The sequence below is a fragment of the Pseudarthrobacter equi genome, assembly GCF_900105535.1.
In the GTDB taxonomy this organism is placed as follows: domain Bacteria; phylum Actinomycetota; class Actinomycetes; order Actinomycetales; family Micrococcaceae; genus Arthrobacter; species Arthrobacter equi.
Window position 1 is genome coordinate 2,047,139 of record NZ_LT629779.1, and the last position, 917,780, is coordinate 2,964,918.

807 protein-coding genes, 19 tRNA genes, 1 other RNA gene, 6 pseudogenes and 4 riboswitches (2 of these 837 running past the window's edge) are annotated in these 917,780 nt (G+C 66.1%); of the genes and pseudogenes, 385 read left to right on the forward strand and 448 right to left on the reverse strand.

Annotated features, from left to right (window positions below; genetic code table 11):
• Positions 1-1,464, forward strand: partial view of a pyruvate carboxylase gene (locus tag BLT71_RS09240; RefSeq protein ID WP_091719449.1) — the 3' end only. Its footprint begins 1,935 nt before the window's first position; the window shows 1,464 of its 3,399 coding nt (coding positions 1,936-3,399); its start codon lies beyond the left edge, outside the window; its stop codon occupies positions 1,462-1,464.
• 85 nt (positions 1,465-1,549) lie between these two features.
• On the opposite strand, the gene BLT71_RS09245 is transcribed toward BLT71_RS09240, so the two are convergent.
• Positions 1,550-3,358, reverse strand: a complete 1,809-nt coding sequence (locus tag BLT71_RS09245; RefSeq protein WP_091719451.1) for an AMP-dependent synthetase/ligase — start codon at positions 3,356-3,358, stop codon at positions 1,550-1,552.
• 305 nt (positions 3,359-3,663) lie between these two features.
• Between BLT71_RS09245 and BLT71_RS09250 the strand changes: the two genes are divergently transcribed.
• Positions 3,664-4,632, forward strand: coding sequence for an ROK family glucokinase (locus BLT71_RS09250; protein ID WP_091719453.1), 969 nt, complete (start codon positions 3,664-3,666; stop codon positions 4,630-4,632).
• 4 nt (positions 4,633-4,636) lie between these two features.
• On the opposite strand, the gene BLT71_RS09255 is transcribed toward BLT71_RS09250, so the two are convergent.
• Genes BLT71_RS09255 through BLT71_RS09265 form a run of 3 tightly spaced genes read right to left on the reverse strand, consistent with a single transcriptional unit; the run spans position 4,637 to position 6,766 of the window.
• Positions 4,637-5,179, reverse strand: coding sequence for a hypothetical protein (locus tag BLT71_RS09255; protein WP_091719455.1), 543 nt, complete (start codon positions 5,177-5,179; stop codon positions 4,637-4,639).
• Complete coding sequence (locus BLT71_RS09260; RefSeq protein WP_091719457.1) at positions 5,166-5,981, reverse strand: alpha/beta hydrolase; 816 nt, start codon at positions 5,979-5,981, stop codon at positions 5,166-5,168. The genes BLT71_RS09255 and BLT71_RS09260 overlap by 14 nt, the downstream gene beginning before the upstream one ends.
• Positions 5,978-6,766 carry an alpha/beta hydrolase gene (locus BLT71_RS09265; RefSeq protein WP_091719459.1) on the reverse strand — a complete coding sequence of 263 codons (789 nt, stop codon included), beginning with the start codon at positions 6,764-6,766 and terminating at the stop codon, positions 5,978-5,980. The genes BLT71_RS09260 and BLT71_RS09265 overlap by 4 nt, the downstream gene beginning before the upstream one ends.
• A gap of 112 nt (positions 6,767-6,878) precedes the next feature.
• On the opposite strand from BLT71_RS09265, the gene BLT71_RS09270 reads away from it, so the two are divergent.
• Positions 6,879-7,646: a lysophospholipid acyltransferase family protein gene (locus BLT71_RS09270; RefSeq protein ID WP_091719461.1), complete on the forward strand. Its 768-nt coding sequence runs from the start codon at positions 6,879-6,881 to the stop codon at positions 7,644-7,646.
• A 109-nt stretch (positions 7,647-7,755) separates the two neighbouring features.
• Positions 7,756-9,150, forward strand: a complete 1,395-nt coding sequence (locus tag BLT71_RS09275) for a class II 3-deoxy-7-phosphoheptulonate synthase (protein ID WP_091719463.1) — start codon at positions 7,756-7,758, stop codon at positions 9,148-9,150.
• 84 nt (positions 9,151-9,234) lie between these two features.
• On the opposite strand, the gene BLT71_RS09280 is transcribed toward BLT71_RS09275, so the two are convergent.
• The gene (locus BLT71_RS09280) at positions 9,235-11,358 is read right to left on the reverse strand and encodes a Stk1 family PASTA domain-containing Ser/Thr kinase (protein ID WP_091719465.1); all 2,124 of its coding nucleotides are present in this window, start codon (positions 11,356-11,358) and stop codon (positions 9,235-9,237) included.
• 101 nt (positions 11,359-11,459) lie between these two features.
• Positions 11,460-12,836, reverse strand: coding sequence for a lytic transglycosylase domain-containing protein (locus tag BLT71_RS09285; RefSeq protein ID WP_091719467.1), 1,377 nt, complete (start codon positions 12,834-12,836; stop codon positions 11,460-11,462).
• Between the two features lie 241 nt (positions 12,837-13,077).
• On the opposite strand from BLT71_RS09285, the gene BLT71_RS09290 reads away from it, so the two are divergent.
• Positions 13,078-13,431, forward strand: a complete 354-nt coding sequence (locus BLT71_RS09290; protein ID WP_172829943.1) for an Rv2175c family DNA-binding protein — start codon at positions 13,078-13,080, stop codon at positions 13,429-13,431.
• 9 nt (positions 13,432-13,440) lie between these two features.
• On the opposite strand, the gene BLT71_RS09295 is transcribed toward BLT71_RS09290, so the two are convergent.
• Both BLT71_RS09295 and BLT71_RS09300 read right to left on the reverse strand, forming a co-directional pair.
• On the reverse strand, positions 13,441-14,535 hold the full coding sequence (locus BLT71_RS09295) for a polyprenyl synthetase family protein (protein ID WP_091719471.1): 1,095 nt from the start codon (positions 14,533-14,535) through the stop codon (positions 13,441-13,443).
• Positions 14,532-15,062, reverse strand: a complete 531-nt coding sequence (locus tag BLT71_RS09300; protein WP_091719472.1) for a hypothetical protein — start codon at positions 15,060-15,062, stop codon at positions 14,532-14,534. The genes BLT71_RS09295 and BLT71_RS09300 overlap by 4 nt, the downstream gene beginning before the upstream one ends.
• 140 nt (positions 15,063-15,202) lie before the next feature.
• Between BLT71_RS09300 and dinB the strand changes: the two genes are divergently transcribed.
• The 23 genes from dinB to dnaE all read left to right on the forward strand — a co-directional run bounded on the left by dinB (position 15,203) and on the right by dnaE (position 42,018).
• Complete coding sequence (dinB, locus tag BLT71_RS09305; RefSeq protein ID WP_091719474.1) at positions 15,203-16,363, forward strand: DNA polymerase IV; 1,161 nt, start codon at positions 15,203-15,205, stop codon at positions 16,361-16,363.
• A 271-nt stretch (positions 16,364-16,634) separates the two neighbouring features.
• Entirely contained in the window at positions 16,635-17,009 is a 375-nt protein-coding gene (locus tag BLT71_RS09310) for a DUF3040 domain-containing protein (RefSeq protein WP_091719476.1), read from the forward strand.
• 346 nt (positions 17,010-17,355) lie between these two features.
• A complete protein-coding gene (gene mraZ / locus BLT71_RS09315) occupies positions 17,356-17,784 on the forward strand; it encodes a division/cell wall cluster transcriptional repressor MraZ (RefSeq protein WP_009358613.1) in 429 nt (142 codons plus the stop codon).
• Between the two features lie 181 nt (positions 17,785-17,965).
• A complete protein-coding gene (gene rsmH, locus BLT71_RS09320; protein WP_091719478.1) occupies positions 17,966-18,958 on the forward strand; it encodes a 16S rRNA (cytosine(1402)-N(4))-methyltransferase RsmH in 993 nt (330 codons plus the stop codon).
• Positions 18,955-19,599 carry a hypothetical protein gene (locus tag BLT71_RS09325; RefSeq protein WP_091719480.1) on the forward strand — a complete coding sequence of 215 codons (645 nt, stop codon included), beginning with the start codon at positions 18,955-18,957 and terminating at the stop codon, positions 19,597-19,599. The genes rsmH and BLT71_RS09325 overlap by 4 nt, the downstream gene beginning before the upstream one ends.
• Before the next feature lie 44 nt (positions 19,600-19,643).
• Entirely contained in the window at positions 19,644-21,446 is a 1,803-nt protein-coding gene (locus BLT71_RS09330; RefSeq protein WP_091719482.1) for a peptidoglycan D,D-transpeptidase FtsI family protein, read from the forward strand.
• Between the two features lie 79 nt (positions 21,447-21,525).
• Positions 21,526-23,163, forward strand: a complete 1,638-nt coding sequence (locus tag BLT71_RS09335) for a UDP-N-acetylmuramoyl-L-alanyl-D-glutamate--2,6-diaminopimelate ligase (RefSeq protein WP_091719484.1) — start codon at positions 21,526-21,528, stop codon at positions 23,161-23,163.
• Between the two features lie 6 nt (positions 23,164-23,169).
• Positions 23,170-24,636, forward strand: coding sequence for a UDP-N-acetylmuramoyl-tripeptide--D-alanyl-D-alanine ligase (locus BLT71_RS09340; protein WP_091719486.1), 1,467 nt, complete (start codon positions 23,170-23,172; stop codon positions 24,634-24,636).
• The gene (gene mraY / locus BLT71_RS09345) at positions 24,633-25,742 is read left to right on the forward strand and encodes a phospho-N-acetylmuramoyl-pentapeptide-transferase (RefSeq protein ID WP_056077552.1); all 1,110 of its coding nucleotides are present in this window, start codon (positions 24,633-24,635) and stop codon (positions 25,740-25,742) included. Before BLT71_RS09340 ends, mraY begins: the two co-directional genes overlap by 4 nt.
• Positions 25,724-27,301 (forward strand): UDP-N-acetylmuramoyl-L-alanine--D-glutamate ligase, encoded by a 1,578-nt coding sequence (gene murD / locus BLT71_RS09350; protein ID WP_172829944.1) that lies wholly within the window; start codon positions 25,724-25,726, stop codon positions 27,299-27,301. Before mraY ends, murD begins: the two co-directional genes overlap by 19 nt.
• A gap of 2 nt (positions 27,302-27,303) precedes the next feature.
• The gene (gene ftsW / locus BLT71_RS09355; protein WP_091719490.1) at positions 27,304-28,647 is read left to right on the forward strand and encodes a putative lipid II flippase FtsW; all 1,344 of its coding nucleotides are present in this window, start codon (positions 27,304-27,306) and stop codon (positions 28,645-28,647) included.
• A gap of 6 nt (positions 28,648-28,653) precedes the next feature.
• Positions 28,654-29,754: an undecaprenyldiphospho-muramoylpentapeptide beta-N-acetylglucosaminyltransferase gene (gene murG, locus BLT71_RS09360; RefSeq protein WP_091719492.1), complete on the forward strand. Its 1,101-nt coding sequence runs from the start codon at positions 28,654-28,656 to the stop codon at positions 29,752-29,754.
• Complete coding sequence (gene murC / locus BLT71_RS09365; protein WP_091719494.1) at positions 29,751-31,145, forward strand: UDP-N-acetylmuramate--L-alanine ligase; 1,395 nt, start codon at positions 29,751-29,753, stop codon at positions 31,143-31,145. Before murG ends, murC begins: the two co-directional genes overlap by 4 nt.
• Positions 31,138-32,073: a cell division protein FtsQ/DivIB gene (locus BLT71_RS09370; RefSeq protein ID WP_091719497.1), complete on the forward strand. Its 936-nt coding sequence runs from the start codon at positions 31,138-31,140 to the stop codon at positions 32,071-32,073. The genes murC and BLT71_RS09370 overlap by 8 nt, the downstream gene beginning before the upstream one ends.
• 186 nt (positions 32,074-32,259) lie before the next feature.
• Positions 32,260-33,507 carry a cell division protein FtsZ gene (gene ftsZ, locus BLT71_RS09375; RefSeq protein ID WP_091719499.1) on the forward strand — a complete coding sequence of 416 codons (1,248 nt, stop codon included), beginning with the start codon at positions 32,260-32,262 and terminating at the stop codon, positions 33,505-33,507.
• An 8-nt stretch (positions 33,508-33,515) separates the two neighbouring features.
• Complete coding sequence (locus BLT71_RS09380; protein ID WP_091719501.1) at positions 33,516-34,205, forward strand: polyphenol oxidase family protein; 690 nt, start codon at positions 33,516-33,518, stop codon at positions 34,203-34,205.
• Positions 34,198-34,935, forward strand: coding sequence for a YggS family pyridoxal phosphate-dependent enzyme (locus BLT71_RS09385; protein ID WP_091719503.1), 738 nt, complete (start codon positions 34,198-34,200; stop codon positions 34,933-34,935). The genes BLT71_RS09380 and BLT71_RS09385 overlap by 8 nt, the downstream gene beginning before the upstream one ends.
• An 88-nt stretch (positions 34,936-35,023) precedes the next feature.
• Positions 35,024-35,554, forward strand: a complete 531-nt coding sequence (locus BLT71_RS09390) for a cell division protein SepF (protein WP_015936785.1) — start codon at positions 35,024-35,026, stop codon at positions 35,552-35,554.
• Positions 35,555-35,676: 122 nt separating this feature from the next.
• Entirely contained in the window at positions 35,677-35,964 is a 288-nt protein-coding gene (locus tag BLT71_RS09395) for a YggT family protein (protein ID WP_056077522.1), read from the forward strand.
• 176 nt (positions 35,965-36,140) lie between these two features.
• The gene (locus BLT71_RS09400) at positions 36,141-36,827 is read left to right on the forward strand and encodes a DivIVA domain-containing protein (RefSeq protein ID WP_091719505.1); all 687 of its coding nucleotides are present in this window, start codon (positions 36,141-36,143) and stop codon (positions 36,825-36,827) included.
• A 91-nt stretch (positions 36,828-36,918) separates the two neighbouring features.
• Positions 36,919-37,491: a signal peptidase II gene (lspA, locus tag BLT71_RS09405; RefSeq protein WP_091719508.1), complete on the forward strand. Its 573-nt coding sequence runs from the start codon at positions 36,919-36,921 to the stop codon at positions 37,489-37,491.
• A complete protein-coding gene (locus tag BLT71_RS09410; RefSeq protein ID WP_091719510.1) occupies positions 37,484-38,410 on the forward strand; it encodes an RluA family pseudouridine synthase in 927 nt (308 codons plus the stop codon). The genes lspA and BLT71_RS09410 overlap by 8 nt, the downstream gene beginning before the upstream one ends.
• A gap of 50 nt (positions 38,411-38,460) precedes the next feature.
• Positions 38,461-42,018 (forward strand): DNA polymerase III subunit alpha, encoded by a 3,558-nt coding sequence (gene dnaE / locus BLT71_RS09415; RefSeq protein WP_091719512.1) that lies wholly within the window; start codon positions 38,461-38,463, stop codon positions 42,016-42,018.
• Between the two features lie 84 nt (positions 42,019-42,102).
• On the opposite strand, the gene BLT71_RS09420 is transcribed toward dnaE, so the two are convergent.
• A complete protein-coding gene (locus BLT71_RS09420) occupies positions 42,103-42,603 on the reverse strand; it encodes a flavin reductase family protein (RefSeq protein ID WP_091719514.1) in 501 nt (166 codons plus the stop codon).
• Between the two features lie 153 nt (positions 42,604-42,756).
• Between BLT71_RS09420 and BLT71_RS09425 the strand changes: the two genes are divergently transcribed.
• From BLT71_RS09425 to nrdR, 3 genes are all read left to right on the forward strand, one after another.
• Positions 42,757-43,299 carry a hypothetical protein gene (locus BLT71_RS09425; protein ID WP_091719516.1) on the forward strand — a complete coding sequence of 181 codons (543 nt, stop codon included), beginning with the start codon at positions 42,757-42,759 and terminating at the stop codon, positions 43,297-43,299.
• A gap of 9 nt (positions 43,300-43,308) precedes the next feature.
• Entirely contained in the window at positions 43,309-44,685 is a 1,377-nt protein-coding gene (hisD, locus tag BLT71_RS09430) for a histidinol dehydrogenase (protein ID WP_091719518.1), read from the forward strand.
• 195 nt (positions 44,686-44,880) lie between these two features.
• Entirely contained in the window at positions 44,881-45,384 is a 504-nt protein-coding gene (gene nrdR, locus BLT71_RS09435; protein ID WP_091719520.1) for a transcriptional regulator NrdR, read from the forward strand.
• Between the two features lie 219 nt (positions 45,385-45,603).
• On the opposite strand, the gene ppgK is transcribed toward nrdR, so the two are convergent.
• Both ppgK and map read right to left on the reverse strand, forming a co-directional pair.
• Positions 45,604-46,407 carry a polyphosphate--glucose phosphotransferase gene (ppgK, locus tag BLT71_RS09440; protein WP_091719522.1) on the reverse strand — a complete coding sequence of 268 codons (804 nt, stop codon included), beginning with the start codon at positions 46,405-46,407 and terminating at the stop codon, positions 45,604-45,606.
• A gap of 91 nt (positions 46,408-46,498) precedes the next feature.
• Positions 46,499-47,377: a type I methionyl aminopeptidase gene (gene map / locus BLT71_RS09445; protein ID WP_091719524.1), complete on the reverse strand. Its 879-nt coding sequence runs from the start codon at positions 47,375-47,377 to the stop codon at positions 46,499-46,501.
• Between the two features lie 120 nt (positions 47,378-47,497).
• Here map and BLT71_RS20365 point away from each other — a divergent pair, with 120 nt between their 5' ends.
• On the forward strand, positions 47,498-47,662 hold the full coding sequence (locus BLT71_RS20365; RefSeq protein WP_157693445.1) for an SPOR domain-containing protein: 165 nt from the start codon (positions 47,498-47,500) through the stop codon (positions 47,660-47,662).
• Positions 47,663-47,694: 32 nt separating this feature from the next.
• Here BLT71_RS20365 and panB read toward each other — a convergent pair whose 3' ends face one another.
• Positions 47,695-48,585: a 3-methyl-2-oxobutanoate hydroxymethyltransferase gene (gene panB / locus BLT71_RS09450; protein WP_091719526.1), complete on the reverse strand. Its 891-nt coding sequence runs from the start codon at positions 48,583-48,585 to the stop codon at positions 47,695-47,697.
• Between the two features lie 274 nt (positions 48,586-48,859).
• Between panB and BLT71_RS09455 the strand changes: the two genes are divergently transcribed.
• The 3 genes from BLT71_RS09455 to BLT71_RS09465 are packed head-to-tail and all read left to right on the forward strand — an operon-like array spanning position 48,860 to position 53,753.
• Positions 48,860-50,200 (forward strand): glutamine synthetase family protein, encoded by a 1,341-nt coding sequence (locus tag BLT71_RS09455; RefSeq protein ID WP_091723936.1) that lies wholly within the window; start codon positions 48,860-48,862, stop codon positions 50,198-50,200.
• A gap of 9 nt (positions 50,201-50,209) precedes the next feature.
• On the forward strand, positions 50,210-53,221 hold the full coding sequence (locus tag BLT71_RS09460; protein WP_091719527.1) for a bifunctional [glutamine synthetase] adenylyltransferase/[glutamine synthetase]-adenylyl-L-tyrosine phosphorylase: 3,012 nt from the start codon (positions 50,210-50,212) through the stop codon (positions 53,219-53,221).
• The gene (locus BLT71_RS09465) at positions 53,211-53,753 is read left to right on the forward strand and encodes a GNAT family N-acetyltransferase (RefSeq protein WP_091719529.1); all 543 of its coding nucleotides are present in this window, start codon (positions 53,211-53,213) and stop codon (positions 53,751-53,753) included. The genes BLT71_RS09460 and BLT71_RS09465 overlap by 11 nt, the downstream gene beginning before the upstream one ends.
• 282 nt (positions 53,754-54,035) lie before the next feature.
• On the opposite strand, the gene glnA is transcribed toward BLT71_RS09465, so the two are convergent.
• Positions 54,036-55,460 (reverse strand): type I glutamate--ammonia ligase, encoded by a 1,425-nt coding sequence (gene glnA, locus BLT71_RS09470; protein WP_091719531.1) that lies wholly within the window; start codon positions 55,458-55,460, stop codon positions 54,036-54,038.
• Between the two features lie 309 nt (positions 55,461-55,769).
• Between glnA and BLT71_RS09475 the strand changes: the two genes are divergently transcribed.
• Positions 55,770-56,207: an RDD family protein gene (locus tag BLT71_RS09475; protein WP_091719533.1), complete on the forward strand. Its 438-nt coding sequence runs from the start codon at positions 55,770-55,772 to the stop codon at positions 56,205-56,207.
• Positions 56,208-56,229: 22 nt separating this feature from the next.
• On the opposite strand, the gene BLT71_RS09480 is transcribed toward BLT71_RS09475, so the two are convergent.
• The 4 genes from BLT71_RS09480 to lipB form a co-directional block, all read right to left on the reverse strand.
• Positions 56,230-56,601, reverse strand: a complete 372-nt coding sequence (locus BLT71_RS09480) for a DUF3817 domain-containing protein (RefSeq protein ID WP_091719534.1) — start codon at positions 56,599-56,601, stop codon at positions 56,230-56,232.
• A 156-nt stretch (positions 56,602-56,757) separates the two neighbouring features.
• A complete protein-coding gene (locus tag BLT71_RS09485; protein WP_015936805.1) occupies positions 56,758-57,510 on the reverse strand; it encodes a DUF4191 domain-containing protein in 753 nt (250 codons plus the stop codon).
• Positions 57,511-57,596: 86 nt separating this feature from the next.
• Entirely contained in the window at positions 57,597-58,616 is a 1,020-nt protein-coding gene (lipA, locus tag BLT71_RS09490) for a lipoyl synthase (RefSeq protein ID WP_091719536.1), read from the reverse strand.
• A complete protein-coding gene (lipB, locus tag BLT71_RS09495) occupies positions 58,613-59,281 on the reverse strand; it encodes a lipoyl(octanoyl) transferase LipB (RefSeq protein WP_091719538.1) in 669 nt (222 codons plus the stop codon). Before lipB ends, lipA begins: the two co-directional genes overlap by 4 nt.
• 149 nt (positions 59,282-59,430) lie before the next feature.
• On the opposite strand from lipB, the gene BLT71_RS09500 reads away from it, so the two are divergent.
• The gene (locus tag BLT71_RS09500) at positions 59,431-61,143 is read left to right on the forward strand and encodes a serine/threonine-protein kinase (protein WP_091719540.1); all 1,713 of its coding nucleotides are present in this window, start codon (positions 59,431-59,433) and stop codon (positions 61,141-61,143) included.
• A gap of 42 nt (positions 61,144-61,185) precedes the next feature.
• On the opposite strand, the gene BLT71_RS09505 is transcribed toward BLT71_RS09500, so the two are convergent.
• The gene (locus tag BLT71_RS09505; protein WP_091719542.1) at positions 61,186-62,097 is read right to left on the reverse strand and encodes a TIGR01777 family oxidoreductase; all 912 of its coding nucleotides are present in this window, start codon (positions 62,095-62,097) and stop codon (positions 61,186-61,188) included.
• Positions 62,098-62,170: 73 nt separating this feature from the next.
• On the opposite strand from BLT71_RS09505, the gene BLT71_RS09510 reads away from it, so the two are divergent.
• Positions 62,171-65,728 (forward strand): S41 family peptidase, encoded by a 3,558-nt coding sequence (locus tag BLT71_RS09510; RefSeq protein ID WP_091719544.1) that lies wholly within the window; start codon positions 62,171-62,173, stop codon positions 65,726-65,728.
• 92 nt (positions 65,729-65,820) lie between these two features.
• Here the strand turns inward: BLT71_RS09510 and BLT71_RS09515 are convergent, their stop codons facing one another.
• From BLT71_RS09515 to BLT71_RS09535, 5 genes are all read right to left on the reverse strand, one after another.
• Positions 65,821-66,249, reverse strand: a complete 429-nt coding sequence (locus BLT71_RS09515) for an OsmC family protein (RefSeq protein WP_015936811.1) — start codon at positions 66,247-66,249, stop codon at positions 65,821-65,823.
• A gap of 199 nt (positions 66,250-66,448) precedes the next feature.
• On the reverse strand, positions 66,449-66,799 hold the full coding sequence (locus BLT71_RS09520) for a hypothetical protein (RefSeq protein WP_015936812.1): 351 nt from the start codon (positions 66,797-66,799) through the stop codon (positions 66,449-66,451).
• A gap of 165 nt (positions 66,800-66,964) precedes the next feature.
• Positions 66,965-68,722, reverse strand: coding sequence for a 2-oxoglutarate dehydrogenase, E2 component, dihydrolipoamide succinyltransferase (gene sucB / locus BLT71_RS09525; protein ID WP_091719546.1), 1,758 nt, complete (start codon positions 68,720-68,722; stop codon positions 66,965-66,967).
• Positions 68,723-68,836: 114 nt separating this feature from the next.
• Complete coding sequence (gene lpdA, locus BLT71_RS09530; RefSeq protein ID WP_091719548.1) at positions 68,837-70,219, reverse strand: dihydrolipoyl dehydrogenase; 1,383 nt, start codon at positions 70,217-70,219, stop codon at positions 68,837-68,839.
• 253 nt (positions 70,220-70,472) lie between these two features.
• Positions 70,473-71,996, reverse strand: a complete 1,524-nt coding sequence (locus BLT71_RS09535) for a leucyl aminopeptidase (protein WP_091719550.1) — start codon at positions 71,994-71,996, stop codon at positions 70,473-70,475.
• 256 nt (positions 71,997-72,252) lie between these two features.
• On the opposite strand from BLT71_RS09535, the gene BLT71_RS09540 reads away from it, so the two are divergent.
• The 4 genes from BLT71_RS09540 to BLT71_RS09555 all read left to right on the forward strand — a co-directional run bounded on the left by BLT71_RS09540 (position 72,253) and on the right by BLT71_RS09555 (position 77,615).
• Complete coding sequence (locus BLT71_RS09540; RefSeq protein ID WP_056084759.1) at positions 72,253-73,191, forward strand: proteasome assembly chaperone family protein; 939 nt, start codon at positions 72,253-72,255, stop codon at positions 73,189-73,191.
• 51 nt (positions 73,192-73,242) lie between these two features.
• Positions 73,243-74,589 carry an MFS transporter gene (locus BLT71_RS09545; RefSeq protein WP_091719552.1) on the forward strand — a complete coding sequence of 449 codons (1,347 nt, stop codon included), beginning with the start codon at positions 73,243-73,245 and terminating at the stop codon, positions 74,587-74,589.
• A 156-nt stretch (positions 74,590-74,745) separates the two neighbouring features.
• The gene (locus BLT71_RS09550) at positions 74,746-76,032 is read left to right on the forward strand and encodes a DUF4192 domain-containing protein (protein WP_091719553.1); all 1,287 of its coding nucleotides are present in this window, start codon (positions 74,746-74,748) and stop codon (positions 76,030-76,032) included.
• A gap of 281 nt (positions 76,033-76,313) precedes the next feature.
• Positions 76,314-77,615 (forward strand): RNA polymerase sigma factor, encoded by a 1,302-nt coding sequence (locus tag BLT71_RS09555; RefSeq protein ID WP_091719555.1) that lies wholly within the window; start codon positions 76,314-76,316, stop codon positions 77,613-77,615.
• 236 nt (positions 77,616-77,851) lie between these two features.
• Here the strand turns inward: BLT71_RS09555 and BLT71_RS09560 are convergent, their stop codons facing one another.
• Positions 77,852-78,073, reverse strand: coding sequence for a DUF7455 domain-containing protein (locus tag BLT71_RS09560; RefSeq protein ID WP_091719557.1), 222 nt, complete (start codon positions 78,071-78,073; stop codon positions 77,852-77,854).
• 257 nt (positions 78,074-78,330) lie between these two features.
• On the opposite strand from BLT71_RS09560, the gene BLT71_RS09565 reads away from it, so the two are divergent.
• Positions 78,331-80,439: a DNA gyrase/topoisomerase IV subunit B gene (locus BLT71_RS09565; protein WP_091719559.1), complete on the forward strand. Its 2,109-nt coding sequence runs from the start codon at positions 78,331-78,333 to the stop codon at positions 80,437-80,439.
• Between the two features lie 81 nt (positions 80,440-80,520).
• On the opposite strand, the gene BLT71_RS09570 is transcribed toward BLT71_RS09565, so the two are convergent.
• Together BLT71_RS09570 and BLT71_RS09575 are read right to left on the reverse strand one after the other, a co-directional pair.
• A complete protein-coding gene (locus BLT71_RS09570; RefSeq protein WP_091719561.1) occupies positions 80,521-81,513 on the reverse strand; it encodes a M56 family metallopeptidase in 993 nt (330 codons plus the stop codon).
• Positions 81,514-81,519: 6 nt separating this feature from the next.
• Entirely contained in the window at positions 81,520-81,903 is a 384-nt protein-coding gene (locus tag BLT71_RS09575) for a BlaI/MecI/CopY family transcriptional regulator (protein WP_015936823.1), read from the reverse strand.
• A gap of 260 nt (positions 81,904-82,163) precedes the next feature.
• Here BLT71_RS09575 and BLT71_RS09580 point away from each other — a divergent pair, with 260 nt between their 5' ends.
• From BLT71_RS09580 to cydD, 3 genes are read left to right on the forward strand one after another with little or no spacing between them, the layout of a single operon-like run.
• Complete coding sequence (locus BLT71_RS09580; protein WP_091719563.1) at positions 82,164-83,768, forward strand: cytochrome ubiquinol oxidase subunit I; 1,605 nt, start codon at positions 82,164-82,166, stop codon at positions 83,766-83,768.
• Positions 83,769-83,786: 18 nt separating this feature from the next.
• Positions 83,787-84,836, forward strand: coding sequence for a cytochrome d ubiquinol oxidase subunit II (gene cydB, locus BLT71_RS09585; protein ID WP_091719565.1), 1,050 nt, complete (start codon positions 83,787-83,789; stop codon positions 84,834-84,836).
• A 10-nt stretch (positions 84,837-84,846) separates the two neighbouring features.
• On the forward strand, positions 84,847-88,362 hold the full coding sequence (gene cydD / locus BLT71_RS09590) for a thiol reductant ABC exporter subunit CydD (RefSeq protein ID WP_091719566.1): 3,516 nt from the start codon (positions 84,847-84,849) through the stop codon (positions 88,360-88,362).
• A gap of 103 nt (positions 88,363-88,465) precedes the next feature.
• On the opposite strand, the gene BLT71_RS09595 is transcribed toward cydD, so the two are convergent.
• Positions 88,466-88,984, reverse strand: a complete 519-nt coding sequence (locus tag BLT71_RS09595; protein ID WP_091719568.1) for a DinB family protein — start codon at positions 88,982-88,984, stop codon at positions 88,466-88,468.
• Positions 88,985-89,201: 217 nt separating this feature from the next.
• On the opposite strand from BLT71_RS09595, the gene BLT71_RS09600 reads away from it, so the two are divergent.
• Complete coding sequence (locus BLT71_RS09600) at positions 89,202-89,813, forward strand: GNAT family N-acetyltransferase (protein ID WP_407681241.1); 612 nt, start codon at positions 89,202-89,204, stop codon at positions 89,811-89,813.
• A gap of 42 nt (positions 89,814-89,855) precedes the next feature.
• Here the strand turns inward: BLT71_RS09600 and BLT71_RS09605 are convergent, their stop codons facing one another.
• A complete protein-coding gene (locus BLT71_RS09605; protein WP_091719570.1) occupies positions 89,856-92,366 on the reverse strand; it encodes a DNA gyrase/topoisomerase IV subunit A in 2,511 nt (836 codons plus the stop codon).
• A gap of 81 nt (positions 92,367-92,447) precedes the next feature.
• Between BLT71_RS09605 and BLT71_RS09610 the strand changes: the two genes are divergently transcribed.
• From BLT71_RS09610 to BLT71_RS09630, 5 genes are all read left to right on the forward strand, one after another.
• Positions 92,448-95,132: a bifunctional acetate--CoA ligase family protein/GNAT family N-acetyltransferase gene (locus BLT71_RS09610; RefSeq protein ID WP_091719572.1), complete on the forward strand. Its 2,685-nt coding sequence runs from the start codon at positions 92,448-92,450 to the stop codon at positions 95,130-95,132.
• Between the two features lie 162 nt (positions 95,133-95,294).
• Positions 95,295-96,038 carry a DUF5998 family protein gene (locus BLT71_RS09615; RefSeq protein WP_043793886.1) on the forward strand — a complete coding sequence of 248 codons (744 nt, stop codon included), beginning with the start codon at positions 95,295-95,297 and terminating at the stop codon, positions 96,036-96,038.
• Entirely contained in the window at positions 96,038-97,288 is a 1,251-nt protein-coding gene (locus tag BLT71_RS09620; RefSeq protein ID WP_091719574.1) for an alkaline phosphatase family protein, read from the forward strand. Before BLT71_RS09615 ends, BLT71_RS09620 begins: the two co-directional genes overlap by 1 nt.
• Entirely contained in the window at positions 97,281-98,012 is a 732-nt protein-coding gene (locus tag BLT71_RS09625; RefSeq protein WP_091723938.1) for a thymidine kinase, read from the forward strand. Before BLT71_RS09620 ends, BLT71_RS09625 begins: the two co-directional genes overlap by 8 nt.
• A 112-nt stretch (positions 98,013-98,124) precedes the next feature.
• A complete protein-coding gene (locus BLT71_RS09630; protein ID WP_231994494.1) occupies positions 98,125-100,257 on the forward strand; it encodes an HNH endonuclease signature motif containing protein in 2,133 nt (710 codons plus the stop codon).
• A 100-nt stretch (positions 100,258-100,357) separates the two neighbouring features.
• Here BLT71_RS09630 and sepH read toward each other — a convergent pair whose 3' ends face one another.
• The gene (gene sepH / locus BLT71_RS09635) at positions 100,358-101,743 is read right to left on the reverse strand and encodes a septation protein SepH (RefSeq protein ID WP_091719576.1); all 1,386 of its coding nucleotides are present in this window, start codon (positions 101,741-101,743) and stop codon (positions 100,358-100,360) included.
• A gap of 192 nt (positions 101,744-101,935) precedes the next feature.
• Complete coding sequence (locus tag BLT71_RS09640; protein ID WP_091719578.1) at positions 101,936-102,421, reverse strand: DUF3093 domain-containing protein; 486 nt, start codon at positions 102,419-102,421, stop codon at positions 101,936-101,938.
• Between the two features lie 138 nt (positions 102,422-102,559).
• On the opposite strand from BLT71_RS09640, the gene dut reads away from it, so the two are divergent.
• From dut to BLT71_RS09660, 4 genes are all read left to right on the forward strand, one after another.
• Positions 102,560-103,081, forward strand: coding sequence for a dUTP diphosphatase (gene dut, locus BLT71_RS09645; protein WP_091719580.1), 522 nt, complete (start codon positions 102,560-102,562; stop codon positions 103,079-103,081).
• A gap of 97 nt (positions 103,082-103,178) precedes the next feature.
• The gene (locus BLT71_RS09650) at positions 103,179-103,892 is read left to right on the forward strand and encodes a DUF3710 domain-containing protein (protein WP_091719582.1); all 714 of its coding nucleotides are present in this window, start codon (positions 103,179-103,181) and stop codon (positions 103,890-103,892) included.
• A 4-nt stretch (positions 103,893-103,896) separates the two neighbouring features.
• Positions 103,897-104,250: a single stranded DNA-binding domain-containing protein gene (locus BLT71_RS09655; protein ID WP_091723939.1), complete on the forward strand. Its 354-nt coding sequence runs from the start codon at positions 103,897-103,899 to the stop codon at positions 104,248-104,250.
• Positions 104,247-105,107 (forward strand): DUF3159 domain-containing protein, encoded by an 861-nt coding sequence (locus tag BLT71_RS09660; RefSeq protein ID WP_231994496.1) that lies wholly within the window; start codon positions 104,247-104,249, stop codon positions 105,105-105,107. Before BLT71_RS09655 ends, BLT71_RS09660 begins: the two co-directional genes overlap by 4 nt.
• Before the next feature lie 291 nt (positions 105,108-105,398).
• Here the strand turns inward: BLT71_RS09660 and BLT71_RS09665 are convergent.
• A pseudogene (locus BLT71_RS09665) lies at positions 105,399-106,091 on the reverse strand (potassium channel family protein); the annotation flags it as partial.
• Positions 106,088-106,762 carry a potassium channel family protein gene (locus tag BLT71_RS09670; RefSeq protein WP_091719586.1) on the reverse strand — a complete coding sequence of 225 codons (675 nt, stop codon included), beginning with the start codon at positions 106,760-106,762 and terminating at the stop codon, positions 106,088-106,090. The pseudogene BLT71_RS09665 and the gene BLT71_RS09670, both read right to left, overlap by 4 nt.
• Before the next feature lie 119 nt (positions 106,763-106,881).
• Between BLT71_RS09670 and BLT71_RS09675 the strand changes: the two genes are divergently transcribed.
• The 8 genes and pseudogenes from BLT71_RS09675 to BLT71_RS09710 all read left to right on the forward strand — a co-directional run bounded on the left by BLT71_RS09675 (position 106,882) and on the right by BLT71_RS09710 (position 118,624).
• The gene (locus BLT71_RS09675; protein ID WP_091719588.1) at positions 106,882-108,858 is read left to right on the forward strand and encodes an APC family permease; all 1,977 of its coding nucleotides are present in this window, start codon (positions 106,882-106,884) and stop codon (positions 108,856-108,858) included.
• The gene (locus BLT71_RS09680) at positions 108,855-110,240 is read left to right on the forward strand and encodes a class I SAM-dependent RNA methyltransferase (RefSeq protein WP_091719590.1); all 1,386 of its coding nucleotides are present in this window, start codon (positions 108,855-108,857) and stop codon (positions 110,238-110,240) included. Before BLT71_RS09675 ends, BLT71_RS09680 begins: the two co-directional genes overlap by 4 nt.
• A gap of 180 nt (positions 110,241-110,420) precedes the next feature.
• Positions 110,421-113,233: pseudogene (locus BLT71_RS09685) on the forward strand (aconitate hydratase).
• A gap of 141 nt (positions 113,234-113,374) precedes the next feature.
• Positions 113,375-115,348 carry a 1-deoxy-D-xylulose-5-phosphate synthase gene (gene dxs / locus BLT71_RS09690; protein WP_091719592.1) on the forward strand — a complete coding sequence of 658 codons (1,974 nt, stop codon included), beginning with the start codon at positions 113,375-113,377 and terminating at the stop codon, positions 115,346-115,348.
• Between the two features lie 47 nt (positions 115,349-115,395).
• Positions 115,396-115,980, forward strand: a complete 585-nt coding sequence (locus tag BLT71_RS09695) for a DUF402 domain-containing protein (protein WP_091719593.1) — start codon at positions 115,396-115,398, stop codon at positions 115,978-115,980.
• Entirely contained in the window at positions 115,977-116,537 is a 561-nt protein-coding gene (locus BLT71_RS09700; protein WP_091719595.1) for a hypothetical protein, read from the forward strand. Before BLT71_RS09695 ends, BLT71_RS09700 begins: the two co-directional genes overlap by 4 nt.
• Before the next feature lie 9 nt (positions 116,538-116,546).
• On the forward strand, positions 116,547-117,524 hold the full coding sequence (locus BLT71_RS09705; RefSeq protein WP_091719597.1) for an aldo/keto reductase: 978 nt from the start codon (positions 116,547-116,549) through the stop codon (positions 117,522-117,524).
• Positions 117,525-117,598: 74 nt separating this feature from the next.
• Positions 117,599-118,624 (forward strand): nucleoside hydrolase, encoded by a 1,026-nt coding sequence (locus BLT71_RS09710; RefSeq protein ID WP_091719599.1) that lies wholly within the window; start codon positions 117,599-117,601, stop codon positions 118,622-118,624.
• Between the two features lie 97 nt (positions 118,625-118,721).
• Here BLT71_RS09710 and BLT71_RS09715 read toward each other — a convergent pair whose 3' ends face one another.
• The gene (locus BLT71_RS09715; protein WP_091719601.1) at positions 118,722-120,146 is read right to left on the reverse strand and encodes a mycothione reductase; all 1,425 of its coding nucleotides are present in this window, start codon (positions 120,144-120,146) and stop codon (positions 118,722-118,724) included.
• Between the two features lie 245 nt (positions 120,147-120,391).
• Here BLT71_RS09715 and BLT71_RS09720 point away from each other — a divergent pair, with 245 nt between their 5' ends.
• The 3 genes from BLT71_RS09720 to BLT71_RS09730 are packed head-to-tail and all read left to right on the forward strand — an operon-like array spanning position 120,392 to position 123,681.
• The gene (locus BLT71_RS09720) at positions 120,392-121,234 is read left to right on the forward strand and encodes a glycosyl transferase family 9 (RefSeq protein ID WP_091719603.1); all 843 of its coding nucleotides are present in this window, start codon (positions 120,392-120,394) and stop codon (positions 121,232-121,234) included.
• Positions 121,235-121,246: 12 nt separating this feature from the next.
• Positions 121,247-121,996, forward strand: a complete 750-nt coding sequence (locus BLT71_RS09725; protein ID WP_091719605.1) for an energy-coupling factor transporter transmembrane component T — start codon at positions 121,247-121,249, stop codon at positions 121,994-121,996.
• On the forward strand, positions 121,993-123,681 hold the full coding sequence (locus BLT71_RS09730; RefSeq protein WP_091723942.1) for an ABC transporter ATP-binding protein: 1,689 nt from the start codon (positions 121,993-121,995) through the stop codon (positions 123,679-123,681). Before BLT71_RS09725 ends, BLT71_RS09730 begins: the two co-directional genes overlap by 4 nt.
• On the opposite strand, the gene BLT71_RS09735 is transcribed toward BLT71_RS09730, so the two are convergent.
• The 9 genes from BLT71_RS09735 to BLT71_RS09775 all read right to left on the reverse strand — a co-directional run bounded on the left by BLT71_RS09735 (position 123,678) and on the right by BLT71_RS09775 (position 133,954).
• The gene (locus BLT71_RS09735) at positions 123,678-125,867 is read right to left on the reverse strand and encodes a 3-hydroxyacyl-CoA dehydrogenase NAD-binding domain-containing protein (protein ID WP_091719607.1); all 2,190 of its coding nucleotides are present in this window, start codon (positions 125,865-125,867) and stop codon (positions 123,678-123,680) included. The genes BLT71_RS09730 and BLT71_RS09735 overlap by 4 nt on opposite strands.
• Entirely contained in the window at positions 125,864-127,159 is a 1,296-nt protein-coding gene (locus tag BLT71_RS09740; protein ID WP_091719609.1) for a thiolase family protein, read from the reverse strand. The genes BLT71_RS09735 and BLT71_RS09740 overlap by 4 nt, the downstream gene beginning before the upstream one ends.
• A gap of 128 nt (positions 127,160-127,287) precedes the next feature.
• The gene (locus tag BLT71_RS09745; protein ID WP_091719610.1) at positions 127,288-128,619 is read right to left on the reverse strand and encodes an HRDC domain-containing protein; all 1,332 of its coding nucleotides are present in this window, start codon (positions 128,617-128,619) and stop codon (positions 127,288-127,290) included.
• 70 nt (positions 128,620-128,689) lie between these two features.
• Entirely contained in the window at positions 128,690-129,340 is a 651-nt protein-coding gene (locus BLT71_RS09750; RefSeq protein ID WP_091719612.1) for a DUF3000 domain-containing protein, read from the reverse strand.
• 55 nt (positions 129,341-129,395) lie between these two features.
• A complete protein-coding gene (locus BLT71_RS09755; protein WP_091719614.1) occupies positions 129,396-130,493 on the reverse strand; it encodes a threonine aldolase family protein in 1,098 nt (365 codons plus the stop codon).
• 74 nt (positions 130,494-130,567) lie between these two features.
• A complete protein-coding gene (locus BLT71_RS09760; protein WP_091719616.1) occupies positions 130,568-131,302 on the reverse strand; it encodes an SDR family oxidoreductase in 735 nt (244 codons plus the stop codon).
• Positions 131,299-132,663, reverse strand: coding sequence for a DUF6421 family protein (locus BLT71_RS09765; RefSeq protein WP_091719618.1), 1,365 nt, complete (start codon positions 132,661-132,663; stop codon positions 131,299-131,301). Before BLT71_RS09765 ends, BLT71_RS09760 begins: the two co-directional genes overlap by 4 nt.
• A gap of 236 nt (positions 132,664-132,899) precedes the next feature.
• Positions 132,900-133,448 (reverse strand): peptide-methionine (R)-S-oxide reductase MsrB, encoded by a 549-nt coding sequence (msrB, locus tag BLT71_RS09770; protein ID WP_172829945.1) that lies wholly within the window; start codon positions 133,446-133,448, stop codon positions 132,900-132,902.
• A 14-nt stretch (positions 133,449-133,462) separates the two neighbouring features.
• The gene (locus BLT71_RS09775; protein ID WP_091719620.1) at positions 133,463-133,954 is read right to left on the reverse strand and encodes a hypothetical protein; all 492 of its coding nucleotides are present in this window, start codon (positions 133,952-133,954) and stop codon (positions 133,463-133,465) included.
• 138 nt (positions 133,955-134,092) lie between these two features.
• On the opposite strand from BLT71_RS09775, the gene BLT71_RS09780 reads away from it, so the two are divergent.
• Positions 134,093-135,370 (forward strand): alpha/beta hydrolase family protein, encoded by a 1,278-nt coding sequence (locus tag BLT71_RS09780; RefSeq protein WP_091719622.1) that lies wholly within the window; start codon positions 134,093-134,095, stop codon positions 135,368-135,370.
• Positions 135,371-135,437: 67 nt separating this feature from the next.
• Here BLT71_RS09780 and ybaK read toward each other — a convergent pair whose 3' ends face one another.
• From ybaK to BLT71_RS09795, 3 genes are read right to left on the reverse strand one after another with little or no spacing between them, the layout of a single operon-like run.
• The gene (gene ybaK, locus BLT71_RS09785) at positions 135,438-135,932 is read right to left on the reverse strand and encodes a Cys-tRNA(Pro) deacylase (RefSeq protein ID WP_091719624.1); all 495 of its coding nucleotides are present in this window, start codon (positions 135,930-135,932) and stop codon (positions 135,438-135,440) included.
• 12 nt (positions 135,933-135,944) lie between these two features.
• Positions 135,945-136,409, reverse strand: a complete 465-nt coding sequence (locus tag BLT71_RS09790) for a SufE family protein (protein ID WP_091723945.1) — start codon at positions 136,407-136,409, stop codon at positions 135,945-135,947.
• A 27-nt stretch (positions 136,410-136,436) separates the two neighbouring features.
• Complete coding sequence (locus BLT71_RS09795; RefSeq protein WP_091719626.1) at positions 136,437-137,360, reverse strand: sulfurtransferase; 924 nt, start codon at positions 137,358-137,360, stop codon at positions 136,437-136,439.
• A 229-nt stretch (positions 137,361-137,589) separates the two neighbouring features.
• Between BLT71_RS09795 and zapE the strand changes: the two genes are divergently transcribed.
• Positions 137,590-138,627 (forward strand): cell division protein ZapE, encoded by a 1,038-nt coding sequence (zapE, locus tag BLT71_RS09800; RefSeq protein ID WP_091719628.1) that lies wholly within the window; start codon positions 137,590-137,592, stop codon positions 138,625-138,627.
• A 51-nt stretch (positions 138,628-138,678) separates the two neighbouring features.
• Here the strand turns inward: zapE and BLT71_RS09805 are convergent, their stop codons facing one another.
• From BLT71_RS09805 to BLT71_RS09835, 7 genes are all read right to left on the reverse strand, one after another.
• Positions 138,679-139,935, reverse strand: coding sequence for a benzoate/H(+) symporter BenE family transporter (locus BLT71_RS09805; protein ID WP_091719630.1), 1,257 nt, complete (start codon positions 139,933-139,935; stop codon positions 138,679-138,681).
• A 208-nt stretch (positions 139,936-140,143) separates the two neighbouring features.
• Entirely contained in the window at positions 140,144-140,407 is a 264-nt protein-coding gene (locus tag BLT71_RS09810; RefSeq protein ID WP_091723947.1) for an antitoxin, read from the reverse strand.
• Between the two features lie 165 nt (positions 140,408-140,572).
• Positions 140,573-140,644 (reverse strand) — tRNA-Val (locus tag BLT71_RS09815).
• A 36-nt stretch (positions 140,645-140,680) separates the two neighbouring features.
• Positions 140,681-140,753: transfer RNA gene (locus BLT71_RS09820), tRNA-Gly, on the reverse strand.
• 51 nt (positions 140,754-140,804) lie between these two features.
• Positions 140,805-140,876: transfer RNA gene (locus BLT71_RS09825), tRNA-Val, on the reverse strand.
• Between the two features lie 42 nt (positions 140,877-140,918).
• A tRNA-Cys gene (locus BLT71_RS09830) sits at positions 140,919-140,989 on the reverse strand.
• A gap of 45 nt (positions 140,990-141,034) precedes the next feature.
• A tRNA-Gly gene (locus tag BLT71_RS09835) sits at positions 141,035-141,107 on the reverse strand.
• Positions 141,108-141,433: 326 nt separating this feature from the next.
• Here BLT71_RS09835 and BLT71_RS09840 point away from each other — a divergent pair.
• The 15 genes from BLT71_RS09840 (at position 141,434) to hisF (ending at position 153,305) form a co-directional block, all read left to right on the forward strand.
• Positions 141,434-141,505 (forward strand) — tRNA-Val (locus tag BLT71_RS09840).
• A gap of 105 nt (positions 141,506-141,610) precedes the next feature.
• Complete coding sequence (locus BLT71_RS09845) at positions 141,611-142,471, forward strand: PD-(D/E)XK nuclease family protein (protein ID WP_091719632.1); 861 nt, start codon at positions 141,611-141,613, stop codon at positions 142,469-142,471.
• Between the two features lie 51 nt (positions 142,472-142,522).
• Positions 142,523-143,125, forward strand: a complete 603-nt coding sequence (gene def, locus BLT71_RS09850) for a peptide deformylase (RefSeq protein ID WP_091719634.1) — start codon at positions 142,523-142,525, stop codon at positions 143,123-143,125.
• Positions 143,122-144,042 carry a methionyl-tRNA formyltransferase gene (gene fmt, locus BLT71_RS09855; RefSeq protein ID WP_091719636.1) on the forward strand — a complete coding sequence of 307 codons (921 nt, stop codon included), beginning with the start codon at positions 143,122-143,124 and terminating at the stop codon, positions 144,040-144,042. Before def (BLT71_RS09850) ends, fmt begins: the two co-directional genes overlap by 4 nt.
• Positions 144,039-145,622 carry an RsmB/NOP family class I SAM-dependent RNA methyltransferase gene (locus BLT71_RS09860; protein ID WP_091719638.1) on the forward strand — a complete coding sequence of 528 codons (1,584 nt, stop codon included), beginning with the start codon at positions 144,039-144,041 and terminating at the stop codon, positions 145,620-145,622. Before fmt ends, BLT71_RS09860 begins: the two co-directional genes overlap by 4 nt.
• A gap of 49 nt (positions 145,623-145,671) precedes the next feature.
• On the forward strand, positions 145,672-146,352 hold the full coding sequence (gene rpe, locus BLT71_RS09865; protein ID WP_091719640.1) for a ribulose-phosphate 3-epimerase: 681 nt from the start codon (positions 145,672-145,674) through the stop codon (positions 146,350-146,352).
• A gap of 39 nt (positions 146,353-146,391) precedes the next feature.
• A riboswitch (FMN riboswitch) is annotated at positions 146,392-146,551 on the forward strand.
• Positions 146,552-146,647: 96 nt separating this feature from the next.
• Positions 146,648-147,367 (forward strand): nicotinamide riboside transporter PnuC, encoded by a 720-nt coding sequence (pnuC, locus tag BLT71_RS09870; protein ID WP_091719642.1) that lies wholly within the window; start codon positions 146,648-146,650, stop codon positions 147,365-147,367.
• The gene (gene ribD / locus BLT71_RS09875) at positions 147,367-148,488 is read left to right on the forward strand and encodes a bifunctional diaminohydroxyphosphoribosylaminopyrimidine deaminase/5-amino-6-(5-phosphoribosylamino)uracil reductase RibD (protein ID WP_091719644.1); all 1,122 of its coding nucleotides are present in this window, start codon (positions 147,367-147,369) and stop codon (positions 148,486-148,488) included. Before pnuC ends, ribD begins: the two co-directional genes overlap by 1 nt.
• Positions 148,488-149,174: a riboflavin synthase gene (locus tag BLT71_RS09880; protein ID WP_091719646.1), complete on the forward strand. Its 687-nt coding sequence runs from the start codon at positions 148,488-148,490 to the stop codon at positions 149,172-149,174. The genes ribD and BLT71_RS09880 overlap by 1 nt, the downstream gene beginning before the upstream one ends.
• A complete protein-coding gene (gene ribB / locus BLT71_RS09885) occupies positions 149,171-149,893 on the forward strand; it encodes a 3,4-dihydroxy-2-butanone-4-phosphate synthase (protein ID WP_091719648.1) in 723 nt (240 codons plus the stop codon). Before BLT71_RS09880 ends, ribB begins: the two co-directional genes overlap by 4 nt.
• The gene (gene ribA, locus BLT71_RS09890; protein WP_091719650.1) at positions 149,890-150,621 is read left to right on the forward strand and encodes a GTP cyclohydrolase II; all 732 of its coding nucleotides are present in this window, start codon (positions 149,890-149,892) and stop codon (positions 150,619-150,621) included. The genes ribB and ribA (BLT71_RS09890) overlap by 4 nt, the downstream gene beginning before the upstream one ends.
• 47 nt (positions 150,622-150,668) lie before the next feature.
• Entirely contained in the window at positions 150,669-151,154 is a 486-nt protein-coding gene (ribH, locus tag BLT71_RS09895; RefSeq protein WP_045730399.1) for a 6,7-dimethyl-8-ribityllumazine synthase, read from the forward strand.
• Between the two features lie 122 nt (positions 151,155-151,276).
• Positions 151,277-151,540 carry a phosphoribosyl-ATP diphosphatase gene (locus tag BLT71_RS09900; protein WP_015936881.1) on the forward strand — a complete coding sequence of 88 codons (264 nt, stop codon included), beginning with the start codon at positions 151,277-151,279 and terminating at the stop codon, positions 151,538-151,540.
• Positions 151,541-151,628: 88 nt separating this feature from the next.
• A complete protein-coding gene (gene hisG, locus BLT71_RS09905; RefSeq protein WP_091719652.1) occupies positions 151,629-152,483 on the forward strand; it encodes an ATP phosphoribosyltransferase in 855 nt (284 codons plus the stop codon).
• Positions 152,484-152,528: 45 nt separating this feature from the next.
• Positions 152,529-153,305: an imidazole glycerol phosphate synthase subunit HisF gene (gene hisF / locus BLT71_RS09910; protein WP_091719654.1), complete on the forward strand. Its 777-nt coding sequence runs from the start codon at positions 152,529-152,531 to the stop codon at positions 153,303-153,305.
• Positions 153,306-153,370: 65 nt separating this feature from the next.
• Here hisF and BLT71_RS09915 read toward each other — a convergent pair whose 3' ends face one another.
• Positions 153,371-154,015, reverse strand: a complete 645-nt coding sequence (locus tag BLT71_RS09915; protein ID WP_091723948.1) for a TIGR03085 family metal-binding protein — start codon at positions 154,013-154,015, stop codon at positions 153,371-153,373.
• A 111-nt stretch (positions 154,016-154,126) separates the two neighbouring features.
• On the opposite strand from BLT71_RS09915, the gene hisI reads away from it, so the two are divergent.
• The 11 genes from hisI to pyk all read left to right on the forward strand — a co-directional run bounded on the left by hisI (position 154,127) and on the right by pyk (position 169,491).
• Positions 154,127-154,597 (forward strand): phosphoribosyl-AMP cyclohydrolase, encoded by a 471-nt coding sequence (gene hisI, locus BLT71_RS09920; protein WP_231994498.1) that lies wholly within the window; start codon positions 154,127-154,129, stop codon positions 154,595-154,597.
• Between the two features lie 106 nt (positions 154,598-154,703).
• Complete coding sequence (locus tag BLT71_RS09925) at positions 154,704-156,263, forward strand: anthranilate synthase component I (protein ID WP_091719655.1); 1,560 nt, start codon at positions 154,704-154,706, stop codon at positions 156,261-156,263.
• Positions 156,263-156,892 (forward strand): Trp biosynthesis-associated membrane protein, encoded by a 630-nt coding sequence (locus BLT71_RS09930; RefSeq protein WP_091719657.1) that lies wholly within the window; start codon positions 156,263-156,265, stop codon positions 156,890-156,892. Before BLT71_RS09925 ends, BLT71_RS09930 begins: the two co-directional genes overlap by 1 nt.
• Before the next feature lie 107 nt (positions 156,893-156,999).
• Positions 157,000-157,287, forward strand: coding sequence for an HGxxPAAW family protein (locus tag BLT71_RS09935; protein ID WP_015936888.1), 288 nt, complete (start codon positions 157,000-157,002; stop codon positions 157,285-157,287).
• Positions 157,287-158,108 carry an indole-3-glycerol phosphate synthase TrpC gene (gene trpC, locus BLT71_RS09940; RefSeq protein ID WP_091719659.1) on the forward strand — a complete coding sequence of 274 codons (822 nt, stop codon included), beginning with the start codon at positions 157,287-157,289 and terminating at the stop codon, positions 158,106-158,108. The genes BLT71_RS09935 and trpC overlap by 1 nt, the downstream gene beginning before the upstream one ends.
• Positions 158,109-158,229: 121 nt before the next feature.
• Positions 158,230-159,558, forward strand: a complete 1,329-nt coding sequence (gene trpB, locus BLT71_RS09945) for a tryptophan synthase subunit beta (RefSeq protein ID WP_091719661.1) — start codon at positions 158,230-158,232, stop codon at positions 159,556-159,558.
• Entirely contained in the window at positions 159,555-160,400 is an 846-nt protein-coding gene (gene trpA, locus BLT71_RS09950) for a tryptophan synthase subunit alpha (protein WP_091719663.1), read from the forward strand. The genes trpB and trpA overlap by 4 nt, the downstream gene beginning before the upstream one ends.
• A gap of 4 nt (positions 160,401-160,404) precedes the next feature.
• Entirely contained in the window at positions 160,405-161,595 is a 1,191-nt protein-coding gene (gene lgt, locus BLT71_RS09955; RefSeq protein WP_091719665.1) for a prolipoprotein diacylglyceryl transferase, read from the forward strand.
• A 263-nt stretch (positions 161,596-161,858) separates the two neighbouring features.
• A complete protein-coding gene (gene gltB / locus BLT71_RS09960; protein ID WP_091719667.1) occupies positions 161,859-166,472 on the forward strand; it encodes a glutamate synthase large subunit in 4,614 nt (1,537 codons plus the stop codon).
• Entirely contained in the window at positions 166,465-167,922 is a 1,458-nt protein-coding gene (locus BLT71_RS09965; protein WP_091719669.1) for a glutamate synthase subunit beta, read from the forward strand. Before gltB ends, BLT71_RS09965 begins: the two co-directional genes overlap by 8 nt.
• 78 nt (positions 167,923-168,000) lie before the next feature.
• Positions 168,001-169,491: a pyruvate kinase gene (gene pyk, locus BLT71_RS09970; RefSeq protein WP_091719671.1), complete on the forward strand. Its 1,491-nt coding sequence runs from the start codon at positions 168,001-168,003 to the stop codon at positions 169,489-169,491.
• 93 nt (positions 169,492-169,584) lie between these two features.
• Here the strand turns inward: pyk and BLT71_RS09975 are convergent, their stop codons facing one another.
• Entirely contained in the window at positions 169,585-170,190 is a 606-nt protein-coding gene (locus BLT71_RS09975) for an ANTAR domain-containing response regulator (protein ID WP_013600767.1), read from the reverse strand.
• Between the two features lie 206 nt (positions 170,191-170,396).
• Here BLT71_RS09975 and BLT71_RS09980 point away from each other — a divergent pair.
• From BLT71_RS09980 to BLT71_RS10010, 7 genes are all read left to right on the forward strand, one after another.
• Positions 170,397-170,478 (forward strand) — tRNA-Leu (locus tag BLT71_RS09980).
• A gap of 896 nt (positions 170,479-171,374) precedes the next feature.
• Entirely contained in the window at positions 171,375-171,698 is a 324-nt protein-coding gene (locus BLT71_RS09985; protein ID WP_157693446.1) for a hypothetical protein, read from the forward strand.
• A 334-nt stretch (positions 171,699-172,032) separates the two neighbouring features.
• A complete protein-coding gene (locus tag BLT71_RS09990; RefSeq protein WP_231994500.1) occupies positions 172,033-172,602 on the forward strand; it encodes an HNH endonuclease family protein in 570 nt (189 codons plus the stop codon).
• Positions 172,603-172,645: 43 nt separating this feature from the next.
• Positions 172,646-173,218 carry a hypothetical protein gene (locus tag BLT71_RS09995; RefSeq protein WP_157693447.1) on the forward strand — a complete coding sequence of 191 codons (573 nt, stop codon included), beginning with the start codon at positions 172,646-172,648 and terminating at the stop codon, positions 173,216-173,218.
• A 218-nt stretch (positions 173,219-173,436) separates the two neighbouring features.
• Positions 173,437-173,667 carry a hypothetical protein gene (locus BLT71_RS10000; RefSeq protein ID WP_091719680.1) on the forward strand — a complete coding sequence of 77 codons (231 nt, stop codon included), beginning with the start codon at positions 173,437-173,439 and terminating at the stop codon, positions 173,665-173,667.
• 96 nt (positions 173,668-173,763) lie between these two features.
• Entirely contained in the window at positions 173,764-174,522 is a 759-nt protein-coding gene (locus BLT71_RS10005) for a PspA/IM30 family protein (RefSeq protein WP_091719682.1), read from the forward strand.
• Between the two features lie 89 nt (positions 174,523-174,611).
• Positions 174,612-175,217 carry a hypothetical protein gene (locus tag BLT71_RS10010; protein WP_091719684.1) on the forward strand — a complete coding sequence of 202 codons (606 nt, stop codon included), beginning with the start codon at positions 174,612-174,614 and terminating at the stop codon, positions 175,215-175,217.
• 281 nt (positions 175,218-175,498) lie between these two features.
• Here BLT71_RS10010 and BLT71_RS10015 read toward each other — a convergent pair whose 3' ends face one another.
• The 15 genes from BLT71_RS10015 to BLT71_RS10080 all read right to left on the reverse strand — a co-directional run bounded on the left by BLT71_RS10015 (position 175,499) and on the right by BLT71_RS10080 (position 194,677).
• Entirely contained in the window at positions 175,499-175,906 is a 408-nt protein-coding gene (locus BLT71_RS10015) for a hypothetical protein (RefSeq protein WP_091719686.1), read from the reverse strand.
• A 171-nt stretch (positions 175,907-176,077) separates the two neighbouring features.
• Positions 176,078-177,079 carry a sugar phosphate isomerase/epimerase family protein gene (locus BLT71_RS10020; RefSeq protein ID WP_091719688.1) on the reverse strand — a complete coding sequence of 334 codons (1,002 nt, stop codon included), beginning with the start codon at positions 177,077-177,079 and terminating at the stop codon, positions 176,078-176,080.
• A 2-nt stretch (positions 177,080-177,081) separates the two neighbouring features.
• Complete coding sequence (locus BLT71_RS10025) at positions 177,082-178,266, reverse strand: Gfo/Idh/MocA family protein (protein ID WP_091719690.1); 1,185 nt, start codon at positions 178,264-178,266, stop codon at positions 177,082-177,084.
• A gap of 202 nt (positions 178,267-178,468) precedes the next feature.
• Entirely contained in the window at positions 178,469-180,106 is a 1,638-nt protein-coding gene (locus BLT71_RS10030; protein WP_157693448.1) for a DUF5597 domain-containing protein, read from the reverse strand.
• A gap of 65 nt (positions 180,107-180,171) precedes the next feature.
• On the reverse strand, positions 180,172-182,361 hold the full coding sequence (locus tag BLT71_RS10035) for a glycoside hydrolase family 3 N-terminal domain-containing protein (RefSeq protein WP_231994502.1): 2,190 nt from the start codon (positions 182,359-182,361) through the stop codon (positions 180,172-180,174).
• Positions 182,351-183,382: a Gfo/Idh/MocA family protein gene (locus BLT71_RS10040; RefSeq protein ID WP_172829946.1), complete on the reverse strand. Its 1,032-nt coding sequence runs from the start codon at positions 183,380-183,382 to the stop codon at positions 182,351-182,353. The genes BLT71_RS10035 and BLT71_RS10040 overlap by 11 nt, the downstream gene beginning before the upstream one ends.
• Before the next feature lies 1 nt (position 183,383).
• A complete protein-coding gene (locus BLT71_RS10045; protein ID WP_314213338.1) occupies positions 183,384-184,949 on the reverse strand; it encodes an MDR family MFS transporter in 1,566 nt (521 codons plus the stop codon).
• Positions 184,946-185,839 carry a sugar phosphate isomerase/epimerase family protein gene (locus tag BLT71_RS10050; protein ID WP_231994244.1) on the reverse strand — a complete coding sequence of 298 codons (894 nt, stop codon included), beginning with the start codon at positions 185,837-185,839 and terminating at the stop codon, positions 184,946-184,948. Before BLT71_RS10050 ends, BLT71_RS10045 begins: the two co-directional genes overlap by 4 nt.
• The gene (locus BLT71_RS20780; RefSeq protein WP_056078670.1) at positions 185,836-186,240 is read right to left on the reverse strand and encodes a C-glycoside deglycosidase beta subunit domain-containing protein; all 405 of its coding nucleotides are present in this window, start codon (positions 186,238-186,240) and stop codon (positions 185,836-185,838) included. Before BLT71_RS20780 ends, BLT71_RS10050 begins: the two co-directional genes overlap by 4 nt.
• Before the next feature lie 7 nt (positions 186,241-186,247).
• On the reverse strand, positions 186,248-187,801 hold the full coding sequence (locus BLT71_RS10055; RefSeq protein ID WP_091719696.1) for a GMC oxidoreductase: 1,554 nt from the start codon (positions 187,799-187,801) through the stop codon (positions 186,248-186,250).
• Between the two features lie 51 nt (positions 187,802-187,852).
• Positions 187,853-188,740, reverse strand: a complete 888-nt coding sequence (locus BLT71_RS10060; RefSeq protein ID WP_091719698.1) for an ATP-binding cassette domain-containing protein — start codon at positions 188,738-188,740, stop codon at positions 187,853-187,855.
• On the reverse strand, positions 188,737-190,572 hold the full coding sequence (locus BLT71_RS10065; protein ID WP_056078679.1) for a dipeptide/oligopeptide/nickel ABC transporter permease/ATP-binding protein: 1,836 nt from the start codon (positions 190,570-190,572) through the stop codon (positions 188,737-188,739). Before BLT71_RS10065 ends, BLT71_RS10060 begins: the two co-directional genes overlap by 4 nt.
• Positions 190,569-191,510: an ABC transporter permease gene (locus BLT71_RS10070; RefSeq protein ID WP_056078680.1), complete on the reverse strand. Its 942-nt coding sequence runs from the start codon at positions 191,508-191,510 to the stop codon at positions 190,569-190,571. Before BLT71_RS10070 ends, BLT71_RS10065 begins: the two co-directional genes overlap by 4 nt.
• 73 nt (positions 191,511-191,583) lie before the next feature.
• A complete protein-coding gene (locus BLT71_RS10075) occupies positions 191,584-193,101 on the reverse strand; it encodes an ABC transporter substrate-binding protein (protein WP_091719700.1) in 1,518 nt (505 codons plus the stop codon).
• 316 nt (positions 193,102-193,417) lie between these two features.
• Positions 193,418-194,677, reverse strand: coding sequence for an ROK family transcriptional regulator (locus BLT71_RS10080; RefSeq protein WP_056078686.1), 1,260 nt, complete (start codon positions 194,675-194,677; stop codon positions 193,418-193,420).
• 193 nt (positions 194,678-194,870) lie between these two features.
• On the opposite strand from BLT71_RS10080, the gene BLT71_RS10085 reads away from it, so the two are divergent.
• Genes BLT71_RS10085 through BLT71_RS10095 form a run of 4 tightly spaced genes read left to right on the forward strand, consistent with a single transcriptional unit; the run spans position 194,871 to position 199,144 of the window.
• Entirely contained in the window at positions 194,871-196,730 is a 1,860-nt protein-coding gene (locus tag BLT71_RS10085; RefSeq protein ID WP_091719702.1) for a glycoside hydrolase family 3 protein, read from the forward strand.
• A 5-nt stretch (positions 196,731-196,735) separates the two neighbouring features.
• Positions 196,736-197,308: a glycosyl hydrolase gene (locus tag BLT71_RS10090; RefSeq protein WP_091723955.1), complete on the forward strand. Its 573-nt coding sequence runs from the start codon at positions 196,736-196,738 to the stop codon at positions 197,306-197,308.
• Between the two features lie 5 nt (positions 197,309-197,313).
• Positions 197,314-197,577 (forward strand): glycosylhydrolase-like jelly roll fold domain-containing protein, encoded by a 264-nt coding sequence (locus BLT71_RS20375; protein ID WP_157693449.1) that lies wholly within the window; start codon positions 197,314-197,316, stop codon positions 197,575-197,577.
• Positions 197,578-197,602: 25 nt separating this feature from the next.
• Positions 197,603-199,144: a family 43 glycosylhydrolase gene (locus BLT71_RS10095; RefSeq protein ID WP_172829947.1), complete on the forward strand. Its 1,542-nt coding sequence runs from the start codon at positions 197,603-197,605 to the stop codon at positions 199,142-199,144.
• 44 nt (positions 199,145-199,188) lie between these two features.
• On the opposite strand, the gene BLT71_RS20905 is transcribed toward BLT71_RS10095, so the two are convergent.
• Positions 199,189-199,413, reverse strand: coding sequence for a CoA transferase (locus BLT71_RS20905; RefSeq protein WP_091723957.1), 225 nt, complete (start codon positions 199,411-199,413; stop codon positions 199,189-199,191).
• A gap of 15 nt (positions 199,414-199,428) precedes the next feature.
• Positions 199,429-199,764, reverse strand: a complete 336-nt coding sequence (locus BLT71_RS10105) for a DUF3500 domain-containing protein (RefSeq protein WP_231994246.1) — start codon at positions 199,762-199,764, stop codon at positions 199,429-199,431.
• Positions 199,765-199,806: 42 nt separating this feature from the next.
• On the opposite strand from BLT71_RS10105, the gene BLT71_RS10110 reads away from it, so the two are divergent.
• Entirely contained in the window at positions 199,807-200,010 is a 204-nt protein-coding gene (locus BLT71_RS10110; RefSeq protein WP_056078700.1) for a hypothetical protein, read from the forward strand.
• An 877-nt stretch (positions 200,011-200,887) separates the two neighbouring features.
• Here the strand turns inward: BLT71_RS10110 and BLT71_RS10120 are convergent.
• Positions 200,888-201,733: an alpha/beta fold hydrolase gene (locus BLT71_RS10120; protein ID WP_231994247.1), complete on the reverse strand. Its 846-nt coding sequence runs from the start codon at positions 201,731-201,733 to the stop codon at positions 200,888-200,890.
• 1,432 nt (positions 201,734-203,165) lie between these two features.
• Here BLT71_RS10120 and BLT71_RS10125 point away from each other — a divergent pair.
• From BLT71_RS10125 to BLT71_RS10135, 3 genes are all read left to right on the forward strand, one after another.
• On the forward strand, positions 203,166-203,933 hold the full coding sequence (locus tag BLT71_RS10125) for a CHRD domain-containing protein (RefSeq protein ID WP_091719712.1): 768 nt from the start codon (positions 203,166-203,168) through the stop codon (positions 203,931-203,933).
• 279 nt (positions 203,934-204,212) lie between these two features.
• Complete coding sequence (locus BLT71_RS20785; RefSeq protein WP_231994249.1) at positions 204,213-204,653, forward strand: sortase domain-containing protein; 441 nt, start codon at positions 204,213-204,215, stop codon at positions 204,651-204,653.
• 44 nt (positions 204,654-204,697) lie between these two features.
• Entirely contained in the window at positions 204,698-205,315 is a 618-nt protein-coding gene (locus BLT71_RS10135) for a hypothetical protein (protein ID WP_091719718.1), read from the forward strand.
• 808 nt (positions 205,316-206,123) lie between these two features.
• Here the strand turns inward: BLT71_RS10135 and BLT71_RS20790 are convergent.
• From BLT71_RS20790 to BLT71_RS10175, 8 genes and pseudogenes are all read right to left on the reverse strand, one after another.
• Positions 206,124-206,507: pseudogene (locus BLT71_RS20790) on the reverse strand (YidH family protein); the annotation flags it as partial.
• 28 nt (positions 206,508-206,535) lie between these two features.
• Positions 206,536-207,472 (reverse strand): annotated as a pseudogene (locus BLT71_RS10145) (formylglycine-generating enzyme family protein).
• 151 nt (positions 207,473-207,623) lie between these two features.
• A complete protein-coding gene (locus BLT71_RS10150; RefSeq protein WP_091719720.1) occupies positions 207,624-208,571 on the reverse strand; it encodes a Gfo/Idh/MocA family protein in 948 nt (315 codons plus the stop codon).
• Positions 208,568-209,428 (reverse strand): carbohydrate ABC transporter permease, encoded by an 861-nt coding sequence (locus BLT71_RS10155; protein WP_231994251.1) that lies wholly within the window; start codon positions 209,426-209,428, stop codon positions 208,568-208,570. The genes BLT71_RS10150 and BLT71_RS10155 overlap by 4 nt, the downstream gene beginning before the upstream one ends.
• Positions 209,425-210,360: a carbohydrate ABC transporter permease gene (locus tag BLT71_RS10160; RefSeq protein WP_091719723.1), complete on the reverse strand. Its 936-nt coding sequence runs from the start codon at positions 210,358-210,360 to the stop codon at positions 209,425-209,427. Before BLT71_RS10160 ends, BLT71_RS10155 begins: the two co-directional genes overlap by 4 nt.
• 24 nt (positions 210,361-210,384) lie before the next feature.
• Positions 210,385-211,674 carry an extracellular solute-binding protein gene (locus tag BLT71_RS10165; RefSeq protein ID WP_091719725.1) on the reverse strand — a complete coding sequence of 430 codons (1,290 nt, stop codon included), beginning with the start codon at positions 211,672-211,674 and terminating at the stop codon, positions 210,385-210,387.
• A gap of 7 nt (positions 211,675-211,681) precedes the next feature.
• On the reverse strand, positions 211,682-213,037 hold the full coding sequence (locus BLT71_RS10170; RefSeq protein WP_091719727.1) for a sulfatase family protein: 1,356 nt from the start codon (positions 213,035-213,037) through the stop codon (positions 211,682-211,684).
• A 4-nt stretch (positions 213,038-213,041) separates the two neighbouring features.
• The gene (locus BLT71_RS10175; protein ID WP_091719729.1) at positions 213,042-214,079 is read right to left on the reverse strand and encodes a hydroxyacid dehydrogenase; all 1,038 of its coding nucleotides are present in this window, start codon (positions 214,077-214,079) and stop codon (positions 213,042-213,044) included.
• 137 nt (positions 214,080-214,216) lie between these two features.
• Here BLT71_RS10175 and BLT71_RS10180 point away from each other — a divergent pair, with 137 nt between their 5' ends.
• Positions 214,217-215,383: an ROK family protein gene (locus BLT71_RS10180; RefSeq protein WP_091719731.1), complete on the forward strand. Its 1,167-nt coding sequence runs from the start codon at positions 214,217-214,219 to the stop codon at positions 215,381-215,383.
• A 27-nt stretch (positions 215,384-215,410) separates the two neighbouring features.
• Here BLT71_RS10180 and BLT71_RS10185 read toward each other — a convergent pair whose 3' ends face one another.
• The 6 genes from BLT71_RS10185 to BLT71_RS10210 all read right to left on the reverse strand — a co-directional run bounded on the left by BLT71_RS10185 (position 215,411) and on the right by BLT71_RS10210 (position 222,953).
• Entirely contained in the window at positions 215,411-217,345 is a 1,935-nt protein-coding gene (locus BLT71_RS10185) for a Kelch repeat-containing protein (RefSeq protein ID WP_091719734.1), read from the reverse strand.
• 120 nt (positions 217,346-217,465) lie between these two features.
• Entirely contained in the window at positions 217,466-218,479 is a 1,014-nt protein-coding gene (locus BLT71_RS10190) for a hydroxyacid dehydrogenase (protein WP_231994252.1), read from the reverse strand.
• Positions 218,476-219,402 (reverse strand): carbohydrate ABC transporter permease, encoded by a 927-nt coding sequence (locus BLT71_RS10195; protein ID WP_091719737.1) that lies wholly within the window; start codon positions 219,400-219,402, stop codon positions 218,476-218,478. The genes BLT71_RS10190 and BLT71_RS10195 overlap by 4 nt, the downstream gene beginning before the upstream one ends.
• A complete protein-coding gene (locus tag BLT71_RS10200) occupies positions 219,399-220,331 on the reverse strand; it encodes a carbohydrate ABC transporter permease (protein WP_091719740.1) in 933 nt (310 codons plus the stop codon). The genes BLT71_RS10195 and BLT71_RS10200 overlap by 4 nt, the downstream gene beginning before the upstream one ends.
• Before the next feature lie 54 nt (positions 220,332-220,385).
• Positions 220,386-221,699 (reverse strand): ABC transporter substrate-binding protein, encoded by a 1,314-nt coding sequence (locus tag BLT71_RS10205; RefSeq protein ID WP_091719743.1) that lies wholly within the window; start codon positions 221,697-221,699, stop codon positions 220,386-220,388.
• A gap of 156 nt (positions 221,700-221,855) precedes the next feature.
• On the reverse strand, positions 221,856-222,953 hold the full coding sequence (locus BLT71_RS10210; protein ID WP_231994253.1) for a substrate-binding domain-containing protein: 1,098 nt from the start codon (positions 222,951-222,953) through the stop codon (positions 221,856-221,858).
• A gap of 163 nt (positions 222,954-223,116) precedes the next feature.
• Here BLT71_RS10210 and BLT71_RS10215 point away from each other — a divergent pair, with 163 nt between their 5' ends.
• The gene (locus BLT71_RS10215) at positions 223,117-223,917 is read left to right on the forward strand and encodes a sugar phosphate isomerase/epimerase family protein (protein ID WP_091719748.1); all 801 of its coding nucleotides are present in this window, start codon (positions 223,117-223,119) and stop codon (positions 223,915-223,917) included.
• 228 nt (positions 223,918-224,145) lie between these two features.
• Here the strand turns inward: BLT71_RS10215 and BLT71_RS10220 are convergent, their stop codons facing one another.
• Complete coding sequence (locus BLT71_RS10220; protein ID WP_091719750.1) at positions 224,146-224,874, reverse strand: CPBP family intramembrane glutamic endopeptidase; 729 nt, start codon at positions 224,872-224,874, stop codon at positions 224,146-224,148.
• Positions 224,875-225,769: 895 nt separating this feature from the next.
• Here BLT71_RS10220 and BLT71_RS10225 point away from each other — a divergent pair.
• Entirely contained in the window at positions 225,770-227,323 is a 1,554-nt protein-coding gene (locus BLT71_RS10225; RefSeq protein ID WP_091719752.1) for a Re/Si-specific NAD(P)(+) transhydrogenase subunit alpha, read from the forward strand.
• Positions 227,320-228,795, forward strand: a complete 1,476-nt coding sequence (gene pntB, locus BLT71_RS10230) for a Re/Si-specific NAD(P)(+) transhydrogenase subunit beta (RefSeq protein WP_231994254.1) — start codon at positions 227,320-227,322, stop codon at positions 228,793-228,795. The genes BLT71_RS10225 and pntB overlap by 4 nt, the downstream gene beginning before the upstream one ends.
• A 334-nt stretch (positions 228,796-229,129) precedes the next feature.
• On the opposite strand, the gene BLT71_RS10235 is transcribed toward pntB, so the two are convergent.
• The 4 genes from BLT71_RS10235 to BLT71_RS10250 form a co-directional block, all read right to left on the reverse strand.
• Positions 229,130-229,441, reverse strand: coding sequence for a 4a-hydroxytetrahydrobiopterin dehydratase (locus tag BLT71_RS10235; RefSeq protein ID WP_091719755.1), 312 nt, complete (start codon positions 229,439-229,441; stop codon positions 229,130-229,132).
• 156 nt (positions 229,442-229,597) lie between these two features.
• Positions 229,598-230,170 carry a flavin reductase family protein gene (locus tag BLT71_RS10240; protein WP_091719758.1) on the reverse strand — a complete coding sequence of 191 codons (573 nt, stop codon included), beginning with the start codon at positions 230,168-230,170 and terminating at the stop codon, positions 229,598-229,600.
• 2 nt (positions 230,171-230,172) lie between these two features.
• Positions 230,173-231,219, reverse strand: a complete 1,047-nt coding sequence (locus BLT71_RS10245; protein WP_091719761.1) for a methionine synthase — start codon at positions 231,217-231,219, stop codon at positions 230,173-230,175.
• 20 nt (positions 231,220-231,239) lie between these two features.
• Positions 231,240-232,232, reverse strand: a complete 993-nt coding sequence (locus tag BLT71_RS10250) for a DUF1852 domain-containing protein (RefSeq protein ID WP_091719763.1) — start codon at positions 232,230-232,232, stop codon at positions 231,240-231,242.
• Between the two features lie 123 nt (positions 232,233-232,355).
• On the opposite strand from BLT71_RS10250, the gene BLT71_RS10255 reads away from it, so the two are divergent.
• From BLT71_RS10255 to BLT71_RS10265, 3 genes are all read left to right on the forward strand, one after another.
• On the forward strand, positions 232,356-233,297 hold the full coding sequence (locus BLT71_RS10255; RefSeq protein WP_091719766.1) for a LysR family transcriptional regulator: 942 nt from the start codon (positions 232,356-232,358) through the stop codon (positions 233,295-233,297).
• Positions 233,298-233,913: 616 nt separating this feature from the next.
• The gene (locus BLT71_RS20380) at positions 233,914-234,198 is read left to right on the forward strand and encodes a hypothetical protein (protein ID WP_157693450.1); all 285 of its coding nucleotides are present in this window, start codon (positions 233,914-233,916) and stop codon (positions 234,196-234,198) included.
• 104 nt (positions 234,199-234,302) lie between these two features.
• On the forward strand, positions 234,303-235,031 hold the full coding sequence (locus BLT71_RS10265; protein ID WP_091719771.1) for a PspA/IM30 family protein: 729 nt from the start codon (positions 234,303-234,305) through the stop codon (positions 235,029-235,031).
• A gap of 327 nt (positions 235,032-235,358) precedes the next feature.
• On the opposite strand, the gene BLT71_RS10270 is transcribed toward BLT71_RS10265, so the two are convergent.
• From BLT71_RS10270 to BLT71_RS10280, 3 genes are all read right to left on the reverse strand, one after another.
• Positions 235,359-235,784, reverse strand: a complete 426-nt coding sequence (locus tag BLT71_RS10270; RefSeq protein WP_157693451.1) for a hypothetical protein — start codon at positions 235,782-235,784, stop codon at positions 235,359-235,361.
• Positions 235,785-236,184: 400 nt separating this feature from the next.
• Positions 236,185-236,346, reverse strand: a complete 162-nt coding sequence (locus BLT71_RS20575; protein WP_172829948.1) for a hypothetical protein — start codon at positions 236,344-236,346, stop codon at positions 236,185-236,187.
• Positions 236,346-236,828, reverse strand: coding sequence for a hypothetical protein (locus BLT71_RS10280; RefSeq protein WP_091723964.1), 483 nt, complete (start codon positions 236,826-236,828; stop codon positions 236,346-236,348). The genes BLT71_RS20575 and BLT71_RS10280 overlap by 1 nt, the downstream gene beginning before the upstream one ends.
• A 908-nt stretch (positions 236,829-237,736) precedes the next feature.
• Between BLT71_RS10280 and BLT71_RS10285 the strand changes: the two genes are divergently transcribed.
• Positions 237,737-238,369: a PAS and ANTAR domain-containing protein gene (locus tag BLT71_RS10285; RefSeq protein ID WP_091719779.1), complete on the forward strand. Its 633-nt coding sequence runs from the start codon at positions 237,737-237,739 to the stop codon at positions 238,367-238,369.
• Positions 238,370-238,669: 300 nt separating this feature from the next.
• Here BLT71_RS10285 and BLT71_RS10290 read toward each other — a convergent pair whose 3' ends face one another.
• The 6 genes from BLT71_RS10290 to BLT71_RS10310 all read right to left on the reverse strand — a co-directional run bounded on the left by BLT71_RS10290 (position 238,670) and on the right by BLT71_RS10310 (position 243,220).
• Positions 238,670-239,821, reverse strand: coding sequence for a N(5)-(carboxyethyl)ornithine synthase (locus tag BLT71_RS10290; protein ID WP_390896644.1), 1,152 nt, complete (start codon positions 239,819-239,821; stop codon positions 238,670-238,672).
• A gap of 5 nt (positions 239,822-239,826) precedes the next feature.
• Positions 239,827-239,973: a hypothetical protein gene (locus BLT71_RS20580; protein ID WP_172829950.1), complete on the reverse strand. Its 147-nt coding sequence runs from the start codon at positions 239,971-239,973 to the stop codon at positions 239,827-239,829.
• Positions 239,974-240,175: 202 nt separating this feature from the next.
• Positions 240,176-241,081: a diacylglycerol/lipid kinase family protein gene (locus BLT71_RS10295; RefSeq protein ID WP_091719784.1), complete on the reverse strand. Its 906-nt coding sequence runs from the start codon at positions 241,079-241,081 to the stop codon at positions 240,176-240,178.
• Between the two features lie 12 nt (positions 241,082-241,093).
• Complete coding sequence (locus BLT71_RS10300) at positions 241,094-241,330, reverse strand: hypothetical protein (protein ID WP_197676713.1); 237 nt, start codon at positions 241,328-241,330, stop codon at positions 241,094-241,096.
• A 381-nt stretch (positions 241,331-241,711) separates the two neighbouring features.
• Positions 241,712-242,131 carry a hypothetical protein gene (locus tag BLT71_RS10305; RefSeq protein WP_231994255.1) on the reverse strand — a complete coding sequence of 140 codons (420 nt, stop codon included), beginning with the start codon at positions 242,129-242,131 and terminating at the stop codon, positions 241,712-241,714.
• 165 nt (positions 242,132-242,296) lie between these two features.
• Positions 242,297-243,220, reverse strand: coding sequence for an AraC family transcriptional regulator (locus BLT71_RS10310; protein ID WP_091719787.1), 924 nt, complete (start codon positions 243,218-243,220; stop codon positions 242,297-242,299).
• Between the two features lie 274 nt (positions 243,221-243,494).
• On the opposite strand from BLT71_RS10310, the gene BLT71_RS10315 reads away from it, so the two are divergent.
• From BLT71_RS10315 to BLT71_RS10335, 5 genes are all read left to right on the forward strand, one after another.
• The gene (locus BLT71_RS10315; RefSeq protein ID WP_091719790.1) at positions 243,495-244,847 is read left to right on the forward strand and encodes an ABC transporter substrate-binding protein; all 1,353 of its coding nucleotides are present in this window, start codon (positions 243,495-243,497) and stop codon (positions 244,845-244,847) included.
• A 20-nt stretch (positions 244,848-244,867) separates the two neighbouring features.
• Positions 244,868-245,836, forward strand: coding sequence for a carbohydrate ABC transporter permease (locus tag BLT71_RS10320; protein WP_091719793.1), 969 nt, complete (start codon positions 244,868-244,870; stop codon positions 245,834-245,836).
• On the forward strand, positions 245,833-246,753 hold the full coding sequence (locus tag BLT71_RS10325; RefSeq protein WP_091719796.1) for a carbohydrate ABC transporter permease: 921 nt from the start codon (positions 245,833-245,835) through the stop codon (positions 246,751-246,753). The genes BLT71_RS10320 and BLT71_RS10325 overlap by 4 nt, the downstream gene beginning before the upstream one ends.
• Before the next feature lie 43 nt (positions 246,754-246,796).
• Positions 246,797-247,855 carry an NAD(P)-dependent alcohol dehydrogenase gene (locus BLT71_RS10330; protein ID WP_091719798.1) on the forward strand — a complete coding sequence of 353 codons (1,059 nt, stop codon included), beginning with the start codon at positions 246,797-246,799 and terminating at the stop codon, positions 247,853-247,855.
• Between the two features lie 245 nt (positions 247,856-248,100).
• Positions 248,101-251,562, forward strand: coding sequence for a discoidin domain-containing protein (locus BLT71_RS10335; RefSeq protein ID WP_172829951.1), 3,462 nt, complete (start codon positions 248,101-248,103; stop codon positions 251,560-251,562).
• 202 nt (positions 251,563-251,764) lie between these two features.
• Here the strand turns inward: BLT71_RS10335 and BLT71_RS10340 are convergent, their stop codons facing one another.
• Entirely contained in the window at positions 251,765-252,136 is a 372-nt protein-coding gene (locus BLT71_RS10340; protein ID WP_231994256.1) for a PaaI family thioesterase, read from the reverse strand.
• Positions 252,137-252,253: 117 nt separating this feature from the next.
• Positions 252,254-252,511 (reverse strand): annotated as a pseudogene (locus tag BLT71_RS10345) (PfkB family carbohydrate kinase); the annotation flags it as partial.
• Between the two features lie 265 nt (positions 252,512-252,776).
• Between BLT71_RS10345 and BLT71_RS10350 the strand changes: the two are divergent.
• From BLT71_RS10350 to BLT71_RS20385, 3 genes are all read left to right on the forward strand, one after another.
• Positions 252,777-253,385 carry a hypothetical protein gene (locus BLT71_RS10350; protein ID WP_157693452.1) on the forward strand — a complete coding sequence of 203 codons (609 nt, stop codon included), beginning with the start codon at positions 252,777-252,779 and terminating at the stop codon, positions 253,383-253,385.
• A gap of 396 nt (positions 253,386-253,781) precedes the next feature.
• Complete coding sequence (locus BLT71_RS10355; RefSeq protein WP_091719807.1) at positions 253,782-254,261, forward strand: hypothetical protein; 480 nt, start codon at positions 253,782-253,784, stop codon at positions 254,259-254,261.
• A gap of 449 nt (positions 254,262-254,710) precedes the next feature.
• Positions 254,711-254,899 carry a hypothetical protein gene (locus tag BLT71_RS20385; protein WP_157693453.1) on the forward strand — a complete coding sequence of 63 codons (189 nt, stop codon included), beginning with the start codon at positions 254,711-254,713 and terminating at the stop codon, positions 254,897-254,899.
• Positions 254,900-254,917: 18 nt separating this feature from the next.
• Here the strand turns inward: BLT71_RS20385 and BLT71_RS10360 are convergent, their stop codons facing one another.
• Complete coding sequence (locus tag BLT71_RS10360) at positions 254,918-255,862, reverse strand: NmrA family NAD(P)-binding protein (protein WP_091719809.1); 945 nt, start codon at positions 255,860-255,862, stop codon at positions 254,918-254,920.
• Between the two features lie 323 nt (positions 255,863-256,185).
• On the opposite strand from BLT71_RS10360, the gene BLT71_RS10365 reads away from it, so the two are divergent.
• The 13 genes from BLT71_RS10365 (at position 256,186) to BLT71_RS10425 (ending at position 267,570) form a co-directional block, all read left to right on the forward strand.
• A complete protein-coding gene (locus BLT71_RS10365) occupies positions 256,186-257,127 on the forward strand; it encodes a 3-carboxyethylcatechol 2,3-dioxygenase (protein WP_091719812.1) in 942 nt (313 codons plus the stop codon).
• Complete coding sequence (locus tag BLT71_RS10370) at positions 257,124-257,984, forward strand: alpha/beta fold hydrolase (protein WP_091719814.1); 861 nt, start codon at positions 257,124-257,126, stop codon at positions 257,982-257,984. Before BLT71_RS10365 ends, BLT71_RS10370 begins: the two co-directional genes overlap by 4 nt.
• Positions 257,985-257,988: 4 nt before the next feature.
• Positions 257,989-258,783 carry a 2-keto-4-pentenoate hydratase gene (locus BLT71_RS10375; protein WP_091719816.1) on the forward strand — a complete coding sequence of 265 codons (795 nt, stop codon included), beginning with the start codon at positions 257,989-257,991 and terminating at the stop codon, positions 258,781-258,783.
• On the forward strand, positions 258,776-259,228 hold the full coding sequence (locus tag BLT71_RS10380) for a nuclear transport factor 2 family protein (RefSeq protein WP_091719818.1): 453 nt from the start codon (positions 258,776-258,778) through the stop codon (positions 259,226-259,228). Before BLT71_RS10375 ends, BLT71_RS10380 begins: the two co-directional genes overlap by 8 nt.
• Positions 259,225-259,977: an HpcH/HpaI aldolase family protein gene (locus BLT71_RS10385; RefSeq protein WP_091719821.1), complete on the forward strand. Its 753-nt coding sequence runs from the start codon at positions 259,225-259,227 to the stop codon at positions 259,975-259,977. The genes BLT71_RS10380 and BLT71_RS10385 overlap by 4 nt, the downstream gene beginning before the upstream one ends.
• Positions 259,974-261,617: a bifunctional 3-(3-hydroxy-phenyl)propionate/3-hydroxycinnamic acid hydroxylase gene (locus BLT71_RS10390; protein ID WP_091719824.1), complete on the forward strand. Its 1,644-nt coding sequence runs from the start codon at positions 259,974-259,976 to the stop codon at positions 261,615-261,617. Before BLT71_RS10385 ends, BLT71_RS10390 begins: the two co-directional genes overlap by 4 nt.
• A 125-nt stretch (positions 261,618-261,742) precedes the next feature.
• Positions 261,743-262,738 (forward strand): ABC transporter substrate-binding protein, encoded by a 996-nt coding sequence (locus BLT71_RS10395; protein ID WP_091719826.1) that lies wholly within the window; start codon positions 261,743-261,745, stop codon positions 262,736-262,738.
• Between the two features lie 73 nt (positions 262,739-262,811).
• Positions 262,812-263,672 (forward strand): ABC transporter permease, encoded by an 861-nt coding sequence (locus tag BLT71_RS10400; RefSeq protein WP_231994257.1) that lies wholly within the window; start codon positions 262,812-262,814, stop codon positions 263,670-263,672.
• On the forward strand, positions 263,669-264,442 hold the full coding sequence (locus tag BLT71_RS10405; RefSeq protein WP_091719832.1) for an ABC transporter permease: 774 nt from the start codon (positions 263,669-263,671) through the stop codon (positions 264,440-264,442). Before BLT71_RS10400 ends, BLT71_RS10405 begins: the two co-directional genes overlap by 4 nt.
• Entirely contained in the window at positions 264,432-265,268 is an 837-nt protein-coding gene (locus BLT71_RS10410) for an ABC transporter ATP-binding protein (protein WP_091719833.1), read from the forward strand. Before BLT71_RS10405 ends, BLT71_RS10410 begins: the two co-directional genes overlap by 11 nt.
• A complete protein-coding gene (locus tag BLT71_RS10415) occupies positions 265,265-265,954 on the forward strand; it encodes a TetR/AcrR family transcriptional regulator (protein WP_091719836.1) in 690 nt (229 codons plus the stop codon). The genes BLT71_RS10410 and BLT71_RS10415 overlap by 4 nt, the downstream gene beginning before the upstream one ends.
• The gene (locus BLT71_RS10420) at positions 265,951-266,664 is read left to right on the forward strand and encodes an SDR family oxidoreductase (protein ID WP_091719838.1); all 714 of its coding nucleotides are present in this window, start codon (positions 265,951-265,953) and stop codon (positions 266,662-266,664) included. The genes BLT71_RS10415 and BLT71_RS10420 overlap by 4 nt, the downstream gene beginning before the upstream one ends.
• 30 nt (positions 266,665-266,694) lie before the next feature.
• On the forward strand, positions 266,695-267,570 hold the full coding sequence (locus tag BLT71_RS10425) for a VOC family protein (protein ID WP_091719841.1): 876 nt from the start codon (positions 266,695-266,697) through the stop codon (positions 267,568-267,570).
• 17 nt (positions 267,571-267,587) lie between these two features.
• On the opposite strand, the gene BLT71_RS10430 is transcribed toward BLT71_RS10425, so the two are convergent.
• Positions 267,588-268,292 carry a GntR family transcriptional regulator gene (locus BLT71_RS10430; RefSeq protein ID WP_091719844.1) on the reverse strand — a complete coding sequence of 235 codons (705 nt, stop codon included), beginning with the start codon at positions 268,290-268,292 and terminating at the stop codon, positions 267,588-267,590.
• Positions 268,293-268,416: 124 nt separating this feature from the next.
• On the opposite strand from BLT71_RS10430, the gene BLT71_RS10435 reads away from it, so the two are divergent.
• From BLT71_RS10435 to BLT71_RS10455, 5 genes are all read left to right on the forward strand, one after another.
• Complete coding sequence (locus tag BLT71_RS10435) at positions 268,417-269,259, forward strand: fumarylacetoacetate hydrolase family protein (protein WP_091719846.1); 843 nt, start codon at positions 268,417-268,419, stop codon at positions 269,257-269,259.
• A gap of 20 nt (positions 269,260-269,279) precedes the next feature.
• Positions 269,280-270,875 (forward strand): FAD-dependent monooxygenase, encoded by a 1,596-nt coding sequence (locus tag BLT71_RS10440; protein ID WP_157693454.1) that lies wholly within the window; start codon positions 269,280-269,282, stop codon positions 270,873-270,875.
• Positions 270,876-270,910: 35 nt separating this feature from the next.
• Complete coding sequence (locus tag BLT71_RS10445) at positions 270,911-272,875, forward strand: flavin-containing monooxygenase (protein WP_197676714.1); 1,965 nt, start codon at positions 270,911-270,913, stop codon at positions 272,873-272,875.
• A gap of 122 nt (positions 272,876-272,997) precedes the next feature.
• Complete coding sequence (locus BLT71_RS10450) at positions 272,998-274,281, forward strand: carboxylesterase family protein (protein ID WP_091719851.1); 1,284 nt, start codon at positions 272,998-273,000, stop codon at positions 274,279-274,281.
• A gap of 491 nt (positions 274,282-274,772) precedes the next feature.
• Positions 274,773-275,318: a hypothetical protein gene (locus BLT71_RS10455; protein ID WP_157693455.1), complete on the forward strand. Its 546-nt coding sequence runs from the start codon at positions 274,773-274,775 to the stop codon at positions 275,316-275,318.
• Between the two features lie 202 nt (positions 275,319-275,520).
• On the opposite strand, the gene BLT71_RS10460 is transcribed toward BLT71_RS10455, so the two are convergent.
• The 3 genes from BLT71_RS10460 to BLT71_RS10470 form a co-directional block, all read right to left on the reverse strand.
• Positions 275,521-275,814: a hypothetical protein gene (locus BLT71_RS10460; RefSeq protein WP_091719855.1), complete on the reverse strand. Its 294-nt coding sequence runs from the start codon at positions 275,812-275,814 to the stop codon at positions 275,521-275,523.
• A 571-nt stretch (positions 275,815-276,385) separates the two neighbouring features.
• Positions 276,386-278,602, reverse strand: a complete 2,217-nt coding sequence (locus tag BLT71_RS10465) for a catalase (RefSeq protein WP_091719858.1) — start codon at positions 278,600-278,602, stop codon at positions 276,386-276,388.
• Between the two features lie 263 nt (positions 278,603-278,865).
• Entirely contained in the window at positions 278,866-279,258 is a 393-nt protein-coding gene (locus tag BLT71_RS10470; protein ID WP_157693456.1) for an Hpt domain-containing protein, read from the reverse strand.
• A 280-nt stretch (positions 279,259-279,538) separates the two neighbouring features.
• Between BLT71_RS10470 and BLT71_RS20390 the strand changes: the two genes are divergently transcribed.
• Together BLT71_RS20390 and BLT71_RS10480 are read left to right on the forward strand one after the other, a co-directional pair.
• Positions 279,539-280,210: a hypothetical protein gene (locus tag BLT71_RS20390; RefSeq protein ID WP_157693457.1), complete on the forward strand. Its 672-nt coding sequence runs from the start codon at positions 279,539-279,541 to the stop codon at positions 280,208-280,210.
• Positions 280,211-280,315: 105 nt separating this feature from the next.
• On the forward strand, positions 280,316-280,801 hold the full coding sequence (locus BLT71_RS10480) for a DUF3592 domain-containing protein (protein ID WP_091723967.1): 486 nt from the start codon (positions 280,316-280,318) through the stop codon (positions 280,799-280,801).
• Positions 280,802-280,905: 104 nt separating this feature from the next.
• Here the strand turns inward: BLT71_RS10480 and BLT71_RS10485 are convergent, their stop codons facing one another.
• Complete coding sequence (locus BLT71_RS10485) at positions 280,906-281,949, reverse strand: AAA family ATPase (RefSeq protein ID WP_091719867.1); 1,044 nt, start codon at positions 281,947-281,949, stop codon at positions 280,906-280,908.
• Between the two features lie 159 nt (positions 281,950-282,108).
• On the opposite strand from BLT71_RS10485, the gene BLT71_RS10490 reads away from it, so the two are divergent.
• Positions 282,109-283,722 carry a hypothetical protein gene (locus BLT71_RS10490; RefSeq protein ID WP_091719870.1) on the forward strand — a complete coding sequence of 538 codons (1,614 nt, stop codon included), beginning with the start codon at positions 282,109-282,111 and terminating at the stop codon, positions 283,720-283,722.
• Between the two features lie 158 nt (positions 283,723-283,880).
• Here BLT71_RS10490 and BLT71_RS10495 read toward each other — a convergent pair whose 3' ends face one another.
• The 3 genes from BLT71_RS10495 to BLT71_RS10505 all read right to left on the reverse strand — a co-directional run bounded on the left by BLT71_RS10495 (position 283,881) and on the right by BLT71_RS10505 (position 286,610).
• Positions 283,881-284,741 carry an aldo/keto reductase gene (locus tag BLT71_RS10495; RefSeq protein ID WP_197676741.1) on the reverse strand — a complete coding sequence of 287 codons (861 nt, stop codon included), beginning with the start codon at positions 284,739-284,741 and terminating at the stop codon, positions 283,881-283,883.
• 119 nt (positions 284,742-284,860) lie between these two features.
• Complete coding sequence (locus BLT71_RS10500) at positions 284,861-286,249, reverse strand: MFS transporter (protein WP_091719873.1); 1,389 nt, start codon at positions 286,247-286,249, stop codon at positions 284,861-284,863.
• Positions 286,250-286,268: 19 nt separating this feature from the next.
• Entirely contained in the window at positions 286,269-286,610 is a 342-nt protein-coding gene (locus tag BLT71_RS10505) for a carboxymuconolactone decarboxylase family protein (RefSeq protein WP_091719875.1), read from the reverse strand.
• 145 nt (positions 286,611-286,755) lie between these two features.
• Here BLT71_RS10505 and BLT71_RS10510 point away from each other — a divergent pair, with 145 nt between their 5' ends.
• Entirely contained in the window at positions 286,756-287,655 is a 900-nt protein-coding gene (locus BLT71_RS10510) for a helix-turn-helix transcriptional regulator (protein ID WP_091719878.1), read from the forward strand.
• 330 nt (positions 287,656-287,985) lie between these two features.
• The gene (locus BLT71_RS10515; RefSeq protein WP_091719881.1) at positions 287,986-289,221 is read left to right on the forward strand and encodes an MFS transporter; all 1,236 of its coding nucleotides are present in this window, start codon (positions 287,986-287,988) and stop codon (positions 289,219-289,221) included.
• 40 nt (positions 289,222-289,261) lie between these two features.
• On the opposite strand, the gene BLT71_RS10520 is transcribed toward BLT71_RS10515, so the two are convergent.
• The 13 genes from BLT71_RS10520 to BLT71_RS10580 form a co-directional block, all read right to left on the reverse strand.
• Positions 289,262-289,864 carry a TetR/AcrR family transcriptional regulator gene (locus BLT71_RS10520; RefSeq protein ID WP_091719883.1) on the reverse strand — a complete coding sequence of 201 codons (603 nt, stop codon included), beginning with the start codon at positions 289,862-289,864 and terminating at the stop codon, positions 289,262-289,264.
• A gap of 101 nt (positions 289,865-289,965) precedes the next feature.
• On the reverse strand, positions 289,966-290,964 hold the full coding sequence (locus BLT71_RS10525; RefSeq protein WP_091719886.1) for an NADP-dependent oxidoreductase: 999 nt from the start codon (positions 290,962-290,964) through the stop codon (positions 289,966-289,968).
• 82 nt (positions 290,965-291,046) lie between these two features.
• On the reverse strand, positions 291,047-291,760 hold the full coding sequence (locus BLT71_RS10530; protein ID WP_091719888.1) for an SDR family oxidoreductase: 714 nt from the start codon (positions 291,758-291,760) through the stop codon (positions 291,047-291,049).
• A gap of 242 nt (positions 291,761-292,002) precedes the next feature.
• Positions 292,003-292,665 carry a 4'-phosphopantetheinyl transferase family protein gene (locus BLT71_RS10535; protein ID WP_172829952.1) on the reverse strand — a complete coding sequence of 221 codons (663 nt, stop codon included), beginning with the start codon at positions 292,663-292,665 and terminating at the stop codon, positions 292,003-292,005.
• An 83-nt stretch (positions 292,666-292,748) separates the two neighbouring features.
• Positions 292,749-293,549 (reverse strand): ABC transporter permease, encoded by an 801-nt coding sequence (locus tag BLT71_RS10540; protein ID WP_091719894.1) that lies wholly within the window; start codon positions 293,547-293,549, stop codon positions 292,749-292,751.
• Positions 293,546-294,523: an ATP-binding cassette domain-containing protein gene (locus tag BLT71_RS10545; protein WP_091719896.1), complete on the reverse strand. Its 978-nt coding sequence runs from the start codon at positions 294,521-294,523 to the stop codon at positions 293,546-293,548. The genes BLT71_RS10540 and BLT71_RS10545 overlap by 4 nt, the downstream gene beginning before the upstream one ends.
• Positions 294,520-294,732 carry an MbtH family protein gene (locus BLT71_RS10550; RefSeq protein WP_045730439.1) on the reverse strand — a complete coding sequence of 71 codons (213 nt, stop codon included), beginning with the start codon at positions 294,730-294,732 and terminating at the stop codon, positions 294,520-294,522. Before BLT71_RS10550 ends, BLT71_RS10545 begins: the two co-directional genes overlap by 4 nt.
• 64 nt (positions 294,733-294,796) lie before the next feature.
• Complete coding sequence (locus BLT71_RS10555; protein ID WP_091719899.1) at positions 294,797-305,389, reverse strand: non-ribosomal peptide synthetase; 10,593 nt, start codon at positions 305,387-305,389, stop codon at positions 294,797-294,799.
• A gap of 101 nt (positions 305,390-305,490) precedes the next feature.
• Entirely contained in the window at positions 305,491-305,760 is a 270-nt protein-coding gene (locus tag BLT71_RS10560) for a hypothetical protein (protein ID WP_157693458.1), read from the reverse strand.
• A 221-nt stretch (positions 305,761-305,981) separates the two neighbouring features.
• The gene (locus tag BLT71_RS10565) at positions 305,982-308,195 is read right to left on the reverse strand and encodes an alpha-galactosidase (RefSeq protein ID WP_091719904.1); all 2,214 of its coding nucleotides are present in this window, start codon (positions 308,193-308,195) and stop codon (positions 305,982-305,984) included.
• A gap of 151 nt (positions 308,196-308,346) precedes the next feature.
• Positions 308,347-309,693, reverse strand: coding sequence for an ABC transporter substrate-binding protein (locus tag BLT71_RS10570; protein WP_172829953.1), 1,347 nt, complete (start codon positions 309,691-309,693; stop codon positions 308,347-308,349).
• A 73-nt stretch (positions 309,694-309,766) separates the two neighbouring features.
• On the reverse strand, positions 309,767-310,708 hold the full coding sequence (locus BLT71_RS10575) for a carbohydrate ABC transporter permease (RefSeq protein WP_091719907.1): 942 nt from the start codon (positions 310,706-310,708) through the stop codon (positions 309,767-309,769).
• A 10-nt stretch (positions 310,709-310,718) separates the two neighbouring features.
• Positions 310,719-311,663, reverse strand: coding sequence for a carbohydrate ABC transporter permease (locus BLT71_RS10580; protein ID WP_091719909.1), 945 nt, complete (start codon positions 311,661-311,663; stop codon positions 310,719-310,721).
• A gap of 237 nt (positions 311,664-311,900) precedes the next feature.
• On the opposite strand from BLT71_RS10580, the gene BLT71_RS10585 reads away from it, so the two are divergent.
• Together BLT71_RS10585 and BLT71_RS10590 are read left to right on the forward strand one after the other, a co-directional pair.
• Positions 311,901-313,103: a Gfo/Idh/MocA family protein gene (locus BLT71_RS10585; protein WP_091719912.1), complete on the forward strand. Its 1,203-nt coding sequence runs from the start codon at positions 311,901-311,903 to the stop codon at positions 313,101-313,103.
• A gap of 5 nt (positions 313,104-313,108) precedes the next feature.
• Positions 313,109-314,143, forward strand: a complete 1,035-nt coding sequence (locus BLT71_RS10590; protein WP_172829954.1) for a LacI family DNA-binding transcriptional regulator — start codon at positions 313,109-313,111, stop codon at positions 314,141-314,143.
• A gap of 105 nt (positions 314,144-314,248) precedes the next feature.
• Here BLT71_RS10590 and BLT71_RS10595 read toward each other — a convergent pair whose 3' ends face one another.
• The gene (locus tag BLT71_RS10595; protein WP_091719914.1) at positions 314,249-315,220 is read right to left on the reverse strand and encodes an aldo/keto reductase; all 972 of its coding nucleotides are present in this window, start codon (positions 315,218-315,220) and stop codon (positions 314,249-314,251) included.
• Between the two features lie 96 nt (positions 315,221-315,316).
• Between BLT71_RS10595 and BLT71_RS10600 the strand changes: the two genes are divergently transcribed.
• The 3 genes from BLT71_RS10600 (at position 315,317) to BLT71_RS10610 (ending at position 317,517) form a co-directional block, all read left to right on the forward strand.
• Complete coding sequence (locus BLT71_RS10600; RefSeq protein ID WP_091719916.1) at positions 315,317-315,934, forward strand: TetR/AcrR family transcriptional regulator; 618 nt, start codon at positions 315,317-315,319, stop codon at positions 315,932-315,934.
• Positions 315,935-316,326: 392 nt separating this feature from the next.
• On the forward strand, positions 316,327-317,082 hold the full coding sequence (locus tag BLT71_RS10605; RefSeq protein ID WP_091719920.1) for a lytic transglycosylase domain-containing protein: 756 nt from the start codon (positions 316,327-316,329) through the stop codon (positions 317,080-317,082).
• A 132-nt stretch (positions 317,083-317,214) separates the two neighbouring features.
• Positions 317,215-317,517, forward strand: a complete 303-nt coding sequence (locus tag BLT71_RS10610) for a DUF4193 domain-containing protein (protein ID WP_056078803.1) — start codon at positions 317,215-317,217, stop codon at positions 317,515-317,517.
• Positions 317,518-317,614: 97 nt separating this feature from the next.
• On the opposite strand, the gene BLT71_RS21050 is transcribed toward BLT71_RS10610, so the two are convergent.
• The 6 genes and pseudogenes from BLT71_RS21050 to BLT71_RS10635 form a co-directional block, all read right to left on the reverse strand.
• Positions 317,615-318,541 (reverse strand): SGNH hydrolase domain-containing protein, encoded by a 927-nt coding sequence (locus tag BLT71_RS21050; RefSeq protein WP_407681247.1) that lies wholly within the window; start codon positions 318,539-318,541, stop codon positions 317,615-317,617.
• Between the two features lie 93 nt (positions 318,542-318,634).
• Positions 318,635-319,684, reverse strand: a pseudogene (locus BLT71_RS21055) (acyltransferase family protein); the annotation flags it as partial.
• Positions 319,685-319,785: 101 nt separating this feature from the next.
• On the reverse strand, positions 319,786-320,028 hold the full coding sequence (locus BLT71_RS10620; RefSeq protein ID WP_015936959.1) for a hypothetical protein: 243 nt from the start codon (positions 320,026-320,028) through the stop codon (positions 319,786-319,788).
• Positions 320,029-320,035: 7 nt separating this feature from the next.
• On the reverse strand, positions 320,036-321,478 hold the full coding sequence (locus BLT71_RS10625; RefSeq protein WP_091719925.1) for a flotillin family protein: 1,443 nt from the start codon (positions 321,476-321,478) through the stop codon (positions 320,036-320,038).
• A gap of 317 nt (positions 321,479-321,795) precedes the next feature.
• The gene (locus BLT71_RS10630; RefSeq protein ID WP_091719927.1) at positions 321,796-323,295 is read right to left on the reverse strand and encodes an FAD-binding oxidoreductase; all 1,500 of its coding nucleotides are present in this window, start codon (positions 323,293-323,295) and stop codon (positions 321,796-321,798) included.
• 195 nt (positions 323,296-323,490) lie between these two features.
• Positions 323,491-324,159, reverse strand: a complete 669-nt coding sequence (locus BLT71_RS10635) for a DedA family protein (RefSeq protein WP_231994259.1) — start codon at positions 324,157-324,159, stop codon at positions 323,491-323,493.
• Between the two features lie 159 nt (positions 324,160-324,318).
• Between BLT71_RS10635 and BLT71_RS10640 the strand changes: the two genes are divergently transcribed.
• Entirely contained in the window at positions 324,319-325,143 is an 825-nt protein-coding gene (locus tag BLT71_RS10640) for a DUF1206 domain-containing protein (protein WP_091719930.1), read from the forward strand.
• Between the two features lie 31 nt (positions 325,144-325,174).
• Here the strand turns inward: BLT71_RS10640 and BLT71_RS10645 are convergent, their stop codons facing one another.
• On the reverse strand, positions 325,175-325,792 hold the full coding sequence (locus BLT71_RS10645) for a TetR family transcriptional regulator (protein ID WP_091719932.1): 618 nt from the start codon (positions 325,790-325,792) through the stop codon (positions 325,175-325,177).
• 146 nt (positions 325,793-325,938) lie between these two features.
• Here BLT71_RS10645 and BLT71_RS10650 point away from each other — a divergent pair, with 146 nt between their 5' ends.
• From BLT71_RS10650 to BLT71_RS10665, 4 genes are all read left to right on the forward strand, one after another.
• Positions 325,939-326,679 carry an SDR family NAD(P)-dependent oxidoreductase gene (locus BLT71_RS10650; protein ID WP_091719934.1) on the forward strand — a complete coding sequence of 247 codons (741 nt, stop codon included), beginning with the start codon at positions 325,939-325,941 and terminating at the stop codon, positions 326,677-326,679.
• A 59-nt stretch (positions 326,680-326,738) separates the two neighbouring features.
• Positions 326,739-327,785 carry an NAD(P)-dependent alcohol dehydrogenase gene (locus BLT71_RS10655; RefSeq protein ID WP_091719937.1) on the forward strand — a complete coding sequence of 349 codons (1,047 nt, stop codon included), beginning with the start codon at positions 326,739-326,741 and terminating at the stop codon, positions 327,783-327,785.
• Positions 327,786-327,924: 139 nt separating this feature from the next.
• Positions 327,925-329,313 carry a sigma 54-interacting transcriptional regulator gene (locus BLT71_RS10660; protein WP_091719939.1) on the forward strand — a complete coding sequence of 463 codons (1,389 nt, stop codon included), beginning with the start codon at positions 327,925-327,927 and terminating at the stop codon, positions 329,311-329,313.
• A gap of 31 nt (positions 329,314-329,344) precedes the next feature.
• On the forward strand, positions 329,345-331,345 hold the full coding sequence (locus BLT71_RS10665; RefSeq protein ID WP_091719942.1) for a vWA domain-containing protein: 2,001 nt from the start codon (positions 329,345-329,347) through the stop codon (positions 331,343-331,345).
• Between the two features lie 24 nt (positions 331,346-331,369).
• Here the strand turns inward: BLT71_RS10665 and BLT71_RS10670 are convergent, their stop codons facing one another.
• Positions 331,370-333,574: an amylo-alpha-1,6-glucosidase gene (locus BLT71_RS10670; RefSeq protein ID WP_231994261.1), complete on the reverse strand. Its 2,205-nt coding sequence runs from the start codon at positions 333,572-333,574 to the stop codon at positions 331,370-331,372.
• A 150-nt stretch (positions 333,575-333,724) separates the two neighbouring features.
• Here BLT71_RS10670 and BLT71_RS10675 point away from each other — a divergent pair, with 150 nt between their 5' ends.
• The 3 genes from BLT71_RS10675 to BLT71_RS10685 all read left to right on the forward strand — a co-directional run bounded on the left by BLT71_RS10675 (position 333,725) and on the right by BLT71_RS10685 (position 337,397).
• Positions 333,725-334,354 (forward strand): dihydrofolate reductase family protein, encoded by a 630-nt coding sequence (locus tag BLT71_RS10675; RefSeq protein WP_091719945.1) that lies wholly within the window; start codon positions 333,725-333,727, stop codon positions 334,352-334,354.
• Between the two features lie 121 nt (positions 334,355-334,475).
• Positions 334,476-336,383 (forward strand): GTP cyclohydrolase II RibA, encoded by a 1,908-nt coding sequence (gene ribA, locus BLT71_RS10680; RefSeq protein WP_091719947.1) that lies wholly within the window; start codon positions 334,476-334,478, stop codon positions 336,381-336,383.
• 66 nt (positions 336,384-336,449) lie between these two features.
• A complete protein-coding gene (locus BLT71_RS10685; protein ID WP_172829955.1) occupies positions 336,450-337,397 on the forward strand; it encodes a 5'-3' exonuclease in 948 nt (315 codons plus the stop codon).
• Positions 337,398-337,437: 40 nt separating this feature from the next.
• On the opposite strand, the gene BLT71_RS10690 is transcribed toward BLT71_RS10685, so the two are convergent.
• From BLT71_RS10690 to BLT71_RS10715, 6 genes are read right to left on the reverse strand one after another with little or no spacing between them, the layout of a single operon-like run.
• A complete protein-coding gene (locus BLT71_RS10690) occupies positions 337,438-338,649 on the reverse strand; it encodes an aminotransferase-like domain-containing protein (protein ID WP_091719953.1) in 1,212 nt (403 codons plus the stop codon).
• On the reverse strand, positions 338,646-340,481 hold the full coding sequence (locus BLT71_RS10695) for a dipeptide ABC transporter ATP-binding protein (protein ID WP_091719955.1): 1,836 nt from the start codon (positions 340,479-340,481) through the stop codon (positions 338,646-338,648). The genes BLT71_RS10690 and BLT71_RS10695 overlap by 4 nt, the downstream gene beginning before the upstream one ends.
• A complete protein-coding gene (locus BLT71_RS10700) occupies positions 340,478-341,329 on the reverse strand; it encodes an ABC transporter permease (RefSeq protein WP_091719958.1) in 852 nt (283 codons plus the stop codon). Before BLT71_RS10700 ends, BLT71_RS10695 begins: the two co-directional genes overlap by 4 nt.
• A complete protein-coding gene (locus BLT71_RS10705; protein ID WP_091719959.1) occupies positions 341,326-342,279 on the reverse strand; it encodes an ABC transporter permease in 954 nt (317 codons plus the stop codon). Before BLT71_RS10705 ends, BLT71_RS10700 begins: the two co-directional genes overlap by 4 nt.
• Positions 342,276-343,919, reverse strand: a complete 1,644-nt coding sequence (locus BLT71_RS10710) for an ABC transporter substrate-binding protein (protein ID WP_091719962.1) — start codon at positions 343,917-343,919, stop codon at positions 342,276-342,278. The genes BLT71_RS10705 and BLT71_RS10710 overlap by 4 nt, the downstream gene beginning before the upstream one ends.
• Positions 343,920-343,957: 38 nt before the next feature.
• Positions 343,958-345,394, reverse strand: coding sequence for an FAD-binding oxidoreductase (locus tag BLT71_RS10715; protein ID WP_091719964.1), 1,437 nt, complete (start codon positions 345,392-345,394; stop codon positions 343,958-343,960).
• A 347-nt stretch (positions 345,395-345,741) separates the two neighbouring features.
• Between BLT71_RS10715 and BLT71_RS10720 the strand changes: the two genes are divergently transcribed.
• The 5 genes from BLT71_RS10720 (at position 345,742) to BLT71_RS20585 (ending at position 350,440) form a co-directional block, all read left to right on the forward strand.
• Positions 345,742-346,254, forward strand: a complete 513-nt coding sequence (locus BLT71_RS10720) for a flavin reductase family protein (RefSeq protein ID WP_091719967.1) — start codon at positions 345,742-345,744, stop codon at positions 346,252-346,254.
• A 171-nt stretch (positions 346,255-346,425) separates the two neighbouring features.
• Entirely contained in the window at positions 346,426-346,779 is a 354-nt protein-coding gene (locus tag BLT71_RS10725; RefSeq protein ID WP_091719969.1) for a hypothetical protein, read from the forward strand.
• Positions 346,769-347,422 carry a hypothetical protein gene (locus BLT71_RS10730; RefSeq protein WP_157693459.1) on the forward strand — a complete coding sequence of 218 codons (654 nt, stop codon included), beginning with the start codon at positions 346,769-346,771 and terminating at the stop codon, positions 347,420-347,422. The genes BLT71_RS10725 and BLT71_RS10730 overlap by 11 nt, the downstream gene beginning before the upstream one ends.
• 68 nt (positions 347,423-347,490) lie before the next feature.
• Positions 347,491-350,121: an ATP-dependent helicase HrpB gene (gene hrpB, locus BLT71_RS10735; RefSeq protein WP_091719974.1), complete on the forward strand. Its 2,631-nt coding sequence runs from the start codon at positions 347,491-347,493 to the stop codon at positions 350,119-350,121.
• A gap of 172 nt (positions 350,122-350,293) precedes the next feature.
• Positions 350,294-350,440 (forward strand): hypothetical protein, encoded by a 147-nt coding sequence (locus tag BLT71_RS20585; protein WP_172829956.1) that lies wholly within the window; start codon positions 350,294-350,296, stop codon positions 350,438-350,440.
• Between the two features lie 19 nt (positions 350,441-350,459).
• Here the strand turns inward: BLT71_RS20585 and BLT71_RS10740 are convergent, their stop codons facing one another.
• A complete protein-coding gene (locus tag BLT71_RS10740) occupies positions 350,460-351,149 on the reverse strand; it encodes an alpha/beta hydrolase family protein (RefSeq protein ID WP_091719977.1) in 690 nt (229 codons plus the stop codon).
• Positions 351,150-351,218: 69 nt separating this feature from the next.
• Here BLT71_RS10740 and ligD point away from each other — a divergent pair, with 69 nt between their 5' ends.
• Positions 351,219-352,241 carry a non-homologous end-joining DNA ligase gene (gene ligD, locus BLT71_RS10745; RefSeq protein ID WP_172829957.1) on the forward strand — a complete coding sequence of 341 codons (1,023 nt, stop codon included), beginning with the start codon at positions 351,219-351,221 and terminating at the stop codon, positions 352,239-352,241.
• Positions 352,242-352,350: 109 nt separating this feature from the next.
• Here the strand turns inward: ligD and BLT71_RS10750 are convergent, their stop codons facing one another.
• Both BLT71_RS10750 and BLT71_RS10755 read right to left on the reverse strand, forming a co-directional pair.
• Positions 352,351-352,971, reverse strand: a complete 621-nt coding sequence (locus tag BLT71_RS10750) for an L-threonylcarbamoyladenylate synthase (RefSeq protein WP_091719981.1) — start codon at positions 352,969-352,971, stop codon at positions 352,351-352,353.
• Between the two features lie 50 nt (positions 352,972-353,021).
• Positions 353,022-354,998, reverse strand: a complete 1,977-nt coding sequence (locus tag BLT71_RS10755) for an APC family permease (RefSeq protein WP_091719984.1) — start codon at positions 354,996-354,998, stop codon at positions 353,022-353,024.
• Positions 354,999-355,181: 183 nt separating this feature from the next.
• Here BLT71_RS10755 and BLT71_RS10760 point away from each other — a divergent pair, with 183 nt between their 5' ends.
• The 3 genes from BLT71_RS10760 (at position 355,182) to BLT71_RS10770 (ending at position 358,350) form a co-directional block, all read left to right on the forward strand.
• Entirely contained in the window at positions 355,182-357,092 is a 1,911-nt protein-coding gene (locus BLT71_RS10760; protein WP_231994263.1) for an ATP-binding protein, read from the forward strand.
• Positions 357,089-357,811: a response regulator gene (locus BLT71_RS10765; RefSeq protein WP_091719990.1), complete on the forward strand. Its 723-nt coding sequence runs from the start codon at positions 357,089-357,091 to the stop codon at positions 357,809-357,811. The genes BLT71_RS10760 and BLT71_RS10765 overlap by 4 nt, the downstream gene beginning before the upstream one ends.
• Before the next feature lie 104 nt (positions 357,812-357,915).
• Positions 357,916-358,350 carry a VOC family protein gene (locus BLT71_RS10770; protein ID WP_091719993.1) on the forward strand — a complete coding sequence of 145 codons (435 nt, stop codon included), beginning with the start codon at positions 357,916-357,918 and terminating at the stop codon, positions 358,348-358,350.
• Positions 358,351-358,448: 98 nt separating this feature from the next.
• On the opposite strand, the gene BLT71_RS10775 is transcribed toward BLT71_RS10770, so the two are convergent.
• On the reverse strand, positions 358,449-359,282 hold the full coding sequence (locus BLT71_RS10775; protein WP_091719995.1) for an oxidoreductase: 834 nt from the start codon (positions 359,280-359,282) through the stop codon (positions 358,449-358,451).
• 102 nt (positions 359,283-359,384) lie between these two features.
• Between BLT71_RS10775 and BLT71_RS10780 the strand changes: the two genes are divergently transcribed.
• The 7 genes from BLT71_RS10780 (at position 359,385) to BLT71_RS20805 (ending at position 363,756) form a co-directional block, all read left to right on the forward strand.
• Positions 359,385-360,065, forward strand: a complete 681-nt coding sequence (locus BLT71_RS10780; RefSeq protein ID WP_091720023.1) for a hypothetical protein — start codon at positions 359,385-359,387, stop codon at positions 360,063-360,065.
• Positions 360,066-360,083: 18 nt separating this feature from the next.
• Complete coding sequence (locus BLT71_RS10785; RefSeq protein WP_091720026.1) at positions 360,084-360,590, forward strand: HAD domain-containing protein; 507 nt, start codon at positions 360,084-360,086, stop codon at positions 360,588-360,590.
• A 152-nt stretch (positions 360,591-360,742) separates the two neighbouring features.
• A complete protein-coding gene (locus BLT71_RS10790; protein WP_091720028.1) occupies positions 360,743-362,056 on the forward strand; it encodes an inorganic phosphate transporter in 1,314 nt (437 codons plus the stop codon).
• Complete coding sequence (locus BLT71_RS10795; protein WP_056078903.1) at positions 362,053-362,274, forward strand: hypothetical protein; 222 nt, start codon at positions 362,053-362,055, stop codon at positions 362,272-362,274. The genes BLT71_RS10790 and BLT71_RS10795 overlap by 4 nt, the downstream gene beginning before the upstream one ends.
• Positions 362,275-362,369: 95 nt before the next feature.
• Entirely contained in the window at positions 362,370-362,924 is a 555-nt protein-coding gene (locus BLT71_RS10800) for a dihydrofolate reductase family protein (RefSeq protein ID WP_091720031.1), read from the forward strand.
• Between the two features lie 56 nt (positions 362,925-362,980).
• A complete protein-coding gene (locus BLT71_RS20800) occupies positions 362,981-363,451 on the forward strand; it encodes a hypothetical protein (protein WP_231994265.1) in 471 nt (156 codons plus the stop codon).
• Entirely contained in the window at positions 363,451-363,756 is a 306-nt protein-coding gene (locus BLT71_RS20805) for a transcriptional regulator (RefSeq protein WP_231994267.1), read from the forward strand. Before BLT71_RS20800 ends, BLT71_RS20805 begins: the two co-directional genes overlap by 1 nt.
• A 44-nt stretch (positions 363,757-363,800) precedes the next feature.
• Here the strand turns inward: BLT71_RS20805 and BLT71_RS10810 are convergent, their stop codons facing one another.
• A complete protein-coding gene (locus BLT71_RS10810) occupies positions 363,801-364,268 on the reverse strand; it encodes a PaaI family thioesterase (protein WP_172829958.1) in 468 nt (155 codons plus the stop codon).
• Between the two features lie 184 nt (positions 364,269-364,452).
• Between BLT71_RS10810 and polA the strand changes: the two genes are divergently transcribed.
• The 3 genes from polA to rpsA all read left to right on the forward strand — a co-directional run bounded on the left by polA (position 364,453) and on the right by rpsA (position 370,234).
• Positions 364,453-367,095 carry a DNA polymerase I gene (gene polA, locus BLT71_RS10815; RefSeq protein ID WP_231994545.1) on the forward strand — a complete coding sequence of 881 codons (2,643 nt, stop codon included), beginning with the start codon at positions 364,453-364,455 and terminating at the stop codon, positions 367,093-367,095.
• A gap of 87 nt (positions 367,096-367,182) precedes the next feature.
• Complete coding sequence (locus BLT71_RS10820) at positions 367,183-368,472, forward strand: GNAT family N-acetyltransferase (RefSeq protein WP_407681248.1); 1,290 nt, start codon at positions 367,183-367,185, stop codon at positions 368,470-368,472.
• Between the two features lie 286 nt (positions 368,473-368,758).
• Positions 368,759-370,234 (forward strand): 30S ribosomal protein S1, encoded by a 1,476-nt coding sequence (rpsA, locus tag BLT71_RS10825; RefSeq protein WP_056078912.1) that lies wholly within the window; start codon positions 368,759-368,761, stop codon positions 370,232-370,234.
• 81 nt (positions 370,235-370,315) lie between these two features.
• Here rpsA and BLT71_RS10830 read toward each other — a convergent pair whose 3' ends face one another.
• Genes BLT71_RS10830 through BLT71_RS10845 form a run of 4 tightly spaced genes read right to left on the reverse strand, consistent with a single transcriptional unit; the run spans position 370,316 to position 373,797 of the window.
• Positions 370,316-370,834, reverse strand: coding sequence for a GNAT family N-acetyltransferase (locus BLT71_RS10830; protein ID WP_091720046.1), 519 nt, complete (start codon positions 370,832-370,834; stop codon positions 370,316-370,318).
• Positions 370,818-371,519 (reverse strand): IMPACT family protein, encoded by a 702-nt coding sequence (locus tag BLT71_RS10835; RefSeq protein ID WP_091720048.1) that lies wholly within the window; start codon positions 371,517-371,519, stop codon positions 370,818-370,820. The genes BLT71_RS10830 and BLT71_RS10835 overlap by 17 nt, the downstream gene beginning before the upstream one ends.
• Before the next feature lie 44 nt (positions 371,520-371,563).
• On the reverse strand, positions 371,564-372,862 hold the full coding sequence (locus BLT71_RS10840; RefSeq protein ID WP_091720049.1) for an ABC transporter permease: 1,299 nt from the start codon (positions 372,860-372,862) through the stop codon (positions 371,564-371,566).
• Positions 372,859-373,797 (reverse strand): ABC transporter ATP-binding protein, encoded by a 939-nt coding sequence (locus tag BLT71_RS10845; RefSeq protein ID WP_091720051.1) that lies wholly within the window; start codon positions 373,795-373,797, stop codon positions 372,859-372,861. Before BLT71_RS10845 ends, BLT71_RS10840 begins: the two co-directional genes overlap by 4 nt.
• A gap of 94 nt (positions 373,798-373,891) precedes the next feature.
• On the opposite strand from BLT71_RS10845, the gene coaE reads away from it, so the two are divergent.
• The 4 genes from coaE (at position 373,892) to BLT71_RS10865 (ending at position 380,065) form a co-directional block, all read left to right on the forward strand.
• Positions 373,892-375,106: a dephospho-CoA kinase gene (gene coaE, locus BLT71_RS10850; protein ID WP_091720052.1), complete on the forward strand. Its 1,215-nt coding sequence runs from the start codon at positions 373,892-373,894 to the stop codon at positions 375,104-375,106.
• An 80-nt stretch (positions 375,107-375,186) separates the two neighbouring features.
• Positions 375,187-377,301 (forward strand): excinuclease ABC subunit UvrB, encoded by a 2,115-nt coding sequence (uvrB, locus tag BLT71_RS10855; RefSeq protein ID WP_091720053.1) that lies wholly within the window; start codon positions 375,187-375,189, stop codon positions 377,299-377,301.
• Positions 377,302-377,505: 204 nt separating this feature from the next.
• The gene (locus BLT71_RS10860; protein WP_091720054.1) at positions 377,506-378,534 is read left to right on the forward strand and encodes a TerC family protein; all 1,029 of its coding nucleotides are present in this window, start codon (positions 377,506-377,508) and stop codon (positions 378,532-378,534) included.
• A gap of 109 nt (positions 378,535-378,643) precedes the next feature.
• Positions 378,644-380,065 carry an MFS transporter gene (locus tag BLT71_RS10865; protein ID WP_091720055.1) on the forward strand — a complete coding sequence of 474 codons (1,422 nt, stop codon included), beginning with the start codon at positions 378,644-378,646 and terminating at the stop codon, positions 380,063-380,065.
• Here BLT71_RS10865 and BLT71_RS10870 read toward each other — a convergent pair.
• Genes BLT71_RS10870 through BLT71_RS10880 form a run of 3 tightly spaced genes read right to left on the reverse strand, consistent with a single transcriptional unit; the run spans position 380,051 to position 384,420 of the window.
• Positions 380,051-381,370 carry an alpha/beta fold hydrolase gene (locus tag BLT71_RS10870; protein WP_091720056.1) on the reverse strand — a complete coding sequence of 440 codons (1,320 nt, stop codon included), beginning with the start codon at positions 381,368-381,370 and terminating at the stop codon, positions 380,051-380,053. The genes BLT71_RS10865 and BLT71_RS10870 overlap by 15 nt on opposite strands.
• Positions 381,363-381,863 (reverse strand): GNAT family N-acetyltransferase, encoded by a 501-nt coding sequence (locus BLT71_RS10875; RefSeq protein ID WP_091720057.1) that lies wholly within the window; start codon positions 381,861-381,863, stop codon positions 381,363-381,365. Before BLT71_RS10875 ends, BLT71_RS10870 begins: the two co-directional genes overlap by 8 nt.
• A gap of 13 nt (positions 381,864-381,876) precedes the next feature.
• The gene (locus tag BLT71_RS10880; protein ID WP_091720062.1) at positions 381,877-384,420 is read right to left on the reverse strand and encodes a DEAD/DEAH box helicase; all 2,544 of its coding nucleotides are present in this window, start codon (positions 384,418-384,420) and stop codon (positions 381,877-381,879) included.
• 121 nt (positions 384,421-384,541) lie between these two features.
• Here BLT71_RS10880 and BLT71_RS10885 point away from each other — a divergent pair, with 121 nt between their 5' ends.
• The 17 genes from BLT71_RS10885 (at position 384,542) to BLT71_RS10965 (ending at position 403,943) form a co-directional block, all read left to right on the forward strand.
• Complete coding sequence (locus tag BLT71_RS10885; protein ID WP_091720064.1) at positions 384,542-385,321, forward strand: trans-aconitate 2-methyltransferase; 780 nt, start codon at positions 384,542-384,544, stop codon at positions 385,319-385,321.
• Positions 385,322-385,495: 174 nt separating this feature from the next.
• Positions 385,496-387,250: an ABC transporter ATP-binding protein gene (locus BLT71_RS10890; RefSeq protein ID WP_197676715.1), complete on the forward strand. Its 1,755-nt coding sequence runs from the start codon at positions 385,496-385,498 to the stop codon at positions 387,248-387,250.
• Complete coding sequence (locus tag BLT71_RS10895; protein WP_091720069.1) at positions 387,247-389,052, forward strand: ABC transporter ATP-binding protein; 1,806 nt, start codon at positions 387,247-387,249, stop codon at positions 389,050-389,052. Before BLT71_RS10890 ends, BLT71_RS10895 begins: the two co-directional genes overlap by 4 nt.
• Positions 389,049-389,429: a GntR family transcriptional regulator gene (locus BLT71_RS10900; protein ID WP_091720071.1), complete on the forward strand. Its 381-nt coding sequence runs from the start codon at positions 389,049-389,051 to the stop codon at positions 389,427-389,429. Before BLT71_RS10895 ends, BLT71_RS10900 begins: the two co-directional genes overlap by 4 nt.
• A 47-nt stretch (positions 389,430-389,476) precedes the next feature.
• On the forward strand, positions 389,477-392,398 hold the full coding sequence (gene uvrA, locus BLT71_RS10905) for an excinuclease ABC subunit UvrA (protein WP_091720073.1): 2,922 nt from the start codon (positions 389,477-389,479) through the stop codon (positions 392,396-392,398).
• 81 nt (positions 392,399-392,479) lie between these two features.
• Positions 392,480-393,196, forward strand: coding sequence for an HAD hydrolase-like protein (locus BLT71_RS10910; protein ID WP_091720075.1), 717 nt, complete (start codon positions 392,480-392,482; stop codon positions 393,194-393,196).
• Positions 393,183-393,851: a lysophospholipid acyltransferase family protein gene (locus tag BLT71_RS10915; protein WP_091720078.1), complete on the forward strand. Its 669-nt coding sequence runs from the start codon at positions 393,183-393,185 to the stop codon at positions 393,849-393,851. Before BLT71_RS10910 ends, BLT71_RS10915 begins: the two co-directional genes overlap by 14 nt.
• Positions 393,852-393,951: 100 nt before the next feature.
• Positions 393,952-395,952, forward strand: coding sequence for an excinuclease ABC subunit UvrC (uvrC, locus tag BLT71_RS10920; RefSeq protein ID WP_091720080.1), 2,001 nt, complete (start codon positions 393,952-393,954; stop codon positions 395,950-395,952).
• 68 nt (positions 395,953-396,020) lie between these two features.
• Entirely contained in the window at positions 396,021-396,944 is a 924-nt protein-coding gene (gene rapZ, locus BLT71_RS10925) for an RNase adapter RapZ (RefSeq protein WP_091720083.1), read from the forward strand.
• Positions 396,944-397,963, forward strand: coding sequence for a gluconeogenesis factor YvcK family protein (locus tag BLT71_RS10930; protein WP_091720086.1), 1,020 nt, complete (start codon positions 396,944-396,946; stop codon positions 397,961-397,963). Before rapZ ends, BLT71_RS10930 begins: the two co-directional genes overlap by 1 nt.
• 9 nt (positions 397,964-397,972) lie before the next feature.
• Positions 397,973-398,953 (forward strand): DNA-binding protein WhiA, encoded by a 981-nt coding sequence (whiA, locus tag BLT71_RS10935; protein WP_015937022.1) that lies wholly within the window; start codon positions 397,973-397,975, stop codon positions 398,951-398,953.
• Between the two features lie 100 nt (positions 398,954-399,053).
• Complete coding sequence (locus tag BLT71_RS10940) at positions 399,054-399,680, forward strand: superoxide dismutase (RefSeq protein WP_015937023.1); 627 nt, start codon at positions 399,054-399,056, stop codon at positions 399,678-399,680.
• A 258-nt stretch (positions 399,681-399,938) separates the two neighbouring features.
• Positions 399,939-400,949, forward strand: a complete 1,011-nt coding sequence (gene gap, locus BLT71_RS10945) for a type I glyceraldehyde-3-phosphate dehydrogenase (protein ID WP_091720090.1) — start codon at positions 399,939-399,941, stop codon at positions 400,947-400,949.
• A 10-nt stretch (positions 400,950-400,959) separates the two neighbouring features.
• Positions 400,960-402,186 carry a phosphoglycerate kinase gene (locus tag BLT71_RS10950; protein WP_091720093.1) on the forward strand — a complete coding sequence of 409 codons (1,227 nt, stop codon included), beginning with the start codon at positions 400,960-400,962 and terminating at the stop codon, positions 402,184-402,186.
• Between the two features lie 100 nt (positions 402,187-402,286).
• Positions 402,287-403,102: a triose-phosphate isomerase gene (tpiA, locus tag BLT71_RS10955; protein WP_091720095.1), complete on the forward strand. Its 816-nt coding sequence runs from the start codon at positions 402,287-402,289 to the stop codon at positions 403,100-403,102.
• A gap of 50 nt (positions 403,103-403,152) precedes the next feature.
• Positions 403,153-403,410 (forward strand): preprotein translocase subunit SecG, encoded by a 258-nt coding sequence (secG, locus tag BLT71_RS10960; RefSeq protein WP_015937027.1) that lies wholly within the window; start codon positions 403,153-403,155, stop codon positions 403,408-403,410.
• A gap of 137 nt (positions 403,411-403,547) precedes the next feature.
• On the forward strand, positions 403,548-403,943 hold the full coding sequence (locus BLT71_RS10965) for an RNA polymerase-binding protein RbpA (RefSeq protein ID WP_091720098.1): 396 nt from the start codon (positions 403,548-403,550) through the stop codon (positions 403,941-403,943).
• Here BLT71_RS10965 and pgl read toward each other — a convergent pair.
• From pgl to tkt, 6 genes are read right to left on the reverse strand one after another with little or no spacing between them, the layout of a single operon-like run.
• The gene (gene pgl, locus BLT71_RS10970; RefSeq protein WP_091720101.1) at positions 403,896-404,714 is read right to left on the reverse strand and encodes a 6-phosphogluconolactonase; all 819 of its coding nucleotides are present in this window, start codon (positions 404,712-404,714) and stop codon (positions 403,896-403,898) included. The genes BLT71_RS10965 and pgl overlap by 48 nt on opposite strands.
• Entirely contained in the window at positions 404,704-405,645 is a 942-nt protein-coding gene (locus BLT71_RS10975) for a glucose-6-phosphate dehydrogenase assembly protein OpcA (protein ID WP_015937030.1), read from the reverse strand. The genes pgl and BLT71_RS10975 overlap by 11 nt, the downstream gene beginning before the upstream one ends.
• Entirely contained in the window at positions 405,642-407,213 is a 1,572-nt protein-coding gene (gene zwf / locus BLT71_RS10980) for a glucose-6-phosphate dehydrogenase (protein ID WP_056078980.1), read from the reverse strand. The genes BLT71_RS10975 and zwf overlap by 4 nt, the downstream gene beginning before the upstream one ends.
• A 14-nt stretch (positions 407,214-407,227) precedes the next feature.
• Positions 407,228-408,859 (reverse strand): glucose-6-phosphate isomerase, encoded by a 1,632-nt coding sequence (locus BLT71_RS10985; RefSeq protein WP_091720113.1) that lies wholly within the window; start codon positions 408,857-408,859, stop codon positions 407,228-407,230.
• Positions 408,860-408,865: 6 nt separating this feature from the next.
• Positions 408,866-409,981, reverse strand: a complete 1,116-nt coding sequence (gene tal, locus BLT71_RS10990) for a transaldolase (RefSeq protein WP_091720114.1) — start codon at positions 409,979-409,981, stop codon at positions 408,866-408,868.
• 25 nt (positions 409,982-410,006) lie between these two features.
• Positions 410,007-412,124 (reverse strand): transketolase, encoded by a 2,118-nt coding sequence (gene tkt, locus BLT71_RS10995; RefSeq protein WP_091720116.1) that lies wholly within the window; start codon positions 412,122-412,124, stop codon positions 410,007-410,009.
• Between the two features lie 439 nt (positions 412,125-412,563).
• On the opposite strand from tkt, the gene BLT71_RS11000 reads away from it, so the two are divergent.
• Together BLT71_RS11000 and BLT71_RS11005 are read left to right on the forward strand one after the other, a co-directional pair.
• Positions 412,564-413,523 carry a heme o synthase gene (locus BLT71_RS11000; protein ID WP_056078992.1) on the forward strand — a complete coding sequence of 320 codons (960 nt, stop codon included), beginning with the start codon at positions 412,564-412,566 and terminating at the stop codon, positions 413,521-413,523.
• Between the two features lie 205 nt (positions 413,524-413,728).
• Complete coding sequence (locus BLT71_RS11005; RefSeq protein WP_091720118.1) at positions 413,729-416,038, forward strand: SulP family inorganic anion transporter; 2,310 nt, start codon at positions 413,729-413,731, stop codon at positions 416,036-416,038.
• Positions 416,039-416,111: 73 nt separating this feature from the next.
• Here BLT71_RS11005 and BLT71_RS11010 read toward each other — a convergent pair whose 3' ends face one another.
• From BLT71_RS11010 to BLT71_RS11020, 3 genes are read right to left on the reverse strand one after another with little or no spacing between them, the layout of a single operon-like run.
• Positions 416,112-417,056, reverse strand: coding sequence for a COX15/CtaA family protein (locus BLT71_RS11010; protein ID WP_091720121.1), 945 nt, complete (start codon positions 417,054-417,056; stop codon positions 416,112-416,114).
• 7 nt (positions 417,057-417,063) lie between these two features.
• Positions 417,064-417,873 carry an ABC transporter permease gene (locus tag BLT71_RS11015; RefSeq protein ID WP_231994269.1) on the reverse strand — a complete coding sequence of 270 codons (810 nt, stop codon included), beginning with the start codon at positions 417,871-417,873 and terminating at the stop codon, positions 417,064-417,066.
• Positions 417,870-418,838, reverse strand: a complete 969-nt coding sequence (locus BLT71_RS11020) for an ABC transporter ATP-binding protein (RefSeq protein ID WP_091720123.1) — start codon at positions 418,836-418,838, stop codon at positions 417,870-417,872. Before BLT71_RS11020 ends, BLT71_RS11015 begins: the two co-directional genes overlap by 4 nt.
• 107 nt (positions 418,839-418,945) lie before the next feature.
• Here BLT71_RS11020 and BLT71_RS11025 point away from each other — a divergent pair, with 107 nt between their 5' ends.
• The 6 genes from BLT71_RS11025 to BLT71_RS11050 are packed head-to-tail and all read left to right on the forward strand — an operon-like array spanning position 418,946 to position 424,046.
• Positions 418,946-419,788: a helix-turn-helix transcriptional regulator gene (locus BLT71_RS11025; protein ID WP_407681214.1), complete on the forward strand. Its 843-nt coding sequence runs from the start codon at positions 418,946-418,948 to the stop codon at positions 419,786-419,788.
• Entirely contained in the window at positions 419,788-421,251 is a 1,464-nt protein-coding gene (gene sufB, locus BLT71_RS11030; RefSeq protein WP_015937041.1) for a Fe-S cluster assembly protein SufB, read from the forward strand. Before BLT71_RS11025 ends, sufB begins: the two co-directional genes overlap by 1 nt.
• Positions 421,251-422,492, forward strand: coding sequence for a Fe-S cluster assembly protein SufD (gene sufD / locus BLT71_RS11035; RefSeq protein WP_091720126.1), 1,242 nt, complete (start codon positions 421,251-421,253; stop codon positions 422,490-422,492). The genes sufB and sufD overlap by 1 nt, the downstream gene beginning before the upstream one ends.
• A 21-nt stretch (positions 422,493-422,513) precedes the next feature.
• Positions 422,514-422,870 (forward strand): non-heme iron oxygenase ferredoxin subunit, encoded by a 357-nt coding sequence (locus BLT71_RS11040; protein WP_091720127.1) that lies wholly within the window; start codon positions 422,514-422,516, stop codon positions 422,868-422,870.
• A gap of 42 nt (positions 422,871-422,912) precedes the next feature.
• Complete coding sequence (gene sufC / locus BLT71_RS11045) at positions 422,913-423,701, forward strand: Fe-S cluster assembly ATPase SufC (RefSeq protein ID WP_015937044.1); 789 nt, start codon at positions 422,913-422,915, stop codon at positions 423,699-423,701.
• Positions 423,702-423,713: 12 nt separating this feature from the next.
• Entirely contained in the window at positions 423,714-424,046 is a 333-nt protein-coding gene (locus BLT71_RS11050; RefSeq protein ID WP_091720128.1) for a metal-sulfur cluster assembly factor, read from the forward strand.
• A 79-nt stretch (positions 424,047-424,125) separates the two neighbouring features.
• On the opposite strand, the gene ypfJ is transcribed toward BLT71_RS11050, so the two are convergent.
• On the reverse strand, positions 424,126-425,010 hold the full coding sequence (gene ypfJ / locus BLT71_RS11055) for a KPN_02809 family neutral zinc metallopeptidase (RefSeq protein ID WP_091720130.1): 885 nt from the start codon (positions 425,008-425,010) through the stop codon (positions 424,126-424,128).
• Between the two features lie 58 nt (positions 425,011-425,068).
• Here ypfJ and BLT71_RS11060 point away from each other — a divergent pair, with 58 nt between their 5' ends.
• Together BLT71_RS11060 and BLT71_RS11065 are read left to right on the forward strand one after the other, a co-directional pair.
• Positions 425,069-426,475 carry a class I adenylate-forming enzyme family protein gene (locus BLT71_RS11060; protein ID WP_091720132.1) on the forward strand — a complete coding sequence of 469 codons (1,407 nt, stop codon included), beginning with the start codon at positions 425,069-425,071 and terminating at the stop codon, positions 426,473-426,475.
• On the forward strand, positions 426,465-427,646 hold the full coding sequence (locus BLT71_RS11065) for a thiolase family protein (protein WP_091720134.1): 1,182 nt from the start codon (positions 426,465-426,467) through the stop codon (positions 427,644-427,646). Before BLT71_RS11060 ends, BLT71_RS11065 begins: the two co-directional genes overlap by 11 nt.
• 12 nt (positions 427,647-427,658) lie before the next feature.
• On the opposite strand, the gene BLT71_RS11070 is transcribed toward BLT71_RS11065, so the two are convergent.
• The 5 genes from BLT71_RS11070 to BLT71_RS11090 form a co-directional block, all read right to left on the reverse strand.
• Complete coding sequence (locus BLT71_RS11070; protein ID WP_091720136.1) at positions 427,659-428,297, reverse strand: energy-coupling factor transporter transmembrane component T family protein; 639 nt, start codon at positions 428,295-428,297, stop codon at positions 427,659-427,661.
• Positions 428,294-429,040: an energy-coupling factor ABC transporter ATP-binding protein gene (locus BLT71_RS11075; protein ID WP_091720138.1), complete on the reverse strand. Its 747-nt coding sequence runs from the start codon at positions 429,038-429,040 to the stop codon at positions 428,294-428,296. The genes BLT71_RS11070 and BLT71_RS11075 overlap by 4 nt, the downstream gene beginning before the upstream one ends.
• Positions 429,041-429,051: 11 nt before the next feature.
• Positions 429,052-429,702, reverse strand: a complete 651-nt coding sequence (locus BLT71_RS11080) for a biotin transporter BioY (protein WP_091720141.1) — start codon at positions 429,700-429,702, stop codon at positions 429,052-429,054.
• A gap of 208 nt (positions 429,703-429,910) precedes the next feature.
• A complete protein-coding gene (locus BLT71_RS11085; protein ID WP_091723978.1) occupies positions 429,911-430,690 on the reverse strand; it encodes an isocitrate lyase/PEP mutase family protein in 780 nt (259 codons plus the stop codon).
• A gap of 120 nt (positions 430,691-430,810) precedes the next feature.
• Positions 430,811-431,161, reverse strand: coding sequence for a DM13 domain-containing protein (locus BLT71_RS11090; protein WP_231994271.1), 351 nt, complete (start codon positions 431,159-431,161; stop codon positions 430,811-430,813).
• Between the two features lie 205 nt (positions 431,162-431,366).
• Between BLT71_RS11090 and BLT71_RS11095 the strand changes: the two genes are divergently transcribed.
• From BLT71_RS11095 to BLT71_RS11105, 4 genes are all read left to right on the forward strand, one after another.
• Complete coding sequence (locus BLT71_RS11095) at positions 431,367-431,645, forward strand: hypothetical protein (protein WP_091720146.1); 279 nt, start codon at positions 431,367-431,369, stop codon at positions 431,643-431,645.
• Positions 431,646-431,688: 43 nt separating this feature from the next.
• Positions 431,689-431,862 carry a hypothetical protein gene (locus BLT71_RS20395; RefSeq protein ID WP_172829874.1) on the forward strand — a complete coding sequence of 58 codons (174 nt, stop codon included), beginning with the start codon at positions 431,689-431,691 and terminating at the stop codon, positions 431,860-431,862.
• Positions 431,863-431,901: 39 nt separating this feature from the next.
• Positions 431,902-432,966, forward strand: coding sequence for a spore photoproduct lyase family protein (locus BLT71_RS11100; RefSeq protein ID WP_091720149.1), 1,065 nt, complete (start codon positions 431,902-431,904; stop codon positions 432,964-432,966).
• Between the two features lie 142 nt (positions 432,967-433,108).
• Positions 433,109-434,707 (forward strand): ABC-F family ATP-binding cassette domain-containing protein, encoded by a 1,599-nt coding sequence (locus BLT71_RS11105; RefSeq protein ID WP_015937054.1) that lies wholly within the window; start codon positions 433,109-433,111, stop codon positions 434,705-434,707.
• A gap of 405 nt (positions 434,708-435,112) precedes the next feature.
• Here BLT71_RS11105 and BLT71_RS11110 read toward each other — a convergent pair whose 3' ends face one another.
• From BLT71_RS11110 to BLT71_RS11120, 3 genes are read right to left on the reverse strand one after another with little or no spacing between them, the layout of a single operon-like run.
• Positions 435,113-435,985 (reverse strand): SURF1 family cytochrome oxidase biogenesis protein, encoded by an 873-nt coding sequence (locus BLT71_RS11110; protein WP_091720152.1) that lies wholly within the window; start codon positions 435,983-435,985, stop codon positions 435,113-435,115.
• Positions 435,986-436,252 (reverse strand): hypothetical protein, encoded by a 267-nt coding sequence (locus tag BLT71_RS11115; protein ID WP_091720154.1) that lies wholly within the window; start codon positions 436,250-436,252, stop codon positions 435,986-435,988.
• The gene (locus BLT71_RS11120) at positions 436,249-436,683 is read right to left on the reverse strand and encodes a DUF3099 domain-containing protein (RefSeq protein ID WP_091720157.1); all 435 of its coding nucleotides are present in this window, start codon (positions 436,681-436,683) and stop codon (positions 436,249-436,251) included. Before BLT71_RS11120 ends, BLT71_RS11115 begins: the two co-directional genes overlap by 4 nt.
• A 152-nt stretch (positions 436,684-436,835) precedes the next feature.
• Here BLT71_RS11120 and BLT71_RS11125 point away from each other — a divergent pair, with 152 nt between their 5' ends.
• Complete coding sequence (locus BLT71_RS11125; RefSeq protein ID WP_091720160.1) at positions 436,836-437,561, forward strand: beta-ketoacyl-ACP reductase; 726 nt, start codon at positions 436,836-436,838, stop codon at positions 437,559-437,561.
• Positions 437,562-437,697: 136 nt separating this feature from the next.
• The gene (locus BLT71_RS11130) at positions 437,698-438,450 is read left to right on the forward strand and encodes an SDR family oxidoreductase (protein ID WP_091720162.1); all 753 of its coding nucleotides are present in this window, start codon (positions 437,698-437,700) and stop codon (positions 438,448-438,450) included.
• A gap of 71 nt (positions 438,451-438,521) precedes the next feature.
• Here BLT71_RS11130 and serB read toward each other — a convergent pair whose 3' ends face one another.
• On the reverse strand, positions 438,522-439,415 hold the full coding sequence (gene serB / locus BLT71_RS11135; RefSeq protein WP_091720165.1) for a phosphoserine phosphatase SerB: 894 nt from the start codon (positions 439,413-439,415) through the stop codon (positions 438,522-438,524).
• A gap of 143 nt (positions 439,416-439,558) precedes the next feature.
• Between serB and BLT71_RS11140 the strand changes: the two genes are divergently transcribed.
• The 5 genes from BLT71_RS11140 to BLT71_RS11160 all read left to right on the forward strand — a co-directional run bounded on the left by BLT71_RS11140 (position 439,559) and on the right by BLT71_RS11160 (position 443,605).
• Positions 439,559-440,344: an ABC transporter ATP-binding protein gene (locus BLT71_RS11140; protein WP_091720168.1), complete on the forward strand. Its 786-nt coding sequence runs from the start codon at positions 439,559-439,561 to the stop codon at positions 440,342-440,344.
• 21 nt (positions 440,345-440,365) lie between these two features.
• Positions 440,366-441,151 carry a sulfite exporter TauE/SafE family protein gene (locus BLT71_RS11145; protein ID WP_091720171.1) on the forward strand — a complete coding sequence of 262 codons (786 nt, stop codon included), beginning with the start codon at positions 440,366-440,368 and terminating at the stop codon, positions 441,149-441,151.
• A gap of 7 nt (positions 441,152-441,158) precedes the next feature.
• A complete protein-coding gene (locus BLT71_RS11150; RefSeq protein ID WP_091720173.1) occupies positions 441,159-441,968 on the forward strand; it encodes a TrmH family RNA methyltransferase in 810 nt (269 codons plus the stop codon).
• A gap of 172 nt (positions 441,969-442,140) precedes the next feature.
• The gene (locus tag BLT71_RS11155) at positions 442,141-442,398 is read left to right on the forward strand and encodes a type B 50S ribosomal protein L31 (protein ID WP_015937073.1); all 258 of its coding nucleotides are present in this window, start codon (positions 442,141-442,143) and stop codon (positions 442,396-442,398) included.
• A gap of 109 nt (positions 442,399-442,507) precedes the next feature.
• Positions 442,508-443,605 carry a lipoate--protein ligase family protein gene (locus tag BLT71_RS11160; protein ID WP_091720176.1) on the forward strand — a complete coding sequence of 366 codons (1,098 nt, stop codon included), beginning with the start codon at positions 442,508-442,510 and terminating at the stop codon, positions 443,603-443,605.
• A 66-nt stretch (positions 443,606-443,671) separates the two neighbouring features.
• On the opposite strand, the gene pepN (BLT71_RS11165) is transcribed toward BLT71_RS11160, so the two are convergent.
• On the reverse strand, positions 443,672-446,323 hold the full coding sequence (gene pepN / locus BLT71_RS11165) for an aminopeptidase N (RefSeq protein ID WP_091720179.1): 2,652 nt from the start codon (positions 446,321-446,323) through the stop codon (positions 443,672-443,674).
• A 53-nt stretch (positions 446,324-446,376) separates the two neighbouring features.
• Positions 446,377-447,420, reverse strand: a complete 1,044-nt coding sequence (locus BLT71_RS11170) for a YeiH family protein (protein ID WP_407681215.1) — start codon at positions 447,418-447,420, stop codon at positions 446,377-446,379.
• 113 nt (positions 447,421-447,533) lie between these two features.
• Here BLT71_RS11170 and BLT71_RS11175 point away from each other — a divergent pair, with 113 nt between their 5' ends.
• The 3 genes from BLT71_RS11175 to BLT71_RS11185 are packed head-to-tail and all read left to right on the forward strand — an operon-like array spanning position 447,534 to position 450,922.
• The gene (locus BLT71_RS11175) at positions 447,534-449,090 is read left to right on the forward strand and encodes a circularly permuted type 2 ATP-grasp protein (protein WP_091720184.1); all 1,557 of its coding nucleotides are present in this window, start codon (positions 447,534-447,536) and stop codon (positions 449,088-449,090) included.
• Between the two features lie 57 nt (positions 449,091-449,147).
• Entirely contained in the window at positions 449,148-450,074 is a 927-nt protein-coding gene (locus BLT71_RS11180; protein WP_015937078.1) for an alpha-E domain-containing protein, read from the forward strand.
• The gene (locus tag BLT71_RS11185) at positions 450,071-450,922 is read left to right on the forward strand and encodes a transglutaminase family protein (RefSeq protein ID WP_091720186.1); all 852 of its coding nucleotides are present in this window, start codon (positions 450,071-450,073) and stop codon (positions 450,920-450,922) included. The genes BLT71_RS11180 and BLT71_RS11185 overlap by 4 nt, the downstream gene beginning before the upstream one ends.
• 36 nt (positions 450,923-450,958) lie before the next feature.
• On the opposite strand, the gene BLT71_RS11190 is transcribed toward BLT71_RS11185, so the two are convergent.
• From BLT71_RS11190 to glgC, 3 genes are all read right to left on the reverse strand, one after another.
• On the reverse strand, positions 450,959-451,426 hold the full coding sequence (locus BLT71_RS11190; RefSeq protein WP_091720189.1) for a pyridoxamine 5'-phosphate oxidase family protein: 468 nt from the start codon (positions 451,424-451,426) through the stop codon (positions 450,959-450,961).
• 18 nt (positions 451,427-451,444) lie between these two features.
• Positions 451,445-452,896, reverse strand: coding sequence for an SDR family NAD(P)-dependent oxidoreductase (locus BLT71_RS11195; RefSeq protein ID WP_091720191.1), 1,452 nt, complete (start codon positions 452,894-452,896; stop codon positions 451,445-451,447).
• Between the two features lie 98 nt (positions 452,897-452,994).
• The gene (gene glgC, locus BLT71_RS11200) at positions 452,995-454,401 is read right to left on the reverse strand and encodes a glucose-1-phosphate adenylyltransferase (protein ID WP_091720194.1); all 1,407 of its coding nucleotides are present in this window, start codon (positions 454,399-454,401) and stop codon (positions 452,995-452,997) included.
• Positions 454,402-454,503: 102 nt separating this feature from the next.
• On the opposite strand from glgC, the gene glgA reads away from it, so the two are divergent.
• Positions 454,504-455,709, forward strand: coding sequence for a glycogen synthase (gene glgA, locus BLT71_RS11205; RefSeq protein ID WP_091720197.1), 1,206 nt, complete (start codon positions 454,504-454,506; stop codon positions 455,707-455,709).
• A 106-nt stretch (positions 455,710-455,815) separates the two neighbouring features.
• Here the strand turns inward: glgA and BLT71_RS11210 are convergent, their stop codons facing one another.
• Both BLT71_RS11210 and BLT71_RS11215 read right to left on the reverse strand, forming a co-directional pair.
• A complete protein-coding gene (locus tag BLT71_RS11210; protein ID WP_091720199.1) occupies positions 455,816-457,930 on the reverse strand; it encodes an acyl-CoA dehydrogenase family protein in 2,115 nt (704 codons plus the stop codon).
• Position 457,931: 1 nt separating this feature from the next.
• Complete coding sequence (locus BLT71_RS11215; protein WP_390896720.1) at positions 457,932-458,693, reverse strand: TetR/AcrR family transcriptional regulator; 762 nt, start codon at positions 458,691-458,693, stop codon at positions 457,932-457,934.
• Positions 458,694-458,712: 19 nt separating this feature from the next.
• On the opposite strand from BLT71_RS11215, the gene BLT71_RS11220 reads away from it, so the two are divergent.
• Genes BLT71_RS11220 through BLT71_RS11230 form a run of 3 tightly spaced genes read left to right on the forward strand, consistent with a single transcriptional unit; the run spans position 458,713 to position 462,431 of the window.
• Positions 458,713-460,074: an acetyl-CoA C-acetyltransferase gene (locus BLT71_RS11220; protein ID WP_091720202.1), complete on the forward strand. Its 1,362-nt coding sequence runs from the start codon at positions 458,713-458,715 to the stop codon at positions 460,072-460,074.
• A gap of 9 nt (positions 460,075-460,083) precedes the next feature.
• Positions 460,084-461,424, forward strand: coding sequence for a 3-oxoacyl-ACP reductase (locus BLT71_RS11225; RefSeq protein ID WP_091720204.1), 1,341 nt, complete (start codon positions 460,084-460,086; stop codon positions 461,422-461,424).
• Positions 461,397-462,431, forward strand: a complete 1,035-nt coding sequence (locus BLT71_RS11230) for a MaoC/PaaZ C-terminal domain-containing protein (RefSeq protein ID WP_091720207.1) — start codon at positions 461,397-461,399, stop codon at positions 462,429-462,431. Before BLT71_RS11225 ends, BLT71_RS11230 begins: the two co-directional genes overlap by 28 nt.
• A gap of 9 nt (positions 462,432-462,440) precedes the next feature.
• Here the strand turns inward: BLT71_RS11230 and BLT71_RS11235 are convergent, their stop codons facing one another.
• From BLT71_RS11235 to BLT71_RS11255, 5 genes are all read right to left on the reverse strand, one after another.
• On the reverse strand, positions 462,441-463,559 hold the full coding sequence (locus tag BLT71_RS11235; RefSeq protein WP_091720209.1) for an FUSC family protein: 1,119 nt from the start codon (positions 463,557-463,559) through the stop codon (positions 462,441-462,443).
• Between the two features lie 72 nt (positions 463,560-463,631).
• Positions 463,632-464,741 (reverse strand): serine hydrolase domain-containing protein, encoded by a 1,110-nt coding sequence (locus tag BLT71_RS11240; protein ID WP_091720212.1) that lies wholly within the window; start codon positions 464,739-464,741, stop codon positions 463,632-463,634.
• 30 nt (positions 464,742-464,771) lie between these two features.
• Positions 464,772-465,857, reverse strand: a complete 1,086-nt coding sequence (locus BLT71_RS11245) for a glutathione S-transferase family protein (RefSeq protein ID WP_091720215.1) — start codon at positions 465,855-465,857, stop codon at positions 464,772-464,774.
• A 9-nt stretch (positions 465,858-465,866) separates the two neighbouring features.
• A complete protein-coding gene (locus tag BLT71_RS11250; RefSeq protein ID WP_091720217.1) occupies positions 465,867-466,607 on the reverse strand; it encodes a M50 family metallopeptidase in 741 nt (246 codons plus the stop codon).
• A 151-nt stretch (positions 466,608-466,758) separates the two neighbouring features.
• Positions 466,759-467,061, reverse strand: a complete 303-nt coding sequence (locus BLT71_RS11255; protein WP_015937093.1) for a DUF4193 domain-containing protein — start codon at positions 467,059-467,061, stop codon at positions 466,759-466,761.
• Between the two features lie 206 nt (positions 467,062-467,267).
• On the opposite strand from BLT71_RS11255, the gene BLT71_RS11260 reads away from it, so the two are divergent.
• The 5 genes from BLT71_RS11260 (at position 467,268) to BLT71_RS11280 (ending at position 471,285) form a co-directional block, all read left to right on the forward strand.
• Positions 467,268-468,413 (forward strand): glycosyltransferase family 9 protein, encoded by a 1,146-nt coding sequence (locus tag BLT71_RS11260; protein ID WP_091720220.1) that lies wholly within the window; start codon positions 467,268-467,270, stop codon positions 468,411-468,413.
• Positions 468,410-469,384, forward strand: coding sequence for a glycosyltransferase family 9 protein (locus tag BLT71_RS11265; protein WP_091720221.1), 975 nt, complete (start codon positions 468,410-468,412; stop codon positions 469,382-469,384). Before BLT71_RS11260 ends, BLT71_RS11265 begins: the two co-directional genes overlap by 4 nt.
• Before the next feature lie 57 nt (positions 469,385-469,441).
• Positions 469,442-469,678, forward strand: coding sequence for a hypothetical protein (locus BLT71_RS11270; protein WP_091720223.1), 237 nt, complete (start codon positions 469,442-469,444; stop codon positions 469,676-469,678).
• 164 nt (positions 469,679-469,842) lie between these two features.
• Complete coding sequence (locus BLT71_RS11275) at positions 469,843-470,352, forward strand: DUF805 domain-containing protein (RefSeq protein WP_091720226.1); 510 nt, start codon at positions 469,843-469,845, stop codon at positions 470,350-470,352.
• A gap of 120 nt (positions 470,353-470,472) precedes the next feature.
• Positions 470,473-471,285 carry an alpha/beta fold hydrolase gene (locus BLT71_RS11280; RefSeq protein ID WP_091720228.1) on the forward strand — a complete coding sequence of 271 codons (813 nt, stop codon included), beginning with the start codon at positions 470,473-470,475 and terminating at the stop codon, positions 471,283-471,285.
• 3 nt (positions 471,286-471,288) lie between these two features.
• Here BLT71_RS11280 and uvrA (BLT71_RS11285) read toward each other — a convergent pair whose 3' ends face one another.
• Positions 471,289-473,820, reverse strand: coding sequence for an excinuclease ABC subunit UvrA (uvrA, locus tag BLT71_RS11285; RefSeq protein WP_091720231.1), 2,532 nt, complete (start codon positions 473,818-473,820; stop codon positions 471,289-471,291).
• Between the two features lie 158 nt (positions 473,821-473,978).
• Positions 473,979-474,061: transfer RNA gene (locus BLT71_RS11290), tRNA-Leu, on the reverse strand.
• A 170-nt stretch (positions 474,062-474,231) separates the two neighbouring features.
• Here BLT71_RS11290 and BLT71_RS11295 point away from each other — a divergent pair.
• Positions 474,232-475,536: a M20/M25/M40 family metallo-hydrolase gene (locus BLT71_RS11295; protein WP_091720233.1), complete on the forward strand. Its 1,305-nt coding sequence runs from the start codon at positions 474,232-474,234 to the stop codon at positions 475,534-475,536.
• A gap of 11 nt (positions 475,537-475,547) precedes the next feature.
• Positions 475,548-476,708, forward strand: coding sequence for an acyl-CoA dehydrogenase family protein (locus tag BLT71_RS11300; protein WP_091720236.1), 1,161 nt, complete (start codon positions 475,548-475,550; stop codon positions 476,706-476,708).
• Positions 476,709-476,726: 18 nt separating this feature from the next.
• On the opposite strand, the gene BLT71_RS11305 is transcribed toward BLT71_RS11300, so the two are convergent.
• Positions 476,727-476,960: a DUF5703 family protein gene (locus tag BLT71_RS11305; RefSeq protein ID WP_015937102.1), complete on the reverse strand. Its 234-nt coding sequence runs from the start codon at positions 476,958-476,960 to the stop codon at positions 476,727-476,729.
• A gap of 39 nt (positions 476,961-476,999) precedes the next feature.
• Here BLT71_RS11305 and BLT71_RS11310 point away from each other — a divergent pair, with 39 nt between their 5' ends.
• The gene (locus tag BLT71_RS11310; protein WP_015937103.1) at positions 477,000-477,263 is read left to right on the forward strand and encodes a hypothetical protein; all 264 of its coding nucleotides are present in this window, start codon (positions 477,000-477,002) and stop codon (positions 477,261-477,263) included.
• Positions 477,264-477,281: 18 nt separating this feature from the next.
• On the opposite strand, the gene BLT71_RS11315 is transcribed toward BLT71_RS11310, so the two are convergent.
• Positions 477,282-478,217: an aldo/keto reductase gene (locus BLT71_RS11315; protein ID WP_091720239.1), complete on the reverse strand. Its 936-nt coding sequence runs from the start codon at positions 478,215-478,217 to the stop codon at positions 477,282-477,284.
• Between the two features lie 52 nt (positions 478,218-478,269).
• On the opposite strand from BLT71_RS11315, the gene BLT71_RS11320 reads away from it, so the two are divergent.
• On the forward strand, positions 478,270-479,103 hold the full coding sequence (locus tag BLT71_RS11320) for an undecaprenyl-diphosphate phosphatase (RefSeq protein ID WP_091720241.1): 834 nt from the start codon (positions 478,270-478,272) through the stop codon (positions 479,101-479,103).
• A 15-nt stretch (positions 479,104-479,118) separates the two neighbouring features.
• The gene (mshC, locus tag BLT71_RS11325) at positions 479,119-480,396 is read left to right on the forward strand and encodes a cysteine--1-D-myo-inosityl 2-amino-2-deoxy-alpha-D-glucopyranoside ligase (RefSeq protein WP_091720244.1); all 1,278 of its coding nucleotides are present in this window, start codon (positions 479,119-479,121) and stop codon (positions 480,394-480,396) included.
• A gap of 75 nt (positions 480,397-480,471) precedes the next feature.
• Here the strand turns inward: mshC and BLT71_RS11330 are convergent, their stop codons facing one another.
• Entirely contained in the window at positions 480,472-481,377 is a 906-nt protein-coding gene (locus BLT71_RS11330) for a PAC2 family protein (RefSeq protein ID WP_091720247.1), read from the reverse strand.
• A 151-nt stretch (positions 481,378-481,528) separates the two neighbouring features.
• Between BLT71_RS11330 and BLT71_RS11335 the strand changes: the two genes are divergently transcribed.
• The 18 genes from BLT71_RS11335 to BLT71_RS11420 all read left to right on the forward strand — a co-directional run bounded on the left by BLT71_RS11335 (position 481,529) and on the right by BLT71_RS11420 (position 502,153).
• The gene (locus tag BLT71_RS11335) at positions 481,529-482,266 is read left to right on the forward strand and encodes an HAD family hydrolase (protein WP_091720249.1); all 738 of its coding nucleotides are present in this window, start codon (positions 481,529-481,531) and stop codon (positions 482,264-482,266) included.
• Positions 482,267-482,292: 26 nt separating this feature from the next.
• Positions 482,293-483,456 carry a site-2 protease family protein gene (locus BLT71_RS11340; protein ID WP_091720252.1) on the forward strand — a complete coding sequence of 388 codons (1,164 nt, stop codon included), beginning with the start codon at positions 482,293-482,295 and terminating at the stop codon, positions 483,454-483,456.
• Between the two features lie 134 nt (positions 483,457-483,590).
• The gene (locus BLT71_RS11345) at positions 483,591-484,655 is read left to right on the forward strand and encodes a tRNA (adenine-N1)-methyltransferase (protein ID WP_091720255.1); all 1,065 of its coding nucleotides are present in this window, start codon (positions 483,591-483,593) and stop codon (positions 484,653-484,655) included.
• 82 nt (positions 484,656-484,737) lie between these two features.
• Positions 484,738-486,489 carry a proteasome ATPase gene (gene arc, locus BLT71_RS11350; RefSeq protein ID WP_091720258.1) on the forward strand — a complete coding sequence of 584 codons (1,752 nt, stop codon included), beginning with the start codon at positions 484,738-484,740 and terminating at the stop codon, positions 486,487-486,489.
• A gap of 50 nt (positions 486,490-486,539) precedes the next feature.
• Entirely contained in the window at positions 486,540-488,162 is a 1,623-nt protein-coding gene (dop, locus tag BLT71_RS11355) for a depupylase/deamidase Dop (protein WP_172830055.1), read from the forward strand.
• A gap of 88 nt (positions 488,163-488,250) precedes the next feature.
• Positions 488,251-488,454, forward strand: coding sequence for a ubiquitin-like protein Pup (locus tag BLT71_RS11360; protein ID WP_015937113.1), 204 nt, complete (start codon positions 488,251-488,253; stop codon positions 488,452-488,454).
• 81 nt (positions 488,455-488,535) lie between these two features.
• The gene (gene prcB, locus BLT71_RS11365; RefSeq protein WP_091720264.1) at positions 488,536-489,357 is read left to right on the forward strand and encodes a proteasome subunit beta; all 822 of its coding nucleotides are present in this window, start codon (positions 488,536-488,538) and stop codon (positions 489,355-489,357) included.
• A gap of 1 nt (position 489,358) precedes the next feature.
• Positions 489,359-490,069 (forward strand): proteasome subunit alpha, encoded by a 711-nt coding sequence (gene prcA / locus BLT71_RS11370; RefSeq protein ID WP_091720267.1) that lies wholly within the window; start codon positions 489,359-489,361, stop codon positions 490,067-490,069.
• Between the two features lie 8 nt (positions 490,070-490,077).
• Positions 490,078-491,442, forward strand: a complete 1,365-nt coding sequence (gene pafA / locus BLT71_RS11375; RefSeq protein WP_091720270.1) for a Pup--protein ligase — start codon at positions 490,078-490,080, stop codon at positions 491,440-491,442.
• Positions 491,443-491,554: 112 nt separating this feature from the next.
• Positions 491,555-492,523, forward strand: coding sequence for an FKBP-type peptidyl-prolyl cis-trans isomerase (locus BLT71_RS11380; protein WP_091720272.1), 969 nt, complete (start codon positions 491,555-491,557; stop codon positions 492,521-492,523).
• 77 nt (positions 492,524-492,600) lie between these two features.
• Complete coding sequence (locus BLT71_RS11385; RefSeq protein WP_056079214.1) at positions 492,601-492,996, forward strand: FKBP-type peptidyl-prolyl cis-trans isomerase; 396 nt, start codon at positions 492,601-492,603, stop codon at positions 492,994-492,996.
• Between the two features lie 120 nt (positions 492,997-493,116).
• A complete protein-coding gene (locus BLT71_RS11390) occupies positions 493,117-495,108 on the forward strand; it encodes a helix-turn-helix transcriptional regulator (protein WP_091720275.1) in 1,992 nt (663 codons plus the stop codon).
• 10 nt (positions 495,109-495,118) lie between these two features.
• On the forward strand, positions 495,119-495,475 hold the full coding sequence (locus BLT71_RS11395; protein ID WP_091720276.1) for a hypothetical protein: 357 nt from the start codon (positions 495,119-495,121) through the stop codon (positions 495,473-495,475).
• A gap of 32 nt (positions 495,476-495,507) precedes the next feature.
• Positions 495,508-495,780: a Sec-independent protein translocase subunit TatA gene (gene tatA / locus BLT71_RS11400; protein WP_045731378.1), complete on the forward strand. Its 273-nt coding sequence runs from the start codon at positions 495,508-495,510 to the stop codon at positions 495,778-495,780.
• Between the two features lie 48 nt (positions 495,781-495,828).
• Positions 495,829-496,623 (forward strand): twin-arginine translocase subunit TatC, encoded by a 795-nt coding sequence (gene tatC / locus BLT71_RS11405; protein WP_091720279.1) that lies wholly within the window; start codon positions 495,829-495,831, stop codon positions 496,621-496,623.
• 20 nt (positions 496,624-496,643) lie between these two features.
• Positions 496,644-499,598, forward strand: coding sequence for a DEAD/DEAH box helicase (locus tag BLT71_RS11410; protein WP_091720281.1), 2,955 nt, complete (start codon positions 496,644-496,646; stop codon positions 499,596-499,598).
• 66 nt (positions 499,599-499,664) lie between these two features.
• Complete coding sequence (locus BLT71_RS11415) at positions 499,665-501,320, forward strand: amidohydrolase (RefSeq protein WP_091720283.1); 1,656 nt, start codon at positions 499,665-499,667, stop codon at positions 501,318-501,320.
• Between the two features lie 92 nt (positions 501,321-501,412).
• Positions 501,413-502,153 (forward strand): polyprenol monophosphomannose synthase, encoded by a 741-nt coding sequence (locus tag BLT71_RS11420; protein WP_091720284.1) that lies wholly within the window; start codon positions 501,413-501,415, stop codon positions 502,151-502,153.
• Positions 502,154-502,234: 81 nt separating this feature from the next.
• On the opposite strand, the gene BLT71_RS11425 is transcribed toward BLT71_RS11420, so the two are convergent.
• The 5 genes from BLT71_RS11425 to BLT71_RS11445 form a co-directional block, all read right to left on the reverse strand.
• Positions 502,235-502,582, reverse strand: coding sequence for an RNA polymerase-binding protein RbpA (locus tag BLT71_RS11425; RefSeq protein WP_013600997.1), 348 nt, complete (start codon positions 502,580-502,582; stop codon positions 502,235-502,237).
• Between the two features lie 254 nt (positions 502,583-502,836).
• A complete protein-coding gene (locus BLT71_RS11430) occupies positions 502,837-503,784 on the reverse strand; it encodes an SPFH domain-containing protein (RefSeq protein ID WP_091720286.1) in 948 nt (315 codons plus the stop codon).
• Between the two features lie 33 nt (positions 503,785-503,817).
• A complete protein-coding gene (locus tag BLT71_RS11435; RefSeq protein ID WP_091720288.1) occupies positions 503,818-504,282 on the reverse strand; it encodes an NfeD family protein in 465 nt (154 codons plus the stop codon).
• Between the two features lie 124 nt (positions 504,283-504,406).
• On the reverse strand, positions 504,407-505,285 hold the full coding sequence (locus tag BLT71_RS11440) for a methyltransferase domain-containing protein (protein WP_091720291.1): 879 nt from the start codon (positions 505,283-505,285) through the stop codon (positions 504,407-504,409).
• 18 nt (positions 505,286-505,303) lie between these two features.
• The gene (locus BLT71_RS11445; protein ID WP_091720294.1) at positions 505,304-505,984 is read right to left on the reverse strand and encodes a peptide deformylase; all 681 of its coding nucleotides are present in this window, start codon (positions 505,982-505,984) and stop codon (positions 505,304-505,306) included.
• A 56-nt stretch (positions 505,985-506,040) separates the two neighbouring features.
• Here BLT71_RS11445 and BLT71_RS11450 point away from each other — a divergent pair, with 56 nt between their 5' ends.
• Positions 506,041-506,508 (forward strand): nuclear transport factor 2 family protein, encoded by a 468-nt coding sequence (locus BLT71_RS11450; protein ID WP_231994274.1) that lies wholly within the window; start codon positions 506,041-506,043, stop codon positions 506,506-506,508.
• On the opposite strand, the gene BLT71_RS11455 is transcribed toward BLT71_RS11450, so the two are convergent.
• Genes BLT71_RS11455 through BLT71_RS11465 form a run of 3 tightly spaced genes read right to left on the reverse strand, consistent with a single transcriptional unit; the run spans position 506,474 to position 509,565 of the window.
• Positions 506,474-507,676 carry an FAD-dependent oxidoreductase gene (locus BLT71_RS11455; RefSeq protein WP_091720296.1) on the reverse strand — a complete coding sequence of 401 codons (1,203 nt, stop codon included), beginning with the start codon at positions 507,674-507,676 and terminating at the stop codon, positions 506,474-506,476. The genes BLT71_RS11450 and BLT71_RS11455 overlap by 35 nt on opposite strands.
• Positions 507,666-508,364 carry a class I SAM-dependent methyltransferase gene (locus BLT71_RS11460; RefSeq protein ID WP_091720298.1) on the reverse strand — a complete coding sequence of 233 codons (699 nt, stop codon included), beginning with the start codon at positions 508,362-508,364 and terminating at the stop codon, positions 507,666-507,668. Before BLT71_RS11460 ends, BLT71_RS11455 begins: the two co-directional genes overlap by 11 nt.
• A 4-nt stretch (positions 508,365-508,368) precedes the next feature.
• Complete coding sequence (locus BLT71_RS11465; RefSeq protein WP_091720301.1) at positions 508,369-509,565, reverse strand: type III polyketide synthase; 1,197 nt, start codon at positions 509,563-509,565, stop codon at positions 508,369-508,371.
• A 221-nt stretch (positions 509,566-509,786) separates the two neighbouring features.
• On the opposite strand from BLT71_RS11465, the gene BLT71_RS11470 reads away from it, so the two are divergent.
• On the forward strand, positions 509,787-510,053 hold the full coding sequence (locus tag BLT71_RS11470; protein ID WP_043471910.1) for a hypothetical protein: 267 nt from the start codon (positions 509,787-509,789) through the stop codon (positions 510,051-510,053).
• Between the two features lie 6 nt (positions 510,054-510,059).
• Here BLT71_RS11470 and BLT71_RS11475 read toward each other — a convergent pair whose 3' ends face one another.
• The 5 genes from BLT71_RS11475 to BLT71_RS20590 form a co-directional block, all read right to left on the reverse strand.
• Positions 510,060-511,127, reverse strand: a complete 1,068-nt coding sequence (locus tag BLT71_RS11475; RefSeq protein ID WP_231994275.1) for a Fis family transcriptional regulator — start codon at positions 511,125-511,127, stop codon at positions 510,060-510,062.
• A 380-nt stretch (positions 511,128-511,507) separates the two neighbouring features.
• On the reverse strand, positions 511,508-511,861 hold the full coding sequence (locus tag BLT71_RS11480; protein WP_014923526.1) for a helix-turn-helix domain-containing protein: 354 nt from the start codon (positions 511,859-511,861) through the stop codon (positions 511,508-511,510).
• Complete coding sequence (locus BLT71_RS11485) at positions 511,854-512,984, reverse strand: tyrosine-type recombinase/integrase (RefSeq protein ID WP_091720307.1); 1,131 nt, start codon at positions 512,982-512,984, stop codon at positions 511,854-511,856. Before BLT71_RS11485 ends, BLT71_RS11480 begins: the two co-directional genes overlap by 8 nt.
• 288 nt (positions 512,985-513,272) lie before the next feature.
• Positions 513,273-514,094: a hypothetical protein gene (locus BLT71_RS11490; protein ID WP_091720309.1), complete on the reverse strand. Its 822-nt coding sequence runs from the start codon at positions 514,092-514,094 to the stop codon at positions 513,273-513,275.
• A 12-nt stretch (positions 514,095-514,106) separates the two neighbouring features.
• The gene (locus BLT71_RS20590; RefSeq protein ID WP_172829960.1) at positions 514,107-514,256 is read right to left on the reverse strand and encodes a hypothetical protein; all 150 of its coding nucleotides are present in this window, start codon (positions 514,254-514,256) and stop codon (positions 514,107-514,109) included.
• A 281-nt stretch (positions 514,257-514,537) separates the two neighbouring features.
• On the opposite strand from BLT71_RS20590, the gene BLT71_RS20400 reads away from it, so the two are divergent.
• From BLT71_RS20400 to BLT71_RS11500, 3 genes are all read left to right on the forward strand, one after another.
• Entirely contained in the window at positions 514,538-514,810 is a 273-nt protein-coding gene (locus BLT71_RS20400) for a hypothetical protein (protein WP_157693462.1), read from the forward strand.
• A gap of 62 nt (positions 514,811-514,872) precedes the next feature.
• Positions 514,873-515,268 (forward strand): DUF3054 domain-containing protein, encoded by a 396-nt coding sequence (locus tag BLT71_RS11495; RefSeq protein ID WP_172829961.1) that lies wholly within the window; start codon positions 514,873-514,875, stop codon positions 515,266-515,268.
• Between the two features lie 124 nt (positions 515,269-515,392).
• Positions 515,393-515,674, forward strand: coding sequence for an Lrp/AsnC family transcriptional regulator (locus BLT71_RS11500; protein ID WP_045731394.1), 282 nt, complete (start codon positions 515,393-515,395; stop codon positions 515,672-515,674).
• Positions 515,675-515,689: 15 nt separating this feature from the next.
• Here BLT71_RS11500 and trpD read toward each other — a convergent pair whose 3' ends face one another.
• On the reverse strand, positions 515,690-516,745 hold the full coding sequence (gene trpD, locus BLT71_RS11505) for an anthranilate phosphoribosyltransferase (RefSeq protein ID WP_091720314.1): 1,056 nt from the start codon (positions 516,743-516,745) through the stop codon (positions 515,690-515,692).
• A 148-nt stretch (positions 516,746-516,893) separates the two neighbouring features.
• Here trpD and ctaE point away from each other — a divergent pair, with 148 nt between their 5' ends.
• The 4 genes from ctaE (at position 516,894) to qcrB (ending at position 521,224) form a co-directional block, all read left to right on the forward strand.
• A complete protein-coding gene (gene ctaE / locus BLT71_RS11510) occupies positions 516,894-517,532 on the forward strand; it encodes an aa3-type cytochrome oxidase subunit III (protein ID WP_172829962.1) in 639 nt (212 codons plus the stop codon).
• 86 nt (positions 517,533-517,618) lie between these two features.
• Positions 517,619-518,407, forward strand: a complete 789-nt coding sequence (gene qcrC, locus BLT71_RS11515) for a cytochrome bc1 complex diheme cytochrome c subunit (protein WP_091720317.1) — start codon at positions 517,619-517,621, stop codon at positions 518,405-518,407.
• 98 nt (positions 518,408-518,505) lie between these two features.
• Positions 518,506-519,576 carry a cytochrome bc1 complex Rieske iron-sulfur subunit gene (qcrA, locus tag BLT71_RS11520; protein ID WP_091720320.1) on the forward strand — a complete coding sequence of 357 codons (1,071 nt, stop codon included), beginning with the start codon at positions 518,506-518,508 and terminating at the stop codon, positions 519,574-519,576.
• Complete coding sequence (qcrB, locus tag BLT71_RS11525) at positions 519,554-521,224, forward strand: cytochrome bc1 complex cytochrome b subunit (protein ID WP_091720322.1); 1,671 nt, start codon at positions 519,554-519,556, stop codon at positions 521,222-521,224. Before qcrA ends, qcrB begins: the two co-directional genes overlap by 23 nt.
• A gap of 125 nt (positions 521,225-521,349) precedes the next feature.
• On the opposite strand, the gene BLT71_RS11530 is transcribed toward qcrB, so the two are convergent.
• Complete coding sequence (locus BLT71_RS11530) at positions 521,350-522,120, reverse strand: GntR family transcriptional regulator (RefSeq protein ID WP_091720325.1); 771 nt, start codon at positions 522,118-522,120, stop codon at positions 521,350-521,352.
• 169 nt (positions 522,121-522,289) lie between these two features.
• On the opposite strand from BLT71_RS11530, the gene BLT71_RS11535 reads away from it, so the two are divergent.
• Positions 522,290-522,601 carry an HPr family phosphocarrier protein gene (locus tag BLT71_RS11535; RefSeq protein ID WP_091720328.1) on the forward strand — a complete coding sequence of 104 codons (312 nt, stop codon included), beginning with the start codon at positions 522,290-522,292 and terminating at the stop codon, positions 522,599-522,601.
• Between the two features lie 123 nt (positions 522,602-522,724).
• Here the strand turns inward: BLT71_RS11535 and BLT71_RS11540 are convergent, their stop codons facing one another.
• From BLT71_RS11540 to BLT71_RS11560, 5 genes are all read right to left on the reverse strand, one after another.
• Entirely contained in the window at positions 522,725-523,126 is a 402-nt protein-coding gene (locus tag BLT71_RS11540) for a cytochrome c oxidase subunit 4 (RefSeq protein ID WP_056079276.1), read from the reverse strand.
• Positions 523,123-524,850: an aa3-type cytochrome oxidase subunit I gene (gene ctaD, locus BLT71_RS11545; protein WP_091720331.1), complete on the reverse strand. Its 1,728-nt coding sequence runs from the start codon at positions 524,848-524,850 to the stop codon at positions 523,123-523,125. Before ctaD ends, BLT71_RS11540 begins: the two co-directional genes overlap by 4 nt.
• 10 nt (positions 524,851-524,860) lie before the next feature.
• A complete protein-coding gene (gene ctaC, locus BLT71_RS11550) occupies positions 524,861-525,733 on the reverse strand; it encodes an aa3-type cytochrome oxidase subunit II (RefSeq protein WP_015937147.1) in 873 nt (290 codons plus the stop codon).
• 187 nt (positions 525,734-525,920) lie between these two features.
• Positions 525,921-526,307 carry a HesB/IscA family protein gene (locus BLT71_RS11555; protein WP_015937148.1) on the reverse strand — a complete coding sequence of 129 codons (387 nt, stop codon included), beginning with the start codon at positions 526,305-526,307 and terminating at the stop codon, positions 525,921-525,923.
• Positions 526,308-526,499: 192 nt separating this feature from the next.
• Complete coding sequence (locus tag BLT71_RS11560) at positions 526,500-527,954, reverse strand: dipeptidase (RefSeq protein WP_197676716.1); 1,455 nt, start codon at positions 527,952-527,954, stop codon at positions 526,500-526,502.
• A gap of 89 nt (positions 527,955-528,043) precedes the next feature.
• Between BLT71_RS11560 and BLT71_RS11565 the strand changes: the two genes are divergently transcribed.
• A complete protein-coding gene (locus tag BLT71_RS11565; protein WP_091720336.1) occupies positions 528,044-528,646 on the forward strand; it encodes a DUF3043 domain-containing protein in 603 nt (200 codons plus the stop codon).
• 83 nt (positions 528,647-528,729) lie between these two features.
• On the opposite strand, the gene BLT71_RS11570 is transcribed toward BLT71_RS11565, so the two are convergent.
• A complete protein-coding gene (locus BLT71_RS11570; RefSeq protein ID WP_091720338.1) occupies positions 528,730-529,800 on the reverse strand; it encodes a quinone-dependent dihydroorotate dehydrogenase in 1,071 nt (356 codons plus the stop codon).
• A gap of 107 nt (positions 529,801-529,907) precedes the next feature.
• Here BLT71_RS11570 and BLT71_RS11575 point away from each other — a divergent pair, with 107 nt between their 5' ends.
• The gene (locus tag BLT71_RS11575) at positions 529,908-530,915 is read left to right on the forward strand and encodes an alpha/beta hydrolase (RefSeq protein WP_091720341.1); all 1,008 of its coding nucleotides are present in this window, start codon (positions 529,908-529,910) and stop codon (positions 530,913-530,915) included.
• Here the strand turns inward: BLT71_RS11575 and BLT71_RS11580 are convergent.
• From BLT71_RS11580 to leuA, 3 genes are all read right to left on the reverse strand, one after another.
• Positions 530,861-531,700, reverse strand: coding sequence for an isoprenyl transferase (locus tag BLT71_RS11580; protein WP_091720344.1), 840 nt, complete (start codon positions 531,698-531,700; stop codon positions 530,861-530,863). The two genes, BLT71_RS11575 and BLT71_RS11580, sit on opposite strands and share 55 nt — an antisense overlap.
• Before the next feature lie 2 nt (positions 531,701-531,702).
• Entirely contained in the window at positions 531,703-532,455 is a 753-nt protein-coding gene (gene recO, locus BLT71_RS11585; protein WP_091720347.1) for a DNA repair protein RecO, read from the reverse strand.
• Between the two features lie 85 nt (positions 532,456-532,540).
• On the reverse strand, positions 532,541-534,280 hold the full coding sequence (gene leuA / locus BLT71_RS11590; protein WP_045731408.1) for a 2-isopropylmalate synthase: 1,740 nt from the start codon (positions 534,278-534,280) through the stop codon (positions 532,541-532,543).
• Between the two features lie 251 nt (positions 534,281-534,531).
• On the opposite strand from leuA, the gene BLT71_RS11595 reads away from it, so the two are divergent.
• Complete coding sequence (locus BLT71_RS11595) at positions 534,532-536,484, forward strand: M13 family metallopeptidase (RefSeq protein WP_091720350.1); 1,953 nt, start codon at positions 534,532-534,534, stop codon at positions 536,482-536,484.
• Positions 536,485-536,579: 95 nt separating this feature from the next.
• On the opposite strand, the gene BLT71_RS11600 is transcribed toward BLT71_RS11595, so the two are convergent.
• The 5 genes from BLT71_RS11600 to BLT71_RS11620 all read right to left on the reverse strand — a co-directional run bounded on the left by BLT71_RS11600 (position 536,580) and on the right by BLT71_RS11620 (position 542,086).
• Entirely contained in the window at positions 536,580-538,037 is a 1,458-nt protein-coding gene (locus BLT71_RS11600; protein WP_091720353.1) for an LCP family protein, read from the reverse strand.
• A 219-nt stretch (positions 538,038-538,256) separates the two neighbouring features.
• Positions 538,257-539,216, reverse strand: coding sequence for a GTPase Era (gene era, locus BLT71_RS11605; protein WP_091720356.1), 960 nt, complete (start codon positions 539,214-539,216; stop codon positions 538,257-538,259).
• Positions 539,200-540,531 carry a hemolysin family protein gene (locus BLT71_RS11610; RefSeq protein ID WP_091720359.1) on the reverse strand — a complete coding sequence of 444 codons (1,332 nt, stop codon included), beginning with the start codon at positions 540,529-540,531 and terminating at the stop codon, positions 539,200-539,202. Before BLT71_RS11610 ends, era begins: the two co-directional genes overlap by 17 nt.
• Positions 540,528-541,001 carry an rRNA maturation RNase YbeY gene (gene ybeY / locus BLT71_RS11615; protein WP_091720362.1) on the reverse strand — a complete coding sequence of 158 codons (474 nt, stop codon included), beginning with the start codon at positions 540,999-541,001 and terminating at the stop codon, positions 540,528-540,530. The genes BLT71_RS11610 and ybeY overlap by 4 nt, the downstream gene beginning before the upstream one ends.
• Entirely contained in the window at positions 540,998-542,086 is a 1,089-nt protein-coding gene (locus tag BLT71_RS11620; RefSeq protein WP_015937162.1) for a PhoH family protein, read from the reverse strand. The genes ybeY and BLT71_RS11620 overlap by 4 nt, the downstream gene beginning before the upstream one ends.
• A gap of 376 nt (positions 542,087-542,462) precedes the next feature.
• Between BLT71_RS11620 and BLT71_RS11625 the strand changes: the two genes are divergently transcribed.
• Positions 542,463-543,416, forward strand: coding sequence for a GerMN domain-containing protein (locus tag BLT71_RS11625; RefSeq protein ID WP_231994276.1), 954 nt, complete (start codon positions 542,463-542,465; stop codon positions 543,414-543,416).
• Here BLT71_RS11625 and BLT71_RS11630 read toward each other — a convergent pair.
• From BLT71_RS11630 to hrcA, 3 genes are all read right to left on the reverse strand, one after another.
• Positions 543,409-544,182, reverse strand: coding sequence for a 16S rRNA (uracil(1498)-N(3))-methyltransferase (locus BLT71_RS11630; protein WP_091720368.1), 774 nt, complete (start codon positions 544,180-544,182; stop codon positions 543,409-543,411). The two genes, BLT71_RS11625 and BLT71_RS11630, sit on opposite strands and share 8 nt — an antisense overlap.
• A 2-nt stretch (positions 544,183-544,184) precedes the next feature.
• Positions 544,185-545,312 (reverse strand): molecular chaperone DnaJ, encoded by a 1,128-nt coding sequence (dnaJ, locus tag BLT71_RS11635; RefSeq protein WP_091720371.1) that lies wholly within the window; start codon positions 545,310-545,312, stop codon positions 544,185-544,187.
• A gap of 81 nt (positions 545,313-545,393) precedes the next feature.
• Complete coding sequence (gene hrcA / locus BLT71_RS11640; protein ID WP_091720374.1) at positions 545,394-546,407, reverse strand: heat-inducible transcriptional repressor HrcA; 1,014 nt, start codon at positions 546,405-546,407, stop codon at positions 545,394-545,396.
• A gap of 197 nt (positions 546,408-546,604) precedes the next feature.
• On the opposite strand from hrcA, the gene BLT71_RS11645 reads away from it, so the two are divergent.
• Both BLT71_RS11645 and BLT71_RS11650 read left to right on the forward strand, forming a co-directional pair.
• Positions 546,605-547,456, forward strand: coding sequence for a DUF3097 domain-containing protein (locus BLT71_RS11645; RefSeq protein ID WP_091723983.1), 852 nt, complete (start codon positions 546,605-546,607; stop codon positions 547,454-547,456).
• 121 nt (positions 547,457-547,577) lie between these two features.
• Positions 547,578-547,997: a DUF4870 domain-containing protein gene (locus BLT71_RS11650; RefSeq protein ID WP_045731418.1), complete on the forward strand. Its 420-nt coding sequence runs from the start codon at positions 547,578-547,580 to the stop codon at positions 547,995-547,997.
• A gap of 60 nt (positions 547,998-548,057) precedes the next feature.
• Here the strand turns inward: BLT71_RS11650 and hemW are convergent, their stop codons facing one another.
• Both hemW and lepA read right to left on the reverse strand, forming a co-directional pair.
• Positions 548,058-549,287, reverse strand: a complete 1,230-nt coding sequence (gene hemW, locus BLT71_RS11655; protein WP_091720376.1) for a radical SAM family heme chaperone HemW — start codon at positions 549,285-549,287, stop codon at positions 548,058-548,060.
• A gap of 25 nt (positions 549,288-549,312) precedes the next feature.
• Complete coding sequence (lepA, locus tag BLT71_RS11660; RefSeq protein WP_172829963.1) at positions 549,313-551,169, reverse strand: translation elongation factor 4; 1,857 nt, start codon at positions 551,167-551,169, stop codon at positions 549,313-549,315.
• Positions 551,170-551,339: 170 nt separating this feature from the next.
• Between lepA and BLT71_RS11665 the strand changes: the two genes are divergently transcribed.
• Together BLT71_RS11665 and rpsT are read left to right on the forward strand one after the other, a co-directional pair.
• The gene (locus BLT71_RS11665; RefSeq protein WP_091720380.1) at positions 551,340-551,888 is read left to right on the forward strand and encodes a type II toxin-antitoxin system PemK/MazF family toxin; all 549 of its coding nucleotides are present in this window, start codon (positions 551,340-551,342) and stop codon (positions 551,886-551,888) included.
• A gap of 169 nt (positions 551,889-552,057) precedes the next feature.
• A complete protein-coding gene (gene rpsT, locus BLT71_RS11670) occupies positions 552,058-552,318 on the forward strand; it encodes a 30S ribosomal protein S20 (protein ID WP_056079344.1) in 261 nt (86 codons plus the stop codon).
• A gap of 150 nt (positions 552,319-552,468) precedes the next feature.
• Here the strand turns inward: rpsT and holA are convergent, their stop codons facing one another.
• The 5 genes from holA to leuS form a co-directional block, all read right to left on the reverse strand.
• The gene (gene holA / locus BLT71_RS11675) at positions 552,469-553,485 is read right to left on the reverse strand and encodes a DNA polymerase III subunit delta (RefSeq protein ID WP_091720383.1); all 1,017 of its coding nucleotides are present in this window, start codon (positions 553,483-553,485) and stop codon (positions 552,469-552,471) included.
• Positions 553,419-555,158 carry a ComEC/Rec2 family competence protein gene (locus tag BLT71_RS11680; protein WP_231994277.1) on the reverse strand — a complete coding sequence of 580 codons (1,740 nt, stop codon included), beginning with the start codon at positions 555,156-555,158 and terminating at the stop codon, positions 553,419-553,421. Before BLT71_RS11680 ends, holA begins: the two co-directional genes overlap by 67 nt.
• Before the next feature lie 397 nt (positions 555,159-555,555).
• Positions 555,556-556,470, reverse strand: a complete 915-nt coding sequence (locus BLT71_RS11685; RefSeq protein WP_231994278.1) for a helix-hairpin-helix domain-containing protein — start codon at positions 556,468-556,470, stop codon at positions 555,556-555,558.
• A 48-nt stretch (positions 556,471-556,518) separates the two neighbouring features.
• Positions 556,519-557,514: a DegV family protein gene (locus BLT71_RS11690; protein ID WP_091720391.1), complete on the reverse strand. Its 996-nt coding sequence runs from the start codon at positions 557,512-557,514 to the stop codon at positions 556,519-556,521.
• Positions 557,515-557,608: 94 nt separating this feature from the next.
• Entirely contained in the window at positions 557,609-560,134 is a 2,526-nt protein-coding gene (leuS, locus tag BLT71_RS11695) for a leucine--tRNA ligase (RefSeq protein WP_091720394.1), read from the reverse strand.
• Positions 560,135-560,446: 312 nt separating this feature from the next.
• Here leuS and BLT71_RS11700 point away from each other — a divergent pair, with 312 nt between their 5' ends.
• Complete coding sequence (locus BLT71_RS11700) at positions 560,447-561,979, forward strand: FAD-dependent oxidoreductase (protein WP_091720396.1); 1,533 nt, start codon at positions 560,447-560,449, stop codon at positions 561,977-561,979.
• A 54-nt stretch (positions 561,980-562,033) separates the two neighbouring features.
• Here BLT71_RS11700 and glpK read toward each other — a convergent pair whose 3' ends face one another.
• The 3 genes from glpK to BLT71_RS11715 all read right to left on the reverse strand — a co-directional run bounded on the left by glpK (position 562,034) and on the right by BLT71_RS11715 (position 566,282).
• Complete coding sequence (gene glpK, locus BLT71_RS11705) at positions 562,034-563,548, reverse strand: glycerol kinase GlpK (RefSeq protein ID WP_091720399.1); 1,515 nt, start codon at positions 563,546-563,548, stop codon at positions 562,034-562,036.
• A gap of 43 nt (positions 563,549-563,591) precedes the next feature.
• Positions 563,592-564,341, reverse strand: a complete 750-nt coding sequence (locus BLT71_RS11710; protein ID WP_091720402.1) for an MIP/aquaporin family protein — start codon at positions 564,339-564,341, stop codon at positions 563,592-563,594.
• A gap of 90 nt (positions 564,342-564,431) precedes the next feature.
• Positions 564,432-566,282 (reverse strand): glycerol-3-phosphate dehydrogenase/oxidase, encoded by a 1,851-nt coding sequence (locus BLT71_RS11715; protein ID WP_231994279.1) that lies wholly within the window; start codon positions 566,280-566,282, stop codon positions 564,432-564,434.
• 100 nt (positions 566,283-566,382) lie between these two features.
• Here BLT71_RS11715 and BLT71_RS11720 point away from each other — a divergent pair, with 100 nt between their 5' ends.
• The 4 genes from BLT71_RS11720 to BLT71_RS11735 are packed head-to-tail and all read left to right on the forward strand — an operon-like array spanning position 566,383 to position 570,254.
• A complete protein-coding gene (locus BLT71_RS11720) occupies positions 566,383-567,357 on the forward strand; it encodes a sugar-binding transcriptional regulator (protein WP_056079935.1) in 975 nt (324 codons plus the stop codon).
• Positions 567,358-567,367: 10 nt separating this feature from the next.
• The gene (locus tag BLT71_RS11725) at positions 567,368-568,243 is read left to right on the forward strand and encodes an aldo/keto reductase (RefSeq protein ID WP_091720407.1); all 876 of its coding nucleotides are present in this window, start codon (positions 567,368-567,370) and stop codon (positions 568,241-568,243) included.
• 8 nt (positions 568,244-568,251) lie between these two features.
• A complete protein-coding gene (locus BLT71_RS11730) occupies positions 568,252-569,181 on the forward strand; it encodes an alpha/beta fold hydrolase (protein ID WP_091720409.1) in 930 nt (309 codons plus the stop codon).
• Positions 569,178-570,254, forward strand: coding sequence for a glycosyltransferase family 4 protein (locus BLT71_RS11735; protein WP_091720411.1), 1,077 nt, complete (start codon positions 569,178-569,180; stop codon positions 570,252-570,254). Before BLT71_RS11730 ends, BLT71_RS11735 begins: the two co-directional genes overlap by 4 nt.
• A gap of 27 nt (positions 570,255-570,281) precedes the next feature.
• On the opposite strand, the gene BLT71_RS11740 is transcribed toward BLT71_RS11735, so the two are convergent.
• The 13 genes from BLT71_RS11740 to pyrR form a co-directional block, all read right to left on the reverse strand.
• Positions 570,282-572,408 (reverse strand): primosomal protein N', encoded by a 2,127-nt coding sequence (locus tag BLT71_RS11740; protein WP_091720413.1) that lies wholly within the window; start codon positions 572,406-572,408, stop codon positions 570,282-570,284.
• A gap of 106 nt (positions 572,409-572,514) precedes the next feature.
• Positions 572,515-573,750: a methionine adenosyltransferase gene (gene metK / locus BLT71_RS11745; RefSeq protein ID WP_091720416.1), complete on the reverse strand. Its 1,236-nt coding sequence runs from the start codon at positions 573,748-573,750 to the stop codon at positions 572,515-572,517.
• Between the two features lie 87 nt (positions 573,751-573,837).
• A complete protein-coding gene (coaBC, locus tag BLT71_RS11750) occupies positions 573,838-575,085 on the reverse strand; it encodes a bifunctional phosphopantothenoylcysteine decarboxylase/phosphopantothenate--cysteine ligase CoaBC (RefSeq protein WP_091720419.1) in 1,248 nt (415 codons plus the stop codon).
• A 36-nt stretch (positions 575,086-575,121) separates the two neighbouring features.
• Positions 575,122-575,382, reverse strand: a complete 261-nt coding sequence (gene rpoZ, locus BLT71_RS11755; protein ID WP_003800778.1) for a DNA-directed RNA polymerase subunit omega — start codon at positions 575,380-575,382, stop codon at positions 575,122-575,124.
• Between the two features lie 15 nt (positions 575,383-575,397).
• Entirely contained in the window at positions 575,398-575,991 is a 594-nt protein-coding gene (gene gmk, locus BLT71_RS11760; RefSeq protein WP_091720422.1) for a guanylate kinase, read from the reverse strand.
• Between the two features lie 52 nt (positions 575,992-576,043).
• The gene (mihF, locus tag BLT71_RS11765) at positions 576,044-576,361 is read right to left on the reverse strand and encodes an integration host factor, actinobacterial type (protein ID WP_091720424.1); all 318 of its coding nucleotides are present in this window, start codon (positions 576,359-576,361) and stop codon (positions 576,044-576,046) included.
• A 121-nt stretch (positions 576,362-576,482) separates the two neighbouring features.
• On the reverse strand, positions 576,483-577,355 hold the full coding sequence (gene pyrF / locus BLT71_RS11770) for an orotidine-5'-phosphate decarboxylase (RefSeq protein ID WP_091720427.1): 873 nt from the start codon (positions 577,353-577,355) through the stop codon (positions 576,483-576,485).
• Positions 577,348-580,677: a carbamoyl-phosphate synthase large subunit gene (gene carB / locus BLT71_RS11775; RefSeq protein ID WP_091720429.1), complete on the reverse strand. Its 3,330-nt coding sequence runs from the start codon at positions 580,675-580,677 to the stop codon at positions 577,348-577,350. The genes pyrF and carB overlap by 8 nt, the downstream gene beginning before the upstream one ends.
• The gene (gene carA / locus BLT71_RS11780; RefSeq protein ID WP_231994280.1) at positions 580,677-581,987 is read right to left on the reverse strand and encodes a glutamine-hydrolyzing carbamoyl-phosphate synthase small subunit; all 1,311 of its coding nucleotides are present in this window, start codon (positions 581,985-581,987) and stop codon (positions 580,677-580,679) included. Before carA ends, carB begins: the two co-directional genes overlap by 1 nt.
• A gap of 19 nt (positions 581,988-582,006) precedes the next feature.
• Positions 582,007-582,525, reverse strand: a complete 519-nt coding sequence (locus tag BLT71_RS11785) for a PH-like domain-containing protein (protein WP_091720434.1) — start codon at positions 582,523-582,525, stop codon at positions 582,007-582,009.
• Complete coding sequence (locus BLT71_RS11790; protein WP_091720437.1) at positions 582,525-583,874, reverse strand: dihydroorotase; 1,350 nt, start codon at positions 583,872-583,874, stop codon at positions 582,525-582,527. Before BLT71_RS11790 ends, BLT71_RS11785 begins: the two co-directional genes overlap by 1 nt.
• Positions 583,874-584,902 (reverse strand): aspartate carbamoyltransferase catalytic subunit, encoded by a 1,029-nt coding sequence (locus BLT71_RS11795; RefSeq protein ID WP_091720439.1) that lies wholly within the window; start codon positions 584,900-584,902, stop codon positions 583,874-583,876. The genes BLT71_RS11790 and BLT71_RS11795 overlap by 1 nt, the downstream gene beginning before the upstream one ends.
• A complete protein-coding gene (gene pyrR, locus BLT71_RS11800) occupies positions 584,899-585,486 on the reverse strand; it encodes a bifunctional pyr operon transcriptional regulator/uracil phosphoribosyltransferase PyrR (protein WP_091720442.1) in 588 nt (195 codons plus the stop codon). The genes BLT71_RS11795 and pyrR overlap by 4 nt, the downstream gene beginning before the upstream one ends.
• Before the next feature lie 177 nt (positions 585,487-585,663).
• Between pyrR and BLT71_RS11805 the strand changes: the two genes are divergently transcribed.
• A complete protein-coding gene (locus tag BLT71_RS11805; protein ID WP_091720445.1) occupies positions 585,664-586,941 on the forward strand; it encodes a PrsW family intramembrane metalloprotease in 1,278 nt (425 codons plus the stop codon).
• Positions 586,942-587,107: 166 nt separating this feature from the next.
• Here the strand turns inward: BLT71_RS11805 and nusB are convergent, their stop codons facing one another.
• The 14 genes from nusB to BLT71_RS11875 all read right to left on the reverse strand — a co-directional run bounded on the left by nusB (position 587,108) and on the right by BLT71_RS11875 (position 600,680).
• Entirely contained in the window at positions 587,108-587,518 is a 411-nt protein-coding gene (nusB, locus tag BLT71_RS11810) for a transcription antitermination factor NusB (RefSeq protein WP_091720448.1), read from the reverse strand.
• Positions 587,518-588,081, reverse strand: a complete 564-nt coding sequence (gene efp, locus BLT71_RS11815) for an elongation factor P (protein ID WP_056079419.1) — start codon at positions 588,079-588,081, stop codon at positions 587,518-587,520. The genes nusB and efp overlap by 1 nt, the downstream gene beginning before the upstream one ends.
• Positions 588,082-588,254: 173 nt before the next feature.
• The gene (locus BLT71_RS11820; protein WP_056079424.1) at positions 588,255-588,773 is read right to left on the reverse strand and encodes a tetratricopeptide repeat protein; all 519 of its coding nucleotides are present in this window, start codon (positions 588,771-588,773) and stop codon (positions 588,255-588,257) included.
• Positions 588,773-589,864 (reverse strand): 3-dehydroquinate synthase, encoded by a 1,092-nt coding sequence (gene aroB / locus BLT71_RS11825; protein ID WP_091720449.1) that lies wholly within the window; start codon positions 589,862-589,864, stop codon positions 588,773-588,775. The genes BLT71_RS11820 and aroB overlap by 1 nt, the downstream gene beginning before the upstream one ends.
• Positions 589,861-590,370, reverse strand: coding sequence for a shikimate kinase (locus BLT71_RS11830; protein WP_390896682.1), 510 nt, complete (start codon positions 590,368-590,370; stop codon positions 589,861-589,863). Before BLT71_RS11830 ends, aroB begins: the two co-directional genes overlap by 4 nt.
• A 59-nt stretch (positions 590,371-590,429) precedes the next feature.
• Complete coding sequence (gene aroC, locus BLT71_RS11835) at positions 590,430-591,629, reverse strand: chorismate synthase (protein WP_015937203.1); 1,200 nt, start codon at positions 591,627-591,629, stop codon at positions 590,430-590,432.
• A 26-nt stretch (positions 591,630-591,655) separates the two neighbouring features.
• On the reverse strand, positions 591,656-592,516 hold the full coding sequence (locus tag BLT71_RS11840) for a shikimate dehydrogenase (RefSeq protein ID WP_091720454.1): 861 nt from the start codon (positions 592,514-592,516) through the stop codon (positions 591,656-591,658).
• Positions 592,513-594,324 (reverse strand): endolytic transglycosylase MltG, encoded by a 1,812-nt coding sequence (gene mltG, locus BLT71_RS11845; protein ID WP_091720457.1) that lies wholly within the window; start codon positions 594,322-594,324, stop codon positions 592,513-592,515. The genes BLT71_RS11840 and mltG overlap by 4 nt, the downstream gene beginning before the upstream one ends.
• Positions 594,321-594,917 carry a Holliday junction resolvase RuvX gene (ruvX, locus tag BLT71_RS11850; RefSeq protein WP_091720459.1) on the reverse strand — a complete coding sequence of 199 codons (597 nt, stop codon included), beginning with the start codon at positions 594,915-594,917 and terminating at the stop codon, positions 594,321-594,323. The genes mltG and ruvX overlap by 4 nt, the downstream gene beginning before the upstream one ends.
• 1 nt (position 594,918) lies before the next feature.
• Positions 594,919-597,603: an alanine--tRNA ligase gene (gene alaS / locus BLT71_RS11855; protein WP_091723984.1), complete on the reverse strand. Its 2,685-nt coding sequence runs from the start codon at positions 597,601-597,603 to the stop codon at positions 594,919-594,921.
• 112 nt (positions 597,604-597,715) lie between these two features.
• Complete coding sequence (locus BLT71_RS11860) at positions 597,716-597,946, reverse strand: DUF6167 family protein (RefSeq protein WP_015937208.1); 231 nt, start codon at positions 597,944-597,946, stop codon at positions 597,716-597,718.
• 16 nt (positions 597,947-597,962) lie between these two features.
• Positions 597,963-598,337 (reverse strand): DUF948 domain-containing protein, encoded by a 375-nt coding sequence (locus BLT71_RS11865; protein ID WP_091720462.1) that lies wholly within the window; start codon positions 598,335-598,337, stop codon positions 597,963-597,965.
• A gap of 144 nt (positions 598,338-598,481) precedes the next feature.
• The gene (rpsD, locus tag BLT71_RS11870; protein ID WP_015937210.1) at positions 598,482-599,108 is read right to left on the reverse strand and encodes a 30S ribosomal protein S4; all 627 of its coding nucleotides are present in this window, start codon (positions 599,106-599,108) and stop codon (positions 598,482-598,484) included.
• Between the two features lie 171 nt (positions 599,109-599,279).
• On the reverse strand, positions 599,280-600,680 hold the full coding sequence (locus tag BLT71_RS11875) for a replication-associated recombination protein A (RefSeq protein WP_091720465.1): 1,401 nt from the start codon (positions 600,678-600,680) through the stop codon (positions 599,280-599,282).
• Positions 600,681-600,747: 67 nt separating this feature from the next.
• On the opposite strand from BLT71_RS11875, the gene BLT71_RS11880 reads away from it, so the two are divergent.
• Positions 600,748-601,422, forward strand: coding sequence for an acVLRF1 family peptidyl-tRNA hydrolase (locus BLT71_RS11880; RefSeq protein WP_091720468.1), 675 nt, complete (start codon positions 600,748-600,750; stop codon positions 601,420-601,422).
• Positions 601,423-601,436: 14 nt separating this feature from the next.
• Here BLT71_RS11880 and BLT71_RS11885 read toward each other — a convergent pair whose 3' ends face one another.
• The 3 genes from BLT71_RS11885 to hisS all read right to left on the reverse strand — a co-directional run bounded on the left by BLT71_RS11885 (position 601,437) and on the right by hisS (position 605,660).
• Positions 601,437-602,198, reverse strand: a complete 762-nt coding sequence (locus BLT71_RS11885; RefSeq protein ID WP_091723986.1) for a GNAT family N-acetyltransferase — start codon at positions 602,196-602,198, stop codon at positions 601,437-601,439.
• A 140-nt stretch (positions 602,199-602,338) separates the two neighbouring features.
• Entirely contained in the window at positions 602,339-604,138 is a 1,800-nt protein-coding gene (gene aspS / locus BLT71_RS11890; protein ID WP_091720470.1) for an aspartate--tRNA ligase, read from the reverse strand.
• Between the two features lie 148 nt (positions 604,139-604,286).
• Positions 604,287-605,660 carry a histidine--tRNA ligase gene (gene hisS, locus BLT71_RS11895; protein ID WP_091720473.1) on the reverse strand — a complete coding sequence of 458 codons (1,374 nt, stop codon included), beginning with the start codon at positions 605,658-605,660 and terminating at the stop codon, positions 604,287-604,289.
• A gap of 247 nt (positions 605,661-605,907) precedes the next feature.
• On the opposite strand from hisS, the gene BLT71_RS11900 reads away from it, so the two are divergent.
• The 3 genes from BLT71_RS11900 (at position 605,908) to BLT71_RS11910 (ending at position 609,189) form a co-directional block, all read left to right on the forward strand.
• A complete protein-coding gene (locus BLT71_RS11900) occupies positions 605,908-606,714 on the forward strand; it encodes a peptidylprolyl isomerase (RefSeq protein WP_091720476.1) in 807 nt (268 codons plus the stop codon).
• 67 nt (positions 606,715-606,781) lie between these two features.
• Positions 606,782-608,347, forward strand: coding sequence for a DUF349 domain-containing protein (locus BLT71_RS11905; RefSeq protein WP_091720478.1), 1,566 nt, complete (start codon positions 606,782-606,784; stop codon positions 608,345-608,347).
• Positions 608,348-608,448: 101 nt separating this feature from the next.
• The gene (locus BLT71_RS11910) at positions 608,449-609,189 is read left to right on the forward strand and encodes a type IV toxin-antitoxin system AbiEi family antitoxin (RefSeq protein ID WP_157693463.1); all 741 of its coding nucleotides are present in this window, start codon (positions 608,449-608,451) and stop codon (positions 609,187-609,189) included.
• On the opposite strand, the gene BLT71_RS11915 is transcribed toward BLT71_RS11910, so the two are convergent.
• The 9 genes from BLT71_RS11915 to pdxT form a co-directional block, all read right to left on the reverse strand.
• Positions 609,070-611,460 (reverse strand): RelA/SpoT family protein, encoded by a 2,391-nt coding sequence (locus BLT71_RS11915; protein ID WP_091720481.1) that lies wholly within the window; start codon positions 611,458-611,460, stop codon positions 609,070-609,072. The genes BLT71_RS11910 and BLT71_RS11915 overlap by 120 nt on opposite strands.
• A 161-nt stretch (positions 611,461-611,621) precedes the next feature.
• Complete coding sequence (gene secF / locus BLT71_RS11920) at positions 611,622-612,638, reverse strand: protein translocase subunit SecF (protein ID WP_091720484.1); 1,017 nt, start codon at positions 612,636-612,638, stop codon at positions 611,622-611,624.
• Entirely contained in the window at positions 612,638-614,395 is a 1,758-nt protein-coding gene (gene secD, locus BLT71_RS11925) for a protein translocase subunit SecD (protein ID WP_091720487.1), read from the reverse strand. Before secD ends, secF begins: the two co-directional genes overlap by 1 nt.
• Positions 614,396-614,488: 93 nt before the next feature.
• On the reverse strand, positions 614,489-614,929 hold the full coding sequence (yajC, locus tag BLT71_RS11930) for a preprotein translocase subunit YajC (protein WP_091720490.1): 441 nt from the start codon (positions 614,927-614,929) through the stop codon (positions 614,489-614,491).
• A 208-nt stretch (positions 614,930-615,137) separates the two neighbouring features.
• Positions 615,138-616,223 carry a Holliday junction branch migration DNA helicase RuvB gene (gene ruvB, locus BLT71_RS11935; protein ID WP_091720492.1) on the reverse strand — a complete coding sequence of 362 codons (1,086 nt, stop codon included), beginning with the start codon at positions 616,221-616,223 and terminating at the stop codon, positions 615,138-615,140.
• Entirely contained in the window at positions 616,216-616,857 is a 642-nt protein-coding gene (gene ruvA / locus BLT71_RS11940) for a Holliday junction branch migration protein RuvA (RefSeq protein WP_091720494.1), read from the reverse strand. The genes ruvB and ruvA overlap by 8 nt, the downstream gene beginning before the upstream one ends.
• 100 nt (positions 616,858-616,957) lie before the next feature.
• Complete coding sequence (ruvC, locus tag BLT71_RS11945) at positions 616,958-617,536, reverse strand: crossover junction endodeoxyribonuclease RuvC (RefSeq protein WP_091720497.1); 579 nt, start codon at positions 617,534-617,536, stop codon at positions 616,958-616,960.
• A gap of 65 nt (positions 617,537-617,601) precedes the next feature.
• Positions 617,602-618,357, reverse strand: coding sequence for a YebC/PmpR family DNA-binding transcriptional regulator (locus tag BLT71_RS11950; protein ID WP_091720500.1), 756 nt, complete (start codon positions 618,355-618,357; stop codon positions 617,602-617,604).
• Between the two features lie 3 nt (positions 618,358-618,360).
• Positions 618,361-619,071, reverse strand: coding sequence for a pyridoxal 5'-phosphate synthase glutaminase subunit PdxT (gene pdxT, locus BLT71_RS11955; protein ID WP_091720502.1), 711 nt, complete (start codon positions 619,069-619,071; stop codon positions 618,361-618,363).
• Between the two features lie 90 nt (positions 619,072-619,161).
• Between pdxT and BLT71_RS11960 the strand changes: the two genes are divergently transcribed.
• Both BLT71_RS11960 and BLT71_RS11965 read left to right on the forward strand, forming a co-directional pair.
• Positions 619,162-620,454 (forward strand): Mur ligase family protein, encoded by a 1,293-nt coding sequence (locus BLT71_RS11960; protein WP_172829964.1) that lies wholly within the window; start codon positions 619,162-619,164, stop codon positions 620,452-620,454.
• Entirely contained in the window at positions 620,451-621,215 is a 765-nt protein-coding gene (locus tag BLT71_RS11965; protein WP_091720505.1) for a type 1 glutamine amidotransferase, read from the forward strand. The genes BLT71_RS11960 and BLT71_RS11965 overlap by 4 nt, the downstream gene beginning before the upstream one ends.
• A gap of 60 nt (positions 621,216-621,275) precedes the next feature.
• On the opposite strand, the gene BLT71_RS11970 is transcribed toward BLT71_RS11965, so the two are convergent.
• A complete protein-coding gene (locus BLT71_RS11970) occupies positions 621,276-622,589 on the reverse strand; it encodes a CapA family protein (RefSeq protein WP_407681216.1) in 1,314 nt (437 codons plus the stop codon).
• 84 nt (positions 622,590-622,673) lie between these two features.
• Here BLT71_RS11970 and BLT71_RS11975 point away from each other — a divergent pair, with 84 nt between their 5' ends.
• Positions 622,674-624,686, forward strand: a complete 2,013-nt coding sequence (locus BLT71_RS11975; protein WP_091720510.1) for a M3 family metallopeptidase — start codon at positions 622,674-622,676, stop codon at positions 624,684-624,686.
• A gap of 231 nt (positions 624,687-624,917) precedes the next feature.
• Here BLT71_RS11975 and pdxS read toward each other — a convergent pair whose 3' ends face one another.
• The 6 genes from pdxS to BLT71_RS12005 form a co-directional block, all read right to left on the reverse strand.
• Positions 624,918-625,844 (reverse strand): pyridoxal 5'-phosphate synthase lyase subunit PdxS, encoded by a 927-nt coding sequence (pdxS, locus tag BLT71_RS11980; RefSeq protein ID WP_091720513.1) that lies wholly within the window; start codon positions 625,842-625,844, stop codon positions 624,918-624,920.
• Between the two features lie 139 nt (positions 625,845-625,983).
• Positions 625,984-626,613: a phosphatidylinositol phosphate synthase gene (gene pgsA, locus BLT71_RS11985; RefSeq protein ID WP_091720516.1), complete on the reverse strand. Its 630-nt coding sequence runs from the start codon at positions 626,611-626,613 to the stop codon at positions 625,984-625,986.
• The gene (locus BLT71_RS11990; RefSeq protein WP_056079499.1) at positions 626,603-627,190 is read right to left on the reverse strand and encodes an HIT family protein; all 588 of its coding nucleotides are present in this window, start codon (positions 627,188-627,190) and stop codon (positions 626,603-626,605) included. The genes pgsA and BLT71_RS11990 overlap by 11 nt, the downstream gene beginning before the upstream one ends.
• A gap of 16 nt (positions 627,191-627,206) precedes the next feature.
• Positions 627,207-629,216 carry a threonine--tRNA ligase gene (gene thrS, locus BLT71_RS11995; protein ID WP_091720519.1) on the reverse strand — a complete coding sequence of 670 codons (2,010 nt, stop codon included), beginning with the start codon at positions 629,214-629,216 and terminating at the stop codon, positions 627,207-627,209.
• A gap of 128 nt (positions 629,217-629,344) precedes the next feature.
• Positions 629,345-632,830, reverse strand: a complete 3,486-nt coding sequence (locus BLT71_RS12000) for a DNA polymerase III subunit alpha (protein WP_091720522.1) — start codon at positions 632,828-632,830, stop codon at positions 629,345-629,347.
• Positions 632,827-633,174 carry a DUF6504 family protein gene (locus tag BLT71_RS12005; RefSeq protein ID WP_091720524.1) on the reverse strand — a complete coding sequence of 116 codons (348 nt, stop codon included), beginning with the start codon at positions 633,172-633,174 and terminating at the stop codon, positions 632,827-632,829. The genes BLT71_RS12000 and BLT71_RS12005 overlap by 4 nt, the downstream gene beginning before the upstream one ends.
• 149 nt (positions 633,175-633,323) lie before the next feature.
• Between BLT71_RS12005 and BLT71_RS12010 the strand changes: the two genes are divergently transcribed.
• Entirely contained in the window at positions 633,324-633,713 is a 390-nt protein-coding gene (locus BLT71_RS12010) for a hypothetical protein (RefSeq protein WP_015937238.1), read from the forward strand.
• 51 nt (positions 633,714-633,764) lie between these two features.
• Here the strand turns inward: BLT71_RS12010 and BLT71_RS12015 are convergent, their stop codons facing one another.
• Complete coding sequence (locus BLT71_RS12015) at positions 633,765-634,088, reverse strand: chorismate mutase (protein ID WP_015937239.1); 324 nt, start codon at positions 634,086-634,088, stop codon at positions 633,765-633,767.
• 19 nt (positions 634,089-634,107) lie between these two features.
• Between BLT71_RS12015 and BLT71_RS12020 the strand changes: the two genes are divergently transcribed.
• Positions 634,108-634,530 (forward strand): VOC family protein, encoded by a 423-nt coding sequence (locus tag BLT71_RS12020; protein ID WP_091720527.1) that lies wholly within the window; start codon positions 634,108-634,110, stop codon positions 634,528-634,530.
• A 25-nt stretch (positions 634,531-634,555) separates the two neighbouring features.
• Here the strand turns inward: BLT71_RS12020 and BLT71_RS12025 are convergent, their stop codons facing one another.
• Positions 634,556-635,317: an SOS response-associated peptidase gene (locus BLT71_RS12025; RefSeq protein WP_091720529.1), complete on the reverse strand. Its 762-nt coding sequence runs from the start codon at positions 635,315-635,317 to the stop codon at positions 634,556-634,558.
• A 131-nt stretch (positions 635,318-635,448) separates the two neighbouring features.
• On the opposite strand from BLT71_RS12025, the gene BLT71_RS12030 reads away from it, so the two are divergent.
• Positions 635,449-635,706, forward strand: coding sequence for a mycoredoxin (locus BLT71_RS12030; protein WP_091720532.1), 258 nt, complete (start codon positions 635,449-635,451; stop codon positions 635,704-635,706).
• Positions 635,707-635,782: 76 nt separating this feature from the next.
• On the opposite strand, the gene BLT71_RS12035 is transcribed toward BLT71_RS12030, so the two are convergent.
• The 4 genes from BLT71_RS12035 to BLT71_RS12050 form a co-directional block, all read right to left on the reverse strand.
• Positions 635,783-636,526 carry a lipoate--protein ligase family protein gene (locus BLT71_RS12035; RefSeq protein WP_091720551.1) on the reverse strand — a complete coding sequence of 248 codons (744 nt, stop codon included), beginning with the start codon at positions 636,524-636,526 and terminating at the stop codon, positions 635,783-635,785.
• Positions 636,527-636,654: 128 nt separating this feature from the next.
• Positions 636,655-638,367: an ABC1 kinase family protein gene (locus tag BLT71_RS12040; RefSeq protein WP_091720553.1), complete on the reverse strand. Its 1,713-nt coding sequence runs from the start codon at positions 638,365-638,367 to the stop codon at positions 636,655-636,657.
• Between the two features lie 5 nt (positions 638,368-638,372).
• On the reverse strand, positions 638,373-638,915 hold the full coding sequence (locus BLT71_RS12045; protein WP_091720556.1) for a PadR family transcriptional regulator: 543 nt from the start codon (positions 638,913-638,915) through the stop codon (positions 638,373-638,375).
• Between the two features lie 87 nt (positions 638,916-639,002).
• The gene (locus tag BLT71_RS12050) at positions 639,003-639,806 is read right to left on the reverse strand and encodes a thioesterase family protein (protein WP_091720559.1); all 804 of its coding nucleotides are present in this window, start codon (positions 639,804-639,806) and stop codon (positions 639,003-639,005) included.
• Between the two features lie 159 nt (positions 639,807-639,965).
• Here BLT71_RS12050 and BLT71_RS12055 point away from each other — a divergent pair, with 159 nt between their 5' ends.
• On the forward strand, positions 639,966-640,643 hold the full coding sequence (locus BLT71_RS12055; RefSeq protein WP_091720561.1) for an endonuclease/exonuclease/phosphatase family protein: 678 nt from the start codon (positions 639,966-639,968) through the stop codon (positions 640,641-640,643).
• On the opposite strand, the gene BLT71_RS12060 is transcribed toward BLT71_RS12055, so the two are convergent.
• Both BLT71_RS12060 and BLT71_RS12065 read right to left on the reverse strand, forming a co-directional pair.
• Positions 640,640-641,137: an NUDIX domain-containing protein gene (locus BLT71_RS12060; RefSeq protein ID WP_091720563.1), complete on the reverse strand. Its 498-nt coding sequence runs from the start codon at positions 641,135-641,137 to the stop codon at positions 640,640-640,642. The two genes, BLT71_RS12055 and BLT71_RS12060, sit on opposite strands and share 4 nt — an antisense overlap.
• 48 nt (positions 641,138-641,185) lie before the next feature.
• Positions 641,186-641,377 (reverse strand): DUF1918 domain-containing protein, encoded by a 192-nt coding sequence (locus BLT71_RS12065; protein WP_015937249.1) that lies wholly within the window; start codon positions 641,375-641,377, stop codon positions 641,186-641,188.
• 73 nt (positions 641,378-641,450) lie between these two features.
• Between BLT71_RS12065 and BLT71_RS12070 the strand changes: the two genes are divergently transcribed.
• Both BLT71_RS12070 and BLT71_RS12075 read left to right on the forward strand, forming a co-directional pair.
• Positions 641,451-641,957 carry a metallophosphoesterase family protein gene (locus BLT71_RS12070; RefSeq protein ID WP_091720565.1) on the forward strand — a complete coding sequence of 169 codons (507 nt, stop codon included), beginning with the start codon at positions 641,451-641,453 and terminating at the stop codon, positions 641,955-641,957.
• Between the two features lie 90 nt (positions 641,958-642,047).
• Positions 642,048-642,941 carry a glucose 1-dehydrogenase gene (locus BLT71_RS12075; protein ID WP_091720567.1) on the forward strand — a complete coding sequence of 298 codons (894 nt, stop codon included), beginning with the start codon at positions 642,048-642,050 and terminating at the stop codon, positions 642,939-642,941.
• A 3-nt stretch (positions 642,942-642,944) separates the two neighbouring features.
• Here the strand turns inward: BLT71_RS12075 and BLT71_RS12080 are convergent, their stop codons facing one another.
• Genes BLT71_RS12080 through BLT71_RS12095 form a run of 4 tightly spaced genes read right to left on the reverse strand, consistent with a single transcriptional unit; the run spans position 642,945 to position 645,626 of the window.
• Positions 642,945-643,385: a DUF1810 domain-containing protein gene (locus tag BLT71_RS12080; RefSeq protein WP_091720569.1), complete on the reverse strand. Its 441-nt coding sequence runs from the start codon at positions 643,383-643,385 to the stop codon at positions 642,945-642,947.
• 2 nt (positions 643,386-643,387) lie between these two features.
• Positions 643,388-643,918 (reverse strand): DNA alkylation repair protein, encoded by a 531-nt coding sequence (locus tag BLT71_RS12085; protein WP_091720572.1) that lies wholly within the window; start codon positions 643,916-643,918, stop codon positions 643,388-643,390.
• A complete protein-coding gene (locus BLT71_RS12090; RefSeq protein WP_091720574.1) occupies positions 643,915-644,271 on the reverse strand; it encodes a TraR/DksA family transcriptional regulator in 357 nt (118 codons plus the stop codon). Before BLT71_RS12090 ends, BLT71_RS12085 begins: the two co-directional genes overlap by 4 nt.
• 20 nt (positions 644,272-644,291) lie before the next feature.
• On the reverse strand, positions 644,292-645,626 hold the full coding sequence (locus BLT71_RS12095; RefSeq protein WP_091720577.1) for an aggregation-promoting factor C-terminal-like domain-containing protein: 1,335 nt from the start codon (positions 645,624-645,626) through the stop codon (positions 644,292-644,294).
• A 100-nt stretch (positions 645,627-645,726) separates the two neighbouring features.
• On the opposite strand from BLT71_RS12095, the gene BLT71_RS12100 reads away from it, so the two are divergent.
• Both BLT71_RS12100 and BLT71_RS12105 read left to right on the forward strand, forming a co-directional pair.
• On the forward strand, positions 645,727-646,695 hold the full coding sequence (locus tag BLT71_RS12100) for a hypothetical protein (RefSeq protein ID WP_091720580.1): 969 nt from the start codon (positions 645,727-645,729) through the stop codon (positions 646,693-646,695).
• Between the two features lie 185 nt (positions 646,696-646,880).
• Positions 646,881-647,053, forward strand: a riboswitch (cyclic di-AMP (ydaO/yuaA leader).
• Between the two features lie 3 nt (positions 647,054-647,056).
• Positions 647,057-647,902 (forward strand): C40 family peptidase, encoded by an 846-nt coding sequence (locus BLT71_RS12105; protein WP_091720583.1) that lies wholly within the window; start codon positions 647,057-647,059, stop codon positions 647,900-647,902.
• A 99-nt stretch (positions 647,903-648,001) separates the two neighbouring features.
• Here BLT71_RS12105 and BLT71_RS12110 read toward each other — a convergent pair whose 3' ends face one another.
• Genes BLT71_RS12110 through BLT71_RS12125 form a run of 4 tightly spaced genes read right to left on the reverse strand, consistent with a single transcriptional unit; the run spans position 648,002 to position 651,193 of the window.
• Positions 648,002-649,477, reverse strand: a complete 1,476-nt coding sequence (locus BLT71_RS12110) for a protein adenylyltransferase SelO (RefSeq protein ID WP_091720586.1) — start codon at positions 649,475-649,477, stop codon at positions 648,002-648,004.
• A complete protein-coding gene (locus tag BLT71_RS12115) occupies positions 649,474-650,400 on the reverse strand; it encodes a ribonuclease Z (protein WP_091720588.1) in 927 nt (308 codons plus the stop codon). Before BLT71_RS12115 ends, BLT71_RS12110 begins: the two co-directional genes overlap by 4 nt.
• Positions 650,393-650,917, reverse strand: a complete 525-nt coding sequence (locus BLT71_RS12120; RefSeq protein ID WP_091720591.1) for a mycothiol transferase — start codon at positions 650,915-650,917, stop codon at positions 650,393-650,395. The genes BLT71_RS12115 and BLT71_RS12120 overlap by 8 nt, the downstream gene beginning before the upstream one ends.
• A 36-nt stretch (positions 650,918-650,953) precedes the next feature.
• The gene (locus BLT71_RS12125; RefSeq protein ID WP_231994286.1) at positions 650,954-651,193 is read right to left on the reverse strand and encodes a hypothetical protein; all 240 of its coding nucleotides are present in this window, start codon (positions 651,191-651,193) and stop codon (positions 650,954-650,956) included.
• 255 nt (positions 651,194-651,448) lie between these two features.
• On the opposite strand from BLT71_RS12125, the gene BLT71_RS12130 reads away from it, so the two are divergent.
• From BLT71_RS12130 to BLT71_RS12140, 3 genes are all read left to right on the forward strand, one after another.
• Positions 651,449-652,315 (forward strand): universal stress protein, encoded by an 867-nt coding sequence (locus tag BLT71_RS12130; RefSeq protein ID WP_091720593.1) that lies wholly within the window; start codon positions 651,449-651,451, stop codon positions 652,313-652,315.
• A gap of 80 nt (positions 652,316-652,395) precedes the next feature.
• Positions 652,396-653,892: a DUF4389 domain-containing protein gene (locus BLT71_RS12135; protein ID WP_091720596.1), complete on the forward strand. Its 1,497-nt coding sequence runs from the start codon at positions 652,396-652,398 to the stop codon at positions 653,890-653,892.
• A gap of 54 nt (positions 653,893-653,946) precedes the next feature.
• Entirely contained in the window at positions 653,947-654,405 is a 459-nt protein-coding gene (locus BLT71_RS12140) for a universal stress protein (protein ID WP_091720599.1), read from the forward strand.
• Positions 654,406-654,491: 86 nt separating this feature from the next.
• Here the strand turns inward: BLT71_RS12140 and BLT71_RS12145 are convergent, their stop codons facing one another.
• Positions 654,492-654,941: a universal stress protein gene (locus tag BLT71_RS12145; RefSeq protein WP_091720601.1), complete on the reverse strand. Its 450-nt coding sequence runs from the start codon at positions 654,939-654,941 to the stop codon at positions 654,492-654,494.
• Positions 654,942-655,172: 231 nt separating this feature from the next.
• On the opposite strand from BLT71_RS12145, the gene BLT71_RS12150 reads away from it, so the two are divergent.
• Complete coding sequence (locus BLT71_RS12150; RefSeq protein ID WP_091720604.1) at positions 655,173-655,853, forward strand: response regulator; 681 nt, start codon at positions 655,173-655,175, stop codon at positions 655,851-655,853.
• Positions 655,854-655,868: 15 nt separating this feature from the next.
• Here the strand turns inward: BLT71_RS12150 and BLT71_RS12155 are convergent, their stop codons facing one another.
• Positions 655,869-657,521 (reverse strand): GAF domain-containing sensor histidine kinase, encoded by a 1,653-nt coding sequence (locus tag BLT71_RS12155; protein WP_091720607.1) that lies wholly within the window; start codon positions 657,519-657,521, stop codon positions 655,869-655,871.
• A 255-nt stretch (positions 657,522-657,776) separates the two neighbouring features.
• Here BLT71_RS12155 and BLT71_RS12160 point away from each other — a divergent pair, with 255 nt between their 5' ends.
• The 3 genes from BLT71_RS12160 to BLT71_RS12170 are packed head-to-tail and all read left to right on the forward strand — an operon-like array spanning position 657,777 to position 661,548.
• Positions 657,777-658,235 (forward strand): pyridoxamine 5'-phosphate oxidase family protein, encoded by a 459-nt coding sequence (locus tag BLT71_RS12160; protein WP_091720609.1) that lies wholly within the window; start codon positions 657,777-657,779, stop codon positions 658,233-658,235.
• 59 nt (positions 658,236-658,294) lie between these two features.
• Positions 658,295-659,161, forward strand: coding sequence for a universal stress protein (locus BLT71_RS12165; RefSeq protein ID WP_091723989.1), 867 nt, complete (start codon positions 658,295-658,297; stop codon positions 659,159-659,161).
• Complete coding sequence (locus tag BLT71_RS12170; RefSeq protein ID WP_091720612.1) at positions 659,122-661,548, forward strand: HAD-IC family P-type ATPase; 2,427 nt, start codon at positions 659,122-659,124, stop codon at positions 661,546-661,548. Before BLT71_RS12165 ends, BLT71_RS12170 begins: the two co-directional genes overlap by 40 nt.
• Positions 661,549-661,555: 7 nt before the next feature.
• On the opposite strand, the gene BLT71_RS12175 is transcribed toward BLT71_RS12170, so the two are convergent.
• Genes BLT71_RS12175 through BLT71_RS12205 form a run of 7 tightly spaced genes read right to left on the reverse strand, consistent with a single transcriptional unit; the run spans position 661,556 to position 673,767 of the window.
• Positions 661,556-662,581 carry an ATP-dependent 6-phosphofructokinase gene (locus BLT71_RS12175; protein WP_091720614.1) on the reverse strand — a complete coding sequence of 342 codons (1,026 nt, stop codon included), beginning with the start codon at positions 662,579-662,581 and terminating at the stop codon, positions 661,556-661,558.
• A complete protein-coding gene (locus BLT71_RS12180) occupies positions 662,578-665,772 on the reverse strand; it encodes a beta-phosphoglucomutase family hydrolase (protein ID WP_091720617.1) in 3,195 nt (1,064 codons plus the stop codon). Before BLT71_RS12180 ends, BLT71_RS12175 begins: the two co-directional genes overlap by 4 nt.
• Positions 665,773-665,814: 42 nt before the next feature.
• Complete coding sequence (ppsA, locus tag BLT71_RS12185; protein ID WP_091720618.1) at positions 665,815-668,229, reverse strand: phosphoenolpyruvate synthase; 2,415 nt, start codon at positions 668,227-668,229, stop codon at positions 665,815-665,817.
• 55 nt (positions 668,230-668,284) lie between these two features.
• Positions 668,285-670,840: a cation-translocating P-type ATPase gene (locus tag BLT71_RS12190; protein ID WP_091720621.1), complete on the reverse strand. Its 2,556-nt coding sequence runs from the start codon at positions 670,838-670,840 to the stop codon at positions 668,285-668,287.
• Positions 670,840-671,301 (reverse strand): universal stress protein, encoded by a 462-nt coding sequence (locus tag BLT71_RS12195; protein ID WP_172829965.1) that lies wholly within the window; start codon positions 671,299-671,301, stop codon positions 670,840-670,842. The genes BLT71_RS12190 and BLT71_RS12195 overlap by 1 nt, the downstream gene beginning before the upstream one ends.
• A 47-nt stretch (positions 671,302-671,348) precedes the next feature.
• The gene (locus BLT71_RS12200; RefSeq protein WP_390896679.1) at positions 671,349-673,274 is read right to left on the reverse strand and encodes a heavy metal translocating P-type ATPase; all 1,926 of its coding nucleotides are present in this window, start codon (positions 673,272-673,274) and stop codon (positions 671,349-671,351) included.
• 22 nt (positions 673,275-673,296) lie between these two features.
• Positions 673,297-673,767 carry a pyridoxamine 5'-phosphate oxidase family protein gene (locus BLT71_RS12205; protein ID WP_091720628.1) on the reverse strand — a complete coding sequence of 157 codons (471 nt, stop codon included), beginning with the start codon at positions 673,765-673,767 and terminating at the stop codon, positions 673,297-673,299.
• Between the two features lie 135 nt (positions 673,768-673,902).
• On the opposite strand from BLT71_RS12205, the gene BLT71_RS12210 reads away from it, so the two are divergent.
• The 3 genes from BLT71_RS12210 (at position 673,903) to BLT71_RS12220 (ending at position 675,724) form a co-directional block, all read left to right on the forward strand.
• Positions 673,903-674,373, forward strand: a complete 471-nt coding sequence (locus BLT71_RS12210; RefSeq protein WP_091720630.1) for a pyridoxamine 5'-phosphate oxidase family protein — start codon at positions 673,903-673,905, stop codon at positions 674,371-674,373.
• Positions 674,374-674,462: 89 nt separating this feature from the next.
• The gene (locus BLT71_RS12215) at positions 674,463-674,963 is read left to right on the forward strand and encodes a GyrI-like domain-containing protein (protein ID WP_091720632.1); all 501 of its coding nucleotides are present in this window, start codon (positions 674,463-674,465) and stop codon (positions 674,961-674,963) included.
• A 5-nt stretch (positions 674,964-674,968) separates the two neighbouring features.
• The gene (locus BLT71_RS12220; protein ID WP_091720634.1) at positions 674,969-675,724 is read left to right on the forward strand and encodes a DUF4386 family protein; all 756 of its coding nucleotides are present in this window, start codon (positions 674,969-674,971) and stop codon (positions 675,722-675,724) included.
• On the opposite strand, the gene BLT71_RS12225 is transcribed toward BLT71_RS12220, so the two are convergent.
• Positions 675,721-676,158, reverse strand: coding sequence for a DUF1003 domain-containing protein (locus tag BLT71_RS12225; RefSeq protein WP_172829966.1), 438 nt, complete (start codon positions 676,156-676,158; stop codon positions 675,721-675,723). The genes BLT71_RS12220 and BLT71_RS12225 overlap by 4 nt on opposite strands.
• A gap of 96 nt (positions 676,159-676,254) precedes the next feature.
• Positions 676,255-677,748 carry a DUF5129 domain-containing protein gene (locus BLT71_RS12230; protein WP_091720639.1) on the reverse strand — a complete coding sequence of 498 codons (1,494 nt, stop codon included), beginning with the start codon at positions 677,746-677,748 and terminating at the stop codon, positions 676,255-676,257.
• A 329-nt stretch (positions 677,749-678,077) separates the two neighbouring features.
• Here BLT71_RS12230 and BLT71_RS12235 point away from each other — a divergent pair, with 329 nt between their 5' ends.
• Positions 678,078-679,133, forward strand: a complete 1,056-nt coding sequence (locus tag BLT71_RS12235) for a zinc-dependent alcohol dehydrogenase family protein (RefSeq protein ID WP_091720642.1) — start codon at positions 678,078-678,080, stop codon at positions 679,131-679,133.
• 75 nt (positions 679,134-679,208) lie between these two features.
• Here BLT71_RS12235 and BLT71_RS12240 read toward each other — a convergent pair whose 3' ends face one another.
• From BLT71_RS12240 to BLT71_RS12250, 3 genes are all read right to left on the reverse strand, one after another.
• Positions 679,209-680,723, reverse strand: coding sequence for a flotillin family protein (locus BLT71_RS12240; RefSeq protein ID WP_231994287.1), 1,515 nt, complete (start codon positions 680,721-680,723; stop codon positions 679,209-679,211).
• A gap of 154 nt (positions 680,724-680,877) precedes the next feature.
• Positions 680,878-681,687, reverse strand: a complete 810-nt coding sequence (locus BLT71_RS12245) for an IclR family transcriptional regulator (protein WP_091720646.1) — start codon at positions 681,685-681,687, stop codon at positions 680,878-680,880.
• A gap of 40 nt (positions 681,688-681,727) precedes the next feature.
• Positions 681,728-682,561: an NAD-dependent epimerase/dehydratase family protein gene (locus BLT71_RS12250; RefSeq protein WP_091720648.1), complete on the reverse strand. Its 834-nt coding sequence runs from the start codon at positions 682,559-682,561 to the stop codon at positions 681,728-681,730.
• Between the two features lie 100 nt (positions 682,562-682,661).
• On the opposite strand from BLT71_RS12250, the gene BLT71_RS12255 reads away from it, so the two are divergent.
• The 12 genes from BLT71_RS12255 to BLT71_RS12310 all read left to right on the forward strand — a co-directional run bounded on the left by BLT71_RS12255 (position 682,662) and on the right by BLT71_RS12310 (position 693,924).
• Entirely contained in the window at positions 682,662-683,993 is a 1,332-nt protein-coding gene (locus BLT71_RS12255; protein ID WP_091720651.1) for an ABC transporter substrate-binding protein, read from the forward strand.
• Positions 683,990-684,940 carry a carbohydrate ABC transporter permease gene (locus tag BLT71_RS12260; RefSeq protein ID WP_091720653.1) on the forward strand — a complete coding sequence of 317 codons (951 nt, stop codon included), beginning with the start codon at positions 683,990-683,992 and terminating at the stop codon, positions 684,938-684,940. Before BLT71_RS12255 ends, BLT71_RS12260 begins: the two co-directional genes overlap by 4 nt.
• Positions 684,937-685,854: a carbohydrate ABC transporter permease gene (locus tag BLT71_RS12265; RefSeq protein WP_091720656.1), complete on the forward strand. Its 918-nt coding sequence runs from the start codon at positions 684,937-684,939 to the stop codon at positions 685,852-685,854. The genes BLT71_RS12260 and BLT71_RS12265 overlap by 4 nt, the downstream gene beginning before the upstream one ends.
• Positions 685,855-685,895: 41 nt before the next feature.
• Positions 685,896-687,185, forward strand: coding sequence for a glucarate dehydratase family protein (locus BLT71_RS12270; protein WP_091720659.1), 1,290 nt, complete (start codon positions 685,896-685,898; stop codon positions 687,183-687,185).
• Positions 687,179-688,393 (forward strand): hypothetical protein, encoded by a 1,215-nt coding sequence (locus BLT71_RS12275; RefSeq protein ID WP_091720661.1) that lies wholly within the window; start codon positions 687,179-687,181, stop codon positions 688,391-688,393. The genes BLT71_RS12270 and BLT71_RS12275 overlap by 7 nt, the downstream gene beginning before the upstream one ends.
• A gap of 49 nt (positions 688,394-688,442) precedes the next feature.
• Positions 688,443-689,474, forward strand: a complete 1,032-nt coding sequence (locus BLT71_RS12280; protein WP_091720664.1) for an NADPH:quinone reductase — start codon at positions 688,443-688,445, stop codon at positions 689,472-689,474.
• 161 nt (positions 689,475-689,635) lie between these two features.
• Positions 689,636-691,342, forward strand: a complete 1,707-nt coding sequence (locus BLT71_RS12285; RefSeq protein WP_231994550.1) for a peptidoglycan D,D-transpeptidase FtsI family protein — start codon at positions 689,636-689,638, stop codon at positions 691,340-691,342.
• A 47-nt stretch (positions 691,343-691,389) separates the two neighbouring features.
• On the forward strand, positions 691,390-692,082 hold the full coding sequence (locus BLT71_RS12290; protein ID WP_091720669.1) for a histidine phosphatase family protein: 693 nt from the start codon (positions 691,390-691,392) through the stop codon (positions 692,080-692,082).
• A 23-nt stretch (positions 692,083-692,105) separates the two neighbouring features.
• Positions 692,106-692,657, forward strand: a complete 552-nt coding sequence (locus BLT71_RS12295) for a DUF3090 domain-containing protein (protein ID WP_091720672.1) — start codon at positions 692,106-692,108, stop codon at positions 692,655-692,657.
• A complete protein-coding gene (locus BLT71_RS12300) occupies positions 692,657-693,421 on the forward strand; it encodes an SCO1664 family protein (RefSeq protein ID WP_091720674.1) in 765 nt (254 codons plus the stop codon). Before BLT71_RS12295 ends, BLT71_RS12300 begins: the two co-directional genes overlap by 1 nt.
• A 15-nt stretch (positions 693,422-693,436) precedes the next feature.
• Positions 693,437-693,715 carry an SDR family NAD(P)-dependent oxidoreductase gene (locus BLT71_RS12305; RefSeq protein WP_091720677.1) on the forward strand — a complete coding sequence of 93 codons (279 nt, stop codon included), beginning with the start codon at positions 693,437-693,439 and terminating at the stop codon, positions 693,713-693,715.
• Positions 693,712-693,924 carry a hypothetical protein gene (locus BLT71_RS12310; RefSeq protein WP_091720680.1) on the forward strand — a complete coding sequence of 71 codons (213 nt, stop codon included), beginning with the start codon at positions 693,712-693,714 and terminating at the stop codon, positions 693,922-693,924. The genes BLT71_RS12305 and BLT71_RS12310 overlap by 4 nt, the downstream gene beginning before the upstream one ends.
• Before the next feature lie 77 nt (positions 693,925-694,001).
• On the opposite strand, the gene BLT71_RS12315 is transcribed toward BLT71_RS12310, so the two are convergent.
• From BLT71_RS12315 to BLT71_RS12355, 9 genes are all read right to left on the reverse strand, one after another.
• Positions 694,002-694,835 carry an aldo/keto reductase gene (locus BLT71_RS12315; RefSeq protein ID WP_091720682.1) on the reverse strand — a complete coding sequence of 278 codons (834 nt, stop codon included), beginning with the start codon at positions 694,833-694,835 and terminating at the stop codon, positions 694,002-694,004.
• A gap of 234 nt (positions 694,836-695,069) precedes the next feature.
• Positions 695,070-696,131: an MsnO8 family LLM class oxidoreductase gene (locus tag BLT71_RS12320; protein WP_091720685.1), complete on the reverse strand. Its 1,062-nt coding sequence runs from the start codon at positions 696,129-696,131 to the stop codon at positions 695,070-695,072.
• A gap of 179 nt (positions 696,132-696,310) precedes the next feature.
• On the reverse strand, positions 696,311-697,285 hold the full coding sequence (gene nrdF / locus BLT71_RS12325; protein ID WP_091720688.1) for a class 1b ribonucleoside-diphosphate reductase subunit beta: 975 nt from the start codon (positions 697,283-697,285) through the stop codon (positions 696,311-696,313).
• A 97-nt stretch (positions 697,286-697,382) separates the two neighbouring features.
• Positions 697,383-699,503, reverse strand: coding sequence for a class 1b ribonucleoside-diphosphate reductase subunit alpha (gene nrdE, locus BLT71_RS12330; protein WP_091723990.1), 2,121 nt, complete (start codon positions 699,501-699,503; stop codon positions 697,383-697,385).
• Positions 699,504-699,523: 20 nt separating this feature from the next.
• Entirely contained in the window at positions 699,524-699,994 is a 471-nt protein-coding gene (gene nrdI / locus BLT71_RS12335) for a class Ib ribonucleoside-diphosphate reductase assembly flavoprotein NrdI (RefSeq protein WP_091723992.1), read from the reverse strand.
• A gap of 102 nt (positions 699,995-700,096) precedes the next feature.
• Positions 700,097-700,342, reverse strand: a complete 246-nt coding sequence (nrdH, locus tag BLT71_RS12340; RefSeq protein ID WP_015937305.1) for a glutaredoxin-like protein NrdH — start codon at positions 700,340-700,342, stop codon at positions 700,097-700,099.
• 398 nt (positions 700,343-700,740) lie between these two features.
• Entirely contained in the window at positions 700,741-702,111 is a 1,371-nt protein-coding gene (locus BLT71_RS12345; RefSeq protein ID WP_172829967.1) for a class I SAM-dependent methyltransferase, read from the reverse strand.
• On the reverse strand, positions 702,108-702,872 hold the full coding sequence (locus tag BLT71_RS12350; protein WP_091723995.1) for a DUF1365 domain-containing protein: 765 nt from the start codon (positions 702,870-702,872) through the stop codon (positions 702,108-702,110). Before BLT71_RS12350 ends, BLT71_RS12345 begins: the two co-directional genes overlap by 4 nt.
• 14 nt (positions 702,873-702,886) lie before the next feature.
• Positions 702,887-704,284 carry an NAD(P)/FAD-dependent oxidoreductase gene (locus BLT71_RS12355; RefSeq protein ID WP_091720691.1) on the reverse strand — a complete coding sequence of 466 codons (1,398 nt, stop codon included), beginning with the start codon at positions 704,282-704,284 and terminating at the stop codon, positions 702,887-702,889.
• A 137-nt stretch (positions 704,285-704,421) separates the two neighbouring features.
• On the opposite strand from BLT71_RS12355, the gene BLT71_RS12360 reads away from it, so the two are divergent.
• Together BLT71_RS12360 and BLT71_RS12365 are read left to right on the forward strand one after the other, a co-directional pair.
• The gene (locus tag BLT71_RS12360) at positions 704,422-705,339 is read left to right on the forward strand and encodes a LysR family transcriptional regulator (protein ID WP_091720693.1); all 918 of its coding nucleotides are present in this window, start codon (positions 704,422-704,424) and stop codon (positions 705,337-705,339) included.
• A 45-nt stretch (positions 705,340-705,384) separates the two neighbouring features.
• On the forward strand, positions 705,385-705,891 hold the full coding sequence (locus BLT71_RS12365) for a DUF2004 domain-containing protein (protein WP_015937310.1): 507 nt from the start codon (positions 705,385-705,387) through the stop codon (positions 705,889-705,891).
• 108 nt (positions 705,892-705,999) lie between these two features.
• Here BLT71_RS12365 and BLT71_RS12370 read toward each other — a convergent pair whose 3' ends face one another.
• The 7 genes from BLT71_RS12370 to BLT71_RS12400 all read right to left on the reverse strand — a co-directional run bounded on the left by BLT71_RS12370 (position 706,000) and on the right by BLT71_RS12400 (position 712,478).
• A complete protein-coding gene (locus tag BLT71_RS12370; RefSeq protein ID WP_091720696.1) occupies positions 706,000-706,962 on the reverse strand; it encodes a methylenetetrahydrofolate reductase in 963 nt (320 codons plus the stop codon).
• Positions 706,963-707,304: 342 nt separating this feature from the next.
• Positions 707,305-708,162: a hypothetical protein gene (locus BLT71_RS12375; protein WP_091720699.1), complete on the reverse strand. Its 858-nt coding sequence runs from the start codon at positions 708,160-708,162 to the stop codon at positions 707,305-707,307.
• Positions 708,159-709,109 carry a vWA domain-containing protein gene (locus tag BLT71_RS12380; protein ID WP_091720702.1) on the reverse strand — a complete coding sequence of 317 codons (951 nt, stop codon included), beginning with the start codon at positions 709,107-709,109 and terminating at the stop codon, positions 708,159-708,161. The genes BLT71_RS12375 and BLT71_RS12380 overlap by 4 nt, the downstream gene beginning before the upstream one ends.
• Entirely contained in the window at positions 709,106-710,116 is a 1,011-nt protein-coding gene (locus tag BLT71_RS12385) for a vWA domain-containing protein (protein WP_172829968.1), read from the reverse strand. The genes BLT71_RS12380 and BLT71_RS12385 overlap by 4 nt, the downstream gene beginning before the upstream one ends.
• Entirely contained in the window at positions 710,107-710,577 is a 471-nt protein-coding gene (locus BLT71_RS12390; protein ID WP_091720707.1) for a hypothetical protein, read from the reverse strand. Before BLT71_RS12390 ends, BLT71_RS12385 begins: the two co-directional genes overlap by 10 nt.
• The gene (locus BLT71_RS12395; protein WP_091720710.1) at positions 710,567-711,460 is read right to left on the reverse strand and encodes a DUF58 domain-containing protein; all 894 of its coding nucleotides are present in this window, start codon (positions 711,458-711,460) and stop codon (positions 710,567-710,569) included. The genes BLT71_RS12390 and BLT71_RS12395 overlap by 11 nt, the downstream gene beginning before the upstream one ends.
• A 10-nt stretch (positions 711,461-711,470) precedes the next feature.
• A complete protein-coding gene (locus BLT71_RS12400) occupies positions 711,471-712,478 on the reverse strand; it encodes an AAA family ATPase (RefSeq protein WP_091720712.1) in 1,008 nt (335 codons plus the stop codon).
• Positions 712,479-712,629: 151 nt separating this feature from the next.
• Between BLT71_RS12400 and BLT71_RS12405 the strand changes: the two genes are divergently transcribed.
• Positions 712,630-712,833: a hypothetical protein gene (locus tag BLT71_RS12405; protein WP_091720714.1), complete on the forward strand. Its 204-nt coding sequence runs from the start codon at positions 712,630-712,632 to the stop codon at positions 712,831-712,833.
• 30 nt (positions 712,834-712,863) lie between these two features.
• Here BLT71_RS12405 and BLT71_RS12410 read toward each other — a convergent pair whose 3' ends face one another.
• From BLT71_RS12410 to BLT71_RS12420, 3 genes are all read right to left on the reverse strand, one after another.
• A complete protein-coding gene (locus tag BLT71_RS12410) occupies positions 712,864-714,066 on the reverse strand; it encodes an ROK family transcriptional regulator (protein WP_091720716.1) in 1,203 nt (400 codons plus the stop codon).
• A 164-nt stretch (positions 714,067-714,230) separates the two neighbouring features.
• Positions 714,231-715,403 (reverse strand): class I SAM-dependent methyltransferase, encoded by a 1,173-nt coding sequence (locus BLT71_RS12415; protein WP_091720719.1) that lies wholly within the window; start codon positions 715,401-715,403, stop codon positions 714,231-714,233.
• Between the two features lie 74 nt (positions 715,404-715,477).
• A complete protein-coding gene (locus BLT71_RS12420) occupies positions 715,478-716,560 on the reverse strand; it encodes an FAD-dependent oxidoreductase (protein ID WP_091720722.1) in 1,083 nt (360 codons plus the stop codon).
• 80 nt (positions 716,561-716,640) lie between these two features.
• On the opposite strand from BLT71_RS12420, the gene BLT71_RS12425 reads away from it, so the two are divergent.
• Positions 716,641-718,023, forward strand: coding sequence for a class I SAM-dependent methyltransferase (locus BLT71_RS12425; RefSeq protein ID WP_091723997.1), 1,383 nt, complete (start codon positions 716,641-716,643; stop codon positions 718,021-718,023).
• A gap of 58 nt (positions 718,024-718,081) precedes the next feature.
• On the opposite strand, the gene BLT71_RS12430 is transcribed toward BLT71_RS12425, so the two are convergent.
• The 13 genes from BLT71_RS12430 to BLT71_RS12490 form a co-directional block, all read right to left on the reverse strand.
• A tRNA-Ala gene (locus BLT71_RS12430) sits at positions 718,082-718,154 on the reverse strand.
• Positions 718,155-718,364: 210 nt separating this feature from the next.
• Positions 718,365-718,437, reverse strand: a tRNA-Ala gene (locus BLT71_RS12435).
• A gap of 114 nt (positions 718,438-718,551) precedes the next feature.
• On the reverse strand, positions 718,552-718,941 hold the full coding sequence (rsfS, locus tag BLT71_RS12440; RefSeq protein WP_091720725.1) for a ribosome silencing factor: 390 nt from the start codon (positions 718,939-718,941) through the stop codon (positions 718,552-718,554).
• A gap of 38 nt (positions 718,942-718,979) precedes the next feature.
• Positions 718,980-720,428 (reverse strand): hypothetical protein, encoded by a 1,449-nt coding sequence (locus tag BLT71_RS12445; RefSeq protein ID WP_091720728.1) that lies wholly within the window; start codon positions 720,426-720,428, stop codon positions 718,980-718,982.
• A gap of 7 nt (positions 720,429-720,435) precedes the next feature.
• The gene (gene nadD, locus BLT71_RS12450; RefSeq protein ID WP_269457122.1) at positions 720,436-721,086 is read right to left on the reverse strand and encodes a nicotinate-nucleotide adenylyltransferase; all 651 of its coding nucleotides are present in this window, start codon (positions 721,084-721,086) and stop codon (positions 720,436-720,438) included.
• 13 nt (positions 721,087-721,099) lie between these two features.
• On the reverse strand, positions 721,100-721,339 hold the full coding sequence (locus BLT71_RS12455; protein ID WP_091720733.1) for a hypothetical protein: 240 nt from the start codon (positions 721,337-721,339) through the stop codon (positions 721,100-721,102).
• Positions 721,340-721,418: 79 nt separating this feature from the next.
• Complete coding sequence (locus BLT71_RS12460) at positions 721,419-722,798, reverse strand: glutamate-5-semialdehyde dehydrogenase (protein WP_091720736.1); 1,380 nt, start codon at positions 722,796-722,798, stop codon at positions 721,419-721,421.
• A 26-nt stretch (positions 722,799-722,824) separates the two neighbouring features.
• On the reverse strand, positions 722,825-723,976 hold the full coding sequence (gene proB / locus BLT71_RS12465) for a glutamate 5-kinase (protein ID WP_091720739.1): 1,152 nt from the start codon (positions 723,974-723,976) through the stop codon (positions 722,825-722,827).
• Complete coding sequence (gene obgE, locus BLT71_RS12470) at positions 723,966-725,555, reverse strand: GTPase ObgE (protein WP_091720742.1); 1,590 nt, start codon at positions 725,553-725,555, stop codon at positions 723,966-723,968. The genes proB and obgE overlap by 11 nt, the downstream gene beginning before the upstream one ends.
• Positions 725,556-725,668: 113 nt before the next feature.
• Complete coding sequence (gene rpmA / locus BLT71_RS12475) at positions 725,669-725,932, reverse strand: 50S ribosomal protein L27 (RefSeq protein WP_009372867.1); 264 nt, start codon at positions 725,930-725,932, stop codon at positions 725,669-725,671.
• Positions 725,933-725,992: 60 nt separating this feature from the next.
• Positions 725,993-726,301, reverse strand: a complete 309-nt coding sequence (gene rplU / locus BLT71_RS12480) for a 50S ribosomal protein L21 (protein ID WP_015937330.1) — start codon at positions 726,299-726,301, stop codon at positions 725,993-725,995.
• A gap of 334 nt (positions 726,302-726,635) precedes the next feature.
• Positions 726,636-728,165, reverse strand: a complete 1,530-nt coding sequence (locus BLT71_RS12485; RefSeq protein ID WP_091720745.1) for a bifunctional hydroxymethylpyrimidine kinase/phosphomethylpyrimidine kinase — start codon at positions 728,163-728,165, stop codon at positions 726,636-726,638.
• A gap of 9 nt (positions 728,166-728,174) precedes the next feature.
• Positions 728,175-728,273: riboswitch (TPP riboswitch) on the reverse strand.
• 142 nt (positions 728,274-728,415) lie between these two features.
• Positions 728,416-731,883, reverse strand: coding sequence for an Rne/Rng family ribonuclease (locus BLT71_RS12490; RefSeq protein WP_091720748.1), 3,468 nt, complete (start codon positions 731,881-731,883; stop codon positions 728,416-728,418).
• A gap of 439 nt (positions 731,884-732,322) precedes the next feature.
• Between BLT71_RS12490 and BLT71_RS12495 the strand changes: the two genes are divergently transcribed.
• Complete coding sequence (locus BLT71_RS12495) at positions 732,323-732,994, forward strand: vitamin K epoxide reductase family protein (protein ID WP_091720749.1); 672 nt, start codon at positions 732,323-732,325, stop codon at positions 732,992-732,994.
• Positions 732,995-733,094: 100 nt separating this feature from the next.
• Here the strand turns inward: BLT71_RS12495 and ndk are convergent, their stop codons facing one another.
• The 4 genes from ndk to ileS are packed head-to-tail and all read right to left on the reverse strand — an operon-like array spanning position 733,095 to position 738,725.
• Complete coding sequence (gene ndk, locus BLT71_RS12500; RefSeq protein ID WP_091720752.1) at positions 733,095-733,508, reverse strand: nucleoside-diphosphate kinase; 414 nt, start codon at positions 733,506-733,508, stop codon at positions 733,095-733,097.
• Between the two features lie 51 nt (positions 733,509-733,559).
• Positions 733,560-734,018, reverse strand: coding sequence for a DUF4233 domain-containing protein (locus BLT71_RS12505; protein WP_091720754.1), 459 nt, complete (start codon positions 734,016-734,018; stop codon positions 733,560-733,562).
• Between the two features lie 3 nt (positions 734,019-734,021).
• The gene (locus tag BLT71_RS12510; protein ID WP_091720757.1) at positions 734,022-735,380 is read right to left on the reverse strand and encodes a bifunctional folylpolyglutamate synthase/dihydrofolate synthase; all 1,359 of its coding nucleotides are present in this window, start codon (positions 735,378-735,380) and stop codon (positions 734,022-734,024) included.
• A 3-nt stretch (positions 735,381-735,383) separates the two neighbouring features.
• Complete coding sequence (gene ileS / locus BLT71_RS12515) at positions 735,384-738,725, reverse strand: isoleucine--tRNA ligase (RefSeq protein ID WP_091720759.1); 3,342 nt, start codon at positions 738,723-738,725, stop codon at positions 735,384-735,386.
• A gap of 378 nt (positions 738,726-739,103) precedes the next feature.
• Between ileS and BLT71_RS12525 the strand changes: the two genes are divergently transcribed.
• Positions 739,104-740,147: an endonuclease/exonuclease/phosphatase family protein gene (locus BLT71_RS12525; RefSeq protein WP_091720764.1), complete on the forward strand. Its 1,044-nt coding sequence runs from the start codon at positions 739,104-739,106 to the stop codon at positions 740,145-740,147.
• 46 nt (positions 740,148-740,193) lie between these two features.
• Here BLT71_RS12525 and BLT71_RS12530 read toward each other — a convergent pair whose 3' ends face one another.
• Positions 740,194-740,955 carry an SDR family oxidoreductase gene (locus BLT71_RS12530; protein ID WP_091720766.1) on the reverse strand — a complete coding sequence of 254 codons (762 nt, stop codon included), beginning with the start codon at positions 740,953-740,955 and terminating at the stop codon, positions 740,194-740,196.
• Between the two features lie 148 nt (positions 740,956-741,103).
• Here BLT71_RS12530 and valS point away from each other — a divergent pair, with 148 nt between their 5' ends.
• Positions 741,104-743,722: a valine--tRNA ligase gene (valS, locus tag BLT71_RS12535; RefSeq protein ID WP_091720768.1), complete on the forward strand. Its 2,619-nt coding sequence runs from the start codon at positions 741,104-741,106 to the stop codon at positions 743,720-743,722.
• 346 nt (positions 743,723-744,068) lie between these two features.
• Here valS and BLT71_RS12540 read toward each other — a convergent pair whose 3' ends face one another.
• From BLT71_RS12540 to BLT71_RS12565, 6 genes are all read right to left on the reverse strand, one after another.
• Entirely contained in the window at positions 744,069-744,683 is a 615-nt protein-coding gene (locus BLT71_RS12540; protein ID WP_091720771.1) for a mycothiol-dependent nitroreductase Rv2466c family protein, read from the reverse strand.
• Between the two features lie 73 nt (positions 744,684-744,756).
• Positions 744,757-746,037, reverse strand: coding sequence for an ATP-dependent Clp protease ATP-binding subunit ClpX (clpX, locus tag BLT71_RS12545; RefSeq protein ID WP_056079756.1), 1,281 nt, complete (start codon positions 746,035-746,037; stop codon positions 744,757-744,759).
• A 176-nt stretch (positions 746,038-746,213) separates the two neighbouring features.
• Positions 746,214-746,873: an ATP-dependent Clp protease proteolytic subunit gene (locus BLT71_RS12550; RefSeq protein WP_015937343.1), complete on the reverse strand. Its 660-nt coding sequence runs from the start codon at positions 746,871-746,873 to the stop codon at positions 746,214-746,216.
• 40 nt (positions 746,874-746,913) lie between these two features.
• Positions 746,914-747,534, reverse strand: coding sequence for an ATP-dependent Clp protease proteolytic subunit (locus BLT71_RS12555; RefSeq protein ID WP_015937344.1), 621 nt, complete (start codon positions 747,532-747,534; stop codon positions 746,914-746,916).
• 234 nt (positions 747,535-747,768) lie between these two features.
• A complete protein-coding gene (gene tig, locus BLT71_RS12560) occupies positions 747,769-749,169 on the reverse strand; it encodes a trigger factor (protein ID WP_091720774.1) in 1,401 nt (466 codons plus the stop codon).
• Positions 749,170-749,251: 82 nt separating this feature from the next.
• Positions 749,252-749,326: transfer RNA gene (locus BLT71_RS12565), tRNA-Pro, on the reverse strand.
• Positions 749,327-749,456: 130 nt separating this feature from the next.
• Between BLT71_RS12565 and BLT71_RS12570 the strand changes: the two genes are divergently transcribed.
• A tRNA-Gly gene (locus tag BLT71_RS12570) sits at positions 749,457-749,530 on the forward strand.
• A gap of 152 nt (positions 749,531-749,682) precedes the next feature.
• Here BLT71_RS12570 and BLT71_RS12575 read toward each other — a convergent pair.
• The 3 genes from BLT71_RS12575 to BLT71_RS12585 form a co-directional block, all read right to left on the reverse strand.
• Positions 749,683-750,636: an Fpg/Nei family DNA glycosylase gene (locus BLT71_RS12575; protein ID WP_091720776.1), complete on the reverse strand. Its 954-nt coding sequence runs from the start codon at positions 750,634-750,636 to the stop codon at positions 749,683-749,685.
• Positions 750,636-751,130, reverse strand: coding sequence for a ribose-5-phosphate isomerase (locus tag BLT71_RS12580; protein ID WP_091720779.1), 495 nt, complete (start codon positions 751,128-751,130; stop codon positions 750,636-750,638). Before BLT71_RS12580 ends, BLT71_RS12575 begins: the two co-directional genes overlap by 1 nt.
• Before the next feature lie 79 nt (positions 751,131-751,209).
• Positions 751,210-752,229, reverse strand: coding sequence for a hypothetical protein (locus tag BLT71_RS12585; protein ID WP_091720781.1), 1,020 nt, complete (start codon positions 752,227-752,229; stop codon positions 751,210-751,212).
• A 176-nt stretch (positions 752,230-752,405) separates the two neighbouring features.
• On the opposite strand from BLT71_RS12585, the gene pepN (BLT71_RS12590) reads away from it, so the two are divergent.
• Together pepN (BLT71_RS12590) and BLT71_RS12595 are read left to right on the forward strand one after the other, a co-directional pair.
• Positions 752,406-754,958 (forward strand): aminopeptidase N, encoded by a 2,553-nt coding sequence (gene pepN, locus BLT71_RS12590; RefSeq protein WP_091720784.1) that lies wholly within the window; start codon positions 752,406-752,408, stop codon positions 754,956-754,958.
• Positions 754,959-754,976: 18 nt separating this feature from the next.
• A complete protein-coding gene (locus BLT71_RS12595; protein WP_091720786.1) occupies positions 754,977-755,450 on the forward strand; it encodes an OsmC family protein in 474 nt (157 codons plus the stop codon).
• On the opposite strand, the gene BLT71_RS12600 is transcribed toward BLT71_RS12595, so the two are convergent.
• Positions 755,447-756,463: an NAD-dependent epimerase/dehydratase family protein gene (locus tag BLT71_RS12600; protein WP_091720789.1), complete on the reverse strand. Its 1,017-nt coding sequence runs from the start codon at positions 756,461-756,463 to the stop codon at positions 755,447-755,449. The genes BLT71_RS12595 and BLT71_RS12600 overlap by 4 nt on opposite strands.
• A 66-nt stretch (positions 756,464-756,529) precedes the next feature.
• On the opposite strand from BLT71_RS12600, the gene BLT71_RS12605 reads away from it, so the two are divergent.
• Both BLT71_RS12605 and BLT71_RS12610 read left to right on the forward strand, forming a co-directional pair.
• A complete protein-coding gene (locus BLT71_RS12605; RefSeq protein ID WP_091720792.1) occupies positions 756,530-757,216 on the forward strand; it encodes a mechanosensitive ion channel family protein in 687 nt (228 codons plus the stop codon).
• Positions 757,217-757,218: 2 nt separating this feature from the next.
• On the forward strand, positions 757,219-757,668 hold the full coding sequence (locus tag BLT71_RS12610) for a globin (protein WP_091720795.1): 450 nt from the start codon (positions 757,219-757,221) through the stop codon (positions 757,666-757,668).
• Between the two features lie 4 nt (positions 757,669-757,672).
• On the opposite strand, the gene BLT71_RS12615 is transcribed toward BLT71_RS12610, so the two are convergent.
• On the reverse strand, positions 757,673-758,332 hold the full coding sequence (locus BLT71_RS12615) for a hypothetical protein (RefSeq protein ID WP_091720798.1): 660 nt from the start codon (positions 758,330-758,332) through the stop codon (positions 757,673-757,675).
• Between the two features lie 63 nt (positions 758,333-758,395).
• Here BLT71_RS12615 and BLT71_RS12620 point away from each other — a divergent pair, with 63 nt between their 5' ends.
• On the forward strand, positions 758,396-759,376 hold the full coding sequence (locus tag BLT71_RS12620; RefSeq protein ID WP_091720800.1) for an acyl-CoA thioesterase: 981 nt from the start codon (positions 758,396-758,398) through the stop codon (positions 759,374-759,376).
• Between the two features lie 129 nt (positions 759,377-759,505).
• Here the strand turns inward: BLT71_RS12620 and ettA are convergent, their stop codons facing one another.
• The 3 genes from ettA to BLT71_RS12635 form a co-directional block, all read right to left on the reverse strand.
• Positions 759,506-761,188: an energy-dependent translational throttle protein EttA gene (gene ettA, locus BLT71_RS12625; protein ID WP_056079796.1), complete on the reverse strand. Its 1,683-nt coding sequence runs from the start codon at positions 761,186-761,188 to the stop codon at positions 759,506-759,508.
• Positions 761,189-761,249: 61 nt separating this feature from the next.
• A complete protein-coding gene (locus BLT71_RS12630; RefSeq protein WP_091720803.1) occupies positions 761,250-761,666 on the reverse strand; it encodes a DUF6993 domain-containing protein in 417 nt (138 codons plus the stop codon).
• A gap of 344 nt (positions 761,667-762,010) precedes the next feature.
• The gene (locus tag BLT71_RS12635; RefSeq protein ID WP_091720805.1) at positions 762,011-762,565 is read right to left on the reverse strand and encodes a single-stranded DNA-binding protein; all 555 of its coding nucleotides are present in this window, start codon (positions 762,563-762,565) and stop codon (positions 762,011-762,013) included.
• A gap of 207 nt (positions 762,566-762,772) precedes the next feature.
• Between BLT71_RS12635 and BLT71_RS12640 the strand changes: the two genes are divergently transcribed.
• A tRNA-Arg gene (locus BLT71_RS12640) sits at positions 762,773-762,845 on the forward strand.
• Positions 762,846-762,989: 144 nt separating this feature from the next.
• Here BLT71_RS12640 and BLT71_RS12645 read toward each other — a convergent pair.
• Positions 762,990-764,165: an ROK family protein gene (locus tag BLT71_RS12645; protein WP_231994552.1), complete on the reverse strand. Its 1,176-nt coding sequence runs from the start codon at positions 764,163-764,165 to the stop codon at positions 762,990-762,992.
• Positions 764,166-764,361: 196 nt separating this feature from the next.
• On the opposite strand from BLT71_RS12645, the gene xylA reads away from it, so the two are divergent.
• Complete coding sequence (xylA, locus tag BLT71_RS12650) at positions 764,362-765,549, forward strand: xylose isomerase (RefSeq protein WP_091720811.1); 1,188 nt, start codon at positions 764,362-764,364, stop codon at positions 765,547-765,549.
• A 2-nt stretch (positions 765,550-765,551) separates the two neighbouring features.
• A complete protein-coding gene (xylB, locus tag BLT71_RS12655; protein WP_091720814.1) occupies positions 765,552-766,970 on the forward strand; it encodes a xylulokinase in 1,419 nt (472 codons plus the stop codon).
• Positions 766,971-767,085: 115 nt separating this feature from the next.
• Here xylB and BLT71_RS12660 read toward each other — a convergent pair whose 3' ends face one another.
• Genes BLT71_RS12660 through BLT71_RS12670 form a run of 3 tightly spaced genes read right to left on the reverse strand, consistent with a single transcriptional unit; the run spans position 767,086 to position 770,305 of the window.
• Positions 767,086-767,925, reverse strand: a complete 840-nt coding sequence (locus BLT71_RS12660) for a sugar phosphate isomerase/epimerase family protein (RefSeq protein WP_091720817.1) — start codon at positions 767,923-767,925, stop codon at positions 767,086-767,088.
• Entirely contained in the window at positions 767,922-769,136 is a 1,215-nt protein-coding gene (locus BLT71_RS12665) for a dihydrodipicolinate synthase family protein (protein WP_091720820.1), read from the reverse strand. Before BLT71_RS12665 ends, BLT71_RS12660 begins: the two co-directional genes overlap by 4 nt.
• Positions 769,136-770,305, reverse strand: a complete 1,170-nt coding sequence (locus BLT71_RS12670) for a Gfo/Idh/MocA family protein (protein ID WP_091720822.1) — start codon at positions 770,303-770,305, stop codon at positions 769,136-769,138. Before BLT71_RS12670 ends, BLT71_RS12665 begins: the two co-directional genes overlap by 1 nt.
• A gap of 169 nt (positions 770,306-770,474) precedes the next feature.
• Here BLT71_RS12670 and BLT71_RS12675 point away from each other — a divergent pair, with 169 nt between their 5' ends.
• From BLT71_RS12675 to BLT71_RS12685, 3 genes are all read left to right on the forward strand, one after another.
• Positions 770,475-771,563 (forward strand): LacI family DNA-binding transcriptional regulator, encoded by a 1,089-nt coding sequence (locus tag BLT71_RS12675; RefSeq protein WP_091720825.1) that lies wholly within the window; start codon positions 770,475-770,477, stop codon positions 771,561-771,563.
• A complete protein-coding gene (locus BLT71_RS12680; RefSeq protein WP_091720828.1) occupies positions 771,563-772,339 on the forward strand; it encodes an alpha/beta hydrolase in 777 nt (258 codons plus the stop codon). The genes BLT71_RS12675 and BLT71_RS12680 overlap by 1 nt, the downstream gene beginning before the upstream one ends.
• 63 nt (positions 772,340-772,402) lie before the next feature.
• A complete protein-coding gene (locus tag BLT71_RS12685; RefSeq protein WP_091720830.1) occupies positions 772,403-773,116 on the forward strand; it encodes a DNA alkylation repair protein in 714 nt (237 codons plus the stop codon).
• On the opposite strand, the gene mptB is transcribed toward BLT71_RS12685, so the two are convergent.
• Entirely contained in the window at positions 773,113-774,669 is a 1,557-nt protein-coding gene (mptB, locus tag BLT71_RS12690) for a polyprenol phosphomannose-dependent alpha 1,6 mannosyltransferase MptB (RefSeq protein WP_390896651.1), read from the reverse strand. The two genes, BLT71_RS12685 and mptB, sit on opposite strands and share 4 nt — an antisense overlap.
• Before the next feature lie 155 nt (positions 774,670-774,824).
• Here mptB and orn point away from each other — a divergent pair, with 155 nt between their 5' ends.
• From orn to def (BLT71_RS12705), 3 genes are all read left to right on the forward strand, one after another.
• Positions 774,825-775,445 carry an oligoribonuclease gene (gene orn, locus BLT71_RS12695; protein WP_091720837.1) on the forward strand — a complete coding sequence of 207 codons (621 nt, stop codon included), beginning with the start codon at positions 774,825-774,827 and terminating at the stop codon, positions 775,443-775,445.
• Positions 775,446-775,579: 134 nt separating this feature from the next.
• A tRNA-His gene (locus BLT71_RS12700) sits at positions 775,580-775,652 on the forward strand.
• Positions 775,653-775,788: 136 nt separating this feature from the next.
• Positions 775,789-776,361 carry a peptide deformylase gene (gene def / locus BLT71_RS12705; protein WP_091720840.1) on the forward strand — a complete coding sequence of 191 codons (573 nt, stop codon included), beginning with the start codon at positions 775,789-775,791 and terminating at the stop codon, positions 776,359-776,361.
• A gap of 17 nt (positions 776,362-776,378) precedes the next feature.
• Here the strand turns inward: def (BLT71_RS12705) and BLT71_RS12710 are convergent, their stop codons facing one another.
• The 5 genes from BLT71_RS12710 to rnpB all read right to left on the reverse strand — a co-directional run bounded on the left by BLT71_RS12710 (position 776,379) and on the right by rnpB (position 780,266).
• Positions 776,379-777,176, reverse strand: a complete 798-nt coding sequence (locus BLT71_RS12710) for an HNH endonuclease family protein (RefSeq protein WP_091720843.1) — start codon at positions 777,174-777,176, stop codon at positions 776,379-776,381.
• Between the two features lie 114 nt (positions 777,177-777,290).
• Positions 777,291-777,500, reverse strand: a complete 210-nt coding sequence (locus tag BLT71_RS12715) for a hypothetical protein (protein WP_091720845.1) — start codon at positions 777,498-777,500, stop codon at positions 777,291-777,293.
• A gap of 75 nt (positions 777,501-777,575) precedes the next feature.
• On the reverse strand, positions 777,576-779,054 hold the full coding sequence (locus BLT71_RS12720; RefSeq protein WP_091720848.1) for a glyceraldehyde-3-phosphate dehydrogenase: 1,479 nt from the start codon (positions 779,052-779,054) through the stop codon (positions 777,576-777,578).
• 239 nt (positions 779,055-779,293) lie between these two features.
• Complete coding sequence (locus tag BLT71_RS12725) at positions 779,294-779,836, reverse strand: TspO/MBR family protein (RefSeq protein WP_091720850.1); 543 nt, start codon at positions 779,834-779,836, stop codon at positions 779,294-779,296.
• 44 nt (positions 779,837-779,880) lie between these two features.
• An RNA gene (rnpB, locus tag BLT71_RS12730) (RNase P RNA component class A) lies at positions 779,881-780,266 on the reverse strand.
• Positions 780,267-780,322: 56 nt separating this feature from the next.
• On the opposite strand from rnpB, the gene BLT71_RS12735 reads away from it, so the two are divergent.
• Positions 780,323-781,087, forward strand: a complete 765-nt coding sequence (locus BLT71_RS12735; RefSeq protein WP_091720852.1) for a YaaA family protein — start codon at positions 780,323-780,325, stop codon at positions 781,085-781,087.
• Positions 781,088-781,162: 75 nt separating this feature from the next.
• Here the strand turns inward: BLT71_RS12735 and BLT71_RS12740 are convergent, their stop codons facing one another.
• Together BLT71_RS12740 and BLT71_RS12745 are read right to left on the reverse strand one after the other, a co-directional pair.
• Entirely contained in the window at positions 781,163-781,900 is a 738-nt protein-coding gene (locus BLT71_RS12740) for a zinc ribbon domain-containing protein (RefSeq protein ID WP_091720854.1), read from the reverse strand.
• A gap of 124 nt (positions 781,901-782,024) precedes the next feature.
• Positions 782,025-782,948: a Nif3-like dinuclear metal center hexameric protein gene (locus BLT71_RS12745; protein WP_407681217.1), complete on the reverse strand. Its 924-nt coding sequence runs from the start codon at positions 782,946-782,948 to the stop codon at positions 782,025-782,027.
• 101 nt (positions 782,949-783,049) lie between these two features.
• On the opposite strand from BLT71_RS12745, the gene msrA reads away from it, so the two are divergent.
• The 3 genes from msrA to epsC all read left to right on the forward strand — a co-directional run bounded on the left by msrA (position 783,050) and on the right by epsC (position 785,198).
• A complete protein-coding gene (gene msrA, locus BLT71_RS12750) occupies positions 783,050-783,574 on the forward strand; it encodes a peptide-methionine (S)-S-oxide reductase MsrA (protein ID WP_091720857.1) in 525 nt (174 codons plus the stop codon).
• A gap of 64 nt (positions 783,575-783,638) precedes the next feature.
• Positions 783,639-784,574, forward strand: coding sequence for a cysteine synthase A (gene cysK, locus BLT71_RS12755; protein ID WP_091720858.1), 936 nt, complete (start codon positions 783,639-783,641; stop codon positions 784,572-784,574).
• 39 nt (positions 784,575-784,613) lie between these two features.
• Positions 784,614-785,198: a serine O-acetyltransferase EpsC gene (gene epsC, locus BLT71_RS12760; protein ID WP_091720860.1), complete on the forward strand. Its 585-nt coding sequence runs from the start codon at positions 784,614-784,616 to the stop codon at positions 785,196-785,198.
• A gap of 116 nt (positions 785,199-785,314) precedes the next feature.
• Here epsC and gndA read toward each other — a convergent pair whose 3' ends face one another.
• Positions 785,315-786,751: an NADP-dependent phosphogluconate dehydrogenase gene (gndA, locus tag BLT71_RS12765; protein ID WP_091720862.1), complete on the reverse strand. Its 1,437-nt coding sequence runs from the start codon at positions 786,749-786,751 to the stop codon at positions 785,315-785,317.
• A gap of 204 nt (positions 786,752-786,955) precedes the next feature.
• Here gndA and BLT71_RS12770 point away from each other — a divergent pair, with 204 nt between their 5' ends.
• The gene (locus BLT71_RS12770; protein WP_091720864.1) at positions 786,956-787,681 is read left to right on the forward strand and encodes a FadR/GntR family transcriptional regulator; all 726 of its coding nucleotides are present in this window, start codon (positions 786,956-786,958) and stop codon (positions 787,679-787,681) included.
• Positions 787,682-787,865: 184 nt separating this feature from the next.
• On the opposite strand, the gene BLT71_RS12775 is transcribed toward BLT71_RS12770, so the two are convergent.
• From BLT71_RS12775 to BLT71_RS12795, 5 genes are all read right to left on the reverse strand, one after another.
• Positions 787,866-788,156: a hypothetical protein gene (locus tag BLT71_RS12775; RefSeq protein WP_091720866.1), complete on the reverse strand. Its 291-nt coding sequence runs from the start codon at positions 788,154-788,156 to the stop codon at positions 787,866-787,868.
• Positions 788,157-788,277: 121 nt separating this feature from the next.
• A tRNA-Val gene (locus tag BLT71_RS12780) sits at positions 788,278-788,353 on the reverse strand.
• A 115-nt stretch (positions 788,354-788,468) separates the two neighbouring features.
• Positions 788,469-789,344: a Sir2 family NAD-dependent protein deacetylase gene (locus BLT71_RS12785; protein WP_390896653.1), complete on the reverse strand. Its 876-nt coding sequence runs from the start codon at positions 789,342-789,344 to the stop codon at positions 788,469-788,471.
• A gap of 50 nt (positions 789,345-789,394) precedes the next feature.
• On the reverse strand, positions 789,395-789,886 hold the full coding sequence (locus tag BLT71_RS12790) for a peroxiredoxin (protein WP_091720870.1): 492 nt from the start codon (positions 789,884-789,886) through the stop codon (positions 789,395-789,397).
• Complete coding sequence (locus BLT71_RS12795) at positions 789,883-790,302, reverse strand: DUF3052 domain-containing protein (protein WP_091723998.1); 420 nt, start codon at positions 790,300-790,302, stop codon at positions 789,883-789,885. The genes BLT71_RS12790 and BLT71_RS12795 overlap by 4 nt, the downstream gene beginning before the upstream one ends.
• A 427-nt stretch (positions 790,303-790,729) precedes the next feature.
• Here BLT71_RS12795 and aceE point away from each other — a divergent pair, with 427 nt between their 5' ends.
• The 6 genes from aceE to BLT71_RS12825 all read left to right on the forward strand — a co-directional run bounded on the left by aceE (position 790,730) and on the right by BLT71_RS12825 (position 798,771).
• Positions 790,730-793,471 carry a pyruvate dehydrogenase (acetyl-transferring), homodimeric type gene (gene aceE, locus BLT71_RS12800; RefSeq protein ID WP_091720872.1) on the forward strand — a complete coding sequence of 914 codons (2,742 nt, stop codon included), beginning with the start codon at positions 790,730-790,732 and terminating at the stop codon, positions 793,469-793,471.
• Between the two features lie 225 nt (positions 793,472-793,696).
• On the forward strand, positions 793,697-794,941 hold the full coding sequence (locus BLT71_RS12805; protein WP_091720874.1) for a PucR family transcriptional regulator: 1,245 nt from the start codon (positions 793,697-793,699) through the stop codon (positions 794,939-794,941).
• An 88-nt stretch (positions 794,942-795,029) separates the two neighbouring features.
• Entirely contained in the window at positions 795,030-795,959 is a 930-nt protein-coding gene (locus BLT71_RS12810) for an ACP S-malonyltransferase (RefSeq protein ID WP_172829969.1), read from the forward strand.
• The gene (locus tag BLT71_RS12815; RefSeq protein ID WP_091720880.1) at positions 795,956-797,017 is read left to right on the forward strand and encodes a beta-ketoacyl-ACP synthase III; all 1,062 of its coding nucleotides are present in this window, start codon (positions 795,956-795,958) and stop codon (positions 797,015-797,017) included. The genes BLT71_RS12810 and BLT71_RS12815 overlap by 4 nt, the downstream gene beginning before the upstream one ends.
• 83 nt (positions 797,018-797,100) lie before the next feature.
• Entirely contained in the window at positions 797,101-797,346 is a 246-nt protein-coding gene (locus tag BLT71_RS12820; RefSeq protein WP_009359314.1) for an acyl carrier protein, read from the forward strand.
• A 189-nt stretch (positions 797,347-797,535) separates the two neighbouring features.
• The gene (locus BLT71_RS12825; RefSeq protein WP_091720882.1) at positions 797,536-798,771 is read left to right on the forward strand and encodes a beta-ketoacyl-[acyl-carrier-protein] synthase family protein; all 1,236 of its coding nucleotides are present in this window, start codon (positions 797,536-797,538) and stop codon (positions 798,769-798,771) included.
• Positions 798,772-798,894: 123 nt separating this feature from the next.
• On the opposite strand, the gene BLT71_RS12830 is transcribed toward BLT71_RS12825, so the two are convergent.
• The 17 genes from BLT71_RS12830 to BLT71_RS12910 form a co-directional block, all read right to left on the reverse strand.
• The gene (locus tag BLT71_RS12830) at positions 798,895-799,398 is read right to left on the reverse strand and encodes a DUF3145 domain-containing protein (RefSeq protein WP_015937393.1); all 504 of its coding nucleotides are present in this window, start codon (positions 799,396-799,398) and stop codon (positions 798,895-798,897) included.
• Between the two features lie 244 nt (positions 799,399-799,642).
• Positions 799,643-800,530: a tyrosine recombinase XerC gene (locus BLT71_RS12835; protein WP_091724000.1), complete on the reverse strand. Its 888-nt coding sequence runs from the start codon at positions 800,528-800,530 to the stop codon at positions 799,643-799,645.
• A 184-nt stretch (positions 800,531-800,714) separates the two neighbouring features.
• On the reverse strand, positions 800,715-801,923 hold the full coding sequence (gene dprA, locus BLT71_RS12840) for a DNA-processing protein DprA (protein ID WP_407681218.1): 1,209 nt from the start codon (positions 801,921-801,923) through the stop codon (positions 800,715-800,717).
• Positions 801,920-803,464 carry a YifB family Mg chelatase-like AAA ATPase gene (locus tag BLT71_RS12845; protein WP_091720885.1) on the reverse strand — a complete coding sequence of 515 codons (1,545 nt, stop codon included), beginning with the start codon at positions 803,462-803,464 and terminating at the stop codon, positions 801,920-801,922. The genes dprA and BLT71_RS12845 overlap by 4 nt, the downstream gene beginning before the upstream one ends.
• Entirely contained in the window at positions 803,465-803,821 is a 357-nt protein-coding gene (locus tag BLT71_RS12850; RefSeq protein ID WP_091720888.1) for a YraN family protein, read from the reverse strand.
• A 148-nt stretch (positions 803,822-803,969) separates the two neighbouring features.
• Positions 803,970-804,296, reverse strand: coding sequence for a DUF2469 domain-containing protein (locus BLT71_RS12855; RefSeq protein ID WP_015937397.1), 327 nt, complete (start codon positions 804,294-804,296; stop codon positions 803,970-803,972).
• A 78-nt stretch (positions 804,297-804,374) separates the two neighbouring features.
• Complete coding sequence (locus BLT71_RS12860; protein WP_091720890.1) at positions 804,375-805,157, reverse strand: ribonuclease HII; 783 nt, start codon at positions 805,155-805,157, stop codon at positions 804,375-804,377.
• A 2-nt stretch (positions 805,158-805,159) separates the two neighbouring features.
• The gene (gene lepB / locus BLT71_RS12865) at positions 805,160-806,032 is read right to left on the reverse strand and encodes a signal peptidase I (protein WP_091720893.1); all 873 of its coding nucleotides are present in this window, start codon (positions 806,030-806,032) and stop codon (positions 805,160-805,162) included.
• The gene (gene lepB / locus BLT71_RS12870) at positions 806,033-806,710 is read right to left on the reverse strand and encodes a signal peptidase I (RefSeq protein WP_091720895.1); all 678 of its coding nucleotides are present in this window, start codon (positions 806,708-806,710) and stop codon (positions 806,033-806,035) included.
• 85 nt (positions 806,711-806,795) lie between these two features.
• Entirely contained in the window at positions 806,796-807,155 is a 360-nt protein-coding gene (gene rplS, locus BLT71_RS12875) for a 50S ribosomal protein L19 (protein WP_091720898.1), read from the reverse strand.
• A gap of 237 nt (positions 807,156-807,392) precedes the next feature.
• A complete protein-coding gene (gene trmD, locus BLT71_RS12880) occupies positions 807,393-808,202 on the reverse strand; it encodes a tRNA (guanosine(37)-N1)-methyltransferase TrmD (protein WP_091720901.1) in 810 nt (269 codons plus the stop codon).
• A complete protein-coding gene (gene rimM / locus BLT71_RS12885) occupies positions 808,203-808,748 on the reverse strand; it encodes a ribosome maturation factor RimM (protein WP_091720905.1) in 546 nt (181 codons plus the stop codon).
• A gap of 108 nt (positions 808,749-808,856) precedes the next feature.
• Positions 808,857-809,099, reverse strand: coding sequence for an RNA-binding protein (locus BLT71_RS12890; protein WP_015937404.1), 243 nt, complete (start codon positions 809,097-809,099; stop codon positions 808,857-808,859).
• Position 809,100: 1 nt separating this feature from the next.
• Positions 809,101-809,511: a 30S ribosomal protein S16 gene (gene rpsP / locus BLT71_RS12895; protein ID WP_091720908.1), complete on the reverse strand. Its 411-nt coding sequence runs from the start codon at positions 809,509-809,511 to the stop codon at positions 809,101-809,103.
• Positions 809,512-809,736: 225 nt separating this feature from the next.
• Positions 809,737-810,177: a hypothetical protein gene (locus tag BLT71_RS12900; protein WP_091720911.1), complete on the reverse strand. Its 441-nt coding sequence runs from the start codon at positions 810,175-810,177 to the stop codon at positions 809,737-809,739.
• 96 nt (positions 810,178-810,273) lie between these two features.
• The gene (locus BLT71_RS12905; protein ID WP_091720913.1) at positions 810,274-811,149 is read right to left on the reverse strand and encodes a VOC family protein; all 876 of its coding nucleotides are present in this window, start codon (positions 811,147-811,149) and stop codon (positions 810,274-810,276) included.
• A gap of 102 nt (positions 811,150-811,251) precedes the next feature.
• A complete protein-coding gene (locus tag BLT71_RS12910; protein WP_091720916.1) occupies positions 811,252-812,334 on the reverse strand; it encodes an amidohydrolase family protein in 1,083 nt (360 codons plus the stop codon).
• A 92-nt stretch (positions 812,335-812,426) separates the two neighbouring features.
• A riboswitch (TPP riboswitch) is annotated at positions 812,427-812,534 on the forward strand.
• On the opposite strand from BLT71_RS12910, the gene thiC reads away from it, so the two are divergent.
• On the forward strand, positions 812,529-814,346 hold the full coding sequence (gene thiC / locus BLT71_RS12915; protein ID WP_091724003.1) for a phosphomethylpyrimidine synthase ThiC: 1,818 nt from the start codon (positions 812,529-812,531) through the stop codon (positions 814,344-814,346). (Overlaps the previous riboswitch by 6 nt.)
• Before the next feature lie 48 nt (positions 814,347-814,394).
• Here thiC and BLT71_RS12920 read toward each other — a convergent pair whose 3' ends face one another.
• Positions 814,395-815,129: an alpha/beta fold hydrolase gene (locus tag BLT71_RS12920; protein ID WP_091720919.1), complete on the reverse strand. Its 735-nt coding sequence runs from the start codon at positions 815,127-815,129 to the stop codon at positions 814,395-814,397.
• 100 nt (positions 815,130-815,229) lie between these two features.
• On the reverse strand, positions 815,230-816,813 hold the full coding sequence (ffh, locus tag BLT71_RS12925; protein ID WP_056085337.1) for a signal recognition particle protein: 1,584 nt from the start codon (positions 816,811-816,813) through the stop codon (positions 815,230-815,232).
• An 84-nt stretch (positions 816,814-816,897) separates the two neighbouring features.
• Here ffh and BLT71_RS12930 point away from each other — a divergent pair, with 84 nt between their 5' ends.
• Complete coding sequence (locus BLT71_RS12930) at positions 816,898-818,301, forward strand: glucose-6-phosphate dehydrogenase (RefSeq protein ID WP_091720921.1); 1,404 nt, start codon at positions 816,898-816,900, stop codon at positions 818,299-818,301.
• Positions 818,302-818,429: 128 nt separating this feature from the next.
• On the opposite strand, the gene BLT71_RS12935 is transcribed toward BLT71_RS12930, so the two are convergent.
• Together BLT71_RS12935 and BLT71_RS12940 are read right to left on the reverse strand one after the other, a co-directional pair.
• Positions 818,430-818,768 (reverse strand): P-II family nitrogen regulator, encoded by a 339-nt coding sequence (locus BLT71_RS12935; RefSeq protein WP_015937412.1) that lies wholly within the window; start codon positions 818,766-818,768, stop codon positions 818,430-818,432.
• Positions 818,765-820,123 (reverse strand): ammonium transporter, encoded by a 1,359-nt coding sequence (locus tag BLT71_RS12940; RefSeq protein WP_091720924.1) that lies wholly within the window; start codon positions 820,121-820,123, stop codon positions 818,765-818,767. Before BLT71_RS12940 ends, BLT71_RS12935 begins: the two co-directional genes overlap by 4 nt.
• A 224-nt stretch (positions 820,124-820,347) precedes the next feature.
• On the opposite strand from BLT71_RS12940, the gene BLT71_RS12945 reads away from it, so the two are divergent.
• A complete protein-coding gene (locus BLT71_RS12945; RefSeq protein ID WP_091720926.1) occupies positions 820,348-821,616 on the forward strand; it encodes an MFS transporter in 1,269 nt (422 codons plus the stop codon).
• A gap of 3 nt (positions 821,617-821,619) precedes the next feature.
• On the opposite strand, the gene ftsY is transcribed toward BLT71_RS12945, so the two are convergent.
• The 9 genes from ftsY to coaD all read right to left on the reverse strand — a co-directional run bounded on the left by ftsY (position 821,620) and on the right by coaD (position 832,347).
• Complete coding sequence (gene ftsY / locus BLT71_RS12950; protein WP_056085331.1) at positions 821,620-822,834, reverse strand: signal recognition particle-docking protein FtsY; 1,215 nt, start codon at positions 822,832-822,834, stop codon at positions 821,620-821,622.
• 112 nt (positions 822,835-822,946) lie between these two features.
• Positions 822,947-826,534 carry a chromosome segregation protein SMC gene (smc, locus tag BLT71_RS12955; RefSeq protein ID WP_172829970.1) on the reverse strand — a complete coding sequence of 1,196 codons (3,588 nt, stop codon included), beginning with the start codon at positions 826,532-826,534 and terminating at the stop codon, positions 822,947-822,949.
• 141 nt (positions 826,535-826,675) lie between these two features.
• The gene (locus tag BLT71_RS12960) at positions 826,676-827,791 is read right to left on the reverse strand and encodes a TolB-like translocation protein (protein ID WP_091720929.1); all 1,116 of its coding nucleotides are present in this window, start codon (positions 827,789-827,791) and stop codon (positions 826,676-826,678) included.
• A complete protein-coding gene (locus BLT71_RS12965; protein WP_172829971.1) occupies positions 827,788-829,092 on the reverse strand; it encodes an MFS transporter in 1,305 nt (434 codons plus the stop codon). The genes BLT71_RS12960 and BLT71_RS12965 overlap by 4 nt, the downstream gene beginning before the upstream one ends.
• Before the next feature lie 140 nt (positions 829,093-829,232).
• Complete coding sequence (gene mutM, locus BLT71_RS12970; protein WP_091720931.1) at positions 829,233-830,204, reverse strand: bifunctional DNA-formamidopyrimidine glycosylase/DNA-(apurinic or apyrimidinic site) lyase; 972 nt, start codon at positions 830,202-830,204, stop codon at positions 829,233-829,235.
• A 6-nt stretch (positions 830,205-830,210) separates the two neighbouring features.
• A complete protein-coding gene (gene rnc / locus BLT71_RS12975; protein ID WP_091720934.1) occupies positions 830,211-830,939 on the reverse strand; it encodes a ribonuclease III in 729 nt (242 codons plus the stop codon).
• A gap of 20 nt (positions 830,940-830,959) precedes the next feature.
• Positions 830,960-831,163, reverse strand: a complete 204-nt coding sequence (gene rpmF / locus BLT71_RS12980) for a 50S ribosomal protein L32 (protein WP_009356569.1) — start codon at positions 831,161-831,163, stop codon at positions 830,960-830,962.
• A 36-nt stretch (positions 831,164-831,199) separates the two neighbouring features.
• Positions 831,200-831,724, reverse strand: a complete 525-nt coding sequence (locus BLT71_RS12985; RefSeq protein WP_091720936.1) for a YceD family protein — start codon at positions 831,722-831,724, stop codon at positions 831,200-831,202.
• A 122-nt stretch (positions 831,725-831,846) separates the two neighbouring features.
• Positions 831,847-832,347: a pantetheine-phosphate adenylyltransferase gene (gene coaD, locus BLT71_RS12990; protein ID WP_091720938.1), complete on the reverse strand. Its 501-nt coding sequence runs from the start codon at positions 832,345-832,347 to the stop codon at positions 831,847-831,849.
• A 43-nt stretch (positions 832,348-832,390) separates the two neighbouring features.
• Between coaD and BLT71_RS12995 the strand changes: the two genes are divergently transcribed.
• Positions 832,391-833,620 carry an aminotransferase class I/II-fold pyridoxal phosphate-dependent enzyme gene (locus BLT71_RS12995; protein ID WP_172829972.1) on the forward strand — a complete coding sequence of 410 codons (1,230 nt, stop codon included), beginning with the start codon at positions 832,391-832,393 and terminating at the stop codon, positions 833,618-833,620.
• Positions 833,620-834,408, forward strand: coding sequence for a spermidine synthase (locus BLT71_RS13000; protein WP_172829973.1), 789 nt, complete (start codon positions 833,620-833,622; stop codon positions 834,406-834,408). Before BLT71_RS12995 ends, BLT71_RS13000 begins: the two co-directional genes overlap by 1 nt.
• A gap of 40 nt (positions 834,409-834,448) precedes the next feature.
• Here BLT71_RS13000 and rsmD read toward each other — a convergent pair whose 3' ends face one another.
• The 4 genes from rsmD to thiL are packed head-to-tail and all read right to left on the reverse strand — an operon-like array spanning position 834,449 to position 839,421.
• Complete coding sequence (rsmD, locus tag BLT71_RS13005) at positions 834,449-835,063, reverse strand: 16S rRNA (guanine(966)-N(2))-methyltransferase RsmD (RefSeq protein WP_091720943.1); 615 nt, start codon at positions 835,061-835,063, stop codon at positions 834,449-834,451.
• A 51-nt stretch (positions 835,064-835,114) separates the two neighbouring features.
• Complete coding sequence (locus tag BLT71_RS13010) at positions 835,115-837,388, reverse strand: ATP-dependent DNA helicase RecG (RefSeq protein ID WP_091724010.1); 2,274 nt, start codon at positions 837,386-837,388, stop codon at positions 835,115-835,117.
• On the reverse strand, positions 837,378-838,370 hold the full coding sequence (locus BLT71_RS13015; RefSeq protein ID WP_091720946.1) for a DAK2 domain-containing protein: 993 nt from the start codon (positions 838,368-838,370) through the stop codon (positions 837,378-837,380). The genes BLT71_RS13010 and BLT71_RS13015 overlap by 11 nt, the downstream gene beginning before the upstream one ends.
• A 22-nt stretch (positions 838,371-838,392) precedes the next feature.
• The gene (thiL, locus tag BLT71_RS13020; protein ID WP_091720948.1) at positions 838,393-839,421 is read right to left on the reverse strand and encodes a thiamine-phosphate kinase; all 1,029 of its coding nucleotides are present in this window, start codon (positions 839,419-839,421) and stop codon (positions 838,393-838,395) included.
• A 147-nt stretch (positions 839,422-839,568) separates the two neighbouring features.
• Here thiL and BLT71_RS13025 point away from each other — a divergent pair, with 147 nt between their 5' ends.
• A complete protein-coding gene (locus BLT71_RS13025) occupies positions 839,569-840,072 on the forward strand; it encodes a DUF3515 domain-containing protein (RefSeq protein ID WP_091720951.1) in 504 nt (167 codons plus the stop codon).
• 39 nt (positions 840,073-840,111) lie between these two features.
• Here the strand turns inward: BLT71_RS13025 and BLT71_RS13030 are convergent, their stop codons facing one another.
• From BLT71_RS13030 to leuC, 6 genes are all read right to left on the reverse strand, one after another.
• On the reverse strand, positions 840,112-841,260 hold the full coding sequence (locus BLT71_RS13030) for a D-alanine--D-alanine ligase family protein (protein ID WP_091720954.1): 1,149 nt from the start codon (positions 841,258-841,260) through the stop codon (positions 840,112-840,114).
• A gap of 2 nt (positions 841,261-841,262) precedes the next feature.
• On the reverse strand, positions 841,263-842,309 hold the full coding sequence (locus BLT71_RS13035) for an NAD(P)H-dependent glycerol-3-phosphate dehydrogenase (RefSeq protein ID WP_091720956.1): 1,047 nt from the start codon (positions 842,307-842,309) through the stop codon (positions 841,263-841,265).
• Positions 842,306-843,079, reverse strand: a complete 774-nt coding sequence (locus BLT71_RS13040; protein ID WP_091720959.1) for a lysophospholipid acyltransferase family protein — start codon at positions 843,077-843,079, stop codon at positions 842,306-842,308. Before BLT71_RS13040 ends, BLT71_RS13035 begins: the two co-directional genes overlap by 4 nt.
• Before the next feature lie 9 nt (positions 843,080-843,088).
• Positions 843,089-844,414 carry a UDP-N-acetylglucosamine 1-carboxyvinyltransferase gene (gene murA / locus BLT71_RS13045; RefSeq protein ID WP_091720961.1) on the reverse strand — a complete coding sequence of 442 codons (1,326 nt, stop codon included), beginning with the start codon at positions 844,412-844,414 and terminating at the stop codon, positions 843,089-843,091.
• 159 nt (positions 844,415-844,573) lie between these two features.
• Positions 844,574-845,176: a 3-isopropylmalate dehydratase small subunit gene (leuD, locus tag BLT71_RS13050; protein WP_091720964.1), complete on the reverse strand. Its 603-nt coding sequence runs from the start codon at positions 845,174-845,176 to the stop codon at positions 844,574-844,576.
• A 9-nt stretch (positions 845,177-845,185) separates the two neighbouring features.
• A complete protein-coding gene (gene leuC, locus BLT71_RS13055) occupies positions 845,186-846,640 on the reverse strand; it encodes a 3-isopropylmalate dehydratase large subunit (protein ID WP_091724011.1) in 1,455 nt (484 codons plus the stop codon).
• Between the two features lie 113 nt (positions 846,641-846,753).
• Between leuC and BLT71_RS13060 the strand changes: the two genes are divergently transcribed.
• Entirely contained in the window at positions 846,754-847,473 is a 720-nt protein-coding gene (locus BLT71_RS13060; protein WP_009356552.1) for an IclR family transcriptional regulator, read from the forward strand.
• 56 nt (positions 847,474-847,529) lie between these two features.
• On the forward strand, positions 847,530-848,090 hold the full coding sequence (locus BLT71_RS13065; protein WP_091720967.1) for a DUF1697 domain-containing protein: 561 nt from the start codon (positions 847,530-847,532) through the stop codon (positions 848,088-848,090).
• Between the two features lie 9 nt (positions 848,091-848,099).
• Here BLT71_RS13065 and BLT71_RS13070 read toward each other — a convergent pair whose 3' ends face one another.
• The 5 genes from BLT71_RS13070 to BLT71_RS13090 all read right to left on the reverse strand — a co-directional run bounded on the left by BLT71_RS13070 (position 848,100) and on the right by BLT71_RS13090 (position 852,942).
• The gene (locus BLT71_RS13070; protein ID WP_091720970.1) at positions 848,100-849,713 is read right to left on the reverse strand and encodes a GTPase; all 1,614 of its coding nucleotides are present in this window, start codon (positions 849,711-849,713) and stop codon (positions 848,100-848,102) included.
• On the reverse strand, positions 849,710-851,485 hold the full coding sequence (locus BLT71_RS13075) for a dynamin family protein (RefSeq protein ID WP_407681219.1): 1,776 nt from the start codon (positions 851,483-851,485) through the stop codon (positions 849,710-849,712). Before BLT71_RS13075 ends, BLT71_RS13070 begins: the two co-directional genes overlap by 4 nt.
• Before the next feature lie 7 nt (positions 851,486-851,492).
• Positions 851,493-852,548 (reverse strand): acyltransferase family protein, encoded by a 1,056-nt coding sequence (locus BLT71_RS13080; protein ID WP_091720974.1) that lies wholly within the window; start codon positions 852,546-852,548, stop codon positions 851,493-851,495.
• Positions 852,549-852,667: 119 nt separating this feature from the next.
• A tRNA-Glu gene (locus tag BLT71_RS13085) sits at positions 852,668-852,743 on the reverse strand.
• Between the two features lie 127 nt (positions 852,744-852,870).
• Positions 852,871-852,942, reverse strand: a tRNA-Gln gene (locus tag BLT71_RS13090).
• Between the two features lie 309 nt (positions 852,943-853,251).
• Here BLT71_RS13090 and BLT71_RS13095 point away from each other — a divergent pair.
• Positions 853,252-854,847 carry a hypothetical protein gene (locus BLT71_RS13095; protein WP_091720976.1) on the forward strand — a complete coding sequence of 532 codons (1,596 nt, stop codon included), beginning with the start codon at positions 853,252-853,254 and terminating at the stop codon, positions 854,845-854,847.
• 67 nt (positions 854,848-854,914) lie between these two features.
• On the opposite strand, the gene BLT71_RS13100 is transcribed toward BLT71_RS13095, so the two are convergent.
• The 4 genes from BLT71_RS13100 to BLT71_RS13115 are packed head-to-tail and all read right to left on the reverse strand — an operon-like array spanning position 854,915 to position 858,833.
• Entirely contained in the window at positions 854,915-855,661 is a 747-nt protein-coding gene (locus BLT71_RS13100; protein ID WP_091720978.1) for an HAD family hydrolase, read from the reverse strand.
• Positions 855,661-857,175: a glutamate--tRNA ligase gene (gltX, locus tag BLT71_RS13105; protein ID WP_091720981.1), complete on the reverse strand. Its 1,515-nt coding sequence runs from the start codon at positions 857,173-857,175 to the stop codon at positions 855,661-855,663. Before gltX ends, BLT71_RS13100 begins: the two co-directional genes overlap by 1 nt.
• Positions 857,176-857,225: 50 nt before the next feature.
• Positions 857,226-858,002 (reverse strand): fumarylacetoacetate hydrolase family protein, encoded by a 777-nt coding sequence (locus tag BLT71_RS13110; protein WP_091720984.1) that lies wholly within the window; start codon positions 858,000-858,002, stop codon positions 857,226-857,228.
• A 3-nt stretch (positions 858,003-858,005) separates the two neighbouring features.
• Positions 858,006-858,833: an MBL fold metallo-hydrolase gene (locus BLT71_RS13115; protein ID WP_091720986.1), complete on the reverse strand. Its 828-nt coding sequence runs from the start codon at positions 858,831-858,833 to the stop codon at positions 858,006-858,008.
• Between the two features lie 133 nt (positions 858,834-858,966).
• Here BLT71_RS13115 and BLT71_RS13120 point away from each other — a divergent pair, with 133 nt between their 5' ends.
• Entirely contained in the window at positions 858,967-859,560 is a 594-nt protein-coding gene (locus BLT71_RS13120; RefSeq protein WP_091720989.1) for a hypothetical protein, read from the forward strand.
• A gap of 194 nt (positions 859,561-859,754) precedes the next feature.
• Here the strand turns inward: BLT71_RS13120 and BLT71_RS13125 are convergent, their stop codons facing one another.
• Both BLT71_RS13125 and BLT71_RS13130 read right to left on the reverse strand, forming a co-directional pair.
• Positions 859,755-860,867, reverse strand: a complete 1,113-nt coding sequence (locus tag BLT71_RS13125) for a branched-chain amino acid aminotransferase (RefSeq protein ID WP_091720991.1) — start codon at positions 860,865-860,867, stop codon at positions 859,755-859,757.
• A 104-nt stretch (positions 860,868-860,971) separates the two neighbouring features.
• On the reverse strand, positions 860,972-862,024 hold the full coding sequence (locus BLT71_RS13130) for a 3-isopropylmalate dehydrogenase (protein WP_091720994.1): 1,053 nt from the start codon (positions 862,022-862,024) through the stop codon (positions 860,972-860,974).
• Between the two features lie 152 nt (positions 862,025-862,176).
• Between BLT71_RS13130 and BLT71_RS13135 the strand changes: the two genes are divergently transcribed.
• The 4 genes from BLT71_RS13135 to BLT71_RS13150 all read left to right on the forward strand — a co-directional run bounded on the left by BLT71_RS13135 (position 862,177) and on the right by BLT71_RS13150 (position 867,479).
• A complete protein-coding gene (locus BLT71_RS13135) occupies positions 862,177-863,370 on the forward strand; it encodes a sensor histidine kinase (RefSeq protein ID WP_091720997.1) in 1,194 nt (397 codons plus the stop codon).
• 3 nt (positions 863,371-863,373) lie between these two features.
• Positions 863,374-864,102: a response regulator gene (locus BLT71_RS13140; RefSeq protein WP_091721000.1), complete on the forward strand. Its 729-nt coding sequence runs from the start codon at positions 863,374-863,376 to the stop codon at positions 864,100-864,102.
• Positions 864,103-864,204: 102 nt separating this feature from the next.
• The gene (locus tag BLT71_RS13145; RefSeq protein WP_091721002.1) at positions 864,205-864,981 is read left to right on the forward strand and encodes an ABC transporter ATP-binding protein; all 777 of its coding nucleotides are present in this window, start codon (positions 864,205-864,207) and stop codon (positions 864,979-864,981) included.
• Positions 864,982-864,983: 2 nt separating this feature from the next.
• Complete coding sequence (locus BLT71_RS13150; RefSeq protein ID WP_091721005.1) at positions 864,984-867,479, forward strand: FtsX-like permease family protein; 2,496 nt, start codon at positions 864,984-864,986, stop codon at positions 867,477-867,479.
• Between the two features lie 72 nt (positions 867,480-867,551).
• Here BLT71_RS13150 and metG read toward each other — a convergent pair whose 3' ends face one another.
• The 8 genes from metG to ilvD all read right to left on the reverse strand — a co-directional run bounded on the left by metG (position 867,552) and on the right by ilvD (position 880,283).
• The gene (gene metG, locus BLT71_RS13155) at positions 867,552-869,111 is read right to left on the reverse strand and encodes a methionine--tRNA ligase (RefSeq protein WP_091721008.1); all 1,560 of its coding nucleotides are present in this window, start codon (positions 869,109-869,111) and stop codon (positions 867,552-867,554) included.
• 34 nt (positions 869,112-869,145) lie between these two features.
• Positions 869,146-869,901 (reverse strand): ABC transporter ATP-binding protein, encoded by a 756-nt coding sequence (locus tag BLT71_RS13160; protein ID WP_091721010.1) that lies wholly within the window; start codon positions 869,899-869,901, stop codon positions 869,146-869,148.
• Positions 869,898-872,693, reverse strand: coding sequence for an ABC transporter permease (locus BLT71_RS13165; protein ID WP_091721013.1), 2,796 nt, complete (start codon positions 872,691-872,693; stop codon positions 869,898-869,900). The genes BLT71_RS13160 and BLT71_RS13165 overlap by 4 nt, the downstream gene beginning before the upstream one ends.
• A gap of 229 nt (positions 872,694-872,922) precedes the next feature.
• Positions 872,923-874,512 (reverse strand): phosphoglycerate dehydrogenase, encoded by a 1,590-nt coding sequence (gene serA / locus BLT71_RS13170; protein WP_056085272.1) that lies wholly within the window; start codon positions 874,510-874,512, stop codon positions 872,923-872,925.
• A 145-nt stretch (positions 874,513-874,657) separates the two neighbouring features.
• Positions 874,658-875,683: a ketol-acid reductoisomerase gene (gene ilvC / locus BLT71_RS13175; protein WP_056085271.1), complete on the reverse strand. Its 1,026-nt coding sequence runs from the start codon at positions 875,681-875,683 to the stop codon at positions 874,658-874,660.
• An 85-nt stretch (positions 875,684-875,768) separates the two neighbouring features.
• Complete coding sequence (ilvN, locus tag BLT71_RS13180) at positions 875,769-876,281, reverse strand: acetolactate synthase small subunit (protein WP_056085269.1); 513 nt, start codon at positions 876,279-876,281, stop codon at positions 875,769-875,771.
• Positions 876,282-876,283: 2 nt separating this feature from the next.
• Complete coding sequence (locus BLT71_RS13185) at positions 876,284-878,191, reverse strand: acetolactate synthase large subunit (protein WP_091721016.1); 1,908 nt, start codon at positions 878,189-878,191, stop codon at positions 876,284-876,286.
• A gap of 373 nt (positions 878,192-878,564) precedes the next feature.
• Complete coding sequence (gene ilvD / locus BLT71_RS13190) at positions 878,565-880,283, reverse strand: dihydroxy-acid dehydratase (RefSeq protein ID WP_056085264.1); 1,719 nt, start codon at positions 880,281-880,283, stop codon at positions 878,565-878,567.
• A gap of 244 nt (positions 880,284-880,527) precedes the next feature.
• Between ilvD and BLT71_RS13195 the strand changes: the two genes are divergently transcribed.
• Both BLT71_RS13195 and BLT71_RS13200 read left to right on the forward strand, forming a co-directional pair.
• Positions 880,528-881,739: a sunset domain-containing protein gene (locus tag BLT71_RS13195; RefSeq protein WP_091721018.1), complete on the forward strand. Its 1,212-nt coding sequence runs from the start codon at positions 880,528-880,530 to the stop codon at positions 881,737-881,739.
• A gap of 302 nt (positions 881,740-882,041) precedes the next feature.
• Positions 882,042-882,117 (forward strand) — tRNA-Lys (locus tag BLT71_RS13200).
• 205 nt (positions 882,118-882,322) lie between these two features.
• On the opposite strand, the gene BLT71_RS13205 is transcribed toward BLT71_RS13200, so the two are convergent.
• Positions 882,323-882,781 (reverse strand): MarR family winged helix-turn-helix transcriptional regulator, encoded by a 459-nt coding sequence (locus BLT71_RS13205; RefSeq protein ID WP_015937461.1) that lies wholly within the window; start codon positions 882,779-882,781, stop codon positions 882,323-882,325.
• A gap of 96 nt (positions 882,782-882,877) precedes the next feature.
• Between BLT71_RS13205 and bcp the strand changes: the two genes are divergently transcribed.
• The 8 genes from bcp to BLT71_RS13245 all read left to right on the forward strand — a co-directional run bounded on the left by bcp (position 882,878) and on the right by BLT71_RS13245 (position 892,851).
• On the forward strand, positions 882,878-883,351 hold the full coding sequence (bcp, locus tag BLT71_RS13210) for a thioredoxin-dependent thiol peroxidase (protein ID WP_056085261.1): 474 nt from the start codon (positions 882,878-882,880) through the stop codon (positions 883,349-883,351).
• A gap of 93 nt (positions 883,352-883,444) precedes the next feature.
• Positions 883,445-883,526: transfer RNA gene (locus BLT71_RS13215), tRNA-Leu, on the forward strand.
• Positions 883,527-883,744: 218 nt separating this feature from the next.
• Complete coding sequence (locus BLT71_RS13220) at positions 883,745-884,434, forward strand: fasciclin domain-containing protein (protein WP_056085259.1); 690 nt, start codon at positions 883,745-883,747, stop codon at positions 884,432-884,434.
• A gap of 181 nt (positions 884,435-884,615) precedes the next feature.
• Positions 884,616-886,286: an ABC transporter substrate-binding protein gene (locus BLT71_RS13225; RefSeq protein WP_231994290.1), complete on the forward strand. Its 1,671-nt coding sequence runs from the start codon at positions 884,616-884,618 to the stop codon at positions 886,284-886,286.
• Positions 886,287-886,365: 79 nt separating this feature from the next.
• Positions 886,366-887,868 carry a malate:quinone oxidoreductase gene (locus BLT71_RS13230; protein WP_056085253.1) on the forward strand — a complete coding sequence of 501 codons (1,503 nt, stop codon included), beginning with the start codon at positions 886,366-886,368 and terminating at the stop codon, positions 887,866-887,868.
• A 63-nt stretch (positions 887,869-887,931) separates the two neighbouring features.
• Positions 887,932-891,159, forward strand: coding sequence for an efflux RND transporter permease subunit (locus BLT71_RS13235; protein ID WP_091721023.1), 3,228 nt, complete (start codon positions 887,932-887,934; stop codon positions 891,157-891,159).
• Between the two features lie 115 nt (positions 891,160-891,274).
• Positions 891,275-892,384 (forward strand): LLM class flavin-dependent oxidoreductase, encoded by a 1,110-nt coding sequence (locus BLT71_RS13240; RefSeq protein WP_015937467.1) that lies wholly within the window; start codon positions 891,275-891,277, stop codon positions 892,382-892,384.
• Positions 892,384-892,851, forward strand: a complete 468-nt coding sequence (locus tag BLT71_RS13245; protein ID WP_091721026.1) for a MarR family winged helix-turn-helix transcriptional regulator — start codon at positions 892,384-892,386, stop codon at positions 892,849-892,851. Before BLT71_RS13240 ends, BLT71_RS13245 begins: the two co-directional genes overlap by 1 nt.
• 51 nt (positions 892,852-892,902) lie before the next feature.
• Here the strand turns inward: BLT71_RS13245 and BLT71_RS13250 are convergent, their stop codons facing one another.
• On the reverse strand, positions 892,903-893,709 hold the full coding sequence (locus BLT71_RS13250; protein WP_091721028.1) for a transglutaminase-like domain-containing protein: 807 nt from the start codon (positions 893,707-893,709) through the stop codon (positions 892,903-892,905).
• 70 nt (positions 893,710-893,779) lie between these two features.
• The gene (locus BLT71_RS13255) at positions 893,780-894,643 is read right to left on the reverse strand and encodes a hypothetical protein (protein ID WP_091721031.1); all 864 of its coding nucleotides are present in this window, start codon (positions 894,641-894,643) and stop codon (positions 893,780-893,782) included.
• A 245-nt stretch (positions 894,644-894,888) separates the two neighbouring features.
• Here BLT71_RS13255 and BLT71_RS13260 point away from each other — a divergent pair, with 245 nt between their 5' ends.
• A complete protein-coding gene (locus BLT71_RS13260; protein WP_091721034.1) occupies positions 894,889-895,551 on the forward strand; it encodes a DUF1684 domain-containing protein in 663 nt (220 codons plus the stop codon).
• A gap of 101 nt (positions 895,552-895,652) precedes the next feature.
• Positions 895,653-896,144 (forward strand): GtrA family protein, encoded by a 492-nt coding sequence (locus BLT71_RS13265; protein ID WP_091721037.1) that lies wholly within the window; start codon positions 895,653-895,655, stop codon positions 896,142-896,144.
• A 13-nt stretch (positions 896,145-896,157) separates the two neighbouring features.
• On the opposite strand, the gene BLT71_RS13270 is transcribed toward BLT71_RS13265, so the two are convergent.
• The 5 genes from BLT71_RS13270 to BLT71_RS13290 are packed head-to-tail and all read right to left on the reverse strand — an operon-like array spanning position 896,158 to position 901,860.
• Entirely contained in the window at positions 896,158-897,315 is a 1,158-nt protein-coding gene (locus BLT71_RS13270) for a cysteine desulfurase family protein (protein WP_091721040.1), read from the reverse strand.
• A 4-nt stretch (positions 897,316-897,319) separates the two neighbouring features.
• Positions 897,320-898,228, reverse strand: coding sequence for a carboxylating nicotinate-nucleotide diphosphorylase (gene nadC / locus BLT71_RS13275; protein WP_091721061.1), 909 nt, complete (start codon positions 898,226-898,228; stop codon positions 897,320-897,322).
• A complete protein-coding gene (nadB, locus tag BLT71_RS13280) occupies positions 898,221-899,852 on the reverse strand; it encodes an L-aspartate oxidase (RefSeq protein WP_091721064.1) in 1,632 nt (543 codons plus the stop codon). The genes nadC and nadB overlap by 8 nt, the downstream gene beginning before the upstream one ends.
• The gene (gene nadA / locus BLT71_RS13285; protein WP_091721067.1) at positions 899,852-901,153 is read right to left on the reverse strand and encodes a quinolinate synthase NadA; all 1,302 of its coding nucleotides are present in this window, start codon (positions 901,151-901,153) and stop codon (positions 899,852-899,854) included. The genes nadB and nadA overlap by 1 nt, the downstream gene beginning before the upstream one ends.
• Complete coding sequence (locus BLT71_RS13290; RefSeq protein ID WP_091724014.1) at positions 901,150-901,860, reverse strand: NUDIX hydrolase; 711 nt, start codon at positions 901,858-901,860, stop codon at positions 901,150-901,152. Before BLT71_RS13290 ends, nadA begins: the two co-directional genes overlap by 4 nt.
• 237 nt (positions 901,861-902,097) lie before the next feature.
• Between BLT71_RS13290 and BLT71_RS13295 the strand changes: the two genes are divergently transcribed.
• The 3 genes from BLT71_RS13295 to BLT71_RS13305 all read left to right on the forward strand — a co-directional run bounded on the left by BLT71_RS13295 (position 902,098) and on the right by BLT71_RS13305 (position 905,158).
• A complete protein-coding gene (locus BLT71_RS13295) occupies positions 902,098-903,477 on the forward strand; it encodes an amino acid permease (RefSeq protein WP_091721069.1) in 1,380 nt (459 codons plus the stop codon).
• A 108-nt stretch (positions 903,478-903,585) separates the two neighbouring features.
• Positions 903,586-904,413: an alpha/beta fold hydrolase gene (locus BLT71_RS13300; protein WP_091721072.1), complete on the forward strand. Its 828-nt coding sequence runs from the start codon at positions 903,586-903,588 to the stop codon at positions 904,411-904,413.
• Positions 904,414-904,510: 97 nt separating this feature from the next.
• A complete protein-coding gene (locus BLT71_RS13305; protein WP_172829974.1) occupies positions 904,511-905,158 on the forward strand; it encodes a phosphoribosyltransferase in 648 nt (215 codons plus the stop codon).
• Positions 905,159-905,264: 106 nt separating this feature from the next.
• On the opposite strand, the gene BLT71_RS13310 is transcribed toward BLT71_RS13305, so the two are convergent.
• Positions 905,265-906,599: an MFS transporter gene (locus tag BLT71_RS13310; protein WP_091721075.1), complete on the reverse strand. Its 1,335-nt coding sequence runs from the start codon at positions 906,597-906,599 to the stop codon at positions 905,265-905,267.
• Positions 906,600-906,819: 220 nt separating this feature from the next.
• Between BLT71_RS13310 and BLT71_RS13315 the strand changes: the two genes are divergently transcribed.
• Positions 906,820-907,551 (forward strand): IclR family transcriptional regulator, encoded by a 732-nt coding sequence (locus BLT71_RS13315; protein ID WP_091724017.1) that lies wholly within the window; start codon positions 906,820-906,822, stop codon positions 907,549-907,551.
• Between the two features lie 40 nt (positions 907,552-907,591).
• Here the strand turns inward: BLT71_RS13315 and BLT71_RS13320 are convergent, their stop codons facing one another.
• The 4 genes from BLT71_RS13320 to BLT71_RS13335 form a co-directional block, all read right to left on the reverse strand.
• The gene (locus tag BLT71_RS13320) at positions 907,592-908,950 is read right to left on the reverse strand and encodes an MFS transporter (protein ID WP_091721077.1); all 1,359 of its coding nucleotides are present in this window, start codon (positions 908,948-908,950) and stop codon (positions 907,592-907,594) included.
• 108 nt (positions 908,951-909,058) lie between these two features.
• A complete protein-coding gene (locus BLT71_RS13325; RefSeq protein WP_091721080.1) occupies positions 909,059-912,136 on the reverse strand; it encodes an AAA family ATPase in 3,078 nt (1,025 codons plus the stop codon).
• Positions 912,133-913,311, reverse strand: a complete 1,179-nt coding sequence (locus tag BLT71_RS13330) for an exonuclease SbcCD subunit D (RefSeq protein WP_091721083.1) — start codon at positions 913,309-913,311, stop codon at positions 912,133-912,135. The genes BLT71_RS13325 and BLT71_RS13330 overlap by 4 nt, the downstream gene beginning before the upstream one ends.
• A gap of 79 nt (positions 913,312-913,390) precedes the next feature.
• Complete coding sequence (locus BLT71_RS13335; protein ID WP_091721084.1) at positions 913,391-914,347, reverse strand: aquaporin; 957 nt, start codon at positions 914,345-914,347, stop codon at positions 913,391-913,393.
• A 176-nt stretch (positions 914,348-914,523) separates the two neighbouring features.
• Between BLT71_RS13335 and BLT71_RS13340 the strand changes: the two genes are divergently transcribed.
• Positions 914,524-915,606, forward strand: a complete 1,083-nt coding sequence (locus tag BLT71_RS13340) for an ADP-ribosylglycohydrolase family protein (RefSeq protein WP_091721087.1) — start codon at positions 914,524-914,526, stop codon at positions 915,604-915,606.
• Here the strand turns inward: BLT71_RS13340 and BLT71_RS13345 are convergent.
• Positions 915,587-916,063, reverse strand: coding sequence for a DUF4395 domain-containing protein (locus BLT71_RS13345; RefSeq protein WP_091721091.1), 477 nt, complete (start codon positions 916,061-916,063; stop codon positions 915,587-915,589). The two genes, BLT71_RS13340 and BLT71_RS13345, sit on opposite strands and share 20 nt — an antisense overlap.
• A gap of 113 nt (positions 916,064-916,176) precedes the next feature.
• A complete protein-coding gene (locus tag BLT71_RS13350) occupies positions 916,177-917,187 on the reverse strand; it encodes an exonuclease domain-containing protein (protein WP_091721094.1) in 1,011 nt (336 codons plus the stop codon).
• Between the two features lie 108 nt (positions 917,188-917,295).
• Here BLT71_RS13350 and BLT71_RS13355 point away from each other — a divergent pair, with 108 nt between their 5' ends.
• Positions 917,296-917,780, forward strand: partial view of a DedA family protein gene (locus tag BLT71_RS13355; RefSeq protein ID WP_091724019.1) — the 5' portion only. 295 nt of this gene lie beyond the right edge of the window; 485 of the gene's 780 nt are visible here — the first part of the coding sequence; its start codon is at positions 917,296-917,298; the stop codon falls past the right edge of the window.

Sequence of the window (917,780 nt, forward strand, 5' to 3'; positions counted from 1 at the left end):
AACGATGTCAATCAGATGGCCCCCGCCATCCGTGCAGTCCGCGCAACCGGAACAGCCGTCGCCGAAGTGGCCCTCTGCTACACGGGCGACCTGCTGGACCCGGCGGAGAAGCTGTACACGCTGGACTACTACCTCGAACTGGCCCAGAAGATCGTCGACGCCGGCGCCCACATCCTGGCGATCAAGGACATGGCCGGCCTGCTGCGGCCCGCCGCGGCCGCCAAGCTGGTGGCCGCGCTCCGCGAACGCTTCGACCTTCCCGTCCACCTGCACACCCACGACACGGCGGGCGGCCAGCTGGCGACCCTGCTCGCTGCCGTGGATGCCGGCGTGGACGCCGTGGACGTGGCTTCGGCCTCCCTGGCCGGCACCACCAGCCAGGTATCGGCATCGGCACTGGTGGCAGCACTGGCGCACACGCCCCGCGAGACAGGTCTCAGCCTGGACGCCGTCAGCTCCCTGGAACCGTACTGGGAAGCAGTCCGCCGGGTGTACGCACCCTTCGAATCGGGCCTGCCGGGCCCCACCGGCCGGGTGTACAAGCACGAGATTCCCGGTGGCCAGCTTTCCAACCTCCGCCAGCAGGCCATTGCGCTGGGCCTGGGGGAGCGGTTCGAAGCCATCGAGGACATGTACACGGCAGCCGACCGGATCCTGGGCCACCTGGTCAAGGTCACCCCGTCCTCCAAGGTGGTGGGCGACCTCGCCCTGCACCTGGTGGGCCTCAACGCCGATCCTGCGGACTTCAATGAGAACCCGCAGAACTACGACATCCCCGATTCTGTGATCGGGTTCCTGTCCGGCGAACTCGGCGACCCTCCCGGAGGATGGCCTGAGCCCTTCCGCACCAAGGCACTCCAGGGACGCAGCATCAAGGTCCGCGACGCCGAGCTCAGCGCCGAGGACAGCGCCGCGCTCAAGTCCGATTCCAAGACGCGCCAGCACACGCTGAACCGGCTGCTCTTCGACGGTCCCACCAAGGACTACCTGAAGAGCGTGGAGACCTACGGCAACATCTCCGTCCTCGACACCCGCGACTACCTCTACGGTTTCCAGCGCGGGGCCGAGCACGAAATCGAACTGGAACGCGGTGTCCGGCTGATCGCTTCCCTGGAAGCCGTCTCCGAACCCGACGAAAAGGGCATGCGTACTGTCATGTGCACGCTGAACGGCCAGTCCCGGCCGGTGGTGGTGCGTGACCGTTCGGTGGTCAGCAACGTCAAGGCCGCCGAGAAGGCGGACCCGGCACAGCCCGGCCACGTTGCCGCTCCGTTCGCAGGCGCGGTCACGATCACCGTGAAGGCCGGTGACACCGTGAACCCCGGCGATACCGTTGCCACCATCGAGGCGATGAAGATGGAAGCATCCATTACGACGCCGGTGGGCGGCAAGGTGGGCAGGCTCGCCATCTCCGCGGTGGAGCAGGTGCAGGGCGGGGACCTGCTCCTGGTTGTGGAGCAGTAGCCCGGTCCAGCAGTTAAGGCAATGAAAAGGTCCTCCCGGCAGCAGCCGGGAGGACCTTTTCGTTGTTAGTGCAGCAGTGCTTGGGTCAGGAGCGGGGCGCCGAGTACATCTCCTCGATGATGGTCTCGAAGTCCTTCATCACTTGTGCCCGCTTTACCTTCATGGACGGCGTCAGGTGTCCGGACGCCTCGGTGAAGTCGGCCGGAACGATCCTGAACGACTTGATGGCCTCGGCCTGGGACACAGACCCGTTGGCGGCGGTGATCAGGTCCTGCACCGCTGCCTTGACCACAGGATTGTCCGCTGCCTCCTCAAGGGAGGTGCCGGCCGGAAGTCCGTGCCGCTGGAGCCAGCCCGGCAGCGCCTCCTGGTCAAGGGTGACCAGGGCGCCGATGAACGGGCGGTTGTCACCCACAACCAGGACCTGCGAGACCAGGGCGTCGGCCCGGATCTGGTCCTCCAGCAGGGCGGGGATGACGTTCTTGCCGCCGGCCGTCACGATGATCTCCTTCTTGCGGCCGGTGATCCAGACAAAGCCCTCCTCGTCGAGCCGGCCGATGTCCCCGGTACGGAACCAGCCGTCGTCGAACGTGTCCGCGGTGAGGTCATCGCGCTTGTAGTAGCCGCGCATTACGCAGACGCCCTGGGTGAGGATTTCGCCGTCCTCAGCGATCTTTACGGCGTTGCCGGGCAGCGGCTTGCCTACGGAGCCGATCTTGATCCGGGACGGGGTGTTGACCGAGATGGGGGCTGTGGTTTCGGTCAGGCCGTAGCCCTCGAGTACCTGCATGCCGATGCCCTGGAAGAAGTGGCCCAGGCGTTCGCCGAGCGGGCCGCCGCCGGACACGGCGTGGGCCACGTGGCCGCCCATCGCGGCGCGCAGCTTGCCGTACACCAGCTTGTCGAACAGCGCATGGCGGAGCTTGAGGCCCAGTCCGATGCGGCCTTCCTGGCGTGCTTTGGAGTACGCGATGGCGGTATCGGCGGCCCGGTGGAAGATGGCGCCCTTTCCGCCGTCCTCTGCCTTGGTCATGGCCGAGTTGTAGACCTTCTCGAAAACCCGTGGCACGGCCAGGATGAACGTGGGCTCGTAGCTCTGCAGGTCCGCGAGCAGGTTCTTGATGTCCGGCGTGTGCGCCACCGTGGTCCCGGCAGCCATGGCCAGGACGGAAATGAACCGTGCGAAGACGTGTGCCAGCGGAAGGAACATGATGGTCTTGGCGTCCTCGTGGACGATTTCGCCGATGATGGCCAGGGCGTTGTCCGAGAGCTCCACGAAGTTCCCGTGCGTCAGTTCGCAACCCTTGGGCCGCCCGGTGGTGCCGGACGTGTAGATGATGGTGGCGGTGTCAGCGAGGCCGGCAGCACTCCGCCGCGACTCGAGTTCGTCGTCGCTGACGCCGCGCCCGGCGTCGCGGAGTGCATCCAGGCCGTTGCCTTCAAGCTGCCAGACGTGCTGCAAGTCGGTGAGGCCTTCGGCGTTAACGGCCTGCAGGATGATGTTTTCGTGGTGAGCGGATTCGCCGAATGCGGCAACGGCTCCGGAATCGCCGAGGTTCCAGGCCACCTGGGACGGGGACGAAGTTTCATAGATCGGAACCGAGATGGCGCCCGCAAACCAAATGGCGAAGTCCACCAGGGACCATTCGTAGCGGGTCCGGGACATGATTCCCACCCGGTCGCCGGCGCCCACGCCACTGGCCATCAGGCCCTTCGCGAGGGCATTGACGTCGGCCAGGAAGTCGGTGGCGGACACGTTCTGCCAGGAGCCTGATGCGTCACGGCGGGAAAACAGTGCCGGGTTGCTGGCCTTCTTTGCCTGCCGCAGCAGCAGGTCGGTGATGTTGGTCTCCGGTGGAACAACAACAAGGGGCGGAACACTGAATTGGCGCACTATAGCTCCTTTGATATCCGTCGTCCCGCAGGGGGCATGCCACAAGCCTAGTATGCCGCCGCAGGACAGTGCTGTATCTAAAGTTACTGGCCAGTAACTTAGCAGTCAATGCGGGAGGGGCGGGTCCGGAGCCAGCGTGCCCCGGCTCCGGAGGTGCGGCCGCGAGCCTAGAATTGGGGACTATGTACGCACCGCCCTCCGGCGACCAGGCCGGCCACCTCCGTCGATCCGCGCCGTGGAAGCGGCGGTCCGCCCCGTACCGCGCCACTTCAGGGCATGGAAAAGGTTCCCGGGGGCGGGTGCGCATGGGCCGCCGCGGACTGGCGATCGGCATCGACATCGGCGGCACCAAGGTGGCTGCAGGTGTGGTGGATGAGGAAGGCCGGATCCTCAGCGAAGCCCGCCGCAGCACGCCCGGGACTGATCCCCGGGCTGTGGAACGGGTCATCGTGGAACTGGTCGAAGAGCTCGGCAGCGGGCGGCGGATCCGGTCGGTGGGCATTGGGGCCGCCGGCTGGATGGACCTCGACGGCGGCACCGTCCTTTTCAGCCCCCATCTCGCCTGGCGGAACGAGCCCCTGCGCGCCAACCTCCAGCAGCTCCTGCGGCGCCCGGTGCTGCTTGCCAACGATGCCGACGCCGCCGCGTGGGCCGAGTGGCGGTTTGGCGCCGGGCAAGGGGAAAGCCGCCTGGTATGCATCACCCTCGGCACCGGAATCGGTGGGGCCATGGTGATGGACGGCCGGGTGGAACGGGGCCGCTTCGGCGTGGCCGGCGAGTTCGGCCACCAGGTCATCATGCCCGGAGGCCACCGCTGCGAATGCGGCAACCGCGGATGTTGGGAACAGTATGCCTCCGGCAACGCCCTCGGCCGCGAAGCGAGGATCCTTGCCAGCAGCAACTCGCCCATGGCCCAGGACCTTCTGGCTGCCGTCGGTGGCCGCGCGGAGACCATTACCGGTGCCATCGTCACCGAACTCGCCCTGGCCGGAGATACGGCATCGCGCGAACTGATCGAAGAGGTGGGGGAGTGGCTCGGCCTGGGGCTTGCCAACCTGGCTGCCGCCCTCGACCCGGGACTGTTCGTCATCGGCGGAGGACTGTGTTCAGCAGGCGATCTCCTGGTGGAGCCCGCCAGGAAGGCATTTGCCAGGAACCTGACCGGCCGTGGCTTCCGGCCCGCCGCCGGTATCCAGTTGGCCCACCTGGGGCCCAACGCCGGCCTCATCGGTGCCGCCGACCTCTCCCGCGTCAGCAGCAGGGTCCGCAGCTGACCGCTCAGACCCGGGCGCCGTCGTCGTCCTCGTCCTTCTCCTGCGGGAGCTTCATGATGAGGTACACCGTGCCGGCAACAAATGCAGCAACAATGCCCCATATGGCCAACACGGGCGCGGCCCGCCAGAACATCGCGGAAAGCAGCAGCGCAACGGGCCCGCCCACTGCGGCCAGCCAGGCCAGCATGGTCAGGGGGTCTGTCCCGGAAAGGCTGGGGGGCTCTTCCGGCACGAAGTCGCCTCCCTCATCCTCAACGCCGTAGTCGCGCGGGCCGGCCGGAGGCGCCTCCGGCGTTTCGTCATCCCCGGACCCTCCGCGTTGGCTGTCCCCGCGCTCGGCAGCCGAACGTTCCACGGGTGCGGCACCGGACAGATTGAGCGGATCAAAATCGCGGAAGGACGCCGGCCCGGCCGGTTTGGCAACAGAATCCGGCAGGTTGCGCTCCGGCGGCGGTGTGTCAGCCTCCAGCCGAGCCACCAGGTCGAGCCAGACGGCGTCGTCCTGGTTGGCACCCTGGTCCGCGGATCCGGAATCAGGCCTGTTCATTTCCGGCCTCCCCGGACCCCGGTACGGGAGCCGGCACGCCGGGCGCCAACGCAGCAAGCGTTGCCCGGATGAAGTCCACCGAACCCTGGAATATCTGTTCGGCGTCGTTGTCCATGGTGGCCACGTGGTAGCTGTTCTCCAGACGGACCAGCTCCAGAGGCGCATGGGTCAGGCCACGGCGCAGGACGGAAATACTGCTGTCCGACACCACATGGTCCACGGCAGACCGGTAGACCTGGACCGGTGCCGTGATGCGGGGGAGCAGCCTGGCGGTGTCCTTGAACATCTTGTTCAGTTCGTGTGCAGCGGCGACGGGAGTGCGCGGATAGGCACCTTCATCAATGCCCGCCTTCAGGATGTCGTTGGCGATGGCCGGGGTGCTCTTCATGACCAGTTTCAGGATCCCTGCCAACGGAGCGCGGGGGTCATCAATCACCAGCCCGGGGTTCACCAGGACCACGCCGGCCACCGGCCGCGTGGCGGCGACCCGCAGCGCAAGGGCGCCGCCCATGCTCAGCCCGGCAGCGAAAACGTGCTCGCATTCGGCATCCAGTTCCAGGAACGCATCATCCAGGGCGCCGTGCCATTGTTGCCACCGCGTGCGCGACAGGTCCTGCCAGCTGGTGCCATGGCCCGGCAGGAGCGGCATCCGCACCGCGAAGCCGGCCCCGGCAAGCGCCTGCGCCCAGCTGCGCAGGCTGTGCGGGCTGCCCGTGAACCCATGGGACAGCACTACACCGGCGCGTGGCCCGGTGCCGCTGGTGGCACTGCTGAAGGGACTGTGGTCCGGGCCGGCAGTCATGGGGTCTCCGAAGGGCTGGATTGGCGGGCGTGGTCACGGAAGAACTCGCTGGACCGGGCGAAGATTTCCGGCGCGTCAACGTCCAGCGTAGCCACGTGTCCGCTGCCCGCAAGTTCAACCACCTCCGTCACCCTGTCGCGCAGCCGTGCCCTCAGCAGTTCCAGGGAGGTGGGCGGTACCACCTCATCGGTCACGGATTTGAAGACCTGCACCGGTGCCGTGACCGCAGGCAGTTCCCGGAGTGTTGCGTTGAACAGCTTCTTGAGCTCGTGCACTGCCGCCAGGGGCGTCCTCGAGTAGTCGCCGTCTTCAGTGGCGGGCGCCGTTGAATGTTCCTCCGGAATGGGAATGGTGGTGCGATGGAAGAACTTCAGCAGCCCGATCACCCGGACGCGCCGGTCATAAAAACTCAGGCCGGGGTTGACGATGCTCACGCCGGCAGTCTTATGCCTGGCGGCGGTCAGCAGGGCCACTGCACCGCCCATGGACAGGCCTGCTACGAAGCAGGTGGAGGTCCTGGCGGAGAGATCGAGGTAGGCCGCCTCGAAACTGCCGAACCAGTCGCGCCACCCCGTCTGGGCGAGTTCCCGCCAGTGCGTTCCATGGCCGGGCAGCAGGGGGACGGTCACCGCGTAGCCCTGGGCTGCGAGATGCTCCGCCCACGGCAGCACGCTGAGCGGGCTGCCCGTGAAGCCGTGGCAAATGGCGATGCCGATGTCCGCATTGGGGCCATGGCCGGGATAACTGAACGCGACGGGGCGGGGCGGTGTGCTGCTTTCAGTCATGCCTACATCGTGTCACTGTTCCGGATAAATCTCACTAGAGTAGGGTTGCATCTGAACTGCTGAAACAGGCCCGGAGCGGAGCCTGGGGCCGACCTTCCGAGAGGTTCACCGCGTGTTTTATTGGGTCATGAAGAGGATTTTCCTCGGTCCTGTTCTGAAGCTTCTTTTCCGCCCCTGGGTCAAGGGCCTGGACAACATTCCGGCCGAGGGCGCGGCGATCATCGCCTCGAACCACCTGTCGTTTTCCGACTCGATCTTCATGCCACTGATGGTCCGCCGCCCGGTGGTCTTCCTGGCCAAGTCCGAATACTTCACCGGCACCGGAATCAAGGGCCGCGCGACAGCGCTCTTCTTCCGGCTCACCAACCAGTTGCCCATGGACAGGTCCGGCGGCGCAGCCTCTGCTGCCTCCCTCAGCGCCGGCATGGACGTACTGACCAGCGGCGGCCTGCTGGGGATCTACCCGGAAGGGACCAGGAGCCCCGATTCCAAGCTGTACCGGGGCAAGGTGGGTGTCGCCAGGCTGGCCCTCCAGGCAGGGGTCCCCGTCATCCCCGTGGCGATGATCGGCACTGACAAGGTGCAACCCATCGGAAAACGGCTCCCCAACATCCGGCGGATCGGAATGATTTTCGGTGAACCGCTCGACTTCAGCAGCTACCAGGACCAGGCCGAGGACCGTGGCACCCAGCGGACGGTGGCGGACCGCATCATGCTGGAACTGCAGCGGCTGTCCGGGCAGGAATACGTGGACGAATACGCTGCCGTGGTGAAGCTGCGCCTGGCCGGCAAGCCCGGCGAGCCGGCCGCCGCAGCGGAGCCCCTGGCGTCGCCGCCGACTGGCGGAGACGACTCCGGCGGGGAGCCGGCGACACACTGACCGGGTGCCCGGCGGAGGGGTGTCCCGGCGCCGCCCATCCGTTGTGACGCAAGGGCCGGGAACCGTGACGGCACGGTGTCCAGCCGTCCTGCGCGGACGCTAGTCTTAGATGGTGACTCAGCTATCTGCAAACCCAGCCTTTCCCCTGTCCGGCAACTCCCAAAGCGGCGCCGCCACCTATCCCGGACTTGACGACTGGCGCGGGCTGCCCATCTCGCAGCAGCCCAGCTGGCAGGACACGGAGGTGTTCGATGCCTCCGTGAAGGAGCTTTCGGTGCTCCCGCCACTGGTTTTCGCCGGCGAAGTGGATGTCCTCCGGGAGCGCCTGGCCGCAGCAGCGCAAGGCAAGGCATTCCTCCTGCAGGGCGGCGACTGCGCGGAGACCTTCGAGGCAGCCACGGCAGACAAGATCAGCGCCCGCGTCAAGACCATTCTCCAGATGGCGGTGGTGCTCACCTACGGCGCGGCCATGCCCGTGATCAAAATGGGCCGGATGGCAGGACAGTTCGCCAAGCCCCGTTCCTCCAACGACGAAACCCGGGACGGCGTGACCCTTCCGGCCTACCGGGGCGACATCGTCAACGGATACGAATTCACCCCCGAATCCCGCGGACACGACGCGTCCCGGATGCTGCGGGCCTACCACACCTCCGCTTCCACGCTGAACCTCATCCGGGCCTTTACACAGGGCGGTTTCGCCGACCTCCGGTCCGTCCACCAGTGGAACAAGGGCTTCACCGAGAACCCCGCGCACGCCCGCTACGAATCACTGGCGCGCGACATCGACCGCGCCATCAAGTTCATGGACTCCTGCGGCGCGGACTTCGAGGCCCTCAAACGAGTGGAATTCTTCGCCAGCCACGAAGCGCTGCTGCTTGATTACGAACGCGCACTGACCCGGATCGACTCGCGGACCGGCTTCCCCTACGACACGTCGGCCCACTTCCTGTGGATCGGGGAGCGGACCCGCGAACTCGACCACGCCCACGTCGATTTCCTGTCGCGGGTGCGCAACCCCATCGGCGTGAAGCTCGGCCCGTCCACCACCGGCGACGACGCCCTGCGGCTCATCGACAAGCTGGACCCGGAACGCGAACCGGGCCGCCTGACCTTCATCACCCGCATGGGAGCCGGCAACATCCGTGAAAAGCTGCCCGCCGTCGTCGAAAAGGTCACGGCGTCCGGCGCCCAGGTCCTGTGGGTCACCGACCCCATGCACGGCAACACGGTCACCTCACCTAACGGGTACAAGACCCGCAACTTCGACGACGTCATCGACGAAGTGCGCGGCTTCTTCGAGGTGCACCACGCACTGGGCACGGTACCGGGCGGCCTGCACGCCGAGATGACCGGCGACGACGTTGCGGAGTGCCTGGGCGGCGCGGACCCGATCGACCAGGACGCGTTCCTGGACCGCTACGAGTCTGTCTGCGATCCCCGCCTGAACCACATGCAGTCACTCGAAATGGCCTTCCTGGTGGCCGGGGCACTCGCCAAGAACTGACCGGAACACCCGTCGCAGCGCGTTCTCCGCGCTGCGACGGCGGTGTGGGCAGAGGCGCCGCGAAGCGCCCCTGCCCACAGCGGCCTACACCACTGTCAAGGTGATGACGGACCCTTCCGGAACTTCCGTGTCCACCGGATCCTGGTCCCTTACGGTGCCGAAGAATCCACCCAGGACCTTGTTAAGCCGGACCTCAAATCCAAGCTTCCGCAATGCTTGTTCGGCTTCCCCCGCCTGCTTGCCGATAAAGCTTGGGACCTCCACCATCCGGGGACCCTTCGAAATGGTCAAGGTGACCGTTCCGCCGCGGGTCAGCGTCCCGCTGGCAGGACTCTGGCTGACCACGGCGCCCTCCGGGACCTTCCTGTCGAAGACCTCGTCCTTGGCTACCTCCGCCTTCAGGCCCGCTGCCTCGATGGCGTCGACCGCCTGGTTTTCCGCCTTCCCCACCACAGAGGGAACGGCAATGGGCTCGGGGCCCTTGGAGACCACCATTGCCACTGCGGTGCCCCGCCGGGCAGGAGTACCGGCTGCAGGATCCTGGGCGAGCACAGTCCCCGCCGATGCCCCCTCGTCAAACTGTTCGGTAACTTTGCCCAGCGCCATTCCAGCGGCGTTGAGGGCGTTTTTGGCCTCGTCGAGGGTGCCGGCCGTCAGTTGCGGCAGGGGGTAAAGCTGGGGGCCCTTCGATACGAGCAGTGAAACCGGCTGGAACTTGCGGATCTCCGCTCCGGCCTGCGGGTCGCTGCCTACCACCCGGCCGCTGGGAACGGCATCGTCGAAGACGTCGCTGGTGGTCGAACGGAATCCTGCATCGCTCAGCAGTTGCTGGGCCTCCGCTACGGTCCTGTTGGCCACCGCTGGTATTGCTGCCGCCGCACCCGGACCCATCCCGAAGAACCAGCCTGCTCCGGTGGCAAGCAGCGCGGCAATAACCAGGACGATGATCCACAGAATGCCCCTCCGCCGTGGGTTGCCTTCGCGCAGGCTTCGAGCCGGTGTGGCGGCAGCCCGTGCGCGGGCCTTCTCATCGTCCTTTTCCGCCTTGCGCTGGGCCCGCTTGCTCAGTGCCGGGGGAGCCGGGGCCCAGGCCGGACTCTCGTCCTCGCCGGGCGGGGTGAGGGCGTGGCCGGGGCGCGGTGCCGGCGCTGGGTTGCGGGCGGCCGTGGCAGGGCCTGCCGGCTGGTAGGGAGGCGGCACCGGACGGCCGGCGGGCATGACGGACGTCTGATTGCTGATGTGCGGGATGAACTCGGTATGGCTGGGCCCGGCGGAGGGATCCGCTGCGCCCGGCAGTCCCGTGGTCCCGGGAATTCCGTGAAGGGAAGCTCCCAGAGCTGCCGGTGGCTGCAGGTCGAGTTCGGAATCGGTCAGGTTGGTGCGGATGTGGCGGAGTTCCTGCAGCAGCGCGCTTCCGTCAACCGGGCGGTTCTCGGGATCGTTCGCAGTGCACCACTGCACGAGTTCATCCACTTCAGCTGCGAGGCCCGGAACGAGCGCGGACGGCGGACCCACCGTGCTGTTGACGTGCTGGTAGGCCACCTGGATGGGAACGTCGCCGCCAAAGGGCTGTTTGCCGGTCAGCATTTCGTAAAGCATGATGCCGACGGAGTAAACGTCACTGCGGGCATCGGCGGGCCGGCCCAAGACCAGCTCAGGGGAGAGGTAGGCAACCGTTCCGATCAGCGCGCCGCTGCTGGTGGACGTTGTCACGGCCCGGGCAAGGCCGAAGTCGCCCACCTTGATCCGGCCGTCGTCGGCGATGAGGACATTCTCGGGTTTGACGTCCCGGTGGATGAAGCCGGCGGCGTGCGCTGCCGCAAGGCCTTCCACCACCGGGTCGATCAGGGCCAATGCCAGCCGTGGCGGCAGGGCGCCCTTGTCAGTGATGACGTCCCGCAGGGTGTGTCCCTTGATGTACTCCATCACCAGGTACGTCGTGTGGCCGTCATTGCCCTGGTCCAGGACCCCCACCACGTGGGGATGGGACAGCTTCGCGGCGGCCTTGGCTTCACGGCCCAGCCTGCCCAGGAAACTTTCATCCGCGGAGAAGTGCGGATGCAGCACTTTCAGGGCTACATCGCGTTCCAGCCGCTGGTCCTCGGCAAGGTACACAGTGGACATGCCGCCCCGCGCCAGCTTGGACCTGATGGCGTAGCGGTTATCCACCAGCGTTCCTACAAGGGGGTCAGACACGTTTTCCTGCACCCTCCGATCCTAGTTGCAATGGAACGGGTCCGGGCCGATAACCGGCCCGAACCCGTTCCATCAGCGGCTGCCGGCCCCGTGAAACCGGGCCGGCCAAGGCTTTAGCCGAAGTTCTTCTGGTGTGCCTTGATGGCTGCCACATAGGTTTTGGTGTCGTCGTACATCCCGTACTTACTTACCGAGTACTGGCCCTGGTAGTAGCCTGCGATGGCGGTGTCCCGGTCCTTGCTGGTAGCAAGCAGCTGGCGGATGATGGCAACTCCTGCGGTGGCGTTGTCATAGGGATCGAGCAGGTTCAGTTTGCGGCCTACCAGGTCCGAGGCCCATTGGCCGGAGCTGGGAATGACCTGCATGGTCCCGATGGCGTTGGCAGGGGAGACTGCGCGCTGGTTGAAACCGGACTCCTGGTAGGCGAACGCCAGGGCCAGTGACGGCTCGACACCCATGCGGCGGGCGGTGTCTGCCACGATGTTCTGCATCTCTGCCCGGGACGGGACCGGGGAAGCATTCAGCAGTGCCTTGTTTTCATTGGCGGAGTTCACCACCGCCGGCGGGTAGGTGAACCCAAGGAAGGAACTGGGTACCAGCGGGGCAGCGGGCGCTGCCGGCTGCGCAGCAGCAGGCTGCGAGCCTGAGCTTGGGACATTCAGTTTGTTGCCCGGGTAAATGATGGAGCCGAGGTTCAGCCCATTAGCCGAAAGGAGCTCGGGCAGCTTCACCCCATGGCGCGATGCGATGGCGGACAGGGTGTCGCCCGCCTTGACGGTGTAGGAGCCGGCCGCCGGAGCCTGCGGGGCTGACGTGTTGGCGAGTGGGGCCGCCGGTGCCGCTGCGGCCGCGGGGGCAGCAGGTGCCTGCGAACCGGCGCCCACCTTGATCTTCTGGCCGGGATAGATGATGGACCTCATGTTGAGGTTGTTCCAGCTGAAGACATCCCCCAGGCTGACGTTGTGCCGGGCGGCAATGGCGCCCAATGTGTCACCGGACTTGACGGTGTAGGTGGCGCCGGCGGCCGAAGCGGGTGCAGCGGCCGGCGCGGCGGGGGCCGGGGCTGCTGCGGCAGGACTGCCGGACAGCTTAATCTTTTGCCCCGGGTAAATGATGGTGTTCGCCTGGAGATTGTTCAGCCTGAGCACTTCCCCGGTGTTCAGGTTGAATTTTCCTGCGATGGCGCTGATGGTGTCTCCGCGGGCGACTGTATATTCGGCAGGCGCAGAATTCTGTGCGGGTTTAAAGGCCGCCGGAATCATGGTGGAAACGGATGAGGCCGGAATGACCGTTGCCGTGGCCTTGGCTGCTGCCTGCGCGTTCATCGCCGCGGTCAGGGTCGCGGGGAGCGGTCTGGATGGCTGCTGGGCAGTGGCCGGCTGTGCGAGGGCCAGGGACGACAGGACAACCGCCGGCAGTGCCGCCGTCGTCGCAGCAATCATCGGCAAGCTCGGCCTGGGGGGTTGCTTCGGCGAGCGGGACATCGTCATGTAAGGGATCCTCTTCTCAACTGCGGGTGCGGACGGGGGTGCCGCATTAGTGCTTGATACTACTGTTACTCGAGTGATCTTTGTTACGAGTGTGAACAGTGAGAATCTCTCATGAATTCGCGGTTAGCACAAGAATTCGTGCTTTTGCCGTAAGGAAGAATTTCGGAGTGTCCGCAGGCCGCGAGTATTGGGCCGATGAATCGACTAGGCGCCGGGCCGCGCACCGTGGCAACCTTGATCCGTGAGTAACGTAGAAAACCTCGTGGGCGAATGGTTGCCCCTCCCCGATGTCGCCCAATTGCTGAATGTTTCCATTACCAGGGTCCATGGCCTGATTGATGAGCGCGCCCTCGTGGCTGCGCGTGTGGGCGAACGGAAGATCCGCTCGGTACCTGCAGAATTCCTCCAGGACGGCCAGGTGGTGGACAGCCTTAAAGGCACCATTGTTGTCCTGGCCGACGCCGGCTATTCCGACGAAGACCTGATCATATGGCTGTTCACTCCGGACGAGTCGCTTCGCGGCCGGCCCATTGACGCCTTGCGCGAGGGACGAAAGACCGAGATCCGGCGCAGGGCGCAGACCCTGGCCTGGTAAGTGCTGTCCTCAGGAGGCCCGGCTGACAGTAGCCTCGGCCAGCCTCCTGAGAGCGGTCTTGGGCAGCTCATCCAGCTGGAGCGCCTCCAGGGCCTCGTAGGCCGCATTGCCGTATTCCCCAATCAGCACTTCTGTGGCCTGCAGCGCTCCTGAGTCTTCGATGATCCGGCGGATTTCCTGGACGTCCCCGTCATCCAGCTCCGGGCTCCCCAGCCTGGAGTCGATGAAGGCGGACTCCGCCGGAGAAGCCTGGTCCAGGGCCAGCGCCACCAGCACGGTGCGCTTGCCTTCACGCAAGTCATCTCCGGCCGGTTTGCCCGTGGTGAGGGGGTCCCCGAAAACTCCCAGGACGTCGTCGCGAAGCTGGAATGCCTCACCCAAGGGAAGGGCGAAGGCTGAATAGCCGCGCAGCAGGTCGTTGGTGGCGCCGGCCAGGGCGCCGCCCAGGGCCAGGGGGTGCTCCGTGGAGTACTTGGCGCTCTTGAACCTGATGATCGACTGCGCCCGGCTGACGGCGCCCGCGCGGTCTCGGACCGGCCCGGCCACCTCTTCCAGGATGTCCAGGTACTGCCCCGCCATGACTTCGGCCCTCATAAGGTTGAAGATCAACCGTGCCCGGCTGCCCGACGCCGCCCGTTCGCCGATATCCGTGAATGCCTCTTCACTGAAGGAAAGGCACAGGTCGCCGGCGAGGATGGCTGCTGCCTGCCCGAACCGCCCGCTGTCCAGGGCCCAGCCCTGGGCCTCGTGCAGTTGGCTGAACCTGCGGTGGACGCTGGGGCCGCCACGGCGGGTATCCGAGCGGTCAATGATGTCGTCATGGATCAGGGCGGCGGCCTGGAAAAGTTCGAGGGCGGCTCCTGCCGTCACCACCTCAGCGGCGCCGGCGTCTCCGCCCGCCCCGCGCCAGCCCCAGTAGCACATCAGGGCGCGCAGCCGCTTGCCGCCGGTGACGAGGTTCGAGATTGAACCCATGATGGGATCGATGTCCGGGGAGATGCCGGACATGATCCCCTGGCGGGACGTGAGGAAGCCGGTCAATTCCCCGGCCACCGAGGCCACAAAGTCGGCCTGTTCGTTCCTTAACTGCTCGGCGCCAGTCACTTGGCGGACTCAGCAGCCACGTTGGCACCGATGGTGAAGGTTGCCACTCCGGATGCCTCAACCACCGAAAGGTTGACCGTCTCGCTGTCACCGCGGACAAAGTCCTTGGAGGCCACGGCCCCCACGGAGTCCCCGGGCACCGCCTTGAAACCCTGCGCTTCCAGCGCCTTCGTGTAGAAGTCGACGACGGCGGACGTGGGTCCGGTGACAGTCGCCACCAGCGCGGCGGTTGCGGGCGCGGACGACTTGTCAAAGCTGCTGGATACGACGGTCGCGTTCGGCATCAGTGGGAGGAGCTGCTGCGGGAAGCCGTCAACAAGCGCCCCCACAGTTGCCGAAGTGCTGGGAGAGGCGCTGGGGCTGGCCGACGCAGTAGTGGTTGCATGTGCAGTCGCGGGCACAGTGGCGGGGGAGGACGGTGACGGCTGTGCCGGTGACGGGGTCGGGCTGCAGGCTGCCAGGGCCAGTGCCGCGCCTACGGCAAGAACGGCCAGGCCAGCCGGTTTGAAGTTTCCAATGACCGTCACAGGGACTTTCCTCCTGGTGTTGATGCCGGATTCAGCCTCCAGTTTAGTCAGTACCTACGGATAGGATTGCAGCCGTGGGGCCCGACGCTAGAAACCAACCAGCCGCAGCACGCCTTCCGGGCGGCAGGCGCAAGTGCATCATGCACGTGGACATGGACGCCTTCTTCGTCTCGGTCGAACTCCGGACACGCCCCGAACTTCGCGGCAAGCCAGTGATCGTCGGCTTTCCGGGGGAGCGCTCAGTGGTCCTGTCCGGCTCCTATGAGGCGCGGGCTTTTGGCGTTAAATCAGCCATGCCCATGGCCGTCGCTGCCAGGATGTGCCCGCAGGCCGTCATCATCGAACCGCGGCACAAGCTGTACTACGAAGTCTCGGCGCAGCTGATGGCCATCTTCGAATCCGTGACTGAACTGGTGGAGCCGCTCAGCGTGGATGAAGCCTTCCTTGACGTCACCGGAGCAATTCGCAGGCTGGGCCCCCCGAGGGACATCGGTGAACTCATTCGGCGCCGGGTCGCCTCGGAGCTCGGCATCACGGCATCTGTGGGCATCGCCGAGTCGAAGTTCGTGGCGAAGATCGCCTCCACCCGCTGTAAACCGGACGGCCTGCTGCTCATCGGCCCCGATCAAACCGTGCCGTACCTGCACAGCCTGCCGGTGGGGGCGCTGTGGGGTGTCGGGGCAAAGACAGCTGAAGTCCTGGCACGGATGGGAATCCGGACGGTGGCGGATGTGGCCGCCACTCCCGTTTCCACTCTCCGCCGGATGCTCGGCGCCGGCGGTGAGCACGTGCACCGGCTGTCCTGGGGTATCGACCCCAGGGCGGTTACGCCCGTGCGGCTGGAAAAGAGCATCGGAGCGGAAGAGACTTTTGCCGTTGACACATCCGATGACGCCCTCCTCCACCGCGAACTCCTTCGGCTGTCCCACCGCACGGCCGGACGCCTGCGAAGCTCCGGCATGGTGGCGAGGACCGTGGCCTTGAAACTGCGCTTTGCGGACTTTTCCACCATCACCCGCAGCCGCACCCTGCAGGCTCCCGTTGACAGTGCACAGCTGATCTATGCGGTGGCGGTCCAGTTGCTGGAGTCAGTCGGGCCCCGTGCCATGTCCGTCCGGCTGGTGGGAGTGCGTGCCGAGCAGCTGGAGGACACGGCAACAACCTCAGTGCAGCTAACCATCGACCGGCGGGATGAGAATTGGCGCGCCGCGGAACAGGTCCTGGACGAGGTCACCCGAAAATTCGGTTCCAAATCGGTGCTTCCTGCCCGCCTCATGGAACCCGGAAGCGGTGCGGGTTAAAACGGACCAAAAGACGGCCGTCCCCGTGTTTCGGAAGAAATCGCCGTCTTTCAGAACGGACCGCAACAAACTATCCTTAGAGATACATAGTTTTTGAGTGATTGGACTACTGCCGGACCGTTTTGGACATGCTTCCGCTCCGGCGGCTGTGCGCCCGGTTCAACTTCCTGCCCAGGCGGGAAGATGGGAACCGAACAGGTGCACCAGCCGTTAAGGGTGCAGGAGTAATTTCTGGGACCAGCCCGGACGTTGGCCTACGAAGGAGGTCGTGATGCCGCTGTCGGAGCACGAACAAAAGCTGCTTGAGCAGTTGGAGAAGCAGCTTCACGAGGACGACCCGAAGTTTGCGAACTCCATGGGGTCGGACCCCGGGCGTTCGTGGTCAACCAGGCATGTGGTGATCGGCGTCCTTGGTGCCTTGGCAGGCGTGTTCCTGCTGCTGGTAGGCGTCACGCTGCAGAGCATCTTCGTTGGTGTCCTTGGCTTTATCGTCATGGGTGGCGGCGTATATTTTGCGACGATGCGCAGTTCTTCGGCAGCCAAGGATGGCGCCAAGGGCAGTACCGGCAAGCCGGGCAAACCGCGGAGTTCCTTCATGAGCAACCTCGAGGAGCGTTGGGACGAACGCCGGCGCGGTGAGCCCTAGGTCCTGCCGGTAACCGGGCCCCACCCGGAGCCTCCACTTCGCTCCCCGGCAGGGGAGCCAACAACAGAAAGACCCGCTGCGGCGGGTCTTTTCCTGTTTAACGCTGTTTGCTGCCAATTCAGGCAGTTGCCCGGTTCCCTGATTCCCGCTATGCCCTGGAAATCCACTCCACTTCCCACCACCGGTTGAAAATGGCGCCATTCCGCGGCCAGTATCCCAATTTCCTGGCCCACCACACCCCATTTTGCGTTGACTGTGGGGGAAAGTGGAGTAATGTGGAGGGCATAAGAGGGTGGTTGCAACATAGGGGATGTGCATTTCCTGATATCGGACAGGCGGTGGACCAGTGTTTCTGGGCACTCACTCGCCGCGCCTGGACGAGAAGGGACGGATCATTCTCCCTGCGAAGTTCCGTGAGGAGCTTGCAAGCGGGCTGGTGCTCACAAGGGGCCAGGAACGTTGCATCTACGTCTTCAGTGAGAAGGAATTTGCGCGGGTCCACGAGCAGATGCGGGAGGCACCAATCTCCTCCAAGCAGGCACGTGACTATATCCGTGTCTTTCTCTCTGGGGCCTCTGACGAGGTACCTGACAAGCAGGGGCGCGTGACAATTCCTCCCGCGCTCCGGGAGTACGCAGGACTCGGAAGGGAACTGGCCGTCATTGGCGCAGGCTCCCGTGCCGAGATCTGGGACGCCCAAGCCTGGAATGAATACCTCGCGGAGAAGGAAACAGCCTTCTCTGAAACGGACGATCCCATTCCGGGCATTCTCTGAATCCCGGAGCGGTAAGCAGGAGTTTCACGCAGGAAGTTTCCTGGATGAGATCTCCAGCCGGCCGATCGGCCAGCCAACCTGACTCACTTCCCCGGAGCCAGGCAGGCGGGACGGTAGGTGCGGATGGGGATCTGATCCCGGAAGCGGAACCAGCGACCACAACGGCGAGAAGGGACGAGGCATGAACGAACAACCGAAGCCAACGTCCGAACGCCATGTGCCGGTCCTTCGGGACCGGTGCATCAATTTGTTGGCCCCAGGATTCGATGCCGCACGGCAGCAGGGCAACGCCCCGATCGTCATCGACGCCACGCTGGGGATGGGCGGGCACTCCGAAGCCATGCTCCAGCGTTTCCCGGACCTCCACCTGATCGGCATTGACCGTGACGAGGAAGCGCTCGCCCTTGCGGGGGAGCGGCTTGCGCCATTCAGCGCACGGACGGACCTGGTCCACGCCGTTTACGACGAAATCCCCGAAGTCCTCGCGGACCTTGGCGTCACCGAAATCTCCGGCATCCTGATGGACCTTGGCGTCTCGTCGCTCCAGCTCGACGAGCGGGAGCGCGGCTTCGCCTACTCCTTCGACGCTCCCCTGGACATGCGGATGGACACCAGCCGCGGCCAGACCGCTGCGGACGTCGTCAACACGTACAGCGAGGACGAGCTGGTCCGGATCATCCGGAAGTGGGGCGAGGAGAAGTTCGCGGGCCGCATCGCGAACCGGATCGTCGCTGCACGTGGCGAGAAGCCATTCACCACCACCGGAGAGCTGGTGGAGCAGATCCGGTCGGTCGTCCCTGCCGGAGCAGCCAAGTCCGGTGGGCATCCGGCCAAGCGGACCTTTCAGGCGTTGCGGATCGAAGTCAACGAGGAGCTCGACGTCCTGGAGCGCGCCGTCCCGGCCGCCGTGGATGCGCTGGCCATGGGGGGACGAATCGTGGTCATGTCCTACCACTCCCTGGAGGACAAGATCGTCAAGGGCGTCCTCCAGGGCCGCTCCAAGTCTTCCGCCCCTCTCGGGTTCCCGGTGGAACTGGAAGAGCATAAACCCGAACTCAAAATCCTGACCAAGGGCACCGAGGTGCCCACCGCCGTCGAAATCGCCGAGAACCCCCGTGCCGCCTCAGCCAGGCTCCGCGCGGCGGAACGAATCAGAGCCAGGAGAGCTGCATGAGCACCGCTGCCGTCAAGAACTTTCCCGCCGCTCCCGGCAATCCGGCGCAGCGCGAGGAACGGAAGAGCCGTACCCCGCTGTCCGTGGTGCGCAGCATGCCCCGCAAGCGGCGTGCGCCTTTCGTCGTGCTCTGCTTCGCGATGCTTGCAGTAGCCCTGGTGGCAGTCCTGGTCCTGAATATCTCGGTATCCACTGCGCAGTACCAGCTGGTGGAACTGCGCGCCAAGCAGAGCACGCTGACCAAGCAGAACCAGGACCTCACCCAGCAGGTGCAGAACTTCGAGGCCCCGCAGAATCTTGCGGCCAAGGCCAAGGACCTGGGAATGGTGGCTTCAACCGTCAAGGGCCAAATCGACCTCTCCACCCTTTCCGTCACCGGCAAGGCGACGCCGGCTGTTAAGGGTGCCACCGAAGGTGCCGTCATTCCTGCCCCCGCCGTCCCAGGGCAACTGATCGTGGTGCCGCCGGCTTCAACGGGTGAACCTCTGGCAAGCCGCAAGCCGGCAGCAGAAACCCCGTCCGCCGCCGCGGCTCCCGCCGCTGGGGCGCCCGCAGCGGCAGCACCGGCCCGCCAGGCCTCCGCGGCCGAGCTCAATGGCGGCACAGTCCCCGCACCGCAGCAAAAGGTGCCCGGACAGTAACAGCGGGACTGACAGGCACGAGGGACGAACAGCAAGGAAGATCAGTGGCGCAGAGGACCGGTAAGGCAGTGAACGGCAAAGCGCCCAACCCCACCAAACGGTTGCGCCTGGGCCTGGGCATCATGCTCTCCCTCTTGCTGGTGGTTGGCGGAAAGCTGTTCCTGGTCCAGGGCCTGGACGTCGGTGGCATGGCTGAAGCGGCCCTCAACAAGCGAATGACCGAAACGGTCCTGCCTGCGGAGCGCGGCAGCATCCTGGACGCCAACGGCACGGTCCTGGCCAACAGTGTGATCCGCTACAACGTGGTGGTGGACCAGCAGCTCAATACCAAAACCGAGACCTACCGGCGCCTGGATAATGTCGACGGCAAGGAAAAGCTCGTCGAAGTCAGCCGGGACCAGGGCCTCACCGAGCTGGCAGCGGTCCTGGGCATGGACAAGGACGCCATCGTCAAAGCCGTTACCGGTGAATCGCGCTACTACATCGTGGCCAAGGACGTGAAACCGGACGTCGAGGACCGCATTTCCAAACTCCAGGTGCCCGGCATCGTGACCGAAGGCGTCAGCAAGCGTGTCTACCCCAATGGCTCCGTAGCGGGCGGCATCATCGGCTTCCTGCAGGAGGGCGGCAGCGGACAGGCCGGCATCGAACAGACGCAGGACGACCTCCTGAAGGGGTCGGATGGCAAGCGCCTGTTCGAAATCGGGGCGGACGGCCTCCGGATCCCGGTGGGCGTGGACGAGTTGACCGCACCGCAGGACGGCAAGAACGTCAAGCTCACCATCAACTCCGACCTCCAGTACTTTGCGCAGCAGGCCATCCAAAGCCAGGCGGACAAGCTCAGCGCCGAATGGGGCGTCATCATTGTGATGGACGTCAAGACCGGCAACCTGGTGGCCATGGCGGACACCAACTCCCCGGATCCGAACAACCCGGGCCTGGTGGCGGCCAAGGACCGCGGCGTCCGAGCCGTTACCGCAGCCTACGAGCCGGGTTCCGTGGAGAAGATGCTGACCGCAGCGGCCCTGATCGAGGAAGGCAAAGCCAACCCGCTCAGCGAATACACGCTGCCTCCCTCGTATACGGTCAACGGCCAGACGTTTACCGATTCCTTCTCGCACGGCACCGAGAAGCGCACCCTGGCGGGCATCCTCGGCTACTCCATGAACACAGGCACCGTGATGGCCGGCCAGGCCCTGAGCAAGGAACAGCGCCACGACTGGTTGCAGAAGTTCGGCATTGGCCAGGCACCGGACATCGGGCTCCCCGCTACCGCCTCCGGAATTCTCACCCCCGCAGACCAGTGGGACGGACGGCAGGAATTCACCGTTCTCTTCGGGCAGGGCGTGTCCCAGTCCACCCTCCAGACCGTGCGGGCATTCCAGTCGGTGGCCAACAACGGGGTGATGCTCCAGCCGCGCCTGATCGACTCGTATGTTTCCGCCGACGGAACCGAGGAAAAGGTGCCGGCAGCACCCCCTACCCAGGTTGTCTCTGACAGCACCGCCCAGCAGGTCCAGGACATCCTGGAAAGCGCCGTTACCGAGGGCCAGATCAAGGATGCCTCCATTGACGGCTACCGGGTGGGTGCCAAAACCGGCACCTCGGAATCGCCCTGCGACGACGGCAAGTCCGGTTTCTGCGGCTACACCGCCTCCATGGTGGGCATGGCGCCGATGGATGATCCGCGGTTTATTGTTGAGGTGGTACTCCAGCGGCCCAAGGGCAGCATCTACGGAATTACCAACGGGCCGGTCTTCCGGTCGGTCATGAGCCAGGCACTGCGGACCTACAACGTCCAGCCGTCCACCGGCGAACCGGCCAGGCTGCCCCAGTTCGCCAAGTAGCACCCCGGCGCCACCACGCTGCAGCAGCGCCCGCTGCGGCCACAGCCGGGCACGGTCCACTAGCACCATCGGAGATTCCTTGTCAGAGTTCACGCCGTCCCACAGCAGCGCCCTTCCGGCCGCTCCTGTCAGCAAAGCCAGGTTCCGGCCCACCGCCGTCGAACCGGTCCGTCTGGAGAGCATCGGCGCCGCCGTCGGCGTCGCAGTTCCCGGACATGCAGCAGACGTCACGGTCACGGGAATCACCCTGAACTCCCGGGCCGTCGAAGCCGGCGACCTGTACGTAGCCCTCCCCGGCGCGTCCCGCCACGGCGCGGACTTCGTGGCACAGGCCGTGAAAGCCGGGGCGGTAGCCGTCCTGACCGACGACGCCGGCGCGCGCCTGCTGGCGCTGGGCAACGACACCCCGGTGGCGGTCCTCGTGGTGGACAAACCCCGCAACGTGGTGGGCCCGCTGTCCGCGGCCATCTACGGCAGCACCGATGGCGCCGACGAGGACTTCACGCTGTTCGGCGTGACCGGCACCAACGGCAAGACCACCACCACGTACTTCATCAACTCCCTGCTGCGCGCCCTCGGCACCCGGTCCGGCCTGATCGGGACCATCGAGATCCTCGCCGGCACAGAGCCCATTCCAAGCCTGCTGACTACCCCCGAGTCCACTGAAGTGCACGGGCTGCTGGCACTTATGCGCGAACGGGGACTGGGCGCGGCAGCCATGGAGGTTTCCTCGCACGCCATTTCGTACCAGCGCGTGGACGGCGTGCTGTTTGACGTGGCCGGATTCACCAACCTGACGCAGGACCACCTGGACCTGCACGGCACCATGGATGACTATTTCGCCACCAAGGCCGACCTCTTCACGCCGGCGCGCGCCCGCAGGGCAGTAGTAACGGTCGACGACGAGTGGGGCCGCCGCCTGGCCGGCACCGCCGGCATTCCGGTCACCACGCTGAGCACGGACGGGCGGGCAGCCGCGGACTGGGCCGTGGCCGCCACCGAACCCCGGGGCCTCGGCACCGCTTTCACGCTCAAAGGTCCCGACGGCGCCGAACTTCGCCTGCACACAGGACTGCCCGGCAGCTTCAACGTAGCCAACGCCGCCCTGGCGGCGGTCATGGTCCTCACCGGCGGGGTGGACACCGCTGTGCTCCAGGACGCCCTGGACACGGCCGACCCATTCACCGTTGCAGTCCCCGGACGCATGCAACTCGTCGCCGAGCAGCCCGCCGCCGTCGTCGATTTCGCCCACAACACCGATGCGCTGGCCCGTGCCCTCGAAGCCGTCCGGCCGCCGGCTCCGGGCTCACGGCTGATCGTCGTCTTCGGTGCCACCGGCCAGCGCGACCAGGGCAAACGCCCCGCGATGGGTGCGGTGGCTGCCCGCCTCGCGGACACCGTCATCATCACTGACGACGACCCCCACGACGAGGACGCAGCCGCCATCCGCGCCGACGTCCTGGCGGGTGCAGAAGACGCGCGCAGCAGCGAATCGCTTCCCTGCGAGATCCTGGAGGTCTTCCCCCGGGATGAGGCCATCCGGCGCGCAGTAGAGCTCGCAGGCCCGCTGGACAGCATCCTTGTGGCCGGCCGTGGCCATGAAGTCTGGCAGGAAGTCAAAGGCGTCAATCTGGCCCTTGACGACCGCGTGGAACTGCGCACCGCCTTGACAGCCAGGGGATTCAACGTTCTCCAAGACGACCGGATAGAGTCCTAGACCGAGATGATTGCTTTTACTGCGGCCGAAATTGCCGACATCACCAAGGGGCGCCTGGACGCCGATCCCGGAATTACGCCTACATCGGTAGTGACGGACTCCCGCGAAGCCACACCGGGTTCGCTGTACGTCGCCAAGCCCGGAGAACACGCAGACGGGCACGACTTCATCGCCGCAGCGTTCGAATCCGGTGCCGTCCTGGCGCTCGTGGAGCGCCCGGCGGCCAGGCCTGACGGCAGTTCCTACCCATCGGTACTGGTGGATGACGCCGTCCTCGCCATGGGTGCATTGGCCGCGGAGTCCGTACGGCGCATCCGTGCCGCCCGCGCCGCGGCCGGCCAGGAACTCACCGTCGTCGGCATCACCGGCTCAGCCGGCAAGACCACCACCAAGGACCTGCTGGCGGGGCTGTTTGCCTCCCAGGGGGCAACGGTGGCACCGAAAGGCTCCTACAACGGCGAGGTGGGCGTCCCTCTGACCGTCTTCCTGGCGGACGAGGGCACGCGCTATCTCGTGATCGAAATGGGCGCAACGGGGATCGGCCACATCCGGTACCTCGCGGACATGGTGAAGCCGGACATCGGAGTGGTTCTCGCGGTCGGAACCGCCCACGCCGGCGAATTCGGGGGAGTGGCGAACATCGCCCTCGCCAAGGGGGAGATGGTCGAAGGCCTTTCCGCCGGCGGGACCGCGATCATCAACCTCGACGACGACAGGGTGGCCGCCATGCGCAGCCGCACCACGGCCACCGTGCTCGGCTTCAGCGCCGAAGGACGCGACGGAGCCGCCGTGCAGGCCCTCGGCGCCGACACCAACGAACAAGGCAACCCGGAATTCGATCTCCAGCTGCCCGGCGGCGACGGCCCGCACCATGTGGCCAGCAAGCTCATCGGGTCGCACCACACCGGCAACCTGCTCGCCGCGGCGGCTGCGGCCTTCGCCGCCGGCATGGCCGGCGCAGACATCGCCGCCGGCTTGAGCAACCAAAGCGCGGCAAGCCGCTGGCGGATGGAACGCACCGAACGTGCGGACGGCGTCACGGTGATCAACGATGCCTACAACGCCAATCCCGAATCCATGCGGGCGGCGTTGCGCACGCTCGCCGATCTTGGGCGCGGCAGGCGGACCTGGGCGGTGCTTGGGGCGATGCTTGAACTCGGCGACGACTCCATCCGGGAGCACACCGCCGTGGGCACGCAGGTGGTCCGGCTCAACATCTCCAGGCTGGTGGTGGTGGGCCGGGAAGCGCGGGCCCTCTATGTCTCAGCCGTCCAGGAAGGCTCCTGGGGTGACGAATGCCTGTTCGCCGAAACCCCTGACGAGGCCTACGAGCTCCTCAGTACCGAGCTCGAGCCGGGCGATCTGGTCCTCTTCAAGTCCTCCAACAGCGTGGGCCTGCGCCATCTGGGCGATCGGATAGCATTACCCCCACAAACCCCCCTGAACGCCGATGAAAGGAGCACACAGCTGTGATTGCACTTTTGATCGGCGCCGGGCTGGCCCTGCTCTGCGCCCTCGTCGGAACCCCGCTGTTCATCAGGCTGCTGGTCCGCCGCGGCTACGGCCAGTTCATCCGCGATGACGGACCCACGTCCCACCACACCAAGCGCGGAACGCCCACCATGGGCGGCACCGTGGTGGTGGCCGCCGTACTGCTCAGCTACGGGCTCACGCACCTCATCATGTTCCTGATGAACCCGGATTCCCCGGGGCCGTCCGCCTCCGCCCTGATCCTGCTGTTCCTCATGGTGGGCATGGGCCTCGTCGGGTTCCTCGACGACTTCATCAAAATCTCGCGACAGCGAAGCCTGGGCCTGGACGCCAAGGCGAAACTGATCCTGCAGGCCGCCGTCGGCGTCATCTTCGCCGTACTGGCACTGAACTTTCCGGACGAATCCGGGCTTGCGCCCGCCTCCACCAAGATCTCGCTGGTCCGTGACCTGCCGTGGCTCGACCTCGCCTTCGGTGGAACCGTCCTCGGGGCGATCCTCTTTGTGGTCTGGTCCAACCTGATCGTCACCGCCGCCACCAACGGCGTCAACCTCACTGACGGCCTTGACGGGCTGGCGGCCGGCGCCTCCGTCATGGTCTTCGGCGCCTACACCCTGATGGGGATCTGGCAGAGCAACCAGGCCTGCGGTTCGCCGCGGGAAGCCGGCAGCGGCTGCTACTCCGTCCGCGACCCCCTGGACCTCGCCCTGCTGGCGGCCATCATGAGCGCAGCCCTGGTGGGCTTCCTCTGGTGGAACACTTCGCCGGCCAAGATCTTCATGGGCGACACCGGTTCCCTGGCGATCGGCGGTGCCATCGCCGGGTTCGCGATCCTCTCGCGCACCGAACTGCTGCTGGGCATCATTGGCGGACTCTTCGTCCTCATCACCCTCTCCGTCATCATCCAGGTGGGCTACTTCAAGGCCACCGGCGGCAAACGTGTCTTCAAGATGGCTCCCCTGCAGCACCACTTCGAACTCAAGGGCTGGGCAGAAGTCACAGTGGTGGTCAGGTTCTGGATCCTCGGCGGCCTCTTCGTCGCCGTTGGGCTGGGTATCTTCTACGCTGAATGGGTTGTGCTGCTGTGACCGTTTCCCCCCGCCTGGAAAACCTCGTTACCTGGGACTCAGACTGGTCCGGGCTGCGCGTGGCAGTCACCGGCATCGGTGTCTCCGGCTTTGCCGCCGCGGACACCCTGATCGAACTGGGCGCCCGGGTAGTGGTGGTCGACGCCGCCACCAGCGACACCGCCAAGGCTTCGGCCGACACCCTGAAAATCGTCGGCGCCGCCGATGTCCTTCTCGGCGAAGAAGCTGTTACCCGCATTCCACGGATCGACGGTGAACTGCCGGAACTGATCGTCACCTCGCCGGGGTGGCGTCCGGACCAGGCCCTGCTGGCAGCAGCGGCCCGCGCACACATCCCGGTCTGGGGCGACGTCGAACTTGCCTGGCGGGTCCGCCAGCGCGAGGGACGCAAGACCGCCGACTGGCTCGCCATCACCGGCACCAACGGCAAGACAACCACTGTGGGCCTCACCGAATCCATGCTGCGGGCCGCAGGGCTGAAGGCCATCGCGGTGGGCAACGTGGGGAAGCCGATCCTTGACGCGATCCGGGAACCCGTCGAATACGACGTCTTCGCCGTCGAACTCTCCAGCTTCCAGTTGCACTGGGCGGAATCCCTGTCGCCGCTGGCCAGCGTGTGCCTCAACGTTGCCGAAGACCACGTGGACTGGCACGGCTCCTACGACTCCTACCTGGCGGACAAGGCCAAGGTCTACGAACAGACCCAAAAGGCCTGCATCTACAATGCCGAGCAGTTCGAAACCGAACGCATGGTGGAGAACGCCGACGTCGTGGAAGGGTGCCGCGCCATCGGCTTCACCACCGTCACTCCCGCGGTCAGCATGCTGGGAGTTGTGGAGGGCCTCCTGGTGGACCGCGCCTTCATCGAAGAGCGGCGGGACAGCGCCGCGGAGCTCGCCGCCATGGCCGACCTCGGTCCGATCGCTCCCCGGCACATGGTGGCCAACGCGCTTGCCGCCGCCGGACTGGTCCGCGCCTACGGAGTCGACGCCGCAGCCGTCCGCCAGGGGATCCGGGACTACGTTCCCGGCGACCACCGCATCCAGCCGGTAGCCCGCCACGAAGGCGTGCTGTGGGTCAACGATTCCAAGGCCACCAACCCCCACGCTGCCGCAGCCTCACTGGCGGCTTTCACCAACGTCGTCTGGATTGCCGGCGGCCTCTCCAAGGGCGTCACCTACGACGACCTGGTCCGCGAGCAGGCCCACCGCCTCAAGGCCGTGGTACTGATCGGAACCGACTCCTCCGAACTTGCCGGTGCCCTCCAGCGACACGCGCCGGATGTCCCCGTGATCGCGGCGGCGCCGGGTGACACTGAAGAGATGCAGACTGCTGCAGCGGAAGGTGCCACCGGTACCCGTTCCCCCCTTGCCGGGGAACAGGTCATGTCCCTGGCCGTTGCGACAGCAGCCCAGCTGGCCGGCTCCGGCGATACTGTGCTGATGGCTCCGGCAGCTGCTTCCATGGATCAGTTCTCTTCCTACGCACACCGCGGCAACACATTCATCGAAGCTGTCCGCGGGCTGGTGGAAGGGCAGGCCAAGACCGGCGAGGAGTAAAAATGGTCAGCACGCCCACGCGCCGGCAACCAGCCGGGCGGCCAGGCCGTCCGGCCGGCACCGGCTCCACAGCTACGAAGGCGCAGCGCCCGGCACCTGTTACGGTCCGGCTCAAAAAGGCCTACCGCAGTTTCTGGTCAGCCCTCGAGGGCAACGGAACGTCCCGTAACGGCTCCACGTATTACCTCATCCTCGGCTCCACCCTGGCGCTGACGGCGATCGGGATCATGATGGTCCTGTCGGCCTCCAGCGTAGAGTCCATTGCCGCAGGAAAATCGCCCTATGGTGACGCCCTGAAGCAGGGCATGTTCGCGGGCATCGGCATCTTCACCATGTTCGTCCTGTCCCGGATCAACGTGGTCTGGCTCAAGCGCCTCGCCTGGCCCGCAATTATCGCCGCCATGGTCCTGCTGGCCCTGGTGCAGGTGGTGGGCGCGGAAGTCAACGGCAACAAGAACTGGATCGACCTCGGCGGCATCACCTTCCAGCCCTCCGAGGCGTCAAAGCTCGCCCTGGCACTCTGGATGGCCACAGTGCTGGCCATGAAGGCCAAACTGCTGCGGCGCTGGCAGCACGTCTTTGTCCCGGCCATCCCGGTGGCCGTCATCGTCATCGGCCTGGTGCTGATCGGCAACGACCTCGGCACTGCCATGATCATTATGATGATTGCCGCCGCGGCGCTGTTCTTCGCGGGCGTACCCGTGTACTTCTTCGGCATCGCGGGGCTGCTGGGCGCCGCCGGCGCGGCAGTCATGGCCATCACCAGCTCCAACCGCATGTGCCGCATCACCTCCTGGTGGACGGGCGAGTCCTGCGCCGACGGCATCGACGCCAACTACCAGGCCACCAACGGTCTCTATGGGCTGGCTTCGGGCGGCTGGTTCGGCGTGGGGCTGGGACAAAGCCGGCAGAAGTACAGCTGGATCCCCGAAGCCCACAACGACTTCATCTTCGCCATCATCGGCGAGGAACTGGGCCTGGTGGGCACCGTCGTCGTACTCATCCTTTTCGCGATCCTCGGCGCGGCCATCTACCGCGTGGTGGTGGCCCAGGAAGACACCTTCCACCGCGTCCTGGCGGGCACCATCATGGTGTGGCTCCTGGGCCAGGCCACCGTGAACATGTCCGTGGTGACCGGCCTTATGCCCGTGATCGGCGTACCCCTGCCCTTCATCTCCTATGGCGGCTCCGCGCTGCTGATGTCCCTCTGCGCCATTGGCGTGGTGCTTTCCCTGGCCAGGGAACAGATGGCGCCTGCCATCCGTCCCAAACGGATGCTGAAGTTCAAGGCCACGGGGCGGGAGAACGCCCCCCGGAACAAGAAGACTGCTAGAAAGCGTGCCTGATCCCACATGAACCCGAAGAACCCTTCCATCGTCCTGGCCGGCGGCGGCACAGCCGGCCATATCAGTCCCCTCCTTGCCATCGCCGCGGCCGTAAAGACCGCTTCGCCGGGCGCCGCCATCCTCGCCGTCGGCACACCGTCCGGGATGGAAACCCGCCTCGTCCCGGCGGCAGGGGTTGAACTGGCGACGATCGACCGGGTGCCGTTCCCGCGCAAACCGTCGGCCGACCTGTTGCGGCTTCCTGCCAGGCTCGCCGGCGCAGTCCGCCAGGCCGGAGACATCCTGGACCGGGCTGGCGCCGACGTGTTGGTGGGTGTGGGTGGGTACGTATGCACGCCGATGTACCTCGCGGCCCGGAAGCGGCGGATCCCCATCGTCCTCCACGAGGCGAACGCCCGCCCCGGGCTCGCCAACAGGGTGGGCGCACGCATGACTTCGCGGGTGGCCGTCGCTTTCGAAGGGACGCCGCTGCGGCACGCGGTGCATGTCGGCATGCCCATGCGGACAGAAATCTCGGGCCTGGACCGGAACGCCGCGCGGACCGCCGCCCGGGAGGCCCTCGGACTTGATCCCCAGCAGCCCACCCTCATCGTCACCGGTGGATCCTCCGGTGCCCAAAGCATTAACCGCACCATCGCAGCGTCCGTGGGGCAGCTGGCTGCCGCGGGGATCCAAACCCTGCACATCACCGGGCGCGGCAAGTCGGTCCTGGACGGAGCCGGCCAGCCGCTGGCAGCGCCGGGCTACCGCCAGGTGGAATACGTGGACGGGATGGAACTGGTCTACTCTGCGGCAGACGTGCTGCTGGCCCGCTCCGGCGCTGCGACCGTCTGCGAGGTGGCCGCTGTTGGCGTGCCGGCCGTCCTGGTGCCGTTGCCGATCGGGAACGGGGAACAGGCCCTGAACGCCGCCGGCCTGGTGGCCGCCGGCGGCGCCCTGCTGGTCCAGGACCGCGACTTTACCGACGAATGGCTGGCCAAGGAGCTCGTCCCGCTGGTCACCGACAAGGCACGGCTGGCCACCATGGAAGCCAACTCCTACCGGCTAGGTGTCCGTGACGCCGACCGGCGGATGGCTGCCCTCATCCTGGAAGCGGTGTCCGCATGAGCAACCACGACCTTTCCGGCAGCGAATCCCAGGGCTCCCTGGCATCCCTGGGCCGGGTCCACTTCATCGGGGTGGGCGGAGTCGGCATGTCCGCCGTCGCCCGGATCATGGTGGCGCGCGGCGTCCCCGTCAGCGGATCCGATGCCAAGGACCTTCCCGTCATGCGCGACCTCGCAGCAAAGGGTGCCAGGATCGCCGTCGGTTACGGGCCAGGCAACCTGGGCGATGCCCAGACCGTTGTGGCGGGGTCGGCGATCAGGGCGGACAATCCAGAGCTGTCCGCGGCCCGGCAGGCCGGGCTCCCCGTGCTGCACCGCTCCGAAGCGCTGGCTGCCACGATGGGGGAGGACACGGTGGTGACCGTTGCCGGCACCCACGGCAAGTCCACCACCACGTCCATGGTCACGGTTCTACTTCAGGGCGCCGGCCTGGACCCATCTTTTGCCATCGGCGCCAACGTCCCTTCCCTGGGGGTTAATGCCGCGCACGGCACGTCAGGGATCTTTGTGGCGGAGGCCGACGAATCGGATGGTTCGTTCTTGAACTACCGGCCGCAGATCGCCGTGGTGACCAACGTCGAAGCCGACCACCTGGACCACTACGGCACAGCCGAAGCCGTGTACGAGTCGTTCGACAAGTTCGCCGCCCTGCTGCCCGCCGGCGGACTCCTTGTGGCCTGCGCCGACGACCCCGGCGCACGGGCATTGGCCGAGCGCACCCGCCAGGCGGGCAACACCCGCGTCCTGCTGTATGGCACCGCCGGCGACGCCGACCTGAAGCTTCACGACGACGGCCCCGGCAGGGTTGCGGTATCCACCGCGGAAGGGCGGTTCGACCTCGCGCTGCAGGTACCCGGCCGGCACAATGCGCTGAACGCGGCGGCCGCGTTCGCCGTGGCACTTGAACTTGGGGTTGCACCCGGCGCTGCCGCGTCAGCACTGGCCTCCTTCGCCGGCGCGTCCCGACGGTTCGAACTGAAGGGCGAAGCCCGCGGCGTGCGGGTGTTCGACGACTACGCCCACCATCCCACCGAGGTCCGCGCTGCCCTGACCGCCGCGCGCTCAGTCGCGGGGGAGCACAAGGTGCACGTGCTGTTCCAGCCGCACCTGTTCTCCCGCACCCGGGAATTTGCCCGCGAGTTCGCCGAGGCTTTGGAGTTGGCAGATACCGCGCTGGTCCTGGACATCTACCCTGCCCGCGAGGACCCCATCCCCGGCGTCACCAGCAAGCTCATTGCCGACCATATGGCCGGCCGGGGACGCCTGGTGAGCGCAGAAGAGGCCGTGGCCGCCGTCGCGGACGCGGCCGCGGACGGGGACATCGTGCTGACCGCCGGCGCCGGCGACGTGACCGGATACGGTCCGCGGATTGTGGAGGCCCTGGGTGGCTAGCACGCGCCGTCCCACCTACACCCCGACCGGCCGTAAGGGCCCGGTAACCGGCGGGCGGAGCCAGACGGATCCCGCCGGCTCCCCGGACGCGGACGAGGTGATTTCGGCGTCGCGGAACGTGCCGGTCCAGACGTCGGAGAAGGCCGCCGCCCGCACCAGCGGGACAGGCGGCAGGAAAGCGCCCGCAGCTGATTCCGGCCCGGCCGCCAACGTCCTCGCCTTCCCGGAACCCAGGGGAAAGCGGCGCAGGCGGAGGTTGCTTCTGGTGCTGTGCACTGTGTGTGCACTGGTGGCTGCCCTTCTGGCCGCTGCCGTGTACTCGCCGGTGCTTGCGCTGCGCACCATTACCGTGTCCGGCACGTCACTGCTGACGCCTGCGCAGGTTCAGGCGGCGCTCGAACCGCTGCAGGGGAAGCCCCTCCCGCAGATCGGCGACGACGACGTCATCCGGCTCCTCGAGCCACTGGTCCAGGTCAAGTCCGTGTCTGCCGAGGCCAGGCCGCCCTCCGGGCTTGCTGTCACCGTGCACGAGCGGGTGCCCGTGGCCCTTGTCAAGCAGGGGGAGCAGTACCAGTTGGTGGACGTGGACGGCGTGCAGCTGGCCACCACCGCGGACCCGGCGTCCGTATCCCTGCCGCTGATCGACGGCGGTGCCGGTGCCATTGGACAGGACCTGTTCAAGGCCACCGCTGCTGTGCTGGGCGCCCTTCCCGCGGATGTCCTGGCGAAGTTGTCGAACGCTTCCGCCAAGTCCGTTGACGCGGTGGAGCTCAAGCTGGTGGACGGCCAGACCATCGTGTGGGGCAACGCCTCGGAGAAGGAACTCAAAGCCAAGGTGCTGGCTGCGCTGCTGAAGGTTCCGGCGGATCCGAAGAACCCCGTACAGGTCTACGACGTCAGCGTTCCGCGGCATCCGGTGACACGGTGAGCCGCTTTCTTTCCCGGTATTAATCCGACACGCGGACCCGGTTATTGAATGTGGGAACCAGAGGAAATACCGTCACAGACATGAGTTACTTGACATAACTATAACCTTCAACTGGAAGGTTAAGGTTACAGGCTTCAAGCTCACCATCAGTTTTTCGCAATAAGACACGAACAAGGGACACGTAACGTGGCAGCTCCGCAGAATTACTTGGCCGTCATCAAAGTCGTCGGCATCGGCGGCGGTGGCGTGAACGCAGTCAACCGCATGATCGAGGTCGGCCTCCGAGGTGTTGAATTCATCGCCATCAACACCGACGCCCAGGCACTGCTGATGAGCGACGCCGACGTCAAGCTCGATGTAGGCCGGGAACTGACCCGCGGCCTTGGGGCCGGCGCCAACCCGGAGGTGGGCAAGCAGGCCGCCGAGGACCACGCCGACGAAATCGAGGAAGTGCTGCGCGGAGCCGACATGGTCTTCGTGACCGCCGGCGAAGGCGGCGGAACCGGCACCGGCGGCGCGCCCGTCGTCGCCCGCATTGCGCGCTCCCTTGGCGCCCTGACCATTGGTGTTGTTACCCGTCCCTTCACATTCGAAGGCCGCCGCCGCGCGGGCTCCGCCGAATCCGGCATCGACGCGCTGCGCGACGAAGTGGACACCCTGATCGTGATCCCCAACGATCGCCTTCTTTCCATCAGCGACCGAAACGTCTCGGTCCTCGATGCCTTCCGTTCAGCCGACCAGGTGCTGCTGTCCGGCGTCCAGGGCATCACCGACCTCATCACCACCCCGGGCCTGATCAACCTCGACTTCGCCGACGTCAAGTCGGTCATGCAGGGTGCCGGCTCCGCGCTCATGGGCATCGGCTCCGCCCGTGGCGAAGACCGCGCCGTGAAGGCCGCCGAGCTTGCCATCGCTTCGCCGCTGCTGGAGGCCTCCATCGACGGCGCCCACGGTGTGCTGCTGTCCATCCAGGGCGGCTCGGACCTCGGCCTGTTCGAGATCAACGAAGCCGCGCGCCTGGTCCAGGAAGTTGCCCACCCCGAAGCGAACATCATCTTCGGTGCCGTGATCGATGACGCCCTCGGCGACGAGGCGAGGGTCACCGTCATCGCAGCAGGCTTCGACGACGTCAAGGCCACCTCGCCCTCCATGGACCAGTCCCAGCCGCAGGCACAGGCTGCGCCGCAACGGCCCGCAGCACCTGCGCCGTCGCAGGCGCCGTCCGCCGGCAACACCCAGGGCGGCAGCTACCAGTCCAACGTCCAGCCGGTCCACGCAGGCGTCGGCGCGGCCGGCCTGAGCAACTGGGGCCAGCAGCGCCCCACTGCGGTCCCCGCAGATTCCGGTTTCGACGTGGACCTGCCGTCCGTAGTGGAGCCGGACCTTACCGGCAACCACCAGGACGACCTGGATGTCCCCGACTTCCTGAAGTAGGCAGCGGCTTGTTCCACTGGCGGGCCGGCATCCTTCCGGGGGTGTCGGCCGCTTTTACGAACAGCGACGCCGGCAACCTGGCGCTCCACGTCGGAGACGATCCCGAAGCGGTTCGGCAACGCCGGGCACGGCTCGAACAGGAGATCGGCGTCAGCGCCGGCAGCCTCCGGTTCATGAACCAGGTCCACGGAACAGACGTGGTGCTGATGGATGCCGTCAGTCCCGCTCCCGAGGCGGACGCGATGGTGTCACGCGGCACTCCGCTGGCCGTGATGGTGGCAGACTGCATCCCCGTGATACTGGCCGGCCTGTCAACCGATGGGCCCGTCCTGGCGGTGGCCCACGCCGGCCGTCCCGGCCTTGCCAGCGGAGTCATCCCCGCGACACTGGAGCATATGGCCTCGTTGGGGGCCACCGGCATCCGGGCCTGGCTCGGGCCCTCGATTTGCGGACGCTGCTACGAAGTCCCCGGTGCCATGCAGGAGGAAGTAGTTGCCGCAGTGCCTGCCACCCGGAGCACAACCTCCTGGGGCACTCCCGGCCTCGACCTGCCGGCCGGTGCGCGGAGCCAGCTGGAAAACGCCGGTGTGACTGTTGAATACAGCGGGCCCTGCACCCTCGAGGCGCAGTCACTGTACTCCTATCGCCGTGACCGCCACACCGGCCGCTTTGCAGGGTTGGTGTGGTCCCATGAATGACGCCTCAACAACTGGTGATCCCCGCCTCCGCGAACTTGCCGGGCGGCTGGAGGCCGTACGTGAGCGTATCGCGAGGGCAGTCGGGTCGGCCGGGCGCGAAGGCCAGCCGCCCAGGCTGATCGTGATCACCAAGTTCCATCCGGCAGATGACATCCGCCGCCTCGCCGCCCTGGGTGTCACCGACGTCGGCGAGAACAGGGACCAGGAGGCCGCGGCCAAGGCGGCCGAGCTGGCTGAGGCCGGCCTGGCCTGGCATTTCGTCGGCCAACTGCAGACCAAGAAGGCAAAGTCCGTGGTGCGCTATGCAGCCGCTGTCCACTCGGTGGACCGGCCCCAGCTCGTTGATGCGCTTGCCAAAGCGGTGCTCAACGAACAGGACGCCACAGGGCGGGCGCCACTGGACTGCTTCATCCAGGTCAGCCTTGAGGACGACGCCGGGGCGCACCGGGGAGGCGCGTTGCCCGCCGACGTTGCGGCGCTGGCCGATCGGATCGCCGCTGCGGAAGGGTTGCGCCTGGCCGGTGTCATGGCGGTGGCCCCGCTCGGTGCCGCGCCCGAACCGGCCTTCGAGAAGCTCGCCGGGGTCTCGGAACGGCTGGTGCAGGCCCACCCGGCGGCATCCGGCATTTCGGCCGGTATGAGCCAGGACCTCGAATCTGCCATCAAATTTGGGGCGACACACCTGCGGATCGGTTCCGATATTCTCGGATCGCGTCCGGCCGTGCGGTAGCGTCGGGACTGTTGGAAGTTGGGCGGGGGACTCCAGTGCTGTCAAGTCATTGGGCGGCCCGCTTACGGGACACGATTAGGAGTCGACCATGGCCGGCGCTCTGCGCAAGACAATGATCTATCTTGGGCTCGCCGACGGCGATGAGCATTACGAGTCCGAGCAACTGAACACACGTAAGGATGAGGACGAAACAATGGAAGCAGACCGCGAGGAACGCCGTGCACCTGCACCCGTCCGCGAGGTCAGCCGTGAAACGTCCTACACCCCCGAAGAGGAATACCGCGCCCCAGTGACCCCCATCAAGCGTGCGGCCTCCAGCCGCGAAGAGACCTCAGGCCTCCGCCAGATCACCACTATCCATCCCCGCTCCTACAACGATGCCAAACTCATCGGTGAGAGCTTCCGGGACGGCATTCCGGTGATCATGAACGTCACCGACATGGGTGAGTCGGATGCCAAGCGGTTGGTGGACTTCTCCGCCGGGCTGGTGTTCGGCCTGCGCGGCAGCATCGAACGGGTCACCAACAAGGTGTTCCTCCTGTCGCCGTCCTACGTTGAGGTCATTGGCGACGACAAGAAGGCAAGCGACACCCAGGCCAGCTTCTTCAACCAGAGCTGACCCGCAAACGTTGAACGGATGCCAGGCAGGGACACCTGTCTGGCATCTGTGCTGAAATAGGAACAACACATCGGCGCCACCGCGGCACCGGCTTTCTTGAACATGGAGATATGAGTTAAGGCATGGGAATTGTTTTCGGACTTGTCTATCTCGCGCTCCTGCTGTTTTTTGTTGCCCTGATCATCCGCCTGGTATTCGACTGGGTGCAGATGTTCGCCCGGGAATGGCGGCCGCGCGGCGTTGCCCTGGTGGTGGCGCACGCTGTGTACTCCATCACGGACCCGCCCCTGAAAGTGCTTCGCCGGCTGATCCCGCCGCTGCGTTTGGGCGGCATCTCGCTGGACCTTGGATTCCTGATCCTCTTCATCGCGGTCAGCATTGCGATGGGAATCACCAGAAGCTTCGCCTGATTCAGAGATTTACACCCATGCAACGCAGGTCGGTGCCACCGGGACCGGCTAGTGTGAAGCAGGGAAACTCGAGTTTGACACTCCAGTGTTGAATTAGAGATAGCAGACCAAATTTAGGTACCGTAGTTTTGACGGCCGGAAGGCCTACTGACTAACCAGACCAGTGAGGTGACCAGATGGCTTTGACGCCAGAAGACGTTGTCAACAAGCGCTTTCAGCCGACCAAGTTCCGCGAGGGCTACGACCAGGACGAAGTTGATGACTTCCTGGACGAGATCGTCGTTGAACTTCGCCGCCTGAACCAGGAGAACGACGAGCTCCGCAAGAAGCTCGCCGAGGCTGGTTCCAGCGTTCCGGCAACCGCCGCTGCCGCCCCCGTGGTGGAGAAGGTTCCCGCGCCCGTCAAGGCTGACAAGGACGAAGCCCGCGAGAAGGCCGAAGCTGATGCCAAGGCTGCCGAGGCGAAGAAGAAGGACGTCCAGCCGGCCGCTCCCGTCGCCGCAGCCCCTGCTGCTGCAGCGGCCTCCACGTCCACCCCCTCCGCTGAATCCGCTGCCGGCCTGCTGGCCATGGCGCAGCAGATGCACGATCGCCACGTCGCTGACGGCCAGTCGCAGAAGGACAAGATCATCGCCGAGGCGCAGATCGAAGCCAGCAGCCTCGTCAACGACGCCCAGGAAAAGTCCCGCAAGATCCTTGGCGCACTCGAGCAGCAGCGCTCCGTCCTGGAACGCAAGGTGGAGCAGCTCCGCGGCTTCGAGCGCGACTACCGCTCACGCCTGAAGGCCTACATCGAAGGCCAGCTGCGCGATCTGGATGCCCGCGGCTCCGTGGCGACGCCGGAAGTCAGCGAAGCCAACTAGCACGCACAGCACGTATTCTGAAAGCCGGTGGCTGAGGATTCCTCGGCCACCGGCTTTTGGCATTGACCCCGGTTTTACGAATGAAAGCACCATGACTGACGAACTTGCCGCCGGCGCTGCACGCCCTGTCCCGCCGTCACCCCGCCCACGACGCGGGGTGCTGCTGTCCTTCTTCGCCGGATTCGCAGTATTTGCCTACGTCTTCGACCAGCTGACCAAGATGTGGGTGACGTCCTCCATGGTGGAGGGCGAACGCATCCCGGTCCTGCCGCCGCTCCTGCATTGGTACTTCATCCGAAACTCCGGCGCAGCCTTCTCCATCGGCGAGAACGTCACGTGGGTGTTTTCCATCATCATGGCCGCCGTCGCTGTCGCCATCCTCTTCCAGGTCCGGAAGCTGGGGTCTGTCTGGTGGGCCCTTGCGCTGGGCCTGCTGCTGGGCGGGGCGCTCGGCAACCTCACGGACCGGCTCTTCCGCGAACCCTCGTTCGGCATGGGCCATGTGGTGGACTTCATCCAGCTGCCCAACTTCGCCATCTTCAACATCGCCGATTCCGCGGTGGTCTCTGCCGTGGCCATCATCTGCATCCTGACTCTTCGCGGCATTTCCCTGGATGGAACCCGGGTGCATGCCCAGCGAAAGGGCACGGACGCCGATGCCTGAGCAGATCATCGTCACGGAGGAATACGGCGGCACCCGGGCAGATGCAGGGCTTGCAGCCATTATGGGCATTTCACGCTCAGCAGCCGCCGCCCTGATCGCGGAAGGGCACGTGCTCAGCCGGGGCAAAGCCCTTGGCAAGTCAGCGAAACTGGCGGCCGGCGACACGCTGGAGGTCACCATTCCGGAGCGGCGCGATCCGCTGGAAGTCGTGGAGGAAATTGTGGAAGGCCTGAAGATCCTGCTGGACGACGACGATTTCGTCGTCGTCGATAAACCGGTGGGGGTTGCCGCGCACCCTTCTCCGGGCTGGGTGGGGCCCACCGTGGTGGGTGGCCTGGCCGGTGCCGGCTACCGCATCTCCACGTCCGGTTCGCCGGAACGGGCCGGGATTGTCCACCGGCTCGACGTCGGGACGTCCGGCGTGATGGTGGTGGCCAAGTCCGAGAGGGCCTACACAGCCCTCAAGCGTGCGTTCAAGGAGCGCACGGTGGACAAGGTATACCACGCCGTGGTCCAGGGCCTGCCGGATCCCCTGACCGGAACCATCGATGCCCCCATCGGCCGCCACCCGGGGCACGACTGGCGGTTTGCCGTGACGGAAGAGGGCCGGCAATCCGTGACCCACTATGAGGTGCTGGAAGCCTTTGGCAAGGCGTCCCTTGTGGAAGTGCACCTCGAGACCGGCCGCACGCACCAGATCCGCGTCCATTTCTCCGCACTCCGCCATCCCTGCGCGGGCGACCTCACCTACGGCGCGGATCCGCGCCTGGCTGCAACCCTTGGGCTCACGCGGCAGTGGCTCCATGCCCGGGAACTCGGCTTCGACCACCCGGTGACGGGTGAGCGGGTGCGCGTGACCAGCGACTATCCGCAGGACCTGGCCTTCGCCCTCGACGTGCTCGCCTCGGGACAGGCCTGAGCGGCATCTTCCTGGCAGGGCCGTAACCGGGCAGCGCATAGAATAGTCCGGTGACTTCCAGCAATGATTCGTTTGTCCACCTGCACACCCACACCGAATATTCCATGCTGGATGGAGCCGCCCGGCTGGGGGAGCTGTTCGACGAAACCGAACGGCTGGGCATGCCGGCGCTTGCCACTACGGACCACGGCTACCTGTTCGGTGCGTTCGACTTCTGGCAGAAAGCCCAGGCAAAGGGCATCAAACCGATCATCGGCGTCGAAGCCTATGTGACGCCCGGAACCGCCCGCGGGGACAAGACCCGCGTCCGCTGGGGCGAGGAAAACCAGCGCAAGGACGACATCTCCGGTGGCGGTTCGTATACCCACATGACGCTCCTGAGCTACAACAACGTGGGCATGCGGAACCTGTTCCGCGCATCCTCCATCGCCTCCCTGGACTCCGTCTTCGGAAAGTGGCCGCGGCTTGACCGGGAACTGCTCAACACCTACTCCGAGGGCCTGATCGCCACCACCGGCTGCCCCTCCGGCGAGGTCCAGACCCGGCTGCGACTTGGCCAGTACCGCGAAGCCGTGGAAGCCGCAGCGGAGTTCCGGGACATTTTCGGTGCCGAGAACTACTTCTGCGAACTGATGGACCATGGCCTGGACATCGAGCGTCGCGTCACCGGTGACCTGCTGCGCCTGGCCAAGGAACTGAACCTGCCGCTGGTGGCCACCAACGACCTCCACTACACGCACGAGCACGACGCGAAGGCGCACGAGGCGCTGCTGGCCATCCAGTCCGGTTCGACCCTGCTGGAGCCCACCTATGACAACGGCGGCTCCCGGTTCGCGTTCTCCGGCAGCGGCTACTACCTGAAGTCCCCGCAGGAAATGCGCGAGCTCTTCCGCGACCACCCCGAGGCCTGCGACAACACGCTGCTCATCGCCGAGCGGTGCGAAGTGTCGTTCAACACGAACGCCAACTTCATGCCGCGGTTCCCCTGCCCGCCGGGTGAGGACGAAACCTCCTGGCTGGTCAAGGAAGTGGACCTGGGCCTGCAGTACCGGTACCCCAAGGGCATCCCGGACGAGGTCCGCAAGCAGGCGGACTACGAGCTCGGCGTCATCACCTCGATGGGCTTCCCCGGCTACTTCCTCGTGGTGGCGGACTTCATCAACTGGGCCAAGAACAACGGCATCCGCGTCGGCCCCGGCCGTGGCTCCGGTGCCGGTTCCATGGTGGCCTACGCCATGCGAATTACGGACCTCGATCCGTTGCGGCACGGCCTGATCTTCGAACGCTTCCTCAACCCGGACCGCGTTTCCATGCCCGACTTCGACGTCGACTTCGATGACCGGCGCCGCTCCGAAGTCATCGACTACGTGACGCGCAAATACGGCGACGAGCGCGTGGCCATGATCGTGACCTACGGCACCATCAAGACCAAGCAGGCGCTCAAGGACTCCTCGCGCGTGCTGGGCTACCCGTTCAGCATGGGGGAGCAGCTCACCAAGGCCCTGCCCCCGGCCGTCATGGCCAAGGACATTCCGCTGGCAGACATCCAGAATCCGGAATCAAAAAGGTACAGCGAAGCAGGGGACTTCCGGCAGCTTGTCAGCACGGATCCGGAGGCCGCCAAGGTCTTCGAGACGGCCCTGGGCATCGAGGGCCTGAAACGCCAGTGGGGTGTGCACGCCGCCGGCGTCATCATGTCCTCGGACCCCATCATCGACGTCATCCCCATCATGCGCCGCTTCCAGGACGGCCAGGTGATCACCCAGTTCGACTACCCCACGTCCGAGGGCCTGGGCCTGATCAAGATGGACTTCCTGGGCCTGCGGAACCTGACGATCATTTCCGACGCCCTCGAGAACATCAAGATGAACCGCGGCATCGACCTGGACCTCGAGAACCTGGAGCTCGACGACGCGCCGTCCTACGAGCTCCTGGCCCGCGGCGACACCCTGGGCGTGTTCCAGCTCGACGGCGGACCCATGCGGTCCCTGCTCAAGCTGATGAAGCCTGACAACTTCGAAGACATTTCCGCTGTCCTTGCGCTCTACCGGCCCGGTCCCATGGGCGCCAACGCCCACACCGATTACGCGCTCCGTAAGAACGGCATCCAGGAAGTCATCCCTATCCACCCCGAACTGGAGGAACCCCTCAAGGAGATCCTCGGCGGGACTTACGGCCTGATCGTGTACCAGGAGCAGGTTATGGCCGTGGCGCAGAAGCTGGCCGGCTACTCGCTGGGCCAGGCAGACATCCTCCGCCGCGCCATGGGCAAGAAGAAGAAATCGGAACTGGACAAGCAGTTCGCCGGCTTCTCCCAGGGCATGCAGGACAACGGCTACTCCATGGCGGCCGTGAAGACCCTCTGGGACATCCTGCTCCCGTTCTCGGACTACGCGTTCAACAAGGCCCACTCCGCCGCCTACGGCGTTATTTCCTACTGGACCGCCTACCTGAAGGCGCACTACGCACCCGAATACATGGCTGCACTGCTGACGTCGGTGGGTGACGACAAGGACAAGTCGGCCATCTACCTCAACGAGTGCCGTCGCATGGGCATCACCGTCCTGCCACCGGACGTCAACGAATCGGCCCTGAACTTCACCCCTGTGGGCACGGACATCCGCTTCGGCATGGGCGCAATCCGCAACGTCGGCGTCAACGCGGTGGAAGCCATGGTTGCCGCCCGCGAGAGCGAGGGCGCTTACACGTCCTTCAAGGACTACCTGATGAAGGTACCGGCGGTGGTCTGCAACAAACGGACCATCGAGTCGCTGATCAAGTCCGGCGCCTTCGACTCCCTGGGCCACCACCGCCGCGCGCTGGCCATGATCCACGAAGAAGCCATCGACTCCGTGATCACGCTGAAGCGCAACGAGGCGATCGGCCAGTTCGACCTCTTCGCGGGCTTCGAGGAGGCCGAGTCCGAAGCGTCGTTGAGCATCGAGATCCCGGACCTGCCTGAGTGGGAGAAGAAGGACAAGCTCTCGTTCGAGCGCGACATGCTGGGGCTTTACGTCTCGGACCACCCGCTCCAGGGCCTGGAAGGGGTCCTGAGCCAGCACGCGGAAATGAGCATCACCACCATCCTGGGTGAAGACGGGCCGCAGGACGGCGCCATCCTCACCATCGCGGGCATGATCACCTCGCTCAGCCGCAGGATTGCCAAGGCCAGCGGCAACGCGTACGCACGCGCCGAGGTGGAGGACCTGGGTGGTTCCATCGAGGTTATGTTCTTCGGTCAGGTCTACGGACCCATCGCGTCAGTGCTCGCCGAGGACCTGATCGTGGTGGTGAAGGGCCGCCTGCAGAAACGCGACGACGGCGCCATCGCCCTGAACTGCATGGAACTGTCCGTCCCGGACCTCAGTGAAGGCCTGAACGGCCCCGTGGTCATCACCATGCCGACGCACAAGGCCACCGAGGCTGTGGTGACCGAACTCGGCGACGTGCTCCGAACCCACCGGGGCAATTCCGAGGTCCGGCTGCACCTCCAGGGCGACACCCGCACCGAGGTCATGGGCCTGCCCGTGCACCTGCGGGTCAACCCGAGCCCCTCGCTGTTCGGCGACCTGAAAGTCCTCCTGGGCCCGGCCTGCCTGGATGCCTAGGTGATCTTCCCGAAGGGAAGCACGACGGCGGAAGCCGCCTTTCCGCCGTCGTCCGACCTTCTGCGGGAGGTGTGTTGGCCGGGGCTAGATTTCGTAGTCGAGGGGGACAGGCTGGCCGTAACCCCCGGCGTGGTACAGCAGGGGCGTGCCTTCGCCGCCCACCTGGCCGTCGACCACCTGGACCACCACCACGGCGTTGTTTTCGAAGGACAGGCGCATCTGCACTTCGCCGATCAGCCAGCCCGCAACGTCCTTCAGCACGGGTACCCCGTGCGGCCCCGTTGCCCAGTGGTCGCCCTCGAATCGGTTTCCGGCGGCCGAAAACCGTGCGGCCAGCTGCTGGTTTTCGAGCCCCAGCATGTGGACCCCGATATACGTGGTGTTGGCCACAGCCGGCCAGGAACGCGAACTGCGGGCCATGTTGAAGGTGAAGCGTGGCGGCTGGGCAGACAGCGAAGCCACTGACGTTGCCGTGAAGCCGTAGGGCTCGTCCTGGTAGTTGACCGTGATGATGGCCACCCCGGCCGCGTGGCGCCGGAACATTTCCCTGAACGTCCGTTCGAACGGCGCGCTGTTGTCGGTCACCCGTAACTCCTGAATGGTGGATGGGCAGTTGCTTGTTCCCTAACCCTATTGTCCGCCTTCCCCCGGAGAGCAACATTCCGACACAGGCGGGAGGTCAACAACCCGTGGCTGGGCGGCGGTCTGCCGGCAGGAACATTTGTTAAGGTTTGTGGCATGACACTTATACCCCGCCGGGACCGGCCGCGCCTGCCGTGGGCCCTCTTCGCCGTTCCTGCGGTTGCCGGCGTTCCCGCCGGAATCCTGTGGTGGCTGCTGGCACCGGGCGGCCTCAACCTGATCACCCGGGACCCTGCGCTGGCTACCGGCTCCAACACCTCCGTCTGGCTGCCGCGGGACCTTACGCTCGCCGGGCTGATGGTCCTTGCCGGCTGCCTTCTTGCGGTGTTCCTGGCCGACCGCCGGCGCCCCCGGCCGGAGGCATCGTTGGTGCTGGGCCTGGCCGGAGCGCTGGTTGGCAGCCTCCTGGCCTGGCAGGCAGGGATGTTGGCCGGACGGCTGTGGGGCACTCCGGTGGACACGTCCCTGAATGCAAGCCTGGCATTCTCCCTCCGCGCACTGCCGGTGCTGCTCCTGTGGCCGGCAGCCACCGCCATTTCCGTATTTGTCTTGGAGCTCCTGGAACAGCTTGGCCGGAAGCCCGGCGCCGGGAACCCGCTGGAGGAGGCCGCTGGCAGCAGCGGCCGCGGCGCCCCGTAAAATAGTCCGGTGACCATTTCATCGGAGTTCCCCGCCACCCCCGCCACTGCCGTGAACTTCCGGACGGTGGACGTCCGGGGCCGCAACCTGACCCTCGCCGGGCTCCGCGCGGCAGTCCCCCGCGCACAGGGACAGACGGTGGCCAACGCCGAGGAGAAGGTTCTCGACATCATCGGCGCCGTCCGCGCGAGGGGGTTCGAGGCGCTGGCTGAGCTGGCGCTCCGGTTCGACGGTGTGGAGCAGTCCCACCCCCGGGTGCCCGCGGAGGCCCTCGACTCGGCCCTGGACAACCTGGACCCCGCCGTCCGGAAGGCGCTCGAGGAATCCATCCGGCGTGCCCGCATCTTCGCCGACGGCCAGCGTCCCCGCAATGTTGACGTCGAACTCGGCGACGGCGCCCTGGTCAGCCAGAACTGGGTTCCGGTGGCACGGGTGGGTCTCTACGTGCCCGGCGGCCTGGCCGTCTACCCGTCGTCGGTCATCATGAACGTGGTGCCCGCACTGGCCGCCGGCGTGGAATCCATCGCCCTGGCGTCGCCGCCGCAGAAGGAGTTCGGCGGGCTGCCGCACCCCACCATCCTTGCTGCAGCCGCCCTGCTGGGAATCACCGAGGTCTACGCCATTGGCGGCGCACAGGCGATCGCCGCCTTCGCCTACGGCGTTGATGCGACGGAGGCCGGCCCGGCCCTGGAGCCCGTGGACGTGGTGACGGGGCCAGGCAACATCTTCGTCGCTACTGCCAAGCGCCTGGTGAAGGGTGTGGTGGGCATCGATTCCGAGGCAGGCACCACCGAGATCGCCATCCTCGCTGACTCCACCGCGCAGCCTGCCCTGGTTGCTGCCGACCTGATCAGCCAGGCAGAACACGACCCCCAGGCGGCGTCAGTCCTGATCACGGATTCGGAGGACCTCGCCGCTGCCGTGCGCGCGGAGCTGGACGTGCAGGCCGCGTCCACCAGGCACTCCGACCGGGTCCGTGAGGCCCTGTCCGGCCCGCAATCCGGCGTGGTGCTGGTGGACGGCCTGGAACAGGGCATCGCGGCCTGTGATGCCTATGCCGCCGAGCACCTGGAGATCATGACCAAGGACGCGTCCGCCGTTGCGGCGCGGATCAGGAACGCCGGGGCAATCTTCGTGGGGGACTACAGCCCCGTCAGCCTTGGCGACTACTGCGCCGGCTCCAACCACGTGCTCCCCACCAGCGGGACCGCGGCCTTCTCCTCCGGCCTGAACGTCACCACGTTCCTGCGGGCCATCCAGGTGGTGAACTACAGCCGGGACGCCCTTGCCGAAGTCAGCAGCCACATCGTGAACCTGTCGCGCGCGGAGGACCTGCCCGCCCACGGTGACGCGGTCACGGCACGTTTCCCGAGTGCCGCCGGCTAAGCCCCAAAGGGGCTCTGGCACTACATGTAGTTGATGCGTCCACTACATGTAGTAATAACACGCTTGTTATTCACCTGCGGGCCGCCGTAAACTGGAGGCTGCGGCAGTAATGCCGCCAACCTGTGCCACCATAGTCTTCACCTGCCGACTGCCGATTCCACAGTCCCCAAAGGGACCCTGCGAGAGAGGGACGCCATGTACTGTCCGTTCTGCCGCAATCCCGACTCCCGGGTGGTGGACAGCCGGATGGCCGACGACGGGTCCGCCATCCGCCGGCGCCGGCAGTGCCCGGAGTGCGGGCGCAGGTTCACCACCGTGGAAACCACCAGCCTGTCGGTCATCAAACGGTCCGGTGTGGGCGAGCCCTTCAGCCGCAGCAAGGTCATCAACGGCGTCCGCAAGGCCTGCCAGGGGCGCCCTGTGAGTGAGGACGACCTCGCCATGCTGGCGCAGGAAGTGGAAGAGCAGATCCGCGCTTCCGGCGCCGCGGAAATCGACGCCCATGAGGTGGGCCTGGTCATTCTTGGTCCGCTGCAGAAGCTGGACGAGGTCGCCTACCTCCGCTTCGCAAGCGTCTACCAGGCCTTTGAATCCCTTGAGGACTTTGAGTCAGCCATCGCCCAGCTCCGCCACGAGGCGAAGGAAGATGCCACGGAAAGTCCTGTCACGCCGCGAAAGCCGGAAAAGACTTCCCTATAAGACTTCCGGCGGCAGCTGCGGAGGGGAAGCCGCAGCTGCCGCCGGTACCTCACCCGCTCGGCGCGGCCTCACCAGCCATGAACGTCCAGTGCGGCGGCCCTGTGGATCATCAATATGCAGTGCACCAAAAGCTCTGAACACGAAAACACAGAACACCCCTCCCGGATCCGGAAGGGGTGTTCAGCGTCAACCGTAAGGGGCCCGGCTTCGCGGTGCGGCCTACTTGGTGAGCTTGTGCTGCAGCGCTATCTCCACAGCGGCGCCCACAATCCCGGCTTCGTTCCGGAGCACCGCCGGGACAATCGGGGTGCGGAGCTTGAGATTGGGCAGGTATTCGTCGGCACGCTTGGAGATGCCGCCGCCAACAATGAACAGTTCGGGGGAGAACAGGAACTCAACGTGGGAGAAGTAGCGCTGCAGCAGCACGCTGTATTCATCCCAGGACAGCCCGTCCCGCTCACGTGCCACGGCGGACGCCTTGGTCTCTGCATCGAAACCGTCCACCTCCAGGTGGCCCAGTTCGGCGTTCGGGACGAGCTTGCCGTCGAAGATGAAGGCCGAGCCGATGCCGGTGCCAAGCGTGATGACCAGGACGGTTCCCTTGACGCCTTCGCCCGCGCCGTAGCGGGCTTCCGCGAGTCCGGCGGCATCGGCGTCGTTGATTACCTCAACCGGGCGGCCAAGCCGGGCGGTGAGGAGGGCATCGATGTCCGTGTCGAGCCAGCTCTTGTCCACATTCGCGGCGGAGTGGACCACTCCGTGCTGGATGATGCCGGGGAAGGTCACGCCGACCGGCGAGCCGGCCTCAGGGGCCTCGGGACGCGCTGAGAGCTCGGCCACCACCAGTGCCACGGCCTCGGCCACGGCCTCGGGGGTGGCCGGCTGCGGCGTGGGAACCCGGAACCGGTCGCCCAGGAGCTTGCCCTTTTTCAGGTCGACGATGCCGCCCTTGATTCCCGTGCCTCCGATGTCGATGCCGATCAGCGGGGCGTTCTTGTGAGACTTCTCATCTTTCTTGGCCAATGGGTTTCCGTTCGTGGCAGGGGACGGGCAGGGAATAGGGTGCCGGGCGGCTTGCAGCTCTCGCAGGCCGGTGCGGCCGCAGGGCGGCGCGCTACGGCAGGGTGAGGATTTCGGCGCCGCTTTCGGTGACGAGGAGGGTGTGCTCGAACTGGGCGGTGCGCTTGTGGTCTTTGGTGACAACGGTCCAGTCGTCGGCCCACATGTCCCATTCCACGGTGCCCAGGGTGAGCATCGGTTCAATGGTGAAGACCATGCCGGCCTCGATGACGGTGTTGTAGGCCGGGGCGGCGTCGTAATGCGGGATGATCAGCCCGGTGTGGAAAGCCTCGCCCACGCCGTGCCCGGTGAAGTCCCGGACCACACCGTAGCCGAAGCGCTTGGCGTAGGACTGGATGGCGCGGCCAATGACGTTGATTTCGCGGCCCGGGGCAACGGCTTTGATGGCCCTGTTCAGGGATTCCTGCGTCCGTTTAACCAGCAGCCGGGAATCTTCATCCACGTCGCCCACCAGGAAGGTGTAGTTGGTGTCGCCGTGGACGCCGTTGATGAAGGCGGTGATGTCGATGTTGATGATGTCGCCGTCCTGGACCACCGTGCTGTCCGGGATGCCGTGGCAGATGACCTCGTTCAGGGAAGAGCACAGGGACTTGGGAAAGCCACGGTAGCCCAGCGTGGAGGGGTAGGCGTTGTGGTCGAGGAGGAACTCATGGCCCACCTTGTCCAGTTGGTCGGTGGTGACGCCGGGCTCAATGTGCTTTCCCACCTCGACGATGGCCTGCGCCGCGATCTTCCCCGCGATGCGGATCTTCTCGATGGTCTCCGCGGATTTTACTTCGGAGCCGGTGAATTTGGCAGGGGCGGGTTTGCCCACGTACTCCGGGCGGGGGATGGACGCCGGGACGGGACGCTGCGGGCTGACGGTACCGGGGGTGAGGGTGCCGATGGGTGCAGTCGAGGCAAGGGAAGGCATAGATTGATCATATAAGGCACCACAGAACGCCTAACAACCGCGAAGCCGGGCATGCCGCCGTAAGAATCAACGTTACGCGGATCACGTTCCGGAAGCGCCGGCCGAACCGAGGGAGCAGCAATGCCTGAGTACTGGTACAACGTCAATACCCACGAGGTCGAAGAGGACAGGCTTTCCGACTGGAGCCAGCTGATCGGACCCTACAAGACGAGGGAAGAAGCCGAGCACGCGATTGAAAAGGTCCGCGCCCGCAACGAGTCCTGGGAAAAGGGCGACGACGACTGACGGGCAGGTGCCCGCCCTGAAGCAGGTGCCGCCTAGAAGGAGTGCTCGGGGCCGGGGAACTGCCCGGTCCGGACGTCGTTGCCGTACTCCGTGGCCGCCTCGAGCAGCGTGCTGCGCAGGTCCGCGTACTGCTTAACGAACTTTGCCATCCGGCCGCCGCGGAGTCCGGCCATGTCCTGCCAGACGAGCACCTGGCCGGTGGTTTCCTTGCCCGCGCCGATGCCCACGGTGGGAACGTCGACGGCGGCGTCCACGGCGGCCGCGGTTTCGGCCGGGACCATTTCCATGAGGACACAGAACGCCCCCGCCCCGGCCAAAGCGACGGCGTCGTCAATCAGGCGCTGTGCATCGTCGCCGCGGCCCTGGACCCGGTAGCCGCCCAGGGCATGTTCGCTCTGCGGAGTGAAACCGATGTGGGCCATCACGGGAACACCGGCCTGGACCATGGCCCGGACAGTGGGGGCGTAGTAGGCGCCGCCTTCGATCTTGACCGCCTGGGCCAGGCCCTCTTTCAGGAAGCGCACGCCGGTGGCCACCGCCTGCTCCACTGAAACCTCGTAGCTGCCAAAAGGCAGGTCCGCCACCACCAGGGCGCGTTTGGCGGTGCGCGCGACCGCCCGGCACAGGGGGAGGAGCTCGTCAACGGTGACGGGCAAAGACGTTTCGTTCCCAAAGACGTTGTTGGAGGCGGAGTCGCCCACCAGCAGGACTTCGATCCCGGCGGCGTCAAAAATTTCGGCCGTGTACTGCTCGTAGGCGGTCAGCATCGCGAACCGTGTTCCGTCCCGCTTGGCCTGCTGCAGGTGGTGGATGCGTACCTTGGCCGGCTTCCGCTCTGCTGCGGGCGCCGGCTGCGCAGGGCCAGTGCCGTAGGGGGCGGGTACTTCGGCGGACGCGCGTGATTCGGAGCTGTTGGAGGCCATGGGACGAGCGTAGTGCGGTACCCGCCGTCCTAGCTACCGCGGGGGCGGGCACTAAAGGTGATAACGGTCATAACCAGGGGTGTCGGCCGGCTGGCGGGAACGGCCAAACCGGCGCCGCGGGCCGCCGCGGACCGTGCGCCAGGTTAATGCTGTGTTACGTGCGGCGCAGGCTCAAGCATCGGCGTCGAATGCTTAGTACAGTGTTGGTGAACTGCTGCCGGCTTTCCCCTTGCGTGGACCCGGAGCATGGACGTTGACCGGAGAAGAGGCCATCATGGACCGCCAGCAAGAATTTGTCCTGCGCACAATCGAAGAGCGCGACGTACGTTTCGTGCGGCTGTGGTTCACCGACGTCGTGGGATCGCTGAAGTCCGTGGCGCTGGCGCCGGCGGAAGTTGAAGGAGCCTTCGAGGAAGGCCTTGGCTTCGACGGTTCCTCCATCGAGGGCCTGGCCCGCGTTTTCGAGTCGGACATGCTGCTGCAGCCCGACCCGGCGACCTTCCAGATCCTGCCCTGGCGCGGTGAGACCGAACAGACCTCGCGGATGTTCTGCGACATCCTGACGCCTGACGGTGAGCCGTCTACAGCGGACCCCCGCAACGTCCTCAAGCGGACCCTGGCCAAGGCCGCAGACATGGGCTTCACCTGCTATACGCACCCGGAGATTGAGTTCTACCTCCTGAAGTCCCAGGAACTGGGTGCGGACGGCGCGCCGGTGCCTGTCGACGAGGGCGGATACTTCGACCACGTGCCCGGTGGCGTGGCGCAGGACTTCCGCAGGACCGCTGTCACCATGCTTGAGTCTGTGGGGATCTCGGTGGAATTCAGCCACCACGAGGGCGGCCCCGGCCAGAACGAGATCGATCTCCGCTACGCCGACGCCCTCCAGACCGCGGACAACATTATGACGTTCCGCACTGTTATTAAGGAGGTGGCACTCCAGCAGGGAACCTACGCCACCTTCATGCCCAAACCGTTCACGGCCCACCCGGGTTCGGGCATGCACACGCACTTCTCCCTGTTCGAAGGGGACAGCAACGCATTCTTCGAGGCCGGTGCCGAGTACCAGCTGTCCAAGACGGCCCGCCAGTTCATTGCAGGCATCCTCAAGCACGCGCCCGAATTCACCGCCGTCACCAACCAGTTCGTGAACTCCTACAAGCGCCTCTGGGGCGGTGGCGAAGCACCGAGCTACCTGAGCTGGGGCCACAACAACCGTTCCGCGCTGGTGCGCGTACCCCTGTACAAGCCGGGTAAGGGCCAGTCCGCCCGGATCGAATACCGCGGCATCGATTCCGCCACCAACCCGTACCTGGCGTACGCCGTGCTGCTGGGCGCAGGCCTCAAGGGCATCGAGGAAGGCTACGACCTCCCGGCCGCAGCGGAGGACGACGTCTGGTCGCTGAGCTCGGCAGAGCGCCGGGCCATGGGCCACGACCCCCTCCCGGCCAGCCTGCATGACGCCATCCGGGCCATGGAGGACTCTGAACTGATGCCGCAGATCCTGGGCGAGCAGGTTTTCGAGCACTTCCTCCGGAACAAGCGGGCCGAATGGCAGGACTACCGCCTGCAGGTGACGCCCTACGAACTGCAGCGCAATCTCGGCATCCTTTAGGCCGCGGGCGTGAGCCTGGCACGCCGCCTCATCGCGGCCGGATTTAGCGACCTTGAAAAAGGCGAACGCTTCCTGGCGGCCCGTGAGCTGGAAGGGCTGGACCAGGAGAAGCTGTTCGCCGGGCTGCAGCTCGCTGCCAGCCCGGACACGGCTTTGCAGTCCCTCGTTCGGCTGATCGAAAAACACCCCGGCCTGCGCGACATCGCCGGGGCGGATCCCGAAACCAGCGAACCGCTGTACCGGGTACTCGGCGCCTCGGAGGCCCTGGGCGAGTTCCTGATCCGGCACCCCGAACACCTCACGGCGTTCAATGTCCGCACCAGTCCGGAGCCCCTCCCCGCCGACCCCGCGGAGCTGCGGTCCACGCTGCTGCAGTCGGTGGGCGCCGATCCCCGCGCCGCGCGCCCCGTTGCTGCCGCGACGGGCGCGGAGGCCTACGCTGCGCTGCGGACGGCGTACCGCAGGGGAGTGGTGGACCTGGCCATCAAGGATCTCTGCGCCGCGGACCCGCTGGACTTCCTGCCGTCCGTGGGCGGCGAGCTGGCCGACCTCGCCGGCGCGGCCATCGAAGCCGCGCTAGCCGTGTCGCGGGCCGAGGCGGCAGAACAGTTCGACGCCGCCGACGTCGCCGATGTTGGCCTGGCGGTCATCGGGATGGGCAAGTGCGGCGCCCGCGAGCTGAACTACATCTCCGACGTCGACGTCATCTACGTCATCGATGCCGGGCAGCTGGAGGACGCTCACGCCAACACCATCGGAACCGCGCTGGCCAGTGGGATCTCCCGGGCCATCTCCTCCGTGGCGCGCGAACCCGGACTCTGGGAAGTCGACGCGAACCTCCGGCCTGAAGGTAAATCCGGGCCGCTGGTACGCACCCTGGCCTCCCACGAGGCCTACTATGCGCGCTGGGCCGAAAGCTGGGAGTTCCAGGCATTGCTGAAGGCTCGCACCATCGCCGGGGACGCCCGGCTGGGCCGCCGGTACGAGGAAGCGGTGGCCCCGCTGATCTGGAATTCGGCAGGCCGCGACGGGTTCGTCGAGTCCGTCCAGGCCATGCGCCGGCGGGTGACCGAGCACATCCCCGCCGCCGAGGAGCAGCGGCAGATCAAGCTGGGCCGCGGCGGCCTGCGCGACGTGGAGTTCACGGTCCAGTTGCTGCAGCTGGTACACGGCAAGGCAGATGAGACATTACGACGGCGGGACACCACGTCGGCGATCGCGGCACTGTCGGCGGGCGGTTACATCGGGCGCACGGACGCCGCAGCCTTCGACAACGCCTACCGGTACCTTCGGCTCCTGGAGCACCGGATCCAGCTGTTCCAGTTGCGCCGCACCCACCTGATGCCGGTGGCCGAACCGGCGCTGCGTGCCCTGGCGAAGGCCGTGCTTGGCCCGTTCTCCAATGAGCGGCCGCACCCGGATGCCCTCCTGGCCGCCTGGCAAAAGACCAAACGGTCCGTCCGGGAACTCCACGAACGGATCTTCTACCGGCCGCTGCTCAACTCGGCGGCCAAGCTCAGCAGTGAGGATGCCAGGCTCACCCCCGAGGCCGCGCAGGCCCGGCTGGCAGCGCTTGGATACAGTGACCCGCAGGGCGCGATGCGGCACATCGAAGCTTTGACGGCCGGTGTCAGCCGGCGGGCCGCCCTGCAACGCCAGCTGCTCCCGATCCTCCTGGACTGGCTCGCCGAGGGCGTGGATCCCGACGCCGGCCTGCTCGCCTTCCGCCGGGTCAGCGAGGCCCTGGGAACCACCCACTGGTACCTTGGCCTGCTCCGCGACTCGAACGCCGCCGCTGAGCGGCTCTGCCACATGCTCTCCAACTCGCGGCTGATCGCCGACCTGCTGGAAGTGTCCCCGGAGTCGGTTGCCTGGCTGGGGCAGGACAAGGACCTTGTTCCGGTGTCCTTCGAAGCGCAGTGGCAGGAAATTACGTCCAAGATGTCACGGCACGCCGATCCAGAAAGCGCCATGCGCCTGATCCGGCTCATCCGCCGGCGGGAAATTCTCCGGATCGCCATCGCCGACTCGGCAGGGCTGCTGGACCAGGACCAGGTGGGCTCCGCACTCGCGGATAATGACCGGGCCGCGGTCCTGGGTGCCCTGCGCGTGGCCGAGGGGATCGTGTCCGCCGGCGGACCCCTTAAGACCGCCGTGCTGGTGGTTGCCATGGGGCGGCAGGGCGGACGGGAAATCGGGTACGGTTCCGACGCCGATGTCATGTACGTCCACCGGGCCCTGCCGGGTTTTTCCGAGGCTGAGGCCCAGGAACAGGCGGGCAGGATCGTCGCCAAGGTGTCCAGCCTGCTGACCCAGCCGTTGAAGCCGGCCATTACGGCCGAACGCGTCCTGCAGATGGACGCTGACCTTCGGCCGGAAGGCAAGAACGGGGCAATGGTCCGCTCCCTCGAATCCTTCGCCGAGTACTACCGGCGCTGGTCACTGATCTGGGAAGCCCAGGCGCTGCTCCGCGCGCGTCCGATGGCCGGTAACGACGGCCTCGCGGCCGACTTCCTGGCCCTGATCGACCCCATTCGCTATCCGGAGTCCGTTGCGGGGCAGGACGTCCGGGAGATCCGCAGGGTGAAGGCCCGGGTGGAGTCGGAACGGTTGCCCCGCGGTGCCGATCCCGCCCGGCACCTGAAGCTGGGCCGCGGCGGCCTGAGCGACGTCGAATGGCTGGTCCAGCTGCTCCAGCTCCAGCACGCCGGCGAACACCCGGAGCTGCGGACTACGTCCACCCTTCCGGCGCTGGAGGCCGCGGCTGCGCTTGGGCTGCTGTCCCGGGATGACTCCGAAACGCTGGCGCAGGCCTGGCGGCTGGCGAGCAGGATCAGGTCCGCAAACGTCATCTGGAACGGCAAGGCGTCCGACCTTCTGCCCTCATCCCGCCGCGACCTGGAAGCGGTGGCGCGGTGGTGCGGCTACGAGCCCGGCCACGCCGCAGCCCTCGAGGAGGATTACCTCCGAGTCAGCCGCCGGGCACGTGGAGTCTTTGAGCGCATCTTCTATGGGCACTGACGGGTTCCTTGGGGCCGTCTGGATCATCCCGCTGCGGGATCTGGATGCGGACGCCCAGGCAATCCAACTGGACGCTGTGGCGAGGCTCCGGCTCCAGCCCGGCCAGGAGAGATTCGTGGGTGATCCTCTGCGGATGGCCCTCACCGGCCTGGCCGAAGAGGGGCGGCATCCCTTCGTGATGGAGGCCGGCGGGCGGGCCATAGGCGTGCTCACCCTGCAATCCGGGGCAGCCACCCTGGCCGGCTGGCCGGATGACGGCTCCGCCTGGCTGCTCCGCGGCTTCCTCGTGGACCGGCGCCAGCAGGGCAAAGGCCTGGGGACGCTGGGAGCCGCCGCCGCCGTGGTGGCGGCAGGAAAACTCGAGCGCCGGCACCCAACCGGTGCATCCGGCGTCGTACTCTCCGTCAACGAGGCCAACGGGCCGGGGCTGGCTGCGTACCTGAAGGCCGGCTTCGTGGACCACGGCCGGTACACCGGCGGATCTGCGGGGCCGCAGCGCACCCTGTTCATGCCGTTCGCCAAGCCACAATGAGGTAACACCGGCGGGCCCTTATTGCGCTGGGAAACCGTTTAATCGATGATGTGGAATGGCGGTGTTCTTCAACCTTGTTGGGGGGAAGGCTCGAACAGTCTTCGTCTCGGGGGACATTCGTCAGGAGGCCCGGCTCCCGGTCTCAGCACGTCTGGAGCCGGGCCTCCACCTTTTAATCATTCCGGGCATCCGGCCCGGGAACGCGGAAGGCGGCCACCGGATTACCGGTGGCCGCCTTCGCTGTCTCAGCGGTCCTGGCAGTACTGCCAGGCGGAGTGGAGACTAGACGCCGTAGTAGAGCTCGAACTCATAGGGGTTCGGGCGCAGGGACAGCGGGCGGATCTCGTTCTCGTACTTGTAATCGATCCAGGTGTCGATCAGGTCCTGGGTGAAGACGCCGCCGGCCTGCAGGAACTCGTTGTCCTCGCGCAGTGCTTCCAGGGCTTCTTCCAGGGTGCCCGGAGCCTTGGGGATGTCCTTGGCTTCCTCGGCGGGCAGCTCGTAGAGGTCCTTGTCGATCGGTGCCGGGGGCTCGATGCGGTTGCGGATGCCGTCAATGCCGGCCATCAGCTGGGCAGCGAACGCCAGGTACGGGTTCGAGGAGGGGTCCGGAGCGCGGAATTCGATGCGCTTGGCCTTCGGGTTGGAGCCCGTGATCGGGATGCGGATACCGGCGGAGCGGTTGCCCTGCGAGTAGACCATGTTGACCGGAGCTTCGAAGCCCTTAACCAGGCGGCGGTAGGAGTTGACCGTCGGGTTGGTGAAGGCCAGGACGGCGTCGGCGTGCTTCAGCAGGCCGCCGATGTACCAGCGGGCAGTGTCGGACAGGCCGGCGTAGCCCTTCTCGTCGTAGAACAGCGGATCGCCGTTGCTCCACAGCGACTGGTGGCAGTGCATGCCCGAGCCGTTGTCACCGAAGACCGGCTTCGGCATAAAGGTGACCGACTTGCCCCAGGCGTCCGCGGTGTTCTTGATGACGTACTTGAACTTCTGCAGGTCATCGGCAGCGTGGGTCAGGGTGGTGAACTTGTAGTTGATCTCAGCCTGGCCGGCGGATCCAACTTCGTGGTGGCTGCGCTCGACCTCGAGGCCGGCCTCATCCAGGGCAACACACATGGCGTCGCGCAGGTCGGCCTGCTTGTCCGTGGGGGAAACCGGGAAGTAGCCGCCCTTGACGGGGGTCTTGTAACCGAGGTTTCCGCCCTCTTCTTCACGGCCGGTGTTCCAGTGCGCTTCTTCGGAGTCGATCTTGTAGAAGCTGCCCTGCGGGGAGGACTGGTACTGGACGTTGTCGAACACGAAGAACTCGGCTTCGGGAGCGAAGAACGCGGTGTCAGCGATGCCGGTGGAGGCCAGGTATGCTTCGGCCTTCTCGGCCACGCCGCGGGGGTCGCGGTGGTAGGGATCGCCGGTGCGCGGGTTCACGATGGAGAAGTTCAGCGCGAGGGTCTTTTCCATGCGGAAGGTGTCCAGGAACGCGGTGGTCACATCGGGGATCAGCTGCATGTCCGATTCGGCGATGCCCTGGAAGCCACGGATGGAAGAACCGTCGAAGAGCTGGCCGTTGACGAAGAAGTCAGCGTCAACGCTCTTAGCCGGAACGTTGAAGTGCTGCTGGACGCCGGGAAGGTCGGTGAAGCGGATATCGACGAACTTTACATCTTCGTCCTTGATGAACTTGAGGACTTCGTCCGCAGTCTTGAACATCTATGCTCCTAACGCATATGTAAATATCTGGCCTCAGCCATATGATCCAGCGCAATCCGAAAGCAGGGAAGACGCAAGGTTTTCCCTGCTGTGGCCCTGCCGCAGATACCTGCCGGGGAGATTGCTTGAAACTGCTAACAGCCTATGGACGCGGCATTTCCCGTCCGTGTCCACATTGTTTCGGGCAGGTTACAGAATGCCCTGTTACGACCACGCTATCGGGTGTCCACACTGTGGTCTAACCCCATCCGCGATGTGGGCGCCGCGCACCAGGCCGGAGTGGGGGATGGAGGCCGGTAAACTTGGACGGTGGTAGATCGCAAAGACCTTGGCTCATGGCTCACCGGGCCGGACACCTCCGGCATTTCCAAGTATCCCGGTGAGCGCCTGGGCCTGCCCGAATCGGGGCCGGGGTCCATTGCCCGGGCCGGCCGGCGGATCGTTGCCATCATGATCGACTGGGGCATTGCCCTGCTGATCAGCAACTTCGCGTTCGCCGGAGACTCGTGGGCAACCTTGGGTATTTTCGCCCTCGAGCAGACCCTGCTGGTGGGCACGCTCGGGTACAGCATCGGCCACCGCGTGGTGGGCATCTCGGTGGTGCGGCCCGGCGGCGGGACGCCCGGGCCGTTGGCCGCCCTGGTGCGGGCCGTACTGCTGTGCCTGGTGATTCCGGCCGTGATCTTTGATCCCGACCAGCGCGGCCTGCACGACAAAGCAATGAACACCCTGCTGATCCGCCGCTGAGCAGGCAGCGGCAGCGCTTGGGCTAGGCCTGACTCTCTTCCGACACCTTGGACCGGCTGGTCTCCGGTGAAGCTGCGACGGCGTCGGCAGCAGCCAGCAAACCCCGCTTATCAGCCCAGCGTTCGAAGAGAATGGTGGCGAACGGGAAGACCGCTGAGAGCCCGGCAAAGAGCGCCACGGTGAACGGCCAGCGCTGCAGGCGCCAGAGCACCAGCGCCGCCACGCCGTAGCCAACAAACAGCGCTCCATGGATAGGTCCGGCCACCTGTACGCCGATCTCGGTGGTGCCGGCAATCCATTTGAAGTACATGCCGATCAGCAGGGCTGCCCAGCTGAAAGCTTCGGCGACGGCGAGGATGCGGAAAGCGCGGATGGCGGCGTTGCGAAGGGGCATGGGATGTCCTGTCCTGTAGGGCTGTCGTCATCGTTGGTTGGCGGGGCGGCGTTACCCGTTCGAGCGCCTGGCACTTTGCTGGCGTGCGGAAATGGCCTGTGCAAGAAAAACGCCCCGGCTGCCGGAAGGATCCGGTGGCCGGGGCGCTGTTCAGGCCTAGCGTCCGCGGTTGGGGCGGGCTTTGTAGGGGTCGATGCCCTTGGGGATGGGGAGCCGGTTCCCCAGGGACGCAATGCGCTTTGAAACGGCATTTACTTCAAGCTTGGTCAGTTCCTTCTTCAGCTTGCCCATCTTTTTTGCCACCTGGCTGATGGGCACCTGGCCCTCGCCGCGGCCGCTTTCGATGACGTGCACCGTTACGTTGGGCAGGATCCGGGCCAGGCGCTTGCGCTCGGCGTCCAGCAGCGGCTTCACCCGGAGCGTGGGGCCTTCGCTGACCAGGACGACGCCGGGACGGCCGATGGCGCGGAACACGGCATCCTGCGTGCGCGGGTTGACGGCGACAGGCTGTTCCTCGGTGATCCAGCCGCGGCGGAGGGTACCCAGTGCTGCGCCGGAGGCGCCCGGCTGGTTTTCGATCTGGGCGAAGGCCGCCCGTTCCGCGCGCCGGGACAGGATCAGCGTGGCGCCGAGCAGGCCCAGCGGGATGCCGATGATCAGGCCGGTGATCCAGTTGTCCAGCCAGAAACCCACCAGGAAGCTGACGGCCACAACGCCCAGGAAGACCAGCAGCATCAGCCACGGGACCATGGGGTCGTGGCGGCGGGTCATGTTGAAGACCTCGCCGATCTGCTTGAGGCGGCTGGGCTTTTTGGCCTTCGCCTCTTTCGGCTTGCGCGAGAACAGGCCGCGCTTTGCCGCGCTGGAGTCCGCCGGGGTGGAGTTGCTGGAGTCAGGGGATTTCGCCATAGTGCCTCAATTCTACGTGACCAAAGCCGAAGGGCCGGACGCCGGAAAGATCCGGTGTCCGGCCCTGGGCGGCTGCGGCTGCCGGGTCAGGAACGGGCGGCCAGGAGCGTGCTGGCTTCCTGGCGGGTGGTGCCGGAGTCCTGGATGCCGTCGGCGATGTGGGCGAGTTCGGCGGGGATGTCGCGGCCTTTTTTGCGCATGGCGGTGGCCCAGAGGCGGCCGGCGCGGTAGGAGGAGCGGACCAGGGGGCCGGACATGACGCCGAGGAAGCCGATTTCTTGGGCTTCGTTTTGGAGGTCGACGAATTCCTGGGGTTTGACCCAGCGGTCCACGGGGAGGTGGCGTTCGGAGGGGCGGAGGTATTGGGTGATGGTGATCAGGTCGCAGCCGGCGGCGTGGAGGTCGCGGAGTGCTTCGGAGATTTCTTCGCGGGTTTCGCCCATGCCGAGGATGAGGTTGGATTTGGTGACCATGCCCAGGTTTCGGCCTTGGGTGATGACGTCGAGGGAGCGTTCGTAGCGGAAGGCGGGGCGGATGCGCTTGAAGATCCGGGGGACGGTTTCGACGTTGTGGGCGAAGACTTCGGGTTTGGAGTCGCAGATTGCGGCGATGTGGTCGGGGTTGCCGGAGAAGTCGGGGATGAGGAGTTCGACGCCGGTGCCGGGGTTCAGTTCGTGGATTTTGCGGACGGTTTCGGCGTAGAGCCAGACGCCTTCGTCTTCGAGGTCGTCGCGGGCCACGCCGGTGACGGTGGCGTAGCGGAGTTGCATGGATTGGACGGAGCGGGCCACTTTGGTGGGTTCGAACCTGTCCACGGGGGAGGGTTTGCCGGTGTCGATCTGGCAGAAGTCGCAGCGGCGGGTGCATTCGGAGCCGCCGATGAGGAAGGTGGCTTCTTTGTCTTCCCAGCATTCGAAGATGTTGGGGCAGCCGGCTTCTTCGCAGACGGTGTGGAGGCCTTCTTTTTTGACCAGGTTCTTGAGTTGGACGAACTCGGGGCCCATTTGGACTTTGGCCTTGATCCATTCCGGTTTGCGTTCCACCGGGGTGGCCGCGTTGCGCTGTTCGATCCGCAGCAACTTCCGGCCTTCGGGTGCCAATGTCACAGTAGAGCTCCTTCGGGGCTTGAAACGAGTGCTTCTTCGTGCTTGCGGAATTCTTCCACGAAGCGGTCGGCGATGTCGCCGGGGCGGATGTCCTTCCCGGTTTCCCGGGACATGGTGGTGACGCCGGCGTCGGTGATGCCGCAGGCGATGATCTGGCCGTACGGGGCGAGGTCGTTGCTGCAGTTAATGGCGACGCCGTGCATGGTCACTCCGTTGAGGACTCGGATGCCGATGGCGGCGATTTTGCGGTCGGGCCCGTTGGCGTCGGCCTTGACCCAGACACCGGCACGGCCCTTAATGCGTTCAGCGCGGATGCCGTAATCGGCCATGACGGCGATCATGACGGCTTCGAGCCGTTCCACATAGTCACGGATCCCGGCGCGGTTCTTGAGTTTCAGGATGGGGTACGCGACGAGCTGGCCTGGACCATGCCAGGTGAGCTTTCCGCCGCGGTCCACGGCCACCACGGGAGTCCCGTCGAAAGGCCGTTCGTGGTCCTCGGTCAGCTTGCCTGCGGTGTAAACGGCTGCATGCTCCAGAAGGAGCACGGTACTGGGTGCCTCACCGGTCACCACTTTTCCGTGAAGTTCGCGTTGAACGTCCCAGGCGTGCTGGTAATCAACGAACTCGGGGGCAAGACCCAGCCCTGAAAACTCAAGAGTCATGCCTTCCAGCTTAGACCCCGCACGGCCGCGGACAGGGTTTAGTGTCTAAGCTCACCAGCGGCCGTACCTGCGCCCACAATGTGACTGGAAGCCCGCGCAGCCTGTGGATAACTTCTGCAACCGTCCGCGGATTCCGCTAGACATGGGACATGGAAGATTTGCACGCTCCAGACGTTCCGGGCTATGCGGTTGACCGGCTCCTGGGCCTGGGAAGCAGCGCGTCTGTCTGGCTGGCCGCTGAGCAGGCCACCGGCAGGAAATACGCCGTCAAGTGCTTCCACCCCGGCTCCGGCGAGTCACGCGGCCGCGGAGTGGAGTCCGAGGACGCAGTGCGAAGGGAAATCCGGATCCTCTCCGTCCTGGACCACCAACACCTGGTCACGGCCCGCGACGCCGTCAGCCTGCACCCCGTGCCGACCGGTGACGCGGAAGGACAGGCTGCGACTGCCCTCATCATGGATTATGCATCCGGCGGCTCCCTGGGCCAGCTCCTTGGTGCCCGCGGCCGGCTCAGCGCCGGCGAGACCGTAACCGTGCTGACCCCCATCGCCCAGGTGCTGTCCTATCTTCATGGGAAAGGATTCACGCATGGGGACGTCTCGCCCGGCAACGTGCTGTTCACCGGCCAGGGCAAGCCGATGCTCTCGGACCTGGGAATTGCCCGGATGCTGGGGGACCCCGCCGGCGGAGCGGGCCACGGGACGCCCGGCTTCGTGGATCCTGCACCGGTGGATGCGGTCCGCGCAGGGCTGCAACCCGAGAGGGACGTCTATGCGGCGGCGGCCCTCGGCTGGTTCTGCCTCACCGGTGCTGCGCCGCCACGCACGGCGGACCGGCCACCGCTGCCGCTCCTGGTTCCCGGTGTTCCTGTTGAACTCGCTGCAGCCCTGGAAGCAGGCCTCAACGAAGACCGCAGGCTCCGTCCAACCGCCGGCGCCCTGGCAACCGCTGTCTACCGCAGTGCCGCCCCTGTACCGGTGGACCTTTCCGCCGCCGTCCATCCCACCGTCATTCCGGAACTCCTGACGCGCAGGCACGTGCCGCAACCCTTGCCGGGTGGGTTGAGGGAACGGTTCGGGGCATTGCGACGGCGGATGGCGACGCCGCCGCGGCTGGCGGGAGTCCCCGCTGCCACACGCGAACCCGCAGCATCGGGCAAACCAGTACTGCGGAAGGACAAGAGTGGTGCCCCTGAGCGCTCCCGGAAGCACGCAGGCGGGCGCCGGAACGGAGCCCACCGCAGCGCGGCCCCACCCAGGGTTCCCTTCCGCCGGACCGTCCTCGCCGTGGGCGCGGCTGCCGCGGCGGCGATGGTCCTGTGGCTGACCCCAGTGTCCCAGGTGGCCCTGGGTGCCCTCAATCCTGCCGGCGACAGCAAGGATGCGGCAGAGGCAGCTTCCGCCCCGGCAGGAGACTCTGCTGCGGTTCAGGCCGGCGGCGCCGCGGCGCTGGACGAGGCCAGGGCACTGGCCGCTTCAGCTCAGCCTGCGGATGCCCTGCGTGGCCTTGCGGCCCTGCGTGACCATGCTTTCCGCAGCGGCCAGGTAAGCCTGCTGGCGGAAGTCAACGCATCCGGGTCGCCGGCGGCCGCCGCCGATCATCTCACTGCGGAGAGGCTGTCAGGTTCGGGCAGGGTACTCTCGGGCTTCATCAGCACGGTCACGGACGTCCGGACCGAACCGGGTGCAACGGAATCGCGCGCGGTTGTCCGGGCCACCGCCGGCACATCAGCCTGGGAAGAGAAGGACACCACGGGAACTGTTGCCGCGAAAGGTGCCGCTGCACCCGGCCAGGCCCTGCGCCTGGTCCTGGTTACAGAGGAGGGAAAATGGCGGATCAGCGAGATCCTCCCCGGCTCCTGAAACCACGCCGCTGCAGCCCGCGCCCTGTTCACCAGTTCAAGGTCAGGCCAGGTCCGCGGCCTTGTCGTTGCCGGCAACCCAGGCGGCCGCCTCCGCCAAACCAGGATGTTCCCAGCGGAAACCGGCTGCCGACAACACGGCAGGCTCCATCCTTTGGCTGGCCAGCAACAGCTCTTCGGCCAGGTCGCGCATCAACAGGCGCAACACCGGGCCCGGGACCCGCAGGACAGCGGGCCGGTGCAGTGCATGGGCCAGTGCGGCCACGATGCTGTTGACGTCAGCCTGTTCGGGGGCGCACAGGTTAACAGGGCCACGGATGTCGGATTCCAGCAGGAACAGGAAAGCCTTTGACACATCCGGCAGGGATATCCAGGGCCAGTACTGGCGGCCGTCCCCGAACGGTCCGCCGATGCCGAGACGCAGGAGGGGGAGCAGCCTGCCCAAGGCGCCGCCGGAGCGGCTGAGGACGACGCCGGTGCGCGGCGTGACAGTCCGTACGCCTGGCGGGGCAGCGGCAGCGGCCTGTTCCCACTCCACACAGATGCGGGACAGGGTGCCGGACCCCGCGGGGGCATTTTCGCGGAGCACGGTGTATCCCGCGTCCCCGTAATACCCGGACCCGGACTGACTGATGAAGGTGGGCGGCGGGCTGTCCACCTGCTGCATGGCCTGGACAAGGGTCTCTGTGGGCCGGAGCCGCGAACTGAACAGGTCCTCCACGCGCTTGCGCGTCCACGGCCGGTCGCCGATTCCGGCGCCCGAAAGATTGACGACGGCGTCCACGCCCTCGAGTGCCCGGGGATCCAGTTCCCCGGCGGCCGGATCCCAGCGGACTTCGGCGGCCGTCTTGGGTTCACGGCGCACCAGGGACACGACGTCGTGCCCGGCCTCCCTGAAGGTGGCTGACATGGACGTGCCGATCATTCCCGAGGCCCCGGACATAAGGATGCGCATGCTCCATCACACCACGGACCCGGCCCCACGGCACGTCCCGCGGCGCCGGGTAAGGGATGACTATGATCGAACGATGACCTCTTCGAGCTACTTCCGTTTTCCGCATCTGCACGGCGATCTGGTCACCTTCGTGGCCGAGGATGACGTCTGGATTGCGCCACTGGACGGGGGCCGCGCGTGGCGTGTCTCCTCGCTCCAGTTGCCCGCCCGCAACCCGCGCTTCACCCCGGACGGCAAGAAGCTGGTGTGGACGGTGGTCCAGGGAACGGCGCCGGAAGTGGTCTCGGCGGACGTCGACGGCGGCGGTTACCGGCAGCTGACCTACTTCGGCCACAGCACCACCCGGGTCAAGGGCTTCACCGCCGGCGGCGCCGTCGTGGTGACCAGCGCGTTCCGGCAGGCCGAAAGCCGTCACACCCACGCGTACAGCGTGCCTCTCGAAGGCGGCTGGGCGGAGGAACTGCCGTTTGGCCCCGTGGAGTCGGTGGCCTTCGGCCCGGAAGTGGGCGATGAGCGCCCGGTGGTGGTGGCCAGCGTGCTGTCCCGCGAACCTGCCTGGTGGAAGAGGTACCGCGGCGGCACAGCAGGGAAGCTGTGGATCGACACTGACGGAAACGGCGAATTCGAACGGCTGCTGCCGGACCTGGAAGGAAACCTTGCGGACCCCCTGTGGGTGGATGGCCGGGTGGCCTTCCTCTCCGACCACGAGGGCTACGGCAACCTCTATTCAGTCCTTCCCAACGGCAAGGACCTGCGCCGGCACACCGACCATGAGGACTTCTACGTCCGCCACGCCGCCACGGACGGCACCCGGGTTATCTTCGAATCCGCCGGTGAACTGTGGGTACTGACGGACCTCGGGTCCGAGGCTGTCCGCCTTGATATCACCCTCGGATCCGCCTCCCAGTCCCGCCGCCCCGCACTCCTGAAGACGTCAAAGCACCTGGGCGCCGCAGTGCCTGATGCCACCGGTTCAGCCAGCGCAGTGGAGGCGCACGGCACCATCCACTGGCTCCGCCACAAGGACGGACCGTCGCGCGTCATCGAGGCCACACCCGGCGTGCGCGGCCGCCTTCCAAGGCCGCTGGGCGACGGCCGGATCGCCTACATTGCTGACCACGGCGGCGTCGAGGCCCTGCATATCAGGGACATCGTGGCAGCCATCGACCACCCGGCCGTCGCCGCAGGAACCATGCCGGCAACGCCGCCCGCCGGCGACACAGCGGAGGCAGCCAATCCCGTGGAAGCAGACACCGGTTCAGCCTCCGGGCGGGCGGATGCCATGGCCTTGCCCCAGCCCGTGCCGGCTGCCGGCGCGGCTGTGCTGGCCGGATCTGCGCAGCCTTCCCCTGTTGTCCTGGCCAGCTCCCGCGCCGGTGGCAGCGACGAACAGCAGCCGGATGGGGCCCCTGGGGAGGGCACCGGCGAACCTTCCGCACCTGCCGTGGCTCCCGCTGCCGCGCAGATTGCCGTCCCGACGCCGTCGCGGGCCAGCGCCCTCGAGGCGAGCCCTGACGGACGGTGGCTCGCCCTGGGCACGTCGTTCGGCGACGTGTACGTCGCCGACGCCGCCTCGGGCGAACTGACCCGGGTGGCCAGCATCGGGGAGGGAACCATTTCCGACCTCGCCTGGTCCGGCGACTCCGCCTGGCTGGTCTGGTCCGAGCCCGTCACCTCCTTCGGATCGCGCAGCCGGCTGCGGGCCGCCAACATCGCGGACCCGGGCTCCGACCCCGTGGAGGTCACCGACGGACGGTTCTGCGACAGGTCTCCGGCGTTCACCCCAGACGGGAAGTACCTGGCCTTCCTCTCCAACCGCAGCTTCGACCCGGTCTACGACGGCCACTCCTTCGACCTGTCCTTCCCGAGCCCCATCAAGCCGTACCTCGTTGCCCTGGCCGCCGGTACGCCGTCGCCGTTCGGACCGGACGTGGCACCCGGGGCAGCTGGTGGAGACGCCGCCGCCGCCGCCGCCGACGCCGACGCACAGGACGGGCCGCCGGCGGTCCGCGTGGATCCCGAAGGCCTGGCCCACCGGGTCATCGGCGTTCCGGTTCCGCAGGGCAACTACACCCGACTCTCGGCAACCAAGGGCGCGCTCCTGTGGCTTGATGCTGCCCTCTCCGGCGTCACCGGCGACGGCAAGGCAAGCCAGGAGGACAAGGACACCCGTCCCAGCCTGGTGCGGTACGACCTCGGCCGGCGCAAGCAGGAGACCCTCGTGGAGTCCCTGGACAGCTACCGGCTCTCCGGCGACCGGACCAAGGCCGTGGTCCTTGCTGACAAGCAGGTCACAGTGGTTCCGTCCGACGCCAAGGCGGACGAGGAATCCGGCAAGCTGGTCAAGGTGGACCTGGGCCGCATTCGCGTGATGATGGACCCCGTCAGCGTCTGGGGGCAGGCCTTCGATGAGGCCTGGCGCCTGCAGCGGGACTTCTTCTGGGCCGAAGACATGGCCGGCCAGGATTGGGACTCGATGCGCAACCGGTACCGTCCCCTGGTGGACCGGCTGGGCTCGCACGACGACCTCGTTGACCTGCTCTGGGAGCTGCACGGCGAACTGGGCACCTCGCATGCCTATGTACGCCCCGCAGCCGTGACGGAGAACGGGAGCCACGGGCAGGGCCGGCTGGGCGCCGATCTGGCCCACACGGCGTCGGGCTGGGAAATCACCCGGATCCTCGCCGGCGAGTCCTCGGATCCGCTGGCCACCTCGCCATTGAACCGGCCCGGGGTCGACGCGAAAGCCGGCGACATCCTGCTGGCCATCGACGGCGTGCCGCTGGCTGAATCGGTCACGCCCGCCATGCAGCTGGTCGGGGCGGCGGGCCGCGCCGTCGAGCTGACCCTGCTGAACGGTGCCGGGCACGGCGATGCCGCCGGCACCCAGCGCCGCGTCGCCGTCGTGCCCGTCAAGGATGAGGAGCGGCTGCGCTACCAGGAATGGGTGGCGTCGAACCGCCGCACCGTCCGGGAAGCCTCAGGCGGTGCCTTCGGCTACCTGCACATCCCGGACATGATGGCCAACGGCTGGGCCCAGTTGCACCGGGACCTCGATACCGAGACCGCGCTGGACGGGCTGATCGTGGATGTGCGGCGCAACCGCGGCGGACACACGTCGCAGCTGGTGGCCGAACTGATTGGCCGCAAGGTGACCGGCTGGAGCATGCCGCGCGGGGAAAAGCCGCGCACCTACCCCCACCACGCACCGAGGGGACCGGTGATTATCCTCGCGGACGAATTCGCCGGCTCCGACGGCGACATCATCACCCAGGTGTCCAAGCTGCGGGGAATCGGCCCGGTCATCGGAACGCGCACCTGGGGCGGCGTGGTGGGCATTGACAACCGCTTCGCCCTGGCCGACGGAACGGGAGTGACCCAGCCGCGCTACGCCACCTGGTTCGGCGGCGGCGTGGGCTGGGGCGTGGAGAACTACGGCGTGGACCCGGACATCGAAGTGACCTTCCCGCCGCATGCCTACGCCGCCGGGCGCGATCCGCAGCTGGAATACGGCATCGGCGCGCTCAAGGAAATGGTCCAGGAACTGCCTACCGACCGTCCTCCGCTCCGTGAGGGCTACCGCCGGCTGCGTCCCGCGCCGCTCCCGGCGCGCAGCCAGGCCAAGGCTTAGCCAGGCGGGCTGCCGCCTGCAGACGGACACGCAAAAAGGCCCTGTTCCTGCCGGACGAACCGGCAGGAACAGGGCCTTTGGCGTTTGTTGGGTCAGGAAGCGAGCGTGGCGTCCAGGCTGATCTCAATGCCGGCCAGCGCCTGCGAAACAGGGCAGCCCTTCTTGGCTGCCTCGGCGATGCGCTGGAAGTCTTCCTCGGAAATGCCGGGAATGCGGGCATTAAGGGTCAGGTGGCTGCCGGTGATGCCGGTGCCCGGCTGGAAGCCCACCTCCGCCTTGGTGTTGACTTCCTCCGGGGTGAAACCGGCCTGGCTGAGTTCGTGGCTGAAGGCCATCGAGAAACACGCCGAGTGTGCCGCTGCGATGAGTTCCTCGGGGCTGGTCTTGCCCTCGGCCGCTTCGGTGCGGGCCTTCCAGGTGACATCGAACGTGCCCAGGCCTGAGCTGTCCAGGGTGGTGTTGCCGGAACCCTCGGTCAGGCTGCCCGTCCATACCGTGTGCGCGTTGCGTGTTGTAGCCATGTCACTCCTCAACGTTGATTCGATCCGGGCGCCGGCATCCGCCGCAGCCCGCCGTTCCCCATCCTAGGGATTTGGCAGCACCGGTGCACAGGTTGTCCGCTGAGAGAGGATTGTGACCGGCCCTGACAACGCACGACGGCGGCGCTCCCGCACAGGGGAAGCGCCGCCGTCGTCAGAGGCACGCGGAGGGGTGGGGCAGCTACCGCCAGAGCGTCGCGATGGCGACGTTCAGCAGTGCCAGGCCGCCCACGCTGTGGGCGAGGCCGATGGAGACCGGTTCGCCCTTCTTGAATTTGCGGCTGCCGATGAAGGCCAGGACGGCAACCACCAGTGCAATGACGAGTTTGATGCCCAGCTTGGCGTAGTTGGCGTCCATGTCCAGGGCGGGGATCAGGCCCATCATCGCCACACCGGTGAGGAGCTGCAGGGCAGCACCATCGAACTGGCGCGGGTGGACGGTGGGCTTCTTCATCTGCCCGATCCAGATGCCGACGATCATGGCGGCGCCGACGATGTGCAGGAAGACCATGACGTTGTAAACGATGTTCATGGCATCAGTCTATCCAGATTCTTCTACGCTCTGTAGTAACCGTCGCGTGCGTGCCCTCCGCAGCGCGTCCCTGGCGCAAAGTCGTTTAAAAGCCGCAGCGGCCGGCCGGACGTCCAGTGGATCACCACCGGATGCCGGACAGCCGCCGCGGACTGCGTCCTGGGGTTAGAGGCCCAGGTCCGCTTCGAAGGCGCCCTCTTCGAGGCGTGCCTTCAGGGTCTGGAGGAACCGGCCGGCGTCAGCGCCGTCCACCAGCCGGTGGTCGTACGTCAGCGACAGGTACATCATGGAGCGGATGGCGATCGAGTCGTCACCGTTTTCGTCAGCGACCACTACGGGGCGCTTGACGATGGCACCGGTGCCCAGGATGCCAACCTGCGGCTGGTTGATGATCGGGGTGTCGAACAGGGCGCCCACCGAACCGATGTTGGTGATGCTGAACGTGCCGCCGGACAGTTCGTCCGGGCCGATCTTGCCGGCGCGCGTACGGCCAGCCACATCGGCGATCTTGCCGGCAAGGCCGGCCAGGTTCAGGTTGCCGGCGTCGGAAATGACCGGAACCAGGAGGCCCTTGTCGGTGTCGACGGCGATCGCCAGGTGTTCGGCGTTGTGGTAAGTGATTTCCTGCTTGTCCTCGTCGTACGCAGCGTTGAGCTTGGGGTGCTGCTTGAGGGCCTCGGCCACGGCCTTGGCAATGAACGGCAGGAAGGTCAGCTTGGTGCCGTTCTGGGCCTGGAACGAGTTCTTGGCCTTGAGGCGGAGCTTGGCAACCTTGGTCATGTCCACTTCGTGGACCTGCGTCAGCTGCGTGGAGACCTCGAGGGATTCGCGCATGCGGCGGGCAATGACCTGGCGGATGCGCGGAGCCTTCTGGGTGGTACCGCGGAGCGAGGAAACCTGGCCGTTGCCGGCTGCGGGTGCGGACGCAGCGGGTGCTGCAGCGGGAGCTGCGGCCGGAGCGGCCTTAGCCTCGGCGGCGGCGATGACATCCTGCTTGCGGATGCGGCCGCCGACGCCGGTGCCGGACAGTGCGGAGATGTCCACGCCGTGCTGGTTGGCCAGCTTGCGGACCAGGGGAGTGACGTAGCCGGACTCGCCGCCTGCCGCCGGAGCCTCGGCTGCTGCCGGGGCGGCCTGCGGAGCAGGTGCGGATGCCGGAGCGGGCGCGGCTGCCGGAGCCGGAGCGGCCTTCGGGGCCTCCTGCTTCGGTGCCTCTTGCTTGGGTGCTTCCTGCTTGGGTGCTTCCTGGGCGGGAGCGGCCGGAGCAGCCGGGGCGGCCGCCGGTGCTGCTGCAGCGCCCGAACCGATGACGGCAAGGACGGAACCGACCTCTGCGGTCTCGTCCTCGTTCACGCGGATTTCCTGCAGGGTGCCCGCAACGGGGGACGGGATCTCGGTGTCGACCTTGTCCGTGGAGACCTCGAGCAGCGGCTCGTCCACCTCAACGGTGTCGCCCACGGCCTTCAGCCAGCGGGTGACGGTGCCTTCGGTCACGCTCTCGCCCAGGGCAGGGAGGGTGACGTCGTGGCTTTCGCCACCACCGGCAGCAGGCGCTTCGGCGGCGGGAGCGGCCGGTGCTTCCTCTGCGGGTGCGGCGGGAGCTTCCTGGGCGGGTTCAGCCGCGGCGGCTTCTTCTGCCGGTGCAGCGGCGGGGGCTTCTTCTGCGGGTGCGGAACCGCCGCCGGAGCCATCACCGATGCGGACCAGCGGTGCGCCGACCTCTGCGGTCTCGTCTTCGGCGACCAGGATTTCCTCAATCACGCCAGCGACAGGAGAGGGGATTTCGGTGTCGACTTTGTCGGTGGAGACCTCGAGCAGCGGCTCGTCCACCTCTACCCGGTCACCTACCTGCTTCAGCCAGCGGGTGACGGTTCCTTCGGTGACACTCTCACCGAGGGCGGGCAAGTTAACGGATTCAGACATGTCGTCCCCGTTCTCCTTATTGATCTTTAGTGCGAATGATTGCTGCCTTGTTGGAAGCCTAGTGCACCCGGTCTGCGGGACCGGGTGCACCGGGCTCGGTAATGCTGTGGGGAATCAGCCGTGAAGAGGCTTGCCGGCCAGAGCCAGGTGGGCCTCGCCGAGGGATTCGTTCTGCGTGGGGTGTGCGTGCAGCAGCTGGGCCACATCCTCCGGGTACGCTTCCCAGTTCACGATCAGCTGGGCTTCGCCCACCTGCTCGCCCATGCGGGCACCGATCATGTGGACGCCCACCACGGGGCCGTCCTTCTGGCGGACCAGCTTCACCAGGCCGGAGGTGCCCAGGATGGAGCTCTTGCCGTTGCCGGCCAGGTTGTATTCCTGGGTCTGGACCTGGTCGTCGCCGAACTTTTCCTTGGCAGCCTTCTCGGTGTAGCCAACCGTAGCGATCTCGGGCTCCGAGTAGGTGACCTTGGGGATGTTGATGTCCTCAACGATCACGGGCTTCAGGCCCGCGATTTCCTCGGCTACGAAGATGCCCTGCTGGTAGCCGCGGTGGGCCAGCTGTACACCGGGGACGATGTCGCCCACGGCGTAGATGTTGCCGACGCCGGTGTGCAGGCGCTCGTTGGTGATGACGAAGCCGCGGTCGATGGTGATGCCTGCGTCCTCGTAGCCAAGGTTGGCGGTAACCGGTCCGCGGCCCACGGCAACCAGGAGGAGGTCGGCTTCGAACGTCTTGCCGTCCACCAGGGTGACCTTGACGCCGTCGGCGTTCTGCTCGACGCCCTGGAAGAACACGCCGGTGGAGAACTTGATGCCGCGCTTCTTGAAAGCGCGCTCAAAGTTCTTGATGATGGTGGCGTCCTCGTTGGGGACCAGGGAAGGCAGACCCTCCACGATGGTGACGTCCACGCCGAAGGACTTCCAGACCGAGGCGAACTCGACGCCGATGACGCCGCCGCCCAGGATGATGGCGCTCTTGGGGATGGAGTCCATGGTGAGGGCCTGGTCGGAGGTGATGACCTTGCCGCCGATTTCCAGGCCGGGCAGGGTGCGGGAGTAGGAACCCGTGGCCAGGATGATGTTCTTGCCCCTGTAGGCGGTGCCGTTGACCACGACGGTGTCGGTGCCCTGGAGCTTGCCTTCACCTTCGATGACGGTGATGCCCTTGGACTTGATGAGGCCCTGGAGGCCCTTGTACTTGCCGGCAATGATGCCGTCCTTGTACGCGTTGACGGCGGTCATGTCGATGCTGTCAAGGGTGACGTTCACGCCGTACTTGGCGGAGTCGCGGGCGTGGTCGGCCAGTTCCGCGGAGTGGAGCAGGGCCTTGGTGGGGATGCAGCCGTTGTGGAGGCAGGTGCCGCCCAGCTTGGCTTTCTCCACGAGGCCGACGGTGAGGCCGAGCTGTACTGCCCGGAGCGCCGCGGCGTAGCCGCCGCTGCCGCCGCCGAGTACCAGGATGTCGAATTCTTGCGCAGTTGCCTGATCGGCCACTTAAACGCTCCCTCGCGTGAACGATGACGCGTTCTGCGCGCATCATCTGGTCTTGGAATTGCACTGCCGTGATTATGTCAGCAGGTCAGTTCTCTTGCATTTGTGACTACCGTGGTTCACCTTAGCGAACCACCCATCCATGCTCCACCTTGGCGCAGCGTTTGTGGAGCGCTTGTGTCCAGTGTCACGCGGCCCTGTGGCACAGGGATCACCCGTACCGCAGGGCCGCGTGCACCGTTGCCGCTCCGCGGAGTCAGGCTGCGGCCAGGATGTCCTCGACGTAGGCGACGAGGGTACGGACCGTGCAGCCGGTGCCCTGCTTGTGCGTGTAGCCGTACGGGCTGCCGTTGTTGAAGGACGGGCCGGCGATGTCGATGTGCGCCCAGGGGATCTGTTCGCCCTGCTTGTCCTGGCCCACGAATTCGCGCAGGAACACGGCAGCGGTCATCATGCCGCCATGGCGTTCGCCGATGTTGGCCAGGTCCGCCACCTGGGAATCCAGGGTGGGGCGCAGTTCCTCGGGGAGAGGCATGGGCCATACGAGTTCGCCGGCGCGGTCCGCAGCCGACTTGAGGGCTCCGGTGATGGTGTCCGAGCCCATGACGCCTGCGGTCCGGTTGCCCAGGGCGATGAGTTGCGCACCCGTGAGGGTTGCGACGTCAATGATGGCGTCCGGGTATTCGCGGCTGGCTGCCACGATTCCGTCGGCCATGACCAGGCGGCCTTCGGCGTCCGTGTTGAGGACTTCCACGGTCTTGCCGCCGAACATCGTCAGGACGTCGGCGGGACGGGACGCTGCACCCGACGGCATGTTCTCGGCGATGCAGAGCCACGCGGTGGCCTTGACCGGCAGGCCCAGTCCGGCGATGGCCAGGACAGTGTTAAGGACGACGGCGGCGCCGGCCATGTCGCTCTTCATATCGCCCATGCCGAGGGCCGGCTTGATGGAGATGCCGCCGGTGTCGAACGTGATGCCCTTGCCCACGAGCGCGATGCTGGACGCAGCCTTGGCAGGGGAGTACTCCACCTTGACCAGGCGCGGCTGGCGCGTGGAGCCCTTACCGACGCCCATGATGCCGCCGAAGCCTTCCTTTTCCAGGCGCTTCTCGTCCCAGACCGTCACCTTGACGGGCAGGCCCTTGGCCAGGTCCTTCGCTGCTTCGGCGAACGACTCCGGGTACAGGTGGCTGGGCGGGGTGTTGACCAGCGAACGCGTGGCGTTGACAGCCTTGGCTACCAGGCCCGCGCGCTTCAGTGCGGTGCCGAGTTCCTTCTGCTCCACCACATCGGTGAAAATCAGTGCGTTGGCAACCGGGTCCTTGAGCCCGTCCTTGGCGGACCGGAACTCGGTGAAGGAGTACGCACCCAGCGCCGCACCCTCGGCGACGGCCTCGACGTCGGCGACTGACGCCGTCGGGAACGCCAGCGCCACCGTTGCCAGCCCGGCCAGTTGCCGGACCGCGGAACCGGCGGCGCGGCGGAGCGATTCTGCGGCGAGCGGCTTTCCTGCCTGTACCTTGCCCACGCCCGCCAGCACCAGGATGCCCGCACCGGTTTCCGGCAGGCCGGGCAGCCGGACCACCTGGTCTGCTGCGCCGGTGATGCCCAGTGCCTTGAGGGAGTCGGTGAGGGCTTCAGCCGATTTTGCCGTCAATGGGTTGTCCAGAAGGACCGGCCCGTCGGTTCCCTGCCCCACCCCGATGACCACGGCGTCGCTGGGGCTCTTCTTCAGGTCCCGGGAGACGGTACTAAGGTTGATTTCAGTATTCTTGACCACAGGGATGAGTCCTCAATTCTCGAAAAGATCGGGCGGGGATGCATGTTCGGCTCCCGCCATGGTGGCCCGGAGGCGGCCGTTCCGGACGCGGCCCGGGCGAAAAGCAGGCCCGGCTGGCAGGCCAGTTCCGATCGTAGCCCTTCGCCGGTGCGCCGGGAGAATTTCCTGAGATGTGCACCACACGGTGGGGCGGAATGCCGCGTCCCAACTCTGCGTTATGCCTATTGACCACCCCAACCAGTGAAAGGACCATGGCGTGCTTGAAAGGATCTCCGGCTCCCTGCTGGACCCCGACGCTCTCTATGCGAGCAACATTGAGCTGTTCCACAGCCCTGAGCTTCGCGGCCTGAACCTGGTGATGGGGTTTACCGGCTTCGCGGACGCGGGCCACGTGGTGAAGCAGATCAATGCCGAACTGCTGGACTCCCTTGATGCCCAGCCCGTCGCCGTCTTCGACGCCGACCAGCTGATTGACTACCGGTCCCGCAGGCCCCACGTGAGCTTTGTCGAAGACCATATCCAGGACTACCAGGAGCCGCGGCTGGCGCTGTACCGGCTGGTTGACGGGCTGGGGAAGCCGTTCCTGCTGCTGGCGGGGTTCGAGCCCGACCTTCAGTGGGAGCGCTTCGCCCGTGCCGTGGTGGGCATCGTGGAGAAACTGGACGTCAACCTCGTCACGTGGATCCATTCGATTCCCATGCCGGTGCCGCACACCCGTCCGGTAGGTGTGACAGTGCACGGAAACCGGCCCGAGCTCATCGAGGGCATCTCCGTGTGGAAGCCAACTGTGGAGGTTCCCGCCGCCGTCGGCCACATCCTGGAGCTGCGCCTCGTCGAGGCGAACCGCAACGTTGCCGGCTACGTCATCCACGTGCCGCACTATTTGGCTGAAGCCGAATACCCCACCGCCGCGGTTGCGGGCCTGGAGTACCTGGGTGCTGCCACGTCCCTCATGCTGCCCACGGACCGGCTGCGCGAATCGGGCCGCGACGTGAGCCGCCAGATCGCCGAGCAGATCGAGGCCTCGGACGAGGTCCAGCAGGTGGTCTCCCGGTTGGAAACCCGTTACGACGAAAAGTCCGACGGCATCGTCCGCCGGTCCCTGCTCGCCGACGAGAATGACGAGCTTCCCGACGCCGATGTGCTGGGTGCCGCCGTCGAGGCCTACCTCGCACGGGAGAACCCAGGGCAGTAGCCGGCGGCGCGTGCTGCGGTGGGGCCTGCGGCATGCGGGCATAATGAAGACGTGACTGCACCCCGCGCCTGGCTGATTTGGACCGTCGGTGTTTTCGGGTACCTGGTGGCCGTGTCCCAGCGCACGTCCTTCGGCGTGGTGGGGCTCGAGGCCACCGAGCGGTTCCATGCCAGCGCATCGGCAATCTCGTTCTTCACTGTCCTGCAGTTGCTGGTCTACGCGGCCCTGCAGATCCCCGTGGGGCTCCTGGTGGACAGGTTCGGTTCACGGGCCATGATCGCCGGTGGCGCCGTCCTGATGGGCCTGGGCCAGCTTCAGCTGGCCTTTGCCGACAGCATTCCCGGCGGTGTCCTGGGCCGCGTCCTGGTGGGCGCCGGTGATGCGATGACCTTTATTTCCGTGATCCGGCTGATCCCGCTGTGGTTCGCGCCCGCCAGGGTTCCCCTCGTCACCCAGCTGACCGGCATGTCCGGCCAGCTGGGCCAGCTCATCAGCGTGATCCCCTTCGCCTTCGTCCTGCACTCGTCCGGCTGGACGCCCGCGTTCCTGATGCTCGCCGGCATGTCCGGTGTGGCCGTGGTGCTGGTGGTGGTCCTGCTGCAGGACGTTCCGCCCGGCGTAGAACGGCCCTCATCGCAGCAGGGGCTGAAGGCGACGGGCGTGTCCTTAGCCCGCGCGTGGCGCCAGCCCGGCACCCGGCTGGGAATGTGGAGCCACTTCACCATCCAGTTCAGCGGAACCGTGTTCGCCATGACGTGGGGCTACCCTTTCCTGATTTCCGGACAGGGCCTGGACGCCGGCACTGTTGCGTCCCTCATGGCGCTGTACGTGGCTGCGGCGATGGCGGTGGGTCCGTTCATTGGCCGTTTCGTCTCCCGGCACCCGCTGCGGCGCTCCACGATGGTCCTGCTCATCGCCGCGGTGACGGCGGCCGCCTGGGCCGCGGTCCTGCTCATCCCCGGCCGTGCCCCGCTCTGGCTGCTGGCCATCCTGGTGGTGGCCCTGGCCATCGGCGGCCCCGGGTCCATGATCGGCTTCGACTTTGCCCGGACCTTCAACCCCGCCCACCGCATCGGCACCGCCACTGGAATCGTGAACGTTGGCGGCTTTATCGCCGCGCTGACGGCCATCTTCCTGATCGGCCTCGTGCTGGACCTCCTGTACGCCAGTGGATTCTCCAACGGCGTCCTCTACGGGCTCGATCCCTTCCGCATCGCCCTTAGCCTCCAGTTCCTCCTCCTCGGGTTCGGGGCGGCCGCAGTGATCGGGTGCCGGCGGAAGGTCCGGCGCCGGATGGCTGAGCAGGGCGTGGTGGTTCCGCCGCTGCGGACTGCCCTTGCCAGGCAGCGCCGCGAGAACCTGGCGCGGCGCAACCAGAACACTCCCTCGGGCGACTGACCAGTCCTCCACAACCGGTATCCGCCGTCACTGTTCGGTGGATTTCCGGATGTTTGTTGGTGGACGCCGCCGCCTGCGGACGACGCCGGGATGGACTTGTCCACTTAGCCAGGCCCGCACCTTTCCGGCGACGGCCGCCCGGCGGATCGTGGAGCCATGACAGCTCCCGATCGCCTCACCGTCACCGGACCCGCGGACATCCTCGGTTTCATTCCGCATTCGCTGGGCTACTGGCCTTCCGACAGCCTCGTGGCCATGACCATGCACGGCAGGCAGCTTGGTGCCACGCTTCGGCTCGACCTGCCGGCACCTGAAGGGGATGCCGCGCCGGAGCACTATCTGCAGGCGGTACGCGGCTACCTTGATGCTGACACGAGTGCTGACGGCACGCTGCTGGCCGTCTTCACCAGCGACATGCACCTGGCCGCAGGCACTTATGGCCCGCTGTTGGCCGGGCTTGCGCCCGTCCTGGATCAGGCCGGCATGCCGGTCCGGGACGCCTGGTACGTCGGCGCGGACTACTGGCGGGACGCGTACTGCCTGGACGCCGAGTGCTGCCCCGCTCCCGGACGCCCCGTCCAGGAAATCCGCGACAGCGCACTCAACGCGGAAATGGTGTACCGCGGAAGCAGTGTGGGACCGGCGCCCGAACGGCAGGAGGCTGCTGCCCGGCCCGTTCCCGCCATGCACCGGGCCGCCGCCATAGAGGCCGAGGAAGAGTGGGTATGCGGGCTGTCGCCGCGGCGCCGCAGCCTGGCACAGTTCCGGCTGGTCCTGGATGTGTGGGAGGACCTGCTCGCCCGGCCTGCCGGGCTGCCCTGGGTACCGGAGGTGGACCGCGACGGCTTCCTGTCCGCCTCCCTCCTGGTCCCGCATTGGCGGGACGCTGTGCTGGTGATGAGCGCAGCAGGGAGGAACGCGGCCGAGGCCGGCGTTGAAGGCCTCTGCCTCTTTGACGACGCCCTTCAGCTGGAGGCGATCAGCCCCCTGTGGGTACCGGGCGATGACGCCGGCATGCCCGGCGGCGCGGATGGGCCACGTCCAGCAGGGGAGTGCTGGGGGATTTCACGGCTTCACGCGGCGCACCGTACAGCGCCGGCGTCCGTCGACCGGGAAGTGCCGAACTACGGGGCGGTTCTGATGGGCATGGCGCCCGAAGTCCCGGACTGGGCGGGAATGGACGGGTTGGACCGCATCCTGGCGGAGCTGGCCGCGTTGGGCGGCCAGGCGGCCGCAGCGGCGCTGACCGGCCGCGGCTGGATCTCATGGTGCCGTGGCCGCGGTTCCTATGCCGCCCGGCACCTGAGTGACGCACTGAGCGCCGAGCCCGGGTACCGGCTTGCGGAACTGATCCTGGAGCTGGTGGGCCGTGGATCCATTTGCGGTTGGGCGGCCAGGAAGGAATCCGCCTGGCAGAAGTTCGGTCCCGGAGCCGCTGCGTGAGTGCAGGCCGCGCAAAGAGGCGGCACGTCCGGAAGCAGCCCGTGGGAGCCCGGGGAGGCCCGATGCGGCGAAACATGAGACAATGGATGCCGAGACCCGGTTGGGTCCGTGTATCGAGCACCAGCAGTATTGCCCTTCGGGGAACAATACGGCCGCTCCGGTAGTTGTCCTATTAGACTCTGCCGGCCGTGGTGGCGCTTGATTTCCATCACGGACTTGACAGGGTCATAGTGGTGTTGCCCGCATGGCGATTCCACAGACCACCGCAAGAAAGGTTTTCTGTGACCCCGTCTTCCACGAAGAAGGACCCCGCCGCCCAGGACAATGTGTCCGCCGAGGAGAAGCAGGCTGCGACCAACGCCAAGCGGGCCGCTACGCGGGCAGCCAACAAGGCTTCCGCCGGTGCGGACGGCAAGCCCGAGCCCAAGAAGCGCGGGCCCAAGCCCGGCGCCAAGGCGGCCGCGGAGGCTGCCAACAAGGCTTCTGCCGACGACGCTGACGATGCTGAGGACGCCGAGGAGGAACTCGACGAGAGCCTCCTGGAAGGCGCCGAGGCTGCTGAAGAGAGCGAAGCCACCACTGCCAAGGGTGCCGTCGGCAGCGGCAAGGGCTTTGTCTACTCTGATGCCGACGACGACGACGCTCCCGTCCAGCAGGTCATGTCGGCCGGCGCCACGGCCGACCCCGTCAAGGACTACCTGAAGCAGATCGGCAAGGTGGCACTGCTCAACGCTGAGCAGGAAGTAGACCTTGCGCTGCGGATCGAAGCCGGCCTGTTCGCCGAAGAGAAGATCGCCGCCGACGACGGTTCCATGGAGCCGAAGTACAAGCGCGAACTCGAATTCATCATCCACGACGGCAAGCGCGCCAAGAACCACCTGCTGGAGGCCAACCTCCGCCTGGTGGTCTCACTGGCCAAGCGCTACACCGGCCGCGGCATGCTCTTCCTGGACCTGATCCAGGAAGGCAACCTGGGCCTGATCCGCGCCGTGGAGAAGTTCGACTACACCAAGGGCTTCAAGTTCTCCACGTACGCCACGTGGTGGATCCGCCAGGCCATCACCCGCGCCATGGCCGACCAGGCCCGCACCATCCGTATCCCGGTGCACATGGTGGAAGTCATCAACAAGCTGGCCCGCGTCCAGCGCCAGATGCTGCAGGACCTGGGTCGCGAACCCACGCCCGAGGAACTGGCACTGGAACTCGACATGACTCCTGAAAAGGTTGTCGAGGTCCAGAAGTACGGCCGCGAACCCATCTCCCTCCACACCCCGCTGGGTGAAGACGGTGACTCCGAGTTCGGTGACCTCATCGAGGACTCCGAAGCCGTGGTTCCCGCTGACGCCGTGAGCTTCACGCTGCTGCAGGAGCAGCTGCACTCCGTTCTGGACACGCTGTCCGAGCGCGAAGCCGGCGTCGTGGCCATGCGTTTCGGCCTGACCGACGGACAGCCGAAGACTTTAGACGAAATTGGCAAGGTCTACGGAGTCACGCGCGAGCGGATCCGCCAGATCGAATCGAAGACCATGTCCAAGCTGCGCCACCCGTCACGCTCCCAGGTGCTGCGCGACTACCTCGACTAGGCATCACGCGCCGCCGGGCTCCGGCAGCAAGGCAGCTCAGCGGGCCGGTCCGGATTCCTCCAGCAGGGGTCCGGGCCGGCCCGCTGCCGTTCCCGTCGTCGTTCGGCTGAATCGGCGCCGTTCAGCAGAACCCGCCCCGGTCGGGCCGAGCCGGCATCGCAGCAAAGCAACGTTAAAGCAAAAGGGTGGGACCCCTCCGATCGGAGGGGTCCCACCCTTTGGACGTTGTGCTGTCCCTAGTCGATTTCCACGGCTTCCTTCTGGTGAAGCTTGCCCGTCTCATCGTGCCAGTCCGAGCTCAGGGGCTTGAGCGTCGCTTCGACGGCACGGGCATGGTGGCCGCAGAACAGCAGCTCACCGCCGGAGGACTCGAGTACAACCCGGACATACGCTTGAGCTCCGCAACGGTCGCACCGGTCGAGTGCGTTGAGTGTGCGGTCTGCCACTGCTGTTGTCATAATCGGCCTCCTTAGTAGATCTGTATGTCTATATAACCAGTATTCGTATCCAAACCATCGCAAGGATGGACCAAGTTCGCTGACCGCGTATCCGCAAGCTTCGGTCAAGATTGGCCCCTGCTTGGTTCGCGGCGGCTGAGTGGTGCGGTCCACACGGGCCGCAAAGAGTGGCAACCGCAGCTCCGGGCCGGGGCCGACTACCCTAGAGGGAGCGCTTTATGCGCCTGCTGTTCCGTCCCTGAAGGAGTTCATCACCAGTGGCACCAAGCTCTGAGTACACCGCCCGGCATCTGTCAGTCCTGGAAGGCCTGGAGGCCGTCCGCAAGCGCCCGGGCATGTATATCGGCTCAACCGACTCGCGCGGCCTGATGCACTGCCTTTGGGAAATCATTGACAACTCCGTGGATGAGGCCCTGGCCGGCTTTGGCCACGACATCCGCATCATCCTGCATGCGGACAACTCCGTGGAAATCCACGACGACGGCCGCGGCATCCCCATCGACAAGGAACCCAAGACGGGACTCACCGGCGTCGAAGTGGTCTTTACCAAGCTGCATGCCGGCGGCAAGTTCGGCGGCGGCTCCTACACGGCCTCCGGCGGCCTGCACGGCGTGGGCGCCTCGGTGGTCAACGCGCTGTCATCCCGGCTGGACGTGGAAGTTGACCGGGGCGGGAAGACCTACCGGATGTCCTTCCGCAGGGGCGAGCCCGGCCGTTTCAAGGATGTTGGCAGCAAGATCGATCCTGCCGCTGCGTTCACCCCGTTCGTTGACGACTCCGTGCTCGACATCGCCGGCAAGGCCAAGCGCGGCGTCACTGGCACCCGCATCCGCTACTGGGCGGACCGCCAGATCTTCACACCCGACGCAAAGTTTTCCTACGACGAACTGGCGGCCCGCGCACGGCAGACGTCCTTCCTGGTGCCGGGCCTGAAGCTGACCGTCCGTGATGAACGCCGGGTCCCCGGAACCCCGGGCGAGGCCGGCCCGCACGAGGAAGTGTTCCACCACGACGGCGGCATCTCCGAGTTCGTCGACTTCCTGGCCGCAGACCCGCCCGTGACCGACGTCTGGCGGCTGCACGGTTCTGGCAAGTTCAAGGAAACCGTCCCCGTCCTCGATGAGCGCGGCCACAGCCAGCTTGCAGAAGTGGAACGGGACTGCGAGGTGGATGTCGCCCTCCGGTGGGGCATCGGCTACGACAGCACCGTCCGCAGCTTCGTCAACATCATCTCCACGCCGAAGGGCGGAACGCACCAGTCCGGCTTCGAGCAGGCGCTCGTGAAGACCTTCCGCAAAGCCGTGGAAACCAACGCCCGCAAGCTCAAGGCCGGCAACGACAAGATCGAAAAGGACGACATTTTTGCCGGCCTGACGGCAGTCCTGACCGTCCGACTTGCCGAGCCGCAGTTCGAAGGCCAGACCAAGGAAATCCTTGGCACCTCCGCCGTCAGGGCCATCGTGGCCAAGGTGGTGGAACGGGAGATCGTTGCCAAACTGAGCTCCGCCAACCGCAACGACAAGGCGCAGTCGGCCCTGCTGCTCGAGAAGATCGTCAGCGAGATGAAATCGCGCATCTCGGCCCGTGTGCACAAGGAGACCCAGCGGCGGAAGAACGCGCTGGAAACCTCCTCGATGCCCACCAAGCTCGCAGACTGCCGGACGGACGACGTCGAACGTTCCGAACTCTTCATCGTCGAAGGCGACTCGGCGCTGGGAACTGCCAAGCTGGCACGGTCCTCCGACTTTCAGGCGCTGCTGCCCATCCGCGGCAAGATCCTCAACGTACAGAAGGCCTCTGTGGGGGACATGCTCTCCAACGCCGAATGCGCGGCCCTCATCCAGGTGGTGGGCGCAGGGTCCGGCCGCAGCTTCGACATCAGTGCGGCCCGTTACGGCAAGGTCATCCTGATGACGGATGCCGACGTGGACGGCGCCCATATCCGCACGCTCCTGCTGACGCTCTTCTTCCGCTACATGCGCCCGATGATCGAGAAGGGCCGGGTGTTCGCTGCCGTCCCGCCGCTGCACCGGGTGGAAGTGGTCAACGCCGGCCAGAAGGCCAACGAGATGATCTACACCTACTCCGAGGCCGAGCTGCACGTGCTGCTGGCCAGGCTGGCCAAGGAAGGCAAGCGGTACAAGGAACCCATCCAGCGGTACAAGGGCCTGGGCGAAATGGACGCGGAGCAACTGGCCGAGACCACCATGGACCCCCGGTACCGGATGCTCCGCAAAGTGGGGATCGCCGAACTGGAAGAGGCCGAGAAGACCTTTGACCTGCTGATGGGCTCTGACGTGTCTCCGCGCAAGGACTTCATCATCGCGGGCGCCGCAAGCCTGGACCGGGAGCGCATCGACGCCTGATGCCGGGCGCTGGGCCGGGCTGACGGCGCACCGCCCTCCGCGCGGCGCAGCGTCCGCTTGGAAGGCACGACGGCGGGAGGTTCAGCCAAGCAGGCCGGGCACCACCAGCAAGGCGGTGGGGAGCGCCAGCAACAGCACGCACGCGGTGAGGACCAGGCTCCGTGCGGCCCGCGGCAGTTCTGGCTGTGGCGAGAGCAGGCGGCTGACCCGGGACGCCGTAGTGCGGGTGGAGTCGGAGCCGCCGGTTCCGGCGGCAGCTTCAAGGCCTGACAACGCCATCCCGGGAGCGGGCTGGCCACCGCCGTGCCCGTTCGTTCCGGCAGGCGAACCGCTGGCCACGATGGCGATGGCCTTGATAAGCGTGGCTTTGCTGGCCGTTCGAAGCGCAACATCGTCGGCCAGCATCTCGATCAGTGAGCTCACGGATTCCTGTGCCAGACGCGTGGTGGGCAGCCAGGGGAGGGCCTGGCGCCACGCAGCAAACGCCCACAGCAGCAGGTGGTGCCGCTGGCTCAGGTGGGCGTTCTCGTGGGTCAGGACGGCCTGGAGCTCTTCGGGCTCAAGGGCCGCCATGAGGCCATCGGACAGGACGGTGACAGACCGTGCTCCGCCGGGCAGGCAATAGGCCACCGGGGAATCATGGCTGATGACCAGCGTGGCGGTGTCCTGGCCTGACGGCGACGCCAGCAGGGCCAGCAGCTCGCGGTGGCGCCGCCGCTGCCGCTGGATCCGGTAGTAGGTCAGCAGCAGGGTGAAGACAAGGTGGGCCGTCAGCAAGGCTGCTGCAGACAGTGCGAAGATGTGCCAGAACCCCAGGGCCGTGGTGGGGGCGTTGAAGAGCACCATGCCGGCCAGGGACCGGAGCCCTGCGATCAGGTTGTCTCCGATGGGCTCCAGGCCGTACACCAGCATGGCACCGATCATCGACAGGCCACCTGCCAGGGCGATGGCCTGCCAGAGCAGCATGGCCGTAAACGGCGACCGCGCGGGCCACTGCGCGCGTGACAGCAGGATGGGTACCGGCCACGCCAGTATGATCGCCAGGACCGCCAGCAGGTATGAGGCCCAGAACATGGTGGGCTAGACGTGACCCAGCAGTTTGCGCAGTGTTTCGGCTTCACCTTCGGAGACGGATCCAATGAACCGGGCCAGTACGGCCTCGCGGTCCGGAGCCGACCCCAGCACCTCGTGCATGAGTTCGGCCGTGTGGTCCGCCCGGCTGGATACCGCCTGGTAGCGGTGCGGACGGGTTCCGCGTTCCCGCTCCACAAGGCCCTTCTTTTCCAGCCTCGACAGCACCGTCAGCACGGTGGTCACCGCGAGTTCCTTGCCCTCATGGCCGGGGCCGCCCTGCGCGGCGGACGTGCGGGCCAACTGGTCCCGCAGCGTGTTGGCCGTGGCTGCTTCCTGGCCCGCCCAGAGCAGGTCCATCACTGCCCGTTCCAGTTCACCAAGACTAGCCATTGCACTTTTCCTTTTTGTCCCCGCACCGCGCGCTTCCTGCGCCGGTGACTGTTCAACGGTTAAACAACTACAGGTTCAAATTTACCCTGAAACCGCCGGACTTTCTACGTTGGGTAGAACACGTGGCGCGTCCGGCCGTTAAGCAGCATGCTGGTAGCGGCGGTGCGTTTTCCGTCGGACAGCAAGTTGTTCTACACTCTGTAGAAGTTGAACTTCTACGAAACGTAGAAGTTTGAGTTGGCCTATAGTAGGGACCTGCGTTGGACGCCTTGGAAATCGCACGCTGGCAATTCGGCATCACCACCGTCTACCACTTCATGATGGTCCCGCTGACCATCGGCCTGGGCCTGGTGGTGGCCATCATCCAGACGGCCTGGCACCGCACCGGCAAGCCCGAATATCTGCGGATGACCAAGTTCTGGGGCAAGCTCTTCCTCATCAACTTCATCATGGGCGTGGCCACCGGAATCGTCCAGGAGTTCCAGTTCGGCATGGCCTGGAGCGAATACAGCCGGTTCGTCGGCGATGTGTTCGGCGCACCCCTGGCCCTGGAAGCGCTGCTGGCCTTCTTCGTCGAGTCCACCTTCCTGGGACTGTGGATCTTTGGCTGGAAGCAGCTGAAACCCGGCATCCACTTGGCCTGCCTCTGGGTGGCGGTGATCGGATCGGTCTTCTCCGCCTACTTCATCATCGTGGCCAACAGCTGGATGCAGCACCCGGTGGGCGTCGAAATGATCGACGGACGCCCGGTCATGACCGATGCCTGGGCCGTCTTCACCAACAACACCGCCCTTGTTGCCGTCCCGCACACCCTCTTCGGCGCCCTTGCGGTGGCCGGCGGCTTCCTGCTCGGCATCGCCTGGTACCACCTGTGGCGCCGGCGCCGCGACGGCATCGATACCATGGGTGCCGACGGCAAGGTGGTTCCCGGCGAGTCCGCCACGATCCCCGGACGTGACCGGGCTGACCACAGTGTCTGGATCCGTTCACTGCGCATCGGCGCCGTGGTGGCCATGATCTCCTTCGCCGGAACCGCCGTCACCGGTGACCTGCAGGGCAAGCTCATGTTCGAACAGCAGCCCATGAAGATGGCTGCAGCGGAGGCGGCCTGCCACGACGGCACCGGGTTCTCCGTGCTGAGCATCGGCAACATCGGCTCCCAGAACTGCGACGACATCGTGGCCGTCATCGAGGTCCCCGGAATCCTGTCCTTCCTGGCCAAGGGCGACTTCACCACCGAGGTGAAGGGCGTGAACACGCTGCTGCCCGAGTACAAGGAGAACTACGGCACCCACCTGCCGGACAATCCCATCTACGGTGAGCGTGCCGGCCAGGAAATTGAGTACCTGCCCGTCATGGAGGTCACCTACTGGGGCTTCCGGATGATGATCGGCTTCGGCGGACTCGCCGCGCTGGCGGCTGTGGTGGCCCTGTGGCTGACCCGGAAGGGCACCGTGCCGGAATCGCCGTGGCTCATGCGCCTTGCCATCTTCGGCATCCTCGCCCCGTTCGGCGCCAACGCTGCCGGCTGGATCTTCACTGAGATGGGCCGGCAGCCGTTCGTGGTGGCTCCCAACCCCGATCCCAGCGGCATCGACCAGGTGTTCATGTTCACGGCCGCGGCCGTCTCACCAGGGGTTTCGGCGGGCGAGCTGGTGGCGTCACTGGTCACCCTGACAGCGGTCTACGCCGTGCTGCTGGTGGTGGAGGTCAAGCTGCTGGTGAAGTACATCCGCGGCGGCGTGGTGTCCGCCATGCCCGAACTGGCCCATGTCCCCGCTGACGAGAACGAGGACCAAACGCCGGGCTCCGGCGGACCGGGCGGCGCCAAGCCCGCCGACGACGTCCTGGCCTTCGCCTACTAAGAGCAGAGGAATTCGACAATGGAACTGCTGCCCACCATCTGGTTCATCGCCATTGCGGTGCTGTGGACCGGCTACCTCTTCCTTGAGGGCTTTGACCTCGGCGTGGGGATGCTGATGAAGATCTTCGCGCGGAACAACACCGAACGCCGCGTCCTGCTGAACACGGTCGGCCCGGTCTGGGACGGCAACGAGGTGTGGCTGCTGACCGCCGGCGGTGCCACGTTTGCAGCCTTCCCCCTCTGGTACGCCTCCCTGTTCTCGGCCCTCTACCTGCCCCTCCTGGTGGTCCTCGTGGCCCTGATCTTCCGCGCCGTGGCCTTCGAGTACCGCGGCAAGGTGGACACGGACCGCTGGCGTGCCCGGTGGGACTGGGCCATTGCCCTGGGATGCTTTTTCGCCGCCTTCGGCGTTGGAGCCGCGCTGGCCCTGACCACTACCGGGCTGCCCCTCAATGCCAACGGCGACCGCGAAGGCGGCCCATTTGCCTGGTTCAGCGGCTACGCCGTATTGGGCGGGGCGGCCGTGGTTGGCTTCTCCCTGGTCCACGCGCTGGCCTTCCTTGCCCTGAAGACCGACGGCGAGGTCCGGCACCGTGCCCGCGCCTGGTTCGTGCGCCTGCTTCCGGTGCTGATCCTTCCCATCGCGGCCTGGGCGCTCAGCATCCAGTTCCTGGACGGCAAGCCCTGGACCTGGGCCCTCGTGGTGCTGGCGGTGGCCGCAGCCGCCACCGCCTGGATGCTGGCCCGCGCCGGTGCCGAAGGCAGGGCGTTCCTGGCGCTCGGCGCTTTCCTGGTGCTCGGCACGGCCTCCATCTTCGGCGCCGTGTTCCCCGTGGTGCTGCCCTCCACCCTGGACACCGCCTTTGACCTGACCATTGCCAACGCCTCGTCCTCGGACTACACCCTGGGGCTCATGACCATCGTGGCCGCGTTCGGCCTTCCGCTCGTGATCGCCTACCAGGCATGGACGTACTGGGTGTTCCGCCGCCGGGTCAGCACCGAGTCCATTCCGGAAGCCCACAGCTTCCTGCCTGCCATCGCCGTCAAGGCGTTCACCACCAAGGGCTGACGTGCGGCCCATGCTCACGCCGGGACCCGCCACCCGTTCCGCCGTCTACTGGCTCGGCCTGCTCGCAGCCCTGAAGGCACTCTCGCTCGTCCTGATGGGACAGGCGGTGGCGGCCGCCCTTGCCGGGCTGGCGGGCGGGGAAGCCGTGCACGTGGACCAGATCACGCTGGGCATGGCCGGCGTGGTCCTGCGGTCCATCACCGTGTGGGGGCAGGCTGTGGCCGCCCGGCGGGCCGCGCTGGGCATCAAGGAGGAACTGCGGGCCGGGCTCCTGGAGCGGACGCTGCGCAACGGGGTGCGGGAAACCGGCCCGGCGGACGGTGGCCTCGCCGTGCTGGCCACCCGCGGCCTGGACGCCCTGGACAGCTACTACACCCAGTTCCTGCCGGCGCTCGTAAACTGTGCCGCCGTGCCGCTGCTGCTCGGCGCCAGGATCCTCTTCGCGGACTGGGTCAGCGCAGTGGTGATCGTCCTGACCGTGCCCCTGGTGCCGCTGTTCATGGTGCTCATTGGCCGCTACACCGAGGACAACGTGCGCGAGGCCCAGGCGTCGCTGGCCAGGCTCTCGGCCCACATGCTGGAACTCGCCAAGGGACTCCCCGTTCTGGTGGGCCTGGGCCGGGCCACGGCCCAGCGCAAAGCCCTCGAAGAGATCTCCGAGGAATACCGCTCGCGCACCATGGGGACCCTGCGCACCGCATTCCTCTCCGCCCTGGCACTGGAACTCATTGCCACCATCTCCGTGGCCGTGGTTGCCGTGTTCATCGGCGTGCGACTGGTGCACGGCGACATGCCACTCGAAGCCGGGCTGCTGGCCCTGATCCTCGCGCCGGACTGCTACCTGCCGCTTCGTGAGCTTGGCACGGCACACCACGCCAGCGACGACGGCCGGGTGGCCCTGGCCGGCGTCAATGCCGTCACGGACGCCCTCGAGGCGAAGCCGCTGCTTGCCGTGCCGGCGGGACGGCCCGGAGCGCCGCTCACCGTCACCGGCCTCACCGTGACCTACCGCGGAAGGTCCCGCGCCGCCGTCGGACCCCTGTCGTTTGAGGCGCCACAGAGCCGGATCACCGCCCTGGACGGCCCCAGCGGTGCCGGCAAGAGCACGGTACTGGGCGTCCTGGCCGGCACCATCGGGGACGGGGCCGGGACCTCCGTTACCGGGACAGTCGCCGGGTTGGACCGGAACGCCGTGGCCTGGGTGCCGCAGCATCCCGTGCTGGTGGCCGACAGAGTGCTGGACGAAGTGCTGCTCTACCTCGGCGCCAACCCCCGCAACGCCCACGACATTGCGCTGGCTGAGGAAACCGCCCGCGCCTGCCTCACCCGGGCCGGGGCCGGCCACCTGGCCGCGAAACACCCTGCGGAGCTGAGCCCCGGCGAGCTGCGGCGCGTTGCGCTGGCACGCGGGCTGGCGAGGATTGACGCCGGAGCAACAGTGCTCCTGCTCGATGAGCCCACTGCGCACCTGGACAGCGATTCAGCGCAGGCCGTCGAAGACGCCATCCACGGGCTGCGCGGCCAGGTCACGATCATCCTCGTTGCCCACGAGGAGCGGACCCGCGGCCTCGCCGACGTGCTGGTGCCGGTTGGCGGCCGTGCCACGGCGCCGGAACCTTCGAACCAGCCGGAGACCTTGCCGGCCAGGGCATCTTCCGCCGGCCTTCCTGCCGCGATTTCAGCGGCGCCGCCCGCGGCCACGCGGCCCACCACGAACCCGCGCGCCGCAAACCCGCGCGCTGACGACGCCAAGAACGGAACCGCGGGCCGCTTCGGCGCAGGCGCCATGGGACTCCTGGCTCCGTTACTGGCGCCGGTGCGGGGTAAATTCGCCGCGGCCGCCATCGTGGGCACTTTCGCAGCGCTCTTCGCGGTGGCGTTGTCCGGGTTGTCCGGCTGGCTGATCATCCGAGCCAGCGAGCAGCCACCCATCCTCTACCTGCTGACCGCCATCGTTGGCGTACGCTTCTTCGGCATCGGCCGGGCAGTGCTCCGGTACTGGGAACGGCTGCTGCTGCACGATGCCGTGTTCGCCGCGCTGACCAGGCTCCGGGGACGGCTGTGGGCGTCACTGAGCCGCCGGGCCCTGGCCCTGCGCCGCCTCCTCCAGGGCGGGAACGTGCTGGGCACCGTCATCGACGACGTCGACACCGTCCGGGACCTCCTGCCCCGGGTGGTGCTGCCCCCCGTCACGGCCGTGGCGGTCGCCGTGTTGGCATTGGGAACCACCTGGCTGGTGGTCCCGCCGGCGCTCCCGGCGGTCATCGCCGCCGCCGCGGCCAGCCTGGTGCTGGCGCCCGCGCTTGCGCTCTGGGGCGACCGGAAGTCGGCGACGGCGGAGCAAGTACTGCGCTCCGGTGTGCTGCGCCGCATCTCGGCGGCCCTGGATGCCCGGGCGGAGGTGTCCGCCAACGGTGTGGCACCTCGGGTGCTGGCCGGACTCCGCGGCGAAGACCGTAAGGCAACTGGCGCCTCCCAGCGGTCGGCCTGGGCCGAGGGCCTGGGCCATGCGGTCACCGCTGCCGCGTGCGGAGCCGCAGCGCTCGCCAGCGCGTGGCTGGCCGCCCCCGCCGTCCTGGACGGACGGATCGAGCCGGCTATTGCCGCCGTCGTGGTCCTGCTGCTGCTTGCCCTCGTGGAACCCTACTCGGCGATGACGACGGCGGTGCGCCAGTTCCCGGCCCTGCGCGCGGTGCTGCAGCGCGTGGCATCGTCCGGGGCGCTGGATGCGTCCAGCGATGCCCAGGAAGACGACGGCGGGGCCACAGACGGGCTGCAGCCGGTGCCGGCGCGAGAGGGCGGCGTTCCCGGGCTGGAGCTGGCGAACCTCGCGGCGGCGTGGCCCGGCAGCGCACCGGTCTTCACCGGGCTCAATGCCGTTGCCGGACCCGGGCATTGGCTGGCCGTCACAGGCCCGTCCGGCTCGGGGAAATCGACGCTGCTCTCGGTCCTGCTGGGATTCCTGCCGGCTGCCGCCGGAAGTGTCCGGGTGTCCGGAGGGGTCGCCTGGTGCCCCCAGGAGGCCCACCTTTTCGACTCCACCATCCGAGGCAACCTCCTTCTGGGGCGGACCGCGGCGGAACCCGACCGGCGGGGACACGACACCCGGGAACAGGGCACCCGGGGACAGGACAATCCGGGGGAGAGCGCAACCGAACAGGACATGGCAGCGGTGATTGCCGCCGTTGGCCTCGCCGGGCTGATGGAACGGCTGCCCGCGGGACTGGACACGCGGATCGGTCCCGGTGGTGCTTTCCTCAGTGGCGGCGAACGCCAGCGCCTCGCGGTGGCCCGCACCCTGATGACCGGTGCCGAGGTGATCCTTCTGGACGAACCCACCGCGCACCTGGATGCCGAATCGGCCAGCGCTATGCTGCACGACCTGAGGGCCGGCCTGCGGGACCGGACCGTGGTGCTGGTTACCCACCACGCCGCCGATATCCAGGCCGGCGACGTTCGGTTGGCGCTTGTGCCGGCCGCGGAACTTCGGGAGGCCGGCCGGGCAGCGGCGGGGCTGCGAGCCTGACGCGAACGCGCCCTGCGCCGGGTTCCGGCGCCGGCAACCGCGGGCAACCCGCCCGCGCAACCCCGCCGCAGGCGGCCCCGCACGGGGCCGCCTGCCAGCGGAACTATCCGTCGACGTCGTGCAGGTGGTGGACCACGTCGTGCAGGAAATAGCGCGCGAGCGTCAGGACCGTGAACTCGGAACCGTTGCTGCGCAGCCCCTTGCGGTCCCAGTCGGATTCGCGGACCCCGGCGAAGGACTCCGCCACCTGCTGCCCCTCGGCAGCCAGCTCGGTGTTGACCACTGCCGGATCGGCGTTGGCGTAGTCCTTCTCGATGGCGGTCAGGTCCTGGTCCCAGTTCTCAAACTTTGCGTCGTCGGAGTCCAGCATCAGGTTCAGGCGCTGGTCGAACAGGCTGAACACATCGCGAACGTGGCAGGCGTACTCCAGCGCGGACCAGGTGTTGTCGTCGGGACGCTCGGCAACCTCCGGCCGGCGCAGGACGGCCCGCCACCGGGGCAGCATGTTTTCGATGGTGCCGGGGACCGTTGCCGGTGTGGTGGTGGAGGGGTCGAACGAGCAATCGGGGCAGGGGCGGTCCAGGACCCAGGTCCAGTCCTTCTCATCAGGCACGATAGGCATGGGAGCAGTCTAAAGTACAAGCAATGAAGCATCCGGACGCTGCACGGTTCCTCGCCGCCTACGACTCCCAACTGCGCCTCGCCCCCGAAGTTGCCGGCGCCAGGTCAGTGGTCGCGCTCGGCCCGCTGCGGCTCGCCACGTTCGACGGCGGACGCGGGTTCGTCACCTACGCTGGCCTGGCCTGGGCGGGGCGTCTGCGGCCATTGTCGCGGAGTGGGTGGGCCAGGCAGTGGCGCACTTCCGCGCGGACCCTGCGGTGCGGTCCGTGGAGTGGAAGACCCGCGGGCACGACTCTGCGCCGGGCCTGCACGGGGCGCTGCTGGCCCACGGCTTCGTGCCCGCCGACGCCGAATCGATCATGATTGGTGCCGCTGCCGCCCTGGTGGCGAACGTTCCCCTGCCGCCCGGGGTGTGGCTTCGGCAGGTCACTGGGCCAGCGGACGTCCGCGCCGTGAGCGCCATGCAGGATGTCGCTTTCGGGGACAGCGTCTCGGAAGCCCGGGCCGATGACCTGCTGCGGCGGTTGGCCGCCGGCGACGGAACCGAGCTGTGGGCAGCAGGCCACGAGGGCCGCATCGTCAGTGCCGGCCGCCTGGAACCGGTGGCAGGTGCGGACTTCGCCGGCATCTGGGGCGGGGCCACGCTGGCGCCGTGGCGCGGACAAGGCATTTACCGGGCCCTCACCGCACAGCGTGCCCGATCCGCCCTGCAGCTCGGCAAGACCCTGATCCACAGCGACTCCACCGAATACTCGCGCCCCATCCTTGAGCGGTACGGACTGGTCAAGGTCTCCACCACCACGCCCTACAACTGGAGCAGGGAACCCTGATCCGGCGCAGCGGTGGCGGGCGGACTTTGCCTCGAGTGCGGTTTATGCCTCGGCGGCGGCCTCCGGCCACGCCATCGCGGCACCCACTACATCCACGGCCTGGGACAGGGGGATGCCGGAACCATCGCGGCGGCCGTGCTCCTGCGGAAGTGACCTGGCAACGCCCGCGGACGAGGACGCCTTGGCGGGACCATGACCGGCCCACGCCAGCAGCAACGTGTCCTCGCCCTTCAGGAACCGGTGCGCGCGCACCCCTGCGGTGGCACGGCCCTTCACCGGGTATTCGGAGAACGCGGTCACCTTCGCCGTGCCCGGGGCAGTCCCCGGAAGGGCGCCGTTGGTGCCGGCAATGGTGACCACGACGGCGGCCTCGTCCTGGGCGCGCACCGCGCCGAAGAACGTCACGCGGTCGCCCGCGGCAAGTTTGATGCCGGCCATTCCACCGGCCGTCCTGCCCTGCGGGCGCACGGCGGAGGCGGCAAACTTCAACAGCTGGGCCTGGGCAGTCAGGAACACCAGTTCGGTGTCATCAGCCGCAGCCGGTGCCACGCCCACCACGAAATCCTTGTCCTTGAGCGCGATGACTTCCCAGTCCTCGCGGTTCAGCGGATAGTCCGGCTGGACCCTCTTCACCACGCCCTGGGCGGTGCCGATGGCGAGAACCTCGTCCAGCGGGGCGAAGGCCACCAGGGTTTCGCCCTTCAGCAGCGTGAGGAAGTCCTTCGCCGGGACACCACCGGCCATGTTGGGCAGGCCCGCCACGGGGGGCAGGACCGGCATGTCCATTACCTGGAGGCGGAGCATCCGGCCCTGGGAGGTGATGGCAGCGATCTCACCGCGCGCTGAGGTCTTCACCACTGTCGTGAACACGTCGTGCTTGTTCCGCGGTCCGGCTTCTGCCAGCGGCTCCTGGTTGCTGGTGCGCCCGATCTGCCCGGAGGCTGTCAGGATGGCCCAGCAGGGGTCGTCGGCGATCTCCAGGGCCAGGGGAGCGGGCTTGCCCTTCTTGCTGCCGGCAAGTTCTGCCGCGACGGTGGGGGAGACGGCTTCGGACTCCAGCAGGATGGTGCGGCGGGGAGTGCCGTGTTCCTCGGCAATCGCTGCGAGTTCATCGGACACCAGCGAACGGAGCAGTTCCTCGGAGTTGAGGATGGCTTCGAGTTCGGCGATCTCGCGGCGCAGCTGGTCCTGTTCCTTCTCCAGCTCAATCCGCGAGTACTTGGTCAGCTGGCGGAGCCGCAGTTCCAGGATGTAATTGGCCTGGATCTCGGTGAGGTCGTAGATGGACATCAGGCGCTCACGGGCTGCGGCCGCCTCATCCGAGGACCGGATGATCTGGATGACCTCGTCGATGTCCACGATGGCGATGAGGAGGCCCTCCACCAGGTGCAGCCGGTCCTTCTTCTTGCCCAGCCGGAAGATGGTGCGGCGGCGGACAACATCGATCCGGTGGTTGACGTAGACGGAGAGCAGGTCCACCAGGCCGAGGGTCTGCGGCTGCCCGTCCACCAGGGTGACGTTGTTGATGCCGAAGGAATCCTCCATCGGCGTGTACCGGTAGAGCTGCTGGAGCACCGCGGTGGGGTTGAAGCCGTTCTTGAGCTCGATGACCAGGCGCAGCCCGTGCTTGCGGTCCGTCAGGTCCACGATGTCGCTGATGCCGGTCAGCTTCTTGGCGTTGACGGCGTCCTTGATCTTCTCAATGACCTTTTCGGGGCCCACCATGTATGGCAGTTCGGTGACCACCAGGCCGGTGCGGCGGGCCGAGAGCTGCTCCACTTCCACCTTGGCCCGGGTCTTGAAGGACCCCCGGCCGGTGGCGTAGGCGTCGCGGATGCCGTCCAGGCCCACAATCCGGCCGCCGCTGGGCAGGTCCGGGCCCGGGACGAACCGCATGAGGTCTTCGAGGGTGGCGTCCGGGTTGGCGATCAGGTGCCGGGCCGCGGAGATAACTTCCACCAGGTTGTGCGGGGCCATGTTCGTGGCCATGCCGACGGCGATGCCGGTGGCGCCGTTGACCAGCAGGTTGGGGAAGGCCGCCGGGAGTACGTCCGGCTGAGTGAGTTGGTTGTCGTAGTTGGGGACGAAGTCCACCACGTCTTCATCGAGGTGGTTGGTGAGGGTGAGGGCGGCGGGCGCCAGCCTGGCCTCCGTGTACCGCGGAGCTGCCGGGCCGTCGTCGAGCGAGCCGAAGTTGCCGTGCCCGTCGATCAGGGGCAAACGCAGCGAGAAGTCCTGCGCCATGCGCACCATGGCGTCGTAGATGGCGGCGTCACCGTGCGGGTGCAGCTTACCCATGACCTCGCCCACCACCCGGGCGCTCTTGACGTGCCCGCGGTCCGGCCGCAGCCCCATGTCGCTCATCATGTACAGGATGCGGCGCTGCACCGGCTTCAACCCGTCGCGGGCGTCGGGCAGTGCCCGCGAGTAGATCACGGAGTACGCGTACTCCAGGAACGAACCCTCCATCTCGGAAATGACGTCGATGTCGACGATGTTCTCCGTGAAGGGAGTGGTGTCCGCGACGGGTGCTGGGCTTTGGCGGCGGGCCATGGGGGTGGTGAATCCTTCGGTTACTGGGGTTGCCGGGCAGGGTGCTGCTGCGCTGCGGCAGTTTTTGGCTAGGCTAAGCCTATGGTGGATCAGCCCGGGGACGGCGAATATCCGGAACATTGGGAAGCCGATGTCGTCCTGCGCGACGGCGGGACAGCCCATTTGCGGCCCATCCATCCGTCCGATGCAGAGGCCATCCAGACCTTCCATACCGGACAGTCGCAGAACTCAATTTACATGCGCTTCTTCGCCTTCAAGGCACGGCTGTCAGCCAAGGAGCTCAAACGGTTCACCGAAGTGGACTACAAGGACCGGGTGGCGTTCGTCATCACCATGCGCGGGGAAATCATCGGCATCGGCCGCTACGACCGGCTGGACGATCCCGCCGAGGCCGAGGTCGCCTTCAACATCGCCGACGCTCACCAGGGCCGGGGAATCGGCTCCATCCTGCTCGAACACCTCGCCGCCGCGGCCCACGAAAACGGGATCCAGCGTTTCAGCGCCGAGGTGCTGCCCGAGAACCGCAAAATGCTCATGGTCTTCTCGGATGCCGGCTATGACGTCAAACGCCACTTCGACGACGGCGTGGTCAGCCTCGAATTCAACATCGACCCCACCGAAAAATCACGGGCCGTCATGGAATCCCGCGAGCACCGCGCCGAGGCGAGGAGCGTGCGGGACCTGCTGACGCCGTCGTCCGTGGCCGTCATCGGCGCCAGCCGCAAGTGGGGGACCGTGGGCTACCACCTGCTGGAGCACATCGTGGAAGGCGGCTTTTCCGGGCCCGTCTACGCCATCAATCCCGAGGCGCTGGAACTGGCCGGCATGCTGTCCTACGGCCGGCTGACCGAAGTGCCCGAGCCCGTGCAGCTCGCGGTGATCGCCGTGCCGTACGAGGAGGTTCCCTCCGTCGTGGAGGACTGCGCCGCCGCCGGTGTCAAAGGGCTGGTGATCGCCTCCGCAGGTTTCGCGGACGACGGCGAACGCGGCCTTCAGCGGCAACGGAACCTTGTGCGCCAGGCGCGCGCGAGCGGGATGCGGGTCATCGGCCCCGCCTCCCTGGGCATCATCAACACGCACCCGGAGATCCGGCTCAACGCCTCCATGGCTCCCACCCTGCCGCGTCGCGGCGGGCTGGGGCTGTTCAGCCAGTCGGCAGCCATTGGCGTGTCCCTGTACGCGGCGTCCAGCCGCAGGCGCCTCGGCATGTCCACGTTTCTTTCCGCCGGGAACCGTGCCGACGTGTCCGGCAACGACATCATGCAGTACTGGGAAGACGACGCCGACACCTCCGCCGTGGGCCTCTACCTGGAATCAATCGGCAACCCGCGCAAGTTTTCCCGCATCGCCCGGCGCCTGGCACACACCAAACCGGTGATCGTGGCCAAGTCCGACACCATGGGCCTGCGCCTGCCGCCGGGCCACGCCGTCCGCACCACCCAGGCGCCGGGCGGGGCGCTGGACTCGATGCTGCGCCAGTCCGGCGTCATTCGCGTCGGAACCATCGAGCAGCTGGTGGATGTGGCCCAGGTTGTCGCGGGCCAGCCGCTGCCCGCCGGGCCCGGCCTTGCCATCCTCAGCAACTCCCAGGCGCTGGGCAAGGTAGTGGCGGACAGTGCAGCAGACCACGGCCTCAGCGTTGAGCAGCTGGTGACCGGCGTGGACCTCGACGCCGGCCGCTCGGTGGCCTTGCCCGCCCTGCGCGCAGCACTGCTTGAGGCACTGCGTCCCGCGCACGTCCATGCCGCCGTCGCAGCACTCCTGCCGGCCCGCGGACTCACGGTGGACAGCATCGCGGAATCGCTGGCCGACGTCTCCGCCGAGGCCGGAAAGCCCGTGGTGGCAGCGTTCACCGGCATCCTGGACGACTCCGTCTACGTTGAAGGCATGGTGGGGGCCGCAGACAAGGCCGTGCCATGTTTCTCCAACCCCGGCGCGGCCGTGGCTGCGCTCGCCGCCGTGGTGCGGTACTCGGAGTGGGTGTCGCGGGACCACGGCCACTTTGTGGAACCGCCGGGCTGCGATCCCGCCCGGGCCCGCGCCGAGATTGAAGTACAGCTCCGCGACGTCAAGGGGGAGCAGCTAAAGCAACTGGACCCCGCGGCGGCCGCGTCCCTGCTGGGGCACTACGGCATTTCCGTGCTGCCATCCGCGGCCTTCGACACCCCTGACGAAGCGGTGGAAGCCGCCGAGGGCCTCGGCTGGCCGGTGGCCGTGAAGACGACGGACCCCGCCCTGCGGCACCGGCTCGACCTGGGCGGCGTCCGCCTGGACATCCAGGACGCCGAGTCGCTGCGCCGGGATGTGGTCCAGATGCGCCGTGCCCTCGCCCTCTATGGCGATCCGGCCCTGGAGGTGCAGTCCATGGCGCCGGTAGGCCAAGCGTGCACGTTCCGGGCCATTGAGGACCCGTTGCTGGGACCTGTGATCTCCTTCGGCCTGGCCGGCGATGCCGTGAACCTGCTGGATGACTGGTCGCACCGGGTGCCGCCGCTGTCCGCCGCGGACGTCCACGACTTCATCCGGGCGCCCCGGGCAGCGCGGAAGCTGTTCGGCTACCAGGGACTTCCCGCCGTCGACGTTTCCGCCCTGGAGGACCTGGCAGGGCGGCTGGCGTGGATGAAGGACAACCACCCCGAAATCGCCCTGGTGGAGTTCAACCCGGTGCTCTGCGGGACGAATGGGGCCACCATCCTGGCGGCCGACGTCCGCATCGGGAACGCCGCCCAGCGCACGGACAGCGCACGGCGGGCCATGCGGGGCTGACACTGCGGTGGTCCACGGGCTGGCCGGCCGCGCCATCTGCCGGTGTTTGTGGCGCGCTAGTCATGTGTTTGTCGTTCGGCTGTGCCGAGTTTGTCGTTCGTTTGTCCCCTGCGGTGAGCGGGCGGTTGGCAAAGTGAGCGGCGCATCTGTGAAAATGGGGGAATGAGCTCCCAGCCTCCCGCCTCGGCGCCTGAAACGCCCGGCAACGAAAACCAGGCCATCCGCCACCACAGCTCACACAGCCACAGTTCCCAGGGCCAAAGCCTGGAAGGCGCCCTCCAAAAGGCCGGTTTCTATCCCCGCCTCGTGGCGGACGTGGTGGACGACGCCCTGGACGGCCGCGACTGCGTGGCACACCTGGTGCATCTGGAAACCCACTTTGACCGTGCTGAAGTCCGCCGTCACATCACGGTGCTGGTCCTCACCGCGGACATGCTGGTCATCACCCACGTGGACGACCAGCAACTGGATGAAGCGGGCGAACAGATCGTTGCCCAGATCTCCACGGAGTCCGTTCCCGTGGCCCAGATCCGTTCGGTGGTCCTCAGCTACATGTACGCCCAGCCGCAGAACTACAAGCCGTCCGATCCCGTGCGGGAACTGACACTGTCCATCGCCTGGTCCGGTGGCCAGCGCCTGGACATGGGTCCTGCCAGCTGCGGCGATCCCCAATGCGAAGCGGACCACGGCTATACCGGCACGATTGCGCAGGAAGACATCGTCCTGCGGATCAGCGCAGAGGCCGACGGGCTGCAGGCAGTCCAGGACGCGAAGCTCTTTGCCCGCGCCCTGCGGGCCGTCAACACCGGGTCCACCTCGCCCGTACCCCACGTGCAGTCACTGCCGCCCCGGCCCCGCGCCGGCGTGTTCGGCACGCGCCTCAGCCGCGGCCACCAGCAGCGCTGATGCCCGAAGAGCGCCCCCAAGAACCCCCGGCCGCCCCTGCAGCTGCCGCCGCAGTGTCTGGACCGGCGTCGGACCTTCCCCCGGCACCGGCCTACGGACACCGTTCCGTGGCCGAGGTGCTGACCAGCGCCGCAGCCAGCCTCGGAATCGGCGGGTTTGAGAACACGCTGAAGCTGCCGCCGTCGCAACGGGTCTGCGTTGTGGTGGCGGACGGCCTGGGCCGGAACCTGCTCAAGCAGAAGTCCGCCCACACGCCGTTCCTCCGCTCGGTCATCCAGGCGGGGCAGGGAGAGGTCCCCGTATGGATCGACTCCGCGTTTCCTTCCACCACCGCCGCAGCCCTGTCCAGCCTTGGCACCGGCCTGCCGCCCGGCCAGCACGGCATGGTGGGCTACGACGTCCTCGATCCGCAGCAGGACAAGGTGGTCAACCTGCTGGGGAACTGGGACCCGGGAGTGGACCCCAACGACTGGCAGCCCCACCCCACGGTGCTCGAACGGGCGGCCGAACATGCCGACGTCACCACCATCAGCCTGCCCCAGTTCGCGGATTCGCCTATGACCCGCGCAGCCTTGCGCGGCGGGCGGTTCATCTCCGGCACCACGTCCCATGCGCGTACCGCGTCCGCCGCGGATGCCATGTCCGGCAGCGGGCCCTCGCTGATGTACTTCTACCTGAACGAACTGGACAAAGCCGGGCACCGCTACGGCTGCCAGTCCCAGCAGTGGGAACACCAGCTCGAGGAACTCGACGCCACCGTCAAGCGGCTCAGCACCTCGCTTCCGGCCGGGACCACCATTCTCCTGACCGCTGACCACGGAATGCTGGACGTGCCGGAACCGCACCGGATCGATTACTCCGCCGAGCCCGCCCTGGTGGAAGGCGTACGGCACACCGCAGGCGAACCCCGCATGGTCCACCTCTACCTCGAAGAGTCCGCCGGAACAGCGGGCCGGGACCGGGTGCTCACCGCATGGCGGAACCGCTTCGGCAGCAAGGTCTGGGCTTTCACCCGGGACGAAGCTGTGGCCGCCGGGCTCTTCGGTGCGGTGCGGCCCGCCGTCGAAGGCAGGATCGGCGACGTGATGATCGCAGCGCGGGATTCCCTGGCGCTCTACGACACCCGGCGCAGCCGCCCCACCGCCATGGAAGTGGTGGGCCAGCACGGGTCGCTGACCAAGGCGGAGCGCGAAGTTCCGCTGCTCTGCCTCACCGCCGGCGGCGGCAAGGATGGCCGCCGCCGTGGCTGAACTCGTCTTTTTCTCCGGCACGATGGACTGCGGAAAGTCCACCCTCGCGTTGCAGATGGACCACAACCACCGGGTCCGAGGCCGTGGCGGAGTACGGTTCAGCCGGAACGACCGTGCCGGCGAATCACGCATCTCCAGCCGACTGGGCCTGGAAACCGACGCCGTAGAGGTGGTGGACGGCACGGACTTCTGGGAGGAAGTCATGCGCCGGCGGACCCACGGCCAGCGCGTCGACTACCTCATCTGCGACGAAGCGCAGTTCTACACGCCCGAGCAGGTGGAGCAGCTCGCCAAAGTGGTGGATGAGATCGACGTGGATGTTTTCGCGTTCGGGATCACTGCGGACTTCCGGACCAGGCTGTTTCCGGGCTCGCAGCGGCTGATCGAACTCGCTGACCGCGTCCAGGTCCTGCAGGTTGAGGCTTTGTGCTGGTGCGGGCGCCGCGCTACGCACAACGCCAGGACGGTCGACGGCGTCATGGTCACCGAGGGTGCCCAGGTGGTGGTGGGCGACGTGGACATGGCAGTGGACGGAGCCGTGGCTGTGGCCGGCCACCACGTCCCGGTGGTGGGGTACGAGACCCTCTGCCGGCGGCACTTCATGCGCCGTGTCACCGCCCATGGGGCCAACCTGATGGCGGAGCAGGACCAGCTCCTGCCGTTCGACGTTGATGCATGCCTCTGGCACGGATCCGGGGGACCGGCCGCGGGGACCGGGGCCTAGCTATTTCTGTTGGCGTTCCCGGATTCGGAACTTGGACCGCCCCGAGTGTGGTCCGTCGGAGGTGGCTGCGCGTACCGGCATCAATGTCAGACCCTCGCGCGATGATGTCTATATGGGAAACGCAGGCGTTGGAGCAGCAGCGATGGAGAGTCTTCGGGCCTCTGTTGCTGGCCTCGACGCCCTGTTCCTTGAGGACTCATGGCTTGAGGGTGAACCCTGTGCGGGCAGTCTGGACCTGGCGGGGACCGGTTCTGACGTCCTCGTTGGTCCGGGTGGCACGGGCGCGGCCGGTGTCTCCGGTTCCATTCTTACCGGTGTTGATGTGTTGGAGCGGAGGTCGGAGCTGCGGCTGCAGCGGCTGGCGCTCTGGAAGCATTTGGAGGCCCAGGCCGCGGCCGGAATGGCAGCGGACGCCGCGGATTTCGCGGAGTTCCAGGAGGCGATGACACCGCCGGAGGCCACAGGGTCGGAGCGGGCGTTTGTGGAGATGTCCACGACGGCGGAGGTCGCCGGGGTCCTGACGCTCAGCCCGGGCGCCGCCTCAGCGTTCATCAGCCAATCCCGCAAAGTCTGTGCGATGCCGACGGTCGCGGCCGCACTGGCGGCGGGTGCGGTGTCGTGGCGGCATGCGGTGATCGTGGCCGACGAAACCGACTGCCTCGCCGCCGAGGGGGCCGAGGCGTTGGTGGCGCATTTCTTCGACCCGGACGCCCCCAACCGTGCCCGGGGGTCTGCGCCCGGTGACCTGGTGGCGCACCTGTTCCGCCGGAAAGTCAGGACCTGGCGCGAACGCAGCTACCCCGCCTCCGTTGCAATCCGGCATGCGAAGTGTGTGGCGGAGCGGCGGATGGAATACCGCCCCGGCGCCGACGGGATGGCAACAATTACCCTGATCCTGCCCGGGGACACCGCCTGCGCCATCTGGAACAAGACCACCGCCATCGCCCGCGGCCTCCAGGGACCGCGAGAGACCCGCACCCTCACCCAGTTGCGGCCGGACGTCGCCGCCGCGCTCCTCTTGAGCGCCCACACCGGGGCCGCTGCCACAGGCCGGTCCATCGATGGCCAGGAAACCGGCGCCGGGACCGACCCATACTTCGTTGACCTCAGCAAGATCCCCGCGCCGAAAGCCGACGTGCTGGTCACCATTCCGATATTTACAATGTTGGGCAGCACTGACGAACCGGCTGACCTCGACGGATACGGGCCCATCCCGGCAGCGATGGCCCGCAAACTCGTCGCCGACGGGGCGGCCTCGTTTTACCGGGTCCTCGTCGACCCCCGTACCGGTGCGCCGCTGGAGATTGGCAGGACCAGTTACCGGCTGTCGGAGGCGATGAAACGCTGGATCAGGATGCGCGACGGACACTGCACGTTCCCCGGCTGCACCAACCCCACCGACCACCTCACCGCCTGGCAACACCACGGCACAACAGGAGTCAGCAACCTGGCACAACTCTGCCCGAAACATCACCGCCTCAAACACAACAGCGCCTGGAACCCCACACCCGCCACCACAACCGAACCACCCGGCTGGACCTCACCCACCGGCCGCCACTACCCGGGCCAACACCCCGACCCCCAACCACCACACTGGCCACCCGCACTCTCTGAACTGGCACCGGACAGGGCGCTGAATGAAGACACTGGCGCGGCCGGAGACTCTGGCGTGACCGGAGACCTCACTCCGGGCGGCGACGCTGGCGCGGCCGGGGAGCCACGCGCCACCGGAGACGTCCGCGAGGCTGGAGAACTTACGACGGCTAGAGACTCTGAGGCGACTGGGGACTTTGGTGCGGCTGAAGTGTTTGCCTCCACCGGGGACTTTGGTGCGGGCGACGAACCTGGCCTGACCGGGGAGCCGCGCGTGGGGGGAGAACTGGCGGTGTGCAGCGACGTTATCTTGAAGGGCGGGACTGACGCGGTCGAAAGAATGGCCAGTGCACAGGAGCCGGTAGAGCAAACGCGCGGGGAACTGCCTGAGGGAACGATTGTCAACGGATCAGCTGAAACGCAATGGTCGTTGGAGGAGCAGATTCTTGCCGGCATTGCAGTCTTTCCGGAACACCTGCTCGCGGACCCACCTGACGACGAGTCACTCGACGGAGAACTCCTCGGTGGGGACCTCATCGAACCCGGCGATCTCTCCCCGGACGATCCGCTGTGGGACGCCTTCTACGCGACACCCTTCATACTGCCCGCTGATCCATGGGGAAGCCGGACAGACTGGTTGCTGCACGCCTAATAGCCGCCAGTCCCGCAGGGACCCTGCACAGCACAAGTCGAACTTTTGCCGCTGCATATTCGAAGTCCCCGGTGAAAACCGGAGGAGCTGCTATATACCGCTATTCGCTGCGGGTGCCGAAAACAATCTCGTCCCACGACGGGACGCTGGACCGCTTGGGGCGGGAAGGCTGGCGCTCGGGCGCCTCGGCTTCCGGCGACTGCCCCTTCACGCTGGACTGGCCGTCGTCGTTCCTCGACGCGAACCGGCGCTGGCCGCCGCCCAGCAGCTCGTCCAACCCTGCATTAGTACTGCTGTCACGCCCGGAGGGAGCGTCGTTGGAGGGCGTGTCAGCCGGGCGTTCCGGAGCGGACTGGCTGTCCTGCTGGGATGCGCTGCTCTGCGGGGACGCGACGATGGTGACCTCGCGCGTTTCCGTGCTGACGCCTTCGTGCAATCGGAGGACGTCATCCTCAACGTCACGGTGAGGCGGGATCAGGCTTAGCCGGGACAGCATGGAGGGCCTCGCATCACGGCGGCGGACGAAGGAATCGCCCTTTGCTGCGGGAGTATCCGGCTGGTCGTCCTGTTGCCCGTTGTCAGGTTCTTCGACGTCGGCCTCAGCCTCAGGTTCGGGGACAACCTCTGACGGCCGCGGGTGAGCCGCCGGTACCCCGTGGGTCAGGAGCATGGCAAGGGCATCATCCGAGTCCTCGTCGACGCCCAGGCGCTGGCCCCGGCGGGAACGGAGCATGTCCAGCAGCCCATCAGCTTCCTTGCCGGGCACTGCAACGACACCCTGCGGGCCAGTCCGCACCGCATCGGCGTCGGTTTCGAAATCGAATGGCCGGTCCGAGACGGCCGACAGGCGGCGGGCCGGAACTGGTCCATCCAGGGGCTCCAGTTCACTGAGCTGCTGGGCCCAGCGGTTGGTGTTCTGCAGTGCCTTCCGGACGGGGTTGAAAGTCCACGTGGCCGGCGGTTCCTCGCCGATACCGGCAGTGCCGTCAGTCTTTGCCTGGAAGCTTGCGGTGACGGTCCAGGTTCCGTCCTGCCTGCGCCAGGAGTCCCATTCCACTGATGAGGGGTCGATGCCGTGGGCGGTCAGCCGGTGCGACACCATCTCGTCCAAGGTGGCGGGGTTGTCGCCGAAAGCGGACCTGTATACGTCGTGGCCGGGGGAGGGCGTGGCTACTTCGACCTTGCGGGCCTGCTGCGCAATGTATTCACGTTCGGCAAGGACCGGGCCTTCGTAGCGCTCAACTTTTGCAAGCGGCAGGCCGGAGAGTTCTGCGACATCGGCAGCCGTAGCGCCGGCACGGATCCGCGCCTGGATGTCCCGTGGGGACATCGGAATGGCGGGCCTTTCCGGCGTCGGCTTCGGAGCCGACCGGCCCGCTGTCCGGAGCGCTTCATCGATCGGCAGCCGGAACATCTCGCCGCCGGCCCCGCTCAACAGGAGGTGAGTCCCGTCGTCGTGCACGCCTACAAGCCGTAGATCCTGCATCCAAAATCCTCCACCCTGGCATCACTATCAATCGAAACTCTGCCACCCGGTGGGCGATATTTGCCTCAAGGGGCAGGGCGCGCCGCGATATTCCGGCCTTTCCGGCGATGCCACCGCGTTTCTATCCGAGAGCGACGGTCCCGGCGTTGTCAGCCGTTCCGTTCCCTGGCCCGCACAGGCGTAACTGACGTATCAGTGGCGGGTGAGGGCCGCCGCGAGTTCTTCCGGGTGCCGCGTCGAGGTCAGCCAATAGGGCGTCTTGTCGGCAGGATCGGTGATCTCCACCTTGACTACGGGGTCGATCCACCCGCGGATGCAGAGGTAGGCCAGGCCGTTGAGCCTGGTGCCCCGTTCCGCCGTTGCTTCCCCGCCGCTGAAGTGTTCGACGGCGCCGACGAACTTGCGTTCGATGGTGGCGCGGCCGACGGTGAAGGTTTCCCCGGTGACCAGGAGGGTGGGTGTCGACAAGATCAGGAGTACCGCAATGATGACGAAAAGGACCACTGCCGCAGTGATGCCGGCGAACATGCTGATCGGTGCAAACACCAGGATCCCGGCTGCCGAGATCCCAGCTGCGATGATCCAGATCCACACGTTGGGCCAGAGCTTCTCCCTATAAGTGGCCGAAGACCCTGTAGACGGGCTGGGCGTGGGGGCAGGGGAGCTTGTTTCGGGCATAGGCCAAGCTTTCCACCTTTGCCGGGCTATTTCATCTTGGCGTGCAATCCGCACGTGCCGTTCACCCCGGCCACGGGCCTTCGCCCTTCAGGGCCCACCCTAGGTCTGATCCTGAGGCGCGGGTTAGAGTGAGTGACTGTGACTGATCAACCCGCCACAGCAAATACCGTTTTCGACGAAGCGCCGGAACTTTCGGCCTCCGCTCCCACCCTGCAGGTCCAGCTGAAGATGCTGGATCCGGACCTGGAAGCGCCCTCCTACGCCCATCCCGGCGACGCCGGCGCGGACCTCCGCGCGCGGCAGGACGTTACCCTGCAGCCCGGTGAGCGTCGGCTCGTCCCCACCGGGGTGGCCATTGCCCTTCCCGAGGGATTCGTCGCCCTGATCCACCCCCGTTCCGGCCTCGCAACCAAGCACGGCCTCACCATCGTCAACGCCCCGGGAACGGTCGACGCCGGCTACCGCGGCGAGATTTCGGTCACCCTCCTGAACACTGATGTGAGCCAGGCCATCGAGCTGCGGCGCGGCGATAGAATTGCCCAGATGGTCATCCAGCGCGTCGAGTATGCACAGTTCGTTCCAGTCACGGAATTGAGCGGGTCCGTGCGCGGCACCGGGGGCTTCGGCTCCACCGGCGGGTTCAATCAGCCCGGAGCCTGATTCGGCCCGTGGCAGCTGGTGCCACGGGCAACGCAGTACGGCGACGGTACCTTCCAGGGCCGGACCGGAACTTTCACACTAAAGGAGAAACATCCTCATGGCCTTTGGGTTCGGCAGGAAAGCCAAGACGGAGCAACCGGACGCACCGGACGGGTTGCTCGCTGACGATGCGCCCGCAGACGGCGATGCGGAGGCAGTCGACCAGCGAGCCAACGGCCCCTTGGATGAGTCTGAAATCAGCAGCCGCGACGGTTATGTGGATCTCGGCGCCCTGCTGATCACCCCCAGTGAGGGCCTCCAGCTCCGCCTCGAGGTTGAGGAAGCCACCCAGCGGGTCGTGGCAGTCACCCTGGACCTCAATGGATCCAGCCTGCAGCTGCAGGCCTTTGCCGCACCCAAGACCGAAGAGCTCTGGGAAGAAATCCGCACCCAGATCGGCCAGTCGGTCGGTGCGCAGGGCGGGCAGGTGGAGGACATCGAAGGACCCTTCGGAACAGAACTCGTGGCCAAGCTTCCTGCCGGGCTCCCCGACGGCAGCCAGGGATTCCGCGTGGCGCGCTTCATCGGCGTCGACGGACCCCGCTGGTTCCTTCGTGGCGTGCTCGGCGGACCTGCTGCGCTTGAACGTGACGCGGCCGAACCGCTCGAAGAACTGTTCCGGAAGGTGGTTGTGGTCCGCGGGGACAGCCCCATGCCCCCACGCGACCTCCTCCAGCTGCGCCTCCCCAAGGACGCAACCACCACACCGCCTCCGGGCGCTCCCAACCTCCAGGAGCCGGAACGCGGCCCCGAAATCACCCAGATTGGCTGAAGCCATGGGTGGGGGATCACCGGCGTCGCACGGCAGGGCTCCGGTTCCCCTGGACCAACTGCCGGACAAGGGGCGCGTTCTGTGCCAGGGCCGCATCGAGTCCGTCACCTATGTTCCAGCCGACCGGACGGCGGCCTTCAGCGCTATTGTCTCCGACTCCGGCGCCCTCCGTCCGGGATCCGGCCGTGCCAGCGCGGCAAGGGCGCGCCTCAGGGTCGTGTGGCTGGGCCGGCGCCGCGTTCCCGGCATTGAAGCCGGGACCGAACTCAAGCTCGAGGGCATGCTGTCCAGGAGCGAGGGGATGCCCACCATCTTCAACCCGCGCTACGAAATACTTTCCCACCAGGAGAACGAATGACCGCGCACCAGCCAGACCCGTCGCCCGGCGCGGCCCACCCTGACACCACCGGAAACTCCGGAGCTAACGGCGCGGAGGGCGGTCAGTCCCGCGCCACCAGGGACCAGGCCGGCAACTTCCCGGCCGACTACACCCGGGACAACGGCCCACGGGACGGCGGGGAGTCCTCGCCAATGGCAGGCTTGGCCGCCGACTACGCGGCCAAGGCTGGACTGCACAGGACCGACGACGGGCGCGTTGACGTCCTGAAGAGCGCGGGCGGGGTCCAGGGCATTGCCGAGAGCATCCTGCCCGGGCTGGTGTTCCTCATTGCCTTCACCGTGACCCAGGACCTCACCCCGTCGCTGGTGGCGGCGCTGGCCTCCGCGGCGGTGTTCACTGTGGCGCGGCTCGTGCAGCGGCGGCCGCTGACCCAGGCACTCGCCGGCGTTGTCGGCGTCGGCATTTCCGCGTGGCTTGCAAACACCACAGGTAAGGCCGAGGATTTCTACCTTCCCGGGTTCTTTACCAACGGGGCGTACATCATTGCGATGGTGATCTCGATCTTCGTGAAATGGCCGGTTGCTGGGCTGCTGTTCGGTTTTATCCGCAATGAAGGGCTGGACTGGCGCAAGGATCCGGCCCGCGTTCGTGCCTACCAGCTGGGCACTTGGATCATTGTCGGCGTCCTGGCACTGCGGCTCCTGGTGCAGGTCCCGCTCTACCTGATGGGACCGGACGGGCTCGCAGCCCTGGCGACCACGCGCCTGATCATGGGCGCCCCGCTGTACATCCTCGGCGTCTGGATCGCTTGGCTGGTCACCCGGCCCGCTGCCGCCGCGGATGCAGCAGGCAGCGAGACGCCCGCGAAAGACTAGGCTCGCCGGGGTTTCCACCACCACGGGCCCTGTTCAGGCGGCCACCGCTGGCCCGGGCGGCTCACGCCACAGGTGCCGGCCCCGCTACCCGTCGAACCCGTCGTCCTCCAGGGACGACTGCCGGGCCTGACGGGAATCCTGCGTCGTGCCGGAACGCGCAGTATCAGCGGATGCGGCGCTGCCATTCCCAGTAGCAGCATCGGAGTGCCTCGCGCTGCCATTCTCAGTGCGGCCGTGATCCCCGCCGCCAGCGGCAGCGCCGGCGCCTGAAGGCACCTGACCGCCGGGCGTTTCTTCTTCCTCCGACTGTGCCGACGAATCGGCAGCATCGGGGGAGAGGAGGGCACGCAATTCATCCTCCGCCGCGATGGTGGTGACGAAGAACAGTTCGTCACCGCCGTCGATGACGTCATCCCGGCTGGGTGTGATGGGTGCATGGTCCCGCAGGATCGCCACCAGGGTGGAATCATCGGGCCATTCGATGTCGCCCACGGTGCTCCCAATGACATGCGAGTCGTGCGGAACAGTGAATTCCACCAGGGAGGCAACACCCGTCTGGAGGGTCAGGAGCCGTACCAGGTCGCCGATTTCCACGGCCTCTTCCACCAGTGCTGTCATCAGCTGTGGGGTGTTGACAGCCACGTCTACGCCCCAGGAGTCGTTGAACATCCAGTCGTTCTTGGGGTTGTTGACGCGGCCCACCGTGCGGCCCACGCCGAACTCGGTTTTCGCCAGCAACGAGACCACAAGATTGACCTTGTCATCGCCCGTGGCGGACACCACCACGTCGGCTTCCTCAACCTTCGCCCCTTGGAGCGTGCTCAGCTCGCAGGCGTCACCCACCAGCCAATGCGCGCCCCGAAGGCCGCTGCGGCCGATGACCTCGGGCTTGAGGTCGATCAGGAGGATCTCGTGCTTGTGGGACAGCAATTCCCTGGCAATGGACGATCCGACGCTGCCCGCGCCAACGATCACGACTTTCACTGCAACTCCTTAGCGGGGGCTTTGGCCAGGACCTGGGCGACGTGGGACGTGCGGTCCACCTGGAGCATGGCGTGGACGGTGTCGCCGTCCTGGTAGGCCGTGCCGGCATCCGGCAGCAGCCCTTCTCCGAAACGGGTGAGGAACGCCACGCGAACGCCGGCAGCCTTCTCGATGGAGCTGATCCTGTGGCCTACCCACCCGGCGTCCAGGTCCAGTTCCGCCAGCACCAGGCGTCCGGACGGTTCGCGGTAGTCGCCGGCAAGATGCTGCTCCGGAAGGATCCGGCGGAGCACCTGGTCGGCGCTCCAGCGGACGGCCGCCACGGTGGGGATGCCCAGGCGCTGGTAAATTTCGGCGCGGCCGGGATCGTAGATCCTCGCCACCACATGCGGCACATGGAAGGTTTCGCGGGCCACCCGGGTGGCCAGGATGTTGGAGTTGTCGCCGCTTGATACAGCTGCAAAGGCGTAGGCCTCTGCTACTCCGGCCTGTTTGAGCGTTTCCCTGTCGAAACCGACGCCGGTAACCTTCCGCCCCGTGAACCCCTGCCGGAGCCGGCGGAACGCGCGGTCGTCCTGGTCGATGATGGCCACTGAGTGCCCGGCATCTTCGAGGGTGTGCGCCAGTGTCGCCCCCACCCGGCCACATCCCATGATCACGAAATGCGCCACCGTATCTCCTCTGTATTCCGGTCCAGCTTCTGCAGCTAGAACTCTACCGGCAGCGCCCCTGCTTCCTGCCGCCTGGCTGCCGTCATGACATCATCCGGGAATCAGACTAGCTTTGTGGAGTGCTGACAATATTCAACGCGGTTAAGCGCGTTCTGGTGGGCAAGCCGTTCCGGAATGACAGGATGGCCCATACCCTGCTTCCGAAGAAGATCGCCCTTCCGATCTTCGCGTCTGATGCACTGTCCTCCGTCGCGTACGCGCCGGACGAAATCCTGCTCACCCTGGCCCTGGCCGGTGTCAGTGCCGTGGCCTTTTCCCCGTGGGTTGGCCTGGCCGTCATGGTGGTCCTGCTGACCGTGGTGGCGTCCTACCGGCAAAATGTCCATGCCTACCCGTCCGGCGGTGGCGATTACGAGATCGCCAATGAGAACCTGGGCAAGTACGCCGGGCTCACTGTCGCCTCAGCACTCCTGGTGGACTACGTCCTCACCGTGGCGGTATCCATGTCATCGGCCGCGGCATACTTGACGACGGCGGTGCCCTCGCTCCACGGGCAGCAGGCCACCATCGCCACCATCGGCGTGATCATCCTGGCCCTGGTTAACCTCCGGGGCATCAAGGAGGCCGGCAGCGTTTTCGCCGTCCCCACGTACATCTTTATGGCTTCGATCTTTGGCATGACGGCGGTGGGCGTTTACCAGGTGGCCACCGGACAGGTGGGTGAGGCCCCCTCCGCCGCCTTCACGATCGTCCCGGCGGCAGGCTTCGACGAGGGCCTCGTGGGACTTGCCGGCGCCTTCCTCCTGCTGCGTGCCTTCTCCTCGGGAGCGGCGGCCCTCACCGGCGTTGAAGCGATCAGCAATGGCGTGCCCAACTTCCGTCCGCCCAAGAGCAAGAATGCCGCCACCACGCTGCTTCTGCTGGGCGTTATCGGCGCCTCGATGCTGGCAGGGATCATGTTCCTGGCCCAGGCAACAAAGGTCCACATTGTCCTGGACCCGGCCAAGGAGTTCCTGCTCAACGGCAGCCCGCTGCCCGAGGGGTACATCCAGAACCCGGCCATCAGCCAGATCGCGCAGACGATCTTCGGCCCGGGCTCGATTCCGTTCTACATCGTGGTGGCCGCCACCGGCGTCATCCTGGTGTTCGCCTCCAATACCGCGTTCAACGGGTTCCCGGTGCTGGGGTCCATCCTCGCCCAGGACGGGTACCTGCCGCGCCAGCTCCGCACCAGGGGTGACCGGCTGGCGTTCAGCAACGGTGTCCTGGCCCTGGCCGCCGGAGCACTGGTGCTGATCATCGCGTTCAACGCCGATGTCACCAAGCTCATCCAGCTCTACATCGTCGGCGTCTTCATCTCCTTCACGGCCAGCCAGCTCGGCATGATCCGGCACTGGGGCCGGGAGCTGAAGCTTGCCAAGGACAAAGCAGTGCGGCGCAGGATGATGAAGTCCCGCACCATCAACACCATCGGCTTCGGCATGACAGCGCTGGTCCTGGTGATCGTGCTCATCACCAAGTTCGAACAGGGTGCCTGGATTGCGCTGCTCGCCATGTTCATCCTGTTCCTCATCATGTGGAGCATCCGGGCGCACTACGACAACGTGGCCAAGGAACTGGCCGTGGACGAGGACTCGTCTCCCCGCGCGCTGCCCACCCGCGTCCACGCCGTCCTCCTGGTGTCCCACGTGCGCAAGCCGGTGCTCCGCGCGCTGGCCTACGCCCGCGCGTCGCGCCCGTCCCGGCTGGACGCCATCACCGTTGACATCGACGCCGCCGAAACCGCGCACACCGTCAACGACTGGGAGAAACTGGACATCCCCGTTCCCCTGACGGTGCTGGCGAGCCCGTACCGCGAAACCGTCACGCCCATCATGGAATACATCAAACAGATGCGGCTCGACTCTCCGCGCGACCTGGTGGTGGTCTACATCCCCGAGTACGTGGTGGGCAAGTGGTGGGAGCAGCTGGTGCACAACCAGACGGCCCTGCGCATCAAGACCAGGCTGCACTTCGAACCCGGAGTCATGGTGGCCAGCGTGCCATGGCAGCTCAAATCATCCGAAGAAGCCAAGAACCTCCAGGACGTGCAATGACCTCCAGAACTTCCACCACCGCCGCCAACAGCACAGCAGATGCGCATGCGGGGGAGGAACTTGTCGTCGAGGTGGGGCCCGTTGCCCACGGCGGCCACTGCGTAGCCCGCCACGAAGGCCGCGTCATCTTCGTCCGCCACGGCATTCCCGGGGAAAAGGTCCGGGTGCGGCTCACCGACGCCGGGGACAACGCGAAGTTCTGGCGCGCCGACGTCGTGGACGTACTGGACGCCTCCCCGGACCGCGTGGACCACTTTTGGCATGCGGCGGATTCCACCCGGGCCTGGGGGCACGGACATCCTCCGGTGGGCGGTGCGGAGTTCGGCCACATCAGCCTGGACCGGCAGCTTCGGCTCAAAGCCGAGGTGCTGGACGAACAGCTCAGGCGGCTGGGCGGGACGGGACAGTCGCCGGCCGGCTGGAGCGGCGTCGTTGAGGCCGTGGGGGAAGCGGCCGACGGCGGGCCAGGCCTTGGGTGGCGCACGCGCGCCAGTTTCTCGGTGACCCCCTCGGGGAAGCTGGGCATGCACGCGCACCGCTCCACCCAGGTCCTCCCGGTTCGGGAGATGCCGCTCGCCACGGACGCCATCAATGCCCTGCAGCTGTGGAACATCGACCTGCAGGGCATCGAACGGGTGGAAGTCGCGGCCCCGGCCAACGGTTCCCGCCCGCTGGTGCTGCTGGCTCCGGCGGAGGGAACAAAACCCAAACGACTGGCTGCTGTTGCCGCGGCCCTGCCGGATGACGTGTCGGCGGCAGGGTTCGACGCCGCCTCGGGGGAGGTGACCCGGTTGCGGGGCCGTTCGTGGGTACAGGAATCCGCGGCGGGCCACGACTACCGGGTCACGGGCGCCGGGTTCTGGCAGATCCACCGCGACGCGCCCGGGACACTTGTGGGGGCTGTCACAGATTTCCTGCACGGGGGCGGGTTCCTGCACCCCGGTGCGGTGGTTGCGGACCTTTATGCCGGCGCCGGACTGTTCACCGCAGTGCTGGCCGACGCTGTCGGGGAGACCGGCTCGGTACTGTCCGTCGAGGGCGCACCGGGAACCAGCAGGGATGCGCGCAAGAACCTCCACGCTGCCCCGCAAGTGGAAATTGTCCAGGGCCGGGTGGAGCGTGTCCTCCGCCAGAAACCGCGGAATTTCGACGCCCTGGTCCTCGACCCGCCGCGCGCCGGTGCCGGCAAGGCAGTGGTGCGGCAACTGGTGGATGCGCACCCGCGGGCCATCGCCTACGTATCCTGCGATCCGGCGTCGTTCGCCCGTGACGTGTCCTACTTCCGGGACGCGGGCTGGGAGCTCGCCAACCTGCGGGCCTTCGACATCTATCCGCACACCCACCACTTGGAGACAGTGGCGCTGCTGACGCCCCGTTCATGACGGCGGCATCCATGATGGCCACGGCGTTTTCGACTACGATGGCCGTAGTAGTCCCACGTCGCGCCCCGTATTCGCGGGCGGCTGTGTGCCATTTTCGGGTCCTGAGCTAATTAGGACCACCTAACTAGCAGGCGGTCAACCGCGCGACAAAGATGAAACTGTTGCGAGAGGAGTCCTGCGATGAGCACTGTGGACAGCTTCGGTTCAAAAGGCAAACTTAATGTAGCCGGAACCGAATATGAAATTTTCCGGTTGAACTCCGTTGAAGGTGCAGAAAACCTTCCGTTCAGCCTCAAGGTATTGCTTGAAAACCTGCTGAGGACCGAGGACGGCGCGAACATCACTGCCGATCACGTCCGCGCCCTGGCAGGCTGGGATCCCAATGCGGAACCCGATACAGAAATCCAGTTCACGCCGGCACGCGTGATCATGCAGGACTTCACCGGCGTCCCCTGCGTGGTGGACCTGGCGACGATGCGTGAAGCCGTCAAGGAACTTGGTGGCGACCCCAAGCGCGTCAACCCGCTGGCACCGGCCGAAATGGTCATCGACCACTCGGTGCAGATCGATGCCTTCGGTAACTCCGGCGCGCTGGAGCGCAACATGGAGATCGAATACCAGCGCAATGGTGAGCGCTACCAGTTCCTGCGCTGGGGCCAGACCGCGTTTGACGATTTCAAGGTCGTCCCCCGGGAACCGGCATCGTGCACCAGGTCAACATCGAGTACCTGGCGCGCACGGTCATGACCCGTGAAGTCAACGGCGCTTTGCGTGCCTACCCCGACACCTGCGTCGGCACCGACTCCCACACCACCATGGTCAACGGCCTGGGCGTTCTCGGCTGGGGCGTCGGCGGCATCGAAGCCGAGGCAGCCATGCTCGGCCAGCCCGTCTCCATGCTCATTCCCCGCGTCGTCGGCTTCAAGCTGACCGGGTCCATCCCGGCCGGCGCCACCGCCACCGACGTCGTTCTCACCATCACCGAGCAGCTGCGCCAGCACGGCGTGGTGGGCAAGTTCGTTGAGTTCTACGGCGAGGGTGTCGCGGCCGTGCCGCTGGCCAACCGCGCCACCATCGGCAACATGAGCCCGGAGTTCGGCTCCACCGCCGCCATGTTCCCCATCGACGACGTCACCTTGGACTACCTGCGCCTCACGGGCCGCTCCGATGAGAATGTTGCCCTGGTCGAGGAGTACGCGAAGGAACAGGGCCTCTGGCACGATCCTTCCCGCGAGATCAAGTTCTCCGAGTACCTGGAACTGGACCTGTCCACGGTTGTTCCGTCGATCTCCGGCCCCAAGCGTCCGCAGGACCGGATCATCCTCAGCGAGTCCAAGGACCAGTTCCGCGAGGATCTCCGCAACTACGTCAAGGTTGACCTGGCCGACGGCAGCCTGGACGAAGCCATCGACGAGAGCTTCCCGGCGTCGGATTCCCCGTCGTTCACCGCTTCGGCAACGCACCTCACGGAGCAGGCGCCCCACAGCCACGGCCCCAAGGCCAATGGACGCCCGTCCAAGAAGGTGGCCGTCACGACCGCGGACGGCCGGGAGTTCGAGTTGGACCACGGTGCGGTGTCGATCGCGTCGATCACCTCCTGCACCAACACGTCCAACCCCTCGGTGATGCTGGCTGCTGCCCTGCTTGCGCGCAACGCCGTGGAAAAGGGCCTGGCCGCGAAGCCGTGGGTCAAGACCTCCGTCGCCCCGGGCTCCAAGGTGGTGACCGACTACTACAACAAGTCGGGCCTGACCCCTTACCTGGAGAAGCTCGGCTTCTACATCGTGGGCTACGGCTGCGCCACCTGCATCGGCAACTCCGGCCCGCTCGACGCCGAGATCTCCGAAGCCATCCAGGCCAACGACCTCTCCGTCACGGCTGTGCTTTCCGGCAACCGCAACTTCGAAGGCCGCATCAACCCGGACGTCAAGATGAACTACCTGGCTTCCCCGCCGCTGGTCATCGCCTACGCCCTGGCCGGAACCATGGACTTCGACTTCGAAGCCGATGCCCTGGGCCAGGACGAAGCCGGCAATGACGTCTTCCTCAAGGACATCTGGCCGAACCCGGTCGAGGTCCAGCAGGTCATTGACTCATCGATCGACAAGGGCATGTTTGCCCGCGGCTACGAGGGCGTCTTTGAAGGCGACGACCGCTGGAAGGCGCTGGACACCCCTGCGGGCGACACCTTCGCCTGGGATGCCAAGTCCACCTACGTCCGGAAGCCCCCGTACTTCGAAGGCATGAAGGCCCAGCCTGAGCCGGTCAAGGACATCAGCGGCGCCCGCGTGCTGCTGAAGCTCGGCGACTCCGTCACCACGGACCACATCTCGCCTGCCGGTTCCTTCAAGTCCGACACCCCCGCCGGCCAGTACCTGCTGGCCAACGGCGTGGAGCGCAAGGACTTCAACTCGTACGGTTCCCGCCGTGGCAACCACGAGGTGATGATCCGCGGTACGTTCGCGAACATCCGCATCAAGAACCAGATCCTCGACGGCGTGGAGGGCGGCTTCACCCGCGACTTCACCCAGGAAGGCGGCCCGCAGGCCTACGTCTACGACGCCGCCCAGAACTACCAGGCAGCCGGCACTCCGTTGGTGGTCCTGGCAGGCAAGGAATACGGTTCGGGTTCATCGCGTGACTGGGCTGCCAAGGGTACCGCCCTGCTGGGCGTCAAGGCCGTCGTCGCCGAGAGCTACGAGCGCATCCACCGCTCCAACCTCATCGGCATGGGCGTCCTGCCGCTGCAGTTCCCGGCCGGCGAGAACGCTGCCAGCCTGGGCCTCACCGGCACGGAAACCTTCTCGGTTGAGGGCGTCACCGCCCTGAACGAAGGCACCACGCCCAAGACCCTCAAGGTCACGGCAACCGCCGAAGACGGCTCCTCGAAGACCTTCGACGCCGTCCTTCGTATCGATACGCCGGGTGAAGCGGACTACTACCGCAACGGCGGCATCCTGCAGTACGTGCTGCGCCAGATCTCCGCGAACTAGCGGAGCCTGCCAGCAGGCAGAACCACTCCGAAGCCCCGGCCGGTCACCGACCAGCCGGGGCTTCGGCCGTCCGGCTGAGCTTTGTCCGCGGACCAAGGCGTTAGAGTTAAACGGCACGTCTACCACCCGAAGGAGGGGTCATTGGGAATCTTGGACACCATCCGGAATCCGCAGGACCTGAACGATTTATCCGAAGAGCAGCTGGAACAGCTGGCCTCGGAGATCAGGGAATTCCTGATTACTAACGTTTCCCAGACGGGCGGCCACCTCGGACCCAACCTCGGCGTCGTGGAACTCACGCTGGCCGTGCACCGCATTTTCGACTCTCCGCGGGACAGCATCGTCTTCGACACCGGGCACCAGTCCTACGTACACAAGCTGCTGACCGGCCGGCAGGATTTCAGCACTCTCCGCCAGCAGGGCGGCCTCTCCGGCTACCCCTCGCGGGCCGAGTCGGAACACGACATCGTGGAAAGCTCCCACGCGTCCTCGTCACTGTCCTGGGCTGACGGGATCTCCCGCGCCCGGCAGCTCACCGGCGAAGGCGACCGCCACGTCGTCGCCGTCGTGGGGGATGGCGCGCTGACTGGCGGGATGGCCTGGGAGGCCATCAACAACATTGCAGCCGACAAGAAGCGGCGCGTAGTCATTGTCGTCAACGACAATGGCCGCTCTTACGCACCCACAGTGGGTGGTTTCGCCGATTACCTGGCGTCCCTGCGCCCCACCATCGACTCCTTCCGTGCAGCACCTGCCTACGAGAAGGCGCTGGACTGGTGGAAGAAGAAGCTCCAGAACGGGGGCCCGGCGGGCCAGTTCACCTACAAGAGCCTCCACGCCATGAAGAAGGGCGTCAAGGACTGGTGGGCCCCGCAGGGCATGTTCGAGGACCTCGGTATGAAGTACATCGGCCCTGTGGACGGGCATAACCTGCAGGCCCTGGAGCACGCCCTCGCCACTGCACGGAACTACCACGGCCCGGTGATCGTCCACGCCATGACCGAAAAGGGCCATGGCTATGCGCCCGCCCGCGCCCATGAGGCAGACCAGTTCCATGCCGTCGGCATCATCGATCCGGAGACCGGCGAACCCACCGGTACTGCGGGCGCAAAGTCCTGGACGTCGGTTTTTGCCGACGAAATCGCTGCCATCGCGGACGAGCGCAAAGACATCGTGGGCATCACCGGAGCCATGCTCATCCCGGTGGGCCTGCACAAGTTTGCCGCCAAGCACCCGGACCGGGTTATCGATGTTGGAATTGCTGAACAGCATGCCCTGACGTCCGCAGCCGGCATGGCCTTCGGCGGACTGCACCCCGTGGTGGCCGTCTACGCCACCTTCCTCAACCGCGCCTTCGACCAGCTGCTCATGGACGTGGCCCTGCACAAGGCCGGCGTCACGATCGTCCTGGACCGGGCAGGCGTCACCGGCCCGGACGGCGCCAGCCACCACGGCATGTGGGACATGTCCATGGTCCAGATCGTCCCCGGCCTCCACCTCGCCGCGCCCCGCGACGCCTCACGCCTCCGCGAGGAGCTGCGCGAAGCCGTGGCCATCAATGACGCACCCACCGTGGTCCGTTTCTCCAAGGGATCCGTCGGCGCTGAAATCGAAGCGCTGGAACGCCTCAGCGACGGCGTTGACGTGCTGGCACGCCGGCCCGCTGGCTCCACTGCCAACGATGTCCTCATCGTCAGCGTCGGCGCCATGTCCGAGCTCGCCCTCGACGTGGCCAACCGGCTCGGCGCGCAGGGGATCAGCACCACCGTGGTGGACCCCCGCTGGGTGCTTCCGGTCCGCCGTTCAATCATCGCCCTGGCCTCGCACCACCGCCTGGTGATCTGCATCGAGGACGGCGTCCGCGCCGGCGGAGTGGGATCACGGATCCGGCAGGAAATGCGGGCGGCAGGGGTGGACACCGCCCTGAACGAAGTGGGCCTTCCGGTTGAGTTCCTGGACCATGGCACCCGCGGCGAGGTGCTGGAGCGCGTTGGCCTCACGGCCCAACAGATCACGCACGACGTCGTCGCCCAGGTTTTGGGGACAAAGGTCCCCTTCGCGCGTCCATTGCCGGGGCAACAACACCCCACCACCGGCAGCCTCCCCATCCTGTGAGGGGAGAAGAAAGGCTGGAGGACCAAGGCGGGCCCGCGTATCCCGGCATGCTGGGGGACCAGCACGAAACCGGCCACCCCGGGGCAACCAGGACACCGCAGGGACTCGAACCCGGCCAGTTGGTGGTGGCCCGCAACCGCAAGTGGAACGGCAAGGCACACTGGGTGGTGCCCGGCCGCTACCTCGGCGAGGACCGGCACGGCTGGTGGATCTTCCAGGGCACCAACGAGTTCTGTTCCCGGCCCGGCGCGGCGTTCTACACCAGGTCCGACGCCGTGCTCCTGGTTCCGCGCGACGGCGACTGGGTAGCCACCTTCTACGATGATGCCCACCCCGGCGGCGTCCGGATCTACATCGACCTCGCCGTTGCCCATGAATGGAACCCCATCCGGCCGCACGTCACCGAATTCCACGTCATCGACATGGACCTGGACGTTGTGAGCACAGCGGACCGCGGCGTCTTCATCGACGACGAGGACGAGTTCGAGGACCACCGCACCGCCATGAACTACCCCGCAGCACTGGCGGAGTCCCTCGAGGCTTCTGCCGCAGAACTTTTCCAGGCCGTTAAGGCGCAAGAGGCACCGTTCGACGGCACGGACGTCGGATGGTTTACCAAGGGACGAATATGAGCGACAACATGCGGGTCTACAAACGCGACGACGAAGGCGCCCTCCACTTCCGGGAGGCCTGGTACGACGAAGAGTACGGCCAGTTCGTCATGAACTTCGGTGCTGTGGGGCACCAGAGCAAGACCCAGGAGACAGACGTACCGGATGCTGCCGCCGCAGAAGGGCTGATGGATGCCTTCGCCGTGCAGTGCACCGAGGATGGCTACGCCGAGATCCCCGCCGAAGACCAGTTCTGGGTGGTGGCCCAGTTCGCCCTGAAAACCCGTGAAGGCACCGCCCGCGACCACCACCTTGCCCAGAAGGCGTCCGACGCCCTCATCAGCCACCTCGCCTGGCGGGGCCTGGGCACCGTGGACCGCAGCGGGTTCAGCGACTTCAAGCTCAACATCTTCTGCCTCTGCCCGGACGTGAACAAGGCCGTCGCCGCCATCAAGGTATGCGCCCGCAACGAGGACCTCGACTTCACCAAGCTCAGCATCGGTGCTGCCCCCTTCACCGACGCGGAAAACTTCAAGCTCAAGCACTCCGCCAAACCCGCCAACAGCTTCAGCCTCTAGGAGTTCCCTGTGACAACGTACCGCCGCGTCGGAAAATCAGGCCTGACCGTCTCCACGGTGGGCCTCGGATGCAATAACCTGGGCCGCGCCAACACCGTCACCGAATCCCAGGAAGGCACCGACGCCGTCGTTTCCGCGGCCCTTGATGCCGGCATCACGCTGTTCGACGTCGCGGACAACTACGGCCGCGAGCCCGGACTCAGCGAAACGATGCTGGGCAAGGCGCTCGGCAGCCGCCGGGGCGACGTTGTGGTGGCCACGAAGTTCGGAATGGATGCCAAGGGCGTCAACGGCCCGGACTTCGGTGCGCGCGGTTCCCGCCGGTACATCATCCAGTCCGTCGAAGCGTCCCTGCGGCGCCTCGGCACCGACTGGATCGACCTCTACCAGTTCCACACGCCGGATCCGCAGACGCCCATCGACGAAACCCTGTCCGCGCTGGACGACCTTGTCCGCAGCGGGAAGGTCAGGTACATCGGCCACTCCAACCGCGCCGGCTGGCAGATCTCCCAGGCCGAGTACGTGGCGCGCGAACTCGGCGGGGCCCGCTTCATCTCCACCCAGAACCACTACAACCTCCTGGACCGCCGGGCGGAACTGGAGGTCACTCCCGCGGCTGAGGAATTCGGCCTTGGCGTCCTGCCGTACTTCCCGCTGGCCAACGGCCTGCTGACCGGCAAATATGCGCCGGGCCACGCGCCGGACGGTTCGCGGCTCAGCCACACACGCACCAACATGGTGGACGACGCCGACTGGGACCAATTGGGCAAGTTCAGCCTGTTCGCCAAGGAACGCGGCCTGGGCGAAGTGGAGGTCGCCTTCTCCTGGCTCGCCGCCCAGCCGTCCGTGGCCAGCGTCATTGCCGGCGCCACGAAACCGGAGCAGGTCCGGCAGAACGCGGCTGCGGCCCACTGGCAGCCGTCGGCGGACGACCTCGCGGAACTGGACAGCATCTTCCCGGCCGTGCCCAAGGTAGCCCTCTTCTAGGCGTCCGAAAACCGGCACCAGCCAACCCGTGCAGCTGAACCCCAACCAACCGAACCACGTAACCCGGACCAACCATGACCGCATTCCTGCTGGACGTCGACACCGGCATCGACGACGCCCTGGCCCTTGCTTATCTGGCCGCCCTGCCGGACACGGAATTCGTGTCCGTCACGGCAACCCCCGGAAACGTGGACGCGGACCAAGTGGCACGGAATACCCTGGCGCTGCTGGAACTGTGCGGACGCCCTGGCGTTGAGGTGGCCATCGGGGCACGGGTACCACTGTCCATCCCGTTGGTCACCACCCCGGAAACGCACGGTCCGCAGGGCATCGGCTACGCCGTCCTGCCCGAACCGGACGGGCAGGTCTCGGCGCGGAACGCCGTCGACCTCTGGATCGACCATGCCCGCGCCCGGCCGGGCGAACTCACCGCGCTCATCACTGCGCCGTTGACCAACTTCGCCCTGGCCCTCCGCAAGGAGCCGGACCTGCCCGAACTGCTGGCCGGCGTCGTGATCATGGGCGGAAGTTTCTATTACCAGGGGAACACCACGCCCACCGCCGAGTGGAACACCCACGTGGATCCGCATGCCGCAAAGGAGGTGTACGCCGCCTACCGCGGCAGGCCCGCCGCGAAGCTGCCGGTGGTCTGTTCGCTGGACACCACCGAGCGGATGGAGATGCGGCCTGACCATGTCCGGCAGCTTGCTGAGGCGGCCGGTGCCTCCGTTCCCGAGCTTGTGCTCCCGGACCAGACAGAGGGCCGGCGCAGCACCTCTGACAACCGCGTCATCCGGCACCTCTCGGACGCGCTGCGGTTCTACTTCGAGTTCCACCGGCTGTACGACCAGGGCTACCTGGCGCACGTCCATGATTTCTTTGCCGCCGGAGTTGCCGCGGGCACCCTCGAGTACAGTGCGCGGCCGGCAACCATCGACGTCGAGACGGACTCGCCGCTGCTGATGGGAACAACTGTGGCGGACTACCGGGGACTGTGGGGGAGCGCACCGAACGCCCGGATCGTCTCGGCCAACAACCCGGAGCAGGCGTTCCGGGAACTCATCACGGCCGTCGGGAACCTGGCCGCCCGGTTGGGCTGACACGGCCCGGTTGGGCTGGCACCGCGCGGTAACGCGGACCCGGCTGAAAGCTTTCCGGGCGGCGCAGACGTCCGGCTGACGGGACCGGGCCGGACCGCTAGAGCGGGGCGTCCGCCGGTACGTCGGTGTCCAGGGCCAGCAGGGCGTTTTCCACCACTTCCATCAGCGCCGGGTGGATCCAGTACGGGCCGCGGGCCAGCACATGCACGGGTGTCTCCTGGTACATGGCCTGCACCAGCGGCTGGATCAGGTTGGACGCTTCGTGTCCCAGGATGTGGGCCCCCAGCAGGCGTCCCGTCGAGCGTTCGGCGATGAGCTTGACCACCCCCTCCTGGTCCTCCATGGCCCAGCCGTACGCGGTGCTGCCGTACTCCTGCAGGGCGGTGACAACATCGGATCCGGACGCTGCGCCGGACCGTGCCTCCTCTTCCGTCAGTCCCACCGAAGCGATCTGCGGATTGGAGAACACGGCGGACGGGACGGCGGTGTAGTCGATGCTGCGGAGCCTGTCCGGGTGCTCAAGATTGTGGGCCACCACCCGGGCCTCCCGGTTGGCCACGTGCTTGAGCTGGTACGGGTTGGCTGCATCGCCCAGTGCGTACACACCCGGCAGGGGTTCGCCTCCGGAGAGGACCCGAAGCCTCGAGTCCACGGCGAGGATTCCGTCGTCGCGCAGGTCAAAGCCCGCAGCTTCGGCGCCCAGCCTGTCGGTGTTGGGAACCCGGCCGGTGGCCATCAGCACGAGGTCCGCCGGCACCCGCAGCTGCCCGCCGCCGCGGCCCGTGAAGACGGCGGTGACGCTGCCGTCGCCGTTGTCCTCCACGGACTGGATCGCGAAACCGGTCCGGAGCGTCCAGCGCTCGGCGGCGGCGGCCGCGAAACGCTCCGCGATGTCTGCATCATGGCCGCGGAGTAGGCGTTCGGACCGGTTCACCTGCGTCACGTCGGAGCCAAGGCCGGCAAAGACGCCGGCGAACTCCGCGGCGATGTAGCCCCCGCCAACCACCACCACGCGCCGGGGGAGCCCGTCCACCCGCATCACCGTGTCCGAGGTGTGCACTTGGGGTAGGTCCATGCCCTCAACGTCCGGCACCACGGCCCGCGAACCCGCGGCAACCACTACCTGGTCCGCCGTGATCTCCACCCCGGAGTCCGTCCGCAGTGACCGCGGACCGGTGAAGCGCGCGTGCTCCTCGTACAGGTCAACGTTGTCCAGCTCGTCCGCCCGGTACCGGCGGCCTGATGCTGAGATGGCGTCAATCCGGCCGAAGATCCGGTCCCGGATGCCGTTCCAGTGCACCTTGTCCAGGTTCAGGTCCACGCCCAGCCGGCGGGCCTCGGCCGGTGCGGCGGCGAGCCCGGCGGGGTAGACGAACATCTTGGTGGGGATGCAGCCCACGTTCAGGCACGTTCCGCCGAACACGCCGCCGTCGATCAGGGCCACCCGCTTGCCGTCCCAGTACGGGGTGATCAGCGAGTTCCCTGATCCGGATCCAATGATGGCGAGTTCGTAGTGGGGCATGCGGCCGACTTTCAGTGGAGGACCCCCTGCCAGGGAGGGCCGATGTTCTTTGCGCGGGCCGGCAGCCCAACTGCCGGTGTCCCTTCCCGCAGTCTAAGGGAGGACACCTGCCGGCACGCTGCAGCGCCGGTAGACTGGTTCCGTCTGCCGGTTCATTCCGGCTCCTGCCGCCGAGGTGACATAGGTGGCGCTCCGCACGGCCCGGTTTTTCCGTGCCGTCCGTGCCGCACCCCAAAGGAACCTTCATGTCATCGCCCTCCCTGACGCTGCCGTCCCCGGCGCCCGCCGCTGCCCGCCGGCGCCGGCTCCTGGAAACCCTTGGTGCCCTGGCCATTGCCGGCACCTACGTCTTCCTGGTCCTCAACCAGCCCGCGGACATCACCGGCGGCCCCGGCAGTGCGTCGGCACTGATTGCCCTCTCCGGCTTTCTGGTGGGTGCCATCCTGCTGATCGTTGCCGTGCTGCCCAGCCTGCCGGCGTCCACCGTGGTGCTGATTCCGGTGGCCCTGGTCCTGAACATCGTGCTGGGCCAGTTCGTCGGCAGCACGCTGGTGCCGTTCTACCTGGACGCGATCGGTACTGTCCTGATCGCCGTCCTGGCCGGTCCCGCCGCGGGTGCGGCCACCGGGGCACTCAGCAGCATCGTGTGGTCCTTCTTCAATCCCACGGTCCTGCCTTTCGCCGCGGGCGCTGCGCTGATCGGCTGCCTCGCCGGCCTTGCTGCCCGGTACGGCCTGTTCCGCCGTTTCTACCTGGCCCCCGTTGCCGGCTTCGCCACCGGCATCATCGGCGGCGTCGTCTCGGCACCGGTGGCCGCCTTCGTCTTCGGCGGCACCTCCGGGGTGGCAACCGGCGCCATCGTCAGCGCCTTCCGCTCGATGGGCGACACCCTGCTGGCCGCCATCACCAAGCAGGCACTCATTTCCGACCCCATGGACAAGGCCATCGTCTTCACCGTGGTGGCCATCCTGGTGTACGCGTTGCCGCGCCGGACCAGGTTCCAGTTCCCGTTTGTCCGCCGGCACCACGTCCTGGCCGGAAAGGCGCCGGGACAGGCAGCAGGACAGGATTCCACGCCCGCATCCTGAATCCCGTTTCCCATGCGCGTCCACCCGCTGACGGGCCTCGCCGCGGCCGGCAGCACAGCAGTGATCACGACGGCGGCAGGCAGCTGGCCGCTGTCCCTCGCCGTCGTTGCGGGTGCCCTCGCCGTGTCCGCGGCGGGTGGCACGGCCCGGCGGTTGCTGCCGGCGGCTGCGGCAATACTGGTGCCGCTCACGCTGTCCCTGCTGATGGTGCACGGGCTGGCGTATCCGGAGGGCCGCACAGTCCTGGCCGAGTGGGGTCCTGCCCGGGTCACGGCCGAAGGGCTGGGCTTCGCCCTGCAGCGGGGTGCGCAGGTGTGGGGTGCCGTCCTGGCGCTCTTTGCCTTCTCCTTCAGCGTCAGCGTCCCTGACCTGGTGGCTGCCCTGAATGCCAAGGGAGTCCGCGGACGCTTTGCCTTTGTGCTGGCCTCCACGCTCACCCTGCTGCCGGCCATCGCGGCACAGGCGGAGCGTATCCGCACCGCCCAGGAAGCCCGCGGGCTGGTGATCCGCAGGGGGCTGGTCCATCGGGCGGCCGCGTTCCGCCTGCAGGCTGTACCGCTGGTCCTGGCGCTGGTGGACGATGCCGGTACCCGCGCCGCTGCACTGGAAGCGCGCGGATTCAGCAGCAGCGGACCGCGGACCAGCTACCGCACCGTCCCGGACTCCACAGCCCAGCGACTCTTGCGGGCTGTGTTGCTGCTTGCTGCGGCTGCCGCCGTCGTCCTGCGCCTGTGGGCCGCTGCAGCAGGGGGGTGGGCGTGACCATCCCATCCAGTCCGGTCCTGCAGGCCGGCATCCAGAGCTTCACATTCCACGACGGCGGCGGGCCAGTCCTGGACAGAATCCAGTTGGCCGCCGCGCCAGGCACCCTGACCGCGGTACTGGGTGCGTCCGGCAGCGGAAAGACCACCCTCGGAAGGTTGCTGGCCGGGTGGCTGACGCCGGGAAGCGGCGGAACCCTGGCTGGCTACCTGGAGCTGGCAGGCACGCGGCTGGACTTCGGTAGCGGAATGGCTGGCGGTGACGGAAAGAGTCACCACCGGGTTGAACCGCGCATCGACCCCGCCGCGTGGGGCCGGCAGGTGGGCTTCGTCCCCCAGGACGCGGCCGCGGCACTTTCCACCGTCCGGGCGACGGTCGCCGAAGAACTGGCCTTTGGGCTGGAGAACGCAGGAGTGCCCCGCCCGGCCATGGTTGCCGCGGTGGACCGCACGGCAGGCCTCCTGGGGCTCACCGGGCTGCTCGACCGAAACCCTGCCCGGCTCTCCGGCGGGCAGCTGCGGCGCCTGGCCATTGGCTGCGCCGTCATCTCGGGGCCCGCCGTGCTGGTCATGGACGAGCCGTTCGCCTCGCTGGACGCGGCAGGGGCCCAGGAGCTGGCGGCTCTGGTGCGGCACCTCGTGGCGTCGGGAACCGCCGTCGTGATCCTGAGCCGGGTGATCGATGGGCTCCTGCTCGCGGCAGACCAATGGCTGGTGCTCGCTAACGGGACCATGGCGGCCGCCGGCGATCCTGCCAGCCTCGGCCCTGAGACCGGCCTTGTTCCTGCGGGAATCCGCCGGGTGGGCGAAGCCGCCGGAGCTGCCCGAGCCTCCCGGCTGCCTTCCCGGACCATGCGGCCACCCGCCACAGCCGCCCGCACAGCCTCGGCAGTCAATGCGGAGGTTCCAGCCGCTGCAGGCACCGCCGCAATTCCAGCCACTCCGTCGAAGACGGCCGGAGCCGGCGCGGCGCTCGAGTTGCGTGACGTCTCCTTCAGCTACGGTCCGGAGGCCCGCCGGGCCGGCAACAAAGGCCGGTGGCTGACCCGCAGCAGGAACGTCCCTTCGCTACCCCGGCAGCCCCTGGTCCTGGCTGGCATCAACCTGGCGGTGTACCCGGGGGAGATCGTTGCCGTTGCGGGGCCCAACGGAGCGGGTAAGTCGACGCTCCTGCGGCACTTGAACGGGCTGCTGCAGCCGACGTCCGGCTCCGTGCTGGTGAACGGCAGTGACGTCGCCCGGCGTGCGGTGGGGGAAACTGCCGCTGAGGTGGGCCTGCTCTTCCAGCATCCCCGTGACCAGCTGTTCGAACGGACGCTCCTGCGCGAGGTCCGCTTTGGCCTGGACCGCCTGGTGGGTACCGCGAAGGCCGGCGAACGTGCTGCGGCCGCGCTGGCGGCGGTCGGACTCGAACATGCCGCCCACGGACACCCTGCTGAGCTGTCCGCGTCCGGCCAGCGGCTCCTGGCACTCGCCACCGTCCTGGCCCGGAGGCCCTTGGTCATCGCCCTGGACGAGCCCACCGTGGCACTGGACGGCGACGGCCTGGCCGTGCTGGACGCAGCCGTCTGTTCCGCGGCCGCGGAGGGGGCCGCCGTCGTGCTGGTCACCCACGACCTGGACTATGCACGGACGGCGGCCCACCGCCTGGTGGCGCTCGACGGCGGCCGGCTGCGGCAGGCTTAGCCGGCGGCCGGACCCGCGGCCGGACCCGAGGCCACGCCGGACGCCACGCCCGGTGGGAGGAACCGCTTGCCGTTGACCCTTTCGGAGGCACCCACCCGGTCGAGGTACGGCGTGATGCCGCCCAGGAACATGGGCCACCCGGCGCCCAGGATCATGCAGAGGTCGATGTCCTCCGGCCCTGCCACCACTCCTTCGTCCAGCATGAGGCCGATTTCTTCGGCCAGGGCGTCCTGCGTGCGCCGCAGCACCTGGCCGGCAGTGGAGGGGCTGGTACCGAAAGACATCAGCGACAGGGTGGAGTCCGGGATGGCAACGGAACCGTCCGGCGCGGTTTCCCAGAGGCCCTTCACACCGTTGTCAATCAGCTTGTGCAGGTTGGCGGAGACCGGGAACCGGTCGCCGAAGGCACTGTTCAGCGACTCCTGGACGTGCTGGGCCACCGGCAGGCCCACCATGGCCAGCAGCGTGAAGGGGGACATCGGCAGCCCCATGGGTTTCAGGGCACTGTCCGCCACGTCGGCCGGTGTCCCTTCATCGAAGGCGGCCGTCACCTCGCCCATCAGGCGCAGCAGGATCCGGTTGACCACGAAGGCGGCGGCGTCCTTGACCAGCACGCCGGTCTTCTTCAACGTCTTTGCGAGTTCGAAGGCGGTGGCCAGGACGGCGTCATCGGTCCGCGGGGCGCGGACGATCTCCAGGAGCGGCATCACGGCAACCGGGTTGAAGAAGTGGAACCCTACCAGCCGTTCCGGGTGCTGCAGGTCCTCGGCCATGGCCGTCACCGAGAGCGACGACGTGTTGGTGGCCAGGATGCAGTCTTCCGAAACGACGGCCTCCAACTCCGCGAACACCTGCTTCTTGACGCCGAGTTCCTCAAAGACCGCTTCGATCACGAAATCAGCATCCGCAAAGGCTTCCTTGGACACTGAACCGGACACCAGCGCCTTGGTGCGGTTGGCGGCGTCCGCGCTGATCCGCTTCTTCGCCAGCAGTTTGTCCACCTCGCCGTGGACGTAGCCGACGCCCTTGTCCACCCGGGCCTGGTCAATGTCGGTCAGTACCACCGGCACCTTCAGCTGGCGGGCAAACAGCAGCGCCAGCTGGCCGGCCATCAGGCCGGCTCCCACCACACCGACTTTGGTGACAGGGCGGGCGAGTTTGCGGTCAGGGGCACCGGCGGGACGCTTGGACCGTTTCTGGACGAGGTCCAGGAAGGCGTACACGGTGGCGCGGAACTCATCGGTCTGCATCAGCCCGGCCAGTGTCTCGCATTCGAGGGCTGCCGATTCAGCCTGGCTCATGGTGCGGTTGGCTTCCATCAGCTCCAGGACCTTGGCCGGGGCGGGCGCCGCGTTCGACGTCTTGGATTCCACGAACTTCCGGCCCGCAGCCACCGCAGCGGCCCAGCGTCCGGCGGTGTCCGGGTGGGAGGGGTCGACGGCGTTGGCGCGTTCCGGAACCAGCTCGCCGGAGATCACTTTCGCGGCCCACGCAAGGGACTGCTCCAGGAAGTCGGCGGGTTCGAACAGGGCATCCGCGATGCCAAGGTCGAAGGCCTGCGGGCCGCTGAGGGTCCGGTTGTTGCTGAGCGGGTTCTCGATCATCACCTTGACGGCGTTCTCGGGCCCGATCAGCCGGGGGAGCAGGTAGACGCCTCCCCAGCCCGGGACCAGCCCCAGGAGGGCTTCGGGGAGGGCCAGGGCACCGGCGCCGGTGGATACGGTGCGGTAGGTGGACTGCAGTGCGATTTCCAGTCCGCCGCCCAGGGCGGTGCCGTTGATGAAGGCGAAGCTGGGAACGCCCAGGTTGGCCAGCGTTGCATATACATCGTGGCCCAGTTGGGCCATGTGGAGTCCGTGCTCGCGCTCCTCCAGCGACTTCACGGCAGAGAGGTCGGCTCCGGCCACGAGGTAGTAGGGCTTGCCGGTAACCCCGACGCCGGCGATCTCACCGCGGGCGGCCCGGTCCCGCAAGCCTTCCAGCACCGAGCCGAGTTCCACGAGGGTGTTGGGCCCCAGCGTGGTGGGTTTGCTGTGGTCCAGTCCGTTGTCGAGCGTGACCAGGGCAAACGTTCCGGGGCTTTCCTTGCCGGGGGCAGCGGGAAGCGGAATGTCCTGCACGTAGGAATGCGTGACTGTTTCGGTGGGGAACAGGCTGGCGAATCCGGTGAAATCTGCGGCGCTCATGCTGTGGCTCCTTCGGTGTGGACTGCTGCCGGGGCGGTGGTTGCGGTTCCTGTGGTGCCGGTGCCGCCACTGTAATCGGCGTGGTGCGGGTTTTCCCAGATAACGGTCCCGCCCATGCCGAGTCCCACGCACATGGCGGTGATGCCGTAGCGCACTGAAGGGTCCTCTTCGAACTGGCGGGCCAGCTGGGTCATCAGCCGGACACCGGAGGAGGCGAGGGGGTGGCCCACGGCAATCGCGCCGCCGTAGCGGTTAACCCGGGGGTCGTCGTCGGGAATGCCGAAGTGGTCCAGGAAGCTCAGGACCTGGACCGCGAAGGCCTCGTTAATCTCGAAGAGGCCGATGTCTTCAATGGTGAGGCCCGCGTTCTGCAGTGCTTTCTCGGTGGCGGGGACCGGGCCGATGCCCATGACTTCAGGCTCCACGCCGGCGTACGCGTAGCTGACCAGCCGCATCTTCACGGGGAGGCCAAGCTCAGCCGCCGCTTCGCCCGAGGCCAGGACGGCGGCAGTGGCACCGTCATTGAGGCCCGCCGAATTGCCGGCGGTCACGCGGCCGTGCGCGCGGAAGGGGGTGCGGAGTCCGGCGAGGTCGGTAGCGGTGGTCCCGGGGCGCGGCGGTTCGTCCACGCTGTGCACGGTCCAGCCCTGGCCCGGCTTCCGGCCTGCCACCGGCACCAGGTCGGGCTGGATGCGGCCCTCGCGGTAGGCTGCGGCCAGCTTGTCCTGGGATGCCACGGCGTAGGCGTCGCTGCGCTCCTTGGTGATGGCGGGGAAGCGGTCGTGCAGGTTCTCGGCGGTGTTGCCCATGTTGAGGGCGGCAGGGTCCACCAGCCGTTCGGACATGAACCGGGGGTTCGGGTCGGCGCCGGAGCCCATGGGGTGGTTGCCCATGTGCTCCACGCCGCCGGCGATGACGACGTCGTAGGCGCCGAAGCCGATGCCGCCGGCCGTGGACGTTACGGCGGTCATGGCCCCGGCACACATGCGGTCCACGGCGAAGCCCGGTACGGTGCGGGGCAGTCCGGCCAGCAGCGCGGCGGTCCTGCCCAGCGTGAGGCCCTGGTCGCCGGTCTGGGTGGTGGCGGCGATGGCCACCTCATCCACCCGCTCGGGCGGCAGCGAGGGGTTCCTGCGCAGCAGCTCGCGGATGCACTTCACGATCAGGTCGTCGGCGCGGGTACCGGCATGGATCCCCTTCTCACCGGCCCGGCCGAAGGGCGTGCGGAGGCCGTCAATAAAGACGACGTCGCGGACAGTGCGCCGGGTGGCGCCGCTTCCGGTGTGGCTCACGTGTAACTCCTCATCGAGACGTAGGCGCCGCGCACATGCCGGAGGACGGCAGGGTGTGCGGCAGTACGTCCGATGTTACTCGCGAGTAACTTAGGCTGCAAGGCCGGTGTGGAAGGGGCGCCGGAAGGCTAGCTTCCCGCGGTGACCGCGGCTTTCGGCTCTTTGGGCGGAAGCGGCTGTGGATCCAGGAAGGCACGGGTGATAAGCGGGGCAGTGAGCTCCACCTGCCACTCGCGCGCACCGAGTCCGCGAAGCTCCGAGGCCACCGATTCCTCGCTGATCGCAGCCGGCGGGCGCCAGGCAACCCGGCGAAGATAGTCGGGCGTGAGCAGGTTTTCCACCGGGAGGTTCAGCTGGTCGGCCCGCTCCTGAAGCAGCGGCCTGGCCGTGGCGAGCCGCGCGGCAGCCTCGGGGTCGCGTTCGGCCCAGACCCTGGGCGGCGGCGGGGCGTTCGTTGCCAGGTGCAGCGGGGGAAGATCGTCCAGGTCCCGGGCGGCGGCGATGCAACGGAGCCAGCGCGGCGCCTCGCGCTGCGCTGCCCGGCCATGGAAGCCCTTGGTCCCCAGCAGCTGGGGAACGGTGGAGGGCATGGCCTTGGCAGCGGACACCAGCGCGGAGTCCGGGATCAGCCGGCCCGGTGCGACATCGCGCTTGCGGGCCAGCGCGTCGCGTTCCATCCACAGTTCCCGGACGGCAGCCAGCTGGCGCCGGTCCCTGATCTGGTGCAGGCCGGAGGTCTTCCGCCACGGGTCCAGCCGCGGCGGCGCGATGCCCGCTGCCAGGATCGCGGCAAACTCCTGCTCGGCATACTCCAGCTTGCCGTCGGCCTGGAGCAGTTCCACCAGCTCCTCCCGCAGCTCACTGAGGACCTCGACGTCCAGTGCTGCGTAGCGCAGCCACGGTTCCGGGAGGGGGCGGGTGGACCAGTCGGCGGCGGAGTGTTCCTTGGCCAGGCCGAAGCCGAGAAGCTGTTCGATGACGGCGGCAAGGCCCACGCGGGGAAGCCCTGCCAGCCGGGCGGCGAGTTCCGTGTCGAAGAGCTTGTCCGGCCACATGCCGAGCTCCGACAGGCACGGAAGGTCCTGGGTTGCGGCGTGCAGGATCCACTCGACGCCGCGGAGGGCGTCGTTAATGATGGCGAGGTCCTCGAAAGGCTCGGGATCGATCAGCCAGGTGCCGGCGCCTTCGCGGCGGATCTGCACGAGGAAGGCACGCTGGCCGTAGCGGAACCCGGAGGCCCGTTCCGCGTCCACCCCTGCCGGTCCGGTTCCTGCGGCGATGGCGGCTGCGCAGCGTTCCAGTCCGGCCTGGGTCTCGATGACCAGGGGGACGCCCTCACGGGGTGCGTCGAGTTCGATGATTTCGGGGATGGGGCTGTCGAAGCCCTCCACGGTGATATGGGGTGCGGTATCAGCAGCCGGAGCGCCGGCCGTGGTGTTTTCCGGGTTGTTAGGGGTCATGATGCCCCCAGTTTACCGGTCCTGCGCGCCGAAGGTCCGCTGGCACGCTCCCGGCTGGGCTGCATGGGAGTCAGTTCCGGCGCCGCTGCGGCAGGGGCGTGACGCCGTCGGGCAGGGGCGGGAGTCCCGCGAAGGTGCACACCATGTCGGACCAGGCTTCGAGGTGCGCCGTGACATCCGGCGTGGCGGGGGTCCAGGACGCCCGCAGTTCAATATCAATGGTTCCGGGCCGTTCGGAGAGGGTCCCGAAGCTTTCAGACAGCACCCGGGTGGCGGTCCCGCCGGCGGCCCGGTAGGGCGCGTCGTGGTTTTCCAGTGCCTCCACCAGCCAGGTCCAGGCCACCGTTCCGAGCATCTCGTCGTTGCCCATATCCGGTTCGAGCTCGGCACGGATGTAGGTGACGATCCTGAATTCCCCGTCCCACACTGCCGAGCCTTCGGGATCGTGCAGCAGGATGAAGCGCCCGGTGGCGAGCTCCGTGTCGCTGTCCTCCCCGGTCCCGGCGGCGGCCAGGGCCATTGCGGCCGGTCCGTGCAGGGGAGGTGCCGCGGTCCCGGCGCCCTGGGCCATGACTTCCGCGCCCAGGGCGACGGCGAAGGGTGCCAGGCGCGCCGGCGCGGGAATTTCCGCGAGGTGGAGTTCCTTGCGGCACTGGGCTTTCCTGAGGGTTCCCAGAGCATGGAGGAAATCCGGGGGAACCTGGTCAAGTGCGTTCACCATGGCAGATTACGCAACCCTTCAGTGCTGTCCGGGGAGGCTCGCCGTCCCGTGCGCCTCAGCCGGCCTGCCCGCCGTCGTAGTCGCGCAGTTCGTGGCGGATGGCGGCGATGAACGAATCCACGTCCTCTTCGGTGGTGTCGAACGAACACATCCAGCGCACTTCCCGGGCAGCTTCGTCCCAGTCATAGAACCGGAAGGATGCACGGAGCCGGTCCGCCACTCCTTCGGGGAGCACGGCAAACACCCCGTTGGACTCTGTCTTCTGGGTGGGCCGGACGCCGTCGATGGTGTCCACGGCGGCGCGGAGCCTGGAAGCCATGGCGTTGGCATGGGAGGCCGAGCGTAACCAGAGGCCACCTTCCAGCAGGGCAATGAACTGGGCGGACATGAAGCGCATCTTGGATGCCAGCTGCATGTTCATCTTGCGCAGGTACACCAGGCCGTGGGCGGCTTCGGGGTTCAGCGCCACCACCACCTCGCCGAACAGCAGGCCGTTCTTGGTGCCGCCGAAGGACAGGATGTCGACGCCGGCGTCCCGGGTGAAGGCACGCAGCGGCACCTGCAGGTGGGCTGCGGCGTTCGCCAGCCGGGCACCGTCCATGTGCAGCTTCATGCCCTTCGCGTGGACATGGTCGGCGATGGCGCGCACTTCCTCCGGTGTGTAGCAGGTGCCCAGTTCGGTGGTCTGGGTGATGGACACGGCCAGCGGCTGTGCGCGGTGCTCGTCACCCCAGCCCCACGCTTCCCGGTCGATCAGCTCCGGAGTCAGCTTCCCGTCCGGGGTGGGGACCTGCAGCAGCTTCATGCCGCCGATGCGTTCAGGTGCCCCATTTTCGTCCATGTTGATGTGGGCGGTGGAGGCGCACACCACGGCTCCCCAGCGGGGGAGCAGGGACTGCAGCGAGAGGACGTTCGCTCCGGTTCCGTTGAACACGGGGAAGCATTCGATGCCCGGCCCGAAGTGCTCCTCCATGACCCCGTGAAGCCGGGAGGTGTAGTCGTCCTCGCCGTAGGACACCTGATGGCCTTCGTTGGCTGCGGCAAGCGCCGCCAGAATCTCCGGGTGGACGCCGGAGTAGTTGTCCGAGGCGAAGCCCCGCACGTTGGGGTCGTGCAGCCGAAGGGCCGCACCGGTCTCTGCTGTGGTTGTCATGCCTTTGCTCACATTCCCAGTCTATGTATGGCTTGCAGCGGTGGGGTGCCCCTATGCGGTGGGGCGCTGCCGGGTCACGGAGCCAGCCGGACCCGGGTGCCGTTCAGATCGGCCGCCGGGGCGTCGAACAGCCCCACCACCGCTTCCGCGAGTTCGGCCACGTCCGTGGCTCCCGGGAACGTCCGCTCCGGGTGGCTGCGGCGCAGTCCGTCGTCCACGAGGGACTTCACAACGAGGACGACGGCGGCAGCCTGCCCGCCGCCGTCGGCCGCGGCTGTGCGGCGGAAACCGTCCGCCACGGCCATGGTCCACGCCTCGGCTGCAGCCTTGGCGGCCACGTAGTTGGCCACGCTGGCCGCCGGCTTTTCCACGGCAGTGGAGGAGATCATGGCGAACCTGCCGTGCGGGGAGGCGGCAATGTCGTCAAAGAACACCCGGGTGATGTTGCGCAGCGTCGTGACGGCTCCCCGCTCGAGGAAATCCCAGTCCTCGTCGGATTGATCGGGGATTCCCTGCGCACCCCGCCATCCGCCCACCAGGTGGATGACGGCGTCCACGGTCCCGGCCTGGAGCGCGACGTCGCCGCGGAGCTGCCTGACGTCGTCGAGGCTGGCGAGGTCGCACGTGAGGTGCGTGACGCCGTCGCCCGCCTGTTGTGCTGCTGCCTCGATCCGCTGCTGGTCGGAACCCACCGTGATGACCCGGTGCCCGGCCATGTGGAGGGCACGGGCGACCGCTACGCCGGAGGCTCCGCTGCCGCCTGTGACGAGGACGGTGAGTGCCGGAAGCGTGCCGGTGGTTCCCCTCACAGCGCCGAGCTGCCGGTGATGCCTGCGGTGGACTCGATGACAGGGCGCATCTTCTTCTCTAACGCCTCGTAGAACATGGACAGCGGGAATTCATCGTCCAGCACCTGATCGGTCAGGCCCCGCGGGGCACCGGACAGGGGGAGGGCGTCCGGGCCCTTTGCCCAGACGGACGCCGGGTTGGGCGTGACCGTGCCGGAGATGAGCTCGTAGGCTGCCAGCCAGTGGGCGGTCTTGGGCCGGTCGATGGAGCGCCAGTAGAGGTCATCAATCCGTGCCCCGAGCGCCATGACGGCGTCCGGCACCCCGTCCCAGTCGATGGTGAGCCGGGTATCGGTCCAGTGCAGGACGTGCTGCTGGTGCAGCCACGCGAAGAGCAGTTGGCCACCCAGGCCGTCGTAGTTGCGGACGCGGCTCCCGGTGATGGCGAAGCGGAAGATCCGGTCGAAGATGACGGCGTACTGCACCAGTTTGGCGTGCCGGCGGGCTTCAGGATCGGCGTCGTCGTCCTTCTCGATGCGCACGGATTCCCGGAAGGCTGTGAGGTCGCAGCGGAGTTCTTCCAGCGAGTACAGGAAGAAGGGCATGCGCTGCTTGATCATGAACGGATCGAAGGGCAGGTCGCCGCGCATGTGGGTCCGGTCGTGGATCAGGTCCCACATGACGAAGGTGGCCTCGGTCAGGTCCTGGTCGGCCAGCAGCTCAGCGGCGCCCTCGGGCAGTTCCAGGCGGGTGGTCTCAGCAGCGGCCTTGAGCACGCGCCGGAAGCGCGCGGCTTCGCGGTCGGCAAAGATGGCACCCCAGGTGAAGGTGGGGGTGGTGCTGACGGCCACGGTTTCCGGGAAGAGGACCGCTGAGTTGGTGTCGTAGCCTGCGGTGAAGTCGACGAACCGGATGGGAACAAACAGTTTGTTGGAGTAGTCGCCTGCCTCCAGGCCGGCGATGAACTCGGGCCAGATGACCTCGATCAGCACGGCCTCCACCAGCCGGCTGCTGCTGCCGTTCTGGGTGTACATGGGGAAGACCACCAGGTGCTGGAGGCCGTCCTGCCGGAGTTCCTGGGGCTGGAAGGACAGCAGCGACGAGAGGAAGTCCGGAACAGCGAACCCGCCTGCCACCCAGGCCGTGAAGTCGGCGCAGACCGCGTCAAGGTAGGCGGCATCGTGCGGGAAGGCCGGGGCAAGGGCCCGCACGGCGTCCACGATGCTGTCAACGTGCAGTGCCGCCGTGCTGTGACGTGCCGCATCCGGCACGGAACCGTCCGCGGCCTGCAGTCCCTGGAGGGCTGACGCTGCGGTCCGGAGGCGGATCCAGTCATGGTTGTCCGCGGAAATCCGGGGGACGGCGGTGAGGGTTTCAGTCATCGTCGCTGCCTTTCTGGGCGTTGCTTGCTTCTCTCTTCGGAGCGTAGCAAGCAACAAGCAGAACTAATCTGAAAAGCGATTGAGGCTAAGAAAGACTATTTCTCAGCTCCGTGCTCTGCGCGTTGAGCCCGCCCTGCGCTGGGGGATCGTGGTTCTGGGCGCGCCCTGTGAACGGACCGGCGGGCGGACCCGGCAGGGCTGACTGCCGCGCCCGCCCGCCGGCACTGGCTGCTGAATCAGCCCGCCGCAGTACCGTCCGTCGGCACCGTGCCGTCCGCCGCCTCTGCCCCGTCCTTCGGGACGAGCCGCAGCGACACGGAGTTGATGCAGTAGCGCTGGTCCGTGGGAGTACCGTAGCCCTCGCCGTCGAACACGTGGCCCAGGTGCGAATCGCAGGCGCCGCAGCGGACCTCCACGCGGTCCATCCCCATGGTGCGGTCGTGGATGTAGCGGACCGTGCCCTCGGCCAGCGGGGCCCAGAAAGACGGCCAGCCGCAGTGCGAATCGAACTTCTCGTTGCTGGTGAACAGTTCGGTCCCGCAGGCCCGGCACTGGTACACGCCCGCAGTGTGGGTGTCCCAGTACTCGCCGGTGTACGGGCGCTCGGTCCCAGCCTGCCGGAGGACGCGGTACTCCTCGGGCGTCAGTTCCTCGCGCCACTGCGCGTCGGACTTCTGCACGGCGGCCGCGCCGTCCTCCCCGCCGGTGCCGTGGGAATCGGCTGCCGGGTCCGCGACAGCGTGGGTGGCCTTGTTTCCGAAAATGTTGTTTCCGAAGATACTCATGTTGTGGTCAACGCCTAGGAATCGCCGATAAATCCCGATCCTGCGTACAGGTGCAGGACGGGGATGCCGAGCTGGTCCTGGGCCTTGTTCGCCCAGTCGGTGTGGAAGGTATCGGACACCGCGTGTGGCCGCGTGATCACCACTGCCTGCGTGGCGCCGGTGTCCCTGACCCTGGCCACCAGCCCGTTGACGGCACCGCCGTCCACCACTTCACCGTCCACTCCGGCGCCCAGTCCTTCCAGGGCGGCAAGTGAGGCTGACAGGGTCTCCGTGGCGTGCGCCCGTTCCTCGGCGGGGTCCGGCGCGCGGGAGGTCAGTTCGCGGAAGGCCGCGGCAATTTCCAGGAGGGAGAGGTGTTCGAGGAAATCCACCAGCAGGTGCCGTTCGGTGTTGGCCGGCACAAGGACCAGCAGCCGGGAGTCTGCTCCGTCCACCAGGCGTTCGATGTTCAGGCGGTCGTCCGCCCCCAGTGGCTCTTCGGTCAGGATGACGATGGGTTCGCTCATGGCCTTAGCCTAGCCCTGTGCGTGGGGAGCCGCACTCACCTGTACACGGGGCTGTCACGGTGTACGGGGGACCGGTCCACACAGGACCCGCCCGGCCCGGAATGCGGTGATCCTTCCGGTGACGGTAAGAATAGGAGCATGGCTTCTTATCTGCGGACGCGCCCGGAGCACACTGCCCACACCCCGGAAACAGGGGGCATGTCGCTGGGGACCCGATGGGCTATCGCCGGTGCCATCGCAGGTAGTTCCCTCACTGGGCTGCTGGCTGCGGGTTCGTCAGCGCTCGCCGTATATTTCGCCCGCCGCGTCATTACGCCGGCGCGGCAGCGGACATCAGACCAGGAGGTCCTTGCGGTCATCCGCGATGGGCAAAAGCAGCAGGTGATCCTGGCCGCCACGGACGACACCACGGTGGACGGCCGGTACGGCTTCTATTTCGATGGCGGCAGGGGACACGCCAGGATCGGCCGCATCATCTCCTATTCGCCGGCGGAACGGACTGTACTGCGCGAAGTCGAAGCGGTGTACGCCGGGGACCTTTCTGCCGCCCGGTGGGGCTGGTGGAGCGGCGCTCTCTACCCGGACCCGGCCGCCGTCGGCTATGCAGCCGAGGAGGTGGCCATTCCCGTGGAACGCGGCGAGGCGCCGGCCTGGCTGGTCCGCGCAGGCGGAACCGCACGGACATGGGCGCTCATGGTCCATGGGCGAGGCGCCAGCCGGCAGGAAGCGCTGCGGGCGGTGGGTCCGGCGCTGGAGCTGGGGCTGACCAGCCTGCTGTTGTCCTACCGCAATGACGGCCTGGCGCCTTCGGCGGACGATGGCCGGTATGGACTGGGGTCCACGGAATGGCAGGACATTGAGGCGGCCATCGGATACGCACTGGACAACGGCGCCGAGGAGGTTGTGCTCTTTGGCTGGTCCATGGGCGGGGCCATCTGCCTGCAGGCAGCGGACCTGTCCCGGTACCGGCACCTGATCCGGGCCATGGTCCTTGACGCCCCGGTCATCGACTGGGTCAACGTCCTGGCCCACCATGCGCAGCTGAACCGGATACCCTCGCTGGTGGGCCGGTATGGGCAGCTCATGCTGGGGCATCCGCTGGGACGCAGGCTGACGGGCTTGTCCGCGCCCGTGGACCTCAAGGCCATGGACTGGGTGTCACGTGCCGTCGAACTCCGGACCCCCACACTGATCCTGCACAGCGTCGATGACGAGTACGTGCCCTACAAGCCGTCCGCGCTGCTGGCCGAGCGGAACCCTGAAATGGTGACCTTCGAAGCCTTCAACCACGCGCGGCACACCAAGGAATGGAACGTGGACCCCGAGCGCTGGGAGCGGCTGGTGAAGGCATGGCTGCGGCAACAGCTCGCGCCGCGCCTCAACCCGGGCTCCCGGCCGGGAAACCAGCCTGGCTGATCAGCGTGGTTAGTCAGAGTGGCTCGTCAGCCTGCCGGCTGCCCGCATTGGCAGCCCCGACGAGCAGCTAGGCCTTGCTGCCGATCGGTGCGGTGACTGCGTTGGTCATCCGGACAAGGTCCAGCGGTGCAAGTTCGATATCAAGGCCGCGCCGGCCGCAGGAGACGAGCATGGTGTCCAGCTCCAGGGCGGAGGAGTCGAGCACCGTGGGGGAGGGGAGCCGTTGGCCAAGCGGTGAGATACCGCCCAGTACGTAGCCGGTCCGGCGTTGTGCGGCGGCCGGATCTGCCATGGTGGCCTTCTTTGCCCCCATCGCCGCAGCGAAGGCTTTCAGGTCCAGGGTCCCGCTGACGGGAACGATGCCCACGGCCAGCCTGCCTTCAACCTCCACCATCAGGGTCTTGAACACCCGTGCCGGATCGATCCCCAGGACTGCGGCCGCCTCCGCTCCGTAGCTGGCCACGGCCGGATCATGGGGATAGGGGTGCAGCACGAAGGGAACCCCGGCGGCGGCGAGTGCCGCCGTGGCCGGGGTTCCCTGTGCAGTGCTTTTGCGTGCCACGCGTCCGCGGCGTCAGGCGCGGACGCCGGACGCTGCAGCTACCTTGCGCTTGATCCTGCCCAGCATCGCCGTCATGCCCCTCATCCGGAGCGGGGTGATGGCCCGGGTGAGGCCCAGCAGTTCGGGCATGTCGTCCGGTACTGAAAGGATTTCCGCTGCCGAGAGTCCATCCAGGCCTTCGTGCAGCACTCCGGCGAAGCCACGCGTTGTGGGCGCTTCAGCGGGGGCCTTGAAAAAGAGCCGGACTGCGGTGCCGGGACCGTCGCTGCCGTCCTTTTCCGTTTCGATGGTCAGGAACAGCGGCGACTGGCACTCCACTACCTGCTCCAGGAGCTCGGGGTGGTTGGTGAGCCGTTCGGGAAGTTCCGGAAGCCCCTCCGAGAATTCGAGCAGCAGCTGCAGCCGCTCGGGCTCGGACAGGGCCTGGAAGTCGTCCACAATCGCCGCAAGGGCGGAAGGCAAGGCTTGAGTAGTCATCATGGCCAGTTTACGCGGGAGCTTTCGTCAGACTCCAACGGTGACGGGGAAGGAGCCGCGCTCGGCACCCTTGACGATGGGGACGCGGACGGCGTTGCCCCACTCGGTCCAGGAGCCGTCATAGTTACGGACGGACTCGAAGCCCAGCAGGAACTTCAGTGCAAACCAGGTGTGGCTGGAACGCTCGCCGATGCGGCAGTAGGCCACCACGTCGTCGCCCGCGGCAAGGCCGGCCTCGCCGAGGTAGATGGCGTCAAGTTCTTCCCGGCTGCGGAACGTGCCGTCTTCGGCCGCTGCGCGGGCCCACGGCACGGAGGCAGCAGTGGGGATGTGGCCGCCGCGCAGTGCACCCTCTTCCGGGTAGGCCGGCATGTGGGTGCGCTGGCCGGTGTACTCCTCGGCGGAGCGGACGTCGATCAGGGGCTTGCCCAGGTGGGCCAGCACGTCGTCTTTGAAGGCGCGGATGGGGGCATCGTCGCGCTCCACCACGGGGTAGTTGCCCTGGGCGGGCGCAGGCTTGTCCTTGGTCAGTTCCCGGCCTTCGGCGATCCACTTGTCCCGGCCGCCGTCGAGCAGGCGCACGTCCTGGTGGCCGAAAAGGGTGAAGACCCACAGGGCGTAGGCGGCCCACCAGTTGGACTTGTCGCCGTAGATCACCACGGTGCTGTCGCGGGAGATGCCCTTCGAGGCGGCCAGCTCAGCGAAGGCTGCGCCGTCAACGTAGTCGCGGGTGACGTCGTCGTTCAGGTCGGTGTGCCAGTCGATCTTTACTGCGCCGGGGATGTGGCCGGTCTCGTAGAGCAGCACGTCCTCGTCCGATTCCACGACAACCAGCTCACCGTTGGCAACGGCGCCGCTCTCCAAGGCGGAGGCGAGCCACTCGGTGGAAACCAGCCGCTCCGGGTGGGCGTAGGCGGCGAACTTTTCATTCTGTTCAACGGGGTAGGGCATGGTGTTGGCCTTTCATCGAGGACACGGGAGGGCCGCGCAGTGCGGTAAACGGCTCCTGCATGGGGACCTTTCCCCACACTATCCAGCGGCAGATGTGTTGTCCGTATTCCGTTAACAGGGCGAAATGTTGGCTTCATCACCCCGGGTGGTCCCGCCGACGCTGCGCCGGGACGGGGACCGTGAAGCCGGTATCCTTTCTGGGGACCACCTACCAGCAGAACGGACCACCTTGGTACAGATCGAACAGCTTGCGGCGCGCACTCCTGCAGTGTCGGTGAACGAACTCCTTAAGGGTTTCTATCCATCGCCGCGGTTTGGCCAGGTGTCCTTCGCCAGCTACCGTCCGGACCCGAAGCAGCCCAGCCAGGCTGCTGCCGTCCAGGCGCTGGAGGGGTTTGCCGGTAACGTGGCACCGTCTGACGGCGGCGGGCTCTTCAGGAAACTGTTCGGCAAGAAGGACAGCTCGCGTGCCGGCATCTACCTCGACGGCGGATTCGGCGTGGGCAAGACCCACCTCCTCGCGTCGCTCTGGCACGCCGCCCCCGGGCCGAAGGCCTTCGGCACCTTCGTTGAGTACACCAACCTGGTGGGCGCCCTGTCCTTCCGCAAAACGGTTGACGCACTCAGCAGCTACAAGCTGGTGTGCATCGACGAATTCGAACTCGACGACCCGGGCGACACCGTCCTGATGTCCAGGCTGATGCGGGAACTGGCCGACGCCGGCGTGAAGCTGGCTGCCACCTCCAACACCCTGCCCGGCTCACTGGGTGATGGCCGCTTCGCTGCCGTGGATTTCCAGCGCGAGATCCAGGTCCTGGCGGACCAGTTCGACGTTATCCGCATCGACGGCGAAGACTTCCGCCACCGCGGCTTGCCGGCAGCCCCCGCCCCGCTGAAGAACAGCGAACTGTCCTCCCACATGAAGGCCGAATTCGACGGCAAGACGGTGGCCCAGGACGAGTTCAGCACCCTGATCCACCACCTCGCGGGCGTGCACCCGAGCCGGTACCGCCAGCTCATCGACGGAATTGACGGCGTGGTGTGGCGCAACGTGGAAACCATCACCGAGCAGGCCGTGGCGCTGCGGTTCGTGGTCTTGGCGGACCGTCTTTACGACAAGGACGTCCCTATCCTTGCCAGCGGCGTTCCGTTCGACAAGCTCTTCACAGAGGAAATGATGGCCGGCGGCTACATGAAGAAGTACTTCCGTGCCGTGTCCAGGCTCACTGCACTGGCCCGCGAAGGCCAGAACCACGAACCGTCCTAGTCCGTCCGGCGGGGCGGCGATGCCCCGCGCTGTACCCCTCGCCGGCAGTTCCTAGGCGCGGTCCTTCGCGCCTGCGTGCCCACCGTCCAGCAGTTTCCGTTCCCGGCGGGGGACCAGCAGCGTCCTGACCAGCAGGCCGGCAAGGAGCGCCCAAAACGCCGACCCGATCCCGGCGAACGCGAGCCCCGAAGCGGCCATCAGGAATGTGACGGCCGGGGCGATGCGGTCCTCGGCATCAGCCAGCGCCGAGGAAACGGACGCCGCGAGCGTGCCCAGGAGCGCCAACCCGGCCACGGCTTCCAGCATGCCCGCGGGGGCCGCACTGACCAGGGTGACCAGCGCGGCCGAGAATGCGGCCAGCACCAGGTAGGCCAGCCCGGAAGTAAATCCTGCAACCCAGCGCCTGCTCCGGTTGCTGCCGGCCTCCTCGCCGGCAGCGAGGGCCGCGCTCAGTGCGGCAAGGTTGATGGCATGGCCGCCGAACGGCGCGCCCAGGACAGTGCCGGCACCGGTCACCAGCATCGATGCCCGCCACGGCGTGGCAAAGCCGAACGAGCGCAGCACCGCCACACCCGGAACGTTCTGGGAGGCCATGGTGACCACGAACAACGGCAGGGCAATGCCCACCATTGCCTGCAGGCTGAAGGACGGCGTGGTCCACACGAGTTCCGGCAGCACCCCTCCCGTTCCTACACCCGTTCCTGTGGCAGCCAAGGATACGGCGATCACTCCCAGCGCCACCACAAGAGCCGCAGGGACAGCCCAGCGCGGGGCAAACCTCATCATGAGCAACCAGCAGGCAATGACCGGAGCCACAAAGAGCGGAACGGAACCCAGTGCGGTGAACGGTGCCAGGCATAACTGCAGCAGGACGCCGGCCAGCATAGCCTGGGCGAGCGACGCGGGTATACGCGCCATCAGCCGGCCGAGGGCAGGGATAAGCCCGGTCAGGGCTATCAGCACCCCGGCGGCAAGGAAGGCTCCGACGGCGGCCGGCCAGCCGCCGTCGGGCGTTCCGGACGTGACCAGCAGCGCTGCGCCCGGCGTGGACCAGGCAAGCGTGACCGGAACCTTGGACCGCCAGGCAAGCAGCAGGACGCCGACGCCGACCGCCAGGGTGAGTGCCAGCAGGCCCGAGGCAGCCTGGGCCGGGTTGGCCCCCACGGCCTTGAGCCCGGCGAGGACGACAGCGAAAGAGGACGTAAAGCCCACCAGGGCCGTGACAATACCGGCAACGACGGGCCGGGAATCGAAGGAGGAGGGCCCGGACGTCCGGCCGGGGCGGGTGGGTGCGGAAGACTTCGCCATACCGGCAGGTTATCCGTGGTTGCGGCCCGGGTGGCAATTGCGATGCCCGCTGCACCACAGGCCGCCCTGTCAGCCAGTCGGGCTCTTGCCGGGGAGAGTGGCGCCGGCCAGCAGCCATGAGGCATTTAAACGCCAAAGGCGCGGGCGCCGCCTCCCGGCGGGACCCGCGCCCCGTTGACGTGCTGGGGCAATGCCCCGGCCGAGATCCTTACGGAGTCCTGTCAGCCGGCGGTGCCGGATTGACGGGATTGACCGGGGGGACCTGCTCTGCGGCAGGTGCCTCGCCAGGGGTCCCATTCTTGTCCACGAGCTTGGAAGCGCCATCCTGGACCTTGTCGACGTGGCCGGCGTACTTGCCACCGGTTTTCTGGTCGACGAAGTCGCCGGCTTTGGTGATGCCGTCCTTGATGGTCTGCTCGTTTCCGCGGATAAGACCCTGTGCCTTGCCCTTTAGATCGTCAATCAGTCCCACGAGCACCTCCCTTCGGTCGCGGAGCCAGGTCGCTCCTTGCGCAATCGATCCTAGCCCCGTGGGAGGGCAGTTCCAAGGACATTGGGGATATTTGGCGTTCGCCCGCAGCGGATGGGGCCGAAAACGGCAACAAAAAAAGCAGCTCTTCACGAGCTGCTTTGAGTGTGGGCGATACTGGGATCGAACCAGTGACCTCTTCCGTGTCAGGGAAGCGCGCTACCGCTGCGCCAATCGCCCGGAACCGGAGGACCGGCCAATGGGTTGTAAAGAGAGAGCGGACGACGAGATTCGAACTCGCGACATCCACCTTGGCAAGGTGGTGCTCTACCAGCTGAGCTACGTCCGCAATTGCGTTCCGGCCGGGACCGGACTGCTGTTGGCAAGTTACCTTGCCGAGTGGGCGATACTGGGATCGAACCAGTGACCTCTTCCGTGTCAGGGAAGCGCGCTACCGCTGCGCCAATCGCCCATGCTGATCCGGAGGGTATCCGAAAAACCATGGTTTTCACCGAGGTGGGTACGGGATTCGAACCCGTGTATACGGCTTTGCAGGCCGCTGCCTCGCCTCTCGGCCAACCCACCGTGTAAGCGCCGGTTTAGCAACCGTTGCCGTGACAGTGTCCTGCGAGCGGACGACGAGATTCGAACTCGCGACATCCACCTTGGCAAGGTGGTGCTCTACCAGCTGAGCTACGTCCGCAGTTTGGAGGTTCGATTCCTTGCCGTTTCGGCATTTCCTCGCTTCCAACGAGTAAAAACAATATAGGAGGTTCCAGGAAAGTCCAAATCGGCTGATCCGGCTGCTTCGCTCATGCCCCTGCATCCCAGCAACCGCGCGGAATGCCGGGACTTACAAGCGTGTAATTCCTGCATTCCCTGCCGCCCATTCCGCCGCGGGATGCAGGAATGTGGGGCGTGTATCCGAGGGACGGGCCACGAAAGTGGGACATCCGCGGGGGTTGTCCTTGGGAGCCGGAGGCCGATTTTTGAAATGGCCACCGGGTGGGCTAGCATTCAAATGCATCGGGGCGATTGGCGCAGTGGTAGCGCGCTTCGTTCACACCGAAGAGGTCACTGGTTCGAACCCAGTATCGCCCACCGCAGAAGGTCCGTTTCCGCTCATCAGCAGCGGAGGCGGACCTTTTTTATGCCCGGGCCTGGCTCCCGGAGATTTTGTCGGCCCCCTGTGAAAGAGTCTTTTGTATGACTGATCCGCTCCTCGCCCATGCCACCGAATACGGCCGGATGTATGCCCGGTCCACGTCGGAGCAGTTCTCCGTGCCTTCCATCACCACAGTCATCAGCCAGCAGCCGCACGGCCTGGACGGCTGGTTTGGCTACATGGGGGCAAGCAGCCTGGCCAAGGACCCGCTGTTGTCCGATTGCCTGGGCAGCCCGTCGAAGATCAAGCAGGCCATAAACCGGGCGGCCAAAGCCGCTGAGACGTATCGGGATGATGCCGCGCGCCGCGGGGACCGTGTCCACACGTACTGCGAGCAGGTTGCACTGCGAGCCATGGGACGCCCGCATGCCATGAAGGAAGCGCGGGAAGCGCTGGCTGCCAATGGGGAGGAAGCCTTCGCCGTGCGGTTCGATGAATGGTGGGAGCTTTTCCGCGTGGAGCCCCTTGCTCCGGAAATCACTGTGTGGAACAAGGCAGTAGGGTACGCCGGCACCCTGGACCTCGTGGCGCGGATCAATGGCCGCATCTGCCTTATCGATTACAAAACCAAAGGCACCACCCGCGACGGCCAGGTCAAGTCCCTCGACGACAAAGTGGTGATGCAGCTGGTGGCCGGCATGAAGGCCGAAGAGAGCCTGGTGGATCCGGTGGCGGGTACCTGGGAACCGTGGAAGTACGGGGAAGACCCGGTCCTGCTGGCGGTAGCCATCGGGGAAACGGAGGTCCGTCCGGTGCGGGCCAACCCCGAGGTCCTCAAGCACCACTGGTGGAAGTTCTGCGCCCTGCGGCGCGTGTGGGAGCTCTCGGCAGACACCATCAGTGCCGGCACCGCCCTGCTCCCTATCGCCCCGCCGCCGCTGGCCCAGGCCCGCACCGCCTAGCGCCTAAACTGGATTGGTCCCATTGCCGCCAACCGTGAGGAAAATCCGCGCATGGCTATTCTGAATATCCGCATTATCGGCGATCCCGTGCTCCGCACTGTTGCCGATCCTGTGACGGAATTCGGGCCTGAACTTGCCAAGCTGGTCGCCGACATGACCGAAACCATGGAAGACGTGGATGGCGCCGGCCTCGCCGCGCCCCAGATCGGTGTCAGCAAGCGCGTCTTCACCTACCGGATTGACGGCGTCGAAGGGCACATCATCAACCCCGTGCTCGAAAACAGTGACGACTACCAGCCGGACCATGTGGAGGGCTGCCTGTCCATCCCGGGCCTGGGCTTCCCCGTGCGCCGTTTCCGCTCCACCCGCGTCACCGGCGTGGACATGCACGGCAACCCCGTCACCATCGAAGGCGAGGGCATGCTGGCCCGCTGCTTCCAGCACGAGAACGACCACCTGGACGGCATCCTCTACACAGACCGGCTGGAGGGCGAGGACCGGAAGGCCGCCCTGCGCTCCATCCGCAACGCCAACTACGACTCCGTCACGGAGCGCACCACAGCCAAGCGCGCCAAGACCGTGGGGTCCAGCTTCGGTGGAGCGAGCTTCGGCGGGTCCGGTACGGCTGGCTCCAGTTTTGGCAACGCCGGGTGAGGGTCCTGTTCGCGGGGACTCCCGCTGTCGCAGTTCCCTCCCTGGATGCCCTCATCGCGGCCGGATTCGACGTCGTTGCCGTCCTGACCCGCCCGGACGCTCCGGTTGGGCGCAAACGCGTCCTCACGCCGTCGCCGGTTGCAGCGAGGGCCCTCGAGCTGGGGCTGGATGTCATCTACGCTGCAAAGGTTGACGACGCCGCCGTCGAACAGATCTCGGCCGCTGCCCCCGACGTCGCAGCCATCGTGGCCTACGGCGGGCTGGTTCCCCCCGCAGCCCTGGCCATTCCCCACCACGGCTGGATCAACCTGCACTTTTCGCTGCTGCCCGCGTGGCGCGGTGCCGCACCCGTGCAACGCTCGGTGATGGCCGGCGACGACGTCACCGGCGCGGTGACCTTCCAGCTGGAGAAGGGGCTCGACACTGGACCGGTGTTCGGCACCCTCACCGAGTCCGTCGGCCCGGAAGACACGGCCGGCCAACTCCTGGAACGGCTCTCGCACAGCGGCGCCGTCCTCCTGGCGCAGACCCTGTCCGCGATCGAAACGGGCAAGGCATCTGCGGTGCCCCAGGCCGGAGACGTATCGCTGGCGCCAAAACTCACCCTGGAAGACGGGCACTTGAACTGGCACCACCCGGCCCTGGCGATCGGTCGACAGGCCCGTGGCGCCACCCCCGAGCCCGGAGCCTGGACGCTCCTGGACGGCCAGCGTGTAAAGCTCGACCCTGTGCGGCTGCGTCCGGATGTTGAGGACCTCGCACCGGGTGCCCTGGCGGTTCACGGCAAGAGCGTGCTGGTGGGCACGGGTTCCCACGCTGTGGAGCTGACCCGCATCCAGCCCGCCGGAAAAAAGATGATGGCCGCGCCCGATTGGGCCCGCGGCATTGGTTCGCTGGAAGGCGTGGTATTCGAATGAGTGGATCCGGTACGAATTCCGGTGGTGCACAGCAGGGCCGTCCGTCCGGCCGCGGGCGTGGCGCGAGCCAGAACAGCCGTGGCCAGGGCGGCCCGCGGGAGAACAGCCGCCGCGACGCCCAGGGACGGGAACGGAACCGTGGCCCGCAGCGGAACTTCACCGAAAACGCGCCCGCACAGCGCACGCGCCGGGCGGACCCCGCCCGGCTCGTGGCATTCGAAGTACTCCGCGCCGTTGCGCAGGAGGACGCCTACGCGAACCTCGTCTTGCCGGCCCGGATCCGGCAGCACCGGCTGGACAAGCGCGACGCCGGGTTCGCCACCGAACTGAGCTACGGCGCGCTAAGGGGACAGGGAACCTACGACGCCGTCCTGGCGCGCTGCGTCGACCGGCCGCTGGACCAGCTGGACCCTGCAGTCCTGGATGCGCTGCGCATCGGCGTCCACCAGCTTCTTGCCATGCGCGTCCCGGCCCACGCGGCGCTGGACCAGACGGTGGGCCTCGCCCGCGCCGTCATAGGTGCAGGACCCTCCGCCCTGATTAATGCGGTCCTTCGCAAGGTCAGCGCCCACAGCCTGGATGAGTGGCTGGACCTGCTGGTAGCGGACGAAACCGATGAAACCCGCATCGCGTCACTCCGCCACGCCCACCCCGAATGGATCGTCCGGGCCATGCGCCAGGCACTGGTGGCCCACGGCCGCCCCGTCGGGGAAATCAACGCCCTGCTCGAAGCGGACAACGCAGCCCCGGTGGTTAACCTGGTGGCCCTTCCCGGATTGGGGAACCTCGACGAAGCGCTTGAAGACGGCGCCACCCCGGGTGAACTTGTTGAAGGGTCCGCCCTGTCCAGCGGGGGAGACCTGGGACGGTTGTCCTCGGTACGCGCAGGCACCACCCGGGTACAGGACGTCGGCTCGCAACTGGTGGCCCGTGCAATGGCTGCGGTGGAGCTGGGAACCGCCGAGTCCGATGCCGCAGCGCCTGAAGCCTGGCTCGACCTCTGCGCCGGACCGGGCGGTAAAGCGGCACTGCTCGGCGCCCTCGCCCGGGAACGGGGAGCCACGTTGCTGGCGAACGAGCCCGCACCGCACCGCGCCAAACTGGTAAAACAGGCCCTATCCGCCGTCCCGGACGACACCTGGCAGGTGCGCACCGGGGACGGCCGCGAGGTTGGCGCAGAGCAGCCGGAATCCTTTGACCGCGTCCTGGTGGATGTGCCCTGCAGCGGTTTGGGGGCATTGCGCCGCCGCCCTGAATCCCGCTGGCGCCGCTCGCCCAAGGACCTCGCGGACCTGGGGCCGCTGCAGCGCGACCTGCTCACTTCGGCACTGGCAGCGGTCCGGCCCGGGGGAGTCGTTGCGTACGTGACCTGCTCGCCGCATCCCGCCGAAACCACCGCAGTGGTATCGGACGCCCTGCGGAAACGTGATGACCTGGAACTCCTTGACGCCGGGGCTGCGCTCGACGCCGTCAGCCTCACCGGAAACCTGGGTGCAGGGCACGAACTGACCGCGCAACTGTGGCCCCATGTCCACAGCACCGACGCCATGTTCCTGGCCCTCATCCGGAAAAAGGCCTGACGCCACCCTTCGGCACACGCACCCCAGCCACCCTTCGAAAGGCATCCCCGTGACGCAATGCTGCATCAACCCGAGCATCCTCTCGGCCGACTTCGTCAACCTTGAGGCCGAGCTGAAGCGCATCAGCAACGCCGACGCCGTGCACGTGGACGTCATGGACAACCACTTCGTCCCCAACCTCACCATCGGACTGCCGGTGGTGCAGCGGATCCAGGCGGTCAGCCCAATTCCCCTGGACGCCCACCTGATGATCGCCGACGCCGACCGCTGGGCGCCTGGTTTCGCGGACGCGGGCCTGGCCTCCGTCACGTTCCATGCAGAGGCCTCCATCGCGCCCATCAAGCTGGCCCGTGAACTCCGCAGCAGGGGCGCGAAAGCCGGAATGGCATTGCGGCCGTCCACACCCGTGGAACCGTACCTGGACATGCTGTCCGAACTGGACATGCTGCTCATCATGACCGTGGAACCCGGTTTCGGCGGCCAGGCTTTCCTTGACGTCACCCTTCCCAAGATCCGCCGCGCCCGCGCCGCCATTGACGGTTCCGGCATCGGCGTGGCCATCCAGGTGGACGGCGGGATCACCGAGGAAACGATCACCCGCGCCGCGGAAGCCGGAGCCAACGTGTTCGTAGCCGGCTCCGCTGTCTACGGGGCCGACGACCCCGCCGCCGCCATCGAGCGGCTCCGCGATGAAGGCAGCCGTTCGTTACGGAAGGCGACGGCGGAATAAGAAGAAGCCACATCCGGTTGTGGCACAATAACAAGACACATACGTGCTCCGGGGTCGGTGTAAGTCCGAACCGGCGGTGACAGTCCGCGACCCGCGAACCGATAGTTTTTCCTGGCAGGCCAGGCGAAGCCCCGGTGAACGGTTGAACCGGTGAAATTCCGGTACCGACAGTTAAAGTCTGGATGAGAGAAGCACGTACAGCTGTATCTTCGGCGCCCTTGGGCTCCGAAGCGTTCTGCTGTCGTATACCCCCGGAGCCATCGCGGTTCTGACAGGGAAGGAACGACACACAGACATGGACCTCCTGCGATGGCTCTTTGACGCTCAGATCCCCGTGGGGGGATCTGTCCTGATATTGAGAGAAGTGCTGGGCAACATTTTCGGCCTGGCAAGTGCATTCGGCGGCATGCGCCGCAAAGTTTGGGCCTGGCCCGTGGGCATTGTTGGCAACCTGCTGCTGCTCACGGTCTTCCTGGGCAACGTCTTCGGCTCCGCCACCCCGGCCACCCTGTGGGGGCAGGCCGGCCGCCAGGTGATGTTCATCGCCGTGGCTGCCTATGGCTGGCAACGCTGGAAGCAGGGCCGGAGCGCCGATGGCGGGAACACCGCCGTCGTGCCCCGATGGGCCAGCAACCGGACCCGGCTCATCCTCGCGGCAGCGCTGGTGGCCGGCACCATTGCCCTGACCCCGCTGTTTGATTCCCTTGGGTCCTACCCGCCGGTGTGGGCTGACGCCTGGACCTTCGTGGGATCGCTCCTGGCCACCTACGGCATGGCGCGGGGCTGGACCGAGTTCTGGCTCATGTGGGTGGCCGTGGACATCGTAGGTGTCCCGCTCCTGTTCAGCGCCGGCTACTACGCCAGCGCCTTCATGTACCTCTTCTACGGCTTCTTCACCCTCGCCGGGTTCTTTGTCTGGTGGAATGCCTCCCGCAGGGCTGGCAAAGCTGGCGGGCGCGACGAGCAGCCAGCCTCGGTGGAAACCGCCTTTCCGGACCCGCGGGTGAAGCTCTGATGGCCGCCGAACTCCGGGTGGCCGCACCCTTCACCCCCGCGGAAGTCCAGGCCATGGAGCACGCCCTCGAAGCAGCCCTGCAGGGGCCGCGCGGCGCCAACCCCTTGGTGGGCGCCGTCGTCGTAAGCCCTGACGGCCGCGAACTTGCCACCGGATACCACCGCGGCGCGGGCACCGCCCACGCGGAGGCTGATGCCGTGGCCCGCGCTCTGGAAGCCGGCGTGGACCTTGCCGGCTGCACCATGGTGGTGACCCTTGAACCCTGTAACCACGTGGGCCGGACCGGACCGTGCACGGAAGCGATCATCGCCGCCGGTATCACCGATGTTGTCTACGCCGTTGACGATCCCCACGACCCTGCCGCCGGCGGAGCAGCAACCCTGCGCAACGCCGGTATCTCGGTCCGCAGCGGCCTGGCGGCGGCGGAATCCCTGGAACTGAACCGCCGGTGGTTCGAAGCGGTGGCAGAAAAGCGACCCTTCACCACCCTCCACATCGCGCAAACCCTCGACGGACGCATCGCAGCCGAAGACGGCACCAGCCAGTGGATCTCCAGCCCGGAATCCCTGGCCGACAACCACGGGATCCGGAGCCGCATCGACGCCATCCTGGTGGGAACCCAGACCGTCGCGGTGGACAACCCCCGGCTGAATGCCCGTGACGCCTCGGGCAACCCGGCAGCGAGGCAGCCGGTCCGCGCCGTCATGGGCCTGCGGGACATTCCCGACGACGCCGCAATCCTGGGCGACGACGGCCTGGCCGTCCACCTTCCCACCCGGGACCCCCGCGAGGCATTGACCACCCTGTACGCCTCCGGAACCCGCCACGTCATGGTGGAAGGCGGTTCACGGATCCTCAGCGCGTTCCTCACGGCAGGGCTGGTGGATGAACTGATCGTCTACCTGGCACCCACACTGCTCGGTTCCGGCACATCCTCGCTGGACGGGCTGGGAATCAGCACCCTTCCGGACGCCCAGCAATGGGAGTGGGACGCTTCCGACGGCGGCGCCGTGCGCACGCTGGGCCGCGACCTGAGACTTCACCTGAAACCGCAACGCCACGTTGCACCTGACCCACAACCGTCCCGCGAAGCTGCGCGACAAGCCCAGGGAGGCTACTGATGTTTACCGGAATAATCGCCGAACAGGGAGAGGTGCTCGCCGTTGAGCGCGACGGCGATACCAGCGCCACCGTCCGGCTCCGCGCCCCCGGCACCACCGAGGGACTAGCCCTGGGCGGCTCCATCGCCGTCAACGGCGTCTGCCTCACCGCAACGGACATCGACGGCAAGGAATTCAGCGTCGACGTCATGGGCGAAACCCTGGTCCGGAGCACCATCGGCGAACTGGCCGCAGGCGACGCCGTCAACCTGGAACGGTGCGTCCCCGCAGGAGGGCGGCTGGACGGCCACGTGGTGCAGGGCCACGTGGACGGCGTCGGCGTCCTCCTGGAACGCGAGCCGCTGGGCAACTGGGAGCGGCTCCGCTTCGGCGTCCCCGCCAACCTGGCCCGCTACATTGCCGAGAAGGGCTCCATCGCCATCGACGGCGTCTCCCTCACCGTGACGGCCGTCAGCGCGGCCGCGGAAGAACAGCCCTGGTTCGAAGTGGGACTGATCCCCACCACCCTGGCCGAGACCGGACTCGGAACCAAGACCACCGGAAGCCGGGTCAACCTGGAAGTCGACGTCCTCGCCAAGTACACCGAACGGCTGCTCTCGTTCCGCACTGTTAGTACCGGGGACGCCGGTGCCGCCGGCACCGGGGCCGGGGGCACCGTTGCGGCAGCACCGGGTGGTGCCCTGTGAACGGGACTGCGCGCCTGGAACCCGGAGCCGTGCCGGCCGTGGTTCCCACCCGCGGGTTGGATTCCATCGGGGACGCCGTCCGCGCCATGGCAGCGGGAAAGCCGGTGCTGGTGGTGGACAACGAGGACCGGGAGAACGAAGGCGACATCATCTTCGCAGCCCAGCACGCCACACCCGCACTGATGGGCTGGACCATCCGCTACAGCTCCGGCGTCATCTGCGTGCCGTTGACAGGGGAGCGGGCAGACGCCCTGGAACTGCCGCCCATGACGGCAGTCAACGAGGACGCCAAAGGCACCGCCTACACGGTGTCCTGCGACGCCGCCATCGGTGTCAGCACCGGCATCTCCGCCACTGACCGCGCCCTCACGGCACGCGTCCTGGCGGATCCGCAGGCCCTCCCCGCGTCAGTGACCCGCCCGGGGCATATTTTTCCGCTCCGTGCGGTTGACGGAGGTGTGCGGGAGCGCCAGGGCCACACCGAGGCCGCGGTGGACCTGTGCCGCCTGGCGGGACTCGAACCGGTCGGCGTCATCGCGGAAGTGGTGTACGACGACGGAGAGATGATGCGCCTGGACGGGCTCCGTTCGTTCGCAGCGGAACATGGGTGCCCATTGGTCTCCATCGAGGACCTGGTGGCGTATCTTGAAGCCGGGACCGGGGGAGGCCTGGATCAGAATGTCCGGACTGTTCCGGGCGGAGAAAAGGAGAAGCGATGACGGCATCGGCAGCCAGCGACGACAGCCAGAACGGTCACCGGAAGCACCACACCGGCAACGGTGGGGCTCCACACCCCGTCAGCGGCGGTCCCATTGTGCAGCTTCCCACCGCCTTCGGTGACTTTGTGGCGCAGGCATGGACCGACCTCGTGACCGGCGTGGAGCACCTGGCCGTCAGTTCGCCCAACCCGCCAAGCGACGGAAAGGCGCCGCTGGTGCGGCTGCACTCGGAATGCCTGACCGGTGACGTCTTCGGCTCGTACCGTTGCGACTGCGGCGAACAGCTGGCCTACGCTCTGGAACTGATCCATGAACACGGCGGCACTCTGCTGTACCTGCGCGGCCAGGAAGGCCGCGGCATCGGCCTGGCCAACAAGATCAAGGCCTACGCGCTGCAGGAAGCCGGTTTCGATACCGTCGAGGCCAACGAACAGCTGGGCCTGCCCGTGGATGCGCGCTGCTACAAGGCCGCCGCCCAGGTGCTCGCCGAGATGGGCCTGCACGAGGTCCGGCTGCTGAGCAACAACCCGGACAAGCAGAACCGGCTGGCCAAGGCCGGCGTCAAGGTAGTGGAGATGGTTCCCACCGAGGTGCCCTCCCGCGAGCAGAACATCCGGTACCTGCGGACCAAGAAGGACCGCATGGAACACCGGCTGTTGCTGGACACCGGGGCCGACCCCGTGCCGGTACCGGGCCCTGACGGTCCGTTCCGCCACGAACAAGACTGACCTGACCACACCACTGAACCACCAGACTGAACGGACACCTCGCACCCATGAGCGGACACGGCGCCCCCGATATCGACCTCACCACCCTCAACCCGGCCGAAACGTCGCAGCTCCGGCTCGCGATCGTCGCGGCCAGCTGGCACACCCAGATCATGGACGGCCTCCTGGACGGCGCCCTGCGGGCGGCCAAGGACGCGGGCATTAACGAACCCACAGTCATCCGCGTACCCGGCAGCTTTGAGCTCCCGGTAGCGGCCGCACGCCTGGCCCCGCACTTCGACGCCGTGGTGGCGCTCGGCGTCGTCATCCGTGGCGGCACCCCGCACTTCGAGTACGTCTGCCAGGCTGCGACGTCGGGACTCACCGACGTCAGCGTCCGCACCGGAGTGCCGGTGGGCTTCGGCGTCCTCACCTGCGACACCGAACAGCAGGGCCTGGACCGGGCCGGTCTGCCCGGCTCCAAGGAAGACAAGGGGCACGAGGCTGTCACCGCGGCACTGGCCACCGCCGTCGTCCTCAAGCAGTACACGTAGCCGCCTGGCACCAGGCAGCGCCGAAAGCCATGGGCGGGCGCGGTGTGTATTCGCTCACATCGCGTCCGTCATGGAACGGCCCGGGAAGCGCCCGCCATGCCGCAGCAAGTAGGCTGGAGGGCGTGAAGAATTTCGAGACGCTGTTCGCTGAGCTCAGCGAGAAGGCAGCCACCCGCCCGGAAGGCTCCCGCACCGTCGCTGAATTGGACTCCGGTGTGCACGGCATCGGTAAGAAAGTCGTTGAGGAAGCAGCCGAAGTCTGGATGGCTGCCGAATATGAATCCGATGAAGCCGCGGCCGAGGAAATCTCCCAGCTGCTGTACCACCTGCAGGTTCTGATGCTCGCCAAAGGCCTGACCCTGGAAGACGTCTACAAGCATCTGTAGCCACCGGCCCGGCGCGCACCCCGCCGCCGGTCCAGCCGTGGCCTGCACTGCCTGAACACCCAGACATTCCATCCAGAAAGAACACCCAATGCTGCGAGTTGCCGTCCCCAACAAGGGATCCCTGTCCGAAGCCGCCTCCGCAATGCTGTCCGAGGCGGGCTACCGCCAGCGCCGCGACAGCCGCGAACTGGTCATGGTGGACCCGGACAACGACATCGAGTTCTTCTTCCTCCGCCCGCGCGACATCGCCGTGTACGTGGGCCGGGGAACCCTCGACGTCGGCATCACCGGCCGCGACCTCCTGCTGGACGCCGAGGTGGAAGCCGAAGAACTGCTTCCCTTGGGATTCGCAGCCTCCACCTTCCGGTTCGCCGGGCCCGTGGGCGATTTTGCCTCCGCCGAGGAACTCGACGGCAAGCGCCTCGCCACCAGCTATGACGGCCTGCTCCGGGGCTACCTCGCCGAGCGCGGCATCAACGCCAAGGTGGTACGCCTTGACGGCGCGGTGGAGTCCTCAGTCCGCCTGGGCGTCGCCGATGCCATCGCGGACGTGGTGGAAACGGGCAACACCCTCAAGGCCGCCGGCATGGAAATCTTTGGCGATCCCATCCTCAAGTCCGAGGCCGTCCTGATCCGCCGTACCGGCGGGACGACCAACGGCACCGCCAAGGAAGTCGACGTCCTCATCCGCCGCCTCCAGGGTGTCCTGGTGGCCCGCCAGTACGTCCTCATGGATTACGACATCCGCAAGGAACTGGTGGAAAAAGCGGCTGCCCTGACCCCCGGACTTGAGTCGCCCACCGTATCACCGCTGCGTGACTCCGACTGGGTGGCCGTCCGGTCCATGGTGCCCAAGAAGGAAACCAACCGGATCATGGACGAACTGTACGATCTCGGTGCCCGCGCCATCCTGGTCAGCAGCATCCACGCCTGCCGCATTTAGCGCCGGACACCCCACACAGCACAGCAGATTTCTCCAGGAGTACCCATGGCAGTAGCAGTCCGCGTCATTCCCTGCCTTGATGTTGACGCCGGTCGCGTCGTCAAGGGCGTCAACTTCGAGGGCCTCCGCGACGCCGGCGACCCCGTTGAACTGGCCCACCGCTACGACAACGCGGGGGCCGACGAACTGACGTTCCTCGACGTCACGGCCTCCTCAGGTAACCGCGATACCACCTTTGACGTGGTCCGCCGCACCGCCGAGGAAGTTTTCATCCCGCTGTGCGTCGGCGGTGGCGTCCGCGGCGTGGCCGAGGTGGACAAGCTCTTGCGGTTCGGCGCGGACAAGGCCGCCATCAATACCGCCGCTGTCGCCCGCCCGGATGTCATCGACGAGATCACCCGGCACTTCGGTTCCCAGGTCCTCGTCCTGTCCGTGGATGCCCGCCGCACCCGTCCCGGATCCAAGCCCACAGCGTCGGGCTTCGAAGTGACCACCCACGGTGGGCGCACCGGCACCGGAATCGACGCGATCGAGTGGGCCAAGGAGGCAGCCGACCGCGGGGTGGGCGAAATCCTGCTGAACTCCATCGACGCGGACGGAACCAAGGACGGCTTCGACCTGGAAATGATCCGGATGGTCCGCGCCGCCGTCAAGGTGCCGCTGATCGCCTCGGGCGGCGCCGGGGAGCCCGCCCACTTCCCGCCCGCTGTGGCGGCGGGGGCTGACGCCGTCCTGGCCGCCTCGATCTTCCACTGGGGCCCGAACGACATGATGCACCAGGTCAAGGACGCCATCAGGAACGCCGGCTTCGAGGTCAGGTAGTCTCCACCCGCTCCCTAACATCGCTTCGCTTCGGCCAGGGAACCCTGCGGGCGTGGGCCCAGACTTTAAAGGCCGACTTCGGCTGACTGGAGGAGCGCGACGGCGTCCGGCTGGCCTTCGAAGGTGACCAGGGCGTGGCGGGTACGGCCGTGGGCGTGCATCAGCAGTTCGCCCGGCTCGCCAACGATGGCCACCGATACCGGTGCGCGCTTGGCGACGTGGCGGGGACCGGACGGCCGGACCAGCACGATGCCCAGATCCACACCGCGGTACAGGATGGCTGCGCGCTTGACGAGTTCATCCCAGAGGGCGTCGGAGTAGGCCTCGTCGAGGGCGCGGGGCGCCCAGCGGTCGACGGCCCGGCGGACATCCTCGGTGTGCACGAAGTACTCGATCAGGTTGGCACTCTCATCCAGGGCCCTGATGCTCATCGGGGAGAGCGCCGGGGGACCGGCGCGGAAGGTATTGACCAGGCCGGCGTAGTCCTCGGTGTTTGTCAGCTTCGCAGCCAGTTTCGAGGTGGCCTGGTCTGAGGCCTTGGCCAACCGCTTGATGATCAGGCCAAGCCCCACGGCGGCCTTCCGCTCGCGCAGGTAAAGGTGCGCGGCGAGGTCCCTGGTGCGCCACCCCTTGCAGAGCGTGGGCGCGTCAGGGCCGGCCGCAAGCAAGGTTTCGGCAAGGACTTCTCGGGACGGTTCGACGAAATGCATCACTTGGAAAACTAGCATGAGAGGCCCGAAGTTGGGCAGCACGGCCCCTGCCGCTGGCGTGCCGTTGTTCACATCGGGTCCGGCTTTAGCCAAGGCACTAGACTTGACCTGATGTCTGAGCAGCCTGCCCCCGTACAAACCACCGCCCAAACCACAGGTGCCGCCCTGCCCGGTGCTGCCTTGCCCGGCGCTGCCGGGGGCGCCCCGGAAACCTCCGCGCCGGCGAGCCCCCTTCCGGCGGCCCTTGCCGCCGCGCTGAAGCGTGACAACGCAGGCCTGGTGGCCGCCGTCGTGCAGCAGTACGACACCAACGAGGTCCTTATGCTCGGCTGGATGGATGACGAGGCGCTGCACCGGACCATGACCACCGGCCGGGTCACCTTCTACTCCCGGTCCCGCCAGGAGTACTGGCGCAAGGGCGACACGTCCGGCCACGTCCAGTGGGTCAAGTCCGTAGCCATGGATTGCGACGGCGACGCCCTGCTGGTGCGGGTGGACCAGGTGGGTGCCGCCTGCCACACCGGCACCAGGACCTGCTTCGACGGCAGGGGCCTGGACGTGGTGACCGCGGCCAACGGCTGAGCCCCGCACCGCAAGCCCACCCGGCAGAAGGGGAGCACGGCTCCCCGCAGAACTTCAGGCGCCCGGCGCAGCCGGCACTTCTAAGAACAGGCGGAAAAGCATAGCCATGCAGGACCTTGGAACCATCAGCCCCAGCCTCGAGGAATTCCGGGAGCTGGCCGGCCACAGCCGGGTCATTCCGGTACGACTGAAGGTGCTGGCGGACGCCGAAACCCCCATTGGCCTGTACCGCAAGCTCGCGCAGGGCCAGCCCGGCACGTTCCTGATGGAATCCGCTGCCGTGGGCGGCACATGGTCCCGTTACTCCTTCATCGGCGCGAGGTCCCGTGCCACGCTCACTACCAAGGACGGCCAGGCGCATTGGCTGGGCGAACCGCCGGCGGGCGTTCCCGTGGACGGCAGCCCCGTGGACGCAATCCGCGACACCATCGATGCCCTCCGCACTGACCGGTTCGACGGCCTGCCCCCGTTCACGTCCGGGCTGGTGGGCTTCCTCGGCTGGGAAACCGTGCGGCACTGGGAACGGCTGGTGAGCCCTCCCGAGGACGACCTCCACCTGCCGGAGATGGCGCTCAACCTGGTCACCGACATGGCCGTCCACGACAACGTGGACGGTACTGTCCTGCTGATCGCCAACGCCATCAACTTCGACAACAGCACAGAGCGCGTAGACGAGGCCTGGCACGATGCCGTGGCACGGGTCAAGGCGCTCCTGGCCAAGGTCAGTACCCCGGTGGTGCAGCCGGTCTCCGTGCTTGCCCCAGCCGCCCTGGACTTTGCCTCCAGTGTCCAGGAACGCTGGGACGAAAATGATTATCTGGCGGCGCTTGACCGTGGCAAGGAAGCGATCGTTGACGGCGAAGTGTTCCAGGTGGTCATCTCGCGCCGGTTCGAAATGGAGTGCAAGGCCTCCGCGCTGGATGTGTACCGCGTGCTGCGCAACACCAACCCCAGCCCGTACATGTATATCTTCAGCCTCGAAGACGCCGAAGGCCGGGAGTACTCCATCGTGGGGTCCTCACCCGAAGCCCTGGTGACGGTCACCGGCGAAGAGGTCATCACGCACCCCATCGCCGGATCCCGGCCCCGCGGTAAGACGGTCGAGGCTGACAAGGCCCTGGCGGAGGAACTGCTCGCGGACCAGAAGGAACGCGCCGAGCACCTCATGCTGGTGGACCTCTCCCGCAACGACCTCTCCAAGGTCTGCGTTGCCGGAACCGTCGACGTCACCCAGTTCATGGAAGTGGAGCGCTTCAGCCACATCATGCACCTGGTATCCACCGTGGTGGGCCAGCTGTCCCCGGCCGCGAAAGCCTACGACGTCCTGAAGGCCACGTTCCCGGCCGGTACGCTTTCCGGCGCCCCCAAGCCGCGGGCGCTGCGCCTGCTCGACGAGCTGGAACCGCACCGCCGCGGCATCTACGGCGGTGTGGTGGGCTACCTGGACTTCGCCGGGGACATGGACATGGCCATCGCCATCCGCTCCGCCCTTGTCAGGGAGGGCCGGGCCTATGTCCAGGCCGGCGGCGGCATCGTGGCAGACTCCGTGAATCCCACCGAAGCACTCGAGACCGTCAACAAGGCGGCCGCCCCGCTGCGCGCGGTGCATACCGCGGGTTCCCTTCATGACATCACGGCCGACTCCCTGCCCGGCGGCGATTCCTGATGCCTGACCCAAGCCCCGCACCGGGCCAGGCAGTGAAAACCCGGAAGACAGCTCCGGCGTGGTCGCGGAAGTCCACGGTGGTGCTGCTCATCGCCGTCCTGGCCCTGGCTGTCTTCGGCACCACCACCCAGACCTGGATGACTGTCACCCTGGACCCCAGCCAGGCCGGCGCCGGCCAGGAACCGTTGCAGGTCCAGGGCAGCAAGGCTGCCACCGCGGTGACGGCCCTCGCCCTGGTGGCCCTGGCAGGCGGGCTCGCCGCAGCCATCGCCGGCAGGATCGCCCGCTGGATCATTGCGGCCATCATCGTCCTGGCTTCGGCCGGTATTGTCGCCGCGGCGGGGACCGTTCTGGCTGACCCGCTGGCGGCGTCGCAGGGATCCATCGGTGCGGCCACGGGCGTCACCGGCACCCAGGCCGAGGTGGCGCTCACCGCTTTCCCGGTGCTCGCCGTCGTGGCCGGTTGCCTTCTTGCCCTGGGCGGGTTGCTGATCCTTCCCGCGTCCCGCCACTGGGCCGCACGGACCAAATATGACGCCCGCGCCGTGGCCGGAACTGCGGCGGCCACCGGCCCCGTGGACGAGATCGACAGCTGGGACAGGCTCTCGCGCGGCGACGACCCCACCTGATCCGGCAGATGGCCGCCGGCCCGGGCCCGCGGGACAGCGGGCCGGTTCCGGATCACCGGCCAAAAAATGGCAGAATGTAAGCAGTATCCACCCTGAGGAGATTTTCCATGAGCAAAGCACCTGCGTCCGTTTCCAAGTCCGGCACCCGCCAGGTAGCCCCGGGCGCCATTGACCACAGCCAGGAGCTGGGCCACGGCAACAGCCCCGCCGCATGGACCTGCGTCATCGTCATGCTCGTCGGTGCACTCATCATGTCCATCGCCTTCGTCATCGCCAACACCCCCATCTTCATTGCGGGCGGTGTGGTCATGGTGGTGGGCCTGCTCCTCGGTTACGTCATGCGCAAGGCAGGTTACGGCGTCGAGGGCAGCAAGCTCAAGAACTCCGGCCACTGATGGCAACTGTTCTCGACGACATCAACGCCGGTGTCCGGGAGGATATGGAGGCCAGAAAGCGGCTCGTTTCCCTGGCTGAACTAAAGGACCTCGGGCAGGCTGCCGCGCCCGCCCGTGACGCCTGGGCGGCACTGGGCGGACCCTCACCGTCGCGCCACCAGCTCAAGGTCATCGCCGAAATCAAGCGGCGGAGCCCCTCCAAGGGGGACCTCGCCAGCATCGGCGATCCCGCCTCCCTCGCACGGCAGTACGCCGACGGTGGTGCCGCCGTCATCAGTGTCCTCACGGAACAGCGCCGCTTCAACGGCTCCCTTGCCGACCTCGATGCCGTCCGCGCCGCCGTCGACGTCCCGCTGCTGCGCAAGGACTTCACCCTGGATGAGTACCAGATCTGGGAAGCCCGGGCGCACGGTGCGGACCTGATCCTGCTGATCGTCGCTGCGCTGTCCGACGCCCAACTGGCCGACTTCAGCGCGCTCAGCCACGAGCTCGGCATGAACGTCCTCGTGGAAACGCACACGGAGGAGGAAATCGACCGTGCCGCCGCGGCGAACGCCCGCATCATCGGCGTCAACGTGCGCAACCTGAAGACGCTCGACGTCGACCGTTCCGTGTTCGCCTCCCTTGCGGGCAGGATTCCGGCCGGCGCAGTGGTGGTGGCCGAGTCCGGCGTCCGCGACGTGGACGACGTCACGCACTACGCCGCCAGCGGCGCCGACGCCATCCTGGTGGGCGAAGCCCTGGTCAGCCATTCCACGCCGCTGGAGCGCATTGCGGAGTTCACCGCCGCCGGTGCCGCCGCCATCGCGGCCCGGGGCTGACCGGCACACGACTGCCGGCAGCCCGCGCGGCTGCCCGCCGGTCCACTGGCGCGGTACAACTGTCCGGGCGGCCCAGCCCGGACCCATACTTTGATCGAACTACTGGAACAGGACGGGACTGATGGCCGACGCACCTTCAGGAAACGCTGACAACAAAGCCGCAGAAGCATTCCTGCAGGACGGCTCCCTCCGGCACGCCCCGGGGCCGTACTTCGGGTCCTTCGGCGGGCGCTGGATGCCTGAATCGCTCATCGCTGCCCTGGACGAGCTCGAGGAAACCTTCGACAAGGCCAGGAACGATCCTGATTTCCGGGCGCAGATCGCAGACCTGAACAAGAACTACTCCGGCCGGCCCTCACTGCTCACCGAAGCGAAGCGCTTCTCTGAGCACGCCGGGGGAGTCCGCGTCTTCCTCAAACGCGAGGACCTGAACCACACTGGTTCGCACAAGATCAACAACGTCCTGGGGCAGGCCCTGCTGGCCAAGCGGATGGGCAAGACCCGCATCATCGCCGAGACCGGCGCGGGGCAGCACGGCGTTGCCAGCGCGACGGCCGCAGCGCTGCTGGGACTCGAGTGCGTCGTTTACATGGGCGCCGAGGACTGCCGCCGCCAGGCGCTCAACGTGGCCCGCATGGAGCTGCTCGGCGCAACGGTCATCCCCGTCACCAGCGGCTCGCAGACCCTGAAGGACGCCATCAACGAGGCCCTCCGCGACTGGGTGGCCAACGTGGCAAACACCCACTACCTGCTGGGCACCGCTGCGGGCGCCCACCCGTTCCCGGCCATGGTCCGCTACTTCCACGAGGTCATCGGCGAGGAAGCCCGCGCCCAGATCCTGGAGCAGACGGGCCGCCTTCCGGACGCCGTCTGCGCCTGCATCGGCGGCGGTTCCAACGCCATCGGCATTTTCCATGGCTTCCTCGACGATCCGTCCGTCAGGATCTACGGCTTTGAAGCCGGCGGCGACGGCGTGGAAACCGGACGGCACGCCGCCACCATCACGCTCGGTAAGCCGGGCGTCCTGCACGGTGCCCGTTCCTACCTCATGCAGGACGACGACGGCCAGACCATCGAGTCCCACTCCATCTCCGCCGGACTGGACTACCCCGGCGTCGGACCGGAGCACTCCTACCTGTCCGACATTGGCCGGGTCAGCTACGAGCCCATCACCGACAGTGAGGCGATGGACGCGTTCCGCGTCCTGTGCCGCACCGAGGGCATCATCCCCGCCATCGAGTCCGCGCACGCCCTGGCCGGCGGCATCAAGGTGGGCCAGCGGCTCGCTGCCGAAGCGGCAGAAGCCGGCGAAACTGCCGCGGACAAGATCATCATCATCAACCTCTCCGGACGCGGCGACAAGGACGTGGCCACCGCGGCTGAGTGGTTCGACCTGTTGGACAAGGATTCCGCCGAATCGGAAATCGGCAAAGAAGGGGAGCAGCTGTGAGCACCGCACAGGCGGCCGATAAGGCACAGACCACCAGCAAGTCCGCGGCAGCCATCGACAAGGCCCGCGCCGAAGGCCGCGCCGCACTGATCGGCTACCTCCCCGCCGGGTTCCCCACCGTGGAGCAGACCATTGCCGCCGGCATCGCGCTGGCGGAGAACGGCGCGGACCTGATCGAGATCGGCATCCCGTACTCGGACCCCGTAATGGACGGCCAGGTCATCCAGGCCGCCACTACCGAGGCCCTGGCCAACGGCTTCCACGTCCGGCAGGTCTTCGACGTCGTGGAAGGCATCACCAGCAAGACCGATGCCGCCGTCCTGGTGATGACCTACTGGAACCCCGTGGTCCGGATGGGCGTGGACGAGTTCTCCCGTCGACTCGCCGAGGCCGGGGGAGCAGGGCTCATCACCCCGGACCTGATCCCGGACGAGGCCGCCGAATGGTTTGAAGCGTCCGACAAGTACGGCCTGGACCGGGTCTTCCTGGTTGCGCCGTCCTCCACCGCCGAGCGCATGCAGCGCACCGTCGACGCCAGCCGCGGCTTCGTCTACGCCGTATCCATCATGGGCGTCACCGGCGCGCGGACCTCCGTGAGCTCCGCCGCCAAGGACGTCGTGTCCGCGGCCCACGCCGCCGGCGCCGAGCGCGTCTGCGTGGGCCTGGGTGTCTCCACAGCCGACCAGGTCCGCGAGATCGCTGCGTACGCCGAAGGCGTCATCGTGGGCACCGCACTGGTGGCAGCCGTCCGCGACGGCGGTGTTGACGCCGTCGCGGCCCTCACCAAGGACCTGAGCACAGGCTTGGCGCGGGAAATCGGCCACGCCGGGGAAGAAGCCTAAGGGCATGCAGACCCTCCTCGCCGCCGCCGAGCTGGCGCCCACCCTGGTTCCCGCCAGCATCCCCAGCCCCGGCTGGTCCGGATTCGACATCCCCCTGCCGTGGGGTTCCCTCCGCATCCACGCCTACGCCCTGTGCATCCTGGCCGGCATCATCGCAGGCCTCTGGCTGACGTCCGTCCGCTGGGCGAAGCGCGGAGCTCCGGAAGGCAGCGTCTGGGACATCGTCATCTGGGCCATCCCGTTCGGCATCATCGGCGGCCGGCTCTACCACGTGTTCTCATCCCCGGACGCCTACTTCGGGCCTGGATTCGACGGCACCGGCGACCTGTCGCTGATTCCGCAGATCCAGCGCGGCGGACTGGGCATCTGGGGTGCCGTAGTTCTCGGCGTCATCGGTGCCTGGATCGGCTGCCGGCGCAGCGGCGTCAAGCTCTCCGCCTTCCTGGACGCCGCAGCACCGGGACTGCTTCTAGCGCAGGCCCTGGGCCGGTGGGGCAACTGGTTCAACCAGGAACTCTTCGGCGGTCCCACCACACTGCCCTGGGGCCTGCAGATTGACGCGGACAACCCGAACTTCCCCGCCGGCGTTCCGGCGGACACCCTGTTCCATCCCACATTCCTTTACGAATCACTGTGGAACATTGCCGGCGTCGTGATCCTGCTTGTCCTGGACCGCCGCTTCAATTTCCGCCGCAGCCGGCTCTTCTGGCTCTACGCCATGTACTACACGCTGGGGCGTGTGTGGATCGAAGCCATGCGCATTGACGACGCCGAGCAGGTTTCGCTGTTCGGGATCACCACGCGGCTGAACGTCTGGACCAGCATCCTTGTCTTCGTCGTGGCATTGGTGGCCTTCATCCTGCTGGGACTGAAGAAGCGTACGGAGCTGGACACGGTGTACCTTCCGGGCCGGAAGCCCGCAGACAAAGCGGTGGAAAAGCCCGCGGGCGCGGATGCGCCGGGAGACATCACACGCACGGATGAAGAGGTCCGTGATGCGGACTCTGTTGTCTCAGATAGTGAATCGCGTGATAATCTCCCTGATAACCAAAGCGGTTCCAGGCCTGCTTCCGTCCCCGCGGAGAAGGTCCAGGCAGCACCGGCCGGCGGCAAGCCGAGCACGGACGCAGCGGCTTCCGGACACTCCGGCAGCACAGCCACCGGAACGGCACCGGAAACCGGCAGCAGCAAGTAGGGCGCCGGCCAAGGCAGGGCAGCAGAGCCACCGCTCGAAGGGCCCGAAACCACAATGTCGTGGCATGGGGCCGAACTTGGACAGCATAGAGCTGCCGTCCGGTGAAGCCCTGGGCAGGGGCCTGCGTAACCGTTAGTTCAGCAGGCCGGGCTGACCTACAATTTCCAGTAAATAACACTTTGTTGTGCCCATCACAGTGGCGCCGACGAGTGGGGCCAACGGTGTCCCTTCCATACGCACGATCAGGAGGAAGGACGTCTCCCATGACCCAAACTCTTCACACTCCCAGCTGGTCCGAACCGGATCAGCCCGAGGCCGCCATGTCGCCGTTCAAGCGCTTCGCGGCCCTGCCGGAGGCCGCCGGGCTGTACAACCCGGAGCAGGAGAAGGACGCCTGCGGTCTTGCGATTATCGCCACCCTCCGCGGTGAACCCGGGTATGACATCGTCGACGCCGCGCTCACGGCGCTTCGCAACCTCGAGCACCGGGGCGCTGTCGGCGCCGACGAGGGCACCGGTGACGGCGCTGGCCTGCTGATGCAGATCCCGGACGAGTTCTTCCGGGCCGTCACCGAATTCGAGCTGCCGGCACCCGGCCAGTACGTCGCCGGCACCGCTTTCCTTCCGGCTGAACAGCGCGAGGCCGACGCCGCCAAGGCAGGTATCGAAGGCCTGGCCGCTGACGAGGGCCTCACCGTCCTCGGCTGGCGCGAAGTGCCGGTGGTCGCCGACCTCGTCGGAGCCATGGCCCGCGCCTGCATGCCGTACTTCTCCCAGCCGTTCTTCGCCTCCGCCACCGGCGAGACCCTGGAGCGCAACGAGCTCGATTCCCGTGCCTGGCGGATCCGCAAGCGCGCCCAGAACAAGTTCGGCGTCTACTTCCCGTCGCTGTCCTCCCGGACCATCGTCTACAAGGGCATGCTCACCACCGCCCAGCTGGAGCCGTTCTACCCGGACCTGTCGGACAAGCGCTTCAAGACCAAGCTGGCGATCGTCCACTCGCGGTTCTCCACGAACACGTTCCCGTCCTGGCCGCTCGCGCAGCCGTTCCGGACCATCGCCCATAACGGCGAGATCAACACCGTCAAGGGCAACCGCAACTGGATGCGCGCCCGGCAGTCACAGCTGGCCAACCCGCTGCTTGGTGACTCGCCGGAAGAGCTGTACCCCATCTGCACCCCCGGTGCCTCCGACTCCGCGTCTTTCGACGAGGTGGCCGAGCTGCTGTGGCTTTCGGGCCGCCCCATCACACACTCGATCATGATGATGATTCCTGAGGCCTGGGAAAACCACGCCACCATGGATCCGGCCCGCCGCGCGTTTTACGAGTACCACTCGCTGCTGATGGAGCCGTGGGACGGACCCGCCGCAGTGTCGTTCACGGACGGCAACCTGGTGGGTGCCACGCTGGACCGCAACGGCCTGCGCCCCGGGCGTTTCTGGATCACCGAAGACGGCCTGATCGTCTTCGCCTCCGAGGTGGGCGTCATCGACGTCGAGCCTTCCCGCGTGGTCAAGAAGGGCCGTGTGTCCCCGGGCAAGATGTTCCTGGTGGACACCGACGCCGGCCGCATCATTGACGACGAAGAGGTCAAGGCCGAGGTGGCCGCCGCCAACCCGTGGGCTGAGTGGGTCAAGGACAACCTGATTGACCTCAACGAACTGCCGGAGCGCGAGCACGTGGTGCACACGGCCGCGTCCGTGAACATCCGCCAGCGGACCTTCGGCTACACCACCGAGGAACTGAAGATCCTGCTGGGCCCGATGGCCCGCACCGGTGCCGAACCGCTCGGCGCCATGGGTTCCGACACCCCGGTTGCCGTGCTGTCCAAGCGCCCGCGCCTGCTGTTCGACTACTTCGTCCAGTCGTTCGCGCAGGTCACCAACCCGCCGCTGGACGCCATCCGCGAAGAACTGGTCACCTCGCTGACCTGTGCGATCGGCCCCAACGGCAACCTGCTGGACACCAAGCAGGTCCGCCAGCCCCAGGTCCAGCTGCCGTTCCCGGTGATCAACAACGACCAGCTCGCCAAGATCGCCAACATCGAAAGCCCCGACGGCGACCGCTTGTCCATGAAGGTCCGCGGCCTCTACCGCCCCGAAGGCGGCGAGAACGCGCTCCGCGCCCGCCTCACCGAAATCTGCGAGCAGGTTTCCGGTGCGATTAACCGCGGCGTGCAGTACATCGTGCTGTCCGACCGTGACTCCAACGCCCAGTGGGCGCCCATCCCGTCGCTGCTGCTGGTCAGCGCCGTGCACCACCACCTGCTGCGCAGCGCCAACCGCACCAAGACCGCCCTGGTGGTCGAGGCCGGCGACGTCCGCGAGACGCACCACGTTGCAGTCCTGATCGGCTACGGCGCCTCCGCCGTGAACCCGTACCTGGCCATGGAATCCGTGGAGCAGCTCATCGCGGCCGGCGACGTCACCGGCGTGACCCCGCAGGACGGCGTCTACAACCTGATCAAGGGACTCGGCAAGGGCGTCCTGAAGATCATGTCCAAGATGGGCATCTCCACCGTGGCCTCCTACACCGGTGCGCAGACGTTCGAGGCGCTCGGCCTGGGCCAGGACCTGGTGGACGAATTCTTCGCCGGAACCCACTCCCAGCTCGGCGGCGTCGGCCTGGACGTCATCGCAGCTGAGGTTTCCGCGCGGCACCAGATGGCCTACCCCGAGGGCGGCATCGAGCAGCCGCACCGCCCGCTGCTGGGCGGTGGCGAGTACCAGTGGCGCCGCGACGGCGAACCGCACCTGTTTAACCCGGAGACCGTCTTCCGGCTGCAGCACGCCACCCGCGAACGCCGCTACGACATTTTCAAGGCCTACACCAAGGGCGTGGACGACCAGTCCACCAACCTGATGACCCTGCGCGGCCTGCTCAAGTTCAAGGACGGGCGCCCCTCCGTTCCGCTCGAGGAAGTGGAGCCCGTCTCCAGCATCGTCAAGCGGTTCTCCACCGGAGCCATGAGCTACGGCTCCATCTCCAAGGAAGCGCACGAAACCCTGGCCATTGCCATGAACCGGCTGGGCGGCAAGTCCAACACCGGTGAAGGCGGCGAGGACGTGGACCGTCTGCTGGATCCGGAGCGCCGGTCCGCCGTCAAGCAGATCGCCTCCGGCCGGTTCGGCGTGACCAGCCTCTACCTGACCAACGCCGACGACATCCAGATCAAGATGGCCCAGGGTGCCAAGCCCGGCGAAGGCGGCCAGCTGATGGCCCAGAAGGTCTACCCATGGGTGGCCCGGACCCGCCACTCGACCCCCGGTGTGGGACTCATCTCGCCGCCCCCGCACCACGACATCTACTCGATCGAGGACCTCGCGCAGCTCATCTACGATGCGAAGCGCGCCAACCCCTCGGCCCGTGTGCACGTGAAGCTCGTCTCGGAAGTCGGGATCGGCACCGTGGCGTCAGGCGTGACCAAGGCGAAGGCCGACGTCGTACTCGTCTCCGGACACGACGGCGGCACCGGCGCCTCGCCGCTGAACTCGCTGAAGCACGCAGGTGTTCCGTGGGAGCTCGGCCTTGCCGAGACCCAGCAGACGCTGATGCTCAACGGGCTGCGCGACCGCGTGGTGGTGCAGGTGGACGGCCAGCTCAAGACCGGCCGCGACGTTGTCATCGCTGCACTGCTGGGCGGCGAGGAGTTCGGTTTCGCCACCGCTCCGCTGGTGGTGGAGGGCTGCATCATGATGCGCGTCTGCCACCTGGACACCTGCCCGGTGGGCGTTGCCACCCAGAACCCCGAACTGCGGGCCCGCTTCAGCGGCAAGCCCGAGTTCGTGGTCAACTTCTTCGAGTTCCTGGCGGAGGAAGTCCGCGAGATCCTGGCGGAGCTTGGTTTCCGCAGCCTTGAAGAGGCCATCGGCCACGCCGAGGTCCTGGACACCCGTGAAGCTGTTGACCACTGGAAAGCCGACGGGCTGGACCTGGATCCGATCCTGCACGGCCTCGAGTTCGACGACGACGCGCCGCTGCGCAACATGACCGGCCAGAACCACGAGCTGGACAAGCACTTTGACCAGCGACTGATCACCATGGCCACCGAAGCGCTCACGGACCGCAGCCCGGTGAAGATCACCGTGGACGTCATCAACACCGACCGCTCGGTGGGCACGATGCTGGGCCACACCGTCACCAAGGCGTTCGGAACCGATGTGCTGGCCACGGACACGATCGACATCACCCTGAACGGCACTGCCGGCCAGTCGCTGGGTGCCTTCCTGCCCGCAGGCATCACGCTGCGGCTCTACGGCGATTCCAATGACTACGTGGGCAAGGGCCTCTCCGGCGGCCGGATCATCGTCCGTCCGGACCGAACCAACGTGTTCAAGGCGGAGACCAACGTCATCGCCGGCAACGTCATCGGCTACGGTGCCACCAGTGGCGAGATGTTCCTGCGCGGCCAGGTGGGCGAACGCTTCCTGGTCCGCAACTCCGGTGCCACCGCCGTCGTCGAAGGCATTGGCGATCACGGCTGCGAGTACATGACCGGCGGCCAGACGCTGATCCTGGGCCGCACGGGACGTAACTTCGGTGCCGGCATGTCCGGTGGAACCGCGTACGTCCTGGACCTGCGGACCACCCGCGTCAACAAGCAGGCCCTCGAATCCGGTGAGCTGCAGCTGCGTGAACTGGACGCCGAGGACCGCGACATCGTCCACGGGCTGCTGGTGAAGCACATCGAGGAAACCGACTCGCAGCTGGCCGCGCGCCTGCTGGAGAACTTCGATGACACCGTTGCCCGCATAACCAAGGTGCTGCCGCGCGACTACGCGGCCGTGCTGCAAACCCGTCTTGACGCCATCGAAGAGGGCCTTGACCCCGACGGCGAAGAAGTTTGGTCTCGAATCCTGGAGGTTACCGGTGGCTGACCCACGCGGATTTCTGAAAGTACGCCAGCGTGAAACCCAGCCGCGCCGTCCCGTTCCCGTCCGCATCATGGACTGGAAAGAGGTCTACGAGGCCCAGGAGAAGGGCACGCTGAAGGCCCAGGCGGGCCGCTGCATGGACTGCGGCGTTCCGTTCTGCCACCAGGGCTGCCCGCTGGGCAACCTCATTCCTGAATGGAACGACCTCACGTGGCGGGACAAGGGCGAGGAAGCCATCGAGCGCCTGCACGCCACGAACAACTTCCCGGAATGGACCGGCCGGCTCTGCCCCGCCCCCTGTGAGGCGTCCTGCGTGCTGGGCATCAACCAGCCCGCGGTGACCATCAAGCAGGTTGAGGTCTCCATCATCGATGAGGCCTTCGACAACGGCTGGGTCAACCCGCTGCCGCCGCACCGGCTCACCGGCAAGACCGTGGCAGTCGTCGGCTCCGGCCCTGCCGGCCTCGCCGCTGCCCAGCAGCTCACCCGCGTGGGCCACACCGTTGCCGTCTACGAACGGGACGACAAGATCGGCGGCCTGCTGCGGTACGGCATCCCCGACTTCAAGATGGAAAAAGAGCAGGTGGACCGCCGGCTTGAGCAGATGAAGGCCGAGGGCACCCGATTCCGCACAGGTGTTGCTGTTGGTACCGACGTCACGTGGGAACAGCTGCGCCGCCGGTACGACGCCGTGGTCATCGCCACCGGCGCCACCGTGCCGCGCGACCTGCCCATCCCGGGCCGTGACCTGGACGGCGTGCACTTCGCCATGGATTACCTGGTTCCGGCCAACCGCGCAGTGGCGGGGGAGTCCATCGAGAACCAGATCCACGCGCAGGGCAAGCATGTGGTGATCCTGGGCGGCGGCGACACCGGTGCGGACTGCCTCGGCACCGCGCACCGCCACGGCGCTGCATCGGTGACCACGCTGGCCATCGGCAAGCAGCCGCCGGCCGAGCGTGCCGGCCACCAGCCGTGGCCCACGTTCCCCACCCTGTTCGAAGTTGCCAGCGCCCACGAAGAAGGCGGCGAGCGTACCTACCTTGCCTCCACCATCGGGTTCGTTGGAGAAAACGGCAAGCTGACCGGCGTCAAGGTTGCCGAAACCGAGTTTGTTGACGGCAAGCGGCTGCCCAAGGCAGGCACCGAGCGGGTCATCCCCGCGGACCTGGTGTTCCTGTCGCTGGGCTTCACCGGCGCAGAGCCTGCAAACATCACCGAACAGGTGAAGGCCGAATTCGACGGCCGCGGCAACGTGTCCCGCGACGGCTATTACATGACCAACACTGAGGGCGTCTTCGTTGCCGGCGACGCCGGCCGTGGCCAGTCCCTGATCGTCTGGGCGATCGCGGAAGGCCGCGCCGCCGCTGCGGCAGTGGACAAGTACCTGATGGGCAGCACCATCCTGCCGGCGCCTGTTGCGCCGACGGACCGCGCCATCGCCGTCCTCTAACCGCCGTCCTCCAGCGGTGCATGGAGGGTTCACCTCCTCGACAACTTAACCAATGCAAGTGACCAATAGGGTAGGTATATGAGACGCGCAAAAATTGTGGCGACATTCGGTCCGGCCATCGCCAGTTACGAGAACACCCTCGCGGTGCTGGAAGCCGGCGTTGACGTTGCCCGCATGAACATGAGCCACGGCGACTACACCGTGCATGACAACACCTATGAGAACGTCCGCAAGGCCGCTTCGGACCTGGGCAAACCGGTTGCCATCATGGCCGACCTGCAGGGTCCCAAAATCCGCCTGGGCCGTTTCGTTGACGGTCCGCACGCCCTGGCCGTTGGGGATGTCTTCACGATCACCACCGAGGACGTTCCCGGTACCAAGGACATCTGCTCCACGACGCTGAAGACCCTGACCGAAGACGTCAAGGTGGGCGACGCCCTGCTGATCGACGACGGCAAGGTGGCGCTTCGTGCCATCGAGGTCGACAACGTGAAGGTCGTTGCCGAGGTGACCGTGGGCGGCATGGTGTCCAACAACAAGGGCATCAACCTTCCCGGTGTGGCCGTCAACGTTCCCGCACTGAGCGAAAAGGATGAGGACGACCTCCGCTGGGCGCTGCGCCGCGGCGTGGACCTCGTTGCGCTCTCGTTCGTCCGGGACGCCTCCGACATCACCCGCGTGCACGAGATCATGGACGAAGAAGGCCGCCGGGCACCGGTGATCGCCAAGATCGAAAAGCCGCAGGCAGTGGACCAGCTGCCCGAGATCGTCGACGCGTTCGACGCGATCATGGTGGCCCGTGGCGACCTCGGCGTGGAACTTCCGCTGGAGGAAGTGCCGATCGTGCAGAAGCGTGCCATCGAACTGGCCCGCCGCTGGGCCAAGCCGGTCATCGTGGCCACACAGGTGCTCGAGTCCATGATCGACAACCCGCGGCCCACCCGCGCCGAAGCCTCCGACTGCGCCAACGCTGTGCTGGATGGTGCCGACGCCGTCATGCTGTCTGGTGAGACCAGCGTGGGCAAGTACCCGATCGAAACGGTCAAGACCATGGCGCGGATCATCGAATCCACTGAGGTCCACGGCCTGGAGCGCGTCCCCCCGCTGGGGACCAAGCCCAAGACCCGTGGCGGCGCCATCACCCGGGCCGCCGTCGAAATCGCCGACCAGCTGGACGCCAAGTACATCTGTGCGTTCACGCAGTCCGGTGACTCGGCCCGCCGCCTGTCCCGCCTGCGGCCGATCAAGCCGGTCTTCGCGTTCACGCCGGTGGAGCAGGTCTGGAACCAGCTGGCGCTCACCTGGGGTATCCAGCCGGTGCTGGTGCAGATGGTGGACCACACCGATGCCATGACCGCTCAGGTGGACCGCAGCCTCTCGGACATGGGGCTCGTTGAGGACGGCGACCTGGTGGTCATCGCAGCCGGTTCCCCTCCAGGAAAGGCGGGTTCGACGAACTCCCTGAAGGTGCACAAGGTGGGCGACCTCGCCGACTCCACACGTGCCGGGGAAGTCGCCAGCAACAAGGAAAAGCTCGGCCCCTGGCCGGAAAAGAAGAAGAAGGCCTAGTTCTTCTGAACGGAAAAGGACCCCTGCCGGCTGGCAGGGGTCCTTTTCGCGTTGGCGCGGCCCGTCGTCGTAATCGCTCCGGGCCAGGCCCGACTAGTTGACCTGGTTGATGATGGTCTCGGCGACCTCGCGCATGCTGAGGCGGCGGTCCATGGAAGTCTTCTGGATCCAGCGGAAAGCCTCGGGCTCGGTGAGGCCCATCTTGGTGGTCAGCAGGCTCTTGGCGCGTTCCACGAGCTTACGGGTGGCGAACTGCTCCTGCAGGTCCGAGACCTCGCTTTCGAGGGCCTTGATCTCCTCGTGGCGGGAGAGCGCGATCTCCAGGGCGGGGATGAGGTCCGCTGGCGTGAAGGGCTTCACGACGTAAGCCATGGCGCCGGCGTCGCGGGCGCGCTCAACCAGTTCCTTCTGGCTGAAGGCGGTCAGCAGCACGACGGGCGCGATGCGTGCCTTGACGATCTTCTCCGCAGCGGAAATTCCGTCCATGACGGGCATCTTCACGTCCATCAGGACCAGGTCCGGCTTGAGTTCCTCGGCCAGCTGCACGGCCTTTTCGCCGTTGTCCGCCTCGCCGATGACGTCGTAGCCTTCGCCGCGCAGGATCTCGATGATGTCGAGGCGGATGAGGGTTTCATCCTCAGCCACAATGACGCGGCGCGCCGGCTGGGATGTGGGCTTGGACTCCGTCTGTTCAGTCACGGGATCTCCTTGGAGGGGTACGGCGGGACATCACTATCTTAGGTGCCACCGCGGTTGTTACTTGGCCTGTATGGGTACAGTTGCGGCAACGGCGGCGCGATTCTGGACTTCAGCCTATCTGCATGTAGAGTAATTCCGCGTACGTGAAGCGATCGCGTTGCTCACAATCAGCTGTGGGCGTACCCGCTGGACTTCACGTATTCCGCGCCCGAGTGGCGGAATTGGCAGACGCGCCGCACTCAAAATGCGGTATCGAAAGGTGTGTGGGTTCGAGTCCCACCTCGGGCACGGCATACCCCCTCGTCAGAGGGGTTTTTGCTTTAACGTGTTGGCATGGCTTGTGGTGGCGTCCCTCTGGCGCTGGGTGCGCGGGCTTCGGCCTGGCCGCCGCGGCGGCCTATTCTGATGTGCGCGGTGGCGGAACCCTAAGAAACCGAACATGTTGAGGACGCCAAACGCGTAGCCGAATATTGGAAAATCCCTCGGCATGACTGTACGCACCGTCAATCCAACGACACACCCGACCGTTTTCGCAGAAGGGGGGGCTGTCCTTCGCGCAAGCTTCGATACTAACGCGGCTGATAAATCCTACCGAGTGGGCGCTACTGCCGTCTGCTCTACGGGAGACGCTTGGGAGCTCAACGTTGAGGATCAGGCCGAGCGGGATCAGGGCAAAGTACTCCCCGGAGACGAAGGCGTCGTCGTTCGAGAAGACTCCACTCAATAACTCGGCGAGGCGACCACACCTGTGGTGTCACAGGTCCTCGAGACGGCGGGCACGGTTCCGGGCAGCCGGGCGTGTCCCAAACAACGACACGGACGTCGTCCCGCAATCCTAAGAGCCCCCGAAAGCTCTTCGGCAGGTCGCGGAAACGGGAGACTTTTACTTAGAGCCTTAGTTCGTTCGAAGCACGAAGGTTGGAATTGCTGATCCCTTTGGTGGCGAGCAGGCCCGGCAAGGAACTTGTGTTCACGACGCCCAAGGGCGGCGCATCGTCCACAAGCTCTATTGGCATCACTACTGGGCGCCTGCCGTTCGTACCGCCCAGGTACAGGGCTGACGAAGAATCCAGGGATTCACGACCTGCGCCACACTCATGCGTCATGGCTGATCGCCAGTGGGTGCTGACGCCACTGAGCGTTCGGTGACAGCTTTCCAAAGGCTTTAGGTGAGCATTCTGTCAATGTCTGCAGAGTTGAACCACCATAGCGTTCGAGAGTCTTCGGTCATGTCGGTGAATCTCGCAGTGGGCATGAACCTGAGAAACCCGCACCATTTCCTGGGAGAAGCCGTGGACATCGAATTCTTTGGGCCCGCCGGAGCCGCGGCGCTGATGCGCTGCACGGAGTCTTGGCTGCGCGATGGCGCGGCCAGCGGACGCTTCCCCCACGCATGCTGGGGCAAGGGAAAAATCATTTTCACATCAGAACACATCCGGGAAATCGCCAAGCTCAGTGAGATCCTTCCCGACTCCGCCGGATTCCGTAAATCACTGGACGACCGCTGACGAAGCAGCGGCTCATAGGCACATGGTCAAAGGTACGACTCACCACAGCGAACTGACCTCCGCCTGACAGCCCGGTTCTGGCAAGTACTCCAGCATGTGGCGGGCACGACATGCACTCTTGCCGTTTGTAGGCGATGCCCGACGATAGCGTGGAAACCTTGCTAAGCAACACAGAAGGGCCGCTCACATCATTCGCTCCACCGCCCCAGTCCTGACAGCTGCAGCCGCCCTTCTTCTGGCCGGTCCTCTTGCTGGCTGCGACGTTGCCGCCCGCGCAATAGACGGCGTCGGTTCTGCTCCCAGCAACTCTGCGACTCAGCCGGGTGGCGGCGACATGGGCCGCGCAGCCGCCCAGGCTCTTGTTCAGTTGGAGAGCATCCCAGTTAAGGGCCGCGCCCCGAAGACCGGCTACACCCGCGATGAGTTCGGACCTGCCTGGGCCGATACAGACCGCAACGGGTGCGATACCCGCAATGACATTCTCTCCCGCGATCTGACCGGCGAAACGTTCAAGACAGGCACCCACGACTGCGTCGTCATGACAGGCACGCTCGCGGACAAGTACACCGGCGCCACCATCAACTTCGTCCGCGGCCAGAACACCAGCTCCGACGTTCAGATCGACCACATCGTGCCACTCAGCGACGCCTGGCAAAAAGGTGCACAACAGCTGAGTGCCGATCAGCGCAAACAGCTCGCCAACGACCCACAAAACCTCATGGCGGCCGACGGCCCCACCAACAGCGCCAAAGGCGACAAAGACGCCGCAACGTGGCTACCGCCGAGCAAGGCTTTCCGGTGCGAATATGTTGCACGCCAGACAGCGGTCAAGGGCAAATACACTCTCTGGGTAACCCAGGCAGAGCACGATGCCATGGCCGGCATCTTGAAGGGCTGTCAGTAAGCGCGTCGCAACAATTCCCAAATACTGTGTAACACTTCGTGGCATGAACGATCCCCGAAGCCGGATCCTGCCACTCCTTCGCCAAGGCGAAAAGCTCGTGTGGGTGGGTCAACCCGATCCGCAGGTCCGTTTTACCGGGGCGGACGCCTTTCTGGTGCCATTCAGCATCCTCTGGGGCGGCTTCGCAATCTTCTGGGAGTTCATGGTCGTCACCACCGTCAAGCAGCAGCCCTTCTTCGCGCTGTGGGGCATACCCTTCGTCCTGGTCGGTCTCTATTTCATCTTTGGCAGATTCATCGTCAAGAAGCGGCGGAAGTTACGCACGGTGTACGGACTCTCTGATCGCCGGGCAATCGTCTGCATCGGAGACCGATCCGTTTCAGATTCGCCTGTCAGCGGGGTAGCGACCAAGGTAGATCGGTCCAGAGATGGGCGCCATGTCAGCGTGGCGTTCGGGTCTCAGGGCATGGGTGGAATTTTCGGAATGGGTTTGGGAATGTACCAAAACACCGGGATGGATGTCGTTAGCTTCGGGCTGGGGCAAACGGTGGCCTTCTACGACGTTGCCGACGCCGAGGGCCTGCTCAGTGCTTTGGACCAGGCCGGAGTCGGCTGATATTAGGCGGTGGACCGGAACCACCGCATGGGTCCTGCTCGTCTTCGCTTTGATGGTCCTGATCGGCTGCGGCCTGGCGCGGACAACGTTCTCCGGTCGGGCACCCGAACCGGTTATGCTCGAGGACGCCCGGGGCAGGGGACGAGCCGGAAGATGGCTTTCGTCAGGCATGTGGGGAATTCTTCGGGCCCAGGTCGTGTCGGTGGGAGACTTTGACTATGAGCGTCCAGCAGTGGTGGCCAAATCTTGAGCCCACAACGCAACAATGGTTGATCGATAACAACGGTGATGTCCTTCCGCCCGAGGTCATTGCAAAGATTGTCGAGGCAGGTGGGCCGCCGCCGGGGGACCCATGGTGGGGCAGAAACGGTGAATCCGAAGGCTTCCTGTTCCCCGATGAGGCTATCGATTGGATTGAGGAGACCGCTAACGGCGAGGATCGAACTTGAAGCGCCAGGTCTTCCAATGCGCATACGATGTTGTGGTCATGGCCAGCCTTGCCGAACGCATAGCATGCGAAGGCAACCACCGATAGAAAGACCTCCGTGAAGCAGAGTATTTTCGCCCGCGTTGCCCAGCTGGCCAAGGCCAACCTGAACGCCCTCCTGGACTCCGCGGAAGACCCGCAGAAGATGCTGGACCAGATGGTCCGCGACTACTCGAACAACATCCGTGAAGCCGAGGCCGCGATCGCGCAGACGATCGGCAACCTCCGGATGGCCGAGGACGACCACAACCGGGCTGTCGACGAGTCCACCTCCTGGGGCAACAAGGCGGTCGCAGCGTCCCGGAAGGCCGACGAGTTCCGGACCGCGGGCAACAGCAGTGACGCGGATAGGTTCGATGCCCTCACCCGGCTGGCTCTTCAGCGGCAAATGACCGCCGAGACCACAGTCAAGGCCCAGGCGCCTGGTCTGGCCGCCCAGAACGAGGTCGTCGATAAGCTCAAGAGCGGCCTGGACCAGATGCGCGGCAAGCTCGGGGAACTGACCGCCAAACGCAACGAGCTGGTCAACCGGGCCCGGGTCGCCGCCACGCAGACCCAGGTGAACGACGCCCTCAAGGCCCTGGACACCGGAGACCCAACGTCGGCCATTGGCCGGTACGAGGAGAACATCCGCCGCCAGGAAGCAACCGTCCGCGGCCAGCAGGAACTCGCCGCCTCCTCCCTGGACGCCCAGTTCGCCTCCCTCGAAGACCTCGGGGAGCAGTCCGAAGTGGAAGCCCGCCTCGCCGCACTGAAATCCCATGGACCGGAAAGCCATCGACTACTAGAGGAAAGAACCGGGTTGTTGAAGGTTTGACCAAGGATGGTCGAACCCTTTGCCTGACCTGCATCTCGCCGCTTGGATCGGACTATGAGGATTCAGCCTTACCCGGGGCGCGGCCGGTTATGAACAAGCCGGCAGCTGCCGGGGGGACACCGCGGGGCGGTTGGTCGGCCTGGAGAGAGTGGGCCGGAAGCCACCCTATTCTGCACGCCGTCCTGGTCGGGGTCACCACTGGTTTCCTCTGGCTGGGCGTCAGCCTCATTCTCGGACGCAACGCGGGCTTTGCAGCGGTCAATGGCATCTTCTACGGACTGGCGGTCGCATCAATGACATGGTACGCGCAGAGGCGGTTCCGGAAGACCGACGCCAGACTCGACGAGCGAGGGCAGACGCTCATGTTCCTGCGGTATCCCTATGCGAGGCCCGGTTCCCTAAGCACCATTTGGCAGATGGGCATCGCAGATCCGGGGCCGGGCCGGATCGACTTCCAACCAGCCGTCTACGAAGATCTTGTGCCAACCGGCCGGAGCAAGGCCCTGACCGGGCTTGGCGCCGTTTCAGCTCCGCGGTATGCGGATCCTGACGACAATAAGCATCACGTGCCGCCCGGTTTCCAGGTCGTCAGTGTCGAATCAGACGGCGGAGTCATCGAGATCGCGGCCAGGCCAAAAACGCTCCAGAGGATTCGGAAAGCCGTTGAGGCGCCCTCCATAGGCACCGATTCCTGACCGGTCTGAGGGAACAACTGGGGTGAGCTGATTCGCTGCGGCCTGGCGCTCGTTGCCCGCGGACTTACCTGCCAAATGTCGGATTGGCCGCCAGGAACTGGCCCGACTTCCGGAAGTCACGTCCCACGAAAAAGATGGCGACGATGTAAAGAATGGCGCCACCCGCAGAAAGCCATCGGAGAGGACTTTCGAACATTGCTACCTGCTGGAAGAAGATGTAAAATATCGCCACCGAGTAGACGAGTAGGGTAGCGAGTCCCTTTCTGGCTTGGACGGCTGCGTCATGTTTGACGTTCATGTGGTCCGGGGTCGTGGCCGCCCTGCCGAGGATCTGCCGCGTACAGCCTTCCGTTCGTCGTCGCGGAGGGACAGAGTAACGTCGCTGGTGCCCATGTTGCAGCAGTCTCGAGGACTTTGACGTTGTAGACGAGGCCGCCGATCATAAGGCCGACGCCGGTCAGGAGACAGCCAAAGCCAAATATGTTGGTGATGCTGGCTTCGTCCGGGAAGGACAGCATTCCTAGGCTCGCACCGGTGAGGAAGAGTACCACCGCCCCAATGGGCAAATAGAGGGTGAAGTAATTTCGGACAGCACGGCCCAGACAAAGGTCGGCGACTCCCTCCGCCCGGCGTTCCGCCTTCGCCCACCGGTCCGCCGACCCGGCCAGCAGGTCGTCGAGCCCGCCCATCGATACCTCCCGGTTGGGAACCGCATACTTCTGAGTCCACGCTACGTCTGGGACGCCAGTTGGCAAACTCGTTCTCAATCACGTACTTGATCACTTTGTCGGTGACGAGTCCCGAGACAAGAATTCCTCATCGAATGCTGCTCTTCAATGGAGTCAGTTCTGGTTCACGCCTCAGTCCTTGCTGCTGAAGGCGGCGTCGAAGCTGGTCTGGGAGGCGGGGAAGTCGTATTTTTTGAGGGCTGCGAGGGCTTCGGGGGCGCCGTGGAGGCGGTCCATGCCGGCGTCTTCCCATTCGACGGAGATGGGTCCGTTGTAGCCGATGGCGGCCAGCGCCCGGAAGGACGCTTCCCAGGGGACGTCGCCGCGGCCGGCGGAGACGAAGTCCCAGCCGCGGCGGGGGTCGCCCCAGGCCAGGTGGGAACCGAGGACGGTGTTCCGGCCGGTCTGGCGGATCTTGGTGTCCTTGCAGTCCACGTGGTAGATCCGGTCCTTGAAGTCCCAGATGAAGGACACGGGGTCGATGCCCTGCCACATCATGTGGGAGGGGTCCCAGTTCAGGCCGAACGCTTCGCGGTGGCCGATCGCTTCGAGGGTGCGGACGGTGGTCCAGTAGTCGTAGGCGATCTCACTCGGGTGGACTTCGTGGGCGAAGCGGACGCCGTTGTCGTCGAAGACGTCCAGGATGGGGTTCCAGCGGTCGGCGAAGTCCTGGTAGCCGGCGTCGATGACCTTTTCCGGGACGGGCGGGAACATGGCGACGTACTGCCAGATGGAGGAGCCGGTGAACCCGACGACGGTGTCCACGCCCAGTGCGCGGGCGAGCCGGGCGGTGTGCTTGAGTTCCTCGGCGGCGCGCTGGCGGACGCCTTCGGGGTCCCCGTCGCCCCAGACCTTCGAGCCGACGATGGCTTCGTGGCGGAAGTCGATGGGGTCATCGCAGACGGCCTGGCCCTTGAGGTGGTTGGAGATGGCCCAGACTTTGAGGTTGTACTTGTCCAGGAGTTCGAGCTTGGACTCGACGTAGCCGGGTTCGTCCACGCGCCAGGCGTCCAGGTGGTCTCCGGAGACGGCGATTTCCAGGCCGTCGTAGCCCCAACCGGAAGCCAGCTTGGCGACTTCCTCGAGGGGCAGGTCGGCCCACTGGCCGGTGAACAGGGTAAACGGGCGGGGCATGGTCAGGCTCCTTCAGAAACGAGGGACTTGTCTTCGACAGCGGTAATGGTGCTCTTGTTCCTGGCTGAGGCTTCCACAGCATCGAGGACACGTTGGACCTGCAGTCCGTCTTCAAACGACGGCGACGGCGACTCATCGGCCGCAATTGCGGTGAGGAAGTCTCGGATCTGGTGGGTGAAAGTGTGTTCCCAACCGATGATGTGACCCTGCGGCCACCACGCTTCGAGGTAGGGGTGTTCGGGTTCATTGACCAGGATCCGGCGGAAACCCTGCTCACGAACAGGCACGGTGGCGTCCAGGAAATTCAGCTCGTTCAGCGCTTCCAGGTCAAATGTCAGCGACCCTGAGGTGCCGTAGATTTCGAGCTTGAGGGAGTTTTTCTGGCCGGTCGCGACGCGGGATGCTTCGACGGAGGCGCCCATTTCGCCGGTGAGCCAAAACGTTGCCCAGGCGGCGTCGTCTACAGTGACGTCTTCTAAACCGCCCGGACCGGGACGCTGAGTCACGAACGTTTTCAACACCCCCGATGCCTCGAGGATGGTCTGTCCGGTCAGGTACTGGATTTGGTCGATGGCGTGGGAAGCGATGTCGCCGAGCGCGCCGGAGCCGGCGGTTTCCTTGCGGAGCCGCCAGGTCATGGGCGATTGGTCGTCGGCGAGCCAGTCCTGGAGGTAGGCGGCGCGGACGTGGCGGATGGTGCCTAACCGTCCTTCGGCGATGAGTTCCTTGGCCAGGGCGAGGGCGGGAACGCGGCGGTAGTTGAAGCCGATCATCGATCGAACCCCGCGGGTACGCGCTTCAACGGCTGCGGCCACCATCAGTTCGGCCTCACCCAGGGTGTTGGCCAGCGGCTTCTCCACCAACACGTGTTTGCCGGCGGCCAGTGCGGCGATGGCGATTTCGGCGTGCATCCAACCGGGCGCGCAGATATCAACGATGTGGATATCTTTCCGCTCAATCACGGAACGCCAATCTGTGGCCGACTCGGCCCAACCGTACTTGGCTGCGGCCTCCGCTACCTGGGTGGCGTCCCGGCCCACGAGCACTTTCTGCTCGAAGGCCGGGACATCGAAGAAACTGGCCACGTTCCGCCACGCATTCGAATGGGACTTCCCCATGAAGGCGTAGCCGATGGCAGCAACCCCCAATGGGCTTGCGTGTTGATTTCCTGGTGGTTCTGTCTTCATGAATTTCCTTCCTTTGCAGCATTCGGCTGGCAACGTCGTTCCGTCCCGTACGACCAGCACCGCAGACGGCACCTTCGATCGGCTGCCGACCAACTGTGGCTGGATTCAGACGACAAGGAGGACCGGACAAATCGCCTTAAGAGGGGCCCTGCCGGGATGGCTCCAAGGCATTCCGGGGGTCTTTGCTGAGAGCTGGTTGTTGTTAGCTCGTGGTTGTGAGGATGCGGACCCTCACGGCTGTGATGTGCTTGTCAGAAAGGATCTCAAGGCGTTCGTCCCCGTTGAGGAATCGCCCTTCCTGAAACCCGGCATTGGTCACCACCAGCTCCCTGACTGAATCCAGTTCAACGTCACAGCCGGGCTTGTGGAAGTCCACTTGTGCTCCTTGGCCCACCACTATGAACTCGGTGGGACTGATGGCCAGAACCATTCCAAAGGGACGGGCGTCTCCTGGGGTAGGGCCGTGGGTAGCGGCAACCGTTTCTTCCAGGAGTTCGGGCGCCGGGGGAACACGAACGCCTGCATCCAGAAGCATTCCTTCGAGGAGCTTCCTGGAATTTCGAACCGTTATTGAAGTACCCGCCAGTTCTGTGCTGATGGATTCCTCCTCCGGGTCAAGGGCGAAGCCAAAAATACGGCCTTCGCGCTGGGCATCCACTATCTCTGGAGTAAGGGAAGTGATGATGGAGCAGGCGGCGCTGAACTGGTTGCCTTCCCGGCCTTCTTCCACCCCGAAGACGTTGTAGCCCAGACCACCAAATCCCCCAATGGCCAAGAACGCATCTCCGGCCCGGAAACGTGCTTCGGGGATGAAAAGGGGATTGGAATCGGAGGCGTATTGACGCATGACCTCCTCTGCATTGGGCACGTAGATATCCGGTGCCAGGAAGTCGATGGCCGGCGCCGCGGCACGCCATACCGGGATCATCCGGGCCGTCGGTCCGCCGCTTGGGTACTGGCCGGGCAGGTCCTGTCCCCGTTGAGGGCCGATCCAGGCGTTTGCGTAAGTGGGCAGGGGCAGGACTTCCTTTCCGGCTGCCGCCAAACCTCCCACAAAGGATGCAAATCCCCAGGCCATAAAGGTCTCTTCGGCAACGGGGTTGTCATCTCCGAAGTGGTCCGCCCAGCTTTTGCTGCTGTCCGGGCGCGCGCCAAGGGCCTGCACAAACTCCTGGTCAAAGGATTCCGGAGCTTGAGAAACCGCAGCAATCAAATGCCCAGGGAGCGGTGCATTCCAGACGGCGTCGGCCAGTGCGCTGTGGTCTCTTCCTGCACCCAGCAGTCCAACCTCGTTTTCCACCTGAACCATGATGACTGTATGGTCCGGATCGATCATGGACAGATGCCCTAACAGGGCAGTGTAGGCGGTTCGGTCCGCTTCAAAGAGATTGTCAGAGAAGACGGACAAGCTTGGCCGCGGCATGGATCCGGGATACGAAAAGGGGGTCTTGAACGGTTTGACGCCCCTGTCCGCGCGCGGGAAACGTTCACGGTCAGCGCGAACCCAGCCGGGGGCATAGGTGGAGAAAGCGTTCTTGAACGCCCCGAACCAGATCAGTACCAGACGGGCGCCGGCGGACCGTGCGTCTTCCACCAGCCCGTCGACGATCGAAAAATCGAGTTGTCCTTCAACCGGTTCTGTTTGTTCCCAGGACACAGGAGCGATCACAGTGTTGACCCCCGCCTTTGCCAGTTTCTCCCAGATGGGCGACATATAGCTCCTGTCAGATGCACTGGAATTATGCAGTTCGCCTCCGATGCAGAGAAACGGCTTCTCCTCAACAATCAGCCTGACGTGGCTGCCCGTCCGCTCGAGTCGGGGAAGGTTCTGGTGTGGCATGGGGATCGGTCCTTACTACTTGGTGGGCGGAATACTTGGTGGCTGGGCTACTTGGCTTACTGGTTTCAGGGGGAACTGGGAGTGACCCACAGGCTGAATTCCCGGGAGGTCAGGCCGCTGCCAATCCCCACCCGGAACTCGCCTGGCTCCACGATGTATCCGGCACGGTGATCGTTGATCCAGAATCCCAGATCATCCCAGCCGATGGTCAGCGATACCCGCCGTTCCTCTCCGGCAGGTACGAATACTCGCCTGAAGCCCCGCAACTGCCTGACGGGCCGGGTCATTGTGGCCAGCAGATCGGAAATATACAACTGGACCACTTCGTCGCCATCCTTTGTTCCGGTATTGCGAACGATCGTGGTGAAAGAGATCCTGGATCCAGCTCTCAGCTCGTCCAAGGTGACCGAAAGTGCTTGGTCCGGCGATGATTCCAACTCAAAGGACGTGTAGCTAAGCCCGTATCCGAAACCGAATTGCGGACCCAGCTCCAAGTCCAGGTACTTCGACTTGTAATAGTCATCAGTGTTGTTGGGTCCGGTCAGCCCAACGTCCGGCCGTTTGTCAGCAAGAGAGCCTCCTGTGCGGGCAGGCCTCCCCGTTGACTCATGGTTGTAGTAGATGGGGACTTGACCCACAGCGCGCGGGAAAGACATGGGAAGCTTGCCGCCCGGGTTGACCGTGCCGGTGAGGACATCCGAAATTGCTTTTCCTGCCTCGGTGCCGAGATGCCATGCCACCAGAAGGGCAGGACATTGATCAATCCAATCGCTGACCACCAGTGGGCGGCCGGTCATCAGGACCACGGCAAAGGGGGTGCCCGAGCCGGCAATGGCATGGATCAATTTCTCCTGGTCTCCGGGCAGGTCCAATGAACTCCGCGAGCTCGCCTCCCCGGAAAGGTCACTGGGTTCCCCGACGGCGACGATCACCAGGTCCGCCTCAGCGGCGGCAGCAGCTGCTTCAGCCTGAAGGCCGGGATCGGAGCCAAAGAAGGTGGCGCCGGGCAAGGTGGTCACTACGGACTCCGGCAGGGCTTCTGCCAGCGATTCGGCAATGGATGTGGTGGTGGGGGAGGCGAAGTACTGTACCCAGGCTCCAAGGTGGTCCTTGCTGTCAGCGTAAGGACCCACCACAAGGACTCGTTGCCCCCAGGGCTTCACCGGCAACACCCCGTCGTCGTTCTTCAGCAGGACCGCGCAGCGCGCGGCAGTATCCCTCGCCGCTGAGAGCGAGGCATCATCTGGGTCTGTTGCTGCTGTGGATTCGTCCACATACGGGTTCTCGAACAGGCCCAGCGCTTGCTTCAGCCGGAGTACCCGGAGTACGGCGTCGTCCAAGCGCTCAGAGTCCAGTAGCTCCTCGCGGACAATGGGCTCACCGTCGCTCAGCAAAGAGCCGCCCATTTCAACATCGAGACCTGCTGAAAGTGCCAGGCGCCCGGCGTCGGAAGTGTCGGCCGCGATGCCATGGTCCACAAGCTCGCCCACGCCATCGGCGTCTGCCACCACGATCCCGTCATGTCCCCACTCGTTCTTCAGGACATCGGTGAGCAGCTCCCGGTTGGCGTGCATGGGTACGCCTGAGACTGCGTTGAAGCTTGCCATGACACTGGCGACTCGTGCTGCGACCGCCGCCCTGAAGGGTTCCAGATACACATTGTGGAGCCGCTGGACCGAGATGTCGGTGGTGTTGTAGTCGCGTCCTCCTTCGGCGGCACTGTAGCCAACAAAGTGCTTTGCGCAGGCGGCAATGGATGCGTTGGAGGAAAGATTATCGCCCTGGTAGCCGCGGATCTTGGCCTCCCCGAAGACGGCGTTGAGGTAGGGGTCCTCGCCAAATCCTTCCACTACGCGCCCCCATCGGGGGTCCCGTGACACATCGATCATGGGCGAAAAGGTCCAGTTCACTCCATTGGACCGGGCTTCCTTGGCAGAGAGCCGGGCGTCGGCCCTTGCCACCTCCGGATCGAAGCTGGCCGCTTGTGCCAGAGGAGTGGGAAAGATCGTGAACTGGCCGTGGACCACGTCGAGGCCGATCAGGAGGGGGACGCCGTGCGGGCTTTCTTCGACGGCGATCCGCTGAAGCGCGTTGGTGGCCTGGGCTGAGGCGGGCCAGAACAATGCTCCCGCACCGTTTCGGGCCAGGCTTCCCGCTTCCGCAGAGTCCGGCCTCCAGACGATCTGAAGCTGTGCCAGTTTCTGCGCATAGGTCATGGAGGCCACTATCTGCTCCGGCTGTACTTTAGCTTTCACGGTGAAGATCCTCCTGGGAAGGTTTGTGGACCTGGTGCCTTATGAGGTCCAGTGTGCGCATGATGGCCAGAGAGTCGCCCAAGGGCATCACGGAACTCTGCGGGCTACCGGATTCGAGCAGCGCGTGGAACTCGAGAATTTCGTACCTGAGTCCGCCGCCAACAATGGGCGCCTGAATGATGTGGGACTGCTGAAGTCCCGGCCCCGAGGGGTTGTAGCGTGAAACAGTCAGCTCGTTGGGGCAATGGTGCGGGGCCGGCAGTTCAATGAGGCCTTCGGTTCCCAGTATCCGTGCGTTGTTGGGAAGCACTGTGGACATTGATGAGCTGATGTATCCGGTTGCGCCGTCACCAAAGGAAAGAAGCGCCGTCGTGTCCAGGTCCACCCCGCTTGTGCTGCTGCGGCCGAATGCGGCGACGGCCGGTTCATCGCCCAGAAGCCAGTGCGACAGTTGTACAGGGTAAACGCCCATCTCCAGGAGGCTTCCGCCGCCCAAGGCGGGATCGTACAACTGCGGCCGCGCCCTCGGCCCAGCCTCCGGAATCGGGAAACCGAAGGACGCTTCAACCTTCCGCACCTCTCCAATTGCACCATCGTCCACCAGCCGCTTCAGCTCAACGTAGGCAGGCAGGAACCGGGACCACATGGCCTCCATCAGCACTGTCCCGGCTCGCTTGGCGGTTCGGGCCAGATCGAGGGCCTCGGCGTGGGTGGCGGTAAAGGGCTTTTCCACCAGGACGTGTTTACCCGCCTCCAGGAATTGCCTGGCATGCTCATGATGCAATCCGGCAGGGGTGGAAACGTAAACCGCGTCAATGGTGGGGTCATGGGCAAGATCCTGAAAGGACGAGTGCTGGGTTGGGATGCCGAAATCGGAACAGAACTTGCCTGAGGCCGCCACGGTCCGGGACGCTGCAGCAGCGAGGAAGGCAGAGGGGACTTCGGCAATGGTCTGCGCGAATTCACGGGCAATGGTTCCCGTACCGGCGAGCCCCCATCTCACAGTGGTTTTGCCGCGCACGTTAATCCTTTCCTTGCAGAGCCAGGTCGGCAGAGCCGTCCAGGGCGGCAGAGTCGGCAGAGTCATCTGCAGGGACCGCGGCATCATCGGAAAGGCGGCCATCGGGCAGCAGCAACGCTGCAATGAAACCCAGGGTGTAGACGCCGGCCAGGGCAAGAAAAACGGGAGAAAAGACGTCGTGGTAGATCGCTGCGATCTCGGCTTGCATCGCGGGGTCGGCGGCGTGGACCAAGGCAGGCGTCAGGGTTTGGGAATCGAGCCCGGTTGGCAAGAGCGATGCGACGCCGAACCCCACCACGCCGCCTACTACCGCTGATCCTACGGTGGATCCGATCTGCCCGCTGAGTCCCGCGGTTGCGGTTGCGGCGCCGAGTTCACTGCGTGGTGCAGCACCTTGCACGATCGCAATGGCGAGGCTCATGAACGCTCCCGTGCCGAGGCCCACGAACGCCATGATCAGCGCCGGGACCCACAGCGGCGCGCCCCGCGGGAGCAGGAACATGGCTCCGAGTCCGAGTGCTCCCATCACTGTTCCGACTATGGGAAACGCGCGGTAGCGGCCCGTTCGCGACGCAAGCCAGCCCGTCACGAGATTGCCTACCAACATTCCCAGCACAGTGGCGATGGGAACCAGTCCTGAGATGGTGGCGCTGACTCCATAGGCCATCTGGAAATACGTTGGCAGGTACGCCGTGGCTGAGATAAGCCCCGCACCCATGACTGCTGAGAGTCCCACGCCTGCACTGAAGGTGCGGTTGCGGAACAAGTGAACCGGGATGATGGGGTTCTGTTGACCGCGCTCGACGACGACGAGCCCGCCTAGCGCTGCTACGCCTGCTCCAAGGGCGATCCACGCTGCGGAGTTTCCGGAGCTGAACCACGCAACTGCCAGCACCACCGCCACAAGGACAGCGGTGAGCAGCACCGCTCCAACGACGTCGAACCGTTTCTTGCCCGCCGGTTCGATGTGTGGAACGGCCACGACCGCCAGGAGAAGTGCGGCAAGCCCCACCGGGACGTTGATCCAAAACACCCAGGGCCATCCCCAATGGTCCGTGATCAGGCCCCCGAGGAGCGGCCCGATCAGAATTGCCACCGGGAAGGCTGCGCCGATCAGTGAGAGGTACGCAGGACGTTGCCTTGGCGTGGTGACCTCGGCAACGATCGTCTGCGACATCAGCTGAAGACCCGCGGCGCTCATGCCCTGGAGGACCCGGGCGACGACGAGCTGGGTCATGTCATGCGCGAGGCCACACACGAAGGACGCTGCAGCAAAGCCGATCAGCGCAATGAGGAAGACCATCCGCGGACCGACCCGATCGCCCAGCCCTCCGAGTACCGGGAGCAGGACAGTACTGGCGAGCGTGTATCCCACTACCACCCAGCTCATGTGCTGGAGGGCTCCGAGTTCGCCGGCGACAGTGGCCAAGGACGTCGAAACGATGGTGTGATCGAGGGCTCCAAGAAATGACACCGCCAGGAGCGCTGCCATGAGGAGCCGGAGCCGGGTGGGAGAGATCCGTCCTGTGTTGCTGTTGCTGCGGCTGTGGTTGCGTACTTGGGTCACGGCGTCCCGGCGATCTCGGCCTCCAGGCTGTGCAGAAGCGCATGCTGCCGGCGGACCTGCTCAATGGATCGGTAAGGCAGCCGATCGCCTTCGTATTCACTGGACAGGTAACCGGACCATCCGTTCTCCTTCAGGGTCTGAAGGATCTCGCGCCAAGGAATCTGGCCGTCAACCAGGTCATCGTCGATGTCGAAGAATTTCGCCTGAATGAACGACACGTAGGGGAGAACATCCGCCAGGTCCGACATGGGAACGGCAAGGGGTTTACGCCATCCTTCTTCCTGGGCTTCTTCGCTGAGGCCGTCATGCTTGGCGGTGGTGATCGCCCTTTGGAAGATACCGGTGTCGATGAGCAGGCGGAAGTTCTTCGATCCGGTTCGCTCGATGAACGCGATGTACTCGTCCACCACCGGGTGCTTGATGGGAGTGGGCGCATGGATTTCCGGGCAAATAATGAGGTTCAGTTCGGCCGCGAGATCGAGGTTGCGCTCAATCACTTCCTCCCAGATCGGGTGGGGGCGCAGGTCCATGGACACTACACCGATCTTGGGGCGGATTGAGGTGAATCCAAGACGATGGGCCAGCCGAAGATCGCGGGCCAGCATTACAGCGCCCTCATCTGCGGTGAGGTCGCGGTCACGCCACATGCTCGAGTCGATCCACGACCCGTAATTGGTAGGCTCCAGCTGGTATTTTTCGAGCAGCCCGAACCATTGGTCAATCCACGCGGCGGACGGTTCCGGGTAGTTGGGCACGTGACCTTCGCCCAGGATCTCAATCCCGGTGGCGCCGATGTCAGCTATGTGTGCCATGGCGTCTTCGAGGGTGAGGACGGTGTTGATATCACCGGTGTAGCTGTAGAGGGAGACGCCGTACTTGAGGTTGCTCATGCGAGGACCGTGACCTTTCGCTGGGACGTGAAAATTGACGGTTGGAATTCAGCCGGAATGTAGGGTGCGTGCAGCGCAATATCAACGCGGACATCGTGGACACCTACCGCCAGGCCGCCTGGGAGCGGCACCATGACGGTGGCCACTTCATCGAGCTGCCAGCGGACATCGGTGGACTGGCGCAGTTCCTGGATGCTGAAAGTGCGTCCCTGGAGCGTCCAGCGCGGTACTTCCCGGCTCCATGCCTGACCATCTACGGTGACAGCGACCCCGTCGATGAGGCTTGCCCAGACACCTCGGTAGTTCGGCATGCGCAGGGCTATCTCGAAGCCGACAGTTTCGGTTCCCTCGTGGACGTTGCGAAAGCCCCGGCTTTGGATCAGTTCTCGTTCGAGGACCATGTTTTCCTCACTTCTCTGTGGACGTGGAGTTGATTGATTCGGCGATCTGGCGGGCCCCGGCGACGGCCAGGGCCACCCCGGTCAACGTGGGGTTGCAGGCTGTAGGGGTAGGGATGACACCGTTGCCGGCAACGAACAACCCCCTGACGTCCCACACCTGTCCGGCGGGATCACATACAGCGGTTCCGTCATTGGATGTCCCCATCCGAAGGGTGCCTTGGTAGTGGAGTGAGGCGCCGGCAGGGAAAGTGAGCGGTTGATCGCCCAGTGGCTCGCCCAAGGACCGGGCGGCGGCAACCACCGATTGGCGTGCTGCGGACAGTGTCTGCTCGTCGCGTTCGGTGAAGGTGTAGTGGATATTCATGGCTGGCAACCCGTAGGCGTCCGTGGTGTTTTCGGAGAAGACAACGCGGTCTGAGGCTTGGAGGTCCTTGGCGCAGAACCACCCCAGGCCCACGATCGAACCAGGGATGACATCCCCTGAGATGGGCACCGGTGATGCGTCCAGTTGCATGACCTGCCCATGAAAAGGCTGCTCATCGGTGAAGGGCACCCAGCTGACCCCGCTTTGGGCGGTGATGGTGGTGTCGCTTGATGAGGCAGCGGGAACATCATCCATGGCACCGGTCAACCGGACAGCGTGGACAATCTGAGGCTGGTCGTTTAGGTACCGGCCGAGTGCTTCGGGGCGGATACCGGATGCGAACAGCAGCTGCGGACCGCGGAGGGCATCGGCGGCAACTACGACGTACCTGGCCGCAATTTCATGCTCGTCTCCTGACTTGGCGTCGCGCACCCGCACACCGCTGACCTCGTCTCCGTCGGTCAGTACCCGCACAACCACGCTTTCGTCGAACAGGCGGGCCCGGGGGTTGTTCCGCGTCTCGTCACCGAACACCACGTCAGCTCCAGACCAGATGAAGCGACCGTCGTCAGTGCGGCGGACCGCCAGCGGCATGGGCTGAACACGCCGGTCATGTGCGCGTCCGTCGTCGAGCGCCGCCGACAAACGCGAGCGGACGAGGTCGGCCAGGGGAGCACCAGCCAAGGCCTCTGAGCTGACCGAGAGGAGGCGTTCGGCCTCGCTCAGAAGCTCGTCCATGTTCGGAAGGAACGCAATACGTTCGCTTCCGCCAGGACGCGGGCACGCGCCGGTCCAGTGCGCAGCCATACCGCCAACATTGCTGGAGAATGCAAGGCCCGGCAGTCCGGTCTCGCCGGGCTGCTGCCAACCGTCGTCGAGGAGGAAGGTCCCGGGCCGCACCGGGCGTGCGACGTCGCGTGCGTACTCTGCGAGGTTCCCGCCGCTTGGCACGGCGCTTACTTTTCCCTCGGAACGGCGCTGGGCAACTTCGCGGTCCTGCACGCTTGCGATGTTCTTCACGTGGGATCCGGGGGGATCACTGATGGTCGGTCCGGCCTCGAAGATGGCAATGCTGGCCTGGGGGCTGAGCTCTGAAAGTATCCGGGCATAGGTGGCTCCGGCAGGGCCGCTGCCGATGATTGCGACGTCAACGACAGCTGGATAAGGGCGCGCTGAAGGTACTGCTGTGGTGATCATGCTGTTCTCCGGGAGTCTGTAGAAGGAGGGCTTCACGCCCTGATGGTTTGCTCAGCGGGCAGCTGTGGACAGTGCGGCTTGAGCGTCAAGGAAAAGTCGTCGTTCCCGGCGCCGGTTGGCCTGCCGGGCCGGGTTGGCGATAGGTGAGGCCAGGAGGAGGGCCTTCGTGTATGCATGTTGCGGCTCGGCGATAACCCGCTCCGTGATGCCTGTCTCCACGATTTCTCCCCGCCGCATCACTGCGACGCGCTCGCTGATGTGCCGCACCACATCCAGATCGTGAGTGACAAAAAGGAGCGAAACCCCGGTCTGCTCTTGAATGTCGGAGAAAAGTTGAAGAACCCGTGCCTGGGTGGACAAGTCCAATGCACTGACGGGCTCATCACACACTATGAGCTTGGGATTCCGGCACAACGAACGGGCGATTGCGATGCGTTGCCGTTGGCCACCGGAGAACTCGCGAGGATAGCGGGTGCTGGCGTTGGAGGGCAGGTTCACAACATCCAGAAGCTCCCGGACCCGTCGTTGTGCATCAACCTTGGACGTCCCGGAAACCTGCATCGGCTCGGACAAAATGTCGCTGATGGTCATTGAAGGATTCAGGGAGGTGTAGGGATCTTGAAAAACCACCTGAACGTCGCTGCTGAGTGCCCGGCGTTCCTTCTTGCTGAGCCTGGTGATTGACCTGCCGTCGAAACGGATGTCGCCGCCGGTCACCGGGGCAAGACCCAGCACGGCTCGGCCAATGGTTGACTTACCGGAACCGGACTCACCCACAAGCCCCAGGGTTTCCCCGGGTTTGATATCCAGGCTCACGCCTTGCAACGCCCGGAATGTCCGTTTTCTGCCGAATCCGCCAATCCTGTAATCAACGGTCAGGTCGGTGATCCGCAGGAGGGGTTCTGCTTCCGGCAAGGCGGTCTGGTTGACGGAAGTCATCGTGCACCTTCTGTCTCGGTGGTCATGTCGGCCTCGACAGGGTGGTCGGCCGGCGTTTTCGAGGTCGAATCGAGGGCAGAGTCCAAGAGGAGCCGTGTGTACTCTTCCCGGGGGTTGGTGAACAACTCAGTGACCTCAGCTACTTCCACAATTTCTCCGTTGCGCATCACGGCCACTTGATCGCACAGATCCGCGACGACGCCGAAGTTGTGGGTCACCAGGACCACACCCATGCCGCGTTCCGCCTGAAGGCTGCGAATGAGATCCAGCACGTCGGCCTGAACCGTGACGTCCAGAGCGGTGGTGGGTTCGTCGGCAATGAGCAGTTCCGGATTGCAGGAAACGGCTCCGGCAATGAGTACGCGCTGCGCCATTCCGCCTGAGACCTGATGCGGGTAGGACTTGAAGACCCGCTCCGGATCAGGAATGCCTACGCGGGCGAGGAGTTTGAGGGCTTCCTCTTTTGCGGTCTTTGCCGAGATTCCCAAGTGGTGTCGCATTGGCTCCGTGAGTTGGGACCCGATGCGGAAGGCGGGATCGAGGTTACTCATGGGCTCCTGGGGGATATAACCGATCCGGGCGCCTCGTAGTCCATTTCGCTCTTTGGGAGTCATCCCGAGCAGATCCACTCCGGCGAAACTCAAGGTTCCCGCAGTCATGTGGGCTTGCCCGGGCAAGAGTCCCAGGACCGAGAAGGCGGTCTGTGACTTACCCGAGCCTGATTCTCCCACCAGGCCAACGATCTGGCCGCGCTCCACCCTCAAGGAAATGCCTTTGACGACGTCGGACTTCTCACCGTTGGGGCGGGGGTAGGAAACCCGGAGATCGTCGATGACCAGAAGTGCGTCTCCTGGATCCACAGGCGCCTTCTTCATAGGCCGTGCAGGTTCAGGAGTTGAACTGGCGTGCTCGGCAGCTTTTACTTTCCTGGCGGGGCCGGCAGATGATCCGTAGTTCGCCAGGGCGTCGCGGAAGCCGTTTCCCACCAAGGTGCAGGCCATGACCGTCAACACCAGTGCAGCGCTTGGCCAGATGAGCAGCCCGGGCGCGTTGAAGATGTTTTGCGATGCGTCATTGAGCATCAGGCCCCAGCTGGCTTTGTCGGAAGAACCAAGACCGAGGAAGGCGATGCCTGCCTCGATTCCAATGCCGGCACCTGCCAGCAGTGCGGCTTGAATGATGGTGGGCGTGATGACTACAGGAAGGATGTGGCGGACCATGATGCGGATATCGCTCAAGCCGGAGACCCGGGCTGCGTCCACGTACAACTCTTCCCGCACCGCCCGGACCGAGCCGCGGATGAGCAGGAACACCGAGGGGGCGATCAATATGCCGAAGACCACCAGTGCAAGTGAGGTGCTGCGTCCTACACGGGCCAAAACCACAAGGAGCACAACTATTGCCGGCAGTGACAGCAGGGCGCCGCTGATCCACATGCTGACGCCGTCGATCCAGCCCTGGCGGTAACCCGCCAGGAGCCCGGTCGGTACTCCAATCAGCAGGCTCACCGCAATGACAATCGCGGCACTGGAAAGGCTGGTTTGGGCGCCGTAGACGAGGTTCGCCAGCACGTCGCGGCCCACTCCATCTGCGCCCAGCGGATGTTCAGCCGTGAAAGGCGGTGCGAGGACATCGGCGAGGCGGGTGGCAGTGGGGTCGTAAGAGGAGATCAAGGGTGCGAGGACCGCCACCACAACGAGCAACGCGAGGAACACGAGCGAGATCACTGCCGCCGGTTCACGAAGGAACTTCTTGATCAGTTTGTCGCCTTGGGGTGCGGAGCTAACCACTTCAAGCGACTTGCGGGTGCCGGTGACAAGGTTATCGGTCATGAGACACGAACTTTCGGATTGATCCAGCCTTGCGCCAGATCGACGAGGAGATTCACGACGACGACGAGCACCACCGTGACAAGGACGATTCCGAGCACCACGGGCAGGTCGCCACGGCCGGCTGAGGTATTGGCCTGGGTGCCGATTCCGGGGATATTGAAGACTTTCTCAACGATCACTGAGCTGGAGATGGCCACGATGAACATCAGGGATACCGTTGTGAGGCTTGGTCCGGCGGCGCTGCGCAAGGCATGCTTCACCACGACGCTTCGCTCGGGGAGGCCACGGCTGCGCAGTGTTCGAACAAAGTCCTGCTGCATCACATCGATCATGGACCCCCGGACCTGCAAAGCGATGGAGGCCAGGGAGCCTAATGCCAACGCAATGACCGGGAGTGAGATGGATGCGAGCCACTTGCCGGGAGAAGCCGCGAAAGCAGTGAATCCGGTAGCCGGAAACATGCGCAGTTGGACTGCGAAAACCAAAGCCAGGACCAGGGCTACCAGGAAGCCGGGAATTGCCTGGACCAGGGTGGATACCACCTGCAGGCCGCGGTCGAGTCGTCCTCGCCGCAAGGCAGCTGTCACACCGATCAAGGTTCCAAAACAGGCAGCGAGGATCAGTGATCCGATCACCATGGAAAGGGTGGGCGGAAGGGTTTGGGAGAGTAGTTCTCCTACTGGCTGGTTGGTGAACCAGGACCGGCCCAAATCTCCACGAACGGCTGATCCGAGCCACTGGAAGTATTGGGTGATCAACGGTTCATCAAGGCCCAGTTGTTGGCGCTTGGTTTCCACCTGTTCGGCTGAGGCTACGGGACCCAGAACCTGACGGACGGGGTCTTGCCCCGTGAGGTTCAGGAGGAAGAACGTCGCAGTGGAGATAACGAACATGAGCACCAGTCCTGAGGCCAGGCGGCGAAGGATAAACATCAACATGGCAGCTCCTTGGGCTTCGGGAAGATGACGGATGCGTAGGGGAGGCCGGCCCTGGGATGGACCGGCCGCCCATCTACTTCTGCGCGGGAGCCAGGCCCCAGAGAGGCGGCAGAGTGGAGTAGCGCTGCGGAGTAACAGTGATGTCGGCGCTGCTGGCGAAGACGTTGTCAGACTGGATGTAGGGAGCGAACCAGGCTTGATCCACCAGATAGGTGTTCAGCTGACGGAACGTTTCGGTTTGGGCCTCACCGGTTTCGCCTTGGGCCTTGTTGATCAGGTCAACCACAGTGGGGTCGGAGACGTGGAACGGGTTCCAGAGTGATTCGGGAGTGAGCGCGATCTGGGCGAAATCCCAGGGGCGCGGGCTGTTGAGTCCGAAAATCGCTGCGGGATACTTTCCTGCCAACAGATCCGAGATGAAGGTCTGGCCGTTCACCGGCTGGTACTGCGGTGTAATGCCGATAGCCGTCAGGGCTTCAGTCACGGCCGCTTGCTGGTCCGGATAGATGGGTGATACATCCGGCATGGGCAGGATGAAGCCGTTTGCATAACCGGCGTCGGAGAGAAGCTTCTTCGCGCCGTCCACATCGAAGGGGTACTTCTTGTCCAACTCAGGGATGTAGGCGTCGCTGGTGGAACTGAAGACCTGGCTGGTGGCCTTACCCTTACCGCCGAAGACTTGCGCGTGGATGGCATCGCGATCCAATGCCATGTTGATTGCCTGGCGTACCTTGGGCTCGGCGAGCGCAGGAACCAGGGAACCCTTGCGGTCGAACAAGTAGAGGCCGCTGGTGGTGTAGGCGGGGTTGGACTGGATGTTCAGGCCTGCGGACTTGAGGCTGTTTGAATCCTTGTCGGTGACCACTGCGAAGTCTGTTTCACCGGCCCGCAATGCGTTGAGGATTGCGTTGTTGTCGTTGAAGACCGTGACTTCGACGGTGTCGAACGGGAAGTCTTTGGCGTTCCAGTAGTCCGGATTTCTGGTGTAGGCGTACTTGATGCCGGTCTGGGACTTTGCGGCATCAAGGATATAGGGGCCGGAACCTACGGGAGTGGTGTCCAGTTCCGGGGTTCCCAAGGCCTTCGGGCTGGCAAGGACGCCGGCGGTTCCCCCCAAGTTCGGCACAAGGGACGGGTCCGGAGCGGAGAGCGTTACCGTGAGATTGGTGGCGTCGGTGACAGCTACCTCTGTGATGAAGCGCAGTTGCCCGCCGGCTTCACCAGTACCCTTGCGGGCGGAATCAAGATTGGCTTTCACCGCGGCGGCATCCAGGGGCGTCCCATCGGTAAATTTGACGCCATCCCTGATCGTGAGCGAAAGCTTGGTCCGGGCGTCGTCGTAAGACCATTTGGTCACGATATTCTCGGCGGGTTCGCCCTCGTTGGTGTTCCGGAAGAGGGAATCGTAGACCGGCTGAAGGAACTGGGTGGTGGGGCCGGTACCGAAATTGCCGGGTGCGAAAGACTCAGGTGTTCCGATAGCTGCGATATCCAATTCCGTGGAGGCGGCGGAACCGCCAGGGGAGGATCCGTTGCAGGCGGTAAGCGCCATGACGGCTGTGACGGCGGCGATGCCGACTAATTTGCGCATGTTTCTCCTAGACAAGGCGTCGAATGCTCAGCTTCGAGTGATCCGACTGTTCTCCGGCGACAACGCTACGGAGATGGATAAGTACTGCGATGAATGGTGGCTTACATGCCTTTGAAAGGCGCCTGGCTTCACAGGAAATCCTTTGGATTCCTTGAATGCATTACTGGCGCAGGGCCGCGGGATGCAGGTGGTGTGCTCCATCTCGGTCTCCCTCGCCATTGAGGTTTATGGTGCTGGTTGAGCGTTTTGTGGCGCCTGTTACAACGATAATCCGGTGACCGGAAGAAGTCAACAACTTCTTCCGGTCTTCGGAATATCAGGCCGAAACACCTTCTTTGGTTTGACTCAGGGGTTGCATCAGCCGCTCCAGGAGCCCGGGCAGGTTGTCTTTGGAGAAGAGCTCGCCCAGAACAAGCTGGGCGGCACCGACGACGCCGCCTACCTGCTCGTCAAGGGCAGATAACTCCACGAGCAGGTCCGGTGCGCCCGTGGAGGGCAGCCGTTCAAGGACGGCTTGCTGTATGGGCTTGAGCACGATGTCTTTGGCACGGGCAATGCCACCGCCGACTACCAGCATGTGAGGAGCGAAGAAACTGACCAAGGTTGCCAGGCTGCTTCCAAGGAGTGCCGCTGTTCGGTGGAGCAGCTCCTTTGCGGCGGCGTCTTGGTGCTCAGCGGCCAGTGTCACGTCGTAGGCGCGAACACGTCCGGTCTCCTTGAGGACTTGTGCGAGGTAGGGGCTGCGTCCCGTTTCAGCCAACATCAAGCCGTCCCGCTCAATCGCCCATCCACTGGTGACCGCCTCAAGGCAGCCTGTGCGCCCGCACCTGCAGGCAACCACTCCGGCCTCCGGGACGGCCACATGGCCAATGGAACCCGCCAGGCCATGGGAGCCCCGGTAGAGCCTGCCATCGGCGATGAGGGCAGCTCCAACCCCGGCGCCGGCCCCGAAATAGAGCAAGTGCTTTGCCTTGGCAGCCCGCGGATTGCTCTCTATTTCAGCGAGCGCCAGAAGATTAACGCGATTGTCCACCCATGCCGGAACCGGCCAGCGAGCCGCGAACTCTTCCCGTACGGGGTAGTCCTCCCAACCCGGCATGACCGGTACGCCAACGGGAGTGCCGGTATCGAAATTGACCGGACCGGAGAGCCCCACGCCGATCCCCAGCAGGTTGTTGCCCCCTTGCTCCCTGATGACGTCATCGACGATCCCATTGACCTGGCCCAGGATCCGCTCGGGCCCTTCGCTGATCTCGCACAGCTCCCGGTGGCGGGTGCCCAGCAGGGAGCCGGCCAGATCGGAAGCACTGACCACCATTTCATTGGACGCAATGTCCACGCCTATGACGTAGCCGGCCTGGGCGTTGAGGGACAGCAGCTTGGCGGTCCGCCCGCCCGTAGAGGGAGCGCGGCCGGGGGAATGGATAAGCCCGATTTGTTCGAGTTCTGCAACCCGCTCGGCAACAACACTGCGCCCCAGCCCTACGTGATCGGTCAGGCTGGCCTGCGTAATGCCGTCCTGCCAACGGATTGTTTCCAGTACGGACGCGAGTCCGGTATACCGCTCTATGGCCATTGAATCTCTTCCTGGGTGCTCGCGCCCACTGCGTCAGCGCTGTGGTGATGGATCCTGTCCGTTTTGTGGAACCATCCGGGCACTCACAGGTGCCATCATGCTCCAACTCCACGTCACCAAACAAGAAAAGTCTAGCAACTTTTGCCGGTCATCGGATAAACTCTTCCAAATTCCCACCTAGCAAGGAGATTTTATGCGACGGCCCACGAGCACGAATGACGACGGCGTCCAGTACCGCGACCTGAACGGCAACGGAGTGATGGACCCCTACGAAGATCCGCGCCTGGACTCCGCGAGCCGCGCGAAGGATCTGCTCGAACGCTTGTCGATAGAAGAAAAAGTCGGGCTGCTATTCAACACGGTGATGGTTGTTGGCGAGCCGGGTGACCACGATACTGCGAGTCCGTTCGGGCCGGAGACTCCTCGCGACTTTGTAGTAGGCCAGTCTATTAACCACTTCAATATTGGCCGCTTCCCTTCGGCAGAGCACATGGCGCGTTGGCAGAACTGCATGCAGGAACTCGCCGAGCTTGCTCCCCACGGGATTCCCATCACCTTTGCCACCGATCCCCGCCATGGTTTCGCGCAGAACGATGGCATGGTCTTCGCAACCGGCTCGTTCTCACAGTGGCCCGAGCCCATGGGCCTCGCAGCCATCGGCGATCCTGCGTTAGTGAGTGAATTCGCCGAGACCGCAAGGAGCGAGTATGTCGCCGTCGGACTTCGTGCAGCTATTCACCCGCAGATCGACTTGGCCTCTGATCCGCGCTGGGCGCGTCAATTGCAGAGCTTCAGTTCAAACTCAGCGGTGACGTCAGAGTACGGGTCGCTGTTGATCGAAGGTCTACAGGGCCAGAAGCTGTCATCCACGAGCGTCGCCTGCACGGCAAAGCACTTCCCGGGAGGCGGGGCGCAAGAAGACGGGGAGGATCCCCACTTCCCACAAGGCAAAGCTCAGGTTTATCCAGGGGGCAACTTCGAAGAGCACCTGGCACCGTTCCGAGCAGCTATCGCCGCCGGAACCAGCGCGATCATGCCTTACTACTCACTGGCGAAAGACCTGCTCATTGACGGCGTAGCCGTGGAGGAAGTGGGCTTCGCCTACAACAAATACCTGATCTCGACACTCCTACGCGAAGATCTTGGGTTCACTGGGGTTGTACTTACTGACTGGCAGCTCGTCACAGACCTTGAAGTCTTTGGCTTGCCGTTCCCTGCCAAGGCGTGGGGTGTGGAGCACCTCAGCCGCATTGAGCGTGTTGAGAAGCTCTTCGACGCCGGCGCAGATCAATTCGGGGGCGAGTCCTGCACGGATTTGGTCCTTGAGTTGCTGGCCAGCGGACGGCTCTCCCAGAAGCGCGTGGACGCGTCAGCGCTGAAAGTCTTGCAGGTCAAGTTCGAACTCGGCCTGTTCGACAATCCGTACGTCGACGAGAACGCGGTTGCAACCATTGTGGGTTCCGAGTCTTTCCGGGCTGCTGGGCACCGCGCCCAAGCGGAGGCCGTCACCGTTCTGAAAAACACTGGTGTATTGCCGCTGCGAGCGGACACCCGGGTATACGTCGAAGGCGTCAACCCGGAAGTCGTCGATGATCGGGTCACCCTTGTGGATGACAAGAAGGACGCCGACGTAGCTCTTGTGCGCCTCACTGTCCCCTACGAGCCGCGCAACGAGTATTTCCTGGACGCTATGACGCATCAGGGTAGCCTCGACTTCCCGGACGAGGAGGTCGCACGGGTGCGAGCACTTGCAGCAGAACTCCCCGTGATCCTCGACGTCTACCTTGAACGAGCAGGGATCCTGACCCCGTTCGATGAGCTCGCAGAGGCCGTCACCGTGAACTTCGGCGCTTCTGACGCTGCCTTGCTCGACGCGTTAACAGGAACTATTCCTCCCCGAGGTCGCCTGCCGATCGAGCTGCCTCGCTCCATGGCCGCCGTCGAAGCATCACATCCTGACGTCCCCAACGACACCAAAGATCCGCTCTACCGCTACGGCGCCGGCCTCAGCCTGCCGTCAACTTCGCGGAGGGAATCCAGGATGCTGACGTGACCGGGATGGACAGGAAATCGAGCGAAGTTCTCTGGAGTGAGTTCGTTGATCCACCGGATTCGGCACGGCCGCGTGCGTGGTGGCACTGGATGGACGGCAACGTGCACCTCGAGGGCATTCGGGCGGATCTTCGTTGGCTCCACTCTGTGGGCGTCCGAGGAGTTCAGGCCTTCGACGGTGCGTTAGCTAATCCGCTTGTAGTGGAGGAAGCTGTGATTCCCGGCAGCGAGCAGTGGCGCGAAGCTATTGCCATTGCTGTCGCGACGGCCCGCGACCTCGGCTTGGACTTCACTGTTGCCACTTCTGCGGGGTGGAGCGCCTCGGGAGCACCGTGGGTTGAAAAGGCCGATGCCATGCGCAAGCTGGTGTGGTCGCAGACTGTGGTCGAAGGTGGCGAACTGACCCAGCTCAACAAGCTCCCTAACGTCGCAGGACCCTATCAAGACATCCCCACATGGGGTGTCGAGCCGCGGGAAGGCTCAGGCGATGTCAAAGACCTCGTCGCACTGGCCATCCCTTTCCACGGCACTCACGATGCTTTGGAGCCCGCGTTGGTCCGGTCCAGTTCACCGATGTAGCCGATATGGCGCGCGTCAAAATCAATGGCGGGGACGCTGGAGTTCTCTGGAAAGCTCCCTACCGGGTGTCCACCAGCGCACTGAGGTCAGGAACGAACCGGATCGAAGTAAGCGTCACCAGTCCGTGGCGCAATCGACTGATTGCTGAGGCCCGCAGCAGCACCGGGACGCTCTACCCGCCAATGACGGGTGTCTTCACCGACGATGCCGAAATCCTGCCTGCAGGTCTACTTGGGCCAATGAGCCTGGTCTACAACCACCGTCCCTGATCTCCGCTAACGAAAGACATGATGCATGAGAAATCAGATAACGCCTCCGGCTGTGAGCCTGGAAGGCCAACGCCGTGCCGACCTCGGCAATGGAACCTACCTGAACCCGGTGTTCGCCGGGGACCACCCGGACCCGGCAATCCTCCGCGACGGGGATGACTACTACCTGACCTTTTCGTCCTTTGAGTCCACGCCCGGCCTCATTATCTGGCACTCGCGTGACCTGTTGAATTGGCAACCGCTGGGGCCCGCCCTTTCCACACCCATCGGCTGCGTGTTTGCCGTCGACATGTGCAAAGTGGACGGCCGGTACTTTATCTACATACCGATCATTCCCACCGCCATCTCGCCGGACCCAACGGCGCCTGTGCTGACCTATGTCATCCACGCCGAGAGCATGGCGGGACCCTGGAGTGAGCCCATCAACCTGGGCATCGAAGGGCATATCGATCCCGGGCACGTGGTGGGAGAGGACGGCAGCCGCTACCTGTTTCTCAGCGGAGTCAGCCGTGTTCGGCTCACCGACGACGGACTGGCTACGAACGGTCCAGTGGAGCACGTCTACGACGGCTGGCGCTATCCCGAGGACTGGGTGGTTGAAGCCTACGCACTGGAAGGGCCCAAGCTGACACGCCGTGGTGAGTGGTTCTACCTCACGACGGCGGTTGGCGGCACGTCTGGTCCGCCCACCGGTCACATGGTCACGGTCGCCCGCTCCCGCTCCGTCAATGGCCCGTGGGAGGACTGTCCCCGCAATCCCATCATCAGGACATGGAGTGCCGACGAGCCTTGGTGGAGCAAGGGCCATGCCACTTTGTTCGAGGGCCCCAACGGCCAGTGGTGGAGCATCTACCACGGCTACGAAAACGGGTTCGCCACCCTTGGCCGGCAAACGCTTTTGGAACCGATCGAGTGGGACGAGGACGGATGGCCCCGGGCAGTCGGGGGGACCCTTTCTGCGGCACTGCCCGCGCCACTGCCAACTGTGTCTGCAACCGGCGAACAACCCCACGGATCGCCGTTGTCCGATAATTTCTCCACCGAACGCTTTGGGACACAATGGTCATTTCATGCCCCGTCAAATGACGAGTATCTTCGGGCATTCTTTGACGGCGGCCTGGTTCTGCAAGCCCAGGGATCAGGCCCGTCAGACAGCTCGGCGCTGACGTGTATCGTCGGCGACCGGCGATACGAGATCACGGTGGAGATGGAAATCGGCGACGGCGCCCAAGGCGGGTTGCTGCTGTACTACAGCGACCGCCTGTTCTGCGGCATGGGCCACGACGGCGGCAGCATGACCAGCTACCGCGCGGGCAGGGCGATTCCGTACTGGCGTGAACCTGCGCCAGCGGCCCGGACCATGCACCTTCGAATAGTCAACGACAACCACATCGTCACGCAGTACTACAGCCTGAACGGAACGGACTGGACCAGGCATGGATTGCGTTTCAACGTGGAGGGTTACAACACAAATACGGCCGACGAACTCCTCAGCCTGCGCCCGGCATTGTTCGCAGTCGGGACAGGGGAAGTGCGGTTCACGAACTTCACTTACCGTGCCTTCTAGGCTGGGCTACAACAAGGCCAGTAGCGCTGGTGGCTCTCCGAACTTCAGGCGAGCGTCCGAACAGCAGGCCGACTGGCAGCGGTGCCGGGCCGGAAGTTCTCCACCACGATGTCAGCGGTGGCGGCGAGCCTATTGACCGCTTCCAGTCCTTGCGCGGTTTTCAGGTCAACGGCGAAGGATCCTGCTGGGATCCGGCACCACGAGTTCTTTAAGGGGCCCTTCTGCCGCTGCCGTGGACGGGTCGGAGCCGGGTTCCGCTGTTGGTGGATGGGGTTGGGTGAGAGTCATGCCTGCGTCGCCATTTCTTTGCTGCCCCTTGAGGCTTCCGTCGCGGAGTTGCGCACGAGGGTGTCAATGTGGAACTTTTTCGGTTTGCTGTTGCTGAGGAACACCCCGCAGTGGTGATTGAGTTCGAGGATGACGACCGGGCTCTGGATGCAGTCGTAGAACGGTTCGTCCTCGCTGTATCCACCGATCCATGAGAACCAGGTGTCCTGGTAGTGGGCGCTGATCTCCCCGCGACGCGCCGCTGCCGGTCCGGCGGGGAGGTATTCGATGAAATCGGCGATGATGACCAGGACGGTGTTGGCGCCATAGGAGCCAACCTCCCGAAGCGGCACGGCCAAGGGGTAGCGTGTGCCCTAGCCGACGAAGGAGTCACGATGAGCTACAAATATCGAACTGTTCGGGTTCGCGGTACCGAGCTAGTTGGAACAATTGCCAGGAAGCACGGGAGTGCGGCTGAAATTTACGAAACCTCCAAAGACCTGAGCACATCAGTCATTCCGGTGTTCTTCGAAGCAACGGGCGAGATCCGTTTCTTCGACAGGTCAGTGCTGGAGGACGTTGTGGCACCCACCACTTAATCCGCCGAGGCATGCCATATGCCAGGGCGACCACGGCGGCCGGCGTGTGGGACCTATTCCACGGCAAATGAGGGTGTGGACACTGTCCGCACTTTCGCCTTCGAAGCGGATCGCATATCGGTTGGACCGGCTCGTATTCCGCATGCTCCCGAGAGTTCCCAGCGTTGGCAAGGCCCGGAAGACAGTTCTAGTCCCACCTCGGGCACAGTTTTTCCCCTGTTCAGGGGCCTGTTGGCCTCCGAGTGTGCACAAACTGTTCACTTATGGGCCCCTTTGGGGCCTATTTTGTTGGTGGTCGTCGCCTCCTCCTGGGTTTGGGCAGCGGTGTCGCTGGTTATCTGTTCATGGCGGGGAGGGTCTTGAACTGCATGACCTTATGCTGGCTGGGCGAACGGAGTCGCCTTGGCTCGCTTGCACTGATTCCGGTCACGACTGTTAAAGGCAAGATTTCCCGATAAGTACATGACTGTCTTCGTCGTAGCGGGTTCCGTTGAGAGTTGGCAGATGCGCATCGAACGGTTTCTTGCCTGTTGGTGTCAAATATTTCTGGCCCTGCCCGGGAAGCTGAAACTGGCTCCACGCTGTGACAATGGTGAGCGACGAAAACCGTGCCACGGCGTCCGGACCGCACACCCATCTTCAGCCGTATGATCCGAATTGACCCAGCTGTGGCGGCCATTGGTGACGTTCCGCCTGCCCACAACCACGTTGTTCAGCAGTCTCCTAGCGGCGGCGGTCCAGGTGAAGCCGGTTCCCCAATTCGGGACCAGCGACGTCGATGCCTCCCTAGACTGGGGCATCATCCCCAGCCGTCGCAGGTTCCATCTTTCTGAAGCCAACTCAATGTAATGGCTCCGCCCCGGCGCTCAGCCGCAGCTCAGCCGGTGCTATCGAGGATCAGGCGCGCCGCTTCGGTTGGTTGGTCCCAGTGCGGGAAGTGACCGCAGTTTTCGAACCAGTGGAGCGTTGCATCCGGGAACAGTTCCGTGGCCCGCGCCGCCTCACTGGGAGCGGTGACCTTGTCCTTCCGCCCCCATCCAATGACCATTTTGCCCTTGAGTGAACCGGCCGGTGCGCCTTCCTGGCGGGGTCCGTGAATCAGCGCGTTGAGGGCCGGGTCCAGACTGGTCGATGTCTTGAACCCGCCAAGCTCATGCAGCACCAGATCCTGCGGCAGCTTCCATGGGTGGGCGGAGAACTGAGCCAACAGGGCCGTGCGGCCCACCGGGTTGCCCGTGAGGAAGGGGAGCGCCGGTTGGATGCGTCGCACCAGTGCGACGGATGCCTTGATGCTTGCACCAAAGATCGCTGCCTGGCGGTCATTCCAGAATCCACCAGGGTCCAGTGCGATCGTGGTGCCAGTGTGCCCTCGCCGTGCCATTTCCATTGCCATCCGGGCGCCCATGGAGTTGCCTACCACATCAATGTCACCCAGTTCCCGGTCGCGGATAAAGGCTTCGACAGCATCGGTCAGTGTGGCAATGGTGGTTTCGCCGGTCAGGGGCGCGGATTCGCCGCAACCGGGGAGGTCGACGGCGATGACATCGCGTTCAGCGGCCAGCGCCGGGATTACCGGGTTCCAGTTACCAATACTGGAACCGAGCCCATGGATCAGGAGGAGTGGCTTACCGGAGCCTTGCCGGGTTGAGTGCAGCATGACTTCACTGTAAGGGGCGGTGCAACATATCTGGCCAGAGTCATCTGGCGAAAGGCTCGACGGCACAGCGATACGCGGTTAGGCAGCGCATCCAACACGCCTCAGGTCGAACACATCTCAGGCAGGAGCGAGGAGTTCATGCGCCACGTTGTCGGGGCCCTGAATTCCAGGATGTAACCGGCGCCGATGCCTTTGACTTCCCCATGCGCAATGCCAAGCTCGTTAGGGTTGACCGATCAGGGATGCACCCGACATGCTCGCGCACGTCATCCAGCAGTTGCGGGATCGCCGCGACCGCGCGGTCGCCCTCGCGGCGCTGACCGCCGTGCTAGAAACAGCAGGGACCACCGTGGTTGAGAGCACCGGATCCGACGGCGACAGTGAGAACGTCCGGGTTTCCTCGGGCCGAACCCGCGTAGGTCGTTTTCTGTCCAGTCCGCGCCGGAGCGGATTTCCAGAATGTGGGCCGCCCCGTAGTGCTGTGCTTGTTCGAAGCCGGTCCGGTTCCGGAGGCCTACTCTTCAAATCGGAGCGAAATCGCGTTCAAGCCACAACTGCACCCGCGGACTGCCGCTTTGGCAGCCTGGTTGCGCCAAAGTGGTCACCAGTGAGGGTGTGCACAATGTGCACACCCTGGACTTCGGAACGGGTCGTACCGGTGCCGGTCTGGGCCGGATTGCGGAGGTTTGCGGGGGAGTGGCGGATATTCAATTGCTGGAACCCGGTTCGAGTCCCACCTCGGGCACAGCATATTCCCTCGTCAGAGGGTTTTTTGCTTTAACGTGTGGACAAAGCTTGTGCTGAAGCGCTTCTGACGCTGTGGGTGCGGGCTTTGGCCTGGCTGCCGCGGAACCTATGGAGGTGTGTGGGGTGGCAGGGTCAGTGCCCTGGCTGGTGGGCACTCCGCTTGCTGAGCTGGGGTGATGTGCTTCCTCGTTCCGGTTCCGTCAGATGGGCCTTTGATGGCCTACACCTCTTCATGTGCCGGGGGAGCGGGGACTACATGACTAACCCGTTTTCGGTGATCGGCTATCTGCGTGAGCAGATTGAGGGCGACCCGGGAGCGCCGAGCCGGCGATTGTCCTGCCAAAGAGGGTGCGGACATTGTCCACACTTACGTCTGCTTTTATCGGGCGCCAGCAGCGGGCATTCGAGCGTCAGGTTGGGATTTGCCGCACGTGGGGACCGGCCTGCGGTTGCGATCACCGCAGGCCGGTGCCAGCGGGACTGACATCCCTTCCCCTCTGCTCACGGAATCAGTGTGCACGGCGCCTCAAGTGTGCAGGTCAGTGGTCCGCAACGGAGGGGCCGGCGAGCATCACCGCCATGCCTGGACGCGGAACAGCACCTGGGCAGCTCGGCGTGCGATGGCGTCCACGCCGGCCCGGTCATGTGTTCCGTGCCACATTGGCACCCATCCGGGGCTGGTGACCGCTGCGAAGTACCTCCTGTCATTTGCTTGGAAACAACCCATCACTTGCATGAGGAGATTTTTCCGATGAATAAGGCACTTCGCTTCCTCGCAGTTCCCACGCTCGCTCTCGGGGCTTTGGCCCTCTCCGGGGTCCCGGCCATGGCCCACGACGGTTCCGACCATTACCAGTCGACCCTGGGTCAGCTGAACGGCAGTAGCGCCTCCGGCTCTGTCACGGTTGACGTCACCGGCAACCAGGCCCACGCCGTGCTGAAGGTCTCGGGCCTGCCCGCGACGTTCATGGATGCCCCGTATCCGCACGTGCAGCACATCCACGGCGGCGCCCAGGGCGTGTGCCCGGCGCCGTCGGCGGACAAGGACGGTGACCAGGTTGTTTCCACCACAGAGGGTGCCCCGTCCTACGGGGCGATTGTCACCACCCTCTCGACCAGCGGGGATACCAGCCCTGCTGCGGGTCTTGACCTGAAGGTCGCCGGACAGGGCGCGGCCTACACTGTGGACAGGACCTTCGAACTGAACGCCGAGACCAAGGCCGCCCTCGAGGCCGGCACGGCCGTCGTCGTCGTTCACGGCCTGGACCCAGCCACCTTGAGCGCCGCCGGTCAGGCGGCCAAGAGCGATCTGGTGCCAAGCCTGCCACTGGCCGCGACATCACCTGCGCTGTGCGGAACGTTGAAGGCCGGGCAGATGCAGATGCCCACCGGCGGCGCTGACACCGGCATCACCCAGGACACCGGCACCGACGCCACCGCCCTGGCCATCGGCGGCGGCCTGACTCTCGTAGCCCTCGCCGGCGGCGCCTACGCAATCCGCCGCCGCACCGCGGCCTAAGAGTCAGGCACTCCGATCCTGACGCACAGCAGGTATTCCGGTCACCGTGGAGGTCTTGGGGCCCCCACGGCGGCCGGGCTCCTGCTCGCCCTAACCCTCACCGGCTGCGGACCTAGCCCCAGCCCCGACACGGGCGCAGCCGTCCCGTCACCGTCAGCCACATCCGACACCGCATCGCCGGCGGTCCCGCAGTCCGGGGCGGCTACGGCTACCGCGCCGGCCGGGCCGCCCGCTGCACCCGCGGCGGCGCTTCCCCAGGTCATGGGCTCCTCGGATCCTGTGACGCTGAGCATTCCCTCGATCGGGGTGCGGACAGACCTGCTGCACCTTGGCTTGCGAACCAACGGCGCCCTGGAAGTCCCCCAGGACACCGGGCACGGCGCACCCGCCAGCTGGTACAACGGCTCACCAACCCCGGGAGCGCGCGGCCCGGCCGTGATCCTGGGTCACGTCAACGCCCTCGGCGGCGCCACCGGGGTCTTCGCCGGCCTGCGCGACCTCGAGCCAGGCAGCGAGATCAGCATCAGCCGCGCTGACGGCAGCACCGCAGAGTTCACCGTTGACCGCGGCGCCCTGTATTCCAAGAACGACTTCCCGACCCTGGAGGTCTACGGCAACACCGACGCCGCCGAACTCAGGCTCATCACCTGCGACGGATACGACCCCGCCACGGGCCTGTTTGACGATAACTACGTCATCTACGCCACCCTCACACCCTGACAACGCACCGCCACGCACCGCGGCGGTAGAGACGGAGACGAGCCATGAAACACCACGCCACACCGTCGCTCACCCTCCTGACCCTGACCGCCCTGCTGCTTTCCGGCTGCGCCGCCACCAGCGCAGCAGCACCGGCCCCCGCGCCCTCGTCGTCGCAGACGCAGTCCGGGCCGGCCACGGGTCACCACGGCGGCGGGACGGCCTCGGCACACAAGTCGGTCAAGGACGGGCCCAGCGCCGCAGCCCTCATGGTCTGCGGTGACCAGCCCAAGAACGCCCTCACATCGATCCTCGACCTTGACCCGGCACCCGACACCGACAACACCTGGGCGAACAACACCTTCACCTGCACCTACCATCTGAACGACGGAGACCTCGTCGTCTCCGTCCAGGAAGCAGATGACCAGGCGGCCGCCCTGACCTACTTCAACGCCATGCAGGCCCTCGCCGAGAAGGCCACGCCTATCACCGGGCTCGCCAGCCTCGGGTTCCCCGCCTACGAGACGGCCGACGGGTCGGCAGTCTTCCAGAAGGACAACTTCATCCTCCACGTCAACGCCAGCGCCCTGACGGCCACGCTCGGGCCGGACAACATCACCCGCAACGCCCTGGCCTACCAACTCTCCACCACCATCCTCGAATGCTGGATCAAACACCCGTAGGCCGTGGCCCGGGGCCAGAGCGACTCGGGCTGGGGAAGGGAAGCAGCCCAGAGAGTTGTGCCCTTCGCTTGTCGGATCAACCACCGTGCAGGTCCGCCGTCTGGGTGCCGCGACAACTGAACAATCATGCTGACCAGCGGGTTAAGGTGGGTCGGCGGCAGCTGGGGTAGGTCCCGGTCTCCACCCGGCACCCACGCCGCCGACCCGGACATCACGCTACGGTCCCGGGCACGTGTCCGGCGCGAGTAGCCGTTACCTGTTTCCCCACACCCTTGCCGCGCCGCAAGGACCGTGAACACGGCCGACTACCGAACACCGACCAGAATCCAGCCGGACACCTCTCCCAGGCACATGAAGCACTCTGCTGTGCCGGGAAGCGCACCCCAAGCCCCTCTGACGCTGTGGGTGCGGGCTTTGGCCTGGCTGCCGCGTGGGCCTATGCAGGTGTGTGGGGTGGCGGGGTCAGTGTCCTGGCTGGTGGGCACTCTGATTGCTGAGCTGGGGTGATGTGGTTCCTCGTTCCGGTTTTGTCGGGTTGGCCGTTGTTGTCCAACACCTATTCATGCGCCGGTCGAGCGGGAACAACATGATGATCCCGGTTTTAGTATCGCGTTGGTTTTTGGAAGGCCATCATGACTGCGATAAGGGCGCTGACAAACCAGCCGTGGTGGGGCAGCCAGCGGAGAAGGGTTGCGCCGGCAACAGCATGGACAGCGTGGTGCGGGCCCCATGCGAGTTGCCTGCGTTCAGGCCAGCGGCGCCATATCTCGGGGCAGGTTTGGGTAACGGCACGGCGCCAGACGGTGCCGACGAGGACGAAAGTGACCATTGCGGCCGCGACGAGGGCCCCACCGCTGGCGAGGATGCGCGTGATCCAGGCTAGCGGCAGCGGGGCCCTCTTTCGCATGGCGCGTTCGACGTTCAACCATCGGAAGATCGAGCCGCACCTAGGACGAGGGCGAGCATAAGGAGGAGAACCGCGATGGTTCTGCGTAACTCCCGGGCGAGGGGGTCAGCCATCAAGACTTCGACGGGCTACACCTGCCGCGCGCAGTGCCAAGGAGGTGCGGATCCAGGCAAGGAAAGTGCGTTCGTTGGCCAGCGTGAACCGCGGATCCGGTTCTGTTCCGCAGCCCAGAATCTGGTTTGATAGGCGGTTTCGTCCGCCATCTTGTGAGCCCGTAGCTTTCACATAGGAGTCCCTTGTTGCCGATGGCTGTTCAAACCAGCGCGATGGTCCGAAAGCCCAGGTTGCCGGAGGACGATTCGGGTGTGTTGGAAGTGCGTGCGGCAACGCGGTAGCATCACACGCCCGGCTCCGATCGTGGGTCCTTGAGGATTCTCCGCAGGGGATGCGCGGTAGTACTTGGGTAAGAACCAGTCTGCACACCATTCCCAGACGTTGCCTGCCATGTCGTAAAGTCCGTAGCCGTTGGCCGGGTAACTGGCCACCGGGGCTGTGCCGATATAGCCGTCGTCGGCGGTGTTCTGTGTTGGAAAGGTGCCTTGCCAGATGTTGCAGTGGTGGTGTGTGGCGGGAACGAGCTCGTTGCCCCACGAGTACCTTTTCCCTTCGAGGCCGCCGCGAGCGGCGTATTCCCATTCGGCTTCGGAAGGGAGCCGCCGTCCCGCCCAATCGCAGTATGCTCGGGCATCGTTGTGGGAAACCTGGACAACGGGGTGGTCTGGGTACTCGCTCCAGTGCGATTTTGGGCCTGCAGGGTGGGCCCAATCGGCTCCTCGAACGTTGAGCCACCAAGGTGAGCCCGTGGCAGCACCGAGAATGTCCGGGCCGGCGGCTTTGACCAGGAGGTGGAAGACGGCTGATGTGCCATATTTTTCCGCTTCAGTGCGATAGGCAGTGGCATTCACAAAGCCTGCAAACTGTCTGTTGGTCACGGCTGTGACGTCGATGGTAAAGGAAGGCAACGTAACGGTGTGGACGGGTTCTTCCCCGTCGGATGCGTATCCCTCTCCGAAATGATCGCCCATCTGAAAGTTTCCGCCCGGGAGCCTCACTTCATCGTGTGGCCGCAGCTGGCGCTCGGAGGAAACCGGTAAGTTGGTTTTGCTTCGTACGGTGGTCATTGTTCTTGACGGCGTGCAGCAGGTCTTCGCGGTCGGATGCTTGACGTGGGCCGAATCTCCGGAGTTCATGCCCGGCACTCTGAAGTGGGGATGGGTGAACTGCCGAATGCTTTGTCGCCGATGGCCGTGTACTCGCCACCGTTGATATTGGTTGAAGGCTGGTACGTCACGGCGGGTGGTGGGCCGGCGCTATCGATGCCACCTCTTACATTTTGCTCTGTCAACAGGGCCATCGAATGTCTCCTGTGGTCACGGGAGTCCCGCTGTCTATGCTCCGGTTAGCGGCTTCGATGAGGGCCACGATGCTGAGGACTTCGTCTGCTGGCAGGTTTGGTTTGTCAGCGCGGATGGACTCGACGATGTTGGTTAGGAGGCCTGTCAGCATCTCAGGGCAGGCCTCGATAGAAAAGCTTTTCGTCCTTTCATTTGTCTTGATAGTCCCGCTTGTTAGGGGGCTCCAGGCTGACTCGCCCCGGAACGTCGCCTCGCGTCCGTCCTCCCAACTGATCGTTACGTCCGTTGTGCCGGCAGGGTTGGCGGTTTTGTGGGAGTGGACGGTGACTGTACCTGACGGTCCGGCCGCGGGTCCGAGGGAAGCAACTGCCAGGTCAATGAGGTGGACACCGTACCAGGCCAGGCCTGGGTGTCCGGGTTGAGTCGGCATGGGACCGGTGAGCGATATTTGTCGGGCGGGGCCGCGGGACTGTACGGCCCGGAACTCTGGTGTGAAGCGTTTGGGGGATCCTGTCAGAACGAGGCTGCCGGAGGCGCCGGCCAGTTCAAGCATGCGCTTGGCGTCGGCAAGTGACAACGCAAAACGGGTGTCCACATATATGGGCTTGCCGAACTCCACCACCCGTCTGAAGTACTCCGGGTGGGTGCGGGTGTCGGCGGCAACGATCAGCAGGGCATCGCAGGCTTCGGCCACAGCCTCCGGCGAATCGCACAGCGTAACCCCAAGCGCGGCCACTTGGGCGGCAAAGTCGTCATTGCGGTCGCGGCTCAACGGAAAGTCCGACGCCGGCACCCCCTTCCAGGCGTGTGTCACCGTTCCGCCGGGGACCACGCCGTCGAACCCGTTCCCGAAGAGGCGCGTGAACGACGGCGCATGTGGCGAATCCACGCCGATCAGGCCGAACCGGATCGGTGCAGCAGAATCAGTGCTCATCCCTTGACTCCGCTGTGGGTGATGCTCGCGACGATGTGCTTTTGCAGGAGGGCAAAAATCACCAGGCAGGGGATGAAGCTGACCAAGGTGGCGGCCATGACGTTGGACGTGGACGCGGTTTCGGTGTTGAGGGTGGCCAGGCCCACGGTCAAGGTGCGGGCGGTGTCCGATTGGCCCACGACGAGTGGCCACAGGAGGTCATTCCAATGCCAGAGAAACACGAAGATTGCGAGGGTTGCCAGAACCGGCCGGATCAAGGGCAGCACTATCTGGGCGAAGGTCCGCCATTCCCCGGCTCCGTCGATGCGGGCGGCGTCGAAGAGTTCCTCGGGCATGTCTTTCACGAATTGCCGGATCAGGAAGATGGCTTGTGCGTTGGCCAGCGTGGGCAGGATGAGGCCCCAGAGCGTGTTAACTCCGCCCATCTTGGAGATGAGGATGAACGTGGGAATAAGTGTGGCCTGCACCGGAACCATCAGGGTGGCGATGATCGCCCACAGCAGGGCGTTGCGTCCCGGGAATCGTTTACGGGCCAGGGCGTAGGCGGCCATGGAAGCGGTGAGCAGGACAACCACTACGGACACTGCGGAGTACGCGAAGGAGTTCCAGAACCAGAGCGGGAATTCGCCCACGTTGAAGATCCGGACGATGTTGTCGAAGGTCAACGACGACGGCACAGCGTACGGAATGGTTGGGGCATCGGCGGGGGAGAGCGCCAGGACGACGACGGCGAGCAAGGGCGCCACGGTGAAGAGGGAGATCACCGCGAGGACCCAGGTGAGGGTCCTTTGCCGGCGCTTCTCGGTGCTGCGCCGTTTGGAGCCCGGAGGGGCGGGTGGGGAGATGACGGCTGTCACTTGGAGTCCTTTCCTTCGAAGAAGCGTTGCTGGACCAGGGACAGCACCAGCACAATCAGGAACAGCACCACACCCACGGCCGAGGCATAGCCGAAGTCGAAGAATTTGAAGCCTTCGTCGAACAGGAAGTAGATGAGGCTGTGGCTGGCCCGGGCGGGTCCGCCGCCGGTCATGACGTAGATAGTGTCGAAGCCCTGAAAGCCGACGATCGTCTCAATGATCAGGACGAAGAACACCACGGGTTTCAGGAGCGGCAACGTCACGTACCAGAACGACTTCCAGGCTCCTGCGCCGTCGATCCGGGCGGCCTCGTGGACTTCGGCTGGCTGCGCCTTAAGCCCGGCGAGGAAGATCAGCATGGAGTAGCCGAAGCCTTTCCACACCGACACCACTGCCAGGGACAGCAGCACCAGGAGTTGCGGGCCGGACGTGAACGGCACCGGACCCAGGCCCATCCCACCGAGTGCCGCGTTCAGGGGACCGTCGGTGGAGAATATCCAGGTCCAGATGATGCCTGCCATGACGAACGAGCTCAGGTAGGGGATGAACAGGAGTGCCCGGAACGTACCGGTGAAACGGACCAGTTTGTCCAGCAGGACGGCCCCGGCCAGGGAGACGGCGATGATGAACGGAACGAAGATCGCCACGTAGATGAACGTGACGCGCAGGCTTTGCCAGAAATTCGGGTCGGCCGCGAGGCGCGTGTAGTTGTCGGCGCCCAGAAACTCGAAATCACCGTTCAGGCTGTACTGGGTCAGGCTCATGGCCCCCGCCCCGAAGATGGGCAGGAATTTGAAGAGCCCGAAGATCATCAGCGTGGGTAGGACGAAGAGGATGCCGGCCAGGGCCTCCCGGTTGCGGACCTTCTTCAGCGGAGCAGGTGGCGGTGCGGCCGCGCTGGCGGTGGAGCGGGGCTGGGTTTGGATGGACATGGGAAACCTATCTGCTGGATCGGATCAGCGGGCCGCGCGCTGCAGGATGCCGCGGGCTTCCGTGGCGGCCTTGGCCAGGGCTTCCTTGGGTGTGAGGTCGCCGCGGAGGGCGGCCTGGATGTTCGGTGCGAGGGCACCCATCACTTGGCGGGCTACCGGTGAGGATTCGCCGGGGTTCGCGGCCTTGAGTGCGGCTGCCATGGCTTTGGAATCCGCATCGTCACCGAGGACGGCAGCGTCCTCGCGGGTAGGCAGGTTGCCTGCGGCGGCGTTGAGGGCTTTCTGCGAGGCGGCCGAGCTCAGGTAGTCCATCACCGTGTAAGCGGCTTGCCGGTTTTCCTTCTTGTTGATGGAGGTCAGCGCCAGGAGGCCGGGGTTCCCATACGTTGCCTGGTCCTTGCCCGTCAGGGGTTCTCCGAGGGCAACGTTCTCTGCTCCCAGGGCGGCCCGCATCTGCTTGAGCTCAGGCAGGGAGGTAGTGGCCCGCATGGCAGCCTTGCCGGTGGCGATCGGAGCGCCCTCCACCTTGGGGCCATCCGTGGCGGCGTCGATGGGCAGGCCTCCGGCCTTCTTGAGGTCCACCAGGAGTTGCAGAGCGGATTCGCCCTCTGCCGAATCGAAAGCAATGTCCTTGGCGTCATCGCTGAAGACCTTGCCACCGGCCTGCCACAGCAACGGATAGAAGGACAGGTTCAGGGTCTGTTCAGGGCTGCCCGCGTAGTCCATGACGGCGACGCCCTGTTTGGCCAGCACAGGTGCGGCCGCCCGGAGGTCGTCCCAGGTCTTCGGCAGTTCCAGACCGGCGTCCTTGAAGATCTTGGTGTTGTAGGCGGTGGTGTTGATGTTCTGGAACAGGGGCACGCCGAACAGTTGCTCGTCGAAGGCCGCGGCGTCCAGGGTGTTCGGGTAGAAGGAGTTTTTGTCTTTGGACACGGCGTCGTCCACCGGCAGCAGCCCGCGGACGTTCCGGTAGGTGGCTGCCTGGTCGGGCGTAATGAGCACGACGTCGGGTCCTGAGCCGGCGGCCAACGCCGCCGAAATCTGGGCATCGCGCTTGTCGAACGTTTGCAGTTCGATGGTCAGGTCGATTCCCGGGTTGGCTTTTTCGAAGGCGGCCTCGGTGTCCTGCCAGAACTTCTTGCTGGCCGTCTCGTCCTTGATGACGGGGTACATCCAGAGAGTGACTTTGCCGTTTGCCGGCCCGGCGTCGCTCGACGATGAGGAAGGGCCGCCGCAGGCGGTCAGGGCCAGGGCTGTTGCGGTAACGACGGCGGCAGCCAAGGCTGCGGGCCGGTGCAGTTTTCGTGTGAACATGATCGGTTTACTTTCTGCTGGGGGTGAGGCTGGCGTCGTGGAGGTGTTTGAGCGCAATGCTGTGGCGCGCGGCGTGGGTGGGTGCGGGTTCCAGGAGGGGATCGTCCGTCTCCCGCATCCAGGCGAAGAGCGCGGCGGACAGTTGCCGGAGGATTTCCGCTTGGGCCGGATTGCCGGCCTCGTTGTCCAGTTCCGCCGGGTCCGCGCCGAGGTCATAGAGTTCCAAGGCCGGGCTGGTGCCGATGGTGGGGCCGCCCAGGTCCACGGGCAGGCTGCGGTGGACCCAGGATTGGGTGGGATCCATGGCGCGGGGTGCGTTGGAGAAGTTGACGATCAGCTTGTGCGTGGAGGTCCGCACTGACCGTTTGGGGTCGTAGTAGGTGTGGAAGGTCAACTGGCTGAAGCAGTGTTGGCGGACGGGTTCGCCGCTTTCCACCGCCGCCCGGAGGCTGGTCCCCGGCAGGTCCGCTGGCACTGTGTGGCCGGAAATATCCAGCAACGTCGGCAGCACGTCCACATGGCTGACGATGTCCGCTATCCGTCTCCCTGACCAAGCCGTGTTTCCTGGAACGCGCAGCATCAGCGCAACTTCCAGTCCGGCGTCGTACAGGGTGCATTTGGCGCGTGGCAGCGCGAGTCCGTGATCCGTGGTGAACAGCACCACGGTGTTCTCGCGGAGGCCCAGTGCGTCGAGTTCTGCGAGGATGCGTCCCACGCCTTCGTCCATGTGCTTCACGGCGCCTTGGAGCTCGGCGATCTCCTCGCGGGAACCTGAATCGTCCAGCAGGTACGGCGGGATGTTGTGTCCACGCGATGCGTCCGGCGCGACGCCGTCGGCCAGGAAGCCCATGACGCCGGGACGGTCGTGCTGTGAGGGGACGCGGTGGGGTTCGGTGAAGCCGACCTGGAGGTAGAACGGACTGCCGCCGGCGGCCATTCTGTGGAGGGCATCAGTCGCGCGGCTGACGACGACGTCGCGCGCACCGCCGGTCCTGGCGCGGTCAAACCCGAGCCTGGTGGCGACTTCGTCATCGGGCAGTACGCGTGATTCGTGGTGCACGCCCACCAGTTCAGTCCGGTAGCCCACGGACTTGAGGCGGTTCGCGATGTGGAGGCGGGGTTCGTTGAGGTCCCAGGCGAAAGGATCGTGGGTGAGGCCGAGGACTCCATTGCTTTGGGGGTAGGTGCCCGTGAACAGCGAGGCACGGGCCGGGCTGCAGTGCGGTGCAGTGGCGAAGGCCTGCTCAAACAACGCCGATTCGCCGGCCAGGGCATCGAGGTGGGGAGTGGAGACGCTGCCCACCCCGTAGCTTCCCAGGAAGCGGCCCAGGTCGTGGCAGTGCAGCAGGAGGATGTTGCGCATGGGACTAGCCCATCCTTTCCAGATCGGTGCGGGTCAGGGCGTGTTCCAGTGGCTGACCGGCAAGGAAGCGGCGGAGTTCGTCCACCACGATGAGGCCGGCCCTGCGCCGGGAATCCTCCGTGGCGCCGGCGATGTGCGGGGTGAGGAGGGCGTTGGGGAGGCCGCGCCAGGGATCGTCTGCCGGCAGCGGCTCGTCATCGAACACATCCAGTGCGGCGTCGATCCGGCCTGAGGACACTTCGGCGAAAAGGGCAGCCATGTCCACGATCGTGGAGCGGGCGGTATTGACGAAGGCGGCGCCATCTTTGAGGAGTGCCAGCTGCTGTTTGCCGATGAGCCCCCGGGTTTCCGGGGTGTCCGGTGCGTGGATGGCTACCACATCACTCCCGGCCAGCAAGGAGTCCAGCGTGGTTGAGCGTGCGGCCAGCACATCGTCTGCCGTGAGGTACGGATCGTAGATGCTGACGTCGGCGCCGAGAGCGAGGCAGGCCTCGACATAGCGGCGGCCCGTGCGCGACGCCCCCACGACGCCGATGCGTGCGCCGGAAATCTCCCGCGCACGCCTGACGTTGCGGGCTTCGTCCCACGTGGCGCCTGAGCGGAGCCTGACGTCCATGAGTTCGAGGCGGCGCAGCAGGGCCAGCGTGAAAACAAGGGAGAGTTCGGCAACCGCAGGTGCCATTGCCGCCCCGGACTGCGAGATGGGAATGCCCGCGTCCCAGAAGTCGTCACTGACCAGGAAGTGTACGGACGAGGCTGCGTGGAGGACGCAGCGGAGTTTTGGGGCCATGGCCAGGCGTTCGGCGTCGAGGCGCGGGAAGCCCCACGCCGTGATGGCTACTTCTGCCTCGCCTGCGGCGGCTTCGAAAGCCCCGGGGGACTGCAAAGCCGCTGGTTCGGCGATGGTGATCTGGCCCAGCCCGCTGAGGGCGCCCAAGGTGTCTGCGGGGAAGAAGGCGTCGAATTCGGCCTCGGGGATGCCCAGGAGAATCCGGAGTGGGGAAGCGTTGGGTGAGCGTACAACGCCGTCGTTGAGGTTCATGGCGACGACGCTACTGACCTGTAGTTAGTTTTGTCAATGACTAAAATAAGTACAATGGACGGAGACAAGCAGCCATCCGGCGGCCGATGCCAGAATGGGGGAGTTCCCATGCGGCGTAACCCTAGGAGACCCGTGCCATGAAGCCACGCGCAGGAAGCAAGGCCCTGATCAGGGAAATCAACGAGGCCTTGGTGCTCGACGTTGTGCGCACCCAGTCGCCGGTTTCGCGGGCAACCATCGCGGGCCACACAGGGCTCAGCCCCGCCAGCATTACGGGCATCACCAACAAGCTGCTCCAGCAGCAACTCCTGGTGGAAACGGAGATCGAACGCGGGACCGGCGGCCGGCCCGCGCGCTTGCTGGAGCTCGGCCGGGACGGTGTCTTCGCCGCCGGGGTGCGGCTGTCCGCCACGGAGGCGCTCGCCGTTGTCGTTGATTTGCGCGGCAGCGTGGTGGCCACCCATACCGAGCCGCTGAATTCCACGCAGCCCGATGACGCCGCCGCGGCCGCGGCCAAAGCCGTCGCAGACGCGGCCGGGGAAAACGCCACCAAACTGATTGGCGTGGGCATTGCAGTGTCCGGCGTGGTGGACCAGGTCGGTGGCCTGGTCCGGCACAGCGGGGCCATGGACTGGGCAGACGTACCGTTCCAGGGGATCATCGAGCAAGCATCCGGCCAGCCGGCCATCCTTGACAGCTACGTCAACGCCTACGCCCGCGGACTCCTGTTCGACGGTTCTTTCACCGGCCGGGACATGCTCGTCTTTAGCGTCGGCATCAGCCTGGGGGCCGCCGTCGTGGTTGAGGGGCGCATCCAGCGCGGCTTCAACGGCGCCGCCGGTGGCTTCGCCCACACCCGGGCCATGAACAACGGCGGCCCGGCCCGGCCCTGCCACTGCGGGGCGGAGGACTGCCTGGAAACCTACGGGAGCCTGTGGGGAATGGAACAGGAACTGTTGCGCGCGGGCCAGCACCGGGAGGTGACGCCCGACGTCGATACCCACCTCATTGCCGACGCATCCGCTCAGCTGGGGACCGGAATGGCGAACGTCGCCAAGGTTCTGGCGCCGGAACGCGTGGTGGTGGGGTTCGCGCCCGAGGCTCAGGTGGGGAGCTTTGCGGAACAGGCGACAACGGCGTTCCTTGGGCAGTTCCGGCATTCGAATACTCCTCCTCCCGGGATTGAAGCGGTTGCGGCCGACCATGCCGCTGTAGCCAGGGGAGCGGCGTGCTTGGTCTTGGAAGGATTGTTTTCGGCGCGGGACACACAGCCCGAAGGGTGGCAGCCGGTCCGGACGGCCTGACCGCGACCCTTCACGGCTATCTGCGCGTCAGTTGGCTTTCCGCAGCGTCTGCATCGCTTGCCGGTCGTCGATCCGCACCAGGTTGGGTCCCTGCAGCGTGTATAGGAGGCCGTCCTCGTCGGCGGTGATGTGTGGACCGCTGTACCAGCCGCCGTTGATGCCGGACGCCACAACGGAAACTGCGAACGTCATGGGATCGATGCGGAAAACGGTGGTGTCGGAAACGCCGTACACAATGCCGCGGCTGACCTGCAGGGCGCCGAAGTCGGTGCATACGCTGCTGAGGTCGCCGCGATGGACCACCTGGCGGGTTTCCAGGTCGATGACGAACAGTCCCGCGGCGCGCCGGGTGGTGCCCGGGCCGTCCAGGGTGGGGAGCCCGGCGCCGAGATAGGAAACGCCCTCTCGGGTGGCCACAGCGCGCAGGAGCTGTCGGTTGTCGACCGGGTTGATGAAGCACTGCTTGGCGCCGGTAGCGGGGTCGTAGGTCCAGAACGATCCGCCGCCTTCGGTGTCGGACTGGGCGGCGACCAGCATGAGACTGCTGACGTCGTCCCAGCAGACGTCCAGCGGCCGGTTTTGCGCGGCGGGGAAGTCAGCAGCCTGGTGGATCGGCTGGCCGCTGAGCGGGCTGTACTTCCAGATGCCCTGGGAGTTGTACTGTCCGGTGTAGAGGACCCCATCCACGATCACGGCGTCCTTTGCTTCGCCCTGGGACTGCAGATTGACCACTTCTCCGGAGCTCAGTGAGTGGCGGGCGATCACCCCGTTGCCGCCAACGTATGCGAATCCTGCCCCGACGGCGATGCCCATGACCGTCTGGGCACTCGCGGAAGCGCCGGCTTCGCCAAGGTCCGTCACTGCCATGCTTGAGGTGCGGGGATTGATCTCGGCCACGAAGCCGTATCCGGAGGTTGCAAGGAGTGTGTTGTTCAGTGCGTCCACGCCCCAGATCTCGCCCAGGGACGGGCCGTTGAGGGTCAGTTGGGAGACGGAGTTCGTGGCACGGGAGTAGGCGCACAGTCCCGTTTCGTTGGCGAAGTAGACCTGGTCACCGATGCTGGTGAAGTTTTTGGCTGTCTTGCCGATGGAAGTCGCCACGGTGTACGAGGTGGGATTGCCCAGGTCCAGTAAGGCAATTTTCGACTGCTGGGTGGAGGCAGCGGAGCTGACCAGGAGCTTATCGCCAAGGACCGCCAGTTCACGGATGCTGGGATCGGCGAGCATCTCCGGCGGGGTAACCTGCGTGTAGGTCTTCGTGGCCCGGTCGTAAGCCCAGAGGCAGGCCCGGCCCGCGCTTCCGCCGCCGCCGAGTGTGCTGCCGGCACCAAAGAACACTGTTCTGTTGGTGGCGGCGACGGCCCGTGCAAGCGTCGCTCCGGTATCGGGGATCCCGAGGCTGAGGACCTGTCCCGTCGCGGGGTCGTACTCCCACAGGGCTGGTTTGGTGGAGCTTCCACCTCCCACGGCGTACAGGTGGCCATCGGGCGCCACGCTGAGGTCGCGCACGTCACGGTCGCCGATGCGGCCGATCGCCGTCGCCTTCGTGGATGGCGTGGCCAGGTCCCAGCGGTAAAGGTTTGCCTGGGTGCCGCCGGCGTTCTGCAGAACACCGGCGTAGAGGTAGCGGCCGGTGATGTCGGCTGCCAGGGCCTGGATGCTGTATCCGGTCGCCAATTCGGTTTCGGCGACGATCTTGCCGGTGGGGACGTGGAAGGCGATGATCCGAACCGGATCGAGGTTGCGGGACCCGATGTAGACGGTTTCTCCCACCAGTAAGGAACTCATAAGGGAGAACTGCACGACTGCCGGACCCAGATCCACGATGTCGGCGGTGCCGGCCGCCGTCGCCTTATCCGTGGCCGCTGCCGGTCCGGACGTGGCCAGGCCCAGCGCGGCAGCCAGGCCGGCTGCGCCGCCAGCCTGAAGGACGGACCGCCTGGTGATGTGGGAATTCTGCATTGAACTTCCTTTGCTTCGAAGGGGGATGAGCGCGAGGGCAAGGTGCCGCCGTCGTGCCTTTTTTACGCACGAAAGTATCGGCGGCACGTGGGGGTACCACGTACGACGGCGGCGCGCTTGTTACGCGGTGAAGGCCAGGTCCGCGGCCTGGACGGGGAAGCGGAGGGGTTCGCCCTGGGACACGCGCTGCGCTTCGGCTACAGCAGTGGCCGCCAGCCGTTTCAACTCGGTGCCGAGGGACCCGGCGAGGTGCGGGGTCAGCAGGACGTTGGGGTTGGTGTAGTAGCCGGAATCCGCGGGCAGGACCCACGGCGTGGTGACGTCCAGGACTGCGAACAGTTCGCCCCGCTCCAGCCTTGCCAGCAGCGCGTCCTGGTCCACCAGTTCGCCGCGGGCGGTGTTGATGAAGGTCGATCCGTTACGCAGGCGGGCAATGAGTCCGGCGTTGACCAGGTTCAGGGTGGAGGGGAGGGAGGGCGCATGCAGCGAGACGACGTCGCTGGTTTCCATCAGTTCCTCCAATTCAATAGAGGCAACACCAAGGGCCTGGGCGTCCGCCTCCGTCAGGAAAGGGTCTGCCACCACCACTTCGAGTTCAAAGGGTTTGAGCAGGCGGATGACGTGCCTGCCGATTTTTGATGCACCGATGATGCCGACCCGCTTGCCGTAGTTGCCCATGTCCGGGAACAGTCCGTCCGGTTCAACTGCTGCCTGCGTGCGGTGCAGCGTCCGGGCTACTTGGAGGACCCTTTTGTTGGCGAGCAGGATCATGGCCAGGGTGTATTCTGCCACCGGGATAGCGTTGGCGTCCGCCGCGGTGCTGACCTGTATGCCGCGGGTCCAGCAGGCGCTGTCCACATGGTTTTTGACAGTGCCTCCGGCGTGGAGGATATGCCGCAGGCGGGGGGCGCTGTCCAGCACGGCAGTGTTCACCGTGGCACAGTTCCAGCCGGTTATGAGGATATCGGTTTCGGCCAGGAGTCCCAACGAGCGGGGGGACGCGAACTCTTCCATGGGTTCGCTGTCCAGGAGCCGGAGGCCCGGGGGCAGGGATTCAAGGTGCCGGGCGGAGAAGATCCTGGACGCGACGCCGGGGCCCATGGCCAGGGCGACGTTCAGGGTCTGCGGGTTCACTTGACGGCTCCTGCGGTGAGACCGGACTTCCAAAAGCGTTGCAGCATGATGAAGGCGAGCAGCAGCGGAATGATGGACAGCAATGAACCGGTGATGACCAAGGGGACGAACTCGGGCTGCGGGACCGCGTAGCCCTGCCAGATGGAGATACCGACGCTGACTGGCAGCAGTTGTTGGTCCTGCAACATGACCAGGGGGAGCATGAAGTTGTTCCACACGCCGACGAACTGGAAGAGGGCGATGGTGATGTATCCGGGCATCATCATGGGCAGGCCGAGGGAGAAGAAGGAGCGGATGGGCCCCGCGCCATCCATGCGCGCTGCTTCGAGTGTCTCCACGGGGACGTAGGAGGTGGCGTAGACGCGGGCGAGGTAAACCCCGAACGGGTTGCAAAGGACGGGGATCAGGATGGCCCAGATGGTGTTGGTCATTCCCACGAGCGATGCCAGCAGGTACATGGGCAGCACCGTTGCCGTGTTGGGGATCAGGACGCCAACCAGTACGAATCCGAAGAGCGAGTCCTTACCGCGGAAGCGGAACTTGTCGAAGGCGTAGCCGGCCATGACGGAGATGAGGCTCCCCACAACAGCGCCAAAGCCGGCGTAGAGGACAGAGTTCGCCATCCACCGGAAGAACAGGCCGCCGTCCTGGGCGGCCACTGCCGCGATGTTTTCGAAGAGGGCAAAGTTGCCCAGGGAGTAGGAGCTGGTGCCGTACAGGTCCGCGGCGTTCTTCGTGGAGGCAAAGAGAAGCCAGAGGACCGGGACCACCATGTAGAGGGAGCCAAGGACCAGCAGTCCGTTGACTGTGAGCTTGCTGCCAAAACCGCCTTGGCGTGCCGTGGATGTCCGGTGCAGGGTACGTTTCGTTGCCGTGGCCTGCGGCGTCTGGGGTGGGGTCACTGGAAGGGTATTGGTGCTCATGAGTTGTTGATCCTGGAACTGAGTCGGGTGACCACCAGGGACAGGATTGCTGCCAGCCCGGCGATGATGATGGAGGCGGCGGCGGCTTGGTTGAGGTTGTGCCGGATGAACGCCGCGTCGTAGGCCCAAAGGTTGGGTACCCAGGTACTGGTAATGGACGGGGTGGCTTTGGCGATGATGGACGGCTCGGTGAAGAGCTGCAGCGTGCCAATGATGGTGAAAAGCATGATCACGCTCAGCGCCGGAAGGATGAGGGGGAACTTGATGGACAGGGCGGTCCTCACCTCGCCTGCACCGTCCACCCGTGCCGCTTCCAGTATTTCCCTGGGTACTGCCTGCAGTGCAGTGAACAGGATGATGACGTTGTAACCGGTCCATTCCCAGACGCCGATATTGACGATTGCCGGCAACACCATGTGTGCATCGAGGAAGTTGATCTGGATGCCGCCGCCCTGAAGCGCCTGTACCAGCGGGCTGATGCCGGGTGTATAGAGGTAGGCCCAGATCAGGGCTGCAATGACGCCCGGCACCGCGTGAGGGAGGAAGACGAGCAGCTGGAACATTTTGCGGGCACGAGCCACTGTCGCATCCAGGAGCAGCGCAAAGACCACCGCGCCGCCGACCATGGAGGGGATGTAGATCAGGCAGTACAAGCCAAGCCGTGCCAGGCCGCTGACGAACGATTCGGACTGCAGGACCTGAAGGTAGTTCTCGAGGCCCACAAAGCTGGTCCTCGCTTCACCGAACCCCAGGCCGGATTTCTGCTGGGCGTAGAAGCTCAGCACTATCGAGTAGACAACCGGTGCCACCATGGCGATGGCGAATACTGCGAAGAACGGGACCAGGAAGAGGGCCGCGGTTTTCCCACCGGTTCCGGAGGCTGCACTGCCCTTGCGGACCTTGGGGGTGGTGAAGGCCTGAGCGGCCATGATGATCTCCTAACTGCCTGGGCTGCCTCCACAGAGGCAGCCCAGGGGGTGTAACTAGTCTTTGACGGAAAGGCCGTTCTGCCTTAGCCCCGCAACAGTTGCTGTTTGTGCCGTGTCCACTGCCTTCGAGATGGTGCCGCCGGTGCCGAGATTGCCGAAGGCGTCCTTGAGAGCTGTATTGGTAAGATCCCAGCTCGGGCCCCACTGCCAGCCCGGGCTGACTGTGGTGTAGGCCTTGTCGAAGACGGCGTAAATGTCGTTGCCGAAGTAGCTGGCGTCATACGCCCCCTGTGCAACGGGGGTCAGGCCAGGGAAGGCGAGGAAGGCGGAGCCGGTGTTTCCACGGGCTTTGATGGCCTCCTGGTTCGTGGTGAGGTACTCAATGAACTTTGCGGCGGCTGCGGGGTTCTTGCTGCTCTTGGTGACGTTGAAGCTCGATCCGCCGTAGAAGGCACCGGCCGGGGTTCCCCAGTTCGGCAATTCCGCGGCGACCCACTGTCCCTTCTGTCCGCTGGCTTCCGTCCGCTTCTGAATCCCCGTGGCGCTCCAGTTTGCGCCCACCACGCCAACGACGGTCCCGGTGGCCAGGTCCAGGCTCCACTCATCGCTGTAGGCCTGGGATACCTTAACGAGCTTGTTGTCAATGAGCTTCTGCCAGTAGCTGGCTACCTTCCTGGTAGCCCCGTCATTAACGCCAACCTTCCAGCTGTCGTCCGAGGTGCCGAACCATTTGGCCCCTGCCTGCCAAGCCAACCCAGCCATGGCCGGTACCTGGTTGGGATTGAAGCTCGCAAGGTAGGAGTCCGGGGAAACTGCCTTTAGCTTCAGGGCCGCCTCCTCGAATTCCTGCCAGGTCTTGGGAACTCCCACGCCGGCCTTGGCCAGCATGTCCTGGCGGTAGTACATGACCATGGGGGCCGCGTCATAGGGCAGGCCGTACGTCTTGTCGCCGAACTGGACCATGCTCTTGATTTCGTCGGCCAGCTTGTCCACGGTGGAAGATTTATTGATGAGTCCGTCGAGCGGCTGGACCTGGCCGTTGCTGACGAACTGCGGCAGCTGCGGATACTCGATCGTTGAGACGTCAGGGCCGTTACCGGCGGTAATCGCAGTTGAAAGCTTGGCGTAGCCGCCATTGTCGGCATTGGGGACAGTCTCGAAATTGACGGTGATTTTGCTTTGGCTGGCGTTGAAGGCTGCGGCCACTTTGTCCATGCCGGCCAGTGCCGACCAGAAGGTGATCGTGCCCGCCGGATCCTCGACGGCCGATGGCGCCGCGGAAGGTGTGGGACCCGTTCCGCAGGCGGCGAGCAGCAAAGCGCTGCTGGCCAGGCTGGCCGCCCCGATGAGCAATTTGCGACGCTTCATTGTTCTCCCTTGAATTCCACGATGCGAAGGTGGGATGTGGCCGGTGCCACAGTGTGTAAAACAATGAAACCCGCAAAGATGAACAAAGCCAACGAAATGAACAGTAATGAACACGACCGAGTGGTTCGCCGGCCGTTGAGTCGGTATTGCCGATGCTCAACTGGCGGTTGAGTCTCTGACCACCAGGGTGGGGGACAGGATGACCCGCTGGAGGGCCAGGCTCGAAGCCCGTCGGGGGCCCAGCCGGTTAAGGCACATCTGGACGGCGTGGTATCCCACATCAAATTTCGGCGGGGCTACGGCGCTCATGGGCACCGCTCCGAAAGAGGCAATTTCGTCGTCGTATGCCACCAGCGCCAAGTCCCCCGGAACGTGCAGGCCCTGGGCTTCACACAGGTCGGCGAACATAAGGGCATCCTCGTCATTGTGGACGATTGCGGCAGTGGCGCCGGCGGCAATGAAGCTGGCAACGATGCCGTCCAGTTCCTGGCGGAGCGTTTCGGGATCGGTTGCCGAAAGTGTGATGACCCGGGTCAGTTCAGGATCATGCAGCAATCCCTCGGCCTGGAGTGCCTTGCGGTAGCCCTCGCTGACGGGTGAGGAAGTTGGGCTGCTCTCGCGCACACAGAGTGCGATGTTGCGGTGGCCCAGGGCTACCAGGTGGTTGACGGCGAGTTCCGCCCCGCGTACGTGGTCGCTTCGGACCGACTCAAGCCGGCCCTCGTCCAGGACTCCGTCGATGGAACGCTCGATCACGACCACGGGCACGTCCGCCGAGGCCAGGAGATCCAGAGTCGGTGTATCTACCAGGGATTCACCACTTGGCGTCACCAACAGGCCATCGACGCCGCTCTTCAACAGCCGCTGAATTTGGCGTTGCTCTTCGGCGGCGGAGTAGTTCGAGACGCCCAGAACCAGCCTGACACCCAGCTCCTGGGCCGCAGACTCGGCGCCCCTGATGACGCCGGGAAAATAGTATCTGGCCGTGGGGACGATCATGCCAAGGGTGGCCAGTGGCCGCTGTCGCCCACCTGGCCCGGCGTTCCTTCCGGCGAGGGGAGAGGCCCCGGAATCTCTGGCTGCGGCAGGGGTGTGTCCATGGACCTGGCTCAATGGGTTACGGCCGGGAGCCGTCGTGGCCACAGCCCCGCCGTGGACACGCTGCAGCAGGCCCTGTCCTTCGAGAAAGGCGAGGTCGCGCCGCACCGTCATCCCGGAGGTCCCCAGCCGTTTGGCAAATTCTGCTGCATTCAAGGATCCCCGGAGTGCCAGCTCGCGGAGAATCTGGTTTTGCCTGTCGTCGGTTAGCACGGTTCCCCTTCATCTCATGTTTACTTCTGTGCGACTTGTTCAAAGTGAACTACAACCAACATACGATGGGCGTCAAGCTGCAATTACCAGAAGAGAGGTTCCCGACATGACGCTGAGCCCCGGAATGTGTTCGGTGACGCTGCGCGCCCGGGACGTTGACGCCGTCGTTCGCGCCGCTGCTGCGTCAGGGCTCACCGGGATCGAGTGGGGGTCTGATGTGCACGTAGATGACATCGACGCCGCGGCCAAGGCCCGCAAAGCCACGCGGGCCGCCGGGCTACGCGTCATGTCCCTCGGCTCCTATTACCGCGCCGGGTCCTTTGCCAACTTTGAGGACGTGCTTTCCCTCGCCGGAGGACTGGGTGCGCCCAGAATCCGGATCTGGGCCGGTGATATGGGTTCGGCCGGCGCGACCGCAGCCCAGTGGGACGCCGTCGTCGACGACACGCGACGTATAGCCGGGCTAGCGGAGACCCGCGGACAGACGCTGGCCTTCGAGTACCACGGCTCCACGTTGGCGGATACCCCGGGCAGCACCCTCGAGCTTCTCCGCCGCGTGGACCGGCCCAATGTCGGCACGTACTGGCAACCCGCCGTGGGCCTCACCGACGAACAGGCCCTTGAATCCTTGCACCAAGTGATCGGGCACCTCGTGGGCGTCCACGCCTTCTCCTGGTGGCCGAGTACAGAACGGCTGCCGCTGGCCGCGCGAAAGGGCCTATGGGAGGCCGTTACAGACGTTCTGAACGCTAACGGAAAAAACGTGGACATTATGCTCGAGTTTGTAGCCGACGATGCTCCTGAGAACGTTCTCACCGACTCCTTGTGCCTGAAAGAAACGATGCGGACTTCAGGGCGCGTCAGCAGGCTGTCTGAGAATGCACCCACTTTGGATGCGCGTCCTTAGGCCTGAGGCCGACTGACTGCTGCGACCTGCTGGAGGCCTTTCGGATTCGGAGGCCGGGCCTTGTATTCTCGGGTCGGACGAATTGGCGGTAGCCGAGGAATTCGTGGTCATTGTTGTATCCGCCCAACCCGCCGCGGATGGGGCCTGCGTTGTGCATCATCCGCTCCTGCAGAAGCCGAAAGACGCTTCTTTCTGCCTCGCACGCGATTGACCCGGTTGTGCGGGTCGTCAGGGCTGGGTCTGCAAAGCTGCGCGGGATGCAGGCGCCTCAACCCGCCCGCGGATAAAGAACAGGGACAGCAGCCCAACGAAGATCACCACGATGTTGCCCAGGCCGGCAATGATGGCCAGGGGTCCCGCCGTGGGGTACTCCGTCAGCAAGAAAATACTGGGATCGGTGCTGGCGTGCAGCAGGATCGGCACGATCAACCGCCCTGTAAGGCGGTATGCGAGATGCATGCAGATACCGAACGCGAAGGTGTACAGCACCTGGAAAGCGGTGGCGAAGAGCGACGGCCCGGAGAGCAGATTGCTGGCGTGCAGTCCAGCGAACACGGCTGCTGAGGTGACCGCGACAACGATTTCCCGGTAGCGTGCCCTGCGCAGAAGGTTGATGACGAAGCCACGGGTCAGAGTCTCCTCGGCGAAGCCGACGAACAAGCCAGCCAGCAGCCAGGTGGCCACGATATCCAGACCGGCAGAGTTGTAGTCGATAGTGGCGAATCGGAGGACGTTGAACGCGAGAACAGCGACAACGGCAATCCACATCCAGCCGCGGCCACTGATCGGCTGACGGGCAAATATCTCACGCAGCCAACCAACCGACCATCCGAAAAAGGCCAGCAGGATGCAGCCCACAAGAACCGGCAGGGCTACGGCGAAGAAGATGAAATCCGCGCCGTCCTTGTCAGCGACACCCGCGAGCAGCGGGGCAGTCCCTTTAGCCGCCACGAACACTGAGAAGGGCTAGGACGAGGCTGTGCTCCTCACGCTCGAGGAGTACAGGCTGATCTTGAAGAGCATGTGGGAGCGGTATAGAGCTTTCACAGACTACCCACCAGCGGGATCAGCAAGTCCACCAGCGCAGGGTTTAGGCCGCCGGTCTTCGTACCGGCACCGGTTTCTGTGACGCCAACAGTTCGCAATGGGTGCTGGCGAGACAATGACCTATCTGATATGTTTTTAGCAGTATTACAGATATATCAGTGCTTGGTTGGGTCCATACGCGGCTCGACCACCAGCTCAATGAGGAGTGGATTGGCATGAAAGAACACGCGCGTCGGCTTAATCGTGTGGGCTCAGAGCCCGCCATCAGCGTCGCCCAAGCGGCGGCCGTGTGGAGGGCCACACATCGTCGAAGCGACGGACCAGGCCATAGCGGACAGCTATAGAGAGTACTGCCCTGGCCCTGGCATTCCGCAGTGGCGCAAGGCCCCCGCAGAAGCTATCGACGGCAGCCGGCGTATCAGCTACTCCCGGGACGCGTCGCGGTGATGACGGGAAGCAAGACCGTTATTAAGGAATTCCTGAAGGCGGTCATGAACTCGGGCCAGGAAGTGCTCTACCCGAACCCCGGCTTCCCGATCTACGAATCGCAGACGGAGTGCAAACAATACTGCCAGCGCTCAGCCACGGACCGCCGCCCGCATCAACTAACTAGAGGCGACTGGCGTTCGCGGACGACGAACCCGGCCTGGTAGTAGCCCCACCCCCCAGGGGACGGCGCGCAGCTACTCAGCCTCCCGGCGTCGTCCGTCTCGGCGGCGGCTGGCCTTCGATAGCAGGACAGTTTCCTACTGCCTCCCGGCAACAGTATTCACCGGGGCATCACACGTTAAAGAGAGAGATCATAGTGACACGTATTGGCATTGTCGCCGAGTTAGGCAGCGAGAGCCGGGTGGCGGCGACGCCCACCACGGTGAAGCGGTTGTTGGAGTTGGGCTACGAGATTGTGGTCGAGAAGGGTGCGGGGGAGTCCTCAGCGTTCCGTGACGAGGACTACGAATCTGCAGGTGCCTCGGTGGTGGGTGCTGATGAAGCGTGGGGCAGCGAGGTGGTGCTGCGGATCAATCCACCCTCGGAGGACGAGATTGGCCGTTTGGCTGACGGTGCGACGCTGATTGGAATGTTGGCCCCAAGTTTGCGGCCGGAACTGGTGGAGGCGCTTGCGGTGCGTCCGATTACGGCGCTGGCGTTGGATGCTGTCCCGCGGATTTCGCGTGCGCAGTCGATGGATGTGCTCAGTTCGATGGCGAATATCGCCGGGTATCGTGCCGTGATTGAGGCGGCCCACGAGTTTGGCAGGTTCTTTACGGGCCAGGTGACCGCTGCGGGCAAAGTCCCGCCGGCAAAGGTCCTGGTGGCGGGTGCAGGTGTTGCCGGGCTGGCGGCGATCGGTGCGGCCTCGAGCTTGGGCGCTATTGTGCGCGCGACGGATCCGCGGCCCGAGGTCGCTGATCAGGTGAAGTCCATTGGCGGGTCCTACCTCAAGGTAGAGGTTGAGGAGGAGATGAAATCCTCGGATGGGTACGCCAAAGCAACGTCGGAGGCGTACAACCGGCGTGCAGCGGAGATCTACTCCGAACAGGCAGCGGATGTGGACATCATCATCACCACGGCCCTGATTCCGGGCCGGCCGGCGCCGAAGCTGCTCACGGCCGATGACGTGGCTGGGATGAAGCCGGGCAGCGTGATTGTTGATATGGCTGCCGGCCAGGGCGGGAATGTGGAAGGCTCGGTGGCCGGGGAGCGGACCGTCACCGAAAACGGTGTAGTCATCCTCGGCTACACGGACCTGCCGGCCCGGTTGCCGGCTCAGGCTTCACAGCTGTATGGAACTAACCTGTTGAACCTCCTGAAGCTCCTCACCCCGGAGAAGGACGGTCAGCTGAGAATCGACTTCGACGACGTCGTCCAGCGTTCAGTGACTGTGGTTCGGGAGGGTGAGAAGACCTGGCCGCCGCCCCCGGTGCAGGTCTCCGCTGCCCCCGCCGCCCAGGCCCCGGCCACGGCAGAAGTAACCAATGCGCCGAAGAAGAAGGAAGGCCTCAGTCCTGCGGGCAAGGCGGTTCTGTTCGCCTCGGGGATCGCTGCCCTCTTTGGCATCAACGCGGTGGCCCCGGCGCCGCTGCCGCAGCACTTCACGGTGCTGATGCTTTCGGTCGTGGTGGGCTTTTACGTCATCGGGAAAGTCCATCACGCGCTGCACACCCCGCTGATGTCTGTCACTAATGCAATCTCGGGGATCATCGTGGTCGGTGCCCTGCTGCAGGTCACCTCGGAGAACCCGGTGGTGCAGGTCCTCGCGGCCGTCGCAGTCTTGCTGGCCAGCATCAACATCTTTGGCGGTTTCGCAGTGACCCGGCGCATGCTCGCCATGTTCTCGGCCGGGAAGGCACGTTCATGAGCCCCGCCACCGAAGCAACTGAAATCATCTCGAGGAGCCTTACTTTGCCTGACGCTGTCTCTGGTCCGCTGACCGCGGAATCCATCGCCGGGGCGGCCTACGTCGTCGCGGCCCTGCTGTTCATCCTCAGCCTGGCCGGGCTGAGCAAGCACGAAAGAGCCAAGGCCGGTGTCATCTACGGCATCACCGGCATGGTGATCGCGTTGGCTGCCACGGTCTGGCTGACCCTGCAAGGTGCCTGGGGAACAAACCATGGCCTGACCGGCCTGGCCCTGCTCGTCGCCGCGGTCCTGGTGGGCGGTGCGATCGGGCTCTGGCGCGCCCGGGTGGTAGAGATGACCGGCATGCCCGAGCTCATCGCGCTGCTGCACAGCTTCGTCGGACTGGCCGCGGTGCTCGTTGGCTGGAACGGCCACCTTCAAGCCCCGGACCTGACCGGAGCCCTTAAGGACGTCCACCACGCCGAAGTGTTCATCGGCGTCTTCATCGGAGCGGTCACCTTCACCGGCTCCATCGTGGCGTTCCTGAAACTGTCGGCCCGGATGAAATCATCACCGCTGATGCTGCCCGGCAAGAACGCCATCAACCTCGGCGCCCTCGCCGTGTTCGTCGCATTGACCGTCTGGTACGTCAATGACTCCCAGCTCTGGCTCCTGGTGGTTGTTACGGTGCTTGCCCTCGGACTGGGGTGGCACCTGGTGGCCTCAATCGGCGGCGGCGACATGCCCGTCGTCGTGTCCATGCTCAACAGCTACTCCGGCTGGGCCGCGGCCGCGGCAGGCTTCCTGCTGAACAATGACCTGCTGATCATCACCGGTGCACTGGTTGGTTCCTCCGGCGCCTACTTGTCCTACATCATGTGCAAGGCCATGAACCGGTCCTTCATCTCCGTGATCGCCGGCGGCTTCGGCATCGCCGCCCCCGCCAGCAAAGGAGACACAGACCAGGGAGAGCACCGTGAAATTACGGCCGAGGCAACAGCCGAAATGCTCACCAACGCCTCGTCAGTCGTGATCACCCCCGGCTACGGCATGGCAGTCGCCCAGGCCCAATACCCCGTGGCCGAACTCGCACACCAATTGCGCGAACGGGGCGTGAACGTCCGGTTCGGAATCCACCCCGTCGCCGGACGCCTGCCCGGGCACATGAACGTCCTCCTTGCCGAAGCCAAGGTCCCCTACGACATTGTGTTGGAAATGGACGAAATCAATGACGACCTCGACAGCACCTCCGTGGTCCTGGTCATCGGCGCCAACGACACCGTCAACCCCGCCGCTGCAGAAGACCCCGGCAGCCCCATCGCCGGAATGCCCGTCCTCAAAGTGTGGGAAGCCGAAAATGTCGTCGTGTTCAAACGCTCCATGGCCGCAGGCTACGCCGGAGTCCAGAACCCACTGTTCTACCGTGACAACTCCCAAATGCTCTTCGGCGACGCCAAACAACGCGTCGAAGACATCCTCAAAGCCTTCTAGTTCCCCAGCCCTCTTCTTCCGCGGGAATGTCCTCGACCGGGATCTGGTCCGGGCACCTGCTCTCACCACCTATGGACCGAGATGAGAGACGATGATTCTGCACCGCTTATTTCGCACCAGCAGTCCGATCAACGGAACACCATCGAATGAGCCGGAGCCGGTGCTCAAGACTGAACAAGCACCGTCGCAGCCAGCGAGTTTTATCGACGAGATTATTGCGTCATCGTGGGTAGGACTTCACTACAGGCATGAGTTTTTGCTCCATCACAAGCACGAACTTTTGGAACACCACCATGCGGTGTATCGAACTAAGACCTGACCTGTCGGCGCCAAATCACTCCGCGGCGGCGACCCCGAGGTCCGAGGCATGGCCGCTGATGGTGCGGGCGAGGTCGATGTCGCGGCTGGTAATCCCGCCGACATCGTGGCTTGAGAGAGTGACGCTGACCTCCAGGTAAGTGAGCGTGAGGTCGGGATGGTGGTTGGCCTCCTCGGCGGAGGCGCCAATGCGGTTGACGAACTCCAGGCCGGTCGAGAACTTTCGGGTCCTGAAGGTGGCGGTGAGGGCGTCACCGGTCAGGTGCCAGCCGGTGAGTCCGGCTTCGGCAAGCTCGGCGGTGGACAGCTTCCGTTGGGGATCAGTCATAGTGACATCATGGCTCCGAAAGCCCCCCGTGGGCTACCGCTGGAGGAACCGCGGGAAGGCGGTGGACGCACCGACTTTATCGAGGACGACGGCGGGAGTCATCCTCCCGCCGTCGTAAGCCCTACGGCTTTCTCCCCAGAACGGTTAGCGCGGCGCTCAGCCCCGAAGCTTGGAATGCTCGCCCAGTCGGTGCCATGAGCGGTTGTGGTAGACCAGAGCGTCGCCGGGTTCGCCCGCCTGGACGTCACGCATCACGCGGGATTCCAGGGCGTGAACGGCGACGATGGTGGAGGTCCCCACCTCCATGCGGTTGATGACGGCGCAGCGCACCCAGGCGCGGACATCGTCATACACCGCTTCACCGGTTTCAAGGGCCGACCAGCGGTGCGTCTGGTCAAAGCGGTCGACGCCGGGGGTCGCTCCAAACTTCGCCAAGCGGACGTCGTGCGCGTCCAGCAGGTGCACCACGACCGTTTCGGCGCGTGAAAGAACCTCGGACGCAGAGGACAGCGCCGAGACCGAGAAAATCAGCAGCGGAGGTTCCGCACTCACTGAAACCACCGACGATACTGTCAGCGCCACCGGTCCTTCGCCGGCATCAGCCGTGACGACAGCGACACCTCCCGGATGGCCACGGAACAGTGCTTTGAATTCGTCGGCCGAGAGGGAGGATGGCACGCTTTGCTTCGGAGCCTCGAGCCACGTGTCTGCCGGGTAGGCGTGAAACATCGTTATGACGCCCTGGGGGCGGAGCGGGCGAGTTCCTCCCGAACGATGCTCGTACCTGCGCTGAGAGCACTCAGCTTGGCCAGTGCGACGTCCCGGGGAAACGGTGCCATGCCGCAGTTGGAGCTGGGGATGAGCTTGTCCGCATCGACGAACTGCAGGGCCTTGCGGAGGGTGTCGGCGACCTCCTCCGGGGTCTCGATGGTCTCGCTTGCAACGTCGATTGCCCCGAGCATGACCTTCTTGCCGCGCAGGAGCTCGATGAGGTCCATGGGCACGTGGGAGTTCTGGGATTCCAGAGAGATGATGTCGATGCTGGACCTCTGAAGCAGCGGGAACGTTTCTTCATACTGCCGCCACTGGGAGCCGAGCGTCGCCTTCCAGTCATTATTTGCCTTGATCCCGTAGCCGTAGCAGATATGCACGGCGGTCTCCGCGCGCAGCCCTTCCGCTGCTCTCTCAAGCGCAGCCACGCCCCAGTCCTTGACCTCATCGAGGAAGACATTGAACGCGGGCTCGTCGAACTGGATGATGTCCACGCCGGCCGCCTCCAGTTCTTTTGCCTCCTGGTTGAGGATCGTGGCGAACTCCCAGGCCAGCTTCTCGCGGCTCTTGTAGTGGTCATCGTAAAGCGTGTCCACCATCGTCATTGGGCCGGGAAGCGTCCATTTGATCGGCTTGTCGGTGGTTGCGCGGAGGAACTTTGCGTCTTCCACGAATACCGGCCGCTCGCGGTGCACCGGCCCGACGACGGTCGGTACGCTGGCGTCATAGCGATCGCGGATGCGCACAGTCTTGCGCTGTTCAAAGTCGACCCCGCTGAGATTCTCGATGAAGGTCGTGACGAAGTGCTGGCGGGTTTGCTCGCCGTCGCTGACGATGTCGATGCCGCGCCGGCTCTGCTCGTGGATTGCGATGCGCAGCGCATCCTCTTTCCCCTCGCGCAGCGCATCTCCCTCCAGCTTCCACGGGGACCAAAGAGTCTCAGGCTGTGCGAGCCACGATGGTTTCGGCAAGCTACCGACAACGGTGGTGGGCAAGAGTGTGTTCATGATTGACGATTCTCCGTGGGTCAGTTGACGAGGGCGGGGTAGTTGGCGGTCCACTGGTCCAATAGATCCTTGTGGGGCGTGATGAAGTGCTCCTCCGTGTACTTCGCCTGTGTGATCGCAAGCTGGCTGCGCTCGACGCGGTCGTAAGCGATCTGGGTCCGCGAGTAATCCTGCTCGCCCAGGCTCGGCTGGTAGACGACGGCGGCGGCGGAGTTCGCGTTGTAGACCTCCGGGCGGTAGATCTTCTGGAACGTCTCCATGGTGCTGATCGTGCCGATCAGCTGCAGGTTGGAGTAGTCATTGAGCAGGTCGCCGCGGAAATAGAAGGCGAGCGGCGCAACGCTGCCTCGGGGCATGAAGTAGCGGACCTTCAGCCCCATCTTTGCGAAGTACGCGTCCGTCAGCGAGAAGTCGTCCTGCTGGTACTCGACGCCCAGGACCGGGTGACGGTTCCCCGTGCGCTGGTACGTTTTGCTCGTGGAGACGCTGATACAGACCACTGGCGGCTGCGGGAAGCGTTCCTGGCATTCCGGGGAATCGAGGAAGTGCTGGAACAGTTTGCCGTGAAGATCGCCGAAGTCCTCGGGAACGGTGGGCTTGCCGGAATCACCTGCTGCGGCCGGCAGTACGACGCTGAAGTCAAAGTCACGGACGTAGGAGGAGAAATTGTTCCCCACAATCCCCTGGTGGCGGACCCCGTTCAGCAGGTCGACGATCTGGATGTCGAGAACCTCGAACAGGGGGAACTGCTGATCCGTACCTTCCGCGGTGAACTGTATCTGCACGGAGACGATATTAAGCTCGAGCGTGTAGCGGTCCCGGTCCGGGTTGTCCCAGTCTGCGAGATCGTTGAAGCGGCGCCGCATCATGGTCAAGGCGTTGCGGAGGTTCTCCTGGCGGTGCTCGCCCCGTGCGAGGTTGGCGAAATTCGTGGTGATCCTGGAGCCTTCCGACGGGGAATAGTCCTCGTCGAAGCGGGTGGTGGTGATCTTGAAGGTAAAGTCGTCTGCCATGCGCTGCCAATCCGTTGTTGATGGGCCGGAGACGGCCTTCCAGAAGGGGACGTCTCCATGGTGCAACCTTTCAGGGGGTATCGGGTAACTAGGCGCTACTATGCGTTCATATAGACTTTGCCTATGGCACAGCTATCCAGCGGACTGACCCTGCAGCAGCTCCGCTACTTTATTGAAGTTGCAGCTGAGGGATCGATCTCCGCGGCTGCCGATCTTCTCTACGTAGCACAGCCAACAATGTCCGCAGCGATGAAGGACCTTGAGGCCCGGGTGGGCCGTGCGCTCCTGGTTCGCTCCGCCCGCGGGGTCACCCTCACCGCCGACGGGGTAGAGTTCCTCGGCTATGCGAGGCAGGTCGTGGAGCAGTTCGCTCTCCTCGAGCAGCGCTACCTTGGCAGGCCACCGAGGCGGCGTCTGCTCGGGGTCTCAACGCAGCACTACTCGTTCGCGGTGGACGCCTTCGTCCGGATGGTCAAGGCCAGTGAGGTGGCCGAATACGAGTTCTCGCTCCGGGAGTCCCGCACTTGGGACATCATTGAGGATGTCCGGACGCTCCGCAGCGAGTTAGGCATCCTCTACCGGAACGATTTCAACCGGAAGATCATCGACAAGCTGCTTCGGGAATCCGGGCTTGCGTTCACACCGCTTTTCCTCGCCGATCCGCACATTTTCATTTCACGGAACCACCCGCTCGCCTCAAAAGAGCGTGCAACTCTCGCCGATCTCGCCGGCTTGCCGCGGCTTACCTTCGATCAGGGTGCGAACAACTCCTTTTACTTCGCCGAGGAGATTCTCTCAACCCTGTCCAGCAAACAGGAGATCCGGGTCTCTGACCGTGCGACAATTTTCAACCTCATGATCGGGCTCCACGGATACACAATCTCGACCGGCATTATCAGCGGGCAGCTCGACCCTGAGATCGTTGCCATCCCGCTCGACGTTGACGAACGCATCGAGATCGGCTGGATCGGCCACGCTGCGATTCCGCTCACCGACCAAGCGCAGAGCTACCTCAGGGAATTGCGGGCCGTCGTCGCTGAGTTCGGCGTAGCGCTAATCGACTGACTGCAGTCGAGCGGGCGGGTCTTATCCTCCAGTGATTGACGTAGCTGTTGCAGCCAAGCAAGTTTGCTGTTGTCACTCCGTACTTATTGCATCCTGAGGTTGTTTTGGTGGGCGGTGCTTTCTAGCTCTGCATCACCCAGGCAGAGCACAACGCCATGGTCGGCATCTTGAAAGGCTGTCAGTAAGCGGGTTTGAACAAGTGGCCAAAGTCAGGTTGGCTACTCAAGAAGACTACGAACCTCCTGTACTGGATCGGGGGCCCAGACATGGCAGACCGCCTGAAGTTTCGCCGATGATTGGCTGGAGAACGCGGCCGACCCGTCGTGAAGTGTGGGGGACCGTCCTCATCATCGCAGCGGCTTTCTGCGCTTGGGCGTACCAAGCCATCTACGACGAATACCGAGCTGGTGCCAGGGAGAAGCTGCTCCTCTACGTTGGCTTCCCTGGGCACTCCATCGCTTCGTGGTTTCTGGTGGTGGCAATCCTCTGCGGGGCTGTCGGGCTGTCCTCGCTTCTGCCGGCGTTGATCAGGCGCATCCCAAGAAAGGTCCCACGGCGGGTCGTAGGCTGGGCCGCGGGCGTCGCTGGTGTCGCCTGCGTGCCGTACTTCGGCCTCATGCTTCTTTTCTCCGGCCTTGGCGCGTTGGGGGTCAGCGACACCATGAAGATCACGGCAGCCGACGGACGGTCAGTTCGTGTCACGCAGGACGGTTTCGACGGTGATGCCGTCGACATCTACACCGAATACGACGCCCACCACTACAAGTGGATCCGCAGCGCACCCGAACTCTCCGGAGGGCCACGGGTGAAGGACCAGCACTGCCAACTGAACGATGCCATCACCGGCCTGCAACTCACCTGTGGGGTCCACACCTTGGTTCTGGACTCGACCAGGCAGTGACGGCCGCGCGAAGGGTGACCATGCAGGTATCCCCGTCCCGGCGTTGGCCGCGGCTGTAGCCGGACACATAGAATGCGAATGCTGTCCCCGATAGAAAGACCCTCGTGAAGCAGAGTATTTTCACCCGCGTCGCCCAGCTCGCCAAGGCTAACCTGAACGCCCTCTTGGACTCGGCTGAGGATCCCCAGAAGTTGCTTGACCAGATGGTCCGTGACTACTCGAACAACATCCGCGAGGCAGAGGCCGCGGTCGCGCAGACGATCGGCAACCTCCGGATGGCTGAAGACGACCACAACCGGGCCGTGAACGAAGCCAACTCTTGGGGCAGCAAGGCGATCGCTGCGTCCCGCAAGGCTGACGAGTTCCGGGCTGCCGGCAACAGCGGTGATGCGGACAAGTTCGATGCCCTTGCCCGGCTGGCTCTTCAGCGGCAGATGGCCGCCGAAACCACCGCCCAGGCCCAAGCGCCGGGCCTGGCCGCGCAGAACGAGGTCGTCGACAAACTCAAGAGCGGCCTGGACCAGATGCGTGGCAAGCTCAGGGAGCTGACCGCCAAGCGCAACGAGCTGGTCAACCGGGCGCGGGTCGCCGCCACCCAATCCCAAGTCAACGACGCCCTCAAGGCCCTGGACACCGGGGACCCGACGTCGGCCATTGGCCGATACGAGGAGAACATCCGCCGCCAGGAAGCCACCGTCCGCGGCCAGCAGGAAATCGCCGCCTCTTCCCTGGACGCCCAGTTCGCCTCCCTTGAAGACCTCGGCGAGCAGACCGAAGTGGAAGCCCGCCTCGCCGCACTCAAATCCATGGACCGGAAGGCCGTCGACGGCTAAAGGAAACTACCGGGTTGTTCAAAGCGATCAAGTATGGGGAACTGGCCCGACCGCCGGAAGTCACGTCCAACGAAGACCATTCCGACGATGTAGACTCGTCCGCCGCAGGCCGATAGCCACCGGATCGGACTCTCGAAGACTGCTGCCTGCTGAAACGGAAAGATGAGCATCGCGGGGGAGTAGACCTGCTGGGTCGCGAGTCCTTTCCAGGGGCAGCACCGAGAGGCATCGCAGCTTTTGACCTGAGCCTATGGGGGCGTGTGCGGGGCGATACGCTCTGGGCGGATTGCCGACCCGAAAAGTGCAGGACTGTGCGCCACTCGCTGGCTATCCCGTCGTGCCGTTCCCGCGAGAATTCAGTTTCAGGCGCAACCTGGCAACGATCGCAGGCAGGCGCTCGAAAGGCTCTGGGGTCGACAACTCGAAGATTGCCTGGGCGATGAGGTCCCGGTCATTGGCATCGAACCTGATGTCATCCAGTGACTGGACCGTCTGGGCCCATTCCTCGAGGGAGGCATCGTCCAGGTCTCCGGCGACGTAGCGTGCCAACACGTGCTGGAGGTGGTGGACTGTGAGGATGACGGGCCTGACGCCAGTTCGGCCGCTGCCGGCAATGCTGCTCCGTACGCCGGTGAGGGGCTGACTAAACGCCACCAGATCCTTCAGGGCCGCTTCACGGCGGCCCATCCGTCTCCGCCGCACGAGGGCTCCGATTATCCGGTACAGGAAATAGAGGATGAGGAGGGCTGACATGGCTCCTACTATCGTGGCGGCCGGCCGTCCGATGACAGGACCACTTTCACAGAAGCTTTCCCCGTAGCCGGGCACGTAATCGACGCAGCGGCCAACCTCCATGAGGGACCACGGGAGCACGAAGAATGTCACCACAAGAATGCCCACTGCCCAGGGCCACGCTTCGCTCCAGGGCCACGACGGCTCTTTGCCCCGTTTCACCCTTATACGTCCAAGGTGGGGTTGGCGCCCCTTCTACTGGAGGTCCAGCGGACAATTGCCCAGGTTGCCGCCGAGAGCAGAACGACGACCATTCGGGTTTCCGTGCCGTTAGGGGCCATCCCGAGTAACTCCAGAACGTAGGAAATTGTAAAGACTGCGACAATCATCCCGGTGATGGCGCCGAGCCAGGCACGTGCGCTCATCGCTCGTCTCCGCTGGTGAACTCGACCTGGCTCTTCTGCTCCCGCCGCCCGTCCGCTTGGAGGATACCGTCACGTACAGCGGCGCGGATGACACTGTAGAGGACGTAGAAGAAGACGGCCGCAATGACCACAGTCAGGACCAGGCTGTCGAGGGGCATCATGCTGATCCTTTCTCGGGCCAATTCATTTGCACGTTGGTGGCGGCCTCCCGCAGCTTTGTGCCGTCCAGGACGACGGAGGTCTCCGGGAGCCCAAAGTCGAGCCACTGCGCCAGGAGACGCAGTTCTCCGGCGGGAGGCAGGGGCCATATCCACAGGTTGCCCGTCCCGGTCAGTTCATCCTCCCCACCGCCACCGCCGCCATTGTTCAGGACGATCGTTGGAGGCTCTGGTTCCTTCTCATTGCCTCGGAATCCGTAGGGGCTATGAAGCCCACTGCTGGCCTTGGACCCGTCGGGGAGCTCGATGCCGAACATCAGGCCCGTCGTTCGGGTCTGGCCGCGGAGAGGGCCGGGGCCGAACTGGAAGAACATGGAGTGCAGCGCAGACCAGTCCTCGTCGTCCTGCTCTCCGCGCCGGATGAGCCAGGACAAGCTGACGGAGCAGCCCGTGGAGAACACTTCCGCACTGCGAACAGCCATGACAAGGCTCGGACTGCGGTGCAGAAACCTGCCCAAGTGCACGGCCGCGGGCAGCTCGTAGTAGGTGGGTGGCCCCATCCACGGAGGCGGTTCGTGCCGGGTTGACCGCGGCCGGGGCTCAGAATGGGGAACGGGGAAGCTCTGGAAAAATGTCAACGGAACCCTCTTTGCTGCACTGGCTGCGACCGACCAGCGGAGCAGCGGTCTGAGCCGCTCTGGATCCCCCAATCCGTCCTTACCGGCCCAGTCTAGCGGGGGCCCCGCAAGGACCGTCAGGACACGTCCGGTGCCTGCGCGGTGTTCGTCAGAGGACGGGAGCGTGATAGAGAGCTTATGGCCTCAACGGTGAGGATGGGGGCTACTCGGCGACCGGACAGGGGGGACGATGCCCTGAACAACTTCCCGAACGGGCCACCCTGCTGCCCGGCTACATCGAGTCGCTCACCCTGACGGGTTCACCGCCGTCGTGCGCTTCGAAAAGCCGGCACTCCGTTTAGACGCCCTTCACCGGGAGCTTGATAGTCCGTGTCCGGAAGCGTCAGCCATCTTCTGGTATGAGCCAAGCGTTGCCGAATTTCTGCGCAGGACCCGCTAAAGCACCACGGCTCACTGCTCATAAATGAATGAGGACAACCCGGCGTTGTCCCTGTGGGCAGGATGCTCCATCAGCTGACCTTTATACGGCATGAAGAAGAAGGCATCCAGGGCGGCAGACTTTCAGCAGCCGGCCCGGGGCATGCCCGTTGGTCTTTTCCCGAACGCCCCTCACGGGGGTTCTGCGCCAATCCCCAGACTCGAATCGTGACGCACGTCCTGTGCGTCATGCTTGCCGGGCGGTTGTTGTAATCTATCTCTTGAATTCCGGCTCAGCAGGGGGGCTGGCTCCCGTCGCGTCGAATGGTCCTTGTTTGTCATCCCATGTTTCCCTGGGCGAGAGTGCGTCCAGTAACCTTCCGCACCATGCTTTTCTTGACTGCCCCACGGGACTGGTCGAATACTCCTTCGCCGATGACCGGTTTCACTGGTCTGACGGGCTTTACCGGATCTACGGCTATGAGCGCGGGGACGTCGTTCCGTCAATGGAGATGGCGCTGGCCCATATTGAGCCTGAGGACCGGGAAGCGGTCCAGGCATACTGGGATCATGTGTCGTCCCATGGTGGCCCTTCCTCGATTTACATCTCCATCCGGGACCGTAAAGATCGGCAGCACAAGCTGCTCTTGACAGCGGACTATATCCTCGACGGCAGCACACCGGTGGGCGTTTGGGGCGCGGTAGCTGACATTACGCAGTCCATCCATACCGACCGGCACCAGCTCGCCACCGAAGCCGTGGCCGCATCGGCGCTTAATCGGGACTTCATCGAGCAAGCCAAGGGCATCCTCATGGGAAAAACCGGGATCAGCGCGGACAGAGCATACGAGCTGATGAACCAAATGAGTCAGGACAAGAACCTGAAGGTACATGCCATCGCCCGGGAAATCATAAACCGGGCAACCAGCCCCGGTGGCGACCCAACAGCTGAGAGAGCAGACGAATAGCCCCTGGGCCGCTTTCAGACGCGTGATGACTGACGGCTCTACTCCGTTGTGAAGTTCAGTCCCAGCGCTATTCCTCATCGGTTGTGCACTTACCCTTAGCCGCCATCGCAATTCTCTCAGCTGAAAGTTTGGCACGAGCGATACGCCTGGACAGGTGAGAAGCACAAGACGGGGATCCGCGCCCTGCACACATGTCAGTCAAGCCCAGCAGGTTCGCCCTTTACATGCACGGGCCAGCAAACCGCCCGCAGCAAGCGGGAAACCGACCGCCCACCGCAGGCGATGAAGTGGTGTCGACTTTTATGCGGGCAGTGGGATGTGCGGGTATTCCCGCTGCCGGTGCTGGAACTGCAGCACGTCCTGGTTCAGGACCACGCCGTCGCGGATTTCGATCGCACGGCTGATGGTCTCGTTTTCCGTCCACGCTGTAGGGCCGGTGATCACGGTTTCCAGGAAGGGCAGCAGTGCTTCGCTGATCTCCCAGCTGGAGGATTTCCAGAGGTATGAGGGGCTGTGGTCCACCGCGTAGTAATCGATGTGGTCACCAACGGTGAACATCGGTTCGGCGAAGGTGGTGGTTTTCGCCCAGCTGAAGCCCATACCTTCATCGCAGGAAACATCCACGATCAGGCTTCCGGGCCGGAAAGCGTCCAGGTCCTCGGCCCGCAGGTACGTCAGGGGTGCGTTGGGGTTTTGCAGGGTGCAGTTGACCACGATGTCACTGGCGGCGAGGAAGGGCGCCAGTGGGACCCGCCCTCGTTCAGTGATGACCTCGCTGAGGAAGGGTGCTTTGGGGTCGTGATCGAACTGGACGATCCGAACGGAATGGATGGGCGAGCCCACGGCGGCGATGCCGCGGTTGGTCAGGACCTGGACGTCATGGATGCCGTGGGCGTTGAGGGCCGTGACGGCGCCTCGGGCTGTTGCGCCGAAGCCGATGACGACGGCGCTGAGTCGCGGGCCATAGTCTCCAGTGGAGCCGGTCAGGGCCAGGGAGTGCAGCACGGAGCAGTAGCCCGCCAGTTCGTTGTTCTTGTGGAAGACGTGCAGCCCGAATCCGCCATCGCTGGCCCAGTGGTTCATCGCCTCGAAAGCAATCAGCGTGAGTTTCTTGTCGATCGCCAGCTGGGTAATGGCCCGGTCTTGGACGCAGTGCGGCCAACCCCAGAGGACCTGACCGTCATGGAGTTCGGCGAGGTCTTCGGGCTGCGGCTTGGGCAGGAGGACGATGTCGGCCTCCTCCAACAGTTGAGCCCGCGGGGCGATGCGGCCCACGAGTGGTGCCAGGTGGGAGTCCGGCAGGCCGAAACGCTCGCCGTAACCTTCCTCGAATATCAGGTGCTGCCGGATTTCGGGGTCGATCCGGCTCAGGTGAAGCGGGTGAATCGGCAGGCGCCGTTCGTCAGGTTTTCGGGTGCCGGACAGGACGCCGAGGCTTAGGTAACCGGTCATGCCGGTCACTTCCTGGTGGGGCTGGTCGACTTGGCGGTGGCCTTGTCCCCGGATGAGGGGGGTGCCGCCGCGGCCTTTTTGTCGGCGCGCTTTTCCTTGATGGTTTTTGCGGACTTCTTGGATGCTGTTTGGCGGGGGGATTTGTCAGCCATGATTGCTCCTGTAGCGGAACCGAGAGGTTCCTGACTTCGAACGATACAGGTACCGGCCTAACCCGCCCTCGGAGCCGCCGAGCGGATCCCGAAGTGTGGGCCGATTGTGGAAGGTGTGGCGGCAGGATGGGTCACGAATGCGTCGTCCCTGCAGTGGCTCCCGGGTGGCTGGCCTGCCGGGTAGCGGCCAGGGACGCATGGCTTAGATGACCGCCAGGGCGCCCTTGGAGCTTTCCACAAGAACGGTGGTGGAGGCGGGAAGATGCCTGACCTCGCCGTCGATTTGGCAGGGAACGGCGTCCCGTGTGGCGAAGGCGTATCGGCTGACGCTTGGTTGGTTCCCGAGTCCCAGGGTAACGGCCCGAAGGGTCATCAGGGCCATCTTCCAGCGGCCGGAGTGAGGTAGCGTCACGACCTCGAATCGGCCGTCATCGGGGCCGACGGACTCGCTGACTGTCCCATACTTTGCCATCCGCGAAATGTTGGCCAGTATCAGGCTGTCCAATCGGGCGGTGGCCCCGTCTGCCCGGACGAGCTCGAACGGACTTAGGTGCGTGAGCGTGCGTGCCACGGACACGAGTTCGAGGATTTTGCCCTTTCCGCCGCTCTCGATGCCGATTGCCATCAGCGGCGTAAGCCCGAAGCCGATATACGAGTGGGCGTAGTGGACCTGTTCACGCTGACCATCCCCAAAGGTAATGCGCAGCAGGTCGATGTGACGGACCGGGTCGTTCCGGACAGCCTCCGTCAGTGGCCTGTCAGGCATGCTGCGGTGGTGGTCGTTGGCGTTACCTGCCGCGACGACGGTGCACACAGCTTTGTTGCCTGGAACGTCCATCACCCCATTGACGACCTCGTTGTACCCGCCGTCGCCGCTGACTGAAACAATGAGCGGGGACCCTGTGGCCGCGGCGGACCGTGCGAGGTCCCGTGCGTGCCCCGCAAAGCCGGTGGGCAGCACATCCACCTGCAGATCCGGTATGCCAGCAGCAAGCTCCCGTTGCAGGTCGGTGATCCTGGCGGTCATGCCGGCCTTGCCCGGGTTGAAGACCAACACGGCCCTGTCAAAGCGGTCTGCAGGTTGCCTGCCGCGGTAGCTCGCTGTCATCGCGATTCGCAGCTATCGACTGGCCAAGTCGTCTGCTACGCGGCGAAGGTCCTGGACCCACCCGGTCGAACGGCTGGGCGCTCCCGAATTGGCTTCAAAGTTGCCAAGCGCTTCGGCAATGCACTCCAGTGCTTCCGAGATATTGGCCTTGACCGCTACATAGCCTTCTTCCGAGCGGGGGTCGGAAGAAGCCGAAGCCAATAGTTCCGCTCCGGACTTGATGACCAGCGAAGCCTCATATTCGTTCACCCCTGCACCTCGTGGCTTTCCTCGTGTTGGACGTGCCGATACTGCTCGTCAGCACAACCATACAGCTGCGGTACCAGGCCGGGTTGATCGCCCGCATCGCCATGAAATGCCGTGTTCGAAGGGCCCCTGGTGAAGCGATGAGCGACCTGATTATCCGGGCGAGTTCCTCGGCGGAGGGTTCGACGGCGTCGGCTGCTTTCAGGAGCGCGGCGGACCGGGCGTCGTGGCCCAGGGCAGCCCACGCTGGATGGGCGGCGACGGCTGCTTCGTGGGCTCTTTCAGGTAGTCGGGATCGTGGTTAGGGCGTCATCCACGGCACATTGGGGTGGGTCTGAGTAGGAGTCTGCGCCCGCTGGCGGGATCGCCTGACGCATCGGCTGGTCATTTGCTGAACACGATCGAGTCGAAGACGGCGCGTGCCTCTCTTGTCAGGTCAGGATTGATCGATTCGTGGAATTGGACCACCCAAAGCACTCCGCGCTGGCCGTTCATGTCGACCACCCGGTAGGTTTCGCGTTCAGCGGCGCTCGAGTACCAGCGTGTGCATTCGTGGGAGAGTGATGAGTGGATGCAGAACTTGCCGCGGTCGCAGGCTGTGATGTCCACGTCGCCCTTGACGGCGTGGTCGAACTCCACGCCGGAGTAACCGCCCAACATGACCCTGACGGGGGGAGTGCTTGCCGTTGACGTCTGCGCCGTGATCGCGTCAACGAAGACATCAGGCGACGGACCGACCTCGACGAGCGCGTCCAGCCACGCGCATGAGTCCGTCGGCACATATTTGCCGGGCCACCAACCCACGAAGACCCCCCATTCATCCGGGTGATTCGGGTCGTCCTTGGCCAGACCTTCGCCGTCGGTGCTGGAGAACCCGTGACAATGAAGAGTTGCACGCGGATCATTGACCCGAGGGCCCCACAGCATCACCATCAAAACGATGAGGGCGATGCTGCCGCTGCAAAACCTTCAGAGCTGGACACGCTGCCGGAACTGCCGCGGAGTTTCACCCGCGTCGTTGAGAAAATGCCTGTTGAAGTTGGACAGATTCGAGAAACCGACCTCGTAGCAGATCTCGGAAACAGCCTTGTCACTGTGCTCCAGGAGCCGCCTGGCATGGGCCAGCCGGAGTTTTCTGACAAGGTCGCTGAAGTTCTGGCCCGTGGCGCGTTTGAAGTACTTCGAAAAGGTCGGCTCTGTCATACCCACCAGTTCCGCGGCCTCGGACATCTTCACGCTGCCGGCATGGTTGCTGAAGACGTACTCCAGGACAATGTCCACAACCGCAGCCGCCTGCCCGTCGAGCTGGGGCCGGAACCAATCGTCGGCAAGGTAGCGTCGTTCATTTTGCGGGGCCCGGGCCAGCACCACAAAGAGTTCCATCAGGTGGCCCAGCCGCGCCAGCCCGGCGCTGGCCCCCATCGCCTCGATCGAAGCGGCCGCCGCCGCCGCGGAGGGTCCCAGAAATTCGATTCCCCGCTGGGATTGCTCGAGCAGGGGCTTCACCTCGGCCATTTCAGGGACCAGTTCAGCCGTCTGTTCCACCCATTTTCCGTCGAACTGGATCACTGCGTCCCTGTTCTCCAGCACTTCGCCGGCTTCGAGGTCGCTGACCCAGTCGTGCGGCAGCCCGGATCCGACGAGAGACACATGGCCTGCCTCGAACGTGCCGATGTGGTCTCCCACAATGAACTTGCCTGTGCCTTTGCGGATCAGGTGGATTTCGTACTCGGGGTGGTAGTTCCAGCGTGCCACTGGACTGGGATAGCTGTGCTCCACCCACCGCACCGAGTGTTTGGGATCGGGTGGAACTATCTCACGGTTGGCGCGCATGCCCAGCAGCCGCTCGGCCAGCCGGGCGGCGGCTCCATCGGCAGTGTTCGCGGCAGTCATGGTGGTTCTCCGTACCATCGGGCGCCTATGCATTCTGGACGCATTTTCCAAGGTCCTTCCCCAGAGTAGCGCGATACACGTCAAGCACGGCAGAAAATTAGTATCAGAAAGCGGCAACCAGGACGCTAGTTGTGCCTCGCATCACGGGCCTACCCTTGAGGTACTTCAACGGCCCAATCCGATCCCGATGGACCGCCCACGTTTAGCCGACGCCCCTGCGCAGCAGTGAAGGTATTTCGGCTCCGCACCTCCCCGAAGAACAAAGGAGTCCTTAATGCGCCCGAAAACGCGCGCCGTAATCCTGTCAGCCGGAGTCCTCTGCATGGCCATGAGCGTCTCGGCCTGTGCAGGTGCCGGAGGGGGCAACTCCGCCGGAGACCCGAAAAGCATCAGCGTCCTGATGGTGAACAACCCCCAGATGGAGGACCTGCAGAGGCTCACCGCAGAAAACTTCACTAAGGAAACCGGAATCCGGGTCAACTACACCATCCTGCCGGAGAACGATGTCCGGGCTAAGATCAGCCAGGAGTTCTCCAGCCAGGCGGGACAGTACGATGTTGCCTCGCTGTCCAACTACGAGATCCCGTTCTACTCGGCCAATGGATGGCTCGCCCCGCTGGACGACGTCGCTGCCGATCCTGGCTTTGAGCAGGACGACATCCTGCCCGCCTACACCGCGTCCCTGACCGGTGAGGACGGCAAGCTTTACGGCGAACCGTTCTACGGCGAGTCCTCCTTCCTGATGTACCGCAAGGACATCCTGGACGCCAAGGGCCTGACCATGCCTGCCAAGCCCACCTGGGATGAGGTCGCCGCCATCGCCGCTAAGGTGGACGGCGCAACTCCTGGCATGAAAGGCATCTGCCTCCGCGGCCAACCGGGCTGGGGCCAGGTCTTCGCACCGCTGACCACCGTGGTGAACACCTTCGGCGGGACCTGGTTCGACAAGGACTGGAACGCGCAGGTCAACTCCCCGGAGTTCACCGAAGCAGTCGAGTTTTACACCACGCTGGTCCGCGAGCACGGCGAAGCCGGTGCCGCGCAGGCCGGGTTCACCGAGTGCCTGAACAACATGAGCCAGAGCAAAACCGCAATGTGGTACGACGCAACATCGGCCGCCGGCGCCCTCGAAGCCGAGGACTCCCCGGTGAAGGGCAAGATCGGCTATGCCCAGGCACCCGTGAAGGAAACCAAGTCCTCCGGCTGGCTCTGGACCTGGTCGTGGGCCATGCAGGCCGCGTCCAGGAAACAGGACGCTGCAGAAAAATTCATCGCCTGGGCCAGCTCCAAGGACTACGAAGCCCTGGTGGCGGACAAGCTCGGCTGGGCCAAGGTCCCATCCGGCAAGCGCATCTCCACTTACGAGAACACCGAATTCCAGAAGGCGGCGCCGTTCTTCGAAGCCGAGCGCTTCGCCATCGAGAACGCCGATCCCAAGAACCCCGGTGCCCAGGAACGCCCCGCCGTCGGCATCCAGTTCGTGGGCATCCCCGAATTCGCAGCCCTGGGCACCAACGTCTCCCAAGGCGTGAGCTCCGCCATCGCAGGCCAAGGGTCTGTGGCTGACGCGCTGGCCAAGGGTCAGCAAGCCGCCCAAAAAGTCGGCGACAAGTACAAGCAGCCTTAACCGAACCGCAGGAGAACATCATGACTACCGCAACGGCGCGCATCTCCCGCCCGGGACACACCGCAGCCAAACCATCCCGCAACGCCAGGTCACGTGAACGCGCCCTGGCCTGGGCACGGCGTGCACCACTGCTCCCGGCCCTGCTCTTCCTCATCATCGTCACCCAACTCCCATTCGTGGTGACGCTGATCATCTCGTTCTTGAACTGGAACAGCCTCAGCCCGGACAAGACCGCCTTCGCCGGCCTGGAAAACTACGCCACAGTCCTCACCGATCCCGACCTGCGCCAGGCAATCTTCACCACCATCCTCCTCACTGTTTCCGTGGTGCTCATCAGCCTGCTCATCGGACTCGGCCTGGCCCTGCTGCTGGATAAGAAGTTCATGGGCCGCGGCCTGGCCCGCACCCTGCTGATCGCCCCTTTCCTGGTGGTCCCCGTGGCCGCGGCCCTGATCTGGAAGCACGCCCTGCTCAACCCCACCTACGGCCTCATCAACGGCATCCTGACCTGGGTCTGGTCGCTGTTCGGCATCACAGCGGCGCCGCAGCTGGACCTGCTTTCACAGGCACCGATGATGGCTGTGATCCTTTCCCTGGTGTGGCAGTGGACACCCTTCATGATGCTCATCCTCCTTGCAGGACTGCAGTCCCGCCCCATGGACACTGTGGAAGCAGCCCAGATGGACGGCGCCACACCCTGGGCGATCTTCCGCCACCTGACCCTGCCCCACCTGCGCCAGTACCTGGAACTCGGCGGGCTGCTCGGCGCGATCTACATCGTGCAGAACTTCGACGCCGTCTTCACCCTCACTGCCGGGGGACTGGGCACCGCGAACCTGCCCTACGCCATCTACCAGACGTTCTACTTCGCCAACGAATACGGCCTGGCTTCCGCCGCCGGCGTCGTGGTGGTCATCGGCACCATCATCGTGGCCACCTTCGCACTTCGCACCGTCTTTTCACTCTTCAAGAAGGAGGCAGCACGATGAGCACCCTCACCCCCGCCGCACCGCAGAACACACCACCGGGTCCCACCGCACTCAACACCGGCCGTACCCGCCGTCGGGGCAAGGCACGCATGGACCCCACCCGCAACAACACCGCCGCCGGCATCGCCGCCTGGCTGCTGGCCCTCCTCTTCGCCGTCCCGGTCCTGTGGATGGTCCTCACCTCGTTCCACTCCGAGACCGACGCCGCCACCAACCCGCCGTCTGTCGCCGCGAATCTCACCCTGGACGCGTACCGGGAGTTCTTCGGCGAAACCTCCGGCGTCAGCCCGTGGCCGTCGTTGATCAACTCCGCCACTGCCTCGATCCTGTCCACGGTCCTGGTGCTGCTCCTGGCCTTCCCGGCCGCTTACGCGCTCTCGATCCGGCCGGTGAAGAAGTGGACCGACGTAATGTTCTTCTTCCTCTCCACCAAAATGATGCCGGTCGTCGCCGCGATCCTGCCGCTCTACCTCTTCGCCAGAACTGTGGGGGCCTTGGACAACATCTGGTTCCTGATCCTGATGTACACCTCCATGAACCTGCCCATCGCCGTCTGGATGATGCGCTCGTTCCTCGCCGAAGTGCCGGAAGAAATGCTGGAAGCCGCCCAGATCGACGGCGCCAACCTCCTGCTCATCCTCCGCAAGATCATCGCCCCCGTCGCTATGCCCGGAATCGCCGCCACCGCGCTGATCTGCTTCATCTTCAGCTGGAACGAACTGCTCCTGGCCAGGGTCCTCACGGGCGTTGTCGCAGGCACGGCCCCGGTCTTCCTCACCGGCTTTGTCTCCGGGCAGGGACTCTTCCTCGCCAAAGTCTGCGCGGCCGCCGTCGTGATCTCCCTGCCTGTGCTCTTCGCAGGCTTCGCCGCCCAGGACAAACTCGTCCAGGGACTCTCCCTCGGCGCTGTCAAATAGCCCGCCAGTTCCCCACCACAAATTTTTTTCAAGGACTACTTCGATGACAACAACAACCGCACAGTCACCTGCCACCGGCTCCGGACTGCCCCCCACGATGCGCGCCAACATCCTCAAAAGCCAAGGCGACATGGCGATGGAAACCCTGCCCCTCCCGCAGCTCGACGCCGACCAGGTCCTGGTGCAGGTTGCCGCCGTCGGCGTGTGCGGCAGCGATGTCCACTACTACGAGCACGGCCGGATCGGCCCGTATGTGGTGGACCACCCGCTCATCCTCGGCCATGAACTTTCCGGCCGGATCGCCGCCGTCGGCAATTCCGTTGACCCCGCCCGCATCGGCCAGCGCGTCGCCGTCGAACCCCAACGCCCCTGCCGCACGTGCAAGCAGTGCAAGGCAGGCCGCTACAACCTCTGCCCGGACATCGAGTTCTACGCCACCCCGCCGATCGACGGCGCCTTCGCCGAATACGTCACCATCCAGTCCGACTTCGCCTACGACATCCCGGACAGCGTCAGCGACGAGGCAGCCGCCCTTATCGAACCGCTCTCCGTGGGCCTCTGGGCCTGCGAACGTGCGGAGATCAAGCCCGGCAGTAGGGTCCTGATCACCGGCGCCGGCCCCATCGGCATTATCGCCGCCCAAGCCGCCCGGGCCTTCGGTGCCACCGAAATCTACATTTCGGACATTGCCGAAGACCGGCTCGCGTTCGCCTTGGAACACGGCGCCACGCACGCCATCAACGCGAAGACCGACAGCGTCGAAGGGCTCGACGTCGACGCGTTCATTGACGCGTCCGGCGCACCGCAGGCGGTCCGTTCCGGGATCAAGGCAGTGGCCCCGGCCGGACGGGTGATCCTGGTGGGGCTGGGTGCCGACGACGTCGAGCTGCCCGTCTCATTCATCCAGAACCGGGAGATCTGGCTCTCCGGTGTGTTCCGCTACACCAACACCTGGCCCCTGGCCATCCAGCTGATCGCCGACGGAAAAGTTGACCTGGACATCCTGGTCACGGGTAGGTTCACGCTCTCCGAATCCGAGGAGGCACTCAGAGCAGGCAAGCAGCCCGGCCAGCTCAAAGCCGTGGTCTACCCGGGCCGTTAGCGCATCTCCTGATGCCACTTTGGAATATGACAAGGCGGCGGGCGAAGGCACCCAGAACGGTTCGGATCAACCTTGTTCGAGCATGTTCGAGTGCATTGTGACCCCCGCTTCAGGCTCATAGTCTCGGGGTGCCCGGCCTTGCTGAATCGCCCGGCACACAGCACCCGACACCCCGACGATGAGGTCCCTCCATGGCGTTATCAGCACACAGAATCCGAAGGCCGGTAGCCGCCCTGGCAGCAGCCGTGACCGCAGCTGCCGGCTTGGCACTCCTGCCGGCAGTCCCTGCAGCAAAGGCAACAGACTCAACTGCCGTCACCATTACACCTAACCCGGCCAGCCGCGGTGAAGCTTTTGAAGGCTGGGGCACCAGCCTTGTCTGGTTCGCGAATGCGACTGCGGGGTACTCACCGGAGCTGCGCGAAGCGCTGTACCAGAAGGTCTTCGGTGAGGACGGCCTGAACCTCAATATTGCCCGCTACAACGTGGGCGGCGGCAATGCCTCGGACGTCAAGGGCTACCTCAACGATGGCAGCGCAGTGGAGGGCTGGTGGAAACCGGTCACTGAAGCTTCACCCGGCCAGCCGGCGTCGAACCTGTACAACCCGGACGGAAGTGTCGATAAGACCCAAGCCAACAAACTCGCTTTCCTCAAGGCCTGGAACCCGGACGATCCCGCGTCCTACAACCCCGACGCCGATCAAAACCAGCGCTGGTGGGTGGAGCGCTTGGCCCAGGACCAGCAGATCACGCACTGGGAAGCGTTCAGCAACTCGCCGCCGTGGTTCATGACCAGGAGCGGCTACGTGTCCGGTCAGGTCAACACGGCCAAGGGCGAGAATCTGCTGCCCGAAGCGGAAGGCAAGTTCGCCGCCTACATGCGCCACGCCGTCGAACTTCTTGAAAAAGACAGCGGGATCACAGTGGACACCATCGATCCTTTTAACGAGCCCAACTCCGGCTACTGGGGCACGGACATCAACGCCGCCACCGGAAAGCCACCCACCACCTACACGCAGAAGCAGGAGGGTGCGCTGATCTACCCGGCGGCCCAGGACCGCGTGACCAAACTGCTCGCAGCCGAGCTGGCGAAGGGGAACACGGACGCCGTCATCTCCGCGATGGACGAGACCGACCCCACTAAGTTCATGACCAACTGGAACGGCTACAGCCAGGAAGCCAAAGACGCCGTGGCACAGCTCAACGTCCACACGTATGGCACCAACGACCGTCGCCGGGTCCGCGACCTGGCCGCCTCCACGGACAAGCCCCTGTGGATGAGTGAAGTCGGCGGTTTCTGGACCGGCAATCCTGCCTTGGGCGACTCAACCAGCGGCTGGGACCGCTCCAACATCACCAACGGCCTGGGCATCGCCAGCCGCATGGTCAACGATCTTCGCGAACTCGATCCCAACGCCTGGGTGTTCTGGCAGCCCGTGGAGGACACGTACAAACAGGAGAAGGCAGACAAGGGCTGGGGCTCCATCTACGTCGACTTCGACTGCAACTACGCCGGCCGCGAGGGCTACTCGAACCGCCGGATCAACGACGGCGACACCCCGGACGCCGCCAAGTGCAAGGTGCTGACCAACCAGAAGTACAACACCACCCGGAACTTCACGCACTACATTCGACCGGGCGATTTCCTCATCCAGAACAACGATCCCAAAACTGCCAGCGCCCTTCGAGCCGACGGCAACGGCGCCACTCTGGTCCACTTCAATGACACCCCGACGCCGGAAAAGGTCACCATAGACCTCAGCCGCTTCGGCAGCATCGCGCCCGGTGCCACGGTCACGCCCGTGGTCACCACCAAGTCGCCCCTGGACGACATCGAAAAGAACGCCTTGGTCAAGGGCGCCCCGGTGGCCGTGAATGCCGGGACGAAGTCTGCGACGCTTGAGGTTCCTGCCGCGTCTGTGGTGACGTTCGTCGTCGACGGCGTCAGTGGAGTTTCGGACGACGCCGCACCAGTGCAGGACGGCCACAGCTACCACCTCAGCGGCGAAGCGAGCGGCAGGTACCTGACTGCGGGTTCCGGCACCGGCGCATCGATCCAGGATCTGGGCACGGACGCCGCGGGTGTTGCTCCGCAGATCTGGACCTTCAAGGCAGTGAACTCCGGCGATGAGTTCGCCAACGACCGCCGCTGGGTTGTCACCGGCGAGGATGGGCGGGTTCTGAGCGGCAACGGCGGCGTAGTGAACGGCAGCCAGAGCGGGGCGGCTTCGCTTGCTTCCCTGACGCTGGATCAGGCCAAGGCCACTCCTTCGGCACAGTGGATACTGACTACGGAAAACGGCAAGCAGTGGACCCTGGTGAATGCCGCGGCTGCCATTGCCCTCCAGGTTTCGGGCAACCAGACAGCAGCTGGGACATCAGTTGCCCTGGCTTCCTCAACCGGCACCACGGCAACTGCTTTGGCCAGCCCCCATCAAGCATGGGCGTTCACTGACATCGCCGATCTGAAACTGCTGGGTGTCTCGCCGGTTGAAATGAGCACGCCAGTGGGGACAGCTCCCATTCTCCCCACCACCGTTACTCCCGTTTATGAGGCCGGCCCCGGCAAGCCACTGGCCGTGACGTGGGCGCCGGTTGACCCCGCCTCGTGGCAGAAAGCCGGCAAAGTGACGGTTTACGGTTCCGGTGTGGACCCGTACGGCCAGACGTTCGATGCTGTCCTTACCATCACCGTAGGTGCTTATATTGCTACCGATCCCGTTTCGGTGACTGTTGGTGTTGGTTCATCCGGGGCATCGGTGCAGGCTGCGGCCCCTGTTGCTGTGCCTGGCCAGATCGCAGACGGCCCAGCCCGGAACCCGCTGTCCGTCAGCTGGGATTGGTCTTCCCTGGCCGAGTCCTCGCTGCAGGCCACGGGAAGCGTGACAGTTTCCGGAACCGCCAACGGACTCCCGGCAAAGCTGACCGTCATTGTGGTGGACCACATTCCTGTGGCCAACATCTGCAAGGACGACCCCGCTACAACAGCCACAGCGTCTTATACCGAAGGCTCGTACACCGCCAAGAACACCTGCGACGCCAACGCCTCCACACGCTGGTCCAACTGGGTGAGCGGCGGCCGTGCAGGTGACTCGTTGAGCTACGGCTTCGGCCGCGATTACACCGTCTCATCGGTGACCGTTACGTCTGCAGAGAAGGCTGCAGCAAGCCTCAAGGTCCAATACCAGGATGCAGCCGGCGCATGGGAGGACACATCGGCAGGGACGGTGGCTGGCCTCTCGATCACCTCGCCCACCACGGTCTCCTTCGATCCGGTGACCACGCGCGGCGTCAGGGTTTCCTTCGTGACCACGGCCTCGTACACCAAGGTGGCTGACGTGGCCATCGCCGGAACACGTTTGGCTGACGCCGGGCTCGCCGACCTCGGCAGGCTCCTCGTCAACCAGTCACCGGTGGTGGGCTTCACTCCCGGAACCAGCGACTACCGGGCGCTGACCGCGACGGCGGCTCCCGCCGTCGTCGGCTACCCGTTGGACACGAACGCAAAGGTGACGGTTCGGCAGGCAACGGCGGAAAGCCCGACGGCGGTAGTCACCGTGACTGCCCCGGACGGAACCATAAAGGAGTACCGGGTGGCGGTGTCCACCGGCAAAGACGCGTGCAAGAACGATGGCTGGAAGACGAGCCCTTCGCCCGTCTACAAGAACCAGGGGCAGTGCGTGAGCAGCTTCGCCGCCGGTTTGTAGGACTCCGGACGCTACGAGGCCCCTTCGACAGAGTCGCGAGGGGGCCTCGTAGTATCTATAGACGGTAAAGCCACCGTTGCTCACCGTTGCGAGGAGGGGTCGGTACTCCGTCCCCCTCCCAAAGACAACAGTGTCCCCCCTCAATTCTGATTCTGGCTTGCACCTGGGGTGCACTTCAACCGAGGAGTGGTGGCGTCGTCTGTCACGCTTGGAAGGGAAAGACGAGCAGAGACCCGGTGGCAGTCGCGACCAGCTTTCCGTTGGCGTCGATGACAGTTCCGTCGGCGAAGGCTACGCGGGTTCCTGCCTTGGACACGGTGCCTACACACGTCAACGGGCCGCTGTCGGCCCGCACGGATCGTAGGTAGTTCACCTTTATCTCGATGGAGGTATACCCAAGCCCCTTTGGCAGCGTTGTCTGAACGGCGCACCCCAAGGCCGAATCGAGGAGCGTGCACACCAGCCCTCCGTGAACAGTGCCGATCGGATTGTAGTGGGATTCATCCGGATCGCAGGTGAAGGTGGCTGTTCCCTGCGCAGCATGGACCAACGTCATATTCAGTAGTTGGCCCATGGGCGGGGGGCAACTTTTTGCCCATCATCGAGTGCATGTATTCCAAGCCACTCATGCCCGGCATCGCTGCCACGCCAGGTGCGGGATCGTCCCATGAGATTAGCTTTTGGCGCTCTTTCACTGCTTCTCCTTTTGAGGTGCTATCCCGGGGCAAACGGCAACATCTTTCCCTGGTCGGGGGGGGGTGGCGCCTGACCGGGACATTGTGATCGCGGCTGCAGCGGCCGCTGTTCGTCCAATCTGTTCAAGGACTGAGGGTGCGCAGCCGTCGGTTCCGCGGGTGAGGAGTCCCAGTATGAGGGCGGACATGTAGGAGTCGCCGGCACCTACAGTGTACGCAACCTTCGAGATCACTGCCGGAATGCTGACAGGCGCTGGGGCATCGAAGACTTGCGGGCTATGGGGACACCTGCCCTGTGTGTCCTCGGTTTGAGGGTCGCTGGCAGGCTTGATTCGGAGGAAACGCCGGCCCTGGTAACCCGGCGTGCGCCCCTAGGGTCGCCTCCAGGATCGCTGCCTGGTACCCCGTGGTGGCGGGTTAGCATTAGGTCTGCCCGGGCTCTCCGGGATGGGCGAGTAAGAGGGGGTGCCCGGGTTGCGCTTGCACCGCGCCACAACAGCCTGCTTAGCCGCCTTGGCCATGCTGACGCTGACGGCCTCATCGTGCGATGAGCGGCCGTTCACGCGCGAGGACGCCATGGCTGTTCCGCACTCTGTGATCCAGGTTGGCGAGTATCGCGATAAAGACTGGGAGTACGTCGACAGCAACGGAGTGACGCAGAAGCTCAACAGATGCGAGGACGAAAGCCCTTGGACCGTCGAATACAGGTGCACGTCTCCTGATGGCGCTGTCGAGCTGACCTTCGATAACTCGAAATACGACAGGATGAAGGATGCCGTACTCCACATCGATGGCAAGGATGTGCCTCTCGACTGCATCAACGGCGGCTTTTGGACCGACGGGAAGATGTTCTGCATGCCGAACTCAGCGACTCCGGAGCCGACCAGGAACTTGATGCTTGGATCGGGCCCCTTCCGGGTCGCCTTGCTGCTTTCCCTCGAATTGCCCAATGGCAGCTTCAGCGGCGTGCTCGCCTGGCATTCCCTGATCCATCGGGCACCAGCGGCGCTGCCCATGGCTCCCACGGAGTTCCAACATGTTCTCTGGTCAGAAGGGCGCCTACTCGTGGGATCCGTTCAGGGAAAGGCCGGCGACGTGTTGGACAATGCAGCGACCGAGGCGTACTAATGGTCCATCGACCAGACGCGTATCGTTAGCACGCCGGGACGCCTCCCCGAAAGAGCCAGGTCACGGCGGACCTCTACGGACACGATTCCCGTCGCAGCCAAGGAAGCAACAGGGGCGACAGCATCCAATAACCCGGTGCCTCCAGTTCCACCGAAAGCCCAAGAATCGTGCAACACGCTTCGTTTTCCGCCCGCCGGCAACGCCAAATTTAACTGGTGATCCACGGTATCGCCGCCCTTTGCAACTGATCGGTGTCCCCGGGTTTTGTAGTCCACGCTGACGGTTGGGTCTCTATGCTGGCCTCCGCCATAATCTCGCTGTCAAAGCCCCAAAGGCTCTTTTCAAGCTGTCCTGGCGCGCCTAAGCTGCCCCCACGATCATCCACAGGAGGCACCAATGCGGACAGCAAAAGCACGGACGGAAACTGAGCAGGTTCGTCGTCTTCCGGAGAACCTCAAGTCTCAGCTCGCCAAGGGCGGGGAATGGGCCACCCCCGGGGTCCAGGCAGCCCTCCAGAGAGCGGTAGCCGGACTGGATACCGGAATCGAAACCGCCTCCCCGCGGCTTCAGGCGCTGTTGCGGCGGCTGGCAGATGAACTGGCCGGCAGCGTGGAGACCCTCACACCCAGGGTGCATGAACAACTCATGCGGGTCGGGCCACGAGCCGCTGCGCCGGTCCCGATCCAGACCAGGAAATCCCCGTCGCGGATCTGGTGGTTACTCACAGGAATCGCCTGCGCAGGAGCCGGGGCAGCGGTGTGGCAGTTCAGGAAGGCATCCAAACCCGAACCATCACCATGGGTCAACACCGAGGAACTGAAAGCCAACCGCGCTGATACCAACGTCGACGCAGACCTGACTTCCGGCCGGATGTAGAAGCGTGTTCCGGGAGAACCGGCATTAGGATCCGGACGCCTTCACGGCGCCCAGCCAATCAGCACCAGTCCTACAGCTTCGTAGACTCATGAGGGACCCCAAGGGTCCTGACGCCTTCATCTCCAGCTTGTCCAACGAGAAACTGGCGCAGATGCTGGATGCTCTTTACCGACGCCTTGATACTCCTGTGCCTGAACTGGGGACTGTTTATTGGTACGAAGCTTGCCTTGACCTGAGTCTGCGCGGGCACGGGCTGGACCGGACGCGATCGGATGAGGAGGCCTCCCACACATGAAGCGCCCCCGGGAGGACAAGCCACTTCCGGGGGCGTTGAGTTCAATACTGTCCGGCTGCAGCCTTCTGCTGGTGAAGGATCACCTCCTGTTCCTCTTCGCTAATCGCCGGCCCGGACAGTTGTGCTCTTGCGCTGTCATCGTGCGACGGGGATCTTGAGCGCTTCGACGAGTTCGGCGCACGGGCTCGCCGACCTGGGCAGGCTCCTCGTCAATGAGGCATCAGTGGTGGGCTTTACCCCCGGAACCACCAGCTACCGGTCGCTGAACCCGACGGCGACTCCCGCCGTCGTCGGCTACCCCCTGGACACCAACGACAAAGTGGAGTGCAGGCTGCTGTTGTAGTGGTGAGCATGGCACCGGTCAGGCTGGCGGCCGGCTCACCATAGTCGGGGCAATCACGTCGAAACCCAGATGCGCTTCGAGGACATTCCGGACCGAGTTCCATTCATGCGGGCCGTAGCGGTCGTTGTTGACGTGACGGAGCTCCGCTTCGCCGCTGAACATGCTGACGAAGTACTGCATGCCCTGCCACGCGGGGAAGGTCTCGTCTTGGTCCCTGGACAGACGCCGGCCGATCTTGCTCGCGGCCGCTAAGAGACCGGTGGTACCGGCCCACTGCAGGGAGAATGGCGTTCCGGTGAGCTCGCTCATGGTGCGGGCGATACTTCGCGCCGTAACCCGGTCGCCGGCTATCTCGACGACGCGGGGCGCGTCCTCGTCGAGGGCGACAAGAGCGACGGTGCGTGCGACGTCGTCCTTGGTGGTGAAGTCGAGAATCTGGTCCGGTGAGGACCAGAACAGGATCCGGCGACGCTCGAACAGGATCATGGGCGCCTGCCCGGTGAGCATGTCTGCGAACGCTCCGTTCAGCACTGACGTCACGCGGATGGGGGCAGCGTCGAGTTCAGCGGCCAACTCGCGACGCAGCTCGAAATTCCGGTTGCTGCCCGGGGTGATCCGGCGATAATCCGCAGAGTAATCCGATGGGATAAAACGTGCCACCCCTGCTTCGACGGCGGCCGCGAGGAGCGCCCGCTGCGCGTCGATGATCACCGGACGCGCACCGCTCACGGCCGAGATCACTGTTTCGACGCCCGACAGGGCTGAGACGAGGCCGGCTGGATCTGTGTAGGCGACCTCGTGTATCTCCACCCGGTCATTCCCGCCGTAGACGGCATGGGCTTTCCCGCTTCCAGGGCGTGTTAAGACCCGGACCAGGCTGTCGCCGAGCAGGAGTTCGCTGACGATGCGTTGGCCAAGGTCTCCGGTGGCTCCGGCGACGAGAACCGTGATGTTTTTGATGATCTGCTCTTCTCGATAGCAATAGGCGGTGGGACGCGGGCGGGAGGGGCCGAAACCTCCAGGTCAATCGCCCATGTCGAAGTCTAGGCCGACGTCTTCCGCGGAGTGCAGTTCCCGCAAGAGAGTGAGGTGATCCGGGAAGTCGGCAATACGGCTGCGATCGGCATCGGGTCCGCGGCCACGACGGTGACGGAGACCCCAGCAGGCCGGTGTTGACAATGCCGCCTGGTATGTCGGCCTTTGCGTCAGCCCTTGCCAATGACGAATCTAGAATCTACACTCTAGGGAACGGCCAGATGTGGTCGAGGTCACTGAGAGGGAAAGCAATGTCGCTTGCACTTGCCGCGTTGTCACACGCGCCATCATTTGGGAACGTCGATCCGGGCGGGACGATCTTCGCGGAAATAAATGAAGCCTTGGGAGAAGTCCGTTCGTTCGTTGAGGACTTCGCCCCGGACGTCACCGTCATCTTCGGCCCGGACCACTTCAACGGCGTGCTCTACTCGATGATGCCGCCGTTCGCCATTGGGGCGCAGGCTGTCGGTGTGGGGGACTACGGGACCGGTGAAGGTCCCCTCCCGGTGGATTCCGAGACGGCACGGGAGCTGCACGCGCTCACCATTGCGCAGGGGATCGACATTGCCCGTTCGGAGCGTCTCGAAGTTGACCATGGCGTCATGCAGCCGCTGGAATTCCTGTTCGGCCCGGGCTTTGACAATCCGTTTGTTCCCGTGTTTGTGAACGCCCTCGGCAAGCCCCTTACTCCTATGGCCCGCATCCGCCTCATGGGTGAGGCCCTGGGCCGTGCTGCCCAGCAACTGGATAAGCGCGTTCTCCTTGTGGCCTCCGGCGGGCTCTCCCACAACCCACCGATTCCCGAGTACGACGGCTCGCCGGAACCTGTCCAGCAGCGATTGGTCTCTTATGCACCGTCCAGAGAGGACCGGGCAGCCCGCGAAGGAAAGATCATCGAGGGCATCCAGGCAATCGCGGATGGCCGGGCATCCAGTGCACCCCTCAACGAAGAATGGGACCAAAAGCTGATGAAGGTGCTCCGCTCGGGTTCCCTGAGTGACGTGGACGGCTGGGACAACGACGAATTCATCGCTGAAGGAGGTAGCGCGGCGCACGAGATGCGTTCCTGGATCGCGGCCTTTAGCGCATTGTCGACGGCGGGCGCCTACAACATGGTCGTGGACCGGTATTGGCCGGTCAGGACGTGGGGCGCAGGTTTCGGCATCACAGCTGCTCTTCCCCAGAACTCATGACCCAGGTAACCATGTGGGGAGAGATTGCCGATTTTCCCCACACCCTTGAGTATGTCCAAGTAGGACCATGGCGTACGCGGGTGCTGACCGTGGGCGCCGGAGAACAAACCCTGGTCCTCCTCAACGGCACCAGCGGGCACATCGAAGCGTGGACCCACAACATCCGTGCGCTGGCGCAGAACTACAAGGTCATCGGTTACGACTACCCAGGGCATGGCTTTTCAACGCTGGCTGAAGCCGACTTGGAAATTCCGGACTACGAGGAGCATCTCCTGGCTCTTTTGGACGTTCTCGGCCTGGATAGGGTGCACCTCCTGGGCGAGTCCCTCGGTGGGTGGATCGCCATCAAGTTCGCTGCGCACCACCCCGACCGCCTGCAAACCATAGTCCTGAGCGCTCCCGGCGGCCGCATGGTGGGCCCTATATCCATGGATCGCGTCAGCCCGGTGAGCCGCAAGGCCGTGGAAGACCCCAGCTACGAGAACGTCAAGGCACGGCTTCAAGTGGTCATCCACAATCCCGAACAGATCACGGACGAACTGGTGGAAGTACGCCGTGCCGTCTACAGCCGGCCGGGCTTCATCACCTCCATGGAGCACATCATGGCGCTCCAGGTTCCGGACATCCGTGCGCGGAACCAAGTGACCAAGGAAGACTACGCTGCCATCCCGGTGCCGGCCTTGCTCGTGTGGACGGACCATGAGCCGACCGGCGGCGTGGCAACGGGGGAGACCCTGGCGGCGGCAATCCCGGACGGCGAATTCGCGCTGATCCGCAACGCCGCCCATTGGCCGCAGTGGGAGGATCCCCGCACCTTTAACGAAAAAGCACTCGACTTCCTCAGCAGAAAGGCCTGATGAGATGCCGGACATCATTACGGAGATCGCTGACGATCTCTACCAGGCGCGGACAACGCGCACCCCTATCGAGTTCGTTCGCCACCGGCTGCCGGAGAAGGACAAGGACGCCGCCTACCGCATCTCCGAGCTCGTTACCCAGCAGCGCGAAGCCGCGGAAGGCCGCCGTCGTGTTGGCCGGAAAGTTGGCCTGACCAACCCCGTTGTACAGGCGCGCGCCGGCGTGGACGAGCCTGACTACGGCATCATCCTCGACAACATGGTCTTCGAATCCCCGGTCGAGCGGCCCTCGTCGGCGTACTTCCATCCCAAGATCGAAGCTGAGCTGGCGTTCGTCCTCAAGTCGGACATCCTGAATTCAGACCTGGCATCAGTGGAAGCCGCCATCGACTACGTGACGCCTGCAATGGAACTGGTTGATAACCGCTACCACAGCTACAAGATGGGCATCGTTGACACAATCGCCGACAACGCGGCCTGCGAAGGAATCGTCACTGGTTCGGTCCGCATCCCTTATGGCGAAGTCGATCTCAAGCAGGTGGAGATGGTCCTCTACCGCGGCGACGAAGAATTGACGCGCGGTGTTGGCGGAAACGTCATGGGCGATCCCATCAACGCAGTTCAGTGGTTGGCGGAGACTTCGTTGCGGATCGGCAAGCCCCTCCGCGCCGGAGAAATCCTGCTCTCCGGATCCATCGGATTGATCGTGGACTGGGATCCCAACGTTACGTATTCCGCGAAATACTCGCACGGGTTCGGAGACGTCGTCGCGCACCTGACGGGGCCTGCACATGCGTAAAGTGACGCTCGAAACCAGGGTGGCCATTGAGGCGCTCGTCGCGGAATTGTTGTGGCGGCTCGATCACGGCAAGGCGGACACAACCTGGGAGCTTTACACGGAAGACGCTGTATCCACGGGCCCCCTGGGCGACATGGATGGCCGTGATGCCATCAAGGCCTGGGGCGAACGCCGTGCCAAGGTCACAGGAGTTTTGGGCCGCCATCTCATCGGCGGCATCCGTTTGGAATGGGTAGGCGAGGAGCTCCATGGCTGGACGCAGTACCTGACATTCCGGGACTCCTCGGAGAACCCGCTGATGCCGGCCAGCGTGGGTGAGTTCCGGGAGGTCTACCGCACGGTAGACGGCGAGTGGAAGATCGCGCGACGCGAGATCAACCCCATTTTTGGCGGAATGAACGCTGCTGCGCACGCCAAGCGCCTGACGGAAAGCGCCGCGACATGAAGTGGGAGAGCCGTGGCGGCAAGCCGCCCGCACTCTTGCACCAGGCAATCCCTTCGCTCTCCGTCACGGAGTGGGCCCTGGCTGCCGGCTACGACGGCGTGGTGGTCGACTTGCAGCACGGCGAAGTTGGATTGGAATCAGCCTGCACCATGCTGAGGGCCGCACCCCGCGATTCCGCCTACAGCTATGCGCGGGTCGGAAGCCTTGATCCCGCCCCCATCCTTCGTCTCCTCGACAGCGGTGCACGCGGAATCATTGCCCCTACCATCGAGTCGGGCGAACAGGCACGAATGCTGGTGGAAGCCACTAAGTACCCCGGCGTGGGCAACCGTAGTCTCGGTCCCAGCAGACCTGCCCTCTACAAGGGAGAGTCCTACACCGAAGCAGGCAACCGCGAAGTGTCCACCATCGCCCAGATCGAAACAGTGGCCGGCCTAAAGAACGCGGAGGAGATCGTCACGACTCCCGGCCTGGACTCCATCTACATCGGTCCGGCGGACCTGGCCGTGTCTTTCGGCCTTCCGGGCAGGGGCGACTGGGAAGATGGGCCCGTCCGCGAGGCCATAGTCCATCTGGCTGCCTTAGCGAGGGAACACGGCGTGACCCTGGGTATCTATTCGGGCTCCGGTGCCTATGCAGCAGACCTTCTTGACCGGGAACTCGTCGACTATGTCGGCCTCGGCATTGACCTCGTATTCCTTAGCCGTGCGGCACAGGAATCCATTAAGACCCTGAGGGGCACAAAATGAGCGACCGCAAGGACGTAATTATCATCGGAGCCGGTCCGGTTGGTTTGACCCTGGCCAACCTCCTTGGCCAGTTTGGCGTCAGCACCGTGGTCTTTGAAGGCCGCGATGAACTCATTGACTACCCGCGCGCCGTCGGCATTGACGACGAGGCGCTCCGGACCATGCAGACCATTGGTTTGGTGGACAAAGTTTTGCCGCACACTGTGCCGGACCAGAAAATCCGGATCGTCAACGGCGAGCGCAAGGTGCTGGCGGAGATCAATCCCACCACCCGTGAGTTCGGCTGGCCCCGAAGGAACGGCTTTATCCAGCCCCTGGTTGATAAGGCCCTGCTCGAAGGCCTGGCGCGGTACCCCCACGTCGAAGTGCGTTTCGGATGCCGCGTTGAGGCTTTTGAGTCTGCTTCCGACGGCGTCACCGCCACGGTCAGCACGCCCACCGGTGAGGAGCGGGTTAGCGGCAGCTACGTCGTGGGTTGCGACGGCGGCCGGTCGCTGACCCGTCAGCATCTTGGGCTGGCCTTCGAAGGCGAAACCCGCTCCACGCGCGGACTCGTGATCGACGTCGCCAACGATCCAATCGGCACACCGCATGCGGTATTCGGTGGAGACCCCAGCCGCGGCTATGCAACGCTTAGCCTGCCCCACGGTATCCGGCGCTGGGAGTTCACGCTGTTCGAAGGGGAATCGGAAGAGGTGGCCGAGGACGACGAGTTCGTCTTCTCCCTCTTGGCCCCCCATGTGCCCGATCCCGCGAGCCTCGACATCATCCGCCGTCGGGTGTATGCCCACCACGCCCGCGTTGCGGAGAAGTTCCGCGTGGGGCGTTTCATGCTGGCGGGCGATGCCGCCCACGTCATGCCCGTTGTGGCTGGCCAGGGGTGGAACTCCGGCATTCGGGATGCCCTGAACCTGGGCTGGAAACTCGCAGCCGTGGTCCAGGGCAAAGCGGGCGACCGCTTGCTTGATTCCTACGAAGACGAACGCCGTGAACACGTGAAGGCCATGGTGGCACTTTCACTGAACATGGCGAATCTCGTGACGGACCACAACAGGCTGCGCACGGCTGTCCGCGATATGGCTGCTGCCGTGGTGGACCGGCTTCCCAAGGCCCGTGCCCGCCTGAACAGCCAAGGCTACAAACCGATGCCCAAATACGATCACGGCGTTGTGGTTCCGTCGAAGCTCCCCACGTGGAAGTCTCTCCCCGACAGGGAGGACGCGCCCCGTACTGTGGGAACGTTGTTCCCGCAGCCCACAGTCCGAAACGCGGACGGTGAGTCGGTCCTGTTGGACGACGCCACCGGCCAAGGGTGGCGAGTAGTGGTTTGGAACAACAATCCCACGGCATTCGTGAGTGAGATTGACGCAGAAAGGCTTGCGAGGTTCGGCGGTGTCCTGGTGCATGCAGTTCCGGCCACGCAGCTGCCGTGGGCCAAAGCGGCGGCCGCGCCTGGCGTGCGGGTGGTGGGCGACGAAAGCGGCCTGCTGAAGTCCTGGTTCGACGAGAGGCCCTTCTCTGCCATCATCGTGCGGCCGGACCACGTGGTGGCTGCTGAGTGCCTGGCACAGGAACTCAGTGCGGTCTTGGGCAAGGTTTTCAGCGTGGCCGACGCCACATTCGCTGCTCAAAACGCATAATGATAATAAGAATGCATAATCCGTTGACAAAGGCTTAGTTCACAAAATACTGTTGCTGCAACTCGCCAGCACAGGCAGTAGGCGGGAAAGCCCGCCCAGCGTTCACTCAAGGGAGAGCGAATCTCATGAACATCAAGAAAACCCGCACAGCTACCATTGCTGCCCTGGGCTTGGCATTGACCCTCAGCGGCTGCGCATCCGGATCCGTGGATGGGAGTGCCCCGGCAGCAGCAGGAAGCACATCCGAGGGACTCACCAAGGTCACCTACGGAATTTTCCCGTCCAACACCGTGGCAGCTTTCCAAGTCGCCAAGGACAAAGGCTTCTTCGAAAAGCATGGAATCGACTTGCAGCTGGTAGTGGGTGCGGGCAGCAGCGCGGCACAGTTGCCGGCGCTGGCAACCGGGGAACTGGACTTCATGCTGGCAAGCCCTGTTACGGCGCTGACGGCAGCAACGCAGGGTCTGGACGTACGAATTATTGAGGGTGTCACCCAGAACGACCCCAAGATCGTGGAAGATTCAACGGCAGTCGTTGTCGGAGCTTCATCAAACATCAAGTCTGCCCGCGATCTTGAAGGCAAAAAGGTCTCGGTGAACGCCTTGGGTGGTATCGGTGAGATCGGCATCCGTGAAGCAGTAGCCAAGGACGGCGGCGACCCGAAGAAGGTGACGTTCGTTCAGTTGTCCTTCCCGGAAGTTGCAGCCCAGATCGAAGCAGGCCAGATCGACGCCGGCATGGCAGGCTCTCCCTTCATGCAGCAGGTGGTGTCCAAGGGCGGCCGGGTGGTCAGTGACTTCATCCACGACACGGGCCTCGGCACGAACGAACTGGTTTCCATCTCCAGCGGCAACCTGGTGCAAAGCGATCCGGACAAGGTCAAGCGGTTCACTGAAGCCATGAAAGAGGCCCTGCCCTTCCTGGTCGAAAACAATGATCTGATCCGCGACGCCATGCCGGCGGCCCTCGGAACCGACCCCGCAGCCGCGAAGAAGGCACAGCTGTCCCTTTACAGCCCGGATATCTCGAAAGAGACCATCCAGCTTTTCGCGGATCTGCTCGTCAAGTATGGCATTGTCAGCACCAAACCGGACGTTGACAAGGTGATCTGGAAGCCATAAAGCCGCTGTCGGGGCCGCTCCCCCCTGCGGCCCCGACAGTCAACTGATCGCACAAATGAGAGCAGAAGAAACCGTGGAAACACAAACCCCAACCCTGAGCCGCGTGGCCGTGCGCTCCCTGCCCACGCGGGAACACTCGGTCCGCCGTGCTGCACGGTGGACTGCTGTTGGGCCGTATGTCCTGGGTGTCGCCGGCATCCTCGCCGCACTCATCGTCTGGGAAGCCTTCTCAGCATTCGGCCCGGTCAGCCAGCACCACTTGCCACCACCATCGGTGGTCATCCCAACATTCCTTACCACATTGACCTTCACCCAATTCTGGATCACCGTCGGCCAGACCATGTGGGCCTGGTTCCTCGGACTCATCATGGCCACCCTGGGTGGGGTAGCGATGGGGCTGCTTATCGGTTCGAGCAAATTCCTGCGGTCGGCGACGCATACCACCATCGAGTTCCTCCGCCCGATTCCGGCTGTAGGCCTGATTCCCTTGGCTGCACTGCTTTTTGGCCCGAGGATCGGCGCCGAGCTCCTGATCGTTGTTTACGGGTGCTTCTGGATCGTCCTGATCCAGGTCCTTTACGGCATCACCGACATCGACAAAGTTGCTGATGACACAGTGCACACCCTGCGCATGACGTGGCTCCAGCGCGTGCGGTACCTCGTTCTCCCCACCCTCCTGCCGTACCTGATGACAGGCATCCGGCTGGCAGCGACTGTCGCCTTGATCCTGGCAATCAGCGCGGAGCTCATCGTCGGTACACCAGGCATCGGACGTGCTGTTGCCCAGGCCCAGCTCAATGACAACCCGCCGGCGATGATCGCCCTGATCATTACGTCAGGTCTTTTGGGAATCGTCGTAAACCTGATTTTCCGTTTCATCGAGCGAAAGGTGCTCTTCTGGCACAGCTCAGTCCGTTCGGAGGTGGCGGCATGATTGTCCTGAAGCGTTTGGGCATGTCGTTGGGCCTGCCGGTCATCCTTGTAGCCATCTGGTGGGCCGCAACGGCCCAGGGCGTCAATTTCTTTGTTCCCAAGCCCGATAAACTGGCCGACACTTTTGCCAAGGTGTGGTTCAGCGAGAAGTTCTTCACGGACGTGCTCCCGAGTCTGGGACGGCTCCTGGTTAGCCTCGCGATCTCCCTGGTGCTCGGCGTCGTCCTCGGGATCGCCATCGGACTCTCCCGAACTCTTCGGTGGCTCCTTGAACCGCTACTTGAGTTCATCAGGGCGGTCCCTTCAACAATCCTCATCCCGGTCCTGCTCCTGCTCATCGGCATTAATGACACGATGAAGGTGACGGTGATCGTCCTGGGCTGCCTCTGGCCCATCCTGCTGAATACGGTTGAAGGCGTGCGCTCCCTCGATGAAGTCCTGAAGAACACTTCGCTGGTCTACCGGCTCCGTGGCTTCAACCGCATCCGCTACCTGGTGCTGCCTGGAGCGATGCCGCTCATCATGGCCGGCATCCGGCACAGCCTCGCCGTGGGACTCATCCTCCTGGTCGTTTCGGAAATGTTCGCCTCGACCGATGGCATTGGCTACTCAATTATCAACTTCCAAAACCGTGTCGCAATCCCCGAAATGTGGAGCGGAATCGTCCTGCTGGGGATCATAGGTGTGTTGCTCTCGGTTGCATTCCAAGCGATCCAAAAGCGGGTTTTGGGATGGTACTACGGTCTTAAGGAGGCCTCCAATGACGGCTAACAAGTCGGACGTCCGTCTCAGTGTCCAGCAGGTTCGGAAGGTCTACGGCGTAGGCTCCCGCAACGAAGTGGAGGCTGTCAGGTCACTCAACTTCGATCTGCACGCCGGAGAGTTTGCCTGCCTCGTGGGTCCTTCGGGCTCGGGGAAAACGACGCTGCTGAAATGCATCGCCGGACTCCTCGAACCCACCTCCGGGGAGGTGGTGCTGGACGGCAAGCGCGTCTCGGGTCCAGCCGAAGGCATGGCGGTGGTGTTCCAGGAATACAGCCGCAGCCTCTTCCCCTGGCTCACCGTGGAAGAGAACGTCGCGTTGCCGCTGAAGACCTCTGGTGTGCCCAAGGCCGAACGAAAGGCACGTGTCAGTGAAGCGCTGGAGGCCGTCAGCCTTTCCCATGCAACCAAGAGCTACCCTTGGCAGCTGTCCGGCGGCATGCAGCAGCGCGTGGCCATCGCCCGGGCCGTGGCATCCAACCCAAGCGTCCTGCTCATGGACGAACCGTTCGCGGCCGTTGACGCCCAGACCCGTGGGGAGCTCGAAGACCTGGTGCGGGACGTATGGAAGCGACTCAACATGACCATCCTCTTCGTCACCCATGACATCGATGAGTCCGTTTACCTGGCGGAGCGTGTCCTGGTCTTGTCAAGCTCGCCGACCATCGTCCAGGCCGACCTCCACATCGACCTTCCGGACGTTCGCAGCCAGGCGGACACCAGGTCCCTTCCACGTTTCGGCGAGCTGCGCCATGAGGTCTACGAGGAAGTACAGTTCGCCAAGATCAATCCCGGAGGAGTGCGGACTGCGACGCGCGGGGAGTTGCGCGCATGAGCCCCCGTGCGAGCGCCGACGTCAGCAGCAATGGGAAGAGTGAGACCGGCAAGCGTCGCCGCGTCCACCAGTCCACGCCGGAAAATGAACGCGCCATCCTTGAGGCCGTGCTCCAGCTGGCGGTAAAAGTCGGCTACGAAGGCACCACCATGGCCGAGGTGGCCCGGGTTGCCGGCCTGCCGATCGGTTCGGTCTACTGGCACTTTGAAAACAAGGAGGGTCTGTTTGCTGCACTGATCGACTACTGTTTCGAAAACTGGCAGACCCGTCACCGTGGACCAGAGAACAGGGCCATCCTCCGTACCAGCATCGCCGGATCCGCCGCCAATTCCACTGATCCCGAGCATGCGCAGGAAGCGTTTTGGATCATTGGCCTGCTCTTTGCCTTGGAGAAGAGGTTGGCAGGAAACGCTGCCCGCCAGAAGTACTTGGAAGTCCGCGAGCAGATGTATGAACTCATGGTGAAGGCCGTCACTCCGGGGCTACCGGAGGCAGCGCTCCGTGCCAAGCCCGATCTTGCGCGGAAAGTCGTGATGCTGGGCCGAGCCCTTACGGACGGTTTCTACATCTCGGCCTCCGCGGGAGACCAGATCGACTTCGCCGAAGCGGCCGAGCTCTCGGCGCTGGCCATGGACAAGCTCGTCAAGCACTATGCCGAGCTCGGAGAGGCGGCGGACAACGAGTGACAGCACCAGTCAAGGTAGCGCTGGTGGTGGGCGGTGGCCGCGGAATCGCGGGTGCGGCAACCAGGGCTTTGGCTGCTGACGGGTACAGGATTGCGGCACTTTCTCCCACCGGCAGTGCCATGGAATTGGCCCGCAGCCTCGGCGGGGTGGGCGCGGTTGGTTCCAACCGTTCCGTTGCTGACCTGAAGTTGGTAACGGACTTGGCGCTGGAGACCTACGGACGGATCGACGTCGTCATCAATAGTGCCGGCCATGCGGCCAGGAAGCCGGTGCTCGGGATCAGCGACGCCGAATGGGCCGAAGGCTACGAGATGTACCTCCTGAGCGTCATTCGCATGGCACGGATCGTCACTCCTCACCTGCTTGCCGCGGGCGGGGGATCGGTGGTGAACGTTTCCACCAGTTCCCCCTTCGAACCCAATCCGAACTACCCGGTTTCCGGCACATTCCGCGCCGCCCTGGCCGCTTTCACCAAGCTGTATTCCGATGAGTACGGTCCGTCCGGAATCCGAATGAACAGTGTCCTTCCGGGCTTTACCAAGGAAGACCCCGGCGCCGTGCCGGCCGAATGGACCACCCGAATACCACTGCGCAGGGCTGCCAGTTCCGAGGAAGTAGCCCGCGTCATCCGATTCCTCGCTGGTGAGGAATCGAGCTACATCACAGGCCAGAACATCCGAGTGGATGGCGGCTCGTCCCGGTCCGTTTAGGAGTGGGACATCTAGAGAAAGGCTTTAGCTATGGCAGTTGGTGTGATTGCCGAAATGGGCTATCTCGCAATGCGAACCCGGGACTACGACGAGTCCCTTGAACTGGCTACCGATGTCCTCGGCCTGCGCATGACGCTGAACGATGACAAGCGTGCCTACCTGTCCGCCGCGGACCGCCACCACGAGTTGGTTTACGTAAAAGGCGAAGAGGACGGAATCGACCACATCGGTCTTGTTGCGGACAGCCCGGAGGGGCTCGAAATCATCCGCAAGCGCCTGGAGGCGGCGGGGTTCCCCATCCTGACCCGTAGTCCACTGGAGCGGGAGATCGGCGAAGGCTTCGCTGTCCTCGGCCCGGAGGGCTACGTCTACCACGTCTACGTTGGGATGAAGGACTTCCGGCACGGTCCCGCATCCTTTGGCCCGGACCGGTATGGCCACATTAATATCCATCCCCAGAACCCCGGCTTAATGAAGGACTTCCTGGTGGAGTTCTTCGGCTTCAAGGTTTCCGATGTCATTGGCCAGGACTTCGCGTACTTCCTGCGGTGCAACCCGGATCATCACGGTATTGCCCTGATCAAGGGCCGCGGTTCCCTGCACCATCACGCGTGGCAGACCCAGTCGATCGCAGACCTCGGCCGTCTGGGTGACAGGTTGTTCGCCAAAGGTCGTCGGTTGATCTGGGGCCCCGTGCGCCACGGCGCAGGACACAACATCGCGGCGTACTACGTCGAGCCCAACGGCACCGTGGTGGAGCTGTACACCGACCTGGAACAGATCCACGACGTTGAACGTCCTCCGATCGAATGGGACCAGGACGACCGGACCTGGTTCAACCGCTGGGGCGTCTACAACGGCGAAGACTTCCGCTTGCACGGTGCCTTCCCCATTGCGTTGAACTGAGAATGGGCCGGGTTGCCCTACTCCTTGGGCAGCCCGGCTTCGGAGGCGGCGTGAAACTCGGCTTCTTCGATCACATCGATCGTTCGCATGTAGTGCTCACGCAGAAGCTTGGTGGCCGTCGGGGCGTCGCGGGCGACGGTGGCGTCGAGGATAGCCCGGTGCTCGGCTTCGATGTCCCGGGACTGGGCGCGTTTGTCCGGAGCGGTCCAGAGGCGGTAAAGGGCGGTAGCCTCGCCAAGGGTGGCTGCGAAGTCCTGCAGCAAAGGAACTGGGCAGGCTTCCAGCAACTTTGCGTGAAACGCCTGGTGGGCTAGGAACCAGTCAACCGAAATGTGGTTCGGGTCCTCGCTGGTGCGGCGCGGGGTCCGTTCCAAGCGGTGATGGACCGCGAGAAGATCGGACTCCCAGGTAACATCGCCCTGTTCGATGGCCAGCGTCAGGCCGTATTCCTCTACGCGGCAACGTAGTTCACTTAAGCCGCGCAATTCTTCAAGGGTGTATTCGGAGACGAAGAAACCTCTGTTGGGCCGGAACTGCAGCAGCTTTTCACCAGCGAGGCGTACCAGTGCTTCGCGGACCACCGTGGAACTGGCTGCATACCGCTTCGTGAGTTCGCCGACCTGGAGGTTGGTACCCGGGGCCCACTGCCCGGCAAAGATGTCGGCCCGCAACTTGCTCCGGACCACTTCGCTGATGGTTTCTGCGTTTGCTTGTCGCGCCATACGACAAGACTACACATACGCACTCATGCGTATGGAATGCATTCTTGACCTAAGAATGCATTGAACCTAAGGTTGAAATACCGGCAAGCCGGAGGCAATGGTGCCGGCACTAGAAAGGATTCACATGCGCTACGCGAGTTACCTGAACCAGGAAGGCCAGCCCACGTGGGGTCTTGAAGCCAACGGAGAGCTGTTGGACCTTGGTCCCAGTGGTGCCGACGTCGGCCCCTCACTGCAGCAGGCCATCCAGGAAGGCCTGCTGTCAGCTCCCCTGGAGAAGGACGAGGCGCCGGCCCAGCCCGTTGAAGGGACCACCTTCCTCCCCGTCCTGTCGGCTCCCGGCAAGGTCATCTGCATCGGCGTTAATTACCGGAGCCACCAAGAGGAAACGGGACGCGACTCGGTCGGCAAGCCCACCGTCTTCGCACGCTTCTCCGATACCCTGGCTGCCCACGGCGCAGACCTGCCGATTCCCGCCGAAAGCTCCATGTACGACTACGAAGGTGAGGTTGCTCTGGTGATCGGTGCCCACGCCGACCACGTCAAGCCCGAAGACGCCTGGAACTACATTGCCGGCTACGCCGCATTCAATGACTTCAGCGCCCGCGACTGGCAGCGCCACACGGGTCAGTGGACCCCGGGCAAGAACTTCCCGCTCAGCGGAGCCTTCGGTCCCTACTTCATGTCCGCCGAGGAAGTCGGCGACGTCACCGAGCTCGTGGTGGAAACCCGCGTCAACGGTGAGGTTCGTCAGCGCGCCGCCGTCGCTGACCTCATCTTCGATATCCCCGCCATCATCGAGTACGTCACCGCGTTCACCCCGCTGGCTCCGGGCGACGTCATTGTCACCGGTACACCGGGCGGCGTGGGACTCTTCATGGAGCCCCCTACATTCCTGGTCCCCGGTGACGTGGTCGAGGTTGAGGTCGGCAAGCTCGGCACCCTTCGCAACGTCCTCGTTGCTTAGGGATGCGTGGAGGAAACACTATGGATGACTTCGATGTTGCGGTTGTCGGGGCCGGGCCAGTTGGTCTGACGGCGGCGTTGTTGTTGGCCGACGGCGGTGCACGCGTTGTGCTGCTCGAAACCGCCACGGCGCCGGCGGACCTGCCGCGGGCTATCAGCATCGCTGATGAGACCTTCCGGACGATGGACCGGTTGGGCCTCGCGCAAGCGCTGAAAGCGGAATCGCTCTTGGGAACCGGCAGCCGCTACTTCGGGCTGAATGACCGGCCACTTGCGTCGTCCACACCTGTTCCCTCCCGCCTCGGGCATCCTGCGAAGTCGCAGTTCGACCAGCCCGTGCTGGAAGAACTGCTGTGGAACAAGGCCCACAACCACCAAGGGATTGAGTTCCTGGCCGGTGCCGAGGTAACTTCCATCAGCCAGAAAGCCGACGGGGCAACAGTCGGCTTCGAATCCGGCGCCGGTGCCGGCACCGTGACGGCATCCTGGCTTGTCGGGGCAGACGGTGGTCGCAGCTTTATCCGCGAGAGCCTGGGCATCGACCTGGTGGGTTCCACCCAGCAGGAACGATGGATTGTGGTGGACCTGCTCAACGTCCCCGGGGCACGCGAACCCTTCGCCGAGTTCCATGGCAACGGGACCCGCCCCTACGTCCTGGTTCCGGGAATCAAGGGCCGACTGCGGCTTGAGTTCATGCTGTTCGATCACGAAGACGCGGACGAAATGACGTCTCCGGAGAAGATCCTGGAGCTGTCCAGGCCCTTCCACCCGGAGCTCCGCGCCGAAGACGTCAGGCGTGCCGTGGTCTATGTCGCCCATCAGCGGCTGGCACGCACCTACCGTTCGGGACGCGCTTTCCTGATCGGGGATGCCGCACACTTGATGCCTCCCTTCTCGGGACAAGGATTGAACGCAGGCCTGCGGGACGCCCTGAACCTGAGCTGGAAGCTGCTGGAAGTGCTCCGCGGTGTGGGCACGGACCGCCTCCTGTCCACCTACGAGTCCGAACGTCGCACCCACGCGGCCAAGATGGTCAAGGTTTCACGCCGGACCGGTGCAGTAGTCATGGCCGTGGGCGCCTTCCGGACCAATCTCCGCGATGTTGCCTTCCGTACGGTCAGCCTGATTCCCGCCGTGTACAGGTACCTGGGGTCGATGCGGTTCATCACGCCGCCGGATTACCGCAACGGTGTGGCCATCAAGGCCCATCGCGGTGTTGATCGCCGAGTCGGAGCCTGGGTGGGGCTCGCCCTTAGCCAACCGTCCGTAGTTGATGATGACGGATCGGCGGCGCCACTCGACTCACATCTGGGGAGTGGGTGGGCGCTCATCACACTTGGGGCAGGCGGGGGAGGAACGTCCGAGAGCAGCAAGTTCTGGTCCTTGCTCGGGGCTCGCCGGATCACGCTCACGGGGAGTTCCCACGAGGCGCGCCGGAACGCTGATGAGCGGGTCCTGGTGGACGCCGGGAGTGTTCTCGCGCTTCCAGGGTTGTCCACACCGCACAACGTTCTCGTCCGTCCCGACCGTTACGTCGCTGCCGTGTTCACCGAGCAAGGTGAGCAGGCCGTGATCGACAAACTGCGTTCATACGTCAGTCCGCTGCCGCGGTCCTGACGAGTCAAGGAGGAAAAATGCCCAGCATGCAGGAAATGAGGTCTCAGACGATGCGGTTTGACGACCTCTATTGGGAAGCAAGTTCAGAGCGGATCGTCGAGGACGACGGTGAACTGGAAAAGATCGCCGCCCGGGCGGATCTTCCTGTCCTGCTCGCCGCCCTCGCGGCGGCGCTCGGCGACACCTCTTTCCTCAGCAGCGATCTGCAGCCTCCCTTGACCCCGGTTGATACCCAGCCCCATGCTCAAGGGGGCATGTCACCGGCCCAGCAGGGACGCGCCAAGGCACTGGCCTTGGAGGGCTTGCGCCAGCTGCGGGACAAAGCGATCAACAGCGTTGACCTGCTGGAGGACGGCACCGTAACAGAGCTCCTGGCCTTCCTTACGGGTGGCCGTGAGCACTGGTATGCGTCACTGAAGCATGAACTCGACCTCGCTCCGGACAAGGGCGGAGCTCCACAGTGGCATTTCGACGAGGTAGCTGAGGGACGCAGCTTCCCGGTTCTGATCATCGGCGCCGGGATTGCCGGAATTGCCGCCGCCTACCGGTATGCACAGGCGGGTGTGCCCTTCACCGTGGTGGAGGACGCCCCTACCCTCGGCGGGACCTGGGCGAAGAACACCTATCCGGGGGTCCGTCTCGACACGCCCACGTTCGGCTATTCGTATTCCTTCGCCCAGCGTGGTGATTGGCCCCACCAGTTCGCTGAAGGTGGAGACGTTTTGGATTATGTCCGCGATGTGGCCGAGCGTGCAGGCGTGGTGGAATCCATTGAGTTCTCCACCCGTCTTGTCCGCTTGTTGTGGGACGAAGAATCCCGCACTTGGCAGGCGACCACCCGCCTTAGCGGCGGCCAGGAGCGGGTCCGCACCTTTGCCGCCGTCGTAAGTGCCCTCGGCCAACTGGACCGGCCCAACATCCCCGACTTCGCCGGTGCGGAACTGTACGGCGGGGTAACCATGCACTCGCAGGAGTGGTCGCACGGCGTGGACTACCGCGGAAAGCGCGTGGCAGTCATCGGCACCGGCGCCAGCGCCTACCAGATTGTGCCCGCGCTCGCTGACGGAGTCTCCGGGCTGGTGCTCTTCCAGCGCAGCGCACCGTGGATGCTTCCTGCTCCGAGCTATCACGACGGCGTCAGTGACACCTTCGATTGGCTGCGGCGCAAAGTTCCCCACTACGCCCAGTGGTACCGCCTGTGGGTGACGCTTCAGGGAATCCCCGGCCGCATGCACACGGTTACCGCCGAGGACGGATGGCAGGGTGCGCCTTTGAGTGTTTCGGCCAAGAACCAGGAAGTCCGCGAAGTGCTGATCGAGCGCTTAGAGGAGCAGTTCGCCGACCATCCGGAACTGCTGGAGACCGCCATCCCGAACTATCCGCCGGGAGCCAAGCGGATGCTGCGTGACAACGGGGTGTGGGCCGCTGCCCTCAAGTCCGAGCGCACCACCGTGGTTACCGCCGGGATCGAGCGGTTCTCCGAGAAGGGGATCATCGACAAGTACGGTGTTGAACATGAGGTGGACATCGTGGTCTTCGCCACCGGGTTCAAACCCTCCGATTACCTCGACGAGGTGGAGGTTGTTGGTCGGCAGGGTGTGGAGATCCACGATTTCTGGAAGGGTGATGCCAGGGCCTACAACGGCGTCACTGTGCCCGGGTTCCCCAACTTCTTCCTGATCTATGGACCCAATGTTGGGGGAGTGGTGGCGGGAAGCCTGCACTTCATGATCGAGCGGGCCGTCGAGTTCTCCCTGAAGGCCGTCCACGAGGTCCTGCAGCGCGGCGCCTCCGCAATCGACGTCAAACCGGCGGCGCTGGACCGCTTTGTGGAATGGGTCGACGCCGGAAATCGCCGGATGGCCTGGGGGCAGCCCTACGTGCGCAGCTGGTACCAAAACGCGCACGGCCGGGTTTCCCAGGTGTGGCCCTACACCAACGCGGAGTACTGGGAAGCCACCGAGACGGTCAAGGCGGACGATCACGAGTTCCTTGCGTGACGGTTCTGCGGATTGATACACCAGCTGGGGAGGTCCGGGCGAGTCTCCGTGCAGGAGTAGTCGACGCGCCCGGACTTCGCTACGGCACGGCAGGTCCGGACCCCCGCAACAGCGAGGTTTCCATGGTGATTGCTGGTGAACCACAAACCCGCCCCGCAGCCTTTCCGCAGCGGCCGGGCACGCTGGACGGGTTGCTTGGCACTGCGCTGAGTGAACTTGAACAGCGTGAGGACGCTTTTACCTTGCGTGTCCAGGCGCCCGCGGGTGCTCACGGACTGCCGGTGCTGTTCTTCATCCCCGGTGGTGGTTTCACCACTGGCTCCGGGGAGTGCCGGTGGTACGACTCGCCGGATCTCGTGCGGACCGGCGGCTTTGTTCTGGTCACCGTCAACTACCGGCTCGGGGTGACAGGGCATTTCGGGTCGCTTGGGGACCCCTCGGAATCCACCAAACCCTTGCGAGACCTTCGCGCCGCACTGGCGTGGGTGCGGGAGAACATCAGCGCCTTTGGCGGAGACCCCGGGAAAGTCACCTTGGCCGGGGATTCAGCCGGCGCTTGGTACGCCTATGCCCTGAGCACGGACCCGTCAGTGCGGGGTTTGGCAGCGCAGACCCTGTTGATCAGCATGCCCCGCCTGGCGCCACTGCCTGTAGAGGTCTGGCTCAGCCATCGTGCTGCCGTTCTTGAAGCACTGGGGTCCGGGCTGGAGACTGCTCCTGTCCCGGCACTTCTTGACGCCCAGGAGGCTGCAAGGGCAGGTCTTCGGCCGTTCCCGTTCCTGGCTGCGGAATCGGGGCTGGTTCCGGGGGACCTGGTGAGGTACGCGGCTTCGGTGCGAAGGATCCATACCCGTGCCCTGCTCATCCTCACTACTGCTGAAGAGTCCGCAGCGTTCCTGCGTAACCAGCCGCGGGACCAGTTCTCCGACGCGGGCGTGGACGGGTTCATTGAGCGAACCTTCCAGGATCCTGCCCTGGCCGCGGAAATGCTGGTGGTCCCGGGTGAAGAGGCCGACGCCTACCTCCGGATGGTTCGGGCCGCGACACTGGCCCAGTTCCGCACCCCCGCCCTCGAGATCGCCGCGCACTCACCTGTGCCGGCCCAGGTGGTCCGATTCGATCACCGAAGCAAGCTTGATGGCGCCTACGCAGCCCACTGCTTCCCGCTCGCCTTCATTTTTGACGGCACTGACCGATGGGCCGATTCCCCGATGATGGTCAACGCCTCAGAGGTGGAAACTGCCCGGGTGACTGCTTCAATGCGGGAGCTGATTTGCCGGTTCCTGCATTGCGGAGTGGCCGAAAGCAGCCGCTACGACGCCGGGGCTCCGCGGTCGTTGTTCATTGACGCTGACGGGGTCCGGTGGGAGCCGGTCCGTGAAGCCGAAGTCAAGGTGTTGAGGTAGGGGTTTCCCGTCTTCAGTGCTTACGCACTTCCCGTGAAAGTTGACCGCCTCGTAGCCGTCAGCGTAGACCCAGGTTTGGTGATGTTTCCCGCGAAGGTCGCGGGAGGCCAAATCGAAAGTTCATGGATACAGGAGCGCGGGACCAGCTGATGGAGCACCTCGGTTCCTTGGAGGAGATGCCCACGCGAACTGAACTCGTCGCGATCTCTTGTGCTGCCGAGTGGCGCTGCCGATATGTGGGTGGGCAGGGCTCACGTCACACCACTAAAAGTCCTCTTATTTGGCCGTTTACGTAGCTTCGTAGTAGGGGTTTTCCCCTAGTTTTTAGGAAAGAAAACAGGGGAGTCTTCACCCTATCGCCTAAAAACGAATGGGTTGAAAATGGGGCGCATTACATGATTGACGGAGGGGCCGCTGCGTCGACCGCGAATCCTCGTATATTCAGGTTCTCGACTACCGAGCGGCATCTTTAAGATTGTAGGAGGGTCAAGATGGATTCACCTGGAAGGCCGGGAACAGGACAGCCGAACCCTGCTGGGATGATAAGTCACAGCTACGACCAGCTGACGTATGAGATGCTAACCGCCCGATTTCTTGCCCACGACGAATTGTTGTGGCAGACACCTGTCCTGGCTCTTACTGCGCAGTCCTTCCTCATGACCATCTCTCTAAGCCGCGATGTCGCGAACCTCGCAGCAGCAACGTCTGCCGCACTTGGGGCAGTGCTTATCCTCATGTCGATGCATTTGCTGGGCAGGCACCGCTTTCTGGAGCTGATCGAGAAGCACAAACTCATGGAATTGGAACAAACCATGGGAATTGAGCCACTCAGCACTCATTCGTGGGCATGGAGATATGAGAAGGCCCCCCGGCTGGGACGAGCCTTTAAACCGCGCGACTACGGGCTGGAAAGCCCGCGCTACCCCCGGATATTTTCTTGGCCGAGTTACGTCATTTGGCAGATTGGGCTCGGGTTGTTCGCCCTCGCTAATATCGGTATCTGCATCTTTCGGATATGGGCAGTCGGCCAAAACTGACCCGATAAATCCGTTGCGGGAAAGAGCAGGCAACTACCCCGGAGGAACGGGAACCCGTCAAGACCCCGGCCCTTTCAAGGATCTCTCGCCGTCGGTCCGGCTGTGGGCTACGGATTGGGCCACCGGCGCCGCCCCTCCTAGGTCGCCGGCTTAGCGGCCCCGGGAGATCTGTTGTGGATGTTGATCCGTATGGACGACCGTTTCAATCGAGTGGGGAGCCTTGTTCGTAGACGAGGAAGTCTTCGATGATTTGGCCAAAGGCGGTGTCGATGATGATGACCGAGTTGGCGGGCCATGTTGCATTGGCGACCGGGGTGTAGTCAACGTCCGAGATCAGAGTGCTGTTCTTTGCCCGGTTGAAGACGTCGACGACTTGTCCCGCGCGGGTGTTCACGGTGACCGTCTCCTCAGGTAGTCCGGCCATATCTCCGCTTGCCGGTGTCGAGTTCCGCCATCCCTCGTAGCCTGCGATGTTCCGGTCGTTGACGGAAATCATGGCCGCCGGCAAGTCACCGGACGTTTGGCTCGCTTGGAGGCCTGCAATTGTGCACGCCACTACGAATGCGCTGCACCCAAAATCATTTTCATGTTTCCCCCGTTTGTTAGGCGCGACAGCAGCGTGCGGCCGCGGTGAAGTGCGTCGTGAAATCAGATACTCTCGGCGGACAGCAAGGTCTCAAGTACCAGTGTCGTGGCTGGAGTGACCCTCCCCAAACTACTTCGGCTGGCGTAGCTGCGTTCGAATTCGAACCGCGTTGGCCCCGGACTGGACATCATCTATGCGCCCCGCAGGCCGCGTGCGGGCGCGATGCCATGTGCGGAGCTGGGCGCCGTTTCTTAGCGTCTAACTGAGCCTGCTGTTTCGAGGGGGACACTGAGGTGCAGTGAATAGGTCACGGCCCCAAGCGTCCCGCATTGGCGCACAACCAGGCGCCTCCTGCGGTGGGAATAGGACCTGACAACAGGCTGGTAGGGTGTACGCCGCCTGCCACGGGGATAGCGGGATACACACAGCAGGGGAGCAGCCGTCGACGGATGACGGCCGCTCCCTGCTTGGCTGGACTAGCCTAGGCGGTCGTGGCCGGGAAGCGGTCCCAGACCCGGTGGGCTGCCAAGAGTCCGGTGAGCTCCGTGACCAGGGCCTCAGAGTCCTCGCTGGCAACGATTCCCGGGGCGTCCTGCGGTATGCCGGCAGCGGTCAACGCTGCTGAGCCTGCGCCAAGGCACGCGATGGCCTTGGCGTGCCGGAACGCCTCGGTCAACAGGAGCGTGGCCCGCGGATCCACCCGGCCGCCCGGTGCCCCGGCCTTCGCATCGAGCCCGGGTGCGGCGTCGGACGCCGGGGCTGCTGCCGAGGCGACGATGACGGCGTCGAACTCCGTGGAGCGTGCGGTGAGGTATGTCCGCTGTACGGGGACCCCGCCGTCGTCCTCCTGTCCAAGGTATCCGCCGGACGGCGCGATGACGAGCGGGACGATGCCTTGGGCGTCCAGGGCCTGGCGTACCGCGTTCACGGCAGCGAGGTCACTGTCCTCGGCGGCCAGGATTCCTACCACGCGGCCCGCGACAGGCCAGGTCTTGCCGATCTGTGAGAGGGCAGGGCTGGCCTCGGATGAGGGCGCCTGTTCTGTCGCTTCCGGGGCGGGGAGGCCGAGGCCTTGGGCCACCGCGGCGCAAAGCCCGGCGTCGATGTTGGCGAGGGCAGTGAGCTGCCGTTCCCGGATGGATTTCTCGTAGCACTTGCCCAGTTCGAACGTGTACGCCTGGATGATGTGCTCCTGTTCCACCGGGCTCAGGCTGCGGAAGAAGAGGCCTGCCTGGCTGTAATGGTCATCAAAGGAGGCCGGGTTCCGGCGTTCCTTGATGGCTGCGGCCACTTCCTCCGGCACGTCGATGAAAGCCCCAACATCTTCTCCGGCCAGGAACGGGCACCCGCCGTCCAGCGAGTTGGGCCGGTACGTGGCGACTCCGGCATGGACGGCCTGCTGGTGCATCCCGTCACGGAGCATGTCGTTCACCGGGGCCTGGGGCCGGTTGATGGGGATCTGGCCGAAGTTGGGTCCACCAAGGCGGGAGATCTGGGTGTCCAGGTAGGAGAAGAGCCGGACCTGCAGCAGCGGGTCGTTCGTAACGTCGATGCCGGGGACCAGGTGGCCGGGGTGGAAGGCCACCTGCTCCGTCTCAGCAAAGTAGTTGGTGGGGTTGGCGTTGAGCTTCATGACGCCGATCGGCTGGACCGGTGCCAGTTCCTCGGGGACGAACTTGGTGGGATCAAGCAGGTCGATGCCTTCGAACATCTGGTCTTCGGTGTCCGGGAAGGTCTGGACGCCGAGTTCCCACTCCGGGTAGGCGCCGGCCTCAATGGCGTCGGCGAGGTCCCGGCGGTGGAAGTCGGGATCCATGCCGTTGATGATCTGCGCTTCCTCCCACAGCAGGGAATGGACACCCTGCTTGGGCTTCCAGTGGAACTTCACCAGTGTGGTGCGGCCTTCGGCATTGACGAACCGGAAGGTGTGGACGCCGAATCCTTCCATCGTCCGGTAGGACCGGGGGATGCCGCGGTCTGACATGTTCCACATGGTGTGTGCCTGGGCCTCGGTGTGCAGGGAAACGAAATCCCAGAAAGTGTCATGGGCACTTTGGGCCTGGGGGATTTCCCGGTCCGGGTGGGGCTTGGCGGCATGGACCACGTCCGGGAACTTGATCCCGTCCTGGATGAAGAAAACGGGAATGTTGTTGCCCACCAAGTCGTAGGTGCCCTCGTCCGTGTAGAACTTGGTGGAGAATCCGCGCGTATCGCGGACGGCGTCGGCAGAACCCCGGGAGCCGAGCACAGTGGAAAAGCGGACGAAAACCGGGGTCTCCACGTCCTTGGCCATGAAGCCCGCGCGGGTAATGTTCGCGGCGGTGCCGTAGGAACGGAAGACGCCGTGCGCGCCGGCGCCGCGGGCGTGGACGACACGCTCGGGAATGCGTTCGTGGTCAAAATGGGTGATCTTTTCGCGGAGGTGGTGGTCCTGCAGCAGAATGGGACCGCGGGAACCAGCCTTCAGAGAGTGATCGGTATCGCGAAGGCGAAGACCTTGGGCGGTGGTCAGGTACTGGCCCGACTGGGCCCGTGCCGTTCCGGGCGCCCCGGTGGGGCTTCCCGTGGGCGACACCGCCTCAGGCCCCCGCTGGTCCGGCTTGGGCGGCAGGGGCTCCCGTGGAGTTGTCGGTTCTTCCAGGCCGGCCGGTTCGCTTGCCGGGACGCCGGGAATGTTGGTGCTTGTTTCTTCTGGCACGGTGCTTCTCCTTTGGGTGGGCAAACCTAGCAGTCCTCCGCCGAAACCGGGATACTAAGCGTACTTAGTACGCTAGGGAAGGATTTGCAGCACCACAACTTTCGGGAGGAATTCCAACACCGCGCTGGTTGTCTTCGGGGCGGGCCGGGGTCGCCCACGTCTATCTTCCGACGGCGGTTGGCCGCGCCAAGGAGCGCGGGCACAGGCCTTCCCGGGGGCTGCCGCAGGTATCAAAGTTCGGGATAAGAAAGTTTTTCGCTCGCCTAGGAAAGGACCTGGAGCAGCCGGTTCTTCGTTTGGATGGCGCATCTGCTGAGGTCGTCCAGATGCGCCCGCGCCATTCCGGGCAAGGCGGTGGTGACGTCGTGTTCGCTGGCGGTACGCAGCGCGGCCTGAAGGTGGCCTGTGAGTGCGGCCAGGCGCTCAGCGCCCACCATCTCACTCGAGCTCCGGAGGCTGAGTACGGAGTCCATCGCTCCTTCAAAGTCCGCACTGGTCAGGCATAGCCGCACGCGTTCGATTCTGCGGGGGAGCAGCCCGATGTAGTTCCGGATGAAGAGCCGCCATATGTCCGAGTCGTTGTCGTCCCCATCCCGCAGCCGGTCCAGAACGGTGCTTTCCAAAAGTGGATGTCCCAGGGCGTGCATTTCCTTCATTGAAGTTGTCCCGGCACTCCGGCTGTGGTCCGCCCCATCGCTTCACGACGGAGTCGGCGGATAGCCGGTCCGGAACGTGGGCTCCTATGTCGCTTGGTATTCCCTGGCAATGATCCGTGCACTTTTGCCCCCAATTTTCCTGTGTTGTTACCCGTTGCAAGTGCGTGATCGCGGGCCTACCCGCGACGCTACGGGCATTTTTGCGGATGGACACGAGTAGTCGGTACTCATATTGCTTACTAATTGAAAATAGCTCGAGCGAAGGGGCGGCAGGTGCGACATGACATGGCATGATCGTCTCGGAAAGAAGCGGACAGGTAACCCGCCGTCATCGGTCAAGAACCGGGCGCAAAAGTATTGGGGGAGCAGTATGGAGCCGCAGAAACGTATGGGTCCGGAGTACCCGCATAAACCTCCCAATCCGCCCCAGCACCACTACGCACAGAACCCAAGGCCGTATCCCCAGCATTGGGCTCCTCCTCCACCCAAGAAAAGCAAGAAAGGCAGGACGGGATGGATCCTTGGCATCATCGCTGTGTTCCTGACTATCTGTGGAATCCTCGTGTTTGCCGGCTGTTCGGCCTTGGTGAGGGAGGTCAACGGAGGCGGCGGAAGTCAGGCCGAGAAGGCAGCGGCCATGAGCGCTGCAGTGGACAACGTACCGGGGGACGGCTGGACTGAAACGTATCGGTTTCAGCGAAAGGTTGACCCCGGTTGCCTTTCCATCGACACCCACTGCCTCAGACTGGAAGCTGCGTGGGCGGTTGACCACGAAGTAACCGTTGACGAAGTTGCCTCACGCCTTGGCCAGAGCATCGACGAGTTCGAGTTCGAAGGATCTGGTGACGGGACCTGCATGACGAACCGCGACAGCAACAGCATGACCCAGATTTGCGTGGGTGACAGCGCTGATGGCGGACATGGCGCCAGGGTCACCATGACGCGGAAGTAGCGTGCAATGCGCAAGGTGTCCACACCCGGCTGACCGGGAGGCGCCCGTCATGTGAGGCTGGCCCCGCCGGCGGTCTCTCACTCACTATCAGGAAGAATGGACGCCGTGAGCTCCTCTGATACCGTCGTACCGCCAAAACGCCAGACCTTCTGGGCCCGTCTGGGAGGCTTCGCGTTCGTCGCGATCTTGCTCCTGGCGGGACCGGTGCTGATCGGGATCGGCTCCTCGGTGACCGATTCGGATGAGGAGCTCGCGCGCACCGGCATTCACGCCACAGGCTCCATTGTGGACTTCGCCGACGTACGGAAGGCGTCGAACCGAAAAATTACTGTGGAGTACATGGCGGCTGACGGCCTTGGTTACTCGACTTTTGCTTCCGTTGACCATGACCAGCACCCCGTGGTCGGCGGGGACGTTACCGTGATCTACAGTGATTCCAATCCCGGTAAAGCGGTCGTTGTGGGCTACGAGAGCAGCGGCGTTTCCGTGCGCGGCATCGGTGCCCTCTTCGTGCTGATATTCACCGTTCCTTTGGGCGTGGTCCTCGTGGTCAAAGGGCTCCGGAAGAACCGCAGGCAGCGAACCACCTAGCGTTCGCCCGAAGGGCGGCGTGCCCTGGACGCCTTCCTTGATGCCCTGCGCCAGGACCCTTTCCGTGGCTGACATCGGCTTACCGATGCCGCTCCCTGATGTGGTCAGGCCAGCAGCCAGCGCCACCAGCGTGGCCGCCCCGGCTCCGGTGTCGGTTCCGGTTCAGGTTCCGGTTCCTCTCCCAAGGCCAGCGCGGCCTGGACGATGTCGTCCACGGTGAGTGTCATGACCGCCTCACGGTCGAGCGCGTCGAGGCTTTGTTCCTCGTCGAGGGAGAGCCGCAGTGCCTGGCGGTTGATTGCCTGCTCGAACAGCGTGCGGGCGAACCGGGCGTTGCCGGAGTCCTCGCTCGCATGGAGTCCTGTGAAAATGCGGTGCAGCATCTGGTCCGCACCCGGTTCCAGGGTGTACTCGTGCTGGGCCAGCATCTGGTGGAAGATCGTCTGCAGTGCGTCCACGGAGTAGTCGGGGAAGGTGATTTCGCGGGCGAACCGGGAGCGCAGTCCGGGGTTTGAGAGCAGGAAGGACTCCATCAGCCTGGGGTACCCGGCCACGATCACCACCAGGCGGTGGCGATGGTCCTCCATCCGCTTGAGCAGGATCTCGATCGCCTCGGGACCGAAGTCCATCCGGCCGTCTTCCGGTGCGAGCGCATACGCCTCGTCAATGAACAGGACGCCGTCAAGCGCACGCCGGATCACCCGGTCCGTCTTGATGGCGGTCTGGCCGACGTACTGCCCGATCAGGCCCGATCGGTCCACCTCGACCAGATGGCCTTTCTGCAGTAGCCCAACGGCCCGGTACATCTCGGCCAGGAGCCGCGCCACTGTGGTTTTGCCCGTGCCCGGATTTCCCAGGAACACCAAATGCTGAGAGGTGGCCACTTCCGGAAGGCCGTGCGCTTTGCGGCGGGCCTGGACCTGGAGCAGTGCGACGAGTGCGCGCACCTGTTCCTTCACGGTCTCCAGTCCGACCAGCGCGTCGAGCTCGGCCTGCAGTTCGGCCAGCGGACGGGCCGGCCCGGGCTTGGAGCCCATAAGGTCACCCATCAGGTCGTCGACGCGTTCCGAACCGGGCAGCTTGAGCTGATCGGTCAGGTGGCCGATGGTTTCGCGCAGGTCGTCGAGCGGATTGCGGCTGAGAGCCATGCATCAACTGTAGACCCCGATTCCCGGACGTGGAGGGTAGGGGAAGTCCCGGGTGGCAAGGGTCGCGGGATTTCTCGAATCCCGACTGCTTCCCACCGCTGGCAGCGGCGCTCCCCGGGTGGGATAATTTTGGTCATCCTTTGAATGAGGGGGGCCATCATGGCCGGCCTTGCTGCTCTTCGACCTGGCCGCCGCTCCCGGGCATCCATGCCCCGGCTCCTGGCGGTTTTGCTGGTGCTCGCGCTCGGGGTGCTGTTCGCTCCGCCGGCCCGGGCCGTCGACTATGGTCACGACGTCTCCTGGCCGCAGTGTCCCGGCGGGCTGCCGATGCCGCCGGACACCACGGAGTTCCTGGTGGTGGGGCTGACACGCGGGCTCGCCTTCACCGACAATCCCTGCCTGCAGCAGCAGTACCAGTGGGTGCTGGACCGCGGCGTCAGGGCGCAGGCGTATGCCATGGCAACGTTCCCCACCGCCGCCCAGTACGACACCTACGGCGGCGGAGGCCCTTACCCTGGAACCGTCCGTTCGGACCGGCTGCGCAACGTGGGGTACGCCGAGGGCCGCGCCGCCCTCGCGTCCCTCACCAGGGTGGGGTGGCGGCCGGAGCGGATCTGGGTGGATGTCGAGCCCCGCCCGGCACAGCCCTGGCCCAGCTCAACGGCCGCAGAGCGGCAGGAAAACCGGTACGTCATCGCCGGGCTCCTGGCCGCACTGGCTGACGCGGGGTTCCCGCACGGCTTCTACTCTTATGCGAGCGCCTGGGACGCCATCACCGGATCGTGGCAGCTTCCCGATGTGCCGGTCTGGTCACCGGCCGGGCGCCTCGACGTCGCCAGTGAAGCTTCAGACCTCTGCGTGAATCCCAGTTTCTCAGGCGGCACCGTCCACCTCACGCAATGGACCGACGGCACCTACGACTACGACATGACCTGCACGGGCGTCTACCAGGCCCATGTTGCCACCCTCGGCTGGCAGCCCAGCGTCTTCGACGGCGGCACCGCCGGCACCACCGGCCGGTCACTGCCGCTGGAGGCGTTGCGCCTCTCGGTGGCAGGAGACCGCCTGGCCGGCGACATCCTGTGGCGCGGACATGTGCAGAACATCGGCTGGCAGCCATGGACGACGGCGGCGTCCCCCATCGGGACCACGGGTCTCGGTCTGCGGTTGGAGGCTTTGGAGTTGCGGCTGACGGGGGACCTCGCCTCGCAGTACAGCATCCGGTACCGCGCCCACGTGCAGAACGTCGGCTGGCAGCCCTACGTGGTTGACGGTGCCACGGCCGGCACCGTCGGGCAGGGCCTGCGGGTGGAAGCGGTAACCATCGACCTGGTTCCAAAGATCGCTCCGGAATTCACCGCCGTCTATGCCGCACACGTTCAGAACCGCGGCTGGACAACGAACGTCTCCGATGGCACGGTCGCGGGGACCACCGGCCAGGCTCTTCGGGTGGAGGCCCTCCGCCTCACCGTTTCCAGTACGGCTTATGGCGGCGACATCCAATGGCGGGGACATGTCCAGGACATCGGCTGGCAGCCGTGGACTTCCTCGACCAATCCCATCGGCACCACTGGGCAGGGGCTCCGCCTGGAAGCGTTTGAAGTCAGGCTCACCGGTGAGCTGGCCAACCACTACACCGTGTACTACCGCGCCCACGTGCAGGATGTGGGCTGGCAGTCATTTGCGGCCGACGGCGGTACTGCGGGAACAACGGGTCTGGGCAAACGGATCGAGGCCGTACAGATCATCCTGGCCCCCAAAACCGGCGGTTAGCCGGCAACCCTGGTACAGCACCTCCACGGGAACTGCGGACTTCAATCCTGCAAGTCCCGGTCCGGCTGCATGCTTGGCGGCGCCCCCGGCCACGGCGAACAGAAGTGTGAGTCCCGTGGTCATGGCGGGGTGTGCCAGGGCCTTGGAGGACGGGGTGGTCATGTCCAATTGCCTACGATCGTTTCGGCGCGGTCGGTGGCAGGGGCGGGAGTGGGTGACAGGGCCGAGATTCCTGCCCGCAGCTCGGCTGTCATGTCGATCTCGAGCGCCGCGAGGGATCCTTCGAGCTGCGCGGGGTTGCGTGCGCCCACGATCGGTGCCGTGACGCCCGGGTGGCCCATGGCCCAGGCGACAGCGAGCGACACAGGCGAGAACCCGGCGTCGTCCGCGAAGGCGGTGAAGCGCTCGGCGGTGGTCCGGTCGCTTTCGAGCCCGTAGCGGTCGGCGTACCGGGCGTTATCCACGAGCCGGCCGGCCGCAGGCGGCTGCCCGCCCCGGTACTTGCCGGTGAGCAGGCCGCCGCCGAGCGGGCTGTAGGTGATGACTCCCATGTTTTCGGCCTGGGCGAGCGGGAGGATTTCAACCTCGGCCTGTCGCTTGGCGAGGTTGTACATGGGTTCGATGAGTTCAAAGCGAGCCAGCGTCTCCCGGGCGGAGAGGCCAAGGGCGGTGGCGATCTGCCACGCGGCCCAGTTGCTCAGGGCAGGGTAGAGGATCTTGTCCTGCCGCTGCAGGTCATCGAGGGCGCGGAGCGTCTGCTCGATGGGGGTGCTGTCATCGAAGGCGTGGACAAAATAGAAGTCGATCCTGTCGGTGCCGAGCCGTTTGAGGCTTGCTTCGGCGGCCTGCATGATGTGGCGGCGGGAGAGGCCCTGGGCGTTGATGTCTCCGCTCGTGGGGTAGAAGGCTTTTGACGTGATGACCACGTCGTCCCGTTCGTTGGCGATGAGCCGGCCAAGGATCTCCTCGGACGCGCCGCCGCCGTAGACGTTCGCGGAGTCGAAGAAGTTGATGCCCAGATCCCGGACGCGGCGCTACATCGCTGCCGAGGTTTCCTCGTCGGCTTCGGCTCCGAAGGACATGGTGCCGAAGCACAAAGGGGAGACCTGGATGCCGGTCGACCCGAGGGTCCTGTAGTTCACGGGATGTTCCTTTCGTTGAGTTGCCTGCTTGCGAGGGCGGCGCACAATGCGACGGCCGCCGCAATGAGGAGGCTGGCCATGAGCCCGGGGTGGAACGTGGATGGCTCTGCCAGCAGGGCACCGAAGACCGCGACGGCGAGGGCGCCACCGAACTGCCGGCTGGTGTTGAAGATCCCGCTGGCCGTCCCGGCCAAGTGCCCGGGAACGGCGTTGAGCAGCGCCGCCGTCATGGGCGGCATGACCAGCGGCCCGGCCAGCCCCACCAGCACCATGAGCCCTGAGACTACCCAGACGGGTGATGCAGCAGGGAGGAGGGCAATGGCGGCCAAGCCCACGGCCATAGCACGGAATCCGAGCGTCACCAGGCGCCTGGCGCCGAAACGCTCAACGATACGGGCGCTGAACGGGGTGATGATGAGTCCGGTCAGCATCATCGGCAGGAACGCGATTCCGGTCTGGAACGCAGACAGTCCGCGGTGTTGCTGCAGGTCCAGGCTCATCACGAACGGAAGCCCGTAGTACCCGACCATGAAGGCGAAGCCCGCGGCGGCGGCCACCAGGAGAGTGCGTGAGCGGCGGAGCTCCGGCGGTATCATCGGGTGCCGTCCCCGGGCCTGCCCGACGGCGAACGCGGCCAACGCGGCGAAGCCTGCGGTCAACGCGATGGCTACTTGCGGAGCAGCGAATCCGGCTGCTCCAGCCTCGATGACGCCGTAGATGATTCCGCCCATGGCGAGCATCGCCGTCGTTTGTCCGATCCAGTCGATCGGCGCGCTGTGGCGGGCCGAGCGGGAAGTCCTTGCAAGCAGGACCAGCGCCACGACGCCCACCGGGATGTTGATGAGGAAGATGAGCCGCCAGCTCGCCAGGCTCAGCAGCCCTCCGATCACTGGTCCGGAGGTGGACGCGATGGCACCACCCATGGCCCAGAAGGCAATTGCCCGCGCCCGACGCACCGGCTCGGGGTACGCTTCACCGATCAAGGCCATGGAGGCGGGCAACATCAGGGCAGCCGCGGCGCCCTGCACGAATCGCGCCGCAACGAGGGCAACCATGCCCGGCGCGACACCGCACGCCAGCGACGCGATGAGGAACAGGACCAGCCCAATGCCGAAGGACCGCCTGGCGCCCAGGCGGTCGGAAAAGGCGCCGGCGGACAGCAGGAACGCGGCGAACATAAGCGTGTAGCCGTCCAGCACCCATTGGAGGCCTGTCATGCCTCCGCCGAGGTCAGCACGGATGCTTGGCAGGGCTACGTTCACCACCACCGCGTCCAGGGTGATCATGAAGAAACCCAGGACCGACGCCGCGAGGGCGGTGCCGGCGCGCGGGCCTGAAGTGCCCGGACGTGTCTCCGGGGGCGCTGCGGGGCTGCCCAGTTTCATGGGGACTCCTGATCTGTGTTTAGTTCGGTCCGTCAGTGCCGAAAACCTTCTTTGCCGCGGTCATGGCGGACATTGCCTTTGGCCAGCCGGTGTAGAAGGCCAGGTGGGTGATCGCCTCGATGAGCTCCTCCTCGGTTACCCCGTTGTCGCGGGCGAACGGCAGATGGAAGTTCAGCTGGTCGATGTTGCCCATGGCGGTCAGGGCCGCGACTGTGGCAAGGCTCCGGTCCCGCTTCGACAATTCAGGCCGCTCCCATACCTCGTCGAAGAGGACCCTGTCCGTGTAGTGCACAAGCCCCGGGGCAAAGTCTCCGAACGCGTTCTGCCCGCCGGTCCACCCGTTCTTCGATGCGCTGGTCATGGGTACGCTCCTTCTCTGTTAATGGGCCGCAGTTGCTGTCTTTCCACCAACAGGACATCGCGGATTACCCGCCCGTGGGAGTCCCTGCTGAAGGATGTACCAGCAGGGCATCCCTCGCTGGCCCGGGTGGAAGTAGGGTCTGTGTGTGGACAACAGGAATGAAGCACGGGAATTTCTTATGTCACGGCGGGCCAAGCTCGCTCCCGACCAGGCCGGGGTTGCCGTTTCCGGGCACCGGCGGGTGAAGGGGCTTCGCCGCAGCGAGGTCGCCGCGCTGGCGGACGTGAGCATCGAGTACTACTCGAAGATCGAGCGCGGGAACCTTGCAGGGGTCTCCGACTCCGTGCTGGATTCAGTGGCGAGGGCCCTGCAACTCGACCATGCTGAGCGTGAGCACCTCTTCGACCTGGCCCGTATCGCAAACGGCGCCGCCCAACCGGTGCGTAAGCGCAAAGCGAAGGCCTGGGCTGCGAGGGAAAGCCTGACCCGTTCGCTGGATGCCATCACGAACGGCCCGGCGTTCGTTCGCAACGGCCGGATGGACATCCTGGCGGCCAATGCCCTCGCGCGCGCCTTCTACGGCCAGGTTTTTGATGGGCCCGGCCGTGGCAACCTCGCCCGCTTCAACTTCCTGGATCAACGGTCCCGGGAGTTCTACCCGGGCTGGGAAGCTGCAGCGGACGTGAGCGTCGCGATCCTGCGGACCGAGGCAGGACGGGACCCGCACGACAAGGAATTGCACGACCTCGTCGGTGAACTCAGCACCCGCAGCGATGCTTTCCGCAGCCGCTGGGGCGCCCATAACGTGCGCCGGCACGGCAGCGGAACGAAGAACTTCCACCACCCGGACGTCGGAGACCTCACCCTCACCTATGAGGGAATGGAACTCACCGCCGAACCTGGACTGTCCTTCCTCATCTACACCGCCGAGCCCGGCTCACCGAGTGAAGACCGGCTGAAGCTCCTGGCCAGCCTCGCCGCGACGGCACGGCAGCAGGCAGCGGCCGCCTTGCCTGCCATCGAGGCCTCGCAGGAACCCAGTTAGCAGGACTGGTTCGGAAGTCAGCGGCTGGTCGGTACAGCAAAAGCACCTGTCGACGCGGCAACTGACCTGTCGTCCCAGCCAGACACGTGGACCTCCACGACGGCAGGGGCCTCATCATTGGACGTGCCTCTCAGCAGCAATCTGATGCTGTAACACCCGGTGAAGGGAGACGCAGGGAGGGTCTGCCATAACCCGTTACAGCAAAGCCCTGGCTACGGCTCCCGGAACCCGCTTTCATGAGACTGACCCAATCGCCGCTGATCCTGCTTCAATGCTGGCCGTGACGCCTGGCCCAACGAAGCCAGGCCCGAAAAGGATGAGAAAACCCCCATGCCTCGTGCCACATCCCCAACGACTACCGGGCCACACCCCAACGACGCCCGGCCGCATCCCGCCCACTGGGGAGGTGTCTTCGCGATGTCACTCTGTGTCTTCGCGCTGATTGCTTCCGAATTCATGCCCGTCAGCCTACTCACCCCCATGGCCGCCGAACTCAAGGTCACGGAGGGGCAGATCGGGCAAGGCATTGCCATCTCCGGAGTCTTTGCCGTTCTGACCAGCCTCTCGATATCAACACTGGCCGGCAGGATGAACCGCAAGACGCTGCTGCTCGGGCTGACGGTGGTCATGGGAATCTCAGGTGCGATGGTTGCGCTGGCTCCGGGATACGCCTTGTTCATGATTGGCCGCGCCCTCATCGGCGTGGTGATTGGCGGGTTCTGGTCCATGTCGGCGGCCACGGCCATGCGTCTGGTACCGCCCCACCAGGTGGCCCGGGCCCTGACCATCTTCAATGGAGGCAACGCCCTTGCCACGGTCCTGGCAGCCCCGCTGGGCAGCTACTTGGGGTCTGTCATTGGCTGGCGCGGGGCGTTCTTTTGCCTGGTGCCCATTGCCGTGATCGTACTGGTCTGGCAATGGATCAGCCTTCCCGCCATGAAGGCCGCCGAGCGGAGTCCGGGCACCGCAAATGTCCTCGGCATCTTCACCGCGCTCAAGAGCCCTCCGATCGCCTGGGGAATGGCAGCCTGCGGGTCGTTCTTCATGGGCCAGTTCGTCCTTTTCACCTACGTCCGACCTTTCCTTGAAACAGTGACGGTTATTGATGTGTCCGGCGTTTCCCTTGTCCTGCTGGTCATCGGTGGTGCCGGCGTCGCGGGTACCCTCCTGATCGGACGCGTCCTCCGCAAGGGCCTCTACCGCACACTTATTGCCATTCCGGCGCTGATGGCTGTCGTCGCCGGGGCTCTTGTGCCTTCGGGTGCCTGGGTGGCAGCCGTGGTGGTGCTGCTCGGTCTGTGGGGCCTGCTGGCCACGTCGGCACCTGTCGGCTGGTGGGCGTGGATCGCAGAAGCAATGCCCCATAACGCCGAAGCCGGCGGGGGCCTCATGGTGGCAGTAATACAGACGTCAATCGCCATTGGCTCCACTCTCGGCGGGCTGCTGTTCGACTCCGTAGGCTACCGGGGCGCGTTCTTGACGAGTGCCGCCCTGCTCCTGATCGGTTCCTGCCTGGCCTTCCTGACCGCCCGGACGGCACGACGGGACGCACCCTCGGCATCGTAGCGACCAGCCACGGAGGTGGATTCGCGGCTGCCCGTTCGGATTATCGGCGCGCAAGCAGGCTGACCTGCGCCTCTATGTCCTGCAGAATCGCCGCGGTGGTCAAAGACGCGTTCACGCTCGCGGCCATGGTGACGAACATGACTGCGGAGATGATCCGGGCCGTCGTTGCGGCGTCGCCGGTAGCGATGGGGCCATGGCGGCCCAGGGCGGCAGCGATGGCTTCCTCGGTCCGGGCAACGATGGAGAGGGCCTGGCCATGGTGCGGCTCGGCCGGATCGCCGAACACCATTTCCCGCAGGTAGAAGCGCCCGTTATCGACCTGGACACGGTTGCACTCCACGATGGGCCTCACGATGGCCATCACCGCACCCAGGACATTCGGAATGGTTTCAGCCTCGGCCCGGCCCCGCTCAAGTGCTTCGGCGTAGTGGGCGTTTTGCACGAGGAGGAGGAGTTCGCCCTTGTTCCTGGCATAAAGGAACAGGGTTCCGGTGCCAATGTCAGCCTTGTCGGCAATTTGCTGGGTAGTGACATCGTCGACCCCGTACTGGGCGAACAGTTCAGTGGCTGCGGCCGTAATCCGGTCCAGCTTCTCCTGCTTGTTCCGTTCCCTTCGTCCCAGCGGTTGAGGTGTAACAGGCATCGGATTCCTCTGGACTCAAACTGACTGGACTCAATATTGAGTATATCCAACCAGTCTTGGTGACACTTCCGGCCGGGATGTGCGCAGTGAGGCCGGCCAGCTCAGTTGGTGACTGTGACGACCGCCTTGCCGCGGAAGCCCCCCGCAGCCAGGGACTCCAGCGCCCCAGGCGTTTCGTCGAAACTGGCGACCTTCCCGACGACGGGGCGGAGCACGCCGTCGTCCACCAGTGCACTGATCTTTCGCAACTGGTCGCCGCTGGCCCGCATGAAGAGGAACTCATAGCTGACGCCGAGTTTCCTCGCCTGCCTGCGGACCCTGCTGCTGAGTGCTGCGATAGCCACGCGCAGTACGGGGTTCAGCCGGGCTTCGCGCGCAAAACCGGAATCCGGCGGCCCGGAAATTCCAATGGCCTTGCCGCCAGGTTTGAGGATACGCAGTGACTTTTCCAGGGTCTTCCCGCCGAGACTGTCCAGCACGAGGTCGTAGCCGCTGAGGAGTTGCTCAAAATCCTGGCTGCGGTAGTCGATGACAGTGTCTGCCCCGAGGCCGCGTACGAAGGCGGCGTTGTGGTGGCTCGCGGTGGTTGCAACTGTCGCGCCCAGGTGCTTGGCGAGCTGGATGGCGATGGTGCCCACACCGCCGGCGCCGGCGTGAATGAGGACTTTTTGCCCGGGACGCACGTTTCCCCGCTCGACGAGGGCTTGCCACGCGGTAAGCGCGACGAGCGGCAGTGATCCCGCCTCCACCATGCTGATCGAAGCCGGTTTCAGCGCCACGTCTTCCTCTGCCATGGCAATCCGCTCAGCAAACGTGCCGATACGGTCTTTGCGGGGGCGGGCGTACACTTCATCCCCGGGTTTGAACCCGCGGACGGCTGCGCCCACTGAGAGCACCGTTCCGGCAACGTCGTTGCCCAGCACCAGTGGAAACTTGTAGGGAAGGATCTGCTTGAACTCACCCGTGCGGATCTTCTCGTCCAACTGGTTGAGACCGGCTGCCTGGACTTTCACCAGCACGTCCCCTTCGCCAACCACCGGCTCGGCAACCTCAATTTCTCTTAGTGGTTCCTTGTAATTCTTGATACCAAAAGCCCGCATGCGGGTTGCTCCTTCTGGGTCGTGTTCATAGGGCTGACGTCGGGCCACCGCTACGCCGTGGCCCAAGGCGGTGCGGCTGCCTTTAGGCCTTGCTGCGCGCAAGTTGAGGGTAGAGCGCCTCGATGGGGGCACTGAGCCCGGCCTTGAGCTGCACAGACGTCTGGTCGGCGAGGACCTCGTAATCGCCCGCTTCGACGGCATCCAGCACCGTGGTGACCAGATCGGCCGGGTCCATCTTGGGATCGGTGGCGTGCGCAGCCATCATCGTGTCGACATAGCCGACATGGACGCCCACCACGTGCACCCCTTCGGGTGCCAGTTCCAGGCGCAGCGAGTTGGTGACAGACCACAGTGCTGCCTTGGTGGCACTGTATATGCCGCCAACGGCGTACCAGCTCATCGCGGAGTGGATGTTGATCATCGCGGACTTGTCCTTCGCTGTCAGGACCGGCGCGAAGGCGCGGGCGAGGAACAGGGGGCCGAGGAAGTTCGTCTCGACGTTGGTTCGGATTTCCGCGTCGGAATGGGTAAGGATGCCCGGGGTAGCGACGCTGGCTCCAGCGTTGTTGATCAGCACGGTGACGTCATCCGCGGCTGTTACGGCAGCCTGTATTGAGTCCGGGTCCGTGATATCGAGGGCAAGCGGGACGATGCGCTCATCATCCCAGCTTCGCGGGGTACGGGCGGTGGCGTACACCTTGCTGGCGCCCCGGGCCAGGGCGCTGTGAACGAAGTGTGTGCCGATGCCGCCATTGGCGCCAGTGACGAGGACGACTGCTCCATTGAGTGAATACATGGTGGAAACCTTCCTGGGCTGTAAGCCGTGCGCGCCGGTTGGCACGGACGGTGCGGGGACCGGAAGGCCCCGCATACCACCCGGCATCTCGCAGGGTGACTACACTCATAACTGAGTGTGCTCAGCAAATATTCCCGGGGTGGATGAGGCGATGAGGCCGCCCCAGAATGGGCGTGCTGCAATCCACTCGTCAGGAAGAGGCATCGAGCGTCACCGGGGCGGGCGGGGAAGGGACTCGCCTGTCAGGCTGCCGGCCGTGGAGGCAGCAAATCGGTCAAAGACAGCCTGGTGAGTGGCGTGGGCCCCGCCGAGGACAGGGCCGCGACGTACCCCGGAGGGGCAGGAAGGAAAACCGCACCCAGTCCGTTCACCTGCGGGTGGGCAGGGCTGTCGGCGCGGAGGGTGGAGCAGTCGTCGTTGGCCGAATCGCAGGCCAAATGAACTTCGGCCGGAGGTACGCTGAGGCCGAGCCCGGCCGCCTTGAGTACTGCTTCCTTAGCCACCCAAAGTCGGAGCCGCGCGGGTATGTCACCGGGGGCAAGCGCTATACGTTCGGCCGCGGACGCGACGTACTGGTCGAATCCGCTGTGCAGGGTGTCGGGAATGCGTTCGATATCCGCGCCCACCGGGGTGCCCTCAGGTCCTGCGGCCACCATTACGGCGCCCTTGCTCCGGGACAGGCTGAGGCTGGCCCCTGCGACTGCCGGCTTGCCGTGCCCCGTGCTCCCGCAGCCGCTGCACCACCGGGTGACTTCCAGCTGCCGCGCCTCAGCGAACCCCCGCCCCAGCCGGTGCGCAGCAAGCAAACGGAACAAGGCATGGGAGGCCAGATAGTCCAGGCGGTCTCCGGGGCGGGCAAAGCGCCGGGCGGATTGTGCTTCGGCAGGGGAGAGGCAAGCCGTCAAACCGCCAATCGGTCCGCAGGCAGCCTCAAGATCTGCAGAAAAGACGGTGAGGAAAACCGTGCCGGCAGCAGGGTTTCGGCCGTTCATCGCCGGCTGATGCGCCGGTACTGGGTAATGGCCAGCGGCGCGAACACCGCAATGATCCCGACGCTGCAGAGCACCGAGTAGAGCACCGCGTTATCCGCCGCCCAGCCGCCCGGGACGCCGAAGCCGGCGGGAGCCGCATTCCCGAACAGTTCACGCGCCGCAGTGGCGACGGCTGTGACCGGGTTCCATTCGGCGATGGTCCGCAGCGGGCCAGGCAGGGAATCCACCGAGACAAATGCCCCGGAGATGAACGTGACGGGGAACAGCCACACGAGGCCCAGGCTCTGTGCCACTTCGACGCTGCGGGCGGTCAGCGCAATCACTGCACCGATCCAGGACACAGCGAAGGCGAAGAGCAGCAGCAGGGCCAACGCCGCAAGAGCGGGGCCGGGTCCATTGGTGATCCGCCAGCCGATGGCCAGCCCGCACAGCATGGTGGCCGCTACGGACAGCACGCTGGTGGCGAGGTCGGAGGTGGTGCGGCCCAGGATCACGGCGCCGCGGGACATCGGCAGGGACCGAAACCTGTCGATGAGGCCCAGTTGCAGGTCCTTGGCCAGGTACACGGCCGTGAAGGAGGCGTTGAAGGTGAGCGTCTGCGCCAGGATTCCGCCGATCAGGAAGCTTCGGTACTGGTCGCCGCCGAGGGTGCCGCCGAACACGAAGCCGAGCAGCAGCACGAACATGACGGGCTGCACGAGGCCGGTCACCAGGGCACCGGGGGTCCGGAGGACATTGAGGAGGTTGCGGCGGGCAATGACAGAGCTGTCCCTCGCGGCTGCGGTAATGGCGGTCATACGGTCACTTCCTCCTTTTCGGCGCCGGTCACGGACGCGTCGGTGGCGTGGCCGGTCAGTTTAAGGAACACATCGTCCAGGGTGGGCCTGCGGAGCGAGGCCTCTTCCACTGCAAGGGACTGTGCGTCGAGTTCGGTCAGGATGCGCACCAGGGTGCGGTGGCCTTGCGGGGCGGCGATGGACACGCCCAGGTTCTGCGGATCCAGCTCGGGCCGGACGTCCGGGCCGGCGGCGGCGTGGAGCACGGCGGCTGCGGCGGGCAGGTCGGCAGCATGGCGCATGACGACGCCGATGCGTTCAGTTCCGGCATTTTGCTTCAGCTCTGCGGCTGTCCCCTCGGCGATGACCTTGCCGTGGTTGATGACGGCTATGTTGTCGGCCAGCCGGTCCGCTTCTTCCAGGTACTGGGTAGTCAGGAGCACAGTGGTGCCGTCGGCGACGAGCCGGGATACGACATCCCATGTGTCCAGGCGGCCGCGCGGGTCCAGTCCTGTGGTGGGTTCGTCGAGGACAACCACCTTCGGCCGGGCCACGATGGCACCCGCGAGGTCCAGGCGGCGCCGCATTCCGCCGGAGAAGGTTCCCGACCGTTTGGTTGCCACATCCGTGAGCCTGAAATTCTCAAGCAGCTCCGACGCCCTGGCGGAGGCCGTACGCCGGTTCATGCCGTACAGGCGTCCCACCATGTGCAGGTTCTCGAAAGCGGTGAGTTTTTCGTCCACGGCCGCGTATTGCCCGGAGAGGCCCAGGTTGCGACGCACCAGGTCCGGGGCCGACAGCACGGAGTGCCCTGCCACCCGGGCGTCCCCGCTGTCCGGAGCCAGCAGCGTGGTGAGGATCTTGACGGTGGTGGTCTTCCCGGAGCCGTTCGGCCCCAGGAGCCCCAGAACAGTTCCCTCACCGGCCTTCAGGGTCAACCCGTCGAGGGCTTTGAAGCTGCCGAAGCTCTTGCTGACGTTCTCTACGCGGATCACTGCGAAGCGGCGAGCTCGGAAACCTTGCGCGGTGCCATGTCCGTCCACGTCCGCGACACGTAGTCAAGGCACGCTTCCCGGTTGTCGGGGCCGAACATGGTCACCCACCCCTCGGGGACGGCGGCAAAGACGGGCCAGAGGGAGTGCTGCTGGTACTCGTTGACCAGTACGGAGAAGGTGGCGGACTTGTCATCGAACGGGTTCGTCATTATGACCTTTCCTGGCGTTTTTGGTGGTGTGCGGGGGCCCCAGGCGTCACAGGAGCATCATCTGTTATTCGGTTCCGCCGCCCAGGTGGATGGCCAGGGAATGCATGATTGTCTTGAGAGCCCGGTCACTGAGGAGCTGGGAATGCCTCTCGCCGACAGGAACATCGGTGATGGCCCCGGTGACGAACGGCGACCATGCATCGCTGCCGGGAGTGCCCGGCGGGACCTGCTCCGTGGCGCGGAAGAACAGCAGGTCACCGGTGAACAGTTGGGGCCGTTCGTCCCGGATCAGGCGTGCCAGCACCGGGAAGTTCCGGGCCATGGCCTCCACCGAATCCGTGGGGACCGTTCCTACCGGGTTGTGGTTGGCGCGCAGGATCTCCTGGGCGCGGTGCACGTCCATGCCTGTCAGGTTTTCCCCGGTGAGGTCGTAGCCCTGCGCTTCCAAGTAGCTCGCCCACAGCGCCTGGCCTTCGCCGGGAGCGGTGTTGTTTTCCTGGTTGTCCGGGAAGGCGTCGAGGATGGCCAGGAATGCCACTTCGTGGCCACGTTCCTGCAGCCGTGTGGCCAGCCGGTGGGCCAGATACCCGCCGAATGACCAGCCCAGCAGGTGGTACGGCCCCTCGGGCTGGACGGTGAGGATCCGGGCAATGTAGTCATCAGCCAGTTCCGTCAGGGTTGTGGCAGCCACCGGAGAGGTCCGGCCTGGTTCCATGCCTGGCATCTGCAGCCCGATCAGGGGCCGTTCGGGGTCAAGCTGCCCCAGCATGGAGGCAAATCCCCAGCCGATGCCCGACGCCGGGTGCACGGCAAACAACGGTGCCTTCGACCCGGCTGCCCGGAGGGGCAGCACCTCCCGCAGGCTGTCCGCGATGCTGGCACGCGAGCCGTTGGCTGCTTCGAGCAGCAGCCCTTCCACGGTGGGCGCCCGGAAGAGCGACTGCACCTGCAGGTCCGTGCCCAGGGCAGCGTTGACCTTTGCGACCAGCGGCTGCGCGAGGAAGGAGTGGCCCCCGAGTTCGAAGAACGACTCGTCAACGCCCGCCCGGTCAAGGGACAGCACCTCGGCGAAGATGCCGGCCACGGTCTTCTCCTGCGGGGACCGCGGCGCGCGGCCTCCTGTGCGCGCCGCGGTGGCGGCATCGGGGAGCGCGTTGGCATCCACCTTGCCGTGCGGCGTCAGCGGCACTTCCGGGATCACCATGACCACTGAGGGCACCATGTAGTCCGGCAGTGCCGCCTGCGCGTGGCGGCGCACTGCGTCAGGCAGGTCTTCCGCGGCCTCACCGGACGCGACCACGTAGCCCGCCAGCCGCGCTGCGCTGCCTTCACCCACTGCCCGGACCACTGCGGCCCTTACGCCCGGAGCACCCCTCAGGACCGATTCCACTTCGCCGGGTTCCACCCGGAAGCCACGGATCTTCAGCTGCCCGTCGTTGCGGCCGGCGAAGACCAGCCGCCCGTCCCGGTGGCGGTAGACCACGTCACCGGTGCGGTACATCCGTTCGCCGCCGCCGTGGAAAGGGTCCGGCACGAACCGTTCAGCCGTAAGGCCCGGGCGTCCGCGGTATCCCCGGGCCAACTGCGTGCCGGCGATATACAGCTCGCCGGCTGCGCCCGGGAGGGCGTGCTGCAGCCGGTCATCCAGGACGTAGAGCCGGGTACGGGGCGTGGGCCGGCCCAATACGGGCGCATCACTGTCGGCCACCGCTGCCACCACGGTATCCACGGTGGCTTCGGTGGGACCGTAGAGGTTCCAGGCCCGGACGCCGGGAAGCGCCGCCAAGGACGTCCACAGGCCGGCGTCGAACGCTTCACCGCCCAACGCGAGGCTGAAGGCCTCCCGGCCGCCCGGGTGGTTGGCCAGGTAGGCGGCGAACTCCGGTTCGGCCAGGAGTTGGCGCAGGTAACCCGGAGTGGTCTCCCAGGCACTGATGCCTTGGCGGACGAAGTACCCGGCGAGGGCCGTTGGGTCCCGGCGGAGGTCGTCGGAGAGCAGGTGCAGTTCATGACCGGCAGCCAGCCAGAGGACGGGATCCCACGATGCATCGAAGCCGACGCCCGTTGTGTGGGCCACCTTCCGCCTGCTGATGCCGGCAAGCAGCGTCTCCCGGTGGGAGGCCAGCAGCGCGGCCAAGGCACCGTGGCTGACCTCCACGCCCTTGGGCCGGCCTGTGGAGCCGGAGGTGAACATCACCGACGCAAGCTCACGCGGGTCCCTGACGCGGTGGGGCACCGGCGGCTGCGCGGTGGTGCGGGCCAGGTCTTCGATCAGGAGCACGCGGGGTTCAACAGCCAGCCCCGCCAGGATGCCGGCGAGCCTGGGCGCCACGGCGGAGCTGGTGAGCACTGCCTCGGGCGCGGCATCTTCGAGGATGGCGGCCACGCGCTCGTCCGGATACGCCGTATCGATGGGGTTGTAGGCGCTGCCCGCAAGCACCACTCCGAGGAGGGCCTCCACCGTGCCGGCGGACCTGGGCAGCATGACAGACACCAGGCCGCCGCCCGCGCCGGCTGCGGTGAGTCCGGCGGCGACGCGTCCGGCGGACGCCGCAAGGTCCGCGAAACTAAGCGAACCGGCGTCGGTCACAAGTGCAACGGCGTCCGGCGTGGCACGGACTGCCGACGCGAAGGCCGCCGGGATGTCCTGGTCGGCAGGCCCCGGGGCTTGTCCGGGTGCCTGGCCGGCCCCGGGGGCGGCAGTTCCGGCGAGCGAGCCCGCCGTTGACGCAACCAGGGCACGCGCCTCGTGCTCTTCCAGCAGCGGCAGCTCCGACAATGGCATGTCCGGAGCCGAGGCGGCCAGGTCCAGCAACCGAGTGAACCCTGCCGCCAGGCGCCGGGCGGTGCCCGGTTCGAACATGGCGGAGTTGTAGTCCAGCGTTCCGGCCAGGCCCCCTTCGGCATCCGGCCGAAGCGTGAAGGACAGATCGAACTTGGCCTCTCCTGTTCCGGCCTCCGGCTCGGGAACCACCGTGACGCCGGGAAGCTGGGGGACCGCCGGCATGTCACTGTCCACCGTGAGCATGGTCTGGAACAGGGGATGGCGGCCCAGTTCGCGTTCCGGTGCCGCTGCCTCCACCAGCCGTTCGAAGGGCACATCGTCATGGTCGAAGGCGTCCAGGATGCTGGCCCTGGACCGGTCCAGCAGGGTGCGCAGGCCAGGGTCGCCGGCGGCGTTAACGCGCAGCGGCAGGGTGTTCACGAAGAAGCCCACCATGGGGGCGAGCAGCGGATCGGCTCGGCCCGCGGTGGGCGAGCCGATCACCAGGTCCTCACCGGCGCCGGTCCGGAGCAGGTAGCCGGCAAGCCCGGCGTGCAGGGCCATGAACAGGCTGGCGTTCGACGACGACGCGAGGGTTGAGAGCGCCGTGACACTTTCAGGGGACACGCGGAAGCCCACCTGGCCGCCCGGTTGGCGTGCGGTGCGGGGCCGCTGGTGGTCAGCGGGCAGCATCAATTCGGGCGGGATCCCGGCGAGGGCGTGCCGCCAGTGGCCAACCTTTTCAGCCAGGGCGGGCCCGGCCAGTTGCTGCCGCTGCCATGAGCTGAAGTCGGCGTACTGCAGCGGCAGGGGAGCCAGGGCCTGTGCGGCCGGCGCCCCGTCCGCGGCTGCGAGCGCCGCTGAGTACGCCGCGGAAAGGTCCCGCGCCAGCGGTGCCAGGGAGGCGCCGTCGCCGGCGATGTGGTGGATCACCAGGTGCAGCACCCATTGTGGTCCTGTCTCCTGCGGTGCTTCACCGGCCTCGCCGTGGATCCGGATGAGACCGGCCCGCAGCGGCACCTCGGTGCGGACATCGAAGCCGCGGCTTGCCTGTGCCTGCAGTTGGTCGCGGAGGTTGTCCTCGGATGTGGCAGTGCTGACGGCAAGGTTCATCGAGGACCCGTGGCCGGCGCTGCCGGTGGAAAGGATGTGCTGGCCGGGGACGCCGCCGGTCTCCGGGTATACCGTCCGGAGGACCTCATGCCGGTGGAACAGTGCCTTCACGGCGGAGGCCAGGGCCTGTTCGTCGAGGGTGCCGGTCAGCCGCACTGCCAGGGAGATGTTGTAGTCGGCAGCGCCTGGATCAAGCTGGTTGAGGAACCACATGCGTGCCTGCGCGTGGGACAGTTCCAGGTGCTCCGGCCGGGTGGCTCCAGCAGTGTCCAGCCATTCGCCGAGCGGCATGCTGGCGGTTCCAGCGTTCGCGGCCATGCCGGGCCCGTCAGCGTCTCCGGCGGCGACGGTGTCCGTCCCGGCGTCTGCCGTTCCGGGCCGCAGCGCGGCCAGCAGCCCGGCCGGGGTGGGGGCGTCGAACAGGGTGCGCAAGGGAAGTTCCCGGCCGAAGGCCGTCCGGATCCTGCCCATCAGGTCGATGGCCAGCAGTGAATGCCCGCCCAGGGCGAAGAAGTCGTCGCCCATGGAGACGTTGTCCACGGCCAGGACGGCGGCAAAAACGGCGGCCATGGCGTGCTCGTCCGGGGTCTGCGGTGCTGCTCCCATCCCGGCTGTTGATGCGGCGGGCGCGGGCAGGGCTTTGCGGTCCAGCTTGCCGTGCGGTGTCAGCGGTATGTCCGGGATGGGCATGAGGATGGCCGGGACCATGTAGTCCGGCAACCGTTCCGCAGCGTGCGCCCGGAGGTCCTCCGGTGCAGCGGCTCCGGTGTAGTAGGCGATCAGCCGGTGTGCCGGTTCGCCGTCGGGAAGAACCACGGCCCGGTCCACCAGTGTGTGGGCTCCAAGTGCAGCCTCGATCTCACCCGGTTCCACCCGGAATCCGCGGACCTTCACCTGCTCGTCGTTGCGGGCGACGAATTCGAGGGTCCCGTCGCTGGTTCGCCGCACCAGGTCGCCGGTGCGGTACATCCGGCTGCCGTCGGTGGCGTAGGGGTTGGCCACGAACCGGGCCGCTGTTTCGCCGGGTCGCTGGTGGTAGCCCTGGGCCATTCCGGCTCCGGCCAGGTACAGCTCTCCCGGGACGCCCAGGGGTACCAGGGCCAGGTGCTGGTCCAGGACCAGGGTGGCGGTGTGGGCGATTCCCGTGCCGATGGTGGGCCGGGGCCCCTGGATCCGCGCGGTTGCGGAATCCACGGTGAATTCGGTGGGCCCGTAGAAGTTCCAGGCGTCCACGCCGGGCATGCCGGACAGGGTTGCCCATAGCCCGGCAGGCACGGCTTCGCCGCCCAGCAGCAACAGCAGCGGCAGTGCCTGCCCGGTACCTTCGGTTTGGGAAACCGGCTCCGCACCGAGGCCGAACTGCAGGAGCTGGCCCGCGTAGGAGGGGGTGGTTTCCAGGACTCCGATGGCGTGGTCCTGGCAGTAGGACGCCAGCGCCTGGGCGTCGGTGCGCACGGCGTCGGCCACGATGTGAAGTTCGGCGCCGGCCACCAGCCACAGCATGGGGTCCCAGGCTGCGTCGAATCCGAGCCCAGCGATGTGGGCCACGGACACCGTTGCGCCCCGGGCTGCCTCGAACCGCGGGGCATAGAGCGTCCGGAGGTGGTGGGAGTAGAGGTTTGCCAGTGCACCGTGGGATACGGCGACACCTTTCGGCCGGCCTGTTGACCCCGAGGTGAAGAGGACGTAGGCGAGGTCTTCCGGTGCGGGCCGTCGCCCGGCCAGGTCTGTGTCAGCGACGCCCGTTCCGGCGGAGATCAGCATCTCCAGGGTGACTGTCCGGGCGGCCGGAACGGGGCCCGCCTGGCCCGGGCCCGCGGGTGCGGCGAGCACCATCGCGGGGCCGCCGTCGTCGAGGATCATGGCGATCCGTTCGGCCGGGTAGGTGAGGTCTACCGGGATGTACACCGCTCCCGCAGCAAGGACCGCGAGCGCGGCCGTGGCCACATCTGCCGTGCGGGGAAGGGCCACGGCCACCCTGTCGCCGGGCTGGATACCCAGCGCCACCAGGCCCTTGGCCGCAGACTCCACGCGTTGCCGCAGCAGGCCGAAAGTGAGGCCAGCGGCCGGGCCATCTGCGTCCACCACGGCGGACGCAGATGGGGTCCTGGCGGCGGTGGCCAGGAAGGCATCCACTACCGTTTGGCCTGTCCCGTCCCCTGGGCTGTACGCGGTGCCGCTGGCGCTGTGCGCCAGCACCAGGGCCTGCTGTTCAGGCGACTGGATCCGCAGCCTGTCCAAAGTGACGGTGGGGTCCGCGGCGAACTGGTCCACAACGGCCATGAAGCCGTCGGCCAGCAGTTGGGCGGTGTCCGCGTTGAAGAGGGCGGGGTCGTAGGCGAGGGATCCGGTGAGGCCGCCGGACCTTTCGGCGAGGTCCAGGAGCAGGTCGAATTTGGCTCCGGCCGCCTCCCGGGCCTGGTCCGCCGTGGCTTCCAGGCCGTCCATGGCCAGTTGGGTGGTGGCGGTGTTCTGAAGGGTCAGCATGACCTGGAACAGGGGGTGCCGGTGCTGCGAGCGGGAAGGGTTGAGCTCCTCCACCACCCGCTCGAAGGGCGCATCCTGGTTGGCGTAGGCATGCAGGTTGGTATAGCGGACGCTCTCCACGAGTTCACCTGCGGTGGGGTTGCCGGAGGTGTTCGTGCGCAGGACCAGCGTGTTGACGAAGAAGCCCACCAGGCTGTCCAGCTGGGTGTCCGTCCGGCCGGCCACTGGGGTGCCCAACGGAATGTCGTCGCCGGCTCCGGCCTTGGTGAGCAGTGCTGCAAAGGCTGCCTGCAGCACCATGAACAGGCTCGCGTTGTGCTCCCGGGCCAGGGCGTTGAGCTGCTCCGCCGTTTCGCGGCCGATGTTCAGGTGAACGGACGACGCCGGACCGCCGCCTGGGTGCGCAGCGTCAGTCCGGGTGCCGCGGGCGTGGTCGAACGGCAGCAGCAGTTCCTCCGGGGCGCCGCGCAGTTCGCGCGCCCAGAACTCCAGTTGCCGCGAGATGGGGCTTTCCGGATCCGACTCGCTGCCCAGTTCGGAGCGCTGCCAGAGCGTGTAGTCGGCGTACTGAACGGGCAGCGGCGGCAGGTCCACGTCCCTGCCCGCGGCGAGGTGGTTGTACGCGGCCGACAGATCCCTGGCCAGGGGAGCCAGGGACCAGCCGTCGGCAGCGATGTGGTGGAGGGTGACGGCCAGGACGTGATGGTCCGGCGCCAGCTGGAAGAGGACCGCGCGCAGCGGCAGGTCCCGGGCCAGGTCGAACCCGCGCCCCGTCTCCGCAGCAAGCGCGGCGGGCAGCGCTGCGCTGGAGCATTCCACGGCAACCAAGGACGGCCGCCCCTCTGCCGGCGGCAGGATGTGCTGGGCGGGTTCGCCGTCAACCAGGGGGAACACCGTGCGGAGCGTCTCGTGGCGGGCGGTCACTTCGCCGAGGGCAGCAGCCAGGGCTGTGACATCCAGGGCCCCGCGCAGGTCCAGGACCACCGGGATGTTGTACGTCCCGGCCGCCGGATCCAGCCGGTTCAGGAACCATAGCCGGCGCTGGGCGAACGACAGCGGCAGGACTGCCGGCCGGGTGGCGGCAGCCAGCGGCTGGGCCGGAGCCGTACCCAGGTCCAGGGTTTCGGCGAGGGCCGCCACCGTTGTCTTCTCGAAGACTGTGCGGAGCGCGGGAGCCGTACCGGTCCGGTCCCGCAGCAAGGCCACCAGCCGGGTGGCCAGCAGTGAGTGCCCGCCCAGGTCGAAGAAGTCGTCCTCCAGCCCCACCGAGTCGAGGCCCAAAACGTCCCGGAACGCAGCGGCAACGATCCGTTCGGGCTCGTTACGCGGGGTAGCGGCGGAGGTGTCCTGTTCCGGTACAGGCAAGGCCTGGACGTCCAGCTTTCCGTTGGGTGTCAGGGGCAGGGCAGGGATGCTGGTGACGGCGGCGGGCACCATGTAGTCGGGCAGGTTGCGCCGTGCCTGGCGCCGAAGCTCGGCGGTGTCCAGCGGTTCCTGCGGCCCGCCGTCCTCCGTGGGCGCCGGCGTGACATACGCCAGGAGCTGGTCATAGCCGGCCCGGTTGGTACCTACGGTGATGGCTGCCTGGTCTACGCCTGGCAGGGCGCGCAGCACCTGTTCGATCTCGGCGGGTTCAACGCGGAATCCCCGGATCTTGACTTGGGCATCCAGCCGCCCCCGGAATTCAAGGGTGCCGTCATCCCGGCGGCGCACAATATCTCCGGTGCGGTACATCCGCGAGCCGTCCAGCGCGAAAGGGTCCGCCACGAAGCGTTCTGAGCTGAGCCCGGGCTGGTCCAGGTACCCGCGGGCAAGGTTGATGCCGGCAACGTAGAGCTCGCCCACGGCATTGTCCGGAACCGGGTTCAGACCGGAGTCCAGGATGTAGTGTCGGGTGTTTGCCACCGAACCGCCCAGGGTGGGTGCGGTGCCAACTTCCATGACCGCGGTGAGCGAGTCCACGGTGGTTTCGGTGGGGCCGTAGAAGTTGTAGGCGACAACGCCGTTGCGGCCTGCCAGGTCTTCCCACAGTTGGGTGTCCACAGCCTCGCCGCCCAGTGCCACCACAGACGGATGCCGTTCCTGGTCGAACAGTCCGCCGGCCACCAGTACCTTGGCGAAAGAGGGCGTGGTCTCGACGGAGTCAATGCCGGCCTCGGCCAGATAGGCGCTGAGTGCCTCAGGGTCCCGCCGGGTCGCGTTGTCCACGAGGTGAAGTTCATGGCCTGCCACCAGCCACAGGATGGGGTCCCATGACGCGTCAAAGGACAGCCCCGCGGTGTGCGCCACCCTCAGCTTGCGGCCCAGCCGGGCCTCCGCCGGGGCAAAGATGGTGTCGCGGTGGGAGGTGTAGAGGTTCAGCAGGGCCAGGTGTTCGACACCGACGCCCTTGGGCCGGCCCGTGGAGCCGGACGTGAATATGACGTACGCGAGATCCTGTTGGCCGGTGGCGGACGGGAGAGCCGAACCGTCCTTGCCGGCGAGGCAGGCCTCCATCAGGGCAGAGTCCAGGACCGTGACCGGGACGTCCGTGGCCAACTCCTCGTATCCCGGTGCCGGCGCGCTCCCCGCCCCGGACCCTGCCGCCGTAAACGCTGCCGAGGTGAGGAGCCTCAGGGGTGCAGCGTCTTCGAGCATTCCCTCCACGCGGCCCACGGGGTAGTCCGGATCCAGCGGAAGATAGGCGGCGCCGCACTTGAGGATGGCCATGAGCGCTATCGGCAGCAACAGGCCGCGGTCCAGCCGCACCGCCACCGTGCTGCCGGGACCTGCGCCGTGCCCGGAAAGGAACCTGGCCAGTTGGTTTGAACGGGACTCGAGTTCGGCGAACGTGAGAGTCCCATCCGGCGCCACAATGGCCGTCTGATGCGGCTGTGCCGCCGCGTTCTGCTGGAATTCCTCCACGACGGTGTGACCCGGCAGGCGCTGGCCGTGAGCCTGGCCCGCGGCGAGGAGTTGCTGTTCCTCGGCCGGGGTGGTCACCGGCAGGTCAGCCACCACCGCGTCCGGGCGGGTGGCCACATGTTCCAGCAGGCGTACGAAGCGGTCAAGGTGGCCGGCCAGCACATCCTGCGTGTACATCGCCGCGTTGGCTTCGAACTGGACTGTGGGCTGCGGTGCTGCACCGCCGGCGCCGAGGCCGTGGACCACGATGGAGAGATCGTCGACGGGCCCGGTGGAGAGGATGTTCATCGCGCCCCGGGCCTCGCCGAAGGAGATCGCGTCCAGGACGGGCAGGATGTTGACCGAAGGGCCGAGGTAACCGCCTCCGGTGTCCAGGTCCTCATAGCGGAAGCGCTGGTGGACCAGTGCGCCGCGGAGGCTGCGTCCCACCGCGGCCGCGGTGGCGGTAATGGTTTCGCCGGGGTCCACGGTGAGCTTGACGGGAACGATGTTCGACAGCATGGACGGCGTTGACTTCGCCAGATGTCCGCGCCGGGCCGTGACGGGCAATGCCACCGAGGCGGTGCGCTCACCGGTGATCCGGTGCAGGTACAGGGACGCGGCAGTCAGGATCAGCGCCGGCGCGCTTGCCGGCGCACCCTCGAGGGCCGTGGCCGCGGCGGGTGGGAGGACCATCGAAGCCCGGATCAGCGACCCCGCGGCACCGTTGGGCCGCCCGGCCAGGCCTGTGGCAGGAGGCGCCCCGGTAAGCTCGGCATCCCAGAAGGCGCGGTCGGCCGCGGCGCCGTCGGACCCGGCGTAACCCGCCTCAGCCGCCAGGAGATCCGTGAACCGTGCAAAGCCCGGACCTTCCCCGGTGGCCTGCCCGCCGCCGTCGTCCGCCAGGAGGATGTTGTAGAGCTCAGCCACCCGTCGCAGGACCAGGACCGCGGAATAGCCGTCCAGCAGGAGGTGGTGCACGCGCTGGTAGAAGAAATGACGTTCGGGCGCGAGGCGGATGAGCTCTGTATGGAGCAGGTGCTCCGATAAAGGATCCCGGGGGAGTGCCAGGTCGGCGTCCATGAGGGCCCGGGCCTGTGCTTCCGGGTCTGCAGCGCCGGCCAGATCGGTGACATCAAGAACGGCCGGCCGCGGACGCGGGTACTGGAACGGCCCGTCTTTGTCCTCGCTGAAGGCCATGGTGAGGGCCTCGGTGCCTGCAACCCCCTGCTTCAGGGCGGCCGCAAGGACATTATGGTCCAACGGACCGGTGATCTCAACAAACTGACCGATCTGGAACATCGGATTCTCCGGTGCCAGCTTCTGCGCATACCAGATGCCACGCTGGGCCTGGGTCAGGTCCAGCCGCAGAGCTGGGCGGGCAGGGGAGTTCAGTGCGTCGTGGGACATGTTCCTTCTCGGGATCTCTGGGCCGGCTGGCACGTCGGGGGCATGGCGAAGCACCGCTGCCCGGCGTGGAGGCCGGGCAGCGGTGGGTCAGGCGGGGAAGGTTACTGGAACTGGCCGAACTGGAAGGGGCCGGTGCCGCCCAAGTCCACCAGTGGGCCGTCCACTACGGGACCGTTGATGACGCCGCCGTTCAAAATTCCGCCGGCGAGTACATCGCCCAGCAGAAGGGAGCCGGTGGCCTGCCGGGAAACTTCAGTTACGGGGCTGGACGCCGTAGCGGCCTGCGCGGGGAGGGTGGTTGCGGCCAAACCGGTCAGGGCCAGCAGGGAAGCGGCGGCGGTCCGGGTCATGGTCTTGGCACTCTGGTTCACGATCATCTCCAGTCAGGTAGCAAAAGTTTCCACACTCGTTCAGGTGTCATAAGGGCATTCGGACCTGACGCAGTACCGGATGGGCGGCAACGCCATGCAGGCCCATGGAGTCCCCCGGAGCCAGGGCTTCCGGGCAGTCGCTCCGGCTGAGGTTTCCGTGCCACACACGTATGGCCCGGCTGAAGTTTCCGCCGGGCCATACGTTCGTGGGTTGTGACCGCCTAGACGGCCGTGACCTTGATGAGCAGCGCGTGCTCCGGGTTGAGCATCGGCATCGGCAGGCCAACTTCGCCGAGGAACCGGCCGCTGGCCGTTGCACCGTCAGTGAGCCAGGCCGGTGGCTGCACCTGGGTGAACGTGTGTCCGTAATCGTTATCGCCGGGGGCCGGGAAGATGGGTTCCACCCGGTAGGTCCGGTCCGGGTCGAGTCCGGGCAGGCCCATCCGTCCCGGCTGCTCGGCACCCGAGGTGCGGGCACAGACAAAGGCGAACAGCGCCGCCGTCGTACCTTCCGCAGCGGGTTCCGCGGCCGCCACGCCGTGCAGCTGGTATGCCTCATCAGCGATGTCCGCGTGGACCGGGTGGCCGCTGTGGATCAGGCCCCGGTGCTCCTTGAAGAGCCCGACGACGCGCCGCAGCTCCTCCCGTTCCGCGCCCTGGACGCCGCGGACGTCCCATTCCATGCCGAAGTGGCCGAAGAAGGCGGTGATGGCACGGAAGGACAGGTCGTGCGTGCGGGCTGTGGTGTGCGAGGTGGTGGGGCCGATGTGGCTGCCCACGAGCTCCGGCGGAACCACGGCGCCGGTCCAGCGCTGGACGGCCTGCCGTTCCAGGGCGTCGTTGCAGTCCGACGCCCAGACACGTCCGGTCCGCTCCAGGATTCCCAGGTCAACGCGTCCGCCGCCGGAGGAGCAGCTTTCAATCTCGACGCCGGGATGGGCCTTGCGGAGCTCGTCGAACAGCCGGTAGGCGGCGAGGGTCTGTTCGTGGACGGACGCGCGGCCGGCATGGCCCTGTTCAACGATGTCCCGGTTCTGGTCCCACTTGAGGTAGCTGATGTTGTTCTCAGCCAGGAGTGCCGAGATCCGGTCGAAGACGTACTGCCAGGCTTCCGGATTGACGAGGTCGATGACGTGCTGGTTGCGCCATTCAAGGGGCAGCCGGCCGCCGTCCTTGTGGGCTACCGCTGAAGGGCCTGAAATCCAGTCCGGGTGGGCCCTGGCAACATCCGAGTCCAGGTTGACCATCTCCGGTTCCACCCACAGCCCGAACTCCATTCCCCGCGAGGTGACGGCTTCGATCAGCGGCGTCAGCCCGTCCGGCCACAGGGTTTCGTCCACGTACCAGTCGCCCAGGCCCGCGTGGTCGTCGCGGCGGCCGCGGAACCAGCCGTCGTCGAGCACGAATCGCTCCACGCCGAGGTCCGCTGCGGAATCGGCAAGTTCGATCAGGGTGTCGAGGTCGTGGTTAAAGTACACGGCCTCCCAGGTGTTCAGCACCACCGGGCGCGGCTTCGCGGCGGGAGCGCCGGCCGTGGAGGCTGTGCCGGCCGCGGCGGCAGGAAGGATGTGGTGCGGGCGGGACCGGAACCAGCTGTAGAAGGCCTCGGTGATGCCGTCCAGGCCGCGGTCCGAAAAGGCAGCGAACAGGGCAGGTGTGGTGTAGCTGCCGTCCGGCGCGAGGATGACCTCCGCGGAGCCCAGCAGTTCCGAGCCGCCGATCATGGTCCGTCCGTCGCCGATGGTGTCTGCGAACTGTTCATGGTTGCCGCTCCATGCCAGGTGGGTGGCCCAGACCTTGCCGTGCCGGTTGCCGAAACTTTGGGTGCCGGCGGCAAACAGGAGGGAAGAGTCGTGGCCGGTGCGGCCATGCCGTCCGGAGCGGACCCACGTGCCTTGCTGGATGGGCCGCCGCTGCGGGTGGCGTTCGCGGCACCAGCGTCCGGTCAGGTCAAGGAGTTCGACGGCGTCCGGCGCTACGGGGAGGACGGTGGCCAGTTCGTCCACCTGGAAGGGGGTGGTGCCGTTGTTGGTAAGGGTATGCCGCAGTTCCAGCAGGCCACCCGGGTGCAGTGTGAGGGCGGTGGCGACGCTGATGCCGGTGTCGGCATCGGCCTGGACAATGGTGGCCCGCCCGGGGCCTGCGGTGTCCACCGACGTGACGCGGAGGCGGGAAGAGAAATCCATGCCGGGGGCGCCGTCAGTGATCCGGTTGCCGCGGAGGGCAGGGCGGCCCCGCCAGGACGAGGAAGCCTGGGGGAGGAGTGCGGCCGGGACGCGGGCGTCCACGGAGGAATTTCCTACGGGCGTGGTGAGGACTGCGAGGTCTGGAAGTGCTGCACCCAGGTCCGCGCCCCAGTGGATGACCTCGGCCTCCCCGCTGTCGAAGCTGATCAGCAGGCTGGTGCCGGCGGAACGGAGGTGCAGGGGATCCATGGTGGTCTCTTTCGGTGTTCAGGGTGCGTCTTAAGTTACGCATAACGGGAATGCCAGGGAAGGGGGTGGCCGGGTGCCGCCGCCGCGAGGAGGAGGACGGCGGGACCCGGCCGGGTGGCTGCGACCACAAACGCAGCCACTTTTTTAGGGGTTACTTGAACAGCGCGTTGACCTGTTCGTTGGCGGCCGTCAGCGAACTGACCGGCGCCTTGCCGGACACTACGGCGTCCATGGCCGGTTCCATGATGCCCTTGACCTTGGCGGTGTTGTCCGTGATCGGGTACAGGAACGTGGTCTTGTTCTTCACGTGCTCGGTGAAGGCGGTGACGTCCACGCCCTTGGCCTGGAATGCTGCGGCTGCCTTGTCCGAGGATGCCTTCAGTGCGGGGAAGACCACGGCTTTAGACGCAACGACGTCCTGGCAGGCGGATGAAGCCAGGTATTCAACCCACTTGATGGAGGCGTCCTTCTTCTTGGTGCCGGCCCAGATGGAGTCTGCCAGGCCGTTGAACATGGAAGCGCGCTTGCCTTCGGGGCCCACTGGGGTGGGAGCGATGCCCACCTGGATGCCCTTGTATCCGGTGTACTGGCCGATCATCCATGAACCGTGGGCGTTGATGGCGGACTTGCCGGCGGCGAAGGTGTCAGCCATGCTGGCGCCGACGGTGGTTTCGAGCTTGGGCATGTAGCCCCTGTCCGCCAGGCCCGCAAACCACTGCATGCTGTCCTGGAATTTCGGATCGTCATAGTTGTAGTGGGTGCCCCACGGGTTCTTGTCCGTGTGGGACCAGCCGGTGGTGTTGGTGAGGTAGCTCCACTCGGTCTGGCCGGAGGAGTCGCCGCCGCCGTTCAGGCCCAGGCCGTAGACCTGGACGTTGTTCTTGTCGAACCCGGGCTCGTCACCGCGCTTGCCGCTCTTGTCCACGGTGAGGTGGGCGATGACCTTCTCGTAGGTGCCGCCGTCCTTGGGGTTCCAGGTGAGGTCCTTCATCTGGTCCTCGGAGATGCCGGCGGAAGCGAGCATGTCCTTGTTGTAGAACAGGCCGATGGTGTCCCAGTCCTTGGGCAGGCCGTACCGCTTGCCGTCCTGGCCCACCCAGAGGTCCGCGAGGCCTTCGTTGTAGGCGGACAGGTCCACTTTGTCTTTGTCCACTGCGTCATCGATGGCCAGGAGCTGCTTGTTCTCGGCGAGCTCGCCGTACCGGCCCAGGTGGTTGGTGAAGACGTCCGGTGCGGTGCCGCCCACGAAGCCGTTGGTGAGGGTGCTCCAGTAGTCGTCCCAGCCGCGCTGGGTGATCTTGACGGTGATGTCCGGGTTGGCCTTGGTGAAGTCGTCGGCGCACTGCTGGTAGGCGGGGAGCTGGTTGGCGTCCCAGAGCCAGTAGCTGATTTCGCCCTTGCCGGCTTCGGCCGAACCGCCGCCGCTGCCGCAGGCGGAGAGAGCGAGGACTGCTGCGGCGGCCGCAGCAAGGGCACCGGTTGCTTTCATTTTCTTCATGGGAGGTCCTTTCAGGGATGTTTTCGGGCAGGCCGCCATGGCCCGCGCGAGGTTGCAGGAGAAAAAAGGGGGTCTACTTGATGCCGGAGAAGCCGATGGAGTTGACGATCTTCTTGCCGAAGGCGGCGAAGAGGATCAGGACCGGCAGGGCCGAGACGAGGGTGGCGGCCATCAGGCCGGACCAGTCCGGTGCGCCCTGCGGGGACTGCGATTTGAAGACGCCGAGCCCCACCTGGAGCACGCGGACGTCATCCTGGGAGCCGACCAGCAGCGGCCAGAAGTACTCGTTCCACTGGCCGATGAAGGTGAGCAGGGCGAGGGTGGCGATGGGGGCTGCGGCGTTGGGCAGGACAATCTGGAAGAAGATGCGGAGGTGCTTGGCACCGTCGAGCATTGCCGCTTCCTCTACCTCGCGGGACATGTTCAGGAAGAACTGGCGGAGGAAGAAGATGGCGAACGGGGTCATGAACAGATAGGGGAGGACCATTCCGAGCATGGTGTTGAGCAGGTCCAGGTTCTTGATCAGCAGGAAGTTGGGCAGCGCCGTGAAGATCGGCGGGACCAGCATGGTGCCGAGGAAGAGGCTGAAGACGGCATTGCGGCCCTTCCAGCGGAGCCGGGCGAAAGCGTAGGCGGCCATGGCACTGAAGAACACGGCCCCGGCGGTGGTGATGGAGGAGAAGACAACGGAGTTGCGCAGGTAGATCCAGAAATCGATCGCGGCGCCCGAGCCGCCTTCGGCAACGGCCTCCGCGGGAGTCTGCAGGCCGAAAACCCGCTTGAAGGCACCGAAGGTGAATTCGGCCGGGAGGAGGCTGCCGGCGTTGGTTGCCAGCGCGTTGTTGGTGGACAGCGCGGTCCGCAGCACCCAGAGGAAGGGAAGGACGGAGACGGCGATGGCCAGGATCAGCAGGGCCCAGGCGCCGGCGCGGCGTGGGTTGAACGGACGGTGCTTTGCCGTACGACGGCGGCTGGCCGGCTTGGCCAGCGGCGCGCGGCTTGCGGTGGTGGTCATGGAGGACTCCTTAGTCCAGGTCCGACTCGTTGCCCTTGAGGAACTTCATCTGGATGAAGGCCACCAGGGCGAGGATGAGGAAGAGAATGACGGCGATGGCCGATCCGTAGCCGAAGTCCGACTCCGTGAAGGCGCGCTGGTAGATGTAGTACTGGATGACGCGGGTGGCGTTCACCGGGCCGCCGCCTGTGGTCACCGCGACGGTGTCGAAGACCTGGAAGGAACCGATGACGGTGACCACCAGGACCAGTACCAGGACCGGACGCAGCAGCGGGATGGTGATCTTCCGGAAGGTCTGCCATGCCGATGCGCCGTCCAGCTTGGCCACCTCGTAGACGTGGCCCGGAATGGACTGCAGGCCGGCGAAGATCAGCAGCGCGGTGTAGCCCATGTGCCGCCAGGTGTTAATCAGCGCCTGCGTGGGGATGGCCCATTCCTCGCTGCCGAAGAAGGCGGCCCGGGGCAGGCCGGCCCACTCGATGAACTGGTTCACCACGCCGATCTGGTAGTCCAGCATCCAGAACCACAGCAGGGCGGCAATGACGTTGGACATCAGGTAGGGGAGCAGCAGTGCGCCCCGGATGATGGTCGACTTGGCCACCTGGTGCATGAGCAGCGCCAGACCCAGTGCCAGTGACGTCTGCAGCGCGATGTTCAGGACGACGTACTGGCCGGTGACGGCCAGTGAGTTCCAAAACAGGGGATCCTTGGCGATCGCCTGGTAGTTCTCCAGCCCGATCCATTCCGGATCTCCGAGGATGTTGTATTCCGTGAAGCTGAGGTAGATCCCGCGGATGGTGGGCACCAGGTAGAAGAGGACGAATCCGATCATGGCCGGTGCGATGAAGAACAGGGCAATCCTGACCTCGCTGCGGGTGCCGGGCAGCTTCCGGTTAAGCCGTGTTCGCTTGGGGTTTTGCTCCCCCGAACGGGGGCTCCTGGTAAGGGTGGTCATCTTCGACCCTTCCTGATTGTGTGATGTGCCTAACAACCTGAGCTGCAATCTACACGAGTAGATGGAGTGAGGCAAGAGATTAATTTATGCCCCGAAACGGCTTGATTTTTATGGCCTGGAGTTGTTGACTCGAGTAGAACAACTGAGTTCCCGCATTGGCAGGGCGGGAAACACATACTGGATTCCTGCTTCTGCGCCGCCACCGGCGCACATCCACTTCCACACAGAAGGAAAACAATGACGTTCTCAATCGGCATCGTTGGCGCCGGCCAGTTCGGCGGCCAGTTTGCCCACCTGTTCAACCTCCACCCCGGCGTCAGGGAGGTGTACGTGGTGGATGAGCGCCCGGAACGCGCTGCCGAGGCGGTGGATCGCTACGACCTCGCCGGTGTGAAGCCGGATTTTGAGGCCCTTCTGGCCTCCGATGTTGACGCCGTGGCCATCTTCACCCAGCGCTGGACCCACGGTCCGCTGGTTGAACGTGCCCTCCGCGCGGGCAAGCATGTCTACTCGGCCGTGCCCATGGCGGTGACGGAAGAAGAAATCGCCCGCATCATCGAAGCCGTCCGTGAAACCGGCCGGGTGTACATGATGGGGGAGACCAGCTACTACAACCCCGCCACCGTCTACGCCCGCGAACAGCACGCTGCAGGCAAGTTTGGGCGGATCTTCTACTCTGAGGGCGACTACGTCCATGACATGGACCTGGGCTTCTACGACGCCTACCAGTACAGCGGCGGCGACCGCTGGAAAGAGACGGCCAGCTACCCGCCCATGCTGTACCCCACCCATGCCATCGGCGGCGTCCTTGGCGCACTTCCGTCGCATGCGGTCAGCGTCAGCTGCTTCGGCGTGAAGGACGACCGCAATGACGGCGTCTTCGACAAGGACGTCAGCATGTTCGGCAACGACTTCTCCAACGCCACGGCCCTCTTTGAACTGAACGACGGCGGCGTGATGCGCACCAACGAAATGCGTCGCGTGGGCTACCCCTCCCACATCCGGGAGTCCCGGTTCCGCTTCTTCGGAACCGAGGCCAGCTTCGAACAGCTCGCCAAAGTCACGGTGTGGCAGGACAAGAAGAACGTCCACGACATCTCGGAACAGATGGAGACGCGGCCCAGCATTCCGCTGGACGATCCGTCCCTGGCCAATGTTGCGCCCGAACTGCGTGACGCATTCGTATCAGGGCTTGCTCCCGTGCACGACGCGGGGCGGCTGCCGGAGGAGTTCCGCGGCGCCCCTAACGGACACGAGGGCAGCCACCACTTCCTGGTGGACGACTTCGTCACCGCCGTCAACGAGGGAACGTTGCCCCCGGTCAACGCCTGGGTGGCCGCACGCTTCACCCTGCCCGGCATCGTGGCCCACGCCTCGGCGCAGCAGAACGGGGCGCGGCTTCCCATCCGCGACTTCGGCGACGCCCCGGCCAACCCCTAGGAGCCATGTACTCCATGACCATGTCGGCTGTGCCGGGGCCCCGGGGGCCTGTGACGCGTAAGGATGTTGCGCGGTTCGCCGGGGTGAGTACTGCCGTGGTGAGTTATGTGGTGAATGGTGGTCCGAAGCGGGTGGCGCCTGCCACTGAGGCGAAGGTCCAGGATGCCATCCGGCGGTTGGGGTACCGGCCCAATGCTGCGGCCAGGGCGTTGAAGCTGGGCTCGAGTGAGACGATCGGGCTGGTCATTCCGGATAACAGCAACCCGTTCTTTTCGTTGCTGGCGCACGCGGTGGAAGAGGCCGCGGACGGGCTGGGCTATGCGCTGGTGTTGACCAATTCGGACGGGAACGTGGCTAAGGAGCGCCGGAACGTGCGTAACCTGGCGGCCCGGCAGGTGGACGGTGTGATCGTCTCGAGTGTGTTGATGGAGCCCGGGGTGGCGGACTTCGAGTCGGCGGAGGTCCCGGTGGTGTTGTTGAACCACAGTGCGGAGGCGCCGGGGTTCAACAGTGTGGGGGTGGATCTGGTGGCCGGTGCGCGGGCTGCCGTGGAGCACCTGATCGGTCACGGTCACACGCGGATCGCGTTGGCGATGGGAACGAACACGGGCAACTATTACGACGGCCGTGAGGAGGGCTGGTTGCAGGCCCTGGCCGGGGCGGGCCTGCCGGAGGGTCCCATTGTGCGGACCCCGTTCACGCGGGAGGGCGGTTACGCTGCGGGCAAGCGGCTGCTGGCCGGGGCGGAGCGGCCCACGGCTATTTTTGCGACGTCGGACCTGCAGGCCGTGGGGATCCTGCGGGCGCTGCATGAGGCGGGTTTGTCCGTGCCGGCGGATATGGCGTTGGCGTCCTTTGACGGGTCGGCGGAAGCGGAGTACAGCTGGCCGCCCCTGACCACAGTCAGGCAGCCGGCAAAAGCCATGGCCGAAGCCGCGGTCAACGCCCTGATCGGCACCGGACGGGGCAACACCCCCGAGCACCTCATCTTCCCCGCCGACCTCCAGGTCCGCCAATCCTGCGGCTGCCGCCGGGAATGATTCCGCAGGGCGGCGGGCCCGGAGGCGCCATACCCGACGCCTCCGAGAACTCGAGCGCGCGGACGCGAACCCTTCCGCCGGCGTCGTGCGTTCTTGCTCCGGACTTCAGGCCAAGGCGCTCGTCAAGGCTGTGATGGCGGCGAGTTGGTCGTTGTCCAGGTCGACGTCAGCCGCGGAAGCGTTGGCGTGGAGTTCTTCGACAGACTCGGCCCCCACGATGGCCGATGCCACAGCCGGCCGGGACAGCAGCCAAGCCAGTGAGGATTGGTTGAGTGCCAGTCCCCACTCGCGGCTGAGCCGGTCGAGTTCGCGGGCCGTATTGATCTCGCCACTGGTAAAGCCGGGCCCTGCGAAGCGCTGGTCGCCGCTGACGCCCCGGTCAAGGACGCGAAGATCAGCAAGCAGGCCACCGTGCAGCGGGGCGTACGGGATGATCGAGACGCCAAATTCGTCGCAGGCCGGCGCCAGTTCCCGTTCGGCTGTGCGGTCGATCAGGTTGTACTTCACCTGGGTGGCCACGGGTCCGTAGTAGCGGCGGTCGTCGGCGAGCCACAAAGCGTGGACGAGTTGCCAGGCGGGGTGGTTGGACAGGCCGATGTAGCGGATCTTGCCTTGGCGGATGAGATCGTCGTACGCGCTGAGGGTTTGTTCGAGTGGAGTGTCGGGGTCGGGGTTGTGTGCGTAGTAGAGGTCGATGTAGTCCGTGCCCAGGCGCCGCAGGCTGGTCTCGACCTGCGCGATGATGTGGCGGCGCGACAGGCCGCCATCATTGATCCCGGGGCCAACATGGACCTGGGACTTTGTAGCGATGACTGCCTCATCGCGGCGGCCGCGCAGCGCGCGGCCGAGGATCTGCTCGGCGGGTTCGCGGTCTGCGGACGCCGGGGCGCCCGGGCGATCGAAGACGGGCATGTTGCCGTAGGAGTCTGCGGTATCGATGAAGTTGATACCAAGGTCGAGCGCCGCGCCGACCAGCCGGCCGGCTTCGCGCGCGTCGGGTGCAACGCCGAACGTCGCGGTACCGAGACAGATCCGGGAGACCTTGAGGCCGGTCCGGCCGAGGATGGAATACCGCATGAGCACTTCCCGGGTAGTCGTAGGGACCTCTTCTGGACATGAACCATAACCGAATGGTAGGTTTTCGTCAACGTCCCGGAAAAAGGAAGTGCCTGAATGGCCGGCAAGGCTGTCTCTGCCCCCAGGGGCCCATATAAAACAGGGGTGCGGCGGCGGGAGCAGATCGTGCAGGCGGCCCTGACGGTCTTTGGTGAGCAGGGCTTTGCCGGCGGATCCATCCGAACCATCGCCGAGCGCGTCGGTGTCTCGCATGCCACGCTGCTGCAGCACTTTGGCAGCAAGGAAGGACTGTTGACGGCGGTGCTGGAGGAGTGGGACCGCCAAACCGTTGAAACCGGCCTCTCGGGAGTTGAGGGGCTGGAGTACTTTCGGCGCCTGCCCCTGGTCATGAGCGCACACCTGGCCAATCCTGGCCTGCTCGAACTTTTCATCACCATGGCCGCCGAAGCGTCTAACCCTGCGCACCCCGCCCATACGTTCATCCGGCACCGATATGACCGCAACCTCACCATACTGGCCGGACACCTTCGCCAGGCTGCCGATGCGGGCGAAACAACGTCCTTAGCGCCGGCACAGATTGATATGGAAGTCCGCATTGTGACGGCCGTCCTGGACGGCATCGGACTGCAATGGCTGAACGACCCCTCCACGGACATCGTCCAGGCGGTCGCCACGTTCATGGACCGCACCATCGCCGACTGGAGCCGCCACTAGCCTGTGCCGTTCTGGTGACGCTTTCCGGCTCCTGCGGCGGGGCGAATCAGCGCTGCGTCGCGGGTGGACCGTGGGCCGGCCCCCAATTCTGGTACCGGCCCACGGCGGGGGCCGGTACTGCATTGGGCCACCCTCACCTGTTACCGCATCCTCGGTGCAACAGGTGGTCTTTAGCCCGTTTCCAGGGCAAAGCTACGGAGGGAAGCGTGGTGGATCGCTGAACCATTGATGGTTGGCGTAGAACTCACGGGGGCTCCCTTGCGCGCACTGTGCGGGCTGGCTGCTCAACCACGAGTAGCAACAAGATACCCCACTCGGCGCCGTCAAGCCACGGTGACGCCACTGATGTGTACAGATGAATTGTCCGCCGGTGTTGATGGTTTGATTAGTCAGTGCTCCGTATTCGACGTTATGTGGTTCTCTGCCTGTTCCTGATCTGCGTGGGCACCGCATTCTCGTTCTGGGCTGCCGGGAAGTCCGGTGCGGAGGACACCGGCCAGATCCTCCCACCGCCCCCGCTGGCGGGCGTGAAACTCGATGCGGGGCGTAGCGGAATGACAACGGCCGTCAACGTCACGGCAAGCCCGGATGCCCAGTGGCTCACGGATGCAGCGGCGCAGACCGGCATCCCTTCCCGTGCCCTGCGGGCCTACGTTGCCGCAGCCGCCTCGGCCAATGGATCTTCCCCGGCCTGCGGAATCGGTTGGAACACGCTGGCCGCCATCGGCTCCGTGGAATCGGGACACGGAACCCACGGCGGTGGCAGCCTGGACACGGACGGGCAGGCAAGCGGCGCCATTGTTGGCCCAAGCCTCGACGGCGAAGGATTCGCCGCAATCCCGGACACCGACGGCGGCGCACTGGACGGAGATGGCCAGTGGGACCGGGCCGTCGGACCCATGCAGTTCATACCCTCGACGTGGCGGCTGGTGGGTCGAGACGGCAACGGCGATGGAGCAGCGGACCCCTTCAACATCGACGACGCCGCCCTCAGCGCCGCCACGTATCTTTGCCTCAACGGCCGCGACCTTCGGACGTCCCAGGGGTGGACGCAGGCCATCTACTCGTACAACCAGTCCGATGCCTACATCCGCCGGGTCAAGGACAAAGCGGTCACTTATGCAACGGTGACCGGAACGCTGAGATAGATTTCGAGGCAGTTCCAGCCCCGGATTTCCAGGGGCCGGCTAGGTGTGTTCACCCCTTCGGGAACAACGGCGCAGCGGCGCACGTTGGAGACACGTCAAGTGAGCAGCCGGCAAGAGAGATGAGATGCACCCGTGGCAACCGATTATGACGAGGTCCGCTCCGATGTAAAGGAGTCCCAGGACCGTTCCCTGGAGGCGTTGCAATCTGCCAACGCCCCCGACGCCCGCAGCGTTGTTACCCAGTTGGACGAAGCGGATGCACTGGATGAAGGCCTGACCCCCGGTGGAGAAATCGTCTCTGAGGAACTGACAGTCCAGGTCATTCCCCAGGGCGCGGACGAATTCACCTGCTACTCCTGCTTCCTGGTCCGCCACCGCTCCCAGCTGGCGCGGGAAAGCAACGGCCATTCGTACTGCAGCGAGTGCGAGGGCTAAAGGCAGGAGCGCTGGCAACAGCGCCGCCCAAGGGAGGTCGGCGGAACCATCGTTCAACGAAGGTGACCAGGGGACTGGCCTGTCCGGCTCCCGGGGCTTAGCCCAGGCGCAATGCCACGGCGAGGTCCGGGGCCAGCGACTTCGCGAACGTGTTCGTCATGTGGTTGTCGCGGTAGACAAGGACATTGCCAATAACCACCGGGCAGACGCCGTCGCGGCAGAAATGGCGGGACAGGTCGATCGTTTCAACCCCGGGAACACTGCCGGCGGCAGTCACCAGAGTGTCCGTACCTGCAAGGGCCTCGGCTGCGGACGTTGCGCATTGATCCTGCTTGCCGTGCTTCTGCAGGCATTCCACCGGATTTCCGCCGGGGTACGGCGGATCGGCGATCACGGCGACGCGCAGGCCCGCCCCGCGCAGCCGTGACAGGGACTGGACGTAACCCTCAGCCAGCGGGGATTCCGGGGACCAGTGCCACCCGAGCGCCTTGCGGTAGCCGTCCTCGCGCATCCCCGCCACCAGGACCAGATCCGGTTTCTGCCCGATAATCTTCTCGGCAGTGATGGCGTTCTGCGCCGAGCAGTTGGCATACACGGTGTCCGCGGAGCGTGGCGGCGTCAGCGCAAACGGGCAGCCGTTGCGCACCATCGCGTGGATCCTGAGCGGAATCTTCTTCGACACCGCAACGAGCGGATCCACGAACTGGCCGGCGTGCGAATCGCCCACCACGACCACTACGGGCGCCTGCTGGTCCTGTGACCCGAACCAGCAGTCAGTATCAGGCACCGTGGCCGGATCGTAGACACCGCATGCGCCAACACTCGTGGCCGGAACGTCCTGCATCGCCACGGACGGATCCGGGCGGACGGGCATGCCCGCGGGAACGGCGGCGGGACGCTCGGACCACGCCTGGGCGCCGGGGTAGTCCCGGTCGGACAGGGCAGTGGACAGCTGGGCCCGCTTGACCTCAACAACCTGCCACGGCGCCCACGCCGCCACGGTCACCAGCACCGCGCTGCACATGGCAAGGACGTACACCTTCCGGTGGCCGCCCCACCCGGTGTTCCGGCTGGAAGGGTGCCGGAAGCGCTGCTCCACCCAGTAATAGGACGCAGCTGCGAGCCCGAGGCTCAGCACTGCCAAAAGGACGGCCTCCCTGATCCGTGGCGCGCGGCCCAGCAGGGCCACGGCGAACACGATGACTGGCCAATGCCACAGGTAGAGCGAGTACGAGACGTCGCCAATGAAGGTCAGCGGACGGAGGCTGAGCACCCTGGACGCTGACCACGGAACGGCTGCCGCCGCGCTGCCTGACCTCAGGAGCAGTGCAGTGCCGAGCACGGGTATGGCGGCGATGCTGCCGGGGAACGGCATATCGGTGGTCAGGAAGAAGACGGGGATGACGACGGCGGCCACGCCCACCCAGCTGGCAAGGGCGGCACGGCGCCCGGTCAGGATGCCCATGGCCGGCACCAGGGCGGCCAGTCCGCCGACGGCCAACTCCCACACCCTGGTGCCCGTCACGAAGTAGGCCAGGGTGTGTTCGTTGTTGCTGAGGTAGATGCTGTACGCGAAGGACACCAGTGCCACCGCAGCCAGTGCGGGAACAATGAACGTGTCTGCCGCCCGGTTCAGGCGGCGGGCGGCCAGCACAAGGCCCAGGAAGAAGAACGGGATCACCAGGTAGAACTGTTCCTCGACCGCGAGGGACCAGAAGTGCTGAAGCGGTGACACTTCCCCAGTTGCCCCCGCATAGGACACCGCGGACAACGCCTGGTGCCAGTTCTGCACCTGGAGAAGCGAAAAGAGCACATCGGCCGAGATGCCCTGCCAGCGGCTCTGCGGAAGCAGCAGCACGGTCCCCAGCAGGACCGCCACCAGCACGGCAGCCGACGCCGGGAAGAGCCGGCGGATCCGCCTGGCATAGAAGGCGGGGACGGAGATCGACGAGTGCTTGGCAGCTTCCCGTGCCAGGGAACCGATGATCAGGAACCCTGAAAGGACGAAGAACACGTCGACGCCGATGAACCCGCCCGCCAGGGCCTCCGGCCGGAGGTGGTAGACCACCACGAGGCCAACGGCCAGTGCGCGGAGCCCCTGGATGTCGAGCCGTGGGGCGTGCCCGGTTCCGTTGTTGGCGCGCTTGACCGCGGAGGCATGCCTCATTGCGTCCCCTCTGAGTACTTCTTCAGTCCCGCGCCGTGCGCAGGGAAAATCAGGGGCGAGCGGAGGCTCGCCGACAGGAGATTCTATCGGATGCCGGGTGGTTACTCCGCGTGCCGGAGCACGTCCGGGAGTTCTTCGACGTACACCGTTTGCGGCGGTTCGAAGTAGATCACCAGCACCTCCTCGCCCACTGCGAAACCGCTCGCCTTGTCGAAGGGGTGTGCATGGAAGGCCATGGTTCCGCCGAGATAGGGCAACATGACCTCGCCGATGGTGCCGGGCCCGATCCGTCCCGTCACCCGGGCGATCTTGCCTGTCAGGCTGCGGTCGGCATTCCTGTGCATGGCCTTCCTAGGCGCCGGGAGCCGTTGGTGTCCGCGAGGAGTCTTTGGCGTCCTTGCCGTTGCGGAGTGCGGTGCGCAGTGCCGGCAGGTAGTCGCCGGCCTGGGCCAGGATCCCGCCGAGCATCTTGTTGACGCCCTCGCCGCCGTTCAGGACTGTCATTTGGCCAACGTGCGAGAAGGGTTCGGCGGCGGCCGCGATGATGGCGGGCATGTTTTCGGCGAGCTGCTGGGAAATCACGGCGTCCTGGTTGCTGGCCAGGGCTTCGGCCCGTGCCTTGATGCCGTCCGCCTCGGCCAGGGCCTTGGCCTTGATGGCGGAGGCGGCAGCATCGCCCTTGGCCTTGGTGGCCGCAGCCTCGGCCTCACCGGTGACCTTGGTGGCGCCCGCTGCTGCAGCCGCGGCGGTGGCGTTTGCCTGTGCCGTCATTTCCGTTCGGCGGGCGTTGGCCTGGGCTTCGAGCTCTGTGCGCCGTGCCAGGGCTTCTGCGGCGCTGATGTCTGCCGCCTTTTGCCCTTCTGCGTCGGTGCGCTTGGCATAGGCCTTGGCGTCTGCGGGCTTCCGGATGGTGGTTTGAAGCTTTTGTTCCTCGCGGTCGGCCTCGAGCTTGGCGACTTCGGTTTCCTGGACCACCACCTGCTGGCGTGCTGTGGCCTCCGCCAGCGGACCGGCCTGGGCAGCGTTGGCCCGGGCACGTTCTGCGTTGGCCTGCGCCACGGACTGCCTGATGGCGGAAAGGCTTTGGGCGTCAGCGATCAGTGCCGCCGCTTCGGCCTCCTTCTCGGCCGCCTCCCGGTTGCGGGTGGCCTCGGCGATCCTGGCTTCCATCTTCACCTGGGCAATGTGCGGCTTGGCGATGTTCTGGATGTACCCGGTGGGATCCTGCAGATCCTTGATCTGCAGCGAATCCACCACGAGGCCGAGCTTCTCCATTTCCACGCCGCTGGCGCTGCGGACCTGCGAAGCGAGCTTGTCCCGTTCCCGGATAATTTCCTCCATGGTCATGCTGCCGATAATGGATCGCAGGTGCCCCTCGAAGACGTTGTAGACCTGGCTCTCCATTTTGGGCTGCTGGCCGAGGAAACGGCGGGCGGCATTGGCAATAAACGGTGGCGCGTCCCCAATCTTGTAAATGACCACCCCTTCCACCACCACCTGGATTCCCTGCGAGGTGACGCAGGAAACCTTGAGTTCCGTTTCATTCAGGGTCAACGAAAGTGGGCGCACGGTCTGCAGCCCGGGTAGTACCAGTGCCCCCTTGCCCGTCACGATCTTGAAGTCCATGCCGGCACGGGTATCCAGGGTTCCGCGGGTCAGCCCGGAAATGATCAGGGCTTCGTTGGGTTCTGCCACTTTCCACATCAGTTTGGTGGCCACCCAAATGAAACCAACGGCAAAAAGCACTCCCAGGATGATCGCAATGAGCGGGAAGAATGGTGAGAAGTCCGGCATGACCAGGTCCTTTCACGGGTTCGACAACCCGCCTCGGATAACGCCCCAATAATGCAGCTGCCCATTCCCGGCCGATCAATTTGTGCCCGTAACTGCCCATCCGCTGGCCAACTGTTGTAGCCAGTCTGATTGCGGCCTGCCGAAGAGTCCATAGCCCGGCCCCTGTTATTTGCCCGCGGCAACAAAACAGCGCACGACGACGGCGTCCGGGCCACGCAGGCAGGCCCGCCGCGCCGCCGTCGCGGCACAACGGGCCAGGTCCTCATCCGGGGGACGCCTCCCCGGACCCGGACCGGTGTCAACGGCCGAAGAGGTGTTCAGGATGCCGGAGCGGCCTCCGGAGGTGCGGCGTCCGAGCCCGCCCCGGGTTGCAGGTCCACTGCCTCCCGCTGCAGGGATGCAGGTGCGTCCGCGGCAGGACGTGTAACGCCGGTGCCCGTGGCCGGTGCCGGCGTGATGTTCTGGTTGATGTGGAAGAAGTTGTCGGGATCGTATTTGGCCTTGATTTCTGCAAGCCGCGCGTAGTTCGAACCCAGCGTCTCCTCGATGCGCGCTTGATCGTCCGAGTCCTGGAAGTTGAGGTAGCCGCCCGGCTCGGAGAACTCATGCAGTGCCGTCCAGTAATCGCGGACCCACGCGATGTTCGCCTCATTCTCTGAGGCGTCGGGCCACTGCCCTGCGATCACCGGCGCAAAATTGACGTTCCGGTGGGCGAAGGCCGTGGCTTCCGGAGCCACCCGCTGGACTGCCCCGTCAATCGGGTAGAAGTGGTTGGCCGTATGGATGCTCGGGATGCCAGGCGATTTCTCGACGGCGACGCGCAGCGCATCGTCGCTGAGGGTCCGGAGGAAATCGGCCTTCCAGTATCCCTGGAGTCCGGGAACATTCAGCCCGTCGAACATCATGTTCAGTGCGGGATAGGGCATGGGTGCGAAGAAGCTGCCCAGCGGTTCTCCTGCGTCCAGCATCGGCTGCCAGTGGGCGGGGCCGGCGTCGGGATCGCCGGTCCACATGCCCACGACGACCGTAACCGGCCGTCCATGCCATTCCTCGGGCAGGAACGGAACCGGTGGCCCCTGGTGGAAGCCCAGGAACGCTCCCATTTCCTCAGGTTCGGCGGCAATCCATTCGCGGTAGGCAGCACCCACGCCGGCTCCGGTGGACGCGTCGAAGAAGATGATGCCCACATGGACCATATCCACGGGGTGCAGCCGGAACTCGAGCGAGGTGACCACGCCGAAGTTGCCGCTGCCGCCGCGCAAAGCCCAGAAGAGGTCAACGTTCTCGGCGTCGCTGGCCGTCAGGAATGAACCGTCAGCCAGCACGACGTCGGCCCCGATGAGGTTGTCGCAGGACAGGCCGTACTTGCGGGCAAGGTAGCCGATGCCGCCGCCCAGGGTCAGTCCACTGACGCCGGTGGTGCCGACGATGCCGCCCGTGCTGGCCAGGCCGAAGGCGTGTGTGGCGTGGTTGTAGTCAGCCCACGTCGCGCCGGCTTCGACGCGCGCTGTCCTCGCTGCCGGGTCAACCCGCACCCCGCGGCGCGCCGAGAAATCCAGGACCAGACCGTCGTCGACCGTTCCGAATCCGGGGGCGCTGTGCCCGCCGCCGCGCACCGCAACATCAATGCCGAGGCCGCGGGCGAAGCGCACGGCGGCCATGACGTCTGCCGCCTGGGATACCTGCAATACCGCGGCTGGCCTGCGGTCGATCATGCCGTTGTAGACGTGCCGGGCCTCCTCGTAACCGGCGTCCCCTTCTTCGATGACCTGTCCGCGGACCTGTTCGCGGAGCACGTCAAAACGATCGCTACCCATGACAACTCCAGATGTGTACCAAGACCAGGGGGCAGCCGACTCCATACGGGGCCCAGCGGGGGCCAGCGCGCTGACCTTTTCGGTATACGCCCGGCCACCACCGCCGTCAAGGCTCAGGAACCCGCCCCTGCCCCCTATGTTCGGCCGGTATGGAGCCCGGCGATTTACGGGGCAACTGGCGCAGCGGGAGCCGCCTCAGCTTTGGGTTGGCGGTGGCGAGGACGGCTGCCGCTTCCTGCTGCGGGCACGCCGCACCCGCCAGATCACCACGGCAACGAGGCCAATGACCACGACGGCGGCAGTCACGTCTTCGCCCGCGGCCTTGGCTACGGCGCCATAGGAGTTGCCGGCGAGATAGCCGAGCAGCACGAAGCCCGCACCCCAGATGAGCCCGCCCGCGGCGTTGAAGGCCAGGAAGCGCGGATAGTGCATGCCGGAGACGCCCGCCAGTGCCGGCATCAGGGCCCGGAAGAGCGCCACGAACCGGCCGAGGAAGACTGCTGATCCGCCGCGGCGCCGCAGGAAGTCCTGGGCCTTGTCGAGGTTGTCGCGGTGCCGGAGCAGGAACCGGTTCTCCAGCAGCCTGGGGCCCATATGCTTGCCCACCTCGTATCCCACACTGTCGCCGATGATGGCGGCCAGCACCACCAGCCCCATCATGACGCCCAACTGCACCTGGCCGCGGCTGGCCACCACCCCGCCCAGCACGGCGGCCGTTTCGCCGGGAATGACGAAGCCGATGAACAGTGCGTCCTCGGCGAAGACAAGCAGGGCCACCAGCGTGTAGGCGAGCGCCGGACTCACGCCGAGGATCCCGTCCACCAGGCCTCTCACGGGAGCGCCGCCGCCACGGCCTGCCGCCATTTAATCTCCATGACTGCCATTGTGTACCCACTCCGGCGGATCCCGGCCGGGCAGGTCTGTCCGCACGGCATTTACAGATCTACACTGAAGCATTCCCACCGCGGCCAGGGCACGGACGCCTCGGAACAGATGATCAGCGTCAGATCGAAAGGGCCGGCCATGGGCAACGCCTCGGAGAAGGCAAACCGTGCAGTTTCCGGAGCGGCGTCGGCGAGCCGGAGCCCCGCGCTGCGGGTGTTGGCCCGGGCCGGATACGTCTTCATTGGGCTGCTTCACATCCTGATCGGGGTGATTGCCCTGCAGATCGCCGGCGGGCAGGGCGGCGAGGCTGACCAGACCGGCGCCATCGGGGCGGTGGCCTCAAAGCCCGGCGGCGTCTTCCTGCTGTGGGCGGGTGCGGTCGCCTGCGCCGCGCTGGCCCTGTGGATGGTCAGCGAGGCAGTTTTTGAGGCGCGTTCCCAATCGGAGTCCAAGAAGAAGCTGCAAAAAGCCGGTACTGCAGGCGGGAAGGCGCTGGTGTTCGGGGTCCTCGCCTTCACGTTCGCGGTGTTTGCCACCGGCGGAAGCAAGAGTTCAAGCCAGTCCGCCACCGACTTCACCGCGAAACTGATGGCGGCGCCTGCCGGAGTGGTGCTGTTGGTTGTTGTGGGACTCGCCATCATCGGCGCCGGCGGGTACTACGCCTACAAGGGCTTCAGCCGGCACTTCATGGAGGACCTGCAGGACCCCGGCAACGCCCGGACAGCCGTTGAATGGACCGGCAGCGTCGGGTACGTGGCCAAGGGCGTGGTGCTCGCCGTCGTCGGCGTCCTGGTGATCGCCGCTGCCGTCACCGCCGATCCGTCAAAGTCCACCGGCCTGGACGGGGGACTGAAGACGCTCGGCTCGCAGCCTTACGGCACCGTCCTGCTGGCTGTCATCGCGGTGGGGCTGGCCTGCTATGGGGTGTATTCGATGGCGCGGGCACGCTACGGACGCTTCTAGCCGCCTGCTGGCCGCCGGGCGCGGTGCACGCTCAGCCGATGGGCCACCACTCGGGAAGCAGTTCGCGCAGGTCCGCCAGGAATTCGTCCACCGGGCGGGGCGAGGCCTCCACCAGCCGGGACTCCATTGCGCCCACCACGCCGTAGGCGATGAACCGGGCAACCATGGGCTGCGGGACTTCCCGGCCGCCCGGTGCGGGTACGGCAATGGCGCGCCGTTCGAGCAGCAGGCGGACCGAACTTTCGAAGTGCGCTCCGAGCATGGCGTGCAGGCCGCCGGATCCGGCGTCGGTGACCAGTCCCCGGCGGTAGATGGCGCGGTGCCGGTCCAGGTGACGGACCACGTCGGCCGTGACCGCGCCGATGGCCGGGCCGATGTCGCCGCCGGCCGCGCTGAGGTGTTCCGCGCGGAGCACGTCCAGTTCGTCGGAAAGGACCTTCCGCAGCAGGGCTGCAGGGGAGGCTGCGTGCTGGTAGAAGGTGGACCTGTTGACCCCGGCGGCGGCTGCGACCTGCCCCGCAGCGAGCGTTCCGGCGTCGTTCTCCCCGGCAAGGTCCAGGATGGCGGAGGCCAGCTTTTCCCGGCTGCGAAGAGCCCGCGGATCGCGAAGCGCAGGTGCTTCGGGGTCCTGCTTCGGTTGCGATGTCATGCAGGTCACACTCCCGGGTGATCTTGGCCGCCGGCGGTGGATAAACCGCCACGTCGAGCGTACCGTTCTAACTATCCAACAAATGTCGGATAAATGACTTGGGCCGCTTCGTTGACAACTCGGCCCGCTGTGGAAAGGAAGCACCCATGTCCCGTTTTGACGGACGAGTCGCCATCATCACCGGAGGAGCCAGCGGCATCGGCCGGGCAACTGCCGTCCGCTTTGCCGGCGAAGGCGGGTCCGTGGTGGTTGCGGACATCCAGGACGAACTGGCCGCCCAGGTGGCCGCAGAGATCGGCGCCGCCGGCGGGCACGCGCGGGCCTTCCACCTGGACGTGACCAGCGAGTCCGGCTGGGCGGGCGTCGTAGCTTTCGCCCTTGAGGAATTCGGCAGGCTCGACGTACTGGTCAACAACGCGGGCATCGGCGACAACCAGGCCATCGAAGACACCAGCCTTGAGACGTATGCCAAGGTGGTGGCCGTGACGCAGACCAGCGTATTCCTCGGCGAAAAGGCCGCAGCGGAAGCCCTGAAGGCGTCCGGCAACGGTGCCGTGGTCAACGTGTCCTCCATGTTCGGCATCGTGGGTGGCTTCGGAACCTCTCCCGCTTACGCGGCGGCCAAGGGCGCCGTTCGCACCCTGACCAAGAACACCGCACTCGGCTGGGCCACCCAGGGAATCCGCGTGAACTCCGTCCACCCCGGCTTCATCGACACCCCGATCCTCGGTGACACGGACCGGAAGCTCCTGACGGACACCACGCCCATGGCCCGGCTGGGCCGTCCCGAGGACGTTGCCGCCGTCATTCTCTTCGCCGCCAGCGACGACGCCGCGTTCATGACCGGGTCCGAACTGGTGGTCGACGGCGGCTACACCGCCCGCTGACCGGACCGCCTCCGGGCATCCAACCAAACACCATGCAGCAGAAACAGGAAGGGCATCGCATGCGCGCGATCGTATTCAAGGAATGGCAGCAGTTTCCCGCACTCGAGGACGTGGACCGGCCCACCCCCGGTCCAGGCGAGGTGCTGCTGAAGGTGGCCGGTGCCGGAGCCTGCCACTCTGACGTCAGCATCTTCGAGGACTTCACGGCCGAAGTTCCCGGGAACATGACCAAGGGCTTCGTGCTGGGCCACGAGAACTCGGGGTGGGTGGAGGAATTGGGCGCGGGAGTGGGCGGCATTGAGGTGGGTGCCGCCTACCTGGTCTACGGTCCCATCGGCTGCGGCCACTGCAAGGCCTGTTCCCGCGGCCAGGACACCTACTGCGAGAACGCCGCAACCAACCCTTACCTGGGTATCGGCCTGGGCCGCGACGGCGGCATGGCTGAGTACGTCACGGTCCCCGTCCGCAACCTGATCCCGCTCGGCGATGCGGATCCCATCGCGGCGGCACCGCTGGCCGACGCCGCCCTGACTCCGTACCACGCCATCAAGACAGCACTGCCGCACCTGAACGGCGGCGGACGCTATGCGCTGGTGGTGGGGCTAGGTGGCCTGGGACAGATCGCCGTCCAGATCCTCAAGGCCCTGACCGGAGCCACCGTCATTGCCACGGACATGAAGCCCGAGGCGATGGCCAAGGCGGAAGCGGCAGGGGCCATCACGGTTCCCGGCGGCCCGGACCAGGTGGCACGGATCCGGGAAATCACCGGCGGCCGCGGCGTGGACGCCGCCTTCGACTTCGTCGGTGTTACTCCGACGATCGCCACCGCCACCGGTTCGATGGCGGTGGGCGGGCGGCTGACCGTCGTCGGGATTGCCGGCGGCGTACACGAATGGACGTTCTTCAACACCCCCTATGAGTCCACCATCACCAACACCTATTGGGGAACCATCGAGGAACTCCACGAAGTGGTGGACATGTACCGGGCGGGGCAGATCATCCCGGAAATCGAAACCTTTTCCCTGGATGACGGACTCACCGCATACCGGAAGCTGGCGGACGGGCAGCTGAGTGCCCGCGCCGTGGTGGTTCCGCACCAGGCCTAGGACGTGGTGGCCGGGCTGAACGGTCCGGCCACCGCTTACAGACCAGAAGGCCAGCGGGAGCACCCGCCGAAGCGCGTACCTGGCCGGGAATATGGTTGAATCCCTCGATTAGGGGGAGGACGGGGATTACCGTAGAGGGGTGACTGACCGTCCCGAAATCTCCACTGTTGGCGAACTGCGTGCCGCGGGTCATGTCCTCAAGGACCTGCGCCACGAAATCCGAGACAACCTGCTGGCCGCGCTCGCGGACGGGCGGGATCCCTGGCCCGGGCTTTACGGGTTTGGCCGAACCGTCCTGCCCCAACTGGAGCGGGCGCTGATCGCCGGGCATGACCTGGTGCTGCTGGGCGAACGGGGCCAGGGCAAGACCCGCGTGCTGCGCACGCTGGCCGGACTGCTCGACGAATGGTCACCTGTCATCGACGGCTCAGAGCTGAACGAACACCCCTATGAACCGATCACGGAAGCCTCGCGGGCCCTTGCCGACTCGGAGGGGGACAGGCTGCGGGTCGCCTGGCGGCACCGCTCGGAGCGGTACGTGGAGAAGCTCGCCACCCCGGACACCTCCGTGGCGGACCTCATCGGCGACGTGGACCCCATGCGGGTGGCCGAGGGCCGCCGCCTGGGCGACCCCGAAACCATCCACTACGGACTGATTCCGCGCTCCAACCGCGGCATCATCGCCATCAACGAACTTCCGGACCTTGCCGAGCGGATCCAGGTGGCCATGCTCAACGTGATGGAGGAACGGGACATCCAGATCCGCGGCTACGTGCTGCGGCTGCCGCTGGACGTCCTGGTGGTGGCATCGGCGAACCCCGAGGACTACACCAACCGCGGCCGGATCATCACCCCGCTGAAGGACCGCTTCGGAGCCGAGATCCGCACCCATTACCCCATCGAACTGGAGGATGAGGTTGCCGTCATCCGGCAGGAGGGGCGGCTCGTGGCGGACGTACCGGCCGTCATCCTGGAGATCCTCGCCAGGTACACGCGTGCACTGCGGCATTCACCAGCCATCAACCAGACGTCCGGAGTCTCCGCACGCTTCGCCATCGCCGGCGCGGAGACTGTGGCAGCCGCGGCCCTGCGCAGGGCCAGCCTCCGCGGTGAGGACCAGGCCGTGGCCCGCATCATCGACCTGGAACCGGCCGTGGAAGTCCTCAGCGGCAAGCTGGAATTTGAATCCGGGGAGGAAGGCCGCGAACAGGGCATCCTTGACCACCTCCTGCGCACCGCCACCGCAGAAGCCGTCAGGGCCCACTTCCAAGGCATCGACATGGGGCCGCTCGTGGCCGCGCTCGACGGCCACAGGACCGTCACCACCGGCGGCCAAGTGACGGCGAAGGAGTTCCTGGGCAACCTCCCCTCGCTGAACGGATCAGGGTTGTACGACCTGATTGGCAAGCGAATGGGTGCGCAGAACGACGGACAGCGCGCCGCCGCCGTCGAACTGGCCCTCGAAGGGCTGTACCTCGGCCGGCGGATCTCCAAAGAGGCCGACGACGACGAAACGGTCTACGGCTGACACCAGGCCTGCAGCCACAACAGGAGGCAGCATGACCCTTCACGACAGGTCACGGTACGGCCGGTACGCCGGTGGCCCGGACCCGCTGGCACCGCCGGTTGACCTGGCCGAGGCACTCGACGCCGTGGCCGAGGACGTAATGGACGGCTACTCGCCCCGCCATGCCCTGCAGGAGTTCCTCCGGCGCGGCGGCCGGGACCGGGACGGCCTGGACACCCTGGCCCGCCGCGTGCAGGAACGACGCAGGGACCTGCTGAACCGGCACCGGCTGGACGGTACGCTCGATGAGGTGCGCAAACTGCTGGACACTGCCGTCCTGGAGGAGCGCAAGCAGCTGGCCAGGGACGCCATGATGGACAACACCGACCGCGCCATCCGGGAGATGCAACTGCAGAACCTGCCGCCGTCCACGGCAGCGGCCGTCAACGAACTTGCCTCCTACGACTGGCAGTCGGGCACCGCCAGGGAAGCGTACAAACGCATCAAGGACCTCCTGGGACGCGAAGTCCTGGACCAGCGGTTCGCCGGCATGAAGCAGGCCCTGGAGAACGCCACAGACGAGGACCGCGAAGCCGTCAGCGACATGCTCCGCGCCCTGAACGGACTCCTGGGCAAGCACCGCCGGGGCGAGGACACCGCGGCGGACTTCCAGGAGTTCATGGCAAAGCACGGGCAGCACTTTCCCGAAAACCCGCAGTCGGTCGAAGAGCTGGTGGACGCGCTGGCCAAACGGTCCGCCGCCGCACAGCGGCTCCTGCAGTCCATGTCGCCGGAGCAGCGCGAAGAGCTGATGCGCCTCTCCGCCCAGGCCTTCGGCTCGGCCGGCCTGATGGACCAGCTCAACGAACTCGACGGAAACCTCCAGGCGCTGCGGCCCGGCGAAGACTGGAATGGTTCGGAGGCCTTCGACGGGCAGGAAGGCCTGGGCCTGGGGGATGGCACTGGAGTCCTGCAGGACCTGGCGGAGCTGGACGGACTGTCGGAACAGCTGTCGCAGTCCTACAACGGCTCACGCCTGGACGACCTTGACCTCGACTCCCTCACCCGCCAGCTGGGGCCGGACGCCGCCGTCAGCGCCCGCACCCTGGCCGAGATCGAGCGTGCCATGGAGGACGGCGGCTACCTGCGCCGGGGGCCCGATGGCGACCTCCGCCTGTCCCCACAGGCTGTGCGGCGGCTCGGCAAGTCCCTGCTGCAGGACACCGCACGGCAGCTGTCCGGGCGGCAGGGGCAGCGGGACACCCGACTGGCCGGAGCGGCCGGAGAGCAGACCGGTTCCAGCCGTCCCTGGGAGTTCGGGGATGCCGAACCCTGGGACGTCACCCGCACCATGACCAACGCGATCCAGCGCACCATGTCCGACGGCGGGAACCCGGCCCGGGAACTCCGGCTCACCCCGGAAGACATCGAGGTGGCCGAAACAGAAGCCCGCAGCCAGGCCGCCGTGGTGCTCCTGGTTGACGTGTCCTTCTCCATGGCCGCCGAGGGGCGGTGGGTGCCGATGAAACGGACGGCCCTGGCACTGCACCACCTGATCTCCACCCGGTTCCGCGGCGACCGGCTGCAGCTGGTCACGTTCGGCCGCTATGCGCAGTCCATGGACATCGGTGAACTTACTGCACTGCCGGCACTCCGGGAGCAGGGGACCAACCTGCACCACGGGCTGCTGCTGGCCGGGCGCTTCTTCCGCCGGCACCCGTCCATGCAGCACGTCCTGCTGGTGGTGACCGACGGCGAGCCGACGGCACACCTGCTTCCGGACGGCGACTCATGGTTCAACTGGCCGCCGGACACCGAAACCATCCGCGTCACAGTCGCCGAGCTGGACCGGCTGGGGCGCTCCGGCGTGCAGGCCACGTTCTTCCGGCTCGGTGACGACCCGGGGCTGGAACGCTTTGTGCAGCGGATGGCCCGCCGGATCGACGCGCGGGTGGTGGCGCCGGACGTCGGCGGCCTGGGCGCCGCAGTGGTGGGGGAGTACCTGCGCGCCCACGTCCGCAGCTCCTACAGCGACACCGACTGGGCCCTCTAGCCCGGACCTGACGCTCGCGGCCGGCTAGTGCCCGCTGTTCGGGGCCTTGCCGTTTGGAGCCTTGCTGTTTGTAGGCCTGCCGTCCCCGGCGGCAGGGGTATCCAGGCCTGCCTCCGAAATGAGTTCGGTCAGCCAGGGGCGGTGCTCGCGGTGGAACGTGAGGCCCTCCGGCAAGCCCTGGACGGTGGGTTCGGAGCCTGTGATGTCGATCGTGATCCGGCCGCCGGCCAGTGGCGCGTTGGTGATGTGCAGGTTTCCATAGGATTCGGGCAGGGCCGGGTCCATCCAGAAGCCGCCGCGGGACACGTGGGCGTCGTACCGCATCAGGCTGGTGATCAGCATGATCGGAGTGGTGGCCGCCCAGGCCTGCGGCGAACAGGCGGTGGGGTACGGAACCGGCTCGGCCACCTGCTCCCGGCTGAAGCCGCAAAACAACTCCGGCAACCGGCCGCCGGAAAACTCTGCCGCTTCAAGCAAGGCTGTGGCGATCCGCTGGGCCTCCTCCACGAAGCCGTAGCGCATCAGGCCGGCCGCGATGATGGCATTGTCGTGCGGCCAGACTGACCCATTGTGGTAGCTGGCCGGATTGTAGGCGCCCATGTCGGAAGCCAGGGTCCGGACGCCCCAGCCGCTGAACATCTCCGGTGACATGAGCCGTTCCGCCACCATCGGCACCTTGTCATCATCAACGATCCCGTGCCACAGGCACTGCCCCATATTGGAGGCACACGAGTCCACCGGCCGTTTGCGGCCGTCCAGGGCGATCGCAAAGTACCCGCGGTCCGGCAGCCAGAATTCCTCGTTGAACCTCTTCTTGAGCTGGGCCGCCTCATCGGTGAGCCGGGCAGCCAGCGGTGCGTCCCCGGCGTCGTACGCCATCCACGCCCGGGACAGCAGCGCGGAGTACACCAGCGCCTGTACCTCGCACAGCGCGATGGGTGGTTCGGCCAACGTTCCGCCGGCAAAATTGATGCCGTCCCACGAGTCCTTCCAGCCCTGGTTGAGGAGGCCCTGGTCATTGAGGCGCGAGTACTCCACGAAGCCGTCGCCGTCCTTGTCGCCATAGTTTCGGACCCAGTCCAGGGCGCGATCGGCGTTGGGCAGGAGCGCGGCGATGCTGTCCCTGCCGAAACCCCAACGGCTCACCGACGCCAGGGTCATCACGAACTGCGGGGTGGCATCCACGCTGCCGTAGTACACGGACTTGCCGCCCAGCGCCAAGCCTGACGAGACTCCCAACCGCACCTCGTGGAGGATCTTGCCGGGCTCCTCCTCACTCATGGGGTCCACCACCTTGCCCTGGCGGTCGGCCAAGGTCTGCAGCGTGCCCAGCGCCAGCGACGGGTCCACGGGCAGGGCCATTTCCGATGCCCACAGGGAGTCGCGCCCGAACAGGGTCATGAACCAGGGCGCTCCGGCTGCCACCACGATCCGTTCCGGATGGGCAGGGTCCGTGATCCGAAGTGCGCCGAGATCGTCATAGCTGCGCCGGAGGGTCCGTTCGATGGACCGGTTGGTCATCTGCAGCCTGGGGATCCGCGATACCCATTCCTGATGCCGGAGGTCGCTCGGCGACGGTCCGTGTCCGGCCGGCCGCCGGATGTCCTGCCTGCCGGTGGGGGCGACACTTAGCCGGGCGGTCCACAGGCCATGTCCGGGGACCACGGCCTTGTAGGTCAACCCGCCCGCGGCGGCAACCCCGCCGCGGCCCCGCACCAGGACCGCCTTCCGGAGGTCCTGCCAGGCGGCGCTGATGATGAGGGAATCGCCGTCGGCCCCGCGTGCCTCCTGCCACCGCCGCTGGACCCTGGCCTCCTTCACCTCAAAGAGGTCGGCAAAGTCCGCATCAACGCTGAACGTCACGAGGCAGGGGACAGGCTCGGATGAGTAGTTCCGGACGGTCACCTCCTCGACCATCCCGGCGGCCGCTTCCCGCAGCCGCTCCACGATCAGGGGGCTGTCCGCGTACCCGTCCGCCCGGGGAACGCGGCCTATGAACAGCGCCCGGTAGGGTTCCTTGGTTTCTGCCGTCAGCGGCTCGAGGGGCAGCCCGTTCACCGCCAGGGTCCACCCGGAAAGGATGCGGGTATCTTCGTGGAACACCCCGTGCGGAAGCTCCGGGCGGATATCGCCGTTGGCGGCGGAGATGCAGAATGATGAGCCCTCCACCAGGGTGACGGTCCCCGCCCCCACGGGCCCCGCCGCTGTGTCTGCGTTCCATCCAGCCATGTCCGCTCCTTTGACGGCGACGACGGTCTCCCGGCGGAATAGACGCTACGCCTCGCGCAGGGCCGGCAAAAGGGGCGGACCCTTGAACCGGCGCCCCTCCGGGCATAACATGGCGGCCACATCCACGCCGATCAGTCCAAGGAGCCGGCCATGGGCGCCACACCTGCTGAAACGTCACCAGCAACCCTGATGGTGGACCTCATCATCTCGCTGGACGGGTATGCCTCCGCCGAGGGGTGGCCCGGCTGGTGGGGACTGGAAGGGCCGGAGTACCTGGCCTGGCTGGACGAAGAGGCGGCAAAGAACTACACCTTCCTGCTGGGGGCCAATACGTACCGGCTGATGTACGGAATGTCTGCCCAGGCAGCGGCCGACCGCACCGGGTTCTCCGCGGAGGAGGGCGCCAGCCTCACCGGCCTGGCCGCCGTGCCCAAGATAGTGTTCTCGTCCACATTGCAGGCGCCCCTGGACTGGCCGAACTCCACCCTGGTCACCGGGGACGCCGTGGAGGCAGTCCGTGAGTTGAAGCGGACCGCAACAGGACCGCTGAGCACCCTCGGCAGCCTGAAGCTGACCCGGTCATTGCTGGCCGCGGGCCTGGTGGACCGTTTCCGGCTGGTTGTCTTCCCGGTAATCACCGGCGCCACCGGCCGGGAAAGGATCTACGACGGTTATCCGGACGTGATGCTGGAGATGGCGCAGAGCAGGACCTTTGACGGGCGGCTGCAGTTGCTGGAGTACGTTCCCACGGTGCTCACCCGCCCGCCCGGCAGCAGGTGACTGGAGCACGCTGCAGGAAAGAGTGTCACCGGAAGACGCAAATGCTTGAACATTGAACTAACGGGACGTAGGATTTAGTTCAAGCTTCAAGTATTTCCCTTTCCGATAGCCGAGGACCCCCATGACTGCTGTTGCCCATGCCCCGCTGCCGCACGCCGCCCTCCCCGCGGCCACCGTCCGCAGCCGCGTCACCGTCCCGCTTCGTTTCCCGGACGGGTATTCCACGACGGCGGAGATCCTCACCTTCCACGGCCTGGCGGACGGCAAGGAACACCTGCTGCTGGCTCTTGGGCCCTGGGAGCAGGCTCTTCTCAGCGGGGAACCGATGGTCCGCCTCCACAGCGAATGCATGACCGGCGATGTGTTTGGCAGCGAGCGCTGCGACTGCGGCCCGCAGCTGCGGGAAGCTGCCGAAACCATCACGGGCGCCGGCGGCTTCCTCCTCTATCTCCGGCAGGAAGGCCGCGGTATCGGCCTGTACTCGAAGCTCGATGCCTACGCCCTGCAGGACAAGGGCCTTGATACCTACGATGCCAACCTCGCGCTGGGCCACGGTGAGGACGAGCGGGACTACTCCGCCGCAGCACAAATGCTCGAGGCACTCGGCGCCACCAGCATCCGGCTCCTGAGCAACAACCCGGACAAAGCCCGGCAGCTGACCGCTTTTGGCATTGGCGTCGGCGAAAAGGTTCCCACGGGTGTCCACCTGTCCGCCGCGAACAGCCGCTACCTGGCCGCCAAACGTGACCGTACCGCCCATACCCTGGACCTGGATCTTGACCCGCGCGTTGGACCGGGCCGCGGCCCAGGTGCCGAACCCGCCGTCGTACCCAGCATGGCGAAGGGTGCCGGCGAGGTGCCCGGCCACGAGGAAATGCTCGACCGTGTGGCGGCTTTGGTGCCCGCCCTTCGGGCGGCGGCCGAAGAAACCGAGGGGCTGCGCCGCCTCCCGGAAGCCACGGTTGACAGCCTTGAAGCCGCCGGGGTCTTCAGGATCCTGGCACCTGCCGCGGTGGGCGGCTATGGACTGGGCGCGGAAACGTATGGCGAGGCAGTCCGCCGCCTGGCCCGGGGATGCGCCTCCACGGCCTGGACCGCAGGCCATCTCGCTGAGCATGCCTGGATGCTGGCCCGCTGGCCGAAGCGGGTGCAGGAAGAGGTCTTCGCCGGTGGCGGGATGCCGCTCGCGGCCGCGACCAGCGCACCCGTCGGTGCTGCCCGGAAGGTGCCCGGCGGCTACGCGGTCTCGGGCCATTGGAGCTTCGCCTCCGGCATCATGCATTCGGAGTGGGCGCTGCTGGCCGTCCAGCAGGACGGCCAGCGGCTGCAGGCACTGGTTCCCCTCGCCGACCTGGAACTGGTTGATGCCTGGCACACGGACGGGCTCCGCGGCACCGGCAGCAACGACCTGCGCGCCGCGGATCTGTTCGTTCCGGAATACCGGGTGATGGACTGGGCACTTCTCAGCGCGGCGGACAACCCCGGCAGCCTGATCCATTCCGAGCCCCTGATCCACACTCCGATGGCCACACTGCTGAACTTGGTGGCTCCGGCGGCGGCACTGGGTTCGGCCGAATATGCGGTGGAACTGTTCCGTGAGCAGCTGCTCGCGCCGAAGGTCAAGAACGGCGTCGAAATCCGCCCGGCCGATTCTCCGCTGGCGCAGGCACGCTACGCCCGGGCCGCGGGACTGCTGGCCTCGGCGCAACAGCACTGGGAGGCAGGGCTCTCCGCCGTGGCGGCCTCGGTGCAGCAGGTGTCCGAGAGCCTGCAGGCGCCAGGCCTGCCGGAGGGGGAGAGGGCCGCGTTCCGGCTCTTGCTCGCCCTGAGTGCCCAGGCAGCGCAGGAAGCCGTCCGGGTGGTCCTCGCCGGTTCGGGCGGCAGCGCCCACCGGCTGGGCCACCCCCTGCAGCGCATCCAGCGCGACGTTGGTGTGCTGCTGAACCATCCCACCCTGGGCATTGATCCCATCCTGGAACAGGCCGGCCGGGGGTTGCTGGGGCTGGGCTTCACCGCCCCGTCCTTCTAGGGCACCGGGTGGCGGCGGTATCTTGCCGCTGCCACCATTTCGGGTGGTTCCGTGGCAGGATCAGGTATGCCCCAGCGCCTGATGCTGCTCGACACTGCCTCGCTGTACTTCCGTGCCTTCTACGGCCTCCCGGACACCATCCGGCGCGCCGACGGAACGCCGGTCAACGCGGTCCGGGGCCTGCTGGACATGATTGCCCGGCTCACCACGGACTACCACGCCACCCACCTGGTGGCCTGCTGGGACGATGACTGGCGGCCGCAGTGGCGCGTGGACCTGGTCCCCACCTACAAGGCGCACCGGGTGGCCGAGGCCAGGCCCGGCGGCACCGACGTTGAAGTGGTGCCCGATGCCCTGGAGGCGCAGTTGCCGATGATCCGGAATGCCCTGGAGCTTGCCGGCATCGCCATCGTGGGGGCAGCGCAGCATGAGGCCGACGACGTCATCGGCACCTACGCCGCGCACGCGGCCATGCCCGTGGACGTCGTCACCGGGGACCGGGACCTCTTCCAGGTCTGCGACGACGAACGGCAGGTCCGGGTGATCTACACGGCGCGCGGAATGCGGAACCTGGAGGTCTGCACGGAGGAAACCATCGTGGCCAAGTACAAGGTCCTGCCGCAGCAGTACGCCGACTACGCCACCCTCCGCGGCGACGCGTCCGACGGCCTGCCAGGCGTTGCCGGCATCGGTGAGAAGACCGCGGCGTCCCTGCTGCTCAAGTACGGCACTCTGGATGCCCTCCTGGCGGCAGCGGACACGCCCGACGGCGGCGTGTCCGGACCCGTCCGGGCGCGGCTGTCCGCCGCGGCCGCCTACCTCGAAGCAGCCCCCGCCGTCGTCCGCCTGGTGCGGGACCTGCAGTTGCCCGCCCTGGAGGAGGCCGGCGCCCTGCTGGAACCGGTGGCCGGCGACCGGCGGGCGGAACTGGAAAGTATCGCCACCGACTGGAACCTCGGCGGATCCGTCCGCCGGCTCCTGGATGCCCTGGACCTCCGGGGGCAGCCGGGCTGACCCGCGCAGGCACAGACCCCGGGTTGCTGCCGGGCCGGGATCAGAGGCTCTTCAGCGCCCGTCCCAGCCGGGCCGCAGCCTCCTCGAGCCGGGGCACGGAAACATCGCCGAACGCAAAGCGCAGGTGGCGGTCCGAACCGGTGCCCGGCCCCGAAGCGAAGAACGAACCCCGCTGGTACTCGACGCCTTCGGCACTGGCCGCCGCCGCCAGGAGGTCCGGATCGATGCCGGCGTCGCGCAGCCGCGGCCACAGGAAGAGTCCGCCGCCAGGGAGCACGCTGTCGAACGCCCCGGGCGCCTCCCGCTCAAGTGCCGCGATCAGCGCCTCGGCCCGCGTGCGGTACAGCTCGCGCGCCCGGCCAAGGGTCGAATCGAACAGGCCCGGGTCCGCCGTCAGCGCCTCGCCCACCATCGCCTGCACCAGGGTGGAACTGTGCGAGTCCTGGCGGCTCCGCAGCGCCACGAGGTCCGGCAGCAGGCGCTCCGGTGCCACGAGCCAGCCCAGCCGCAGGCCCGGTCCCAGGGTCTTGGTGAAGGTGTTGATGTGGATGACGTGGTCCGAGTGATTGAAGGCATCCACGCTCTCCGGCCCGCCTGAATACCAAAGCTCGCGGTAGGGGTTGTCAGCCAGGACCACGAATCCGTAATGCTCCGCCAGTGCTGCCAGCCTGCTGCGGGCCTCGGCGGGGAGTGTGCCCTGGGACGGGTTGTGGAAGTCCGGCACCGTGTACAGGGCCGAGGGCCGGGCGCCCTGGCGCAGTTTGTTTTCCAGCTCGTCCACGTCGATGCCGTGGGCGCCGACTGTCACAGGCAGGGTCTGGGCTCCGGAGAGCTGCAGCCCGCGCAGGAACAGCGGGAAGATCGGGTTGTCCACGGCTACGAGGTCACCGCGCTCCACGACGGTCTGGATGCCGAGGGACAGGCCATGGAATCCGCCGTTGGTGATGATGATCCGCTCGACCGGCATGCCCTCGCGGTCTGCGATCCACTCGCGCAGGGGTGAGATGCCTTCGGTGCGGGAGTACTGCAGGGAGGGCAGCCCGGGCCTCGAAAGGACCCTCGCCGTGGCTGCGGCCAGCTCCGCCGCCGGAAGGACGCCGGGGTCCGGGACGCCGCCCAGCAGCTCGATGGCGTCCTCCCGCTTGTCCCGCAGGGTGGCATCACCAAACCCCTTGGGGGCGGTGAAGCCGGCGATCAGGGCGGGCTTCCGCAGCGATTCCGGGCGGGCTGTTGCGGTGGGGGTCAAAGTCATAATGCTGCCTCTGCTAGTTTCGGGATTCGGCTGTGTTCCGCGGGAGTGTCTGCCAGTGCGGGCGGCGCCAGTCCTGAGGTGCCCGGGATGGCGTCCAGGAGCGCCCGTGTGTAGGGGTGCTGCGGCCGCTCGAAGACCTGGTCCACCGTGCCGTGCTCCACCACCTGGCCGCGGCGCAGCACTGACACGGTGTCGGCCACCTGCCGCACCAGGGCAAGGTCATGGGAGACGAACACGTAGGTCAGCCCAAGGTCCCGCTGGAGCCGGGCCAGCAGCTCGAGGATGCCGGCCTGCACGCTGACGTCGAGTGCCGAGGTGGGCTCGTCCAGGACCACGACGTCGGGACGGACCACCAGTGCGCGGGCGATGGCCACGCGCTGCCGTTGCCCGCCGGAGAGCTGGGCCGGACGGCGGTCCGCAGCGTCGTCCGGCAGGCCGACGGACTGGAGGGCCTCCCTCACACTGTCAGCGCGGTCAGCCGTGCTGCCCACCCCGAACCGGTCCAGGGGCTCCCGGACGATCTTTCCCACCCGCCACGTGGGGTCCAGCGACGTAAACGGGTTCTGGTAGACCAGCTGCAGGTGGCGGCGCACATCGCGCAGGCCGGCCCGGGTAAGTCCGGCGGTGGAGTCGCCGCCCACCGTGATGGTGCCGCTGTCCGGCTGTTCCAGTCCGAGCAGCAGCCGGACAGCTGTGGTCTTGCCGGAGCCGGATTCGCCCACCAGGGCATGGGTTCGGCCGCGTTCGACGGCGAAAGATACTCCATCGACGGCGCGCACCTCCTTGCCGCGCGTCCGGAAGCTCTTGGTGACATCCGTGACCGCGATCTGCGCCGGCCGGTCCGCGGTGGTGAGGTCCGCCGTCGTACCGTCCTGCGTGGCGACGGCCTGTGAAACGGCGTCCTGTGAAACGGCGTCCTGTGAAGCGCTGTCCTGCCAAGTGCGCCGCAGCGTGTCCCGGGGCTCGCCGGTGCGCTGGCTGCGGTACCGGTCCGGATTGAGGGCCGGAACATCGGCCTGCAGGTTGCGCGTGTAGTCCGTGCGGGGGGCTGCGAACACCTGGGCCGAGGGGCCCTGTTCCTGGACTGCCCCGTCCTTGAGCACCACCAGCGTGTCGGCGCGTTCGGCCGCGATGGCGAGGTCGTGCGTGATCAGCAGCAGGCCGATGTCCAGCTCCTTCCGCAGGTCGCCCAGCAGGTCCAGGATGAGCTTCTGGACCGTGACATCGAGGGCCGAGGTCGGCTCGTCCGCCACGATCAGGGACGGCCGAGGCAGCACCGTCAGGGCGATGAGCACCCGCTGGAGCATCCCGCCGGACAGCTGGTGGGGATAGGAATCGTAGACGCGGACAGGATCGGGCAGACCCACCTGGTCAAAGACCTCCAGGATGATCCGGCGGCGGGCGGCGGCGTCCCGCTCGCCGGTCAGTACGGCGGCCTCATGGGCCTGGGCGCCGATGCTGCGCACCGGATTCAGTGCCGAGCCGGGGTCCTGCGGGATGAACCCAAGCTGCTTGCCGCGCAGGGGGCGGAACTGCCGCTCCGGCAGGGACAGCACTTCGGTCCCGGCCAGCCGTACGCTGCCGCCCACCGTCGCTTCGGCGGGCTGCAGCAGCCGCAGCACTGCCTTGGCGATGGTGGACTTCCCGGACCCGGATTCGCCAATCAGGGCCAGGCTTCCGCCGCGGGCCAGGGTGAACCCGACGTCGTGGACCACTTTCCGGCGGCCGTAGGCGACGCTCAGGCCCTCGACGCTGAGCAACGGGGATGCCTTGGTTTCCGGCACTGTCGTGTCCTTTCCTCTGGTGGTACCACCGGGGTTGGGGGCGCTCATTTGCTGTTCCTAAGCCACCGGCTGATGCGGTTGATGGACAGGACCGTGGCCACGATCACCAAGGCCGGGGCGTAGACCAGCCACGGCGCGGTGACGTAGGTCTTGCCCGAGGCCACCAGCAGGCCCCAGTCCGAGGATGGGGGCGGATCGCCGTAGCCCAGGAAGGCGAGGGATGCGATCACCAGGATCGACGTTCCGAACTGCAGCACCGCCAGCACCAGCACCGAACGGTAGGCGTTGGGCAGGACGTGGGTCAGCAGGGCCTGGAGCCTGTTGCCGCCCTCCAGATATGACGCTTCCACGAACGCCGAGCGGCGGACCCGGATGACCTCCGCACGCATGAGCCGGGCGAAGACGGCCACGGCGGAAACCCCGGTGGCGATCGCGGCGTTGATGGTCTGGAAGCCCAGCGAACTGACAATCACCACGGCCAGCAGGAAACCGGGGATGGCCAGGAGCACGTCCACGAACCTGCCGAGGGTGGCATCCAGCCAGCCGCCGCGGAAGCCGCTGGCAAGGCCGATTGCGCTGCCCACCAGCAGGCCAATGGCCACAGCAACCAGGGCGCTGGTGACCGAGGACGCTGTTCCGTAAACCACCCGTGCGTACTGGTCCCGGCCCAGGTAGTCGGTGCCGAACCAGTGCTGCAGGCTGGGCGCGTTGAGTTTGCTGCCGGTATCGCCGTTCACGGGGCTGAACCCGGTGAACAGTGAAGGCAGCAGCGACCACAACACCACCACCAGGACCACGAGGAAGGACAACAGCACCGTGGGCGGGATGGCGGCCCGGGTGCGGAGCGTTGCCGTCCCGGCGCTGCGGAGACGGGCGAAATTCAGGTCCGCGCTCATGCGTTTGCTGCCTCTCTGACGTTGACCCTCGGGTCCAGCAACGGGGTAAGGAGGTCCGCGGCGAGGTTGACCGCCACGAAGACCACCGCGGAAAGGGATACCACGGCCTGCAGGACCGGCTGGTCCTCGCCGGTGACGGCTTTTTGGACCACTGTGCCGATGCCGTCGCGGCCGAAGATGGTCTCGGTGATGACGGACCCGCCCAGCAGTTCGCCCACGATGAGGGCCACCATGGCCACCGAAGGCAGCGCCGAGGGCTTCACCAGGTGCCGGGCGAACAGCTGCGCTTCGGCCAGGCCCCGGGAGCGGGCCACAAGTGCATACTCCTGGCGGGATTCGTGGTCCAGGCTGGCGATCAGCACTTCAGCAAGTGGAGCGGAGACCGGGATGGCGAGGGTGACGGCCGCGAACAGGGTTGCGGTGGCGCTGTTCGGGTCGGTGGTGGTGAAGGCGTGCAGCCGGAACGCGAAAAGCTCGATCAGGACCAGGCCGATCACGAAGTTGGGCACGGACAGGAAGAAGGACGGGATGGAGCGCAGGAGGCCGGCCCACCTCGCCGGAGCGTAGTGCGCCCCGTAGGCAATGACGACCGCGAAGACCACGGCGATGGCCAGGGCGGTGGTGGCCAGGGTGAGCGTTGACGGCAGTGCGTCACCCACGATCTGGGCCACCGGCAGGTTGGACTGCAGGGAGAAGCCCAGCTCGCCGGTCAGGAAGCGGCCCAGCGACAACGCCAGCTGGACGAGGACCGGCTGGTCCAGCCCGTAGTACTGCACGATCCGCTGGATGTCGGCTTCGCTCAGGCCGGACTGCGGGTCGCGCAGCGAGTTGGTGATGGCGTCGCCGGGAAGGACGCTGATGACCAGGAACGTCAGCACATAGGCCAGGAGCACGACGACGGCCGCCTGCCCGGCCCGGGCAAGGGCGAAGCGGCCATAGCCGCTGGTCACTTGGCCACCCAGGCAGTGTAGAAGTTGGCGTATGCCAGGCCGTTGTACTGGACGCCCTTGACCGCGGGCGAGATGAGGTACAGGCGCTGTACCAGCTGGTTCAGGGGGATGAAGTAGCCCTGTTCCAGGACGTACTGCTGCAGGTCACCGGCGACCTTCTCGCGGGATTCCCGGTCAGAAGCGCTGGCGATCGCAGTGGACAGGTCATTGAGTTTCTGGTCGCTGGTGCCCAGGTTGAACCAGTTTTCACCATTGTTCTGGCTGGTCAGCACACCGGCCACCGTTCCCACGTCAACGAAGCTGCGGGAGGTCTGGAACAGCGGCGGGCGGCTGGCCTGGATGGCGGCGTAACCTGCCACGTCCACCACCTTGAGGTTGACCTTGATGCCGATGCGCTCCAGCTGCTGGGCGATGAGCTCGTCCTCGGCCTTGGTGGAGGGAACGTACGGGTTGGGCGTGAGCGGGAATTCGAGGACCTTGCCGTCCTTCACGCGGAACCCGTCGGGCCCGGGCTTCCAGCCGGCGTCGTCCAGCAGCTTCTTCGCTTTGTCCGCGTCGAAGGCGAAGGCACTGCTGTAATCGCCGGCCTCCGGGACGTTGCCCTGGATGAAGGTGGTGGCCGCGTCCCAGTCCTCCGTGTACACGGTCTTGCGGATTTCCTCACGGTCGATGCCGTGCTGGATGGCCTGGCGGACGCTGGGATCGTTGGTGGGGAAGGCCTGGGTGTTGACCTGGAAGCCGTCCACGAAGCCCAGGTACTTGGGTGTGCCCACGGTGAAGCCCTGCGCTTTGAGGGAGTCGATTTCCTGCGGTTCCACGTTGAAGGCCACCTCCGCCTGGCCGGAAGCCACCGTGGAGGTCCGCACCGACGTGTCCTTGATGACCTTGTAGGTGATGGTGTCCAGCCGGGCCGGGCCCGTGTGTCCCAGGGCGGCCGGACCCCAGTTGTAATCCTTGCGCTTCTCGAGCACGTAGGAGTCGCCCTGTTTCCAGGACTTGAGGACGAACGGGCCGCTGCCTATTTCCTGCGCCAGGTCCGCCTGGGCGTCCACCGGCAGGGCGAGGGTCTTGGGGGACAGGAGGATGCAGCCGTGGTAGGCGAGCGTGGCGATGAAGCCAAGTGCGGGGGAGGAGAAGGACACCTTGACCGTCCTGGCGTCCGCGGCCTCCGCGCTGACGAAGTTGCTGGACGGGAAAAGGCCCACTTTGCTGACGCCGCGGTCCGGTGCGCCCTTGGCCCAGGCGTTGAGGTTGGCCACGACGGCAGCGGCGTCCAGGGGTGTGCCGTCGGAGAAGGTCACTCCGTCCTTGAGGTGCAGGACGAAGTCCTTGGCGCCGTTGAGTTCCTCCCAGCTCTCGGCGACCCAGGGGCTGAGCTGTCCCTTGTCGTCGACGTAGACCAGCTTGTCGGTGATCTGGCCCCAGAGGTTGCCCTCGTAGCTGGAAATGGACGTCTTGCTCGAGACCCAGCCGGTGTCGTAGCCCTGGATGAGGAAGGTGATGTTGCCCCCGTCAACCGGCGTGCCGGCGTCGGAGGAGCTGGTGGCCGCGGGGCCGCCGCATGCGGTGAGGACGGCGGAGCCGGCGATGGCGCTGATGCCGGCGAGGAAGACGCGGCGGCTGAATTCGATGGGGGTCATGGGAGTTCTCCTGGTGGAAGTGGTGGGAGCCCGCTGGGCTAGATGGCTTTGCCGGGATTGAGCAGTGCGTGCGGGTCCAGGGCTGATTTGATGGCGTGCTGCGCCTGGCGGATTCGGGGGGAGAGTTCCAGCGCGGCCCAGTCCTGCTTGATGCTGCCGATGCCGTGTTCGCCGGTGACGGTGCCGCCGAGCGAGAGGGCCACGCGGACCAGTTCGGTGGCGGCCTCCTGCAGGGCCGCCGGCGGCTGCGCGGGGTCGTCGCCGGGCTGCCTGTCGAGGGTGATCAGCGGGTGGAGGTTGCCGTCGCCGGCGTGCGATACGGCCGAGATGTCGACGCCGAACCGTGCTTCCAGCGCCGGAAACGCTGCATAGACTTCGGGGAGCCGGGACTTCGGGACGGCAATGTCCTCGCCGATGTACCACTTGTCCTTCGGGAGGCCGCGGCCGCTGCGGCGCAGTTCCCAGAGCCGCACGCCGTCGTCGTCCGATTCCACTGTGACCCGCCCGCCGGCGGCGGTGAGTGCAGCGGCAAGGTCCGCGGACTGCGCTTCGATGCCGTAGCCGTCGAGTTCGATCAGGATCAGCGCGGCGCCGCGGCCGCGGAGGCTGGTGCCGGAGTGGCTGTCGATGTTGTCCAGGCTGGGCGTATCAAAGAACTCGATGGCCGCAGGCCGGACCGGGGAGAGGGTGATGGCGGAGAGGCCCGCGGCGCCGGCCGCCGTGCTGTCAAAGAACGCTGTGACGGTCCTCCGGGCCACCGGGATGGGCCGCAGCCGGACGGTAGCCCTGACCACGATCCCCAGGATTCCCTCGGAGCCGACGAACAGCGAGGTCAGGTCCAGCCCGGTCACGCCCTTGATGGAACGGTGCCCCACGCTGACCAGGCTGCCGTCGGCGAGGACGACGTCGAGGGCCAGGACGGATTCGCGGGTCACCCCGTACTTGGCGCACCGCAGCCCGCCGGCGTTGGTGGCAATGTTGCCGCCGATCGATGAGATGTCGAAGCTGGCAGGATCGGGGGCATAGAACAGCCCGTGCGGCGCGAGGCGTGCGTTCAGCTCAGCGTTAATGAGGCCCGGTTCAACCACGGCAACTTCGTCGAGCGGCGAGACCTCGATGACAGCTGTCAGCCGTTCCGTGGACACCACCACCTGGCCGGCGGTTGCGGTGGCGCCGCCGGACAGTCCGGTACCGGCGCCGCGGGGAACCACCGAGACGCCCAGTTCAGCGGCCAGCCGCACCACCTGCTGAACCTCACCGGCGCTGGCAGGGAAGACAACTGCGGGACCATCTGTGCCGGCGTCGGGCGCGGCCGTTTTCGCCGTCGCGGCGTCGTAACGGTAGGGCCCGGTTTCCGGCGTCGGCGCCAACACCTCAATGCCCGGGTGGCGGGCGGAAAGTTCCAGGACAAATGAGTCCACGGCACGTTGCGTATGGGTGGGGCGTGGCCGCGTTTCGGGTTCTGCTGATGTCATGCCGGAATCTCTTTCGGGGTGGGTGCCTGGCGGAAGAATGTGACAGTGAGGGAAAGAGGAATTTCCCGGGAGCGTCATTTTCATCTCGGTTCTAAGGGAAATTAGCTTTGTTGGCCCCTGCGCCGCGAACCTGGACGAAACCGGAATAAACAAATCGAAATTGCAGGACATGCGGATCAACGGGCGGTAAGAAACGGTCATGAACGGCGTAACAGTGCCGTCAGATGACGCCGCGGGTACCGGCGTGAAGCCGCGTTGCGGAGCGCGTCAGTGCATTGCGGCTGTGCTTGTCGAATTGATTTGGGTAATGGTTTGGTGAGGTAACGATCCAAACGAGAGGCCACATAATGACAGCCACATCAGATCTTGCCCCCCGCCGGCTTCGCGATATTTTTGGAACCTTTGCCAGCGGGCTGACGGTAATTACCAGCTCAACCCCGCAAGGGCCGGCCGGCTTTACCTGCCAGTCGTTCGCATCCCTGTCGCTGGAACCCGCGCTGGTCACGTTCAGCCCCGCCCGAACCTCCAGCACGTGGCCCGTCCTGCGGGACGCGGGCTCCTTCACGGTGAACATCCTGCCGGCCGAACACCAGCACCTCGCCGGACAGTTTGCCCGCTCCGGAACGGACAAGTTCGCCGGGGTCAGCCACACGTCCTCGCCCCTGGGCAACCCCATCCTTGACGATGCCCTCGCCTGGATCGATTGCGAACTCCATGCGGAGTACGACGGCGGCGACCACACCATTGTGGTGGCCAGCGTGCGGCACCTGAGTGCCCGGACGGACGCAGAGCCGCTCCTGTTCTTCAAGGGCCGGTACGCCGGACTTTCGCCGGCCCGCCTGCTTGAAGCCGCCAGCTGACCACCCACTTCCGCTTCGGGATGGCGACGCAGCGGGCGGCCGTTTCCGCCCGGGTGGCGGCCTGGTCCTGATCCGGCTTCCTGCAGGGTTCTTGCATCCGCACCGCCGAGTAGTAAGCTTGCTGAGCATTACCGTAAGCTTGCTGATTAGCGGACGATGGAAGCAGGAACAATGGGCGCAGTATTCGGCGTTGCCTGGTCACTGATGCTCACTGCCGGCGGAGCAGCCGTTGCCGCGTCAGCCCCTTATGGCGGTGCGGCGCCCGGCGGACAGTACCTGGCCGGCCATGTGCTGCTGGGCGTGGGCATCGGTCAGCTGGCAGCGGTCCTGCTGCGCGCAGCGGTCCAGGGCGTCCTCGGACGTCTCCGCGCCCACGCTGACACCCGGCGCGGCCCGCAGCCTGTTGCCGGGGCCGATGCCGCCGAACGCGATATCGCCGCGGTCCCAGTTCCGGCGCGGGTTTCCACCCTGCCGATGCGCCCGGCTGCGTCCCTGGCCCCACTCCGGGGCCGGCATGCTGCCTGAGTTGACGCCGGGCGGTGAAGCCCCGGCCGCGAGGCCCGTAGCACCGTTGCCCGTAGCCCCTTCATGGCCAACACGGCGCCCCCGCCTCCTGTCACGCTCCACTCTCCTCCGCAGCGGTATCGCCGTCCTGGTCGCTGCGGCCCTCACGGCCGGCTCCGCGGCTGTCTATCAGGGGCAACAGGCCGGCGACACCGATCAGGCCACTATGCGGGGCTTCCAGATCCGGGTCCTGAGCATCAGCCAGGCGGCCGCGGAAAACAGGCTCGAGGGCGCACTTGCTGCCCTGCAGGGACTCGAGGATGACCTCGACCGTGCCGCCCTCGACGGCCGGATCACCGCACCGCGGCTGCGCGGCATCGAGAGTGCCCTGGGCGAGGTGCGGGCCGACATCACCGGGCAGCTTGAGTCCCGGGCTGCGGTGGCCGGCACCGCCGCTGCCGCCGGGACAGCACCCACAGCGGAGGCCGCCCAACCCGCGGACGGCACGCCAACAGCCGGTTCCGCAGGCACCGTGGCCGTGCCCGTAGCACCTGCTCCTGCTCCTGCCGCGCCGGATCCCGCGCCGGCCGTGCAGCAGCAACCCGGACCTCCGCCCGGCGTCACAGCACCCCAAGGCAAAGCCAAGGGCCACAAGAAACCCTGACCCGTCCGCCCGGGACCACGCTGCAGGACTTCGGGGGACCGGGCTGCAGGCAGAATGGACAGGTGAGTTTGTCCACGGGTCCGTCCGCCACCCCTGATACCCAGCCCTTTGACCTCGCTGCCATTGGCGCTGACCTCGCGTTCGCGCGGTCCCTCCCCGAACTCCGGAAGGCGCTCGACGCCGGCGGCCCGTCCGCCGCTGCCGTGGTCCAGGCACCTCCCGGCACCGGCAAGACCACCATGCTGCCGCCGCTGCTGGCCAACCTGGCCGGTGGAGAGGGCCGCGTTGTGGTGACCCAGCCGCGCCGCGTCGCAGCCCGTGCCGCCGCGCGGCGGCTGGCCTCCCTGGATGCCAGCCAGCTGGGCGGCAGGGTGGGCTACACCGTCCGCGGCGAGCGCCGGGCCGGAGCGGAAACCATCGTCGAGTTCGTGACCCCCGGCATCCTGCTGCGCCGCCTGCTGGCCGATCCCGGGCTGGCAGGCGTGGCCGCCGTCGTGCTGGACGAAGTCCACGAACGGGGCCTGGAAACGGACCTGCTGGTGGGAATGCTGGCCGAGGTGCGCCAGTTGCGCGGCGACCTGCAGGTGGTGGCCATGTCCGCCACGGTGGAGGCTGCACGGTTCGCGGCCTTGCTGGGGGATCCCGACGGCGGCCGGCCGGCTCCCGTGGTGGACTCGCCGTCGGTCCTCCATGCCCTGGAGGTCCGCTGGCATCCGGCCACCGTTTCCAGGCTGGATGACCGCGGCGTGACGCGCGCGTTCCTTGACCACGTCGCCATCACCGCAGCGGAAGCCCAGGAGCAGGCCCTGCGCACCGACCCGTCCTCCGATGCCCTGGTCTTCCTTCCCGGCGCCCGGGAGGTGGCCCATGTGGCGGCGGGACTGCGCCACCGGCTGGGCGCCGCCATGGACGTCCTCGAACTCCACGGCCAGGCCGGCCCTGCTGAACAGGACAGGGCAGTCTCAGGCCGCCTGCCGGGCGGCAAGCCAAGGATCATCGTGTCTACGGACCTTGCCGAATCGTCGCTGACAGTACCCGGCGTCCGCCTGGTCATCGACTCCGGACTGGCCAGGGAACCCCGGCGCGACGCTGCCCGCGGCATGGCCGGCCTGGTGACAGTGTCCTGCGCACGCGCCTCGGCGGACCAGCGGGCGGGCCGTGCCGCACGTCAGGGGCCCGGCACCGTGGTCCGCTGCTACAGCCAGCATGCGTTCGGGGCGGCGCCCGCGCATGCCACCCCGGAGATCAGGGTGGCGGACCTGGCAGGCGCCGCCCTGACCCTGGCCTGCTGGGGTTCCCCAGGCGGCCAGGGCCTGGCGCTGCCGGACGCGCCGCCGCGGCAGGCCATGGACGAGGCCATGGAAGTGCTGCGCGAGCTCGGTGCCGTCACCCCTGACGGTCATGCCACCGCCGCCGGACGGGTCCTCGCGGAGATTCCGGCAGACCCGCGGCTGGCCCGCGCCCTGCTCGACGGCGCCGCGGACGTGGGTGCGCAGGCAGCCGCCGAAGTGGTGGCGGCCATTGCCGGGGACCAGCGGGCACCCGACGCCGACCTGCCGCGGCTGCTCGGCAGGTTGCGTACGGAGGCGGGGCCGGCCCAGCGGCGGTGGCAGGAGGAGACCCGGCGCCTGGAAGCACTCGCCCGCCGGCACGGGCCAAACGCCGCAGGACGCAACGCGGCCGGACGCGCCGGCCCCGCCACCGGCGAGGCGCCGGGCGTCGTCGTCGCGCTGGCATACCCGGACCGGGTGGCACGCCTGGTGCCCGGCGACGGACCTGCCCGCTACCTGCTGAGCTCCGGGACCAGGGCCGGGCTGCCGGCGGGCAGTTCACTGGGCGGCCATGAGTGGCTCGCAGTCGCGGAAGTGTCGAGGGCCGGTGGGCGGGACGCCGCGGGCACCGGGGCAGTGATCAGGTCGGCGGCGCCGCTCACCGCAGCGCAAGCTGAGCACGCCGCCAGCCACCTCCTGGCCGAAGCCGTTGAGGCAGAGTTCCGGCAGGGGCGGGTCACGGCACGGAAGGTCCGGCGCCTTGGCGCCATAGTGCTGGCGGAGACTCCCGTCCGGCCCACGCCGGAGGCGGGCCGTGCGGCGGTCAGCGCGGCCCTGCGCCGGGATGGGCTCGCCCTGCTGGAATGGTCGACGGCGGCACGGGACCTTCGCGGGCGCCTCGCCCTCCTGCACCGCGAACTGGGCGAACCGTGGCCCGATGTTTCGGACGGTGCGCTCCTGCAGCGCCTCGACGAGTGGCTCGGCCCGGAACTCCAGGCACTCGCTGAAGGGGCCGCCGTCGCGCGCGTTGACTTGGCCGGGCCGCTGCGGAACCTGCTGCCCTGGCCGGACGCGGCACGGTTCGATGAGCTGGCACCCGAATGGCTTGAGGTCCCCAGCGGTTCAAGGATCCGGGTGTCCTACCCGGTCCCCGGCGAGGAAACCACCCGGCCCGTTGTGGCCGTGAAGCTGCAGGAGTGCTTCGGGCTGGCCGAGTCTCCGCGCCTGGCCGGCGGACGGGTTCCGGTCCTGTTCCATCTGCTGTCCCCGGCACGCCGGCCGCTGGCCGTCACCGATGACCTCACCTCCTTCTGGTCCGGGCCGTATGCCCAGGTCAGGGCCGAGATGCGCGGCAGGTATCCCCGGCATCCTTGGCCCGAGGACCCCTGGGCAGCTCCGGCCACCGCACGGACCAACCGGCGGAACTGAGGCGTGCACCGGCAGTAAGCCGCGGTGCACAGCTGCGCTGACAGCTGCGCTGACAGCTGCGTGAGAACAACGATACAAAGCCGAAACGTCCCGTCGACGTGCTGAAACATCCCTTGCCTAGGCTCTTTCTACGCGGACAGCGTGGTCCGCACCACCTACGGAAGGACTCATCATGTTTCTCTTGACCAGCCTCAACCTCCTGCTGGATGGCCGCCGCAACGACGCCGGTGGATCCCGCAACACCGAGTCCGGCACGTTCCCGGCGGGCCGGCTGACCTCAGCAGCGTGGGAGGGCTGGTGGCACGAAGACGCCGCCTAGCCTGCGCCAAGCTATGGCGTTATCCGCCGCTGGCCCTGATGAAATCCGCCACCGGCGCCGCCAACGAGGCACCAACCTGGTCTGCGGGCCGTTTAGCCCCCGCCACCGCAAAGGAATGGTCGCCGCCGTCCACCCACTGCAGGACCGCCGTCGGGCCGATCCGGGCCACCACGTCCTCAAGGAGGGCGGCAGTGGCAAAGGTGTCCCGGCTGCCCTGCAGGAACAGCATAGGCGTGGCCAGCCCGTACAGGTGTTCGTCGCGCAGCTTCTCCGGCTTGCCCGGCGGATGGAGCGGGTAGCCCAGGTAGATGAGGCCGGCCGCCGGCATCCCCTCCGCCACGGCCATTGACGCCATCCGGCCGCCAAATGATTTACCGCAGGCCCACACGGGGCCTGTGTCACCGTTGACCGTTGCCTGCTCCGCGGCGGTATCCATGACGGCCCGCCAGGTGGCGATGGCCAGCGGCGGGCGGTCCGGAAATTTACGGCCCGCTTCGCGGTAAGGGAAGTTGAACCGGAGCGTGGCCAGGCCCAATACGTTCAGGGCATCGGTGAACCCGCGCAGGAACGGGTGCTCCATCCCGGCGCCGGCACCGTGCGCCACCACCACAGTAGGTACGGGGCCCGCCGGGCTGTCCGGGCGGGCATAGTCGGCGGAGACGGCGGTATCGCCCACCGGGATGGACAGGTGCTGATCGGTTGCGGGCATGGATCCATCATGCCGGACCTGGCAGGGCAAATGTGCTGCCGTACGGACCGCGGGGTGTACGTTGTCCCCATGGCGAGCGAACAGACCACCATCACCGTCCCGGGCCCCCACGGCGAGCGCGAGATGCGCATTTCCAGCCCCAGCCGGGTCCTGTTCCCGGACCTGGGCCTGACCAAACTGGATCTCGCCCGGTACATCTGCGAAGTGGGGGAGGCGTTCATCGCAGCGAACGGGGACCGTCCGGTGTCCCTGCAGCGGTACTCAGACAATATCGACGGCGAGATGTTCTTCTCGAAGAACCCGCCCCGGGGCACCCCGGATTTCGTCCGGTCCGTCAAGGTGGTCTATCCGAGTGCGCGCTCCCATCCGCAGCTGGTGCTGGACGAGCCGGCAGCCGCCGTCTGGGCAGTGCAGATGAACACTGTGGTGTTCCACCCCTGGCCGTCCCGGGCGGAGAACACGGACAATCCGGACCAGCTCCGCATCGACCTCGACCCCCAGCCCGGTACGGACTTCGACGACGCCATCCCGGCCGCCCAGGTGCTGCGGGATGTCCTGGCCGAAGCCGGACTCGAATCGTTCATCAAAACCTCAGGCAACCGCGGCCTGCATGTCTACGCCCCGATCGAGCCGGTCCGCGAATTCCTGGACGTCCGGCACGCCGTCATCGCCGCCGCCCGCGAGGTGGAACGGCGGATGCCGGACAAAGTGACCACGGCGTGGTGGAAGGAGGAGCGCGGAGAACGGATCTTCCTGGACTTCAACCAGGCCAACCGGGACCGGACCATCGCCGGCGCCTACAGTCCCCGCGCCCTGCCGCACGCCCCGGTCTCCTGTCCCATCACGTGGGATGAGCTGGAGAACACGGATCCCCGGAAGTTCACCGTCCTCACCGTCCCGGACCGGCTGAAAACGGTGGGCGACCCCTGGGCCGGGTTCGGTGACAAGCCCGGCACCATCGGCACCCTGCTGGAGTGGTGGGACAGGGACGCCAAGGACGGGCTCGGCGAGATGCCGTTCCCGCCGGACTACCCCAAGATGCCCGGCGAACCGCCGAGGGTCCAGCCGAGCCGCGCCAAGAAGCAGGACTGAGCCGCAATCCTGCAGCGGGGCGCGCTGGCACGGACCCGCCGGCCGCCGTCGTAATCCACGACGGCGGCCAGCGGCACAGTGCCCCGCGAAGGCGGTCAGGGCCCGGCAGTTACTCGAAGCGTGACGGGTCTCCCATGCCCCGCCGGACCACCTCGGCCACCCCGCTGGAAAAATCCACCACCGTGGTGGGTTCGGCCCCGCAGTCGCCGGCATCGATCACCCCGTCCACCTGGTGGTCCAGGCGTTCCTTGATTTCCCAGCCCACGGTCAGCGGCTCGTCCTCGTCCGGCAGCAGCAGGGTACTGGACAGCAGCGGTTCACCCAGTTCGGCCAGCAGGGCCTGGACCACCCGGTTGTCCGGGATCCGCACGCCCACCGTTTTCTTCTTCGGGTGCAGCAGCCGCTTGGGGACCTCCTTGGTGGCCGGCAGGATGAACGTATAGCTTCCGGGGGTCACGGACTTGATGCTCCGGAACACATCGTTGCCAATGTTCACGAACTGGCCCAGCTGGGCGAAGTCACGGCACACCAGGGTGAAGTGGTGCTTGTCATCCAGATGGCGAATGGTCCGGATCCGGTCCAGTGCGTCTTTGTTGCCCATTTGTGCACCCAGCGCATAGCAGGAGTCTGTGGGGTAGGCGATGAGCCCGCCGTCGCGGACGATGCTGACTGCCTGCGCAATGGCGCGGGGCTGGGGATCGTGCGGATGAACATCGAAGAATCTGGCCATCACCCGAGCCTACTTTCCTCCGGAGCGTTAGGCACCACTTTTCGTCCGGGTCAGCCGACGTGGACCCACGGGCGCTGGGTGACGTCCGGTTCGGCCTCGCGCAGGATTTCGCGGGTCACCGGGGCAATCTCGCCCTCGCCGAGCACCAGGAACCGCAGGAGGTTCGACACCGGGTTGCCTTCGGTCCAGCGGAAGTAAATGTGCGGCATCAGCCCTGTCACATCCCGGATGTGCAGGAGCACCGAGGCGATGGTGTTGGGAACCACCGGGCCGTGGACTTCCAGCACGGGGTAGCCGTGGCGGAGCACACCCCGTACTTCCAGGGCCGTTTCGAAGTCCGAGGAGTCGTCCACCATCACTTCCAGGAACAGGGGGGTTGCGTTGTCCGGGAAGTGGCTCGCCTCAGTGGCGGAGGCCAGCTTCCGGCGGTACGCCTCGGCGGACTGGCGCAGCGGCTCGTGGGCGATGATGCCGATGGGGCCGGCCACCGCAGAGGTAACGAACTGGAGCGCCTCAGTGTCCAGGCGGACATGTGTAGCGTGCAGCTCGAAGGACCGCAGCACCCTGGACAGCAGGGAGATGGCCACGATCGCCAGGATGAAGAAACCTGCAATCCGGATGCCCTCGGGCCGCTCGAAGATGTTGGCCACCGTGGTGTAGAGGAACAGCAGCGCAATGACGGAGAAGCCGAAACTCCTGCGCCGTTGCCGGAGCCGGCGCGCGGACAACGTCACGGCAACGGCGGCGGAGGTCATCAGCACCAGGACGCCGGTGGCGTAGGCACCGCCCTGGGCATCGACGTCGGCCTCGAACAGCACCGTGATGAGAACACCCGTCAGCGTGAAGACCAGCACCAGGGGCCGGACCGCTTTGGCCCACTCCGGCGCCATGCCGTAGCGGGGCAGGTACCGGGGGACGAGGTTCAGGAGCCCGGCCATCGCGGAGGCGCCGGCAAACCAGAGGATGGCGATGGTGCTGATGTCGTACACCGTGCCGAACTCCGGGCCCAGGTTGGTGTGCGCCAGGAACGCCAGGGCGCGTCCATTCGCCTCGCCGCCGGGCTGGAACTGCTGCTCCGGAATCAGGACCACCGTGGCGAAGCTGCTGGTGATGAGGAACGTGCTCATGATCAGGGCGGCAGTGGTCAGCATGCGGCGGGTACCGCGGATCCGTCCCGCAGGGTTGGCCTCGGTGTCACCGGCGGCTCCCCGGATCTGCGGCATGACGGCCACGCCCGTCTCAAAACCGGACAGGCCCAGTGCCAGGCGGGGGAAGACCAGCAGCGCCACGGCCACCGCCATGAGGGGGTTCCCGTGGCTGGTGGTGAGGGCATCCCACCATCCGCTGACCGCCACCGGGTGGGTGGCCGCCTCGGCGAGTGCCCGGGCCACCACCACCACGTTCATTGCCAGGTACACGGCCACGAGGACCACGGCGATGCCGATGGCCTCCTTGAAGCCGCGCAGGAACACCGCCGCGAGCAGGCCCAACAGCACCAGGGTGATGGCGACATTCTGGCCGTGCAGCCAGCCCGGCGCGAACGGGTTCTCGATCAGGTGGGCGGTGGCATCGGCGGCGGACAGCGTCATGGTGATCATGAAGTCGGTTGCCGCGAAGCCGAGGAGAACCAGGACCAGCAGTTTGCCGCCCCAGCGGGGAAGGAGGCGTTCCAGCATGGCGATGGACCCCTCGCCGCGCGGGCTCTCGCCCGCCACCCGGCGGTACACCGGAAGCGCCCCGAACAGGGTGACCGCCACCAGCACCAGGGTGGCGAGCGGGGAGATGGCGCCGGCGGCCAGGGCAGCGATGGCAGGCTGGTAGCCCAGGGTGGAGAAGTAGTCCACGCCCGTCAGGCACATCACCTGCCACCAGCGGTGCTTTCGGTGCCCGCTGGCTGCCACGCCGCCAGGACCCTGGTGCGTGCCCTTTGTGTCCTGCAGCCCGAACAGCAGCCAGTTCTTCATCGCCACGCCCCGCGGGAGCGGTGGGGCTGAGGGATCAGCCGGGGGCCGGCTCATGGTGGTCATCGCCATGCCTTTCGATTCAAAGTCCCGGCACGCCGCCGGGCACAGCCGAACGTAGCACCGGGCACGGGCCGCGGAACCGGCAAACGGGCGATCTTGATGCATCCTTAACGCCGTTGTGAGCGGACCCACACTCAGCGGCCCCGCAGCGCGTCCACCTGCCGCAACGGTGGAAGAATGTGCCTCATGGCAACCGAACGGATCGTCGCCGGCCTTAAGGGCGGAGACGACGACGAACTCCTGGTCAGGCGCGCCGCGCGCCTTGCAGGGCGCGGCGGCGGGGAGTTGCTGGCGGTGCACGTGAGGACCCCCTCAGGGACCCGAGGCGACTCGCCACGCGCCCTCGAAGACCAGAAGCGGGCAGTTGCCGGCCTGGGCGGCGAGTACCACGCGCTCGCCGGAACCGACGTCGCGCAGGCCCTGCTGGACTACGCGCGGTCGGTGCAGGCAACCCACATCCTGGTGGGACAGTCACGGCGGCGGCGGATTGCGGGACTGTTCCGCGGCAGCGTTGAAGCCCGGGTGGTGCGCGACGCCGGCGACATCGATGTCCAGGTGGTGCCCCGCGACCCGGCCGCACACCCTATGCGGCGTGCGCGGACCGAGCTCGGCCGGGGCCGGACCCTGGCGGGATTCGCACTCGCGGCCTTCCTGCCGGCAGGCCTTCAGCTGCTCCTCGCCGTCCAGGACCACAGCGTGGCCACGGCGGTGCTGGTCCAGCTGGCCGGAGCGGTGGCTGTGGCCCTGGTGGGCGGGCTGTGGCCGGCTGTGGCCGGTGCACTCTGGAGCAGCCTGCTGGTCAACTACTTTTCCACGCCGCCCGTGGGGGACCTCGCCATCCACGACCCCCAGGACGTCCTGGCACTGGGCGTCTTCGTGGGGGTGTCCGTTGCCGTGGCCGGCGTAGTGGACGGATCGGCCCGCCGCTCCAAGGAAGCGGCCCTCGCCCGGGCCGAAGCGGCAACCCTGGCTGACCTGGCCCTGGGGGCCTCCCGCTCCGAGGACTCGCTGCAGGCGCTGCTCTCGGAGTCACTCAGTGTCTTCGGGGTCTCCGGAGCCGCCGTCGTCACCGCCGCCGCGGACCCTCCGCAGCCGGGCTGGGAACTTGTGGCGGGAGCGGGGGACATCCCGGACTGGGACGAGGGCCCGGACGGTTCGGCGGCGCGGACTGCCGAAGAACTGGGCAGCCGCACATGGCTGCTCCTGTTCGGGCGGGAGATTCCCCGCGCGGAGCGCCGGCTGCTGGACGCCTTCGGGGTTCATGTCCGGGCACGGCTGGAACGGCGGCAGCTGGAGGCGAGCAGGCTGGAGATTTCCCGCCTTGCCGAGGGAAACGCCATGCGGACCGCCATCCTCCGGGCCGTGTCGCATGACCTCCGCACGCCGCTGGCGGGCATCAAGCTGGCGGCCGGGGGCCTGCTTCAGGACGGCGTGGGCTACGGTCCGGAGGAACGGCGGGAACTGCTGGAAACCATCGATGAGTGCACTGACCGGCTGGACGGGCTGGTGGGCAACCTCCTGGACATGTCCAGGATCACTGCCCAGTCCGTGGAACCGCTGCTGGAACCCGTTCGGTGGCGGGTCGCTGTGGACCATGCCCTCCGGACGTGCCCCGCCGGCGCAGTAGCGGTGGCCCTTCCCGCCAACATGCCGGCTGTGGAAGCGGACCCCGGGCTGCTGGAGCGCGCCATCGCCAATATCGTGGAGAATGCGCTGAAGTACGCCCCCGGTGCGGGCATCACCATATCCGTTACCCCGATGCAGCAGGCCGGCCCCGGCGGCCACCCCGCCGGCGAGCTGCGCATCATCGACCACGGCCCGGGTGTCCCGGCCCGCAAGGTGGTGGAAATGTTCCAGCCGTTCCAGCGGCTGGGGGACGCGGACCAGGGAACCGGCATCGGGCTGGGGCTGGCCGTGGCACAGGGTTTCGTGCAGGCGATGCGCGGAAGCCTCGACGCTGAAGAAACACCGGGCGGCGGCCTGACGATGGTCATCCGCCTGCCGCTGTCCGCCGGGCCACCCGTCGCAGGATCTCCAGTTGCCGGCCGTGCCCTCACGGGACCCGGTGCCGGGCCGGCGGGAGTGACGGGGGCATGACGCAGGCGAACCAGGATACGACGGCCGCCGGTGCACCGGATGCCCACGCCAGGGTGCTGGTGGTGGACGATGATCCCCATCTCCTGAAGGCGCTGCGGATCACCCTTGCCGCCCACGGGTACGCGGTGGACGCGGCCGCCGACGGCGCATCGGCGCTCCTTTCCGCGTCGCGGCACGCACCGGACCTGCTGATCCTGGACCTGGGACTGCCGGACATGGACGGCGTCGAAGTGCTGCGCGACCTGCGGCGGTGGAGCACCATGCCGGTGCTGGTGCTGTCGGCGCGGCATGGCTCGGCGGACAAGGTGGGTGCCCTGGACGCCGGCGCCGACGACTACATCACCAAGCCCTTCGGGCTGGACGAACTGCTGGCACGGCTGCGCGCCCTGCAGCGCCGTGTCCCTGCCCCGGAGGCGGCACCCGTGGTGGCCTCCTCTGCGTTCAGCGTGGATCTGGCGGCCCGCCGGGTGGACCGCGGCGGCACTGCGGTCCGGTTGACGCCCACCGAGTGGAAGATCCTCGAAATCCTGGTCCTGAACCCCAACCGGCTCATCACCCAGCAGCAGCTGCTGGCACGGGTGTGGGGTCCCGGCTACGTCAAGGAGGCCAATTACCTGCGCGTGTACATGGCGCAGCTGCGGCGGAAGCTGGAAGCGGACGCCGGCAAGCCGCGGCACCTGCTCACGGAACCCGGCATTGGGTACCGGTTCGTGCCCTGACCAGCCGGGCGAGGCGGCCTCCCGAACCCCCTACCCCCGGGGGCGCCCATGGGGCAGGATGTTGTCTGGTTCATGAGCAAGACACCACGCGAAGGAGATCCAGTATGCCGACCATCCTCAACCCGTACATAAGCTTCCGGGACAACGCCCGTGAGGCCCTGAACTTCTACCAGTCAGTCTTCGGCGGCGACCTGCGGGTCAGCACGTTCGGCGAATACCAGATGGCCGAGGACCCGGCGGAAGCCGAGAAGGTCATGCACGGCATGCTGACCACGCCCAACGGCCTGGTGCTCATGGGCTCGGACACCCCCAACCACATGGAATTCAGCGAGGGCTCCGCAATCTCCATTTCCCTCAGCGGCGAGGACGAAACGGAGCTGCGCGGCTACTACGACAAGCTCAGCGGCGACGGCGGCGCCGTCACCGTTCCGATGGAGAAGTCCCCGTGGGGTGACGTCTTCGGCATGTGCACGGACCGGTTCGGCGTCGCGTGGCTGGTCAACGCCAACGCGGGGGAGCGTGCCGCTGACGCCCCCTGATCCGGCTGCCACGTCAGCGAAGGGCACCCCCGCGATTCACCGCAGGGGTGCCCTTCCCAATGCCCGGCCGGTGCTACACCCGACCGCACGCCCGGTTCCTATGCCCGCGGCAGGCCAACGGCCCTGCTGATGAGCGTGTCGAACAGCCGGTCGGTGAGGAGCCTGCGGGCCGCGATGAGGGGCCGGGCACCGAACCCGGCCACGTACCGGGTCTTCGGGTTGCGGGCGGTCACCGCCTTACCCACGGCGTCGGCAATGACCGTCGGCGGGGAGTTGCGTTTCGGGTTTGAACCTGAGCGCAGCGTCCTCGCCACGGCCGACGCCTGGGCTGCGTAGGGTCCCCTGCCGGAGGTCTCCTCAACGAAGTCTGCTGCGATGGCGCCCCACTCGGTTTCGATCCCGCCGGGTTCGATGACCACCACGTCGATGCCGAACGGTTTGACCTCCAGCCGCAGGCAGTCACTGAGGGCTTCAAGGGCGAACTTGGTGCCGTGGTACCAGCCGCCCAGCGGGGTGTAGATCTTTCCGCCCATCGAGGTGATGTTCACGACGGTGCCGGAGCCCTGGGCGCGCATCTGCGGAAGTGCCAGCTGGGCCAGCCGTATGGCGCCGAAGACGTTGACCTCGAATTGCCGCCGTCCTTCATCGATGTCCACGTCCTCCAACGCGCCGTACGAACCGTAGCCGGCGTTATTGACCAGGACGTCGATCCGTCCGGTCGCCGCCATGATCTCGCCGATGCCGGACAGCATGGAGGCGTCGTCCGTCACGTCCATGGCCAGCGGGCGGACACCGTCCCGCGCAAGGTCCTGGAGCCGGCCGGTCCGCCGTGCGGCGCCGTACACGGTGAAACCCAGGGCGTGGAGTTTCCTTGCGGTGGCCTCTCCGATGCCGGAGGATGCCCCCGTGACGAGGGCGGTCCTGGTACTCATGCCTGTGCTCCTGTCCTGTGATGAGGCTGGTTCACCTACATCATGAACCAACGGCCATGCCGCAGCCTTGAGGCAGCCCCTGCCGCCTGCGAGGATGGTGCAGTGGAGCACCTCTTTGATTTCCTCTCCGATAAATGGTGGCTGGTATTTCCGCTGACCGCTTTCGCCGGCCACTATGCCAATTCGTGGCGCAAGGCCAGCGAGCGGCGGCACCGGCGCAAGGTGGAACTTCTCACATTGAAGAACCAGGCCCGGGAAGCCGGGAAGGCCTCGGCAGCCGACGTGGAGGCGCTGACCGCCACGCATGACGCCACCAACCGGCGCTGGCTCGAGTTCGAACTCGACGTGGGCAAGCTCATTGACTTTCCACTCATGACGGATGTGCGTGAACCCCTGACCGTCGCATTCCTGCGGGCCAAGCGCGACGCCGACGGCCAGCGTCCCCACTCCGCCTCGGAGCTGTCGCCCGCCCGGCTGGACGCCTACCGGACGGCAGTGAACGCCTTTGCCGTTGCCCTGGACGTGGCGGAGCGGGAAGCCCGCCGGATCCGCGACAGCAAGTTTTCCGGGCCCGAGCGTGAGCGGCTCGCCACGGCCAGGAAGCTGCTCATGATTGCTGAGAACGCGGCTGCCACCCCGGCGGAGCGCCAGGCTGCCTACAAGCGGGCGCGGCGGGAACTGGACGGCCTGATCGTCCTGCCGGACGTGACCATCGCCGCCCTCGAGAGGCTCGCTGCGCCAGGCCTGGACACCGGACGCACGCCATCGGACCAGCCGGGCTGACCCGCGCGGACGGACACCGTGTCACGCACGCTGTATATCGACGTCGACGGCGTCATCTGCCCCTTTGGGCCGGCCGGAACCACCGGCTGGGGTACTGCGTGGCGTCGGGCCGACGCCGGGCTGCTGCCCGTGGCCTACGCCGCGGAGCTGGTCACCGGGCTCAACAGCATCGCCCGCACCGATGGCGTGCGCTGCGTGTGGCTCACCAGCTGGGAGGAGCTCGCACCCCGGTACCTGTGCCGGGCCATCGGCCTGGACGGCAGGGACTGGCCGTATCTCACCGCGGCCGGCGCGGGAACGGGGGAGGGGTGGTGGAAACTCCAGGCCATCATGGACCACCTGGAAGCCACCAGTCCGGATGCTGCCGTGTGGATCGATGACCAGCTCGGCTACGAGGCGGAGGCGAAGTCATGGGTGCGGCTGCTGGGCCGCCGGATGCTTGCCGTATCCCCGGATCCCCGGCGCGGAATCTCGCCATCCGAACTGGAGTCCGTCCGGTCTTTCCTGGCCGGATCGCTGTTTTGACCTGCTGCCACGGGCGCGTACGATCGATAGGGTTTCGCACCGGTTTGGTTAGCAGCACAGGACATTCCCCACGAACATCCGGTGAATTATGCTGTGCACGGCAGCCGGGGTACGGAAACTGCTGAACACCAACTCTGCAGATTGGGCAACAGGTGGACATCACCTTCATGGTGGCGCTGGTCATTGCACTGGCTCTATTTTTCGACTTCACGAACGGCTTCCACGACACCGCGAACGCCATGGCAACACCCATCGCCACGGGTGCCATCAAGCCGAAGACCGCGGTGACTCTGGCCGCCCTCCTCAACCTGGTGGGCGCGTTCCTGTCCACTGAGGTGGCGAAGACAGTTTCCGGCGGCATCATCCGCGAAGGATCCGGCACGAGTCCGATCACTCCGGAAATCATCTTCGCGGGCCTGATGGGCGCCATCCTCTGGAACATGATCACTTGGCTCAAGGGACTGCCGTCCAGTTCCTCGCATGCACTTTTCGGCGGCCTGATCGGTGCGGCCATCGTGGGCATCGGCTTCAACTCCATCAACCTGGAGAGCTTGCTGCAGAAGGTCATCCTGCCGGCCATCTTCGCCCCCCTTATCGCCGGGCTGGTGGCCTATGTATGCACCCGCCTCGCCTACGCCCTGACCTCCCGGCACGATCCCGAGACCGGCAGCAAGCTGACGCAGAAGCGCGGCGGCTTCCGCACGGGCCAGATCTTCACCTCCAGCCTCGTGGCGCTGGCGCACGGCACCAACGACGCCCAGAAGACCATGGGCATCATCACCCTGGTCCTCATCGCCGCCGGCACCCAGGCACCCGGCACCGGACCCCAGTTCTGGGTCATCGCTGCCTGTGCCCTGGCCATTGCCATCGGCACCTACTCCGGTGGCTGGCGCATCATCCGCACCATGGGATCCGGCCTCACCGAGGTCAAGCCGGCCCAGGGCTTCGCTGCCGAGACCAGCACCGCATCAGCCATCCTGGCTTCATCGCACCTGGGCTTCGCGCTGTCCACCACGCAGGTGGCCTCCGGCTCCGTCATCGGCTCCGGAATGGGCCGCAAGGGCACCACCGTCCGCTGGAACATGGTGGGAAAGATCGCCATCGGCTGGCTGTTCACCCTTCCGGCCGCCGGCATTGTCGGCGCGCTGACTGCCCTGCTCGTCAACACCGGCGTGGTGGGAGTCCTCATCGCAGCGATCGCCGGTACAGGCGCTGTGCTGTTCATGTTCTTCTACTCACGCAAGTCTGCCGTGGGCCACCACAACGCCGTGGAGGTCGAGGAAGCCGGGCAGGCCGTCCGCTTCGCCAAGAAGAAGGCCATGGCCCGGGCACGCGCCGAAGCCAAGGCCAAAGCGAAAGCCGAAGCCAGCGCCAAGGCAAACGCCAGGCCGCAGGCGGAAACGGAGCCGCAGTCACAGGCGCCGGCTGACGCCGACGCAACCAACCCGAAGGAAACGCAGCGATGAAGTGGTTGGAACTCCTGACAGTTGCCGGCGCCACACTCATTGCCGCTTCCACGGTGGTGACGCTGTACGCGCTGGGTGTCCGGCTGACGGCGATTGCCGCCGATGCCCAGCAGCCCTCTCCAGGCTTGAAGCGGTCGCTGGCTTACCTCTGCTTTGGCCTCTGTGGTGCTGCGGTCCTCTTCGGGCTTTACCTGATCATCCCGTACTTCTCCAAGTAGCCACCGCCCTCCAGGCGGCCATCGCGGTCCTGCCCGGCACAAGGGCTACGGCAGGCGTACTGGGCAGGCCCTGCACCGTTGGCTAGGCTTGGGCCATGCCACGCATCCAGTATTTCGTCGCGGCCTCCCTGGACGGCTTCATCGCCACCTCCGGGGACGACCTCGGCTGGCTCCTGCAGTTCGACGGTTTCGAGGGCGGCAGCGAAAGCTACGAATCTTTCATGGCTGACGTGGGCTGCATCGTCATGGGCGGTGAGACCTACGCCTGGCTGATGGAACACGAACCGGGCAAATGGCCGTACCCGTCCACCCCCTGCTACGTCTTCACCCACCACGAGCATGCTGCCCCTCCGGGCTCCGACATCACTTTCGTCCGGGGCAGCGTCACCGAGTTCGCCGACGACTTCCGCGCGGATGCCGCGGGCCGGAACATCTGGGTGGTGGGTGGCGGCAACCTCGCCGCCCAGTTCGCCGCTGCGGGTCTCCTGGACGAGATCATCCTCTCCGTCATCCCTGTCATCCTGGGCGACGGCAAGCGCCTGCTGCCCATACAGGGCCCGACACCGCCACTTGAGCTGACTGCCTCCCGAACCCTGGGCAGGGGCATTGTGGAGTCCCGGTACTTGCTGGCGGGCGCCGGCCCACACTAAGACTTTCCTTTTCGGAAAGTCTTGTCTTTCCACTATGGAAAGTCTACGGTGGAGGCATGACACACGAAAGCGTCCGCCCGGGCCCCGACCAAGCACACGACGCACTCCTTGCCGTGGCTGCATCACAGCGGTCGCTGGCTCCCTTCATCGGTTCCCCTCGGTGGCTGTACGCTGTCCAGGGCCTGGGCATGGGCCTGTTCATCGTCGGACTCGCCCTTTACGGGTCACGCAGCTGGGCTGCTCCCGCTCTGGCAGCATCCATCGTCGTTTTCTGCGTGCTCCCGGTACTTCAGTCCAGGCGGTCGCGGGTCATTATGGACGTTTACACACACAGGGGGAGCCGGGTGGCCGCCGCCGTGTACCTGGGGACCTTTGCGGTTCTTGTCGCGGCTGCCCTCGCCTGGCACGCGGCCACGGGAGTGGACTGGCTTGTCTACCTCATGGCGGTGATGGCATTCGTCCTGTCGCTGGTCTGTGGGCCGGCCATGGAACGCAAGCTCGCTGCATCGGTCAGGGGCGCCCGCTAGTGGACTCCGGCGGCTTCAACGAAGTGATCCATGCGCCCACGCGATTGCGTATCTGCGCACTGCTGGCCGAAGCGGGGGAGATTGACTTTGGAGTCATCCGCGAGGCGCTTGCGCTCAGCGACTCTGTCCTCAGCAAGCACCTTAAGGTACTGGAACAGGCGTCCTATGTTCAGCTCCGCAAGGGTGCGGTCAACACGCGCACCCGCACCTGGGTCCGCCTCACCGCAGCCGGAGCACATGCGTTCCGCGCCCACGTTGACGAACTGCGGAGAATCGCAGCCAGCGCCGACCACCTGCCAGCCTGACGACCAAACATAAGCCCCGGTTGTTCCTGGCGTCCTTCTGGGGCTTACGCCCGGGCGTTGTCGCGGAGCATGTTGGTGATCCGGGCCGTGGAGAGCCTGTGGCCGTGTTCGTCGGTCATAACGATTTCGTGTGTGGCCAGTGTGCCGCCCAGGTGAATGGCGGTGCAGGTCCCGGTCACCAGGCCTTTTGCGATGGACCGGTGGTGGGTGGCGCTTACCTCGATTCCCACGGCGTGCCGGTGCGGACCGGCGTGCATGGCTGCCGAGAACGAGCCAAGGGTTTCGGCGAGGACCACGTGGGCGCCACCGTGCAGGATCCCCGCCACCTGCGTGTTCCCTTCCACCGGCATGGTGGCAACGGTCCGTTCCGGGCTCATTTCGAGGAACCGGATCCCCATTTTCACCACCAGCGCGCCGATGCCGAACTGTCCCAACCAGCCGTGCAGGTGCTCCGGGACGCCAGCCGCGGTCAGCTCGGCCGCAAAGGGGCCGGGCGTGAAATTGTCCATCATGCCAACTAGGCTGGCACCTGTGAGTGAAACAACCAAACCGGCCCCTCTTCCATCCCCAGTACTTCCGCAGGGCGCCGCCGCCCAGGATGCGGCCCCCTCAGCCGGTGAGTCGGTTTCAGCCACTGCCGCTCCCGTCGTACCCATGACCGGCCAGCCCCGGCTCCTGGTCCTCGACGGCCATTCCATGGCGTTCCGCGCCTTCTTTGCCCTGCCTGCAGACAAGTTCTCCACGTCCAACGGGCAACACACCAACGCCATTCACGGCTTCACGTCCATGCTGATCAACCTCATCAAGGAACAGCAGCCCACCCACATTGCCGTGGCCTTCGACGTCTCTGACGAATCGACCCACCGCAAGGCCGAGTACAGCGAATACAAGGGCGGCAGGAACGAAACGCCGCGGGAGATGAGCGGCCAGATCGACCTCATCGGCCAGGTGATGGAAGCCTGGGGGATCAAGACCATCAAGATGCCCGGCTACGAAGCCGACGACATCCTGGCCACCCTCGCGGCGATGGGCGAGAAGGCCGGCCACGAGGTGCTGCTGGTGTCCGGTGACCGCGATGCGTTCCAGCTCATCACGGACAACGTCTTTGTCCTCTACCCGAAGAAGGGCGTGAGCGACATCCCGCGGATGGACGCCGCAGCCATCGAAGCGAAGTACTTCGTCCCGCCGTCCCGCTATTCGGACCTCGCCGCACTGGTGGGCGAGACCGCGGACAACCTTCCCGGCGTACCCGGCGTCGGTCCCAAGACCGCGGCCAAGTGGATCAACCTCTACGGCGGGCTCGAAGGGGTCCTGGAACACCTTGACTCCATAGGCGGGAAGGTGGGGGACTCCCTCCGCGAAAACGTGGACAACGTCAAGCGGAACCGGCGCCTCAACCAGCTGCACACAGACCTGGAACTGCCGGTCACCCTGGATGACCTGTATGAGCCCCGCCCTGACCAGGCGGCCCTGGAAGACCTCTTCGATGAGCTCGAATTCAAGACCATCCGCAGCCGGCTCTTCGCGCTCTACGGCAACGACGACGCCCCCGCCGCCGAACGCGAAAGCATTGAGGCGCCCGCCTACACCGTCCCGGCCACCGCGGACGAACTGGCCGCGTTCCTGGCCGGAGGGGACGGGCAGCGCTCAGCCCTCGCCGTCGACCTCGTCCCGGGACGCATCGGCGAAGACGCCGCCGGCGTGGCCATCGTCCGTGCGGGCGGCGCCGTCTACCTGGATCTCACCGCCCTTGATGCGGATACCGAGAATGAGCTGGCGGCCTGGCTCCGCGACCCCGAATCGCCCAAGGTCCTGCATGGGTTCAAGGCCGCGCTGAAGGCACTTACCGCCCGCGGACTGGAGCTCGAAGGCGTGGTGGACGATACGTCCATCTCGGGCTACCTCATCCAGCCGGACCGGCGCACCTACGAGCTCGCCGAGCTGGCCCAGCACCACCTCAATGTCGGGATGCCGGCCGCAACCGCCAAGGCAGGCCAGCTGGAGCTGTCCTTCGACGGCAACGACGCCGCCGCCGCAGAGGCACTTGTCCAGGCTGCCGCCGTCGTTTCCGCGCTGAGCCGGTTCTTCGAAACCGAGCTGAAGGAACGCCGGGCCGAAGAGCTCCTGTCCACGCTGGAGCTGCCGGTCAGCCGCGTCCTCGCGGACATGGAACTGGCCGGCATCGGGATCGACCTGAACCGCATGGACGAACAGCTCGCCGACCTCGCCAGGGTGATCGACCAGGCGCAGGAACAGGCCTTTGCGGCGATCGGCCATGAGGTCAACCTTGGCTCGCCCAAGCAGCTGCAGACGGTCTTGTTCGAGGAACTGCAGCTGCCCAAGACCAAGAAGATCAAGTCCGGCTACACCACCGATGCCGCATCGCTGAAGAACCTCCTGGAAAAGACCGGCCACGAATTCCTGGTCCAGCTCATGGCCCACCGCGAAGCCGCCAAGCTGCGCCAGATGATCGAGTCCCTGAAAAAGTCAGTGGCCGAAGACGGCCGCATCCACACCACCTATGCCCAGAACGTGGCAGCCACGGGCCGGATCTCGTCCAACAACCCCAACCTGCAGAACATCCCCATCCGCAGCGAGGAAGGCCGGCGCGTCCGCGGCATCTTCGTGGTCAGCGACGGATACGAGTGCCTGCTGTCCGCGGACTACTCGCAGATCGAAATGCGCATCATGGCCCACCTCTCCGGCGACGCGGGGCTGATCCAGGCGTACAAGGACGGCGAGGACCTGCACCGGTTCGTCGGCTCGAACATCTTCCACGTGCCCACGGACCAGGTCACCAGCGCCATGCGCTCCAAGGTCAAGGCCATGTCCTACGGCCTGGCGTACGGCCTGACGTCCTTCGGTCTGTCCAAGCAGCTTGAGATTTCCGTGGACGAGGCCCGTACCCTCATGAAGGACTACTTCGACCGGTTCGGTGCCGTCCGTGACTACCTGCGGGGAGTGGTGGACCAGGCCAGGGTGGACGGTTACACCTCCACCATCGAAGGGCGCCGCCGCTATCTGCCGGACCTCACCAGCACGGACCGCCAGCTCCGCGAGAACGCCGAACGGATTGCGCTCAACAGCCCCATCCAGGGCTCTGCCGCGGACATCATCAAGCGGGCCATGCTCGGGGTGCATGCCGAGCTGCAGGCCCAGGGGCTGAAGTCCCGGATGCTGCTGCAGGTCCACGATGAACTCGTCCTCGAGGTGGCGCCCGGAGAACGTGCGGCGGTGGAGACTCTGGTCACCGAGCAGATGGCCGCCGCCGCGGACCTCAGCGTGCCGCTGGAAGTCCAGATCGGCGTCGGGCCCTCCTGGTACGACGCCGGCCACTAGGCTGCGTGCGCAGGCCCGCCCGTGCCCGGGCGTGTCTGCGCTGGTCAGGCGCCGGATGCATTCGTTACGCTCTCCCTTGTGGCTGATTTGAGCGGAAACTATGACATCCGGCGCTTCCCTGCGGTATCCAAGGGCAAGGACGGGTACGCCGAAGCCGAAACCTGGGCGCAGGCCGTAGGGTTCGGCTTCCATGAATCCACCCGGACTCCCGAGCACCGCGAACGCTCACTCGCCACCTACGAAGTGGACGGCCGCATCTTCACCGGCGCCTACCAGACCGGCACCGTGGCACCGTCGTCGCTGCCGGCAGATGTTCCGGTGGCCACGTTCGGAACGTTCCGGAAAACGCTGAACATCGGCTTCGGCCGCATGCTCGAAGCCCAGCTGGTCACAGCCGTGACCGTCCGCACGTCGCACCGCCGGCGCGGCCTGCTGCGCCGCATGATGACCGAAGACCTGCAGGGTGCCAAGGACGACGGCATAGCTGTCGCCGCACTGACCGCCTCCGAAGGATCCATATACGGGCGGTTCGGCTACGGCGTGGCCAGCCTCGAGCGCTCCATCAAGGTGGACACCACGGCGCGGTTCAAGCTCGCACACCAGGCCACCGGAACCATAGACGTCGCCGACCCCAGGGTGCTGCTGGACGTGGCGCCCGCCGTCTTCGACCGCGTCCACCGCAACACCCCGGGGTCCATCGGGCGGCAGGACTGGTACCGGCAGCTGGCCTCCGGCTCCCTGGGCCGCGACGGCAAGGAAGACCCGGCCATCAAGGTGGCACTCCACTATGCCGCCGACGGCGGCGTGGACGGCTACGTCTCCTACAAGTTCCTCGGCTGGGAAACCGAGCCCTACACCGTGGAGGTGGTGGACCTGGTGGCCGCCACGGACCACGCCTACCTTGAGCTGTGGGAGTACCTTGCGGCCATCGACCTCGTGGAGCGGGTCTCCTGGAATGAGGCGCCGGTGGATGATCCGCTGGCCTGGGCGCTGGTGGACCCGCGCTGCATCGACGCCTCGGACAGCCGCGACATGCTGTGGCTGCGGCTCCTCGACGTGCCTGCGGCGCTGGCCGCCAGGCACTACCCGGCAGACGGCCGGCTGGTGCTCGCCGTCGGGGACACCCTCGGCCTCACCGGCGGAACCTTCGCCCTTGATGTCGACGGCGGCCAGGCCGCCGTCGAACGCGTCCCCGACGAAACGTCCGCCGACCTCGAACTGGACGTCTCCGCGTTGTCCTCGATCTACCTGGGCGGTGTGTGCCCGGTGACGCTGAAGGCGGCCGGGAAAATCCGGGAGGCCACACAAGGGTCCGCACTCAAGGCCAAGCAGATGTTCGCCGTTGAGCGGGCAACACACTGCCTCACCCACTTCTGACCGCTTCCGCGGCCGGACTTCCGGCGAGGGGACCGCCGCGGGCGGGTCGCTAAAGGGGATACGGTGGGCTGCAGCTTTTGACCCTTGTTGCGCGCTGCGACTAGAATAAACGGGCGTGTACCACGTGCACGCTTCTGCGGTGATAAAACACTTCAGTACACCAATCCATAAAATCAGGATGACCCGGGGAATCCATCGGATTTCCCGAAAATCGCGCCTGCGTTCCATGACGCGGGCGCGCCGGTTGGCCTGACCGACTAACTATCCACAACGGAGCCCCTACTACATGACCATCACCTCCACCGAGAAGCCCGGTACCCCCGTAGTCGCCATTAACGACATCGGTACCGCTGAGGACTTCCTCGCAGCAGTCGACGCGACCATCAAGTACTTCAACGACGGAGACCTCGTCGAAGGTACCGTCGTCAAGGTCGACCGCGATGAAGTCCTGCTCGACATCGGTTACAAGACCGAAGGTGTCATCCCCTCCCGCGAGCTGTCCATCAAGCACGACGTTGATCCCGGAGACGTCGTCTCCGTTGGCGATCAGGTCGAAGCCCTGGTGCTCACCAAGGAAGACAAAGAAGGCCGTCTGATCCTCTCCAAGAAGCGTGCTCAGTACGAGCGTGCCTGGGGCGACATCGAGAAGGTCAAGGAAGAAGACGGTGTCGTTACCGGTACCGTCATCGAGGTTGTCAAGGGTGGTCTTATCCTCGACATCGGCCTGCGCGGCTTCCTGCCCGCATCCCTCGTCGAGATGCGCCGTGTGCGCGACCTTGCTCCGTACATCGGTCAGCAGATCGAAGCCAAGATCATCGAGCTGGACAAGAACCGCAACAACGTTGTGCTGTCCCGCCGTGCATGGCTCGAGCAGACCCAGTCCGAGGTCCGCTCCACGTTCCTCAACAAGCTGGAAAAGGGCCAGGTCCGTCCCGGCGTCGTTTCCTCCATCGTCAACTTCGGTGCATTCGTGGACCTGGGCGGCGTAGACGGCCTCGTTCACGTTTCCGAGCTGTCCTGGAAGCACATCGACCACCCGTCCGAGGTTGTCGAAGTTGGCCAGGAAGTCACCGTCGAGGTCCTCGAGGTCGACCTGGACCGCGAGCGCGTTTCCCTGTCGCTCAAGGCTACGCAGGAAGATCCGTGGCAGACCTTCGCCCGCACCCACGCCCTCGGCCAGGTTGTTCCGGGTAAGGTCACCAAGCTGGTTCCGTTCGGTGCGTTCGTTCGCGTCGAAGACGGCATCGAAGGCCTCGTGCACATCTCCGAACTGGCTGTCCGCCACGTGGAGCTGGCCGAGCAGGTTGTCTCCGTTGGCGACGAACTGTTCGTCAAGGTCATCGACATCGACCTGGAACGCCGCCGCATCTCGCTGTCCCTCAAGCAGGCCAACGAGGGCGTCGACGCCGACAGCACCGAATTCGATCCCGCTCTGTACGGCATGGCCGCAGAGTACGACGAAGAGGGCAACTACAAGTACCCCGAGGGCTTCGATCCGGAGTCCAACGAGTGGCTTGAAGGCTACGAGAACCAGCGCGCCGCCTGGGAGCAGCAGTACGCTGACGCCCAGACCCGTTGGGAAGCCCACAAGAAGCAGGTTACCCAGCACGCCGCCGACGACGCTGCAGCAGCAACGTCCGGTGACAGCGACTCGGGTACCACCAGCTACTCCTCGGAGCCCGCTGCCACCGATTCCGGTGCCGGCACCCTGGCTTCGGACGAGGCACTTGCTGCCCTGCGTGAGAAGCTGACCGGCAACTAATTGCCACCGGCCCTTCGGGGCTGACACAACAGACCCCCTGCCGCACGGCAGGGGGTCTGTTGGTTTAAGGCGGTTGCGGATTTAGAGGTCGACGACGGCGAGGACCGTTCCGTCGTCGTCGGGCGTGAGGCGGCAGCCGGCTGAGGCCAGCAGCTGCTGGGCGGCCCGGTTTCCGGCCAGCGTCCGGGCGGTGACCCGGGAGAGTCCCGCACTGCGGGCGTGGTCGAGGACGAGCGTCAGGGCGGCGGTGCCGATGCCCCGGGACCGGTAGCTCCGTCCCAGCCAGATGCCCGTTTCTGCCGTAGGGACCTCCGCCGGTGCGATCCGTTTGAGGCGCACGAACCCTGCGGCGTGGCCGGCGCTGAAGACCGCCCAGCTCTTTTCCCCGGCCGCTCCGTCCAGTCCGGCCGCGGCCTCGCGGTGGTAGTTGCGGAACCATGCCGTGCGTTCCGGGTTCCAGCCGGGCCCGCCCATCGGGGGAGCCACCTCGTCCGGGGACGCGTCCCGGTGGGCGAGGGACAGCAGCTGTTCCAGCACCAGTTCATCGACGTCCACCAGCGTCACGCCGGGGGAGCGTGGCGGTTCAGGCGTTGGGAACATCAATCCACTCCGTTCCTTCAGGGGCCAGCGTGGCGGATCCGGCGGTCAGGCCCAGCACCCGTTCGGCCGCAGCGGAGACTTCAGCGCCGGTGTCCGGCACGGCGATGCGGAGCACTGTATGGCTGCCCCCGTAGCTGGTGCCCGCCATGGTAAAACCGCCGGCACGGAGATCGTTCTCAAGCCGTCCGGCAACGCCGTGCGGCACGGGGATGGCGCAGATCCGCAGCCGGCTGCGCCGCACCAGGGGCACCAGGGCCAGCGCCGAGGACACAGATTCCGAGTAGGCGCGCACCAGGCCGCCGGCGCCCAGGAGGATGCCGCCGAAATAGCGGACGACGACGGCGCTGACGTCGCTGAGATCCGTGGCCCCGGGCACGGTTTCCTTCTTGGTGAGGGCTTCCAGCATCGGGATGCCGGCGGTTCCTGAGGGTTCGCCGTCGTCGCTGGAGCGCTGGATGTCGCGGTCCGGTCCGATGACGAACGCGGAACAGTGGTGCCTGGCGTCGTGGAACTCGCGGCGGAGGTCTGCCACCAGTGATCGCGCTTCGTCTTCGCTGCCGGACCGGCGCAGCACGGTGATGAACCGTGAGCGCTTGATCTCCAGCTCGTGCCGGAAGTCCTCCCCGGCTGACAAGGTGGTGTAGGCCGTGGCCCTGCTGTTCCCGGCCTCCGCTGCTTCCACCACGGGCTCAGTCTAACTGCAGCCGAAAGGCCGCTATTGCGGCGGCCCTACTTGCCGGCGGCCTCGCGCCGACGGCGGCGCAGCGTCTTGGCCAGCGAAAGTTTGCCGGTGTACTGGATGGAGCCGTAGCGGAACAGATGCACGGACAGGCGCAGCATCAGGACGCCGACAATGAACAGTTCGGCGATCACAATGATCGACTCGGCGGGGCTCAGGGTTCCGAAGCCGTTCCGGAGCATGGCGGTCACGGGCGCCGAGAGCGGGAAGTAGGTAAACGCCTGCACGATGGGGGACTGGGGATCACTCAGGATGAGGCTGATGGCGTAGAACGGCACGAAGATCAGTGCCATCAGCGGGCCGAAGACCACGCCGGCTTCCTTGGCGTTGGGCATCACCGCGCCAATGGCACCCAGGACTGCGGTGAACAGCAGGAAGCCGCCCAGCAGCAGCAGGGCGCCCACCAGCAGCGGCCCCGGTTCGAACACCACGTCGGAAAGGTTGATGTCCGGCAGGGACAGCCTGTCCCTGAAGAAGGCAAAGCCGCCGATGACCGGTGCCAGGAACACCGAAATCTGGACGAGGCCCACCAGGAGGAGCGAGATGATCTTCCCGATGATCAGGGTGGTGGGGTTCAGCGTGGTCAGGATCATTTCAGTAACCCTGTTCTCCTTTTCCTCCAGCGTGCTGTTCAGCATCTGGTTCGAGAGCAGGATGATCATCACGTAGAAAAGCACCAGGAACATCAGCGGCGGAACGGCGGCGCCGAAGCCACCGGATGCCTGCCCGTCCCGGTAAGTCTCGGTGTCCACTTTAACGTTCCCGCTGGCTGCCGCCGTGAGTTGCGGCGAGCCGATGTCTGCCTGCGCCGCCACCATGAGCAGTTGCTTGGCCACCGCCTCGTAGGTCCCGTTGGCAAAGACGCCGCGGTCCGTGCCGTACACCTGCACCGGTTCGGCGGTGGGGTTGGCCGGATAGGCGAAGTAGGCGTCCACAGTGCCGGCCTTGACGTCGGCGAGTGCCTGCTCCGGGTCGGCCGCCCTGGTCCCTCCGGCCGCCCGGCCGGCGGCCTCCGGAATGATCCCCGACGCGTCCGTGTAGGTGAATGACAGTGCTGCATTCTTCTGGGCATCCGCGGAGGCGCTCGTGGAGCTGTTGCTGACGAAGATCAGGGCGAAGACGATAGCCGTCACCACGGGGATGGCCAGTGTGGCGATCCAGAACCGCGGCTTTTTGGTGGTGCGGAAGAACTCAAACCCCACCACGGTGCCCAGGTTGTGCCAGCGCACCGCCGGGCGCCGGGCCGGGATAGGCGGAGTGGACGATGAACGTGTTGGTGCAGGGCTCATGGCCGGGCCTCCACGGGTTGGTCCTGTTCGCCGTAGACCCTGATGAAGATTTCATCCAGGGAAACGCGGGCTGTGGTGAAGCTGCTGACGCTGACTCCGGCGGTGACAAGCTCGCGCAGGACGGCAGCCTGCCCTGAGCCCGGACGCGGCGCCAGCTCGGCGTACCCGCCCGAGTCGAGCGCGATGTCGTACAGGGTGGAGTGGGGCAGGACACCGTCGTAGTCCACCCGGTAGACGGTTCCGCCGAACTGCTCCTGCACCTCCTCCACTGTGCCGTAGGCGCGGGAGGTGCCGTCCTTGAGGAGGATGACGCGGTCGCAGAGCCGTTCCACTTCTTCCATCTGGTGGGTGACCATGATGACCGTGGCGCCGGCCAGCTTCTGTTCTTCGATGATGTCCATCAGCAGGCGGCGGTTCACGGGGTCGAAGCCCTTCGTGGGTTCATCCAGGATCAGCAGTTCGGGGGCGTTCATGATGGTGACGCCGAGTTGGATCTTCTGCTGCTGGCCACCGGAGAGCTTGTCCAGGTTGGCGGCAGCTTTGTCCGCCAGCTGAACGCGCTCCAGGTAGTCGAGCGACCAGGCTTTGGCCTGTGCCTTGCCCAGGCCCTTGAGCCGGCCGAAATAGACCATGACGTCCAAAACCGGTTCCTTTTTATACAGGCCGCGTTCCTCCGGCAGGTAGCCCAGCCGGGCGCCGTCGCTGGGTTCAAAGGGTTTCCCGCCGATGTGGAGCGTCCCCGCGGTGGGCTGGTAGATCCCCAGCAGGGCCCGCAGGGTGGTGGTCTTTCCTGACCCGTTGCTCCCCAGGAAACCGAACGTTTCCCCGGCACGCACATCGAAGGACAGGTCCCTGATGACGGTGGCGTCACCGAAATCCATCCGGAAATCCTTGATGTGGACCAGCGGCTCCGTGGCCGCACCCCCTGCAGTCATGGACCCAGACTACCGAACCACGTGCCCGTCCCGGTCCTGCGGCGCGAGCCGGAACGTGGCGCGGCGCCGCCGGCCGTCCGTCTAGGCTGGGACGGTGCTGAAGATCGGATTGACCGGCGGGATCGCGTCAGGGAAGTCGGTGGTTGCCTCCCGGCTGAAGGAGCGCGGGGCGGTCCTGGTGGACGCGGATGCACTCGCCCGCGAGGTGGTGGAGCCCGGCACCGAGGGCCTCGAACGCATCGTGGCCGAGTTTGGCCGGGACATGCTCGACGCCGAAGCCCGGCTTGACCGCCCGCGGCTCGGAGAAGCGGTGTTCGGCAACAAGGACCGCCTGGCCGTACTGAACGGCATCTTGCATCCGCTGGTACGCACCCGGGCAGCGGCCATCACGGCAGCCGCGCCGGAAGATGCGGTGGTGGTCCAGGACATTCCCCTGCTGGTGGAGACCGGGCAGGGCAGCAACTTCCACCTCGTCCTGGTGGTGGATGCCCCGGACGGGCTGCGGCTGGAGCGGATGCAGCAACTGCGGGGCATGAGCGCTGAAGCGGCGCGCGCCCGGATGGCAGCGCAGGCCCAGCGGGATACCAGGCTGGCCGCGGCCGACGTCGTCCTGGACAACTCCGGCACCCTGCAGCACCTGCTGGAGCAGGTGGACAGCCTTTGGGACACCCGCCTGATGCCGTACGCCCGGAACCTGGCAGCCGGCGTCCGGGCCAAAAGGACCGGCGCGCCCGTCCTTGAGGCGTACAGGGATGACTGGCCGCAGCAGGCCGCGCGGATCGCCGCGAGGCTGATGGCTGCGGCACCAGGGGTAATCCTCGCGGTAGACCACATCGGCTCCACCTCCGTCCCCGGCCTGGCCGCGAAGGACGTCATCGACCTGCAGGTTGCGGTGTCCGGACTGGACGCCGCGGACCGGCTGGTGCCGATGCTGGGTGCTGCAGGCTTCCCCCTGGTGCCCGGCGCCGGCCACGACACGCCGAAACCAACCGACCCCGACCCGCGGCAGTGGCAGAAGCGGTTCCACGCGAACGCCGATCCCGGCAGGGCCGTCAACATCCACGTGCGGGTGGCCGGCTCTCCCGGCTGGCGATACGCCCTGCTGTTCCGGGACTGGCTGCGGCTGGACGGGCAGGCGCGGCAGCTGTACGGGGCGCAGAAGGCTGAACTTGCACAGTGCTTCGCCGGCGCCGCCAGCACCAGGTCCTACGCGGAGGCCAAGGAGCCGTGGTTCACTGACGTCGCGTGGCCCGCCATGGCAGCGTGGGCCGCCGCAACCGGGTGGGAACCGCCGTCATACGCTCCCTGAAGGCGCCGATACCGCGCCGGGCTGTTCGCCCGTAACGGACTGGACCGTCCAGTGTCGGTGCCCGGTTGTAGATTAGATCCATGAGCCTTGCGCAGGATATCAACCGTGTTGTAGCGCCCTTCGAAGTCATCAGCGAGTTCAAGCCGGCCGGCGACCAGCCTGCCGCCATCGCCGACCTGACGGAGCGGATCAACAACGGCGAGAAAGACGTGGTGCTGCTGGGCGCCACGGGTACCGGCAAGAGTGCCACTACCGCCTGGCTCATTGAGCAGGTGCAGCGGCCCACCCTGGTGATGGTCCAGAACAAGACCCTCGCCGCGCAGCTGGCCAACGAATTCCGTGAACTGCTGCCCAACAACGCGGTGGAATACTTCGTCTCCTACTACGACTACTACCAGCCTGAGGCGTACGTGGCGCAGACGGACACCTTCATCGAAAAGGACTCGTCCATCAACGAGGAAGTCGAGCGGCTTCGGCACTCGGCCACGAACGCCCTGCTCACGCGGCGCGACGTCATTGTGGTGGCCACTGTCTCCTGCATCTACGGCCTGGGCACCCCGGAAGAGTACATCGCCGGCATGGTGACGCTGCGCAAGGGCGCCGAAATGAACCGGGACGACCTCCTCCGGAAGTTCGTCTCCATGCAGTACGCCCGGAACGACATGGACTTCCACCGCGGCACGTTCCGTGTCCGCGGCGACACCGTGGAAATCATCCCCATGTACGAGGAACTCGCCATCCGGATCGAGTTCTTCGGCGACGAAATCGAAAACATCCAGACCCTTCACCCGCTGACCGGCGAAATCATCCAGGATGAAGAGGAAATGTACGTCTTCCCGGCCTCGCACTATGTGGCCGGTCCGGAACGGATGGCCCGCGCCATCAAGCGCATCGAGGACGAACTCGCCGAGCGGCTCCAGGTGCTGGAGAGCCAGAACAAGCTCGTGGAAGCCCAGCGGCTGCGCATGCGCACCACCTATGACCTGGAAATGATGCAGCAGATGGGTTTCTGCAACGGCATTGAGAACTACTCCTCCCACATCGACGGACGCGCCCGGGGCACGGCGCCGCACTGCCTCCTGGACTACTTCCCGGACGACTTTCTGCTGGTCATCGACGAATCCCACGTCACCGTGCCGCAGATCGGCGCCATGTACGAAGGTGACATGTCCCGGAAGCGGAACCTCGTGGACTTCGGCTTCCGGTTGCCCTCCGCCATGGATAACCGGCCGCTGAAGTGGGACGAATTCCTTGAGCGCGTCGGCCAGACGGTTTATCTGTCGGCAACGCCCGGCAAATACGAGCTGGGCAAGGCTGACGGCTTTGTCCAGCAGATCATCCGGCCCACCGGCCTGATCGATCCCGAGGTGGTGGTCAAGCCCACCAAGGGGCAGATCGATGACCTTCTGGGCGAGATCAAGACGCGTACCGAAAAGAACGAACGCGTCTTGGTGACCACCCTCACCAAGCGGATGGCCGAGGACCTCACCGACTACCTGCTGGGCCACGGGGTCAAGGTCGAATACCTGCACTCGGACGTCGACACTCTCCGCCGTGTGGAGCTGTTGAGGGAGCTGCGGATGGGGACCTTCGATGTCCTCGTCGGCATCAACCTCCTGAGGGAGGGCCTTGACCTGCCCGAGGTCTCCCTGGTCAGCATCCTCGATGCCGATAAGGAAGGCTTCCTCCGGTCCTCCACGTCGCTGATCCAGACCATCGGCCGCGCGGCCCGTAACGTTTCGGGCCAGGTGCACATGTACGCGGACCGGATCACGGACTCCATGGCCCACGCCATCGATGAAACCAACCGGCGCCGCGCCATCCAGGTGGCCTACAACACCGAGCACGGGATTGATCCGCAGCCGTTGCGGAAGAAGATCGCCGACATCACGGACCAGCTGGCCAAGGAAGACGCCGACACCGATGCGCTGCTGGGCAGCTTCGACTACGGCAAGGGCAAGCGCGGCATCACGGGGGCTAACAAGCCCGGCGCGAAGAAGGGCGCTGCGCAGGTACGGGCGGACGGCCTGGCCGCAGCGCCGGCCGAGGACCTGTTGGGGATGATCGCGCAGCTGACCGAGCAGATGCACGGGGCCGCAGCGGAACTGCAGTTCGAAGTGGCCGCCCGGATCAGGGACGAGGTCGGCGAGCTGAAGAAGGAACTGCGCCAGATGCAGGCCGCCGGCCACGCCTGACACATACGTCACCACGGGGTCGCATCCAGCTGCGCTGCGGTACAGTTAACGTCACGTAGGGGAGTATCCCAAGCGCTACGATCGTCAACACGCAGGGCATGGTTGCCCAGCCGGGCGTAGCGGGCCAGCCGCATCAGCACCAAGTGCACAGGCTGGCCGGAGAGACTTACACCGCATCTCTGTACCCCGCGAAAGGCTACCCCTGTGCTCGAATTGCCCTTGTGGTTCGAGGTCGGCTCATTTGTCGTCCTCGGCCTGATCCTCCTGATCGACCTGCTCCTGGTCGTTCGCCGCCCGCACGAACCGTCCATGAAGGAAGCCGGACTGTGGGTGGCGTTCTACGTCACCCTGGCCCTGCTGTTTGCCGGCGCCATGTTTATCTTCGCCGGACACGAGTATGGCGGCCAGTTCGTTGCAGGCTGGGTCACTGAGTACAGCCTCAGCATCGACAACCTCTTCGTCTTCATCATCATCATGGCCCGGTTCTCGGTGCCCAGGAAGTACCAGCAGGAAGTGCTGATGGTGGGCATCATCATCGCCCTGGTCCTGCGCGGCATCTTCATCCTCCTCGGCGCCATCGTGATCGAGCAGTTCAGCTGGGTGTTCTACATCTTCGGTGCGTTCCTGCTGTGGACCGCGTGGAAGCAGGCCCAGGATGAAGGCGAAGACGAAGAGGACAAGGAAAACCCCCTCATCGCCCGGATCCGCAAGGTCATCCCCATGTCGGAGAAGTTCGACGAAGGCAAGCTGCGCACCACCGTGAACGGCAAGAAGGTCTTCACCCCCATGCTGATCGTGTTCATCACCATCGGCCTGACGGACCTGCTGTTCGCCGTGGACTCGATCCCCGCCATCTTCGGCCTCACCCAGAGCCCGTTCATCGTGTTCACCGCCAACCTGTTCGCCCTCATGGGCCTGCGCCAGCTGTACTTCCTGCTCGGCGGCCTCATGAACCGCCTGGTGTACCTGAAGCACGCCCTGTCCGTCATCCTGGCGTTCATCGGCGTCAAGCTGGTCCTGCACGCCATGCACGTGAACGAACTGCCCTTCATCAACGGCGGCAAGCACATCGAATGGGCACCCGAAATCCCCACCTTCGTGTCCCTGGCGGTCATCGTCGGCACCATCATTATCGCCGTCGTTGCCAGCCTGCTCAGCTCCAAGGCCAAGGAAGCCCACATGGACCCGCGCCTCGAAGACGACGTCCGGAAGAGCCACAGCGACGCCGAATAGACGCTCCTTCCCGCTTCAAAAGACCGCAGTCCCGGCAGCATCAGCGCCGGGACTGCGGTCTTTCTTTTAACCCCTCCTGGACGAAGTCCCACGGGACTATGCTCGGTCCATGGCCATCATGGCGGAGCATGAGGTTGTCAGGGTGCAGCGGCGCACCGTTGCCCTTCTGGCTGCGGCGCAGGTTTTTGGCGGCATCGGCACGGGCGCCACCGTCTCCATCGGATCCATCCTCGCCGTCGAACTGTCCGGCTCCAGCGCCTGGGCAGGAGCGGTGGCCACCGTCATGACCCTCGGTGCCGCCGTGACGGCCTTGCCACTGGCGGCACTGGCGGACCGCAGGGGCCGCCGGGCAGGCCAGGTGGCCGGCATGCTCGCCGCGCTGGCCGGCGCGCTCCTGATGGTGCTCTCTGTCGTGACCGGAGTATTCGTGCTCCTCATGCTGGGTGCGGCGGGCATCGGGGCAGGCACCGCAGCGAACCTGCAGGCCCGTTTCGCCGCCGTCGACCTTGCCGACGCCGGACACCGCGGCCGGGCGCTGGCGACGGTCGTCTGGGCGGTCACCATCGGCGCTGTGGCCGGCCCGAACCTGATCCAGCCGGGCGCCGCCGTCGGACTGGCGCTGGGACTGCCGCCGGTGGCTGGGCCGTTCGTCATCTCGAGCGCCGGACTGGTGGTGGCCATCATCCTCGTCTTCGTCGGCCTGCGCCCGGACCCGCTGCTGCTGGCGCGGGAACTTGCGGCCCGTACCGCGGGGCCGGGAGGCCAGCCCGGCCCGCATGCGGCCGGGCAGGAGGCCGCGGCTCACCCAGACCTGGCCACCCAGTCCGCCGGGGCTGGCCGTGCGGCCTGCGCCGGTACCGGCACGCATTTTCGGCCGAAGCCGGCAGGAAGGCTCACCACCGGCATGCGGGCCATCCGCGGTTCCCGGATGGCGCTCCTGGCCGTCACTGCGGTGGTTGGTGCCCACGCCGTCATGGTGGGCGTGATGTCCATGACGCCTCTGCACCTGCAGCACCTGGTCGAAGGGCCAGGCACGCCGCACGCCGGCCACGCAGCCGACGGCGGAGCCCTGGTGATCATCGGCTTCACCATTTCACTGCACATCGCCGGTATGTTCGCCCTGTCCCCAGTCATGGGATGGCTGACGGACAGGGCAGGCAGGACCGAAACGGTCATGCTCGGCTTCGCCACGCTGATGGCGGGCGTCGCAGTAGCCGGCTTCGGGCAGGACTCCACCGCCGCGGTGGCCGCAGGGCTGGTGCTGCTGGGACTGGGCTGGTCAGCATCCACCGTGGCCGGGTCCACGCTGCTGGCCGAAAGCGTGGGGCAGGAGGCACGCGTGGTGGTCCAAGGGGTCTCGGACATGCTGATGGGTGCGGCGGGAGCCGTGGGCGGAGCGGCCTCCGGCCTGGTCCTGAGCGGGGCGGGCTATTTCGGCCTCAACATGCTTGCCGGCGCTGTAGCGGCCTGCGTCCTGGCTGCCGCGGCGATGGCCAGGGTTTCGGCGCACCGGCAATCAGCGGCGGCCTGACGCCGCCATTCCCAGCAGCCGCGCGAAGATTCCCTCACCGTCATCGGCGATCCCGTCGTGGTGGAAATCGCCCGTTTCCCAGACCTGGAGTCCTCGGACCGTGGCTGCAGTCTCCAGGGACAGTTTCCGGTCCACGTAGATGTCGTCCGAGTAGACGGCAGCGGCCACCGGCACCCGGTTGGCGGCGAGCCGGCGGACGTCGTAAAGCGGCTTCCAGTCGTTCTTGGCGGCCAGCAGTCCGGCCGCCTCCCGGAGCGGCCGCAGCGCGGGGTCCTGGTCGAAGTACCAGGGGTAGACCATCTCGCCGGTGAGCAGCAGAGGCTCGGCGTCCGGCCGGAATTCGGGGTACTCGTCCAGGACCCGCCAGGCGGCCCAGTCCGTTGCCTGGCCCTGGCCGTAAATCGACTCGTGCATCAGGGCGTACAGCGGGTTGGACCCCCGCGAGACGACGCCGTGCACCTGCTCCAGGAACCCGTCCGAGAGCCTGGGCCCATCGGAGGTGTCCGTGAAGGCGTCCTCGAGCAGGTAGTGGAGGCTGTCCACCCGGGTGTTCCCGCCCAGGAACGCCCCCAGCATCTGCAGCCGCTCCACTGTGAGCGGGCTGCCGTCGGGCAGGGTTTCCGGCGTGCTGCGCAGGTGCCGGGCGATTCGTTCCAGCGCCTCCCAGTCCTCCGGGTACCACGAGAAGTACTCCGCGTTCCGGGCCGCAACCCGTTGGTAGGTGGCACGGTATACATCGTCCGCAGGACCCGTCAGCGGGGCGAGCCCGCCGGTGATGAGCACCTGGCGGAGGGCCTCCGGGGCGAAGGAGAGGTAGGTCAGGGCACAGAACCCGCCGTAACTCTGGCCATAGATGGTCCAGTACGGAATGCCCAGCGCTTTGCGGATCAGTTCTGCGTCGGCAACGATCGAGTCCGCGCGGAAGTGCTCTAGATAGGCGACCTGCCGGGCGGCCGTCCCACGCAGCGGAAGGGTATTCCGGTCCGCCGGGGTGGACAGGCCGGTTCCGCGCTGGTCCAGCATGAGGATGCGGAAGTCCTTGGCCGCAGCCTTGCTCCAGCCGCCCAAGGTCCCGAACCTGTTGCCGCGCCCTCCCGGGCCGCCCTGCAGGAACAACAGCCAGGGCAGGTTTTCCGTTTCCTCGGCGCTGTGGGCGGCCGCAACGTACTCGCGGGCAAAGACAGTGATGGTTTCTGCGTCCCCGCCGGTGGCGGCATGGTCCAGAGGCACGGTAAAGACGTGCTCCACGGTGCGCATGCCGCGGAACTCATGGCGGGCACGGATCCGGTGGCCTGCCTCAGCCATGGGCCGCGGCTGGAACCGGGGTGCCAAACTGTTCCAGGGCTTCGCCGGTAAGCCGGAATGTCGACCACCCGTCCATCGGCCGGGCACCCAGGCTGCGGTAGAAATTGATGGAGGGCTCATTCCAGTCGAGTACCCTCCATTCCACCCGGGCGTAGCCGTTCCCGACGGCGATACCCGCCAGGTGCTTCAGCAGGGCCTTCCCGTGCCCCTCGCCGCGCGCCTCCGGACTGACGTAGAGATCCTCCAGGTAGATCCCGTGAACGCCCTCCCAGGTGGAGTAGTTCAGGAACCACAGCGCGAAGCCCTGCACGTCGCCTGCCGCATTCTCGGCCATTGCCGCGAACACCCGCGGGTTATCGCCAAAGAGGACGGCCTGCAGCATTTCCGGGGTGTTCCGGACCGCGTCAGGCTCCTTTTCGTAGTGCGCCAGTTCGTGGATCATCCGGAGGATAGCCGGGACGTCGTGCTCGGTTGCGGGGCGGATTACACTCATTGTCTGAGCTTACCTAAAGGCGGTTGACGCCCGTTACCCTCAGGACCGCGGTGCCGGTTTCGTCCGATTCCGCCAGGTTCACTTCGGCGGAGATGCCCCAGTCGTGGTTCCGTGCCGGGTCGTCGAAGATCTGGCGCACCTTCCACACCCCGGCTTCCTCCGTGATGATCAGCAGTCCGGGCCCGCGGGCGTCCGGTCCGGTGCCGATGTCGTCGTGTTCGTCGAAGTAGTCATCCAGGGCGTCTTCCCAGCGGTCGGCATCCCAGCCGGAGCCGCCGTCGAGTTCACCCAGTGCCGCGGCGTCCTCATCGGCGAAGAGCTCCACGCGGCGGAACATCTCGTTGCGGACCATTACGCGGAAGGCGCGGATGTTGGACGTCAGCGACGGCGGGGGAGGCGGCGGTGCGTCGTGCGGCGTGGGCATGGCCCCGGACGCCAGTTCCTCCCATTCGTCCAGGAGGCTGGAATCCACCTGCCGTACCAGCTCGCCCAGCCAGGCAATCAGGTCTTCCAAATCGTCGCGGAGCATATCCTGCGGGACGGTTTGCCGGAGGGCCTTGAACGCATCGGCCAGGTACCGCAGCACGATGCCTTCCGAGCGGGCCAGCCCATAGAACTGGACGAACTCGCCGAAGTTCATGGCGCGTTCGTACATGTCCCGGACCACGGATTTTGGTGCCAGCTCGAAGTCGCCAACCCACGGGGCGGCCTTGCGGTAGACCTCGAAGGCCTCGGCCAGGATGTCCGCCAGCGGTTGCGGGTACGTCACTTCGTCCAGCATCGCCATCCGCTGGTCGTACTCGATCCCGTCAGCCTTCATGGCGGCCACCGCCTCGCCGCGGGCCTTCTTCTGCTGCGCGGAGAGGATCTGGCGCGGCTTTTCCAGCGTCGCCTCGATGATGGACACCACGTCCAGGGCGTACGACGGCGACTCCGGGTCCAGGAGCTCCAGCGCGGCGAGTGCGAAGGGGGAGAGCGGCTGGTTGAGTGCGAAGTTGGCCTGCAGGTGCACCGTCAGGCGGACGGCGCGGCCGTCCGGACCCTGTTCGGCTTCCGGGATCCGTTCCACGACTTCGGCGGCCAGCAGCTCGCGGTAGATGCCCAGGGCCTTCTTCATCAGCCGGAGCTGCGCCGGCCGGGTTTCGTGGTTCTCCGTCAGCAGCCGGCGTGCGGCGGCAAACGGGTCTCCGGGACGTTCCATCAGGTTCATCAGCATGGCGTGCGTGACCGTGAAGCTGGACGCCAGCGGGTCCGGAACGGATTCCACGAGCCGCCGGTAGGTGGGTTCGCCCCAGGACACGAATCCCTCCGGGGGCTTCTTCTTCACCACCTGGCGCAGCTTCTTCTGGTCGTCGCCGAACTTGGCCACGGCCTTGGCCATGGCCCTGACGTTTTCGGTGACGTGCTCCGGGGCCTGCACCACCACTGTGCCGGCGGTGTCGTACCCTGCCCGGCCGGCGCGTCCGGCAATCTGGTGGAACTCGCGGGAGTTGAGCAGCCGGGTGCGGACGCCGTCGTACTTGCTCAAAGCAGTGAGCAGCACGGTGCGGATGGGAACGTTGATGCCCACGCCCAGGGTGTCCGTACCGCAGATGACCTTCAGCAGTCCCGCCTGCGCCAGCTGCTCCACGAGCCGCCGGTACTTCGGCAGCATGCCGGCGTGGTGCACGCCGATCCCGTGGCGGACCAGCCGGTTGAGGGTCTTCCCGAACCCGGCCGCGAACCGGAAGTTCGCGATGAGGTCCGCGATTTTGTCCTTCTCCTCCCGCGTGCACACGTTGATGCTCATGAGCGTCTGGGCGCGGTCGATCGCTTCGAGCTGGCTGAAGTGCACCACGTACACCGGAACCTGCTTGGTGGACAGCAGCTCTTCGAGGGTCTCGTGGACAGGGGTCTCGTGATAGTAGAAATGCAGCGGGATGGGCCGCTCGGCCGAGCTCACGGTGGTGCTGGGGCGCCCGGTGAGCGTTGTGAGCCCCTTCTCAAACCGGGTCACGTCGCCCAGCGTGGCGGACATGAGCAGGAACTGCGCCTGCGGCAGTTCCAGCAGCGGCACCTGCCAGGCCCAGCCGCGCTGAGGATCCGAGTAGAAATGGAACTCGTCCATGATGACGGAGCCCAGGTCCGCCGTGTCGCCCTCGCGCAGGGCGATGTTGGCCAGGATCTCGGCGGTGCAGCAGATGATCGGGGCGTCCTGGTTCACGCCCGAATCGCCGGTGATCATGCCCACGTTCTCGGCGCCGAAAATCTCGCAGAGCGCGAAGAACTTTTCCGATACCAGCGCCTTGATGGGCGCCGTGTAGTAGCTGCGCCTGCCCAGCGCCATCGCCTGGAAGTGGGCCGCGATGGCCACCAGGGACTTCCCGGACCCGGTGGGTGTCGCGAGGATGACGTTGGCGCCGGTGGCGAGCTCCATGATGGCCTCGTCCTGCGCCGGGTACAGGTCCAGGCCGCGGCTTTCGGTCCACTCCACGAAGCGGGTGTACAGGTGGTCGGGGTCGACGGCGTCCGACGGTCCCGGCGCGGTCAGATCGGTCAGCTGGTCAACGAGTTTCATTGTTTTCCAGCTTAGTGCCCCGCTGCGGCAGGTAATCCGTGGGTCCTGCGTACGGTGCCGCTGCCGTTGGCCCCGGCTAGGCTTCCCGTAGCAGAGTCAGCACCAAGGCATGGAGAAACTTATGAAATGGGATCCGGCGAAGTACGTTCAGTTCGGCGATTACCGGAACCGCCCGTTCTTCGACCTCACCGGCAGGATCCACGCCGCCAATCCCGGCCAGGTGGTTGACCTCGGCTGCGGACCCGGCAACCTGACGGCAACGCTCGCCCGCCGCTGGCCCGGTGCCCGGGTGGTGGGAGTGGACTCCTCGGCCCAGATGCTGGGCAAGGCCGCGGAGCTCAGCGCCTCGCAGCCGTCCCTCGCGTTTGAGCAGCAGGACATCCGGGACTGGCTGCCTGCCGCTGACACGGATGTGGTGGTGACGAACGCGGCACTGCAATGGGTCCCGGGCCACCAGGACCTGCTGCGGACCTGGCTGGCCGCGCTGCGCCCCGGCGGCTGGTTCGCCATGCAGGTACCCGGGAACTTCAACGCCCCATCCCATCAGCTGATGCGCCAGCTGGCAGGATCACCGCGGTGGGCGGCCCAGCTCGACGGCGTCCTGCGGGGCGGAGAGTCCGTCAGTGAACCGGCGGACTACCTCGGGATCATGCTCGACGCCGGCTGCACTGCGGACGCGTGGGAAACCACCTACCAGCAGCTGCTGCCCGGGCCCGACCCCGTCCTGGAATGGGTTCGTGGAACCGCCCTGCGCCCCGTCCTGGCCGTGCTCCCGCCGGAGGACGGTGCCGCCTTCGAAGCGGACTACGCGGAGGCGCTCCGGGCCGCCTACCCGCAGGGCCGGCACGGCACCGTCTTTCCCTTCCGCAGGATCTTCGCGGTGGGACGCAAGCCGGACTGAGCGGTTCCCCGCCCCTGGACTGCCGCTGTGCAGCCGGCTCAACGGGCCTGTCATGTCTTTGACAGCGGGGGAAAGTGATCTGGCTTACAATGACGGAGTGGTCTCTGGGGGAGAGGCCAACGTCCGGCCCCGACGGCCCCCGACCGAACTGGAGGTTCGTTGCTGATCGGTTTGATGAGGCGCCTGCTCTCGGACCAAAAGGGCTCCGTCGCCGCCGTCGTCCTGCTGCAGCTGATCCAGGCAGCCGCCAACCTCCTGCTGCCAACCGTGAACGCCGCCATCATTGATGACGGAATCGTTCCCGGTGATACGGGCGTCATTTCCCGCTTGGGTATCGTGATGGCCGGCATCGCCGTTGTCCAGGCCGCAGCTGCCATCGCCGCAGGCTATCTCGGGGCCGTTGTGGCAATGCGGATCGGCCACCGGCTCCGCGCGGAAATCTTTGCCCGCATCCAGTCCCTGTCCTCCCTGGAAGTTGCCCGGTTCGGCACCCAAAGCCTGACCACCCGGGCCACCAACGACACCCAGCAGGTGCAGTCCTTCGCCATCCTGGTGTTCACGATGCTGGTGGCGGGCCCTGCCATGGGCGTCGGCGGCATCATTCTTGCCTTGCAGCAGGACGTGGCGCTGTCCGCCGTCGTCATCGTGATCGTGCCGCTGCTCGTCCTGATCATGGCACTGATCGTCCGCCGCCTCATTCCGCTCTACCGCGACGGCCAGGAACTTCTCGATAACGCCGGCGGCATCCTGCGCGAACAGATCATCGGCGCCAGCGCCATCCGCGCCTTCGTCCGGCAGGACCACGAAACGCGCCGTTTCGCCCGCGCCAACTCCAGTCTCACCGCCAACAACCTGCAGTCCGCGCTGCTCGTAGCCGGAATGCTGCCTCTGATCATGCTCGTGGTGAACCTCTCCTCGGTGGCTGTGGTCTGGTTCGGCGGCCACCGCATCCAGGCAGGCGAGATGAACCTGGGCGCGCTGACTGCCTTCATCGCCTACATCCTGCAGATCCTCCTGGCAATCATGATGTCCATGTACGTGCTGATGACGGCCCCGCGGGCGGCAGTCTGCGCCGAGCGGATCTCTGCGGTGCTGGACACCAAACCCTCCGTCGCCGACCCCGCCGACCCCCCGCCGTCGCGCCCTGCCGTGGCCGCGAAGGATCCGGTGACGCCCCTGGCCGGGCCTGGAGCCCTGGAGTTCAGGGGCGTTGGTTTCTCCTACCCGGGCGCGGAAGTGCCGGTGCTGGCAGACCTGAATTTTGTGGCTGCGCCCGGAACCACTACGGCGATCGTCGGGTCCACCGGCAGCGGCAAATCAACGCTGCTGAACCTGGTTCCGAGGTTCCTCGAGACCACCGAAGGCAGCATCCTCCTCGACGGCGCCGATGTCCGGGAACTGCCGCTGGACCTCCTGCGCAGATCCATGTCCATCGTCCCGCAACACTCCCACCTGTTTTCCGGGACCATTGCGGACAACCTGCGGATGGCTTCACCCGGAGCTTCCGATCATGAACTCTGGGAGGTCCTCGAGGCGGCGCAAACCATGCGCTTCATGCGGGACCTCCCGCTGGGGCTGGCAACGCCGGTGGGGCAGGGCGGCACCAACCTCTCCGGCGGGCAGCGGCAGCGGCTGTGCATTGCCCGCGCGCTGTTGCGCAAGGCCCCGCTGTACCTCTTTGACGACAGTTTTTCCGCCCTGGACTACGACACGGACACGAGGCTTCGGCAGGCTTTGGACGTCCGGCTGGCGGCGGCCACCAGGATTATCGTGGCCGAACGCATTGCAGCGGTGGAGGATGCCCACCTGATCCTGGTGCTCGACGGCGGCCGGCTCGTTGCGCAGGGAACGCACGGCGAGCTGCTGGAATCGTCGTCCACCTACCGGGAAATCGCCGACTCGCAGCTTGCACTGGACGGTCCGCAATGACGGCTGTGCCCGGCACCGAGATGGGCGGGGCCGGTTTCTGGCGCACCGCCGGCAGACTGCTGGGCCTCCTCGGGCCGTTCCGGGCCCTCATGCTGGGTGCCGTTGCCGCCACCTGCGGTTTCGCGGCCTTGAATGTGGCAGCCCCCAAACTCCTCGGCGACGCCACCGACATTGTGGTGGACGGGGTGGTCCGGGGAGCGCTGGACCAGGAAGGACTCGGCCTCCTGCTGGCTGCCGTGTCCTTGATGTACATTTTCACGTCGCTGTTCAACTGGGTGCAGGGTTCCCTGACTGCCCGGTCAGTTCAGGGCGTCATGTACGGGTTGCGCGGCTCAGTGGAAGGCAAACTGCACCGGCTCCCGTCCACCTACTTCCGGGAACGGTCCCGCGGAGACGTGTTGAGCCGCGCCACCAACGACATCGACAACATCTCCCAGGCGCTGAACCAGCTCCTCACCCAGCTGATCATGTCCGTCCTGATGCTGTTCGGGTCACTCGCGATGATGCTGTGGATATCGCCCCTCCTCGCCTGCATCGCCATCGCCTCCGTGCCGCTGTCCATGGGGGTTACGGTGCTCGTGGCCCGCAGGTCGCAGGAGCATTTCGCGCGCCAGTGGACGGAAACAGGGGAGCTGAACTCCCACGTCGAGGAATTCATCACGGGCCATGAGGTGATCAAGGCCTTCGGCCAGCAGCCGCAGGCGGCTGCTGTTTTCGCGAGCAGCAACAGCCGGTTGGCCCGCGCGGCAACCAAGGCGCAGTACTCCGCCGGCGTGGTGCAGCCCCTGATGGTGCTGATGGCAAACCTCAACTACATCGCCGTGGCGGTGGTTGGCGCCCTCCAGGTCATCGCAGGCGCCATGACCATCGGCGGGATCCAGGCATTCATCCAGTTCAGCAGGTTGTTCACCCAGCCGGTGGGCCAGATCGGCGGCCTGCTCAACCTGATCCAGTCCTGCGTCGCATCGGCGGAGCGCGTGTTTGCCCTCCTTGACTCGGAAGAGGACGCGGAGAGCGGCACTTTGGAAGCGCCGTCGGACGGCCGCATCGTCTTTGACGACGTGACGTTCGGCTACCCCGGCGCGGCGCCCGCAGTCCGGAACCTGTCATTCGCAGTGGAACCTGGCCAGATGGTAGCCATTGTGGGCCATACCGGGGCGGGAAAGACCACTGTGGTGAACCTGCTGATGCGGTTCTACGAGCCGGGTACGGGCCTGATCACCATGGGCGGCACCGACATTGCCGCTGTCCAGCCGGACCGGCTCCGCGGGCAGTTCGGTGTGGTGCTCCAGGACACGTGGCTGTTTGGCGGAACCATCAGGGACAACATCGCCTACGGCCTGCCCGGGGCCTCTGACGAGGAGATCCTGGCGGCGGCGGAGGCCAGCTACGTGGACCGCTTTGCCAGGTCGCTCCCGGATGGCTACGACACCGTTCTGGAAAACGGGGGTGAACCCCTCAGCCAGGGCCAGCGGCAGCTCATCACCATCGCCCGGGCACAACTGGCAGGCCGGGCCGTGCTGATCCTCGATGAGGCAACCAGCTCCGTCGATTCCAGGACGGAACTGCTGATCCGCCAGGCCATGCTCCGGCTGCGGCGGGGGAGGACCAGCTTTGTCATTGCGCACCGTTTGTCCACCGTCCGGAACGCTGATCTAATTCTCGTCATGGACCACGGACGCATTGTTGAGCAGGGCACGCACCAGGGCCTGTTGGCCGCGAACAGCTTCTACGCACGGCTCTACAACGCCCAGTTCTCTGCGGCTCCGCGCCGCTCAGGTGCCCTTGAGGCCGGACTGTGAGCTCGGCAGCCGAATTCCCGGGGACGTGGAAGCCCAACTCCACCAGCACCGTGGCCCTTTTTGAACAGTTGCGCCTGCAGGTGATCCACCAGGTGGACAACGGGGCGCTGGCCCCCGGCACCAGGCTGCCTGCGGTCCGGGCACTGGCAGAGCGGCTGGACGTCGCACCGCACACTGTGGCGCGTGCCTATAAGGAGCTCGAAGCAGCAGGAATCGTGGCAACGCGGGGCAGGAACGGCACCGTGGTCTGCGCTCGTGACGAACGTCTCGGCGGGCTGTCCGACGCCGCTGCGGCCTATGCTGCCGCCGCCAAAGCGCAGGGTGCAACGTTCGCGGAAGCGGTGAAGCTGCTGGCCGCCGCCTACGATGTTCCCTGAGGGCGGAACCGTGCGCGTTCGAAGAAATTTTCGATTAGCATTATGGGGTGCCTAAAGCCGTAGCCGAAGAAACAGCCGTCCCCGCTTCCTTCACCGCCACCTCTGCCGACAGCCCGCAACGCCACGATCTCTCCCGACTTGTGGTCAAGGGCGCGCGTGAGCACAACCTGCGCAATGTGGACCTCGACCTGCCCCGCGACGCCATGATCGTCTTCACCGGCCTGTCCGGTTCCGGCAAATCCTCCCTCGCCTTCGACACCATCTTCGCCGAAGGCCAGCGCCGCTACGTCGAGTCCCTCTCCGCCTACGCGCGCCAGTTCCTGGGCCAGGTGGACAAGCCCGACGTCGACTTCATCGAAGGACTGTCGCCGGCGGTCTCCATCGACCAGAAGTCCACCAGCAAGAACCCCCGGTCAACGGTGGGAACCATCACCGAGATCTACGACTACATGCGCCTCCTGTGGGCACGCGTCGGCCGGCCGCACTGCCCCGTCTGTGGCGAACCCGTTGCCAAGCAGACCCCGCAGCAGATCGTGGACCAGCTGCTGGAGCTTGAGGACGGAACCCGGTTCCAGGTCCTCGCACCCGTAGTCCGGGGACGCAAGGGCGAATTCGTCGACCTCTTCAAGGAGCTCTCGGCCAAGGGGTACTCCAGGGCGCGGGTGGACGGCGACCTCATCCAGCTCAGCGACCCGCCCAAGCTCGGCAAGCAGTACAAGCACACCATCGAAGTGGTGGTGGACCGCCTGGTGGTCAAGGAAGGCATCAGCCAGCGCCTGACCGACTCCATCGAAACCGCCCTCGGCCTCGCCGAAGGCCGGGTCCTGGCCGAGTTCGTCGACCTCGACGCGGACGACGCCGGGCGCACGCGGGCCTTCTCCGAAAACCTCGCCTGCCCCAACGAGCACCCGCTGGCCATCGACGAAATCGAACCGCGGTCCTTCTCCTTCAACAACCCGTTCGGGGCCTGCGCTGCCTGCAGCGGCATCGGCACCAAGCTGGAGGTGGATGACGAGCTGATCGTCCCCAACCCCGAGCTTTCGCTGTCGGAAGGCGCCATCGCGCCCTGGTCCCTTGGCACCGCCACCACCGAGTACTGGAACCGGCTCCTGGAGGGCCTGGCCAAGGAGCTCGGGTTCTCCATGGACACCCCCTGGGAAAAGCTGGGCAAGGATGTCCGCCAGACTGTCTTGCACGGCAAGGACCACAAGGTGGTGGTGCAGTACCGCAACCGGTTCGGCCGCGAACGCAAGTACAGCACCGGCTTCGAAGGTGCCATCCAGTATGTCCACCGCAAGCACGGCGAAACCGACTCTGACTGGGCGCGCGACCGCTACGAAGAGTACATGCGCCAGATTCCCTGCCCTGCCTGCAACGGAGCACGGCTGAACCCCGCCTCACTGTCGGTGCTGATCAACGGCAAGTCCATTGCCGAAGTGGCAGCGCTGCCCATGCGTGAATGCGCGGCGTTCCTGGACAACCTTGTCCTCACCGGCCGTGAGGCGCAGATTGCCCACCAGGTGCTCAAGGAGATCCAGGCCAGGCTGACCTTCCTCCTGGATGTTGGCCTGGAGTACCTGAACCTGGAGCGTCCCTCCGCCACCCTGTCCGGCGGCGAGGCGCAGCGTATCCGCCTGGCCACCCAGATTGGCTCCGGCCTGGTGGGTGTCCTTTACGTCCTGGACGAACCCTCCATTGGCCTTCACCAGCGCGACAACCGCCGCCTGATCGACACCCTCACCAGGCTCCGCGACATGGGCAACACCCTGATCGTGGTGGAGCATGACGAGGACACCATCCATGTGGCCGACTGGATCGTCGACATTGGACCGGGCGCCGGTGAGCACGGCGGCCAGGTGGTCCACTCCGGTTCCTATAAGGAGCTCCTCGACAACACCAACTCCCTGACCGGCGACTACCTGTCCGGGCGGAAGAGCATCGAGATCCCCAAGAAGCGCCGCAAGTACGACAAGAAGCGCGAACTGAAGGTGGTCGGCGCGCGGGAGAACAACCTCACCAACGTGGACGCAACCTTCCCGCTGGGCCTGCTGACGGCCGTCACAGGTGTCAGTGGCTCCGGTAAGTCCACGCTGGTCAACGAAATCCTCTACAAGGTGCTCGCCAACAAGCTCAACGGGGCCAAGCAGGTGGCCGGGCGGCACAAGACGGTCCAGGGCCTCGAGCACCTCGACAAGGTGGTCCACGTTGACCAGAGCCCCATCGGCCGGACACCGCGTTCAAACCCCGCCACCTACACCGGTGTGTTCGATAACATCCGCAAGCTCTTCGCCGAGACCACCGAAGCGAAGGTCCGCGGCTACCTGCCAGGCCGGTTCTCCTTCAACGTCAAGGGCGGCCGCTGCGAAGCATGCTCGGGCGACGGCACCCTGAAGATCGAGATGAACTTCCTGCCGGACGTCTACGTGCCCTGCGAGGTGTGCCACGGCGCCCGGTACAACCGGGAAACCCTTGAAGTCCACTACAAGGGCAAGACCATCGCCGACGTCCTCAACATGCCCATCGAGGAAGGTGCCGAGTTCTTCGCGGCATTTTCGCCCATCGCACGGCACCTGAACACGCTGGTGGACGTCGGACTGGGCTACGTCCGCCTCGGACAGCCTGCCACCACCCTTTCCGGCGGTGAGGCGCAGCGCGTGAAGCTGGCAGCCGAGCTGCAGAAGCGGTCCAACGGCCGCAGCGTCTATGTCCTGGACGAGCCCACCACGGGCCTGCACTTCGAGGACATCCGGAAGCTGCTGCTGGTCCTGCAGGGGCTGGTGGACAAGGGCAACACGGTGATCACCATCGAGCACAACCTTGACGTCATCAAGAGTGCGGACTGGATCGTTGACCTGGGGCCCGACGGCGGCTCCGGCGGTGGGAAGATCGTGGCCACGGGTACCCCCGAGCAGGTGGCCACATCCACCACCAGCCACACCGCCGCGTTCCTGGCCGAAATCCTCGGCTGAGCTCTGCGCGGTTCCACCGGAAGTATTCCGCTGATGGAATGCGAGTTTCGGGCACCCGTAAAGGCATGAGAAACTAACCCGGTGACTTCAACAACAGTGCCCGTGATTTTTGACCTGGACGGCACTCTTGTCGATCCTGCCGGTGGGATAACTGACGGAATTTCCTCGGCCCTGACAGAGCTGGGACTTCCCGTGCCCAGGCAGGACCTGCTCGACTCCATGATTGGCCCCAAGCTCAGCGACGCCCTGCTGAACGTGGCGAAGGTTCCGGCGGACCGCCTCGACGAGGTGATCCGCCGGTACCGCGCCTACTACGCGGAGACCGGAATCGCTCAGGGGCGGCTTTACCCGGGTATCCGGGAAGTCCTGGAAACGTTCGTTGCAGCCGGCCTGCCCGTAGCCGTGGCCACGCAGAAACCGCAGGCCATCGCCCGGACCGTCCTGGCCCACCATGGCATTGACGGACTCTTCCGCGGCATCCACGGCTCCGCGGACAATGAATCCGCAGTCGACGGCGTCCCGCTCGGAAAAACGGAGATCATCGCCGCCGCCCTGAAGGACCTCGACACCCACCACGCCGTCATGGTCGGGGACCGTGCGCAGGACGTTTCGGGCGCCATTGCCAACGGCCTGGACTGCATCGGTGTGGCGTGGGGATTCGCTCCGGAGGGCGAGCTTGAGGGCGCCGGTGCCTTCACCGTCGTGTCGAATGCCGCCGAACTCGTCAACGCCGTGGAACGGCTCCAGTCCATCCACGCCTCCGCCATGAGCGAGGTGACCAACGATGGAAATGTTTGATGTCGTCCGCTGGACCACCCGCAACCTGATCTCGGGCACCTGCCGGCCCACCGTCGTCGGCCTCGAAAACGTCCCCAAGGACGGGCCCTTCATCGTTGCCCCCAACCACCTGTCTTTCTTTGACAGCGTCATTGTCCAGGCCCTCATGCCCCGCCCGGTGGCGTTCTTCGCCAAGGCAGAGTACTTCACCACCGGCGGCGTCAAAGGGAAAGTGATGAAGGCTTTCTTTGAATCCGTAGGTTCCATCCCGGTGGAACGAGGTGAGCAGGCCGCCAGCGTCCAGGCGCTCAAGACCCTGCTGGACATCCTTGAATCAGGCAAGGGAATTGGCATCTACCCGGAGGGCACCCGTTCCCGGGACGGACTCCTCTACCGGGGCCGCACGGGCGTTGGCTGGCTGGCACTGACCACCGGGGCACCCGTAGTTCCCGTGGGCCTGATCGGCACGGAGAACCTGCAGCGGGCCGGCGAAAAGGGCGTGAAGCCGCAGCACTTCACCGTGAAGGTGGGGGAGCCGCTGTACTTCGACAAGACCGGGCCTGACCACTCGCTGCCTGCACGGCGCGAAGTGACGGACCGCATCATGGACGCCATCGCCGACCTCAGCGGGCAGCAGCGCTCCACCAGCTACAACCAAAGCAAAATCGCGGAGTAGGGCGACGCACTTGCACCCGCGGCGGGCCCGCCGGGAATAAGTGCACGCTGAAAATTCGGCGGCGGCAAAGCCGGGCGGCGCGGCTCAGTAGACTGTATAGGTGGCAAATCCAGCAAGTTACAGGCCCCGGACAGGTGAAATCCCCACCAACCCGGGCGTCTACCGGTTCCGGGATCCGCACGGACGGGTCATCTACGTGGGAAAGGCCAAGAGCCTCCGCTCCCGCCTGAACTCCTACTTCGCCAACCCCGCCGGACTGCTGCCCAAGACCTTTGCCATGGTCCACGCGGCCAGCAGCGTGGAGTGGACCGTGGTGGGCAGCGAGCTCGAGTCCCTGCAGCTGGAGTACACCTGGATCAAGGAATTCAAGCCGCGCTTCAACGTGGTGTTCCGCGACGACAAGACCTACCCCTACCTGGCCGTCACCCTCGGCGAGAAATACCCCCGGGTGCAGGTGCTGCGCGGTGACAAGCGGAAAGGGACCCGCTACTTCGGGCCGTACACGGCCGGCGCCATCCGCGAAACCATGGACACCCTGCTCCGCGTCTTCCCGGTCCGCAGTTGCAGCGCCGGGGTGTTTAAACGTGCCGAGTCCAGCGGGCGCCCGTGCCTGCTGGGCTACATCGACAAGTGCTCGGCGCCCTGCGTGGGCAGGATTTCCCCGGAAGACCACAGAGCCCTTGCTGAAGACTTCTGCGCCTTCATGGGCGGCGAAGCGAAGCGGTTCACCAACAAGCTCGAAAAGCAGATGGCGGCCGCCGTGGGCAGGCTGGACTACGAACAGGCCGCCCGGCTCCGCGACGACATCACGGCCCTGCGGAAGGTCTTTGAGCGCAACGCAGTGGTGCTGGCTGAGGACACGGACGCTGATGTGTTCGCGCTCCACGAGGATGAACTCGAGGCCGCTGTGCAGGTGTTCCACGTCCGCGGCGGCAGGATCCGCGGCCAGCGCGGCTGGGTGGTGGAAAAGGTGGAGGACTTCACCACGCCGGACCTCGTGGAACACCTGCTCCAGCAGGTCTACGGCGAGGACGGCGAGACCCACGGCCGGCTGCCGCGGGAGGTGCTGGTTCCCGTGGCACCCAGCAACGCGGAGGAGCTGACGGAATGGCTCAGCGGCATCCGCGGAGCAAGGGTGGACGTCCGCGTCCCGCAGCGGGGCGACAAGGCCGCCCTGATGTCCACGGTCCGGGAGAACGCAGAGCATGCCCTGAAGCTGCACAAGACCCGCCGCGCAGGGGACCTCACCGTGAGGTCGCAGGCTCTCCAGGAACTCCAGGAAGCGCTGGACCTCCCCGTGCCGCTGCTGCGCATCGAATGCTTCGACGTCTCCCACGTCCAGGGAACCAACGTGGTGGCGTCCATGGTGGTGGTGGAGGACGGGCTGCCCAAGAAATCCGACTACCGGAAATTCTCCATCACCGGACCGGCCGCCTCCGATGACACCGCGGCCATGCACGACGTCCTCACCAGGCGCTTCCGCCACTACCTCCAGGACAAGTCCGCCCAGGTGGATGAGGCGGTCCTGGAATCCCCGGACGGGGAGGCTGCCGCAGAAGACGCGGTGCTGGACACCACCACTCCGGCGCCGAAAGCCAAGTTTGCCTACCCGCCGAACCTGGTGGTGGTGGACGGCGGGCAGCCGCAGGTCAATGCGGCCGCACGGGCCCTGGCGGACCTGGGCATCGACGACGTTTACGTGGTGGGCCTGGCCAAGCGCCTGGAGGAAGTCTGGCTGCCGGACAGCGACTTCCCGGTGATCCTTCCCCGCACCTCGCAGGGCCTGTACCTGCTGCAGCGCATCCGCGACGAGGCGCACCGGTTCGCCATTTCGTTCCACCGCCAGAAGCGCGGCAAAGCCATGACCGTTTCGGCGCTGGACGGCGTTCCGGGGCTGGGCGCCTCCAAGCGCAAGGCGCTGCTGACCCATTTCGGGTCGGTCAAGGGCGTCAAAGCGGCGACACCCGAGGAGCTCGCCCAGGCGAAGGGGATCGGTCCGGCGCTGGCCGCAGCCATCGTCAGCCACTTCTCCGGCGATGGTCCCGCAGCGGTCACAGTGCCGGCCATCAACATGACCACCGGCGAAATCATTGAAACTTAGCTAGGGTAAGTGGCGGGGTTTGCGCCGGCGCTGCCCCGCGGACCAACAACGGAAATGGGGCGGACTCAATGGCAGGCACTTCGGCGGAATCCGAGGCGGGGCAGGACGGCATGGAGCCCGTCAAACCCCTCGAAGCGGAGCTGCTGGTGGTTACCGGGATGTCCGGTGCGGGGCGCAGCACCGCCGCCGATGCACTCGAGGACCACGGCTGGTACGTCGTGGAAAACCTGCCACCCCAGATGCTGGGAACCCTTGCCGAGCTTGTCTCGCACGCCCCACAGTCCATCCCGCGGCTGGCCGTTGTCGTCGATGTCCGCAGCAAAGGCCTGTTCGCGGACATCCGTGCCACCCTGGGCGCCCTGGCCGCCAGCGGTGTCACCTTCCGGGTGCTGTTCCTGGACGCCAGCGACAACGTCCTGGTCCGCCGCTTCGAGCAGGGACGCCGGCCGCATCCGCTGCAGGGCGGGGGCCGCATCCTGGACGGTATCGCCGCCGAACGCGAGCTCCTGCAGGAACTGCGCGACAGCTCCGACGTCGTGCTGGACACCTCCGGCTACAACGTGCACGGCCTGGCCACCGCCATCACCGAACTCTTCAGCGAAACGGGCCCGGTGGCGCTGCGGCTGAACGTCATGAGCTTCGGCTTCAAATACGGCCTGCCCGTGGACTCCAACTACGTGGCCGACGTCCGGTTCATTCCCAATCCGCACTGGGTGCCGCAGCTGCGTCCGCACACGGGCCTGGACAAGGACGTGAGCGACTACGTGCTGGAGGCCGAGGGGGTCAAGAACTTCGTGGACCGCTACGTTCTGGCCCTCGAGCCGGTCCTCGATGGCTACCGGCGCGAAAACAAGCACTACGCCACCATCGCCGTGGGCTGCACGGGCGGGAAACACCGCTCCGTGGCAGTCGCCGTCGAGCTTTCCAAAAAGCTCGCGCAGTATCCCCGGGTCACCGTGACCACCACCCACCGGGATCTGGGCCGCGAGTAATGGCGCTGTTCACCGGCGCGCTGCCGCTGGTTCCCCCTGCCACGGGACCGGGCGCCGGCCCGCAGGACACCGAGCCCACCATTGTTGCGCTGGGCGGCGGCCACGGGCTCTCAGCCTCGCTGTCCGCCCTCCGCCTCCTCACCTCCAAGCTCACCGCGATCGTCACAGTGGCGGACGACGGCGGCTCATCCGGGCGCCTGCGCGAAGAGTACGGTGTCCTCCCGCCGGGAGATCTCCGGATGGCGCTCTCCGCGCTCTGCGACGACACGGACTGGGGGCGGACCTGGCGCGACGTCATGCAGCACCGGTTCCGCCCCAGCAGCGGCCCCGGCGGATCGCTCGACGAACACGCCATGGGGAACCTGCTGATCGTGACGCTCTGGGAGTTGCTGGGCGACGCCGTCGCCGGCCTGACCTGGGCCGGGGCGCTCCTGGGTGCCCGCGGCCAGGTCCTGCCCATGTCCACGGTGCCGCTCACCATCGAAGGCGACGTCCGCGTGACGGCGCCGGACGGGGGATCGGTGCTGCAGACGGTCCACGGCCAGGCCCGCTGCGCCGTGGCAGGATCGCTGGAAAACGTCCGTTTGCTCCCGGAGTCGGCACCCGCCTGCACGGAAGCGCTGACCGCCATCGAGCTTGCTGACTGGGTCATCCTGGGCCCGGGCTCCTGGTACACCTCGGTGCTGCCCCACCTGCTGTTGCCGGAGATGCGCCAGGCGTTGTGCAACACTCCCGCCAAACGCTGCCTGACCATGAACCTCGCCACGGACACCAAGGAAACCTCGGGCATGACGGCCGCGGACCACCTGCACGTCCTGCGCCGCTACGCCCCCGGATTCAACGTTGACGTTGTCCTGGCCGATCCTGCCTCCGTCCCCGACCGCCAGGAGTTCGAGAAGGCCGCCGCGATGATCGGCGCCGAGGTGGTCTTGGGTAAAGTAGGGGCGTCGGGACGCCGTCCCGTCCATGACCCCCTGCGGCTGGCCACGGCGTACCAGGACATTTTTGGGAACAGTTAGGAAGGTGCCATGGCACTGACAGCATCGGTCAAAGAAGAACTGTCCCGTCTGGACATTAAGAAGTCGTCCGTCCGCAAGGCTGAGGTCTCCGCGATGCTCCGTTTCGCGGGCGGCCTGCACATCATTTCCGGCCGGATCGTCATCGAGGCAGAGGTGGACCTTGCATCCACGGCGCGGCGCCTCCGGGCAGCCATCGCAGAGGTCTACGGGCACCAGAGCGAAATCATCGTGGTGTCCGCCGGCGGGCTCCGCAGGGCCAGCAGGTACGTGGTCAGGGTAGTGCGCGACGGCGAGGCCCTGGCCCGCCAGACCGGCCTCCTGGACGGCCGCGGACGCCCCGTCCGGGGGCTGCCGTCCGCCGTCGTCAACGGCTCCGCGGCGGATGCCGAAGCAGTGTGGCGGGGTGCGTTCCTGGCCCACGGCTCGTTGACCGAACCCGGCCGCTCGTCGTCGCTCGAAGTGACCTGCCCCGGGCCTGAATCCGCCCTGGCACTGGTCGGTGCCGCCCGCCGCCTCGACATCCAGGCCAAGGCGCGCGAGGTGCGCGGCGTGGACCGGGTGGTAATCCGCGACGGCGACACCATCGCCGCGCTCCTGACCCGCATGGGCGCGCACGACGCACTCATGGTCTGGGAAGAGCGCCGGATGCGCAAGGAGGTCCGCGCCACCGCCAACCGCCTCGCCAATTTCGATGATGCCAACCTCCGCCGCTCGGCGCAGGCCGCCGTCGCTGCCGGCGCCCGCGTGGACCGCGCCCTGGAAATCCTTGGCGACGACGTCCCGGATCACCTGAAGTACGCCGGCGAACTGCGCGTGGCCCACAAACAGGCCAGCCTGGACGAACTCGGCAGGCTTGCCGATCCTGTGATGACCAAGGACGCCATCGCCGGCCGGATCCGCCGGCTCCTGGCGATGGCGGACAAGCGGGCCCTTGACCTGGGGATTCCCGGCACCGACGCCAATGTGACGCCCGAAATGCTCGACGAGTAGCGGGCCCCTAGAATCAAAAATAATTCCGGGCGCCAGACGTCCGGATGCATAATCCGAGAGTCACCAACCGGACCGAAAGTCCACGATATTGGAGGATTTTGTGACTGAGTACGTATTGCCCGAACTCAAGTACGACTACGCCGCCCTTGAGCCGCACATCTCTGCGCGCATCATGGAGCTGCACCACAGCAAGCACCACGCAGCTTATGTTGCAGGCGCCAACAACGCGCTGGCCCAGCTGGCAGAGGCACGGGAGAAGGGCGATTTCGCCAACATCAACCGGCTCTCCAAGGACCTCGCTTTCCACACCGGCGGACACGTCAACCACTCGGTCTTCTGGAACAACCTTTCCCCGGACGGCGGCGACAAGCCCGAGGGTGAACTGGCTGCAGCCATCGATGACGCGTTCGGTTCCTTCGACGCCTTCCGCGCCCAGTTCTCCGCAGCCGCCCTCGGCCTGCAGGGTTCGGGCTGGGGCTTCCTGGCCTACGAGCCCATCGGTGGAAACCTGGTCATCGAGCAGCTGTACGACCAGCAGGGCAACGTGGCGCTGGGCACCACGCCGCTGCTCATGCTGGACATGTGGGAGCACGCCTTCTACCTGGACTACGTGAACGTCAAGGCCGACTACGTCAAGGCATTCTGGAACATCGTGAACTGGGCCGACGTCGCCAAGCGCTTTGACGCCGCCCGCAGCAACGCAACCGGGCTCATCACCCTCCCGTAACCTGCAGCACACATGCTTGTTACAAACTTCACATTCGGACTTAATAAGGCCGCCATGTGGACTGGCCGCCCCCGCACTTGCGGGGGCGGACCCAGTTAAACGTAAGATAGGTCACGGAAGGCGGTTAGCCTTCAGCAATGAGGCTGGTCGCCCTCCGTCTGTAAATCATCTCTGCCCAATGGCGTGCGGGATCTGTTAGTTGGCTTGAACGCCCGCTCAACTAGTAGTGCTTGCTTCAAGCACCAAGGAGACTGAAAAGTGACGACCCGTATTGGTATCAACGGCTTCGGCCGTATTGGCCGCAACTACTTCCGCGCAGCACTCGCCCAGGGTGCGGACCTCGAAATCGTTGCCGTCAACGACCTCACCAGCCCCGAGGCGCTGGCCCACCTGTTCAAGTACGACTCCGTGGGCGGACGCCTGAAGGAAACCATCGAGGTCAAGGACGGCAACATCGTCGTCAACGGCAACGTCATCAAGGTCCTGGCCGAGCGTGACCCCGCCAACCTGCCGTGGGGCGAGCTGGGCGTGGACATCGTCATCGAGTCCACCGGCTTCTTCACCAAGGCTGCCGCCGCGCAGAAGCACATTGATGCCGGCGCCAAGAAGGTCCTCATCTCCGCCCCGGCGTCCGATGAAGACATCACGATCGTTATGGGCGTGAACCACGGCCTGTACGACAACGCGACGCACCACATCATCTCGAACGCTTCCTGCACCACCAACTGCCTGGGCCCGCTGGCCAAGGTCATCAACGACGAGTTCGGCATCGAACGCGGCCTGATGACCACCGTGCACGCCTACACCGCAGACCAGAACCTGCAGGACGGCCCCCACAGCGACCTCCGCCGTGCCCGTGCCGCAGCCATCAACATGGTCCCCACCTCCACGGGTGCTGCCAAGGCCATCGGCCTGGTTCTCCCGGAGCTCAAGGGCAAGCTGGACGGCTACGCCATCCGCGTCCCCGTCCCCACCGGTTCCGCCACTGACCTCACCGTGACGGTCGGCCGCGAAACCACCGTCGAGGAAGTCAACGCTGCCCTCAAGCGCGCTTCCGAGTCCGACGAACTGCAGGGCTTCCTGACCTACACGGAAGAGCCCATCGTCTCCTCGGACATCGTTGGCGACCCCGCATCCTCGATCTTCGACTCCGGGCTGACCAAGGTCATCGGCAACCAGGTCAAGGTTGTTTCCTGGTATGACAACGAATGGGGCTACTCAAACCGCCTCGTCGACCTCACGGAGCTTGTCGCGTCCAAGCTGGGCTAGGGTTAGACGCATGACATCCCACACCCTCAACGAACTGATCGCTGAAGGTGTCCGCGGGCGGTACATTCTGGTCCGAAGCGACCTGAATGTGCCGCTCGACGGCTCTACAGTCACTGACGACGGCCGCATCAAGGCCTCCCTCCCAGTGCTGGCAAAGCTCACGGACGCCGGTGCCCGCGTGCTGGTAACAGCCCACCTCGGACGCCCGAAGGGCGCCCCCGAGGATAAGTACTCCCTCCGCCCCGCCGTGAACCGCCTCGCGGAACTGGCGGGCTTCAAGGTCACCCTCGCCGCCGACACCGTCGGTGACTCTGCCAGGGAAGCAGCAGCTTCCCTGCAGGACGGCGAAGCCCTGGTCCTGGAGAACGTCCGCTTCGACGCCCGCGAAACCAGCAAGGACGACGCCGAGCGCGGCGCCTTCGCTGACGAGCTCGTGGCGCTGACCGGCGGGAACGGCGCGTACGTGGATGACGCCTTCGGTGCTGTCCACCGCAAGCACGCAAGCGTCTACGACGTCGCGTCCCGGCTGCCGTCCTACCAGGGCGACCTGGTGCACACCGAGGTGGAGGTCCTGCGCAAGCTCACGGCCGACACCCAGCGTCCCTACGTGGTGGTCCTGGGCGGATCGAAGGTCTCGGACAAGCTCGCCGTGATCGATAACCTGCTCGGCAAGGCAGACACCATCCTGGTGGGCGGCGGCATGCTGTTCACGTTCCTCGCTGCGGCGGGGCACAAGGTGGCCGCCAGCCTGCTCGAACAGGACCAGATCGGCGTTGTCCAGGACTACCTGAAGCGCGCTTCGGATGCCGGCACCGAGTTCGTGATTCCCACGGACGTTGTGGTGGCGGAGAAGTTCGCTGCCGACGCCGCGCACGAAACGGTTGCCGCGGACGCCATCGAGGGCAGCAGCTTCGGTGCCAACGGCATCGGGCTGGACATCGGTCCCGACTCGGCAGCTGCTTTCGCGGACCGGATCAAGGGCGCACGGACGGTGTTCTGGAACGGACCCATGGGAGTCTTCGAATTCGAAGCCTTCTCCGCCGGAACCCGTGCCATCGCCCAGGCCCTGACCGAAACGGAAGCGTTCACCGTGGTGGGCGGCGGCGACTCCGCTGCCGCTGTTCGCACCCTCGGCTTCGCCGACGACCAGTTCGGGCACATTTCCACCGGCGGTGGCGCCAGCCTGGAGTACCTTGAGGGCAAGGAACTCCCGGGCCTGAGCATTCTGGACCGGTAGAACCAACCGCCGGGAGCAGCAACGCTCCTGTCCTTCGGCCGGCAGGTTGCCCGCGGCAGCCTGCCGGCCGCACACTTTACAAGACCATTTTGGAGAACACGTGACAACGTCTACGAACGGCGCCTTCGACCGTAAGCCCTTCATCGCCGGCAACTGGAAGATGAACATGGACCACGTGCAGGGCATCACCCTCCTGCAGAAGCTGGCCTGGACACTCTCGGACGCCAAGCACGACTACAGCCGCGTCGAGGTTGCAGTATTCCCGCCCTTCACGGACCTCCGCGGTGTCCAGACCCTGGTCCAGGGCGACGACCTGGATGTGGCCTACGGCGGCCAGGACCTCTCCCAGTTCGACTCCGGCGCTTACACCGGTGACATCTCCGGGCAGTTCCTGAGCAAGCTGGGCTGCAAGTACGTGCTGGTGGGCCACAGCGAACGCCGTACCATCCACAACGAGTCGGACGACGTCCTGAACGCCAAGACCAAGGCCGCCTTCAAGCACGGCGTCACCCCTGTCCTCTGCGTCGGTGAGGGCTTGGAGATCCGCCAGGCCGGCACGCACGTCAACCACACCCTGGACCAGCTTCGCGCCGGCGTGGCAGGCCTGACCGACGAGCAGGCGGCAGAGCTCGTGGTTGCCTACGAACCCGTATGGGCCATCGGAACGGGCGAGGTTGCCGGACCGGAGGACGCGCAGGAGATGTGCGCCGCCATCCGGGCCGAGCTGGAGAAACTGTTCGGCGCGGACGTTGCTGCCAAGACCCGGCTGCTCTACGGCGGCTCGGTCAAGGCCAACAACGCGGCAGCCATCCTGAAGGAGCGCGACGTTGACGGCGTGCTTGTGGGTGGCGCCAGCCTGGACCCGGCTGAGTTTGCTAATATTGTCAGGTTCGAGAGTCACCTGGTGACGGACTAGTCCGTCCCGGCGCACGCACTCCCGCCCCACTAACTTCCTGAAAGGCCGTCGTGGACGTTCTTCATGTCATCCTGCAGATCCTCCTGGGCATCACCAGCCTCCTGCTGACGCTGCTCATCCTCCTTCACAAAGGACGTGGCGGCGGGCTGTCGGATATGTTCGGCGGCGGCATGAGCTCAGGACTCAGCTCATCCGGTGTGGCTGAGCGCAACCTCAACAGGTTCACCATCATCCTCGGCGTGACCTGGGGAATCGTCATCATCGCCCTGGGCCTGATCATGCGGTTCAGCGGCGCCGGGGACTCCTGACCCCTAACTTCAAACACTGGCATGCCGCTGGGCCCTCCCGCCCCGCGCGCCTGCGAACTAAACTGTGGCTGTCGGCTTCCGACAGCCACAGTTTTGTTTTAACCGGCAGAACCAGTCATCCCGAGGCAGGAGTTCCAATGGTCCATCCAGTGTCAGGTTTCCGCGGTACGCGGGCTGGGGTGACAGCGGGGACGGGCTCAAGCCTCCAAGGCGGCGCCGACCACGGCAGCCCGCTGCCCAGGATCCGGGTTTCGTACTGGTGTGCAAAGGGGCACGTCACGGAGCCTGTTTTCCTGCAGCTCCCTGACGTCCAGATCCCGGCCGTCTGGGACTGCCGGCGCTGCGGAGCGCTGGCATCCAGGGACGGTTCCGAGGCCGCCGGCACGGAGGCCCTCGACGACGGCTACAAAACGCACCTCGAGTACGTTAAAGAGCGGCGCTCCGACCAGGACGCCGAAGACGTGCTGGCCGGAGCGCTGGAACGGTTACGCGCCCGCGGCGTCCTTCCGGACGAGCTGCTGCGGGACCCGTGAGGCCGCATTCTCGTCGATGAGCCACAAGGTCCGGGACGTTCCCCGCGGCCCCGCCGCGGGGACCTGGACCGGGGTGGCCCCTGCGAGGGCCAGGCCAACGGCACCGGCCTTATCCTCGCCGGCCACCACCATCCAGACCTCAGCGGCAGTGTTGATAGCCGGCAGCGTCAGCGAAATCCTCTGCGGCGGCGGCTTTGGGGAATTGCGCACCCCCACCACCGTGCGTTCCTTCTCGCGGATGCCGGCCTGTTCGGGGAAGAGCGACGCAACGTGCGCGTCGGGACCCACACCCAGCAGGACGACATCAAGCCGGGGAAGGACCCCGGGCTCTTCCGGACGGTCGTCGGACATGTCGGCGGCATGTTCGGCGGCTGCCGCTTCACGGAGCCGACGCGCATAATCATCAGCCGCCTCTTCAGGCGTTTCGAAGTCGTCCGAGGAACCGGGTTCGTGGATGCGCTCCGGATCCACGGGAATGTGCTTCAGCAGGGCGTCGTGCGCCTGCCTGGTGTTCCGGTCGCCGTCGGCAGATCCCACGAACCGCTCGTCGCCCCACCAGAAATTCACCTTTGACCAGTCGACGGCCGGAGCCGCCGGAGAGTCTGCAACAGCCTTCAGCGTGCCGATGCCCACCGTGCCGCCGGTCAGGACAACGGTGGCCTCACCGTGTTTGTCCTGGACATCGACGAGCTTGGTGATCAGGCGTGCCGCGATGGCAGCCATCAGCACGGACGAATCGGGATGAATGCTTACTCTTGGGTCAACGCTCACTGGGCCGGACGCTCCTTAGGTTTGTACGTGGCAGTCCAATAGTAATCACTTCGCCGAACACCTCATCCGGGTCGAGCCGGCGCAGTTCTTCGGCGAGGCAGTCACGGAGGCTGCGGCGCGGGAGGGAGATCCGCTGGGCAGGCTGACCGGGCTGGGTGAGTTCCGCCACCGAGAGCCCGGGTCGGAACAGCTGGACGTCACCGCCGGGCCGGGTGAGCCGGACCCGGCGGATGCCGGTTCCTGCCGGATCCGCCACGATGGTGACGGGGGCGTCCAGGGTGAGGGTCAGCCAGGCAGCCAGCAGGATGGTGCTGGGCGAGTCCGAGGCACCTTCCACAGCCACAGCCGTGACGGGGGAGGAATCCGCTTCGTCAAGAGCCGCAGCGAGCTGGATGCGCCAGTTGGTCAGCCTCGTCCAGGCGAGGTCGGTGTCACCGGCTTTGTAGGTGCCATGGATCCGTTCGAGGGCCGCCTGGGGATCGGGTTCGTTCGCGGAGTCCGTGATCCGTCGGTGCGCGATCGCGCCGATGGAGGTTTCGCAGGCATTCTCCGGAGCACCGTGCGGCCACCAGGCCACAATCGGCGCGTCCGGGAGCAGCAGCGCCGCGACGAGCGACTCGCTTTCGTGGGCGAGCTGGCCGTAGCCGCGCAGCACGATCACCTCCGAGGCGCCGGCGTCGCCGCCAACCCGGATCTGGGCGTCCAACCGGTCACCAGCGTCCTTTCCGGCGTCGGCGAGGACAATGATCCGGCAGGGGTGTTCCCGGCTGGCGTCGTTTGCAGCCTCAATAGCTTCCTCTTCGAGGCCGGACTTCGTCACTACCACGAGGGTCAGGACCCGGCCCAGGGCGATAACGCCGCCCTGTTCCCGCAGGGCCATGAGTTTCTTGGACACCTTCGAGGTGGTGGTGTCCGGCAAATCGACAATCATGGCCTTCTCCAGGTTCGTCCGTCACGGGCCAGCAGCTCATCAGCCGAGGCAGGGCCCCAGGAACCCGGGGCGTAGGGTTCGGGCTGTTCGTCCAGCTGCGCCCAGTATTCCTCGAACGGGTCAAGGATCTTCCAGGACAGTTCCACTTCCTCATGCCGGGGGAACAGCGGCGGTTCACCCAGGAGCACGTCCAGGATCAGGCGCTCGTACGCCTCGGGCGAGGACTCGGTAAACGAGTGGCCGTAGCCGAAGTCCATCGTCACATCCCGGACTTCCATCTGGGTGCCCGGGACCTTCGAACCGAACCGGATGGTGACGCCCTCATCAGGCTGGACGCGGATGACCACCGCGTTCTGCCCGAAGTCGTCCTCACCGTGGTCACGGAACAGCAGGTTGGGGGCGCGCTTGAAGACCACGGCAATCTCCGTGACCCTCCTGCCCAGGCGTTTGCCGGCACGCAGGTAGAACGGGACTCCTGACCAGCGGCGCGTGTGGATGTCCACCCGCACCGCGGCGTAGGTCTCCGTGGTGGAGTCCGCGGGGATCCCCTCTTCCTCCAGGTAGCCCTGGACCTGCTCGCCGCCCTGCCAGCCGCCGGAGAACTGCCCCCGCGCAGAATGCGTGGACAGGTCCTCCGGGAGCTTGACCGCTGCCAGGACCTTTTCCTTCTCCGCGCGCAGGTCATCGGCGTTGAAGGAAATGGGCTCCTCCATCGCGGTCAGCGCCAGCAGCTGGAGCAGGTGGTTCTGGATGACGTCGCGGGCTGCACCCACGCCGTCGTAGTACCCGGCACGGCCACCGGTACCAATGTCCTCCGCCATGGTGATCTGAACGTGGTCCACATAGTTCGCGTTCCACAGCGGCTCGAACAGCTGGTTGGCGAAACGCAGCGCCAGGATGTTCTGGACCGTTTCCTTACCCAGGTAATGGTCGATCCGGAACACCGCATCCGGCGGGAAAACCGATTCGACAATGTCGTTCAGCTGCCGCGCGGACTGGAGGTCGTGGCCGAACGGCTTCTCGATGACCACGCGCCGCCACTTGTCGCCGTCGGCCTGTGCCAACCCATGCTTGGACAGCTGCCGGCAGACCTGTTCAAAGGCCTTCGGCGGGATCGACAGATAGAACGCGTGGTTCCCGCGGGTGCCGCGGACATCATCGAGTTCCTTGATGGTCTCGCCGAGCCGCTCAAACGCAGCGTCGTCGTCGAATTCACCCTGGACGAACCGGATGCCCTCGGAGAGCTGGTTCCAGACCGCCTCATCGAACGGGGTCCGTGCGTGGGCCTGGACGGAGGCCTTCACCTCAGCGGCAAAGTCTTCCTTGTCCCACTCACGGCGGGCGAACCCGACCAGCGCGAAACTCGGCGGCAGCAGCCCCCGGTTGGCGAGGTCGTACACAGCCGGCATCAGCTTCTTCCGGGCGAGGTCGCCGGTAACCCCGAAGAGCACCAGCGACGACGGACCGGCAATCCGGTTCAACCGGCGGTCACGCGGATCCCGCAGGGGATTCCGGCCGGACTTTCCGGAACGTGTTCCGGAAGTCCTGCCGTATTCAGTTTCTGGCATGTTGCTTGTGCGCCTTAGCTTTCGGTAGCGGATGCCCGGGCAGACAGTGCAGAAACGATGTCCTGCAGCTGTGCCACGCCGGCGGCTCGGTTGGTCAGGTGCAGCCGGAGCACGGGGCGGCCGTGCTCCTCGAGGACCTGGGCATCACCGGCGGCCTGGGCGGAAATCAGTTCGCCGAAGGTGAAGGGACGCTCGGGGATGGCGAGGTCCTCTGTGGACTCGGCCGTCACCTGGAGGAACACGCCGATGGCGGGGCCGCCCTTGTGGAACTGCCCGGTCGAGTGCAGGAACCGGGGACCCCACCCAAACGTCACGGGGCGTCCCGTCACCGCCGCGAACTCGTCGCGGACGCCTTCAAGCTGCGCGAACGCCAGCCGGTCGAAGTAGGCCTGGACGCTGAGGTAGCTGTCCGGCTGGAGGGTGTCCAGCAGTGCGCTGACAGCTTCTGCGGCCGTTGATGCGCCGCCAAGCCATTCCCCGCCGCGGACTTCGATGGAACCATCGACGAACGCTGCGGGAGTGGGTTCGGGCTGCGCGTCCAGCAGGCCGCGGGCCGCAACCTTGGCGGCTTCCACGTCAGGCTGGTCGAACGGATTGATGCCCAGGAGCCTGCCTGCCACTGCGGTGGCGAACTCCCAGACCATCATCTGGGCGGCGAGGCCGCCGGCGATGGCAACTTCGTTTTCACCAAGTTCGACGTCGGCATCCGCGGCCACGAGGCGGACCACGAGGACATCCTTCGCGCCGGAGTTGACCTCGGGGGAGTCGGGACCTGCCACAACGGGCAGCACTCCGGTGCCGAGCTTGCCGGTGGATTCGGCGATGAGCTGCTCAGCCCAGTCGGCGAAGCCCACGATGCCGGACCCGTCTTCGGCGATGACGATCTTGTTGCGCAGCGGGCTGGTACCGCCCAGTGCGGTGCCGAGGGCCAGACCGATGTTCTCGGGGGCGTCGTCGTTCAGGACCTCTGCAGCTTCGTCAGCCTCGTCCAGGAACGCCTGGATGTCCACGCCGGCCAGGCCGGAAGGCACCAGGCCAAACGCGGTCAGTGCAGAGAAGCGGCCGCCAACGTTGGGGTCGGCGTTGAATACGGCGCGGTAGCCGGCTTCACGGGAGGCCTTGTCCAGGGGCGAACCGGGATCGGTGACGATGATGATCCGGCTGTTGGCGTCGATGCCGGCGTCGTTGAACGCCTTCTCGAAGACGCGCCGCTGGGAGTCGGTTTCAACGGTGGAACCCGACTTGGAGGAGACCACGATGGCGGTCTCGGCCAGACGGTCCGCCAGGGCAGCACGGACCTGGTCAGGGTCTGTGCTGTCCAGCACAGTCAGCTCGACGCCGGCGGTGCCGGCGATGACCTCGGGGGCCAGCGAGGATCCGCCCATGCCGCACAGGGCAATACGGGTGACTCCCTCGGCCCGGAGGGCGTCGCGCAGTTCCAGGATGTCCTTCACCAGCGGCTGGGAGACCGTTGCAGCCTCGACCCAGCCGAGGCGGATTGCGGACTCCGGCTCAGCGTCGGGACCCCAGAGGGTATGGTCCTTCGCAAAGATCCGGCTGGCAATCCTGTCCTCGACGAGGGCGGGAAGGTGCTGTTCGAGTGCCTGCTGCGCGGCACCGGTGGCTTCGTAGCTGAGTGTGCTCATGGGTGGTTAGGAGGCCTTCCGTGCAGAGGCGAGGGCGCCTTCGACATCGGCCAGCAGTTCCTTCCAGCTGGCCACGAACTTATCGAGGCCCTCGGATTCCAGGAGGGCAACGACTTCGTTGTAGGAGACGCCGAGCTTTTCGAGCGCATCCAGGGTGGCGTTGGCGTCGGCGTAGGTGCCGGAAACGGTGTCACCCGTGACCACGCCGTGATCGAAGGTGGCGTCCAGGGTCTTTTCCGGCATGGTGTTCACGACGCCGGGAGCAACCAGTTCGGTCACGTAGAGGGTGTCCGGGTAGGCCGGGTCCTTCACGCCGGTGGAGGCCCACAGCGGACGCTGGGGGAGCGCGCCGGCTTCGGCGAGGAGCGCCCAGCGTTCGGTGGCGAAGAGTTCCTCGTACACCTGGTAGGCGAGGCGGGCGTTGGCCAGGCCGGCCTTGCCCTTGAGGGCCTTGGCTTCGTCCGTACCGATCTTGTCGAGGCGCTTGTCGATTTCGCTGTCCACGCGGGAGACGAAGAAGGATGCCACGGAGTGGATCTTCGAGAGGTCGTGCCCGTTCTCCTTCGCCTGCTCCAGGCCTGCCTGGAAGGCGTTGATGACCGCGCGGTAGCGCTCGAGGGAGAAGATGAGGGTCACGTTGACGCTGATGCCCTCTGCCAGTGTGGCGGTGATGGCTTCCAGGCCCTCGATCGTGGCCGGGATCTTGATCAGGACGTTGTCCTTGTTGACCTTCTTGTAAAGGTGCTTGGCCTCGGTGATGGTGCCGTTGGTGTCCCAGGCGAGGCGGGGGTCCACCTCGATGGAGACGCGGCCGTCAACACCCTTGGTGGCTGCCGCCACGGGGGCGAACAGGTCACAGGCGTCGGCGACGTCGGTGGTGGTGATCTCGAAGATCGTCTCCTCCACGCTGGCGCCGGCTGCTGCCTTGGCAGCGATGGTGGCGTCGTAGTCCGTGCCGGCGGTGATCGCGGCGTGGAAGATGGACGGGTTGGTGGTTACGCCAACCACGTTCTTTTCTTCGATGAGCTTGCGGAGGGTGCCGGTGTCGAGGCGTCCGCGGGACAGGTCATCGAGCCAGATGGAAACTCCGGCTTCGGAGAGCTGCTGGGTGGGAGTAGTCATGGTGGTTATCTCCTGGAAATCGTTGTTAGGCGTTCAGGCCTGCGAGGGAATCCTTGGCTGCGGCGGCGACTGCCTCCGCGGTGATGCCGAACTCCTGGAAAAGGCGCTTGTAGTCGGCTGAAGCGCCGTAGTGCTCGAGGCTGACGGAACGGCCTGCGTCGCCGACGAATTCCTTCCAGCCGAGTGAGAGGCCGGCCTCGACGGAGACGCGGGCCTTGACCGCGGCGGGCAGCACCGATTCGCGGTAGGCGGCGTCCTGCTTGTTGAACCACTCGACGCACGGCATCGAGACGACGCGGGCGGCGACGCTTTCGGCCTGCAGGGCTTCGCGTGCCTGGACGGCCAGCTGGACCTCGGACCCGGTGGCGATCAGGATGACGTCGGCGGGGACGGTGGCGCCGTCCTTGGCTGCTTCGGCCAGGACGTAACCGCCCTTGGCGACGCCGGACGCGGCACCGAACGTGTCGCCGTCGGCTGCTCCTTCGCCGCGCTCCCAGGTGGGGATGTTCTGGCGGGTCAGGACGATGCCGGCAGGGTTGCTGTGGTTCTCCAGCATGGTCTTCCAGGCCACGGCAACCTCATTGGGATCGCCGGGACGGACTACGTCCAGGCCTACGATGGCGCGCAGCGTGGCGAGCTGCTCCACCGGCTGGTGGGTGGGGCCGTCCTCGCCCAGGCCGATGGAGTCGTGCGTCCAGACGTAGAGCGACGGAACGCCCATCAGGGCACCCAGGCGGATGGCGGGACGCTGGTAGTCGCTGAAGATCAGGAACGTGCCGGAGAACGCACGGGTGTTGCCGTGCAGGCTGATGCCGTTGACAATCGACGCGGCCGCGTGTTCGCGGATGCCGAAGTGCAGCACGCGGCCGTAGGGGTTGCCCTTCCATGCGTCAGTCTGCTTGGAAGCCGGGACGAACGACGGCGAACCCTCGATGGTGGTGTTGTTCGACTCGGCGAGGTCGGCGGAGCCGCCCCAGAGTTCGGGCATGACCGGGCCCAGCGCATTCAGGACCTTGCCGGAAGCGGCGCGGGTGGAGACGTCCTTGCCGGCCGGGAAGACCGGAAGAGCGGCGTCGATGTCCGCGGGAAGTTCGCGGGCCTCGATGCGCTGCAGCAGGGCTGAACCTTCGGGGTTGGCGGCCTGCCAGGCGTTGAAGGACTCTTCCCATTCCTTGCGGGCTTCCGCGCCACGGTCAACCACGGAGCGGGCGTGGGCCAGGACTTCCTGGTCCACGTCGAAGGACTTGGCGGGGTCGAAGCCCAGGACTTCCTTCAGGGCTGCAACTTCCTCGGCGCCCAGGGCGGAACCGTGGATCTTGCCCGTGTTCTGCTTCTTGGGAGCCGGGTAGCCGATGATGGTGCGCAGCGAAATGATGGAGGGCTTGGAGGTCTCGGACTTGGCGGCGCGCAGGGCGGAGTACAGCTCCTGGACGTCTTCCTTGTATTCGCCGGTCTTGGTCCAGTCCACCCGCTGGATGTGCCAGCCGTAGGCTTCGTAGCGCTTCAGGACATCCTCGGTGAAGGCGATGTCCGTATCGTCCTCGATGGAGATGTGGTTCTCGTCGTAGATGACCACGAGGTTGCCGAGTTCCTGGTGGCCGGCCAGCGAGGAAGCCTCGGACGTGACGCCCTCCTGCAGGTCGCCGTCGGATGCGATGACCCAGATGGTGTGGTCGAAGGGGCTGGTGCCCGGTGCGGCATCGGCGTCGAACAGGCCGCGCTGGCGGCGCTGGGAGTACGCGAAGCCAACCGAGGACGCCAGGCCCTGCCCCAGGGGACCGGTGGTGATCTCCACGCCGGCGGTGTGCTTGTACTCGGGGTGGCCGGGGGTCAGTGAACCCCAGGTCCGCAGGGCTTCCAGGTCCTTGAGTTCCAGGCCGTAGCCGGAGAGGAACAGCTGGATGTACAGGGTCAGCGAGGTGTGGCCGGGGGACAGGACGAACCGGTCACGGCCCAGCCACTGCGGATCCCGCGGATCGTGGCGCATGAGCTTCTGGAACAGCAGGTACGCGGCCGGTGCCAGGCTCATCGCCGTACCGGGGTGTCCGTTGCCCACCTTCTCCACAGCATCTGCGGCCAGGACGCGGATGGTATCCACGGCACGCTCATCCAGGCTGGTCCAGGACAGTTCTTGCTCTTCCAAATGTGGCACGAAAACCGGGCCCCTCTCTTTGCTGACGGCGCACGGCACACCCGGTCCGGTTATAGGCACGAAATGGGGCGCCCGTTGCGGTGTGTACCAGTCGCCGTCGAATGTTGGTCTCTCGTCCAGCCGCGAGGCATGTGGGAATGCGTTTTCCACCGCATTCCTGCCGCGTGCTGATCTGGTGACAGCTTAGCTCCATTCCAATCTTCGGGAGGCTGAAATCTCACGTTTTGGACGCAATTTCCCCTTTTATGAATAAGGCTGAAGTGAGGATGAGTTAATCTGCTCGAATCGGGCTGCGAGCGATCAAGTGCGCATATCAGCCGGGCTTTGGGCGGGTGGCGGCGCGGTATGATATTCGGAGGCCAATGCCGGGCGCCGGACCTTTTCAACCGCCCGCAGCTGCAATGCCAGATACAACTGCCACACAGAACGGGTGACTGCCACCGTGAGCACAACAGATACGCCGCTGAACGCTTCCCGGGCCTCCGGCCCAGGGTTTGCCCGTAAGGCCAAGGCGTATCTCGCCCTCACCAAACCGCGCGTCATTGAACTGCTGCTGGTCAGTACGCTGCCCACCATGATTTATGCAGAGCGGGGTTTCCCGTCCATCGGCCTGATCCTGGCCACACTGGTAGGTGGTGCGTTCGCCGCGGGCAGCGCCGGCGCGTTCAACTGCTACATCGACCGCGACATCGACAAACTGATGGCCCGTACCGAAAACCGGCCCCTGGTCACCGGGGAAGTCACCCCCCGCGAAGCGCTGGTTTTTTCGTGGCTGCTGGGCGCTGCGGCCATCGCCATCCTGTGGTTTGGCGCCAACCCGCTGTCGGCCTGGCTCGGGCTTGGAGCCATCTTCTTCTACGTCGTGATCTACACGATTATCCTGAAGCGGCGCACGGCCCAGAACATTGTCTGGGGCGGGGCAGCCGGCTGTTTCCCGGTGCTGATTGCCTGGGCCGCCGTCACCAACTCGGTGGAATGGCCGGCCATCATCCTCTTCATGGTGATCTTCCTCTGGACGCCGCCGCACTACTGGCCGCTGTCCATGCGTTACGGCGAGGACTACCGCAACGCCAAGGTGCCCATGCTTGGAGCCATTGCCGGCGCCAAGGTGGTGTCCGTGCAGGTGGTCCTGTACGCCTGGGCCATGGTGGCCTGTTCGCTGCTGATGGTCCCGGCCGGCGGCGCCGGGTGGGTTTACACGGTCACTGCCGTGCTGGCCGGTGCCTGGTTCCTCTATGAGTCGCACGCCCTCTACAACCGCGCCCAGCGTGAGGACATCCCGGACAAGCGGGCCATGAAGGTCTTCCACGGCTCCATCAGCTACCTCACCCTGCTGTTCATTGCCCTGGCCGTGGATCCCTTCATCGGACCTGCTGTCATCGGCGGCTAGACGCGCCCGATGTGCCGACGAACGGCCCGGACTTTCGAGTCCAGGCCGTTCGCCTTTTAAGCGCCGCTGCGAGCCGTGGCATCCCGGTCGTAGACGCAGGAACATGGGGTGACTAGTTTTGTCATATCCGTCACTTTAAGTGTCACCCGGCGTGACAACCTGCATACGGTGGACTGGATCTTTCCCGCGAAGCAAAGGAAATCCCATGACGCCCGGCCCAGCCACAACAACAGCCTCCAACCACAGTCCGCCCGGAGGGCAGCGCGGCCGAGCCAACCGCTTCCGGCCTTTCCTGTCGAACCTGGGTGCGGACGTGCCCGCCTCCCTGGTCGTGTTCCTCGTGGCGCTGCCACTGTCCCTCGGGATCGCCGCTGCCTCCGGTGCGCCGATCATGGCCGGACTCATCGCCGCAGCCGTCGGCGGCATCGTCGCCGGCAGCCTGGGCGGCGCTCCGCTGCAGGTCAGTGGGCCGGCCGCCGGCCTGACAGTAATTGTTGCCGGCCTGGTCCAGGAATTCGGCTGGCAGGCCACCTGTGCCATCACCGCCGCTGCCGGCGTCGTACAACTCCTGCTCGGCGTGAGCCGGGTGGGGAGGGCTGCACTGGCGGTCTCGCCAGTGGTGGTCAAGGCGATGCTCGCCGGCATCGGCGTGACCATCATGGTCCAGCAGATCCATGTGCTGCTCGGCTCCGGCCCGGCAGGCTCCGCCATCGAAAACCTCGCCAACCTCCCGGCGGCCATCACCAACGTCGAGATCCATGCGGCTCTGCTGGGGCTCACCGTGGTGATCATCCTGGTGGCCTGGAAGCACCTGCCCGCCGCCGTACGGAAAATCCCCGGCCCGCTGGCCGCTGTTGCTGCCGTCACCGCGTTGTCGGTGCCGCTGGCGCCGGGCGTTGAACGGATCTCCTTCTCGGGCTCGATGCTGGACGCTGTGGCCTTGCCGGCACTGCCCGAAGGAAACTGGCGGGCCATAGCCTTCGCTGTCCTCTCGATGGCGCTCATCGCCAGTATCGAATCGCTCCTGTCGGCTGTCGCCGTGGACAAGATGCACTCCGGCCCGCGGACCAACCTCAACAAGGAGCTGATGGGCCAGGGAACGGCCAACATTCTCTCCGGTGCCCTGGGCGGGCTTCCGGTCACGGGCGTCATTGTCCGCAGCGCCACCAACGTGGAAGCAGGTGCCAAGTCACGGACCTCGGCCATCCTTCACGGCGTGTGGATCCTCATCTTCTCGGCACTCTTCGCCGGCATGATCCAGCTCATCCCGCTCTCGGTGCTGGCAGGTCTGCTCCTGGTCATCGGGGCCAAGCTGATCAAGGTTGCCGACATCCGAACCAGCCGGCGCACCGGTGACCTGCTGATCTACGTCGTGACCCTCTTCTGCGTCGTCTTCCTCAACCTGCTGGAGGGCGTGCTCATCGGCCTGGCACTTGCCGCGGCCAGCGTGCTGTGGCGCGTCCTGCGCGCGGCCATCCGCGTACACGAGCCGGTCGCGCCGTCGTCGGCCTGGCGGATCACCATCGCCGGATCGTGCAGCTTCTTCGCCCTGCCGCGCCTGAACCGCGTACTGCACTCGGTGCCCGCAGGGAACGCGGTGGTGGTTGAACTCAACGCCGATTACGTGGACCACGCCTTCCGTGAATCCCTGGTGGCCTGGCGCGACCAGTACCTGGCCGCCGGCGGCTTCGTCGAACTTGAGGAACACGGAAACACGCTGTTCCAGGACGCCGAGCACAGGGCACCGCAGCGGCAGGACGCCCGCGAGCTTCCCCTGCCGCCGCGCAACTCCCGGACCGCGGACGGCGCTGATGACTGTGACCGGCGCGGCAGTGAACGGTTGCCGGCAGTCCTGGCGGGAATCAGCAAGTACCACCGGCGCTTCGCTGACCAGGTCCGTCCCCTGGTGGAGGACCTCGCGGAGCAGCAGCATCCGGATACGCTCTTCGTGGCGTGCGTCGATTCGAGGGTCAACCCCAACCTCATCACCAGCAGCGGCCCGGGCGACCTCCTGACGCTCCGCAACATCGGTAATGTGGTGTGCCATGACGGCCAGGACGCCTCCATTGACTCGGCGTTGTCGTTCGCGGTCAAGGGCCTCGAGGTGAACACCATTGTGGTGTGCGGGCACTCGAACTGCGGTGCCATGAAGGCTGTCATCGCCGACGCCGAAGGCGCCGGGAACCCGGGACTGGGTAGCGGGTTCGACGCCTGGCTGGAGCATGCCCGTCCCAGCTACCTTGAACTGCTGGCGGACCACCCCGTGGCGCGGGCCGCTGCGGAAGCGGGCTACTGCCGCCTCGACCAGCTGGGCATGGTCAATGTGGCAGTCCAGCTCAGCAAGCTCGACAACCACCCGGTGGTTGGTCCCGCCATTGCCGCCGGGGAAGTACAGGCCACCGGGCTTTTCTACGACATCGCCACGGCCCGCGTGGTCCTGGTGACGCCGCACGGCATCGAGGCCCTGGATCCAGCCCAAGCCCTGGTACAGGCCACGGGCGCGGCAGCCGGCTGAGCGCTGACGTCAAGGCATCTTAAAACGCGAGGGCGCCCCGGTCCGGAACCGGGGCGCCCTCGCGTTTAAGGTGTTACTCCACTGGGCTGGACCTGGCGACGTCCCAGGCATTCGTGGCCGTAGCCATCAGCAGCGCGGCTCCCAGCATGTGGGCGCCCACCAGCAGGGCCGGAATGCCGTTGTAATACTGGGTGAAACCGATAACCGCCTGCAGGACCGTGACCCCGAGCAGGCCGAACACTGCAGTCCGGAAGGGACCGGCAATGCGGCGCGTCAGCACCAGGACAAGCGCCACCAGGGAACCCGCTGTCACCAGGTAGGCCGGAACGGCGTGGATGTGCGAGAAAAGATCCCAGTCCAGGCCGTTCCGCGGTGCATCCGCGTCACCGGCGTGCGGTCCTGCTCCGGTGACCACCACGCCCAGCATCACGGCCAGGGCGGAGAAAAGCGCGACGGCGGACGTCACCGGACGCAGTGTCCCCGGCAGTGCGCGCAGGGAGACCGTCATGTATCGCCCGGTGCGGCCGTAGGCCCTGTTGACCAGCAGGGTGGCGAAGACCACCAGGGCCATGGACACCAGGAAGTGCAGGCCCACCACCCACGGGTTGAGGCCTGTGAGGACGGTGATCCCGCCAATGACGGCCTGGGCGGGGATGCTGGCCAGGAGGCCGAGCGCCAGCAGGAAAAGGTCCCGGCGTTCCTTGCGGAGGTTCCACAAATACACCAGCATGAGGGCCGCCACGGCGGCGAGGGCGAACGTCAGGAGCCGGTTGCCGAACTCGATGAAGCCGTGGATGCCCATTTCCGCCGTGTTGACCAGCGAGGTGTCGGTGCAGCGCGGCCAGGTGGGGCAGCCCAGGCCCGACGCCGTCAGCCGCACGGCGCCACCGGTCACCACCAGCAGCGTCTGCCCGATCAGGGAGGCCACGGCCAGGCGGCGCACTCTGGCGTCGACTGTGCGGGGAAGCCGCGATGCCAGGCGGCCGGCGAACTGGGGGAGGCGCGAAGCCGTGCTCACGAATATCTCAATTCCACTTGAACCAACGGATGGCTGCTGCCCCGGCAATCGCCGTCCAGAGCACCAGGATGAGGGCGGCCCCGCCGTTCAGGGCGCCATGAAGGAAAGCATCGCGAAGGGATTCACCCAACGCGCCGGATGGCAGGAAATGCACAATGGATTGTGCCAGTGCAGGAAGTCTGTCAGCCGGAATCACGATTCCTCCCATGGCACCCAGCAGGATCCACAGCAGGTTGGTGATGGCCAGCGTTGCCTCCGGGCGGACGGTACCGGCAACCAGCAGGCCCAGTGACGTGAACGCCGCCGCACCCAGGACCAGCAGGACAAGGCCGGGCAGCCAGCCCGCAGCAACGGGCTGCCAGCCCAAGGCAAACGCCACTGCCGATACCACCACGATCTGCAGGCACAGCACCACCAGCACCGAGAGGACTTTGCCCGCAATCAGGCCGCCGCGGCCAAGAGGGGTGGTGGAGAGGAAACGGAGCACGCCGTAGCGGCGGTCGAAGCCTGTTGCGATGCCCTGGCCGGTGAAGGCCGTGGACATGGCGCACAGGGCCAGGATGCCCGGAACGGCCACGTTGACGCGGCTCGGACCCAGGCCGTCAAGGAAGGGCGTGACGGTGAGGCCAACCAGGGCAAGCAGCGGCAGCACCACGGCGAGGATCAGCTGTTCACCGTTCCGCAGCATGGTGAGGGCTTCATATTTGCCCTGCAGGAGCACGCGCCGAAGCAGGGAGGCAGGGTGCTGGCGGCCACCGGCTACTTCCGCCAGGCCGTTCCCGGGAGCGCTGCCCGCGGCAGTACCGGTCCCGTTCATCGAATGTCCTTTCCAGAGATGTCCAGGAAGACGTCTTCAAGGCTACGCGCCTGCAGGCTCATGGCGGCGGGCATGATGCCCTTCGCTTCCCACCAGGCAGCCAGTGCCGCGAGGTGTCCCGGAGTGAGTGCACCGGTCACGGAATAGCTGCCCGCGCGGGTCTCGGCGACGGCGATGGAGGCTGGGAGTACAGCGGAAACGTCCAGGCCGGGCTGCGCTTCGAACACCAGCGTCCGGACGTGGTCCGCCCCGCTGTCAACGGCCGGTTCGCGCTGCAGGAGCTGCTGCACTGTTCCTTCGGCGACGTTGCGGCCGCCGTCGATGATGTAAACGTAGTCGGCCAGGCGCTGCGCATCGTCCATCAGGTGGGTAGTGAGGATGATGCCCATTCCGCTGCTGCGAAGCTCGGAGATGAGGTCGAAGACGAGGGCGCGGGACTGCGGGTCCAGCCCGGCGCTCGGTTCGTCGAGGAAGAGGACTTCGGGCCTGCCCACCAGGGCCGCCGCGAGGGCAAGCCGCTGCTTTTGTCCGCCGGACAGCCTCCGCACGCCGGTGCGGCTGAAGGTATCGATGCCCAGCCTCTCCACCAGGTCCTCCACGGGCCAGGGGTTCGCGTACAGGCCGGCGATGTGCCGCAGCAGCGGCACAGGCTTGGCCGACGGCGGGAGGCCGCCATCCTGGAGCATCACGCCGACACGGGAGCGCAGGGCTGCCCCGGCAGAGGCAGGATCTTCGCCGAGGAGGCTGATGGTTCCGCCACTGCGCCGCTGGAGGCCCTGCGCGCATTCGAGCGTGGTGGTCTTTCCGGCGCCGTTGGGTCCCAGCAGGGCCGTCACCTCGCCACGCCCGGCGATCAGCGAGACATCGCTGACCACCCTCAGCATCTTTCCGTCCAGGCTGGCCAGCGGGCCGACGTCCTTAACGAGTCCACTGATGGACAGGACGGGGGATTGGGGGGATCGCACCCCAGTATTCTACGGGATGTAGTACTTGCCGGTCCCCGCCGTGGTGCCGGGGGAAGGTCAGCCTGCCCTTACTGGAGCCCGGGACTAAATTACGACATGATTGTGTTGTGTATTCCGTGAGCAATGCTACTGCTGTGCCTATCGCCGGGCACGGGGCCGCGCAGGCCCAGGAAGGGCGCACCCAAACGGTGCCCGGTCCCGTGGCTGACGCCGATGAGCGCACCCGCGACCGCGTGCTCTCGGCTGTCCTGGAACACGGACCGGTCAGCGCGGCCGAGCTTGGCGACATGCTGGGATTCACTCCGGCGGCAGTCCGCCGGCACCTCGACCATTTATCCCGTGCCGGCATCATCGAAGTCAAGAGGGTGGCCAGGGCCGGAGCGGGCGCCGGGCGCCCCGCACGCCGTTACGTCCTCAGTTCCGAAGGCCAGTCGAGCCTGGGCAACGACTACCTGGACATTGCCGCGCTGGCACTCCAGCAGCTCCAGAAAGCGGCCGGACCGGATGCCGTCCGTGCCTTCGCCGAAGAGCGCTTCGCTGACATGGAGCGGCGCTACGCCCCCGAAATCGACAAGGCAGGTCCGGACATCGCTGACCGGGCCAGGGCCCTTGCCGAGGCACTCAGCCGGGACAACTTCGTTGCGTCCGCAGCCTCCATCGAAGCCAAGGCGCCACTGCCGGCCGCGCTCTCCAGCGTCCAGCTGTGCCAGGGCCACTGCCCCATCCAGCAACTCGCCGCCCGCTTCCCGGTGTTCTGCGACGTGGAAACCGAAGTGTTTTCACGGCTGGTGGGCGTCGACGTGCGCCGCCTGTCCACACTGGCCCGCGGCGGGCACGTCTGCACCACCCACATTCCCACAGGCAGGCTGTCTGCGCCCGGGCCCACAAGGCCGTCCGCAGCCCCCGCCAGCCTGAACGAAGTAACAAACCATCAGCAAGAAAGGCCGTGATGACGGACCAACTATCAGAGAAAGCAGTAGCCGAAAACACTGTGATCTCGGAGATTCTGGAAAAGAATCCCGAGCTGCACGGCATCGGCAACTACGAGTACGGCTGGGCCGACAAGAACGATGTCGGCGCCAACGCACGCCGTGGACTCGACGAAGAGGTAGTCCGCGACATCTCGGCTAAGAAGAGCGAGCCCGAGTGGATGCTGGACCTTCGCCTCAAGGGGCTGAAGTACTTCGACCGCAAGCCCATGCCCACCTGGGGTGCAGACCTCTCGGGCATCGACTTCGACAACATCAAGTACTTTGTGCGCTCCACGGAGAAGCAGGCCACCAGCTGGGAGGAACTGCCCGAGGACATCAAGAACACGTACGACAAGCTCGGCATCCCCGAGGCTGAAAAGCAGCGCCTGGTTTCCGGCGTCGCTGCCCAGTACGAGTCGGAGGTTGTCTACCACCAGCTGCGTGAGGACCTTGAGAAGCAGGGCGTCATCTTCCTGGACACCGACACGGCGCTGAAGGAACACCCGGAAATCTTCCAGGAGTACTTCGGCACCATCATCCCGGTGGGCGACAACAAGTTCGCCTCGCTCAACACGGCAGTCTGGTCCGGCGGTTCCTTCGTCTACGTCCCCAAGGGCGTTCACGTGGACATCCCGCTGCAGGCCTACTTCCGCATCAACACCGAGAACATGGGCCAGTTCGAACGGACCCTGATCATCGCCGACGAGGACTCCTACGTCCACTACATCGAAGGCTGCACGGCGCCGATCTACACCTCGGATTCCCTGCACTCAGCCGTTGTGGAAATCGTGGTCAAGAAGGGCGCCCGCGTCCGCTACACCACCATCCAGAACTGGTCCAACAACGTGTACAACCTGGTGACCAAGCGCGCCGTCTGCGAAGCCGGCGGCACCATGGAATGGGTGGATGGCAACATCGGCTCCAAGGTGACCATGAAGTACCCGGCCGTGTACCTGGTGGGTGAGCACGCCAAGGGTGAAACCCTGTCCATCGCGTTCGCCGGTGAAGGCCAGCACCAGGACACCGGCTCGAAGATGGTCCACATCGCGCCCAACACCAAGAGCTCCATCATCTCCAAGTCGGTAGCCCGCGGCGGCGGCCGTGCAGCCTACCGCGGCCTGGTCCAGGTCCGCGAAGGCGCCAAGCACTCCGCCAACACCGTGCGCTGTGACGCCCTGCTGGTGGACACCATTTCGCGGTCTGACACCTACCCCTACATCGACATCCGCGAGGACGATGTACAGCTGGGACACGAGGCAACTGTTTCGCGCGTCAGCGAGGAGCAGCTGTTCTACCTCATGTCCCGCGGCATGCCCGAGGACGAGGCCATGGCCATGATCGTGCGCGGCTTCATCGAGCCGATCGCCCGTGAGCTCCCCATGGAATACGCCCTCGAGCTCAACCGCCTCATCGAACTCCAGATGGAAGGATCCGTCGGTTAATGACTGCCGAAGCTACTACCGAAAAGGCCCGCATCGGCGCGCCGTCAATCGCCGGTTTCACTGAGGAAGGCGAACACCTGGTCGCCTCCAAGGTGGACCGCCACCACAGCCACGGAACGCAGGTCATGGCCTCCCGCGCGGAGCGCATCACCAGCCACGACGTCGCTGACTTCGCCCTGCCCAACGGCCGCGAAGAGGAATGGCGTTTCACCCCGGTCCGCGAGCTGGCCAACCTGCTCTCGGACACGCCTTCGGACGCCGGCGCTCTCGGCGTCACCGTCGAAGGCCCGGACTCCTTCGTCCAGGGTGCCCTCCGCGCCGGCGAGGCCCCCCGCGGTGCCACACTGGTCCCCGCAGACCGTGCCGCCGTCGTCGCTTCCGCGAATGTGGAGGAGGCCCAGCTGATCCGTATTCCCGCGGACGCCGAACTGGACCAGCCCATCCGCGTGGTCATGACCGGCAACGGCGCAGGCCGCCGCACCAACACGCACCACGTCATCGAGGCCGGCGCGAACAGCCGCGCTGTGGTGATCCTGGAGCACGACGGCTCCGCCGACCACAACGGCAACGTGGAGGTCTTCGTCCGCGAAGGCGCCAAGCTGACCGTGGTCTCCGTCCAGCTCTGGGAAGACGACGCGCGCCACCTGGCCCAGCACGACGCCGAGGTTTCCAAGGACGCCGTGTACAAGCACATCGCGGTGACCCTTGGCGGCAAGATCGTCCGGCTGAACTCCAACGTCCGGTTCGCCGGCGAGGGCGCCGATGCCGAACTCCTCGGCCTCTACTTCGCCGACGCCGGACAGCACCTGGAGCACCGTTCGTTCGTTGACCACAACCTGGCCAACTGCAAGTCGAACGTCCTCTACAAGGGCGCACTGCAGGGCAAGGGCGCACACACCGTCTGGGTGGGCGACGTCCTCATCCAGAAGCAGGCCGAAGGCACCGACTCCTACGAGAAGAACCAGAACCTGGTCCTGACCGACGGCTGCCGCGCGGACTCCGTGCCCAACCTCGAAATCGAGACCGGCCTGATCGAGGGTGCCGGCCACGCCAGCTCCACCGGCCGTTTCGACGACGAGCACCTGTTCTACCTGATGGCCCGCGGCATCCCTGAGGATGTTGCCCGCCGCCTGGTGGTCCGCGGCTTCCTCAACGAGATCATCCAGCAGATCAAGGTCCCGGCACTCGAAGAGCGCCTGACCGAGGCTGTGGAACGCGAACTCGCGGCAACGGAAAACTAGACGACAGGCAGGCAGGAACGCATGAGTGGTAAGCCCAAGGGCGAGCTGGTGTGCAGCGCCAACGACATCAAGGTCAAGCAGGCGCTGCGCATCCTGATCGACGACTACCCGGTGGCCGTGGTCAGGGATTCGATGGGTGAAATCCACGCCATCGGCGACACCTGCTCCCACGCTGACATTTCGCTGTCCGAAGGCGACGTGGAAGGCTGCGCGATCGAATGCTGGGGCCACGGTTCCCAGTTCGACCTGCGCAGCGGCCAGCCACTCCAGCTTCCCGCCTACGATCCCGTTCCGGTGTTCGCCATAGAACTCGACGGCGACGACGTCTACGTGGATGTCACCAACGTTTTGAACGGCGCGGCAGTAAACAACTACTGAGCGCCCCGCAGCACAGACTTACGAACGAACAGAAAGAAGAGCATGTCAACTCTTGAGATCAAGGACCTGCACGTCAGCATTGAGACGGAACAGGGCACCAAGGAGATCCTGAAGGGCGTCAGCCTCACCATCCGCACGGGTGAAACCCACGCCATCATGGGCCCCAACGGATCCGGCAAGTCCACCCTGGCCTCCACCATCGCAGGCCACCCCCGCTACACGGTCACCAGCGGTTCCATCACCCTGGACGGCGAAGACGTCCTGGAGATGAGCGTCGACGCCCGTGCCCGCGCCGGAGTCTTCCTGGCCATGCAGTACCCGGTGGAGGTTCCCGGCGTCACCATGACCAACTTCCTGCGCACCGCGAAGACCGCGATCGACGGCGAAGCACCCAAGCTCCGTACCTGGACCAAGGACGTCAAGGACGCCATGGGGAAGCTGCGCATCGACGCCGACTTCGCCGAGCGCAACGTCAACGAGGGCTTCTCCGGCGGCGAGAAGAAGCGTGTGGAGATCCTGCAGCTCGAACTCTTCAAGCCGAAGTTCGCAGTGCTGGACGAGACCGACTCCGGCCTGGACGTCGACGCGCTCAAGATCGTTTCCGAGGGCGTCAACCGCGCACACGCCGAGGGCAACATGGGCACGCTGCTCATCACCCACTACACCCGCATCCTGCGCTACATCAAGCCTGACTTCGTCCACGTCTTCGTTGACGGCCAGGTTGTCGAAGAAGGCGGCCCGGAATTGGCTGACCGCCTTGAAGAAGAGGGTTACGACCGCTACGCCAAGGGTGCCGGCACGGCCGCAGCTCCCGCAGCAGCACAGGCCTAGTTAGGACTTGCCATGACCGAAATCGTGCCGGGCCGCACGGCCCTGGAAGACGTCGAGGAAGCCCTCAAGGACGTCATCGATCCTGAGCTTGGCGTCAACGTGGTGGACCTTGGGCTGCTGTACGGCCTGAAGTACTCCGATGACGACGGTGCGCTCCTGATCGACATGACGCTCACCACGGCGGCCTGCCCCCTCACCGATGTCCTCGAGGAACAGGTGGGCAAAGCCCTGGAAAGCGTTGTGGATGACTGGCGCCTGAACTGGGTCTGGATGCCGCCATGGGGTCCCGAGCGGATCACCGACGACGGTAAGGACCAGATGCGGGCCCTCGGCTTCAACATCTGAAAAACCTGTAGTACGACGACGGCCTGTCACCTTCTCCACGAAGGTGACAGGCCGTTGAACTTTTAAGGGTGCGCGGGGGCTAAAGCGTGGGGGCGCTGAACGTGTCGCACTGCTTGATGTCGCCGGACTCGTAGCCGCGGGCAAACCAGCGCTGGCGTTCCTCGCTGGAGCCATGCGTCCAGCCCTCAGGGGACACGCGTCCGGTGGCGGCCTTCTGGATACGGTCGTCGCCCACGGAGGCAGCGGCGGAGAGGGCATCGTTGACGTCCTGCTGCTTCAACGGCTCCAGGTACGGCTGGCCGGTATCCGGGTTCGGCGTGGTGGAGGCGTACTTGGCCCACAGCCCTGCATAGCAGTCAGCCTGCAGCTCCGTGCGGACGGACCCGGATTCCGGGCCCTGCGGATCCTGCTGGGCGCGGCCCAGGTCACCGAGGACGTTCTGGATGTGGTGGCCGAACTCATGGGCCACCACGTACTCCTGCGCGAGCGGACCGCCGGAGGAACCGAACCGGTCCACCAGCTCCTGGAAGAACCCCGGGTCGAAGTAGGCAGTGGTGTCCGTGGGGCAATAGAACGGGCCCACCTCGGACGTCGCTGCACCGCACCCGGTGTTGGTGCCGCCCGTGAAGATCACGGCTTCCGGCCGCGGGTACTGGACGTTGTACTGCTGAAGGTAGCCGGGCCAGAACGCGTTCAGGCTGTTGACCGTGCCGGTGATCCGGCAGTCCAGCCGGGCGTCGGCATCGGCGCCGGTGCTGCAGGCAGGAGCGCTGCCCTGGGTTTGGGGTTCCGCTGTGCCGCCGCCGGTGAGGCCCCCCAGCAGGTTGGGATCTATGCCCAGCAGCAGCGCTACGAGCAGCACGAGTCCGCCACCGATACCGCCGCCAACTTTTACGCCGCGGCCCATTCCCCGCCGGTCCTGGACCTGGGACGGATCCAGCTGCACATTGTCATTGAAACTCATATCGTCACAATACCCGCGGATCGGCCACCCAATCAGGGCCGCCGGTAAAGTTGATCCGATGCCTTTCCTTGACCGAATCCAGCGCTGGGCCACCGAGCGTCCGCACGGCACAGCCGTGGCCATCGCCGGCCGGCGGCTGTCCTGGGCCGAGCTGCGGGGCCGGGCGGCCGCCATGGTTCCGGAAACGAAATCGGTGACCACGCTGTGTGAAGCCAATTCCATCGATTTCGCGGTGAAGTTTGCCGCGGCCGTGGCCGGCGGACGCCAGTGCGCCGTCCTGGATCCTGCCTGGCCCGCCCAGCTGCAGGAGGATATTGTCCGGCGGGTCCAGTCGTCAGCAGAACCGGCAGTGGTGGCTACGGACGACCCCCTGGCCGACGGCCCGCCCGGCTCAACGTTCCTGATCGGCCTCACGTCGGGTACCACCTCCGTGCCGAAAGCGTTCACCCGGTCCCGGCGTTCGTGGCAGGAGTCCTTTGAGGCGTCCATCGAATTCTTCGGCCTCCGCCAGGACGATGTGACCCTGGCTCCCGGCCCGCTGGCCGCCAGCCTGAACCTCTACGGCCTGGCCGAGTGCCTTTACGCCGGATCCGAATTCCAGACCCTGGAGCATTTCGACGTTGGCGACGTCCACGCAGCCGTCACCCATGACCGCGTGACCCGCCTGGTGCTGGTGCCCACCATGCTGCGGATGCTGAGCGAACGCGGACTGACCGGATGCGTGGACGCATCCGGGATCCGGACCATCATCTGCGCCGGCTCCAAGCTTGATGCCAGGACGCTGGAAGCGGCCCGCCGCTGGGCTCCCAACGCCACCATCTACGAGTACTACGGCGCCTCGGAACTGAGCTTCGTTTCGGGCACCGGCCTGTCAGCCAGCCAGCCACCCGCCGTCGGAAGCACCTGCATAGGCCGGCCGTTTCCCGGCGCTGAGGTGTGCATCCTTGATGACGCCGGGCAACCGGTACCGGACGGCGGGTATGGGAATATCTGTGTGCGCAGCGGCATGGTCAGCAACGGCTACCTGTGGGGCGATGACGGCGAAGCCCTGCGGTCCTTCCGCGACTGGCACACCGTGGGAGACCAGGGTTACCTGGGCCCGGACGGGCTGCATATCCTGGGCCGCCGGGCTGACATGATCCTCACCTCGGGCCGGAACGTCTACCCGCACGAGGTGGAGCTGGCTCTCTGTGCCGTGCCCGGAGTTTCCGCCGCCATCGCCGCCGGAATGCCCGACGACCTGCGCGGGCAGAAGGTGGTGGCCGGCGTCGTCCCTTCCCACGGCGGCATCACCGCAACGCAGCTCCGGTCAGCCCTGGAGGACATCCTGGCCAGGGACAAGCGTCCGCTGCAGTACTTCGTCCTCGCCGAGCTTCCCGTCACGGACCGCGGCAAGGTCAGCCGCAACCTGCTGCTGGAGTGGATCGCCCACAGGGATCCACGGGTGAAGAGCCTTGGCAGCTGACCTTCTTCCGGCAGACCGCCAGCCCGTGATCATCGCGGCCCGCCGGACCCCTGTGTGCCGCACCAACGGCGCCCTGCGGACCGTCCGCGCCCATGAACTCCTGGCCCCGGTGCTCAGCAGCCTGCTCCAGGAAACTGCTGCGGCACCCGGCGCCGTGACCGACGTCGTCATCGGCAACGCGGTGGGCGGAGGTGGAAATGTGGCCCGGCTGGCTCTCCTGGAAGCCGGTTTGCCCGTCAGTGTTCCGGGCATCACCGTGGACCGCCAGTGCGGGTCCGGCCTGGACGCGATCGCCCTCGCCGCGCAGCTGGTGGCCGCCGGCGGGAACCCGCTCTATCTCGCGGGGGGAGTGGAAAGTACCAGCACCGCTCCTTTGCGCGCGCACAGGAATTCCGACGGCGGCCCGGAGTTCTACGCCCGCGCCCAGTTCGTGCCGGCCAGTTTTGGCGACCCGGACATGGGCGTCGCGGCGGAGACGGTGGCCCGGCGCTATGGCATTGCCCGTGACCGGCAGGACGCCTTTGCCCTCAGCAGCCACCGGAAGGCGCTGGAAGCGATGGTGGAAGGCCGCTATGACCAGGAGATTGTTCCGCTCGCCGCGGCCGGCGGGACGGTAACGGCTGATGACGGCCCGAGGCGCGGGCTTACCCCTGCAGTCATGGGGCGGTTCCCGGCCGCGTTCGTGGCCGGGGGATCTGTCACCGCGGGAAACTCCTGCTTCGACGCTGACGCCGCATCCGCCGTCGTCATGACCTCCCTGCAGCGGGCCCGCGACCTGGGCGCCGAAGACGGGCTCCTGGTGCTGGGCACCTGCACTGTCGGGGTGGCGCCGGACGTGCTGGGTGTGGGTGCCGCCGAGGCAGCACGGAAACTGCTCTCCACCCACGGTGTAGAGGCAGCCGGGCTGGACCTGGTGGAATTCAACGAGGCGTTCGCCTCCCAGACCCTCGCCTGCTTTGACGAACTGGGCATCGATCCTGCCCGCGCCAATCTTGACGGCGGGGCGCTGGCCCTGGGGCACGCCTACGGTGCCTCCGGCGCCGTCCTGGTGACCAGGCTGCTGGCCCAGGCGCGCCGGGCGGGAACACCCGGGAGCCTGGGGCTGGCCATGATCAGCAGCGCCGGCGGCATGGGAACGGCGGCCCTGCTGCGCTACGGGCGCCTGGACTGACCCGCAGCCCGCTCAGTCCCCGGGCCCGCGGTCTTCCGCGTCTCCAAGCCCCCTGGCGGCGAGCGCTTCGCCGGTCTGGCGGGCGTAGGCCACCGAGGTGATGAAAACCGGCAGGACCAATGCCCGCGGGTTCCGCTCCAGCCCCCGCGCCCTGGCGGAGTCCCTGACGTCGGCGAAGGTTCCGGCGATGTAGGGGATGCTGCGCAGCATGACCCCGATGGTGAGCGCGAACCGCTCCGGATCGGCGCCGAACCGCTGGAATGGAGTGGCGGCCGCAACCACGCCGTCCAGGAGCCGCTGCACGGGGGTGGTTGCGGTCAGCAGGGACGCGGCCACCACGCAGACCAGGATGTTCAGGACAATCCTGCCCGCTGTGGGCGCACCGAGCTGCCACCACTGGAAGAGCCCGATCACCAGGAGCACCGGAAGCAGCGGGCGGACCGCGCGCCACAGCCGCTTCGGTCCGGCTCCGGTCAGGAGGAACAGCCCGCACAGCGCAGCCAGCACCGCCAGGGATACGCGCCAGTCGACAACCAGGAACGATGCCAGCCCGCAGGCGAACACCAGAAGGAACTTCAGGGCCAGGGGTGACCGGTGAATAAAGGAGTTTCCCGGCACATAGTTGGCCAGCAGGAAACCGTGACCCCTCATGGCGTGCCCGGACCGCGGACCGGGCCGGCGGGGTGCCGCATCCCGTCCAGGCACAGGGCACGGTAGAACGCGACGGCGTCTGCCGGGGCGCCGTCGTATGCCACCGTCCCGTCCTCCACTACCAGGACCCGGTCCATGTCCAGGGCGAGCTCGAGGTCGTGGGTGGACATGATGACCTGCTGTTCCAGTCCCGCAAGGGTGTGGCGCAGCAGTTCCCGGTTCCTGAGATCCAGGAGCGTGGACGGTTCATCGAGGACCAGCACCGCCGGCTCCACCGCCAGGACCGCCGCGAGCGCCATCAGCTGGCGTTCCCCGCCGGAGAGTTCGTAGATGCTTTGGTCTGCCAGGGGCAGCAGCCCAAGCCGGTGGAGCGCGGCTTCGGCCATGGCCTGCCGTTCGCGGCCGTTCCGGACAGAGCGGCGCAGCGACAGCTCAACATCCTCGCGGCCGGTGGGCATGACCAGCTGGGACAGCGGGTCGGTGAAGACGAAACCGACGCTCCGGCGGACTTTCCGGACCGCGCGGACTGTGTCGTCGCCGTCGACCGCTACTGTGCCTGCCGTGGGCTGGACGAGCCCGTTCACCAGGCGCAGCAGCGTGGACTTTCCGGACCCATTGGCACCGATGACGCCCACTCGGCGTTCGGCCAGGCGGAGGTTCACGCTGTCAAGGAGGACCTTGGGCGCAGGGGAGTGGTCCGACTCCACGGCGACTGTTACCTGGTCAAAGGTGACTACGGGCATTGGCGTACGTCCTAGGCCTTGGCCGGCTGGACAGGCTGGTTGCTGCGGCGGGCGCGGCGGACAAGGACGTCCGGGAAAGCGCGGTGCAGGGCAACGGCGATGCCTGCGGCGAGGATGTTCTTGATGATGTCCCCGGGGTAGAAGACGAGGTCGCTGAGGAAGGCCTGGCCGAGGGTGGCCTTCGTGTTAAGGGCGATGCCCGCGACGCCCAGGGTGTGGACGGTGAGGATGCTGGTGACCGTGGCGGCGAGGAAAAACCACAGCGCGCGGGCCTTGGTGGTGCGGCGGATCACGACGGTTGCCAGCCAGCCGACAAGTGCGGCAGCGATGGGGAACGCGATGATGTAGCCCGCAGACGGGCCGGCGAGGATGCCCAGGCCGCTGCGGCCCTGGCTGAAGATGGGCAGTCCGGCAAGGCCCAGGAGGGTGTAGAGGCCGACGGCGGCGAAGCCCCTACCCGGTCCGAGCACCAGGCCGGTGAGCATCACGGCGAGGGTCTGAAAGGTGATGGGCACGCCGAAGCCGTTGACGGCCAGGCCGGGTACGAGCGCGGCGCCGGCTACCAGTGCAGCGAAGACGCCGATCAGGCCCAGGTCTGTGGCGTTCCAGCGGCGGCGTTTGGAGGAATGGCTGGAGGTGACGGCGGTGTCGGTGTTGCTCATTGAAGTCCTGTCGGGGTTGTACAAGCGGAATCTAATGTACTGCCGACGTTACTGGGACGGAACAGGGCCCATTTTGTAGGGGATCTACTAAGCAGCGGGCCCGAAGATTGGCGGCAGGGGACAACTGCCGGCAGAACCGCCTGATGAGCTGGTTTGACGCGGAGGGAGGGACGGCACGCGGACGTGCCGTCCCTTCCCCGGTCCCTCCCTAGTTCAGCGCGGGGGTATCAGCGGGAATCACGCCGGCCCCGTACAGGTCCGTGGCAAGGTCCCGCAACGCCCGGAGTGCCACCCGTTGGGTGAAGGGGCCGTACGACACCCGCGCCACGCCAAGTTCCTGGAGTTGCGCTGCCGGGAGCGCCCCGGGGGCTCCAATAATGGACAGCTTTCCGCGGCCGAGCCCGTCAACGAGGGGTTCGATGACGTCCCGGGTCAGGGCGCCCGGGACAAAGACCAGTGCCGCACCGGCGTCGAGGAAGGCACGGCCCCGGGCGATGGCATCCTCGATGCTGTCCTTGACCGGCCGGTCCCCGGCACGGACCAGCGCGTCGGTGCGGGCATTGAGCTGGAAGGGCACCCCTTCGGCAGCGGCTGCGGCCACTATCGCCTGCACCCGGGAAACGGCTTCATCAAAGGGCCGCAGCCTGTCTTCAACGTTGGCCCCGGCCACGCCGATCCCGATGGCGCGCCGGATAGTCTCGGCAGGGTCCTCGTAGCCGTCGTCGAGGTCTGCAGTGACAGGCAGGTCCACGGCGTCCACGATTCGCCTGACGCCCGCCAGGGCAACGTCCAGGGGCATGGTTCCATCCGCATAACCCAGCGCGGCTGCGATCGAATGCCCTGCGGTGGCGATCGCCTTGGTCTCCGGGAGGCCAGCGACGGTTGCCGCGCTGATGGCATCCCACACGTTGACCACCTGGAGGATTTCCGGTGCTTCGTGGAGGGCCTTCAGCTGCTGTGCACGCTCTGCTGTGGTCGTTTCAGTCATCCGTGTTTCTTCCTCATCCATAGGGTTGGCACTAACTGTCATTGCACTTCCTACCTACACACATGCAGCGGCCTCAAGGCAAGGCAATGTCACGCAGGGTTGGAACTCGCCGGCCGGCACTTACGAGAGGTTTGCGGTGGCGTAGGTGGTCTTGTCCGCGTAGTTGTAGACCACTACGCTCCTGACCGGCGATGGCATGGCGGACCACATCCGGGCGTCGATGTCGATGCGCTGTTGCGGGCTGCCACTAAGTGGTCCCAGTTCGATCAGGGTGGAAGAGGAAAGGCCGGGTTGGCCGGTGCTGTCCGGAGCCAGGATCCCCGGGCTGAGCATGAGCCGGAGGTCGTCGCCAGCCCCGGTGGTGAAACCGTCCAGCTGCAGGACTGTGCCCGAGTCAGCAACACGGATCGTGGCCGTTCCCAGGGTAACGGCCGCCTGCGATTGGAACTGCCCCTGCAGTGTGCGGGGCACAACTGAAGGGGCCGGAGCCGGCGGCTGGGGCAACCCCGGTGACGGCGGTCGCTCAGCTGACTCCACCGACTCCGTCGGCACAGGCTCTGTGTAGGTACAGCCCGCAAGGCAGCCGGCAACGGCCAGCGCGATAAACACGCGTTTATACATTTTCATCATTCCCCCCAAGAATTCGTTCATACTACCTTCATCAAAGGGGGCAACAATGGCGGGGCAAATTGACGAGTGGCCGTGGAACCGCGCATGGCCATGGTTGCTGCTGACCGCTCCCGTGGTGCTGTTTACGGGATGGCTGTGGATACCGATCGGAAGCTGCGCGGGCTACACCGACGATTACCGAGGGGATACGTCATGCTATGTGGGGCCGGCGGCCGGTTACGCAGCCACCTGGGTGATGACCGGCCTCGCCCTGGTGCTGGTGCTGTGCTTCGGCGCCGGGCTGCTCAGGGCACTGGTCCGCCGCGGGCGCAGGGGATTGCCCTAGGCTGGCAAGGCCGTCCGTGGCAGCTGCATGTTTGGGGGAAATAGTGGAAATTGTCGTGTTCGTAGTGCTGTCGATTGTCTTCTTTTATGTTCTTTACGGGGTTATCAAGGCAGCGGTGAGGGACGGAATCCTCGCCGCCGACCGGGTCCGGAATTCGGGCAACGTCGGGGGAACCGGCGCGCCGGACGTAGCCGAACAGCGTGAGCCCTTGGCTTAACCGCCCGCAGCGGCTGCAGCGATTCGGAAGAATAGCGTCATGGAATTCAACCGGCTCCTGCAGATCCGGCGCATCTTCGCCCAGCCGGAGGCGCTGGAATTGCCCCGCGGCCGCGAGATCGTGGAACGCTGGCCGGACGCCGACGTCGTACCTGTCGAGAACCACTGGAACATCCCGGAGCTGCACGGCGACGAAACCAACGTGCCGCGGTGGTCCCGGATCAAGACCGAGGCGTTGGTCCTCGGAGTGAAGAAGTCCTTGACCGTGAAGCCCAACGGGCGCTCGGCTGACTTTATCGCCCCCTCCACGGCGAACGGGTGCGCCATGGCATGCGCCTATTGCTACGTCCCCCGCCACAAGGGCTACAGCAACCCGGTCACCGTCTTTGCCAACATCAACCAGATCGCCGCGGCACTCGAACGGCACGCCACCCGGCAGGGCATCAAGCTGGAACCCAACCAGTGCGACCCCGAACTCTGGGTCTACGACATCGGCGAAAACAGTGACTGCTCCGTGGATGCGCTGATCAGTGACAACGTGGAGGACCTGGTGGGGCTCTTCCGGGAACTGCCCACCGCCAAACTGTCATTCGCCACGAAGTACGTCAACAGGGACATCCTCAACTGGGACCACGGCGGCCACACCCGGATCCGGTTTTCGCTGATGCCCGCGCACCTGGCGAAGTCCATTGATGTCCGGACGTCCCCGGTGGCCGAACGCATTGCCGCCATCAACGACTTCGTCGACGCCGGGTACGAGGTACACGTCAATTTCTCCCCGGTGGTGGTCACTGAGACCTGGCTCGATGACTGGCGCGAATTGCTTCAACAGCTCGATGCCGCCCTGACACCTGCAGCCAAAGCGCAGCTTGCCGCGGAAGTGATCTTCCTGACCCACAATGAGGGGCTCCACAAGGTCAACCTCGGATGGCACCCGCAGGCGGAGAAGGTCCTCTGGCGTCCGGACCTGCAGGAGGCCAAGACCTCCTCCAACGGCTTCAGCAACGTCCGTTACCGCAGCGGAACCAAGGGCCGCTACGTGCGGCAGCTGACGGCGCTGATCGAGGAGATCACCCCCTACTGCCGGGTCCGCTACGCCTTCTGATACCCCGGTCCGAACCGGAAGGTCCGGTTTCCTTGGCATGGACGGTAGACTTGTCAAGGCCGTTCTCCGGCCACTCTGCCTCCAGCCCCCGCCATTTCTGTTGGGGCTGCGGCGTTCCCCGTTGTGAAAGGCCTTACCTTCTGTGATTACTGTCCAGGATCTTGAACTCCGCGCCGGTGCCCGGCTCCTGATGGATCAGGTGAGCTTCCGCATCGATAAGGGCGACAAGATCGGCCTGGTGGGACGCAACGGAGCCGGCAAGACCACGCTCACACGTGTCCTGGCAGGCGAAGGGCTTCCCGCTGCCGGCAAGGTGACCCGCAGCGGCGAGATCGGCTACCTGCCGCAGGACCCGCGCACCCCGGACATGGAGCAGCTGGCGCGGGACCGGATCCTCTCCGCCCGCGGCCTGGACATCGTCGTCGGAAAACTCCGCAAGGCCCATGACGAAATGGCCAGCGAGGACGCTGCCGTGCAGCAGAAGGCCATGAACCGCTACGACCGGCTCGAATCCGAGTTCCTGGCGGCGGGCGGCTACGCCGCGGAGGCAGAAGCAGCATCCATCTGCTCGAACCTCGCACTGCCTGACCGCCTGCTGAACCAGCCGCTCAAGACACTTTCCGGTGGCCAGCGCCGCCGCGTGGAACTGGCCCGGATCCTCTACTCGGATGCCGAGACCATGCTCCTCGATGAGCCCACCAACCACCTCGACGCCGACTCCATCGCCTGGCTTCGCGACTTCCTGAAGAACCACCAGGGCGGGCTGATCGTCATCAGCCACGACACCGAACTCCTCGAAGCCACCGTCAACAAGGTGTTCCTGCTGGACGCCAACCGGGCCCAGATCGATTTCTACAACATGGACTGGAAGCGGTACCTCACCCAGCGGGAAACGGATGAGCGCGCCCGTAAGCGGGAACGCGCCAATGCCGAGAAGAAGGCCCAGGTCCTTTTCGACCAGGCCAACAAGATGCGGGCGAAGGCCACCAAAGCCGTGGCCGCGCAGAACATGGCCAAGCGCGCCGAGCGGCTCCTCAGCGGCCTCGAAGCCGTCCGCGAGAACGACCGCGTGGCCGCCCTCCGGTTCCCGGATCCGTCGCCGTGCGGCAAGACCCCGCTCACCGCAGACGGGCTCAGCAAGTCCTATGGCTCCCTGGAGATCTTCACGGACGTGGACCTCGCCATCGACCGCGGCTCCAAGGTGGTCATCCTCGGCCTCAACGGTGCCGGCAAAACCACCCTGCTGCGCATGCTTGCCGGCGTGGACCAGCCGGACACCGGCGAAATCGTGCCGGGGCACGGGCTCAAGGTGGGCTACTACGCCCAGGAACACGAGACCCTTGACGTTAACCGCACCGTCCTTGAGAACATGCGCTCGTCCGCACCCGACATGAAGGACGCCGAGGTGCGCGGCATCCTGGGTTCATTCCTGTTCTCCGGTGACGACGTCGACAAACCTGCCGGCGTCCTGTCCGGCGGTGAGAAGACCCGCCTGGCACTGGCCACCATCGTGGCGTCCAGCGCCAACGTCCTGCTCCTCGACGAACCCACCAACAACCTGGACCCTGCCAGCCGCGCGGAAATCCTCGGCGCGCTCCGGAACTACACCGGCGCCGTCGTCCTCGTCAGCCACGATGAAGGCGCCGTTGAGGCGCTGAACCCCGAACGCGTCGTGCTGCTGCCCGACGGCGTCGAGGACCACTGGAACGAGGACTACCTGGACCTCATCACGCTGGCCTAGTCGTATGACGCTCGCCTTCGCTGCGCGGCGCGCCCGATTTGCCGCGTGCTGGCTCCTTCGTCGCCTTTGACGCACGCTACACAAATCAGCCGCGTCGCTTTGCTTTTGCCATAGTCGCGTTGGTGCCTTGGTCAGCGGACGGGCATTTCCTCCGCGCCCGTGATCCTGTGCAGGTCCGCTTTGGTAGCCACATGCGGCCGTTCATACTTCTTGTTCCCGGTCCTGCTCACGGCAGGTCGGTCTGCACTGCCTCAAGACGCTCGCGGGGGCGCGACGCACGAGCGGAGCGGCGTAGGTGATTTATGTAGCGTGCGTCAAAGGCGAGGAACGAGCCAGCACGCGGGAAATCACGCGCGCTGCGAGGCGGACGCGAGCCATCGCACCAAGGGCGCGTGAAGGCGGGCGTCAGTATCCCTGCGCGTCCAGCAGCGCGTCTTCCTCTTCCTCGGCTGTCGCCTTCTTCCGCTTGCGGGCGGGGGCCGTACGACGGCGGGACGGAACCGCGGCGTGAATGGTCCCCGCTGCTTCGGCCTCGTCTTCCTCGGCGTCGATGGCGGCGTTGCGGGCCTGCTGCCGCGCCGCGTAGCCGAAGCCCACGAACATCAGCACGCCGAACGCGAACCATTGCAGCGAATAGGACAGGTGCGTGCCTTCTTCGGTGGACGGTTTCGGGAACGCCACCGGCATCTCAGCGGCCGCGGGCGTCTCCGAGGCGAGCTGGCCGTAGGCTCCCGTCAGCACCGGGTAGCCGAGCTGGGCCGCGTAGGTGGGGAGGTCGATGGACGCCAGCTGACCTGCAGGTGCGCCGCGGTTCAGCTCCGGTTCCGGATGCTTCAGCCGGACCACGGCTGTCACTTCGCCGGAGGGCGGCGCGGGAACCGAGTCCGGGCTGCCGGGGTTATTGTTGCCGATGGGCAGCCACCCACGGTCGATGATGACCGTTTCGCCGGTGGCCAGCTTGAACGGAACCACCACTTCGTAGCCCGGCTGGCCGTTCAGGGGGCGGTTGCGCACGATCCGCTGGCCGTCGGTGTCGTAGGTGCCCTGCACCTGCACCTGCGTCCATTCCTTGGCTGGATCAAGCTGTGAGAACTGGTCCCGGGCTGCCGCGAAAGGAAAGGGGGTGGCGGAATAGTTGCTGACAACGCGATTAATCTCGGCGAGGGTTTCGGCGCGCCGGTCCATCTGCCAACGGCCCAGGAACACGCAGGCCGTGGCAAAGATCGCGGCCAGCAGCAGATAACCCAGCCATTTGCTGGAGAAGAGAAAACGGTACATTCAGTTGTCCTGCTCCAAAATGCTGTCCGTACTGCCGGGCTGAAGGGGCAGGGTTTCCTTCCACAGGCCGCGGGTCTGCAGGTAGTCCTCGAGCCAGCCGCGGTGGTCCTCGCAGGCCAGCCACGTCTTCCGGCGCTCCGGGGTATGGATTTTGGGGTTGTTCCAGAGCAGCTGCCAGGACGCTCCGGAGCGGCACGCCTTCCGGGAGCAAAGCGCGGAGTCTGATGCTGCCGGGCTGGTTCCGGCGGCGAAATCAAAAATACTCACGGCCCCTGCCGCCCCTCTCCGATGTCCGGTTCGTCGTCGTCATTAATAAGCTCGCCCTGCAGCACCTCGGAACCCTGTTCCTCATGGCCCGTTGACGGCGGCGGCGCTTCCAACTCGGCCAGCGGCGCTGAATCCAGTAGCGCTTCACTGTGCTCTTCGGCCATGTCGCTGCCGTTGGCAATGACTACCGCGATCCACGGCAGGAACACTGCACCGGCCACGGCGATGATCTTGAGCCAGCCGTCCAGGACAAAAATCATGACCAGGCACACCATGCGGATGCCCATCGCCAGCGCGTACTTGACCATGCGCCTGCGAATGTCCTCGGAATGGGATTCCGCGGCATCCGTAATGCTGTGGACTTCCGCGTCCTCGGAGAACCGGCCGGGTTCTCCGGGCACCGAACGTCCCGCGTGGTTTTCAAGGGTCACAGTGGTTTCTCACGCTCCAAAGGCTTGCCTCAATTCTCTCACCATCGGCAGTGGCACCCAAACCCGGGCGGGCCCGGGCGCTAAGATCGGAGGCAGCCAAATTCCACCTTCCTACCGCGGTGCATCCCGCCGCAGAATTCCGGAGTTCCTCCATGACTGAAGCAGTTACCGCCCCCCGCAGCGTCCTGATCACCGGCGGCAACCGCGGGATCGGCCTGGCCATCGCCAAAGCATTCCTGGCCAACGGGGACAAGGTGGCTGTTACCTACCGCAGTGAATCGGAACTGCCTGAAGGAATCCTGGGAGTGAAGGCCGATGTCACCGATGAGGCATCCGTGGATGCGGCGTTCAAGGAAGTGGAAGCAGCCCACGGTCCCGTCGAAGTGCTGGTGGCCAACGCCGGCATCACCAAGGACACCCTCCTGCTGAGGATGAGCGAAACCGACTTCACCTCCGTCATCGACACGAACCTCACCGGCGCGTTCCGTGTCATCAAGCGCGCGTCCAAGGGCATGATCCGGCTGCGCAAGGGCCGCGTGGTCCTGATCTCCTCCGTCTCGGGCCTGTATGGCGCCCCCGGCCAGATCAACTACTCAGCGTCCAAGGCCGGCCTGGTGGGCATCGCCCGGTCGCTGACCCGCGAACTCGGTTCCCGCGGCATCACCGCAAACGTCGTCGCCCCCGGCTTCATCAACACGGACATGACGGCTGAACTCCCTGAAGCCACCCAGAAGGATTACCTGGCCAGCATCCCCGCCGGCCGGTTCGCCGACGCCGACGAGGTGGCCAACGTGGTGCGCTGGATTTCCAGCGACGAAGCGTCCTACATCTCCGGCGCTGTCATCCCGGTTGACGGCGGTTTGGGCATGGGGCACTGACCTTCGAACCCCACGCGGCTGCCACCAGCGGTCCGGCGCTTCTTTGTGGGACCCGGACAACGGAATCAGCAAGTCGCGCTGGCATGATGGAGTTCAGAGCCGCTTCACTTTAGACGTTTCAAACAAAGGAGCCCAGATGGGACTGCTGGACAACAAGACCGCCATCGTCACCGGATCATCACGCGGAATCGGCGCTGACGTAGCGAAGATCCTCGCCGGCGAGGGCGCCGCCGTCGTGGTCAACTACCGCCAGAAGGCACCGCGCGCCAACAAAGTGGTCCAGGGCATTGAGGCCGACGGCGGCCGCGCCGTGGCCGTGGGCGCCGACCTGACCACCCAGGAAGGCGTCCAGGCGCTGGCCTCCGCTGCCATGGAGAACTTCGGTTCCCTGGACGTCCTGGTTCTGAACGCCTCGGGCGGCATGGAAACCGGCATGGGGGAGGACTACGCGCTCAAGCTCAACCGCGACGCACAGCTCAACATGCTCAACGCCGCTGTGCCGCTGATGCAGGAAGGCTCCCGCGTTGTCTTCGTGACCAGCCACCAGGCACACTTCATCAACACGGTTCCCACCATGCCCGCCTATGAGGCCGTGGCCCGCAGCAAGCGTGCCGGTGAGGACGCACTGCGGGAACTCATCCCCAACCTCGCGGAGAAGGGCATCAGCCTGGTGGTGGTTTCCGGCGACATGATTGAGGGCACCGTCACCGCCACGCTGCTGGACCGTTCGACGCCGGGCGCCATCGAGGCCCGCCGTGCCGAAGCCGGGAAGCTGTACTCCGTGGAAGAGTTCGCCCAGGTGGTGGCCGGAATGGCCACCGCTGACGTCGAGTCCGGCCACACGGAATACGCCGGCGGCGCAGACTACTTCGGTAAGAGCGGCCAGTAGTCCACTGACTCAAAAAGAGGTGCCCGGCGCATTTGCGCCGGGCACCTCTTTTCGTCAGCACCCGTGGGCGGTCAGACCCCGGCGATGTGGCGCACTGCATCAAGGTAGGGCATGTTGACGGCAGAATCGGCGACGGCCCGCACGGCCGGCTTGGCGTTGAAGGCCACCCCAATCCCGGCTGCGCCCAGCATGTCGAGGTCGTTGGCGCCGTCGCCCACGGCAATGGTGTGTTCCATGGCGATCCCCTCGGCGGCCGCCCACTCGCGCAGGTACTTCTCCTTGGCCGCCCGGTCCACCACCGCGCCCAGGACCTTGCCGGTCAGGGCACCGTCAACGATTTCCAGTTCGTTGGCCTGCCAGTAGTCCAGGCCAAGGTCCCCTGCGATGGGCTCGAGAATCTGGTTGAACCCGCCGGAGACTACGGCTACCGGGTGCCCGGCCGCCTTGAAGGCGGCCACGAGTATGGCGGCGCCTTCGCTGAGCTTCACTTCGTGGCGGACGGAATTGACGACGTCGGCCGGCAGCCCGGCGAGGACGGCCACCCGCGCGTGCAGGCTCTGGGCAAAGTCCAGCTCCCCGCGCATGGCCGCTTCGGTAACCGCGGCCACCTCGTCCCGCTTGCCCGCATACGCGGCCAGGAGTTCGATGACCTCCTGCTGGATCAGGGTGGAGTCCACGTCCATGATCAGCAGCTTCCGGCCGGCCGAGCGCAGGTCCCCGGGCACCAGGGCGGTGTCCATTCCAGGGATGGCGGCCCCGGCCACGGCGCTGCGGAGCGCAGCCAGCCCGGCCTCGGTGGCATCCGGCAGTTCCAGTTCCGTGATGCGCACCTGGTAGCGGTAGTCGCCGGCCGTGGATTCGGCTCCTGCAGCTGCACCGTGCTCCGCGAGGATGGAACGCAGCTGCGCCAGTCCGGTGTCGGTCAGATTTTGGCCATAGCTGACCGCAGTCACGTTGGAAGTCATGCCTGCAATCTTAGCCAGCGCAAGAATGGTCCCGTGTATTCATTGCAGAGCGCTACCGGCCCGGCGCCGCGGCCGGACATGCGGCGGGGGAGTGGTCACACCGGTTATCAGTCGTCCACTTTTTTGTCCTAGTGTCTATTCCTATGAGTGATGTTCTGGAACTGGACGCCGTTAGCGTTGTCCGAGGCAAAAAGACCCTGCTGGACAAGGTCGACTGGCAGGTCAACGAAGGCGAACGCTGGGTCATCCTCGGCCCCAACGGCGCCGGAAAAACCACGCTCCTCCAGATCGCGGCGGCACGCCTGCACCCCAGCAGCGGCAAGGCCGGAATCCTCGACGAAATCCTCGGCCGCACCGACGTCTTCGAACTGCGTCCCCGCATCGGCCTGTCGTCGGCCGCGCTGGCCACCCAGATCCCGGAGCACGAGAACGTCCTCAACGTGGTGGTCACGGCCGCCTACGGCGTCACCGGGCGCTGGCGTGAAGGCTACGAGCGCGACGACGAACGCCGCGCCTTCCGCCTCCTGAACGACTGGGGAATGGGTCCGCTGCTGAACCGGACGTTCGCCACCCTGTCCGAAGGCGAACGCAAGCGCGTCCAGATTGCCCGCGCCCTCATGACCGATCCTGAGCTGCTCCTGCTGGACGAGCCGGCCGCAGGCCTTGACCTGGGGGGCCGCGAAGAACTGGTCCACAAGCTGGGCGAACTGGCCCGGGACGAGGCAGCGCCCGCGATGGTCCTGGTGACCCACCACCTTGAAGAGGTACCCCCGGGCTTCACCCATGCCATGCTGCTGCGCGACGGCGGCGTGGTGGCGGCCGGCCCCATTACCGAGGTCCTCACCGACAAGCACCTCAGTGAAACGTTCGGACTGGCCCTGGACGTCACGGAAAATGGCGGCCGCTACGCCGCCACCGCCCGCCGCTAAGGGCTGGTCGGGACACTTACTGTGGAGATTCTTAGCAGCATCCTGGTCTTTTTCGCCGGCCTATGGGCCGGCACCATCAACGCGGTGGTCGGCTCCGGCACGCTGGTGACCTTCCCCGTCCTCATTGCACTGGGCATCACCCCCGTTGTCGCGTCCATGAGCAATGCCATGGGCCTGGTGGCCGGCACTGCCGCCGGCGCCTGGGGTTACCGGCGCGAGCTGGCAGGACGGGGCCGGCAGCTGCTGAAGCTGCTCCCGGCCTCGCTGCTCGGCGGGATCACCGGCGCCTGGCTGCTCCTCCATTTGCCAGAGAAAGTCTTCCATTACGTAGCTCCGGTACTGCTGGTCCTGGCGCTGCTCATGGTGATGTTCCAGCCCAAGCTGCAGTCCTGGGTGCGCAACCGCGAACAGAACCCCGAACATGCCGTCCGCGACCGCAGCCACGGCGTGCTGCTGGTGGTGCTCGTTTACCTGGCGGGCGTCTACGGCGGCTACTTCGTGGCCGCCCAGGGCATCCTGCTGGTAGGCATCCTGGGCGTCTTCCTCAGCGGAACCATGCAGAACGCCAACGCCATGAAGAACTTCCTGGTCCTGGGCGTCAACATGGTGGCTGCAATCTCCTACCTGCTGTTCGCCTTCGACCGGATCAACTGGCTGGTGGTCCTCCTGATCGCCGTCAGCTCCACCATCGGCGGGCTAGCCGGCGCCAAGGTTGGCCGGAAGCTTTCCCCCAAAGTCCTCCGCGGCGTGATCTTCACCCTGGGCATCGTGGCGCTCGTCGTCATGGTCGCCAACCTCCTGAAATAATCTTCCGGTGCCCTTCCACTACCTTGAGTCCGCCAGCGACCCGCGGGTCAGCGACTACACCACGCTGACAGATGTCCATCTCCGCAAGCTCCGCGAACCGCGCGAGGGGATGTACATTGCCGAGTCCTCCCGCGTCCTGAGGCGGGCCCTCGCGGCCGGCCACCAGCCGCGTTCGTTCTTCCTGGCGGAGAAATGGCTCGCAGACCTCGACGACGTCTTCCGGGCCTATCCTGACGTCCCGGTGTTCATCGGCAAAGCCGCCCTCCTGGAGGAGATCACCGGTTTCCACCTCCACCGCGGAGCCATGGCCGCCATGCAGCGGCCCCGCCCCGTGCCCCTGCCGGAGCTCCTGGCCGGTGCCCGAAGGGTTGCGGTGCTCGAAGACATCGTGGACCACACCAATGTGGGCGCCATCTTCCGCTCGGCGGCCGCCCTGGACATCGACGCCGTCCTGGTTTCGCCGCGCTGCGGCGACCCGCTGTACCGGCGCAGTGTCCGCGTCAGCATGGGGACGGTGTTCCAGGTTCCGTGGGCGCGCCTGGACAGCTGGCCGGGTGACTTGCAGGTCCTCAAGGACCACGGCTTCACTGTGGCCGCCCTGGAACTGACTCCCGATGCACTGGACGTCGACGCCGTCGCGGCCGGCAATCCGGACCGGCTGGCCCTGGTCCTGGGCACGGAAGGGGCGGGCATGAGCCCGGAGACGCTGGCCGCCGTCGACCTCGCCGTGAAGATCCCCATGCGCAACGGCGTGGACTCGCTCAACGTGGCCGCGGCGTCTGCAGTGGCATTCTGGGAACTGCGCCCCCGACGCTAAGCCGGGACCCTGCAGGTGAAGGCCCGGAAGGCGCCGTGGTGCGGTTCGCAGGTGCCTCCGTGATCCGCTAGTATTGACTGCTGGCCCTCTTGTGTCTTTCGACGCGGAACCGGGCCATCCCATTCATACCTGGCAGCTGGCAAAATCCAGTTGCGCGAACAAAGGCCCCATTATGAAGTCTGATATCCACCCGAAGTACGCCGCCGTCGTTTTCAATGACCTGGCCTCCGGTACCAAGTTCCTGACCAAGTCCACCGTGTCTTCCTCGAAGACCATCGAGTGGGAAGACGGCAACACCTACCCGGTCATCGACGTCGAAATCTCCTCCGAGTCCCACCCGTTCTACACGGGCAAGCAGCGCATCATGGACTCCGCAGGCCGCGTCGAGCGCTTCAACGCACGCTTCAAGGGCTTCGGCGGCAAGAAGTAATTCTTCCACCCATAGCTTTTCGGAAAGCCCGCACCGGGAATGGTGCGGGCTTTCTTTGCGTTGACGGCCCGTTGGCGGCGCGGGCACGCCGTACGGCAGGATGTAAACCATGAGCCATACGACCTCCCCGGACCAGGACGCAGCAACAAACCCCCGCCGGCACGGCGAGTACAAGGTACCGGGCGGCAAGCTGGTGGTGGCGGACCTTTCAGTGGCCGGCGGCGTCCTGGCCGACGTCTCGATCAGCGGTGACTTCTTCCTCGAGCCGGACGAGGCCCTCCTGGCCATCAACCGGGCACTCACGGGGCTCCCGGAAACCACCCCGGCCGCAGACCTCGCAGCGGCAGTCACTGCCGCCCTGCCCGCCGACGCGACCCTGTTCGGCTTTTCCGCCGACGCCGTCGCCGTGACCGTCCGGCGGGCCCTGGCCAAGGCCACCTCCTGGGCGGACCACCACTGGAATGTCATCGCCCCCAACGTCCTGCCCACCGAAATCAACGTGGCCCTCGACGAAGTCCTTACCGAAGAAGTCGGTGCGGGCCGCCGCAACCCCACCCTGCGGTTCTGGGACTGGCAGGAACCCTCAGTGGTCATCGGCAGCTTCCAGTCCGTCCGGAACGAGGTGGACCCTGACGGCGTGGCCCGGCACGGCATCAAGGTGGTCCGCCGGATCAGCGGCGGGGGAGCGATGTTTATGGAGGCCGGCAACTGCATCACCTACTCCCTGTACCTGCCCCAGACCCTGGTGGACGGGCTCAGCTTCGCCGATTCCTACCCGTTCCTCGATTCCTGGGTGATGGCGGCGCTCGAGAAGATCGGCGTAACAGCCTTCTACGTCCCGCTTAACGACATCGCCACGGACCAGGGCAAGATCGGCGGTGCCGCCCAGAAACGGCTGGCCAACGGCGGCATGCTCCACCACGTGACCATGAGCTACGACATCGACGCCGACAAGATGGTGGACGTCCTGCGCATCGGCAAGGAGAAGCTCTCGGACAAGGGCACCCGCAGCGCCAAGAAACGGGTGGATCCGCTGCGCCGCCAGACCGGACTGGCCCGCACGGACATCATCGGAGCCATGATGGACGTGTTCACGGGCCGGTACGGGGCAACGCACTCGGAGCTGACCGATGCCGAGCTCGCTGCAGCGCGGGAACGCGCGGCCACCAAGTTCGGCACCGAGGAATGGCTGCACCGGGTCCCCTGACCCGCTCCGCACATTGGCCTGCGGGTTGCTGCGCACGGTAGAGACCGGCGCAGCGGCCCTTGGCCGTTACGGCGCAGAGTGGGCCGGATCGGGTGAACCAACGACGACGGCCTGCGCGGTAAGTGCCCGCAGCAGGTGGTTGCGCTGCTCCACGATGATCCGCCGCAGCGCACGGGGCGCATCGGCGTTCGCCTCAAGCCAGGCGTCGGTCCTGCGCAGCACCGGATGGGCACCGGGGTCTGCGTTGTTAGCGACGTCCTGGTCTGACGGGAACAGGCCCCGCACGATCCGGCTGGCGATTTCGATGCTGCGGCTGTCCCAGACTTCCCGCAGGCAGCCGAAGTACGGCTCAACGTAGGGTTCCAGCAGGGCCGCCGGGGCCGTGCCGAACCCGGTGATGGTCGCCGTCAGGAGCTGGTTGGACAACGCTGTGCCCTGCACGGCTTCGGCCCAGGCCGCCGCCTTCACGTCCGCCTCCGGCCGGGCAGCACCGGCCGTGGCATGGCCGGCCCGTCCCGAGGCGGTGTTATCCGTCGCCAGTTCGGCATCGAGCTCCGCCGCGGATGCCTGGCCATTGGCAGCGAGGGCGTGCCAGAAGTGCCAGCGGAGTTCGGCGTCCACGGCCAGGCCGGGCACCTGTTCGGAACCGTCCAGCAGGCCCCTCAGCAGCGGCAGCAGCGAAGCGTCATGCCGGCTGAGCGTTCCCAGCGTGCGCGCCCAGGCAAGCTGCTGGTCCGAGCCCGGTTCGGCCCGCCGCAACTGGGCGCCGGCGGTGCCCAGGAAGGAAGCACGGACGGCATCGCGGCGGGATGCGGGCGTATAGCGTTCCACGGCGGTGCAGGCGTTATCGAGGATGTTAAGCAGCACGCCGATCCCGGTTTCGGACGGACCGAACGCCGCCACCGCCGTTACGTACCGTTCGGCAGGGGTTTCGCCGTCACGGGCCGAGTTCCACAGCGCAGTCCAGCACAGGGCGCGGGCCATGGGGTCACTGATCCGGTCCAGGGAGGCGAGGACCGTGGCTTCGGAGACGGGGTCAAGGCGGACCTTGGCGTAGGTCAGGTCGTCGTCGTTGACCAGCAGGAGGGCCGGCCGCCGCCGCCCGGCCAGTTGCGGGAGCTCCGTGCGGGCACCGGCCACATCCGTTTCGATGCTGCCGGTACGTACCAGGGCGCCGCCGCCGTCGAAGTCGTACAGGCCCACCCTGAGCCGGTGCGGCCGCAGCTCGTCCCGTCCCGTGACAGGGTCCGTGGCCTCCTGGACGATGGCTGTGGAGCCAAGCCCGCCGTCGTCGTGCGCTCCCTCTGGGGTCGCTTCCAGGGCCAGCGTGGAAATCCCCGATGTCTGCAGCCACTGGCGCGCCCATTCCGAGAGGTCGCGTCCGGAAGCGGAGCTTAGGGCTTCCAGGAGGTCTGCCAGGGTGGTGTTGCCGTAGGCGTGCTTGCGGAAGTACTCCCGGGATCCGGCGATGAAGGCGTCAAAGCCCACATAGGCCACCAGTTGCTTGAGCACGGAGGCGCCCTTGGCGTACGTGATGCCGTCAAAGTTCTGCTTGGCCGCTTCCAGGTCCGGGATGTCCGCGACGATGGGGTGCGTGGTGGGCAGCTGGTCCTGGACGTAGGCCCAGGCCTTCCGCTTGTTGGCGAAGTTGGCCCAGGCAGTGTCCCAAGCGGTGGCCCGGTCCACGGCGAGGGTGCCCATGTAATCGGCGAAGGATTCCTTGAGCCAGAGATCGTCCCACCACTGCATGGTGACGAGGTCGCCGAACCACATGTGCGCCATCTCGTGCATCAGTGTGTTGGCCCGGGCCTGGTACTGGGCGTCCGTGGCCCGGGAGGTGAAGACGTAGCTCTCGGTGAACGTCACGAGCCCCGGGTTTTCCATGGCGCCCAGGTTGTATTCGGGAACGAAAGCCTGATCGTACTTGCCCCAGGGGTAGGGGTAGTCGAAGAGCTCGTTGAAGAAGTCCAGGCCGGCTTTGGTAAGCCGGAACAACTCGGCGGTGTCGAAGGATTCTGCCATGGAGGCCCGGCAGTAGAGCGCCAAGGGGACGTCCAGGTGCGTGCCGTCCTCCAGCGTTCCCTGCCAGCGGTCTTCAGCCTTGAAATATGGGCCGGCCAGCACGGTGGTGATGTACGTGGACATCGGCAGGGTGGTGGCAAAATCCCAGCGTGCTGTGGCGGGGTCGCTGGTGAGCAGGGTCCGGGCGGTTTCCACGCCGTTGGATGCCACCTGCCAGGAAGCAGGGGCCATCAGGTGGAAGGTGTAGGTGGCTTTGAGGTCCGGCTGCTCGAAGTTGGCGAAGACCCTGCGCGCGTCCGCCGGTTCGTATTGCGTGTAGAGGTAGGTCTGGCCATCGGCGGGGTCCACGAACCGGTGCATGCCCTCACCGGAACGGCTGTACAGGGCTGTTCCGGTGACCGTCACCTGGTTTTCCAGCTGCAGGTTGTCCAGCCTGATGCGCGCACCGTCCACCACGTCCTCCACCGGCAGGCCCCTGCCGTTGAGGAACACGCTGTGCACGCCGCTGCCAATGAAGTCCAGGAACGTGGACGTGCCCGCTTCCGCGGCAGTAAACGTGATGACGCTGCGGGTGGTGTAGCCGGCAGCCTCCGGATCTTCGGCCTGGCGGACGTCGAGGGAGACGTCGTAGCTGGCGGTGCTGATCAGGGCCGAGCGGCCGGCAGCTTCGTCGCGGTGCAGATTCTCATGTGACACCCAGCTATCTAATCACGCTGCAAAGGCCGCCATTGCCTGCCGCGGGCGGCACGTCAACCGACGATGAGCAGGGCAGCCGCAAGGCCCAGGACTGCAATCAGCAGCCAGGATGCCAGCGCAGCCAGCAGGGCCCGCCCGCCGGTCAGGAGCAGCGTACGGATCCGCACCGCGGACCCCAGGCCAAAGAGGGCCGCCCCCAGCAGCACATCCTGCAGCATGGCCCCCGCCTCCAGCCAGCCCTCCGCCAGCCATCCGGTGGAACGCAGCGCCACCATCGCCACGAATCCGAGCACGAACAGCGGCACTACAGGCGGCAGGCCGGCGTCGTCCCCGGATGGACGGAGGGAAATCCGGTGGTGCGCCCCCGCCAGTGCCGTCACGGGCGCCAGGAGCAGCACCCGGGTGAGTTTGACGACGACGGCGATTGCCAGGGCCGCGGGGCCGGCGGTTTGCGCCGTGGCCACCACCTGCCCCACATCGTGCACGGACGCGCCGGTCCACGCTCCGAAGACCTCGGCGCTGAGCTGGAGCGGGTGGACCAGCAGCGGCAGGACGCCGATGGCCAGGGTGCCGCACAGGGTCACCAGAGCCACCGGCAATACGGTGTCCACGTGGCGGATGCGCCGCACCGCTGCCATCGCGCCGATGGCTGAGGCCCCGCAGATGGAGAACCCGGTGGCCACCAGCAGCGACGTCACCGGCGGCAACCTGAACAGCCGGGAGATCAGGTACGTGCCGCCGAAACTTGCCGCGACCACGGCGGTGATCAGCACCAGCGCCAGCCACCCCAGGTCCAGGACGTCGCCGATGCCCACTTTCAGACCCAGCAGCACAATTCCGCCGCGCATCAGGTGCTTGCCGGCGAAGTCCAGGCCGGGGCGGGCCCGCCCTGCCGTCCATCCTCCGGTCACCGGCAGGTTGGCGGCCAGGACCCCCAGCACCACGGCCAGGGTCATCGCAGGAAGGGACGGCACCAGCGCGTGAATGAGGAAGGCAAGCACCAATGCAACGGCCGCGGCGGCCAGGCCGGGCAGCAGCCGCATGGCTCCCCGCGGGCATCCCGGGCCGGGGCTGGAGGCGCTTCTGCTGACTGGCACTCACCCACTTTGCCGGAAGGAACCCGGAATGTCCGAACCGGCTGCCCGCGCCAACACGCCACAATGGAAGGCCGTTTATGAATTCGAAACAAAAAGGTGGTTGGCTATTGGGCATGTCAGACCTCTTCCAGGATTACTCCGAGGCCGCGGGCCGGACCGGAGCCTACGACGAAATGTTCGCCCCCGGGCAACAGGCCCGCCCCTCCTATGAGCAGGTGGCGGACGCGCTCCGCAAGCTCTCGCTGGCCGATGTCAGCGCCCGGGCCGACTCCATGGCGCGGACCTTCCTGGACCGCGGCGTCACCTTCGACTTTGCGGGGGAGGAGCGGCCCTTCCCCCTGGACATCGTGCCCAGGGTCATTCCCGCTGCCGAATGGGACGTCATGGAGCGCGGTGTAGCGCAGCGCGTCCGCGCCCTCGAGGCCTTCCTCAACGACGTGTACGACAAGATGACGGTGGTGTCCGACGGCGTGATCCCGCGCCAGCTGGTGACCACCAGCGCCCACTTCCACCGCCAGGTGCACGGGTTCGAACCCGCCGGCGGCGTCCGCGTCCACATTTCCGGCATCGACGTGGTCCGCGACGCCGCCGGAACCTTCCGTGTCCTCGAGGACAACGTCCGTGTTCCCTCCGGCGTCAGCTACGTCCTCGAGAACCGCCGTGCCATGGCCAAGGGCCTGCCGGAAGCCTTCGGCCAGCAGCTCATCCGTCCGGTCGAGGAATACCCGCGCCGGCTTCTCTCGGCCCTGCGCAAGACCGCACCCTCGGGCGTGGACGATCCCACCGTCGTCGTGCTCACGCCCGGCGTGTTCAACAGCGCCTACTTCGAGCACACGCTGCTGGCCGGACTGATGGGCGTGGAACTCGTTGAAGGACGCGACCTCATCTGCCGCGGCAACCGCGTATACATGCGCACCACCGCCGGTGAGCAGCGCGTGGACGTCATCTACAAGCGCATCGACGACGACTTCCTGGACCCCCTCCAGTTCCGGGCCGATTCCATGCTCGGCTGCCCCGGACTGGTCAACGCGGCCCGGGCCGGCGGCGTCACCATCGCCAACGCCGTGGGCAACGGCGTCGCGGACGACAAACTGGTCTACAGTTACGTTCCTGACCTGATCCGCTACTACCTGAGCGAGGAGCCCATCATCGCGAACGTGGATACGTTCCGCCTCGAGGAGAAGGAAGCCCGGGAGTACACCCTGGACAACCTCGCCGAGCTCGTGGTCAAGCCGGTGGACGGCTCCGGCGGCAAGGGCCTGGTCATCGGCCCGGACGCTTCCAAGGACGAACTGGACGCCCTGCGGCAGCGGATCATCGCCGATCCGCGCGGATGGATCGCCCAGCCGGTCCTGCAGCTCTCCACGGTGCCCACGCTGAGCGGGGACAAGTTCGGCCCCCGCCACGTGGACCTGCGCCCGTTTGCCGTGAACGACGGCGACAACGTCTGGGTGCTGCCCGGTGGCCTCACCCGCGTGGCGCTGAAGGAAGGCTCGCTGATCGTGAACTCCAGCCAGGGCGGCGGCTCCAAGGACACCTGGGTCCTGGCCGATTCACCGCAGATGCCCGTGGAGTCCGTTCCGCGGCAATCCATCTCGGTCCGCGAGCGGGTCTCCGTGTGGCCCGTGGAAAGCAACTGGCGGGACCGCCAGTCGGAGCAGCAGCAGTGACCCGCCCCGCCCGGCAACTTTTCTTGTCCGTTTCGGCCCCGCAGGAGGTAGCCGCGAATGCTTAGCCGTATTGCCGAATCCCTATTCTGGATCGGCCGCTATGTGGAGCGGGCCGACGGCACCGCCCGCATCCTCGACGTGCACCTGGAGCGGCTCAACCACCTCCCCATGGAGGAGCGCAAAAGCGTGGCCCAGGAGCTGCTGGCTGTGATGGGAGCAAGGCCCCAAAGCGATGACTTCGGCCTGCCCGAACTGCTGCACGCCCTGGCCTACGACAAGACCAGTGCCACGTCTATCGCCGGGTCCCTGGGCGCTGCCCGCGAGAACGCACGGCGTGCCCGCGAAACGGTCTCCTCAGGACTGTGGGAGAGCCTCAACACCACCTACTACGGGCTTAGCCAGCACCGCAAGGACGTGGTGGGCACCTACCGGTTCTGCAACTGGACCCTGGAGCGCACCGCCATGGTCAGCGGCCTGGCGGACACCACCGTCAGCCACGACGAAAGCTGGCTGTTCCTCGTTTTGGGCCGGTCACTCGAGCGGGCCGACATGACCGCCCGCATGCTGTCCACCAGGGATGTCCTCTCCGCAGGCATGTCCTGGGTGAACATGCTCCGGTGCGCCGGCGCCTACGAATCCTTCCTCCGGACCCGCCGGGCAGCTTTCGGTGACCAGCACGCGGCCGAGTTCCTGCTCCTGGACCGGCTGTTCCCGCGCTCCATCGTGTACGCACTGCGCGACGCCGACGAATGCCTCGCCAAGCTGGACCCCTCAGCCCAGCGTGTGGGTTTCATCAACGATGCCCGCCGGATCGTGGGCCAGGCCCGCACGTTCCTTGAGTTCCACCGGACGGACGACCTCATGTCCGAGCTGCCCGAACACATGGAACGCGTGCAGAAGGCTGTGTCCCAGGCCTCGGATGCCATTTCCCGTAAGTACTTCAATCAGGCGGACGAACTGGCCTGGGTGGGAGAAGTTTCATGACCCGGCTGAGCATCGTCCACCGGACGGCGTACAAGTACAACAAGCGCGTCACCCTCTCATACAACGAGGCGCGGATGACGCCGCTGACGGACTCCCAGCAGGTGGTCCTCGAGTCAGTGGTCAAGGTGTCCCCGTCGCAGGCGGCCGTGAGCACCTACCGCGACTACTGGGGGACCAGGGTGACGGCCTTCGACATGCAGATGCCGCACGACCACCTGGAAGTCATCTCCAACATCACCGTCGAGGTCCACCGTGCCGGGAAGATCCCGTCCGAGTCCGACATCGCCGGCTGGGATGTGCTGGCGTCGCCGGAAACCCTTAACACCCACAGCGACTGGCTGCCGCAGTCACGGCTCAGCGGTCCGGGTGAAGAAGTCCTGGGCATCATCCCCGGCGTTGTTGCCGGCAAGAACCCGCACGAAGCGGCCATGGCCATCTTCGCCTGGATGCGCGGCGAGATGACCTACATGTCCGGTTCCACCGCCGTCACCACGAACGCGGAAGAGGCATGGACGCAGCGGCAGGGCGTCTGCCAGGACCTCGCGCACCTGGCCATCGGTGCCCTGCGCAGCTGCGGCATCCCCGCACGCTACGTCTCGGGCTACCTGCACCCTCGGTCCAGCGCCGGCGTGGGAGAGACAGTTGCCGGCCAGTCACACGCCTGGCTGGAGTGGTGGGACGGGGACTGGCGCAGCTGGGACCCCACCAACCACAAGCCTGCCGGGGACTTCCACGTCACCGTGGCACGCGGTAGGGACTACCGGGACGTCACTCCGCTCAAGGGCATCCTGTCCGGCGGCGGCGGATCAGCCCTGAACGTCAGCGTGGAGATAACGCAGCTTGCCTGACCGGTGGCGTGCGCACCGCGCGCACGCTGCCGGCGCCTACTCGTGGGCGGACTTGGCCGAGCTGCTGATCTGGGTCCACCAGGTCATCGGCTCGGTGACCTTGAACCGGCGGCCGGTAACGGAGTCTGGGGTAATCCGGACGAACGCGTCCTTCCGGCCCGCCTGCCAGGGGAAGAGATAGAGCCGCGACGTGTCCAGGACGTCTTCGGCCCTCTTCACCACTTCGGCGGTTCCCTTGACCACCACGCTCCAGGCCAGTCCGCTCTCCGGATCGACGCCGTCGGCCTCCACGGCCACGGCCGCGTCTCCAGACGCGGCCGACAGCTTGGTGCCCTGGCCGGTGCGGAACACCACCGTGCCGCCGTCCACCGTGTAGTTGATGGGGAAGATATCCGGGCGGCCGTCAGCCACGACGGCCAGCCGGCCAACGGAGACAGTGCGCAGCAGGGCCCAGCATTCGTGGTGCTCGAGGTTCTGGACGTCAGGTGATGACTCGTTGCTCATGCCGTGAGCATACGCCTTTCACCAGGGGCTGGGCTTGTAATCCTTGAGGAAGACGCCGTACTGGTCTTCGCCGTTTTCACCCATGACAATGGGGTCGTAAACCCGGGCTGCACCGTCCACCAGGTCCAGCGGCGCGTGGAAGCCCTCCTCCATGAGGCGGACCTTCGTGTAGTGGGGCCGCTCGTCGGTGATCCAGCCGGTGTCCACGGCGGTCATCAGGATGCCGTCGGAATCCAGCATCTCCTGTGCGCTGGTCCGGGTCATCATGTTCAGCGCGGCTTTGGCCATGTTGGTGTGCGGGTGCCCGGCGCCCTTGTAGGCGCGGGAGAACTGGCCTTCCATGGCGGAGACGTTCACGATGTATTTGCGGTGTGCCGTGGACCGCTGCATGGCCCCGCGGAGCCGGCTGACCAGCAGGAACGGCGCCGTGACGTTGCAGAGCTGGACTTCAAGCATCTCCAGCGGGTCCACCTCGTCCACCACCTGCGTCCAGCTGTTGATGGTGGCCAGGTCCGGGACCAGTCCGCCGGCGTCGATGGCCGTTCCCGCCGCGATGCGTTCCAGTGAGGCGGAACCGGTGGACAGTGCCAATGACGTCACGGCATCCCCGGCGAGGACGGGGTGCTCGGTGACGGTGCCTGCGATGGCCAGCGGATGCTTGTCATGTGCGTGGCCGAACGTCAGCAGCTCCGGTCCGCCGTTGGCCTGCTCCAGGGCTGCGGGCAGCGGTTCGTCCTCGGCATCCACCAGCGGCTTGTAGGCATTGCCGGAGCGGCGGACAGTCTGGGCGGCGTTGTTAATGATGATGTCCAGCGGCCCGGCCTCGTTGAGGGAGTCGGTCAGTGCCATGACCTGGGACGGGTCGCGGAGGTCGATGCCGACAATCCGCAGCCGGTGAAGCCAGTCGGCGCTGTCCTCCATGGCAGCGAACCGGCGGGCTGCGTCCTTGGGGAACCGGGTGGTGATGGTGGTGTGGGCGCCGTCCCGCAGCAGCCGGAGGGCGATGTACATGCCGATCTTGGCGCGGCCGCCGGTCAGCAGGGCGCTGCGGCCGGTGAGATCGGTGCGCGCATCTCGCTTGCTGTGGCTGAAGGCCGCACATTCCGGGCACAGCTGATGGTAGAAGGCATCCACCTGGGTGTAGTGCTGCTTGCAGATGTAGCACGGCCGGGACCGGATCAGGTGGCCGGCCACTTCGCCGGTGGCCGAGGGGGCGAGCTTGTTTCCGCGCGTCTCGTCGTCGATCCGGTCCGGGGCGGCCGTGGCCGTCAGGGCAATGACGGCACGGTCGGCGTCGGCAATCAGGTCGCGCTTGGTGACCCTGCGGTGGCGTTTGACCGCTTTGAACATCTTGCCGGTGGCCCGGCGCACCGAGATGTAGTCAGGGTGCTCCTCGTCATAGACGTGGATGGTGTTCAGGACCTTGAGGCAGGCCTGGATTTCCTCAGGGGTCAGGTCGGGGGAGCTCATTGGGTCAATTTTACAGCGTGGAATCAGGGCATCATGACTGAAGGACCGGAGGCGCCGTGCAGGCGCCGCCGGTCCTTCGACCAGATGTCAGCGGTGTGTCAGGAGACGCGTGCTCCGGGGGAAGCTTCGGCTGCGGCGGCGTGGGTCCGGGCCACCTTGTCCACCGATTCGCGCACCTCCGGGTACTGGTCCGCCGCGGCCTTCACGGCATTGGGAACCAGGTGCAGGTTCTCGGCTGCCAGCTGGCGTTCGTGCTCGCCGGGCTCGGGGACCTCCTGGTACTTGGACAGGACAGTGATGCCCGATTCCGTGACCTTGAAGCCGCGTGCCCGGTCGAGGTCCGGGTCCAAACCGATCGCGGCGCCGGCCGGCACCTTGACGTTCTTGTCAATGATGGCCCGGTTGATCACGGCGCCCTCGCCGACCTGCACCTTGTCCATCAGCACGGAGTCGATCACCCTGCTGCTGGTTGCCACATACACGTCGTTGGAGAGGACGGAGCCCTCCACCACGCCGCCGGAGATCACCACGCCGCTGGAGACGATTGAATCCAGGGCGGTGCCTACCGTGTTGTTGAGGCCTCGGACGAACTTGGCAGGCGGGGAGATGCTTTGCCGCGTGTAGATGGGCCACTCGGAGTTGTAGAGGTTGAACACCGGCAGCGGCGAGATGAGGTCCATGTGGGCGTCGTAGAAGGAGTCGATGGTGCCTACGTCGCGCCAGTAGGTGCGGTCGCGTTCGGTGGAGCCGGGGATTTCGTTGAGTGTGAAGTCGTAGACCCCTGCCTCGCCCTGGTTGACGAAGTAGGGGATGATGTCGCCACCCATGTCGTGCTTGGTGTCGAGCCGCTCGGCGTCCACGTGCAGGGCCGCAACCAGGGCGTCGGCGTCGAACACGTAGTTGCCCATAGAGGCGAGGAACTGGGACGGATCCGCAGCGAGGCCGGGCGTGGTGGCGGGCTTTTCAACGAATGCCGCGATCTTCTGCGGATCGTTCTGGTCCACCTCGATGACGCCGAACTGGTCGGCCATGCTCAGTGGCTGGCGGACGGCGGCAACCGTTGCCTTGGCGCCGCTGTGGACGTGCTGCTCCACCATCTGGGCGAAGTCCATGCGGTAGACGTGGTCTGCACCGACCACGACGACGATGTCGGGGTTGGCGTCATGGATCAGGTTCAGGGACTGGTAAATGGCGTTGGCGCTGCCCAGGAACCAGCTCTTGCCCACGCGCTGCTGTGCGGGGACGGAGGCGACGTAGTTCCCCAGCTGGGTCGACATGCGCCAGGCTTCGGAAATATGCCGGTCGAGGCTATGGGATTTGTATTGGGTGAGGACCACAATTTGCAGGTAGCGCGAATTCACCAGGTTGGAAATCGCAAAATCGATAAGGCGGTAGCTGCCGGCGAAAGGCACCGCGGGCTTCGCCCGGTCAGCCGTCAGTGGCATCAGTCTGTTTCCCTCGCCACCTGCGAGGACAATGGCCAGGACTTTTTTATTCAACGGCATAGTGGTCGCTCCTGTACGCCTTCGTAACTCCCCAAGACAGTCCGGTACGCCCGGACTCCTTCACACTAGAACAGTTATGCGTGAAGGACTACCTTGGGTCTTGTGCGAATAGATATTGTGACTAAAGAGTTCCCGCCGGAAATTTATGGTGGCGCCGGGGTGCACGTCGCCGAACTGAGCAGGGTGCTTAGTAAGCACGTTGACCTGCAGGTTCGTGCCTTCGGTGCTCCACGCGACGCCGACTATCACGGGGCAGCGGTGACTTCCTACGCTGTGCCGGAGGACTTGGGCTCCGCCAACGCCGCCGTGCAGACGCTGGGCGTGGACCTGAGGATCGTTCCGGACATCGCGGGCGCCGACCTGGTCCACTCGCATACCTGGTACGCCAACATGGCCGGCCACCTGGCCTCGCTGCTGCACGGAATTCCGCATGTTTTGAGTGCCCACAGCCTGGAGCCCCTGCGGCCGTGGAAGGCGGAGCAGCTGGGTGGCGGCTACGCCCTGTCCTCCTGGGTCGAGAAGACAGCGTATGAGGCTGCCGCCGCCATCATTGCCGTGTCCGAGGGCATGCGGCAGGACATCCTGCGCAGCTACCCCGACGTGAATCCGGAGAAGGTCCGGGTGGTGCACAACGGCATCGATGTCGAGATGTGGACGCGTGACGAAAACGACGACGCCATCCGTGCGCTGGGCATTGATCCCGCCAGGCCAAGTGTCGTCTTTGTGGGAAGAAACACGCGGCAGAAGGGGGTTCCATACCTCCTTCGGGCAGCCGCGAAGCTTCCTGATGACGTCCAGCTCGTTCTGTGCCTGGGCGCGGCCGACACCCCGGAACTGGCCGCCGAGACCGCCGCACTCATCGAGGACCTGCAGAAGCAGCGGACCGGTGTGGTGCTGATCGAGCGGATGTTGCCCCGCCACGAGCTCATACAGGTTCTGAGCCACGCCACCGCCTTCGCCTGCCCCTCCATTTACGAGCCGCTCGGCATCGTTAACCTCGAGGCCATGGCCTGCGGTGCCGCAGTGGTGGCCAGCGCCACGGGTGGCATTCCCGAGGTGGTGGAGCACGGCCGGACCGGGCTGCTGGTGGACCTTGAGCAGGTCACCGACGGTACCGGGACGCCGCTGGACCCCGAAAAGTTCGTCAGTGAATTCGCGGCCGCCCTCACGGAAGTCGTGTCCGATCCGGCCCGCGCGAGGGCCATGGGCCAGGCGGGCCGCGAGCGTGCCGAAAAGCACTTCTCGTGGGAGTCCATCACGGAGACCACCCTCGAGGTGTACCGCTCGGTGCTGCCCGCCGTCAGCTGACGTCCCCCCAGCAGTACGACGACGGCGCCGCTCCCCGTGGAAGGGAAGCGGCGCCGTCGTCATGCCAGGACTTTGCTCTTGGGCGGTGGTGGGCCGCCGGCGGGCTTTAGGCTTTGCGGCCGCCGGCTTTGCGGGCCAGCAGCACCTTTTCGTCCACGGGGGTCTGTCCGCTGGCACGTTGGCTGCGGAAGTACGCGCGGGCCTCGTCCTGGCGTACCTTTTCGGCGCCGGTGGCGATGGTGGCGCGGACGTGTTCGTCGCCGTACCCGAACGCGTCCACCAGGTCCAGTGCGTGCGGCCTGATCTTCTCGAGCAGCCTGTTGATGTAGCCGCCTACGGTACGCGCCCGCTGCATGGAGAGCCTGCCGTTCATGAGGTACCAGGAGAGGTTCTTCTCGATCAGGGACAGCCCGAAGAGGTCACGCAGCCAGGTCAGGACCTTCTTGGTGCCGGGGTCGCTGACGTCGGCGAGCGCCTCGGTGAAGGCCTCCCACTGCAGCAGTTCGGCGTGGGCCTGCGCAGCGTCGATCAGTTCGTTCTGGTGGCGGTTGAAGAGGGCCGCGCCCTTGTCCTGGGGGAGCCGGTTGCTGCCCTTGAGCGCGGTGGCGGCCTCAGCGACCATGGTCTGCACCCGGTCGGTGAGGAGGGCCCGCTGTCCTTCCTCGTCCCGCAGGGCGATCGCGGCCTTCTGCACGGAGCCGGTGTCGGTGATGAACTGTGCCACCTGGCGCAGGCCGGTGCGGTGGATCGCCGCGCCGGTGGCCTGCCCCACCACATAGCGGGCCAGGACACCGAAGTCCACGTTGCGGAACTCCTTGGCGTAGTCGGCCAGCAGCCGCTTGGCAACGAGCTGCAGCAGCACGGTGTTGTCGCCTTCGAACGTGGCGTAGACGTCCAGATCGGCCCGGAGCGAGGCGAACCGGTTTTCAATCAGGAACCCGGCGCCGCCGCAGGCTTCGCGGCATTCCTGCAGGGTGTCCAGGGCATGCCAGGTGCTGAGGGGCTTGAGGGCCGCCGCAAGGGTTTCGAGGTCCTGGCGGTCCGCGTCGGTGTCCGCGGCGCCGGAGAAGACGTCGTCGAACTTCTGCAGCAGCTGTTCGTGCGCAAACCCGGCGGCGTAGGTGGTGGCGAGCCGGGTGAACAGGCGGCGCTGGTGCCGCTGGTAGTCCAGCAGCACTTCCTCGTCCGTGTGGGACGAAGCGTTGAACTGCCGGCGCTCGGTGGCGTACTGGATGGCGGCTTTCAGCGCCACCTTGGATGCCGCCACCGCTGCACCGTCCAGGGACACCCTGCCCTGGACCAGGGTTCCCAGCATGGTGAAGAAGCGCCGGCCGGGGCTGGCGATGGGGGAGCTGTAGGTGCCGTCGGCAGCGACGTCGCCGTAGCGGTTGAGCAGGTTGGTGCGCGGGACCCTGACATTGGTGAAATGCAGCCGTCCGTTGTCGATCCCGTTGAGGCCGCCCTTGATTCCGTCGTCCTCACCGCCGATGCCCGGCAGGAATTCCTTGGTGTCCGGGTCGCGGAGGTCCACATAGAAGGCGTGGACCCCGTGGTTGACGCCCTGCGTCACCAGCTGGGCGAACACCACTGCGCCGAGTCCGTCCGTTGCGGCGTTCCCGATGTAGTCCTTCCAGGCAGCGCGGAAGGGCGTGTGGATAACGAATTCCGCGGTGCCGGGGTCGTAGGTGGCAGTGGTGGCGATGCTTGCAACGTCGGAGCCGTGTCCGGTTTCGGTCATGGCGAAGCAACCGGGGATTTCAAGGCTCATGATTCCGGGGAGCCACTTGGCGTGGTGTTCTGCTGTGCCAAGGTGCATGACGGCTGAGCCGAACAGTCCCCACTGCACCCCGGCTTTGATCTGCAGCGACGGGTCCGCAACCACCAGCTCCTCGAAGCCGGCGATGTTGCCGCCGTGGTCGTCGGAGCCGCCAAGCTCGGAAGGGAAGGCGCGGTGGACCGCCCCGTTGTCAACGAGGTACTGCAACTGCCCGAAGACCCTGGCGCGGTGGTCCGTGTGGGTCTCGCCCTCGACCTTGTGCAGTTCGGGACGGGCGGCGAGCTCCCGCGCCTGGCGGCGGACATCCGCCCACTTGCCCAGGAGTTGCCTGCCCAGCGCTTCGGTGTCGACGGCGGGCAGGGGGCGGTCCGTGTGGGCAGGGACCCGGGCGGTTCCGGCCGGCCCGGAGCCCTTGGCGGCGGGGCGGTCCACTACTTCAGTCATGTCAATGTCCTTCGTTGGTGCTGACAGGTTGCTTGGTGGTGCTCGGAGTAGACAGTTCGGGTGCGATGCCGACGCAGAGCCAGTCGGTGATTTGGCGGGCCATGGCGTCCTGGCCCGGTTTGGCGGGGGAGTCAGGGGTGCTGAGCCACTGTTCGCCGGCGTTTCGCACGAGGCCGATGGCGGCCTTGGGCCAGAACCCGATGACCGCTTCCTTCCCGTCACCCAAGTGGGAGCGCATGGGGGTGGCGATCATCTCGGCCACTGCGTCGAAGAAGTGCCCCAGGGCGCCGGAGACGGCCGCCGCGCCGGACGCCTCGGCGTGGCGTGTCACGAAGGTGTAGACGTTCGGGCTGGTGGACGCCATCTGCAGGTAGGCGGAGACCATCGCGAACAGCCCTTCCCGCGGCGTCACAGCGCTCTGAGCGGCCTCGCGGATACGCCGCTGCATCTGGTCCAGGACCACCTCGCCCACCGCCTGCTGCAACCCGGCCTTGTCGCCAAAGTAGCGGTAGAACACGGACTTGGACGTTCCGGCAGCTGCGGCGATGTCCTCCATGGAGGCGTCGCTGCCAAGTGCATGTACCGCCCGCCGGGCCTGCTTGATCAGCTGCCGCCGGCGTTCTTCACGGTGGGACTCCCAGCGGGACGACCTGCCGTCCGGACTGGCTGCAGGGGAGTGCCCGTCGGCGCGTGCTTCAGTTACTGCTCCGGGGATGTTCACGATACCCAGCGTATCAGGTACGCTGGGTATCGGTAACTGCATGCGACCAGAGGAGATACCCATGTCCATTGACGGACAGTCAGCCACCGGCCCCGAAGAGTCAGCCCGCCCAACCGCGGGGGCCACCGCGCTCCGCCGGGCAGTCGTTGTGGGCGGCAACAGGATTCCCTTCGCCCGTGCCGGAGGTGCCTACGCAAAGTCCTCCAACCAGGACATGCTGACGGCGGCCCTGGACGGACTCATTGCCCGCTTCGGCCTCCAGGACGAACGCCTGGGAGAGGTGGCAGCCGGCGCGGTACTCAAGCATTCCCGTGACTTCAACCTGACCCGCGAAGCTGTCCTCGGCTCGGCGCTGTCAGCCGAAACGCCGGCCTACGACCTCCAGCAGGCCTGCGCCACGGGCCTGGAAACCGTGGTGGGCCTGTCCAACAAGATCAAGCTCGGCCAGATTGACTCAGCCATCGCCGGCGGGGTCGACTCCGCCTCGGACGCCCCAGTGGTGGTCAGCGAAGGCCTCAGGGAGGTCATCCTCGACCTCAACCGGGCAAAGACGCTGCCGCAGCGGCTGCAGATCCTCAGCCGCCTGCGCCCCAAGGACCTGGCTCCGCTGGCTCCGGGTACCGCAGAACCGCGCACCGGCCTGTCCATGGGGGAGCACCAGGCCCTCACGACAGCCCAATGGAAGGTTTCCCGGGAAGCCCAGGATGAGCTTGCCCTCAACAGCCACCGCAACCTTGCAGCCGCCTACGAGGCTGGCTTCTTTGACGACCTCATCACCCCCTACCGGGGACTGTCCCGCGACGGCAACATGCGCGCCGATACCTCGGCGGAAAAGCTCGCGTCGCTGAAGCCCGTCTTCGGCAGGAACCTTGGCGCCGACGCCACCATGACCGCCGGAAACTCGACGCCGCTGACAGACGGCGCTTCAACGGTCCTGCTGGCCTCGGACGAATGGGCAGACGCCCGCGACCTGCCGAAGCTCGCTGCCGTGGTGGGCGCTGAGGCCGCGGCGGTGGACTTCGTCCACGGCAAGGACGGGCTCCTGATGGCTCCGGTCTTCGCGGTTCCCAGGCTGCTGGCCCGCCACAACCTGACGTTGGCGGACATCGACTACTTCGAGATCCACGAAGCCTTCGCGGCCACCGTATTGAGCACGCTTGCTGCGTGGGAGGACGAAGAGTTCGGCCGCACCCGGTTGGGCCTGGACGGTGCCCTCGGCAAGGTGGACCGCTCACGTTTGAACGTCAACGGCTCGTCGCTGGCCGCAGGACACCCGTTTGCGGCCACGGGCGGACGCATCGTGGCGTCGCTGGCCAAGTTGCTGCACGCCAAGGGCAGCACGGACGGGCGGCCGGCCCGCGGACTGGTGTCGGTGTGCGCTGCCGGCGGCCAGGGCGTCGTCGCAATCCTGGAATCGGTGTAGGAGGCGGGCATGGCAGACAAATACACGCAACTGGTCAACCAGGGGCTCGGTAAGAACGTCGCCAAGAGGCTTGGACTGCCCCAGCCGGCGCTGCTGCGCCGGTACAACCCGGGGCAGCCTCTGATATCGGGACCGGTCGTCATCCAGGGCGATTCCGCGGCGGCCGACAAATTGGGCGCTGAGCTGTTGTCCTGGGACCTGGACATCCGCCGGCACGCAGTTCCAGGCGAGAAGCTCGGGGCCATCATCCTGGTGCTGGACGAGGTGGAACGGCCGGAGGACCTCGGCAGGACCGTCCTGGGCGCGGCAGCTTCCCTTCGGGACCTCGCGCCAAGCGGCAGGGTCCTCACGGTGTCCCGGCCCGCCGCTGAAGCCGGTTCGCCCGCAGTTGCAGCGGCCCGTCAGGGAATCGACGGGCTCCTGCGGTCCCTCGCGAAGGAACTGCGTGCCGGCGCAACCGGAAACGGCATCCTCCTGGCGGATGGCGTGGACATCATGAGCCCCAGCGCCCTGGGCGCCGTGCGTTTCTTCCTTTCCGGACGTTCAGCGTTCGTGGACGGGCAGTTCCTGAAGATTTCCGACGCCGGAGGCACGCTGCCGCAGGACGCTGGTACACCACTGGCAGGAAAGATCGCAGTCGTCACGGGCGCTGCCCGGGGGATCGGCGCGCAGATTGCCCGCACCCTGCACCGGGACGGCGCCACCCTGGTGGTGGTGGATCTCCCCGCGGCCGGGGACCACCTGGCGGCCGTGGCCAACGAAGTCAAGGGAACAGCCCTGCAGTTGGACATCACCCGTGCGGATGCCGGGCAAAGGATCATCGACCACGCCGTTCAACGCCACGGCCGGCTCGATATCGTCATCCACAATGCCGGCATCACGCGCGACAAGCTCCTCGCCAATATGGATCCGGCCCGCTGGGACTCGGTCATCAACATCAACATCGCTGCCCAGCTTCGGATCAACGAGACGCTCCTCGCATCGGAGCACTTCAGCCAGTCACCGCGTATCGTGACTGTTGCGTCCACCAGCGGGATTGCCGGGAACAGGGGGCAGACCAACTATGCGGCCTCCAAGGGAGGAGTCATGGGCATGGTCAGGGCAACAGCGCCACTGCTGGCAGAAGCCGGCGGCACCATCAACGCAGTGGCACCGGGGTTCATCGAAACAGAGATGACTGCACGGATCCCCCTGGCCCTTCGGGAAACAGCGAGGCGCCTGAACTCGCTCAAGCAGGGCGGCCAGCCCGCGGACGTGGCTGAGACCATCGCATTCCTTGCCAGTGACTCCGCCGGAGGCATCAGCGGTGAAGTACTCCGGGTATGCGGACAGAACCTGGTAGGCGCGTAGTGGCGGCGCAGCCCCTCATCCTGGGAGAGATGCCGTCACTGTCCAAGCTCTACATCAACGCCGCCGCGCAGGCTGCCCGGCGGCGGCTCCTCGGCACAGCCGATTCCTCCCACCTGCCCGAGGAAAGCCACGAGGTGCGCGGCGTCGCGGTGGACGTCGCAAACCTGACCGCCTACCAGCACCTGTTGGGCGAGACCGCCAGCGATGTGCTGCCCGCGGGGTTCGTCCATGCCTTGGCGTTTCCACTGGCCATGAGCGTGATGAACCGGGACGACTTCCCGCTCCCTCTGCTGGGCATGATCCACCTGGGCAACCGGGTGGAACAGCGCGTGCCGCTCCTCTTCACCGAGGCCCTCGACATCACTGCGCGGGTAGAGAACCTGCGGGGGCACCGGTCCGGCACGCAGGTGGACGTTGTGGCAGAAGTCCGCAAATCCGGTAGTGATGCCGTTTGCTGGCTGGGAGTCTCCACTTACCTGGCGAAGGGGATCTTCCTGCCGGGGATCGATAAACCTTCGGCCCATCACGGCAAGCCCGACTTCCGTGCGCCCGATCCGACGGCACTCTGGCAGTTGGGTGTCGACGCGGGCCGGGCCTACGCCGCCGTTTCCGGCGACTTCAACCCCATTCACCTCAGCGTGCTGTCTGCGCAGGCGTTGGGCATGCGCCGGTCGATAGCACACGGCATGTACCTGGCTTCCAGGGCGCTCGCCGACGTCGGCCCTGCCCGCGGTGATTCCTTCATCTGGGAGGTCGGGTTCGAAGCACCGGTGTTCCTGCCGGCGCGGGTTGCCCTGGACATCAGCACTGAACAGGACGGCACAGGCGGCTGGCACCGTTCGGATTTCGTTGCCTGGAACCCGCGGTCCGGGCGGCGCCACTTCACCGGCTCAGTTGCGGCGCTTGAACGCACGGCCGCCGGCACGGGTAGCGAAGGGTCCGGCAAGGCCACTCCCGGCCCCGCCGAAACCGGCGTTTCAGGGCTGGTGCAGGAAGAACGGGTCTAGGAACGCCCGCTAGTCTGCCGTTCGGACGGCCCGAAGGATGCGGTGCAGGCTAAGCAGGATGGATTCCGAAGCGGGTACCATTCCCTGCTCGGCTTCCCTGGTGGAGGTGGCAGCCATGCACGCGTCCACCGCTGCCTTCGCGGCATCGAAGCGGTCCTGGTGCCCCTGCTTGTCATCATCCCCGTAGGACGTCAGCAGGTCTCCGGCGGCCGTCATCGCCTCGGACAGGGGTTTGCTGTCCTGAACCGGCACCTCGTAGGGGACGTCGCTTTCCCAAATGACATCGGTGAGCACGTCGGTCATGTCCTGGATGTGGAACGTCACCCGCTCCAGCTCCCGCAGGTGCCTGTAGTCCTCGTCCACGTCGCGGGGATGGAACCTCCGCCTCGGATTGCCCCGGCGGCTGGCATCGGCTTCCCTGACGAGGTGGCGTACGGAGCGTGTGGCAGCTGCCAGTTCATCGGACCGGCGGGACCATTCGGCATGGGCGGGCGGCCACTCCTCCCGGAGCGCCTTCCCCATGTCGGTCAGCTGGGTCCCGAGTGCACGCCGCAGTTCGTCGAGGCTGGCTGCGGCTGCGTTGAAGTGCAGCGGTGGAAATATCACGAAGTTCACGCCGATGCCCACGGCCACACCCACACCCATCTGCACCAGGTAACCGAACGAAAAATCGTCGGGGTGGCTGTTGCCCACCAGCAACACGAGGAGGGCCGCCGTCGGAATCCAATCACTTCCGGATCCGATGCCGGGCAGGCCGCCCAGGAGGACGCCGATGCCCATGAAGATCGCCACGGTAAGGGGTGAGGGATCGGTAAAGGCCACGAGGACGAATGCCAAGCCGATGCCGACGGCGAGGCCGGCCAATGCCTGCAGCCCCTGGCGGACCGAGCCGGCGATGTTGTGGTACATCGCCACCAGGGCTCCCAGCGGAGCGTAGTAGGGGTAGTCCGCAGCTGCCCCGGGCATCAGGGGTGCAATCAGGAAGGCAAGCCCGGCTGCGATGGCCGCTTTGGCGGCCAGCTGGAGCCGCTGGGCGGCGAAGGCGGCCGTGAGTCCGGAGACCGCCCGCTTCAGGATCTCGGTTCCCCGGCCCCATATGACTTGCGTTCTGGCTTGCGGCCTGCTCATCCGCCCAACCTTAGGGTGGTTTTACCCGCAACCCCAAAAGGCGCAGGTCAGGGCGCCGGAGGCTTGTGCGTTCTACGCCAGTGCGGCCGCCGAGCGCCGTACTGCGGCCGCCAGCCGATGGGCCCTGCCGGGCGTCCGGCCGTCCTCGGCCCGCTGCGGAATGTAACCGAAACCGAGGGAGTAGGCCGGGTCCGCGAAGCCAAGCGCGGCGTTGGCGCCTTCATGGCCGAAGGCCCGGTGGCTGCCAAAGTTGCGGGAGGGGTGAGGTTTCATGAAGACCACGGCGAAGGCGTTGTCCAGGCCTGACGAACGGTCCAGTCCCCAGACCTGTTCGGTGGACATCCGGCGGACTGTGTCCTCGCCGAGGAATGGTTCTGAGTTGTCCGCGCCAGTGGTGGCCGCAGCGTACAGGTGGGCAAGGCCGTCCGCTGAGCCCACGCCTCCGGCGGCTGACATTCCGGCTGCGCGGACACTCCGGATGTTCGGGAGTTCCATGATGGTGCTGACCGGTGAATTCGAGTTCAGCCCGTCCAGGCTCAGTGGATCGAGCCATGGCTGGTCAGGTTCAGCGGTGTACAGGACGTCCCTGTAGCGGTGTTCCTCTTCGTCGGGCAGCCCCAGGAAGAAGTCCACACCATACGGGATCCGGATCCGACGGTCGTAAAGGTCCTGCAATGACTCTCCCGACGTCCGCCGGCAAAGCTCCTCCATCAGGATGCCTATGGTGAGTGCGTGGTAGCCGAACTGCCGTCCCGGTTGCCACACAGGCCGGGCTGAAGCCAGCCTGGCCGCAGCCCCGGCTGTTGTGAACTCGGCCAACCCAAAGCCACCTTCGATGCCCGGCAGCCCCGCCTGGTGCGACAGGGCCTCACGTACCAACAACCGGTCCTTGCCGTGCACCCCAAACTCCGGCCAATAAAAGGCCACGGGCCGGTCGAGGTCAAGGACGTTCTTTTGCACCAGGAGAGCGATCACCATGGCGGCGACGCCTTTTGAACATGAGTAAGCCCCGGTAACGCTGTCCGCGGCCATGCCCGGGCCACCGGTCAACCCCACCACCCGCACACCGCCGTGGTACGCCGAGAGCTGTGCGCTGTAGTTCGGGTCTTCTGCCAGGAAGGACTCAAACAGGTCCAGGACGTCTTCGAAGCCGGCGGCTACCGCGCCGTGGGAAATCTGCATCCCCACATTGTAGGGGAAACCGCTTTCCGCCTAGCGGGCCGCTCCGTGCCCAGGCTCTACTTCCTCGCCCTTCCTTACTGGCCCTGGTGGCGTTCCGTCGCCGAAGGGCCGTCCGCCGAGCGCTTCCCGGCCGTGCGCTTCGAGCCACCCGGACAGGTCCGGCCCGGCCGGGACGATGCCGGTGGGATTGATGTCCTCGTGAACGATGTAATAGTGCTGTTTGATCTGCACGAAGTCTGTGGTGTCCCCGAAACCGGGAGTCTGGAAGAGGTCCCGGGCGTAAGCCCACAGGGCCGGCATTTCGCTGAGCTTTTGCCGGTTGCACTTGAAGTGGCCGTGGTAAACCGCGTCAAAGCGTGCCAGCGTCGTGAACAGGCGGACATCCGCTTCGGTGATGGTGTCGCCAACCAGGTAACGCTGAGCGGTGAGGCGGTCCTCCAGCCAGTCCATGGCTGTCCAGAGCCGGTCGTAGGCGGCCTGGTACGCCTCCTGGGATCCTGCGAACCCACACCGGTACACGCCGTTGTTCACTTCGGTGAACACCCGCTTGTTCACGGTATCGATCTCATCGCGGAGCGGTTCCGGATAGAGGTCCGGGGCGCCCGGCCGGTGGAATTCAGTCCACTCCGTAGAGAAATCCAGCGTGATTTGGGGAAAGTTGTTGGTCACCACAGCGCCGGTGGGCACATCCACCAGGGCAGGAACGGTAATACCCCGCGGGTAGCCGGGAAAACGCTTGAAGTAGGCCTCCTGCAATCGCTCAATGCCCAGGACCGGATCCTTTCCGCCGGGATCAAGGTCGAACGTCCAGGACCGGGAATCATGCGTTGGTCCAGGCTGCCCAAGGGAGATAGCTTCCTCGAGGCCCAACAGCCTGCGTACGATGACTGTCCGGTTGGCCCAGGGGCAGGCCCGTGCTGCAACCAGCCGGTAGCGTCCTGCTTCGGCGCGCCAGCCTGGCTCGCCGTGGTCCCCGGGCCTGCCATCCCGGGTCACCCGGTCCTCGATGTAATTGGTGTCCCGCGTAAACTCCTGGCCGCCGGTGACGTAGGCGCCCCGGGTGCTGTGCTCCCCGGTTCCGCCGGCGGTCAGGGTGCTCTCCGTGTCGTGGCTCATCTGCCCAGCCTATGCGCCAGCAGACAGGACGGCGGTGACAGGCTGCAACGCGACGATCCACGAGCCGGCCACGATAGCCGAAAAAAGGAGAATCCATACACCGGAGGGAACATGGGTGGCCCTGTACAGCAGGTAGGCGTCGGAGGTGGCAAGCTGGCTCCGCCTGCGCAGGTGCACGTGGGCCAGTTTGATGAGGTCCCGCACCGCCCCAACCAGCAAGGCCAGTCCAAGGATGACGGCGACGTGCCCAGTGAATTCCCTGGGCACAACGAGGATCATGGCCAGGGTGGCGCCAATCGCTGCCAGCGTGATGAGGAATCCGGCAAGGTTGCGCAGAAACACCAGCGTGGCTGCAAGGGCGAGGCCTCCGGCGGCGATGGCAGCCGGCCCCCAGCCGCTGAATCCGCACACCACAAACACCGCGCCGGCCACCGCGGGCACAGGGTACCCCCAGAAGCATGACCACACAGTGGCCAGCCTGCTGCGGCTGTATGTGGTGGTGGTGCCGGAATGATCGAGGCGCAAATGGATGCCGGAGAGCCGCTGTCCGCTCGTTACGGCGGCAAAAGCGTGTCCGAGCTCATGCGTAGCCGTGGTCAGGAGGCCAAAGTACTTCCAGGAGCGCCGGGGTACGGACAGCGCAGTCGCGGCCAGTAACGCCAGCACAAGTTCGGTCAGGGTGACGAGGGGCGGCGCCGTGCGGGTGAAGGATGCCAGCAGGACCTGCCACAGGTCGGCGGTCCCGTTCATCCGGGCGTGCCACGTCTAATGATTAAGGTGCCGTCCATGGCTCCAACGCTACCGGGCCACGCTGGACGTCCCCTTTAAAGCCGGAAGGCACGCCGGGTGGCGTGCCTTCCGTTGCGGCCGGATCCGGAAGGATCCGAAGGGTTCCTGGTGCCTAGCCTTCGCACTCGGTGCAGTAGCTGTGACCATCCTTCTGGCGGGCTATCTGGGACCGGTGACGGACCAGGAAGCAGGAGTAGCAGGTGAATTCGTCGTCAGCCTGCGGAATGACCTGCACCACGAGCTCTTCGGCAACGAATTCGCCGCCCGGTACGCCCGCGCTGTCGAGCCCGTCAGCCTCATCCAGCTCAAGGACGACACTTCGCGCATCGGGAGCATTCGCTGACTGGAGCTGCTCGAGCGAGTTGTCCTGCGACTCCTTGACGTCGGAGCGCAGTTCATCATAATCGGTTGCCAATTTAGGTGCTTCTCTTTTCTTTGGTTGGCCTGTCGCGTATGAAACGTACAGCATCAAGGGGGTATTCCCCAAGAGAGGGAGTATATTTGCCGCCGCCTGGGTACAGGTTCCATGACGCGGCCGGCCCACCACCACTGGATGGTTTCCGCGCCGGAAGCGGTGGGCGCACCAGCAGTTGTGCGCCCAAAGGATCCGAAAGGACGCACGTGGAACTACTCACGGCAGGTTTTGGCGGTGCCGCCCAGGTAGCAACGGGCGTTGGGCCCGTATTGGAGAAATTCGACGGCATCTCGCGGATTGCCGTCCTTCGCGGCGGCGGGCTGGGTGACCTGATCTTCGCTGTTCCCGCGATGGCGGCACTAAAAGCGGCCTATCCGGAGGCAGCCCTGACGCTCCTCGGCACGCCGGTTCATGAGGCGCTTTTGGCTGCTGTCGAAAGCCCGGTGGACGATTTTTGTCTGCTGCCGTTTGCCGAAGGCGTCCGGCCCGGTGTTGAAGATCACTCAGAGCTGGAAGGCTTTTTTGACCGGCAGCGGGCACGACGGTTTGATCTCGCTGTGCAGCTTCATGGCGGTGGACGGTACTCGAACCCCTTCCTGCTACGCCTGGGAGCACGCCACACTGTGGGTACCCAGACGGCGGATGCCGCAGGCCTGGAGCGGACCGTTCCCTATATCTACTATCAGCATGAGCCCCTGCGTGCCCTGGAGGTGGCAGGGTTCGCCGGCGCCGTACCCGTGGACCTTGAAGCGAGGCTTGTCCCCGCGGCAGGGGTGCGGGGCACACGCCACGCAACCAACGACGACGGCGCGCAGCCCCTCGTGGTGATCCATCCGGGCGCAACCGACCCCCGGCGTCGTTGGCCCGTTGAGCGCTTTGCCCAGCTTGCCGGCGCATGCGCCGCGGACGGCTGCCGCGTCCTGGTCATCGGCGACGACAGCGAACGGGAGCTGGGAGAACAGATCGCTGCGACAGCCGCCTCAACATCCGTGGAGTCCCTGGCGGGCAAGCTCTCCATGGCCGAACTGGTGGGCCTGCTGGCCGGCGCCTCGGTGGTGGTGGGCAACGACAGCGGCCCGCGCCATCTCGCCCAGGCGTTTGGTGTGCCAACGGTGGGCGTTTTCTGGGTGGGTAACGTCATCAACGCCGGTGCCCTGGGGAGGTCAATGCACCGTGTGCACCTTTCCTGGTTTACGGCGTGTCCCACGTGCGGGATCGATATAACGCAGGTGGGCTGGACGGCACCGCGGTGTGCGCATGACGATTCAATCGTCGCCGGGGTGGAGGTCAGGGGGGTCTACGAGGATGTGCGGAACCTGGTGGCCACTGCCGTACGAAAGTCACTCGCATGAACGGGGGAGCGGTGCCCGCGGACGCTGCGGGCAGTGGTAAAGCCGACAGGCCGGAATTGCTGGTGCTCCGGGCGCTGAAACTCGGCGACCTGCTGGTAGCCGTTCCGGCGTTGAAGGCCATCCGCCGGGCCTTCCCGGAGCACAGGCTCCGCTACGCAGCCCAAGGGTGGCTGTCCGAGGCACTGGGCCTGGTTGGCGGTTATGAGCTGCTGCCCACGCACGGGCTCGACGAGCCGCTGGCCCTTCGACCCGGAGTGGTGGACGTGGCAGTGAACCTCCACGGAAACGGTCCGGAAAGCGCCGGCAGGATCGAGGCGCTAAGGGCCCGGCGGACCATCGCCTACCGCAGTGGCAACCTTGACGGCCCGCCATGGCGGGCAGAACTGCATGAGCGCGAGCGCTGGGCACATCTGCTGTCCTGGCACGGGATCGAAACTGATCCCACAGATCTTCGGCTTGAACATCCGCAGGTTCCCAACCCGGCGCCGGGAGCAACCGTGGTGCATGTTGGTGCCGCCTACGGCAGCCGCCTCTGGCCAGCCGAAAGATTCGCCGCCGTTGCCGCGGAACTCGCACAGGCCGGCCACCACGTGGTCTTCACCGGCGGAGAGGGAGAACGGGACCGCGCACATGCTGTCTGCGGGCTGGCTGGTCTCCCGTCGGAATCCGTTCTCGCCGGCAGCCTGGGTTTGGCCGGGTTCGCCGCCGTCATTGCCGGCGCCAGGCTCGTCATTTCCGCCGACACCGGTGCCGCGCACCTGGCGTCGGCCTATGGCACGCCCTCGGTGGTGCTCTTCGGCCCGGCGCCGCCGGAAATCTGGGGTCCCCCACCTGGCCCGCACGTTGTGCTCACCAAGGCAAAGCTCCGCCGCGGGGATACCTTTTCCGACGTCCCGGACCCGGCCCTGCTGGCCGTGGAGGTTGACGATGTCATGGCGGCGGTAGGCGGCCTCGGCCTGCTGCCGGCTTGAGCAAAATTTGTGGATATGGGAAGCGCCGGGCGGCGTCGTCAATCCTAAAATGGAGTCATGGGCACCGAGATTGGCATTGCCTTGGTATTGCTGACAGCGTTCGCCTGGATGGCCGGGACGCTGGTAATCCTCTCCGCCATCGACCGGCCGGAACGCAAAGCCCGCCGCCAGGAGCGGCGTGACACCCGGGCTGGAGAGCACAGACGGAAAGTCGAGTACCGTCCCGTCGCAGCGGGCTCCCGCCCGGAGGGCCGCAGGAGACATCCCCGGACCCGGAAGCTGCGTCCGCACTGACGCACCCTGTGCGCTGTGTCACCAACGTGATCGCAGTCCACGTGGAGTCATGTGGGAAACACTTCGTAGAAATCGGATGAAGTTTATCCATCGAACGGACTTTTGGCTCCTTTTACCCCTACGATGGTCTGGCATCACTCTGTCTACCATTCCGGGGGGAATAAATGAGCTATCCGCAATACCCTAACCAACAGCAGCAGCAGCAGCAGGCGACGTCCTACCAGCCCGGCGGAGAGCCGCCGCTGTGGGCTCCGTACTACGGCGCCACGCTGCCCATTGCCGCCAAGCGGTTCTTCAAGAAGTACGCCACCTTCTCGGGCCGGGCCAGCCGGAGCGAGTACTGGTGGTGGGCCCTGATCGGCTTTGCCGTCAGCGTCGTCCTGAACATCATCATGCAGGTCGGCGGCGCGGCGGGTGCCACCGTCGCCGCGAACGGTTCCACTGTTCCCGGGCCGGGTTTCCTGGTGGGCTCCATCATCGCCTTCGTGTGGGGCCTGGCAGTGCTGGTGCCGTCACTGGCTCTCCTGGTCCGCCGCCTGCACGATGTCAACATCAGCGGCTGGCTGGTGCTGATCATCCTGGTCCCGTTCCTGGGGGCCCTGGCGCTCGTCGTCATTGCCATCCTGCCGTCCAACCCGGCCGGACAGCGGTTCGACCAGCCCACGGGCCACTAGCCACACGGCCTTGACGAAAGGGAGCCTGATCGTTTCGATCAGGCTCCCTTTTGTATGCAGGAAACCGTGGGGTTCCGCAAGCGTCACGCGGCGGCCTAGGCTGGCGCTGTGGAGTGTGAGGTGAGCGGTATTCCGTTGCATTACGAGGCATTCGGCGACGGCGTGCCGGTCCTGGTCCTGCACGGCGCCGGCGTGGACCATCGGGAGATGGCCGCCGTCTTTGAGCCGGTATTCGGCAGGCTGCCTGGCTACCGGAGGATTTACCCGGATCTGCCGGGCATGGGCCGCACGCCGGCGCCCGCAACACTTGCGGGTGCCGATGACGTGCTCGAAATTTTGCTCGGTTTCGTCGACGCCCTCATCGGCCCGGCGCCGTTCCGGCTCATCGGCCACTCTGCCGGCGCCCACTTTGCCCGTGCCATAGCGGGCAAAAGGGTGCGGCAGGTGGCCGGGCTCGGCCTGGTCTGTCCGCTGGAAGGGAACGCCAGGGACGTTCCGGAGCATAAGGTCCTGGTTGCCGCCGTAGAACCGGAAAAGCTGTTGGACACCGAAGAGGCCGCATCGTTTGGGGAGTACTTCGTGGTCCAGACGCAGGCAACGCTGGACCGCTATCAGGAGGCGGTGGCTCCCTCCCTGGGATTGGCGGACGAGGCGGCGCTGGACCGGATTTCGCGGCAGTGGGAGTTTCGCGGCACCGCTGCTGACAGCCAGCCGTATTCGGGTCCTGCGCTCATCCTTGCCGGCCGGCAGGACGCCACGGTGGGCTACACCGGCGCATGGGACCTCCTTCAGCTCTACCCCCGGGCCACTTTCGCCGTGCTTGACCAGGCAGGACACGCGCTCCCGCATGAGCAGCCGGACCTCCTCGAAGCATTGGTTACCGAGTGGCTGGGCCGTTCAGTCAGCCAGAAGCCGGTCCCGCCCGGCGCCTAGGCGTCAACGGCCGAGGGCTGCCGCCAGATACGGCGCGGTGCGGCTACCTGAGGCCTGCGCCACGTCTTCCGGCGAGCCGGTTGCCATGATCCGCCCGCCCTGGTCCCCTCCGGACGGCCCCAGATCGATGACCCAATCCGCGGCGGCAACTACCGACATCTCATGTTCGACCACTACCACTGTGTTCCCCGCGTCCACGAGGCCGTGCAACTGGGCCATCAGGAGCTGGACGTCCGCCGGGTGGAGGCCCGTGGTGGGTTCGTCCAGCAGGTACAGGGTGTGCCCGCGCTGGGCGCGCTGGAGCTCGGTGGCCAGTTTGATGCGCTGGGCCTCGCCGCCGGAAAGTTCCGTGGCCGGCTGTCCCAAGCGAAGGTAGCCCAGCCCCACATCCTGCAGGCATTTGAGGCTGCGGGCCGCTGCGGGGACCCCTGCCAGGAACTCTGCTGCGAGGTCCACTGTCATGCCCAGGACGTCAGCCACATTCCTGCCGAGGTATTCCACCTCCAGCGTGGCGGGGTTATAGCGGGATCCTTCGCACTCGGGGCAGGGTCCGTAGCTCCCCGGAAGGAACAGGAGCTCCACTGCCACAAACCCCTCGCCCTGGCACGTCTCACAACGGCCTCCCGCGACGTTGAACGAAAACCTGCCGGCGCCGAACCCCTTGGCTTGGGCGGCTTCAGTACCCGCGAATACTTTGCGGACAGCATCGAAGAGGCCCGTGTAGGTTGCCAGGTTGGAACGGGGCGTCCGGCCGATCGGTTTCTGGTCAACTGTGACCAGCCGGTCGATGGTGTTGCTCCCTTTGACCGCACGTATGTGAAGCGGCTCCGCCGGCCCGTCCTGTTCCCCTGCTGTCCTGTCAGTACTGAGTGAGGCAGCCACCACGTCGCCGAGAACGCGGCCAACGAGGGTGGATTTGCCGGAGCCTGATACCCCGGTCACGGCCGTCAGGACTCCGAGGGGAAAACGGGCGTCCAGCCCTTGCAGGTTGTGCTGCCTGACACCTTCCAGCTCCACCCACCCGGCCGGTTCACGCGGTTCATCGCTCCGGGACCGAGAAGACGGGACGGATGGCTGTGGCGCATCGAAGAGGAACGGGCGGGTCACGGATGCTTCAACCCCGGCCAGTCCTTCCACCGGGCCGCTGTACAGCACTTCACCGCCACCTTCTCCGGCGCGCGGGCCAACGTCCACCAGCCAGTCTGCCCTGCGGACAACGTCCATGTTGTGCTCCACCACGAAGACGGAGTTGCCGGAGGACTTCAGTTGCTCCAAAACTTCCAGCAACGGCTCCGCGTCTGCGGGATGGAGTCCTGCTGACGGCTCATCGAGGACATAGATCACTCCGAACAGTCCTGAGCGCAACTGGGTGGCGATCCGCAGCCGCTGCATCTCGCCCGGCGAGAGGGTGGGGGTTCCCCGGCCCAAAGCCAGGTATCCCAGCCCAAGGTCCAGGAGTACGTTGATCCGCTGAAGCAGGTCCCGTGTGATGGTGACAGCCACTTCGTTTGACTCACCGGAACGCTGGGTGCGCGAGGCTGTGCCGGCCTGGGCCAGTTCACTGGTCGGACGGACGATGTCCGCCAGGTCTGCCAGCGGGAGTGCGTTGAACTCCGCAATGGTCCTGCCGGCGAAGGTGACGGCCAGGGCCTCGGGAATCAGCCCGGTGCCCGAACAGCGCCGGCAGGGACCTGACTCCATGAATGCCAGGACCCGGTCCCGCATGGATGCGCTTTGCGAGTCGGCCAGAGTATGAAGCACGTAGCTCCGTGCGCTCCAGAACCGGCCTTTGTAGGGCTTGGCAACCCGGTCACGCTGCGGCGTTACCTCCACCACCGGTTGTTCTTCCGTAAAGAGAATCCAATCGCGGTGCTTCTTGGGCAGTTTGCGCCACGGGACGTCGATGTCGTAACCAAGGTGGGTCAGGATGTCCCGCAGGTTCTTTCCCTGCCACGCGCCGGGCCAGGCGGCAATGGCCCCGTCCCGGATGGTGAGGGACGGATCCGGGACCAGCGACTGTTCAGAAACCGTGTGGGCAACTCCGAGGCCATGGCATTCCCTGCAGGCGCCTGCGGCCGTGTTGGGGGAGAAGGAGTCCGAATCGAGCTGGCTGCTGCCTTCAGGGTAGGTGCCGGCCCGGGAAAAGAGCATGCGCACCGAGTTGGAAAGGGTAGTGACAGTTCCTACCGTGGAGCGGCTGCTCGCTGTGCCGCGGCGCTGTTGAAGCGCGACGGCGGGCGGCAGCCCGCTGATCAGCTCTACCTTCGGATTGTGGCCCTGTTGGATAAGGCGCCTGGCGTAGGGGGCCACGGATTCGAAGTAGCGGCGTTGGGCCTCGGCGTAAATTGTGCCGAAGGCCAAAGACGACTTACCGGAGCCCGAGACGCCGGTGAACGCAACGATGGCGTCCCGCGGAACGTCCACGCTGACGTTGCGGAGGTTGTTTTCCCGGGCACCGCGGACCCGGACAAAGCCGTCCGACTGGTGCGCGGGGGTGGTCAGCTGGGAATCGTCAGTGTGCTGTGCGTTCGGCATTGTCTTGACTCTAGTAGCGAAGCCGGGTGCTGGACGATTTGCCAGCAGGAAGCGAAGTGACCGAACTCATAGCCGAAACTGCAGCGTGACAAGGTTGCGCCAAAACCGGGGCACAAAAAAGCCCCGGAAAATCACTGATTTTCCGGGGCTTTCCCTTGTGCGCGGAGGGGGACTTGAACCCCCACCCCCTTTCGAGGACTAGCACCTCAAGCTAGCGCGTCTGCCATTCCGCCACCCGCGCAGGTGGTAATCCGGGAAGCGTGTCCGTCTTTCAACGTTTCGCGCCTCTCCGAAGCAGCGAGAAAAACTCTAACATGACTTTCCGGGAACAACGAATCGGGCCAACTGGGTAGGCTGAGGGCAACGCTTTCGCGTGTGCAAACCAGCCGATTAACCCAGCGAGGAGCCCCCATGCCTGACGTCCTGCCCGAGGATGAAGTTGTCCGGATCTGCCAGGAACTCATCCGCATTGACACGTCCAACTACGGGGACGGCTCAGGCCCCGGCGAACGGGCGGCGGCTGAGTACGTTGCAGGGCTCATTGAAGAAGTCGGGCTGGATGCCGAACTTTTCGAATCCGAGCCGGGCCGGGCCAACGTGGTCACGCGGATGGCCGGCGAAGACCCGTCGGCCAGCGCCCTCGTGGTCCACGGCCACCTCGACGTGGTGCCCGCCCTGCGCGACCAGTGGTCCGTGGACCCATTTGGCGCCGAACTGAAGGACGGGTTGATCTGGGGCCGCGGCGCCGTCGACATGAAGGACATGGACGCCATGATCCTTTCGGTCCTGCGCAGTTTTGCCCGCACAGGCACCAAGCCCAAGCGGGACATTATCTTCGCCTTCTTTGCGGACGAGGAGGCCGGCGGCGCACTGGGCGCACGGTACGCCGTGGAGAACCGCCCGGAACTTTTCGACGGCGCCACGGAGGCCATCTCCGAAGTGGGCGGGTTCTCGGCAACCATCGGTGGCCAGCGGACCTACCTCCTGCAGACTGCCGAAAAGGGAATCTCCTGGCTCCGGCTCGTTGCCCACGGCAGGGCAGGGCACGGTTCGCAGATCAACACGGACAACGCAGTGACCCGCCTGGCCGCCGCGGTAACCCGGATCGGCGAATACAAGTGGCCCATCGAGCTGACGCCAACCACGCGCCAGTTCCTCGACGGGGTCACCGAACTCACCGGCGTCGAGTTCGACGCCGAGAATCCGGACCTGCTCCTGGACCAGTTGGGCACTGTGGCGCGCTTCGTGGGGGCGACCCTCCAGAACACCACCAACCCCACGCTCCTCAAGGGCGGCTACAAGCACAACGTCATCCCGGAGTCCGCCGAGGCCCTCATTGACTGCCGGACCCTCCCGGGCCAGGAGCAGCAGGTCCTGGAAATCGTCCGCGAACTTGCGGGCAACGGCGTGGACGTCAGCTACGTCCACAACGACGTGTCCCTGGAAGTCCCGTTCGCGGGCAACCTCGTGGACTCCATGATCGATGCACTCCACTCGGAGGATCCGGGAGCGAAGGTCCTGCCCTACACGCTTTCCGGCGGCACCGACAACAAGTCCCTCAGCCGGCTCGGCATCACCGGCTACGGCTTTGCGCCCCTGATGCTTCCGGACGACCTCGATTTCACCGGCATGTTCCACGGCGTCGACGAACGCGTTCCCGCCGATTCGCTGAAGTTCGGTGCCCGCGTCCTGAACACCCTTCTCACCAATTACTGACAGGAAATCCCATGACCCCCGGGGACGTGCTGCCGGAACCGCTCCTGGAGAAGATCCGCGGGCGGGCCGCGGACTATGACAGGAACAACGGTTTCTTCCACGAGGACCTGCGGGACCTCGCGGAGGCCGGGTACCTCAAGCTCTTCGTGCCTGCGGACGACGGCGGCCTGGGCCTTGGCCTCGCTGCGGCGGCGCAGTGCCAGCGCAGGCTGGCAACGGCAGCGCCGGCCACCGCCCTTGCCATAAATATGCACCTGGTGTGGACCGGCGTCGCGCACGTCCTGAAAGCCCGCGGCGACAACTCCCTGGATATCGTCCTGGACGAGGCAGCCCAGGGCGAGGTCTTCGCGTTTGGAAACTCCGAGGCGGGCAATGACTCGGTGCTGTTCGATTCCCGGACCGTGGCGGCTCCGTTGCCCGGCGGGGGTTACTCGTTCACCGGCACCAAGATTTTCACCAGCCTTTCGCCCTCCTGGACACGGCTGGGGATCTTCGGCAAGGACGCAGCGGCAAGGGACGGCGCGGGGGAGCTGGTCCACGGCTTCATCACCCGCCAGGCGGAGGGGTACCGCATCCTTGACGATTGGGACACGCTGGGCATGCGGGCCAGCCAGTCCGCCACCACCGTCCTGGACGGTGTGGAAGTCCCGGCGGAGCGGATCTTCCGGAAGCTGCCTGTTGGCCCCAACGCCGACCCGCTCATCTTCGCCATCTTCGCCTGCTTCGAGACGTTGCTGGCAGCCGTCTACACCGGCTTGGGGGAGCGGGCGCTGACCCTGGGCGTGGAAAACGCCAAACGCCGCACGTCATTCAAGAACGGCGGCCGCAGCTACGCGCAGGATCCGGACATCCGCTGGAAGGTGGCGGACGCCGCCATGGCGATGGACAACCTGTATCCGCAGCTGGCATCCGTCACGGCGGATGTTGATGCGCTGGCCGAGCACGGAGCGCAGTGGTTCCCGAAGCTGGTGGGGCTGAAGGTGAACGCCACGGAAACCGCCCGGCGCGTCGTGGACCTGGCCATCAGGGTCAGCGGCGGGTCCAGCTACTTCCGCGGGTCCGAGCTGGAGCGGCTCTACCGCGATGTGCTGGCCGGGATGTTCCATCCGTCCGACGACGAATCCGCCCACAACACCGTGGCCAACGCCTGGTTGGGTCCGCTGGACGGCTAACCCGTCCGGAGCAGTGTCCTAGACGGTCCTCTGGACCTGCATGACCCGGCGGCGGAGCCAGAAGCGCCGGCCACCGCCCATGTACAGCTTGCTGCGCTCCAGTTCCCACTTGCCGTATTCGGAGTGTTCCACCAGGCGGCGGCGCGCCTCAGGCAGGGACTCGTTCGGACTTACGGTCAGCACGAGGTATTCGTACTGCCTCAAATAGTCCCGTTCCCGCTGGACCGAGCTGGTGAGAAATTGTTCCTTCATTGCTCTCCATTTTCGTCCTTTTCCCGCTAACGTGAAGTCATGAGCATCGATCCGCGTGTCGCGCTTTCGTCCCTGACCACCGCTTTGGAAGAACACCTTATAGCAGCATCGAACCGGCGCGGAGATGGTGATCCCTCCGTGGAGGCAGCCTTTTTTGCCGTGGCAGATGCCTTCGAAGTTTATGAAGACGCCCTCTACGAGGCCTACAACGAAGTGACCCCGCTTCAGGTCTTCGACGACGAGGACGACGAAGACGAAGACAGCGACGTGGACGACGAGGATCTGGAGATCGTCGAGGAGTAGCCCGGGGGCCGGCCCAGGTTATGACGCGGCGGACACGTCTTCCAGTGCCCGCGCAATCTCGGGCGGTAACGGAGACAGTTGGGCTTCGAGGATTTCCTTGAGCTGGACGGGCGTCCGGGGACCCACCACCGCGGTGGCAACTCCGTGTTGCGCCAGCAGCCAGCCCAGCGCCACGTCCTGCGGCGTCCGGCCCAGGCCCTTCGCTGCCGTGCATACTGCCTCCACTGTGCGCGACGGCCTTTCCGCCAGGTACTGCTCGACGGACGCGGACCCTGTTGCGGACGCGCCGCGTGAACCAGACGGAATGCTGCCCCGGTATTTCCCTGTGAGTACGCCCCGGCCAAGGGGTGCGCAGGCCATCAGGCCCATGCCTGCGTCCTCCACGGCCGGTATGAGTTCTGCCTCGGGACCGCGGTGCAGAAAGGAGTATTCGGCCTGCGCCGCCACGAGGGGGAAGCCGGCCAGGACCGCTGCCTTCGCCGCCTGCCATCCGGTGTAATTCGAGATGCCGGCATACCGGGCGCGGCCGCTGCGGACAGCAAACTCCAGGGCGGAGAGGGTCTCCTCCAGCGGAACGTTGCCGTCCCAGGCCTCGGCGAACCAGATGTCCACGTAGTCGGTGCCCAACCTCGCGAGGCTTGCGTCAAGGCCGGTGAGCATCGCATTCCTGGACGTGTCGATCCCGCGCCGACCGTCCGGCGTCGTCATTCCCGCCTTCGTGGAAATGGTCAGCCCGGTGCGGGAGACGACGTCGCCCAGCAGGGAGCCCAGCATCGCCTCGGACCGGCCCTCGGCATACGATGCCGCCGTGTCCACGTGCCGGCCGCCGGAATTCAGGAAGGTCCGCAGCAACTCCGAGGCGTCCTGTTCGTCGGTTTCCCCGCCCCACGTCATGGTGCCGAGCGATAAGGCTGAAACCCGCAATCCACTGTTGCCGACGTAACGCTGCTGCATAGCAGCAAGCTTACGGGCAGATGCACGCATGCCCATGCCGTAGGGTCTTAGCGTGAACTGGTTTGAGGCGGCCCTGCTGGGCCTTGTGCAGGGACTGACCGAATTTCTACCGATTTCATCAAGCGCGCACCTGCGGATCGTGGGGCAGTTCCTGCCCAACGCGGAAGACCCCGGGGCAGCATTCACGGCCATCACCCAGCTGGGCACTGAAACGGCCGTCGTTGTCTATTTCTGGCGGGACATTGTCCGCATCGTTAAGGCGTGGGCGGGTTCGTTGGCCGGAAGGGTGTCCCGGCAGGACCCGGATGCCCGGATGGGATGGCTGGTCATCCTTGGCAGCCTTCCCATCATCGTCCTCGGGCTGCTGTTCCAGGACCAGATCGAATCGGTGCTGCGCAGCATGTGGATCGTGGCCACCATGCTGATCGTCTTCGGCCTGATCCTCGCCGTGGCCGACGCCGTGGGAAAGCAGGAGAGGGACCTCACCCAGCTGACCTACAAGCACGGCATCCTCTACGGATTTGCCCAGGCGATGGCCCTCATTCCCGGTGTTTCCCGCTCCGGCGGCACCATTACCGCCGGCCTCCTCATGGGCTACACCCGCGAAGCGGCCGCCCGGTACTCCTTCCTCCTGGCCATCCCCGCTGTCTTTGGCAGCGGCCTGTACCAGCTCTACAAGGTGGTATCCAAGGACGGCATCACGGGCCCCTACGGATTGCCCGAGACGGCGTTGGCCACCGTCATCGCTCTCGTGGTGGGCTACGTCATCATTGGCTGGTTCCTGAAGTTCGTCTCCACGCGCAGTTACCGGCTGTTCGTCTGGTACCGGATCTTCCTGGGCCTGGCCCTGTACCTGCTGCTCGGTTTCGGCGTCATCAGCGCCTAGCACTAGGCTTGGTCTGTGAAATCCTGGACTTCCCGCCCCGTTCCAACCCTGCCCGGCACCATGCCTGCCATCCGCTTGTTCGACACCGCAGCAGGCCACGAGGTGGTACTGGAGTCCGGGGACCGGCCTTCGATGTACGTCTGCGGCATCACCCCGTATGACGCCACCCATATGGGCCATGCGGCCAGCTATGTCGCCTTCGACCTGCTGAACCGCGCCTGGCGGGACGCCGGCAAGGACGTGGACTATGTCCAGAATGTTACGGACGTCGATGATCCGCTCCTGGAACGCGCAACGGCCACCAACGTGGACTGGCGTGAACTCGCGCAGAGCCAAATCGATCTGTTCCAGACCGACATGGAAGCACTGAACGTCCTCTCACCTGACCACTACGTGGGAGCGGTGGAATCCATCAGCCTCATCGTGCCGGAGGTGGAACGGCTGGTCAGCCAGGGCCTCGCTTACACAGTTCCGGGAACCAACGGCGAGCCTGACGGAGACGTCTATTACGACGTCGAAGCGGCCGGAAAGCAGTCCGTCGCCCCCGATGCGTGGAGCCTTGGTTCCATCTCGGGACTGTCCGAAAGCGAAATGCTGGAACTCTTTGCCGAACGTGGCGGGGACCCCGGCCGGTCCGGCAAGCGACAGGCGCTGGATCCCTTGCTTTGGCGGGTGGCGCGGGACGGCGAACCCAGCTGGCCGGGCGCCAGCCTCGGCGACGGCCGCCCCGGGTGGCACATCGAGTGCACCGTGATTGCGCAGAAGTACCTGCCCGCACCTTTCACCGTCCAGGGCGGCGGCTCGGACCTGATCTTTCCCCACCATGAGATGGGTGCCGGTCACGCTTATTCGCTGGCCGGGGTACCCCTGGCCAAGCACTACGCGCACGCCGGCATGGTGGGCCTGGATGGCGAAAAGATGAGCAAGTCCAAGGGCAACCTGGTCCTCGTCTCCAAACTTCGTGCAGCAGGGGAGGAACCCGCTGCCATCCGCCTGGCGATCCTGGCCCACCATTACCGGTCGGACTGGTCCTGGACGGACGAGGGATTCGCCGCAGCCAAGGCAGACCTGGCCTCCTGGCGCCACGCACTGGATCACGCCCCGCAGGGGTCCGCGGCCCCCTTGGTGGAAGAGATGCGGGCAGCCTTGGCGGCCGACCTGGACGCCCCCGCGGCCGTCGCGGCGGTGTCGCGCTGGGCACGGCAGGCGAACGACGGCGGCGCTCCGGCCAGCGCCTCAGACCAGGCTTTGGTGAGGGACGCCGTCAACGCCCTCCTCGGGGTTCAGCTCTAGGCTTCTACGCACCGTTATTAACGGAAAAGGGGCCCTGCCGGAATGTATTTCCGGCAGGGCCCCTTTCGTCAGTGGTCAGGGTCTGTCCTGGCCCCGCCGTTTAAGGTAACGCTCGAATTCCCTGGCGATGGATTCGCCGGTGGCCTCCGGAAGGTCGGCCGTGTCCTTGGCCTCTTCCAGCTGGCGGACGTACGCCGCGATCTCCGGGTCCTCGGTGGCCAGTTCGTCCACGCCGCGCTCCCAGGCGTCCGCTTCCTCGGCCAGTTCGTGGGTGTCCAGCGGCACCTGGAGCAGTTCCTCGATGCGGTGCAGGAGTGCCAGCTGGGCTTTGGGGGATGGCGCCTGCGCCACATAGTGCGGGACGGCGGCCCACAGCGACACCGTGGGAAGCCCGGCCAGCAGTGCCACTTCCGACAGGACGCCGACGATGCCGACAGGCCCTTCATACTGCGACGCTTCCAGGTTCATGCGCTCCCGCAGCGGTGCGTCATCCGACGACGTGCTCACCGGTATGGGCCTGCTGTGTGGCACGTCGGCCAGCAACGCCCCCACCAGCACCACGTAGTCCACGTTCAGGGCTTCGGCGTGCACCAGCAGCTCAGCCGTGTAGGCCCGCCACTTGTAGGACGGCTCGGTGCCCTGGACAAAGATGACGTCCACGTTGGAATTGGGCGCACTGGCTTTATAGATACGGGTGGAAGGCCATTTGATCTTCCGTTCCCCTGCCGAGTTCCTGCGCACCGTGGGCCGGGTGAACTGGAAGTCGTAATATTCGTCGGCGTCGATGGACGCAACCTTTTTGCCGCCCCACAGCTTGTTGAGGTACCGCAGCGAGTCGCTTGCGGCCTCCCCGGCGTCGTTCCAGCCTTCAAAGGCGGCCAGCATCACCGTGACTCGCTGCCCCCCGGCAACTGGCTGCAGGAACCGTTCCCGCTCGGGTCCGGCACCCGTATCGGCGGTGTCTCCCTCGAAGCTATTCATTCCATCACCCTACGTCCAAGGAGTGCGGGCGTGCAGGGAATGAAGCGCCGCAACATCGGCAACCACCAGCCACAACAGGCCTTACCAGCCGCGTATTCGCCAAGGGCGTAGCCCTCAGGGACCGCCCAGCATGTCCCCGTAGACTTGGGACATGCAACTTCCAGGCCCCGAATCACCGCTCAAAGCCGTCCTCTGGGACATGGACGGAACCATCGTGGACACGGAGCCATACTGGATTGCCGCCGAACACGCGCTGGTTGAAGCCCACGGCGGCACCTGGTCCCACGAACAGGCCATGCAACTGGTGGGGCAGTCCCTGACCTTCTCCGCCGGACTCCTGCAGAAGGCCGGCGTTGCCCTCAGCATCCGGGACATCATCGACCACCTCACCGCCGAGGTAGTCAGCAGCGTGCGTCAAGAGGTGCCGTGGCGCCCCGGGGCCCGCGAACTCCTCGAAGACCTCCACCTCGCCGGTGTCCGGTGTGCCCTGGTGACCATGTCCGAAGGTCCGCTGGCCCGCCAGGTGGTGGACAGCCTTCCCCGCCCCTATTTCGAGTTCCTCGTCACCGGCGATTCCGTCAGCCGCGGCAAGCCACACCCGGAGGCGTACCTGACCGCCGTCGAACGGCTTCAGGAGACGGACCCGCACCTGCACCTTGGACACTGCGTGGCGCTGGAGGACTCGGCGCCCGGCGTGGCCGCGGCCGTTGCGTCAGGGGTCACCACAGTGGCCATTCCGCACATCGTCCCGTTGCCCGAGCACTCCCACTACACGCTGTGGGACACGCTGGCCGGACGTTCCCGCACAGACCTCGAGGAACTCCTCGCCGCCGCGGACAAGGCAAACCCTGCTGCCGGGCCGGCAACCGCCGTCGGGACCACACCGTGACGGCGCCGGCGCCCGGAGGACCCGGCATGCGGGAACCGGCAACCCCGGAAGCTGCGGCACCGGGCCGCCGTGAAGGGATTCCCCTGGGCCGGATCGCCGGTGTGCCGGTGGTCCTTGCATACTCGTGGTTCATCATCGCCGCGTTCACAGTCATTGTGTACGGGCCGGTGCTGCAACGGAATTACCCACATCTTGGGACCGGTGCCTTCATTGTCGCTTTCGGCTATTCGGTCCTTCTGCTCATTTCGGTCCTGGTGCACGAACTGGCCCACGCGCTCAGCGCCAGAGTCTACGGCTGGCCGACACAGAAGATCGTGCTCAACCTGTGGGGCGGACATACGCAGTTCGAGAGCTTTACTGCTTCCCCTGGACGTTCCGTAATAGTTGCCCTGGCCGGACCGGGGGTCAACTTCGTCCTTGCAGGAGCTGGCTGGCTACTTCTTCCGTACCCGCCGCCGGACAGTGCGGTTGGAATCCTCAACAACATCTTCATGTGGGCTAATTTCCTCATCGGCGCTTTCAACGTCCTCCCCGGTCTCCCGCTCGATGGCGGCCGCCTGGTCGAGTCAGCCGTATGGAAAGCGACCGGCAGCCAGGCGAAGGGCACGGTGGCCGCAGGCTGGGCGGGCCGCATCATCGTCGTGGCGCTGGTGGCCTGGTTCATTTTCCGGCCCATGTTAGCCGGGAGCGATCCGGACTTCATGATGGTGATAATCACGGTCCTGGTGTGCAGCTTCCTGTGGATGGGAGCCTCGGCGTCAATCCAGCAAGGCACCCTCCGGGCGCGCCTGCCGCTGGTAACTGCCGCGGGACTTTCCACGCCGGCCATGGCTGTGCCCGCCACGGCTTCTGTCCGGGACCTCCTGGGCTTCGGCGCGGCGGCCCACAAGTCGGTGGTTGTCTGCGGCCCCGACGGCCGGCCGCAGGGCGTTGTTGATCCGGCCGCCCTGGCCTCTGTTCCCGAAGCAGCGGCAGGATCCACTCCCGTCACCGCCGTCGCCTTTGCGCTGGCCCCCGGCGCCTACGTCCCGGAATGGTCGAAGGGGCAGGAACTCATCCAGTTCCTCGCCCAGGTTGAGGGCAAGCACTACGCCGTGGTTGACCACAACGGGGCGGTGACCGGACTGCTGACGCAGGACGCCGTCCTCGCCGCCATTACGGGGAAGAACCGCCGCACCCGCCAGGCCTAGGAGCCCGGGCAGCCCTCCCGCGAGCAGCGAAGGGGCCGGAACCGGTAGAGTTACCTGCCGGTGTGCCATGCCGCCGACGCAATCACCAGGCAGCCATGCGCAGGCACCACAGGTTTACAGGAGTGAGGAACATCATGAGCAGCGAAACTGCCGTCAACGACGCCACAGCAGCAGCCGGGGCCGGTGGCGCAGCCAGCGGTTCACAGCCGGTCGGAGCCGCACGGCGCCGCGGACCCTTCCGTGAAGGCGAACGCGTCCAGCTGACCGACGAGCGGGGCCGGATGAACACCGTCACCCTTGAACGCGGCGGGGCCTTCCACACCCACAGGGGCTTCCTGAACCACGACGAGATCATCGGCAAAATGGACGGCTCCGTTGTGGTGAACAACGTTGGCCAGCAGTACCAGACGCTCCGCCCGCTGCTCTCGGACTTCGTCCTGTCGATGCCGCGCGGCGCCGCCGTCGTCTACCCCAAGGACGCCGGGCAGATCGTCACCATGGCAGACATCTTCCCCGGCGCGCGCGTCGTTGAAGCAGGCGTCGGCTCCGGCGCCCTGTCCATCTCCCTGCTCCGCGCCGTAGGGGACCAGGGCTACCTGCACTCCTTCGAACGCCGGGAAGAGTTCGCGGACATCGCCCGCGGCAACGTGGAAACAATCTTCGGCGGCCCGCACCCGGCCTGGCAGATCTCCCTGGGCGACTTCCAGGAAGAGGTGGTCCGCAGCGAAGCCCCCGGCTCCGTGGACCGCGTGGTCCTGGACATGCTGGCACCCTGGGAATGCCTCGACGCCGTTGCCACCGTGCTGGCCCCCGGCGGCGTCTGGATCAACTACGTCGCCACCGTCACCCAGTTGTCCCGCACCGCTGAAGCCATCCGCGCGGACGGCCGGTTCACCGAACCGGACGCCTGGGAATCAATGGTCCGTGGCTGGCACCTCGAAGGCCTCGCCGTACGCCCGGACCACCGCATGGTGGCCCATACCGGGTTCCTGCTGGTCACCCGGCGGCTCGCCGACGGCGTCACCGGCATCTCCGTCAAGCGCCGGCCCTCGAAAACCGAGTTCAACGAAGAAGACGTCAACGCCTGGACCCCCGGTGCCGTGGGGGAGCGGGCCGTGTCGGACAAGAAACTTCGCCGCGCCGCCCGCGATGCGATTGCCGGGACCAACATCAAGGACACCCCCGAGGTCACGAACTAGTCCACATTTCGGGAGTCTCCATCCCTAGCTGCCCTCTTGGGACTAATGTCTTAAGAGAAGAGCAGGAAGGGGCTGATGCATCATGGAGACACCGAACCAGGACTCCGGACGTACACCGGCAGAGCAATTTGCCGCCAATGACCTCTCGGTTGCCGACCGCCAGGTCAACATCCTCCGGGACAAACTCAGGCACATCGACCGCCAGTTGGCTGCGGCAACGCAGAACAACACCAAGCTGGTCAGCATGCTTGAAACAGCGAAGGCGGAGATCCTCCGCCTTAAGAACGCGCTGGACCAGGAGGGGCAGCCACCTTACAGCTTCGGCACCATCCTGCAGCTGAACCCGCGGCGGCAACCGGCCCCGGGCAGCAGCGGGCAGGCGGCCACGGAGGAGTCAGCGGACATCTTCAACGCAGGCCGGAAGATGCGCGTCGGCCTCAGCCCCCTGGTGAACATCAACCAGCTTGCCGTGGGGCAGGAGGTCCTGCTGAATGAGGCCCTGCTGATAGTGGCGGGCCTGGGCTACGAACGTGCCGGCGAGCTCGCCACGCTCAAGGAAATGCTCGGGGCGGACAGGGCACTCGTGGTGGGCCGGGCCGACGAAGAACGCGTGGTCCGGCTCTCGGGTGCCCTGTTGGCACAGAAGCTCCGCGTGGGCGATGCCCTGTCCATCGATTCACGGACAGGGTACGCACTGGAGAAGGTGCCCCGCTCAGAGGTGGAGAACCTCGTCCTCGAAGAAGTTCCGGACATCACTTACGAGGACATCGGCGGCCTTGGCCCGCAGATCGAACAAATCCGTGACGCCGTGGAGCTGCCGTTCCTCCACCCCGACCTCTACCGTGAGCACGGCCTGAAGGCCCCCAAGGGCATCCTCCTCTACGGCCCCCCGGGCTGCGGCAAGACCCTGATCGCCAAGGCGGTGGCCAACTCGCTGGCAGCCCGCGCCGCCGAGCGCTCCGGCAACGTGGACCTGAAAAGCTACTTCCTGAACATCAAGGGCCCGGAGCTGCTCGACAAGTACGTGGGCGAAACGGAGCGCCACATCCGGTTGATCTTCGCCCGTGCCCGTGAAAAGGCGTCGGACGGCAGCCCCGTTGTGGTCTTTTTCGACGAGATGGATTCGCTGTTCCGGACCAGGGGCACAGGCATCTCATCCGACGTCGAGACCACCATCGTCCCGCAGCTGCTCAGCGAGATCGACGGCGTGGAACGGCTGGACAACGTGATCGTGATCGGGGCCTCGAACCGCGAGGACATGATCGATCCCGCCATCCTCCGGCCCGGCCGCCTGGACGTCAAAGTCAAGATCCACCGACCCGATGCCGAAGCGGCTGCGGACATCTTCAACAAATACATCACACCGGACCTGCCGTTCCACGAGTCTGACCTTGCCGAGCACAACGGCGACGTGCAGGCCACAGTGGACGCCATGGTGCAGCGGACCGTGGAGGCCATGTACTCCACCGACAAGTCCAACGAGTTCCTCGAAGTGACCTACGCAAACGGGGACACTGAGATGCTGTACTTCAAGGACTTCAACTCCGGCGCCGTCGTCCAGAACGTGGTGGACCGTGCCAAGAAGTACGCCATCAAGGACCTGCTCACCAGCCAGCAGAAGGGGCTTCGGATCGAGCACCTGCTGCGTGCAGTGGTTGATGAGTTCCGGGAGCACGAAGACATGCCCAACACCACCAACCCTGATGACTGGGCAAGGATCTCCGGCAAGAAGGGCGAACGGATCACCTACATCCGGACGATTGTCCAGGGCAAGGCCGGGCAGGAACCCGGCAAGTCCATCGAAACCACGCCCACCACCGGACAGTATCTGTGACGGCTGCACCGGACCCGGCGGGCGGGGGAGGCCTTCCCGCCGGCGGCGTCATGCGGGTCATGGGCGCAGAAACCGAATATGGGATCCACGCTCCGACTGCACCCACGGCCAACGCCACCATGATGAGTGCCCGGGTGGTCCAGGCCTACGCCCAGGTCACCCGGCAACGCGCGGCGGGCGGAGCGGAAACCCGCTGGGACTATACGGACGAGGAACCGCTGCATGACGCCCGCGGGTGGACCGTTGACCGGGAATCTGCCCATCCCAGCCAGCTCACTGACCAGCCACCCGTTCTTGACGCCGAAGCGGTGGCGTTGGCCTACGGCCGGGAGGACCTGGACCTCGATGGCCAGGACGAGTCCGGATCCCTCCTGATGAACATGGTCCTCGGCAACGGGGCACGCCTCTACGTGGACCATGCGCACCCCGAGTATTCCAGCCCCGAGGTCACGAACCCCCGGGACGCCGTGGCATGGGACGCTGCGGGGGACCTTGTGCGCTGTGGCGCAGCGGTCCGCCGGCTCGCCGCTGACCCGGACCTGCCGCCCGTGAATCTTTACAAGAACAATACGGACAACAAATCGGTGTCCTACGGGTCCCACGAGAACTACCTCATGCCACGCTCGGTTCCCTTCGCCGACATTGTCCGGGGACTGACGCCCTTCTTCGTGAGCCGCCAGGCTGTGTGCGGCGCCGGACGCCTGGGCATTGGCCAGGACAGTTCGACAGCGGGTTACCAGATCAGCCAGCGCGCGGACTTCTTCGAGGCCGAGGTGGGGCTGGAAACAACCATCCGCAGGCCGATCATCAACACCCGGGATGAACCGCACGCCACGGCGGACAAGTACCGGCGGCTCCACGTGATCATTGGCGACGCCAACCTCAGCCAGGTCTCCAACTACCTCAAGTTCGGAACCACGGCAATGGTGCTGAGCCTCATTGAGGCCGGGCTGGCACCGAAGGTCGAAGTCCACGAGCCCGTGCGGGCGCTGCAGGCAATCAGCCACGACACGTCCCTGACTGCCACCGTGCGCCTGGCGGACGGCCGCCGGGTCACCGCCCTCGATTTGCAGTGGATGTACCACGAAGCGGCCGCCAAGCTGGCCCAGGAAACCGGCGTGGGCGACGCCGTGGATGGTGACGGCCATACCCACGAGGTCCTTGAGCGCTGGGCTGAAGTCCTCACGCAGTTGGACAGCAACCGGGCCGCCGCGGCGTCCTCGGTGGAATGGCTCGCCAAGCTTTCGCTCCTGGACGGCTACCGTCAGCGTGATGGCCTGGAATGGGATGATGCCCGGTTGGGGCTGGTGGATCTCCAGTGGGCCGATATCCGTCCGGAGAAGGGCCTCTACTACCGGATGCTGGCACGGAACCGGATGCAGCGCGTGGTGGAGGACGCCGCCATCTCGGCAGCGGTGGGGCAACCGCCCGCTGACACCCGGGCGTTCTTCCGCGGCAAGTGCATCAGCAGCTTCGGCAAGGATGTAGTGGGGGCCAGCTGGGACTCCGTCATCTTCGATGTCCCGGGCTACGGGCGGCTGCAGCGGGTGCCCACCCGCGAGCCCCTTCGCGGTACAAAGGCGCTGACGGGGGCCCTGTTTGAGCGCTACCGCGAGGCCGGTCCGTTCCTCGGTGAACTGCTGGGACACAACACCGCTCCGCCTGCGGCATAAACCGCACGGGACGCCCCGGGGCGTGGCAGGATGGGCATATATTGGTGGATCGGCCGGATCCGCCGGCAACAAGAGGGAAGGGATAGCAATGGCAGGCCAGGAGCAGCAGCAGCCGCAATCACGCGACAGCCAGGTCGACGAAGACATTCCCGAGGCACCGCCCGCACCCCCGGAGGCGCAGGCCTCGGCATCGACCGAAGGCGTGGACGACCTGCTCGACGAAATCGACGGCGTCCTTGAATCGAACGCCGAGGAATTCGTCCGGGCTTTCGTCCAAAAGGGCGGCCAGTAACCCGGACCCCGGATGGTGGCGGAAGCCGCGGACGGCCGGAATCTGTACCGACGTTGAACACCACGTTTTAGGAGTGCATGAGTGCAGGAATCAACCGCCAACAAGGTAGCCGCGAACGCCACCTCGTCATTCACCGAACACCTTCAGCGCGACCGGCCGGAGCTTCTGCCGTTCAACCGCCCAGGGCAGGGCGGCGCTACGGCTGCCGCCCCGCCCCAGGTGCCCCATGCCACCACTATCGTTGCCATGAGCTACAGCGGCGGCGTGCTGATGGCGGGGGACCGGCGGGCCACCATGGGCAACGTCATTGCCAGCAGGCACATCGAGAAAGTGTTCCCGGCTGACCGGTACTCCGTCCTGGGCATCGCCGGCACCGCGGGCATCGCCATTGACCTGACGCGGCTGTTCCAGGTGGAACTGGAACATTACGAAAAAATCGAGGGAACCCTCCTCAGCCTTGAAGGTAAGGCGAACAGGCTGGGAGCCATGATCCGCGGGAACCTTCCCCTGGCCCTGCAGGGTTTGGCTGTAGTACCCCTTTTCGCCGGCTTCGACACCAGCGCCGGTGTCGGCAGGCTGTTCTCGTACGACGTCACCGGGGGCCGGTACGAAGAACACGAACACCACACGGTGGGTTCCGGGTCGGTCTTCGCCCGTGGAGCCCTCAAGAAACTTTGGCGCCCCAACCTCTCCGCAGAGGAAGCCGTCTCAGTCGCCATCGAGGCTTTATTCGACGCCGCAGATGACGACTCCGCCACGGGAGGCCCGGATACCGTGCGCAGGCTCTGGCCTGTGGTGTACACGGTGGACAGCACCGGCACCCGCCGCGTGGCAGAGGAACAACTCGCCGCGGCCTCACTGAGCGTCATCGAGGCCCGCACCGTTGCCGGACGGGAGGCCTGATATGACGCAGCAGTTCTATGTCTCTCCCGAACAGCTGATGAAGGACCGTGCGGACTTCGCACGGAAGGGCATCGCGCGCGGAAAGTCAGTGGTGGTGATCAGCTGCGAAGACGGCATCGCCCTGGTGGCCGAAAACCCCTCTCCCTCACTCCACAAAATCGGTGAGATCTACGACAAGATCGCCTTCGCCGCCGTCGGCAAATATAACGAGTTCGAAAGCCTGCGCCAGGCCGGAGTGCGCTATGCGGACGTTCGCGGCTACTCGTACGACCGCGAGGATGTCACCGCCCGCGGACTTGCCAGCGTGTACGCCCAAAGCCTTGGCGCCGTGTTTACCGCCGAACAGAAGCCGTTCGAAGTTGAACTGGCAGTGGCCGAGGTTGGTGCCACGCAGGCTGAGGATCATTTGTACCGGCTGACGTTCGACGGCTCAATCGCGGACGAACACAGCTTCGTGGTGATGGGTGGCCAGGCTGACCGCGTCGCCTCAGCCATTGACCAGGGCTGGCGGGCGTCACTGGGCTTCCCGGACGCCGTCCGCCTCGCCCTCAACGGCCTCGCTCCCGCACCCGAGGCTGAAGAAACGGCCAAGCCGGTCCCGGCACGCGCGATTGAAGTGGCGGTCCTTGACCGGCACTCAGAGGAAGTCCGCGGCGCCCGCCGCGCCTTCCGCAGGCTCAACGACGCAGACATCACTGCATTGCTGGCGTAGGAGGAGAGATGGACAAGAGAATCTTCGGCATCGAAACAGAATTCGGAATCTCGTATTCAAGCCCCGATTCGAGGCCTCTTGCCCCGGAGGAGGTAGCCCGCTACCTGTTCCGCAAGGTTGTCAGCTGGGGCCGTTCGTCCAACGTATTCCTCACAAACGGTTCCCGGCTCTACCTGGACGTCGGATCCCACCCCGAGTACGCCACGGCAGAGTGCGACGATCTTGCCCAGCTCATTGCGCATGACCGCGCCGGCGAACTCATCCTGGACGACCTCGTGGACGAAGCACAGGCCCGCCTCGCCGCCGAGGGCTTCAACGGCACGGTCTACCTGTTCAAGAACAACACCGATTCCGCCGGCAACTCCTACGGCAGCCACGAGAACTACCTGATTCCGAGGCGGGGTGAGTTCTCCCGGCTCGCCGAGATTCTGATCCCGTTCCTGGTCACCCGCCAGCTCATCGCCGGGGCCGGGAAGATCCTGAAGACACCGCACGGGGCAACCTACGCTTTTTCCCAGCGGGCGGACCACATCTGGGAAGGCGTATCCTCCGCCACCACCCGGTCGCGCCCCATCATCAACACCCGGGACGAGCCGCACGCGGACGCTGAGTTCTACCGCCGGCTGCATGTCATTGTGGGCGATTCCAACATGTCGGAGACCACCGCCCTGATGAAGGTTGGCACCGTCGACCTGGTCCTGCGGATGATCGAAGCCGGCGTCATCATGCGGGACATGCGGATGGAAAACCCCATCCGCAGCATCCGCGAAATCTCCCACGACCTCAGCGGCCGCGCACTGGTCAGGCTGGCCAACGGCCGCCAACTGACAGCACTGGAAATCCAGCAGGAGTACCTGACGAAAGTCACCGCGTTCGTGCGGGAACATGGTGCCCACAACCCCCACGTACCGCTGATCCTGGACTTGTGGGAGCGCACGCTCAAGGCCATCGAAAGCGGCGACACACGCAGCATTGACACCGAAATTGACTGGGCCATTAAGAAGAAGCTCATGGACAGCTACCGCGAACGCCACGGGCTGGGCCTGGATGCGCCGCGGATTGCCCAACTGGACCTGACCTACCACGACATCTCGCGGAGCCGGGGCCTGTACTACCTGCTGCAGTCCCGTGGAGCCGTCCGCCGCCTGGTGGACGACACCGTAGTCAAGGACGCCGTGGACGCACCGCCGCAGACCACCCGGGCCAAACTCCGTGGCGACTTTGTCCGCCGGGCGCAGGAGCTGGGACGTGACTACACGGTGGACTGGGTGCACCTGAAGCTGAACGACCGTGCCCACCAGACAATCCTGTGCAAGGACCCGTTCAGGAGTGTTGACGACCGGGTTGATGCCCTCCTGGACTCTATGGGCTGACACCCAGCTTCACGGGCTATTCTGGATAAGGCCCTTTTAAGGTGCCCGCAGCGATGCTGTCCGCTGCCATGCGGAACATCGCGTCCACCCTGCCCCGACGAAAGTTCTTTACGTGCGCCGACTACTAGCAATCCTCCTGCCCGGCCTGCTGCTGCTCACCGCCTGCGGAGGTTCCACCGCAGAGCCGGAACCCACCAGCCAGTCCGCTGGCGACACTGCCAAGTTCGACACCCTCAAGCTGACCGACAACGGGGAAAAGAAGGCCCCGGGCGTGGACTTCCCCAAGCCGTTCGAAGTGGCTGAGCCCACCGTCAAGGTTGTCACTGAGGGTACCGGTGACACCGTCAAGGCAAACCAGATCGCCAACATCTCGGTCCTCGCCCTCAACGGTGCAGACGGCTCCACCCTGGAAGACACCTTCCCCAGCGAGCCCGAACCCCTCGAACTCAACGACGACCTCAAGACCAACAGCGCCGTCATTTACAACGCTTTCGTGGGTGCGAAGGTCGGCTCCAGCATTGCACTTGCCGTGCCGGGACAGAAGAGTGCCCCCGCAGCCAGCCCCAGCCCCTCAGCCGGAGCCACCCCAGCGCCGAGCGCCCCGGCCAGCCCCACCCAGCTCTTGATCATCAAGGTGCTTTCCGCCGCTGACGCGACTCCTGCACTGGACAAGCCCCAGGGCGAAACCGTAACCCCGCCGGCAGGCCTGCCCACCGTGACGGAGAAAGACGGCAAACCGGAAATCAACGTTGAAGGCGCCGCAGCCCCCACCGCGCTGGTCTCCCAGGACCTCATCAAGGGCACCGGGGCGACCGTCAAGGAGACTGACACCCTGACGGTCAACTACGTGGGCGTCAACCTGGTGGGCGGCACCAAGTTCGACTCCAGCTTCGACCGCGGCGAACCGGCGAGCTTTGGGCTGAACCAGGTCATTAAGGGCTGGACGCAGGGCCTCGCCGGCAAGACGGTGGGCTCCCGTGTCCTCCTGGTGATCCCCAAGGACCTGGCCTACGGTGACGCCGGTCAGGGCGAAGCCAAGGGCGATCTTGTCTTCGTAGTGGACATCCTCGGCGCCAAGTAGCCACACTTACAGACGGGCCGCGGCCAGTCCGCGGAATTAACACCAACACCCCCACAGCACAGATCAAAGGAGCAAGCATGTCATTTGGACAGCGGGAGTTCGACCGCACTAAGCCTGAAATCGACTTCCCCCAGGGCGATGTCCCCACCGAACTCGTGATCACCGACCTCATCGAGGGCGACGGCCGCGAAGCCAAGGCCGGCGACACCGTCTCCACCCACTACGTGGGCGTTGCCTGGTCCACCGGCGAAGAGTTTGACGCCTCCTGGGGCCGCGGCGCCCCGCTGGACTTCCGGGTCGGCGTCGGCCAGGTCATCCAGGGATGGGACCAGGGCCTGCTCGGCATGAAGGTGGGCGGCCGCCGCCGCCTCGAAATCCCCTCGGAACTGGCCTACGGTTCCCGTGGCGCCGGTGGGGCGATTGCCCCCAACGAGGCCCTGATCTTCGTTGTGGACCTGGTGGGAGTCCGCTAGACCGGGCCGCAGACACACAGCGCGGTTTCGCCGTCGTAAGCGCGGCAGCACGCAGGACATCAGTCCCGCGGGCTGCCGCGCTTTCTGCGTTCCGGCAAGGACTTTAGTAACGTACACAGGGTGTCCCTATCCCGAACTGAGCGCCTCCTGAACCTCCTGATCGCGCTGCTGAACACCCGTTACGGGCTTCGCCGCAGCGAACTGAGGCAAAAGGTCTACCACGACGAATCCGGCAACGACGTCGCCTTTGGCCGGATGTTCGAACGGGACAAGAACGATTTGCGCCAGTTCGGCTTCGACGTCGAAACCCTGACGGACCTGGGCTGGAGCGAGGACGACCCCGCCACCACCCGCTACCGGATCGGCAAGGAATCCAACCGGCTTCCCGACGTCGAACTCGGCCCGGAAGAGTGGACGGTCCTGCTGCTGGCCTCCCAACTGTGGGAACGTGCAGCCCTCGGCACCGCTGCCCAGAGCGCGCTCCGCAAGCTCCAGGCGTCCGGGCGGATGGCCGACGTCGAACTTCCCTCGGGCGTCCAGCCGCGCATCAGGCCGGCAGGCCAGGCATTCGATGACCTCGTGGCGGCCATGCACTCCCGGCACGCAGTGACCTTCCCCTACCTGGCCGGCACCACCGGCAAGGAAGAAGTCCGCACCGTTGAACCATGGGGCCTGGGCAGCCGCTTCGGGCAGTGGTACCTGATGGGTTACGACCGGGCGCGGCGGGAACCCCGGCACTTCCGCCTGTCGCGTTTCACGGGTCCCGTGACGACGCTGCCGAAAGAATCCTTCAAGCCGCCGGCCGACTTCAACATCCGGCTGGAGCTTGCCCGCCTCCCGGAACTGCCGCTCCGCACCGCCGTCGTGGATGTCCGGGAAGGACGCCTGCTGGCGCTGAGGGGCCGGGCAAAAGACGCCGGAACGGACCAGGATACCGCCGCCCCGGCGCCTGCCGAGGGCCACGAACGCTTGAGCCTGGACTTCCGCGACCCCGAAGTCCTGGCCGAGGAGCTCGCGTCCTACGGTCCCGACGCGCTGCCGGTAGCCCCCGCTGAACTGGTCCGGGCGGTGGAGCGCAGGCTGCGCGCGGCGGCAGCGTTCAGTGCAGCACCTGTTCCTGAGTATGCTTTCCCGGCCGCGCAGCCACGGAAAGTCCGCAAGGGGACATCGGAGGACCAGCTCAAACGCATGCTCCAACTGGTCCCGTTCCTGGTCCACAATCAGGGCCTGCACATCCACGACGTCGCGGAACACTTCGGGGTGAGCCGCGGGGAACTCGAGGAAGACCTGCGGATCCTCATCTGCTCGGGCCTGCCCGAGGGCTACCCCGATGACCTGCTGGACATCCAGTGGGAGGACGACCACGTCTTCATCACCCAGGACCTGGACCTGAAGAAGCCGGTTCGCTTTACCGTGGAGGAAGCCTGCGCGCTTCTCACCGGCCTCGAAACCCTGAACGGACTGCCGGACCTCGCCGAAGGCGGTGCCCTGGAGTCGGTGACGCTGAAGCTGCTGGCAGCGGCAGGGGAGGAGGGCCTGCGCGCCGCTTCCCTGTCCGGTCCGGAAGTTGCACCCGGCGACGCAACCACCCACGCAACGGTACGGGAAGCCATCGTTTCCGGTGCACAGCTCCACCTCACGTACCTGTCGCCGCAGCGGGACGCTGTGTCCGAGCGCGACGTGGACCCGCTCCGGCTCTATTCGTTGGATAACACCTGGTACTTCGAGGCATTCTGCCACCGGGTCAACGGGCTGCGGAATTTCCGGATGGACCGGGTGCAGGATGTCCGCCCGAACGGGAACCGTGTGGCAGGGGACAGGGCGCCCGCGGAGGGTGTTCCGGCCAAGCTCTTCACTCCGAACGACGACGACACCACGGTCACCGTGCAGCTCACCAGGCAGGGCCGGGGCCTGGCAGAGGATTACTACGCGGACCGCACGGCGGACCTTCCCGACGGCGGACTCGTGGCGGAGATACGCTTCGGAAACACCGGCTGGCTGCCCATGTTCGTGGCCCAGCATGGGGGAGCGGTCCGGATTCTCGAACCTGCCGGGCTTGCTGACACGGCCCGGGACTGGCTGGAAGCCGCCCTGGCCCGGTACGGCGGCTAGACTTCTCAGCATGCCTTGGTGGTTCTGGATCCTGTTATGGGTGGCGTTGGTTGCCGTGTCACTCCTTTTCTATTTCGTGCTGGGCGTTCGCCTGTTCCGTAAGTTCATGGCCACAGTCAAGGACCTGGGTGCCGCGGGCGACAAGTTGGGCCACATTGGCCCGCTCCCCGGGGTCGATCCCCATGATCACCAGGCCGGCATGGGGCGTCCGGCCGCCGGCTCTGCCATTTTTGCCTCGCCAGCCGACATGAGACATGATTACGAGGCATCCAAGTCCTCCCGCCGGGAAGAACGCCGCCTTCGGCGAGTGCAGCGCAAGAAGGACCGGGGCCAGCCGCAGGCTCTCACAGATCTCGACTTCACATAGAAGTAGGATGTTTTTAGAGGAAAGGATTTCCCATGGGAAGACTCTTTGATGGCCCCTGGCCCATCGTTATCATCATCGTTGTCGCATTGCTTCTCTTTGCCGCCCCCAAGCTCCCTGCCATGGCGCGCAGCCTTGGCCAGTCCATGCGGATCATCAAGTCCGAGGTCAAGGAAATGAAGAACGACGGCAAAACCGAGTCCACCGACGCCTCCGGCCCGGTGGAAGGCACCATCGTGAACCACCCCAAGGCGAAGCCGGGAGAGCCGACCGACGGCACTGACGTTCCGCCGTCGAACCGCGCCTAAACCCCAGTGGCACTGAAGCGGGCCCGTAAAGCCAACCCAGAGGGGCGGATGTCCCTCTGGGACCACCTCAAGGAGCTGAAAAACCGGCTGATCAAGTCGGCGATCGGCGTCGTCATCGGCGGCATCGGCGGCTGGATACTTTACGATCCGCTGCTGAAGGCCCTGGCAGAGCCCGTCAACCGTATTTCGGATCAGACCGGCGGCCTTGCCGCCATCAACTTCGGCAGCATCGCATCCCCGTTCGATTTCAAGCTCCAGATGTCGCTCCTCATCGGCGTGGTCATCTCCAGCCCCATCTGGATCTACCAGCTGTGGGCCTTCATCACCCCGGGCCTGACGTCGAAGGAGCGCCACTACACGCTGGGCTACATGGCTGCGGCGGTTCCGCTGTTCCTGGCCGGAATCTGGGCCGGCTGGCTGGTGGTACCCCAGGTGGTCCATGCCCTGACACAGTTCACGCCCGAAGGCTCCTCAAGCGTTATTGATGCGCGAACCTACATCGAGTTCGTCACACGCATGGTCCTGGTCCTGGGTATAGCTTTCCTGGTGCCGGTGGTACTGGTAGGCATCAACATGGCCGGCATCCTGTCCGGACGCACCATCCTCAAAGCCTGGCGCATCACTGTCTTCCTGGTGTTCGTGCTGGCGGCCATCGCCGCGCCTGGCGCCGATGCCATCTCCATGTTCATGCTTGCGGGTCCGCTGCTGGTGCTCTTCTTCGCAGCGATCGGTGTCTGCCTCATGAATGACAAACGCCGTGCGCGCCGCGAGTCCAAGGTGGCTGCCGAAACCGAGGCCACCGCAGACGTCGCAACCCCCAGCAGTGAACTGGGGAACCTCTAAGCTCCCATTAGGCTTGGTATATGTCCTCCAATACCGGGCCGTTCTCCACAGGCCCAACCACCAGCGGACCGTTCTCGCCGGGGCCGGGTGACGATGTCGAAGAACTCTCACCCGCCGAAAGGTACCGGGCCAGCGCGGAGCGGCGCGCGGAGGCCGCCACGGACCTCGGTGCCTTCATCCAGACCCTCGACTTCGAGCTCGACGACTTCCAGCGGCAGGCGTGCCGGTCCCTTGAAGGGGGCAAGGGCGTCCTGGTGGCCGCACCGACGGGTGCCGGTAAGACCATCGTCGGTGAATTCGCCATCTACCTGGCCCTCAAGCGCGGTCTTAAGGCCTTTTACACCACCCCCATCAAGGCGCTCAGCAACCAGAAATTCAGCGAACTGGGTGAAAAATACGGGGCCGAGAATGTCGGACTGCTGACGGGCGACACCAGCATCAACGGCGAGGCCCCGGTGGTGGTCATGACCACCGAAGTCCTCCGCAACATGCTTTACGCCGATTCGGCCACCCTGGACGACCTGGGGTACGTGGTCATGGATGAAGTGCACTACCTGGCCGACAGGTTCCGCGGCGCCGTGTGGGAGGAAGTCATCATCCACCTGCCAAGCGAAGTGCAGGTGGTCTCCCTCAGCGCCACGGTATCCAACGCAGAGGAGTTCGGGGCGTGGCTGGACACTGTCCGCGGCGACACGGACATCATCGTCTCCGAACACCGGCCGGTTCCCCTCTGGCAACACGTCATGGTGGGCCGCCGGATCATGGACCTGTTCGCCGGCGAAACCACTTTCGACGAAATCGCCCCTGCGGTGGATGCTGCCGAGGATGAACAGCCTAAAGCGGTCACCGGCAAAAACCGGAACAAAGACACCAACCGCGGCTTCGACGTCAACCCGGAACTCCTGACCGTTGCCCGCAACGAAGGCCAGCAGGGCTTGCGGAGCCGGCCCGGACGCGTGCAGCGCGGCCGCCGGGGCAACGACCGGCCGGCACGTCCTGCCGAGCAAACGGGCGTGCGGCGGGCCAGCCGCCCCCAGGTCATCGCCAGCCTGGACCGGATGGACCTGTTGCCCGCCATCACGTTCATCTTTTCCAGGGCCGGTTGCGACGCCGCAGTGGCCCAGTGTGTTGCTTCCGGTTTGTGGCTGACCACGGAAAAGGAACAGCGGATCATCGCCGAACGCGTCGATGAGGCCGGCCGTGACATTCCGCCGGATGACCTCGACGTCCTCGGCTTCTGGAGCTGGCGCGACGGCCTGCTCCGCGGTTTCGCCGCCCACCACGCCGGGATGTTGCCCACCTTCAAGGAAGTGGTGGAGAAGCTCTTCGCCGACGGAATGGTCAAGGCCGTCTTCGCCACGGAGACCCTTGCCCTGGGTGTGAACATGCCGGCACGGTCGGTGGTGCTGGAAAAGCTCGACAAGTTCAACGGTGAAGCCCACGTGGACATCACTGCCGGCGAGTACACGCAGCTCACCGGGCGGGCGGGCCGGCGCGGCATCGACGTCGAGGGCCACGCCGTGGTCCTGTGGCAGCCGGGAGGGGACCCAACAGCGGTGGCCGGCCTGGCCTCCAGGCGGACTTACCCGCTCAACTCCAGTTTCCGCCCCACGTACAACATGAGCATCAACCTGCTGGCCCAGTTTGGCCGCGCCCGGGCCCGGGAAATCCTCGAGTCCTCCTTCGCACAGTTCCAGGCCGACCGGTCAGTGGTGGGCCTGGCCAGGCAGGTGCGCAGCCGTGAGGAATCCCTTGCCGGCTTCGCCAAGTCCATGACCTGCCATCTCGGTGACTTCACTGAATACGCACGGCTGCGCCGCGAACTCTCTGACGTGGAAAACGCTGCGTCGCGCACCACAACCCGCGCACGCAAGTCGATGAGCGACGACTCCCTGGCCCGCCTCATGCCCGGCGACGTGGTGGATGTTCCCGGCGGCCGCGCACCCGGCCCGGCCATCGTCCTCAGCTCGGACCACAGCAGCAGGGAACCGAGGCCCGCTGTCCTGACCCTCGATAACCAGCTGCGCAGGATCGGCACGGACGACCTGGAGGGCCCCATCGCGCCCGTTACCCGGATCCGCATCCCCAAGTCCTTCAACGCCAAGGTCCCCAAGTCGCGCCGCGATCTGGCGTCCTCGGCCAGGAACGCCTTGCGCGAGAACCGGCCGCCCGCGCCGGGCCACAACCGCAACAACGACTTTGGCCTTGCCACCGCGATGCCGGACCAGGAGAAGCGCATCGCCGATCTCCGGCGTGCCCTCCGCGCCCACCCGTGCCACGGGTGCAGCGAACGGGAAGACCACGCCCGCTGGTCCGAGCGCTGGTGGAAGCTGCGGCGCGAAACAGACAACCTGGTACGCCAGATCCAGGGGCGGACCAACACCATTGCCAAGACTTTTGACCGGGTCTGCGACGTCCTGTCCGCCTACGGATACCTGGACGCCTCAACTGACGGGCGGCTGGCCATCAGCCCGGACGGGCAGCGGCTCCGGCGGATCTATGGGGAGAAGGACCTCCTGATTTCCCAGTCGCTCCGCCTTGGCGCCTTCGCCGACCTCGACGCCGTCGAGGTCGCCGCCCTGGCCAGCGTGCTCGTCTACCAGGCAAAGCGCGAGGACCGCGGGTTGCGCCCGCGGATGCCCAGCGTCTCCCTGGAAACGTCAGTAGACATCGTGGTCCGGGAATGGTCCGCGCTCGAGGACGTCGAAGAAGCGAACAAGCTGCCGCTCACCGGTGAGCCCGAGCTCGGCCTGGTGTGGCCCATCTACAAGTGGGCCCGCGGGCGCCACCTGCAGGATGTGCTGAGCGGCACCGACCTCGCCGCCGGAGACTTCGTCCGCTGGGTCAAGCAGGTGGTGGACCTGCTGGACCAGATCGCCAAGATTCCAGGCCTCGAACCACGGCTCGCGCGGCTGTGCGGCGAGGCCATCAACCTGATCCGCCGCGGCGTCGTGGCCTATTCATCTGTCCAGTAAACGCACCGTCCGCCCCATTGTGCCGGGGCTGTTCCGGCACGCCCCTATGCGAGGAGCCTTTCGCCAATGACCACGTCCGGTCCAGAGTCCAATACCCGTTCCAAGGCAGTGCTCTACCGCAACGGATCCGTCTACACGGCGGCCGATCCGTTTGCCACGGCCATGTTGGTGGACGGCGATACAGTGGCCTGGGTGGGGTCCGAGCAGGCGGCGTCCTCCATTGCTGATTCAAAGATGGACATCATCGACCTGCGGGGCGCCCTTGTCACGCCGGGGTTTGTGGATTCCCATGCGCACCTGACGGAAACCGGCATTGCCCTGGACTCCCTGAAGCTTGCATCCGTGAACTCCGCCCGTGAACTCCTGGACGCCGTTGCTGCGGCCGGCGGGAGCGGACCCGTCCTGGGCCACGGCTGGGATGAGACGCAATGGACCGACGCCACGTTGCCCACCACTGACGAACTCGACCGGGCGGCAGGCGGCCGGTCCGTTTACCTGTCGCGCGTGGACGTCCACTCTGCGCTGGTCTCCGGTGCCCTGGCGCGGGAGCCCGGCCTGCAGGACGCAGAGGGGTACGACGGCGGTGCGAAAGTCACGCGTGCGGCCCACACGGCTGCCAGGCGGTCCGCCCGCAGCCTGCCCGCCGACGTCCTTCGGAGATACCAGGCAAAGGCCCTGGCAGAGGCGGCAGCAAATGGCTACGTGGCCCTTGCCGAAATGGGTGCCCCGCACATTGGCGGCGCGGATGACCTGCGTCTTGCGGCGGCGTGGAACACCGCCGATCCCGGGTTGCCTGCACAACCGGAAATCCTGCCCTACTGGGGCGAGCTGGCAGCAACCGAGGAACAGGCACGCAGCCTCATTTCGCAGTTCGGCTTCACTATCCGCGGCCTGGCTGGTGACCTGAACATTGATGGTTCGATCGGTTCACGCACCGCAGCCCTGCGCTCCGGCTACAGCGACGCCCCCGAAGAGCGGGGCAGCCTGTACCTGGGCGTTGAGGAAGCCGCGGCGCACCTGGCAGCCTGCTCGCTGGCCGGCATCCAGGGCGGATTCCATGTGATCGGGGACGCCGGCCTGGACACGGCACTCGCGGCGCTGGACCTTGCTGCGGAACAGGTGGGAGAGCAGCGTGTGCGCGCGGCGGGCCACCGCCTTGAACATGTGGAAATGACGGACGCCGATGCGATAGCCCGGCTGGCCAAATATTCGGTGACCGTCAGCGCGCAGCCGGCGTTCGATGCTGCGTGGGGCGGACCCGGCGGGCTGTATGGCCAGCGCCTGGGGGAGCGGAGCGGGTCCATGAACCAGTTCGCGGCCCTGTACTCCGCAGGTGTGCCCGTGTGCTTCGGCAGTGATAGCCCGGTGACTCCGCTCCGCCCCTGGTCGAGCGTGCGTGCATGCCTGGAACACCACAACGACGGGCAGCGCATCTCCGCCCGCGCCGCGTTCCTGGGACACACCCGTGCCGGCTGGCGGGCCGCCAAGTACTCCGACCCAATGGCCGGACAGCTCGTACCGGGAGCACCGGCAAGCTTTGCCGTGTGGGAGGTCGAAGAGCTGATGGTCCAGGTGGCCGACGGCCGCGTCCAGTCCTGGAGTACCGATCCCCGGGCGCGCACACCGCTGCTGCCCGCACTGGACACCGGATCCGACCCCGCCTGCCTGCAAACGGTGCGGAACGGCGTCGAACTGTTCGCAAGCTCCGCCCTGCGATCCTGACCCAGCCACCCGCCCTATAATGGGGAGTTGCGCCAACAGGCAGCTAGCTTGCCGGCCGGTGCACCGACCGCTCCCACCAGGAAAGGCCCTCTGTGCGCGTCCTTACGATCATCCCCACCTACAACGAACTGGAATCGCTGCCCAAGACGCTCCAGCGCCTTCGGACCGCCGTGCCGGCGTCGGATGTGCTGGTAGTGGATGACAACAGCCCCGACGGCACCGGCCAGCTGGCCGATGCCAAGGCGGCCGAAGATTCCCAGGTCCACGTCCTGCACCGCAAGGGCAAGGAAGGACTCGGCGCCGCCTACATCGCCGGGTTCAAGTGGGGACTCGACGCCGGCTACGACGTGCTCGTGGAAATGGATGCCGACGGCTCCCACCAGCCCGAACAGCTGCCCCAATTGCTTGAGGCCGTGGAGCAGGGCGCAGACCTGGCCATGGGGTCGCGCTGGGTTCCCGGTGGCAGCGTGGTCAACTGGCCGCTGTACCGCCAGGCCATTTCCCGGGTGGGCAGTACGTACGCCCGCCTGATGCTGGGCCTGAAGATCAAGGACGTGACCGGCGGCTACCGCGCCTTCCGCAGGTCAACCCTTGAGAAGCTCAACCTGGACCAGGTGGATTCCGTGGGCTACGGCTTCCAGGTGGACCTGGCCTGGCGTGTGGCGCGGATGGGCCTGCGCATCGAGGAACGCCCCATCACGTTCGTGGAACGTGAACTGGGCGCTTCGAAGATGAGCGGCAACATCGTTGTCGAGGCCATGATCAACGTCACCAAATGGGGCCTGGCCGCCCGCTGGAACACCCTCACCCGCAAGGCCGGCGCGAAGCGGTAGCTTTCGGCTCCCTGAAGCAAAAAAAGGAACTGCCCCGGCACATGTGCCGGGGCAGTTCCTTTACGTGGTGGCTGGTGGAGCCTAGGCCGAGCGGCGCTCTCCGCGGCGTTCGCGCAGGATGGTCAGCCGGTCTTCCAGGATCTGTTCCAGCTCTGGCAGGGAGCGGCGTTCCAGGAGCATGTCCCAGTGGGTGCGCACTGCTTTGTCATTGCTGGTATCGGGGCGTTCGCCGTCGACCAGCAGCGCTTCCTTACCGGTCTTGGAAACCCACACCGGCGGGATCTCTGCCTCGGAGGAGAAAGTGACGAAGACCTGCTCGCCGTCCTCGCAACGGTATTCGACACGCTGGCGCGGAGCCGGCTCGACGCCTGACTCTGTCTCCATGCTCTGCGCGCCAAGGCGCATACCCCGCAGGCTGCGATCGCTCATGATTTCTCCCTCTGGTCGGTTCGCGGAATGAAAACCCGCGCCAGCCGGCAGCGTCGAAACGCCGCCGGACTACTGTTTGCTCTGTGCTGCATCATAAGATTCAACGCATTCCGAAGCTTTGTTGTTCCAGCGGAACAATACCTGCCGGACAAATACCCCATTATACGGGTTTCAGACACGGGGGACCAAAACAAGGGGAGGAACCCGTGAAAGTTCCTCCCCTTGTTGATCAGGCTCTGACGCCCCTGATCAGATCAGGATTCAGGCGTCTTGGCCGCTGTTTGATCGAACAGGCCGCCCGCTGCTGCGGGGTCCGGGTTGGTTCCGCCCAAAGCGCTGCCGATGCCCTTGAGCGCCTCGCCAACTTCACTGGGGATGATCCACAACTTGTTGGACGAACCTTCTGCCAGCTTCGGCAGGGTCTGCAGGTACTGGTAAGCCAGAAGTTTCTGGTCCGGGTTGCCCTTATGGATTGCGTCGAAGACCTTCTGAATGGCCTGGGACTCGCCATCCGCCCTGAGGATGGCGGCCTTGGCGTCACCTTCCGCTTTCAGGATGGCGGCCTGCCGCTGACCTTCAGCGGTCAGGATGGCTGACTGCTTGGTGCCTTCAGCCGTGAGGATGGCGGCCCGGCGGTCGCGCTCGGCGCGCATCTGCTTTTCCATGGAGTCCTGGATGGAGTGCGGCGGGTCAATGGCCTTGAGCTCCACCCGGGAAACCCTGATGCCCCAACGGCCGGTGGCTTCGTCCAGCACGCCACGGAGCTGTCCGTTGATCTGGTCGCGGGAGGTCAGCGCCTCCTCCAGGTTGAGTCCACCCACGACGTTACGCAGGGTGGTGGTGGTGAGCTGTTCCACGGCCTGGATGTAGTTGGCGATCTCGTACGTGGCAGCCCGCGCATCGGTGACCTGGAAGTAGACCACGGTGTCGATGCTGACCACGAGGTTGTCCTCGGTGATGACCGGCTGGGGTGGGAACGAGACCACCTGTTCGCGGAGGTCCAGCAGGGGGAGGAGGCGGTCCACGAACGGAATCAGGATGGTAAGCCCCGGGTTGAGCGTCCGCTGGTACTTGCCCAGGCGCTCCACGACTCCCGCCCGGGCCTGCGGCACGATGCGTACCGACCGCACCAGGACGATGATCACAAAGATGATAAGTACTACCAGCACGACGGCCAAGGCGGTACTGCCTGCGTTATCCATACATTTCCTTCTTCCCCAATTGATAAAGCTGTGTCAGGTACGGTCTTCGGCCGGAGGCTGCGCCGAAACAACGGCGGTGGCGCCATCGATGGCTGCGACGACCACCATCTGGCCGGCCGACAGGATGCCGGCCGCGGAGCGTGCGCTCCAGATGTCGCCGCCGATCTTCACCAGGCCGCCATCCGAGGTCACTGCCTCCATGACTACGGCATGCTCGCCGATGAGGCGGTCCACATTCGTCCGCTGCTCGGCGGGGCCCTTCTTCAGGTGGGACAGGGCCACGGGCCGGACGAAGGCGACCATGAGCAAGGAGACAACGCAGAAGATGACGATCTGCAGCCAGGGGTCTGCACCGGCGAAATCGGACACCAGGGCGGCCAGCGCACCGCCGCCCAGCATGATGAAGAACAGGTCGAGGGTGATCATTTCGACCACCGCGAACGCCAGGAATGCGGTCAGCCACACGGCCCACCAGTTTTCACCCAACCACTCGAACACTGTGTTCCCCCTTCGTTACAAGGTCCTGACGCGGACCTTTGAGTAACTGTGACTTCCATCCTAGTCGGGCACCACAGGCGGGGTGCGGGCCGGGAGCGGAAGACCGGGGATAGTGGCCAAGTCGTTACAGGCGGCTCTTTGGCCGGTACACCAGCACCTTGAACTTCGCGTCGGCTGCCAGGGGCTCGGGGCTGCTGTCCAAGCGGTCTGCGATGGCGTCCCGGCCCTGGTGGTGCCCGGCGGGTCCCATGAAGGCCAGGTCGGCGGCTTCCCGGCGGGTGAGGGACAGCGGGATATCGACGTCGGTACCGGACTCTGCGTCGAAGTGCTCCGCCATGGCCGCGGCCAGGCGGGAGTCCTTGCCTTCCTCGATCCCCAGCATGCCGGTCAGCGCGGCAAGGGTGGACAGGTGCCCGGCCCTTGGCGTGACAACGATCAGGCGGCCGTGCGGCCGGAGGACGCGGGCGAACTCCGGGGGGTTCCTTGGGGCGAAAATGACCGTCACCGCATCCACCGACCCATCGGCCAGGGGGATGCGCTTCCACACGTCCCAGACGAGGTTGACCGCCTCCGGGTTGAGCCGCGCCGCCCGCCGAAGGGCAAACTTCGAGATATCGAGCCCCACAGCGTTCACCGTCCGGCCCTGCTCCGCGGCAGCGTCCAGCACGGCCCTCAAATAGTGGCCGGTGCCGGTCCCGGAATCCAGGACGGCTGCATGTTCGCGGGAAAGGCAAGGTACGACGGCGGCTGCCACCTCGCGTGCCAGCGTTGCGTAGTGTCCCGCGCCAAGGAAGGTGGAACGGGCGTCGGCCATCGCAGCCGTGTCCGCTTCGAATGAAGTGCCCTTGCCCACCAGCATGTTGAAGTAGCCCTGCCGCGCCGCGTCGAAGCTGTGTCCGGAACCGCATGCCATTCGGGCAGGTCCGGCGGGTCGGGTATCGGCCGCCGCCAACGGCTTCAAACAGAGGGGGCACAACAGCGGCAGGTCACTGGGAAGGGGCATGGCCACTATCTTAAGCGGCTAGGGCACACTGATTCCCGCAGGGCCGTCATTGAAGCCCAGGCCCTCGCTTGCCTTGCCGATCCCCGGCTCAGCCCAGTGGGCAGCGTACTCCGCGTTGCTGCTCAACGATCGGAGCTGCGCCCGGTCCACGTAGAGGATGCCGTTCAGGTGATCCGTCTCATGCTGGACGATACGTGCCTGCCAGCCGGAGAACTCACGCTGCTCCGCGCCGCCGTCGGGCCTGACGTAGTCCAGCAGCACGGCCTGCGGGCGTGAAACCACCGCCTGCAGGCCGTTGAGGGAAAGGCAGCCTTCGTAGAAGGCGGCACGGTCAGGGCCTGCTGGGGTGTAGGCGGGGTTCAGGATGGCCAGGAATTCGAGCGGCGCGCGTTTGCGGAGGGCCGCTGCCTCGTGGTCCACGTGGTACTGGTCCTCCAGGACGGCCAGCTGCAGGGGAATGCCGAGCTGCGGCGCTGCAAGCCCCACACCGGGAGCCTCATGCATGACCTGCCGCATGAGCTCTATAAGCCGCGCCAGCTGGTCGGGACTTATTTGGCCGTCGAAGGGAGCAGCCTTCTGCCGCAGCGCCGGGTGGCCTGCCTGCACGATCGGCGGCAGGGTTCCGGCGGACAGGATGCGCTCCACAGTCTCGCGGATCTGCTCTGCGGTGAGGGCCGTGGGTGGTGCCGAGAGGGTCATGGTGAAAGCCTAACGGCCGGTCCAAGAGACTCCGGTCCTCCGCTAAGGTCTATTCCATGGCTGACGAAACCCCTGTGCCTGCCGCACCTGCTGTGCCTGTTGAACCCACCACGCCGGACGAAACCACGGCGGGCCCCAGACCGGTGGACCGCGTCCTCGAGTTCATCCGGATCCTGGAAGCCGGCGGGGGAGCGGCCGAGATCAGGCCCTACCTGGCTGATACTTTCACGCTCGTGGAGGCACCCCATCTGCTGGCGCCCGAGGGCTCCACCCGCACCCTCGCGGACGTGTTGGCAGGCGCCGACCAAAGTTCGGAGGTGGTGGCCAACCAGGAGTTCACCATCAGGAGGACAACCAGCGAAGGCGGACGCGTGGCTGTCGAGGCTGACTGGTCCGCAACCGTGCTGATGGACATCCGCTACTGGGACCGCGGTGAGACTATCCGGGCGCGGACCTCGTCGGTCTTCGAAGTCCGTGACGGTCTGATCGTCAGCCAGGACAGCTACGACTGCTACTTCCGCTGACAACGCTTGCGTCGAACTCCTGCTGCATGGTGAACCGCCCGGCAACCCATTGATTGACTACAGGGGACGCCGCGGCCGCGCCGATCACGGAGTTCCGCAATGCCAGGACCGGGGCAGGCAGCGGCCGGCCCAGCAGCATATTGATTTCAGCTTGGCGCCGCGCCCGCAGGGCCGCCTGGTAGCGGCCGCGCTCGTAGTCGCGGAAGTCCTCCGGGGTATGCCTGCCGGTGACTGTCTGGACGATCAGCGGGGCCAGTGCCTGGGCGTCGAGCCAGCCCAGGTTCATTCCCTGGCCGCCGATGGGGCTGATTTCGTGGGCGGCGTCGCCCACCAGGATCACGCGTCCGGACACAGTCCTGCGGGCGATCGATGATCTGACGCTGAAGGCGCTGAGCATGGTGTTGGTGGCGGCCTCCGGGTGAATTTCGGTGCGGTCCGCCACGAGCCGGGCCAGTGCCTCCGGTGTTGCGCCGCCGACTGGTTTTCCCAGCCGGACCACCCAGCGGCGGACGGCGCCCGGCAGCGGAAACGACTCTACGATGCCGCTGCTCTCAAGGAAGAGCACGGCCCGGTCACCAAATTCCGGGTGGTCCGCGAAGTCACCCATCACATAGTGGTCCGGGTAGGTTTTCCGCTGGACCGGGACGCCGATCAGGTCCCTGATCCCGGACCGTGGACCGTCCGCGCCGATCACTATCGACGCCCGGAACGTACTGCTCCCTTGCGCGGCACCCCCGGCGGGCCTTGCCGACACACTGGCGCTGCCGCCGTCGTGCGCTACTTCAAGTACCTCCATCCCGCTCACGAGCGCGCCGCTGTCCAGGGCGCGCACCTGCTCTTCCAGCAGCTGCTCGGTCCGGTACTGGGGCAGCGAAAGGACGAACGGGAATGCTTCCGATACTCCGGCGAACGGCATGTGGCCCACGGTCCGGCCACGGCTGACTGCCAGCCCGGAACGGATGGGGACGCCTTCCGCCACCATCCGGCGGGCGATGCCCAGCTGGTCCAAGGCGGCGAGAGCCGGCGGATGGATGCCAATGGCCCGGGAATGATGGTTCCTCGCGATCCTCCGCTCCAGGACGCGGACGGAAACGCCTTGCCGAAGGAGGACGGCGGCGAGGTACAGGCCCACCGGTCCGCCCCCGACGATGACCACATCAGCGTTCATGGCCGTCCTTGCGCAGTGCCAGTACCTGGTGGAAGGCTGCCCCGGGTTCCACGGTCCAGCCCGGGGGAGTGAGTGCGGACAGCTCCGCTGCCGTGTAGCTGCGCCGGATCGAGGTCAGCCCGTCCTCCCGGATGAAAGAGTTCTGGAGCGGGAGCGTGGCGACGCCGAAAAGGGCGAAAGCCAGGGGGCTGCGGCGCAGGTCGTTGTGCAGGGCCTTCTTCCGGGCAAGCACATCCGAGTGGGCCAGCAGGTTGTTGAATTCTTCCGTTCCGAGGTGGTGCAGGACATGGTTGGAAATAACGACGTCGAACGCGGCACCTTCGCCAACCAGCTCGGCACTGTGCGCCTGCCGGAAGTCCACGCCACGGGTCGGCGGCCGGTTGAGGGCGAAGGCAGCCGCGCGCGGATCGGGGTCGACGCCGGTGATCCGGACAGCCAGCCCGTCCTTGGCTGCCCAGCGGGCAAGCATGACGGCGAGATCTCCGCCGCCGGAGCCGATGTCAAGGATGCTGGCCGGTGCTGCTGACAGGACAGGACGCAGTTCGTTGACGTACAGCTGCCTCCACCCGGACACGATCCTGTTGATATGGCCGAACTGGCGGTAGGTGTTCTCCAGCTTCCGCGCATCACAGTCCGGCAGGTCCATTTGTTCCAGCTCGCCTGTCGCACGCTCGGGCCAGATGCGCACCGGGTCAGGCCACCGGGATTTCCTGCAGCAGCTGATCCTGCCCCGCCTCTGCGGTGTTTTCCGCCCCCGGCGCCTGCCGCAGCTTGGTCAGGAGCGCTGTTTCCACCGTCAGGCCGGGGCCGAACGCCATCGAACAGATCCGTTCGTCTCCCGGCTGGCTGTCCTGTTCGAGGATGTGCCGGAGGACAAACAGCACCGTGGCGCTGCTCATGTTCCCGTAGTTGCGCAGGACTTCACGGGCGGGGACCAGCTGCTCGTCGGTGAGGCCCAACCGGGTCTGGACCTTGTCAAGGATGCTGCGGCCGCCCGGGTGGATGGCCCAGTGCCTGATGCCGGTGTAGGGGAGTGCTTCGAGGTGGGGCTCGCGGGCCAGCAGCGGCTGCAGGGCGCCCACGATGTGATCGTCGATGATGTGCGGGACGTAGTTGCCCAGCACCATTTCGAAGCCGTGGTCGCCGATGTTCCAGGCCATGGAGTCCTCGCCAACCGGCGTCAGCACCGTTTCGAAGTGGTCGAGCTGCAGCAGGGCGGTTTCTTCCGCCGCCGGGTTGGCCGTGACGATGGCGGCCGCGGCTCCGTCGGCAAACAGCGCCGATCCCATGATGGTGTCCGGGTCATTGGACGTCCGGACGTGCAGGGAGCACAGTTCAGCACAGACCACGAGGACGACGGCGTTTGGGTCGGCTTCGCAGAACAGTTTGGCCGCGCGGAGGGCCGGGAAGGCCGCGTAACAGCCCATGAAGCCGAGGTGGTAGCGCTGCACCGACGGGTCGAGGCCCAGCTCACGGACGATCTTGTAGTCAGGCCCGGGGTTGAAAAAGCCGGTGCAGGAGACAGTCACCAGGTGAGTTATGTCAAGTAAATCGAGATCCGGGCAGGCTTTGACTGCGGCAGCGGACGCCTGCACAAACAACTTGGTGGCTTCCCGGGCGAAGATGTCGTTGCGGACCTTCGTGCTGGGATTCAGGAGAAGCCCCGAGTCCGGGTCATAGAACTGTGGATCTTCAGAGCGGAATGCGTTGGTGAGCTCGTCAACGGCCGTGAACCTGGTCTCAATGGCAGCGGAATCGAAACAAGTGCTCACCAGCCGTGAACCGAGCCTGCTGAGTCCCGGTTGCGCTGCGAAAACGTCACGCGCCTCCGCCTGGATCAGCTTTGTTGCCGGAACTGCAGTTTCAAGTGAACGCACGTAGACCGTCATTGACCCATTCTTAACGAGCCCATCCGCAAAGACAATGGCTCAGCGGTCTGACCTGCGGAATCGCCGCTCCTGCCCCTCTCCAAGCAGGTTAGTGGACTGGCAGCGGGACGTGTTGATGTGGGACGAGTTGCTGTTCTAATCAGCTCGAAATCGCTTAGGCTCGGGCAATGAGTAGACCTGCGGATTCCCCAAAATTCGCCCGTGCCCGGGTTGCAAAGGTCATGGAAGTGCTGATCTTCGTGTGTTGGGGGGTCATTGCCGTCAGTTTTGTCGCCGTCACCCTAGCCGGGCATATGCGACCTCTGTCTTTGGTGACACTTGCTGGCGCGATGGCTTGTCTGGCGGGGATCCTTTTCGTTCTCTTCTCGAGCTGGAAAAAGTGGGCGCATGACACCAGCTACTCCCTCTCAGGCAAAGGACTTGGCCTCATTTTTGCATTGGTGGGTGTAAGCCTGTTGTTCGTCGTGTTGACGGTGGTCCTGCAATAGATGGGGTCATCGGTGAAGCGTCGAGATGTATTGCGCATAGTTTGCTGATGAGGCGAGGGCGTGGCGATCTATCGTGGTCGGGGAGTAGCCGAGGGCTTCGGCGATGATGGCCACTGGGGCGAGTTTGGTGAGTTCGTGGAGGGTTCCTAGTCTGGCCGCCCTGCTGCTGAACGAAGCGCTGAGCTGCTCCGTGAGGGTTGAGGCCTGGAGGTGCTGGCCGGGTAAGCCTCCTCGGAATACCCAGTTGCTGTTGGGGTGCGCTGCTGTCTGATGGTGGGTTGGGGTGGCTGCGAGTTCTCGCCAGGGTTCATCGAGCGGTGGCGTAAGTGCGATTTCGACGGTTCCGAGCGTGATGGTGACGAGTTCCTCTGTCACGGTGACGTTGTCCCAGGTTAGTTGGACGATGTCTGAGACTTGTTGGCCGAAGACCAGGATGAGGATGGCTGCGGCGCGGTGTCGAGGGTTCATGTCGGTCGTGTGGCTGAGATTGGTAACGAGTTCGGTCTGGGCGGCGGCGTCGAGCCGCGGGCTGGTGCCGCGGCGGTGAGGCTGCAGTTTCAGGGACGGGTCGATGAGGTTGGTCTTGATTGCCCAGTCAAGAAAGCGTGAAGCGATGCCTCGTGTCGTGGGGCCTTCTGCCTGCCATCGGTCCAGGTGCGCCTGGTTCAATTGCGCGAGTTCGGCGCCTTGATCGGTGAGCCAGTTCAGCAGTTCGATAGCGACGGTGACTGCCTGTTTGGCCCGCAGGAACGTTCCTCGGGTGACTGCGTCCATCTGGTTCATGCGGCGCTGGTGGTGCCAGCGGATATAGCGACGGGTGATGTCGCGGTGGCGCGGGTTGGTGATCCGGTCGAGGGCCTGCTCGGCCCAGTCGCTGAACCTAGTGCTGAGTTCATCGCGGCGCGGCAGCGCGTTGTGTTCGACCAGTAGGCCGCGGACGTATTCGCGGGTGCGCGATGCCGGTAGTTCGTCGAGGCGGGCGTGGGTGATCACAGGTTCGGCAGCGAGTTGTTGGAGGAACTCGGCGACGTGTGGCTGCTGGATCCAGGTGAGGCCGCTGTTAGCGCGTTTCATGGACTTCAGAGCGGTGGCGACTGCCTGGAGTTCGGCCGGAGGGCGGCTGGTTTTCCGGCGGGTTGAGGATCCGGTCAACGGTCATGGCAAGGATGCATGACCAGCATCGGTTGCCTGAGTGGAGTTCGTCTTCTTTGCCGCATCCGGCGCAGTCGATGTTGAGGCGGACGCCGGAGCATTTCCGGCATGCCGGCCGGGTGTCGACGCGGCCAGGCAGTACCCCTTCGTGGCCGCAGGCGCAGGTGCCGCGGGTTCTTTTGGCTTGCTGGTAGCAGTAGCCGCAGATTCCGCCGTCGGGCCAACGGACCGCGATTTTGTGGTGTTCGGCGCAGCGGGCGCAGGCTTCCGGGCATTTTTTGGGATCGCTGGCTTTGCGGGGCCTAGTCATCTTCGTCCGGTGGCAGTACCCGGATCCGTCGGGCGATCGGCGCCCCGGGTGTGATGCCCAGGTCTTCTGGCCGTTTTGGGGCGTTGGCAGTCTTGGCGGCGCGCATCTGCACGTAGGGTTCAAAAAGGTCGTTGGGCGTGCATTCGAGGATGTCGCAGAGTGCTGCGAAGGTCTGGGCGGGAATGCGTTCGGGTGTTCCGGTGACCAGACGGTGGACCTGGGCGTTGGAGAGGTTGATGCCCCGGGCTTTGAGCAGGGGAAGCAGCTCGGTGGTCTTCCAGAGGTTTCGTTGGGCCATCAGCTGCCGGAGGTTCCAGCGGTAGCCGATCCGTCGCTGTTCAGCCATGGCTGTTCCCCTCGCCGTCGCCCTTGCGTAGCCGCTGAGCGATCATTTTCTGGATGGTCTTCTGTTTGAAGTCCGCCGACACGGAAGTATAGAGGGCCGTGGTGGAGGAGTAGCTGTGCCCGACCTGCTGCTGGATAAACAGGGGGTCGTAGCCGGCCTCGATCAGATGCGTCACGTACGAGTGCCTCAGCGTGTGCAGGGTCAGTTCTTCCGGGAGCCCGGCGATTTGCCGCACCCGCTGGAACGAACGGTCGAAGTTGCGGTGAACAGTCGAGCCGGAGCGCTCCGATGGCCACAGGCTGGCGGACCGGTCAGCGGTAGGGAATCTTTTGCGGCCGTCAGAGGAGAGCCAGTACTCAAGGAGCCCCACCACCCAGTCGAATTCCGGGACGGTGAGCACGGTCCGGCGGCGGGGCCCTGAACCCTTGGTGCCCTTTGCCCAGCGCACCTGCAGCGCTCCGAAGCGGCCGAACTGTTCAACGTGCGGGTTGGGGCCGAAATCGACGTACTCAAGCATCACCAGTTCACGCCGGCGCAGCCCGTAGGCATAGGCGACCTTGAACGCCGTCGAGTCCCTCAGTGCCGGCAGCCAGCGCTTTGAACCCTTGGCGAACTCGGTGTCGACCAGGTCGTCGGCGGCGTCAAAGAACGACTGCAGTTCGGTCCGTGTGAACGCCCGGCGGCGTGCCGGCACGGCATCGTCCGTCGTATGCCGGGGAGAGTTCCACTCGAAGACCACCTGCACCGGTATGTCGGCGAAGACCCGTTCGCAGAATGACGCCCAGCCGTAGCGTCCGTCCGTCAGGTAGGAGCAGAATGCCCTGATGGCTCCGGAATTAGCCCTTAGGGTTGTCAACGCGAGTCCTTTATCAGAACTGCGCCGGTCCGCCAGGAACTCGTCCACGTGATGCGCCGACCACGTCCACGGATACTCGTTGGCGTGCTCCTGGAACAGTTGGACCGTCCCGCACGAGCTCTTGATGTAAGACGTCGACAGGCCGCGTGCCAGCATCTGCGCACGCCAGCCATCCAGCATCGCCTCGAAAACGCGATCCTCGGCCCGCAGCAGCCCGACATTCACGTTGGTCAGAAAGGCAGGAATCCGCCCAGGTTCGATGCTCACTCACCAAACTGTACGCAAAAATCTCTCATTTAATGAGAGATTACGTTGCTAGCCCGCGCCGCCACGTACAGCCACCGGTTCATGCCACTCGGCTTCGAACTCTCACTGCAACCGTTTGACCTGTATGAACACCCAAAAGCAACGTGGGACGGGTTCTCTCATCTACTTCTACTCGTCCCACTCAAACGCCGATAATCTACATTATGTAAAGTAACTGTAATCAGCCGCGCTGGAAGGGGCGGTCACCCGCTCCCCTTACCCTGTGTGCGAGGCCTTTAGGCAGGCCCATCAGGCGGCGGCCTGTGGAAGCACCAGGAGGTATCCGGCGGGCAGCTGCGAACTCCATCGCCGGGGTTCCCTGACAACAAACTGGGTGGCGAGTTCCTCAGGCGTCAGCAGGCTGTTGGGTGCCGGTGACGGCCCCCATTGTTGGCTGCCGTAGGGATAGAGCGGGTCCAGGACATTGACTCCGGTAACACGGAAGTCCTGGAATTTCGCAGGATCGCCCATCGACTCAAAACCGCTCATCACCCATGCATGCCGGCCGCTCCACATCACCAGGCCCACCGGCTGGCCCGTTTCGGCGATCGCACGCGCCGCCGCCTGCAGGGCGGCCCCGTAGTCGGCGATGCTGACCACGCTGTAGGGACCCATCCCGGAAGCGGTGAGCACCTGCGCCCAGCCGTATGGGTTGGCACCGTTGAAGGAATCGGATGACCGTGCGCGGGCCAGTTCCCACAACTCCCCCTGCTGCGCACTGTCCGACCATGTTCCCCCACCTGTGTCGTCGATCAGGTTGTGGGCCATCTGGATGCTCGCCGCAACGCACCAGTCGAAGGTGTACTGCGGCACGAAGTCACCATCCCGGTACAGATTGATGGCATAGGCGCCGGGCTCAGGCGGCGGAGTGACAGCAGCGAGGGGCGCCGGTGCTGTGGTGGAAGCACTGGGCTGTGAGGCCTGCTCAGCAGTCCCGGCCGCCGGTTGTACGGTCGCCAGGGGCGAAGCGCCGCCGCCAGATGTATCAGTGCCGTTGACCGGGGTGCATGCCACAAGCAGGCTGGCCAAGGCTGCCAGCCATATGGTGTGACGGGGGCGCGCGCCGTTCATGACCGTTCCAGTCTAGCGCCGGACGCCTATGCCGGCCCCGACCACCGCCCCCAGGCCGAGTCCAAGCGCGAAGCCCAGGAAGGGGCTGTCAAAGAATGCCAGCCCGATGGCGATGCCCAATGCAGCGCCGAGCAGGCAGCAAATCCAGAGCGGCTTGTTCACGGTTCCTCCAACGCAGTCAATCGTCCAGCGGGCAGGCGTAGAACAGAATCTACTTCATCCAGCCAAACCTCCCCGAGACCGCCTTCGGACAGGTAGCCCGCGGCCGGCAAGTCGGGTACTGCCTACGGATGCCAAACGGCTTCCGGTGCGAATATCGTCGTTCCCCTAAGGCGCCCTCAATCCGGACCAGCCTGCCGGCAGAGCCTGGTGGCGGCGTCTCCAAAAGCCGCCTGCGCCTATGAAAATGGTGCCGGTGCAACTTCTTAGCGCCAGGACGTCCGATGCCGCAGTCCCCGTATCTCGAAGACCAGAACACACCACCGTTTGTACTCCCCCAGTCCCCCGGCCGCCGGACGCGGAGTGCACTGCGGGAAGAAGCGCTGACGCACGCACCGGGAAGGCCTGTGCTGATGCTCCGGCCGGCGCCGGTGAAAGTGCGGGCCGCGTTTGGCTCTGCCATCGCCTACACGGTCACGCACATCCTTGTTGAACAGGACGGCAACGGCCCGTACTACGTCCGGTGGGAACCTGGCTGGCTGGTCCACCGCCTCTGAGCCTGCTTCCGCGGCAGTTGCCGATGCGGGCAGCCTCGCGGCGGACAGATAGGCTCGAAACCATGAGTCTTTCAACATCCGGGCCTGCCCCCGGCCCCCGCGGCTTGGTCGTTGCCGCCGCCGTGGCGGACTTCGTCCTGATCCTGGTGTTCGCGGCGATAGGCCGCGACGCACACGCCCGGGACGGGATCATCACCGGCGTCTTCCTCACGGCGTGGCCCTTCCTCGCCGGGGCGGCCGCAGGCTGGCTCGCAACCCGCGCATGGCGCGCCCCCATGTCACTGCGCCGGGCCGGCACCGGAGCATGGCTGGGCAGCCTCATCGGCGGCATGTTGCTCAGGGCCCTCACTGGGCAGACCGTCGTGGTGCCTTTCGTCGTCGTCGCACTCCTCAGCCTTGGCGTGCTCCTCATGGGGTACCGGGCGCTGTACCGCATCATCCGGCGCCGCCGCAGCTGAGCACCGGCGCTCCCCCGGCCCAACGCGTTGGGTCCGGCCGGGGCGGGCACTGATGTAATAGGCTGGCAGGACCAAGAAACGCGCCGGTCAACGCCGCGGCGCAACAGATCCGGAGGGTTTCAACGTGATCACCGCATTCGTCCTGATCAAAACGGACGCTTCCCGCATTCCCGAGACGGCCGAGGAGATCTCAGCGATCGAAGGCATCAGCGAGGTGTACTCCGTCACCGGCGAGTGGGACCTGATCGCCGTCGCCAGGGTTTCCCGGCATGAGGATCTTGCGGACGTCATTGCCGACCGGCTTTCGAAAGTCCCGGCAGTGGTCCACACCACCACCCACATAGCCTTCCGGGCCTACTCCCAGCATGACCTTGACGCGGCTTTTTCGTTGGGGTTTGAACAGTAGGCGAGGCAACTGCCCCTACGAGGCAGTGAGTGAGACCCACTTATCAAGCACTGCCGCCGCGGATCCGCTTTCAATGGACGCAGCCGCCCGGGCGTAGGCACCGCGCATCCTGTCCAGGAATGTTCCCTCGGCTGAAAGATCGAAGGCCACCAGGCCGGCGGCAGCATTAAGCAGGACTGCGTCCCGCGCCGGGCCCTCCTTGCCCGCCAGGACTTCGCGGACAACCACCGCGTTCGCCTTCGCGTCGCCGCCACGGAGCTCTTCCACGGTAGCCGGGCTGATGCCGAGGTCCCGGGGCGAGAATTCCAATGCATCGACGCTGCCGTTACGGATCTCCCACACCGTGGAAGGGCCGGTGGTGGTGAGCTCATCAAGGCCGTCGTTACCGCGGAACACCAGGCCCCTGCTCCCCCGCCGTGCCAGGACACCGGCCACCAGGGGCGCCATCCGGGCGTTTGCGACGCCGACGGCTGATGCCTGGACCTTGGCCGGGTTGGTCAGCGGGCCGAGGAAGTTGAAGGCAGTGGGGATCGCGAGTTCTTTCCTCGGCACGGCGGTATGGCGGAACGAGGGATGGAATACCTGGGCAAAGCAAAAGGTGATTCCCGCCTCTTCTGCGTTCCTGGCGACGCGGTCGATGGACAGGTCCAGCCGCACGCCGAGTGCCTCCAGCACGTCGGCAGAGCCGGACGACGACGACGCGGCCCGGTTGCCGTGCTTCACCACCCGGGCACCGGCGCCGGCCGCGACCAGCGCCGCCATCGTGGAGATGTTGACGGTGTTCAGCTGGTCACCGCCGGTACCGACGATGTCGAGTTTCTCCCCTGAGATGGTGATGGGTTTGGCGTGTGCGAGCATGGCGTCCACCAGGCCAGACAGCTCCTCGACCGTCTCCCCCTTGCCACTGAGTGCGACGAGGAAGCCGGCGATCTGCGCAGGAGTGGCTTCTCCGGACATGATGGTGTCCATGGCCCAGGACGTGTTGTCCGCGGTGAGGTCACGCCCGCTGATCAGTGCTGAGATCAGTCGGGGCCAGGTGTTGCCGGACGCTGGGGAAGCCTGTGAAGTCACCTGCTGATGCTATCGAGGGATGGCGGCGGCTGACCAATATGAACCGGTGCGGGAACTTTTCCGCGCGATTTCGCGTCTTTGTAGAAAAAGTCCTCCGAAAAGGCGGTTTGCGTTGGGCAGCACGGACTTTTACAGACATAATGTCTATGTGACATCTGCGACCCATGCCCCCAGTACCCCGGCGCACCCCACGCTGAACCGCCCCAATATGGTTTCTGTCGGAACCGTTGTGTGGCTGTCCAGCGAGTTGATGTTCTTCGCCGGTCTCTTCGCCATGTACTTCACACTGCGCTCCACGAGTGCTCAGATGTGGGCGGACGAGACAGCCAAGCTCAACTTCCCCTTTGCGCTCGTTAACACCATCGTCCTCGTGGCAAGTTCCTTTACTTGCCAGATGGGCGTCTTCGCCGCCGAACGGCTCCAGCCGCGCCGCACCGGAGGGGTGTTCTCGTTCTCCCGTTGGGGCATGAACGAATGGTTCACCCTGACGTTCATCATGGGTGCGTTTTTCGTCGCGGGCCAGACCACCGAGTACGCGATGCTGGTTTCCGAGCACGTCTCGCTTTCCTCCAACGCCTACGGCTCCGCTTTCTACATGACCACTGGCTTCCACGGCCTGCACGTCATCGGCGGCCTCGTTGCCTTCCTGCTCATCATGGGCCGGTCGTTCGCCGCGAAGAAGTTCGGTCACTTCGAAGCCACCTCGGCGATTGTCACCTCTTACTACTGGCACTTCGTTGACGTCGTGTGGATCGGCCTCTTCTTGGTCATCTACGTACTCAAGTAACCAGTTTTGAAACTTTTTCTACACGAGGCAGAATTTCAGGTCGCGGCTCCACAAGCCGTCGCAGGAACGAATAAAGGAACCACCACGTGAAGGCACTCTCACAAAAGCGGCGTCACCCACTGGCAGCAATAGCGCTGCTCCTGATGGGGCTACTCCTTACGGGTGGGCTGTACGCTGTGGCAACCACCGTCAACGAGGCCAAGGCTTCCACCACCACCTACAGTGCCAACGACACTGAAGAAGGCGGCAAGCTCTTCGCGGCGAACTGCGCCACGTGCCACGGCATGGGTGCCAGCGGCACCGCTGACGGCCCTTCACTGGTGGGCGTTGGCGCCGCTGCTGTTGACTTCCAGGTGGGCACCGGCCGCATGCCGATGCAGATGAACGGACCGCAGGCCCTCAAGAAGCCCGCCCAGTTCAACGACGAGCAAACCCACCAGCTTTCAGCCTATGTCGCTTCCCTGGGCGCCGGCCCTGCAGTTCCTGAAGAGGACCTGGTGAACGGCGGCGGTGACGCAGCCGCCGGCGGTGAGCTGTTCCGCACCAACTGCGCCATGTGCCACAACGCCGCCGCTGCCGGTGGTGCCCTGACCCGTGGCAAGTTCGCACCGGCCCTCGCCGATGTTTCGGGTAAGCACATCTACGAAGCAATGGCGACCGGTCCGCAGAACATGCCGGTCTTCAGTGACTCGAACATCACCCCTGAAGGCAAGAAGGACATCATCACGTTCCTGAAGCAGATCGAAAGCACCGGTTCCCCGGGCGGAGCCGACCTCGGCTCGCTGGGTCCTGTTGCTGAAGGCCTCTTCGTTTGGGTTGCAGGCCTGGGCGTCATCATTGCCTTCACCATCTGGCTGACGTCCCGCACATCCTGACGCGGTCCCCGCACCAAACTTTCTGCTGCAAAGTCCAGCAGGTTGATATTAGAAACTAACCCGGCAGCCGCCGGGACGAGAGAAGGATGAGGCGAATTATGGGCAACCATAGTGACGGCAGTCCGAACCACTCGGGCACCGTAGCTACGGCTGGTCAGAATGAGGTGGAGAAGTTCCAGGATCCTGGAATTCCCCCGCATCGTTTGCGCCTGGCTGACACGGATCCGAAGGCCGCAAAGCGGGCAGAACGGCAGGTCGCCTTACTATTTGGCATCTCTGTCGTTGGAACCCTGATCTTCCTGGTGGCGTACTTCGCCATCGACCTTGGCGAGGATTCCAACATCGCAACCATCCGGTTGCAGAATGCGCTCCTTGGTGTCGGCACGGCATTCGCCATGCTCGGTATCGGTACCGGCATCGTCCACTGGGCCAAGGCCCTGATGCCGGACCACGAAGTATCGGAAGAGCGCCACGCTATCCGCTACGAAGAGGACCGCCAGGCTGCAGTCCGCATCGTTGACGACATTGTGGAAGAGACCGGCATCAAGCGCCGCCCCCTGATCCGCAACACCCTCCTCGGCGCCGTGGCCCTCGCTCCGCTGCCCGCAGTGGCAATATTCGGCGATCTGGGCCCCCGGCCCGATAACAAGCTTGCCCACACCATGTGGGCACCGCAGGACGGCAAGCTCAAGCGCCTGGCCCGCGACCCCGACGGCACGCCGATCAAGGCGGCGGACGTCACCATCGGTTCGGCCTTCCACGTCATTCCCGAAGGCCTGAACGAACTCCACGAGGGCAAGCTCAACGAGAAGGCCAAGGCCGTTGTGCTGCTCATGCGCCTGGACCCGGCATCGCTGCATCCCTCTGAAGGCCGCGAGAACTGGGGATACAACGGCATCGTTGCGTACTCCAAGATCTGCACCCACGTTGGCTGCCCCGTTGCTCTTTACGAGCAGCAGACGCACCACCTGCTGTGCCCGTGCCACCAGTCCACCTTTGACCTCACTCAAGAGTGCAAGGTGATCTTCGGACCGGCCAGCCGCCCTCTCCCCCAGCTGCCCATCGCAGTTGATGACGAAGGCTACCTCGTCGCCACCAGCGACTTCCATGAACCTGTAGGACCGAGTTACTGGGAGCGTGATATGCATGAGCGCAGCAACAACAGCTGAGCCCGCTTTCGTCGCCAAAACCAAGGCAGGCCGGGTTACCGACTTCGTCGATTCCCGAGTTGGCGGTTCCGGAATCCTTCGGGAGTTCGGCCGAAAAGTCTTCCCCGACCACTGGTCCTTCATGTTCGGCGAGGTTGCTCTCTACTCGTTCGTAATCCTGCTGCTTTCGGGTACGTTCCTGACGTTCTTCTTCGACCCGTCCATGGCGGAGACCCACTACGACGGATCGTATGTGCCCCTCAAGGGCGTCGAAATGTCAGTGGCCTACAGCTCGTCGCTGAACATCTCCTTCGATATCCGTGGCGGCCTGTTCATGCGCCAGGTCCACCACTGGGCAGCCCTGCTGTTCGTGGCATCCATCGCCGTGCACATGCTCCGGGTGTTCTTCACCGGCGCATTCCGCCGTCCGCGTGAAATGAACTGGGTTGTGGGCTGCGTCCTGCTCATCTTGGCCATGGCTGCCGGCTTCACCGGCTACTCACTTCCTGACGACCTGCTCTCGGGCAACGGCCTGCGCATCATTGACGGCGTCATCAAGTCCATCCCGGTAGTTGGTACCTACATCTCCTTCTTCCTGTTCGGTGGAGAGTTCCCGGGAACGGCAATCATCAGCCGCCTCTACATGCTGCACATCCTGCTGGTGCCGGCGCTGATCCTCCTGATGATCGTGCTCCACCTCTTCATGGTTGTGGTTCACAAGCACACCCAGTACCCCGGCCCGGGCCGCAACGACAACAACGTTGTCGGCTACCCCCTTGGCCCCGTGTACGCAGCCAAGGCCGGCGGCTTCTTCTTCATCGTCTTCGGTGTCCTGGCACTGATGGCAGCGTTCTTCACCATCAACCCGATCTGGAACTACGGTCCCTACGATCCGTCCCCCGTTTCCGCCGGTACCCAGCCTGACTGGTATATCGGATTCGTGGACGGCGCGCTGCGCCTGATGCCCGGCACCTTTGGTGACTGGCACGTGGAGCAGACCTGGCTGGGCTTTGTCTTCACGTTCAATGTGCTGCTTCCCGCCCTGGTACCCGCCGGCATCCTGTTCACGGTGATGTTCACCTACCCGTGGATCGAACGCTGGATCACCAAGGACAACCGCGAACACCACGTCCTGGACCGTCCCCGCAACGCCCCTACACGTACCGGCATTGGTGTTGCAGGTTTCATCTGGTACTGCGTCATGTGGGCGGCCGCCGGCTCTGACCTCATTGCCACGCACTTCCACGTGTCCCTCAACGACGTCACCTACTGGCTTCGTGCCCTGTTCTTCATCGGCCCGATCATCGGATTCATCGTTGCCAAGCGCGTCGCTCTTGCGCTCCAGCGCAAGGACCGCGAGATTGCACTTCACGGCCGGGAAACCGGACGCATCGTGCGCCTGCCCCACGGTGAGTTCATCGAGGTTCACGCTCCGCTCGATGAGTACAAGCGCTACAAGCTCGTCGGTTTCGAGTCTCCTGAGGTTCTCCCCGCCGTGCCGAACGAGCATGGTGTGGTGACCGGCAACGAGAAGCGCCGCGCCTTCCTCTCCAAGTGGTTCTTTGAGGACCGCGTAGCTCCGGCTACACCCGCAGAGCTTGAAGCAGCCCATGGCCACGGCCACGCGGCAGTGGAAGCCTCTGAGGAAGCCAAGAGCCTGTCCCACTAGGTTCACCCAGACACCAAACTGAGCAGGGCCCGGTCCAAATTGGACCGGGCCCTGCTCTGTTTAGTTTCACGTCCAGGTGGCCGCAGCACCGGGACTTGGTGGGGCCAGTCCCCTGCGCGGCCCGCCTAGAGGTTACGCGCCCGACGTGCCCCGGGGCGCTGCAGGGGCACCCAGAGCTTGTAGCGGTCTGCGCGGTAGTAGGAAACGGAGTAGTCCACCATGGAGCGGGCCACAAAGGCGTGCCGTTGGATCTTCAACAGCGGTGATCCCACTTCCACGTTGAGCAGGCGCGCCGTGGACGGGGACGCTGCGGTCGCCTCGATCATGTCCTCACCCCACTCCATGACCAGGCCGAACTGTTCGCTCAGGACGTTGTACAAGGAAGTGGGCGGCTCGCCGTCGAGGAGGCCCGGGACGCGGTGGGCGGGGATGAAGTTCTCATCCACGCTCATTGGCTCCCCGTCCGCCAGCAGGAGCCTGCGGAAACGCACCAGCGGAGTGCCCTCGTCCAGCTGCAGTTCGCGGGCGAGGAACGCGCTGGCACCGATCTGCTCGAAGCTGAGGACCTTAGCCGCGGGCACCATGCCACGGCGCTGCATTTCCTCGCTGTAGGAGGTGAGCTTGACCTGGAGGTCAAGCTTTGGACGGCGGACAAAGGTACCCAGGCCAACAACGCGTTCGATGACTTCCTCGCCTACCAGTGCATCGATGGCTTGGCGGACTGTCATCCGGGCAAGACCGAAGCGTTCGGCCAAGTCGCGTTCTGAAGGCAGTGCCGAACCCGGTGGGCATGCCTCCGCGATGTAGGCGCGCAGGATCTCCCGCAATTGAATGTAGATGGCGATACCGCTGGTGCGGTCTATGTCGCCCTTGATGGTCTTGGCTGCAGCCGCCATGAGTCCGCCTTTTCCTGCTTGACGCCACCTCTAATCGTAGGTCAGGTCTAGACCAGCTGTGTTCCCGCAGCTGATTTCGTGGAGGCAGCGCCGGGCCGCCGGATATATATTTGGGCAGGAAGATTTACGCGACAGACGGACGGGTCCGTCAAGACGAAGGAGTCCCCCTTTGCCATCACACAAGGCCATGGTCACGGCTTCTGTAGGCCTTCATGCAAGGCCAGCGGCCGACTTTGTCCGGGCCGTCATGGACACGGGCCTTCCCGTGGTCATTGCCAAGGACGGCAACCCGGGCGTCGATGCGCGGTCGCTGCTTCAGGTGATGGCTGCCGATTTCCAGCACGGCTGCACAGTGGAGCTCACGGTCCGCGAGACAGCCTTGGATGGGCCTGGAAGCGCGGAAAATGCCGCGGGGGTCCTCCAGTTCCTCGGGGACCTCCTCGCGGCGCAGGGAGCCCTCCAGCCCGCCGCTCGGCACTAGCCCGGCACCAGGCCGAACCAGCCCCGGAACCAGCCTGATTCAGTCCCGAACAAACTGGCCCAGACACAACGACGCCGGCCCCCACCAAAAGGTGGGGGCCGGCGTCGTTATTAAGTGTGTTGCCTAGTGGGCGTGGTCCCCACGGCTGTATTCGTATACCCAGCCAACAAGCGCTACGACCGCAAGGCCGGCAGCAATGAAGACAATCCAGAACCCAACAGCCAGGCCGAGGAACCCGGTGGCGCAAGCCAGGCCGAGGACCAGGGGCCACCAGCTCCAGGGGCTGAAGTGCCCCTGCTCGCCGGCGCCTTCGTGGATCTCAGCGTCGCTGCGGTCCTCGGGGCGCATGCCCACGCGCTTGGCGGTGAAGCCAAGGTACGCGCCGATCATGCCGGCCAGTCCGCCTACGAGCAGGACACCGAGGGTGCCGACCCACTCGTTCCAGTGCGTCAGGAACCCGTACACGATGGAGACAGGGATGAAGAAGAAGACTCCCGATCCAAAGATCCAAGATTCGATTTTCACTGTGCGGTGTCCTTCTGGTCGGCGTTGCCGAGAACGCTGGCCGCAGGTGCCGGCGAATCGACGGTGTGGACCTGGCGCAGTTCAGGGTGGTGCAGGTCCAGGGCGGGGCGCTCCGAACGGATCCGGGGCAGCGAGGTGAAGTTGTGGCGCGGCGGCGGGCAGGACGTGGCCCATTCGAGGGAGGCACCGAAGCCCCAAGGGTCATCAACCTGCACCCTTTCGGCCTTCCGCCACGTGATGTAGACGTTCCAGAAGAACGGAATCAGCGAGGCGCCGAGGACGAAGGACGCCACAGTCGAGAACTGGTTCATCCAGGTGAAGTTATCTTCCACCAGGTAGTCGGCGTAGCGGCGGGGCATGCCCTCGACACCGAGCCAGTGCTGGATGAGGAACGTGCCGTGGAAGCCCAGGAACAGGAGCCAGAAGTGGATCTTGCCGAGGCGCTCGTTGAGCATCTTTCCGGTCCACTTGGGCCACCAGAAGTAGAAGCCGGCGAACATGGCGAACACCACGGTTCCGAAGACCACGTAGTGGAAGTGCGCCACCACGAAGTAGGAGTCCGAGACGTGGAAGTCGAGCGGAGGCGAGGCCAGGATGATGCCGGTGAGGCCACCGAAGAGGAACGTCACGAGGAACCCGATACTCCAGAGCATGGGGGTTTCAAACGTGATGGAACCGCGCCACATGGTGCCGATCCAGTTGAAGAACTTCACGCCGGTCGGAACAGCGATGAGCATCGTCATGAAGGCGAAGAACGGCAGCAGCACCGAGCCGGTGACGTACATGTGGTGGGCCCACACCGTCACGGACAGTGCGGCGATGGCGATCGTGGCGTAAACGAGGCCCTTGTAGCCGAAGATCGGCTTGCGGCTGAACACCGGGAAGATCTCAGACACGATGCCGAAGAACGGCAGCGCGATGATGTACACCTCGGGGTGGCCGAAGAACCAGAACAGGTGCTGCCAGAGGACGGCACCGCCGTTTTCGGGATCGAAGATGTGTGCACCAAACCTGCGGTCGGCGCCCAGGGCGAACAGTGCGGCGGCCAGCGGGGGGAACGCCATCAGGACCAGGATGGCCGTGATCAGGGTGTTCCAGGTGAAGATCGGCATGCGCCACATGGTCATGCCCGGGGCGCGCATGCAGATGATGGTGGTGATGAAGTTGACCGCACCGAGGATGGTTCCGAAGCCGGAGAGCGCCAGGCCGAAGACCCACAGGTCACCGCCGATGCCGGGGCTGAATGTGGTGTTCGACAGTGGTGCGTAGGCGAACCAGCCGAAAGATGCCGCACCCTGCGGGGTGATGAAGCCGGACACCGCAATGGTGGAACCGAAGAGGAAGAACCAGAAGGCCAGGGCGTTCAGACGCGGGAATGCGACGTCGGGGGCGCCGATCTGGAGCGGCATGATGACGTTGGCGAAGCCCGCGAACAGCGGGGTGGCGAACATCAGGAGCATGACCGTGCCGTGCATGGTGAACAGCTGGTTGTACTGTTCCTTCGTCTGCAGGATCTGCATGCCGGGCTCGAAGAGTTCGGCACGGATGAGCAGCGCCATGACGCCGCCGAGGCAGAAGAAGACGAACGAGGCGATCAGGTACATGTACCCGATGGTCTTGTGGTCAGTGGAGGTGATCCAGTTGACGACGATGCGTCCCTTGGATTTGGGTACCACCGGAGCCTGCAGGGCTCCTGTGGGTGCGGATTGAGTGTACGTAGCCACGTCGCTCCCCTTACTTAATTTCGTTCAGGTTAGGGTTGCGGTCGTACTCCACGCCCAGCAGCCCGGTGTTGCCGGCTGCCTTCAGCCCGTCCATGTGGGCCTGGAATTCAGATTCCGACACCACCTTGACGCGGAACAGCATTTCGGAGTGGTACTCGCCGCAGAGTTCGGCACACTTGCCGTCGTAGGTGCCCTCTTTAGTGGGGGTGAACCTGATGTAGTTGGTCTTTCCGGGGATCATGTCGCGCTTCTGCAGGAAGGCGGGAACCCAGAACGAGTGGATAACGTCGCGGGCGTTGAGCTCGAGGTCAACGGACTTGTTCACCGGCAAGTACAGCGTGGGGAGCTGTTCCTTGTCGATGGTGTTGCCGGTCAGGTGCGCCTGGACACCGGCTTCGTGGAGGTCTTCCTGGATGACGTCGCCGGACTTGTAGTTGAAGTCCCAGGCCCACTGCTTGCCGCGGACGTCAACTACGACGTCGGCCGGCTGGGAGCGGTCATCAATGGCCTGCTGGTCACGGTCGGTGAAGTAGAAGAACACCAGGACCATGAAGATCGGGATGGTCAGGTAGAAGACCTCAAGGGGAAGGTTGAAACTGGTCTGCCGGGGGAAACCAACGGTCCCCTTGCGGCGGCGGTACGCCACCAGGCACCAGATGATGAGGCCCCAGGTAATGGTGCCCACCACCAGCGCGGCAATCCATGAGTTGACCCAGAGGTCCATGATGCGGTCGGTGTTGCTGGTGGTGCCGCGTTCAGTCGGCAGCCACCCCTTCTCTACCTCTGGCGAACATCCGGTCAAAACCAACGCGCCGGCAATTGCCAAGCCAGTGATCGTTGTGATCGTTTTGCGTCGGCTGCCGGTTCGGTTCTGCGAACTCACAGACGGCCCTTCCTACTTGTTGCTGTTGTCCGGGCAGCCATCGGCGGCCCCGGGCACACTAAAAGTTTTACTACTCGGTGTAGAGCTTACCGCTCCCCCGGACGTTTCGCCCACATGTCGGCGCCGCGCCTCCCAGCCAATCTTGTTGGCAGGAGACACGGCGCAGGCATACGGCAAAATGACCGGCTTAGTGGAAGGAATCTCCACAGGCGCAGGAGCCACCGGCATTGGGGTTGTCGATGGTGAATCCCTGCTTGGAAATGGTGTCTTCGAAGTCGATGCTGGCGCCGCTGAGGTACGGAACGCTCATCTTGTCCACCACGACCTCGACACCGTCGTAATCACGTACGGCGTCGCCGTCGAGAATCCGCTCGTCGAAGTACAGCTGGTAGATCAGGCCGGAGCAGCCGCCGGGCTGCACGGCAACCCGAAGGCGCAAATCCGTGCGGCCTTCCTGTTCGAGAAGGCTGCGTACCTTGCCTGCGGCGACATCGGTCAGGTTGACCTCGTGGACCGGCAGTTCGCCGGATTCGCTGGTGGTTGCGGTGCTGTTCTCATTGGTTGCGGTGCTCATTGGCCTACCTTCTTGGGACGGGTCCTGGCGGCTCCGCTTCTGCGGTGCCTGCCCCTACGGATTGGGTATGGGCTATAGCTACATGCTACGTCGGACAGCCTTGTAGCTCTAACTCCTGACGTAACCATGAAAGGGCTCCCGTTGTTCCCTGGGCCGCTTGGCGGCGGGAGCCCTGCCCGACTGTCAGCGGAATCAGCCGGGCTGCACGTCCAGGCCCCCGCTGTTGAGGCGGGCAAGCATGAGCGCCTCGGCCAGGATTGCATGCCGGAAGTCGCCCAGGTGCAGTGATTCGTTGGCACTGTGCGCCCTCGAGTCCGGGTCCTCAACGCCCGTGACGAGGATCTGCACCTCCGGGTACAGCTCCAGCAGGTCTGCAATAAAGGGGATGGAACCGCCTATGCCCGTTTCGACGGCCGGGACGCCCCAGGCCTCCCCCAGGGCCCACATTGCCAGGCGGGCCGCCGGTGACGCCGTGTCCGTCTGGAAGGGATTGCCGCTCTCCCCCGGTGTGAAGATGACCTTCGCACCGAACGGCGCGTTGGCTTCAACATGGCGGCCCACAGCCTCCATGGCCGCGGCGGGATCCTGGCCCGGCGCGAGGCGGAGGCTGAACTTGGCACGGGCACGCGGCAGCAGCGTGTTTGAGGCGACGTCCACGGCTGGGGCGTCAAAGCCGATGATGGACAGTGCAGGCTTGGTCCACAGGCGCGAGGCAATGCTGCCCGTTCCGGCGAGACGAACGCCGTCGAGCACTGAAGCATCGGCACGGTAGTCGGCTTCCGGGAGGTCCACGGCAGCGTTGTCCGTGGCCACTAGCCCTTCGATCGCGACGTTGCCGTCGTCGTCATGGAGTGTGGCGATCAGCCGCGACAGGAGCGTGGGGGCATCCAGCACCGGGCCGCCGTACATACCGGAATGCACAGCGTGGTCGAGGACCTGCACTTCAATGGTGCCGTCAACGAGGCCACGCAGGCTGGTGGTCAGGGCAGGAACGCCCACTTTCCAGTTGCTGGAGTCCGCGACGACGATCACGTCGGCCCGCAACAACTCGCGGTTGGCCTCCAGGAAGGGCCGGAAGGTGGGCGATCCGGCTTCCTCTTCGCCTTCGAAGAAGAACGTCACGCCGAGTCCCAGCTCGCCTACAACTTCCGAGACGGCGGCGTAGGCGGCAATGTGGGCCATGATGCCGGCTTTGTCGTCAGCGGCGCCCCTGCCGTAGAGCCGGCCATCCTTTTCCACTGCGGTGAACGGTTGTGTTTCCCACAGGGCTTCGTCGCCGGGAGGCTGGACGTCATGGTGTGCGTACAGCAGGATGGTGGGCTTGCCGGGCGCCGCGGGACGGCGGGCGACGACGGCGGGTCCGCCGGGCGTGCCGTCCGGCTTGGGGCAGGTGAGGGTCTGCACTTCGTCCAGGCCGGCGTCACGAAGCAGTTCCGCCACCGCTTCGGCACTGCGTTCCAGCGGTGCCCGGTCAAAGCTGGGCCAGGCGATCCCGGGAATCGCCACAAGGTCTTTGAGGCGGCGCAGGGTTTGGTCGAAGGAACGGTCGACGGCGGCCCGGAGTTGGTCCGTCTGGCCGGTTGTCCCAGGGCCCGGGGATGAGGGGCCATGCGGATCGTACGGGGTTGCCATTGGCGAGGAAGTCATGGCCAAAACATTACTCCCGTCACATCTGTTGCTTCGGCAACAGCCGCGGGCAAGGAATCCCGACACCTCCCGCAAGGTATTCTGTTCAGGTGTTCGGACGTAAAAAAGAAGCGCCCTCGGCGCAGGAGACAGTAGACCAGCAGGCGGCGGAAGCGGCGGCGCGCCAGGAGGGTGTCATCGGCAAGGGTGCCCCCACTCCAACACGGAGGGCCCAGGAAGCCGCCCGCAAGCGTCCGCTGGTGCCGGAGGACCGCAAGGCTTCCAAGGCTGCCGAGCGCCAGGTCATCCAGGACCAGCGGCAGAAGATGCGCCAGGCCCTTGATACCGGAGACGAAAAGTTCCTGCCCTTGCGGGACAAGGGACCGCAGAAGCGGTTTGCCCGCGACTTCGTCGATGCCCGGTTCAGCCTGGGCGAGTTCCTGATGTTCGGCGCACTTGTTTTCGTTCTGGTCTCCCTGGTGGTGCCGGCATCCAGCGATTACATGATTTACGTCCTGGGTGGTTTCTGGGTCATGTTCCTCGCGGTGTTCGTGGACGTGTTCCTGCTGTCCCGCAAACTGCGCAAGCGGCTGGCGGAGAAGTTTGGCGAGGTTGAGCGCGGCACTGTCTGGTACGGCTCCATGCGCTCCCTCCAGTTCCGCAAGCTGCGGCTGCCCAAGCCCCAGGTCAGCCGCGGCCAGTTCCCCTCCTGATTCAGAGTTTCCGTTTAAACAGCAGTCCCCGGCAGGTCACCTGCCGGGGACTGCTGTTTAAGCGGGTCAGGACCCGAAGTGTTTCAGGACCGCCGCTTGCGGGCGAGCTGCCGGTTAATGCGTGCCGCCCAGAAGGGGCCTTCGTACAGGAAGGCCGTGTAACCCTGGACCAGGGTTGCCCCTGCGTCGAGCCGGTCCTGCACGTCCTGGGCTGTTTCCACGCCCCCGACGGCGACCAGGGTCAAGGCATCGCCGGTTGCCTGCTTGAGGCGGCGGAGCACCTCCAGGGAACGCTGCTTCAGCGGTGCACCGGACAGCCCGCCAGCCCCGCACTTTTCCACTGTTTCAGCCGGGGACGCCAGCCCCGTCCTGGCGATGGTGGTGTTGGTGGCGATGATGCCGTCCAGCTTCAGGTCCAGGGCGAGCCGTGCAACGTCGTCGATGTCTGCGTCGCTGAGGTCCGGAGCAATCTTCACCAGCAGCGGCACATGCCTGCCCGCTGCACGGTCGGCTTCCTCCCCAACGGCGGTAAGAAGGGGGCGTAGCGTTTCGACGTCCTGCAGCAGCCGCAGTCCCGGCGTGTTGGGGGAACTGACGTTGACCACGAGGTAGTCGGCGGCAGGCGCAAGGGTGCGTGCGCTGATGCGGTAGTCCTCCACCGCGTCAGCAAGTTCAACAACTTTGGTTTTGCCGATGTTGACCCCGATGACCGGCCGCACCGCGGGGTACATCCGCTGCAGGGCAGCCCGGGCGGACTTAAGGCGGGGAGCGACGGCGGCGGCGCCGTCGTTGTTAAAACCCATCCTGTTGATGACCGCACGGTCCTGGATCAGGCGGAACAGCCGCGGCTGCTCGTTGCCCGGCTGCGCTTGGCCGGTAATGGTGCCCACTTCAACGTGGCCGAAGCCAAGCTCGGTGAGGGCTTCGATGCCATGCCCTTCCTTGTCAAAACCCGCTGCAAGTCCGAACGGTGAGGGGAAGGTGATGCCGAAGGCAGTGGTCTGAAGGGATGGCGCCGGGGCAGTCAGCCTGCGGAGGACCTTCCCCGCCCCGGACGAGTGCGCCAGCCGGATTCCCTTGAATCCGAGGGTATGGGCGCGCTCGGCGTCCATCCAGGAAAAAGCCAGCTTGAAGAATGTGGGGTAAACGCGCATGCAACCAGTTTTCCGCCTCGCGGGCCGTGGACCAAAACGGAGACGTCCCACAACCGGCGTGACCTGATGGGAGCGGTTCCCTCCGGGTGCCGGTTTAGCATGGGTCCATGGCATGGGAAGAGGACATCCTGGGCGCCGAATTCCAGTCCCTGGCGTTCGAGGCCAAGGGACCCGACGGCGTGCAACGGACCGCCACGCTGGTGCGCTTCCGGCTGGAGCCTGACAGCGGTGCCCCGCGGCGCCGACAGCGGCCGGCAGTCCTTTTCCTGCATGGCTGGAGTGACTACTTTTTCAACGTGGACCTGGCCAGGTTCTGGAACTCGGCAGGCTATGACTTCTACGCCCTGGACATGCATAACCACGGCAGGAGCCTGCACCCTGGTTCACCCGGAGGGTTTGTGTCGCGTCTGGCTGACTACGATGCCGAGATTGCGGCGGCCCTGGTCATTATCGGAGGCGGGGACCCGCCCGGGCCCATCACCCTGATGGGGCATTCGACCGGCGGCCTGGTCGCAGCGCTGTGGGCCGCGGATAACCCCGGTTCCGTGTCGCGGCTGGTGCTCAACAGCCCCTGGCTGGAAATGCACGGCAGCTCATTGGTCCGGCGCGCTGCCTCAGGTCTTATGGCGCCGATGGCGAGGCTGCGGCCCACGGCTGTCCTCCGGCTGCCCGAACGGGGTTACTACTGGCGGACCATCAGCAGCGCGGCCGAGGGAGAGTGGACCATCGACGACCGGTACCGGCCGCCGATGGCCTTCCCGGTACGGGCCGGCTGGTTGAGCGCAGTGCTGGCCGGCCATGCGCGCGTTGCCCGGGGGCTGAACATCCAGGTGCCCATCCTGGTGCTGTTGTCCGCCGGGAGTGCAACCGGATTGCTGTGGTCCGAAGCCATGCGCCGCACTGACGCGGTGCTGGATGTGGATATCATCGGCGCCAGGGCCCTGGCATTGGGCCGGAGCGTCACGGTGGAGCGGATTGAGGGTGCCCTGCACGATGTCTTCCTCTCCCCCGCCGGGGTGCGCGCCGACGCCTACGCACGCCTGGCGCGCTGGCTGCGTGCCTACGGGGCCGGCGAGCCGCCGGGCCGGGCCGCTGCATCCACTGCGCCGCCGTAGCGCCGGTCACGCTGCGCGTATTCCTCTACCGCTGCCCACAGCGTCCGCCGGTCCACGTCCGGCCACAACGTGTCCATGAACACGAACTCGGCATACGCCGATTGCCAGAGCAGGAAGTTCGACAACCGCTGTTCCCCCGAGCTGCGAAGGAAAAGATCCACATCGGGAAGGTCCGGTTCATCGAGGTACTTCTGGATGGTGCGCTCCGTAATGGCACCGGGCTTCAGCCGTCCTGCAGCGACCTCTGCAGCGATGGCAGACACAGCATCGGTGATCTCCGCCCGTCCGCCGTAATTAACACACATGGTCAACGTGCAGGTGCTGTTGCCGGCTGTGAAGGCCTCTGCCTCCTCCAACTCCCGGATTACCGAGCCCCAGAGCTTTGGCCGCCGGCCCGACCAGCGGACCCGGACGCCCCATTCGTCCAGCTGGTTGCGCTGGCGACGCAGCACGTCCTTGTTAAAACCCATGAGGAAGCGGACCTCTTCGGGGGACCTGCGCCAGTTCTCCGTGGAGAATGCGTAGACACTCACATACTCGATGCCAAGCTGGATGGCGCCGGCCATGACATCGAGCAGTGCGGGTTCGCCCGCCTTATGCCCTTCGATCCGGGGAAGTCCCCGCTGGTTTGCCCAGCGGCCGTTGCCGTCCATGACGATGGCCACGTGGCGGGGAATGAATTCAGCCGGGATGGACGGCGGAACTGCCCCTGAGGGGTGCGGGTAGGGCGCGACCACCGGTTCGGTGCGTCGGCGGGCGGGGGTCGTCTTTTTTCCCAAGGCCACTGTCAGCTACGCTCCACATGTTTGAGTGATTTCAGCACCCGTTCGAGATGCCATTGCAGGTATGCGGCCACGAGGCCGGCGGCTTCCTTGCGGTGCAGCGGCAAGGAAGCGTCGGCCGTTGGCCAGTCTCCCGTGAGCAGGGCCGCCAGCAGCATGACAGTTTCGGCGGCCGGCGCGGGCGAGCCCGGCGGCCTGCAGTCCGGGCACACCATGCCGCCCAGCGCAGTAGCGAAGGCCTTATGCGGACCGGGCATTCCGCACCGGGCGCAGTCGGTGAAGCTGGGGGCCCAGCCTCCGGTGGCCAGTGCCCGCAGGAGATAGGAGTCGAGGATCAGGCCGGCGGCGTGCTCGTTCCGGCTGAGGGCTGCCAGTGCACCCACCAGCAGGTTGTACTGGGCTGTGGCCGCCTCACCGTCCACGTCGGTGAGCTTCTCGGCTGTTTCGGTCATGGCGGCGGCGACGGTGTAGCGGCCGTAATCGGCGGCGATGCTGCCGCCGTAGGCGCCTTTTGCCACAGCCTGGGTCACGATGTCCAGGCTACGGCCTGAGATCAGCTGGAGGTCAGCCACCATGAACGGCTCGAGCCGCGCTCCAAAACGGCTGCTGGTGCGGCGGACGCCTTTGGCGACTGCGCGGACCTGCCCGTGGTGCTTCGTGAGGAGCGTGATGATCCTGTCGGCTTCGCCCAGCTTGTGCGTACGGAGAACCACAGCGTCATCGCGGTATGCCCGGGAGGCGAAGGATTGTTGAGCCACGCTCTATCTTCCCATCCCCGAGGGGTGGGGCAGCCCCTGCGCCGCCGCGTGGCCCCGAAATAAGGGCAACGCGGCGGCCTGCGTATCAGGACTGGGCGTCGCGGATGGCCCGGTTGACGGCGGAGATGACGGCCTTCAGAGAGGACATGCTGGTGTTGGCATCGATGCCCACGCCCCACAGGACGCGCTCGCCCACTGCGCATTCAACATACGCTGCGGCCATCGCGTTCCCGCCTTCGGACAGGGCGTGCTCGCTGTAGTCCAGCACGCGAACGTCCACACCGTCCTGGGTGAGGATGTTCAGCAGCGCGGCGATGGGACCGTTTCCGGTACCGGTACGGCTGACCTGGGCACCATCGACGGTGAGGGACGCGTGCAGCGTCATGCCGCCGTCGTCGTCGGTCTCGGTCTTGACCGAGCCCAGGGAGTAGCGGCCCCACTGGCCGTCCGTTTTGCCGGAGGGCAGGTACTCGTCCTGGAAGATCTGCCAGAGCTGGGCGCCGCTGACTTCGCCGCCCACGGTGTCCGTGCGCCGCTGGATGACGCCGGAGAACTCGATCTGGGCCCGGCGGGGCAGGTCCAGGCTGTGCTCGTTCTTGAGCAGGTAGGCCACGCCACCCTTGCCGGACTGGGAATTGACGCGGATGACGGCCTCATAGCTGCGGCCCAGGTCCTTCGGGTCCACCGGCAGGTAGGGCACCTGCCAGGTGACGTCCGCAACGTCCTTGCCGGCGGCGGCGGCATCGCGTTCCAGGGCTTCGAAGCCCTTCTTGATGGCGTCCTGGTGTGAGCCGGAGAAGGCAGTGAAGACCAGGTCGCCGCCGTACGGGGACCGCTCGGGGACGGGCAGCTGGTTGCAGTATTCAACGGTCCGGCGGACGTCGTCGATGTCGGAGAAGTCGATCATCGGGTCGATGCCCTGCACGAACAGGTTCAGGCCCAGGGTCACCAGGTCCACGTTGCCGGTACGCTCGCCGTTGCCGAACAGGCAGCCTTCGATCCTGTCAGCGCCGGCCATGTAGCCCAGCTCGGCGGCGGCCACGCCGGTGCCGCGGTCATTGTGCGGGTGCAGCGAGAGGATAATGCCTTCCCGGGGGTGCAGGTGCCGGCTCATCCATTCGATCGAATCGGCGTACACGTTGGGGGTGGCCATTTCCACGGTGGCCGGCAGGTTGATGATGACCTGCCGGTCTGCCGAGGCCTCAAAGACGTCGGCGACGGCGTTGCAGACGCGGACGGCGTATTCCAGTTCCGTTCCGGTGAAGGATTCCGGTGAGTACTCGTAGGTGATGTGGGTATCGGCCAGCGTTTCCTCGTACTTCCGGCACAGCCGCGCACCCTGGAGTGCGATGTCCAGGATGCCGTCCTCGTCCTGGTTGAAGACGACGCGCCGCTGCAGCACGGACGTGGAGTTGTACAGGTGGACGATGGCCTGCTTGGCGCCAACGAGGGATTCGTAAGTCCGCTCGATCAGGTGCTCTCGTGCCTGGGTGAGGACCTGGATGGTGACATCATCCGGGATGTGGTTGCCCTCGATCAACTGGCGGACGAAGTCAAAGTCAGTCTGCGATGCAGACGGAAAGCCGACCTCGATCTCCTTGTAGCCCATGCGGACCAGCAGGTCGAACATCTTCATTTTGCGTGCCGGGCTCATGGGATCGATCAGCGCCTGGTTGCCGTCCCGCAGGTCCACTGCACACCAGCGCGGGGCCTTGGTGATCACCTTGTCCGGCCAGGTACGGTCCGGCATCTCGACGGTGATCTGGTCCTGAAACGGCGTGTAACGGTGGAAGGGCATTCCTGAGGACTTCTGTGCGTTTCGCATTACTTGGGGCCTTTTCTATGGATCTTCAGTGAAAGGGTGGCCGGGCAACACAAACTCCGCAGCGAGGGTGGGCCTTGCGCTAGATAGCGTCTGTAGCCTCGCCGCGGCAGCTAAGGAGGAGGAACTCTGCACGCACCTTTTGAGGGTAACACGGGTGCGTAAGATGAAAGGGCACTACCGTCCGTAAAGTCCATCATGCAGACGCACCGGGTATTTGTGCCCGCAGCGGCGTCGCAGCAAAAGGAGTTTCAGTGCCCATTTCGGGGATCGACCTTTCCACCATTGATCACACGGTCCGGCCGCAGGACGACCTTTACCAGCACGTCAACGGTGCCTGGCTGAAGGCCACCGAGATCCCGGACGACCGGCCGCTGGAAGGGACCTTCACCGCGTTGCGGGACGGCTCGGAACTCGCCGTTCGGGACATCATCGAGGAAGCCGCGGCCAAGGGTGACGCGGCAAGCGGTATAGAACGCAAGATCGGCGGGCTGTACAACAGCTTCATGGATGAGGCTGCCGCCGAAGCGAAGGGCATCGATCCGATCCGCCAAAGGCTCGAGGACGTCTACGCCACGGGCTCTGTCACTGACCTCGTTGCCTTGGCCGGACGGCTCTTCCGCTCGGACGTGGGCGGGCTCTTCTACATCTACCCGGCCCCCGATGCCGGAAATCCGGACCGTGTTCTGCTGTACACCGGACAGGGCGGCCTCGGCCTTCCCGATGAGTCCTACTACCGTGACGAAAAATTCGCCCCGACCGTCGCCGCGTACCGGACCCACATAGCCACGATGCTGGCCCTGGCGGGGCGGAAGGACGCAGAGGCTGCTGCGGAACGTGTGGTGGACCTGGAAACAAAGCTGGCCTCGCACCACTGGGACAACGTCACCCTGCGGGATCCGCAAAAGACCTACAACCTCAAAACAGCAGAGCAAGCGGCGGAACTGTTCCCACTTCTTGCCACCTGGTTCGAGGCCGCGGACATCGCCGGAGACAAACGGCAGGAAATCGTGGTGAGCACCCCCGACTTCTTCTCGGGCGCGGCAGCTCTCCTGGATTCCGAACCGCTGGATGCGTGGCGGGACTGGCTGGCGATGCGCGTTATCAGCGCCGCGGCTCCCTACCTGTCGCAGGCCGTCGTCGACGCGAATTTTGCCTTTTACGGAACCACCATCAGTGGCACCCCGCGGAACAAGGACCGTTGGAAGCGCGGCGTCGCTGTAGTGGAGGCGGCCCTCGGTGAGGCAGTTGGGCAGATCTACGTGGCACGGCACTTCCCGGAATCCCACAAAGACAGGATGCAGACCCTCGTGGGCAACCTTATCGAGGCGTACCGGAGCAGCATCACCGAAGTGGGCTGGATGGGGTCGGACACCAAAGCCGAAGCCCTGCGCAAACTGGACGGGTTCCGCGCCAAGATAGGCTTCCCCGATGAGTGGATCGACTACTCTGCCGTGGAGATCGACCCCAACGACCTCCTCGGGAACGTGGAGCGCGCCCATAACGCCGACGTCGACCGGCACCTCGATGAGGTGGGCAAGCCTGTGGACCGCAACAAGTGGCTCATGACACCGCAGACCGTCAACGCCTACTACCACCCCATGATGAACGAAATTGTTTTCCCGGCAGCCATCCTGCAGCCGCCGTTCTTCACGGCCGACGCCGATGACGCCGTCAACTACGGCGGTATCGGGGCTGTGATCGGTCATGAGATCGGCCACGGCTTTGACGACCAGGGATCCCAGTTCGACGGCGGCGGCGCCCTCCGTAACTGGTGGACGGATGAGGACCGGCAGGCTTTCGAGAAGCTCACTGCCCGCCTCGTGGCGCAGTACGACGCCCTCTCCCCCGCGGCCGCCCCGGGACACCATGTCAACGGCCGGCTGACGCTGGGCGAGAACATTGGCGACCTCGCAGGTTTGGCCATCGCCCACAAGGCCTACCGAATCAGCCTGGAAGGCCAGGAACCGGAGGTCCTGGACGGCCTGACCGGCCACCAGCGCTTCTTCGCTTCGTGGGCGGCCGGCTGGCGCCAGGTCATCCGGCAGGAGGAGGCCATCCGCCGCCTGGCCACTGACCCGCACTCCCCCAACGAGTTCAGGACCAACGCCATCGCCCGCAACCTCGACGCTTTCCACGACGCCTTCGAGGTGACCGAACAGGACGAGATGTGGATGCCGCCGGCCGAGCGGGTCAGCATCTGGTAATCCATCCGAAGAACGGCAACGGCCGCGGAGCCAGCCTGATGGGCTGGCACCGCGGCCGTTTGCTAGGGGCTCCGAACCGGGGCGCGGTGCGGGCGCTACCGGACGATCAGTTCGGGGTTGGCCTGCTGGCAGCGGGCATCCCCGGCAGTCTGGTTGACAATGTCGTTCGGGAGGGCCGCGCCGGATCCACTCCCGTAGGTGGCCCCGGACGTGAAATCGCTGCCGAGGTAGACCTGCACGCCGGTTACCCCGGGAGCCGGGATCACCTGTGACGCGGGAATCCCGAGGAGCGCGGCCACGTCCGCTGCGACGTCGGCGTAATTGGCACCGTAGTAGACACCCGACTTGGCGATGGCCTGCGCTTCGAACTGGGCTGCCTGGGTAAAGCCGCCGGAGACCAGTGCCTGGACGATCTCCTGGGAACGTCCGGGAACGCCCGAGCCGTTTGCCACCGAGACCGGTTGGAGGGCCTTGTTGTACGGCGGGAGCGGCGCTTCGGTTTCCGTCGGAGTCGCTGACGGGGACGGGCTTTCAGTGGGTGACGGCGTGGTGGGCGCCGTGGGGTCCGTCAGGTCGACGTCCTTCTGCAGCGCGGTGAAGAGCTGGGAACCTGCGGGCTCGGCAATTTCGAGGCGGTTGGGATCGGACACGGCGGGCGTGGTGGGCACGGATACAAACGCCACCTTCCCGAGGTCGATGTCCTTGAGCCGGTTGCCGATGGTCAGCAGGGTCGGCACCGAGGCCAGCCCGTCGTCCACCGTGAGGTTCTGGGTGACGACGTCGGCGATCTTCAGCATCCGGGCCGGATCCGACAACGTTCCCTCGTCCTTGATTTTCCGGGTCAGTGAGGACAGGAAACCCTGCTGTGCCTGGATTCGCCCCAGGTCTCCGCCGTCGGCGAAGGCGTGCCGCGTGCGAAGGAAGGCGAGTGCCTGCTCACCCTGCACGGCGGAGGTTCCTGCCGGCAGCCGGAGCCGGGAATCCGGATCATAGATGGCATCGCTGACGCACACGTCCACGCCGCCCACGGCGTTGGACAACTCCTTGACGGCGTTGAAGTCGGCCATCATGAAATGGTCCACTTCCAGTCCGGTCAGTTTGTTGACGGTATCCACGGCACAGCCGATTCCGGCCTCGCCCATGGCTTCGTTGATCATCACTCCACTGCGCGCGGGATATTCACGGCCGGTCTTGGAGTCCTTGCATGCGGGGATGTTGACCAGCAGGTCACGCGGGAAGCTGATGACGCTGACGCGCTTGTTGTCCTCGGAGATGTCCATCAGCATCATGACGTCGGACTTGCCGTAGCCCGTCGAGTCATCGGAGGTGCCGTATTCCGAGTTCTTGCCGTCGCGGGTGTCAGACCCGAGGATCAGGATCTGCATCCGCCCGGTGGCATTATTAACCGGCCCCTCGGTACCCGATCCGCCGGCGTTCAGTGGCGCCTTGGAGATGTTGTTCTGGAGCCGGATGAACCAGAACCCGGCAAAGGCAAGGCCGCCCACCAACGCCACAGCGACGATGGCGGTGATGATCTTCAGCCAGACGGGCATCCCCCGGATGGGTCCAAGATGCCGGGCAGCGCCCAGGCCGGCCTGGTCGGCGTGCCTGGAAACGGGGCCAGAGCCGGGTGGCGACTCAGCGCCGAACTCGTTTTTGCCACGGCCTCGCGCCACGTGTTGAACCTTCCTCTAATTACAAAATCCGGTCCATTTTAGTGGCCGAGTCTGGGAAAACGCCGGGCGGTGACCTGCGACACCCCGCCCGGAACATCAGAAACCGAGCTTGACCAGCTGTTTTGGATCCCGCTGCCAGTCTTTTGCCACCTTCACATGGAGATCCAGGTAGATGCGTGTGCCAAGCAGCGCCTCGATGCCCTTGCGCGCGTTGGTCCCCACCTCCCGCAGCCTGCTCCCGCCCTTGCCGATGATGATGGCTTTCTGGGACGGACGTTCCACGTAGAGGTTTACCCGCACGTCGAGGAGCGGGTTGTCTTCCGGCCGGTCCTCACGGGGAACGATCTCTTCCACCACCACGGCGAGTGAGTGCGGAAGTTCATCCCGGACGCCTTCCAGCGCCGCCTCGCGGATCAGTTCGGCCACCATGACAGCTTCGGGCTCGTCGGTCAGTTCGCCGTCCGGGTACAGAGGGGGCGACGGCGGCATGTGGCTGATGAGGACATCGGCCACAGTGCCCACCTGGAATCCGTCGCTCGCGGAGACGGGGACGATGTCCCTCCACCCGTCTTCGCCCAGCACTTCACGGCCGAGGGCATCGACGGCCAGCAGCTGTTCGGTGAGCGCCTGCTTGTCCACAAGGTCGGCCTTCGTCACGATGGCGATGACAGGCTTCCCGCCAATGGCGGCAAGCTGGGCCGCGATGAACTTGTCGCCGGGGCCGATCTTTTCGTTGGCGGGCAGGCAGAAGCCGATGGCATCCACCTCTGCGAGGGTGTCGGCCACAAGGTCGTTCAGGCGCTTGCCGAGCAGGGTCCGCGGCCGGTGCAGCCCCGGTGTGTCCACCAGGATCAGCTGGGCGTCCTCGCGGTGGACGATCCCCCGGATGGTGTGCCGGGTGGTCTGCGGTTTGGCAGAGGTGATGGCTATCTTCTTACCCACCAGGGCGTTGGTCAAAGTGGACTTGCCCGCGTTGGGACGCCCGACGAGGACCGAGAACCCCGCCCGGAATCCGCCGAAATCGTCCTCTGCCTGGGCCTTACTTTTCTTGCTCACGTGGAACTCCCTGCTGGGTTGCTTCCGCCTCATGGAAGAGGTCTTCAAGGTCAGTGTCTACTGTTGGCACGGGTGCCGCAATGATATGGCTGACGCGGTTGCGGCGGCCCTCGAGCCGGTCGGCCCGCAACGATACGCCCTGGACTTCAACCCGGCTGCCCACGATGGGAACGCGTCCCAGCGCTTTGGCGAGCAGTCCGCCCACGGTGTCCACTTCGTCGTCGTCAAGCTCAATGTCAAAAAGTTCTCCGAGGTCATCGATGCTCATCCTGGAGCTGACCCGGTAGGAACCGTCGCCGAGCTCTACGGCCTCGGCGCTTTCGGTGTCGTATTCGTCAACGATCTCGCCAACGATTTCCTCAATCAGGTCCTCAAGCGTGACCAGGCCGGCCGTGCCGCCGTACTCGTCGATGACGATGGCCACGTGCGTGGACTCCTTCTGCAGTTCCCGCAGCAGGTCGCTCACGGGTTTTGATTCCGGCACGTAGCGGACCTCACGGGCCATGGAGTCAACTGTGGGAGGTTCTGCGCCTGCATCCAGTTCATGCACGACGGCGGCCACGTCCTTGAGGTAGACGATCCCCAGGATGTGGTCGGTGTCTTCGCCGATGACCGGGACCCGGGAGTAGCCGGACCGGAGGAACAGGGACATTGCCTCGTGCAGGCTCGAACCGGAGTCGATGCCGACAATGTCCGTCCTGGGCACCATGACGGCACGGACCAGCGTGTCCCCAAAATCGAACACCGACTGGATCATCTCGGCTTCCGTGTCCTCGATCATGTCGGATTCGCTGGCGCGGTCCACCAGTTCACGGAATTCCTGTTCGCTGAAGAAGGCTTCGTCCCCTCCGGGTGCGCCCGGGGCGGCAGCGCTTCCCACCGCGACGAGCCATCCCGGTATGGGCCCAAGGACCCACGTCAGGAAGCGGATCATCGGCGCCGTGAAGCGCACTACCGCGGCCGAGTGGAGCCTGCCCAGCTGGCGGGGTGAGACACCCACGATCACGAACCCCAGCAGCGCCATGATGCCGGTTGCTGCAAGGCCGGCCAGCCAGATGTTGTCCAGGAGACTGTAAAGCAGCACCGAGACGGCGACAGCGGAGGCCATTTCGAACCAGACCCGCCAGAACCTCAGGGCCCGGATATGCGCAACGGGCTCGCGGAGAATACTGCGCATTGCCGTTCCGCGGCTTCGGAGCAACGCTTCTTCCGCATCGTGCCGCGGGAGGAAATTGAAGGCGGCCTCGGCCGCGGTCAGTACGGCGGCGATGGCCAGGAAGACCAGGGCCATCGCCACCAGGAGGAGGGGCGTCACAGAGTGGTCTCGGCGGGCGCTTCCTTGCCGGTGAAGCCGGTCAGGAGTTCGCGCTGGAGCCCGAACATCTCTTCCTTCTCTTCGGGCTCGGCATGGTCATAGCCCAAAAGGTGCAGGATGCCGTGGGTGGTCAGCAGCAGCATCTCATCCTGGAGGGCGTGGCCGGCGTTTTTGGCCTGGACCTGCGCCACCTGGGGGCAGATGGCGATGTCGCCGAGCATCCCCTGCGGGGTGGGTCGGTCCGGAGTTCCGGGCGTGAGTTCATCCATCGGCACCGACAACACGTCGGTTGCCCCGGGCTCGTCCATCAGTTCGATGTGGAGCTTCTCCATGGCAGGCTCATCCACCAGGAGAATGGACAGTTCTGCCTGCGGATGGATGTAAAGCTGTTCAAAAATGTACCGGGACAGGGCTACCAGCCCCGCCTCGTCCACCTGGACGCCGGATTCGTTGTTCACCTCGATGCTCATGCGTGTTCCCCCCGCTTCTCCCGGCCGGCCGTTTGTCGGGCACGGTTCCTTTGCCTGTCGTCCCAGATGCTGTAGGCATTGACAATGTCTCCCACGAGGCGGTGCCGCACCACGTCCGCGGCATCAAGGACGGAGAAGTTCACGCCTTCGATGCCGTGCAGGATCTCCTCCACGATCCGCAGCCCGGACCGCGTGCCGAAGGGCAGGTCCACCTGGGTGACGTCACCGGTGACCACCATCTTGGACCCGAAGCCCAGGCGGGTGAGGAACATCTTCATCTGTTCCGGGGTGGTGTTCTGGGCCTCATCCAGGATGATGAACGCGTCATTGAGCGTCCGGCCACGCATATAGGCCAGCGGAGCCACCTCAATGGTTCCGGCTGCCATGAGCCGTGGAATCGATTCAGGGTCCATCATGTCGTGGAGGGCATCGTAGAGCGGCCTCAGGTAGGGGTCGATCTTGTCGCTCAGGGTTCCGGGCAGGAACCCGAGGCGTTCGCCTGCTTCGACGGCCGGTCGGGTAAGGATGATGCGGCTGACTTCCTTCTGCTGAAGCGCCTGCACAGCCTTGGCCATGGCCAGGTACGTCTTGCCGGTTCCGGCGGGGCCGATGCCAAAAATGACGGTGTTGTCATCGATGGCGTCGACATAGTTCTTCTGGTTCAGCGTCTTGGGCCGGATGGTCCTGCCCCGGCTGGAAAGGATGTCGTGCGTCAGCACATCCACGGGGTTCTGGAGCGACTGGCTCCGGAGCAGTGCCACCAGCTGCTGCAGGACCGCGGGGGTGATAACGGTGCCGCGTGCCACCAGGCCACGGACTTCCTGGAGGAGCCGCATGATCCGGGGAACGTCGCCGGCCGGGCCGCTGAGGGAAAGTTCGTTGCCGCGGACGTGGAAGTTCACGTCCGGGAACTGCTCCTCGATGTACCGCAGCGCCTCATCGTGGCTGCCGAGTGACTGGACCATCTGATCGGAATTGTCGAAAAGGACTACCTCGGTCCGGACGCCGGGAAGGGTGTGGGGAAATTCCCCGGCAGTGCCCTCTCCCGTGTTGAGCCGGCGCTTTCCGTTGGCTGATTCAGTCATGGTGCTGGCCCGCAGGCCTGTGGTCCCCTCGAGGTAGTTTCTGCTGTCGTCCCGGCCCGGGAAACCAGTGCCTGGTTTCTGCGTTCCGTGATCCTTTTATCTTACGCCAGCGCACCCCGCCTGCCGGTAAAGCCGGACAACCACGGGCCCTCGGCATCCACAGGCAGCAGGGCGCAGTCACCAAAGGCGCCACGGCAGGATCGGTCATTAGGTATCAACTTCATATCGTCCTCATATCGTTCCCGTTGCAGTTGTGCCCCACGGCCGGAACCGGGCAAATCGCTTCGCCGGGCTGTGCAATGCTGGAAATCCAGCCACGGCTGTGACATCGGGCCGACCGGGGAACGGCCCTCACGACAGGAAAGGAAAGGCACAAGTGCCGGATACCGTTGCGCCCCGCCGGGCAGGTCGACACGTGGGCCGCGCCCGCGCGATCATGCTGGCCGGCGTCCTGACGGTCGTGCCGATCCTTGCCGGTTGCGTTGCGGAACCTGGCCCCTCCCCCACGGGCACCCTTCTGACCGGGCCTGCCACCACGGGAAGCCCGGAGCCGCCCTCCACCAGCGCCCCACTGGAAACCACGCAGTCCTCCAACAAGGCGCCTGTCTACTGGATCGGCCGCAGCAGCAGCAACGTCTTCCTGTACCGGGAGTTCCGGGATGTACCCGAACAGGAGAACCCGGTAACGCGCGCACTGCGTGCCATGATGTCCGATAAACCCCTTGACCCTGACTACTTCACCCCGTGGCAGAATCCCGGCAAGCTGGCCACCTCGATTTCCGGCAAGGACGTCATCACCGTCGATGTCTCCGAGGACGCTTTCAACAGCAACCTTGATGCGGACATGGCAGCCCGGGCAGTCCAGCAGCTCGTCTACACGGCCACTGCTGCCGCAGCCAGTTCCGGGTTGATCGACTCCGGCCAGCAGATCCGGGTTCGGATCCTGGTGGACGGCCACACCGACTACATGGCTTTCGGGCAGGTCCAGCTTGGCGCCCTGATGACCAGGACGGCGGGCCTGGCTGCTCCTGTCTGGATCATCGATCCCCAGCAAGGCTCCGAAGTCGCGGACGGCAGCGTCAAAATCACCGGACGCAGCACGTCGGCGGGCGGCAAGCTTCGCTGGCAGATCCTGCGGACCGGGGACAACGGCGCCAAGGCACCCTTCCTCACCGGCGAAACCACGGCGTCATCGGAACAGGGGCAGGCAGGGGTATTCACGCTGGCCTTGACCCTGCCCGCCGGAGACTACGAGCTGAGGGTGGCCCAGGCCGGGTCTGACGGCGGCCCGGACCAGTTCGAAGACAACCGGTCCTTCAAGGTCAGGTAGCGTCCCAGCGCCCCAGGATGTCGCTGGAGAGCACTACGGCGGCAGGACCGGCCGTGGACGAGCGCAGCACGTGGTGGCCCAGGAGCGCCGTGACGGCTCCGCGGTCGCAGAGGCGCGTCACCTCCCGGGGGCTGATTCCACCCTCCGGGCCCACGATAAGGAGCACTTCACGGGTTCCTGCGCCGCTGGCATCGTCCCAGCCTTCCAGGACAGAACGGAGCGGCCGCACTGCGTCTTCGTGGAGGATGACCGCCAGGTCCGCGGCTTCCACTGCTGCAGCAAGGGCAGCGGTGTCGACGGCGGGACGCACCTCAGGGATCCAGGCCCGCCGCGCCTGCTTGGCCGCAGCGCCCACCACGGACTGCCATTTGGCGTGCGCCTTGGCCGCCCGGTCACCCTTCCACCGGACGATGGAACGTTCGGACTGCCAGGGGATCACGGCGTCGATGCCCAGTTCCGTGGCGGTCTCGATGGCAAGCTCATCACGGTCACCCTTGGCGAGGGCCTGCACCAGCACCAGCCGGACACTGGGGCGGGCCTCCTCCACCAGGGAACCGCACCGCACGGTGAGGCGGGTGCCGGCGGCCTCGGACACCGTCCCGCTCATACGGGTACCGGCGCCGTCGACGATGTCCACGGCCTCACCCGCTGCGAGGCGCTTTACGGAAACCGCGTGGCGCGCCTCCGGCCCTTCCAGGACAAACTCCATGCCCTCCTCCAGCCCGTCGAGGGATCCGGCGGAGGTAAAAAAGACAGGGTTGCTCACCGCTACAGGTTCCCCAGCCGGTCCCGCAGCTTCGCGAACATCCCGCCACTGGCGGCGAGCTTGCCTTCGGTGATCTGTTCTCCGCGGAGCTTGGCAAGCTGCCGGAGGAGCTCCTCCTGGGCTGCGTCGAGCTTGGCCGGCGTTTCCACCTGCAGGTGCACCTTCAGGTCACCGCGGCCGTATCCGCGCAGGTGGGTGACACCCAGGCCGCGGAGGGTGATGATTTCACCGGACTGGGTGCCCGGCTTCACGTCGATGTCCTGGGTTCCGTCGAAGGTCTCCAGGCTGACGTCGGTGCCCAGCGCCGCGGCGGTCATGGGGATGTTCAGGGTTGCGTGCAGGTCGTCGCCGTCACGCACATACGTGGCGTCGTTGTTGACGCGGACCTCCACGTAGAGGTCGCCGGAGGGGCCGCCCGCGGGGCCGGCTTCGCCCTGCCCGGTCAGCTGGATGCGTGTTCCGGTTGCGACGCCGGCGGGAACCTTGATGGTCAGGGAGCGGCGGCTCCGGATGCGGCCCTGGCCGCTGCATTCATTGCAGGGATCTTTGATGACAGTGCCGAAGCCCTCGCAGGTGCCGCACGGTGCAGCGGTCATGACCTGGCCGAGGATGGAACGGACAGCGCGCTGGACCTGGCCGCTGCCGCCGCAGATGTCGCAGCGTTCGGGGTGCGTCCCCGGGCGGCAACATGATCCCTCACAGGTGGGGCAAGTGACTGCAGTGTCCACCTCAAGCTTTTTGTTGACGCCAAAGACGGCGTCGCGCAGTTCGATGCGGACGCTGATGAGTGCATCCTGGCCGCGGCGGACCCGTGAGGCGGGTCCGGACGATCCGCCGGCGCCGAAGAACGTGTCGAAGATGTCCTGGAAGGCAAAGCCCTGGCCGGCGTAGCTTCCTCCGCCGAATCCATTGTCAGTGCCGTTCTCGTTGCCGGTGGTGTCGTAGACCCGGCGTTTCTGCGGGTCGGAGAGGACTTCGTAGGCGTGGGTCACCGCCTTGAAGCGGTCCTGCGCATCTTCGCCCGGGTTGACGTCGGGGTGGAGTGTCCGGGCCAGCTTGCGGTAGGCCTTTTTGATTTCTTCTCCGGTGGCTTCCGGTGAAACTCCAAGGACGTCATAGTGGCTGCTCAAAGTTCGTATCTCTTCCTTGTTGTACTGCCTGCGGTGGGACTGCCGTGCGGGCCCGGCGGCTGTGGTGCCGGGGCGGGCCGGTCAGGGACCCAGGATGCGGGAAAGGTAACGGGCAACTGCCCTGACGGCCGCCATGGTGTTGGGATAGTCCATCCGGGTGGGACCCAGGATGCCGATCTTGGCCACGCTGTCCGGGCCGTAGCCGGTGGCCACGACGGACGCCTCGGCCAGGCCGTCGTAAGGGTTTTCGCGGCCGATGCTGACGGCCACGCCACGGTGGTCCTGCGCCATGTCGCTCAGCAGCCGCAGCATCACCACCTGCTCTTCCAAAGCTTCCAGCACGGGGCCGATGCTCAGCGGAAAGTCGACATTGGACCGGGCCAGGTTGGCCGTGCCGGCCATGACCATGCGGTCCTCGCGGCTGCTGTGCGCAAGGATCTCCAGGGCGTGCGCCAGCGACTGCGCCGCCTGCCGCTCCCCCGGACTGACAGAGGAGACGACGGCGGGAAGGGCCTGCGGCAGCCGGGCCAGCGGTGTTCCGGCCAGGGTTCCCAGAAACCGGGTACGCAGCGCGGACAACGCTTCGTCCGCGAGGTCCTGCCCGACGTCGATGACGCGCTGCTCCACGTTGCCGCTGTTCGCGATCAGGACCACAAGGACCTTGCGCGGGGCCAGCAGGACGAACTCGATGTGCCGGATCAGTGCCCGGCTGAGGTGGGGGTACTGGACCACCGCCACCTGGTTGGTCAGCTGGGACAACAGCCGCACGGTGCGGTCGAGGACGTCGTCGAGGTCGTCGGATCCCTCCAGGAGGGACTGGATGGCGCGCCGTTCGGCTTGCGAGAGCGGCTTCACGGCCGAAATCTGGTCCACGAACAGCCGGTAACCCTTGTCCGTGGGAATCCGGCCGGCACTGGTATGCGGCGCCGTGATGAGGCCCTCGTCCTCAAGCGCCGCCATGTCGTTCCGGATGGTGGCGCTGGAAACCCCCAGGTGATGCCGTTCCACCAGGGCCTTGGAGCCTACCGGTTCGCGGGAGTGGACGTAGTCCTCCACGATGGCCCGCAGTACTTCAAGCTTGCGCGGCTCACTCACACTCCACCTCCATCCAGTCGGGGTGGATAAGCCACCCGTTCCTTCCTGCCAGTCTGCACGCACTCGAACATGCACTCGAACTGTTAGCACTCGACATGCCTAAGTGCTAACAGTCTATTATGCCTTGGCCCGTTGTTAGCATTGGTACCGCTCCGGGCGAAATTCCGGGACAGCACCTACGGCGAGGCGGAGTGACCATGGATTACCGGAACTGGGGCCCGCGGGACATGTCCGCTCCCGCGCGTACGCAACTGCCTGAAGTGCCCGTGGAACGGGGCATGGTGCTCGAAGACGTACAGTCCGGCTGGGTGGGGGCCGTCACCCGGGTGGAAAAGTCCGGCGGCATGCATGTGGTGGCCCTTGAGGACCGGCGCGGAAAGTCGCGGACCTTCCGGCTGGGATTCGGGTTCCTCCTCGAGGGCCGTGCCATCAGGCTGATGCCACCGGCACCCCGGCCCGCAGCGGGCGGTCCGTCAGCCGGGCGCACAGCCTCAGGCTCCGTACGCGTCGCAGGCCAGCGTGCACAGGTGGCCAAGGCGAGCCGCATCTGGGTGGAAGGAAAGCACGACGCCGAACTCGTCGAGAAGGTATGGGGAGACGATCTCCGGGTGGAGGGCATCGTCGTCGAACCCCTGCATGGCATCGACGACCTCGCCGGCGCCGTGAAGGAATTCGGGCCAGGGCCGGGGCGCCGGCTGGGTGTGCTGGTGGACCACCTGGTCCCGGACTCCAAGGAATCCCGTATTGCTGAGGCTGTCATGGCCGGCCCTGGCGCTGCAGGCAACGTCCTGATTGTCGGCCACCCCTACGTGGATGTGTGGCAGGCCATCCGGCCCTCCGTGCTGGGCATTCCGCAATGGCCGTCAGTACCGCGGGGCCAGGACTGGAAAACCGGGATCCTCAAGGCGTTCGGCTGGCCGCACTCCACTAAGGAGGACATCGGGCTCGGATGGCAGAAACTGCTCGGTGCGGTCCACACTTACGCAGACCTGGAGGCGTCGCTGCTGGGCCGGGTCGAGGAAGTCATCGACTTCCTCACAGCACCCTGACGGACGCCGGACCGGCAAACACCAGTATTCTTGATACTGCGGTGGCCCCCGCGATCCGCAGCGGGCCCCGAAGCATCAACTGCATCCCCAGCATCAATTGCACTTTTCGAAGGAACAGACTGTGGCAGAAAACGCACGCGAGCACAGGGACGGCCAAAGCAGCACCGGCCGTTCCGAATACCACGGCGTCCCCGCGAATGCGCTGCCGCTCACGGCCAGCGAGGACCGGCAGTGGGCCACCCTGGCACACTTCGGCGGGATCCTGGGATGCGTCCCCGCCCTGCTGATCTTCCTCATCTTCCGCGACCGCGGGCCCTTCACGGCCCAGGAGTCGAAGGAAGCCCTGAACTTCAGCCTGCCTCCCACCATCGCAGCGGTAGTGGCGAACATCCTGGTGTTCATTCCCGTGGTCGGAAACATTTTTGCCGTGATCGCCACATTGATCTGGATTGCACTGACGTGCTTTTCGGTGGCGGCAGGCATCCACGTCAACCGCGGCCAACCGCACCGCTACCAGTTCAACCTGCGCTGGATCAAGTAGTCCCCGTCGGCTCCCAGCCGCAGCAAGCCTGACCTCGCAGGCGTGGCCGGTAAACCCGCGTTAGTCGGGCAGGATCCGGCGGACCACCGCGTCGGCCAGGAGCCGGCCCTTCAACGTCAGGACCAGCATCCCCCGGAATGCTGCGCCCGGCTCAACCAGCCCCTCGGCAATCAGCCCGGCGATCTGGTGCCGCCCCACAATGTCCAGGCTTGCCACTTCCAGCCCGGACTGGAGGCGGGCCTCAAGCATGACCCGCTCCACGTTCCGGGTCTCTGCGTCCAGGGTTTCGCGTCCGGCAGCCGGTGAGTTTCCCTGCGCCAGCCGGCCGGCGTACGCGGTTGGGTGTTTGACGTTCCACCAGCGCACACCGCCCACATGTGAATGCGCGCCCGGCCCGATCCCCCACCAATCATCGCCGCGCCAGTAGGCGAGGTTGTGCCGGCAGGCCTGTTCGGGCGTGCGCGCCCAGTTGCTGACCTCGTACCACTCCAGGCCTGCAGAGGTGATCAGGCGGTCGGCGAGCTCGTACTTGTCGGCGTGATCGTCGTCGTCGATGCCCGGGACCTCGCCGCGCCGGATCTGCGCCGCCAACTTGGTGCCGTCCTCAACGATCAGCGCGTAGGCGCTGATGTGGTCCGGCTCGTACGACAACGCGGTTTCCAGGGAGTACTGCCAGTCGGCCAGCGACTCCCCCGGCGTCCCGTAGATCAGGTCGAGGCTCACTGCCAGGCCGGCGTCACGGGCCCACTGCACCACCTGGGGAACCCTGCTCGGGGTGTGGGTGCGGTCCAGGACCTTCAGGACGTGCGGAACGGCGGACTGCATCCCGAACGAGACGCGCGTAAAGCCGGCATCCCTGAGCACAGCCAGGGACTCCGGTGTCACCGAATCCGGATTCGCCTCAGTGGTCACCTCGGCGCCGTCCTCGATCCCCCATTGGTGGATGGCCGTCCGAAGAATCAATGCGAGGTCTTCGGCGGGCAACAGCGTGGGTGTGCCGCCGCCGAAGAACACAGTGCTGAGCTTTCGGTCCGGTACACCGGACGCCTTGAGCGCCGTGGCCGCAAACGCCACCTCGGATGCTGCCGTAGCGGCATAGGCATCCTGGGAGGCACCGCCGCCGAGTTCGGTGGCCGTGTAGGTGTTGAAGTCGCAGTACCCGCAGCGCACGGCGCAGAAAGGGATGTGGACATACAGCCCGAACCCGCGGTCCCCCGCGCCGACGGCCGCCTGCGGAGGCAGGATGCCGTCCGACGGCGCCGGGTCACCGAGGGGAAGTACGCTGGGCATCAGCGGGTACCCCGCTGCGCGGTGGTCACTTCTTCTTGGCCTTGTCCTTCGATTCGTCGGTGGTGAGGGCGGCGATGAACGCTTCCTGCGGCACCTCCACGGTGCCCACCATCTTCATGCGCTTCTTGCCTTCTTTTTGCTTCTCCAGCAGCTTGCGCTTACGTGAGATGTCACCGCCGTAGCACTTCGCCAGGACGTCCTTGCGGATGGCCCGGATGCTTTCGCGCGCGATGATCCTCGAACCGATGGCCGCCTGGATGGGCACCTCGAACTGCTGCCGCGGGATCAGTTCGCGGAGCTTTCCGGTCATCATCACGCCGTAGGCATACGCCTTTTCCCGGTGCGTGATGGCACTGAAGGCATCCACCTGTTCACCCTGGAGCATGATGTCCACCTTCACGAGGTCGGCAACCTGCTCACCGTCGGCCTTCCAGTCCAGGGAGCCGTAGCCACGGGTTTTGGACTTGAGGATGTCGAAGAAATCGAACACGATTTCCGCCAGCGGCAGGCGGTAACGGATTTCCACCCGGTCCTCGGAAAGGTAGTCCATCCCACCCATGACGCCGCGGCGTGACTGGCAGAGTTCCATGATGGCGCCCACGAACTCGTTGGGAGCCAGGATGGTGGCGGAGACCATGGGTTCGCGGACTTCGGCGATCTTGCCGGTGGGGTACTCGCTGGGGTTGGTCACGCGGACCACCTTCTTGTCCTCCAGGGTCACCTCGTACTCCACGTTCGGAGCGGTGGAAATGAGGTCGAGGTTGTATTCGCGCTCCAGGCGTTCGCGGGTGATCTCGAGGTGGAGGAGGCCCAGGAAGCCCACGCGGAAACCGAAGCCCAGCGCTGCAGAGGTTTCGGGTTCGTAGACCAGCGCAGCGTCGTTGAGCATGAGCTTCTCAAGGGCGTCACGCAGTACCGGGTAGTCGGCACCGTCCAGCGGATAGAGGCCGGAGAACACCATCGGCTTTGCGTCGGCGTAGCCAGGCAGCGATTGGGCGGCCGGCTTGGCCAGGTTGGTGACGGTGTCGCCCACCTTGGACTGGCGGACGTCCTTCACACCGGTGATCAGGTAGCCCACTTCGCCGACGCCCAGGCCCTTGGAGGGTGTGGGTTCCGGGGAGCTGACGCCGATTTCCAGGAGCTCGTGGGAGGCCCTGGTGGACATCATCTGGATGCGTTCACGCGGGTGGAGCATGCCGTCCACCACGCGGACGTAGGTCACCACGCCGCGGTAGGTGTCGTAGACCGAATCGAAGATCATGGCACGGGCGGGGGCATCGGGATTGCCCTCCGGTGCCGGCAGATCGCGGACAATCTTGTCCAGGAGGGCTTCCACGCCGACGCCGGTCTTGCCGGACACGCGCAGCACGTCTTCGGGATCGCCGCCGATAAGGCTTGCAAGCTCCGCTGCGTATTTTTCCGGCTGCGCTGCCGGAAGGTCGATCTTGTTCAGCACCGGGATGATGGCGAGGTTGTTTTCCATCGCCAGGTAAAGGTTGGCAAGCGTCTGGGCCTCAATACCCTGGGCAGCGTCCACCAGCAGGACTGCGCCCTCGCAGGCGGCAAGGGACCGTGACACCTCATAGGTGAAGTCCACGTGGCCCGGCGTGTCGATCATGTTCAGCGCGTAGCTGACGCCTTCCACTTCCCACGGCATGCGCACAGCCTGCGACTTGATGGTAATGCCGCGTTCACGCTCAATGTCCATCCGGTCCAGGTACTGGGCCTTCATGTCCCGCGCCTGGACTACTCCGGTGGACTGCAGCATCCGGTCAGCCAGGGTGGACTTGCCGTGGTCAATGTGCGCGATGATGCAAAAGTTCCGAATAATAGCCGGATCTGTCGCGGCGGGCACCGGTGCGGTGCGGGCCATGGGAGACACGCAGGGTCCTTACTGTTGGCTTTTCCGCGGCCGCCCGGCAGGCACACCACATGCTGCCCGCGGATTAGCCGCACTTCTTCAGCCACCAGTGTCCCACGTCCTGGCCACTCGCACCGCATTACCTGCACGGGACCCAGGCCGTCTGCGGGCCCGGGCTATAGGGTGGCGGCATGGCGATCAACCTCCGCAGGCTGGGTAATGCTGTCCGGGCCGGCCTAAGGCTCCTTCGGAACGTGGACAAACCGGCGGCGCATCAGCGTCCCGCCCCGCGACCTGCCAGTCAGGACACCAAAGGCGCCATGGACGGCATGCGTACTGCAGGCTATCCCGGCGATTTCACCGGCCGGGCGGAAATCCGCTATTCGCCGCAGCCGGACGGTGAGCCCGATCCGGGCGAAGTCGTATGGACGTGGGTTCCCTATGAGGAAGACCATTCCCGGGGCAAGGACCGGCCCGTCCTCATCGTGGCCCGCAATGGAAAGTACCTGCTGGGACTGATGCTCACCAGCAAGGACCGGGTACCGGCAGCGTCCGCTTCCCGCGACTATGTAGACGTGGGGGCCGGCGGATGGGACCGCCAGGGACGGCCCAGCGAAGCGAAACTGGACCGCGTGCTGCAGATCCGGCCGGACAGCATCCGCAGGGAGGGTGCCCTGCTGGACCGGGCACGGTTCGACGCTGTTGCCGCCGGACTCAGGGCGCGACACGGCTGGCGGTAGTACGGAAAATGGCCAGTCACGCCACTGGCCTGCTATTCTTTATAGCTGTGTGTCCGTGCAGGTCGACGGTCACTGATGGCTGGCCGCCATAGGTATCCCCACGCCGCTCAGTCAAGGCCAGCTTGAAAGCCCTCTAGACCATTTCCGCATTACAATAGAGAGTTCACACGTGGCGAATATCAAGTCCCAGAAGAAGCGCATCCTGACCAACGAAAAGGCCCGCCTGCGTAACAACGCAGTCAAGTCTGAGCTGCGGACGGCTATCCGCGCCGTCAACACGGCCGTTGAGTCGTCCGACAAGGACGCTGCTGCTACTGCGCTCGTTTCTGCCAGCCGCAAGCTGGACAAGGCTGTCAGCAAGGGTGTTCTGCACAAGAACAACGCAGCGAACCGCAAGTCGGCGATCTCCAAGAAGGTCAACGCACTGTAAGGTTTCCAGTTCCCTGAACTGATGTTGTGGCCGGTACCCTCGGGTACCGGCCACACGCCTTTAAGCTCCGGGATGCGCATTCGGGACGCCGTGGAGTGCTGGCCCCGGAAGCGCCGCACTGGTGCCTGTCCGGCGCTGCTGCTCCTGCCGCTACCTGCCCTGGACGGACATGGAGATCACTGTCACCGCATGTTCCACGGCGTAAACGGGGTCGCGTGACAACCCCTTCACCTGCGCGTCGGCTTCGGCCGTGGCCTGGATGGACCGCACCAGTCCGTCAGGGGTCCACCGGCGGACGTCCCGCTGGGCCTGCTCCACCAGCCAGGGCTGCATTCCCAGCTCTGCAGCAATCTGGGCCGCGGATCCTGACGCCCCGGCTACCCGGGCCACGGTCCTGAGCTTCGCAGCCAGCGCGGCAACCAGCGGTACGGGGTCCGCCCCGGTGGCCAGCGCATGGCGCAGGGTGGACAGGGCAAGCGGACCGTTTCCGGCCATTGCGGCGTCGGCCACCTTGAACGCCGTGGCTTCCACACGCCCGCCGTAATATCGGTCCACGACATCCGGTGTGACAGTCCCCGTTGAGTCTGCAATGAGCTGGCTGCACGCTGCTGCAAGCTCGGAGAGGTTGGCGCCAACCGCATTCACGAGGGCCAGCACGGCCTCCTGGTCGATGCGGCGCCCGGCCTCCTTGAATTCGGCGGACACGAACGCCATCTTGTCCGTGTCCTTTTTCAGCGGTTGGCAGTCAACTACAGGCCAGCCGCCCTTACGGACAGCGTCCAGGAGTTTCTTGCCACGCGCACCCCCGGCATGACGGAGGACCAGGACGGCATCATCGGCTGGCTGGCCGAGGTAGGACAGGGCGTCGGTGAGGAAGGCCTCATTCATGGCTTCCACCGCTTCGACCTCAATGAGCTTGCTCTCCCCGAACAGCGACGGGCTGACCTGCATCAGGAGGGACCCGGGTTCGTAGGCGGCAGCGTTGATCCGGCTTACCTCGACGTCAGGTGCTGCCTGGCGGACCTGGGAGCGGACGCTGTCCATGGCCCTGATGCCCAGGTAATCCTCCGGCCCGCTCACCAGGACGATGGCCGCGGGAGTCACGTCCCGCCAGGCCGCCGGATTCGACGCCGGCGGGCGGGTTCCGCGCTTTTGCGCAGCAGCCATGGTGGGTTCCTTCCGGAATGATGTGTGGGGAATTTAAGCCTGCCACGTCTGCGCCGAACCGCAAAGCCGTGGGCGAAGGGGCCGGTGGCAGACGAGGCCGGGCAGCGCGGTCCTCTGGCGGCCCCGGGGCGTCTTTCCAACAACCACAGAAGCCTGACCACCCGGCGATGGCACCGGAGAACGAGGGCAATGACGCTGCGGGGCCGGGCGGCTGCCCAGACGGCGGCGAGGGTGAGGGCTGACAGGACCACCATTGTCAGCAGGCCCGGAACCCCCTCAGGCCACGGCAACGTGGAACCCGGAAGCCTGGCAAAGAACCAGGCCGTCGCGGCTACACCGGCGCTGAAGGTGCCTGCCACGGCGATCATCGCGACAGCCAGCCAAGGGGCAGCCACCAGCAGCGGAACGGCGGCCGTTCCCAGCAGGGTCACGGGAGCCACCAGCGGGGCCGCGGCTACATTGGCCAGCAGCGCGTAGGTGGAGAACTGCGGTTGCAGGAGCACGATGACGGGGCCGCACAGCATCTGGGCTGACAACGGCACCGCAACCGCGGCGGCCGCCCAGCGGGGCACGGCCGCAGGAGTCCAGTCCATGATGCGCCGGCCCAGCAGAATGATGCCCAGGGTGGCCAGGACGGACAGCAGGAACCCGAAACTTCCGCCCAGCGCCGGGTCCAGCAGGAGCAGGCCAATGACTGCCAGGCAAAGAAAGCTGAGCCCGCGGCCGGTCCGGCCGCCGGCGAGGGCAGCAATTCCGACAGCCCCCATCAGGGCTGCGCGCAGCACGCTGGCGTCAGGGCCTACCAGCACCACGAACAGTCCCAGTCCGGCCAACGCAGTCCCGGCGGCCGGAACCCGCGAGAGCCGGAGCCTGCGGCAGCCCGCCAACAATGCACCGAGGACCAGGCTGCAATTGGCCCCGCTGACAGCTGTCAGGTGGGTCATGCCGACGGTTTTCATCGCACTGGCCAGGCCCTCGTCCAGGGCGCTGGTGTCCCCCGTGACCATGCCGGGCAACAGCCCTGCAGCATCGGGTGGCAAGAATGCGGAAGCAGCCACAAACCGGGCACGCAGGTCCTTGGCGGCTGCTTCCAGCCCCCGCGCGCTGCCCCGCAGGTCAGGGGCGGTGGCCGCAGACATGCCGCCCGCCTCCGGCCTGCCCGGATCCGGCGGCCGAAGCTTGCCGGCAGCACGCACCGTCTGCCCCGGGACCAGCCGTTCCCAGTCCTTACCGCCGGTCACCACGAGCTGCGCCCGGGTCCGCAGCACCACGCCGCCGGTGCTGATTTCCCGAGTCCACACGGCCACGGACCACCGGGCGGATTCGCCGGACTGGCCAGGCGTGGGAAGCGGCCGCGGCGCGCCGGCCACCTCCAGCACCGCCATCACGGATTTCCCCGCCGCCACCGCCTCAGCAAGCGGACCCTCAAACCGCTGGCTGGAAGCCACCGAGGAGTGCGCCGCCCCGGCCACCGCGAGCAGAAGGCCAACCGCAGTAGTCGCCAGGAAACTCCTCCTTTCCGGACGGCGCCCCGTCCAGGAACCCCCGCCGCCAGCCCTCGTCCGGCGTGTCCCGCCGCTCCGCAGCAGGACCAGCAGCAATACAGCGGCCAGGACAAGCAAGGCGACGCACAGCCCCAGCAACGCGGCCGGCGCCAGCCAGAGACCGGCCACGGCGGCGCCCCAGACCAGGACGGCAGGTAAGGCGAGCCGGACATCGGTACGCTTCCGGGGGCCGGCACCTTCGCCTGATGGCCTGCTCTCCCCCGCCGGAGCAGTCCGGTCTTGAATACCGAGTCGGCGCCGGGCATCACTGACGGCGCGCACACGGACCGACCGCAAGGCGCCCTTGCTCTTGCCTGCCGGCGTGGAATTCTTCCCACCTGCCGGTGCGGGGCTGTTCCCGCCACCCGAAAAGGATTGGCCGGCAACCGCGGTCCGGCGTGCGTCATCTGGAGATGGCCCTTCCTTTGCGCCGCGGACCGCGGACTCGACAAACCGGTTCCAGGGGCTTGGCGGCCCTTGCCAGGGACTTGGAGCCCGGCCTTTCCCGTTATCCGCAACCGGCATGTCAGACCGTCACCAGGGGCAGCAGCGTTTCAAGCATCTTGGGGCCAACGCCGTCCACAGCGTCCAGATCCTCGATCGCACTGAAGGGCCCGTGCTCTTTTCGCCAGTCGACGATCCGCTGGGCCAAGACGGGACCGACTTTCGGCAGGGCATCCAGCTCATCGACGCCGGCAGTGTTGATGTTGATCTTGGCACCCGTGCCGGCGGCCGCGGGCGGAGCGGCACTTCCCTGACCCTGGGATCCTGCGCCGCCCCCGGATGGTTGTTCTCCCTGCCGGGGGATGTGGATTTTCTGCCCGTCTTCCGCCACGGCGGCGAGGTTGAGGACGTCCAGGTCAGCGTCGGCAGTCGCACCGCCGGCAGCCGAAATGGCCTGATGAACACGGCTTCCGGCCGGCAGGGTTACCACGCCGGGGGCCAGGACGGCTCCTGATACGTGGACCACCATGACATCCCCCGGCGCCTTGGAGGGGTCGCCCGCTCCGGCGCCTTCCCCCTCGTCCGGGGTGGGGTGACTGTCCAGTTCTGGGTCCGGCGCCGGGGTGCTTTCGCGGCTGACGGTGTTCAACGGCAGGATCTCCGGCCGTCCACCGGCGGTCTGCCACCAGAACAGGACACCGGCCGCGACGGCCAGCAGGCCGATAGCTACGGCGACCCGCAGGCCAAGCCGCCAGCGCAGCGAAGGTACCGTGCCGGCCGGAGACTGCCTGTTCCCGCCGCTCTCCGCCGGTTGCGGCTCTCCGGCGACCAAACCGCCGGCCCCGGCGTCGCGGTACTCGAAGCCCCCGCCGTCGTCCTCGCCCAGGGCGTGGTCAACGGCCAGCATCCCGCCGGCTCCGCCACCGAGGGTTGCCTGCAGCCGGGCCCGGGCATGGCGAGCCCGCTGGCCTGCTGCTGGAGCATCCCGGCGTGACATAACTCAACGCTATGAAGCGTGCCGGTCCGGCAACAGACATGTCTTGGCCTATGTGGAAAGGCCCGCCGGCGCGGCGTCCTCCTGGCCGACGATCACCGCAAGGACGCCCAGACCGGCATGGGCAGCCAGGACGGCAGGCAGCGAGCTGATCTGCGGCAGCGGGCAGTGCGGCAACGCGGCAGAAAGCCGAACAGCAAGGCTTTCAGCCTCCTCCGGATTGCCGAAGTGGTGGACGGCCAACCGGACACTGCCGGCGGGACGGGCCTGGGCATCGGCGGCCACGATTTCCTCCAACCGCGCCACCGCTTTTGCCGCCGACCGCACCTTTTCCAGCGGGATGATCTTGCCTTCGTCCACCGCGAGGAGGGGCTTGATGGCCAGCATGGTTCCCCACAGCGAAGCGGCGGCGCCGATGCGGCCGCCACGGCGCAGTTGTTCCAGGCTGGGAACATAGAAGTAAACCTTGGTGCGCTCCGCCTGGGCCTGGGCCGCCGCGGCAACGCCCGCCTGCCCGGCTCCCCCGGCGGCAGCCTTCACAGCGGCCTGCACGGCCATGCCCTGTGCCATGCCCACGGTCCGTGAGTCGATGACCTGCACGGGGATGCCCACGCGTTGGGCGGCCAGCCGGGCCGAGTCTGCCGTTCCGGAGAGGTCCCCTGAGATGTGCACGGAAACCACGGACTCGTACCCCTGCTGCTGCAGCGACCGGTAAGCCTGTTCAAACTGCCCGGGCGAAGGGCGCGATGTTTTGACCTGGGTGCCCGCAGCCAACGCCAGGGCAATGGTTTCCAGGATGTCGTCCTCGCCCTCACCGTAAATCTCCGAACCCACCATGACGGGCATCGGAGTGATGGTGAGGAGGCTGTGCACCGGCAGGCTGCGGAGATAGCCAACCGGCAGCGCCGCGGCGGAATCGGTGACGACGGCGGTCCGCGCCACTGGCACGCCCGCACCGGAAACGGCTGCTCCGGGCCTGGCCGCCGGACGCAGCGCGGAAAGACGGGCCCGGACCCATGGCCAGGGGGCGGCATTACGGTCGGGCACATTGCCTCCTGGTGTCCTCGTGCAGAGTCCGGAAAAGCCGGAACCGGCCGCCCGGTTTGACGGGCGGCCGGTTCCGGCGGTGGTGCAGCAGCGGCTAGGCCGGAACGATGTTGACCAGTTTAGGTGCCCGGACAATGACCGTGCGGATGCCGCGGCCGTCCAGTGCACGCTGCACGTTCTCCGAGGCCAGCGCCAGTTCGCGCAGGCTGTCCTCGGAAATGTCCGGCGAGATTTCCAGCCGGTCCCGGACCTTGCCCTGGACCTGGACCACAGCCGTGACGGTGTCCTGAACCAGCAGGGACGGATCGTGCGCCGGCCAGCCGGCGTTGGCCACGGACGCCGGGTGGCCCAGCACGTTCCACATGTCCTCCGCCGTGTACGGGGCGAACAGGCTGAGGATCACCGCCACTGCTTCGGCCGCTTCGCGGACTGCGGGGTCGGCCCCGCCGGCTCCGGAGTCGATGGCCTTGCGGGTGGCATTGACGAGTTCCATCAGCTTGGCAACAACGACGTTGAACTTGTTGGCGTCAAGCAGTTCGGCAGCGTCGGCGATGGTGCGGTGCGTGACGGACCGCAGTCCACGGTCCCCCGTGCCCGCCTCGGTACCGGGGACACTGGTCACGTCCTGGGCCAGGCGCCATGCCCGGGCAAGGAACTTCGCGGATCCGGACGGGGAGACGTCTGCCCAGTCCACATCGTCCTCAGGCGGGGACGCGAAGACCATGGTCAGGCGGACGGCATCCACGCCGTACTTGTCCAGCTGCTCGCCGAGGTCCACCCCGTTGCCCAGGGACTTGCTCATGGCTTTGCCGCCGTTGAGCACCTGGCCCTGGTTGAGGAGGGCGCTGAAGGGCTCATTGGCTTCAATCAGGCCAAGATCGTTGATGACCTTGGTGAAGAAGCGGGCGTACAGCAGGTGGAGGATAGCGTGCTCGACGCCGCCCACGTACTGTCCCACCGGCATCCAGTCGTTGATCTTGGCCGGATCGAACGGACCCTCGGTGTAGTCCGGTGAGACAAAGCGCAGGAAGTACCAGGACGAATCCACGAACGTGTCCATGGTGTCCGTGTCGCGCTTGGCGGCACCGTGGCAGTTGGGGCATTCCACGTTGACCCATTCCTCGGCCGCGGCCAGCGGGGAGGTGCCCTGGGGCGCGAGGTCCTCGCCGCGCAGGTCCGACGGGAGGGTGACGGGCAGCTGCTCGTCCGGCACCGGAACCTCTCCACAGGAGGGGCAGTGGATGATGGGGATGGGCGTGCCCCAGAACCGCTGGCGGCTGAGGAGCCAGTCACGAAGCCGGAAGTTCACGAACTTCTCGCCGGTGCCCTGGCGTTCCAGGATGGCGATGGCTGCCGGAATGGCTTCAGCCTTGGGCAGGCCGTCCAGTTCGCCCGAATTGATCAGGGTGCCCTCGCCCGCGGTGGCGGTGCCCGTGGCGGCAGGGTCCTCCTCGCCGGTGTCCAGGACAGCACGGACCGGGAGGTCGAACGTTTTGGCGAAATCCAGGTCGCGCTGGTCGTGGGCCGGCACGGCCATGATGGCTCCGGTGCCGTAATCCGCGAGGACATAATCTGCAGCCCACACGGGCAACTTCTCGCCGTTCAGCGGGTTGACGGCGTACCGGCCGGTGAACACGCCGGTCTTCTCCCGCTCGGTGGACTGCCGCTCAATCTCGGAGAGTGCCTTGACCGTCTCGCGGTACTCGTCCAGCGCTGCGGCGTGCTCATCCGTGACGAGTTCGACGGCGATTGGCGCGTCCGCGGCGACGACGAAGAACGTGGCGCCGTACAGGGTGTCCGGGCGCGTGGTGAAGACCGTGACGTCCTTGGCGGGCTTGCCGCCGTCGGCCTCAATGACGAAGTTGACGTGCGCACCTTCAGAGCGGCCGATCCAGTTCTTCTGCATCGCCAGGACCCGTTCGGGCCAGTGTCCGCGGAGCTGTTCCATGTCGTCGAGCAGGCGGTCGGCGTAGTCAGTGATCTTGAAGTACCACTGGTTCAGGGACTTTTTGGTGACGACGGTGCCGCAGCGCTCGCAGGCTCCGTTGACCACCTGTTCGTTGGCCAGGACAGTCTGGTCCTTGGGGCACCAGTTAACCGGGGAGTTCTTCCGGTAGGCCAGGCCGCGTTCGTAGAAGCGTTTGAACAGCCACTGGGTCCAGCGGTAGTACTCAGGATCGGACGTGTGCAGCCGGCGGGACCAGTCGGCGGAGATGGCGTACCGCTTGAAGGACGCCGCCTGGGTGTCGATGTTGGCGTAGGTCCACTCGCTGGGGTGGGCATTGCGCTTGATGGCGGCGTTTTCGGCCGGGAGGCCGAAAGAGTCCCAGCCGATCGGGTGCAGCACGTCGAAACCCTGCTGCCGCAGGTAACGGGCAACCACGTCGCCCATGGCGAAGGCTTCCGCGTGGCCCATGTGCAGGTCGCCGGAAGGGTAGGGGAACATGTCCAGCACGTAGCGCCGTTCCCGTGAGCCGTCATCGGCCGGGGTAAAGACCTTGAGGTCCTCCCACACCTGCGGCCATCTGGCCTCCATTGCGGCAAAACTGTAAGTGCCCTCTTCAGGCCCATCTGCCGCCACTGCTGCTGTTCCGGTGTCTGTCTCCGGCTGAACGCCCACTGCTGCCCTCTTCTGTTCTGTTACGGCACGTGTGCTGCCATAACGGCCTGATCCCCCTGCTGCCGGCCCGGTCTGACCCGGACATACAAAAGCCCCTCGACAAAGGAGGGGCTGCCGCTCAGCTATCCGTTGTTTCGGACACCTGGCGGCTGGCTAAGCAGAAGGATCGCACGCATAGACCTACTTTAGCGCACCCGGCCCGTCCACCGTCCGGTCCTGCAGCTGCGGGGAAGGTGGGCGGGTTCCAGCGGTCGTTGCATTAGCCGGGCCCAACGCGCATGATCGTGCCAACACGTTGGAAGGTGGCACACCATGTCTGATCCAGCTCCCGCCGGCCACCCCGGAGGCGAACTCCGCTCCCTGTGGCTGGCCACCGCCGGTACCACGTCCTTTCCGCCGCTGAACGGGGTCCTCGAAGTTGATGTGGCGGTGATCGGTGGCGGGATCGCCGGGCTGACTGCGGCGCTGGCGCTGAAGCGTTCGGGCCGGTCGGTGGCGGTCCTGGAGGCGGGCAGGATCGGTACCGGCGTCACAGGCCACACCACGGGGAAGGTGACGTCCCTGCACCGGCTCGCGTACACGGCCCTCGAACAAACCCATGGCAGGTCCGTCGCCGGTGCCTACGGGCGTGCCAACGAGGCGGCGGTGGAACATATTGCCGGCGTCGTCGAGGCCGAGGGCATCGCCTGTGGTTTCCGCAGGGTGGCCAATTACACGTTCGCTGAGCGCCCGGAATCCCTTCCCGTGCTCCGGGCCGAGGCCGCCCTCGCCAGTAGCCTCGGCCTCCCGGCCACCTACACCGCAGATGTCCCGTTGCCGTTCCCGGTGGCGGGCGCAGTCCGCTTCGACCGCCAGGCCCAGATGCATGCGCTCCTGTACCTGCAGGGAATTGCCCGCAAGGTTGCCGGAGACGGCAGTTTTGTTTTCGAAGAAACGCGGGCCACAGGGCTGCGGGACGGTACCCCGGTAGAGATCGGCACTGAAGGGGGAACCGTGCTGGCAACCGATGCCATTGTGGCCACCAACATTCCCTTTGGCGACCAGGGCAGGTTTGCCGAGATGTGCCGGCCGCATCGGTCCTACATTGTTGCCGCCCCGGTGGATTCCCCGCCGCTGGATGCCACGTTCATCAGCGTCGAGGATCCGATGAGGTCCCTGCTGACCACCAAGCTGGACGGAGTGTCCTATCTGCTGACCGGCGGCGAAGGGCATCCGGCCTCTGAGACTGTTGAGCCGGCGTCGCGGTTCGCCAACCTGGCGGACTATGCGCAGAGCCGGTTTGGCGCCGGCCCCGTCGCCTACCGGTGGTCCACCCAGGACGCCATGCCCAGGGATGGCCTCCCCTACGTGGGCCCGCTGACCCCGGACAGCCGCCACGCCTTCGTCATCACCGGATTGCGGAAATGGGGCCTGACCAACGGAACGGCAGCCGCGCTGATACTGGCCGACCTGCTTAACGGCACGCCCAACAGCTGGGCCTCCTTCTTCGACAGCAACCGTGCGGGCCGGCCCGTGGCTGGCACTGCGCTGCCGGCCCCGGACCCCGGGGAACCAGCTCCGGCGGCACCGGCGGCCGCGACGTCCCTGCCGGTTGAGGACCTGCAGCCGGGTGACGGGATGGTGGTGGAGGCCGCGGCAGGCAGCACAGCCTGCTACCGGGATGACGCCGGAACACTCCACACCGTGTCCGCGATCTGCACGCACCTTGGCTGCACAGTGGGTTTCAACCAGGCCGAAAGGACGTGGGACTGCCCGTGCCACGGTTCCCGCTTCACCGTGGACGGCCGCGTCATCCAGGGGCCAGCCACCCGGGACCTCCCGCCCAGGCCGGCGCCGGCGACGTGAAACGCCAGCGGCCACCCTGCCTAATGGCAAGGTGGCCGCTGGTGGACAACGGTGCTACTGCACGTCTTCGTCCACCCAGTCCATGGACTTGGTGACCGCCTTGCGCCAGAGCCGCATCTGGCGTTCCTGCTCAGCCTGGTCCAGCTGGGGTTCCCAGCGCTTGTCCTCGGACCAGTTAGACGAAAGCTCGCCGAGGTCCTTCCAGAACCCGACGGCCAGCCCCGCCGCGTACGCTGCACCCAGCGCCGTGGTCTCGATGACCTTCGGGCGGATCACGGGCACGCCAAGGATGTCCGCCTGGAACTGCATCAGCGCGTCATTGGCAACCATGCCGCCGTCGACCTTCAGCTCGGTCAGCGGAACACCGGAGTCCGCGTTGACCGCGTCCAGCACCTCGCGGGTCTGGAATGCCGTTGCCTCCAACGCCGCACGGGCGATGTGGTTCTTGTTGACGAACCTGGTGAGGCCAACGATCGCGCCGCGTGCGTCCGGGCGCCAGTACGGAGCGAACAGGCCCGAGAACGCCGGAACAATGTACACACCGCCGTTGTCCTTGACGGTTGCCGCCAGTGTTTCGACCTCGGGAGCGCTGCTGATCATGCCCAGGTTGTCCCGCAGCCACTGAATGAGCGAACCCGTGACAGCGATGGAGCCTTCCAGGGCGTAGTGGGGCTTGGCGTCGCCAAGCTTGTAGCCCACCGTGGTGAGCAGCCCGTTCTTGGAGTGGACGATTTCCTCACCGGTGTTGAAGATCAGGAAGCAGCCGGTGCCGTAGGTGTTCTTGGCTTCGCCGGTTTCGAAGGCTGCCTGGCCGAAGGTTGCCGCCTGCTGGTCGCCCAGGATGCCCGCCACCGGGGTTTCACGCAGCAGCTGCGAGGTGTGGACGGTGCCGTACACCTCCGAGGACGATTTGATCTCGGGCATCATGCTGCGCGGAACACCGAAAACGCCGAGGATCTCGTCATCCCACTGCAGGGTCTCCAGGTCCATGAACAGCGTCCGGGATGCGTTGGTGACGTCGGTGACGTGCACTCCGCCGTCCACGCCGCCTGTCAGGTTCCACAAGACCCAGCAGTCGGTGTTGCCGAAGACCAGGTTGCCGGCCTCCGCTTTTTCCCGGGCGCCGTCCACGTTGTCCAGGATCCACTTGATCTTGGTGCCGGAGAAGTAGGTGGCCAGCGGCAGGCCCACCTTCTGTTTGAACCGGTCACCGCCGCCGTCCTTGGAGAGCTCGTCCACGATGTCCTGCGTCCGGGTGTCCTGCCACACGATGGCGTTGTACACGGGCTCACCGGTGGTCTTGTCCCACACCACAGCGGTTTCGCGCTGGTTGGTGATGCCGACGGCGGCGATATCGTGCCGTGTCAGGTTCGCCTTGGAGAGGGCAGAGGCGATGACCTCGCGGGTGTTGTTCCAGATTTCCGCGGCATTGTGTTCCACCCATCCTGCTTTGGGGAAGATCTGCTCGTGTTCCATCTGGCCCGAGGAGACAATGGCGCCGCTGTGGTCAAAAATGATGGCGCGCGTACTGGTGGTGCCCTGGTCAATGGCGATTACGTACTGGTTCATGGTGACGTCCTTGTCTGGTTGGTGGATGGGTTGAATCAGCTGTTCAGGAAGCGGCAGTGATGATGATGGGGGCGATCCGTGCCACGATGCCACCGAGGGCACCGCCTACCAGGGGACCGACCACCGGAATCCAGGAGTAGCCCCAGTCGCTGGAACCCTTGCCCCGGATGGGAAGCAGGGCGTGGGCGATGCGGGGACCAAGGTCACGGGCGGGGTTGATGGCGTAGCCGGTGGGTCCACCCAGCGAGACGCCGATGCCTACGACGAGCAGTGCGACAGCCAGCGGCCCGAGGCCCGAGGGGGTGCCACCCAGGGTAAGGATGACGAACACGAGCACGAACGTGCCGATGATCTCGGTGACCAGGTTCCAGGGGGTGGAGCGGAGGGCGGGGCCGGTGGAGAAAACGCCGAGTTTGCTGGCAGCGGCCTCTTCCGTGTCGAAGTGCTGCTTGTAGGCGAGCCAGCAGACCACAGCGCCAAGGAAGGCGCCCAGCATTTCACCGGCGAAGTAGGTCAGTGTCGACGCTACGTCCACGGCGACGCCGGGAGCGTACTCGGCCTTCCCGTTAATGAGCAGGCCCACGGTCACGGCCGGGTTCAGGTGCGCCCCCGACTTTGCGGCGACGAACACGCCGCAGAATACGGCGATACCCCATCCCCAGGTGACCATCAGGAACCCGCCGCTGTTGCCTTTCGTTCCCCGCAGGGCGACGTTGGCAACAACGCCGCAGCCCAGCAGGGTGAGCATCGCCGTTCCGAACACCTCGGATAAGAACACAATTCCAAGAGACATCTTTGACTCCTCTTTATTTTGTTGTTGGCCCTTCGCGGGTTGAAGGGCCGTCGGGCCGGGACGGTGTTTCGTCCCGGCTGGCAGCCCGGCCTAAGCGACCAGGCTGTGTGTTTCCACTCTGTGCAGCCGCTGCAGGACTTCCTGGGCGTGGCTGATCTCGGCGCTCCGGGCGGCAGCGTCCCACTGCAGCGGAACGGACAGGATGTCTGCCACCTCGTTCAGGAGTTCGCCGGTCACCAGTCCCCGGAAAGCAAGGGAGGTGCGCCTGATCAGCACATCCACCAGGTGCCCCACCTGTTCGTGGGCTGCCATGAACTCCAGTTCGCGGACGCTCAGTTCGCGGGTCGAGTGCAGGAGCCGGTCCGGACCGGCGTCGAGGTATTCGATCACCGCTTCTGCGCGGGTGCCGTACCTGGTCAGGAGACCTGCGGTGCGGTCCGCGTCCCGGCCGTGGCCCATATGGGCCTTGAGCCACCGCTGCACTCCGGCGTCGTCCGCCGGGAACCCGGCGCCGCCGCCAATGGGCAGCTGCGCTGTCGAGACTTTGCGGTGCATGCCGAGCTCTGCCAGGACATCGTTGGTGAGGTGTTCGGCAAGGGCACGGAAGGTGGTCCATTTGCCGCCTACCAGGCTGAGTACGACGGCGCCGGTCCCCGTGGGTGCCGGGCGGCGCGCTTCGATGCGGTAGTCACGGGAGACGAAGCCCGGCTGGGTGGCATCATGCCTGGGCAGCGGACGCACACCCGAGAAGGTGTAGACAATCTGGTTGCGCGTGACCGGGATCCTCGGGAACACATGCCCCACGAGGTCGAAGAAGTAGTCGATTTCCTCATCGGTGCAGACGGCGTCCTGTGACATGTCGGCGTCAACGTCGGTGGTACCGACCAGGACCCGGTCCCCCATCGGGTAGATGAGGACGATCCGGCCGTCAGTGTGTTCGAAGAAGATTTCCCGGCCCCGGCATGCGGCGAGCAGTTCGGGAGAGTCGAGCACAATGTGGGAACCCTTGGTGCCGCCCATGAACGACGAGGTGGTCCCCATGGCTTCGTTGGTCAGGTCCACCCAGGCGCCGGTGGTGTTCACGATGACGTCGGCGGTGAAGTCGAACTCCTCCCCCGTCAGCTCGTCACGCAGCCGGACGGTGCCGCCCTTGCCGGTACCGGGATTGGGGCGGGAGGTCACGGACTGCAGGGAAAGGTAGTTGCTGGCGCGTGCAGTGCTTCCCTGGCCGGCGGCTCCCCCCGGCTTCGCCTGGCCGGCCTTCTCGCCGTCCTGCAGGACGTCCAGCGTGAGGCGCTCGGGGTTGTGCACCGAAGCGTCAAAGTAGGTGGCTGCGTATTTGATGTCGGGCCGAAGGTCCGGCAGTTCCGTGAGGGCGCGCTTGTGTCCACGGAACTGGTGCCGCGGGACACTGCCGCCGTCCCTGGAGAAGGAATCGTAGAGGCTGAGTCCAACCTTGATGAGGAAGGCACCGCGCTCTTTGGGCTTGCCCTGCTGCTTGTGCGTCAGGAACCGCAACGGAGCCGAAAGGATGCCGGAAAACGTGCTGAAGATGGGAATAGTGGTCTGCAGCGGCTTGACGTAGTGGGGTGCGATCCGCAGCAGCCTGTTGCGTTCTACCACTGATTCGCGGACCAGCCGGAACTCGCCGTTTTCCAGGTAGCGGATGCCGCCGTGGATCATGTGGGACGACGCTCCGCTGGCGCCCTGGCAGTAGTCGCCGCGTTCCACGAGGGCTACGTCAACGCCCTGCAGTGCGAGGTCCCGGAAGGTTCCGACGCCGTTGATGCCTCCGCCGACCACCAGCACTTTCGCGTGCGGCCGGAGCCTGAGGTTGTGGACGGAATTGCGCTCCGCTGCCGGCTTTGGCGCGGGTGCTGCGGATGGTTGGACAGTTGGTTCCTTGGGTCCCAAAACGACTCCCTTGGGCTTTGCGTGCATGGTGCGTCCGCGCCGTGGATGCGGCGCTGTATGCACCATTCTTTGGAGTAATGGAAAATGGAGTCAAGCACTATGCACAAATGTGCAGATAGGACCTGAAATGGCCGCCTCCCGGCACGCAGACGCGCTCCGCGCTGCACAAATGTATTACCTGCAGGACCTCACCATGGATGCGATTGCGCGCGAACTCCGGACGTCCCGTTCCACGGTTTCGCGACTGCTTTCGGCTGCCCGTGACTCCGGCCTGGTGCAGGTGCAGATCCGTAACCCGCTCGATACCGGTCCTGAGCTTGAGGGCATGATCCGCAGGCGGTTCAACGTGGACGTTCACGTGGTCCCTGTCCTGGAGACCCTGAATGAAGCGGAAACCCTTGACCGGGTGGCCATGCAGGCTGCGCGCACCATCGGGCCGCTGGTGGACTCCAACGCCATCATCGGAGTGGCCTGGGGCTCCACCCTGAGCGCCGTCAGCCGGCACCTGACCAGGAAGATCACCCACGACAGCGTCATCGTGCAACTGAACGGCGCGGGCAACATGCACACCACAGGCATCACCTACGCCAGCGACATCATGCGCAGGTTCGGCAGCGCCTACGGTGCCCGCGTGGAACAGTTCCCCGTACCCGCCTTCTTCGACCATGCCGCCACCAAAACCGCCATGTGGAATGAACGCAGCGTGCAGCGCATCCTCGAGCTGCAGGCCAAGATGAGCATCGCCATCTTCGGTGTTGGCTCCGTCAACGCCGACTACCCCAGCCACGTCTATGCAGGCGGCTACCTCGATGAAACCGACCTCAACATCCTGGCCACCTCTGATGTGGTGGGTGACGTTGCCACGGTGTTCTTCCGCAGCGACGGCTCCTCCGACGGGATCATCCTGAACGAACGCTCAACGGGCCCTGCCCTGGCCGAGCTCAGGCAGGTCCGCAGAAGGATCTGCGTGGTGTCAGGCGTGTCCAAGATCAACGGCCTGCGCGGCGCCCTGGCAGCAAACCTCGCCACCGACCTGATCCTGGACGAGGCCACCGCGCGCCGCCTGGTGGATTTCGAAAGCCTGGCCCCACGCAATGGGTAGAGTCGGAACCATGAAAACCTCACCGCGGCTGAGCCTGAACAACGGCGTGCTGATCAACCAGCTCGGGTTCGGGCTTTACAAGGTGCCCCCTGCCGACGCCGCAGGGCTGGTGCAGGCAGCGCTCGCCGCCGGCTACCGCCACTTTGACACAGCTGCCATGTATGGGAACGAAACGGGCGTGGCACGGGGCCTCAGCGCCCAGCTCAGCTCCCCGTCCGCGGGAATCAGCGGAGGATCCGGGGAACTGTTTCCGGGGATCTCCCGGGAAGACATCTTCGTCACCACGAAACTCTGGAACGATCACCACGGCTACGACGCAGCGCTGCGCGCCTTCGATGACTCCATGGTCAACCTGGGGCTGGACTACGTGGACCTCTACCTCATCCACTGGCCCTGCCCGCGCAAGGGTCTGTTCCCGGAAACCTACCGTGCCCTCGAAACGCTGTACCGGGAGGGAAGGGTGCGGGCCATTGGCGTCAGCAACTTCCAGCCGGTCCACCTGGACCGGCTCCTGCAGACTGCCGAAGTGGTGCCGGCCGTCAACCAGATCGAACTCCACCCCTGGCTCCAGCAGGAGGAGCTCCGCCACAAGCACCAGGAACTCGGCATCCTGACCGAGGCGTGGAGCCCCCTGGGGCGCGGCCAGGTCCTGGCCGACCCCGTCATCCAGGCCTGCGCTGCCGAACACCGGCGGACACCCGCGCAGGTCATTCTCCGCTGGCACATGCAGCTGGGCCACGTCGCCATCCCGAAGGCCAGCTCAGAAGCACGCATCAGAGAGAACCTTGATGTCTTCGGGTTCGAGCTGTCATCCCGGGACATGGCGGCGCTCGCAGGCCTGGACCGCGGTCACCGCACCGGCTCCCACCCGGACAACGTCAACTAGGACCCCGCATGAACACAACACACCCGGGCGGCTCCGGCACGCCCAGCTTCTTCAGTGCGGACCTGGCGGCCCGCACCACCGCTTCGACGCTGGACCTTGACGGCGCGGCAGTTGCCTACTGGACCTACGAGCCGGTGCAGGTGCAGCCCGAAACACGGACCATCCTGGTCATCCACGGATTCCGCGGTGACCACCACGGACTCCTGCGGGTTGCCGACGAGCTCCCCGACATGAGGATCATCATGCCGGACCTGCCCGGCTTCGGAAGTTCCGCGGCTTTCCCGTCCGGTGCCCACTCGGTGGAACAGTACGGCCGGTTCATCACGGCGTTCATGGAGGCCCTGTCCCTCGGGCCGGACACGGTTCTGCTGGGGCATTCATTCGGGTCCATCGTCGCCTCGCACTTTGTAGCCCGCCACCCGGGGGCCGTGAACCCGCTTATCCTGGTCAATCCCATCGCCGCCCCGGCCCTTGAGGGCCCCAAGGGAATCATGACCAGGCTGGCGGTCCTCTACTACCGCCTCGCCGCCCGGCTCCCCAACAAGGCCGGCCAGGCGCTGCTCCGCAACCCGCTGATTGTCCGGATCATGAGTGAAACCATGGCAAAGACCGGAGACAGGGCGCTCCGCGCCTTCATCCACGGCCAGCACCACGCCTACTTCAGTTCCTTCGCTGACAGGGACAGCCTGCTGGAGTCCTTCACGGCCTCGGTCAGCCACCACGTCAGCGAAGTGGCGGCCGGCCTCAAACTTCCCGTGCTGCTGATCGCCGGGGAGAAAGACGAGATCGCCACTCTGCCGGACCAGCACAAACTCCTGGCGCTCCTGCCTGCCGCCGAACTCAAAGTGATCCCCGGCGTCGGGCACCTGATCCACTACGAGACGCCGGAACCGGCCGCCCGCCATATCCGAACCTTCCTGAAGGACCACCCCGCGTGAAGATCGTCATCGACGCCCGTTTTACCCGGACCGACCACCACGACGGCATCAGCCGCTACGGTGCCAGCCTGATCGCGGCCACGGCGAAGATCGCGGACGTCAGCATGCTGATCTCGGACAAACGGCAACTGGCCTTGCTGCCTGACGTTCCCTACACCCTCATCAACAGTCCGCTCTCACCGCTGGAACTGTTCGTTGCGCGCAAGGTGAACCCCCTGAACGCCGATGTGGTGGTCTGTCCCATGCAGACCATGGGAACCTGGGGACGCAAGTACGGGCTGGTACTGACGCTGCACGACCTGATCTACTACGAACACCCCGCCCCGCCCGGGTTCCTCCCCCCGCCCGTGCGGTTGCTGTGGCGGCTGTACCACAAGGCCTACTGGCCCCAGCGGCTGCTCCTCAACCGGGCCGACACCGTGGCCACCATCAGCCGGACCACTGAGGCGCTGATCGCCAAGTACCGCCTGACCCGGCGTCCGGTGCGGATCATCAGCAACGCGCCCCAGCCTGCGCAGCAACCGCGCCGTCCCGGCGACGGCGCCGACAAGACCATCGTCTACATGGGCTCGTTCATGCCCTACAAGAACGTGGAAACGATGCTGGCGGGGATGGCCGGCCTGCCCGGCTACACCCTGCACCTGCTGAGCCGGATCACGCCCGGGCGGCGCGCAGAGCTGGAGCTGCTGGTCCCGGCCGGAGCCTCAGTGGTCTTCCACAACGGGGTGACGGACGCGGAGTACGACTCCTACCTGCGTACGGCCACTGCCCTGGTGAGCCTGTCCCGCGCCGAAGGTTATGGCCTTCCGCTCGTGGAAGCCATGGCCTTGGGGACGCCCGTGATCGCCAGCGACATTCCGATCTTCCGCGAAGTGGGTGGGGACGCAGCCACCTACGTCGACCCCGCCTCGCCCTCCCAGTTCTCGGAGGCCGTGGCCCGGTTGCAGGATGACGGGCACTGGCAGGAGATCTCCCGGCTGTCCGTTATCCGCGCCAAAGAATTCACCTGGGATGAATCAGCACGCCAGCTGATGGACACGGCCCGGGAAATCGTGGCGAAACGGCGCCGGTAGCAACCGTCCGCCGCGGAGCCGCCTCCGTTAGAGGACGTCCACGCCGTCCAGGCGGAGCTGGAAGGGATCGAAGGCCCGTTTGGCAGCCACCGCAGAACGGGTAGCGCGCAGGACGCGGACGACGACGGCGGCCTGGCCGTAGGGGAAGAACAGCAGGGTCCGGACGTCCTCGCCGGAGCGGCCGGCTGCCGGCGGTCCGGCCGGCAGCACCGGGGCTGGACCTGCCATGCGCAGAAGGATGCCGGAGCCGGCCAGGTCTGCCGAGACTGCCCCGGTGAAGTGTTCGACGGCGGCCCGCGGGCCTGTAACGGAGGCAATCCGGACGGCGGGGGGAAGCTGGAGTTCTACCCGCAGCGACAGTTCCCGCTGGGCGTAGCCCGCCGGATCCCAGCGCAGCAGCGCACCCACCGCAGCTGTGTCCCCGGCAGTGATGACGGCCAGCCCGCCCTCGGAAGCGGGACGGACCAGGGCTGCAGCGTTGAACCACCGCCGCACGGTGTCCTCGCCGGCGCGCAGGGTTTCGCGGCGCAACAACGAATCGCCGTCCAGCAGCAGTGCTGCGGCGTAGCCTCCCTCGGCCACCGGTTCAGCTCCCACCGTGGCCACCACGAGAGCCTTGCCATGGCCTACTGCGGCCTTCACATGATCACCGGAAGATGTCACCACGGTGGTGCCGGGGAAGGCGCGCCCCAGTTCCTCCGCCGTCCGCAGCACGCCCGTGGCGCCCTTGCGAAGCCGCCGCCCGGTGCAGTGCACGCACCGCCAGTCCGGTGCCGGCGTCGAACACCAGCGGCACTGCGGTATGGCTGAGCTTCCGCCGAGGGCCAGCGGCCCCTGGCAGTTGCCGCACCGGGCAGGTTCGCGGCAGGATTCGCATACCAGTGACGGCGCGTAGCCTGCCCGCGCCACCTGGATGAGGACAGGCCCGCGTTCGAGCCCTCCCTTGGCGGCCCGCCACGCGGCACCGGGCAGGCGTGCGATCCGGGCGAGGGGGTCGCGTTCCTGTTCGAAGCTGTCTGCGGTATTGAGGACCCGCGGTACCGTGCGCCTGATGGTCTGCCGGTCCGGTTCAACGGGCAGGGCCCAGCCGGCGTCAACCAGTCTCTGGACCTCGGTACTCCGGGCATGGCCGGCAAGGAGGCAGGCCGTACCTTCCTGTTCGGCGCGCAGGAGCAGGACCTCGCGGGTGTGGGCGTAGGGGGCGCGCTGGTCAATGTGGAGATCGTCACCGTCGTCCCAGCAAGCCACCAGGCCCAGGTTGGCCACTGGCGCGAACGCAGCCGACCTGGTGCCGATGGCAACCCGGGCAGTGCCGGCCAGGAGCCGCAGGAAACTGCGGTACCGCGGTGTGGGCCCGTCGTCGGCGGTGAGCCTGGCCACCGCCTCCACCGGAATCAGTGCCCTGAGAGCCTGCTCCAGCCGGTCAAGGTCGCGGTAGTCCGGTACCACCACCACGGCTCCGCGCCCGGCGGCGTAGGTGGCGGCGACGGCCTCGGCCAGCAGTTGGGGCCAGCCGGACGGGCCATAGCCTTGCAGCGGGTTGATGACGGCGCGGGGGGATCCGCCGGCGGAGAGGTGGCGGAGGAAGGCCATGCCGTTGCGGTAGCCGGCCCACGCGCCGAAGGACGGGCTGCCCTCGGCTTCACGGCTGGCCGGCACGGACACTGCTTCTTCGGGACCGGAAAGATATTCCTTTTCCAGCCTGGCCATGCGTGGCGGCACTGCGAGCCGAAGGACGTCGCTGACGGTGCCCGCATACCGGGCTGCAACGGCGTTGGCGAGTTCTGCCACCGCCGGGATGAGGACAGGCACCGGGGAGACCACCTTCGCCAACGGCACAAGCGTGTGGCCGGCGTCGGAAACGGAAAGCCTGTCCATCAGGAAGCCGTTGAGCTGTTGGCCGTTGAAGGGGACTTTGACGCGGACCCCGGGCTTGGCGTCGGCGTCCATGGCTGCGGGGACGGCGTAGTCGAAGGGGCGGTCGAGGTGCGGCAGGGATGATTCCACCATGACCCGCGCCACCGGCAGGTGTTCGGCAAGGGGTATGCCGACTGGTTGGGTGCTGGCAGGGAAGCCCTGCAGCAGCGTGGGCTGGACGGGCCCGCCGCCCTGGACGGAAAGATCCAGGGCGGGCTGTGCGGAGTCTTCGGCCATGGCGGCTACCTCCGTTCAGCTCCCGGGCGGAAAAGGCCAGCCAACCACGGGGCACCGACATCCGCGCGGCCCGTGAACGGCGGCGCGGTCCCCCGCAGCCTGGAGGCTAGGCGTTGAAGTAGGCCTTCAGGTCCTCAACGCGGTCAAGGCGTTCCCAGGTGAAGTCGGGATCGTCCCGGCCGAAGTGTCCGTGCGCTGCCGTCTTGGCGTAGATGGGGCGCTTCAGGTCCAGGGCGTCGATGATGGCCCGCGGGCGGAGATCGAAGATCTCGGCGATGGCCGCACTGATCTGTGCAGGGTCAACCGTCTCGGTGCCGAACGTTTCAACGTAGGTGCCTACGGGGCGGGCCTGGCCGATCGCGTACGCGATCTGGATCTCGGCGCGCTTGGCCAGTCCGGCGGCCACGACGTTCTTGGCGACCCATCGCATGGCGTACGCGGCAGAACGGTCCACCTTTGACGGGTCCTTGCCGGAGAATGCGCCGCCGCCGTGGCGGGCCATGCCGCCATAGGTGTCGACGATGATCTTGCGGCCGGTCAGGCCGGCGTCACCCACGGGACCGCCGATGACGAATTCGCCGGCGGGGTTGAGGATGTTGGCCGCCCGGGAAATGTCGAGGTTCGCTGCGGCGAGGACTGGTTTGATGACGACGGAAGCGAGGTCGGCCCGGAGCTGCTCCAGGCTGGCGCCCTCAGCGTGCTGGCTCGAGATCACCACGGTTTCAACAGACACAGGCCTGTCGTGGTCGTAACCTACCGTGACCTGGGTCTTGCCATCGGGGCGCAGGTAAGCAAGTTCGCCGGATTTGCGGACTTCCGTGAGGCGTTCGGACAGCCGGTGCGCCAGCCAGATGGGGGTGGGCATGTAGGACGGCGTTTCGTCGCTCGCATACCCGAACATCAGGCCCTGGTCGCCGGCGCCCTGGAGGTCGTAGTCGTCCTCCTGGCGTCCTTCACGGGCCTCGAGGGAATTGAACACTCCGCCGGCGATGTCATTGGACTGCTGCCCGATGGACACCGACACTCCACAGCGTGCGCCGTCGAAGCCGTTGGCGGACGAGTCGTAGCCGATGCCAAGGATGGTCTCCCGGACAATCTGCGGGATCTCCACGTAGGCGTCTGTGGTGACTTCGCCGGCCACGTGCACCAGCCCGGTGGTGGCCATGGTTTCCACGGCTACGCGCGACTCCGGATCGGCCGCAAGGAGGGCGTCCAGGATGGCGTCACTGATCTGGTCGCAGATCTTGTCCGGGTGGCCTTCGGTGACGGACTCCGAGGTGAAGAGCCGAAGGGACGAGGGCGTAGCCCCGGAGGTCTGGTGAAGGTGCAGCGGTAAAGTCACTCAACTACCTTACTGGTTGGATCACGCGCGGCCGTCGGCAGACGTCGCGGGATGTCACGGTACTAAGCAAACGTGGTACTAAACACGTCACGCCCGGGGCGACACCTGGTTCAGTTCGAAGCCGATGCGGCTGATGATGGCCGCGGAAACGTCTGCCTTGGTGCCGGACGCCTCTTGGGGTTCGGAGCCGGAACGGGCCAGGATGACCACCGAATTGGTGTCCTTGCCGAAGACCTTGTCCGAGCCGACATGGTTGACCACCAGCAGGTCGCAGCCCTTGCGCTGGAGTTTGGCCTCCGCGTAGGCACGGACGTCCCCGTGCTGGTCGCCCGTTTCGGCAGCGAAGCCCACAATGAGCTGGCCGTCCGCTGCAAGACCGGTGACGCCCTGGTTGCGGCGCTCGACGAGCTCTTGCAGGATGTCCGGGTTGCGGACCAGGGTGATGACGGGATCTGCAGTGTCGTCGCGTTTCTTGATTTTTGTGTCCGAGATTTCCGCAGGGCGGAAGTCTGCCACGGCGGCGGACATGATGACGACGTCGGAATCAGCGGCGGCTGCCAGCGCGGCCTCGCGCAACTGCAGGGCAGTTTCGACGTTGACCACCTCGACGCCGGGGGGCGGCGGAACTTCCATGTGCGCTGCCAAAAGCCGGACGGTTGCCCCGGCGTTCCGGGCGGCGACGGCCAGGGCGACGCCCTGCTTGCCGGAGGACCGGTTGCCCAGGAAGCGGACGGGATCCAGTGGTTCGCGTGTTCCGCCGGCGCTGATGGTGACGGTCTTGCCGGCCAGCGGAAGCTGGAAATCGGTTTGCCCGTGGACCAGTGCCATGGCGGCGTCGAAGATGGCGTCAGGTTCGGGCAGCCGTCCCGGCCCGGAATCCGAGCCTGTGAGCCTGCCGGAGGCCGGTTCCAGTACCGCCGCACCGCGGCCGCGGAGTGTTTCCACGTTGGCCCGGGTTGCGGGGTGCTGCCACATCTCGGTGTGCATGGCGGGCGCGAAAAGAACAGGGCCGTGGGCCATCAGCAGCGTGTTGGTGAGGAGGTCCCCTGCCTGGCCCGTGGCTGCTTTGGCCAGGAGGTCGGCCGTGGCCGGGGCGATAACCACGAGGTCTGCCTCGTGGCCCAGCCGGACGTGGTTGACCTGGTGGACGTCGTCGAAGACGCTGTTGCTCACGGGGTTGCCGGAGAGGGCCTCCCAGGTGGCGGTCCCGACGAAGCGGGTTGCCGCCTCCGTGGGGATGACCGTGACATGGTGGCCGGCTTCAGTAAAAAGCCGGAGGAGCGATGCCACCTTGTAGGCGGCTATCCCTCCCCCGACTCCGAGGACTATGCGCACGTGACCTCCGTCAGCAGCACGTCATGCGGCAGATTGTTACTCTGCGGCTTCGATCGGTGTGGATACCAGCTTGCCCTCGTTGATCTCGCGCAGGGCGATCGAGAGGGACTTCTCGTTCAGCTTGGTGTCTACCAGGGGGCCGACGTACTCGAAGAGTCCCTCGTGCAGCTGGGCGTAGTAGGCGTTGATCTGACGAGCGCGCTTGGCACCGAAGATCACCAGGCCGTACTTGGAGTCGGCTGCTTCGAGCAGCGAGTCGATCGGCGGGTTGATGATGCCTTCAAGGTTCGTGGACACGAATTCTCCAAAATTCTAGCGGGCTGACGGTTCCTGCAGGTGTGCATGAGGGGTCAGCCCCATGAGTGAAACAAGCTCGTCCGCTGCCCGGCGGACGTCGTCATTGATGACGGTGTGGTCGAACTCCGGTTCAGCAGCAAGTTCCAGTTTAGCGGTTTCCAGTCGGCGCTGCTGTTCTTCGGGGGTTTCTGTGCCGCGGCCCACGAGCCGGCGCACCATTTCGTCCCAGGTGGGCGGGGCGAGGAACACGAATTTGGCGTCCGGAACGGCTTCCTTGACCTGCCGCGCACCCTGGAGGTCGATTTCCAGAAGGACGGAACGCCCATCCTCAATGGCCTCGTTGACGGTCCTCTTCAACGTGCCGTAGGTGTTTTGGCCGTGCACTACTGCCCACTCCAGGAGTTCACCCTCCGCGATGAGCCGTTCAAACTCCTCCGTGGACTTGAAGAAGTAGTGCACGCCGTCCACCTCACCCGGTCGGGGGGCGCGGGTGGTGGCTGAGACGGAGAGCCAGACCTCGGGGTAATTGTCGCGGATGTAGGTGGATACGGTGCCTTTGCCAACAGCTGTCGGACCTGCGAGGACTGTCAGTCCGGGTTTCTTGCTCACGTATTCCTTTGCCGAGGTTTGGGGGTTTCGGGTGGGCCGGCGCCGGCCGGCCCTAATGTTCGTCTATAAAATCTACCAGCGCCCGCCGCTGGTGAACGCCGAGGCCCCGGACGCGGCGGGACGCGGCAATGCCCAGTTGTTCCATGATGGCGGCCGCCCGCACCTTGCCAATGCCCGGCAGCGCTTCGAGGAGTTCGGACACCCGCATCCTCGCCAGGGCGTCGTCGGCGGCGGCCGAGTCGATGATGTCGGCTGCGGACCGTGTGCCGTTCTTGAGGCTTTCCTTGGCGGCAGCCCGGGCTGCCCGTGCGGCTGCCGCCTTGCCCAGGGCCTCGGCCCGTTCCGACGCGGATAACGGTCGCAGTACCATGGCGCATACCCCCGGAATCGGCGGAATTTATCCAAGGGCGGCCGCCCTTGGACCTGTCCTGAAACTACCCTCTGGTGCTGGATGAATCAATGGATGGGCGCAAACCGGAACTATTCCCGGCTCAGCCCTGGCGCAGGCCTGCCAGGGTCCGCTGCGCGGCTTCCTGCAGTCCCCGGTGTTCCGGGCCCGCAGCCAGGATGTCCCGGCTGGAGGTGCCCAGGACCAGCGGATAGGCATCCCCGAAGGTGGCCCGCAGGTCAGCCGGCGTTGCCCCCTGGGCGCCCAGCCCGGGAGCCAGGATGGGGCCCCGGACGGCTGCGAGGTCAAGGTCAAGGTCCACCAGGGCGCTGCCGACGGTGGCCCCCACCACCAGGCCCACCGAGCCCAGGCTTCCTTGGTACCGCTCGTTCTCGCGGGCCGCTGCGGACGTGATCCGGCGTGCCACCGAGTCTGCTCCCCCGACGTGCTGCACGGAGGCACCCTCCGGGTTGGAGGTCAGCGCCAGGACGAAGACGCCGCGCCCGGTCTCGGCCGCGAGGTCCAGCGCCGGGCGCAGGGACTCGAAGCCGAGGTAGGGGCTGAGGGTGACAGAGTCTGCAGCCAGCGGGGATTCGTCACGCAGCCAGGCGTCAGCGTAGGCGGCCATGGTGGAGCCGATGTCGCCGCGCTTGGCGTCTGCGATGGTCAGGACGGACTGGTCCCGCGCCTCAGCCAGGACTTCTTCCAGCACCGCCATGCCGGCGGAGCCATGGCGCTCGAAGAGCGCCACCTGCGGCTTGACCGCGGCAGCGAGCGACGCCACCGCCTCCACCACGGTGAGCGAGAAGCGGCGCAGGCCCGCGACGTCGTCGGCCAATCCCCAGCTCTTCAGCAGTGCCGGGTGCGGGTCGATGCCCACGCACAGCGGGCCGCGGGAGGCCATGGCGGCGCCGAGCCGGGAGCCGAACGACTCCCGGCCCCGCGCTTCAGCTTGCGCTGGTACCTGCTCAGGCATGCTGCAGGTCTGCCTTCGCGGCTGCCGTCTTCTGGGCTTCGCCCAGGGCTGCGGCGTGTTCCTGGAGGCTGGTGACGGACCATTCGTACGTGCGCATGGCCTCGATCGCCTGCACGGCCGCGTTGAACTCGGCCACCGTGGTGATGCAGGGAATGCCGATGGACGTTGCGGCTGCGCGGAGTTCGTAGCCGTCGCTGCGGGCTTCTCCGCCCGAGGGGGTGTTGAAGACCATGTCGATCTCGCCGGCGATCACCAGATCCGCGATGGTGCCTTCACCCTCGGCGCTGGAGCCTTCGGCCACCTTGCGCACGGGGGTGGCCTGGATGCCGTTACGGCGCAGGACGTCCGCGGTGCCGCCGGTGGACACGATCTCGAAGCCGAGGTCGGAGAGCCGCTTCACTCCCATGATCACCGAGCGCTTGTCGCGGTTGGCCACCGAAACAAAAATCTTTCCCTCAGTTGGTAGGGCGTTGTTCGACGCGGCCTGGCTCTTGGCAAAGGCCGTGTCGAAATGCTTGTCGATGCCCATGACCTCCCCGGTGGACCGCATTTCGGGGCCGAGCAGGGAGTCAACCACTTTGCCTTCCACGGTGCGGAAGCGGCTGAACGGCAGCACCGCTTCCTTGACCGCCACGGGCGCGTCAAGGGGCAAGGTGGAACCGTCACCCGTTTCCGGCAGCATCTTGTAGGCGGTGCGAAGCTGGTTGATGGTGACTCCGGTCCCGATCAGGGCGGCCGCCTTGGCCATCTGGACGCCGGTGGCCTTGGAGACGAACGGCACCGTGCGGGAGGCCCGCGGGTTGGCCTCGAGGACGTACAGGACGTCGGAGGCCAACGCGAACTGGATGTTGATCAGGCCGCGGACACCGACTCCCTCGGCGATGGCACGGGTGGCGGTCCGGACGCGATCAAGCACGTTGGTGCCAAGGGTGATGGGCGGCAGAACGCAGGCGGAGTCCCCGGAGTGGATTCCGGCTTCCTCGATGTGCTCCATGATCCCGCCCAGGTACATGTCGGTGCCATCAAAGAGGGCGTCGACGTCGATTTCGACGGCATCTTCCAGGAAGCGGTCGATCAGGACCGGGTGGTCCGGGGTGATCTCGGTGGCGTTGGCGATGTAGCGGGACAGGTTGGGCTCGTCGTAGACGATCTCCATGCCGCGGCCGCCGAGGACGTAGGACGGGCGGACCAGCACCGGGTAGCCGATTTCGTCGGCGATCTTCTTGGCGTCCTCGAAGGACACGGCGGTGCCGTTCTTCGGGGATACCAGGCCGGCCTTGTCCAGCACGCGGGAGAAGGCGCCGCGGTGTTCGGCAAGGTCGATGGCCTCCGGGGAGGTGCCGAGGATGGGCACGCCGGCGTCGGCCAGCTGCTGGGCCAGCTTCAGCGGGGTCTGGCCGCCGAGCTGCACGAAGACACCCATGACGCCGCCGGTGCGTTCCTCAGCTGCAATGACCTCCAGCACGTCTTCAAGCGTCAGCGGCTCGAAGTACAGGCGGGTGGAGACGTCGTAGTCCGTGGAAACGGTTTCCGGGTTGCAGTTGACCATGACGGTCTCGTAGCCGGCCTTGCGCAGCGCCATGGACGCGTGGACGCAGGAGTAGTCGAACTCGATGCCCTGGCCGATGCGGTTGGGGCCCGAGCCGAGGATCAGGATGGACGGCTTGGAGTGCAGCGCAACCTCATCCTCCTCGTCGTAAGCCGAGTAGTGGTACGGCGTGTACGCGGCGAACTCGGCGGCGCAGGTGTCAACGGTCTTGTAGACGGGGCGGATGCCCAGGGCCTGGCGGACACCGCGGACCACTGCCTCGGAGTTGTGCGTCAGGGCACCGATCTGCTCGTCGGAGAAGCCGTGGCGCTTGGCGCGCTGCAGCATGTCCGTGGTGAGGGCGCCTGCCTGGCGGATCTCCCGGGAAACCTCATTGAGGAGTTCGAGCTGGTCAAGGAACCAGGGATCGATCTTGGTGGCCTCAAAGAGCTGTTCCACGGTGGCGCCGCCCAGCAGGGCGCGCTGCACCTGGTACAGGCGGTCCGTGGTGGGGCGCTTGGCCTTTTCGATGAGCTCGGCGACCTCGTACTCCGGGACGGAGCTGAAGTCCAGCTGCGAGCCCTTCTGCTCCAGGGAGCGGAGGGCCTTCTGCAGGGCTTCGGTGAAGTTGCGGCCCATGGCCATGGCTTCGCCTACCGACTTCATGGTGGTGGTGAGGGTGTTGTCCGCAGCCGGGAACTTCTCGAACGCGAAGCGGGGAACCTTGACCACCACGTAGTCGAGCGTCGGTTCGAAGGACGCCGGGGTCTTCTGGGTGATGTCGTTGGGGATCTCGTCCAGCGTGTAGCCCAGGGACAGCTTGGTGGCGATCTTGGCGATCGCGAACCCGGTGGCCTTTGACGCCAGGGCCGAGGAACGGGAAACGCGGGGGTTCATTTCGATGACCACCACGCGGCCGGTGGCGGGGTCGATGGCGAACTGGATGTTGCAGCCGCCGGTGTCCACGCCCACTTCACGGATCACGGCGATGGAGACGTCACGGAGCTTCTGGTACTCGCGGTCGGTGAGGGTCAGGGCCGGCGCCACGGTGATGGAGTCGCCGGTGTGCACGCCCACGGGGTCGAAGTTCTCGATGGAGCAGACGACAACCACGTTGTCGTTCTTGTCCCGCATCATCTCGAGCTCGTATTCCTTCCAGCCGAGGATGCTCTCTTCGAGCAGGACCTCGCTGGTGGGGCTGTACTGGAGGCCCTGGCCGACGATGCGGCGGAGGTCGTCCTCGTTGTAGGCCAGGCCGGAACCCAGCCCGCCCATGGTGAAGGAGGGGCGGACCACCATCGGGTAGCCAAGGTCCTTGGCTGCCTCAAGGGCTTCGTCCATGGAGTGGATGATGTGGCTGCGGGCGGATTCGGCACCGCAGCGCTCCACCACGCCCTTGAACTTTTCGCGGTCTTCGCCGAGCTCAATGGCGGCGATGTTCGCGCCGATCAGTTCCACGTTGTACTTCTCGAGCACACCGTTCTTGTCCAGCGCGATAGCCGTGTTGAGCGCCGTCTGGCCGCCCAGGGTGGGCAGCACAGCGTCCGGGCGTTCCTTGGCGATGATCTTCTCCACCACCTCGGGGGTTATGGGCTCGATGTAGGTGGCGTCGGCGAACTCGGGGTCGGTCATGATGGTGGCGGGGTTGGAGTTCACGAGGATGACGCGGAGGCCTTCCTCCTTGAGGACACGCAGTGCCTGGGTACCGGAGTAGTCGAATTCGGCGGCCTGGCCGATGACGATCGGGCCGGAACCGATGACCAGGACGCTCTTAAGGTCAGTTCTCTTGGGCATTACTTCTTGTCCTCAGTCTTGGTGTCAGAGTTTTTCGGCGCGGCGGATTTTGCGCTGCCCGCTGCTGCTTTGTCAGCCGCAGTGTTGTCCGCGTTCGCGGGGTGGGCGGAGTCCACGGGATCCTTGGACTCGTTGGCGGTCTTCCCGTCCCGGGTGCCTTCCATCAGGTCGATGAAGCGGTCGAACAGGTACGCGGCGTCGTGCGGGCCGGCCGCGGCCTCGGGGTGGTACTGCACCGAGAAAGCCGGGATGTCGAGGCAGGCGAGGCCTTCCACGACGTCGTCGTTCAAGCTGACGTGGCTGACCTCCACCCGGCCGTAGCGCTCCTCCGGGGCCTGGGTGGCGCCGTCGAGCGGTGCGTCCACGGCAAAGCCGTGGTTCTGGGAGGTAATTTCCACCTTGCCGGTGCGGCGGTCCATGACGGGCTGGTTGATGCCGCGGTGGCCGTAGCGGAGCTTGTAGGTGCCGAATCCGAGGGCACGGCCCAGGATCTGGTTGCCGAAGCAGATGCCGAAGTACGGCAGTTTCTCGTCCAGGACGGAGCGGAGCAGCTTGACCTGGGCGTCGGCGGTGGCGGGGTCGCCGGGTCCGTTGGACATGAAGAAGCCGTCGGGGTTGACCGCCTTGACGTCCTCCAGTGTGGCGGTGGCGGGCAGGACGTGGACGCGAACACCGCGCTCGGCGAACCGGACGGGGGTCATGGCCTTGATGCCGAGGTCAATGGCGGCGATGCTGAACCGGGGTTCGGCGTCCCAGCCGTGGTCCTTGGGTTCCACCACGTAGGCTTCGTCAACGCTGACTTCCTCGGCCAGGCGGGCGCCTTCCATGGGGGCGCTGGCGAGGACGGCGTCCACCAGTTCCTTGTCGGTTGCCAGGGCGGCGTCGCCGGAGAAGATGCCGGCGCGCATGGTCTTGTGTTCGCGGAGGTGGCGGGTGATGGCGCGGGTGTCCACGCCCTGGATACCCACGATGCCCTGCTCGACGAGTTCTTCGTCCAGGGACCGTTCGGAGCGCCAGTTGGAGGGACGGCGGGCGGCGTCGCGGACGATGTAACCGGCCACCCAGATGCGGCGCGATTCGGCGTCTTCGCTGTTGACGCCGGTGTTGCCGATGTGCGGTGCGGTCTGGACCACCAGCTGCCGGGCGTAGGAGGGATCCGTGATGGTCTCCTGGTAGCCGGTCATGCCCGTGGCGAAGACGGCTTCGCCCAGGGCGGTTCCGGTGGCGCCGTAGCTGGTGCCGCGGAAGATGCGTCCGTCTTCGAGGACGAGCGCAGCGGGGGCTGCCGGGGTGGCGGTGGTTGAAGTCACTGTATTCGCTTTCACTGTCTTACTTTCCACTGGTGGCGTCAGCCGCCGGGGCTGAGGAGATCAATTCCTGGAGTGCTGTGTACAGGGTGTCCTTGTCCGCCGCGCGGCGGGTCCGGAATCCGGTGTCCAGTTCGTGGGAGCCATGCAGCCAGGTCAGGACGAGCAGGCCGTCCTTCTCCACGAACTTGCCGGCCATCCCGCTTTCCTGCCGTACGCCGGTGAGCGATGCGGCGGGGATGTAGAGGGCGGGGGCGCCGGCGCGGTCGAACAGCACACCGTCCGGGTATACGGCCAGGGTTGCGTTGGTGCGGATGCCGAGGCTGTGGACGGCCACACGGTCAAGCCAGTCGCCGCCGGTGGTGGTGGCAACGTACTGTCCCTCCGCTTCGGCGGACGGCTCACCCGGTTCCGCGGGCGCCTGGGGCAGGGGCCCGACGTCGGACTGGCGCTTCAGGCGGTTGCGCCAGCCTATGCCGAGGAGGACAAAGACGACGGCGATAATCGCCAGCATCGCCAGTCCCGGAAGGATTTTTTCCATCAGGCGGCGCCTGCCTCGACTGCGGCGTGCGGGTAGGGAGTGTTGAGTTCGCCGTCCAGGACGGTGGGGTGGCCCTTGAAGAACGTGGCCACCACCTTGCCCGGGAGCTCGCGTCCCTTGAAGGGCGAGTTCCGGCCCATGGTGGCCATCTTGAACGGGTCCACGGTCCAGCGGGCGGCGGGGTCCACCAGGATGACGTTGGCGGGTTCACCGGCTTCGAGCGGACGGCCCTGGTCTTCCAGCCGGCCGATCTGCGCAGCCGCCGCGGAGGTGACGCGGGCGAAGTCGGCCCAGGTCATCAGGCCTGTCTCGATCATGGTGTGCTGGACCACGGACAACGCGGTTTCCAGGCCGGTCATGCCCATGGCCGCCTGTGCCCATTCGCATTCCTTGTGCTCGCTGGGGTGCGGCGCATGGTCGGTTCCCACAACGTCGATGGTGCCGTCTGCCAGCCCGGCGCGCAATGCCTGGACGTCGGCGTCGGTGCGCAGCGGCGGGTTGACCTTGAAGACGGGGTCATAGCTGCGGACCAGGTCGTCGGTGAGGAGCAGGTGGTGCGGGGTGACCTCGGCGGTCACATTGATGCCGCGTTCCTTGGCCCAGCGGATGATCTCCACAGAACCGGCGGTGGACACGTGGCAGACGTGCAGCCGGGAGCCGACGTGCTGGGCGAGGAGCACGTCGCGGGCGATAATGCTTTCCTCGGCAACGGCGGGCCAGCCGGTCAGGCCCAGGACGGCGGACACCTCGCCTTCGTTCATCTGTGCCCCGGCGGTCAGGCGCGGTTCCTGCGCGTGCTGGGCCACCACGCCGTCGAACGCCTTGACGTACTCCAGCGCCCGGCGCATCAGGACGGGGTCGTGGACGCAGATGCCGTCGTCGGAGAACATCCTGACCCGGGCCCGGGAATCGGCCATGGCACCCAGTTCTGCCAGTTGCTCCCCCGCAAGGCCCACCGTGACGGCCCCCACCGGGCGGACGTCAACCCAGCCTGCGGCGCGTCCCAGGGTGTAGACCTGCTCCACCACACCGGCGGTATCGGCAACGGGAGTGCTGTTGGCCATGGCGTGGACGGCCGTGTAACCGCCGAGGGCGGCTGCGCGGGTTCCGGTTTCCACGGTTTCCGCGTCCTCCCGCCCGGGCTCACGGAGGTGGGTGTGGACGTCCACCATGCCGGGAAGGGCCACCAGGCCCGCGGCCTCGATAACCGTGATGTCCTCGGCCTGTCCTTCCGGCGAAAGGCCCGTGCCCACTTCGGCGATGATGCCGTCACGGATCAGCAGGTCCGCCGGCGCGCCGCCCAGGATGGAGGCGCCTTGGATCAAGTACGTTCCGGTGTTGCCGGCCATCAGATGCTCTCCTTGGTGGAATGGGCGGTTCCGGCAGCGGCCAGGACCGGGGTTGCGGCTGTTTCCCGGGTGTCCCCGGAGAGCAGCAGGTACAGCGCAGCCATCCGCACGGACACGCCGTTGCGGACCTGCGCGAGGACGGTGGAACGGGGAGAGTCTGCTGCGGCTGCGCTGATTTCGAGCCCCCGGTTCATGGGGCCCGGGTGCATGATGATGGTGTCCTTCATGCCCAGGTTGTCGAGGGCGCGCAGGCGGTTGTCATCGAAGCCCCAGCGGCGTGAGTATTCGCGGGTGCTGGGGAAGAACGAAGCGTTCATGCGTTCGCCCTGGACACGGAGCATCATCACGGCGTCAACGCCCAGGGCGAGTGTCTCGTCGAGGTTGTAGCTGACGCTGCAGGGCCACTTTTCGACGCCGATGGGCAGCAGGGTGGGGGGAGCTACGAGGGTGACTTCCGCACCCAGCGTGCGCAGGAGCCAGACATTGGAACGGGCCACGCGTGAGTGCAGGACATCGCCGGCGATCGCCACGCGCATCCCATTCAGGTCCGCGCCTTCGGACGGGGTACCCGACAGTTTCGCCCAGTGCCGGCGCATGGTGAAGGCGTCCAGCAGTGCCTGGGTGGGGTGTTCGTGGGTGCCGTCGCCGGCGTTGATCACCCCGGCATCGATCCAGTCCGTCGCGGCCAGCCGGTGCGGCGCACCGGAAGCCCAGTGGCGGATGACGACGGCGTCCGCCCCCATCGCGGACAGCGTCTGGGCGGTGTCCTTGAGGGATTCACCCTTGGAGACCGATGATCCCTTGGCGGCGAAGTTGATGACGTCCGCGGACAACCGCTTGGCCGCCGCTTCAAAGGAAATCCTGGTGCGGGTGGAATCTTCGAAGAAAAGGTTCACCACGGTGCGGCCGCGCAGGGCGGGCAGCTTCTTGACTTCGCGGTCGCCTACAGCCGACATCTCCTCGGCGGTATCGAGGATGCGGATGGCGTTGTGCAGGCTGAGGTCCTGGGTGGAGAGCAGGTGCTTCACAGTCCACCCTCAATCACGACTTCGTTGACGGGGGCTCCGCCGGCGGGGGTGTCGGTCTCTTCGAGCCGGACCCGGACTTTTTCCACTGAAGATGTGGGCAGGTTCTTGCCCACATGGTCGGCGCGGATGGGCAGCTCGCGGTGTCCGCGGTCGATCAGGACGGCGAGGCGGACGATGCGCGGGCGGCCCAGGTCCACGAGGGCGTCCAGCGCTGCCCGGATGGTCCGGCCGGAGTACAGGACGTCGTCGATCAGGACCACGACTTTGTTGTCGATGCCGGTACGGGGCAGTTTGGTGGGGTACGGCGGGCGGGTTCCCTGGTGCGAAAGGTCATCCCGGAACATGGTGACGTCCAGTTGGCCGACGATGGCGGCGGCATCAACGGTGTTGTCCGCGGCGGCGATCTTCTCGGCCAGCCGGACTGCCAGCGGATATCCGCGGCGGGGAATGCCCAACAGGACCAGGTCCCGGGATCCCTTGTTGGCTTCGAGGATCTCATGGGCGATACGAGTGAGGGCACGGTCTATGTCAGCCTGGCTGAGTACTACCCTGGCTGGAACCGGTGCGCTGGTGACAGATGTCAACGCTCGTCTCCCCTTTCCCCGCCTCACAGGACGGAATTAAAAAAGGAACATGTGCGTTTCAAAATTACCATAGGCCCGCGGCCCGGCGGCGCCGGATCAACGCGTTGATCGTCACGTTGGAACGCGGCGTGCAGACGGTCCTTGGAGCGGGCCAACCCGCCACCTAGGCTTGCGGATATGTCAATGCATCCCCACCAGCCGCCGTCGGGCCCGCCCTACGGTCCCCACCCGGGCGCCTCCAGTCCCCTGCCCGGCGCAGCGAATCCCAGCTGGATGGGCCAGGTGGCACCGCAGCATTACCTCGCTGCCCCGGACCACCGCGGCCGTCCCGTCAGCAGCGTCCTGCCTCCCCCGGACCAGGGAGCGGCACTCAGGCCGGGAAGGCTCAACGGCGGACTGGTGGGCCTCACGGTGGCGGGCGGCGTCCTCGCGTTCCTCAGCCTGTTCCTGGTGGTGCCGTTCCTGCTGGCCAACACGGGGACTGCCGGCTTCGTGGGTGGCTTCGTCGCGTCCCTGATACCGCTGTCCCTGGTACTGCTGGCCGTTGTGGTCATCGATAGGTGGGAGCCGGAGCCGAAGCGGCTGCTGTTCTTCGCCTTCACGTGGGGCGCGGCGGTGTCGATTGCCGTGACTTTGCTGGTGCAGCCACTGTTTGTGCTGACGTTCCAGTTCTCGGATGAACCGGACCTGCGGACGTACATGGCAACGGTGCAGGCACCCATCGTCGAGGAGTTCGCGAAGTCCCTTGGCCTGCTGGTCCTCCTGCTGCTGGCCAGGAAACATTTCGACGGCCCGGTGGACGGCGTGGTTTTCGCCTTCACGATTGCCGGCGGCTTCGCGTTCACCGAAAACATCCTCTACTTTGGCCGCGCCATCGCCGAGGCGCCGGGTCCGGGCGGAGATTTTGCCCAGGTGTTCTTCCTCCGCGGCGTGATGTCCCCGTTCGCCCACGCCATCTTCACCGGGACCACCGGGCTGGTCATGGGCTTCGCGGCCCGGCGATGGCACACCGGAGCTTCCATCCTGGCCTTCTTTGTGGGGCTGCTGCCGGCGATGTTCCTGCACAACCGGTGGAACAGCATGGGCAGCGGCTTCCTGGTGGACTACATCGTGGTGCAGGTGCCCATTTTCTGCCTCGCAGTTGCCGGGATCGTTGCGCTGCGGGTGGCGGAAAAACGGCTGACCCGGCAGCGGCTGCTGGAGTACTCCGCCGCCGGCTGGTTTACCCCGGCGGAGGTCGAATTGCTGGGAACCATTGGCGGCCGGCGGACCGTGCTGAACTGGGCAGCCGGCTACGGCCGGAAACAACAGATGAAGGATTTCCTCAGGGCGGCCACTCTGCTGGCCAATATCCGCCAGCGGATCCTCAGCGGCCGCGATGTGCAGCTCCACCAGGCTGAAGAGCGTAAGCAGCTGCAGCGGGTATTGGCGCTCCGGGCAGCAATCGTCGCGTAGCCCGCACCTGGTGCGCTGGATTCCTTCGTCCCGTCCCGGGCTTGTTCGCGGAACCGGACCTTGCAGGTTCTGGCCCGCGAACAGGACAGGGTTCGACGGCGGCCGGCCGCCTTAACGCCGGAAGGCCGCACCCCTGGGGGTGCGGCCTTCATGGCTGGTTCGTGGGTCAGGCCAGCAGCGACGGCTTCAGCTGCTGCAGGCGTCCCAGGAGCCCGTTGATGAACTGGGGCGACTCGTCCGTGGACAGGGTCTTGGCCAGGGTCACGGCCTCGCTGACGGCAACGCCATCGGGGACGTCGTCGTTGTACAGCAGTTCCCAGGTGCCGATGCGCAGGATGATCCGGTCCACCGAAGGCATGCGCTCCAGGCTCCAGCCCTGCGAATAGGTCTCCAGGAACTCGTCGATGGCTGGCTGGCGGGACACCACGCCCTCGACGATTTCCAGGGTGTAGGGGTTGACGATCTGGTCGGTCTTTTCGCGCCGTGCACGCAGGACGTCAAAGGCGGAGACGGAGCGCTGCTCCGCTTCGAAAAGAACATCCAGTGCCCTGCTGCGGGCTTTACCGCGTGCGCTCACTACTCAGAGACCCGGCCGAGGTAGCTGCCGTCACGGGTATCCACCTTGACCTTGGTGTTGTTTTCGACGAACAGCGGAACCTGGATCTCGTAGCCGGTTTCCAGCGTGGCAGGCTTGGTGCCCGCGGAGGAGCGGTCGCCCTGCAGGCCGGGCTCGGTGTAGGTGATTTCCAGGACAACGCTCGGCGGCAGTTCGATGTACAGCGGGTTGCCCTCGTGGATGGCGATGTTGACCATCTGGTTCTCGAGCATGAAGTTGGTGGCGTCGCCCACGGTGGCGCCGGAGACGGTGATCTGGTCGTAATCCGAGGTGTCCATGAACACGAAGTCGGCGCCGTCCTGGTACAGGTACTGGTAGTCCCGGCGGTCAACCGTGGCAGTTTCGATCTTGAGGCCGGCGTTGAACGTCTTGTCCACAACCTTGCCGGACATCACGTTGCGCATCTTCGTACGCACGAAAGCGCCACCCTTGCCGGGCTTGACGTGCTGGAACTCGATGATGTTCCAGAGCTGGCCCTCGAGCTTCAGGACCGTTCCGTTCTTAATGTCGTTCGTGGTTGCCACTGGGTTTCCTTAGGTTTCTCAGTCTGGCGCGTGGTCAGACGTTCTATGCCGGGCAGTCCGCCGCATGGCGTGCCTGCACGTTTTTGTCAAAGATCCGGGGAGCTGGGAAAAAATTCAAAAACTATTCTACCGGCAAATGGACGCGGACTTCCCCGGCGGCCCGAAGCGGGGTATCAGCAGGCCAGGTCCAGTACGTCCCGCGCGCGCTGCAGGGCCACTGTTGACGAGTAGATCAGCGCCGCATCAGCGGACTGTGCTACTCGCAGGTCCAAGGCGCGGGCAAAGGATTCAACGGCAGCGGAGGTCTGCCCGGCCGTGTACTGGGTCTTGCCGAGGAACTGCAGTGCCAGGGCTTCCTTGGGGGTCCCCTGGACCTCGTGCAGCAGTTGGCGGAACAGCTCCACGGCCCTGTCCAACCGGTTCGAAACCCGCAGGACCTCTGCTTCGAACGCACGCAGCCGGAAGGATTCAGGGTCCTTGAACCGGGCTTCGGCCAGCAGTTCGGCAGCTTCTGCCCCGTGGCCCTCGACCAGCAGGACGAAGACGTGGTCGGCGGGATCGGTGGAGGCTGCCAGCGCTTCCCTGCACGCATCGTCGTTGACGATTTGCGGCAGCAGGGTTTCAGGGTTGATCCGGATTCCCGGGAAGCCGGCCTCGGGCCACTCGGCCGTGCCTTCCATGTCGCCCTGCATCAGGAAGCGACTTCCTGGTAGGCGGCGAACAGGAGGGACGTGTCGGGGACATCCAGGATGCCCGGCTTGGCCACACCGTCCAGCACCACGAACCGCAGGAGGTCGCCGCGGGACTTCTTGTCCCGCCGCATACCGTCCAGCAGGCCCTGCCACCGGTCCCGCCGGTAGGTGACCGGAAGCCCAAGTCCTTCGAGGATGCTTCGGTGCCTGTCGGCGTCGGCGTCGCTCAGGCGGCCTACGCTGCGGGCGAGTTCCGCGGCGAACATCATGCCGACGGAGACGGCAGCGCCGTGCCGCCACGAGTAGCGTTCCACCAGTTCGATGGCGTGGCCCAGGGTGTGGCCGTAGTTGAGGATTTCGCGCAGCCCGGATTCCTTGAGGTCTTCGGAGACCACTTTGGCTTTGACGGCGATGGCACGTTCGATGAGCTCGCGGAGCGTCTCGGACCGCGGATCGGTGACCGCAGCAAAGTCCTTCTCCACGAGTTCGAGGATGGCGGGGTCCGCGATGAAGCCGCACTTGACTACCTCGGCCATGCCGGAAATGAGTTCGTTCTTAGGCAAGGTGTCCAGCGTGTCCAGGTCCGCCAGAACGGCTGCGGGCGGGTGGAACGCGCCCACCAGGTTCTTGCCTTCCGCGGTGTTGATGCCGGTCTTGCCACCTACGGAGGCGTCCACCATCCCCAGCAGGCTGGTGGGCATGTGGATGACTTTGACGCCGCGGAGCCAGGTGGCGGCCACGAAGCCGGCCAGGTCGGTGACCGCTCCCCCGCCAACGGCGACGATGGCGTCTGAGCGGGTGAAGTCGTTCTGTCCCAGGACCTGCCAGCAGAAGGCGGCAACCTGGATGTGCTTGCCTTCTTCGGCGTCGGGGATTTCTGCGGTCAGCGCGGTGAAGCCTGCGGATTCAAGGTCATCACGGACGGTGTCGCCGGTGAGGCGCAGGGCCCGGGGGTGGATGACCAGCACGCGCCGCACCCGCTCCCCCAGGATTTCCGGAAGGGTTCCCAGCAGGCCCCGCCCCACCACAACGTCGTAGTTGTTGGCGGCCGATTCACCGGTGACCTTGATGACTGTTGATGAGGTGTTCACTTTTCAACTTCCTGTTTGGCAGCTGCGTAGTTGTGCAGTGCTGCTTCCAGCCGGTTGCCGAGCTCGGATATGGAGCCCTGGCGCACGTCCAGGGTGATGTCTGCAAGCCTCTCGTAGACCGGCTTGCGGGTGGCGAACATTTCTGTCCAGCGTCCCATGGCGTCCCCTGCCAGCAGGGGACGTCCGGAGTTGCGGGCAATGCGGGCAGCAACGGTGTTCGCATCGCATTCGAGGTAGACCACTGTGCAGCGGCCGATCAGCTGCTGCGTTCCGGAATCCAGAACAGCACCCCCGCCGAGCGAGATCACCGTGGCCGTGCCTTCGGCCGCTTCAACGGCGGAGGCAACAGCACGGGCCTCGATCTCGCGGAAGGCGCGTTCGCCCCGGCCTGCGAAAATGTCGGCGATGGAGCCATGGCCCGCCACGATCACGGCATCCGTGTCGACGAACGGTGCACCGAGTTGCTGGGCCAGTTGCTGTCCGATGGCGGATTTGCCCACGGCCATGGGGCCGATCAGGACGATCGGCCGGATACCGACGGGCCCGGTACTGCTCTGGGCGGGCACTACTGGCCGATCGAGTCCAGGGACGCCGGAATGTTGTCCAGGTAACCCTTGATGTTGCGGGCGGTCTCCGCCACGGAGTCCCCGCCGAATTTCTCTGTAACGGCTTCAGCCAGGACCAAAGCCACCATGGCCTCGGCCACCACGCCTGCGGCCGGAACGGCACAGACGTCGGAGCGCTGGTGATGGGCCTTGGCCGGTTCGCCGGTGCTGACGTCGATCGTTTTCAGGGCGCGGGGCACCGTGGCGATCGGCTTCATCGCGGCGCGGACACGCAGGACGTCCCCGATGCTCATGCCGCCTTCGATGCCGCCTGCGCGGTTGCTGGCACGCACGATCCGGCCGTCTTCATCGCGCACGATTTCATCGTGGGCCGCAGAGCCGCGGCGTGCAGCGGTCCGGAATCCGTCGCCCACTTCGACGCCCTTGATGGCCTGGATGCCCATGAGGGCAGCAGCCAGGCGGGAATCCAGCCGGCGGTCCCAGTGGACGTAACTGCCCAGTCCGGGCGGCAGGCCGTACGCCAGGACCTCCACCACGCCGCCCAGGGTTTCGCCTTCCTTGTGGGCGGCGTCAACCTCGGCAACCATGGCGTCGGAGGTTTCCCTGTCGAAGCAGCGCAGTGGATCGGCGTCCAAAGCGATGACATCTGCCGGTTCGGGGAGCGGCCGGCCGTCGGGTACGGAAACGCTGGCGATGGACACCGTGTGGCTGACGAGCTCGATGCCGAGGTGCTTGAGGAACTGGGCGGCGACAGTACCCATGGCCACCCGGGTGGCGGTCTCGCGGGCGCTGGCACGTTCCAGCACGGGACGGGCTTCATCGAAGCCGTACTTCTGCATGCCGGTGAAGTCCGCGTGGCCGGGACGCGGGCGGGTCAGGGGCGCGTTGCGCGCCTGGTCGGCGAGGAGTTCCGGATCCACCGGATCCGGCGCCATGATCTGCTCCCACTTGGGCCATTCGGTGTTTCCCACCTGGACGGCCACGGGGCCGCCCTGGGTCACACCGTGCCGGACGCCGCCCAGGATGGTGACAACGTCCTGTTCGAACTTCATCCGGGCGCCTCGGCCGTATCCGAGCCGGCGGCGGGCCAGGGAGTCTGCGATGTGCCCGCTGGTGATCTCAACACCGGCGGGGACGCCTTCAATAATTCCCATCAGAGCCGGACCATGGGATTCACCGGCAGTCAACCAACGCAACATATCTTCCATCCTGCCACGTAGGGCGGTTACAAAGCCCGTCGGGGAAGGCCGACTGAGGCGCACATCACATCTATGACAGCTGCATTAACGTCATCCCCGCGGCCCGTGAAAAGGCGCACCTGTTCCACTGCCTGGTACAGCAGCATCTCCAGTCCGGGGACCACGGCACCGCCGCCCGTCTGCCACACCGAGGCGATCAGGCTGGGCCAGGGGTCGTAGGCAACGTCCAGAAGGACGCCCGGGGTTTCCGTCTTCAGGGCGGCTATCTCGGCGGCCAGGCCGTCCGCCGCCCGGGGCGGCAACGTGGAAATGACGACGTCGGCAGCAGCCGTGGGCAGCACGGCTTCTGCCAGCGTCAGCACGTCCAGGTCGATGCCGGCACCTGCGGCCGCTGCACGGACGTCTGCCGTGCGGGCAGGGTCCCGTACGAAAATCTGCACACGGCGGGTTCCGAGTTCCCGCAGTGCGGCGACAGCGGACGCCGCGGTGCCGCCGCCGCCGAGGATGACCGCGGAGGGTGCGGTATCCGCTCCCGCGTGCCGGAGGGCGTTAACGATTCCAGCCACGTCGGTGTTGGAGCCGATGGCACGTGGTCCGTGTCCGTCGTCCTCAAAGGAGACGGTGTTGACCACGCCGAGGGTCCGGGCGATGCCGCGGACCTCGTCCACGTGGCCCAGCATGGTGGTCTTTAACGGCATGGTGACCGAAAGTCCGCACCATCCCGGCTGGTGGCGCACCTGCCCCATCAGGCCCGGGAGGAGCTGCTCCGTGACGTCGATAGCTGTGTAACTGATGTCTGCACCCAACTGCCGGTAGGCAGCAAGATGCAGGGCCGGGGACTTTGAATGACTGATCGGGTGCCCCAGCACTGCTGCCCGCAGGGTCATGTGCAGCGGCCCACGTTCGCCTGGCACCAGGAGTTGTACTGCTCAACGTAGACGTTGTGTTCGGCCAGGGTTTTGGCGAACTTGGTCTCCTTGGTGTCCAGGTTGACCGTTACCCAGAAGAGGTAATCGTTGGTCTTGGGCCTGGCGGCGGCGTCGATGGCAGTCTTGCCCGGCGAGCCAATGGGTCCCGGAGGCAGCCCGGGGTTCGCATACGTGTTGTACGGGTTGGACTTGTCCTGGCGCTGCTCGTCCGTGAAGTTGTAGCTCTTCGTCCCAAGCCCGTACGTCACGGCCGAGTCGACCTGCAGGAAGCCGCCGGTCTGGTCGTTGGGTTTGAGCCGGTTGTAGATGGCTCCGGCGACATCGCCGTATTCGGCCTGGCCGCCTTCGGCCTGGACGATGCTGGCCACGATCACGGACTGGTACTGCTTGGCAGGATCGGTGATGCCCTGGGACACCAGCTCGTCCACGGTCACCTTGACCAGGGCTTGCAGGATGTCCTTGGCGGACGTGCCCAGCGGGAAGCGGTGCTCGCCCGGTGCAAGGTAGCCCTCCAGGTTCTTGGCGTTTGCCGGCAAGCCGAACTGCGCCGGATCGTTGCTGAGCGCCTGGAGTTGCTGGATCGATACGCCGGACCCTTCGGAGATGGCCTGGAGGGATTCGTTGACCCGCAGGCCCGCACTGAGGGCGAAGTAGATCACCTTCCCCTTGTCCTGGCCCAGGAGGACATCTACTGCGTCCTTGTTCTTCATTTCAGACTTGAAGGTATAGTCACCCGGGGCCAGCGTGCCGCCCGAAGCGCTGAAGGCCTGAAGGAACGTGTCAGCGTTGGCCACGACGCCTTTGCTTTCGAGGTCCATGGCCACGGAACGGGTGCCTTCCCCCTTGTCCACCGTTACCTCGACCTGGCCGGAGCCGGGGCCCGGGAAGTCGCTGGCTTTGGTGCTGCCGAGGAGGGGCTTGAGGAACTGCGCGCCAACGGCCACTGCAGTAACGAAAACAGCGAGGGTGAGGAAGAGGGCCAGCAGCCTGCGGCGGCGGCGCACTTTCTTGGAGGGCCTGCCCACTACCTGGGTTGCCGGTGCACCTGCGATGAGGCTGTGCGCTGCGGTATCGGCATGGTGTGCGTCTTCCGGGTGGCCGGCGTGGTGGCCGGCCTCATCGGCGTGCAGGTCGTGGTGATAGTCGGCGTCGCCGTGGGCCTGACCGTAATGGGCGTTGTCGTGGTACTCGTGACCGTCCGGGTACTGGGCCGGGTCCGCATAGTGGGGGTCGCCCGCGTACTCATGAACGTCCATCGCCGGGTGTTCCCCGGCCGCATGCAGGTCCTGGTGGTCGTCGGCGGCGAACACGTCGCCGTGCCCGTGGTCGGGTTCGTGGGGGCCACTCACGTTGTCCGCGATGGGTTCAGGTTGCTCAGGCGCACCGTGCGCGGCCGGGTCCTGCGGTGCGGCACCATGGTGACCTCCGTCGTCGTGCGTTCCGTTGTCCACGGTCCCGTTGTCAGGCGCCCCGTTGTCAGGCTCCCTGTTGTCAGGGGTTGCCTCCTGGATGGAAGGGGGCGCGGCCGGTGCAGCCGGCAACGGCCCTGCAGCAGTGGGGCCGGTGGCCGGCTGCGCAGGGACGGCGGGGGGATCTGCGGGCTGCGGGGGCACGTCGGCACCGGTCTCGTAGGCCTGCTCAGGGACAGCGCCCTGGCCACCGGTGTCGAGGCTCTTCTCCCGTGCCCGGATCTCCTTGCGCGTCAGCGGCCTCCCTCCCCCGGCGTTCAGGGGCCCTGAGGCGTCGTCAATGTTGGCAGGGCTCACTGTTGCCTTCCATTATCTGAAAATCGGGCCGTATCCGGGGTGGCGCGGACGGACTCATCCGCCCCGCTGACCCCCAGGTCCACGGACGGGGATGGCGCTGTCACGCGTGAGCCGACATCCGCTCCCCGGGATTTCTGCATGTCGATGGCGTGCTGCAGGATGCCTGCGGCCGCGACCTGATCAACTACTTTACGGTGGTTCCTGCTGCTCATGCCAGCTTCATGCAGGTTGCGGTGCGCCGTGACGCTGCTGAGCCGCTCGTCAACCATGTTGACCGGCACGTGCAGGCCGCGGGCTGCGAGCTCGGCCGCCAGCAGGCCGGCATAGTCGGAAGCCATCCTGGCCGACGCGTGTTCCTCGCCTTTCATGGTCCGGGGCATTCCCACGATGACCTGCACAGCACCCAGCTCCTCCGCCAGCTTCGCGATCAGGCGGACGTCTGAGTTCTTTTTGGTGTTCCGGTCCAGGGTCTTGTATGGCGTGGCCAGAATGGAGTCACGGTCGCAGATGGCCACCCCCACCCGGACCGTGCCAACGTCTACCCCCAGTTTGACGCCCTGGGGGTAGCCGCCGGCGGTTGCGGGATCGGCCATGTCAGGACTGGCGCCGTTCGACGGCGTCCAGGATGGCTGCCAGCGCGGCGCCCACCTTGCCTGCATCGGTGCCGCCGCCCTGGGCGACATCGTCCTTGCCGCCGCCGCCGCCGCCGAGGACTCCGGCAGCCAGGCGAACCAGGGCTCCGGCCTTCACTCCGGCGTTCCGGGCGGCTTCGTTGGTGGCCACCAGGACGAGCGGACGGTCGTTGGCCACGCCTGCAACAGCCACCGCGGCAGGGGCCGAACCCAGCCGGTTGCGGAGGTCCAGGGCCAGGCCGCGGATGTCGTCGGCGCCGCTGACGGAACCGGCGTCATGGGCAATGAGGCTGACGCCCGCAGCGTCCCTTGCGCTGTTGACCAGCTGGGCTGCTGAAGCTGCCAGCTGTTCCTTGCGGAGCCGGTCCAGTTCCTTTTCCGTGGCCTTGAGCTTGGCAAGCGTTGCGGAGATCCGGTCGGCCAGCTGCCCCGACGGCACCTTCAGCAGGTCGGTCAGCTCGGTGACGAGTGCACGTTCGGCCGCCAGGTGCCGGAAGGCCTCCATGCCCACGAAGGCCTCCACGCGGCGGTTTCCCGACCCCACGGACTGCTCGCCCAGGAGGGAGAGGCTGCCGATCAACGAGGTGTTGGCTACGTGGGTTCCGCCGCACAGCTCACGGGACCAGGCGCCGTCGATCTCGACGACGCGGACCTCGCTGCCGTAGTTCTCGCCGAACAGGGCCATGGCACCCAGGGCCTTCGCCTCCGCAAGGCCCATGACCTTCGTGTCCACCGCGTAGTTGTTGCGGATGGCCAGGTTTGAAACCTCTTCGATTTCTGACCGAGTGGCAGTGCTCAGGCCCTCGCCCCAGGCGAAGTCGAACCGGAGGTAGCCGGCTTTGTTGAAGGATCCGCGCTGGGTGGCTTCCGGGCCGAGGATCTGGTGCAGGGCGGCGTGCACGATGTGCGTGCCCGTGTGCGCCTGCTCGGCGGCATGGCGGCGTTCGCGGTCGACGGCGGCGCGCACCAGCGAGTCGGCGCCGATTTCACCTTCACGGACAATCGCCTTGTGCACGCTCAGGCCCTTGACGGGGCGCTGCACGTCCAGGACCTCGACCACGAAGCCGTCACCGGTGATGAGGCCGGTATCGGCGGCCTGGCCGCCGGCCTCGGCGTAGAACGGTGTTTCCGACAGGACAAGTTCGATCTCGTCGCCGGTGGCTGCCTGCTGGACCGGACGGCCGCCGGTGAGCAGGCCGCGGACGCGGGATTCGCCGTCGAGCTCGGTGTACCCGGTGAAGACCGTCTCGCCCTGGGCCAGGATCTCCTGGAAGGCGCTGAGGTCCGCATGGCCGCCCTTCTTGCCCTTGGCGTCGGCCTGGGCACGCTGGCGCTGCTCCTGCATCAGGCTGCGGAAGGCGGCCTCGTCAACCTTCAGCCCGGCTTCCTCGGCCATTTCCAGGGTGAGGTCAATGGGGAAACCGTAGGTGTCGTGGAGGGCGAAGGCGTCTTCACCGGAAAGCTGCTTGTTGGCGGCCTTGGACTCCTTGACCGCGTCCTCGAGCCTCGCCGTGCCGGACGCAATGGTCCGCAGGAAGGCCTTTTCTTCGGCGTAGGCAATCCGGCTGATCCTGGCGAAGTCCGTGTCGACTACGGGGTAGACGCCCTTCATGGCGTCGCGCGAAGCCGGCAGCAGGTCCGGGAGGCAGGCCTGTTCGACGCCGAGGAGGCGCATGGAGCGCACGGCACGGCGGATGAGGCGGCGCAGGACGTAGCCACGTCCCTCGTTCGAGGGGGTCACGCCGTCGGAAATCAGCATCAGGGCGGACCGGATGTGGTCACCCACAACGCGCATCCGGACATCGTCCGTGTGGTGGGGGTCATCCGGGGTTTCGGCGGAGGTGTATTCCTTGCCGGAGAGTTCGGCGGCTTTGTCGATGACGGGACGGACCTGGTCCGTCTCGTACATGTTCTCGACACCCTGGAGGATCATGGCCAGACGCTCCATGCCCAGGCCGGTGTCGATGTTCTTCTTGGGCAGCTCACCCACGATGTCGAAGTCGTCCTTGGAGCGGACGTTGTCGATCTGGTACTGCATGAACACGAGGTTCCAGATTTCGATGTACCGGGTCTCGTCAGCGAGCGGGCCGCCTTCGATGCCGTAGGCGGGACCGCGGTCGTAGTAGATCTCGGAGCAGGGGCCGGCCGGGCCGGGCTGGCCGGTGTTCCAGTAGTTGTCGGCTTTGCCCATCTTCTGGATGCGCTCCGCGGGGACGCCGGTATTCTTCAGCCACAGTTCCTTGGCCTCATCGTCTTCCTCGTAGACCGTCACCCACAGGAGCTCGGGCGGCAGGCCGTACCCGCCGTCGTCAACGCTGGTGGTGAGCAGCTCCCAGGCGAACTTGATGGCGTCTTCCTTGAAGTAGTCGCCAAAGGAGAAGTTGCCGCACATCTGGAAGAAGGTGCCGTGCCGGGCGGTCTTGCCCACTTCCTCGATGTCGCCGGTGCGGATGCACTTTTGGACGCTCGTGGCCCGGGTGTAGGGCGCCTCTTCGCGGGCTGTGAGGTAGGGGATGAAAGGCACCATGCCGGCCACAGTGAACAGCAGCGACGGGTCGCTGGACACCAGCGATGCGGAGGGAACCGCCGTGTGGCCCTTGCTGACAAAAAAGTCCACCCAGCGCTTGGTGATCTCCTGCGATTTCATGAGCTGTTTCATACCCTTCTTGGTCCGCGGTTGACGACGCGGAAAGTTCGTTCAGGCGGCAGGGCCTGGTCGGGTTCCCTGCCGGGTTGTTGCGGGCTGATGGCCCGGGGCGTCAGCTGCGGACCAGGTCCGCGGTTTCGACGCCGAGCGCACTGCGCAGGTCGGTTTCGCGTTCCTGCATTCCGGCTCGGACGGCGTCGGCGAAGTCGTAGACGCCGTCGGCCAGCCTGCCTACAGCCCTGTTGAGGCCTTCCGGGCCCAGGGCGGACTGGGCCTCAGTGACCTTGCGGAAGGCGATAACGCCGATGGCCACGCCGATTCCCATCCAGACAAGTCGTTTCATGGTGTTCTTTCGGGGCTTAGCGGCTGCGGCGGCCGGTGGCGGGCTTCTTGCGGTTGGAGAGCGCACTGCGGACGCCGTAGCTGAACGCGGCCACCTTGATCAGCGGTGAACCGACGGTGGCGGCCACCAGGGACGACAACGCGGAAAGGTTGGCCGAAGCATCAGAGACATTGGACGAAATGCCGTCCACCTTCTTCAGCTGCTGGTTGGTGGTGGTCACGGTGGCCGTGACCTCATCCATCAGGGGCGTCGCGCCGTCGCTCAGTGACCGGATGGACGTCCGCACCTCGTCCAGCACCTTGCCCAGCTTGAGGATGGGCACGGCGAGCAGCAGTACCAGGAGTGCAAACACTCCGGCAGCGACCAGGCCGGCGATATCGCCACCAGTCATAGACGTTCATCTCCTTGAAATTCTGTGGTCCGGAACCATCCTGCGCACCCCGCGAACCGCGTTGGGCAGATGTCCCCCAAGTACCTTACATACAAAGAAGCCCGTGGCGCTTGCCACGGGCTTCTTTGTATACGCTGCTGGGATTTAGCGTGCGTAGAATTCGACGACGAGCTGCTCTTCGCAGGTCACCGGGATTTCGGAGCGCTTGGGGCGGCGGACCAGGCGGGCCTGCAGTGCCTCAAGCTTGACGTCCAGGTAGGCCGGGACGGCAGGCAGGACATCGCGGTGTGCGCCGGCTGCTGCAACCTGGAGCGGAACCATGGTCTCGCTGCGGCTGTGGACGTGGACCAGCTGGCCCTCGCCGACGCGGAACGACGGACGGTCAACGCGGATGCCGTCAACCAGGATGTGGCGGTGCACAACCAGCTGGCGGGCCTGGGCGATGGTGCGGGCGAAGCCGGCACGCAGGACCAGGGCGTCAAGGCGCATTTCGAGCAGTTCGATGAGGTTCTCACCGGTCAGGCCCTTGGTACGGCGGGCTTCCTCGAAGGCACGGGTCATCTGTGCTTCGCGGATGCCGTACTGGGCACGCAGGCGCTGCTTTTCGCGCAGACGTACGGCGTAGTCGGAGTCCTGCTTCTTGCGGGCACGGCCATGCTCACCGGGGCCGTACGGGCGGCGCTCCATGTACTTGGCGGCCTTGGGGGTCAGAGCAATGCCGAGGGACCGCGAGAGGCGGGCCTGACGGCGAGCACGAGTGTTGTTAGCCACTTGTGTCCTTCCAATATCTGCGGTGTGTCAGTGTTACTGGCCTCCTTGATGGAGAGCATCGGCCAACCGCTGCCTTTTGCTACTGGGCGCAGGGCGCAGCTCCATCAAACGAAAATTCGGTGGATTGTGCGCCTGTGCCTTGCCAGACAAACATCTACCTTAGCACGGCGGCTACTTGCCCCTGACAATCTTCCGCAGCCGCTCCAGCCTGGCGGCGATGTCGCGTTCAGCTCCGTTGCCGGTGGGCTGGTAGTAGTCCCGGCCCACCAGGTCGTCCGGCGGATACTGTTGTGCAGCCACGGCGTGCGGGGCGTCGTGGGCGTATTTGTAGCCTTTCCCGTGCCCCAGTTGTTTGGAGCCCGGGTAGTGCGAGTCCCTCAGGTGGGGCGGGATGCCGTTGCCCATACCGGCGCGCACATCGGCGATGGCCTTGTTGATGCCCATGTAGGCGGCGTTCGATTTTGGCGCCGTGGCAAGGTGGACCACCGCCTCGGCCAGGATGATCCGGCCCTCCGGCATGCCGATCAGCTGCACTGCCTGGGCGGCGGCCACGGCTGTCTGCAATGCCGTGGGATCGGCCATGCCCACGTCCTCGGCGGCTGAGATGACGATGCGGCGGGCCACGAACCGCGGGTCCTCGCCGGCCTCGAGCATGCGCGCCAGGTAGTGGAGGGCGGCGTCAACGTCGGAGCCGCGGATGGATTTGATGAACGCGCTGGCGACGTCGTAGTGCTGGTCTCCCGCCCGGTCGTAGCGGACGGCTGCGACGTCGAGGGCCCGTTCGGTGTGCTTGAGTTCCACGGTTACCGGCCCGGTTCCGGCGTCGTCGGCATCACCGAACGCCACGCCGGCCGCGGCTTCCAGGGCGGTGAGGGCACGGCGGGCGTCGCCGCCGGACAGCCGGACCAAATGGGCCAGGGCTTCGGGGTCCAGTTCCGCTTTGCCGTCAAGTCCCCGGGGGTCCGCTACGGCACGGCTGAGCAGCCCTTCGATGTCGGCGTCCGTGAGCGGCTTGAGGGTCAACAGCAGGGAACGGGAAAGGAGCGGCGACACCACCGAGAAGGACGGGTTTTCGGTGGTGGCGGCCACCAGCACCACCCAGCGGTTTTCGACGCCGGGAAGGAGTGCGTCCTGCTGGGCCTTGTTGAATCGGTGGATCTCGTCCAGGAACAGCACGGTGGTGGTCTTGTACAGGTCACGCGCAGTCAGGGCGTCGTCCATGACGCGGCGGACGTCCTTGACGCCGGCGGTGATGGCTGAGAGCTCCACGAACTTGCGGCCCGGCCCCCGGGCGATCACATGCGCCAGTGTGGTTTTGCCGGTCCCTGGCGGCCCCCACAGGATCAGCGAACTTGGCCCGGCCGGCCCGGCGGCGTCGGCTCCGGCCGCCAGCTGGCGCAGCGGCGATCCCTGGCCCAGCAGGTGCTGCTGGCCCACCACGTCGTCGAGGGTGCGCGGCCGCATGCGGACAGCCAGCGGACTGCGTGGTGAGGAGCTGGCGGCTGCGCTGCCCGCGGCGGCCGAATCGCCGTCGTCGTCATTGCCCTGCCCCGGCCCAAAGAGATCATCCACATAGATAGGCTACTTCCAGTCGCCCGGCGATCCCGCCACAGCTATCCGGAAGGAACCCGAACCTGCCATGACCACCCATGACGCCGGCAGCGGCCGCTCCCCCTCGGTCCGGACGGCGTTTGTTTCCGGTTCCCGGCTGGCCGGCTGGACCGGGCGGTTCGCCGGCAGCCATGACGGTTTCGCAATACGGGAAGACGACGACGGCGTGCGGCTATTGGCAGGTGACGGCGCCGAAGCGCTCCTCGAAGCTCCCTGGCCCGCCCATGGGCGGCCCGGACGGGGAGCCGACCCGCTGGAACGCCTGGCGTCGCTGGCCGCACAGCCGCGCCGGTGCGGCCTGCTCCTGGTGCGGCGCGGCGGCTATGGTGTCGGCATTGCTGCCGAGGGCCTCTTGCTGGCTTCCAAAGCGGGCACCCGGTATGTCCAGTCCCGCACCGCGGCCGGCGGCCAGTCACAGCAGCGGTTTGCCCGGCGCCGCTCCAACCAGGCCGACGCCCTGGTGGATGCCGTGGCGTTGCAGGCCGCCCAGGTGTTTGCGGCCGAACCCTTCGAATATGTCGTCCCGGGTGGGGACAGGGCCCTCGCCGAAGCAGTCCTGGGGCACCCAGCGCTGGCCAAGTGGGCCGGACTGCACCGCCTGGCATACCTGGATGTGCCGGAGCCCCGGGCCGCCGTCGTGAAGAAAGCCGCCTCCGACGCTTGCTCCATCCGGATCACAGTCAGTGATGCGCCGGGGAAGTAGACCCTGGAGCCTGCTCAGCAGCCGGTCAGGTGCCGCTTGGGCCGTTCCTGGCGGTAGGCGTAGCGGCCGGTTTCCCGGAATCCAGCGTTGGCGTACAGCGCCTGGGCTCCGTGGTTCGCTGCGGTGACGAGCAGCCAGTAGCCTGCAAGGTCCCGCTCTGCCCCCTCCGTGAGCAGCGCGTCCAGGACGGCGGTCCCGTAACCGCGTCGGCGTGCCTCGGGGCTCGTCGCCATGGAGTAAAGTCCGCCCCTCGCCTCGGGCCCGGTGTCCGGAAGGGCAAGGCGTCCGACGGCGGCGGGCCGGCCCGCGCTGTCCCGGGCCATGGCATACACGGCGGGGCAGCCCTCGAGGATGGTGCGCGCGATGGCCAGGGCGTCGTCACCGCCGCGTCCGTCCACCGCCCACCACACGGCAAGCCACTCGGCAGAGGGAGCAGATGCGAGATCGACGGCGGGTCGCGACTCCGTAACCCGGGCGTGGCGCGCCGGCCCCCGGGTCATGATCAGGGTTTCGGACTGCGTGGTAAAGCCCTCCGCATCCAAAAAGGAATTGAGGGCAGCCGCTTCGGCGGTGGCGGTGACCTGGAAGATCAGGGGAAGCCGGCGGCTGCGGTACCAGGACCGGGCATCCCGCAGCAGCCCGGCCAGCTCCGGCTCCCCCGCACCGCTGGCGGGCCTCGGCCAGATCGAGTTGGCCCGCTGGGTCACTCCCCCGGCGGCACGAAGAACCCACGGACCCAGGTCGTGGTGTTCCGGCGCAGGCCATGCCGCGTCCATGGCGGCTTCGAGGCCAGGGAATCCGGCCAGGTGGTCGTCAACTTCGGTGGTGGACACGGCATTCTCCTCCAGGGTGGGTTAAGCAGGGGCAGGAGGCGCCCCGACGAATCGGGGAGCCTCCTGCCGCTCAGCAAGGTGCGTTACTTGACCGCTTCGGACTTCCTGGCCTCGACGGGCTTGACCGCCTCAGGCTTGAAATCGACACCGGCTTCCTTGCGCTGCTGCGCAGTGATGGGTGCCGGGGCAGCGGTCAGCGGATCGAAACCGCCACCTGACTTCGGGAAGGCGATGACGTCGCGGATCGACTCGACACCGGCCAGCAGCGAAACCACGCGGTCCCAGCCGAACGCGATGCCGCCGTGCGGGGGCGCTCCGTACTTGAAGCCCTCGAGGAGGAACCCGAACTTGGTCTGCGCGTCTTCCTTGTCCAGACCCATCAGTTCGAAGACGCGTTCCTGCACGTCCCGCTGGTGGATACGGATGGAACCGCCGCCGATCTCGTTGCCGTTGCAGACGATGTCGTAGGCGTAGGACAGCGCGGACTCGGGGTCCTTGTCGAACGTGTCGAGGAACTCCGGCTTGGGCGAGGTGAAGGCGTGGTGCACAGCGGTCCACTGGCCTGCACCCACGGCGACGTCGCCGGAAGCCACAGCAGCGGCAGCCGGTTCGAACATCGGCGCGTCGACAACCCAGCAGAAAGCCCAGTCCGTGGGATCGATCAGGCCGGTGCGGTGGCCGATTTCGACGCGGGCGGCACCCAGCAGGGCGCGGGACGGGGTCTTTTCGCCGGCGGCGAAGAAGATGCAGTCACCGGGCTTGGCGCCGACGGCGTCGGCCAGGCCGGCGCGTTCGGTGTCGGTAAGGTTCTTGGCGACCGGACCGGCGAGCTCGCCGTCTTCCTTGTACAGGACGTACGCCAGACCCTTGGCGCCGCGCTGCTTGGCCCATTCCTGCCAGGCATCAAGGGCACGGCGCGCCTGCGACGCTCCGCCGGGCATGACCACGGCGCCAACGTAGGGAGCTTTGAAGACGCCGAAGTTGGTGTCCTTGAAGAACTCCGTGAGCTCCGTCAGTTCCTGGCCGAAGCGAAGATCGGGCTTGTCCGAACCGTAGCGGGCCATGGCGTCCGCGTAGGTGATGCGCTGGATGGGCGTGGGGATTTCCACGTCGATGAGCTTCCAGACAGCCTTGACGATGTTCTCGCCGAGGCGGATGACGTCGTCCTGGTCCACGAAGCTGGCCTCAATGTCCAGCTGGGTGAATTCCGGCTGGCGGTCGGCGCGGAAGTCCTCGTCTCGGTAGCAACGGGCGATCTGGTAGTACTTCTCGAAACCGCCCACCTGCAGCAACTGCTTGAACAGCTGCGGGGACTGCGGCAGGGCATACCAGGAGCCAGGTGCCAGGCGGGCCGGAACCAGGAAGTCGCGGGCGCCTTCGGGCGTGGAACGGGTCAGCGTGGGCGTCTCGATCTCCACGTAACCTTCGCCGTGCAGCAGGTCGCGGGCCACCCGGTTGGCTTCGGAGCGCAGCCGGAGGTTGCGGCTGGGGCCGGGGCGGCGGAGATCGAGGTAGCGGTGCTTGAGGCGCGCTTCCTCGCCGACTTCCACATGCTCGTCGATCTGGAACGGCAGCGGGTCGGAGGTGTTGAGCACCGTCACGTCCTCGGCGATGACTTCGATCTCACCTGTCCCGAGCGCGGGGTTTTCGTTGCCCTCGGGACGCTTGGAGACGGTGCCGGTGACCTGCAGGACGTACTCGTTCCGCAGCCCGTGGAACACTTCCTCCTCGCGAACCACAATCTGTGCCACGCCGGACGCATCACGCAGGTCCACGAAGGCCACACCACCGTGGTCACGGCGGCGGCCTACCCAGCCGGCCAGGGTTACGGTTTGTCCAATGTGCTCGGAACGAAGGGATCCGAGGTCATGTGTGCGGAGCACAGCACACCTTTCTAGAGGAAACAGCGGGAAAACTTAGGGAATAGGTCCCGATGATGCCGGGACCGGTCCCGTCCGAGTTTACCCGTAGGACCGAAGCCGGCATCCACGGGCAAAGCTCCGACAGAACGGAAGGAGCGGAAAGGCCTGTTCAGGAGACCTGGGCAGGAACCGCGCCGGCGGTGGCTACCTGCACCACGAGGTCGGCGGCCGGCGGCATCCACGTCTCCGGGGCGGCGACTACCTGTTTACCGGACCGGATGTCCTTGACCTGGTGGGTGCCGTCGTCGTCCGTGAACCAGACGAACGGGATGCCCCGGCGGTCGGCGAACTTGATCTGCTTGCCGAACTTTTCCGCCTTGGCGGCAACCTCGGTGGGAATCCCCCGGCTGCGCAGCTGGGCGGCGACGTCCTGCGCAGCGCCCCAGTTGTCGTCGTTCGCGAGGGCCACCAGCACCGCCGTGGGAACCGAACGGGAGGCCTTGGCCAGGTCCTGGCTGAGGATGCGCGAAACCAGCCGGGTCACGCCGATGGACAGGCCGACGCCGGGGAACTTCCGGTTGCCCTTGGAGGCCAGGGCGTCGTACCTGCCGCCGGAGCAGATGGAACCCAGCTGTTCGTGTCCCACCAGGACGGTCTCCACCACGGTGCCCGTGTAGTAGTCGAGGCCGCGGGCAATACTGAGGTCCGCCAGCACCTTGCCGGGTGCGCGCTGGACGGCGGCGTCGATGACCTGCTCCAGCTCGTTAAGGCCCTCTTCGAGCAGGTCATTGCTGACGCCGAGGGCACGGACCTGGGCCACGAAGGACAGGTCCCCGGTGCGGATGCCGGCAAGCTGCAGGGCCTTCTGCGCCTGCTCGTCGGTGGCGCCAAGTTCGGATTTCAGGAGTTCGGCAACCTTGGCAGGACCGATTTTTTCCAGCTTGTCGATGCTGCGCAGGACCCCGGCCGTGTCCGTCAGGCCGATGCCGCGGTAGAAGCCCTCCGCCAGTTTGCGGTTGTTGACCCGGAGCTGGAAGTCCGGGATGGGAAGCGCACTGAGTGCCTCGGCGATGACCAGGGCGATTTCAACGTCATAGCGGAACGGCAGCTCACCATCGCCCACGACGTCGATGTCCGCCTGGGTGAATTCCCGGGCGCGGCCTTCCTGGGGGCGTTCGCCGCGCCAGACCTTCTGGATCTGGTAGCGCCGGAAGGGGAAGGCCAGGTAGCCGGCGTTTTCGACGACGTAGCGGGCGAAGGGCACCGTCAGGTCGAAGTGCAGCGCCAGCGCGTGCTGGTCGGCTTTGCCGCCCCGGTCCGGGGTCCCGCCCTCATCGTCCTGGAGCCGGCTGAGCCCGTACACTTCCTTGTCGATCTCACCCTTGCGCAGAAGCTGTCCCACGGTCTCCACTGACCGCGTCTCTATCGAGGCGAAGCCGTGCAGCTCAAAGACGCGGCGCAAGGTATCCAGGACGTGTTGCTCCACCAGCCGCTCCTCGGGAAGCCACTCGGGGAATCCGGACAGGGAGGCGGTGCGTGCCATGGAAGTTCTCTCCTCTTAAGGGTGCCGGACGGCGGCCGCGTCCCGCCCGTCGGGGGCGCCCTGCGGCGGCTGTCCAGCCAGTCATGCATAAACTATGTGCGGCAGTCAGTTTATGCGTCATCGGTGTGCATCTCTAATACGCCGGACCTGCAGGGCCTGGCAGTCAGGGGACTGTACCCGGTGCCATCAAGGCCCCTGGCGCAACCAGGCAGTACAGAGACATCACAGCCACACATGAGGAGGAGCCTTGGCGGCCAGTTCACGCAGTGCCCGCGAAGCAAAACGGCGTATCCAGCAGATGGAGGCCAAACGCGAGCTGAGGCGGGACCAGGAACAGCGTCGCAAACGCGACAACCTGATCGCCGCCGGTGCCGGAACCGCCGCCGTGGTGCTCGCCGTCGTGCTTCAGCTGACGGCCTTCGCCGGCAACCCCACCGAGGATGAGTTCGCTGCCACCGAGGCGGGCCTCACCAACCCGTCGGCGTCGGCCACTCCGTCAGCCCCGGCAACGAACGGGTCCAACATCCCGGCCGCCGACACCGCGGCGGGAAAGACGTTCACCGGGGACCTCGTGCTGAACGGCAAGCCGCTGGGCGTTGAACTCAACGGAACAACGGCACCGCAGGCCGCGGCGGTCTTTAAGTCCCTCAGCGACGAAGGCTTCTACAACGGCAAGAGCTGCCACCGCCTCACCACCTCCGATGCCTTCGGGGTACTGCAGTGCGGCTCCGCGAACGGCGACGGGCAGGGCGATCCCAACTACACGTGGGGTCCCCTGGAAAACACCCCGGCGGACAACTCCTACCCGGCCGGAACCATAGCCGTGGCACGGAGCGGCAACAACGCCTACGGCAACGGAACGCAGTTCTTCATCGTCTACAAAGACACGAACATTCCGGCTGATTCCGCCGGCGGCTACACAGTGGTGGGCAAGGTGACCTCGGGCCTGGACGTGGTGACCGGCATCGCTGCCGCAGGGATCACCCCGGGCAGCAGCGACACAGACGGCGCGCCCGTTCAAGCAGTCACGATAGACTCGTTTTCTCTGAAGTAGGAAGCCCGGCCATGGCGGCCGCGGTGCAGGACGTGAGCAGTTCCCTCCAAGCGAAAGACTTTTAGCGGTGACAGACAGTCAGAAATCCGACGAAACAGCAGCAGACGTGACCGAAGCGGCGGCCCCCGCCACGGACGCAGAACCTGCAGCAACCAGCGCAACGGCCCCGGAGGCCGCCACCGAAGGCGTGGAGGAGGCCGGCGCACAGCCGGAACAGCACGCCTTGGCTCCTGCCCCGGACGCAGAAGCGGCAGCCCCTGCCCCGTCCCCGGCGCCCGGACCCCGGCCTTCGGCCCCGTCCCCCGCAGCTTTCGCGTCACGCCCCAAGCCGGCTGCGGCCGCTCCGGCCGCTGCCGTGGCACCCGCCGCCCCCGCCACCTCTCCCGCCGAAGCAGCCAAGTGGGGACGCGTGGAAGGCGATGGCCACGTCTTCCTGACGATCGACGGCGGAGAACACGCCGTCGGGCAGTACCCGGGCGTCAGCGATGACGAAGCACTGGCTTACTTCGCGCGGAAGTACGACGACGTCGTGGCCCAGATCGTGCTCCTGGAACAGCGCGTAAGCTCCAAGGCCCCCAGCACGGACATGCAGAAGACCGTCACCCACCTGCACGAACAGCTTGCCGAACGCAACATGGTGGGCGATCTCCGGGCGGCAGAAGCCCGGTTGGACACCCTGGCAACCCACATCGCCGAGCTTGAAAAGACGGAAAAGGCAGAGCACGACGCCGTCCGGGCCGCCGAACTTGCAGCCCGCGAAGCGATCGTGGCCGAGGCAGAGGAGATCTCCGGGCAGGACCCGGCTCAGACCCAGTGGAAGACCTCCAGCGCCCGGATGAACGAGCTGTTCGAAAACTGGAAGGCCGCACAGAAGAGCGGCGTCCGGCTGGGCCGCAGCAACGAGGACGCCCTCTGGAAGCGCTTCAGGGCCGCCCGCACCGTTTTTGACCGGCACCGCCGGGCCTACTTCTCCCAGCTGGACAGCAACAATTCCGCTGCGAAGACCGCCAAGGAAAAGCTGATTTCCGAGGCAGAGGCCCTCTCCAGCTCCACAGACTGGGGCTACGCCGCAGGCGAATACCGCCGCCTCATGGACCAGTGGAAGGCATCTCCGCGCGCCAGCCGCAAGGACGATGACGCGCTCTGGGCACGTTTCCGTGCCGCGCAGGATGTCTTCTTCACGTCCCGGCAGGCTGCCAACGACGAAATCGACCAGGAGTACGCCGCAAACCTGACGGTCAAGGAAGCCCTCCTGACCGAAGCCACCACGATTCTCCCCATCAAGGACCTGGCGGCTGCCAAGAAGTCGCTGCAGTCCGTCCGGGACAGGTGGGAAGAGGCCGGAAAGGTCCCGCGCGCCGACATGGGCAGGATCGAAGCCGGCCTTCGCAAGGTCGAAGACGCCGTCCGGCAGGCCGAAGAAGAGCAGTGGCAGCGTTCAAACCCCGAACGCAAGGCGCGTACCAACAGCGCCCTGTCACAGCTCGAGAGCGCCATTGCCGGCCTGCAGGATGACCTTGCCAAGGCGGAACAGAGCGGCGACGAGCGCAAGATCAAGGCAGCCAGGGAAGCCCTCGAGGCACGCCAGGCATGGCTGGACCAGATCCAGCGTTCAGCCAGCGAACTGAGCTGACGCCACTTTCCTGTTCGACGACGCCGCAGGCCCGGTTCCGGTTATCCACATAACCCGAACCGGGCCTGCGTGTTTCAGGACCTCCTTGGCAGGATGGAGGAATGGCCTCACCATCTGATTCCACGCCGGCCGGAGCGGGGATGGAGCATCTGCCGCCGCACCCCACGGCTCCGGCGCGGTTCCCGGAACTGTATGCACCCGGGCGGCCTTTCGCCAGGCCGGAACTGCAGTCACTGGCTGCTGACGGGATCCTGGCCCGCTTCCACCAGCATGGCTACACCCTCCCGGGATCTGCCGCCTCTGCCCAGTTGCGCGCCCGTGCTGCCGCCGGCTCCGTGCCGCCCCAGGTCCGGCAGCGGGTCGTGGCCGGACGGATGACTGCAGCCTGGATCTACGGCTGCGCTGACGAGCCGGACCGCCTTGCGCTCCTGGTGGACGCCAAGCGCCGCGTTTCGAGCCTGCGGAATACCCGGGGCTGCACGCTGCACGAGGTGAAGCTGGGTCCCTTCGATGTGGTCAGCCTGGGCGGACTCATGGTGTCCAGCCCGCTGCGGACCGCCCTGGATATCGCCCTGCACGTAGACGCAGAACGCGCCGTTCCCACGCTGGCAAACCTCCTGGCCCGCCCCGAAAAGGACGTGCGGTTGCGGCTGCTGGTGCTCGCTATCGAGGCCACCCCGCGCGTCCCGCATAAAAAGGCGGCACTGGAAAAGCTTTCCCGGCTAGCTCCGGCGCTTGTTCCCGGTGGTGCGGTAAACGTCAAAGACCCCGTCGATCCGGCGGACGGCGCTGAGGACGTGGCTGAGGTACTTGGGGTCCCCCATCTCGAAAGCAAACTTTGAAATGGCCACCCTGTCGGTGGAGGTGTGAACGCTGGCAGCCAGGATGTTCACATGGTTTTCCGACAGGATCCGCGTCACGTCCGAGAGCAGCGACTTGCGGTCGAGCGCCTCAACCTGGATCTCCACCAGGAACACGCTGGACTGGGTGGGTGCCCAATCCACGTCAACAATCCTGTCCGGCTGATCCTTGAGGTCCGAGATGTTGGTGCAGTCTGTGCGGTGCACAGACACCCCTGATCCACGTGTGACGAAGCCGAGGATGGGGTCCGGCGGCACGGGAGTACAGCAACGTGCCAGCTTGACCCACACATCTCCCACACCGCGGACCACAACACCGGAATCAGAGAAACGGGCCTTGGTGACCTGCGTGGGAATGCTGACTTCGCTGATGTCGTCGTCGGCGTTTTCGGTGCCGCCGAGGCTTTCGACGAGTTTCTCCATGACGGACTGCGCGGACGTGTGGCCGTCTCCCACCCCGGCGTACAGGCCGGAAATGTCCACGTATTTGAATTCTTCGGCGACGGCGGCCAAGGCCTCGTGCGTCATCAGCCGCTGCAGCGGAAGGTTCTGCTTCCGCATGGCACGGGTCAGCAGTTCCTTGCCGCGGTCAATCGCCTCTTCGCGGCGTTCCTTGCTGAACCACTGGCGGATCTTGTTCCGTGCCCGGGCACTCTTGACGAAGTGTTGCCAGTCCTGGCTGGGCCCCGCGCCCTCAGCCTTGGAGGTGAAGATTTCCACCCAGTCGCCGTGGTTGAGTTCACTGTTGAGGGGAACCAGTTTGCCATTGACGCGGGCACCGATGGTGCGGTGCCCCACCTCGGTGTGGACTGCGTAGGCGAAGTCCACCGGTGTAGACCCGGCAGGCAGCGCCATGACCTCACCCTTGGGCGTAAAGACGAAAACTTCGCGGGCGTTGATCTCGAATCGGAGCGAATCGAGGAATTCGCCCGGATCGGAGGTCTCCTGTTGCCAGTCAACCAGGGAACGCAGCCACCCCATGTCGCCGTCCCGGGGGCTCCCCGGGCCCACCGCCGTGCGGTTGGGCTGGTCCTTGTACTTCCAGTGTGCCGCCACGCCGTACTCTGCGCGGCGGTGCATTTCATGGGTGCGGATCTGGATCTCCACGGGCTTGCCGCCGGGGCCGATGACAGTGGTGTGCAGGGACTGGTACATGTTGAACTTGGGCATCGCAATGTAGTCCTTGAACCTGCCGGGCAGCGGGTTCCAGCGCGAGTGCATGGTGCCAAGTGCGGCGTAACAGTCCCGGACGGAGTCAACGAGGACCCGGACGCCCATGAGGTCATTGATGTCGTCGAAGTCCTTGTCCCTGACGATCATCTTCTGGTAGATCGAGTAATAGTGCTTCGGACGGCCCGTAATGGTCGCCTTGATCTTCGCTGTACGGAGGTCGTCGGTGATCTGGTCGCGGATGACGCCGAGGCTCTTCTCACGCTCCGGGGTCCTGTCCCCCACCATCCGGACAATTTCTTCGTAGACCTTCGGATACAGCGCTGCGAAGGACAGGTCTTCGAGTTCCCACTTGATGGTGTTCATGCCCAGGCGGTGTGCCAGTGGCGCGAAGATTTCGAGTGTCTCGCGGGCCTTGCGGGCGGACGATTCGGCGGAGACGAACCGCCATGTCCTGGCGTTATGCAGCCGGTCCGCGAGCTTGATCATGAGCACCCGGATGTCCTTGGCCATGGCGACAACCATTTTGCGGACGGTCTCGGACTGCGCCGCTTCGCCGAAGCTGACCTTGTCCAGCTTGGTCACGCCGTCCACGAGCATGGCCACTTCGGGACCGAAATCACGCTTCAGGTCCGCCAGGGTGTAAGGGGTGTCCTCAACAGTGTCGTGCAGGAGTGCTGCGGCGAGGGTGGTCCCGCTCAAACCGAGTTCGGCAAGAATGGTGGCCACCGCCACCGGGTGGGTGATGTAGGGGTCGCCACTCTTGCGTTTCTGGCCCCGGTGGCTGCGTTCAGCAACGTCGAACGCGCGCTGGATGAGGTCGAAGTCCTCTTTGGGATTATTTGCCCGGACGGTGCGCAGCAGCGGCTCAAGGATGGGTGAATAGGTGGCGGCGCCGCGGCCGGTCAGGCGGGCCAGCCTCGAACGGGTGCGCTCCCTGCGGCCGGGGAACGTGGCGCGGGTGCCGGAGTTGTCCACCGGCACCAAGGAACCGGGGCGCGCAGATGCAGCCACCCCGGTATGGCCACCGGTGGAATTGTTTTCTCCCTGAGCCGTTGGCGCCGACGCCGAACGTTCTTCCAATGAAGCACCCCTCACCACCGTCTTAATTACCTCAGTCTATTCCTCACGAGGCAGAGATTTATAACCGGGACACTTAAACGACCACGGGCCGGACAGCGTGATTTCCACACTGTCCGGCCCGTGGACGGGAACACCGGCACGACCGGCGCACATTACCTCAATCAGGCCTGGGCAGGCTCCGCTGAAGCATTGCGTTCGGCGGTGCTGCTGCGGCGCTGCTCCACGCGCCGGGCCTGCTTGACCAGGTCCGGTTCGTTCTGCCGCAGCCAGGCGTACATCGGCGCCGCCACGAAGATGGTGGCCGCCGTACCGATCAGGATTCCCACGAACAGTGCCAGCGACAGGTCACGCAGGGTTCCCGCGCCCAGCAGGCCGGCACCGATGAACAGGATGGCGCCCACCGGGAGGATCGCCACCATCATGGTGTTGATGGAACGCACCAGCGTCTGGTTCACGGCCAGGTTGACTTCCTCAGCGAACGTGCGGCGGGTTGAGGAGTCAATCTCCGCCGTGTTCTCACGGATCTTGTCGAAGACCACCACGGTGTCGTAGAGGGAGTAGCTGAGCACCGTCAGGAACCCGATGATGGCGGACGGTGTCACTTCAAAGTCGCTGAGGGCATAGACCCCGGCGGTGATGAACATGGTGACCAGCATGCCGGCGAGGGCCGAAACGGACATCTTCCATGTGCGGAAGTACAGGGCCATCAGCACCGCGGCCAGGAGGACGAACACCACCAGGCCGATCAGGGCCTGCTTGGTGACATCGGCACCCCAGGTGGGTCCCACGAAGGTGGAGGTAACCTCGTTTTCGGTCACGCCGTAGGCGGTGTGCAGGCCTTCCTTGATGCGGAGCGTCTCGTCGTCCGTGAGCTTGTCCGTCTGGATGCGCATGGTGGTTCCGGCCACGTTGGCCACACGCGGGATGCTGCCGGCCACAACGTCCGTGACGGCCTTCTCCCCCACGGTTGCGTCCGTCGTCTTGACGTTGGAGACGGTGAATTCGGAGCCGCCCCGGAACTCGATGCCCAGGTTGAACCCGCCCTTGGCCACCGGGATGATGATGGACAGCGCGACAGCCGCCAGCGCGATCAGGAACCAGATCTTCTTGGATCCCACGAACTCGTAGGAGCGCTTCCCGGTGTAGAGCTCATTGCCGAAATTGGCGAAGCCTGACATTACTTGTTCTCCTTCGCAGCGGTCTTCGAGGAACCGGCCAGCTGTTCCTGCTTCTCCGCCAGCCGCCGTTCGGCAATAGTCATCCGGCGTTCCGCTTCCGCGGCGGCTCCCGCGTTCTTGGCACGGACGTTGGCCGGACGGTCTTCGGGGGTCCGGATACGGCCGGCACCGCGGTACAGCGGTACGGCGCCGAGGCGCTTGGGGTCGAGCCCGGAGAACCGGTGGCCTTCGCCGAAGAAGCGCGTCCGCGCCAGCAGCTGCAGCGTCGGGTGGGTGAACATGAAGACCACAATGAGGTCGGCGATGGCTGTCAGGCCGAGCGTGAAGGCGAAGCCCCGCACGTTGCCCACCGCCACGAAGTAGAGGACCAGCGCCGCCAGCAGGTTAACCGCCTTGGAGGCGAGCACGGTGCGCTTGGCCCGCTTCCAGCCGTTCTCGACGGCCGAGACCAGGCCGCGTCCTTCGCGCAGCTCATCGCGGATACGTTCGAAGTAGACGATGAACGAGTCAGCCGTCTGGCCGATGGCCACGATGATGCCCGCGACACCGGCCAGGGACAGCCGGTAGTTTTCCGTCCAGCCCAGGATTGCGATGGCCAGATACGTCAGGACGCCTGCCACCACCAGCGAGGCGATGGTGACGAAGCCCAGTGCCCGGTACTGGAAGAGCGAATAGACCACCACCAGGAGCAGCCCGATGAGGCCGGCCAACAGGCCCATACGCAACTGCTCGCCACCGAGGGTCGCCGAGATCTGCTGTTCGCTCTGGATCTCGAAGCTGATAGGCAGGGCGCCGAAGCGCAGCTGGTCAGACAGTGCCTTGGCCGTCTGCTCGGTGAAGCCGCCCGTGATCTGCGGACGGCCGTCCGTGATGACAGCCAGTGAACGCGGAGCGGAAATGACCTGGTCGTCGAGGACGATGGCGAACTGTGCCTTGGGGTCGTTGCCCGATTCGCCGCCTGCGGCCACGTAGAACTGGTTGAGGCGCTCGGTGACCTCCTTGAACTTCGCGGTACCTTCCTCGTTGAACTGGATGTTGACGGCCCAGTCGTTGGTGACGGCTCCCTGGGCGCCCTGCTGCAGCTGGAACGAGGAAGTGACGATGTTGCTGCCCTTCACCTCGACCGGCCCGAGGATGTACTTGATGGCCGGGCTCTTGTCCGTTGCCGGTTCACAGGTGACCAGCGGCTTGGTCGGATCAGAACGCTCTGCCTTCTCGGCTGAGGCGTTGTCACAGTCCAGGGCCTCGAACTCACGGTAGATTTCGGGCGTGATCCAGTTGATGTCACTGCTGTTGGCGGGCGCCGCCGTCGGCTTGGGCAGCTGGTCCTCGGGAGCCCGGGACTCCTCGGGAACAGCAGCTCCGGCTCCGTTCAGGAGCACGGGCCGGAAGTTCATGTCCGCGGATGCCTGGATCAGGTCGCGGGTGGCAGTGGACGGCGTGCCCGGGAGGCTCACCACCACGTTGCGGCCCGACTGCGTGCTGATTTCGGCTTCGGCTACGCCGGAACCGTCAACGCGCTGGCGGATGATCGCCACGGCCTGGTTCAGCTGTTCTTCATTGATGTCAGAACCGCCCTCAACCTTCGGCGCCAGGATCATCTGGGTACCGCCTTCGAGGTCAAGTGCCAGCTTGGGCGACCAGCTTGCCTGCCCGGCGACGGTGCCGGCGGCCAGGACGGCTGTCAACGCGGCGATGATTACGCCCAGCCAGACCAGGACCCTGAGGCCGGGCTTCTTGGGGCCAGTTCGTGCCATTGTCGATCTTTCTCTTATTCACGGAGGAACCGCCGGTGCGCATGGGCACCGGCGGTTGTCCGCAGCGGTAGAGGGGTTAAGGTGCCGGAAGGACTAGCTGTCCTTCTTGCCCTCATCGTTGAGGCGCTTCAGGGTCTCGTCCGGGGTCTCAGCCGGGAACGCGGTGGTCTCAGCGGCAGTGGCCGGCGCAGCCGTGGTGCCGGCCGTGGTACCCGCCGCCTCCGGAGCGGTCAGGGACGAAGCATCGTCCGGTACGGCGGGGGCAGCGGCTTCCGGCGCTACCGCCGGTTCCATCACCTTGGTGACGGACTGCCGGTGCACGGTGGCCAGGTTGCCCGGGGAGAGTTCCAGGGTGACCTTGTTCTCGGCCTCATCGATGTCCACGATCCGGCCGTAGAGGCCGAAGCTGGTCATGACATCGACGCCTGGGCCGAACTTCGACTGGAGCTCCGCCTGCTGCTGCTGCGTCTTCTTGTTCCGGCGGAACATCATGAAGATGAATACGCCGAGCATGACGAACAGGAGAATTGACATTGGATCCAAGGGGAATTCCGTCCTTTGTGGTACCTGGCTGGTTTTCCGGCAGCGCCGGACTTTGTCTGTGCCGGGCGGAACAGTCATGGAAGCCGATCCCTGACGGACCTCCTGCACCGGCGGCGCGGCCGATAGGCCATGCGCACAACAAAGACCCGAACGTGCCGAGCGTCATACCAGTCTAAGGGGAAAAGCTGGAGGGAGCCTGTTATTGGCTCTCCGGGGCCCAGTCCCCCGTGACCTCGGCACCCGTTACGCGGTCAAAAAGATCCAGCTGTTCCTGGCCGAACACGCCTGCAGGGATGGCATAGCCCAGATGTGTCCAGGCCGGCGCCATGGCGATGCGGCCGCGTGGGGTGCGGCCCAGGAGCCCTTCGCGGACGAGGAAGGGCTCCGCGACAGTCTCCACTGTTTCGGTTTCTTCGCCGACGGCGATCGCAAGCGTGGAGAGCCCCACGGGCCCTCCGCCGAACTTGGTGATGAGCGCCTCGAGGACGGAACGGTCCAGCCGGTCGAGCCCCTTCTTGTCCACTTCGTACATGTCGAGCGCCGCCGACGCGGACCGGGCATCGATCTGCTCTACGCCATGGACCAAAGCCCAGTCGCGCACGCGGCGCAGCAGCCGGTTGGCAATTCGGGGCGTTCCGCGGGACCGGCCGGCGATCTCGCTGAAGCCGGCGGAATTGACCTTCAGGTCCAGCAGGCCGGCGGAGCGCCGCAGCACAAGTTCGAGTTCCGGAACCGAGTAGAACTCCAGATGGCCTGTGAAACCGAAGCGGTCCCGCAGCGGACCGGGAAGCAGCCCGGCCCGGGTGGTGGCGCCCACCAGTGTGAAGGGGGGAAGTTCCAGCGGGATGGCAGTGGCACCCGCACCCTTACCCACCACAATGTCCACACGGAAATCCTCCATGGCCATGTAGAGCATTTCTTCAGCCGGCCTGGACATGCGGTGGATTTCGTCGAGGAAGAGGACTTCGCCCTCGGACAGCGATGACAGGATGGCGGCGAGGTCGCCGGCATGCTGGATCGCAGGGCCGCTGCTGATGCGCAGCGGAGCGTTCATTTCCGCCGCCACGATCATGGCAAGGGTGGTCTTGCCGAGACCCGGAGGACCCGAAAAGAGCACATGGTCGGCGCTGCGGCCGCGCATGCGGGATGCCTTCAGGACCAGGGACAGCTGCTTCCGCACGCGGTGCTGGCCCACGAAGTCGTCCAGGTTCTTGGGGCGGAGTGCGGCTTCGATGGCGCGTTCCTCAGGCTCCTCCCCTGCTGCCACCAGTGACGGTTCAGCCACGGCTGCCTACGCGGTTGCCCGCCCGCGCGCCGTCCTGGCCGAGCCAGCGGAGGGTGGTCCGGAGGATCTCCGGGACGTTGCCGCGGAAGGAAACTTCGGGCTCGTCCGCCAGTGCCTTGTCGATGCTCGACGACGCGTCCTTTTCGGACCAGCCCAGGCTGGTCATGGCGGCGACCACCTGCGGCTTCCAGCTGGCCTCCGCCGCGGTGGTGGCCGCAGCGGGAGCCGTACCGTGCGGAACAAGCTTGCCGGCCAGCTCAAGGACAATCCGCCCCGCCACCTTCGGACCGATCCCGGGAACCTTGGTGAAAGTCTTGTTGTCGCCGGTGTGCGCGGCAACGCGGATCGCTTCAGGATCGTGGACGGCCAAAACGGCCAGTGCGAGGCGCGGACCCACGCCGCTCACACTCAGCAGGACCTCGAAAACTTCACGTTCGTCGTCGTCCGCAAAACCAAACAGCGTCATCGAGTCTTCGCGGACGATCAGGGAGGTGAAGACCTTTCCCTCTTCGCCCACGTGGAGCCCGCTGAGGGTCTGGGGGGTGGCGTAGACGTTCATGCCCGCACCGTTCAAGTCGATGACGGCCGTGGACAGGCCTACGTGCGCTACGGTTCCGCGGAGGAAACTGATCAAGGCCTGGCTCCTGCTTGTGCTGCCGGGCCGCCGCCTGGCAAGAGGCGGAGCCCGGTTATCCGAACATATTTACGAATACCCTAGCAAGCTGCGGGGACATTCAGCGTGCGCGGCGCGCCTTCGCTTCGGCCTCGGCCCACGCCCGCTGGGCCGGTGTCAGCGCCGAACTGCCCGGACCGGTAGTGGCAACCGAGGCACCGCTTCCGGCGCGCCAGGCGTGCGTGATGGCCAGTGCCAGGGCGTCCGCGGCATCGGCCGGACGGGGCGGCGCGTCGAGGCGAAGGATCTTGGTGACCAGCTTGGTCACAGCGTCCTTGTTCGACGTGCCGCTGCCCGTAACGGCGGCCTTGACCTCCGACGGCGTATGGAGCGCCACCGGGATCCCGCGCCGCGCTGCCGCTGCAATCACCACGCCGGACGCCTGCGCCACACCCATCACGGTGCTGACGTTCAGCTGCGAGAAGACGCGTTCGACGGCGAGCACCTGGGGCTCGTAGCGGTCCAGCCATTCGTCGATGGCCAGCGCAATCACGAGCAGACGCTGGTCCAGGGATTCGTCGGGCGAGGTTCCGACGACGCCGACGGCCACCATGGTGGCCCGCCGGTTCCGCTCGACGTCCACCACCCCGATGCCGCAGCGGGTCAGGCCGGGGTCCACTCCCAGGACACGGAGCGTCATGGAGATGGACTGTGTCGCGATGGGGTGTGCTGCGACGGGCGCAGGTCAGCAGGCAAAGCCGCCGGTCACTCTGATTCCAGGGCGGCCTGGACCTCGTCGCTGAAATCGGCGTTGCTGTAGACGTTCTGGACGTCGTCGAGCTCCTCGAGGGCGTCGGCCAGCTTCATGAACTTCCGCGCTCCGTCGACGTCCAGCCCCACCTGCATGGACGGAACGAATTCCACTTCATCGGTGTCGTACTCGATGCCGGCGTCCTTGAGGGCTTCGCGGATGGCCGGAAGATCGCCCGGTTCGGAGTGGATCTCGAAGGATTCGCCGTTGTCCTTGACCTCTTCGGCGCCGGCGTCCAGGACGGCCATGAGGACGTCGTCTTCGGCCAGGCCGTTCTTGGGCAGGTTCACCACGCCCTTGCGGTTGAACAGGTAGCTGACGGAGCCGGGATCGGCGATGGTGCCGCCGTTGCGGGAGATGGCGAGGCGGACCTCGGATGCCGCGCGGTTCTTGTTGTCGGTGAGGCACTCGATCAGCAGGGCGGAACCCTGCGGGCCGCGGGCTTCGTACATGATTTCGGTGTAGTCAACCACTTCGCCGGTGAGCCCGGCGCCGCGCTTGATGGCGCGGTCGATGTTGTCGTTGGGGACCGAAGTCTTCTTCGCCTTGGTGACCGCCAGTTCGAGGCCGGGGTTGCCGGCCAGGTCCGGTCCGCCCATGCGGGCAGCAACTTCGATGTTCTTGATCAGCTTGGCGAAGGACTTTGCACGGCGGCTGTCAATGATCGCCTTTTTGTGCTTAGTCGTCGCCCATTTGGAGTGGCCTGACATGCTTTACGCTTCTCCTCTGATCATGCGGATAAAAAGTTCGTGTACGCGTTTCTCCCCGGTCACTTCCGGATGGAAGGAGGTGGCCAGCAGCCGGCCGGAACGCACTGCGACAATTCTAGCGGCCCCGGGCAGCCCGGCGGTGTGGGACGCATGTTCCGGATCGGCCGGTTCAACCTGGGCCAGGATTTCCACGCCGGGGCCTACGCGCTCCACCCACGGTCCGCGGATGAAGACGGCATGGACCGGAGCCACACCGGCGTCGGTGGCGCTGAACTCCAGGCCCTTAAAATACAGGTCCGTCTCGAAGGACTCGCGCTGGCGTCCGAAAGCGTTGCGGCGGACGGTCATGTCCAGCCCGCCGAACGTCTGCTGGGGGGCACCCGAAAGGTCCGTGGCGGGGTCGGCAATGTCCGAGGCCAGCAGGATCATGCCCGCGCAGGAACCGTAGACCGGCAGCCCGCCGGCAATGCGTTCACGCAGCGGCCCGGCCAGCCCGAAAGCCCTCGCGAGCTTGTCAATGGCCGTGGACTCGCCGCCGGGGATGATGAGCCCGTCCAGGCCGTCGAGTTCCTGCGGACGCCGGACGCTGACCCCCTCGGCGCCGGATTCAGCGGCGGCACGGAGGTGCTCGCGGAAGTCGCCCTGGAGCGCCAGGACGCCGATCCGGAGGCCCGAGCCCACGCGTGCGGGATCGGCGGAAAGGGAGTTTGTCATCGTCCCAGCATACGGGCACCGGTGCTGCCCGCCCGGCCGGGCGGGTCATACTCCGGCAGTTCCATGCCGCGGCTGGGATATATTCGGACAATGCCCTTTTACACTGTTCCGCTTGGCAAACTGGTGCGCCGGATATCCCGGCTCCGAGGCGGCGGGTCCGCGCTTCCAGGGCTCGTCGTCGAAAAAATCGACCCCGGTTTCATGCGGCGGACACTCACCACGCTGCCGCACGGCGTGGCAGTTGTCAGCGGCACGAACGGGAAGACCACCACCACCAAAATGGTGGTGGAGCTGCTCGAAAGCCAAGGCCTGAAAGTCTTCACGAACCGCACCGGCAGCAACTTCACCCGCGGCGTCGCCGCGGCCCTGCTGGGCGAGGTTGACTGGCGCGGGCGGCTGGACGCCGACGTCGCGGTCCTGGAACTCGACGAGGCACATGCCGTGCACTTCGTAAACAGCGTGCCGCCGAAATACTGCCTGCTCCTGAACGTCCTGCGGGACCAGCTGGACCGTTTCGGCGAGATCGACAAGACAGCCCAGCTCCTCCAGCACATCGCCGCCAAAACCACCGGGACCGTGGTGCTGAACCGTGAAGACCCCAGGGTGGCCAGGATCGCGGAAACCCTCACGGGCCAGGAGGTCCGGTATTTCGGGCTGGACGACTCGCTGCTGGGCACGTTCCCCAACGACGACGATATGCGCGCCGCTCCCGGCAGCCCCGCACCGGCGGGCCTCCCGGAGAAGCCCGCGGCCGACGTCGTGCTCCGCAAGGTGGGCGCGGACACCGCCGAATTTGAGTACGACGGCGGGACCGTCAGTACCGCGATGAAGCTCCGCGGGGTGTACAACATCTTCAACGCGGCCGCGGCGCTGACCCTGGCGCGGGCCATTTGCGGCGGAGCCGCGGCGGACACCAACCACGAAACCCTGCTGGAGGCGCTGTCCCAGGTGGCGCCCGCCTTCGGCCGCGGTGAGAGCCTCACGGTGGAAGGCCAGCCCCTTGACCTGGTGCTGGTGAAGAACCCCAGCGGTTTCCGCCTCGGCCTGAAGTCCTTTCCTGCAGGCGGTTACGCCACCATGATCGCCATCAACGACAACTATGCCGACGGCCGGGATATGTCCTGGCTGTGGGACGTGGAGTTCGATTCCCTCCGGGCCGAAGGCGTGGACCAGCTGACCGGTTCCCGCGCCTACGACATGGCATTGCGCCTGCAGTATGACGATGTCCGCATCGGTGCCGTGGATCCTGATATCGCGCCGGCCCTCGCAGCGTTCATCCGGGGGGCGAAGGGCCAGCCCAAGCGCATTTTCTGTACGTATACGGCCATGCTTGCCATCCGCCGCGAACTGTCGAAGATCACCACTGTGGAGGTTGTCTCTTGAGCCAGGAAACTCCGGGCACGTCCGGTCCGTCAACCGCCGGCGGCAAGGGCATCCTCAGGGTGGTCCAGCTCTACCCGCGAGACATGAACATCTACGGCGACTGGGGCAACGCCCTGGTGCTGCAGCAGCGGATCCGGTGGCACGGGTACACACCCGAACTGCTGGAATACAACGTGGGTGACCCCTTCCCTGACGATGTGGACATCATTGTGGGCGGCGGCGGCCAGGACAGCGGGCAGCTGGTCATCCAGGACGACCTGCAGGGCCGGGCGGATTCCCTCAAGGAGCTCGCCGAGGACGGGACGCCGATGCTCGTCATCTGCGGCCTGTACCAGCTCTTTGGCCGGTTCTTCAAGACCAGGACCGGCTCGGTGATTCCGGGAATCGGCATCCTCGACGTCGAAACGCACGGCACCGATGAGCGCCTGATTGGCAACGTCAAGGTCGCCACGTCCGAATTCGGTGAGGTGCTGGGTTACGAGAACCACAGCGGGCAGACCACCCTGGGTGGCGGGGTCCGCCCCCTCGGCACCGTGGCGAAGGGAACGGGCAACAACAGCAGCGACGGCCACGAGGGCGCCCGCTACCGCAACATTGTGGCCAGCTACCTGCATGGCTCGCTGCTTCCGAAGAACCCGGCCATCGCGGATTTCCTGATCCGTACAGCTGCTGAACGCAAGTTTGGAACGTTCGAGCCCGGCCTCCCGGATGACCGGTACGCGGTACTCGCTCGGGACCACGCGGCACGCAGGCCGCGCTGATCCGTCGGGTTGAGGGGCTTTTCCCTTAGCTTCGGGGCGGCCGCCGCTTCTTAACGGCCGTCAGGGTTCGAGGGTAATGAGGAGTTCATGCGCGCCAGCAGTTGCGGCGCCCATGGAGTTCACCACTCCAATGGTCCGCTGCCGCGTGGCGTCGTCGGCCGGCGCCCCGGCGCAGGGCCCCTGCGGCGCATCTGCCGCCACCGAACACCACCGGTAGGGATTCCCGGCCATAACGGTCGGCGTCCAGGCCAGGTCCGTGACGGTCCAGGTTCCGGCAGCGTCCTGGCCGAACTGCGCGCGGACCAGCAGGCCCTCGCTCTTGGCTGGATGGGCAGGGGAAACGTCCGTCATCCCGTTGCCCAGTCCGTAGGCGATCCAGGTGCCCTTGTAGTTCTCGATGGGCAGCACTGATGGGGAGTGGCCGTAGACCAGGTTGAACTGCCCGCTGTCCGCCAGCGCACGGGCTGCGTCCGTTTGTTGGGCGGTCGGGGTACCGGTGTTCCCGCCGTTGCCGTCCCCTGCATGCATGGCACCAATCACGACGTCGGCGCCCAGCATCCGCGCCTTCCTGGCCTTGGCAATCATGGTGCTGGAGTCCAGCGCGTCCACCTGCCAGGGGTATTCCGGGCTCTTCCCGTTGAGGCCGAAAGTTGCCTCGATGACAGCCACCTTCGCCGCAGGGGTCTGCAGGATGAGGATCTGTTGGGACTCCGTGGCGGTGCGGTAGGAACCGGTGTGTTTCAGGCCGGCCGCGTCCAGGGCATCCACGGTCCGCAGGAGTCCGTCGGTACTGCGGTCAAGAATGTGGTCGCCCGCGGTGGTGCAGGCCTGGTAGCCCACGTCCTTCGCAGCGGTGACGATCTGCGGCGGCACATTGAACGAGGGGTGGCCCGCAAACGGCCCGTCCGATTTCGCCACAGGGCTCCCCTGGTGGCAGATGGCGAGGTCAGACCTCTCCAGGTAGCGCCGTTGCCCCTCCAGCATCGGCAGGAAATCCAGGCCCGGCTTCCCGGCCTCAGCGGCATCCTGCTGTGCCTCCTGCCAGATGCTGCTGTGGACCGGCATGCCGCCGGTGACCACCACCGACGCGCAGCGCAGCACCGGGCACCGAGAACCCTTGCCCGGTGTGGGCGAAGGTGCGGGGGTTGGCGGGGCACTGGAAGCCGAGGCTGTACCGGACGGCATTCCGGGGTGTGGACTCTGGGTGGACCCGGCGGTGGACTCACCGCTGCCAGCCCCTTGCGCCACAAGACCGCACCCGGCGAGCGGACCAGCCACGAGCAGCAGGCCTGCCACCGACACAGCGCGCATCCACTGCTGCGGCCCGGCACCCGCGCGGGAGCGCGCAGGAGCCCTCCCGGTACTTTTCCCCATACCGCCAAGTCTAGGAATGGCCAGCCTTCGGCACGGGTATTTGGCCGCATTGAGAAGCGTGCCCTCATGTGAAAGGTTTTCATCATGACGAACCCCCTGCTGGCTCCCAGCTCCCTGCCGTATGGTCTCCCGCCCTTCGCCCGCATCGAGGCCGCCCATTACGCCGAGGCCATCGAAGCAGGCCTGGCTGAGCACCTCGCTGAAATTGACCGCATTGTGCAGAATCCGGAGGCACCCACCTTCGAGAACACCGCGGTGGCGATGGAGCAGTCGGGGCGGTTGCTGGACCGCGCAGCCGCCTCCTTCTTTACCCTTGTTTCGGCGGATGCTTCACCGGAGATCAGGGAACTGGAAACGAAGTTCTCGCCCCGGTTTTCGGCCCACCAGGATGAGCTCTTCCTGAACCCTGATCTGTATGAGCGTTTCCGGGGCATCGATACCTCTGCATGTGATCCCGAGTCGGTCCGGCTGGTGGAGGAGTACCTGAAGGAGTTCCGGCAAACCGGTATCCAGCTCGATCCCGCCGGACAGGACCGGCTCAGGGCCGCTAACGCAGAGCTCTCCCGGCTGGGCACGGAGTTCGGCCAGCGGGTCAAGGAAGGGATGAAGTCCGCTGCGCTCCTCGTCGAGGATGCGGAAGAACTTGACGGCCTGCCCGCCGACGACGTCGCCGCCGCAGCTGAAGCGGCCCGGGCAGCAGGACATGAGGGGCAGTTCCTGCTGGGGCTTATCCAGCCAAGCAACCAGCCTGCCCTTGCCTCACTTTCGGACCGGGCCGTCCGCCGTCGGCTGTTCGAAGCGTCCGTTGCACGGGGCAGCAGCGGCGGCCCCCTGGACGTCCTGGACCTGGCCAGGTCCATGGCCCGGCTGCGTGCAGAGAAGGCCACGCTGCTGGGTTTTGCGAATTACGCTGAACTGGTGGCAGACCGCCAAACGGCGCCTGACTTCGGGGCGGTGCAGTCCATGCTGAACCGCATGGCCCCCGCCGCCGTCCGCAACGCGGACCATGAAGCGTCCGCCCTTGCCGAGTCCGCCGGGCACGCCCTGGAACCGTGGGACTGGGCCTACTACTCGGCGAAAGTCCGCCGGGAGAAGTACAGCGTGGACGAGCAGGCCCTCCGCCCCTACTTCGAGCTGGAGCGCGTGCTGCGGGACGGCGTCTTTTTCGCGGCCGGGTCCTTGTACGGCATCAGCTTCCATGAGCGGGAAGACTTGGCTGGTTACCACCCTGACGTGCGGGTCTGGGAGGTCAGGGATTCCGACGGCGGCGGGCTGGGGCTGTTCCTCGGTGACTACTATTCCCGCGAATCCAAGCGGGGCGGCGCATGGATGAACTCGCTGGTGGACCAGAACGCCTTGCTGGGTACCAGGCCCGTGGTGATGAACACGCTCAACATCACTAAGCCCGCGCCCGGTGAACCGACCCTCCTGACACTTGACGAGGTGCGGACGGTCTTCCACGAGTTCGGCCACGCGCTGCACGGGCTCTTTTCCGATGTCACCTACCCGCGGTTCTCCGGTACTGCTGTCCCCCGCGATTTCGTGGAATTCCCTTCGCAGGTCAACGAAATGTGGATCATGTGGCCGGAGGTCCTCGCGAACTACGCCCGCCACCACGCCACGGGCGAACCGCTGCCGCAGGATGTTGTGGACCGGCTGGACGAATCCAGGCTCTGGGGCGAAGGGTTTGCCACCACCGAGTATCTGGGCGCCGCCTTGCTGGACCTGGCGTGGCACGTGCTGGAGCAGGATGCCGTCCCGGATGACGCCCTCGCGTTTGAGGCGAAGTCCCTCGCCGCGGCGGGCATCACGCACGCGCTCATCCCGCCGCGGTATCGGACCGGCTACTTCCAGCACATTTTTGCCGGCGCGGGCTACGCCGCCGGCTACTACTCCTACATCTGGAGTGAGGTCCTGGATGCCGAGACGGTGGACTGGTTCTCGGAGAACGGCGGGCTTACCAGGGCCAACGGCGACCGGTTCCGGCAGGAACTGCTCTCGCGGGGCAACAGCCGCGACCCCCTGGAGTCCTTCCGGATCCTCCGCGGCCGGGACGCCAAACTCGAGCCCCTGCTAAAGCGCCGCGGCCTGGAGTAGACCACACCCCCCCACACCTTAAAAAACGACGGCGGCGGGTCCCACACAAGGTGACCCGCCGCCGTCGTGCTTACCAATGCAAGGCGACCAGAAGCGTCGGACGGCGTTATCCGGCAGCGCGCGTAAAAGGGCCCCCGCGCCCCAACCAGCTACGTAGCTGCAGACAATGCGCGGGGAATAGCGCGCCGAGGATGGCGCCGTCCGGCGCACCCAAGGCGACCAAGGCGGGAGTTACCAGCCGCGCTCGGCGAGGCGGTGCGGCTGGGGGATTTCGTCGACGTTGATGCCCACCATGGCTTCGCCGAGGCCGCGGGAGGCCTTGGCGATGACGTCGGGGTCATCGAAGAAGGTGGTGGCCTTCACGACGGCGGCCGCGCGCTGGGCGGGGTTGCCGGACTTGAAGATGCCGGAGCCAACGAACACGCCGTCGGCGCCGAGCTGCATCATCATGGCGGCGTCGGCCGGGGTGGCGATGCCGCCGGCGGTGAACAGCACCACGGGGAGCTTGCCGGCAGCGGCAACTTCCTTGACCAGTTCGTACGGGGCCTGCAGTTCCTTGGCCGCGACGTACAGTTCGTCCTCGGGAAGGGCTGCGAGCTTGGCGATCTCGGCGCGGATCTGGCGCATGTGGCCGGTGGCGTTGGAAACATCGCCGGTGCCGGCTTCACCCTTGGACCGGATCATCGCTGCGCCTTCGTTGATGCGGCGCAGGGCCTCACCAAGGTTGGTGGCGCCACAGACGAAGGGAACCTTGAAGTTCCACTTGTCGATGTGGTTGACGTAGTCGGCCGGGGTGAGGACCTCGGACTCGTCAATGTAGTCCACGCCGAGGGACTGCAGGACCTGGGCTTCGACGAAGTGGCCGATGCGGGCCTTCGCCATGACCGGAATGGACACGGCATCGATGATGGCGTCGATCATGTCCGGATCGGACATGCGCGACACGCCGCCCTGGGCGCGGATATCGGCCGGAACGCGTTCCAGGGCCATGACTGCAACAGCACCGGCGTCTTCGGCGATGCGGGCCTGTTCAACGTTGACGACGTCCATGATGACGCCGCCCTTGAGCATCTCAGCCATGCCGCGCTTCACGCGGTTGCTGCCCGTGACGCTGTTCGCGGACGAACCGGCCTCGTTGCTTACATCTGGTGTAGACACAAAAACCCCTATGGGTAGATAGACGATCTTCGCCGGGTGTGCAGGCGGGCATGCTGATGCCGGACTGTACACACACGGATTGCCGGGTCCATTGACCGGGCAATCCTTATAGTAGTCCCCCGGCGGCCAGCCGCGGCAATTACGTTTCGTCCGCGGGAAGCGGTTGTGCCAGGGCCTGCCGGCGGACCGAAGCAACACGCTGGACGATCGTCGTGAAGCTGGCCAGCGCCAGCAGCACCAGCGTCACGAGCAGCACCACTGACGGCAGTCCCAGCCCGGTGAGCCCAGTGACCACCAGGACGGAGACGAGCCGCTCGGCCCGCTCCGCGATGCCGACATTTGCCGTGTATCCAAGGGACTCGGCTTTGGCCCGGGCATAGGAGACCACCATGCCCAGGACCAGGCAGACCATGGCCGCCACGGCGATGGCAGTATTTTGCCCGCCCGTGAAGAACCACACCGCCAGTCCGGCGAAGAGCGCGCCGTCCGCGACGCGGTCCAGGGTGGAGTCCAGGAAGTTGCCCCAGCGGCTCTTGACGTCCTGCATGCGGGCCATGATGCCGTCCAGGACATCGGAAAAGATGAAGGCCGTAATGAAGACCGTGCCCCAGAACAGTTGCCCGAGGGGATAGAACACCAGGGCGCCCAGCGCGACGCCCGCGGTTCCGATGACTGTTACGGCGTCGGGCGAGACACCCAGGCGCAGGAGCCAGCGGGCCAACGGGGTGAAAAGCGCGGTAAAGAAACCGCGGGCGTGCCTATTCAGCATCAGTCTCCCCGGGCCAGGCGTCGGCCACCATCTGCCGGACCTCATCGAGGGTCTGCGTGATGGCCTTGGTCTGGGCAATGATGGGGAAGAAGTTCCCGTCGCCTCCCCAGCGCGGAACGATGTGCTGGTGCAGGTGGGCGGCGATACCGGCACCGCCCACCACACCCTGGTTCATGCCCAGGTTGAATCCGCCCGGGTTGGACACCTTGCGCAGGACGCGCATCGCCGTCTGGGTCAGGTCGGCGAATTCGGCAGTTTCCTCCACCGTCAGGTCCGTGTAGTCCGGGACGTGCCGGTACGGGCAGACCAGCAGGTGCCCGGGGTTGTACGGAAAGAGGTTTAGCACGACGTAGCAGGTTTTCCCCCGGTACACGATGAGGGCGTCCTCGTCGGTTCGTCCCGGGCCCACGCAGAACGGGCAGTCATTCTCATTCTTGAACTGGTGCTGTCCGCCCTTGATGTAGGCCATCCGGTGCGGAGTCCACAGGCGCTGGAAAGCGTCCGGGACACCGGCCAGGGCAAAGTCGTCGGTTACACCGGCATCCCCTGGATACCCGGCGCCTGTGTTCTCCTCCACGGTGCTGTTCCGTTCGCTAGCTGGTCCGGTTACGGACGGCTTCGGTGATCCGCTTGACTGCCTCTGCCACCGGCACGCCGTTGTCCTGGCTGCCGTCCCGGAACCGGAAGGAAACCGCGCCGGCTTCGGCGTCGTCTCCGCCGGCGATCAGCACGAACGGGATCTTGTCCTTGCTGGCGGTACGGATCTTCTTCGGGAAACGGTCCGAGGAGGTGTCCACCTCGGCACGGATACCGGCCGCCTTCAGCTGGTCGACGACGTCGAACATGTACTCGTTGAAGGTTTCGGCCACCGGGATGCCCACCACCTGGACGGGTGCCAGCCATGCCGGGAAGGCGCCGGCGTAGTGTTCGGTGAGGACGCCCATGAACCGCTCCACCGAGCCGAAAAGTGCACGGTGGATCATCACGGGACGCTGCCGGCTGCCGTCTGCAGCCTGGAATTCGAGTTCGAAGCGTTCGGGCAGGTTGAAGTCCAGCTGGATGGTGGACATCTGCCAGGTGCGGCCCAGGGCGTCCTTGGCCTGCACGGAGATCTTGGGGCCGTAGAACGCGGCTCCACCCGGATCCGGTACGAGTTCCAGTCCCGATTCCTGCGCCACTTCGGCCAGGGTGCGGGTGGCTTCCTCCCACGCAGCGTCCTCGCCGACATACTTCTCCGGGTCCTTGGTGGACAGCTCCAGGTAGAAGTCGTTGAGGCCGTAGTCCTTGAGCAGGTCCAGGACGAAGGTGAGCGTCTTGGTGAGCTCGTCCTTCATCTGCTCGCGGGTGCAGTAGATGTGGGCATCGTCCTGTGTCATCCCACGGACGCGGGTCAGGCCGTGGACCACGCCGGACTTCTCGTACCGGTAGACAGACCCGAATTCAAACAGGCGAAGCGGAAGTTCGCGGTAGGACCGGCCACGCGAACGGAAGATCAGGTTGTGCATGGGGCAGTTCATCGGCTTCAGGTAATAGTCCTGGCCGGGCTTGCGGACGGTGCCGTCCTCATTGAGCTCGGCGTCGACGTGCATCGCCGGGAACATGCCCTCCTTGTACCAGTCCAGGTGCCCGGAAACTTCGTACAGGTGGCCCTTGGTGATGTGCGGGGTGTAGACGAACTCGTAGCCGGCCTCCACGTGGCGCTGGCGGGAGTAGTCCTCCATTTCCTTCCGGATGATGCCGCCCTTGGGGTGGAACACCGGAAGGCCCGAGCCCAGCTCATCCGGGAAGGAGAACAGGTCAAGCTCGGAACCGAGCTTGCGGTGGTCACGGCGTTCGGCCTCCGCGATCCGTTCCTGGTAGGCCTTAAGGGCGTCCTTGGTGGGCCAGGCGGTGCCGTAGATGCGCTGCAGCTGCTGGTTCTTCTGGTTGCCCAGCCAGTAGGCGGACGAGGAACGGGTCAGGGCGAAGGCGTTGGAAATGAGCTTGGTGTTGGGCAGGTGCGGGCCACGGCAGAGGTCGCACCAGACAGTGGTGCCTTCCTTGCGCTCAACGTTGTCGTAGATGGTGATGTCGCCGGCGCCGACCTCGACGTTCACGCCTTCGCCGGCCTCGGCAGCTTCGTTCTTCTTGCCCAGCAGCTCGAGCTTGTAGGGCTCGTTCTTCATGGCTTCGCGGGCTTCGTCCTCGCTGACAACGCGGCGGACGAACTTCTGGTTCTGGTTGATGATCTTCTGCATCATCTTCTCGAGGGTTTTGAGGTCCTCGGGGGTGAACGGTTCGGCGACGTCGAAGTCGAAGTAGAAGCCATCAGTGATGTAGGGGCCGATGCCGAGCTTGGCGTCGGGGCGCAGCTGCTGGACGGCCTGGGCCATGACGTGTGCGGTGGAGTGGCGCAGGACGTTCAGTCCATCCGGGGATTCGATGGTGACGCCTTCCACCTCGGCACCTTCGGGCAGTTCCTGGTCCAGGTCCTTGAGTTCGCCATTAACGCGGGCCACGACAACATCGCGGCGCTCAAAGAAGAGTTCCGCACCGGTTGTCCCGGTAGTCACCTTGGTCTCTTCGCCGTCGACGAGAAGGGTGATCTGCTGGGCATCTGACACGGGTGTCTCCTATTCAAAGTTGAGGCTTCATAGCTTGCGGCGTACGGGGACCACAGCCAGCCACCGTCAATGCTATCGGTTCGGCGGAGGGCCGACCAACGCGGCTCACGGCAGCGGGAAAGCCGAAGTCAGCCGTTGAAACCGGTGATGGCGAGGCTCCTGGCAATGCCGTCCAGTGGGTGCGCCACGTCCTGGAAGGAAGTTTCCGACGGCGGGAACGGCAGCGTTTCGGGCCTGCTGAGGTCCCAGGCCATGCTGGCGCTAAGGCTGATTCCCCGCGGACCGGTCCTGCGGGTGGTGCCCCGGATCAGCAGCATCCGGGTTCCGAACAGGAGCGGACCGGCGCTTTCCTGGGCTTCATGGAAGAACACTGAATCGATGCAGCCGGTACCGTCGTCGATGCTGATGAACACCACCCGCCGGCCCCCACGCATGGGTGGCGTCTGGGTGGCTACCCGGACGCCGGCCACCAGCACTTCGGTTCCGTTCCGCAGTCCCAGCAGCTTGTCGGCCGTGGTGACGCCCAGTTTTTCCAGGATTGGGCGGTGGCTGTCCATCAGGTGGGTGCTGACATCCACAGCCATCAGGTCAAGTTCAGCCCGGACGGTTTCCACCAGGGTCGGTTGGGGCAGCCCGGGTTTAACGTTGCGCAACTCAATATCGCCTAGCGGGAAGGACAGCTGCCCTTCCACTACGTCGGTGCCCTTCCGGCTTCCTGAGACCTGGAGTTGCTGCAGGTGCTGGACGAGGTCGGCCCGGTTGGCAGTTCCTCCTGCCTCCCGGTGGAGGGAGTCGAACGCGCCAAGCTGGGCAAGCCGCTTGATGCTGGGCTTACTGATCCTGGAACGCGACCGAAGGTCCGCGAGCGAGTCAAAAGGCTGCCCGGCGACGATCCTTTTCAGTTCAGTACCCGAAAGCCCGTAAATGCCTTTCAGGCTGAGACGTATCCCCAGCTTTCCGGAATCGGCTCCGGTCAGGATCCGCTCTACCCGGTATTCGTCCTTGCTCCGGTTGATGTCCAGCGGAAGGATGGGGATGCCCAGGCGCCGTGCTTCAGCTACCAGCAACCGTTTGGGGTACATGCCGGGATCGTGTTCCCACAGCCCAGCCAGGAAGGCCTCCGGGTGGTGCGTTTTGAGCCAGGCGGACTGGTATGTGGGAACGGCAAAGGCTGCGCCGTGGGCCTTGCAGAACCCGAAACTTCCAAAGGCCTTCAGGGTTCCCCAAACTTTGTCCACCACCTCGTGGGCATACCCTTTGGCGCGGGCTGCCTTGCGGAAGAACTCCTCCACAGCGGGTTCGCGGTTTTCATTGCCCAGGGCACGCCGGAACTCGTCGGCACGGGCAAGCCCGCAGTGGGTCATGACATCGAAGGTCTTGAGGATCTGTTCATGGAACACCGTGACCCCGTGGGTTTCGGCAAGGACTGGCTTGAGGTCCGGGTGGGGATATACCTCGGGGGCGAAGCCGTGCCGGTGCTCCAGGAAAGGCCGGACCATGTCTGATTTCATGGGCCCCGGCCGGAACAGGGAGATGTCGATGATGAGGTCGTTGAATTCCCGGGGTGCCATTTTGCCGATCAGTTCCCGCTGCCCGGGAGACTCGATCTGGAAACATCCGAGTGTATGGGTACTCCTAATGAGTTCGAACGTGGCTTCGTCGTCCAGCGGAACAGCATTGAGATCGATGTGCCCGTTATCCGCGATGTAGTCAGGGCCGGCCCCTTCCGGACCGGGAGCATGGTGCCCTGCTGCTACAACGTCGCTCTTGGAGGGATGGATCCGGATGATTTCACGGACGGCAAACGCCATGGCGCTCTGCATCCTGACGCCCAGGACATCAAGCTTCAGCATTCCCATGGGATCCATGTCATGTTTGTCGAACTGGCTCATGGGCAGCCCCAACCCGCTGGGCTGGACCGGGGTGCGGTCCAGCAGGGTGGCGTCACCCAGGATCACTCCGCAGGGGTGCATGGAGATATGGCGGGGCAGCCGATCAAGGCGTTCAGTCAGGTCCACCAGGAGATCCAGTTGCTGGTTGCCGTCTGTGTCCCGTTGTTCCACCCGTCCGGCGAATTCGCGCAGTTCTGGTTTTTCCTGGAGCGCTTCACGGAATTTCCCTGCGGAAAAGCGCCACAGCTGCTTGGCAATCTCCCCCACCTCGTCGCCGTCCATTCCCAGGGCGAGGCCGGCATCGCGGACTGCTCCCCTGGCCCGGTATCCGTTTTGCATGCTCATCAGGGTGACCCGCTCAGCCCCGAACCGTTCGAAGATTTTGCGGTATACATTGTGGCGCTCGGCGCTTTCGACGTCGATATCGATATCCGGCAGGGTGGCCCTGTCCTGGGACAGGAAACGCTCAAATATCAGATCATGCTGCAGCGGATTTACCTGGCTGACGTCAATCAGGTAGTTGACCAGGCTGGATGCACCTGAGCCTCTTGCTGCGGCACGAACTCCCATGTCCTGGATCATCCTGGAGACTTCAGCCACGGTCAGGAAGTAGGAGGAGAAGTTGAGGTTGCGGATGATCCCCAGCTCATGCTCGAGCCTGGTGAGCATGGTTTGCTCAGCGGTACCGGTAATACCCGGGAAGCGCCTGGCGATTCCGGCATGGCACCGTTGGACCAGTTCCAGGGCGGGGTCCTGGTTGATCCCGATGATGGACGCTTCCGGAACGACCGGCTGCTTCCACCCCATGTCACTGGCAGGATCGATGCGGCAGGCATCGGCGAGCGCCTCGGTCTGTGCAAGGAGCTGCGTAAGGTCTGCGGCGCCGTAGCCTGCAGCGGAAATGACTTCCTGGGCAAGCCGGCGCATGTGGTTTGAGGTTTTCAGCCATCCCTGGCCGGTGGGCTGCAGGAGGGGTTCGCCGGCCAGTTCGGGAAGGGATTTGAGCGTGCGTGCGGAGTCGAGGACGTCGGCAGTGGGCGCTCCGTCCGCTCCGCAATACCTGACGGCATTGGTGAGGACCGCAGGAACACGGTGTTCTTCGGCGAGTCGAAGCATCCTTACCGCGTGGGCGGTGCTCAGGGGTGACCCGGGGGCGCTGAGCTGGGAAACAATCTCTGCCACCACTGTCCCAGCGGGCATGGCATCGAGCCATTGCTTGAACAGGGTGCGTGGACGCAGGTATCGCCTTCCTCCCATGGCACGCCCCACGTCGGAGTCTGGCCCGATGAGGACCACCAGGACTGGTTTGAGCGTTTGGGGGTCGAGGGTCCTTGAGGCCAGTTCTGCCCGGGTCACTGCCACGGGGATGGCACCCCCGGCCTTGCCGGACGTCCGGGAGTGGGCATCTGAGATCAGCCGGCAGAGCGCCCTGTAGCCGGCACCGTTGTTGTGCCCCTTGGCGAGCACCACAACCCGTCCGGCGACCTCGGTGCGGCGATCGCCGTCGTCGTCCAGCACCGCAAGGTCCACCCCAACGATGGGGTCGATCCCCGCGGCCATGCAGGCCTTGAGGTGCTTAATGGTGCCGTATAGCCCGTCGCGGTCTGTGCAGGCCAGCGCGGAGGCGCCGTCGTCAGCGGCGGCCTGGGCCAGTTCCTCCGGCCAGGAGACTCCATAGTGCGCGCTGAAGGCGGTGGAGACATGCAGGTGCGTGAAACTCATGCTGTTCTGGGTCGAAGGGCGTCGTGGATGCGCAGCAGCCGCCACCTGCCACTGCGGATGTGGCGGGTGAGGTCAAGCGTGAGTGGTTCCATGGGCTGGCTTTCCCTGCCGGGCAGATGTCCTGGCGAAGCCTGGGGCAGGACCTGGATCCGCCAGATTTCGTGATCCACCATCCCGGGGCCGCTCCCCAGGGGAACCCGGCTTTCCTCAGCCCACCATTGGCGGCGTTCGTACCATCGGAGGGGTTCGGCGCAGATGTCATAGGTACACCCTGCCCATACAAGGCTCTGGGGAAGACCGTCGGAGGTGCAGGCGACATCAACTGATTCGCTGAACATGCCCATGGCGCCTCCGGGACTGGCTGGTACTGCAAACTGGGGAAAATATTCGAATATGTGTTCGAATATCTCCAGTCTACGCCCGGCCCCACCCAATGCATAGAATCGTGGTTCAGGGGGTGGACTGACAGTTCTGCAGGGAGCAGGATGGGTGCATGAGCACCTCTGACGCACTCCTCAAACAAGTCAGCATCAAGGCACAGGACTCCACGCTGGTGGCCACGTTCGATATAGACGGCAACATCCCCGGTTCCGGCGCCTACGTGGTGGGTCTTGTGGCGGCGAGTCCGGACTACTCATCCCAGCGCCGGCTGGGCATTGAATTCATGAACGGGGAGGCCATAGCCTTCTTTTCGTTTAACCACGAACAGAACTGTGAGGAGAACTATGACCTGGGCGGCGTCAGCCATTCAGGCAGCACCATCACAGGCAACTTCCCCATGGCAGCAATCAATGGCCTCGGCAAGGGCCATGTGATGACAGGCTTCAGCGAGGCTGACGGGCGGGACTTCCAGTCCGGCGTGAAGGTGGACGAAAACCTCTAGGGTTCCCCGCAGCGTTGCAGCTGCAGGGTAAGGAGGGGTGGCCCGGGCGGGTCAGCCGTTGTCTTCGTGGTGGACCCGGAGCTCCAGTTCGATGAATCCGGAGATCATTGCCCGGTACGTCGCTTCCACGATGTCCGGGTCGATGTCCTTCTTCTCAGCTGCCGAGCGGACATGCTGGATGATTTTCTCCACGCGGTCCGGTGCGCGGACTTCGGCGTCGTCACCCTTGAGGGTGCCGGCGATCCTGATCAGGCGTTCGCGGCGCGCAATAAGGGTGACGATCTGGTCGTCCACCTCATCCACGGCAATTCGGACTGCGGCGAGCTGTTCCTTGTCGGCCAGTGCATCCCGGTCGTTTCCTTGAATTGTTGCCATCTTCTGACAGTATCGAAGCATGCAACCCAGAGTCGACTTCATCTCGCTAGGTGTCCGCAGTGTTCCGGCCTCCCGGGCCTTTTATGTCGACGGTCTCGGGTGGCCCGTGCACCGGGAGGTCCCCGGCGAAGTCGTTTTCATCCAGGCCAACCACGGGCTGGTGCTTTCCCTGTGGGATGCGGGCCAGATGCACGCCGAGGCCGGGGTGGACGCTCCCGGACCGGTCCCCTGCATCACCCTGAGCCATAACGTGCACGCCGCCGATGAGGTGGACCGGGTCCTGGAGGAGGCGAAGGCCGCCGGGGCTGCAGTTACCGGCGAACCGGTCACCCAGCCGTGGGGCGGCTACACGGGGTACTTCTCCGATCCGGACGGTTTCCGCTGGGAAGTTGCGTACAACCCCACCTGGGCAGTGGACGACGACGGGACGGTCACCGTCTGAGTTCCGGTTCCGGCGGTCCGGGCTGCTAGAAGAGGGCCTCCACGGGCCGGATGAGCTCCGGACCGTTGTTGCGGACGTTGCCCACCTCTTTGCCCACGGACTCCACGTGCCAGTCGGCGGCCACATCCTTGACCCCGGACCGCACCATGTCCACCAGGGCGGCGGCGTCATCAGCCTGCGGATCAAGCCAGGCCTGCATGGTGTCCCTGTCCATGGGCAGCGGTACCCGGTCATGGAGTGCGGTCAGTTTCCCGAACACGGTTGATTCGGAGCCCGGCGGCGGGGTGTCTGCCGTCAGGATGGACGTGGAAAGCAGCCACTGGCCGGGCTCGCCCGCCGGCACCGACGGATCGCGCCACCATTCATAGAGGCCTGCGAAGGCCAGCCCCCTTTCTGCGCCGGGGTGCACGTAGTACGGCTGCTTGGACTTCCCGGGGCCCTGCTTCCACTCGTAGTAGCCATCGGCGGGGACGGCGCAGCGCCGTGACTTGATCGCCTTCCGGAAGGCAGGCTTCTCCAGCACTGATTCGCTGCGGGCGTTGATCATTTTGGACCCGATGCCCGGGTCTTTGGCCCAGGAAGGAACCAGGCCCCAGCGGGCGACGTGCAGCTGGCGGACCTGCCGGGCGTCCGGGCCGTTCTCAACCAACCGCTCCAGGACAATGGGGACGGCATCGGTGGGAGCTACATTCCACGACGGCGGAATGCTCACCTCGTCCTCCAGTTCGGCGTCGAATTCTGCCAGGAGGTCCCCCACGGCGCGTGCCATTACGTAGCGTCCACACATGGCTCCAGCATGCCATCGGCGCCACATACTGTCATCCGGGCAGCGCCCCGGCGGCCGGACGCCGGGGAATACCGGCGGGCACGCTACCGTTGACCCGAACGAAACCTTCACCCAACCCAGAGGAGAACCCTGTGGATTTCACTCCCGAAACCGGCACCATCACCATGTTTTCCACCACCTGGTGCGGCTACTGCAACCGGCTGAAGAAGCAGCTCGACGCGCAGGGCATCGGTTACACCGAAATCAACATCGAGGAAGTGGAGGGTACCGCCGAGCTCGTGGAGCAGATCAACGGCGGCAACCGCACCGTACCCACCGTCCTGTTCCCGGACGGCACGGCGGCCACCAACCCGTCCGCTGCAGAGGTCAGGAACCGCCTGGCGGCCTAGTCCAGGACAATGCGGGCGGCCGGGCCATTACTTGCCCGGTGCCGCGCCCGGACACTGGTGATCCAGCAGACGCGGGTCATGCCCCCAGGCTGCCGAACGGCGCCGAAGCCAAGGTGGCATGGCCCGCGTACGTTTCGAGCAGGGCTTCGGTGACTGCTTCCACCGTCAGCCCGGGGACGAGGTCGTCCGCGGCGCCGGCCGTGGCTGGGTCCCAGTCGAGGCCGAGCGCGGCGTAGCTGTCGGTCAGGACCTTCCGGATCGGTGCGGAGTCCTCCACCACGATGACCGAACTGAACAGCCAGCCGCCGGCCACCACCCGCTGCGCAGTGCCTACGAGTTTGATGCGGGACCCGTCAGCCGCGGCCGTGCCGTGCACGCTGAATTCGCCGGGGCAGTATTCCCCCGGGATTTCCCCTACTGCGGCCTGCACACCCACCCTGCGCAGGGCGTCGGCGAAGAGCTCCCCGAAATAGCCGAACCGCCTTTTGGAACCGGCGATGGCATCGTCGTCAGGCTCAATGTGGTCCACCACCAGGGTGCCTTGGTGATAAGCGGCCGCTCGGCCGCCCGCACGGCGGACCAGGGGTTCGAAGCCGTTGTCGCGGCACGCCTGGGCGGCGGCGTCAAACCCGGGCAGCCGGGTGTCACGCTGGCCGAAGGCCACTGTGGGCGCGGGGCGGTACAGCCGAAGGGTGGGGCCCATGCTTCCGTTGCGCACCCTGGCGAGCAGCTCAAGGCCGAACTCAAGGTCCCGGGCGGCACCGAGCGAGACGTCCTGCCGGACCACGGTCAGGGTTCCGGAGTCAGGGTGGTGGGCCATGGCACTGGGCTCCCTTGGTCGTCATGATGCTGTTCCTTGACCCTGCCGCGGCGGTGCCGGACGGGCCCAACCTAGGGTACGCCGTCGTGCGCCCTGCCCGGTGCCCGACCCACCGGCCGGGCGCCCGGCTACCGCCCCCTCCGCCCCACCCAGGCGCCGTGGAGCAGCGGAACCGCTGACGCTGCCATCAGGACGGTGCCGAGTACGGAATCGTCGGCCCGGACCACGGCCCCGGCGATGAGCAACGCGGCGAAGACCACTGCCGACGCCGTCCGGCGGGCCGTGCGGTCCAGCCTGGCCACCTGCCGCTCCAGCCGGGGGTTGGCGACAGACACGTTGCCTTCACCGATCCGGGTGATCAGGTCATCCACCCTCTGCGGCAGCCGCAGCGCAAGTCCCGCAGCCCCGGCCAGCTGCCGGGCGGCGTCCTGAACGATGTTCCCGCCCTCCTCCCGCAGCAGCCGGGCAGCGTAGGGCTCTACCGAGTCCCACAGGTTGAAGCGCTCATCCAGCGAACTGCACACCCCCGAGGTGAGGGACATCGCCCGGATGATCAGCAGGAAGTTCTCGGGAAGCTGGAACGGCAGGGACCGGACCACTTCGCCGAACTCCTCCGCGAAGTCGCGGAACTCGCGCGGATCCACCTCGCGGAGCTCGGCGAAGCCCATCCCGCCAAACCGGGCGAACAGGTGCGTCATGGCCCGTTCCAGCTCCACGGTGTCCGCCGATGGCACCAGCACTCCGACGTCGCGGATGGCGGCAACCAGTCCCTTGCCGTCGCGGGCCGCGGCGGCGATCAGGAGCTTGCGCAGGCCGCTGCGGGTGGAGGGGGTTACCTCGCCCATCATGCCGAAGTCGATGAAGGTCAGTTTCCAGCGATGGCTGCCCGAACCGGGCCGGGTGGGCGTGACGAAAATGTTGCCCGGGTGCGGGTCGGCGTGGAAGAAGCCGTTGGTGAACAGCTGGTCAAACATGACCGAGGCGAACACCGGCGCCACCTCTGCGGGGTCGATGCCTGCCGAACGGAGCGCGTCCGTGTCCGTGATCTTGATGGCTGTGACATCCTCCAGGGTGAGCACGCGGCGGGTGCACCGCTCCCAGGCGGGCCGTGGCACGTGGACCCGGGCATCGCCGGCGAAATCCGCTGCGAACCGCTCGGCACTGGCGGCCTCGTGGAGGTAGTCGATCTCCTCCAGGCTGGTCTGCGCGAACTCCTCCACCAGGGACGGCATGTCGGCGCGGTCGGCCACGATCCGGAAATGGCTGAGCCAGCCGCCCACCTTCCGCAGCGCCGCGAGGTCGACGGCGACGATCGCCTCTATGCCCGGACGCTGCACCTTGACCACCACGTCCTTGACCCCGGCCACCTCCGCGTCGGCGGGCAGCAGCCGCGCCCGGTGCGCCTGGCCGAGGGAGGCTGCGGCCAGGGGCTCCTCCTCGAACATGGCAAACACCTCGTCAAGGGGAAAACCCAGCTCGGAGGAGGCAAGGGCCCGGATGGCCGGGAACGCGACCGGTGGCACCTCATCCTGCAGGCCTTGGAGTTCCTCGGTGATTTCCGGCGGGAGCACATCGAGCCGGGACGACAGGAACTGGCCCACCTTGATCATGAGGCCGCCGAGCTCCACGGCCAGTGCGTGGAAACGGCGGGCGAACCGCTGCATCCTGGCCGGACGGGTCCGCTCGGCGACGCGGGCCAGCCCTATCCGGGGCAGCAGCAGCTCGTACCACCACACTGATGCCAGGTGCCGTGCGGCAAAACGCAGGATTCGGCGGTAGCGGGAACGGACGTGGCCCAGGAATGCAGCCGGGCCCACCTGCGGGCGAGGGCCGGAAGCCACCCCCGTCAGTCCTGGGCGAGGATCGAGTACAGCCGTCGGCGTGCCTCGTCCAGCACTGCCACGGCCTGCTTCACCTGCTCCGGGGTGCCGGTCCGCCCCACCTGCGCGGCGGCCTGGGCCAGCTCGACGCCTGCCTTGGGAAGGGCAGCGAATCCGGTGGTGGATTGCGGGCCCGCCCCGGCCCAGGGATTTGATGCGGCGCTGCCGGCAGCCTCGTCCCGGCCGGCTTCGGTCAGGGAGTAGATCTTCCGGCCGTTGGATTCCTCGGCCCGGATCACACCCTCATCAGCGAGCAACTGCAGGGTGGGGTAGACAGAACCGGCGCTGGGCTTCCAGCTGCCGCCGCTGCGCTCCTCGATCTCGCGGATGATCTGGTAGCCATGCATGGGGCGCTCCGCCAGCAGGGCAAGGACCGCCGCCCGCACCTCGCCTTTGCCGGCCCTGGTGCCTTCCGGCTTTTCGAAGCGGGAACGGAAGTCCTCGATGGCCTGCCAGAGGCCATCGATGTTGTTGCTGCCGAATCCATATCCCGGGTTTGAGCCACGCATAAGGGTCTCCTCTGGAGATCGTGAACGATATACAACGACACAGTTAACGATACGTCTGGAAGGGCGTGGCAGCCATGGGTCCGGCGCCTAGGTTTGGCGCAGGGTGAGGATCTGTTCAGCCCTGCCGAACGGGCCCTGCAGGTCGTGCAGGACCGTTGATGTCAGGCCGATGCCGTCGCGGCCGAACGATACGGCGTTGTCCAGGCCCAGCCACTCCCCCTCGGGCCGGCGGTACATGTGGATCTGCAGGTCCAGGTTGGGGAAGGCGTAGCTGTCCGGTCCCGGCGGAACCCGTGCGGCAATGCCGTTGGCGGTGTCCACCAGCCCCATGAGGCGGGCAAGGTCTCCGCTGTCTTCACGGTCGGTCAGCGGATGCGCCGTGCGAAGCCAGACCTTCCCCGCGCCGGGACGGTGTCCTTCCGCCACCCGCATCTCCAGGGACCGGATGTAGCCGCCGGGCCAGATGGCGGACCCGTCGTAGGGCTTGCAGTCTTCCGGGCCGGGGATGGCGGTGTCTTCAATGGCGGCAACCGCTGAGGTGTCGCTGGTGACCATCCGCCAGGCGGTGGCCCGGATGGCAGTCCTGCCCTGGGCCACAAGTTCAGCCTGGAGCAGCTCGATGGTCCTGCCGGGCCGCAGCACAGTGGCCTCGATGTGGAATTCCCCGCCGGGAATCAGGCCCAGGATCTCGTAGCTCAGCCGCGCCATCCGCATCCCGGGCCGCGGTTGGAGCCGCTCCAGGGCATCCGCCAGCAGGCCGGAGGCCGGTGCCATGTGCTGCTCGTGCGTGTTCCAGGCGCCCTGGGCGTGGATGGTGGAGCGGAAATGTCCGCCGCCAAGGGCCTGGTAGTAGGCGCTGCCTTCGGCCAGTTCGGGGAGTTCGTCAGTCAACAGTGGCCTTTCAGGAAATCCCAGTGAATTGCCACTAACTCTATCCGGACGCCGCAGAATGGTGGCCAGCGGGTCGCGGCGAAATGTTTGAGCGCAGGGTCCGGCCGCGGACTAGACTCAGGAACTGGTCCTGTCAGCAACCCTCGGAAGAGGTGTTTCATGCGCGTCATCAGCTACAACCTCCGCAAGCACGCAGCGAGCGGCGAACTGCTTGCCCTCGCCCGGAATCATGACATCGATGCGCTGTGCCTGCAGGAAGTTGATGCGGCGGACCTGCCGGAAACCCTGGGCCCGCTCCATCTGGCGGACGCCACCAAGGGGAACCGGCTGGGCCTGGCGATCTATTACCGGACCAGCCGCTTCACGGCCCTGGATACCCAGTCCTTTGCGCTGCAGAAATCGATGCATGACCGGGTATTGGCGCCGGCTCATGAGCGGCTGATCGGAACCCGTGTGATGGACAACGAAACGCAGCACGAACTGGTCATCGGGTCCTTCCACGCCGCCCCGCTCACAGCGTCGAATTCATTGCGGCGCAAGCAGATCCACGCCGCCCACGCCGAATTGCTGAGCATGGGCAAGGGCCTGATGACGCTGATGGTGGGCGACTTCAACTACCCGTTCTTCACCAAGAACCTGCATCTGCACATGAAGAATTCCGGCTACGCCCTGTCCCTCAGCAACCGGCGCACCTACACCCGCTACAAGGTCTTCAAGGGCCACTTCGATTTCGCCACGTCCCTGGGACTGGACATCACCAGCGTCGAAACGCTGCCCCGGGGCAAGTCGGACCATCTGCCCATCCTGGTCCACGCCGAATACGGCAAGGACTACTAGGCCAGCCGTTCCCGGAGGCCGGGCCACGCGGCGCCGAATCCGGGATGCAGCTCCTTGTCCGCCACCTCGGGCAGCGGCACCCACAGCAGTTCGATGCTTTCGGGGTCGCTGATCACGGGCTCGAAAGGCTCGCGGACCTTGACCACCACCGTGGTGTAGGACCAGTAGCCCAGGTCCAGGACCGACGTGAACAGCACGTCCACGTGCCCGGCGGGGACGGCAGCCTCCTCGTGGGCTTCGCGGAGCGCCCCGGACACCGCGTCCTCCCCTTCGTGCAGGGCGCCGCCCGGCAACCCCCAGGTTCCCCCGTTGTGGCTCCAGACGGCGCGGTGCTGCAGCAGTACACCCCTGGCCGGGTCCCAGGCCAGGACGCCGGCGGCGCCGAACCGGCCCCAGAAGCGGCCGCGGTCCCCTTCCACCCAGGCATCGCCCGGGTTGCGGGGGCCGGTGCGGACAGGCGGAATCGACGATGCGGCGACGGAAGCGTGGTCCATCGTCCCAGTCTGACAGGTCCGCTGCGCCGGAGGGCGGCCGGCGGAGGGTCAGTTGGCGTGTCCGTGGTCGACGGCGAAATCACCGCCGGGGTACATGACGGTTTCGTGGCCGTCGTCGAAGCGGACCACATACGGCGGCGCGCCGCCTTCGCCCCGGACTTCCAGGATCACGCCGTGACGGTCCGTTGCACCCACAGTCCTTCCGTGCACAATGATGCGGTCGCCCTGTGCAGCCTCCATGGCACTCACCTCCAAGCCCCCAGATTACGACTCCGGGGCGGGCCCGGACAGGTCCCCGTGGCAGGATTTCCCCATGCCGCTGAACATCCTCCTGATCGCCGATACCCACGTCCCCAAGCGCGCCCGGGAACTGCCCGCCCAGGTGTGGTCCGCCGTCGAACGTGCTGACGTGGTCTTCCACGCCGGAGACTGGGTGGACGCCTCGCTGCTTGATGAATTGGAGCAGCGCGCGAGGCAACTGGTGGGTGTCTATGGCAACAACGACGGCGCGGATCTCCGCGCCCGGCTGCCCGAAACGGCAGCCGTCACCCTGGACGGCGTCCGTTTTGCGATGGTGCACGAGACCGGCCAGGCGAAGGGCCGTGAACTGCACTGCGAGGCGCTCTATCCGGACGCGGATGTCCTGGTTTTCGGTCACAGCCACATCCCGTGGGACACCACGTCGCCGCGGGGCCTGCGGCTGCTGAACCCGGGATCCCCCACGGACCGCCGGCGGCAGCCCGCGTGCACGTACATGACGGCCGTGGTTAGCGGCGGCCGGCTCGCCGGGGTGCACCTGGTGGAGGTACAGCGGCGGTAGCCCGGCTTGGCAGCCGGCCCCCGGGTGCCTAGGCTGGAAACGTAAGCATGCTTAGCTTCGAGAATCCAGCCGTACCAGCAGGAGGAAACCATGACAGACCAGTACACATTCCGCGATCCGGTCACCGCCTACGAGCACATCTCCCCTCCCAAGCAGCACCAGCCTGAACCCGGCCTGGACGCCGAACTGGCTCCCAAGGCCGACCTCGGCGAGGAGACCTACCGCGGCACGGGGCGACTCGAAGGCCGCAAGGCGATCGTTACCGGCGCCGATTCCGGCATCGGGGCGGCAACAGCCATCGCCTTCGCCCGGGAGGGTGCCGACGTAGTTTTGTCCTACCTGCCGCAGGAGGAAGAGGACGCGGCCAGGATCGCGGGGATCATCGAGGCGGCCGGGCGCAAGGCCATCAAAGTGCCGGGCGACCTCAAGGATCCTGCAGTCTGCCGCGAAGTGGTGGAAACCGCCGTGGCCGTCCTGGGCAGTGTGGACATTCTGGTGAACAACGCCGGCAAGCAGGTGGCCCAGGAGGACCTGGCGGACATCACCGACGAACAGTTCGACCACACGGTAAAAACCAACGTCTACGCCATGTTCTGGCTGACCAAAGCGGCCCTGGCGCACATGCCGGCCGGTTCGACCATTATCAATACCACGTCCATCCAGGCGTACAACCCCTCGCCCACGCTGGTGGACTACGCCACCACCAAGGCCAGCATCAACAACTTCACCAAGGGCCTGGCCCAGCAGCTGGCGCCCAAGGGCATCAGGGTCAACGCCGTGGCGCCGGGTCCCATCTGGACGCCGCTGCAGGTAAGCAGCGGACAGCCCAAGGAAGAACTGCCGGAGTTCGGCCAGTCCACTCCCCTGGGCCGTGCCGGGCAGCCGGCCGAACTGGCGCCGGCGTACGTGTTCCTTGCGTCACCGGAATCCAGCTACGTGGTGGGCGAGACCCTGAACGTCAACGGCGGCAGCCCCACGCCGTAGCGGCTATTCCGCGTCCTGGTCGGCAAGCAGCGAGTCGGTGGACCCGTCCGGCTGGCCGTCGAAGAACTGGGCGAGGACCGTCTTGAATACCGTTTCGCCGGGCGCGGCGCGGAGGAACAGGGTCATGGACGACTGCAGCTTGCGGGCGTCGATGCCACCCAGGATGTCCTCTGCGGAGCGCCCGGCGTGGTGGGTCAGTGCCTGCGCGGACTCAAGCAGGCGCGGGCCCAGCACGTCATGTTCCAGGTAGGCCCGCGCTTCCGCCAGGGAGGCAATGGCGTATTTGCGGGATGTTGCGCTCTGCCCCAGGCCTGCGATCTGGGGGAAGATGAACCACATCCAGTGGCCTGTCTTGTTCCCGAGCTGGAGCTCGGCCAGCGCCTGGTCATACGTTCCGCCGTTTTGGGCCGCAACGAAACGCTCGAGATTAAAGGGATCGTCCATAGTCATTCTCCTTTGTGGTGGGACAGTGTTGCTGCTGCCGCCCGCAGGTGGGCGTCCGGGTCGGCACCCCATCGGGCCAGCACGGTTTCAGCGCGTTGCCGGTTGCGGTGCTCCAGCCTCTCCAGGAGCGGCCGCAGAACGTCGGTGACGAGCGGATCGGCAAGTTCGGGTGCATGCGCGGAGCGGAGGAATCCCTCAACGCGGGTCAGATCCGAGTGCCGCAGCAGGGCCACCCGCGACTGGAGCAGCACCACCGCGGCCTGGCGGCGTTCGAAGACCGGCCGGGCGCCCGGTTTCGGCTGGCCCCACAGTTCCGAGGCAAGCCGGACCACGGCATCGTGGTCCAGCTCCTTGAACTTGCGGAGGGCGTCGCGGATGGTCCCGCGCACGGCGCCCACTGAGGAACCGTAGGAGCCGAGGGTGCCGCCAAACCTGCTGCCGACGTCGTCCGCGCGGTACCAGGCGCCCTCGTTCTGCAGCGTGCGGTCGATGAAACCGGCCGCCTCGGCGACGGCGTCCGGACCGGTGCTCACGAGCGCCCTGCGGCTGCGTGGTCGATGCAGTACGGCGTCCACGGCCGGGCCTCAAGCCTGCCTTCGGCGATGGGCCGGCCGCATACGGCGCAGCTGCCATACGTTCCGGCGGCGATCCGGGCCAGGGCCGCTTCCACCTGGTCCAGGCCGGCCGAGCTCTGGTTCAGCAGCGCCGAGGCCTGGGACAGCTCGAAGGCGATGGTGGCACCCTCGGGATCGTGTTCGTCATCCACGTTGGCTCCCTGGCGGGCGGAGTTGGCGGCGGCGATGTCCGCCCGCAACGCCGGCAGCAGGGCCAGTTTCAGCTGCCGCTCCTCTTCGAGCAGCAGCCGGAAGCGTTCGTAGTCAGCCATGGGAAAAGCCTAGTCCTGCGTCAGTACCAGTTGTTCGCCATCGAGTGGCTCCAGGCTCCGCAGGGCGAGCCGTACCTGTCGCGGATGTATCCCAGACCCCACTCAACCTGGGTCCGGTAGCTGGTCAGCCAGTCACTGCCGGCGCTCGCGTACTTCCCGGGCGGCAGGGCCTGGGGGATCCCGTAGGCGCCCGAGTAGGGGTTGGTGGCCGTGGTCTGCCAGTTCGACTCCTTGGTCCACAGCTGCGCCAGGCACAGGAACTGATCCTGGCCCCAGCCGTAGGCGCCCAGGCGTCCGGCGGCGTAGCTCTTCGCTCCGGCAGGATCGTTGACGGCACCACCGGGAACGGAGGGTACGACGACGGGCGGCGGCACCGGCTGGGCCGGCGGCGGGGGCGCCGGGGCCGGGTTCGCCGGAGCGGGCTTCACCGGATCCGGGTTCGCCGGCGCGGGACCGGCAACTCCCGGCGGCGCCGCGGCCGCGGGCGGTGGTACCTCCACGCGGGCGTCTGCTGCGGTTTTCGCTGCCCGGTCCGAGTCCCGTTGGGCCTGTTCCCGGGCGGCGGCCCGCTTGGCTGCCTGCGAGGCTTCATAAGCGGCGAGGGCGGCCTGGCCCTGCCGGAACTCCCCCTCAACGGCCGCGGTTATTCCCTTGAGTGAGGCCAGCTGTGCAGTGAGTTCACCGCCGTGCTGCTGCTCTTCACTGATGTGGCGGGCTACGGCGTCCTGCGCCGATCTGGCCCCGGCAAGCCTGGTCCCGGCCTCCTTGGCCAGGTTTTCCCGTTCGGAGCGTGCAGCTTTCTCCTGTTCACCCAGGGACGATGCCACCTTCGCGGCGGACGCCGCGCGGTCCACCAGGCCGGCCGTCTTCGCGCCCACCAGCTCCACCATGTTGAGTCCGTGGACGCTGCCGGACTCAAGGGCGTCCAGGGCCATGAAGAATCCGGCCGTGGTTGAACCCATCTTGTACGACTGCACGGCAAGGGCGCCGATCTCCCTGCGGTGCTGCTGCAGTTCCCCGTTGGCTGCTGCGGACTGCGCCGCCAGGGCTTCGACCCGGCTGTTGGCTGCGGTGAGTGCCGCTTCGGCAGTGGCGTACTCCGCTGCAGCCGTCACGGCCGCGCCGCCAAGCGTTTCTGCATCCGCCTGCAAACCGGCGAGGAGGCTGCCGATCCGGGTGATCCCGGCCGCTGTTCCCGCTTCAGACTCCCTGGCCTGCCGGACGTCTTCCCAGGAGGGGTATCCCTCCGGCGGGAGGTCCGCGGCCGACGCCGGAACCAGGGCCGCGCCCAGCAGGGTAAACACCAGAAGTCCGCCGAGCACCGCGGACTTCAGTTTGGTAACGAACTGGGACATAGTCCCGTAGCCTACGGGCTCAACCACAGGTTGAGGGTTTACAGCTGTGGATTGTTATCCAGCAGAGACGGAAGCCGCGCCACAGCCCTAGACTGTGCCCATGGCCGGCGCCAGCACACCACGCACCACAGCAATCCGCCGCGGCCCCGCCTCCGCACGGACAGCAAGACCGGAAACCGGCGACCGCGTGCTGCCATTCCTGACCGCGGCAGTACTGGCGGTATCAGCCTGCAGCCCGCAGCCGCCCACCCCTGCAGCGTCCCCCGCTGCCGCCGCCCCCGGACCGGTCACCATCGAGGTAAACCAGTCCCGCGACCAGTACGGGCAGCACGCCATCCTGCTCCAGCTCACCAACACCACGGACGTTCTCCTCACAGTGGACCTGGCGCGCGTCACTTCCCCGCTGTTCAACGGGGACATCGCGTGGACCCCACAAGCTGGCAGCCTGGAGCTTCCGCCGCACCAGCCCAAAAGCGTGCCCGCACAGCTTCCACCCCCCGCCTGCGCCGACCTGGCAACGGCATCGCCGCAGGCCAGCGCCACGGTTTCCTTCGCTGCAGCCGGACAGCAGCCGGCAGCCCTTAGCCTTCCGGCGCCGGATCCCTTCGGCGTGCTGCCGCGCAACAACAGCGAGCTTTGCCTGGCCGCCGACGCCGCGAAGGTGGCCGGACTGGCCCTGGACCCGCACCTTGAGGTGGCGGCGGACGGCCGCACCGCCGTCGTCCTCCTTCGCATCAGCCCCCAGCCGACGGCCCCCGGAGGGACTCCGCCCCTCACGCTGCACAGCGTGGGCGGCACTCCCCTGCTGGCGGAGGCCGGGCCCGAGTCCGGGGCTGAGCCGTGGCCGCGGAACGTGACGGTCCGGACGGGGGAAACCGGCACTGCCCTGGCCCTGCGGGTGCGCCCCGCCCGGTGCGATCCGCACGCCGTGGCGGAAGACAAAGTGGGCACCCTGCTGCCCCTCACCGTTACGGTCGGGACCCGGGAAGGCGTCCTGAAAGTGGCCGCCGGCGGGCCGTTGCGTGCGCAACTTTATGACTTTGTTACGCAGGCCTGCCAGACCGGCTAGGCACCGGGCATCATCCGAGGTCACCGCGGCGTTCCGGGCCGCCATCCGGCCGATGGCTTCATCCGAGAGGTCCGCCTCGTATGTTATCCAAATGTGACAATCGGGTGAACGTCGGGTTATGGTCATACACGTGTCCCTCCCAAGCGGGACATTCCCCTCAGCTTGCCGAGCCCTGCCGCTGAACCGGGATTCAATCGCTTTCCAGCTGGCAGGGACGGGGGAACCAAGTTTCCGCGGCTTCACCGAAGCCTTGGGGTTAAGTCGATATCGCCTTCCGTCCCTGACGAAGTGCGTTACCGGCCGGGTATCTCCAGCCCGAACCCGACAGCTCACCCCGCAGGCATGGGAGAGGCGATCAACCGTGTCAAAAAATTTCACCACCGCCCGTCACCGCGCTACTCCGGCCGGCTCCATCGCGCTGCAGGGTTTGGCCGTGACGGCCAAGGCCCAGGCCCGGACCTTTGGACGCCCGGCACTCGCAGTAGCCGCAGCATCGGGCATTGCGTTCGGCGTCGGAGCTCCGGCACATGCAGGCGTGACCGGCCCGGACAGCACCGAAACCACTAACGTCCAGGCATACTCGGCTCCTGCCGCGCCCGTAGCCGCTGCCCCTGCAGCCGCTGCCGGCAACGTCCACACGGTTGCTTCCGGTGACACCCTCGGCGCCATTGCGTCCGCCTACGGGGTTGGCCTGAACGACGTCCTGGCAGCCAACGGCCTCGACGTTTCCTCGATCATCTACCCCGGTGACCAGATTGCCATTCCCGGCGCCGGCTACGCAGCACCGGCCGCTCCGGCCGTTGCTCCGGCAGCGGCACCGGTCCAGACCGCAAGCACTGCTCCCGCCAACACCGGCATGAACCTCGGCTACGCCTCGGCAACGCCTGCGGCCACCGGCTCGGGCACCGGCGCTGCCATCCTCGCCAACGCTTACGGCCAGGTCGGCGTCACCCAGGACTGCACCGCCATGGTGGAGAAGGCCCTGCGCGCCGTCGGCAAGTCCGTCGGAGACCTGGCTCCCGGCCAGTTCTTCCAGTACGGCACCGTGGTGGGCACCCCCGCCCCCGGTGACCTCGTCATCTCCGCCGGCCACGTCGGCGTGTACGCCGGTGACGGCCAGATGGTCAGCGGCGGCGTCAACGGCAGCCAGACCCAGGTGCACTCCGTCAGCTGGGTTGGTGCAGCCTCCTACGTACGGGTCGCATAGCCTGCTGGGCAGGTAGCTTCCAGCGCATAGAGCTGCAAAAAGGGCGGTAGCCGGGACATCCCGGCTGCCGCCCTTTTTACTGCGTAACCAAACTCAGGCTCAGGTGCCGCAGAAGGTCATGTACGTCCCGAAGTCCTCCGGGGCGCCCTCGGCGTACCGCTCCATGCCGGGGCGTTCGCTGTACGGCGCCGTCACCGCTTCCAGCAGCCCGTGCAGTGGATCCAGGTCCCCGCCGGTAGCCGCGGCCAGCGCCTCTTCGACGAGGTGGTTCCGCGGAATGTACGCGGGATTGGTGCGGTCCATCAGCCCGGCATCCGGCCCCAGCTTCTGCCAGCGTTCGGCCCAGGCATCGTACGCAGCCAGGTCCATGACCATCCCGCGGACAGGCCGGCTGTCACCCCGGGCGGCCTTGGCCAGGTTCCTGAAGAAGAGCGTGTAGTCCACCGGGCCGTCCTTGAGGATGCCGGTGACGCCGTCCACCAGGTCAGAGACCTCCTCGGCTGCCGCCGTATCCGGCTTCCCCGCAGCCAGGCCCAGCTTGGTGGCCATGCCGCCAAACCACGCCGCACTGTAATACCGCCGGAACCCGCCCAGCGCCTCCACGGCCACCGGAACCGCCGCCTTTTGGTCTTCGTCGATGAGCGGCAGCATGGCTTCGGCGAGGCGGGCCAGGTTCCATTCGGCCATGACCGGCTGGTTGGCGTACGCATACCGGCCGCCGACGTCGATGGAGCTGTACACGGCGGCCGGGTTGAACGCGTCCATAAAGGCACAGGGGCCGTAATCGATCGTTTCGCCGGAGATGGTCATGTTGTCTGTATTCATCACACCGTGGACGAACCCCACCAGCATCCACTGCGCCACGAGCGAGGCCTGCGAAGCCACCACGGCCCGGTACAGGGCGAGGTAGGGGTTCTCCTCCGCCGCGGCGTCCGGATAGTGGCGGCTGATGGCATGGTCCGCCAGCCGGCGCAGGAGCTCGGTGTTTTCCGTGGCCCGCGCATACTGGAAACTGCCCACCCGAAGGTGGCTGCCGGCCACCCGGGCCAGCACGGCGCCGGGAAGCATGTCATCCCGGCGCACCTGCCGTCCGGTAGCCACGACGGCGAGGGAGCGGGTGGTGGGGATGCCGAGGGCGTGCATGGCCTCGCTGACCACGTATTCGCGGAGCATGGGCCCGACGACGGCACGGCCGTCACCGGCGCGGGCAAATGGCGTGCGGCCGGAGCCTTTCAGGTGGAGGTCCTTCACCCGTCCGCGGGCATCCTCCAGCTCACCCAGCAGCAGCGCGCGGCCGTCACCGAGGAGGGGCGAGTAGCCGCCGAACTGGTGCCCGGCGTAGGCCTGGGCCACAGGCGTGGCACCTTCCGGGACGTGGTTGCCCAGCAGGAACCGCGCTCCCTCTTCCGAGCCCAGGTACGCCGGGTCGAGCCCCAGTTCCGCGGCGAGCGGTCCGTTGAGTACCAGGAGTTTGGGGTCCGGGGCTTCCTCCGCCTCCCAGGGCACCGCCAGCTCGTTGAGTTCGCGGGCGAAGCGGCCACCCAGGGCGACAGTCGATTCTGCAGCAGCGGTCATGGTTTTAACCCTATCCCCGCGGCGGCCGTTGCAGGCCCCCCGCGGCGGTTCGGAAGGCGGATGCGCTGGAGGTCGTCGGCGGCGATCACAGTGGCACCCTTGGCGCGGGCGGACGCCTGCCGGGCCAGGAAGGTGACGTCGTTGCCGTACCGGGACGAGAAGTGCGTGAGCACCAGCGTCCGCGCGCTCCCCTGTCCCGCCAAATCGCCAGCCTGCCCGGCGGTGAGGTGGCGGTATTCCTCCGCCAGCCCGCCGTCGTCGTCGCTGAAGGTGGACTCGGCGACCAGGAGGTCGGCGCCGTCGGCAAGGTCTTCGGCACCGTCGCACGGTGCGGTGTCCATGACGAACGCGAAACGCTGCCCGGGGCGCGGAACGCTGACATCGGCGAGTCCGACGCCGGCAAGGGTACCTTCGCGCAGGAGGCGGCCGACGTCCGGCCCGGCGATGCCCGCTGCCGCGAGGCGGTGGGGCAGGAACGTAAAGCCCTCGGGCTCGGTGAGGCGGTACCCGTAGGTCTCTATCCGGTGCTTGAGCGGCCGGATGTGGAGGCCTTCCGCCACCTCACCGGCGGCGCCATGGGGATGGAGCCACAGGTCCAGGCCGGGCGTGCTGACAGAGACCAGCGCCCGCACCACAGCATCCCCGGAGGCCGGGTAGTGCAGGTGGACCGGGTGGTTGACGCCGTCCAGCACCATTCTGGACAGGACGCCGGGGAGCCCGAAGCAGTGGTCGCCGTGGACGTGGGTGAGGCAGATCCTGGTGACCTGCGTTGCCGAAACTCCGGCGTGGATCATCTGGCGCTGTGTCCCTTCGCCGGGATCGAAGAGCAGCCCCTCCCCGTCCCAGCGGAGCAGGTACCCGTTGTGGTTCCGGGTACGGGTGGGTACCTGCGATGCTGTGCCCAGGACCACCAGTTCACGCACGGCCGCTGCCGTGACGTGCGGCCACCAGGCCTTTCGCGTAGGCTGCCTGGCCCACGTGCTGCAGGCAGTCGGCGAGGGTACTGACAAGCCGGACTCCGAGGGTCACCGGAGGGTCCCAGTTGGTGTCCACGGTCCGGTCAAGGTCTTGGTCTGCCAGTTCACCGAGGACTTGCATGGTCTGCCGGTGGACCGCGCCGTAGCAGTCCCCCAGCAGGCTTGCCGTGGCGCGGACAGAGTCCACCTGCCCGCTGGTGTGCCCGTAGCCGGTGTCCCGGTCCGTCAGCGGGAGGCCGAAGCGGGCAGCGAAACCCGCGTGCGTCCATACCTGCTCCAGGCCTGCAGCGGAGGCAACCTGTGCGTCCTCCACCCGGGCCAGGTGCCAGAGAAGCCAGGCGATGGGGTTGCCGGTGCCGGCCGGGCGATGGTGCAGGGCTTCTTCATCGAGGCCCTTGAGCGTCTCCGCCACGGCATCGCTGATGCGCACGAAGGCATCCTGCAGGAGTTCATTGCTTTTCATGTCCCCGCCTTTCAGCACCAGCGCCGGTGGCCGTGGCTAACGCTCAAGATCGTTGGGGTCGAATTCGCTGCCTTCCCCCGGGACAGCTTCGTCCTGGAGCAGCGGGTCTTCCTGCCAGCGGTCCGGATTGTTTTCGGCCGCACCGGGATAGCTGTCCGGTTCGCCGTGTACGGGGTCAAGCTCCTGTGACGCTGCGCTTCCCGGTGTTTCATCGAGCAGCACGTCATTTTCGTCAACGATTTCCAGGCCATCCTCCGGGAGGTTCTGTTCACTCATAGTCACGCCTTTCCTTGGGGCTGCACCCGGTCTGATGCAGCGCAGAACGGTACCGCCAGACAATAGTAAGCATACTGAGCACCCCTTCGGGTGGGAACTGTCCTCCGATAGCCGTGACTTTCGGCCCTACAGATGGCAGGACTCCGGCGGCCACTCTTGTAGGCAAGGAGACGTGCTGTCGCCGCGCCAGGCTGGGGGCGGCCACCGCCTCCTGCGTCCGCCCACAACTCCACACGAAAGACCAGGAAGCCGGCCATGACATCACGTAAACCGATTGCCGTTGCCACCAACGACTCGGCGCAGAGCCAGGCGGCGGTGCTGTGGGCCGCGCACCGGGCCGAAAAGTCCGGGGCACCTTTGGCCGTCCTCCACGTCGTGGACGACCGCTGGGTGGCCGAGCCCTACCCCTGGTTCGGCGTACTGGAGGAGGCAGGCGACCAACTGCTGAAAATTGCGGCAGGGCGCGTCCGGGGAGCAACACCGGCCACGGTCACCACACGGCTCCTGACCGGGAGCGTGGGCGGGTCGCTGGCGAAGTACTCGGGCAAGGCGTCGATGCTGGTGATCGGTTCCGGCTCCGGACACCTGGGGGGAACCCTGGCAGACCGGGCCCTGCAGGTCGCGGCCTCCGCCAAGGTGCCGGTGGCCGTCGTCGGGACGCAGGACCTTGCCGGACGGTCCGGCGTGGTGGTGGGGGTCGACGGCTCCCGGGAGGCTACGCAGGCAGTCGCTTTTGCGGCTGCGGAGGCCGACCGGGAGGGCGATGAGCTCACCGTTGTCTATGCAGTCAGGATGCCCGACCCCGTGACGGATGCGGGGCTGGCCCCGGCCAGCCTGGCCGAGATGGTCTCCGAAGAAGAACGCGTGGTCCTCTCTGAGACGGTGGCGGGCCTCGAGGAGGACTACCCGGACCTGTTGGTGCACCGGGTGCTGGACACCGAACGGGACCCCGTTGACGCGCTGGTCCACGCGGCAGGCGGAGCAAGGATGCTGGTGGTGGGAAGCCGCGGCCGCGGCGGCATCAAGCGGCTGCTGCTCGGTTCCACTGCCCACGGGGTGCTCAAGCACCTTCCCTGCCCCACTGTCATCACCCGGATCCAGGCCGGCAAGAACAAGGCCTGACCGGGAACGGGACCCGGCCAGGCAGGGGGCCGGATTCCGCCATCCACATTGTCCGCACCATCAGTTCCGGGGGCGACACCATGAGAAAAACCGCAGCAATCATCATGCTCATCCTGGGGATCCTCCTTTCGCTGGTGGGCCTCACAGCGCTCGCCGGTGGCGCCGTAGCCATGGCGGTGGGGTCCGCGCAGGGTGACGGCTTCCTTACCTCCGGTACGGCCCGGCTGTCAGTCGCATCCCACGCGCTGACCTCGCCCCGGCTCGATGCCATCGGCGAGGGCGCTCCGCCCCGCCTTCCCTTTGATCTGGGGACCCTGCGGCTGCGGGCTGCCCCGGTGGACCCGGCCAAGGACATCTTCATCGGAATCGCGTCCCAGTCCGACGTCGAGAAGTACCTGTCCGGCGTCTACCATTCGGAACTGCTCGACGTCGAGATGCAGCCGTTCCGGGCCGAGTACCGTGACATACCGGGAACTGCCGTCCCTGCCGCACCCGCCCAGCAGACGTTCTGGGCTGCGTCCGCAACCGGCCCCGGCGAACAGGAGCTCACGTGGGACCTTGCGGCCGGCAACTGGTCGATTGTCCTGATGAATGCCGATGCGAGCCAGGGCGTGGCTGCAACGCTGCAGGCCGGGGCCCGGTCTGAACTGATCCGGCCGGCCGCCACGGGCCTGCTGGTGGGCGGCGCCATTGCCTTGGTGATCGGTGTTCCGCTGCTGGTTTTTGGGGCCATGGGCCTGGGCCGCCATACCGGCCCGCCGGCCCGGGGGCAGGGTGCGCCGGGTGCGCCGGGACTTCCGGTGCAGGTTCAGCAGCCCACGCAGAACATGGCAGAACTGGCGGACCGGGCACCCTACCCGGCGCGGCTTTTCGGTGAGCTGGACCCCGGTCTGTCCAGGGGCCTGTGGCTGGTCAAGTGGTTCCTGGCGATTCCGCACTTCGTTGTGCTGGTCTTCCTGTGGTTTGCCTTCGCAGTGACCACCATCGTGGCCGGGTTCGCGATCCTCTTCACCGGCCGCTACCCGAGGGCACTCTTCAACTTCAACGTCGGGGTGATGCGCTGGAACTGGAGGGTAGCGTTCTACGCCTATGCCGCCGCCGGCACGGACCTCTATCCGCCTTTCACCCTGGCGCACACCGACTATCCGGCGGACTTCGACGTGGACTATCCGGAGCGGCTGTCCCGGGGACTGGTGCTGGTCAAGTGGTGGCTGCTGGCCATCCCACACCTGCTGATCGTGGCTGCCCTCGCCGGCACGGCCTGGACGTGGCGGGCGGAAACCACGGATCTGGGAACCACGTATGAGCGCACCACCGGGATTTCGCTGCTGGGGATCCTGGTACTGGTGGCCTTGGTGGCGCTCCTCTTCACCGGCCGCTACCTGCGCCCGCTGTTCGACCTGATCCTGGGCATCAACCGCTGGATTTACCGCGTCATGGCCTACACGGCGCTGATGCGGGACGAATATCCTCCCTTCCGGCTCGACCAGGGGCCCGGGGAAGCGCCGCCGCCGGCGGGCCAACCCGCCCGGCAGGAAGTACCCGTGCCCGGGACAGGCACAACGCCCCAGCCCTAGCCGCCGGCCCGGGCAGGGCAACACACGGACGTGACCGCACCAGAAGGAGTTGAGATGGGTTCTGCCGGAGCACCGTTCGGCCGGATCGTCGTGGGAGTCGACGGCTCGGAGGCCTCCATCGAGGCGCTGCGCCAGGCGCAGCGCCTCGCCGTGCCGCTCGGCGCCAAGGTCGAGGCCCGGGCCTATTGGGATTACCCGCAGGCCTACTCCGGCTACATGCTGATGGGCATCGAGGGATTCGAAGAGCGGGCCGGCCAGATCCTCGATGAGGCGGTCAGCGCCGCCTATGGTGACGAAACGCCGTCGAACGTCGTGGCCAGCCTCGTCCGCGGACACCCCCGGGATTCACTGATCGAGGCCAGCCGCGACGCTGACCTGCTGGTGGTGGGCCGGCGCGGGCACGGCGGCTTCGGCGGCCTGCTCCTGGGCTCGGTCAGCTCGGCGCTGGTGGCCCATGCCCACTGCCCGGTACTGGTGGTGCACACGCCGGAGGCACCGGCGGAAACGCCGTGACGCCGGTGCGGAAGGGGACGGCGCGGAACGGGCCGGTGCGGAACTGGCCGGTGCGGAACTGGACCCGGTGCGGTAAAGACCAGGGGTCAGCGCCCGCCGTCGGCCCCTTCTGCCTGGGCCGGAACCACCAAAACCGGGCAGTGGGCATGGCTCACGCAGGCGGAACTCACCGAGCCCGGGACGAACCCGCCGTGCCCATGCCGGCCGACAATCAGAAGCGCAGCTTTCCTGCTGCCGTCAATCAGGAGGTGCGCTGCGCTGCCCCGCAGGAGCCGCCCGCGGATTTCCGGCGGCACCGCGGCCCCGAAGGCATCGGCGAGCGCCTGCTGGAGTGACTGCTTCGCCGCGAACTCGAATCCCTCAATGCCAACGGCCAGGTAGATTCCGAAACCGGCGGGTACATCCCAGCACGCCCATGCCTCCACAGCAGCGTCCAGCGGCCCCGCCAGGGCATGGGCAGTCCGGAGGGCCTGGATCGAGGCGCCCGATCCGTCCACGCCCACAATGATCCTGGGCTGGCGTTCGCCGGCTTCCATGGTGGGCTCCCTTCCGTTTGCCAGTGCACGTCTGTTCCAACCCTGCTGACGGAGCAGCCGGCCGGGTAGGGCCTTTGGTCACCGGGCGGCTGCAGCAATATCAGGCAATTTCCGACTTTGGTCCCTTACATCCGCGGACGGCGGGCGCAAGAATGGTACTTGCCCCTGCCGGGGGCTGCCCGCACAGCGCAGCGGGTGCAGGTGTGGTCCTTATGAAAATGGGAGCGTAACGTGCAAAGTCTTGAGTCTGGCTCGGGGGAAGCTGCAGATCCGCAGGAATCGCTTCGCGTCTTCATCCTCGACGACCACGAACTTGTCCGGCAGGGGTTGAAAGACCTGTTGGAAGGTGAAGGGTTCGTGGTGGTGGGCGAAAGCGGATCGGCTGCCGAGGCCACACGCCGGATCCCGGCGCTTCGGCCGGATATCTCCATCCTGGACGGGCGCCTGCCGGACGGCACCGGCATCGAGGTCTGCCGAGACGTCCGTTCGCTCGATCCGCGGCTGAACTGCCTGATCCTGACAAGTTACGACGACGAACAGGCCATCCGCGGAGCCGTCCTGGCCGGTGCTGCGGGCTACATCCTCAAACAGATCAGGAGCGATGACCTCCTGGCCGGTATCCGCAAGGCGGCCACCGGCGCCTCCCTGTTCGAGCCAGGGGTGCGGGAACGGATTGTCTCCGGACTGACCCGGACCCCGACGGACCCGAGGATGGAGGGGCTCAGCGCGCAGGAGAAGAAGGTGCTGGCGCTGGTGGGGCAGGGCCTGACGAACCGCCAGATCGGCGAAGAGCTGTTCCTGGCCGAGAAAACCGTCAAGAACTATGTCTCGTCCATCCTGGCCAAGCTCGGTTTCGAACGCAGGACACAGGCGGCCGTGTTCGTCACCAGGAACAGCCAGGAAGCGCACTGACGGGGCCGGGCACCGTCAGGTCAGTCCGACGCGCCACCGGACCCGGGTCCCCATGCCCGGTTCGCTGTCTATGCTGCAGCTGCCGCCCAGCATCTCCGCCCTGTGCCGCATGTTGGCGAGCCCGCTGGTCAGCGCCGGCTCTTCGAAGCCGCGGCCGTTGTCCGATATGACCAGCTCCACATCATCCGCGGACGCGGTCACCGCCACGCGGATGTCCGCAGCCCCGGAGTGCCGCGCGGCGTTGCTCAGGCCTTCGGACAGGACGGAGAGCAGGTGGCCGGCCACGTCCTCGCGGACGGTGTCGTCAACAGGGCCGCTGAAGGCTACGTTGGGCACGACGGCGTAACCCCGGGATGTTTCTTCGGCCACCTTGAGGATGCGGCCGGTCAGCGGTTCCTGGTTGCCGCCGGTCCGCAACGAATAGATGGTGTCGCGGAGCTTCCGGATGGTGTCATCCAGCTCCGTGGTGACGGCGGCGATCCGTTCATGGGCCACCGGATCCGGTGTGTAGCGGCGGAGGCTCTGGATGCTCAGGCCTGCGGCGAACAGGCGCTGGATGACCAGGTCGTGCAAGTCGCGGGCTATCCGTTCCCTGTCCGTGAACAGAAGGTTCTGTTCACGGAGGGCGTGGACCCGGGCGAGGTCGAGCGCCAGCCCGATCCGGCTGCCGAACAACGCGCTGGACTCCACCTCTGCCTGGGTGAACGGGCCCGAACCCGACTGTCGGGCAAGGATCAGCACGCCGTTGTCACTTCCGCTGTGGCCAAGCGCGCAGACCAGTACCGGACCGAGCTTTTCGACCACACCGTCGTCAAAGACCTGCTGGGGATCCCGCACCATCACGGACTTTCCCGTCCTGATGACGTCGTCGACGACGCCGGAAGCTTTGATCTCCCGGCCCGCCTGCAGGCTCTGGACGCCCAGCGAGGAACGGCAGCGCAGGGCACCGTCACCGGCCGGCACAGCGATCACGGCGAGGGCTGAATCCGAAACCCGCAATGCGGTCTCCGACACCAGGTCCAGGTTCTCTGCGTCCCCGGGCCTGGGCGTGACAATCAGCCGGCTGCTCAGTTCCATCCCGGCTTCCAGCCACTTCTGCCGGCGCCTGCTGTCATCGAAATGGCGCGCATTCTGGATCGCCACGCCGGCAGCAGCCGCCAACGCCACAGCCAGGTCCTCATCCTCCGGCGTGAAATCCAGCCCGCCGGTCTTTTCCGTGAGGTAGAGGTTGCCGAAGACGACGTCGCGCACCCGCACGGGGACGCCGAGGAAGGTCTTCATGGGGGGATGGTTCTGGGGGAACCCGGAAGCGATGGGGTGCTGGCCCAGGTCGTGGAGGCGCAGCGGCCGCGGCTCCCGGATCAGCAGTCCCAGCACGCCGTGCCCGGTGGGCAGGTCCCCGATGGACCTGATGCCCTGCTCATCGATCCCCACGGTGATGAAGTGGCTGAGGCTGCGGTCCTCACCAATGACCCCCAGGGCGCCGTAGCGCGCACCCACCAGTTCGCAGGCCGAGCGCACAAGCCTGTCGAGCACGGTTTCGAGGCTGAGGTCTTCGGCCAGGCCCACGACGGCGGACAGCAGGCCGTTCATCCTGTCCTGGGTCTGCAGCAGTTCGTCGGCGCGGGAGACAAAGTCGCGGAGGAGGTCTTCGGCGCGCTCCCGCATGGGCGAACGCCACGGCTCAGTACTCACGTCGGACCTCCTGTTGAAGCGGCCCGCGCCATTGCAGGCTTCCAGCAGCTGTGCAGCGTCCAGGGTGATGCATCCCCGGCGGACCCGCCTGCGCCTGGGCACGCAACAGAGGGCTTGGCACCATCCTAGGAGAGGATCAAGGGGCGGGGAATGCCCGCAGCCCGCATAATTCACGCACCGGGACCTTCTTCCCTACCCCGCCCGGATTCCCGGACCTAAGCTACGGCCATGGATACAGGTGCTGTGGAAGCGGAAGCGGAAATTCTGGGCGTTCATGACTGCTGGAAATACCTGCAGTCGACGCCGGTGTGCAGGATCGCCTTCCCGCACGGGGACACGGTCGAAATCCTTCCGGTCAACTTTGTTCCGAGCAACGGCACGGTGCTCATCCGCACCGGCGAGGGAACAACGCTGGATTCGCTGCCAGACGGCCAGGCCGTATCCCTGGAGGCCGACGGATTCAACCAGTACGGCACCATCGCCTGGAGCGTGGTGGTCAAAGGCCGCGCCGAGGCGGCGGACGACGCCGCGTCCCACCGGGAGGCCAGCGACGGCCGCCTGTCCCCCTGGCAAGCCGGGACCAAGGACCGACTGGTCCGCGTCACCCCCGCCGACGTCACCGGGAGGCGGTTCGTCATCGCTCCCCCGTCGAGCTGGGCTCCGCAGGAACCTGCCGGCGAACGCTGACTTTTCCGCTCACCCACACACATTCATCCCCACCCAGGCACCCCCAAGGAAGGTCAGCCATGGATACCACCAAGCCCATCGCCGTCGGCGTCACCGAGTCCGAAGCATCCCGGGCAGCCCTGGCATGGGCTGCGGCCCGCGCCACCCGGCTCCGTCTGCCGCTGGTGCTCCTGTCCGTCCTGGATGACCACTGGATGGCGGGCGAAGCGCTTGAGGCGCTCCCCTACATTGATGTGCTGCGCACCTCCGGGGAGGACCTGCTGAAGAACTCCGCCGACCGGATCCGCAGCCAGGAACCGGGCCTGGAGGTCTCGCACGAAATGCTGGAGGGCAGCATCGGCGCCTCCCTGGGCCGCTATTCCGGGAAAGCGGCGATGCTGGTTTTGGGCAGCAGCGGGCAATCCCGCGGTGCCATGACGGACCGGGCACTGCAGGCGGCGGCGGTCGCCGATTGCCCGGTGGCCGTCATCGGCCCGGGGAAAGCTGATGGCCGCGGCATCGTGGTTGGCGTCGACGGGTCCGAACAGGCCACCCAGGCCGTGGCTTTCGCAGCCTCCGAGGCCGATGCGCTGGGTGAGGAGCTCACGGTCCTCTACGCCTTCACGGGTCCCAACCGGTGGATCAGGGCGGGGCTTCCGTCCGGCAGTTTCGCCCTGCACGTCATTGAGGAGGAGCAGGTGGTCCTCTCCGAGACTGTTGCCGGACTGCGCCAGGACTACCCCGGCCTGGCGGTGCACGATGTCCTCGAGACCGCCCTGGAACCCGCCGACGCGCTGCTCCGTGCCGGTGCCACAGCGAGGCTGCTGGTGCTGGGCAGCCGTGGCCGCGGCAGCTTCAGCAGGCTCCTGTTGGGGTCCACCGCCCACGCCGTCCTGGCCCAGCCGCCATGCCCCACCGTCATCACCAGGCTGAAGAAGCTGGCCTGAGCTCGGCCGGGGTTGCGGAACGGACCGCCAGGGGCGAAACGAACAGCGTCCCCGCCGCCACCAGCCGCAGCCTGTGGGAGATCGTCCGGGCAAATGTTTTCACCCTGTTCAATGGCATCGTGGCAGGCAGCTTCGTCCTGCTGTTCGTGCTTGGCCAGTGGCGGGATGCGCTCTTTGGCTTTTCCGCCCTGGGCAACGCCGTCATCGGCATCGTCCAGGAGTACCGGGCCAAGAAATCCCTTGACCACCTGGCAATCCTCCAGGCCGCCCGCAGCAGGGTCATACGGGATGGGGTCCCGCAGTGGATCCCGGCAGAAGACCTGGTCCCCGACGACGTCGTCCTGCTCAGCGCCGGAGACCAGGTTTCGGCGGACCTGCGGCTCCTCGACGACGGTTTCATCGAGGCGGACGAGTCGCTCCTGACCGGCGAATCGGAGCCGGTACCCAAATCCGCCGGAGCGGACCTGCTGTCCGGGTCGCTGATCCTCGCCGGCAGCGCGCGGGCGGTGGTAACCAGGGTTGGGGCAGGGACGTTCGCCGCGCGGCTCGCCGCCGAAGCGAAACGCTTCTCGCTCGTCACTTCCGAGATCCGGGCCGGCCTGGACAGGGTCCTCAAGGTCATCACCTGGCTGCTGCTCCCGACGGCGGCACTCGTCGCGAACGCACAGATCCAGGATGCGGGCGGCTGGGCCGGGGCCTTCAGTTCCGGCCGCTGGGTAACGGCTGCGGTGGGCGTGGTGGCGAGCCTGATTGCCATGATTCCCCTCGGCCTGGTCCTGCTGACCAGCATCGCCTTCGCGGCGGGCGGATTGCGGCTCTCCCGGCAGATGGTCCTGGTCCAGGAACTGGCAGCCGTGGAGATACTGGCCCGGGTTGATGTCCTGTGCCTGGACAAGACCGGAACCTTGTCCACGGGTGCCATCGCTTTTGACGCGCTCCACGATGCCGGGATGCCACCAGCCGAGGGATGGAAGGATGCGCTGGCGTGGTTTGGAGCCAGGCCCGAAGCCAGCACCACGGCAGCGGCCATCGGGGCCGCCTTCCCCGGGGACGGACTGCTGGCCGAATCCTCGTCCGTGCCATTCGACTCAACCAGGAAATGGAGTTCGGTCACCTTTCCCTCCGCGGGCGGTGCCGGAGGCAGCTGGGTGCTGGGGGCTCCCAGTGCCGTCCTGGGAGCATCAGCCCTGCTGGGTGAGGCGCACCGGAGGGCCAATGCCCTGGCCGCCACGGGGCTGCGGACACTCGCACTGGCGCACGTGCCCGGTTCCCTGCCACCGGGCGCGGCAGAGGGTGGTGGCCTCCCTGACACCCTTGAACCGGAATTGCTGCTGACCTTCCGCGAAGACATCCGGAAGGATGCGGCGGCCACGCTCGACTACTTCCGGGGCCAGGGAGTCACCCTCAAGATCATCTCCGGCGACGACCCCCGCACAGTGGCCGTCCTGGCCCGCACCATGGGAATGGGTGGTACCGGAGCCTGCGATGCCCGCACCCTTCCCACAAACCCTGCCCTCCTGGAGCAGGCCATGGAGGACTACGACGTCTTTGGCAGCGTCACCCCGGCGCAGAAGCGCGACATGGTGCAGGCACTGCAGCGGCGCGGCCACACTGTGGCGATGACCGGGGACGGCGTCAACGACGTCCTTGCGCTCAAGGAGGCCGATCTGGGGATCGCCATGGACACGGCATCGCCGGCGACGAAGGCAGTGGCCCGGCTGGTGCTCCTGGACGGCCGCTTCGACAGATTGCCGGCGGTTGTTGCAGAGGGACGGCGGGCCATCAGCAACGTGGGGCGGGTCTCCGTGGTCTTCCTCAGCAAGGCGGTCTACATCACCGCCATCTCCCTCGTCTTCGCGCTGCTCCTGTGGCCGTTCCCGTTCCTGCCGCGGCAGCTGTCCATCCTCGATGGCCTGACCATCGGGCTCCCCGGGTTCTTCCTGGCCTTGCAGCCCGGCGGAGAGCGGTACACGCCGGGCTTTCTGAGACGGTCCCTGTCTTTTTCGCTGCCCGCAGGACTGTGCGCAGCCCTGTGCGTGGCCGGAGTCAGCGGGTACGCGGGCACCATCGGCCTGGCGGGAACAGCTGCCGGCCAGTCTGCTGCCATCATCACCCTTGCCCTGCTGGCATCGTGGATCCTGGTCACGGCGTCGCGCCCGCTCACCTGGACGAAGGGATTGATCCTTGCGGGTATGTACGCCGGCCTTTTCGTGCTGTTCACCGTACCTCCGGCCACCGAATTCCTCCGGCTTCAGTGGCCGCCACCGGACCTTCTGGCAGTATCGGCCGCCACCGGCATGGCAGGCAGCGCGGCGGTCCAGGCGTTCGCGGCACTGCAGCGGAGGTGCCCGCCGCGCCAGGCGCCCAGAGCAAGGGAGTCTTCGTAACCGGCGTTCAGCCGAACAGGACAGCTGCCTCCAGGTACCGTTCCTCGGGTACCAGCTTCAGTGTTCCGAGGGCCTCCTCCAGCCCCACGGGCACAATGTCTGTGCCCCGCAGGGCCACCATGGTCCCCCACCTGCCGTTGGCCGCAGCGTCCACGGCGGCGATGCCCAGCCTGGTGGCGAGCACCCTGTCGTAGGCAGTCGGCTCGCCGCCGCGCTGGATGTGTCCGAGGACGGTGGCCCGGGTCTCGAGGCCGGTCATGAGCTGCAGTTCCTCTTCAAGCAGGCGCCCGATACCTCCGAGCCGGGGCCGGCCGAACGTGTCCAGGCCACGGGGAGCGTACGGTGCCGCCTGTCCGGTGGGGGTGAACGCCTCGGCTACAACCACCAACGGTGCCCGCCCGCGGCCGTGGGCGGACATAACCCAGGCGGCAACCTGGTCCAGCGTCACGGGATGTTCCGGGATCAGGATGGCATGGGCGCCGGCGGCCATGCCGGCGTGCAAGGCAATCCATCCGGCGTTGCGTCCCATCACCTCCGCCACCATGCACCGGTGGTGCGATTCCCCGGTGGTCCGCAGCCTGTCGATGGCTTCCGTTGCCGTCTGGACCGCCGAGTCGAAGCCGAAGGTGTAATCAGTGGCGCCGAGATCGTTGTCGATGGTTTTGGGGACGCCAATGACCTGCAGTCCCTGGCTGCACAGTTCCCTGGCGGCGGCCAGGGTTCCCTCGCCGCCGATGGCAATGAGCCCGTCCAGGCCGTTGCGCCGGAACCCTGCCCGGACACGGTCCACCCCACCGTGGCTAAGCGGGTTGGTCCGGGACGTTCCGAGGATTGTGCCGCCCCGGCGCGAGATGCCGCGGACGCTGTGCCGGGGCAGGGGCACTACGTCCTGTTCCAGGAGTCCCCGCCAGCCGTCCCTGAACCCCATGAACCCGCAGCCGTGGACGATTTCTCCGGCGAGCACAGCCCCGCGGATCACGGCATTCACGCCCGGACAGTCGCCTCCACTGGTGAGGATGCCGAGGCGCCTCATGGCACGGCCGGATCCGCGGCGGCCGCCAGCCGGAAGTTGCCGGCCTGGCCCGGCATCAGGGTTGTATCCCTGCCGTTGACCCGCACGCCGATGGGCTCGGCGTCCCCGGGTGCCGACACCACATGAAGGTGCCCGCCCCTGAGCCTGATGTTCAGGTGGTGCCCCCGGTACCGGATGTTGAAGGCGACGCTCCGGAGTCCCGTGGGCATACTGGGTGCGAAAACGATGGTCTCCCCGCTGAGCCTCAGCCCGGCGAAGCTGCGCTGGATGACGTCCACTGTCCCGGCCATCGCGCCCAGGTGGATTCCCGCCCTGGTGGTGCCGTGCTGGGTGTCGTCCAGGTCGGCGTCGAGCGCTTCACGGAAGCTGTCCCACGCCCTGTCAGCGTCGAGTGCGGCGAGGACTGAGGCATGCGCCACCCGGCTCAGGGTGGAGCCGTGGGCTGTGCGGCCAAGGTAGTACTCGATGGTCAGGTTCAGCTGCTCCGCGGTGAACGTGTAGCCCAGCTCGGCCAGGAGTCCGGTCAGTCCTTCCTGGCCCAGGAGGTAGGGAAGCATCAGGACATCGGCCTGCTTGGCGAGCTTGTACCGGTTGGTGTCATCGCCCTCGGCCTCCAGGATGAGGTCCAGCCGCTCGATGCTGTCATAGGTTTCCCGGTAGCGGTCCCAGTCCAGCTCGCTGAGCTGCGCGTAGCCGGCGAACTGGCTGATGACGCCGTCGGCATGGAACGGCACGAAGAACGCCCGGCCCACGTGCTCCCAGCCGGCGGCCTCGTCGGCGCTGATGCCCAGCCTCGCAGCCAGCTCAGCCCGTTCTTCGCCCTGGAAGATGGCAGCGATGTCCGCCGCCCGCAGGCAGGCCCAGGCAGCCATCACGTTGGTATAGGCGTTGTCGTCCAGCCCCGGCTCAGGGTTTCCGGGATACCGGGTGTGGTATTCGTCAGGCCCCACCACGCCCCTGAGGTGGTAGCGGGAGGTGTCCTGGCTGAACTCCGCACGGGAGGCGAAGAACCGGGCAACGTCGATGACCAGTTCGGCGCCCCGCCTGAGCAGCCATGGCTTGTCGTTGGTGGCCTGGTAGTACTGCCAGGCGTTGAAGGCCACTGCCAGTCCGGCGTGCAGCTGCAGGTGCGAGTAGTCACGGACCCACCGGCCCGAGCGGTCGTTGTAGAGCCAGGTGGGCGTCTCCTCGGTCCCGTCGCTTCCGCTCTGCCAGGGAAACATTGCCCCGAAGCAGCCCGCCAGTGCGGCGGCATGCCGTGCGGCGGGCAGCCGGCGCCACCGGTAGTCGATCAGGGCGCGTGCCACGTCGGGCGTGCGCAGCGTTACCAGTGGCAGCACGAACAACTCATCCCAGAAAACGTGGCCGCGGTACCCCTCGCCGTGGAGCCCGCGGGCAGTGACGCCGGCATCCAGTTCAGCCGTGTGGCGGGTCAGGGTTTGCAGGACATGGAAGATATGGAGGTTCAGGACCAGCCGCACCTGCCCTGGCGCGTCCATCTCCACCAGGTAGGGCGCCAACTCCCGGCGCCAGGCGTCGAGGTGGGCGGCCAGCAGCGCACCGGGGTCATCGCCAGCGCGCCGCAGCACCCACCGCGCTGCGGAGGCCGGGGACGAGATGGCGCGGTCCCGGGAGGTCACCACGGCCACAACCTTGGTGACTGTTGACGGATTCCCGTCCGCGAGCGCCATCCGGAAGGACCGGTAGTGGAACGCCCCGTCCCGGCCTTCGGCAGCCCCAGGCGCGATGCCGGCTCCCAGGGTGCGGAAGGCCACGGCGATCCGCACCAGGCTTTGCGTCGTTTCGGCCTCGACGACGGAGATGCCGTCGTCCGGGAGGTCACCGGGTACGTCCCCGGGGGCTGTGCGCTCGCCGGTGCGGTCCGCCAGGTGGACCCCGGGACCGGCCGCCGGGCCGGGAATGTTGGCGTTCCGGACCCCGGCGTTCACTCCGCTGCGTACCTCCACCGTGCCGCTCCAGCCCAGCGGCGTCACCTGCATGTCCAGCACCAGCAGATGCGGCTCGGCCATGGACGCGAAGCGGGCCTGGACCACCTCCAACCGTTTACCGTCGGCAGTTTCGAGCAGCAGGCGCCGCTCCAGCACCGCCCTGCGCAGATCCAGCGAGCGCCGCTCAAGCAGGAGGGTCATTCCCCCGGCGGACCACCACCGGCCGCCTTCCAGCCTCAGGTCGAGGGGAAGGCAGTCCGGAGCGTTGACCAGGTGCTCCTCTACTACCGTCTCTCCGCCTGCTTCCGCTTCGGCCCTGTTGTACACGCCGGCAAGGTACATGCCGGCGTAGCTGGCCGGGCCGCCTTCTGCGGCTGCACCCCGGACTGCGAGGTAGCCGTTGCCCAGTGTGGTGAGCGCTTCCCGGTGCCCTTCGTGGTCGGCGTCGAATCCTTCGAAGACCAGGTGCCAGGGATCGCCCAGCACCAGTCCCAGGTCCAGTTCCCCCACGTCGTTCAGGACCGCACCGGCACCTGCAGCTTCAAGACCCCGCCGGGTGCCGCTGCGGTCAATGCCCACCACCAGGCCGAATCCGCCCCGCCGCGCGGCCTGGACGCCGGCCACCGAGTCCTCGATGACCACGGCGTGGGACGGTGGAACGCCCAGCCGAAATGCGGCGGCCAGGAAGACGTCGGGGGCGGGTTTGCCCCGCAGCCCAAGCTTGGCCGCGGCTGTTCCGTCCAGGATGACGCTGAAGAGGTCCGCGATGCCGGCTGCATCCAGGACGAAGGACGCGTTGCGGCTGGACGTCACCACGCCCGTGGGCACCCCGGCGTCCGCCAGCCGGCGCAAAAGCTGCATGGTGCCGGGGTAGCTTTGGACGCCGTCCCTGCGCAGGTGTTCGAGGAACAACCGGTTTTTCAGGGCCCCGAGTCCGTAGGCCGTCCAGGCGCCGGACTGGTCGTGGTCCGTTCCCCGGTCCACCGCTACTCCCCTGGCGGCCAGGAACTTCATGACGCCCTCTTCCCGGGGCAGTCCGTCGATGTACGTCCGGTAATCAGCTTTGGACATCGGCGTGCGGTCTGCCGTTGCCGGGATGCGCGGGTCCTGGAAGATGCGGTCGAATGCCTCTTTCCAGGCGGTCTGGTGGAGCAGTGCGGTGTTGGTGATGACTCCGTCGAGGTCGAAGATGACCGCGTCAAACGGCGGCCTGGCGGCAGCTGCGGTGGGAGAGCCGGTCATAGGACAGTGCTATCAGCAGTGGGTCCGTGGCAGACAGTGCCGTTAGGCCCGTCGGCCCAGCCGCTGCTCGGCGGCGGCAATGACGGGCAGGGTTCGGAGGTAGGTGTCCGGGTTCAGGGACAACGAATCGATGCCCTGGCCCACCAGGAATTCGGCGAGCTCCGGGTGGTTGCTTGGACCTTGGCCGCAGATGCCGATCCTGATACCGGCCGTGTGGGCTTTCGAGATGGCCTCGGCGATCATGGCGCTGACGGCAGGATCGCGTTCGTCGAAGAGCCCCGCCAGCTGTTCGGAATCCCGGTCCACCCCCAGGACCAGCTGGGTGAGGTCGTTGGAGCCAATGGAGAACCCGTCGAACCGCTGGGCGAACTGCCCCGCCAGGATCACGTTCGAGGGGATTTCGCACATCATGTACAGCTGCAGGCCGGCCTCCCCGCGGACCAGGCCGTGGCCGGCCATGGCCTCGATCACCTGGTCGGCTTCGTGGACGGTGCGGCAGAAGGGGACCATGACGACGACGTTGGCGAAGCCAATCTGTTCCCGCACCCTTTTGAGGGCGCGGCACTCGAGGGCGAACCCTTCGCGGTAGTCCTCGCTGTAGTAGCGGGAGGCGCCGCGGAACCCGAGCATGGGGTTTTCCTCGGGATGTTCGAAGGACCCGCCGCCGATCAGGTGGCTGTACTCGTTGGACTTGAAATCGCTGAGCCTGACGATGACGGGCTTGGGGTAGAACGGCGCGGCAATCTTGGCGATGCCGGTGGCCAGCGTGTCAACGAAGTATTCCTGGGGGTCGTCGTAGCCGCGGGTGAGCTTGCGGATCAGTGCGGCCTCGTCGTCAGCCACCCGCTCGGGATGGACCAGGGCCATGGGGTGGATCCGGATGAGGTTGCTGATGATGAACTCCATCCGGGCAAGGCCTACACCGGCAGCGGGAAGCCGCCACCATTTGAAAGCTGCGGCGGGGCTGCCGATATTGACCATCACATCGGTCCGGGTGGCTGGCAGCCGGTCCATGTCCACGTCCTCCACCGTGTACTCCAACAGCCCCTCGTAGACGCGGCCTTCTTCCCCCTCGGCGCAGGACAGGGTGATGGGGGCGCCGTGGGGCAGGGTGTCCGTTGCGTTGCCGGTTCCGACGACGGCCGGTACGCCCAGTTCACGGCTGACGATGGCTGCGTGGCTGGTAGGTCCGCCATGGTCCGTGACGATGCCGGCGGCACGCTTCATGACGGGAACCCAGTCCGGGTCGGTCATCCGGGTGACCAGGACGGATCCGTCGGTGAATGATTCGATGTCCTTCGCGTCCCGGATGACGCATACGTTGCCCTTGGCGATGCTGTCCCCCACGGCTGCCCCTGTGGCGAGGACCTGGCCCTGCTGCTGCAGGTGGTAGGTCCGGAACATGGAGCTGCTGCGGCGCGCCTGGACCGTTTCGGGCCGGGCCTGGACCATGAACAGTTCGCCGGTCAGTCCGTCCTTGGCCCATTCCATGTCCATGGGGCGCCCGTAGTGCTGCTCCACGGCGGTGGCCCACCGCGCCAGCAGGACGGCTTCGGCATCCGCCAGCACCAAGGCGGCGCGCTCGCGTTCGGTGGTGTCCACCATCCGGGTGAGTGCGCTGCCGCCATGGCTGTAGACCATCTTCCGCTCCTTGGCCCCGGTTTCCCGGGCGATGACCGGGATGAGGCGGCTGTCAGCGAGAAGCGGCTTGAACACCTGGTACTTGTCCGGGTTGATGGTTCCCTGCACCACCGTTTCCCCCAGCCCCCAGGCTGCGCTGATGAGCACCGCCTGGGGAAAGCCCGATTCGGTGTCGATGGAGAACATGACCCCTGAGGCCCCGACGTCGGAACGGACCATGCGTTGGATCCCTACCGACAATGCGACATCGAGGTGTCCGTATCCTTTGATGTCCCGGTAACTGATGGCGCGGTCAGTGAACAGCGAGGCATAGCAGCGCCGGCAGGCGTCGAGGACGGCCCGTTCCCCGGAGACATTGAGGAAGGTCTCCTGCTGACCGGCGAAACTGGCATCCGGCAGGTCTTCGGCTGTGGCACTGCTGCGGACCGCCACCGGCACCTGCGCCAAGCCGGCCCGCTGTGAAAGGTCCCGGTAGTGTTCACGGATTTCTTCGGCGATACCGTCCGGGAAGCCGGCGGCCAGGAACAATTCCCTGATGGCGGCACCGGCCTGCCGGAGTGTGGCCCGGCCCTCCTGGTATTGCGCGATGCAGTCCCTGATCCGGGGTTCCAGGCCGTTGTGTTCCAGGAAGGCCCGGTAGGCGTCAGCGGTGGTGGCGAACCCTTCGGGTACCTTGACCCCTGCTGATTGCAGCGACCGGCTCAGCTCACCGAGGGAGGCGTTCTTGCCGCCCACGGAAGCGATGTCCCCTATCCCGGTGTCGCTGAACCATTTGATGTGGACACGGGTGGCGGAGGTGGCGGAAGGAGCAGTCATGCCTTGATTCTGGGCTTGGTCCGGCACCCCGGGGCAGGGTCTTAGGTCCCCGGCGTCACCGCCGGACCCAGCGGGCCTTGGCGCCCTTGTATATCCAGTCTGCCGCCAGGACGGCCGGTATCGCCACGGCCGCGGCCAGCAGGCCGGCCGGCGGGGGCGGGGCCTGTCCCAGCAGGCCCGCGGCAGGCGGAATGAACAGGCATGCTGCCAGGACCGCCAGCTCGGCCACCACGGCCCACAGCAGCAACCTGTTGGTGCCCCAGCCAAGCTGCCAGGGCAGCACCGTGGCGCTCCGGCAGGCAAAGGCGTTGGCCAGCTGTCCAAGGACCACCGCAGTGAAGGCCGTGCCCGACGCCGCCAGGAGCAGCCCGGATTCGGGAAGACCACCGCGGGTCCAGCCGCCGGCAAACAGCACAGCGGAGAAGGCGGCCATTTCGACGGCGGCCTCGACGGGTCCCAGCACGCAAAACACGCGCACCATGAGTTGCCGGTCCATCAGATGCCGCCGGTCCGGCGGCCGGGACAGGACACGCTTGCCCGGAGCTTCGGCACCCAGCGCCAGGGCCGGCAGCAGGTCCGTGCCGATGTCCAGCGCCAGGATCTGCAGCACCCCGAGCGCCAGCGGGAATTGGCCGCCCGAAAGCGCCCACACGACGAAGGGCGTCAGCTCTGCGACGTTGTCGGTCAGGTGGTAGGTCAGGAACCGGTGGATGTTGGCGTAGGTTGCCCGGCCCTGTTCGATGGCCGCCACGATGGTGGCAAAGTGGTCGTCGAGCAACACCAGGTCCGCGGCTTCCCGGGCCACATCGGTTCCGGCCAGGCCCATGGCAACGCCGATGTCCGCTTCCCGCAATGCCGGTCCATCGTTCACGCCGTCGCCCGTCATCGCCACCACATGGCCGCGTGACTGCAGCGCCTTGGCAACCCGGAGCTTCTGCTCGGGCGACACCCTGCTGACCACGATGCCGTCCCGGTCCAGCAGAGCACCCAGCATCTGCTCGTCCTCCGGCAGGCCAGAGCCTTCCACCACCATCTCCGGCGTTCCGGCCAGGCCGATTTCGCGGGCGATCGCCGCCGCCGTGGCCGGATGATCACCGGTGATCATGGCCAGCTTGAGCCCGGCACGGCGGGCTGTGCTGATGACATCGCCCACGCCGGGCCGTGGCGGATCGTGCAGGCCGATCAGGCCCAGCAGCTCCATGCCGCATTCCAGTTCTTCCGGGGGCATGGACATCCTGTCGCCCGCCATCCCCGCCAGGTTCCGCCGTGCCACCGCAATCACCCGCAGGCCACCGGACGCCATCACCTCCACCTCGCCGGCGGTGCGTGCGGTGACGCCCGCGCACAACGGCAGTACCGCTTCCGGCGCGCCCTTACAGAACAGGTCCGTGCCCACCATGGCCGACTCCCGGCGTCGTACGGGGTCAAACGCCAGCCGTCGCGCAGGCGGCGTCCCGGAAACCGGGCCGCCCGCGAGACGCTGCGCCAGCGCATCGATCGCCGCCTCCATCGGGTCGCCCGAAGCCTGCCACTCGCCGTTGCGCAGTACCGCCCGGCCCTGCGAGGCTGCCCGGGCGGCGAGCGCCGCCTCCGCGGCCGCCTCCTGCCCGTCACCCTGCACGGATCCGGCAGGGTCGTATCCCTCCCCCGCTACCTGGATGGTTCCGGCGGGCGTGTGGACCTGGACGGCGTTCATCCGGTTCTGGGTGAGGGTCCCCGTCTTGTCGGTGCAGATGAAGGTGGTGGACCCCAGCGTTTCAACGGCCTCCAGGTTGCGCACCAGTGCGTTTTTGGCGGCCATCCGCTGGGCGCCCATCGCCAGGGACAGGGTGACTGTGGGCAGCAGGCCTTCCGGGACGAGTGCGACAGCCACTCCGATGGCGAACAGGAAGGAGTCGCGCCAGGCGATTCCCGCCACCAGGGAGACCAGGAAGAACAGGCAGGCGATGCCCAGGGCCACAATCACCACCAGCCGCACGATCCTGCGCAGCTCGAGGGACAACGGCGTGGGCGGCGGCACGGCAGCGCTGGTCAGTGCGGCGATCCCGGCCAGGCGCGTGGCGGCGCCGGTGGCGGTAACGGTGGCTTCGGCGTCGCCGTTGACCAGGAACGTGCCGCCCCAGGCGGCGTCACCGCCGGATTTGGGGACGGGCACGCTTTCGCCGGTCAGCATGGATTCATCAACGGCACAGGCCGCGGCCGTGAGCAGGATGACGTCGGCGGGGATCCGGTCGCCGGCGGTCAGGAGCACCGCGTCATCTGTGACCAGGTCACTGGCATGGACGGTCCGGACCTGTCCGTCCCGCCGGACGCGGACGTCGGCGGGCAGCAGCCCGCGGAGCCTGGCGGCGGCGTGCTGGGCGCGTTCCTGCTGGATGTGCGCGAAGACGCCGTTGACGATCACGACGACGATGATCGCCACCCCCAGTTGCGGCATGTCGGCAACGAAGGCCAGGGCGGCAGCCACCCAGAGCATGAGGGCGAAGAAGTGGGTCAGCTCCGCCCAGAGCTTGCGCCACTGCGGGACGGGCTTCTCACCCGGCAGGACGTTGGGTCCGGCACGTTTGAGCAGTTCCGCTGCCCGCTCAGTCGTGAGGCCTGCAGCGGCCATCACACGCTGTCCGGCTCCTGCCCCACCAGGACCACCGGGCACGCGGACCGCGCGGCGCAGGCCTTGCTGACCGAGCCCATGGACGTGCCGGGGAAGCCTCCTTCACCATGCCTGCCCACCACCAGCAGCTGGGCCCGCTTGCTCTCTTCCACCAGGACTTTGCCCGGCGCGCCGAACCTGACCGTCACGTCGATAGCCGTGGGCCGGTCGCCGGTGAATGCCCTGCCGAGGGCGTCCTCCACCAGGCGCCTGGCGGTCTCCTCCAGCCCGGCCGTCAGCGGGTGCTCGCTGCTCTCAAGGCTGGATACCACCAGGTAATCGGGCATGCCGATGCAGGTGATGACCTCCAGCCTGGCGCCGAACCGGGCGGCGAGGGTTCCGGCGTACCGCAGGGCAGCCGAGGAGAATTCGGATCCGTCAACACCCACGATGACGGGCCGGGAAGCTGGTTCTTCGTTCATATCCACTACCTTCGCTACGACGGCGGGCGGCCCGGAAGTGCCAAAGGTCATGCCGGTGCGGCCGGCCGGACGGTGGCTCCGTTCAGGGCCCGCAGCCCGTTCAGGATGGTGGCCAGGTCCACGAGTTCCTGGAGGAGGGCGCCGGTGACGGCGGGAATGTAGCCGGTCATGGCCACGGCCATCAGCCCGACGCTTAGTCCGATGCCTGTCCAGATGCTGACGAGGGCCACCGACATGGTGCGTTGCCCGATTGCCACCGCCAAGGCAACCCTGGACAGGTCATCCAGCATCACCACCACGTCCGCGGATTCGCTGGCAGCTGTAGCGCCCTTGGCGCCCATGGCGATGCCAACGTCCGCTGCCGCGAGCACCGGCGCGTCGTTGACGCCGTCGCCCACCATGAGCACGGGCCGCTCACGGACGGCCGCCACGGCCTGGACCTTGTCCTCCGGCAGGCAGTCCGCCTGCACCCTGGTGATCCCGGCTTCCCTGGCGATGTGTGCGGCGGTGGCGCCGGCGTCGCCGGTCAGCAGCACGGTGTGCCGGACCCCCAGCCGCTGTAGCTGGTCTAGGGTTCCCACCGCGTTGGCCCGCAACGGGTCTTTCATGATCAGCGCTCCGGCGTAGGTCCCGTTGATGGCCACGTGCACCGCCAGCTGGCCGCTTCGGATCGACGCATCGCGGAACCCGGCCGCGGTTTTCACCAGGCCGGCCTTGCCCACCACCACGGTGTCGTCCCCGCAGACGGCCTGCACACCGTGGGTGGCATGCTCGGTGGCTTCCGTCACCGGCAGGAGCTCCAGGTTGCGCTGGGCGGCCGCCTCGATGACTGAGGCCGCCAGGACGTGGGAGGAATACTGTTCGGCGGAGGCAGCCAGCTGCAGGATACGCGCAGGATCAAAGGCCGGCCCGGCGCCGGGCCCCGCGGCAGGTGCCGCCTGCACCGTATCCAGGACGGGACGTCCCGAAGTCAGGGTTCCGGTCTTGTCGAAGACCGCCGTCCGGGCGCGGGCAAGCTGTTCCAGCGTGCCGGTGTTCTTGATGATGATGCCTTTGTGGGCCGCCTGGCTGGTGCCGGCGAGGAATGCCACGGGCGCGGCGATCAGGAGCGGGCACGGCGTGGCCACCACCAGGACCTGGGCAAACCGGACGGGGTCTGCCGAAAGGAACCAGGCCGTGGCGGCCATGGCCACCGCGAGCGCGGTGAAGGGAACGGCGTACCGGTCCGCGAGGCGCACCACCGGCGCCCGGCTGGAGGAAGCCTCCTCCACCAGGGCGATGATGCGGCTGTACTGTGAGTCGGCCGCCGTGGCCGCCGCCCGAACCCTGATGGCTGCCTCGCCGTTGACGGATCCGCTGAGCAGGAGATCCCCCCGGACCCTTTCCACGGGCAGGCTCTCGCCGGTCAGGGACGATTCGTCCATGCTGGCCGCCCCGGACAGGAGCTCGCCGTCCACCGGGACCAGCTCGGAGGGGCGCACCACCAGGATGTCGCCCGGCAGCACCTCGCCGATGGGCGTGTCCTCCAGTACCGATCCGTTGGCTTCGCGGTGGGCGTAGCGGGGAGCCCTGTCCAACAGGGACCGCAGTTCGCGGACGGCACGGCCCTGGGCGAAGGTTTCCAGCGCCTCGCCGCCGGCAAGCATGAGGATGACCACCAGGGCGGCCAGGTACTCGCCCACGGCCACCGTGCTCGCGATGGCCATGAGCGCCAGCACGTCGATCCCCCAGCGGCCCTCCCGGAGGGACCGGACCATCACCACCGCGCGGAACACGGCCACGAGCGCTGCATAGGCGGACGCACCCAGCCGGGCAGGCTCTTCCCACCCGGCGAGCAGCAGCCCCAGGGTGGCGGCGAGCACAAGGCAGGTCAGGAACACCAGGGGGTACAGGCGGACCTGCGCCCGCATCCTGGCCGGCAGCGGATCGCCCGGACCCGGGCTGGTGTCCGCCGTCCCGGGCCCTGCGATCATGCCCGGCGGGGACGGCTGTCCCTTAGGCAAGGTCCGCCCGCGGGGCATCATCCAGGTGGTTCCACCACGTCAGCGGGGAGGTAACCACGAACCGCCTGCCGGTTACGGACCTGGGGACGATCCGCACAAAATGGTCCTTGGGTCCCGCCTGCCACGGAAAAAGAACCAGCCCCACGCCCCTCATCAGGTCCGGGGAAGGTTCCAGGACCACGGCGCGGCCCTTGACCTCCACGCTCCATGCCCGCCTCGGTTCGCCACCTGTACCGTCAGCTTCGAGGGCGACGGCGGCGTCCCCGGCCAGGGCGGCCAGTTTTGTTCCCTCGCCGGTGCGGAACACCAGGGCCCCATTGTCCACTTTGTAGTTGACCGGGAAGATTTCCGGATGCCCGTCCACCAGGACTGCCAGATGGCCCACCGACACTTCGCGCAGGAGGTCCCAGCAGGCATCGGCGCTGAGGACTTCCATCTCCGGAGCCGCTGAACTGTTGTGCATACAGCCGAACGTAGTGGCCGGGGCGCTGCGCCACTAGGGCATTACGACCCGGGCGCGGTGTGCTGCCGGGGTGCACCGGCACCTTACGGTCTTTGGGCCCTGTTGGTACCCCGGCCGGGCTTCTAGGATCTGGGCATGACCGACAAGAACATGGTGCCCGAAGCTGAAATCCTCGATACCGACGAATGCTGGCGCTTGCTGGAGAACACGAGCGTGGGCCGCCTCGCCGTGGTTGTTGATGGCCAGCCGGACGTCTTCCCAGTGAGCTTCAAGCCCGACGGCGGCGGCCTGCTGTTCCGCACCGGCAGCGGAACCAAGCTCGATGCCATGGAAGCGAACTCGTTGGTTGCCCTCGAAGCTGACAGCGTCAGCGGCGAGTTCGGGCTGGCATGGAGTGTTGTGGTCAAGGGCAAGGCAGTCCAGGACGATGCCCCGGGTGGGTCGCTCAACGACACCCGCCGCGGGCTATTTCCGTGGCAGGGTGTGGGCCAGGAGCACCTGATCCGCATCGTTCCCCAGTCGGTGACCGGCAGGAAGTTCACCCTGTCCGCAACAGGCACCTGGCGGACGGCGCTGGACGACGCCACCCGGGCAGGGCTCGAATAGCCGCATGCGCCTGGCGGCCCTTGCGTGGTCACAGCTTTAGGGGCCTAAGGCCCTGACGGGCCCGGCAGCGTACGCGGCACCATGGTGCCATGAACAGCTCCAGCACCAACGGCGACGCCGGCCTGCCGCCCCGGAGAGTGCACCTCGCAGAGCAGCCGGTCGCCGTCGTCCGTGAACAGGTCCGCATGGATGCGCTCCCGGCGTTCTTCGGCCGGGCCTTCGGCACCGTCCTGGCGGCAGCGCAGCGGCAGGGAGCCACCCCGGCCGGGCCGCCTTTCGCGCGCTACCACGGCATGCCCGGCGAAACCGTGGACGTGGAGGCCGGGTTCCCCATCACCGGCACGTTCACCACGGCCGATGGCGTCTTGGCCGGAACGTTGCCTGAGACCGATGCCCTGGAAGCGATCCACACGGGCCCCTATGACACCCTCCGGCAAACCTACGGAGCCATCCATCAGCAGATGCAGGCGGACGGGCTCACCCCGTCCGACAGCATGTGGGAGTACTACCTCAGCGACCCGGAGAAGGAACCGGACCCGGACACGTGGGAGACCAGGATCATTTGGCCTGTTGCCGACCGGACAGGCTAGCTGCCATGCCCCGCATCCCATCAGCTGCCGTGAACCACCGCGCCGCAGGCACCGGCCGGGAGTGGAAACCCCTGTTCGTCTGCGCAGGGGTGGCGGCAATCCTCTACGTGGTCCTGCTGATCACGGCACTGGTCCTGGACTTCGCCGCGCCGCCCCCGGTGGATGGCGGCGCCGAAACGCTGGAGTTCATTGCCGGGCACAAGGCGGCCTATGTTGCCGAGCAGATCCTGTGGATCCTGCCGAACATCCTCGCCGTACTGGTCTTCGCCGCGCTCTTCGTGGCCGTACTCCCCACGCAGAAAAGCCTCAGCGTGGTGGCGCTGGCGGCCGGCGCCCTTCCGTGGGCGCTGTTCCTGGCCGTTCCGGTCAGCAGCCGCGGCTCACTCAACCTGGTCTACCACAGTGACCGCTACATGGCCGCGTCCACAGCTGAGGGCCGGAGGATGTTCGCCACCGCCGCTGAAGCCATCATTGCCGAAAACAACACCCCCGCACTCGTCGGTGCATTGTCGGCCGTGGGCATCCTCCTCATGGCCATCGCGATGGGCCGCTCGCCGTCCGGGCAGTTCCCCCGCTGGGTTGCGTGGTTGGGCATGGCCACCGGGGCGCTGGGCGTCGCCAGTGAAATCCTGCGCTACGCCGTGCCGGAATTCTATTGGGGTTACGGCATACTGCTGTGGGCGTGGTTTGTTGCCACCGGCATTGCGCTGATCCGGATGCCGGTCCCCGCCGAACAGCACCGCGCACCCGCGGAGCCCTAGGAGCGGACCCCGCCCTCCGGCGTCGTACCCCGCTGATTCAGGAGCGTCCGCAGCTCCTCCAGCAACTCAAGCTGCTGGCTGTTGATGGCCATCAGCCGGTCGATTTCCCCTTTCGACTGCATGTCCGTCTCAAGGTCGTGCCGTGCCATGGCTGCCGCAATCGCATCCTGCCGTTTGGCGGCAATGAGGAGGATGGCCCCCTGCAGGCCCGCCAGCATGGAGAGGAAGAGGTTCAGGAGGATATACGGGTACGGATCCCAGGCAGTGGCCGTCAGCAGATAGGTATTCACGGCAGCCCATGCCGCCATGAAGGCCATGAAGAGACCCACAAATGTCCAGCTGCCCATCCCGTTCCGGAGGACGTCCGCCGCCCGCTCGCCCCGGCTAAGGCCCTCTTTGTGCCGGGCGTGCCACGTAGTTCTGCGCTCGCTCATGAGCCAAGGGTATGCGGCCGCGGCAACAAATAGCCCGGCTTTTGGCGGCGACAGATCGCGCCCGGGACGCCGGTCCCCGGCCGAGCCTCCCCAGCGTCAGAAACTGGAAGAACTTCCGGAGCCCGAGAAGCTGCCGCCGCTGCTTCCGTAACCAGTGGTGGTGCTTCCGCCGCCGCCCCGCGCGGAGTTGACACTGTTGAGGCCGGTGTTGAGTCCCGAGCTGAAGGCCGCGACGTTGAAGAAGTGGTAGGACGGGTAGACGGTTCCCAGGATGCTGGGCTCATAGGTCCGGCGCTGGCTGCGCCCCAGGCCGTCCTGGGCAGCCTCCATCTGCTCGCGCATCAGTTTCGCTTCGCGTTCGTTCTTCGCGAAGCCGGCTATCACCGTTGCGGCGTGGTTCTCCAGGAGCCCCGCCAGCCTGCTGCGTGCCTCGTTGAGGCGGTCCAGCGCCGTTTCGGGGGTGATCCGTTCCTCGGCCAGTTCCGCGGTCCAACCCTCGATGTCCCGCAGGCTGTGGTCCCGGAAAGACCGCAGTGCCGCCGCGGTGGCCGAGTCCCCCTGCCCGTGGTGCTTGGTCAGCAGCTGCTCCAGCCCGGACAGGTCGCTGCGGAAGGGCGCGAGTTGCCGGTCCCAGGCGGCAGGCCAGGTGGCGGCCCGGTTGAGGAAGGCGTTCGTGTCCGCGATGACGTCATCGAGTGCATCGAGTTCGGTGGCGGCATCTGCGTATTCGCGGGTGATTTTGAGGTTCCCGCGCCGGCCCAGTGAGCGTTGGCTGAGCGCGTGCACCCTGTTGGAAAGATCGGTGGCCGCGGTGTACCGGTTCAGGAACGTGCGGTGCTTTTCCAGGACCTGGCTGCCGTAGCGGGAGGATTCCGGGATGGTGCCGGCGTTGAGCTCCGTGACGTCCAGGTCCATGCTGACGCTGGCGTAGCTCCGGTCTCCGCGTTCAATCTCTTTGCGGCTGGCGGACCTGGTCACAGTGCGCACGATCAGCCAGGCGCCGGCGCCGAGGGCGGCGATCCCGCCGGTGACCCAGGCTGTTATTAGGAAGGCAGCCGACTGGTACCACGGCTGGTTGATCAGCTGCGCGGCACGCCGGATCCCGGCGATGGTGCCGTCCGTCCACTGGGCGTCCCGGAACAGTTCCTTGGTGGCGTCCTGGATGTCGCTGCGCTGCTCGAGCGACACCTTGCGGTCTTCACCCATGTACGTCCCCACGTGGCGGCCCACGGGGTCCAGGGCAAAGATGAACAGCCCGTCCGCCCACTTCTGCCCGTCTGCGCTGATCCATTCCGGATGCTCGGAGCGGGCGAACCGCAGCACTTCCTCGTTGAGGTTGTCTTCGGCCCGCCCGTTGTAGGTGTAAAGCGCAACGGTGGTGGGCTCGTGGAAGTCAATTGATTCAACAGCCGGGACCAGGGTGTTCCGGTCAAGCACTCCGGCGGTGTCCTCAACCACCACGGATGACGGCGGAACCGCGAGCGCCGGGGCTGCGGTGCCGAGCATCAGCGCGGCCAGGAACAGCAGCAAGCCCGCCATCCTTGGCACGGCTTCCCGGCGCCGGGAAGTGTCGTTTATTGTCAGCGGCATCCGTGACCCCCATCGAAGTTGTCCTGGTCCATTCGTATCAGCGGGCAACACTCCTGACCAGCGGGAACAGAACTTCCGGGCGCTGGGTTCAAGGGTCACCCGGATCATCCCGCGATTCCAGGGTCCTTGGTCCCGCAGCATCGCCGGGGGTGCAGGACAGGGTCCGGGATCCCGGGTCCTAAGACCCTTTCCGCGGAAGAACCGGTCTTCCATGATTAAGGCCCGTGACGCGTCCTGTTCCGCAGGCAAGGAGGGGCGCGGCGCAGGCAGGCCGTGCATCGGCGCACCACCACGCGATTCGGTAACGCACCCAACAGCAAGGACCAGAGATGAAAGCGCTTGTCTACGGCGGCCCCGGAAAGAAGTCCTGGACGGAGGTACCGGATCCGGCCATCCGGAACCCCGGCGACGCGATTGTCAGGGTGGACACCACCACGATCTGCGGGACGGACCTCCATATCCTCAAGGGTGATGTGCCCGCTGTGCAGGAGGGCCGGATCCTTGGGCACGAAGGCGTCGGCACCATCACGGAGGTCGGTTCGTCCGTCACCAGCCTCAAGCCCGGGGACCGGGTGATCATCTCCTGCATCAAATCCTGCGGCCACTGCGCCAACTGCAAAACAGGCCTGTATTCGCACTGCCTCGGTGACGAGGGCGCCCCGGGCATCGGCTGGATCTTCGGCCACCTGATTGACGGGACGCAGGCGGAGTACGTCCGGGTGCCGTATGCGGAGAATTCGCTGCACCTGCTGCCGGCCGGGGTCAGCGATGAGCAGGCCGTCATGCTCTCGGACATCTTCCCCACGGGTTTCGAAATCGGTGTCCAGTACGGCCGGGTGAAGCCCGGCGATACCGTGGCTGTGGTGGGGGCAGGACCGGTGGGGCTGGCGGCAATTGCCACCGCCGGGCTTTACGGGGCCGCCGGCATCATCGCTGTGGACCTGGACCGGAACCGGCTGGAGCAATCCCGAAGCTTTGGTGCGACTCAGGTGGTGGTGTCCTCAGACGCCGACTGGAAGAGCCAGGTACTCGCGCACACGGACGGGCTGGGCGTGGACGTGGCCATCGAAGCCGTGGGGATTCCCGCCACGTTCGACATGTGCACCGAAATTGTCCGCCCGGGCGGCAACGTGGCCAACGTGGGCGTGCACGGCAAACCGGTGGAGCTGCACCTGGAACGGCTGTGGATCCAGAACATCAATATCAGCATGGGCCTCGTCAATGCCAACACCACCCCCATGCTCCTGCGGCTTGTGGCCCAGAAGAAGCTGCCTGCGGAGAAGTTTGCCACCCACCACTTCAGCTTCGACCAGTTCATGGACGCGTACGAAACGTTCAGCCGGGCGGCCGAGACACAGGCCCTGAAGGTGGTCATTACGCGTTGAAGTCCGCCGGACAGGACATGCAAGAAACGCCGCGGCCCGTGGGAACGGACCGCGGCGTTTCAGGGATGGCGGTGTTTAGTCCTGCCCGGGGCCGCGCGGTGTGGCCTGGTCCGGGGACTTGCCGTTGCCGGCTGAACCAACCGAGGTTGTGGCCGCCGCTGGCTGGCCGAATCCCTTCAGCATCTGGATGACGTCAAATCCAGTGGTGTCCTTGAGCAGCTGGGCGGTTTCGTGGACACCTGAGGAAACGTTCCTGCTCACCTGCCCGGCGCCGTCGTTCGAGATGACCGTCATGTTGCTGATGGCACCCATCGGGGCCGCGATTTCCTTGGCGATGGACGGCAGTACTTCCAGCAGCTTGTTCAGGATGGCTGCCTCGTTGAACTCGCTGTACGCCTTGGCCTGGGCTTCGATAGCCTCTGCCTCGGCCTTGCCCCGCAGCCCGATGACGTCTGCTTCGGCGATACCCTGCGATTTGGTGACTTCCGCCTCGGCCAGGCCACGGATCTTGTTGATCTCCGTTTCCGCGTTGCCCTTGGCGGTGTTGGCGGCAGCCAGCGCCTGGGCTTCCACCTCGTTGCCGGCGGCCCGCAGTTTCCGGGTCTCCAGCTCGGCGGCTGCCTCCACCTTGGTGGCTTCGGAGATCCGGGTACGGCGGGAAAGATCAGCTGCGGCTTCCGTTTCCACCTTGTACTTGGCGGCGTCGGCGGGCTTGCGGACCTCAATGTCGAGTTCCTTTTCACGGAGTTCCGCCTGGCGTGCCACCACCTGCTGGTTTTTCAGGATGATGGCTTCCTGCTGGTCAGCCTGGGCCAGCGGGCCGGCAGCGTCGGCCTCAGCCTGGCGGGCATCGGTTTCCTGCTTGAGTTCAGCGCGGCGGAGCGCCAGCTTCTGCTCAGCCTCAGCCGTCTTCTGGTCCGCAAGGGCTTTTGCCTCAGCAGCCTCGCGCTGTGAATTGGCCTCGGCGATGCTCGCGTTGCGGGCCACCAGCGCGGCTTCGGGACGCCCCAGGTTCTTCAGGTAGCCGCCGGTATCGTCCACGGACTTGATCTGGAACGTGTCGATCACCAGGCCCTGGTTGGTCATGGAGTGTTCAGCTTCCTCCTTGACCGAGGCCGCGAACTGCGCGCGGTCCTTGATGATCGCGTCAACGCTCAGAGTGCCAACGATCGAGCGCAGTGAGCCGGACAGCGTCTCCTGCGTGTAGTGGTCGATGGCGTCCTGCTGGTCCAGGAACCGCTGCGCGGCCTTGCGGACCGAGACCTTGTCGCCCCCGACCTTGACCTGGGCAACACCTGTCAGCTTGAGCTGGATGCCGTTGTTGGAAATCGCCTCGATGGTCACCTCAACCTGGCGTGAGGACAGCGAGATGTGGCTGACGCGCTCGGTGATGGGATTGACGAACGCCCTGTTGTTGATGATGACCCTCGACTGGTCATCGGAGGTTTCGTTCGTGGTGTTCGGATCGCTCTTGCCGGTAATCAGCATCGCCTCGTTGGGCTTCGCGAACCGGATGCTCTTGGTATAGAAAATGAATCCCGCGATGAGCAGCAGCACCACTGCTGCTCCGGCGATCAAAACGATCACCATGGTTCCCCCAATAATCATTTCTCCCCTTATTCACATGTTGAATTTCTCCAGTCACTTTACGTGCCAAAGCCTGCGGAGTGAATCCTGCCGGTGTGGCGGCCGGTAGAGTCCTGCGCTTCAGAGCCGCCGACCAGGACGTACGACGGCGGGCGGGCTAGCGGATGCCAGCAGTACGCAGGGTCCGCGCCAGTTCCGCGGCCGCAGATTGCAGGGTCGCCACCGTCCCGACGAGGACGTCGTCGGTGGCCAGTTCGACAGGAATCGAACAGCTCATCGCATCCGTTCCCGGAATGCGGTACGGGACCACGACGCTGACGCAGCAGAGCCCCACGGTATTCTGCTCCCATTCCACCGCGTGCCCTGTCTTCCGGAATTCGGCCAGTTCAGTTTGCAGGGCATCGAAGCCAGTCACTGTCTTGGGCGTCAATTGCGTGTAAGGGCCCGGTCCAAGCCGCTGCAGCACCTCATCGTCGGTGTACTCCGAGAGAATCGCCTTGCCCAGCGCCGTCACCTGTGCAGGCAGCTTGCGGCCAACGCGCGACGAGAGCCGGCGGCGGTCCACCGCCTGGCGCGTCGCCAGGTAGATAACGTCGGAGCGGTCCAGCCGGGCATAGTGCGTGGTGAAGCTGGTTGCATTGCGCACTTTTTCGAGAATGCCGGAGACGTGCTCCATGACGGGATCCCGGTCAAGGTAGGCCGTGCCGCATAGCAGCGCGTGCGTGCCGATCCGGTAGGCGCCTTCCGGGGTCTGCTCGATCCAGTTCAGTTCAAGCAGCGTCAGCAGGAGCCAGTGCAGGCTGGAGCGGGGGTACCCCGTCAGCTTGAAGATCTCCGCCGTGGTCAGCGGCTGTGGAGCTGCCGCCACGAGTTCGAGGATCGCTATGGTCCGCTCCGCGGACTTGACCAGTTTCACGTCCCCGGCCGTTCCGTTGGCGGAACCGGACGGTGCTTCCAGCGGTGACATCACTACTTCCCCTTCCGCCACAGCCCCGGCGCGCGGCGGTTCACTTCGCGGCCAGGTGCGGGTAGTTATCCATGCCTACTTTATGGCCATCAGTGGCCCAGAAGCCGCCAAGCAGGCCCGCCCACGTGTCACCGGCCGCAGCATCCACCTCACCGGCGAAAGCCTCCGCATCGTCGCGGGGCTCGAACCCGATGGCCCGGCCGGCGGCAAGACTGGCCCAGCCGCGGGTATTGGCGGATACGGCCCACACCACGTGGTGGCCGGGAGCGCCACGGTCATTCAACGTGGCTTCCACCAGGCGGTACGAGTCAGCCGGGGACAACCAGGAGCCCAGGGTCCTGAGGTTGCCCGGACGGTCACCGCCGGTGCCGATCCTGGCGCTGACCACCTTCATGCCGTATTTGTCCGCATACAGGCTGCCGAGCGCCTCCACCGCCGCTTTGCTGACGCCATAGTAGGTGTCGGGGCGCGGGATCAGGACCGTGTCATTCGCCGCATCGGCCGTCGGATGGAAGCCCACGGCGTGGGTGGAACTCGCCAGCAGGACGCGTTCGACGCCGTTGAGCCGCGCCGCCTCCAGGGTCACCTGGGTGCCGGTGATGTTCGTCGCCACCAGTTCAGCCCATTCCTTCTCCCGGTGCAGCCCGCCGAGGTGGATCACGGCAGAGACGCCGGCCAGCGCAGCACGCATAAAGTCAGGATCGGCCACCGAGCCCACGTAAACAGTCTCGCTGGGTGCGGGATCCGCGGCCTCCGCCAGGTCCAGCAGGCGGACCGTATGGCCGGCTTCCACCAGGTAGGGCCGCAGCAGTGTTGCCATCATTCCGGCCCCGCCGGTGAGGGCGATGATCTGGGGTTTGGGTGCTGCGGGCAAGATTCCTCCGACGGTTGACAGCCTGTGAGTGTGATCATACTCTCATGAAGTACGTTTCACAGGATAACAGTAATTTACATATGTAAAAAGGAGAATCAGAGTGGATTCGAAGAAGATCACCCGCTCCCGGGCCGCTGTGGCACTAAGCATCGCCACTGCCGCCGTCCTCACGGGCTGCGGTGTAGGCTCGTCCGCTCCGGCAGCAACAGATGACGGCCAGCCCATCGAGGTCTGGGCCCGCGCGGGCACCGACGCCGCCACCACGTATGCCGCCCTTTTCAAGGACTTCACCGCCAAGACCGGCGTGCAGGTCAACTTCCAGGGCGTCCCGGACCTTGACCAGCAGCTCCAGACCCGCGCCGCGTCCAAGAAGCTCCCGGACATCGTCATCAACGACTCCGCCGCACTGGGCAACTACACCGCCCAGGGCTACCTGAAGACGCTGGACAAGTCCTCCGTGGAGGGCAATGACAAAATTGCCGACTCCCTGTGGGACGAGGCAAAGGGCCTCGATGGCGCAACCTACGGCGTTCCCTTCTCCCGCCAGACGATGATCACCATGATCCGCAAGGACTGGCGCGAAAAGCTGGGCCTGCCGGTCCCCAAGACCCAGGAAGACCTCGCTGCCCTGGCGGAAGCCTTCGCCACCCAGGATCCTGACGGCAACGGCCAGGCCGATACCTACGGCATGACCGTCCCCGGTTCCACCGAACGCGGCTACCTTGGCTGGTGGGCCTCCTCCTACATCTGGCAGGACGGTGGTTCCTACCTCAAGGACGAGGGTGACGGAAAATACTCCGCCACGGCCTCCAGCGCCGAGGCCCAAAAGGGTGTCACCTGGGTCAAGCAGCAGTTCTGCACCGCAGGGAACGTCCAGCCAGGCGCCCTGACGGCAGCCACCAGCGTGGCGTCGCCCTTCTTCCAGACCGGCAAAACCGGCATCATCCTCACCGGGCCCTACAACTTCTCATCGTTCGATACCGCCCTGGGCAAGGACACGTACGAAGTCATCGAGGCCCCCAAGGGCTCCGTCGACAACACCGTCCTGGCTGAAGGCGAAAACATCTACGTCACGGCCAGCAACGGCAAGCCGGAGCAGACCAAGCAGGTCATCAACTACCTGGTCTCCACGGACGGCCAGAAGGCCGGCATGACGGCCGGCAAGCAGCCGATCGTCCGCGTACCGGTCAACGCCGACGTCGACGCTGCCGCCGTCTACAACGATCCCCGCTGGGGGGTGGTGCAGGACGCCCTGAAGAACTCCTCCAAGGCGTTCCCGTCCGCCATCAACTTCGTTCCCGTCAAGCAGGCAGTGGCCGAGTCGCTGAACAAAATCGTCTCGGACTGCGGCTCGGACAACATAGCCTCCGGCCTGAAGGACCTCGATACCGCCATCAATGACGAGCTGACGAAGCAGAACGCCAAGTCATGACCGTCACGCCAACCAAGCCGGCACAAACGCGGGCAGCCGCCAAGGGCGGCAAACAGCTGCCCGAACGCCGGCGGCAGGTCAACGGAAAGCAGATGCTGGCGATTTGGCTGTTCCTGCTGCCGGCAGCTGTCCTGGGCCTTTACTTCAAGTTCATCCCCATGTTCGAGGGGGTGCGGCTGAGCCTGTTCAAGGTCCAGCCGTTCCTGGGCGACGTTTTTGTTGGCTTCGACAACTACGTCAACGTCCTCACCGATGCCCGGTTTATGGATGCCCTGGGGCACACTGTGGTCCTGGGCCTTGCCCAGACCCTCGGCGCCCTGGTGGTGGGCTTCGGCCTGGCCCTTCTGCTGGAGGGCCAGGCAAGGTCTCTGTGGGTCCTGCGCACCGCCATCTTCCTCCCGGTGGTCACCGCGCTCGCCGTGGTCGGTGAGATCTGGCGGATCCTTTACTTCCCCACTGCCGACGGACCCCTGAACACCATCCTTGGCTGGGTGGGCCTGGAACCGCTGCAGTTCCTCAACGGCACGGACACCGCACTCTGGTCCATCGCCGTCGTCGGCATCTGGAGTGGAGCGCCGTACAACATGGTGATCATCCTGGCCGGTCTGACCGGAATCGACCGGACACTCTACGAATCGGCAGGCGTGGACGGCGCCACCATCTGGCAGCGGCTGCGCTACATCACCTTGCCGGCGCTGCGGCCCTCGATCGTGATTGTGCTGACCCTGGCCGCCATCCGCAGCCTGCGCAGCTTCACCGAGGTCTATGTGCTGACCGGCGGTGGACCGGCCGGATCCACCGAAGTCTGGATGACCCGGATGTACTCGCTTGGTTTCCAGCGCAATGACATCGGGGTGGCTTCCGCCGCGGCGGTCCTGCTGCTGGTGGTCACCCTTCTGCTCACGGTGGGCACCCAACTCCTGGCACGAAGGAAGGCACACCGATGAGCCAGACCGGCACACAAACCCGTACTGCTCCGCAGGGCCGGCGGCCGTCGTCGGCCTCGCGCTTCGACTCAGCCCTGGGCTGGTCCCCCGGCTTCGGCACTAACATGGTGCTGCGCATCCTGCTCTGCATCCTGGTGTTTTGCATCTTCGCCCTGCCGTTCGCCGCGATCATCTCCGGCGCGTTTGACAGGAACAGCAGCCCCACGGAAATCACGCTGCTGCCCAAGACCTTCACCACGGCCAACTTCGAAGCCGCAGCGCAGCAGGGCCTGTGGGGCTACCTCCTCAATTCACTGGTGGTTGCCGGCGGCGGGTTGCTCCTGCAGATGACAGTCTCCGTGTTTGCCGCATACAGCCTGAGCCGGCGGAAGTTCCGCGGCCAGGCCCTGGTGATGCTCCTGGTCCTGCTGACCATGATGCTGCCGGAGGAAGTCATCGGCATTCCCCTCTCGCTGGTCCTCGGGGATCTGCCGTTGCTGGGTATCAGCCTGCGCGGAACTGTCCTGGCCGTCATCCTGCCGGTGGGCATCTGGGGTTTCTCCATCTTCATCATGAGCGAATTCATGAAGGAGATCCCGGCGGAAATCGAGGAAGCCGCACGCCTGGACGGTGTGGGCGAATTCCGGATGCTGTTCACCATCATCCTGCCTCTGTGCAAGCCGGCCCTTGGCGTCATAGGGATCTTCGGCTTCATGATGGTGTGGGACCAGTACCTGCTCCCCCTCATCGCCGCCAACGATCCGAGCGATTACACCCTGACCGTTGCCCTCTCCGTGCTCCGCAACGACACCACCGTTGGTCCCGGCGTCCTGCTGGCCGGCGCCGTGATGGCTATGGTCCCCAGCCTGCTGGTGTACCTCTTCCTGCAGCGCTCCATGATCCGCGGCATCACCTCGGGCGCCACCAAAGGCTAGGTCCGGCCCGGCCGTTTCGCACCTCCCACGAAAGTAGTTCCATGAAAACCAGCACCACCCTGCCCGCCGCGCCCACCCCCACCGCGGCGGACCTGAAAATCACCGAGATCACCATTACGCCCATTGCATTTTCCGACCCGCCACTGCTGAACGCCGTGGGAGTGCACGAACCGCTGGTCCACCGGGTGATCATCGAGGTCAGGACCGCCAACGGCCTGCTGGGCCTGGGCGAATGCGCCGGCGGCCAGAGCCGGCTGGAAAACCTTGCCGTTGGCGCCAACGCCATCAAAGGCCTGGGCGTGTTTGACACCTCCGTGATGGAACAGCTGATCACCGGGGCGCTGGACCCCAGTCTCTCCTCCTTCGAAAAGGCTGCCGTCTTCTCGGCCTTCGAGGTGGCGGCGCTGGACATCCAGGGCCACGCCACGGGCAGGACCGTCAGCGAACTGCTGGGCGGAACCGTCCGGGACGAAGTTCCCTTCAGCGCCTATCTGTTCTACAAATGGGCGGAGCACCCCGCCCTGGATGGCAAGCCTGCCATCACCGATGAGTGGGGCGAGGCCCTGGACCCTGCGGGCCTTGTCCGCCAGGCGCAGAAAATGATCGGCGAATACGGGTTCAAGTCCATCAAGCTCAAGGGCGGCGTATTTCCGCCCGCGCAGGAAATCGAAGCCATCAAAGCCCTGCGGGAAGCGTTCCCGAAGCTGCCGCTGCGGCTGGACCCTAACACGGCCTGGACCGTGGAAACGTCGCAATGGGTGGCCCGCGAAACCGATGGACTGCTTGAATACCTGGAGGACCCCACGCCCGGGCTGGAGGGCATGGGCGAGGTGGCGGCCGCCGCTTCCATGCCGCTGGCCACCAACATGTGCGTGGTGGCGTTCGACCACATCAAGCGCAGTGTGGAGCTGGATTCCGTTCAGGTTATCCTGGGCGACCACCACTACTGGGGCGGCCTCCGGCACACCCGCGAGCTGGGAACCCTCTGCCAGACCTTCGGCATAGGATTGTCCATGCACTCCAACTCACACCTGGGCATCAGCCTGGCAGCAATGGTCCACGTTGCCGCCGCTACCCCGGCCTTGACCTACGCCTGCGATACCCACTACCCGTGGAACGGGCACAACGACGTGGTCAAGCCGGGCGCCCTCCGCTTTGTTGACGGCAGCGTGCGCGTTCCCACCGGCACTGGCCTGGGCGTTGAGCTGGACCGGGACAAACTGGCCGAGCTGCACCAGCAGTACCTTGATGCGAAAATGACGGCCAGGGACGATACCGGCTACATGCAGCGGTTCATGCCCGAATACACGGCGGATCTGCCCCGGTGGTAGCCCCGCAGGCCATCGGCTACCTCTATCCCTGGGATGTCCTGGGGGATCCGGCCGCGCCGGCATGGCTGGGCACTGCCGGAGTGGACCGGGTGGCGTTGGCTGCGGCCTACCATTCGGTCCGGGCCGGCACCCCCCGCCATCCGGACCGGCGCGTGGTGGATGCCCGAACCGCGGCGCTGTACGTGCCGGCCGGAGCCGCGTTTGCAGACCAGGCGTTGGTTCCCGCCTCTGCCAAAGGGTGGACGGGAACGGCGAACTCCTTTGCCGGCGCGGCCGCCGTGGTCCGCGGCCTGGGCCTGCCGGTGGACGCCTGGACAGTCCTGACGCACTCAAGCGCAGCGGGAGGCAACAACCCAGATCTGTGCGTCCGCAACGCCTTTGGCGAGGTGTACCGCTATGCCCTCTGCCCGTCGCAGCCGCAGGTCCGGACGTACGCGGCCGCCCTGGTGGCACAGGTACTGGCGGAGGGACAGCCGGACGGCCTGGTCCTGGAGGCCATCGGTCCGCTGGGTTTCGGCCACCAAAACCAACATGAAAAAACCGAAGGCGCGGAATACTCCCCGCGGGTCCAAGCGCTCCTTTCGCTGTGTTTCTGCACTGCCTGCATTGCCGCCTGCGAAGCCCGCGGTTTGCCGGTGCAGGAGTACCGGAGCCAGGTCCGCAGCGCCGTCCTGTTGGCGGAAGATCATACCGAGACGCCTGAAACGGCGCCTGGAGCGGCCGATTTCCTCCCGCTGTTGGACATCCGCTGGGATGCGGCAGCTGCATTGCTGGATGAGTGCCTCGCAGCCATCGACGCGTCCGGTGCCGCTCCACGGATTTCCTTACATGCATCGCCGGACCCCTGGTCCACGGGCCCCTTTGTCGCCACGGCTTCCTTGCGCCGCAGCAAACTGTGGCCGCTGATGGACCAGGTGACCGCCGTCGTCGCCTGCTGGGGAGAATCGGACCAGGGTGTCGCCGCGGTCCGGGCACTCAAGGCCGCCGCGCCGCAGGCCCGCGTAGGCGCGTACGTGCTGGCCCTGCCGCCCAAACGTGCCGACGCCGGCCACCTCGCCGCTGAATGGGAGAGCCTTGCGGAAGCCGGAGCCGACGAACTCCACGTCTACCACCTGGGGCTGGCCTCGACCCGCCGGCTTGGCGCCATCGGCGGGGCGGTCACGATGCTGCGCGATGACGGGGCACTGCGGCAACGCGACGTTCGGTAGGTTGGTGCCATACGTCAGGGCCAGTTTTTATCGAGGCATGGGAGAACAAGTGAAAGCGATCGTGTACGAAGAGACCGGTGCGTCGTCGGTACTGCAACTTCAGGACAAAGCAAAGAGCGATCCGGGTCCCGGCGAGGTCCGCGTCCGGCTGGCTGTATCCGGGGTAAATCCCACGGACTGGAAGTCCCGTGCAGGCAGCGGGCAGGGCAGCACGAAGCTGAAGGCGCCAAAGGTTCCGAACCAGGACGGCGCCGGAATTGTCGATGCCGTAGGCCCCGGGGTGTCAGGCTTCAGCGCCGGCGACCGCGTCTGGCTCTGGGACGTGGCCTGGGGCGGCGACGAAGGTACGGCCCAGGAGTATGCCGTTGTTCCGTCGGTGAAGGTGGTGGCCCTTCCCGATGATGAGTCCTTTGATACCGGGGCCTCCCTGGGCATACCGGCCCTGACCGCGCACAGGGCCTTGACCTCCAGTGAACACGGGCCTGACCGGCTCTCCCCCGGATCGTTGACCGGCCAGACCGTTCTCGTCACTGGCGGCGCAGGAGCCGTAAGCCACGCCGCAATCCAGCTGGCCCGCTGGGCCGGAGCCACCGTCATCACCACCGTCAGCGACGACCGGAAGGCCGGCCTCGCCCGCCTCGCAGGGGCTCACCAGGTCCTCAACTACCGCACCGAAGACGTTGTTGCCGCCGTCAACGCCGCAGTCCCGGCGGGCGTGGACACCATCGTGGACGTCAACGCTCCCGCCAACCTGGAGTCCGACGTCCGGATCCTCAAGCCTGGCGGAACCATCGCTATTTATGCAGCGAACCCCGGGGAATCGGTGACCGTCCCCGTCCGGGAAAGCATGGGCAAGAACATCCGCTACCAGTTCATCCTGACCTATACCGTCACTGACGGGCAGAAGGAGCACGCGGTGGAGTCGGTAGCCGAGGCGCTGGCGGCAGGCGCGCTTCGCGTCGGTGAGGACCATGGGCTGCCCCTGACCCGTTTCCCGCTTGCCGAAACGGCATCGGCGCACGACGCCGTCGAACAAGGGACCATCGGAAAGGTGCTCATCGACGTCGCCCCGCTCCCCTAAGGACGATTCCGCGCAGGCCCGGCGTGCCAAATCTCACATTCACGGCCACGCCGGGCCGCCGGGCACCCCCGTGCAGGGGCCGCGGCTAACGTGGACGGGTGCGAATCCATGACGTGTCCAGCCCGCGATCCACCGCCCGCGTCCGCCTTGGATTCTGCTTCATGGTGGCGCTGCTCCTGGTGGTTGCGGGCCGGGTGTTCGTGGTCCAGGGATTCGATCCAGAGAGTTATGCGTCCAAGGCTGCGGACCGGCGGACCCAGGTATCCGCGCTCGCCTCCGAACGCGGCGCCATCCTGGACATGAACGGCACCGTCCTGGCCCAGAGCACCGTCCGCTACGACATCGTGGGCACACCGAAAGTCAACAGCACCACCGAGACTTTCCGCCAGGTAGACGATTCCGGCACCGTCCAGACGGTCACACGCGACCAGGGCCTCCTGGAACTCGCCAACCTCCTGGAGATGCCTGAGCCCGAAGTCCGTGAGCTCATGACCGGCGACGCCCTGTTCACCTATCTTGCCAAAGCCGTGGACCCCGGCGTCGAACGTGCAGTCGTGGACCTGGGAGTTCCGGGAGTGGAGTCGAGGCCGGTCAAAAAGCGCGCCTACCCCCAAGGGGCGGTGGCCGGCAGCATTGTTGGATTCACCAATGACCAAGGCGGCGCCGCAGGCCTCGAACTGACCCTGGACGAACAACTGACAGGCCGCGACGGGGAACGGACCTACCAGACCGGCGCCGACGGGATCATCATCCCCACCGCTCCGCTGGAGGTGGTGCCGGCCACCAACGGCCAGTCGGTCAGGCTCACCATCGACACCGATCTGCAGTACGCGGCGCAGGAAGCGCTGGAAGCCCAGGCAGGCAAACTCAGCGCCGACTGGGCGAACCTGATTGTCGTCGAAGCCAAGACCGGAAAGATCCGCGCATTGGCGGAAACAAATTCCGTGGACCCCAACGACCCCGGAGCCACCGCACCGGAGGATCGCGGAGCGCGGTCCGTGCAGGCTGCCATTGAGCCGGGGTCAACGGAAAAGGCCATCACTGCAGCGGCCGCCATCGAAGAAGGACTCGTCAGCCCCGGCTCCCGCCTCGTCATTCCGTCCGGGTACACGGTGAACGGGCAGTTCTTCAAGGACTCCTTCGAGCACGGCACCGAGCAGCGGACCTTCGCGGGCGTCATCGGTTCCTCCATGAACACGGGCACCGTCATGGTCGGCCAGGACCTGAGCCGGGAACAGCGCTATGACTACCTCCGAAAATTCGGCATCGGCTCCAGCACCGGAATTCCCCTCCCCGGCGAATCCGCCGGGCTCCTGGCCAAGCCGGACCAGTGGGACGGCCGGCAGGAATTCGCCGTTCTCTTCGGCCAGGGCGTATCCCAGACTCCCCTGCAGACCACCATGGCGTTCCAGGCAATCGCCAACGACGGTGTCCTCCTCAAGCCGCGGCTGATCGAGTCCTACCTCGACCCGGACGGCACCGAACACCCGGTAGAAGCTGAACCCGGCAGCAGGGCGGTCAGCGAATCGACGGCGAGGCAGACACGCGACATCCTCGAGAGTGTGGTCACCGCTGGCGGCGCCAAAGACATCAAGGTCCCCGGATACCGGGTTGGCGGCAAGACCGGCACCGCTGAAGCGGTGGCCGATTCGGGCAAGGGCCTGGACGGGTATACCGCTTCGTTCGTCGGCATGGCACCGATGGATGACCCGCAGTACGTCGTCATGGTCAACGTCCAGCGGCCGGCCGGAAACATCTACGGAATTTCAACCGCGCCGGTCTTCAACAACATCATGACCAGGGTCCTCAGCAAGTTCGACGTCGCCCCGTCCAGGACGCCGTCAGTCAGCCTGCCCCAGAAGTTCTGAGACACGCGCCCCCGGGTTGGGCGCGGCAGTCTGGTTAGGCTGGGTGGATGGCAACAGTAATCCTCGTGCGGCACGGCCGCACCACCGCTAATGCGTCCGGGATCCTGGCCGGCCGGGCCGCCGGCGTGGGCCTGGACCAGACCGGACTTGAGCAGGCGGCTTTCGCCGGAGACCGCCTTGCCGTGCTGCCCCTGGCGGGCGTGGTGTCCAGTCCCCTTGAGCGTTGCCGGGAAACCGCACGGCTCATCCTCGACCGGCAGGCAGGCAGCCCTGCCGCTCCCGTCGAGTCCGACCTCACGGAATGTGATTACGGGCAGTGGCAGGGCCGCAAGCTCAGTGACCTCGCCACCGAAGACCTGTGGGGTGCGGTGCAGTCACAGCCGTCCACAGTCGTTTTCCCGGGCGGTGAATCGATGGCCGCGATGCAGGCCCGGTCAGTGGCGGCAATCCGGCGCCATGACGCGGCATTCGAAGCCGGTCACGGTCCGGGAGCCGTATGGGTGGCCGTGAGCCACGGCGACGTCATCAAATCAATCCTGGCCGACGCGCTTGGGATGCATCTGGACCTCTTCCAGCGCATCAACGTGGGTCCGGCCTCCATCTCGATAGTGCATTACGGTCCCGCCCGGCCAAGCGTCTACGCCACCAACACCGACGCAGGGGATCTTGCGTGGCTCACCCACGGCATCACATCCGGCGATGCGCCGGTGGGCGGCGGCGCGGGACAGGCTGCCACCTAGGCCCGTGTGCCTAAAATACTGATATGCCCACACTTGTTCACGAATTTGCCTGGCCTGACCGGGTCGTCATCGGCACCATCGGCGTTCCGGGGGCACGCACGTTCTATCTGCAGGTCCGTACGGGTAAGCAGATTGTCAGTATCGCGTTGGAAAAGCAGCAGTCAGCCGAGCTGGCTGAAAAGATCGACGACATCCTCGATCAGCTCGGCACCATCGAGGGAAATCCGTTCAGCGTTCCTGCGGGCACGCCCGTGGAACTGGTGGACAATGACCAGCTCGAGACGGTCGAGGAGCAGTTCCGGACGGGTGCCATGAGCCTGGGCTGGGACCCGGCAACAGCGCAGATCGTCATTGAGGCCTACCCCATCATTGAAATCGATGCTGATGCGGGCGAAATACCCGATGTCGATGACGCGGAGTTCCCCGAGATGCTGCTGGTACGGATGCCGGTTGGCACGGCGCGGGCTTTCGCCAAGCGCACGCGGGAGATCGTGGGCGCCGGACGCCCTGCCTGCCCGCTGTGCGGCTATCCTGTAGACCCCGAAGGGCACGTCTGCACCCTGCCCGAGGCCTGATGCCCGTCGACCTGCCGACCGGAGAGCTGACCCTCACCGGGCGGATCACGACGGCGTCGAATGCCACCTTCGTGGGGAGCATCGGCGACACCACTGTTGTCTACAAGCCGATTGCCGGGGAGAAACCGTTGTGGGATTTTCCCGACGGTTTCCTCGCCCACAGGGAGGTTGCCGCCTACCTGGTCTCGGAGGCACTTGGCTGGAACGTCGTGCCACGTACCTGGCTGCGGGACGGTCCGCTGGGCGAAGGAATGGTGCAGCTGTGGCAGGAGCCGGATCCCGACCAGAAAGCGGTGGACATCTTCTCTCCGGACGACGCGCCCCAGACCGGTTGGCGCCACGTTCTTGAAGGCGAGGATGAGACCGGCCGGACAGTTGCCCTCCTCCACGAGGACTCTGTGGCGCTGAGGCGCATGGCCGTGTTCGACGTCGTGGTGAATAACGCTGACCGCAAGGGCGGCCACATCCTCGCCATGGCGGGCGGGCACCGGCACGGTGTGGACCACGGGCTGACCTTTCACACGGACCACAAGTTGCGCACGGTGTTGTGGGGCTGGCTGGGCGATGACCTGAGCAGCGAGGAACTCAAGGGCATTGAGCGGGTCAGCGAGGGCCTGGACGGGGACCTGGGCCGGGACCTCGCGAACCTGCTCAGCGACGAGGAGATCGCATCGCTTGCCGTGCGCTGTGCCCGGTTACGCTCTGCGGGCCGGTTCCCGGCTCCAAGGGGCGGCATGCCTGCAGTCCCGTGGCCGCTGTTCTGAGGCAGTTGGAATGCGATGACGCTCGGCCTCGCCCGCGCCGGTGCCAGCGTCGTCATCTCGGCGGCGCGGGAGGCGGACGAGATCCGCAAGGTCGCCGATGAGATCAACGTGATGCTCGGCACTCCCCGGGTGCTGGCGCTGCAAGCGGACGTGACCCGGGAAGCCGAGTGCCGGCGCTTGGTCGACGAGGCACTCGCTGCCTTTGGCGGGCTTCACATCCTGGTCAATAACGCCGGCCGCGGCATGAAATACGTGAGCCCCTGCTGCCCGGCGGCGCGACGGACACGGGCATGATCCCCGACGGCGTATCCGAGGCTGTGCTCCGCCAACTGCTTCGGCCCGAAGTGACGGTCGAGCCGCTGCTTTGGCTGGCCTCGGTTGACTCCGCAGAGATCACGGGCACCCGTCTGGATGCAGCGCGGTGGGACGAGACCCTTACGCCCGAACGGGCAGCCGCAGCCGCCCTCGAGCACGCTGGCTGGGCCAACCAGGCTCCGCACTGACGGAGTCACAGCTGCCCTGACTGACGTTGTCTGGATGGACGGGAGCCTGCGCCGGAACGGAGTTCGCGAAGGCGTCGCTAGATCACTTCGAGCACGCGTTTGCGAGTGGGCGGCGGATGGGCGCGATCCAAGTCAGCCAGGTCGCCGGGCGTGAGACGGACGTCGAGTGCGTCCCGGCATTCCTGGACATGGTTCGGGCTTGAGGCTTTTGGAATTGCCAGGACGTGCGGCTGCCTGAGCACCCAGGCGAGGGCGATCTGCGCGGGGCTGGCACCGTGTTCCGTTGCGATGCGGACCAGCACGGGATCGTCCAATACTCCGCCCTGCTCGAGTGGCGAGTACGCCATCACAGGGATGCCCCGCTCAGTGCACCACGGCAACAGATCGAACTCGATACCCCGGCGGGTGAGGTTGTACACCACCTGGTCAGTTGCGAGCTTCTGTCCGCCGGGCAATCGCATGAGGTCTTCCAGATTCGTGACGTCGAGGTTGCTGACTCCCCAATGCCGGATTTTTCCAGCGCGCTGCAGGTTTTCGAAGGCTTCGAGCGTTTCTGCCACCGGAACCGCGCCCTGCCAATGCAGTAGATACAGGTCGATGCTGTCCGTTCCGAGGCGACGCAGACTGCCCTCGCAAGCGGCGACGGTTCCGTGCAGCGTGGCGTGATGCGGCAGGACCTTGGTGACCAGGAACACTTCGTCGCGGCGTGTTGCCAGCGCCCTGCCAACGAGTTCCTCGGCGGCGCCGTCGCCATACATCTCAGCGGTATCGACCACGGACATCCCATGATCCAGGGCCATGTGTATCGCGGCGGTCTCGCGCGCGGCGTTGCCGCTGCGCTCACCCATTCCCCAGGTTCCGATTCCGAGCACCGGGACCGCTTCACCGGACGGAAGAAGTAACTCGCGCATCGTAGCTCCCGTCAGAAGTGCCCGTTCCCGGCCTGGGATTCGCCGCGTTCGTTCAACCTACTCCCCCGGAGCAGGACAGGACAGATCTCCAGGTGCGCGCCCCCGCTTACCGCAGCGTCTGCACGCATGTCCGGGCTGCGCGGCGGGAAACCTTTCCAGTTCCACGGAGTCCGGGGAACTGGAACTGGAACTTGCCGGCGTCCTGCCTGTCGCGCGGAAGGGCGCTGGATGGCCTCAAGTCAGGTGGGCGTCAAGGGGTGCCGCGAATCCCGGGCCCCCGTCCATGCTGCGGCGCTCGTCTTGGGGGAAGAGCCGCGCAAGGATCCGGTCAGAGTCCTCCTGTGCAGCGACGTCAAAGGCTCCGCCGGTGACCAGCAACTCGTCAGCTCCGGAGGTCGCAAGCAGGTGCTGGACTTGAGTCCGAACCTCGGAGGCCGTCCCGTACAGCGATGTGGACAGGCTGCTTTCGACCGCTTCCTTTTCCCGGAGAGTCAGCCCCGCCCACTCGGTTGGACCCACGGGCGCGAGGGCCGCGAATTCGCCGGTGGTCCTGGAGCGGGCCAGCGCGACGGCTTCGGGCAGAAGCAGTTCCCTCGCCGCCTGGCGGGTGCCGGCGACTGCTACGTTGGCGGAAACCAGGACATAGGGCAGGTCGAACCAGCGTGATGGACGGAACTGTGAGCGATACCTTTCCAGCGCCGGGAGTGTGCCGTTCTGATCAGTCCGGAAAACAGCCGGCCCGCCCAGCACCAAAGCGAGGCCGGCACGGGCTGCAATATCGGCTCCCGAACGGGTGGCCAGCACGAATACCGGTGTAGCCGAATCGTTCCGCGGCCGGGCAGTGATTGACGCGGTTCCGGACAGGTACGCAAGCAGTTGGGCCAGCTGGTCTTCGAACTGCTCCGCGTCCTGTTTCCCGGCGCGCAGCGCATTTCGGATTGCCGGGGTGAAACCGACAGAGCGGCCCACGCCCAAATCGATCCGCCCCGGATGCAGGGCCTCCAGCGTGGCCGCCTGTTCGGCAATCACGAGTGGTTGATGGTTGGGAAGCATGATGCCTCCTGAACCGACCCGGATGGAGTGCGTCCGGGCAGCAACGGCTGCCATCAGCACGGCCGGAACGGAACCGGCGATGCCTGGCACCGCGTGGTGCTCTGCGACCCAGAAGCGGTGGTAACCCCACTCCTCGGCCCGCTGGGCCCGTTCCACCACCAGGTTCAGGGCGTCGGCAGCAGGAAACCCGTTCCGGGCGTTGGCACGGTCGAGAATGGAAATCCGGGGAGGGGGAAAGGCCATACTGCTGGAACCACTCGGGGCGGGGAAGAATTCCGCTCCGTACGAAAGTTCGGAGTCCGGGTCCTGGGCCCGCAAGCCTGCCGCGTCGAGCGCGAGAGGCCGTTGCATCTCGGAAGGCCAACAAAGCGGGCCCCGCGCTTTACCGCGCAGGGCCCGCTTAGTCGGAGTCTCAGAAGTGACTAGAAGTCCCAGTCCTCGTCCTCGGTGTTCACGGCCTTGCCGATCACGTAGGAGGATCCCGAGCCCGAGAAGAAGTCGTGGTTCTCGTCAGCGTTCGGAGACAGTGCCGAGAGGATGGCCGGGTTCACGTCCGTGACGGAAGCCGGGAACATAGCCTCGTAGCCCAGGTTCATCAGGGCCTTGTTGGCGTTGTAGTGCAGGAACTTCTTGACGTCCTCGGCCAGGCCAACACCGTCGTAGAGATCGTGGGTGTACTGGACCTCGTTCTCGTACAGCTCGAAAAGCAGCTCGAACGTGTAGTCCTTGATTTCCTGGCGGCGTTCCTCGGAGACGGTCTCCAGCGCGCGCTGGAACTTGTAACCGATGTAGTAGCCGTGCACGGCTTCGTCGCGGATGATCAGGCGGATCAGGTCAGCCGTGTTCGTCAGCTTGGCGCGTGAGGACCAGTACATGGGGAGGTAGAAGCCCGAGTAGAACAGGAAGCTCTCCAGCAGGGTGGAAGCCACCTTGCGCTTCAGGGGGTCGTCACCCTGGTAGTAGTCCATGACGATCTGGGCCTTCTTCTGAAGGTTCTCGTTCTCGGTGGACCAGCGGAATGCCTCGTCGATCTCCTTGGTGGAAGCCAGAGTGGAGAAGATGGAGGAGTAGCTCTTGGCGTGCACGGACTCCATGAACGCGATGTTCGTGTAGACGGCTTCCTCGTGCGGGGTCAGCGCATCCGGGATCAGGGAGACAGCGCCCACGGTGCCCTGGATGGTGTCCAGCAGGGTGAGGCCGGTGAACACGCGCATGGTCAGCTGCTGCTCGACGGGGGTCAGCGTGTTCCACGACTGGACGTCGTTGGACAGCGGCACCTTCTCCGGCAGCCAGAAGTTGTTCACCAGGCGGTTCCAGACGTCGACATCCTTCTCGTCCTGGATGCGGTTCCAGTTGATGGCCTCGACGTGGCTAAGCAGCTTGACCTTTTCGGTCATGTCATCCCCTAAGCGTTGGGTGGGTTTCTCTAAGTTAAAGCGTACGACGGCGGGCGGGCACCCGCCGTCGTACTTGGCTAGTTAGTTGAAGCTACTACTAGAGCATGCAGCTGACGCAGCCCTCTACTTCAGTTCCCTCCAGCGCAAGCTGGCGGAGACGGATGTAGTAGATGGTCTTGATGCCCTTCTTCCAGGCGTAGATCTGGGCCTTGTTGATGTCGCGGGTGGTGGCGGTGTCCTTGAAGAACAGCGTCAGCGACAGGCCCTGGTCCACGTGCTGGGTAGCGGCGGCGTAGGTGTCGATGACCTTCTCGTAGCCGATCTCGTACGCGTCCTGGTAGTACTCCAGGTTGTCGTTCGTCAGGTACGGCGCCGGGTAGTACACGCGGCCCAGCTTGCCTTCCTTGCGGATCTCAATCTTGGACGCCACCGGGTGGATCGAGGAGGTGGAGTTGTTGATGTAAGAGATCGAGCCGGTGGGCGGAACAGCCTGCAGGTTCTGGTTGTAGATGCCGTGCTCCATGACGGAGGCCTTCAGCGCCAGCCAGTCAGCCTGCGTGGGGATGTGCACGTCCTTGAAAAGTTCGCGGACCTTTTCGGTCTGCGGCACCCATTCCTGCTCCGTGTACTTGTCGAAGAACTCACCCGAGGCGTACTTGGACTTCTCGAAGCCGCCGAACGTCTGGCCGGTCTCGATGGCCAGCAGGTTGGAGGCACGGACCGCGTGGAACACCACCGAGTAGAAGTAGATGTTGGTGAAGTCCAGGCCCTCCTCCGAGCCGTAGTGGACCCGCTCGCGGGCAAGGTAGCCGTGCAGGTTCATCTGGCCCAGGCCGATGGCGTGGCTCTGGTCGTTGCCCTTGGCGATGGATGGCACCGAGGTGATGTTGGACATGTCGGACACTGCGGACAGCGAACGGATGGCCGTCTCGATGGTCAGGCCGAAATCCGGGGAATCCATGGTCTTCGCGATGTTCAGCGAACCCAGGTTGCAGGAGATGTCCTTGCCGGTGGCATCGTAGGAGAGGTCATCGTGGTACGTGGTGGGCTGGGAAACCTGGAGGATCTCCGAGCACAGGTTGGACATGATGATCTTGCCGTCGATCGGGTTGGCCCGGTTCACGGTGTCCTCGAACATGATGTACGGGTAGCCGGACTCGAACTGGATCTCCGCGAGGGTCTGGAAGAACTCGCGGGCCTTGATCTTGGTCTTCTTGATCCGGGAGTCGTCCACCATCTCGTAGTACTTTTCGGTGACCGAGACGTCGGAGAACGGCATGCCGTAAACCTTTTCGACGTCGTAGGGCGAGAACAGGTACATGTCCTCATCCTTCTTGGCCAGCTCGAACGTGATGTCCGGGATGACAACGCCCAGCGAGAGGGTCTTGATGCGGATCTTCTCATCCGCGTTCTCGCGCTTGGTGTCCAGGAACCGGTAGATGTCCGGGTGGTGCGCGTGCAGGTAGACCGCACCGGCACCCTGGCGGGCACCGAGCTGGTTGGCGTAGGAGAAGCTGTCCTCGAGGAGCTTCATCACGGGGATGACGCCGGAGGACTGGTTCTCGATCTGCTTGATGGGCGCGCCCACCTCGCGGATGTTGGTCAGCGCGAACGCCACGCCGCCGCCGCGCTTGGACAGCTGCAGTGCGGAGTTGATGGAACGGCCGATCGACTCCATGTTGTCTTCGATGCGCAGCAGGAAGCAGGAGACCAGCTCGCCGCGCTGCTTCTTGCCGGCGTTCAGGAACGTGGGGGTGGCCGGCTGGAAGCGGCCGTCGATGATCTCGTCCACCATCTGGAGGGCAAGCTTTTCGTCGCCGCGGGCCAGGTGCAGGGCCACCATGCATACACGGTCCTCGTAGCGCTCCAGGAAGCGCTTGCCGTCGAACGTCTTCAGCGTGTAGGACGTGTAGAACTTGAACGCGCCCAGGAAGGTCTCGAAGCGGAACTTCTTCTTGTACGCGCGGTTGAAGAGCTCGCGGATGAAGTTCATCGTGTACTGGTCGAGCGTCTCGCGCTCGTAGTAGTCGTTCTTGACCAGGTACTCGAGCTTCTCTTCCAGGTCATGGAAGAACACGGTGTTGTTGTTAACGTGCTGCAGGAAGTACTGATGCGCAGCCTCGCGGTCGGCGCCGAACTGGATCTCTCCGTTCGGGCCGTACAGGTTCAGCATCGCGTTCAGCTCGTGATAGCCCAAACCCTTGTAGGCGGCAGGCATCTCCGGCTTCTGGGCCATGGTTACTTCTGTGTCTGCGACAGTCGTGTCCAAAACGTGTCCAATCCTTGGTTGACCCGGGTGACGTCTTCCGGCGTTCCCATAAGTTCGAATCGATAAAGGTGGGGTACCTGGCATTTGGCGGCGATGATGTCCGCCGCCAGGCAGTAGTTGTCCCCGAAGTTTGTGTTTCCGGCGCCGATCACTCCGCGGAGCAGCTGCCTGTTCTGCGGGTTGTTCAGGAACCGGATGACCTGCTTGGGGACTGACCCCTCTCCCCCGGTGCCGCCATAAGTGGGCACCACCAGCACGAATGGCCGGGTGGCGAGGAGGGGTGCGTCCTTCGCATAGAGCGGGATCCGGGCCACTTCCCGGCCGAGCTTCACAACGAAGCGGCTGGTGTTCTCGGAAGTCGAGGAAAAGTAGATGAGCTGGCTGCCGGTCCGGACTGCTTCGGTTTCATCCGATGTCCGGACGGGCGGGGACACCTCCACGCGCTGAGCCGCGTGGTTGTGCAGGGCCCTGCGTCCCTGCTGTGCTGCTGGTGCTGCGATGGAATTCACCTCAGCTGGCTGGTTTGAAGGAAAGCGGATTTCCTAGGCCACGGAGGAAACTGCGGAAAGCGCCAGTTCCTCGATCTTGTCCGGGCGGAAGCCGGACCAGTGGTCCTGGTCGGTGACCACAACGGGAGCCTGCATGTAGCCCAGTGCCTTCAGGCGGTCCAGCGCCTCGGCGTCCTGGGAGATGTCAACGCTCTGGTAGGTGATGCCCTTTTTATCAAGAGCGCGGTAGGTGGCGTTGCACTGAACACAAGCAGGCTTCGTGTAAACCGTTACGGTCATTGTCCCTGTCCCCTTAGTCGAAATCTTCGCTGGTCCGGTGTCCCCGTCCAAGCTGTATGTCGATACTACATGTAGTGCAGACGCCTCTTAGGAACCCCTAGATGATGTATTACAAGTATGTCATTTAATGCACCTTTAATCCACAGGCGGGCCCCTTCAAAATGTCCGGAATCCCGGCGATTTCGTGGACACCATCCACACCCTGTGGAGTACTTAGCCACATTTAAACCCCAGCGTGTCGGGGAAAAGACGGCGTGTCGCGGCCGTCCGCGCGACCGTTCCGGACAGCCAAAAGGGGGTCCCGAAGTGACCTTCGGAACCCCCTTGGGTGAGCAAACGCACGACGGCGGCAGGCCGGCGTCGTGCGCCCCCCCAGCTTTCACCCGGGGAAGGTGGCGCTAGAGCTGCGCCTCCCGCCGGTCCAGCACGATCTGCTGGACATCCAGGTAGCCGGACTGGAACCCGGCACGCGAGTAGCAGAGGTAGAACAGCCACATCCGCTGGAACACCGCATCGAAGCCGAGCCCGTCCACCTCGGCGGACCTGGCCAGGAAACGCTCCTCCCACAGGCGGAGGGTGGCGGCGTAGTGGTCACCCATCCCCATGCGCTCCCGCACGCGGAGGGTAGTGTGCTGCTGCGTGATGCCTTCGATGGCCCGCACCGACGGAAGGAACCCGCCGGGGAAGATGTATTTGTGCACCCAGGTGTAGGCGTTGCGGGTGGCCAGCATCCGGCCGTGGGGCATGGTGATGGCCTGGATGGCCACCTTCCCGCCCGGGGCCAGGACGCGGTCGATGGTCTGGAAGTAGATGGGCCAGTACTCGTAGCCCACTGCCTCGATCATCTCCACGGACACCACGGCGTCGTACTCGCCTTCCACCGCGCGGTAGTCCTGCAGTGCCACTGTCACCTTGTCCGCGTAGCCGGCATCGGCAATGCGCGCCTGGGCCAAAGCCTGCTGTTCGATGGAAAGCGTCACGCTGTAGACGGTGGCGCCGCGGGCTGCGGCCCGCAGGGCAAGTTCGCCCCACCCGGTGCCGATTTCCAGGAGCCTGGTTCCCTGGCCTACGCCGGCCTTGTCCAGCAACCTGTCGATCTTCGCCTGCTGCGCCTCCGCCAGGACACCGAAGTCCACCGAATCCAGCGGTCCCGCAGCCGAAGGGAACAGCGCCGACGAGTAGCTCATGGTGGTGTCAAGGAAGTTGGCGAACAGCTCGTTGGACAGGTCGTAGTGCCGTGAGATGTTGCTTCGCGTGTTCTGCTCCGCGTTCCGTTCCTGCCGCGGCGTGCGCGGCAGGTAAAGGGTGCGGAGCTTCTGCAGCGGCATGGGGATCAGGCTGTCAACGGACGCCGCGAAGACCTCCAGGACGGCTGCGAGGTCGCTGGCTTCCCAGTCGCCGGCCATGAAGGACTCGCCGAGCCCGATCAGGCCGTTGTCACCGATCCGGACTTCGAAGGCTTCCGGCCGGACCATCGTCATCACCGGCGCGTCAGGGCCGCCCGTGCCCAGGACCGTTCCGTCCGGGTACTCCACGCGGAGGGGGAGCCGCTTGGCGGCCCCTTTGAAGAGCAGGCCTGCCGCCTTGCCTGCCACGGCAGCTTTGGCTCCCGACGGCGGCTGGGCAACTCCGGGCCAGATCTCCGGATCGATGGTGGCGGGCGATGCCGGCATTCCGGTGGGCGTCCAGGTGGCGGGGCCGTTGCCCCCGGCCGGGGTGCCTGCCTTGGAGTGGGCTGCGGCGGTGCCGTTGTCGTCCGTCATTGTCATTGAACTGCCTCCTGTGAGGTGTGGTGTGGCTTGGTGACGACGGGCAGGCGTCTTGCCCAGAGTTTAATGCCCTGCACCCTGATCAGGGCGGATACCAGCAGCGGCGCGGCCGGCACCTGGATTGCGGCGGCGATGATGTTCCGTGCGGTGGCGGGACGCCGCCGCCCGTCCATGGTGGCCACGAAGGGCCGCTGGCCTTCGCGCTCCAGCACGATCGAGACCGCCAGCCGCTCCCCCGGCGCCGGCAGCTTCATCCGGTACTGCCCGTCGACGTCGTTGAAGGGCGAGACGTAGAACGCTTTGGGTACCGATGCCCGGCCTGCCGCGTCCGTCCGGAGCAGGTAGCAGTGGCGCTCACCGTACGTGTTGTGGACCTCGGCAACGACGCATTGGAGGTCGCCATCGCTCCGGTAGCACCAGAACAGGGACAGCGGGTTGAAAACGTAACCGAAGACCCGGGCGCTGGTCAGCATCCGAATGGCACCGCCGTCGGGCTCGATGCCCTGGGTCCGCAGGTAGCCTTCCACGTTGGACCGGATGCTGTGGTCCGGGTTGCCAAGGTGGTCGCCGGCGTGGAATCCTACCAGCGGCCGGAGCCAGGCGGGCACGCGGGGCAGCCGGTCGACGTCGACGAACCAGCTGTAGCTCCGGTAGGTGAACGCGTTCTTCAGCGGGCTTTGCCGCACGTGTGAAATCGAGGTCCGGTAGATGGCCGCCACAGGGGCCGCGGCACCATCGGTGGTGGCTGTGCCGGCGTTCATGGCTACACCGTAGCTCACGAGGGTTCCGCCGCCCGGGCGAACTCGCGCTCCCCCTCGCCGGCAGCATCCGTGGGGCCGGCGTTGACGGGGGCCCACTGGCGGCCCAGCTTTTCCGCGGCGCGGACCCCGGCAAGGGCTCCGTCTTCGTGGAAGCCCCACCCGAGGTAGGCGCCGGCAAAGGCAACCTTGCTGTCACTCAGGGCGGTAATCGCCTCCTGCGCCTTCAGCGATTCGGGCGTGTACTGCGGGTGTTCGTACACCATCCGCTCCAGCACGGTGCCGTCTCCGATGAGATCGGACTCGCCGAGGCTGACGAGGTAGGGTCGGCCGTCCTGCGGTTCAAGCCGCTGCAGGCGGGTGAGGTCGTAACTGACCAGGACCCTGTCCGGCCGGGCATCACAGGACGGCAAACGGTAATTCCACGAGGCCCTCGCGTTTTCCGCGGACGGCAGCACGGCCGGGTCGCGGTGGAAGACCGTATGGTTCACGGAATAGGGCATGCCGCCGAGGGCTTCCTTCTCCTCTGGGGTGGCATCGGCAAGGAACCCGAGGGCCTGCGCCGGATGGGTGGCAATCACGACGGCGTCAAAGTCTTCCAGCGTGTCTCCGGCCGCGAGCTCCACGCCCGAGTCGTGGCGCCGGATGGCTGTAACGGGAGTATTGAGCCGGATGTCCGGCAGCGTCGCCGCCAGCTTTTCCACGTACCGCGCCGATCCGCCCGTGACCGTCCGCCACTGCGGCGAGCCCTTGAGGCCGAGCAGTCCGTGGTGGCCAAGGAAGGTGAACAGGTAGCGGGCAGGGTAGTTCAGCGCGGTAATCGGATCGCACGACCACACCGCGCTGACCACAGGGGTCATGAAGTGGGAGATGAAGTACTGGCTGAATTTTTCGCGGGCCAGGAACTCTCCGAGCGTGGGTTCCGGCGCCTTCGGGTCGCCGCTGACGGCCGAAGCCGGGGCAGTCTTCAGCAGTGCGCGGGCCCTGCGGTAGAACCGGGTGACCTCCAGCAGCATCAGCAGGTAGCGTCCGCGCAGCAGGCTTGATGGTTTGGCGATAATGCCGCGGGCTCCGTCCCGGGCCCCCGCGTACTCCAGGCCGCAGCCGTCGCAGCGGATGGACATGCTCATCTCGGAGTCCTGGGTTTCGACACCGAGCTCGGCAAACAGCCGCAGGAGGGTGGGATAGGTGCGTTCGTTGTGGACAATGAACCCCGTGTCCACGCCCATCAGGGAGCCTTCCGGCTGGGGCATGTCGTGGGTGTGGGCGTGCCCGCCCAGGCGGGAATCGGCCTCGAACAGGGTGACGTCGTCCTGCCGGTTGAGGACGTAGGCGGCGGTCAGGCCTGCCACTCCGCTGCCGATGACGGCAACGCGCCGCCTCTCGCCCCCACTCGCTGCTGGGTTAGGTGACAATCCATGCTCCTCTGCTGAACATCTGCCGCTGGACGGCTATACAAACGGCAATTCGGCGCCGGACCCGAAGCGGATGGGCTGATTGCCGCCCTTTTTGTCCAACCCTATGGGCACAGCACTCAGAGTACTGTTGGCTGGTGGTCAATCCGGTGCACCTGAAGACATTGATGGAGGTCACCCGCCTGGGCTCGTTTGCCGCAGCGGCGGCAACCCTGGGCTACACGGCTTCGGCCGTGTCCCAGCAGATGTCTGCCCTGGAGCGCGATACGGGCACCGTTCTGTTCCAGCGTTCGGCGCGCAGCGTGGTGCCTACGGAGGCCGCCGTCGTCATGACCCGGCATGCGGCCAAGGTGCTCACCGACATCGAGGCCCTGATGGCTGCCGCGTCGAAGACCCAGGATGCCGCCAGCCAGGAACTCAGGCTGGGCATCTTCCCCAGCCTTGCCACCTATGTCCTCCCCCGGATCCTGAAGAATCCGGCCTGGAAGAACCTCGGCATTGACCTCCGCGTCTCGGTGGCCGAGCCGGGACAAACCATCCAGGGGCTGCGCGCGGGCGGAGACCTGGACCTCGCCGTGGTTTTCCAGGTGGGGCAGACCGGGGTGGCGTGGCCGGCAACCATTAACAGGCAATGGATTGGCGACGACGACTTCCGGGTGGTCCTTCCGCGCGACTGGGGATTCCGGCCGGACGCCGGGGTGGCGGCCGAACACCTGTCCGAGTTGCCGTGGATCATGCACCACCCGGGCACCAGCGACGCCATGGTGATCGAACGGCTGTTCGCCGGCTGCAACCTCCATCCCCGCGTTGTGGCGCACAGCGACGACTTCCATGCCAGCCTGGAAATGGCGGCCGCTGGACTGGGTGCAGCCCTGGTCCCGGAACTGGCGCTGCGGAACAAGCCCGCCGGCGTCGTGGTGCTCGACGTCCCTGAAATCCGGCTTGCGCGCAACGTTTTCGCGCTCCTGATTAATGACCGGAAAACGGCCCGGGTGCAGCTGTTTGTCGACCTGCTGGCGGAGACTTTGGCCGGAATGCGCACCGCAGTGAATTAGGCCTGAACGCTGGAATGCGCTGCCCTTCGGGGCTATGTTGAATCTATGAACAAGGTAGCCAGCCAGCATTTTGGCGAAATTGAGCTCAATCACGGCAGGGATCACCTCTTTGCCGCTAAGCATGAGCTGCGTGGCCACCCGCTCAAGATTGACCTGAATGTCACCGCCCACGACCACTTCGATGAAGCGGCCCTGCGCAAGGTGGACTACCGGCTGCGATTCCTGCCCGAACTCGTTGATGAAGTGCGCGAGATGATCGCCGAGGAACTCGACCAGGAAGGCACCAGCCCGCAGGAGTACCTGCACTTCCACTGCAACGCCCTCAAGGATGAGCACCTGCAGAAGGTGTTCGGCGTGGAGGAACGCAGCCAGCTCACCAACGATGTCTTCCTTAAGGCCCTGAAGCTGGGCCACCTCGCCATCTACCCCGGGCAGCCCGAACGCTACTTTGTCCTGGACTTCACGTTGGGCGAGCACTTTACGGACGAGGTGCTGGTTGCCTCTGCCGACGAAGACGGCGTCGTTGACGACGAGATCGTCTGGGAGTCCTGAATCGCTGCTGAGAGCACGACGGCGGCCGGCTACCTTCAAGCGAAGGTGACCGGCCGCCGTCGGACTTTTGTCCGCGGCAGTTTGGTCCTTTCAGGAGAACGCTGCGGCTTAGCTGGCGAGCTGGGTCCGGTTGGCGACGCTGAGGCTGCCGGCGCGGGTGTGGCGCGGAAGGGCCAGCTTGTCCAGCACCTCCAGCGCGCTCTGGTGCTCGTTGAACGTGTAGAGGTGGATTCCGGGGGCGCCGGCATCCAGTGCGGCGTTGGCCAGGTCCACGGTGGCATCGACTCCGATGCGGAGCCGCTCGATGTCCGTATCGGCCGCAGCCAGCCGCTCCGTAAGTTCCGCCGAAGGTTCCACGCCTGCGAGTTCACCCAGGCGCTTGACGCGGCGAAGGCTTGTGAACGGCATGACGCCCGGGATGATCGGAATAGTCACCCCGGCACGGCGCGCCCGGGAGAGGAGGTCCAAGTACTGCGAGGAATCGAAGAACACCTGGGTGATGGCGAAGTCCGCACCGGAGCGCTGTTTGGCCAGCAGAACCTCGACGTCGTGTTCCTCGCTGGGTGACTCCGGATGGCGGGCGGGATACGCCGCCACACCGACCGCGACCTTCCCCGCACACAGCAGGGCCGACCGGCGCTGCTCCACACGGCGGATCAGTTCGATCAGGTCCTGGGCGTAGCGCAGGGAGCCGTTGACCGGCTGGCTTGCGTCGTTGGAAAGGTCGCCGCGGAGGGCGAGGATCCCGCGCACACCGGTGTCCAGAAGCTGGCCGATGACGCCGGCGAGCTGCTCCGGGGTGTTCCCCACGCAGGTAAGGTGCGCCAGCGGCCGGAGGGTGGTTTCCAGGAGGAGCCGGTCGATCAGCTCGAGGGCAGTGTCCCGGTTGGACCCGCTGGCACCGTACGTGACGGAGACGTAGTCCGGTGCAGTGGTTTCCAGTTCCCGGATAGTGGTCCACAGCGTTTCGGCAGCGGCCGGCGAACGGGGCGGAAAAAGTTCGTAGGACAACGCCACCGGGGCGGTGTCCGAGGGGTTTGGCTGTGTGCCAACAGGGCTTGTTGGTGACATTTGCGTCCTTGGCTTTGGGCCATTGGAGCTCCCCGCGGATGAGGCTGCAGGAACCGGCAATGGACTTGAGTTTGGGAATACGGAAGAACTCCACAGGGACGCAGCCGCGACTGTTTCGCCTGTGTTGAAGTTGTCCGTGAGCAAATGTCAGGCCCACATGGGGGCACCCACACCCTCCGAACGGAGGATCGCTGACACGTTACCAGGGTAACTTGCCTCCGACTTTATGAGCGGGCTGGCGGCCCGTTCAAGTCCGCTCCGAATTAAGACACAGTTTTACGCCCGGTTTCGATGCGCTGCTGAAGATTGTTCGCTCCGGCTGCCCCACTGGGGTCCGCACGCTTACCAGGGCCGGTCCGGGCCCTGGTTGTACCCGGTGTCCTTGAGGTAGTCCTCCCGTTCCCGTCCGGTGTTGCGTTCACGCTGCGACTGCCGTGCGCTCTCCTCAAGCTGTTCCAGCTGGCTTTGCTCCGGTGAGTCCGTCTCCTTTGCAGCAGGGTCTGGATTTTCAGTGGGCTGCTGTGCAGCGTCACCGTCTTTGCCGGCGGCCTCCAGTTTCCCGGCCAGGCGTCCCCCGGCTTCGTCCAGCCGCTCCCCCGCAGAACCATCACCTGTCCCCGAGGGACTGGCGAAGCACCCGTCCGGTGCCGCCTTGACCACGCCCAGGGCGTCGGAGAAAAGCGCCGCGGCCGACGCCGGGTCCTCCGCGCGCAGCTTGTCGTCGCCCAGGCGTTCGGTCGCCAGCACGAGGTTCACCCTGATGACGCAGGCATCGGCGGACCCGACGGCGCCTCCGGGAACCAGGTCCAGGGCTTCGGCGAAACGTTGCCGGGCGGCGTCGAAGTTCCCGCTGAGGACTTCGGCGTCCCCGGCGGCGAACGGGGCCTTGTGGGGCTCCGGAATATTGAGGGGCTGCAGCCAGCCGGCGGCGGCCGCGGCAGCACCGGCATCTTTGGCGTCGAATGCCGCGGCTGCCTGGCCGCCGAAGACGCCCAGGCTCAGGAGCTTGGCGGCGATGCCGAGTACCAGGATGACCGGCACGGCGGAGCCCGCCAGCAGCAGGCGCCGCTTCCGCAGACGTCCAAGGCTCTGCTGAGGGCCCTGATGTCGGTCCTTCCCGTTGGTGGCCCGGCTCCCGTGTGCCGCTACCCTCGTGTGGCGCTGGGGCCCCTTGGGTGGCAGGGGTTTTGTGGCGGTCATGGGACGCGTTCCCCCCGTTCGACTGCCTTGGCCGGGGCGGGGGACGCTGCACGGGGCAGCTCCCGGTACCGGCGGATGATCATCGCAGCATCCGGCAGGGCGAGCGCGAAGGCTCCCGCCGCGAACAGCCAGTACAGCTCCGTCCGGCTTTCCACGGAATCGCCGCTGCGCTCGAGTGTGCCCGGGCGGGCCTCCTGCATCATGGGGCCAACCGGGTCTCCGGCTTGCCGGTGCACGTACGGGACGCCCAGTTGCCCGGCCACAGCCTGCAGCCGCGGCTCATCGATGCGGGACAGGGCGTCTGCCCCGGCACCGTCACGCACGTAGGGCCCGTCCGCGGCTTCACCCGGATTACCGGAGTTTTCCTTCATGCGGGCGCCGGCGGCGGTGCCGTACCCCAGTACCGCTCCCCCGGCCACCAGGCTGCCGTCCAGATTGAAGCGTTCCGGCTCCTTTCCGCTGGTCTGCTCGCCGTCGCCCAGGTAGTACACCAGCCGCGGGCGCTCCGGGTGGCTCTCACGCGCGGCGTCGAGGCGCTCGGAAAGGACCTGGCGTGCGGCTGTGATGCTGCTGCCCTTGGCGAAGGCGGTCACCTGCGGCTCCAGGACGGTGACCATGGTCTGCAGTGCCAGGGTATCGGTGGTCAGGGGCATCCGGACAAAGGCTTTCGTGTCAAAGGTGATCAGCGAGAACCGCGCCCCGGGCAGTTCCTTGGCAATGGCCACGATGTCCTGCCGGACACCATCCATCCGCGGAGCTGAGGTCCCATAATCTTCGGCCACCATGCTGGTGGTGGTGTCCACCACAAAGAACACGTTCAGGTCCGTGGTGGCTGCCTGCGAGGTGCCGCCAGGCAGGGCAGGGCGGCAGAGCGCCGCCACCAGGAACGCTGCCAGCAAGCCACGGCGCAGCCAGGAACGATTCCCCGTCAGCAGGATCCGGCTCATAGCCGCATCCTCCACAGTGCGGAGCCAAGCGTTATCCCGGACAGGACGGCCACCCCCAGCGGAAGCACCGGCTGGTCTGAGACCACTGCCCTCGGGGCGCCTTTCAAAGCGGTGGCCTCCGTCTCCTGCACTGCGGCAACGATTCCCGGCACTGCCCCGGGATTGTCCAGCGCGTAGTAGGAGCCCCCCGTGGATTCCGCTGCCGTGCGGAGCTGAGCCCCCGGCTGCCCGGCATCGGAACCGTAGTCCAGGTCCCCCGGGTTCAATGCGTACACGCGAACTGTCCTGTCCTTCGCCAGCGCCGCTGCCTGTGGAAGCGTCAGGATCGGATTGCCGGATACATAGTTGTCAGTGGCAAGCACCACCGACCGGGAGCGTTTCGCTGCCGTGCCGTCCTCGCCTGCATCACTGTCCGGGGTACGGGGGAACCCGCTGAGGCAAGAGGCCAGCCCGTCGCCGATGAGCGAGGAGCCGCGTCCGCCCCAGGTGCCGTCCAGGAAACCGGAGCTTCCCGGTTTGCCCTCGAAGGCGTCGCGTGCCAGCAGCAGCTGGTCGCGGGCATACCCGTAGTCGTCCGTCAGCGGGAAGACCTGGCTGCCGGTGCTGTCGAAGATGGTCAGCCCGATCCGTTCACCGTCGAATTCCCGGGCCAGCTCGGCGAAGACTTCCACCACGGCAGCGTCGGCGCTGCTCATGGAGCCCGAAACGTCCAGGCACAGCATGATGTCCCGGTTGCGCTGCTCCGGCACCGTGGTGGTCAGCTGGACGGGGCGCGCCGCTGCAACGGCGGCCGATGCAAGCAACGCGGCGCAGGCGATCCCTGCCACGGCAAGCCACCGGCGGTGGCGGCGCAGGGCGTCCTGGTATTCGGGCAGCATGGTGAGGCGGTCGCTGTGGGCGGCAGGCCGGCGTCGGACGTCCGTCTGCCGGTGGCGCACGGCGATCCAGGCTGCTGCAGTGGCCGCCAACGCTGCTGCGGGGAGCAGCCACCAAAACATCAGCTCCATGCCCGCACCGTCTCCCGGGCCGTGGCCGCAGTGGCCGACACGGGCGGCAGCGGCTCGGGACCGAATTCTCCCGGGTAGATGGCGCCGACGGCGGCGGCGGCCGCGGGCAGGGGGTGCCGTTCCAGGTCGGCGTGCGTCATCCGCGGGGCGTCCACTCCGGAGGCGTCGCGGACGAAGCGGCGCAGCAGGTGGCTGATGTCCTGATGGGCCGCACGGGCATCCGTGGTTCCGGCCGCGGCATCCTGCTCAGCATCATTGATGCGCTGGATGTAGGCGGCCTTGAGGGCGGCGAGGTCGGTCAGCTGGGCGGGCCGCTGGTTTTCGGGGGCGGCCCGTGGCGGACGGGTGGAGGCAAAAACGAAGACGTACCACGCTGCCACGAGCGCGATCAGGGCGAAGCCTGCCCACATCCATGCCGGGCTGTACTGGAGGGGGCCGAAAAAGGCGGGCTCATCCTGCACGGCGGTGCCTTTCCAGGAGTGCGAAGAGCGCACTGACCACGTCCTGGCTGCCGTCTACTGTCCCCTCGGTGATGCCGGCCCGCCGCAGCATGGTGTTGCGGCCCGCATCCCGCTCAGCGGCGGCATCGGCGTAGGCGGCGGCAATGGCCTCTGTGCCGGCAAGGTGCATCGGGAGGACAGCGGAGTCGCTGACACTGAAGTACCCCGCACCGTCGCCGGGCCCGGCTCCGGAGGGCGCCAGATCCGCGTCCCGGATGGTGAGCCAGAGGATTTCGTGCTGGGCCCGGAGCCTGCGGAGGAGCTGCTCCAGGGCAGGGGACGCCGGGATTTCGTCCGCTGCCACGAAGAGGAGGTTGCGTCCTTTGACGGTGCGCGCCACGTGATCCAGCTGGTCCTCTATCCTGCTGGGGGCAGCGTCCAGGCCCGCACGGGAGTCGACGTGCCGGAGGAGCCGTTCCAGGTGGGCTTCGCCGGCCTTCGCGGGGATGGTGCCGGTGCCGGCAGAGTCGCCGCTGACCAGCCCCACCACGTCGCCGTGCCGGAACGCCAGGTATCCGGCCACACCCAGTGCCATGACGGCGATGTCCTTCTTAACCTCGCCTGACCGCGAGACGGCTGCCATATTTCGCCCCGTGTCCGTGACCAGGATGACCGTTTGCCGCCGGACCGCGACGTAGCGGCGGATCAACGGCGATCCGTGGCGGGCCGAGGCCTTCCAGTCGATGTCGCGGACTTCGTCGCCGGGGACGTAGGCGCGCAGGTCATCGAAGTCGAGGCTGCGTCCGCGGAAAACTGAACCGTACTCGCCGTCGAGCATTCCCCGGGCTTTGCGATGGGCGAAGATGGCCATCTTCGATTTCACCCTGTGCAGGAGGCTGGTCATTCCGGCGGCCTCAGGGGGTTGGGACGGCGGCGACGACGGCGTCGATTACCGTTTCCACCGGCACCTGCTCCGCGACGGCGTCAAAGTTGAGGATGATCCGGTGGCGCAGCACCCGGTGTGCCAAAGCCTTGACGTCCTCCGGAATAACGTGGTCGCGGCCGTGTAGGAGGGCCACAGCCCGGGCGGCCTGGCTGAAGGCGATACTGGCACGGGGGCTGGCGCCGAACTCGATGAAGTCCGCCAGCCGCCGCTCAATGTACTGGCCCGCGTTGCGGGTGACGAAAACCAGGCCCACGATGTAGTTGACGATCGCGGGGTCGAGGTAGATGCGCCGCACCAGGTCCTGCGCAGCCCTGACCGCGTCCAGCGATACGGCGGCGGCAGGCACCTGCTCCGGGCTGAAAACGCCGGCGTCGATGCGCCTGATGATTTCTGCCTCTTCCGCCGGCGATGGATAGTCCAGCACGTCCTTGAGCATGAACCGGTCCATCTGGGCTTCGGGCAACTGGTAGGTGCCCTCCTGCTCAATGGGGTTTTGCGTGGCCAGCACCAGGAAGGGGGACGGCAGTTTGTAGTCCTGGCCGCCGATGGACGTCTGCCGCTCCTGCATGGCTTCGAGCATGGCGCTCTGGGTTTTGGCGCTGGAGCGGTTGATCTCGTCCAGCAGCACGATATTGGCGTGGACCGGGCCAAGCTGCGTGACGAAGGTGCCCTTGGCGGCGTCGTAGATCTGTGTTCCCACGATGTCGCTGGGCAGGAGGTCCGGGGTGCACTGGATGCGGCGGAATCCTGCGCTGACCGCCTCCGCCACGGTTTGGGCTGCGGTAGTTTTGGCCAGCCCGGGGACGCTTTCGAGCAGGACGTGGCCGCCTGTCAGCAGTCCAACCAGCAGGGATTCGCGGAGCCTGGCCTGGCCCACCACCTTGGCCTCGAAGCTGCGGGAAATGCCGGCCACCACCTGCTGCGCCCGGGCCAGTTCGGCCGGTTCGATTCTCGCGGACGCGCTGGTTTGAAGCACTGGATTCCCCCTGGTGGCTGTTCGTGGCGCGGCGGGCCTGCCCGCTGCGCTCCGCCAGCAATCCTATCCATATCCGGCGCGCCACGTCCCGGAAGGACGGCCTGGATGGGGACCCCTCCCCATCGCGGGCACGCAGGTCTATCCTTTTGCCATGAGCGAGCTTCCAGCCAGTTACAAGGAATTTCTTTCCGACAAAAGCGACCTGTTCATCAGCGCAGTAAAGCCTGTCCTGCAGCAGTCGGCAGCGGACAAGCTCCACGGCGTCCGGGTCACCTACAACCCCGGATCCACCGGCCACCAGGCGCATGTGGATGACACCCTGCCGTTCGGCGTGGTGTTCGAAGACATCGACTGAAGCGGGCTGAACCGGCGGTACGCGGCGCCCTTAGCTTTCCAGCAGGAGCCGCTGCGCCCGGGGCGCCAGGGTGTGTTCGAGGACCAGTGACGCTGCGCCGATCGCACCCACGTCTTCGCCCACGCCTGTGCCTACTACTTCGATGGGATGGATAAGCCGGGCGGCGCTGTTTGCTTCGAGCAGCTGGGGCACCTTGGCCAGGAACCGGTCCGCCATGCCGCTCCAGAAGGGGCCGCCGAACACTACCCGTTCCACGTCCAGCGTGTTGGTCACCACGGAAATGGCACGGGCCACAAGGGTGGCGGATTTGTCGATGATGGCCATGGCGCGTTCGTCGCCGGCGTCGGCCAGTTCGCACAGCCTCGCGAAGCTCTGCTGGATCTCCGCGCCGGTGTTGCCGGGCCGGGTGCCGTTCAGGATGCCTGCGGCCTCTGCCTCAGCCACCAGGACCTGCGGGATACAGGACGATTTAACACAGCCGCGCAGCCCGCAATCGCACGGGGGTCCATCCGGGTCCACCATGATGTGGCCGATTTCCCCGGCGTTGCCTGACGTGCCGCGGATGACTTCGTCGTTGAGGACAATGCCGCAGCCGATGCCGGTGCCCATGTACATGAACACGAAGCTGCCGGCCCCGCTCGGGCCGCCGGCCCAGGTTTCCGCCACGGCGGCGCTGGTGACGTCCTTGTCCACCAGGACGGAGTATCCGGTGGCCTCGGACAGGGCGTTGCGCAGCTCCACCCGGTCCCACCCCGGAAGCAGCGGCGGGTCCACCACGGTTCCGTTGTCCAGGTCGATGGGGCCGGGCGCAGCCACGCCGAGTCCGGCGATCCGGTCCCGGTCGACGCCGGATTCCTCCACCACCCGGGCAACCTGGGCGGCGATGGTGGCGATGACGGCTGCCGGATTGTTGCCGCCGGGAGTGTCGATCCGTGCGTGCTGGACGACTGATCCCACCAGGTCCATGACGACGAAGGTGGTCACGGCGGGGTCGAGGTGGACGCCGACGGCGTACATTCCCTTGGGGTTGAGGCGGAGGATGGTCCGGGGCTTACCCGGGCCGCTGCCTTCCTTGCCGGCTTCGACAATGAGGTTCTGGTCCAGCAGGCGGCGGGAGATGTTGGAGATGGTCTGCGGGGACAATCCGACGATCTGGGCCAGTTCAACCCGGCTGAGTCCGCCCGAGGTCCGGCGGATGGCGTCAAGGATGACTGTGAGGTTGAAATCCCCCATCCGTGGCAGGTTGGTTCCGCGCCTCGGTGAGGATTGGCGGATTTCAGACACGGTTACCCCTAAACGTCTTGGGCCACGTAGTTGTGGTGCTGCTTGAATCGTACGTTACGCGTGGTCACTGACACATAGCCGGGTTGGCTGCCCGGCGTGGCGGCGGCCCGTGGCTATCTGGCGGACCGCCGGACACTGCGCGTGACAATGAATTTGGGGTTGTTCCCCTCCACAGTGGTAGGCCCGACTTCCCGTTCGAGGGCGGGAAGGTAGGGCAGGTGCCTGTTGTAAACGGTCCAGAGTTCACCGCCGGGAGCAAGGACCCTGCCGGCCGCCTCAATCAGCTTCAGGCCCGCCCCCGCGTGGACCCCTGCGCCTACGTGGAACGGCGGATTCAGCAGGACCAGGTCTGCGCTGGAATCGGCCATGGTGCTCAGGGCATCATCCTGCAGCGCACTGATCCGCCCGTCGAGCCCGTTTGCCTGGGCGGTGGCACGTGCCGAGGCAACAGCCGCGGCCGACTGGTCCGTGGCGGTCACGTGCGCCACCGGGTACTTCCTGGCGTACATGGCCGCGAGGATTCCTGTCCCGCAGCCCAGGTCCACCGCGTGCCGGGCCGGTTTCATGGCCGGAAGGAAGGTCAGCAGGAACCGGGTGCCGATGTCCAGTTTGGGGCCGGCGAACACGGCTCCGTGCGCTGCAACGTCCAGGCCGAGTTCGTCGAGGTGCACGACGACGGGAAAGGACGTTGGCGGCTGGTCCGCCTTCGCATGGGAAGCCACAATGACCCGGGACTTTTGCCGGGCGAGCTGGGGCTGGACCGAGTCGAAATACCGTTCGAGGACGCCGTTCATGCCGAGCGACATGTGTTTCACCCGCCCGCCGGCGAGCAGCAGCGCCCCGGGCGCCGCGTGACGGGCAACCGCGGCGGCCACTTCCTCCAGCTCGGCCAGCGTTTTCGGCAACTGCAGCAACACCACCTCTGCCCCGGTGAGGAGTTCGGCGCCGAGCGGCAACTGGCGGAACTCCGGCACCCGGCCGCTGCCGGCGTCGTCGCTCTCCTTTTCCGCCTGCCAGGCGAGGGCGTTTTGCTGCAGCGCACGTTCTCCGGTGACCAGGTCCTGGTGCACCCGCAGCGCGGCAGGTGCCAGCAGGTCCAGGGCACCCAGCGTGAGGGCACCGTAGCGGTCGCCAAGGATGGCGACAGCGCTGCCGGGGCCCGCCGAAGCTGCGGCAGTTTCCAGGAGGAGCCTGTCCGTGGCGTCCCATGCCTGCAGGTTGGGCGCTTCCACGTCCGGGCGCCGGCGGAGGATCCCGAAGATCCGGTCAAGACTGTCTGTTGCCACGTTTTCCCTGCCGTTGTTCCTTAGCTGCGGGGTGTGCTCCACCCGCGAATTGATCGTGGTCCGTTCCCTCCGGGTCAGCCCCAAGGTACCGGCTCCGCTGCCGGGGCCAATCCGGGCAGCTTGAGGATCTCCGCCACTGCCGCCCGGCCGGCCCGGTTGGCGCCGATGGTGGACGACGACGGGCCGTAGCCCACCAGGTGGACGCGCGGCTCGGATGCCACGCGGGTTCCGTCCATGGCGATTCCGCCGCCCGGCCCGCGAAGGTGCAACGGAGCCAGGTGCTCCAGCTCTGCCCGGAACCCGGTGGCCCACAGGATGACGTCCGCCGCAAGGAATCCGCCGTCCGCCAGCCGGACGCCGCCGGGCTCAATGGCGGTGAACATGGGCTGCCTGTCGAGGGCGCCGCGCGCCGCCGCGGCCCGGAGCGCCGGAGTCCTGATAAGCCCGGTCACCGACACCACGCTCTGCGGCGGCAGGCCTTTCCGGACCTGCTCCTCGACGAGTGCCACGGCGTTATGCCCGGCACGGGCGTCAAATTCGTCGTCGCGCCAGACAGGCTCGCGGCGGGTAAACCAACTGGTGGAGGTGATCTGGGAGATTTCGTCGAGGAGGCCGACCGCCGAGATTCCCCCGCCCACAACGATGACATGCTTGCCAGGAAATTCGGTGGCGGAGACGTAATCCGCCACGTGCAACTGCCTGCCGCGGAAGCTGTCCCGCCCCGGGTAGATGGGCCAGAACGGCCTGGTCCAGGTGCCCGTGGCATTGATGAGTGCCTTGGCGCTCCAGTCCCCAGTGGAGGTGCGGACGCGAAGCCGGCCTGCAGGGTCTTCGTCTTCGCGGCTGACTGAAGAGACCTTGACCGGCCTCCGGACCGTCAGGCCCAGTTCCTGTTCGTAGTCCCCGAAGTAGCGGGTGAGGAACTCGGAACTGGGTTCACGGGAATCCACTGCAGGCTTGGCGATGCCCGGTAGATCGCTGATTCCGTTGACGGTGCCCATGCGGAGGCTCTTCCAGCGGTGGCGCCATGCGCCGCCGGGCCCGGCCTCGGCGTCGAACATCTCATACGCAAGCCCTCTGCGCTGCAGGTGGAAGGCGGCGGATAGTCCGGCTTGCCCTGCGCCGATCACCACGACATCGGTTTGGGCAGCAATCACTCCCCCATGATAGCCGGGCGGGACGTCCGGGCCTTAGGGTTGGCCCATAGAGGCCCGGCCAGCGATACCGGAGGACGATGATGGCAGGAACAACGCGCAGCACGGCGGACACCGGCAGGAGCAGTGCGGCCAGGTTGGCGAAGGCTTTGGCCATTGTTCTAGGCACACCTGACGTGCCCCTGCGGCTGAAAGCCTGGGATGGTTCCGAAGCAGGACCCCGGGATGCCCCCGTCCTGGAGTTCCGGTCGCGTCGGGCGCTGCGGCGGATCCTGTGGTCGCCGGGCCAGCTGGGACTCAGCCGGGCTTATGTGGCCGGGGAGCTCGACGCGCCGGGCGACATTTTCGCCGCCTTCACGGCCCTGAGTTCGGCGGGCAAATTTGCCGAGCCGGGACCGTTCCGGCGTCCGACGGTTGCGGAGCTGTGGACGCTCGCGGCTACGGCAGTGCGGCTGGGCGCTGTGGGGCCCAACCCGGCGCCTCCGCCCGAAGAGGCCCGCGTCGCCCGCAGAGGCCGGGTGCACTCCCGCCACCGTGACGCCGCGGCCATCTCCCACCATTACGACGTCGGCAACGACTTTTACGCCCTGGTTCTGGGCAGCTCAATGGTCTACTCCTGCGCGGTCTGGTCGGATGAACCTGGTGTAACCATGGAGAGCAGCACCGGTGAAAGCAGCACCACGGAGAGCAGCACCGGTGGCAGCCGGGCCGGCAACGACGGCCTGGACGCCGCACAGGAAGCCAAGCTGGATCTGGTATGCCGGAAGCTGGGGCTGAAGCCCGGGATGCGCGTGCTGGATGTGGGCTGCGGCTGGGGCAGTTTTGCCCTGCATGCGGCGGGAAAGTACGGCGTCACCGTGCTGGGAGTGACGTTGTCTTCGGAGCAGGCCATCCTGGCACGGAAGCGGGCTGCCGAGGCGGGGCTTACGGAGAAGGTGGAGATCCGGGTCCAGGATTACCGGGATGTGGCGGACGGGCCGTTCGACGCGATCAGCTCGATTGGAATGTCCGAGCATGTGGGCCGTGACCAAACCCCCGGCTATGCATCCTCCCTGTATTCACTGCTCCGCCCCGGCGGGCGGCTCCTGAACCACGCCATTTCCTGGAATGCCGGCCCCACCGATCCGGACCCCGATTCGTTCATTCCCCGGTATGTGTTTCCGGACGGGGAGATGATCAGCCTGGGTGAAATGGTGGTGGCTCTCGAGGGAGCGGGGTTTGAGGTCCTTGATGTTGAGGCGTTGCGGCAGCACTACGCCCTGACGCTGCGTGCGTGGGTGCGGCGGCTGGAGGAGAACTGGGACCAGGCGGTTGCCCTGGCCAGCGTTGGCCGGGCCCGGATCTGGAGGCTGTACATGGCGTCGAGTGCCATCGGCTTTGAAAATGGCCTGACCGGGGTGAATCAGGTCCTGGTGCAACGCCCGGGCGGCGCCGAACCGCCGCTTCGCCGCACGGCGTGGATGTAACTCCACCAGCGGAAACGCAAAAGGGAACCATCACAGTTGATGGTTCCCTTTTATTCCGTGGAGCTGAGGGGACTCGAACCCCTGACCCCCTGCATGCCATGCAGGTGCGCTACCAGCTGCGCCACAGCCCCGGAAATTTGCTGTCCCGGTCGTTTTCCCCGGAGCAACCTGACCAGCTTAATGCACTTTCCCCGCAGTACCAAATCGCACCTGCGAGCGGGCTGCCGGGGTCCCCTGGCAGATGCCTGCGCTCCTCCGCCAAGGCCTCCGGACGCCCCGCCGACCCATCGAACGCATAAAAAAATCCGCCGGAATCGTGATGATTCCGGCGGATTCTCCGGTGGAGCTGAGGGGACTCGAACCCCTGACCCCCTGCATGCCATGCAGGTGCGCTACCAGCTGCGCCACAGCCCCGAACTGCTGCCGCTCCTGAGAGCTTTTCTCGGGTTTCCCCGAAGCAACTCCAATATCTTAGATCAGCGGTTCCAAGAATTCCAAATCGGGAATACTCCCCGGAGCGGCGCGGGTTTACTCGCTTTCGGACGCGGCCGCAGCGGCGTCTTCCAGCTGCAGGTCCACCACGGGGCAGTCCTTCCAAAGCCGCTCCAGCGCGTAGAATACCCGGTCCTCTTCATGCTGGACGTGGATGACGATGTCGGAGTAGTCCAGGAGGACCCAGCGGCCGCCGGAACGGCCTTCGCGGCGAACAGGCCGCAGGTCCTGCTTGGCAAGTTCTTCCTCGATGCCGTCCACGATCGCGTTGACCTGACGCTCGCTGGGGGCTGATGCGATGAGGAAGACGTCGGCCAGTGCCAGGCGTTCACTCACGTCCAGCGCAACAATGTCATGGGCAAGCTTGTCCGCGGCAGCCTTGGCGGCGTCGCGGGCAATGGTGATGGATGTATCTGATGCAGTCACGGGACTCCTCGTTGATGAAAAAAACAGGGTGCGGCAGGTCAGGGGGTCATGCCGCTGATGATAAGGACGATGCCGGACACCAGGGCCACGACACCGAAAGCCAGGATGCAAAGCTGCAGGATGCGGTTGCGCCTCGCGCGGCCCAGGCCCGCGGTGGAAGCATCCAGGGGTTCAAGACCGTAGGCCGAGCTGGCCGGGACCCGCGGAACGTCCTCGAAGGTGGCCTGGCTGTCCGGGAAGACAACTGGCTTCGGCCGGGTGGCCGCCTTAGCCGCCGCTTCGGCCCGTGCAATGACCTGCGACCGGCCGGACACCGGCTCGGCCGCGCGGCCGGTCCTGGCAGCAGGCTTCTTCTTGCCTCCGGATGCAGGAACCTTGGTTCCCGGCCGGGTGGTGACCGGAACGTGGGATGTTGCCGGAGGCTTCATGACGGGACGGTCCACGCCGGGAACCTGGACGAATTCCAGCGGCGTCACCATGGCCAGGTTGCTCGTGGTGGACGGGCCCGGCCGGTCCTTGGGCGCATTCGCCCCTGGCTGGCTTGCCTTCGGCTGGGAAGCCGTAGGCGCGGCTGCCTGGGGCAACGGGTTCCCGAAGTGCGCGGCCTTGGGCTGGGCCGGCGTCGATGAGGCGTCCGCGGCCTGGCTCTCGCCGGGGGCTGCAGCTCCGCCGGCCTGCTCCGCGAGTTTCTGCCGGGCCATGGCCCGCCGGTTCAGCACTGCGGCGCGTTCCGCCAGGGCGATCTGCTCGGCAAGGATCCCGGGGTCCACCGCCTCCGGATCCATGGAGGCGATGTGCTCCATCTTGGCGATCTGGTTCTTGGCCTGCTCGGCAATCAGGGAACGGGCCGCAAGCGCCTGTTCCACTGTCATCCCTGCGGGGCCGGAAGGAACGCCGGCAGCCTTAGGGGCTGGAGTGCCGGACGGCGCACCCGGCGCCGCCGGAGCCTTGCCCTCTCCCCCGGCGGAGGGTGCAGATTTACTGTCGCCGACGGGTCCCGGCCGGGCAGGCGCCTTCGACGGGACAACAGGTTGGGTGGCGGCGGGTGGAACGATCGGGTTGGCCGACGTGAGGGCCTGCTCTTTGAGCTGCTGCAGGCGGAGCTGGCGTCGGGTGGGAGGCCCGCCCGCAGCAAGCTGGCCTTCCTTTTCCTCCAGGTCTTTGATGGTGCGCAGGGCTGCCCTGTCACGGGCGCGGATTTGCGAGGACCGTTGTGTGTGGGCCGGCACCGCGGCGGGCTGGTCCAGGGGTTGCTGGTCCTGGTCCGGAGCAGCTACAGGCTTCGCGGCAACAGGTTTGGCGGGCGCAGGCGCAGCGGCGGCCACGGGCTTTTGGGGTTTCCCACCTGTCCCGGCCGGTGCCGCGGGCGACGGTTTTATGGCAGGCGGAAGGAGGTCCTTGCCCGTGGGGGCGGCCGACTCCTGGGCGGCGTCCCGCGCCTTCCGGAGTTCCCGGCGGCTGCGGATGGGGGGCTGTTCCTGGCTCATGGAGAACTCATTCAGTGCTGGCTCGTTCGCGTGCTTCGGAAGGTTGATCGTCCCCGCCTGCCGGGGCGTACAGGCCGTACTTCGCGATGTACTGCACCACGCCGTCAGGCACCAGATACCAGACGGGATCGTTTCCCGCGACCCGGGTGCGGCAGTCTGTGGAAGAGATGGCCATGGCCGGCACTTCGAGGAGGCTGACGTCGTCGCGCCCCATGCCGTCAAGGACGTGGCCCGGACGGGTGACTCCAACGAAATGGGCCAGCGACCACAGTTCGTCGATGTCCTTCCAGGACAGGATCTGCGCGAGGGCGTCGGCGCCGGTGATGAAGAACAGGTCCGCGTCCGGCCGCTGGGCGCGAAGGTCGCGCAGGGTGTCGATGGTGTACGTGGGACCGGGACGGTCCACATCAACCCGGCTCACCGTGAACCGCGGATTGGAGGCGGTGGCGATGACTGTCATGAGGTAGCGGTGTTCAGGCTCGGTAACCCGTTTATGGGATTTCTGCCATGGCTGTCCGGTGGGGACGAAAACGACCTCGTCAAGGTCGAATTCTGCAGCCACCTCACTGGCGGCAACAAGGTGGCCGTGATGGATGGGATCGAACGTCCCGCCCATCACGCCCAGCCGGATCCGGCCCTTGTCACTGCTCCGGCGCAAAGTGCGGGAAATGTTAGTGGCCCTGCTTGTGATCGTGCTTGTTCGGGTGCTGGCGGTGCGGGTCCGCGTGCTCCTCCGTGACGGTGTGGCGGTTGCCCAGGTTGTTGTAGGACAACGTGATGAACATCATGACCATGAGGATCCCAAACATGACGATGCCGAAGACCCACGGCTCAGCCCACAGCGGCGCGAGTTCCTCGTGTTCTGCTTCGCCTGCTGCGGCGATGGTCGTGGCGATCTGCTGGAACAGCATGTTCTCCCCTAGGTTCAAGTATTTTGGGGCAGCGGACTTTTCCGCTGCTTTTTGGCGTCTGGTCTATGTTACCGCGTTGCTACCCGCGGACCTGGCCTTCACCCTGGACGATCCACTTGGTGGTGGTGAGCTCGGTGAGCCCCATGGGCCCGCGGGCGTGCAGCTTCTGGGTGGAAATGCCCACTTCGGCACCGAGCCCGAGCTCCCCGCCATCGGTAAACCGGGTGGAAGCGTTGACGATTACGGCAGCGGAGTCCACCTCGGCGATGAACCGTTCGGCGTTGGCGAGGTCGTTGGTGAGGATGGCCTCCGTGTGGCCCGTGGACCACTTGCGGATGTGGCGGACGGCTTCATCCAGGCCGTCCACCATCGCCACGGCGAGGTCAAGGTCCATGTACTCCGTGCCCCAGTCCTCATCCGTGGCGGCGTCGGCTGCCACTGAAGCCGGCAGGGCCGCGCGGATGCGGTCATCGGCATGCAGGCGGACGCCGGCCTTGCTGAGTGCTTTGGCCACGGCGGGGAGGACGGTGGACCCGGAGTGGACCAGGAGGGTTTCCACGGTGTTGCAGACGCTGGGCCGCTGTGTCTTGGCGTTGAGGAGGATCTCCACGGCCATGTCTTCGTTGGCCGATTCGTCGATGAAGATGTGGACGTTGCCTTCGCCCGTTTCGATGACCGGCACGGCGGAGTTGGCCACCACCGACTGGATGAGGTCGCGCCCGCCGCGCGGAATCAGGACGTCAACCCTGCCGCGGGCACGCATCAGGACGTTGGCGCCCGCACGGCCGTACTGGTCCACTGTCTGGACGGCGTCGGCGGGCAGTCCCACGGACTCCAGGGCTTCGCGCAGCACCCTAACGAGGACGCTGTTGGTTGACTCCGCTGCGCTGCCGCCGCGGAGGATCACGGCGTTGCCGCTCTTGAGTGCAAGTCCTGCGATGTCCACGGTGACGTTGGGCCGGGCCTCGTAAATAGCCGCCACGACTCCCATGGGAACGTTGACCTGCCGCAGGCGCAGTCCATTCGGAAGGGTCTGGCCGCGGACCACGTTGCCTACGGGATCCGGCAGGTTGGCGAGGTTCTCCAGGGCGGCCACCAGGCCGTCGATGCGGGCGTCGGTGAGGGTCAGCCTGTCCAGCAGTGCTGCGGATGTACCGTTGGCCTTGCCGTTGGCGACGTCGCGTGCGTTGGCGTCGAGAATGGCGCGGGTGTTGGCCTGCAGTGCCGCCCCCACGGCACGCAGGCCGCGGTCCTTCCACGCCCGGTTGGCCATGGCCATCCGGCGGGCGGCGTGGCGGCTGCGGTCGGCAATGGCGTGTACCGCGGCCTCGATCCCGGCATCGGTGAGCGGACCGTCGGCCGGGGCAGGAGCTGCTGAGGGGGCCTGCTGCTGCGGGGTGCTCGCGGCGGCGGTGTCTGCGGGGTTGTCGGCAGTCGTGTGGATCAGGGCCTCAGTCATAGTCCAAGTTTAGGCGAGGCCCGGGTTCAAACCAGCACCAGGTCGTCAACATGAACAACTTCACGGTCGTAGCCGGTGCCGAGTTCCTCGCCGAGGTCGCGCGTGGACCGTCCCAGCATGCGGGGCAGCTCTTCGGAGGAGTAGTTGACCAGGCCGCGGGCCACGACGGTGCCGTCGGCACCTGCGATCTCGACGGCGTCGCCCGCTTCGAAGACGCCGTGCACAGCGGATATGCCGGCCGGCAGCAGCGAAGTCCGGTGGTGGCGGACGGCCCGGACCGCGCCATCGTCCAGGACAAGCCTGCCCTGGACAGAGGCTACGTGGGCCAGCCACAGCAGCCGGACGGGTTTGCGGGCACCGTTGACGGTGAACCAGGTGCCAACGTCCTCACCGTTGAGTGCGGCGGCAGCGTTGGGCGTGGAGGTCACCAGGGCGTGAATGCCGGATCCTGCGGCCATGCTGGCCGCCTCAACCTTGGTGAGCATGCCGCCGGTGCCAACCCCGGCTTTGCCGGTCTTGCCGATGGACACTCCCTCGAGGTCGTGCGGTCCGGCCACCACAGGAATGCGCTTGGCCCCGTGGGCCGGCGGACCGTCGTAGAGGGAGTCGACGTCGGAGAGCAGCACCAGCGCGTCGGCGCGGACAAGGTGCGCCACGAGGGCAGCCAGCCGGTCGTTGTCGCCGAAGCGGATTTCGTGGGTGGCCACGGTGTCGTTCTCGTTCACCACCGGAACCACGCCAAGGTTCAGGAGCCGGTCCAGGGCCCGGAAGGCGTTGGTGTGCTGGCTCCGCCGCATCAGGTCCTCTGCAGTGAGCAGGACCTGGCTGACAGTGACGCCGTGGGCGCCGAACGCCTGGGTGTACCGGGCCATGAGGAGTCCCTGCCCCACGCTGGCAGCAGCCTGCTGGGTGGCGAGGTCCCGGGGACGCTTCGGGAGGCCAAGCGGTGCCAGTCCGGCAGCGATGGCGCCTGAGGAAACCAGGATGATTTCGGTCCCGCTGTTGCGTTTGGCAGCCAGGGCGTCCGCGAGGGCCGTGAGGGACTCTTCGGAGATGCCGCCCTTGATGCTTGTCAGCGATGAGGAGCCGACCTTCACCACAACCCGGCGGGCGCCGGCCAGCGCGCTCCTGTCCACGGAACCGGAAGCCGGTTCCGTGGCAGTTGCCCTAGGACTCATCGCCGGAGTCCAGGCCACTTTCCTTGATGGGCTGGGCCGCGCGCCGTCCACTGACGGACTCTGTCCAGATGCCGGCCTTGCGTTCGGCTTCGAGCTCGGCGCGGGCAGCGGCCTTGGCATCCCGGCGTTCCTGCTGCTCCTCGCGCTTCTGGGTGCGGGTGGGGCGGTCGCCGGTATCGGCGAAACGGATGTCGGTGCCGCGCGGCGATGCCAGCAGTTCGGCGCCTGCCATCATGGTGGGCTCCCAGTCGAAGACCACGCCATCATCTTCACCGATCACCACGGTGTCGCCCGGCGTGGCACCCATCTTGAACAGCTCGGTTTCCACGCCCAGCCTTGCGAGCCGGTCGGCCAGGTAGCCGATGGCCTCTTCGTTGGTGAAGTCTGTCTGCTTGACCCAGCGGACGGGCTTGTCGCCGAGGACGCGAAACAGGGGCTCGTGGGCCTTCTCCTCGCGGCGGATCCGGAATCCGGTTTCGTTGACGGCGCGCGGACGCAGCACAGTGGGGGTAACTTTCGGCGGAGCGGCTGCTACGGCATCCCGTGCCGCCTTGACGATCTCGGCCATGGCGAAGCCGAGCTGGCGCAGGCCCTCGTGGCTGGTGGCCGAGACCTCGAAGACCCGGTATCCGCGGGACTCCAGCTCAGGGCGGACGAATTCAGCCATGTCCTTGCCGTCCGGCAGGTCCACTTTATTCAGTGCCACGAGGCGGGGCCGGTGGTTCAGCGGGACCACTTCGCCGTCCTGGCCGGCGTAGCTCATGTCCACCGCGTACTTTTCAAGTTCGGTCTCGATGATGGAGAGGTCAGAAAGGGGATCGCGTTCGGATTCGAGCGTGCCGCAGTCCAGGACGTGCACCAGGGCGGCGCAGCGTTCCACGTGCCGCAGGAAGTTGTGGCCGAGGCCCTTGCCTTCGCTGGCACCTTCGATAAGTCCCGGGACGTCCGCGATGGTGAACCGGACTTCGCCTGCCTGGACCACACCCAGGTTGGGGATGAGGGTGGTGAACGGGTAGTCGGCGATCTTGGGGCGCGCGGCGGACATGGCGGCGATGAGGCTGGACTTGCCGGCAGACGGGAATCCCACCAGGGCGATGTCTGCAATGGACTTCAGCTCAAGGACAATGTCGCTCGACTCACCCTCGATGCCGAGCAGGGCGAAGCCTGGAGCGCGGCGCTTCTGCGAGGACAGGGCAGCGTTGCCCAGCCCGCCGGGCCCGCCGGCGGCGGCGATGTACTCTGCGCCCTCCCCCACCAGGTCCGCCAGGACGGTGCCGTCCTTTGACTTCACCACAGTGCCGTCGGGGACAGGCAGGATCAGGGTTTCGCCGTTCTTGCCGCCGCGCCAGTCGCCCATGCCGGGACCGCCGTTGGTGGCGTGCCGGTGCGGGGCGTGGTGGTAGTCGAGGAGGGTGGTGGTCTGGTGGTCCACGCGGAGGATGACGTCGCCGCCGTTGCCGCCGTTGCCGCCGTCGGGCCCGCCGAGGGGCTTGAACTTCTCGCGGTGGACGGAGACGCAACCGTGGCCGCCGGTACCGCCGGATACGTGCAGTACTACCCGGTCTACAAAGCTGGCCACGTAAATCTCCTCAGTGTCGTGTGGGCGCCCATGGACGCCCTATCGATTGTAATGCGCTTAAAAGAGCAGTGGAGCGGGCCAACTGGCCCGCTCCACCGCTTCAGAACTGGTTGTTACTCTGCAGCTGCAGCAGCAACGATGTTGACGACGCGACGACCGCGGCGGGTGCCGAATTCAACGGCGCCCGGGGTCAGTGCGAACAGGGTGTCGTCGCCGCCACGGCCAACGCCGGCGCCCGGGTGGAAGTGGGTGCCACGCTGGCGGACGATGATCTCGCCGGCGGAAACTACCTGGCCGCCGAAGCGCTTGACGCCGAGGTACTGTGCGTTGGAGTCACGACCGTTGCGAGTGGAGCTCGCGCCCTTTTTATGTGCCATCTGAAATGCCTGCCTTTAAATTCTGGGGAATCTGCTGAAAACCTGAACAGTAACCGGTGGTTACTTGATGCCAGTGATCTTGACCTTGGTCAGTTCCTGACGGTGACCCTGGCGCTTCTTGTACCCGGTCTTGTTCTTGAACTTCTGGATGACAATCTTAGGACCACGGAGGTCCTGGAGGATTTCAGCCGTAACGGTCACCTTGGCCAGGTCAGCAGCGGCAGTGGTGATCTTGTCACCATCAACCAGGAGCAGTGCGGGCAGCTCGATGGTGCTGCCAGCCCCACCGGCGACGCGGTTCAGGGTAACGAAGTCTCCAACGGAAACCTTCTCTTGGCGGCCGCCTGCGCGGACAATCGCGTACACCACTTGGGAACTCACTTCTCTCGACGTTTATAACTAAAATTGCGTGCGGCACCCGTTGCACTGTTTGGCTGGGTTCCCGCTGTGCCTCAACGCCGTGGATTCCCCGAAGGTCTCCATGAGTTATCCCGCAGGACTGCCTTGTGTTTTCCACGCTGGCATGTTCCCGGGGTCATAACCCAAGTGTTGGCGTAAGCACCGAAGATCCAGAATACGCTAATTCCGTCTCCGGCCGCAAATGAGGCTGGCTCCGGCGGGTCGGCTGTGATAGGAACCACAGACATCGTCCGCCACCGGGGCCGTGCCAGACCATAGTACCGGCAGCACGGCCCGGGCAGGTTCAGGCGTGGAGCCGCGGCGCGTCGAAGAACTCCACTTCCAGCCGGCAGGACTGCCGGAAAGCGGTAACCATGGCGTGCCGCTCGTCATCGGAAGCCTTGCGTGCCGCTTCGTCCACCACGGCGATGGCCCGGCGCGTTGCCTCCGCGAAATCCTCGTCGGCATAGGTGCGGAGCCAGTCGGCGTAGGGGTGTCCTGCCGGTTCCCCGTCGGCGAGGAACCTGGCATGGAGCGTCTTCCCGGCGTCCGCGTACAGCCAGAAGCACGGCAGGACAGCCGCTGCCAGGACTGCATAGCTGCCCGACGCCGAAGTAGCCGTCAGGTGGTCCACGTAGGCCTTGGTGACAGGACCCAGTTCGGGACGGACGGTGCGGGTGCTGAGCCAGGAACGGTGCAGTTCCGACTCCACTTCGAGGCACTGCTGGGCCGACGCCGCCCAGAACAGCTGCTCGGCTTCCGTGGGAGCCAGCGCGCTGGCCCGGGCGAGGACTCGCGAATACCCGTTCAGGTAGATGGCATCCTGCGCAAGGTAATACGCGAACTGGCTTTCCGGAAGTGTCCCCGAGGCCAGGGCCCGGAGGAAACCCAGGGCGTAGATCGACTCAAGGTGGGCGTCGGCATCTTTCCGCAGCTGCGCCGTAAAGTCGCCTGGCCGAAGCGCTTGGCGGATGTGGTGGAAATGGTGAACGGGCCCGTTGCCGGTTCCCACCTCCAGTACGGCGGACGCCGCCAGCGCCCCCGCAAGCCAGGGTTTCACTTCCCGTAGGGCCACTTCCCAGTTGCCTACCTGCGCCTGGACCGTGGCCATGGCGGAGGACAGGGAACAGCCTGTGCCATGGCTGTTCCGCGTTGCCACCCGCTCCCCCGGGATTTCCACTACGTCTGCGGATAGCATGCCGGCCGGGCCAACCAAGGCGTCCGGGCAGCTGCTGCCTTGCAGGTGGCCACCCTTGACCAGCACGGCAGCACCGGTGGCATCAGCAAGCCGCCTGCCCTGTTCCAGGGCTGCCTCCCACGTGTCCTGTACGTCTTCTTCCAGCAGCATGGCCAGTTCGGCCAGGTTGGGGGTGACAAGGTGGGCCAGCGGCACCAGGCTGCGGAGCGCGGCTTCGGCACTCTCCTGCAACAGCCGGTCTCCGCTGGTGGCAACCATGACGGGGTCCAGGACAACGACGGCGGGGCGCACCTTCTCCAGCCAGGTGCGCACGGCATCGATCACTTCGGCGTCGCCCAGCATGCCGATCTTGACGGCGTCAACGTGGATGTCGTCGCTGATGGCCGCCAGCTGCTGTGCCAAAAAGGATGCCGGAGGAACATGGACGGCGGTCACCCCGCGGGTGTTCTGGGCGGTGAGGGCAGTGATGGCGGCCATGCCGTAACCGCCGTGGGCCGCGATGCTTTTGAGGTCCGCCTGGATGCCGGCCCCACCGGAGGGGTCCGAGCCCGCGATGGCAAGGACCCGGGGCACGTCCCGTACGGCAGCCGGCATTACGGTTGCGGAGGGATTCGGGAGCGGGGTGGCTGCGGGCATGGCAAGGGTCGAAGACAAAAGAGACATCCCTTCGCCGGTACTAACCGGACAGGTTCAACGGGTGTGGATCTCAGCCGGGCCTGGTGCGCGGCACCCCGTGTCGGTTCCCCAGCCTAGCCGCTGGACGGCAGTCAACCGAAAGGTGACTGCACCTGTTAAGTGCGCTGCTGAGGGCCGTTCCCCGTTAACGGCAGATGCCCGGCCCCACCACAGGAGTGGAGGGCCGGGCATCTGCAGTGCCTGGGCAGGGTCAGAGCTCGGAAGCAGGAACCCCTACGCCAAGGATGATGGGCGCATCGGCTTTGGCTGCCGGCTCTGCCGGCGCTGCGGGCTGGGGCGCTTTGGCGGCATGGGAGTGGCCTTCGCTGGCCGACGGGACGTTCTCATGGTGTTCCACGGTGGTCTCGTTGGCTGCGCCCTGCGCCCTGCTTGCACTCCGGTTACGCCGCGGACGGCGCTGCCGGGACAGGTCGGGGGCGGCAGGCGCAACGGGCTGCTGGGGTGCCGCAACCGCTGCCTCCGCCGGTTCGGGGGTGGCCGGCGCGGCCTGGGCCGTCCCGGACTCCTGTGGCTGGCTGCCAACAGGCGAAGCCGGCTGGCCCAGGTGGGCAAACGCTTCGGCAAGCCGGTCAAGCGACAGCGCAGGCGAGGCTTGGTGCTCGTCTGCGTGCTCAACGAAGGGCAGCGCGACCTTCTCGCCGCCGAACGTCAGGACAGCTGCCGGGCGTGCCGGCGTCCCGTCGTCGTGCTTCTCCGTTGTGCCCGCGTCCTGCTGGGCGGGGGCCAGCCGGGCCGCCACCTCATCATCATGCAGGTGTGCGGCGTGGGCAGCAGCAGCAATGTTGGCCAGGGCCAGCCTGGTGGCTTCAGCCTTGGCATGGCGTTCGGCCTCGTGCGGGTCCGGCTGGACGGGGTGGGCAGCCACCGCTGCGGGTGCGGGTGCCTGTTCGACCGGCTGGCCGCCACGTCCACGGCGGCGCTTGCGTTCGCCGCGCGTACCTTCCTGGCTGCTGTCGGTGCGCTGGCCCTCGTTGCGCTGACCCTCACTGCGCTGGCCCTCGCTGCGGTTGCCCTCGTTTCGGTTCCCGTTGGTGCGGGAATCGGAGCGGTTGTCTGAGCGGTGGACGTGCTGCTCGGCTGCCACGATGTTGGCGCGGCGGTGCTCTACGGGGTCGTCATGGGTGACGACGCCGCGGCCCGCGCAGGCTTCGCACTGCTCGCCGAAGACTTCCAGGAGCCCGGTGCCCATGCGCTTGCGGGTCATCTGGACGAGTCCCAGCGAGGTGACTTCCGCCACCTGGTGCTTGGTCCGGTCGCGGCCCAGGCATTCCACCATGCGGCGCAGGACGAGGTCGCGGTTCGATTCCAGGACCATGTCGATGAAGTCGATCACGATGATGCCGCCGATGTCGCGCAGCCGCAGCTGGCGCACCACTTCCTCGGCCGCTTCAAGGTTGTTCTTCGTGACGGTTTCTTCGAGGTTGCCGCCGCTGCCGGTGAACTTGCCGGTGTTGACGTCCACCACGGTCATGGCTTCGGTCCGGTCGATCACCAGTGAGCCGCCGGAGGGCAGGAACACCTTGCGTTCGAGGGCCTTGTGGATCTGCTCATCAATCCGCCAGGCAGCGAAGATGTCCTGGTCCTTGGTCCACTTTTCCAGGCGTCCCACCAGGTCCGGCGCCACATAGGTGACGTAGGCCTCGATGGTGTCCCAGGCGTCCTCGCCGGAGACGATCAGCTTGGAGAAGTCCTCGTTGAAGACGTCACGGACCACCTTTATGGTGAGGTCGGGCTCGCCGTACAGCAGCTCCGGAGCCAGGACCTTGGTGGAGGAGGACTGGCTTTCGATGCCTTCCCACTGGGCGCGGAGCCGGTTGATGTCGTGGGTCAGCTCCTCTTCGGACGCCCCTTCGGCCGCCGTGCGCACAATGACGCCCGCCTGCTCGGGCAGGCGGTCCTTGAGGATGCGCTTGAGCCGGTTCCGCTCGACGTCGGGCAGCTTGCGGGAGATTCCGGTCATGGAACCGCCGGGGACGTACACGAGGTAGCGGCCCGGCAGCGAGATTTGGCTGGTCAGGCGGGCGCCCTTGTGGCCCACGGGGTCCTTGGTCACCTGGACCAGGACGGTGTCGCCTGACTTCAGCGCGTTCTCGATACGGCGCTGCTTGCCTTCAAGGTTGACGGCTTCCCAGTTCACTTCGCCCGCGTAAAGGACGGCGTTGCGGCCGCGTCCGATGTCCACGAAGGCAGCCTCCATGGAGGGCAGCACGTTCTGGACTTTGCCCAGGTAGACGTTGCCGATCAGCGAGTCCTGCTGGGTCTTGGAGACAAAGTGCTCGGCCAGGACGCCGTCCTCGAGGACGCCAATCTGGATTCTGTCGTCGCGCTGGCGGACGATCATCTGCCGGTCCACGGATTCGCGGCGGGCCAGGAACTCCGCTTCGGTGATGACGGTGCGGCGCCGGCCCGTGTCCCGGGATTCGCGGCGGCGCTGCTTCTTGGCTTCCAGTCGGGTGGAGCCCTTAACGCTGGTCACCCGGTTGCTGGCGGGCGCCTCGCTGACGGCACGCGGTGCGCGCACGCGGGTAACGGTGTTGGGCGGATCGTCGTCGTTGCCGCCGGTCAGTTCGAGGTCCTGGTCACCGCGGCGGCGGCGACGACGACGGCGGGACGTCACGCCGTCCTCGGCCGGACCGGCTTCTTCCTCGTCCGATTCGTCGGCGGCGTCATCCGCCTCGGAGCCACCGGTTCCGGCGTCGTCGCGCTCGTCCAGACGGCTGCGCCCCCGGCGGCCACGGCTGCGGCGCCGGCGGCGGCTGGAGGATTCCTCGGATTCGTTGTCCTCGGCGTCGTCTTCGTCCTCGGCCTCCTCCGCTGCGGCGGCGGGCGTAGCGGGGCGGACGACGGTGCTCAGGTCCGGTGCCTGGAACAGCATGGAAGTGGGCGAGCCGGGCTCAAGGAACAGGGAGGCAAACGCGCCCGGTTCCTCGCCAGCCGCGGTAGCTTCGGCGGCTTCGGCGGCTTCGGCCGGCGTCGCAGCGGATTCTCCTGCTGCAGCGGCAGCTGCCGTGCCGGGGGCCTGCTCCGGGGCGGCCTCGGCTGCGGTTTCGACGGCGGTAAGTTCCTGTTCGGCGGGCTTCTCTGCTGCTGCCTCTACGGCCGCCTCCCGGGCCACGGCGCCCTGGTCCGCCGTTTCAGCGTCCAGCGCGGCAGCGGTGACGGGCAGTTCCTGGGCAGGGGCCGGCGTTTCGGCGGGGGCCAGCGTTTCTGCAGGTGCCCCCGCAGGAGCAGCTTTCCTCGTGGCAACGCGACGGCGGCGGACCGGCTTGGTCTCGGTGGGTTCCGCGGGTACTTCGCTGGCAGCAGGCGCTTCTGCGGCGGTGGCAGCTTCGGCGGGGGCAGCGTCAGCGGCCGCACCGGCTTCCGTGGAGTCTGCATCGGTGGCAAAGGCAGGCAGCGGCTCGGCGGCGTCTGCCTTCTTCTTGGCCCGGGGCCGGCGCACGGCGGTTTTGGCCGGGGCTGAGGGGGCACCCTCATTGCCGGCCGACGCAACGGCGGTTGGGGCATCGTTCGGAGCCACCTCGGCGGCGGCTGCGGCTACGGCGTCATCGGCCTTCGGCGCTGCCTTGCGTCGGGTCCGGGGAGCCTTTTTGGGTTCGGCCGCGGCTTCCACAGCCGGTTCAACCTCGTTAACGGAAAGCTCAGTTTCATTGTTCATCTGTGGCAACACTCCTGCCCCTGACGTACCGCCACATCCGGCACCCATTGGGGCACATATTGTCAAAACCCGCAGGCGCTGACAGAAGTCAAGTGGATGCTCCCAGGTTCGCACCGGCAATGGGGTGCGGCAGCCCGTAGGAGCCAGTGGAAAGTTCTGAAACCCGTTGTTCTACATGCCACAACCAGGTGCCGTCCAATGGAGATTGCGGGAGTGTCGGAACAATCCGAAGCCTGCCCTGCTCGTCATTGGCGGTCTTGGGAACAAACCACCGGACCGGAGACCGAATGTGGTTCGGCTTCCAGCCACGTTCATTCTCTCACACGCGGGGTAAATCACGTGGGAAGGTGCCGCGGGCTTTCTGTTCCCTGGGCGTTGCGTCCAGCCGCCGGCGTTACAATCAGGCTCAGGAGCACCGGACGAAAAGGACGCCATACCAATGCCCAGCATCTCCCCCGTCAGCGGCACGCCAGCCCAGGAGCGGACCACCACCCCGGACAGCGCCCCGGCGGCTAATACGCCGGTGATGGCCCGGAACCGGCCCTTCGGCTGGCTCCTGGTGATTACCGGAGTTATCGGCTGGCTCGCTTCCGGAACCCTGGTCCTGGAAAAGCTCGCGGTGCTGCAGGATCCCAACCACACCACCGTGTGCGATGTAAACCCGTTTATCTCCTGCGGCGAAGTGATGAAGACCTGGCAGAGCTCACTCTTTGGCTTCCCCAACATGTTCATCGGGATCGTGGCGTTCGCCATCATCATTACCGTGGGCATGGCCCTGTTGTCCGGCGCCACGTTTGCCCGCTGGTACTGGATCGGGCTGCAGGCCGGCGTTACCCTCGGCTTCATCTTCGTGGTGTGGCTGTGGTCCCAGGCCCTTTATGACATCCACGTCCTGTGCCCGTTCTGCATGATCGTCTGGGCCGCGATGATCCCGCTCTTTGTCTGGACCACCATCCGCAACATCTCGGCCGGAGTCATTCCCGTCCCCTCGGGGGCCGCCCGCGTCGTGGGCGATTCCGGCTGGATCATCGTGGCGCTGATCTACGTGGGCGTGATTGCCAGCATCTTCTTCGCCTTCATCCAGGTGTTCGCCGGCACGTCAGGGTTCTAGCCGCCCAGAGCCCTAGGACCAACAGATAAGGCCAATGTTCACGAAGAACATTGGCCTTATCTGTTGGTCCGCACCACCATGGCGGCGCGGAGGGCGGGTCCTAGAACCAGATCTTGATCTCGCGCTCAGCGGAGTCCGAGGAGTCTGAGCCGTGCACCAGGTTCTGCTGCACCTTCAGTCCCCAGTCGCGGCCGAAGTCGCCGCGGATGGTGCCCGGAGCCGCGGTGGTGGGATCGGTGGTGCCTGCCAGTGAACGGAAGCCTTCGATGACGCGGTGGCCTTCAAAGATCGCGGCAACCACAGGGCCGCTGAGCATGAACTCCACCAGCGGCTCGTAGAACGGCTTGCCCACGTGCTCTTCGTAGTGCTGCTCGAGCAGCTCGCGGGTGGCGTTCACCTTTTTGAGTTCGGCCAGGGCGTAGCCCTTGGCTTCGATCCGGGCCAGGATGGCGCCGGTGAGGTTACGGGCGACGCCGTCGGGCTTGATCAGGACGAGGGTGCGCTCAGTGGTCACAACTGCTCCAATGCGTTGGTGGGGTTTCGGGTCAAGTCTACGGGGGCTGCCCTACTGGGCCGGACCGGATCCGGCGGGCTGGTCCGGGTTGGCGGCTTCCCACGCGGCCTGTTCACGTTCGCGTTGCCCGGCTTCGCGGTCCAGCCTGATTCCCGTGCGGATGCCGTACCACCAGCAGATGGCGAACAGTACGCCCACCAGGAACATGGCAGGTTCGAAGATGCCGGTGAGGATCAGCACCACCTGCAGCACCCAGCCCAGTCCGATGCCCCAGGGCTTGCGGAGGAACGCGCAGGCCAGCACCATGACCACGCTCAGGGCAATCCCGACGCCCAGGATCAGCGCCGGCGGGAACTCGCCGCGGCGCAGGCCGAACACTGCCAGGGTGGCAAAGAACATGACGAACGCCTCCAGCAGGAGGACCGTCGAGGCGAACATGACCTTAGTGGAGCGCCGTTTCTTCGGCATGCCCGGGCGCCATTCGCGCTGGGCCTTGGTCAGCCTGGCCATGGATTACGCCTCCGTCTTTCCGAGCAGGATGCGGGCCTCGGCCACGAGGGTGATGGAGCCCGTGACCAGCACACCGCCGGAGAGGTCGTCGTTCGCTTCGGCCCGTTCCACCGCCCATTCCAGGGCGTCGTCGAGCTTTTCTTCAATATGCACGTTGTCCTCGCCGAAGCCGAGGTCAATGGCCAGCTCGGCCAGTTCGGCGGCCGGCACGGCCCGCGGCGAATTGGACTGCGTAAAGCAGTACTCCTCCGCCACGTCCCCCAGGGATTCCTTGAGTTCACGGAGGATCTCCTCCGCGTCCTTCTCCTTGAGCACGCCCACCACAGGGACCAGCCGGGAGAAGGTAAAGGCCTCCTTCAGGGCCGCGGCCGAAGCCTTGATGCCGTCCGGGTTGTGGGCAGCGTCCACGATGATGGTGGGTGCAGACCGCACCACTTCCAGCCTGCCGGGCGAGGTTGCGGCGGCGAGGCCTTCCTGCAGGACGTCGAAGGGCAGTTCCTTTTCGCCGCCGAAGAACGCCTCCAGGGCCGCTACGGCCACGGCTGCGTTCTGCGCCTGGTGGGCGCCATGGAGCGGGACCAGCAGGTCCGGGTAGCGCCCGGCGATGCCCTGGATGGTGACCATCTGGCCGCCCACGGCAACGGTGCGGGATTCGACGCCGAACTCCACGCCCTCGAAGCGGAACGGCACGCCAACTTCCTTGGCTTTTTCCAGCAGGACCTGCGCAGCGTCCAGGGGCTGCGCGGCACTGACCAGGAAGCCTCCGGGCTTGATGATGCCGGCTTTTTCGTGCGCGATGTCCTCGGTGGTGTCCCCCAGCAGGTCCGTGTGGTCCAGCGAGATCGGGGTAATCACCGATACCTGTCCGTCGCCCACGTTGGTGGCGTCGGTGATGCCTCCCAGGCCCACTTCGATGATGGCCACGTTGACGGGCTGGTCGGCGAAAACAGCGAAGCCCAGGATGGTGAGGCATTCGAAGTACGTCAGGCGGGGCTGCCCTTCCGCCTCCAGCTCGGCATCCACGATCTGCAGGTAGGGACGGATCTCGTCCCAGATCCGAACGAACGTTTCGTCGGAGACCGGGTGCCCGTCAATGCTGATCCGTTCCGTGACCTTGGACAGGTGCGGGCTGGTGTAGCGCCCGGTGCTCAGTCCCTGGGCCCGCAGCACGGACTCGATCATGCGGGACGTGGACGTCTTGCCGTTGGTTCCGGTCACGTGGATGATCGGGAACGCCTTGTTGGGTTCGCCGAGCACATCCATGGCGCGGAAAAGCGGGGCGAGCCGGGGCTCCATCTTGTTTTCCGGCGCACGCCCCAGCAGTTCGGCGTAGACGCTTTCCACGGAAAATTCGTCAGTCATGCCTTAGGCCTCCACTTTTTCTACGACGACGGCGGGCTCGGGCACGTCTGCCGGTTCGGCCGTCAGGTCTACCGTCAGCGTCTCCCCCTTGACCAGTTCCGCGTTGGCCTCCAGGGCGTCCACGACGTTCTGCGCGGCGGTAACGGTGGTCCGGATACGGTCGCTGACGTTGAGCCCGGCGTCCTTGCGGGCCTGCTGGATGGCGCGGACCATGTCGCGGGCCAGGCCTTCCGCTTCAAGCTCGGGGGTGACCTCGGTGTTGAGGACGACGAAGCCGCCGCCGGGCAGGACTGCGACAGCAGAGGACGCAGAGGACGCGGCAGCACTGCCGTCGGACTCTGCAACCACCGTCTCGAGGGTGTATTCCTGTGGCTCGAGCTGCAGGCCCCCGGCGGTGACAACGCCCGAGTCATCCACAGACCAGTCCCCGGACTTGGAGCCCTTGATGGCCAGCTGGACGTTCTTGCCAAGGCGCGGCCCTGCGGCGCGGGCGTTGACTACCAACTTCTGCTGGATGCCGAACTCCTCCGGGGAGGCAGTGGCGGCGTCGAGGAGGCGGACGGAGCGGATGTTCAGTTCGTCCGCGACGACGGCGGCGAAGCCTTCCAGCGCGTCCGCACCGGGTGCCACCACGGTGAGTTCCTGCAGCGGCAGGCGGACACGCAGGTTGGCGGCCTTGCGGAGCGAGGATCCGGTGGAGCAGATCTGCTGCACCTTGTCCATGGCGTCCACGAGGTCCGGGTTGGCCGGGAAGAGGTCCGCGTCCGGCCAGTCGGCAAGATGCACAGAGCGGCCGCCGGTCAGGCCGCGCCAGATTTCCTCGGTGACCAGCGGCAGCAGCGAAGCAGCGGCACGGGACACAGCCTCCAGGGCAGTGAACAGGGCGTCGAAAGCATCCTGGTCCTCGTCGAAGAACCGCTGGCGGCTGCGGCGGACGTACCAGTTGGTGAGCATGTCCAGGTAGCTGCGCAGCGCGTCGCAGGCGCCGGAGATGTCGTAGTCGTCCAGCCGCTCCGTCATGCTGCGGACCAGGTCTCCGGTGTTGGCCAGGAGGTACTGGTCCATGGTGTCGGCGTACCCGTCGTACCGGAGCTTCGCTTCGTAGCCGTCCCCACCGTTTGCTGCATTCGTGTACAGCGTGAAGAAGCTGTAAACGTTCCACAGCGGCAGGATGACCTGGCGGACGCCGTCGCGGATGCCCTGCTCGGTGACGATCAGGTTGCCGCCGCGAAGGATGGGGCTGGACATCAGGAACCAGCGCATGGCGTCGGAGCCGTCACGGTCCAGCACTTCGGACACGTCCGGGTAGTTCCGGAGGCTCTTGGACATTTTTTGCCCATCGGAGCCCAGCACGATGCCGTGGCTGATGACGTTCCGGAACGCCGGCCGGTCGAACAACGCGGTGGACAGGATGTGCAGCATGTAGAACCAGCCGCGCGTCTGGCCGATGTACTCCACGATGAAGTCCGCGGGGTTGTGGGTGTCGAACCAGGCTTCGTTCTCGAACGGGTAGTGGACCTGGCCGTACGGCATGGAGCCGGAATCGAACCAGACGTCCAGGACGTCCTCCACGCGCCGCATCACGGACTGTCCCTCTTCCGGGGTGCGGGGATCGTCCGGGTTGGGCCGGGTCAGTTCGTCGATGAACGGACGGTGCAGGTCCACCTGGCCGTCCTTGTTCAAGGGGAGGCGGCCAAAGTCCGCTTCGATCTCCGCGAGGGAGCCGTAGACGTCGGTGCGCGGGTAATCGGGGTCGCTGGACTGCCACACGGGGATGGGGCTGCCCCAGTACCGGTTGCGGCTGATGGACCAGTCGCGGGCATTTGCCAGCCATTTGCCGAACTGGCCGTCCTTGACGTTGCCGGGGATCCAGTTGATCTCCTGGTTCAGCTCGGACATGCGGTCCTTGAACTTGGTGACCTCCACGTACCAGGAGGACACCGCACGGTAGATCAGCGGGTTGCGGCACCGCCAGCAATGCGGGTAGCTGTGCTCGTAGCTGGCCTGGCGGACCAGGCGGCCCTGGGCGCGGAGCACCTGGGTGATGGGTTTGTTGGCCTCGAAGACCTGCAGGCCGGCGATGTCGTGGAGGTCGCCGTGCGTGAACAGCGGCAGGAACTTCGCGCCTTCATCGACGGAGAGGACCACGGGGATGCCGGCTTCCTCACACACCTTCTGGTCGTCTTCACCATAGGCGGGAGCCTGGTGGACGATGCCGGTGCCGTCAGTGGTGGTCACGTAGTCGGCCACGAGGAAGCGCCAGGCGTTCTCCATGCCGTACTTTTCATTGTCACTGAAGTCGTCCCAGAGCCGCTGGTACTGCAGCCCCTCAAGTTCGGTACCGGTGTGGGTGGACACCACTGCCGCTTCCGCGTCTTCGAATCCGTCGTAGCCGAGGTCCTTGGCATAGGCGCCGATGAGGTCCGCAGCGAGGAGGAAGGTACCGGTCACAGGGGCATCGGCGGATGCAGCCTTGATGCCGTTGGGTCCGGCGGGCAGCACGGCGTAGGTGATGGAAGGCCCGACGGCGAGCGCGGCGTTGGTGGGAAGGGTCCAGGGGGTGGTGGTCCAGGCGAGGGCCTGTACCCCTGCCAGCTGCCGGGAGAGTTCCGAATCACCCGCGAGGATGGGGAACGTGACCGTAACCGTCTGGTCCTGGCGGTTCTTGTAGACGTCGTCGTCCATGCGCAGCTCATGGTTGGACAGCGGTGTCTCGTCCTTCCAGCAGTAGGGCAGGACGCGGTAGCCGTTGTAGGTGAGGCCTTTCTCGTGGAGCTGCTTGAAGGCCCAGAGGACGGACTCCATGTACTCGACGTTGAGCGTCTTGTAGTCGTTGTCGAAGTCCACCCAGCGGGCCTGGCGGGTGACATACGCGCGCCATTCGTCGGCGTACTTCATCACAGAGGCGCGGCAGGCGTCGTTGAATTTGTCGATGCCCATGGCTTCGATCTGGGTTTTGTCGGTCATGCCCAGCTGCTTCATTGCTTCAAGCTCTGCAGGGAGGCCATGGGTGTCCCAGCCGAAGCGCCGCTCAACGCGCTTGCCGCGCTGGGTCTGGAACCGGCCCACCAGGTCCTTGGCGTAGCCGGTCAGCAGGTGGCCGTAGTGCGGGAGGCCGTTGGCGAACGGCGGACCGTCGTAAAACACGAATTCGTTGCTGCCGGGCTCGCCGCCGGGCAGGTCGGCGCTGCGCTGGTCGATGCTGGCCTGGAAGGTGCCGTCCCGGTCCCAGTACTTCAGGATGCGCTCTTCGATCTCCGGAAACTTCACGGAGGCGGAAACGCCTGCGCGGCCGTCGGACGGGCCGCCGCTGGTGGAGGCTGAGGCCTTGGGATAATACGTCATTCTCGACATCCTGGGTTGAGCTGGGCGAACCGGCAGTTGCCGGACACTTTCCGGGATGCGAGGACGGCTCGCTGTGCGGTCCAAGGACTGCACGCTTACCGCGGTACCACCTCACTTACCGGCGCAGTGTGTTCCACAGGAACTGTGCTGCCCCGGCCTCTCATTACTGCTGTAACGGGCTTACCCGTCCGGTTCTACTGGCACGCCCCGCGGACGGCGGGTGGTGCGTTCTTCCGGAAGCTCACCGGTGATTGCCGGGTCATAGCCTTTGATGAGTCTACTATCGGGTCCGCCTGCATTTCCATTCCCCGGGGCCGGCTCATGGCGGGCACTGATGAGCTGTGAGCTCGGGCGCCTGCCGTGCCTAGACTCACTTCCATGACTTCTTCCGGCCGGCGGGTCCCCGCACGCTTCCCAGTCGTGTGCACGTGGTTATCGCTCCTGGCCGCAGTGCCGGTGCTGGTGATATCCGTTTTCCGGGCTGTCGGCGCGGAGTGGCCGGTCCTGGTGGTCCAGCTGCTGGCCTTCACGCCATGGCTGACGGTCCCCGCGGGCGTGGCCCTGGTCCTGGCATTGTTCGGTGGCCGGAGATGGCTGCAGGCGGTGACGGCAGGGCTCCTGGTCTGCCAGCTTTTCTGGCTCTTTCCCCTGGATGTTGCCCGCCCCTCCCCCGCGGCTGCCGCAGCGCCGGCGGCGTCGCCAACGGAGCAGCAGCCACCGGCCACGGTGGAGCTGAACGTCATGAGCATCAATTCCCAGTTTGGCCGGGCGGACGCCGCCACCATTGTCCGGCTGGTGAGGGAGAAGAAGGTGGCGCTCCTCGCCGTCCAGGAACACTCGCAGGATCTCCAGGAACGGCTGGCCGCTGAAGGCCTCGGTTCGCTGCTGCCCCACAGGATCAGCCAACCCACGGATGACGGCGCTGGCAGCGCCGTGTACTCAAGCCATCCGCTGGAGCCGGTGGGTTTGCTGCCGGACACCCCGTTCCTGATGCCGACGGCCAGGATCACGGCCACCGGAAGCGGGGGTGGTGCCAGTGCCGTGCTGGAACTGACCAACGTCCACACCCTGCCGCCTGTGGACACCCGGGTGGGTCAATGGCGGAGCGATCTCAAGGCCTTGTCCCGGTTGGCGGAACGGCCCGGGCACAGGCTGCTGATGGGTGATTTCAACGCCACCTACGACCATGCAGAGTTCCGGAGCCTCCTTCGGGCCGGAGAGGACGGCCTGGTGGACGTGGCTGCGGCCGCCGGGTCAAGGCTCCTGCCTACGTGGCCCATGGATGGCACGCGCCTGCCCGGCATCGCCATCGACCATGTGGTGACAAGTCCCCGGGTTGGCAGCAGCGGCTACCAGGTCCACGGGGTTCCGGGCACCGACCATGCGGCCATCTTCGCAACGGTGGCGGTTCCGGCTGCCTGAACACCCGTGAATGCTGCGCGGCTATGGCACTGGCCTGCCGGCGGGCTCAGCCCTTGCGGATGAGCTTGTGGTTGGCGGCCTGGGCAACCGGCCGGATGACTATTTCGTCCAGGTTGACGTGGTGCGGGACGCTGACGGCGTACCGGACGACGTCGGCCACGTCCGCCGCGGTCAGCGGCTTCTCCACGCCTTCGTAGACCTTGTCCGCGGCCTGTTCGCTGCCCAGGCGGTTGAGCGCGAATTCCTCGGTCTGCACCAGGCCGGGCGCCACTTCGATCACCCGGATGTTGTTTTCCACTTCCTCCAGCCGGAGCGCATTGGTGAGGGCGTGCTGGGCGAACTTGGCCGCGTTGTAGCCGCCTCCGCCTTCGTAGGCTGCAATCGCGGCAGTGGAGGTCAGGTTCAGCACCGTTCCCTCGCCGTTGGCACGGAGCATCGGCAGGAACGCACGGGTCAGCTTCATGGTGCCCAGCACGTTGACCCGGTACATCCACTCCCAGTCCGCGGTGCTGGCTTCCGCCACCCGGTCCGCGCCGCGGGCGCCGCCGGCGATGTTGATGAGCGTATCGATACCCCCGGCAGCGGTGACCTTTTCCACCAGCCGGGACACGTCGTCGTCCTCGGCAATGTCAGCGGGAACGGCGACGGCGCCGGTCTCGGCCTCCAGCGACGCGAGGCGGTCTTCGCGGCGGGCTACGGCGAACACCGTCCAGCCTTCCGCGCGCAGGGCGCGCACCGTCGCTTCACCAATGCCGGTGCTTGCGCCGGTCACCAGGGCTGCCTTGCTGTGCTGCAATTCGTCAGTCATGGCACCACCCTAACGGGAGGTTCCCGCATCGGGCGGACCGGGCGTTACACAGCGTCAAGGGGACGCCCCCGGGCCGGATCTACGGCAGGATGCCGCCGTGGCCACGGGCGTTTCTCCGGGATTGAACGGAGCATGAAAGAATTGCCCAATGGCTGAAGACATACAGGGTACAGACACGCCCACCACCGCCCCCATCAACGTTCCCGACAAGCCGGCACTGGAAGGCCTCGAGGCTGCCCTGACCCGGCGCTGGCTGGATGAAGGAACCTACAGGTTCAACCCGGACACCACCCGGGAGCAGGTCTACTCGATCGACACTCCCCCGCCGACGGCGTCGGGCTCGCTGCACGTGGGCCACATGTTCTCCTTCACGCAGACCGACGTCCAGGCGCGGTACATGCGGATGACCGGGAAGAACGTCTTCTACCCCATGGGCTGGGATGACAACGGGCTGCCCACCGAACGCCGGGTGCAGAACTACTACGGTGTGCGCTGCGATCCCGCCATCCCGTACAACGCCGACTACCGGCCGCCGGCGCAGCCCGCCAAGAACCAGCGCGACTTCGACGTCGTGTCGCGCCAGAACTTCATCGAGCTGTGCGAGGAACTGGCCGTTGAGGACGAGAAGGTCTTTGAAAACCTGTTCCAGACCCTCGGCCTGTCCGTCGACTGGAACCTGACCTACCGCACCATCGACGACACCTCCCGCGCGGTGTCCCAGCGCGCGTTCCTGGCCAACCTGGCCGCCGGTGACGCCTACATGGCCGAGGCACCCACCCTGTGGGACGTCACGTTCCGTACCGCCGTTGCCCAGGCCGAGCTGGAGGACCGCGAGGTTCCCGGTGCCTACTACCGCTACCCCTTCTTCACCGAGGCCGGCGACAAGATCTTCATCGAGACCACCCGCCCGGAGCTCCTGGCCGCGTGTGCCGCGCTGGTGGCAAGCCCCGACGACGAGCGGTACCAGCCGCTGTTCGGCAAGACCGTGCGGTCTCCCCTCTTCGACGTCGAGCTTGAGGTCAGGCCCCACCCGCTGGCCAAGGCTGACAAGGGCTCGGGCATCGCCATGGTGTGTACCTTCGGAGACCTTACCGACGTCACCTGGTGGCGTGAACTCCAGCTGCCAACCCGCGCCATCATGGGCCGCGACGGCCGCATCATCGCCGAAACGCCGGACTGGATCACCACCGAGGCCGGCAAGGAAGCCTACGCTGCGATCGCCGGCAAGACGGCGTTCTCCGCCAAGGAAGCAGTGGTGGAACTGCTCGGCGCTGCGGGCCTGCTGGACGGCGAACCGAAGAAGATCACCCACCCGGTGAACTTCTTCGAAAAGGGCGACAAGCCGCTCGAGGTTGTGACCTCACGCCAGTGGTACATCCGGAACGGCGGCCGCGACGAAGAGCGCCGCGAACGCCTGATCGCCAGGGGCCAGGAGATTAACTTCCACCCGGCCTTCATGCGCTCCCGCTACGAAAACTGGATTGCCGGCCTGAACGGTGACTGGCTGGTATCCCGCCAGCGCTTCTTCGGCGTGCCCATCCCCGTCTGGTACCCGCTGGACGCCCAGGGCAACCCGGACTACGACAACCCCGTCCTGCCCTCCGATGACATGCTTCCGGTGGACCCCGCAGCGGACGCAGCCCCGGGCTTCGACGAATCCCGGCGCGACCAGCCCAACGGCTTCACCGGCGACGCGGATGTCCTGGACACCTGGGCCACGTCCTCGCTGACCCCGCAGATCGTGGGCGGCTGGAGCCGGGACGAGACTCTGTTCGACAAGGTCTTCCCCTTCGACCTCCGCCCGCAGGGCCACGACATCATCCGCACCTGGCTGTTCTCCTCCGCTGTCCGTGCCGATGCACTGCAGAAGACCGCACCTTGGAAGCACGCAGCAATCTCCGGCTGGATCCTGGACCCGGACCGCAAGAAGATGTCCAAGTCCAAGGGCAACGTGGTGGTACCCACGGATGTCCTCAACGAGTACGGCTCGGACGCCGTCCGCTACTGGGCGGCCTCGGCCCGCCTGGGCGCCGACACCGCCTACGAGATCGCCCAGATGAAGATCGGCCGCCGCCTGGCCATCAAGCTCCTGAACGCCTCAAAGTTCGTGCTGAACCTTGGTGCCACGGAGAACTCTGTGGTGTCCGGCGATCTTTCGGTGCTGACCAACAAGCTGGACCGCGCCCTGCTGGCCCAACTGTCCGACGTCGTTGCCCAGGCCACGAAGGCGTTCGATAACTACGACTACGCCCGGGCCCTGCAGCTGACCGAAACGTTCTTCTGGCAGTTCACGGACGACTACGTGGAACTCATCAAGGACCGTGCCTACGGCGCGGCCGGCGAAGCGGAGCAGGCATCGGTGCTGGCGGCCCTGGCCACCACGCTGGATACGCTGCTGCGCCTGTTCGCGCCGTTCCTGCCGTTTGCCACCGAGGAAGTCTGGGGCTGGTGGCGCACGGGCTCGGTTCACCGCGCCGCCTGGCCGGCCGGCGTCGAGGTGGATGGCGACACCACCATGCTCGCCACCGTCGGTAACGCCCTGAGTGGTGTCCGCAAGGCAAAGTCCGAGGCAAAGGTGAAGCAGCGGACCGAGGTCCTCTCTGCCACCATCAGCGCCTCGGAGGCTCTGACCACCCAGCTGAAGGCCGGCCTGTCCGACCTCAAGGCGGCGTCCAACGCCCGGGAGATCACCCTGGTGGTGGGCGAAGGGGAACTGACCGTGAGCGACGTGACCCTGGCTGCCCCTGAGGAGACAGCGGCCGTCTAGTCCGGTGCACGCCCTGTTTCAGGGCAAAGGGGAAGCCCCATCAGCGTTTTGCCGTTGGTGGGGCTTCGACTTTTTCGGCCATCTCGTGACGAACTTGATGGTCTGGCAGAATCCGGGGATTTCCAGGTCTTCCTACCTCGTCACTGGTAGCTCGTATCCGGCTTCGCCAAAGGCTGCGTCGAATACATTTCACTGGATCTTTGGTTCCTGCGTCCCCCTTCTTTCGAAGTTGGTAAGAACTATTTTGATCCTGTGCGCAGGCATGCACAAGGGCCCCGGAAGAACTACATGGGAGTAGTTCTTCCGGGGCCCTTGAAGTCTTCAGCGGCGGCAGCCGCGCGCCGGCTCAGCCGAATTCGGGGCGTTCGGTGCGGCTGCGCTTCAGCTCGAAGAAGTGCGGGTAGGAGGCCATGGCAGTGGTGGCATCCCACAGCTTGCCGGCCACCTCACCGCGCGGGATGCGCGTGAGGACCGGTCCGAAGAATGCCGTTCCGTTGAAGGCGACCACGGGGGTGCCGACGTCCTGGCCCACGAGGGAGATGCCTTCTTGATGGCTGGCCCGGAGCTTGGCATCGTAGGCGTCAGACTCAGCAGCCTCTGCCAGGGAGGCGGGAAGCCCGCACTCGGCCAGGGCCTTGGTGATCACGACGGTACGGTCCTTCTCGCCGCCCTCGTGGATCAGGGTGCCCATGGCGTCGTAGAGAGCCTTGACGGTGGCGTCGCCGTGTTCCTGCTGGGCCGCGATAATCACGCGGACCATGCCCCACGCGCTGTCCATGGACTTGCGGTACTCGGGGTCGAGGTCGCGTCCTTCGTTGAGGACTGCCAGGCTCATGACGTGCCAGACGGTTTCGATGTCGCGGACGGCTTCCACCTCGCCGATCCAGCGCGAAGTGATCCAGGCGAACGGGCACAGCGGATCAAACCAGAAGTCGGCGCGGTTCTTGGCGGTTTCAGTCATGGCTAATCCTTCAGGTAGGGGTGGCGGCGCAGGAGGCAGCCACCGCTGACGGGGGTGTTGCGGGCAACGCGGCTCAGGCGGACTTCCGCCGCTTGGTCACGTGCGGGATCATGGTGGGCTCGGCGCCGCGGAGGACGACATCCTCGGTGATGACCACGCTGGCCACGTCTTCCCGGCTGGGAAGATCGAACATCACCGGAAGCAGGACTTCCTCGAGGATGGCACGCAGGCCGCGGGCGCCGGTGCCGCGTTCCAGGGCTTGGTCGGCGATCGCATCCAGGGCGCCGTCGTCGAAGACCAGCTCCACGCCGTCAATCTGGAACATCTTCTGGTACTGCTTCACCAGTGCGTTCTTGGGCGTGGACAGGATCTGGATCAGGGCGTCCCGGTCCAGGTTGGAAACCGTGGTGATGACCGGGAGGCGGCCAATGAACTCGGGGATCAGGCCGAATTTGAGCAGGTCCTCCGGCATCACTTCGCCGTAGGAGTCCACCTTCTTGCTCGCGTCGTTCAGGGGTGCGCCGAAGCCGATACCCTTGCGGCCGGACCGGGACCCGATGATCTCTTCGAGTCCGGCGAAGGCACCTGCCACGATGAACAGGACGTTGGTGGTGTCAATCTGGATGAATTCCTGGTGCGGGTGCTTGCGTCCGCCCTGCGGCGGTACCGAGGCAACAGTGCCTTCGAGGATCTTCAGGAGCGCCTGCTGAACGCCTTCACCGGAAACATCCCGGGTGATCGAAGGGTTTTCGCTCTTCCGCGAGATCTTGTCGATCTCGTCGATGTAGATGATGCCCTGCTCTGCCTTCTTGACGTCGTAGTCCGCGGCCTGGATGAGCTTCAGGAGGATGTTTTCGACGTCTTCGCCCACATACCCGGCCTCGGTCAGTGCTGTGGCGTCGGCGACGGCGAACGGCACGTTGAGGCGGCGGGCGAGGGTCTGGGCGAGGTACGTTTTTCCGCAGCCCGTGGGGCCGATCAGCAGGATGTTCGATTTGGCGATCTCGACGTCGTCGTGGTGGCCGCCGTCGCCGAGGTTCCCGGACTTCGGCGCGTGGCCGGCCTGGATGCGCTTGTAGTGGTTGTAGACCGCCACGGCGAGGGACCGTTTGGCCGGTTCCTGGCCAATGACGTATTCCTGCAGGAAGTCGAAGATCTCGCGCGGCTTGGGCAGTTCAAAGCTGCCAAGGTCGGCGACCTCGGCGAGTTCCTCTTCGATGATTTCGTTGCACAGTTCGATGCACTCATCGCAGATGTAGACACCGGGCCCGGCAATGAGCTTCCGCACCTGCTTCTGGCTCTTTCCGCAGAAAGAGCACTTCAGCAGATCCGTGCTCTCGCCAATCCGAGCCATATGTGAACCCCTTAGTATCCTGCTGCCGCGCAGCTTGCACCGTTGCTGGAATCTTCCCCGGACCGTGCGGGCCGGTTTGTGACAACTTCCACTCTAGGTCACATTGGCTCCCAAGGGTGGAAGGAAAAGGCCGGCGGGGCCAAAATGAACTGGCCCCGCCGGCCTTTTGGGTACTGCTACCTCGTAATTGCCTGAGGTTTGATCTTGCGTGAATCCAGGACCTGGTCGATCAGGCCGTAGGACTGTGCCTCTGCCGCGGTCAGGATCTTGTCGCGCTCGATGTCGTTGTTGACCTGCTCGGACGTCCGGCCGGAGTGGTGGGCGAGGGTGTCCTCGAGCCAGGACCGCATGCGCATCACTTCGGCCGCCTGGATCTCGAGGTCCGATGCCTGTCCGCCCTGGCCGCCGGACAGGGCGGGCTGGTGGATCAGGACGCGGGCGTTGGGCAGTGCCAGGCGCTTGCCCGGGGTACCTGCAGCGAGCAGGACGGCTGCGGCACTGGCGGCCTGGCCCAGGCACACCGTCTGGATCTCCGGGCGGATGTACTGCATGGTGTCGTAGATGGCAGTCATTGCCGTGAACGAGCCGCCGGGAGAGTTGATGTACAGGGTGATGTCGCGGTCCGGGTCAGTGGACTCGAGCACCAGCAGCTGGGCCATGATGTCATCGGCCGAGGCGTCGTCCACCTGTACGCCGAGGAAGATGATGCGGTCCTCGAAGAGCTTGGTGTACGGGTCCTGGCGCTTGAAGCCGTAAGGTGTGCGCTCCTCGAACTGCGGCAGGACGTAGCGGCTGGACGGAAGATTACCGGCAGACCACCCGAAGTTGTAGTTCATAATTATTGCTCCTGATCGAAAGGGTTCTGGTAGCCGGGAATTAGTTCTCGGAGGACGACTGGCCGGAGCCGTTGGAGGTTCCGCCGCCGCCGGAGACGGAGCCCGCGTGCGCGGCGATCTTGTCGAAGAAGCCGTACTCGAGCGCTTCGGCGGCCGTGAACCACTTGTCGCGGTCGTTGTCCTTGAGGATGGTCTCAACGGTCTGGCCGGTCTGGTCGGCGGTCAGCTCTGCCATGACCTTCTTCATGTGCAGGATGAGCTCAGCCTGGATCTTGATGTCCGAGGCCGTGCCGCCGATGCCGCCCGAGGGCTGGTGCATCAGGACGCGGGCGTTGGGGGTCGCGTAGCGCTTGCCCTTGGTGCCGGAGGACAGCAGGAACTGCCCCATGGAAGCGGCAAGGCCGGTAGCCACGGTGACGACGTCGTTGGGGATGAACTGCATGGTGTCGTAGATGGCCATGCCGGCCGTCACGGATCCGCCGGGAGAGTTGATGTACAGGTAGATGTCCTTCTCAGGGTTCTCGGCGGAGAGGAGCAGCAGCTGCGAGCAGATGGCGTTGGCGTTGTCGTCACGCACCTCCGACCCGAGCCAGATGATGCGCTCCTTCAGGAGTCGGTTGTAAATGTAGTTGTCCTGGGCTGCGGGATCGACGGTCGCCATCCGGGGGGCCTCTTGGTGCTGTGACATGTTTACTTACCTCTCGCTGGTGACGGTGACATCACTGAAAATCACTACTTGGACACTAACCGGTTTCACCGACATTTTGTTCGCGCCCCTGCGGCTGTTCGCTGACGGCGCACGATGCCGGCACCCGGCGCCCCGGCGCGGGGTTTCAACGCGAACGGCCCCCGGATCAGATGATCCGGGGGCCGTTCGTCCATGCCTGTGTGGAGGCTATGCCTTGGCGTCAGCCTTCTCGTCCTCGGCAGGAGCCTCGGTGGCCTCGCCCTCTGCGGCGTCAGCCTCGGTGACCTCGGCGTCGGCGGCCGGAGCTTCCTCTTCGCCGCCGGGGCGGACGAAGTCGCTCAGGTCAACGGTGTTGCCTTCGGAGTCGGTGACCGTGGCCTGGCCCAGCACAACTGCCAGTGCCTTGCGGCGGCGGACCTCGGAAACCATCATGGGGACCTGGCCGCTCTGATCGATGATCTGGGCGAACTGGTTGGGGTCCATGCCGTACTGGCTGGCCGTGGTGACGATGTAGTCGATCAGCTCGTTCTGGCTGACGTCGACTTCTTCCTTCTCGGCAATGGCGTCGAGGATGATCTCGTTCTGGAAAGCGCGGGCGGTGTTCGCGCGCACTTCCTCGCGGTGCTCCTCGGTGTCGTGCTCGCCTTCGCCGTGGCCGTTGCCTTCCTTGAAGTGGGCCTCGAGCTGCTCTTCGACAACGCTGTCCGGCACGGGAACCTCAACCAGCTCAACGAGCTTGTCCAGGACCTTGTCGCGGGCCTCGACGCCCTGCTCCACAACCTTGGACTCAGCTGCCTGCTTGGCCAGGTCTTCGCGCAGTTCGGCGAGGGTGTCGAACTCGGAAGCCAGCTGGGCGAAGTCGTCGTTGGCCTCAGGCAGCTCGCGCTCCTTGACGGCCTTGACTGCAACCTTTACCTGTGCGGCTTCGCCGGCGTGGTCACCGCCCACCAGGGTGGTGTCGAAGATTGCGTCTTCGTCCACGCTGAGGCCGGTAACGGCCTCGTCCATGCCCTCAAGCATGGTGCCGGCGCCTACCTGGTAGGACAGGCCTGCAGCGGAGTCAACCTCTTCGCCGTCGATCGTGGCGGTGATGTCGATGGTGAGGAAGTCGCCGTCGGCGGCCGGGCGGTCAACTGACTTCAGCGTGCCGAAGCGCCCGCGGAGTTCGTCCAGGGCCTTGTCAACGTCTTCGTCAGAGGACTCAGCGGCGGCAACCTCAACCTTGATGCCGGCGTAGTCGGGCAGCTCGATCTCGGGACGGACGTCAACCTCGGCAGCGAACTTCAGGCCGCCGTCGGTGGCGGACGGGTCCGGAACCTCGGTGATCTCAACCTCGGGACGGCTCAGGGGGCGGATGCCTGATTCCTGCACGGCAGCCTGGTACCAGCCGTTGAGGCCATCGTTGATGGCGGTTTCGAGGACATAGCCGCGGCCGACGCGCTGGTCGATGAGCTTTGCGGGGACCTTGCCCTTACGGAACCCAGGGACCTGGATCTGCGAAGCTACGGTCTTGTAAGCCGAGTCGATGCTGGGCTTCAGTTCCTCAAAGGGAACCTCAACGTTGAGCTTGACCCGCGTGGGGGTGAGGTTCTCGACAGCGCTCTTCACGGTCTAAGTACTCCTGGGATTGTGGGATGGGTCTCTGCGGAACGCAATGTTCCTGCCCGATCCGAGTGGCCGGGCCGCAGAGTCGGGGTGACAGGATTTGAACCTGCGACTTCCTGCTCCCAAAGCAGGCGCTCTAGCCAAGCTGAGCTACACCCCGTAAGTGCACAGGCAAGTCTACGGTGATACGCGTCGCGAATGCACATTTGACACGTGGGCCATGGATTAGGTTTAGTTGTATCCGGCTTGAACAGCCAGCCCGAAGATTCCGCGAATACGGAGCTTCCTTCGGGGACGTAGCTTAATGGTAAAGCCTCAGTCTTCCAAACTGATTACGCGGGTTCGATTCCCGTCGTCCCCTCCAAACAGCAAGGCCCCTCCTCGGAGGGGCCTTTCCTGTTTAAGGCTGCCTCCGTGCGCTCGTGGGGCGCTTTGCCGGCCCGGACGGGCCAAAAGCACAGTGCTGCCCGGCGAGTCCGCGCCAAAGTGCCCTGTTTCGGCCCGGGCGGGCAGCTGTTATTCCTGCGGCTGCTGGCAGAACGGGCACCAGTACAGGTTGCGGCCCGCGAGTTCGGCGATCAGCACCAGGGTGCGGCAGACCCGGCATGGCAGCCCCTGCCGCTTATAGACATAATGGGCGTCCTCGCCGCGCGGAAAGCTGCCGCTCTTGGCCGGAACGTCCCGCCCGGCACGCGCAGCTTTGGCCGCCGTGGTGCCGTTGACTGCCCAGTACCGCGGCGGCGTGGTGATGATCCTGCCGTCCGCCACGCCATCGGTCATGACGCTGACGACGTCGCGCCACAGGTTGCGGGCGTCCGGTTCCGTCACATCCGTTCCCGGCATCCAGGGGTCCAGCCGGCGGCGGAACAGGACCTCGGCACGGTAGACGTTGCCCACGCCGGCGACGATCTTCTGGTCCATGAGCAGCGCCGCGACGGGAGTCTTGCGGGTGCGGAGGTTCCTGGCGAAGCGGCCCGCGTCACCGCGCAAGTTCCGGAGCGGATCCGGCCCCAGGCGCGCCAGCACGGCATCGGCTTCGGCGGCAGTGATGGTTTCGCACGTCGTGGCACCCCGCAGGTCGGCCCAGCCATGGCCGCTGGCCAGCCGGACCCGGACGGCACCAACGGGGGCGGGCGGCCCCGCGTAGGAGGCCCCGGCGTCGCTGCCTGCAGGGGACTCCTTCTCCCCTACCCGGCGGGGCGCTCCGATGCTGGAAGACCCGGTAAACGTCCGGTCACCGCCAAAGCTCCACGCGCCGTACAGGCCAAGGTGCACGTGCAGCACCAGGGCGTTGTCGAAATGCAGGAACAGGTGCTTGCCGTGTGCTTCGGCGGCCACCAGGGCGTGGCCGTCCAGCAGGGCCGCTCCCCCGCTGAACCTGCCCTGCGGGCTGGAGACAGCGAGGCGCTCTCCCGTGAAAACGTCCCCGAACTGGCGGGCCAGCCGGCGGACGGAGTGGCCTTCCGGCACTACTCGATGACCTCGCCGGTGGTTTCGTAAGCCGCGATTTTGCCGATCCGGCGGACGTGGCGTTCGTCGTTGCTGAACGGCTCTGCCAGGAACGCCTCGATCAGCCCGGTGGCTTCCTCCACGGAGTGCTGGCGGCCGCCGACGGCCACCACGTTGGCGTCGTTGTGTTCACGGGCCAGGGTGGCGGTGGAGAGGTTCCACGCCAGTGCTGCCCGGACGCCTTTGACCTTGTTGGCCGCGATTTGCTCGCCATTGCCCGAGCCGCCCAGCACGATGCCCAGGGCGTGGACGCCTGCCTGCTGGTCGGCCACGACGGCGAGGGCTGCGTTGATGCAGAAGGACGGGTAGTCGTCCTGGGCGTCGTAGGCCTTGGGTCCGTGGTCCACCACGTCGTAGCCCTTGGCAGTGAGGTGGGAGACCAGGTGGGCGCTGAGCTCCATTCCTGCATGGTCGGTGGCGATGTGGACCCGCGGGAAGGAAGGGGATGAGGTCACGTTCAGGTTCCGTTCGGTTTGGCGGCACTGGCGGCCGGCGGGGTGGGCGCCGGCCCGGGAAACAACACGGACAAGAATACTAGGAGCCCGGGGCTTGCCCGCCTGATGACGGGTTTCCGCCCTTCCGGGCCCTGGCGGCTACCCGGGTGAGGACGTCGGCAAGGCGCGCGGCGGATGCCTGGCTGCCGCCGCTGACGGCAAGGCGGCGGCCGTCGGTTTTGCTGACGACGACGGCGGGGCCGCTGCCCACCAGCATGGCGTCGGTGCCGCCGTGGTGCCGGTAGCCCCACCCGCCGTAGTCTGCTGCCTTCAGGTCTGCTGCGCTGGCGGCGGCGATGGATCCGGCCGGAACATCCATGACCGGCAGGACGCCCGCCAGGAGGACCTTCAGCCCGTATCTGTCCGCCTTCACCCTGGCGAAGAGGAAGCCCGCTCCCACCACCGCGAGGAGTACCAGGAGGCCACCGAGCCAGGGCAGCGCGATGGCGATGAGCGCGGCGGGGAACAGTGAAGCGATGCCGATCATGACGAAGACCGAGCTGCGCGCGTGCACCCACAACCGGACGGTGTCCGCCGTGAGGTCGGGGTCGGCTTCACGGGTCAGTGTGCGCTGGAGCGCCCGGTCGTCATCCACGGACCAGTGCTGGTCCGCCTTGTAGACCATGGCCAGGGTGACCCCCAGGGAAACCGCCGCCCCGCTTCCCAGCGCCAGGACCGTCGCGTCGACGTGCGAACTGCGGGCATCGGTCACGCCGGCCTGCCCCACCAGGCCGGCAGCCAGCACGGTGGTGACAAAGAGGCACAGGAACAGTCCGACGCCCATCATGATCCGGCGCATGATGGCCGGGCGGGACAGGGGAAGTGCCTGCGAGAGGACCAGCCACCCGGTGGCCAGGATCATGGCTGCGCCCCAGCCCACGTAGATGCCGTACGGCGCAAAGGCGGCGCCGCCGTCGTCCGTCCACTGGATGGCGAGCGGCTCCGGAAGGTCACGCCGCAGCAGCGACGCGCAGAAGACGAACGCACCGGCCAGGAGCACGGGGAAGCCGATGGCGAAACGCAGCGCCTTCCGGTCCACCCTGTCCAGAATCTTTCCCATGGATTAACGCTACCCCCGCCGGCGGGTACTCCCGGAGGGACCGGAGCGAAAGGTGTGCAGGGGACGTGACCTGCGCAACGTGCCAGGGTCCGGGCAGTGCAAGAATGATCAGAGCCGGAGCCGGCTACCGCCGGCGCCGCAGCAGCCAACGTCTTCTGGAGGTCTCCTTGCCAGGCATGAACCTGACGCGCGATGAAGCCCGCGCCCGCGCCGAACTGATAACTGTCGAGTCCTACGAGGTGAGCCTGGACCTGACCCGCGGCAGTGAGGTGTTCGGCAGCACCACCACCGTGAAATTCGGGGCCGTTGCCGGGGCTGAGACGTTCATCGACGCCGTGACGCACACGGTGCACAGCGTGACCCTGAACGGCCAGAGCCTGGACCCCGCCGCTGTGGCCGACGGCGTGCGGATCCAGCTGCCCGGCCTGCAGGAACACAATGAGCTGACGGTGGTGGCGGATGCACCGTACATGAACACCGGCGAGGGCCTGCACCGTTTCGTTGACCCCGTGGACAACGAGGTCTACCTGTACACGCAGTTTGAAGTGCCCGATTCCCGCAGGATGTTTGCCGTCTTCGAGCAGCCGGACCTCAAGGCGACGTTTGCCTTCACGGTCACCGCGCCCTCGCACTGGGACGTCATCTCGAACTCCCCCACGCCAACACCGGCCGAAACTTCTCCCTCCGAAGACGGCGGAGCCCGCTCGGTGTGGACCTTCACACCGACGCCCCGGCTGTCCTCCTATGTGACAGCCCTGATCGCGGGCCCCTACCAGTCGGTCCGCAGCGAGGTCACAAGTTCCGACGGGCGGGTCATCCCGCTGGGCGTTTTTGCCCGCAAGTCGCTGATGCAGTACCTGGATGCGGACAACATCTTCGAACTCACGCGGCAGGGCTTCGGCTTCTTCGAAGCACAGTTCGGCTGCCCCTACCCGTTCGAAAAGTACGACCAGCTGTTTGTGCCCGAGTTCAACGCCGGAGCCATGGAAAACGCCGGCGCCGTGACCATCCTCGAAGGCTACGTGTTCCGCAGCAAGGTCACCGGCGCCCAGATCGAACGCCGTGCCATCACGGTGCTGCACGAGCTCGCGCACATGTGGTTCGGCGACCTCGTGACCATGCGGTGGTGGAACGATTTGTGGCTGAACGAGTCCTTCGCCGAGTACATGTCCCACCTGGCGGCCGTGGAGGCCACGTCCTTCACCAGCGCCTGGACCACTTTCGCCTCGGTGGAGAAGTCCTGGGCCTACCGCCAGGACCAGCTGCCCACCACCCACCCGATCTTCGCTGAGATCAACGACCTGCAGGACGTCGAGGTGAACTTCGACGGCATCACCTACGCCAAGGGCGCCTCGGTCCTGCGGCAGCTGGTGGCCTGGGTGGGTCCGGAACAGTTCATGGCCGGCGTTCGGGAATACTTTGCCAAGCACTCCTGGGCCAACACCGAGCTGAGCGACCTGCTGGTGGAGCTCGAAAAGGCCAGCGGCCGCGACCTGGACGACTGGGGACGGCAGTGGCTGGAGACCGCCGGAGTGAACACCCTGGTTCCCGAACTCGACGTGGACTCCGACGGGACGCTGCGCTCCTTTGCCATCCTGCAGTCCGCCGTGCCCGAGTGGCCCACCATCCGCCCGCACCGGCTGGCTGTGGGGTTCTACAACCTGAATGCCGCCGGCAAGCTTGAACGCGTGCACCGCGAGGAACTGGACGTCGACGGCGAACGCACCGACGTCCCGGCCCTGGCCGGGCTCAAGCAGCCGGACCTCATCCTGGTCAACGACGACGACCTCGCCTACGCCAAGGTCCGCCTCGACCCGAAGTCCCTGGCCACCGCGACGGCCCACCTTAAGGACTTCCAGGAAAGCCTGCCGCGGACGCTGGTCTGGAATTCGGCGTGGGACGCAGCCCGGGACGGCGAAACTCCGGCGCGTGCCTACGTGGAGCTGGTCCTCGCCAACGTGGCCGCAGAAACGGATTCCTCCGTCATCCTGGTGCAGCTGCGCCAGCTGGCCACCACGCTGAACTTCTACGTGGCCGAGGAACACCGCGAAGCCACCACCGCCGCGGCCGTGGACCGGCTCTGGGACCTGGCGCAGGAAGCTCCCGGCGGATCCGACGCGCAGCTCCAGTTCGCTAAGTCCTTTGCCCTGCTGGCCGGCAGCACTTCCCAGCTGGACCGGGTGGCCGGGCTCCTGGACGGGTCAGTCGCTTTGGATGGGCTCACCGTGGACCAGGACCTGCGCTGGGAACTGGTGGCTTCCCTGGTGGCCGGCGGCAGGCTCGGCCGGGACGGAATCGACGCCGAGCTGGAACGGGACAGGACCGCCAGCGGGCAGAACGCTGCGGCACTTGCCACGGCTGCCATCCCAACGCCCGAGGCCAAAGCCGCCGCCTGGGAGTCGATCGTAGTCAAGGGCGATCTCTCCAATGCGTTGCAGGGTTCGGCCGTGGCCGGGTTCATGCGGGTGCTGGACCGGTCGCTGCTGGAACCATACGCGGAGAAGTACTTCGCGGCTGTCCCGGGCATCGTGGCCACCCGCACGCACGCACTTGCCCAGCAGATCGTCGTCGGGCTCTACCCGGCGCTGCTGACCACCCAGGCCACGGTGGACCGCACAGATGGATTCCTGGCGTCACTCCCGCAGGAGAGCGCTGCGCTGCGCCGGATGATGCTGGAAAACCGCGACGGCGTGGCCCGGGCACTGCGCGCCCGCGCCGCGGACGCCTGACAGGAAGGGAACGCAGCCATGGGCCTGCACGAACACAAGTACGCCTTGACCGTCCAGTGGACGGGTAACCGCGGCGAGGGGACCTCGTCCTACCGCGGTTACTCGCGGGACCACGACGTCGCCATTCCGGGCCTTCCGGTCCTGAAAGGCTCGGCAGACCCCACGTTCCACGGTGACCGTGAGCGGTACAACCCGGAGCAGCTGCTACTGGCCGCCCTGGCGCAGTGCCACATGCTGTCATACCTCCACGTCGCGGTGAAGCACGGCGTGGTGGTCACGGACTACCGGGACGACGCCACCGGGGAGATGGTGCTGAACCGCGACGGGAGCGGCCAGTTCCAGAGCGTGACCCTGCATCCGCAGGTCACGGTGGCGGACCCGGGACAGGTGGAACTGGCGGCGACACTGCATCATGAGGCGAACCAAGTTTGCTTCATTGCCCGAAGCGTCAATTTCCCGGTGGGCCACGAACCCGTCACAGTGGTGGCTTAGGCCACGTTGCCGGTGCTGGCCCCCTCTCCCGCGCGGAGCAGGTGGACCAGCCCGGCTTCGGTCTCCGGTGCCAGCCCGGCATTGCGTGGACGGCGCAGGCCCCGGGCACGCTCATCCCGCAGGACGTCCGCGATGGTTTCCTGCCAGGGGCGCAGCACCAGCCCCGCGTCCCTGGCTGCCTGGTTGCTGCGGGCCATGAACCCGTCGTGGCCCGGCGGAAGCCACAACGGCAGCGAATCCGGCCCCGACCAGTAGGCGATACCCTGGCCGGCGAGCCACTCCGGCGGGGCATCCAGGATGTGGCCAGTGTGGCCTGCGGCCTCCCGTGATGCAGCCACGTACGCGGCAAAAGGCACCTGGTCCCCCAAGGCGTTCAGGGCTCCCGTGGTTCCCTGGCCGGCGGCTTTGAGGATCCATGCGGCCAGGTCCCGGACGTCGATGACTTGGGTGGGAGCGGTGCCGATGCCGGGGACCACCACAGGCGTGTTGTCCCGGGCGAAGCGGGCCGGCCAGTAGCCGTAGCGGTCGGATCCGTCGCCCGGGCCGGCGATAAGGCCCGCACGGACAATATGGGCCTTGCCGCCGGCTGCTTCCACGGTGGCCGCTTCAATGGCTGATTTGGACTCGCCGTAGGTCTCCGGCGTCGATGCCTCCCCGTCGGGCAGCGGCTGCAGCAGTGCCGCGTCCTCCGCGGCGCCGGGCACCGAATGGTCCGCGTACACCGAACAGCTGGACACCAGCGTCCAGTGTCCAGTGCGTGCCGCGAGGCTCTCCAGCGCATCGCGTGCCAGGGCCGGGTCGCGCGCCACCTCGATCACGGCATCCCATTCCCCGGCCGCGTCGTCGTAGGCGTTCGCGCCCAGTGAACGGTCGGCCTGCAGCCACACTGCGCCCTCAGGGGGCCGCCCGGACGTGCCCCTGGCCAGGCACGTTACGCGCTGGCCTGCGGTTATGGCCTGGCGGGCGATTTCTGCTGACAGGAAGGCGGTTCCGCCCAGGACGAGGATGCGCATTGCTCCACGCTACGGCGCTAGGGTTGAAGGTGAACAGAGCCAAGTTTCAAGGAGCACTTCCCGCATATGGTCAGCATGTTGTCAGTCCTTCCGTCCGCCGCCACCGATCCGGACGGCATCAGCATTACCGGGATTGTGATCAGCCTCGGGGTGGGCGTCGCCGTCTGGCTGGTGGCGACGTTCGTCATTTCGCGTATCACCACCCGCGTGGCAGCCGGAAGCAACTTCTTCAAGAAACGCACGTTCAAATGGGTGGCTCCGGCACTGCGGGCGCTGGACCACGAACGGCGCGTGCAGCGCGCGGAAACCATCGGTTCACTGCTGAACAGCGTGGTGGGCGTCCTGGTTGTGGTCATCACCGGCATGTACGTGCTGCAGAACCTGGACATCAATATTGCGCCGCTGCTGACCAGCGTGGGCATCCTGGGTGTGGCCATCGGCTTCGGCGCACAGCAGCTGATCCGCGACTTCCTGGCCGGAATCTTCATCACCATTGAAGACCAGTTCGGCATCGGCGACGTGATTGAAACCAGTGAGGTAGTGGGAGTGGTGGAATCCATGGGCCTGCGCATCACCCGGGTCCGGTCCGACGACGGCGCCATCTGGTACCTGCGCAACGGTGAAATCCTCCGGGTGGGCAACCGCTCCCAGGGCCGCTACGTGCCGCTGCATGAAGGCCCCACCGGCACCACCGACCAGAGCTCCGACCCCGGCGTCGAGAACACGAAGACCGAGCAGAAAGCCGGAGAGTAGCCATGAGCCTCCCCATTGAGCCGCAGCGTCCACAGCTGATGCAGAACGATCCCTTCAGCCAGCCGGCCTACACCGACAGCTTCTACGACGCAGTGGGCGGCCATGACACCTTCGTCAAGCTGATCGATGTGTTTTACGACGGCGTGGCAACCGACCCGCTGTTGCGCCCCATGTACCCGGAAGAGGACCTCGGGCCGGCCAAGCGGCGCTTCCTCATGTTCCTGGAGCAGTACTGGGGCGGCCCCACCACCTACGGTGAGGAACGGGGCCATCCACGGCTCCGGATGCGGCACATGCCGTTCAGCGTGACGCCCGAGGCCAAGGACCGGTGGCTGTTCCACATGCGTACGGCAGTGGACGCGCTGGAGCTGCCGCCACTCTACGAGGGCACGCTGTGGGAGTACATGGAACGCGCGGCGCTGTCCATGATCAACAGTCCGTCAGGCGCGTAACGGGCTAGAGGAGTCCGCTGCCGGTCCGCGCCAGGACATGGCCGCGGCTGCCGGAAAGGCGGAACCAGCGGCCGGCCCGGTAAAGCTTCTGTTCGCCATCGGCGAGGAAGCCCAGGGCAAGGGCGGCAAATGCAGCACCGGCCGGCAAGCCGGTGGCGTCCAGTTCCCTGCCCCATACCGTTGCGCGTGCGTTGTTCACCATCAGCGCTCCGGGATTGTTGGGCACTGCGCCGGCCACCTCACCGATGCCGGCCTCCGCGGCGGACTTAAGATCAGCGTCCGGAACCGAACCCAGCAGCTCCCAGCCGCCCCGCGGGGCGCCCACGCCCGTCCACGATTCGGTGACGGTGGTGGGCGGAACCGGCAATTCGACGTCGTCCCCCCCTGCCCGGGCCAGCCGGTCCAGGACCGCTGCCAGCGGCACCGTGACGTCGGTTTCCGACGGCGCGGCAAGCTCCATGGTGCGCAGGCCAAGGATGGTGGGGGTGGCTTCGCCCAGGATCCGCGGCCGCAGCACGCAGACGTAGGCTGCCAGCACGGAGCCCGCCGCCTGCAGCCGGATGGCGCCGTCGTCAACCGCTTTGGCGCGGGTGGCAAACGTCTTCAGGTCGGCAAGATCCCGCGGGTCGGCGAAGCGGAAGGACGAAGTAAGAAGATCAGACACACCAAGAACACTACCGGCTGCGCCTTGTTTGAGCGGTGCCGGGGGTCCGTCTAGAGTCAGACCATGACTGAAGCCGAAGCCGGAATCCTGGCTCTTCCCGGCGGTGACCCCACGTCGTCGCTCATCAACCTCCTGGACCTTGGCGAGCTGGAAGGCGCGCGGACGGACGAGGATATTTTCCTTGGTCCGTCCCAGCAGCAGCCGCACCACCGGGTGTTCGGCGGCCAGGTGCTGGCACAGTCGCTTGTTGCGGCCACGAGGACGGTGCAGGAGGACCGCGCTGTCCACTCCATGCACGGGTACTTCCTCCGGCCCGGTGACGCCAACAAGCCCATCACCTTCGGTGTCCAGCGGCTCCGTGACGGCCGGTCGTTCTCCGCCCGGCGGGTCCACGCCTACCAGGAAGGCACGCCCATCCTGTCGATGATCGCCTCCTTCCAGACTGAGGATGAAGGCATCGAGCACGAGTCCGCGATGCCGGCCGGGATCCCCGACCCCGAGTCCCTCCCCACCACGGCAGACCTGCTGGGGAAGTTCGACCACCCGGTGGCGCGGCACTGGGCCTATGAGCGGCCGTTCGACATCCGGCACGTCAATCCCCCGTTGTATGTTTCGGCGACGGGCGAGAAAGAGGCCACGAACGCCGTCTGGATGAAGACCTTCGGCCCCATGCCGGACAACCCGAACCTGCACCGCGCTGCCCTCGCCTACGCCAGTGATTACACCCTCCTGGAGTCCATCCTGCGGCGCCACGGCCTCAGCTGGATCACGCCGGGCATGAACGTGGCCAGCCTGGACCACGCGATGTGGTGGCACCGCCCGGCGCGCGTGGACGAGTGGCTGCTGTACGTCCAGGAGTCACCGAGTGCGCAGTCGGCCCGGGGCCTGGCAACGGGAAAGATCTTCAACCGGGCCGGTCAGCACGTTGCCTCCGTGGCCCAGGAGGGCATGGTCCGCGTACCCTCGGACCTGAAAAGCAAGGTAGCAGGGGCCGTCCAGTCCAAGGTGCTGGAGCACCAGCTCCGCAAGGCCGGCCGGGCGTAGGGCTCCGGCCGGCGCGTTCCTGCTGGCCCGCTGGCGGGGCTTCACCACACAGCAAAGGCCGGCGCGGGTGGACTTTTGTCCACCCGCGCCGGCCTTCCTGTTCCCGGAGCCGCGGCCCCGGCGAGTGACTTAGTCGCGCGTCAGGCGGCGGTGGGTCACGCGGTGGGGCTTGGCGGCGTCGGGGCCGAGGCGCTCCACCTTGTTCTCCTCGTAGGACTCGAAGTTGCCCTCGAACCAGTACCACTTCGACGGGTTCTCCTCGTCGCCTTCGTAGGCCAGGATGTGGGTGGCCACCCGGTCCAGGAACCAGCGGTCGTGCGAAACCACCACGGCGCAGCCGGGGAATTCGAGCAGCGCGTTCTCCAGGCTGCTGAGGGTTTCGACGTCGAGGTCGTTGGTGGGTTCGTCAAGGAGCAGGAGGTTGCCACCCTGTTTCAGGGTCAGCGCCAGGTTCAGGCGGTTGCGCTCACCGCCGGAAAGCACACCGGCCTTCTTCTGCTGGTCCGGTCCCTTGAAGCCGAATGCGGCCACGTAGGCACGCGACGGCATTTCGACGTTGCCCACCTGGATGAAGTCGAGGCCATCGGAAACGACCTCCCACAGCGTCTTGTTGGGGTCGATGCCGCCACGGCTCTGGTCAGCGTAGGAGATCTTGACGGACTCGCCGATCTTCAGGTCGCCGCCGTCGAGCGGTTCCAGGCCCACGATGGTCTTGAACAGCGTGGTCTTGCCGACGCCGTTGGGGCCGATGACGCCAACGATGCCGTTGCGCGGCAGGGTGAAGGACAGTCCGTCGATGAGCGTCCGGTCCTCGAAGCCCTTCTGGAGGTTCTTGGCCTCCAGGACGACGCCGCCCAGGCGCGGTCCCGGCGGGATCTGAATCTCTTCGAAGTCCAGCTTGCGGGTCCGGTCGGCTTCGGCAGCCATTTCCTCGTAGCGGGCCAGGCGGGCCTTTGACTTGGTCTGGCGGCCCTTGGCGTTGGAGCGGACCCACTCGAGTTCCTCGGTGAGGCGCTTGGCCTGCTTGGCGTCCTTCTTGCCCTGGACTTCCAGGCGGGCACGCTTCTTTTCGAGGTACGTGGAGTAGTTACCCTCGTACGGGTACAGGTGGCCGCGGTCAACCTCGGCGATCCATTCGGCCACGTGGTCGAGGAAGTACCGGTCGTGGGTGACGGCGAGCACTGCGCCGGGGTAGCTCGAGAGGTGCTGTTCGAGCCACAGCACGCTTTCGGCGTCGAGGTGGTTGGTGGGCTCGTCGAGCAGCAGCAGGTCAGGCTTCTGCAGCAGGAGTTTGCACAGAGCCACGCGGCGGCGTTCACCACCGGAAAGGTTGGTGACGTCGGCATCAGCCGGCGGGCAGCGCAGGGCGTCCATGGCCTGTTCCAACTGGGAGTCGAGGTCCCAGGCGTCTGCGGCATCGATGGCTTCCTGCAGCTTGCCCATCTCGTCGAGGAGGGTGTCGTAGTCAGCGTCGGGGCTGGCCATTTCCTCGGAGATTTCGTTGAAGCGCTGGATCTTGCCGTAGATCTCGCCCACGCCCTCCTGGACGTTGCCCAGGACGGTCTTTTCCTCATTCAGGGGCGGTTCCTGGAGCAGGATGCCCACGGTGTAGCCGGGGCTCAGCCGGGCCTCACCGTTCGATGGGGTGTCCAGCCCTGCCATGATCTTCAGGATGGTGGACTTACCGGCACCGTTCGGACCCACGACGCCGATCTTGGCGCCCGGGAAAAAAGACATGCTTACGTCATCAAGGATGAGTTTTTCGCCAACGGCTTTGCGGGCCTTGGTCATTGTGTAGATAAATTCCGCCATGGTTCCAAATCTAGTGGGTTGGCGGGCATATCTCACATTTGCGTTGACTGGGCCTCCGGCCTCATGACCCCACGAAGCACTTGCCGCTCGCGAGAACGGGGAGGACCGTCACAGTGACGGACCCTTCGCGGACCTGGCCGATCACGCAATCCTTTCCCTGCAGCACGGCGGCTTCGATGGCATCTGCTTCCAGCCCCGTTGGTGTCCGGCTTTGCGATACCTGAAGCGCTGCCGGGGCGACACCGGCCGCTGTGAGCACCTCTGTGACCTGGGCAGTTGCGGGTTTTGGCGTGCCCGCGGCCAACCCGGTGAGGGTCTCGGTAACCGTGCGTTTCATCGCTTCGGTGGCGGCTTTGTCCGCGTCGGATGTGGTGGCCAGCGCCTGCCCGCTTGGCGTAGCCTCCGCTGCCGGAGAGGCGGAAGTCGGGGTGCTTGCCTGCTGTTCAGGGGCCGGCTGGCTCTGCGCCTGCTGGTCCATAGCCGGATTGTCCACGCCCGGCCCGGCCGGCGAAGGGCCACTGACGCACCCGGACAAAAGAAGCACCAAAGCTACTCCCGTTATGGCGGTGAGACGGGAGGTTACAGTGTGCCGCATGGTGTCATTCTGCCATGTGCCGGGCTGCCGCCCGGTCGCGGCATCACCGGGCAGTCCGGAAGGCATACGGCGTTGGGCCCGCCTCCCGGGAGAATGGCACGGCCCGCCGTATCCGTTTGTGGGCTCCGTTTGAGCGCCGGCGGCGTGTGGCGGGCGGACGGAATGCGGCCGGGGGGTGCCGCGTTCCGTCCGCCCGGGACTGGCAGGACGGTGAACTCTGATGGGCCCTAGACTTCGGCGAGTTCCCCCGTTTCGAGATCGAGGGAAGCGAGTTCGCCGTTGCTGTCCTCGATGACGACGGCTGGTTGGGCGTCGTCGTCGGGATGGTCGAAGTCGTGGTCTTCTGCCTCGTCCTGGGCCAGGCCCAAGGCTGACTGGGGGTCGTCGGGAACGGCGGGTGGCTCCACCAGGGACAGCGAGGGCCTGGACGACGTGCGGGTGAAGTTTGCCGAGCCGAGCGAAAGGTCATGGCCCACAGCATCGGCGTAGATGACTGTGGAATGGAAGACGCGGCCGTCCTTCTCCCAGGTGCTGAGCCGCAGTTTTCCGACGACGATGACCGGCTGGCCCTTCCTGATGCTGCATCCAATGGTCCCCGCCAGTTGGCGGTACCCGTGGACGGTGAACCAGTTGGTGTGTTCATCCACCCATGCCTGGGCGGACTCGTCGAAGCGGCGTGAGGTAACCCCTACGCGGAAGGATGCCTTCGCGGTGCCGCGCCCGGTGGTGGAGCTCGTTACATCCGTGGCCACGAAGCCCCGGATGGTCATTAGGTCTTTCATCTTTCACGTCCTGTCTCAATGGTGGTGCCCGTGCAGGCAGTACCAGCATTGCGCCGCCGGGCAGCCGGCAGGAGGGGCAGGTTGGGCTATGTGCATAAGGTACCGGCGCAGGCGGATGTGGAGGGGGAGTCACCTGCAGATGACGGCACCGGCACCCCGGGCAGGGTAAACTTTTTGAGGCACTGGCCGAGAGGCCGGAGACCGGATGCCTCAGTAGCTCAGGGGATAGAGCAGCGGCCTTCTAATCCGCCGGTCGGGGGTTCGATTCCCTCCTGGGGCACCGAAAAGAGGTCCTGGCCTGCGCATGCAGGCCAGGACCTCTGTTGCTTAAGCGGCCGCGGGAATCCGGCCAGGTTACTGCGTCAGCGTGAGGGCCGGGCCCGACGCTCGAGCGGGATCGTCAAGGCCCCTGACCTGCCCGCGGCTAGCCCTGCAGCAAGTGCGGCGCGTCCACCAGCGAGCGCAGGACGCTTCCGGCCGCGCCCAGGAGCGCGCCCTCCTCACCCACGGCCGAGGTGACAACATGGTCGGGAGCCAGCTTGCCTGGCGCATACGTGGAGAGGCTGCGCAGAAGCGGAGCCCGCAGCCACTGGTCAAGGACGGCAAAGTGGCCGCCGAGCACCACCGAACCGATGTCCACCACCCGCGCAGTTGAGGCGAGGGCAATGCCCAAGTACTTGCCGGCACGTTCGACGGCGGATATGGCCCGGGTGTCCCCCGCGGCGAGCGCTGCAAGGAGGCTGCGCATGGCTGCGGAGCGGCTTTCGCCGGTGGTTTCAACGCCCGCGGCAGCGAAGATGGCATCCTGGCCGGCAATTGTTTCCAGGCAGCCCGTCCCTCCGCACGAGCAGAGGCTTCCTGCAGGGTCCACCACCACGTGTCCCAGTTCGCCGGCGTGCCCTTCGGGCCCGGTGAAAAGCTCACCGGCCAGGACCAGGCCGCCACCAACGCCCACCTCCCCGGAGACGAACAGGAAGTCCGCATCAGTGCCGGGCCTGTGCCGGAGTTCCGCCAGGGCCGCAGCATTTGCTTCGTTGAACAGGGCGACGGCCAGCGGCGCTTCCGGAAGCAACGCACCAAGGTCAAGGTCGACGCCGGTCCACCCCAGGTTGGGGGCGGTCAGGACTCCCGTCCCTCCGGGTCGCACCAGCCCGGGAACGGCGAGGCCGCCGCCGAGGATTTCTACGCCGCGCTCCCCCGCGTCACCGCGCGCTTTGGCCGCCAGGACGGCGAGCGCCTCCAGGACGGGTTCAGGCTGGCTTCCGCGGTTGTCGCGTTCCCGGACTTCCAGGAACAGGACCGTCCCGGAAAGGTCCATCACGCCGGCAGCTATGTAGTCGACGTTGACCTCCATACCCATCACGGCCCGCTTGGTGTTCAGGTCCAGGCCCACCCCGGGACGGCCACGCTCCCCCCGTGCATTGAGTCCGACCTCGCGCACCAGGCCTGCGTCGAGGAGGTCCGTCACCATGCTTGAGACGGACGCCTTGGTCAGGCCGGTGGCACCAGCAACCTGGGCCCTGGTGGGAAACGCTCCCCGGGGCGCACCGGCGATGGCCCCGAGAACCAGGGAGAGGTTGCTCCTGCGCACGTCCCCCATGCTCCCCGGAACCACTGGCCCGTGGGGCGTCGACGCCGGTACCGGCAACCTCATGGCACTCCTCGCTGCGGATCCCGCCAAAAAACCTGTAGGTCCGCACCGCCGGACCCTTGACCACAGCCTACGTCCCCACATAAAGTTCAGGCAATAAACTAAACATCCGCACCTCGCGGACCATCGATCGCAAGGACGCATCATGACTCTCTCCCCCACCCCTGCTGACAAGTTCACCTTTGGCCTTTGGACGGTGGGCTGGACCGGAGCCGATCCCTTCGGTGTGGCCACCCGCGCGGCCCTTGACCCAGTGGAGGCCGTGCACAAGCTGGCGGACCTCGGCGCCTATGGCATCACCTTCCACGACAACGACCTGGTCCCCTTCGACGCTCCAGCCTCCGAGCGCGAACTGATCCTCAAGAACTTCCGCGCGGCACTCGCCGACACCGGGCTCAACGTGCCGATGGTCACCACCAACCTGTTCAGCCACCCGGTATTCAAGGACGGCGGCTTCACCTCCAACGACCGTTCCGTGCGCCGGTTCGCCCTGTCCAAGGTCCTCCGCAACATTGACCTCGCGGCAGAGCTCGGCGCAGAGACTTTCGTCATGTGGGGTGGCCGCGAAGGCAGCGAATACGACGGCTCCAAGGACCTCGCCGCCGCACTGGACCGCATGAAGGAAGGCGTTGACACGGCCGCCGGCTACATCAAGGACAAGGGCTACAACCTGCGCATCGCGCTCGAGCCCAAGCCCAACGAACCCCGCGGAGATATCTTCCTGCCCACCGTCGGTCACGGCCTGGCCTTCATCGCCCAGCTCGAACACGGCGACATCGTTGGCCTGAACCCCGAGACCGGCCACGAGCAGATGGCGGGCCTGAACTTCACCCACGGCATTGCCCAGGCGCTCTGGGCCGGCAAGCTCTTCCACATCGACCTCAACGGCCAGCGCGGCATCAAATACGACCAGGACCTCGTCTTCGGCCACGGCGACCTCACCAGCGCCTTCTTCACGGTGGACCTGCTGGAGAACGGCTTCCCGGGCGGCGGCCCCAAGTACGACGGCCCGCGCCACTTCGACTACAAGCCGTCGCGCACGGACGGCTACGACGGCGTCTGGGAATCCGCCAAGGCCAACATGGCGATGTACCTCCTGCTCAAGGAACGGGCGCTGGCCTTCCGCGCGGACCCGCTGGTGCAGGAAGCCCTCAAGGCATCGGGCGTCTTCGAACTCGGCGAACCCACCCTCAACGCCGGAGAAACCACCGCAGACCTGCTCGCCGACGCCGCCGCATTCGAAGACTTCGACGCCGACAAGGCAGCAGAGCGTTCGTTCGCGTTCGTCCGGCTCAACCAGCTTGCCATCGAGCACCTCCTCAACGCCCGCTGACCATGGCACTGGTCGCGGGAATCGACAGTTCCACCCAGTCCTGCAAGGTAGTAATCCGCGATGCCGGCACCGGCGTTTTGGTCCGGCAGGGCCGCGCGCCACACCCCGAGGGCACCGAGGTCCACCCTGTCCACTGGTGGGACGCCCTCCAGGCGGCGATCGCCCAGGCGGGTGGCCTTGACGACGTCGCCGCCGTCTCCGTCGCCGGGCAACAGCACGGCATGGTCTGCCTTGACGCCGGCGGCGCGGTGATCCGCCCTGCCCTGCTGTGGAACGACACACGGAGCGCCGGTGCCGCCGCGCAGCTCATCGACATGGCGGGCGACGGCGATGCTGCCGCCGGCGCCCGCTTTTGGGCACAGGCCACAGGGACAGTCCCGGTAGCGTCGCTGACGCTGACCAAGCTGCACTGGCTCCGGGAAAACGAACCGGAAAACGCAGCCAGGGTTGCCGCCGTCTGCCTCCCGCACGACTGGCTGACCTGGCGCCTGGCCGGGTACGGACCGGGAAGCGGCGCGGTTGGGCTTGATGCGCTGGTGACGGACCGCTCGGACGCTTCAGGGACTGGATACTTCTCGACGGCGGAGGGAAAGTACCTGCCCGACCTCGTGGCCGCATCGCTTGGCCACACCCCGACACTGCCGCTGGTCCTTGGCCCGCTGGAGGCAGCAGGCAGGACACCGGCCGGCAGCCTGCTCGCAGCGGGCGCGGGTGACAACGCTGCAGCGGCACTGGGTGCTGGTGCGGGGCTGGGCGACGTTGTGATGTCCCTGGGCACGTCCGGCACCGTCTTCGCGGTTTCGGAGACACCGGCGGCTGATGCAACCGGACTGGTGGCCGGGTTTGCGGATGCGGCGGGGCACTACCTGCCCCTCATCTGCACGCTGAATGCCACGCGCGTATTCGATGCAACAGCAGCGCTACTGGGAGTGGACCTGGCCGAATTCAACCGGCTGGCCCTGTCAGCGCAGCCCGGCGCGGGCGGCCTGACCCTGGTGCCGTACTTCGACGGGGAACGCACCCCCAACCTGCCGGATGCCACCGGTTCCCTGCACGGCATCACACGGGCAAACTACACCCCGGCGAACGTGGCGCGCGCCGCCGTCGAAGGCGTGGTGTGCTCCCTGGCGGACGGGCTGGCCGCGCTCCTGGAACAGGGCGTGGAGGCAAGGCGCATCGTGCTGGTGGGCGGCGGCGCACAGTCGGCGGCCGTCCAGGATGCCGCGGCCCGGCTGCTGGGGGCGGCCGTCGCCATTCCGCGGCCGGGAGAATACGTGGCCGACGGCGCTGCCCGCCAGGCCGCCGCAGCACTCACCGGCGCTTTCCCCGCCTGGGCGTCAGACGCCGTCGTGCTTCCCCGGGGAACGGACGACGCCGGTGTGCTGGCGGCATACCGCCGGTTCGCCTCGCTGTACGCCTGACGTAGGCATACACAGAAGACCCGGACCGCAGGCGGTCCGGGTCTTCTGTGTATGGAGCGCGGGCCGCTGCCTGTCACTTTCGAAAGCGCGGCAGCAGCCCGCGGCCTGGACCAGGTCAGGCGTACGGCAGGACAAGCTCCGCGTAGCGTTCCTTGACCGTGGACAGCACGGTGTTGCCGTCGGTGTCCCAGATCTCCTGGTTGAAGATTTCGACTTCGATGTCGCCGGTGTAGCCGGCATCCCGCACCCAGGTGCCGATGGTGGCGAAGTCCACGACGCCATCGCCCATGTATCCGCGGGAGAGCAGCGGATCAGCGGCAATGGGCATGTTGAAATCGCACACCTGGTAGGAAGCGATGCGGTTTTCCCGCCCGGCCCGCTCGATCTGCGCCTTCAGCTCCGGATCCCACCAGACATGGAACGTATCCACGGCGACGCCCACCGTCGCGGCATCGAAGGGCGCCGCAAGGTCCAGCGCCTGGCCAAGGGTGGAGATGAGTGCGCGGTCCGCGGCGTACATCGGGTGCAGCGGTTCCAGCACCAGCCGGACGCCGTTTTCCGCGGCGAACGGAACAAGGTCCGCCAACCGGTCCGCCACACGCTGCCGTGCCGCCACGACGTCCTTCTCCCCCGGCGCCAGGCCGCCTACCACCAGGAACAGTTCCCTGGTGTCCAGTGCCACGGCCTCGAGGATTGCTGCGCGGTTGTCAGCGAGCGCAGCCGCCTGCCCCTCGGCGTCGGCAGCGGTCAGGAAACCGCCGCGGCACAGCGAGGAGACCCGCAGTCCCGCGTCCTTGATCAGGCGGGCAGCCTTGTCCAGGCCGGCCTCCTCCACGCGGTCCCGCCACGGGCCGATGGAGGGAATGCCGGCGTTGACGCATCCCTCGACCACCTGGGCAAGTGTCCATTTCTTGGTGGTGGCGCTGTTGATGGCCAACCTTGAGAAGTCGCTCACACGCCCACCCCGTTGATCCGCAGGTAGTCGGACATCCGGAAAGCGGCGAGGGCGGGATCCTTCAGCAGGCCCGCCTGGTCGGCGAGTTCGAAGGTCTTGGCCAGGTGGCAGACGGAGCGGCCGGAGTGCAGGCCGCCCACCATCTGGAAGCCCGGCTGCTTGCCGTTGAGCCAGGACATGAACGCAATGCCGGTCTTGTAGTAGAACGTGGGGGCGCTGAAGATGTGCTTGCCTAGTTCGCGGGTGGAGTCCAGGATCTCGCGGGCCTTGGCGGCGTTGCCGGCGTCGTAGTTCTGCAGGGCTACCGAGGCGGCCGGGTAGATGGCTGCGAAGATGCCGAGCAGCGCGTCCGAGTGGTGCGTGCCGTCTCCGTCGATGAGTTCGGGGTAGTTGAAGTCATCGCCGGTGTAGAGGCGGACGCCCGCGGGCAGGGCTGCGCGCAGGGCCACCTCGTGGCTTGCATCGAGCAGCGAGACCTTGACGCCGTCAACCTTGTCCGCGTTGTCCTTGATGAGGCCCAGGAAGGTCTCGGTGGCGGCAGCGACGTCGTCGGAGCCCCAGTAGCCGGCAAGCGCGGGATCGAACATGGTGCCCAGCCAGTGCAGGATGACCGGCTGGTCAACTTCCTGCAGCAGCGTGGAGTACACGCTCAGGTAGTCCTCCGGACCCGTGGCTACCTTGGCCAGGGCACGGGAGGCCATCAGGATGACCTTCGGCCCGGCTTCGCTGATGACGGCAATCTGTTCGCGGTAAGCCTCGAGGACAGCCTTGAGGCCGGCTTCGCCCGCGGGCAGGGAGTCGATGTCCAGCTGGTCGGTGCCTGCGCCGCAGGACACGAGGTCACGGACGGACTTGCCGGCGGTGGCTGCGCTGTTCGCTGCAACCACGGACGCCGCCTCGACGCCGGTGCGCTTGATGAGTTGCTGGGTGGCTGCCCAGTCGAGGCCCATGCCCCGCTGTGCGGTGTCCATTGCATCGGCGACGCCCAGACCGTAGGACCACAGTTCGTGGCGGTAGGCCATCGTGGCATCCCAGTCCAGGCGTGCCGGGGCACCGGGGGTGTTGTCGGCAAGGACCTCGGGGATGACGTGGGCTGCGGCGTACGCCCGCCGCGCTGTCAGAGGGGCGGAGGGGCGGGCCCAGGTGGTGCCGCCCTGCAGGCGGTATTCCCGCGTGCCGCCGTCGTGGGAGGGAAGGATGAGGGACGTCATTAGAGCGTGATCTCCGGGATGTCGATGGTGCGGCGTTCGTCGTTGGACTGCAGGCCGAGCTCTGCAAGCTGGACACCCCGGGCGGCGGAAAGCAGGCCGAAGCGGTGTTCGCGGCCGGCGACGACGTCGCGGAGGAATTCCTCCCACTGCAGCTTGAAGCCGTTGTCGAGTTCGGCGTTGGCGGGAACTTCCTGCCACTGGTCGCGGAAGGATTCAGTGACGGGCAGGTCCGGGTTCCACACGGGCTTGGGGGTGTGCGCGCGCTGCTGGGCCACGCACTTGTTGAGGCCTGCGACGGCAGAACCGTGGGTGCCGTCGATCTGGAATTCCACCAGCTCGTCGCGGTAGACGCGGACGGCCCAGGACGAGTTGATCTGGCCCACGACTGCGTCTCCCGCGGGGGTCTCAAGCTCGAAGATGCCGTAGGAGGCGTCGTCGGCCGTTGCCTTGTATTCCTTGCCGGCCTCGTCCCAGCGGGCGGGGATGTGCGTAGCGGTCTTGGCGCTGACGCTCTTGACTTTGCCGATGATGCCCTCGAGGACGTAGTTCCAGTGGCAGAACATGTCCGTGGTCATTCCGCCGCCGTCTTCCTTGCGGTAGTTCCAGGACGGGCGCTGGGCGGCCTGTACGTCGCCTTCGAACACCCAGTAGCCGAACTCGCCGCGGATGGAGAGAATACGGCCAAAGAAGCCTTCGTCCACCAGGCGGCGGAGCTTGACCAGGCCGGGGAGGTACAGCTTGTCGTGGACGACGCCTGCGGTGACGCCGGCTTCCTTGCCAATGCGGGCCAGCTCGATGGCCTCTTCCAGGGTTTCCGCGGTGGGCTTCTCGGTGAAGATGTGCTTGCCGGCCAGCATGGCCTTCTTCAGGGTGGCAGCACGCAGGCTGGTCATTGAGGCGTCGAAGATGACGTCAACGGTGGGATCGTTGATGACCGATTCCAGGTCCGTGGTCCATTCGGCAACCTTGTGCTTCTCCGCCAGTTCGCGGATCTTTGCCTCGTTGCGCCCCACCAGGATGGGCTCAACCTGCACGCGGGTGCCGTCTTCCAGGGTGAAGCCGCCGGCGTCACGGATCGGCAGGATGGAACGCAGCAGGTGCTGGCGGTATCCCATGCGGCCGGTGATGCCGTTCATGGCGATGCGGATCGTCTTTGTTTCGAAGCCCATGTGTCCTCCACGGTGAGTGAGCAAGTTTTACTCAAGCCTGATTGGGAAAGCGCATTCCCACTGAATCCATCATGCACCGCTCCCGCCGGAGTTGGCAAGCGCTTTCCGGAAGAACTTTCAACTGCCATAATGTGGTGACCGTTATCTTCCCCGACGTCCAGGAGCTGCTGTGGCTGCTAGTACCCTCACCGAGGTGGCCCGGCTCGCCGGGGTGTCTCCCGCCACCGCCTCCCGCGTCCTCAACGGCTCCGCGCGCAAGCCCGGCAAGGACATCGCCGAGCGGGTCCGCCAGGCGGCAGATTCTTTGGGCTACATTCCCAACGCGCAGGCACAGGGACTGGCGAAGTCGAGTTCCGGCCTGATCGGCCTGATTGTCCACGACATCGCGGACCCCTACTTCGCGGCAATTGCCAGGGGCGTCCAGGAGGCTGCCCGCGAACAGCGCCGGATGGTGCTGCTGGCCACCACGGGCGGGGCGCCCGGGGAAGAAAAGGAAGCAGTTGCCGCCTTCGCTGCCCGGCGCGCCGACTCGATCGTGATCGCCGGCTCGCGCTCGTCGCGGGCTGAGGACGGGGACGAAAACGCGGAACTGGCCGCGGAGCTGGACCGCTACTGCCGCAACGGAGGGCAGGTTGCTGTGGTGGGACACCCTGTCGTGGGCGCCGCAGCCCCGGAGGGCTACCACGTGGTGTCGGTCCCCAACCAGGAACTTGCCGCAGACCTTGCCGTGGAACTGGCCGCGGGGTGGGACGGCGACTTCGTCATCATCGGCGGCCCGGAAGGGCTCTTCACCTCCGATGACCGGATCCGCGGCTTCCAGGAAGGGCTCAGCCGGGCCGGCCGCGGCCCCGCCGAGGTACTGCGGAACTCCTTCAACCGGTCCGGAGGATACGAGGCCGGCCTCAAGCTGGCGGCACGGATCAAGGCCGGCGGAACCGGCGGGAGCGGCCGGCCGGCCGGCAACGGGCTGGGTATTTTCGCTGTCAATGACGTCATGGCCATCGGTGCGGCCGCCGCCTTGCGCGCAGAAGGGCTACGCATCCCGCGCGACGCACGGATCGCAGGCTTCGATGACATCGAGACCCTGCGCGATTTCAGGCCTGCGCTTTCCACGGTCAGCCTGCCGCTGGAGGAGATTGGGCGGCTCGCCACCAGGGCCACTGCACCACCAACGGCCGACGGCGACGACCAGGATTCCGCACCGCTTCCGGTGACCGGCAGAGTCATGCTGCGCCGCAGCACGGAGGCCACGGACTGATGGCGCCGAACGGCCTGACCTCAGTTCCCGCCCGTTGCTCCGGTGGCGGGTTGCGGCCCGCCGTCCTGGTCCTGCCCGGCGGCGGCTATGCGCGCCAGGCCGACCATGAGGCCGAACCCGTGGCCGAATGGCTCGCCTCGCTGGGTATTCACGCCTTTGTCCTGCGCTACCGGGTAGCCCCACACCGGCACCCCGCTCCCCTGCGGGATGCCAAGGAAGCCTTGCTGTACATACGCGGCGGCGCCCATGGCCTGGCGGTGGATCCCGAACGGGTCGGGGTGCTGGGATTCTCGGCGGGCGGCCACCTCGCTGCCACACTGTCCACGGCGGTTTCCACGGGAGACCCGGCCCTCGATGTGCCCGGCTCCGTCCCCGACCTGGCAGTGCTGTGCTACCCCGTGGTCTCGTTGACCCGGGACGTGCACCAGGGGTCGGTCGACAACCTCGTGGGCGACGCACCGTCCCCGGCCCTGCTCTCGGCCCTTTCCGCGGACCGTCAGGTGACCTCCCAGACCCCGCCGGCTTTCCTGTGGCACACGGCCGACGATGAAGCCGTGCCCGTCAGCCACAGCCTGGGCTACGCGCAGGCGCTTTTCGACGCCGGCGTGCCCGCGGAACTCCATGTCTTCCCGCATGGCCGGCACGGCATCGGCCTGGCAGCCGGAGCACCGGGCGCCGAGGAGTGGCCTGCACTGTGCGCGGCGTGGCTGGAGCGCGCCGGCTGGACGTTCGCCGGCCAGTCAGCCGCCCCCGAACCTGCAACAGCGGCGCCCTGACCGGTTACCGGGGATGTGGAGGTGATGGCTGCGGTGGTCCGGCGCGCTGGCTAAGGTTGCCTCATGGAAAGCCCAGCAACTTCCAACCCCGAGGTGCTCGCTGCAATCCGGTCTGAGCTGCGGGAACATGCCGATCCCGCGCGTGCAGCGGGCGCCCAGGCGTACATGAGGTCAAGCCTTCCCTCGCTGGGAGTCCGGGTGCCGGAAGTTCGCCGGATCGCGAAGGACGCGGCTGCCGCGGCGCCGTTCCGGTCCGGGGAGGAACTGCGTGCCACCGTCCTCGATCTGTGGCGCCACTCCGAGGTGCGCGAGGAGCGGTACGCCGCCATTGATTTGACCGCGAACAGGATGGTTTCCCGGGACCTGCACATGCTGCCGGTCTACGAGGAAATCATCCGTACCGGCGCCTGGTGGGACTTCGTGGACGGCGTTTCGGGGCGTATCTGCGGCCTCCTTCAGGCCCACCGTGAGGAAATGACTGCAGTGCTGCGCGCCTGGAGCACCGATGAAAACTTCTGGTTCAGGCGGGCCTCCATCATCGCCCAGCTGAAGGCCAAGGCCGCCACGGACACCACCTTGCTGGCCGCGGTCATCGAACCAAACCTGGGAGACGGAGAATTTTTCGTCCGGAAAGCCATCGGATGGGCACTGCGGGAGTACGCCAAAACCTCACCGGACTGGGTGGCGGCCTTCGTGGCTAAGCACTCGGCCGTTATCAGCCCCCTGTCGCGGCGGGAAGCGCTGCGACGGCTCAACGGCCGGGCTGCGGGCCGCTAGATCACCGGACGTTCAACAACCAGGTCACCGGACTTGCGGAACAGCCGTTTCGTCGAGGGATCCCAGAAGATCAGGTAGAGGCCGAACAGCAGGCCTGTGACGGCGGCCGCGACCCGGGCCAGGGTCAGCGCGAAGCCCAGGTCATCGGCCTGGAGGTACGGGAAGACTTCAAGCTGGTCCGAGATGGCGTAGATCATGAAGAAAGACACCACAAAGTAGAGAGCCTTAACCTGCCAGTCGTTGCGGATGCCGGTGACGGCGAAGAGCGGAATGAGCCACACCACGTACCAGGACTGGATGATGGGGGCCAGCAGTACGATGGCAGCGAATCCGAGCGTAAGCCGCCGCATCAGCCGGTCGTAGTCGCCCCGCAGGATCAGCCAGGCCACGATGCCCACCGCGAGGAGCTTTCCGGCGTCGAACACCCACCCTGCGAAGACACTGCCGTCCAGGCCAAACGAATTGGCCAGCGAGGCCACGATCATCCCGATCAGGCCCACCGGGGCGTACCAGATGGCAATGCTGCCGGGGGCCGAGAGCCCGTTGATCCATCCGAACCCGAATCCGTTCACCAGGCCCATCAGAACCAGGAGGCCCAGGCTGATGCCGGCCGTCAGCGCCCAGAACGAAAACTTGCGGAGCCAGCCGGCATTCTGCCCGGCCCAGAGCAGCCCGATGAAGGGAAGGAAGACAATCGTGATGGGCTTGACCGCGATGGACAGCGTTACCAGGACAATGCCGCGAACCACCCGATGGGTGGCGCAGTAGTACAGGCCGGCGAGGGCCAGGCCGATCATGAGGGAATCATTGTGGACGCTGGCGATGAAGTTGGTCAGGAACAGCGGGTTCGCCGCCGTCAGCCAGAGCGCCCGGTGCGGGTTGACGCCGTGCAGTTCGGCCAGCTTAGGCACGTAGATGACGCACAGCACCACCCCTGCCACCGCCACCAGCCGGAACAGCATCACGCTGGCTTCGGGCTGGACATTGGTGGACCAGACCACGAACTGCTCGATCCACAGGAACAGCTGGCCGTAGGGAACCGGCGCTTCGGTCCACATTTTGTCGGCGCCCAGCTGGAAGTAGTTGGACAGGGAGGAGATGCCGTTCTCGTAGGGGTTGAACCCCTCGACCATGAGGCGGCCCTGGCCGATGTAGGCATAAACGTCCCGGCTGAACAGCGGGACGCAGACCACCATCGGCAGGCCCCATGCCAGGATCGCCTTGAGCGTGGCGCTGCGCGCCTGGGGTCCCCACACGTGGACTTTCTGGCCCAGCCGCAGCCAGGCCCGCACCAGAAGCATGCCGCCCACTGCCAGCAGGATGATGGACAGTGCTACCCCGGCTGCCTCGGCGCGCATCCAGATGAACAGCGGCATCCTGCGCAGTTCGGAAACGGGCGCCAGCCAGCCGACCCCCAGGGATCCAGCCAGCATAAACATGGAGCCAACGAAGCCTGCAAGGATCGGGGACCGGGGATCGTCCATCTCGGCACCGCCGCTGACGGCCGGGGCGGCGGCAGCCATTCCGCCCGCCGCGGGCAAAGGCGCCGTCATATCAGGGTTGTCCAATCTTTGTGCGTTTTCGCAGGCCACGCCCGTCGGCCGAAGGGCCTGTCCGGGGCGCGTTTCCACGCAGCGGGGAGACCCGCCACGTATTCGAAATCCTAGCACCGGCCGGTTGGCAGGAGGTGTAACGGTAGGCTGGTCCGGTGCCTATATCAAACGAAAGAATCGTCTGGATTGACTGCGAAATGACCGGTCTGGACATCAAGAACGACGCCCTGATCGAGGTAGCCGCGCTGGTCACCGACTCCGAGTTGAACATCCTCGGCGAGGGGGTCGACGTCGTCATCAAACCGGATGACGCCGCCGTCGCGCAGATGAACGACTTCGTCCGGGACATGCACACCAAATCCGGACTCCTCAAGGAGCTCCCGGCGGGCAAGACGATGGCCGAGGCAGAAACGGCAGTGATGGAGTACATCGCCGAATGGGTGCCGGAGCCGCGGAAGGCGCCACTGGGCGGCAACTCGGTGGGAACAGACCGGGTCTTCCTGTCCAGGGACATGCCCGCCATCGTGGAGCACCTGCACTACCGGGTGATCGACGTCAGCACCATCAAGGAGCTGTCCCGCCGCTGGTTCGCGCGTGCGTACTTCCAGTCCCCGGCCAAGAAGGGCGGCCACCGCGCCCTGGGTGACATCCGGGACTCCATCGATGAACTCCGCTACTACCGGGACGCAGTCTTCGTACCGGCGCCCGGGCCGGACAGTGCAACGGCGCAGAAGATCGCCCGGCGGATCACCAGCCCGGAAACCGGCCTTCCCTAAAAGTAATCTGCGCCACACTTTCAGGATTTTTCGCTGAAAACGCCGAAAGTGGACAAAGTACCCCCAAAGAGCAGGTAAGCTATTTGAGTTGCCTTTCCAGAGGCCGGGAAGCCGGTCACATTGTGGGGCACATGGTGGGCTTAGCTCAGTTGGCAGAGCGCCTGGTTGTGGTCCAGGAGGTCGCGGGTTCAACCCCCGTAGCTCACCCTCACCGGACGGTATTGCAGCCGTTCAAAGGAGGCCGCATCGGATTATTCCGGTGCGGCCTCCTTTCTTTTTCACCACCTCTTTTGCATCACCGCCCTGCGCCCGCTGCGGGGCCGCAAGCCGAAGGACAGCGAAGATGACCGTTCTGCCCATCACCATCTGGGGCGAACCCGTGCTGCACCGCCGGGCTTCCGAAGTGGAAGTTTTCGACGACGAACTGCGCACCCTGATTGCGGACATGTTTGAGACCAACGATGCCGCCAACGGAGTGGGGCTGGCAGCACCGCAGGTAGGCGTGGGCAAGAGGATCTTCGTCTACAAGTACGCGAACGAGGACGACGCTCCCGCCAGCGGCGTGTTGGTCAACCCGGTGCTCACGCTCTCAAAGATCTCCGGAGCCGCTCCCGACCCCGATGAGGAAGAGGAAGGGTGCCTCTCCTTTCCCGGCGACCAGTATCCGCTCAAGCGCGCCGAGTGGGCACGGGTGGAAGGTCTTGACGGCAACGGCGAGCCCGTGAAGTTCGAGGCCACCGGATGGTTTGCCAGGGTCATCCAGCATGAATACGACCACCTGGACGGCAAACTGTACGTCAACCGCCTGATGGACAGGTATGCCCGCAAGGCCAAGAAGACGGCAAAGAAGAACGGTTGGGGCGTTCCCGGCCTGACCTGGCTGCCCGGCGTGGACCCGGACCCGTTCGGGCACTGACTAACCGGTGACCTGGCTCAGGTTGCCCTGATGGTCTGCTGGCCGGGGCACGATCCCAGGACCCGCTTCATCGCGTCCTTCTCAGCCTCCGTCACCCACAGCCCGTACGCCGCCTTCACGGACACCTGCCGGGCTACGTAGTGGCACCTGATGGACTTGTTCTTCGGAAGCCAGGTGGCGGCGTCGCCCGCGCCCTTTTGCTGGTTGCTCGGGCCGTCTGCAGCGATCAGGTTCAGGGGATCATTCGCCAGGTTCTGCCGCTGGCGCGGCGTCAGTGCCTGGGCGCCCTTCTGCCAGGCGTCCGAGAGGGCCACCACGTGATCGATCTGGACGGCGGCGCTGCTGTCCTGGCCGCGGCGGAACTCGATGGGCTTGCCCGTATAGGGCTCCTGGAAGTGCCCTGCGGAGATGCGGCATTTCGAGCCCTCCGCAAAGACAACGCCGGCCAGGTCCCGGCGAAGGATGTCATTACGCGTGTCGCAGCCGTTGCGGTCAACGTCGAGCCAGGCCTGCCCGAAAGCCTCGCGGGTGTAGTTGTCCTTGCCTGCCCGGCCCTTGACGGGGAGGGCTTCCAACGCATCCGCGGCTGGGCCCTGGGGCACCTCATGGACCGCTGCCACCGGCTTCATCCACGCAGCATCAAATACGGGAGCCGCTGTGGGGCCGTCCGCTGCGGGTGCGGCAATGTCGAATTGCCCCGCGGTAAAGAACCAGCCCAGTAGCCCCAGGGCGGCGACACCGCCCACTATCAACAGTGCCCAGGCCTGCCGGGAACGGCGCCGCGCCCGCCGGTAGGCGGACCAGCTGACGGTCACTGGACTGCAGTTCGGGGGCGGGAGTGGAGCACCCCATGAGCCTAGGTCACAGGAGACCGCCGCCCTTGGATATCCACAGTGTGCAGGACGAGTGAGGGTTTAGCGGCGTGACCGCTACAATTCCCGTGACACCCTCTGGAGGTCTTCCTCGGCAACCGCCAGCAGGCTTTCAAGCTGCTGCACCCGTTCCGCGGTGACGTCACCCGAGGCATGAGCGGCCTTGGCGCCGTCCAGCAACCTGAGCGCTTCCTTGTGATTGGCCTTGGCTACGTCAAATGCGTGTTCCAGCGTGGTTTCGTGCTCAAGTGTCTGATCGTTTTCCATTCCCCAAGTGTGGGCCCCATTCCCGGCTGATTCCAGAGAACCAGCCGGGAATTCACCCAAAAGAAACAGGAAAGATCAGACGGCGATGGCCGCCAGGGCCTTGGCGCTCTCCTTGGCCGGGAAGGACGGCGGGTTTACTCCGGCCATTTCTTCCATGACCCGGACCACCTGGCAGCTGTAGCCGAATTCGTTGTCGTACCAGACGTAGACCACCAGGTTCTTGCTGGTGGAAACGGTGGCGAGGCCGTCAACGATGCCGGCGCGGCGTGAACCGACGAAGTCGGTGGAGACGACTTCAGGGGAATCGATGTAGTCGATCTGCTTGCGCAGTTCCGAGTGCAGCGACATCTCGCGGAGGTAGTTGTTGACCTCATCCTTCGTGGTCCCGTTCTCCAGGGTCAGGTTCAGGATGGCCAGCGATACGTCCGGGGTGGGGACGCGGATGGAGCTGCCGGTGAGCTTGCCGAGCAGCTCGGGCAGGGCCTTGGCAACTGCCTTCGCGGCCCCGGTTTCGGTGATGACCATATTCAGGGCGGCGGACCGGCCCCGGCGGTCGCCCTTGTGGAAGTTGTCGATCAGGTTCTGGTCGTTGGTGAACGAGTGGACCGTCTCAACGTGGCCGTGGATCACGCCGAACTTGTCGTTCAGGGCCTTCAGCACCGGGGTGATGGCGTTCGTGGTGCAGGACGCCGCAGAGACGATCGCGTCCGTGTCCTCGATGGTGCCGTGGTTGATGCCGTGGACGATGTTCTTCAGCTCGCCCTTGCCCGGTGCGGTGAGCAGGACGCGGGCGGCGCCTTTGCTCTGCAGGTGCTGGGACAGTCCCTCGGCGTCGCGCCAGCGGCCGGTGTTGTCCACCACCAGGGCGTTGTTGATGCCGTAGGCGGTGTAGTCGATGGTGGCGGGATCGTTCGAGTAGATGACCTGGATCCGGACGCCGTTGGCCGTGATGGTGTTGGATTCATCGTCCACGCGGATGGTGCCCTCGAAGGAGCCGTGCACGGAGTCGCGGCGCAGCAGGCTGGCGCGCTTCAGCAGGTCGTTGTCGGAGCCGCGGCGGACCACGATGGCCCGGAGGCGCAGGCCGTGGCCGCCTCCGGCTTTTTCGACCAGCAGGCGGGCGAGGAGCCGGCCGATGCGTCCGAACCCATAGAGGACGACGTCGGTGCTGGTGCGGTCGTCGCCGCCCCGCTTGCCCACGACGTCGGCCAGCTCTGCGCGGAGGAACTCTTCAAGGGTGGCGCCGTTGCCCTCTTCCTTGAACTTCTGGTTGAGCCGGGCGATGTCGATGGCCGCGGCGCCGAGCTCCAGCCCGGCAAGGGTGTTCAGCAGGGGTGCGGTCTCCTCCAGGAGGAGTTCGTCCTTGCTCATCCGGCGGGCGAAACGGTGTGCCTTGAGGATGTTCATGGTGGACTTGTTGATCAGGCTCCGGCCATGGATGCTCGTGACCACGTTGTTTTCGCGGTACAGCCGGCCGATCACCGGAATCATGGCCTCGGCGAGGGCCTCGCGGCCCATCCACGTATCAAGACAAGAATCTGACGTCTGGCTCACAGAAATACCTTCCTCGGTTCAGCCGCATACGTCCTCGTGTGCGGTTGTAGGCCACCTGATGATGTCCAGGGGCATCCACGCCTGCGGGGTTCGGCCCCCAGGCGCCTGGATCGTGTGCAAAGAAAAACCGCCGGATGCGAACGCAATTCCAGCGGAAGAACTTCTACGTCCAGAATCCATTCTAATTTGGCACGGCCCGGGGAACAGACCCGCCGGGCGTGAAATCACTCACACGGCGTTCAGTTATGAAGTGCGGCGTAGAGGTTGAGGCTGCAGGAGAAGAGCACCCAGGAGAAGTAGGGCAGCACCAGCAGCCCGGCCACGCCGTTCACCGGGCCAAACCGCAGGATCAGGAACACGAGGCAGCCGGCCAGCCCGGTGAGGACCACCAGCGCAGCCCAAAGCGCCGCCGGGCCCAGCAGAGGGTAAAGGCCGAAGTAGCTCAGCGGCCAAGCGGCATTGAGCACCAGCTGGAGCAGGTAACCGGCCATGGTGCCGCCCGTGAGCGCCCCCTTCCGCCAGACCAGCCAGGCGGCAACGGCGATACTGCCGTACAGCAGGAGCCACATGGAGCGGAACATCCACTGCGGCGGCATCCAGGGTGCCTGCACGGAAGCCGCGAACCAGCCGTGCATGTTCAGCAGGATCGGAACCGTGGCCAATGCCCAGGCCGTGACGGAGAGGGCAAGGAAAGCCATCAGGCCCAGGACCTGCGTGGGCAGGTTACGGGTCTGGGGTCCGGCGGGCGGGCCGGCCGGCTGCGGATCGGTATTTACGGGCACGGTTCAGGATCCCCAACACATCTTCCAAGGTCAAACCGGTTGTGCGGATGGGACAGCCGGTACGCCGGGTTCTGTTCCCCCGTGCCGTTGCCGTCACGGGGGCGACGGCCATCCATCTACGGATACCGTTGCCGGCACCCTCTAGCGGCCTACCCGGACACTCGGGCGGGCAGCCCTCAAACGTGCCCTGTCTGGCCTTGCTCCGGGTGGGGTTTACCTAGCCTCCCCGGTCACCCGGGAAGCTGGTGGTCTCTTACACCACCGTTTCACCCTTACCTGCCGCTTTCCGAAAACGAAAAAAGCAGGCGGTCTATTCTCTGTGGCACTTGCCTGCGGGTTACCCCGAGTGGGCGTTACCCACCACCCTGCCCTGTGGAGCCCGGACGTTCCTCGAGCCACTTTCGTGACGCGCGGCCGCCTGGCTGTCCCATCCGCTTCCAGTCTACCGGCGCCGGCGGCTGCTGTTGCCGCCGGTAGGATCGGACGGTGCTGATCCTGCTCCCCCCTTCAGAAGGCAAGACCCCCGCGGTCAAAGGTGCCGCCGTCGATTGGTCGTCTTTGGGCTTTCCGGACCTCAACCCTGCGCGGGCGAAGGTACTGGAGGCACTGGGAACCATCAGCGCCCACGAGGACGCCCTCGACCTCCTGGGCGTGGGCGCATCACTGCGTGACGACGTCGTACGCAATACGCGGCTGCACGCCGAACCGGCGGCCCCTGCGCACCGCATCTACTCGGGCGTCCTTTACGACGCCCTGGGTTACCGGACCTTGACGACGGCCCAGCGGCGCAAGGCTGATGAGTCGGTGCTGGTGGTATCGGCATTGTGGGGCGCCATCCGCTTCGGCGACTCCGTGCCCGCCTACCGGCTGTCCATGGGGACGGCGCTGCCCGACGTCGGACGCCTCGCCACGTTCTGGAAGCCACAGCTTTCCGAGGCCCTCGCCTCCGTCGTGGGGGACCAGCTGCTGGTGGACTGCCGGTCCAGCACCTACGCGGCTGCGTGGGCTCCCCCGGCAGGACAGACGGTGTCCGTGAATGTCTTCACCGAAGCCGGCGGCGTGCGGAAAGTCGTCAGCCACTTCGCCAAGCACACCCGCGGCGAGCTGGCCCGGCACCTGCTCTCGCGCCGCGGCAAAGCGCCCTCAACGCCCGCCGGCCTCCTGAAGGCCGCACGGGAGCGCTGGACTGCGGAGCTCGTTCCCGGGACTGCGCGGAAACCGCATGCGCTGAACATCGTCCTGCCGGGCTAAGGCTCCCCTGCCCAACGGTCAGTGCCACGGGCCGGTTTGGCCGGGCAGGACGATGCCAGCTGCTGCGTGCCTGGGTCAGGCCCACTCCTCCGAGCGGACCAGGATGGCACCTGAGTCTGGGCAGAAAACGATGTCGTCACCGGAAGCGGCGGTGATCTCCGCGAGGTCGCCGGGGCTGAGCTTCATGCCCGAAGCCTCCGAGATGCCGTGGAAGAGCCGGGCAGCGCCCACACCGCGTTTGGCCAGGGTCTTCTCATAGATGGCCAGCATCCCGGCGTCCAGTCCGGCGGCGAACTCATTGCGCCTGCCCCGCACGTCTGCAGCTTCCGCGTCGACTGCGGCGAGCTCCTTGTCCAGTTCCGCGCGGATGCTGCCGAAGGAGCCCTGGATATCGTCCACGATCTGCTGCTGTGCAGACTGCCGCTCACGGAGTGTGTCCAGGCGTTCCAGGACTTCCAACTCCACGTCCTCGAGGTCCGAACGCCTTCTGTTGAGTGAAGCGATGTCCTTCTGGAGAGCCACCAGGTCCTTGGACAGGCCCGTTCCGCTGTTGAGGCGCGCCTCATCCCGCTCAATGCGGGTGGCCACCTGTTCAACGTCCGCCTCAGCCCGCTTCAACTCGGCTTCGGCGTCGTGCACTGCCACTTTTGCGGCACCGAGTTCGCCGCTGGCCACGGAAAGGGCAGCCTCAAGGTCTTTGATCCGGGGATCGTTTTCCAGCGAGCGGCGGCGGCTGGCCAGGGCTTTGAGCTTTGCATCCAGGCCTTGCAGGTCGAGCAACTTGATCTGTTCCGCCGGTGCTGCCTTCGCCACTGTTACCTCCGCTTGATCCCTCCGGCCGCGGCCGGGCACCGTACCGGCGCTTCCTCGACTCTAGCGCCTGGCCCGCGTCCCTGCCTCGCCGGGCCGCACCGGGCCGCACCGGGTGCGCGGCGGGTCAGCCCGGCGTAAGGATGAAGTCCCAGGGATCGCTGTTGGTGGCACTCACCTGGATTTCGACGTCGTGCCCCTGGTCGGCGAGGACGTTGCCCAGGGCTGCCGCGGCGGCCGGCAGCCAGAGCCATTCGCTGGCGAAGTGGGACACGTCGACGAGGTAGGGGCGTCCGTTCAGCGCCGCTTCCCGCGCCTCCGAAGCCGGGTGGTGCCGAAGGTCGGCCGTGACGTAGACGTCGGCGTTACTGGCCCGCACTTCGTTGAACAGCGAGTCGCCCGCGCCGCCGCACACAGCGATCCGCCGGACCAGGCCGTCTTTGTCACCGGAGACGCGCACTCCCCCGGCTACGGACGGCAGGATACCGAAGACCCTGGCCGCGAAATCGCCCAGGGTCATGGCGTCCTCGAGGTCCCCGACCCGTCCAATTCCCTCCTCGGGCAGTCCGTTGGCCGCCAGCGTCAGCGGGGCAACGTCCTGGAGGCCCAGCGCGTCGGCCAGCACATCAGACACACCCCCGACGGCGGAATCACCGTTCGTGTGGACCGTCAGCAGGGCGGTTCCGGACTCGATCAGCCGGTGGACCGCCCGGCCTTTGGGAGTCGTGGCCGCGACGGACGTGACGCCTTTAAGAAGCAGCGGATGATGGGTGATCAGGAGTTCTGCACCCCATTCGACGGCTTCCTCGATCACCTCCAGCGTGGGATCGACGGCGAACATCACCTTGGTGACCAGCGCTGCAGGGTGGCCCGCCACCAGGCCCACCCTGTCCCAGCCTTCCGCCAGGGATTCAGGCCACAGTTCCTCCACCGCGAGCAGCAGGTCGCCGAGGGTGGGAGCCCCGTCCGGCTCGTCGCCGGCCTGCCCGGCGAAGGGGGCGTCGCCGTCGTGCTCGTCCGGACCGGTAACGTCGGTGTCCACAGGTTCCATAGTCTTAGTTTTACCCCATCGCCCGGCGGGCGATGGCATGCCGCCGGTGTGACGCGGGACGCGCGGGGAATCATCCGGCGCTGCCAACCATTGAAGAGGTCATGAAAACTTTTGTTCTTGGCGGAGGCTGCTTCTGGTGCCTCGACGCCGTCTACCAGAAAACAAAGGGTGTCACGGCAGTGGTGTCCGGCTACACGGGCGGCCACGATCCGTACCCTGACTACTACTCCGTCTGCAGCGGCACCACCGGTCACGCCGAAGTGGTGGCCGTGACCTTCGACGAGGAGATCATCCCGGCCGAGGTCATCCTGGATATGTTCTTCGCCCTGCACGACCCCACCACGCTGAACCGCCAAGGCTATGACGTGGGGACCCAGTACCGCTCCTCGATGTTCTACGAAACCACCGAGGAGAAGATCCTGTTCGAAGAAGCCATCGACCGGAACCAGGCCCTGTGGAGCCACCCGATCGTGACTGAGGTCAGCCGCCTCCCCCGGTTCCATGTTGCCGAGGAGTTCCACCAGGACTACTACGGAAAACATCCCGAGCAGGGCTACTGCCAGGTCATCATCAACCCGAAGCTCGCCAAGGCCAGGAAATATTACTCTGCATGGCTTAACGCTTAGCCAGCATTACGCGGCCTCGTTAGGCTGACCTCAGTATTCACCCCTCAGAGATAGGCGTATCTACATGGCACGGATTTATGACGACGTAACGCAGCTGGTAGGCCGCACCCCCCTGGTCAGGCTGAACCGGCTCAGCGAGGGGCTGGGTGCCACCGTTGCCGTAAAGCTTGAGTTCTACAACCCGGCCAACAGCGTGAAGGACCGCATCGGCGTGGCCATCATCGACGCTGCGGAAAAGTCAGGTGCGCTGAAACCGGGCGGCACCATCGTCGAAGGCACCTCCGGCAACACCGGGATCGCCCTGGCCATGGTGGGTGCAGCCCGCGGCTACAAGGTCATCCTCACCATGCCCGAAACGATGTCCACGGAACGCCGTGTGATGCTCCGCGCCTTCGGTGCCGAAATCGTTTTGACGCCTGGCTCCGAGGGCATGCGCGGTGCGGTGGAAAAGGCCCAGGAAATCGTGGCCAACACCGAAAACTCCATCTGGGCACAGCAGTTCGCCAACGAGGCCAACCCCCAGATCCACCGCGACACCACTGCCGAAGAAATCTGGGCCGACACCGACGGCGACGTGGACATCTTCGTCTCCGGCATCGGCACCGGCGGTACCATCACCGGCGTGGGCCAGGTCCTCAAGGAGCGCAAGCCCGGCGTCCAGATCGTGGCAGTCGAGCCCAAGGACTCCCCCATCCTCAACGGCGGCGCTCCGGGCCCGCACAAGATCCAGGGCCTGGGTGCCAACTTCATTCCCGAACTGCTGGACACCAACGTTTACGACGAGGTGCTGGACGCGACGCTTGAGGATTCCGTCCGTGTTGCCCGCGAACTGGGCGTCAAGGAAGGCATCCTGGGCGGCATCTCGTCCGGTGCAATCGTCTGGGGCGCCCTGGAGTTGGCTAAGCGCCCGGAAAACGCCGGCAAGCTGATTGTTGCCATCGTCTGCGATTTCGGTGAGCGTTACATCTCCACCGTCCTCTATGACGACATCCGCGGCTGATCAGACCGCCCTCCGCCCGTTTCCTGTAGAAAGAAGTTTGTGGGCTTTTTTGCACGACTAAAGGAAGACCTCGACGCCGCCAGGTCGCATGACCCGGCGTCGAGGGGTTCCGTCGAGAACTTTTTCGCCTATTCCGGCCTGCACGCCATATGGATCCACCGGCTGACACACCGCCTGTGGCAGAACCCGGCGCTGCGTTTTCCTGCCCGGCTCATTTCGCAGCTGGGCCGGTTCACCACCGGAATCGAGATCCACCCCGGCGCCACCATCGGCCGCCGGTTCTTTATCGATCACGGCATGGGCGTGGTCATCGGCGAAACCGCCGAGATCGGCGAGGACGTCATGATCTACCATGGCGTCACGCTGGGCGGCCGCTCACTGGCCCGGATCAAGCGGCACCCAACCATTGGTGACCGCGTGACCATTGGCGCCGGCGCGAAAATCCTCGGCCCCATCACCATCGGCCGGGACAGCGCTGTGGGCGCCAACGCCGTGGTGGTCAAGGACGCACCGCCGGAGTCGATCGTTACCGGCGTCCCTGCCAAATGGCGGCACCGTGACGCGCAGCGGGAGACCAAACCCGCCGTCGACCCCGCCGAGTACGACATCGAATACCGCATCTGACGCCCGGCCGGGCGCGCACAGTGAAGCTGGACGCACCACGGCCGGCGGCACGCAAAAGGCGGGCAGTTCCAGGATTCTCCTGGAACTGCCCGCCTTTTGCGTTGTGTCAGCGGATGCTAGTGGGTGTCCACCGCTTCGATCTCGGACTTGTCTTCGCCCCAGAGCGTGTGGAAGGTGCCCTCGGCGTCCACGCGGCCGTAGGTATGGGCGCCGAACAGGTCGCGCTGGCCCTGGATGAGGGCGGCAGCGACGCGCTTGCGGCGCAGGCCGTCGTAGTAGGCCAGCGAGGACGAGAACACGGGCACCGGGATGCCGAGCTGCACAGCGGTGGCCACGACGCGGCGCCAGGCCGGCAGTGCGTCCGCGATGGCCTTGGTGAAGGCCGGTGCAAACAGCAGGTTGGCGGGCTTCTCGTCGGCGGCGTAGGCCTTGGTGATGTCCTTGAGGAGTTCCGCGCGGATGATGCAGCCGGCACGCCAGAGCGAGGCGATTTCGTCCAGTTTCAGGTCCCAGCCGTATTCCTTGGCCGCGGACGTCAGCATGTCCAGGCCCTGGGCGTAGGAAACGAGCTTGGAAGCGTAGAGCGCCTGGCGGACGTCTTCGACGAACGTCTCCGGGATTTCGACCGAAACCTCGTTGCCGGCCAGCATCTCTTGGCCGAGCTTGCGCTGGGCCGCCTGCGAGGACAGTGCACGGGCGAAGACGGATTCGGCGATGCCGGACACCGGCGAGCCCAGTTCCAGTGCGGAGATAACTGTCCAGCGGCCGGTACCCTTCTGGCCGGCAGCATCCACCACGACGTCGACGAAGGGCTTGCCGGTCTTGGCGTCCACGTGTCCCAAAACCTCAGCCGAGATTTCGATCAGGAAGGAGGACAGGTCGCCCTTGTTCCACTCCGTGAAGATCTTGGACTGTTCGGCGGGCTCGATGCCTGCGCCGGAGCGGAGCAGGTCGAAGGCCTCGCCGATAACCTGCATGTCGGCATACTCAATGCCGTTGTGGACCATCTTGACGAAGTGGCCGGCGCCGTCGGTGCCAACCCAGGCGCAGCAGGGCTCGCCGTCAACCTTGGCAGAGATCTTCTCGAGCAGGGGGCCGAGGGCCATGTAGGACTCCTTGGAACCGCCGGGCATGATGGACGGGCCGTTCAGCGCGCCTTCCTCGCCGCCGGACACGCCGACGCCCACGAAGTGCAGGTCCTTCTTGGCCAGGGCCGCTTCACGCCGGCGGGTGTCCTCATAGTGCGAGTTGCCCGCGTCAATGATGATGTCGCCCGCTTCGAGAAGCGGCTCAAGCTGCTCGATGACCGAGTCGACCGGCTTGCCGGCCTTGACCATGATCAGCACCCGGCGGGGCTTCTCCAGCGAATCGACGAGCTCCTGCAGGGTCTCGGTGCGGACGAAGTCGCCTTCGGTACCGTACTTTTCCAGCAGGGTGTCCGTCTTTTCCACGGACCGGTTGTGCAGGGCCACGGTGAAGCCGTTGCGGGCCAGGTTGCGGGCCAGGTTGGCGCCCATCACCGCGAGGCCGGTGACACCGATGTGTGCAGACATCAAAACTCCAATTCATTGCGTACGACGGAAAGTGCGGCGGGCCTGCCCCGGGCGGGGTGGCACTGCGCTGATCAAGCTGTCGGAATAAAGCATATATATTCTTCGGGTCACAGGAAAGTAACGCCCATCCAGTGGACCAGACCGGGCCTGCTGCGGTCCATCCCCGGAGCATGGCCGGGCGATGCTGAGCACTAGGCTTACAGCATGACAAGCAGCCTGCACCACCGTGCCATCGAGAATCTTGGCACCCGCATCATCTCGGGTGAGCTGCCCGCAGGCCACCTCATGCTCGCAGAACAGCTCGAAGTCGAGCTGAAGGTTTCCCGCTCGGTGATCCGGGAAGCTGTCCGGGTGCTGCAGTCCCTGGGACTGGTGGAGACCACCAAACGGGTGGGCATCCGTGTCCTGCCCGCCAGCCGGTGGAATCCGTTCGATCCGCAGGTCATCCGCTGGCGGCTGGCAAGCAACGCCCGCGGCGCCCAGCTGCGGTCCCTCGCAGAACTCCGCGCGGCCGTTGAGCCTGTAGCGGCCGAGCTGGCGGCCCAGAACGCTCCCGCGCCGCTGCGCCTGGAATTGGTTGACATTGCCTACGCAATGCGCGACGCCGGCAACAAGGGTGAGGTGCCCCGCTTCCTTGAGCTCGACATCCACTTCCATTCGCTGCTGCTTTCCGGCTCCGGCAACGAGATGTTCGCGAACCTGATGGGCCAGGTGGCCGAGACGCTGACGGGACGCACGGTCCACGGCCTCATGCCCGACCATCCGCACGAGGCCGCCCTGCAGTGGCACGTGGATGTTGCCGAAGCAATCTCTCGGGGCGACGCAGCCGCTGCCCGCGAGGCATCCGACCACATCATGCGCAGGACGATGTCGCAGATGTCCGATTCCTGGACAGAACAGCCTCGGGTTTTCATCCCGGTAAAGCGCTGAGCCGCACGGGCGGCCTCCGGTTAGCGCTTTCTCCGCTTTCCCGGCGACACACATTCCGGAATGACTTCTTGTTTCCGGAACTTCACTGTATATTCATTTCAGGCCCTTCACCGCGGCATCCCCCAATAGTCGCGGTGGAGGGTTTTCCACTGCCCTGAAGCCCCGCGCTGCCTGTTCTGGCACCTTAAGCGGCGTCCGCCACGGCGTCCCGCAGCCGCCACCCTCCGCCCAGCCCGTCGCGCTCAAGCAGCATGGTGGTCAGCGCTGAGCCTGCGTTGCTTCCCAGGCGTACCTGGACCTGGAGGACCTCTACGTCCACCCTGCTCCGGCCCTTGGGCATCCGGCGGTTGGTCTCCCACCAGTTGACCCGTTCAAACCACCTGACCGGTTCGGCGCCCACCAGCCACTCCCGGCCCCGGCAAACCACAGATGCAGGTATTCCATCGCCGCCGTCGCGGACTATCACGTGTTCCATGCCCTGTACGTTATGGCGAGGGTCTGACACCGCACTCCGGGTGGACCACGCCGGCACTGGGCCAGGAAAGGGAAAGAAAAAACCCGCCTCGCGTGCTTCAAAAGCATGCGAGGCGGGTTGTTGGTGGGTCCTACCGGGATCGAACCGATGACATCCACGGTGTAAACGTGGCGCTCTACCAGCTGAGCTAAAGACCCTTGCCAATTGGATTGCTTTCGATAAGCCGCAAACCAACGAACATAGACTCTACCCGACAAAGGCGGCTAAACGCGAATCGGGATCTGGGCCCCACCTTCCGGGTATTCCGGCCGGTCAGAGCGGCGGGAGCCGTTCCGCCAACCACATCAATGATTCGCTCACGCCAGCCTCAAGCTTGATGGTGGCTTTGTCGTCCCCGCGGGTCTCACCGCGGTTGATGATCACCACAGGCTTGCCGTCCTTGGCTGCATGGCGGACAAAACGCAGGCCGCTCATGACAGTCAGGGATGAACCGGCAACCAGCAGGGACGCTGCCTCATCCACCATCGCATAGGACCGTTCCACACGGTCCTTGGGCACGTTCTCGCCGAAGTACACGAAGTCAGGTTTCAATGTCCCGCCGCACGCCGGGCAGACCGCCACGACGAAACTGCTGATCAGATCCAGGTCCTCCACCGTGGCGTCCGCGTCAGGGGCCATCTCCACAAGGCCTGATTCCTCGGCCTGCTCCAGGAAACCCGGATTGAGTTCACCCAGCATGCCGGCCAGGAGCCCGCGGGAGTAGGTACGGCCGCAATCGAGGCAGACAACCTGGTCATACCTGCCGTGGAGGTCCACCACATTGGTGCTTCCCGCGTCCTCATGGAGTCGGTCGACATTCTGGGTGATGAGGCCCGTCAGGTATCCCCGGCGCTCGAGCTCTGCTGCTGCGAGGTGTCCATGGTTGGGGTCGGCATGGCGGAGGTGGGACCAGCCGATGTGGTTCCGCGCCCAGTACCGCTGCCTGTTGGCCGGGTCCCTGACGAACTCCTGGTACGTCATGGGCGACCGTGGCGGGGACCCCGGACCGCGGTAGTCCGGAATACCGGAATCAGTGCTCAGGCCCGCCCCCGTGAGCAGCGCGAACGGCGCTCCCGACAGGAGGTCGCGGATCAGGCCCAGGGCCTCAAGTTCCCGTCCGGATGGGTGCGCCGGCTCGACGCGCGGCATGCTGGCGAACCCGGTGAGTCCGACCCCATGCCGCGGCTTCTCCACCGCCGTCAGGCCTGTTCCAGCCCGGCCAGTGCTTTTCGGTAGGCAGAGAAGTCACGTGCCTCGCCGCGGGGGTTGACCACCGTGTACCGGATGACGCCGCCGGCGTCGATGATGAACGTGCCACGCTTGGCCATGCCGCTGTCTTCGTCGAAGACACCGTAGGTGCGGGCGACGCCGCCGTGGGGCCAGAAGTCTGCCAGCAGGTCGAAGCTGTAGCCTTCCTGGCCGGCGTAGGCCCGGAGGCTGAACTTGCTGTCGACAGAGACGGCCAGGACGGCGGCATTCGAGTCTTCAAACGAGGCGAGGTTATCCCGGATCTCGCAGAGTTCGCCGGTGCAGATGCCGGAAAAGGCGAACGGGTAGAAGACCAGGACAACGTTTTGGCCGCGGAACGACGACAGCCGGACCGGTTCGCCAAACTGGTTGGAAAGTTCAAAGTCCGGCGCTGGATCGCCAACCGCCAGCAGGGATGCCGCAGCAGCAAGCGCCTGCGTCACTTGTTCTTCCTGCTGACCAGCCTTGTTGCGCTCCAATCCTTGGAGACACCGGCCGACGTGGTGACGTGCAGGCCGGCGGTGGGTGCTGCTTCCTGGATGTCGGCAGGCGAGACGTATCCGTCCCGGCCTGACTTCGGCGTCAGGATCCAGACCACGCCGCTTTCGCTGAGGGTGGTCAGCGAGTCCATCAGGCTGTCGACAAGGTCGCCGTCACCGTCACGCCACCAGAAGATGACGGCGTCCGCCACTTCATGGTCATCCTCGTCGAGCATGTCTGCGCCGGTGAGGTCCTCGATGTCGTCACGCAAGTCGAAGTCGACGTCGTCGTCGTAACCGAACTCCTGAATCAGATCCCCAGTTTTGAAACCCAATTTTTCCGCCACATTTACCGAAGTGGCGGCGTCGGCCTCGCTCACGTGTTCCTCCAATACGTTTCATATGCAGTCTGCATAGTGATTTCCATTACTCCCAAGCCAACACCCTTTGTGCCTGCGCTTCAAGCTGGCATACCCGGAATTGCGCATATTCTGCGTCACACCGGGGGTTCCTGCCTGCGTCGCAGCGGCCCTTCGTCACACAACCAGTATGACGGCGAAATACAACTGTCGTGCCCAACCCACGGCTACGCATCGGCTTGCCCCGACGGTTAGAGTGGCTGATGACGACTATGCCTGCAGGACAACAACCTTGTAACTCCGTGCAGACGTAGGAGCTCTAGGAACCCTGCCCGGCACACATGACCGGGCTGATGTAACCGATACGTCGCACACGGCGTACGTTTGCCGGGCAGTCACCCTGCCTGGCCTGAGTGCGCCGATCTATGCGCGCAAAGAGAGGTTGGACGTGGCTGCAGGAGAAGATACCTCCCATATCCTCAGCGGGTTGACTGACCAGCTGCCTGATCGTGATCCGGAAGAGACTGCGGAGTGGGTTGAGTCCCTGGATGCGCTGATCCGGGAACAGGGTACCGAGCGTGCCCAGTACATTATGCGGAGCCTGCTGCAGCGTGCGGGCGCGCAGAGTGTCGGGGTGCCGATGGTGACCACCACCGATTACGTGAACACGATCCCCGTGGACCAGGAAGCACCGTTCCCGGGCAACGAAGAATACGAGCGCCGGTACCGGGCGTACATGCGGTGGAACGCCGCGGTCATGGTGCACCGGGCGCAGCGGCCCGAGATCGGGGTGGGCGGGCATATCTCCACCTACGCCGGTGCCGCGACCCTGTACGAGGTCGGCTTCAACCACTTCTTCCGCGGCAAGGACGCCCCCGGCGGCGGGGACCAGGTCTTCTTCCAGGGCCACGCCTCCCCCGGCATGTACGCCCGCGCGTTCATGGAAGGCCGCCTCACGGAGGAGGACCTGGACGGGTTCCGGCAGGAAAAGTCCCGGCAGGGCCACGCCCTGTCCTCCTACCCGCACCCGCGCCTGATGCCGGACTTCTGGGAATTCCCCACCGTGTCCATGGGCATCGGCCCGATGAACGCGATCTACCAGGCCCAGTCCAACCGATACCTGCACAACCGCGGCCTGAAAGACACCTCCGACCAGCAGGTCTGGGCGTTCCTGGGCGACGGCGAAATGGACGAGCCCGAGTCCCGCGGCCTGCTCCAGCTCGCCGCGAACGAGAACCTGGACAACCTGAACTTCGTGATCAACTGCAACCTCCAGCGCCTCGACGGGCCGGTCCGGGGCAACGGGAAGATCATGCAGGAACTCGAAGCGTTCTTCCGCGGCGCGGGCTGGAACGTGATCAAGGTCGTCTGGGGCCGGGAATGGGATGACCTCCTCACCCAGGACACCAACGGGTCCCTGGTGAAGATCATGAACGAAACCCCCGACGGGGACTACCAGACCTACAAGGCCGAATCCGGCGGGTTTGTCCGCGAACACTTCTTCGGCAAGGACCCCGCCACCAAAGACATGGTCGCGGACCTCACCGATGACCAGATCTGGAACCTAAAACGCGGCGGCCACGACTACCGCAAGGTCTACGCAGCCTACAAAGCCGCCACCGAATTCAAGGGCAAACCCACCGTCATCCTCGCCAAAACCGTCAAGGGCTACGGACTCGGACCGCACTTCGAGGGCCGCAACGCGACCCACCAGATGAAGAAGCTGACCCTTGATGACTTGAAGAAGTTCCGCGACCACCTGCGGATCCCGGTCACCGACGAGCAGCTCGAGCAGGACACGTACCGCCCGCCGTACTACCACCCGGGCACGGACGCTCCGGAAATCAAGTACATGATGGAGCGCCGCGCAGCCCTCGGCGGGTCGGTGCCGGAGCGCCGCTCCAAGCACGCCGAGATCGTCCTGCCCGAGGCGAAGACCTACGAGGTAGCCAAGCGCGGATCGGGGAAGCAGCAGGCCGCCACCACCATGGCGTTCGTCAGGCTCCTGAAGGACCTGATGCGGGATAAGAACTTCGGCAAGCACATCGCCCCGATCATCCCGGATGAGGCCCGTACGTTCGGTATGGATGCGTTCTTCCCGACGGCGAAGATCTACAACCCCAAGGGCCAAAACTACCTCTCCGTGGACCGCGACCTCGTCCTGGCCTACAAGGAATCCCCCGCCGGCCAGCTCATCCACCCCGGCATCAACGAAGCCGGCGCCGTGGCAGCCTTCACCGCCGCCGGCACCGCCTACGCCACCCACGGCGTACCGCTGATCCCGGTCTACGTGTTCTACTCCATGTTCGGCTTCCAGCGCACCGGCGACGCCTTCTGGGCAGCAGCGGACCAAATGACCCGGGGCTTCATCATCGGCGCCACCGCAGGACGGACCACCCTCACCGGCGAAGGCCTCCAGCACGCCGACGGACACTCCCCCCTGCTGGCATCGACGAACCCGGCAGTGGTCACCTACGACCCCGCCTACGGCTACGAAATGGGCCACATCATCCGCGACGGCCTCGAACGCATGTACGGGCCGGACTCGGATGACCGGAACCTGATGTACTACCTCACGGTCTACAACGAGCCGATTGTCCAGCCGGCAGAACCTGCCGAGCTCGACGTCGAAGGCGTGATCAAGGGCATCTACCTGCTCGCCCCGGCAAAGATCGACGGTCCGCGGACCCAGATCCTGGCCTCCGGCGTGTCAGTGCCCTGGGCCATCGAAGCCCAGCGCATCCTGGCCGAAGACTGGTCCGTCTCCGCCGACGTCTGGTCCGTCACCTCCTGGAACGAACTCCGACGCGACGGACTCGCCGCCGAAGAAGAAGCCTTCCTCAACCCCGAACAACCCGCCCGGGTCCCGTTCGTCACCCAGCAGCTCGAAGGCGCCACCGGCCCCGTCGTCGCCGTCTCCGACTACATGAAAGCCGTCCCCGACCAGATCCGCCAATTCGTCCCCAACGAATACGCCACCCTCGGCGCCGACGGCTTCGGCTTCTCCGACACCCGCGCAGCAGCCCGCCGCTTCTTCAAAAACGACACCCACTCCATCGTGGTGCGTGCCCTGGAGATGCTGGCACGCCGCGGCGAAGTGGATGCCGGCGCCCCGGTCAAGGCGATCGAGAAGTACAAGCTGCTCAACGTCAATGCCGGCACCACCGGCAACACCGGAGGCGAGGCCTGACCATTCCCTAGGGAATTCGACCCGGTTTTGCAGACTTCGGCGGTGCTGAAGTCCGCATAACTGACCACGAACTCCTTCCGGCAGCAGCAACGACGGCGGCCCCCGCACCTGGCGCGGGGGCCGCCGTCGTCCGTTTCCGGGCACTGGCCGCTGTGACGCAGGGCAAAGCGTGTTGTAGCCTTCGCACAAATGGAGCTTGCCGGTTGCTGGCCGTATGCTCGGAGGATGCCAGCACCATCCACGCAGCCTGCGAAGCGTAAACCGCCCCAGCCGAAGGTCACTCCGGAGAAGTCCGAGACCCTGAAGAAGCTGCGGGCCAACGTGGGCCAGCTCTCCACCACCACCATGCGGCAACTGGAACAGTCGCTGCCCTGGTACAGCCGGCTGAGCGCCGATGAAAGGTCGGCGCTGGGCATGGTGGCCCAGAACGGCATCGCGGCGTTCGTCACCTGGTATGAGCGTCCCAGCTCCCCCTCCTGGATCCTGACTGACGTTTTCGGCACCGCTCCCACCGAGCTGACGCGATCCATCAGCCTGCAAAAGGCGCTGCAGCTCATCCGCATCGTCGTGGAAGTGGTCGAAGACCAGGTGCCGGTGATCGCGCCCGAGGCGGACCAGCCTTCGCTGCGGGAGGCGGTGCTGCGGTATTCGCGGGAAGTGGCTTTCGCCGCAGCCGATGTCTATGCCCGCGCAGCCGAATCCCGGGGTTCCTGGGACACGCGGCTTGAAGCGCTCATTGTTGATGCCATCCTGCGGGGTGAAAACACGGATGCGCTGCGCTCCCGGATCGCAGCGCTCGGCTGGAAGGCGCAGGAGCGTTTCACCGTGATGGTAGGCAATTCCCCGTCCGAGCCCAGCGCCAGCTACGTCAGTGAACTGCGGCGGATGGCGGGCCGGTATGCCGAAGATGCGCTGGTGGGAATCCAGGGCGACCGGCTGATCCTCATCCTCGGCGGCGTCCAGGACCGCGAAACCGCTTATGTGAAGCTCAGCGAAATGTTCGCCCCGGGGCCAGTGGTGTACGGTCCGGAAGCCAGTTCGCTGCTGGAGGCCAGCGGCTCGGCGCAGTCAGCCTTTGCAGGCCTGACGGCGGCACGCGCCTGGCCCTCGGCGCCGCGTCCCGTGGCCGCTGACGACCTCCTTCCCGAGCGCGTCATCTCGGGTGACGATGCGGCCCGCCGCTCCCTCGTCAAAAACATCTACCGGCCCCTTCTGGCCGCTTCAAACGGCCTGGTGGAGACGCTGGGCACGTACCTTGAACTGGGTCATTCGCTGGAGGCCACAGCACGGGAACTTTTCGTCCACGCCAACACGGTGCGGTACCGGCTGAAGCGGGTTTGCGACGTCACCGGGTGGGATCCGCTCCTGCCGCGCGAAGCATTCGTCCTGCAGGCGGCCCTCGTTGTGGGGCGCCTTTCCGGCCCGCCCAAGTCCGCCACGGAGCGGCAACCGTCCCGGAATCAGACCTGAGGCGTTGTAGACTTCCTACAACCTGACCCCGTGAGGTTGGTGCGGACAAACACCGCTGGACCACACAGTAATTTGGAAAGCTGGTTACGTGCTTGCAATAGTCTGCCCTGGACAGGGCTCACAGACCCCGGGTTTCCTTGCCCCCTGGCTGGAACTGCCCCAGGTGGCAGGCCAGCTGGCCGCCCTCAGCGAGATCGCCGGGATCGACCTGGCGGCCCACGGGACCACCTCGGACGAGGAAACCATCAAGGACACTGCCGTTGCGCAGCCCCTGATCGTCGCCGCCGGACTCATCGCAGCTTCCTCGCTTTTCGACGTTGAACTCAGCTCCCTGCCGGTGGTCCTCGCAGGCCACTCCGTCGGCGAAATCACCGCCTCGGTCCTGGCCGGCGTCCTCACCCAGGACGAAGCCATGACGTTCGTCCGCGAACGCGCGAACAGCATGGCGGCCGCCGCAGCCGTTACTCCCACCGGCATGAGCGCCGTTGTTGGTGGCGATCCCGCGGAAGTCCTGGCAGCCATTGAGGCTGCCGGCGCCACGCCCGCCAACGTCAACGGGGCCGGCCAGACCGTAGCCGCCGGCACCTTCGAACAGCTCAAGGCCCTGGCGGATAACCCGCCGGCCAAGGCGCGGGTCATCCCGCTCAAGGTTGCCGGTGCCTTCCACACGAGGCACATGTCCCCCGCCGTCAGCGCCCTGCAGGCCATTGCGCCGCAGCTGAAGCCGCAGGCGCCGACCGTGCCGCTGCTGTCCAACTACGACGGCGGCGAAGTCACCGACGGTACTGCCGCCGTCGAAAGCCTGATCGCCCAGGTGTCACGGCCGGTGCGCTGGGACCTCTGCATGGAATCCCTGGTCAAGCGAGGCGTCACCGGAGTCATCGAACTGGCCCCGGCAGGCACCCTGGCCGGGCTGGCCAAGCGCGGCATGCCCGGCGTCAAGACCGTCGCGGTCAAGACTCCCGATGACCTCTCCGCCGCGCTGGCACTCTTCGCTGAACTGGAGGGCGGCGCATGAGCGTTCCCACCCTGAAGCAGGCTCCCCTGCAGGAGCACACCCGCATCCTGGGTCTGGGCGCCTACCGCCCCGATGTCATTGTCACCAACGACGACGTCTGCCAGTGGATCGACTCGTCGGATGAGTGGATCCGCCAGCGCACGGGCATCGTGACCCGGCACCGCGCCGCAGCCGGCGTCAGCGTCATCGACATGGCCGAGGGCGCTGCCCGCGAAGCCCTGGCGAAGGCAGGCGTCGAAGCCACGGACCTCGGCGCCGTCATCGTGTCCACCGTGACGCACCCCTATGCGACCCCGTCTGCGGCCGCGAGCCTGGCTGACCGGCTCGGGGCAACGCCTGCACCCGCCTTCGACATCTCCGCAGCCTGCGCCGGGTACTGCTACGGCATCGCCCAGGCCGACGCGCTCGTCCGCTCCGGGGCCGCGAAGTACGTCCTGGTGGTCGGCGCCGAGAAGCTCTCCGATGTTATCGACAACCGCGAACGCACCATTTCCTTCCTCCTCGGCGACGGCGCCGGCGCTGTGGTGATCGGGCCGTCCGACACGCCCGGCATCGCCCCCTCCGTCTGGGGCTCGGATGGCAGCAAGTGGGATGCCATTGGCATGACCCGTTCCTTGCTTGATGTCCGGGACCTGGGCATGGCCGCCCGCCAGTCCGATTCCACCGGCGACCTTGCCCTGCTGGAAGAAGCGCAGGAGCTCTACCCCACCCTCCGGCAGGACGGCCAGACCGTTTTCCGGTGGGCTGTGTGGGAAATGGCCAAAGTCGCCCAGCAGGCGCTGGACGCTGCCGGCGTGGAGGCCGAAGACCTGGTGGCCTTCATTCCCCACCAGGCGAACATGCGCATCATCGATGAGATGGTCAAGAAGCTGAAGCTGCCCGAGACGGTTACAGTTGCACGGGACATTGCCGACGCCGGCAACACGTCCGCGGCTTCCATTCCGCTGGCAACCCACCGCCTGCTGCAGGAAAACCCGGAGCTTAGCGGCGGGCTGGCCCTGCAGATCGGCTTCGGCGCGGGCCTGGTTTTCGGCGCACAGGTTATTGTCCTTCCCTAGCATCGTCCCATCAAAGGGGCCGCATCCGCGGCCTGATCCATTTCCGGCAGCCCCTGCCGGCAATACAAGAAAAGGAGCCATCAATGGCTAGCAACGAAGAGATCCTGGCCGGCCTGGCTGAAATCGTCAACGAGGAAACCGGCCTGGCCCCCGAGGCCGTGGAGCTGGACAAGTCCTTCACCGAGGACCTGGACATCGACTCCATCTCGATGATGACCATCGTGGTCAACGCCGAAGAGAAGTTCGGCGTCCGTATTCCGGACGAAGAGGTCAAGAACCTCAAGACCGTTGGCGACGCCGTCAGCTTCATCGCCGGCGCACAGGCCTAGTTACAGCTTCCGCCGCTCCTGCGGCGTGGCCAGGGCTGCCGGTCCGGATGACCGGGCCGGCAGCCCGCCGTATTTCCAGCCACTTTTTGCTTTACCTGGCGCCGGCCTCCACACCGGCCGCGCCGGCCATCAAGATGCGGGACCCTCCGGCAGACGGAGACGGTTTCCCACCGACGAAAGAGTGATCCCATGACACGCAAAGTAGTCATCACCGGACTGGGTGCCACCACACCCATCGGCGGCGATGTACCCACAATGTGGAAGAACGCGCTCAAGGGGGTCTCCGGTGCCCGCACCCTGGAGGACGACTGGGTGGCCAAGTATGAACTTCCCGTGCACTTCGCGGCACGCTGCAGCACCCCCGCCCTCGACGTCCTTTCGCGTGTCGAGGCAAAGCGCATGGACCCCTCCACCCAGTTCGGCGTGATCGCGGCCCGCGAGGCGTGGGCCGACTCAGGCATCACCGAGATCGACCAGGACCGGCTGGCCGTGGCATTCGCCACCGGCATCGGCGGCGTCTGGACCCTGCTGGACGCCTGGGACACGCTGAAGGAAAAGGGCCCCCGCCGGGTCCTGCCAATGACCGTTCCCATGCTCATGCCCAACGGAGTTGCCGCGGCCGTCAGCCTCGACCTTGGTGCACGGGCCGGCGCCCACACCCCCGTCTCCGCCTGCGCCTCCGGCACCGAGGCCATGCACCTGGGCCTGGAACTGATCCGCTCCGGCAAGGCTGACGTAGTCATGTGCGGCGGCGCCGAGGCAGCCATCCACCCCATGCCCCTGGCCGCTTTCGCGTCCATGCAGGCCCTGTCCCGCAGGAACGACGACCCGCAGCGGGCGTCCCGTCCTTACGACATCGACCGCGACGGCTTCGTCATGGGCGAAGGCGCCGGTGCCCTGGTCCTTGAAGCAGAGGAACATGCCCTCGCCCGCGGTGCCCGCATTTACGGTGAACTGGCCGGCACATCCGTTACGGCTGACGCGTACCACATCACTGCTCCGGACCCTCAGGGCCTGGGTGCCACCCGCGCACTGAAGGCTGCCATGTTCGACGGCCGGATCCAGGCCGAGGACGTTGTGCACGTCAATGCACACGCCACGTCCACGCCCGTTGGCGACAAGCCCGAATACACCGCCCTGCGCGCCGCCCTCGGTTCCCAGCTTGAGAGTGTGGCCGTCTCCGCAACCAAGTCGCAGATGGGGCACCTGCTCGGCGCCTCAGGCGCCGTGGAGGCTGTGCTGACGGTCCTGGCCGTCTACGAGCGCAAGGCCCCGGTAACGATCAACCTGGAAAACCAGGACCCCGAGATCCCGCTCGACGTCGTGACGTCCGCACGGGACCTTCCCGCCGGCAACATCGTGGCACTCAGCAACTCGTTCGGCTTCGGTGGCCACAACGCCGTCGTTGCCGTCCGCAGCGTCTAGGACTTTCGGCCGCCGGCTTTCCGGGCCGGCACTGGCGCACAATGGAGGAGGCCCCGCCATCAGGCGGGGCCTCCTCCTTTTGCTATGGAGCCTTGCGGTACTGCAAGGGGGGAACGACGGCGGTCAGCCCACCTGGTGGAGCCAGCGCACAGGTGCGCCCTCGGCCGCGTGCCGGAACGGTTCCAGTTCCTCGTCCCACGCCTCGCCCAACGCGAGCGACAGCTCGTGGTAGACAGCGGACGGATCGCCGGCGCCCGATTCATAGGCATAACGGATCCGGTCCTCGGAGACCATGATGTTTCCGTGCACGTCCGTGACGGCATGGAATATGCCCAGTTCGGGAGTGTGGGACCAGCGGCCGCCGTCAACGCCCTGACTGGGTTCCTCAGTGACTTCATAGCGCAGGTGGGCCCACCCGCGAAGGGACGACGCCAGTTTGGACCCGGTGCCGGGAGTTCCGGCCCAGGACAGCTCGGCCCGGAACATTCCGGGCGCGGCGGGCTGAGGGGTCCACTCAAGATCCGTGCGCTTGTCCACAACGGATCCAATGGCCCACTCGACATGAGGGCACAGGGCCGTAGGGGCCGAGTGAACGAACAGCACACCGCGGGTCATTGCAACAGACATTCCATCCTCCATAGCTCTAGGTACGTCTTCCCCAACGACCTGTGCCTGGATGGAACTCCTGCGCCTTGTGCTGCGGCGGCTGTGTCCTGCCTGGTTATTCAGCTGTATCAGATTAAACAGTGTCCGGACTCGATGTGCCGCCTGAAGCCTGAGAGCTTCAAGAGGCACTTGAAAGTTGCCGGACGTGACTCTTATTGTGCCGTACCCCGCCTGGTTACGCCAGTGCGATGCGCCTCACGTCGGCTCAGGCCCTCGGGTGGGCCTGTTGGTAGCTTTTCCGCAGCCGGTCCACGGACACGTGGGTGTAGATCTGGGTGGTTGCAAGGCTGCTGTGGCCCAGGATTTCCTGGACGGCACGCAGGTCCGCGCCGCCGTCCAGAAGGTGGGTGGCCGCCGAGTGCCGCAGGGCGTGCGGACCCGAGGCGGAGGTGTCCCCCATGGCTTCGAAGAGGCCGTGGACCACGGAGCGGACTTGGCGCTGGTCCACCCGGCCGCCCCGGAGCCCGAGGAACAACGCCGGCCCGCTGGTGTCCTTTGCCATCAGCGGCCGACCCCGGCGCAGCCAGTCGTCGACAGCCAGGGCAGCCGGTACACCATAGGGAACGGTGCGCTCCTTGTTGCCCTTGCCGATCACCCGAAGTGTCCTGCGGTCCGGATCCAGGTCGTCCACGTCCAGGCCGGCCAACTCACCCACACGGACGCCTGTGGCGTAGAGCAGTTCGACGATGGCCCGGTTCCGCACTGCCATAGGATCACCATCGGCAGCGCGCGCCTCAAGATCCTTCAACAGCCGCTCGAGCTGCGACGCCTGCAGGACCCCCGGGAGCGACCGCTCACGCTTGGGTGCTTTGAGCCGGAGGGCAGGATCGGCGTCGAGGTGCTCTTCCCGCAGGGCCCAGGCGGTGAAGGCCCGGATTGTGGCGGAGCGCCGCGCCAGTGTGGCCCGGGCCGCCCCGGACTGGCTCTGGGCGCCCAGCCACCGGCGGAGGGTTCCCAGTTCGAGGTCCTGGAGCTCCGTGGCCCCCTCGGAAGCAGCGAAAGCCAGGAGGCTTTCAAGGTCGCCAAGGTATGCGCGCCGGGTGTGGGGGGATACTGCCCGTTCGCCGGAAAGGTACGCGGCAAACCCTTCCATGGCCTGCAGGAGTGTCGGGGGCAGCCCGGGGGGCCGTTCAGCATGTTCCACCCTCCTACTTTCTCAGGTGCCGCCCCCGCAATGCGGCCGGACACGGCCCACCGGCGATCCTGCAGTCCGGCAATCAGGCGATCCGGTGGCGCGACTGCTGGCCCGATGTTGGCCGGCGCCGGGTTGTTGTCAGTCAGTCGGTGGCTTTGCCCCGCTTCCAACCGCCCCGTTCCGAAACTGCCAGCCCCAGGAGTCCCAGGCGGCCCAGCCCGGCCCGGACAGAGTCCTGGCCCAGGCCGGCGACTGCCGCCAGCTTCTCCACCGATGTGGTGGAGCGAAGGGGCAGTGCGTCCAGGAGGATCAGGTCCTCAAGCGTCAGCCCGTCCTGGACCTGCGCAGCAACCTGCCGCTGGTCCGGGAGGGCAGTCCCGCTGGGTGCGGCAAGCTCGGCGACCTCGGCGGCGTCGGTCACGCAGACCGCTCCCCCATCGCGGAGGAGCCTGTGGCAGCCGGCCGAGTTGGCGCTGTGCACCGAACCGGGAACCGCGCCGACGGCGCGGCATAGGGTTTCCGCGTGGTGCGCGGTGTTGAGCGCCCCGGACCGCCACCTTGCCTCAACCACCACGGTGACGGCTGACAGCGCCGCAATCAGGCGGTTCCGCTGCAGGAACCTGTACCGGGTTGGCGCCGAACCCGGAGGCACTTCGGCGAGCACAGCTCCCCGGTTGCAGACAGCCCGGAGGAGGTCCTCGTTTCCTGAAGGGTAGAAGCGGTCCACCCCACCGGCCATGACGGCGATGGTTGGAACGGCTCCCGAGCCGCCGGCAAGTGCGGCCCGGTGGGCGTGTGCATCGATGCCATATGCCCCGCCGGAGACCACTGTCATCCCCCGCTGCGCCAGGGAGTACGCAAGATCACCGGTAACCGAGGCCCCGTAGCTTGTACTGTCACGGGACCCCACCAAGGCGATACTGCTTTCCAGGGCGGGAAGGGGCTGTTCGTGGCCCCGCCACCAGAGGCAGATGGGCTCCTGGATGCCGAGATCGGCAAGCTGTGCAGGCCAGAGCTCGTCCGAAGGGACGATCAGGCGGCCGCCGAGCCGGGCCATGGTAGCCAGGTCCCGCTCGGGTGCGAGATCCGGGATCCGCGGTTGCCACCGTTTCAGGGCCGCGGCCAAACCTGACCAGCTTGCGGACGGGCCGTTGTCCGCCAGCAGGACTGAAATTTCCTGTTCGAGCCCCGGCCCCGCGGCCACCTGGCCCGTGGCAATCCGAAGCCCATCCACTGCTCCTGCCACCTGGACCAAGGCAAGGCCTGCGGCGTCCTGCGGTTCCATCAGACGCGAGAGCGCAGCACGGGCGAGGCGTTCCGGGGTCATGGTTGTTTCAGTGGCGCCGGTCATGCCGCGGCCGCCGTTGCCTGCCGCAGGCCTAGTGCCTGCCCCACGTCGTTTACATCCGGAGCATCCCGCAGGCCAAGGTCGGCCAGCGTCCAGGCCAACCGAAGGACGCGGTCGTATCCCCGTGCCGTCAGTATTCCGCGTTCCAGCGAGTGATCCAGAATCCGGGTAACACCGGGAGGCAACCGCAGTTCGCCGCGGAGGACCCGGCCGGACACCTGGGAGTTCGTCTCCAGCCCGAGGGGACCAAGTCGCTGTACCTGGCGTTGGCGTGCGTCCCTGACCCGACGGGCCACTGATGCGGTGTCTTCCTCGGCGCCGGCCTGCCCGAAGTCAGCCAGCGAAACCCGCTCAACCTGCAGCTGGATGTCTACCCGGTCCAGCAGGGGCCCGGACATCCTGGCAAGGTACCGGCGCCGCATCATGGGCGTGCAGGTGCAGTCCAGTCCTTTGCCTGAAGCCTTGCCGCAGGGGCATGGATTGGCTGCCAGCACCAGCTGGAACCGTGCCGGGTAGGCTGCTGTCCCGGCTGACCGGTGAATCACCAGCTCGCCGCTTTCCAGCGGCTGCCGCAGCGCATCGAGCACCCTGCGTTCATACTCGGGCGCCTCGTCGAGGAACAGCACACCGCGGTGGGCGCGGGATGCAGCCCCGGGCCGCGGCAGTCCGGAGCCGCCGCCAATAATGGCCGCGGCGGTAGCTGTGTGGTGCGGGTTCTCAAAGGGCGGCCGCCGTAGCAGCTGGACCTGTGACGAGGGCAGTCCGCAAAGGGAATGGATGGCCGTCACCTCCATGGATTCGCGGTCCGCAAGGTCCGGCAGGATCCCCGGCAGCCGCTCCGCCAGCATGGTCTTCCCGGCTCCGGGCGGCCCGGTGAGCAGCAGGTGGTGGGCGCCCGCCGCCGCCACCTCCAACGCTTTGCGGGCCTCTCCCTGCCCGGACACATCTGCCATGTCCGGGCAGGGGGCCGCTTCCCCCGACGCTCCTGCGTCGTCCTCGGCGTCGTCGGGCTCGAAGTCCAGGGCAAGCTCCTGGGGGTCGGCACCGAAATCGAGGGCGAGCCGTGCCAGGGTCCGGTATCCGCTGACGTTGGCTCCGGGCACCAGAGAGGCTTCGGCGAGGTTTGCCTGCGCCACCACAACATCGGGGTACCCGGCCTGCACAGCCGCCATGACCGCGGGGAGTATGCCGCGGACAGGCCGGAGCCTGCCGTCAAGGCCAAGTTCGGCGATGAAGACGGAACGTCCTGTGGGCCGGATGTCATTGGCTGCCCGGAGCACCGCCATGGTCACGGCGAGGTCAAAGCCGGAACCGCGCTTGGGCAATGAAGCAGGGATCAGGTTGGCGGTGATCTTGCGGCGGCTGAGGGGTATCCCTGAGTTCTTTGCCGCGGAGCGTATGCGCTCCCTGGCTTCGTTCAGCGCCGCATCCGGAAGTCCCAGAATCACGAACGCCGGAAGGCTTTGGCCAATATCGGCTTCGACCTCAACCATGTAGCCGTTCAGGCCCACGAGCGCCACCGAATAGGTGCGTCCGAGCGCCATTCAGCCCACCCCCTTGAGGTGCTCCACTACGGGGTTGCCGCCGCCGTCGTCCACCACGGCGATGACGTCCACGCGGCGCAGCGGCATCCTCAGCTCACGGTCCCTGCACCAGGCCGCGCCGAGCCGGTGCAGCCGGGCAAGCTTGTCCGGTCCCACCGCCTCGAACGGGTGGCCGTAGTCAAGGGACCGGCGCGTCTTCACCTCAGCGATGACCAGCGCGTCCCCGTCCAGCGCGACCACGTCAATTTCGCCTTCGCTGCAGCGCCAGTTGCGCTCCACTATCAGCATGCCGAGGGTCTCGAGATAGCCGACGGCGAGGTCTTCGCCATGCCGGCCGAGCAAATCTTTGGCTTTCATTTCTACCTCCGCAACCAGCCTGCGGGCGTGAGGTTGCGGAGGACAGGGAGCTCATCCCCTATGTGCATGTCGGTGGTGGTGTGGAGGGATAGTCCACGTGGAGGGCCATGCGCCGCGGACCCCGCGGCGCTATTGGAGCCGGCGTACCCTAGTTGCCCAGGTCTACGTCTTTCGGCAGTGCCAGTTCCTCGTTCCGCGGAAGTTCTTCCACGTTAACGTCCTTGAAGGTGAGGACGCGGACGCTCTTGACGAAGCGTGCAGACCGGTACACATCCCAGACCCATGCATCAGAGAGGGTCAGGTCGAAGTAGACCTCGCCATCGGCGCTGCGGGCCTGCAGGTCCACGTGGTTGGCCAGGTAGAAGCGCCGTTCGGTCTCGACTACGTAGCTGAACAGTCCGACAACGTCGCGGTATTCACGGTAGAGCTGCAGCTCCATGTCGGTTTCATAGTTTTCAAGGTCCTCGGCACTCATGCTTCCATCTTGCACCATGTCCGACAGTGCCGGAGCCGCAACGACCCGGAGCAGGCGCAGAGGAGGCCAGGAAAGGGGTCAGTCCCCGCCCGGCATCTCGCCGGCGCCCTGGAGTTCCCCGCCCAGGAGGCGCCAGCTCACCCGGTGGTAGGGAGTGGGTCCGGCGGCACGAAGCACATCGCGGTGCAGCACCGTGGCGTAGCCTTTGTTGATGTCCCAGCCAAAGTCGGGATACTCGGCGTGAAGTTCACGCATGGTCCGGTCCCGCTCAACCTTGGCGATGACGCTGGCCGCGGCCACGCTCAGGCACTGCATGTCCGCTTTGATCTTGGTGTGCACCGGAGCGTCGCATGCTGCCTCCGGCACCTCCTGGTCGAAGAGCGACAGCTGCTCTGCCGGGGAAAGCCAGTTGTGGCTTCCGTCCAGCAGCACCATGTCCGGAATGACCCCGGCGGACAGGATGTCCTGCCAGGCCCGCGTTCCGGCCAGCCGCAAGGCAGCAATGATTCCCAGGGCGTCAATCTCGTGGGCCGAGGCATGCCCCACCGCGGAGGCCACGCTCCAGCGGCGTACCAAAGGCTCCAGCCGCTCGCGCTCGGGGGCGCTGAGGAGCTTGCTGTCGCGTACCCCTGCCAGGGGCTTCTGGCGTTCAAGGTCGACGACGGCGATCCCCACGCTCACGGGACCGGCCAGTGCGCCGCGGCCCACCTCGTCTACCCCGGCAAGAAGCCGCACGCCCTGCGCCTTGAAGGTCCGCTCATGGCGCAGCGTGGGTGCTTTGCCGCGGCCCGTGACCTTTGACGATCCGGACCTTGGCTTGGCGGGCGCTTTGGCCGTCCCGGCGGCTACTGCCTGGGTCATGGTCAGGGCGCCGCGGGGACGTCGCGGAACACTTCGGGGTAGTTCCCCAGGGTGGTGATGCGGTTGAGCGGCCAGGCGATCACCGCTGCTTTGCCTTCAAGGTCGCTGAGGTCGATGAAGCCGCCATCGGACTCCATGTGGGAGCGGGAGTCGGCGGAGTGGTTCCGGTTATCGCCCATCACCCATACCTTGCCTTCCGGGACCGTGACGTCGAAGTTGCGGACCTGCGGGACTTCTGCCGGGTTGATGTAGGCCTCATCGACCGCGGTGCCGTTAATGGTCAGCTTACCGCCGGCGTCGCAGCAGACCACGTGGTCGCCCGGCAGCCCGATGACCCGTTTGACGAGGTGCTGGTCGGTGTTGTCGGGGAGCAGGCCGACAAAGGTCAAGCCGTCCTGGACCCAGGTGAACGGCCCCTTCGCCTCGGGTGCCGCCGGCGGGAGCCAGCCCTTGGTATCGCGGAAGACGACGACGTCTCCCCGGCTGAGGGCGAAGGGTTCCGGCACCAGGAGGTTAACGAAAATCCGGTCGTCAATGTCCAGGGTGTTCACCATGGACTCGGAGGGGATGAAGAACGCGCGGAACAGGAAGGTCTTGATGAGGAAGGACAGTACGACGGCGATCACCACCACTGTGGCTACTTCCTTGAGCCAGGCAAACAGCGGGCTGCCCGAGTCCTTGCCTGACGGCTTGCCCGCGGCCTTGGCAGCCGAGCGGCTGGGAGCCTGGGCGGGCTCTGCGTTGCCGTGCGCGGCTTCGGTCCCGGCGTCAGGCGCGGGATCCGGAGCCGCGGCTGGTTCGGGTGACTGCCCGGCGGGCTCGTCCGCGGCTCCATCGCGCCGCGGTTCGGGTGTCCGCGCGTGGTTCTCGGGCATCTACTGTCCGTTCTCTGGGGTTGGTGCAGCCGCAGCCGGCCTTGGTACTGGAGCAAATCTATCAAGCGGCCAGACGATCTGGACGGGCCGGCCGATGACACGGTCCAGCGGAACCATGCCGCCACCGGGGGCCCCCAGCAGGCTTCGCGAGTCGGCGGACACGGACCGGTGGTCGCCCATCAGCCAGAGCCGGCCTGCCGGGACCACTGAATTGAATTTCTGGGTGCTGGGCACGTCTCCCGGGAAGACGTAGGGTTCGTCCACGGGGTGGCCGTTGACGGTGACTTTGCCGGCCGCATCGCAGCACACCACGGAATCCCCGGGCAGTCCGATGACCCGCTTGACGTACGTGGTGTCGCTCCCTGTCAGCCCCAGCCACCGGGTGGCCGCGGCCGCGGCGTCCGCCAACGGCCCCTTGCCGCTGTTGAGCGGGGCAAACGTGCCGCGTCCGTCGAAGACCACCACGTCCCCGCGCCGGATGGGTTCGGCCGTGAAGTCGGTCCGGGACACCAGGATCCGGTCCCCGCCTTCCAGCAGGGGCTCCATCGATTCCGAAGGGATGAAGTAGATGTCCAGCCACAGCGAGCGGACCAGGCCGCTGATGACGACCGCGAGGAAAAGTGCAAGGAACGCAAAACGCCAGCCCGGTTTCCTGGGCTGGCGTTTTGTCTGGTCCATAAGTCCGTATCCTGGGCGCTGGTGCTGATGGCTCCGGCGCTGGCCGGATACGGCTGCGGCCCAGCCTTCGTAGGTCCGGAAGGACTTACTTGGCAGAGGAGAAGTCGCGCTTTTCCTTGATCTTTGCAGCCTTACCGCGCAGTGCACGCATGTAGTAAAGCTTGGCGCGGCGGACGTCGCCCTTGGTGACAACTTCAATCTTGTCGATGATCGGGGAGTGTACCGGGAAGGTACGCTCCACGCCGACGCCGAAGGACACCTTGCGGACCGTGAAGGTCTCGCGGACGCCGTCACCCTGGCGGCCCAGGACGAAGCCCTGGAAGACCTGGACGCGGGAGTTCTTGCCTTCGATGATGTTTACGTGCACCTTGAGGGTGTCGCCTGCGCGGAACGCGGGGACGTCAGTGCGCAGCGAAGCTGCATCGACGGAATCGAGAATATGCATAATTGCACTCCTGGTGAACGCCACAGGTCATTCACTTTAGGTCACGGCCGGGAAAGCCCTGCGCCGATGGCGCATTGGGAGTATCCCGCCCGAAGTTAAGTGGTCCGGCCGCCTCACTGGTTGACGAGGCCGGTTGTCAGGCTGTTGGTTGCGCTCCCCCTGTGGCAGGTGCGGACCCAGCAGACACAAGGACTAATTTTGCCACAGCGGCGCCCGTACAGCCAATCCTGCGCGGCTTCAGCCGGCGGGTTCCGTCTTGCCCGGCCGTCGGACCGGCCTGCCGTCGATGATGTCGTAGCCGAGTTCCTGCAGGGCCGAGCGGTCGGCCCTCGGAAGCTTCCCGGCGTCGAATGCCTCCAGCAGGTCCGGACGCCGCTCGGACGTCCGGCGGAACTGTTCATGCCGCCGCCACTGGGCGATCTTGCCGTGGTTTCCGCTCAGCAGGATGGCTGGCACCTCACGGTCGCGCCAGACGGCGGGCTTGGTGTATACCGGGTACTCCAGGAGGCCGTCCGAATGGGATTCCTCCACCAGGGATTCGGGATTTCCCACGACGCCGGGCAGCAGCCGCCCAACGGCCTCCACCATGGCGAGCACTGCAACTTCTCCCCCGTTGAGGACGTAGTCGCCCAGGCTTACGGGCCGCACGTCGAAGTGGTCGCCGGCCCATTCGATCACGCGTTCATCGATGCCTTCGTAGCGTCCGCAGGCGAAGGCCAGGTGCTCCTCGCCGGCCAGCTCGTGGGCCATGGCCTGCGTGAAGCGCTCCCCTGCGGGTGACGGAACGATGAGGACGGGCTTGCCCTGGTGTCCGGGCCGGGCTTCGGCGACAGCGGTAAGCGCCTGGGACCACGGCTCCGGCTTCATGACCATGCCCGCGCCGCCCCCGTAGGGAGTGTCGTCCACCGTACGGTGCCGGTCGGTGGTGAACGACCTGAGGTCGTGGACATGCAGGTCCAGGATGCCGTCCTGGCGTGCCTTGCCGATCAGGGACAGCTCCAGGGGCGCCAGGTACTCGGGAAAGATACTGACGACGTCGATGCGCATCTAGTCGGTGCCTTCCGGTTCCGCCGGTGCGGCTTCGCCGGAGTTGACTTCGAAGAGCCCGTCCGGCGGGGTGAGGAGGATGTAGCCTTCACTGACATTGACTTCGGGGACAATCTGCTCGACGAAGGGAATCAGGATCTCCTCGCCGCCCGGGGTGGTGACCATCAGCAGGTCCTGCGCCGGTGCGGTGTTGAGGGCAGTCACCTTGCCCACCACCTTGCTGCCCACCCTGGCTTCGAGGCCTACGAGCTCATGCTCGTACCAGCCGTCCTCGTCGTCCTCGTCCAGTTCCGCTGTTTCGATGAAGAGCTTGGCGCCGCGGAGCGTCTCAGCCTGGTTGCGGTCCTCGATCTCCTCGAAGGCCAGCAGCAGGATGTCCTTGTTCCAGCGGGCGCTGCTGACTGTCAGCGGCCCGGACTGCGCCGGCTCCACCACGAACTCCACGCCGGGGACGAAACGGTCCCCAGGGGCGTCGGTCATTACCTGGACCGTGACTTCCCCGCGGATGCCGTGGGGCTTGCCGATGCGGGCCACCTGGAGCTGCATATGTTCCTCTGTTCGGGTTGGTGCATATTGTGTTGGTTCGTGAAAAAACTCCGGCCCCTCCACCAGATGGTGGAGGGGCCGGAGAGCAAAACTGGTGTTGCCGGACGCTCAGCGGCGGCGGTCGGTGTCGACAACGTCGACCCGGACCGGCTCGCCGCCGGCCAGCGCTGCCACGACGGTGCGCAGTGCACGCGCCGTGCGGCCCTGGCGGCCGATCACCCGTCCCAGGTCATCCTGGTGAACACGAACCTCGAGGGTATCCCCGCGGCGGTTGTTCTTCGAATTGACCGTGACGTCGTCCGGGGAATCAACGATTCCGCGGACCAGGTGCTCCAGCGCGTCTGCCAGCAACTTACTCAGCCTCGGTGGTCTCTGCTTCGGCTTCGGCTGCCTCAGTCTTGGAGGCCTTCTTGGTAATGGCTTCCGGGATGATGACGGAACCCTTCTCCGGTGCGACGAAGGCTTCCTTCTCGCCCTTGGTCTTCAGGGTGCCTTCCTGGCCCGGGAGGCCCTTGAACTTCTGCCAGTCACCAGTGATCTTGAGGATGGCGGCAACCTGCTCGGACGGCTGGGCGCCGACGGAGAGCCAGTACTGTGCACGCTCGGAAGCGACCTCGATGTACGAGGGCTCTTCGGTGGGGTGGTACTTGCCGATCTCTTCGATGGCACGGCCGTCACGCTTGGCGCGTGAGTCCATGACGACGATGCGGTAGTACGGGGCGCGCATCTTGCCGAAGCGCTTAAGGCGAATCTTTACGGCCACTTTTGTGGTCACTCCTGTTTCAGAAAAGGGGTGAACCCGGCGTTCTGCACCCGTGGGGCGGGCCGTACTTGCGGGTTCTAAGGACAGGATCCAGACGCGGAGAGAGGGGCCACGCAGATCGAGTACCTGTCTATTGTGCCAGATCAGCGGGAGGATTTCGACTTGACACCCAGGGCCCGCGGGGACGGCGCCGTCGCTTCCCCGGATTGTCCTGCAAGGGGAAGGTCAGGCTGACCAGACGTACAGTCCCGACCGCTCCGAATCGCCGATTCCGCCGGCCAGTTCAGCAACCTGCCGGATGTAGGCCTGCGCCTGCCCGGCGTCGAACGGCATGTCATCCTGCGCCGCCCACTGCGCAGCGACGTCCTCGAGGACGTCGCCCTCGCCCTCAGTTTCGTAGGTAAGCAGGTCAGCCAGGGCCCGGACCATGGCCGGGGGGACGGCCAGCAGGGAATCACTGGCTACGTCCACCATCGTCAGCTCGTAGTCGGCGCCGCCCGCGTGGACCGCGGTACCGGCCAGGTCTCCGAGCTGCTCCACTTCGAAGTCGCTGATACCGGGGATCCGGACCGCGTCGGCGGCCGGCGGGGTGCCCCCACTGTCAAGGGTTCCAGCGCGCTTCAACGCGGCATCGTGTGTGGCTACGAAGATTTCGGTAAAACCCATGGGAAGTGACCTCTTCCGTGTACTGTCCGGCGCGCCGGGGACACCCGCCTGGCGTCCCCGGTCTATCGGCTTCAGCCTAGTACGCGTAAGGGGTGCTCAGCGCACCGCAACCCGGATGCTGTTGCGCCACGGATCCTCGAAGCGCAACTCAGCCCCGGTGTGGTGCGAGGAGACCCCGGCGACCTTCAGGCGGTCAGCGAGCGCGCCGACGTCGTCACCGGACGGCACCTCGATGAGGACCTCGCCGAGGCCAAGGGTGTCTTTCCGCGGACCGGCGCCGCGGCTGTTCCAGACGTTCATGGCCATGTGGTGGTGGTAGCGGCCCGCGGAGACGAAGAGGGCCTGCCCGTGCCAGCCGGCGGTCTTTTCGAACCCGAGCGTTCCCACGTAGAAGTCGCGGGCGGACTGGACGTCGCCTACCTGGAGGTGGACGTGGCCCACTCCGGCGGTGGTCTGCCGCTGCCCCTGGAGGGATTCTTCGGAGAGGTGCTGTTCCAGGTAGCGCTGGGGCGGCAGCGCCAGGCTGTCCATGACCACGTCGGTGCCGTTCCAGGACCAGTTGCTTCGCGGGCGGTCCCAGTAGAGCTCGATGCCGTTGCCTTCGGGATCACTGAAGTAGAAGGCCTCGCTGACCAGGTGGTCGGCGCTGCCCGTGAACGAGCGGGGCTCGAACTGGGCTGCGGTGGCCACCGTGGCGGCGAGCGCCGCCTGGTCTTCGAACAGGAGGGCCGTGTGGAACAGGCCGGCTTCTCCCCTGCCGGGGATGGTGAGGCCGGGGGCCGGGGCGAGATGGACCAGGGGCTTGCCGAGGCGGCCGAGGTAGAGGCCGCCGTCCTGCTCAGCGACCACCTCGAGCCCCAGTGCGCGCTGGTAGTAGTCGGTCATGACCTTCATGTTGCCGACCTTGAGCATCACGGTGCCCATGGCGAGGTCGGCAGGAAGAAGATCCTGGCTGGTGGCTTCTGCACTCATTGAACGCTCCCTCTACTGGAGGCCGTCCGGATGAGGCGGCCTGTCATGAGTTAAAATTACTTGAAGCTTCAATTTATTCCAAGTGCGGGGTGGATGTTGTGCTTAGCGGACCACGCGGCCACCCAAAACCACGTGGGATGGGTGCGCCACGGTGTCCAGGGTCCTCCGGGGATCGTTCCGGAACAGCACGACGTCGGCCCGCGCCCCTTCCGTCAGCCCGTCAGCACCCAGCCAGGCCCGGGCGGCCCAGCTGGCCGCGTTGAGCGCCTCGGCTGCGGGCAACCCAGCCGCGTGCAGGGCAAGGATTTCGTCCGCAATCCTTCCGTGACGGATCACGCTGCCGGCGTCCGTTCCGGCGAAGATCTGCACTCCGGCTTCCCAGGCCTCCCCTATGCGTTCCAGCCGTCGTTCCCAGAGCGCCAGCATGTGGTCGGCGTACACCGGAAACTTGGGCCTGGCTTGGGCGGCAATATCAGGGAACGTGGCGATGTTGACCAGCGTCGGAACGATGGGGACGCCCTGCTCCACAAACCGCGGCAGGTGCCGGGGCAGCAGGCCGGTGGCGTGTTCGACGCAGTCGATCCCGGCGTCGAGCATCTGGTCCAGGGTGTCTTCGGCGAAGCAGTGGGCGGTGACGCGGGCACCTTCGTCGTGTGCGGCACTGATCGCATCACGGACGACGCCGGCGGGAAAGGAGGGTGCGAGGTCGCCGGCGCTCCGCTCGATCCAGTCCCCGACGAGCTTGACCCAGCCGTCGCCGTCGCGGGCTTGCTTGCGCACGGCCTCCACAAGGCCTTCAGGCTCGACCTCCTGGGCGAAGCCCCGGAGGTAGCGGCGGGTCCGGGCGACGTGCCTGCCGGCCCGAATCAGCAGCGGAAAGTCGCGGCCACCCTGCATCCACCGGGTGTCGGCGGGCGATCCCGCGTCCCGGATCAGCAGGGTGCCTGAGTCCAGGTCGGCACGGGCCTGGGCTTCGGCCTCCCCGGCGTCCACCGGCCCGGCAGGGCCCAGGCCGATGTGGCAGTGGGCGTCGACGAAGCCGGGCAGCACCCAGCCGTCGAGTACAACGTCCGGACCGGCCTCCGGGCGGGTAAACGTCAGGCGTCCGTCCACGGACCAGAGGCCGTGCCTTTCGCTGTCCGGTCCCGTGAGGGCGGTGCCGCTGAAACCAATGATGTAGGGCATGGATGCCTCCTCTTCCTGCCCGGTCAGGCTAGCACCGGCAAATGTGACAGGGCCGTTAGCGCTTGTCCCTGCAGGGCGTGTGGTAGCTTCGTTCCTGACCACACGGGTGCCCCTGCAGGGGCTGAGATCGGGCTGACGCGGCCTGCGACCGTCGAACCTGTCCGGGTAATGCCGGCGAAGGAAGTGAGTATTCCTTGAATACACCCAAAACAGTGCTGCCCCCTGCCCAAAACCACCCCGCCGGAGCCACGCCTGAAGCGCCTGTCACCCAGTCCCTGAAGTCGCACTCGCTGGCCTACATCGATGATCCGGAGCACGGGATCCGTGTCCCGGTCACGGAGATCGCGCTGGAGCCCTCGCCCAACGGGCAGCCAAACGCCCCTTTCCGCACCTACCGGACAGCGGGGCCGGGAAGCGATCCCGTGCGCGGCCTCAGCCCCTTCCGGTCGGAATGGATTGAGGCGCGCGCTGACACGGAAGAGTACAGCGGAAGGGAACGGAACCTGCTCGACGACGGCCGCTCGGCCGTAAGCCGCGGCGCCGCCTCCGCGGAATGGAAAGGCGGGCGCCCGGTGCCCCGCCGCGCCGTCGACGGCCGGACTGTCACCCAGATGCACTATGCCCGGAAGGGCGTGGTGACGCCGGAGATGCGGTTCGTGGCGCTGCGGGAAAAGTGTGATCCGGAACTGGTCCGGAGTGAGGTGGCGGCCGGACGGGCCATCATCCCCAACAACATCAACCATCCGGAGTCCGAACCGATGATCATCGGCAAGGCTTTCCTGGTGAAGATCAACGCCAACATCGGCAACTCCGCCGTGACCAGTTCCATCGCCGAGGAGGTGGACAAGCTGCAGTGGGCCACGCGGTGGGGTGCCGATACGGTGATGGACCTGTCCACGGGCGACGACATCCACACCACCAGGGAGTGGCTCATCCGCAACTCCCCCGTGCCGATCGGCACCGTGCCCATCTACCAGGCCCTGGAAAAGGTCAACGGCGAGGCGAACGCCGTCACGTGGGAAATCTTCCGCGACACCGTCATAGAACAGTGTGAACAGGGCGTGGACTATATGACTGTCCACGCCGGCGTCCTGCTCCGCTACGTGCCGCTGACCGCCAACAGGGTTACCGGCATCGTGTCCCGGGGCGGGTCGATCATGGCGGGCTGGTGCCTGGCGCACCACCAGGAGAATTTTCTCTACACGCACTTCGATGAGCTGTGTGAAATCTTTGCCCGGTACGACGTCGCGTTCTCGCTGGGTGACGGCCTGCGCCCCGGTGCCACCGCGGATGCCAACGACGCTGCGCAGTTCGCGGAACTGGACACGCTGGCCGAGCTGACGGAGCGCGCCTGGAAGCATGACGTGCAGGTGATGGTGGAGGGGCCGGGCCATGTCCCGTTCCACCTGGTCCGGGAGAACGTAGAGCGCCAGCAGGAACTGTGCAAGGGTGCGCCGTTCTATACCCTGGGGCCGCTGGTCACCGATGTAGCTCCCGGCTACGACCACATCACATCAGCCATCGGCGCCACCGAGATCGCCCGCTACGGCACCGCCATGCTCTGCTATGTCACGCCCAAGGAGCATCTGGGACTGCCCGACAGGGACGACGTGAAGACCGGGGTCATCACCTACAAGATCGCCGCGCACGCCGCTGACCTGGCCAAGGGCCACCCCGGAGCGCACGAACGGGACGACGCGTTGTCCAAGGCCAGGTTCGAGTTCCGCTGGCGGGATCAGTTCGCGCTCTCGCTCGACCCCGAGACGGCCGAAGCGTTCCATGATGAAACGCTGCCGGCCGAGCCCGCCAAGACGGCACACTTCTGCTCCATGTGCGGGCCGAAGTTCTGCTCGATGCGGATCAGCCAGGACATCCGCAACGAGTACGGGTCGGCGGAGGCCCAGGCCGCGATAGCAGAGGCGGCGTCCGGGATGCGGGCGAAGAGCCAGGAGTTCCTGGAATCCGGCGGCAAGGTGTACCTTCCCGAGCTGAAAGTCCCGGCCGGAAGCTGAGCCTGCCGCCGGCGGTGACCGGCGGTTGCTGTGGCCGGCCCCGGGCGGCTAGGACGCCCGGGCCGGTTCACTCCGGCTGACCTCGGCGAGGAACTGCCGGATTGCCCGGTTGCCGTCCGCTGAGTCGTGGGGCCGGTGCCCGCCGGCGGCGACACGGTGCAGGGCACCGGTCTCCCTCAGGTACCCGGCGATTTCTTCGTACAGCGGTTCCCAACCCCCGGTGAGGACAAGGGTGGGGACTCCTGGGACGATGTGAAGTGGCGCCTCCCATGAGGGTGACTGCAGCCGCAGCCGGCGGGCAGAGCGCTTCTCCTCCAGGGTGGCTGGCTGGTGCAGGTCTGCGGCGTAGACGCGGCGGACGAACTCCCGCTGGAAGTCCTCGTCGCTGAGTTGGTGGCGGACGTCGAACAGCGGTTTCATCATCCGGATGTGGGCGGCTGTTGCGGGCAGCTCCGCGGTGAGGGACAGGCAGGCCGGCTCCACCAGGGTCAGCGAATGCACGAGGTCCGGGCGCTCCACGGCCGCCATCATGGCCGGAATGGCTCCCTGCGCATGGGCCACAACGTGTCCGCCGGCAGCACCCCGCCCGTCATCGCCCAGGGAACGCAGCACGATGGCCGTGTCCTCCGCAAAGGAGGACTCCAGGGGTTCGGCGGTGCTGTGGTATCCGTGCCGGCGGAGGAACAGGGCGTCGTACATCAACGCCATGCCGTGCTGCCGGGGCCAGGCGGCGGCGCCGAAGCTCCCCGAGCCGTGCACGAACACTACCCTCTGCTTGAACATCCCCCAACCCTATTCCACGGCGCCGGCATCTTAACGAAATAGCGCCAAGTGTCGTTGGGACGTTTCCAACGACACTTGGCGCTACTAGGCGGCAGTGTTCCTAGTTGCCCAGGAACTTGTCGAAGCCCTTGGGCAGGTTCAGCTGGGACGGGTCAAAGTCACCGGACTGCTGGCCAAAGGAAGCTCCGGTGGGCAGCGCCTTGGATGCGTTGGCGCGCCGGGCTTCGGCGTCCTTGCGTTCCTGCGCGGCCTTGGCCGGGTTTCCGGACCGGGCCTTCTTCTTCGGCGCGTTCTTCGCGTTCTTCCGGGCCCCGCCGCCGGCACCGGGGAGGCCTGGCATCCCCGGCATCCCGGGCATGCCGCCCTGGGCCATCTTCTTCATCATCTTCTGGGCCTGCGCGAAGCGTTCCAGCAGGCCGTTGACCTCGGAGACGTGCACACCCGAACCACGGGCGATGCGGGCGCGGCGCGAACCGTTGATGATCTTGGGGGCCACGCGTTCGTGCGGGGTCATGGACCGGACGATTGCTTCAACGCGGTCGATCTCGCGTTCGTCGAACTGCTCCAGCTGCTGGCGGATGTTCTGGGCGCCGGGCATCATCATGAGCATTTTCTTCATGGAGCCCATGTTGCGGATCTGCTGCATCTGGGCCAGGAAGTCGTCCAGGGTGAAGTCTTCCTGGTCGGCGAACTTCTTCGCCATCCGGGCAGCTTCATCTTTGTCCCAGGACTTCTCGGCCTGCTCGATGAGTGTAAGGACGTCACCCATGTCCAGGATGCGCGAGGCCATCCGGTCCGGGTGGAACAACTCGAAGTCGTCCAGGCCTTCACCGGTGGACGCGAACATGACGGGCTTGCCGGTGACCGAGGAGACGGACAGCGCGGCACCACCGCGGGCGTCGCCGTCGAGCTTGGACAGGACGATGCCCGTGAAGTTGACGCCCTCGTCAAACGCCAGGGCCGTGTTTACGGCGTCCTGGCCGATCATCGAGTCGATGACGAAGAGGACTTCGTTGGGCACGATGGCCCGGCGGATCTGGCGCGCCTGCTCCATCATGTCCGCGTCGACGCCGAGGCGGCCTGCGGTGTCCACGATGACGACGTCGTGCAGTTTCTGGCGGGCTTCCTCCACGCCGGCCCGGGCAACAGCCACGGGATCGCCCGCCGGCTGTTCCAGCTCGGTTGAGGTGGCACCCGGGTGCGGGGCGAAAACCGGGACGTTGGCCCGCTGGCCCACCACCTGCAGCTGGGTGACGGCGTTGGGCCGCTGCAGGTCACACGCCACCAGCATGGGGCTGTGGCCCTGGGACTTCAGCCACTTGGACAGCTTGCCCGCAAGCGTGGTCTTGCCCGCGCCCTGGAGGCCGGCAAGCATGATGACGGTGGGGCCGTTCTTGGCCAGGCGGATGCGCCGGGTCTCGCCGCCGAGGATCTCCTTGAGTTCCTCGTTGACGATCTTGACGATCTGCTGGCTGGGGTTCAGCGCCGCTGATACCTCGGCGCCCAGCGCCCGTTCGCGCACGCGGCTGGTGAATTCCCGCACCACGGGAACGGCAACGTCCGCGTCCAGCAGGGCGCGGCGGATCTCCCGGACGGTGGCATCGACGTCGGCCTCCGTCAGGCGGCCCTTGCCGCGGAGATTCTTGAAGGTTGCTGTCAACCGGTCAGAGAGTGAATTGAACACGCGCCGTGAACTTCTTTCAGGAGATGATCGGGACTCGACTATCTAGGGTACCAAGTCGGGCACGCCAGATGGCATGCTGGCAAAATGACGAGCCAAACAACTGTCAAGACCCTGCTCATCCTCGGCGCCTCAGGCGACCTCACAGGCCGGCTGCTCCTGCCGGGACTGGCCCGGCTGGTGGCCGCCGGCCGGGCGGACGGCCTCCGCCTCGTCGGTGCCGGATCCGACCCCTGGACGCCGGAACAGTGGCGGGAGCGGGTGCAGTCCTCCTTCGCCGCGGCTGCGGAGACCGCGGAGCCGGACGGCAAGGACGCGCTGACTGCGCTGGAAAAGGACACGGCGTACCACCAGCTCGATGTCACAGCCGCCGGCGCCCTCGCTTCCCTGCTGGAAAGCCTCGACGGCCCCACCGCCGTCTATTTCGCGCTGCCGCCCAGGATCAGCCAGCTGGCGTGCGAAGCGCTGCAGCCCGGGGAGGTGCCGGCGGGGACGCGGCTGGTGATGGAGAAGCCCTTTGGCTCCAGCGAGGAGTCGGCGCGGTCCCTGAACAGGACGCTTGCCCGGCTGGTTCCGGAGGACCACATCCACCGCGTGGACCACTTCCTGGGGAAAGCCACGGTCCTGAACATCCTGGGACTGCGTTTCGCCAACAACTTCCTGGAGCCGGTATGGAACCGGCGGCACGTGGAGAAGGTGGAAATCTTCTTCGACGAGGATCTCGCACTGGAGGGCCGGGCACGGTACTACGACGGTGCTGGCGCCTTGCGGGACATGATCCAAAGCCACCTCCTGCAGGTGATGGCCCTCCTGGCCATCGAACCGCCGGCAACCCTGGGTGAGCGGGACCTGCGCGACGCCATTGCCGCAGTCCTTCGCGCGGCCAGTGTGGCGCCGCCGTTTAGCGATTCCACCCGGCGGGCACGCTATGGAGCGGGCACGGTGGGAGGCAAGACGGTACCGGATTATGCCCGCGAGGACGGCGTGGACGCGGACCGCGGCACAGAGACTTTGGCTGAAATCCGGATTGGAATCGACAACTGGCGCTGGAGCGGTGTTCCGTTCATCCTCCGGTCCGGCAAGGCGCTGGGCAAGAAGCGGAAGGAGGCTGTCATCACTTTCCTTCCGGTGCCGCACCTGCCGCAGGGTTTCACGGGCGTCGACTCGCCGAACCAACTGAGGATCGGATTCGGGCCGGACACCCTGGAGTTCGATGTTGACGTCAACGGCCCCGGAAACATCTTCAGCCTTGGCCGGGTCACCCTCGAAGCGGAGCTGAGCGCCTCCGACCTCCTCCCCTACGGTGAGGTCCTTGAAGGCGTGCTGACCGGGGACCCGTTGCTGTCGGTGCGGGGTGACACCGCCGAGGATTGCTGGCGGATCGTTGAACCGGTACTTCAGGCCTGGGCCCAGGGTTCCGTTCCCCTTGAGGAGTACGACGCCGGGTCGGCGGGTCCGGCGTCCTGGGCCACATCCAGGGAAGGGAAGTGAGCGGGCGCCGGCGTTGAGCCCGGGCCGCACCCGTTAAAAGCGAAGCGGGTTGGGGGGGACCTTCCGGTTCCTTCCCAACCCGCTTCCGCCTGCCTCCCCCTGTAGCAGGGGGAGGCCGGAGGACTCTCCTAGATGGCGGCTACGCCGCGTTCGCCGGTCCTGACCCGGACTGCCTCAAAGACATCCATGGTCCAGACCTTTCCGTCACCCGCCCTGCCGGTGTTGGAACTGGCGATGATGACGTCCAGGATGTCATCGGCCTGCTCGTCCGTAGCCAGCACCTCTACCCGAATCTTGGGCAGGAGGTCCACGTTGTACTCGGCGCCTCGGTACACCTCGGTGTAGCCCCGCTGCCGGCCGTAGCCGCTGGCTGCGCTGACCGTCAGGCCCTGCACTCCGTAGGCCTCCAGGCCTTCCCGGATTGCTTCAAGCTTCTCGGGCCTGACGATTGCGGTGATCAGTTTCATGCCCCCACGCTTTCCTTGCCTGTTGCGGTTTCTGGCTTCTTGGCATCTCCTTCGCCGGCGCTGCCGGCGGCTTCCGCCTGGTTCTTGCCGGTGATCATGTCATGCAGCGGCTGGAAGCTGCCGCCGTGCCCGGAGAGACCGAACTCGTAGGCGGTCTCGGCGTGCAGGCTGAGGTCCACACCCACCGTTTCCTGTTCCTGCGAGACCCGGAAGCCCATGGTCTTGTGGATGGCCAGCGCGATGATCGCCGTCAGGATAGCCGAGTACGCAATGGCGATGCCTGCCGCTGCGAGCTGTGCCCACAGCTGGGCGAGTCCGCCGCCGTAGAATAGGCCGCCGCCCACACCGTCGGTGGGCAGTGCGATGAAGCCGAGGGCAACGGTGCCGATGATGCCCGAGACAAGGTGCACGCCAACAACATCCAGCGAGTCGTCGAAGCCCCAGCGGAACTTCAGGCCCACAGCCAGTGCGGAGGCCACGCCTGCCACGACGCCGAGGCCGAGTGCGCCGACGGGGCTGACGTTGGCGCAGGCCGGGGTGATGGCTACAAGGCCGGCGACCACGCCGGAAGCGGCGCCGAGGGACGTGGGGTGGCCGTCGCGGATCCGCTCGGTGACGAGCCAGCCGAGCATGGCAGCGGCGGGAGCGGCCAAGGTGTTCACCCAGATGAGGCCGCCCTGCTCTGCCGTGGTGGCAGCGCCGCCGTTGAAGCCGAACCAGCCGAACCACAGGATGGCAGCGCCCAGCATGACGAACGGGATGTTGTGCGGGCGGTGGTTGGGGTCCTTGCCGAAGCCCTTGCGGTTGCCGATGATCAGGACCAGAACCAGTGCCGCAACACCGGCGTTGATGTGGACCACGGTGCCGCCGGCGAAGTCGATGGCGGGGCCGAGGGCCTTACCCACTGCTCCCTCGGGACCGAAGAGGCCGCCACCCCACACCATGTAGGCGAGCGGGCAGTAAACCAGGGTGACCCAGACCGGGACGAAGACGCTCCAGGCGCCGAACTTGGCGCGGTCAGCGATAGCGCCGCTGATCAGCGCAACGGTGATGATGGCGAAGGTTGCCGCGAAGCCCACCTTGATGAGCCCATCCGGTGTATCGATGCCTTCAAGCCCGAAGGCTGCGAACGGGTTTCCCACGATCTGCAGGAAGCCCTCGCCGGAAGACATCGAGTATCCCCAGAGAATCCAGACCACGCCGACCATGCCGATGGAGATGAAGCTCATCATCATCATGTTCAGTGCTGCCTTGGCACGCGTCATGCCGCCGTAGAAAAATGCCAGGCCCGGTGTCATGAACAGCACGAGCGCTGCCGACACCATGAGCCAAACGTGACCTGCGGTAAGTTCCATGGTGCACGTCCTCTCTTCCGAATCTTGCGGAGTCCTCCGCCTGCCAACGCCCTTTGCGTCCTGTAACGAGTGTGTCGGCGGCGTGTTTCGCCCGCAGAGGATTTAGATTGCCGGACTGTTACAACAACCTCTAGGAAGTAAATGGTGCATATCCGCCTTGTTACGGTTGTGTTTCACCACTCCCGCCGGCATCCGGCGACCCACCCTGCAAGGAACTGTGCACCATGACGGCAGAAGCCCGCGCCAGCGGCACCGCTTCAAGGATCCTGGCCCGCCTGCGGCCCCGCCGGGACAAGCTCCCCCGCGACATCAAGGTGATGCTGGCCGCCGCGTTCCTGATTGCGCTGGGATTCGGGCTTGTTGCGCCCGTATTGCCGCAATTCGCCACAACCTTCGGTGTGGGCAATACGGAAGCGGCCGTGATTGTGGCCATCTTCGCGTTCATGCGGCTCGTCTTCGCCCCGGCCGGCGGTGCCCTGATCGCCAAGCTCGGCGAGCGGCCGGTCTATGTGTCGGGGCTGCTCATCGTGGCGGCCTCGACGGCGGCCTGCGCCTTTGCCGGGAGCTATTGGCAGCTGTTACTGTTCCGCGGACTGGGCGGCGCAGGTTCGGTGATGTTTACGGTCGCTTCCATGGCCCTCGTGGTCAGGCTGGCGCCGCCGGAGAGCCGGGGCAGGGTGTCCGGCGCCTACGCCTCCGCGTTCCTGATCGGCAACGTCTGCGGACCGATCGTCGGCGGCCTGCTTGCGGGGTTCGGCCTGCGGGTTCCGTTCCTTGCCTATGCGGTGGCCCTGGTCATCGCGGCGGCGGTGGTGCAGACGCAGCTGAGCCACCAGCGGCGCGGCTCCGGCCCTGCGGCCAAGCGGGCGCCCGATATGCCCTTCGGCGAGGCCCTGCGGACCGGGGCCTACCGGGCCGCGCTGGCATCCAGTTTTGCCAATGGGTGGGCTACGTTCGGGGTACGGATGGCCACGGTCCCGCTGTTTGCTGCGGCGGCCTTCGGCGCCGGTCCCGAAGCGGCCGGGCTGGCGCTGGCGGTATTCGCCGCAGGCAATGCGGCGGCGCTGTCATTCTCCGGCCGCCTGGCGGATTCGCTGGGCCGCAGGCCCATGATGATGTGGGGGCTGGCGGTGGCGGGGCTGGCCACCGCGGGCATCGGTTTCGCCCAGAGCCTGCCCTGGTTCCTCGCCGCCTCCGCTGTGGCCGGCATCGGTTCGGGCCTGTTCGGCCCTGCCCAGCAGGCCGCCGTCGCAGATGTGATCGGCAGCGGCCGGTCCGGCGGCAAGGTGTTGGCGGTCTACCAGATGACGTCCGACGTCGGTGCGATCGTGGGTCCCGTCCTGGCCGGCTTGCTCGCGGACCGGCTGGGCTTCGGCTGGGCTTTCGGTGTTACGGGCGGGGTCCTGCTCCTGGCCGTCTTTGCGTGGCTGGCCACGCCGGAAACACTTCGGCCCGCCGCGTCACAGGACGCAGCGGGCCAAAAGAACGGTTAGCGGCTAGTTCAGCAGCGCGTCCACAAACTGCTCGGCGTCGAACGGGGCGAGGTCGTCCGCGCCTTCGCCCAGGCCGATCAGCTTGACCGGGACGCCGAGGCTCTTCTGGATTGCGACGACGATGCCACCCTTGGCGGTGCCGTCCAGCTTGGTCAGGACGATGCCGGTGATGTTCACCACCTCGGCGAAGACCCGGGCCTGGTTGAGGCCGTTCTGGCCGGTGGTTGCATCCAGGACCAGCAGGACCTCGTCCACTTCGGCGAGCTTTTCCACCACGCGCTTGACCTTGCCAAGTTCGTCCATGAGGCCCACTTTGTTCTGCAGCCGGCCGGCGGTGTCGATCATGACGACGTCGACCTCCTGGTCGATGCCTGCCTTCACGGCTTCGTAGGCCACCGAGGCGGGGTCGGCCCCGTCAATGTCGGATTTGACCGTGGGAACGCCCACCCGCTGTCCCCACGTGGCCAGCTGTTCGGCGGCCGCGGCACGGAAGGTGTCCGCGGCACCGAGGATCACGTCCTTGTCCTCGGCCACCAGCATGCGCGCCAGCTTGCCCACCGTGGTGGTCTTGCCTACGCCATTGACGCCAACCACCATCATGACGGCCGGCTTGTCCCCGTGGCGCTGGACATTGAGGGTGCGGTCCATGGTGGGGTCGACCACCTTAATGAGTTCCTCGCGGAGCATGGCCTTGACGTGCTCCGGGCTGCGCGTGCCGAGCACCTTGACGCGTTCGCGGAGGGCATCCACCAGCTGCATGGTCGGTTCCGTGCCGAGGTCCGCCAGGAGGAGGGTTTCTTCCACCTCGTCCCAAACGTTTTCGTCGATCTTGTCGCTGGAAAGCAGCGCCAGCAGGCCCTTGCCCATGATGCTGTTGGACCGGACCAGGCGTTCGCGCAGCCGGGTCAGGCGGCCTGCTACGGGCAGGGGGGTTTCAACCGGAATGGTTTCCAGTCCGGCGGCATCGTCGGGGACCGTGGTGTCAACGCCGTCAAGGTCCGCTTCGGCGGGTGCTGTCCGCTCCGCCGGCCGCTCCGCCGTGGCAGTGTCGTCGGCCACGAGGGTGCCGCCACCGGGCCGGAGTTCGGGGTCGTTCGCGTCACGCGTTCCCGGGTAGCGGTTGATGTTCTTCCGCGTCTTCACCAGGACCGGGATCAGGGCTCCGACAACCACCAGGGCACCGAGAATGGACAGGATTATGGGAAGGATGTCATTCACTCCCCTAGCTTCTCACAACCGCCGGAGCCCTTTCCCGCTCCGGCAGGGAGCTGACCTGCCCTGACTCAGAGGTCCACCCGGCGGTTTCGCAGCGTCGGTCAGGCAACCACGTTCAGTTGTCGTTCCCCAGGCGCTGGCTGATCACCGTAGAGACACCGTCGCCGCGCATGGTGACTCCGTAGAGGGCGTCTGCCACTTCCATGGTGCGCTTCTGGTGGGTGATGACAATGAGCTGGCTGGACTCGCGGAGCTCTTCGAAGATGGTGATCAGCCGGCCCAGGTTGGTGTCGTCGAGGGCGGCCTCCACCTCATCCATGACGTAAAACGGGGAGGGCCGGGCCTTGAAGATGGCCACGAGCAGGGCCACCGCTGTCAGGGACCGCTCCCCGCCGGACAGCAGTGACAGCCGCTTGATCTTCTTACCCGCGGGACGGGCCTCCACTTCGATTCCTGTGGTGAGCATGTCTGCAGGGTCAGTCAGGACCAGCCGGCCTTCGCCGCCGGGGAACAGCCGGTCAAAGACCCGGACGAACTGTGCCTGGGTGTCCTCGAATGCCTCGGTGAACACCCGCTGGACCCTGTCGTCCACTTCCTTGATGATGTCCAGCAGGTCCTTGCGGCTGGCCTTGAGGTCCTCCAGCTGGGTGCTGAGAAACTGGTGGCGCTCCTCCAGCGCCGCGAATTCCTCCAGCGCCAGCGGATTGACCTTGCCCAGGCTGGACAGGTCGCGTTCGGCCTTCCGGAGGCGTTTCTCCTGTTCAGCCCTGACGAACGGCACGCCCTCGACGATGGCTTCACCGGTTTCGTCCACCGGCGCACGGAGGGCAGCCCATTTGTCACCCGTCTCCCCTGCCGGAACCGGAACCGCAACGTGGGGGCCAAACTCCGCCACCAGGGCGTCAGGGGTGATCCCGAGTTCATCGACGGACCGCGTTTCCAGGGCTTCGATGCGGGCGCGCTGCTGGGCCCTGGCGAGTTCGTCACGGTGGACGTTATCGGTCAGTTCGGCAAGCTCCTTTGCAAGCAGCTCGTTCGCGGCACGGAGTTCCTGCAGCTCCCGGTCCCGGCGTTCGCGGTTTTCTTCTGCCAGGTCACGCGCGTGCCGCGCCACGTCGACGGACACGTCCACGAAGTCCAGGGCCGAGTCCACTGCGGCCCGGACCGCGGCGGCCCGCCGGGCCTCGATGCGCCGGCGCCGCGCCCTTTCAGCTGCCTCCTCGCGGGCACGCCGTTCAGTGGCGGCGGCACGTTCCAGTGAGGCAACGCGGTTGCGTGTGGCCGCCACCTGCTCCTCGGTGCTCCGCAGCGACAACCGCGCCTCAACCTCGGCAGCACGGGCGGCCGAGGCAGCCGTCGCGAGGGCATCACGCTCCGCCGTTGACGGTTCCTGCTCGAGCGGCACCTCCTGCGCGGCGGCAAGCCGGGCGGTGATGGCCGCGAGCGCCTGCTCCTCGGACTCCACGTTGGCCTCGGCACGGGCCAGAGAGGCCGCCAGCCGGTCGCTTTCGCCTACGGCGCTGCGGAGTACTGAGTTGAGGTGTCCCAGCCGCTCGGCTACTGCGGCCAGCCGCGCGTCGGACTCGTGCAACCTGTCCAGGGCGGCATCCGCCTTTTCCTGCGCTCCGGCGCGCTTCGCCTCGGCGCCGGCCAGGGCGAACCTGTTGCGCTCCAGGGCCGCGGTTACCTGCCCAAGTTCCCTGTCGGCGTCGTCCACGGCGGCCTGGACTTCCAGGAGTGACGGAGCCTTCGCCGAACCTCCGGTAACGGACACGGCGGTGAAGACGTCACCCGCGTGGGTAACTGCTGTCAAGCCTGGCTGTTCCGCCACGAGCGCCGCGGCGGCCCGGATGTCGGGTACGACGGCGGTCCGGCACAGCAGGTGCCGCACCAACGGGGTGTAAGCGTCGGCGGTGTCCACGAGCCCGGCGGCCAGAACCGCACCTGCGGGGAGTACAGGGGCGGGCGGAACGTCTTCGTGCAAAGTGCCGGAGGGGGCCAGCAACAGCGAGGCCCGGCCGGCGTCATCGTCCTTGAGCATCTGCAGGACGGACTCCGCGGTGGACGGGTCCTCGACCAGGAGCGCCTCGGAGGCTTCCCCGAGTGCCGCGGCGATGGCGGTTTCGAATCCGGCCCGCACCCGCAGGTCACCGGCGAGCGCGCCCTGGACCCCCCCAAGCCCGGACTGCAGGACGTGCCTGGCTGCGTCTTTCCGTTCCAGGCCGAGCTTCAGCGCCTCAAGGCGGGCTGCGAGGGCGTCGCGCCGGCGGATGCCTTCGTTGACTTCTGATTTGAGGTCCGAGATTTCCTGCAGCACGGTATCCAGCTCGTCGCTGGCGGCCTCGTATTCGGCGTCGAGGGATTCCTCGCCTTCCTCCACGCCCGCCACCTGGTTTTCCAGGGCGGTGAACTCTTCCTGTGCCCGGGCACGGCGCCCGGCGCCCGCGGCCAGCGACTCGCGCAGCCGGCCGAGTTCTGCCTGGGCGGACTCCACCCGGGAGCGGGCTGCTCCAACCTGGCCGGCGAGGCGCGCCAGGCCCTCCCTGCGGTCGGCGACCGCATGCAGTTCAGCGGTGAGCCGCTGGTCCTCGGCCTGGGCTGCACGCTCCGCTTCCGCCTTGGCCGCCGTTGCTGCTTCAAGGGCAGTCCGCCGGCCCGCGAGTGACTGCTCAAGTCCGGCCAGTTCGCTGCCTACGCGCGCCGCCTGCCGGTCCAGCTGCTCGGGATCCCGGCCCCCGGACGGTGCGTCGTCCACGGATCCGAGCACGCGGCTCCGTTCCTGGGCCAGCGATCCGAGTGAACGGAGCCGCTCCCGTGCGGCGGTGAGCCGGTACCACGTGTCCCGGGCCGCGTTGAGGCGCGGCGTTGCCTCTGCTGCGAGCTGCTCCAGGGCTGCCTGTTGCCGGCGCCCGGACTCCAATTCCTGCCCCACGATGGTGCGCCGCTCCTTCAGGGCGGCTTCGTCGGCGACGTCCTGCTCCAGGACCTGCTGCAGCTGCACCAGGTCATCGGCCAGCAGGCGGGCGCGGGCGTCCCGGACGTCGAACTGGACGCGCTGGGCGCGACGTGCCACTTCGGCCTGCTTGCCCAGCGGCGTGAGCTGGCGGCGGATCTCGCCCGTCAGGTCCGAGAGGCGCTGCAGGTTCGCCTGCATTGCCTCGAGTTTGCGCACCGTCCGTTCCTTGCGCCGGCGGTGTTTGAGGATGCCGGCGGCTTCTTCGATGAAGCCCCGGCGGTCCTCGGGGGTGGCGTGCAGGACCCGGTCCAGCTGGCCCTGGCCCACGATGACATGCATTTCCCGCCCCATGCCGGAATCGGAGAGCAGTTCCTGGATGTCGAGCAGGCGGCAGCCGGCACCGTTGATGGCGTACTCCGAGCCTCCTGTGCGGAACAGTGTCCGGGAGATGGTGACTTCGCTGTACTCAATGGGCAGGGCGCCGTCAGTGTTATCAATGGTCAGCGACACGTGTGCCCGTCCCAGCGGAGGGCGGCCGGAGGTGCCGGCGAAAATCACGTCCTCCATTTTGCCGCCGCGGAGGGTCTTGGCGCCCTGCTCCCCCATCACCCAGGCCAGTGCGTCCACCACGTTGGACTTACCGGAGCCGTTGGGGCCCACCACGGCAGTGACTCCCGGTTCGAAGTCGAAGGTGGTGGCGGAGGCAAAGGACTTGAACCCCCGGACGGTCAGGCTTTTGAGGTGCAAGGCTTTTCGGGTCTCCTGGACGGGGCTGGGCGGCTGCTTGGCGGTCCTAAATCTACCGGGTTGCCGCCGAAAGTCCCGGATCCGGCGCCGCCTGTCCCGCCCGGCCCTGCAGGAATCCGCCGGCAGTTGGGCCAGGACGCGTCATCGGACCACGGCCGGAGACCAGGCATGCTCGATGAAGAGTTCCGGTGTCGCTCCGGGCCGTGCGGACAGGGACCAAATGTCGCTGTCCTGGCCGGTGTCATCGCGGGGAAGCCCATAGAGGATGGTGTTGCCGTCCAGCCATTCGATCTGGTCGTCAATGTTCCGCTGTTCGTCCAGCACGGTGACGTTGCCCGTGGCGAGGTCCAGCACGGCGGGGTGGCGATCACCAACCAGGGTCCCCGAGTCACTTTTCTTGAACGCGATCCGCTTGCCGTCCGGGGAGATGGACGGGCATTCCACCCCTGAGGCAACCACCGTCAGCGTCCGCTCTGCCAGGTCGCCGCGGACCAGCCAGATGTTCCCCTGGGATGAGGCGGTGGCGTAGAAATCGTTGGGCGAGCCCGGGACGAACGTCACGCCCCAGATGTTCCGGTCTGTGGCCTTGATCCGGGTTCCGTCCGACATCAGGGCGAAGGTCTCGAGGTTTCCGTGCACGGTGCCGTCTGCGCCGCGGATCACGGTCTCCGTGGAGAATCCGGCGGATGCGTAGGAGTGGCCGGCGACGAAGACGGTGCTGGCAACGAGGTCTCCGTCGGGACTGATCCGGGTCCGGCTGGGGATGCCCCCGAGTGCCCAGCCCTGCAGCGGCTGAAGCGCAGGGCCAAAAAGGCCTGCCTCGAATCTGGTGGGAATCCCGCTCTGCGTCGCCAGGCAGCTGACAATCTGCCGGGTGGCATAGACGCGGTCGCATGCGTGGCCGGAGAGGAACCGTTCCCCCGACGGATTGGCGAGTGGTGCAAAGGCGGCTTCACCGTACCCCCGGCCTGCCGCGGTGTTGCGAAACATCACGAAGGGTTCCGCGGGGAGGGCGTTTGCAGCAGCGACCTGGACCGCGGGCACGGAAGCCTGGCTGTTTCTGGCCTCCTGGAATGCCGTGGCGGCGTAAGCTCCGGCCGCGGCCAGGGCCAGGAGCGTGACCGCCAGCAGCGCCACTATCCGCCGGGGGACGCCGGCAACGGACCGAAGGTGGTGACCCGAAGCTTCGGCCGGCCCGCCGCCGTCGCCCGTTTGTTCCTGGCGGGCGGGCCGCATCTGCCGGGGCCGGCCGCTCATGACACAGTCCGCGGGGTACCGCGCAGGAGTACCGTTGCTGCGCCGAGGGCCGGGAGAAGCAGGACAGCCACGCAGGCCGCCGCCGCTGCCGGGCCTGCGGCGTACCACAGCACGCCGAAAGCAGCAGCGGATACCATCCGGCTGAGGGCCACCACGGTTTGGGCCGTCCCAAGCGCGGTGCCCACATGTTCCGGTACCGCCAGCTGGGAGACCAAGGCAGCCAGGACCCCGTCCGTTGCGGCATAGAACAGGCCGAGCAGCAGCAGGCAGCCGAGGGTTGCTGCCGTGCCACCGGCCGGGACGGCAGCCAGCAGGTAACAGGCGAAGAGCGCCAGGTGGCCGGCCAGGAACACCGGCACCCGGCCCCAGCGGTCTGCCAGGCGCCCGATGGGGATCGCGAAAACGAGGAATGCGGCGTTGGTGCCCACGAACAGGAGGGGGAACCACTGCACGGGAAACGCTTCGCGGCTTTGCAGGAGCAGGTACACGAAGCCGTCACCAATGGTCAGCAGGCCCAAGAGGCCTGCTGCAACGAGCAGCCGTGGCAGGCCCTGGACCTTGAGTGCCCGCCATGACGTCCGGGACCAGCCCGCTTTCGGTTGCCGCGCGGGCGCTTCGGCCAACTGTTCCCGCGTTGTGGCCTCCGGCGCCGGCGGTTTGCCGGTCCATACCGTCCTGTTGGGCACCGCCAGCAGCAGCACGGCGACACCGATGACGGCAAACGCCAGCGACACCACGAAAACGCTGCTGTACCCGTTGGGAATGAGTGACAGCAGCGCGAACGCAATCAGCGGCCCGGCGGCAGCGCCGATGTTGTCCAGCATCCTGTGGACACCGAAGGACCGCGCAAGGTAGTCGGGCTGGGCTTCCGCAGCGATCATGGCGTCGCGCGGGGCGGTACGGATGCCCTTGCCAACCCGGTCACCGGTAACAATGGCTGCGACCGACCAGAACCCGCCGGTGAAGAGGAAGCCCACGCGGGCCACCATGGAGAGCCCGTATCCGGCCACGGCCACGCTCTTGGGCCGGCCCGTCCGGTCGGAGACCCAACCGGCGCCAATCCGGACGATGGCGCTGGCGCCCTGGTTGATGCCGTCGATAATTCCGAAGGCAATGGTGGAAAGCCCCAGGAACCCCGTGACATAAAGGGGAAGGACGGCGGCCACGGACTCCGAAGAGATGTCAGTGGCCATGCTGACGATGCCAAGCCAGATGATCACCGGGGACAGGCGGAATGCTGCGCGGGTGGCGGCAGGGACAGTGTCCGCCTGGTCCTTGCGGCCGCCCTTGCGGTCCGACATCGATATGTACAACGGCTGCCCGTCCCTCAATGAGCTGGGATGGCGTTGCACTGCCGCGGGCCGCGCACCGCCTGTTCCGGGCCAGCATTTCAGCCGGTGGCCGCTTGGGGAATCAAGAAAACCGAAACTTTTGGTTGGCGTTACCAGCGTCCGTTGCGGGGACGCGGCTGGCACACCGGGCACGTGTAGGAGGACCGGTTCATGAACTGATCACGCCGGATGGTGGCGTGGATTCCTGCGGCCGCGCATCGTTTGCAGGGCTCGCCTTCCCGCCCGTAGGCGTTGAGCGACCGGTCAAAGTATCCGGAGGCGCCGTTGACGTTCACGTACAGGGAATCGAAGCTGGTTCCGCCGGCGGCCAGGGCATCGAGCATGACCTCACGGGCGCTTTCGATAAGGCGGAAGGCGTCAGCCCGCCGCAGCTTGTCGGTGGGCCGCGCGTAGTGCAGCCGCGCACGCCAGAGGGCCTCATCCGCGTAGATGTTCCCTATGCCTGAAACCAGCCCCTGGTCCAGGAGCGCCCGCTTCAACCCGGTTTTCCGCGCACGGAGGCGCTGGTAGAAAAGGTCGAACGAGAACGCCGGGTCAAGGGGATCCCGGGCAATATGGGAAGCTTCTTCGGCGATCAGCGGAAGGGGTGACTCCGCGAGGCCGCCGGGGCCGCCGTCGTCGGTGGGAACCAAAGCGGTGACGAAGAGCCCACCGAAAATGCGCTGGTCCACGAACCGCAATTGGGCGGGCATGCCGTCCCTGGGGCTGAGATGGAGCCTGACTTTCAGGTGCTTTTCGTCAGGGACGTCCCCATCCTGCATGAGCAGCTGCCCGCTCATGCCAAGGTGGGCCATCAGCGCCACCTCCGGTGGTGGGGCATGCCCGTTGCCTGCCGCCTGCTGGTCTGCGGAACCATCGTCTAACGGGAGCCAAAGGAATTTGCCCCGCCGGACGACGTCGGACACAGTGGCACCCTGCAGGTTGCCGATGAAGTCCTCCACGCCCAGGGCGTGGCGGCGGATGGAGCGGGGGTCCAGGACTTCGACGGACTCAATGGTCCTGCCGCGGACCCAGCTCACCAGGCCGCGGCGGACCACCTCCACCTCGGGCAGTTCAGGCATGGGAGCCTACTTGGCGGCGGCGGAACCGGAGGACTTAACGGCGCCGTCAGCGGCACCCGGTCCGGACAGGACGCGCCACGCATCCGCCGCGGCCTCCTGCTCCGCTTCCTTCTTGGAATGGCCGGCGCCCTTGCCGTACGGCTTGCCGCCGATGTTCAGGACAGCGCTGAAGGTGCGTGCGTGGTCCGGCCCCGCACCCTCCACTGCATAGTGGATGGATCCAAGCTGCCGGCTTGCCGCAAGCTCCTGGATGCTGGTCTTCCAGTCAGTCCCGGCGCCCAGCACGGCAGCATCCTTGAGCAGGGGTCCGATCAGGCGCATGACCAGCTGGCGCGCGGTCTCAATGTCGTTGGAGACGTAGGTGGCACCGATCAGCGCTTCCATGGTGTCAGCGAGGATGGAGGCTTTGTTCTTCCCCTCCGTAAGTTTCTCGCCCTGTCCCAGGTAGATGAACTCGCCGATGCCAAGGCTCCGGCCGATGTTGGCAAGCGCACGCGTGCTGACAACGGCCGAACGACGCTTGGCCAGCTCGCCCTCGGGGAGATCCGGATTGTCCCGGTAAAGGGAATCCGTGACCGAGAAGCCCAGGATTGAATCACCCAGGAATTCCAGCCGCTCGTTGGTGGGGATCCCACCGTTTTCGTAGGCGTAGGAACGGTGTGTGAGCGCAAGACGAAGCGTCCCGGCGTCAATAGTGACACCGAGACGCTTCAGAAGCTCTTCAGTTGAAGACATCAGTCAGCCTGAGTGGCCGATTAGACGTCAGCGACCTTGCGGCCCTTGTACTCAAGGAACAGCGCAGTGCCAGCAGAGTCGGTAACGACCTTAGCCTGGTGCGGCAGGCTGTAGGTGACCTGGCCGTTTTCAACAGTCTTCACCAGGTGGGGGGCGGTCGCCTTCCACTGCGAGCGGCGGGCGCGGGTATTCGAGCGAGACATTTTCCGCTTCGGGACAGCCACGGCTAACTCATTTCTCTCTAGACAAACACGTACAAATCAATTTTGCCGGTCAGGCTTAGCCATATCAGCTAGGGCAGCCCAGCGAGGATCCAAGACCTCGTGGTGGTGCCCCGGCTCGTCTTCCAGGCGTACTCCGCATTCGGAGCAAAGGCCCTGGCAGTCTTCCCGGCACACCGGCTGGAACGGCAGGTTGGTGACAACCGCGTCCCGCAACACCGGTTCAAGATCGATTACATCGTGCTCGACTCGACGTTGCTCTTCATCTTCTTCTCCGTCAGAAAGCTCAACGCCTTCGTAGAAGAAAAGTTCTTGCACATTGACCTCAAGGTCATACGCAAGGGGATCCAGGCATCGACCGCATTCCCCGGTTACACCGGCGATGACGGTTCCTGATACCAGAATTCCTTCGTGTACGGCCTCCAGCCTCAGGTCCAGCTCGACATCCGAGCCTTCCTGAACACCAATGAGCGCCACACCAAGATCACCCGGTGCGGGTACATGTTCCTTCAGTGTCCGCATGCTTCCCGGGCTGCGCCCGAGGTCCTTGACGTCGAACGCCAGGGGCGAACCAGCATCTCTTTTAATGAGAACTCCTGTTGAACATATGACCGACGTACCATCTTAGCCTGAAGAGCCACGGGGACTCAAACCGGCCGGCGATACCGCCGAAGTACCGGACCAGCCTACCGCCTGGGCTGCTGATTTGCCGAAGGCTCGCCCGCCAGCAGCCTCCGCAGCACGGACCGGGGAACGTACTCGGAGACGCTGCCGCCCAGCCCGGCCACCTCCTTGATGAGGGTCGACGACAGATGGATGTAGTGGGCTTCGGCAGGCAGGAAGACAGTTTCCACGCCGCTCAGTTGCCTGTTCATCGTGGCCATGGGCAGTTCGTAATCAAAGTCCGAGGAGGACCTGAGGCCCTTAACGATGGCCGAGACGCCCCGCTGGCGGCAGTATTCAGCCAGCAGCCCCTCACCTACGGGTTCCACCACAATTCCCTTGAGGGACGCGAGGGTCTCGCGCGCCATTTCGAGGCGCTCATCGAGGCCGAACCGGTACTTCTTGGCGTAGTTGGTGGAGATGGCCACAATGACTTCGTCGAAGAGACCGGCAGCGCGGGCAATGACTTCGAGATGGCCGTTATGGATGGGATCAAAGGATCCGGGGCAGACAGCTCGTCTCATGCTCCGAACCTACCCCATGCGAAGCCCGGGATACCATGACTGGATGCATGCGTCACGGGAACTTTCCGCGCCTTCTGCCCCCGCTCCATGGCAGCGGACCGCCCTGGGAGCGAACCTCCTGGCCGCTGACGGCGGGCTTGGCGTCACGATCTTCGAGGAGATGACCAACCTCGCGGTCCAGACCGGGGCGATCAACCTGGGCCAGGGTTTCCCCGACGAAGACGGCCCGCAGGAAATCCTCGACGCCGCACGGGACGCCATCGCCGCGGGCGCCAACCAGTACGCGCCCGGTAAAGGTATCCCCCAGTTGCGTGCCGCGGTGGCCGCACACCAGGAACGTTTCTACGGGCTGACCCCGGATCCTGACACGGAGGTCCTGATCACCACCGGCGCCACCGAGGCCATCGCCGCCTCGCTGCTGGCATTTACGGGACCCGGAGATGAAGTCCTCACCCTTGAACCGTTCTACGACTCGTACGGCGCAGTGATCGGGTTGTCCGGCGCCACGCATGTCACTGCGCCGCTGCTTGCGCCCGATTTCATGCCGGACCTGGCCGCCCTTGAGGCCGCCTTCAGCGAACGGACCCGCGTGGTCCTGCTGAATAATCCGCACAACCCCACCGGGGCGGTCTTTCCCCGTGAGGTGCTGCAGAAGATCGTAAACCTGGCGCAAATGCACGACGTTCTGATCATCACCGACGAGGTCTATGAGCACCTCACCTTCGGGGTCCGCCATATTCCGGTGGCGTCCCTGCCCGGTGCGGCCGAACGGACCATCACCATCTCCTCCGCCGGGAAGACCTTCTCCCTCACGGGTTGGAAGATCGGTTGGCTGACAGGGCCCGAAGAGCTGGTGGCCGCCGCGCGGACCGTGAAGCAGTTCCTCACCTACAGCTCAGGCACCCCGTTCCAGCCCGCCATAGCAGCAGGGCTGGGCCTCCCGGATAGTTTCTACCAGGGAATTGCGGCCTCGCTCGAGCACAAGCGCGACATCCTCAGTGAGGGGCTGCGCGCCGCCGGCTTCGGCGTCTACACCCCGCAGGGCACCTACTTCGTCAACGTAGACACGGCGCCACTGGGCATCACCGACTCGGTGGACCTCGCGCGGCGACTGCCCGGGCTGGTAGGGGTGGCTGCCATCCCGGTGCCGGTGTTCTGCCACCCGGAAGGTGCCGAACGCACGCGCAGCCTGCTCCGCTTCGCCTTCTGCAAGAAAGCGGACGTCCTCGAAGAGGCAGCCGGCCGGCTGGCCACGCTCAGCAGCAGGCTCTGATGGCGGCCGGCAACCCCGGGCACGCCTCCCGGTTCCTCCGCGCCACCGGCCAGCACGCCACCATCGAGCCGGACGCATTCACCGACGGCAGCTATGTGCTCAGCATCGGCGGGGCAGAGCAGTCGCACGTGAACCTGTCCCACCCCGAAGACATCTTCTACGAGTACCTTCGCCGGATCGGCCACCTGGTTGACCTGGCCGCCCCCACCGGAGCGCCAGTCCGTGCGCTGCACCTGGGAGCGGGCGCGCTGACCCTGGCCCGCTACATCCAGGCCACCCGCCCCGGCTCCAAGCAGTACGCGGTGGAGCTGGAACGCGAGCTGCTGGATTTCGTCCTGCGGGAACTGCCCCTGCCTGAGGGAACGGACCTGCACGCCATCATCGGCGACGCCCGGCAGGCACTCGGTGACCTTGACCCGGAGCTCACGTTCGACGTCGTCATCCTGGACATCTTCTCCGGGCCGGAAGCGCCGGAGCACATCGCCTGCGCCGGCTTTTACAGCGAAGTCCGGGCGAAGCTGGGACCCTCGGGGCTGCTGGTGGTCAATGTGGGGGACGAGCCCGCGCTCACCCTGGTCCGAAGCCAGGTGGCCGCGCTGCGCGAGACCATGGCGGACGTTGCGGCCTTCGCCGAAACCGGCATGTTCGAGGGCCGGTACCCGGGCAACATCATCCTGGCCGGAACCCAGGGGGCCTGGCCGCAGGACTGGACCGCCCAGCTCACTGCCCGGGGTCCGCACCCGGCGGGCGTGCTGGCGGGAGTGGACCTGGACCGCCTCGCCCCGTAGCCGCCCGGCCCCTCAGCGTCATCCGGGCCGAATGAGGCTGCTAGGACTCCGCAGCGGCCGGTAGGTCATCGCTTTCAATGGCGTCCGGCACGTAGGGCTCAACGAACCAGAGCCGGGTTTCGCCGTACTTCTTCTCGGCGAACCGTTCCAGTTCGGCGGGCCAGTCAGGTTCGGGCGAGCGGGAGGACCGTTCCACGACGACGACGGCGGACGGAGCCAGGTGCGCTGCGAGTTTCCGCACTACAGCGGCGAGCGCCACTTCGTCGAGCGGGTATGGCGGGTCCAGGAATACCAGGTCCCACGCCGCCGACTCCGCGGCACGGTCCAGGAAAGGCTCCACCTTGGACCGGTGGACGGTTACTGCCTTGCGGCCCATAACGCCGTTGATCAGGTCCGCGTTGCGCTGGCAAACCGCGCTTGCCTTGGCATCCGACTCGACAAGGTCCACGCTGCCGGCTCCCCGGCTGCCGCTCTCAACCCCCAGCGCACCGGACCCGGCGTAGAGATCCAGTACGCGGGCTCCGGCGATGACATCGAAGGCATCCAGGCGGGAGAAGAGTGCCTCCTTGACGCGGTCGGTGGTGGGGCGGGTCAGTGAGCCCGGGACGGAGGACAGCGGGGTGCCGCCGGCCGCCCCTGCGATGATCCGGCTCATGCGGGCACCCGCTGTCCGGCCGCGGTCCTGCTGCTTCCGGCAGGGTCCTTGCTAACCGCGTTCAAGGAACGCCTCCTTCTCGGGGTTGAGGTATCTGTCGATGGCATCCGCCAGCTCAGGGTGGGCAGCGAGGGACGGATCGCCGGTGACGATTTCCTGGGCGTCGGACCGGGCCTGGGCAATGATGTCTTCGTGCTCCAGGACGCGGAGGAGCCTGAGCGTGGACCGCCCGCCGGACTGGGAGGCGCCCAGGATGTCGCCCTCCCGGCGCAGCTTGAGGTCCTCCTGGGACAGGACGAAACCGTCGGTTGTGGCCGCCACCGCCTCAAGCCGCCGCCGGCTGGGATGCCCGCGTTCCAGCGAGGTGACCAGGAGGCAGGTCCCGGGAAGCCCACCCCGGCCCACCCGTCCCCGAAGCTGGTGCAACTGGGAGATGCCGAACCGGTCGGCGTCCAGGATGACCATCATCGTTGCGTTATGGACGTCCACGCCCACCTCGATCACGGTGGTGGAAACGAGCAGTTTAACGGAGTTGGCCGCGAAGCCTGCCATAGTGGCCGACTTGAGGTCCGGGTCCTGGCGTCCATGCAGCGGGGCCACGGACACGCCGGCGATGGATGGTTCGTCCTGCAACTGCTCGACGACGGCTGTCACGGAGGCAAGTTCCCGCCCGTTCTCCTCGAGGTCGGCGGCGGCCGGCTCCGCTTCGCCCGGGCTGAAGTCGCCGTCGTCGTCGTTGCCGATCTTGGGGCAGACAACGTAGACCTGGTGGCCGGCATCAATTTCCTCGCGGGCGCGGGCCCAGATCCGCCCGGCCCAGCCCGGGTTCTCTGCCAGGCCGACCAGATGGGTGGAAATGGGGGCACGGCCCTTGGGAAGTTCGTCCAGGGTGGAGGTTTCAAGGTCGCCAAAGACGGTCATGGCCACGGTGCGCGGGATGGGTGTAGCGGTCATCACCAACAGGTGCGGAGGTTTCCTGGCCTTCGCCCGCAGGGCATCGCGCTGCTCCACGCCAAAGCGGTGCTGCTCGTCCACCACGATCAGTCCCAGATCGTAGAAGGACACGTTGTCACTCAACAATGCGTGGGTACCAATGACGATCCCCGCTGTCCCTGACGCGGCGTCCAGCATGGCCTGCCTGCGGGCCGCGGTAGGCATGGAACCCGTCAGCAGGGTGACCTGCACCGCTTCCCCGTCCGTGCCGCCGAATGCGCCGAGCAATCCATCCCTGGACAACGGGCCGAGGGTCCGGCGGATGGATTCGAAGTGCTGGGCGGCGAGGACTTCCGTTGGAGCCAACAGGGCGGCCTGGCCTCCGGCGTCCACCACCTGCAGCATGGCCCGCAGCGCCACGACGGTTTTACCCGAACCCACTTCACCCTGCAGCAAGCGGTTCATGGGGTGGTCAGCGGCGAGCCCGGCCGCCAAGGTCTTACCGACGGCGGCCTGGCCGTCGGTAAGCGTGAAGGAAAGGTTGCGGTCGAATGCAGCCAGCAGGCCGTCCCGGACCGGTCGCCTGGCCGTCGCTTCCTCAGCGGCCAGCTGGGACCGCCGCCTGGCCAGGGCGGACTGCAGCACCAGCGCCTCCTGGTAGCGGAACCGGTGGCGTGCGCGTTGCCAGTCCACGGCGGTTTCCGGCTCATGGATCAGGCGGTAAGCCTCCGCGAGCGGCAGGAATTCCTCCCGCGCGGAGACGGTCTCCGGAACGGGATCCGGAAGGGCGTCCAGGTCCACCGTTTCGAGCAGGGTGGCGATGACCTGCTGGATCTTCCAGCTGGGCAGCTTTGACGTGGCCGGGTACACGGGAATGGGCATGGCAGCGAGTTTCTCCGGGTCATCGCCGCCGGCCGTGAAGGGGTCCGAATCCAGTACCTGGAAATCAGGGTTGGTCAGGCCGAGGGACCCCTTGAAACTGGTGACCTTGCCCGAGAACAACGCCCGGCGGCCGGGCTGCAGTTCGCTCTTGGCCCGGAAAGCGTTGAAGAAACTGATTTTCAGGGTCCCGGGGACCTTGCCGTGGAAATCAGTACCGCCCACCAGCTTCAGGCCGTTCCGGCCGTCATCGTCCGAGATAACGACGTCGGTGATGGTTCCCTTGCGTGCCTGCATGGAACGGGTATTGCTTGAGAGTACGCGCGCGATGAGGGTTACTTCTTCGTCACGCGGCAGTTCGCTGATGGGCGTCAGTTCGCCGCGCGCCATGTACCGCCGCGGAAAATAGTTAAGCAGGCCCTCAACCGTGCTGATGTTGAGGTGTTTTTCGATGACCCCCGCTGAACGCTTGCCGATGCGGCGTTCGAGGGCGAGGCCGGGCTCAGCGTTCATGCCCACCGGAGTCCACTGCCTCCTGGAGCGCCTGGCTCCGGTGGCCGGACGTGTCAGACAGGGCGCTGATGGACATGTCGGTGGGCGTCCCCAGGGTGCGGATCAATTCCACGGCGGGCCCCGGCGTGGGGACGTGCACGTGGACCCGCCACCGGTAGGTGCCATCGCCGGCTTCCCCACCGCCCAGCTGGCTCATGATGACAGAGTCGCCCAGCTCGTCCAGGTGCTGACGGAGCGTGGCTGCGTCCAGGGGCGAAAGGCTGATGGTGCACATGACCTCCACGCCTTCGTCCACCGGCATGCTGGAGTGGATGTGGGGGTCCTGGACGCTGTAGCCGTGAAGGTCATCGAGCAGCGTACCCTGCAGCTCCTCCCCCAGCACCACGGAACGGAGGCAGTCCAGGATTAGCAGCAGCCCCACGCCACCGGCATCCACCACCTTGGCTGCCTGCAGGGCATCGAGCTGGTCCTCCGTGGAGACGACGGCGGCCAATGCCGCGGCCACCGCGGCGTCCAGCGTCACTCCGAGGGCGTGGTTACTGTCGTCTCCGGGGTGCAGGGCGTCGATCTCTCCGGCCGCCAGGGACGCGGCTTCCATCACAGAAAGCATGGTGCCGGGCACGGGATCGCTCAAAGCGGTCCAGGCGCGGATCTGGGCCCGGTGCAGGGCTGTTGCCAGCAGGGCCGAACTGAGGCGCTGCTGCCCCGCCAGGGGTTCCGCCGCCGCGCAAAGGAAGACGGAGAACAGCGTCCCGGAGTTGCCCCGGGCTTTTTCCAGGGCTGCCTGGCCCGCGTGGGTCAGGACGGCGCCGACGTCCATGACTGACGGGTCCAGCGCGTCCAGGGCATCGGAGGCGGCCCGGACCGTGAGGTAGAGGTTGGTGCCGGTGTCGCCGTCCGCGACAGGGAAGATATTAATGGCGTTGAGGCGGTCACTGTGGTTGCCCAGCGCGGTTTCCGCTTTGTTGAGCCACCGCCTCATAGCCTGGGCATTGGCGGCGATCTTAGTCTGCAAAGTGGTCCCATCCCCCGGTGTCCGCGGCCCGGCCCGCAATCGTCACGCGCGGACCTTCGTCGATTCCCAGTGCTTGTACCGAGCCTATCGCAGTGAATCCGGGAGGAAGCTGAACGTCCGGCGGGAAGGTGGCGAGCAATCCATGGTCCTCGCCCCCACCCAGCAACCACGTCCCTGCATCCGTATGCAGCAGGTCCGCGGCAGGTTCCAGGGCAGCGGCCAGCAGGTCCAGGCTGTCAGGATCAAGGTCTACGCAGACGCTGCTGGCCAGTGCGATCCGGTTTCCATCCCGCAGCAGGCCATCCGAGACGTCCAGCATTGCGGTGGCACCTGCCGCCCGTGCCGCAGGCCCGGCGGCGAGCGGCGGTACTGGACGGCATTGGAGGTCCACCAGGCTGCGCTGCTGCGGATCCAGCCGTCCTACCTGGACCGGGGACTCCAGGAGGGCCAGGCCCGCAGCGGCGCGGCCCGCCGTACCTGCCAGGGCAAGGACGTCCCCTGGCCTGGCGCCCGAGCGGAGGACCGGCTGCCCGCCGTCGAGCGTGCCGAGCACTGCCACGGTCACGGATATCTCCCGGCCCCGGCCAAGGTCGCCGCCTGCCACCGAACAGCCCGACGCTCCCAGTTCCCGGATCCCGGCGGTGAGGCCGTCGGCCAGTTGCTCCACCCAGGCAACAGGAGTGTCCGGCGGCAACGTGAGGCTTACCACCATGGAAGTGGCCCGGGCACCCATGGCGTTGATGTCGCTGAGGTTCTGGGCCGCAGCCTTCCAGCCGACGTCAAACCCCGTGGTGCAGTATCCGTTGGGCCAGGTGAGGCGGAAGTCCTGGTCCTGCACCTGGGTGTCGATGCTGATGACCGTCCTGGCGTCAGGTGCGCTGATGATGGCGGCGTCGTCGCCGGGGCCGAGGAGGGTGGCGGCGGAATGCCCTGCGTCCATCGCCAGGCGGGGAAAGATCCGTGCCAGCAGCTCGGCCTCGGAGAGGGCGGCAACCACCGGAGAATCTGCTTCAGTCATAGGCTTTTCAGGCACCCCACTACGCTACAGCGCGGCACTGACATTCCAGGAAGGGCAGGTGGTGGCCGGAGCTTGGGTGAGCTGCCGGCTGTTCCGGAAAGGTGGGGGGATGTCCGGAACACTCCGTTCCGGCGATAGGCTTGGACCATGCCCCGCCCCCACCTGTCCCTGCCCCGCCGTGCTGCCCGGACGGTGCTCATTGGGGCCATGGTTGCCCTCCCGCTGGCAGGCTGTTCTCCCGCCGTCGACGTTGCCCCCGCCCAGGACGCCGCCAACCCAGCCTGCGCGCCGATGATGGTAGCCCTCCCGGACACCATTGGTGAGGCGAAGCGGCGGCAGACCAACAGCCAGGCCACCGCGGCCTGGGGCGATCCGTCGCTGGTGATCCTGCGCTGCGGCGTGAACGTTCCTGGCCCCACCACGGACCGCTGCGTCACCGTCAACGGCATTGACTGGGTCATCAAAGAGGGCGATCCGGTGTGGACGCTCACCACCTATGGCCGCGAACCCGCCACCGAAATCCTGATGGATCCGGACAAGATCAGCTCAGCTACGGTGCTGGCCGACCTCGCCACGGCGGCAGGCAAGGTGCCTGCCGGCCGCAACTGCGTGGGCCAGCAGGAACTGCAGGACCTGCCCCAGAGCCAGTAGGCAGGTTTCGGCACGCCCAGCCTCCAGGAAAAGCGCAGGTCAGCGCAGTCCGGTCTTCCGGTTCAGGGCCAGGTGGATCAGTTCGTCGATCAGATCGGCATAGCCGAGGCCGGACGCAGCCCACATCTGCGGGTACATGCTCTTGGGCGTGAACCCGGGCATGGTGTTGATCTCGTTGATGATCAGGTCGCCGTCAGGCGTGTAGAAGAAGTCAACGCGGCTCAGGCCTTCGGCGCCGACAGCATCGAACGCTGCGGCGGCGAGGTCGCGCACCCTGGCGATGGCTTCATCGGGAATGTCTGCCGGGCAACTCAGCGACGCGGCGTCGTCCTCGACGTACTTGGCGTTGAAGTCGTAGAACTCGTGGCCGCCGCCGGCCACGGAAATCTCGCCGGGCATGGAGGTCCGGGGCGCATCGGTTCCACGGCCCTCCAGCACGGCACACTCGATTTCCCGGCCGACGATGCCGGCCTCGATGACCAGTTTGAGGTCGTGCCGGCGCGCTTCCTCGATGGCTGCATCCAGCCCTTCCAGCGAGTCGACTTTGGAGATACCCATGGAGGAACCAGCCCGTGCAGGCTTGACGAACACGGGGAATCCCAGCCGGTCGACCTGCTTCCGGACAGCCTCGGGGTCCTTCTGCCATTGCCTGTCGGTAACGGCGACATAGGGCCCAACATGGAGGCCGGCTGATTCGAAGACAACCTTCATGAAGTGCTTGTCCATGCCCACGGCGGAAGCCAGGACCCCGGCGCCGACGTAGCGGGTATCCGAGAGTTCCAGGAGCCCCTGGATGGTTCCGTCTTCACCAAAGGGCCCGTGAAGGAGGGGAAAGACCACGTCCACAGTGCCCAGTTCCTGCGGAACCTCGTTGGGGGCGGCGACGATCAGCTGGTGCTCTCCACCGATTTCAGCCAACGTGACGGTCTGGTCTGACGGTGCCACCTCAGGCAGCGCCGCGCCGGCAAGGGACCACTGGGCAGTATCACCGCCGGCCAGTACCCACTGGCCCGATTTGGCGATCCCGATGGGGATGACCTCGTACTTGTCCTTGTTGATGGCGCCGAGTACTCCGGCGGCGGTGACGCAGCTGACAGCGTGTTCGCTGGACCGGCCGCCGAACAGGACCGCTACCCGCGGTTTCGGAAGCCGGGCCGGCTCCCCTGACGTCAGGTTGTTGTGGGACATCGTCAGTCATCACCTTCAGGTTTCAATTCCCGGGACAGCAGGACGGGTCCCAGTTGGTCAACGGACAGCTTGCCGGCCAGCACGGCCACAACGGCGGCGGTGATAGGCATTTCCACGCCCAGCTTGCCCGCCAGTTCGTGCACGGCCTGGCCGGATTTGATGCCTTCGGCGGTCTGGGTCATCTTCTGGCCCACCTCCTCCAGCGTGAGGCCCTGGCCCAGCAGCCTTCCCGCGGTGTGGTTCCGGGACAGCGGCGATGAGCAGGTGGCCACGAGGTCGCCCAGTCCGGCAAGCCCGGCCATGGTCTTGGCTTCACCGCCGAGGGCCAAAGCGAGGCGCGACGTCTCGGCCAGGCCGCGGGTGATGACGGAGGCCTTGGTGTTGTCCCCCATCTCCTTGCCTTCGCAGATTCCGACGGCCAGCGCAATGACGTTCTTGACGATCCCGCCGATCTCCACGCCCACCACATCAGATGTGGTGTAGGGACGGAAATAGGGGGCCGTGCAGCTGCGCGCCAGCCAGCCGGCGACTGCGGAATCGGCGCAGGCGACCACCGAGGCGGTGGGCTCCTCCCGCGCAATTTCCATGGCCAGGTTTGGACCGGAAACGACGGCGATCCTGCCGGCCTCGAGGCCGAGCTCCTCGCTGATGACCTGGCTCATGCGCGCGTCGGTGCCGAGCTCGAGGCCCTTCATGAGCGAGACCACCACAGCATCGGGGGCGATGAGGTGGCGCCACTCCCGCAGCTGCGGACGCAACGACTGTGCGGGGACGGCAAGGACCACAAGGTCGGCCCCTCGGAGCACGTCCGCGACGTCGGTGGACGCCGTGATGCTGCCCGGCAGCGGCACGTCCTTGAGGTACTGGTGGTTGCGGTGGCTGTTGTTGACCTGCTCAACCACCTCACCCCGGCGGCCCCACAGCCTGATCTCACGAGGGGTACCGGCCGCCGTGGCGGCGTCGGCCAGGATCTTCGCGAACGTTGTTCCCCAAGAACCGGCGCCCAGAACGGCGACGGAGCGGGCTGAACCCGCCAGGTTCAGGGTCACTGCTCGTCCGGCCCGTTGCCGGGGTGCTGGCCGCCGCGCTCCATGAAACGACCGTGCTTGGACTGCTGCTTCCTTGCCGGATCCCAGCGCTCGGCGGGCGGTTCCTCACCCCTCAGGCCGGCGAGGAGGCCGGTGATGGAATCCATGATGGCTTCGGTGGCTTCCGTCAGCGTTGCCTTGTCCAACGGCCGGCCGGCGAAGGCGCTCAGGTCCACCGGGTCACCGATGACCACCCTGGATGTTTTGCGGGGGAAGATGTGAAACCTCTTGCCGTAGCGCGGAAACACCTCGTGCGCTCCCCAGTGGGCGATCGGGACAACCGGGATGCCGCCTTCGAGTGCGAGCCTGGCTGCTCCCGTGTGGCCCTTCATCGGCCACAGGTCCGGGTCACGGGTGAGGGTGCCTTCGGGGTAGATGATGATGGCGCCGCCTTCCGCCACGATCTCCTGGGCCACCTGCAGCGACCGGTTCGCTCCCGCCGTCGAACGTTCCACCGGGACCTGCTTGGTGGCGTGCAGGAGCCAGCCGAGCGCGGGAACCTTGAACAGGCCGGCCTTGGCGAGGAAATGCGGCGCCCGCTTCTGGTTGTACAGCATGTGCCCCACCACCAGCGGATCGATCTCCGTGCAGTGGTTGGGCGCAGCGATGAATCCACCGGCGGGAAGCTTTTCGATGCCTTCCCATTTCTTGCTCATCATGATGTTCAACAGCGGCCGGGCGATGCCGGCGATGAACACGAATGTGGCCCTGCTCTTGGCAGATTCCTTCACGGCAGCCCGCTACTTCGCGGCAGTGATGTCGAAATCGGCACCCAGCCCGGCCAGCTTCTCCGTGAAGCGCTCGTAGCCGCGGTTGATGATGTCGATGCCCGTCACCCGCGAGACGCCGGTGGCGGCCAGTGCGGCAATGAGGTGGCTGAACCCGCCGCGCAGGTCCGGCACGTCAATGTCGGTGCCCTTGAGCTGGGTGGGCCCGGAGATGACCGCCGAGTGCAGGAAGTTGCGCTGCCCGAACCGGCAGGGAACGCTGCCCAGGCATTCGCGGTGCACCTGGATGCTGGCGCCCATCCGGATGAGTGCGTCGGTAAAGCCGAAGCGGTTCTCGTAGACCGTCTCGTGGACGATCGAGACGCCCTCGGCCTGGGTCAGCGCCACCACCAGCGGCTGCTGCCAGTCGGTCATGAATCCGGGGTGTACGTCGGTCTCAAGCACCAGTGGGTTGAGCTTCCCGCCGGGGTGGTAGAACCGGATGCCGTCCTCGCCGATGTCCATACCGCCGCCCACCTTGCGGTAGGTGTTCAGGAAGGTCATCATGTCGCGCTGGGAAGCACCCTCGACGAAGATGTCGCCGCGCGTGACCAGGGCAGCGGACGCCCAGGACGCCGACTCATTGCGGTCGGAGAGGGCACGGTGGTTGTAGCCGCCGAGGTCGCGGACGCCCTCGATGCGGATGGTGCGGTCAGTCTGGACGCTGATGATCGCGCCCATCTTCTGCAGCACGGCGATGAGGTCGATGATCTCCGGCTCCGTGGCGGCACCGCTCAGTTCGGTGATGCCCTCGGCGCGGGTGGCGCTGAGCAGGACCTGCTCGGTGGCGCCCACGGACGGGTACGGCAGGGAGATCTTGGCGCCGTGCAGGCCCTTGGGGGCAGAAATATGGATCCCGCCCGGGCGCTTTTCCACCACGGCGCCGAACTGGCGGAGCACGTCCAGGTGGTAGTCGATGGGGCGGTCGCCGATCTTGCAGCCGCCAAGATCCGGGATGAAAGCTTCGCCAATGGCGTGGATCAAGGGGCCGCACAGCAGGATGGGGATCCTGGAGTCCCCGGCGTGGGCATCGATGGCCGTGCTGGACGCCGTCTTTGCTGCCTTCGGATCAAGGGTAAGGTCCCCGCTGACCGGGTCCTTCTCCACCGTCACGCCGTGGAGCTGCAGGAGGGAGGTGACAACCTCCACGTCCTTGATCTCCGGAACGTTCCGCAACACCGACGGTTCGTTGCCCAGCAACGCCGCCACCATTGCCTTGGGGACAAGGTTCTTGGCCCCCCGGACGGTGACGCGGCCAGTAAGCGGGACTCCGCCGCGGATTGTCAGAACACTACTCATATACCGGTTTCCTCACGATTACTCGCCCCCAAATCCTTGCAAAGGCTCCACCCAAGCATAGGAGGTCGCGTTACCGAACCGAAATACGCAGGCTCCTTGGCCGGGGCGTGGCGGCCAAGTACGGCGCCCCGCGCAGGGCCAAGGAGCAGGGCGCTGGCGCTAGGAAACCTTGGCAGGCAGGGTCTTGGGCTTGAACGAGGGCCGGGTGGCCTCGTAGGCGGTGATTTCGGCCTCATGCTGCAGGGTGAGTCCGATGTCGTCCAGGCCTTCGAGCAGGCGCCAGCGAGTGTAGTCGTCAATCTCGAAGGGGGCCACGATGTTGCCGCACACTACAGTCTTCGACTCCAGGTCAACGGTCACCTGGGTTCCCGGCGCGTTTTCCAGTTCCTTCCAGATCAACTCGATGTCGTCCTGGGCCACCTGGGCGGCAAGCAGTCCCTGCTTGCCCGAGTTGCCGCGGAAGATGTCGGCGAACCGGGAGGAGAGCACCGCCTTGAAGCCGTAGTCCTTCAGTGCCCACACCGCATGCTCGCGGGAGGAACCGGTGCCGAAGTCGGGCCCGGCCACCAGGACGGAGCCGGCGTTGAAGGGCTCCTGGTTGAGGATGAAGGAGGAGTCCTTGCGCCAGGCCGAGAACAGGGCGTCCTCGAAGCCGGTGCGGGTGATGCGCTTGAGGTACACCGCGGGGATGATCTGGTCCGTGTCGACGTTGCTCTGGCGCAGCGGGACGCCGATGCCGGTGTGCTTGGTGAACTTTTCCATGGTTGCGTCCTAGGCTGCGTCGGTGCGGATGGCGGCGGATTCGGGGGCAGGATCAAGGTCCGACGGCGAGCTGAGCGTGCCGCGGACGGCCGTGGCCGCTGCCACCACAGGGGACACCAGGTGGGTGCGGCCGCCCTTGCCCTGGCGGCCCTCGAAGTTGCGGTTCGAGGTGGAGGCGCAGCGCTCCCCCGGTTCCAGCTGGTCAGGGTTCATGCCCAGGCACATGGAGCAGCCGGCGAAGCGCCATTCGGCACCGAAGTCCTTGAACACCCGGTCCAGGCCTTCAGCCTCCGCTTCGAGGCGGACGCGGGCAGAGCCCGGCACCACGAGCATGCGGACCTTCGGGTCCTTTTCGCGGCCGCGGATGATGTCCGCGGCGGCACGGAGATCCTCGATGCGGGAGTTGGTGCAGGAACCGAGGAACACGGTGTCCACCCGGATGTCCTTCATCGGCGTGCCGGCTTCCAGCCCCATGTACTGCAGGGCGCGTTCGGCGGCGGCCTTGGCGTTTTCGTCGCCGAAGTCCTCGGGGGACGGAACGGCCTGGGACAGGGACACGCCCTGGCCGGGGTTGGTGCCCCAGGTGACGAATGGCTCCAGCGTGTCGGCGTCCAGGTCCACTTCGACGTCGAAGGTGGCGTCGTCGTCGGTCTTGAGCGTGTTCCAGTACTCGACGGCGGCATCCCAGTCAGCGCCTTCGGGAGCGTGCGGGCGGCCCAGCATGTAGGCGTAGGTGGTCTCGTCCGGCGCCACCATGCCGGCGCGGGCGCCGGCTTCGATGGACATGTTGCAGATGGTCATGCGGGCATCCATGGACAGGGCACGGATGGCCGATCCGCGGTATTCCAGGACGTAGCCCTGGCCACCGCCGGTACCGATCTTGGCGATGACCGCCAGGATGATGTCCTTGGCCGTGACGCCGGAGCGCAGCGTGCCCTCAACGTTGATGGCCATGGTCTTGAACGGCTTCAGGGACAGGGTCTGGGTAGCCATGACGTGCTCCACCTCGGACGTGCCGATGCCCATGGCCAGCGCGCCGAAGGCGCCGTGCGTGGAGGTGTGCGAGTCGCCGCAGACCACCGTCATGCCTGGCTGGGTGAGGCCCAGCTGCGGACCCACCACGTGGACGATGCCCTGTTCGGCGTCACCGAGGCTGTGCAGGCGGACGCCGAACTCGGCGCAGTTGTTGCGCAGCGTCTGGATCTGGGTCCGGCTGGTGAGGTCGGCGATAGGCTTGTCGATGTCCAGCGTGGGAGTGTTGTGGTCCTCCGTGGCGATGGTCAGGTCCGGGCGGCGCAGCGGGCGGCCTGCCAGGCGCAGGCCCTCGAATGCCTGCGGGGACGTGACCTCGTGGACCAGGTGAAGGTCGATGAAGAGAAGGTCGGGCTGGGCGTTGGCACCTACGCCGTCGCCTTTGCGCACCACGTGCGCGTCCCAGACTTTCTCGGCCAATGTCTTTGCCATGGCCATCTCCCTTCACTGCTGTTTGGCTGAATGCTTCAACTGAAGCAGGACGGCTCCGCACTGCGCCAGCCGAAAGATTTGCATCTCAGATAATGAGACGGCAATATCATTACATGGACAATTCTAGTGGAGTCGGCGTCATTGATAAAGCAGCACAGGTGCTTGACGCGCTCGAAGCCGGCCCCACCACGCTGGCACAGCTCGTAGCGGCCACCGGACTGGCCCGTCCCACTGTCCACCGCCTCGCCCTCGCGCTGGTCCACCACCGGCTGGTAAGCCGCGACATCCAAGGCAGGTTCGTGCTTGGCAGCCGGCTGGTTGAACTGGCATCGGCCGCCGGCGAGGACCGCCTCATCGCTTCTGCCGGCCCCGTCCTGATGCAGCTTCGCGACGCCACGGGCGAGAGCGCACAGATCTTCCGCCGCCAGGGCGACTGGCGGGTCTGCGTGGCATCAGCCGAGCGCCCCATCGGCCTGCGCGACACCATTCCGGTCGGCACCCAGCTGTCCATGAAGGCCGGTTCCGCAGCCCAAGTCCTGCTTGCCTGGGAAGACCACGACCGCCTGCTGGAGGGCCTGCAGTCCGCGCGCTTCACGCCGACAGTCCTGGCAGGCGTACGACGGCGGGGCTGGGGCCAGAGCCTTGGCGAACGCGAGCCGGGGGTCGCCTCGGTCTCGGCACCGGTGCGCGGACCGTCCGGCCGCGTCATTGCGGCCGTATCGATCTCCGGCCCCATTGAGCGGCTTACCCGCCAGCCCGGCAGGTTGCATGCTGAAGTGGTCTGCAACGCCGGCCGCATCCTCACCGAAGCGCTGCGCAAGAACAACGACTGACCGACGTCGGGCCAAACCCGCACCCAACCCGCCCTCCGCCGGTTAGGCTGTGGCCCATGGGCAGCTACGCAGTATTTCTCCGCGGCATCAACGTGGGCGGCATCAACATCAAAATGGCGGACCTTCGGGACGCGCTGAACAGCAGCGGCTTCGCGGACGCCAAGACACTGCTGGCCAGTGGCAACGTGGTCCTTGCCAGCGGACTGGACGCCGCCGGCGTGAAGCGGGAGTGCGAGAAGGCCCTTCGCGCCGCTTTCGGCTACGAGGCCTGGGTGGTGGTCCTGCCGGCCGGCAGGGTGGCTGAACTGGTGGAAGCATGCCCGTATCCGGAGGACGACAAGTCCACGCATTCGTACATCACGCTGTCCTCCGACCACGCAGTCCTGGACGAACTGGACGCTGCGGGCCAGGCCCTCGGGGACGTACACAAGCAGCACCGGCTTGGCCCGGAAGCCCTCGCCTGGCTCGCACCGGCCGGCGGTACCCTGGACAGCCCGTTCAGCAAGGTTTCGTCGAAGGCCAAGTTCAAGGCGGCCACCACTACCCGGAACCTGCGCACCATGATCAAGGTGCGGGACGCTGCTGCCGGCCTGGAAGCCGCCGGCACCAAGGGATGAGCCCCTCCCCTAGCCCGCCGCCACCTTCAGTGCAGCGTTAAACGCCGCAAGCCTGCTGACCTCAACCTCAACCGGCTCCACCACAAGATCCCGGGCAACCCCGGACACGGCCGCTTCCAGCCGTTTCCGTGCCCTCGATGCCCGTGCCGCGGCGGCTCCTGCGGCGATAAAGCGGCCGGCCAGTGCCAGGACAATCCCCAGCACCACTCCGAAGGCGGCCATCAGGGTGGGCACCGGCCACCCTTCCACCCGTGGCGGCTCGGGCGCCGGCATCTGGAAGTACTGAAGTACCGCAAGGCCGCCCAGCCAGCCGAGGCCACCCAGGACGGTAAGCAGCGCCAGCCACTGGACCACGTTGAAGACGCCCCACCACCAGGATTTCCGGTTGGCCCCGAGGTCGGTCCCGGCGATGGCCTGGTCCAGGGCATCCGGAAGCCGCTCCCGGCCCTCCCGGGCCGCGCTGCGGATGGCGGCACGCCAGGGGCCCGGCGCGCCGGCGCTGGCGGCGTCGGCAAACTCCCTCACGGCGGAGTCGGTGCGGGCCCGCTCGGGGGCACTGGCCGGCGGAAGCGACGTGCGGTTGAGTTCAGCCGGAGCGTCCCTGCGGAGGTTGAGCCTGCGCAAGGGGTCGGGCCGGAACCTCGAGAGCCATCGGGTGGCGGGCCAGCCCGTCCGCCGGACGGATTCGAGGCGGTAGGAACGGGCCACGGCACTGACAACCACCGGCACGTTGGCTGCCGCCGCCAGCTCCGTACCCAGCCTGGCCGTCGCCTGGTTCCGGACGCCGGCGGCTTCACCGTCCCCTGACGCGTTCCGCAGTTCCCTGGAAGCCTTCGCGACGTCCGCCTCCAGCCGCTGCGAGCGGGCCTTGCGCTGCACCACCACGTTCCTGATCGCAGCACGCACGCCGTCCACGCCCTGGCCTGTCAGCGCGGAAGCGGCGAGGACCTTTACTTTCCCGAGGCCCTCAGCGGCAAGGATCCCGCGGAGGGATTCCAGCACCGGTGGCACGTCATGGGCGGGGAGCCTGTCCACCTGGTTGAGGACCACCAGCGTGACGGCGCCGTGCGAGGCCAGCGGGGCGAGGAAATCCTGGTGGACCGCCGCGTCCGCGTACTTCTGCGGGTCGAGCACCCAGACGAGGACATCCACCAGTCCCACCATGCGCTGCACCACTTCACGGTTGGCCGCGCGGGTGGAATCGAAATCCGGCAGGTCCAGCAGGATCAGGCCGGTGTCCTCACCGGCAAAGCCTTCCACGGGAGCTGCGTAGTGCCGGTTGCGGACATCGAGCCAGTCCAGGAGCGGTTCACTGCCGTCCACTCCCCAGACCCCCGCCAGCGGCTCCGATGTTGTGGGGCGGCGCGCCGCCGTCGTCGCGATGTCACCGCCGCTCACGGCATTGAACAGCGAGGACTTTCCGCTGCCGGTGGCACCGAAGAACCCCACCACGGTGTGTTCCGCTGACAGGGAGCGGCGCGATCCGGCGCGCTCCAGGATCTGGAAGACCTCCTCGAGCTGCGCGTCCGGAAGGACACCACCGGCCAGCTGCCGTGCATCGTTCAGTGCTTCCAGGCGCCGGTCCAGCCGCGATGAGTCCCGGGCGCCGCTGTGCCGGCTCACGCGGTGCCCGCCAGGCGGGCCAGAGCGTCGGCCTGGCTGTCGAGTACGCCGGCCGCCATCGTGTCTGCGGCCGGGAGCCGAACCAGGAACCTTTGCTGTTCCTCCTCGAGCAGCCGCTGGCAGCGGGCAGCCAGGTCCGTGCGCGCCTTTTCCGCCATCCGGCGCACAGCGTCTTCACCGAACACGGCCTCGAGCAGGCGCTGGCCTACGACGGCGGTTCCCCCTGCCACGCCGACCTCCAGCCCTGTCAGGCCTGCTGTCATCGAGAAGACGACGATCATCAGTGCGGCACCCAGCCCGTTGATGCCGAAGGAGAGCCACCTGGCCTGGGTCCGTTTTCCCTGGCCCTCCGTGCGGATAAGTTCCATCAGCGCCTCCTGCCAGGCGCGGATCTCCTGTGCTGCCCGGTCCGCGAAACCGGGACCCGTCCCCGAAAGGTCGTCTGTGCCCAGCAGTTGCCGGCCGGCCGGGTCGGACCGCCAGCGGTGGTCGGTTTCCTCGGCGGCGTTTGCTGCCTCATCGACAATGACGGCCTGCAGGCCCGTTTCGATGGCTGCTTCGACCTTGATGGCCGGCGGCGGTTCACCCCGGAAGAAGGCACCCAACCGGTCGCGGAAGCGGCCCACGTTCTGCTCGACGGTCCGGAAGAACTCACCGGTGCCCACAAAGTCCTGCCAGCGGGCCAACACTTCCCCGCGGAGAAGTGCGCCGTCGCGCGTGGCGTCGAGGATCCTGCTGCCCGCGTCCCGGTACGCGGCACCGACGCCGGCCTCCAGCGCAGCGGCCGCGCGCTGCTGCTCTGCGGCGGATGCGGAGATCGCTGCAACACGGCCGGCCAGTGCCCGGACCGCACCGTTGAGGGTGCGGCGGGCGACGTCAGCCCGGCCGGAGGCGTCGGCGGCGAGGCCGGTGAGCCAGTTTCGCAGCGGGAGGACAGCGCCGGCGGGCAGCATGCCCAGGGGATCCAGCGTGGACTCGGGGATGACAAACAGCTGGGCACCGGCCAGGCCCTCGCCGTCGAGGAGGCGCCGCAGGTCCTCACTGACTTCTTCTTCCGCGCCCGGCGGGACCCTGTCCAGGACCACCGCCACCATGATGTCCCTCGCGGCCGCATCCAGGAGCAGCCGCCAGGGGACGGCGTCGGCGTACCTGTTGGCGGTGGTGACGAAGATCCACAGGTCCGCGGCTGCGAGCAGCTGTCCGGCGAGCTTCCGGTTGTCATCGGAGATGGAATCGACGTCGGGGGCGTCGAGGAGCGCAATGCCCGCCGGAACGGCGTCATCGGCGAGCAGGACCAGCGAGGAGACGGCAGCAGCGTCCGGTCCCGTCACCGTCTGGGCTGCAGGGACAGGTCCGGCGGACAGGGCACCACGGATCCGGCCAAGGCCCGGCAGGACCCGGCTGCCCTCGAACCAGGCGGCTTCGGCAGGATGGTGCAGGAGGATCGGCTGGCGCGTGGTGGGGCGGATGGCACCGGAGCGGGTGACGGGATGGCCAGCCAGCGCATTCACCAGGGTTGACTTTCCGGCGCCGGTTGACCCGCCGACGACGGCAAGCAGCGGGGCGTCGAGGCTGCGGTAGCGGGGAAGGATGTAGTCGTCGAGCTGGGCCACGCCGGCCGCGGCGTCACGCCGCCCCTGCTCCGCCCCGGGCAGGGCCAGGGGCAAGGCCACCTCCGCAAGGGTGCCGCGGACCTGTTCAAGCAGGGACACGGCTGCCGTGTTCCGCTGCTCCTGCCGGTCCGCGTGGCGGTTCTCATTCGGTGAGCTCACAGCAACATCATGCCAGCTGTGACACTTGTCGTCGGCAATTACGCGCACGGCTCCACCGCAGGGCGGGACCCTCGACCCAACGCCACGAGAGCCAAGCCACGGGCGCAACGACTGCCAGGGATGCCATCGCGAAAACCACAGGTGGGACGTGAGCCTCGAATTCCGCCGCGGCCAACATCTGCTGAACGGGCCAGCCGTATATGTAGATGCCGAACGACAGGTCAGACCGCGGGGCCAAGCTGCTCATGGGGAAGTGAAGGGAGCCTGCAATGAGCAGGACGCTGAGTGGGATGTGGACCAAAGACGCCGCGAACCCCGAACCAGCGGCCACGACCACACCGGCGGCGGCTCCAACCAGCAATACGCGATTGACCGGCAGCTTGTCCTGAAACAGGTAAACCAGGGAGCCCGCCAGGAACGTCAGGATGGGGACCAGCGGCCAGTCCTGCGGCGTAGGCACCGGGCCCCACCCCGCGTCTAGGGTGAATACGAAGGCGGACCCTGCCACGAAGGGCACCAGCAGGGCTATGCGCCCCAGGTTGGTATTCAGGACCCCAAGGACAACTCCGACCAGCGCGTAGCAGACAACTTCCCAGAAGAGCGTCCATAGTGGGCCGTTCCAGGAACCGGGGTCGCGCATCCCATCCAGCGAGCCGGGTATGCCCGGCAGTGCAATGCCAGGAGTTCCAACTGAGAGGTTTGTCACGAAGTACAGCAGCCCGTCGCGCAACGAATAGACGTTGCCACGTGCGGCCGCAGTCAAGGGAGCAAAAATAAAGGCCACCACTGCAACGCAAAGAGTAAGCCCTGGGAAGATGCGAAAAAGCCTCCCCCTGGCATAGTCCATCGGCCTTGCCGCTCGTACCCGGCTTCGCGTAATTAGATAGCCAGAAATGCCGAAGAACCCGAGCACCGCCCAACTCCCGAGCTTGAGGCCGCCCGGCTGGGGTTCCGGTCCGTAGCCGCCCAGCCACCAGGAATGGGACAGGATGACGGCAGCGGCAAGAATCAGCCGAATTACGTTCAGTGAATTCTTGCCCTCGGCAAAGCTCGTTCCCAGCATAGTTCTCCCCCACCACGTAGTGGGGCCACGTTAGCGCCGAATGCCGGGAGGAAGTCGCAGCTTTAGCGCAGCTTAAACGAAAGAAATGGCCCCGGGCTTATTGCCCGGGACCATTTCAGTGGTGACCCCAGCGGGATTCGAACCCGCGTTACCGCCGTGAGAGGGCAGCGTACTAGGCCGCTATACGATGGGGCCAAGTAACTTTTTTGGCGTTTCCGCCGTTCAAGCTCAGTGATTGTTTCATACACTTTGCTTTAGTTTCAAATCGGCGAACCGGCTGAAACTGCCTGATGTGAAGATGTAAACCATATTCAAACCAGAGCTGGGATACCAGGACTCGAACCTAGAATGACGGTACCAGAAACCGTAGTGTTGCCAATTACACCATATCCCAATGGAACTTTCGGGCCCGGCCTCCAGGGCCTTCGCCCTGCTCCGTGCGCCTCAGCACGAGAAAATACTCTACCCGAGACTTTCGGCTCGCACAAATCGAGACGACGGGACCTTTGACCGCGCCCGGCACCGCCCCGGAATTGACCCCTTGCCCACGGGCTAAATTTAAAGTTACTGTCGAGTAAGTTACTCATCGGTAACTAGATGCATGCCCTGCCAACCGGGCACCTCCATAGAACTGGAACCGTTCCAACCACCATGGTCTTCGCCGCCGGGCAGCGTCGTCCGGTGGCGGGTTAGGAAGTCAGCGTTGACAACCCGTACAGCAGCCATTGCGGCAGACGGCCGCAAGAGCCGGTCCCAATCCATCGCAATCTTCGCTTTATCCCTGTTGCTTGTTCTACTCCTTGCTTTTTACACCTACCTGACCGGCCAGATATCCGGCGGCGCCGCCCGGCTCAGTGATGGCGCCGCCAAGGCAGCGGCCGGTGCGGCCCAACTCAGGGACGGCTCAGGCCAGCTCGCCACCGGGGCGGGAGCAGCCAACTCGGGCGCCGTCCAGGTCAGGGACGGCTCAGCAAAGGTCGAGGACGGGATAACGGCACTGAACACCGGCGCCGTGGCCCTCCAGTCCGGGGCGGGCGAGATCTACTCCGGAGTCCGGGACAAACTCGCGCCCGGAGCGGACAAACTGCATTCAGGCACCACCAAGCTCCAGAACGACGTGGTCAACAGGCTCGTTCCGGGTGTCTACCAGGTCGATGACGGCGCCAGGAAGCTTCAGGCGGGTGCCATCGAGCTTTCCACTGCTTTGACCCCCTCGCCGGCCGGGAACACCCCGAACAACCTTGCCGACGGCGCCGGGCAATTGGCGGCAGGAACCGGCCGCCTCGCTGCGGGCGCAGGACAGTTGGACACCGGTGCGGGCACCCTCAACGCCGGTGCGGCGGCGCTGCGTAACGGCACAGCCCAGCTCAAGGCAGGAACAGATCGGCTTGAGGGATACCCGGGCGCGGGCAACGACCCCGCCAAGGGAGACGGGCTGGCTGCGCTCAGCCAGGGCCTTGACCAGCTCGAGTCTGCGGCGAACGGCCCCCAGGGCCTGGTGCCGATCGGCCTGCTCAAGGACAAGATTGCCAAACTTGCCGAGGGCGGCCGCAGGGCCTACTCGGGGGCAGCCCAGCTCAATGCGGGTGCCGGAACGCTCGACTCCGGGGCGGTTGCCCTCAGCGACGGCGCAGGCAGGCTCAAGGCCGGAACCAGCACCCTCACTGCGGGAGCGGACGAGCTGAATTCCGGTGCGGGCAGGCTCACGGCAGGCTTTGCCACGCTGGCGCAGCGGCTCAACTCGACGGACCCGCACAACCCGGGAGTGGTTTTGGGCACATCCCTGCTGGCCGACGGCACGGCAAAGATCCGCACCGGCATGGACGGCGTGCCCGGGGACCCGGAGAGGCCGGGACTGATTTACGCCGCAAACACCCTCAATGACGGCACCGCCAAGCTCATGACAGGGATTAACGGCGACGGCGACCCGTCGAACCCCGGCCTCCTCGCAGGGGCGCAGGCCCTCTCCGACGGCACCGTCCAGCTGAGCGCCGGCGCAGGCAAGCTCCAGGCAGGCAGCAGCCAACTGGCTGAGGGCACGGGAAAGCTCGCCGAGGGCAACGGCAAGCTGGACAACGGTTCGGGCAAGCTGGCGGAGGGCGCGGGCACCCTGGCCAACGGGAACTCACAGCTGGCCGCGGGCACGGAAGAGCTGCACGCGAAGGTGACGGCAGTATCGCCGTCGTCGTGGCTGAACGGCCCTGCAACGGCGCTTCTGCTCGTCGGGCTGCTGCTGACCGCCGGCGTCGCCGCCTTCCTCGTCCTGCGCCGCCGCGCTGCCCGTACGGGAGCGGACTGAGCGATGAGGGACTGAGCGGTGGCGGACTGGGCGACGCCGGGCCGGCTGCACTGACCCGGCACTCCCCCTAGTGGAAGAGCGGGAGCAATTCCGCCAGCGTGGAAATCGCGGCACCTGAAAAATGCGCCGCGGTTTCCGCGTTCCGGTTCAGCCAAACGCCCTGCAGCCCGGCCGCCATCGAGCCCTCCGCATCGAGCAACCTGTTGTCGCCCACGTAAAGCGTTTCGGCGGGTGCAGTGCCCAGGAGCCGGACACCTTCGAGATAGATCGCCGGGTTGGGCTTGGCCACCCCCAAGGTGTCGGTGCCCACGAGGTGCGCCACCCGCTCCAGGCCGGCGCCATCCAGTTTCGCCCGTTGGTAGTCGTGGACGTTGTTGCTGACGGCCCCGTACGGGATCCCTGCCCGGTCCAGGACATCGAGCAGCGGCAGGACGTCCGGGAACGGCTTCACGTAGGACGGCTGCTTCTGGATGTAGGCGGTCAGCCACTGGTGCGATTCCTCGCCGTCGGCCAGTTCGATGCCGAAGTGTCCCAGCGCAGCCCGGCCCCGCAGAAGGCGCTGCTCATTGAACGTCAGCTCGCCCGCAAGGTACTGGTCGTAATAGTGCGTGGTCTCGTGGGTGAAGATGCGGCCGAACCGCTCCCACCCGGACTGGTCGAGGCCGGGCAGGAGATGCTCGCTGACCTCCCGCAAGGCGGTGGTCATGGAGTATTCGAGATCCACGAGGGTGTCGTCGATATCGAACAGGACACCCCGGACGGTACCCACTTGGGCCTCCAGGAGGCCGCCGACGGCGGAACTGGCCACAACCATCAGCCGCGGAAAGCCTGAAGCCTGCGGAGTGAGGCATCCTTGCCCAGGATCACCATCGACTCGAACAGCGGCGGCGAGATACGGCGGCCGGACACGGCGGTGCGGACCGGTCCGAAGGCCAGTCGCGGCTTCAGTCCAAGGTCCTCGACGAGGGCCTGCTTGAGGGCAGCCTGGATGGCCTCCGGATTCCATTCCTCGATGGGCTCAAGGGCACCGATCGCTGCGTCCAGGACTTCGGCCAGGTTTTCCGGCAGGCCCTTGCGCGCGTCGTCGGCAACGTCAATGGCGTCATCGGCCTTGAACAGGAAGGCGATCATTTCCGGTGCCTCGCCCAGCAGGGTGATGCGCTCCTGGATCAGGGGTGCGGCTTCGGTGACGATCTCTTCTTCGCGGTCGGTCAGGATCTCCCCCACCAGTCCGGCTTCCCGCAGGTAGTGCGCCACCCGGTTCCGGAAATCCTCCGGGGCGAGCATCCGCACATGCGTGCCGTTGATGGCTTCGGCCTTCTTCAGGTCGAAGCGCGCGGGGTTGGCCAGGACGTCGTGGATGTCGAAGTTCTCCACCAGCTGCTCCACGGTGAAGATGTCCTCGTCGGCGCTGAGTGACCAGCCCAGCAGGGACAGGTAGTTCAACAGGCCCTCCGGGATGAAGCCCCTCTCGCGGTGGAGGAAGAGGCTGGACTCGGGATCGCGCTTGGAAAGCTTCTTGTTCCCCTGGCCCATGACGTAGGGCAGGTGGCCGAATTCCGGCATGTACTCAGCAACACCCACTGCGTGGAGCGCCCGGTAAAGGGCAATCTGACGAGGGGTGGAGCTGAGCAGGTCTTCGCCGCGGAGCACGTGGGTGATGCCCATCAGCGCGTCGTCCACCGGATTGACCAGGGTGTACAGCGGGTGGCCGTTGGCCCGCACCACTGCGAAGTCGGGAACCGAACCGGCACGGAAGGTAATCTCGCCGCGGACCAGGTCGGTAAAGGTGAGGTCCTCGTCGGGCATCCGGAGGCGGAGGACGGCCTGGCGGCCCTCGGCCCGGTACTGCGCCAGCTGCTCGTCCGTCAGGTGCCGGTCGTACCCGTCGTAGCCGAGCTTGGGGTCACGGCCGGCGGCGCGGTGACGGGCCTCAATCTCGTCCGGCGTGGAGTACGACTCGTAGATGAATCCGCCCTCATGCAGCCGCTTGATGACGTCCTGGTAGATATCGCTGCGCTGGGACTGCCGGTAGGGTTCGTGCGGGCCGCCCACCTCGACGCCCTCGTCCCAGTCGATGCCGAGCCACTTCAGCGCGTCCAGCAGCTGGTGGTAGCTCTCCTCGCTGTCCCGCGCCGCGTCCGTGTCCTCGATGCGGAACACCAGGGTGCCTTTGGTGTGCCGTGCGTAGGCCCAGTTGAACAGGGCGGTACGGATCAGGCCCACGTGCGGGGTGCCGGTGGGTGAGGGGCAGAAACGGACCCGTACGGGTGTTTCCGGGGTAACAGACGGGATGGAGGCGGCAGGCGACGAAGAAGCGATAGTCATAGTGGCTTCAACTTTACCGTCTGGCGCCTGCCGCCACCGCGGCTTGTCCGTTAGCGGCGGACGATCGGGTTGGACAGCCGGCCGATGCCTTCGATTTCCACTTCATACCGGTCACCGGCGGTGACCAGACCGACGCCGGCGGGAGTGCCGGTCATGATCACGTCACCGGGCAGCAGGGTGAACGCCTGGGAGACGATCGAGACCAGTTCCCGGACGCCGCGGATCATCTGGTTGGTGTTGCCGTCCTGGCGCATTTCGCCGTTGAGCCTGCCCTGGATCTGCAGGTCCTCGGTGTCCAGCTCCGTTTCGATCCACGGGCCAAGCGGCGCGGACGTATCGAACCCCTTGGCGCGGGTCCACTGCAGGTCGGTCTTCTGGACGTCGCGGGCCGTGAGGTCGTTGCCGCAGGTGTAACCGAAGATGACGTCGTCGACGCGGTCCTCCGGGACGTCCTTGCAGATCCGGCCGATTACGACGCACAGCTCTGCCTCAAAGGAGATCTCCTCGGAGAACTCCGGCAGCACGACCGGATCGTTCGGGCCGACGACGGCCGTGTTCGGCTTCAGGAACAGCAGCGGCTGGGCGGGCACGTCGTTGCCGAGCTCGTGGGCGTGCTCCACGAAGTTCCGGCCGACGCCGATCACCTTGCTGCGCGGGATAATCGGCGCCAGCAGCCGGACGTCCTCCAGCTTGTGGCGGACCGACGTGCGCTCCACGCCATTGAAGAACGGGTCACCCTGGATGACAGTAATTTCCTCGCTGCCGGCGTCACCTTCAACAACGCCGTACAGGGGATCGGAATCGACGACAAACCTCGCAATACGCATGGTTCATACCCTACCGTTTCCGGGGTGGGCTCCCGCATTTCCGGGCCCCTCCCGCAGGTAGTGCAGCTGCGCGGCCACTGACATCTCGGCGGCGCGCCTGACGGAAGGTCCGACGTCGGAATAAACGGCGTCCGCCACGTGGCCAACGGACGCGTCCCGGCCCAGCCGGTCCAGGGTTGCGCGGATCTGCGCCAGGCGTTCGTGGCGGTGCGTCCGGTAGCCGCGGACAACCTCCGCCAGGGAGGGGAGGACAGGTCCGTGGGCCGGCAGGACGGTGGCCGCCCCCATGTCCTCAAGCCGGTCCAGGGTGGCCAGGTAGTCCCCCAGCGTCCCGTCGGGATAGTCCAGCATGGTGGTTCCCCTGCCCAGGATGGTGTCCCCGGTCAGGACGGACCCGTCCGGCCCATCGCCGGGCAGGTGGAAGCAGACTGAGTCGGAGGTGTGCCCCGGAGTGGCCAGGATGGTCAGCTCAAGCCCCGCGGCGCGGACCACCTCACCGTCCTGCAGCGGCACTCCCCCACCGTGGCAGTGGGCCGGATCCGCGGCGCGGACAGGGGCGCCGGTGAGCTCGTGCAGCCGCGCCGAACCCGCCGTGTGGTCGGCGTGGCGGTGGGTGATGAGGACGAGTTCAACGTCGGCCGCGCGCGCCAGAGCCAGGAGGTGAACTTCATCGTCCGGTCCGGGATCCACCACCACCGCGGTGGGGCTGCCGGGACCGGCAAGGACATAGGAGTTGGTCCCGTCCAGGCTCATGGGTCCGGGATTGGGCGCAAGGATGAACCGGGTCAGGTCGGAACTGCGCTGCAGGGTGGCGGCGGGATCATGAGTCACTGCCCCATCCTTGCACCGATGGACCGGGGTTTCCCGATCACCGGCCCCGGATCACGGGCCGGAATAGATCTAACACCCGGGAGGGTTGACCACAAATGATGCCCCATCCACCATCAGGAAGCCGGATACATTCATGACCAGCGCACCCAGCCTTGCAGAACTCATCGCCAACGCAGAAGCGGACGGCCACGACCACTCCTCGACGGAGAAGAGCACCGGGCTCCTGCACATCCACAACCATGCGGCAGGAACCGTGGTCTGGTTTCCCACCTGGAAGACGTTCCGCGGGACGGCCGACTGGAGCGAAGCAGTGGACGCGGCCGGGGCGGAACTCGCCGAGTCGGAGGCAGCAGACGCACAGGCGGCCGGTATCCTGGCCGGCGAACTGGAGGAACTGCTGGCGCGTGCCGCTGTGTCGGGTGACGCCGCAGCTTTCGCCAATGAGAACATCACCACGCACCTGACCCGCGCCTGGGCGCTGGGTGACGCGGCCGCCAAGGCCACGGGCAGGGAACCGTTCAATGCCGGAGCCACCCCCGCGGCCTTCGAAGGCTATCCCTATGAGGTATACGCGCAGGACGGCGGCGTGTTTGCCTCGTCCCTGTTTAACGACATCATCGATGCCCGGCGCCAGCACGCGCTGGCCGAAGAGGCGGCCCGGAAGGCCCTGAAGCCGGTCTCCCGCAAAGCCCAGAAGAACGCCGCCCGCAAGGCAGCCCGGCGCTGACCGCCGTCGTAGGCATTATGCCGACCCGCGCACACCGCTCCAAAGCTCCGAAGCTTCTTCGCGAAACCCGGCCTCGACGGTTGTGATCCGCGAACAAGGCCCGGACCGGCAGGCGAAGGGCTTAGACGCAAACGGCGCCTGCATGGACCGGAGTCCGGCAGGCGCCGTCGTGCGCTTCTAAACCGTCAGCCCGCTCAGGCGAGGCGGGTCAGCCAGCCGTGGGTGTCCGGAACGGTGCCGGTCTGGATGCCCAGCAGCTGCTCGCGGATGGCCATGGTAGTTTCACCGGCCTTGGCGTCCTCCGTGCCGATGAATTCCGTGGCGTCCTTGAGGACACCGATGGGGGTGATGACGGCCGCGGTTCCGCAGGCAAAGACCTCCGTGATCTCGCCGGAGGCAACGCCGTCGCGCCATTCATCGAGGGTGATCTTGCGCTCGGTGACCTCCCGGCCCATGTCCTTGGCCACCTGCATGACGGACATCCGGGTGACGCCTTCGAGGATGGTGCCGGTAAGGGCGGGCGTGACCAGGGAGCCGTCCTTCATGACGAAGAAGACGTTCATGCCCCCGAGCTCTTCCACGGCGTCGTCGTTGAAGTGGTCGAGGAAAAGGACCTGCTTGCAGCCGTTGGCTTCAGCTTCCTGCTGGGCGATCAGGGACGCGGCGTAGTTGCCGCCGCACTTGGCATCGCCCGTTCCGCCGCGCCCTGCACGGGCGTACTCGCGCGAGATCCAGATGGAAACCGGCTTGAGCTCGCCGCCGAAGTAGTTGCCGGCAGGCGAAGCGATGACCCGGAAGGAAACCTCCCGAGCGGCGCGGACACCGAGGAACGCCTCGGTGGCGATCATGAACGGCCGCAGGTAAAGGGCCTCACCGTCGCCGTTCGGAACCCAGTCCTTGTCCGCGGCCACAAGCTCGCGGATGGCGCCGAGGAAGTACTCCACGGGCAGCTCGGGCAGGGCAAGCCGGCGTGCGGACTTGTTCAGCCGGGCCGCGTTGGCCTCCGGACGGAACGTCCAGACGGAACCGTCGGCGTGGCGGTAGGCCTTCAGCCCTTCGAAGATCTCCTGGCCGTAGTGGAAGACGGCTGCAGAAGGATCCAGGACGATGGGTCCGTAGGCTTCGACCCGGGGGTCGTGCCAGCCGCCGTTGCCGTCCGCGTCCACGCTGTAGTCGACGACGGCGGTGTGGTCGGTGAAGTAGTTGCCGAATCCCGGGTTCGCCAGGATGGCTTCACGCTGTTCTGCGGTCTTCGGGTTCGCCGAAGGCTGCAGGCTGAATTCGACGCCATGGGCAGTCTGGGTCATGGTTCCTCCACGATCGGCCGCCGGGGGTTCAGCGCTGAACGGAGGTGGCGGCATTTGGTAATTCGAGACAAGCTTACGCCCGATGCCGGTGGCTCCGGCGCGGGTCAGAGTCCGGCGGCGATGGCGTCGCCGACGGCGGTGGTGCTGCGGGCGGTGCCGTCGCGCTTTTCGACGTCGGCCACTACCGCGGCTTCGATCTTTCGGGCCGCTTCGGCGTAGCCAAGGTGGTCCAGCAGGAGCGCGGCGGAGAGGATGGCCGCCGTCGGATCGGCCTTGCCCTGGCCGGCGATGTCCGGCGCGGAACCGTGGACGGGCTCGAACATGGAGGGCGCCGTGCGGTCCATGTTGATGTTCCCGCTGGCGGCCAGTCCGATGCCGCCGGTGATGGCGGCAGCCAGGTCCGTGAGGATGTCACCGAAAAGGTTGTCGGTGACGATGACGTCGAAGCGGGACGGATCGGTAACCATGAAAATGGTGGCGGCGTCCACGTGCAGGTAGTCGTGGGTGACCTCCGGGAACTCCTGGGCCACGGCCTCGACAGTGCGCTTCCAGAGGTGCCCGGCGAAAACCAGGACGTTGTGCTTGTGGACCAGGGTGACGTGCTTGCGTTCGCGGGCGCTGGCGCGGCGGAAGGCATCGCGGACCACGCGCTCCACGCCGTGGGCGGTGTTCAGGGACACCTCGGTGGCCACTTCGTGCGGGGTGCCGGCGCGCAGGCTGCCGCCGTTGCCCACGTAGGGTCCTTCGGTTCCTTCGCGGACCACGATGAAATCAATGGTGCCCGGGTTGGCGAGGGGACTGCCGACTGTGCCGTACAGCCGTGACGGGCGCAGGTTGACGTAGTGGTCGAGGCTGAACCGCAGTTTCAGGAGCATCTCGCGCTCGATGATGCCGGACGGGATGCGGGTGTCACCGGGGGCTGCCCCGACAGCGCCGAACAGGATGGCATCGCGGGTCCGCAGGTCCGCGAGGACCTCGTCCGGCAAGGTCTCGCCGGTGGCCAGCCAGTGCTCGGCACCAAGCTTGTAGTGGGTCTGCTTGAGCTCCACTCCCTCCGCGGCCACAGCCTTTTCCAGCACTTTGACTGCCTCGGCAATGACTTCAGGGCCGATGCCGTCGCCGGGAATTACTGCAAGGTCAATGGAGGATGTGCTCATATTTTCAGGGTAGCCAAAACATCCATATGCTGGTCAACATGTCTCACTATTCAGACACGACCGTGCCTTGTGCCTCCCGGGCGGACCCTCCGGAAGCGAGATCAGCCTCCGGTATGAGGCGTCGTCAGGCCCCAACCGCATAGAGTTCCCGGGTGGAACGACGGCACAAGATCTATCAATGGCTCCGGGTCAACACCTTCCGGGTGGACCTGGCCCTCATGTTTGCGGTCCTGGTGTTCTGCGGCCCGGTCTATCTCCTCGCCGACAGGCCAGGCCACTTTCTCCTGTCCAGCGCGCTGGTGGTTCCGCTGGCCTGGCGGCGGACCAGCCCGGTCCGCGCCGCAGCAGCCATCGTGCTCGCTTGCCTTGCGCTGTGGGCCGCCGGGCTTGAGCCGCTGGCGGGCCTGGTGGCCGTTCCGCTGATCATCTACGCCGTTGCCGCCTACGGTCCCGTCTGGGCCAGCCGCTCCGTGCTTGGCCTGGGCCTGCTCGGCGGGGTGCTCCTGACCAGCCGCAACCTCAGCAGCACCGCCGAAACCGGAGTCCTTGGCCTGACCATCAGCGCGGTGTATACGGTGCTGATCTGGATGCTGGTCCTGTTCAGCTGGACCCTGGGCGACCTGACCCGGGTGCGGCGCCAGCAGCTCCAGACCCTGTCAGACCGTGCCCGCAGGCTCGAGATCGAACAACAGCAGGAACGGTCACTCGCCGCCGCCGATGAACGCGCCCACATCGCCCGGGAAATGCACGACATTGTGGCCCATTCCCTCTCGGTGATCATCACCCAGTCTGACGGCGCCAGGTATGCCGCCGCGGCCAACCCTTCGGTTGCCACCGAGACTTTGGCCACTGTCGCCGCCACAGCCCGGACCTCACTGGCGGAAATGCGGCGCCTGCTGGGCGTGCTGCGGCACGGCGATGAGGCCGCCACCCGTCCGCTGCCCGGGTTGTCAGACGTGGACGAGCTGTTCCTCGGCTTCCGGGCGGCAGGCCTTCCCCTGGCCTTTGAACAGCAAGGCTCCCCGCGCCGGGTTCTTCCGCCCGGTGCCGAACTCACCGCCTACCGGGTGCTCCAGGAGGCGCTCACCAACGTCCTTAAGCACGCAGGGCCCCGGGCCACCGCCAGTGCCGCCATCCGTTGGCAGCAGCGGGGCCTGCAGATAGAGGTGTACGACGACGGCCGGGGCGCCTCCGCGGACCACGCCGGCGACGCTGCGGAATACGGCGGCAACGGCCTGCGCGGAATGCGGGAGCGAATCAACCTCTACGATGGTTCGTTGGCGGCCGGACCGGCCGCGGGCGGGGGCTTCCTGGTCTCGGCTTTCCTCCCGTACACAGAGGCCTGAGCAATGACACTCCTGGAAGAACACGCGCCTGCGGACAGGATCAGGGTTGCCCTGGTCGATGACCAGCAGCTGGTCAGGTCGGGATTTGGCATGCTGATCAACTCCCAGCCCGACCTCGACGTGGTGGTCGAAGCGGGCAATGGCCTTGAGGCGCTGCAGGCGCTCGGCGCGGTGGCGGCCGACGTCGTCCTGATGGACGTCCGGATGCCGGGCATGGACGGAATTGAAGCCACCCGCCGGCTGATGGAAAGCGCGCTTGCCGCCCCGGCCGGCTCGGCCAGGACAGAGCTCCGGGTGGTGGTGCTGACAACCTTCGACCTGGACGAGTACGCGCTGGCCGCCATCCAGGCCGGCGCCAGCGGGTTCCTGCTCAAGGACGCTCCTCCCGAGGAACTGCTGGAGGCCATCCGGACCGTACACCGCGGAGACGCTGTCATCGCTCCGTCAACCACCCGGCGGCTCCTGGACCATGTTGCCCCGCTGCTGCGCACCCAAGGCAGCGAACGGCCGGAACACCATGCGGCCGTCCAGCGGCTCACCGCCCGCGAGCGCGAGGTGTTCCAGCTCATTGCGCAGGGACAGTCCAATCCCGAGATCGCGGCAGGCCTGTTTGTGTCCGAGGCCACGGTCAAAACCCATGTGGGGCATATCCTGGCCAAGCTGGGAGCCCGCGACCGGGTCCAGGTCGTGGTGATCGCGTACGAGACCGGAGTGGTCACTCCCGGAGGCTGACAGCGTATGGGCGCGGGCTCAGACCACGGTATGATCCCGTCCCCGGCAGGACCAGACCCCAGGCCGATCCCCCGGCCGGGTGCCGGCCCATAGCGTGGAACCATGACAACTTCCGTGCATGACCACCCTGGTTTGAACAGGGATAACGCCACTTCCTCCCCCGCTGTCCAGGCACTGTCCCTCACCAAGAACTACGGCCGCGGCGCCACCCGCGTCAGTGCCCTGCGCGAGGTCAGCGTCACCTTCGACGCCGGCCGCTTCACGGCAATCATGGGACCGTCCGGCTCGGGCAAGTCGACCCTGATGCACTGCCTCGCCGGCCTGGACACCGCGGACTCCGGGCAGATCCTGGTGGGCGGGACGGACATCACGGCCCTGAACGACAAGCAGCTCACCGCACTGCGCCGCGACCGGATCGGGTTTGTCTTCCAGGCGTTCAACCTGGTGCCGACCCTGACGGCCGAACAGAACATCACCCTCCCGCTGGCGCTGGCCAACAAAGCCACGGACACCGCCTGGTTCGACACCGTGGTGTCCACACTGGGCCTCAAGGACAGGCTCCGGCACCGGCCGCATGAACTCTCCGGCGGCCAGCAGCAGCGGGTTGCCGTGGCCCGGGCCCTGCTGACCCGGCCCGACGTGGTCTTCGGAGACGAACCCACCGGTAACCTTGATTCGACAGCCGGCGGCGAAGTCCTGTCACTGCTGCGCCGGAGCAGCCGCGAAATGGGCCAGACCATCATCATGGTCACGCACGATCCCGTGGCAGCCAGCTACGCCGACCGGGTGGTCCTGATGAGTGACGGCAACCTGGTGGGCGAGATCGCCGAACCCACCGCCGCATCCGTCCTTGCCGCCCTCGGCAAGCTGGGAGGCTGAGCGTGCTGCGCGTCGCCCTCTCGCAATTCCAGTCCCACAGCCGGCGGTTTATAGCCGTCGGCCTGGCCGTCATGCTGTCGGTGGCATTCCTGTCCACCACACTGATGGTGGGTGCCAGCACCAGGGCGTCGCTGGGCGCCAGCCTTGGCGAGGCGTACAGCAGGGCGGAACTCATCGCCACACCGGACAGGGGTACTTTCAACGGTGCGGCCCTGGCAGCGGCCCGAGGGGTACCTGGCGTCAGCGAAGCCTACGGTCGCCTTCAGGCGTATGCGGAATTCACGGCAGGCGGCCAGGAAGTGTTCGCGCAGGCCCGCAACCTGGCGCCCGATGCCCTGGAAACAGCGGCCGTTACCGATGGCGCCCTGCCGGTGCGTGCCGACGGCGTCGCCGTGGACAGCGACACTGCCGGGCGCTACGGGCTGCATGTCGGCGACGCCCTGGAGCTCAGGGCTCCGGACGGCGCCACCACCACGGCGATGACCGTCACCGGGATCCTCCGCGCCAGCCATGATCCTTTCGCCTCCGCCCTCCCGCAACTGCTGGCCGGAACTCCTGCGGTCAGTGCGCTGGCGGCGGACGGCCAGGCCCCCGGTGCCGGCCCGGGCGCTGCGGACGGCTATGCCAGCATCCAGCTTGCGCTGGCGCCGGGCACCGACGTTGCCGCGGCCAGGGCGGGCGCCCTGGCAGCGATTGCCGGCACCGGAACCCCCGCGCAGGTCAAGACCGCGGACGAGCAGGTCACGGCCCAGGTGGCCCTGATGACCGGCGGCCAGGACGAACTGACGGTGGTCCTGCTGGCTTTCGCCGGAATCGCCCTGCTGGTTTCCGGCCTGGTGGTTTCCAACACATTCGCAGTGCTGGTGGCCCAGCGCACCCGGGAACTCGCGCTGCTCCGGTGCCTGGGCGCCGCCCGGGCGCAGGTGCGCAATTCCGTCCTGGCCGAAGCCCTCGTGGTGGGCCTGGTGTCTTCCGTGGCGGGGGTGCTCGCCGCCGTCGGCCTGATGGCAGCCCTGATTGGCTGGGCCGGGACGCAGCCGGACATGGCCTTTGCCACCATGGCGGTGCCGCCGTCGTCCATCGTGGCGGGCCTCGCCGTGGGTACGGTCCTGACCGTGGCCGCCGCCATGGTCCCTGCCAGGGCGGCGACCGCCGTAGCGCCGCTCGCTGCCCTGCGCCCCGCCGACGATGCCGGCATCGGGAACCGGCGCGGCCGGGTACGGCTGGTCATGGGCCTTGCCGCCCTCGCCCTGGGAGTTCCGCTGCTCGCCTTCGGCGCGGCCAGCGTGATGCTGGTAGTGGCGTTCGCCGGCGGCGTGCTGTCCTTCATCGGGGTGTTGCTCTGCGCCACGCTGTTCGTGCCCCGGCTGGTAGGCCTGGCGGGACGGCTGGCCGCTCCCGCCGGCGTCCCCGGCAAACTGGCTGCGCTCAACGCCGTCCGCAACCCTGGGAGGACATCAGTGACGGCTGCCGCCCTGCTCATCGGGGTCACGCTGGTGGCCCTGATGATGACCGGGGCGGCCACCGCACGCCAGGCATTCGATGACGCCCTCGCCGAGACCTACCCGGTGGACATGGCCGTCACCGCTGAGCACCTGACCGCGGCCCAGCAAGACGCCGTGGCGCGGATCGATGGCGTTGCGGCTGCCGCGCTGCTGCCCGCGGCGGGGCGTTTCGAGCAGCAGGGCGCGGAAAACCCCGTCTACGCGGTCGGCGCAGCGGAGGCCGGACGGCTGCTCCGCGACACCACACTCGTCCTGGAGCCCGGGAAGATCTACCTGCCCGAGGGCGCCCAAGCGGGGCGCGTCGACGTCAACGGCGCATCCGGCACGGCCACCCTGGAGGCAGAGGTCCTGCGGACCCGCAACATTCCGGCGCTCGTCTCCGCGGAGACCGCGCAGCAGTCCGGCCTGCTGGGCGATGCCACGGCGGGCAGCACCGTGTGGGTGCGCCTTGCAGACGCCCCCGGCGGCGGGCAGCTGTCCGGGGACCGCATCAAGGACATCCAGTCCGCCGTGGCCCACGCCCTCGGCGTTGGCGGGAGCGCTGTCAGCGGTGCGGCTATTGAGCGTGTCACCTTCAACGAGGTCATCGACGTGCTGCTCCTGGTGGTCACAGGCCTCTTGGGGGTCGCGGTGCTGATCGCGCTGATCGGCGTGGCCAACACCCTGTCCCTGTCCGTGCTGGAGCGGACGCGTGAGAACTCCCTGCTGCGGGCGCTGGGCCTGACCCGAGGCCAGCTACGCGGAATGCTTGCCCTGGAAGCCGTCCTGGTTGCCGCCGTCGCGGCGCTGCTCGGCTCAGCCCTGGGAACGGTGTACGGATGGCTGGGCGCCCGTTCGGCGCTCGGCAGCCTGGCCGCGGTCACGCCGGTGGTTCCTTGGCTGCAGCTGGCGGGAGTGCTGGCCGTGGCAATCGCCGCCGGGCTGCTGGCATCGGTCCTTCCCGCCAGGCGGGCGTCCCTGCTGTCACCGGTGCAGGGGCTCGCCACCACGTAGATCCGCCGGAGGCACCACTAAAAAGGGCAGGAGCCGCGGAAATCCCGCGGCTCCTGCCCTTTCGTGAACCGGCTAGGCCTCTGCCGGTTCCTCGTACTTGGGGAACACCGGCGCCGGCGCAGGCAGCGGCGTCCCGGCGGCGATGCGCGTGGGGACTGCTGCGAACTGGCGTGCGTCCCCTTCCGGCTGGCCGAGGGCGTCAAGCAGCCGCGCCGTCGAACCCGGCATCACCGGCTGGGCGAGGATTGCCACGATGCGCAGCACCTCCAGGGTGACGTAGAGGACGGTGTTCATGCGTTCGACGTCGGTCTTCCGCAACACCCAGGGCGCCTGTTCGGCGAAGTAGGCGTTCGTGTCGCCAAGGACCGCCCAAATGGCCTCGAGGGCGCGGCTGAACTCCTGCTTGTCGAAGGCCGCACGCGCTGTGTCCAGCAAGGCACCGGCCTGTTCCAGGATGGCGGTGTCAGCATCCGCGAAAGCGCCCGGGGTGGGAACGGCTCCCCCGCAGTTCTTGGCCACCATGGACAGGGAACGTTGCGCCAGGTTGCCGAAGTTGTTCGCCAGGTCCGAGTTCATCCGGCCCACGATGGCCTCATGGTTGTAGCTGCCGTCAGCTCCGAACGGCACCTCGCGGAGGAAGAAGAACCGCACCTGGTCCAGGCCGTACTGCTCCACGAAATCGGCCGGTGCCACCACGTTGCCCAGCGACTTGGACATTTTGACGCCGTTGTTGTGCAGGAAGCCGTGGATCATGACGCGCTTGGGCAGTTCCAGGCCGGCACTAAGGAGGAACGCGGGCCAGTAGATGGCGTGGAACCGGGAGATGTCCTTGCCGATCACATGGACATCGGCCGGCCAGAACCGGCGGAACTTCTCCGAGTCCACGTCCGGGTAGCCCACACCGGTGAGGTAGTTGGTCAGCGCATCCACCCACACGTACATGACGTGGTTGCTGTTGCCCGGCACCGGGACGCCCCAGTCGAAGGTGGTGCGGCTGATGGACAGGTCCTCAAGGCCGCGCTTGACGAAGCTGATCACTTCGTTGAACCGGGACTGCGGGGCACCGAACTCCGGCTGCGCTTCGTAGAGGGCCAGCAGCTTGTCCTGGTACGCCGACAGCCGGAAGAAGTAGCTCTCCTCGGCCGTCCACGTCACCTCGGTGTCCGTCTCTTTCGAGTAGCGCACGCCGTCGTCCTTCACGACTGTCTCATCCTCGCCGTAAAACGCTTCGTCACGGACGGAGTACCAGCCCTCGTACTTGTCGAGGTAAATGTCGCCGTTGGCTTCCATCTTTTTCCAGATGGCCTGAGACGCTGCGTAGTGGTCCTCGTCCGTGGTGCGGATGAAGCGGTCGTACGTGATGCCGAGGGCTTCGTGCGCCGCCTTATAGACTTCCGCGTTCCGGTCCACCAGCTCCTTGGGAGTGATGCCTTCCTTTTCGGCAGTCTGGGCGATCTTCATCCCGTGCTCGTCCGTGCCCGTCAGGAACATCACGTCGTAGCCGTCCAGCCGCTTGAAGCGCGCCATGGCGTCGGTGGCGATGTACTCGTAGGCGTGGCCGATGTGCGGCACGCCGTTGGGGTAGGTGATGGCCGTGGTGATGTAGAACGGCGTTTTCTCTGAAGCAGTCACGTGCGGACAGTTACCTTCGATGCGGAGGGACGGGCTAGATCAGTTCAGTCAGGCTATCGCTCAGCCGGACCAGTTCGTGGTCGTGTGACGCCACCAGGACGGCGATGCCGTCTGAGGTGGTGTCCTTGAGGATGCTGATGATGCGGTTGGCGGAGGCGCGGTCCAGGCTGGCGGTGGGCTCATCCACCACCAGGACGCGGGTGCCCAGGATCAGGGCGCGGGCGATGGCGACGCGCTGCCGCTCACCGCCGGAAAGCTGCGCGGGCCGGTGCCGCATGCGCCGGCCCAGGCCCACCAGGTCCAGGAGGTCCTTGGCCATGTCGCGGCGCTGGTCCACCTCGCCGTCGGGGACGGCGGGCAGGAGGACGTTTTCCAGGGCGCTCATGCCGTCAATCAGGGCACCGCCCTGGTCCACGTAGCCGATCAGCGCGCGACGGCGGTCGGCAATTTCGTCGTCGCCCATGCTTTCAAGGGAATCGCCTTCCCAGAAGACGCGTCCCGACGTCGGCAGGGTCAGTCCCGCGCCGACCGTGAGGATGCTGGTCTTGCCCGAGCCGCTTCGGCCGGCGACGCAGTGCATCTCGCCTGCGTGCAGCGTCAGGTCGAAGCCCTCCACGACGCTGACGGCTTCGGCTCCGCCCTTGCCGCCGCCATAGCGGATGGTGATGTCACTCAGCTCCAGCGGGGTGGCGTGGTCAGCCGCCTTGACGATGGTGTTGGCGCGGGTCTGCAGGGGAACCTCGCCGGAGCCGCCCCTGCGGCTCCGCTGGACATTCGTCGGGTTTGTCATTGGACCACTTTCGTTGCAATTGGAATCCAGCAAAGTACTGCCACGAGGCCGGCAACGCCTGCCCACAGCGCGGCGTAGGGGGCCAGGAGGAGGCCGATGCCGAGGGCGCCCAGCACGCCCAGGGGCAGGGCGACGGTTCCCACCAGCGCGTTTTCGAACAGGCGGACCTGACGCAGCATGTCGGGGTTCCAGCCCATGGCCTCGAGGATGCCCAGGTACTGGCGCTTGGCGTTCAGTTCGAACCTGCCGGTGACCAGGGTGAGGATGAGGCCCACTGCCACGCCGGCGATGGCCAGCAGGATGCTGGGCAGCGCCACGCTGGCTGCGGCAAGCCCGCTCAGCGCGCTGGCGCCGGCAGCGCGGGGAATGTCGATGAGCAGTGCAATCAGTCCGCCCACGGCGGCGCCGAAGACACCCACTGCCACGGCCAGGGACAGGGTGTTGAACTTATTGGTGCCCAGCTGGCGGTTGGCGAAGGTCAGCGGCGAGTCCACCGGGATCAGCCGTTCGTCGTGCTGCGGTTCCTGGTCGATGACGTCGCGGTGCCTGAGCTGCTGTGCGGCAAACAGTGCCGCGGCGGCGTAGAGCACCAGGACTGCGGCGCACACCAGCGCGGTGGACAGGCTCCAGCTGATGAGGCTCAAGACGATGCCTGCCACGGCCAGCAGGACCGCGCCGACGCCGAATTCCTCGAGTACCCAGCTGCGGATCCGCCGCTGGGTCCAGCCCATGGCGCGCAGGGTCCCTGCCTCGCTGCGACGTTTACGGATGTAGCTGACGGTCGATGCCCCGGTGAGCAGGGCGGCACCGCAGAGGGTCAGGAAGAGCAGGGTGACGTTGGTTCCGGACAGCGAACCGGTGACGGCGTCGGCGGCGTTCTGCCGGACCCAGGACTGCTGCACGGTGCCCAGCGGCGATTCCTTGCCGGCGTCGTCCTTGGAGTAGCCGGGTACAAAGATGCTGGCGTCTTCACGGGCTGAACCTGCCACGATGGTGGCTTCCAGTCCCATGTCGCGGATCTCCGCGGCGAGCTTTTCGACGTCGGGCTGTGCTTCCTTCCAGCTGCCCGGCGCCTTGGCGCGGACCCGGATGGCGTCGATGACGTTGGCGTTGTTGGTGTAGCCGCGGGCCGCGGCCAGGCCGTAGTAGTCCGTGATGGCGCCCGCGGACTGGCTGGCCAGTCCGGTGGCGCTGAGGGACGGCTGAAGCTCCGTGGCCGGAACATCCTTGCCTTCGGCGTCCTTGACCATCGTGAACGGCGTGGGGTCGTAGCCGCCCAGGGGCAGCTTGTTGACGTCGCCGGATGCCTCGGCCACTGCGGCGGGGTCGAAGGTGCCGTACACCATGGCCAGCGGGGAGGCCTGCTTCTGTCCGGTGGACAGGTTGTCCCGGTAGGAGCGCTCGTCCACGGGCTCGCGCTGGGTCTGGTCCACCGGGGCGCCGTTGGCGCTCTTTTCGGGCAGGCGGTTGACGGTTACCCATTCACCGGGGACGGCGTTCTTGTCCACGGCACCGTTGGCCGCTGTGCCGGCGTCGGTGTACTTGGGAGCTGCCGCGAAGTCGGTGCTCCATTTTGCGGGCGTGTAGAGGCCCTGGTTGAAGTTTCCGTTGGCGCCCAGCAGCGACGTGTGGTCGGTCGAGCCGGGCCAGGACAGCGCGAAGGGGTCCTTCGAGACGAAGGGAAGGTAGTCCTTGTCGAGCGAGCGGGTGGCGGTGCCCACCTCGTTGATGACCTTGCCGGAGTCGTCGATCTCTTCGATCTTGACGTTGTACTTCAGGTCAAGGGAGGTGCCGGAGCGGACCACGAGGGGGATGGCCTGGGAATCGGTCGTCAGCTGGCCGGTGCGCTTGGCCTGCTGGTACTGGGTCATCAGCGGTGCCCAGTACTTGAGCTTCACGCCGAGGAAGTCAGGCCCGTCCTTGAGTTCATCGAGGCCGATGCCATTGGTGAAAAGGCCTTCGAGGTACCGGCCGACGGCGCCGGCGTTGCGTGCGTCGGCAGGCGGCGCTTTTTCGAGCGGGGCCAGGAAGTCCCCGGCAGTGCCGAGGAGGTCGCGCTCCGATGCGGGGTCAACGGCCACCACGGATTCCGTCACCTCGGGCGCGAGCGGCAGGGAGACGGAAAGGTTGAACAGGTTGTGCTCGGAACCGCCGGCCGGAGACGGGAACTTGATGCCGGTTTCGCCCGCTGGCGCAGCGATGCGGATGCTGCTGCCTCCAGCGGCCTTTTCCTCGACGAGCTTGGCCTTGCCCAGGGTTCCCTCGGCGGTGGACTTGAACAGTGTCTGTTCGGAAACGCCGTCCGAGCTGACTGCGCTGGCGGTCAGGCGGTACTTCTTGGCTTTGTCGCCCAGCACGGATTCGGCGGCGGGCCACTGGTCCGGGGACGTGGCTCCAGCGGCCTGGTCAGCCGTTGCCGTTCCGGCGAGGCCGGCGTTGTAGCCGAGGTAGTCCATGGCGTCCAGCCGGGGCGCTTCGAGGTTCTGCGTCACGCGGGACACGAGGCTGATGGGGGCAGCCACCGACGTTCCGGAGAGCTTCCGGATCGAATCCAGCTGCTCGAAGCTGATGCCGCCGGTGCCGTTGGCGATCTCGGGCTGGAGCAGGGCTCCGGCAGGAGCCTTGGCCTGGACCAGCACGTCGTACAGGCCGCGTGAATTCTCATCCACGGTCCTGTTGAGTGCAGCCTGTGACTGGCTTTGGACGAGGACCGACAAGCACATGGCTGCGATCAGGATGGCCGCGGTCAACAGCAGCACTTTGCTCCTGATGAACCTCTGGACGGCGTTCATTGAACTCCCTGAGACCTGGATTGCGTGGCGCACACCCGTGTCGACCACGTGGCGGCAGCGGACATGGACGATTACGGACGGATGTGCAAAAAGTATTGGCCGGCCTGCCGGACCGGTCCCGAAACGGGACCAGGCCATATTAAGCAGACCGGCCAATCATACGTGGCCGCGCCGGGACGCGCCGAGCGGAGACGTGTCGTTCGGCGTTTCGTGCGGCCGGGCGGACTGGTTAGTCTTCCAGGTCCACTTCGCGGACCATCTCGGCGCCGATGCCGGCCTTGATGGCGTCCAGGACCTGCTGCGGCACAGAGCTGTCGATGGTCAGCAGCGCCAGCACCTGTCCGCCTTCGTCGTGGCGGGCCACCTGCATGCCGGCGATGTTGATGTTGTTCATGCCCAGGATGTGGCCGATGGTGCCGATGACGCCGGGACGGTCGGCGTAAGCCACCACCACGAGGTGTTCGCTGATGGGGATTTCCACCTCGAAGCCGTTGATGCCCACCAGCTTCTGGACCTGCTTGGGACCGGTCAGGGTGCCGGCCACGGAGATCTGGCTGCCATCGCTCAGGGCGCCGCGCAGGGTCAGTACGTTGCGGTAGGACTCGGTATCCGGGGTGGTGATCAGGCGGACGTTGATGCCGCGCTGTTCGGCAATCACCGGGGCGTTGACGTAGGAAACCTGCTCGGTGACAACGTCGGCGAAAATACCCTTCAATGCAGCCAGTTCCAGGACCTTGACGTCCAGCGAGGAGATTTCGCCGGCAACCTCAATGTCGAACTGCGTCAGCGAGTCGTGGGTCAGTGCCGTGAAGATGCGGCCCAGCTTCTCGATGAGCGGGATGCCGGGGCGCACGTCGGGGGCGATGACACCGCCGGCCACGTTGACTGCATCCGGAACCAGTTCGCCGGCCAGGGCCAGGCGGACAGACTTGGCAACGGACACGCCGGCCTTTTCCTGGGCCTCATCGGTGGAAGCCCCAAGGTGCGGGGTGACCACGACGTTGTCGAGCTTGAAGAACGGAAGGTCCGTGCTCGGCTCCTTGGAGAAGACGTCGACGCCGGCACCGGCGATGTCGCCGTCCTGCAGGGCCGTGAACAGGGCCTCTTCGTCCACCAGGCCGCCGCGGGCGACGTTGATGACGTAGGCGGTGTTCTTCATCTTCTTGAAGGCATCCGCTCCGAGCATGCCCACGGTTTCCGGGGTCTTCGGCATGTGGATGGTGATGAAGTCGGACTGGGCGAGCAGCTCGTCCAGGGTGACCAGCTGGACGCCGAGCTGGGCTGCGCGGGCCGAGGTGATGTAGGGGTCGTACGCAAGGATCTTGGTGTCGAAGCCCTTCAGGCGGGCTGCCACGAGGGCGCCGATGCGGCCGAGGCCGATGATGCCGATCTTCTTTTCGAAGAGCTCGATACCGGTGTACTTGGACCGCTTCCATTCGCCGTCCTTGAGGGCGGCGCTGGCCTGCGGGATGTGGCGGGCAAGGCTGAGGATGTGGCCCACCGTGAGTTCGGCCGCGGAGACGATGTTGGACGTGGGGGCATTGACCACCATGACGCCGGCCTGGGTGGCGGCTTTGATGTCCACGTTGTCGAGCCCCACTCCGGCGCGGGCGATGACCTTGAGGTTCTTCGCCGCTGCGATGGCTTCGGCATCCACCTGCGTTGCGGAACGGACCAGGATGGCGTCAACATCGCCAATCGCCGAGAGCAGCTGGGAACGGTCAGCGCCGTCGGCCTGGCGGATCTCAAAGTCCGGGCCAAGGGCCTCGACGGTAGCGGGAGAAAGTTCTTCGGCGAGCAGTACTACGGGTTTTGACACGGCTGATCCTCTGCGTTGCAGTCCTGGGGATGGGAACAAGTCTAGGCCGACGGAAAGGCCGGGCTCACATTGTTAAGTGTGAACCCGGCCTCATCGCGGCACTTTAGCTGGCTGTCGCGCGTTCGCCTGGCGGCGCGCGGTGGCCTTAGCGGGCTGCGGAACCTTCGACGTAGTCCGCGTCCTGCTGCTGCCAGGAGAAGAGGGAGCGCAGTTCGCGGCCAACCTCTTCGATGGGGTGCTGCTCTGCCTTGGCACGCAGTTCCTTGAACTCAACGCCGCCGTTGTCCTGGTCCTCGATGAACCGCTTGGCAAAGGCGCCGGACTGGATGTCAGCCAGGACTGCCTTCATGTTCTCCTTCACCTCGGGGGTGATGACGCGCGGGCCGGAGACGTAGTCGCCGTATTCCGCGGTGTCGGAGACGCTCCAGCGCTGCTTGGCGATGCCGCCTTCCCACATGAGGTCCACGATGAGCTTGAGCTCGTGCAGCACCTCGAAGTAGGCGATCTGCGGCTGGTAGCCGGCTTCGGTCAGGGTTTCGAAGCCGTACTGGATCAGCTGGGACACGCCGCCGCACAGGACGGACTGCTCGCCGAAGAGGTCCGTTTCGGTCTCTTCGGTGAAGGTGGTCTTGATGACGCCGGCGCGGGTGCCGCCGATGGCCTTGGCGTAGGACTTCGCCAGGTCCCAGGCGGAGCCGGAAGCGTCCTGCTCCACGGCGATGATGTCGGGGATGCCGCGGCCGGCTTCGAATTCGCGGCGGACGGTGTGGCCGGGAGCCTTCGGGGCAACCAGGATGACGTCAACGCCCTCGGGCGCCTGGATGTAGCCGAAGCGGATGTTGAAGCCGTGGGCGAAGGCCAGTGCCTTGCCGGGGGTCAGCTTGTCCTTGATGGAGTCGTTGTAGATCGAGCGCTGGTACTGGTCCGGCGCCAGGATCATGATGACGTCGGCCCATTCGGCGGCGTCGGCAACGTTCTTGACCGTGAAGCCGGCGTCCTCGGCCTTGGCGGCTGACTTGGAGCCGTCCTTCAGGGCGATGACAACCTCGACGCCGGAATCGCGAAGGTTCAGTGCGTGGGCGTGGCCCTGCGAGCCGTAGCCAACGATGGCAACTTTGCGGCCCTGGATGATCGACAGGTCGGCGTCGTCGTCGTAGAACATTTCAGTCACTTGCGTAACTCCTCTTGAGTGGTTTTGTACATGGTGGTCTTGCGGTGCTGCGGTTACGGGCAAACGTCCCGCCGTGGCGTACTGCCTAGGCGGAGCGCAGTGCCCGGTCACTCATGGAGCGGGATCCCCGTCCAACGGCCAGGGTGCCGGACTGCACAATTTCGCGGATGCCGAAGGGCTCCAGCACTGACAGCAGTGCCGTGAGCTTTTCGGGATGGCCGGTGGCCTCGATGACGACGGAGTCTGTGGACACGTCGACCACCGAGGCGCGGAACAGGTCTGCAGCCTGGGTCACCTGCAGGCGTGTTGCGGCATCCGCACGTACTTTGACCAGGATGTGGTCGCGCTGTACGGAAGATTCGGAGGTCAGTTCAACGATCTTGATCACGTTCACCAGCTTGTTGAGCTGCTTGGTGACCTGCTCGATGAGCTCACCATCGGCGTCGACCACCACTGTCATCCGGGAAATGCCCGTGACTTCGGTGGGGCCAACGGCCAGGGAGTTGATGTTGAAGGCCCGGCGGGCAAAGAGGCTTGCCACGCGGGTGAGGACGCCGGGTTTGTCTTCAACCAGGACGGAAAGTGTATGGCGGCTCATGGTCAGTCTTCCTCTTCCCAGTCCGGGGTCATGTTGCGGGCAACCTGGATCTGGTCGTTGCTCACGCCGGCGGGCACCATCGGCCACACCATTGAGTTGGGGCTCACCACGAAGTCGATCACCACGGGGCGGTCGTTGATTTCGAGGGCCTTCTGGATGGTGGCGTCGATGTCCTCGTCGCGTTCGCAGCGGAAGGAAGCGCAGCCGTAGGCCTCCCCCAGCTTGACGAAGTCCGGGATACGGACGGTGTCGTGGCCGGTGTTGAGGTCGGTGTTGGAGTATCGGCCTTCGTAGAAGAGGGTCTGCCACTGCCGCACCATGCCCAGCGAGGAGTTGTTGATGACGGCAACCTTGATGGGGATCTTGTTGATGGCGCAGGTGGCCAGTTCCTGGTTGGTCATCTGGAAGCAGCCGTCGCCGTCGATGGCCCAGACCACGCGGTCCGGCTCCCCCACCTTGGCGCCCATGGCTGCCGGCACGGCGTAGCCCATGGTTCCGGCGCCGCCCGAGTTCAGCCAGGCGTGCGGGCGCTCGTACTTGATGAACTGCGCGGCCCACATCTGGTGCTGGCCCACGCCCGCCACGTAGATGCCTTCGGGGCCCGTGAGGGCGCCGATGCGTTCGATGACCTTCTGCGGTGCGGTGAGCCCGTCCTCGGGTTCGGTAAAGCCCAGCGGGTAGGTTTCCTTGAGGTTGTTCAGGAAAGCCCACCAGGTGGTGAGGTCCGGGGTTCCGGCGGCCTCGAACTGGGCCCGCACGGCCTCGGTCAATTCGGGAATGATCTCCTTGACCGAGCCCACGATCGGAACGTCCGCGGTGCGGTTCTTGGAGATTTCCGCGGGGTCGATGTCTGCATGGATCACTTTGGCGTGCGGCGCAAACGTCTTGAGGACACCGGTGACGCGGTCATCAAAGCGGGCGCCCAAAGTGATCAGCAGGTCCGACTGCTGCAGGGCGGTCACCGCCGAGACAGTGCCGTGCATGCCGGGCATGCCGACGTGCTGCGGGTGCGAGTCCGGGAACGCACCCTTGGCCATCAGGGTGGTCACCACCGGCGCACCGGTGGCTTCGGCCAGCGCCCGCAGCTCGGCGCTGGCGTGGGCCTTGACCACACCGCCGCCAACGTAGAGGACCGGCTTGGTGGCCGCCGCGATGAGCTTTGCCGCCTCGCGTACCTGCTTGTTGTGGCCGCGGGTGACAGGCCGGTATCCGGGCAGGTCAATGCGGGGCGGCCAGGAGAAGGTCATCTGGCCCACCTGTGCGTCCTTGGCAACGTCCACGAGGACGGGGCCCGGACGGCCGGTGGAGGCCAGGTGGAAAGCTTCCGCCATGACATGCGGGATGTCGTTGGGGTCGGTGACCAGGAAGGAGTGCTTGGTGATGGGCATGGTGATGCCCACGATGTCCGCTTCCTGGAAGGCGTCAGTGCCAATGACACCGCTGGACACCTGGCCGGTGATGGCCACCAGGGGCACGGAGTCCATGTGGGCATCCATGATGGCGGTAACGAGGTTGGTGGCGCCGGGGCCGGAGGTGGCGATGCACACGCCCACCCGTCCCGTCACCATGGCGTAGCCTTGCGCGGCGTGGCCGGCTCCCTGTTCGTGACGGACCAGCACGTGGTTCATGGTGGAGGCCATCAAGGGGTCGTAGGTGGGCAGGATCGCGCCACCAGGCAAACCGAAAATATCGTCGACGCCGAGTTCTTCGAGCGAGCGGACAATAGCTTGCGAGCCGGTCATCACCGTTGGGGGTACAACGTTGTTCGGCCCAAGGACAGGAGAGACAGCAGCGAGGTCAGCGACGACGGCGGCATGCTCAGCCGTCCGGTCGGCACGTTCCGGAGCCTTGGGGGCTCCAGGGGACTTGGCAGCCATCAGCGAGGGGCTGATCGGCGATCCTTTGCTCATCGGACTCTTCCTTGTGGATCATCAATAACGGTGAAACTGCGGGGGAATAAAAAAACCCCTCAAGCCGTGCTGGCTCTTCGAGGGGTTTGCGCGTGACAGTTCGTTGCCGGGGCTAGTGAGCCACGCGCTTGGTAAGGACGACGACTGCAACTGCGCAGTTGGTAACGAAAGTCATGCGTTCAGTTTTCCCTCTGGTGTGACGGGTGTCAACGCGGGACAATCCCATCTCACCATGTGGACTCCAATGTCCACCCCTTGATCATATGGCATGGGGACCAAAGGTTTCGCCACCCGCACCCCAACCTCGCCAGCGGTCAGGGTGCGTGTGGCCTCAGCTCAACCGCGGACGGCGCGGTTGGGCTGCCGGAGCCGGTTAGCCGCAGTACGCACCAGTGCTGGCGCTGTGCACCAGTTTGGCGTACTTGGCCAGGACGCCCTTGGTGTAGCGGGCCGGCAGCGGCTCCCAGCCAGCCTTGCGGGCTTCAAGGTCAGCGTCATCCACCAGCAGGTCGAAGCTGCGCGCTGCGATGTCCACGCGGATCCGGTCACCGTCCCTGACAAAGGCGATAGGACCGCCGTCGACCGCTTCCGGCGCGACGTGGCCGATGCACAATCCGGTAGTACCGCCGGAGAACCTGCCGTCTGTCAGCAGCAGGACGTCCTTGCCCAGCCCCGCACCCTTGATGGCGCCGGTGATGGCGAGCATCTCCCGCATACCCGGGCCGCCCTTGGGGCCCTCGTAGCGGATGACCACGACGTCGCCGGCATGGATTTCGCCCTTGTCCAGCGCCTGCAGGGCACCCTGCTCGCGGTCGAACACGCGGGCGGTCCCTTCGAAGACGTCGGCGTCGAAGCCTGCACTCTTGACCACGGCGCCTTCCGGAGCCATGCTGCCATGCAGGATGGTGATGCCGCCGGTCTTGTGGATCGGGTTGTCCAGCGCGCGCAGGATCTTGCCGTCGACGTCCGGCGGGTTGATCGCGGCGAGATTCTCTGCCACGGTTTTGCCGGTGACGGTGAGGCAGTCGCCATGCAGCAGGCCGGCGTCCAGCAGTGCTTTCATGATGACGGGAACGCCGCCGATCTTGTCGACGTCGGTCATGACGTAACGGCCGAACGGTTTGAGGTCGCCAAGGTGCGGAATCCTGTCGCCGATGCGGTTGAAGTCGTCGAGGGTCAGCTCAACCTCGGCTTCGCGGGCGATGGCCAGCAGGTGCAGGACCGCGTTGGTGGACCCGCCGAACGCCATGGTGACGGCGATGGCGTTTTCGAAGGCCTTCTTGGTCATGATGTCGCGGGCGGTGATGCCCAGGCGGAGCAGGTTGACCACCGCTTCGCCGGACTTGCGGGCGAATTCATCACGACGGCGGTCTGCCGAGGGCGGGGCGGCAGAGCCGGGCAGGGACATGCCCATGGCCTCACCGATACAGGCCATGGTGTTGGCCGTGTACATGCCGCCGCAGGCGCCTTCGCCCGGGCAGATGGCCTTTTCAATACGGGTCAGGTCTTCCATGCTCATCTTGCCCGCGGCGCAGGCACCCACGGCTTCGAAGGCGTCAATGAGGGTGACTTCCTTTTCGGAACCGTCTTCCAGCTTCACCCAGCCCGGCATGATGGAGCCGGCATAGAGGAACACGCTGGCCAGGTCCAGGCGTGCTGCGGCCATGAGCATGCCGGGGAGGGACTTGTCACAGCCGGCCAGCAGCACCGAACCGTCAATCCGCTCGGCCTGCATGACGGTCTCGACGGAATCAGCGATGACTTCGCGGGAAACCAGGGAGAAGTGCATGCCCTCGTGGCCCATGGAGATGCCGTCGGACACGGAGATGGTGCCGAACTGCATGGGGAAGCCGCCGCCGGCGTGGACGCCCTCCTTGGCACCCTGGGCCAGCCGGTTCAGGGAAAGGTTGCAGGGAGTGATTTCGTTCCACGAACTCGCGACGCCCACTTGGGGCTTCGCGAAGTCGTCGTCGCCCATGCCGACCGCACGGAACATGCCGCGGGCCGGTGCGGCGTGGATGCCGTCGGTAACCACCCGGCTGCGGGGCTTGATGTCAGGCTTGCTCTCGGTTTCGATCTGGCTCTCGGTCATGAGGGAAAGTCTATGACCCCCGTAGTGCCAAACGGACTGAAGGGGCGGTTAAAACCGGATCGCTGGACCTGCCTCCCGCCGGCGGCCTCCCACGACGCAGCGTGGCAACTCCATAAGCCCGCGCCCCGGCCCTGGCCAGCCAAGGGATTCCCCCGCGCGCCATTGCCGGCAAACCTAGACAGCCATGGTGACCCGACGTAGCGTCGGGGCAGAACGCGTTGTAAGCCAAAGTGAAGGGAATGCCATGGATGTCGTCATGTGGATCGTGGTAGCAGTCATTGTCATCGGCGTGGTGTGGTGGCTGGTCAGCCGCAACAACCGCAACAAGGACGCCGGTGCCGCTGGCCCTGCCGGGAACACCCGGCCCGCCGCGACACGGCCCCCGGGTTCCCCGGCAGACCGTCGGGCGGATGGGGCCCTTTCCGGCGGCAGCGCCGCGGCATCGGCCGAAGCAGCGGGAACAGCCGGGCTTGCCTCCGCTGCCGGCTTCGGGCGTCCCGCCGAGCCCGCGGCGCCCTCAGCCGCCGACGAGCCTGCCGACTCCGCAGTAGCGTCCGCAGGAGCTACGACCCAGTCAGACGGCGGTCACATGGCAACTGCTGACCACGCAGGGGCCGGCCGGGACAACTCCAGCCCATCCGATACGGAAGCGGTAGCGGATGGCGCTGGGGCGTCGCCCCTGGAAGCCACCGACGCGGAATCGGCTTCGATGGCTGAGGCCCACCCGGAAAACCCCCGGGACGAGCGGACCCGCCAGGACCAGGCGGAATGGGAGACGCAGTGGTCCGAGGCTGGCGGTTCGGGTACCCCGGAGTCAGCACGCCACGCCGTACCCGCGGCGGAACAGGCCTCGGTGCAGGCCGCCCAGCCGGTTCACCACGCGGAATACACAGAGTCCCACGCACCGACCCTTCCCGGCGCTGAGACAGCGGCGGTGGAAGAGGACGACGCCGGCCCGTCGGCTGCCGCCCGGACCGGAGCGGACAGAAGCTACTCCCCCGGCGCCGACGTCCCCGTCGGTATGGGCGCAGCGACTGCGCCGGGCTCACCGGACAGCGGTACGGGCAGCACCGCCGGCGACGCCGTTGCTGCCCCAGCTGCGGAACCCGCCGCTGCTGACTTCGCTGCCGCGGAGGCCACGGACCGCACCCAGTCATCTGACCTGGCCGAGAACGGTGCAGACCACTTGCAGGCACCGCCGTCCGCTCCCCCGCAGGGAGCCCCGGAACCACAGGGGCACCTTGCGGCAGAGGAACCGTACGGAGCAGGATCCGCAGGCGCCGGTGCGGACGGCAGCGGCCCCGCGGAGTACACGGTCAAGGGCGATGCCGGCTCAATGGTCTATTACGAAGAGGGCCACCCGGACTACGACGGGACACGTGCCGACGTCTGGTTTGAATCCGCCGCCCACGCCGAAGCCGCCGGCTTCCGGGCTCCCCGCCGCAGGCGCCTCTGAGGCGGAGCCGGCAGAGGCGGCAGGTGTCAGCAAACCCCGCAGATCCCGCCCGCACCCCTGTGTCCCAACTCACAGCGGGGCCGGGCGGCCGGAGCGCCTTCCGCGGGTCACTTTCCACACCCTTGCCGCCAACAGCAAGAGCCCAAAATCCTTGAGTTTCCGCGGCTCCTGCACCCGAAGACCCTCCCCATGGAGCTCCCGGACGGGCCGATTTCACATGCACCAAAAGTTCGTGTAGAGTTTCATGTCGTTGCGGAGATCAACGGGAAAGAAAAAGCCCGGGAGATTGAAACAAACAAGATGCACCTCTAGCTCAATTGGCAGAGCAATTGACTCTTAATCAATGGGTTCCGGGTTCAAGTCCCGGGGGGTGCACCACTGGGAAAACAGCCTCTGGCTCGCGGAAACGCAAGCCAGGGGCTGTTTTGTTTTATTCTGCATTCTTTGGCCCATCACGCATCCCCGGCACGCAGGGACGAACGCGGACTCCTCCCGCAAAAGAGGCATTCTGGGAGCACAAAAAACGTGGCCTGGGAGTCCGGGCCACGTTGTCTGTGGAAAGAGTGCGTTTGGGGTGGCGCGTTCAGCTTGAAGGGTTGTCCACCAGGGCGGCGGCGTTGCCCGGGGTGGTGGCGAACTGGCTGGCCAGTTCCCGGACCACGGATTTGAGCTCCTGCCTCAGGAGTTCGGGGTCGATGGACGAGGACGCCAGCACCGAACGCTCCATTTCAACAGCCTCGGCCACCGCTTCCTTGCCCCTCTCGGTGAGGGAGACCACGTGGCTGCGGCGGTCCGACGTACTGCGGACGCGGGCAATGTGGCCGTGCGTCTCAAGCCGGCTGAGGGTCTTACCCATGGTTTGGGCCTGGACACGCACGTATTGGGCCAGTTGCGCCTGGGTCATGGGCCCCTGCGCGGCAAGGACCTCAATGGCGATAACGCCGGCGTGGGTCAGGCCGATGGCGCCGAGTTTTTCGTTCCACGAGTGTTCGACGAGGCGTGCGGCAGTGGACAATAGGCGCCCCGTGGGCCAGTGATCCATATCAGGCATAGCAGCAAGTATAGCCAAATGCTGATTAGCGCTGGCTTCCGCTGCTTATTAGGCTGTTGTGTCCCGCCCGCAACAAGGAGAAAAACAATGGCTGAAAGACTCGTTACCGGCGACGACGCGCCCGGATTCACGCTCAAGGATGCAACGGGCAACGATGTTTCCCTCTCCCCCGGCTCGGGCCGGAACACAGTTGTGTACTTCTATCCGGCAGCTGCCACGCCGGGCTGCACCAAGGAAGCCTGCGATTTCCGGGACAGCCTGGCGTCCCTCCAGTCCGCCGGATACGACGTGGTGGGAATCTCCCCGGACCCGGTGGAGAAGCTCGCTAAATTCGCTGCGGCGGAAGAACTGACCTTCCCCCTGCTTTCGGATGAGGACCACGCCGTGGCGGAGGCCTACGGCGCGTGGGGTGAAAAGAAGAACTACGGCAAGACCTACCAGGGGCTCATCCGCTCCACCATCGTGGTTGACCCCGACGGCAAGGTAGCACTGGCGCAGTACAACGTCCGGGCCACCGGCCACGTTGCCAAGCTGCGGCGGGACCTGAAGCTCGACGCCTGACGGGTGGCACCGGGCGGTGCACATGCGCACCGCTACAATGGAAGCTGGCATCCGCCGTCGTGGGCATTTTTTTACGCAGCGCAGCGGTGCCGGGCGCGAGTGGTGAAATTGGCAGACACGCAGGATTTAGGTTCCTGTGCCTTCGGGCGTGGGGGTTCAAGTCCCCCCTTGCGCACTCAGTAAATACGGGAATCCCCTGGCTTCGGCCGGGGGATTTTTGTGTTTCAGCAGGTGGACCCCTGAAAAACTTTCCCGAACCGCCCATCCGGATGGACCTGCCGCCCGAATGCACTGTGAGACGCCAGCCACAGTGCAGGTGCCCACCAGCCGGATCAGCACCACTTCCGCAGACATCCAGTCGGCGGCCGGCCCACAACAAACAAGGAGAACGCAATGCAGACAATCAAGCGCACAACTTTCACGGTCGCAGGCGTTGCAGCAGCCGCGCTGCTTAGCCTGACCGCGTGTGGCGGCTCCGGAAGCACCTCCGGATCCTCGTCCGCCCCCTCGGCGGAGCCGTCGGCCTCCAGCATGGCCGCGTCGCCGTCCGCAAGCTCCACTGCCAGCGCCTCCGCCGGCGCCATGGACCCGGCGGCAAACCTGGTGGGCCCGGGCTGCGCCGGCTACGCCGAGAAGGTACCCACCGGCGCCGGATCGGTCCAGGGCATGGCCCTTGACCCCGTCGCCGTCGCGGCTTCGAACAACCCGATCCTGACCACCCTCACCGCTGCGGTTTCGGGAAAGCTGAACCCGAAGGTGGATCTGGTTGACACGCTCAACGGCGGTGAATTCACGGTCTTCGCCCCGGTTGACGACGCCTTCGCCAAGATCGACCCCGCCACCATCGAGACACTGAAGACCGACGACGCCCTGTTGAGCAAGATCCTGACCTACCACGTGGTTCCCGGCCAGATCACGCCCGACATGATCGCTGGCACGCACGCAACTGTCCAGGGCGGCTCCGTGACCGTAACGGGCAGCGGCGACAACCTCAAGGTTGACGATGCCAACGTGATCTGCGGCGGCGTCAAGACCAAGAACGCCACCGTTTACCTGGTCGATTCGGTGCTGATGCCCAAGTAGGCAATGCCGGATTTCCGGCCCAAAACGTTGAAGCTGGGCCCGCTGTGAGCGGGCCCGGCTTCAGCGCGTTGGACCTGTACCCGCCCGGCGGCGGTCACCGCCCGCGCCGGCCCGGTGGCGGCGGCTAGACTGGACCCGGTCCGCAGGCGGCGGAGATCCACGATCCAGGGGTGATAAACGGGTGACCAGAAGTACATCGCGGCGAACGGTCCTCACTGCCGGCGCCGCGCTCCTGGCCTGGGGTGTGACCTCGTGCACCAACGCACCGTCCCCCTCGCCGTCGTCGGATTCCCCCAGCTCCGCGGTCGCTGCCGAACCGGCGGCGACGTTCAACTTCGGTACGGCAGCCCAGCCGCTCGGCCTGGACCCCGCGCTCTCCAGCGACGTCGAATCACAGCGCATCACCCGGCAGGTCCTCGAAGGCCTGGTGGGAGTCGACCAGACCACCGGCAAGCCCACTCCCCTGCTCGCCACCGAATGGTCCGAGTCCAACGAGGGCCGCAGCTACACCTTTAAGCTGCGCGACGGTGTCACCTTCCAGGACGGCACCCCCTTCAACGCCGACGCCGTCTGCACGAACTTCAACCGCTGGTTCGCCTTCCCCGCAGAGCTGCGGCGGCAGGCCCCCGGCAGCTCGTTCAAGGGCGTCTTCAAGGCGCACTCCGACGAAGCGGCGCTGTCCATCTTCAAGAGCTGCACGGCGGTGGACCAGGGCACAGTCCGGATCGACCTCACGCAAAGGTTCACGGCCTTTCTCCAGGCGCTGACCCTGCCTGCCTTTGCCATTGCCTCCCCGGCAGCCCTGGCGGCGGGGAAAGCCGATGTCCTGGACCAGAACCGCGCCGGGCGGCCCGTTTCCGATTTTGCCACCGCGCCAGTGGGTACCGGGCCCTTCAGCTTTGGCTCCTGGGATGACCAAAGCGTCACCCTGCTGACCAACAAGGCCTATTGGGGTGACCGGGGCCAGATTGCCACCATCAATTTCCTGGCCTACGACCACCCGCAAACACGGCTGCAGGCATTGCTCGACGGCCGGATCGACGGTTACGACGCCGTCACCGTGGGCAACTTTGACCAGCTGGTGAAGCGCGGCAAGCAGATCGTCCAGCGCGACCCGTTCTCGGTCATGTACGTGGGAATCAACCAGGACATCCCGGTCCTGCAGAACCAGAAGGTCCGGCAGGCCATCGAGATGGCCATCGACAAGGAGACCCTGATCCGCAGGTTCTTCATCGACAACACCACCAAGGCAACCCAGTTCGTCCCGCCGAAGATCAGCGGCTTCAACAAGGACGCACCCGAGCTTGGCCACGATCCGGCGAAGGCAAAGGAATACCTGAAGGACGGGGGCTATGCCGGCGAGGAACTGAAGTTCTACTACCCGCTCAACGTCACCCGCCCCTACCTGCCTACTCCCGAGAAGGTGTACGCCGAGATCAGCCGGCAGCTCACCGCCGTCGGCATCAATGTGCGGCCGGTTCCCGTGGACTGGGCCGACGGCTACCTGCAGAAAGTCCAGTCACCCGGCGACCATGCCCTGCACCTCTTGGGCTGGAACGGTTCCTACTCGGACGCAGACAACTTCGTGGGGCCGCTGTTCGGCGAGAAGAACGGCGAGTTCGGCTACCAGGATCCGCAGGTGTTCTCCAAGATCAACCGTGCGCGGGGGCTGCCCGAGGGTGAGGACCGTGATGAGCTCTATCACACCATCAACGCCCAGATTGCTGCCACCGTCCCGGCAGTCCCCATCGCTTTCCCCATCTCCGCGCTGGCTTTGTCCGACCGGGTTGTCAGCTACCCTGCGTCACCGGTCTTAAATGAAGTTTTCACGAAGGTGCAATTAAAGCCTTGACGGGCCGGGCCAATTTCAGTATGTCGGCAGGGCGGGGATATTCTGTGACAGCCAGAGCCGCTGCAATCGGAGACTGATCGTGACCTTCATTTCCAAGACCCAACATGCCGACGTCGTCCTGATTGGCGGCGGCATCATGAGCGCAACGCTGGGGGCATTCCTCAAGCAGCTGGAACCGGACTGGACCATCTCCCTGTTCGAGCGGCTGGACCAGCCCGGCCTCGAAAGCTCAGACCCCTGGAACAACGCCGGAACCGGCCACGCGGCCCTCTGTGAGCTCAACTACTCCCCCGCAGCCAAAGACGGATCGGTCAGCCCGGCCAAGGCACTGCTGATCAATGAGCAGTTCCAGCTCTCCCGCCAGTTCTGGTCCCACCTGGTGGACGGGAACCTGATCGGATCCCCCAAAGGCTTCATCAACACCGTGCCGCACATGAGCTTCGTGATCGGCGACGACCACGCCCGGTTCCTGAAGACCCGCTACGAGGCCCTCAAGCCGCACACGCTGTTCCGGAGCATGGAGTACTCGGAGGACCACGGCCAGATTGCCAAGTGGGCGCCGCTGATCGTCAAGGGCCGCAACGCCCAGCAGAAGATCGCCGCCACCCGCGCCGCCGAGGGCACCGACGTCGACTTCGGTGCACTCACCCGCGAGCTGACCACCTACCTCGGGAACAACGGCGTCGAAATCAATTACGGGCACGACGTCACCGGGATCAGCAAGGCGTCCGACGGCGGCTGGGACCTGACGCTGAAGCACCCCAGGTCCGGCGAGCACGGCAGGATCCACGCCAAGTTTGTCTTCGTCGGCGCCGGCGGCGGTGCCCTGCACCTGCTCCAGGCCTCCGGCATCCCGGAGAGCAAGGGCTACGGCGGGTTCCCCGTCTCCGGCCAGTTCTTCCGCTGCACGGACGAGACCATCGCCGCCCAGCACAGCGCCAAGGTCTACGGCCAGGCGTCGGTGGGCGCCCCGCCCATGTCCGTCCCGCACCTGGACACCCGTTACGTCAACGGCAAGCGGTCCCTCCTGTTTGGCCCGTACGCCGGGTTCTCCACCAACTTCCTCAAGAACGGTTCCTACCTCGACCTGCCGTTGTCCATCCGGCCCGGCAACATCATTCCGATGCTGGCGGTAGCCAAGGACAACATGGACCTCACCGCCTACCTGGTCAAGGAAGTGGCCAAGCGCCACGGTGACAAGGTTGAAGCGCTCCGGGAGTACTACCCCGAAGCCAAGGACGGCGACTGGGAACTGATCACGGCCGGCCAGCGTGTACAGATCATCAAGAAGGATCCGCAAAAGGGCGGCATCCTCCAGTTCGGTACTGAAGTGATTGCCGGCCGCGACGGTTCCATCGGCGCGCTGCTGGGAGCCTCACCCGGAGCCTCCACCGCTGTTCCCATCATGATCGAACTGCTGCAGAAGACGTTCCCCAAGAACTTCAAGGGCTGGCAGGGCAAGCTGAAGGACATGATGCCCGGTTACGGTGTGAAGCTGGATGAGAATCCCGAGCTCGCCGCCGAGCTTGAACGGGCAACTGCCAAGTCCCTTCAGCTGGAGAGTGTTTCCGCCAGCAACTGACCCTGCCGGGGCCAGTGGCTGGCTTACCGGGATCCAGTCACTAACCCTTCCAGGAGACCATCGATGTTTCGGCTGGCACACCTTTCACTGGCGAACCGGGCGCTGATCGCGCTGATCACCATCTTCGCTTCGGTCTTCGGCGTGATCACCATGTCGTCGCTGAAGCAGGAACTCATCCCATCCATTGAGTTCCCGCAGATCACCGTGCTGACCTCCATGCCGGGGGCCTCGCCTGAGGTGGTGGACAAGCAGGTCAGCGGCCCGCTGGAAACGGCCCTGAACGGCGTGGAGGGGCTGGAATCCACCTCCTCCACGTCCCGCAACGGCGTTTCGCAGATCACGATGGTGTTCACCTACGGTTCCAACCTGGACCGGGCACGGAACCAGATCGACCGGGCCATCTCCAACGCCAAGCGCACCCTGCCGGCTGACGTCCAGCCGCAGGCCATCGCCGGGAGCATCAGCGATTTCCCGATCGTCTTCCTGGCGGTGTCCTCGGACAAGCCGCTCAGCGAACTCAACACCGACCTCCAGCGGCTCAGCGTTCCCCGGCTGCAGAAAATCGACGGCGTCCGCGGCGCCGATGTCACTGGCGGCGCTACCCAGCACATCGAGATCCTTCCGCGCCCCGAGGCGATGGCTGCGTCCGGTGCCACCATCGCTTCCCTCCGCGACACGCTCTCCAACAACGGAGCCCTGGTTCCGGCCGGCACGCTGGAGGAGCAGGGCAAGACGCTCTCGCTGCAGATCGGCAGTCCGGTCGACTCACTTGACGCCGTCAAGGCCCTCCCGGTGTCCGGCGCCAAGGACGGGGCCACCATCGGATCCGTGGCCGACGTCGCCATCAAGGACGACGAACGCACGTCCATCACCCGGACCAATGGAGCAGAAACCCTCGCGGTGTCCGTCACCAAAAAGCCCGAAGGCGACACGGTGGCCATCTCCCACGCAGTGCGGGACAGCCTGGACGAGCTGGCAACGGAGCTCGGCTCCAACGCCACATTCACCCCGGTCTTCGACCAGGCGCCCTTCATTGAAAAGTCCATCAAGGACCTCACCACCGAGGGCCTCCTGGGACTGGGATTCGCCGTGGCGGTCATCCTGGTCTTCCTGATGTCGGCCCGCTCCACCCTGGTGACAGCGGTATCCATCCCGCTGTCCCTGCTCATCACGTTCATTGGGCTCTCGGCTACCGGCTATTCCCTGAACATCCTCACCCTCGGCGCCCTCACCATTGCCATCGGCCGCGTGGTGGACGACTCCATCGTCGTGATCGAAAACATTAAGCGGCACCTCACCTACGGCGAGGACAAGGTCACTGCCATCCTCACCGCCATCCGTGAAGTGGCAGGGGCCATCACCGCGTCCACCCTCACCACGGTGGCCGTGTTCCTGCCCATTGCCTTCGTGGGTGAACTGGCCGGCGAGCTGTTCAGGCCGTTCGCCCTGACGGTGACCATCGCACTGCTGGCGTCCCTGCTGGTGTCGCTGACCATCGTTCCGGTGCTGGCTTACTGGTTCCTCAAGAGCCCCTCGCCGTCCGGTGCAGGCGGGCGCACGGACGCCGAGGCTGCCCGGGCAGCGGCGCAGGAGAAGGAACAGCGCGGCCGGCTCCAGCGCGGCTACCTGCCCATCCTCACCAAGACGCAGAAACACCCCGTGCTGACCCTGGTGGCCGCAGTCCTCGTGCTGGGCGCAACGGGAGCGATGACACCGCTGCTGGCCACCAACCTGCTGGGCAACTCCGGCCAGAACAGCCTGACAGTACGCCAGGTGCTTCCAGCCGGCACCAGCCTGGCGGACACCAGTGCCGCGGCCGTCCGCCTCGAAGAGGTCCTCCGCGGAATCGACGGCATCAAGGACGTTCAGGTCACCTCCGGCAATGCGCAGGCCGGGTTCGCTGCCCTGGTGTCCTCCGGCTCGTCGAATTCAACCTTCACGGTAGTGACGGATGAGAAGGCGGACCAGGACCGGCTGCAGGAAACCGTCCGCACTGAACTGGCCAAGGTTCCGGACTCCGGCAAAGTCTCCGTGGGAACCCAGCAGGGCGGCTTCGGCACGTCCTCCACCGTGGACATCACCCTTAAGGCTGCCAGCACCCTGGACCTACAGGCAGCCAGCGACGCCATGGTCAAGGCCATGACCGGAGTACCCGGCACCAGCGAGGTGGAAACCAACCTCGCCGCGAGCCAGCCGGTGGTCCAGGTCAAGGTGGACCGGGCCAAGGCAGTGGCGGCGGGCCTGAATGAGGAGCAGGTGGCGGGAGTCCTTGCAGCCACCATCAGCCCGGTCCCCGCCGGCACTGTCCGGATCGACACCAACGACTTCCCTGTGAGGATCGGCCAGGGAACCAGGTTCACCAGCATCGACGCCGTCCGGAACATCCCGCTGCCGGCCGCCGGAAGGCCTGTCACCCTGGGCAGCATTGCGTCCGTGGAACAGGTGGATATTCCGGTGTCCATCACGGCCAGCAACGGCCAGCGCACCGCGAAGGTGTCCGTGACGCCGTCGGGGTCCAACCTGGGTGCCGTCAGCACCGAGGTGCAGGGGCGCCTGGCAGGCGTCGAGCTGCCTGCGGGTGTAACCGCTGAGATCGGCGGGGCCACCACGCAGCAGGCAGAGTCCTTCCGGCAGCTGGAGCTGGCGCTGCTGGCCGCGATCGCCATCGTGTACGTCATCATGGTGGCCACCTTCAAGTCCCTGGTCCAGCCCCTGATCCTGCTGGTGTCCGTGCCGTTTGCCGCCACAGGAGCCGTTGCCCTGCTGCTGGTCACCGGCGTCCCCCTGGGGCTGCCATCGCTGATTGGCATGCTGATGCTGGTGGGAATCGTGGTCACCAACGCCATCGTGCTGATCGACCTCATCAACCAGTACCGGCAGCCGCGAACCGGCCCTGGCGGAACAACCTCGCCGGGAATGAACGTCGCGGACGCCATCACCCACGGTGCCCGGCAACGCCTCCGGCCCATCCTGATGACGGCACTGGCAACAGTTTTCGCGCTGACTCCGATGGCGATGGGACTCACCGGCGGTGGCGGCTTCATTTCCCAGCCGCTGGCCGTGGTGGTGATCGGCGGCCTGGTTTCTTCCACGGCCCTGACCCTGGTCCTCGTTCCTGTCCTGTACCGGCTCGTGGAGGGCCGGCGCGAACGGAGGGCGCTCCTCCGCGACCTGCAGGCACAGCCGGAATTCGAGCAGGCGGCCGACGTCGATGCCGAGTTCCGCGACTGGACCGCCGGCGATGTGCCGAGGGTCAGCGGACGCCGCGCGGCGCCCGGCAGCCCCGACTGACAAAAACGGAATAAATCCCGCCTGGATGCGTTGTATCCGGCGATAGATGCAAATGCATCTAATTTGGACTACACTGGAACCAAGCCAGCAAGTCCATGAAACGGAAGGGCACATCATGCAGTTCGGTGTTTTCAGCGTCAGCGACATCACTACGGACCCCACCACGGGCCGCACCCCCACCGAGAACGAACGCATCAAGGCCTCGGTGGCCATCGCCAGGAAAGTCGAAGAGATCGGCATGGATGTCTACGCCCTGGGCGAGCACCACAACCGGCCCTTCTTCTCATCCTCCCCCACCACCACCCTCGCCTACATCGCCGCGCAGACCGAGCGGATCACCCTGTCCACGGCAACCACGCTGATCACCACGAACGATCCCGTGAAGATCGCCGAGGATTTCGCCATGCTCCAGCACCTGTCCGATGGGCGCGTGGACCTGGTGCTGGGCCGCGGCAACACCGCCCCGGTCTACCCGTGGTTCGGAAAGAACATCCAGGACGGCGTGGAGCTGGCCATCGAGAACTACAGCCTGCTGCGCAAGCTGTGGGATGAGGACACCGTCAACTGGTCCGGTAAGTTCCGCACCCCGCTGCAGAATTTCACCTCCACCCCGCGCCCGCTCGACGGCGTGGCCCCCTTTGTGTGGCACGGTTCCATCCGCACACCGCAGATCGCCGAGGTGGCGGCCTACTTCGGTGACGGGTTCTTCGCCAACAACATCTTCTGGCCCAAGGAGCACTACCAGCAGTTGATCGGGCTCTACCGCGAGCGGTACGAGCACTACGGCCACGGCACCGCGGACCAGGCAATCGTGGGCCTCGGCGGCCAGTTCTTCATGAGGAAGAACTCGCAGGACGCTGTGAAGGAATTCCGTCCCTACTTCGACAACGCCCCGGTGTACGGCCACGGACCCTCACTGGAGGACTTCACGTCGCAGACCCCGCTGACCGTGGGCAGCCCGCAGGAAGTCATCGAGAAGACCCTGAGCTTCCGCGAGCATTTCGGTGACTACCAGCGCCAGCTGTTCCTGATCGACCACGCCGGCCTCCCGCTCAAGACGGTCCTTGAGCAGCTGGACTTGTTTGGCGAGGAAGTCCTGCCGGTCCTCCGCAAGGAGTACGCGGACCGCAAGCCCGCGCACGTGCCGGACGCACCCACCCACGCATCCCGCGTCGCGGCGCACCTGGCAGCCCAGGACGCCGAAAAGGCCACGGCGGAGGCGTAATGGCAACCAGCCAATCCACGTCCCCCGTCCGGCTCGCAGCGGAAACCTGGGAGTCACTGTTCCGGGCGCAGGTAGCCGTGATGCGCAGGCTGCAGTCCGGCCCGGCATTCCGGAAACTGGCGGTGAATGAGTACGATGTCCTGTTCACGCTGTCACGCTGCCCGTCGGGCTGGCTCCGGCTGAACGAGCTCAACGACAACGTCCTGCTCAGCCAGTCCAGCCTGAGCCGGCTGGTGGAGCGGCTGGAAAAGCGCGGCCTCGTGGCGCGGATGCCCGCCCCGGAGGACGGCAGGGGTGTGCTGCTTAAGCTCACCGACGAAGGCCGGGAGCTCCAGAAGGAGATCGGCCGGGAGCACGTCCGCGACATCTCTGCCCTGGTGGCGCCGGCGCTGACCCCCGACGAGCAAAAGGAACTGCGCCGGCTCACGGACAAGCTCCGGAACTCACTGGGCCAGCAGCCGCGATAGGAGCGCCGGGCGGGACCTGAACCGGCCGGGCTTGAACCGGCCGGGGACAGGTCAGCCCAGCGCCACCAGCGCGGCAGGGTCCTCTGCCGGCAACATGCCGTTGACCACTGCGGTGACACGGAGCTGGTTGAGTGTCAGGCTTCCGCCCACCGTGGACAGGAACGCAGTGTCGGACGAATCACGGCCGGCCGTGATGCGCAGCATCGACTCCCGCGGGGCCAGCCCCGTGGGGTCGATGATGCGCCATGCGCAGTTAACGTAGGCCTCTGCCACGGCATGGAAATCCATGGGCGACAGCCCCGGCGCGTAGACCGCGGCGAGCCGTGCGGGGACATCCTTGGACCGCAGCAGCGCGATGGCCAGGTGTGCGAAATCCCGGCATACTCCGCGGCGGTGCAGCAGTGTTTCCACGGCGCCGTCTGTGCCACGGGACGAACCGCTGATGTACCGGAGTTCCCCGTAGACCCAGTTCCTGACGGCCTGGACAAGTTCTTCCCCGTGCAGTCCCCCGAATTCCGCGTAGGCGGTGGGGAGGAGCCGGTCAGATTCGGCATACCGGCTGGGCCGGACGTAGCGGATCTGTTCCGCCAGCGTGGCACCCTCCGGCTCGGCGCGGCCGGCCACTGTAGCTGAGTACTCGACAGTGACATCGGTGGGTTCGGCGAACTCCATGTAGTGGAACCGGCCGCCGTGGTGGTCGGAGATTTCCGTCAGCGGGACTTCCTCACCGCCCGCCAGCACCGACAGGGATTCCTCGAAGGACGAGTATCCGTTGTTCCTGGCGGCGGCAATGGCCATGGCCACCTTGGTGTTGGCCGCGGTGCGGAAGGCCAGGCGTGCGGAAACAGAGCGTTCCATGAATCTCCGGGGGTGTCGGCGTTGGAAAGCAGTGCCGTGCCTGGGCGCCCTGTGGGGGCCGGCAACGGGACTAGTTTTTGATCTCCAGCGACATTAGCATCCGCTGGACATTGGCAAAGTCCGGGCTTTCCCCGGCGTACGCGGCCGCCGCGCCAAGGGTGTCGAAAGCTTTGGCGGGCGCCACTTTTTCATCCGGCGCAAACGCCCTCAGCGCCACCAGGTCGCCGAAGGACCAGTCACCTTTGCCCGCCGGCCCGCGGACGGTGTTGCGCAGTTCGCAGGCCTGGTTTCCGGTGCCGCCCACCACGTTGGTGATCCCGTAGGAGCCGAAGTAGCGGTAGCCCTGGATTACGCGGAAGACCACCCGGGGCGGGATGGTGCCTTCGCCGGACCCGGCGGAGGCGCCCGGGGACGCGGGAACGCTGCTGATCACCGTGTAGGGCCGTCGCGAACCTTCGGGGCATTCGGCGGACGACGGCGGCAGGCCGGTCCGCAGCGCGGCCATGAAGGTCCCGTCGGGCTTCTTCACCTCGATCTTCAACGCCCCCGGAAGGGTGCCGTCCTCGGGCTGGACTGATTGGGCGATCCAGTCCTGGGGAAGTTCAAAGCTGACCGTCCTGGCAGGATCGGCGAAAGTCTTCCACGCCGCGGCGGTAGCCGCCGGCCGGGGTTCGGCTGAGGCAGTGCCGGAGGCGCCGGCTTCACCGGACGGTCCCGGCGCGCCACCCGATGTCGAGGTGCCCGCCTGCGCCGTGGTTGACGCACCCGCGGCACCGCTGGAGGGATCCGCCTGCGCGGTCCAGCCCGAACCGGTTCCGCCGGCCTGCGGGCCGCTGCACCCGGTAACCAGCAGGGCAACCACCGTCAGGACCACCAGGGACCCCGACCTGGCCGGGCCCCGCGCCGGTGCTGCTGCTGTTCCCCTGGCTTCCATGCAGCCAGCCTATCCGCGCCGGGCTGCACCGCCGCCCAGGCGCGTGGCGTTTCCCGGTGCCGGGTGTGGACCGCGCGTGCACCGCACCCCGCTGCACCGCACCCCGCTGCTCCGCGCCGCACTGCACCGCGCCGCACTGCACCGCGCCGCACCGCACCGCACCGCACCGCAGCCATCGAACCGCAGGAGGTGCCGTCGTCGTGCGCTGCGCCTTCCGTACGCGGCAGTGCGGCTAGGCTGGGGATATGGCGTACGGGCAGCAGGGCATGGACGAAGAGAACCTGGCGGAAATGTCCGCCGTCGACATCGCCGACTGGAGGTTACGGACCTTCAACCTTTACGACAATGTGCGCCGGATCGCCGCCGATAACCCGGCGGAAGCGCATTCGTACTGGCGCCATCAGCGTGACCTGATGTTTGCCACGCACCCGGCCTCGGCGCTGTCGCCGGCGGACAAGGCGCAGTTCTCCGGGTTGAAGACTGCTGACTACGATCCCATCTACCGGTTCCATGTTCCCCTCACCAAGGAGGGCGCAGGCCGGGAAATGAGCGTGGAAACGGGCACTGACGGCGTGGTCAACTTTGTCCGCCTGGGCACCTTCGACCTTCCCGAGATGGGGCAGTTGGCCGTGTGGAAGCTCAAGGGATACGGCGGCGGCATCTTCGTGCCGTTCCGTGACGCCACGGCGGGCCGGCCGGGCGGCACCTATGGGGCCGGCAGGTACCTGCTGGACACCATCAAGGGTGCGTTCCACGGTGTGCAGGGCTCCGGCCCGGACGCCACCTTTGTCCTGGACTTCAACTTTGCCTACAACCCGTCCTGCGCGTACAACGACGCCTGGGCGTGCCCGCTGCCCGGCCCCTCAAACCGGCTGGCCGTGGAAATCCCCGCCGGCGAGCTTTACTGACGCTTCAGGAACCCGGGCGCCGCCTGCCCGCCGGCACCAAACACAACGCCGCGCCCACGGACTGAACCGGGACGGTGCTCCCGGTATGGCAGGGTGGACGGATGGATTCCACCAGCGCGCCGGCAGCCGTCCAGGAGCTGCAGGACGCCCGCCGCAGGCCGGCCGCCCTGCGCCGCCGCGGAATCCTGCGGTTTCCGGTGGTCCGGCAACTTCTTCGCTTCTCGGGTGTAGGGATCATCTGCACGGGCGCATCCCTGGCGCTTTACGCGCTGCTCCGGCCGTGGATCGGGCCGCAACCGGCGAACGCCGTTGCCCTGGTCCTGACTTCGCTGCTGAACACCGCGCTGAACCGGCGGCTGACGTTCAAGATCTCCGGGACCCAGCGCCGGGCCAGCGACCACCTGAACGGGCTGGTGGTGATCGCCGTGGCACTGCTGATCACCGGAGGCAGCCTGGGCGTGCTGCACTGGATCAATCCGGACGCCACTGTGGGGGACGAGCTGCTGACCACCACCCTGTCCGGGTTCCTGGCCACGGCGGTCCGGTTCACGCTGCTCCGCCACTGGATTTTCCGCCGGGCCCGGCACCGCTAACCGGTCCACCGGATCAGTTGGTGCCGAGTGACCTCACTCCGGCCACGGCCGAGCACACGGCTTTGGCCGCGGTATCCAGGTCTTCGCCAGTTACCGCCGCGTCGAAGCTGAAGCGGACCGCCGTCTGCGCCACCTCGCGGGAAATGCCCAGGGCCGACAGCACGGCAGAGGGTTCATCCGAACCCGCCGCGCAGGCAGATCCGCTGGAACACACCACACCCTGGCGTTCGAGTTCCAACAGGACCGATTCGCCGCTGGTGCCGGGAAAGCAGAAGGACGCCACCGAGGGCAGCCGGTCCGTGGGGTGCCCGGTGAGGATGGCCTCCGGCACTCCGGTAAGCACGGCGTCAATGAATGCGTCCCTCAGCCGCGAGACCCGCCCGGCCTGTTCATGCTGTGCGGCCTGCGCCAGGGACAGTGCGGTGGCGAGGCCCACGGCACCTGCGACGTTTTCGGTGCCGGACCGGCGTCCGCGTTCCTGGCCGCCGCCGTGGAGCACAGGTTCCAAGCGGACCCGGCCCCTGATGTAAAGCAGGCCGCAGCCCTTGGGGGCGCCGAGCTTATGGCCGGAGATGCTGAGGGCGTCCACGCCGAGGGCAGCGGTGTCCAGCGGCAGCCATCCCGCCGCCTGGACGGCGTCTGTGTGGAAGGGGATGCCGCGGCCGCGGGCCAGCTCCGCGAGCGCCGGGATGGGCTGGACTGTACCCACCTCGTTGTTGGCGTACATGATGCTTACCAGCGCCGTTTCCGGCCGGAGCAGCGGCAGCAGCGCTTCCGGCGTCACCTGTCCGGTCGCGTCCACGGGAACCACGTCAATGGAGAAGCCGTGGAAGCGTTCAAGGTACCTGGCGGATTCCTCCACGGCGGGATGCTCGACGGCGCTGATCACCACACGGTTCAGGGCGGGGTTCGCAGCCTGCCGGGCCAGGGCAATGCCCTTGACGGCAAGGTTGTCCGCCTCGGTGCCGCCTGAGGTGAAGACCAGCTCGCCGGGCCTGCACCCCAGGACCGCTGCCACGGAGGCCCGGGCACCCGCGAGCGCGGCAGCCGCCGACTCCCCCAGGCTGTGGTGGCTTGAGGGGTTGCCGAAGTCGCCGGTCAGGTAGGGCCAGATGGCCTCCAGCACTTCGCGGCGGACGGGTGTGGTGGCGGCGGCGTCAAGGAAGATCATGGCTTCACCCGACGGTCAGTTCCACGTCCAGGCCGAGGTCCAGGGCGGCGACAGTGTGGGTGAGGGCGCCGATGGAGATGACATCCACGCCGGTGGCGGCGATCGCGGCGACGGTGCCCAGGTTCACGTTGCCGCTGGCTTCCACGCGGGCCCGTCCGGCCACCTGGGCAACCCCTGCACGCAGCTCATCGAGGCTGAAGTTGTCGAGCATGATGGTGTCCACCCCGGCGGCGAGGACGGGTTCGATCTGGTCCATCCGGTCCACCTCCACTTCGAAGTGCGTGGTGTGGCCCAGCTGGGCCTTCGCCGCCAGGAGGAGTCCGGTGAGTTTGGCGGGGTCGCCGCCGGTCATGACTGCCAGGTGGTTGTCCTTGGCGAGCACGGCGTCCGAGAGGCTGTAGCGGTGGTTCGCTCCCCCGCCGCAGCGCACGGCGAACCGCTCGAGGATCCGCAGCCCGGGGGTGGTCTTGCGGGTGTCGGTGATTTGCGCCTGCGTTCCTTCAGCGAGCCGGACGAACTCGGCGGTCCTGGTGGCGATGGCGGACATCCGCTGGACCAGGTTGAGGGCCACGCGTTCGGCGAGCAGTACCGAACGCGCCGTTCCGCTGACGCGGGCCAGGTGAGTGCCGGCGTCGAACGCCTGCCCGTCCTGCACCAGCAGGTCCACCTCCGTGGCCGGGTCCACCAGCTGCATGGCGTCCCGGAAGACCGTGGCGCCGCTGAAGACGCCGGGCACCCGGGCGTTCAGCACGGCCGTGGCGCGGGCCTGGGCGGGGATAAGCACCTGGGAAGTGATGTCACCGGCCGGCGCGTCCTCCGCGAAGGCACGCTCGAGGATGTCGCGGACGGGTGCCTGCGGCAGAGTGGGGCCGGTGTTTGTGCGGGTGTGCTCAATCACGGTGGGTTCAGTCATGGGAGAGGCTCGCTTTCGGCCGGAGTGGGATGGTCTCGAGAGTTTCGTCGCTGCGGTAGTGGGCGCCCAGTGAGTCGCGCCGCGCCAGGGCGGCGGACACCAGCAGCTGCGCGGCCAGGAGCAGGTTGCGGTCTTCATGCACGGCAGGGTCCGCGGAGCCAGGCACCGCATCGGGGCGCACGACGGCGGCCCAGCGCGCCAGGGTGCCGGCAGCCCCGGCCAACAGTTCCCCGGACCTCAACACCCCGGCATGCGACGTCATCAACGACCGAAGAGCCTCGCGGGAAAAGGGTTCAGTCCGGCTCTCGCCCCCTCCGCTGCTGCACGGCCCACTCCCGACTGGCGCACCTGAGCGAGGTGTGAGCGCAGGCACCGAGGGATCTGCGGAACTGCCTTCCAGGAAGTCTTCAACAGCGCGGCGGCCAAAGACGAGCCCTTCGAGGAGGGAGTTGCTGGCCAGCCGGTTTGCCCCTTGGACTCCGGTGCACGCAACCTCCCCTGCGGCGTAGAGCCCGGGGATGCTGGTGCGGGCGTGGAGGTCGGTGGCGATGCCGCCCATCCAGTAGTGCGCTGCCGGGGCAACCGGGACCAGTTCCCGGGTCCAGTCGATACCGGCGTCCAGGGTTTTCCGGGTCAGGGTGGGGAAACGCCGGCCCAGGAAGCCTGCACCGTGGTCTTGCTCGATGGGCCTGGCGTCAAGGTAGACATGGCCGCCGGGGTTTCCGAGCTTGGCAAGGTGCAGGGCGATGCTGCGTGAGACGACGTCGCGGGGGGCCAGTTCGGCGTCCGGGTGGTAGGCCTTCGTGAAGCGGCGGCCACCCGCGTCCACCAGGACGGCGCCTTCGCCCCTGACGGCTTCGGAGATCAGCAATGGCCCGTCCAGCCGGTGGGGCCGGGGAGTGGCGGCGGCCACCAGGCAGGTGGGGTGGAACTGGAAGAATTCGAGGTCTGCGGGAGCGGCCCCGGCGCGGACGGCGAGCGCCAGGCCGTCTCCGGTGGCCACAGCTGGGTTAGTGGTTTGGCCGAACAGCCGGCCCGCTCCCCCGGTAGCCAGCAGGACGGCGTCGGCGGCCAGGGACCGGAGCGTCCCGTCCTGCAGGTATTCCACACCGGTCACCCGCCCGTTGTGCTCCTTCAGGGCGGTGGTGTGGGCGTGGGTGTGGATGGTGAGCGTCCCCCGGGCTGCCCGTGCCAGCACGGCGCCGATCAGCGCGCCGGCGGTACGGGCACCGGTGGCGTCGCCGCCGGCGTGCAGGATGCGGGGAGCACTGTGTGCAGCCTCGAGTCCGAGGGCAGGCCCGCCGTCGGGCCCTGCATCAAACCGGACGCCGAACTGCTGGAGCGCGGCAATGTCGCTGCCGGCCTCGGTGCACATCAGCCGGACGGCGGCCTCGTTACAGTGCCCCGCCCCCGCGCGCAGGGTGTCTGCGATGTGGGCGGCCACGGTGTCGCCCGGGGCCGGTTCAGGCAGTACCGCCGAAATGCCGCCCTGGGCGTACCAGGTGTTGCTGTGTTCGAGGCTGCCCTTGGTCAGCAGCACCACGTCCGCACCGGCGTCGGATGCCAGCAGGGCGGCGTACAGCCCGGCGATGCCGCTGCCGACGATGACAAGCCGGCGGCTCATCAGGGCCTCGCGGCGAGCATGCGCTCAAGGGCTGTGCGGGCGTTGGCCTGGACGGCGTCGGCAACGGTGATGCGGTTGACCACCCGTCCGGCCACCAGTTCCTCCAGGACCCAGGCCAGGTAGCCGGGGTGGATCCGGTACATGGTGGAGCAGGGGCAGATCACCGGGTCCAGGCAGAAGATGGTGTGCTGCGGGTATTCGGCGGCGAGCCTGTTCACCATGTTGATTTCGGTGCCGATGGCGAACGTGATGGGCTCGGTGGCGGCGGCAATGGCCTTCTTGATGAAGTCGGTGGAACCAGCGGAGTCGGCGGCGTCCACCACTTCCATGGGGCATTCGGGGTGGACGATGACCTGGACACCCGGGTGCTCTGCCCGGGCCTGCTCGATCTGGGCCACGCTGAAACGCTTGTGCACGGAGCAGAACCCGTGCCACAGGATGACCCTGGAGTCCAGCAGCTGCTGTTCTGCGTTGCCGCCCAGGTCCTTGCGCGGGTTCCACATGGGCATCTGCTCCAGGGGAACGCCCAGGGCCTTGGCGGTGTTGCGCCCCAGGTGCTGGTCCGGGAAGAAGAGCACCCGCTGGCCCCGCTCGAAGGCCCATTCCAGGACCGTCTTCGCATTCGAGGACGTGCAGACGATGCCGCCGTGCTCGCCGCAGAAAGCCTTGAGGGCTGCGGAGGAGTTCATGTAAGTGACGGGGATGACCGGAACCCTGCCGTCGGCGTCGGGCTCGGTTCCGAAGATCTCCTCAAGCTGCTCCCAGCACTCCGCTACGGAATCGGCGTCGGCCATGTCCGCCATGGAGCAGCCGGCGGCCAGGTTGGGCAGGATCACGGCCTGTTCCGGCGTGGACAGGATGTCCGCCGTCTCCGCCATGAAGTGCACGCCGCAGAAGATGATGGCTTCAGCCTCCGGCTTGGTGAGGGCGGCGTTGGCGAGCTGGAAGGAGTCACCCACGAAGTCCGCGTACTGGATGACTTCATCCCGCTGGTAGAAGTGGCCCAGGATGACAGCCCGGTCGCCCAGGGTGGCTTTGGCCGCGGTGATCCGCCGGGCGAGCTCCGCGTCAGTGGCGCGCTTGTACTCCTCCGGCAACTGGCCCTGCCGGGGGGTTGCCGCCGGGGCAACGTCCGCGCTGGAGGCACCGGGACCGTAGGCGGGGATGCCGGCCAGGGCTTCGGCGAGGTCGTAGTCCCACGGCCCCTTGGCAAGGGCAGGGCTGCAGGTGCTGCCGCGGGCAGCACCATTTTCAGCCTGCTCGCGCGTGATCAGCTGGATGGCTGTGTTGACGCTGCTCATGGTGTGCTCCTGTTGTCTGGGTCGAGGCCGGGGCGGCCGGTGTAGCGGTAGAGGCGTGGCGGGCGGTGCTTGCCACCCTGCAGGTATTCGCCGGTTTCTTCGATTTCCGGTGTTGCCTTGAGCTGGCGGCGGAAGTTGGCCGGGTCCAGCTGGCGGTCCAGGACTGCCTCATAGACTTCGCGGACCTGTGCCAGGGTGAAGTATTCGCCGAGCAGGTGGTAGGCCACTGAGCCGTAGGCGAGTTTGTTGCGCAGCCGCCAGAGGGCGTAGTCCACGATCGCGTTGTGGTCGAAGGCGAGCTCGCCCAGCCGGTCCGCCCGGAACCACCTGACGTTCTCGGATTCGTCAGCGAGCGCCGCTTCCGTGGGCTGGACCAGGGCCCAGTACACGATGGACACCACGCGCTGGGAGGGTGACCGGTGCAGCCCGCCGAAGGCGTACAGCTGCTCGAGGTAGCTCGGTGCCAGCCCGGTGGTGTCCCGGAGGTTCCGCGACGCTGCGTCCTGCAGCGACGCGTCATGCGACAGCGGGCCGCCGGGAAGCGCCCACAGGCCCTTGAAGGGCTCACGGATGCGCCTGACCAGCGGCAGCCACAGGGTGGGCCGCCCGGAGGTCTCACTCGGGCGGAGCGCGAAAATGACTGTCGAGATTGCCAGCGACGGCGGCGCGGCCTGGCGTTCGGAGACGTTTGCCGAACTGGAGAACATGGCCACACCGCCTTTCGTTCCATTAGCCACACGGCACCCTCAGGGCGCCGCGCTAGTTATAGTCATTTTGACCTGAACTAATTCTACGGCCACGCGGGGCCCGATGGGAAATGTTTCTGCTGACGCGGCCGGGCGCCCACCGGGCCGGCCCGGTGGGCGCGCTCCCGGCGAAGGGAGTAAATTCAAGAGGTCCCACGAGGAACATCACGCCAAACCCCAAGAAGGTTCAACCGCACCATGACGACGAAGTCCGCATCCGTACGCCCGGAACGCCACCTGGGCCACACCATGAAACCCCGCCAGCTCACCATGATGGGCCTGGGCAGCGCCATCGGCGCCGGGCTGTTCCTCGGCTCCGGAGCCGGGGTGCAGGCTGCCGGCCCCGCCGTCCTGCTGTCCTACCTCGTGGCGGGCACGCTGATCATCCTGGTGATGTGGGCACTGGGTGAGATGGCCGCCGCGAACCCCAACAGCGGCGCCTTCTCCGTGTACGCCGAACGCGCGCTGGGGCGGACCGCCGGCGCCACCATCGGCTGGCTGTGGTGGCTGCAGCTGGTGGTGGTCATCGCCGCCGAGGCCCTTGGCGCCGCCGGGCTCCTGTACTCTGTGTGGCCCGTGGTTCCGGTCTGGGCCCTGGCACTTGCCTTCATGGTGGCGTTCACCGCGATCAACCTCGCCGGGGTGCGGAACTTCGGTGAGTTCGAATTCTGGTTCGCCATCCTCAAGGTGGCCGCGATCGTGCTATTCCTGGCAGTCGGCGCCGCCCTCCTGCTGGGCTTCCTCCCCGCCGTCACGTCGCCGGGACTGTCCAACATCAGCTCCGATTTCGCCCCGCAGGGCCTCGGCGGGGTGGCCGCCGCACTGTTCGTAGTGATCTTTGCGTTCGGCGGCACGGAGATCGTTTCGGTCGCCGCTGCCGAGACCCAGGACCCCGAGCGCAGCGTGGGCAGGGCCATCCGCACGGTGGTCTGGCGCATCCTCGTTTTCTACATCGGCTCCGTGTTCGTCATCGCTGCGGTCCTTCCGGCCACCTCCGAAAGCCTGGCGTCCCCCTTCGCCGGCGTCCTGGACGCCGCCCGGATCCCCGGTGCGGCAACGACGATCACCCTGGTGGCCGTCGTCGCCCTCCTGTCCGCACTCAACGCCAATCTGTACGGCGCCTCCCGGATGGCCTACTCGCTCGCGGAACGCGGCGAAGCCCCGCAGTTCCTGACACGGCTCAGCGGGGCCAGCGTGCCGATGCTGGCCGTGGCCGTATCGGTGGCCTTCGGTTTCGTGGCCACCGTGCTGGAACTGCTCTTCCCGGACAAGGTCCTTCCCGCGCTTTTCCAGCTGGTGGGTTCAACCTGCCTGGTGGTGTGGGGAAGTGCCCTGGTGTCCCAGCTGATCCTGCGGCGCCGCGCCGCACGCGACGGCACACCGCTTCCACTGAAGATGAAGGGTTTCCCCGCCCTGACCGTCCTGGGGCTTGTCCTGCTGGGCCTGATCTTTGCGGTGGGCTTCAGCGCCCAGGAGAGCCGGGTGCAGCTGTTCAGCACGTTTGCGTTGATCGCGGGAATTGCCTTGGCCTGCGCCGCAGGCGCCCGGATCCAGGGCCGCCGCCGCCCGTCCGAGTGACTTGAAAAACCCGGCAGCCCGGCCGGTAGAGTGGCTAGTACCTTCGGCGGCGCCGCACGATCCGTGCGGACCCCCGCCACCGTGTTCGAGTTGATGAGGACTGACACCATGAGCGGCAGGCACACCGGCCAACAGCATGCGCACACTGTGGAGGGCACGGACCCCCAACTGTTCGTGGCGGTGCATGACCCCGCTGACGATGCCGGGTTGCGGCCGGTCCTGCTGCTGCACGGCTTCTCCTCCTCGGGGAAACTCAACTGGGAAGACACCGGCTGGGTGGGCGCCCTCCTGGAGGCGGGCCGCCGCGTGATCACGGTGGACCTGCCCGGCCACGGCCGCAGCGGCGCGCCGGAGGACCGTGATTCGTACTCCCCCAGCCGCATCCGCGCCGATCTGCTGCAGACAGCGTTCGACGCCGGCGTCCGGCCACTGCAGGACGGCGATCCTTCCAGCGGGCTCGACCTCGTCGGCTACTCCCTGGGATCGCGGCTGGCGTGGGAGTTTGCCTCCACCCAGCCCGAGATCGTCCACCGCCTGGTGCTTGGCGGACCCAACATCTCCGATCCGCTGGCCGAGTTCGACCTGACGGCCGCCCAGGATTACCTGGCCGACGGCACGCCGATCGCCGACGGGTCCACCGCGCAACTGCTGAAGATGGCGCTGCTGCTGCCCACCAACAACATCTTTGCGTTGCTCACCCTTGTCGAGGCCATCAAGGCCGAGCCCTATGACCCCGCCGAAGCGGTCCCCCACGTGCCAATGCTCCTGGTGGCCGGCGACCAGGATGAACGGATCGGCAGCCTCCCCAAGCTCGCCGAGCTGGCCAACAGTACCGGGGGCATGGCTGAACAGCTCGTCCTGTCGGGCCGGAACCATACCAATGCCGTCACCAGCAGGGCCTTCAAACAGGCGGCTATCGCCTTCCTGGCGGTCTGAGGATTCCAGCACCCCGGATCATGCCGGCACCCTGAATATCCCGGCGGCGCCCAGCGGTAGGCTGGAATCACAGGGCCGGAAGAGCCTGGAGGGGCAGATGGGTACGCGATTCGAAGACCGAACCGAGGCAGGCGAGCGCCTCGCCGCCGCTCTGACCCAATTCAGGGAGCGGCCCGGTGCCGTTGTCCTGGGCCTGGCCCGCGGCGGGATACCGGTAGCAGCGGCCGTGGCCAAGGCACTCTACCTTCCGCTGGGGACCATCCTGGTCCGCAAGCTGGGCATTCCGGGCCACGAGGAAACGGCATATGGAGCACTGGCGTGGGCCCGCGGCCGCACCGTCAGGCTGGTCAACAAGCCGCTGGTGGACCGTGTGCTGGAGCACGGCGTCCGGCGCGAATGGCTGGACGAGGTGGAAGAACGCGAGCGTGCCGAGCTGCAACGCCGGGTGGGCCTCTACCCCGGAACGTCCATTGACCTGGCCGGGAAGACCGTGCTGCTGGTGGATGACGGCCTGGCCACCGGCGCCACCATGCGGGCAGCCGTGGAAGCGGTCCGCGAGAGTGGCGCTGCCGTTGTGGTGGCCGCCGCTCCGGTGGGTTCGATCGAGGCCGAGGCGTCAGTGGAGCGCGTTTGCGATGCCGTGATCTGCCTGCACCTGCCGGGCAAGTTCCGGGCGGTGGGCAGTTTCTACCGGCACTTCGAACAGCTGTCCGACGACGCCGCCATCCACTACCTCAGGAATTAGCTACGGCGGCCCGGACGCAAAAGTCCGGCCCGCCGTCGCCTTCGTTCCCCCGGGCCCCGCCGTCAAGTTTCCTTGGCCGAAGCGAAGCGGGGCGCGGGATTTGTGGTCAGTGGTGGGCGCTGACGCCCAGCGGGCGGCCCTTGGTTTCCTTGGCCAGCACTACCCCGATGGCCGAGATGACGCACAACACCATGATGTAGATGCCGATGGACCCGGCCCACTTGGTGCTTTGCAGCAGTGTTTCAGCAATGGTGGCCGCAAACGCGCCGCCCAGGATGGCGCCGAACGCGTAGCCGATCGAGATACCGGAGTACCGGACGTTCGCCGGGAACATTTCGGCGTACATAGCGGACATGGGCCCGTAGGACAGTCCCAGTCCGATGGTGAGGACGAACAGCGCCACACCGTAGAGCCAGATGTTCTTCGTGTCGATCAGGGCGAACATGGGAAGCATCCAGGCGAACACGATGGCGTAGCCGGCAAGGAACGTCTTGACCCGGCCGATCTTGTCGGAGAGCCAGCCGCCCGCCAGGGTGAAGATCAGCCAGCCGAAGGACGCCAGGGTGGTGGCCAGCAGGATCTGCGGGGTGGGCATCTTGAGGGTCCTGGTGGCGTAGGAGATGAAGAACGCGATCAGCAGGTAGCCGGCGGCATTATTGCCGATGAAGATCAGGGTGGAGTACAGGACGGGGAGTTTGTGGTTGCGGATGAGCTCGCCCAGCGGCGCCTTGCTTTCCTTTTTCCGCAATGCCATCTCCTGGAAGACAGGGCTCTCGGCCACGGCGCGGCGGATCAGGTAACCCACCACGATCAGGACGATGGACAGCAGGAACGGGACCCGCCAGCCCCAGGCAGCGAAGTCTTCCTTGGACATGCTGCTGTTGAGGAAGAACAGCAGGCCGGTGGCCAGGATCATGCCGACGGGAACGCCGATCTGCGGGTAGGCACCGAAGAGGCCGCGCTTGTTCAGGGGTGCATGTTCAACGGCCATCAGGGCTGCGCCGCCCCATTCGCCGCCTGCGGAGAAGCCCTGGATGACGCGCAGGAGGATCAGCAGGATCGGGGCCCAGGCACCGATCTGGGCGTAGGTGGGGAGCATGCCGATGAGGGCCGTTGCAGCACCCATCATGACCAGCGTGAACACCAGCATGGCCTTGCGGCCCAGCCTGTCACCCAGGTGCCCGGCAACCACTGCACCGAGCGGCCGGAAAAGGAAGCTGATGCCGATCAGGGCGAAGGACAGGATCTGCGCCAGTCCGGGGTTTGACTCGTTCAGCGGCGCCAGGAACAGCGGCGACAGCAGCGTTGCCGTCAGCTGGGCAAAGATGAAGAAGTCGTACCACTCGATGGTGGTGCCGACGAGCGTGCCCGCGAGGACCTTGCGCTCTTCCCTCCGTGTGCTGGGACCGGAGAGTGTATCCACCTGGGAAGGTGTGGTCATTGAAACTCCATTGTTTATTGGCGGCATGCACCGCCGGACGCCTTCAGGATTACCGACAGAACGGTCAGTTGGTAAGTAGAGTACTACGAAAATGTGAGACGCAACACGGTGTGGTCGAATTTTGTGGTGAACGGCGGGATGGCATCTCAGTTCCATATTTGAATGGTGAGTTCCCATAAAGGACACACCTACCCCGCTCCGGGCACCTACGATGGACTCCATGACCTCCACCGCAGCCGCCCCGGCAGGACCGGCAGCCCAAGCTTCGCCCTCCCAGACTCTCTCGCGCGGTATTCGCGCCCTTGAGATCCTGGCAGCTGCGCCCGGCCCGCTGACCATCGCCGAACTGGCCGATGCCATGGGCGTCCACCGGTCCGTGGCGTACCGGATCCTGCGCACACTTGAGGACCACTCACTGCTGGTGCGGGACGACGCCGGAAAAGTACAGCCAGGCCCCGGCCTTGCCGTCCTGGCACGCGGAGTCTCGCGAAACCTCCAGTCGGCCGCCCTCCCCGAGCTCACCTACCTCGCAAACAGCTTGGACATGACTGCTTTCATCGCGGTCTGGGACCATCATGACTGCATCACGCTGGTCACCGTCGAGCCGCGGCATTCGGGGGCCACAGTGGCCCAGCACCCCGGCACGAGGCATCCCATCAACGCCGGGGCACCGGGCATCGCCATCCAGTCAGCGTTCACCGGGGCCGAATGGGACCGGCTGGACACCGGCGTGGCCTACCGGCAGGAGGCCGGCGAGGCCCGCCGGCTGGGATACTCGGCAAGCCACGACGAGGTCATCGCAGGGGTTTCCTCCCTGGCTGCCCCCATCAAGGTGCCGGGCGGCCGGCCCGCCGCCCTGGCCGTCGTCTACATCCGTTCCGCCCACGACCCCGAGGCCGTGGGCGCCGCGCTGGCGGGGAGCGCGGCGAGGATCCAGGAACAGTTGGCCTGACCCGTCCGGCCGTGCTTCCGCCTCTGGACGCGAAGCCGCATCAGCCGCGGCTGCCGGTTCCGCGCTTTCCAAGCACGACGGCGGCAGCGGCGCCCAGCAGTGCCAACAGCATGGACGCTGCGATGGGGACCAGGAACGCAAGGTGATGGCCGCCCGCTTCTGCCAGGTAACCACCGATGGCTGAACCCAGTGCCGTGCCGGCCACGATGCCGCTGGCCAAGGCGGTCATGACCGTTCCCAGCCGGCCGGCCGGCGCCAGGACGCCGCCTGCCGTAAAGACGGTCACCATGACCGGGCCCACCGGGATCCCCAGGATCAGCAGCACAGCCACCATGGCGGCCAGCGAATCCGGCAACAGCAGGAGCAGTGACAGGAGCGCCATCAGCCCGGCGGACACAATCCATCGCCGGGGCAGGGTGAACGTACGCGGCCAGTAGGCCACCGAGAGTGCCGCGGCGGCGGAGCTCAAACCCACGGCCGCGTACAGCAGTCCTGCAATTTCCGGCCCTGCGATGGGCGCGGAGAACGAGCTGAGGGCTGCCTGCGTCGAGCCGAAGAACGTTCCCATGCAGACCATGGCGGCGACAGGGAGGGCGACGGCGGCCGGCAGCCTTCCGGCCCGGGCCGCCGGCTTCCCGGTTGCTGCCTTACGCGGGGCGGGCCGCACTGCCCGGTGGGTCGGGTGGGCCGCGAACGCAGGTACCAGGGTTGCAGTCATGGCGGCGGCCAGGACGAGGGGCAGCCACGGGGCCACGAGGCTGGCCAGGATTCCCACCAGGGCCGGGCCCAGGACGAACGTCACTTCGTCGGCGGTGCTCTCGTAGGACAGCGCCGTGTCCAGGTCCGCGGCCTGCTGTGACGCCGGGCCATGCGATGCGAGTGCCATCCAGCGCACCCGGGCCAGGGGGCCCACCTGCGGGGAACTCGCGCCGGAAATAAGCGCCGCCGCGATGACGGCTCCAAACAGTCCGCCGGAGGTTACAGTCGACGTGGCCGCCAGAATGAGGGCCAGGACCGCCACGGTGTTGATGATCGCCGCGGTCAGCAGGACGGGCCGCTGCCCCCGCCTGTCGGCGAGCGCACCGAGCACCGGTGCGCCAAGGGCCGAGCCGATGCCTACAGCCCCGGCAGCCGTGCCGCCCGCGGCGTAGGACCCGCTGACGGACGTGACCATGGTGAGGGTTCCCACCGTCAGCATGGCGAGCGGAAGCCGGGCAAAAAGGCCAAGGGGAATGAAGCTGCGGCCGGCCAGCAGGGGAAGCCGGGCAAACCGGCCGGTCCTGGCCGGTTGGGGAACGCCCGTGGCCGCTGTTGGTTGCGACGGGGATCCGGGTTCGGTTGATACCGGGGACGGCGGCGCGGTGGACGGCGACGTGGGAGAAGGGCTGTGTGAAGTCAATTCCGGGCTCGTTCAGATCATGCGCATCGTCCCTCCTCCCGATGCACGCAACCCGGTAACTACACCATTCTACGCCTGCATCCCAACCGCGGCCCGGCCGGCTGCGGGTCAACCGGCGTCGAGTGCCTCCGAGATCCTCAGCGTGGATCCGGTCCGGCCCTTGAGCACCTGCAGTTGGGTCCCGATCCGCTGCTTCATCTCACCGACGTGGCTGACGAGCCCCACGACGCGGCCGCCATCACGCAGTCCCTCAAGGGCGTCCATGACCTGCTCCAGTGACTGCTCGTCGAGGCTGCCGAAGCCCTCGTCCACGAACAGGGTTTCGATTTCCACTCCCCCGGCTTCCTGCTGCACGACGTCGGCGAGACCCAGCGCCAGCGACAGGGAAGCCATGAAGGACTCACCCCCGGACAGGGTGGACGTGTCACGGCGGTGGCCCGTCCATTGGTCCACCACTTCCAGGCCCAGCCCGGATTTGGCCCCGCGTGCCGCTTTGGCGTCGGTGTGCTTCAGCAGGTACCTGCCGTCACTCATCGCCACCAGCCGCTCGGACGCCGCAATGGCAACCTGTTCCAGGCGGGCTGCGAGGACGTAGCTGTTCAGGCTCATCCGGTAGGTGTTCTCGCCCCGGCCGGCGGCTGCGTCCGCCAGCCCCGCCAGCATCCGGGCCCGCTCCGCCGGTTCCCTGGCAGAACCTGCCAACGTTGCGTAGTCCTGGCTAATGGCCGCCAGCGATGCCAGGCACCGTGCGGCCATCCCGGCGGAGAGGTCTGCCTGGCGCGCCAATTCGCGGGACTCGGCAGCTGCGTTTTCCAGCGCGGCGAGCCTTTCCCCGCTGGGGTCAAACTCTCCGGATTTCTCTTCCGCGGCGCGAACCAGGTCTTCGGCAGCGAACAGCTCCCGCACCCTGGCTGCCTCATCCTGGCCGGCACGGACCTCGGCCTGGAGTCCGTCCGCCTCCGCGCTGTCGAGGAGTTGGCTGCGTGCTTCCTCGGCCGTCGCGAAGCCGGCCGACGGCAATGCCAGCTCGAGCTGTTGGCGGGCGTCGTCCGCCTGTGACTGCGCCACTGTCAGCGCGGCCTGAGCTGCCACGGCCTTGTCGAGCACAGCCACTGCGCCCTCCAGCGAGCGCAGCCGCCGGGCCAGGCTGGGACGGCCGGCCCGCAGACCGGACAGGGCCTCGTCCAGCGCAGCGGCCTGATCGGACACTTCTGCCAGCGAGGACTCCGCCTGCACCAGCCCCGCATCGATTCCGGCCTTGGCGGCTGTGGCCTCGGCAATTCCAGCGTCCAGCGCCTCAAGTTTTCCGCGGACCACTGAAAGGTCCGCTGCCGCACGCTCCGCCTCTGCAGCTGCAGTACGCGCCTCTTCGGCGGCGGCGAGTGCTTCGTCCTCGGGGGTGTCGCCGCCCTGCCCGGCAAGAACCGCCACCGACTGCTCAGCGGTGGCCAGTTCGGCGCCAACCCGGGAAAGGGCGTCATCTGCAGCCTCGTAGGCAGCGTGTGCTGCGTCCTCTGCCTGTGCCAGCCCGGGGCCCTGGCTGCCGCCGGCGGCAGGCGCAGGATGCTCGGCGCTGCCGCACACCGGGCATGGGTCACCGGCGTGCAGCTGGGCGGCAAGTTCGGCAGCGGCATGGGTGAGCCGCTCCTCCCTCAGGTCCAGCCATTGCTGCTTGGCCTCCAGTTGGCGTTCCCTGGCCGCATCGCAGCGCAGCTTCACGGCATTGCGCGCCGCCACAGCTGAGGCGTGGCGGCGCACCACGTCCAGGAGCTCTCCTGCTGACGCTGCTTCCTTGCTCCGCAGGGCAGCGGTTCCGGCCAGCAGCTCCAAGGGCCCCAGCCCGGATTCGAGGCCTGCCCGTTCGTCCAGGAGGGCGGCGGAGCGGGTCCCGAGCTTGGCTCCGGCCGCCTCCAGCTCTGCCTGTTTCCGGCCAAGGTCGGCGTGACGCTTTCGCAGGGCCTGCAACCTGTCTTCGTCCGGAAGGCGCGCCTCCACCACGGCCAACAGGGAACGGAGCCGGCCCAGTTCATCCGCCGCAGACGCCGTGACGGATGCCGGCAGGGAAGCAGCACTGCTCCCGGCCGCAGCGCCGTCAGTGAGTTCCAACGGCGCCAGTTCGGGGTCGTCGTCAGCGGCAAGACGAAGGAACGTCAGTGCCGACTCCGCGGCCCGGGACGCGCTGGCGACCCTGGCCGCAGCACCGTCAACGTTCTTCAGCTGACCTTCGAGGACTTCGGCCTTGCGGTGCCGCGCCAGGCGGGCCGCAAGTTCTTCGAGTCGGGGCGCCGCATCCGCCACAGCATTCCGCCGCGCTTCGGCCGCTTCAAGCCTGCGCCGCCGTTCGCGGCGTCCGGTTTCCTCATCAACAGCCAGCGTCCGCACTGCGGCCGCCGTTTCGGCCTCCGCCGCGGACCCGCGAAGTACCTCCAGGCGTTGCGCGACCGCTCCCTGCAGCCACTCCAGCCGTTCGGAGGCGTTGTCCGCCGCAGGGGCGCCGTCCTCGGCCAATTCCAGGGAGGCGGCCTCGGATTCGGCACGCGCAGTGAGCAGTTCCAGTTGTCCCGAAAGTGCAGCGACGCTTTCCCGGGCCGCCAGCGCCTCCCGGGAGAGCTCCTGCTCCAGGGCTTCGAAGCGCTGGGTGCCGAAGAGCTTCTGCAGCAGCTCGAGCCGGTCAGCAGCCTTCGACCTGAGGAAGGCCGCAAAGTCCCCCTGCGGGAGCATCACCACGCGGGTGAACTGATCGCGGTCCATCCCCAGCAGCGCAGTGATCTCCGCGCCGGCCTCGTCATTGCGGGCGGACTTTTCCACCCAGGCGCCGTCAGCACGCTCCCGCAGGAGCGTCTTTGCCTGCTGCGTGGTGAATCCGTTCCTGCCCCGCGTGCTCGGTTTGTCCCAGGCGGGTGAACGGGTGACTTCGAAGCGCCGGCCCTGCGCCGAAAATTCCAGGGTCACGGCAGGTTCCTGGGACGGCTCTGCATGGTCGCTCCGGAGGCGTTTGCCGTCCTGCCGTGCACCCGGGACGGAGCCGTACAGGGCGAAGCAGATGGCGTCCAGGACGCTGGTTTTTCCTGCACCCGTTGGCCCGTTGAGGAGGAACAGGCCGTGCCCGCTGAGCCGGTCAAAATCAACGTCCTCGGTGCCCGCGAAGGGGCCGAAACCAGAGATGCGGAGGTGGTGGATCCTCACAGTGCCGCCTCCTGGAGCCGGACGTTCTCCAGCGCGGCCGCGAGCGCTGCCTTCTCGGCGTCGTCCGGTGTTCGGCCGCGGACGTGGTCGAGGAACCCGCAGCACACTGCGAGGTCGTCCGGGGCTTCGGCGAGCCTGCTGCTGTAGCTGGTGGAGAGCGCCGGTGCGGCGCCCTGGGGGTCGAAGCCCAGCACCAGGGTGTCGGGGAACCTTGCGCGGAGCCGCTCCATGGCGCGTGCCGGCCGCTGGTCATCCGTCAGCGTGACCTGGCAGTAGGCAGTTTCGGCCCATGCATGGTCCGGTGACTCCAGGAGTTCCGCCAAGGGACCCCGCAGGACCGCCAGGCGGCGCGGGGCGTCCCACAGCACTTCCTCCACAGACGTGACGCCGTCCGGCCCGAGGTCCACCAGCCAGGCGCCCTTGCTGTGGTTGGCCTCGGAAAAGGAATAGGCCAGGGGTGAGCCTGAGTACCGGACCTGCGGGGAAAGGGACTGGCGTCCGTGCAGGTGGCCCAGCGCGGTGTAGCTGAAGCCGTCGAACAGGTCCAGCGGGACTGCTCCCACCCCGCCGATGCTGAGTTCACGTTCGCTGTCCGAGCTGATGCCGCCGCTGGCAAAGGTGTGGGCCAGGACCACTGAATGGACCGCAGCGGAGCCGGCGCGCCGCGCGATGTCCTCCCGGATGAGGGTGGTGGCCGCGCGGGTGACGTCGAAATGGCTGGCCGCCTCCACACCCAGCTGCTCGGCCACGAGCCGCGGCTCCAGCCATGGGATGCCGTAGATGGCGGCAACGGCATCCCCGCCGGCCGCATCCGGACCCAGCGGCAGAAGCAGCGGCTTGTCCAGGTCTTCCACTCGTGTCCGCAGGTGCACTCCCCCGCGTTCGAGCAGCCGGGCCGCAAAGCCCAGACGGATGGCGGAGTCATGGTTGCCACTGGTGAGGACCACCTTTGCCCCGGCGTCCGTGATCCCCACGAGGGCCTCATCCAGCAGGCGCACCACGTCGACGCCCGGCAGGGCGCGGTCGTAGACGTCCCCCGCGATCAGGACAACATCAACCCCGTGATCCGATACCGCCGCCACGAGCTGGCTGACGAACGCACGCTGGGCATCAAGCATGCCCACGCCGTGGAAAGACCGGCCAAGGTGCCAGTCCGATGTATGAAGTAACCGCATCTTTCTAAGCTATCGGCTGCCACTGACAGTTTGCGCCAGCGCCGCAACCCGTCAGTGGCATCCCACAGTAAAAGGGCCCTCAGCCCCGCTTGCCGTCGAAGAACTCCTGGGCCTCGCTGGGGGCGCCGCCGGTGGACCCGACCGCACGATCCGGCTGCGCTGCGCTGCGGGCTCCCCCGGCGGAGCCGGCTGTGGCGTCCGCGCCGGCCCCCGCAGCAACCGCAGGGTGCCCGTCCAGGGAGGCATCGTCGTCGGACGTGTCCCCGGTGACGGGCGCGGGCGCCGGCGTGGCGCGGAAGATGCGGAACAGCAGGCCCGCGATGGCCGCACCGGCGAGGGGCGCCAGCAGGAATACCCAGAGCTGTTCAACGGCCCAGCCTGAGCTGAAGACGGCGGACGCCAGCGCCCGGGCGGGGTTGTAAGGCAGGTTTCCCACGGCCTGTCCCAGCTGTAGGAGGGCGGCGAAGGTCAGGCCCACGGCAAAGGGCGCGACGACGGCGCCGGCCCTTTCGCGGGCGGCGGCACCAAGGAAGACGGCCACCACGATGGCTGCGCCCAGCACTTCGAGGAGGAGCACGGCAGCCACGGGCGCCTGGATAATCGAGTGCTCACCGAAGCCTGCGGTGACGGTATCGAAGGCGGTGCGGCTGTCCGCGATGCCCGGCAGGGTGCGCAGTACCGCGAACAGCACCAGGGCCCCCACCACGGCGCCGGCCAGCTGGGCAACGGCGTAGGCGGCTGCCGCGCCGGCACGCATGCGCCCGGCGAGAAGGTGGCCCAGGGTAATCGCCGGGTTGAAGTGCCCGCCGGACACGTGCCCCACCGCGAGCATCGCCGCAGTCACCGCAAGGCCGGCCGCCAGGGCTGCGGGAAGGGGGCTGGACTGCGGGATGCTGAACAGCGGTACCCCAAGGCCGGCGACGGCGATGAAGAGGCTGCCGAACGCTTCGGCGCCAAGCCTGGGCAGCAGGCCCGGACGGACGGCGTCGGAGGTGCCGGGAAGGGCATCGTGTCGGTCAGGAACGGTAGTGCTCATGATGGGACCTTTGGGTAGGGGCCAGGGGTGCTGCCGCCGGGCAACCCCAGTATTGTTCCAGCCCCGGCTGGGCGTTGGCTGGACACCGGCCGGACGCCGGCACCGTCGCCGATCCAGCGGCGCAGTCCAGCGCCGCTGCTTTCCGGCCCACTGCACGCCCACGGTAGATTTGCAGCATGAGCTTTGACACTGCCGTGCCCGCACTGAAGTCCCGCATCCACGGATGCCTGCTCGGCGGCGCACTCGGCGACTCCCTCGGCTACGAAGTTGAATTCGATCCCATTTCCGACATCCGGAGCCGCTTCGGCCCGGACGGGCTGAGGGACTTCGCCGACATTTCGGGCAGCACCCACATCTCCGACGATACGCAGATGACCCTGTACACCGTGGATGGCCTGGTTGAAGCGCTGGAGTGGGCCAACTCGGGAGTCGGCGCCGACGTCAATGCCTGCCTGTGGCTGGCCTACCTGCGGTGGCTTGCCACCCAGGGTGAGGATGCCGGGCCCGCGGCGCCGGCCCCGCAGCCCCGCTGGATCGACGGGCATGCGGTCCTCCACCAGCGCCGCCACCCCGGCCGTGCCTGCATTTCGGGATTGGCCACCGGGGAAATGGGAACATCCTTCCGGCCCGTGAATCCGGACTCCAAGGGCTGCGGCACCGTCATGCGTTCGGCACCTTTCGGCCTGGTGCCGCATGTGACGGCCGACGCCGTCTACAAGTTGAGTGCCGACGCCGCCTCCCTGACGCACGGGCACCCTTCGGCGCGGCAGAGCGCCGGGGTATTCAGCCTCCTGATCCACCGCCTCATCTCAGGCGACGCCCTGCACGATGCAGCCGCGGCGGTAACTGCCCACGCCGCCGGCATCACCGGCGTGGCACCGGAACTGCCGCAGCGGCTTGAGGTGGCGCTTCGGCTGGCAGCCAAGGGCGTTGTCCCGCCCGAGGAACTCGTTGCCGAACTCGGCGAGGGCTGGGTTGCGGAGGAGGCGCTCGCCGTCGGCCTTTACGCCGTCCTCGCCACCCGCCCCGCCGATGACGCAGCCGCGGACGCTCCCGTGCGGCATTTCCGGGAAGCGGTGGCGTTGGCCGTGAACCACAGCGGCGACAGCGACTCCACCGGATCCGTGGCGGGCAACATCCTGGGCGCCTACTACGGCGAGGCGTGCCTGCCGGAAGAGTGGCTTGGCGTGCTCGAGGCCCCGGAAGTGATCCGGGGCATGGCGGACCTCCTGGTGGGAGTCACAACCGGCGAAGGCTGATGTTGTTGCACGCTTCGCAGACGTCCTCCGGAATCAGCCCGCGGCGCTGAAGCCAGCCGAAGATCACGCAGCCCAGGCAGAACGCCAGGAACGCCTCCAGCGAAGCCGCCACGATCAGGACGCCCAGGACAGCCCACGACGCCGGTACGGCACCGGAGAGGAACAGGACCAGCGCCGCGGTGGACACCAGCGCGCCCATCCCCTGGGCGAAACGCTTGGGCGGTCCGGCCACGAGCTTGACCCTGCCCAGCCGCGGCGTGATGACCTTGACGGACAGCAACGCAAGCGGGGAGATCCGCGGGCCGAACAGCAGCCTCAGCCAGAAACCCGCGGCAATGGCCGCCAAACCCCATACGGAACCGCTCAAGGCAGTAGCCACGGCCGCGAGCACCACCAGCCCTGCAGTGACGCGGGCCGCGTACTCGTTGACGGGGTTGGGGAAGGCGAAGAGGCTCATGGTGCAAGGCTAGGATCGGGCCGCCGCCGGGAGGAAGGATTGTTGCTTCCCGTGAACTCCCGGAGGTGAGGCAACGCTTCGCATGCCGGGCGGCCGATTGGCATGAAGCGAGGCTACGCGGTTGCTGCGCCCGCCATGCTCCCCACCATCTGCAGGAACTCGCCCTCGGACAACACCTCAATGGCCTGGCCGCGGTCGTGGAGCTCCAGCACCCTGCGGGCCTTGCCGGTCAGCCGCCCGGAGCGCAGGTCCGCGGCCACGAATCCGTCACCCACCACCAGGACTGTGGTCCTGCCGGTCACGCGGCTTTCCGTCCGGGCACCGGCCTCGGCGGAGCGGACCTTCGCCTCCGGCCGCCCGATGGACAACTGACCGGTGAAGACGACGGTCTGCCCGTAGAGGGGATGGCCGGGCTCCGCATCCGGGTTGGGCTCCGGGTTGGGGCCTTCGTCCGGCCAGCCGGACTGGAAGGGCCGGACCAGCGCAGCACCGTTGCCCGACCCGCCGGCAAGGGCTGTCAGGCTTTGCTTGGACAACGGATCCACCGCCGGATCGAACGCGTGCTGCCGCGGCATCACGAGCCCCAGTGAAAGGTAGAGCTCGGCCAGGCTGTTGGCCCCGTTGCGCCGGGCGATGTCGATCAGGATTCCGGCGCAGGCCCGGGCATCCTCTGCGGCGTCGTGGTGCCGGAGCAGCGGGACGCCCGCCTCCTCCGCCGCGAACGGCAGGGAGTTGGACACCAGGGAGTAGCACCGCCGGGACAGCATCACGGTGCAGACGTAGTCGTACGCGGGGCCGGGAAGTCCGGAGACCTCCAGGGCCGAGCGGATCACTCCCAGGTCGAAGGCGGCGTTGTGGGCGGCCAGCACGTCATCGCCGATGAAGGCCCCGATTTCGGGAAACAGATCACCGAAGCGGGGCCGGCCCGCAACGTCCGCGGCGGTAATGCCGTGGATCCGCACGTTGTGGTAGTCGAAGTGGTCGTGGTCAGCCGGTGGCTGCATCAGCCACGCGGCCTCCTCCACCACCTTGCCGCCGCGGACTTTTGTCAGGCCAACTGCGCAGGGAGAGCCCCTGAAGCCGTTCGCCGTTTCAAAGTCAATCGCCGTAAAGTCCAAACCCACGCCAGCAACCTTACCGCCGGAAGGCGCCCGGACCCGACAGGCTGGCGGCACTGCCGGACCGCCCGGCGCAGGCCCGTCAAGTACCCTTGAAGGGTGAACTTTCCCGTGATGAATGACCTTGCTGTGTCCATGCTGGGCGGTGCAGGACCGGTCCAGCCGCAGCTGGCTTCCTTCCTTCCCGACTGGCTGAACCCCCAGATCTTCCTGGCTGATCCTGCCCTGGCGCCGTGGGTGGTCCTGCTGGTGTGCGGCATCGTCTTCGCGGAGACCGGCCTGCTGGTGGGCTTCTTCCTCCCCGGCGATTCCATGCTGTTCACGGCGGGCCTGCTGGTTGCCACGGACACCATCAAGTTCAACGTGTGGCTGCTTGCCCTGCTGATTGTGATTTCGGCCATCATCGGCAACCAGGCCGGCTACTTCATCGGGTCCAAGGCCGGCCCCGCCATCTTCAACAAGCCGAATTCGCGGCTGTTCAAGCGGGAAAACGTGGAGAACGCCCACGCGTTCTTCGAAAAGCACGGCGGCAAGGCACTGATCCTGGCCCGCTTCGTCCCCATCATCCGGACCTTCGTGCCGGTCATCGTGGGCGTGGC

Excerpts from the sequence above, each read along its gene's own strand:
- BLT71_RS09250 (WP_091719453.1), top strand. The coding sequence starts at position 3,664 with ATGGGCCGCCGCGGACTGGCGATCGGCATCGACATCGGCGGCACCAAG.
- BLT71_RS09255 (WP_091719455.1), bottom strand. The coding sequence starts at position 5,179 with ATGAACAGGCCTGATTCCGGATCCGCGGACCAGGGTGCCAACCAGGAC.
- BLT71_RS09260 (WP_091719457.1), bottom strand. The coding sequence starts at position 5,981 with ATGACTGCCGGCCCGGACCACAGTCCCTTCAGCAGTGCCACCAGCGGC.
- BLT71_RS09265 (WP_091719459.1), bottom strand. The coding sequence starts at position 6,766 with ATGACTGAAAGCAGCACACCGCCCCGCCCCGTCGCGTTCAGTTATCCC.
- BLT71_RS09275 (WP_091719463.1), top strand. The coding sequence starts at position 7,756 with ATGGTGACTCAGCTATCTGCAAACCCAGCCTTTCCCCTGTCCGGCAAC.
- BLT71_RS09285 (WP_091719467.1), bottom strand. The coding sequence starts at position 12,836 with ATGACGATGTCCCGCTCGCCGAAGCAACCCCCCAGGCCGAGCTTGCCG.
- dinB (WP_091719474.1), top strand. The coding sequence starts at position 15,203 with ATGCACGTGGACATGGACGCCTTCTTCGTCTCGGTCGAACTCCGGACA.
- BLT71_RS09310 (WP_091719476.1), top strand. The coding sequence starts at position 16,635 with ATGCCGCTGTCGGAGCACGAACAAAAGCTGCTTGAGCAGTTGGAGAAG.
- rsmH (WP_091719478.1), top strand. The coding sequence starts at position 17,966 with ATGAACGAACAACCGAAGCCAACGTCCGAACGCCATGTGCCGGTCCTT.
- BLT71_RS09325 (WP_091719480.1), top strand. The coding sequence starts at position 18,955 with ATGAGCACCGCTGCCGTCAAGAACTTTCCCGCCGCTCCCGGCAATCCG.
- BLT71_RS09340 (WP_091719486.1), top strand. The coding sequence starts at position 23,170 with ATGATTGCTTTTACTGCGGCCGAAATTGCCGACATCACCAAGGGGCGC.
- murD (WP_172829944.1), top strand. The coding sequence starts at position 25,724 with ATGGGTTGTGCTGCTGTGACCGTTTCCCCCCGCCTGGAAAACCTCGTT.
- ftsW (WP_091719490.1), top strand. The coding sequence starts at position 27,304 with ATGGTCAGCACGCCCACGCGCCGGCAACCAGCCGGGCGGCCAGGCCGT.
- murG (WP_091719492.1), top strand. The coding sequence starts at position 28,654 with ATGAACCCGAAGAACCCTTCCATCGTCCTGGCCGGCGGCGGCACAGCC.
- murC (WP_091719494.1), top strand. The coding sequence starts at position 29,751 with ATGAGCAACCACGACCTTTCCGGCAGCGAATCCCAGGGCTCCCTGGCA.
- BLT71_RS09385 (WP_091719503.1), top strand. The coding sequence starts at position 34,198 with ATGAATGACGCCTCAACAACTGGTGATCCCCGCCTCCGCGAACTTGCC.
- BLT71_RS09390 (WP_015936785.1), top strand. The coding sequence starts at position 35,024 with ATGGCCGGCGCTCTGCGCAAGACAATGATCTATCTTGGGCTCGCCGAC.
- BLT71_RS09395 (WP_056077522.1), top strand. The coding sequence starts at position 35,677 with ATGGGAATTGTTTTCGGACTTGTCTATCTCGCGCTCCTGCTGTTTTTT.
- BLT71_RS09400 (WP_091719505.1), top strand. The coding sequence starts at position 36,141 with ATGGCTTTGACGCCAGAAGACGTTGTCAACAAGCGCTTTCAGCCGACC.
- lspA (WP_091719508.1), top strand. The coding sequence starts at position 36,919 with ATGACTGACGAACTTGCCGCCGGCGCTGCACGCCCTGTCCCGCCGTCA.
- BLT71_RS09410 (WP_091719510.1), top strand. The coding sequence starts at position 37,484 with ATGCCTGAGCAGATCATCGTCACGGAGGAATACGGCGGCACCCGGGCA.
- BLT71_RS09425 (WP_091719516.1), top strand. The coding sequence starts at position 42,757 with ATGACACTTATACCCCGCCGGGACCGGCCGCGCCTGCCGTGGGCCCTC.
- nrdR (WP_091719520.1), top strand. The coding sequence starts at position 44,881 with ATGTACTGTCCGTTCTGCCGCAATCCCGACTCCCGGGTGGTGGACAGC.
- map (WP_091719524.1), bottom strand. The coding sequence starts at position 47,377 with ATGCCTTCCCTTGCCTCGACTGCACCCATCGGCACCCTCACCCCCGGT.
- BLT71_RS20365 (WP_157693445.1), top strand. The coding sequence starts at position 47,498 with ATGCCTGAGTACTGGTACAACGTCAATACCCACGAGGTCGAAGAGGAC.
- panB (WP_091719526.1), bottom strand. The coding sequence starts at position 48,585 with ATGGCCTCCAACAGCTCCGAATCACGCGCGTCCGCCGAAGTACCCGCC.
- BLT71_RS09455 (WP_091723936.1), top strand. The coding sequence starts at position 48,860 with ATGGACCGCCAGCAAGAATTTGTCCTGCGCACAATCGAAGAGCGCGAC.
- BLT71_RS09465 (WP_091719529.1), top strand. The coding sequence starts at position 53,211 with ATGGGCACTGACGGGTTCCTTGGGGCCGTCTGGATCATCCCGCTGCGG.
- glnA (WP_091719531.1), bottom strand. The coding sequence starts at position 55,460 with ATGTTCAAGACTGCGGACGAAGTCCTCAAGTTCATCAAGGACGAAGAT.
- BLT71_RS09480 (WP_091719534.1), bottom strand. The coding sequence starts at position 56,601 with ATGCCCCTTCGCAACGCCGCCATCCGCGCTTTCCGCATCCTCGCCGTC.
- BLT71_RS09485 (WP_015936805.1), bottom strand. The coding sequence starts at position 57,510 with ATGGCGAAATCCCCTGACTCCAGCAACTCCACCCCGGCGGACTCCAGC.
- lipB (WP_091719538.1), bottom strand. The coding sequence starts at position 59,281 with ATGACTCTTGAGTTTTCAGGGCTGGGTCTTGCCCCCGAGTTCGTTGAT.
- BLT71_RS09500 (WP_091719540.1), top strand. The coding sequence starts at position 59,431 with ATGGAAGATTTGCACGCTCCAGACGTTCCGGGCTATGCGGTTGACCGG.
- BLT71_RS09505 (WP_091719542.1), bottom strand. The coding sequence starts at position 62,097 with ATGCGCATCCTTATGTCCGGGGCCTCGGGAATGATCGGCACGTCCATG.
- BLT71_RS09510 (WP_091719544.1), top strand. The coding sequence starts at position 62,171 with ATGACCTCTTCGAGCTACTTCCGTTTTCCGCATCTGCACGGCGATCTG.
- BLT71_RS09515 (WP_015936811.1), bottom strand. The coding sequence starts at position 66,249 with ATGGCTACAACACGCAACGCGCACACGGTATGGACGGGCAGCCTGACC.
- BLT71_RS09520 (WP_015936812.1), bottom strand. The coding sequence starts at position 66,799 with ATGAACATCGTTTACAACGTCATGGTCTTCCTGCACATCGTCGGCGCC.
- sucB (WP_091719546.1), bottom strand. The coding sequence starts at position 68,722 with ATGTCTGAATCCGTTAACTTGCCCGCCCTCGGTGAGAGTGTCACCGAA.
- BLT71_RS09550 (WP_091719553.1), top strand. The coding sequence starts at position 74,746 with ATGACAGCTCCCGATCGCCTCACCGTCACCGGACCCGCGGACATCCTC.
- BLT71_RS09560 (WP_091719557.1), bottom strand. The coding sequence starts at position 78,073 with ATGACAACAGCAGTGGCAGACCGCACACTCAACGCACTCGACCGGTGC.
- BLT71_RS09570 (WP_091719561.1), bottom strand. The coding sequence starts at position 81,513 with ATGTTCTGGGCCTCATACCTGCTGGCGGTCCTGGCGATCATACTGGCG.
- BLT71_RS09575 (WP_015936823.1), bottom strand. The coding sequence starts at position 81,903 with ATGGCTAGTCTTGGTGAACTGGAACGGGCAGTGATGGACCTGCTCTGG.
- cydB (WP_091719565.1), top strand. The coding sequence starts at position 83,787 with ATGGAACTGCTGCCCACCATCTGGTTCATCGCCATTGCGGTGCTGTGG.
- cydD (WP_091719566.1), top strand. The coding sequence starts at position 84,847 with ATGCTCACGCCGGGACCCGCCACCCGTTCCGCCGTCTACTGGCTCGGC.
- BLT71_RS09595 (WP_091719568.1), bottom strand. The coding sequence starts at position 88,984 with ATGCCTATCGTGCCTGATGAGAAGGACTGGACCTGGGTCCTGGACCGC.
- BLT71_RS09605 (WP_091719570.1), bottom strand. The coding sequence starts at position 92,366 with ATGGCCCGCCGCCAAAGCCCAGCACCCGTCGCGGACACCACTCCCTTC.
- BLT71_RS09610 (WP_091719572.1), top strand. The coding sequence starts at position 92,448 with ATGGTGGATCAGCCCGGGGACGGCGAATATCCGGAACATTGGGAAGCC.
- BLT71_RS09615 (WP_043793886.1), top strand. The coding sequence starts at position 95,295 with ATGAGCTCCCAGCCTCCCGCCTCGGCGCCTGAAACGCCCGGCAACGAA.
- BLT71_RS09620 (WP_091719574.1), top strand. The coding sequence starts at position 96,038 with ATGCCCGAAGAGCGCCCCCAAGAACCCCCGGCCGCCCCTGCAGCTGCC.
- BLT71_RS09630 (WP_231994494.1), top strand. The coding sequence starts at position 98,125 with ATGGGAAACGCAGGCGTTGGAGCAGCAGCGATGGAGAGTCTTCGGGCC.
- sepH (WP_091719576.1), bottom strand. The coding sequence starts at position 101,743 with ATGCAGGATCTACGGCTTGTAGGCGTGCACGACGACGGGACTCACCTC.
- BLT71_RS09640 (WP_091719578.1), bottom strand. The coding sequence starts at position 102,421 with ATGCCCGAAACAAGCTCCCCTGCCCCCACGCCCAGCCCGTCTACAGGG.
- BLT71_RS09650 (WP_091719582.1), top strand. The coding sequence starts at position 103,179 with ATGGCCTTTGGGTTCGGCAGGAAAGCCAAGACGGAGCAACCGGACGCA.
- BLT71_RS09655 (WP_091723939.1), top strand. The coding sequence starts at position 103,897 with ATGGGTGGGGGATCACCGGCGTCGCACGGCAGGGCTCCGGTTCCCCTG.
- BLT71_RS09660 (WP_231994496.1), top strand. The coding sequence starts at position 104,247 with ATGACCGCGCACCAGCCAGACCCGTCGCCCGGCGCGGCCCACCCTGAC.
- BLT71_RS09680 (WP_091719590.1), top strand. The coding sequence starts at position 108,855 with ATGACCTCCAGAACTTCCACCACCGCCGCCAACAGCACAGCAGATGCG.
- BLT71_RS09695 (WP_091719593.1), top strand. The coding sequence starts at position 115,396 with ATGCTGGGGGACCAGCACGAAACCGGCCACCCCGGGGCAACCAGGACA.
- BLT71_RS09700 (WP_091719595.1), top strand. The coding sequence starts at position 115,977 with ATGAGCGACAACATGCGGGTCTACAAACGCGACGACGAAGGCGCCCTC.
- BLT71_RS09710 (WP_091719599.1), top strand. The coding sequence starts at position 117,599 with ATGACCGCATTCCTGCTGGACGTCGACACCGGCATCGACGACGCCCTG.
- BLT71_RS09715 (WP_091719601.1), bottom strand. The coding sequence starts at position 120,146 with ATGCCCCACTACGAACTCGCCATCATTGGATCCGGATCAGGGAACTCG.
- BLT71_RS09720 (WP_091719603.1), top strand. The coding sequence starts at position 120,392 with ATGTCATCGCCCTCCCTGACGCTGCCGTCCCCGGCGCCCGCCGCTGCC.
- BLT71_RS09725 (WP_091719605.1), top strand. The coding sequence starts at position 121,247 with ATGCGCGTCCACCCGCTGACGGGCCTCGCCGCGGCCGGCAGCACAGCA.
- BLT71_RS09735 (WP_091719607.1), bottom strand. The coding sequence starts at position 125,867 with ATGAGCGCCGCAGATTTCACCGGATTCGCCAGCCTGTTCCCCACCGAA.
- BLT71_RS09745 (WP_091719610.1), bottom strand. The coding sequence starts at position 128,619 with ATGACCCCTAACAACCCGGAAAACACCACGGCCGGCGCTCCGGCTGCT.
- BLT71_RS09750 (WP_091719612.1), bottom strand. The coding sequence starts at position 129,340 with ATGGTGAACGCACTTGACCAGGTTCCCCCGGATTTCCTCCATGCTCTG.
- BLT71_RS09755 (WP_091719614.1), bottom strand. The coding sequence starts at position 130,493 with ATGACAACCACAGCAGAGACCGGTGCGGCCCTTCGGCTGCACGACCCC.
- BLT71_RS09765 (WP_091719618.1), bottom strand. The coding sequence starts at position 132,663 with ATGACTGAAACCCTCACCGCCGTCCCCCGGATTTCCGCGGACAACCAT.
- msrB (WP_172829945.1), bottom strand. The coding sequence starts at position 133,448 with ATGAGTATCTTCGGAAACAACATTTTCGGAAACAAGGCCACCCACGCT.
- BLT71_RS09775 (WP_091719620.1), bottom strand. The coding sequence starts at position 133,954 with ATGAGCGAACCCATCGTCATCCTGACCGAAGAGCCACTGGGGGCGGAC.
- BLT71_RS09780 (WP_091719622.1), top strand. The coding sequence starts at position 134,093 with ATGGCTTCTTATCTGCGGACGCGCCCGGAGCACACTGCCCACACCCCG.
- BLT71_RS09790 (WP_091723945.1), bottom strand. The coding sequence starts at position 136,409 with ATGACTACTCAAGCCTTGCCTTCCGCCCTTGCGGCGATTGTGGACGAC.
- BLT71_RS09795 (WP_091719626.1), bottom strand. The coding sequence starts at position 137,360 with ATGCCCTACCCCGTTGAACAGAATGAAAAGTTCGCCGCCTACGCCCAC.
- BLT71_RS09805 (WP_091719630.1), bottom strand. The coding sequence starts at position 139,935 with ATGGCGAAGTCTTCCGCACCCACCCGCCCCGGCCGGACGTCCGGGCCC.
- BLT71_RS09845 (WP_091719632.1), top strand. The coding sequence starts at position 141,611 with ATGACTGATCCGCTCCTCGCCCATGCCACCGAATACGGCCGGATGTAT.
- def (WP_091719634.1), top strand. The coding sequence starts at position 142,523 with ATGGCTATTCTGAATATCCGCATTATCGGCGATCCCGTGCTCCGCACT.
- BLT71_RS09860 (WP_091719638.1), top strand. The coding sequence starts at position 144,039 with ATGAGTGGATCCGGTACGAATTCCGGTGGTGCACAGCAGGGCCGTCCG.
- pnuC (WP_091719642.1), top strand. The coding sequence starts at position 146,648 with ATGGACCTCCTGCGATGGCTCTTTGACGCTCAGATCCCCGTGGGGGGA.
- ribD (WP_091719644.1), top strand. The coding sequence starts at position 147,367 with ATGGCCGCCGAACTCCGGGTGGCCGCACCCTTCACCCCCGCGGAAGTC.
- BLT71_RS09880 (WP_091719646.1), top strand. The coding sequence starts at position 148,488 with ATGTTTACCGGAATAATCGCCGAACAGGGAGAGGTGCTCGCCGTTGAG.
- ribA (WP_091719650.1), top strand. The coding sequence starts at position 149,890 with ATGACGGCATCGGCAGCCAGCGACGACAGCCAGAACGGTCACCGGAAG.
- ribH (WP_045730399.1), top strand. The coding sequence starts at position 150,669 with ATGAGCGGACACGGCGCCCCCGATATCGACCTCACCACCCTCAACCCG.
- hisG (WP_091719652.1), top strand. The coding sequence starts at position 151,629 with ATGCTGCGAGTTGCCGTCCCCAACAAGGGATCCCTGTCCGAAGCCGCC.
- hisF (WP_091719654.1), top strand. The coding sequence starts at position 152,529 with ATGGCAGTAGCAGTCCGCGTCATTCCCTGCCTTGATGTTGACGCCGGT.
- BLT71_RS09915 (WP_091723948.1), bottom strand. The coding sequence starts at position 154,015 with ATGCATTTCGTCGAACCGTCCCGAGAAGTCCTTGCCGAAACCTTGCTT.
- hisI (WP_231994498.1), top strand. The coding sequence starts at position 154,127 with ATGTCTGAGCAGCCTGCCCCCGTACAAACCACCGCCCAAACCACAGGT.
- BLT71_RS09925 (WP_091719655.1), top strand. The coding sequence starts at position 154,704 with ATGCAGGACCTTGGAACCATCAGCCCCAGCCTCGAGGAATTCCGGGAG.
- BLT71_RS09930 (WP_091719657.1), top strand. The coding sequence starts at position 156,263 with ATGCCTGACCCAAGCCCCGCACCGGGCCAGGCAGTGAAAACCCGGAAG.
- BLT71_RS09935 (WP_015936888.1), top strand. The coding sequence starts at position 157,000 with ATGAGCAAAGCACCTGCGTCCGTTTCCAAGTCCGGCACCCGCCAGGTA.
- trpC (WP_091719659.1), top strand. The coding sequence starts at position 157,287 with ATGGCAACTGTTCTCGACGACATCAACGCCGGTGTCCGGGAGGATATG.
- trpB (WP_091719661.1), top strand. The coding sequence starts at position 158,230 with ATGGCCGACGCACCTTCAGGAAACGCTGACAACAAAGCCGCAGAAGCA.
- lgt (WP_091719665.1), top strand. The coding sequence starts at position 160,405 with ATGCAGACCCTCCTCGCCGCCGCCGAGCTGGCGCCCACCCTGGTTCCC.
- gltB (WP_091719667.1), top strand. The coding sequence starts at position 161,859 with ATGACCCAAACTCTTCACACTCCCAGCTGGTCCGAACCGGATCAGCCC.
- pyk (WP_091719671.1), top strand. The coding sequence starts at position 168,001 with ATGAGACGCGCAAAAATTGTGGCGACATTCGGTCCGGCCATCGCCAGT.
- BLT71_RS09985 (WP_157693446.1), top strand. The coding sequence starts at position 171,375 with ATGTCTGCAGAGTTGAACCACCATAGCGTTCGAGAGTCTTCGGTCATG.
- BLT71_RS09990 (WP_231994500.1), top strand. The coding sequence starts at position 172,033 with ATGGGCCGCGCAGCCGCCCAGGCTCTTGTTCAGTTGGAGAGCATCCCA.
- BLT71_RS09995 (WP_157693447.1), top strand. The coding sequence starts at position 172,646 with ATGAACGATCCCCGAAGCCGGATCCTGCCACTCCTTCGCCAAGGCGAA.
- BLT71_RS10000 (WP_091719680.1), top strand. The coding sequence starts at position 173,437 with ATGAGCGTCCAGCAGTGGTGGCCAAATCTTGAGCCCACAACGCAACAA.
- BLT71_RS10010 (WP_091719684.1), top strand. The coding sequence starts at position 174,612 with ATGAACAAGCCGGCAGCTGCCGGGGGGACACCGCGGGGCGGTTGGTCG.
- BLT71_RS10015 (WP_091719686.1), bottom strand. The coding sequence starts at position 175,906 with ATGGGCGGGCTCGACGACCTGCTGGCCGGGTCGGCGGACCGGTGGGCG.
- BLT71_RS10020 (WP_091719688.1), bottom strand. The coding sequence starts at position 177,079 with ATGCCCCGCCCGTTTACCCTGTTCACCGGCCAGTGGGCCGACCTGCCC.
- BLT71_RS10025 (WP_091719690.1), bottom strand. The coding sequence starts at position 178,266 with ATGAAGACAGAACCACCAGGAAATCAACACGCAAGCCCATTGGGGGTT.
- BLT71_RS10030 (WP_157693448.1), bottom strand. The coding sequence starts at position 180,106 with ATGCCACACCAGAACCTTCCCCGACTCGAGCGGACGGGCAGCCACGTC.
- BLT71_RS10050 (WP_231994244.1), bottom strand. The coding sequence starts at position 185,839 with ATGAGCAACCTCAAGTACGGCGTCTCCCTCTACAGCTACACCGGTGAT.
- BLT71_RS20780 (WP_056078670.1), bottom strand. The coding sequence starts at position 186,240 with ATGGTCCTCGAACGAGAACTGATCCAAAGCCGGGGCTTTCGCAACGTC.
- BLT71_RS10055 (WP_091719696.1), bottom strand. The coding sequence starts at position 187,801 with ATGATCACCACAGCAGTACCTTCAGCGCGCCCTTATCCAGCTGTCGTT.
- BLT71_RS10060 (WP_091719698.1), bottom strand. The coding sequence starts at position 188,740 with ATGACTTCCGTCAACCAGACCGCCTTGCCGGAAGCAGAACCCCTCCTG.
- BLT71_RS10065 (WP_056078679.1), bottom strand. The coding sequence starts at position 190,572 with ATGACCGATAACCTTGTCACCGGCACCCGCAAGTCGCTTGAAGTGGTT.
- BLT71_RS10070 (WP_056078680.1), bottom strand. The coding sequence starts at position 191,510 with ATGTTGATGTTTATCCTTCGCCGCCTGGCCTCAGGACTGGTGCTCATG.
- BLT71_RS10075 (WP_091719700.1), bottom strand. The coding sequence starts at position 193,101 with ATGCGCAAATTAGTCGGCATCGCCGCCGTCACAGCCGTCATGGCGCTT.
- BLT71_RS10080 (WP_056078686.1), bottom strand. The coding sequence starts at position 194,677 with ATGGCCATAGAGCGGTATACCGGACTCGCGTCCGTACTGGAAACAATC.
- BLT71_RS10085 (WP_091719702.1), top strand. The coding sequence starts at position 194,871 with ATGCGACGGCCCACGAGCACGAATGACGACGGCGTCCAGTACCGCGAC.
- BLT71_RS10090 (WP_091723955.1), top strand. The coding sequence starts at position 196,736 with ATGGACAGGAAATCGAGCGAAGTTCTCTGGAGTGAGTTCGTTGATCCA.
- BLT71_RS20375 (WP_157693449.1), top strand. The coding sequence starts at position 197,314 with ATGGCGCGCGTCAAAATCAATGGCGGGGACGCTGGAGTTCTCTGGAAA.
- BLT71_RS10095 (WP_172829947.1), top strand. The coding sequence starts at position 197,603 with ATGAGAAATCAGATAACGCCTCCGGCTGTGAGCCTGGAAGGCCAACGC.
- BLT71_RS10110 (WP_056078700.1), top strand. The coding sequence starts at position 199,807 with ATGAGCTACAAATATCGAACTGTTCGGGTTCGCGGTACCGAGCTAGTT.
- BLT71_RS10125 (WP_091719712.1), top strand. The coding sequence starts at position 203,166 with ATGAATAAGGCACTTCGCTTCCTCGCAGTTCCCACGCTCGCTCTCGGG.
- BLT71_RS10135 (WP_091719718.1), top strand. The coding sequence starts at position 204,698 with ATGAAACACCACGCCACACCGTCGCTCACCCTCCTGACCCTGACCGCC.
- BLT71_RS10150 (WP_091719720.1), bottom strand. The coding sequence starts at position 208,571 with ATGAGCACTGATTCTGCTGCACCGATCCGGTTCGGCCTGATCGGCGTG.
- BLT71_RS10160 (WP_091719723.1), bottom strand. The coding sequence starts at position 210,360 with ATGTCCATCCAAACCCAGCCCCGCTCCACCGCCAGCGCGGCCGCACCG.
- BLT71_RS10165 (WP_091719725.1), bottom strand. The coding sequence starts at position 211,674 with ATGTTCACACGAAAACTGCACCGGCCCGCAGCCTTGGCTGCCGCCGTC.
- BLT71_RS10170 (WP_091719727.1), bottom strand. The coding sequence starts at position 213,037 with ATGCGCAACATCCTCCTGCTGCACTGCCACGACCTGGGCCGCTTCCTG.
- BLT71_RS10175 (WP_091719729.1), bottom strand. The coding sequence starts at position 214,079 with ATGAACCTCAACGACGGCGTTGTACGCTCACCCAACGCTTCCCCACTC.
- BLT71_RS10180 (WP_091719731.1), top strand. The coding sequence starts at position 214,217 with ATGAAGCCACGCGCAGGAAGCAAGGCCCTGATCAGGGAAATCAACGAG.
- BLT71_RS10185 (WP_091719734.1), bottom strand. The coding sequence starts at position 217,345 with ATGCAGAATTCCCACATCACCAGGCGGTCCGTCCTTCAGGCTGGCGGC.
- BLT71_RS10195 (WP_091719737.1), bottom strand. The coding sequence starts at position 219,402 with ATGAGCACCAATACCCTTCCAGTGACCCCACCCCAGACGCCGCAGGCC.
- BLT71_RS10200 (WP_091719740.1), bottom strand. The coding sequence starts at position 220,331 with ATGGCCGCTCAGGCCTTCACCACCCCCAAGGTCCGCAAGGGCAGTGCA.
- BLT71_RS10205 (WP_091719743.1), bottom strand. The coding sequence starts at position 221,699 with ATGAAGCGTCGCAAATTGCTCATCGGGGCGGCCAGCCTGGCCAGCAGC.
- BLT71_RS10215 (WP_091719748.1), top strand. The coding sequence starts at position 223,117 with ATGACGCTGAGCCCCGGAATGTGTTCGGTGACGCTGCGCGCCCGGGAC.
- pntB (WP_231994254.1), top strand. The coding sequence starts at position 227,320 with ATGAGCCCCGCCACCGAAGCAACTGAAATCATCTCGAGGAGCCTTACT.
- BLT71_RS10235 (WP_091719755.1), bottom strand. The coding sequence starts at position 229,441 with ATGACTGATCCCCAACGGAAGCTGTCCACCGCCGAGCTTGCCGAAGCC.
- BLT71_RS10240 (WP_091719758.1), bottom strand. The coding sequence starts at position 230,170 with ATGTTTCACGCCTACCCGGCAGACACGTGGCTCGAGGCTCCGAAGCAA.
- BLT71_RS10245 (WP_091719761.1), bottom strand. The coding sequence starts at position 231,219 with ATGAACACACTCTTGCCCACCACCGTTGTCGGTAGCTTGCCGAAACCA.
- BLT71_RS10250 (WP_091719763.1), bottom strand. The coding sequence starts at position 232,232 with ATGGCAGACGACTTTACCTTCAAGATCACCACCACCCGCTTCGACGAG.
- BLT71_RS10255 (WP_091719766.1), top strand. The coding sequence starts at position 232,356 with ATGGCACAGCTATCCAGCGGACTGACCCTGCAGCAGCTCCGCTACTTT.
- BLT71_RS20380 (WP_157693450.1), top strand. The coding sequence starts at position 233,914 with ATGCTTCTTTTCTCCGGCCTTGGCGCGTTGGGGGTCAGCGACACCATG.
- BLT71_RS10270 (WP_157693451.1), bottom strand. The coding sequence starts at position 235,784 with ATGTCAGCCCTCCTCATCCTCTATTTCCTGTACCGGATAATCGGAGCC.
- BLT71_RS20575 (WP_172829948.1), bottom strand. The coding sequence starts at position 236,346 with ATGCCCCTCGACAGCCTGGTCCTGACTGTGGTCATTGCGGCCGTCTTC.
- BLT71_RS10280 (WP_091723964.1), bottom strand. The coding sequence starts at position 236,828 with ATGGCTGTTCGCAGTGCGGAAGTGTTCTCCACGGGCTGCTCCGTCAGC.
- BLT71_RS10290 (WP_390896644.1), bottom strand. The coding sequence starts at position 239,821 with ATGACCGGTTACCTAAGCCTCGGCGTCCTGTCCGGCACCCGAAAACCT.
- BLT71_RS20580 (WP_172829950.1), bottom strand. The coding sequence starts at position 239,973 with ATGGCTGACAAATCCCCCCGCCAAACAGCATCCAAGAAGTCCGCAAAA.
- BLT71_RS10295 (WP_091719784.1), bottom strand. The coding sequence starts at position 241,081 with ATGACAGCGAGCTACCGCGGCAGGCAACCTGCAGACCGCTTTGACAGG.
- BLT71_RS10310 (WP_091719787.1), bottom strand. The coding sequence starts at position 243,220 with ATGACTGCCGCGAACACTGCCGATGGAGCCGCCGCCCGGCTGGCCGAG.
- BLT71_RS10315 (WP_091719790.1), top strand. The coding sequence starts at position 243,495 with ATGCGCCCGAAAACGCGCGCCGTAATCCTGTCAGCCGGAGTCCTCTGC.
- BLT71_RS10320 (WP_091719793.1), top strand. The coding sequence starts at position 244,868 with ATGACTACCGCAACGGCGCGCATCTCCCGCCCGGGACACACCGCAGCC.
- BLT71_RS10325 (WP_091719796.1), top strand. The coding sequence starts at position 245,833 with ATGAGCACCCTCACCCCCGCCGCACCGCAGAACACACCACCGGGTCCC.
- BLT71_RS10330 (WP_091719798.1), top strand. The coding sequence starts at position 246,797 with ATGACAACAACAACCGCACAGTCACCTGCCACCGGCTCCGGACTGCCC.
- BLT71_RS10340 (WP_231994256.1), bottom strand. The coding sequence starts at position 252,136 with ATGGGCCAACTACTGAATATGACGTTGGTCCATGCTGCGCAGGGAACA.
- BLT71_RS10350 (WP_157693452.1), top strand. The coding sequence starts at position 252,777 with ATGCTGACGCTGACGGCCTCATCGTGCGATGAGCGGCCGTTCACGCGC.
- BLT71_RS10355 (WP_091719807.1), top strand. The coding sequence starts at position 253,782 with ATGCGGACAGCAAAAGCACGGACGGAAACTGAGCAGGTTCGTCGTCTT.
- BLT71_RS10365 (WP_091719812.1), top strand. The coding sequence starts at position 256,186 with ATGTCGCTTGCACTTGCCGCGTTGTCACACGCGCCATCATTTGGGAAC.
- BLT71_RS10370 (WP_091719814.1), top strand. The coding sequence starts at position 257,124 with ATGACCCAGGTAACCATGTGGGGAGAGATTGCCGATTTTCCCCACACC.
- BLT71_RS10375 (WP_091719816.1), top strand. The coding sequence starts at position 257,989 with ATGCCGGACATCATTACGGAGATCGCTGACGATCTCTACCAGGCGCGG.
- BLT71_RS10380 (WP_091719818.1), top strand. The coding sequence starts at position 258,776 with ATGCGTAAAGTGACGCTCGAAACCAGGGTGGCCATTGAGGCGCTCGTC.
- BLT71_RS10385 (WP_091719821.1), top strand. The coding sequence starts at position 259,225 with ATGAAGTGGGAGAGCCGTGGCGGCAAGCCGCCCGCACTCTTGCACCAG.
- BLT71_RS10390 (WP_091719824.1), top strand. The coding sequence starts at position 259,974 with ATGAGCGACCGCAAGGACGTAATTATCATCGGAGCCGGTCCGGTTGGT.
- BLT71_RS10395 (WP_091719826.1), top strand. The coding sequence starts at position 261,743 with ATGAACATCAAGAAAACCCGCACAGCTACCATTGCTGCCCTGGGCTTG.
- BLT71_RS10405 (WP_091719832.1), top strand. The coding sequence starts at position 263,669 with ATGATTGTCCTGAAGCGTTTGGGCATGTCGTTGGGCCTGCCGGTCATC.
- BLT71_RS10410 (WP_091719833.1), top strand. The coding sequence starts at position 264,432 with ATGACGGCTAACAAGTCGGACGTCCGTCTCAGTGTCCAGCAGGTTCGG.
- BLT71_RS10415 (WP_091719836.1), top strand. The coding sequence starts at position 265,265 with ATGAGCCCCCGTGCGAGCGCCGACGTCAGCAGCAATGGGAAGAGTGAG.
- BLT71_RS10425 (WP_091719841.1), top strand. The coding sequence starts at position 266,695 with ATGGCAGTTGGTGTGATTGCCGAAATGGGCTATCTCGCAATGCGAACC.
- BLT71_RS10430 (WP_091719844.1), bottom strand. The coding sequence starts at position 268,292 with ATGGCGCGACAAGCAAACGCAGAAACCATCAGCGAAGTGGTCCGGAGC.
- BLT71_RS10435 (WP_091719846.1), top strand. The coding sequence starts at position 268,417 with ATGCGCTACGCGAGTTACCTGAACCAGGAAGGCCAGCCCACGTGGGGT.
- BLT71_RS10440 (WP_157693454.1), top strand. The coding sequence starts at position 269,280 with ATGGATGACTTCGATGTTGCGGTTGTCGGGGCCGGGCCAGTTGGTCTG.
- BLT71_RS10445 (WP_197676714.1), top strand. The coding sequence starts at position 270,911 with ATGAGGTCTCAGACGATGCGGTTTGACGACCTCTATTGGGAAGCAAGT.
- BLT71_RS10450 (WP_091719851.1), top strand. The coding sequence starts at position 272,998 with ATGGTGATTGCTGGTGAACCACAAACCCGCCCCGCAGCCTTTCCGCAG.
- BLT71_RS10455 (WP_157693455.1), top strand. The coding sequence starts at position 274,773 with ATGGATTCACCTGGAAGGCCGGGAACAGGACAGCCGAACCCTGCTGGG.
- BLT71_RS10460 (WP_091719855.1), bottom strand. The coding sequence starts at position 275,814 with ATGATTTCCGTCAACGACCGGAACATCGCAGGCTACGAGGGATGGCGG.
- BLT71_RS10470 (WP_157693456.1), bottom strand. The coding sequence starts at position 279,258 with ATGAAGGAAATGCACGCCCTGGGACATCCACTTTTGGAAAGCACCGTT.
- BLT71_RS20390 (WP_157693457.1), top strand. The coding sequence starts at position 279,539 with ATGACATGGCATGATCGTCTCGGAAAGAAGCGGACAGGTAACCCGCCG.
- BLT71_RS10485 (WP_091719867.1), bottom strand. The coding sequence starts at position 281,949 with ATGGCTCTCAGCCGCAATCCGCTCGACGACCTGCGCGAAACCATCGGC.
- BLT71_RS10490 (WP_091719870.1), top strand. The coding sequence starts at position 282,109 with ATGGCCGGCCTTGCTGCTCTTCGACCTGGCCGCCGCTCCCGGGCATCC.
- BLT71_RS10500 (WP_091719873.1), bottom strand. The coding sequence starts at position 286,249 with ATGAAACTGGGCAGCCCCGCAGCGCCCCCGGAGACACGTCCGGGCACT.
- BLT71_RS10505 (WP_091719875.1), bottom strand. The coding sequence starts at position 286,610 with ATGACCAGCGCATCGAAGAACGGGTGGACCGGCGGGCAGAACGCGTTC.
- BLT71_RS10515 (WP_091719881.1), top strand. The coding sequence starts at position 287,986 with ATGCCTCGTGCCACATCCCCAACGACTACCGGGCCACACCCCAACGAC.
- BLT71_RS10520 (WP_091719883.1), bottom strand. The coding sequence starts at position 289,864 with ATGCCTGTTACACCTCAACCGCTGGGACGAAGGGAACGGAACAAGCAG.
- BLT71_RS10525 (WP_091719886.1), bottom strand. The coding sequence starts at position 290,964 with ATGCGGGCTTTTGGTATCAAGAATTACAAGGAACCACTAAGAGAAATT.
- BLT71_RS10530 (WP_091719888.1), bottom strand. The coding sequence starts at position 291,760 with ATGTATTCACTCAATGGAGCAGTCGTCCTCGTCACTGGCGCCAATGGC.
- BLT71_RS10540 (WP_091719894.1), bottom strand. The coding sequence starts at position 293,549 with ATGACCGCCATTACCGCAGCCGCGAGGGACAGCTCTGTCATTGCCCGC.
- BLT71_RS10550 (WP_045730439.1), bottom strand. The coding sequence starts at position 294,732 with ATGACGAACCCGTTCGATGACAAGTCCGCCACCTTCTCCGTACTGGTC.
- BLT71_RS10555 (WP_091719899.1), bottom strand. The coding sequence starts at position 305,389 with ATGTCCCACGACGCACTGAACTCCCCTGCCCGCCCAGCTCTGCGGCTG.
- BLT71_RS10565 (WP_091719904.1), bottom strand. The coding sequence starts at position 308,195 with ATGGATCCCCTGCACCTCCGTTCCGCCGGCACCAGCCTGCTGATCAGC.
- BLT71_RS10570 (WP_172829953.1), bottom strand. The coding sequence starts at position 309,693 with ATGAAGAAAATGAAAGCAACCGGTGCCCTTGCTGCGGCCGCCGCAGCA.
- BLT71_RS10575 (WP_091719907.1), bottom strand. The coding sequence starts at position 310,708 with ATGACCACCACCGCAAGCCGCGCGCCGCTGGCCAAGCCGGCCAGCCGC.
- BLT71_RS10580 (WP_091719909.1), bottom strand. The coding sequence starts at position 311,663 with ATGACCACCCTTACCAGGAGCCCCCGTTCGGGGGAGCAAAACCCCAAG.
- BLT71_RS10585 (WP_091719912.1), top strand. The coding sequence starts at position 311,901 with ATGACGTTCTCAATCGGCATCGTTGGCGCCGGCCAGTTCGGCGGCCAG.
- BLT71_RS10590 (WP_172829954.1), top strand. The coding sequence starts at position 313,109 with ATGTACTCCATGACCATGTCGGCTGTGCCGGGGCCCCGGGGGCCTGTG.
- BLT71_RS10595 (WP_091719914.1), bottom strand. The coding sequence starts at position 315,220 with ATGCGGTATTCCATCCTCGGCCGGACCGGCCTCAAGGTCTCCCGGATC.
- BLT71_RS10600 (WP_091719916.1), top strand. The coding sequence starts at position 315,317 with ATGGCCGGCAAGGCTGTCTCTGCCCCCAGGGGCCCATATAAAACAGGG.
- BLT71_RS21050 (WP_407681247.1), bottom strand. The coding sequence starts at position 318,541 with ATGTGCAGCGCGGTGCTGGTGACCGTGGCGGCGTGGGCGCCGTGGCAG.
- BLT71_RS10620 (WP_015936959.1), bottom strand. The coding sequence starts at position 320,028 with ATGCACAGGAATGCCGACCGCAGCCTGACAGGCAAGATCGCCCGGGTG.
- BLT71_RS10625 (WP_091719925.1), bottom strand. The coding sequence starts at position 321,478 with ATGCCGGACTTCTCACCATTCTTCCCGCTCATTGCGATCATCCTGGGA.
- BLT71_RS10630 (WP_091719927.1), bottom strand. The coding sequence starts at position 323,295 with ATGGGTAGCGATCGTTTTGACGTGCTCCGCGAACAGGTCCGCGGACAG.
- BLT71_RS10635 (WP_231994259.1), bottom strand. The coding sequence starts at position 324,159 with ATGGCGGCAGGCCGTGGCGGCGGCGCTCCCGTGAGAGGCCTGGTGGAC.
- BLT71_RS10640 (WP_091719930.1), top strand. The coding sequence starts at position 324,319 with ATGGGCAACGCCTCGGAGAAGGCAAACCGTGCAGTTTCCGGAGCGGCG.
- BLT71_RS10645 (WP_091719932.1), bottom strand. The coding sequence starts at position 325,792 with ATGACATCGCAACCGAAGCAGGACCCCGAAGCACCTGCGCTTCGCGAT.
- BLT71_RS10650 (WP_091719934.1), top strand. The coding sequence starts at position 325,939 with ATGTCCCGTTTTGACGGACGAGTCGCCATCATCACCGGAGGAGCCAGC.
- BLT71_RS10655 (WP_091719937.1), top strand. The coding sequence starts at position 326,739 with ATGCGCGCGATCGTATTCAAGGAATGGCAGCAGTTTCCCGCACTCGAG.
- BLT71_RS10665 (WP_091719942.1), top strand. The coding sequence starts at position 329,345 with ATGACCCTTCACGACAGGTCACGGTACGGCCGGTACGCCGGTGGCCCG.
- BLT71_RS10670 (WP_231994261.1), bottom strand. The coding sequence starts at position 333,574 with ATGGCTGGATGGAACGCAGACACAGCGGCGGGGCCCGTGGGGGCGGGG.
- BLT71_RS10675 (WP_091719945.1), top strand. The coding sequence starts at position 333,725 with ATGGGCGCCACACCTGCTGAAACGTCACCAGCAACCCTGATGGTGGAC.
- ribA (WP_091719947.1), top strand. The coding sequence starts at position 334,476 with ATGACTGCTGTTGCCCATGCCCCGCTGCCGCACGCCGCCCTCCCCGCG.
- BLT71_RS10685 (WP_172829955.1), top strand. The coding sequence starts at position 336,450 with ATGCCCCAGCGCCTGATGCTGCTCGACACTGCCTCGCTGTACTTCCGT.
- BLT71_RS10690 (WP_091719953.1), bottom strand. The coding sequence starts at position 338,649 with ATGACTTTGACCCCCACCGCAACAGCCCGCCCGGAATCGCTGCGGAAG.
- BLT71_RS10695 (WP_091719955.1), bottom strand. The coding sequence starts at position 340,481 with ATGAGCGCCCCCAACCCCGGTGGTACCACCAGAGGAAAGGACACGACA.
- BLT71_RS10700 (WP_091719958.1), bottom strand. The coding sequence starts at position 341,329 with ATGAGCGCGGACCTGAATTTCGCCCGTCTCCGCAGCGCCGGGACGGCA.
- BLT71_RS10710 (WP_091719962.1), bottom strand. The coding sequence starts at position 343,919 with ATGACCCCCATCGAATTCAGCCGCCGCGTCTTCCTCGCCGGCATCAGC.
- BLT71_RS10715 (WP_091719964.1), bottom strand. The coding sequence starts at position 345,394 with ATGACATCAGCAGAACCCGAAACGCGGCCACGCCCCACCCATACGCAA.
- BLT71_RS10720 (WP_091719967.1), top strand. The coding sequence starts at position 345,742 with ATGACAGCCACATCAGATCTTGCCCCCCGCCGGCTTCGCGATATTTTT.
- BLT71_RS10725 (WP_091719969.1), top strand. The coding sequence starts at position 346,426 with ATGGGCGCAGTATTCGGCGTTGCCTGGTCACTGATGCTCACTGCCGGC.
- BLT71_RS10730 (WP_157693459.1), top strand. The coding sequence starts at position 346,769 with ATGCTGCCTGAGTTGACGCCGGGCGGTGAAGCCCCGGCCGCGAGGCCC.
- BLT71_RS20585 (WP_172829956.1), top strand. The coding sequence starts at position 350,294 with ATGTTTCTCTTGACCAGCCTCAACCTCCTGCTGGATGGCCGCCGCAAC.
- BLT71_RS10740 (WP_091719977.1), bottom strand. The coding sequence starts at position 351,149 with ATGCCCGCAACCGATCAGCACCTGTCCATCCCGGTGGGCGATACCGCC.
- ligD (WP_172829957.1), top strand. The coding sequence starts at position 351,219 with ATGGCGAGCGAACAGACCACCATCACCGTCCCGGGCCCCCACGGCGAG.
- BLT71_RS10750 (WP_091719981.1), bottom strand. The coding sequence starts at position 352,971 with ATGGCCAGATTCTTCGATGTTCATCCGCACGATCCCCAGCCCCGCGCC.
- BLT71_RS10755 (WP_091719984.1), bottom strand. The coding sequence starts at position 354,998 with ATGACCACCATGAGCCGGCCCCCGGCTGATCCCTCAGCCCCACCGCTC.
- BLT71_RS10760 (WP_231994263.1), top strand. The coding sequence starts at position 355,182 with ATGGCAACCGAACGGATCGTCGCCGGCCTTAAGGGCGGAGACGACGAC.
- BLT71_RS10765 (WP_091719990.1), top strand. The coding sequence starts at position 357,089 with ATGACGCAGGCGAACCAGGATACGACGGCCGCCGGTGCACCGGATGCC.
- BLT71_RS10770 (WP_091719993.1), top strand. The coding sequence starts at position 357,916 with ATGCCGACCATCCTCAACCCGTACATAAGCTTCCGGGACAACGCCCGT.
- BLT71_RS10775 (WP_091719995.1), bottom strand. The coding sequence starts at position 359,282 with ATGAGTACCAGGACCGCCCTCGTCACGGGGGCATCCTCCGGCATCGGA.
- BLT71_RS10795 (WP_056078903.1), top strand. The coding sequence starts at position 362,053 with ATGAAGTGGTTGGAACTCCTGACAGTTGCCGGCGCCACACTCATTGCC.
- BLT71_RS10800 (WP_091720031.1), top strand. The coding sequence starts at position 362,370 with ATGCCACGCATCCAGTATTTCGTCGCGGCCTCCCTGGACGGCTTCATC.
- BLT71_RS20800 (WP_231994265.1), top strand. The coding sequence starts at position 362,981 with ATGACACACGAAAGCGTCCGCCCGGGCCCCGACCAAGCACACGACGCA.
- BLT71_RS10810 (WP_172829958.1), bottom strand. The coding sequence starts at position 364,268 with ATGATGGACAATTTCACGCCCGGCCCCTTTGCGGCCGAGCTGACCGCG.
- polA (WP_231994545.1), top strand. The coding sequence starts at position 364,453 with ATGGCGTTCCGCGCCTTCTTTGCCCTGCCTGCAGACAAGTTCTCCACG.
- rpsA (WP_056078912.1), top strand. The coding sequence starts at position 368,759 with ATGACCATCACCTCCACCGAGAAGCCCGGTACCCCCGTAGTCGCCATT.
- BLT71_RS10830 (WP_091720046.1), bottom strand. The coding sequence starts at position 370,834 with ATGTTCCCAACGCCTGAACCGCCACGCTCCCCCGGCGTGACGCTGGTG.
- BLT71_RS10840 (WP_091720049.1), bottom strand. The coding sequence starts at position 372,862 with ATGAGCCCTGCACCAACACGTTCATCGTCCACTCCGCCTATCCCGGCC.
- BLT71_RS10845 (WP_091720051.1), bottom strand. The coding sequence starts at position 373,797 with ATGACTGCAGGGGGTGCGGCCACGGAGCCGCTGGTCCACATCAAGGAT.
- uvrB (WP_091720053.1), top strand. The coding sequence starts at position 375,187 with ATGAGCCTTGCGCAGGATATCAACCGTGTTGTAGCGCCCTTCGAAGTC.
- BLT71_RS10865 (WP_091720055.1), top strand. The coding sequence starts at position 378,644 with ATGGCCATCATGGCGGAGCATGAGGTTGTCAGGGTGCAGCGGCGCACC.
- BLT71_RS10870 (WP_091720056.1), bottom strand. The coding sequence starts at position 381,370 with ATGGCTGAGGCAGGCCACCGGATCCGTGCCCGCCATGAGTTCCGCGGC.
- BLT71_RS10875 (WP_091720057.1), bottom strand. The coding sequence starts at position 381,863 with ATGAGTGTAATCCGCCCCGCAACCGAGCACGACGTCCCGGCTATCCTC.
- BLT71_RS10880 (WP_091720062.1), bottom strand. The coding sequence starts at position 384,420 with ATGAAACTCGTTGACCAGCTGACCGATCTGACCGCGCCGGGACCGTCG.
- BLT71_RS10885 (WP_091720064.1), top strand. The coding sequence starts at position 384,542 with ATGAAATGGGATCCGGCGAAGTACGTTCAGTTCGGCGATTACCGGAAC.
- BLT71_RS10890 (WP_197676715.1), top strand. The coding sequence starts at position 385,496 with ATGAGGCGCCTGCTCTCGGACCAAAAGGGCTCCGTCGCCGCCGTCGTC.
- BLT71_RS10895 (WP_091720069.1), top strand. The coding sequence starts at position 387,247 with ATGACGGCTGTGCCCGGCACCGAGATGGGCGGGGCCGGTTTCTGGCGC.
- BLT71_RS10915 (WP_091720078.1), top strand. The coding sequence starts at position 393,183 with ATGGAAATGTTTGATGTCGTCCGCTGGACCACCCGCAACCTGATCTCG.
- rapZ (WP_091720083.1), top strand. The coding sequence starts at position 396,021 with ATGGCAGGCACTTCGGCGGAATCCGAGGCGGGGCAGGACGGCATGGAG.
- BLT71_RS10930 (WP_091720086.1), top strand. The coding sequence starts at position 396,944 with ATGGCGCTGTTCACCGGCGCGCTGCCGCTGGTTCCCCCTGCCACGGGA.
- whiA (WP_015937022.1), top strand. The coding sequence starts at position 397,973 with ATGGCACTGACAGCATCGGTCAAAGAAGAACTGTCCCGTCTGGACATT.
- BLT71_RS10950 (WP_091720093.1), top strand. The coding sequence starts at position 400,960 with ATGACATCCCACACCCTCAACGAACTGATCGCTGAAGGTGTCCGCGGG.
- BLT71_RS10965 (WP_091720098.1), top strand. The coding sequence starts at position 403,548 with ATGGTCCATCCAGTGTCAGGTTTCCGCGGTACGCGGGCTGGGGTGACA.
- BLT71_RS10975 (WP_015937030.1), bottom strand. The coding sequence starts at position 405,645 with ATGATTGTCGATTTGCCGGACACCACCACCTCGAAGGTGTCCAAGAAA.
- zwf (WP_056078980.1), bottom strand. The coding sequence starts at position 407,213 with ATGCCAGAAACTGAATACGGCAGGACTTCCGGAACACGTTCCGGAAAG.
- BLT71_RS10985 (WP_091720113.1), bottom strand. The coding sequence starts at position 408,859 with ATGAGCACACTCAGCTACGAAGCCACCGGTGCCGCGCAGCAGGCACTC.
- tal (WP_091720114.1), bottom strand. The coding sequence starts at position 409,981 with ATGACTACTCCCACCCAGCAGCTCTCCGAAGCCGGAGTTTCCATCTGG.
- BLT71_RS11005 (WP_091720118.1), top strand. The coding sequence starts at position 413,729 with ATGACGCCCGGCCCAGCCACAACAACAGCCTCCAACCACAGTCCGCCC.
- BLT71_RS11015 (WP_231994269.1), bottom strand. The coding sequence starts at position 417,873 with ATGAACGGGACCGGTACTGCCGCGGGCAGCGCTCCCGGGAACGGCCTG.
- sufB (WP_015937041.1), top strand. The coding sequence starts at position 419,788 with ATGACGGACCAACTATCAGAGAAAGCAGTAGCCGAAAACACTGTGATC.
- sufD (WP_091720126.1), top strand. The coding sequence starts at position 421,251 with ATGACTGCCGAAGCTACTACCGAAAAGGCCCGCATCGGCGCGCCGTCA.
- BLT71_RS11040 (WP_091720127.1), top strand. The coding sequence starts at position 422,514 with ATGAGTGGTAAGCCCAAGGGCGAGCTGGTGTGCAGCGCCAACGACATC.
- sufC (WP_015937044.1), top strand. The coding sequence starts at position 422,913 with ATGTCAACTCTTGAGATCAAGGACCTGCACGTCAGCATTGAGACGGAA.
- BLT71_RS11050 (WP_091720128.1), top strand. The coding sequence starts at position 423,714 with ATGACCGAAATCGTGCCGGGCCGCACGGCCCTGGAAGACGTCGAGGAA.
- ypfJ (WP_091720130.1), bottom strand. The coding sequence starts at position 425,010 with ATGAGTTTCAATGACAATGTGCAGCTGGATCCGTCCCAGGTCCAGGAC.
- BLT71_RS11060 (WP_091720132.1), top strand. The coding sequence starts at position 425,069 with ATGCCTTTCCTTGACCGAATCCAGCGCTGGGCCACCGAGCGTCCGCAC.
- BLT71_RS11070 (WP_091720136.1), bottom strand. The coding sequence starts at position 428,297 with ATGAGGGGTCACGGTTTCCTGCTGGCCAACTATGTGCCGGGAAACTCC.
- BLT71_RS11075 (WP_091720138.1), bottom strand. The coding sequence starts at position 429,040 with ATGCCCGTAGTCACCTTTGACCAGGTAACAGTCGCCGTGGAGTCGGAC.
- BLT71_RS11080 (WP_091720141.1), bottom strand. The coding sequence starts at position 429,702 with ATGAGCAACACCGACACCGCCGTCACCTCCAGCCATTCCTCCAAACGC.
- BLT71_RS11085 (WP_091723978.1), bottom strand. The coding sequence starts at position 430,690 with ATGACTGAAACGACCACAGCAGAGCGTGCACAGCAGCTGAAGGCCCTC.
- BLT71_RS11095 (WP_091720146.1), top strand. The coding sequence starts at position 431,367 with ATGGCGGGGCAAATTGACGAGTGGCCGTGGAACCGCGCATGGCCATGG.
- BLT71_RS11100 (WP_091720149.1), top strand. The coding sequence starts at position 431,902 with ATGGAATTCAACCGGCTCCTGCAGATCCGGCGCATCTTCGCCCAGCCG.
- BLT71_RS11110 (WP_091720152.1), bottom strand. The coding sequence starts at position 435,985 with ATGTACCGTTTTCTCTTCTCCAGCAAATGGCTGGGTTATCTGCTGCTG.
- BLT71_RS11125 (WP_091720160.1), top strand. The coding sequence starts at position 436,836 with ATGACTGAAGCAGTTACCGCCCCCCGCAGCGTCCTGATCACCGGCGGC.
- BLT71_RS11130 (WP_091720162.1), top strand. The coding sequence starts at position 437,698 with ATGGGACTGCTGGACAACAAGACCGCCATCGTCACCGGATCATCACGC.
- serB (WP_091720165.1), bottom strand. The coding sequence starts at position 439,415 with ATGACTTCCAACGTGACTGCGGTCAGCTATGGCCAAAATCTGACCGAC.
- BLT71_RS11140 (WP_091720168.1), top strand. The coding sequence starts at position 439,559 with ATGAGTGATGTTCTGGAACTGGACGCCGTTAGCGTTGTCCGAGGCAAA.
- BLT71_RS11155 (WP_015937073.1), top strand. The coding sequence starts at position 442,141 with ATGAAGTCTGATATCCACCCGAAGTACGCCGCCGTCGTTTTCAATGAC.
- BLT71_RS11160 (WP_091720176.1), top strand. The coding sequence starts at position 442,508 with ATGAGCCATACGACCTCCCCGGACCAGGACGCAGCAACAAACCCCCGC.
- BLT71_RS11175 (WP_091720184.1), top strand. The coding sequence starts at position 447,534 with ATGTCAGACCTCTTCCAGGATTACTCCGAGGCCGCGGGCCGGACCGGA.
- BLT71_RS11180 (WP_015937078.1), top strand. The coding sequence starts at position 449,148 with ATGCTTAGCCGTATTGCCGAATCCCTATTCTGGATCGGCCGCTATGTG.
- BLT71_RS11185 (WP_091720186.1), top strand. The coding sequence starts at position 450,071 with ATGACCCGGCTGAGCATCGTCCACCGGACGGCGTACAAGTACAACAAG.
- BLT71_RS11190 (WP_091720189.1), bottom strand. The coding sequence starts at position 451,426 with ATGAGCAACGAGTCATCACCTGACGTCCAGAACCTCGAGCACCACGAA.
- BLT71_RS11195 (WP_091720191.1), bottom strand. The coding sequence starts at position 452,896 with ATGAGCTCCCCCGACCTGACCCCTGAGGAAATCCAGGCCTGCCTCAAG.
- glgC (WP_091720194.1), bottom strand. The coding sequence starts at position 454,401 with ATGCCGTTGAATAAAAAAGTCCTGGCCATTGTCCTCGCAGGTGGCGAG.
- BLT71_RS11210 (WP_091720199.1), bottom strand. The coding sequence starts at position 457,930 with ATGACTGAAGTAGTGGACCGCCCCGCCGCCAAGGGCTCCGGGCCGGCC.
- BLT71_RS11215 (WP_390896720.1), bottom strand. The coding sequence starts at position 458,693 with ATGCAGTTACCGATACCCAGCGTACCTGATACGCTGGGTATCGTGAAC.
- BLT71_RS11220 (WP_091720202.1), top strand. The coding sequence starts at position 458,713 with ATGTCCATTGACGGACAGTCAGCCACCGGCCCCGAAGAGTCAGCCCGC.
- BLT71_RS11225 (WP_091720204.1), top strand. The coding sequence starts at position 460,084 with ATGGCAGACAAATACACGCAACTGGTCAACCAGGGGCTCGGTAAGAAC.
- BLT71_RS11230 (WP_091720207.1), top strand. The coding sequence starts at position 461,397 with ATGCGGACAGAACCTGGTAGGCGCGTAGTGGCGGCGCAGCCCCTCATC.
- BLT71_RS11235 (WP_091720209.1), bottom strand. The coding sequence starts at position 463,559 with ATGAGCAGGCCGCAAGCCAGAACGCAAGTCATATGGGGCCGGGGAACC.
- BLT71_RS11240 (WP_091720212.1), bottom strand. The coding sequence starts at position 464,741 with ATGCAGATTTCCCACGGCGCGGTAGCCGCCGGCTTCGAAGACGTCCTG.
- BLT71_RS11245 (WP_091720215.1), bottom strand. The coding sequence starts at position 465,857 with ATGAGCCACGACACGGAGAGCACCCTGACCGCCGGCGGAACCGGGGAG.
- BLT71_RS11250 (WP_091720217.1), bottom strand. The coding sequence starts at position 466,607 with ATGAACGGGACCGCCGACCTGTGGCAGGTCCTGCTGGCATCCTTCACC.
- BLT71_RS11265 (WP_091720221.1), top strand. The coding sequence starts at position 468,410 with ATGAACGGGGGAGCGGTGCCCGCGGACGCTGCGGGCAGTGGTAAAGCC.
- BLT71_RS11270 (WP_091720223.1), top strand. The coding sequence starts at position 469,442 with ATGGGCACCGAGATTGGCATTGCCTTGGTATTGCTGACAGCGTTCGCC.
- BLT71_RS11275 (WP_091720226.1), top strand. The coding sequence starts at position 469,843 with ATGAGCTATCCGCAATACCCTAACCAACAGCAGCAGCAGCAGCAGGCG.
- uvrA (WP_091720231.1), bottom strand. The coding sequence starts at position 473,820 with ATGCCGAACGCACAGCACACTGACGATTCCCAGCTGACCACCCCCGCG.
- BLT71_RS11295 (WP_091720233.1), top strand. The coding sequence starts at position 474,232 with ATGCCTGACGTCCTGCCCGAGGATGAAGTTGTCCGGATCTGCCAGGAA.
- BLT71_RS11300 (WP_091720236.1), top strand. The coding sequence starts at position 475,548 with ATGACCCCCGGGGACGTGCTGCCGGAACCGCTCCTGGAGAAGATCCGC.
- BLT71_RS11305 (WP_015937102.1), bottom strand. The coding sequence starts at position 476,960 with ATGAAGGAACAATTTCTCACCAGCTCGGTCCAGCGGGAACGGGACTAT.
- BLT71_RS11310 (WP_015937103.1), top strand. The coding sequence starts at position 477,000 with ATGAGCATCGATCCGCGTGTCGCGCTTTCGTCCCTGACCACCGCTTTG.
- BLT71_RS11315 (WP_091720239.1), bottom strand. The coding sequence starts at position 478,217 with ATGCAGCAGCGTTACGTCGGCAACAGTGGATTGCGGGTTTCAGCCTTA.
- BLT71_RS11330 (WP_091720247.1), bottom strand. The coding sequence starts at position 481,377 with ATGAATAGCTTCGAGGGAGACACCGCCGATACGGGTGCCGGACCCGAG.
- BLT71_RS11335 (WP_091720249.1), top strand. The coding sequence starts at position 481,529 with ATGCAACTTCCAGGCCCCGAATCACCGCTCAAAGCCGTCCTCTGGGAC.
- BLT71_RS11340 (WP_091720252.1), top strand. The coding sequence starts at position 482,293 with ATGCGGGAACCGGCAACCCCGGAAGCTGCGGCACCGGGCCGCCGTGAA.
- BLT71_RS11345 (WP_091720255.1), top strand. The coding sequence starts at position 483,591 with ATGAGCAGCGAAACTGCCGTCAACGACGCCACAGCAGCAGCCGGGGCC.
- arc (WP_091720258.1), top strand. The coding sequence starts at position 484,738 with ATGGAGACACCGAACCAGGACTCCGGACGTACACCGGCAGAGCAATTT.
- dop (WP_172830055.1), top strand. The coding sequence starts at position 486,540 with ATGCGGGTCATGGGCGCAGAAACCGAATATGGGATCCACGCTCCGACT.
- BLT71_RS11360 (WP_015937113.1), top strand. The coding sequence starts at position 488,251 with ATGGCAGGCCAGGAGCAGCAGCAGCCGCAATCACGCGACAGCCAGGTC.
- prcA (WP_091720267.1), top strand. The coding sequence starts at position 489,359 with ATGACGCAGCAGTTCTATGTCTCTCCCGAACAGCTGATGAAGGACCGT.
- pafA (WP_091720270.1), top strand. The coding sequence starts at position 490,078 with ATGGACAAGAGAATCTTCGGCATCGAAACAGAATTCGGAATCTCGTAT.
- BLT71_RS11385 (WP_056079214.1), top strand. The coding sequence starts at position 492,601 with ATGTCATTTGGACAGCGGGAGTTCGACCGCACTAAGCCTGAAATCGAC.
- BLT71_RS11395 (WP_091720276.1), top strand. The coding sequence starts at position 495,119 with ATGCCTTGGTGGTTCTGGATCCTGTTATGGGTGGCGTTGGTTGCCGTG.
- tatA (WP_045731378.1), top strand. The coding sequence starts at position 495,508 with ATGGGAAGACTCTTTGATGGCCCCTGGCCCATCGTTATCATCATCGTT.
- tatC (WP_091720279.1), top strand. The coding sequence starts at position 495,829 with ATGTCCCTCTGGGACCACCTCAAGGAGCTGAAAAACCGGCTGATCAAG.
- BLT71_RS11410 (WP_091720281.1), top strand. The coding sequence starts at position 496,644 with ATGTCCTCCAATACCGGGCCGTTCTCCACAGGCCCAACCACCAGCGGA.
- BLT71_RS11415 (WP_091720283.1), top strand. The coding sequence starts at position 499,665 with ATGACCACGTCCGGTCCAGAGTCCAATACCCGTTCCAAGGCAGTGCTC.
- BLT71_RS11425 (WP_013600997.1), bottom strand. The coding sequence starts at position 502,582 with ATGAGCGATCGCAGCCTGCGGGGTATGCGCCTTGGCGCGCAGAGCATG.
- BLT71_RS11430 (WP_091720286.1), bottom strand. The coding sequence starts at position 503,784 with ATGGATAACGCAGGCAGTACCGCCTTGGCCGTCGTGCTGGTAGTACTT.
- BLT71_RS11440 (WP_091720291.1), bottom strand. The coding sequence starts at position 505,285 with ATGCCCCTTCCCAGTGACCTGCCGCTGTTGTGCCCCCTCTGTTTGAAG.
- BLT71_RS11445 (WP_091720294.1), bottom strand. The coding sequence starts at position 505,984 with ATGACCCTCTCGGCACCACCCACGGCCCTCACCGCAGAGCAGATCCGC.
- BLT71_RS11450 (WP_231994274.1), top strand. The coding sequence starts at position 506,041 with ATGGCTGACGAAACCCCTGTGCCTGCCGCACCTGCTGTGCCTGTTGAA.
- BLT71_RS11455 (WP_091720296.1), bottom strand. The coding sequence starts at position 507,676 with ATGAACGCTGATGTGGTCATCGTCGGGGGCGGACCGGTGGGCCTGTAC.
- BLT71_RS11465 (WP_091720301.1), bottom strand. The coding sequence starts at position 509,565 with ATGACGGTCTACGTGCGTTCACTTGAAACTGCAGTTCCGGCAACAAAG.
- BLT71_RS11470 (WP_043471910.1), top strand. The coding sequence starts at position 509,787 with ATGGAAGTGCTGATCTTCGTGTGTTGGGGGGTCATTGCCGTCAGTTTT.
- BLT71_RS11475 (WP_231994275.1), bottom strand. The coding sequence starts at position 511,127 with ATGAAACGCGCTAACAGCGGCCTCACCTGGATCCAGCAGCCACACGTC.
- BLT71_RS11480 (WP_014923526.1), bottom strand. The coding sequence starts at position 511,861 with ATGGCTGAACAGCGACGGATCGGCTACCGCTGGAACCTCCGGCAGCTG.
- BLT71_RS11490 (WP_091720309.1), bottom strand. The coding sequence starts at position 514,094 with ATGAACGGCGCGCGCCCCCGTCACACCATATGGCTGGCAGCCTTGGCC.
- BLT71_RS20400 (WP_157693462.1), top strand. The coding sequence starts at position 514,538 with ATGCCGCAGTCCCCGTATCTCGAAGACCAGAACACACCACCGTTTGTA.
- BLT71_RS11495 (WP_172829961.1), top strand. The coding sequence starts at position 514,873 with ATGAGTCTTTCAACATCCGGGCCTGCCCCCGGCCCCCGCGGCTTGGTC.
- qcrA (WP_091720320.1), top strand. The coding sequence starts at position 518,506 with ATGGGCAACCATAGTGACGGCAGTCCGAACCACTCGGGCACCGTAGCT.
- qcrB (WP_091720322.1), top strand. The coding sequence starts at position 519,554 with ATGAGCGCAGCAACAACAGCTGAGCCCGCTTTCGTCGCCAAAACCAAG.
- BLT71_RS11530 (WP_091720325.1), bottom strand. The coding sequence starts at position 522,120 with ATGGCGGCTGCAGCCAAGACCATCAAGGGCGACATAGACCGCACCAGC.
- BLT71_RS11555 (WP_015937148.1), bottom strand. The coding sequence starts at position 526,307 with ATGAGCACCGCAACCAATGAGAACAGCACCGCAACCACCAGCGAATCC.
- BLT71_RS11560 (WP_197676716.1), bottom strand. The coding sequence starts at position 527,954 with ATGACTTCCTCGCCAATGGCAACCCCGTACGATCCGCATGGCCCCTCA.
- BLT71_RS11570 (WP_091720338.1), bottom strand. The coding sequence starts at position 529,800 with ATGCGCGTTTACCCCACATTCTTCAAGCTGGCTTTTTCCTGGATGGAC.
- BLT71_RS11575 (WP_091720341.1), top strand. The coding sequence starts at position 529,908 with ATGGCATGGGAAGAGGACATCCTGGGCGCCGAATTCCAGTCCCTGGCG.
- leuA (WP_045731408.1), bottom strand. The coding sequence starts at position 534,280 with ATGCGAAACGCACAGAAGTCCTCAGGAATGCCCTTCCACCGTTACACG.
- BLT71_RS11600 (WP_091720353.1), bottom strand. The coding sequence starts at position 538,037 with ATGCCCGTCTGGCTGAAGATCATCACCGCCATCGTCGCTGTGGCGTTG.
- ybeY (WP_091720362.1), bottom strand. The coding sequence starts at position 541,001 with ATGAGCATCGAGGTGAACAACGAATCCGGCGTCCAGGTGGACGAGGCG.
- BLT71_RS11620 (WP_015937162.1), bottom strand. The coding sequence starts at position 542,086 with ATGACTGAATCAGCCAACGGAAAGCGCCGGCTCAACACGGGAGAGGGC.
- BLT71_RS11645 (WP_091723983.1), top strand. The coding sequence starts at position 546,605 with ATGGATTACCGGAACTGGGGCCCGCGGGACATGTCCGCTCCCGCGCGT.
- hemW (WP_091720376.1), bottom strand. The coding sequence starts at position 549,287 with ATGCCCAGCGTACTTCCCCTCGGTGACCCGGCGCCGTCGGACGGCATC.
- BLT71_RS11665 (WP_091720380.1), top strand. The coding sequence starts at position 551,340 with ATGGCGATCAACCTCCGCAGGCTGGGTAATGCTGTCCGGGCCGGCCTA.
- holA (WP_091720383.1), bottom strand. The coding sequence starts at position 553,485 with ATGGCTGCTGCGCAAAAGCGCGGAACCCGCCCGCCGGCGTCGAATCCG.
- BLT71_RS11685 (WP_231994278.1), bottom strand. The coding sequence starts at position 556,470 with ATGTCACGCCGGGATGCTCCAGCAGCAGGCCAGCGGGCTCGCCATGCC.
- BLT71_RS11700 (WP_091720396.1), top strand. The coding sequence starts at position 560,447 with ATGTCTGATCCAGCTCCCGCCGGCCACCCCGGAGGCGAACTCCGCTCC.
- glpK (WP_091720399.1), bottom strand. The coding sequence starts at position 563,548 with ATGAACCAGTACGTAATCGCCATTGACCAGGGCACCACCAGTACGCGC.
- BLT71_RS11710 (WP_091720402.1), bottom strand. The coding sequence starts at position 564,341 with ATGTCTCTTGGAATTGTGTTCTTATCCGAGGTGTTCGGAACGGCGATG.
- BLT71_RS11715 (WP_231994279.1), bottom strand. The coding sequence starts at position 566,282 with ATGCACGCAAAGCCCAAGGGAGTCGTTTTGGGACCCAAGGAACCAACT.
- BLT71_RS11720 (WP_056079935.1), top strand. The coding sequence starts at position 566,383 with ATGGCCGCCTCCCGGCACGCAGACGCGCTCCGCGCTGCACAAATGTAT.
- BLT71_RS11725 (WP_091720407.1), top strand. The coding sequence starts at position 567,368 with ATGAAAACCTCACCGCGGCTGAGCCTGAACAACGGCGTGCTGATCAAC.
- BLT71_RS11730 (WP_091720409.1), top strand. The coding sequence starts at position 568,252 with ATGAACACAACACACCCGGGCGGCTCCGGCACGCCCAGCTTCTTCAGT.
- BLT71_RS11740 (WP_091720413.1), bottom strand. The coding sequence starts at position 572,408 with ATGGCCGAAGACTCCGCACAGCCCGCCCTGGATCTTTCCGTCCAGGGC.
- mihF (WP_091720424.1), bottom strand. The coding sequence starts at position 576,361 with ATGGTACTGCGACCGTTATCCGCGTCGGAACGGGCCGAGGCCCTGGGC.
- pyrF (WP_091720427.1), bottom strand. The coding sequence starts at position 577,355 with ATGCCTGAGCAGGTACCAGCGCAAGCTGAAGCGCGGGGCCGGGAGTCG.
- carB (WP_091720429.1), bottom strand. The coding sequence starts at position 580,677 with ATGCCCAAGAGAACTGACCTTAAGAGCGTCCTGGTCATCGGTTCCGGC.
- BLT71_RS11785 (WP_091720434.1), bottom strand. The coding sequence starts at position 582,525 with ATGGAAAAAATCCTTCCGGGACTGGCGATGCTGGCGATTATCGCCGTC.
- BLT71_RS11790 (WP_091720437.1), bottom strand. The coding sequence starts at position 583,874 with ATGGCCGGCAACACCGGAACGTACTTGATCCAAGGCGCCTCCATCCTG.
- BLT71_RS11805 (WP_091720445.1), top strand. The coding sequence starts at position 585,664 with ATGTCAATGCATCCCCACCAGCCGCCGTCGGGCCCGCCCTACGGTCCC.
- BLT71_RS11820 (WP_056079424.1), bottom strand. The coding sequence starts at position 588,773 with ATGCAGGGCGACATGGAAGGCACGGCCGAGTGGCCCGAGGCCGGCTTC.
- BLT71_RS11830 (WP_390896682.1), bottom strand. The coding sequence starts at position 590,370 with ATGGCCGTGGGCAAATCCGCCATCGGACAGCAACTGGCCCAGCAACTC.
- aroC (WP_015937203.1), bottom strand. The coding sequence starts at position 591,629 with ATGTTGCGTTGGTTGACTGCCGGTGAATCCCATGGTCCGGCTCTGATG.
- BLT71_RS11840 (WP_091720454.1), bottom strand. The coding sequence starts at position 592,516 with ATGACCCTGCGGGCAGCAGTGCTGGGGCACCCGATCAGTCATTCAAAG.
- ruvX (WP_091720459.1), bottom strand. The coding sequence starts at position 594,917 with ATGGCCGATCCCGCAACCGCCGGCGGCTACCCCCAGGGCGTCAAACTG.
- alaS (WP_091723984.1), bottom strand. The coding sequence starts at position 597,603 with ATGAAATCGCAGGAGATCACCAAGCGCTGGGTGGACTTTTTTGTCAGC.
- BLT71_RS11860 (WP_015937208.1), bottom strand. The coding sequence starts at position 597,946 with ATGAAACGACTTGTCTGGATGGGAATCGGCGTGGCCATCGGCGTTATC.
- BLT71_RS11865 (WP_091720462.1), bottom strand. The coding sequence starts at position 598,337 with ATGACTGGTGGCGATATCGCCGGCCTGGTCGCTGCCGGAGTGTTTGCA.
- BLT71_RS11880 (WP_091720468.1), top strand. The coding sequence starts at position 600,748 with ATGACCACCCATGACGCCGGCAGCGGCCGCTCCCCCTCGGTCCGGACG.
- BLT71_RS11885 (WP_091723986.1), bottom strand. The coding sequence starts at position 602,198 with ATGGACGCGGCATGGCCTGCGCCGGAACACCACGACCTGGGTCCGTGG.
- hisS (WP_091720473.1), bottom strand. The coding sequence starts at position 605,660 with ATGGCACGCACCGCCTCCCTGTCCGGATTCCCCGAGTGGCTTCCCGAG.
- BLT71_RS11910 (WP_157693463.1), top strand. The coding sequence starts at position 608,449 with ATGGCCTCACCATCTGATTCCACGCCGGCCGGAGCGGGGATGGAGCAT.
- secF (WP_091720484.1), bottom strand. The coding sequence starts at position 612,638 with ATGTCAGGCTTCGCCAATTTCGGCAATGAGCTCTACACCGGGAAGCGC.
- secD (WP_091720487.1), bottom strand. The coding sequence starts at position 614,395 with ATGGCACGAACTGGCCCCAAGAAGCCCGGCCTCAGGGTCCTGGTCTGG.
- yajC (WP_091720490.1), bottom strand. The coding sequence starts at position 614,929 with ATGTCAATTCTCCTGTTCGTCATGCTCGGCGTATTCATCTTCATGATG.
- ruvC (WP_091720497.1), bottom strand. The coding sequence starts at position 617,536 with ATGACGCTCCGTGTCCTGGGAGTGGACCCCGGCCTGACCCGCTGCGGC.
- BLT71_RS11950 (WP_091720500.1), bottom strand. The coding sequence starts at position 618,357 with ATGTCAGGCCACTCCAAATGGGCGACGACTAAGCACAAAAAGGCGATC.
- pdxT (WP_091720502.1), bottom strand. The coding sequence starts at position 619,071 with ATGACAAACTCCCTTTCCGCCGATCCCGCACGCGTGGGCTCGGGCCTC.
- BLT71_RS11960 (WP_172829964.1), top strand. The coding sequence starts at position 619,162 with ATGCCCTTTTACACTGTTCCGCTTGGCAAACTGGTGCGCCGGATATCC.
- BLT71_RS11970 (WP_407681216.1), bottom strand. The coding sequence starts at position 622,589 with ATGGGGAAAAGTACCGGGAGGGCTCCTGCGCGCTCCCGCGCGGGTGCC.
- BLT71_RS11975 (WP_091720510.1), top strand. The coding sequence starts at position 622,674 with ATGACGAACCCCCTGCTGGCTCCCAGCTCCCTGCCGTATGGTCTCCCG.
- pgsA (WP_091720516.1), bottom strand. The coding sequence starts at position 626,613 with ATGCTGAATAGGCACGCCCGCGGTTTCTTTACCGCGCTTTTCACCCCG.
- BLT71_RS12000 (WP_091720522.1), bottom strand. The coding sequence starts at position 632,830 with ATGAGTTTCACGCACCTGCATGTCTCCACCGCCTTCAGCGCGCACTAT.
- BLT71_RS12005 (WP_091720524.1), bottom strand. The coding sequence starts at position 633,174 with ATGGGCATGTTCAGCGAATCAGTTGATGTCGCCTGCACCTCCGACGGT.
- BLT71_RS12010 (WP_015937238.1), top strand. The coding sequence starts at position 633,324 with ATGAGCACCTCTGACGCACTCCTCAAACAAGTCAGCATCAAGGCACAG.
- BLT71_RS12015 (WP_015937239.1), bottom strand. The coding sequence starts at position 634,088 with ATGGCAACAATTCAAGGAAACGACCGGGATGCACTGGCCGACAAGGAA.
- BLT71_RS12020 (WP_091720527.1), top strand. The coding sequence starts at position 634,108 with ATGCAACCCAGAGTCGACTTCATCTCGCTAGGTGTCCGCAGTGTTCCG.
- BLT71_RS12025 (WP_091720529.1), bottom strand. The coding sequence starts at position 635,317 with ATGTGTGGACGCTACGTAATGGCACGCGCCGTGGGGGACCTCCTGGCA.
- BLT71_RS12035 (WP_091720551.1), bottom strand. The coding sequence starts at position 636,526 with ATGGCCCACCACCCTGACTCCGGAACCCTGACCGTGGTCCGGCAGGAC.
- BLT71_RS12045 (WP_091720556.1), bottom strand. The coding sequence starts at position 638,915 with ATGCGTGGCTCAAACCCGGGATATGGATTCGGCAGCAACAACATCGAT.
- BLT71_RS12055 (WP_091720561.1), top strand. The coding sequence starts at position 639,966 with ATGCGCGTCATCAGCTACAACCTCCGCAAGCACGCAGCGAGCGGCGAA.
- BLT71_RS12060 (WP_091720563.1), bottom strand. The coding sequence starts at position 641,137 with ATGGACCACGCTTCCGTCGCCGCATCGTCGATTCCGCCTGTCCGCACC.
- BLT71_RS12065 (WP_015937249.1), bottom strand. The coding sequence starts at position 641,377 with ATGGAGGCTGCACAGGGCGACCGCATCATTGTGCACGGAAGGACTGTG.
- BLT71_RS12070 (WP_091720565.1), top strand. The coding sequence starts at position 641,451 with ATGCCGCTGAACATCCTCCTGATCGCCGATACCCACGTCCCCAAGCGC.
- BLT71_RS12075 (WP_091720567.1), top strand. The coding sequence starts at position 642,048 with ATGACAGACCAGTACACATTCCGCGATCCGGTCACCGCCTACGAGCAC.
- BLT71_RS12080 (WP_091720569.1), bottom strand. The coding sequence starts at position 643,385 with ATGGACGATCCCTTTAATCTCGAGCGTTTCGTTGCGGCCCAAAACGGC.
- BLT71_RS12090 (WP_091720574.1), bottom strand. The coding sequence starts at position 644,271 with ATGGCTGACTACGAACGCTTCCGGCTGCTGCTCGAAGAGGAGCGGCAG.
- BLT71_RS12095 (WP_091720577.1), bottom strand. The coding sequence starts at position 645,626 with ATGTCCCAGTTCGTTACCAAACTGAAGTCCGCGGTGCTCGGCGGACTT.
- BLT71_RS12100 (WP_091720580.1), top strand. The coding sequence starts at position 645,727 with ATGGCCGGCGCCAGCACACCACGCACCACAGCAATCCGCCGCGGCCCC.
- BLT71_RS12110 (WP_091720586.1), bottom strand. The coding sequence starts at position 649,477 with ATGACCGCTGCTGCAGAATCGACTGTCGCCCTGGGTGGCCGCTTCGCC.
- BLT71_RS12120 (WP_091720591.1), bottom strand. The coding sequence starts at position 650,917 with ATGAAAAGCAATGAACTCCTGCAGGATGCCTTCGTGCGCATCAGCGAT.
- BLT71_RS12125 (WP_231994286.1), bottom strand. The coding sequence starts at position 651,193 with ATGAGTGAACAGAACCTCCCGGAGGATGGCCTGGAAATCGTTGACGAA.
- BLT71_RS12130 (WP_091720593.1), top strand. The coding sequence starts at position 651,449 with ATGACATCACGTAAACCGATTGCCGTTGCCACCAACGACTCGGCGCAG.
- BLT71_RS12135 (WP_091720596.1), top strand. The coding sequence starts at position 652,396 with ATGAGAAAAACCGCAGCAATCATCATGCTCATCCTGGGGATCCTCCTT.
- BLT71_RS12140 (WP_091720599.1), top strand. The coding sequence starts at position 653,947 with ATGGGTTCTGCCGGAGCACCGTTCGGCCGGATCGTCGTGGGAGTCGAC.
- BLT71_RS12145 (WP_091720601.1), bottom strand. The coding sequence starts at position 654,941 with ATGGAAGCCGGCGAACGCCAGCCCAGGATCATTGTGGGCGTGGACGGA.
- BLT71_RS12155 (WP_091720607.1), bottom strand. The coding sequence starts at position 657,521 with ATGCGGGAGCGCGCCGAAGACCTCCTCCGCGACTTTGTCTCCCGCGCC.
- BLT71_RS12160 (WP_091720609.1), top strand. The coding sequence starts at position 657,777 with ATGGATACAGGTGCTGTGGAAGCGGAAGCGGAAATTCTGGGCGTTCAT.
- BLT71_RS12165 (WP_091723989.1), top strand. The coding sequence starts at position 658,295 with ATGGATACCACCAAGCCCATCGCCGTCGGCGTCACCGAGTCCGAAGCA.
- BLT71_RS12170 (WP_091720612.1), top strand. The coding sequence starts at position 659,122 with ATGCCCCACCGTCATCACCAGGCTGAAGAAGCTGGCCTGAGCTCGGCC.
- BLT71_RS12175 (WP_091720614.1), bottom strand. The coding sequence starts at position 662,581 with ATGAGGCGCCTCGGCATCCTCACCAGTGGAGGCGACTGTCCGGGCGTG.
- BLT71_RS12180 (WP_091720617.1), bottom strand. The coding sequence starts at position 665,772 with ATGACCGGCTCTCCCACCGCAGCTGCCGCCAGGCCGCCGTTTGACGCG.
- ppsA (WP_091720618.1), bottom strand. The coding sequence starts at position 668,229 with ATGACTGCTCCTTCCGCCACCTCCGCCACCCGTGTCCACATCAAATGG.
- BLT71_RS12190 (WP_091720621.1), bottom strand. The coding sequence starts at position 670,840 with ATGGCCGCTGCAGGCCTCACGACTGAGCGGGCAGCGGAACTGCTCAAA.
- BLT71_RS12195 (WP_172829965.1), bottom strand. The coding sequence starts at position 671,301 with ATGAACGAAGAACCAGCTTCCCGGCCCGTCATCGTGGGTGTTGACGGA.
- BLT71_RS12200 (WP_390896679.1), bottom strand. The coding sequence starts at position 673,274 with ATGATCGCAGGGCCCGGGACGGCGGACACCAGCCCGGGTCCGGGCGAT.
- BLT71_RS12205 (WP_091720628.1), bottom strand. The coding sequence starts at position 673,767 with ATGCACAACAGTTCAGCGGCTCCGGAGATGGAAGTCCTCAGCGCCGAT.
- BLT71_RS12210 (WP_091720630.1), top strand. The coding sequence starts at position 673,903 with ATGACCGACAAGAACATGGTGCCCGAAGCTGAAATCCTCGATACCGAC.
- BLT71_RS12215 (WP_091720632.1), top strand. The coding sequence starts at position 674,463 with ATGAACAGCTCCAGCACCAACGGCGACGCCGGCCTGCCGCCCCGGAGA.
- BLT71_RS12220 (WP_091720634.1), top strand. The coding sequence starts at position 674,969 with ATGCCCCGCATCCCATCAGCTGCCGTGAACCACCGCGCCGCAGGCACC.
- BLT71_RS12225 (WP_172829966.1), bottom strand. The coding sequence starts at position 676,158 with ATGAGCGAGCGCAGAACTACGTGGCACGCCCGGCACAAAGAGGGCCTT.
- BLT71_RS12230 (WP_091720639.1), bottom strand. The coding sequence starts at position 677,748 with ATGCCGCTGACAATAAACGACACTTCCCGGCGCCGGGAAGCCGTGCCA.
- BLT71_RS12235 (WP_091720642.1), top strand. The coding sequence starts at position 678,078 with ATGAAAGCGCTTGTCTACGGCGGCCCCGGAAAGAAGTCCTGGACGGAG.
- BLT71_RS12240 (WP_231994287.1), bottom strand. The coding sequence starts at position 680,723 with ATGGTGATCGTTTTGATCGCCGGAGCAGCAGTGGTGCTGCTGCTCATC.
- BLT71_RS12245 (WP_091720646.1), bottom strand. The coding sequence starts at position 681,687 with ATGTCACCGCTGGAAGCACCGTCCGGTTCCGCCAACGGAACGGCCGGG.
- BLT71_RS12260 (WP_091720653.1), top strand. The coding sequence starts at position 683,990 with ATGACCGTCACGCCAACCAAGCCGGCACAAACGCGGGCAGCCGCCAAG.
- BLT71_RS12265 (WP_091720656.1), top strand. The coding sequence starts at position 684,937 with ATGAGCCAGACCGGCACACAAACCCGTACTGCTCCGCAGGGCCGGCGG.
- BLT71_RS12270 (WP_091720659.1), top strand. The coding sequence starts at position 685,896 with ATGAAAACCAGCACCACCCTGCCCGCCGCGCCCACCCCCACCGCGGCG.
- BLT71_RS12285 (WP_231994550.1), top strand. The coding sequence starts at position 689,636 with ATGGTGGCGCTGCTCCTGGTGGTTGCGGGCCGGGTGTTCGTGGTCCAG.
- BLT71_RS12290 (WP_091720669.1), top strand. The coding sequence starts at position 691,390 with ATGGCAACAGTAATCCTCGTGCGGCACGGCCGCACCACCGCTAATGCG.
- BLT71_RS12295 (WP_091720672.1), top strand. The coding sequence starts at position 692,106 with ATGCCCACACTTGTTCACGAATTTGCCTGGCCTGACCGGGTCGTCATC.
- BLT71_RS12300 (WP_091720674.1), top strand. The coding sequence starts at position 692,657 with ATGCCCGTCGACCTGCCGACCGGAGAGCTGACCCTCACCGGGCGGATC.
- BLT71_RS12305 (WP_091720677.1), top strand. The coding sequence starts at position 693,437 with ATGACGCTCGGCCTCGCCCGCGCCGGTGCCAGCGTCGTCATCTCGGCG.
- BLT71_RS12310 (WP_091720680.1), top strand. The coding sequence starts at position 693,712 with ATGATCCCCGACGGCGTATCCGAGGCTGTGCTCCGCCAACTGCTTCGG.
- BLT71_RS12315 (WP_091720682.1), bottom strand. The coding sequence starts at position 694,835 with ATGCGCGAGTTACTTCTTCCGTCCGGTGAAGCGGTCCCGGTGCTCGGA.
- BLT71_RS12320 (WP_091720685.1), bottom strand. The coding sequence starts at position 696,131 with ATGGCCTTTCCCCCTCCCCGGATTTCCATTCTCGACCGTGCCAACGCC.
- nrdF (WP_091720688.1), bottom strand. The coding sequence starts at position 697,285 with ATGACCGAAAAGGTCAAGCTGCTTAGCCACGTCGAGGCCATCAACTGG.
- nrdE (WP_091723990.1), bottom strand. The coding sequence starts at position 699,503 with ATGCCTGCCGCCTACAAGGGTTTGGGCTATCACGAGCTGAACGCGATG.
- nrdH (WP_015937305.1), bottom strand. The coding sequence starts at position 700,342 with ATGACCGTAACGGTTTACACGAAGCCTGCTTGTGTTCAGTGCAACGCC.
- BLT71_RS12345 (WP_172829967.1), bottom strand. The coding sequence starts at position 702,111 with ATGACAATGACGGACGACAACGGCACCGCCGCAGCCCACTCCAAGGCA.
- BLT71_RS12350 (WP_091723995.1), bottom strand. The coding sequence starts at position 702,872 with ATGAACGCCGGCACAGCCACCACCGATGGTGCCGCGGCCCCTGTGGCG.
- BLT71_RS12365 (WP_015937310.1), top strand. The coding sequence starts at position 705,385 with ATGAACAAGGTAGCCAGCCAGCATTTTGGCGAAATTGAGCTCAATCAC.
- BLT71_RS12370 (WP_091720696.1), bottom strand. The coding sequence starts at position 706,962 with ATGTCACCAACAAGCCCTGTTGGCACACAGCCAAACCCCTCGGACACC.
- BLT71_RS12375 (WP_091720699.1), bottom strand. The coding sequence starts at position 708,162 with ATGACCGCCACAAAACCCCTGCCACCCAAGGGGCCCCAGCGCCACACG.
- BLT71_RS12380 (WP_091720702.1), bottom strand. The coding sequence starts at position 709,109 with ATGAGCCGGATCCTGCTGACGGGGAATCGTTCCTGGCTGCGCCGTGGC.
- BLT71_RS12385 (WP_172829968.1), bottom strand. The coding sequence starts at position 710,116 with ATGGAGCTGATGTTTTGGTGGCTGCTCCCCGCAGCAGCGTTGGCGGCC.
- BLT71_RS12395 (WP_091720710.1), bottom strand. The coding sequence starts at position 711,460 with ATGACCAGCCTCCTGCACAGGGTGAAATCGAAGATGGCCATCTTCGCC.
- BLT71_RS12405 (WP_091720714.1), top strand. The coding sequence starts at position 712,630 with ATGAGCGAGCTTCCAGCCAGTTACAAGGAATTTCTTTCCGACAAAAGC.
- BLT71_RS12410 (WP_091720716.1), bottom strand. The coding sequence starts at position 714,066 with ATGGGGGATTTCAACCTCACAGTCATCCTTGACGCCATCCGCCGGACC.
- BLT71_RS12425 (WP_091723997.1), top strand. The coding sequence starts at position 716,641 with ATGGCAGGAACAACGCGCAGCACGGCGGACACCGGCAGGAGCAGTGCG.
- BLT71_RS12445 (WP_091720728.1), bottom strand. The coding sequence starts at position 720,428 with ATGAGCCAGGAACAGCCCCCCATCCGCAGCCGCCGGGAACTCCGGAAG.
- BLT71_RS12455 (WP_091720733.1), bottom strand. The coding sequence starts at position 721,339 with ATGCTGTTCCAGCAGATCGCCACGACCATCGCCGCAGCAGGCGAAGCA.
- BLT71_RS12460 (WP_091720736.1), bottom strand. The coding sequence starts at position 722,798 with ATGACTGAGGCCCTGATCCACACGACTGCCGACAACCCCGCAGACACC.
- proB (WP_091720739.1), bottom strand. The coding sequence starts at position 723,976 with ATGAGTCCTAGGGCAACTGCCACGGAACCGGCTTCCGGTTCCGTGGAC.
- rpmA (WP_009372867.1), bottom strand. The coding sequence starts at position 725,932 with ATGGCACATAAAAAGGGCGCGAGCTCCACTCGCAACGGTCGTGACTCC.
- BLT71_RS12485 (WP_091720745.1), bottom strand. The coding sequence starts at position 728,165 with ATGCCCGCAGCCACCCCGCTCCCGAATCCCTCCGCAACCGTAATGCCG.
- BLT71_RS12490 (WP_091720748.1), bottom strand. The coding sequence starts at position 731,883 with ATGAACAATGAAACTGAGCTTTCCGTTAACGAGGTTGAACCGGCTGTG.
- BLT71_RS12495 (WP_091720749.1), top strand. The coding sequence starts at position 732,323 with ATGCCCAGCATCTCCCCCGTCAGCGGCACGCCAGCCCAGGAGCGGACC.
- BLT71_RS12505 (WP_091720754.1), bottom strand. The coding sequence starts at position 734,018 with ATGGCCAGGCTGACCAAGGCCCAGCGCGAATGGCGCCCGGGCATGCCG.
- BLT71_RS12510 (WP_091720757.1), bottom strand. The coding sequence starts at position 735,380 with ATGACTGACGAATTTTCCGTGGAAAGCGTCTACGCCGAACTGCTGGGG.
- ileS (WP_091720759.1), bottom strand. The coding sequence starts at position 738,725 with ATGACGTATTATCCCAAGGCCTCAGCCTCCACCAGCGGCGGCCCGTCC.
- BLT71_RS12525 (WP_091720764.1), top strand. The coding sequence starts at position 739,104 with ATGACTTCTTCCGGCCGGCGGGTCCCCGCACGCTTCCCAGTCGTGTGC.
- BLT71_RS12530 (WP_091720766.1), bottom strand. The coding sequence starts at position 740,955 with ATGACTGACGAATTGCAGCACAGCAAGGCAGCCCTGGTGACCGGCGCA.
- valS (WP_091720768.1), top strand. The coding sequence starts at position 741,104 with ATGGCTGAAGACATACAGGGTACAGACACGCCCACCACCGCCCCCATC.
- BLT71_RS12540 (WP_091720771.1), bottom strand. The coding sequence starts at position 744,683 with ATGACTGAAACCGCCAAGAACCGCGCCGACTTCTGGTTTGATCCGCTG.
- clpX (WP_056079756.1), bottom strand. The coding sequence starts at position 746,037 with ATGGCTCGGATTGGCGAGAGCACGGATCTGCTGAAGTGCTCTTTCTGC.
- BLT71_RS12550 (WP_015937343.1), bottom strand. The coding sequence starts at position 746,873 with ATGAACTACAACTTCGGGTGGTCTGCCGGTAATCTTCCGTCCAGCCGC.
- BLT71_RS12555 (WP_015937344.1), bottom strand. The coding sequence starts at position 747,534 with ATGGCGACCGTCGATCCCGCAGCCCAGGACAACTACATTTACAACCGA.
- BLT71_RS12585 (WP_091720781.1), bottom strand. The coding sequence starts at position 752,229 with ATGGGAAAGATTCTGGACAGGGTGGACCGGAAGGCGCTGCGTTTCGCC.
- pepN (WP_091720784.1), top strand. The coding sequence starts at position 752,406 with ATGAACCTGACGCGCGATGAAGCCCGCGCCCGCGCCGAACTGATAACT.
- BLT71_RS12595 (WP_091720786.1), top strand. The coding sequence starts at position 754,977 with ATGGGCCTGCACGAACACAAGTACGCCTTGACCGTCCAGTGGACGGGT.
- BLT71_RS12600 (WP_091720789.1), bottom strand. The coding sequence starts at position 756,463 with ATGCGCATCCTCGTCCTGGGCGGAACCGCCTTCCTGTCAGCAGAAATC.
- BLT71_RS12605 (WP_091720792.1), top strand. The coding sequence starts at position 756,530 with ATGGTCAGCATGTTGTCAGTCCTTCCGTCCGCCGCCACCGATCCGGAC.
- BLT71_RS12610 (WP_091720795.1), top strand. The coding sequence starts at position 757,219 with ATGAGCCTCCCCATTGAGCCGCAGCGTCCACAGCTGATGCAGAACGAT.
- BLT71_RS12620 (WP_091720800.1), top strand. The coding sequence starts at position 758,396 with ATGACTGAAGCCGAAGCCGGAATCCTGGCTCTTCCCGGCGGTGACCCC.
- ettA (WP_056079796.1), bottom strand. The coding sequence starts at position 761,188 with ATGGCGGAATTTATCTACACAATGACCAAGGCCCGCAAAGCCGTTGGC.
- BLT71_RS12630 (WP_091720803.1), bottom strand. The coding sequence starts at position 761,666 with ATGGACCAGCAGGCGCAGAGCCAGCCGGCCCCTGAACAGCAGGCAAGC.
- BLT71_RS12635 (WP_091720805.1), bottom strand. The coding sequence starts at position 762,565 with ATGAAAGACCTAATGACCATCCGGGGCTTCGTGGCCACGGATGTAACG.
- BLT71_RS12645 (WP_231994552.1), bottom strand. The coding sequence starts at position 764,165 with ATGGGGGACGTGCGCAGGAGCAACCTCTCCCTGGTTCTCGGGGCCATC.
- xylA (WP_091720811.1), top strand. The coding sequence starts at position 764,362 with ATGACTCTCTCCCCCACCCCTGCTGACAAGTTCACCTTTGGCCTTTGG.
- xylB (WP_091720814.1), top strand. The coding sequence starts at position 765,552 with ATGGCACTGGTCGCGGGAATCGACAGTTCCACCCAGTCCTGCAAGGTA.
- BLT71_RS12665 (WP_091720820.1), bottom strand. The coding sequence starts at position 769,136 with ATGACGTCCCTCATCCTTCCCTCCCACGACGGCGGCACGCGGGAATAC.
- BLT71_RS12670 (WP_091720822.1), bottom strand. The coding sequence starts at position 770,305 with ATGGGCTTCGAAACAAAGACGATCCGCATCGCCATGAACGGCATCACC.
- BLT71_RS12680 (WP_091720828.1), top strand. The coding sequence starts at position 771,563 with ATGGCGCCGAACGGCCTGACCTCAGTTCCCGCCCGTTGCTCCGGTGGC.
- BLT71_RS12685 (WP_091720830.1), top strand. The coding sequence starts at position 772,403 with ATGGAAAGCCCAGCAACTTCCAACCCCGAGGTGCTCGCTGCAATCCGG.
- mptB (WP_390896651.1), bottom strand. The coding sequence starts at position 774,669 with ATGACGGCGCCTTTGCCCGCGGCGGGCGGAATGGCTGCCGCCGCCCCG.
- def (WP_091720840.1), top strand. The coding sequence starts at position 775,789 with ATGACCGTTCTGCCCATCACCATCTGGGGCGAACCCGTGCTGCACCGC.
- BLT71_RS12715 (WP_091720845.1), bottom strand. The coding sequence starts at position 777,500 with ATGGAAAACGATCAGACACTTGAGCACGAAACCACGCTGGAACACGCA.
- BLT71_RS12745 (WP_407681217.1), bottom strand. The coding sequence starts at position 782,948 with ATGGAACCTGTGGACACCGACGTTACCGGTCCGGACGAGCACGACGGC.
- msrA (WP_091720857.1), top strand. The coding sequence starts at position 783,050 with ATGAAAACTTTTGTTCTTGGCGGAGGCTGCTTCTGGTGCCTCGACGCC.
- cysK (WP_091720858.1), top strand. The coding sequence starts at position 783,639 with ATGGCACGGATTTATGACGACGTAACGCAGCTGGTAGGCCGCACCCCC.
- gndA (WP_091720862.1), bottom strand. The coding sequence starts at position 786,751 with ATGTCTGCACACATCGGTGTCACCGGCCTCGCGGTGATGGGCGCCAAC.
- BLT71_RS12770 (WP_091720864.1), top strand. The coding sequence starts at position 786,956 with ATGACAAGCAGCCTGCACCACCGTGCCATCGAGAATCTTGGCACCCGC.
- BLT71_RS12775 (WP_091720866.1), bottom strand. The coding sequence starts at position 788,156 with ATGGAACACGTGATAGTCCGCGACGGCGGCGATGGAATACCTGCATCT.
- BLT71_RS12785 (WP_390896653.1), bottom strand. The coding sequence starts at position 789,344 with ATGCCGCGCGTCGAGCCGGCGCACCCATCCGGACGGGAACTTGAGGCC.
- BLT71_RS12805 (WP_091720874.1), top strand. The coding sequence starts at position 793,697 with ATGCCAGCACCATCCACGCAGCCTGCGAAGCGTAAACCGCCCCAGCCG.
- BLT71_RS12815 (WP_091720880.1), top strand. The coding sequence starts at position 795,956 with ATGAGCGTTCCCACCCTGAAGCAGGCTCCCCTGCAGGAGCACACCCGC.
- BLT71_RS12820 (WP_009359314.1), top strand. The coding sequence starts at position 797,101 with ATGGCTAGCAACGAAGAGATCCTGGCCGGCCTGGCTGAAATCGTCAAC.
- BLT71_RS12825 (WP_091720882.1), top strand. The coding sequence starts at position 797,536 with ATGACACGCAAAGTAGTCATCACCGGACTGGGTGCCACCACACCCATC.
- BLT71_RS12830 (WP_015937393.1), bottom strand. The coding sequence starts at position 799,398 with ATGTCTGTTGCAATGACCCGCGGTGTGCTGTTCGTTCACTCGGCCCCT.
- BLT71_RS12835 (WP_091724000.1), bottom strand. The coding sequence starts at position 800,530 with ATGGAAGGGTTTGCCGCGTACCTTTCCGGCGAACGGGCAGTATCCCCC.
- dprA (WP_407681218.1), bottom strand. The coding sequence starts at position 801,923 with ATGACCGGCGCCACTGAAACAACCATGACCCCGGAACGCCTCGCCCGT.
- BLT71_RS12845 (WP_091720885.1), bottom strand. The coding sequence starts at position 803,464 with ATGGCGCTCGGACGCACCTATTCGGTGGCGCTCGTGGGCCTGAACGGC.
- BLT71_RS12850 (WP_091720888.1), bottom strand. The coding sequence starts at position 803,821 with ATGAAAGCCAAAGATTTGCTCGGCCGGCATGGCGAAGACCTCGCCGTC.
- BLT71_RS12855 (WP_015937397.1), bottom strand. The coding sequence starts at position 804,296 with ATGAGTGCCGAGGACCTTGAAAACTATGAAACCGACATGGAGCTGCAG.
- BLT71_RS12860 (WP_091720890.1), bottom strand. The coding sequence starts at position 805,157 with ATGACCCAGGCAGTAGCCGCCGGGACGGCCAAAGCGCCCGCCAAGCCA.
- lepB (WP_091720893.1), bottom strand. The coding sequence starts at position 806,032 with ATGCCCGAGAACCACGCGCGGACACCCGAACCGCGGCGCGATGGAGCC.
- lepB (WP_091720895.1), bottom strand. The coding sequence starts at position 806,710 with ATGGACCAGACAAAACGCCAGCCCAGGAAACCGGGCTGGCGTTTTGCG.
- rplS (WP_091720898.1), bottom strand. The coding sequence starts at position 807,155 with ATGCATATTCTCGATTCCGTCGATGCAGCTTCGCTGCGCACTGACGTC.
- trmD (WP_091720901.1), bottom strand. The coding sequence starts at position 808,202 with ATGCGCATCGACGTCGTCAGTATCTTTCCCGAGTACCTGGCGCCCCTG.
- rimM (WP_091720905.1), bottom strand. The coding sequence starts at position 808,748 with ATGCAGCTCCAGGTGGCCCGCATCGGCAAGCCCCACGGCATCCGCGGG.
- BLT71_RS12900 (WP_091720911.1), bottom strand. The coding sequence starts at position 810,177 with ATGGGTTTTACCGAAATCTTCGTAGCCACACACGATGCCGCGTTGAAG.
- BLT71_RS12905 (WP_091720913.1), bottom strand. The coding sequence starts at position 811,149 with ATGAGTGCAGAAGCCACCAGCCAGGATCTTCTTCCTGCCGACCTCGCC.
- BLT71_RS12910 (WP_091720916.1), bottom strand. The coding sequence starts at position 812,334 with ATGCCCTACATCATTGGTTTCAGCGGCACCGCCCTCACGGGACCGGAC.
- BLT71_RS12920 (WP_091720919.1), bottom strand. The coding sequence starts at position 815,129 with ATGTTCAAGCAGAGGGTAGTGTTCGTGCACGGCTCGGGGAGCTTCGGC.
- BLT71_RS12930 (WP_091720921.1), top strand. The coding sequence starts at position 816,898 with ATGACGAGCCAAACAACTGTCAAGACCCTGCTCATCCTCGGCGCCTCA.
- BLT71_RS12935 (WP_015937412.1), bottom strand. The coding sequence starts at position 818,768 with ATGAAACTGATCACCGCAATCGTCAGGCCCGAGAAGCTTGAAGCAATC.
- BLT71_RS12940 (WP_091720924.1), bottom strand. The coding sequence starts at position 820,123 with ATGGAACTTACCGCAGGTCACGTTTGGCTCATGGTGTCGGCAGCGCTC.
- BLT71_RS12945 (WP_091720926.1), top strand. The coding sequence starts at position 820,348 with ATGACGGCAGAAGCCCGCGCCAGCGGCACCGCTTCAAGGATCCTGGCC.
- BLT71_RS12960 (WP_091720929.1), bottom strand. The coding sequence starts at position 827,791 with ATGAGCGGCCGGCCCCGGCAGATGCGGCCCGCCCGCCAGGAACAAACG.
- BLT71_RS12965 (WP_172829971.1), bottom strand. The coding sequence starts at position 829,092 with ATGTCGGACCGCAAGGGCGGCCGCAAGGACCAGGCGGACACTGTCCCT.
- mutM (WP_091720931.1), bottom strand. The coding sequence starts at position 830,204 with ATGCCTGAACTGCCCGAGGTGGAGGTGGTCCGCCGCGGCCTGGTGAGC.
- rnc (WP_091720934.1), bottom strand. The coding sequence starts at position 830,939 with ATGTCTTCAACTGAAGAGCTTCTGAAGCGTCTCGGTGTCACTATTGAC.
- coaD (WP_091720938.1), bottom strand. The coding sequence starts at position 832,347 with ATGAGACGAGCTGTCTGCCCCGGATCCTTTGATCCCATCCATAACGGC.
- BLT71_RS12995 (WP_172829972.1), top strand. The coding sequence starts at position 832,391 with ATGCATGCGTCACGGGAACTTTCCGCGCCTTCTGCCCCCGCTCCATGG.
- BLT71_RS13000 (WP_172829973.1), top strand. The coding sequence starts at position 833,620 with ATGGCGGCCGGCAACCCCGGGCACGCCTCCCGGTTCCTCCGCGCCACC.
- rsmD (WP_091720943.1), bottom strand. The coding sequence starts at position 835,063 with ATGAGCCGGATCATCGCAGGGGCGGCCGGCGGCACCCCGCTGTCCTCC.
- BLT71_RS13010 (WP_091724010.1), bottom strand. The coding sequence starts at position 837,388 with ATGAACGCTGAGCCCGGCCTCGCCCTCGAACGCCGCATCGGCAAGCGT.
- BLT71_RS13015 (WP_091720946.1), bottom strand. The coding sequence starts at position 838,370 with ATGAGGCGGTGGCTCAACAAAGCGGAAACCGCGCTGGGCAACCACAGT.
- thiL (WP_091720948.1), bottom strand. The coding sequence starts at position 839,421 with ATGACTGAAGCAGATTCTCCGGTGGTTGCCGCCCTCTCCGAGGCCGAG.
- BLT71_RS13025 (WP_091720951.1), top strand. The coding sequence starts at position 839,569 with ATGCCCCGCCCCCACCTGTCCCTGCCCCGCCGTGCTGCCCGGACGGTG.
- BLT71_RS13030 (WP_091720954.1), bottom strand. The coding sequence starts at position 841,260 with ATGTCCCACAACAACCTGACGTCAGGGGAGCCGGCCCGGCTTCCGAAA.
- murA (WP_091720961.1), bottom strand. The coding sequence starts at position 844,414 with ATGAGTAGTGTTCTGACAATCCGCGGCGGAGTCCCGCTTACTGGCCGC.
- leuD (WP_091720964.1), bottom strand. The coding sequence starts at position 845,176 with ATGGAAAAGTTCACCAAGCACACCGGCATCGGCGTCCCGCTGCGCCAG.
- leuC (WP_091724011.1), bottom strand. The coding sequence starts at position 846,640 with ATGGCAAAGACATTGGCCGAGAAAGTCTGGGACGCGCACGTGGTGCGC.
- BLT71_RS13060 (WP_009356552.1), top strand. The coding sequence starts at position 846,754 with ATGGACAATTCTAGTGGAGTCGGCGTCATTGATAAAGCAGCACAGGTG.
- BLT71_RS13065 (WP_091720967.1), top strand. The coding sequence starts at position 847,530 with ATGGGCAGCTACGCAGTATTTCTCCGCGGCATCAACGTGGGCGGCATC.
- BLT71_RS13080 (WP_091720974.1), bottom strand. The coding sequence starts at position 852,548 with ATGCTGGGAACGAGCTTTGCCGAGGGCAAGAATTCACTGAACGTAATT.
- BLT71_RS13100 (WP_091720978.1), bottom strand. The coding sequence starts at position 855,661 with ATGGTTGTGGCCAGTTCCGCCGTCGGCGGCCTCCTGGAGGCCCAAGTG.
- gltX (WP_091720981.1), bottom strand. The coding sequence starts at position 857,175 with ATGACTATCGCTTCTTCGTCGCCTGCCGCCTCCATCCCGTCTGTTACC.
- BLT71_RS13110 (WP_091720984.1), bottom strand. The coding sequence starts at position 858,002 with ATGCGTATTGCGAGGTTTGTCGTCGATTCCGATCCCCTGTACGGCGTT.
- BLT71_RS13120 (WP_091720989.1), top strand. The coding sequence starts at position 858,967 with ATGACCAGCGCACCCAGCCTTGCAGAACTCATCGCCAACGCAGAAGCG.
- BLT71_RS13125 (WP_091720991.1), bottom strand. The coding sequence starts at position 860,867 with ATGACCCAGACTGCCCATGGCGTCGAATTCAGCCTGCAGCCTTCGGCG.
- BLT71_RS13130 (WP_091720994.1), bottom strand. The coding sequence starts at position 862,024 with ATGAGCACATCCTCCATTGACCTTGCAGTAATTCCCGGCGACGGCATC.
- BLT71_RS13140 (WP_091721000.1), top strand. The coding sequence starts at position 863,374 with ATGACACTCCTGGAAGAACACGCGCCTGCGGACAGGATCAGGGTTGCC.
- BLT71_RS13145 (WP_091721002.1), top strand. The coding sequence starts at position 864,205 with ATGACAACTTCCGTGCATGACCACCCTGGTTTGAACAGGGATAACGCC.
- BLT71_RS13160 (WP_091721010.1), bottom strand. The coding sequence starts at position 869,901 with ATGACAAACCCGACGAATGTCCAGCGGAGCCGCAGGGGCGGCTCCGGC.
- BLT71_RS13165 (WP_091721013.1), bottom strand. The coding sequence starts at position 872,693 with ATGAACGCCGTCCAGAGGTTCATCAGGAGCAAAGTGCTGCTGTTGACC.
- ilvN (WP_056085269.1), bottom strand. The coding sequence starts at position 876,281 with ATGAGCCGCCATACACTTTCCGTCCTGGTTGAAGACAAACCCGGCGTC.
- BLT71_RS13185 (WP_091721016.1), bottom strand. The coding sequence starts at position 878,191 with ATGAGCAAAGGATCGCCGATCAGCCCCTCGCTGATGGCTGCCAAGTCC.
- ilvD (WP_056085264.1), bottom strand. The coding sequence starts at position 880,283 with ATGACCGAGAGCCAGATCGAAACCGAGAGCAAGCCTGACATCAAGCCC.
- BLT71_RS13195 (WP_091721018.1), top strand. The coding sequence starts at position 880,528 with ATGGATGTCGTCATGTGGATCGTGGTAGCAGTCATTGTCATCGGCGTG.
- BLT71_RS13205 (WP_015937461.1), bottom strand. The coding sequence starts at position 882,781 with ATGGATCACTGGCCCACGGGGCGCCTATTGTCCACTGCCGCACGCCTC.
- bcp (WP_056085261.1), top strand. The coding sequence starts at position 882,878 with ATGGCTGAAAGACTCGTTACCGGCGACGACGCGCCCGGATTCACGCTC.
- BLT71_RS13220 (WP_056085259.1), top strand. The coding sequence starts at position 883,745 with ATGCAGACAATCAAGCGCACAACTTTCACGGTCGCAGGCGTTGCAGCA.
- BLT71_RS13235 (WP_091721023.1), top strand. The coding sequence starts at position 887,932 with ATGTTTCGGCTGGCACACCTTTCACTGGCGAACCGGGCGCTGATCGCG.
- BLT71_RS13240 (WP_015937467.1), top strand. The coding sequence starts at position 891,275 with ATGCAGTTCGGTGTTTTCAGCGTCAGCGACATCACTACGGACCCCACC.
- BLT71_RS13245 (WP_091721026.1), top strand. The coding sequence starts at position 892,384 with ATGGCAACCAGCCAATCCACGTCCCCCGTCCGGCTCGCAGCGGAAACC.
- BLT71_RS13250 (WP_091721028.1), bottom strand. The coding sequence starts at position 893,709 with ATGGAACGCTCTGTTTCCGCACGCCTGGCCTTCCGCACCGCGGCCAAC.
- BLT71_RS13255 (WP_091721031.1), bottom strand. The coding sequence starts at position 894,643 with ATGGAAGCCAGGGGAACAGCAGCAGCACCGGCGCGGGGCCCGGCCAGG.
- BLT71_RS13260 (WP_091721034.1), top strand. The coding sequence starts at position 894,889 with ATGGCGTACGGGCAGCAGGGCATGGACGAAGAGAACCTGGCGGAAATG.
- BLT71_RS13265 (WP_091721037.1), top strand. The coding sequence starts at position 895,653 with ATGGATTCCACCAGCGCGCCGGCAGCCGTCCAGGAGCTGCAGGACGCC.
- BLT71_RS13270 (WP_091721040.1), bottom strand. The coding sequence starts at position 897,315 with ATGATCTTCCTTGACGCCGCCGCCACCACACCCGTCCGCCGCGAAGTG.
- nadC (WP_091721061.1), bottom strand. The coding sequence starts at position 898,228 with ATGACTGAACCCACCGTGATTGAGCACACCCGCACAAACACCGGCCCC.
- nadB (WP_091721064.1), bottom strand. The coding sequence starts at position 899,852 with ATGAGCCGCCGGCTTGTCATCGTCGGCAGCGGCATCGCCGGGCTGTAC.
- nadA (WP_091721067.1), bottom strand. The coding sequence starts at position 901,153 with ATGAGCAGCGTCAACACAGCCATCCAGCTGATCACGCGCGAGCAGGCT.
- BLT71_RS13290 (WP_091724014.1), bottom strand. The coding sequence starts at position 901,860 with ATGTTCTCCAGTTCGGCAAACGTCTCCGAACGCCAGGCCGCGCCGCCG.
- BLT71_RS13295 (WP_091721069.1), top strand. The coding sequence starts at position 902,098 with ATGACGACGAAGTCCGCATCCGTACGCCCGGAACGCCACCTGGGCCAC.
- BLT71_RS13300 (WP_091721072.1), top strand. The coding sequence starts at position 903,586 with ATGAGCGGCAGGCACACCGGCCAACAGCATGCGCACACTGTGGAGGGC.
- BLT71_RS13305 (WP_172829974.1), top strand. The coding sequence starts at position 904,511 with ATGGGTACGCGATTCGAAGACCGAACCGAGGCAGGCGAGCGCCTCGCC.
- BLT71_RS13310 (WP_091721075.1), bottom strand. The coding sequence starts at position 906,599 with ATGACCACACCTTCCCAGGTGGATACACTCTCCGGTCCCAGCACACGG.
- BLT71_RS13315 (WP_091724017.1), top strand. The coding sequence starts at position 906,820 with ATGACCTCCACCGCAGCCGCCCCGGCAGGACCGGCAGCCCAAGCTTCG.
- BLT71_RS13330 (WP_091721083.1), bottom strand. The coding sequence starts at position 913,311 with ATGCGGTTACTTCATACATCGGACTGGCACCTTGGCCGGTCTTTCCAC.
- BLT71_RS13335 (WP_091721084.1), bottom strand. The coding sequence starts at position 914,347 with ATGAGCACTACCGTTCCTGACCGACACGATGCCCTTCCCGGCACCTCC.
- BLT71_RS13340 (WP_091721087.1), top strand. The coding sequence starts at position 914,524 with ATGAGCTTTGACACTGCCGTGCCCGCACTGAAGTCCCGCATCCACGGA.
- BLT71_RS13345 (WP_091721091.1), bottom strand. The coding sequence starts at position 916,063 with ATGAGCCTCTTCGCCTTCCCCAACCCCGTCAACGAGTACGCGGCCCGC.